Origin of the sequence: Streptomyces liliiviolaceus (genome assembly GCF_018070025.1) — a bacterium.
Classification (GTDB): Bacteria; Actinomycetota; Actinomycetes; order Streptomycetales; family Streptomycetaceae; genus Streptomyces; species Streptomyces liliiviolaceus.
Map to the genome: position 1 here is coordinate 5,436,342 of NZ_JAGPYQ010000001.1, position 909,996 is coordinate 6,346,337.

The following is a 909,996-nucleotide window of genomic DNA, read 5'->3' on the forward strand; positions in this document are numbered from 1 at the left end:
TCGGCGAGCGCCGCCAGTTGACCCGCGACCGTGCCCCAGCCGTCGGCGAAGCCGAGCTTGTCGTGCCGGGCACGGGACTCCGGGTCGCCGTGCCGCACGAGCATCCGGTAGTCGGTACCGTCCGGGTGCTCGTGCAGCGTGATGGTGGCGGTCATCGTGACCGGGGCTGGATTCGCCGGGCGCCAGGTGCTGTCGACGGCGTTGGTGAACACGATCCGCTGGAGTTCGTCGACGGCGAGGAAGCACGCGTCCAGATGCGGGACGAACTCGGTGGCGTCATCGCTCATCCGCGTCACGAACGCCCCGCCGGGCCGCAGTTCCAACTGGTCCACCCGACAGCGCATCGGGGCCGGGAGCCACCACTTCTCCAGCCGGGACGGGTCGGCCCACGCACTCCACACGGTCGCGCGCGGCGCGCGGATGATCCGCTCCAGGCTGAGATCGAGGTCGGGATTCACTGTCTGTCCTCCTCCGGGTCGGTGACGAACTGTTCGAGGCGGTCCGTGCGCTCCTCCCATGCCCGGCGCTGCTCGGCGAGCCAGTCGTCGACCAGGGCGAGCCGGTCGCGGTTGAGCACACAGGTGCGGACCCGGCCGGACTTGACCGTGCGGATCAGCCCGTTCGCTTCGAGCGTGCGCACATGCTTCATGAACGAGGGCAGGGTCATGGGGAACTCGCGGGCGAGCTCACCGACGCTCGTGGAGCCGCGGCCCAGACGCCGGACGACCGCGCGCCGGGTCGGGTCGGCGAGCGCGACGAACACACCGTCCAGTTGCGCCGAATACTGTGCCATGAGGCTAAGTATTGCGAGACCTGAAGGGAGGCGCAAGGGATCACGTCACCGGTTCAGGCGGCTTCGGGGGAACCTTCCGCCGGCGGCAGGGCCGGCCGCTCTCTCCCGCTCAGCCCGCTCAGTTCGGCGGTGAACTGCGCCCCGGCGAGCAGGGCGAGGTTGGACAGCCACAGCCAGATGAGGAAGACCACCGCCCCCGCGAGCGAGCCGTAGAGCTTGCTGTAGGCGCCGAGCGCAGACGTGTACAGGGCGAAGCCTCCGGAGACGACGAGCCACAGGCCCGCCGCCAGGATCCCGCCGGGAACGCTGTGCTTCCGACGGCGGGCCGGTACGGGTCCGGTGTGGAAGACGATGACGACCAGCAGCGCCACCAGGCACAGCAGCAGCGGCCAGCGCAGCAGGTTCCAGGCCCATGCGGCCACCGTGTCGAAGCCGAGAAGGCGGCCGGCGGTCTCGGCGATCGGCCCGGTCAGCAGCAGGAGGAGGGCGCTGACGAGCAGCAGCCCCAGGAGGCCGAAGGCGGTGAGCAGGATGCGGGGTGCCGTGTGCCAGGGCGACCGGTGGTCGGCCTCGTGGTGCATCCGGTGCAGGGCGCGACGGAAGACGGCGAGGTAGCTGGAGGCGGACCACAGGGCGCTCACGATGCCGCCGCCCAGCAGCGTCCAGGCGGCCGAGCCGTCCCGCAGCGTACGGGTCAGCACGTCGTGCAGCTGTGTGCCGGACTGGTCCGGGGCGTAGGCGGTGACGTGGGCGATGAAGTCCTCGGCGGTACCCGGGCTGATCATGCTGAAGGCGATGACGGTGACGAGCAGGGAGGGCAGGACAGCCAGGATCGCGTAGTAGGTGAGGGCAGCCGCGTAGTCGGAGATGTCGTCCCGCCACATCGACAACGGCGTACGGCGCAGCGCGACGCCCCAGGCGGCCGGGGTCCGGGTGCCGCGCCAGACCGGCTCCAGTGCGCGTGGGCCGCCGCCGGTGACGGCGGGCCGTGGTTCAGCGGACATGAGACCTACGGTGCGAACGGGTGGAGAAGCGGACGCGCGTACGCACGCTGTACGGGGTGAGGGAGCTCTCCGTCCGGCCCGCGAGCTCGGCGATGGCGGGCAGGACGTCGGCCGGGGCCACATCGGGCTGGAGCCGGACGTGCAGGCGCACCTGCAGCTGCTTCCGTCGTGCGAGCACGCGGGTGCGGCAGCGGCCGACGCCGCCGATCCCGACCGCGTGCCGGGTCACTACGTCCTCCAGGGCCCGGGTCCGCAGCGTGCTGCCGGGCGCGGGCAGCGGCAGCGACGGGCGGGCCCCGCCGCGCAGCAGGCGCACGCACCACAGGGCGAGAAGCACGGTCGCGGCGATCGACGCGGCCATGACCGAGGGCGTCCACCAGCCCGTGGAACGCAGTTCGGCGAGTCCGGCCGGATCCACCAGCACGGCACGGGCGCCGGGCTCGGGCCACCAGGCCGGAAGGCGCGTGGCCCAGGGTGCCCGGGTGAGGGCGAGCCAGCTGCCGCCGAGAAGAAACACCAGGCCGACCACGGCGAGGGCGGTCCTGTCGAGGACCGTACGGGAACGTCGCATCAGCGGGTGACTCCTTCGAGGGCCGTGTCGTCGGCACCGGCCGTGAGCGTACGCTGCGCTCCCCCGCCGTCCCCAACCGTGGTCGTGCCGGGATCCCAGGCGGCCCCGGGCCGGACCCTGACCCGCAGTCGCGGTGGGCGGCGCAGCTCGCAGCTCTCCAGTGCCCGGCGGGCCAGCTGCCGCGCCTCGTCGAGCGCGCGTGCGCGGTCGCCGAAGGCGAGACCGGCCCGGACGCTGACGCTGCGGCGGCGGACCCGCACCTTCACGGGACCGATCCCCTGTGCCTGGCCCACCGTGTCCCGGACGAGCGCGGCGACCGCCGTGCGGTCCACGGCCGCCCGCAGGTTCGGAGCGGGCGTGGTGACCGTGAGCAGTCCGCGATGTCCGGGGGTGAGGGCCAGAACGACCATCAGCAGACCGAGGAGCGCGACCGCGGCGGCGCAGGCCGTGACGGTCGCCTCACCGGGGCCGTGCCGCGAGAGCCAGTGCAGTGCACCGGTGCGCCAGACCGCCGCCGGTCGTCCGGCGGCGTGCACCAGGACCAGGTCGACCGCCAGTGCGCCGCAGGCCACCAGAGCCGACAGGGCGAGCAGCAGGGTCGGCAGCCGTCGCCCGGACCACCATCGCAGCGGCGTCCGCGAGGTCGGCGACGCCTGGGCGGGCTCGTCCACGGAGGGCTTGTCCGTGGTGGACCCGTCCGTGGCCGGCCTCTCCGGCGCCACGCTCTTCACCGCAGCCGCAGCCGCGGCCGGGACCGATTCTGTGACCGGCGCCGGGATCAGAGCGGTGACGCCGACGCGTGCTCTGGTGACGTCGAGGCCGGTCAACTCCTTCGTACGGGCGGTGACATGGTCCTGGAGCCGGCGGACCGCCTCCGGCAGGGGCGCCGGGTAGGGCAGGGTGACGTCGACGCTCACGTCCGCCCGGCGACCGTGCACGTCGGCCGAGCCCTTCGAGGCCCGGGCCCTCGTCCCGGCTCCGGTCCCCGCACTGGTCACCGCTGTGCCCGTCCCGGTGCCCGGGCCCGGCACGGCCTCGGTGGCCGCCCGCTCGGCGATCCTGCGGACCGCCTTCTCGGAGACGGTCGTGGTGCCGCGCCGGTCCGCCGTGGTCATCGACGGCTCCGCTCATAGCCGTCGCGCAGGTCCTGGAGGCTGCCTCCGCCGTCGAACCAGTGGCCCGCGGCCCACCCCAGGCCGCCCAGTGCGGCCACGAGCAGGAACGCCCCGAAGCCTCCGAAGTAACCGGCGAAGGCCAGCGCCATCCCTGCGATCATCCCGATGAATGCTCTGCTCACGTGGTCACATCCATGTCCTGGCCTCTTCCACCATTCCTCGTTCACCGGTCCTCATGCACCAGTCCTCGTGCACCAGTCCTCGTGCATCGGCCGGCCGCCCTGCGGTGTGCGACGGCTCGCTCACTCCACGCGGGAGTCCGTCGTCGCCGTGTCGCCGTCCTCCTCGGGCAGGTGCACGTCGTTGATCGTGACGTTCACCTCGACCACGTCGAGGCCGGTGACGCGCTCCACCGCGGAGATCACGTTCTCCCGCACATCGCGGGCCACGTCCGTGATGGGAACGCCGTACTCGACGACCAGATCGAGATCGATGGCCGTCTGCCGCTCGCCGACCTCGACCTTCACTCCGCGCCCCACGTTCGGCCGACCGCCCGGCACCCGGTCGCGCACCGCGCCGATGGTGCGGGAGAGGCCGCCGCCCATGTCGTACACACCCGGGATCTCCCGGGCCGCGATACCCGCGACCTTCACCACGACGACATCGGCGATCGATGTCCGGCCGCGGTCCGCAGCCGGCTGGTCGGCGCCGGTGACACCGCCGGACAACGCCGTCGTCGTCGGTGCCGCCTTGCCGCCCTGCGGTGCCGCTACGTCCTTGCGGGTCGACGCGGTCGGTACGGTCTGCGTGGTCATGGCACGTCCTTCTTCCTGTAGCCGGTCGGCTGCTCTCAATGCGTTGGACCCGCCGCGGCCACGCCTGTGACGCGGATACCCGAAAAATCTCTCCTCACCTGCCGACACGCACGCCGGTCGCACCGATACGTCCCGCATGAATGTCCGACCGTTCCCGGGCCATCCGCACAGGTGCCGGCAACGGATCATGTGGGGGGACACACCTGCCCCGGCCGTTTCACACGACCGCGCGAAAACAAGAGCCGGCATCCGCGTAACAGCGGGCGGCACCGACGTGTCCAACCTGCGGAACCGGACGAGAGGAGCCGCTCAGTGGCGGGGGCCCGCGATGAGAACGCGCCACCGGAGGCCCGGGGCGACACCGACGACGCCCTGCTGACGGTACGGGCCGCGGAGGGGGACGAGGACGCCTTCGCCGTTCTCGTACAGAGCCATGCCCCGGCACTGATCCGGCTGGCCACCCGCCTGCTCGGCGGGCGGGCGGAGGCGGAGGACGCCGTGCAGGACGCGTTCATCAACGCCTGGCGACGGCTCCCGGAGTTCCACCAGCGGTCGTCGTTCGGCACATGGATGTACCGGATCGTCACCAACCGCTGTCTGAACGTGCTGCGTGCCCGCAAGCCGGTGGCACCTCTGGAGGCCGCGGGAGAACTCGCGGCGCCCGAGCACTCGGCCTCCCCGGCCCGGATCGCCGAGGCCCGCGACGCGGTGCGCGAGCTGGGCGAGGCCCTCGATCAACTGTCGGTCGAGCAGCGCGCCTGCTGGGTACTGCGAGAATTGGACGGTCAGTCCTACGAATTCATCGCGGACGCGGTCGGCATCAGCCAGGAGGCTGTGCGGGCCCGTGTCTTCCGCGCACGACGCTGCCTGACACAAGCAATGGGGGCCTGGCGATGACCGCTCACACCGACCCGCCCAACGCGGACACCGGCGGCGTCGACGACGAGCAGCTGCCGTGCGGCAGGCTGCTGTCCCGGGTCTGGGACGACTGGGAGCAGCAGACCGACGACCCGCACCGGCAGACCTGCCCGCACTGCCGGCAGGCCGTCCTCGATCTCGACGATCTGGAGTTCGCGGTTCGCGGCCTGCGCGACGAGACGGCGGACGGCTACGCGTCCGAGGTGACGTCGCTGACGCGGCGCGTCATGGAGGTCGTACGTCTCGAACTGCGTCCCGGCCGCCCCGTACCGCTCGGCGAGCCCGACGAGGATCTGTGGATCATGGAAGCGGTCGCTGCCCGCGCCCTGCGTGCGGCGGCCGAGACAGTCCCCGGTGTACGGGCCGGTTCCTGTCGTCTCCTCCCCCTCTCGTCCTCGGGCACCGCCGACGGGCCGGTCGAGGTCCGGCTGGGCATTCACGCCCCGGCCGGCGTCTCGCTGCCGGAGCTCGCCGAAGAGGTGCGCAGGCGGGTCCGGGAGGCCGCGGACCGTGAGCTCGGCGTGGCCGTGGCGACGATAGACGTCCATGTCACCGACCTGATCGACACCGCGGACGACAGCCAGGAAGGTCGTGCCCGATGACCCGCGACACCGCACACACCTCGCTGGCCGAGGAGATCGCCCGGGCCGTGGAGAGCGTGCCGGGGGTGGCCTTCCTCCGGCCGGGGCTCGCCGGCCGGCTGCGCTCGACCCGGGTCCGGCCGCAGCGCGGCACTGACGGGGCTCCGGCAGCGGGGGTACTGACCGCAGGAGGGCCGACCACGGGAGTGCCGATGCCAGGGGCGTCGATGCCAGGGGTGTCGGCAGCGGGCGTACGGCTGAATCGGCCGGACGGCACCGGGCGCCGCCATGTCGAGATCCATCTCGTGGCGCTCAAGCACGCGCGAGCCCTGGACGTGGCCCGTGCCGCACGCCGCCGAGTGGAGGCCCATCTGGTCGAGAGGTTCCCGGCCGAGCCCGCACCGGCGCGGGTCACCGTGACCGTCACCGGCCAGGTGTGACGCCGGCCGGACCCGCGACGGCAACGGACCGGCGACAGACGACCGGCAACCGTCAGGTCGGACCCCGCTCAGGAAGCCCGCTTCCTCGACCGCGGACCTCCTTCGTCTCGCGTCGCCACGCGTCACGCGTCACGCGTCACGCGTCACGCGGGCAGGTTCAGCAGGGCGAGCGGGGTGGAGGTCGGTTCCTCGGAGCCGCCCTTCGGCTCGACCGTGACCCCCATGCCCGACGCCCCGGCCACGGCGCCCTTCATCAGGACGGCCTGGCTGGTGCTCGCGGGGTCCATCAGACCGGCGGACCGCATGCTGCCGTCGTCGTCGAACCAGAGCTGGTAGACCTTGCCCCGAGGCGGCTCGGTCATCCCGGAGGCCATGAAGACGGCCCTGTCACGGCTGTCGGAGACGACGACGGTCCCCGTGGCGCCACCCGCCAGTTTCGTGGTCCGGCTCCTGGCGTCCGGGGCCGTGAGCACGGCCGCGATGTCGTTCGCTCCCCGGTCGGCCCGGCGCGCCTGCTCCAGGGCGTCCTCGGCACGTTCGTGCTGCCACACCGCGGTACCGCCCAGCGCGGCGGCCGCCGCGAGACAGGCGGCCAGCGCCCAGCGCGACACCGGGCGCCCGAGCGATGCCGTCCGTGCGCGGCGCGGCAGGGCCGGGCCGCCGGGGCCCTCCTGCCGCACGGTCCGGATCTGCCGCAGTACGTCCTCTCGCATGGCGGGGCGGGGCGGCAGGGAGACCGCGAGTCCCAACCGGGCGGCGGTGGCGGAGAGTTCGGCCGTCTCCTGCGCGCACGGCTCGCACTCCCCGAGGTGCCGCTCGAACGCCTCGCGTTCCTCGTCGGACAGGGCGTGCAGGGCGTAGGCGCCGGTCAATGTGTGCAGATCCGCAGTGGTCACGCGGTCACCCCCAGGCAGTCACGCAGTCGGATGAGGCCGTCCCGCAGCCGGGTCTTGACCGTGCCCAGCGGAAGCGCCAGTGCTTCGGCCACCTCCCGGTAGGTGAGCCCGCGGTAGTACGCGAGGTCCACGGCCTGACGCTGGATGTCGGTCAGCGTGCGCAGACAGCGCCGCACCTGTTCCCGCTCCAGCCGTGCCTCCACCTGCTCGGTCACCTCGTCGTACTCGGGCGTGCGGTCCAGTTGGGCCGCCTTGTGGTCCCGGGCGGTCGCGGCCTCCACCGAGCGCACCCGGTCGACCGCCCGCTGGTGGGCCATCGTGAGGATCCAGTTGATGGCCGTGCCGCGGTCCGTGCGGAAGCGCGGGGCCTTGCGCCACACCTCCACCAGAACCTCCTGGGCCACTTCCTCCGACTGGGCGCGGTCCCTCAGGACCGCGCGGACGACCCCGAGGACCGAGCTCACCACGGCGTCGTACACCGAGGCGAACGCCTGCTCGTCGCCCAGAGCCACACGCCGCAGCAACTCCTGCAGATCGGGGTCAGCCGAGTGGTGCCTGCCGATCTGGGCGAGTTCGTTCACCGGGTCCTCCGTCGTCGGGACATCCGTCGAGACATCCGTGGGACATCCGTCAGGACATCTCCGGACGTAATCCGAGGCCGGGGCCACGGCGGATTGGTCCCTGAAGCCCATGAAATCGCAGGTGAAGCCGGACTGCGCGGGCAGGCGGACGAAAGGGCGTACGGTGCCGTCCCGGCCTGCCGGCCGAGCCCCCGACCAAGCACCCGACCAAGCCATCGGTCGGTCGGCAACGAATATTGGGTGAGACAGGTCCGGTGAGCTGCGGCGGCTCGACAGACGGGAGCGGGAATGACACTGCACGAACAGGCGTCCACCGATGAGTCGGCGGGCGTGCACGCCCCCGCGCTCGCGGTGCGGCGTCTGCCCCGCTCACCCCGTGCCGCCGTCCTGTTCCTGCACGGGGGCAGGTCCGACAGCCGTGCCCCGTCCCGCCCCTGGCACCTCGCGGCCGTGCGGATGAAACCCTTCGTACGCGCCGTGGCCCGTGCGACACCGGACGACGACGTCCTGCTGGCGGAGGTGCGCTACCGCGTACGGGGCTGGAACGGCGGTGACGCCGACGCTCTGCGGGACGCGCGGCGGGCGCTCGAAGAGCTGCAGCGGCTGGCTCCGGACGTCCCGGTCGTTCTCGTTGGGCACTCGATGGGCGGCCGCGCCGCGCTGCGTGCGGCGGGCGCGCCCCAGGTCCACGGCGTGCTGGCGCTGGCTCCCTGGTGCCCCGAGGGCGAGCCGGTGGCCCAGCTGCGGGAGAAGGAGGTCGTCGTGCTGCACGGGGACCGCGACCGTGTCACGGATCCCCGTCTGTCCAAGGCGTTCGCGCACCGGGCCCGGGCCGCGGGTGCCCGGGCGGCGTTCGTGGACATGGTGGGCGGTGACCACGCGATGCTCCGGCACGCCGGGGACTGGCACCGCACCGCGGTCTCCACCGTCCTGCAGATGGTGCCACCGGCCGCCGAAACCACCGGGGTTACCGGGACCACCGGAGCTACCGGGGCTACCGGGGTGTCAGGACACTGAACTCGTTGCCGTCGGGGTCGGTCAGCGTCACGCTGCCGGTTTCGTCCTGGCCGGTGCCGAGGCGCTTCGCCCCGAGGGAGAGCAGCCGGTCGACCTCCGTGCTCAGGTCACCGTGGGCGGTGGGAGCGAGGTCGAAGCGCAGCCGGTCCCGGCCCGTCCTCGGCTCCAGCGGCGGCCCGCCCCACGTGACCTTCGGTCCGCCGTGCGGAGAGCGGATCGCGGTCTCCTGATCCTGGTCCCAGACCAGGGGCCAGCCGAGTGCCTTGCTCCAGAAATACCCGACCTCCTGCGAGCCGTCGCAGGCCAGCGCTCCGATGAAGCCGCAGTCGGCGAGGAAGTTGTTGCCCGGCTCGATGACGCAGAACTCGTTGCCCTCCGGATCCGCGAGCACCACGTGCTCCTCTTCCGGGAGCTGGCCGATGTCGATGTGCCGTGCGCCGAGCGCCAGCGCCCGATCCACTGTCCGCCGCTGATCCTCCAGGGACGTGCTCGTCAGATCGAAGTGCGTCCGGTTCTGGCCGGTCTTCGGCTCCTGCGACGGCAGGAAGCGGAGGCGGAACCCGGTGTCGTCGCCGGGCAGGAGCACGATGCCGTCCTGCGGATCGTCGACCGTCTCCCAGTCGAGGAAGCGTGACCAGAACCGCGCGAGACTCGCGGGTTCCTTCGCGTCGAAGCTGAGCGCGAACAGCTGACAACTCGTTTCCCGGTCCATCTCCGGTCCCCCTGACTGGTGCTGGCGGCACGGCGCGTGGTCGGCGCCTCGCACGCGAGCGTAGGCGTGCGTCTCCTCACCCGCATCCGGGTTTTCGCCGACGCGCAGGCGCTCACGCCGAGGGGTCGGAGTCGTGGGCCCGGTCGGGCCAGACGCCCACATGGTCCGGTTCCGCCGTCAGACGTACGCGGCCGCGCAGACCGTAACGCTCCACGTGGTCCCGGGGCAGCTGGAGGCGGCCCGCGCGGTCCAGGACGGTGTACTCCTCGGCGCCCCCGCCGCCCGGCCCGCGCAGGGTCTCCGTCGACGTACGGCCGTCGCGGATGCGGACCGTGCGGCGGACCTGTTCGGAGACGAGGGGGTCGTGGGTGACGACGAGGACGGTGGCGCCGAGTTCCTCGTTGGCGCGGCGCAGTGCCGCGAAGACCTCCTCGCCGCTCGCGGTGTCGAGTTCGCCCGTGGGTTCGTCGGCGAGCAGCACCCGCGGCGCGTTGGCCGTGGCGACCGCGACGGCCACGCGCTGCTGTTCGCCGCCGGAGAGTTCGGCGGGACGCCGGTCGCGGCAGTACGCGACGCCGAGCACGTCGAGGAGTTCGGCGGCGCGCGCGGCCCGCTTGCGGCGCGGCACCCGCACGTACTTCATCGGCAGCGCCACGTTCTCCAGGGCCGTCAGATACGGCAGCAGGTTGCGCCCCGTCTGCTGCCAGACGAAGCCGACGGTGTGCCGGCGGTAGCCGAGCCGCTCGCGTCGCCGCAGGGCCAGCAGGTCGTGTCCGGCGACCCGGGCGCGGCCCGCCGTGGGCAGGTCGAGTCCGGAGAGGATGGACAGCAGGGTCGACTTGCCGGAGCCGGAGGCGCCGACGAGCGCCATGCACTCGCCCTCCTCGACGACCAGGTCGAGGCCCTGGAGCGCCTGGACCTCGACCTCGTCGGTGCGGTAGACGCGGACCAGGTTGTCGCAGACGACGAGTCCGTCGTCGGCGCCCGCGTGCGGTCGCCGGGCATCACGGGCCCGCTCCTCCAGCCGCCGCAGGTCGCTCACTTGGGGCGGGTCGCCGAGCTGCCCCGGGTCGCCGAGCTGCCCCGGTTCGTCGAGTCGCCTCGGGTCGTTCCCCTGCCGGTTCCCGTGCGGGTCAGTCACCGTTTCTCCCCAGTCGCAGGACCGCGCCGAGCCCGCGGCGCCGTCCGATCCAGGTCTCCACGCCGACCGCCGCGAGCACCAGCACGCCCAGCCCCGCTCCCAGGGCGGCGGTCAGCAGCAGGTCGGGGTGGGGCGTGGGGGCGGCGGGCCCGCCCGTGAACTCCCGCAGGTCCAGGGCCGGTCCGAGCAGCGCGGGCAAGGTCAGCCCCAGGGCGATGCCGCCCGTCACGGCCGCCAGCACCATCGGCAGCAGTTGCAGCAGGTACAGCCCCGAGGTGGCCCGGCCGCCGAGGCCGAGCGTGCGCAGATACGCGGTGGTGCGGCCGCGTGCCGGTGCGGACAGCAGCAGTTCCAGGACCAGTGCCAGCAGGGCGAGGAGCACAGCGAGCGCGGTGCACGTGGTGTGCGCGCCCCGCAGCACGTCGATCATGCCGTCGGCGGCGGCGTCGGCCTGTTCCTCGGAGCGGATACGCAGTTCACCGAGGGCGGTGTCGCCGGAGGCGCGCGGCACCAGGGACCGCAGGGCTCCCACGTCCAGGTGCGGGCCGTACAGCAGCAGCGCGGTGCCCTCGAAGTCGCTCGCCTCGATGGCCGCGAGGTCGCGGTTGTCGGTGAGCAGCATGCGTTCCCGGGCCGGCGTCGTGCCGCAGACCGGGCCCAGCGCCGGGTCGTGGCGTACGTCCTCGGGAAGCACGCCGACGACGCGCAGACGCAGTTCTCTGCCGTGGGAGGCGAAGGTGAACAGGTCGCCGGTGCGGGCCCCGGTGGCCAGGACCCGGATGTCCTCGCCGGTACGGGGTCCGGTCAGCCCGGCGTCGTCGAGTGCGCGCGCCGCCGCCGAGCCGGGGGCCGCCGCCCGCAGTCGGGCGCCGTCGACGCCGTCCAGGCTCGCCACGCCGTACCGGTTGCCGCTGCTCGCGCTCGTCGGGTCGACCCGCAACTGGCGGACGCCGACGGTGTCCTCCACTCCGCGCACCTGGCCGAGCCGTTCGGCGATGTCGGAAGCGCGGCCCGCGCCGAGGTAGGAGGCGTCGGCGCCGACCTGCCATGCGGCCGCGGCCCGGCGTCCGTCCGCCAGGGTCCCGGCCACCAGGCCGCCGAACACCGCTCCGGCCAGCGTCACCACCAGGACCAGCAGCGCGAGTGCCCGCGCGGGCGCCTCCTTCGCGGCCCGGGAGAGCGCGACGAGTGCCACGACTCCGCGCCGCCGGGCCGACCAGCGCGCGAGGACCCGTACGGGCAGCGGGTAGACGCGCACCAGGACGGCGACGGTGGCCAGTCCGAGCAGCGCGGGCACGGCGGCGAGCAGCGGGTCGGGCCCGGCCTCCCCGGCCGTGCCCCGGGAACGCAGCGCGAACACACCGGCCGCGGCGAGGACGAGTACCGCCGCCTCGGCGACGACGCGGCGCCCTGCCGCGTAGGGGGCCGGCTCGGGCCCGGCGCGGACGGCACGCTCGCGCAGGGCGTGCCAGGTGAGGGCGGGCAGCAGCAGCCAGACGAGTACGGCGACCGGAAGACCTTGCCGGTACGCGGGTGAGGGGCCCGGCAGCGAACGTGCGGCGGCGATGCCCGCCAGGAGTCCGAGCAGCGCGGCCGGCGCGATCTGTGCCGCTCTCGCCAGCGCGAGTCCGGTCGCGGAGGCGCCGCGGGCGCGCTGCAGCCGGTGGGCGTCGAGACTGCGGCGTACCGCGAGCAGTGCGGTGACCGCGGCGGCGAGCAGGCCGACGACCAGCAGGGACGCGAGAGCGAAGGAGATCACCACACGGCCCTGCCGCCACTGGCGGCCGAAGTCGGTGACCACGTCGGGCAGGTGCGTGCCGTCGCGCAGGGTGGAGGCGGGGTGCAGGCCGATCTCGCAGTACATGCCGCCGAAGTCGGCGATGTCGCCGCAGAAGACGGACCGGGCGTCGTCCGGGTAGGCGGTGAGCAGCCGCTGCAGTTCGCGTTGTCCCCGGTCGTCGGCGAACCGTGCGGCGGTGCCCGTGTCGAGGTCCAGGCGCATCCCCCAGGTGACGGTCAGCGTGGCACCGGCCTGTGCCTGGAGAGCGGTGACGGTGCGGGGCGCGACGAGGGCGCGGGCCTCCCAGGCGAGCCCGGAGGCGCTGCGCGGCGGATGCCTGGACGGGCGTGCCAGCGCCGGCTGTTCACGCCACAGCCGGTCGCCGGGCGAGGCATCCCCCATGCCACTGCCCGGAGCCCTGCCCGTAGCACTGGCCAAGTCGCTGCCCGGGTCACTGCCTGAGGCGTCGGCGCGCTCCCCCTCGGCCCCCTCGCCCCTCTCCGCCTTCTCCTCCCTCTCCGCCCTCTCGGAGTTACCGCCGTCCGCCATGAAGAAGCCGACGACGACCGCCGTGGCTTCGACGTTCCTCAACGCGCCGGGCCGCAGCGGCAGTCGCTGTCCGAGACGCAGGCGCAGCGCGTCGCGCGTCCGGGTGGAGAGGGCGATCTCGACGCGCTCACCGTCCGGGTCGGGCGGTCGTCCCTCGGCGTAGGAGGCCCGCCCCGGCGCGTCGGAGGCGTACAGCAGGCCGAGGCCCACCTTCCCGGCGGCCGTCGCGGTGGCGAGGGTCGGCAGGGCGACCCGGGTGGAGTCGTGTACGAGGCCGCCGTCGAGGGCCTCGGGGGCCGCGCTCACGATCAGATCGGTGACCGGGAGCAGATCCTCGGCCAGGTCGCTCGCCCAGGCGTCGGAGCCTTGCCTCGGTGCCGGTTCGAACTGCGCGCCGAACCGGATGCCGGGCTCGGCCCGCTGTTCCTGGGCCAGCCGGGAGGCGAGGGCGCGCCCGGCGAGCCGGTCGAGGAGCGCGGGGCCGGCGGCGGCGACCGCGGTGAGCAGCGCCACCAGCACGGCCAGGCAGACCAGGAACGGCAGATCGACGCGTGCCTCGCGCACGGTGACGGACCGGAGGGCCGGTGCGGGGTGAACGGCTTGTGCCGAGCGGAACGCTCGCGCGGGCCGCTTCACCGGTCCTCCCCCGCGCGCAGCACGCGTGCCAGGTCGACCCGGCCCAGGAACCGGGCGACGACGGTGACGACCGCGCAGATCAGCAGGGTCGTGGCGCCCGCGGTGAGGGTCACGCGTGCCCAGGGCACGGCGGTGAGCAGGCCCGGGTAGACCGGTCTGCCGGTGTCGTCGACGGTGACCACCGGCATGATCGTGGCGGCCAGCGCGGTGCCGAGCAGGGTGCCGAGGACCGCCGCCACCGCGGCCAGTGCGAGGTGCTCGGTCCACAGATACGCGGCGAGCTGTCCGCGCCGTACCCCCAGCGCACGCAGCAGCGCGAACTCCCTCGTCCTGGCGCGTGCCGAGAGGGCGGCGTGCAGGGTGAAGCCGACGACGGCGAACGCCGGCGCCAGCACCAGGCACAACGTGAGCGCTCCGCGTGCTCCTTGCCGCAGTGGATCGGCGGCGAGCCGGGCCCGCATCCGCGGCACGTCGACGGCCGTGCCGAGACGGGGATCGGCGCGGACGGCGCCGAGTGCCGCTGCCGCGTCCCCGTGGTCGGCGGCCACCCACCAGGCGGACTCGGCGGCGGGGAGGGTGCCGCCGAGGACGAACTGGGCGGCCATGGCCCGGGAGTCGACGAGGAGGCGCGGCCGGTCGCGGTCGGCGCCGGGCACGGCGTCGATCGGGCCGACGATCCTGAGGCGGGCGCTGCCACCGCCGGCGCGCTGCATCGTGACCGTGTCTCCGACGCGGGCCGTGCCGGAGGAGAGCAGCACGCGGTCGGCGAGCGCGGGCACGGCCGGACGGTCCTCGGCGCGGTCCGTGCCGAGCCGCACACTCCATGTGGGGTATTTGAGTTCGGTGTCCGGTCCGCGCAGCACCGCGTCCAGGAGCGTGCCGGGTGCCGGGCGGTCGGAGCAGAGCACGGGTCCCGGAGCGCTCTTGGGCGGCCGGAGCGGTGCGGCGCCCGGGCATCCGGCGACCCTGCGGTCGGGGGTGTCGGCGCGCAGGTCGTGCCAGGCGGCGGGCCGGGTGAGGCCGGGCACGCGGTCGACGGAGAGCCGGTAGGTGCGTCGTACCTTCTCGCCGGTCATGCTCAGGCCGAGCTGGACGATCCGTGCGCCGTCGCCGTCGACCGGCATCCTCAGCCGCACGGTACGGGCCGCGCCGCCGGTGTCCTTGAGGACGGCCTCGCTCGCGCGGGTGAGGCCGTCGGCGTCCACGAAGTGCACGGTCAGTGTGACCGGCACCGGGGTGCCCGGCCCGTCGGCGGACAGGCGTACGCGCAGCGGGAGTTCGCGTGCCGGGCCGTCGAGCGGCAGTCCGTGGGCGGGGATGTTCCGGCCGAGCGGGGCGACGAGTTCGGACACCGGCCGGTCGGCGAGATCGGGGCGCAGGGCGGGTGCGGGACCGCGTGCGGTGTTGATGCCGGTGACGGTGGTCCAGCTCTGGTCGAGATAGCCGTTCGCCTCGACCACGGGGGTGACGGCGGTGGCACCGGGCAGTGCGGTGTACGCGGCGCGGCGTTCGGCGACGGGGAGCCGTCGGCCGGGGTCGATCCGCAGGTCGGCGCCGACCCGGAAGACCGCCTGGTCGTGGTCGCCGCGGTCCAGGACGGCGAGGGCGGTGCTGCTGAGCGCGGCGACGGCCAGCGCGAGGGTCACCAGCAGGGTGGGACCGGCGTGCCGGGCGGCCCGCCGGGCGATCTGCCAGCCGCCGAGGGGCAGTACGAGTCCGGTGCCGCGGCGGGCGAGGGGGTCGGCGACCCTGGCGGCCAGTGGCAGCGCCCGCAGTACGAGCAGCGCCGCCGCGCAGGTCATCGCGACGGGCGCGAGGATCAGCACCGGGTCGACGCCGCCGCCGGTCACCGGCGAGCGGTACTGGCGCAGTTGCAGCCAGCCGACCACGGCGACGGCGGCGAGTGCCACGTCGGCGCCGAGCCGCTGCGCCCCCGCGAACCGGCCGAGGCGCAGCCGCAGTCCGCGCACCGCGTGCCGGTCCCGGACCGTCCGCACGGTGGGCAGCAGGAGGGCCGCGCCGTGCACCGCGACGGCGAGGAGCGCGGCCACCCAGCCCGCCGTCAGGGTCGCCGTGGCGGGTACGCCGCCGGGGATCAGCCCGGCCCGGTCGAGCAGGCGCAGCAGCGGTCCGGCGAGGAACGGCGCGGCCAGTCCCGCCGGCAGGGCGACGGCCGCCCACTGTGCCGCCGTCGACGAGGCCAGCCGTGGGGCTCCGGCGCCGCGGGCGGCGAGCAGCGCGAGTTCGGGCCGGCGGTGCTCGGCGAGCTGGCGTGCGGTGAGCACGAGGGCGGCGGCCAGGGCGGCGAGCAGGGTGGCCGGGATGTAGAGGCCCGCGCGGGCCACGGCGATGGGCGTGGTCAGATCGTCGAGGGCGTTGTCGAGGGTGGACCTGACGTCGAGTTCGGTGGTGACGGGTGCGCCACGGAACACGGACAGCGAGGTGTCACTGCCACTGAACGCGTCGGCACGCCGTTTCAGCGGACCGATGTCGCCGAGCCGCAGTCCGCCGGTGTCGGGCACTCCCAGCCACGACGCGTCGGCATCCCTGGACAGGCCCGGCGTCGCAGCGATCGCCCGACGCGGTACCAGCACCATGGAGTCGGGGGTGCCGAAGGTGGGGCTCAGGGCGGCCCAGACGGCCGGGCTGCGGTCGCCCGCCCGGTAGAGCCCGGCCACCCGCATCCGCACCTGCGGACCGCTGTCGGGCCGCACCCGCAGTTCGTCGCCCGGCCGCACCGCCAGCTCGGCCGCGAACACCTCGCTCAGCGCGGTCTCGACGACCCCTGCTGCTGCCCTCGGCCAGCGTCCGGACACCAACTCGGCGTGCCTGCGCGTCTCCTGGATCGCGACGAGTGTGATCAGGGTGTCGTCGCGACGACGGCCGTCCGCCTCCGTCAGGCTGAGTGCGGCGGAGCGGCCGGCCGGGACCCGCAGGACGGACCAGGTGTGATGCGGTACGCCGTCGAAGGCACGGCCGACGGCGGCGCGTACCAGGCCGTCGACCTCGTCCGCCCCGCGCGGGCGGTACGCGCCGGAGACCTCGACCACGGCCTCCGGGTCGCGGGCGAGCCGCCGCTGTGTCCCGCCCTCCACGGCTTTCTCGGTGAGTGCCGCGAGCGCGGCCAGGACGGTGGCGGCGAGCAGCACGGCGAGTCCCGCGGCCCCCAGCACCAGTCCGTGGTGCGCGGTCCCACGCACGGCTCTGGGCGCGCGTCTTCCGCTCAACTCGCCGGCCTCCCCCCGTACGGCCAGCCACAGTATGGGACCGTCCGTTCGGGGCCCGCAATCGTCGAGCGAGGCCTGGCGGGATGTGGTCCATGGTGGGGGCGGGACGGCCCGTGGCTACTCCGGGAGTTCGAGCATGGGCTCGCCGCAGGACTGGCACTCGGCGTGGACGTCGAGTTCGTTGAGTATCTCGGCGTATTCGGGATGGCCCTTGAGTGCGGCCATGGCGGCGAGCAGGTAGCGGGTCGAGGTCTGGTCGTGCTCCGCCGTGGCCAGCGTCTCGGCCAGGAGGCCCAGGGCTTCGGGAAGGGCCTGCCGGTAGGCGTCCGCGATGTCGTCGGGCAGGTCGTCGGGTACTTCTCCGAGTTCGCCGGAGCAGATGGCCACGAGGCCGACGACGTACAGGTAGTCGTCGCGCTCGGACCGGGCCGCGGGCAGGCCGCGCGCGAGGGTGACGAGGTGGGGCACGGCGGCGTAGGCGGCCGGCCAGGCGGTTCCCTCGGAACACAGGTAGGGCCACAGGTCGGAGAACCGCTCACCGTCGGTGGGATCCGCCACCAGTTGCCGCAACTCGTCCGGGACGAAGGGCGCGTCCGGCGCACCCCGTCCTTCGGACCAGCCCCGGTGGTCGAGGGCGGGCCAGCGCGGGTCGTCCAGAGAGATCATGGGCGAGAGTGTAAACGGAGCGCAACTGACGTACGCGCAGGGGCTTTTGACACGTTACGAGTGACACGCCAAGAGTGACTCGTCACGAGGCCGCGGCCCGGGGTGGGGGGCCGGCTTCCCGTCGGCCGGCCTCGCGGACGGCCGACGGGGCGCGGTGAAGGACCTCAGGCCGCGGCGGCCGACTTGACCGCGTGGGCGACCTGCGCGCGCAGGTCCACGAACTCGCGCGACTCGCGCAGCTCCTCCCCGTCGACGGCACCCCGCGGGAGGGTGATCGGCAGGTCCAGGGCGACGGTGCCGGGGCTCTTGGTGAGGACCACGATGCGGGAGCCGAGGAACACCGCCTCGTCGGCGGAGTGGGTGACGAACACCGTGGTCCGTCCCGTCTCGGCCGTCACCTGCCGGACGTCCTCCTGGAGCCGCTCGCGCGTCAGTGCGTCCAGTGCCGCGAACGGCTCGTCGAGCAGGAACAGCGGGTTCTCGGCGGCGAGGGCACGGGCGATGGCGACGCGCTGCTGCTGACCGCCGGAGATCTCCCACACGCGCCGCTTCCCCGTTCCTTCGAGGCCGACGCGGGCCAGCAACTCCGCCCGGCGCTCCGGCCATTGGGCGCGGTCGACCCCCGCGTACCGCAGCGCGAGGTCGATGTTGCCCTGCACCGTCCGCCAGGGGAACAGCCGAGGAGTCTGGAACACCACGCCCGCCGTTTCGCCCGGGCGCGGTGCGGCGCCGGAGACGCGCACCGTGCCGTGGGTGGGCTGCTCGAACCCGGCGATGAGCCGCAACAGGGTGCTCTTGCCGCAGCCGGACGCGCCGACGAGGACCAGGAACTCGCCCGCGGGGACGGTCAGATCGACCGGCCCGACGGCCGTGACGGTCTCGCCGCCCCGGCCGTAGCGGTGGGTGACGTGGTCGAGCCGGACGGACCCGGCCCGCTCACCGCCCTCGGCCTCGACTCCCTTGCTCACCGTGTCACTTGAGGACATCGGGAAGTCCCTTCAGATAGAAGGCCTTGCGGACGGCGTCCTCGGACGGCGCGGCATCGATCTGCTTCTGGTCGGCCAGGAACTCGGCGGTGTCGGTGACATAGCCCAGCAGTTTGCCCGGGCTGCCGTCGGTGCCCAGCCAGTCGGCGGAGGCGACCTCGTCGGGGGTGAGGAACACCCCCTGTGCGAGCTGGGCCTTGGCGTCCGCCGCGCTGATGCCCAGTTCGGCGGCGACGGCCTTGACCGAGCCGTCGGGGTCGGACTTGAGCAGGCTCAGGGCCTGCGCCTCCACCTTCCGCCAGGTGTCGATCGCCTTCGGGTCCCGGGAGATGAGCTCGTCGGACACGACGGCCAGGTCGAGGGTCGGCTTGCCCGCCGCGCCGATCTCCTTGCTGCTGGTGAGCTGGGTGCCGGTCTTGCGCAGCTCGTCCAGGGTCGGCAGCCAGACGTAGGCGGCGTCGATGTCACCCCGCTGCCAGGCGGCGATGATCGCCTGTGGCTGCAGATCGACCAGCTTGACGTCGGAGGTCTTGAGACCGGCCGTCTCCAGCGCCGCCAGCAGGCTGTAGTGCGAGGTCGAGGCGAAGGGGGTGGCGATCGTCTTCCCCTTGAGACCGGCGACATCGGATATGCCGGCGTCCTTACGGGCCACCAGAGCCTCGTTCTCACCCGCCACGTCGAGGACGAACGCGACCTTGTACGGGATCGGCGAACTCCCGGAGATCCCGCGGGCGAACGGGCTGGAGCCCAGCGCGGCGATGTCCAGGGACTTGCCGAGGAAGGCCTGGTTGACGCTGGCGCCGGAGTCGAACTTGATCCAGGTGATCTTGTAGTCCGGCAGCTCCTTCTCCAGCAGCTTCTTGTTCTTCACGAGCAGGTCGCCGCTGGGGAAGGCGAAGTAGCCGATGCGCAGCCGCTTGGAACCGCCGGACGAGGATGCCTCGCTGTCCGAGGAGCAGCCGGTGGCCGCCGCGGTGACCGCTGCCAGGGCGCCGGCGAGCAGCAGGCGTCGGGATGGGCCTTGCGGGGTGGAGCGAGACATGGAGGGGCCGTTTCTGTAAGAGGAGCCGGGAGACGGAAGTCGGTGAGCGGGAGGAGATGCGGGCCGGGGGTTGCCGGCGATCGGCGGAGCTCCGCCGGGAGCCACCTGAACGTGTTCGCTAGACGTGTCCGCGCCAGGGCACGACAGCGCGCTCCAGCCGGAGCAGCAGTCCGTCGATGACGAGTCCGGAGATCCCGATGGCGATGATGCCGACGAGCACCACCGGGGTGTTGTTGTAGTTGGCGGCGTCCTTGACCATGCCGCCGATACCGGGCAGCCCGTTGACCAGCTCGGCCGCGACGAGGGAGGAGTAGGCGACGCCCACGGCCAGCCGGATGCCGGTCAGTGTCTCCGGCAGGGCGGACGGCACGATGACGTCCTTGACGACGTCCCACCGGGACCCGCCGAGGGCACGGGCCGCCTCGATCAGGCTCTGCGACACGGCGGTCACCGCGGTGGTGGTGGACACCGCCACCGGCGGGAACGCCGCCACGGCCAGCAGGGTGATCTTCGGCTCCTCGTTGATGCCCAGCCAGATGATGAGCAACGAGAAGTACGCCAGCGGCGGCAGGGTCCGCAGGAAGGTGATCCAGGGCTCGAAGAGCGAACGGACCCAGCCGACGGTGCCCATGACGAGCCCGAAGAGCACCCCGAGCGCGATGCCGATGCCGGCGCCGAGCGCGATGCGTCGCAGGCTGATGCCCAGGTGCTCGATGAGGGTGGTGCCGTTGTAGCCGCGTACTCCGTCGTGGGTCGTGGACACGTCGATGAACGCGCTCCAGACCTTGGCCGGGGGCGGGACGAGTGTCTCGCTCCATGTTCCGCTCGCCGCCAGCAGTTGCCACAGGAGGAGGAACAGCAGGAGCGAGCCGAAGGGCAGGGCGATGTGGCGGACGCGGGCCGTGCCGCCGCGGCGGCGGCGCCGCGCAGGCGGTTCGTCGGGCAGCGGCGCGACGTCGGTCTGCGGCGGGGAGGGGATCGTGGACATGGGGACGGGGCCTCCATGGGCGCCATGGGCGCAGGAAGATGAACGGTCGAGGCCGACCGGGGCGGGATGACTCGGAGAACGCACCGAGGTGCGGGAGAACGGACAGCGGTGGCCGCCGCCGGGGACATCACCGGACGGCGGGGCGCGTCAGATTCTCGGAATCAACAACATGCACAGCACGAACAACACGAAACGGGGCGTCGGCACAGGTCGATGACCAGGCGTCGCACCAGCGGTTCGTGATTCATGGGGCCCATTTGTACAGCAGCCACGGCACTTCACCAAGAGGTGTCCCAATACCTGGGACCAAGTGTCCGCGCGGGTACGGCCGCAGGGCCGGTGCGGCAGCCGGAACGGCGTGGCGGTTCCGGTGATGTGACAGGTTCGCCGCCCTGTCCCCCACTGATCCTGCCGCCGGGGTACGCCGCTTGAGAAGCAGAGGCGTCCCCGGTTCAGGGATGCACGGTTCGGACATGCGCGGTTCAAGCACGCACGGTTCAAGCACGCACGGTTCAGGCGTTGACGTGACGGTGGGCGGGGGTTCCGCGCGGAGCGGCGTGGTGTGCGGGCCTGTCCGCGCCCGTGCCCTGCAGACGGTGCAGCCACAAGGAGGTGACGACCAGCAGACCCATGAACACCAGCATGAAGAGCGCGGACACCCACATCTGCCGGCTCCCCGGATGCTGCCAGCCCACCCAGCCGGCCGACGCGGCCCACAGCAGAACAGCGGCCGCGTAGAAGGTGCGCATCCGGTGCAACTGCCGTACGGCCCTCAGGGACATGGAGTGATCTTTCTTCGGTGCCATGCCGGGCCGTGTACCCCCGATGCCTCCCGATTCACCGGTCATCGGCCTGTGTTCCCCCGGTTTCCGGCCGACCGCCACGACGTTCGAAGTCTCGCCGTACCGCCGCCCCCTGGTCCTCGACCAGACCGGACGGGTCCGGGAGGCATGACTCCTGCGGGGCCGTCGCGGCGGAGTCCTGGGCGGACCGTCCGGAGGTTCAGCGGACTGCCCGGAGGATCACTCGGCGGTCTACTTGGACGCGACCCGGCCCCACGGCTTCGCGCCGGTCGTCAGCGCGTCCCGCGTCGTCGGCCACGCGTCGTCGCCGGGGTGGAACCGCGTCCGCAGGTAGGCGGCGGTGAGCCGTCCGACCGCGGCGACCCGCTCGGGGTTCTCGTCCGTGGTCTCGGCGACGTCGTACCCGGCGATCCCACCGAGCCCGTGTTCGGCGTCGAACAGGGTGAGCAGGGTCTTGGGCCCGGGAGCGAGGGTGTACGGGTCCATGTGCCAGTCCGGGCCCATGTCGGTGAAGTGCCGCGAGTCGTCCTTGTCGCCCGCGACGACCAGCGTGGGTGTGGTCATCGTGGAGAAGTCGATCACCTTGAAGAACGGGATCGCCTTGGCCATGGGACCGTTCAGCACGTCACCGCCCCTGCCGGGAGCGGCCAGCAGCACCCCTGCCTTGATACGGGGTTCGGCGAGGTCCACCTCCTCCCCGCTGTCGGGGTCGGTGACGCGGGCCCCCAGCAGCAGACCGGCGGTGAAGCCGCCCAGCGAGTGCCCCGCGACCGCGGCCTTCCCGTGGTCGATCCGCCCCGCGAGCTGCGGCACGGCGGCCTCGATCACATCGAGCCGGTCGAGTATGTGCGTCATGTCCTCGGCCCGCGAGCGCCAGAAGAAGGGTCCGCCGGGGGCGCCGGCGAGCGCGTCGCTCAGCGTCCTGGAGCTGAGGTGGGTCGGCTGGAGGACCACGAACCCGTGCGCCGCCCAGAAGTCGGCGAGCGGCGCGTACCCGTGCAGCGAGGAGAGGTGGTTGGAGCCGCCGTGACCGTGGGAGAGGAGGATCACGGGCAGCTCGGTCCCGGTCGCCGGCGCGGAGACGCGCACGTGCAGGTCCACGGGCCGTCCGGGCACGGACAGCACCACCGGGCTGTACGACAGGACGGGCACGGGCGCACCGGGAACGGCGGCGGTGTCGGTGTACGCACTCATGATCGGCGCTTCCCTTCGGTCGGGTGGTCAGGCATGTCCGGTCTCGGCTAACCTGAACCGGAACGTTGCTCCACATATTATTCGGAACAGCGCTCCGCTTTGTCAACCGCAGCCGGAAGGAAGCCTGGTGTCCACCGAGAACCCCACCGGAAAGGCGACGGCCCGCACCAAACGGGCCGACGCGGTGCGCAATCAGCAGACGCTGCTCGCCGCCGCCGCCGAGGTCTTCGTCACCTCGGGCGTCGACGCGCCGATCCGCCAGATCGCGGCCAAGGCGGGGGTCGGAATGGGGACGATCTACCGCCACTTCCCGACCCGGGCGGATCTCGTCACCGCCGTCTACCGCCACCAGATCGAGGCGTGCGCGGAGGCAGGCCCGCGCCTGCTGGCCGAGGCCGATTCGCCGTTCGACGCCCTCAGCCGCTGGATCGACCTCTTCGTCGACTTCCTGGTCACCAAGCACGGACTCGCCGACGCCCTCCAGTCGGACAGCAGCCGCTTCACCGCGCTGCACACCTATTTCCTCGACCGCCTGGGGCCCGTCTGCACGGAACTGCTCACGGCGGCGGTCGACTCCGGCGACATCAGGCCCGGCACCCAGCCCTACGAGCTGATGCGCGGTATCGGCAACCTCTGCATCGGACGGGACAGCGACCCGCACTACGACCCGCGGCGGCTGATCGAGCTGCTGCTCCTGGGGCTGCGGCAGCCCCGGCAGGCCTGAGCCGGACGCCTGGCGCACCAGCCCCCTCGCCACAAGGAGGTCACGGCATTCCCCGAAGCCTGTGACGACATCTCAAATGACTCTGGACACAACGGAGTTGGGACCTCACCATGGTGCGCACATCATGGGTCGGCAGTGGGGTGCCGGCCGGCGGGGCGAGCCGGGGGGTGGCCGTGGGATACGAACGATTGCCGCGCGAGTACAGGATGAGACAGTCCCGCAAGAACGCGTTCCTCTGGGTGATCGCCATCGGCACACTCACCCTGGCACTGCCCCTGTGGAGCGCCGACGACCTGCCCGACTCGGTCCGGTACCCCATCCTCCTGGCATGGGTGGCGCTCATGGGGTGGCTCTTCTACGCCACCCTGCGCTGCCGGACCGCCGCGGACATCAAGGCGATCCACGTACGCGGCATGGCCACGCGCCGCCGCCTGGCGTGGGAGGACATCCAGGACATCAGGGCGGAGCTCAATCCGGCCTCGGCGGTGCAGAGCGGCGCGGCCAACGTCCTGGTGCACGCCTACGGCCGGGACGGCAGCAAGGTCCTGCTGCCGTTCGTCGACGACCTTCATGTGAACGTCGAACGCGAACTGGAACTGCTGGTCGGCGCCTGGGAGGAACTGCGCGGCGACGACTGGGCCCTCGATCCGCAGGCCGCCTTCCTCATCGACCGGCGCGACGACCGGCAGGCGGCCTTCATGATGGGGTTCGCCGCCGTGATGCTGGCGTTCATCCCGCTGACCGTACTGATGCTGCTGCCCCTCTTCGTCGACCTGCCGGAGTGGCTGGCGTCGGTCCTGACACCGTTTTTGGTCATGGGGGTGGGGGCGCCCTTGATCTTCGTACTCACCGCGACGGCCTCGTACCGCAGCCGTCGGAGCAGCAGCAACAGCGGCTGAGGGAGTCGGCGCACGCGGTCGCCCTGCCCGCCGGGGCCGGCGGTGGCTCCACCGGGCACCGCCTGCCGGCCCCCGCGATCAGTCGGCCGTCGGTAGGGGAAAGAGCAGGCAGCTGCTGGTGGCGTGGGCGAGCAGGCGGTCGGTGGAGTCGAAGAGTTCCGCCTGTGCGAGGGCGGTACGGCGGCCACTGTTCAGGACGGTGCCGACGGCGCGGACCTTGCCCGTGTCCACGGTGACGGGACGCAGGAACTTCAGGGAGAGGTCGAGCGAGGTGTACGCCATGCCCTGGGGCAGCACCGACTGGACGGCGCAGCCGGCCGCCGAGTCGAGCAGCGTGGCGTAGACACCGCCGTGGACGCTGCCGATCGGGTTGTAGTGCTCCTCGCCCGGCTCCAGGACGAAGACGGCCCGGCCCGGCTCGACCTCCTCCAGGGCGAAACCCAGGGCGGCGGAGATGGGCGGGGCGGGCAGGCGTCCGGCGACGATGTCGCGCAGGAAGTCCAGGCCGGTGGCCTTTCCCACGGCGCCCGCCGAGACGGCCGGATCCTCCCAGGTGAACGTACGCGTTCTGTCCATGACCCCTTCTCCACCCGTCATTTCCCCAGCTGACTATGTTTACCGAAGCTAGCTAGCTAGCACTCTGGCTGTCAATGGTGAAGCTGGCCTAGGGTCGTCCCATGGAGTGGGTCGAGGTCAGCACCGAGAACTGCACGGTCCAGCGAACGCTGGACGTGATCGGCGAGAAATGGTCGCTTCTCGTGCTCCGGGACGCCATGAACGGAGTCCGGCGCTTCGACGACTTCCGGCGGCACATCGGCCTCTCGGACGCGGTGCTCGCCGACCGGCTGCGCAAGCTGGTCGGAGCGGGAATCCTGGACACCGTTCCCTACCAGGAGTCCGGCCGGCGCACCCGGCACGAGTACCGGCTCACGAAGAAGGGCTGGGACCTGTGGCCCGTGATGCTCGCCCTCAAAGGCTGGGGAGACCGGTACACCGCCGACGCCGACGGGCCACCGCTCGACGTCTTCCACGCGGACTGCGGCGAACCCGTACACACGGTCGTCACCTGTGCCCACAGCCACGGTCCGCTACGCCCCCAGGAGGCGCGCACCCGTCCGGGGCCCGCCGCCCGGCCCACCGGCACGCGGTAGACGACCGGTCGCGCACTCGCCGTACGGGACCGGACCAGCGATGCCTGTTCCTGTCACTCCTTCGTCACTGGCCGCGCCAGATGTTGTCGAAGGCCGCGTTCTCGATGCTCCGCCGCTGCCGTACGGCCTCCAGCTCCCGCACGGCGTCGTTGACCGCGGCCAGTACGGTCACCACCCTGTCGTCGACGAGGGTCGCGGCGTCCTCGGCCGGCTCCTCGTGGACGCCCACGGCCGCCGCGAGGAACGCGAGAACGGGCTCGCCGGACGTCCAGCGGTCGGCCGCCCGGCGACGGGCCGGTGAGTCGGTCAGCGTCGTCGTGTCGCTCCGGAACGGGATCCACTGGTGGCGCGAGCGAGTGGTTCCCCCTTCCTCGCCCAGGGCGTCGAGATAGGCGGAGGACAGTCCGCGGCCCCGGCGCCACAGCCAGTCCTCGACGGTCTCGTACGGCGCCTCGCGGGTGAGCGCCGAGGCGGCCTCGTCCAACAACCGGTCCCCCAGGGCTCCCTGCGGGTCGGCGGGCACGATGCGGTCGTCGTCCAGGGTGAGGGCCCGGGCCTCGCCGAGATCGATCAGCTCGGCCCCCGCGAGGGCCAGCGACAGGTCCCCCTGCCCGACAGGGGCGCTGGACGCCACGTCCATGGTGATGATCAACAAATCGCGCGGTGTGGTCATGACGAGCTCCATGTCAGAGGCATCTGCGTCGGAGGTACCGGTGTCAGAGACCTCGGTCCCGACGCCCTCACTCTAGGCTCCCGCCGGCCGGGAGGCGTGGGCCGTCGATCAGTCCCTGCCGGCCAGCAGAAGCCTGGCGGCCACCGCCGCCCCGTCGGTGCGGACCGCACCGGCCACGGCGATGGCCCGTTCACGTGTCCCGGGGGCCAGGGCCGTCGCGAGCGCGGCCGACAGGGAGCCGACGGTCGGAACAGGACCGTCGTGGGCCGCGCCGATGCCCAACTCGGCCACACGAGCGGCGAAGTACGGCTGGTCTCCGGCCTGGGGCACCACCACCTGAGGTGCGCCGGACCAGGTGGCCGTCGTGGTCGTACCCGCGCCACCGTGATGGACGACGGCGGCCGCCCGGCCGAACAGGGCCTGATGGTTGGCCTCACCGACGACGAAGCAGTCGTCCTGGCCGTCGACCGGAGCCAGACCGGCCCAGCCGTGGGAGACGATCACGCGGCGGCCCTGCGCACGGACCGCCTCCACGGTCACCCGCGCGACCTCCACCGGATCGCCCATGGGAACGCTGCCGAAACCCACGTACACCGGTGGTGTGCCGGCATCCAGGAAGTCCAACAGCTCTGCGGGCAGCGGGCGTTCGTCCGGTACGAGCCAGGCGCCGGTCTGCACCACCTCCAGATCCGACGGCTGCCGCCACGGGGCCAGGACCGGGTCGGAGGCCAGCCACGGGCGGTCGGTGAAGACATGGTCGCGGACGTTGTCCACCGATGCCAGGCCGATCGACGCCCGGTGGGTGTTGATCACCTCGCCGAACACGGTCTGCGCGTCACGGGCGTCCTGGTCCCACAGCGCCTGGTTGTCGGTCACGTCCGCCGACAGTGGCTTCCCGGGCCGGGGAATCGGCCGGTGATGGGGCGACGGCAGGCTCACCGGCTGGTAGCTCGCGTACACATACCGGATGCCCAGTTTCTCGGCGGCCGACTTCACACCCGCCACGGCCGGTACGAGGCCGGTCGCCACCAGCGCATCGGCGCCCGCGCCCGCCGCCATGACGTTCTCGTGGAAAGCGGCGACCAATTCGGCCGCGCGCTTGGGGACTCCCCCGGCCGTCGGCGGTGTCCTGCCGGTCACCAGGCGGCGCACCGACTGCCCGGTCGGCACCATCTCCACGCCGACCCCGGCCAGCCGCTCCGCGAACTCCTCGTCGGGCGGGGCGCACACCCGCACCTCCGCCCCGAGCCCCCGCAGTTCCACGGCGAGCGCCACCAGCGGTTCGACCCCGCCGCGCGAATCGTAGGCCGCCAACACGACACGCATTCAGTACCCCCGCCTCGACGACGTCTTCAGCCCCTGATGACTCACGAGTGCGATGCCGCACCTGTGTGGAACTATCGCATCGCCGAGCAGGGATGCGTCACGTGCTCGCGCCCCCGCTGCGGGCGCGAGCGGCTTCGAACAGGGCGGGATCGTGGGCGCAGACCACTGCCAGGTGGTCCTCGCCCTCTTCGCGGAGTTCGGCGAGACGGGCCTGATTGGCTCTCAGGGCCTTGATGTCATGGGCGACGAGACGTTCCTGGAGCCGGAGGGCGGCCGGGACTCGGGTCGTGCCGTCGAGTGTGCCCGGGTGGTAGAACGCGTCTCCGCAGTGCAGGACCCAGTGGTCGCCGGCGTCGACCGCGACGGCGGCGTGTCCTCTGGTGTGGCCGGGCATCGGCACCAGCACAATGCCGTCGTCGATCCCGGTGAGCTGCTCGGCGGCGGCGAACCCCCGCCACTGTTCTCCGGTCGGGTCGTGCCGGACCAGTTTCGGGTGGTGGGCCAGTTGCGCGCGCCGGTATCTGCTCTTCTCCAGTGGTGTCGCCGGTGACAGGGCTCCGTGTGCCTCCGCCGCCGTGACGTGGACCTGTGCGTCCGGGAAGTCGGCGAGTCCCCCGATGTGGTCCAGGTCGAAGTGGGTCACCACGATGTGGGTGACGTCCTCCGCCCGGAAGCCGAGCCGACCGATCTGGTGCAGCGCGGTCTCGTGGGGGTCGAGGGCGGGGCGGATGATGTGGCGCAGACCGCCGATGCGGCGGGCCGGTTCGGCGATGTCCCGGGTGCCGAAGCCGGAGTCGACGAGGACCAGTCCCCTGCCGGTCTCGACCGCCAGGACATGGCAGACGAGTGGGGCGCCGGGCAGTCGCATCGTCCCGCAGTTCAGGTGGTGGACCTTCATCCGAGGGCCTCCATCAACTCGGCCATGGCCGAGGGTCCGCCGTCGATGAGGGCGGCGTCGACGCGCTGGACCGGATGACTGCCGTCCCAATGGGCGGCGGCCGCCCTGATCAGGTCGAAGACGAGCTTCTTGCTGCCGCCGACGTCGGAGATCTCGATCACCGTGCCGGGGTGGTGTCCGGTCTCCAGGTAGGCGAAGCGTCCGTCGTCGCCGATCCGCCCCTCCTGCCCGACGGTGAAGCCGGCGGCGAGCGCACGGTCGTACAGGTCCTGGTAGTTCTCGCTCCAGTACGCGACATGCTGGACGCCCTCGTGCCCGGCGTCCAGGAAGTCGCGGTACATCGACGGGGCGTCGTCGACGGGGGTGATGAGTTCGAGCTGGATGTCACCGCTGTTGGCGAGCGCGACGTCCATGACCATGTCGGAGGGCTGCCCCCGGTAGGTGAAGTCCGCGGGCCGTACGTTCCTGAGGTGGAACCAGGGGCCGATCCCGCAGGCGACGAAGTCACGCATGGACGCCTCGATGTCCCGTACGACGTAACCGATCTGGGCGATGCCGCCGAACATGTTCGCCGTGGCGGTGGGTGCGGGTGCGGGGCCGGTGTGGGCGTCGGCGAAGGACAGCACGACCTTGCCCGTGGCGCCGTCGGCGCGGAGCAGGTCGGCTGCGTCCTTCGCGCGGTCGGCGGGGAAGACCGTGTCGAGGCGCGGAGTGATCCTGCCATCCGCGACCGCGGGCAGCACCTCCTCCTGCAACGCGGCCACGACGTCGCCGAGTTCGGACCGGGTACGGACGCTGAACGTGGTGCCGATCAGCTTCTGGCGCCGGAACGCGAGGGTGTCCAGGTCGATGCCGGTGCTCGCGCCCGCCAGGCGTCCGATGCTGACGATCGTGCCGCCGACGGCGGTCGCGGACGCGAGCGTCGTGAACAGGTCTCCGCCGACGTGGTCGAGGGTGAGGTCGGCGCCCTTCCCCCCGGTGGCGGCGAGGACGGCGTCCGCGAGGGACTCGGTGCGGGTGTCGACCGCGATGTCGGCGCCCGCCTCCAGGAGGACGGCGGTCTTGTCCTTGCTGGTGGTGGTCGCGACGACCGTGCCCGCCCCGAGGGCCTTCGCGAGCTGGATGCCGACCAGGCCGACCGAGCTGGTGCCGCCGACGACGAGTACCGAGTGCCCGGGCTCGAACCCGGCCTGGGTGACGAGCGCATCATGCTCGGTGATGAGGCCGACGGGCAGCGTCGCCGCCTCCTCGAAGCCGAGGCCGTCGGGTATGGGGACGAGCATGCGCGGGTGGCACAGGGCGTAGTCGGCGAACGCGCCCGCCGTGATGCCCATGACGCGGGTGCCCACGGGGAGTTGGGGTGCGAGCAGACTGCTGGTCTCGACGACGCCCGCGATCTCCATACCCGCGGTGAACGGGCCCTCGCCCTGGGAGTTGGCGGTGTACGTGCCGTCGAGGGCGTACAGGTCGGCACGGTTCAGTCCGGCGGCCATCACCTGTACGCGGATCGCGCCCAGTTGCTCGGGAAGTTCGATCCGCTCGACGGTCCAGTCCTGTCCCCTGCCGCCGATGAGCGCGCGCATGGTCATGGTCGAACCTCCTGCGTTCGGGAGCGGATCACTTGACGAAGTCGGGCGGGGTGGTCTCGGTGAGCCGCGGATCCGGTGCGCCGCCCGCCATGGACAGGGCTCCCCTGACGATGCGGACCAGTTTGAGCAGGCCGCTCGGTTTGCGCTTGTCGACGCCCGCCACCAGCTGCTTCAGGATGGTCAACTGGTCGAAGTAGATCCGCTCGGTGACGAGGTTCTCGTCCTCGTCGAAGACGAAGAACGCGTTCATGCGCGTACGGTGTTCGCCGCCGGTGGGCGGGATCTTGCCGAGGGGTCCGAGGTGGGTGCCCAGCAGCCAGAACTCGACGATGACGGCGTCGACACTGTGCCGGAACGCGATGATCTCGTGCCGCTGATCGGGGAAGGCGACACGTGTGTCGTCGTAGTAGGCGCGCACGTCCGCGTCGCCGTCGTGCACTCTCATCTGCGCGACGAGTTCGTAGTGCGGGTGCGGGAACGTGGACAGGGTGGCGTCCCAGTCCTGGGCCACCTCGTCGCGGAAGTGGTCGAGGACGAGTGTCTCCCGGGCGCGGAGCACGGACTCGTCGGGCAGCACGAAGCGGTTCATGGTCGGGCTCACTATCGGGTGTGGGTGAGGGCGTGGTGGCTGAACGTCGGTTTCGTGCCGGGGTTCGTCCAGGCACCTGTCAGCTCGCTGGACGGGAAGAACTGCAGGAAACGCGGGTCCTTCTGACTCGGATCGGCGAGGGTCTTCTCCAGGACGACCGAGTTGTACTGGTCGGCCGTGGTCTCGATGGTGTTGGCGTTGAGGACGGCCTCGTACTCCCACTCGCGGCTCCACCTGGCGAGCCCCGGCAGCTTCGAGTGCTCCGGTGTCAGGCATTCGGCCGCGATGACGTTCTCGCTGCTGACCCAGATGCCGGTGGAGGTGTTGACGACCAGGCTCTGGTTGCCGAACACATGGCCCGGTGTCTTCACCACGGCGACACCGGGGCCGAGGACCACCGAGCCCTCGATCGGGAGGAACGCCTCGGGCGGTACGTCACGGTAGGCGGCGGGCTGGTACCAGGGCTTCTGCAGCGGATGCAGTTCGGCCATGCCCGCGAGTTCGTCGCGCTGCACGACGACCTTGGCGTTCGGGAAGGCCGCCTCCGGCCGGCCGCCGAGATCCTCCTGGTGCGCCGTCGTGCCCACCCAGCGCCGGAGATCCTGCGTGTGGAGGTGGTCGAACAACAGGTAGTCGACGTCCTGCGGTGCGATGCCCAGCGTGGCGAGATGCTCCAGGACCGTGGCGTACCGGGTCAGCATCAGACGGGCGACGGGGGCGGGTGTCCGCCGGCTGAGCCGGTCGAAGTACGGGCTGTACTGGCCGAGTTCGACGTCACTGGGCTCGAACAGCAGCACCCTGGCCCGGCCGTCGGTCTCGTGCCAGCGGATGACGAGCATGCGGTTGGTGATCGACAGGAACGGCGCGACGGCCCGCGAGGCACGGAAGAGGCCGAACCGCGTCGGGTAGGGCAGCGTGACCAGATCGCAGGTGGTGATGGTGTCGGGCGTACCCGTCGTCGCGAACTCGCGCTTGAACGTGGCCCCTTCGGCGCGGACCGCGGCCAGCCGAGCGCCCGGGCCGCCCGGTATGCGGCTCGGATCGGTGAGCGAGTCGACCGGGGTGCCGACGCCCGGCAGGTCGACCACGTTCGCCGTGTTCCACGGAAAGGAGTGCATGCCGGTCTCCATCGGTTTAATTCCACGTCGTGGGTATTACGCATCACGGTTATAGTCCACACCGTGGGTTTCCGCAAGGATGAGGCATGATGAAGAGGTGACGAATCGGACGGCGCCCGCCGACAAGCAGCCCGGAACCCCGCCCCGGCGCGGCCGACCACGTAAAGGTGCCGGAACGCTGACCAGGGACGCCGTCATCGGGGCCGCGATCTCCGTCATCGACGAGGAGGGCGTCGAGGGGGTCAGTATGCGAACCGTGGCCCGGCGTCTGGGAGTCGACGCGAAGAGTCTCTACAACTACGTCGACGGCAAGGACCACCTCCTCGACGCCGTCGCCGAACACATCCTGGTCGGGATGGCGCTCCCGGAGCCGACGGGGTCGCTCGACGCGGATCTGCGCGCCATCGGCAGGACGTTCCGCGCCGCCACCCTCGCGCATCCCCGCGCCGGAACCCTCGTCCTGACCCGGCAGCTCTCGTCCTCGGCCGGCCTGCGGCCCGTCGCCAAGGTGCTGTCGGTACTGCGCGCCGCCGGGTGCGGTCCCGACGAGGCGGTGCACCTGCTCAGGACCCTGCTGGCCTCGGTCATCGGGACACTGCTGCGGGAGGTCGCGGCGGGTCCTACCTTCGGGGTGGTCGGACCCGAGGCCGCGGCGGCACGGCAGCGCGACCTGGAGGCCTCGGGCCTGCCGGTGCTCGTCGAAGCGGCTCCGCACCTGGCGCGGTTCCGTCACGACGAGGAGTTCGAGTACGCGCTCGACCTGATCGTCACCGCCGTCACGAGGAAGGTCGGCGACGGCGGCCGGCCATGACCGTCCCCGCCCTGGCCCCGTACGTCACGCGTGCGGCTGCGAAGGCGGTTTCACCAGGCCGCTCTGGTAGGCGATGACGACGAGCTGTGCGCGGTCGTGGGCATGGAGTTTGGTCATGGCCCGCTGGATGTGGCTGCGTACGGTCAGCGGGCTCAGGACGAGTTGATCGGCGATCTCCGCGTTGGACCTGCCGTGCGCGGCCAGGGCCATGACCTCGCGCTCCCGTTCGGTCAGGGCCTTGAGGATGTCGGGCAGGGAGGGGAGGGCGTCGTTCCGCGGGGCGGCCAGGAAGCGGATGATGAGCGAGCGTGTGGCGCCGGGCGAGAGCAGTGCCTCCCCTGCCGCCACGGTGCGGATGCCGGACAGCAGGACCTCGGGGCTGACTCCCTTGCCGAGGAAACCGCTGGCACCGGCGCGCAGCGCCTTGGCGACGTTCTCGTCGTTCTCGAAGGTGGTGAGGACGAGGACGCGGGTCGCCGACAGTTCCGGCCGGGCGCAGATGGCGGCGGTGGCGGACACTCCGTCCAGATTCGGCATGCGGATGTCCATGAGGAGGACGTCGGGGCGGTGGGTCTCCGCGAGGTCGACGGCCTCCTGTCCGTCGGCGGCCTCCGCCACGACGGTCATGTCGGGGACCGATTCGATGAGGATGCGGAAGGTCGCGCGGAGCAGGGCCTGGTCGTCGGCGAGCAGTACACGAATGGTCATGGGGAGGGACTTTCTGACGTGCCGGCGAGCGGAATGGCACAGCTGACCTCGAAACCGCCCCGCGGGCGCGGCCCGGCGAGGAAGGTGCCCCCCGCCGCCGTGGCGCGCTCGCGCATACCGAGCAGGCCGAAACCGTGGCCGCTGCCGGGCGGCGGCGATCCGGGTCGGTCGGGCGCCGCGTCGTTGGTGACGGTCAGGGTCAGCCGGTGCGGGGTGTAGACGAGCCGGACCCGGGCGGCGTGGGTCGCGGCGTGTTTGGTGACGTTGGTGAGCGCCTCCTGGATGATCCGATAGCAGGTCAGGTCCACGCCGGGGGCCAGTGGACGGGCCGGGCCCTCGATCGTGACGGTGACCTCCAGACCGGCCGCGGCACACGCTTCGACCAGTTGGGGCAGTTGTCCCAGTCCCGGTGCGGGAGCCAGGTCGTCGCCGTCGTCGGTGTCCTGGCGCAGCAGGCCCACGGCCGCCTTGAGTTCGTCGAGCGCCGCGGCGGTGGTCCCCGCCAGCTGGTCGAGGATCTGGAAGGCCTGCTCGGGGTGGGTGCGGGAGAGATGGGCCGCGGTGCCCGCCTGGGCGCTGGCCAGGGTCAGATGGTGGGCCACCACGTCGTGCAGTTCCCTGGCGATGCGCATACGTTCCTGGACCACCCGGTGCCGTGCCTCCTCCTCGCGCTCGTGGGCGATGTGCTCGGCACGGGCCACCGCGTAGTCGCGGCGCAGTCGGATGTAGCCGCCGAAGGCCGCCGACAGCAGGACCCAGGCCGCCGGGTTGACGACGGCGAGAAGCAGTGAGTCGTGGATCGAGGTGAAGAGCAGACCCGTGACGACCATGCAGGCGGCGCCGGTCAGTGCGCTGCGCCAGCTGATCGTGCGGCGGACGCGGACACTCGTCGCGTACTGCGCGACCAGCAGCGGTCCCATCAGCAGGGGTGTCAGCAGGTAGCCGAGCGCTCCTTGGCCCACGGTGCACACGAGGGTGGCGGCGAGGGTCTTCAGGGGATGGCTCCGGCGCCACGGCAGCACACCGCAGGCCACGGCGGACAGGACGACGCCGGGCCACACGCGCGGCGGCTCGGTCGCGACCGTCCGGGTGAGCACGACGCCGGAGACGGTGAAGACGAGGAGCAAGGTCAGCGTCACGGCCTCGACGGCTCCGGGACGGGTCGTGGTCAGGCGCTGCCAGCTTGTGCTCATCATGCTCCGAGTCGGGTCCGAGGACAGACATGATCACAGGTCGACGGCCGCGGCGCCGCTTCACACGGCACCGCGGCCTGGGGTGAGTACTCACCTCCTGGACGGACGGCTCACGTCGGACGGGAAGAGCCGCTCACGTCGGAGACGACCGTCCGCGTGAGACACCTGCCGCGCATCAGACACGAGCCGCGCGTCAGACACGAGCCGCGCGTCAGACACGAGCCGCGCGTCAGACACGAGCCGCGCGTCAGACACGAGCCGGTCGCCTCGGCGCCGGGGACTCGCCGGCCACGGACCCGCCCCCGTCGACGGTCCGCGTTCCGAGTCCGCTGCCCTCGACGTCGACATGGGGCAGCACCCGGTCCAGCCGGCGCGGTATCCACCAGGCCTTGTCGCCGAGCAGGGCCAGTACCGCCGGGACGAACGCCATCCGCACGACGAACGCGTCGAACAGGACGGCCACCGCGAGACCGAAACCGATGGTCTTGATCATCGACTCCTCCGCGCCGACGAATCCGGAGAACACCGCGATCATGATGGCCGCCGCCGCGGCGACCACCCGGGCGCTGTGCCGGAACCCGGTGACCACCGCCTGGGGCGCCCGGTCCCCATGGACGTACGCCTCCCGCATACGGGCCACGAGGAACACCTCGTAGTCCATCGCCAGGCCGAAGACGATGCCCACCAGGAAGATCGGCATCAGGCTCATGATCGGGCCGGGCTGCTCCACGCCCAGCAGGTCCGCGCCCCAGCCCCACTGGAAGACCGCGACGACCGCGCCGAGGGAGGCGAGCACCGACAGCAGGAACCCGAAGGCCGCCTTGACCGGCACGAGCAGGGAACGGAAGACCACCAGGAGCAGCAGGAGGGCCAGGCCGACGATGACGGCGAGGTAGGGCAGCAGCGCGTCCTGGAGGGCCTGCGCCACGTCGATGTTCATCGCGGTGCTGCCGGTGACCTCGAAGGTCGCCCCCGTCGCGCTCTCCAGACCCGCGCGCTCGGCACGGATGCTCTGGACGAGGTCCTTCGTCTTTTCGTCGTTGGGTCCCGTGGACGGCACCGCCGAGAAGAGCGCGGCGTCACCCGCCTCGTTGAACCGCGGCGAGGAGACGGACACGACGCCGTCCGTGCTGCCGATCCTCTCGGCGATCTCCTTCACGGCCTGCCGGGCGTCGGCCGGGTCCTTGACATCGGCGACGTCCGCCACGACGGTCAGGGGCCCGTTGAATCCCGCGCCGAAGCCCTCGGCGAGTGCGTCGTAGGCGCGCCGTTCCGTCGACGCGGTCGACTTGGACTCGGCTCCCGGCATGCCCATCTCCAGCTCGGTGGCGGGCAGCGCCAGGACGCCCAACCCCGCGACACACAGCACGAGTACGGTCACCGGGCGGCGCAGCACGAACCGCGCCCACCGGGACCCGCCGTTCTCCGTCGCGCCCGCGGCACGGCCTCCTACCGCACGCCCGTCCGCCGCACGCCCGTCGGTGGCGCGGCCACGCTTGCGGTTGCGGCTCCCCTTGCGGCTGCGGCGGGAGAGCACCGCGTCGGGCCACATGCCGAGCAGGGCCGGCACCAGCGTGAGGGCGATCAGTACGGCGACGACCACGGCGCCCGCGGCGCACAGGCCCATCTTGGTCAGCATGGGTACGCCGATCACCGAGAGACCGGCCAGCGCGATCACGACGGTCAGCCCGGCGAAGACGACCGCCGAGCCCGCCGTCCCGACGGCGATGCCGACGGCCTCGTACGGGTCGCGGCCGGCCGCGCGTTCCTCCCGATAGCGGGAGACCACGAAGAGGGCGTAGTCGATGCCGACCGCGAGCCCGAGCATCGAGGCGAGCGTCCCCGAGGTCATGGAGAGTCCCAGGGCGCTGCCCAGCGCCATGATGGCGGCCATGCTGACACCGACTCCGACGACGGCCGTCAGCAGAGGCAGACCGGCCGCGGCGAGCGACCCGAACGTGATCAGCAGCACGACGGCCGCCAACGCGATCCCGATCACCTCGGAGGAGCCCCCGGCCGCGGGCTGGACGGTGAGCGCGCTGCCTCCGGCCTCGACCGTGAGACCGGAGGCCCTGGCCTCGTCGATGGCCCGTTCCAGCGCGGCCCTGTCGTCGTCCGTGAGCTCGGAGTCCGAGACCTGGAAGTTCACCGTCGCGTAGGCGGTGGAGCCGTCCTTGCTCACCGCGCCCGCCGTGAAGGGGTCCACGGCGCCGGAGACCCGGGGTTCGTCCACGGCCCGCTCCACCAGCGTGGTGATGGCCTCGCGCTCGTCGGCCGCGGTCACCTTGCCGCCGTCCGGTGCGATGAACACGATCTGCGCGGTGGCCCCGTCGGCCGACGAGCCGGGGAAGCGCTCACCGATCAGGTCGAACGCCTTCTGGGCCTCGATGCCGGGCATGAAGGAGGTGGTGTCGTCGGAGGCAGCGGGGGCCATGACGGCACCGGCCCCGGCGCCGCCGACGATCGCCACCCACAGCAGGGTCACCAGCCAGCGCCGCCGGAAGGCGGTCCGGCCCAGCCGATAGAGCAAAGTAGCCACGAGTAAGGGGTCTCCAGGTCTGGTTCGAGTAGGTGACCAGCCTGGCGTGACGGGGTGCGGCAGGGCATCGTGCGACTACGGGCAATGCCCTCTGATGACCAGGCACGAGCGGTCGCGTCCGTCTCCTACTCCAGGAGGAGACGGGACCTACTGCACGAGCACGACCGCGCCCCGCACCCGAAGCCCGGAGGGCGCTTTGCACACATGTGCCGCGGAAAGCGTTTTCCCTCCACCGTGGCTACACGATTCACCCTTCTCAGGTGCCCTTCCGGGGAACTACTGCCGCACGCGCGGCGTCAAACGTATCGGGCTGACCACCCCGGCACTTTGCTTGACGTTTCACCGAGACCTGAGTACGCCGCGCATTCACCCTCCCGCACCGTGCGCCGAATGCCCGTTGAGCCGCTGACCATTTGGGGACCATTCGCAGTGACCACCGTAATCGTGCAGCTTTCCGACGCCGTCGTCCGCCGCTCCGACGACCCCAGGCCCGAGCCGCGTCTGGTGCGGCTGAGCCCGGGCCAGAGCGCCGAGTTCGGGCGGGGTAAGCCCGGAACACCGCTGCCCATCCCCTTGCGCGACCCCGCGGTGTCGCGCTGCGCCGGACAGGTGGCCGCCGTGGAGGACTACTGGCGCCTTTCGAATTACAGCGCCGAGGCCACGTACGTCGTGGAGAACCTCGAAGGCGCGGGAGAACACATCCGTGTCGCACCGGGACGGATTGGTGCACCCGTCCCGTTCGAACTGTCCCGCGTAATTCTGCCATCGGCCGAAAACCCCATGGAATTCAAGGTGTTCGCACCCCAGCACGCGTATACGGAAGCAGGGTGCGACAACGCTGCCGGGGAACCGACCACGAGCCCCTTCTCGCTGAACCCCACGTCCAAGTATTTCCTGGTCCTGCTGGCGCTGTGCGAGCCCCGGCTGCGCTCCCCTTCGAGCGCGGCCGTCCCGGGCGTGGGAGACGTCCTCGAACGGCTGCGAGGACTGCCGGGTTGCCAAGATCTGACCCGGTCCGCGCTCAATTACCACATCGACTATCTCGCCGACACGAAGCTGCGGCTGCGGGAGGGCCCGGGCGGTTCGTACGGCGAGCCGGGAGGCAAGCGCGAACGGCTGGTCAGCCTCGCGCTGCGGTTCAATCTGGTCCGTGAAGAGCATTTGGCCCTGCTCCCCCCAGCCGTCAGACGCTGAACCGAAAGGCTCCCCCAGGATGAACAGCTCGCACCCCACTCCCCCGCTCGACCCCGCGCCCGGATACCGCATCTCGGACTGGGAGATCACCGGCCTGATCGGCTCGGGCAGCTGGGGCAGTGTGTATGCAGCCGAGAAGGTCGTCGACGGTGCCGCGGGCGGCTCGGCCGTCGCCGTCAAGCTCCTGCGCACCGACCTGCTGACCCCGGGACAGCGTGCGTCGATGGAGGAACTGGCTCGCAAGGAAGCTCGGTTCAGTACGGAGGCGGACCACCCCCATCTCGTACGCACCCACGCGGTCGTGACCCTGAGGGATCCCGAGCGGCCCGAACTGGACGGCATGACGGCACTGGTGATGGACCGTGCGGAGCGCAGCCTCCAGGATGTCCTGGCGGCCGGCGGGACCGGGCGCCCGCTGCCGGAGGCCGAGCGCATCCTCAGCGGGGTGGCTTCCGGACTGGCACACATGCACACGCACGGCTGGATCCACGCGGACCTCAAGCCCGCGAACATCCTCCTCGGTCCCGAACGGGCCGTGTGGCTGGCGGACTTCGGGCTCACCGTCGAACTGGAGGGCACGCACGCGTACGTTCCGCCGCTGGGGTCGCTCGACCACGTGCCCCCGGAGTGGTGGTCGGAGCGCACCGGCGTCCACGGCACGACCGTGCGCAAGACGGCGGACATCTGGGCGTTCGGGGTGCTGGCGCACCAGGTGCTGACGGGTGGCCTGCATCCGTTCCCTGGCGGGACGGCGCGGGCTCGTTCGCTGGCCGCCCAGGCCTACGCCAACGGTTCGGCCCCGCTGCGCCTGGACGACTCCCTCGGACCGGAGTGGCGCAAGCTGATCGTGGAGTGCCTGGCTCCCGATCACGCCTCCAGGGCGGCCCTGGACGCGGGTGAACTGTCCCGCCGGGTGGGGGCGTTGCACGCCGAGCGCCTTCCCCGGCCCGTGTACAGACGTCCGGCGGTCCTGCTCGCCGCCGGTCTCACCGCCTGCGCCGCCGTCGCCGGCACCTTAGTGGCCTTCGTGCCCTCCGACGGCAAGGACGCCCCGGAGAAGTCGAAGTCCTCGGCGACCGCGACCGCGCTCTCCGACACCGCGCTGCCCGGGGCCATCCCCGCCGACTCCGATGTGCCCGTCTCGCTGCGGCGGATCATCACCGACGCCGCGAAGCGGTGCACCGACGAGGAGGTCACCCCCGCTCTGCTGGCCGCGATGCTCAAGGCCGAGAGCGGTTTCGACCCGAAGGCGTCCCGGCCCGCCACCGGTGAGCACGGCATCGCCATGTGGACGCCCGCGGTCTTCAAGGCATGGGCGGTGGACGGGGACCGCGACGGGGACAAGGACTACATGTCGCCCGCCGACGCCATCGGCACGATGTCCGTGTTCACCTGCTGGCTCGACCAGCGCTTCAAGCAGAACGATCTGCGGGAGAACCTGCCGGGTCTGATCGCGGCCGGTTACCGCACGAGCGACCGGACCGTCATCGAGGCCGGTGGCGTACCCAAGGACGTGCAGCCCTACGTGGACGAGGTCCTCGCCAACCTCAAGGAGTACACGGCCTGACACATCGGGCCCGGGGCCGCCCCTGACATGCGTCAGGAGCGGTCCCGGCCGTCCCCCGCATAGCGTCGGCGGATCATTCCGACACCGTACGCAACAGGGGGCATCTGATCATGCGGCACTTCTCATCCCTCCGCAGCGGGCCGGGAGCGGCCGCCCGCAGCGGGCCGAAGGCGGCGCGGCGGGCCCTGCTCCCGGTGGGCGCCCTGCTGCTCGCTCTGGCGGCAGCGGGCACCAGCGCGTCCGCCGCTCCGGCCGCACCGGGTGGCGCGACGGCCGAGGACGGAGGCACGGTCTCCCCCGCGACCGCCCAGGTCGAGGTCCCGGCCGATGTCACCGCCGGTGTCGCGGTCTACGACCGGCAGACCGGTACCTTCACCGAGCAGCTGAACACGAGCACGCAGTTCCGCTCGGCATCCGTCGTCAAGCTGCTGCTGGTGCTCGACTTCTTCCGGAACCGCGGTCCGAACTACACGATCCCGGCCGCCGACCGCGCCCTGCTGGAACCGATGCTCCGCAGCAGCGACGACGACGCGGCGGACCACTACTGGGAGGTCAACGGCGGCGCGGCGATCATCGAGCGCATGAAGCAGGACCTCGCCCTGAACGACACGGCCGGTCCGCCCGCGGGGTACGAGGGCTACTGGGGTTACACGGCCGTCTCGGCCCGGGACACGGTCAAGATCTACCGCTACATCCTGGAGCAGGCCGCGGCGCCCGTACGGGAGTTCATCATGTCCAACCTGCGGCAGTCGACGCGCTGCGCCTCGGACTCCTTCGACCAGCACTTCGGCATTCCCGGCGCCTTCGAGAAGCCCTGGGCCGTCAAGCAGGGCTGGTCGGGCGAGTACGAGAAGGGCACCTGCGGTCCGGACGGCGCGAGGAACGCGACCGCGGCGTCGAAGTCCGCGGGCCGGGATGCCGCAGGAGCGAAGTCGGCGGACGCGAAGCCCAAGGGCACGAAGTCCAAGAGTACGAAGTCCGCGGGTGCCGAGCCCAAGGGTGCGAAGTCCGCGGATGCCGAGCCCAAGGGCACGAAGTCCGCGGAGTCGGTGAACCTGTCCCGGCCCGCCCTGCACACCACCGGCACGGTCGGCTCGGGCGACCGGACCATCGTCGCCGTCCTCACCCTGCACCCGCTCGGCACCACCTACGGCCAGGCCTACACCGACATCGGCAGGCTGACCCGCAGTCTCGACGTGCCCGGCGCGACCAGGCCGGCCGGAAAGTGGTACGGCACCTGGGGTGAGCGGGTCGCCGTCCGGACGGCGACCACCACCGGGTCGGACTCCAAGACCCGGCTGCCCGCCGGCGTGGAGGTCCTGATCAGCTGCCAGAAGCAGGGCGAGACCGTCTCCGTACCGCCGTACACCAACAACTGGTGGGCGTATCTGCCCCAGTACGGCGGCTACATGTCCAACATCTACGTCAGCGCTCCGGACAACAAGCTGCCCGACGTGCCGGTCTGCGCCTCCTGACGTCCACCGGGCCCCGGACAGCACCTCGTGACCGGCCCCGTGGGGGCACCGCGCAACCGCGGTACCCCCACGGCTCGTTCGGCCGGCAGGACTTTGAACACTCACAGTACAAAGTATGGACATGCCAAGTGAAAGCCCCGTAGGTTGGCGGCGCACCGCAGCCACGTCAGAGAAGACCGGAACGCAATCCGGCACGGTCCGGTCCCGCTTCATGGAGGACCGTTGTCCCACCATCAGTTCCTGCGTGCCCGAAGACTTCTCACCTCCCTACTGACCGGGGCCGTTCTGACCGGCGGCCTCCTCGCCGCACCGGGGTCCTCGGCCGCCACGCCCGCCGCCGCGGCCATTCCGCCCCAGGAGCCCGGGGTCACCCTGCGCGTGTTCGACGTGCAGACACCGCTGAGCAAGCTGTGCACCCTCAAGCCCGGCCAGACCCCCAACCACGACGCGCTCAAGTCGACGGTGGACTGGTCCACGACCGATGACTTCGGCGGCTTCTCCGACCGGTTCGTCTCGGAGGTGACCGGCTATCTGGTCGTGCCGAGCGACGGCACCTACGGTCTGCGCCTGACCAGCGACGACGGCTCCCGGCTGAGCATCGACGGCGCCACCGTCATCGACCACGACGGACTCCACGGCGCGGAGCCCAAGGACACCTCCGTCCAGCTCACGGCGGGCTCGCACCCCCTGCGCATCGAGCACTTCGAGCGGGACGGCGGGCAGGAGCTGCGCCTCGCCTGGAAGCCGCCGGGCGCGAGCGACTTCACGACCGTGCCGCGCGAATCGCTGAGCACGGACGCCGGAGTCGTACGGGTCACAGCCCCCGGGCGCAAGGAGTGCGAGGCGAGCGGCGACACCCCCGGCGACGGCCTCCCGCTCACCGACGTACGCCCCGACCTGGACCTCACCGATCTGCGTCCCGACGGCTTCGAACCGCAGGTCACCGGGATGGACTGGCTGCCCGACGGACGGCTGGCGATCAGTACCTGGGGCGGCTCCGACAACGTTGCCGGGGAGGTGTACCTGCTCGACAACGTGACCGGCGAGACCAGCAAGGACAAGGTCACCGTCAAGAAGGTGGCGAGCGGGCTGCGGGAGCCCATGGGCATCAAGTACGTGGACGGCTCGCTGTACGTCTCGCAGAAACACGAACTGACCCGGCTCGTCGACAAGAACCGCGACGACGTGGCCGACGAGTACCGCACCGTCGCGACGTGGCCGTACGGCAAGAACTTCCACGAGTTCGCCTTCGGACTCCTGTACCGCGACGGCTACTTCTACGTGAACCTCTCCGTCTCCATCAACCTCGGCGGCGCGACCACCGTTCCGCAGCCGGCGCCGGGCCGCGGGACCACGTACAAGGTCAGCAAGAAGAGCGGGAAGATCAGTCCGATCGCGGGCGGTCTGCGGACGCCGAACGGGATCGGCTGGGGGCCGGAGGGCGAGATCTTCGCCACGGACAACCAGGGCGGCTGGCTGCCCTCGTCGAAGCTCGTGCACGTCAAGCAGGGCCGCTTCTTCAACCACTACACCGAGCCGTCCGGTGCCTTCGACGCGGCCACTCCGACCGCGCCGGTGCTGTGGCTGCCGCAGAACGAGATAGCCAACTCGCCCTCGACACCCCTGTATGTGAAGAAGGGGCAGTTCAAGGGTCAGATGCTGATCGGCGACGTGACCTACGGCGGTCTGCAGCGCGCGTACCTGGAGAAGGTCAAGGGCCAGTACCAGGGCGCCGTGTTCCGCTACACGCAGGGCCTCGAAGCCGGTGTGAACCGCCTCAGCTACGGTCCCGACGGCTCGATCTACGCCGGTGGTCTGGGCGCGGACGGCAACTGGGGCCAGGAGGGCAAGCTCAAGTTCGGTCTGCAGAAGCTCACGCCCAACGGCGGCAACACCTTCGACATCAAGACGATGCGTGCCGTACCGGGCGGCTTCGACCTGACCTACACCCAGCCGGTGTCGGAGAAGACCGCCGAGGAACTGGCGAAGCACTACAAGGCCGAGCAGTGGCGGTACACCCCGACCAGCGACTACGGCGGTCCGAAGATCGCCGAAGAGGTGCTTCCCGTGCGGTCGGCCGAGCTGTCCGGGGACAAGCGCACCGTGAAGCTGCGGCTGGACGATCTGAAGCCCGGCCGGGTCGTGCACCTGCGCTCCCCGCGCCCCTTCACCTCCGAGTCCGGTGAGTCGCTGTGGAACACCGAGGCCTGGTACACGCTCAACGCCATGCCCGGCAAGCAGCCGCCCGCCGCCACCACGTACGAGGCCGAGGAGGCCCGGCTCACGGGCGTGGCCGGCGTCGCCACGGACCACGTCGGCTACTCCGGCAGCGGGTTCGTCGCGCGGTACAACACGGAGGGCAAGGTCGGCACGACCTTCGACGTACAGGTCAAGAAGTCGGGCACGTACGACGTCAACCTGCGCTACTCCAACGGCCCGAACCCGTTCGAGGGGACCAAGTCGCTCTCCCTGTACGCCAACGGGAAGAAACTGCGGCAGGTGAAGCTCGCCTCCACCAGCAACTGGGACACCTGGTCCACGCAGACCGAACAGGTGAAGCTGCGCAAGGGCGACAACACCATCTCCTACCGTTACGAGGCCGGGGACACCGGCCATGTCAACCTCGACCTGATCACCGTCCGGCCCAAGGGTGCGCCCCTCACCCTCTTCGACGGGACCGCGGCCTCACAGTCGCAGTGGCAGCACACGGACGGCCGACGGCTTCAGTGGCCGCTCGCCGACGAGGGGTCCATGGAGGTGTGCTGCGGTGACATCCGGACCGTCGACGCCTACCAGGACTTCAAGCTGCACGCCGAGTTCCGGGTCCCGCTGCTGCCCGACGACGTCACCGGGCAGAACCGAGGGAACAGCGGGATCTTCATCCAGGACCGCTATGAGCTGCAGATCCTCGACTCCTACGGTGACACCACCCTGGACACCAACGAGGCCGGAGCCATCTATCTGAAGAAGGCGCCGGACGTCAACGCGGCCAAGGCGCCCGAGACCTGGCAGACGTACGACATCGTCTTCCGTGCCGCCCGCTACGACGACAGCGGCAAGAAGACGGCGGACGCCCGGCTGACCGTGGTGTGGAACGGTCAGAAGGTGCACGACGACATCACCCTCGACAGCCCCACCGCCTCGGGGCGTGCCGAGACGCCGTCGACGGGGCCGATCCGGCTGCAGGACCACGGGAACAAGGTCAGGTTCCGCAACATCACACTGGAGCCGCTCTCATGACCCGAAGCGATGTGCGGTGAGGTGAAGTGATCTGAGGCCGGGCCCGGTTGACACCGGGCCCGGCTCTCGTACGTGGGGTCTGCCGGGGGTCGGCGGTAGTGCCTGCGGTACCCCGGGCCGGGCAGCGTATGGGTTCGTGACGGCCCCTGTCCGCGCGGGAATCTAGGGGCATGACGCGAAGCAAGGCAGTAATCATTCCCTCGGTCCTCCTCTCCCTCGGCGCCATGGCGGTCGCCACCCCCGCCCTCGCGGACGCGGTGAAGGGCTCACCGGACCCGGCTCCGGTCTCTGCGGCGGCCACCACGACCACGTCCCGGGGCGTGGCTTCCGGGCAGAGCCTGGAGAGTGTGGTCGACGCCATCGAACGCAGTGCCCGCACCCTGAAGAGCACGCGTCCCGAGGGCGGTCTGCGGGACCTCGACGCGCTGGGCCGCATGGTCGGCGACGCCGACGTGGTGGGCCTGGGCGAAGCCACCCACGGTTCGCAGGACTTCTTCCAGATGAAGCACCGGGTCTTCCGCTACCTGGTCGAGAAGAAGGGCTTCCGCACCTTCTCCCTGGAGCTGGCCTGGAGCAGCGGCGTACGGGTCAACGAGTATGTGCTGTACGGCAAGGGCGAGTTGAAGGACATAGCACGCGAGGAGTTCCAGGGCGCGTACCGGATCTGGAACAACCAGGACTACATCGACCTCATCGAGTGGATGCGTGACTACAACCGCAGCCACCCGAAGGACCCGGTGCGGTTCATGGGCAACGACATGGGCTACGCGGGGCCGGAGTCTTACGAGCGGGTGACGGACTACGTGGGCCGCGAACACCCCCAACTGCTTGAGCGCGTCACGGAGTTGTACCGCGGGCTGGCTCCGACCACCGACGCGGGCACCTACAGCGACCAGTATCTGCAACTGCCGCTCGCCGAGCGTGCGGAGCGGTCCGAGCGGACCCGGAAGGTGTACGAGCTGCTGCGGGACCAGCGGCCGGCGCGCGGCGACCGGCAGGCGCACCTGTGGGCCGTGCAGCACGCCAGGGCCATTCACCAGATGGCCAAGGGCTACTCGCTCGACGTCACCGACGAGGCCGAGGTCACGAAGATGATGCGAATGCGCGACGAGGTGATGGCCGAGAACGTGGCGTGGTGGCACAAGCACACCGGCGACAAGGTCCTGCTGTCGGCGCACAACACCCATGTGTCCTACGACTCGTTCGACGAGCGATACCCCAAGACCCAAGGGGCCTTCCTGCACGATGTGTTGGGCAAGGACTACGTCAGCATCGGCTTCAGCTTCCACCAGGGCGCGTTCGCGGCGTTCGGCGCCGACGACAACGTGATGCGGACCTACCGGGTGGGCGCGGCTCCGGCGGGCTCCAACGAGGACACCCTGGACAAGGTCCGCCAGGAGGACTACATCCTCGACATGCGTACGGCTCCCAACGCCGCCCGTGCCTGGCTGGCGAAGCCGCGTGTCACGTACAACATCGGCGCGGGGTGGCCCGACCCGATGACGTACAAGATCGGCCTCGGGAAGGCGCACGACATCCTCATCCATCTGAACGAGGTCGAGGCCACCGAGTATCTGGGCACTCCCTGACCCCTCGGATCGTCCGGGTCCCCCACCACGCTCGCTAGTGTCGCCAGAAACTGGCTGTGTATCTTCGTCGCACCCCTTGTAGGCCCAGAAGTGTCGACAGTAACGTTCAGTCGAACCTCGCCTGCAGGCCTTCTCCATGGGTTCGCCCGCCGACCGCCACCTGCGCCGTGCGCCGCTCCGGTGACGGTCGGCCATGCCCGAATGCACTGGAAGACAAGGGAGTTCACAGTGGTACGCAGAAGCAGCACAGGTGCGGACCGGCCGGCCGGAGCGTCCGTGATGGACCAGGACGTCACCTATCGGGCCCGCCCCCGCGCTCTCCTCGTGGCGATCGCCGGACTCGCGGTCACCCCCGCACTCACCACCCCGGCCTCGGCACATTCCACGAAGCACACCGCGGGACACTCCACGAAGGCCGGCAAGACTCTCGTCGTCGGCTCCGGGGAGACCCTGGAACTCACCGCGACCACCACGGTGAGCCGGCTCGTCATCAAGGAGGGCGGGGTCATCGCCGCCCCGGAAGGACACCGTCTCACCCTCACCGTCAACGGTGTGGAGACGGGCGCCGAACTGAGCGAACTCACCGACGGATACGGCGGGTTGGCCACCGCCGTCGCCGCCGGCACCTACCGGGGAACGGTGGTCCTGGACGTCGCCGTGGCCAACGACGTCCCCTTCGGCGACCTCAGCTTCCCGATCCGGCAGGCTCTCTACGTCGACTCCGCCGGTGTCGACGAGAGCAGGTCCGTCCCCTCCAACGTACGCGGCGGGACCGTCACGGACACCGCCGCGCGGGGCATCACCCTGCTGTCCAACGGCGAGTCGTACAACGGCGTGTACGTCACGGGCGGCGGCTCCTACAACCTGACCAGGCCGAGGATCGCCTTCGACGGCAACGGCCGCTGCGACTTCATCGGCTACGGCGCCTCCGTCGTCGGCACCGGAGAGGGCACCAACCTCGTCGTCGACGGGGCCGTCATCAGGAACGAGGGCGTGGTCCGCACCGCGGTCATCGCCGACGCCACCGCCAACGTCGTCGTCAAGAACTCCACACTCCACTGCGCCGACGGCAGCCACGTACCCGACGAGTACCCGGAGACCGGCACCGGCGACACCCGGTACATGATCACCGTGCCGTGGATGCTGGGCCTGTCGGGCAACGTCCGCACCACCAACCTGCTCGGCGCGAGCACCCGCGCGTCGTACGTCAACTCCTCGATCACGTCGGAGAAATGGGGTGCCCTGTCCGTCGACGGCGGCAGCAAGTGCACCCTCACCGCCATCAACAGCCATATCGGCAACACCAAGGGCCAGGGCTACGGTTCGTACGCCATCGGCAGCGTCACCGAACACTTCCTCGGCTGCACCTTCGACGTCGGCGACTACGCGCTCATCCACTGGGGCGCCTCGGCACACTACGGCGACAGCACCAGGGAAGCCGTCGCAGCGCTCAACGACTCCCTGGAAATCGGCCTCACCAAGGCCGAGTTGAAGAAACTCCCGGTCCGCTCGACCGTCATCGACGCGGGCCGTTTCATGGTGCTCTGGTACGCGGCCGGCTCGGTCACCGTCGACGGGGGCACCCGGGTCAGGACCGGCAAGACCACCTTCATGTGCAAGGCGGTCGCGGCCGAGGTCACCGTCGACGGGTCCGAGGGCGCCACCCTCGACCCGGGCAACGGTGTCATCTTCCAGCTGATGGACACCGACCGGCCCAGCAGCGTCCCGGTCACGGGCAAGCCCTGGAAGACCGAGATGACCGGCACCTACACCGAGCCCACCGGCGCCCCCGCCAAGTCGTCGACCTGGGTCACCACCAGCGCCCAGGCCACCGACGCGACCGCCTCCTTCACCGACATCAAGCTGAGCGGCGACTTCTACAACGCGGTCCGCGGTGGCGGCAACGCGGGCCTCCAGGGACAGAACCTGGTCCTGGACCTCACCCGCACCACCCTCAAGGGCGTCGTCTCCGCCACCACCACGAAGCACCGGGTGCCCACCATCACCATCGCCGGGTACCGGGAGATCAGCGAGGTCACCAACACCGTGTCCCCGGTCGTCAACAACGGTGTCGTGGTGACCCTGGGCAGCGGCTCCAGCTGGACGGTGACCGGCACCTCGTATCTGAGCGCGCTGACCCTGGCCGCCGACGCGACCGTCAAGGCCCCTCGGGGCAAGGCCGTCACGCTCACGGTCGACGGCACGCCCACCGCCATCGAGGCGGGCCACTCCTACACCGGGGCGCTCACGCTGACGGTGGCGTGATCCGCACGTGAACCGGCTCTGACCGGCTTAGACCGGATGCGCCCGGACGTGAACCGGCCCCCGGGATGTCACCACATCCCGGGGGCGGGTGTCCGTCGTGCCGCCGCCTCCTCCTGTCAGTGCCGACCGCGCTTCCCGAGGTCGTGCTTCTTCAGGAACGTGATCAGGAGACGGTTCCAGGCGGCGGGCTGTTCCCAGTGCGGGTTGTGGCCGGCCTCGTCGACCACATGGGTCTGCACCCTGCGGAGGTGCTGGGCGTTGAGGCGCATGACGGACGGCGGGCTGTACAGGTCGCCGTCCCCGGTGATCAGCTGGACCGGGAGTGTCAGTGTCTCCAGGGCCGCCCAGGTGATGGTGTGCGCGAGGGACTGCGCGAAGGCGTCGGCGGTCCGGGCACGGGCGTTGATGGCCAGCCAGGCCGCCACCCCGTCCAGGTCACCGCCCCGGTAGGAGGGCCCCAGTTCCTTGACGGCCACGGGCAGATCCCCGAACGGGTCCGGCTGGAGCGCCTCGGTCAGCTCCAGATACTCGGCGTCCTGTACTCCCATGATGCTGCCGGAGACGGTGAGGCTGAGCAGCCGGTCCTCGTGCGCGAGGGCGTAGTCGATCGCGAGCGGGCCCCCGGCGGCCGAGCCGGAGAGGTGGAAGCGGTCGAGGCCGAGACGGTCGGCGAGCGTGTCGAGGTCCCCGGACGCGGTGTCGGCCTCCGCCTTGGCGCCCGCGACGGAACGGTACGCGCCCCGCCGCGAGTAGCCGATGACACGGTGACCGGCCGCGGCCAGGACGGGCTGCTGGTACGGCCAGCTCTCCCCGCTGCCGGAGCCGGGGTGCAGCAGCACGACCGGTTCGCCGCTGCCGCCGGTGTCCCAGCACCACAGACTGCCGCCGCCGACCACGGACACCTGGTACTCGGTGACGGGCCGCTGAGCCGGCACCGGTACCGGCTTCCAGGGAAGGCCCGTACCGGTGGTGGCACGGGCGGTTCCCGCGACCGCGCCGGTCGTCGTCAGCGCGGCGAGGGCGACGCCGCCGACCATCGCCCGTCTGCTGAGGGCCGAGGCGGACGACGGAGTCCTGCTGTCGTTTTCCATTCTTTTCCTCCCATGAGTTCCTTTTGCGCTTCCTCACAGGTGTCGACAGGGGGTACCTGATCGCCGCCGGGATTGATCTCCTTATGCGGTAGTGTCGACACCGTTGAGCCACCTTTGAAGATCTCTGGACCCGAAACAGGGGGACACGGCGCATGTCGGATCAGGACACGCACCTGGTGCTGGAGCGACTGCTGCGGCTACGGGACCGACGGGAACCGCTGGTGGCACAGATCGCCGAATGGGTCGGCGCCGGCATCATCGAGGGCCGGCTGCAGCCGGGGCAGGACCTCAACAGCGTCGAGCTGTCGCGCCGGTTCGACACGAGCCGCACCCCGGTGCGCGAGGCCCTGATGCTCCTCGAACAGGAGGGCCTGGTCGAGATGAAGGCCCGGCGCCGCCCCCGGGTCGCCGCCCCCTCCCTCACGGACATCAAGGACATCTATCAAGTACGCCGTCAGCTGCTGTCGATGCTCGCGGGCCTGCTGGTCCAGCGGGCCACCGACGCCCAGCTGACCGAGCTGCGCACCCGGGTGGAGGCGATGCGCGAACTCGCCGACGCCGCCGACGTGGACGCGTACTTCTGGAGTCATGTGCTGCTCCAGGAGCGGATGACCGAGATCGTGGGCAACACCACCCTCAAGCAGATCCTCGACTCGCTCGCCCTGCGGACGCTGATGCTGCGGCACCTGAGCCTGACCCGCCCCGGCCGGCTGGCCTACAGCGTGGACGACCAGGAACGGCTCATCCAGGCCTGCGAGGAACGCGACGGGGAGCTCGCCTCGGCGCTGATCGCCGGTGCGACCGTGCGGGCGCTGCGGGCCGTGGAGGAGCAGATCGAGCAGGACACCCCGGGCAGCGGCAAGTCGGCCCGCAAACGCCGCTCGGCCGACTGACACCTCCACCCTGCCGTTATTTGGCGAGCACTCCTCCGTCCACGGGGAAGTTCCCGCCCGTCACCCAGGTCGACTCGTCGGACAGCAGATAGACGGCGCACCAGGCGATGTCCTCGGGTCTGCCCACCCGGCCCAGCGGGATACGGGCCAGCAGCGCCTCCTGGGCCGCGCCCTCGTGCGCGCCCGCCGACTCGGTGGCGGGGGTGCGGACCATGCCCGGTGAGATGGTGTTGGCCCGGATGCCCAACGGCCCTCCCTCCACGGCGAGTTGACGGGTCATCCCGAGCACGGCGGCCTTGCCCGCGCAGTGGGCGACCATCCCGAAGGTGCCGCTGCCGCGGAAGGCGTTGACCGAGGCGAAGTTGACGATTGAACCGCCCCCGGACGCCTCCAGGTGCGGCCAGGCGGCCTGCACCGGAAGGAAGACGACATCGACCTCGCCCCGCATGGTCGGCGTCCACTGTGTGTCGAAGTCCATGTCGGCCGCTGTCGCCATGTGCGGGGCGATGGCACCGGCGGTGACCAGGGCGTCCACCCGGCCGTGCGACGCGAAAGCCTCGTCGGCGAACCGCCGGGCGTCGGCCGGGTCGGTCATGTCCAGCGGGGCGAGCACCTCGACGGCGAGGCCGCGGTCGGCGGCGAGCTTGCGGGTGCGCTCGGCGGCTGCCGGGTCCACGTCGCAGCCGACCACGGTGGCGCCCTGCTCGGCGAAGAGCAGCGCGCATCCCTGGCCGATACCGGCACCCGCGCCGGTGACCAGGGCGACCTTGCCGTGCAGCCGACCGGTACGACCGGTACCGGACTCAGCCGTGGGCCCGGAGCGGGGAGCGGTCACGTCGTCCTCCTGAGAACGAGGTAGGGGTCAGGTTGCGGGGACGGAGCCGCCGGCAGCTCCACCTCCAGCGCGACCAGAAATCGGGAGACCATGCTGTACGCGGCTGCCGTGACGGTCAGTTCGACCAGCTCGGCCGGGTCGAAGTGGGCGCGCACCGCGTCGAAGACGTGGGCGGGGACGTGGACGTCGCGGGTCATGGCGTCGGTGTAGGCGACGACCCTGCGCTGCCGTTCGTCGAGGTCGGGATGGGTGGCGGCGGCCTCGGCGCGGAGTGCGTCGAGGTGCCGGTCGTCGAGTCCGGCGGCACGTGCGTCGCCTTCGTGGGCGGCCCATTCGTAAGGCGCCCGGTTGAGCACGGCGATGCGCAGGACGATGAGTTCGCGGATGTCGGCGGGCAGGGTCGTACGCTGCCGGACGGCACCCAGCAGAGTGTTCCAGCCGTCCGCCACCTGTGGACTGTGGAGCAGCATCCGGTCCAGTGGGCGCAGTGTGCCGCCGCGCCGCTCGCGGATGCGCTCCGCGATGTCACCGGCTCCGTCGGTACCCGGGAGTCGAGCCACGGGTGTTCCCTTCTGAGGTCTCCAGGTCTGCCCGCGCGTGCTCACGCGGGTGGGGCGGGGCGACGCAGGACGTCCTGACGCACGGTGTCGCCGAAGAACATGGCGGGTGAGGTGTCGGGTCCGGTGAACCGGGGCCAGGGCGGCAGCTCCGGGCCGACCACGCCACCCGGATCACCCGGATCACCCGGATCACCCGTGGCGACGAAGCGCGCCCAGGTGTCGGCCATCAGCGCGGCCAGTCCCCGGTCGGCGTCCTGCCAGGGCCAGTCGGGTCTGCGGTCGAGATTGTCGAGGACGTACGGGAGTTCGGCGGTGTGGTACACGCCCAGGTCGGACGCGGCGGGCCGCTCGGCCAGGCCGGGCAGCAGCGGGGGCCGCCGCTCGAACCGGTACATCCAGGTCGGCGCACCCGTGGCGGCGTGGGACCGCGCCCACTGCCATACGGGCCCCACGAACCGGGCGTCGCCCACGGCCTCGGCGTCGGAGCCCCGGTCCGCGGAGGCGTAGACCGTGCCCTCGTCGCGGTTGGTGCCCACCAGCAACGGGACCCGGTGCTGGCGTCCCGTGCCGTAGACGTCGTCGGTCGGTTCGGTGAGGATCCTGCCGTCGACGACGGGCCCGAAGTGACCGCGCACGACGAGTTCGACGCCGGAGACGCGGCGCAGGCCGTCGATGTCCCGGCCGCCGAACTCCTCCGCGTACGCCAGTCCCCGTTTCTGTGCCTCGCCCTGGCCGGGCAGCGGGCCCTCCGCGCGGCCCACGCCCGAGGCGCTCTGGCCCAGGGCCGCCCGGAAGTGAGGGCGGGCCGCCGGTGCGGCCATCAGATGGCAGATGTGGGCGGCGCCCGCGGAGTTGCCCGCGAGGGTGACCCGGTCGGGGTCGCCGCCGAAGGCCGCGATGTGCGTACGGACCCAGGCGAGGGCGGCTGCGATGTCGAGGAGGCCGTAGTTGCCGGAGGCGTCGAGGTCGTCCTCCGCGGCCAGACCGGGGTGGGCGAGGAAGCCCAGGGCGCCGAGCCGGTGGTTGAGGGTGACGACCACCAGGCCCCGGCCGGCCAGGGCGCGGCCGTCGTGGATGTCCTGGGAGCCGTGGCCGTAGCGGTTGCCGCCGCCGTGGATCCACACCATGACGGGGAGGCCCGTGCCCGGCGCCGGATCAGGTGTCCACACGTTGAGGTACAGACAGTCCTCGCTCATGACCAGCGCGCGCCGGTCGGCGAAGTTGGTGCGGTACATGACCGAGTCACTCGGCGGTTGCGGCTGGAGCGGCGCCGGACCGAACTGCTCGGCCCTGCGCTCACCGTCCCAGTGGGCGGCGGGCCGGGGCGGTCGCCAGCGCAGGTCGCCGACCGGGGGTGCGGCGAAGGGGATGCCCCGGAAGACGGCGACCCCGCCGTCCCACTCCCCCACCAGTCGCCCGGCGCCGGTCCGCGCCCTGGGGGCGCCCGTGCCACTCACGCCGGTGCCTCGGACACCGGGGGTGCCTTGTACAGCGAGCCGTTCTTCATGATCGCCACGAGTCGGTCGCGGTCCTGGAGGATGCCGATGTCGTCCAGCGGATCGCCGTCGACCAGGACCAGGTCGGCGAGGAACCCCTCCCGGATCAGGCCCAGTTCGTCGCCCATGCCCATCACCTGACCGCCGTACTCGGTGGCCGCGCGCAGTGCCTCGGCGGGGGTGAAGCCGAACCAGTCGACGAAGAGCTGCAGGTCGCGGGCGTTGCGGCCGACCGGGTTCCAGGCGAAGCCGTAGTCGCCGCCCGGGACGACCCGGATGCCGCGCCGGACGAGTTCGGGGACGACCTCCCGGACCGCCTTCTGGGTGGCCTCGACCTCCATGCCGGGCTCGGGCTCGCTGTCGGCCTCGTGCAGGTTGGCGTGGATGATGCCGGGGGTCGGCGCCACGAACAGCCGGTCGCGTGCCACCTCCAGCAGGTCGAGGGCCTCCTCGTCGGCGAAGGTGCAGTGGTAGACCGCGCGGATGCCATGACGCACGGCCATCTTGATCGACTCGGCCGCGTGGGCGTGGGCCGTCAGCCAGACGCCCCGCTCACGGGCGACCGCCGCTGCCGCCGCGACCTCCTCCTCGGTGAACTGCACGATCCGTGAGGTGCCCTGCACCACCGCGCTCTCGCCCGACAGCGACAGCTTGACGATGTCGACACCCAGGTCCGCCATCTCCCCGACGAAACGGCTCACCGACCCGGGGTCGGAGGCCCGGCCGTCGATGCCCGGGAAGTCGTACACCCCCGGTTCGACCATCCCGGCGGTGCCTTCCCAGGAGGCCGCCTTGAAGCGCGGTCCCGGCATCCAGCCCTCGTCGAACGCCTTGCGGGCGGCCGTCTCGGTTCGGGGCAGACGGTTGCCGCCGGAGTACGCGCTGGTGAAGCCCTGGTCCAGCAGGACGCGGCCCGCGTGGGCCACCAGCAGGGCCTTCTCCTCGTCGGGCTCGTCGCGGCGGCGGGAGCGGTGCTCGACGGTGGAGCCGAAGCCGAGGTGGGTGTGGGAGTCGACCAGGCCGGGGATCAGGGTGCCGCCTCCGCCGTCCACGATCCGCGCGCCCGACCGGCCGGTGGCCGGGATCCGGGCGGCGACGGCGGTGATGCGCGCGCCCTCGACGAGGACCTCAGCGGGGAAGGGATCGCGTCCCGTCCCGTCGAAGACCCGGACTCCGGTGAAGACGGTGGTATCGCTCATCGTGCGCTCCTGAAGGTGTGCCGCATCTCGCCCAGCCCGCCGATTCTGCTGACCAGGGTGTCATCGGGAGCTATGAAGCGCTGTGGGGTGCGGCGGTTGCCGACGCCGGCGGGGGTCCCGGTGAAGATCAGGTCGCCGGGTCGCAGCGGGCAGATCGCGCTGAGGTGGGCGACCAGCCGCGGCACCGGGAAGATCATGTTCGAGGTGCGGTCGTGCTGGACCCTCTCCCCGTTGAGTTCACAGGTCAGTTCCAGGTCGTCGCGGTCGGCGAGTTCGTCGACGCCGACCAGGGCGGGGCCCACCGGGCCGAAGCCGGGGAAGGACTTGCCGAGCGAGAACTGCGCCGGTCGGCCCGCGAGTTGGACGATCCGCTCGGACAGGTCCTGTCCCACGGTGAGCGCGACGACCGGGTCCCAGCCGTCCTCCTCCGGCACCCGGTGGGCGTCGCGGCCGATCACGGCGACCATCTCCAGTTCCCAGTCGACATGACCGGGCGGCAGGTCGATGGTGCCGTAAGGACCGGTGAGGCAACTGGGGAACTTGGTGAAGACCAGCGGCTCGGCCGGTTCCTCGTAACCCGCTTCCGCCGTGTGCGGGCGGTAGTTGAGGGCCACGGCGAAGATCTGGCGCGGCTCGGGGACGGGTGCGCGCAGGTCCGACTCCTTGTACGGGACGGCCGTCGCCGGGTCGACGTCGGCGGACCAGCGCAGCAGGGCGTCCCATTGGGCGAACACGGCGCGCGGGTCGGTGTCGAAGCCGCCGGCGGACACGTCCACGGCGCCACCGGCACCGCTGCCGTCGCTTCCGTTACCGGTGTCGCCGGTGTCGCCGGTCAACAGGGCGAGGCGGCCCGCGAGGTTGGCGATCCGCATGGCCTCACACCCACTGTTCCGCGGGCGGCTCGGGTGTGCCGTACGCGTCCTGCCAGGAGACGACACGGTTGCGCAGCACGCCCAGGTGCTCGATCTCGGCCTCGACGACGTCGCCGGGCTTCAGGTAGTTGGCGAAGGGGTCCTCGGTGCTCGCCGCGACCCCGGCGATGGTGCCGGTGGTGATGATGTCTCCGGCGCTGTAGGTCTGCGGGGAGTGGTAGGCCACCAGTTGGGGGATCGACACCGACATGCGGGAGGTGTTCGACTTCTGCCGTACGTCGCCGTTGACGCGCAGTTCCATGTCGAGGTCGTGCGGGTCGTCGATCTCGTCCGCGGTGACGATGTAGGGGCCGATCGGGCAGAAGGTGTCGATGGCCTTGGAGAAGGAGAAGACACCTGACTCCATCTCCTTGCGCTGGATGTCGCGCGCGGTGATGTCGTTGAAGACCAGGTAGCCGCCGATGTGCTCGGCGGCCTGCTCGGCGGTGAAGAACTTGCCGGGTTTGCCGATGACCACGGCGAGTTCCAGCTCGTAGTCCATCTCCCGGGTCAGGTTGGCCGGGTACACGATCGGCTCGTCGTGGCCGATGATCGCGTCCACGTTCTGGAAGAAGACGATGCCCTTGTTGACCGGGTGCGACCAGTCGACCCGTACCAGGTCTTCGTGGTGCTCGCGGAAGTTGCCGGCCGTGTGGAAGAACTTCTTGGGCACGATCGGCGCGCGCAGCCGGACGTCCGCGAGTGGATACGTCCGCCCGGTCTCGGCGACCTGCCCGTCGCGCTCGAAGAACACCCGGGTCGACGGAACGTCCAGCTCGATCACCGTGTCGCCGTCCAGGCGGCCCACGAGTCCGTCGTCGAACGTCACCAGTTTCATCTGACCTCCTCGTAACTGTCGACACTCACCCTCCATGATTCCGGTATTCACGTCAACAGTGGCGTCAAGTGTGGACACATTGAAGGAAGGTCGATTACGGTCCGGGGCATGAACCGGAGCATCAGGACGACGTGGAACTTCACCGGCACACGGGCCCTCGTGGCCGGTGCGGGCGGGATCGGCTCCGCCGTGATCGAGGCCCTGGCGGACGCGGGCGCGGACGTGGCCGTGCTGGACCGGGACGCGGGACAACTGGCCGAGGTCACGCGCACGGGCGGTTCGGGCGGTTCGGGCGGTACAGGCCGTACGGGCGGTACGAGTGATTCCGGCCGTACAGGCGGTCGACGCGGCACAGTGCGCGGCCTGAGTGTGGACCTCACCTCCGCCGACGCCTGCCACGACGCGGTCGCGGACGCCGTCGGATTCCTGGGCGGTCTGGACGTGTTCGTGCACGCCGTCGGCGCCAACGACCGCCGGCCCGTGCTGGAGACGCCCGACGAGGTCTGGGAACGCCTCGTCGCCATCAACCTCAGCAGCGGCTTCTGGCTGGGCCGGGCCGTGGGCAACGTCATGGTCCCCGGCGGCTACGGCCGCGTCGTCTATCTGTCCTCCGTGTCGGGGCTGCTGGCCCATCGCGACCACGCGCCGTACGCGGCGACCAAGGGCGGCATCAACCAGCTCATGCGGGTCATGGCCCGGGAATGGGCGCCCCACGGCGTCACCGTCAACGCGGTCGCTCCCGGCTACACCGAGACCGACCTGACCCGCGCCTACCTGGCCAAGCCGGGGATGCGCGCCTCGATGGAGGCGCTGGTGCCCGCCGGACGACTGGGCCGCCCCGAGGATCTGGTCGGCCCCACCCTGTTCCTCTCCTCCGCCGAGGCCGCTTTCATCACCGGACAGGTGCTGTACGCGGACGGCGGCCGGACCCTCGTCTGACGCACAGGTCACCCGACCGCCCGCCGCACCCGTCAAGCCGCGTCCCGACCCGCCCGACACCCCAAGGAGCCGTCATGACCAACTCGCAGCGATTCACCGACAAGACCGTGCTCGTGACCGGCGCAGGTACCGGATTCGGCGCCGAGATCGCCGTCCGGGCAGCCCAGGAGGGCGCCGATGTGGCGATCCATTACCGCAGTTCGCGTGCGGGTGCGGCGGCCACCGCCGAGCGCGTGACCGCGCTGGGCCGCAAGGCCGTGATCGTCCAGGCCGACATAGCCGAGCACGAGCAGATCAGGCGCATGGCGGACGAGGTGTGGGAGGCGTTCGGCCGGCTCGACGTGGCGGTCAACAACGTCGGTGACGTGGCCCGCGAGCAGATGTCCTGGCGGGACCTCACCGAGGAGTCCGTCGACCATGTCCTCGCGGTCGACATCAAGGGCACGCTGCTGTGCACGCACGAGTTCGGCGCGCGGATGCTGGAACAGGAGGGAGGCGGCTCGATCGTCAACATCGGTTCGACGGTGGTGGCTCGGGGCAGTGCGCGGGCGCCTCAGTACGCCGCCGCGAAGTACGGGATCATCGGCCTGACCAAGTCGTACGCCCAGGCCTTCGCCCCTGCCGTCCGGGTCAACGTCTTCGCGCCCGGGTTCATCGAGACGCCCGCGACGCTGGGCCGGGAGGACTGGAAGAACGGGCGCGGGGAGCAGCTGCGCAAGGCGACTCCGATGGGGCGCATCCCGGGGCCGGAGGAGCTGGCGGGGGCCGCGCTGTTCCTGGCCACGGAGGACGCGCACCACATCACCGGCGGCTTCCTGATCGCCGACGGCGGCTACAACATGATCGGCGCGTGACGGGAGGACGGCGGCGTCCCGCTTCACCGGACACCGCCGCCCTCCCGCCACTGCTGACTGCTGACTACGCCACCGTGCGGATCAGCTTCTTGTTGACGAACTCCTCGATGCCCGGACGGCCCAGTTCGCGTCCGAAGCCCGAGCGCTTGATACCACCGAAGGGCAGTTCGGCGCCCTCGGCGCCGACACCGTTGACGAAGACCATGCCGGCCTCGATCCGGTCGGCGACACGCGCGGCCTGGGCCGGGTCGGTGGTGAAGACGTAGGAGCCGAGGCCGTACGGGGTGTCGTTGGCGATGCGGACGGCGTCGTCCTCGTCGGTGGCGGCGAAGACCATGGCGACCGGGCCGAACAGTTCCTGCCGGGCGGCGGTGTCCTCGGTGGTGAGTCCGGTGAGGACACCGGCCGGGAAGTGCGCCCCCTCGCGCCGGCCGGTGCTGTGCAGGGTCGCGCCCTCCGCGACGGCCGCGTCCACCTGGCGGGCGAGGTTCTCGGCGGCGGCCACGGACGACAGAGGCGCGCCCGTCTCCCCGGCGAGGAGCCGGGCACTGAACTTCTCTACGAACTGCTCGTACAGGTCCTCGACGACCACGAACCGCTTGGCCGCGTTGCAGGCCTGGCCGGTGTTGTCGAGGCGGGCGGCGACGGCGGATTCGACGACGGCGTCGAGGTCGTCGGTGGACAGGACGACGAACGGGTCGGAGCCGCCGAGTTCGAGGACGACCTTCTTGAGGTGGCGGCCGGCGATCTCGGCGACGGCGGAGCCCGCCCGCTCGGAGCCGGTGAGCGAGACGCCCTGGACGCGCGGGTCGGCGATCACGTCGGCGATCTGCTCGTTGGTGGCGTAGACGTTGACGTACGCCCCGGCCGGGAAGCCCGCCTCGGCGAACAGCTTCTCCAGCAGGGCTGCGGTGGCGGGGCACTGCGGGGCGTGCTTGAGGACGATGGTGTTGCCGATCGCCAGGTTCGGGGCGGCGAAGCGGGCGACCTGATAGGCGGGGAAGTTCCACGGCATGATGCCGAGCAGGACACCCACCGGGCTGCGCCGGATGACGGCACTGCCCGCTCCGGACGTCACGTCGAGCGGTTCGTCGGCGAGGAACTCCTCGGCGTGGTCGGCGTAGTAGTGGTAGATCTCGGTGCAGAAGCCGACCTCGCCCTCCGCCTCGGCGAGGGGCTTGCCCATCTCACGCACGATGCTCGCGGCCAGCTCGTCCTGGTGCTCGGCGTGCAGGTCACCGAGCCTGCGCAGCAGTGCGGCCCGCTCACCGACCGTACTGGAGCGGCCCCACGCGGCGGCGATGTGGGCGGTGTCGACGGCAGCCGCGACCTGGGCGTCGGTGGCGGTCGGGTAGGTCTCGACGACCTCTGCGGTGGCCGGGTCGGTGACGGCGTACATGCTCTTCTCCAGGTGCTGCGTGGTGAGGGTCTGGCGGGGTTACCGGGCTGCGGCCCGGCCCGCGAGTCACGGGCCGCGCCGCCGTGCCGTCATGGTTCGAGGATCGTCCGCTTTCCGGTGTTGGACCGGAGGTCGTCGAACGCGAGCGGTGCCTCCTTCAGCGGGCGGACCTTCCCGATCAGGTCGTCCAGCGGCAGGCGCCCGGCGAGGTACAGACGGGCCAGCTTGGGGATGTCCAGCTCGCCGACGCTGGAACCATAATTGCACCCGAGGATACGTTTGCCCTGGTCGGCGAGGTCGAAGAGGTCGAACGAGCCGGTCGCGCCGGTGGCCGCCATACCGACGAGGACGGCCGCTCCGCCGGAGGTGAGCATGGCGGGAAGCGTCTCGACGACCTTCGGGCTGCCGATCGCCTCGAAGGCGTAGTCCACTCCCCCGAGCTCGTCCTGGCACCAGGCGGCCACGTCGTCGCGGGCCCCGTCGAGGGTGTGGGTGGCGCCGAACTTCCTTGCCGCTTCGAGGCGTTCGGGCGAGAGGTCTACGGCGACGATGGGGTCGGCGCCGACCAGGGCCAGGCCCATCACCACGGAGAGACCGACTCCGCCGGTGCCGATGACGACGGCCGACTCACCGGGCCGTACGCCCGCGGTGTTCACGACCGCGCCGATCCCGGTGGTGATGGAACAGCCGAGCAGCGCGCCGATGCCGAAGGGCAGTTCCTTCGGGACCTTCACCGCGGCCGTCTCGGGAACGACCAGCCGGTCGGTGAAGGCGCCGAGACCCAGGTAGGGCCAGACCTCCTCACCGTCGGCCTCGGTGAACGGGGTCGTGCCGTCGGGGAGGGTGTTGGCGACGGCCTTGGTGCCGGTGCACAGCCAGCCCTGGCCGGCCACGCACTTGCGGCAGCGGCGGCACGGCGCGAACCAGGACAGGACCACGTGGTCGCCGGGCCGCACGGAGGTGACACCGGGGCCGATCCCCGTGACCACGCCCGCCGCCTCGTGCCCGAGGACGAGCGGGCGGTCGGTGGGCCAGTCACCGGACACGATGTGCAGGTCCGAGTGGCACACACCGGCGGCGCGCATCTCGATCTCGACCTCACCGGGACCGGCGGGGCGCAGGGTGACCTCGCGCGTACCGAGACCCGCCTCGGGGTCGAAGACGATGGCGGTGGAGGACACGGCTGGCGAGGACACGGCCGGGGAGGACTTCGACGGCATCAGGACGCCTTCACTTCTTCTGCGGTCCGGCCGTCCGTGGCCGGACGCGGGGCGAGCTTGGTGTGGGGTTTGGCGACCACGACGTACACGAGGCCGATGACGAACAGCGCGGAGAAGACCAGGATCACGGCCCAGACCTGCATCCAGCTGCCGCCGACGGGGGCGAGTTCGGTACGCGGCCAGGCGATGTTGACCGCTTCGAACAGCAGCCACAGCACGGCGATCACGTTGACGACGAGCCCGGTGCGGCCGAGCCGCAGCTGGCCCGCGGCGGGGTTCCAGCGTCCGCTGAGCCGGGCCACGAGGGCCACCACCGCGACCGCCAGGAAGACGAAGTAGAAGCCGCCCGAGCCGAACGCGATCAGGGTGGCCGCCGCGTTGCCGTTCAGCCCCAGCAGCAGGCCCAGCCCGGCGAGGACGGCGGTCGCGATGAGGGAGACGTACGGGATCTGGCGGGGGCCGACGGTCGCGAGCGTCGTGGAGAAGGGCAGCTGGCGGTCGCGGGCGAAGGCGTACACGGCGCGGCCGATGTAGGTCTGGATGGAGATGGCGCACGCGAAGAACGCGATCAGGACGACCACGATGAACGGCTTCTCGCTCCAGCCGCCGAGCCCCTGGGTCACGGCCTCGAAGACGGGGTCGACGATCGCGCCGGAGACGGCGTCCTCGGGGCGGCGCAGCGCGAGCGTCACGGCGAGACCGGTCAGCAGAACGGTGAAGGCGACGAAGAGGTACGCGCGCAGCAGGGCGCGCGGCACGCTGCGGCGGGGCTGTTCGGTCTCCTCCGCGACCTGCGTGGTCGCGTCGAAGCCGAGGAAGGCCCAGCCGGCGACCGCGAGACACGTCAGCAGTCCGGCTGTCACGGAGCCGCCGGAGACGTCCTGCGCGCCCAGGGTCTCGAAGAGGATCCCGAAGCCGTTGTTCCGCACGAAGAGCAGGAGGATGAGGCTCACCGCGATGGAGGCGACGCCCTCGGCGATGATGCCGGCGTTCAGGAAGTGCTTCACCGGGTTGACGCCGAGCAGGTTGATGCCGAGCGCGACGGCGACGAAGACCACGCCGAGCAGTACGTGCAGGGCGGGCGAGGGGACGCCGTCGCCGGCCAGCATGTACAGCCAGGTCGCGCCCAGGTAGGCCACGGTCGTCAGTGAGGCGACGGCCGAGGCGAGGTAGATCCAGCCCACCAGCCAGCCCAGGCGTGGGCCGCCCAGTCTGCGCACCCATTGGTAGACGCCGCCCGTGATCGGGAACTGGGAGGACAGCTCGGCGTAGACCACGGCCACCAGCAGCTGGCCGAGGAAGGCGACGACGACCGCCCAGATCCAGGTGGGGCCCGCGAAGACGAAGCCCAGCTGGACGACGGCGTAGATGCCGACCACGGGTGAGATCGTCGCGAACCCGATCGCGAAGACGGCCCACGCGGACAGGGTCCGTTTCAGCTCCTGCTCATAGCCGTACTCGGCGAGTTCACCGTCATCGGTGCGGGTGTCGTCCACGTTCGTCTCCTGACGCTTCCTGACGGTGATGCGTGTGCGGGTTCTGACAGTGATGCGCGTGCGGGCGGCCGTCCGGCCTTCCCGGTCCGTCGTGGCGTGACACCAGGGGCGGACGAGGGGCGGTTCTCGGACCGCGGTCGACGGTTTTCGGTCGGCAACCCTTATTGGGCGCATGACCAATTGCTTATTGGTCGCATACTCAATAACATTCACGGCATGACGTCAAGAGGTCCGGGCAAGCGGGTCCGCAAGGCTCCCGCGGAGCGTCGCCACGAGATCGTCGCGGCTGCCGCGCAGGTCGGCCTCGTCGAGGGTCTTGAGTGCATCACCCTGCGCAGGGTCGCCGACGAACTCGGCGTCCGGCCCGGACTCGTCGGCCACTACTTCCCGGCGGCCGACGCCCTGGTGGCCGAGGCCTTCACGGCCGCCACCATGGCCGACCTGGACACCCTGCTGCCCGAGCGGCCGGACGACTGCGGCGACCACTCCCGCGACCACTCCGGTGACGGCTCCGCGCGGGCGGTCCTGCGGCGGTTCTTCACGCTGATGTCCAGCACCGAGTTCGACAACGTGAGCAGGCTCTGGCTCAACGCCCGCCACCTCTCGCGCTACCGCCCCGGGCTGCGCGAGCACGTCGTGGCGCAGGAGCTGCTGTGGTGCACGCGTATCGAGAAGGCGATCACCGCCGGTACGGGATCAGGGGATTTCGTCTGCGCCGACCCTAGGGGCGCGGCCGTCCGCATCCTGGTGGCGATCGACGGGGCCAGCGCCTACATCAACACCAGCGCCGAACAGCGCGGGGCCCCGATCACCCACTTGGCCAGGACCGTGGCGGAGGCCGAACTGGGGCTCGGGGCGGGGGCGTTGGAGCCGGCGGGCGGGCCTTCCTGAGGCGCGGCAGCACCCTGCGGGTTCCTGCAGGTGCTGCCGCGAAGGATCAGAGGGATCAGGCGGTCAGAGGGATCAGACGGTCAAGGGGATCAGACGGTCAGGGGGATCAAGCGGTCACCGGGACCCTTCGGTCACCGGCTCGGTGACCGGGCGCGTGGCACGCTCGCGTCCCGCCAGGCGCTCCAGCGCGAAGGCGCCCGGGCCGAAGAACACGATGAGCAGGAACCCCCAGCAGAAGAGCACGGGGGCCAGCCCGCCGTTCTGCAGCGGGAAGAGGCCGTCCTGCTGGTGCTCCGTGAAGTACGCGAACGCCATGATCCCCGAGCTGAGGAACGCCGCGCCGCGCGTGGCGACCCCGAGGAGCACCAGGGCGCCGCACACCAGCTCGATCACCCCGGCGTACCAGAAGGGCCAGTCGCCCGTCGGACTGGCCTTGCGGTCCAGCACCCCGAAGACCGTGGCGGCGCCCTCGGATGCGAACAACAGGCCGAGAACCATACGGAACAGGCCCAGTACGAAGGGCTGGCGCGACGTCAGCCAGTCGCCGAGGCGCGAAGTGGTCATCAGAACTCCTCAAGAGTCGGTAGGCGATCGGTCGATGCTTGACCGGTCAGTACGTGATCGACGGAAGGAGGGGGAAATGGACCACGGAGTCCGGGTCGCGCCCCTCAGTCGTCCGTACGTGCGCGGGACGCCCCGGGTTCAAACAGATGCCGAGGTCGTGGGCGCCTGAGCGGCTCCCGCCGGCGCGCCGGCCTTCGTGACGGGCCTCGTGACGACCCTCGCGGCGGGCTTCGTGACTACCCGCGCGGCGGGCTTCGCGACGAGCTTCGTGACGGCTTTCGTGGCGGGGCCGGTGCGGCGGCCGGTGCAGCCTGTGCGCGGCCGGTTTGACTTGAAGCGCTTCAAGTAACGGAGGCTACTCATATGTCAGCGACCAGACAGCAAGCCGCGGACCTGACCATCCAGGAGATGGCCCGGCGCTCGGGCTTCGCCGAATCCACGCTCCGCTACTACGAGAAGATCGGCCTCCTGGGCCCGGTCGCCCGCGACGAGTCCAGTGGTCATCGCCGGTACGGGCCCGCGACCGCGGACCGTGTCGAGGCACTGTCCTGCCTGCGTTCGGCCGGGATGACGGTCACCGGGATGCGGCGCTATCTGGACCTGCTCGCCCGCGGGGACTCCGCAGCGGCCGAACAGCGGGACCTGTTCGCCGGGCAGGCGGAGGTGCTGGCCGCCGACATAGAACAGCTTCAGCTGCGCCTGACGTATCTGCGGCGCAAGGCGGACCTGTGGGACGCCCGGGTCCGCGGGGACGCCGCCGCCGAGAAGCAGGCGGCCGAGGACGTCCTCGACGTCATGACCCGATTCCGATTCTGATCCTCTAGAGCGCAACTCAAGGACTGAAGACATGAACGCAGAAGATCTCACCACCGCCCCGCAGGAACCCGGCACCGTGCTCGTCACCGGCGGTACGGGACTCGTCGGCAGCCACTCGATCGCCCGGCTGTTGCGCGAGGGGTACCGGACCAGGGTGACGATTCGCGAGCCGGGGCAGGAGGCCGGGATACGGGCGGCACTGCGCCGGGCGGGTGTCGATCCGGCGGATCGGCTGGAGTTCGCCGTCGCCGACCTAGGCTCGGACGCCGGGTGGGGAGCGGCCCTGGCCGGCGTCGACCACGTACTGCACCACGCCTCCCCCTTCCCGGTCAGGCCACCGGAGACGGAGGACGAGCTGATCCGGCCTGCTCGCGAGGGTGCGTTGCGGGTCGTCGCGGCGGCCCGGGAGGCCGGGGTGCCGCGGGTCGTGATGACATCCTCCTACGCCGCCGTCGGGTACACGCTGAAGCCCGACAACCACTACTCGGAGACGGACTGGACCGACCCCGACACCGACGGCCTGCCCGCTTACCACAAGTCGAAAGTCCTGGCCGAGCGCGCGGCCTGGGACTACGTCCGCGCCCATGGCGACATCGAACTGACCGTCATCAACCCCACAGGCATCTTCGGTCCCCCGCTGGGCGACCGGCCGTCCGGCTCCGTCGGACTGGTCCAGGGCATGCTGACCGGGCAGCTGCCGGTGGTGCCGGTCATGTACTTCGGCGTCGTGGACGTACGGGACGTCGTGGATCTGCATCTGCGCGCCATGCTGCACCCGAAGGCGGCGGGCGAACGTTTCATCGCCGTCGGCGGACCGTCGATCAGCTTCTTCGACATGGCGGGCGTCCTGCGCCGGCACTTCCCCGCCGCAGCCGGTCTGCTGCCCGCCACGGAACTGACCGTCGAACAGGTACGCGAGGCGGCGAAGACCGATCCGGCTCTGCGGGACGCCGCGACACTGCGGGGCCGCGTCCCTGTCATCAGCAACGAGAAGGCCCGTACGGTCCTGGGCTGGCAGCCGAGGGACGTCACCGAGACGATCGTGGCGACGGCGGACAGCCTGATCGAGGGCGGTCTGACCCTGCCGACGGACGCCGACCGCCGTCCGTGACGGGCCCGGTGCCCCGCACTCCTGGCTCAGTTGCCCCGATTGCCGCGGTGGCCCGGCTAGCCTGGGGGTTTCGCCATCGAGAGGAGCCGCCATGCCGGAGGAACCGACACCGGGAGGCCCGTTGGGCACAGCGATGCGAAAGGTGACGTTCCCTGACGGGTCGCGCGGGATCATCCTGGTGCAGGCGGGCACCTCGCAGGAGGAGGCGGATCAGCAGGCGGCCCAGGTGTGGGCCGAGCGGTCGGAGCGGGGCCGGTCAGGCAACTAAAGGGTGTTGCACCGGGGCGGTGCGGTGGTACTGCCGGACGGCACTCGCGCGCACCCACCGCCGATCACCGCCGCCCGCCACAACCACATCACCAGGTATCCGCGGCCTATCCAGTACCTGAGCGGCGAGCGTCGTCCAGGACGTCACGCAGTGCCCAGTAGGCGGGTTTCGCCTCGTAGGTCGCGTCCCAGGGAAGAGCGTTTCCCGGACTCGGGGGATAGTGGCGCAGGTCGGCCGTGGAGCCGTACTTGTCGGTGAAACCCCAGGTCGAGAACGAGGTGCAGTTGGGTTCTTCGCCGCAGACTGCGAGTTTTCCCGCCAACTGGTCGGCCTGGATGTCCTCTTCTTCATCGTCGACGAGGACGTCCGCCTCCGAGACCCGGGCCTTGAGGCCGAGCTCGGCCAGAGCCCGGACCTTGCGTCGGAAGACCTCGGGGTCGGTACGGTCGCCGACGGCGTATTCGTGGTCCTGGAAACCGACGCCGTCGATCGGAACGCCCCGCGCCTTCAACCGGATCAGCAGCGCGTAGAGGGCATCCCAGCGTGGACCGTCCTCCTCCACCCCGTACTCGTTGAGGTACAGCACCGCGTGCGGGTCGGCCTCACGGGCAGCATGGAAGGCGATGTCGATGTACTGCTCACCCATCGCTTCGAACCACAACTGTGGCCGCACGCCCCGGTTGCCGTTGGAGTAGTCCTCGTCCTCGTCGGACATGGGCTCGTTCACCACGTCCCATTCCGCCACCTTCCCCCGGAAGTGGCTTGCTACCGCGCGTATGTGCTCCACCATGACGCGCCTGCGTTGTTCGTGCGTCATCTCGGCGCGCATCCATGCGGGCAGGGCTTCGAACCAGACGAGGGTGTGGGCGTGCACCTTCATCCTGTTGGCCTCGGCGAAGTCCACCAGGACATCGCCTTCCGCGAACGCGAACACGCCGCGTCGAGGCTGGACGAACTGCGGCTTGAAGTCGTTCTCCGGCGTGAGCATGGAGAACTCCTCACCGGCCGTCCGGCGATAGGCGCTGTCCGTCAGCAAGGGGCCCGCGGCCAGGGCGGTTCCCATACGGATCGGGCGTGGGAGAGCCGCCGCCAGATCACGGATCGCATCGCTGGACCGGGGCACTCGCAGGCCAGGCGCGTCCACGACGGACATCCGGCCCCGTCCCAGTGACCGGGCGTGGAGATCGCTGAGGGTCCAGCCCTTCCCGCGGGCTCCCGCATCCGCGCCGAACCAGATGCGGCCACCGCTGAAGACGTCCCGCGCGGGAACCGTTCCCACGACCCTGCCGTCTGCCTCCAACACAAGCCTGTTCGCGTGGACTTCGACGGCGAGGCGGACTTCGAGCCCCAGGCCGCTCCCGAAGGTCCGGGTCATCGCAGGTCTGTCGGAGTCACCGTCCCAGCGGTCGATCCGGAGCCTCCCGCCGGCCACGCCGATACGCACGCCGCGCCGTTCGTAGCGCCATTCGTCGTAGATGACCGGCGTCTCACCGTACAGATGCAGGTAGGCGTCCGTGTCATCCGTGCGCCGCAGGCCGGCTTCGATCCGGACGTCCCCTCGGAACACCATGTGGGGACCGCGCAGGTTCACCGGTGGGTTCGGCTGTCCGCCAGTACCGTCCTGGCGTGTGATGCGCCGGTCGAGGGGGGTGACCCGTACCCCTGCATCCGTGGGCTTCCCGCCGGCGAAGTGAGCCCAGTCCCTGCCGTTCAGGAGGTCCTCCACAGGTCCCCCCGCGGGTGCGGAGGTGCTGGCACGGTCCCCCGGGACACCAGCGACCAAGGCACACACAACCGCGATGACAGCGCTCTTTCGCAACCGCATGAACAGCAGCACTCCGTATTCTCAGCCCGTCTTCCGACGGCATCGCCGCCCTCAGCCGCACCGTCGCGGAGCACCGTCCTCCCCAGCCGCAGCCGCGGCAAGAACGGTGCGCCACCGATCGAGCCGCCCCGCTGTGACTGATCGCCATTGTCTCAGGCGCGAGTGAGGCACCGTCGACCGAGGACCGTTCGAGAACGACGGCCGGAGAGCGGTCGGCACGGTCGGCACGGTCGGCATTGGGATCGTCTCATCCTGATTCCGCAGCTCGCGGGACTGGGGCTGGGGCTGCGGGTGGGGCTGATGTGGTCCAGGGGTGACGGATTCCTGCCGGTCAGCATCATGATCACTGCCGGGGGGATCGCCGGTCACCTCTGGACGGATGTTCGCGAGGACGCGGAAGGCCCGCAGAAGGGGGTCGCGTGGCGGGCATTCATGCGGACCTTGGTCAGGATGCGCCAGGACTTGAGTTGAGCGAACCCGTACTCGACGGCGGCGCGTCCGCGGCTGATCAGCCGGTTCCCTTCCTCGCCGGGACGCCGGGCACTACTCGGGCCCGGGCGTCTCCCGGGTACGGGCCTGGTGTCGGCGGGCCTTGAGCCGGTTCCCGCAGGTCTTCATCGAGCACCACCGTGCGGTGTTGGCACGGCTGCGGTCCAGGAGGAAGAGCCGGCATTCGGGGTTCTCGCACGGCCGCAGCCGACCGGGCATGCGCTCGCTGACGTCCGCCCACGCGAGGACGAGTTCCGCGGCGAGCCTGCGCTCCGTCGGCGCCTCCAAGTGCCACTCGATGCCCGACGCGCTGGGCTGAGGAACCTTGTGCACGCCGGCGAGGAGCTCACTCAGCCGGGTCTCCGCCGCCGTGGCCGACGCCACCGCCTGGAGGGCGTCCCGGGCGGTACGCAGCCACTGGCGCTCCTCGTCGCCGCCGAGACCCCCGTGCTCCCGCGCCCATCTGTCCAGCTCCTGGTCGGCACGCCACAGGTCCTGGCGTGTGCCGTCCACGACAGGGGTGCTGTTCAGCGCCTGCATCAGCGCTTGGTCGTCCAGCACGGCTCCCACCTCATCGACTAACTCCATTGAGACGTTTGACAGGTTACCCCAAGTGCGGTCTACTGGACGCCGAGAGGTAACCGTCATGAACCATCGAAGGGGTTAGCCATGGTCGAGATCCGCCATCAGTACGCGACAGTGCGGGGACATCGCGTCTTCTACCGCGAGGCAGGCCCCCGCGAGGCGCCGACCCTCGTGCTGCTGCACGGGTTCCCCACCAGTTCGCGGATGTTCCGCCACCTCATTCCGGCACTGGCCGACCGATTCCATGTCATCGCCCCAGACCACCTCGGCTTCGGCAGCTCCGACGCCCCACCCGCGGACGCGTTCACCTACACCTTCGACTCCCTGACCGACATCACCGAAGCCCTTCTGGACCAGCTGGGCGTCACCCGCTACGCGGTGTACGTGCAGGACTACGGCGCACCCGTCGGGTGGCGGCTGGCCCTGCGCAACCCGGACGCGATCACCGCGGTGATCACCCAGAACGGCAACGCCTACGAGGACGGTTTCGTCCCGGAGTTCTGGAAGCCCGTGCGGGCGTACTGGGACAGCCCGGGGCCGGAGACCGAGCCGGCCGTACGGGCCGCCCTCTCGCTCGACGCCATCCGCTGGCAGTACCTGCACGGAGTGGACCGGCCCGAGCTTGTCGATCCCGACACCTGGACCGCCGACCACCGCGAGGTCAACAGGCCGGGCAACGACCTCGTCCAGCTCGCCCTGTTCGGCGACTACGCGAGCAACCCGCCTCTCTATCCCCGGCTGCACGCCTACTTCCGGGAACGCCGGGTGCCCCTCCTCGCGGTCTGGGGCGCGGGCGACGAGATCTTCGGCCCGGACGGCGCGCGCGCCTTCGCCCGGGACCTGCCGGACGCGGAGATCCACCTGATACCGGGCGGCGGCCACTTCCTGCTCGAAAGCCACCTCGACACCGTGGCCGGATACATCCGCGGGTTCCTGACCGTCAACGGCTGAGTACGGCCCCCGGCGCACGGACCCTAGATCGAGAACCGCTCCTTGCGGAGCAGCGGGCGCACCCGGGAGGTGAAGCCCGCCGTACGGAACGGCGTCTGGAGCAGGCCGGGGCGCAGATGCTGGGCGATGGCCGCGGTGATCATGCCTTGGTCCAGGGCCAGTACGTGGTCGCTCACGCGGCCGGTCGTCACATCGACCGAGTCGCGGAAACCGTAGCGGTCGTCGTAGGCACCGAAGGCACGGTCCAGGGCGCGGAGATTGGAAAGGGCCTCCGTCGGGGCCTGGGGCAGGGCGAGGAAGGAGGCGTGCGGGGTGACGACGCCCAGGGAGTTGTAGCCGTCCTCCTGCATACCGATGGCGTCCACGCCGTACTCCCGGTAGCCGCCGGCGGGTATGGAGGCCGGGGAGAAGCCCCAGTAGCCCAAGTCCTCCTCGATCAGGCCGTGTTCGATATGACTGCGGACGTATCGCTGGTGGCTGGCGCCCCAGGAGCGTGGGGACCACTCGGACTCGGGCACGAACAGCGGGACCATCAGCGCCTCGAACATCGAGCCGCCCCAGGTGGGGACGAGGTTCCGGCCGCGGTAGGTGTAGTGGCCCTCCCACACGCGTACGCCGTCGATCTCGACGTACTCGCCCTGCGGTTCCTGTTCCTGGCCCATACCGGGCAGCAGAGTGCGGAACAGGTGCCAGTAGTGCTCGGTGGGCAGTGAACCGTCGGCGATCCCGAGGTAACTGGCCATACGGGGTTCGGTGTTGAGGGCACCGTAGTGATGGCCCGTGGGTTCGCCCTTGCCGGGCTTGTCAGGCCAGAAGCCACCGCGCAGCTGGCCCGGACCGGCGACGGGGTCGGCCGGGTCGTAGGGCGTGTAGTAGTACGACCAGTCGGCGTCGGCGAGGAGGGCGGCGACGCGGGGGCGCAGTTCGGGAGCGGCGTCCGCGGCGATCCGCAGGCCGGTCACGAGCCACGCGTTGTCGACGCTGGAGAGGAAGGGCCGCACCGGGTCGCCGGTCTCTGGCCAGGCCGTCAGCAGTGAACCGTCGTGCGCGTCGTACCAGTTGAACCACATGCCGTGCGCGCGCTCCAGGCGTTCCACGGCAGCGACGGTGCGGGCCAGCCGGCGGTGCATGGTGGCGGCGGAGATGACACCGAGTCCGGCGGCCGCGACGGTGGACCACAGTCCGCAGCCGATGTTGGTCGGCGAGGTCTGCGCGGACGGCACCGGCGTTCCGCTGCCGCTGACGTCGATCTTGTCGGCGGCCAGGCCGAGTTCGGTCGTCATGGCCTCCATCGAGCGGTGGGTCGCGACGAACCAGTCGCGCAACAGGCGGCGTTCGGTGTCGGTCCGTCCGGCCGCGGCTGCGTGGGCCGTGCCGGTGAGGGACGTGGCACACGTGGCGGCGGCGGTGGTCGCTGCGGCGGTCAGGAAGCTACGACGGTTCATGCGGCTCTGGCTCCTCTGCGGTGAGCAGGCAGGCGGAAGGGTGCGTGTCCGTGGTGCGAAGCGGCGGTACGAAGGCGAGGCGATGGAGCGGAGGGGTGCGGCGGTGGAACGGGGACGGGGCGGGAGCCGGCCGGTGTCAGGTGCCGGCCGGCTCCCGGTCTGGGGGGTGCGGTCAGACCGCGGCGCGCGGCAGGACGCGGTCGCGGCCGAGGCTGCCGAGCCACACGGCGGACGGCTTAGCCGTGCGCTCGAAGGTGTGCGGGTCCACGGCGATGAGCCCGAAGGTCGGCTTGAACGAGCCCCATTCGTAGTTGTCGAGGGCGCTCCACGCAAGGTAGCCCCGCACGTTCAGGCCGTCCTCGATCGCGGCGGCGACCTCGCCGAGGGCGCCGGTGTAGTAGTCGACGCGACGGCTGTCGTCCGAGGCGGCGATGCCGTTCTCGGTGACGATCAGCGGGGTGCTGTCGCCGATGACCTCGGCGGTGTGGCGCAGGGCGTAGCCGACGGCGGCCGGGTAGTACTCCCACTGCGTGAGGGTGCGTTCGGCGTCGTCGGGCGCCGGGACGGGACCGGACTCGGTGATCTTGGTACGGGTGTAGGACTGCACGCCGATCCAGTCGTCGCCGCGGGCGGCCTCGATGAAGACGTCCTCGCGGGGGTGGCGGTAGTCGGCGGTGACCTGCTCGGCGCCGGGCAGGGCCTGGTAGACCTGGTTGGCGATGGTCCAGCCGACCTGGATGTCGGGGTGGCCCGCGCGGATGACCTTGACGGCCGCGTGGTGGGCGGCGATGACCGCGCGGGTGGTCTCCTCGTCGGGGGTGGGCAGACCGGCGGGCGGGAAGCCCTGGTTCCCGGTCTTCGCGAGGCCTGCCATGACGGCGATCATGTTCGGCTCGTTGATGGTGCACACATGCCGGACGCCGTCGGCGATGACGGGCGCGCACTCCTCGACGTACCGCGCGAAGAGTTCGACGGCGCCGTCGGCGGTCCAGCCGCCGAAGTCCTCGAACCACTGCGGGACGGTGAAGTGGTGCAGGGTGACCATCGGGCGCAGCCCGCGGGCGAGGGCGCCTTCGACCATCCGGCGGTAGTGGGCGATCTCGGCGCGGGAGAAGGTGCCGCGGACCGGCTCGATGCGGGCCCACTCGATGCTGAAGCGGTAGTCGGTGAAGCCCAGTTCGGCGAGCAGGTCCATGTCCTGCTCCCAGCGGTGGTAGCTGTCACAGGCGTCCAGGCTGGGCTCGGCGATCCCGGCCGCGGGGTCGTGCTCCTTGCGCCACCAGTCGCTGTTGACGTTGTTGCCCTCGATCTGGTGGGCGGCGGTGGAGGCGCCCCACAGGAAGCCGTCGGGGAAGCGGGTGGTGGAGTGCGTCATCGTCGGTTTCTGTCTTTCTGGTGTGGGGGTGGGAGGGGAAGTCGGGGTGGTGGTGGCACGGCGATCCGGCCCGGGGGTCGGCGCGGCGACCGGCGGGTGCGGGAGGCCGGGTGGAACGGGGCCGAGGGGGCAGGTCCTGGCAGTCAGGCGGGGTTACTTCAGGCCCGCCGTCGCGATGCCCTGGGTGAAGTGCCGCTGCAGGACGGCGAAGACGGCCAGGACCGGCAGGACGACGAGGAGCGAGCCGGCCATCAGCATGCCGTTGCCGCCGCCGACCGTGCGGTTGGGATCGTTGGCGAAGGTCGCGAGCGCCACCGGCAGCGTGTACTTGCCCGGGTCGTTGGTGGCGATCAGGGGCCAGATGAAGTTGTTCCAGGAACCGAGGAAGGTGAAGATCGTCAGCGTCGCGAGGGCGGGCTTGACCAGCGGGATCACGATCCGCCAGAAGATGTACCACTCCCCCGCGCCGTCGAGGCGGGCCGCCTCCAGCAGTTCGTCGGGCACGGACTGCATGAACTGCCGCATGAGGAACACCCCGAACGCGCCCGCCGCGAAGGGCAGGACCAGTCCGGCGTACGTGTCGATGAGGCCGAGGCCGTTCATCAGCACGTACAACGGGAGGATCATGAGGTTGCCGGGGACCATCAGGGCGGCCAGCACGAGCGCGAAGACCTTGGAGCGGCCGGTGAAGTCGAGCTTGGCCAGGGCGTAGCCCAGCATGGAGCAGAACAGCAGGTTGCTGACGGTCACCAGGACGGCCACGATCAGCGAGTTCAGGAAGTACTGCGGCATGTCGAGCTGGTCGAGCAGCGCCGTGAAGTTGTCCAGCGTCCAGCGGGAGGGGATCCACACGGGCGGGTTCGCCGTGAGGTCCTGCTTCGTCTTGAACGCGGACAGCGCCATCCACAGGAACGGGGCGGCCATCACCAGCAGGGCGACCGAGGCGATCACGTACAGCAGCGGGGTGCGTCCCCGGCCGGTGCGGCGGCGGGCCGGGTGCACCGGGGACTCGGGGGTTTTCTCGACGGTCTCGGCGGTCATCGGGTGTTGTCCTTCAGCAGTCGGAGCTGGAGCACCGTGATGCCCATGATCACGACGAACAGGACGTACGCCATGGCGCTGGCATAGCCCATGTGGAAGAAGTTGAAGCCTTCGCGGTACATGTCGAGCGACACGGTCAGCGTGGAGTCGGACGGGCCGCCCTGGGTCATCACGAAGGGCTCCTCGAAGACGTTCAGGTAGCCGATGGTGGTGATGACCGTGGCGTACAGCAGGGTGGGCCGCAGCAGGGGGATCGTGATGCCGCGCAGTTCCTGCCAGGCTCCGGCGCCGTCGAGGCGGGCCGCTTCGCGGACGTCCGTGGGGATCGCCTGGAGGCCGGCGATGCACAGCACCATGACGGTGCCCATGTTGCGCCACACCGCCATGGTGATCAGGGACGGCATCGCCCAGGTCTCCGAGCCGAGGAAGTCCGGTGCGGTCAGGCCGACTTCGGAGGCGAGGGAGGCGATCAGGCCGTCGGACGGGTCGAGCACGAAGCGCCAGACGACGGCCACGGCGACGATGGTCGTGACGACCGGCGCGTAGAAGCCGACGCGGAACAGGGTGCGGGCCCGGTGGATGCCGTTGTTCAGCAGGATCGCCGCGAGCAGCCCGAGGACGATGGTCGCGGGTACGCCGACGATCACGAAGTAGCCCGTGTTGAACAGGGCCTTGAGGAACTTGTCGTCCTGGAACAGCTGGGTGTAGTTGTCCAGGCCGACGAACTCCGCCTCCAGCGGGCGCGTGACGTTCCGGGCCCCGAAGTCGGTGAAGCTCATCAGGAACGTGGCGACGATCGGGAAGAGCATGAAGACGCCGAACAGCACCAGGAACGGTGTGGAGAACAGCCATCCGGTCAGGTTGTGCTTGCTGAGCGAGCGGTTGCCGCGGCGGTTGCGACCTGCCTTGCCACCGCCGTGCGGGCTCTTGTCGACGGCCGCCGCCTGCGGGGCGGCCGGTCCTGTGGTGAGGGACATGAGGGGGACTTTCTCCTACGGCCTCCTGCTGCCTGCTACTGCACGAGGCCTTCGATCTCGGACTGGGCCTTGTCCAGCGCTTCCTTCGCGGAGGACTTGCCCTGGGTGACCGACTCGATGGCGGTGTCCACCTTGGAGGTGATCTCGGTCAGCTTGGGCTGGGAGGGGGTGGCGCGGGCGGTGTCCATCTGCTGCCGCCACACCTGCATGGTCGGGTCGTCGGCGAGGTCGCCGGTCGTCCAGGCCTCGGTGTTGGCGGGCAGGTCGTTGGTCCGCTCGAACCAGTCGGTCTGGCCCTTCGCGCCGGTGAGATAGGCGACCAGTTCCTTGGCGGCGGCCTTGTGGTCGCTGTCCGCGGAGATGGCCAGGCTGGAACCGCCGGCCATGGACACGGACGCCACGTCGGCGGGTACGGGGGCGACGGCCCACTTGCCCTTGAGGTCGGGGTAGTTCTCGTCGATGAGGTTCGTGAGCCAGGGGCCGCCGAAGAACATGGGTACGGCGCCGGTGTTGAAGTCCTTGGTGACGTCGTAGCCGGGGCGTACGGACTTCTCGCTCAGGCCCTTGTCGAAGTAGCTGCCGTAGTTCTCCAGCGCCTTGACGGCCGCGGCGGAGTTCACGGCGGCCTTGCCGTCGTCGTCGATGATGGCGCCGCCGGCGGAGTACAGGAACTGGTAGAAGCTCTGCACGGTGTCGAGGCCGCCCGGCTGGATGGACAGGCCCCACTTGGTGCCGGCCTTCTCCTGGTACGCCTCGGCGGCGCTCTGCAGGTCGGCCATGGTGGCCGGGGCCTTCTCGATGCCGGCCTTCTTGGCGAGGTCGGTGCGGTAGAAGAGCACGCGCGTGTCGACGTACCACGGGGCGCCGTAGGTCTTGCCGTCGTAGGAGCCCTGTTGCCAGGCGGCGGGGAAGTAGTCGGTCTCGTGGATGGTCTTGGAGTCGACCGGCTCCAGGACGCCCATGTCGGCGAACTCGCCCAGGTAGCTTCCGCCCATCTGCACCACGTCGGGCAGCTTGCCCGCGGCAGCGGCGGCGACCAGCTTCTGGTGGGCCACGTCCCAGCCGATCGGGGTGACCTTCACCGTGAGGTTGGAGTGGGTCTTCTCGTACTCCTTGGCCACGTCGCCGAGCTTCTCCCCCTCCGTCCCCATCGCCCATACGGTCAGGGTCTGCTTGGCGTCTGCTGCCACGCCCGCGCCACCCGAGCCGCCACAGGCGGTGAGGGTGAGCGCAGACGCCAGGGTGAGTGCGATCGACCCGGTTGCGGCGGCGCGGTTCATGGGCGGCTCCTCCTTGAGCTGTACGACTGACGTTCGTGAGGGGGGTTCACGACTGACGTTCACGGCTGCCGGTCGTGATGTATGCGCTGTCTGTAAGCGCATACATCACTCTGTGGCAGCCGTTCCTGACCTGGCAAGAGGGGACTTGGTCACACTCCCGTAACGGGCGGGACATTTGGTGGGCGGTTCGCGGTGTTCGGGCACCCGGGGATGTTGGGGGACAGTCTGTGCGGGAGCAACGCAAAACGGATCATTGCATGGGTTTGCGCTCCGCTTGGGGTGGGGGTTGGGGGGCCGGGGTTGAGGGGTTGGGGGGGGCGGGGGCGCTGTTGGGGTGCGCTGTTTCCCGCGGTCCTTTGTGGGGCGGGCCGTTGTCGGGTGCGGGTTGTGGGTGGCTGGGCGCGCCGTTCCCCGCGCCCCTTCCGGGGCCGGGGTCCGCCGTCGCGTGCCGGTCGTCGTTCCCCGCGCCCCCCTCCGGGGCCGGGGTCCGCTGACGGGTGCCGGTCGTCGTGGGCTGAGCGCGCCGTTCCCCGCGCCCCCCTCCGGGGCCCGGGACCGCCGTCGCGTGCCGGTCGTCGTGGGCTGAGCGCGCCGTTCCCCGCGCCCCCCTCCGGGGCCCAGGACCGCCGTCGCGTGCCGGTCGTCGTGGGCTGAGCACGCCGTTCCCCGCGCCCCCTCCGGGGCCGGGATCGGTGTTCTCCGTGCCCCTCCCTGGGCCGGGATCGGTGTTCTTCGTGGCCCTCCGGGGGCCCAGGGTGGGGTGGTTACAGTCCGTGTGTGGCTTTTTCTTTTCGCTTTTCTGTGGGTGAGCCGGGCTCCGGGTACGGGGTTGAGGAGTTGTTGGGTGTGGGGGTGCCGGGGGCGCCGGGGGACTTCGGTGGGTTCTGGCGGGGGCTGTGGGACGCCGCGGCGCGGGTGGCGCCGCGGTCGGTGCTCGGCGATGTCGTGGAGGAGCTCGACGGCTTCCGCGTGCACGAGGTCTCCTACGACGCGCTCGGCGGCAGGTGTTCCGCTTTGCTGGCGCTACCGTGCGACGGGCCCGTACGCCATGGCTTTGTCATCGGGCACGGCTACGGCGGGCGCCAGGACGTCGGCGCCGACCTCCCGCTGCCGCTGCCGGAATCCGCGGCGATCCTGCCGATCGCGCCCGGCCTCCCCGCCCTCGGCCTGCGGCCGGGAGTGCCCTCGGACCCGGACGGGCACGTGCTGCACGGCATCGGCTCGCGGGACACCTACGTCATCGGCGACTGCGTCACGGCGGTGTGGGGCGCCGCCTCGGCCCTGCTGGAACTGGTTCCCTCGCCCACCCTGGACGGCGAGCGGCTGGGATACCTCGGCGAGAGCTTCGGCGGCGGGATCGGTGCGCTGGCGCTGCCCTGGGACGACCGGTTCGCCGCGGCCGCACTGACCGTGCCGACCTTCGGGAACCACCCACTGCGGTGCACCCTCCCCTGCACCGGCAGCGGCGAGTCCGTACGCGCCCACGTCCGTCGGCATCCGGAAGCCCTCGACGTCCTCGCGTACTTCGACGCGGCGACCGCGGCAACACATCTGCGTATCCCGGTGCTGTCCGCCTGCGCCCTGTTCGACCCGGTCGTGCCGCCGCCGGGCCAGTTCGCGGTGCACAACGCGCTCGCCGGTCCGCGTCGACTGGAGGTTCTTGACGCCGGGCACTCCGCCTACCCGGGCGAGGCCGAGCAGCGACGACAACTGGCGCACGTCACATCCGAGTTCTTCGAATCGTGGATGAAGTGAAGGTGGGCGGAAGTAACCGGGCTACCGGACGCAGTTGACGTGTCGGCTCGTGCACACTTCCCCTCATGACAACCATCTCGACGCTCGACGGGCGACAGCTCGACATGGCCGTGACCGGGCCCGCGGACGGAATCCCGCTGCTCTTCCACCACGGCACGCCCGGCAGCGTGCGGCCGATCCGTTCCATGGAGCGCGCCGCTCACGAACGCGGGCTGCGGTTCGTGACCTTTTCCCGTGCCGGGTACGGCGCGTCCACGCGCGCGCCGGGACGCGCCGTCGTGGACGTGGTCCCGGACGTGCGGGCCGTGCTCGACCACCTCGGTGCGCCGCGCTGCCTGGTCAGCGGCTGGTCGGGCGGCGGGCCGCACGCCCTGGCCACGGCGGCACGGCTGCCCGACCGGGTGGCCGGAGTCCTCGTCATCGCCGGGGTCGCGCCGTACGGCTTGCCGGAGGTGGACTTCCTGGCCGGCATGGGCGAGGGGAACATCGAGGAGTTCGGGCTGACCGTACGAGGGGAGGCCGCGCTGCGCCCGTACTTGGAGAGGGAGGCGGCCGGACTGCGCGACACCGACGCGGCAGGGCTGATCGCCGGTATGCGGAGCATCCTCTCCCCGATCGACCGGGCCGCGCTGACGGAGGAACTCGGCGAGGACCTGGCCGCGAACTTCGCGGAGGGACTGCGGCTCGGTGTGGACGGCTGGCTCGATGACGACCTCGCGTTCACCAGGCCCTGGGGGTTCTCGCTGGAGGAGATCACGGTGCCCGGCTTCGTCTGGCAGGGCAGCGAAGACCTGATGGTGCCGTTCGCCCACGGGCAGTGGCTCGCCGCGAACCTTCCGCGGGCCGTGGCCCACCTCGAAGAGGGTGAGGGCCATCTCTCGGTGGCCGTGGGCGCCGCCGACCGCATGCTGGACGAGCTGATCCGAACGCTCTGAGCTCCTGCTCCGGGATCCGGTTCCGGCACCCTGATCCGGACGCGACCCGGATCAGGGGTTCCAGAACACCGCGGTGAACGTCCGGTCGAAGCGCCGCGCCGCCAGATCCGTCCGCTGGATCACCCAGTGGACGGAGGAACTCTCCCAGCCCTGTACGTCCATCCCCGCCTGCCAGTCCGCCAGCAGCACCCAGTCCGCGACATCGTCCGAGACCGGTCCGTCCCAGTGGCCCGCCTGCGCCGCCCGCACCACCCTGGACACGGCACCGGAGACCGGATCGGTGTGGACCACCTCCTCGTTGGCGTATCCCCCGATCTGCAGCGGCCCTTCGGGGGCGATGGTGTCCCGGGTGTGCTCCCAGGCCGCGACGAGTTCCTCCGAGCGCGGATGTCCGGGAAGCGGCCCGCTCCCCGGCTTCTCGGGGATGTCGACCGCGTGGTGGTACGGCAACGAGACCTCGGTGGTCGCCCGCAGCGTCCCTTGCGGGAACTCCTGGAACATCGCCTCGTAGTCGTCGAAGTCGTAGGGGTTCCAGGCGTGGCTGTCCCGTTCCACCACGACCGTGCCCGCGGGGACGTACACCGCGCTCCCCATGGTCTCGTGGTCGTCCGCCGTCTCGGGGAAGGCGAACAGCAGCAGGTGACCGTCGGCGGGCAGCGGAAGGTCCGTCGCGTCGGCGGGCAGGGCCGCGAGGTCGATGGAGGCGACGAAGGGGTGCTCGGGATCCGGTAGGTCCGCCGGAAGCAGGAGCGGACCGCCGAACCGGCCCACGACCGGGCCTTGTCCGCCCTCGTCCCGCGTCAGCGTCGCGCACGGGCGGGCGAGGGTCGTCCATCGCTCGACGTCGTCGGCCGGGACGCCGCGCGCGATCGCCTCGTCGCGGAACAGCCGTAATCGGATCTGCGTTTCGGATGCCATGGCAGCGGTCATGGTCGAACCGTAGCGGGAGGCACTGACACGAAGGGTCTGGCGCGAAAGCTCTGGCGCGTAGGGTCCGGCGCAAAGGGTCCGACACGAAGGCTCCGGCACGAAGGCTCCGGCACCGGACCGTGGGCCACCGGACGAACGTGCCGAACGCGCCTACCGCGCCGAACGTCAGACGACCGTCGGCAGGACCGTCGTCTCCTCACAGCCGCAGCTCGCCCGGCGGGCCACACTGACCGGCAGCATCAGGGAGACGGGCTCCTGCGGAGGCCGTCCGCTCAGCCGCTGTACGAGCAGGTCGACGGCCTCCTCCCCCATGCGCACCATCGGCTGTCGCACGGTGGTCAAGGCGGGGCGCACCATGCGACTCAGCGGGATGCCGTCGAAGCCGGTCACGACGACGTCGTCGGGTACGCGCAGGCCACGGCGTTCGAGCTCCTGGAGCGCGCCCACCGCCATCTGGTCGTTGGCGAACACGAACGCCTCGGGGCGCTCGCCGCTTCCCTCGCACAGCAGGCGGGCGGCGCGGGCGCCCTCGGCCTGGGTCATCATCGGCATGCGCAGGGCCGGTGCGACGGAGGCCTCGACACCCGCCTCGACACCCGCCTCGACGCAGGCCCGGCGGAAGCCCCGGAACCGTGCCTCGACGTCCGGTGAGTCGTCCACGAGTCCCACGTAGGCGAGGCGGCGCAGCCCGTGGTCGTGGACCAGGTGCCGGGTCAGCTCGTACTGGCCGTCCTCGTTGGCGACCTCGACGTGGTCGAGATGGTCCAGGGAGGGGTCCTGCGCACGGGGGCCGGCGAGCATCACGACCGGTCGGCGCCGGGAGATCGCTTCGAGTTCCTCCGTCGGCACCGTGCGGGCCATCACGGCGAAGCCGTCCACCCGGCCGGCGACCTGGGCGACGAGGCTCTCCGGGCCCCCGGCGAGGGAGGCCGCGATCAGCAGCGCGTACCCGTGCCGGCGGGCCGCGCGTTCCATGCCCCGGATGATCTGGTCCGAGTAGAGCATCGCGGCGTCGTCGTCCTCGGCGCCGACCGTGTCGGGGTCGGAGTAGTCCGGGAAGCACAGGCCGAGGACACCGGTGGAACGGCTGGCGAGACCACGGGCGTTGCCGCTGGGCACGTATCCCAGCTCGCTCGCCGCCGCCAGCACGCGTTCGCGAGTGGCGGCGCGTACGGAGTCGGGGCTGCGGTACACCCTGGACACCGTGGCGATGGACACTCCGGAGCGTTCGGCCACGTCGTACACCGTGGGAATCGCGTTCACGATGCGGCGCCGTTCATGGGTCAGGCCCCCGTCTCTTGTGATGCATGCATGTCGATGAAAGCGCATTCACATTAGGGGCGGGCAGGTCCGTGAGGCAACCGGAGCGTCTCTGACCGGCCAAGTTCGCGACCAAGTCCGCGACCGAGCCGGGCCGGGCCGGGCCGAGCCCGACCGGCCGGATGCGAAGGGCTCGGTCGACGCTCGGCTTCGGCTTCGGCTTCGGCACATGGCCAAGACAGAGCGCAACCATGAACGGGTGAAGCGGCCCCACGTCGCCCAGTGCGGGCGGAGAGAGCGGGAGTACTCCCGGGCGGCTGGCTGCCCTTGCGTGACGGGTCGGCGAAGGCGGCGAAGCTCCCGGCGGGCGGGCGCGCGGCGCCCGGCATGTGACCGGAGTGGTGGATCCGCACGCGCGCCGGTCGCGTCCGTCTGCCGGACCGCTCCGGGAACCGCCGCTCCGGGAACCGCAGCTCGGGGAGCCACCGCTCGGGGGCGGCGATCCTGATGCCGGTCCGACGGACCGGGCTCCTCAGTCGCGGTCGAGCAGTTCGATGAGGTTGCCGTAGGGGTCGGTGACGAAGGCCATGACGGCTCCGGGGCGTGGGGCCGGCCGCGGAGTCATGCTCACCCCGGCTCCGGCCTCGACGAGCCGTGCGAACTCCGCCGCCACGTCCTCGACGCACAGGCACATATGGCCGAAGCCGTGTGTGCCCGCCGCGTCGAGGGCACTGCCTGGTGCCGGGCCCGGGCGGGCCGAGGGGCGGTGCAGCAGTTCGATGCGGTACCCGCTGGCGGCGTGCAGGAGCATGACCCCGCGCAGATCGGTGCCCGGAATCGCGAACACCGGGGCCGCGGTGAGGTCCAGCGCAGCGCAGTACCAGGCGGTGGCGGCCTCCAGGTCGGGCACGGAGATGCCCACGTGGTCGAAGCGGGTCATCGGTCAGCGCACCGCCCGTACGGTCTTCTCCCGGGCCGGGCCCTCGCCCCGCCGGGTGTCACCCGTGCTGCCGTCTGTGGTGCCGCCCGTGGTCCCACCTGACGACAGGTCGTGCGTCGGCTCGGTCGGCGCCGAGGTCCCCGCGGCCGACGTTCCACCCCCTCCCCCTCCCTGTTCCTGCCCCTGCCCTTGCCCTTGTGCCTCGCGGATCATGGTCAGGACCCGGGTCCGCAGGTCGGTGAAGCGGGGGTCGGCGCGGGTGGTGATCTGGTCGCGGTCGGCGCCCAGGTCGACCTGGAGGTTGTCGACGACAGTGGTCGGACGGCCGCCGATGACGACCACGCGGTCACCGAGGTAGACGGCCTCGTCGATGTCGTGGGTGACGAGGACGACGGTGATGCCTAGGTCGGCGCGGAGCGAGAGGGTCAGATCCTCCAGGTCGAAGCGGGACTGGGCGTCGACCGACCCGAAGGGTTCGTCCATCAGCAGTACGGGCGCCTCGTACGCGAGTCCGCGGGCGATGGCCACCCGCTGCTGCATACCGCCCGAGAGCTGCCAGGGGTACTTGTCGCCGACGTCCGCCAGGCCGACGGCGCCCAGGCATTCCTCGGCCCGCCGGTTGCGTTCGGCGCGCGTGACCCCCATCCCCTCCAGGGGGAAGGCCACGTTGTCCCGTACCCGCATCCAGGGCAGCAGGGAACCGCGGTAGTCCTGGAAGACGACCGCGATGTCGGCGTGCGGGCGGGTGAGGAGTTCGTCGCCGTAGCGGATCGTGCCCGTGGTGGGGCGGATCAGACCGGACAGACAGCGCAGCAGGGTGGTCTTGCCGGCGCCGGACGGACCGACGACACAGACGAGTTCACCGGGGTCGACCCGCAGCGAAAGGCCCTCGATCACCCGGTGCTCGTCCGCGCCGTGGCCGAACGTCTTGCAGACGTCCTCCACGACCAGGCTGGATCCGCCCCCGCCCGCCTTCACGTGTCGCTGCATCATGTCTTGGCCTCGCTTCGGGACATGGTTCGGGACATGGACCGCCTGGCACGCGGCGGACGCTGGTGGTACCAGCCGAGGAGCATGTACTCGGCCGCCAGGAGGAGCACGCTCAGGCCGTAGCCGAGGATGCCGATCAGCACGGTGCCGGCCCAGGTCTCCGGGACGGCGAAACTCGAACCGCTCTGCAGGATGAAGTTGCCCAGGCCCACCGGTGATCCGTAGATCTCGCTGACGACCATCAGGACCACCGCGATCGACAGGGCCACGCGGATACCGGCGAAGATCTGCGGCAGGGCGCCGGGAAGCACCACTTTCAACAACCGCAGTCTCCAGGGGATGCGGTAGCCGCGGGCGGTCTCGTGCACGGCCGGGTTGATGCCGTGCACCCCGCTGATGGTGTTGAGCAGGATCGGCCAGAGCGAACCGAGGGCGATGAGGAAGACCTTCGGACCGGAGCCGATGCCCAGGGTCAGGATGATGACCGGGACGAACGCCACGGTCGGGGTGGCCCGGGCGAAGTCCAGGAGCGGGGCGGTCGCCTGTCGCAGCAGGTCGATCTCGCCGATGACGAGGCCCGCGCCGACACCCACGACCGTGGCGAGGGCCAGACCGAGTGCGATGTTGCGCAGGGAGAACAGCAGGTCGCCGACGAGTCCGCCGTGCAGGAGTTCCCGCCACAGGGTGGCGAGCACATCGGTGGCGGGCGGGAAGTAGAAGCTGGTGCTGCCCGCGGTGGCGAGCAGGAGGACGGCGACGCACAGGACCGGCAGCCACAACTGCTTGAGCAGGGACTGCCACAGGGCGCCCGGAGAACGCGTGGACATGGTGTCTCCCCTCGTCAGTCGGTGTGGGTCGGCGGACGCCAGCGCAGCAGACGACGTTCGGCGATCGTGGACAGCAGGTTGATCGAGTAGCCGATCGCGCCCGCGGTGATGATGTAGGCGTACGCCCGGGACGCGGCGCCGCCCTGCTGCGCCTGCACGACCTCGTGGCCGATGCCCGGGAGAGTGGTGAGCACCTCGACGCCGATGGCCACGAGCACGGAGGTCGTCGCCGCCAGCCGCAGTCCGGTCATGACCGAGGGCGTGGCGCTGGGCAGGATCACCTTGCGGAAGCGCAGCAGCCGGGGGACGCGGTAGCTGTCCATGGTCTCCGCGATCATCGGGGTCACGGACCGGGCGCCGTACTGGGCCTGGAGGAAGACGGGAAAGACACAGGCGAGGAGGACGACGGTGGTCTTCATCGTCGGGGTCGACCCCAGCACCAGCAGGAACACCGGCAGCAGGGCGATGACCGGGAAGGACCGCAGGACGTCGACGAGCAGCCGGGACGACTGCTCGGCCGCCGCGTAGGTACCCGTGACCAGGCCCAGCGGTACGCCGATGACGGCGGCGGCGACGAAGCCGGTCACGGCTCCGTCGAGGGTGTCCCCCACCGCCTGCCAGTAGACGGGGTCGCCGAACAACTGCGGGAACTGCCCGAACACCGCCGTCGGGCCGGGCAGCGCGGTCGCGCTCACCAGCCCGGCCGCCGCGAGCGCCGCCCAGATCAGCAGGACGGCGAGGACGGCGGAGAGTTGGAGCATCAGGAGCACGCGGCGCCCCGGATTCCCGGCCCGGGTGCGCCAGGTGCCCCGAGTGGATGGGGCGGGGCGTTTTCGGGCCGGTGCCGCCGGGGGCCGGTCCGTCGATGAGATGGCCATGGTGTACCTCTGCCGCTCTCAGCTGCCGGCGGTGACCGTCGGAGCCTTGTCCCAGTAGATGGCGTCGTCCTTCGGGGCGCTGCTGAGCAGGTCGTAGCCGTGCATCTTCGTGATGACGGTGCGCATCACGGTGGTGTTGATGTTCTTGTCGTAGTAGGCGATCTGCGACTTCTCGATGTAGTCCGCGGGCAGCTGGGTGTACTTCTTGTCGATCGCCTTGACGGCGTCGGGGTGCGCGTTGGCGTAGGTGATCGCCTTGGCGACGGCGTCGGTGAACTTCTTCGCCGTGGCGGAGTTCGAGGACAGGTACTTCTGCGTGGCGAAGAGCACGCCCTGGGTGATGCCGGGCAGGTCGTTCATCCCGTTGCCGATGGCGCGCAGACCTGCCTGCTCGCCGGCCGCGAAGAAGGCCCCGAAGGAGTAGACGGCGTCCGTCTTGCCGGTGGTGGCGGCGTCGGTGAGGGAAGTGGTCGGCAGGGAGACGAACTTGACCTTGCCGGGGTCGCCGCCCTCCTTCTCGACCAGGTACTCGACGATGAACTGGATCGTGCCGCCGAGGGCGGACAGCCCCACGGTCCTGCCCTCCAGGTCGGCGAACCCCTTGATGGAACTGCTCTTCTTGACCAGCAGGCCGTCGGTGGGGTCGGTCTTCGTCGTGGCGGACACCAGCCCGGTGGCGATGCGGATCGGCATGTTCTTCGCGGCGCCCTTGAGGAAGCCGGAGCTGTCGGTCATCGCGAACTGGGCTTCGCCGTTGAGGACGGAGGGGGCGTTCTGCGAGGTGTCCTGGGCGCCGGCCTTGATGGTGACGTCGAGGCCCGCGTCCTCGAAGTAGCCCTGCTGCTCGGCGATGTACAGCGGCTCGAACAGCGCTCCGTTGGAGCGCAGCACGGTGATCTTCGCCGATCCGTCGCTGCCGGCCGAGGTGGCGTCACCCGACCCGCAGGCGGCGAGCGGGGCGGCGACCACCAGCGTCACCACGCCGACGGCGAGACGACCGAACGGGTTTCTCGTGCTTCTGCCGATTCCCGCAGTTCGCGTGCTGCTGGCGCTTCTGACGCTGCTCGTGCTTCTGATGCTTCGCGTGCTCTTCGGCATGAGGGTGTGCTCCTTTGCACAGTTGCGGCGGCCCGTGGATGCGGCCCCACGGGCGAATGCGGCTCTCCGGGCGAGGCGGTCGCCCGTACGGGTGGCGGACCGCGCGGGCCGTACGGCTTCAGGCGCGGTGTTCGTCAGGCACAGGACGCACGGCACGGCACAAGGCGTACGGCGTCACGCGCGGCCGGCGACCGCGTAGGCGGTGGTCGACTCGGCCGGGGTCATATAGGTACGGAAGAGTCCGTCGGGGTCGTGGACGGCACGGAGCCTCTCCAGCCGTTCGGCGTTCTCGGCGCTGAGGCCGAGGTCGAAGCGGTCGGCGAGGTTGTTGTCGGAGAACTGCAGGCCCCGGGACAGGTGTTGTACGGCGGACAGCGAGCCGTGCACCCAGTTCTCGTGCGCGAGGTCCTCGGCCGGGTCGTACCAGCCGGCGTTGGGCGAGAGATAGGCCTTGGCCTGGGCCGACCAGCAGGCTTCGGGGCGCGGCGGGTAGTGGCCCCACAGCATCCACAGGACGAAGCTGGTCCCGTCGGGGATGGTGTCCAGCACCGGCCGGGCGGCACCGACGATCTCCTCGGCCGTGCCCTCCGTCCACACACCGTCCACGGCCCAGCGCAGGCCCTCGGGGTTGAGGCGGTCGGCGATGTCGTACAGCTCGTCGATGGTGGTCGGTTCGCCGACCACGGCACGCAGGGCCCGGTCCCGGAAGGGGGCTTCCTCCAGCGGGGCCAGTGCCTCGGGACCGTGTGCGGGGGTGCAGAAGGCGGTGGCGGTCAGGGAGATCGCCGGGGCACTGAGGCCGGGGGTGAAGCCGACCTTGGCGGAGAACTCCACGGTGCTGGGCAGTCGTTCCAGCAGGTCGTAGGACCAGGCGAGCACCTCGTCGCGCAGGGCCAGGGGGTAGCTGTGCACCGTACGCCGGATCTCGGTCGGCCGTTCGTGGACGTCCAGGTGGAAGCGGGTGACGACACCGAAGAAGCCGGGACCGCTGCCCCGTGCCGCCCACAGCAGGTCGGGGTGGGTCTCGTCGGTGGCGTGCACCTGCGTGCCGTCGGCGAGGACCACGTCGATCGCGCGGATGCTCAGACAGGCCGGCCCCAGGTGGCGGGAGTTCCAGCCGTAGCCACCGCCGAGGATGAAGCCTCCGATGCCGACGGTGGGTGCGTGACCGGTCGGGAAGAACAGCCCGTGCGGGGCGAGGGCCCGCTGGATCGCCGGCCCCTTGGCGGAGGGCTGGACGGCGGCGGTGCGGCCGTGCGGGTCGACGCTGATCCCCTGGAGACGGGACAGGTCGATCAGCAGTCCGCCGTCCCGTACGCCGTTGCCGACCCAGCTGTGCCCGCCGGAGCGGACGGAGACGCGCAGGCCTTCGGCCCGGGCCAGCCGTACGGCCAGGACGACGTCCCGCTCGTCCTCGGCGACGACGACGACCTCGGGGAACCGGTCCGGTTTGCGCGCGTTCCACACGGCGTCGAGACGGGTCTTCTCGTAACCCGCGTCGCCACGGCGGAGGAGAGCGCCGGTGAAATCTCCGCCGACAGCTCCACGCGGGGACGGGGCAGGATGGGGATCGGGCGTCCTGGGCAAGTGTGGCTCCTTGGGTGGTGCAGACATTCAGAACGGTACTGTCGACACAAAATGGAGGTCAAGAGGCCGTACGTCGATAATTTCGGCTTTCTGTCGACACTAGAGCAGGTTTGTGGGGTGCTTGCCCTGGCTCCGGTGTGCGGCCAGCGCTGTCGTCGACTCCTCGGGCGACAGGTACGAGCGGAACAGCCCCTCGGGGTCGTACCGGCGCCGCAGTTCCTCCAGTCGTACGGTCTGCCGCGGTTCCAGCCCGTGGTCGGGACGGTCGGCCGGATTGGCGTCGGCGAACTGGGTGCCGTGCGCGACCGGCGCCATGGCGCGCAGCGCGTCGTGCGCCCAGGTCTCGTGGCGCAGGTCGTCGGCGGGGTCGTGCCACACGGCGTTCGGCGAGAAGTACAGCCGGGCCTGCGTGGACCAGCAGGCGTTCTCCCGGGTCGGCCGGCCGCCCCAGAGCATCCAGAGCAGGAAGCTGTCCGGCCCGGGCAGTCCGTCCAGGACCTCGCGTCCGGCGGCGAGCACGTCGTGAACAGGCGCGTCCGTCCACACTCCGTCGACCGCATAGCGTCTGCCGCGGGGGGTCAGCCCGTCGGAGAGGGCGTACAGGTCGTCCAGGGTCGACGGCACCCGCTCCACCCTGCGCAGCGCATGGCGCAGGAAGGGTGCCTTCTCCAGGGGTTCCAGCATCTCCGGGCCCTCCTCCGGGGTGCAGAAGGCGGCAGCCGTGACCATCGTGGTGGGCCGCGGTACGCCCGGCGTGCGGGCGACCTTCGCCGACATCTCCAGGGAGTCGGAGATCCCCGGCACGGTCTCGTGGGTCCAGGCCAGCACCTCGTCGCGCAGCTCGTGCGGGAAGACGTACGCGCTGCGCAGGATCTGCTCGTACGCCGGATACACCCGCAGGTGGAAGCGCGTCACCACCGCGAAGAAGCCCGGTCCCGAGCCGCGTACGGCCCACATGAGGTCCGGGTGGGTCTCGTCGGTGGCGTGGACCAGGGTGCCGTCGGCGAGGACGGCGTCGACCGCCTCCACGCTGAAGCAGGCCGGTCCCAGCGCCCGGGAGTTCCAGCCGTAGCCGCCGCCTATCAGGAATCCGCCCACGCCCACGGAGGGGCAGTGGCCGCTGGGGAAGACCAGTCCCTCGGCGGCGAGCAGGGCGTTGAAGCGGCTGCCCTGGACGGCGGGGCGGACGGTGGCCCGGCGCCGACGGGCGTCGACGACGACCTCGTCCAGGGCGGAGAGGTCGATGAGCAGCCCGCCGTCCCGTACCCCGTTGCCTATCCAGCTGTGGCCGCCGGAGCGGACGGAGACGCGCAGTCCGCGGGCCGCGGCCCAGCGCACTCCCGCCTGGACGTCACGGTCACCCGCGGCCACGAGGATGGCGTCGGGACGGCGGTCGGGCTTGCGCAGGTTCCAGACGGCGGCGAGCCGTGTCTCCTCGTAGCCGGGGGCGTCGCGGGTGAGGAAGGTTCCGTCGAAGTCGCTCATGTCTGCTGCTCCACATGCGAGTCGGGCGGTCCGGGCGAGTCGGGCGGGCCGGGTGGATCGCCGGAGTCGGGCTGATCGCCGGAGACGGGCGGGAAGTCGAAGAGTTCGGCCGGGTTGTCGACCATGAGGCGGCGCAGGAGGACGGGGTCGGGGGCGATGTCGGCGAGCAGGTCCACCAGCAGACCGTCGTCCGGCGCGGCGCCCCGGATGTTGACGTGGGGGTAGTCGGTCCCCCACACGACCCGGTCGGGCGCCTGCCGCACGAACGACGCGGCCAGGGCCACGGCGTCCGCGTAGGGCGGCCCCTGCCGGGAGACCCGGTCCACACCGCTCACCTTCAGCCAGACGTCACCGGAGTCGACGAGGCGGCGCAGGCTGCGCAGCGCGGGGCTGTGCGGTCCGTCGCCGAGGTCGACCCGCGCCAGATGGTCGATCACCACCCGGCCGGGCAGGGAACTGATGAGGGCTTCATGGTCGGCGACCTCGGCACCGGTGAGGTGGAGTTCGCAGGCCCAGCCGAGGCCGTCGACGCGTTCCAGCACGGAGTCGATCTCCTCGCGGGTGGGCGCGATGCGCAGGTGCGGCAGGAAGTTGAGCCGGAACGCGCGGACTCCGGCACGGTGGAGCTCCTCGATCTCCACCCGAGTGGTCCGTTCGCCGACGAGGGCGACTCCGCGCAGGGTGCCACGGCCTGCTGTGAGGGCGTCCAGGAGCGTGCGGTGGTCATGGCCGTTGCAGGACGACTGGACGACGACCGCCCGGGACAGGCCCAGGTGGGCGTGGAGGGCCGCGACCTGTTCCTTGGGGGCGTCGACGGGGGTGAAGGTGCGCTCGGGCGCGTAGGGGAAGACCGTGGCGGGGCCGAGGATATGGCAGTGCCCGTCGCAACTGCCGGGCGGCAGCACGAGGGTGGGTCTGCGCGGAGCCGGGTGCGGGGGCGGGCAGCCCGGCGAGGGAGCCGGGTGCGTCGCACGGAGGGCGGGCTCAGTCACAGCGCGCCGTCATTCCGCCGTCGACGACGATCTCGGTGCCGGTGACGAACCGGGCCTCGTCGGACGCCAGGAAGAGCGCCGCGTACGCCGTGTCCCGGCCGTCGCCCATGAATCCCAGCGGGATACGCGCCTGCCGCTGGGCGAGCAGTGCGTCCACGTCGCCGTCGGCACGCTGACGGGCCAGGCGCGCCTCGACCATCGGGGTGTGCAGCTGTCCCGGGACGACGGTGTTCACCCGGATGCGGTCGGGCGCGTACTGGACGGCCGTCACACGGGAGAGCTGGATGACGGCCGCCTTCGCCGCCGCGTAACCCACCTGTGCCGCGCCGGTCCAGCGCAGTCCGGACGCCGAGGCGGTGTTGACGATCGAGCCACCGCCCACGCGCCGCATGATCGGGACGGCGTGCTTGCAGGCCAGGAAGGCGCTCGTGAGGTTGGTGCGCAGTTGGCCGTCCCAGTCCTCCAGGGACAGTTCGGCCGCTCCGCCGGCGCGGGAGCCTCCGACGTTGTTGACGAGGATGTCGATGCGTCCCGCCTGCCGTTCGGTTTCCTGGAAGTAGGCCTCGACGGCGTCGGGTTCGGTGACGTCGAGCAGGTGGGTGTGTGCGGTGCCGCCCTCCGCGCGGACGCGGTCCGCGGTGATGTCGAGGGCGCCCTCGTCCCGGTCGGTGAGGTACACGGTGGCGCCCTCGCGGGCGAAGATCACGGCGGTGGCACGGCCGTTGCCCCAGCCGGGGCCGACGCTGCCGGCGCCGCTGATGACGGCAACCCGCCCGGCCAGGCGGCCGGGCCGTGCGGAGGGCACGTCCTGGGTCACGGAGGTCTCCCTTGGTCGGAGCCCGGTCCGGGCTCGGGATGGAACGCCGGCCCGGGGTGACGCCGCGGGCGTGACGCCGCCCGAGCGTGCTGCCGCCGGAGCGGCCGACTGTCGGCAGTTTCACTTAGTGTCGACAGAAAGTAAACACGGGTGCAGAGATACGCAGCTTGACGGGGAAGTGAAGTGGATAGTGTCGACAGCAAGTCGTGGGCGATGCTTGAATGGCGCTCAACCAGATCCGTTCGTATACGTCGTCAGACCAGTTCGCGCACGTCGTCAGACCCGTTCCCCTGCGTCGTCAGACCCGTTCCCGTACGTTTCCGTTTCCGTTCCGGAGGGATCCATGGACAAGCCGGCCGTCTTCACCGACGAGGAGATCACCCGCTTCCGCGCGGAGCTGGCCGACAAACGCTCGCCGGGCGCGTACGAACCGGGCCGCTGGTCGGTGAGCCCGCTCACCCGCCGCCCCGACGTACGCGGGCCTATGCCCGGGTCGGTGCGGCTGCGCGACGCCACCCTGCGATCGGTGGAGACCCTGCCCGGTGTCGTCGCCTCCACCGAGGCGAAGGAGGCGTATCTGCGCCGGCTCGCCGGTGCCGGGGTCCGCGAGGTGGTCACGACCGGGCTCGCCGGGCGCGACGACAAGGCGTTGCGCGCGGAGGTCGAGGTCATCAAGGGCGAGAACCCGGACTGCCGAGCGGTGCTGCCCCTGCTGCGCACCACCGCGGACATCGACCGCGCCGCCGACGCGGGCTACGACGCCGTACAGATCTGGGTCCAGGGCCTCGGCGAGGCGTCGCTCATCTACAACCCGGCCGTCTACCAGCAGGCTTGGCAGGGCGAGGACTGGCGCGGCCCCTCAACACCCCGTGGCCGCACCGACGTTCTCGCCCGCGCCCTGCCCCTGATCCGGCACGCCCGCTCGCGCGGACTCGACGCCGTCGTCCCGATGCTGATGGTCTCCTTCCTCACCGACGAGATCCTCGACGAGTCGGTCACCGCGCTGACGGCCGCGGGCGCCACCGAACTCACCCTCTTCGACGGTCCCGGCGCCATGAGCCCCGAGGCGTACGCCCAACTGGTCACCCGCACCAAGGAACTCGCCCCAGGGGTCGAGGTCGGCCTGCACCCGCACAACACGTTCGGCCTGGCCGTCGCCTGCGCCGTCGCCGCCGTCCGGGCGGGCGCCGATGTCGTCGAACTGTCCGTCAACGGCTACTGCGGCGGCCCCGGCAACGCCGATCTGGCCGCCACCGCGATGGCTTTCGAGGCCCTGTACGGGGTGCGCACCGGGATCAGGACCGAGCGCCTCACCGAACTCGCTCGTGCGGGCGAGGAGCTGACGGGATATCACCTGGCCTGGAACCACCCGGTGACCGGCACGAGCGCCTTCTCCTGGGGCGGGATGGACCTCATCACCCAGGAGACCGCCGTCGATCCCCTGCTGCACAACTGCCTGGAACCAAAGCTCGTCGGCAACGCGCGCAAGATCCCCTTCACCCCCGACAGCGGCCCGTACACGCTCGCCGACAAGCTGACCGCGCTGGGTGTCGACACCACGGTCGCCCAGGTCGACGAGATCCTGCGCAGGGCCCGCGACCTCATGAAGCACGAAGCCCGGCTGCTCACGGACGCGGACCTGATGGCCCTCGCACGCGAGGCCGCAGAGGTGGCCGAGGTAGCAGATCCCCCGGCTCGTACGGAGCGATGACGATGCCCTCGAACCCACCCGACCCCGACACCCGTCTCCCCCTCCTCCACCCCGCCGCCCTCTCCCCCGCCCAACGGCTCCTGTACGAGGAGATCACCGGTGGCCCGCGCTCCGACGGCCCTCAGCTGTTCGCCCTCACCGACACAGAGGGACGCCTCAACGGCCCCTTCAACGCGATGCTGTTCAGCCCACGGCTGGGCCGCGACCTCCAGGAGCTGGGCGCGGCGATCCGTTATCGGACCGATCTGTCGCCCCGGGTGCGGGAGACCGCCGTCCTCGTCGTGGCCGCCGTCTGGGACAGCGACTTCGAGCGGTACGCCCATGAACCGCCGGCCAGGGCCGCCGGGCTCACCGAGGCGCAGGTGCGCGCCCTGCGCGAAGGAGCCGATCCGGGCTTCACCGACCCGCACGAGCGCGCCGCGTGGTCGGCCACCCGCGCCCTCGCCACCCCCTCGGACCCGCTCGACGACGACTGGTACGCGGCCGCCCGCGCCGCCCTGGGCGAGGCCGCTCTCTTCGAACTCTCCACACTGGTCGGCTACTACGCCACGCTCGCCCTCCAACTGCGCCTGTTCCGCGTACCCGTGAGGGAGTCCGGCCCGTGAAGGAGTCCCGTCCGTGAACAAGGTGCACCTGACCGCCGTCGAGGCGGTCCATGACATCGCCGACGGATCGTCGCTGGCCGTCGGCGGGTTCGGGCTGAGCGGTGTGCCGAACGTCGTGATCGACGCGCTGCACGCCCGCGGCAGCACCGGACTGTCCGTCGTGTCCAACAACTGCGGTGTGGACGGCGCGGGCCTCGGCATCCTGCTCGCCTCCGGCCGGATCGCCCGGGTGACCGGCTCGTACGTGGGCGAGAACAAGGAGTTCGCCCGGCAGTACCTCTCCGGCGAGCTGGAGGTCGAACTGGTCCCCCAGGGCACGCTCGCGGAACGGCTGCGCGCCGGGGGTGCCGGAGTTCCGGCGTTCTACACCCCCGCCGGCGTCGGCACCCAGGTCGCCGACGGCGGACTGCCGTGGCGGTACGCGAGCGACGGTTCGGTGGCGGTCGCCTCGCCGGTGAAGGAGACCCGGACGTTCGCCGGCCGGTCGCACGTCCTCGAACACGGCATCACCACCGACTTCGCCCTCGTACGCGCCTGGCGCGGGGACCCCCACGGCAACCTGGTCTTCCGCAGGGCCGCCGCCAACTTCAACCCCCTTGCCGCCATGGCCGGCCGCGTCACGATCGCGGAGGTCGAGGAACTGGTCGAGCCGGGAGACATCGCTGCCGACGAGGTGCACCTGCCCGGCGTGTTCGTCCAGCGGGTCGTGCCCCTGACCCCGGAACAGGCCACCGCCAAAAGGATCGAGAAGAGGACGGTACGCGGCTGATGGCCTGGACCCGTACACAGATGGCGGCCCGCGCCGCCAGGGAACTGACCGACGGCTCGTACGTCAATCTGGGCATAGGGCTGCCCACGACGATCCCGGACCATCTGTCCTCGGACGTGCGGGTGACCCTGCACTCGGAGAACGGCATCCTCGGCACCGGTCCGTACCCCTTGGAGGGTGAGGTGGACCCGGACCTGATCAACGCCGGCAAGGAGACCGTGACCGTGCTGCCCGGAGCCTCCTTCTTCGACTCGGCGCTGTCCTTCGGCATGATCCGCGGCGGTCACATCGACACCGCCGTCCTCGGTGCCATGCAGGTCTCCTCGACGGGCGACCTGGCCAACTGGAGCGTCCCAGGAAAGATGATCAAGGGGATGGGGGGTGCGATGGACCTGGTCCACGGAGCCCGCCGGGTGATCGTGCTGATGGAGCACACCGCCAAGGACGGGACGCCGAAGCTCGTCGACACCTGCACGCTGCCGCTCACCGGCCGCGCCTGCGTCCATCGCGTCATCACCGATCTGGGTGTCTTCGACATCGCGGCGGACGGGCTGAGCACCGTGGAGAGGGCGCCCGGCGTGACGGCGGGAGAGGTGGCGGCGCGGACGGGGGCGCCGATGAGGCGCTGACCGGACGCATCAACCGACTACATAAAGCGCACGCAATGATCGCACGCAGCCGGGCGGTAGCATCCGCCAGCATGGACATGCTGAGCAATCCGACGCGGGAAGCGGGCACATGACCCACCGCATCACTTTCGTCTCGCCCGCGACGAGTTCGGCACTGCGTGAGGCACGCTTCGACGACGGGGGTTCGATCGACGCCGACGGGGAGGCGCGCGCCCGTGCCGCGGCCGGCTCCCTGCCGTCGGCCGCGCGCGTCGTGGTCTCTCCCTCGGTGCGTTGCCGTGAGACGGCCGCCGCACTCGGCCTGGGCACGGCGAAAACGGCGGAACTGGCGGAGTCGGCGGAGTTGGCGGGACTGGACGTGGGGCGCTGGCGCGGCCGTACGCTCGCCGAGGTCGGCGCGGCCGAACCGGAGGCCGTGGCCGGTTGGCTCGCCGATCCGGCCTCCGCACCGCACGGCGGGGAGTCCGTGGCGGACTTCTGCGGCCGGGTGGCGCGCTGGCTGGAGTCCTCTCCCGACACGGACGGCCGTACGCTCGCCGTCGTCGAACCGGAAGTCGTACGGGCCGCGGTGACGCACGTGCTGGCGGCGCCCGCCGCGGCCTTCTGGCGGATCGATGTACCGCCGCTGACGTCCACCACGATCAGTGGACGCGGCGGCCGGTGGAACCTGCGGCTCGGGCAGCCGCTGGAGGCCGCCGGAGCGGGCGCGGACCGGTGAGTCCGCGCGGCCGCCGGTCAGTGCGGGGCGGGTGCCGCCGCACTCGCCGCCGATGCCGTGGCGGGTTTCGGGTGGAGCAGCCGTTCGGCCAGTTCGCCGAAGACGAGCCCGAAGCCTGACCAGAGCGTGATCTGCAGGGCGAGGGCGGAGAGCCTGAACCGCCAGAGCAGGGCGGCCGGGAAGTCGCCGGGGACCTCGTTGACGGTGGGCAGGAACGCGTACGCCAGTCCGATCAGGACGACGAAGCCGAGAACGGCGACGACGGTGGCGTACCAGGTGCCCAGTTTCGGTGCGAGCCGCTTGCCGACGATCACCGCGGCGACCGCGAGGAGCACGGCCAGCACCATCATGAGGAGGTACAGGGTGGTCCGTTTGCCGATGGTGTCGGGGTCGCCGACCGCGGGCGGGTTGGCCGGGTACTTCAGGAACGGCACGACGTAGACGGCGAGCAGCGCTGCGCCCGAGAGCAGCAGTGCCGTGGCACGGGCGCCGAAATTGCCGACGCGGCCGAGGGCGAAGCAGTAGGCGAGGGCGGTGATGCCGCCGAAGGCCACCCCGTAGATCAGTACGCCGGTGGCGAGGCCGGCGGTCGACTGCAGGCTGCGGGAGACGAGTTCGACCTCGTGCCCGTGCTCGTGCGCGGCGGCGTGGGACTCCTCGAAGCCGATGGCGCTGTCGACGTTCGGCTCGCCGAGGAAGTAGGCGACGATCAGGGCGAGCACGCCGGCGGCCAGACCGGCGAGCATGCCCCGCACGAGCAGGTTTCTTACCGTTGCGGAGTTCATGGGTGTGCGGGGCCCCTCGTCAGTGGCAGGGGAAGCCGAGCAGGTGACGTGCGTCGTGCACCCATTCATGGACGTTCTCGCCGGAGACGACGGAGGTGGCGCCCTGCTCGGCGCCGACGAAGTACAGCAGGACCAGCATCAGGACGCCGATGAAGACCGCCCAGGGAGCGATGTCCTTCAGCGGCAGTTTGGCGGGCACGACGGGGGTGGTGCTCGGCGGGGCGACATGCTGCGCCATGACGGGGCCTCCTCTGGGAACTCGCGTCCCATCTCGGTGGTGCACAGGACGACGGCCCCGGGTCTGACTCACGGTGCGCTCCCCTCAGGGGAGTCACACCGTTCACAGTGGCGCGACCGTGCCGGTTTCCCACCGGCTTCCGTGCTGCCGTCGTCGGTATCGAAGTGACGCTACCGCTCGACGGGTGCATGCCCAAGACCAGGAGCCGACAAGAACCTGCTCACACCGAACGTTTACCTGTCAGCGCCCCAGCTCCAACTCCGGCCCGTGCTTCCCCAGCGGCTCGAAGAAGCGTGCCACGTCGGTGGTGGTGACCTCGGCGAGGGTGGGGGGTGACCAGCGTGGGTTGCGGTCCTTGTCGATGACCTGGGCGCGGATGCCCTCTACCAGGTCGGGCGTGGTCAGGGCCGCGCAGGAGACGCGGTACTCCTGCTCCAGCACGCGCTCCAGGGAATCCAGACGCCCGGCGCGGCGCACAGCCGCCAGGGTGACCTTCAGTGCGGTGGGCGACTTGGCGAGCAGGGTCTGCGCGGTCTCCTTCGCCGCCGGATCGCCGTGGTCGAGCAGCCGTTGGACGATCTCCTCTACCGTGTCGGCGGCGAAGCAGGAGTCGGTCCACTCCCGCTGCCCGGCCAACTCCCCTTCCGGCGCGGGCCGCGCATGCCGGTCCAGCGCTTCCCTCACGGGCAGTTCCGCGAGGTCGGCGGTGAAGCGCGGAAGGGCGCCGGACGGTACGCAGTGGTCGGCGAGTCCGCACAGCAGGGCGTCCCCGGCGCCGATCGCAGCGCCCGTCAGCGCGAGCCGGGTGCCCAGTTCGCCCGGGGCGCGGGAGAGCAGGTAGGTGCCGCCGACGTCGGGCACGAAGCCGATGCCGGTCTCCGGCATGGCGATCCTCGACCGTTCGGTGACGACCCGGACGCTGCCGTGCGCGGAGATGCCGACGCCCCCGCCCATGACGATGCCGTCCATGACGGCGACGTACGGCTTGGACCAGCGGGCGACACGGGCGTTGAGGCGGTACTCGTCGCGCCAGAACGCGGCCGCGGCGCTGCCGTCCCCGTCGCGGGCGTCGTCGTGGACGGCACGGATGTCGCCGCCCGCGCACAGGCCGCGCTCCCCCGCTCCGGTGAGGACGACCGTCTCCACCGCGGAGTCGTGCTCCCACGCGGTCAGCGCCTCGTCGACGCGCCGCACCATGGCGTGGTCGAGGGCGTTGATGGCTCTCGGGCGGTTGAGGGTGATGTGGGCGGCCCGGCCGGCCGTGTGCAGCAGGACGGACTCTTCGCTGCCGGTCATCCGCATACCTCCGTCAGACCGCGGGCCACGATGACACGCATGGGTTCGTTGGTTCCTTTCGGGACGCGATGGTGCGATGGACGCTCACGTCACGGGCGATCTTCTCAATACCGTGTCCGGCCGGGCGGTCCGGGGCAGCGCGACGGCCCCGGGACTCGTGGAGGAGTCCCGGGGCCGTCGCGTGATGCGGTACGGGTCCGGCTCAGATCTGCGGGCCGCCCGTGCCGTAGTACGTGCCCAGTTCGTCGCGGTAGCCCTGGTCGCCCAGGTGCTTGTCGCGGTCGAACTCCGGAGCGTCCTTGATCTGCTGCTTGGTGCGGTCGACGATGATCCTCTGCTCGCCCTGGTCGATGCTGACGACCGTGCTGGCGGGAAGCAGGACCTCCTTGCCGAAGATCCACACACCGGTGTCGACCACCAGGTAGGCGTCACCGACGTCGTCGGAGTGCTTGTCGACCTTGCCGATACTGCCGTCCGTGGCCTCGACCTTGTAACCCGTCAGGTCCACACCCGCCAGACGACCCGCGGTCGACTTGTAACCCCACACATTTTCAGTCACGCGAAAACAACTCCTCCGGTAAACAGAGTAAAGCGGACAGCGGGATAACCCACCGGCCCTCTCTTTTTCCGTACGTCGTGCACGGCGATTTCCGTAACCGCCGTCTTCGCGGCGGGTGCCCCTTGTCCGGGACTTCACGCACCCGATGCGGGCCGGGATTCTCTCCGATCTTCCGGAGAGGCACGCGCTGTCCCCGTATCGGGAACCCAGTGCCGCCACACACCGTCCGAGCTGGGCCGATGCGGTGGGCTACCAGCGGTACCAGCGGCCGCTCCCACCCTTCGGGCGGGCGACGAAGCCGATCAGCCACAGGACCAGGACGACGATCGCGACCCACCACAGAATTTTCAGCGCGAAACCCGCGCCGAACAGGATCAGGGCCAGCAGAAGAACAAGAAGCAGGGGAATCATATTGGTTAACCTCCGGAGCACCGAGTGCCCAGGTGATCTCTATCCACGCACACGAATTCACGGGTCGCGCACATTCCACCGCAGACACACGACCGGGCTTCCGCCTCCGAGGCGGCGCTCAGTCGTGGGCGCCGACCAGGCCCACCCGGTGGGCCAGTACGACCGCCTGGACCCGGTCCCGCAGGTCGAGCTTGGTCAGGATGCGGGACACGTACGTCTTGACGGTCTCGCGGCTGATGACCATCCGGTCGGCGATCTCGGTGTTGGACAGGCCCTCGGCGATCAGCTTCAGCACCTCCGTCTCGCGCGGCGCCAGAGCGGCCAACGCCGGTGCGGCGGGGTCCCGTTGGGGTCGGCGGAGCCGGTCGGCGAACTTGCCGACGAGTTGCCGGGTGACGGCGGGCGCCAGCAGCGACTCTCCCGCGTCGACCGTCCGGATGCCGTGCACCAGATCGCGCGGGGGCGAGTCCTTGAGCAGGAAGCCGCTCGCTCCGGCCCGCAGTGCCTCGTACACGTACTCGTCGAGGTTGAAGGTGGTGACGACCAGGACCCGCATCGGATCGACGACGCCGGGGCCGGCGAGCAGCCGGGTCGCCTCGATGCCGTCGAGCAGGGGCATGCGGATGTCCATCACCACCACGTCCGGACGCAGTCGTCGTGCGCTCTCCACCGCCGTGCGCCCGTCCCCGGCCTCTCCCACGACCTCGATGTCCGGCTGTGCGGTGAAGATGGTGACGTAGCCGGTGCGTACGAGTTCCTGGTCGTCGCAGACCAGGACCCTGATCGGCGCCGCCGCGCTCGGCCCGGTCACGCCTCTGCCCCGTATGCCGCGGCTTCGCCGTGTCCCGCGGACGGTATGCGCGCGTGGACGCTGAAGCCGCCGTCGGGCCGGTCGCCGGCGGACAGTTCGCCGCCGAACACGCTCACCCGTTCGCGCAGCCCGATGAGGCCGTGCCCGCCGCCCCGGCCCAGGGGTCTGCGCCGCTGGGCGGTCGTCGTGGCGGGCGCTCCCTCGGTGGTCACCTCGACCTCCACATCCTCGCGGCCGTAGTGGACCTGGACGAGCGTGCGATGGCCCGGGGCGTGCTTGAGCGCGTTGGTCAGCGCCTCCTGCACGACACGGTAGGCGGCCAGTTCCACCGCGGTGGCCAGCTCCTGCCGTTCGCCGCGCTCCGCCAGTTCCACGGGCTGTCCGGCGGTCCGGGTCTGCTCGACCAGCTCGCTCAGTCCGCCCGGTTCCGGGCCACGGTCCGGCGCGGACGGCGCGGACATCGCGGACGGAAGGCCGTCGGCGGCAGGGTCGCCGGACGCCTTCAGGACGCCCAGCAGATGCTGGAGGTCCCTCAGGGCCCGCCGTCCGGAGTCGCTGATCGCTTCGAGTCCTGTCTCCACCCGCTCGGGCGCGTCGGCGAGCAGGAACTGGGCGGCGTCCGCCTGGACCACCATGGCGGTGACATGGTGGGTCACCACGTCGTGCAACTCCCGTGCGATACGGGCGCGTTCGCGGGCCATCGCCGCCTCCACGCTGAGCCGGCGCCGTTCCGCCTCCCCGTCCTGCCGGGCGCGTACCGTCCTGCCGATGGCCCAGCACGCCACCAGGATCAGGAACATGAGGACGAAGTCGGGCACGTGCAGGGGCGAGCCCCTGTGGTGCAGCCCGAGCACGAACAGGGTGAAAGCCGTGATCGCGACGGCCACCGCCAGAGCGCGGCGCACACCGCGGGCGCGGTTCCCATGGGCTCCCAGGCTGTACAGCGCCATGTACAGGCCGAGGCTGGCGCAGGTCTGCGGATAGCCGACCACTTCATGGACCGCGAACGCGCCCGCGATCAGCGCGAGGCATACGACGGGCCACCTGCGCCGCAGCACCAGCGGCAGCCAGAGGACGGCCGTGACCAGCACACCCGGCAGTCCGGGCGGGCGTTCCGGCAGGTCGCCGAACTGGGCGCCGATCGGAGCCGTCACCGGCGCGAACACCAGCGGGGCGAGCAGCACGGTGAACACCGCGTCCCGGCTCACCACGTCCAGCGCACCCCAACGGGCCGCCAGAACAGGCGTGTTCTTCCTCAAGTCCGACCCCGCTGATCCGAGCACAGGCAGAGCCTAGCCCCCTGCCGGACCCCGGATGTTCCGGCCGCGGAGCCTTATGTGAACAGTGCGGTGATCAGGGCGATGTCGTCGTCCTTGTTCTGTCCGAAGCGTGCGAGGAGCAGGTTGCACATCTCCTCCAGATCGGCCGGCCCGTCGGCGACGGCCTCGCGGAACTCGGCGAGGGTGGCGTCCAGATGGGCGGTCCGTACCTCGACGAGACCGTCCGTCACCATGAGCAGCCGGGTGCCGGGCGGGGCCTCCACCACGGTGGGCGGGGGATGCGGGAGGCCGAGGCCGACCAGCGGGCCGTGGGGTTCGTGGAACCGCGGCCCCTTCTCCGGGTCGATCACGAGGGGCGGGATGTGGCCCGCGTTGGCTATGTGCAGGCGGCGTGCGTCCGGTTCGACCAGGACGAGGCAGAGGGTGACGGTGAGGCCGGGCTGGGACTGGCCGAGCAGCGTCTCCACCCGGTCCAGTACGTGGTGCGGGGGGTGCCCTTCGATGGCGTAGGCCCGCAGTGCGTGGCGTACCTCGCCCATGACGGTCGCGGCCTCCACCGAGTGCCCGACGACGTCTCCGATGGCGAGCAGCAGGCCGTTGACCGTCTGCACCGCTTCGTAGAAGTCTCCCCCGATCTCGGCGTGTTCGGAGGCGGGGAGGTAGCGGAAGGCCAGCTCGACGCCCGGGACGGTCGGCATCTCCTTGGGCAGGAAGGAACGTTGCAGCGCCAGGCCCAGGGCGTGTTCCTCGTTGTAGGTCCGCAGGGCTTCGAGGGCGAGGGCGCCCGCGTTGGCGAGTTGCTGCAGGAGCTGTTCGTCGTCTGCGCCGCGCAGGGCGGTCACGGGGACGGCCAGGCACACGGGGGGACGGCCGCGTTTGGTGCGGGCCACCGCGAGCGCCACGTCCCCGGCGAGGTGGTCGCCGGGGAGCAGGGCCTGCCACTGGCCGTGCGGGACACGGACGATCGCGACGCCGGTGTCCTGGCTCAGGCTGTGGGCCGCGAGCTGCTTCAAGAGGCCCGGGTGCGCGGGGCGGATCCGTACGGTGGCCCGGGCGTCGTCGGTCATGCTGTGGACGGCCTGTGCCTGGGGCGAGAGGAAGACCGCGCTGGCGGGGCTGTCCAGGACGGCGGCCGCGCCACCGGTGGCCGCCGACGCGAAGGAGTGGAAGCCGACGGCGCTGTAGACGTCCAGCGTCGCCTGGTTCAGCGCTATGAGTCGGTGCGCGAGTTTCTCGGCGCGCTGCCTGGCTCGGGCGTAGCGCAGGGTGGCGGAGACCGTCGCGAGGAGCTCTCCGGGGTCGATGGGCTGGTCGAGATAGGCGTCCGCGCCCCGTCTCAGCCCTTCCGCGTGGTCGTCGGGGGTGATGGCGGCGGCGGAGATCTGGATGATCGGCAGATGGGCGGTCCGCGGGCTGTTCTTGACGCGCTCGCTGACCTCGAAGCCGCTCATGTCGGGCAGCCGGACGTCGATGATCGCGATGTCCGGAAGCGTGTCCGGTCCGCCGTGCAGCCGGTCGAGGCCCTGCTCTCCGGTGCTGGCGCTGATGACGGAGTGTCCGGCGCGCTGCAGCCAGCTGGTGAGGACGTAGCGGTTCGTCTCGTTGTCGTCGACGACCAGGACGGTCGCGGGCAGACGCTCCTGGGCACTGTCGGTCACGGCCCGCCCTTCCGGTTCTGCGATCGCTGCGTGTACTCATGGCCGAGATCCGGCAGACGGACCTCCACCTTGGTGCCGACGCCCACGGTACTGGTGAGGGTCAGGGTGCCGCCGAGCAGTTCGGCGAGCGTACGGGCGTAGGGCAGACCGAGGCCGGTGCCGGGGCGGCCGCTCTGGTGGGGGCCGCGGACCTGGTAGAAGACCTCGAAGACCCGGCCGAGCTCTTCGGGCGGGATGCCGATCCCCGTGTCCGTGACGGTGAACAGCACGGTGGGGCCGGAGGGTTCGGGATCGACGTCGATCTCCAGGCGTACCTCGCCGCGCTCGGTGAACTTGAGGGCGTTGGCGAGGAGGTTGCGCAGAATGCGGACCAGCAGCGTCTCGTCGGTCACCAGGGGCGGATGCCGTTCGGGACCGGGCGTGACGAGCGTCACCTGTTCATGTCCGTGGCTGCTCAGGATGAGGCCTCTGAGGTGGGCGACCAGCAGCCGCAGATCCACCGGTTCCGTATGGATCTCCAGATGCCCGGCCTCGGCCTTGGCGACGTCCAGCAGGTCGCTCACGAGCGACAGGAGCGTATGGCCGGCCGATCCTATGAGTTCGACCTGTTCCCGCTGCTCGACGGTGAGGTCGGGGGAACTGGGGGCCAGCAGCAGGGTGGACAGGGCGACGACGGAGTTGACCGGGGTGCGCAGTTCATGGCTGATGTTCGTCCAGAAGCGGGTCTTGGCCTCGCTCGCCTCCTGCAACTGGTGGCGCTTGTCCTCCAGTTCGGTGTGCAGCGCGAGAACACCGCTGTTGGTGTCCTCCAGTTCCTGCGTCAGCTCGGTGTACAGCGCGAGGACACCCCGGTTGGTCTCCTCCAGCTCCTCGTTGAGATGGCGCAGTTCCTCCCGCTGGGCGCGGGTCTCCTCCAGGGTGGCGATCAGGTCGCGGGTCTGGGCGCGGAGGTCGTCCGCCTCGGTCGAGCGGGAAGCGGCCTTGAGGACCTCCGTCAGCCGGGCATGCTGCTCGTCCGGACCGCCGGCCTCGGGGGTGAGCGGCTGGCTGACGACGATGCGTCCGCCCGCCGGGGAGGCCTCGTACTCGATCCCCACGAGCTTCGCGGCCAGGTCGAGCGTCTCCCGCGCCGGGGGCGGTCCGCCGGTCCACACGAACGTGACGAGCAGGGCGGTGGGCCGGCCGGGCGGGACGAGACCGAAGGAGACCTCCAGGCCGCGGCAGCCGAGCCGGTCCCGTCCGAGTTCGCTCAGCGCGGTCGCCAGCCGGACCTGGTCCTGCCGCTCCAGCGACATGGCCGCCGCGGCCTGTTGGGCGGTTCGCCGCAGGCCGAACACGTCCTGGGACGAGGACAGGACGAAGGGCGCCACCGTGCCGGCGGGGCCGACGGCGGACGAGCGGCCATGGTGGGCCGCGTCGCCGCGCGGGCCCGAATCAGACACCACGCTCATCCCGCCCCTCGCCGGTCACCATGCCCCCTTGATCACGACGACGCTGGCGTCGTCCCGTCGCACTCCCGCCTCTCGCAGGAGCTGACCGGCCATGACGAGCGGTGTGTGGCTCATCAGACCGGGCAGGGTTCCATGGTCCCAGCGTTCGGTCAGACCGTCGGAGTGCATCACCAGGGCGCCGTGGGCCGGGAGCGCCTGCTCGAACGTCCGCAGTCGCCGCATCTGCGCACCGACGATACCGGGTGCCGACAGCAATGCCTTGCGGCCGTCGTCGCCCAGGAGGAAACCGCTCACGTTGCCGATTCCGCAGTACAGGACCCGTCCGGCGGCCGGCTCGATCCGTGCCACGGCGACCGCGCCGCCGCGTGTCCCGCGCAGGGCGAGGTGGATCGCGTCGAGGGCGCCCGCCGGACTGAGATCACGGGTCTCCTGGAACGCTTTGACCGCCGCCTGGCTCGCGCGCGCGGCCAGGGGGCCGTGCCCCAGCCCGTCGCACAGCATCACCAGGATCGCCGGGCGGTCCCCGGCGCCGCCGCTGTCGTCGGTGCGTACGGCCCACGCGTCGCCGCACGCGGTCTCACCGCTGATGGGCCGCGTCACCCCGGCGACCGTGGACAGGTCCCGGGAGGCGACGACGGCACTGCCGTCGGCGGCGCGCGGCCAGAACTGTGCGGCCATGACCGTGCCGCGGCCCGGCACGGAGTGCAGGTCGAACTGGTCCGCGAGCCGGGCGACCGCGCCCAGGCCGATGCCCAGCGTGCCCGCGCTGGACGATCCGTCGGCCAGCGCGGCGGGCACGTCCGTGATTCCGGGCCCCGAGTCGACGGTGAGGAACTCCACGCCGGCCTGGTCCCCGGAGCGCACCACGCGCAGCAGCAGGGCTCCGTCGTCGGCGTGCCGCTGTACGTTCGTGGCGGCCTCGGTGACGGCGAGGGCGACCTCGGCGACCCGGTGGCTGCTCAGCCCGATGCGCCTGGCCAGCGTGGCGGCCGCGCCCCGGGACGCCGCGGCCAGGGAGGCGCCGTCCCTGAACCACGCGATGTCCTCGTAGCTCAGGGCCACGGTGGTGTTCACCGCACCCACTTGATGATGGTCACGGTCGTTCCCTCGCCGGGCGCGGTGACCAGCCGGAAGTCGTCGACGAGGCGCCGGGCCCCGCTGAGGCCGAGGCCGAGCCCGCCGCCGGACGTCCAGCCGTCCGTCATCGCCTGCTCGACATCGGCGATACCGGGTCCGGAGTCCTCGAAGACGGCGGCCACGCCGTTCTTGCCGTTCGCGCTGACCAGTCCGGAACTGACCGTGCCCCCGCCGCCGTAGATGAGGGTGTTGCGGGCGAGTTCGCTCGCCGCGGTGATCATCTTCGTCTGGTCGACCAGGGACAGCCGGCACTTCTGGGACAGCGCCCGGATGGCCTGCCGGATGTGCACGAGGTCGCCGCTGCGCGCGATGGGGTAGACCTGCGGGTCTTCGCCCGCAGTCCAGGGCGCTGTCACCGCAAGGCCGAACTGGTGGGCTGCCGCAGCTTCGCCAGCCCCTTCTCAAGGTCGAGGGCAGTGCTGACCCCGCCGAGCGAGAGACCCAGCTCGACCAGGGTGATGGCCACGGCGGGACGCATGCCCACCACCACCGTCCTGGCGTCGAGCACACGCGAGATGGCGGCGACCGTCGCGAGCATGCGGCCCACGAAGGAGTCGACGATCTCCAGGGCGCTGATGTCGATGATGACGCCCCGGGCGGACTTGGCGACGATCTCCTCGGCCAGGTCCTCCTGGAGGTTCAGCACCATCTGGTCCTCCAGATCGAACTGGACGGACACCAGCAGGATGTCTCCGATACGGAGAATGGGGAGGCGCTCACTCATCGCTGCGCACCCTCGTGGGCGACCATGTCCACACCGGACCGGCGCAGCGCCAGCTTGAGGGCGTCGGCCAGGCTGGCCTTCGTCACGATGCCCTCGAACTCGATGCCGAGCGCGACGATGGTCTGCGCGATCTGCGGGCTGATACCGGACACGGTGCACTCGGCGCCCATGAGCCGGGCGGCGACGATGGTCTTGAGCAGGTGCTGGGCGACCTGGGTGTCCACCGCGGGAACGCCCGTGATGTCGATGATCGCCTGCTCCGAGCCCGTGTCGACGAGCGCTTGCAGCAGCTTCTCCATCACCACCTGGGTGCGCGCCGAGTCCAGCGTGCCGACGAGCGGCACGGCGATGACCCCGTCCCACAGACGCACCACCGGCGTGGAGAGCTCCAGGAGCTGCTCGGCCTGCGCGGCGATGAGCTCGTCGCGCGTCTGCGTGTAGGTCTCGATCGCGAAGAGGCCCATCCCGTCGAGGACGCCGTTGAACTGCAGGTAGGCGCGGATCTGGTCGGCGGTGCCGTCCTGCAGAACAGGTTCGAGGACCTGCTTCAGGGCGAAGACACTGATCGCGGTCTCACTCGGCGAGAATCCCTGACGGGCCCTGTTCCTCGACAGCTCCGTCAGCAGTGCGCGGATTTCGGACATCTGTTCCGAGTGGACGTCGGTGGCTCCCTGACGCAACGCGTCCACCAAGGCGTCGTACATCTCCCGCAGCTCGCGTTCGAGTTCGGCGGTGCCGATGCGCCCTCCCAGCGACCCCGACACCTGCCGCACCCACGCCGCGGCCAGGTCCTGACCCTCGATCGTCAAGAGCCCTACCAGGTCCGCAGAGCTGTCTCGCTTCGCCATTCCGGCGCTCCTTCAATGTTCATATTTACGTGTCAGGGACGACCTCGGAAGCCTACGGCACTCGCGCTCACGGACAGGTGCGACCTGGGAAAGGTCCCCCCGTGGGCCTGACGCGGTGCGGGACGGCACGGGATGTGCGTCTGTCACCATGTCCTCGACCCGGTTCGCCGATGCGGCTCAGGCCGGAGCTCGCACCCTGAGACCTGCCCCGCTGCCACGGGCCGCCACGGTCGGACACGTGGTCGATCCCGACGGAAGCAGCATGTGTCACGCCAAACAGGGTAGCCGCGAACGGACAACGGGAACGAAGGTGGACAAAAAGTGGAGTCAGTCAGGAGAGGCGGCGCCGGGCCGTCGGAAGCCCATGCCATAGCCGCCACCGTCTCCATGACCGGAGGCGGCGCCTGCATAGCCGAGGCACGACGCTTCGCGACCGACTTCCTGGCCCGTGCCCGCACGGACCACGGCGTACCCGTCTCCGCCCGCGCGACGGACCTCACTCAGCTGGTGGTCAGCGAACTGGTCACCAACGCCCACAAATACGCCCCCGGCCCCCTGCTGCTGGAGCTGCGCATCACCGACGGGGTGGTGGCGGTGAGCGTGCACGACGGCGTCGGCGCCAGGCCCGTGGCCCGCTCCGTCGACCCGCACAGGGTCGGCCAGCACGGCCTGGAGATCGTCATGGCCGTCGCCCAGGAGTTCCGGGTGGATCTCGAACCGCCGGGCAAGCGCGTCACCGCGTCCATCGCCCTGGCCCCCTGAACCGTTCGCCGACCCTCTGAACCGGCCGCCGGCATACGTCAGTTCCCGGTGAACGGCTCCCTCAGACCGCCGACGGCGCCGAAGTGCTCCCCCGGACGACGAGACGCGGCGTCATGGTCGTCTGCACGGCGTGGTCGCGCCGCCCCTCCACCCGCTCGATGAGCAGCCGCGCCGCGGTGGCGCCCATGTTGTGCCCGGCCTGGTCGACGCTGGTGAGCTGCACGGTGGCGAGGTCGGCGATGGCGGTGTTGTTGTAGCCCACCAGGGAGACGTCCTGCGGGACCCGCAGACCCAGTTCGTGGGCCGCCCGCCAGACACCGAGCGCGGCCACATCGGCTCCCGTCATGATCGCGGTGGGCCGGTCCCCCGCGGTCAGCAGGCTCATACCGGCCTTGTAGCCGCCTTCGTCGGAGTACGACGTCCGGCAGATCCGGGTGTGCTCCGCGAGCCGGCTGCGGCCCATCGCCTCGGCGTAGCCGTTGCTCAGGACGATCTCCGGCGTACGGGCCCATCTGCTCGACCGGGTCCCGGGCGAGGAGACCAGCGCGATGTTGCGGTGCCCGAGGGACACCAGGTGGTCCACGACGAGCCCGGCACCGGAGCCGTCGGCGTCGACGACGGAGTCGTGCAGGTCGGAGGCGTCGTGGTGGCCGATGACCACCGTGGGCGTCGACTGGGCGGTGGACAGCACTTCGGAGCGCTGGACGCCGGGGGCGATCAGGACGAGGCCGTCCATCTGGCGGTCCACCATGGACTGGACGGTCTTGGCCTGGGCCTCGGCGTCGAAGCCCGCGGCGCCGATCAGCACGGTGTACTCGCTGTCCCGCAGCTCGTCGCGGACGCCGTCGAGGATGTCGGCGAAGAAGGTGTTGCGGATGTTGTCCAGCAGGATGCCGATGGTGTACGTCCGGCCGCGCATTCCGCGCGCGGCGGCATGGGGGCGGTAGTCGAGCTCCGCCATGGCGGCCCGGACCTTCTCCTGCATGGCCGCGCTGACCCCGTACGCGTTGCGCATGACCTTGGAGACCGCGGCGGTGGACACTCCCGCGTGACGCGCGACATCCGTGATCGTCACACGCTTCTTCCGCTGTGATCCCTGCTCCATGCGCGCTGCCCCCTGGAGTGCCGTCCTACTGAGGACAACGTTCTACAGGACGATCCGGTTCGGACGCCAGATGTAGTCGGCTTTTCGGCGATGTTGCGACGCGATGTCTTGACGACGGCTTTCGCTGCGTGCACTGTGGTGCGCACTTCGACGTAGAGAACGTTATACAAAATCTCACTCAGACACTTCTCCCGCACTTCTCCCGCACTTCTCCAACGCTTTCGCAGGGCCTTCGCCTTGCGCCTTCGCCGTGCGCCTTCGCCGCGCCTCCATCGCGCCTTTCGTCCACGATGACAGGGAGCCATGCCGTGATCACCTCCTCGACCTCCGCCAGAAGGGGCCGCCTCGCCGGCTCGACCGCGAGCGCCGCCGCCCTGGTCCTCCTCGTCTCCGCCTGCGGAGGCTCGGGCGGAGGTTCCACTTCCTCACCCGAGAACTTCAGCTACTTGAGCGTCACGGAGAACACGACCGTCAAAACGGCGCTCACCACCCTGTCCAAGGGCGGGTGCAAGACCGCCCAGGACGACCTGCCGCTCAAGGTGGAGACCGTTCCGCAGGCGAGTCTGGACCAGAAGCTGCAACTGCTGGCCGGTCAGGACGCGCTGCCGGTCCAGTTCGCGGCGGGCAACGCACCCGCCCTGACCCAGCAGTTGTACAAGTCCGGCAAGGTCGCCGATCTGGAGACCGAGCTGAAGTCGCTGGGCGTCTACGACCAGTTGGAGCCCGCGGCCGTCTCCACCATCAAGGCGCTGTACGGCGGCAAGGTGGAGGTCCTGCCGTACGAGTACAACATCGAGGGGATCTTCTACAACAAGAAGATCTTCAGCGCCAACGGGCTGACCGTGCCCGCCACCTGGGCCGAACTGGTCTCGGCCGCGGGCACGTTGCAGGCCAAGGGCATCCAGCCGTTCTCGGCCTCCGGTCAGCAGGGCTGGCCCCTGACCCGGCTGATCAGCGGCTACCTCTACCGCAGCCTGGGCCCCGACGCCCTCAAGGCCGTGGCGGACGGCAAGGCCGAGCTCACGGACCCCGAGTACGTCAAAGCCGCACAGGAAGTGGCCGCCCTCGGCAAGAAGGGCTACTTCGGCAAGGGCGTCGGCTCCATCGACTACGACACCTCGGTGAACGAGTTCCTCAACGGCAAGGCAGGCATGCTCTACATGGGCAGCTGGGCGCTGGCGAACATCGCCGACGAGAAGCAGAACAAGGTGGGGGCCGACAACGTCGGCTTCATGCCCTTCCCGGCCGTCGAGGGCGGCAAGGGCTCCATCGAGCAGTACCCCTCCAACGTCGGCCTGGGGATCACCCTCGGCGCCAAGTCCTTCGACAAGAAGACCGGCGCCTGGGTGTCCTGCATCGCGAAGAACTACGGCAGCACCGCCCTCAAGGACCAGGGGGCGATCTCCGGCTTCAAGGTCAACACACCCGTCGAGGACAGCAACGAGGTCACCGGGCAGATCCGTAAGACGATCAGCGGGTCCCGGCAGAACGTGCTCTGGTTCGAGGCCCTGTTCTCCACCAAGGCGACCACGGTCAGCCAGAGCAACGCGGCCGGCCTGGTCGCCGGGAGCCTGAGCCCCGAGAAGTTCATGCGGACCGTGCAGGACGCCCTGGCCGAGAAGTGAGGCGGACGGGCCCGGCGACGGGCCCCCGCCGACCACAGCCTGACACCTCACGAACTGGACACCCCTCCATGCACCGCGTACTCGGTGACCGCAAGGCGGTCCTGATCCTCCTCGGTCCCGCCCTGCTCGTCTACTCCCTGATCATGCTGGTCCCCATGGTGTGGTCCTTCGGGTACTCGTTCACCGAGGGCAACACCATCGAGGGCTTCACCGGCAACGGCCTGGACAACTTCCAGCGCCTGTTCTCCGACCCCGCCGTGCGGGACGCCCTGTGGTTCACCGCCAAGTACGCGGTCGTCGTGACCGTCGGCCAGGTCGTCGCCGGCTATCTGCTGGCCCTGCTGTACGTGTTCTTCCTCAAGCGCGCCTCCGCGCTCATCCGTACCCTGGTGTTCTTCCCCGTCGTCCTGCCCACCGTGGCCGTCGGTCTGCTCTTCCAGAAGTTCTTCCAGGTGGCCCCGCAGACCGGCCCGGTCAACTCCCTGCTCAACGCGGTGGGCCTGGACTCCGTCGACTGGTTCGGCAGCGCGGGACACGCCTTCTGGGTCCTGATCGTCATGGACATCTGGCGCTCCATGGGCTTCTACGCCGTCCTGCTCTTCGCCGGCCTGGTGGACATCCCCGAGGAGGTGCTGGAGTCCGCCCGCCTCGACGGAGCCTCCGGTCCGCGGCTCGTCCGCCACATCGTCCTGCCCATGTCGTTCCCGGTACTGATGTCAGCGGTCATCTTCAGCATCAACGGCACGCTCAAGGTCTTCGACTCGATCGTGGCACTGACGGGCGGGGGTCCCGGCAGCGGCACCACACCGCTCACCCTGTACATGTTCCAGACGTCGTTCACCTACGGCGACTACGGCTACGGCAGCACCATCGCCCTGCTGCTGACCGTCGTGTGTCTCCTGGTGACCCTGGTCGTCTTCCGCGTCTCGCGGCGCGACCTCACGGAGGGCTGAACCCATGGCCATCGACACGTCCGTCAGGGTCTGGCGCCCGCGCCGCCTGTGGGTCAAGCTCGTCGTCGCAGGTCTCCTGGTCGTCGAGGTCTATCCGCTCGTCTGGATGTTCCTGACCTCGCTGAAGTCCAACGACGACTACCTCAACAACTCCACCTGGTCGCTGCCCACCACCTGGGAGTGGGGCAACTACACCGACGCCTGGACCACCGGGCACATCGGTCTGTACGTGCAGAACAGCCTGCTCGCCGTCGTGCCCGCGCTCGCGCTGATCCTGCTGCTGGGCACCGCGGCAGGGTTCGCCCTCCAGGTCATGGTGTGGAAGGGCCGCGGTCTGACCCTGCTGGTCTTCCTCACGGGCATGATGGTCCCCGCGCAGATGATCCTGCTGCCCCTGTTCACGGTGTACTTCCGGACCGGCCTGTCCGGCACCTTGTGGCCGCTGATCCTCACCTACACGGGCACCGGCCTTCCCCTGACGGTGTTCATGATGGCCACCTACTACAAGACCGTCCCGCGCGAGCTGTTCGAGGCGGCCACCATCGACGGCGCGGGCATCCTGCGCGCGTTCTGGACCATCGGTCTGCCCATGGTCCGCAACGCGATCCTGACCGTCGGCCTGGTGCAGTTCTTCTTCATCTGGAACGACCTGCTGATCGCGCTGACCTTCACCAACAGCCAGGACCTGCGCACCATCCAGGTCGGGCTGCTCAACTTCACCGGCGACTTCGGCGCCACACAGTACGGCCCGCTGTTCGCCGCCATCTGCATCAACGTCTTCGGCACCCTGGTGATCTACCTCTTCCTCAACCAGAAGGTGATGAAGGGCCTCACCTCGGGAGCCGTCAAGGGTTGACGGCCGCGCCTCCACAGGGCTTCAGCTCCGGCCAGGCGCCGGCCGTCCGCACCCGTATCCATGGAAGGTCCCCCACCCATGTCCTCTCAGCCTGCCCCGGTCACCTTCGAGCACCTGCCCGACGGCCTCGGAATCGGTGTCGCCCGGCCACGCCTGACCTGGCGTCTGCCCCGGGGAGCCGCCGTCCAGGACGCCTACGAGATCGAACTCGACCGGGACGGCGTCCTCCGTCGCACCGGCCGCACGGCCCACGCGGACCAGGTCCTCCTGCCGTGGCCGGGCGCACCTCTCGACTCCCGTGAACGGGTCGGCGTCCGGGTACGGGTGTGGGTGGACGGGGCCGCGGACCCGACCGGTTGGAGCGAGCCGCGCACGGTCGAGGCGGGGCTCCTGGACGCCGCCGACTGGAGTGCCGTACCGGTCGGCGCGGCCTGGCCCGAGGCCCCCGGCACCGACCGGCGCCCGGCCCGCGTCCGCCGCGACTTCACCCTCGACGCCCCGGCGGTCCGGGCCCGGCTGTATGTCACCGCCCACGGTGTGTACGAGGCCGAGATCAACGGCCGCCGGGTCGGCGACGACATCCTCTCGCCGGGGTGGACCGTCTACGGCGAACGCCTGCGCTACCACACCTACGACGTCACCGAGCATCTCGTACCCGGCGCCAACACCCTCGGTGCCTGGCTCGGGGACGGCTGGTACCGGGGCCACATCGGTTTCGACGGTGGCTACCGCGACCTCTACGGCAGCGACCAGTCCCTCCTCGCCCAGCTAGAAGTCACCCTGGCCGACGGCACCACGACGGTCGTCGCCACCGACGGCTCCTGGCAGGCCGCGCCCGGCCCGATCCTCTTCAGCGGCCTCTACGAGGGCGAGACCTTCGACGCACGCCTGCACGACCCCCACTGGTCGACACCTCAAGGAGGCCTGGAAGAGGCCGAGTTGTGGACGCCGGTGGCCACCCGCACCCGCGATCCACGCACCCTGATCGCCCCCAAGGGCGCTCCCGTCCGCCGCACCCAGGAACTGTCACCCCTCACTGTCACCGCCAAGGGCGACGGCCGTCACGTCCTGGACTTCGGCCAGAATCTCGTCGGCCGGCTGCGCATCACCGTCGCCGGACCGGCGGGCACGACCATCACCCTGCGCCACGCCGAGGTACTCCAGGACGGCGAACTCGCCACCCGCCCCCTGCGCGGGGCCGCGTCCACCGACACCTACGTCCTCGACGGCTCCGGCGAGCAGACCTGGGAACCGCGCTTCACCCTGCACGGTTTCCGCTACGCCGAAGTCGGCGGCTGGCCGGGCGAGTTGAGAGCGAACGCGGTGACGGCCCGGGTGTACCACACCGACATGACCCGCACCGGCTGGTTCGAGTGCAGCGACCCCCTGGTCAACCGGCTGCACGAGAACGTGGTGTGGAGCATGCGCGGCAACTTCGTCGACATCCCCACCGACTGCCCCCAGCGCGACGAACGCCTCGGCTGGACCGGCGACATCCAGGTCTTCGCCCCCACGGCGTCCTTCCTGTACGACTGTGCCGGCATGCTCGACTCGTGGCTGGACGACGTCGCCGTCGAGCAACTGCCCGACGGGACGATCCCCTGGTACGTGCCGGTCATCCCCGGCGGCCCCCAGTGGACGCCGATCCAGCCGGGCGCCGCCTGGGGCGATGTCGCGTCCCTCACCCCGTGGGTCCTGTACCGGCGCTTCGGCGACCTCGAACTGCTGCGCCGGCACTTCCCCATGGGCCGCGCCTGGGTGGACCTGATGGACCGGCTGGCCGGGGAGAGCCGGCTGTGGGACACCGGGCACCAGCTCGGTGACTGGCTGGATCCGATCGCCCCGCCGGACGACCCGGCGGGGGCCCGCACCGACCGCTACCTGGTGGCCACCGCGTACTTCGCCCACTCCGCCCGCCATCTCCAGTGGTCGGCCCGCGAACTCGGTGATCAGGAAGCGGCCGCACGGTACGGACAGTTGGCCGACGAGGTGACCCGCGCCTTCCGGGCCCGCTATGTGCGCCCGGACGGCCGGATGACCAGCGACGCCCCGACCGCGTACTCGGTGGCTCTGGTCTTCGGTCTGCTGGACGACGACCGACAGCGCCGTGCGGCCGGTGACCGCCTCGCGGAACTGGTGCTCCAGGACGACGCCCGGATCGCCACCGGCTTCGTCGGCACCCCGCTGATCTGCGACGCCCTGACCGACACCGGACACCTGGAGGTGGCGTACCGCCTGCTGACCCAGACCGAGTGCCCGTCCTGGCTCTACACCGTGTCCATGGGCGCGACCACCATCTGGGAACGCTGGGACAGTCTCCTCCCCGACGGCACCCTCAACTCCGGTGGGATGACGTCCTTCAACCACTACGCGCTGGGTGCCGTGGCCGACTGGATGCACCGGGTCGTCGCGGGGCTCGACCTATCCTCCCCCGGATACCGCACGCTGCGTTTCCGGCCGCGTCCCGGCGGTGGCATCACCTGGGCCAGGGCCCGCCACCAGACGCCCTACGGCGAGGCGGCCATCTCCTGGGAACTGACCGACTCGGACAGGACCTGCTCAGGCCTGACCGACTCAGGCCTGACCGACTCGGGCATGACCGCGGAGGTCACGGTTCCCGACGGCTGCCAGGGCGTGGTCGAACTCCCGGGGCACGCTCCGCTGACCGTGGGCCCCGGTCGGCACCACCTCGACACCCGCGACCTCGAACGCAGCGCCGCCTGAGCCCCGTTCGCGCTGCTCAAGTCCACGCACCGCCTCGTGAAAGAGCGTCCGCCGCCGCTCGACGCTCGAAGGAACTCGACGCTCGAAGGAGAGTGTGAAGTGACCCGTTCCAGAGGAAGTTCCGAAGATTCCGGAGAAGGCTCCACAGGACCGACCCGGCGCGAAGCCGTCGCCGTGTCCGTGGCCGCTCTGGGCGGAGCCGCGGTGCTGACCGCCGGGCTTCCCGGCACCGCTGCCGCAGCCGCCCCGCGGACGGCCCTCGCCGGTCAGCCCTGGCGTGACAAGAAGAAGTCGGCCGCCCGCAGAGCCGACGCCCTGCTCGCCGCCATGACGCTCCAGGAGCAGATCACGCTCGTCACGGCGGTCGACGTGGCCGACTTCGCGCCCCTCGCCCATCTCGGCATTCCGGCCATGACCCGCGTGGACGCGTCCGACGGACTGCGGGGCGACACCGGAGTGACCGCCTTCCCCGCCCCCAACGCACTGGCGGCGACCTTCGACACCGACCTGGCCGAGCGGTACGGCGACGCGATCGGCGCCGAGGCCCGGGGCAAGGGCTGGAACGTCCTGCTCGGCCCGACCGTCGACATCGACCGCAACCCCCGCAACGGCCGCGAGGCCGAGTCGTACGGCGAGGACCCCCTGGTCAACGGGCTGATCGGGGCCGCCGTCACCCGTGGCTTCCAGAAGAACGACGTCATCGCCCAGATCAAGCACTTCACCGTCTACAACCAGGAGGAGGGCCGCAACTCCCTCGACGTACGGGTCTCCGAGCGTGCCCTGCGCGAGGTCTACTACCCGGCCTTCGAACACACCGTCCGCGACGGCGGCGCCCTGTCGGTCATGGGCTCCTATCCCAGGGTCAACGGGGTGTTCGCCTGCGAGAACCCACACCTCATCGGCGCCCTCAAGACAGACCTCGGGCTCAAGGGCTACCTCGGCACCGACTACTACCCGTCCGGGGACCGGGTCGCGGAGATCAACGCCGGTGTCGACTCCGCCGCACTCACCCCCGACACCCCCAAGGCCGCCTTCACCGACGGCCGGATCCCGCGGGAGCGCACCCGGAACGCCACCCGCCGCATCCTGTACGCGCTGTTCGCCTCCGGTGCCTACGACCATCCGCTGCCGGACACGCCCGCCGACGTGGTGACCACCGCCGCGCACCAGACCCTGGCCCGGATCACCGGTGAACAGGCCACCGTCCTGCTGAAGAACGAGGGCAGCCTGCTGCCGTTGTCGAAGAACAGGACGATCGCCGTGATCGGCCCGGCGGGCAAGGACGCCATCACCGGTGTCGAAGGCTCCTCCTATGTCGATCCCGGCGACTTCACCACCGCCCTGGAAGCGATCAGGAGCAAGGCCGGCGCATCCCGGGTGCTGTTCTCCCAAGGCAGTCTCGGTGATGTCGCCCTGCCCACGATCCCGGGCGACGTCTTCACCACCCCCGACGGCGAACCCGGCCTGCACGCCGAGTTCTTCGCGGGCGAGGACCACTCCGGCAGCCCGCTGACCACCACGACGACGGGCAACATCGACTTCCGCGGCGCCCCAGTCGACGGCCTCCCGGCCGCCTGGTCGGCCCGCTGGACCGGCCGCCTCACCCCGCCCGTCACCGGTCCGGTGCGCGTCTCGGCCCTGCTGGCGGGTGCCGCGAAGATCGTCGTGAACGGGGTGACGCTCCTCGACGAGTCCCGCTTCCTCTGGGACTCCTTCTTCGGCCCGAAGGAGAGCGCGATCGGCGGTGTCGCCGAACTGACCGGCGGCAGGGCCGTCGACATCACGGTCGAGTACAGCACCAGGGACGCCGGGTTCCGGGGACCCGCCATGACCCTGGGCTGGCAGCCCGAGTCGCTCGTACCGGCCGCCGTCGCGACGGCGAGGAAGGCCGACGTGGCGGTGGTGTTCGTCAACAACTACACCGGCGAGGCCTTCGACCGCGACGACCTCTCCCTGCCCGGCGACCAGGACCGGCTCATCGAAGCCGTCGCCGCCACCAACCCGAACACGGTCGTCGTCCTCAACACCTCGGGGCCCATGCTCATGCCGTGGCTGGGCGCGGTGAAGGGCGTGCTGCAGGCCTGGTACCAGGGCGCCGCGACCGGCACCGGCATCGCCAACGTCCTGTACGGCGACGCCGAACCCGGCGGCCGGCTCCCCGTCACCTTCCCCGCCGACGAACAGCAGGGCCCGGCCACCTACACCGGCGCCAAGGACGACGACATCGCCAACACGATCACGTACGACGAGGGCATCCACGTCGGCTACAAGTGGTACGACAAGCACCGCGCCAAGCCGCTCTTCCCCTTCGGGCACGGGCTGTCGTACACCTCCTTCCGCCTCGGCACGGCACGTGTGCACAGCCTCGGCCGTGGGGACCGGGCCGCCGAGGTCACCGTCGAGGTACACAACACCGGCCGTCGTAGCGGATCCGAGGTGGTGCAGGTCTACATCGGGCATCTGCCGACCAGGACCGACACCCCGGCCAGGACGCTCGTCGGCTTCGCCCGCGTCGCGTTGGAGGCAGGCCGGCGCAGGAGTGTCGGTGTCACCGTCAGCCGGCGCGCGCTGTCCTACTGGGACGAGGCGGGCGGGCGCTGGGTGACCCCCACCGGCCAGGTGCCCGTGTACGTCGGCCGGTCCGCCGCCGACCTCGACCACGCGGGCAGCATCACCGTCAAGTGAGCCGGGCGCGGGGGCTGTTCGCCGACGAACGGTGGTTGCGGACCGGTGGTTGCGGACCGGTGGTTGCGGACCGGTGGTCGAAGGCCGGTTGCCGAAGACCGGTGATATTGCCGATGGCCGCGCCCTCCTCCCGGCCGGACAGTGGCACGGCCGACCACCGGTCGGCGCCGTCGGCAGAGCTACCGGACGTGCCACGCGGGTCCTCCGCGCGGCATGTCCGGTCCGGCGGCCCGTCACGGCCGAGAGGACGACTTCGTCGTGCAGCAGCCCTCGCAGAACAGCCCGCTCACCCCAGGAACGCTTCCGCCCGCATCCGCCGTCCGCGGCCCGCGCGACCGCAGGGTCAGGACCGCGAAGAGGATGACCGGCGCCCTCGCGGCACTGGCCGCCGTCGTGGGTCTCAGCTCCCTGGCGACTCCCGGGGCGCACGCCGCGGACAACCCCTACGAGCGCGGCCCCGCCCCCACCACGTCGAGCATCGAGGCGGCACGCGGTTCCTACAGCGTGTCCCAGACCACGGTCTCCTCGCTGTCGGTCACCGGCTTCGGCGGCGGAACGGTGTACTACCCGACGAGCACCAGCGACGGAACGTTCGGCGCGGTGGCGATCTCCCCCGGGTACACCGGCACCCAGTCCTCGATCTCGTGGCTGGGCCCACGGCTGGCCTCCCAGGGCTTCGTCGTCTTCACCATCGACACCCTGACGACCCTGGACCAGCCCGACTCGCGCGGCCGTCAGCTGCTGGCCGCGCTGGACTACCTCACCGAGCGCAGCAGCGTACGCACCAGGATCGACAGCAGCCGGCTCGCGGTGGCGGGGCACTCGATGGGAGGTGGTGGCAGTCTCGAAGCCGCCAAGTCCCGTCCGTCCCTGCAGGCGGCGATCCCGCTGACGCCCTGGAACACCGACAAGTCCTGGCCCGAGGTCAGCACACCCACGCTGATCTTCGGCGCGGACGGCGACACGATCGCACCCGTCGCCTCGCACGCGGAGCCGTTCTACGGGAGCCTGCCGTCGTCCACCGACAAGGCGTACCTGGAGCTCAACGGCGCGACGCACTTCACGCCGAACTCGTCCGACACGACGATCGCGAAGTACAGCATTTCCTGGCTCAAGCGGTTCGTGGACAACGACACCCGCTACGAGCAGTTCCTCTGCCCGCTGCCGCGGCCGAGCCTGACCATCGAGGAGTACCGGGGCAACTGCCCGCACATCTCCTGAGGCCGGCACCCCGATGAGCAGCCGGTGGGCGGTCGTGCGGGGAACGCGGCCGCCCACCGGCGCTGTGCGGGCGCATCGGCTCGCGTGCAGCTGTGCAGGTGCGTCTGTGCGGGTGCACAGATCTGTGGTGACGCCGCTGGGCAGGCGTACACGAGAGTCCCGGACGCAAGACGTGTCGGCGCAGGCCGGAGCGGGAAACCGCGTGTCGGCAGGCGCCGGACGGAGAGCTTCCGCCTCTCGTCGCGCGAAAGTAACGTCACGGGGATGACCGGACGGACGAACGCGCCCCAGTCTTCCCCACCGCGGTCCCCCGCACCGCAGACACCCCCACCGCGATCCCTTCCACTGCACGGCCGAAGCGCGGAACTCGCCGCGCTGGCAACCGTGTTGAACCTGTCCGGCCCGGACGCCCCGGTGCTCGTACTGGCCGGGGATCCGGGCCTCGGCCGTACCGCGCTGATCGCCTGGGCGGCCCGCTCCTTCACGGCCGGGCCCGTGCTGCGCGTACGGGCCAGTCGCGCGGAGTCCGCACTGCCACTGAGCGGGGTGCACGCGCTGCGGTGTGCCGCGGACGGGCTGCCGGGAGGACCGGCCGTCGGCTTTCCGGACGCGGGGACCGCACCCGAGTGGCTGCTCCGGTCCCTGTCCGACGCGGCCGCGGGCTCGCCCCTGCTGGTGTGCGTGGACGACGCGCACCTGTGGGACGCTCCCTCGCGGGCCGCCCTGGGCTTCGCCGCCCGGCGCCTGCCCGCGGCCGGACCGGTGCGGCTGCTCCTCACGGTCACCGGGCGGCACACGGCGGATCCCGACTTCGCCGCACTGCCCGTCCTGACGCTCGCGCCGCTGCCGTCGTCCGCGATGGACGCGCTGCTCGACGACACTGCGTGCGGGTCCGTCGCCCCGGCCGTCCGCGCGGAGCTGCTGGACGAGGCCCGGGGCAACCCGGCCCTGCTGCGCGCACTGGTGGCCGGGCTGGCGCCCGCCGAGCTGTCCGGCGAACGCCGGTTGCCGTGGCCCGCGGCCGACGCCGAAGCGCTGCGGAGTGCGGCCGGCGCGCATCTGGCGGGGTACTCCGCCGCCGCCGGTGAACTCCTCCTGCTGGTGGCGGCCGCGCACGAGCACGATCCCGAAGGCGTCGGCGCCGATGCCGACCTGGTCCGCGGGGCGGCTGCGCGGCTCGGCCGGGCGCGGGCCGCACTCGCTTCGGACCGGCTCCCGGACGCCCTGGTGCTGACCGACGGCCGGTTCCGCTTCACCGGTCCTCTGCTCCGCAGAGCCGTCCATGCCTGTGCCGCTCCCGACCGGCGACGCGCGGCGCACCGGGCACTCGCCTCCGTTCTGGAGGGCGAGGGGCACGGGCTCGTCGCGCTGCTCCACCGGGCCTGGTCGGTCGCCGGGCACGCCCCGGCGTTGGCGGATCAGCTCTGCGCGGCAGCGGCCGACCCGTGCGTCGCCGCGTCCCGCGCCCAGCGTTCGGTGGCGTACGCCCGCGCCGCGGAGCTGACGGCGGACGGGCGCGAGCGGGCGGAGCATCTGACCGCGGCGGCCGGGCAGGCGCTGCTCGCGGGCCGAGCGCGGGTGGCCCGCCGGTTGGTCGACCGGGCCCGCGACGGCGCCCTGCCCGCCGTCGTCCGGGGGCGTTCGGCCTGGGTGCGGGGAACTCTCGCATTGCGTGACGGCCCCGCGGCCGACGCCGGTGAGGCCCTGCTGCTCGCCCGCTCCCTGCTCGCCGCCGACGATCCCGCGCACGCCCTGCTCGCGGGGCTCGCGGCAGCGGAGGCCGCCTGGGCCACCGGAGACTCCGTCGCGTGTCTGCGGGCGCTGAACGCGGCGGACCGTACCCCCGTGGCGACGGCGGCGGCCACCACGGTCGGGCACGTCGGGACGGTCGCCGACCGGCCGACCGCCCGCGGCGCCGAGCCGGACAGCCTGCCGCGGGACTACCTGCACGGCATGCGGGCGATGCTGGAACGGGACTTCGGCCGGGCCATCCCCCGGCTGCGGCGCGTGGTCGAGCACGCATGGGAGGAGGACGGGCCGGAGCGGCTGCTGTGGTCGGGCGCGGCGGCCCTCCTCCTGGGGGACGTGCCCGCCGCCTGCCGGATCGGCGCGCGGACCCTCGCGGCGGCCAGGTCCCGGGGCCCGGAGGCATCCGTGCCACGGGCCCTGGAACTGCTGGCCTACGCGGAGTTGCGGACCGGGCAGCACGCGCGGGCCCGGGCGCACGCGGAGGAGGGACTGCGTACCGCGCACCGGTACGGGCAGGGCAATGTGGCGGCCCACCACCATGCCGTGCTCGCCCTGGCGGCGTCGATCGCGGACGAGTCGACGCTCGTCGCGCACCACGCGGGCGCCGCGCTGGACACCGCACGGCGTCATGGGCTCATGCAGGCCGTCACACTCGCCGAATGGGCCTCGGGCCGTGCCGACCTGGGACGCGGGCGTCCGTTCGAGGCGGTCGCCCGGCTCGGCCCGCTGGTCCGCCCGGGCCCGGACGGCGGTCACTTCGCCGTACGCATGCTGGTCATGCCCTGCTATGTGGAGGCCGCGGTGCTCGCCGGGCAGCGGGAGGACGCCCGCGCCGTCGTCGAGGAGTTCGCACTGTGGGCGCGCTTCGGCGCCGACGCGCAGGCGCCCGCCCAACTCGCCCGGTGCCGGGCACTGGTGGCCGACGAGGACCGGGCCGACGGACTGTACGAGGACGCCCTCGCCCTGCACGCACGGGCGGGCGGCGACTTCGAGCAGGCGCGTACGCGGCTGCTGTACGGCAAGTGGCTGCGCAGACGGCGCAGACTCCGGGAGGCGGGCGGCTGTCTGCGGGCCGCGCTGGTCGCCTTCGAGCGGTGCGGCGCCCGCATCTGGGCGGACCAGGCGCGGGCCGAACTGAGGGCGAACGGGGCGGCTCCGGCCGCGGCGCGGGCCGGTGTGCTGGAGGGCCTCACACCGCAGCAGTTGCGGATCGCGCGCTGTGTGGCCGAGGGTGCCACGAACCGGGAGGTGGCGCTGCGCCTGGCCGTGAGCACCCGCACCGTGGACTATCACCTGCGGAAGGTGTTCGCCGTGCTGGGGGTGCGTTCCCGGGTCGAACTGTCACGGATGATCGAGCGGCCGGGCGGGGACGGGCCACGCCCTGTCTGAGAGGGCCTGAGGGTGTCCGCGAGGACAAGCGTGGGCCGGCCGCATCACGGCAGGATGGAGTCGACGTATCCGCCGTCGACCCGCAGCGCGCCCCCGGTGGTGGCCGACGCCTGGTCGGAGCTGAGGTAGACGACCATGTTCGCGATCTCCTCCGGCTCGATCAGCCGTTGCAGCAGGGACTGCGGTCGGTGCTCCTTCATGAAGGCACGCTGGGCCTCGTCCCACGGAAGGTCACGGTCGACGAGCCCGTACACGAAGTCCTCGACGCCTCCCGTGTGCGTGGGGCCGGCGATGACCGAGTTCACCGTGACGCCGGTGCCCGCCGCCTCCTTCGCGAAGCCCCGGCCCACCGCGAGCAGGGCGGTCTTCGACATGCCGTAGTGGATCATTTCCGCGGGGATGACCACGGCCGAGTCGCTGGCGATGTTCTGGACGCGCCCCCAGCCCCGCTCCGTCATACCCGGCAGGTACGCGCGGATCAGCCGCACGGCCGCCAGCACATTGACCTCGAAGTAGCGGCGCCATTCGTCGTCGGTGATCTCCAGCGGGTCCGCGGACCCGAAGATGCCGAGGTTGTTGACCAGGATGTCCACCCGCGGCACGGCGTCCATGACCTGCGCCGCTCCCTCCTCGGTGGTCACGTCCGCCGCCACGGGCACCACGTCCGCGCCGGGCACGTCCTCGGCTAGCCGGGCCGCACTCTCCTCGGCACGCTGTTCGCTCCGGCCGTTCACGGCGACCCGGGCGCCGGCCCGCGCGAGGCCGGTGGCGATCGCCGCGCCGATTCCCTGCGTGGAGCCGGTGACCAGTGCCGTGCGGCCGGTCAGATCGATGCGCATCTCGTACGCCCCTTCCTCTGCGTTCGTCGGCTGAGTACCCATTCAGCCACTCCTGCAACAAGGGACGCCTGCTCAGAACCCCCGGACGGTCGCTCCGGCGAAGACCGGCGGCTCGGCCACCGTGCGAGTTGCCCTCCTGGCAGCCGGGCGAGACGGCGGGAGTTGCCTCGCCGACGCGCCAGGAGGGCAGGGCCGGAACCACGGACGATGTCGGCGATGCGGCTCCGGCCGGCCTTGGCAGTCGGTCAGGGCTCGGGGGCCGGGAGCCTGCGGTGCGGTCGAGACCCCGACCGCGTCTGGATCGAGCCTAGAGGAGGAGCGGCGATGATCGGAAGCAGGGCCGGTGACATGACTCGGGGTGACCGCGGACCGGGCGGAGGCCGCCTCCCGTTTGGAAGCCTCCTGGACGGAAACCCGGAGGGCACCCCGTTCCGGCGGGGGCTCCGGGGAAACGCGTGGAGAGTGAGGCCGACATGGTTACCGACCCGTGGCCCGCTGAAGCGGTGGTCCGGGCGGCCACCGGGCCCGACCACGAGCGCGGAATGCCCCAGCGGGTGGCCGAGGCCCTGTGCGAGGCACTGCCGGTGGACGCCGTCACCCTGGCCCTGTGGACCGAGACGCCGCACCGGCGGATGCTGTACGCCACCAACGCGGCGGCCCAGCGCCTGGAGGAGTTGCAGTTCGAGGTGGGCGAAGGACCATGTGTGTCGGCCGCGGCGATCGGCCGGCCGCTCATGGTCGAGGACCTCCAGGGTTCCGTGACCCCGTGGCCCCTGTTCGGCCCGCTGGCCCGGGAGCGCCTGTCCACGGTGGGCGCCATCTATGCGTTTCCGCTGGTGGAGGGCCACGCGCATCTGGGGACGGCGGACATGCTGCGCTTCGAGGCCGGTCCGCTGGGCGTCGAGGCGGAAGCGGCCGCCAGGTTGGCCGTACGAGCCGCGGCACTCATCCTGCTCACCGCGAGGATCACCCCCGTGCTGGACGTCCACTGGCAGCGCACCCATGTGGCGACCGGCGTGATGGCGGAGCGGCTGGGCATCTCTCCCACCGAGGCGCTGGCACGGCTGCGCTCCACGGCCCTGGGCACGGGGCGGCCTCTCCCCGACGTGACCGAGGACGTCCTGGCCGGGCACGGCTAGGCATCCGTACGGCCGACCGCCCCGGCACGGCGCCGACCGAGAAATATGCGACCGTGGGCAACTCAGCCTTTCCCTGTGAGAAACAGTAGTGTCAGGCGGACCGTGCCAGTCGTCCCGGCAGCCGAGCCGCCAGGTGCTCGATCAGCTCGGTCACCCGCCGGGGAACATGCCCGTCGTCTTCGAGCAGTGCATAGATGTCGGCCGCGGGCGTCGGGATGTGCGGCAGGACACGCACCAGGTCACCGCGCTCGATGTGGGGCCGGACCTGCCACTCCGAGCGCATGATCACGCCTCGGCCCTCCAGGGCCCAACCGGTCACGATGTCCCCGTCGTTGCTCTGCAGCGGACCCCGCACCCGCACATGACGCGGATCGCTGACATCGCCGAACCGCCAGAGCGCGTAGTCACCCTCGTTCTCGCGCAGCACGATGCAGTCGTGCCGCGCCAGATCCTCCACACAGGTGGGCGCGCCATGGCGTGCCAGGTACGCGGGCGACGCGCACGGCACCCGGCGATTCTCCGCGAGCCGGCGCATCCGCAGCGAGGAGTCCGGCGGACTTCCCACGTGAACGGCCACGTCGAAGGTCCGCCGATGCGGGCGCAGGGGCAGCGCCGACGTGTTCAGCTGCACCTGGAGCTGGGGGTGCGCCGCCGCGAACTCCGCGAGCAGCGGGGCGACATGCGCTCGCCCGAGGCCCAGGGTCGCCTGGACGACCAGGGCGCCGCGCAGTTCCCCCGACCGTTCGGTCACCAGGTCCTCCAGCTCGCGCAGCCGGTCGAGGATCGAGTCGAGCCCGCTCGCGTACAGGGCGCCCTCCGAGGTCAGCACCAGTCGGCGGGTGCCCCGCTGGACGAGCCGCACGTCGAGCCGGCTCTCCAGTGCGCTGAGCCGCTTGCTGACCACCGGAAGGGACCAGCCGAGCCTGCGCGCCGCCGCCGTGAGCGTCTCGCTGGCTGCCACGACCTGGAAGAACTTCAGGTCGTCGACGGACAACTTCATGTGGTCTCCCGATCCGGGCAGGTTTTCCGCTGTGGAAAGCCTAGGTTGCCTCATCACCCATTGTGACAGGCCCCGCCGGAGCCCACAGTGAAGAGCCGTACACGTATCGAGCAAGGAGCATCCGTCGTGCCACAGCGTTACCGCATCGCCGCCGTGCCCGGCGACGGCATAGGCCGGGAAGTCGTTCCCGAAGGACTGCGGTGCCTGCGCGCCGCGGCCGACGCGTACGGCTTCGTCCTCGACGTGGAGGAGTTCGACTTCGCCAGCGCCGACTACTGGACGCGCCACGGGGAGATGATGCCGAAGGACTGGCACAGCGTGCTGGGCGGCTTCGACGCGATCTTCTTCGGCGCGGTCGGCTGGCCCGAGGTCGTCCCCGACCATGTGTCGCTGTGGGGAAGCCTGCTGAAACTGCGCCGCGGGTTCGACCAGTACGTCAATCTGCGGCCGGTGCGACTGCTGCGGGGCGTGCGCGGTCCGCTGCGCGACCACGGTCCGGGAGACATCGACTTCTACGTGGTGCGCGAGAACACCGAGGGCGAGTACTCCAGCATCGGCGGGCGGATCTTCGAGGGCACCGAGCGCGAGACCGTACTTCAGGAGACCGTGATGACCCGCGTCGGTGTCGACCGCGTGCTGCGGTACGCCTTCGAGCTCGCCGACTCCCGGCCGCGCAGGCAGCTGACCTGGGCGACGAAGAGCAACGGGATCTCGATCTCCATGCCGTACTGGGACGAGCGGGCGAGCGAGATGGCACTGCGCTATCCGCGCGTGTCCGCCGACAAGGACCACATCGACATCCTCGCGGCCAAGTTCGTCCTGCGACCCGAGCAGTACGACGTCGTCGTCGCGAGCAACCTGTTCGGTGACATCCTCTCCGACCTCGGCCCGGCCTGTACCGGCACGATCGGGATAGCGCCGAGTGCGAACATCAACCCGGAGCGGACCCACCCGAGCCTCTTCGAGCCCGTGCACGGGTCGGCCCCCGACATCGCGGGGCTCGGTATCGCCAACCCGGTCGGGCAGATCTGGAGCGGCGCGATGATGCTGGAGCATCTGGGCGAGGCCGCGGCCGCCGCGGACATCGTCGCCGCCGTCGAGTCGGTCCTGGAGGGGCAGCCGGACGTCGTCACGCCGGACCTCGGCGGGAACGGGACGACGACGGCGCTCGGCTCGGCCGTCGCACGCCGGATCGGCGGCGGAGCCGGCCGCGCGAAGATGGAGGAGGAGGCGCAGCGTGCCACGCGTCCTGATCACCACTGACTATCTGCGTCCCGGCGACGAGGTGGACGACTACCTCCGGGCGGCCGGACTTGAGACGCACCACGTCCCGATGGTCGGACGCCGCGATCCGGAGGACCTCGTGTCCGCGCTCGCCGGGATCGACGCGGCACTCGTCGCGAACGAACCCTTGACCGCCGGGGTGCTTGCGCGTGCTCCGCGACTGCGGGTGGTGGTGCGTACCGGCGTCGGGTACGACTCCATCGACATCGAGGCCGCGCGCCGGCTCGGTGTCGGCGTGAGCAACCTGCCCGGGATCAACGCGAACGCCGTGGCCGAGTACACGCTGGGCCTGCTGCTCGCCGCCGCGCGCCGGCTGGTCCACAGCGCGACCGGTGTGCTGGCCGGAGGGTGGCCGCGCGAGGACGGTCACGAGCTGCGCGGGGCGACACTCGGCCTCGTCGGCTTCGGCGCGGCCGCTCGGGCCGTCGTACCACTGGCCAGGGCGTTCGGGATGGACGTGGTGTGCACCACCGGCGTCCCCGAGGGCGCGCGCGGCGACCTCGGGGTGCGGTTCGTTCCCTTCGCCGAACTGCTGGCCGTCTCCGACTACGTGTCGATCCACACCGCGCTGACCGACAGCACCCGGGGCCTGTTCGACGCCTCCGCCTTCGCGCGGATGAAGACGACGGCCGTGCTGATCAACACCGCCCGCGGGGCCGTCGTCGACGAGCGGGCGCTCGCCGACGCGGTCCGGACGGGCGGCATCGCGGGTGCGGCACTCGACGTGGTGACGCGGGAACCCCTCCCGGCGGACAGCCCGTTGCGAGGCGTCGACGGCATCACCGTCTACTCCCACCTCGCGGGCCAGACCGCACAGGCCCGCCGTGCGGCGGGCCTGGCGGGCGCCGCCGAACTCGTGGCGGCACTGGAGGGACGGGCCCGCTTCACCGTCAACTGACGGATCGACAGGGCTGCGGTGACGGCATGGCAGCGGGCGGGCCCTACCCCTAGTCGAAGAGGTCCGGGTCCGTGCGGGTGATCTGGTCGAAGAGGGGCTGGAACTGGAACCAGCCCGCCAGGTCGAAGCCCACCTGTCCGTAGGTGTGCTTGGCCTCCTCGTGGGGGATCTGGATCGTGGATCCCGCTGCCTTCGCGGCGAGTTGGGCCTGGGCCGAGCGTTCCATCGTGATGAACCAGTACGCGGCGGCGTCGACCGAGCCGGCCGCGGTGAGCAGGCCGTGGTTGCGCAGGATGACCGCCTTGTGTCCGCCCAGAGCCTCGGCGATACGCCGGCCCTCCGCGGGGTCGTCGGCCACGCCCGAGTAGTTCTCGTAGCAGCCGTGGTCCTCGTAGAAGGCACAGGCGTCCTGGGTGAGGGGTTCGAGCCGCTGGCCCGTCGCCGACAGCGCCTTGCCGTACACCGAGTGACTGTGGGCGGCGCCGATCGCGTCGGGCCGTGCCGCGTGGACGGCCGCGTGGATGGCGAAGGCGGCCCGGTTCACCCGGTGGCGTCCCTGGACGACATCGCCCTGGTGGTTGACGAGCAGCAGGTCGCTGACCTTCACGTGCTTGAAGGACATGCCGAAGGGGTTGACCCAGAAGTGGTCGGGGAACTCCGGGTCGCGTGCGGTGATGTGTCCGGCGACGCCTTCCTCGAAGCCGAACCGGCCGAAGAGGCGCAGGGCGCCCGCGAGGCGTTCCTTGCGATGGCGTCGCTCGGCGGCGGCGTCGGTGAACACGGGAGGGAGCCGGAAGATCAGGTCCTCCTCCGGGATCGGGGTCAGATCCTGCCGGCTCAGCCGGTCGGGCACCTTCAAGGCGGCCAGCGGGACGTGGTGCTGGCCGGCGTGGATGTCCCGGTCCCGGAGGCCGGCCTGGGTGACGGGGCGCGGGAAGGAGATCTTCACGACGTTCAGCGCCGGGATGCGGAAGATCTGGACCTGCTCGGCGTCGACCCGGTACAGGTCGGCGACGACCGCCTCGTTGAGGAAGGACTCGTCGGCCGCGACGGCGTAACCGTCGCTGTCCTTCATGAACGTCTCCATGGTGACCCAGAAGGGTCCGGCGTTCTTGGAGCGGATCTCGGTCGCGTAGTCGCCGAGCACGGGCCGGCGGGTGGTGTGCTCAGACATGGGAGACCTCACGGGAGTGCTGGGTACGGAACAGGCCGGTGGGCGAGTCGACGTCGACGACGTGGTTCAGGACGAACTCGTAGGCCGCCCCGCGCTGGGTCTCCGCCGGTGAGGTGGCGAAGGCGAAGCTGGGCAGGTACTCCATCTCCGGCAGCGGGAGGTGCAGCATGAGGGGGTTGGCGACCTTGGCGATCGCTGTCGCGGTGGCCTGCGAGGGCGCGTTGACGAGGAGCATGACGCCGACCTCGCGGGGCGGGCCGGAGTCGGGGTCGATGTCTTCGAGGATGGCGTTGTGGCCGTAGAGACGGATGTCCAGGCCGTAGTCGTCGTCGGTCAGTCCGAGGGTCTGGCTGACGCGCTCGGTGAGGATGGCGCGCAGGAGCGCCGCCCAGCGGTCGATGTTGGCGACGATGTACGGGTCCCGGATGCCGGTGAACGAGACCGTCTCGTAGCCGGTGACCCTGGCTCCTTCGAGTTTGACGGTGTGCTGCTCGGCGGGCTCGAAGCGGGAGCCCTCGACGCGTACGCGGCGCTCGTCCAGTGCCGTGTAGGTGGCGTCGGAGACGTCCAGCGTGCCCGCCGGTTCCCGCATCCGGTACGGGTTGGCGGTCTCGTACAGCATGTGTGCGGCGACCGAGATCGGCGTGCAGGCGTTGGCCGGGTCGAGGGGCTCGATGGTGAATCCCCGCTGGTCGATGGTGGCGAAGACGCCTCCGGCGCGCGGGTCCGTGGTGCACTGTCCGCCGCATTCGACGATCTTGGAGGCGTGCCAGGTGGGTCCGGCCGGCATGCCGAGCATCAGGGGGACGGCGGCGGCGAGGGCGGTGTCGGTGGCCCGTCCCGCCAGGACGACCTGGGCGCCCGCGCGGAGGGCGTCGACGAAGGGTTCGTGGCCCATCATGCCGACGATGTGGGTGCAGCTCTCCAGGGTCTCCGGCTCCAGGGGGCCGTGCGGGGCCAGGGGGTGGATCCGTCCCGCGTCGAGTTCGTCCTTGAGGAACGTGGCTTCCTGCTCGCTGTAGATCCGGGCGATCTTCAGATCGAGGCCTTCCTCGGCCATGATCTGTTCCGCTATCCCGGCGACCCAGTCGACGCCGGAGTCGGTGCCGCTGGTGCCGCAGGAGCCCACGATGAGGGGGATGTCCGCGGTGGCGGCGGCCTTGAGGAGGATGCGCAGATCGCGGCCCACCGCGGCGGCGGTGGTCTTCGCGACACCGGCGCCGAGGTAGTGGGGTCCGGAGTCGGTGGAGCCGCCGTCGACCGCGATGACGTCCGGGCCGAGGGTCAGGCCGCGCTCGATGCTCTCCGGGGTGAAGCCGGCACCGAGCATGCCGGACGGCGTCAGGATGCCGACCTGCGCGGCGGAGTCAGTGGACGGGGGCATGGTGGTTCTCCTCGTTGGAGTCGGCTTCCTCGTGGAAGATGCGGATGTCTTCCGGCGGAAGGCTGACGGTGAGTTCACCGGTGGTCGCCGGGCGCGTGGTGGTCACGATCACCGGGGTGCCGCCGATGCGGATGGTGTACCGGTAGTGGTCGCCGAGGTAGGCCTGGTTGTCGACCTTCGCCGTCAGCGTGTCGAGGGGTCGGCTCGCGTCGCCGCCGCCGCGCTGGATCTCGATGTTCTCGGGGCGGATACAGATCCGTACCGGCCCCAGGCGCCTGTCCGTGTGCGGCACCTTCAGCGGTTCGCCGACGCCGTCGACGCGGATCACCGCATGGGTGCCGTCCGCCTCGACGACCATGGCGGCCAGGAGGTTGGCGGTTCCGACGAAGTCGGCGACGAACAGGTCGGCGGGGTGCTCGTAGATCTCGGTGGGGGTGCCGACCTGGCGTACCTTCCCCTGGTCCATGACGGCGACGCGGTCGCTGACGGACAGGGCCTCGTCCTGGTCGTGGGTCACGAAGACCGTGGTGACACCGACCTGTGACTGGAGGGTCTTGAGCCACTGCCTGGACCGGTCGCGGAGTTTGGCGTCCAGGTTGGAGAAGGGCTCGTCCAGGAGCAGCAGGTCGGGTGGGTGGGCGAGAGCGCGGGCCAGTGCGACCCGCTGCTGCTGGCCGCCGGACAGCTCGTGGGGGTAGCGGCCCGCGTGGCGGCCCAGTTCGACGAGTTCGAGGACTTCCCGCACCCTGCGGTCGCGTTCCGCCCGGGGGGTCTTGCGGAGCTTGAGGGGGTACCCCACGTTCGCCGCGACCGACATGTGCGGCCAGATGGCGTAGGACTGGAACACGACACCGCAATTGCGGTGCTCCGGTTCGACGTCGACGCGTCCGTGGTCGAAGACGACCCGGTCGCCGAAGGCGATGCTGCCCGAGTCGGGCCGGTGGAGGCCCGCGATCGACCACAGGGTGGTGGACTTTCCGCAGCCACTGGGGCCGAGCAGGGTGAAGATCTCGCCGTCCCGGACGGTGAGGGACACCTCGTGCAGAGCGGTGTGCCCCTCGAACTGCTTGGTGATCGCGTTCAGTTGGAGACTAGGCACGAGGACGCACCCCCAGCAGGGCGCGCCCGGCGCCCAGGACGACCAAGGTGATGACCATCTGGATTACTCCCAACGCGGCGACGGTCCCGCCGATGCTTGTTGCCGCGAGTTGCAGCATGGTGAGGCCGAGTACGGGGGTCTCGTCGGTGACGAGGAACACCGCCGGTTCGGCGTCGTTGAGCATGGCCACGAAAAGCAGCACGAATGAGGCACCCATGGCGGGTGCGACGAGTCTGAGGACGACGGTGCGCATCGCCGTCCACCACGTGGCACCCGAGGTACGGGCGGCGTTGTCGAGGTCGGCGCCGATTCCGGCGAGCGCCGGATAGAAGGCGCTGTAGCCGAGAGCGAGGCTTCTGACGGCGAACGCGATGCCGATTCCCCACAGGCTGGCGCGTATTGCCCCGGACCTGTCGAGGAGGGCGAAACTCCAGAAGAACGCCATACCGGTGACGAGCGCCGGCATCATGCGCGGCCAGAGCATGCCCTGTTGCAGGGATCCGCGGAATCGGAATCGGGAACGGTGTGCGATCACCGAGAGAACGGCGATGGCAAGAGTCGTCAGTGCCCCGCCGACCGCCGCGATGAGAAGGCTGTTGACGATCGAGTCGGTGTAGAGCGGATTCTCGAACACGGCGGAGAAGTTGCTGAGGGTCAGCACGCTCCACGGGGAGATGAAGGGCGACAGGATGGAGGTGAATGCCGCCAGCACGACTCCGGCCAGCGGTACGACCACGAACACGAGAAGGAAGAAGGCGATCGCGGCCGCCGTGAACCAGCGCGCGGGGCCCAGTTTCAGTACGCGGACGCCGGTGGGTTTTCCCGTGGTCGTGGTGAAGCGCGCGGTGTCACCCACGAGCCGGTTCCGCAGGACGAGAAGCGCGGAGACCGTGATGAGCAGGAACACCGCACCGGCGGACACCAGGCCCTGTTGGGAGTCGTTCACCCAATGGTCGTAGAGATATGTGGAGATCAGACTGATCTTGCTGGAGAATCCCAGAATCAGCGGCAGCCCCAGTACTTCCATCGAGAGGGCGAAGACCAGGAGTGCCGCATTCGTGATCGCCGGACGCATCAGCGGCAGGCTCACGGAGAGCAGGCTGCGCAGCGGGCTCGCGCCCGACGTGCGGGCGGCGTCCTCCAGGGACGGGTCGATCGACAGCAGCGTGCCGCGGCACAGCAGGAAGACGGTGGGTGAGGCCACGCTCATCGCAACCATGGCCATGCCGGGAATGCTGTAGAGATTCACCGGCATGCTCAGGACCGTGTTCGCCTCCAGCCAGGAGGACGCGAATCCCGCCGGGGTCCACATGGCCGCCCAGCCGATGATGAGGACGAGTCCGGGCAGCGCGATCGGGACGAGCAGGAAGGTCGTCAGTACGCGGCGTCCGGGAACGTCGGTGCGGGTGAGGAACAGCGCGCACGTCACGCCGACGACGATGGATCCGACGGTGTTGAGGGCGGCGAACAGGACCGAATTGGTGACCGCGGTCCACCAGGTGCGGTCGGTGAGCAGCGCGTCGAAGTTGTCCCACGTCGGATGGCCGCCCGCTTCGTAGAGCGGGGTCGACCACACCGCGGCGGCCACGACCGGGACGACGGAACCGACGATGACCAGCAGGGCGAGCGCCCAGAGGATGTAGTGACTCGCGTTGGTCGAGATCCAGCGCCGACGGTGTCCTTTCGGCGGTGGTGAGGGGCTACGGGCCGGTGGCGGCCGGAGTTGGGCGGTGCTCATCGGCCGTACGCCTTCTTCCAGCGGTCGACGATCTCCGGCTTGTTCTTGACGATGTCCTTGGGATAGCCGCCGAGCATCATGTTGTCGGCGCCGACGACCTTTTCCACGGCCGGCAGACCGTAGGCGCATTCCACTCCGTCGCGGTACGGGGTGAATCCGCCCTTGCAGGCGGCTTCCTGTCCTTCGACCGACAGCAGGAAGTTCACGAAGAGCTTTCCCGCGTCGGGTGACTTCGCTTTCTTGGTGACGGCGACGGCCCTCGGAAGAAGTGGCGTTCCGTCCGTCAGATACGTGTAGTTGAGGATCTTCGACGCCTCCTCCCCCTCGATCAGCGCGCGGACCGATCCGGCCACGAAATAGGTGGCCTGGTACTGCCCTTGGGCCAGTTTCTGCATGAGGTTCCCGTTGCCCGACTCGACGCCGGTGTTCGGGCCCAGTGCTTCGATGTTCTTCCACCCCTTGTCCCCGTGCGCGGCGGTGTAATTGCTGACGGCGCCGAAGGAATGGGGGTTGCTGATGTCGGTGGTCCCGATCTTCCCTTTGAGGGACTTGGACAGTGCGGCAAGGGATGCGAGGTCCTTGGGCTGCTTGTCCTTGGGGATGAGCGCGGTGTTGTACACGGCGACGAGCGGGTCCTCCGACATGGAGACCACACCCGGGGCGAGTTGTGCGTACGCGGGAAGGTGCTTGAGGTTGGGGTCCTTGTAGTCGAGGACATCGCCCTTGCTGACGAAGTTCAGTACCTCCACCGCGTCCGTGGCCATCACGACGTCCGCGGTGCGTACACCGGTGGCGGATTCGGTGGCGTAGCGCTGGAAGGTCTGCGGGTCGTTCATGTTGAGGACGCGCACCTTGATGCCGGCGTACTTCGCCTCGAAGGCCTTGGTGAGCGGTGTCATCTGGTCGGCGTCCGCGTTCGTGTAGAGGAGGACCGATCCCTGTTTCCTGGCCCTGTCCACCGTGGCCGCGTCGAGTGGGGTGACGGGGGCCGCCTTGCCCACGTCGACCGAGGACGTCGGCTTCGCCGACCCGTCCGTACCCGTGGAGCCTCCGCACGCGGCCAGTACGACCATGCAGGCGGCTGCCAGGGCACAGACCCTGGCCCTGGGGAGCGAGATCATCATTGATCCTCCACTATTTGCTATAGCACTAATGCCGTAGATGGACGGGGAGATTTCTGGACGGGGCGCGCGGAAGGCGCGGCCCGGTAGACATGGTTCGGGATGCGGACTGCGGGTGCGGGACTCGGTGTTCGAGGGGGTCAGCGCGCCAACCGGGGCGGCGTGCACGGCGATGGGCCGGGCGGGGCCGCCGATCGCCCCGCGGAGCTGACTCGCCCCACGAAAGAGATGGTATTTGCTACAGCATGATTGTCAACCAGTTGCGCCGTGAGGAGCGCGCGGGAGCCGGATGGTGACGGTGGTGCCGACTCCCACCTCGGACTGCACCCGTACCTGGCCCTGGTGCGCGTGCACGATGGCCTCCACGATCGCCAGGCCCAGGCCCGAACCGCCGTAGGCGCGGCTGCGGCTGGCCTCGGCACGCCAGAAGCGCTCGAAGACGCGGGGCAGGTCCTGGGCGGGGATACCGGGACCGTCATCGACGACGCGCAGCTGTACGTCCCCCCGGTCCTGGCTGATCTCGACCCGTACGGAGGTCTGGGCGGGCGTGTGCTGGACGGCGTTGCCGACGAGGTTGCGCAGGACCTGCTGGAGACGGTCGGCCTCACCGACGACGGGCGCCCTGGGCGCGGTGGCCATGGTGATACCGCGCAGGGGATAGATGATCTGGGCGTCCTCGACGACGCTGGCGGCCAGCGCCGTGAGGTCGACGTCGTGCCGCTCGACGGGACGGCCGGCGTCCAGGCGTGCGAGCAGGGCGAGGTCCTCGACGAGCAGGCGCATCCGTCCCACCTCGTTCTCGATGTGTTCGAGCGCTGTCTCCAGGCCCGGTCCGGAGACACCGCCCTGGCGGTGCAGGTCGAGCCAGCCCGAGATGGTGGAGAGCGGGGTGCGCAGTTCGTGGGAGGTGTCGGCCGCCAGGGAACGCACGGTCGCCTCCGCGCGGGCCTGGGCGTCGAAGGCCCGGTTGACCGCTTCGGCGAGCCGGTCGGCCTCGCTGCCGTTGCGGGTGGCGGGCAGCCGTTCCGTGAGGTGTCCCTCGGCGATGGCGTCGGCGGTACGGGCCATCCGGGCCAGAGGCCGCAGACCCAGCCGCAGGACGATGACGGCGAGGCCCAGCAGGAGCAGCAACGCGGATCCGACCAGGACCAGTTGGCGTTTGACGAGTGCGCCGACGGTTCCGTCGCCGACCGAGGAGTCGACGGTGAGGACGAGCGCCGCCGGCCGTACGTCGGCTTCGCCGGGTCCGCGGTCGACGGTGAGCCCGGGGCTGGGGATACGGATCGCCGCGAGGCCGTGCTGCTCGTCGTGCCCGTCGTAGTCGAGGATCGTGCCGGCCGGGGCGGTCGCGCTGAGCTCGGCGACCGGGCGGGCCGCCGACGACGCGGAACCGGTGCTCAGCAGCACCTTGTTGTCGGCGTCCACGGCGACGAGGCCCAGCGGCGGCCCCAGGAGTGTGCCGAGCTGGTCGGCGTCGGCGGTCTGCGGGCCGCGTCCGACGACCTCGGTGATCCGGTCGGCGTACGTTTCGAGGGTTCTCTCGGAGCGCCTGTCCAGGTAGTCCTCCAGGAGGAGGCCGGTGATGACGGCGCTGGCCGTCAGTCCGAACACGAGCAGAACGGCCAGGCCGGTCAGCAGACGCAGACGGACACTGGAGAAGGACCAGATGCGGCGGTCGCGGAGTCTCATGTGCGGGCCTGCTCCCGGAGGGTGTAGCCGACGCCCCGGACGGTGTGCAGCAGGGGCGGATGGCCGTGGTCGATCTTGCGGCGGAGGTTGGAGACGAAGCGCTCGACGACGACGGTGTCGCCGCCGAAGTCGTACTGCCAGACCGCTTCGAGGATCTGGGCTCGGGACAGTACCTGGCCCTGGTGGCTCAGGAGGTAGTGCAGCAGGCGGTACTCGGTGGGTGAGAGTTCCAGGAGCCGCCCCGCGCGGCGGACCTCGTGGCGGGGGTCGTCCATCGCGAGGTCCGCGAGGGACAGCGCCGGCTCCTCGGGCGCGGCCGGCGCCCCGCTGCGGGCCCGCCGGAGCAGTGCCTGCAGTCGGGCGCCGACCTCGACGACGCTGAAGGGCTTGGTGACGTAGTCGTCCCCGCCGAGCCGCAGCCCCCGTACCCGGTCCTCGATCGCGTCGCGTGCGGTGAGGAAGAGGACCGGCACGTCGATACCGCGGTCGCGCAGCAACTGCAGGATCTCGAAGCCGTCGGCGCCGGGGAGCATGACGTCGAGCACGATGACGTCGGGGGGCCTGCGGGCGACCTGTTCGAGCGCCTCGGTCAGGTCGCCCGCCACGTCCACCTCGAATCCGGCGAATCCGAGGGCCGAGATCAGCAGGCGTCTGATCCCCGGGTCGTCATCGATGACGAGCACCCGGTCGGTGGTGCCGGGTGTGTCGACGGCGTTCATACGTGCTCCTTGTACGGGCGGGGCGGGCTGCCCGAAGGCCGTCGGCACAGGTCCGGGGTCCACCGACACGGGCCGGTCAGATGCTCACGGGAGCGGACTGCTTGTCGGCGGCCGGGGGCGCGGCGTCGGGTGCGTGGAAGTTCTCGCCCTCCACGTCGAGCCGGGGCAGGAAGCGGTCGACGCGCCGGGGCAGCCACCAGGCCCGGTCCCCGAGGAGAGCCAGTACCGCGGGCACGAGTGTCATACGGACCAGGAAGGCGTCCACCAGGACTCCGAAGGCCAGGGCGAAAGCGATCGGCATGATATCCGCGTCGTGCGAGAACAGAAAACCGACGAACACCGAGATCATGATGAGGGCGGCGGAGGTGACCACGCGGGCGGCGTTGCGGGCTCCGGTGAGGACGGCCGCGCGGGCGTCACGGTGGCGGACGTAGTCCTCCCGCATGGCGGACACCAGGAACACCTCGTAGTCCATGGCGAGTCCGAAGAGCACGGCCATGACGATGATGGGCATGAAGCCGGCCACCGGCCCCGTGCTCGCCACCCCCAGCAGACCGGCCAGCCAGCCCCACTGGAAGACCGCGACGGTGGCCCCGAACGCGGCTCCGACGGACAGCAGGAATCCGACGGTGGCCTTCACGGGGATGGCGACGGACCTGAAGGCGATCATCAGGAGGAGCAGGGAGAGGCCGACCACGACGACCGCGAAGGGGACCAGCGCGCCGCTGAGTTTGTCGGAGACGTCGATGCTGACAGCGGTCAGGCCTGTGACGGCGACATAGCTGCCCCCGGACTCGGCGAGGGGCTTCATCTCGGTGCGCAGACGGGCGACCAGGTCGCTGGTCTCCTGGGTACGCGGTCCGGTGTCGGGGACGATCCGGATGCGTGCGGCCGACTCGTCCTCGGCCAGGTCGACGCCGCTGACGTCCGCGATGCCCCTGACGTCCCGCAGCCTGTCCTCGACGGCGGTGGCCGTCGCGGCGACGGCGGTCGGGTCGTCGTCCTCGACGAGGATGACGAGCGGGCCGTTCGCCCCGGGGCCGAAGGCGTCACCGACCAGGTCGTAGGCCTGACGGCTCGATGTCGTGGTGGGGCTGTTGCCTTCGTCGGTCAGGGCGAGCTTGAGCTGAAGGGCCGGGAGGGCGAGGGCGACGAGGGCGACGGTTCCGAGGATCAGGGTGCGCACCGGGCGGCGCAGTACGCCTTCGGTCCAGCGCACGCCCATGGAGGGCCTGCCCGGCGTGCGGGCCGCTCGCCGGCGCCAGCGGGTGCCGGCCCTGGGGGTGCCGGCCCTGGGGGTGAGCCTGCGGCCGCACATGCCCAGCAGTGCGGGCAGCAGTCCGAGCGCCAGCACGACGGCGACGGCCACGGCTCCCGCGGACACGAGTCCCATGGAGGTCAGCATCGGGACACCCGCCACCGAGAGTCCGGCGAGCGCGATGACCACGGTGGCACCGGCGAAGACGACCGCGCTGCCCGCGGTCGCGTTGGCCCTGGCGACGGACTCCACGACGGGCGTTCCGGCGGCGAGCTGGGACCGGTGGCGCGAGACGATGAACAGGGCGTAGTCGATGCCCACGGCGAGCCCCAGCATCATCGCCAGGGTGGGCGCGCTGTCGCTCACTCCGAGCACCGTGGCCGCGCCCATCATGGCCGCCATGGTGCCGACGACACCGAGGACGGCGGTGATCAGCGGCAGTCCGGCGGCGAGCAGCGAACCGAAGGTGATGACGAGGATGACCAGGGCCACGCCGAGCCCGACCAGCTCGGGAGGTCCGAAGGGCGAGGTCGAGGGCGCGTAGGCGTCACCGCCGTAGACCGTTTTCAGGCCTGCCTGCCGGGCCTGCTCCCCCGCCTCCTTCACCCCGTCGAGCGTGCCCGCGGGCACGTCCTCGTCCTTCTTCGTCGTGAAGGCGACCTGCGCGACCGCCGTGCGGCCGTCCTCGGAGACGGTGTCTTCCTCGACCGGGTCACCGACCTCGGCCACGCCGTGCACGTCGCCCATCGCGGCGATGCCCGACGCCAGTGCCTCGCGCAGCTCGGGGTCGGTCACCTTGCGGCCGGGCGGGGCCTGGAACACGATGTCCGCGGACTGGACGTCCGGGGAGGGGAAGTGACGGTCCATCTTGGTCAGCGCCGTCTGCGCCGGTGACCCGGGGATGGAACCGCTGTCCTCGAAGGAGCCGGCGAACGAGAAGCCGAGACCGGTCAACGCGCCGAGCGCCAGGAGCCATCCGACCAACATCGTTCGCCACCGTCGGGCGCCGAGTGCGCCCAGCCGGTACAGAAGTGCTGCCATGCCTGCATCCCCCAGGGGTTAGGTGGTTGAGGCACCGATGCTGCTCGGCGGACTTGACGGCCGCCCCACGCCGGACTTGACGGTTTCTTGACGGCCTTCGCCGCGATCGGCTCTCCTGTCCGGCTGGCTTGATTGACAATGATGCTGTAGCAAATACCATGTTCCACATGGCTCTGCTCCCCCAGCTTCCGTCCCCGGTCACCCTCGGCGATCAGGCGTACGCCGCCATCCGCGAGGCCATCGTCACCGGAACCCTCAAGCGCGGGGAGAAGGTCACGGAGCGGGGCCTCGCGGAGTCGCTCAGCATCAGCGCGACCCCCGTCCGTGAGGCGCTGCGACGCCTGGAGCAGGACCGGCTGGTGGAGCGGACGGGCCCCAGATCGGTCCGTATCGCGCAGTTCGGCAAGGAGGAACTGCGCGAGTTCACCATGATGGAGGACGTGCTCCGGGCCCTCGCCGCCCGCTTGGCCGCGGAGAAGTCGACGGCGGCCCAGCGCCGTGAGATGTCCGACTGCCTGGACAAGGCGGACGCCCTGCGGGGCGAACTGCGCGACGCGGACCCCGGCACCGACGCGGAGCGGGACCTGGTGCTCGAAATGCAGGCACTCATGCGCCACTTCCACATGGTCGTGGACCAGGCCAGCGGCAACGCTACCCTGATCCAGATGCTGCGTACCGTCGACGCCTTCGGTTCGGAGGAGCGCCGGAACAGCATCCTGTCGGAGGTGCGCGGCGTACACGCGAAGGTGGTCGACGAGCGGTACAGACAGCACCGGATCATCTACGAGGCCATCGCCGCCGGCAACGGGGAGCGGGCCGAGGAGCTGATGAGGGCGCACAGTCACACCTCGAACATCTCCCGGATCGCGACGCGCTTTTCGAGCTGACGCGGTCCCCCCGCACCGGACTGGGTAGAGGGCTACGGAGTCAGCACGATCCGGCCGAAGACCTCGCCGTCGTCCATCTTCCGGTGGGCCAGTACGGCCTGGTCCAGCGGCAGCAGTTCGTGGACGACCGCCGCCAGATCGCCGCGGCCCGCGGCGGCGAACTGTTCGCCCCGCACGGCATGCCGGTCGGCCGCGGTGACCGTGTCCGCGCTGAAGGTGGCGAAGGACAGCGACTTACGGAACGCGGCCAGCATCTTCGTACCGAAGTCCGCCGGTGGCCGGCCCGCCACGACGCCGACGACGACCATGCGGCCGTTGGGGTTGAGTCTGTCGAAGAACGACGGCAGGTCGTCACCGGCGATGATGTCGATGATGACGTCGTAGCCCGCCGGAGCGTCCTGGCCGCCCTCGCCGGAGCGGTCCAGCACGTGGGTCGCGCCCAACTGGCGCAGCCGCGCGCCGCGTTCGGCCGACGACGTGGTGACCGCCACCGCGGCGGCACCGCCCCTGGCCGCCAGCTGGACGGTCATGACGCCGATGCTGCCCGCCGCGCCGCGCACCAGGACCGCCTCCCCGGGGGCGAACCGGGCATGCGCCAGCGCGTAGTGGGCGACGACTCCGGAGCTGCCGAGCGTCACCGCGTCGGCGGCGGACAGGTCGTCGGGCAGGGGTAGGATCTCCCGCACCGGGACGGCGGCCTGTTCGACGTAACCGCCACCCGTGCCGGTGAACCCCCACACCCGTCGGCCGATCCATGAGGTGTCGACGCCGTCGCCCACCGCGCTGACCGTGCCCGCCACCTCGCTGCCGGGGACATGCCCCTCCTTGAAACCGTAGGCGGCCAGAGCGCCGCTGCGGATCACGGTGTCGACACCGCCGACGCCCACCGCCTGTGCGGCGATCACCACTTCCCCGGCGGCCGGTACGGGTGCCGGCCGCTCGACCACGGCCAGCCCTTCGGGGCCTCCGTACGTACGGATCTCGATCGCCTTCAATGTCGTCTCCACGTGCTCGGATCGGTGTGCCGCACCCCGATGACCTGGGCGGCTGCTTCCTCTCCGGACGCTAACGGACGCCCCCGTCCACTTAGGTAAAGTGAGAGCGGTGACCGATCATTTGCCTCACACCCTGCGTTCCGACGCCCTGGACAACCGCGACCGCATCCTCGACGCGGCCAGGAGACTGTTCGCGGCCGAGGGCCTGGACGTACCGATGCGGGAGATCGCACGGCGGGCCGCGGTCGGTCCCGCCACCCTGTACCGCCGCTTCCCGACCAAGCAGGCACTGGTCACCGCGGTCTTCGCGGACCAGCTGCGCGCGTGCCGTGACATCGTCGACGAGGGGTGCGCCGACCCCGATCCCTGGCGGGGCTTCTGCCAGGTCATCGAGAGGATCTGCGAACTGCACGCACGCGACCGCGGCTTCACCGAGGCCTTCATGTCCACGTTCCCCGGCGCGACGGACGTGGACGCGGGCCGTGAGTACACGGTGAGAGCGGTCGCCGGACTGGCCCAGCGCGCCAAGGAGGCCGGACGCCTGCGTCCCGACTTCGTCCTGGACGACCTGATCCTCATGCTCATGGCCAACAAGGGCATCCACTCCACCTCGACCGCCGCCCAGGTCATGGCCTCGCGGCGGTTCGCGGGATTCGTGATCCAGGCGTTCGAGGCCTGCCCTCGGCACGCGCCGCTGCCGCCGCCGGCCCGGTCGGCGTCCGGCGAGCCCGGTTACGTCTGACGGCACCCGACGGCGAGACGCGGCGGAACGTTCAGGGCGTGTCCGGGGCGGCCAGTTCGAAATCGGCGCGGGGCGTCGCCACTCCGTTGATCTGCAGGGCGATCGCGTGCGCCCCCGGGTGGTAGCGGCGGGTGGTGATCGGCCGGAACGAATGCTCCCGTGCGATGTCGATCCGTTCGTCCGGTGCGAGGGTGCGGGTGGTGAGCTTGAAGGTCTTGCCGGTCTGGCCGCCGTTGGCCTTCCGGTGGTGCACGACGTAGTCGATCGTCAGCCGTGCCTCGGCGTCACCGGTGTTGCGGATCGAGGCGGTGAAGCGGACCGTGCCGCCGAACGGGACGGTGGCGCGGTCCAGTCGGGGTCCCTCGACCTCCAGGGTCGCGGGAGGGAAACCGAGGAGTTCCAGGGCGCCGGGGTGGCCTCGCTTGACCAGCGTGCGCAGCCCGTGGCGCACCAGGCGCTCGGTGGTGGCGTCGGGGCTCGCCAGCCAGCGGCGGGCGGTGTCGACGACGGCCTCGGGATGGTCGCGGCTGAGGTCGTTGAGGTGGTTGGCGACCGAGCGGCGTACGTAGTCGCTCTCGTCGCGGTAGAGGGCGTCCAGGACGGGCACGGTCACCGCGGGGCGGGCCATGATGTCCGGGACGCGTACCGCCCAGGGAAGGTAGGGGCGGGTGCCCTCGGAGGCCAGTCTGCGTACGTCGGCGTCGGGTGACGCAGTCCAGTCGCCCACGACGATGCCGAGGGCCCGGTCGAGATCGTGCCGCAGCAGGGTCCTGATGGCGAACTCCGCGGAGAGCCGCCCGGTGAGACTCGCGAGGAGGTCCATCGCGTCGTCGAAGGCCGCCGCTCCGCCCTCCTGGACGGCGCGGGTGGCCAGAGCGCTGGTGACCGGCCAGATCAGCCAACCGGTGAACTGCGGCGCCTCGTCGCGGGCCCTGCGTACGGTGCGGGCCAGCGCGGCGTAGTCGCCCGGGAGGTCCGCGAGCAGGGCGTCGCGCAGCAGATCGGCGCGCTCCCGCAGGGACAACGGGTCGATCAGCGCGGGCGCCGCGCGCAGTGCCGTCAGTTCGGCGTGCGGGGCGGCGATCTCAAGGGCGAGGGTGAGGCTCTGAACGGTGTGGCGGCCGATGAGTTCGTCGGCGAACGGCATGGCGGTCCCTCTGTCGGGCTGGCGGGCGGGGCAGCGCAGTGGTGGAGAGCTGCCGGTCCAGGCTAGGAGCAGATGAGGACAGCTACGGTCCTGGTCTCGCGCCGGACGCCGCCCGATCCCCTCTCGGCGTCACTCCCGCTCCTCCGAACGAGGCCGAGAAGCCTGGTTGCCGCGGTACATGGCGTCGAGCCGGGCGACCAGTGCCTCGCGCACGGGCTCCGGCGACAGGATCTCCAGCGGTGTGCGCAGGCTCAGGAGGTAGCCGGCAAGCTGGTCGGGGTCGGAGCCGCCGATGGTGATGACCGTCGCGTCCGGTCCGTCGGCCTCGTGGGTGGCGACGATGGGGGCCACCAGCCGACGGGCGTCGTCGTAGGACAGCGGGAGCCGGACCCGGGCGAAGAAGGGATAGCCGGTACGGGTGATGGTGTCGGAGACCAGCTGCGCCGCGTCCGGGGCGTCGGGCAGCCCGACCACCTCACCCGTGGACGCCACATCGACCACTCTGTCGACACGGAACGTCCGCCAGGCCTCCCGGTCGACGTCACGGGCCACGAAGTACCAGTGCACGCCGGTGTGGACCAGACGGTACGGATCGACGCTCCGGACGGTGGTCGTGCCGTGCATGTCGCGGTACGTGAGAGTGGTGCGCTCGGACGCCCGGCACACGGAGGCCAGCAGCAACAGCACGTCCGCCGACGCCTGGGGCGGCTCGCAGCGCGGGGTGTGCTCGACGGTGGCGTCCAGTGCGGCCAGGCGCTTCGCCATCCGGGCGGGCAGGATCTGCCGCAGTTTCAGCAGGGCCGACAGCGCTGCCGGGTCGGCGCCGAGCGCCGCGCCGTGGGCGGCCTCCCGGAGGGCCACGGCCACGGCGAAGACCTCGTCGTCGTCGAGGTTCAGCGGAGGCATACGGTTGCCGGCGCCGAAGCGGTAGCCGCCGCCCGGCCCCGGGATCGACTCGACGCCGTATCCGAGCTCACGCAGCCGGTCGATGTCCCGGCGCACGGTGCGCTCGGTGACGTCCAGTTGCCGTGCCAGTTCCGCGTTCGACCAGGTGGGCCTGCTCGACAGCAGGGACACCAGCCGCAGCAGCCGGGCGGAGGTAGCGATCACGCTCCGACCTTAGCGAGGTGCGGCGACATGGACGGCCACGGCCGGGGGCACGGTCATGGGTCGGGGCACGGTCACGGATCGGGAACGGTCGCGGGTCGGGGCACGGTCACGGTCGCGGGTCGGACAGGGCGATGCGGGCCGTTATCCGTTTCCCGACCGGCTCCCGGTGGATCTGCAGGTCCTGCGCCACGGCCTTGACGATCTCCAGGCCGTGCTGGCCGATCCTGCCCGCGTCGGTGGCATGCGCCTCGGGAACCGTCGGGTCGCTGTCCCACACGACGACGTCCACGGTCTCGGGGGTGACGCGAAGCTCCATCAGGACGGGGCCGGGGGCGTACTTGCAGGCGTTGGTGACGAGCTCGCTGACCACCAGCTGGGTCAGATCCAGCACACGGGCGGACACGGACGCGTGCTGCCCGGCGCGGACCCGTTCGAGGAAGGCCGCGGCGTGATGACGGGCATCGGCGATGCATCCGTCGTCCCCGCCTATGGCGTAGCCGGTCTGCATCATCTGTCTGTCCGACCCGGTACAGCCGTCACCCTCGTCGTGGGATCCCACCGACATCGCCCTCATTCTCCGTTCACAGGCGCTCCGCTACCCGTGGTCCCGTCATTCATGCATCGTACAAATGTGCTCTCCGGCACAGCTGTGTGGGTGCGGGAAGGGGAGCGTTCGGGCACAATGGCCGGGCACCTGCCCGGGGCACGTCGGGGCACACGACCGCAGTCGAGGAGACGGTGACCAACATTCAGAGTGTGGACCAGCCAGGCCGGCTCTCCGTCGAGCACTCCGCGATCGACGGCGTCCGTGTCGTGACCGTGCGGGGCGAGATCGACCACACCGTCAAGGACATGCTCGGCAAGGCCCTGCTGGCACCCGCCGGCGCGACCCATCCGCGCACGGTGGTCGACCTCAGCGGGGTGACCTTCATGGACTCCAGCGGGATCAGCGTCTTCATCGGCGCGTACCAGGCCGTGAGCGGCACCGAGGGCTGGCTGCGCATCGCCGGTGCTCAGGAGTCCGTGCTGCGCATCCTGCAGATCGTCGGGATGGACACGTTGATCAGCTGCCACCCCACCATCGAACAGGCCGTGAACGCCTGAGCAGGCGCTCCGGCCCACGCGCGGCGGGCCGGAGCCCGCGGTCCGCCGCGCGTGGGTGCCCGGCGGCCCCCGGATAGCATGCGTGCCATGTCGGACGCATCGCCTCGGCCGGAGCCGTTCACCCCGTACACCGGGCCCGCCGCGCTCGAAGACCTCCGTACGCGGCTGCGCGCGACACGCTGGCCGGACGCCCCCGAGGACGCCGGCTGGTCGCTCGGGACCGATGTCGACTACCTCCGTGAACTCGTCGCCTACTGGACGGACACATTCGACTGGCCCGCGCAGGAGGCCGCGCTCGCCCGGCTGCCCCGCTTCCGCGTCAGCCTCGGCGGCCTGAGCATCCACTTCGTGCACGCCCGGGCCGTCGCGCCGACCGGCCCCGTGCTGCCGCTGGTGCTCAGCCACGGCTGGCCGGACTCGTTCTGGCGCTACTCGAAGGTCGTCCCGCTGCTGACCGATCCCGGCGCGCACGGCGCCGACCCCGCGGACGCGTTCGACGTGGTCGTGCCGGACATGCCGGGGTACGGATACTCGGACCGCCCCACCGGCCCGCCGCTCGATTCCATCGGCGTGGCCGGGCTGTGGGCCGAACTCATGGACGTCCTCGGCTACGCGCGGTTCGGCGCGGCCGGCGGGGACATCGGCAGCCATGTGAGCCGCTATCTCGCGCTCGACCACCCCGACCGGGTCGTGGCCGTCCACCGCATGGACGGCGGGCTGCCCGTCTTCACCGGCGACCCGGCCGAGCTCACGCCCGAGGAGCGCGCCTGGTTCGCGAACGCCGCGGCCTGGGGCGCGAGCGAGGGCGCCTACGGAGCCATGCACCGCACGAGGCCCCAGACCGCCGCCACCGGGCTCAACGACTCACCGGCCGGGCTCGCCGCGTGGATCGTCGAGAAGCTGCGGGCGTGGAGCGACTGCGGCGGCGACCTCGAACGGAGCTTCACGAAGGACGAGATCCTCACGAACGTCACCCTGTACTGGCTGACGGGGACGATCGGCTCCTCGATGCGCATGTACCACGCCAACGGCGCGCTCCCGCCCGAGCAACTCACCCGCCGGGTCGAGGTGCCGTCCGGCTTCTCGCTCTTCCAGGGCGACATCGTCCGCCCGCCGAGGGCGTGGCTGGAGCGCACGACGAACGCCGTGTACGTGACCGAGCCCGCGCGCGGCGGCCACTTCGCACCGTTCGAGGAGCCCGAGCTGTACGCGGAGGAACTGCGCGCGTTCTTCCGTCCCTACCGGGCGGCAGCGGCAGCGGCGAAGAACTGAAGACGCCAGTTGACCTTGATGCCGTAGCCGCGCCGGATGCCCGGTGTCGCAGGCGTCGTCAGTCCGCCCGCTGCGCGCCGGAGCGCGGGGCCGCGCGGGCGACGACCGTGTTCCGGGCGGCCGATCGCAGGGCTAACAGCCGGGTGAGCGGGTGGAAGCGGTAGCGGCCCGGGGCACGTGACTCCAGGAGTTGCACGTCGACCAGTTGCTCCAGGATCACCTCGGTCGCCGACACCGCCGCTCCGTTCGTCGCGGCCGCCTCCGTGACGGTCAACTCGCCCTGCACCGCCGCCAGCAGAGGCAGCGCGAGCGCCGCCGCGCGGCCTGTGGGTCCCCGGGCCAGCAGCTCCCGGTGGCCGGCGTCGAGAGCCGTGTGCATGTCCAGGTCCGCGAAGGACAGCTCCGCGAGGCGGCCCGCGGGATCGGCGAGCCGGTCGGCGAGTTCCCGTACCGGCCACCGTGGACGCGCCGCCAGGCGGGCGCCCGCGATGCGCAGGGCGAGGGGCAGATGGCCGCAGTGGTGGGCGATGGTCTCGGCGGCGCCGCGTTCGGCGGAGAGCCGCCCGGGTCCGGCCCAGAGATCGAGGACCTCGATGGACGCCGGGGGTGTGAGGGGCGAGAGATGGAGGTGTACGGCGCCGCTGAGGGTGGCGAGGACACCGAGGCTGGTGACGAGGACCGCACAGCCGTGTCCCGCGGGCAGGAGCGGACGTACCTGGGCGGCGTCCAGCGCGTTGTCCAGGACGATCAGCATCCGTCGCTCGGTGAGCAGCGTTGGGCCGCGTGCACTGCCAGTGTCGACTTGCCGACGCCTCCGGGGCCGTCGGGAGCGACCACGACGGGACCGCTCCCCCGCTGCCCAGGGCGCAGCACGTCGAGCACGCACAACTCCCGGGTTCTGCAAGGGGGGTTCGGGGATGTCCGCGGGCAACTGGCGAGGGACGGGGACGAGAGCGCCGGGGTCGTCCGTGCCGGGCGGGCCCGCGCGGCCGTGGGGAGCCGGAGCCGTGCGGGCGCGGCGGGCCTCCTCCACCCGGTCGCGGGCCGTCGCGAGTTGCCGAAGCTCACGGCCCGTGGCGCCGAGGAGTTGGACCAGGGTGTCGAAACGGTCCGTCGGCGGGAGGGTCTTGCCGGCGAAGTAGTCGCCGATCACCCCGTGCGCCCAGCCGGTGAGCGCGGACAGCTGACGGTAGGTGGGCTGTGCTCCGCCGTCCCTGCGCGCGGCGCGTCTGAGCAACGAAGCAGCGCGGCCAGTTCCTCGGCCGTGTCCACGGCGTCGACCGGGCCGATGCCCGCTGCCGCCGCCCTCGGTCCTCCGTCCTCCTGATGTCCCGCCGCCCCCGGTCCGCCTGGCATTCGTTCGCATCCTCCGCACCGGCGCACGCCGGGCGAGCGCTGTGGGCGCCGCCCGGCCGAGGCCGACCGAACCTGTCCGGTGGCGCCCGGTCTCCGGAACCGCTCCCCGGGACGCGCGAGCATCCCGCTATCGCTCGGATCCCGCGATTCGGCGATCGGGCACCGCACCGGCTGTCACTACGGCATTCGTGGAGTACCGCCCACCGGTTGGTACGACTTCCCGCCGGATTCCGGACATCGAGCGACACATGGAATGGCACATCAAGTGGCACAGCGAGTGACCCAGCGCGTGGCGAGCCACGCACGACCGGCATCGGGCGTCCCGTGGCGGCCCCGGGCGCGACCGGGTGCTGTCGGCCGCCGCCGAGGTCCGCGGGTAGGGTCGGCCGGTATGACCGTCGCTCGTTCCGTCGCCCTCTTCGTCGTCGCCGCTCTCTTCGAGATCGGCGGCGCGTGGTTGGTGTGGCAGGGCGTGCGCGAACACAAGGGCTGGATCTGGATCGGTGCCGGTGTCATCGCGCTCGGCCTCTACGGCGTGGTCGCCACCTTCCAGTCCGACGACGACTTCGGCCGCATCCTGGCCGCGTACGGCGGGGTCTTCGTCGCGGGATCGATCGCCTGGGGCATGATCGCCGACGGCTACCGCCCCGACCGTTACGACGTCGTCGGCGCCCTGGTCTGCCTCGCGGGCATGGCGGTCATCATGTACGCGCCTCGCTCGCACTGACTCCGGACGCCCGCTCAGGCAGCGGAGAACACGTCGGGGCTGCCCGTCGTCCAGGTGATGCGCAGGGTGCGACGGGAGATGCGCCAGCCGTCCGGCGTACGCACGAGGTCGTCCTCGTACGTGCCACCCGTGTGGTAGTACTCGCCGCCCCGGTGATGGTGGGCCACGATCTGCGTGGACGCGTGTGCTCCCACGTCCGTGAACTCGACTTCCTGAGCGCCCAGCAGGTGCTGTGTCGCGTCCAGGCTGGCGAACAACTGCCGGGCGCCCTCAGCGACGACACCGCCGCCGACAGTCAGGCCGCTGAACGTCTCTCCTTCCGGCAGATAGGCGTCGAAGACGTTCCGTACCTCGGCGTCCTCGGTGAAGGCGCCGGCGACGCGGGCGAAGTCGCGACGGTCCAGGCCGAAGGCGTAGGCCGTGAGCAGTCCACGGATCTCGTCCCGGTCACGGACTCGAACTTGGTCACCGTCACCGTCACAGTCACGGACTTGGACCTGGTCGGGAATGGATGTGTCGCTCATGGGATGTGTTCCTAGATCCCGGCGAGGACAGAGGCATCGCCCTCGGTCCAGGCGTTGTCGACGGTGAGGTGCTGGACGACCCATACCTCACCCTGCCTGGCCAGCTCCACGTCGTACCGGTTGGTCATCAGGACGTGGCGCGAGTGGTCCGTACGGGGCAGGTGCTGGCACGCCATGATGCCTTCGAGGTGGGCCGTGTCGCCGTCGAGGCTCACCCGCGGGTTGCTCAGCGAGTGCGTGGTGTCCAGGTGGCCGAGCGAGCCCAGCAGGGCCGTGGCGATGGTCTTCCCGCCCTTGATCGGCGGGTACTCCTGGCCCGCCTTCTTCGTGGCCGGACCGAAGTCGGCCACCGCGTCGTCCGCGAAGGCGGAGGCGAGCAGGTCCTTGTCGCGCAGGTCGAGACCTGCGGCGTAGCGGTAGAGGGTCTCCACCACGGCGAACTTGTCCTCGGTCGCCGTGGGAGAGGTGGGGCTGTCGGTCGTCGACACGGTGCGTCCTTCGTCGGTGGGTCGTTGTTCCTTCACCGTAGACCACTATTTGACAACTGTCGAATAGTGGTAGCGTCGAGAGCGAACCAGCCGAAGGAGTGTCATGCACGAAGTGGAATCCAGTGCTCCGAAGGCACCCGTCCACCGTCCACGGTCACGGGCGGGCCCCATGGGCCGCCGTCGAAGGCCGAGGGGGTGGGGCCTGTCGATGACCTGCGCAGTAGTGTGCGTGCATGGTGAGTGACCAGTCCCCGGCCGTCGAAGCGGATCCGCGCTTCACCCGCTCGCGACGGGCGATCGCGGACGCCCTGGCCGACCTCATGCAGCGGAAGAAGTCACCTCCTTCGGTCTCCGCCCTGGCGGAAGCCGCCGGCATTCACCGCGCCACCTTCTACAACCACTTCGACTCGGTCGAAGAGGCCGCGGTGTACGTGATCGCGGACGATTTCCGTGCCCTCCACGACCTGAACATCAGCGATCGACGGAGGGGCGGGGAGCCCGCCGAGGTGGCCGTGGCGACGCTGAACGCCATGCTCGACACCCTCAAGCAGCGCAGGAGCCTCTTCCTGCTGGCTTCGACGTGGCGGTCGTCCAGCGGGCTGATGGGTATCGGCGACCTGCTTCTCGAACAGCTCCACGCCCTCCGGCGCGACCTCGGCATCGACGAGCGGGAGTCCGGCCCGCAGAACTCGGTGGAGGACGTCTACACGGCCTCCGGAGTGCACGGAGTCTTCTCGGCGGCCGTCGGAGGCAACACCGACTGCGACCCCGAGGAGATCGCGGTCCGCCTGTACGCGCTGCTGCCCGACTGGATCCACCACCCACCGCAGCCGGCGACGACGACAACCTGATCCGCCTTCCCGGCCCCGCCGGGAAGGCGAGCACGCTCAGCGACATCACCCTGCCCTCTGCCGCACTGCGGCTTCTGAACCATGACGCCCGGCATGACCGGCGTGCGGGCCGCGACGGCCCCGCACCGCCGGCGATCCGCCCTGCCCGCGGCCGAGCCGCGGCATGGGGCCGCGCGTCGGAAGGAGACCCACCATGAGCATTGCCCTCGTACGCAATCCGGGCGACGGCCAGGACTTCCGCTACTACGACAACGTCATCGAACAGGTGGCGACGAACGCCGAGACCAGCGGCGCGGCCAGCGTCATGCGGCTCACCGTGGGCCGCGCGGACGCGCCCCCGCTGCACACCCACAGCCGCGAGGACGAGAGCTGGGTGGTCCTGTCGGGCCGCGTCCGGTTCTGGGTCGGCTCGACCTCGCTGGCCGAGTGCGAGGTGCGGGACGCCGAGCCCGGCGCCTATGTCTACGTGTCCCGGCTGGTCCCGCACACCTTCCAGACGATCACGCCGACCGCGGAAGTCCTCGTCATCAACAACCCCGGAGCCATTGAAGGCCTCTTCCACACGGTCGGCCCCGCCGACGCACGGGAGGACGCCGAGCACACCGACCTCGCGGCGGACTACGGAATCGTCAACCACGACAACCCGCCCCCCGCCCAGTAAGAAGGAGAACGGACCATCATGAGCTCGAACCTCAGGGACAAGGTCGTCAGCTATCTCCTTGCCCTGGAGAAGCCCGACTGGGACACGGCGCGTGCCCTGTGCGCCGACACCGCCACCGTCTGGCACAACGACGGCAAGGGCGACGAGACCCTCGACGAGTACTTCGACGGGCTGAAGAGACAGATCGGATCCTATGAATCGGTCCGCTACGACATCCTCCGCCAGCTCTCCCAGCCGGGCGGGGTCCTCCAGCAGCACGTCGTGCACGTGACCGGGAAGGACGGCAGGCGCGGCGAGGTGCACGCCGCGGTCTACTTCGGATTCGACGACGCCGAACTGATCAACCGCATCGAGGCGTACGCGAACTACATCCCCGTCGGCCAGGACGGCTGAGGCGGCCACAGCGCGACCCGCCGTCCCGGCCCGGACGCGGTCTCAGAGGGTGATGCAGAAGGGGTGCCCCGCGGGGTCCAGCAGGATGCGGCGCCGGTCGGGGAGCGGTTGCACCCCGGCCGTGACGGCTCCCAGAGCGACGAGCCGGGCCTCGGCCGCGTCCAGGTCGTCCACGCCCAGGTCGAGGTGGGCCTGTTTCGGTACGGAGGAGTCCGGCCAGGTGGGGCGGCGGTAGTCGTCCACGCGGTAGAAGCCCAGTCCTGGTGTGCCCTGGCGGCCCACCAGGACGAAGCCGTCGGTGGTCAGGGCGACGGGCAGGCCGAGTGCCTCGCTGTAAAAACGTGCCAGCTCGACGGGTTCCGCGCAGTCGAAGGTGACGGCCAGATAGCGGACCGCTGGAACGGGATCTGTGGGAAAAGCCATCGGAGAACTCCTTTCGCCGGGTCGGGGCCCTACGCGCGCATGCCGCGCAGCGTCCGTTCCAGGCCGTCGCCGATGCGGTCCATCGTGGCCGCGTACGCCTCCGGCATGTCGACGTCGAGCCGGTCCGCGAGGACGAAGACCCACCACAGGCATTCGGCCAGCTTGTGCCGCAGTTCGGCGTCCACGTCACCGTCGATGCCCCAGGTGCGCTCGGCGGCGAGCACCAGGTGGCCGACATAGGCGGCGTCGTTGGTGAAGCCGATCGCGAGCTCCGGCAGGGTCCATGTCCTGCCCAGCACCTGCTGCTCGACCTGTTCGTACTGCGCCCTGACCTTCAGTGCCCTGTCCTCGGCCTCGACGAGTCCGGCCCGGTCGTCGTGCGCCTGCTTCTCGTTCATCCCGGTGTCCTTCGAGTGGTGGCGTGGTGATGCGGTTCGTGGGCGGACGAGCAAGGACGTATCCGATACGGAGACTCCATCACGCCGACCGGTGCAGTGCGGTGGTGAGCTGCCAGTCCACGCTGTCGTGGTCGATCGTGGCGTGGACGGGCGAGTCCGCCATCTCGCCGGTGATTCCGGCGGCGCCGGCACGCGCGTGCGGCAGGCTGTCGTAGGCGACGATGTCGATGATCCGTCCGTCGTCGGTGCCGACGATGCGCCGCCACAGGAAGCCGGGCTGTCGCCTGAGATAGGCGTCGATGTCGGCGTTCGCCTTCACGAAGTCGTCGGCGGTGTGGCCCGCGGCCGGGCGCAGGGTGGTGATCTCAAGTGTTTCGGACAGGGCGGTCATGGTGTGTTCCGTTCTCGTCGGATGGCGGGCGGGGCCGATGGCCCATTGGAGGGAGTCGGAGGAAGGAAGGGAGCGGTCAGCGGACGAAGGCCTTGGCGGCGCGGCCGTTGATCGTGGTGTCGCCCTGCTGGAAGCCGACCATGGACTCGATCATGTTGTGCGGGTAGTCGAGGACCGGCGCCGTGAGCTCGCTCAGCTCACCGGTCTGCTCCTCGGTGAGCGTGACGTCGAGCGAGGCGAGATTGGCGGCCAGCTGCTCCTGCGTCCGGGCGCCGACGAGCGTTGATGTCACCTCCGACCTCTGGCGGACCCAGGCGAGCGCCACCGCCGCCACGGTCGTACCGAGGTCGTCGGCGATCGACTTCAGGGCGTCCAGGAGGACGAATGTGGCTTCGGTCAGGTAGGCGGCGGCGTACGCCGTGCGCCCGGAACCGGCCACCTCGGTGGCGGTGCGCGCGTACTTCCCGGACAGGACACCGCTGGCCAGCGGGCTCCACGGGGTGATGCCGAGCCCGAAACGGCGGGCGACGCCGAAGGTCTCGCCCTCGACGCTGCGGGCGAGCAGCGAGTACTCGACCTGGAGCGCGGCGACGGGCTCCCAGTCCCGCAGCCGGGCGGTGGCGGCGGCCTCCGCGACCCACCAGGCGGGCACGTTGGACAGACCGATGGCGTTGATCTTTCCGGCGCGCACCAGATCGGTGAGGGTGGACAGGGTCTCCTCGACGGGGGTGTGCCGGTCCCACTGGTGCATCCAGTACAGGTCGACGTAGTCGGTCTTCAGCCGGCGCAGGGAGGCGTCCAGCTGGGCACGGATCGCCTTGCGGCCGGCGCCGCCGGAGTTGGGGTCGTCCGCCCGCATGCTGCCGCCGAACTTCGTCGCCAGGACGACACGGTCGCGGCGGCCGGGGCGCTGGGCGAAGTAGCGGCCCAGGGTCTCCTCGGAGGCGCCGCCGTTGTACATGTTGGCGGTGTCCACGAAGTTGCCGCCCGCGTCGAGATAGTGGTCCAGCAGGCCGAACGAGGTCTCCGGGCCGGAGCCCCAGCTGCCGTCGTCGAAGTTCATGGCGCCGAAGGCCAGCGGGCTGACCCGCAGACCGGAGCGGCCGAGGGTGCGGTACGAGGTGAGAGACATGGTGTTCCTTCTCGGTTCTCGAAATGGGGTGTGATGTCGTGCGGCGTCGGAGCCGCTCGGCGTGGTGGTCACTGCCCGCCCATGGCCGCCAGGTAGACGAGGGCCTCGGCGCTGCGGCTCCCCGGGGCAGGGGTGCCGATCAGCAGTCGCTGTCCCGGGGCGGCCTGCACACCGAGGACGCGGTACGTGAGCGCGACGCGTCCGGCCCGGGGATGGGCGACGGTCCCGTACGCGCGGTCCAGGGAGGCTGCCGACCCGTCCTGCCACGCCGTCGCGAAGTCGGCCGTGCCGGCGGACAGTTCGGCGACGAGCTCGGCGATCGCGGCGTCTTTCGGCAGCCGGGCCGCGTTGAGGCGTAGTGCGTGCAGCGAGGCGGTCGCGGCCAGCGGCCACCGGGCGTAGTAGTTCCGGGCCTGCGGGTGGGTGAACAGGGCGCGGATCAGGTTCAGTTGTGTGCCGGCACCGGCCGGGCCGCCGGCACCGCCGAGCGGCGACAGCAGTGCCCTCGCCTCCGCGTTGGCCGCGAGGACGTCGAAGGACGGGCTCAGCACGTAGGCCGCCGACGGGTGCGACAGATCCAGCAGGCGCAGCAGTTCGGGGTGTACGCGCCGGCGGGGGTCGTCGGGGCGCCGGCCGGGATCGAGTCCGGCGAGACGGAACAGGTGGTGTCGCGAGTCCTGGTCCAGCCGGAGGGCCTCGGCCAGTGCTTCGACGATCCGGGGCGAGGGGTGGCGGGCCCTGCCCTGTTCGAGCCTGCTGTAGTGGTCGACGCCGACCTGCGACAGGACGGAGACCTCCTCCCGGCGCAGTCCTTCGACCCGTCGGTGACGACCGCCGGGGCCCAGACCGACGTCCGCGGGAGTCAGCCGGGACCGGCAGGCCCGCAGGAAGTCCCCCAGGGCGTTGTCCGGTGACTTCCCCGGCCTGTTTCAGGCGTCCTGCGGGGCCTTGAGGTGGTAGCGGGTGTCGCCGGTGAAGTCGATGGTGACCTCCCGTCGTGCGAAGGACCAGGTGCCGTCGCGTCGCTCGAAGCGGTCGTGGTACCGGCCTGCCGCGACCATCTGCAGCGGCAGAAGACCGGGCACCGCCTGGAGAATGCTGTAGTACGAGCGCGCCTCGGCGCTGTCGTCGTCCTCGTCGACCTCGATCAGGATGTTCGTCGTGATGTGCCGGGTACGCAGGGTCCCGTCGTCGTGCACCACGAGCCTGGCGCCGATCAGCTCCTCGACGGCCTTGCCGCCGCGAAGGCTCACCTCGCCGGATACGAAGTCGGCGTTCTCGAAGAGCGCGCCGAACCGCTCGAAGTCGCCCTCGTCGACGAGGTGGGAGTAGCGGGCGATGAGGTTCTCGATCTGTCGGGCGCTCGACATCGGGGCAGTGGGAGACGACATGGCAGTGGCCTTTCACCAGGGTTCCAGGGGTTCCGTCCGCCTCCGTCGGGCGAACACCGTCAGTCTGGTCGAGCGGCACCCCGCCGAGAAGGACGTGTCTGCCTAGGAGTCCCACACCCAGGCTGCGCCCGGTCGCCGGTCGTGTGACCGGCTGTGGCTGCCTACAGGTCCTTGATCTGCGTGTCGCCGACAGCCAGGGCCAGCTCGGGCCCGTAGGCGGAGGAAGGTGACTGGAAACCGGGTGTGAAGGAGCCGGCCAGCACACGGCGGGCGATCTCCACGGACGAGAGCTGGGTGAACCGGTACCCCGTCGGTGTGTCGATCAGGGAGCGGACCACGGTGCCGTCCCGGCCCGTCACCTCGGCGACGACCTTGCTGCGTCCCACCTCCCGCTCCCGCGCGGTCGGCCCGTCGGGCAGCGCCGCCAGGTCGAGGTCGACGGGAAGGGGCTGCCCGATCTGCACGTACACCTCGATCGAGGGGATGCCCAGCGCGTAGTGACTGGTGATCAGGTCGCCCATGGACACGGACACCGACTCCTCCGGGCCGTCGTCGCCGAAGTCGAAGGAGGCCACCTTGGGCTCCGGCAGCGCGACGATGTCCCCGTCGGTACGGACCAGTGTGCCCAGGTCGCCGATGCCCTCGGTGGCGCTGACGATGGACCCGCGGGAGAAGAGGTTCAGGCCGCGCGCCTCCTCGGGGGTGGCGCTGAGGAGCTTGAGGGCGAGGCGCAGGGCGGTGGGTTCGGTGACGCGCGCGGCGGCGTGGGCGGCCACGGAGTCACTGGGTACGACGTCCCAGCCGACGCCGGACATGACCATCACGCCGGCGGCCGTGGCCTCGGCGTGCCGGGAGCGCGCGGTGGCGAAGACGTCGTACTCGGCGGTGGTGTCGAGGTAGTGGACGCCCTGGTCGATGGAGGCGTCCATGAGCGGGCGTGCGGTGCGGTGGAAGGGGCCGGCGACGTTCAGGACCACGGTGATGCCGTCGAGCGCGGCACGCACGAGTGCGGGGTCGTCGAGCGTGAAGGCACGGCTCTCGACGCCGAGTTCGTCGCCGAGCGCCTTGACGCGCTCCGGGTCGCGGCCGGCCACGACGATGTCGAGGCCCGACTCCTTGGCGTGCTCGGCGACGAGCTTCCCGGTGTATCCGGTGGCTCCGTAGACGAGCAGGCGCGGGGTGGCTGACATGATGCGCTCCCAAATGAACCAGGCAGGGGGTGAGGACTGCGGAAAAGGCCCGTCCGGAGCGGTGAACCGTCCGGTGCTGTGTGCCTCGCGTCCAGGCTAGGAGCAGATCCGGACACCTACGGTCCTGGTTTCCCAGGGCCGGTTTCTCAGGCGTCGGTTGCTCAGGAGGTGCTGTCCCGGTCCGCCTGGTCGTCACCGCAGCTCGTCAGGAACCGCTCCCCTGTTCGGCCGGAGCCAGGAGGGACTCGATCGCCGCGGCGCTCGTGCTGCCGGGTTCGGGTACGCCGACCAGGAGCTGCTGCCCGGGAGCGTCGTGCACGTCGAAGGTCTGGTACGTCAGCTCGATACGGCCGGCGCCGGGCAGGACGAACACCTTGTACGCGCGGGCCAGGTTCTCCACCTCGTTCTCCTGCCACAGGCGCAGGAAGTCCGGTGCCGTCCGCGACAGCTCGGACACCAGGCCGCCGATGGCGGGGTCGTCGGGGAAGCGGCCCGCGTGCAGCCGCAGGGCGTGCACGGTGGCGCGCGCCACGACGGCCCAGTCGACGAAGACCTCGCGCGCCCGCGGGTGCTGGAACAGCACCCGGACCATGTTCGGCGTGCCCTCGAAGGGGGCGAGGAGCGCGGTGGCGACGGCGTTCTTCGCGAGTACGTCGAAGGCGGGGCTCAGGACATAGGCGGCGGCCCCGGGGAAGGCGTCCAGGAGGTGCAGCAGCGAGGGGTGGACCAGGTCGCGGCCCGCTGCCGAGGTGAGCGCGGGGTGCAGGCCGGCCAGCCGGAAGAGGTGAGTCCGCGCGTCCGGTGTCAGTCGCATGGCCCGGCCCACCGCGTCGACCACCTGGGGTGAGGGGTTGCGCTCACGCCCCTGTTCCAGGCGGGCGTAGTAGTCGGCGCTCACACCGGCCAGTACGGCCACCTCTTCCCGTCGCAGACCCGCGACCCTGCGGCTGCCGCCACCGGCGGGCAGACCGACATCGGTCGGTTCGGTGCGGGCTCGGTTCGCGCGCAGGAAGGCGCCGAGTTCGTTCTGTGGCTGCTGCATCTACCGACCTACTGGTGGGGGGAACGACCGTCGTGTCTCCTCCAGTCTCGTCGAGGCCGGCGCCGCTGGTCGAACCGGAGGTTCTCGTGGCGGCGCCCGGGTGTCCTGGCCAGTCGTGCGGCGACGGCCATGACCACGAAGGCGATCAGGGTGATTCCCGCGCCGACGTGGAGCGGGGCGGTGTAGCCGAGGCCCGCGGTGAGGGCCAGGCCGCCGAGCCAGGCTCCGAGCGCGTTGCCGATGTTCGACGCGGACACGTTGGCGCTCGCCGCCAGCGCCGCCCCGTGGGCGTGGTCGGTGACGCGGGTGATCATGCCGGGCACCCCGGCGAACCCGAACACCCCCATCAGGAACACCAGGACCACCGATGCGACGGCGCTGTGGGCCAGCAGACCGAACGCGGCCAGGGTGACGGCGAGTCCGAGCAGGGCGAGGACCAGGGCGCGGTCGCGGTCACGGTCGGCCGCTCGCCCGCCGACGATGTTGCCGACGACCAGACCGGTCCCGTACACCATGAGCAGCCAGGCGACGTCCGCCGAGGAGAAGCCGCCGACCTCCGTGAACGTATAGGCGATGTAGGTGAACGCGCCGAACATGCCGCCGTAGCCGAGCGCGGTGGCCGTCAGTGTCAGCCACACCTGCCAGGACCGGAACGCGCGGAACTGGGCCCGTACCCCGCCCGTCGTCGCCGTGGCCGACCGTGACTCCGCCGGGTCCGGCGGCACCAGGGCGAGGATGCCCGCGAGGGCGAGTACGCCGATCGCGGTGACCGACCAGAAGGCGGCGCGCCAGCCCCAGCGTTCGCCGACGAGCGCGCCGAAGGGCACGCCCAGCACGTTGGCAACTGTCAGTCCGGCGAACATGACCGCCACCGCGCGGGACTTCCTCTCCGGCGCGACCAGACCGCGGGCGACCAGTGAGCCGATGCCGAAGAACGAGCCGTGGCACAGCGCCGCGACGATCCGCCCGAGCAGCATCACCTCGTAGTCCGGCGCGACGGCGCAGAGCAGGTTGCCGACGACGAACAACGCCACCAGGCCGGCCAGCACCTGCTTGCGGGGCAGCCGGGCCGTCGCCGCGGTCAGCACCATCGCACCGACGGCGACACTCAGCGCGTACCCGGAGATCAGCCGGCCCGCCGCCGCCTCGGACACCGCGAAGCTCGACGCCACCTGGGGCAGCAGACCGGCGATCAGGAACTCGGTCAGGCCGATGCCGAACCCGCCGAGCGCCAGCGCGATGAGCCCGGCCGGCGCCGTCGTCCCTCCCCCGGCCCCGCCGAATCGACTCATGGCCCCACCCTCGCCGTCGGCGGCGGAATGGGGCCATGGACAAAGGTCGTCGGTGACAGGACGGAAGTGCCGCCGGGGGCTCAGGAACCGGTCGCGGCCCCGGCCCTGTCCTTGTCCGGATCGGCCGGGTCCTCCGATCCCTCCTCGGCGAGTGCCTTGTTGCGGCGCGCGGAGGACCAGAAGGACCAGGCGATCAGGACGACGCCGACCAGGCCGGTGATCACCTCGTTGATCTCGTACTGGATGGTGACGAGGAGGATGACGGACAGGGCGCCGATCGCGTAGTGCGCGCCGTGCTCCAGGTAGACGTAGTCGTCGAGGGTGCCCTGGCGGACCAGGTACACGGTCAGCGAACGGACGTACATCGCGCCGGTGCCGAGGCCCAGCGCCATCAGGACGATGTCGTTGGTGATGGCGAACGCGCCGATCACGCCGTCGAAGGAGAAGGAGGCGTCGAGGACTTCGAGGTACAGGAACATGAAGAACGCGGCCTTGCCCGCCAGGGCGACCGCGGAGCGGGGTTTGCCGGTGCGTTCGGCCTCACCCTGCGCCTCCTGCTCGCGTTCCTCGTCCTCCTCGATCCGGTTCTCGAAGTGACCCGAGAGACCGCCCACGATCATGTACGTGACCAGGCCCGCGATACCGGAGAGCAGGACCGTTTCCGCCTTGTCGGCGTGCGCGCCACCGTGCTGGTGGGCGTGGGCCGCGAAGGTCAGGGAGGTGATCAGCAGCACGATCAGGGCGATGCAGACCGACAGCATGTCGACCTTGCCGAGCTTGGCGAGCGGCCGCTCCAGCCAGCCGAGCCATTTGATGTCACGGTCCTCGAAGATGAAGTCGAGGAAGATCATCAGCAGGAAGATGCCACCGAAGGCGGCGATCGACGGGTGGGCGTCGGTGACCAGTTGCTGGTAGCGGTCCTTGTCCGTGAGGGCGAGGTCGACGGCCTCGATCGGGCCCATGGAGGCGCTGACCGCCACGATGACGACGGGGAAGACCAGTCGCATACCGAACACGGCGATGAGGACACCGACGGTGAGGAAGATCTTCTGCCAGAAGGCGTTCATCTTCTTCAGGATTCCGGCGTTGACGACCGCGTTGTCGAACGACAGGGAGATTTCGAGGATGGCGAGGATCGCCACGATGCCGAAGCCGGTCCACCCTCCGTAGAAGACCGCTGCGACCAGGGCGAGCGCGGTGACCGCGAACGACCAGCCGAAGGTTTTCAATAGCACTGGTTACCCCATCGTGTGGTGGGGGCCGTGGGCCCCGTTGCGCTGTTGTGTGGTGGGCGGTGTCCGCGTGGTGCGTTGGAGGTGACGGGCACGTCGCATGGTACCCACGGAGGCCTTGCCGGTCCTGCGGTGATTCACGGAGGTTCCTGCGGTGATTCCCGGGTGCTCCCGTGACGATTCGCGCGGCCCGTTCGGGGTCGCCGAGGAACCGGGCGAGGCCGTCGTGGGGCGCCTCGGCGAAGTGATGGGCGCACGCCGCGAATCGGCGTGCGCCCACCTCGGTACGCGTCGGAAGGCCCGCCTGCCCTCCCGGTCACCTCCCCGGTCACCTTCCGGGCATCGGCACCCGCACCTGCATCCGCACCGGAACCGGCACGGACGCTGTCGTCACCCGGCCTTGGTACGCTCCCGGATCTCCTCCGGCGTCAGATACGCGTTCGTGTACTCGAAGTCCCGCAGCGTGGCGGGCGTACGCGACTGGAATCCGGTGCGTACGAAATCGTCGCCGGCCAGGGAGTTCAGCACCCAGTTCGTCGCCACCCGGGCCTTCGCCACGTTGGTGCGCAGCGCCCCCCAGTGGTAGCCGCGGGCGGCGACCAGGGCGGGCAGGCCGCGCAGTTCGACGCCGAGCGGCTTGGACACGGCGTCGAAGCCGCCGAGGTCGACGACGAGTCCCAGGTCCTTGTGGACGTACGGCGTCATCGCCTGGCCGCGCAGCGCGGCGATGACGTTGTCGGCGACGTGCTTGCCCTGGCGCATCGCGTGCTGGGCGGTCGGCGGGCAGACGGCGCCCTCCACGTCCTTGGCTTCGTCCGGTACGGCGGCGGCGTCGCCGAGTGCGAAGACACCGTCGTGGCCGCGAAGGGACATCTCCGAGCTGACCGCGAGGCGCCCCTTGATCGTCTCGGCGCCCAGGGTCGCGATGAGCGGGCTGGCCGCGACTCCGGCGGTCCAGATGAGCGTGTGGGTGGGGATCACCCGGCCGTCGGTGAAGGTGACCTCTTCGGGGCCCGCCTTCTCGATGGACACGCCCAGCGAGACCTCGATGCCGCGCCTGCGCAGGATCTGCAGGGCGCTGATGCCGAGTTTGTCGCCCAGTTCGGGCATCAGCTTCGGCGCGATGTCGATCAGATGCCACTTGATCAGCTTCGGGTCGAGCCTCGGGTAGCGCTTGACGGCGTTGTGCGTCAGACGCTGCAGGCACGCGGCCGTCTCGGTACCGGCGTAGCCGCCGCCCACCACCACGAACTGGAGCCGGGCCGCCCGCTCGGCCTCGTCGTGGCTGGCGTCGGCGATGTCGAGCTGCGAGATCACATGGTCACGGACGTACGCGGCCTCGGCGAGCGTCTTCATCCCGCGGGCGTTGTCGACGAGGCCCGGGATGTCGAAGGTACGGGTGACGCTGCCCGGCGCCAGCACGATCTGGTCGTACCGTTCGTTGACGATCTCGCCCGTGATCTTGCGGACGACGCAGACCTTCGCCTTCACGTCCACGCCGATGGCACCGCCGGGAATGATGCGGGTGCGGTACCTGCGGCTGCGGCGCAGCGACACGGCGATGGACTGCGGGGTGAGCACCCCGGAGGCGACCTGTGGCAGCAGTGGCAGGTAGAGCTGGTAGGAGAACGGTGTCACCAGCGCCAGGTCGGCCTCGTCGGGTCCCAGTTTGCGCTCCAGGCGGCGGACGCACTCCACTCCCGCGAAGCCCGCTCCCACCACCAAGATCTTCGGTCGTACCACGATGTTCATCCCTTTCACCGGCCGCGTACTGTCGGGCTCCCCCCACTCCCCTGTGCCCCCGAGTCCCCTCATCGCACATGGTGATCCCTCAACAAGACGAGCCGACGTACCTCCGCGACCGGCGAGTCGGCTCCGGAACGGAGCGGGAGCGGACGGGAAAGGGTTTTCCGTCAGAGGTTTCCGTCAGGGGTCTCTGTCAGCGGCCGTGGCCCTTGCGCAGCTGCTTCAGGACGGCGCCCGCCATGGCCGCCTCGCCCTTGGCGTTGGGGTGTGCGGGGGCCGCGGGCGAGGCCGGCTGCAGGGGTTCGACCCAGCGGACCGCAGGGGCCTTGCACATGTCGTGGCCGATCGTGGGCCCGTAGGTGTCGACGTATTCCGCGCGGTTGAGCTTCGCCACCGCGCGCATCATCAGGTTGAGGCGCTTACCGGTGTCGCGCAGGTAGGGGAAGTCCTTGGCCGCGAACGGTACCGAGGGGTAGCAGCCGCTGCCGTCCTCCGGCAGGAGATTCGGGTAGCCGACGACGAGCACGCGCGCGTGCGGCGCCCTGGCGTGCACGGCCCGCAGCACGGCGGCGAGCTTGGGGGCGGTGTCGAGGATCTTCAGCGTCAGCTGGTCGACACCGGAGGCCGTCTTGTAGTGCCGTTGACACGGGTTGCCCGCGAGATCCTGTGCGCTCAGTTGCGCGCAGGTGGCGATGATGGTGCCGAACCCGAAGTCGTTACCGCCGATCTGGACGGTCACCAGGTCGGTGCTCCGCTTCAGGGCGTTGAGCTGCGGAGGGTTGGTGCCCTGGGCCTTCCACATGTGCTCGGTCGTGGCGCCGCCGCAGCTCACGTCCTTGAACGTGGACACTTTTCGCTCCGCGGCGACGAGGGAGGGGTAGTTGTGGTCTGAGCGCGCGCAGTTCGCGTCGACCTGGTTCGGTATCAGCGGGCCCGAGGTGTAGGAGTCGCCCAGGGCGGCGTAGTCCGTGCCTTTGTTGTGCGTACCGCCGTGTCCGCCGCCGTGGCCTTTGCCGGAGCCGCCGCCGTGTGCCGCGGCGGGGGCGCCGGAGGCGATGACGAGGGCGCAGCCGGTGACGGCCGCGGCCATGGCTGTCGCGCGGCGGCGGCTCGATGCGGGCCTGTCGTGCTGGGTGCGACGGTTCATCGAGAGGTTCCCCCTGGGTCCTGGACGGCGAGTGACTGCCCTTGTATACCGGCCAGTTCAGTCCTGGGACCAGGGGTGGGAGGGCCTGGTGTTTCCGTCTGCGGCGCCGTCGTGGCTGATCGCGCAGTTCCCCGCGCCCCCAAAAACGACAGCGCCGTCGTGGCTGGCCGCACCCTCAAACGATCGCGCCGTCGTGGCTGGCCGCGCAGTTCCCCGCGCCCCTAAAGACGAAAAGCGCCGTCGTGGCCGGTCGCGCAGTTCCCCGCGCCCCTAAAGACGAAAAGCGCCGTCGTGGCCGGTCGCGCAGTTCCCCGCGCCCCTGAAGACGACGGCGCCGTCGTGGTCGGGTGCGCGGGTTCCGTGCGGCCGGAGATGAAAAGCCGGGGCGCAGCCCCGATTTTCAGGGGCGCGGGGAACTGCGCGATCAGCCACGACGGCGCCGCACCCTACGACCGGGCCGGACCGGGCCGGGGCCGGAACAGGGCGCGTCGCTCAGACGCCGAACTCCGTGGGCGACAGCCCAAGCGCCTGGCACGCCTCGCGGATCGCGTACTGCTCGGACGCCTCGAAGTGACCGTCCGCGCCCGCGACCACCATGCCGGTCTGGACGACCGCACGGGCCTCCGTCGGCTTCTTGGCAGCCTTCGCGATGTCGCGCAGCGCCTCCGCCTTGCCCTGTTCGAAGTTGGCCGTGAGCCGGTCCACGTGCTGGTTGAAGCGCTGACGCAGCTGGTCCGCCGGGAAGTTCTGCAGCACCTCGTTCGAGGCGATCAGCTCCTCCACGCGCTGCCGCTCCGCCGGGTCGACCTGCCCGTCGGCCGCGGCCACCAGGGCACACATCGCCATGCTGGCGTCCCGGTAGGAACCGCTCTTCAACTCGGCCTTCGCCGAAGCGAGCTGGGACTTGAACAGCCCGAGCAGCTGAGCCTTCGAGCCGCCACCGGAGGAGCCCGAGGAACCGGCGGAGGACGAGCCGGCCCCGTGGCCACCGTGCTGTCCCTGGCCGGTCCCTCCCCCGCCGCTCCGGGACTGCTGGAGGTTCTTCGCCTGCTCCTTGAGCCGGTCGAACATCGCCACTACTGCCACCTCGGCTTCTGCTGTTACCTGTACACGGTTGATTCCTGTACGCGGTCCGTCAGATGAACGGCTGCCGCCTCAGGAGAGGTTCCCGATTGGCAAAGGTAACGTAAAAAGATCATGTGCAGGGCCGAGATGGCCGAACCCGCTCTACCCCACGGGCGCCAGCACCGTCGTACGGCCTCCGAGAGCTACGGAGAACTGGTCCGTGACCTGCGCCAGGGCCTCCGCCGCACCCGGCGCGACGGTCAGACCGCCGTCGTCCCCGGCGGTGATGTCCTTGTCGAGCGTGAACCAGCCCTGGACGATGTGCGCGGCCCCCATGGAGCTCAGTACCGGGCGCAGCGCGTAGTCGATGGCCAGGACGTGGGCCGTGCTGCCGCCGGTGGCGAGCGGCAGCACCGTCTTGCCGGCCAGCGCGTACTGCGGGAGCAGGTCGAGCAGCGACTTCAGCAGTCCCGAGTAGGCGGCCTTGTAGACGGGGGTGCCGATCACCACCCCGTCCACCTGCTCGAACAGCGCCGTGGCCTCGACGACGGCCGGGTGCCGGAAGTCGGCACCGAGCAGCGCCTCGGCGGGCAGGGTGCGCGCCTCCAGGGAGACGACGTCGTGCCCCTGGTCCCGTAGCCGGTCGTCCAGGTGGCGCAGGAGTCGTGTGGTGCGGGAGGTGGCCGAAGGGCTTCCGGAGACGGACAGAATCGCGGCCATGAGGGGACCTTTCAGGGTTCGGGGTTCGGACGTGGCACGTGAGGGGTGGGGAGGGGCCCGCTCACCAGTCGCTGGTCTCCACGGCGATCAGTGGCACCAGTTCGTTGCGCAGGGTCTCCAGGAAGGTGACGATCTCGGCCGCCACCGAGCGGTGCTGCAGGTCGTTCAGCACGTCGTGGTGGCCGCCGCGGACGGTGGACAGACGGGCGCGGGGCAGGGACTTGGCCGTGCGGACGAGCGCGTCGTGGTCCGCTAGCGGATCGGCGTCGCCGACGAGGATCAGCGCGGGCACATCGGCCTCGCTGCCGTAGGCCGCCGCGAGCAGGGCTTCCGGCACCGGCTCGCCGAGTGCGCCACGGCGTACCTGGGTGTCGTCCGTGAGCCTGCCCCGGTGGGCGGGGCAGGAGGTGCGTACGTCGAGTTCGTCGTCCCAGGTGCCAGCGGCGTCGACGGCACCGGTCGCGTGGCCCGGGAGCCCGGCGAGGACGACGGCGTCCGGTCGCAGGCCGGTCGGGGCCCCGCCCGTGGTGTCGCCCACGCCGAGCAGCGCGGCGACGGCGAGGGCACCGGTGTCCGCGCCGACGAGCACGACCGGGCGGACGATCCCGCCCTCGACCCCGTCCTCGGGCCCGTTCGCCCCCGCGGTCCCGTCCCCGGCGGCGGTCAACCGGGCTCCGAAGTCGGCCAGTTGGCCGTCCAGGTCGTCGGCGTCGATGTCCGGGGCGTCGACGACACGGACGCGGTAGGCGTCGGCGGCGAGCCGCCTGCCCAGCCGGATGTAGGTCTCGCGGGTCTCTCCCCTGCCGGGCACCACGATGACGGTGCCGCGCGTGCGCAGGCCCTCGGGGGCGTGGTGGTCTGTGTATTCGGTCATGTCAGACTCCAGCGAGTGCGGGCTCGGTCGCGGGCTGCCAGCCCAGGGCGGGTGCCACCTCGGTCGCGATGAGTTCGAGGGCGCGGATGGCGGTGTCGTGGTCGAGGACGGCGGGGTTGAACTGGGTGATCAGGTCGGTCGCGAGGGGCAGCGCCTTCTCCTGCCGCAGCTCCGCGACGATCTCCTCGGTGGAGCCGTAGAAGCAGTGGAAGCGGCGCAACGCCTCCTCCGGGGCTAGGCCCTTGGGAAAGGCGCCGTTCTCGGCCATGCGCAGCGCCGCCCGGTGCACGTCGTCGCCGATGTGCGCAAGGGCCGTGCGCCGGTCCTTCGCCGGGAACACGAACCGGGACAGCCCGATCCGCGGTCGACGCGGCCGGTCCCACGCGTCCAGGTACGCGTCGGCCCAGGGCCGCTGGATCTCGTCGGTGGGTGCGTCGAACCCGTACGCCGCCCGGTTGAGCAGCAGGTTCGAGCCGCCCGCGGCGGCGTGCTGTGCGCCGGGCCCGCTGAAGACGCCCTGCCAGATGCGGTCGGAGAAGTCCCCGGGCGCGGGCTGGACGCGGAATCCTGGCGCACGCACCTCCTCGCCGGCCAGGGCCGTGCGCAGCACGTTCAGGTGCTCGGTGGTCAACTCGCGCTTGCGGGCGGGGTCCCGGCCGAAAGCGGCGTACTCCAGCTCGCTGTAGCCGCTGCCGACGCCGACCTCGACGCGGCCGCCGCTGAGCGTGTCGACGACGGCGACGTCCTCGGCGAGGCGGACCGGGTCCTCCAGCGGCAGCACCGTGATGGCCGTACCGAGGCGGATGCGGGTGGTCCGGGCCGCGGCGTGGGCGAGGAACGTCCAGGGTGAGGAGAGGCCGCCGCCGCTGCCGGGGACGTGGTGCTGGGCGACCCAGCCGACGTCGAAGCCGAGTTCGTCGGCGGCGACGAAGAGCTCGGTGGCGTTGCGGTAGGTCTGTGCCAGGTCGGTGCCCCGCCCCTGGACATGGGTGAGGAAGCCGAGTCTGAAGCGCGGTGTTCCGTTCGTCATGTGGTGCTCGCCTTTCGAAGTCGCCCGGTGCGTCGTCGAGTTGTCGGGCGGCTCACCGTTCAACTCCGCGTCCGGGACCGCCTGCGGCTCCGCCGACCGCGACAAGTCCCGAGGCGCCGGTGTCACCGGTCCCGGTGCCGGTCTGTCGGTCGCCGCCGGCCCCCAGCACCCGGTCGAGGACGGCTCCGGCGCCTCCGCCGGGGAGTTCGGTGCCGCGCCAGGCGACGTGCTGGTCGGGGCGTACGAGGACGTTGCCGGTGCCGTAGACCGCGCGGGCCTCGGGGTGGGTCAGGTGGATCACGGCGAAGGGCAGCGCCCGTGCCGCGGCCTCCGCCACGAAGGCCTGCTCGACGCCACGGTCCTCGGTGAGCACGAGCAGGGCCAGGGAGACACCGATGCGGTCGTGGAGTGTGCCGCCGTACGGATCGACGTGTCCGTCGGGAGCACGGTGGCCCGGTCGCGGGTCGTCCTCGTAGACGTCCGCACGCCAGCGGGGTTCGGAGTCGAGCTGGCCGGGTTCGTACCAGATCGCGCTCGACGCGTCGTAGCGCTCGTCGAAGGTGACGCCCGCCGCCGGGTCCCGGTCCCTGCCGAGCCGTTCGCCGATCTCCTGCCGGCGCCGTACGGCCTCCGGTCCGAGGTCGGCGTCGTCGGGGATGCCGCCGCGGCGGATCTCCGCGAGGGTCGACTGGGTACGGCGGGCGCGCTGGAGCGAGTGGTCGGCGATCCGCCAGTTGTGCCGGCGGCGCTCCTCGTCGTAGGAGTCGAGCAGCGTCGTCGGCGCGTGGCCGCCGATCACCGCGGCCAGTTTCCAGCCGAGGTTGACCACGTCCCCGAAGCCCTCGCCGAGGTTGCCGCCGGGGGTACGGACATGCGCGGCGTCGCCGGCCAGCAGGACCCGGCCACGGTGGAACGTCTCGGCGATCCGGGTGGCGTGGTAGAAGGTCGTCGCCGAGACCAGTTCGAGGTCCAGGTCGAAGCCGAACGCGGCCCGGCCGATCTCCAGCAGCTCGTCCTCGGTGGGCTCGTGGTCGAGCGGGTACGGGCCGGCGTAGACCCGCCATTCGCGGGTGCTCACCGCCGCCAGGAAGCCTGACGCCTTCGCGTTGACGACGATGTTGCTGCCGCTCGGCGCCGCGCCGACGCGGTCGCTGATGTCGCCGGTACGGACGATGAGCCGCAGCCGCTTCTCCGCGGCGTGCTCGCCCTCGCGCTCGATGCCGGCCAGCCGTCGGGTGGTACTGCTCCCGCCGTCGGTGCCCAGCACATAGGCGGCACGGACGGTACGCCGCTCACCCCCGTCACCAGCCACGCCAACGCCCACGACCTCGGCGTCGACGCCGTCGGCGTGCTCGTGCAGGGCCCGCAGCTCCCAGCCGCCCGCGACGCTCACGCCCTGTTCCCTCAGCCGGTCGAGGAAGACCTGCTGGAGCACGGTCTGCGGCCGTCGCAGCGCTTCCTCCGACGCGTACGAGGTCGTGGGGCGCCGGGAGTTGAAGGAGGGGCGCGGCAGCGGGACGAGTTCGTGTCCGGCCAGGGAGGTGACCAGTCGGGTGCCCTGGTTCCACTCCGGTGGGTAGGTCCAGGCGTCGCGGATGCGCTGGAGCAGCCCCCAGCGCCGGAAGTGTTCCACCACGCGCGGGGTGTGTCCCATCGCGCCGGCCCGTACCAGGGTCGCGGTACGGGCGCGGTCCACGACGGCGACGCGGACGCCGCGTCCGGCCAGTTCGACCGCGGCGGAGAGGCCGACGGGGCCCGCGCCGACGATCAGCACGTCCACCGTGTCCGGCGGGGTGGCGGCCGGGAACCGTACCGTGTGGACGTCACGCCCGCCCGTCGCCGACAGTTCGCTCATGTCGCTGTCCTCAGTCGTCCGCGAGGCTGGGCTCGCGGGTGTTGCGGTTGGCGGGGACCGGCAGGCCGAGGTTGCCGCGCAGGGTGTCGGCCGCGTACTCGGTGCGGAACAGTCCGCGCTTCTGGAGGATCGGGACGACGCCGTCGACGAAGAGTTCCAGGTCGGCGTTGTTGCGGAAGGCGAGGTTGATGCCGTCGAAGGTGCCGGCGTCGAACCACTTCTCGATGGTGTCGGCCACGGTCCCCGGCGCCCCGACGAACGGCGATCGACGGAACTCGCTGACGGAATCCGCCACTTGACGCAGAGTCAGGTTCTCAGCCTTCGCCCGCTCGATCAGCTTGGACGCGCCGGTTCGGCCACCCTTCTCGGCGAGGTGCGCCACGTCCGGGAACGGCGCGTCCAGGTCGTGCGCGCTGAAGTCGTACGCGCCGAAGGAGCGGCCGAGCAGGGCGAGGTTGCCCTTGAAGTCGTTGTCCTCCTCGAAGATCTCCCGCTCGCGGCGCAGGGCGGCCTCGTCGGTGGCGGCGACGATCGGTCCGCCGTGGATGAAGATCTTGATGTGCTCGGGGTCGCGGCCGTACGAGGCGGTGCGCTTCTTGATGTCGGCGTAGTAGTCCTGCGCCTGCTGCAGTGAACCGCCGGGCGCGTAGATGCCCTCGGCGACCTGCGCGGCGAGGTCGCGGCCCTCCTCGGAGACACCGGCCTGGAAGATGACCGGCTGGCCCTGCGGCGAGCGCGAGAGATTGAGCGGCCCGGCGACCTTGAAGTGCTCGCCCTCGTGGTCGAGCGCGTGCAGCTTGGTCGGGTCGAGGAAGATGTCCCGCTCGACGTCGGCGGGGAACGCGTCGTCCTCGTACGAGTCCCACAGGCCGCGGGCGACCTTGACGAACTCCAGCGCCCTGCCGTAGCGGGTGGTGTAGTCGAGGTGCTCGTCGAGCCCGTAGTTGCGGGACGTGCCGGTGTCGAAGCTGGTCACCACGTTCCAGCCGGCCCGGCCGCCGCTGATGTGGTCGAGGGAGGCGAACCGGCGGGCGAGGTTGAAGGGCGAGTTGTACGTCGAACTCGCCGTGCCGACCAGGCCGATGTGCCGGGTGTGGGTGGCGACCGCCGACAACAGGGTCAGTGGTTCGAGCCGGTTGAGATAGTGCGAGGGGTAGGTCGCGTTGATGAACTGGCTGTCGACGACGAACAGGGCGTCGAACAGGGCGTGTTCGGCCGCCTGCGCCTGCTTGATGTAGTAGTTGATGTCGATGCTGGCGTTCTTCGCGACGCTCGGGTCCTTCCACAGACCGTGCTGGCCGGGGCCGCCGACGCCGTAGGGGTGCAGGGCGAGGTGGATCGTGCGGGGCATGCGGATTCCTCTCGGTGGTGCGGAAGTTGAGGGGTGTAGGGGGTCGTCGGCGCACCGAGGTGCGTGGGCTCAAGCGTGCAGCAGCGCGCGGAGCCGGTCGCGTTCCGCGCGGTCGGCCGAGGCGCTGCGCAGGGTGGGCGCGGAGCCGACGAGCAGCCGGGTGTAGACGTGCTGCGGGTCGGTGATGACCTCGCGGGCCGCGCCGACCTCGACGAGTTCGCCCTGGTAGAGCACGGCGATGCGGTCGGCGACACCGGCGACGGACCCCAGGTCGTGGGAGATGAAGACGAGGGCCACGCCCGCCGCGCGCAGGTCCTTGAGGATCTGCAGGATCTGGACGCGGTTGGCGGAGTCGAGGGCGCTGACCGGCTCGTCGAGGATGACCAGCTTAGGTTCGGTGACCAGTGCCCGGGCCACCGCGACCCGCTGGCGCTGACCGCCGGACAGCTCCCCAGGCAGCCGGTCGAGCAGGTCCTCGGAGAGTTGCACGCGGGCGAGGAACGTACGCGCCCGGCGGGCCGCTTCCTGTCGTGCCACGCCCTGGATGAGCAGCGGCTCGATGAGCGAGTCCTCGATGGTGAGGTCGGGGTCTAGGCTGCGCAGCGGGTCCTGGAAGACGTACTGGACGACGCCTCGGCGGCGCAGCCTGCGCCACTGACGGCTGCCGTACGCCCCGACGTCCTCGCCGCCGATGACGATCCGGCCCGCGGAGGCGCGTACCAGGCCCAGGACCGTACGGGCGAAGGTGGACTTGCCCGATCCCGTCTCGCCGATGATGCCGACGGTCTCCCCGGGAGCGACGCTCAGCGAGACGCCGTGCAGGGCGCGGCGGCGCTGTCTGCGGGATCCGTAGTGCACGTCGAGGCCGGTGACCTCAAGGACGGCCCGCCCGTCCGTCCCGGCGTCGGCGGGCCGCTGTTCCTGCTCGTCCTCGGTGGTCACGATGCCTCCTGCGGCGTGAGGAACTTCTCCAGGCCGTACTGGTCGTGCTCGGCGATGAGCAGTCGGGTGTACTCGTGGCGCGGACGGTGGAGCACGTCGCTCGTCGGACCCTGTTCCACCACCTCGCCCTCGCGCATGACGAGGACCTCGTCGCACAGCTGGGCGACGACGGCGAGGTCGTGGGAGACGACCACCAGGGCGAGCCCGGCCTGTTCGCGCAGTTCGGCGAGGAGGTCGAGGATCTCGGCCTGGACCGTGACGTCGAGCGCGGTCGTCGCCTCGTCGGCGATGAGGATCTGCGGGTCGGCGGCGATCGCGGCGGCGATCAGGACGCGCTGGAGCATGCCGCCGGACAGTTCGTGCGTGTACTGGCCGTAGACCAGTTCGGGGTCACGCAGTTGGACGGCCTGGAGCAGTTCGACGGCACGGTGGCGTGCCTCGCGCCGCTTCAGGCCCTTCTTGACCCGGATGACCTCGGCGATCTGCGCGCCCACCCGGATCGAGGGGTTGAGGTAGGACGCCGGGTCCTGGAAGACGGCGCTGATCGTGGCGCCGCGCAGAGCGGTCCACTGCTGGGGGGTCAGGGTCGCGATGTCGGTGCCGGCGATCTCGACGGAACCGGCGGAGACCTCGAAGTGCGGGGGCAGGATGCCCAGGGTGGCCCGGCAGGTGAGGGTCTTGCCGCTGCCCGACTCGCCGACGATGCCGACCGTTTTCCCCGGGGTGAGTTCGAAGCTCACACCGTGGACGATCTCGCGGTCGGTGACCCGGTCGCTGATGCGCACACCGCGCACGGCGAGCACGGGGGCGGCCGTCGCGCCGGCCGTGGAAAGCTCACCAACGGGCTCGGTGGCGGGCGAGGCGGCACTCAGGGTCGTGCCGGGTGCGGCCTTCGCGGACAGCGTGGTCATCACGCACCTCCGGTGGATACGGGGTCGGGCTTGCCGAGGCGATTGGCGCGGGCCTTGCGGGTGTTGACGAAGGCCCGGCCCGCTTCGCCGGAGACGTCGCGGATCGCGTCGGCGAGCAGGTTGCTGGCCCAGACGGTGATCATGATCAGTACCGCGGGGGCGAGGGGCGCCCACGGCTGGTAGCTGAGGTAGCCCAGGTCGGAGGCGAGCAGTCCGCCCCAGGTGGGGGCGGGAGGCTGCACGCCGATGCCGAGGAAGGTGAGGCTGGAGACGATGATGAAGCCGACACCGATGGTCTGGGCGAGCGCGACGGCGATCGGCGGGAGCACCTTGACCCAGACGTGGCGGCGGACGATCCAGCCGGTCGAGGCACCCGCGACGAGCGCGGCCTCCACGTACGGCGAGCGGGCGACGGCCAGGGTGGCGGCGCGGGCCACCCGGTAGAAGAGCGGGGAGACGAGGGCGCCGGTGACGAGCATGGCCTGGGTGATGCCGTTGCCCAGGAGGGCGATGACGGCGACCGCGAACAGCAGGAACGGCAGGGCGACCAGGGTGTCGGCCAGCCGCAGGGTGAGCCATTCGAAGGTCCGGCCGAGGTAGACCGACAGGATGCCCGGGATCGCGCCGACGACCAGGGCCATCACGGCGACTTCGAGGGAGCCGAGCACGCTGACGCGTGAGCCGTCCAGGAGCCGACTGAAGGTGTCCCGGCCGAGGTAGTCGGTACCGAGCCAGTGGGACCCGGAGGCCGCGGCGAGGGTGTTGTCGCTGGTGGCCAGGGGGTTCTGCGGGGCGAGCAGCGGGCCGAGGACCGCCAGCAGCGCGATCAGGGTGAGGATGACCACGGCGATCCGGCCGGAGGTCAGGGTCAGGACGCGGCGCACCATGGTCATACCCCCCGCTGGGATGCCGGCGTGACACGTGCCAGCACCAGGTTGACGATCAGGTTGAAGAGGACGACCAGGACGATCGACACCACGAGGACCCCCTGTACGGCCGGTACGTCGCCGGCCTGGGCGGAGTCGTTGGCGAACCTGCCGAAGCCCTGCAGGCCGAAGATCCACTCGGTGACGACGGAGGCGCCGACCAGTGCGGGGAACTTCAGGCCGAGGGTGGCCAGGGCCGGGCCGATGCCGTTGCGGAGCACATGGCCGAGGAAGATCCGACGGGGACTCAGGCCCCGTACGACCGCGCCCGTCACGTAGTTCTCGCGGTAGGCCGCGACGAGAGAGCCGCGGAGCTGGCGGGCCACGTCCGCGACGACGTCGAAGCTGAGCGCGAGCGCAGGCAGCGTGATGTGCGCGAGCCAGGGGCCGACCCCTTGTTCCGCCGGGATGTAGCCGGCGGAGGGGAACAGGTGCAGTCCCACGGCGAAGACCGCGACCAGCACGATGCCGACGACGAACGCGGGCATCACCGAGATCAGGGTGACGAAGCCGGTGATGGCCCGGTCGATCCAGGTGGTGCGCTTGAGCGCCGCGAGCGTGCCGAGGGTGAAGCCGAGGACGACACCGATGATCAGCGCGAACGTGGCGACGGACAGGCTCACGCCGAGGCCCAGGCCGATGAGCGTGGAGATGTCGGCGCCGTTGGTCCAGCTGGTGCCGAGCTGTCCGTGCAGGACCCCGGTGAACCAGTCCCAGTACTGGACCAGGAACGGCCGGTCGAGACCCCACTGGGCCTCGACCCGCGCGATCGCCTCGGGGGTCGCCTCCTCGCCCAGCTGGATCCGCGCCGGGCTGAGTCCGCTCATCGACCGCAGCGCGAAGGTCACGAAGGTCGCGACCAGGAAGACGGGCACGAAGATCGCGACCGACCGGGCCAGGGTGACCAGGAGGCGGCCGAGCGTGTGCCGCACCCTGGTCCCGACGACCCCGCGACGGCGGGCAGGCGGGGCCTGTTCCGCGGTCGTCGTCATGGGCTTGCCCCTCTCTTGTGGTGGGTTCTCGACTGGGACGGGTGTCAGCTGCCGGAGATGGTCACGCCGGTCCAGTCGATGTGGGCCGGGTTCTTCGGCAGGTCGGAGATCGACTTGCTCTTGGCGATGAGGTTCGGCTGGGAGTAGGTGAAGACCAGCGCCTTGCTCTCCAGGCCCGCCCGGGTCGCCGCCTGGAGCACCTGCGTGTAGTCGGGGGCGTCCAGCGGGGTCTTGCGCACCTTGGCGATGGCGGCCTCGAAACCGTCCGGCTCATACGGAGTGCTGAGGTTCAGCGGGCCGTTGGGGCCGAAGTGCGCGGTGAGGGTCTGCGCCGCGGAGTCCCGGCCGGTGGTCCCGTACAGCGAGAAGGTCAGGTCCTTCGCGAAGAACGGGGTGGCCCAGTTCTTGTCGATCTTGATGGTGACCTTGATGCCGACCTTGGCGAGCTGCGACTGGACGATCTCCGCCTGCGGGTCCTCCGCCGGGATGACCAGGTTCAGCTTGATGTCACCGGACTTGTAGCCCGCCTCGGCGAGGAGCTTCTTCGACTTCGCCGGGTCGTAGGGGTAGGCGTTCTCCGACTCGGGGTCGTAGGCCTCGTACCCCTTCGGGAACGGCTGGTCGGTCACCTCGCCGTAGCCGAAGGTCAGCTTGTCGACGAACTCCTTGCGGTTGACCGCGTGGCGTACGGCGTCGACGACCTTGTCGTTGTCGAAGGGTGCCTTGTTGACGTTGAGGCTGAGGTTGGAGGCGTTGAAGCCCGGCTGTACGAAGACGTCCAGGCCGGCCTTCTTGGCAGCGGACGCCTGACTCGGGTCCAGGTCGGCGAAGTTGTAGACACCGGTCTGCAGTCCGGAGACGACGGTGGAGGCGTCGGGGGCGGAGGTCAGCTCGACGTTGTCGATGTGGATGTTCTTCGCGTCCCAGTAGTCCGGGTTCTTCTTCAGGAGCGCCTTGGTGCCCGGGATGACCTGGGTGACGACGAACGGGCCGGCGCCGACCGGGTTCTGGTCCAGCTTCTCGGGGTTCTTGGCCGCCTTGGGGCTAGCGATCTGCAGGACGCGCTGACCGAGCAGCTGGGGGATCTGGTAGTCGACCTGGCTGAGGTGCAGGACGGCGTCGAGGCCGTTCGCGTCCACCGACTTGATGGAGGTCAGGTCGCCGAAGAGCGCCGAGTTCTTCTGCTTCTGCGCCCTCTCGATGGCCGCCTTGACCGCGGCGGCGTCGACGGGCTCGCCGTCGCTGAACTTCAGGCCGGAGCGCAGATGGAAGGTGATCTCGTCGCCCTTGTCGTTGTACTCCCAGCTCTCGGCGAGGTCGGGAACGGCCTTGCCGCTCTCGTCCGTACGGGTCAACGAAGCGTAGGTGAGGGCGAGTTCACGGAACTGCGCACCGCTGCCCCCGACGACCGGGTCCCAGTGGGTGGGGAAGTACGAGGAGGTCCACTTCAGCGTGGAGGAGCCGCCGCCCGAGGCGGCGGAGTCACCGCCGCAGGCGCTCAGCACGGGGGTGAGTACGGCGACGAAGGCGGTTCCGAGGGCTGCGGCCCGCAGGCGGCCTGCCCCTCGGGACGAACGGCGGTCCGCTCCGGGGCGGCGGGTGATGAGGTGAGCGGGCATCTCGTTCTTCCTGTGGCGGGCTCCGGCCGGGGCCGGGGCAGAAGGAGCAAGGCAGGAGGACCTGACCCTCCGCGTGCGGAACGTCGACTCGGATCGGACCCGGACGGGTGACTCGGCCCCGGATCGGGTGGCACGGACATGCCGGGGAGAGCGCCGGCGCGCGCTCGGGGCGCGCGGCGCTCAAGGCGAGAGCGTGCGGGATCGCGGGACTACCGGGACGGGAGGAGTCGACGGGCTCGCGGAGGGGCGGGCCGGGAGGTGGAGAAGGTGTGCGACGGGGCACGGAGAGGAAGACGCAGAGGCGGGCACGGCTCGGCCGAGGACTGGAATGCCAGTACCGGAGGCGGCGGTCAGGCGTCTGCGGACCGGGGACGGCGAAGGGTCAGCGACAGAGTGCGCTGCTGGTGCGCCGCAGGTCCACGTAGCGGCACACCACACCGGGGTGCGTCGTAAGCATGGTGCTCATCCTGGGGGCTGCCGCAACCGACTGTCAATGGACACCAATTGGTGTCTCATTGGGCGGGACGGCGTCCGTCGCAGTTCACAGCCTCGGCCGGGATGGATTCAGGGTGCGGCGGGGTGGGTCGCCGCCTCGTCGGGGTGCAGCCACAGGGGTCCGCCCGCCGTGTCCACGCGCACGGCTCCCGGGGGCGGCCAGTGGCCCTCCGTCAGCAGCAGCCGCTCCGGATCGGTGAGGCTGCGGTAGCGCTCCAGCGCGTGCGCCGGAGTGAGCCGGGCGGGGGCAGCCGACAGCCCGGGGCTCAGCTCCTCGACGGCCGCCGCGTACTCCTCGAAGGGTCGCCAGCCGGGTACGACGCGGTACTCGTCCGCGGTCCGGACGAGCAGGGTCGGCAGGGCGTACCGGTGTCCGCCCTCGTCGGTCTCCTTGGCCGCGCCCGGATGCGGGGACCCGCCCTGCGCGGAGAGCACCTCGGCCACGGGACGGCGGGCCTCCAGCCGGTCGGCGCGCACCTGTTCCAGCACCGCCCCGGAGGCGGCGTCGAGCGCCAGCCGCCGCGTGTCCAGATCCGGTACGCCCTTGACCGCGGCCAGCGCCAAGTCGGGGGTGTCCGCCGGTTCCCCGAGCACGAAGACGCTCTCCCGCAGCCGCCGCAGCACCCGCTCGGCCACCTCCTCGCCCTGCGGGACGGCGGCCTTGGCGACGAGCGAGGAGGGCCAGGAGTCGGCCGGCATACGGCTGAGCCGCACGGGGCGCGGGGCCCGGCTGTGCGAGCTGATCTCCTCGACGTAGCGCGCGTACCAGGCCGTCTCCGCCGCCGGGTCCGGTGGCGGATCGTCGTCGTGGTCGAAGAGGATCGCGTACGCCCGCCGCCAGCGGACCCGGCCGGCCAGCGCCGCCCGCAACTTCCGGAAGACGGGCTCCGATCCCCAGGCCCAGGGGCACAACGGGTCGGTGTACTCGACGACTTCGACCGGCGCCGGGGCCAACGACCGGGCGGACAGTGACGGTTGGGGCTGCGGCCCGTCGCTCACGCGGCGCCTCTCCGGGCAAGCGCTTCGGTCCGCGCCGCTCCCGCCGCTCCCGCCGCTCCCGTCACGCCCCTCGCGCCCGTCGCACCACCGGCGAGCAGCGAGGTCAGCGTCACCCCGCCCAGGACCGCCGCGGCGCCCGCCTCGACCTCGCGCCACACGTCGGGCAGCCCTGTCGCGGGGCCCGGGTAGTCGAGACCCGCCAGCGGCTCACCCCGCAGGGTGATCAACTCACCGTCCACGGCGCGCGTGACGTCCAGCAGGGTGATCTCCTCGGCGGCTCTGCCGAGCCAGTAACCGCCCTCGCAGCCGCGCTGGCTGCGCACCAGGCCGGCTCTGCGCAGTTCACCCACCACGGACTTCAGGAAGCGGAAGGGGATCTCCTGCGAGGAGGCGATGGCTTCACAGGTGAGCGGACGGGAAGGTTCGCGGGCGAGCTCCAGCAGCGCCCTCATGGCGTAGTCCGCCTTCGCGGAAATATGCATGTGCACATCATGCCTGAGGAGCGGGCCGGCAGGCGGTGCTTCGGCCGCCTGTTTCCCACATTGCGGGAACATTGCCGCAGGTGAAAGCCAAAGGACACCTCTTGACATCCTTTTCGGGACCGCTCTAGCGTCGCCGCCATGAGCGAGCCGCTGACGACCCCCGGTGAGGGCTTCCACCCGCACCTCCACGACACCCCGGACCAGCCGACCGCACCTCTGCGCAGCCGTCTGCACCACATCCGCGCCGACTCCCTGGACGGCGACACCGCGCAGAGCGGCGGCATGCGCAGGTTCGCGGCCGTCAGCGGAAAGACCGTCGGCTCCGAGAAGCTGTGGATGGGCCAGACGCATGTGGCGCCCTCGACGGCCTCGTCCGACCACCACCACGGTGAGTCCGAGACCGCCATCTACGTGGTGAGCGGGCACCCGGAATTCGTCTTCATCGACGACTCGGGCCAGGGCGGATCCGAGGGCGGGGAGCCGAAGGAGGTACGCCTGCGGACCTCACCCGGCGACTACATCTTCGTACCGCCGTTCGTCCCGCACCGGGAGGAGAACCCGGACCCGGACGACGAGGCGGTGGTCGTGATCGCGCGCAGCACACAGGAGGCGATCGTGGTCAACCTCCCCCAGCTGTACGCGCTTTCGCCGGACGAGTCCTGACGCTCCGGGGGGCCCGGCGCCCGGAATGAGTCAGGTCGCGACCGGGTCGGCCGGTTGCGCACCCGCGGCCAGCAGCACGTCGATCGTCTCCGGATGGGGCCCGGTCATCGCCCACTCCAGCGGGGAACGGCCCGTGCCGTGGTCCTCGCGGAGCCCGGGATCGGCACCGTGCGCCAGCAGCGCACGGACCGTCTCGACGTGCCCCCAGCAGGCGGCCCCGCACAGGGGTGTGCCCTCCGCACCGCGCCCGCTCTCGATGTCGGGCGGAGCGCCGGCCGCCAGCAGCCGGAGAACATTGCCGGTGGCACCGTGGACCGACGCGGCGTAGAGCGGCGTGGTGCCGTCGGTGTCGGCCGTCCCGGGGTCGGCACCGGCCCGCAGGAGAGCGCCGATCCGGCTGCTGTCGCCGAAGGTCGCGGCATCGACGAGCCGTCGGGACAGCTTCTTCTGCCGCCGCCTGTTCACACCGACTCCCCCTTCACATCCGACCCCACAGCGGTCTCCCCACCCGCACGGAACTCATGAACGACCTGGATCCGACCGACGGGGATCCCGACGCTATCGGCAGCTCCGGCGGCGCGGCCAGCGGGTTTTTGAGCGGGCGCTTCGCGGACGGCCGAGGTCGGGGCCGTGTTCCGTGGTGGGTGGGGATCGGGGGACGCAAGAGGGTCCGGACCTTTAAAGGTCCGGACCCTCTTCGACAGTAGCGGGGACAGGATTTGAACCTGCGACCTCTGGGTTATGAGCCCAGCGAGCTACCGAGCTGCTCCACCCCGCGTCGACAACGCCTACCGTACGCCATCATCGAGGGCCCCGATGACCACCCACCGCGACCACGGCGCCTCCGTACGGCTCTCCCGCCGCGGATCCGGAGCGTGTGAGGGTCTGGCGCAGCTCCCGCACGAGCCGTGAATCGGCTGAGGACGCGGGTAGTCGAAGAACGCACCCGGCCATGCACGCGGGTGTGGCGGCCGCCGTCGCCTGTCTGCGACGCCGGCGGCCGCCGGCGCGAGGACTCGCGTCGTCCCCTGACGCGAGGGCCTCGCGCGGGATCGTCCTCGCGGCACTCGGGGCGCGCGGGAGTACGCCCCAACTCGAAAGGCCGGGAGGACGAGGGACCGGGGTCCGCGCAGAGCATCGCGGGATGCGGACTCCGGTTTCCCGGTTGGCGTGGTGGTCTCTCCGGGCCCGGGGGCTGGGGGCCGACTGCGGGTACCCGCCGCGGCGGGCCGGCCGACTGCCCGTGCAGGAGCCGGTGTCTCTGCCCGAGATCTTAGAACGTGGCCGGTACGAGGCAAGAACGCGTTTCGGCCCCGACGGGCGGGACGCACCGGATCGCGTGGGGTCGGACGCACCCCGGGCCCATCACTGTGACCCCACCGCCGATAATCGCCGCATGGTGGCCCCGCGCAGCACGGGCACCGCGATCGGAAGGAAGGCGGGCAATGGTCTCGTACGTCATCATCCCCGGGATCGACGGTTCGGACGAGCGGCACTGGCAGAGCCTTTGGGAGAAGCGGTGGGGCGGCTCCGCGGTCCGCATCGCACCGGCCTCGTGGAGCAACCCCGAGCTGTCGGACTGGCTCGACTCGCTCCAGAGGGCCTACGAGTCCGTCGCACACCACGACAGCGAGGTCGTGCTGGTGGCTCACAGCCTCGGCTGCTGGACGGCCGCGGAGTGGCTGGACCGGGTGCGGCCCGCCGGGGTCGCGGCGTTCCTGGTCGCGCCGCCGAACACCCGCGCCGCGTCGTTCCCGAGCCGGGCGGCGGCCTCGTTCGTGGACGTGACCGCCCGCCCGCTGCCGTGCCGGAGTCTGCTGGTGGCGAGCGACGACGACCCGTACTGCGATCCGACGGCGTCCGCCGCCTTCGCGCGCGCGTGGCAGGCACGACCGCACTTCGTCGAGAACCGCGGCCACATCAATTCGGCAAGCGGTCTCGGCGACTGGCCGGCCGGGCGGGAACTCCTGCGCGCGCTCGTCGACGAATCGACGGCGTAGGCCCGCGGCCCGCCTGCTCCGACCCGTGACTGGATCGGTCCGCTTCGGGACCCGATACGGCATGTCGCGGCGCCCCTCACGTGGCTCAGACTCTGGGCATGAACCGCGCACTGATCGTCATCGATGTCCAGGAATCCTTCCGTGCCCGTCCGCTGTGGGCGACGATCTCCGACCCGAAGATCGCCGATCAGGTGAACCGGCTGGTCCGGCTCGCCCGCGAGGCCGGGGACCTCGTGGTGTGGGTGCTGCACTGCGAGCCCGGCAGCGGCGATGTCTTCGACCCGGCCCTCGGCCATGTCCGGCTCATGGACGAACTGGAGCGGGCGGAGGGTGAGCCGCTGGTCCACAAGACCTCGCACAACGCCTTCACCACGACCAACCTCCAGCAGATACTCACCGAACGCGGTGTCCGCGAACTCGTCGTCTGCGGCATCCGTACCGAGCAGTGCGTGGAGACCACCACACGCGTCGCGAGCGACCTCGGCTACCAGGTCACGTTCGTCACCGACGCGACCGCGACGAACCCCATCCCGCACCGTGACGCTCCCGACGACCAGAGCGTGGCCGACCTGCTGGCCGACCCTCGTACGCTCTCCGCCGACGAGGTCGTCCGGCGCACCGAGTACGCGCTCGCCGGACGGTTCGCCACCATCGCGACGGTCGACGCGCTGGAGGCCGCGGCGGAACATCGGGCATGATGACCGGATCGTGAGCCACATCGTCTTCTTCCTGGTGCCCGGAGTCCATCTGCTGGACCTGGCCGGCCCCGCGCAGGTCTTCTCCACGGCCGACGACTTCGGGCACCCGTACACGCTCTCCTACGTCGCCGAGCGGCCGCAGGTCCCCACGGCGCAGGGGCTGCCGCTGGTCGCCCGGCTCGACTGGCCGGAACTGGGGCCCGAGGACCTGGTCCTGGTACCCGGCTGGCGGGCGGGCACCCTGGCCGACAGCCCCGCCATCGGGACCGCCCCTCTGCGGGCCCTGCGGGACCACCACGCCAGAGGCGGCACGGTGGCCAGCGTCTGCGCCGGGGCCGAGGCGCTCGGTCTGGCCGGTCTGCTGGACGGCCGCCACTGCACGACCCACCACGACGTGCAGGACGAACTGGCCTCGCGCCATCCACGGGCGCTGGTCGTCCGGGACGTCCTGTTCACCACGGACGACCGGGTCGTCACCTCGGCCGGCATCGCCAGTGGCATCGATCTGGCGCTGCACCTGGTCGCCACCCGGCACGGGCCCGCGGTCGCCGCCCAGGTGGCCCGGGAGATGGTCGTCTACGCCCGCCGCAACGGCCATGAACCGCAGTCCAGCGCGATGCTGCGGCACCGTTCCCACCTCGACGACACCGTGCACCGGGCGCAGGACCTCATCGACGAGCGCTTCGACCAGCCGCTCCCCCTGCCCACCGTGGCCTCGGCCGTGGGCGTCAGCGAACGCACCCTCACCCGCCTCTTCAGCCGCGCCACCGGGCTGACGCCCCTGCGCTATCAGCAGACCCTCCGCCTCGAACGCGCCCAGCACCTCATCAGCCACGGCGCGACCATGGACGCCGCGGCCCGTTCCGTGGGCTTCGAGGACCCGCGCATGCTGCGCCGTCTGCGCGCCCGCACCACCTGACCGCACCTCCGCACGGTCCGGTCGAGGAGCGGTTCGTCGCCATTGTCCGGTCGAGGAGCGGTTTACCGGCGTCGGGCTCACCCGCCCTCCCTTCGGCTCCAGTTGTGTCAGGAAGAGGTGACATCTCCGGGTAAAGTTGTGCCGGTGCTTGGGCAATAGGCACGCCCCCTCCATGAACCTCTCCGTCGGAAGTGGAAGTTCATGCGGGTTTCCCGTCGTGCCCAAGCTGCTGTAAGGAAGACCGCCCCGTGAGACAGGACCCACCTCACCCACTCCCCCGCAACACCCCTCGTTCCGCCGCCGCACCGGAAACGGTCGCGCCGGAACCGGGTGAGACGGCGGGGCAGCGCAATCGGCGTCTGGCACACATAGGTGTCGCCCATGCGCAGCGGGTGTTGACCGGCCGTTACCGCCTCGCCTCGCAGCAGGAGGCGTTCGAGCTGCTGCGGCAGACCTCGCAGCGGTTCAACATCAAGCTGCACACGCTGGCCGACGCCGTCCTGCACACCGCGGCTCCTGACACGGACGCCGAACTGTGGTTCCCCAGCCGCGCCCGCTACACCCCGCCGCCGCTTCCGAACCTGGCGGTGGACGAGTCGAGCCGTACCAACCACGGGGTGGTCCTGAGGAACGCGATGCGGCGCGTACTGCACATCACCGAGACCACCATGGGCAACGTACAGCTGTCGGAGCAGGGCATGCTGCGCATGGAGAAACACACCGGGCTGAACCAGGAGTTCACCGATTTCTTCGCCTTCGTCAGGGACTCCACGACGTCCTGCGCACAGTCCGCCGAACAGCGCCAGCAGATCACGGTGAAGGACGTGGCGGTCGCGGACGTCTTCGACGACGAGTCCCGGCACGCGATCCTTCAGGCAGGCAGCCGGGCCGCGCACAGCGTGCCGCTGGTCGGCCGCAAGGACCGGGTCGTGGGCATCATCTCAAGCCATCACGAACAGCCCCTGTCCGACTTTACCCGTGCGCAACTCGCCGCGCTGGAAGCCCTCGGCACACAGGTGGGACGCTGGTTGCTGTGGCACCGGCACACCATCGTCCTGGACGCGCTGGAACAGCTCCATGCCGCCGCCACCGCACAGGGCGTCGAGGGCGGCGATGGTGTTCAGGGCGGTCAGCCGGACTGACCCGCCGAGCGTCCCCACAGTTCTCGCAGGGCGGCGTTGACGGCGGCGGGCTGCTGCGTGTGCGGGTAGTAGCCCGGCACACGCAGCAGCCGGGCGCCGACACCGTCGGCCACGGCCTCGGCGCACACCATCAGCGGTTCACCCACATAGGTGCGGTACGGCTCCGGCGCGTCCTCCCACGTCCCGCAGATCACCAGTTTCGGCCAGGGGGCGGCCCGTACGGGTTCCAGCGGAACTCTCGCTTCCCATACGGGGCGTTCCCGCATCGAGGTGGCCACGGCCCGCAGCCGCTGTGCCGTGGGTTCCGGCATCGCCAGCCCGATGCCTTCCGTCGAGGCCCGCAGGAACTGCTCCGGCGTGACGGGCTCCGGAGCACCGGCGCCGGCCCGCACCCTGCGGTACAGATCCGCGACCACCGGATGATCGGCGGCCGCCGAGAACACGGAGGGCTGGATCAGGGCGAGGGAACGTACGAGATCGGGGCGGCGCCCGGCGGCGAGCACGGCGGCCAGACCGCCGTTGCCGTGACCCACCAGGTGCGCGCCGCCGGCCTGTCGCGCGAGCAGTTCCACCAGGTCGTCGGCGTCGGTGTCGAAGTCGCTGCGCTCGGTGTCGGGGCTGCCGCCGTAGCCCCGACGGTCCACCAGCAGCAGGCGGTGACGGTCGGCCAACGGCCGCTGGGCCGCGAACCCGTACATCTCGTCGCTGCCCCAGGTGAAAATGTTGTGCGCGAATACCGCGGAAGCCCCTTCGCCTCCGCCCCCGACTACGCCCTCGTCTCCACTCCCAGCTACGCCCCCGTCTCCGCTCTCGCGCCCGCTCCCGTCCCCGCTCTCATCTCCGCTCTCGTCCCACACCGTCACATGCAGCACGGTCATCGCGGGCCTCCGTCTCCCCGGCCCTGGCCCTGGCCGGTCAGCTCAGTCATCGGCTCGTCCGGCTTCGGCGCGGCTCAACTCCTTGTAGCGGTCCCACAGTTCAGGCCGCGTGTCGTCCATGTACCAGGCACGCAGGAAGAGTTCCAGGAAGGCGCTCTCCGCCTCGTCGCCACCGCGTCGGTGGACGTCGGGGTCCGACTCGACCCAGGCGGCCACCGGCCGCCATCCGTCCGGCTCCTCGGCCACGGTCACCCGGAAGACCGCGTTGCCGGTCCAACTGCGGTGCAGCGAAAGCTGATCGCCCTCCAGGTACGCGTCCCACTTCTCCTCCATGGCCAGGGCCCGCACTCCGTGCCGCACCCGCTGCCACTGGCCCGGCGTCCAGACCAGCCGAGGCACCGGAATGCTCTCGGGACGCCGCAGCGGCGTCACGTCGTCACCCAGGCCGGCACGGGTGAGGTCCTCGCCCAGTTCGCTCTCCGCCACCCACTCCGGCAGTGCTTCGCTCGCGGCGCGCCATGCGGCGGGGATGCCCGCCGTGCCCACGCGCGCGGCGATGATCCCGCCGACGATCGCGCACGTGGTGTCCACGTCCCCGCCGACCGACGCGCACGCCCACAACGCCTCCTCGTAGTCCTCCAGGTGCCGGGCCGCGCACCAGAGGGCGAAGGGCACGGTGTCCGCCGCGCTCACCCGCCGCCCGTTGCCCAGCCGATGTGCCGCGTACTCGGCGTGGGGCCGGTCCAGCAGTTCCCGGGCCTCGGCGACACCTGCCCGGATCCGGCCCGCCGGGGTCAGCTCCTCCACCGTCGCCAGCAACTGGGCTCCGGTCACCGGGGACACCCGGCCGCGCGCAGCGCAGGCGGCGGCCACGGCGATCGCGGCGGCTCCGGCCACGGCCTCCGGGTGCGTGTGGGTCACCCGTGCCTGCCGGCCGGCCTGGGCGGCCGCCTCGCCCGGGTCCACGGCGAACCAGGCCCCGAGGGGCGCCACCCGCATCGCGGCCCCGTTGCCCCACGACCCCTGGCCGTCGAACAGGTCCGCGGCCAGCTCCTGCCACCTGCCGCCCTCCCGGACCAGCCGCAGCAGCCGGTTCATCGCCGGACCGTAGCCGCGGTCGAAGTCGTGCCGTTGGGCGAAACCCTGCGCGAGGTCGTACTGGTCCACGCTGCCGCGCCGTCGCAGCACCTCGAAGACCGAGCATGCCATCTCGGTGTCGTCCGTCCACGGCCAGAGCGCGGCGGGCAGCCTGCGCTCCCGCAGGCCGGGGAGATTCTCCGGTACGAAGAACTGGGCGCCGAAGGCGTCACCCACCGCCAGGCCGCGCAGGGCGTCACGGGCGGCGGAACGGTGGTCGGAAGAGTGGTCGAAGGGGCGGACGGGCGAGGCGTCGGAGGAGGGGAGATGGGTGGACATCCGCCTCATTCTGCCAAGTTTTCCGGCCGGCGCACGAGGTTAATTTCCCGAGAACTCATCGGACGAGACGGTGAAAATCTTCGCGGTTGTCATTGACATGCCAGCGTCTACGCGCGTCATCATGGTGGGCATGAGATTCCCCCCACGAATCACTCGCATCGGCGCCGCAGCCGCCGTTCTGTCCGCTCTTCTCGTCGGCGGCACCACGACCGCCAACGCCGCGGGCACGTCCGCCTCGGCCGTCGGCAGCATCTGCTACGGCAGTCTGCCGTCCCAGGCACACGACACGCTGGACCTGATCGAGCAGGGCGGTCCCTACCCCTACTCGCAGGACGGAAGCGTCTTCCAGAACCGGGAAGGCATCCTGCCCAGCCAGTCGACCGGCTACTACCACGAGTACACGGTGATCACGCCCGGCTCCTCCACGCGCGGTGCCCGTCGCATCGTCACCGGTGAGGAAGTCCAGGAGGACTACTACACGTCCGATCACTACGCCTCGTTCAAGCTGGTCAACTACAGCTGCTGACCGGCACGTTCAGGAACCCTCGCCCCGCGGACCCCCCACTTCCACCGGCCGCGGGGCGAGTGGCCGGGCCGCGTACGTGACACGCACGACGCCGTCCGCGTGCCTGTGCGTCTCACCCTGTACGCCGAAGACCTCGCGCAGCAGATCCGGTGTCAGGACCTCAAGGACCGGGCCCGCCGCCACCACCGCGCCCTCGTCGAGCACGACGAGACGGTCGCAGAGCCGGGCGGCCAGGTCGAGGTCGTGCAGGACCGCCAGGGTGGTGATCCCCGTGCTGCGGATGAGGTCCAGGAGCTCGAACCGGGCGCGGATGTCCAGGTGGTTGGTGAGTTCGTCCAGCACCAGCAGCCGCGGCTGTTGAGCGAGGGCGCGGGCCAGCAGGACACGCTGGCGTTCACCGCCGGACAAGGTTGCGTAGTCCCGGTCCGCGAAGGGCCCGACCCCGCAGCGGTCGACCGCCTCGGCGACCGCTCGATGGTCGTCCGTGCCGTCCCTGTCCAGCAGACCGTGGTGGGGTGTCCGGCCCAGGGCGACGATCTCGGTCACGTTCAGGCCGGTCGTCGTGGCGGCGTCCTGCAGCACGGCCGCCGTCCGGCGGGCCGCCGTCCGGGACGACAGGGCCCATACGTCGTCGCCGCCCACCCGGACCACTCCACCGGCCGGCCGCAGTGAGCGGTAAACCGTGCGCAACAGGGTGGACTTGCCACTGCCGTTGGGGCCCACGAGCCCGACGATGTCACCGGGGGCGGCCTCCAGGCTCACATCTCGGAGGATGGATGTGCGGTCCAGGGTGATCTGTAGTCGGTCCACGGTCAGTTTCATGTGCTGTCCAGACCTTTGCTGCGGCGCAGCAGCCACAGGAAGAACGGGGCGCCGAGCAGGGCGGTGAGGATGCCGAGCGGCAGTTCGTTGGGGCGGGTGAGGGTGCGGGAGAGCAGGTCGACGGCCACGAGGTAGACGGCGCCGAGGAGCGCGGTCAGGGGCAGCAGTCTGCGGTGGTCGGCCCCCGCCGTGAGCCGGACCAGGTGAGGGATCATCAGGCCGACGAAACCGACGCCGCCCGCGACCGCGATGACGGTGCCCGTGAGCAGCGCGCTGATCACCAGCAGGACGGCGCGCAACCGGTCGACGTCCACGCCGAGCGCGGTGGCGGACTCGTCGCCGGCCAGCAGGGCGTTGAGCCGCCGCCCGAACAGGGTGAGCAGGACGGTGCTCGCGAGGACCACCACCGCGACGGTGGGCAGTTGGTCCCACTGGGCGCCCGCGACGCTGCCGAGCATCCAGAACATCACGGTACGCAGTTCGGTGGGTGTCGCCATCAGCTGGACGAAGCTGGTCATCGACAGGAGGACGTAACCGACCGCGACCCCGGCCAGGACGAGCCGGGTGGGGGCCAGTCGGCCCTGCCGCTGCCCGAGGGCGAAGACCAGGGCCCCGGCCGCCAGGGCGCCGACGAACGCCGCGCCGGACACCCCCAGTCCGCCCAGCCCGCCGAGCGCGGCGCCGCCGAGGGTGATGACCAGTACGGCGCCCAGGGAGGCCCCGTACGAGAAGCCGAGGACGACGGGGTCGGCGAGCGGGTTGGAGACCAGGGTCTGGAGGACCGCGCCGGCGACGGCGAGGCCCGCGCCGACCAGGGCGGCCAGGGCGACGCGGGGTGCTCTGAACGTCCAGACGATCTGGTCCAGCGCCGGGTCGCCGGTGGCTCCGCGGCCGGTGACATGGTGCAGGAGGACCGACCAGACGTCGGCCAGGGGGATGTTCACCGCGCCGATGCTCACCGCCACCACCATGACGGCGACGAGGAGGACCAGCAGTGCGAGGGTCGCGAGCGGCAACCGCACCCGGCCGGGGAGGTGTTTCAGAACGCGTCGGGGTGCAGCATCCCGGCGATCTTCGCGACGGCCAGGTCGTTGCTCGGGCCGAGGTACATAGAGTCCGACAGGGCCACGTACGTGTTGTTCTTCGCGGCCGGCCACTGGGGGAACTCCTTCAGCAGTTTCCTGGCGTAGGCCGCCGGGTTCGGGTCGTTGTAGCCGATGACGACGAGTGCGTCGACGTCGGTGGCGGCCACCTTCTCCTTGCTCAGATCGGCGAAGGAGGTCTTGGAGGCCGACTCGAAGGCGTTGCTGCCGCCCGCCTTGGCGAGGATGTCGTTGTAGATGCCCTTGGCGACGACGGAGCTGAAGTCGTTGCCGCCCATGGCCATGTTGGAGAAGAGCACCATGACGTTGGGCCGCTTCTCGCCCTTCACCTTGGCCGCGACGCCGGCGATGTTCTTCTCCGACGCGGCGATCAGCTGCTCGGCCCGGTTGCTCCGGCCGAAGACCCTGCCCATGTCCCGCAGGAGGGCGTAGCTGTCCGCGATCGTCATCTTCGAGGTGTCCTGGTCGCAGCCCTGCGGGGATACGTAGGTGTGGGCCCCCACGTCCTTGAGCTGCTCGCGGGTGGCGAAGCCGTTCTTCTCGTCGAAGCCGTAGGAGGTCGTGGACAGCACCAGGTCGGGGCGCAGGCCGATCATCGCCTCGCGCGGGACGTCGTACGCGTCGTTGAGCTTGACACCCCCGTCGGGCAGGCCCTTGACGGCCTTGGCGCGGCCTTCGACCTCGGACATCCCATAGCTCTGCTGGTTGGCGACGATGCTGTCGCCGAGGCCGAGGGCGAGCAGGGTGGAGACCTCCGCCACCGAGGCGCCGTTCATGACGACCACCCGGCCGGGAGCCTCGGTGAACTTCTGGGGCGTCCCGCAGTTTTCGAGGGTCACCGGGTAGCCCGACCTCGCCGCGGCGGCTGATGCCCCGCCTGAGGCATCTGCCGTGTCGGTCGCGTCGGCACAGGCCGTCGTGACCAGACAGAGGGCGCCGGCCAGGGCGACGGCGACCGGCCGTTTCTTCGACATGCGGGGCTCCTTGGTACGGGGGTGATACGGGGGTGGATCGACGGTGAGCGGCTCTGCAGCAGTAGTCGGAGGAGGGGACTGCCGAGTTCCCGGAGGTCCGTGACTACTTCGGCGGTGGCGGCAGGATTCCGCTGGTGACGCAGTGGTCGAGGTAGCGGAGGACGAGGTCCTGGTCGACGGGCGGGCACGTGATGCCACTGCCGCGCAGACCGTTCCTCACGTTGTCCGAGCGGATGCGGCCCAGTCGGAGGTCGAGTCCGGCGGGCTGCGCGTCCCGGGAGTCGAAGAAGGCGAGCGTGGTCGCCGCCGCGGAGGTCTCGGCGCCCGAAGTGGCCGCGGAGCGCCTCAGTTCGGCCAGCCACCGGGCCGTCGTCATGCGGCGCAGCGGGTAGCCGTACTCCTCCAGCCAGTCGTAGAGGTCGCTCAGGCGCACCGGGGCGGTGGCCGCGTGGTGGAAGACCGTGGCGTTCGGGGGGCGTTGTACGAGGCTGAGGTGGACGATGGCCCTGGCCACGTGGTCGACCGGTGTCCAGGTCTCCTCCTCGAACAGGTCGGGGACGATGCCCGCGGGCACTCCCGCGCGCAGCACGCTCCACAGGAAGTCCCGCTCGTTCACGTAACCGGTGGTGTACGGGCCGACCACCCGGCCGAGCCGGTGCACGGTGACGGGCAGGCCCCTCTCCGCGGCCTGTTCCAGCAGGCGTTCGGCCGCCCACTTCGACTGCTGGTAGCCGGAGCGGAGCCCGGGGTGGGGCGGGAGGAAGGCTTCCGGTACTTCGCGGCTGAGCGCGAGCGGCGGGGCGACCGAGAGGGTCGACACATGGTGGAGAGGGGTGGAATGCGCCGCCGCCATGCGCAGGAGGTCCCTGGTCGACCGGGTGTTGGCGGCGCGCAGAGTGGCGTACTCGCGCAGGACGCTGACGGTCGCCGCGTTGTGGACGATCGCCCGGCAGGTACGGCCCAGTTCCGCGAAGTGCCCTTCGTCGAGGCCCAGTCGGGGGCGGGAGAGATCCGCGGGGATCGCGGTGATGCGCCGCAGTGCCGTGTCCGGAAGGTGGATCCGGTGGGCGTTCAGGGCCTCATGAACACGGGCGGTGGCCTCGCCGGCGGTCCGGGCCCGGACGGTACAGACCACCTCGGGATGACCGACATCCGTGCCCGTGCCCGCGCCCGTGCTCGTGCTCGCGCCCGTCAGGAGTTCCGCCAGCAGGTGCACGCCGACGAAGCCCGTGGCACCGGTGAGGAGGATTCTGTCGGGGGTGTGTCCCGCCCGGGGTCCGTAACCGGTCCGGGGCCTGATGTCCGGGTCCAGGACGGTGTCTGCGAGCAGTCCGGCCGGCAGGCCGGCGGCGACGGACGGCTGCCGCGCCCGTGCCTGCCCTTCCAGGAATCCCGCCAGCGCGGCGGGGGTCGGGTGCTGGAAGAGCCAGGCGACCTTCACCTCGCGGTGGAGTTCGGTGCCCAGGCGGTTGGCGACCTGGATGGCCTGGAGGGACTGGGCGCCCAGGTCGAACACGTCGTCCTGCGCGGCGAGGGTCGCGACACCGAGCGCCCGCTGCCAGACGCCGGCGACGATCCGCTCCAACGGGCTGTCGTACGCGGCAGACGGGCTGTTGCACGCGGTCGGCGGGCTGTCGTACGCGGCCGACTGGTCTTCGGACACGACAGCCCGCGCGCCGGGGCGGGGCGCCTGTCGCGCGAGCGCGTCCCTGTCGGTCTTTCCCACGCCGGTACGGGGCACACGGTCCAGGAACTCGACGGCGGAGGGGATCATCGCGGCGGGAAGTGTCGCCCGGAGGTGGTTCCTGAGCAGGGTCGGCGCCGGGGGCGGGCCGTCCGCGACGACGAACGCGATCAGACGCCGTGTCCCGTCCTCCAGTACCTGACCGATGACGGCGGTGTCGCGGACGGCCGGGTGGGTGAGGAGCGCGTTCTCCACTTCGGCGGGGTGCACACGGTGGCCGCTGATCTTGAACTCCGCGTCCGCCCGGCCCAGATACCGCAGTCGGCCGTCGTCGCCGAGCCGTACCAGGTCGCCGGTGCGGTAGGCGCGGGGCGCTCCGGGGAGCCGGTCGAGCGGGGCGAAGCGGGACGCGTCCGGTGGCCGGGCGCCCCGGTAGCCAAGCGCCAGGTTGTCACCCAGGAGGTGGAGTTCACCGTCGACGACGGCGGCGCGGGTGCCGGGGAGGGGCGCTCCGATGGGGACGTCTCCCGCGGTGAGGGATTCGTCGTGCAGGTCGGCGACGGTGGCGACCACGGTCGCCTCGGTCGGGCCGTAGGTGTTCAGCAGCCGCACCGAGGTGCCGACCGCCTTGCGCCAGCGGTCGACGCGTTCGGGCAGGGCGGCCTCCCCGCCGATCACGACGGTACGTATCCCGGCGGGCAGGGCCGGGGTGTCGGCGGAGCCGGTCGACAGCGCGTGGGCCAGTTCGTGCCAGTAGGCGGTGGGCAGGTCGAGGAAGCTGATCCGCAGCCGTGCGCAGGCGTTCAGGAAGCCGGGGACCGAGTCGGTCATGTCGTCGTCGCGGACGACGAGCGTGGCGCCCCGGCACAGGGTGAGGAAGACCTCCTCGACGCTCGTGTCGAAGTGCAGGGGGGCGAACTGCAGCACACGGTCCGCCCGTCGGAGGCCGTAGCGGTGGGTGGCACCGGCCACGAAGTGCGCGAGGGCGCGGTGACCGATCTCCACGCCCTTGGGGCGCCCGGTGGAACCCGAGGTGTGGAGGACGTAGGCGAGGTCGTCCGGCGCGGGTGCCGGAGGCTGCCGAGCGCTGGCCTTCTGGGGCTCCTCCAGTGCCGTTTCGGTGGTCAGGACGAGCGCGGGGCGGGCGTCGTCCAGCAGCTGCGCCCTGCGAGCCGGAGTCGCGGTCGGGTCGAGCGGGCAGTAGGCGGCCCCCGACAGCAGGACCCCCAGGACGGTGGTGACGGCCTCGATGCCGCGCGGCAGGACGACGGCCACCAGATCGCCGCGGCCGATCCCCCGGGCGGTGAGTCGGCGGGCCGTCTCCCCTGCCGCGTCGAGCAGTTGTGCGTAGGTGACGGCTCGCCCGGCGTGCTCGACGGCGACGGATCCGCCGCGCCGGGTTGCGTGTTCGGCGATCAGGTCGAGGACCGGGCGGGCGGGACCGGGCAACGGCCCGCCGTCCAGGACCTGGATGTCCGGGCGGGAGTGCGGGCCGAGGAGCGCCCCGAGGGGAGCGGAGAGCGCGCGGTCGAGCAGGAGGAGCAGTTCCTCCTGGAACACGGCGACGTCCGCCTCTTCGTAGAGACCGGGGTGGGCGTCCACCGCGATGCGCGGTCCCCCGCCCTCGGCGCGGTCGTACACGTTCACGGAGAGGTCGTCGACCGGGCCCGCGGAGACGTTGTGGACTGTGCTGGGATGTCCGGCGAACCGCAGGTCGTACGCGAAGGGCATGATGTTGACGCCCGGCCCGGACAGTCGGCGCTGTCCGCCGACGAGCCTGAGGTCGCGCCGCAGTCGCTCGTAGCGGTAGCGCTGGTGCGGCAGGCCCGCACGCAGTTCGGCGGAGATCCGCAGGGCCAGGTCACGCACGCTGTCCGCCGGGGAGACGGCGACGCGCAGGGGCAGGATGTTACGGACCATGCAGGGCACGCGCAGGGCGACGGAACCGAGCCGGCCCATCGTGGGCAGGCTGAGGACGAGCTCCGGTGCGCCGGTGGCCCGGTGCAGCTGTGCGGCCGTCACGGCCAGCAGGATCTCCGACCAGGTGACCTTCAGTTCGCGGGCGACCGTACGCAGAGCCTGCGTACGGGCCGCGCCGAGGTCGACGACCCGGCGGTGGAAGGTGCGTGCGGGCAGGGCCGTACGGCCGGCCGGGGTGGCCACCGGCGGACGGTCCGCGAACCGGCCCGTCCAATAGGCGCGGTCCTCGGCGAAGCGGGGCGACTCCTCGTAGGCGCGTTCCTCGTCCCGTACGGAGGCCAGGGTGCCGAAGCCGCTGTCCCCCGTCGGCTCGCCCCTCATCAGGGCGGTGTACACCTGGGCGACCCGGCGGGCGACCAGGGACAGTCCGAAACCGTCGAGGGCGATGTGGTGCACCCGGTGGTACCAGAGGTGTTCCCCCGGTGCGATGCGCAGCAGCGCGTGGCCGAAGAGCGGACCGGTCGTGAGGTCGACGGGACGAGCCATGTCCGTGTCGATCCAGGCCAGGGCGGCAGCGTACGGGTCGGGTTCGGCGGTGAGGTCGGCGATGTGCAACCGCCAGTCCCCGGCCGGGGTTTCCCGCTGCCAGGGCCGGCCGTCCGCGTCGGCTTCGAAGGAGACGTTCAGGGCGGGGGTCTCCGCGACGACCTGGTGCAGCGCGGAGCCGAAGACGGCCGGGTCCACCGGTCCAGCGATGTGCACGTACTCGGCCGTGTTGTACGCGGGGCTGTCCGCGTCCAGTTGCTGGCCGGTCCAGATGGCCTCCTGGGCGGCCAGCAGTGGGTGGCGGCCCGCCGTGCCGCCGTCAGGCGCCGGCACGGTCCGCTCCCTCCTGGCGTGACTGGCGTGACTGAGGTGACTGACGCGCTTGACGTGCCTGGCGCGTGGAGAGCAGGTGCCACCACTGGGCGAACGAGGTGCACTCGGCGAGTTCGACGAAGTTCACGTCCAAGCCGGTCTCTCGCCAGCGTTCGATGAGGGTGACGATGCGCAGGGAGTCGAGGCCCGCGAGGAGGGGGCTCTCTTCGAGGTCGACTTCGTCGGGCCGCTGGTACAGGAACTCCGCGAGGTCCGCGCGGAATCCGTCCAGGGTGAGGGGAGCAGGCATGTGGTCTCTCTCGTTGACGCTTGACGCTCGGCACTTGGCGCTCGGCACTTGGCACTGGGGCTGTGCCGCGGTCAGTTGACCTTGCGGGCGGAGGCGCTCCAGAAGCGGTCGCGCAGTTCCCGGCGCAGGATCTTGCCGCTGGGGTTGCGCGGGACGCTGTCGATCAGCTCGTAGCGGGCCGGCAGCTTGAAGCCCGCGAGCTGCGGGACGAGGAAGGTGTGCAGGTCCCGGGGTGTGGGCCGGTGCTCGGGAGCGGGGACGACGAAGGCGTGGACGTACTCGCCCCAGCGTGCGTCGGGGGCGCCGACGACGACGGCCTCGGCGACGCCGGGGTGGCCTTCCAGGACGTTCTCGATCTCGGCGGGGTAGACGTTCTCGCCGGCGACGAGGATGGCGTCCTTGATGCGGTCCCGGATGACGACGTAGCCGTCCTCGTCGATGTATCCGGCGTCCCCGGTGTGGACCCAGCCGTCGACGAGGACCTCCGCGGTCTTCTCGGGCAGTCCCCAGTACTCGACCATGTGCGCGGGTGTGGCCAGGCACACCTCTCCGACTGCGCCCGGCGGCAGTTCGCGCCCCTCGGCGTCGATCACCTTGGCGCGCACGCCCGGATAGGGCCGTCCGGCCGCCTGCATGAGGGAACTGCCGGGGACATGGGCGGCCGGCGGCAGGCACACCGCGGTGTTGCCGGTCTCGGTGAGGCCGTAGATCTGGGCGAACTCGCAGTTCACGACGGTGAGGCTCTCCTCCAGGAGTGCCTCGGAGATCGGGGAGCCGCCGTAGACGACTTTGCGCAGGGTGGTGAAGTCCTCTGCTCCGACGCCCGGTTCGCTGAGCATCATGCGGAGCATGGCGGGCACGACGCACGCGGTGGTGATGCCGAGGTCCCGGATGAGGCCGACGGCCTCGCGGGCGTCGAAGGCGCGCATCGCGACCACGGTCGTGCCCGCGTTGAAGTTCTGGGTGGCCCACCACAGACCGCCGACGTGGAAGCCTGGGATACCGATGAGCGCGATGTCGCCGGTGCGCCAGTCGATCCAGTCCAGTCCCTCGCTCGCCAGGGCGTCCCGGATCGCGAAGAAACTGCGGTGGGCGAGGACGACACCCTTGGGCAGTCCGGTGGTGCCGCTGGTGTAGAGCTGGGCGGCCGGGGTGTCGGGGGTGACGTGCGGCGGCGGGTCGGTGTCCGGGCGGGCGTCCGGCTCGGTGTCTGACTCGGTGTCCAGGTCGGTTTCCGGGTGGGACGCCTTCCATGCGGAGAAGCCATCGTCCAGCGCGACGATCGTCTCCGGGGGCGCGCTCGGCATCCGCTCGACGGTCGGCCCGAACTCGGTCTCCAGGAACAGCAGTCGGGCGCCCGAGTCCTGGAGGACATGGCCGACCTCGGGCGCGGCGAGCCGCCAGTTGACGGGGACGAGGACGGTGCCGCTCTTGGCGCACCCGAACAGCACCTCGTAGTAGTGCTCCGACTCCTTGCCGAGGTAGGCGACCCGGTCGCCCGGTCGGAGCCCGGCGGCCCGGAGGGCATGGGCGATGCGGTTGCTCCCGCTGTGCAGTTGCCCGTACGTCAGCGTGCGGCCCTCGCAGAGCACGGCGGGGGTGGTGGGCCGGTGCTCGGCGTGGAAGCTCGCCGTCTGGACGAGCGTCCGGAGCTGTGGGTGGTGGAGTCTGTCCGGGGTCATGCGGCTCTCCTCTCGTGTCAGGGGACGTTGACGAACGCCAGGACCGCTCTGCCGTCGCACCGGCCCGATGCGGCGTCCCAGTAGCGGTGGACGGTCTCCGCGTGCAGGAAGGGGGAGCCGTCGCCCAGGGTGCGCCGGGTGACGGAGCGGAATTCCATCTCCCCGGAAAAGGCACGGGGGTCGACGGGACGCCGGAAATTCATGGCGAACCGGGCGATGAGGATGTCGGGGAGCTGATGCTTCCAGAAATCGTCCAGCGTCCAGGACTCGAACCCCGCCAGCAGCCCCTCTTTCACGGACTTGGCGACGAGGTAATACATCATCTGGTTGTAGCAGATGTTCACCTCGACGGAATTCAGATGCCCTGTGTCGTCGATGTAGCACGACTCCGGGATCGCGAACTCACAGCGGGCGGACGCCTGTCCGTCGCCCTCGGACACGACGACGGCCGAACGCAGGTATTTGCAGTGGTCCTTGTAGGGCGTCAGTACCCGCGCCAAAAGGTGCTCGTCCATGGGGTGCTCGACGGCGAGGAGGCTCGTCATGCCGCCCCGATTCCGTCGTGGAGTTTGCGTTCGTCGTGCACGGTGACGCGGAAGGAGACGGTCGGCTCGGGTGTGGTCGTGTGCCGGGCGCGGTGGATGAGACTGCGGTTGTCCCAGACCAGCAGGTCGCCCTGCTCGAATCCCTGCAGGTGGATGTTGCCGTGCTCGAAGGTCTCGTCGAGCTGGCCGGTGGCCTCGAACAGGCGCTTGAGCAGCTCCTCGTCGAGCGGCTCCCCGTCCCGGTCCTCGATGCCGACGGTGAATCCCTCACTGAGATAGAGAACGGTCTCGCCGGTCATGGGATGGGTGAAGGTGGTCGGCTGCCTGACGGCCGGGGTCTTCCGCTCGACCTCCTCGATGATCTCGGAGATGGGCCGGTAGACGTCATGGGGCCGGATCTTGAAGTACTTGCGCACGGAGTGCCGGCAGTACGTTCCGTCGATCTCCTTCTTGAGCTCCTGGGGCAGTCCGTCGTACGCCCGGCCCATGTCGATGAAGTACGTGCCCCTGTTCTTCGCCGGAATCACCTGGGGATATATCAGGGTGATGCCGAAGGGGTCCGGCATGAACTGGTAGTCGGCGTGCCAGAACTTTCCGGTCCTCGGTACGCCTATCTGCTGTCCGTTCTCCGGAACATTGGAGGAGACGAATATCTCCGTGACCTCCGGGTGGTGGTACATGGGCTCGTAGTACGTCTCCGGGCGGCCGAGTCGCCTGCCCAGTGCGAGGAACTCCTGGGGAGAGAGGTCCTGTCCCTTCAGGACGGCGATCTTCTTCGTGTAGACGGCGTTCTTGAGGGCGTCGATGTCGGCGTCGGAGGCGTCTGCGTGGTCGAAGCCCTCGACGATCACACCGATCGCGTCGCCGGGCTGGTCCTGAATGCGCATGGCGTGTGCCTTTCCTGGAAGGGTGATGTCCGTCGACCGGTGGCGGGCGAACAGAGTGAGCGCGCCGCAGCCGATGCCCGACGCGATGACGAGCACTGCGGTGCGGATGCCGTCGAGGAGGGCGGGACCGGAGGCGTTCTGCCCGATGCCGCCGGCCGTCGCGACCAGTACGGCGAGGCCCACGGCGCCGCCGACCTGCAGGGCGGTCGACGCCATTCCGGAGGCGACGCCCTGGTCATCGGGGGCGACCCCGGCGGACGCGGCGATCCACATGCCCGTCCAGGCCGCTCCTTGGCCGAGGCCCAGCAGGACGATCCCTGGCAGCAGCGCGGCGTACGAGCCGTCGGAGGTCAGCGCCGGAGCCAGTGCCACGGCTCCGGCCGCGCCCAGCGCCGTCCCGCCCACCAGCATGCGGCGGACGCCGACGACGGACACGGCCCGCTCACCGGCCTGCGTACCGACGGCGACCACGAGGGCGGGGACGAGGAACGCGAGCCCGGTGGCGGCGGCGCCGTATCCCTGGACGGTGCGGAAGTAGAGGGTCAGGAAGTACGGGACCGAACTGAAGGTGGCACCGAACAGGGCGGCGATGCCCATGGCGGTGAGCAGACCGCGGTGGCCGAGCAGCCGTGCGGGCAGGAGCGGATCACGGGACCTGCGCTCCACCACGGCGAAGAGCGTCAGCAGTCCGAGGGAGAGCACGGCGCTCACGAGGACCGTGGGCGTCCCCCAGCCCTCGGCGGGTGCCCGCACCAGCACGAACACCAGGAGGGTGATACCGCCCGTAGCGGTCAGCGCACCCGCCGCGTCGAAGTTGCGCGAGCGGTCCCGCGGTCCGTCGGCGGGGAAGAGCAGCCGTCCGGCCACCGCGAGCGCTCCCGCCACGGGCACGTTGACGAAGAACACCGACGGCCAGCCGAACGCCTCCACCAGCACCCCGCCGAGCAGGGATCCGAAGCACAGCCCGCCGGCTCCCGCGGCGCCCCAGACCGCCAGGGCACGGTTCCGCTCGCGCCCCTCCGCGTACAGGGTGCCGATCAGGGACAGCGTCGCCGGGAACAGCAGGGAACCGCCGATGCCCTGGACCGCCCGGACGGCGACCAGGACGCCGGGTGACTGCGACAGGCCGCCCACCAGGGACGAGCCCGCGTAGAGCAGCGCCGCGACGACGAACATACGGCGTCGGCCGAGGAGGTCCGCGGCCCGGCCGCCCAGCAGGAGGAAACCTCCCGTGGCCACGACGTAGGCGCTCACCACCCACTGCAGGTCGTGGTCGGAGAAGCCCAGCCCGGCGCCGATGTCGGGCAGGGCGACGTACACGATGTTGTAGTCGAGCGAGATGACGAGCTGCCCGAGCGCCAGCACGGCCAGCGGAAGCCCGAGCGGATTGCGCGTCACCCGCCCCGAACGAGCCGGCGCACCTCGGTCACGAGCGCCTCCAGTGCCCGGCGCTCCGGCACGGTGGTCTCCGGATGCCAGAGGTCGATGAGCAGACAGGTCCGCGGTGCGGTGCCTTCGTTGCGCGCCTCGTGCTCGAACGAGTAGTCGAAGAGCAGACATTTCCCCTCCTCCCACGAGCGCGTTTCTCCCGCGACCGTGATGCTGCACCCGTCTGGAATGTCCACGGCGAGGTGCAGATTGATGCTGAAGTTCCACAGGTCGCAATGGGGTGCGATGACGGCGCCGGGCAACAGCGTGGAGAAATGGCATTCCAGGAGAGGGCACAGGATTCCCGTGTCCACGGCGGAGTCCTTCAGCACTCGGTACGCGGTGGGAGCGATACCCGCCGATTCCTCGACGAGGCCGCCGTCGCGGAAGAGATGGAGCGCCTGCCAGTTCCGCTGGCGTGTCAGATAGTGCTCGTAGTCCGAGAACGCCTCGCGGCGGGCGGTCCATGCGGAACCGATCTCCTTCCTGATGGCCCGATGATTGGCCTCCAATTCGCTTACGAAGGGGGCCAGTTCCGTATGGGCGTGGGGATCGTGCCAGGGGGTGGGAGAGATTCCCGGCATGACCCACTTGGCCGTCTTCTGCAGTGGATGCCTTTCGCCCCTGCCCGCCGCCAGCATCTGCTCGACCCGGTCGATCGAATCCTTTCCGTACTCGGCTCTGATCGCGGCGAAGGCGTCGTCTATTTCTGGTGTCACACGGTTCTCCATGTCCCGCGTCCCGTGCCGCCGACGACCTCGCGCGACGGTCGGCGTTCCGGGTCTGCGCTTTCACCTCAGTAGTCGGCCATCGGTGCGCGGGAGTTCCCGGGAATTCGCGGGATTTCTCATTCTGTCCGGGCGAGGAGTTCGACGAGGGTCGCGCGGGCCCGGGCCACCCGTGACCGGATCGTCCCGACGGCGCAGCCGCTGAATTCGGCGGCCTCCTCGTAGGCCAGCCCGGCCAGTTGGGTGAGGACGAACGCCTGGCGGCGCTCGGGCGCCAGCGTGTCCAGCAGGTCGAGCAGCGCCACGCCTTCCTCGAAGCCGGGCAGTCCGCTGGGCCGTGTCAGGTCGGCGCAGGCCGTCCAGTCGTCCGTGTCGGCCAACCGCGGCCGTGCGGCGGCGTACCGCACACTGTCGACGACCGTTCGGCGGGCGATGGACAGCAGCCAGGTGCGCGCCGACGAACGCCCCTCGAACCGGTGCAGGCTGCCCAGCGCCCGCAGGAACGTGTCCTGCGCCAGATCGTCGGCGGCCTGGTGGTCGGCGCCGACGTGGGTGAGGTAGCGGACGACGTCGGGACGCAGGGCGCGCACGAACCGGTCGACGGCATGGGGGTCGCCGCCCCGGGCGGCCAACGCCCAGGCGGTGGCCGCCTCGTCACGCGACTGCGACGTGCCGAGTTCCGACGTGCCGAGTTCCGTCGGGTCTGGTTCCGACGTGTCAGGTTCAGCTGCGCCGGGTTCCGCCGTCACCGGCCCGGCCGGTCCACGACCGCGTCACTCCGTACGGCCCCGCTGCGCTCGAAGTGCAGGGTGAACGTCACGAGGTCGCCGATCCGCCAGTCCGCGTCCACCGGCACGATCACGTCGAGGCTGTTCGGGGACATGGAGATGCCGGCGCCGGCCGGTACCGGGACCGAGGTCACCGTCCGGGCGGAGGCCGAGCGGGCGCCGGTCATGCGATGGCGGCTGAGGGTGGTGGCGCCGGCCCCGGTGGCCGTCACCTTGAGCAGCCGGTCCGCCGAGCCTCCCGTGTTGGTGATGCGGAAGAAGGCCGCCGTCTCCGGGGTGTCGCCGGTGGGCAGGAACAGGCGTCCGCCGGTGACCGCGATCCGGGCCGGGCTGCCCGCGTTGCCGAGGACGGTCCACATGCTCAGACCGCCGAGGGCGAGGACGGACGCGGCGACGGGCGCGAGCGCGGCGAGCAGGGTGTCGCCGAGTCGGCGGCGCGTCGGCCGCCAGAGGGCCTGGTCGGTCATCGGACACGCCTCCTGGCGGCGGGTGAGGGCTGCCAGGCGCGCAGGCGCAGGCTGTTGGCGACGACCAGCACCGAGCTGGCCGACATGGCCGCCGCGGCGAGCATCGGATTGAGCAGGCCGACCATGGCGAGCGGCACGGTGACGGCGTTGTAGCCGAAGGCCCACACGAGGTTGGCGCGGATGGTGCCCAGCGTGCGGCGGGCGAGCAGGACCGCGTCCGCGAGGGCTTCGATGCCGCCGCGCACGAGCGTCACGTCGGCGGCCCCGATGGCCACGTCGGTGCCGCCGCCCATGGCGATGCCCAGGTCGGCACCGGCCAGCGCGGCGGCGTCGTTGACCCCGTCGCCGACGACCGCGACCCGGTACCCCTGCCCCTGCCCCTGCCCCTGCCCCTGCCCCTGCCCCTGCCCCTGAAGGTTCCGTACGAGGTCGGCCTTGTCCTCGGGGGTGTGGCGGGCGTGCACCTCGTCGATCCGCAGGGCGGACGCGACGGCCCTGGCGGGCGCCTCCCGGTCGCCGGTGGCGAGCACGGGGCGCACTCCCAGGTGGCGCAGTCGCTCGACGGCCCGGTAGCTGCCGGGCCGTACGACGTCGCCGATCGCGATCAGGGCTTCGACCGTGCCGTCGACCCGGACCAGCACGGGCGTGTGCGCGGCTGCTTCGGCCGCCGACAGGGCGTCCGCGAGCGCGGGGGGCAACTCGTCGTCCGGGGCGAGCACTTCGACGAGCCGCCCCTCGACCCGGCCGCGCACTCCCCGCCCCGGCATCGCACGGAACTCGCTCACCCCAGGAACTCCGGATGCCCCCGGCGCTTCCGGCGCTTCCGGAACTCCCGCGCTTCCCGGCGGCTTCCGACCGGCGGTCGACTCCCGCCGCGCGTACGCGGTGACGGCCCGGCCGAGCGGGTGTTCCGAGGCCTGCTCCACGGCCCCCGCCAGGCGCAGCACCGCGTCCCTGCCGAGTCCGTCCGGTACGGCGGTGACCGCGGTGACGCTCATGTGGCCGGAGGTGAGGGTGCCGGTCTTGTCCAGGACGACGACGTCCACGTGCCGCAGCCCCTCCAGGGCCTGCGGGCCGGTGACCAGGACGCCGAGCTGGGCGCCCCGCCCGGTCGCGGCCATCAGCGCGGTCGGGGTCGCGAGGCCCAGCGCGCAGGGGCAGGCCACGACCAGGACGGCCACGCACGCGGTGACGGCAGCCTGGACGTCGGCACCGGCGCCCAGCCAGAAGCCCAGGGTGGTCACGGCCAGCGCCAGCACGACGGGCACGAACACACCGGCCACCGTGTCGGCGAGCCGCTGGGCGCGCGCCTTGCCGGTCTGCGCCTCGGTGACCAGCCGGGTGATACGGGCGAGCTGCGTGTCAGCGCCGACCGCCGTGGCCCGTACGCGGAGCAGCCCGCCGGAGTTGACGGCCCCGCCGACCACGGCCGAACCGGGCCCGACCTCGATCGGTTCGGCCTCGCCGGTGACCAGGGACAGATCCACGGCGGAACTGCCCTCCGTCACCCTGCCGTCGGTGGCGACCCGCTCCCCCGGCCGCACCACGAAGACCTGACCGGCCCGCAACTCCGCGATGGGGACGAGCCGTTCGGTGCCGTCGACGACGACCGCCACCTCCTTGGCGGCGAGCCCCGCCAGCGATCTGAGCGCCGCTCCGGTCCCGCGCCGGGCCCTCGCCTCCAGGAAGCGGCCCGCCAGGACGAACAGCGGTACGCCGACCGCCGCTTCGAGGTAGATGTGCGGGACGCCGTCCGGGGCGGAGGGCACGAGCGAGAACGGCATGCGCATCCCGGGATCACCGGCTCCGCCGAGGAAGAGCGCGTACGCCGACCAGGAGAAGGAGGCCAGTACGCCCAGCGACACCAGGGTGTCCATGGTCGCCGCGGAGTGCCGCAGACCGCGTACCGCGCGGGTGTGGAAGGACCAGGAGCCCCACACGGCGACGGGCGCGGTGAGGGCGAAGCACAGCCACTGCCAGTTGCGGAACTGCAGGGCGGGCACCATCGACAGGACGAGCACGGGCAGGGCGAGCAGGGCCGTGACGATCAGCCGGTCGCGCGCGGACCTCGTGTCCTCGGAGCCGTCGTCGTCCGTGGTTCCCGGCTGCTCGCTCCGGGGCGGTTCGGGCAGGGCCGCGGTGTATCCGGCCTTCTCCACGGTCGCGACGAGTTCACCGGGGCCGATGCCCGCCGGGTGGGTCACGCGGGCCGTGCCGGTGGCCAGATTGACGGTCGCCGTGACCCCCTCCAGCCTGCCCAGTCTCTTCTCCACCCGGTTCACGCAGGCCGCGCAGGTCATCCCGCCGACGGTCAGATCGGTGGTGACCAGGGTGGTCATCGGTTCCGCGCCCATCAGCGGCCTTCCTCGTGCGTGTCACCCATACCGCCCATGTCCCCGCCGCCTCCGCCGTCCCCCATGTCGTCGGCCCCTCCGGAGCCGGAACCGGTGCCGGGGTCCGTACCGGTGCCGCTCGTACCGGCCGAGCCGTGCATTCCGGGTGCGACGGGTCCGGCGGACGCTCCGGCGGCGTAGGAGGCCGTGAAGAGGAGTGCCAGCAGCAGGAGGAAGCCGCAGAGGGCGGGCGGGGGTGCCGTTCTCCGCAGGAACGGTGCCGCACCGGTTGCGGGGGATTGCCGGGGCTCGTCCATCAACCGCGTCTCCAGGTCACGTCGTACGGCGTCGCCGGGATCGCGCCGAACCGCCCCAGTAGTCGGCCCGGCCGCGGGCGGGGTTCCTCGGTGCTCCTGTGGCCCGCGTCACACGAGTGGCGGCCGTTCCGGGCGTGGCTTCGGAAGGGGAGGGCCGCCCGACGTGCGCGGACACGCCGGTGCCGCCGCAGCCGTGCCACACGGTCCCCGTCCTGGTGTGCGTGACCGGTGAGGCGAGGGTCACTGAGAGCGCGAGGGCAAGGTCACAGCCCTCGCCTCTGCTGTGACTCAAGCAATCTGCCCTAGCATCCGAGCATGACGGTCCTGCCCAACGACGGGCTCTCGCTGGCCGCCGGGTTTCCTTCCGCGACACGTGAACAGTGGCGACGCCTCGTGGCGGGCGTACTGAACAAGTCGGGCAAGGAGGTCTCGGACGAGACGGCGGAGGCAGCCCTGTCCACCGCGCTGGAGGACGGGCTCGCCACCCGGCCTCTCTACACGGCGCACGACGAGGCCCCCGACCCCGGTTTCCCCGGCTTCGCGCCCTATGTGCGAGGGGGCAGGCCCGACGGGAACACCGTCGGCGGCTGGGGCGTACGTCAGCGGCACACGACCGCCGACAACGCCGCGGTCCTCGCGGACCTGGAGAACGGCGTCAGTTCGCTCTGGCTGGTCCTCGGCGTGGGCGGTTTCCCCGTGTCGTCGCTGGCCCAGGCCCTTGAGGGCGTGCTCCTCGACCTGGCGCCCGTCGTCCTCGACGCGGGACGCGACACCGAGCCGGCCGCGCGGGAACTGCTGCGGCTGTACGCGGAGCGGGGCGTCGCCGAGGACGCGGTGCGCGGCAGCCTCGGCGCGGACCCGCTGGGCCACGAGGCGCGCAGCGGCGAGGCGTTGGACCTCGCCCCGGCCGCCGCTCTCGCACGGGAGTGCGCCGAGGGGTACCCGGGGCTGCGGGCGCTGACCGTGGACGCGCTGCCGTACCACGAGGCGGGCGGCTCGGCCGCGCAGGAACTGGGCGCCTCCCTGGCGACCGGGGTCGCCTACCTGCGGGAGCTGACCGGGGCGGGCCTGTCCACCGAACAGGGCTGCGGGCAGCTGGAGTTCCGGTACGCGGCCACCGCCGACCAGTTCCTCACCATCGCCAAGCTGCGCGCCGCGCGCCGGCTGTGGGCGCGGGTCGCCGAGGTGTGCGGGGCACCGCACGCGGGGGCGCAGACGCAGCACGCCGTGACCTCGCCGGTGATGATGTCGCGCCGCGATCCGTGGGTGAACATGCTGCGTACGACCATCGCCACGCTGGCCGCCGGGGTGGGCGGCGCCGACGCCGTCACCGTGCTGCCCTTCGACCACGCGCTCGGACTGCCGGACGCCTTCGCCCGCCGTATCGCCCGCAACACCTCGACGATCCTGGTCGAGGAGTCGCATCTGGCCCGGGTGATCGACCCGGCGGGCGGCTCCTGGTACGTGGAGCGGCTCACCGACGAACTCGCCCACGCGGGCTGGGAGTTCTTCCAGCGGATCGAGGGTCTCGGCGGTCAGGCGACCGCGCTGCGCTCGGGCCGTCTCGGCGAGGATCTGGCGAAGACCTGGGAGGCGCGCAGCGCGAAGCTCGCCAAGCGGCGCGAACCCATCACCGGGGTCAGCGAGTTCCCGAACCTCTCCGAGCGTGTGCCGGAGCGCGCGCCCGCCCCCGAGCCGCCGTCCGGCGGGCTCCCGAAGGTGCGCCGCGACGAGGCGTTCGAGGTGCTGCGGGCCCGTTCCGACGCGCATCTCGCCGCCACCGGCGCCCGGCCGCGCGTCTACCTGGCCTCCATCGGCCCGGCCGCCGCGCACACCGCACGGACCTCGTTCGTCTCGAACCTCTTCCGGGCCGGCGGCATCGAGCCCGTCACGGAGGGCGCCTTCGAGGACAGCGGGACCACCGAGGCGTGTCTGTGCTCCAGCGACGCGCTGTACGAGGAGCAGGCCGCGAGCACCGCCCGGGCCCTCAAGGCGGCGGGTGCCGGGCACGTGTTCCTCGCCGGCCGTCCCGGGCAGTACACGGATGTCGACGCGTACGTCTTCGCGGGCTGCGACGCCGTCGCCGTGCTCTGCGCCACCCTCGACCGCATGGGAGTGTCCTGATGGGAATCCCCGACTTCTCCGGGATCCGGCTGGGGACCCCGGCCGCCGCGGGCGGCCCCGACGACTGGCGCACGGCCGTCAAGCACGCGACCGGTGACGACGAGGCCTTCTGGGAGACCCCGGAGGGCATCGCGGTCAAGCCGCTGTACACCGGGCACGACCTGGAGGGTCTCGACTTCCTGGAGACCTACCCGGGCGTCGCCCCGTACCTGCGCGGCCCGTACCCCACGATGTACGTCAACCAGCCCTGGACGATCCGTCAGTACGCGGGGTTCTCCACGGCCGAGGAGTCCAACGCGTTCTACCGCCGCAATCTGGCCGCCGGTCAGAAGGGTCTGTCGGTCGCCTTCGACCTGCCGACCCACCGCGGCTACGACAGCGACCACCCGCGGGTGACGGGTGACGTCGGCATGGCGGGCGTGGCCATCGACTCCATCCTCGACATGCGCCAGCTGTTCGACGGCATCCCGCTCGACAGGATGTCCGTGTCGATGACGATGAACGGCGCCGTGCTGCCGGTGCTCGCGCTGTACATCGTGGCGGCGGAGGAGCAGGGCGTACCGCCGGAGAAGCTGGCCGGGACCATCCAGAACGACATCCTCAAGGAGTTCATGGTCCGCAACACCTACATCTATCCGCCGAAGCCGTCGATGCGGATCATCTCCGACATCTTCGCGTACACCTCGCAGCGGATGCCTCGCTACAACTCCATCTCCATCTCCGGCTATCACATCCAGGAAGCCGGGGCGACGGCCGACCTGGAGCTGGCGTACACCCTCGCCGACGGTGTCGAGTACATCCGGGCGGGCCGTGAAGTGGGCCTGGACGTGGACGCGTTCGCGCCGCGGCTGTCCTTCTTCTGGGCGATCGGCATGAACTTCTTCATGGAGGTCGCCAAGCTGCGGGCGGCGCGCCTGCTGTGGGCGAAGCTGGTGCGGCAGTTCGATCCGCAGAACGCCAAGTCCCTCTCCCTGCGCACCCATTCGCAGACCTCCGGCTGGTCGCTGACGGCGCAGGACGTGTTCAACAACGTGACGCGTACGTGTGTGGAGGCGATGGCGGCGACGCAGGGCCACACCCAGTCGCTGCACACCAACGCCCTCGACGAGGCGCTCGCCCTGCCCACGGACTTCTCGGCGCGCATCGCCCGCAACACGCAGCTGCTGATCCAGCAGGAGTCGGGCACGACCCGGGTCATCGACCCGTGGGGCGGCAGCGCGTACGTCGAGAAGCTGACGTACGACCTCGCGCGGCGGGCCTGGCAGCACATCGAGGAGGTCGAGGCGGCGGGCGGGATGGCCAAGGCCATCGACGCGGGCATCCCCAAGCTGCGCATCGAGGAGGCCGCGGCCCGCACCCAGGCGCGGATCGACTCGGGCCGTCAGCCGGTGATCGGTGTCAACAAGTACCGCGTGGAGACCGACGAGCAGATCGACGTCCTCACGGTCGACAACTCCTCCGTGCGCGCCCAGCAGATCGAGAAGCTGCGGCGGCTGCGGGCCGAGCGCGACGAGGGCGCGTGCCGGGACGCGCTCGACGCGCTGACCCGGGCGGCCGGCGGTGAGGGCAACCTGCTGGAGCTGGCGGTGAACGCGGCCCGCGCCAAGGCCACCGTCGGGGAGATCTCGGACGCGCTGGAGAAGGTGTACGGGCGGCACGCGGGCCAGATCCGTACGATCGCCGGTGTGTACCGCAACGAAGCAGGCGAGTCCCCGTCCGTGGACCGCACCCGTACGCTCGTGGACTCCTTCGAGGAGGCCGAGGGCCGCCGCCCGCGCATCCTGGTCGCCAAGATGGGCCAGGACGGGCACGACCGCGGCCAGAAGGTGATCGCGACCGCCTTCGCGGACCTCGGCTTCGACGTCGATGTCGGCCCGCTGTTCCAGACCCCGGGCGAGGTGGCCCGGCAGGCGGTGGAGGCGGACGTGCACATCGTGGGCGTCTCGTCGCTGGCCGCCGGGCATCTCACGCTCGTCCCGGCGCTGCGGGAGGAGCTGGCGGCGGAGGGCCGCGAGGACATCATGGTCGTCGTCGGCGGGGTGATCCCGCCGCAGGACGTGCCGACGCTCCTTGAGATGGGCGCGGCGGCCGTGTTCCCGCCCGGCACGGTGATCCCGGACGCGGCGTACGACCTCGTCCGGCGGCTCTCGACCGGCCTCGGGCACGACCTGTGATCGAACTCGACACCTACGTCAAGGGCGTACTCGACGGGAAGCGGGCGCTGATCGCGCGCGCCATCACGCTCGTCGAGTCCACCCGGCCCGGGCACCGCGCGCTGGCACAGGAGTTGCTCACCGAGCTGCTTCCGTACAGCGGGCGGGCCCGGCGGATCGGCGTCAGCGGGGTACCGGGGGTCGGCAAGTCGACGTTCATCGACGCGTTCGGCACGATGCTGACGGGACTGGGTCACCGGGTGGCGGTGCTGGCCGTGGACCCGTCGTCCAGCCGTACCGGTGGCTCGATCCTGGGCGACAAGACCCGGATGGAGCGCCTGGCCGTGGACCCGGCGGCCTTCATCCGCCCCTCCCCCACCGCCGGAACCCTCGGCGGGGTGGCGAAGGCGACCCGCGAGTCGATCGTCGTCATGGAGGCCGCGGGCCACGACGTGGTGCTGGTGGAGACGGTCGGCGTCGGCCAGTCGGAGACCGCGGTCGCCAACATGGTCGACTCCTTCCTGCTGCTGACCCTGGCCCGCACCGGCGACCAGCTCCAGGGCATCAAGAAGGGCGTCCTGGAACTGGCGGACGTGATCGCCGTCAACAAGGCGGACGGGCCGCACGAACGCGACGCCAGGGCCGCCGCGCGGGAACTGGCGGGCGCCCTGCGGCTGATGCACGGCAAGGACGCGGCCTGGACACCGCCCGTCCTGAGCTGCAGCGCCCGCGAATCGGCCGGTCTCGACACCGTCTGGGACCGCCTGGAACAGCACCGCACGCTGCTCGACTCGACCGGCCGGCTCGCCGCCAAGCGCCGGGACCAGCAGGTCGACTGGACCTGGACGATGGTCCGCGACGAGCTGCTGGGCCGTCTGCACGCCGATCCGGCCGTACGCGCTCTCGCGCCCGCTCTGGAGGAGCAGGTGCGCGACGGCGAGCTGACGGCGACGCTCGCCGCCGAGCGGATCCTGCGGGCGTTCAACGACCCGGGGGCGAGCGGCGGCGCGGGCTGACGGTCAGCGGGTCACGGTGTGCTGTCCCGTACGTCGAGGTGGGCCCACGGGTCGTCGACCTGCTGCGCCCCGGCCGCCTCCTCCTGGGCGGCTGCCTCGGCCGCCGCCTCGGCGGCCCGCTTCTTGAACGCCACGGTCCTGCGGGCCTTGGCGATGACCTCGTCGTGGTCCCAGCCGAAGGTCGCGGCGTCGAGCCGGGCGTCGAAGGCGGTCAGCAGCTCGGGGCTGATCGCCGCGAGCGCGGTGCGCAGCTCGGCGAGCGTCTGCGGTCCCTCGGCGAACTCGAACTCGTACGGGTCCGAGGATGCCTCTGAGCTCGGCTCGTGCGGTAGCGCGGACATGTGTGTGACCTCCGGTCGTGATGTCACCACGGTACGCGGTCGGCATGGCGGCCGTGCACGGAGGATGGCACACCGGCGGGCGGCCGCTCCCGGGGCCGGTGACGAGCGCATCACGATGGGCCGCACGGGCGTAGCCGGTCACGGGACCTCTCGTTGAACGTGCCATGACGACATGGGACGGGGACGGGCCTTCGGCGTTCTTCGCACAGGTACCGGGCACGTCCTGGCCCGACGACGAGAGCGACTGCCGCTGGTGCAGCATCCTCCTGGGGCCCGGCTCCGTCGCGGGACCCGGCCGGGCGGAGTGCGCACCCGTGCGGCGGCGCCCCGGAGCCCGCACCGGGCGTGTGGGCGCGTGGCTGGAGCGGACGCGGCCCGTGATGCTCCCGGTGGCCGCGATCACCGTACTGGCCGCGCTGACACTGGTGGCCCTGGGCTGATCCGGCGCCGCCCTCATGGTCCGTGAACTGCCACGAAATGCCCGGCCGCCACGGCGGGACTTGGCCCGCGCCCTCCTGGCAGGGTGAAGGCGCGGCCGCCGCCGTGGTCGGCGACGGCGGCGGCCCGACCACTTCCGTTCCCGACCACTTCCGTTTGCGACCGCGCGGGTCCGCACGGCAGGGTTCGGAGGGTGGCTACCTTGCTGATCGTGCACCACACGCCCTCGCCCCACTGCCAGGCGATGTTCGAAGCCGTCGTCGCCGGTGCGAACGACCCGGAGATCGAGGGCGTACGCGTCGTGCGGCGGGCGGCGCTGGCCGCGACGGCGGCCGACGTGCTGGCCGCCGACGGATATCTGCTCGGCACACCGGCGAACCTGGGCTACATGTCCGGCGCTCTGAAGCATTTCTTCGACCAGATCTACTACCCCTGCCTGGACACGACGCAGGGCAGGCCCTTCGGCTACTACGTGCACGGGGGCAACGACGTCACCGGGGCGGTCCGGGGCATCGAGTCCGTCGTCAAGGGCCTGGGCTGGCGGCGCGCGGCCGAGGCCGTGACCGTGACGGGCGAGCCGGACAAGGCCGGCGTCGAGGCGTGCCGGGAGCTGGGCGCCTCCCTCGCCGCCGGCCTCATGGACTGACCTCTACGGCCTCATGGACCGACCGCTACGGCGTCATGGCGCGAGCAGCAGGCTGTCGCCGCGCTCCTTGGCGGCGGCGTAACGCCTCGACACGTCCTGCCAGTTGACGACGGCCCACATGGCGTCGATGAAGTCGACCTTCTGGTTCTTGTACTGGAGATAGAAGGCGTGCTCCCAGGCGTCGAAGACCAGGATCGGCGTCGAGCCCTGGCCGACGTTGCCCTGGTGGTCGTAGACCTGCTCGACGATCAGACGTCCGCTGAGCGGCTCATAGGCGAGGACGCCCCAGCCCGAACCCTGCGTGGTCGCGGACGCCTTGGTGAGCTGGGCCTTGAACGCGGCGAAGGAGCCGAACGACTCCGTGATCGCGTCCGCCAGCTCCCCCACACCGTCCGCCGCGAGGGGTTCGCCACCACCGTCGCCGGTCATGTTGTGCCAGTAGATGGAGTGCAGGATGTGCCCGGAGAGGTGGAAGGCGAGGTTCTTCTCCAGGCCGTTGATCGAGCCCCACGACTCCTTGTCGCGGGCCTCCGCGAGCTGTTCAAGGGTGTCGTTCGCGCCTTTCACGTACGCCGCGTGGTGCTTGTCGTGGTGCAGTTCGACGATCTGCGGGTTGATGACCGGTTCGAGCGCCGCGTAGTCGTACGGAAGCTCCGGGAGCGTGTAAACAGCCATGTCCAACATCCTTCGGACTTGTTATTGCAACTGATGTGCAGTTGCACGCTAGCAGCAGAAGGTTCGGGGCGCGGCCGATCGACACAGCGAGGGCCGGAGGGGAAACCCCTCCGGCCCTCGCTGTGTTGCGGCCCTCAGTCAGTACTCACCGGTTCCGGGGCTCACTCCTCGCCCTCCAGGTCCCCCTCCGTCTCCAGGTATACCTGGCGCAGCGCCTCCAGCACCGCCGGGTCCGGCTTCTCCCACATGCCGCGGGACTCCGCTTCGAGCAGCCGCTCGGCGATGCCGTGCAGGGCCCAGGGGTTGGCCTGCTGCAGGAACTCGCGGTTGGTCGGGTCCAGGACGTACGTCTCGGTGAGCTTGTCGTACATCCAGTCGGCGATCACGCCCGTGGTGGCGTCGTAACCGAAGAGGTAGTCGACGGTGGCGGCGAGTTCGAAGGCGCCCTTGTAGCCGTGGCGGCGCATCGCCTCGATCCACTTGGGGTTGACGACCCGGGCGCGGAAGACCCGGGAGGTCTCCTCGACGAGCGTGCGGGTGCGGACCGTCTCGGGGCGGGTCGAGTCGCCGATGTACGCCTCGGGGGCGGTGCCGCGCAGCGCCCGGACGGTGGCGACCATGCCGCCGTGGTACTGGAAGTAGTCGTCCGAGTCCGCGATGTCGTGCTCACGGGTGTCGGTGTTCTTGGCGGCGACCGCGATGCGCTTGTACGCGGTCTCCATCTCGTCCCGGGCCGGACGGCCGTCGAGTTCCCGGCCGTAGGCGTAGCCGCCCCACACCGTGTAGACCTCGGCGAGGTCGGCGTCGGTGCGCCAGTCGCGGGAGTCGATGAGCTGCAGCAGTCCGGCGCCGTACGTACCGGGCCGGGAGCCGAAGATACGGGTGGTGGCGCGCCGTTCGTCGCCGTGCTCGGCCAGGTCGGCCTGGGTGTGGGCGCGGACGTAATTGGCCTCGGCCGGCTCGTCCAGCGAGGCGGCCAGGCGTACGGCGTCGTCGAGCAGGCCGATCGTGTGCGGGAAGGCGTCCCGGAAGAAGCCCGAGATGCGCAGGGTCACATCGATACGGGGGCGGCCCAACTCCTCGTGCGGGACGGCCTCCAGGCCGGTCACCCGGCGTGAGGCGTCGTCCCAGACGGGGCGGACGCCGAGCAGGGCGAGGGCTTCGGCCACGTCGTCGCCGGCCGTGCGCATCGCGCTGGTGCCCCACAGCGAGAGGCCGACGGAGGTGGGCCAGTCGCCGTTGTCGGTGCGGTAGCGCTCCAGGAGGGAGTCGGCGAGGGCCTGTCCTGTCTCCCAGGCGAGCCGGGACGGGACGGCCTTGGGGTCGACGGAGTAGAAGTTCCGGCCGGTCGGCAGGACGTTGACCAGACCGCGCAGGGGCGATCCGGAGGGGCCGGCAGGCACGAAGCCGCCGTTCAGGGCGTGCACGGTGTGGTCGAGTTCGGCGGTGGTCCCGGCGAGGCGCGGGACGACCTCGCGGGCGGCGAACTCCAGGATGGCGGCGACCTGTTCGCCCTGGTCGGTGGGGACGGCGGCCGGGTCCCAGTCGGCGTCGTCCATCGCTTGGACCAGCGCGCGGGCCTTGTCCTCCGCCTCGTCGGCGGTGGTGCGGGTCGCGGCCGACTCGTCCAGTCCGAGGGCCTCGCGCAGGCCGAGCAGAGCGGCGCTGCCGCCCCAGATCTGGCGGGCGCGGAGGATCGCGAGGACGAGGTTGACGCGGTCGGCACCCTTCGGCGGATTGCCGAGGACGTGCAGGCCGTCGCGGATCTGGGCGTCCTTGATCTCGCACAGCCAGCCGTCGACGTGCAGCAGGAAGTCGTCGAAGCCGTCGTCCTCGGGGCGGTCCTCAAGTCCCAGGTCGTGGTCGAGCTTCGCGGCCTGGATGAGGGTCCAGATCTGGGCGCGGATCGCGGGCAGCTTCGCCGGGTCCATGGCGGCGATCTGGGCGTGCTCGTCGAGCAGTTGCTCCAGCCGCGCGATGTCCCCGTAGGAGTCGGCGCGGGCCATCGGCGGGACCAGGTGGTCGACGAGCGTGGCGTGGACGCGGCGCTTGGCCTGGGTGCCCTCGCCCGGGTCGTTGACCAGGAACGGGTAGACGAGCGGCAGGTCGCCGAGGGCGGCGTCCGGACCGCACGCGGCGGACAGGCCGGCGTTCTTGCCGGGCAGCCACTCCAGGTTGCCGTGCTTGCCGAGGTGGATCATCGCGTCGGCCCCGAAGCCGCCGTCCGTGTGCGCGGCGGCGATCCAGCGGTAGGCGGCGAGGTAGTGGTGCGAGGGCGGCAGATCGGGGTCGTGGTAGATCGCGATCGGGTTCTCGCCGAAGCCGCGCGGCGGCTGGATGAGGACCAGCAGGTTCCCGCGGCGCAGCGCCGCGAGGACGATGTCGCCGTCCGGGTTGCTGCTGCGGTCGACGAACATCTCACCGGGCGCCGGGCCCCAGTGCTCCTCGACGGAGGTGCGCAGCGCCTCGGGCAGGGTCGCGTACCAGCGCTTGTAGTCGGCCGCGGGGATACGGACCGGGTTGCGGGCCAGCTGCTCCTCGGTGAGCCAGTCCTGGTCGTGTCCGCCCGCCTCGATCAGTGCGCGGATCAGCTCGTCGCCGTCCCCGGAGACCAGACCGGGGATGTCCTGCTCGGGCCCGAAGTCGTAGCCCTCGCCGATGAGCCGGCGCAGGATCGCGACGGCGCTCGCGGGGGTGTCGAGGCCGACGGCGTTGCCGATCCGGGAGTGCTTGGTCGGGTACGCGGACAGCACCAGCGCGAGCCGCTTCTCGGCGGCCGGGATGTGCCGGAGCCGGGCGTGGCGTACGGCGATGCCGGCCACCCGGGCGGCCCGCTCGGGGTCGGCGACGTACGCGGGGAGGCCGTCCTCGTCGATCTCCTTGAAGGAGAACGGCACAGTGATCAGGCGGCCGTCGAACTCGGGGACCGCGATCTGGCTCGCCGCGTCCAGCGGTGAGACGCCCTCGTCGTTCTCCTCCCAGACGGTCCGCGAGCCGGTCAGGCACAGGGCCTGGAGGATCGGGATGTCCAGGCCGGTGAGCGCGCCCGCGTCCCAGGACTCGTCGTCGCCGCCCGCGGAGGCCTCGGCAGGCTTGGTGCCGCCGGCCGCGAGGACGGTCGTGACGATCGCGTCGGCCGCCCGCAGCTCCTCGATCAGCTCCGGCTCGGGGGCGCGCAGCGAGGCCACGTACAGGGGCAGCGGGCGGCCACCGGCGTCCTCGACGGCGTCGCACAGGGCGCCGATGAACGCCGTGTTGCCACTCATGTGGTGGGCCCGGTAGTAGAGCACCGCGATGGTCGGGGCGCCGGGTACCTCGCGGGCCGTGCGCTCCAGCGGGCCCCAGGTCGGGGCGGGAGCGGGCGGGTCGAAGTCGTGGCCGGTCAGCAGGACCGTGTCGGAGAGGAAGCGGGCCAGCTGGTCGAGGTTGTCCGGGCCACCGTGGGCGAGATAGGCGTGGGCCTCGGCGGCGATGCCGATGGGCACGGTGGAGGCGGCCATCAGCTGGGCGTCCGGGGCCTGTTCGCCGGTGAGGACGACGACCGGGCGGCCGTCGGCGAGCAGCAGGTCGAGGCCGTCCTCCCAGGCGCGCAGACCGCCGAGGAGACGTACGACGACGAGGTCGGCGCCGTCCAGGAGGGCGGGGAGGGCGTCGATGTCGAGGCGGGCCGGGTTGGCGAACCGGTAGGGCACGGGACCGTCGGCCGCGCGAGCGCTGAGCAGGTCGGTGTCGGACGTCGACAGCAGGAGGATCATGTGGCGTCGGGCCTTCCTCGGGGTCCGCGCCCCGGGCGGTGGTGGACTGGGTCTCCCCGTGCTCACGCGCGAACTCGTGAGCTGGGGAAAGGGAGTTCCTGGCTCACCCGGATTCTCTGGCCGGGCTCACAGTGGCGGGACCGCGCCGGCTTCGCACCGGCTTCCTCCCCTGTCGCCGTGGTGGCGGTGGCGGATCGGATGATCCGCCGAAAGGAATAGTAAGGGGCGGGGAAAAAGGGCGGGGCATACAGCCTGCGGGAACGTAGGTATGCTCGCCGCCATGTCCTCGGCTGCCCTCCGTCCATCGTCCCAGGCCACAGCGGTCTCACGGGACCGCGGTGACGCCTGCCCGGGGACCCTGCGGCTGCATGCGGCGGACGACGGGGCGCTGGCCCGGGTCAGGATCCCCGGCGGTGTGCTGACCGTCCGCCAGGCCGAGGTGCTCGCCGACGCGGCAGAGCGCCTGGGCGACGGTGACGTGCATCTCACCTCACGCGGCAACGTACAGCTGCGCGGGCTGGCGGAGGGGTGCGGAGCCGCACTGGCCGAGTCGCTGACCGCCGCCGGGCTGCTGCCCTCGCGCGGGCACGAGCGGGTGCGCAACATCGTCGCCTCCCCGCTGTCGGGGCTCGACGCCCGGGGGTTCCTGGACGTACGGCCCTGGCTGACGGCCCTCGACACCGCGCTGTGCGCCAGCGAGGCGGCGCAGGGGCTGTCGGGACGGTTCCTGTTCGCCCTGGACGACGGGCGCGGGGACCTCGCCGACCTCGAAGCCGACGTGACGGTACGGGCCGCGGCGGACGGCGGCGCGCAGCTCGCTCTGGGATCGGCGGGCGAGGCACTGTACATATCCGCCGGGGACGCGCCACGGGCCGCGCTGGCGGCGGCCGAAGCGTTCCTGGAGGCCGCGCGGACGGGCGGGACACACGTCTGGCGGGTGGCCGAACTCGCTCTCGCGGACGACGAGTTGACCGCGATGGTCGGTCGCCGTCTGGCGGCGGAGGGCATCGGCCACGAGCGGCGGGTACGGGAGACCGGCCGCGCGGACGGCCCACCCCCGGGAGCGGTCGGGGACGCGCTGTCCGTGCACGTTCCGCTGGGCCGCTTCTCTGCTCCTCAGTGGCGGGAGCTGACGCGGGTCGCCATCGGTGAGCTGCGGCTCACCCCGTGGCGCGGTGTGGTTCTTCCCACTCCGGGGACCACCGCGGCGCAGCGGACCGGGGCGCTGGCCCGCCTCGACGCCGTCGGCCTCGTCACCGGTCCGGACTCCCCCTGGCTGCGCGTCGGCGCGTGCATCGGCCGGCCCGGCTGCGCCAAGTCACGGGCCGACGTACGGGCGGACGCGACCGCCACGCTCGACGCGGTCGGCTCGGTCGGATCGGTGCACCGCCGAAGCGGCCTTCCCCTGTACTGGTCCGGATGCGAGCGCCGCTGCGGGCACCCGCGGGGTGAGCGGATCGATGTCGTCGCCGCCCCGGAGGGTGGTTACCGGCTGTCCGTCGTCGCGTCCGGACACGACGAGGCGCACACGGTCCGTCTGGACGACCCTTCCCGTCTCGCCGCCGTCCTGGCGGAGATCACATGAGCCTGAGCCCGATTCCGAGCCCGCATCCGAGCCCGAGCCCGAGCCCGAGTCCGAACCTGAGCCGTATGACGACCGAGAGCAGTGAGAAGAACACCGTGACCACGTACGACTACGAGAAGGACGGCGCGGCGATATACCGCCAGTCCTTCGCCACGATCCGCGCGGAGGCGGACCTCGCGGCGCTGCCCCCCGACGTCAGCCAGGTCGCCGTACGGATGATCCACGCCTGCGGAATGGTCGACCTCGTACGCGACCTCGCCTTCACCCCGGACGTGGTGTCCCGGGCCCGTGAAGCCCTGCGCGCCGGTGCGCCGATCCTCTGCGACGTGCAGATGGTGGCCAGCGGTGTGACCCGCAAGCGGCTGCCCGCCGACAACGACGTGCTCTGCACGCTCTCCGACCCGGCCGTCCCCGAACTGGCCGCGAAGCTGGGCACCACGCGCAGCGCCGCCGCGCTGGAACTGTGGCGCGACCGTCTTGAGGGTTCCGTGGTCGCCATCGGCAATGCACCCACGGCCCTCTTCCGTCTTCTGGAGATGATCGAGGAGGGCGCGCCCCGTCCGGCCGCCGTCATCGGCGTCCCGGTCGGCTTCATAGGCGCCGCCGAGTCGAAGGACGCCCTCGCCGCGCACCCGTCCGGTCTGGAACATCTGGTCGTACGCGGCCGTCGCGGAGGCAGCGCCCTGGCCGCCTCCGCTCTCAACGCGATCGCGAGCGAGGAAGAGTGAACGGCGAGAACGGCGAGAGTGGCAAGAGCGGCAAGCTGTACGGGGTCGGGCTCGGCCCGGGCGACCCGTCCCTGATGACCGTGCGGGCCGTCGAGGTCATCGCCGGGGCGGACGTGATCGCCTATCACAGTGCCCGGCACGGGCGGTCCATCGCCCGCTCGATCGCGGCGAAGCACATACGCGAGGACCACATCGAGGAGCGGCTGGTCTATCCGCTCACGGTGGAGACCACCGACCACCCGGGCGGCTACCAGGGCGCCATGGACGAGTTCTACGCCGAGGCGTCGGCCCGGCTCGCCGCGCATCTCGACGCGGGGCGCACGGTGGCGGTCCTCGCCGAGGGCGATCCGCTCTTCTACGGCTCGTACATGCACATGCACAAGCGGCTCGTCGACCGTTACGACACCGAGGTCGTTCCCGGTGTCACGTCCGTGTCCGCAGCCGCGGCCCGGCTCGGCACCCCGCTCGCCGAGGGCGAGGAGGTGCTGACCATCCTGCCGGGCACCCTGCCCGAGGAGGAGCTGACCGCGCGGCTCGCCGCGACCGACGTGGCCGTGGTGATGAAACTGGGCCGTACGTTCCCCAAGGTGCGGCGCGCGCTGGAGAGTTCGGGGCGCCTGGACGAGGCCCGGTACGTCGAACGGGCCACCATGGCCGGGGAGCGCGTCGCCGAACTGGCCGACGTGGAACCGGAGTCGGTGCCGTACTTCTCGGTGGCCGTACTGCCCAGCCGGGTCGACGCCGAGCGGCCCGTACGGGAACAGGGCGAGGTCGTCGTGGTCGGCACCGGGCCCGCCGGACCGCTGTGGCTGACCCCCGAGACGCGGGGCGCCCTCGCCGCCGCCGACGACCTGGTCGGCTACACCACCTACCTCGACCGGGTGCCGGAGCGGGCCGGGCAGCTCCGGCACGGCTCGGACAACCGCGTGGAGGCCGAACGCGCCGAGTTCGCGCTCCAACTCGCCCAGCGGGGGCGGCGGGTGGCCGTCGTCTCCGGCGGTGACCCGGGCGTCTTCGCGATGGCGACCGCCGTGCTGGAGGCCGCCTCGCAGAAGGAGTACGCGGACGTCCCGGTGCGGGTGCTGCCGGGGGTGACCGCGGCCAACGCCGCCGCCGCCCGCGCGGGCGCCCCCCTCGGCCACGACTACGCCACCATCTCCCTCTCCGACCGGCTCAAGCCGTGGGAGGTCATCGCCGAACGGCTGCGCGCGGCGGCCTCGGCGGATCTGGTGCTGGCCCTGTACAACCCCGGCTCGCAGAGCCGTACCTGGCAGGTGGGCAAGGCGCGTGAGCTGCTGCTCGAACACCGGGCCCCGGACACGCCTGTCGTGGTCGCCCGGGACGTGGGCGGCGCGGGTGAGCGGGTACGGATCGTGCGGCTCGTCGACCTGGACCCGGCCGAGGTCGACATGCGTACGGTGCTGTTGGTCGGGTCTTCGCAGACTCGCGCTGTGTTGCGCGGGGGTGGCGAGGACGTCGTCTGGACACCTCGGCGGTATCCGGAAGGGTGAGCCGCCTTGCCTGCGGCGCAACCTGCTCAGTGTGGTGGGTTGCCTGCGGGTGCGTCGTGGCTGGGCGCGCAGTTCCCCGCGCCCCTTACGGGGCGCCCTCCACGCGAGCGCCCCACCTCGGGTGCTGTGTGACCCAGTGGGCCGCCGACTCGGGGTCAGTGACCACCTGGACGCCCTCTGGGGTCGGCGGGCGGCGGACCACGATCACCGGGACTCCCGCCTCTCGTGCCGCCGTCAGTTTCGGGGCCGTGGCCGTGCCTCCGCTGTCCTTGGTCACCAGGACGTCGATGCGGTGGTGGCGCAGCAGGTCGCGTTCCCCGGCGAGCGTGAAGGGGCCGCGGTCCAGCAACACCTCCATACGGGGCGGATACGGGGGCTCCGGCGCGTCGACGGACCGGACGAGGAACCACAGGTCGTCCAGGTGCGCGAACGTGGCCAGGCCCATGCGGCCGGTGGTGAGGAAGACCCGTCGGCCGAGTCCGGGCAGCAGCGTCGCCGCCTCCTCCAGCGAGCCGGCCTCGTACCAGGCGTCGCCCTCGACCGGGGCCCAGCCGGGGCGGCGCAGCGCGAGCAGGGGAACACGGGCGGCGGCGGCCGCGCTCGCCGCGTTGAAACTGATCGTTCCGGCGAAGGGGTGGGTGGCGTCGACGAGCACGTCCACCGCGTGCTCGCGCAGCCACGCGGCCATCCCCTCGGCCCCGCCGAAACCGCCGACGCGGACCTCGCCCGGCGGCAGCCGGGGGCTGGCGACCCGCCCGGCCAGGGAACTCGTCAGTTCCAGGCCGGGGGTACCGTGCAGGAGCCCGGCCAGCTGTCGGGCTTCGGTCGTTCCGCCGAGTATCAGTACGTGCATGGAGATCCGGGTCCGTTCATGAACAGCGAAGAGCAGGGTGCCAGTGCCGGTGCCGACACCAGCGTCGGTGTCGGTGAGGCGAAGGGCGGCCGTGGCGCCCAACTCAAGCACACCGGGCTGCGGCCCGGCTGGACCACCGGCGCCTGTGCGACCGCGGCCACGACGGCCGCGTACACCGCGCTGCTGACCGGGGAGTTTCCCGACCCGGTGACCATCACGCTGCCCAGGGGGCAGACGCCGTCTTTCGCGCTCGCGGCCGAGGAGCTGACGGACACGTACGCGATGGCCGGGATCGTGAAGGACGCGGGCGACGATCCCGATGTCACGCACGGCGCGCTGGTACGGGCCACGGTCCGGCGGCTTTCCGCGGGTGCCGGGGTGGTCTTCCGGGCCGGCCCCGGCGTGGGCACGATCACCCGTCCCGGGCTGCCGCTGGCCGTCGGTGAGCCCGCCGTCAACCCGGTCCCCCGCCGGATGATGGGCGAGCACGTCGCCGAGGTCGCGGCCCGGCACGGCGGCACCGGCGATGTCGAGATCACCGTCTCCGTCGACCACGGCGAGGAGATCGCCCGCTCCACCTGGAACCCGCGGCTCGGCATCCTCGGCGGCCTGTCCATCCTCGGCACCACCGGCATCGTGGTGCCGTACTCGTGCTCGGCGTGGATCGACTCGATCCGGCGGGGTGTGGACGTGGCGCGCGCGGCGGGGCGTACGCATGTCGCCGGGTGCACCGGGTCGACGTCGGAGAAGACGGTCGTCGCCGAGTACCGGCTCCCCGAGGACGCGCTGCTCGACATGGGTGACTTCGCGGGCGCGGTGCTCAAGTACATCCGCCGGCATCCCGTCGACCGGCTGACCATCTGCGGCGGCTTCGCCAAGCTGTCCAAGCTGGCCGCGGGACATCTGGACCTGCACTCCGCCCGCTCCCAGGTCGACAAGGGGTTCCTCGCCGAACTGGCCCGGCGCGGCGGGGCGGGCGAATCGCTGGTCGCCGAGGTGGCCGGGGCGAACACCGGACTGGCCGCGCTCCAGCTGTGCATGGCGGCCGGGGTGCCGCTGGGCGAGCTGGTGGCGACGACCGCCCGTGACGAGGCGCTGGCCGTGCTGCGCGGGGCGCCGGTCGCGGTCGACGTGATCTGTATCGACCGGGCGGGCACGGTGGTGGGGCGCAGCACGGTGGCGTGAGCCCCGCACATGGCCGGAGCGTGTTCAGCCGGCATCAGCAGACGTGGCGGTCCCGCTCGGTCGAGTACAGGTGGCTGTCGCGGAACTGCTCGGCGCCCAGGGTGCGCCCGACCATGATGACGGCGGTCCGCAGTACGCCGGCCTCCTTCACCTTCCCGGCGATCTCGTCCAGCCTGCCGCGGATGACCAGCTCGTCGGGCCGGGAGGCGTAGGCGACGACCGCGGCGGGACAGTCGGCGCCGTAGTGCGGAAGCAGCTCGTCGACGACACGGTCCGCGTACCGGGCGGCGAGATGCAGCACGATGAGCGCGCCGCTGCGGCCGAGGGTGGCCAGGTCCTCCCCCTCCGGCATGGGCGTGGCGCTGTGGGCGACGCGGGTGAGGATGACCGTCTGGCCGACGGTCGGCACGGTCAGCTCCCGCTTCAGGGCGGCGGCCGCCGCGGCGAAGGCGGGAACGCCGGGGACGACCTCGTACGGCACCCCGGCCGCGTCGAGGCGCCGCATCTGCTCGGCCATCGCGCTGAACACCGACGGGTCCCCGGAGTGCAGCCGGGCCACGTCGTGCCCCTCCTCGTGCGCGCGGACCGTCTCGGCGATGATCTCGTCGAGGTCGAGCCGCGCGGTGTCGATCAGCCGGGCGTCCGGCGGACATTCGGCGAGCAGTTCACGCGGGACCAGGCTGCCCGCGTACAGGCAGACGTGGCAGGCGGCGAGCGTACGGGCGCCGCGCACCGTGATCAGGTCGGCGGCACCGGGTCCGGCGCCGATGAAGTACACGGTCATCTGTCTGCTCCTGCGGGGTCGTCGGCTGCGGCGGACGGGTCGGACGTCTTCCGAACGGGCGTCCGGAGAGGTTTCTGTACGGCCCACTGGGTCACCGGCATCGCCTGCCGCCAGCCGGTGAAACCGCCCACCGGTACGGCGTGCGCCACCGCGAGCCGTACCAGCTCCCCTCCGTGGCGCCGGTAGGCCTCGGCGAGCAGTGCCTCCGACTCCAGGGTCACGGTGTTGGCGACCAGCCGTCCGCCGGCGGGCAGCGCCTCCCAGCACGCGTCGAGCAGGCCGGGCGCGGTGAGCCCACCGCCGATGAACACGGCGTCGGGCGGCGGGAGTTCGACCAGGACGGCGGGCGCGGCACCGGTGACGACCCGCAGCCCCGGCACGCCGAGCCGGTCGGCGTTGCGGGTGATCCGCTCGGCCCGTACCGGGTCGCGTTCGACGGTGACCGCCCGGCACGAGGGGTGCGTACGCATCCACTCGATCGCGATCGAGCCCGAGCCGCCGCCGATGTCCCACAGCAGCTCGCCGGGGGCGGGGGCGAGCGCGCCGAGCGTGGCGGCGCGGATGTGCCGCTTGGTGAGCTGTCCATCGTGCTCGTACGCCTCGTCCGGCAGGCCCGGCACGGCGCCGAGCCGCAGGGCGTCCGGGGCCCGTCGGCACTCGACGGCGACGATGTTGAGGGCGTCGCCCGACGGGTGCGCCCAGTCGTCGGCGGTCGCCTCGGCGGTCGTACGTTCCTTCGCGCCGCCGAGTTGTTCCAGCACCCGCATGCGGCTGGGGCCGAAGCCGCGGTCGCGCAGCAGGGCGGCGACCTCGGCGGGGGTGGTGGCGTCCGCGCTGAGCACGAGGAGCCGTCGGCCGTCGTGCAGAGCGGCGGCCAGGCGGGCGGCGGGCCGGCCGACGAGGGTGACGACCTCGACGTCCTCCACGGGCCAGCCGAGGCGGGCGGCGGCGTGGGAGACGGAGGAGGGGTGCGGCAGGACGCGCAGTTCGCCGAGTTCCTTGTCGTGCACCTCGTCGAACACCTCGGTGAGGGCGCGTCCGATGCCGTAGAACATCGGGTCGCCGCTGGCCAGCACGGCGATCCGGCGGCCGGAGTGCGCGGCGAGGAGGCCGGGGACGGCGGGGCGCAGGGGCGAGGGCCAGGTGATCCGTTCCCCCGGGCACTCCGGCGGCAGCAGGTCCAGTTGGCGCGCTCCCCCGATCAGGACCTCGGCGTCGCGAAGTGCCGTACGGGAGGGGCCCGGCAGGCCTTCCCAGCCGTCGGCCCCGATCCCGACGACGGTGACGGCGGGCTGCGGTGCAGGTCGCGCGGGGATCACTGCTCGGTACCTCGGGATTCGGCGGCGGGTCTCGGAACGGGTCCCGGGAAGAGGTCCCGGGAAGGGCAACAGGAACGCACTTTACGGGGCGCCGACCTGCACACCTGCGCTCGGGTACGCAGGTCGGGGCCGCCGTGGACCCGGCATCGGCAGCGTCTAAGCTCCAGGTCATGCGCGTACTGGTCCTGGAGGACGATCCCGACCTGGGGCCCGTGGTCGCGGCCCGGCTGCGCGACGCGGGGTTCGCCGTGGACCTCGCACGGACGCTGGCGGAGGCCGACCTCAAACTCGCGGTCAACGGCTACGACTGTGTCGTGGCCGACCGCTCGGTCCCGGACGGCGACTCGCTCACCCTGCTCGCCGCGCACCGGCGCAAGGGTTCGGCGCTGCCCTTCCTGCTGCTGACGGCGCTCGACGCGGTGAGCGACCGGGTGGCCGGCTTCGAGCACGGCGCGGACGACTACCTGGTCAAGCCCTTCGCCTTCGCCGAACTGGTCGTACGGGTGCGTGCGCTGTGCCGCAGGGAGCAGCCGGCGCGGTTGCCGGTCCTGCGGGCGGGTGACCTTGAGGTGGATCTGCCCAGGCGCCGCGTGTCCCGTGCCGGGGTGCTGCTCAGTCTCTCCGCCAAGGAGTTCGCGGTGCTGGAGGTACTGATGCTGCGCGCGGGGCAGGTGGTGACGCGCACCGAGCTGATCGAGAGCTGCTGGGACGAGGCGAGCGAGCCGATGTCCAACGTGGTGGACGTCCTGATCGGCCAGCTGCGACGCCGGCTCGGACCGCCCGACCCGATCGGGACGGTACGCGGCGTCGGCTACCGGCTGGACGACACCGGCCGGGAACGGGCCACAGGGGCGCGGACGTGATACGCCCGCGCCGCCCGGCGGCCACGCCCTCCACGCCCTCCACGCCCTCCACCTCCACCTCCTCCACTTCCTCCGCGTCGCCCGCCGTCGCCCGGCTCCGGCGCACCCGCCGGTCCATGACGCTGCTGTTCGCCGGGACGACCGCGGCCTGTCTCGTCGTCCTCGCCACCGTCGCCGTCCGCATCGACGCCGAGTCCCGCCGGTCCGGCCTCGACCACGAGGTCGGCAGCCGGGCGGTCGGTCTGTCGCGGGCGGTCTGGTTCGACGACGGGGCGTTGCACCTGGAGCCGCTGCGCGAGGACGAACTCGCCCGGAGCGCCGAGGTGTTGGCCGTCCTGGAGATCGCTCCGGGAGAGTCGCCGTCGGTGTGGAACGTCGTTCCCGCCCGAACGGCGCTCCCCGAGGAGGACTGGCTCGACCATGTCTGGCGGAACGTCCTGGAGGAGCAGGAGACCGTCTCCGTCAGCGCCCCCTCCGAGGAGGGCGAGCGGCTGAGGTGGGCCGCGGCTCCCGTCTGGGACGGCGACCGGATCGGCGCGGCCGTGCTGGTCGGCACGGCACTGGCGCGCAGCGAACACGATCACGACCTCCTCGTCCGCTGGCTCGCCCTCGGCTGTACGGCGCTGGTGTGCTGCGCGGCGGCCGTCGGCCATCTGCTGTCCGGCCGGGCCATGCGTCCCGCTCTCGTCGCGCTGGGCCGGCAGGAGCAGTTCCTGGCCGAGGCGGCGCACGAACTGCGGACACCGCTGGCGACCTTGCGGCTGGTGGCGGAGCGGGACGGTTCCTCCGACCAGACGCTGCGGATGGTGGACCGGCTGAGCCGGCTGGTCACCGGCCTGCTGGCCCGGGCCCGTACGGAGGCCGGTACGCAGCGGGTCGAGCTGGTGCCCCTGCGCCTCGACCAGTTGGTGGAGACCACGGTGGAGGAGCTGCCGGAGCACGGGAGCGTGACGGTCGGCTCCGAACCGGTGGTCGTGCTCGGAGATCCCGATCTGCTGGCCCAGGCGGTACGGAACCTGGTGGAGAACGCTCAGCGGCACGGGGGTCCGGCCGGGTCGCCGGTGGAGGTCACCGTCGCTCCGGGGCTCGTGCGGGTGCGCGACCACGGACCGGGCGTGCCTCTCGCGGACCGGGAGCGGGTCTTCGCGCGGGGCGTCACCGGGGCTCACGGAACCGGGTCGGCACCAACTGCCATGAGCGGACCTGGAACCGTGCCCTCCCCGGAAACAGCGGCCGTCCCGGGCACGGGCGCCGGCCTCGCCATCGTCCGCTGGGTCGCCGAGTTGCACCACGGCACCGCCCAACTCACGGACGCACCCGGCGGCGGCCTGCTCGCCGAACTCCGGCTGCCGGAACACCCGCCCCGGACGCCCGCGGCCCCGTAACCGTCCCCGTACTCCCCCACAGGCACCTCACGTCACGTGGTGCTGACGCCCTCACGGTCTTCGAGGGCGCTGATCGCCGTGGCCGTGAGGCTGTGCGTGATGTGATCGCGCATCAGCCGGGCGGCGTCGTCGGCCCGGCCGGCCTCGACGAGGTCGACGAGTTGGTGGTGCTCCTGCAGGTCCCGGGTGCGGGGTTCGTCGCCGGGCGGGAGGTCGAGACCCAGGCGGCGGTAGCGGTCGGACTTGTCCCACAGGTCGTCCAGGAGACGGATGAGGACGTCGTTGTGGGAGGCCCGGTACAGGGCCTGGTGGAAGGCGCGGTGGGCCGTGAGCCCTTCCTCGCCCCACTGGCGGGTGACGGGCAGGAGGTTTCCGACGGCGGCCCGCATGGTGGCGATGTCCTCGTCGGTGCGCCGCCGTGCCGCGAGTTCGGCGGCGGTGGGATCGAGTGAGAGGCGGACCTCGAAGAGCTGTCGTGCCTCCTGAGAGTTCATGACGGAGACCCGGACGTCACGGTGGGTCTCGACCGTGACCAGCCCCTCGCTGCTGAGGCGGCGGATCGCCTCGCGCAGGGGCGTGATGCTCATGCCGAGGGACGCGGCGAGGTCGTACTGCGCGAGTCGCGTGCCCGCGGAGAGGGTGCCGGAGAGGATCTGGTCGCGGAGTTCCGCGTAGGCGAGATCGCTCTTGCTGACGAACAGGTTCGTGCCGGTCATGGCCCCCGGTGAATCCCTTCCGGGTGCTCGCACCCCCTTGACAGTTGCCACCGTGTCACCTCAGCCTAACAGCGACGCACATCTTATAAGATATGAGAAAGGGCCGCACAGTGAAGATCACCAACGTCTACGAGGGCGTCGTCCCGATCAGCTCCTCGATCCGCAACGCGTGGATCGACTTCAGCTCCATGGACTGCTCGATCGTGGCGATCGAGAGCGATGTCATCCGTGACGGCAAGCCGGTCGTGGGCTACGGCTTCAACTCCAACGGCCGCTACAGCGCGGGCGAGATCCTGCGCCGCCGCATCCTTCCGCGACTGACGGACGCCGACCCCGGCAGCCTGCTGGACGAGCAGGGCGGCCTTGACCCCGCCAGGGCGTGGGACCTGATGATGCGCAACGAGAAGCCCGGCGGGCACGGTGAGCGCTCGGTCGCGGTCGGTGTGGTGGACATGGCCCTGTTCGACCTGGCGTCGAAGATCGAGGGCAAGCCGCTGTACCGGTACCTCTCCGAGCGCCACGGCGACGGGCAGCCCGACGACTCGGTGTTCGTCTACGCCGCCGGCGGCTACTACGCGCCGGGCAAGACCCTCACCGATCTCCAGGACGAGATGCGCGGCTTCCTCGACCTCGGCTACGACGTCGTCAAGATGAAGATCGGCGGCGCCGACCTGGCCGAGGACCTCCGCCGGATCGAGGCCGTCATCGACGTCCTGGACGGGGACGGCTCCCGGCTGGCCGTCGACGTCAACGGCCGCTTCGACCTCACCACCGCCCTGGAGTACGGGCGGGCCATCGCGCCCTACGGCCTGTTCTGGTACGAGGAGATCGGCGACCCGCTCGACTACCACCTCAACGCCACGGTGTCCGAGCACTACGCGGGCGCGATCGCCACCGGCGAGAACCTCTTCTCCCTCCAGGACGCCCGCAACCTGATCCGCTACGGCGGCATGCGCCCCGACCGCGACACCATCCAGGTCGACCCCGCGCTGTCCTACGGCCTCACCGAGTACCTGCGCATCCAGGACATGCTCCGGCAGCACGGCTGGTCCTCGCGGCGCTGCGTCCCGCACGGCGGACACCAGTTCTCGCTGCACATCGCCGCCGCCCTCAAGCTCGGCGGCAACGAGTCCTACCCGGGCGAGTTCCAGCCCACCGGCGGCTTCGCCGACGACGCCGTCGTCGAGAGGAGCCGCGTCGGCCTCACCGACATCCCCGGCATCGGCTTCGAGGGCAAGGCCGCGTTCTACAAGGTGCTGCGCGACCTGCACGGCTGATCGCGACACCCCGTACGACCACCCATGGGACAAGGCCGGACACGATCGTCGTGCAAAGGAGCACCAACGATGACATCCACCACTGCCGCAGACCGCCCGCAGCGGTCACGGCTGAACCGTCTGATACGTGAACTGTGGTTCCAGGTCGTGCTGGCCGCGGTCCTGGGCATCGCCGTCGGCGTCCTCGCCCCCGGGCTCGGTGAGGATCTCAAGCCGCTCAACGACTGGTTCATCGCCCTGGTCAAGATGATCGTGATCCCGGTCGTGTTCTGCGTGGTGACCACGGGCATCGCCTCCATGGACAACCTGCGCAAGGCGGGCCGGATCGGGGTGAAGGCGATCGGCTACTTCCTGGTGCTGTCCCTGGTGTCCATGCTGATCGGGCTGGTGGTGGCCAACATCTTCCAGCCCGGCTCCGGGCTCCACGTCGACGCCTCGTCGCTGAACGCCGAGGACGTGCCCGAGACCGCCACCGAGCACGCCACCTTCACCGGGTTCGTCTCCTCCCTGATCCCCGCCTCCCTGCTGGGCGCGATCACCGGAGACGCGATCCTGGCGGCGCTGATGGTCTCGATCGTCTTCGGCGTGGCCCTGAACATGGCCGGTGAGGAGGGGGCGCCGCTGACCCGCGGCATCAAGGCACTGTCGGACGTCGTGTTCCGGATCGTCGGCTGGGTCATGCGGCTGGCACCGCTGGGCACCTTCGGCGCGCTGGCCACGGTGGTCGCCACCTACGGCGCCGAGAGCCTCAAACAGCTCGGCTACCTGATCATCCTGTTCACCGCGACCTGCGTCGTGTACGTCCTGGTCGTGCTCGGCGCCATCATGCGGGCCTGCCGCCTGAGCCTGTTCGGCCTCATGCGTTTCCTCAAGGCCGAACTGCTCATCGCCCTGAGCACCTGTTCCAGCGAAGCGGTCCTGCCGCAGCTGGTGCGCAAGCTGGAGACCCTCGGCATCGGACGGCCCGTGGTCGGCATCGTCATCCCCTCCGGGTTCTCCTTCAACCTGGACGGTTCCGCCGTCTACCTCACGATGGCCTCGCTGTTCCTGGCGCAGGCCATGGGCATCGATCTGTCGTGGCAGCAGCAGCTGATCATGGTGGGCGTCATGATGCTCACCAGTAAGGGCACCGCGGGCATCGCGGGCGGGGCGTTCATCGTGCTCGCGAGCACCGTCACCGCGGTGGGCCACATCCCGCTCGCCGCCCTGTCACTGATCGTCGGCATCGACCGCATCCTCAACGAGGGCCGCGTCTTCATCAACGTCCTGGGCAACGCGGTCGCCACCATCGTGATCGGCAAGTGGGAGAAGGACCTCGACATCGACAAGGCCCGCTCGATCCTCAACTCCCGTACCGCACAGGGCCCGTCGGCCGGCGCCGGGAGCGACGCGGGATCCGGCGCGGACAAGGTCCCCGCCGACGTCTGACCCGCCGTCGGTCCCCGTCCGGCGACGGACGCCTCCCCCGCCCGTCCTCATCCTCGTCTCATGAAGGCTCCGGCACGGTAGGCGTATGAACTCTCCGCGCAAGCCCCGGCTGCTGGTCGCCGCAGCCGCGGGACTCGGCACCCTGCTCCTCGCCGCGAGCCTGCACGGTCCGCCCTTCGGCGGCGACGGGCCGACCTCGACCGAGGTGGCCATCAGGGTCGACCAGGTCGGCTACGCGCGCGGCGAGGCGAAACGGGCCTACGTCATGGGACCCGCGGCGGCACTCGCGGGAGCGCGCTTCGAGGTCGTCGACGCCGGGAACGACGAGGTGGTCACGGCGGGGAGGCTCGGAGCCGTCACCGGTCGCTGGAACGCCGAGTTCCCCTCGGTGCGCAGCGTCGACCTCTCCGCCCTGAACACGCCCGGCACCTACCGCATCGTCCTGACCGGGAGCGCGGCCGGCCGCTCGCCGGCCTTCCGGGTGACCGGGGCCCGTGAGCTGATGACCCCGCTCGTACGCGACAACGTCCGTTTCCTCCAGGCGCAGCGCGACGGGGCCGACGTGTTCACCGGCGGCCCCCGGAGCGCCTTGCGGCACGGCCCCTCTCATCTGGCCGACGAGGACGCGACGGTCTACGAACCTCCGGAGTACGACGAGGAGGGCACCGAACTGCTCGACGAGGAGCTGACTCCGGCCGGTGAGCAGGTCGACGTCTCGGGCGGGTGGTTCGACGCGGGGGATTTCCTCAAGTTCACCGGCACCACCTCCTATTCGGTGGCCGAACTCCTGCTCGCGCAGCGCGACCTGCCCGAGATGGCAGAGCTGTCGGACGAGGCATCGCACGGGCTGGCCTGGCTGGACAGGATGTGGGACGGCGACACCGAGACCCTCTACGTGCAGGTCGGCATCGGGGCGGGCAACGAGGCCGTACGGACGGATCACGATGTGTGGCGGCTTCCGGAGGCCGACGACCGGCTCGACGTGTCGCCCGGTGACCCGGACTACACGATCAAGCACCGGCCGGTCTTCCGCGCGGCCGAGCCGGGCGAGGGGGTCAGCGCCAGTCTGGCGGGCCGGGTGGCGGCGGCCTTCGCCCTCGCCGCACAGCGCTCCGCCACCGATGACCCCGAGCAGGCCCGGGAGTGGCTGGAGAAGGCCGCCGCCGTCTACGCCCTGGCCGACACCGCCCCCGACCCCGACGAGCCGCCCCTCACCGCGATCCCCGGGAACTTCTATCCCGAGGACTCCTGGCAGGACGACATGGAGTTCGGCGGCGCCGAACTGGCCCTGGCCGCACAGGCGCTCGGGGACGAGCGGGAGGGCGACTGGGCCGACGACGCGGCCCGCTGGGCCGGGGCGTATCTGCGCTCCGACGTCCAGGGCACGCTGGGCGTGGCGGATGTCAGCGCCCTGGCCCACGTGGACCTGGCCGCCGTCCTGGACGGCGGGCGGGCGCACGGGGTCGCGGCGGCTGACCTGTACGACGATCTGCGCCGCCAGTTGGAGGACGGGGTGGCCCGCGCCGGGGACGACCCGTTCGGGGCAGGAGCCGTCTACGACGACTTCGACGCCGTGCCTCACACCTTCGGGCTGGTGGCCACGGCCCGTCTCTACGCCCGGGCCACCGGGGACACGCGGTACGCGGCCTTCGCGGGCCGGCAGCGCGGCTGGGCGCTCGGCGCCAACCCCTGGGGAACCAGCTTCATGATCGGTGCGGGTGAGGTCTATCCGCACTGTCCGGAACACCAGTTGGCCAACCTCCGGGGCAGCCTCGACGGCAAGGGCGCCATTCTGCGGGGAGCGGTCGTCAACGGCCCCAACGACGCGGGGAAACTGGAGGAGTTGAACAGCTTTCCCACGATGAAGAAGTGCACGGCAGCCCCGCCGGAGGGCGCCTGGAGCGACTTCGACGGCAAGGGTGCGCGCTACCTGGACGATGTGGGCGCCTGGCAGACCGTGGAGCCCGCGCTGGACTTCACCACGACGGCCCTGCTGGCCTTCGCCCTGACCGCGCGAGCCGGCGAACGGTAGTCTCACGCAGACGCTCCGACGGAGATACCGGCTGAAAGGCGGACATGAACACCGACTGGGAGTGGGACGACACCCTGTTCCTGGGCTCGGCCTCCTATTACCGGCGCGGCAGACTCCCGTACGCCCCCGGGCTCGCGGACGCGCTCGCCGAGATCCTGGCGCTCGACGGGCGAGGACGCCTCATCGACGTGGGCTGCGGACCCGGCACCGTCGCCCTGAGCCTGGTGGACCTGTTCGGCGAGGTCGTCGGCGTGGACCCGGACAGCGGGATGATCGCCGAGGCGGCTCGTGAGGCCGCCGGGCTCGGGGTGGGCGGGAAGACGCGATGGGTGCGGGCCAGGGCCGAGGAACTGCCCGCCGGTCTCGGCACGTTCACCGTCGCGGTCTTCGCCCAGTCCTTCCACTGGATGGACCGGGAGCTGGTGGCGGCCACCGTGCGGGACATGCTCGGGTCCGGTGGAGCGCTGGTGCACATCTCCGACCTGAAGACACAGACCCGCGGCGTCGAGGACCTGCCGTATCCGGCGGTGCCGTACGCGGCCCTCGAAGAGCTGGTGGGCGGCTATCTCGGGCCGGTCCGCCGGGCCGGCCGGGGCGTGCTGCCGCACGGGACCCCCGGTGGCGAGGCGGTGGTGTTCGCCCGGGCCGGATTCACCGGCCCCCAGCGGCATGTCGTGCCCGGCGGGCAGGCTCTGGAGCGCACGAGTGACGACGTCGTCGCGGGCGTCTTCTCGATGTCGTTCTCGGCCCCGCACCTGTTCGGCACCCGCCGGGACGACTTCGAGGCGGACGTACGCCGGCTGCTACGGGCGGCCTCCCCGACGGACCGCTTCTCCGAACGCCTGCCGGGCACCGAGATCTTCGTCTGGCGCAAGGCCCCTACCGCAGCAGCAAGGGCCTAGGGCCTAACCGCTGTGGGTGGCGCTGCGGATCGCCCGCCAGCGGCGGATGAAGAACCGCAGGAAGAGCGTCTCGCACAGCACGGCGTAGAGGAGGACGCCGCCGACGACGGCGAGATCGTCCCGGAGGGTCGGGCTGGGCTCCAGCCGTCCGACCAGGAAGTAGCCGCCGAGGCTCTGGGCGAGCACGCCGGTGCTGAGGATGAACACCGCCGTGGCGATGTACGGGTAGCCCATGTGCGTACCGGAGGAGACGAGCCGGGATTCCCAGCTGAGGACGTCCCCCGTGCCCAGAAGGCTGTTGATCCGGCGCTCGACCGCCGCGACGCCCTGGCCGGCCCGCTGGGAGCGGTGGTACTCCCCCAGCCAGATCAGCAGGCTCGCCTTCGCGGCTCCCGGGACGAAGAGCAGACAGGCCGGGATCAGGAAGCCCCGGGGCAGATCGGAGGTGATCATGGCGGCGGTGACGACCGCGAGGGAGGTGAACGCGAAGTTCATGATCTGGATGCGGTTGCTGATCGCCTGCAGGCTCTCCGAACGCAGCGAGTTGTACTCCGCGAGCAGCGCCGTCAGAGCCGCGGGATCCGCCGGCCCCGGAGTGGCGGAAGTGGACCGTACGACGGGAATCGCCTTGCGTGGGGCGGGAGTTGACGGTGATGGATCGGTCACCCTGTGATTGTGTCCAGCAACTCCGCGGCCGACACACCGGACACGCCGCCGGACTCCTCGCCGGACGCGTCTGCGGACTCGGGCTTGAACGCGTACTCGACGGTGCGGAAACCCAGCGCCCGGGCACGCGCCAGATTGGCCCCGCGGTCCTCCACGAACAGGGTGGCGGAGGGGCGGACGTGCTCCGCGGCGATCTCCAGGAGGCCGCGCCCGGGTGTGCTCTTGGAGACGCCGAGCCCGCTGGAGAGGAAGACCAGTCCCGGGTCGATCCACCGGTCCAGACGCAGTCGCTCCGCCTGCTTCGCGTACCAGAAGGACGTGTTGTTGGAGGCGATGCCCACCGGCCGGGCTCCGTCGGCGGAGGCCGCGGCGAGCAGTGTTCCGGCGGCGGGGTTCACCACCAGCAGCTCCTCGTCCAGCTCCTTGACCAGCTGTGCGGGGATGTCGCAGCCGAGCTGCCGGGAGAGCTCGCTCCAGTACTCCGCCTCATCGGCCTCGCGCACACTGAACGCGCTCCAGCAGTGCCGGCCGGCCTCCAGTACGGCGGACCGGTCGAGCCCCAGCCGGTCCCCGAGCCCCGCGCCCGGGGACAGCAGCAAGGACTCCCAGGGATCACTGAAGAGGACGTTGCCGAGGTCGAAGAGGATCACCGCCGGACTGCCGGCTTCCGCGGCACCGGGATACGCGTTCACCTGCGGGCCCCCTTCGCTCCGTCGCAGCGGCCCGCCGGGGCGCGGCGGCCGGGAATCGCGACGCTAGCATGCCGGCGCACCGCACCCGGGGCGGCCGACAGGAGCCGTCGAAAAACCAGGAACCGCCCGTCACTCCTCTTCCGGCGTCCGCGTGCTCTCCCGTACGACCAGTTCGTACCCCGCGATGAGTCGTGTGTGGGGGGCCTCCGCGTCCGTGGTGATCCTGTGCAGCACGGCGTCCACGGCCAGTTCGGCGATCTCCCGCTTGTCCGGGGAGACGGTGGTCAGCGACGGGACGCTGTAGCGGGTCTCCTGGATGTCGTCGAAGCCCACGACCGCCAGGTCCTGCGGCACGCGCAGACCGTGTTCGTGCGCCGTGCGCACCGCGCCGGAGGCCAGCAGGTCGCTGAAGCAGAAGACGGCGTCCGGGGGCTCGTCCAGGGCGAGCAGGATCCGCATGGCCGCGGCTCCGTCGGCGCGGGTGAACTCGCCGGTGTCCGGGACGAGTCGGGGGTCGTGCGGCACACCGGCGGCGTGCAGCGCGGTCAGGAAGCCGTGCATGCGCTGCACGGTCGTGGCATGGGCCCGGTCGGAGGGCTGGCCGATGACCCCGATGCGCCGCCGGCCGAGCCCGAGCAGGTGCTCGGTGGCCTCGCGCGCCGCCGCGGAGTTGTCGATCAGTACGTGATCGGCCGGGATCTTGTACGACTGTTCGCCCAGCAGGACAAGGGGTACGCGGCGCTCGCGGTTGGCGAGCATCGTCTCGTCGAGGCAGAGCGGGCTGAGCAGCACCCCGTCGATGAGGGGGTCGCTGAGTCCGCAGGCGATGCGCAGTTCCTCGGCGGGGTCTCCCCCGGTGTCCTCGATGAGGACCGTGCAGCCGCGCTTCTTGGCGGCCGCGATGACCTCGGCGGCGAGTTCCGCGAAGTACGGCGCGACCAGTTCGGGCACGGCCAGCGCGATGATGCCGCTGCGGCCGGTGCGCAGATGGCGTGCGGAGGCGTTGGGCTGGTAGTCGAGTTCGGCTATGGCGCGCAGCACCCGCTCGCGGGTCTGTTCCGCGACCCGGACCTCGCCGCGGACGACGTTCGAGACCGTCTTGATCGATACGCCCGCGCGCTCGGCGACGTCCTTGAGGCGTGCACCTGCCATGGCGGTCGCCCCTCCCTCCCCCGACTTCCTTCCGGCCGACGGCCGACGACCCGCGGTCGCCTTCCCCGTTGCTCCGTCACGCGTGTCGGTCCGGTGCGCTGCTCAGCGTAAGCCATGTTCCAACGTTGTAATGGCTTCACTCACCAGTTGGGCGATATCGACCGTTATGACGTCGACGACTCGTCGAACAGGAAGTTCGTGCAGAAGTGTTGACGTCACATTTCCCCGGGGATACAACGTTGTAACCGCCTCGACCCAGTGACCGAGCGGATCGGTTCGATCTCCCATTCCAACGTTGTACTCCTTGAGTTTTCCGCCGTGGAAGGACGCATGCCCATGCGGGACCGTACGCCGCACACCTCCCCGCCCGCTCCGTCCCGGCGCCGGCTGCTGCGCGGCACCCTGTCGCTCGGTGCCGTCGCGGCCTCGGCCGCGGCGCTCGGCGGCTGTGACAGCACCCTCGCGCAGGGCTTCACCGGCGGGTCGCCCACCCCGGACCGGCTGAACTTCTGGAACCCCTTCACCGGCGGCGACGGTGAGCGGCTGCTCGCGATGCAGGCCGCCTACCGCGCCGGGCACCGGTCGACGGACCTGAAGTCGGCGACCTTCGTCTGGGGCAACCCGTACTACACGAAGCTCACCCTCGCCACGCTCGGCGACCGGCCGCCGCAGGTCGCCATCAGTCATCTGTCGAAGGTGCCGACGCTCGCCGAGGCAGGTCTGCTCGCCGAGATCCAGCCGGCCGATCTGGCCCGGCACGGCCTGACCGAGGACAAGTTCGACGCGCGGCCGTGGAAGAAGTCGCAGCTGGACGGCAAGCTCTACGCCATCCCGCTCGACACCCACCCCTTCGTGCTCTATTTCCGTACCGACATCGCCGAGAAGGCCGGACTGCTCGACGGCAAGGGGCGGTTGACGGACGTGGACGGGCCCGACGCGTTCATCGACGCGCTGCGCGCCGCGAAGGAGGTGACCGGGCAGTGGGGCGGTTCGATCGCCTCGGTGAAGGACGCCTCGACGCAGTTCCGGCTCTTCTGGTCGTTCTACCGGCAGATCAGCGGCGGCGATCTCGTCGCCGACCAGGGCAGGAAGGTCGTCATCGACACGGAGGCCGCGGCCGAGGCCCTCGCGTACATCCGCCGGCTCACCCAGGAGAAGGTCGTCCCGACGACCACCGACGGCCCGGGTGCCATCACGATGCTCACCACCGGCAAGGCCGGCTTCCTGATGGACGGCGTCTGGCAGGTCCTCACGGTCCAGGGCTCCAAGGTGAAGTTCGACATGCGGCCCCTGCCGCGGATCTTCGACGACGCGCCCTACGCCTGCGCCGCCGACTCGCACTCCCTCGTCCTGCCCAAGGCCCCCTCCGAGTCGGCCCAGCGGCTCGACCTCTCCCTGGGTTTCGTCGCCTCCCTGCTGGGCTCCAGCAAGCTGTGGGCGGAGGGCGGACACATCCCCGCCTGGCTGCCGACCCAGCGGTCCGCGTCCTACAAGGCCCTCGAACCGCAGTCGCACTACGCCGCTGCCGCCGACGGGGCCGCCTACGACCCGGCCGCCTGGTACGGGGGCGCGGGCAGCAGCCTGCAGATCGTCATCGGCGACGCCGTGACCTCGGTGTTCACCGGAGCCACCAGCCCGACGGCCGGAGCCGCCCGGATGAAGCGCGAACTGCGCGAGCTGGCAAGCCGGCCCTCGCCCGTGTAGCCCGGCGCCCTCCCCCGCTCGCCCACTGTCTCCATCACGGCCCGTATCGGGCCCCCGCACGTCGTGAGATCCCGTATGTCTGACTGAAAGGGCCGTCCCATGGCCACGACAACCGCACCGACCAAGGCCCGAGGCAGAGGTGACCGCTGGGCCGGTCCGGGGATGCTGTTGCCCTTCTCCCTGTTCTATCTGGTCTTCCTGGTGGGGCCGCTGATCTACACCGTCGTGGCCGGCTTCTTCGACACCAGCCTGCTCAAGTCGGGCCTCGGCGACTTCGCCGGCTTCTCGAACTACTCGACCGTGCTGGGCGACAGCGAGTTCTGGCGCACGCTGAAGAACACGCTGTGGTTCACCGTGCTGACCACCGTCCCCCTGGTGCTGCTCAGTCTGGTGCTGGCGATCCTCGCCGACCGCTTCGTCCGCGGACGCTGGTTCTTCCGCTTCGCCTTCTTCGCGCCGTTCGTGCTGCCCTCGGCGGTCGTCGCGCTCATGTTCACCTTCATCTACGCCGACCAGGTGGGCCTCGCCCAGCAGGCCGCGACCTGGGTCGGCGTGGACACCCCGCCGTCCTGGCTCGGCGACCCGGACTGGGCGATGATCTCCATCGCCGCCGCCACCGTGTGGTGGACGCTCGGCTTCAACTTCGTGCTGTACCTCGCCGGTCTGCAGGACATCCCGCGGTCCGTGCACGAGGCCGCGGCCATCGACGGAGCCGGGCCCTGGCAGCGCATCCGCCATGTGGTCGTGCCGATGCTCGGCCGCACCACGACCCTTGTCACGGTCCTCCAGGTGGTCGCCTCCCTGAAGGTCTTCGACCAGATCTACATGCTGACCAACGGCGGCCCCGACGGAAGCACCAGGCCCTCGCTCCAGCTCATCTACGACACCGGCTTCGTCGAGGGCCGCGTCGGTTACGCGTCGACCGTCTCGCTGCTGCTCTTCGTGGTGATCCTGCTGGTCTCGCTCGTCTGGTTCGCCCTCGTCCGCCGCGCCGAGAAGGAGCGCTGATCATGACCGCCACCGCCACCCCGCCCGTGACCGAGCAGCAGGCCCCCGCGGCCGAGCCGCGCCGGAAGTACGACGCCGAGCGCCTGTTCAACCGGGTGGCCCTCGGAGTCCTCGTCGCCTTCTCGCTGCTGTGGCTGGTGCCGCTCGCCTGGGCGCTCGCCACCTCGATCCGGCCCGCGCAGGAGGTCATCACCGACCCCACCAGCTGGTTCACCGCCCACCCCACCCTCGCCGCGTACGGGGACATCTTCGACGCGGGGAAGCTGCCCTACTGGTACGCGAACAGCTTCATCACCTCGATCCTCACGACCGTGCTCACGGTGCTGGCCGGCTCGCTCGCCGCCTTCGCGCTCTCGCAGACCCGTTTCCGGGCGCGCCGCGTCGCGTTCGTGATGCTCCTCGCCGGGATCATGATCCCGGGCCAGGTACTGATGATCCCGCAGTTCCTGGCGCTCCAGGAGGCGGGCCTGCTCAACACCTACTGGGGTGTCGTGCTCCCCCAAGTGCCCAATGTGGTCGCCGTGTTCGTCTTCAAGCAGTTCTTCGACGGCATCCCCAGGGAACTCATCGACGCGGCACGCGCGGACGGCGCGTCCTGGCTGCGCACCTACCGGCAGATCGTCATGCCCATCTCGCGGCCGGTGATCTCCGCGGTCACGATCTTCGTGTTCGTCGGGGTCTGGAACAACTTCCTGTGGCCTCTGCTGGTCGTCACCGACCCGGAGATGATGACCCTCCCCGTCGGACTGACCTCCGTCCAGGACGTCTTCGGCGTCCCCTACGCCCAGCTGATGGCCTCCGCCGTGCTCGGCGCCATCCCGCTGCTGGCCGTGTTCGCGCTGTTCCAGCGCCGCATCGTCGAGGGCATCGCCGGAACCGGCCTCAAATAGCCCCGCACGTACGGCAGTTCCACCGTTCCACCGTTCTTCCTTCCTGAGAAAGGCTCCAGCATGCCGCACACCGCACGGTTCACCGTCGACCCCGAGTTCTCCGTCGGGGAGGTGGACCCGCGCCTGTACGGAACGTTCGTCGAGCACATGGGACGCTGCGTCTACACCGGCATCTACGAGCCCGAGCACCCCTCGGCGGACGCCGCCGGTTTCCGCACGGACGTCGCCGACCTCGTACGGGAGCTGGGTACGGGCCTGGTCCGCTACCCCGGAGGCAACTTCGTCTCCGGCTACCACTGGGAGGACGGCGTCGGCCCGGCCGCCGAGCGGCCCCGCCGGCTCGACCTGGCCTGGCGCTCCATCGAGACCAACCAGGTGGGCACCAACGAGTTCCTCACCTGGGCCAAGGAGCAGGGCCTCGACCCGATGATGGCCGTCAACCTCGGCACCCGCGGCATCGACGCCGCCCGCGCCCTGGTGGAGTACTGCAACCAGCCCGGTGGCACCGCCTGGTCCGATCTGCGGATCAAGCACGGCTACTCGGCGCCGCACGACGTCAAGCTGTGGTGCCTGGGCAACGAGATGGACGGCCCCTGGCAGACCGGCCACAAGTCGGCCACCGAGTACGGACGGCTCGCGGCCGAGACCGGCAAGGCGATGCGCCAGGTCGACCCCTCCATCGAGCTGGTCGCCTGCGGCAGCTCCAACGCGGCCATGCCGACCTTCGGCACCTGGGAGCGCGAGGTCCTGGAGCAGACGTACGACGAGGTGGACTACCTCTCCCTGCACGCCTACTACGAGGAGTTCGACGGCGACCGCGCCAGCTTCCTGGCCTCCGGCGCGCACATGGACCAGTACATCCGTGACGTGGTCGCCACCGCGGACCACGTCCGGGCCGCGCGCGGGGCCAAGAAGCACATCAGGCTCTCGTTCGACGAGTGGAACGTCTGGTACGCCGCCCGGTTCGTCGGTGAGCGCAACCTGGAGACCGCCGAGACACCCCGGCTGATCGAGGACACCTACAGCGTGACCGACGCCGTGGTCGTCGGCTCGCTCCTCATCACGCTCCTGCGCAACGCCGACCGGGTGGCCATCGCGTGCCTCGCCCAGCTGGTCAACGTCATCGCCCCGATCCGCAGCGAACCGGGCGGCCCCAGCTGGCGGCAGACCATCTTCCACCCGTTCGCCCAGGCGGCCCGGTTCGCCACCGGCAAGGTGCTGCGCACCGAGGTCACCGGGTCCCGTATCGACACCGAGCGGCACGGCGACGTGCCGGCGCTCGACTCGGTGGTGACGTACGACGAGGAGAGCGGCGCGGTGACCGTCCTCGCCGTCAACCGCGGCCAGGAGGAGTCGCTGAACCTGCGGGCCGAGCTGCGTGGCGCGCTGTCCGGCTACCGGGTGCTTGAGCACCTCGTCCTGGCCGACCAGGACCCGGACGCCGTCAACACCCAGGCCGAGCCGGACCGGGTGACCCCGCGCGCCGACGGCGGAGCCAAGGTCTCGGCCGACGGCGCACTGGAGGCGGCACTGGCACCGGTGTCCTGGAACGTCATCCGCCTGGTCCCCGGCGCCTGACACCCGCCGGCCACCCCCTGCTGTGTGACGTCACCTTCGGCGTCACCGACCGAACAGATCCGACCCCCACCCCATTGGGAGCATCTGATGTCGGCAAGACCACGTACCCCCATACCCCCACTCCGCCTGGCCGCGCTCCTCTCCGCGCTGGTCGCGCTCCTGGCGACGCTGCTCACCGCGCAGACCGGCACGGCCGGCGCGGCGAGCGGCACCGTACTGCGCAACGACACCGGCCTGTACCCCCGGGCCATCCGCCTCGCGTACAACGGGAGCGCCAACGGCCGCGTCCTGTCGTCGGTGGTCACCTTCTCCGGGAACAACGGACTCGGGACCGTCTACGAGAGCACCGACGCGGGCGCGTCCTTCCGCCAGGTCGGCGCGGTGAGCGACCCGGAGGCGGCGGGCGGCCAGGGCCTGTGCTGCTCCACCCTCTTCGAACTCCCGCGGGCGATCGGGAGCCTGCCCGCCGGCACCCTGCTCTGGGCGGCCTCGGTCGGCCAGGACGAGACCAACCGGCGCATGGCCCTGCGCGTCTTCAAGAGCAACGACGTGGGACGCACCTGGAGTTACCTGTCCACCATCGCGACCGCGGGCAGCACCGGCGGCCTGTGGGAGCCCGAGTTCTCCGTCGACGCCTCCGGGCAACTGGTCGCGCACTACTCGGACGAGACCGACTCGGCCCACAGCCAGAAGCTGATGGCCGCGCGCACCTCGAACGGCACGACCTGGACGGGCCACCACGCCACCGTCGTCAGCTCCCTGGTCTCCGACCGGCCCGGCATGGCGGTCGTCCGCAAGCTCGGCAACGGCACCTACTTCATGTCGTACGAGATCTGCTCCGCCGGCGGCCAGTACCAGTGCGTCGTGCACTACCGGACCTCGCCCGACGGCTGGGACTGGTCGAGCGGGCCGTTCCTCGGCTACCGGCCCGAGACGGCCGACGGCAAGTACTTCAAGCACGCCCCGACCGTGGCCTGGTCCCCCGAGGCCGGCAATCCGCTGGGCCGGCTCTTCCTGATCGGCCAGGTCCTGTACAACAAGGACGGCAGCGTGGCCGCCGGGAACAACAAGACGGTCTGGGTCAACAGCGCGGGCGGCAGCGGCACCTGGCGGGAGATCCCCGCGCCCGTCACCGTCTCGTCGACGGTCGTCGACTACTGCCCCAACTACAGCTCGGCCCTGCTGCCGTCGGCGGACGGCAACAGCCTGCTGGAGATCGCCACGGACTGGGACGGTGGCGTATGCAAGCCGTACTTCGCCACCAAGTCCGTACCGTCCTCCTGAGTCCCCTCGCGGCATGACCCGTGGGCCGATCACGACGATTCGTCGCGGTCGGCCCACTGCTGTGCCGGGACCGCCGGGGCCGGTTGCGCCGCCTGCCCGCTCAGCGGGCCGTCACACGTGGTGAAGAGCACTTGACGTTCCGGTATGCAATCGAGCCCGGGGTGGGCATGGATGAATGCGCCCGAGCACGCTGCGAAGGAGCACTGATCCAAGTGACGGTCGCTACTCCTCCCCCCATTCCCAGAGCGGCGGGCTCCCTCCCGCTGCTGGGCCACGCGATACAGCTCATGCGCGACAACCTCGGCTTCATCGCCTCACTCCGCGAGACCTACGGTCCCGTGGTCGAGATAACCCTCCAGCCCGGCACCCGGACCCTCATCGTCCAGGACCCCGCACTGATCCGCACGATGCTCGTGGACCTCGGCCCCAGCCTCGACAAGGGCCGGTTCTTCGAGAAGATGGGTCAGCTCCTGGGTGACAGCGTGGTCACCGCGGCCGGTCAGGAACACGTCCGCAAGAGACGCCAGTTGCAGCCGGCGTTCACCCACACCGAGATCGCCCGGTACGTCGACATCATGCGCGACGAGGCCGGGGCGGTCGTCTCCCGCTGGCGGCCCGGCGAGGTCGTCGACGTCCGCGAGGCGATGGTCAAGCTCTCCCTCGACATGCTCGCCAAGACCGTCTTCTCCGGCAGCCTCGACGAGATAACTTTTTTGCGGCTGCGCAACGACCTGTCCGTGGTCATGAACGGCGTCGGGGCGCGCGTCATGCTCCCCGACTGGGCCGAGCGACTGCCCCTGCCGTTCAACCGCCGCTTCGACGAGGCCCGTGCCGCCGTACGCGCCACCATCGACGCAGCGCTCGACGGACTGCGGACCTCCGGCCACGACACCGGCGACATGCTGTCGATGCTGCTGCGCGCCCGGGACGAGGAGAGCGGCGAACCCCTCACCGACGATCAGATCTGCTCCGAGATCCTCACCCTCGCCGTGGCCGGCACCGAGACCACGGCGTCCGTACTGTCCTGGGTCCTGTACGAACTGGCCCGCGACCCCGCCGTCGAGGCCCGTGTCCAGGCCGAACTGGCGGACGTGCTGGGAGAGCGGCCGGTCACCTTCGACGACGTCATGCGGCTCCCGTATCTCAACCGCGTCATCACCGAGACCCTGCGGCTGCACCACACCGGATGGCTCGTCACCCGGCGCACGGTCACGGAGACCCGCCTCGGGGAGTGGACCGTGCCGGCCGGTACGGAGCTGGCCTACTGCCAGCACGCCCTGCACCGCGATCCCGAACTCTTCGCCGACCCGCTCGACTTCGACCCCGACCGCTGGCTGGACGACGCGCAGACCCGGCTGCCCGCCGGGGCGTTCCTGCCCTTCGGGGCCGGTAGACACAAGTGCATCGGCGACCGGTTCGCGCTCACCGAGCTGGTCACCGTGATCGCGACGATCACGCGCGAGGTGCGGTTCACCCTGGCGCCGGGCCGGACCGTCCGGCCGGTGGCCCGGGCCACCGTACGTCCCAGGACCCTGCTGATGACCGTCGGTCCCCGGGAGACCTCACCCCGGATTGCAGGGTGAACGTCCGGTTCTCACAACGGCGTTGACCAGGGGCTCGTCATATGACGGAACGAGTGGTTTGAGCTCCCCGTCCGTGTGAATGCCCTGGTTCCGCCCCGGTTGTGCGCCAAGCATGATCTTGATGAGTACACACGACATGAACACTCCGGACCTGACCACCGCGGACCCGGCCACCACTGACCTGATCACCGCAGATCTGGCCACCTCGGACGTGACGACCGCGCACGTGACCGCTGCGCACGTGACCGCTTCGGGCCCACCCGACGCGAACAGCGCGCCACCGACACGGCGTTCGGTGGTCGCGGTGGCCGGTGCCACGGTCCTCGGCGCCGGGCTCACCGCGGCCACGGCCGCTCCCGCCACCGCGCTGAGCCCCGCCGTCGCACCCTCGAAGGCACCGGCCGAGGGGCCGCCCGGCACCGATCCGGCGGCCTACACCACGGTCGCCCGCGCCATCGTGGTCTTCGACAAGGACGACAAGTCCCTCGTTCCCTCCTATCTGAAGGCCATCGAGAGCGGGCTCCCGTCGAGCGGGGCCAAGGCCTCGAAGCGGGTCCTGATCGTGGGGGCCGGTCCCGCCGGGCTTCTCGCCGCCGACCTGCTCAACCGGGTGGGCCACGACGTGGTCGTCATCGAGGCCAACGACAACCGCGTGGGCGGCCGGATCAAGACCTTCCGCAAGGGGGGCCACGAGAACGGGGAACAGCCCTTCGCCGACCCCGCCCAGTACGCGGAGGCGGGGGCGATGCGGCTGCCCGAGAGCCATCCGCTCCTCATGGCCCTGATCAAGAAGTTCGACCTTCCGCGCCAGGAGTTCCTGCTGGTCGACGTGGAGGTCGACAACCCGGCCAAGCGGGCCAACCGCAGCTGGATGCACATCAACGGAGTCCATCTGCGCAAGGCCGAGTACGAGGAGGACCCGGCGAAGATCAACGACACCTTCGGCGTCACGGGCCCCAACCGTACGAGGACCGCCGCCGCCATCCTCGCGGACGCCCTCGAACCGGCGCACCTGCTCATCCGCGGCAAGGAGGGACCGGCCCTCGTGGAGGGCTGGGTCAAGGTCCTCAAGCGGTACGGCCACTGGTCCATGTACCGCTACCTCACCGAGGTAGCCGGGCTCGACACGAGGACCATCGACCTCGTCGGCACCGTCCAGAACCTGACCTCACGCCTCCATCTCTCCTTCCTGCACAGCTTCCTGGGCAGCGCGCTCATCGACCCCAAGACCAAGTTCTGGGAGCTGAAGGGCGGCACCGCGAAGCTCGTCGACGCGCTGTACGCGCCGGTGAAGGGCAAGGTGCGGCTCGACAGGCGTGCCGTACGCATCGAGCGCGACGGCGGCAAGGTGCGGGTGCACACCGTGTCCGAGGACTGCCAGACCGGCAAGGGCGGCACCACGGAGGTGTTCGAGGGCGACGAGGTGATCGTCACGGTGCCGTTCTCCGGGCTGCGCCACGTGGCCTTCGACCCGCCGCTGACGTACGGCAAGCGCCGGGCCATCACCGAGCTGCACTACGACGCGGCGACCAAGGTGCTGCTGGAGTTCTCCCAGCGCTGGTGGGAGTTCACCGAGCGGCAGTGGGAGGAGGCGCTGGACTCCATCGAGGACGGCCTGTACACCAGGTACAAGAAGGGTCAGGTCAGGGACGGCAGACACCTCGGTGCGCACCGGACCGTACGGGACCTGGGGGTGACGGTCCCCGGCGAGCTCAAGGAGTGTTTCGGCGCCTTCCGGCCCGCCGTGCTCGACGACCCCGAGGCCGCCCATGTCCGGGGCGGCGGCTCGGTGAGCGACAACGCCAACCGGTTCATGTTCTTCGAGCACGCCCATCCGATGGAGGGCAGCGACGGAGGGATCGTCCTCGCCTCCTACAGCTGGTCCGACGACGCCCTGAAGTGGGACGCGTACGCCGACGAGGAGCGGTATCTGCGGGCGCTCGCCGGGGTGCAGGCCGTCTTCGGGCGGCGCTGCGAGGTGTTCTTCACGACCAAGTGCAAGACCCAGTCGTGGATGCGCGACCACTACGCCTACGGTGAGGCCTCGGTGCTCTTTCCGGGCCAGCACACGGAACTGTTCCCGGACATCCCCACCTCGGAGGGGCCCATTCATTTCGCGGGGTGCCACACGTCGATCAAGCCCGCCTGGATCGAGGGCGCCCTGGAGTCCGCCGTCAGGACGGCGTTGAAGGTGCACACGGGCTGACGGTGTCCGTGCGGCCGGCAGGGCCGACGGGTCGGGGTGGCTCCACGACCGGTCGGCCCTGTCGCCGGCTCACGGTGTCAGGTGCGCCTGGACGGCGGGCGCGTACCGCCGGACGACATCGTCGATCGGTGCCGTGCGCAGCTCGCCGCCCCGCGCGATGCCGTACATCACGCCGAGGCCGAGCAGCATGCCGACGGCGAGTTCGGCACGCAGTCCGGCGTCGGGGCCGTCGAGGCGCAGGGCGAGCCGGTCGCTCACCTGCGTGCGGAAGTTGGCGCGGAGCGTGTCTCCCTGGGTGCCCTGGAGCGGGGCGAAGACGATCCTCAGCAGGGGGTCGGCGCCTCGTTCGCTCTGGCTGACGAGGACGTGGCGGACCATGTGACGCCCGAGGTCGGCCAGCGGCGCGTCCAGCAGGACGGCGGCGTCCTCCTCGAACGACATCACCCGCGCGAAGAGCGTCTCCTTGTTGCCGAAGTACTTCATGATCAGGGGAGGGCTGACACCGGCCCGTTCGGCCACGGCCTTGAGCGTGATGTCCGCGTGCGCGTGGCGCGCGAGGAGGTGGCGGGCCGCGCGCAGGATCGCCGCCTTGGTGGCCTCGGCGTCCCGGCGGCTCGGACCGCCGCTGTCCGTCACCACCGCGGCCCCGGTCGCCCCAGCTGTGCCCTCCGAATCCCCGACGGACAGCGCGGTGGACGCCTCGACGGACTCGCCGGTGGACCTCTCGAAGGATGTCGAGGACTTCGCGGACCTCATGATTCCCCTGCTCCCTCCAACTGCTTTCCCGCGGCCTGTCCGCCGCGACGCCGACGCGACGACCGGCCAGGCTTCTCCCGCTCGGCGCTCCCCGGTATCGCCAGGGCCATCGCGCATCCTGCCAGCGCGACCGCCCCGGCCATCGCGAAGGCCAGCAGATAGCCCCGCAGGCTGGGCAGCGGCAGGCCGCCGACCGGGCTGATGTGGTGCACCAGTATGGCGGCCACGGCGGCACTGCACACGGCCTGGCCGATGGTCCGCATCAGCACGTTGACGCCGCTCGCCGAGCCGGTCTGGGCGGCGGGCACCGCGCCCAGGATCAGTGTGGGCAGGGCCGAGTAGGCGAGCGCCGTGCCCGCCGACACGATGGCGCCGCCCAGGACGATCACCCACAGGTCGCGGCTGTCCAGGATGCGTATGGCGTACCCGCACGCGATGACGACGGCCCCCAGGGCGAGCGTCACGCGGGGGCCGCGCGACAACGAGATCCGGGCCGAGACCGGGGACAGGAAGAGCATGATCACGCCGCTGGGCAGCAGGCACAGTCCGGCGCCGACGATCGACAGGCCGAGCCCGTACCCGGTCTCCGTGGGCGCCTGGACGAGCTGGGCCGTGACCAGGGAGTTGGCGTAGAACGAGAATCCGACGAGCAGGGCGGTCAGATGCGGCATCGCCACCCGTGGCCGGGCGGCCAGCCTGAGGTCGACCAACGGCCGCTCGGCGCGCAGTTGCTGCCACCACCACAGGGCCAGGGTGACCACGAAGCCCGCGAACAGCGTGATCACCGGCACGCTGCCCCATCCCCATTCACCGCCCTGCGACACCGCGAGCAGCAGACAGACGAGAACCGTGGCCAGGCCGAGCGCCCCGAGGGTGTCGAACCGGCCCGGGTGCCGTACGGCCGACTCGTTCACCGCCCACCAGGCGAGTGCCACGCCCGCCGCGCCCAGCGCGGCCGACACCCAGAACATGGTGTGCCAGTCCGCGTACTGCACGATGAGTGCCGCGAGCGGCAGGCCGAGCGCCGCGCCGATGCCGACCGTGGAACTCATCAGGGCGACGGCGGAGACGGTCCGCTCGGGCGGCAGCACGTCACGCAGGATGCTGATCGACAGGGGCACGACGGCCGCGGCGGCCCCCTGGAGGGCCCGCGCCGCGATGAGCACCCGGATGTCCGAGGTCAGCGCGCACAGCACCGACCCGGCCGTCATCAGCGAGAGGGCGAGGAGCAGGACGCGCTTCTTGCCGTACATGTCTCCGGCGCGGCCGAGTACCGGGGTCAGCACCGCGCCCGCGAGGAGCGTGGCCGTGACGGTCCACGACACGGCGGCGGCGGACGATCCGGTCAGCTTCGGGAGGTCGGGGAGCAGCGGTACGACGGCGGTCTGCATGACCGCCATCAGGATGCCGCCGTACGCGAGGACCGGGACCGTCAGCCGGGCGCGCAGCCCCGCCGGGGACGGGGGCCTCCCGGTGCGGGCCGGCTCCGTGGGTATCGGCTCCTGCATGGCACTTCCCTGAGCGCGAGACATGGCAAGGTGAACAGCCATTCAACTTAGCGGATGAATGGCTGTTCACCAACCCATGGGGATCGGGCTCGGATGCCCGGTGAATTCCCATTCACCAGCTGCTCGTGTTGCCGGATCCGGAGAAATGCGTCTCGCTACGAGGCTTTCGGGCCGGGGGCCGCCGTGCGTGCGGCGTCCAGGTCCTCGATGGTCCCGCCGACCTTCGTACGCAGCGTTTCCAGCATGTTCGGCTTCGCGCTGATGGCCCACTGCGGACCGACGAGGTACTTGCCTCCGTACATGGAGGCGCTGTCGAGCCAGGTCAGCTTGTACTTCTCGGCGGGGAAGGTGGTGATGAGGTAATCGCCGTCGGCGGTGTCGCAGACGCCCTCGCGCAGTTCGTCCGCGTCGGTCCTGATCTTGACCTTGCAGCCGGTCAGGTCCGCGATCACCTCGACCTTGGCCGGTGCCACCACGCCGGCGGAGGGGGCGGACATCGCGGAGGTCTCGGCCGCTTTGTCCTCCGCGCTCTTGTCCGTGTCCCCGCCGCAGGCCGTGGCCAGCGGCAACAGGGCCAGGCCGCCGGCCAGGGCGACGCCGCGCACCGCGCGGGCGACGAGGGTGCGGCCGGTACGTCCTCGCTGTGGCTGCTGTCGCTGCTGTGACACGTGCCTCTCCGTATCCGTGCTGGTCCCGCGTGAGCGGGCAGGTGTTCCAGAGGGATACGGAGGAGCAGTGCCGGCCGTTCACCCGCCTCGCTCACCTCGCTCGACTGTCAGCTCCGCTCTCTCAGCTGAACGGGTCGAGCGTGATGTACGCCGTCTGCGGATTGCCGTCGTTGACCAGCGACTCGTGGGCGCCGACGTCGTCGAACGCGAAGCCGTAGGCCTTGCCGTCGGCCATCTGCTCGTGGATCTTCTTGGCGTAGTGGTTGGTCACCGCGTCCTGGTAGAAGCCGGCGGAACCGCTGTCGGGCTGGTTGGAGTTGGTGAGGAGCGTGGAGCGGTTGTAGCCCGCGCACAGGGTGCGGGAGATCGGACCGCGGACCAGGTCGTTGGGCGCGTCCAGCAGCTTGTAGCAGCCGAAGACGCTGTCCGAGTCGGGCTTCTGGAACGAGGTGACGACCGCGCCGGCGCTGTTGGTGAAGTTCATGACGTTGCCGGAGACCCTGCCGAAGTACTTGGTGCCGGGCTGGTCGGCGAACGGGGTGACCGTCAGCGTGGAGCTGGCGTACTTGGTCCACACCCGGTTGATGTAGTCGTTCATGACGGTGCCCGGCAGGGCGCCGGCCTCGATGCCGTGCCCGGGTGCGAGCGCGCGCAGAATGGTGCCGTCCGAGCGGGTCTTGATGAGGTTGGCCCAGCCGCCGGACTGGCTGCGCAGGGAGTTGAAGAAGGCGTTGTAGCCGCCGGCCTTCAGGTGTCCGGTGGTCTTGACGGTGCCGGCGGCGGTCTTGACGCCGACCGCGTACGGGGCCGAGAACATGTCGACCTGCGTGCTGTTGATCCACAGCCCGCCGTCGTTCAGGGTGTACTCGGTCCAGTTGAAGAGGATGTTCGCGTTCGGGTCGGACGGGTTCTGCACCGCGGGCTGCACGAGCCCGCCGGTGGTCAGCTTGAAGACCAGCTTCTGGCCGTACGAGAAGTAGACCCGGCCGGAGAACTTCGGCATGCGGATCGTCTTGGTCTGGCCGTTGGCCGGTCCGGCGATCGAGGCGTCGGGCGCGGGGGTCGGCGGGTTGCCGCCCGCGGGCCAGGCGTGGAAGGTGCCGTTCGCGTCGGCCCAGCCCTGCTGGCCGGTCGAGAGCAGGGTCCCGATGACGTAGACGTAGACCTGGTCGCCGCGCCCGGAGCTGTTCTTGAGTTCGAGCGGGATGGTCGTGGGTACCGCGGCCTCGGCGTGGGAAACGGGTCCCACCGCCGTGAGCGCCGTGGCGACGGCCGCCGCGGCGACCAGGGGCACCAGCATTCTTCGCATGGCTAGCACGCTCGTCCTCCTACCAGGTGGAAGCGGACCGTTCGACTCCTCATGAGAGCGCTCTCAGAGTGCTCCCATGAGGCGAACACGTCAAGGTCTAGACCAACATTCGTTGACACTGGTAGGTCGACCTGAGCGGTACGGGTCCGGTGCGCGTAGCGATGCGCGCGGTATGGGTGCGGACGCGTGCGGCACGCGTACGGATGCGGCACGCGTACGGATGCGGTACGCGTACGGATGCGGTACGCGTACCGATACGTCAGCCGCGGGCCATCGCGATCGACCCCGCGAGCCGCTCCCCCGCCTCGTAGATCATGTACGGGACTCCGCCGTCCGTGCCGAAGGACGGGGCGGCGGCGCGGCCGTTCTCCGGCGCGGCACTGCGGGAGTTGTAGAAGATCCCGAGGTGCGTGCGCTTGCTGAAGTCGTTGCCGACCTCGGTGATCATGATGTCGCCGCCGCTCGACTTGTCCTTGTTGTAGACGACGTACGTGCTGTTGTTGCGGTGCAGCAGGTGGGGACCGCCGACGTTGACGGCTCCGACGTCCGTGTGCCGGACGAGCGGCTGCTGGTCGAAGGTCCAGTTGCGTCCGTCGGCCGACCAGCCCCAGTGGATGTCACGGTGGTTGCTGGTGTTGTTCAGCATGAAGAGCATCACGAAGTGGGCTCCCCTGGACGGCAGTTCGTGCGGGAAGACCCGGGCGTACGACGTCTCGGTCGTGCCGCTGGGCAGCATGGACGTGGACAGGACGACCTTGTCGTAGGTGAAGTTGATGCCGTCCTTGGAGCGGGCCAGGCGGGTCGTCGTGTTCTCCCCGTGGAAGTACATCCACATTTCCTTGGAGGCCTCGATCCACATCACATGTGCGGACGCGACATGACTGACCTTGTAGTGCGGCTGCCAGTTGTTGGAGACGATCGGGTTGTTCGGGTACTCCGTGAACGGGCCTTCGAGGGAGTCGCCGTACGCCAGGCAGATGCCGCCGGGCGCGTCGTGCGGCCCGTAGTACAGGTAGTACCTGCCCAGCGGGTTGGCGAGACGGCCGGCCGTGCCCCGGATGCACGGGAAGATGATCTCGCCCGTCGGGTTGTACTTCAGCTGGGACGGGGTGAGCAGGGTGCGGACGTACTTGTAGTCGGGGAATCCGCCGGGTGCGGCGGCCACGGCCGGGGCGGCGGCCCCGTCCGCGATGAGGGCCTGCGCGGCCGGGGCAGCGGCTCCTTCGGCGCTGAGGGCCGGCGCGGTCGGGGCGCTCAGCCCGCCCACGGTCAGCGCGGCACCGGTGGCGGCACCGGCACGCAGGAACAGACGACGGGCGGGACGCGGCTCATTCATGGTCGACTCCAGGAAGAGAAGCGGGGGTGGGTCAGGGGTCGGTCGGAGGTCGGTCAGAGGTAGGTGGCGGCGGTGACGCACAGCCCGCCGAGCGCGACGGCCCACACGTACGGCAGGGTGCGGACCATGACCTGCTGCGGGGAGACACCCGCGTACTGGGCGGCCCACACGGTCTGGGTGCTGGTGGGGTCGGCGACGCCGAAGACCTGGTTGTACGAGGTGGCCATGCCGAGGACGACCGCGGCCGGGTAGATCCCGGTGGAGATCAGGACACCGGCGATACCGGCGCCCAGTCCGAACACGTTCAGCGGCCCCCGGTACAGGCACAGCGGCACGAGCAGGGTGAAGACACCCACGAACAGCACGGCGTTCTGCGGGCTGACCGCCTTCACCAGCGGTTCGAGCGCTTCGACCGCGCCTGGCAGTTTCACCGCGGCCAGCAGGATGCCGATGGCGATGAACAGGGCGATCGGCGGGGCCGCCACCTCGAATCCGCCGTACAGGGTGCGCAGCAGGCGCTTGTTCATCTCGCGGGGGCGGGTGGTGGTGACCAGTGCGTACAGGACGCCGGCCAACAGGGAAGGGATGATGGCGAGTTCGAAGCCCAGGGCGAGGATCAGGGGCACGGCCGGGGTGAGCAGCGCGTACCAGGGTGCGTCGCCGAGCCGCTGCCGACGGCTCGGTGAACGGGGCTTGTCCTGCACGGACTTGAGGGACCAGGTGTGCTCGACGCCCCGTCGCCGCGACTCGACGAACACATACAGGACGGCGGCCACCAGGGCGAACGGGAACAGCTTCACCATGAAACCGCGGACGGTCGGGACAGGCAGTTCCAGGGCGGTGGAGAAGAACTGCCACAGCGGCAGTTCGAAGGGGATGCCGACGGCGATGCCCATGAGGATGGTCCCGGCGGCGGTCACCTTCGGGATTCCGACCGCGATCATGGCGGGGATGCCGATGAGGCCCGCGAGCATCGCGGCGGGCGCGGAGCCGGTGACGGTGCCGACGAGCGCGGAGACCGCCAGGACCCCGAGCGCCACGACGACCGGGCGGTCCCCGCCGAACTCGACGATCTTGCGTACGAGGGTGGCGGCGACCCCGGTCTCCTCCAGGAGCTTGCCGAGCCACGAGCCCAGCACGATGGCGATCATGGTGGCGGCGAGCGCGGGCGCGCCCTCCTGGAGGACCGTGTCGATGACGCTGTTCTCGCCGGTCAGCGGTGCGCCGGCGACGAAGGCGATGACGACGGCGAGGAGTACGAGCGCGAACGCCGTGGGCAGTTTGCGGGTGAGCATGGCGGCGACACCCGCGGCCATGACGAGCAGGATGACGACACCCATGGCTCAGTTCTCTCTTCTTGGCGCGCCGACCGCGGCGGCCAGCGCGGCGGTCAGCAGGAGGGGGCTGCGGCCGAGTCCGCAGACGGTACGGGCGTAGGCGTGGGCGGCGATCTCCTCGGCCCCCGCGACATGGGCGAGGACCCGGAGGCGGCCGAGCCGCAGTGCGGTGTGCCCGATCGCCTCCTTGAGCGCGGTCCGCGTCTCCTTGTGGTGGAAGTGCTCGTGCGCACTCTCGTGGGCGAGGGCCGCGGCGCGCACGGATCCCACGGGGTACCAGGAGCGCCAGCCGAGTTCGTCGATCAGCCGCTCGGCCCGGTCGACGGTGTCGACGTAGATCTCGACGGTGGCGGGGCGCGAGGTGTAGCGGGCGAGGAGCAGTTCTTCGAGTCCGTCGTCGCGTTCCACGATCCGGGCGTGGCACGGCCCGGGTTCGAGGGCCGCGCCGAACGTGTCGGCGGCCTCGGCCCAGCGGCGCAGGAGGGCACGGTCGCGTCCCTCGTGGGTGGGGGTGCCGGCGAGCAGTCGTACCGCGAGATCGAGATCGTCGGTGGCCCCGTGGGTGGCCGGGTCCGTGGTGGCCGCGAGGGCGCGGTTCATGACCGCACCTCCACCACGGCCACCACGGGCTCGTCGGCGGCCCGGTCGCGCATCTCGCTGCGGGCCAGGGCGAGCAGCGGCTGCGGTTCGAGAACCCCGGAGAGGTCGGCGATCCGGGAGCCGAGAAGCAGCCGCAGTGCGGGCGCCCGTACCCCGCCGTCGCCGTACGAGGTGGCCTCGCGGACGAGGTTGCTGAGGAGTTCGGGGGCGGCCCCGACGGTGGTGGCGGCCACCTGCGCGTCGAAGGCGTGCAGCCGTACGACGCCGTCGGCGTCCACGACACGTACGGGATGCCGGGGAGCGCGGAGGCGGCGGCGCACCTCGGTGCCGTAGACCGTGTGGGCGGGTGTGCCGGCGAGGACGCTGACCCGGTCCGGGTCGGTCTTGAGGCTGGCGGCCGCCGCGGCGAGGCGTTCGGAGTCGTCGGCGCTGTGCGAGCGGTCCTGGGTACGCAGTTCGGTGGCGCCGGTGGCGATGGCGCGGACGGTGCTGGTCTGCGGGTCGACGGTCACCTCGACCTCGACCCCGTCGGCGGCGGCGCCCTGGGCTACGACGGCCTGCTCGGCCTCGGCGCGTACGGCGAGGATCTGCTCCTGGGTGGCGCCGGGGACGATCCGTTCGATCTGCTCGCGCACCAGGGCCAGGGCCACCCCGATCGGGCTGATGACCTCGTTGTGCCGGGCGATCCTGCCCTCCATGCCGGTGAGCGCCGCGAGATGCGGGGTGACCGTGGCCGCTCCTCCCCCGCCGCCGACGAGGACGGCGGTGTCGGCGTCCAGCCGGTAGTCGCGCACGATCCTGTCCACCACCGACTTCACCTGCTCGGCTCCCGCGTCGAGGATGCGGGCGGCGGCCGTCGGCACGTCCACGCCCAGGGCGGCGGCGAGCGGGGCGATCGCGGCCTTCGCCACCTCCTGGTCGCAGCGCGCGAAGTCCCCTTCCGGGACGCGGCCGAGCGCGTTGGCGGCGCAGGTCATGGTGAGGGCGTACCGGCCGCCCGCCGCGTCCAGGACGGCGTGGTCGGCCGGGTCGTCGGGCATCGGACGCACGGTGGACAGGGTGGCGTCGCGCAGTTCGTCCAGGTCCGCGAAGCAGGCGTAGGGCAGCCCCGCGATATGCGCGCTGCGCGGTCCGACGGCGGTGACACGCGCCCGGCCGCCGGGGTTCAGGTCGACGCGGACCATCGAGCCGCCGCCGACACCGACCGTGCGGACGTCGAGGGCGTTGAGGTATGAAGTCTTGCCGAGCATCGTGGCATGCCGGACGGCGACCTTGCCCCGGCGTACGACGCTGATGTCGGTGGAGGTGCCGCCCGTTTCGAGGAAGACGCCCTCGCTGATCCGCTCCTGCATCAGCGCTCCCGCGACTCCGGCCGCCGGTCCGGAGAGCACGGTCAGCAGCGGGCGTCGACGCATCTCGTCGAGCGCCATGACTCCGCCGTCGCAGCGCATGACCATGAGCGGCGCGGTGATGCCCGCCTTGGTGATGGACGCGTCGACGAGATCGGCGGTGGCCAGCATGCGCGGCAGGATGGCGGCGTTGACGACGGCGGTCCGGGTCCGCTTGTGCAGTCCGTACAACGAGGTGATCTCGTGCGCGGCCGTCATCGGGAGCCCGGCGGTGCGGGCGGCCTCCAGGACGGCCTGCTCGCCCTCGGGCCGGTCGACGGCGAACGGCTCGGTGGCGACGAGGACTTGGGCCCCCGCAGCGGTGACCTGCTCGACCGCGGCGCGTACGGCGCCGGTGTCGTCAGGGTCGGCCACGTGGGCGTAGGCGAGCGGAAGCCTTTTGCCGGGGGCGAGTTCGAGGCGGCCGAGGGCTGCGAGGCGGCGGGTGAGGACGGCGCCGGGTCCGGTGCCGATGCCGATCAGGCCGACGGTGGCGACGTCACCCTCCAGCAGGGCGTTGGTCGCCTGGGTGGTGCCGTGGGCCAGGAACGCGACGTCGGCGGGATCGCGGCCGACCTGCCGCAGCAGCCGGTCCAGCGCTTCGACGATGCCGTGGGCGACACCGTCCTCGTGATGGTGGCTGGTGGGGACCTTGACCTGGCCGAGCAGGCTCAGTGTCGTGGCGTCCACGGCCACGGCGTCGGTGAAGGTTCCGCCGACGTCGATGCCGACGCGGATTCTGTGAGTGGTCATGTCTGGGCACCTCCTTGTGCTCCGTCAGTCATGCGCAACACCGGGTGGGGCCGGACGCGGGCACCGAGCAGCCCGTCCGGCCCTCCCCTCGATCTCAGTAGCCCCGTACGTCGGGCCAGTGGCGCTGTACGCCGGCCCGGTCGAGGCCGCGCGCGAACTCCTCGAACCGCTTGTCCTCGGCCTGCACCTGGTGGGGTTCGACGTCCTCGGCCAGGCAGTGGGCGGCGAGCGCTCCGGCGACCTCGCCGATGTTCCACTCCACGGGGTGCAGCCGGTAACAGCCGTTGGTGATGTGGGTGGTGCCGATGTTCTTGCCGGCGGGCAGCAGATTGCGGACCCGCCTCGGCACGAGTGCGCCCAGCGGGATCTCGAAGGGCACCGAGCCGATGTCGATGTAGTTGTCGCCGCCGGTCGAGGGATGCAGGTCGATGCGGTAGTTGCCGACTCCGACGGAGTCCCGGTACTCGGTGCCGCCGTAGGGTCCGACCAGGTCGATCGCCACGTCGTGCTCGGTGACGGTGGTGACGGCCTCGATGCGGCGCGACTCACGGACGTAGGGCGCCTTGGCGAGACCGTCCGGGGTGCCGGTCACGTCCGGGCGCGGGCGCAGGCCCGGGAATCCGGTGCCGCCGTCCTGGCGGGGCGCCTCGGTCTGCAGCCAGTACAGGACCGACAGCGACAACTGCCGTGCCCCGGCGACCGCTTGGGCTCCGGTCTCCGCACCCGCTCCGACGAGCGGCTTCAACCAGTAGTCGTTGAGGGGCCAGTTGACGAGGGTGATGTCGGAGTCGAAGGCGCCGGGGCGGTGCAGCTTGCGCGCCAGGATGCGCCGGAAGCCCCACAGTTCCTTGTCCCCGGCGTCCGCGCTCTGGTCGGCGCTGACGGCGAGCGGGTCCAGCTCCGGATTGGGCTCGAACGTCCGCGGTACGGACTCCAGCGAGCGGGGGTCCGGCGCCTGGAAGCCCAGCAACGGTCCGGGCCAGAAGTCGGGCCGGTACGCCCGCCAGAAGTCGTAGTCGGCGGGCCGCTCGACCGTGTGGTCCTCGCCCTCGTGGTGGGAGAGCGCGAAGCACACGGTGATGCCCTGCTGGTTGAGCGGCTGGGCCTCGTCGGGGGCGTGCGGTTCGTCGTACGCGGACCGCGCCTCGGCTCCGACGACGTGCTCGACACCCGCGAGGTCGAGGAGTTCGCCGGTCTCGGTCGCGTCGATCACGTACCGGGCGGAGACGGTGATCTGCCGGCCGTTGTCCTGGCGGTGCTCCAGCGTCACGGACCGTACGACATCGTTGTCGGCCTCGGCCGCGACGGGCCGGTGGTCGGTGAGGACGGTCAGCCGGCCGGCGGCCCGGTGGGGCGCGAGCATCGCCTCGATGACGGCGAGCGCGACGCGCGGCTCGTGGCAGAGCTTGCTCACCCGGCCGGCGCCCGGATTGAGGTCCGTGAGGGCCAGCGCCTCGGCGCGCAGCGGGTACCACTGCCGGTAGAACTGCCTTATGCCTTCGCGCAGTTGACGGTACGAGGCGGTGGTGCCGAACTGTTCGACCCAGGGATGCTCGTCGGGCGGCACGGCCTGCGACGTGAGCTGTCCGCCGAGCCAGTCGGTCTCCTCGGTGAGCACGACGGCGCGTCCGGCCCGGCAGGCCGCCAGCGCGGCGGCCACGCCGCCGAGCCCGCCGCCCACGATGAGGATGTCGGCTTTCGGTATCACGCTTCTCCTTGCTGGTGGTTCAGCTGCTGATTCAGCCGTGGTTCGTCCGCAGGTGCGGCCGGTGGCTCGTCCGCAGGTGCGGCCGGCGGTTCGTCTGCTGATCTCGTCTACTGGATTCGTCCGCTGGTTGGTCTCGTGCGATGCGCGCCGGTGTCAGCGCCGCTCCGGTGGACTCCCGGTAGTGGCACCGGCCCGGAAGGCGCAGGCGACCAGGGGTTCCTCGGCCGCCTCCCCCGCCACGAGCGCGGAGAGCATGCGGACCGCGGCGGCGCCCAACTGGTGCCGGGGGACGTCGAATCCGGTGGGCTGCGGGTCCCCCGCGAGGTCGGGCGGAGGACTGCCGAGGAGCGCGAGGGACAGGTCACCCGGGCAGGTGAGACCGGCCTCGTCGACGGCGGTGCGCAAAGCCCGCCAGGCGCCTCCGGTGTCGGTCTCCTCCGCGACGAAGGCGGTGACACCGTCGGCGAGCCAGCTCCGCAGCCGTTCGGGGGTGACCTCGCGCCGGGGGTCGGCGCAGCGGAAGACGGCCTCGGACCCGCCGGGCAGTCCGGCCGCCTCCAGCCCTTCCAGGAAGCCCCGTTGACGGTCGGTGGAGGCGGGCGCGTCGTCGTCCTCACGGACCAGGACGATCCGGCGGTGACCCGACGACGCCAGATGCCGGACCACTTCGCCGCTTGCGCTCACATAGTCGGCGCCGACCCAGGACAGTCCCTCCAACTCCTCGCGGCGGCCGAGGTGCACCACCGGGAACCCGTCGGCGACCATCCTCTTCAGCTCGGCGATCGGTACATGCCGGCCGAGGAACAGACAGCCGTCGGCGAGCCGGACCCGGTTGAGCGCCTCGGGTCCGGCCGCCTTGGCACCGCCGGAACTCGACCCCGTGAACAGCACCAGGTCGTAACCGCGCGCGGCGGCCTCCCGCTCCACCCCGACGAGGAAGGGGTAGTACGAGTGCTCCACGTCCGTCGGGAAGGTGGCCGTGAAGCTGTAGACGCCGAGCAGGTTGTTGCGGGCCGCCGCGAGCCGCTGGGCCGCCGGATCCGGTACGTAGCCGAGGCTGCGGGCCGCGTCGAGCACCCGCTGCCGTGTCTCGTCCGAGATCGCCGAACCCTGCGCCTTCGCCGACAGCACGAGCGACACCGTGGCCTGGGACACTCCGGCCAGCCGGGCGACCTCCGCCTGCCGCGGCCGGGACGTACGTCCGGTCGCCGCGGGGGTCCGCCCACGCCTGGGTCCCTTCCTGGGCTGCTCCACCATGCTCCTCACCCGGCCGCCGAGGGCCGACACCAGCTTGCTAATGCGTATAAGTAATGCGCATTAGCAAGCACTGTGGAGTGCCCTCACGGCAACGGTCAAGGGGTGTGACACGACTTCTTCGTCCGCCGGGCTCCGCTGCGGAGGGCGGTCGAGCATGAACATTCAACCGGACCATTGACCCGTCAACCGGTTCCGGTTAACGTCCACGCCGAGCCTTTCCCAGGACCAGCCCCTGTGCCCCCACCGCAGTGTTCGGCAAGCCTTCGGGAGTTCATCCATGCGCGCCAGACGATCGCCACTCGCAGCTCTCGCCCTTTCTCTGACAACGATGTCGGCCCTGTTGATCCAGGCCGCCCCGTCCTCCGCCGCGGCCTCCGGGACGGCGGCGGCGCCCGCGGCGACCGTGTGCAACAAGTACTGCGACGCACGGGATCCGGCCCTCAGCGGCCAGGACCGCAGGCCCGTCACCGCCACGCTCTTCTCGCGGACGTTCGAGCTGCACTTCGACGACGCCGACGCCATGGGCTGGGCCTCCGTCGGCAACGGCAGCCCCGGGGACGAGGTGTGGCTGGACCGCTCGTACGACGGCGGTCGCAGCTGGTCCGCGAACAGCCGTCTCGGCGCCACGAAGATCCCGGCGGGCCAGACCGGCTGGCGGACGCTGATGTACAACGTCGACGACTGGGCGGGCCACGGCGTCGGCGCGCTGCGCGCCTGCGGCAAAGCCGCCGACCGCACGGACATCGTCTGCACACCGTGGGCCCGCTCGACCTGGAACGCCGGCGAGCGGCGCACCGCGGCGGCCACCGCGCAGATGCAGTTCTACAACTACGGCACCGGTCTGTTCGACACCACCGGCTGGTGGAACTCCGCCAACGCGCTGCACGCGATCATCGACAACATCCGCGTCACCGGCATGCAGAGCTACGCGTACGCCGTCGGCCGCACCTACGACCTGCAACTGGGTGCGGCCGACGGGCAGTTCCGCAACGACTACATCGACGACACCGGCTGGTGGGGCCTGACCTGGATCGCGGCGTACGACCTCACCGGCGACCCGCGCTATCTGGCCACGGCACGGGCCGACGCGGACTACATGGCCTCCTACTGGGACAACACCTGCGGCGGCGGGGTGTGGTGGAGCACCGCGAAGACGGTGAAGAACGCCATCCCCAACTCCCTGTACATCGAGCTGAACGCGGCCCTGCACAACCGCATCCCGGGCGACACCACGTACCTTCAGCGTGCGAAGGCGGACTGGAGCTGGTTCCAGGGGACCGGCATGATCAACGCCGACCAGACGGTGAGCGACGGCCTCAGCATGAGTACCTGCAAGGTCGGCGACAGCACGGTCTGGTCGTACAACCAGGGTCAACTCGTCGGCGGTCTGGTGGAGTTGCACAAGGCCACGGGTGACTCCACGGTACTCGCCGCCGCGCGCCGGATCGCCGACGCCAACGTCGTCTCCGGCAAGCTCAACACCTCGGGCGGCATCCTCAGGGATCCCTGCGAGTCGGGTGACTGCGGCGCCGACGGGGCGTCCTTCAAGGGCGCCGACGTACGCGGGCTGGCGAAGCTGAACGCGGCCCTGTCCGACCGCCCCTACACCGCCTACCTCAAGAAGCAGGCCGCGCAGGCCTACGCCGCCGACCGCAATCCGCTCGACCAGTACGGGCTGCGCTGGTACGGGCCGCTGGACAAGACGGATGCCGCGCGGCAGCAGAGCGCTCTGGATCTGATGAACGCGGCGTCCTGAGGGTCGCCGGGCGGACCGGAAGCGCAGCCGGCCAGCGCCCGGCTACCGGCACCGGGCGGAGTCGCAGACGTGCGGGTCCGTTGTGGCTGGGCGCGCAGTTCCCCGCGCCCCTGAAAGGCCGCGCGCCTCGGCGGCATTCTCCGCAAGGCCGGCGCCCGCGGGCGTGACCGCCACCACCCGGCCACCGGCACTGCGCGTAGCCGCACACGTGCGGGTCCGTCGTGGCTGAGCGCGCAGTTCCCCGCGCCCCTGAAAAGCCACGCGTCCTGGCGTCATTCTCCGCAAGGGCGGTGATCGCGGAAGCGCTTCGACGTAGGCTCCCGGAGCCTCATCCAGGGGCGCCCGAGAGCACTCCCGCGGCCGCACTTCACAGGGACGGACATGACGTACTTCGACAATCCCGTCATACCCGGCTTCAGCCCCGACCCCAGCATCTGCCGGGTCGGGGACGACTACTACCTGGCGACGTCCAGTTTCGAGTACGTACCCGGCGTGCCCCTGTGGCACAGCCGTGATCTGGTGCACTGGCGGCTGATCGGGCACGCCCTGGACCGGCCCTCGCAGCTGGCGCTGCCCGACACCGCGCCCGCCTCCACGGGGGTGTACGCGCCCACGCTGCGCCATCACGACGGCCTGTTCTGGCTGATCACGACCGTGGTCACCGGTGCGGGCAACATCCTGGTGACCGCCGAGGACCCGGCGGGACCCTGGTCCGACCCGGTGCCGGTCGGCGTTCCGGGCATCGACCCGGATCTGGCCTGGGAGGAGGACGGGACCTGCTGGTGCGTGTTCTCTGACGGCGGGATCCACGGGGTCCGCATCGACCCGAAGTCCGGCGAGCTGCGCGGCGATCCGGTGCCGATGTGGTCGGGCAGCGGACTGCAGTATCCCGAGGGGCCGCACCTCTACCGGATCGACGACTGGTGGTACCTGCTGCTGTCGGAGGGCGGCACCGAACGCGGTCACGCCCTGTCGGTGGCCAGGTCCCGTACGCTTCCGGGCCCTTTCGAAGCGCATCCGGCCAACCCCGTCCTGTCCCACCGCAGTACGAACCATCCGGTGCAGAACACCGGCCACGGCGATCTCGTACAGGCGCAGGACGGCACCTGGTGGATGGTGCTGCTGGGCACCAGGCCCCGAGGTGACACGCCGATGTACCACGGCATGGGCCGGGAGACGTTCCTGGCGCCGGTGCGGTGGGAGGACGGATGGCCGCTGCCCGGACCGCTGGAACCACGTGCGCAGGCTCCGGCGCTCACACCTCACCCCTGGCCGCGGGAGCCGGACCGCGACGGCTTCGACTCCCCGGCTCTCGCGCCGTGTTGGGTGTCGCTTCGACGGAGCGAGCCGGAGGCCGTCCGGCTCGACGAGCGGCCAGGTCATCTGGTCCTGCACGCCCGCGCGGACAGTCTCGACACACCGGGCGCGCTCTTCGTGGGACGGCGACAGCGCGACCCCGACTGCACCGCGCGCACGCTGATCGAGGTCTCCGACGGCGGCCGGGGCGGGCTCGCGGTACGCCTGGACGAGGCACACCACTACGAGGTGGAGGTGTCCGACGGCACGGTCCGCGCGGTCGCCAGGATCGGTCCACTGAGCCGGTCGATCGCCGAACGAGCCGTACCGGCAGGTCCGTTGAGGTTGCGCATCGACATCACCACCTCCGACGTCCTGCCGCCCACGGTCACCTCCCGCGACCCGGCGACGGCTCCCCCGCCGGGCCTGCGCGCCGGCGGCCCCGACACACTCCGCCTGGGGTACGAGACGGAGGGCGGCGACTTCGAGATCCTCGCCGAACTCGACGGCCGCTACCTCACCACCGAGGTCGCCGGGGGCTTCACGGGCCGTGTCCTCGGCATGTACGCGACCCGGGGCAGCGCGGCCTTCGACTGGTTCGAGCTGCGGTCCGCCTGACCGGGGATCTCGGAGAGGGCGGACACCCCCGCTCCAGGTCACCTCAGCCGGCCGCGGCGGCTTCCTCGCTGCGCCGGTTGGCGAGGTCGATCTCCGCCATGTGTTCCTCGGCCCAGGCGCGGACCATGGCGAGCGGCTCTTCGAGCGAGAGGCCGAGCGGGGTCAGCCGGTAGTGCACCCGGGGCGGCACCGTCGGTTCCACCCGGCGGTCGACCAGGCCGTCCCGGGCCATGTTCTGCAGGGTGACCGACAGCATCTTCTGTGAGACGCCGGCCATCCTGCGCTGCAGCTCGGCGAAGCGCACCTCGTCCGGCGACGCCTCCGCCAACACCTTGACGGCCATCGACGTCCACTTGGTGCCGATCCTGTCGAGCAGCCGGCGGGTCGGACACTGCGGGGAGAACAGGTCTCCCCGACCTGGCTCGGACACGGACGCGGGCACGGACGCGGACACGGACGCGGACGGAGGGGTCACCTCGGGCTCACCACCTGTGGAAGAAGTGCCGTCTTGGCCCTCCCACGGTACTTACCTATCGTTTCGTTGTCACCATTGGTAACTACCTAAGGGGTCCATATGACCGCCACATCCAGCCATGACCGGCCCGCCGTGGAACTCCGGCGGATCACGGCCAACGGCGTCGATCTCAACGTCGCCCTGGCCGGTGAGGGCCCGGCCGTCCTGCTGCTCCACGGCTTCCCGCACACCTGGCAGCTGTGGACCGACGTCCTCCCCGGGCTGGCCGGCCGTTACCGGGTGATCGCACCGGACCTCCGAGGATTCGGTGCGAGCGCGCGGGAGGAGAGCGGGTACGACGCCGGCACGCTCGCGGCCGACGCCGAGGCCGTCCTCGACGCCCTCGGGGTCGGTTCGGCGGCGGTGGTCGGTATCGACGCGGGCACCCCGCCGGCCTTCCTCCTCGCCATGCGCCGCCCCGATCTCGTCCGGCGACTCGTCCTCATGGAGTCCCTGCTGGGCACGTTGCCGGGCGCCGAGGAGTTCCTCGCCCACGGGGCACCCTGGTGGTTCGGCTTCCACTCGGCACCCGGCCTCGCGGAATCCGTGCTCACGGGGCACGAGGGCGAGTACATCGACTGGTTCCTCGACGCAGGCACGCTCGGACAGGGTGTGCGGCCCGCTCTCCGGGACGCCTTCGTGGACGCGTACACCGGTACCGAGGCCCTGCGCTGCGCCTTCTCGTACTACCGCGCCCTGCCCACGAGCGCCCAGCAGGTGCGGGAAGCCGTCCGTGCGGCGCGGTTGACCGTCCCCACCCTGGCCATCGGCGCCCGGCCGGTGGGCAGGGCACTGGAACAGCAGCTGCGGCCTGTGGCGGATCATCTGGAGGGCCATGTCATCGAGGACTGCGGCCACATCATTCCGCTGCACCGCCCCGAGGAACTGCTCCGACTTCTGGGGCCCTTCCTGGCGGCGGGCGAAGAGGGCAAGCAGGATTCACCACTCCTTGCCACTCTCAACGTATAGCGCACCGGGGGGCTTGCCACAAGGCCCCCGTCCTGCTGCAGAATCTCGCACTCAAGGCGAGTAACTGCGGAAAAGGGTGATTCACGAAGTGCGTGCGTTTTTGCCGCTCGACGGTCCGCGCGGTGACGTCGAACCGGGCGGAGCCGGTGACATGGACTCTTTGACCACGAGCGCGTTCGACCTTCCCGACCACCTCTCCCCCAAGGCCGATCCGCAGCTGATCGGCGGCGACGAGAGGCACTTCGCGGCCATCGCGGAGAGCCTCGACCAGACGATCGCCGAACTGTCCGACCGACTGGCCGCCGAGCGCAGAGCACCGGGAGGCATCGGCCGGGAGGCGATGGAGCGCGACGCGGAGATCCACCGGCTGACCGCACGGCTGCGCGCCCTGCGCCGCTTCGGCCTGGACCTCTGCCTCGGGCACGTCGTCGGTGCGGACGACCCCGAGCCGCTGTACATCGGACGGCTCGGCCTCACCGACAGCGACGGACGGCGGCTGCTGATCGACTGGCGCTCCCCCGCGGCGGAGCCGTTCTTCGCGGCGACCCACGCCAACCCGCTGGGGCTGGCGAGCCGTCGCAGGTACCGCTGGACGCGCGGCCGGATCAGCGACTACTGGGACGAGGTGTTCACCGCCGACGGACGCGAGGGCCACGCCGCGCTCGACGACCACTCGGCCTTCGTCGCCAGCCTGGGCAGCACCCGCTCCAGCCGGATGCGGGACGTGCTCACCACCATCCAGGCGGACCAGGACGCGGTCATCCGCGCCGGATCCCGTGGCGCGCTCGTCGTCGACGGCGGTCCGGGCACGGGCAAGACGGTCGTCGCCCTGCACCGGTCCGCCTACCTCCTCTACTCCGACCCGCGTCTCGGTCACCGTCGGGGCGGAGTGCTGTTCGTCGGCCCGCACCAGCCCTATCTGGCGTACGTGGCCGATGTCCTCCCCAGCCTCGGGGAGGAGGGTGTGCAGACCTGCACCCTGCGGGACCTCGTCGCCGAGGGAGCCGGAGCGGCGGACGAGCCCGACCCGGAGGTGGCCGCCCTGAAGTCGTCCGCGCACATGGTCGGGGCGGTCGAGAAGGCCGTCAGGTTCTACGAGGAGCCGCCCGCCCGGGGGATGACGGTCTCGACGCCCTGGTCCGACGTCCGGCTGACCGCCGACGACTGGGCGGAGGCGTTCGAGACGCCGGGCCCCGGTGTGCCGCACAACGAGGCACGCGACCAGATCTGGGAGGCCCTGCTCACGATCCTGCTGGACAAGCACGACGACGACGTCTCGCTCGACCTGTTCCGCAGGGCGCTGCTGCACGACGAGGAGCTGACCGGGGCCCTCGACCGCGCCTGGCCGCTGCTCGAAGCGGCCGATGTCGTCGGGGACCTGTGGTCGGTGCCCGCCTATCTGCGGATGTGTGCTCCCTGGCTCGGCCCCGACGACGTACGCAGGCTGCAGCGCGCGGAGCCGCAGGCGTGGACGGTGTCCGATCTGCCGATCCTGGACGCGGCGCGGCAGCGGCTCGGCGACCCGGAGTCGGCGCGGCGCAGGCGGCGACACGAGGCCACCCTCGCCGCCCAGCGCGAGCGCATGGGGCAGGTCGTCGACAATCTGATAGCGGCAGCGGCCGACTCGGGCGCTGACGGTGACGACGGCGAGGGCCTGGTGACGATGCTGCGCGGCGAGGACGCCAAGGTCAGCATGGTCGACGAGTCCGAACTGCCCACCGCCGAACCGGATCTGCTCGCCGGTCCGTTCGCGCACGTCGTCGTGGACGAGGCCCAGGAGCTGACCGACGCGCAGTGGCAGATGCTGCTGCTGCGCTGCCCGTCCCGGAGTTTCACCGTCGTCGGGGACCGCGCGCAGGCCAGGCACGGGTTCACCGAGTCGTGGCGGGAGCGGCTGGAGCGGGTCGGGCTCGACCGGATCGAGGTGGCCTCGCTCAGCATCAACTACCGGACCCCGGAAGAGGTCATGGCGGAGGCCGAGCCGGTCATCCGGGCCGCGCTCCCGGACGCCAACGTGCCGACCTCGATCCGCAGCAACGGCGTCCCCGTCGTCCACGGCTCTGTCGCGGAGCGCGACGCGATCCTCGGCACCTGGCTCGCCGAGCACGCGGACGGGATCGCGTGCGTGATCGGCGATCCGACGTTCCGGGCCACGCCTCGTGTCCGGTCGCTGACCCCGGAACTGTCCAAGGGGCTCGAATTCGACCTGGTCGTCCTCGTCGACCCGCAGTCGTACGGGACGGGCGTCGCGGGAACGGTCGACCGCTATGTCGCAATGACCCGGGCGACCCGGCAACTGGTCGTCCTCACCTCGGACTGAGCCCGGCGGGGTCCTCGCGATCGCCGAGTGGCGCTCACCGCCCGGTGATCGCGAGGACCCCGCCGAACCCCGCATACGTTTGTCCGTATACGCCGCATACGCTTGTCCGTCGTCATGTTCCGGCATACCGTGCCGCGGTGAATCTCTTCTCGCTCGCCTGGACCGCGTTGCGCACGGCGGTCGCCGAAGTGCCGGACGAGGACTTCGAGCAGCCGTCCGGCTGCACGGGGTGGCTCGTGCGGGATCTGGTGTGCCACCTGGTCATCGACGCCCAGGACATCCTGATCACCCTGGTCACCCCCGCCGACACCGAACCGACCGTGAACGCGGTCACCTACTGGCAGCTCGACGGGACCCCGGCCGGTGAGGATCCGCTGGACGCGCTGATCCCCCGGCTGGCCGCCGCGTACGGGGAACCGGAGCTGCTGAAGTTCCACTTCGACGACGTCGGCTCCGCGGCGGGCCGCGCCGCCGGACTCGCCGATCCCACGGCCCGCGTCGGCACCCGCGACGAGGTGCTGACCGTCGGCGACTACCTGTCCGTGTACGTCCTCGAAGCGACCCTGCACCACCTCGACCTGATCTCCCGGCTGGCCTCGACCAGCGGGCCGCCCGCCGAGACCCTGGCCGCAGCTCGCGCGTCGCTGGAGAAGATCGCCGGGACCGCGTTCCCGCCCTCGTTCTCCGACAAGGCAGCGCTGCTGATCGGCACCGGACGGCGGACGCCGACCGACGCGGAGAAGACCGCGCTGGGCACCCTCGCCGAACGACTGCCGCTCGTACTGGGCTGAGCGGCCACCCGGGGCGCGTACGGAGTCCGGCCAGTCGGCAGCCCCGCCGGGACACGCTCCTCGCCCGGGGCCAAGGTCCTGACCTGGACCGTTCGCCGCACGGCCGCAGCGCACCCCCGCCGGTGCGCTCCCGGCTGTGCCCTTCTAGGGTGCCGCCATGGACTCGCAGCGCTACCTCTCAGAACTGTTCTCGCTGGACGGCCGGGTCGCCCTGGTGACCGGTGGCAGCTCCGGCATCGGGCGGGGCATCGCCGAGGCGCTGGCGCGCGCCGGGGCGAGCGTCGTCGTCGTGGCGCGCAAGGAAGCGGAACTGACGGCGACGGTGGAGGAGTTGAGTGCGCTGGGCTGCCGTGCGGCCCGGGTCAGCGCTGATCTCGGTACGCGTGACGGGGTGCGGGAGGCCGCCGAGCAGGCGGTCGAGGCCTTCGGTGAGCCCGACATCCTCGTCAACTGCGCCGGGATCAACCTCCGGCCGCCGATGAGTGAGCTGAGCGACGAGGTCTGGGACACCACCATGGCCCTGAACCTGGACGCGCCCTTCCTGCTGGGCCGGCGCTTCGGCCCGGCCATGGCCGGGCGGGGCTTCGGGCGGATCATCCATGTCACTTCGCAGCAGGCCCACCGCGCCTTCGTCCAGAGCGGTGCCTACGGCGTCTCCAAGGGGGCGCTGGAGTCCCTGGCCCGCTCGCAGGCGGAGGCCTGGTCGCCGTCCGGGGTCACCGTCAACACGCTGGTGCCGGGCTTCGTGATGACGCCGCTGAACCGGCGTCTGTCGTCCGACCCGGAGAAGGTGGCGGCCCTCGCGGCGCGCACGATGGTCGGACGCAACGGCCTCGCGGAGGACTTCGCGGGCGCGGCGGTCTTCCTGGCGAGCGCCGCCTCCGCGTACGTCACCGGTCAGTCGGTCTTCGTCGACGGCGGCTTCTCCGTGCACTGAAAAGTTTTCCACGACCGGGCCGCGCCCCGTAGGGTGGCCGGTGCAGCTGGTTCGCCCCGTCCGCCAGGCGGGTGCGTCGCAAGAGGGAACCCGGTGGGAATCCGGGACTGCCCCGCAGCGGTGAGTGGGAACGACCGCCGTCACACGCACTGGGCCCGGCCGGGTCTGGGAAGCGACGGCCAGTAGGTGTCCTCCGGACGGAGGGCGTGCCCGCGAGTCCGAAGACCTGCCAACTGCCCGTGCGCGAACCATTCGTGCGCGGAGATCCCGGTGACCTCGTGGGCGGGTCGGCGTACTTGACCGAGCGGACGACCGCGCTCTGCGCGCAAGTCGGAGTCCGTCCGGTCCGTCACCCCTTCGCGCTCGCGTCCCGTCCCGGGATCCCAGGGAGATATCTCGCGAAGGAGATTTCCGTGACAGCGCAGTCCGCAGCCGCGGCGGCACGGGCCACCGTGTACGGCTACCCCCGCCAGGGACAGAACCGGGAACTGAAGAAGGCCGTCGAGGGCTACTGGAAGGGCCGGGTCGACGCCGACACCCTCCGGGCCACCGCCGCCGAGTTGCGCCGGGCCAACTGGCGGCAGCTGGCGGAGGCCGGCGTCCACGAGGTGCCCACCGGTGACTTCTCGTACTACGACCACGTCCTGGACGCCGGTGTCATGGTCGGCGCGATCCCCGCACGCCACCGCGCCGCCGTCGAGGCCGACGCGCTCGACGGCTACTTCGCCATGGCGCGCGGCACCCAGGACGTGGCGCCGCTGGAGATGACCAAGTGGTTCGACACGAACTACCACTATCTGGTGCCCGAGTTGGGCCCGGACACCGTCTTCACGGCCGACTCCGGCAAGCAGGTCGCGGAGCTGAGGGAAGCCCTCGCGCTCGGGCTCACCGCCCGTCCCGTCCTCGTCGGACCCGTCACCTACCTCCTGCTCGCCAAGCCCGCGCCGGGTGTCGCCGCCGACTTCGACCCGCTCACCCTCATCGACCGGCTGCTGCCCGTGTACGCCGAGATCGTCGCCGATCTCCGCGCCGCGGGGGCCGAGTGGGTCCAGCTCGACGAGCCCGCCCTTGTACAGGACCGCACACCCGCCGAGCTGAACACGGCGACCCGCGCCTACCGTGACCTGGGCGCCCTGACCGACCGCCCGAAGCTGCTGGTCGCGTCGTACTTCGACCGGCTCGGCGACGCCCTGCCGGTGCTGGCCAAGGCCCCGGTGGAGGGTCTGGCGCTGGACTTCACCGAGGCGGCGGCCGCCAACCTGGACGCGCTCGCCGCCGTGGGCGGGCTGCCCGGCAAGCGTCTGATCGCCGGAGTGGTCAACGGCCGCAACATCTGGGTCAACGACCTGGAGACGTCCCTCGCCACGCTCGGGACCCTGCTGGGGCTCGCCGACCGGGTCGATGTGGCCGCCTCCTGCTCCCTCCTCCACGTCCCCCTCGACGCCACCGCGGAACGCGACATCGAACCGCAGATCCGCCGCTGGCTCGCCTTCGCCCGGCAGAAGACCGGTGAGATCGTCACCCTCGCCAAGGGGCTCGCGGGCGGCACCGGCGCGATCGCCGCCGAACTCGCCGCCAACCGGGCCGACCTGGCCTCCCGCGCCGGATCCGCGATCACCCGCGACCCCGCCGTACGGGCCCGGGCCGCCGCCGTCACGGACGCCGACGCCCGCCGCTCCCGGCCGTACGCCGAGCGGACCGCGGCCCAGCGCGCCCACCTCGGCCTGCCGCTGCTGCCGACCACCACCATCGGCTCGTTCCCCCAGACCACGGAACTGCGCGCCGCGCGGGCCGACCTGCGCGCCGGACGGATCGACACGGCCGGGTACGAGGAGCGCATCAGGGCCGAGATCGGCGAGGTGATCTCGTTCCAGGAGAAGACCGGCCTCGACGTGCTCGTGCACGGCGAGCCCGAACGCAACGACATGGTGCAGTACTTCGCCGAACAGCTCACCGGATACCTCGCCACCCAGCACGGCTGGGTCCAGTCCTACGGCACACGGTACGTCCGCCCGCCGATCCTGGCCGGGGACATCTCCCGCCCCGAACCCATGACGGTGCGCTGGACGACGTACGCCCAGTCGCTCACCGCCAAGCCGGTCAAGGGCATGCTGACCGGGCCCGTCACCATGCTCGCCTGGTCCTTCGTCCGCGACGACCAGCCCCTCGGCGACACCGCCCGCCAGGTCGCCCTCGCCCTGCGCGACGAGGTGAACGACCTTGAGGCGGCCGGGACTTCGGTCATCCAGGTCGACGAACCCGCCCTGCGCGAGACGCTGCCGCTGCGCGCCGCCGACCGCCCGGCGTATCTGGCGTGGGCCACCGAGGCGTTCCGCCTCAGCACCGGCGGCGTACGCCCGGACACCCAGATCCACACGCACATGTGCTACGCCGAGTTCGGTGACATCGTGCAGGCCATCGACGACCTGGACGCCGATGTCATCAGCCTGGAGGCGGCCCGCTCCCACATGCAGGTGGCCCGGGAACTGGCCGGACACGGCTATCCGCGCGAAGCCGGACCCGGTGTGTACGACATCCACTCGCCCCGGGTGCCCAGCCGGGACGAGGCCGCGGCCCTGCTGCGCAAGGGACTTGAGGCCATCCCCGCCGAGCGCCTCTGGGTCAACCCCGACTGCGGCCTGAAGACCCGGGCCTGGCCCGAGACCCGCTCGTCCCTGGAGAACCTGGTCGCCGCGGCCCGCACGATCCGCACGGAGCTGTCCGAGTCCTGATCCACGCGGCGGGCCGGGAGCACGGGCGCAGGCCCCTGGCTCCCGGCCCGTACCAGGGCTATTCGGCTGTGGCCAAAATGCCTGACTCGAACGATCCGGGAGCTGCTACACCTGAACGTGCCGGTGCCCGCCCGGCCAGGGCGGGACGACACGGTCACCGGACAGCAGTCCGCGCTGGTGACGGGGCGCGGACCTCACGGGGGTGAGTCATGGACGTGGTCAGTACCGCGGAGGTACCGCAGGAGGAGAGGTTCGGCTTCTGGCGCGAGGTGAGTTCCAGGCTCTGGGTGCCCTACGAGGCACACTGCGACCGGCGGGTGGCGGGCGCGTTCCGGGCGCAGGTCGGCATCAGCCAACTCGGTCCGGTGCAGGCCACGTTGATGACCACGCTGGCGCATTCGGTGCAGCGCACGCCCAAGCTCATCCGCCAGGCGGATCCCGAGGTGTTCAAGCTGGGCTGCATCGTACGCGGCGGCGGCAGGATCACCCAGGACGGCCGGTGCACGGACTTCGGGGTCGGGGACCTGATGCTGTTCGACCCCTCCCGCCCCTACCTCGCCGGGTTCACGCCGGAGGCGCAGGGGAGCCAGCAGCTGCTGCTCCTGCGCTTCCCCCGCTCCCTGCTTCCGCTGCCCCACCGGGATCTGCGGCGGCTGAGCGCGGTGCGCATCCCGGGCGGGACGGGTGTCGGGGCGCTGTCCTCGCACTTCCTGATGCAACTGGCGCGGCACATGAGGGAACTCAGCCCCGCGGACACCGCCAGGCTGTCCACCCTCACCCTCGATGTGCTGACGGCCGCGCTGGCCAACGCGCTGGACGCCCGGAGCGCGGTGCCGGCCCACACCGTGCGGCGCGCGCTCATGGCCCGGATCCATGCCTTCATCAGGGAGAACCTGGGCGATGCGTGCCTGGCTCCGGACGTGATCGCCGCGGCGCACAACATCTCGCTGCGCTATCTGCACAAGCTGTTCCACGAGGAGGGGCACACCGTCGCCGGCTGGGTCCGTGAGCGCCGCCTGGAGCAGTGCCGTCGCGACCTCGCCGATGCCCGGCTGGCCACCCGGCCGATCGGTGCGATCGCCGCCAGGTGGGGGTTCTCCAGTCCCGCGCACTTCAGCCAGGTGTTCCGCGGCTCCTACGGCCTGTCCCCGCGCGAGTTCCGCCGACAGTGCGCGGAGACGAAAGACCTGTGCGCTCACGCGTAACGACAGGTCCGGTCGTGGCGCCCACCCTTGGGTGAGGGTCACTACTGGAGGTTCACATGCTCAGGAAACTCATTGTCACCGTTGCCGTGGCAACCGGGATCAGTCTGGCCGGGGCGGGCATCGCCACCGCCGCGACGTCCGGGGCCACCGAGCGGGTCACGCCGACCGCAGGGGTCGCGACGGCCGCGGTCTGGCACACGGTCGGCGCCTTCGAGAGGCTCTCGGAATGCCAGGCCTGGGGGAAGCTCTATGTCGCTCTGGGCCAGGCCAAGGCCTGGGCCTGCGACGACGTGGGCTACTGGCGGCTGCGCATCCTGGACTGACCGCACGGCCGACCGCACCCGCCGGCCGCCGCCAACTGCCTTGCTTGTGGAGCGAGTTCGCTGTTTCTCGCACGAACAGGCGGCATTCGCCTCTATGTTCACTGCGGCACGTCGTCACGACATCCCATGAACCTGGAGGCCCTGCCCATGCGTACCTCGTTCCGCACCGCGGTGGTCGGCGCGGTCGCCGCCGTCACCGTCCTGGCCGGGGGAACGGCCCACGCGACCCCGCCCGGCCCCGGGGTGACCGGCACGCTCATAGCCCAGAAGACGGTCGGCGGCACCGACTACGTCGTCCGGGAGATCACCGTGCCGCCCGGCCAGGCCACCGGCTGGCACTACCACGACGGCCCGCTCTACGCTTACGTGAAGCAGGGCACGCTCAGCCACTTCGACTCCACGTGCGCCTCGGACGGCGTGTATCCGCAGGGCAGCAGCGTCCAGGAGCCGGCCGGGCCCGGCAACGTCCACATAGGCCGCAACCTGGGGGACACTCCGGTCGTCCTGACCGTGCTGTACGTACTGCCGCACGGCGCCCCCTTCTCCGAGGACGCCCCGAATCCCGGGTGCGCCTTCGAGTAGCGGTGCGGCCGGCTCAGGCGGTGGTGGCCCGTTCGCGGTTCCGGTCCCGCCCGCGGTCACGGTCCCGGTCGCGGTCCCGGCTCAGACGCTTGCGGAGCGTCTGGGCGAACTCCTCCGCCTCCGCCAGCTGCGCGCGCAGCTTCTCCACCTGCCGGACGGCGTACTCCTCGTACTCGCGGACGCGCCGCAGCAGGGACTGCCGCTCGTACGCCGTCATCTCCTCGTCGGAGTCGAGGCGGTCGGTGACGGCCAGCAGGTCGCGCATCTGCTCCAGGGTGAAGTCGAGCGGCTGCATACGGCGGATCGCCTTCAGCCGTGCGACATCCTCCCTGGTGTAGAGGCGGAAGCCGCCCTGGGAGCAGGCGGAGGGGGCGACCAGGCCGGTCGCCTCGTAGTGACGGATCGTGCGCAGTGCCAGCTCCGTACGCGCGCCGACCTCGCCGATCTGCATGTGCTCGCTGCTCATCCGGGCGCCCTACCTCGTCTGTCTCGTCTGTGTCCGTCGCCCGTGCCATGGGGCGGTAGACGTCGATCGCTACCGTGACGTCGAGGTAAAGTATGTGATCATCAGGTCGGTTCCATGTCGCTCCCACTCCGTGGGACGGAAGAAAACTTCCCGTGGCGCCCCTCGGCCGCTCAGTCCTCAGCCCTTCACCGCCCCCGCCGTGAGCCCCTGGACGATGTGCCGACTGGCGAAGGCGAACAGCACCATCGTGGGCAGGATGGTCAGCACCGCCGCCGCGGACATCGAGCCCCAGTCGATGTTGAAGCTGGAGATGAAGCCGTTCAGGGCCGTCGGCACGGTCTTGTTGCTGTCGCTGTTCATCAGCGTCACCGACAGGAACAGCTCGTTCCAGCAGTTGACGAAGTTGAAGATGAACGCCGCGATGATCCCGGGCCGCATCACCGGCAGCAGCACCCGGAACAGCGCCCCGAACCGTGACAGGCCGTCGATCATCGCGGCCTCCTCCAACGCGTCCGGGATGTTCTCGAAGAAGCCGCGGAGCATCACCGTGCAGAACGGGATGCAGACGGCGATGTAGACGAGGATGAGCCCGAGCCGGTTGTCGACCATCTTGAGGTCGGTCATCAGCAGGTACAGCGGCCCCAGCGCGATGAACGTGGGGATCATCTGGGTCACCAGGGCGGCCATCAGCAGCGCCGACTTCGTACGGAACTCGAAACGGGCCAGTACGTACGCCGACAGCATCGAGATGACCGTGGCGATCGCCGCGGCGACGGTGGCCACGATGAGGCTGTTGGTGAGGTAGACGCCGAAGTCGGCCTTGCCGAACAGTCCGCTGTAGTTCTCCAGCGAGAAGTGCTCGGGCCAGTAGGCGATCGGGAAGGCGAAGATGTCCCCGGGCGCCTTGAGCGACGTGATGGTGATCCAGTAGAGGGGGAAGACGATGAAGACCAGCCACAGCCCCAGGAAGGTGAACTTGGTGGCCCGGCCCGCCGTGGACTCCTTGCCGATCACGGCTTCACCTCTCGCTTCTCACGCGTGGCCAGCAGGAAGAAGACCGCGAACACCAGCAGCGTGGCGACGACGATGAGACCGAGCGCGGAGGCCCTGCCGTAGTCGCCCTGCTGGGTGATCTTGATCATCCACGTGGTCACGATGTGCGTCTCGTTGTTCGGTCCGCCGCCGGTCATCCCGAAGATCAGGTCGGGGAAGTTGAAGATCCAGATGACGCGCAGCAGCACGGTCAGCGCGAGGGTGACCCGGATGTACGGAATGGTGATCTGGAAGAGCGTGCGCACCTTGCCGGCGCCGTCCAGGGCCGAGGCCTCGTACAGCTCCTCGGGGATGGACTGGAGCGCGGCGAGGATCATGATCGTGAAGAAGGTGACCCCGTACCAGATGTTGGCGACCACGACGGCGAACATCGCGGTCTTCGGGTCGGCCAGCCAGGCGACCGGTTCGTCGATCAGGCCGACCTTCTGGAGCAGGTCGTTGACGACGCCGAACTCGCTGTTGAACATCCAGCGGAACAGGATGCCGATGAGGAAGCCGGAGATCGCCCAGGGGAAGAAGATGAGGGCCTGGTAGAGCCCGCGGAAGCGGAACCTGCGGCGCAGCCACAGCGCGAGGGCGAAGCCGATGACCAGCTGGGGCACGATCGAGCCGAACACCCAGATGGCGGTGTTGCTCAGTACGGTGCCCCAGGCGGGGTCGGCGAAGACGTCGCGGAAGTTCTGCAGGCCGACCCAGGAGGTGTCGGTCAGGTCCGTCAGGTTCCAGTGGCGGAAGGCCATCTGGCTGCCGGCGATCATCGGGTAGTACGTGAAGACCGCCACGAAGATCGCGGCCGGGGCCATGAAGAGGGAGATGAGGAAACCGCGCCGAGCGGTGAACTCGGGCTTGCGGCGGCCTGGTCGAGTCTTGCGGACGGGCCGGGAGCCCCCGTTGCCGGAGGCCCCCGCCGAAGCTGTCTTCGCCGTCTGTGTCGTGGACGTCGTCGTGGACGCGGTGGGCATGGCTGGTTCTCCTACTGCCGCTTCTCGGTCCAGTACGTGTCCCAGCCGGCCAGCAGTTCCTTGGGCGTCGTCTTACCGAGGACCATCTTCTGGATGTCGGCGTCGGCCTTCTGCTGCCATTCGGCCCACCAGGCGACACCGCGCGGCTGGCTGACGTTGAGGTAGGTGTCCGGGTTCTCCGTCATGGTGACGTAGCTGGACCAGGGGCCGGTCTTGTAGAACGGGTCCTCGGCGGCCGACTTGAGGATCGGCACCAGGCTGTTCGTCTTGGTGAAGTCCGTCGACGCCTCCCCCTCGGAGAGGAACTCGACCAGCTTGACCGCTTCCTTCTTGTGCTTGCTGCCCTTGGCGACGCCCCATCCGGCGGTGGCCAGCGGCTGTACGGTCTTGCCGCTGGGGCCCGCCACCAGCGGGGCGGTGCTCCACTGGTCCTTCTTGATGGACTTGGACTCCGAGACGGTGGCGATGACCTCGGGGTCCTGCAGCAGGAAGGCCGTGGAGCCGTTCGAGAAGCCCTCGACCATCTCGGGGTAGCCCCAGGAGACGGACGACTTCGGGGACGCTTCCTTGAAGAGCTTGAGGTAGGTCTGCATCGCGTCGAGCGCCTCGGGCGCGGAGAAGATCGTCTTGCCGCTCTTCAGCTTGAAGCCGTCGGCCGCGTCGATCTCGTCGGCGACGTACGCCTCGATGATGGCGGTGGCGTTGCCCTGGGCGTTGGCTCCGCCGCGGAAGGCGTACCCGTACTTGCGCTTGCCCGGGTCGTGGATGGCCGAGGCCTGTTCCAGCAGGTCGTCCCAGGTGGCCGGCGGCTTGCTGAAGCCGGCCTCCTTGATCAGGTCGGTGCGGTAGAAGACGCTCAGACCGTAGAAGCCGTACGGGACGAAGTATGTCTTGCCCTCGGCGTCCTGGGAGGCCTTGACGGCGTTCTCCGTCATCGCCTCCCAGCCCTTCCAGCCGGTGAGGTCCTTCTTCATGTCGTAGATCCAGCCGTTGTTCGACCAGGGTCCGACGGTCGTGTCGCGCACTTCGAGGGTGTCGACGCCGCTGCCGGACTGGAGCATCTGCTGGATCTTCTGGTCGGCCTGCTCGGTGGGCGGCGAGATCAGATTGACCTTGATCTTGGGGTTCTGCTTCTGGAAGTCCGCTATCAGGCCCTTGATCAGGTCCGTGCGGGCGGGGTTCGTCAGGCTCTCCACCATGTTGAGGGTGACCGTGCCGTCGGCCGTGGAGCCGCTCATGCTGCTACAGCCGGTCAGGACCATCGTGGCGGCGGTGCCGAGGGCGAGAGCTGCCGTCCTTCTTCTCATCGTGCCGACCTCTTTCTGTGCTGCTGTGCCGGGGACAGGCGTTACGGAGCGCCGGGGAAAGTGCGGGGTGCTGATGCCGGGTGCGGGATGCGTGGTGCGCGGGGGTGTGGTGCGCGGGGGTGTGTCTATGCCGCGCCCGGTTGTTCGCGGGCCGCGCGGGCCCAGCGGCCGAGGAGGGGGACGCAGTCCTCGGCGAAGTACTCGTAGTCGGCGGCGGTGTTGTAGACGTGCGCGGACAGCCGCATGTAGCCGATGCCGTCGAAGCTGGTGAAGGCCGCCTCCACGCCGAGTTCACGGGCGGCCCGGTCGCGCAGCGCGTCGGCCTCGATCCGGGTGCCGGCCAAACCGTCCGGCAGGCGTACCAGTCGCATGCCCGGGACCGGCATGCCCACGTCGACCGTGCCGGTGGCGCCGGTCAGTTCGCCGAAGGCGGCGCCGATGACGCGCTCGCCGTAGCCGGCAAGGTCGTCCATGTACCGGCGGGCGGTGTCCCAGCCCCAGGTGCTCTCGACGAAGTCCAGGGCCGACGGGGCCGCGAGATAGCCGGTCGCGTCGATCGTGCCCTGCTGGTCGAAGCGGTCGGGGTACGGATCGGCGGCGCCCCACGAGTCGATCAGGGGGTACAGCTCCTCGCGCAGCTCGCCGCGGGCGACCAGCGTGGCGGTGCCGCGGGGCGTGCAGCCCCACTTGTGCAGGTTGCCGACCCAGAAGTCGCAGGTCAGGCCCGCCAGCGGGGCCTCGATCAGACCGGGGGCATGGGCGGCGTCCACCAGGAGCGGGATGCCGCGCCGACGGGCCTCCGCGCCGACCAGCTCCACCGGCAGCCGGCGGGCGGTGGCGGAGGTGATCTGGTCGAGGACGATCAGATCCGTGTCGTCGTCGACCGCGGCCATGACGGCCTCGTACGCCTCCTCCTCGCTCGCCTCCAGCGGCACCCTGGCGGTACGCACCTCGCCGCCCCAGCGCCTGGCGAGGCGCTCGGCGCCCATGGTCACCGCGCCGTAGCCGTGGTCGGTGACGACGATCCCGCCGCCCCGGCGCCGCTGGAGCGAGGCGAACACGACGCTGATGCCGGCGCTCGCGTTCGGCACCAGGGCCACGTCGTCGGGGGCGACCCGCAGGAAGGCCGCGAGATCGATCCGGGCGGCGGCGATCCGCTGCGGCAGGGCCGGGAACCACACCACCGGCGAACTGTCCATCTCGGCCCGGAACTCGTTCTGCCGCTCCTGGGCCACCAGGGGGACCGCTCCGAACGAGCCATGGTTGAGGTGCTTCATGACGGGGTCCAGCGACCACGCCCGCGCCGCGGGACGGCCGTCCGCCAGCAGCAAGGGACGCGGGGCGGTGGTGACCTCGGTCTCGCTCACATCACTCCACATCTACCGAACCCGAGTGCCCGCCGACATCACGTCCGCAGTGCGCAGACATCTGACATCGGGTGGGACACGTATGATGACTCGGCATCCTGCACGGCATTTTTGCGCCACGCAAGAGGTGTGCAGCGATAGTCATCAGATGACTTTCGACCGATACATCGGAGACATCTGACGACTCGGAGTCGCTAGAGTGCCCGAGGGTTACGGTGCTGCCGCCGGCCCGCCACGGGAGGAATCGGATGTCCGCAGTCGACAGGGCGTTCCACGGCCTGCGCCACATGATCGCGACAGGGCGGCTCGGGCCGGGCGAGCGCATTCCGCCCGAGGCCGAGCTGGGCGAGGAACTCGGAGTCTCCAGGGGCCCGTTGCGCGAGGCCGTCCGGATGCTCTCGGCGCTGGGCGTGGTCGAACCGCGGCACGGCTCGGGCACCTATGTGTCCCAGCTCAGGCCGGAGGACATCATCGGCAGCCTCTCGCTGACCCTCGAACTCCTGCCGCTGACCGGCCTGTTGGAGGTGTACGAGATCCGGCGGGTGCTGGAGGCGCATGTCGCGGCCAAGGCCGCGGCGCGGCGGACCCCCGAGACGGTGAAGTCGCTGTTCTCCCTCATCGAGGCCATGGAGGCGACCGAGGACCCCAGCGAGGCCTCGGACCTCGACCACCGCTTCCACGCGGAGATCGCGCGGGCCGCCGAGAATCCGACGCTGGCGTCGCTGCTCGCGGTCTTTCGCGCCCGATCGCGCAAGTACCAGATCTTCACGCTGCCCGAGGGGCCGGAGCTGCGGCGCAAGAGCGACGCGGATCATCGGGTGCTGGCCACCGCGATCGCCGACCGGGACCCCGGTGCGGCCGCGGGGGCGGCGGAGGCGCATGTCGCGCAGACGGAGCGGTGGTTGCGGGCTTTTATGCCGCCCGTGGAGGAGGTGGACGACGACGGGGTGCCGGGTTGACGGACGGGTGGGTCGTTGTCCGCGGGTGCGTCTCGGTTGCTCGCGCCGTTCCCCGCGCCCCTGACGGGGCCGATTGTCGGGTGCGGGTGCGTCGTGGTTGCTCGCGCCGTTCCCCGCGCCCCTTACGGGGCGCGTCCCTGCTCGGACCCTCAGCTTTCCTCCAACCCCCTGCCCACCCGTGCCGCTGTCTCGCGTAGCCAGATGTGGGCCGCGTCGTGGGTGTGTACCGGGTGCCACCAGAGGGCCTCGCGGAGGGGGACCGGCTCGTACGGGGGTGGCACCACGCGGACGGCGGCGAGGGGGGCGAGGAGGCGGGCCAGGCGCGCCTGGACCAGTGCGATGCGTCGGGTGCCCGCGACCAGCAGCGGCAGCAGTTGGAAGCTGTCGACGGAGACCTCGACGCGCGGCTCGATGCCGAGCATGCCGAGCTGGCGCACGGCCGGGGAGTCGTAGGTGCGCTGATAGGTGACCCAGGGCAGCCGGGCCAGGTCCGCGCGGGTGAGCCGGTCCCCGACACCGGGATGGTCCGCGGACACGACGAAGACCCAGCGGTCCTCGTACAGGTCGGTGGCCGGGAAGTCGCTGACGACTCCGTGCGGCATGAGCAGGCCGTCGGAGGCGCTCAGCAGGGTGGCGGTGTCGTCGACCACGGTGGGCGGTGTCTGGCTGAAGCGCAGCCGGATGCCAGGGGCCTCCTCGTGCACGACACGGGCCAGTTCGGTGCCGAAGACGGCGACGGCGTAGTCGGACGCCAGCAGCCTGAACTCCCGGCTCTCCTTCGCCGGGTCGAAGTGGGCCTGGCTGGCGAAGAGGCGTTCCAGCAGGTCGTAGGCGGTGGAGGTGCGGTCCAGGAGCACCTGGCCGAGAGCGGTGAGCTCGTAGTGGGCGCCCACCCGTGCGAGCAGGTCGTCGTCGAAGTGGCGGCGCAGCCGGGCGAGGGCGGCGCTCATGGCCGGCTGGCTGAGCCCGATGCGCTCCCCGGCCCGGGTGACGTTGCGCTCCTCCAGCAGGGCGCGCAGGGCGACGACGAGGTTGAGGTCGAGGCGGGCCAGATTCACAGGGTTTCCTTCGGCGTCTTCCTTGACGGTTCCTTCGGCGGCACAGCCGACGGTACGGCGTTGACCAGGCAGGAATAAACACCGTGGATGCTTGTCATCCACACAATCTATTTCCCTGATCACGGGTGACGGGTCCAGATTGGTCGCACCGCGATCAGGAGGACATGTCCGTGAAACCCGAAGCCGCGTCCGCACCCTTCGCCGGACGTTTCGCCCTCGCCACTCTCTCGGTCCCCGGCGGGCCGCCCTTCCCCGCCCTCGTCACGGCGGACGCCCGGGTGCTCGACCTGAGAACCGCCTTCGGCGACGAGCGTCTGACCGTCCGCGCTCTTCTGGAGGACTGGGACACGGCGATGGAACGGCTGTCGGCGCTGGCCGACGAGGGTGGTCCGCCGAGCGGGCCGCTGGCGGACTTCCGGGTGCACGCCCCCGTGGAGCCGCGTCAGGTGTTCCAGTCCGGTGCCAACTACCGGCAGCACGTCATCGACCTGCATGTCGCGCACCGCGACCCGGCCGACGACCGGCCCGAGGAGGAGCGTCGCGCCGAGGCCGCCGGGATCATGGACCGCCGGGCGGCCGAGGACCTGCCGTACGTCTTCATCGGGCTGCCGAGCGCGATCACGGGCCCGTACGACGACGTCGTGCTGCCCTCCTGGGCCGAACAGCCCGACTGGGAGCTGGAGTTGGTGGCGGTGATCGGGCGGCCCGCCCATCAGGTGTCCGTGGAGGAGGCGCTGGACCATGTCGCCGGGTACACGATCGCCAACGACCTCACCGACCGGGCCACCGTCTTCCGCCGGGACATGCCGCAGATCGGCACCGACTGGCTGCGCAGCAAGAACGCCCCCGGCTTCACCCCGCTCGGCCCCTGGCTCGTGCCCGCCGGGTCCGTCGCGGACCCCGGCGACCTGCGCCTGGTGCTGAAGCTGAACGGCGAGATCATGCAGGACGAGTCCACCGAGGACATGCTCTTCGACGTCGCCCGAATGGTGTCCTACGCCTCCCGGACCGCCCGGCTCCTGCCCGGCGACCTGGTGCTGACCGGTTCCCCGGCGGGCAACGGCATGCACCACGGTCGGCTGCTGCGGGACGGTGACGTCATGGACGGTTCCATCACCGGTCTCGGTGCCCAGCGCACCCGCTGTGTGGCGGAGACGGCCCGGTGAACCCGGACCCCACCGACCCCGAGGGTGCCATCGCGCGGGCGGCCGAGGCGTACTCCAACTGGGGCCGTTGGGGCGCGGACGACGTGCTCGGCACACTGAACCATCTCGATGCGGCCAAGCGCCGCGAGGGTGCCGCGCTGGTGCGCAGGGGTGTCAGCTTCTCGCTCTCCCAGCGGTTCGACATGGACGGCCCGCAGAAGGGCTGGCGGCGGCGTACCAACCCGGTGCACACCATGCTGGACACCGGCACCGACGCCGCGCTCGGCAACCAGGGCTTCCCGCACGGCATCGGCGGCGCCGACGACGTGATCGCCATGCCGCTGCAGTGCTCCACCCAGTGGGACGGCCTCGGGCACATCTTCGACCACGGCAAGGCGTGGAACGGGCGTCCGGCCGAGCGGGTCGTCACCTCCGACGGCGATCTGGTGACCGGCATCGAACACATGGCGGCGCACGTCGCCGGACGGGGCGTACTCCTGGACGTCGGCCGCGCGATCGGCACGGACGGCGTCAGCGGCACGGAGGGCGTCGGCGCCGTGGACGGTGCGTTCGCGGCGGCCGGCGAGCTGCCCGACGGGTTCGCCGTCACCGAGGCCAACCTGGTCGCGACCGCCGAGGCCCAGGGGGTCGCGATCGGCCGCGGCGACATCGTGCTCGTACGCACCGGGCAGCTCGCCCGGGCCCGCCGCGACGGCTGGGGCGACTACGCCGGCGGCCCCGCGCCCGGCCTGTCCTTCACCACGGCAGCCTGGCTGCACGGCAGTGAGATCGCGGCGATCGCCACCGACACCTGGGGCTTCGAGGTACGGCCCAACGAGTTCGAGCACGCCTTCCAGCCGCTGCACCAGGTGGCCATCCCGCACATCGGCCTGCTGATCGGCGAGATGTGGGACCTGGACGCGCTCGCGCGGGACTGCGCGGCCGACGGCGTGTACGAGTTCTGGCTCACCGCCGCTCCCCTGCCCATCACCGGCGCGGTCGGCTCCCCCGTGAACCCGATCGCCGTCAAGTAGCCCGTCACGTAGCACGAAGCAGCCCGTCAAGTAGCACGTCATGCAGCGACAGGAACAAGGGAGTTCCCCATGAGCACACCCCGTACGGTCCTGGTGATCGGCGGTGGCGCGGCCGGCAGCGCCGTGACGGTCCTGCTGCGCCGCGCCGGCCTCGCGGTGGACCTGGTCGAGGCCAGGAGCGACTGGAACGCCACCGCCGGCTCCGGCATCACCCTCCAGGGCAACGCCCTGCGCGTGCTGCGCGAGTTGGGCGTCTGGGACGAGGTGGAGGCGTCCGGTTTCGGCTTCGGTTCGGTCGGCATCACCGCCCCCGACGGCACCGTGCTGCATGTGCAGGAGGACCTGCGGACCGGCGGCGACGGACTGCCCGCCACCGTCGGTATGCAGCGCCCCCGCCTCCAGCGGATCCTGATCGGGGCCGTGCGCGCCAGCGGTGCCTCGGTCCGCCTGGGCGCCACCGCCGAGATCCTTGACCAGGACGCGGACGGTGTCTCCGTCCTCATCGGCGCGGGCCCGGACGGCGGCTCCGGGGCGCGGGAGGACACCGAGAGGCGGTACGACCTGGTGATCGCCGCCGACGGCCTCGGCTCCGCGACCCGCGCCGCGATCGGCATCGCCGACAGACCCGAGCCGACCGGCATGGCCATCTGGCGGATCGCCGCCCCGCGCCCGGCCGGACTGACCCGCACCGACCTCGCCTACGGCGGTCCCGCCTACATCGCCGGTTACTGCCCCACCGGCGACAGCACCCTGTACGCCTATGTCGTCGAGGCCAACCGCGACCGCGCCTCGATACCGGCCGGGTCGCACGCCGACGAGATGCGGCGTCTGGCCCGCTCGTACGGCGGCTTCTGGCCGGAGATCACCGAGCACATCACCGACCCGGCACAGGTCAACTACACCTGGTTCGAGCGGCTGTTGGTCGAGGGTTCCTGGCATCGCGGCCGGGTCGTGCTGATCGGCGACGCGGCCCACTGCTGTCCGCCCACGCTCGCGCAGGGCGCCGCGCTGTCCCTGGAGGACGCGTGGGTGCTCGCCCAGTTGCTCACCGGGGCCGACCCGTGGGACGACGCGCTGTTCCAGGCGTACTACGAGCGGCGGATCGCCCGGGTGCGTCCGGTCGTGGAGGCCTCCGTACAGCTCGGGCAGTGGCAGCTGGACGGGGTCCGCGACGCCGATGTGCCCGGTCTGATGGCCCGCACGATGACCATGCTCCGGGAGCTGCCGTGACCGCACACGAGCAAGCGGCCGTTCCCACCGTCGACGTCCACGCCCACGTGCTGATCCCCGAGATCGAGGCGTTGGTGGAGGGGGCCCGGGGGCTCGCCGAGGCGCGAGGGCTGGACGCCCGCCGCAACGGTCCGGCCGCCCTCGCGGTGAGCGGGCCCATGGTGCGCGACCGTCTGCCCCGGCTGACCGACGCGGCCGTACGGCTGGCCGCCATGGACACCCAGGGCGTGGACGTCCAGCTGGTCAGTCCTTCCCCGTCGCACTACCACTACTGGGCGGACGAGGAGACGGCCGAGAAGGTGTACCGGACGGCCAACGAGGCGACGGCCGCGCACTGTTCGGCCGCTCCGGACCGGCTGCGCGGCCTCGGGCTCGCTCCCCTCCAGCACCCGGACCGGACGGTCGAAGCCCTCGACCACGCCCTCGCGCAGGGCCTGGCCGGGGTGGAGATCTCCAGCCACGCGCCCGGCCGGGAGCTGTCCGACCCGGCCTACGAACCCTTCTGGTCCCGGGCCGAGGAGAGCGGCGCGGTCGTCTTCCTGCATCCGTTCGGGTGCACGCTCGACGAGCGCCTGGACCGGTGGTACCTGTCCAACACCGTCGGCCAGCCCACCGAGAACGCCGTCGCCCTCTCGCACCTGATCTTCTCCGGCGTGCTGGACCGCCATCCCGGTCTCAAGGTGCTGGCGGCCCACGGCGGCGGCTATCTGCCCACCCATGTCGGCCGCTCCGACCACGCGTGGTCGACCCGTTCCGACGCCAATGCCGCATGTGCCCATCCGCCCAGCAGCTATCTGCGGCGCCTGTACTTCGACTCGCTCGTCCACGACCCTTACGCCCTGCGGGAGTTGGTGCGGGCCGCCGGCGCCGACCGAGTGCTGCTCGGCTCCGACTTCCCCTTCGACATGGGCACCGAGGACCCGGTCGGCGCCCTGCGCGCGGCCCGGCTCCCCGATGCCGACTTCGACGCCGTACGCGGCGGCAACGCGGCCGCCCTCCTGAGGAAGGACTGACACCATGAGCGCACGTCTGCTCACCCATCTGCGGCACGTCGACCTCGCCGTGCCCGACTACGACAAGCAGCTCGACTTCTACGCCGGCGTCTGGGGCCTGACCAAGGTCGCCGAGGACTCCGGCATCTCCTTCCTGGCCGCCGAGGGCTCCCCGGAGCAGTACGTCGTGCGGCTGCGCAGGGCCGAGGAGAAGCGCCTCGACCTCGTCTCCTACGGAGCCGCGAGCCCGGCGGACGTCGACACCCTCGCCGAGCAACTCCTGGCGGGTGACGTCCGGTTGATATCCAGGCCGGGCAAGGTCGACACCCCCGGCGGCGGCTACGGCTTCCGCTTCTTCGACGTCGACGGCCGCACCGTCGAGGTCTCCGCGGACGTGGCGGTACGCGAACACCGCAGGATCGAGGAGAAGGAGGCCATCCCGGTCAAGCTGTCGCACGTCGTCCTCAACTCCCCCGACCTCGACCGCACCCGGCAGTGGTACGAGCGCCACCTCGGCTTCGCCCTGTCCGACACGCTCTCCTCGCCGCACATGGGCGAGGTCATGCATTTCATGCGGATCAGCAGCCGGCACCATTCGATGGCGCTGGCCAAGGGCCCCCACACCGCCCTGCACCACGTCTCCTTCGAGATGCGCGGCCTCGACGAGTACATGCGCGGCTCGGGCCGTGTCATGCGCGCCGGCTTCAGGAAGATCTGGGGGCCGGGACGGCACCTGGCGGGCGACAACACGTTCACGTACTTCCTCGATCCGCACGGCAACACCGTCGAGTACACGACGGAGTTGGAGGAGCTGGACGAGGACACCTGGCATCCGCACGTCTACGACTTCTCGCAGCCCGAGGTCACCGACCAGTGGGGCACCGCCAACCCGATGAACGAGTTCGTCGCCAAGGAGTCCTTCAACGACCCCGACCGCGGTGTGTTCATCGCCCCACCGGTCTGATCCGCCCGGCCCGCCAGGAGACCCCGTATGCGCTTCGCCACGTACGTCCACCGCCACCGGACCCAGGTCGCCGTGGTGGCGGCGGACGACACCCCAGGGGACGACACCCCTGGGGACGACACCCTGTATCCCCTGCCCGCCGTCCGGTCCCTGACCGACCTGCTCGGCGCGACGGACGGTCTGCCCGGACTGCTGGAGGCGGGGGCCTCGGCTCTCGGCGGGCCGCCCGGACCGCACGTCTCCGAGGTACGGCTGCTGCCGCCTCTGCAGCCCGCGTCGGTACGGGACTTCGTCACGTTCGAGGAACACGTCGAGGGCGTACGCCGTGCCGTGGACGGTGCCTCCGGCGTGCCCGAGCAGTGGTACGCGGCGCCGACCTTCTACTTCTCCAACCCGCACGCGATCTACGGCCCCGGGCAGGACGTACCCGTACCGCCCGGGTCGGCCGCCCTGGACTTCGAACTCGAAGTGGCCGCCGTCATCGGGCGGGAGGGCCGGGACCTCACACCCGAGCGGGCCCGCGACCACATCGTCGGCTACACCGTCCTCAACGACTGGTCTGCCCGTGACCTGCAGTCCGCGGAGATGAGGGTCGGACTGGGTCCGTGCAAGGGCAAGGACACCGCGACCACGCTGGGCCCGTACCTCGTCACCGCCGACGAGTTGGAGCCGCACCGGGACGCCGACGGGTTCCTGCGGCTGGCGTTGACGGCCGAGGTCAACGGCCGGACGGTCGGCAGGGACCTGCTGTCCCATATGAGCTGGACCTTCGAGGAGATGACCGCGTACGCCTCCCGCGGCACCCGGGTCGTGCCGGGTGACGTCCTCGGCTCCGGCACCTGCGGCAACGGCGGCTGCCTGGCCGAACTGTGGGGCCTGCGCGGCGAGATGGACCCACCGCCACTGAAGCCCGGAGACACGGTCACCCTCACCGTCGAAGGCGTCGGCACGCTCACCAGCACCGTCGTCCCGGGGGTGGAGCCCGTTCCCCTGCCACCGGCCCGGCGGCGGCGCGTCTGAGGGGCGCGGGGGCTGTCCGGCCGACCGCGAATCCACCGTGGCCGGTCGCGCAGTTCCCCGCGCCCCTCAGAAGCGTCCCGCGTCAGCGCCGGTCAGGCCCGCCCACGGGCCAGCCGCCCCGCCAGCGGCGGAATGACGACGGCCGCGGCCACCACATGGGACACGGCCAGGACGATCTGCGTGGACGTGGCGGTGTGCGGGGCGACGGCCGGACCCGCCAGGGACAGCACGGTCAGCGCGACGGTGATCACCACGAAGGTGCGGGCGGGCCGCTCCGCCCAGCGGGCGAGAGCCATGGCCAGGACGACCCCGACGACCGACCAGAACAGCACTCCCCCGGCGAAGCCGCCGACCGGGATCTCGGCGGCCTCCGTCGCCCCGGGACCGGCCGCCTCCATCGGTACGCCGACGCCTCGGGCGACGAGGGCGAAGGCCTCGGTCACGACGGCGCCGGCGAACACCGCGAGGGCGCCGACCTGCCACACGGGACGCGTGCCGAGGGACTGTGCGACGGACTGGTTCCGGGACGCGGTGATGCTCATGGCAGGGTCTCCTGTCGGCAATTCCTGGGTGGTTGGCCTTACATGACGTAAGACCGGGGCCAGGCCAGGAACTGAGCGGTCACCGGGCACTTTTTTCAGGTCGGGCCGGGCCGCGGCCGGGTCCGACCCCGGGCTCAGGTCCCGGTCGCCGCCGCGGCGGCCCGCCCCGCCGCCCGCCCGGAGAACAGGCACCCGCCCAGGAACGTCCCCTCAAGGGACCGGTACCCGTGGACACCGCCCCCGCCGAACCCGGAGACCTCCCCGGCCGCGTACAGACCGGGCACCGGCGTGCCGGCCGCGTTCAGGACCCGGCCGGAGAGGTCGGTCTGGAGGCCGCCGAGGGTCTTGCGGGTCAGGACGTTGAGGCGAACGGCGATCAACGGCCCCGCACTTGAGTCCAGGATCTTGTGCGCCGCCGCCGTACGGCTGAGGCTGTCCCCGGGGTAGGACAGGGCGTTGCGGATGCCCATGACCTGGAGGTCCTTGGTGTACGGGTTGTCCATCTCCCGGTCGCGCGCCTCGATCTGGCGTTGCAGGTCCGCCAGGTCGATCAGTCCGTCGCCGGTCAGTTTGTTCATGCCGCGGACGAGTTCGGACAGGGTCGTGGCGACGATGAAGTCCACGCCGTTCTTCTTGAACTTCTCGATCGGCTCCGGTGTCTGCCAGATGCGCGAGAGCAGCTTCCAGATGTTCTTCTCGGTCAGGTCGGGGTTCTGTTCGGAGCCGGAGAGCGCGAACTCCTTGGCGATGATCTTCTGCGTGGTGACGAACCACGAGTAGTCGTATCCGGAGGCGGTGATCGACTTGAGGGTGTGGAGGGTGTCGTAGCCGGGCATGTCAGGGGCGCTGAACCGTTTGCCGGTGGCGTCGAACCACATGGACGACGGGCCCGGCAGGATGCGGATGCCGTGTCCGGGCCAGATGGGGTCGTAGTTCCTGAGGCCCTCGGTGTAGTGCCACATCCGGTCGGGGTTGACGATCCGGCCGCCCGCCTTCTCGGTGATCGCGAGCATCCGGCCGTCCACATGGGCGGGCACGCCGGTGATCATGTTCTTGGGCGGGGTGCCGAGCCGGGCCGGCCAGTTCTGCCGTACGAGGTCGTGGTTGGCGCCGATGCCGCCGGAGGTGACGATGACGACCGGGGCGCGCAGCTCGAACTCACCGACCACCGTGCGGGAACTGGGCTTGCCGCGGGCTGCGTCGCTCGGCTCCAGGACGGCGCCCCGGACGCCCGTGACGGCCCCGTTGGTCGTCACGAGCCCATCGACGCGGTGCCGGAACTTGAAGGTGACCTTCCCGTCGGCGACGGCCGCCCGCACCTTCTTCTCGAACGGTTCGACGACCGCGGGACCCGTGCCCCAGGTGACGTGGAAGCGCGGCACGGAGTTGCCGTGGCCGTCCGCGAGACCGCCGCCGCGCTCCGCCCAGCCGACGATCGGGAACCACTGCACGCCCAGGCCCGCGAGCCAGGAGCGCTTCTCCCCGGACGCGAAGTCCACGTACGCCTCGGCCCATTTGTAGGCCCAGTGGTCCTGGCCCGTCTTGTCGGTGATGCCGCGGTCGAAGCCGGCGGTGCCCAGCCAGTCCTGCCAGGCCAGTTCCTGGGAGTCCTTGATACCCATCAGCCGTTGTTCGTCGGAGTCGACGAAGAACAGGCCGCCGAAGGACCAGAACGCCTGACCGCCGAGATTGGTCGCCGGTTCCTGGTCGAGCAGCAGGACCCTACGGCCCGCCGCGGCCAGTTCCGCCGTGGCGACCAGGCCGGCCAGTCCGCCTCCGACGACGATCGCGTCCGCGTCCGAGGCGGCGGCCGAGGCCGCGAAGGCGGGCGCGGTCGCCTGTGCGAGGGCGGTGGCGGCGAGCGCGCCGCCCGCCGCCGTCAGGGCACGACGCCGAGTGATCGCGGCCGGGGCCGGTGAGTTCTCCATGGACTGCCTTCCGGAGGAGACGGAGGAGATGCGAGACGGGGTACGGGACGGGCCCGGGTTACGGGTTACGGGTTACGGGTTACGGGTTACGGGGGATGTTCCTGGGAGTGCCGCACTGTTACCGTCGGTAGCCCACAGGGAACCAGGTCGTCACAGCGATGTGGTAGTGGCCGGACACCAACGTGCGGACGGCTTCGTTGTGGCCCGGCGACAGCGCGCACGGGCGACGGACGGACGGTGGACGGGCCGCGGAAGGTTCGCGGACGGACCGCGGAGGGAGAATCGACGCATGGCTGTCGTCCACGAGCGCGAACCGGTCACCGAGATCCTGCGCACGATGGCCGTCGACGACGACGTGTGCGGCGAGCTCGTCCGCGCCGCCCGGGCCCACTCCCCCGAGGTCGCCCGGCTCACCGAGGCGGAGAGCCGCTCCCACGTCAGGGCCATGATCCGCGCCGCCGGCGAATGGTTCGCCACCTTCGACGGGGTCGAGCAACAGGACTTCACGGCCGCCCTGTTACTGGGGGCCGACCGGGCGGGCCAGGGTGTCGCGATGACCGCGGTGCTGCGCGGGGTCCAGGCCGGACTGGGCCGTGCGCTGGAGATCACCGTGGAGCGCTGCCGGGCGGCGGGAGTGCCGGACGGCACCCTGCTGAGCGTCGTCCTGCGCCTCAACGAGTACGGCGACGCGATCGAACGCCATGTGATCAACGGCTACCGGGCCGCCGAGCGGGCCACCCCGCACGAGAGCGCGGAGGTCCGCACGAACGTACTGCGCAGACTGCTCGTCGGCGGAGTGGTGCCGTCACCCCTGGAGATGGCGGGAGCCGGGATGCGTCCGGGCGGCGGACCGCACCACTGTGTCGTCGCGGACGCCGGCGACCCCGCGGCCGTACGCCTCCTCATGGACCGGCTCTCCGGTTTCGGCGCGGTGTCCGGCCTGATCGAGGGACGGCCGGCCGGTCTGTGCCGACGGATGCCCGGGATCGGGGAAACGGGAACATCGGCCCTGGTCGTGGTCTCACCGGCCGCTCCCCTGGAGGAGATCCGCCCGCTGTACCGGCTCTGCGTCCGGGCCGTGGACATCGGTGTACGGCAGGGGCGTCAGGGCCTGTACGAGCTGACCGACTTCGCCGCCGAGATCGCCCTCGACGACCAACCGCTCCTGGGCGCGCACCTGAGCGAACGACTCCTGGGCGCCCTCGACGAGTCGGACGCCTTCCACCGCCAACTCGCCGTCACCGCGCTGACGTTCCTCGACAGCGGCCGCCGTCTCGACCAGAGCGCGACGGCCCTGTTCACCCACCCCGACACCGTCCGCTACCGGCTCGGCCGCCTCCAGCAGATCACCGGGCACCCATTGACCGACCTGGCCTCCGGGCCCCTGGCCGAACCGCTGAGCACCCTGCACTGGTGGTGGGCCCTGACGACCTGGCTGCGACAGGACCCGTAGCCCCTGTAACCGTCGCGGTCAGCCGCCGGGTCCGGGCCCGCGGTCCCCCTTGCGGTCGCGGCGGGACAGCAGGCGCTGGGCGCGGGTCAGACCGTTCGGGAGGTTCCTGCGCAGTGCGGCGCGGGCGGCGTTGGAGCCGGGAGCGCCGTGCACCCCGCCTCCCGGATGCGCGGAGGCCGATGCCAGGTACAGGCCCTTGACCGGCGTCTCCGGGCGCCCGGTGCCCGGGACGGGCCGGAACACGAGCTGCTGGTGCAGGGCCGTGGTGCCGCCGTTGATGGCACCCCCGTGCAGATTGGCGTCGAGGGCCTGGAGGGTGGGCGGTGCCAGCACGCGCCGGGCCCGGATCAGGGAACGGAACCCGGGAGCGAAGCGCTCGACCTGCCGCTCGACCCGGTCGGCCATCAGCTCCCGCTCCGTGGTGTCCCAGCTCCCGGTCAGTCCGTCGTCACCCGCGTCGCCCTTGATGCGGTGCGGGACATGGGTGTACGCCCAGGCCGACTCGGTGCCCTGGGGCGACCGGGTGGGGTCGGCGGTCGTCATCTGTCCGAACAGCGAGAACGGCCGGTCCGGTACCTGTCCCATGGCGACCTGTGCCGCGAACCGGGTCAGCTCGTCGACGCCGTCCGCCAGATGCACGGTTCCCGCGCCGACGGCCCCGGGGGCCTGCCACGGCACGGAGCCGTCGAGCGCCCAGTCGACCTTGAAGGTGGCGAAGTCCCACTGGAACCGGCGCAGATCGGCCGACACCTGGGGCGGGAGGTCGGCGCTGTCCACCAACTCGCCGTACAGCGCGGGGGCGGAGACGTCCGCGAGTACGGCCCGGGCGGCGGACACCGTCTCGCCGCCGGCCGTGCGCACCGCCACGGCCCTGCCCTCCCGGACGACGACGCGGTTCACGCGCTCCCCGCACCGGAGGACCCCGCCGCGTTCCTCCAGCCGCCGGGTCAGCGCCCCGATCAGGGCGCCCGCACCGCCGACGGGCACGGGGAACCCGTACGTCTGGCCCAGCATCGACATCAGCCAGCCGAAGCCGCCGCTTCCCGCGGCCTCGGGGGCGAGGTCGGCGTGCAGTGCGTTGCCCGCCAGCAGCAGTCTGCCGCCCTCGCCGTGGAACTCCTCCTCGCCGAGCCGCCGTACCGGCAGCACCATCGACCGGGCCAGGCGCAGCCCGCCGGCGGTCCGCAGGCGCAGGGCAAGCCGGGCGCCCGCGCGTACCGGCGGGAAGGGGGTGAACAGCGCCTCCAGCAGGTCGGGGCGCAGCCGCTCCCAGACCCGGTGCAGTTCGCGCCAGGCGTCGCCGTCGCCGTCGGCGAAGACGTCCAGGGACGCGGCGGTGTCGTCGAGGTCGCGTCCGAGCACGGCGTAGCGGCCGTCGGACAGCGGGTGGGCCAGTACGCGGGGCGCATGGCTCCACCGCAGCCCGTAGCGCTCCAGACCGAGTCCGGACAGGACCGGGGAGGCCGCGGCGAGAGGGTAGAACGAGCTGAAGAGGTCGCTCGTGAAGTCCGGGTCGACGCCGTTGTCGTGCCGTACGGCGCCCCCGGGCTCATCCTGTTCCTCCAGGACTTCGACGCTCCAGCCCTCGTCGGCCAGGAGGTTCGCGGCGACGAGCCCGTTCGGGCCCGCCCCGATGACTACCGCGTCCGGCATGGCCGCCTCCCGTCCCGCCGCCGTCTCGCACGGCCGACGTCTCTCATGCCGGCCTCGGCTCCGCTCGGGCGGGCCGCGACCCGCTCTTCCCGTCCTCCTCGCACACCTCGGCCAGCCGCTTGAGCATGGCCCGGTGCCGCACCTGGATGAGACCCTCCACGGCCACGTTGTGCAGGGTGCCACCGGCGCCCTGCAGCGGATGCTCGTCGATGATCACCAGCGTGTACTCGCCCCAGGGCCGCAGTTCGATGGCGATCCGGGCCGTGCCGAGCGGGCCCGCGATCGCCTCCAGCTCCAGCTCGCGCTCCTCGACGCACGCCCGTACGACCGACTCGTTGCGCAGGGTCCACAGCCCCACCCGCACCTCGTAGCCGATCGCGGAATGCACCTGCGGCCACCAACCGCGCACGGGGTACGAGGACGCCGTCCCCACGACCCAGTCCGCGTACCGGGTGCCGTCGGCCAGGACGGACCACACCTCGCGCGGGCTCTTCTTGATGAGCCTGTGGCGTACGGCCATCTCTGCCTCCCTCGTGTCGCACCCGGCGGTAGCGGAGTGATCGCTGCCGGGTCCCCCGGCATCCAGAGTTCAACCGACCGGCGACCTGCCGCTGCCGGGGCTGCCGATGCCGCCTGGACTGCCTGGGCTACCTGGGCCGTCGGCCCGGCCGCCCGCGCCGAGCAGGCCGGTGGGCAGGAACGGCTCCCGGGCCGCCAGCCGGGGCAGCGCCCGGCGTGACACCCGCAGCACGATCGGCGGCAGCGCGACCCGGCCCAGCTGGGCGGCGAGCAGCCAGCCGGGCACGTACACCGCGGTGCGGCGGCGCTCGACGGCCCGCGCCAGCCGGGCGGCGACGTGCTCCGCCGGGTAGACGCGGCGGGCCGGGCGCGGCATGTGGCCGCGCAGTTCGCGCAGCACGGCGTGCCGGTCGGCGTCGCGGATCATGTCGGTGTCGGTCCAGTTGAGATAGGCGATGCCCACCGCGACACCCTGGTGCGCGACCTCGGCCCGCAGGGAGTGGGCGAAGGCCTCCACACCCGCCTTGGACGCGCAGTAGGCGCTCATCATGGGCGACGCGCCGATCGAGGCCAGTGAGGCGACCTGGAGGTAGTAGCCCGCCGTGTCCACCAGGTCCGGCAGGAAGGCGCGTGCGGTGATCGCGCTGCCGGTGAGGTTGACGTCGATCACCCGGCGCCAGGACGCCGCGTCCGACTCGGCGAGGGGGCCGCCCTCGGCGATGCCCGCGTTGGCGATCACCACGGAGGGCTTGCCGAGGGTCGCGCGTACGCCTCGGGCCGCGTCGGCCATACCGGCGTCGTCGGTGATGTCGACCTCCCAGCCGGCCGCCGGGGTGGGCAGTTCGGCCGCCAGAGCCTCCAGGGCCGGTTTCTCGTGGCCCAGGAGGGCGAGGTGGGCGCCCCGGTGGGCCAGGTCCCGTGCCAGGGCGGCGCCGAGGCCGCGGGCGGCGCCGGTCACCACCACCGTGCGGCCGCGCAGCGGGTCGTGTTTCACGGGGCTCCCTTCGTGGCGGGCTTGTCCTGATACAGGTGGGGTCGCCCGTTTCCATCGGACCACGAGTCGGTGGGTACCGCCCGCCGCGGGTCGTTCGTCGGCTGCGGACCCGTCGTGGCTGGTCGCGCAGTTCCCCGCGCCCCTCAGGGGCGGCCTGCGTCGCAGTGTCGCGGCCCTGGGGCGGCATCAGAGAACTCAGGGGCCCCGTCAGAGTCATTGACGTGCATCGTGGGGGACTCTAATTTCTGATCGATCTCCCGAACCGCGTTCGAAATACCGACCCACGGCGTCCGCCGGGGCCCTTCGTCACGCCCGCACCCGTTTGGAGACCACGATGAGCGCACGACCCCAGCCGTCCCGGCGCCTCCTGCTCGGCATGGCCGCCGCCACTCCGCTGGCCGCGTCCGGCGTACTGACTCTCGGCGCCGGCACCGCCCACGCGGCGGACTCGGCGTACGTGATGTGCTACTTCACCGAGTCGACCAGCCTCGGCCTCGGGACCGACTACGGGCTGCATCTCGCCGTCAGCACCGACTCGCTCAACTGGACACCGCTCAACCAGAACAACCCCCTGGTCACCCCCACGGCGGGCGCCCTCGGCCTGCGCGACCCGTTCCTCATGCGCAAGCAGGACGGCACCTTCGTCGTCATCGCCACCGACCTCAAGGGCACCGACTGGAGCTACAACAGCCAGTACATCCATGTCTGGGACTCCGCCGACCTGCGCAGCTTCACCGGATACCGCCGGCTCAAGCTGCACGACATGACCACGCACAGCTGGGCACCCGAGGCGTTCTGGGACGCCGGCCGGGGTCAGTACGCGGTCATCTACTCCTCGGTCAATTCCAGCGGCCACAACGTCATCATGGTGAACTACACCAGTGACTTCGTGACCGCGTCGGCTCCGCAGGTGTTCTTCGATCCCGGGTACGACGTCATCGACGGTGACATGGCCGTCGGCGTCAGCGGCTACAACTACCTCTTCTTCAAGAAGAACCAGACGCTGGTGGCGGCGCGGTCCACCTCCCTCAACCCGGGCAGCTTCACCGAGTTCAGCGCGGGCGTCGCGCACGGCGGCACCGAGGCCCCGACGGTGTTCAAGTCGCTGACCAGCAGCAACTGGTTTCTCTGGGGTGACACCTACACACCCAACGGGGTCTTCTACGCCTGGCAGTCCGGCAACCTGGCCTCCGGCACCTGGACCGCGCTCGACCAGAGGACCTACACCCAGCCGGTCAACTCCAAGCACTGCGGCATAGCGACGATCACCACGACCGAGTACAACAACCTGCTCACCCGGTGGGGCGCCCCGGCCTGGAACCGGCTGAAGTCGTACAACTACCCGGACCGTTACGTCCGCCACGCCAACTACGCCGCCCGCATCGACACCTACCCCTTCGACCTGTACACCGACTCCCAGTGGAAGCTCGTCCCGGGCCTGGCCGACAGCTCCGGGGTCTCCTTCCAGTCGGTGAACTACCCGACCCGCTATCTGCGGCACTACAACTACGCGCTCCAACTCGACGTCAACGACGGGACGTCGGCGTTCGCGGGCGACGCGACCTTCTACCGTACGGCGGGCCTCGCCGACTCCTCCTGGGCGTCGTTCCGCTCGTACAACAACCCCACCCGCTACATCCGGCACTCGAACTACGTGCTGCGCATCGATCCGGTGTCCACGGCCACGGAGCAGCAGGACGCGACGTTCCGCGTCGGGTACTGACCTCCGGCGGCCCGCGCACCGCTCGCGTACGGCCCGACGATGATCGCCTATCTTGGCGCGTATGCAGTCATACACGATCGGTCAGGCGGCGCGTCTGCTCGGGGTGAGCCCGGACACCGCGCGGCGCTGGGCGGACGCGGGCCGGATGGTCACGCACCGGGACGAGGGCGGGCGGCGCCTCATCGACGGCAAGGACCTGGCCGCCTTCTCCGTCGAGCTCGCCAAGGGCGACGGTGAGGAGGACACCTCGTACACCTCCGTCCGTAATGCCTTTCCCGGCATCGTCACGGCGGTGAAGCTCGGTGACGTGGCCGCCCAGGTGGAGATCCAGGCCGGGCCGCACCGGCTGGTGTCGCTGCTGACGCGGGAGGCCGTGGAGGAGCTGGGCCTTGAGGTCGGGGTGGAGGCCACCGCCCGGGTCAAGTCGACGAACGTACATATCGACCGGACCTGAGAGCGGCTCGTGGGCCGCGGGGGTGGCCTCCACCGGTCATGCCCGGTCCGAGGGGTCGGTCACGTGGTGACCGAGTACGAGTGGGCGCCCGTGCCCGCCAGTGCGCCCGCGTCCACGATCAGGTACTCGTCGCGGATCGGGCGGCCCGCGAGCCAGGACTCCAGGATCTCGCGGGTGCCCGCCGCGTAGCGGGCCTGCGCGGAAAGGGAGGAGCCGGAGATGTGCGGGGTCATGCCGTGGTGCGGCATGGTGCGCCAGGGGTGGTCGGCGGGGGCGGGCTGCGGGTACCAGACGTCGCCCGCGTAGCCCGCGAGCCGGCCGCTGTGCAGGGCGCGGTCGACGGCGTCACGGTCGGCGATCTTCGCCCGTGCCGTGTTGACGAGGTACGCGCCGCGCTTCATCCGGCCGAGCAGCTCGTCGCCGAAGAGGCCTTCGGTCTCCGGGTGCAGCGGCGCGTTGATGGTGACGACGTCGCAGTGCGGGACCATGTCGGCCGCGCTCTCGTGGAAGGTCAGCCCCAGTTCGCGTTCGACCGCCTCGGGCAGCCGGTGGCGGTCGGTGTAGTGCAGTTTCACGTCGAAGGGCGCGAGACGGCGCAGGACGGCCAGGCCGATGCGTCCGGCGGCGACCGTGCCGACCTGCATGCCCTCCAGGTCGTAGGAGCGGGCCACGCAGTCCGCGATGTTCCAGCCGCCGTCGAGCACGACCTGATGGGACGGCAGGTAGTTGCGCACCAGGGACAGCGTCATCATCACCACGTGCTCGGCGACACTGATGCTGTTGGAGTACGTGACCTCGGCGACCGTCACCCCGTGGGCGACCGCCGCGTCCAGGTCGACGTGGTCGGAGCCGATGCCGGCCGTGATGGCGAGCTTGAGGTTCCGGGCGGCGGCGATGCGCTCCGGGGTCAGGTAGGCCGGCCAGAACGGCTGGGAGATCACCACGTCCGCGTCGGGCAGCTCCCGGTCGAAGACCGACCCGGCGCCCTCCTTGTCGGAGGTGACGACGAGGGTGTGCCCCGCCTTCTCCAGGAAGGTGCGCAGGCCCAGCTCGCCGGAGACGCTGCCGAGGAGGTGACCCGGCGTGAAGTCGACGGCCTCGGGAGTGGGCGTGGTCTGCCCGCCGGGGTACCGGTCGATCGCGGGGAGGTCGTCACGGGCGTACGTGGTCGGGTATCCGTCGGTCGGGTCGTCGTACAGCACACAGAGCACCTTGGCCATGATCACGGCTCCTCAACTGCGTTGACTGCGGGTGCAGTTCACGATCCATGCAGCTGATTGCCCTGGTCAAAGCGATTCTCGCTATGTCCGTATAGCCGACGGCTATCACTGGTCGTGACCGTCGAGGTACGTCCGCAGCAGTACGTCCAGCGCCTCCCGTACGCCGGCCCGGCGCGCCTCCGCCAGCAGGGCCCCGGCGAGTACGGACGGCGGGTCGTCGGGGCCGGTCACCAGGCCCACCCGCGGCCCGTGCGCCGGCCCGTCCAGCGGGACCACCCGCATGCCGTCCGGTACGCCGAACATGTGCAGCCAGGCGTGCGAGATCACGCTCGACCAGCGACCGCCGGGGAGGTGCGCGTAGAGGCCGGCGACGCTGTCCGACTCGATCGCGGGGGCGGCGGTGGCCCCGTCGGCGGCGAAGCACTCGTCGATGATGCGGCGGTTGCGCATACGGGAGTTGAGCAGGCACAGCGGGAGCGCGGCGGCGGCCGACCAGCTCGCCGTCGCAGCGCTCCCGAGCGGTCCTGCGACCGGGGTCAGCAGCACGTACCGCTCCTCGTACAGCGGAAGCCGCCGCACCCCGCGCAAGGAGTCGTCGTCGAGGTAGGTCATGGCCGCGTCCAGCTCGAACTCGGCGAGACCGTGGGTGATGTCGACCGAGGACAGCGACTCGATGCTCACCCGGGCCCGGGGGTGGCGGTCGCAGAACGGGGTGGTCAGGAGGGAGGCGGCGGGCAGTGCGGTGGGGACCACGCCCAGGCGCAGGGTGCCGGACAGTCCGTCGCCCAGGGCGGACAGCTCCTGGCGGAGGGCGTCGCCCTCGGCGAGGATGCGGTGCGCCCAGGCCAGCACCACCTCGCCCTCCGGGGTGAGGCCCTCGTAGCGCCGGCCGCGTCGCACGATCGGCACCTTCAGTTCGTGTTCGAGACGGCGGATCGCCGCGGACAGCGAGGGCTGGGAGACATGGCAGGCGGCCGCCGCGCGGACGAAGTGACGCTCCCGGGCGAGGGCGACCAGGTATTCGAGCTGGCGCAGTTGCACGCGTGACCTCCCAGGGGCGCCGGGCCCCCGCTCTCCGGACCTCGGCACGGAGACATGGGCGTCGGCCGGTGCGGGTCAGTCCGTACGGCGCACGGCCCGTGCCAGGAAATGGTGGGCCGCGTCCTCGTAACAGTCCAGGTCCCAGCCCGCCGTGTGCAGCGCCGGGCTCAGATTCTCCTCGGCCAGCGGGTCGTCGGGGTCCAGGGCGCGGCCGTGGCGGGCGGCCCGTTCGGCGCGGCCGGAGGGGTGGAAGAGCAGCAGGACACCGTCGGGGGCGGTCACCCGGGCCCATTCGCGCAGGGCGGTCGCGGGATCGGGGACGTGGTCGACGAGGCCCGCGCTGAAGATGCCGTCCAACGACCGGGCGGGCAGCGGGAGTCGGCACGCGTCGGCCAGCAGAAGCCCGGTGCGACCCTTCCCTGCGGCCGCCGTGAGCATCGCCGGGGTGAGGTCCGCGCCGAGCACGACTCCCTCGGCGCCCACCTCGGCGCGCAGGGCGGGGAGGGCACGGCCGCTGCCGCAGCCCACGTCCAGCACCCGCTGTCCGGGGCGCAGCCGCATGCGCGAGACGGCCGCGGTGTAGCGGGGGCCGTCGACGGCGAAGCGCTCCTCCCACGCGGCCGCCCGGGGGGTGAAGAAGGCGCGGGTCGTGGTCGCCGTCGCCCGGGACGCGGCCAGGGTGGCGAAGCGTTCGAAGACGGTGTCCCGGTGCGGGGCCAGTGCCGCCAGTTCGGCGGGAGCGGCGTCCTGGAGGTCGGGGGCGGTGGCCGCCTCTCCGGGGAAGGCCGTCGCGAAGGCGTCGACCGCCTCCTTGTCCACCTCCAGGTGGAACTGCGTCCCCCAGGCCGAGCGGCCGATCCGGAAGGCCTGGACGGGGTAGCGGTCGCAGGACGCCAGCAGGGTCGCGCCGGCCGGGAGGTCCATGGTGTCGTCGTGCCAGTGCAGGACGCGCAGGCGCTCGGGCACTTCGGCGAACAGCGGATCTCCGGCCGCGGCCGGAGCCGTCCGTACCTCGCCCCAGCCGATCTGCCGGCTCGCGCCGGGACGGGCCGTGCCGCCCGCCGCCACGGCCAGCAGCTGCGCGCCGAGACATACGCCGAGCACGGGCACTTCCGCGTCCAGCGCGGCCCGCAGCAGGGCCAGTTCGGCCGCGCGGGTCGGAAAGGCCGGGGAGTCGTCGTACGCGGCCATGGGGCCACCCATGACGACCAGCGCGGCCAGTCCCGCGGGTGACTCGGGTACCGGGTCCCCGGCCCAGGTCCGGCACACGTGCACCGGCAGTCCCGCCGCGGCGAGCGCGGTGCCGAGGGCGTACGGGCACTCGTGGGGCAGGTGCTGGACGACCAGGACGCCTGTCGGTTCGATCCAGCTCACAGAAGGTAGCCACCGTCCACGCGGATCACGCTGATGCCGCTGATGTGCCGGGCGCCGCAGCGGTCCTGAGGCAGCACCAGCTGCGGTCCCGGGCCGTCGAGCGGGCTGTCGTCGATGGTGGCCGCGAGCAGGACGGGGGCGCGGCCGAAGTCGGGGTCGATCTCCGCCCAGGACAGCAGGGCGTGGTGGCCGTCCCGGCCGGACACCGCGATCAGGAAGCGCAGGCGTTCCTTGCGGCGGGCGGGGTCGAAGCCGGGGCCGGCCGCCGTCAGTACGTCGTGCAGCAGGGGTCCGGTGAACCGGTGCCGCTGGATGCCGCTGGTCGCGCACTCGAAGCTGACCTCGGTCTCGTGCTGCGGCCAGGCGAGCAGGTCGGACACCGTCAGCCGGGCCGGACGGGTCAGATCACCGGTGAGGGCGAGCTCCGCCACCGGGCCGGCTGCCGTACCGGCGACTGCGAGGGACTGACTCACGGGCTACCACCTCCCGGATGACCGTACCCGGACGCACGCCCCGTGCAAACGCACATGCCAGCCCACCTGATCCCTGATCCTGCTGGTGCAAAGCGACAAGAGACTTTGACCTTGCATTTGCGGCAGTATCATCTACGCGTGCACACCTGCTGTTCCCGGGCAGCCCCGGCGCTCTGACGTGCGGGCCGGTGGGGGCTGGCCGCGCCGTTCCCCGCGCCCCTGAGGGGCTGCGCCCCAGGGCAGAAGCTGGGGCGCGGCCCCGCTTTCGAGGGGCGCGGGGAACGGCGCGAACGGTCCGTCAGGACCACAGATGGCAGAAGGTCCGTCAGGACCACAGATGATGGTGTCCGTGAGGACCAGAGGGAGTGGACCAGTAATGACCCGTACCGCGCGCCGGACCCGTAGGACCCGTCGGACCCTTCAGGTGGCCGGTGCAGGCGCCGCCGCCCTGCTGGCGCTGAGCGCCTGCTCGTCGTCCGACGACGACGCGTCCGACTCCTCGTCGGCGAAGTCGGACGCGTCGGCGTCCGCCTCCTCGGCGGACAAGCTGTCCGGCACGGTGACCGTGTTCGCCGCCGCCTCCCTCAAGGAGAGCTTCACGACGCTGGGCGAGCAGTTCGAGAAGGAGCACCCGGGCACGAAGGTCACCTTCAGCTTCGGGGGCAGCGACTCGCTGGCCGCGAGCATCACGGGCGGCGCCCCGGCGGACGTGTTCGCGTCCGCCAGCCCCAAGACCATGAAGATCGTCACCGACGCCGGGGACGCGTCGGGCACGCCCGCCACCTTCGTGCGCAACGAGCTGGAGATCGCCACCCTGCCGGGCAACCCCGACAAGATCGCCTCCCTGAAGGACCTCACCAAGTCGGACCTGAAGGTCGTGCTGTGCGACAAGGAGGTGCCCTGCGGCGCCGCCGCCGAGAAGGCCCTGGACGCCAGCAAGCTGAAGCTCACCCCCGTCTCGTACGAGCAGGACGTCAAGGCGGCGCTGACGAAGGTCGAGCTAAAGGAGGCCGACGCGGCGGTCGTCTACAAGACCGATGTACACGCGGCGGGTGACAAGGTGGAGGGCGTGGAGTTCCCCGAGTCCGACGACGCCATCAACGACTATCCGATCGTCCCCCTCAAGGACGCGCAGAACACCGCGGGCGCCGAGGCGTTCATCGCGCTGGTGCAGTCCGCCGAGGGCCAGAAGGTCCTGACCGAGGCCGGGTTCCTCAAGCCGTGACCTTCCCCGTCGACAAGTCCGGCGCCGCGGCCGACACCCTCCGGGGCGGGCCGCGGCGCCGGCGCGTCCGGACGGGCGAGGGCACCGGTGGCCGGGGCGTGCCCCTGCCGCTGCTGGTGCCCGCGCTGATCGGTCTGGCGTTCCTGATCGTCCCTCTGATCGCCCTGCTCGTGCGTGCCCCCTGGCGGAGTCTGCCGGACCTGCTGACCAGCGCCGAGGTGTGGCAGGCGCTCCGGCTGTCCCTGGTCTGCGCCACGGCGGCGACCGCGGTGAGCCTGGTCATCGGCGTGCCGCTGGCCTGGCTGCTGGCCCGTGTCGAGTTCCCCGGCCGCGGCCTCGTACGGGCTCTGGTCACGCTGCCGCTCGTACTGCCGCCGGTCGTCGGCGGTGTGGCCCTGCTGATGGCGCTCGGCCGCAACGGCATCGTCGGGAAGTGGCTGGACACCTCGTTCGGGATCACGCTCCCCTTCACCACCACGGGGGTCGTCATCGCCGAGGCGTTCGTCGCCATGCCGTTCCTCGTGATCAGCGTCGAGGGCACCCTCCGCGCCGCCGACCCGCGCTTCGAGGAGGCCGCCGCCACGCTCGGCGCCTCCCGCTTCACCGCGTTCCGCCGGGTCACGCTCCCGTTGATCGCGCCCGGTATCGCGGCGGGCGCGGTCCTGGCATGGGCACGGGCGCTCGGCGAGTTCGGCGCGACGATCACCTTCGCGGGCAACTTCCCGGGCCGCACGCAGACCATGCCGCTGTCCGTGTATCTGGCCCTGCAGAGCGACCCGGAGGCCGCCATCGCCCTCAGTCTGGTCCTGCTGGCCGTGTCCGTCGCGGTGCTGGCGGGCCTGCGCGACCGTTGGATGACAGCAGGATGACCGAGCCCCGTTACGCCTCCGACGCCGCCGATGCCACCCCCGACGTACGCGCCGACATCTCCGACGCGGGTCTCGACGCGGGTCTCGACGCGCATCTCGTCGTCGAGCGCGGCACCTTCCGTCTCGATGTGGCGCTGCGCGTCGCGCCCGGCGAGGTCGTCGCCCTGCTCGGCCCGAACGGCGCCGGCAAGACCACCGCACTGCGTGCCCTGGCCGGTCTGACACCACTGACCGGCGGCCGGCTGCGACTGGACGGCACGGCGCTGGAGCGTACGCCGCCGGAGTCCCGCCCGGTCGGCGTCGTCTTCCAGGACTATCTTCTCTTCCCCCACCTGACCGCCCTGGACAACGTGGCCTTCGGACCGCGCTGCCAGGGCGCGAGCAAAGCGGAAGCGCGTGCGCAGGCCGCGCAGTGGCTGGGCCGCCTGGGGCTCGCGGACCACACCGGCGCCAAGCCGCGCCGGCTCTCCGGCGGTCAGGCCCAGCGGGTCGCCCTGGCCCGCGCGCTCGCCACCCACCCCCGGCTGCTCCTGCTCGACGAGCCACTGGCCGCCCTGGACGCCCGGACACGGCTGGAGGTACGGGCCCAGCTGCGCCGCCATCTCGCCGAGTTCGAGGCGGTCGCCGTGCTGGTCACGCACGATCCGCTGGACGCGATGGTGCTGGCCGACCGGCTGGTCGTGGTCGAGGACGGCCGGGTCGTCCAGGAGGGCGCACCGGCCGACATCGCCCGCCGTCCCCGTACGGACTACATCGCCCAGCTGGTCGGTCTGAACCTCTACCGGGGCGAGGCCGACGGGCACGCGGTCCAACTCGACGCGGGTCCCTCCATCACCACCACGGAGGCCCTGCGCGGCTCGGTCTTCGTGGCGTTCCCGCCCAGCTCGGTCACCCTCCACCGCGACCGCCCCACCGGGGTCAGCGCCCGTAACCTCTGGGCCTGCGAGGTCGCGGGCCTTGAGACCCACGGCGACCAGATCCGCGCCGACCTCACCGGCGAACTGCCTCTCGCCGCGGACCTGACCACGGCCGCCGCCGCCGAACTCGATCTGCACCCGGGCGCGGCGGTCTGGGCGTCGGTGAAGGCCACGCAGACGCACGCGTATCCGGTCTGAGGGGTTTGCGCGGACCGCCTCCCGCGTCGGGCGGCCCTGCACGGGCCGCCTCCCGGCATCTGGCGGCTCGTGCGGGCCGCTCGGTGCGGCCGGTCGGTGCGGCCGGTCGACTGGGTCTCTCGGCACGTCCGGTCGACGGGGCCGGTCGACGGGGGAGCCTGAACCGTCACCCGGTCAGGCCCGGCTACGGTGACCCCAGCAGCACCCAAAGCCGACAAACCACCCCTTCCCCTGTGAGGCGTTCCGTCATGAGCCTGAGCATCCGCAACCAGATCCCCGGCACCGTCACCTCCGTCTCGGCAGGTGAGGCGATGGCGACGGTCAAGGTCCGCCTCGACGGCGGCCAGGTCCTCACCGCGGCCATCACGCTGGAGTCCGTCAAGGACCTCGGCCTCGCCGAGGGTTCCGCCGTCCGCGCGCTGGTGAAGGCGACGGAGGTCGCGGTGGCCACCGGCCCGGTGGAGGGCCTGTCCATCCGCAACCAGCTGCCCGGCACGGTCACCGACGTCACCACCGGCGGCGCCATGGCCTCCGTCAGGATCACGGTCGACGGGGGCGAACTGACCGCGGCGATCACCAAGGACGCCGTCACCGACCTGGGTCTGGCGACCGGCTCCTCCGTGGTCGCCCTGATGAAGTCGACCGAGGTCTCCCTCGCGACGGCGTGAGAGACCACACCCCGGGGACTGCTCCCTCGGAACCCGCGTCATGATCGCGTCATGAGTGCGGGGGCGCACGTCAAGCATCCGTCAGGAGGGCGGCCCGGCCCCCGGTCGGCGGGCATAGCTTCGCTGGAGCGCCCGGCCGATCCGGCCGCGCGCCGCACATCGCCTTCTGCGAGGAGCAGCTTGATGTCTGCGATCGACCACTGCGAGGACCCCGAGCCCTCCGAACGCGTCCCGGCCGGACTTCTCTTCGTCCCCGTCCGGTCGGGGCCCGCGGGCTGCACGGCCCGATTCTTCCGCACTCCCCTGGGCGGCCGTACGGCCGTCGGATTCACCTCGGCGGCGCGGCTGGCCGCCACGCTGGGCACGGAGCAGGCCTGCATCAGGCTCTCCGAACCGGCGCTGCGCGCGCTCGCCGCGCCGCTGGGCGTCACCGCCCTCACGGTCGACCCGCAGCTCTCCGCTCCCCCGGTCACGGCCGCGACCTCCCCCGCCAATGCCGACACGGGCTCCGACGCCCGCGAGGAGAGGCGCTCGTGGCACGGCAGGCGCCCGCTGCACACCCGTGCGCTGCGCGTGACCGGCGCCGCCGCCGTCGTCTCGTACCTGAACCTGCTGATCGGCTGAGGAGGCGCCCGCCATGACCGTTTCCGTTCACTCGTCCCTCCCGTCCTCCCTGCCCGCGGATTCGGGTGCCCTGTCCCGGCTCCTCGGCGACAGCGGCAACAGCAGCGACAGCAGCGACAGCAAGACCGACGGGCTGTCCGTCTGGCCCCGTTCGGCGCGCCCCGAGGCTGGCGGGGACGTCTCCGTGGGCGGGGTCTCCCTCACCGAGGCCGCCGACCGCTTCGGCACCCCCGTGTACGTGCTCGACGAACAGGAGGTCCGGGAACGCTGCCGTGCCTATCGCGCGGCGTTCCCGGAGGCCGACGTCGTGTACGCGGCCAAGGCGTTCCTGTGCCGTGCGATGGCGCACTGGGTGCGGGAGGAGGGGCTGGGCCTGGACGTCTGCTCCGCCGGAGAACTGGCGCTCGCCGTCACCACGGGCTTCCCGCCGGGGAAGATCGTGCTGCACGGCAACGCCAAGAGCCCCGACGACCTGCGCACCGCGCTGCGGCTCGGGGTCGGGGTCATCGTCGTGGACAGCGCCTCGGAGATCGCCAGACTGGCCGCGATCACGCCCGCGGACACCCGCCAGCAGGTCATGGTGCGGGTCGTGCCGGGGATCGCGGCCGGCGGGCACGCCAAGGTGCGCACCGGCACGGACGACCAGAAGTTCGGCCTGTCCCTCACGGACGGTTCGGCGCAGCACGCGGTGGCGCGGATACTCGACCAGCCGCACCTGGAACTCGTCGGCCTGCACTGCCACATCGGCTCGCAGATCGGCTCCGTGAAACCGTATGTGGCCGCCGTACGGCGACTGATCGGGCTGCTGGCCCGCATCCGCGACCAGCACGGTGTCGTCCTGCCCCGGCTGAACATCGGCGGCGGGCACGCCATCGCCTACCGGCCCGGCGAGGCGAGCCTCGACGTGGATGCGCTCGCCGACCGCGTGCGCGCCGAGTTGGCGGACGGCTGCGCCCGGGCCCGGCTGCCCGTCCCGCGGCTCATGCTGGAACCGGGCAGGGCGATCGCCGGACCCGCCGGGGTCGCGATCTATCACGTGCTGGCGGTCAAGCGCACCGGCGAGCACACGTTCGTCGCCGTCGACGGCGGCATGAGCGACAACCCGAGACCCGCGCTGTACGGGGTCCGGTACGCGCCCCGGCTGATCGGACGCCACTCGTCGGCACCGCCCCGCACGGTCACGGTCGTGGGCCGGCACTGCGAAGCGGGTGACGTCCTCGCGGACGAGGTGCAACTCCCGGGTGACGTACGCCCGGGCGACCTTCTCGCCGTCCCGGCGGCCGGCGCGTACCACCTGTCCATGGCGTCCGGCTACAACCTGGTGGGCCGTCCCCCGGTCGTCGCGGTGTCGGGCGGGATCGCACGCGTACTGGTACGCCGCGAGTCGCTGGACGACATGAGCCGCCGCGACGTGGGTCTGTAGCACCCGGCACCCCGGCCCGCCGCCGGAACCCCCGGCGGCGGGCCGGCGTCCGCACACACGCGCGCGACGCATTGACTCGCGGGTTCCGCCCCTGAAGGCAGCGCCCCCACGAGCCCGTACGGACTCAACGGCCCCCACCCACACCCCCTAGGGGCGCGGGGAACTGCGCGCCCAGCCACAACCGGCCGGCAGCCGACGAACAAGCAGTCCCCCCACCCCCTAAGGGGCGCGGGGAACGGCGCACGTATGGACCCGTACCGAGTCGTGCGGGTCGTTCGGAGACGAGCCGACGTCGTGGGCAGCCGCGCCTACGGCGCGGAGCCCCACTCATGCGGTCGCCCGCCCCGCCATTCCACCCAGCCGGGGTTGTCCAGCAGCTCGGCCGGTGAAGACAGCCCGGCGGCCTCAAGGAACGCGATCAGATCGTGGTCGGAGTGGGCAAGCCCCAGGATCTCGGCCCGGCCGCCCCGGTGCACGCTCACGCGTCGCCCGCCGCTCGCGGCGAGCCGGTGCACGACGATCAGTGCGCGTTCCACGGGATCCAGGGTGTCTCTCCCCCTCAGGTCGACGCCGCCCGGTCCGGGTGCCCTCGTCGCTGGTCACAGCAAGGCAGGACGGGCGGCGGGAACGGTCAGCGGGCCCGGGGTGCCCCCCGTCGCCGCTGGGCCGGCGGGGGCGAAGGCGGCGAGAAGGTGTCCTCGTCCTCGTCCAGCGGCGGCAGCTCGATGGTGTACTGCGGCTGGAGGAACAGACCGTGGTGCTGAGGCACGGCGGACGAGGCCGGCGCGTCCTGAACGGGACGTGCAGGGTCGCGATGCGAAGAGGCAGGCATCCAAAACCATCCGGAGTCGGGAGTCGCGCGGATCAGAGGCGGAGCTGTCGACCGATGAGCATCGGCACCTGTCCTACCTCGCGCGCTACTGCCCATTAGATCCTATCGGCGCCCGGAGAACGAAAGGGCGCGGTGCGCGAACTGACGTGGATGCATGATCCGCCTCTCGGGGGGACCGCTCGCGGCGCGGACCGCGCTTCGCCCAAGGCTCCTGCGGACCACCCGCAGGAGCTGCCTTCAGAGCCGTATTTCAGCAGGTCAAGGCCGCTTTTCCGGTCGACCGGCGCCGGCGGGTCCGACCGGCCGGAGCGAGTGGTGATCCACCGCGGGTGGCCGCCGGACCGGCCGGGAACCCGGTCATTTCGCACCGGGTCGCGCGCCGCTCCGTCCGCCGCGCAATCCGGTCCGAAGGCCCCCGATCCGGCCGAACCGGCACCGCTATAGGCTGCGCCCGTGGAACGGATCTTGGTGGTGGGTGTCACGGGTGCGGGCAAGTCCACGCTCGCCCGGGCGGTGGGCGAGCGCTTGGACCTGCCCTATTACGAGATGGACGCGCTGTATTTCACGGGCCCCGGCTGGGCCGCCAACGACACCTTGACCGAGGAGGTCGCACGGCTCACGTCCGAACCCCGCTGGATCGTCGACTCGCTCGGCTATCCGGAGGTCCGGGATCTGCTCTGGGACCGGGCGGACACCGTCCTGTGGCTCGACTACGGGAAGCGCGTGGTCATGCCCCGGGTCCTTCGCCGCTCCGTCAGGCGCACCGTCACCCGTGAGAGTCTCTTCGGCGGCAACAGGGAGACCTGGGCGGGCTGGCTGAGCAAGGAGCACCCGGCCTGGTGGGCCTGGTCCCAACACGCGGGCCGACGCCAGGAGATCGAACGCCGGACGCGCGATCCCCGTTTCGCCCCTCTCGACACGCGACGGTTCTCCCGCCCCCGCGACACCGCGGCGTGGCTGGCGTCCGTGTGATCCGACCGGAGCGGCCCGACGCGGCGGGGCAGAGCGGGGCGAGGCGGGGGATGGCGAGACGCACCCCGCCCGGGGCGCCTTCCGGCTCACCGACCGCTCACAGAACCACCTCCGCACGGCCGAGCGCAACCACCGCGACAGCATCGAAACAACACCGGTGAATTGAAACCGTTCAATCGTCGGTGCATCGAAAGCATCAGGCCCCTCCGGAGCGGCGACCGCATCCGACGCCCCGTCAAGAATGTGTTGCACGCTCATTGACCCTCGCCCCGTGCGCCCCTACGTTCACCCGCAGTGAATCGATTCATCCTTCCTACCTGAGGAGCCGCAGTGATCAGCAGGAGGAACATTCTGGCGGGTACGGCGGCGGCGATGGCCGTCACGGCGACCGCCGCCGGCGCCGGATCCGCCCTGGCCGCCACCGCGTCCGCACCGGCCGGGGCAGGCGCCCGTCGCAGCGCCCTGCGCGTCACCGCGCCGACCGTCGAGTACGTGCGACACCCCCTCGGTATCGACGCACAACACCCCCGGCTGAGCTGGCCGATGGCCTCGGACGAGCCGGGCGCGCGCCAGAGCGCCTACCGGATACGCGTGGCCTCCAGCGCCTCACGGCTGCCGGAGCCGGATGTCTGGGACAGCGGAAAGGTCGTGTCCGAGGAGTCCGTCCTCGTCCCGTACGCGGGCCCGCGACTCAAGCCGCGCACCCGCTACTTCTGGTCCGTACGCGTGTGGGACGCGAACGGCGGCGCCTCCGACTGGAGCGAGCCCTCGTGGTGGGAGACCGGCCTTCTCGACGCCGCGCAGTGGACCGCGAAATGGGTCTCCGCTCCCCCGGTCCTCACCGACGCGCCGACGCTCGAAGGCAGCTCCTGGATCTGGTTCCCCGAAGGCGATCCCGCCAACAGCGCCCCGGCGGTCACCCGTTGGTTCCGCCGCACCCTCGATCTCCCCGACACGGTCACGGCGGCGACGCTGGCCATCAGCGCGGACAACGTGTACACCGTCTCCGTCAACGGCACCGAGGTGGCCCGCACCGATCTGGAGACGGACCACGACGGCTGGCGCCGCCCCGCCGTGGTCGAGGTCCTGGCCCAGCTGCGTACGGGGAAGAACGTCCTCGCGGTGTCGGCGACCAACGCGTCCGAGGGGCCCGCGGGGCTGGTCGCGACCCTGACCCTCCACACGGCGTCCGGTGAGCAGCGGATCGTCACCGACGACTCCTGGAGATCGACCGACAAGGAGCCCGCCGCCGGCTGGCGCGACACCGACTTCGACGACAGCGCCTGGCCTGCGGCGAAGGAGGCCGCGGCCTGGGGAGGCGGGCCGTGGGGGAAGGTCGTCCCCGCGTCGTACGCGGCCAACCAGCTGCGGCACGAGTTCACGCTCCCGCGCAAGAAGGTGGCACGCGCCCGGCTGTACGCGACGGCCCTCGGCGTCTACGAGGCCCATCTCAACGGCCGCCGTGTGGGCCGCGACCAGCTCGCGCCCGGCTGGACCGACTACCGCGAACGCGTCCACTACCAGACCTACGACGTCACCTCGCTCGTGCGGTCCGGCGCCAACGCCATCGGCGCTTATGTGGGACCGGGCTGGTACGCGGGCAACGTCGGCATGTTCGGGCCGCACCAGTACGGCGAACGCCCGGCGCTGCTGGCCCAGTTGGAGGTCGAGTACACGGACGGGACACGTGAGAGCGTCATCTCGGACAGCACTTGGCGGGCCGCGTCCGGGCCGATCGTCGCCGCCGACCTGCTGAGCGGCGAGACGTACGACGCGCGCAAGGAGACCGCCGGCTGGACCTCGCCCGGCTTCGACGACGGGGCCTGGCTCGACGCGGTGCGCACCGCCGCCGACGCCGCTCCGCCCCGGATCGAGGCCCAGGTGGACGGCGCGGTCCGGGTCGCCAAGGAACTCGCGGTCCGGAAGGTGACCCAGCCCAAGCCGGGTGTGTTCGTCTTCGACCTGGGCCAGAACATGGTCGGTTCGGTACGGCTGCGGGTGTCGGGCGCGGCCGGCACGACCGTGCGCCTGCGGCATGCCGAGGTGCTCAACCCGGACGGCACCCTGTACACGGCGAACCTGCGGACCGCCGCGGCGACCGACACGTACACGCTCAAGGGCGGTGGGCGGGAGACGTACGAGCCTCGGTTCACCTTCCACGGGTTCCGCTATGTCGAGGTGACCGGGTATCCGGGCACTCCGGCGGCGGGAGACCTCACCGGCCGGGTGATGCACACGTCGGCGCCCTTCACGTTCGACTTCGAGACCGACGTCCCGATGCTCAACACCCTGCACAGCAACATCACCTGGGGGCAGCGCGGCAACTTCCTCTCCGTCCCGACGGACACACCCGCGCGTGACGAACGCCTGGGCTGGACGGGTGACATCAACGTCTTCGCGCCGACGGCCGCCTACACGATGGAGTCCGCGCGGTTCCTGACCAAGTGGCTCGTGGACCTGCGCGACGGGCAGACCGCGGAGGGCGCATTCACCGACGTGGCACCCATGGTGGGCACGGTCGGCAACGGTGTGGCGGGCTGGGGCGACGCGGGTGTCACGGTCCCCTGGTCGCTGTACCAGGCGTACGGCGACCGGCAGGTCCTGGAGGACGCGTGGTCCTCCGTACAGGCCTGGCTGAAGTACCTGGAGAAGAACAGCAGCGGGCTGCTGCGGCCGGCCGCCGGCTACGGCGACTGGCTGAACGTCGAGGACGAGACGCCCAAGGACGTCATCGCCACCGCCTACTTCGCCCACAGCGCCGACCTCGCGGCCCGTATCGCGAAGGAACTCGGCAAGGACCCCGCCCCCTACACCGATCTCTTCGGGCGCGTACGCGCGGCGTTCCAGAAGGCCTACGTCACCGCCGAGGGCCGGCTGAAGGGCGACACGCAGACGGCGTACGTGCTGGCCCTGTCGATGGACCTGCTGCCGGACGGGCTGCGGACGGCGGCGGCCGACCGGCTCGTCGCGCTGATCGAGGCGAGGGACTGGCATCTGTCGACGGGCTTCCTCGGTACGCCCCGGCTGCTGCCCGTGCTCACCGAGACCGGGCACACCGATGTGGCCCACCGGCTGCTCGCGCAGCGTTCCTATCCCAGCTGGGGCTATCAGATCGACAAGGGCTCCACCACGATGTGGGAGCACTGGGACTCCATCCGGCCCGACGGCAGCTTCGAGGACCCGGGCATGAACTCCTTCAACCACTACGCCTACGGGTCGGTGGGCGAGTGGATGTACACGAACATCGCCGGTATCGCGGCGGGCCGGCCCGGCTACCGCGAGGTCGTCGTCCGGCCGCGGCCGGGCGGGGGCGTCACCTCAGCCCGCGCCACGTTCGCCTCGGTCCGCGGTCCCGTCTCCACCCAGTGGCGGCTGCGGTCCGGCACGTTCGTCCTGACGTGCTCCGTGCCGCCCAACACCACCGCCGAGGTGTGGATCCCCGCGGACGCTCCGGACGAGGTCACCCACACCACCGCGGCCTTCCTGCGCAGTGAGGACGGCTGCGCGGTGTACCGGGTCGGTTCCGGCACCCACCGCTTCAGCGCGTAGCCCGGCCGTCACGCGGCGGCGTCCAACACACCGTGGACGCCGCCGCGTTGGCGGGGCTCCGCGGAAGCGCGGTGGCCTGCCCATAAGGTGCTCGCATGTCTGCCTCGTTGAGTTACGCCAGATCCCGCGCCGCGCTGCGCGCATCGGCGCGTATTTCCGTCGAGCTGCTGCTGGTTCTGGTGATGACCGCGGTGGCTCTCTGGCTTCTCGGCCAGATGTGGTCCGTGGTCTGGCCACTCATAGTGGGTCTTCTGCTGACCACACTGACCTGGCCCGTGGCCCGCTTCCTGCGCCGGCGCGGGTGGCCCCCCGCCCTGGCGGCCTCCTTGGTGACCGTGCTGTTCCTGGTGCTAGCCGCCGCGGTGGTCGCGCTGATCGCGGTTCCGGTGGCCTCCCAGTCCGGGGAGTTGACCGACAGGATCGTGGACGGCGTGCACAAGGTCCGTGACTGGGCCGCCGGACCGCCGCTGAACGTCGAGGACGCCCAGATCTCGGGTGCCGTGGACAGTGCGGTCGAGCGTTTCCAGAAGAGCGCCGGGAGTGTGGTCGGCACGGTCGTCTCGGGCGTGAGCGCCGTGGTCGACGGTCTGGTCACCGCCGTCCTGGCGCTGTTCCTGATGTTCTTCTTCCTCAAGGACGGCCCGCGGTTCCTGCCATGGCTCGCCCGTCAGCTGCCCGGCCGGCTCGCCGTCGACGTCCCGACCGTGGCCTCGCGCACCTGGGACACCCTGGGATCGTTCGTACGGTCACAGGCGGCGGTCGGTCTGCTCGACGCGGTCTTCATCGGGATCGGCCTGTGGGTCGTGGGCGTGCCGCTGGTGCTCCCGCTGGCGGTGCTGACCTTCGTCTCGGCGTTCGTGCCGATCGTGGGCGCCCTGTTCGCCGGCTTCGTCGCGGTGCTCATCGCCCTGGTCTCGAACGGGCTGACGGACGCGCTGATCGTGCTGGCGATCATCCTCGCCGTGCAGCAGTTGGAGGGGAACGTCTTCCAGCCCATGATCCAGAGCCGTGGGCTCGGACTGCACGCGGCGGTGATCCTGCTGGCGGTGACGCTCGGCGGCAGTCTGGCGGGCGTGGTGGGCAGCCTGCTCGCCGTCCCGGTCGCCGCGATGATCGCCGTGTTCTGGAACTACCTGCGCGAGCAGCTCAGCGAGCCACCGGAGGAACCGGACACCCAGGAACCGCAGACCGACGGCGCCGTCCCCTCCTGAGGGGCCCGGACCCACGGCCCGGCCGGTCCCTGCCGCGGGCCTGGGCCGGGCCGCCTACGGGTTCAGTACGACCTTGCCGGCGACGGTGCCGGATTCGGCCAGGCGCAGGGCCTCGGCGGCCTGGACGAGCGGGAGTTGGGCGGCGATCCGGGCCGTGACCTCCCCGCGCCGGTACGCAGCGAAGACCTGGGCGAGGTCTGCGCGCAGCCGGGCACGGAACCGGTTCCTGGCCAGGGCCCGACCGGCCCAGACATTGAAGAAGTAGGCGCGGCGGCGGTTGGGCAGGGTGTTCCACAGCCACACCCGGCCGAGCAGCTTGAACACCGGCCACTGCTTGGAGCCCTCGTCGTCCCGGGTGGAGGCGCTGCCGTAGGCGACGAGCGTCCCGCCGGGTGCGAGGAGGCGCCAGGAGTCGACGACGCCCCGTCCGCCGATGTGGTCGAAGACGGCGTCCACCCCGCCGGGGGCGAGTTGCCTGACACGCGCGGCGACATCCTCCGTGCGGTAGTCGACGGGGACGACGCCCTGGGCGAGGAGCGCCTCGTGGTGGCGCGCGGACGCCGTGCCGATCACCTTCACGCCCGCGGCCCGGGCGAGCTGGACGAGGACCGAGCCGACGCCGCCGTTGGCCCCGTGCACCAGGATGGTCCGGCCCGCGCGGACGCGTGCCTTGCGGTGGAGCATCTGCCAGGCGGTGATGCCGTTGACCACCAGGGTCTCCGCCTGCGCCGCGCCGATCCCGTCGGGCACCTCCATCACGTCGGCCGCGTCGACGAGGACGTGGGTGGACCAGCCGCCGACCTTCAGCAGGGCCGCCACGCGGGTGCCGGCCAGGCCCGGCTCGACGCCCTCGCCCGTGGCCAGCACCGTCCCGACCAGGTCGTAGCCGGGCACGAAGGGGAACGGCGGCTGGTCGTAGTAGCGGCCCCGGCGCATCTGCTGTTCGGCGAAGGAGACCCCGGTCGCCTCCATCCGGATCAGGACCTGGCCGGGACCCGCGACGGGGACGGCTCCGCGCCTGATCTGAAGTCCCTCCGGAGCCACCTTGCCCGGCAGGACGACCTCGACGAGTCCTTCGGCGTTCATGACGACCTCCATCGCATCGCACTCGACTGCACCGCACCGCGCTGCACTCGGTTGAGTGATTCTCGCGTTCGTTAGAAGTTGTAACGCAAACAGATGGATAGAGTCAATAACGTTGGTGATAGCCTCTAACTAAATACGATGCGCAGACACAGCTGGAGACAGAGACGGAAGGCGGTAGGCCATGACGGACACGGGCACCGGGACCCCGCGCGAGCGCTACCGCGCCCAGGTGCGCGCGGAGGTCAAGGCGCACGCCTGGGAACAGCTCGCCGCGGCGGGGGCCTCCGCGCTCTCCCTCAACGCGATCGCCAAGCGGATGGGCATGAGCGGACCCGCGCTCTACCGGTACTTCGCCAACCGCGACGAACTGATCACCGAGCTGATCCGGGACGCGTACCGCAGCCTCGCCGACACCTTCCGTGCGACCGCCGCCGCCGGCCCCGACGTGTCCGCGCTGGCGCACGCCCTGCGCGACTGGGCCCTTCAGGACCCGCACCGCTACTTCCTCGTCTACGGCACGCCCGTGCCCGGCTACCACGCGCCCGACGACGTCACCGGGATCGTGCGCGAGATCATGGAGACCCTGCTCGACGCCTGCGTCGCTCTGCCGTCGGACTCCCCGGCCACGCCCTTCGGTTCACACCTCGAAGAGCACCGGCGATGGGCGGGCGACCACCCCGCCGAGCCCGCGGCCCTGCACCGGGCGCTGACCTTCTGGACCCGGCTGCACGGCCTGCTGTCCCTGGAACTCGCGGGCCACTTCACCGGCATGGAGTTCGACCCCGCGCTGTTCTTCGCGGCCGAACTCGACGAGCTGACCAAGGTGTCGGCGCGCTGACCCCGGAAGGTCTGCCCGTTCGGGCAGGCGCGTGTGCCTCCGCGCCTCGTGATACCCACGGGGCGGCACGTTAATCTCGTGCGCGTGAGCATCATGACCACAGCGATCGCCGCGGAACTCGGCGCGGCGCAGGGGGAGTTCGCCGGTGATTGACGGCCGGTTGGACGAAACGGGGACGGCCGGGACCCGCACGGCGCCGGCCGGCGGGAGCGAGGCCGAGGACACGGTCGGGGAAGCGGCAGAACCAGCAGTCGGAGCAGAAGCCGGAGAAGCGGACGGGGAAGCGGTCGCAGAAGTGGCCGCGGAGCCGGTCGAGGAGCCACGGAAACAGAAACCCAAGCGTGCTCGTCGCGGCCCCGGGCCGTTCACCCTGCTCGTCCTGCCGGGACTGGTGGCCCTGATCGGGGTGGCCGGCTTCCTGGCCTACAACGGCGGTCTCGACGACGCCTGGCCCCAGGGTCCCGGCCCCGAACAGACCGCCAAGACCAACGTGGACGCCTCGTACATCCCGTGGCTCCGCAAGGCCGTCGCGGACTGCACGGTCGTCAAGCCGTCGGTGCTCGCCGCCCAGATCGACCGGCTCTCCGGCTGGAGCAACGACACGGGAGAGCTGTCGGGCGAGAAGGGCATCGCCGCGTTCACGGACGCCCAGTGGAAGAAGTGGGGCAAGGACGACGACGGCAACGGCCGCTCCTCCCCCCGCGATCCGGCGGACGCCATGATGGCGCTCGGCCGGCAGGACTGCTCCCTCGCCGAGAAGGTGACCGACCTCAGGACCGAGGGAACCGTCAGCGGGGACCTGGTGAACCTCACCCTCGCCGCGTACGCCTCGGGTACGGACGCCGTGGTGAAGGCGGGACGCGTGCCGGCCGACGCGGAGGCCTACATCGACGAGGTGAAGTCGCTGTCCTCGCGCTACAAGTCGGTCGACCGGGAGAGTTCCGGCGGCGCCGTGAACCAGGTGCCGGGCGCCGTACTGGCCGCGCCGGTCGGCAACCTCACCGTCACCTCGCCCTTCGGATCGCGCGAACACCCGCTGACCGGCGTGACGAAACTGCACACGGGGGTCGACTTCGCCTCGCCCCAGGGGGCGCAGGTCTCCGCCGCGTCGAAGGGCCAGGTCGTGTTCGCGGCGATGACCAAGGCGTACGGCAACCGCGTGGTGATCGACCACGGGACCATCGACGGCAAGCGGCTGGAGACGACGTACAGCCATCTGCTGGCCCTCCAGGTGTCCGTCGGCCAGGCGGTGGAGGTCGGGACGCCGGTCGGGCTGGTCGGCTCGACCGGTCTGTCCACCGGCCCCCATCTGCACTTCGAGGTGGTTCTCGACGGGTTCTACACCGATCCCCTGCCGTGGCTCAGGCCCAGCACCTGAGCCGGCCCGGTTCGGCGGGGGTGCCTCCTCGGCTCCCCCGCTGTCCTTCGTCCTGAGTACGCGTACCCAGGACGAAGCCGTGCCTCCGCCGGACCATGAGGACGGATTCGCGTTCCACGTCCTGGGGGAGGACTCATGAACACGCGTACCGTCACCCGTCTGACCTTCGCCAATCCCGCGTCGGCGGTCTACCTGACCGTCGTGGGCGGGTCGATCGTGGTCGCTTCGGCCGTCACGAGGTTCGCCGAGGATCCCGGGCTGATCTGGGTGTGGCCCGCGCTCTTCACCGCGCCCGCCTCCGGACTGGTGACGGTGGCGGACATCTGGCTCGACCCGGTCCTCGACACCAGGGCGTCGGTCGCGTTCAACACGGCCGGGATGGTCGCGTGCGGCCTGCTGCAGTCGTTCGCCCTCGGCCTGCTCCAGCAGTCCGTACGCACCCGTCTGCGCGGCGGCTTCCGCCCGCGCCGTCCCTGAACCCGGCCGGGAGGCGGGCGCCGGGGCGCCTCACTCGGCGGCCGGGCGCCCGCCGAACCGCCAGTCGTGGATCTCGACGCTCCGGTACAGCCCGCCGCGGGCGTACGGTTCGTCCGCCATCATGGCCTCGGCGGCGTCCCGGTCCGGCAGTTCGACCAGCAGGGCCGTGCCCATCCAGTCGGTGCCGTCCTGGGAGAGCAGCGGGCCGTACGCGATGAGGCGCTCACGGTGCTCGCGGTCGAGATGACGGTGGTGCTCCGCCTCCAGGGCGTCGCGGGCCGCGGTCCGGCCGGGCACCGCGTGCGCGACGACGAGGAAGCGCCGGTATCCGGCCGTCCCGGTCCCGTACTGCCACATCGTGCGGCCGAGGGTGTTCTTCCAGCGGCGGATCAGGACGTCCTCGTAGACACCGGCCTTGTAGTTGGGTTCGTCGAACGCGAACCCGTGCGCGGCGGCCGCGTCGGGGAGGTCGACGATGTGCAGGCTGCCGGTCGCCGTCTCGCCGTCGGGGCCGAGCGTGGGACCGCGCGCGATCATCTCCTCGGCGTACCGGTCCATGAACGCCCAGTGCGCCTCGTTCAGCTCCCACCGCAGCGGCATGGATCCGGGCCGGTCACGGCAGTAGAAGAAGTACTCCATCCCGCCCCGCACCTCCCCCTCCACAGGTTCACCCGTTCGGCCGCGCCGGGCGGCACCGGATCGTACCAACGCCCGTTCCGCGCGGCTCGGAATTACCGCGGTCGGCGGCCGTCAGCGGTGGGTGTCCACGGGCCCGTGCCCGCCGTTCGACCCCTCGTTGCATGTTCATGCGAAGTGATGCATAATCTTCCTATGTCTAAGGTCCTTACCTCCCTTCCCGCCGGCGAGCGCGTCGGTATCGCCTTCTCCGGCGGACTCGACACCTCGGTCGCGGTCGCGTGGATGCGCGACAAGGGCGCCGTTCCGTGCACCTACACCGCCGACATCGGCCAGTACGACGAACCCGACATCGCCTCGGTGCCCGGCCGCGCCAAGGCCTACGGTGCCGAACTCGCGCGTCTCGTCGACTGCCGTGCCGCGCTGGTCGAGGAGGGACTCGCCGCGCTCACCTGCGGGGCGTTCCACATCCGCTCCGGCGGGCGTGCCTACTTCAACACCACGCCGCTGGGCCGTGCCGTCACCGGCACCCTGCTGGTCCGGGCGATGCTTGAGGACGACGTCCAGATCTGGGGCGACGGCTCGACCTTCAAGGGCAACGACATCGAGCGGTTCTACCGGTACGGGCTGCTCGCCAACCCGCATCTGCGGATCTACAAGCCCTGGCTGGACGCGGACTTCGTGACCGAGCTCGGCGGCCGCAAGGAGATGTCGGAGTGGCTGGTCGCGCACGACCTGCCGTACCGCGACAGCACGGAGAAGGCGTACTCCACCGACGCCAACATCTGGGGCGCCACCCACGAGGCCAAGACCCTGGAGCACCTGGACACGGGCGTCGAGACCGTGGAGCCGATCATGGGCGTCCGGTTCTGGGACCCCGAGGTCGAGATCGCCACCGAGGACGTGACGATCGGCTTCGACCAGGGCCGCCCGGTCACGATCAACGGCAAGGAGTTCGCCTCCGCCGTCGATCTGGTGATGGAGGCCAACGCCATCGGCGGCCGCCACGGCATGGGCATGTCCGACCAGATCGAGAACCGGATCATCGAGGCCAAGAGCCGCGGTATCTACGAGGCGCCGGGCATGGCCCTGCTGCACGCCGCGTACGAGCGCCTGGTCAACGCGATCCACAACGAGGACACGATCGCCCAGTACTACAACGAGGGACGGCGCCTCGGCCGGCTGATGTACGAGGGCCGCTGGCTGGACCCGCAGGCCCTGATGGTGCGGGAGTCGCTGCAGCGCTGGGTCGGCGCGGCCATCACCGGCGAGGTGACCCTGCGGCTGCGGCGCGGCGAGGACTACTCGATCCTCGACACCCGCGGCCCGGCGTTCAGCTACCACCCGGACAAGCTGTCCATGGAGCGCACCGAGGACTCGGCGTTCGGCCCGGTGGACCGGATCGGCCAGCTCACCATGCGCAACCTCGACATCGCGGACTCGCGCGCCAAGCTGGAGCAGTACGCCGGGCTCGGTCTGATCGGCACCGGCAGCCCCTCCATCGGTGCCGCCCAGGCGGCCTCGACCGGGCTGATCGGCAGCATGCCGGAGATGCCGCAGGGCGGCGCCGAGGCCATCGCCTCCCGCGGCGAGGTCTCCGAGGACGACGAGCTGCTGGACCGCGCGGCGATGGAGTTCGGCACGGACTGATGTTCCGTGTTCCGCCGCGGCGGAACGAACGGCTAAGGGGTGGGCCCGGCGCTCTTGGCGCCGGGCCCACCCCTCGGTCTGTTCAGCGGCCGGATCGGTGGTCTGATCAATGGGCCGGTCAGTGGGCGGGCTCCGCGATGCGGATGTCGTGGCTGTCGCCGTCGGACAGGAACGCGGCCAGCGCCTCCCCCTCGTCGGCCACCGCGGTGCGGTCGGTCCGGGAGAGGCCGTGCAGCGGGGTGACCGTCACGGTGGCGTCCTTGCCGACGGTCCAGGTCGCGGCGACCCTGCCGTCCACCAGTACGACGCGCTCACCGGCGACCGACAGACCGCGGTGTGCGTCGTCGATGATCCGGCCGCGGTCGTGGTAGCCGAGGATCGCGTTGTCGAACGCCGGCAGGAACCGCACCGGGGCCGGTGTGTCCGGGTCGGGTCGGGGCGCGTCGGGCAGGTCCAGCAGTTCCCGGCCCCGTTCGTCACGGAAGGCGACCAGCTCCCCGCGTACGGCCGCGATCGCGGCGGGCAGACCCGCGAGGCCGCACCAGGCGCGCAGATCGGCCGAGGCGGCGGGGCCGAACGCGGCCAGATAGCGGCGGACCAGCGCCTGGCCCACCGGGTCGGAGCCGTCCCCGTCCGGGGCGTCGGCCTCGCGCCCCAGCCAGGAGGCGAGCGTCGCGTTGCGCACCCCCGCTCTCGTCCGCCAGAGCCCGCGCGGCGGGAGCTGCGCCATCGGGACGAGGGCGGCGATCAGCATCTCACCCAGTGCCCTCGGCCCCGGGTCCGGCCAGCGGTCGCCGACCGCCCGCGCCAGCTCCGTCATCGTGCGGGGCTCGCCGTCGGCCATGACGGCCCGGCCGGCCGCCGCGAGCTCGTCGAGGTCCACCCCGGCGAGCTCACGGCGGTAGGTCCCGAGCACCCGCTGGCGCAGCATGGCCGTGTGGCGGCCCCGCCATGCCAGGGCGTCGTCGGCGGTGACGAGGTGGACGGTCCGGCGCATGAGGTGGGTGCGCACGACCTCCCGCCCGGTCAGCAGGTCCGAGAGCGCCGACGGGTCGAACGCGCCGAGCCTGGACCAGAGCCCGACGAACGGCTCCTGCGGCTCCTGAGCCTGCAGACCGCCGAGGTGGGCGACCGTGTCGAGGACCGGCAGACCGGCGCGGTCGAGCAGCAGCTGCCGGGCCAGCGTCGCGCGGTTGAGCGCCCGGGTGCCGAGAACGGTCGAGGTGCCCACCGCTCAGGTCGACTTCTGGCCGTCGAGCGACTCGCGCAGGATGTCCGCGTGGCCGGCGTGCTGGGCGGTCTCCGCGATGACGTGCATCAGCACCCGGCGGGCGCTGTGCGTCGACCCCGGCTCGTTCCAGGGCGCCTCGGGCAGCGGGTGCGTCACGGACAGGTCGGGCAGTCCGGCGACGACCTCCTCGGTCCTGGCGGCCACCTGCTCGTACCGTTCGACGATCCCGGCCAGCGTCTCGCCGGGCAGCATCCGGAAGTTGTTCTGGTGGTCGATCGCCCACTGCGGGAACTCGCGTGCGGTACCGGCCGCGAAGTCGGCCCAGGTGACACCGTCCGGCAGGTCGAAGCTCATCGCCGACGGGCCCTCGATCACGAAGCGCAGCCAGCTCTCCTCGATGGCCGCCACATGCTTGATCAGCCCGGCCAGGGACAGCGTGCTGACCGTCGGGCTCTGGCCGGCCTGTTCGTCACTGAGATCGCGGGCCGTGGCGGTCAGCGCGGCCCGGACGGTCGCGAGTTCGGCGAGCAGGTCGCTCCGCTCGGGGTCGAGGGCGGGCCGGGGTGCGGTCGTGGCGGTCACATCGGTCATGGTGATCGGGTCCTTCTTCTCGTCGCGGTTCGCGCTCCGGCTGTCTCCGTCGGGCACAGGAAGACAATCTCAGGGGAAGCGGTCAGGGAGTGTCCGCTACTGCGTGCACCATGGAGCCATGCCGAAAACATCAGCGCGACTGCTGTCCCTGCTCTCGCTGCTCCAGGCGCGCCGGGACTGGCCCGGAGGGCTGCTGGCCGAGCGGCTGGACATCAGCCCGCGCACCGTGCGCCGCGATGTCGACCGCCTGCGCGAACTCGGCTACCCGATCGTGGCCTTCAAGGGGCCGGACGGCGGATACCGCCTCGACGCCGGTACGGAGCTGCCGCCGCTGCTGTTCGACGACGAGCAGGCCGTGGCCCTCGCCGTCGCCCTCCAGATCGCGACCGTCTCCGGTGCCGGGATCGGGGAGGCGTCGGTGCGCGCGCTGGCCACCGTGCGGCAGGTCATGCCCGCCCGACTGCGCCGCCGGATCGACACCCTGCAGGTCACCGCCGTCGAGCGGCCCGCGTCCCGTCGGGCGCCGCAGCTCGACAGCGGTGTGCTTCTGACGCTCGGCGCCACCGTCCACGCCTGTGAGGTACTGCGCTTCGACTACACCCCGGCGGCCGCGACGGCTCCGGCGTCCCCGGCACCCCCGCGCAGGGTCGAGCCCCATCACCTGGTCACCTGGGGCGGACGCTGGTATCTCGTCGCCTGGGACCTGGACCGCGAGGACTGGCGGACCTTCCGCGCCGACCGGATGACCCCGCGCGTCCCCACCGGCCCCCGCTTCGTCCCGCGCGAGCTGCCCGGCGGTGACGTGGCCGCCTTCGTGGCCGCCAGGTTCCGCGGTTCCGACGGCTCCGGTGACTGGCCCTGCCGCGGCGAGGTGATCCTCGCCAAGCCCGCCTCCGCCGTGGCCCAGCACGTGCACGACGGAGTCGTCGAGGCGCTCGGACCGGAGCGGTGCAGGGTCACTCTCGGCTCGTGGTCCTGGGTCGGCCTGGCCGCCACCATCGGCCGCTTCGACACCGACATCGAGGTCGTGGGCCCGGCAGAACTCAAGGACGCGTTCGCACAGTTGGCCCGCCGCTACACCGACGCCGCGGCCGACCGGGAGCGACCTCTTACGGACCGGTGACATGGGGCGCGTACCCCTGCTCCGGCGCGGGGAACGGACCTAGGGTTCGGCGCATGCGTGTACTGGTCACCGGCGGTGCCGGGTTCATCGGGTCCCATGTCGTCGAGGCGCTGCGGGCGGGCGGGCACGAGCCCGTGGTGTTCGACGCACGAGCCGCACGAGGCGCGGGCGGCGGTGACGTCCGCGATCGCGACGCGGTGTCGGCGGCCCTCTCCGGGGTCGACGCGGTCTGCCACCAGGCGGCCATGGTCGGCCTGGGCAAGGGGGTCGCGGACGCCGCCGAGTACGTCTCCCACAACGACCTCGGCACCGCCGTGCTCCTGGCGGCGATGGCCGGGGCCGGGGTGCGGCGGCTCGTGCTGGCCGGGTCGATGGTGGTGTACGGGGAGGGCCGGTACTCCTGTGCGCGGCACGGCGGGGTGCGCCCCGGGCCGCGGTCGGCCGCCGATCTGGCGGCGGGCCGGTTCGAGCCGCGGTGCCCGTCCTGCGACGCGGACCTGCTGCCCGGTCTCGTCGGCGAGGACGCCCCGGCCGACCCCCGCAACGTGTACGCGACGACCAAGCTCGCGCAGGAACACCTGGCCGCCGCGTGGGCACGGTCGACGGACGGTACGGCGGTCTCACTGAGGTACCACAACGTCTACGGGCCCGGCATGCCGCGCGACACCCCGTACGCCGGTGTCGCGTCCTTCTTCCGTTCCGCGCTCGCCCGCGGTGAGGCTCCCCGGGTCTTCGAGGACGGCGGTCAGCGGCGGGACTTCGTGCATGTACGGGACGTGGCGGCGGCCAATGCGGCGGCGCTGGAGGCGGATACGGCGGGCGGCGCGCTCACGGCGTACAACGTGGGGAGCGGGGAGCCGCACACGGTCGGTGAGATGGCGCGGGCGCTGGCCGACGCGTACGGCGGGCCCGAGCCCGTGGTGACCGGGGAGTTCCGGCTGGGGGACGTCCGGCACATCACCGCGGACTCGTCCCGGCTGCGGACCGAGCTGGGGTGGAAGCCCGGCGTCGGATTCTTGGAAGGGATGCGGGAGTTCGCGGTGGCGCGTCTGCGGGGTGAGTGAGCCCCATGCTCAAGTGGCCTTTCAACGGGGCGTGTCGGGGCCCGCTCTCAGGTACCGGCCGCCGCGGGCAGGGTCACCTCGAAGCGGCAGCCGCCGGAGATGTTGCGTACGGTGGCGCGGCCCTGATGGGCCTCGACGATCCCCTGGACGATGGCGAGTCCGAGGCCGGCCCCGGCCGGGGGCGTGCGTGCGTCGGAGCCCCGCCAGCCCGTGTCGAAGACGCGCGGGAGGTCCTGCTCGGGGATGCCTCCGCAGCCGTCGCTGACGGACAGGACGACTCCGTCGGCCGAGCGGGCGGCGGCCACCGCGACCGTGCCGTCGGCCGGGGTGCGCCGGATCGCGTTGACCAGGAGGTTGCCGAGGACCCGGCTCATCTCCTTGCCGTCCACCTCGACCGGCACCGGTTCGACGAGGTCGCCCACCAGCCGTACCCCGTGCCGGCGGGCGAGCGGGTCCGCTCCGGCGAGGGCGTCGCTGACCAGGTCGTACAGCGACATGCGGGACAGGGACAGCGCGAGCGTGCCGGCGTGTATGCGGGAGAGTTCGAAGAGGTCGCCGACCATGTCGTTGAGGTGGTCGACCTCGGTACGGATCTGGCGCAGATAGCGCTGGGGGTCGGCGGCCACGCCGTCCTCCAGCGCCTCCGACATCGCGCGCAGCCCGGCGAGCGGGGTGCGCAGGTCGTGCGAGATCCAGGCGACGAGTTCGCGGCGGGAGGACTCCAGGGCGCGTTCGCGCATCCGGGACTCGGCGAGTCTGGCGCTGGTGGCGGCCAGTTCGCGGCTGACCGCGGCGAGTTCGGCGGTGGCCGGGGCGTCGGGGGCGGTGAAGTCGCCGCCGTCGCCGAAGGACCGGGCGGCGAAGGCGAGTTCGCGGCTGCGGGCGACGACCCAGCGGCCGAGCAGCAGCGCGGTGACCATGGAGACGACGGCCGCCATCGCGACGACCGTGGTGACCACGCTCAGATCGTGCGCGGAGAGGAACATCGCCTGCGCCACGGCCAGCGTTCCGGCGAGCATCGCGGTCACGGCCACGGCGGCCACCACGGCGAGGGACACGGTGAGCGAGCGGCGCCGGATCAGGCGCAGCGCCGCCGCTCCGGCCAGCCCCGCGGCGGCGGCGCCCGCGAAGGCGTACAGGGCGATCAGCAGCATGTCACGCATGGCCGGCCTCTTCCTGGCGGCCGCCGTCGGCGCTGGGACCGGGGGCATCGGCGGGGGCGTCCGGAGCCTCGCCGGTCAGGTCGGGTGCATCGCCGGTCAGGTCGGGAGCGTCGCCCGTCGGGTCGGAGGCGTCGCCGGTGGGGTCGAAGCGGTAGCCGACGCCCCAGACCGTCTGGATCAGCCGGGGCCGCGCCGGATCGTCCTCGACCTTGCCGCGCAGCCGCCTGACGTGGACGGTCACGGTCGACAGGTCCCCGAAGTCCCACCCCCACACCTCGCGCATCAGATCCTCCCGGGCGAACGCGCGGCCCGGGTGGCGCAGGAGGAAGGACAGCAGGTCGAACTCCCGGAGCGTGAGGGCGAGTTCCGTGCCCTGCTTGGAGGCCCGGCGCGCGGTGGGATCGACGGTCAGCCCGGCCGCGCTCAGTGGCCGGGCGGCGACGGCGGGCCGGGTGCGGCGCAGCACCGACTCCACCCGCAGCACCAGTTCGCGCGGACTGAACGGCTTGGTGACGTAGTCGTCCGCGCCCACTTCGAGGCCCATGATGCGGTCGTCCTCGTCGCCACGGGCGGTGAGCATGATGACGGGGACCGGTCCGCGCTCGCGCAGCCGCCGGCACACCTCCAGACCGTCCATGCCGGGCAGCATCAGGTCCAGGACCACGAGGTCGGGCCAGTGCGCGGCGGCGCGCGCGAGCGCGTCGGGGCCGTCGCCGGCCCGGTCGACGCCGTATCCGGCACGGTCGAGGTATCCGGAGACGACCTCGGCCACGGTGGGGTCGTCGTCGACGACCAGGATGCGGGCGCCCTGAGGGGCTGCGCGAGGAGCCGGTGTCGGTTCGTGCTGCTGGTACATGCGCCAAGCCTCGCACCGCGCCGCCCGCCGTGCCGCCCCCTGGCCCGGACGTCCCTGTTTCGTAAGGACCCGATGCCCGAAATGCCCATTTCGCGTTCGTAGGGTGAAAGGCGTGACAACCCCTCCCGCCCCACCTCCTGTCGACGTGATCCTCCCGTGCCTGGACGAGGCCGAAGCCCTGCCCTGGGTCCTCGCGCGTATCCCGCCCGGCTGGCGGGCCCTCGTCGTGGACAACGGCTCCACCGACGGCTCGGCCGACGTCGCCCGTGCTCTCGGCGCGCGCGTGGTCCACGAGCCGCGCCGCGGTTTCGGAGCCGCCTGCCACGCGGGGCTCGCCGCCGCCACCGCCGACATCGTCTGCTTCTGCGACTGCGACGCCTCGCTCGACCCGTCGCTCCTCATCCCCTTCGTACGTGAAGTCCGCTCAGGTGAGGCCGACTTGGTGCTGGGCAGACGCCGTCCGCGCAGCCGGTCCGCCTGGCCCGCCCACGCCCGGGCCGGCAACCTCGCGCTCGCCCGGCTGCTGCGCCGCCGCACCGGGCTCCGGCTGCACGACCTCGGCCCCCTGCGCGCCGCCCGCCGCGAGCCCCTGCTGGCCCTCGCGCTCACCGACCGACGCAGCGGCTATCCGCTCCAGATGGTCGTGCGCGCCACCGACGCAGGCTGGCGGATCGCCGAGCACGACGTGCCCTATCTGCCCCGTACGGGCTCCTCCAAGGTGACCGGCACCTGGCTCGGCACCTGGCAGGCCGTCCGGGACATGAGCCGCGTGCTGGCCGAACCCGCGCCCTCTCCCCCGGCCGCAGTCCCAGCGCCGGTAGATGCCCACACCCAGGACTCGGCCCCGGCCGCCCAAGGAGGCACCCCCCGATGACCACACTGCTCGTCATCGCCAAGGAGCCGCGGCCGGGGCGGGTCAAGACCCGGCTCACTCCGCCGTTCACCCCCGCGGAGGCCGCCGCCCTCGCGGAGGCCTCGCTCGCCGACACGCTGTACGCTGTGGCCGCCACGCCCGCCACCCGCCGGGTGCTCGTCCTGGAAGGGGCGCCGGGCCCGTGGCTGCCGCCCGGCTTCGACGTCGTACCGCAGTGCGAAGGCGGTCTCGACGAGCGGCTGGCCGCGGCGTTCGCCGACTGTGCCGGACCGACGCTGCTCATCGGAATGGACACGCCCCAGGTGACACCGGCCCTGCTCAGCGTGGACCTCACCCGCTGCGACGCCGTCTTCGGCCCGGCCGAGGACGGCGGTTTCTGGGCGCTGGGGCTGGCCGAACCCGATCCGCGGCTGCTGCGCGGGGTGCCGATGTCGACGCCCGCCACCGGGGCCGTGCAGCGGGGCCGGCTCGTCGCCGCCGGGCTGCGCGTACGCGACCTGCCGCCGCTGCGGGACGTCGACACGGCCGCCGACGCCGAGGCGGTCGCCGCGCTCGCGCCACGGGGCCGCTTCGCCGCCCGTCTCGCCGGTCTCACGGCGGTCGCCGGACGATGAACCGACCCCTGGACGAATCCCCGGTGGACGAACCCCCGATGGATCACTTCCCGATGGACGACTTCCCGGCGCACGACTCCGCGGTAGGGGCCCTGGTCCCACCGCCCGCCCAGCCCGCGTGGGCCGGCGCCGACCCGTACACCCGTGCGCTGCGCACCGGCCGAGGTCCGCTCTTCCTGCGGCGGGCCGACGGCTGGCTGCTGCCGTTGGAGGTGGAACGCTGGTGTGCCCGCGCCGACGCGGTCGACCTGGAGATCCTCGGCCGGTGCGAGGGTTCCGTGCTGGACATCGGCTGCGGCCCGGGCCGACTCGTCGCGGAACTCGCCGGGCAGGGACGGCGTGTCCTCGGTATCGACGTCAGCGCGGCGGCCGTCGGCCGGACCACGCGGCTCGGCGGCCCCGCCCTGCGCCGTTCGGTCTTCGAGCCGCTCCCCGCCGAGGGCCGGTGGGACACCGCACTCCTCGTCGACGGCAACATCGGCATCGGCGGCGATCCGCGCGCGCTCCTCGCCCGGCTGACCGATCTGCTGATCCCGGCCGGGCTGCTGATCGCCGAGACCGTGCCGATGGACGTCGACGAGCGCGTCCGTGTCCACATCACGGACGCGCGCGACGCCGACGCTCCCGGCACACCCGGCTCTCTCGGCTCTGCCGGCACTCCCGGCACACCGTGCACGCCGTTCCCCTGGGCCCGGATCGGGACACGCGCCCTGATCCGGTACGCGACGCGCGCGGGCTGGAGCGCCGTCGATCAGTGGACGACCGGCGGACGGTCCTTCGTCGCCCTGCGCAGCCGCAGCCTCAGGCGCAGCAGGAAGAGCAGCGCCGACCCGGCGAAGAGGACGGCCGTGATCAGCAGCCAGCGGCCGAGGAAGCCGTCCGCCGACAGCCCCGTCGCCATCCGGTACCGCCGGTCCACCTGACCGCCGATCAGCGGGAACCAGACCAGCAGGAGCAGCGCGGACAGGGCCGCCGGGACACGGACGTACATCGCCCGCTCCCGGTGGCCCATCGCGCCGAACACCCGGACGACCCCGCGGTCCGCCACCGCGTACAACGGCAGCAGCACCAGATCGTGCAGCAGGGCCGCCCCCACGAACCACAGGGTCACCCCGAGCCAGTCGTCGCCCAACAGCCGTACACCGGCATAGCCCGCGAGGGCGAACGAGCAGGCGAGCAGCAGGAGTTGCACGGTCCCCTCGGGCGGCTTCCTCATCACAGGTCTCCGAACGTCATACGGGCCACCCATTTCGTGTTCAGCACACCGGGCGCGGCGGGCACGACGATCCGTGCCGGGTAACCGTGGTCCGGGCTCAGGTCCTCGCCGTTGACCTGCAGGGCGAGCAGGGAGCTCGGGTCCGCCACCTGGTTGGCGCGCAGGGCCGCGCGGCGGAAGGAACCGTGCCGCTGAAGGGACTCGACGAGGACGTCCGGCGGATCGTGGTCGTGGCCGACGAGCGCCGCGAGGTCACGCAGCCGCACACCGCGCCACCACTGGTCCGAGGTCGACCAGCCTTCCACACACGCGATGGGCAACGCCGCACTGTGCTGCGGCAGTTGGAGCAAATCACCCCGGCTCAGCCGGACCGTGCCCGTGCGTCCCGTGACGACGAGTCGCCATGCGTCGTCGCTCGTCTCCGCGGTGTCGATGCCCGCGTAGGCGGCCGTCTTGTTGATCTGGAAGCCGTTCGGGCCGCTGCCCGGATCGGCTCCGCCGTGCGGTGCGAGGAGGGCCGTGTGCCGCAGCGGTCCGTCGAAGCTCCGCCCCGCCGTCGTCCCGAACAGCAGCAGGGACCCGCCGCCGACGAACCACAGCGCCCCGCGCCGGGAGACGGTCGCGGGATCGGGCCGGGGAGAGACCAACTCCCCTCCGTCCGATGCCTCCTGGCCCTGCCGCATGCGGCGTACGTTCCGTACGGCGGCCGGCGTCTTCAGTACGGCGTGGGTGACGAACGCGGCGAAGAACACCCAGGCGCCGTAGAAGTGGAGCGGATAGAAGGATCCCGGGAAGAGGTAGTCGAGCTGGACGTTGAGCACGCCGGTCACGAACTCGAACAGCGCGCCCCCGACCAGCAGCAGCAACGAGATCCGCTCCAGCGCGTGCGTGAACGAACGGGCCGGCGGCAGCGCGAACAGCTTCGGCACCACCGACCACAACTTGGCGAGCAGCACGGGGATCAGGGTGACGCCGAGCGTGACGTGCACGCCTTGGGTGAGCCGGTAGAGCCAGTGCGGACCGGTGGGCCACGCGAAGAGGTAGAAGCCGAGGATGCCCTTGTCCGGGGTCTTGTCGTTCACCGGCGACAGACCGGGGTTGTAGGCGGCGTAGGACAGCAGGCCCGTCACGAACAGCACGGTGATGCCGACGAGCAGGACGAGGCCGAGTACCGAGGTGAACCAGGGACCGCGCAGCGGACTGCGCCAGAAACCGGGTGAGGTGGGAAGCGTGGGGAAGTGCCTTGGGGAGTGGTCGCGCATGGCCCGACCGTAGGCAGGAAAGGGCCCCCGGCAGGGCCCGCGAACCATGACGAAACGCTGACGTCCGCAAGGCAGGAGGCCCGGGACGCCTTCTGCCGCCCTAGCGTTCCCATGTGATCCGCTCCCCTCTGCGCGACCTGACCTCACGTGACCTGCTCTCGGCGTCGGCCGCCCTGCTCCTCGTCCTCGCCGCCGTGCTGATCGGCCGCCACATCGAGGAGACCGACCACACCCTGTTCGCTAACTGGCCCCCACTGTGGGCGAGTTGGGAACCGCATGTCGGCCCCGGCACTCCGGCCGCCGTGACGGTCGCGCTCGGGGTCGTGGCGTACGGCCCCGTCCTCGCGGCGCGCCTGCCCTGGCGCGCGCTGCTGGGCGCCTCCTGGGCGGGTGCCATGGCCTGGATCTGGTCGCTGGCCCTGATCGACGGATGGCACCGGGGCGTGGCCGTCCGGCTCACCACCCGTTACGAGTACCTCCAGGTCATCGACCGCTTCCACGACATCCCGGCGACGCTGCGCGACTTCACCCGCCACATCCCGCTCGACTCCCCGGACCACTGGCCGCCCCATGTGGCCGGACATCCGCCCGCCGCCTCCCTCACCTTCGTCCTCCTCGACCGGATCGGGCTGAGCGGCGGCGGCTGGGCCGGGGCGTGGTGCATCACGGTCGGCGCCACGGCCTGTGTCGCCGTACTGGTGACCGTGCGCAGGGTCGCCGACGAGGAGTCGGCGCGGCGCGCGGCGCCGTTCCTGGTGCTCGCACCGGCGGCGGTGTGGATGGGCACGTCGGCCGACGCGTACTTCGCCGCGGTCGCCGCCTGGTCGATCGCGGCGCTCGCGCTCGCCGTCACCTCACCGAAGGGCCCCCGGACCAGAGCCGCCGCCTTCACCTCCGGCCTCCTCTTCGGCCTGACCTGCTACCTCTCGTACGGGCTCACGCTCATGGCGGTGATCGGTGCGGGCGTGCTGTTCCTCGGGCGGGCCCGTGTCCGGGTGCTCCCCTGCCTCGTCTCGCGCGCCGCCTTCCTGGCCGCCGGTCTCGCCGTCGTCCCCGTGGCGTTCACCCTGGCCGGGTTCGACTGGTGGGAGGGGTACCACGTGCTGGTCGCGCGCTACTACGACGGTGCGGGAGGTATCCGGCCCTACGGCTACTGGGTGTGGGCGAATCTCGCGTGCACGGTCCTCATCACGGGCCTCGCGACGGCGGCGGGCCTGCGGCGGGCGGCCGTCGCACTGGTCCGGGGACGCCACGGGCTGCTGCCCCACCGCGGGATCCGAGGGCCGGGGGTCGTACGCCGAGTGCCCGGCTCCGAATCTCCGGAGGCGGGTGCCCGGGCCCGGCTCGGCCTGCTCGTCCTGTGCGGGCTGCTCGCCCTGCTCGTCGCCGACCTGTCCGGGATGAGCAAGGCCGAGACCGAACGCATCTGGCTGCCCTTCGCGATGTGGCTGCTCCCGGCATGCGCGCTGCTCGGCCGCCCCCGGGTGTGGCTGGGCGCGCAGGCCGTACTCGCGCTGCTCCTCAACCACCTTCTGCTGACCGGTTGGTGACCGTCCCCGGGCCCGTCGTGAGGACACCGTCACGATTCTTTTGCTGGCCCGCCGCCCAAAGAACCGTATTTTCCCGCGCGGGTGTGGCAGGTTGTACCTCAGCCGGTCCCGTCACTTCCCCCCGTAGTGGCGGGGCCGGCGTTTTTCACGTCCGGATCGGGCGTGGGGGGCCAGGTGGGGCGATGGGCCTCGGGGAGTTCCAGCAGGGCCAGCCCGACCGTGCGACGGACGGGCAGCAGTTCCGTACTGCCCGTCTGGACGAGCAGCTCCGAGAGTCTGCGGCCCGCTCCGGCCAGGATGAGCTTGCCGTCCAGGCGTTTCAGCAGCCATCTGATCGCGAGCAGGCAGTTCAGTCCCCGTGAGTCGCAGAAGACGAGTGCTGTCACATCGAGCACCAGGTGCCGCCGTCCCGCGTCGACGATGGCGGCGAGGGTGCCGAGGAAGTACTCCTCACAGCTCTGGTCGAGTTCGCCGCTGATCCGCAGGACCGCGCAGTGCTCGCCCTCGGTTATCTGGGTGATCGTCAGGCGGTGGGTCTGCGTGGACATCACACCTCCCGGTTCCGGTGCCACGGGCGCCCTGTGGCACGCACCCGTACGCGTGCGTCTGCCCCGCATTCGAGCGGGCAACGGCGCGGGGCGAAACTCTCTCCGCGGTGGATCACGGTTACCGCGGGCTCTGCTTCCGTGGCGTGTTCGGGGTTCTCCTGCGCGGCGTTGCCGGGGTTCTCCTGCGTGGCGCTCCGACGGCACCGGCCGCCGCGGCCCTGAGGAGACGGCGGAAGGTGGGGCATTCGACGTGGCTCGGCGCGGGGCAGGCCGCGGCGTGCCGCAGCGAGTCCCGCAGGACGGCGAGCTCCTGGATCGTCCGGTCCAGTTCGTCCGCCCGGGCGACCAGCAGCTGCCGGTCGATGCGCGGCCGCCCGTCCGGCGCGAACATGCGGGCGATCTCGTCGAGCGAGAACCCGGCGGTGCGGCCCAGCGCGATCAGCGACAGGCGCTCCAGCACGGCAGGATCGTACTGGCGCCGCAGACCCCGTCGGCCGGTCGGGGTGATCAGGCCCTTCTCCTCGTAGAACCGCAGTGTCGAGGCGGGCACCCCGGCGCGGTGCGCCACCTCGGCGATGTCCAGTTCCGGCATGGTCTTGACCTCAAGTCGGCTTGAAGTAGCACGGTGTCATCTCCATCCGGGCGAGGCAAGGGCAGGGGACATCATGGACAGGGGCATCGACATCGTCCACGGCGACGACGGTGAGCAGGCGGCCCGTTGGAACGGGACGGCCGGCCACGCGTGGGTCGAGAGCCGGGCGGTGCTCGACGAGTTGTTCAGGCCTTTCGAGGACCTTCTCGTCGAAGCGGCCGTCACCGAACGGGCGAGCCGGGTGCTCGACGTCGGCTGCGGCACCGGCAGCACCACGCTGGCCGTCGCACGGCGGCTCGGCGCGCGGGGGCGCTGCGTCGGCGTCGACCTCTCCGAGCCGATGATCACGGTCGCCCGGACGCGCGCCGGGCAGGAGGGCGGACAGAACGGACAGGAGGGTGGGAACGAGGGCACGCGGGCCTCGTTCGTGCTCGCCGACGCGCAGGATCACCCGTTCGAGCCCGGCACCTTCGACCTGGTGGTCTCGCGCTTCGGAGTCATGTTCTTCAACGACTCCGTCGAGGCCTTCACCAACCTGCGGCGTGCCGTGCGCGACGACGGCGGGCTCCGGTTCATCACCTGGCGCGGCCCCGCGGACAATCCGTTCATGACGACGGCCGAACGCGCCGCGGCACCGTTCATGCCGAACCTGCCCGCCCGCCGTCCCGACGGGCCGGGACAGTTCGCCTTCGCGGATGCCGACAGGGTGCGCCGCGTCCTGGAGGAGAGCGGCTGGACCGGGGTCGACATCTGGCCGCTCGACGTCGACTGCACCCTGCCCGAGAGCGCGCTCGTCCCCTACTTCACCCGGCTCGGACCGCTCGGCCTGGTCCTGCGCGAGGCGGACGAGCGGATTCGTGCGGGCCTCGTCGAAACGGTCCGCGCCGCGTTCGACCCGTACGTCCGGGGTGCCGAGGTCCGTTTCACCGCTGCCTGCTGGACGGTCGGCGCGCGGGCGTAGGCCGTCGCCACAGCTGCGTCCGTAAGGATCCACAACCGGGCAACAGTCGTCCCGCCCGGTGGAATCCGGGCGACGGGGAATGTGAGGCTGAAGCGCATGAAGCCTCGTACCGCCTTGCCCGCGCTCGCCGTCTGCGCCGTCTGTGCCGTGCTCGCCCCGCTCACCGGATGCGGCAGCGGCGGCGACGGGGACTCCACGAGCCGGAAGCCGTCGCCCTCCGACGGCACGGCTTCGGCCTCGGCCTCCGGAGTGCCCAGCGCGCCCGCGGAGAGCCGGCGGCCGGTGGCGGGCAAGGGGTCGAAGGACCCGGACGACCTCAACGGGGACGGCTTCCGCGACCTCGTCGTGCCGGTCTCCGTGGGCGACGATCCGAACGATCCCGACAGCGACCAGCGGATCGGCGTGGTCTACGGATCGGCGAAGGGACTCGATCCCTCGACACGCACGGTCCACGGACGCGGTGACCTGGGTCTGCCCGAGTCCCCGGGGAGTCAGACGGGTCCCGACAGTGTCAGCGCGGAGTCGGTGGTCACGGCCGACCTGGACGGCGACGGCTTCCCGGACCTCGTCACGTCGGTCGCGGGCGAGACCGTGGACGACGGGCGGATATCCGCCGCGCGCACCGTTCCGTACGTGACCTGGGGCGGCGCCGACGGTGACGCCGATGTTCCGGAGGCGACCGCGGTGCGGCTGCCGCGGAGCGTGACGAAACTGGGTGTGCTGTCGGTCGTCCGCGGCGACTTCGACGGGGACGGGCACCACGACCTCGCGGCGCTCGCGTACAACCAGTCGTCGCTGGTGCTGCTGTACGGTCCCTTCACACGCGCCGGCGCGCCCGCGCGCACCGACACCGGTCTGCCGTGGAAGGAGGGCAATCTCGTCGCGGACGACATCGACCCGTCCGGCGAACCCCGCGCGACCTCCTTGCTGCTGCACGATCTGAACGACGGCGGGCAGTCCGGGAACACGCTGTACGCGGCCCGCCGGGGCGCTCCCCTCGCCGGGGACGGCAAGCAGTTGCGTCTCGGCAACGCCCACGCGTTCGGCGACTTCGACGGCGACGGACGACGTGACGTGGCCGTCGGGGACGACGGCGGTCGCAACGACGAACCGGGCTTCGAGACCGAGGCGCCCGAGGTGGCCGGATCCCTCGCGGTGTACCCCGGCAGCGGCGCGGCGCCTGTCACGCGGCAACTGCCCGAGGCGCCCGAGGACTTGAGCACCTATTACGGGCCCGGTGGCTTCGCGGCGGCCGATCCCGACGGTGACGGCCGCGACGGCGTTCTGGTCGCCACGTACGAGGGGGCTACGCTCATCGACGGTGATCGGCGCGTCCCCGTGCTGCGTCAGGGGCCCGCGAAGGCGGACGGCAGGAAGACGCCCGCGAAGTGGCGGCACGCCCGGCCCGTCGCCGCCGCCGACTTCGACGACGACGGCAAGGACGAACTGATCCTCACCTGGGGGTCCGGCGCGTTGTTCGGCCTCTACGGCCGACACCCCACGCACTGGTGGATCACCGAGGGCACCACGTCCCGCGATCAGACGTCCTTCGCCCTCACGGGCGCGTAGGTGTCGCGTTCGGCGGTCCAGGTGACGTGCGGGGGTACGACCCGTGCGCACAGGGGGCCGCCCTGCGGGTCGGTGAGGCCCAGGCGTGCCACCAGTACGCCCTCGCGGGCGGCCTCCGCGAGTACGTCCGCGGGGACCATGTCGAGCATGAGCTTGGCGCGCCGGAACATCGAGAAGACGCCCTCCTCGTCGACCGTGCCCCAGGACAGGTAGACGAACCGGCGGCCCAGCCGGTCCTGCACGTAGGGGCCCTGCACATCCGTGCCGGTCGGCCCCGCCGTGGCCGTGCACTCCAGGGTCCAGGTCGCCGACTCCGCGTCCCCGGGGTGGGGGTCGAGCAGTTCGCCCGGCCGGCTGCGGCGCTGTACGGCGACGTGGACCTCGCGGGGCTCTTCCGGGCCGTTGCGGCCGATGGGGACGGGGTGGGTGCGGCCCGGGAGGTCGACGGCCTCGATGCGGATGAGCATGTGGGTCATGGGGTCATCATGCCGCCGCGGGCGGCGGCCTGTGTCCCCCGGGCCTGCGGCCGCAGGGTGGGCTGGGGTGTGGGGTGAGCCGCGGGCTCGTCGGGGCCGGGCGCGCAGTTCCCCGCGCATGGCCCGGCCGGACATCAGGTCACCGGGATCGCCACGTACTGGTAGTCCAGGAATTCGTCGATGCCCACTCTGCCGCCCTCACGGCCCAGGCCGGACTGCTTGACGCCGCCGAAGGGGGCCGCCGGGTTGGAGACGAGGCCGGTGTTGAGGCCGACCATGCCTGCCTCAAGGCGTTCGCTGACGCGCAGGGCGCGGTCCAGGCCCTCGGTGAAGACGTAACCGACCAGCCCCCAGGGCGTGTCGTTGGCCCGGCGGACCACCTCGTCCTCGTCGTCGAAGGTGAGGATCGCGGCCACCGGGCCGAAGATCTCCGCGTCCATCAGCCGGCTGCCGGTGTCGACGTCGGCGAGCACGGTCGGCGGGTAGAAGCACCCCGGTCCCGCGGGAGTACGGCCGCCGACGAGCACCCGGGCGCCGCGTTCCACCGCGTCCGCGACCAGGTCCTCCACCTTGGCGCGGCCCTTCGCGTCGATCAGCGGGCCCACGTCGACTCCCGCGCGCGTGCCCGGGCCCACGACGAGCGCCCCCATCCGCCGGGCGAGCCGCTCGCCGAACTCCTCCGCCACCGACCGGTGCACGAAGAAGCGGTTGGCGGCGGTGCACGCCTCCCCCATGTTGCGCATCTTGGCGGTCATCGCGCCGTCCACCGCTTTGTCGAGGTCCGCGTCACCGAACACGATGAAGGGCGCGTTGCCGCCCAACTCCATCGAGGTGCGTACGACAGCGTCCGCGCACTGCGCCAGCAGCAGCCGCCCGACCTGCGTGGAGCCGGTGAAGGACAGTTTGCGGATGCGCCCGCCGCGCAGCAGCGGCTCGCAGACCTCGCCGGCGCGCGAGGTGGTGACGACGTTCAGGACGCCGTCCGGCAGCCCGGCCTCCTGGAGGATCGCGGCCAGGGCGAGGCTGGACAGCGGCGTCTGCGGAGCCGGTTTGAGCACCATCGTGCAGCCGGCCGCGATCGCCGGGCCGATCTTGCGGGCGCCCATGGCCAGCGGGAAGTTCCACGGGGTGATCAGCAGACAGGGGCCGACCGGGCGGCGGGAGAGCAGCATGCGGTGCCGCCCGTCGGGCAGGACGCCGTGTCCTCCGTCGACGCGTACGGCCTCCTCGGAGAACCAGCGGAAGAACTCGGCGGCGTACGCCACCTCTCCCCTGGCCTCGGCGAGCGGCTTGCCCATCTCGGACGTCATCAGGTGGGCGAGTTCGTCGGTCCGTTGGAGGACGATTTCGTGGGCGCGGCGCAGGATCTCGCTGCGGGCCCGGGGTGCGGTACGGGCCCATGCCTCCTGGGCCCGTACGGCGGCGTCCTCCGCGAGCCTGGCCTCCTTGAGGCCTCCGTCGGCGACATGGCAGAGGATCTCGCCGGTCGCGGGGTCGTCGACGGGCAGGGTGGCGCCGTCCGCGGCATCCACCCAGGCGCCACCGATGAACAACCGGGTCGGGGTGTCGGTCGGGGTATCGGTCATGGTGTCGCTCCTGAGTCGATCGGCGGCGGGGCGGCTGCACACGGGCGGAGGCACGGGCCGGGGCCGGAGGCACGGGCCGGGGCCGGAGGCACGGGCCGGGGCCGGTCCTTCAGTGGCGTCGGTCTAGGCCCGTGATGTTCCGGCCTCCACCGCCGCCGCCCACGCCTCAAGGCCCGCGTCCACCGCCGTCTCGTCGATCACCAGCGCCGGGATCATACGGACGACCTGGTTCCAGGCGCCGCACAGCAGCAGGAGCAGACCCTCGCCGACGGCGGCCCGCTGTACACGGGAGGCGGTCTCGGGGTCGGGGCCGCCGTCCGCGTCGACGAACTCGCTGCCCAGCATCAGCCCGAGGCCGCGTACGTCGCCGATGGCGGGTGTCCGGTCGGCCACCGCCTCCAGGCCCTGGCGCAGCCGTGCCCCCATCGCCTCGGCGTTCTCGACCAGCTTCTCGTCGCGTACGACGTCGAGGGTCGCGCAGGCCGCGGCGCACGCCACCGCGTTGGCGCCGTAGGTACCGCCCTGCGAGCCGGGCCAGGCCCTGGCCATCAGCTCCTCGGGGGCCGCGATGCCGGACAACGGGAATCCGCTGGCCAGCCCCTTGGCGGTGACCAGGATGTCGGGGGTGACGCCGAAGTGGTCGTGCCCCCAGAACCGGCCGGTGCGGCCCACCCCGGTCTGCACCTCGTCCAGGATCAGCAGGAAACCGTGCCGGTCGGCGCGTTCCCGCAGCCCTTCCATGAAGGCGCGGGTCGCGGGCACGTAACCGCCCTCGCCGAGCACCGGTTCGACGATGACGGCGGCCGTGTCGGCGGGCGAGGAGATCGTCTGGAGCGTGTAGTCCAGTTCCCGGAGTGCGAAGCGGGTGGCGGTCTCCTCGTCCCAGCCGTACCGGTAGGCCGTCGGGAACGGGGTGACGACCACGCCGCTCATCAGCGGGGAGAACCCGGAGCGGAAGCGGGTGCCGGACGTCGTCATCGCGGCGGCGGCCACGGTCCGGCCGTGGAATCCGCCGTGGCAGACCAGCACGTTCGGGCGGCCGGTGGCCTGCCGGGCCAGCCGCAGCGCGGCCTCCACCGCCTCGCTCCCGGAGTTGGTGAAGAAGAGGCTGTCGAGACCGGCGGGCAGCACCTCGCCGAGCCTGTCGACGAGCCTGCGCAGCGGCGGGTGCATGACCGTCGTGTACTGGCCGTGGATCAGGGTGCCCACCTGCTCCTGGGCGGCTTCGACCACCCTCGGGTGGCAGTGTCCGGTGCTGGTGACGCCGATGCCCGCGGTGAAGTCCAGATAGCGGCGGCCGTCCTCGTCGAAGAGGTGGACGCCCTCGCCCCGGACGGCCACCACGGGGGTGGCCTGGCGAAGGTGCGGCGACAGTGCGGTCATGTGCGTCTCCCGGCCGTGCGTCGTCGTCTGCTCCCGAAGGGCGAGCATCTCGACCGGGGCGGCGGGCGGCAATGCGTGAACTGTCCGGCACGGCGGCGGGGTCCGGACGTTGTGTCAACCGTGCGCAGGTCAGCCACGCTTGTCACAGGGCCGGGGCGGGCAGGCACGCACCATGAGCGAGTACGCCGAAACGCCCCGGACGTCCTTGGCCGACGGGCCGCCGGGCACGGCTCCCGCGGGCCGCGCGCTCACCGTCGCCGACGTCCTGGCCCTGCCCGTCCTGGCCGCGGGCAGGCCGGAGGTCGTCGCCGGGGCGACCCGCCTCGACCGGCCGGTCCGCTGGGTCCACATCACCGAACTCACCGACCCCGCCTCCTTCCTCAAGGGCGGCGAACTCGTCCTGACCACCGGTATGCCGCTGCCCGAGGACCCGGCGGGTGTACGCCGATATGTCGATGAACTGGCCGACATCGGGGCCGCGGCCCTGGTCATCGAACTCGTACGGCGCTACCACCGCCCGCCCGCGCCGCTCATCCAGGCGTGCCGCGTCCGTGGCCTGCCGCTCGTCACCCTGGCCGAGGACGTCAACTTCCTGGAGGTCACCCAGGTCGTCCACACCCTCATCCTCGGCAGCCAGGCGGACGCCGTGCGCCGGACCCAGCGCATCCACGAGGCGTTCACCGCCCTGACGCTGCGCGGCGCCGGACCCGAGGACGTCGTCCGCGCGGCGGCGCAGATGAGCGGCCGCACGGTCGTCCTGGAGAACCTGGTGCACCAGGCACTGCTCTGCGAGCCGTCCGGCAGCACCGTGGACGAGGCGCTGACCGGCTGGGAGCGGCGCTCCAGGGCCGCGCACCACGGGCCGGCCGACCGGACCGCCCACCCGGAAGTGACCGGACCCGACGTGTCCGGACCCAAGGTGACCGGACCCGAGGTGACCGGACCCGAGGTGACGGGGCCGGAGGTGACGGGGCCGGAGGTAACCGGCCCGGAGGGCTGGCTCGTGGCCCCCGTGGAGTACCAGGGCGAACTCTGGGGACGCGTCGCCATGCTGCCGCCCCCGGGACCGACGGCGGTGTTCGGGCCGCAGGACGTCACCGTCCTGGAACGGACGGCGATGGCCCTGACGATCGCCCGCCTCATCCACGCCACGCCCTGGGAGCGCACAGCGCACCGGAGCGCGCTGCGCGATCTCGCCGAGCAGCGCCACCGCTCCCCCGGGGACGCCCGCGCGCGCCTCGCCGCGCTGGGCCTGCCCGTCGAGGGCACCGTCTTCCTCGCGGTCCTCATGGACACCAGGGCACCGGTCGACGGCACCGGCCTGGAGGCCCGGCTGTCCCACGAGCTCAGGACGACGGGCACAGCCGCGCTGGTCGGCACGCTGGCGCCCACGCGCCTCGGCGTCCTGCTGGCCCTGCGCCCCTCCCAGCCGTGGCGGTCCACCGTCGAAAAACTGGGCCGCAGCGCGCTGGAGGTGGACCCGTGTGCCGTCGTGAGCATCGGCTCCGAGGTCATGGACCTGGCCCACACCGCCCGTTCGTTCCGTGAGGCGTCCCGCGTCGCGGAGGCCACCCGTCCGGGCCGGCCCCTCCCGGCGGGCAGGTCGTACAGCGAGCTGTCCGACATCGGACTGCGCCGCCTGCTGTACGCGCTGCGCGAGGACACCCGTATCCAGGAGTACGCCGAACGGCAGCTCGGCCGGCTCGTCGACCACGACGTCCGGCACGGCACCGAACTCCTGAGCACCCTGCGGCACTATCTGGACGCCGCGGGCAGCAAGACCGGTGCCGCCCGGCTCGGCGGACTGTCCCGGGAGACCGTCTACCAGCGTCTGCGCACCATCGAGCGCCTGCTGGACTGCGATCTCGAATCCGGTGAGCGGCGTACCGGACTGCATGTGGCTCTCACGGCGCTGGACGTCCTGCGGGACGGCGGAGCGGCGACCTGAGACACCGGGACACCGGGTTGTCGCTCCGCCGTCCCGCGTGGCCGGGTTCTACCGGTGGCCGTGGCCGCGCAGGCGTGCGCGCAGCAGGTTGGGGTCGGTGGCCGTGGCGTAGGCGGCGCTGAGCACGTAGACCTCCTTGCCGCGCAGCGCCACGGAGCTGGGGTTCTGTAGTCCGTCGGCGGTGTCCAGGACGGTGGTCCGGGTGCCGTCGGACCTGATGAGCACGACCCGGTTGGTGGTGTTGAGCGTGGCCAGGACGTCTTCGCCGTGTCCGGTGAAGGCGAAGTCGTCGATTCCGGCCAGGTCCGGGTCCGACGCCCTGACCTGCGGGGTGCCCGCGCGGTTCCCCGGGCGGATCGGGATGCGCAGGAGGGTGCCCCGGTCGAGGTTGGTCACCCAGAGCGCGCCGTCGCGCACCTTCGCCCCGTTGACTCCGAGGAAGCCGGCCGGGGCGAGTTCGGGTGCGGTGGACCATGCGGTGGGGGTGCCGCCGGTGACGGGGACGGTCCACACCGTGCCGAGCACCGAGTCGGTGATGTAGAGGTGCTTGCCGTGTTCGTCCAGGGCCAGTCCGTTGGGCAGACCGTCCGCGGGCAGGGCGGCTATACGCTGCGGGGCCTTCCCGGGACGCAGCCGCCACAGGCCCGTCAGGTCGGCGGTTCCGGTCGCGTACAGCACGTACAGGGTGCCGTCCGGGGTGCGGGCGATCCCGGTGGCCAGCGGGAAACCGAGGGCGGGGGTGTCGGCTCCGCCGTCCGCGGGCGCGGGCAGGGTCGCCAGGACGCGGGTAGCGCCCTGCGGGCCGACCTCGGCCACCTGACGGCTCGCGGCGAAGGTGACGGCCGCGGTGCCGTCGGGCAACAGGGCGATGTTCTCCGGAAGTTGACCGGCGGACACGTCGAAGTGGGTGGCGATCCGTACGTCGGTCAGCGGGTCGCGGGTGGGACGGGTGGAGGTGGCCTCGGCCGGCAGGGCCGAGGCGAGGGTGGCCGCGACCACCGCGACGGCGGCCATGAGTGTCTTGACACGTCGGTGCGACATGCGGTGCGACGCGCGGTCCGACATATGGTCTTGCATGCGGTTTGACATGGTTCCTTCTCTGGTTTCGGGCATGCGGCGGCCGCGGTGCGGCGCCGTGGTCGAGGGGCGCCCCGGTGAGGGGGCGTGAGGGGCCGACCGCCCCACGAGGGGCGCGGGTCAGACCGTGCGGGTCAAAGAGTCAAGGGATCAGCTGATCGGCGGGTCAGACCGTGCGGGACTCGGCGCCGTGGTGCGGCCGGTCCGCCTCCCGGGGCGCGGTGGCATGGGCCAGCAGCGCCAGGGCCGCCGCGGACGGGGAGTCGGGGTCGGCGGTGGCCACCACCAGGGACGGGCCGTCCCCCTGCGGGCTCTGCAGTGTCTGCTGGGTGACGGTCAGGGTCCCGACCAGCGGATGGCGCATCTCGTAGTCGGCGACATCGCACGCGAGCACCCGATGGTCGGCCCACAGCGTGGCGAACTCCCGGCTGCGCATGGTCAGTTCGCCGATCAGCGCGGCCAGCAGCGGGTCGTCCGGGTGCCGGCCGGCCGTCAGTCGCAGATTGCCCACGACGGCTCTGGCCTTGGCGGGCCAGTCGACGTACAGGTCGCGGGTGTGGGCGTCCAGGAACACCAGCCTGGCCATGTTCGGCCGTCGCCCCGGACCACCCGCGCCGCCCGCGCTGCCCGTGCCGGCGGGATCGTCCGGGCTGTCCGGATCGAGATGGCCCGCGAACAGACCGTGCCCCGGACGGTTCCAGGCCAGGACGTCGCTGCGGCGGCCGATCACGACGGCGGGGGTGCCGTCGACGGCCGCCAGCAGGGCTCGGGTGGCGGGAGTGAGGCGTTCGGGACGCGGCCGTGCGCCGGGCCCGCGCCGCCTCGGGGCACTGGCCAGCGTGTGCAGATGGGCCCGCTCGGAGTCGTCCAGTCGCAGCGCGCTCGCCACCGCGTCGAGCACCTCGCGCGAGGCGTTGCGCGACAGGCCCTGTTCCAGGCGGGTGTAGTAGGGCGCGCTGATGCCGGCGAGCATCGCCAGTTCCTCCCGGCGCAGCCCCGGCACGCGGCGCCGCTCACCGTAGGTCCGCAACCCCACGTCCTCGGGCCGCAGTTGACTCCGGCGTGCCTGGAGGAACTCGGCGAGGTGCCCGTCGTGCTTGTTCATGACACCGAGTATGCGGACGGCCGCCGGTCGGTGCCTCACCCCGCCGGGGTAGGGATCGGCGGGGTCTGCCCACGACCCCGTGGGTCCGCCTGCGAGCCCGAGGAACCGCCTACAAGCCCGCGAGCACCCGGTCCGGGGTCAGGGGCAGTTCGCGGTGGCGGACGCCCGTGGCGTGGTGGACGGCGTTGCCGATGGCGGCGGCCGTGCCGACGATGCCGATCTCACCGATGCCCTTGCTGCCCATCGGGTTGAGATGCGGGTCGTCCTCGTCGATCCAGTGCGCCTCGATGTCGGGCACGTCGGCGTGGGCCGGGACGTGGTACGCGGCGAGGTCGCGCTCCACGAAGTCGCCGGACGCGGCGTCCATGGTGCTGCTCTCGGTCAGCGCCATGCCCAGCCCCATGGTCATGGCGCCGATGAACTGGGAGCGCGCGGTACGGGCGTTGAGGATGTGTCCGGCGGCATAGACGCCCAGGAGCCGGCGTACCCGGACCTCTCCGGTGACCGTGTCGACGGTGACCTCCGCGAAGTGGGCGCCGAAGGCGTGCCGGGAGTAGGGGCTGTCGGCGTCGGCGCTGCCCGCCGTGTCGGCGTGCGCCCTGAGCCCTTCGGACGGCAGGGGGCCGGTGTGTTCGGCGAGGGTCGAGGCCAGCCGCGTACAGGCCTCGTGGACGGCCCAGCCCCAGGACGCCGTGCCCGAGGAACCGCCGGCCAGTGGCGCGGACGGCAGGTCGCTGTTGCCGACTTCGGCGCGTACGCGGTCCAGGGAGACGCCGAGTGCGTCGGCGGCGACCTGGGCGAGGACGGTACGGGCGCCGGTGCCGATGTCGGTGGCGTTGATGCGGACGACGAAGCCGCCGTCGGGAGTGGCGTGTGCCTCCGCCTGCGCCGGGCTCGCCATCACCGGGTAGGTCGCGGAGGCCACGCCCGTACCGACGAGGAGCGGGCCCTCGGAACGGATCCCGGGGCGGGGGTCGCGTGCCGCCCAGTCGAAGCGCCGCGCGCCCTCGCGCAGGCAGTCGACGAGGTGGCGGCTGCTGAACGGCTTGCCGCTGTCGGGTTCGGTGTCCGGCTCGTTGGTGATGCGCAGTTCCACCGGGTCCAGGCCCGCCGCGGCGGCGAGTTCGTCCATGGCCGACTCCAGGGCGTACATGCCCGGTGCCTCGCCGGGTGCGCGCATCCAGGACGGGCTCGGCACGTCCAGCGGCACCACCCGGTGGGCGCTGAGCCGATGGGGTGCCGCGTACATGATCCGGCTGGGTACGGCGGCCTGTTCCACGAACTCCTTGATGCGGGAGGTGTGGGTGGTGACCTCGTGGAGGGACGAGGTGAGGGTGCCGTCGGCGGTGGCGCCCAGGCGGAGCCGGTGCAGGGTGGGCGCCCGGTGCCCGACGACCGCGGGCAGGAAACGCCGGGGCAGTGCGACGGTGACGGGGCGTCCGGTCTCCCGGGCCGCCATCACCGCGAGCACCACATGGGGCCGCGGGGTGCCCTTGGAGCCGAACCCACCGCCGACGTGTTCGCTGATGACGGTGACGTCGTCCTCGGACAGCTCGAACAGCGAGGCCAGGGTGGCGCGTACGGTCGTGGCGCCCTGGCTTGAGTCGTGCACGACGAGCCGGTCGCCGTCCCAGCGTGCGGTGGCCGCGTGCGGCTCCATGGGGTGGTTGTGCAGCGGCGGTACGCGGTAGCGGGAGTCGACGCGGACCTCGGCGGACGCGAACGCGCCCTCGGGGTCGCCCTGTTCACGGCGTGCGGGGAAACCGCCGTTGGCCTTCTCGGGCGCGTAGGCCTCGGGGTGGTCGTCGGTGAGGGTGACGTCGTGTTCCTCGACGTCGTACGCGACCCGGACCGCGGCGGCGCCCGCGCGGGCCGCCTCCAGGGTCTCGCCGACGACCAGGGCGACGAACCAGCCGTGGTGCGGCACGCGCGGGTTCTGCAGCACGGAGAGCGTGGGGTCGTCGGCTGGGGCGAGCCGGGGCGCGTTCTCGTGGGTGAGGACGGAGAGCACCCCGGGCAGTGCCAGAGCGGCCTCCGTGTCGACGGTACGGACCGTCCCGCCGGCGATCCCGGCGGGCACCGGCCAGGCGTGGGCCCTGCCGGGATCGGTCTGTTCGGCGGCGTAGCGGGCCCGGCCGGTGACCTTGTCCCGGCCTTCCCGGCGCTCGGCGGGCGCGCCCAGAGCGGTGCCGGTGTCGGCCATGACTGCTCCTTCTGCTGGGTTTCCGGACAGGTGCTGGTCGGGGTTCCGGTCAGGTGCTGGTGGTGGGCGGCGCGAGCCGTCGCAGGGCGTCCACCGCGAGATTGCGGGCCAGCCGGACCTTGTAGCCGTTGTCGCGCAGCGGTCGGGCGGCGGCGAGTTCGAGGTCCGCGGCCCGCTCGAACGCGTCCGTCGTCGGCGCCGCGCCCAGCAGCGCCTCTTCCGCGAGCCGGGCCCGCCAGGGACGGTGGGCCACTCCCCCGAAGGCGAGGCCGACCTGCCGGACGACACCGCCCTCCACGTCGAGCACCGCGGCAACGGAGGCGAGGGCGAAGGCGTACGAGGCCCGGTCGCGGGCCTTGCGGTACAGCGAGGGCAGCCCGGCCGTCGCGCCCGGCAGGACCACACCGGTGATCAGTTCGCCGGGGCGGATCACCGTGTCCTGTTCGGGGTGGTCCCCGGGCAGCCGGTGGAACTCCGCGACGGGAACGGTCCGCGGCCCGTCCGCCCCGTGCAGTTCGACCTCCGCGTCCAGGGCGGCGAGCGCCACGGCCATGTCCGACGGATGCGTGGCGACGCACTGCGGAGAGTGCCCGAGTACCGCGTGGTCACGGTGTACGCCGTCCAGGGCTCCGCAACCGGAGCCGGGAGCCCGCTTGTTGCAGGGTTTGTCCGTGTCCTGGAAGTACGGGCAGCGGGTGCGCTGGAGCAGATTGCCGCCCGTGGTGGCCGCGTTGCGCAGTTGCCCGGAGGCCCCGGCCAACAGCGCCTGGGAGAGCGCCGGGTAGCGGTCGCGGACCGTGGGGTGGGCCGCGAGGTCGCTGTTGCGGACCGTGGCGCCGATCCGTACCGATCCGTCGGGCAGTTCGTCGACCGTGTCGAGGGGCAGCCTGCTGACGTCGACCAGGGTGGACGGTTCCTCCACGCCGAGTTTCATCAGGTCCACCAGGTTGGTGCCGCCGCCGAGATAGCGGGCGCCGGGGTGGGCCGCGTACAGCTCGGTGGCCTCCTCGACACTGCCGGCGCGCGCGTAGGCGAGGGGTTTCACCGGATCACGTCCTCTACTGCCCGCACGATGTTGGGGTAGGCACCACAACGGCAGAGGTTGCCGCTGAGCCGCTCGCGGATCTCGTCCGGATCGAGCGCGACCGGCTGCCCCGACGGTGTCCCGGGGTCCGTCACGTGCGAGGGGTGACCGGACTCGGCCTCGGCGATAGCGCCGACGGCGCTGCAGAGCTGTCCCGGTGTGCAGTAGCCGCACTGGAAGGCGTCGCGGTCGATGAAGGCCCGCTGCAGGGGGTGCAGCTCGCCGTCCGCCGACCGTTCCTCGCCGTCACGGTCACTCTCACGCTCACGCTCACCCGCACCGTCACCGCCGGCGAGTCCTTCCACCGTCGTGATGGCGCAGCCGTCCTGGGCCACGGCGGGCAACAGGCAGCTGTTGACGCGGCGGCCGTCCACCAGGACCGTGCAGGCGCCGCACTGGCCGTGGTCGCAGCCCTTCTTGGCGCCGGTGAGCCGCAGCTGCTCGCGCAGCACGTCCAGCAGGACGGAGCGGTGGTCGACGACGAGCGTGCGCGGTCTGCCGTTCACCCGCAGTGTCACCTCGGAGTGGTGGCGATCGGGTGACGAGGGGATGCGTTCCCCGCGAGTGGCAGCCACCGGGCTGCCCGGGCGACCGGCCCCGCCGTCCGTGGCCGAGGCGGTCGTCGGGCCGCCGCTTGGGCTGTTCTTCGGGCTGTTTCTCGGGCTGCCCATGCTGTTCATGACCTTCCGACGGCACTCCGGACCACGCAGCTCACGTATCCAGGCTGCGGTCCGCCGCACGTTCCCGCACGCCGGAGGGTGCTTCGTCAGCCCTCGCCAGGCCTTGCCAGGTGTCGTCAGGCGTTGTCAGCGGCCGGCCGCGGCCGTGACCGTCGCCGGGTCCTCGCCGGTCAGCTCCACGATGCGGTGCGGCGCCACACCCGCGGCCAGCGCCCGTCCGATCAGCTCGTCCCGGCCGTCCGTGATGTCGCGATAGGACAGCAACTGCTCCTCGACCCGCGCGATCGCCTCCGGGCCGGTCCGTCCGCGCAGCCGGCTCAGTTCCTCGTCGCTCAGCGGCACCGGCAGCCGCTCCGCGCCCTCGGGAACGGAGCCCGTCTCCTCCGGCGGCAGCAGCCGCAGTTCCGGCGCGGTCGCCGTCGTTCCCTGGGCGTCCAGCCATGCCCGTACCGCGGGAGTCTCCATGCAGGCGAGGCCGCCGACGGCGGCCGGGGGCACGCCGAGCCGCACGGCCGCGTCGCCGAGCAGGAACAGGTAGGCGTCGTCGGTCATCCTCGGCTCCATCTCAACAGCTACTGGTCCACCTCCCTGTACCCCGCCCTCTCCGGAATACCGCCGTCCTTCGGACCGGCCGACGACCACCGGCAGGTTCGCGGTCCTGGCAGGCTCACGGTCGCGGGCAGGCTCACGGTCGCGAGGTCAGGGCCCCCAGCACCCACGGCATGCGCTGCCGGTCGGTGACGATCAGCACGGGTACGCCCTCGTCCTCGCACTCCAGGACGCAGGCCTGACTCCGGAGCTGCGGCGGCGAGGGGTCCGACCAGTAAGGATGACGGACGCGCAGCGGGGTCAGGGTGCGCGGCACCGCCCGGCGGTGGGCCACGCCCGGGTGGCCCATGGTCGCCGCCAGGAGACCGGCGCCGGCCAGCAGGTGGGTGCCGTGTTCCGCGTAGGGGACCTCGCCCAGGATCCGGCCCGGGAAGTGCTCCTCCTGCGTGGGCACGGTGGGCGGCACGTCGATGGTGTCGTCACCGCGGCGGCGTCGGCGCAGGAACACGGCGGCCACCGCGCAGACGGCGGCCGCGACCGCGGTGGCACCTCCGACGAGGAGGAGCGCAGCCCCCATGTCGTCGGTGGCCCACGGGGCGAGCGCTCCGACGAGTGCCAGGCAGACGGCTGCCAGGAAGGGCAGGCCGATGTCCGACGGGTGCGCCCTCTTCGCCACCCGTGAGTGCAGCGCCATCCAGAACCAGCACCAGAGGAAGCCCGTGCCGTAGAGGGCGATGGCGAGACCCGGGGTGGCGACGACCTTGTAGTCGTCGCGCGGATCCGCGTGGGAGTACTTGCGCCCGGTGGCGAGGTCGACGTACCGGATCTGTCCTCGCCAGTAGGTGACCCGGACATCCGCCCCGGGGGAGGCGACCGGCCGGTACGAGGGGTCGCCTCCGAGTGTGGCACGCCCCTCGGTACCGTCCGCCTCCACGACGTACAACCGGTACGAGGTCGTCTTACGGCCCCGTACGACCTCGGTGTGGTCGATGCGCGCGCTCACGGTCCGCAGACAGTCGTCGGACGCGTCGCCGTCCGAGGCGCAGCGGGACGCGGTCTTGAAGGCGTGCCCCACGCCGATCGCGGCGGGCGTGCTGATCAGCAGCAGCCAGGCCGCCGCCAGCGCGCACACGGCGGCGGCGACCGCGACGCCGATCCGTTGCCCACGGTTCCTTGAACGCCGTACTACAGGCGGTACTTCAGTCGACGCTTCAGTCGATGCTTCGGTCGGCACTTCGGTCCTCACACGAGTCACCAGGACATTCTCATGTGGTGACAGCCGAAAGAAAATGAGTCAACTGAGCCCTGTGACGGGCGAGTTGTTGCCGGGATCCGGCAGGTGGTGGGTGGGACGGGAGAAGTTGGATGCACGACCCGAAGAGACAAATGCGACTTCTATGAATACGTTTGGACATAGCGGTCACTCGTAACTTCGAGAACCGAGAAGAACATGTCTCTCGCAAAGGGGATGGTGGTATGTCTTCCACCGAGTTTCTGACCGATGAGCTCACCGACGTCCGGGACCTGGACATCGAGGCGGCTCTCGACCCGACCGAGGCCGACGGGACCTTCCGCGACAGCCGCGAATGTGCGGCACTCGCGCTGGCGGCCGGACAGGGGGCAGTGCTCCTGTCGCCTCCGACCCCGCGTCCGAAGAAGGGCTGACGGGACACTCACATGGAGCAGTCAGGCACTTCGACCCGCCTCGCGGGCGCGGTGCAGGGCCTCACGTCGGAACTGGTCTCCGCTCTTCGGAGCGGGGGCCCGTTCCGGTTGACCGGCAGCGTCCCGGACGTCGGCACCCCCGAAGCCGCGGACGGCCTCACCCTCGCCGCCCTGCGGGTGGTGGGGGCCGACGCCGCCCTGCCGAGCGTCCTGCACCGCACGCCGTCCGCACCCGACGACCTCGTCATGTTCGGCAGGGCCGTGCGGGCCTACCCGCCTCCCCCGAACGCCTCTCCCACCTCGGTGTGGAGTCACTGGGCCATGGAGCGAACACTGCTACGGCTCGACGCGTCCCCCGGCTCCCTCGACGGCGTGCCGGGCCGCGACGCGGAGCTCGACGCCAGGTGGCTCGACGACGCCTCGTGGCAGTCACTGACCCACCAACTCGCCGTACTGGCACCGCTCGCGGTCCCCGGCGAGGACTGCGCGGTGACCCGCGTGGCCCGCGGCCGTCCCGTCGACGTCGCCCGGGGATTCGTCCGGGCGGTGCGTCGCCGCGACTGGCTGCAGGCGGCGGGCGCGGGACGCTGGCTGGTCCTCCTCGACGATGTGCCGGACACCCTCGGGCTGGAGGCGGGCCTTGAGTTCGTGGCACAGATGGGCTGCGACGACCCACGCGTGGCACTGCAGGTCGAGGCGGCACGACTGATGCGGGCCGGAGTGCGGGTGTGACGGCGCGCGACGTCCGGGACGTGGGCGAGGCCGCGCTGGCCTGGGTGTCCGCCCACCGCGGCGCGTTCACGCTCGGCGACGACGCACTCGCCGAGCACGGCGATGTGAACCGCACCTGGAAACCCCTCGGCGAACTGGCACAGGTCTGTGTCAGTGTCCGCCGGCACACCGAGCCCGGCGACCCGCTGCACGCGACCGCCGCAGACCTGCTGGCCTTCGCCTGGCACGAGACCGGGCAGGGCTCTCTCTTCCTCGAACTGCAGCGGCTGGAACCCTTCGCCACGTACCCCCTGGAGATCTACGCGGCGTTCGCGTCGGCCGGACTGCGCCACACCGACTACGAACAGGCCGTAGCGACGGTGGCCCGCACCCGCGGCTGGCAGCTGACCGAGCAGGAGCCCAACCGGCGCCTCAGCGTCCTCAACTCCCTTCGGCGCAGCACCGTTCCGCAACGGGACGACATGGGGCAGGCGCTGTCGCGCACCTGGCTGGGCGGTCTGCCGGAGCCGTGGACGTTCGAACGGGCCGCCGGCTACACCCTCACCCATGTGGTCTTCCACCTCACCGACTGGGGCCTGACCCCGCGGAACGTTCCCCCGCGGATCGACGGCTATCTCCGGCTGTGGCTGCCGCCCTGGCTGGACACCTGCCTTGAGGCCGGACAGTGGGACCTGAGCAGTGAACTGCTGGCCGTGGCCGGCAGCCTGCCGGGGCCACCGGACCGGCCGATGCTGCGGGAGGCCTGGGCGAAGCTCGCACGGGCGCAGGACGCGTCCGGCGCCGTCCCCGAAGTCGGCACCGACACCGGCGCCGACACCGGCGCGGACGGTCCGCCCGCCGCGCACGATTTCATCCGCTGCTACCACTCGACCCTGATGACGGCCTTCGCCGCCGTGCTGACCACCCGCCGTCCGCACGCGAGCGCCGACGACGGCGCGGAGCCGGGGAAGGCACGCGTCTTCGAGCACACGGCGCATCCGGGGCACGGTGGGCGAGGAGTGTCCAGATGACCAGCACCCGCCTCATCCACACCGTCGGCACCGGCGCCCTGGAGTGGCTGCACGCCCACCGCGACGGGTTCCGTCTGGAGGAGGACGTCGACCCGGAAGTGGGCTTCCTCGAACGCTTCAAGCCGGTCGGCGAACTGGCCCTCATCTGCAAGGTGTTGTTCCGCGAGGGCGTGGCCGGCTCCCGACAGGCCCAGCTGGCACGGCAGTTGCTCGACCACGCCTGGCGCGACACCCTGGACGGCGGCCGGATGCTGGTCCGCGGCCAGCGCATCGAGCCCCTCTCCCCCATCCCGTTCGAGGTATATCTCCCGTTCAAGGAACTGGGATACAGCCACCCCGGCGTCGAACAGGCCTTCCTGCTCAACCAGCGGCTGGAGAGCTTCGAGGCCTACGAGGTGCCGCCGGTGCGCCGCCTCGGCCTGTCCGCGTTCCAGCGCCGCTTCGGCCTGTCGCCCCGGCCACCGGAGTCCGAGGCCCTCACCAGGACATGGCTCGGGCGCACCCCCGAGCCCTGGACCGTCGAGGGACACATCGCGTACGACATCACCCACACCGTCTTCCACCTCACCGACTGGGGGGAGAACACCGCCGGACTGCCGCCGCCGCTAGCCGACTACCTCGCCACCTGGCTGCCGGTCTGGCTCGACGACTGGCTCGACCTGGAGCGCTGGGACCTGCTCGGCGAACTGCTCGTCGTCGACGCCTGTCTGCCGCGCCCCACCCTGGACGAGCGGGCCTGGGAAGGCTTCGCCGCGGCCCAGCAGTCCGACGGGGCGATGCCCGCCGTGCGCACCATGCCCGAGGGCGACCGCGAAGAGGTCTTCGACCTCGTCTACCACCCGACGCTGGTGGCTGCCTTCGCCTCCGTACTGGCCACGTCCCGCGCGCTGACGCAGCTGGCGCACGCACCGGCATGACACGACGACGCGAGCCCTGGCCGGGCGTTCCCCTCGGCTTCACCGGCGAACTCCCGCCGGGCCGCCCCTCTACCGAGCCGCTCCCGGACGGCGGGACGGTATCGGACGGCGGGACGCTCCCGGACGGCGGGACGGTACCGGACGGCGGGACGGTACCGGATCTGCTCGACGCCGCCGTCGCAGCCGTCGACGCGCCCGACGTCGTCTTCGCCCTCTCCCGGGACGGTCGGCGCACGGTGCGCTGCGGAGGCACCGGGACGCCTCCGTCCGTTCCCCGCGATCTGCTGCGCTACGAGATCGGCTCGGCCTCCAAGACGTTCACCGGGCTGCTCCTGGCCCAACTGACCCAGTCGGGCGCCCTGTCCGCGGGCGAACCGGCCGCCACCTGCCTGGATCCGGCCCGGCGGGCGGGCCGGGACCCCGTCACCCTCGCGCACCTGGTCACCCACACCTCCGGACTGCCCGCCCTGCCGGCCGACTTCTTCCCCCGGGCGCTGCCCACGTGGCACACGAACCCGTACGCCGGATACCCGGACCGGCGCGTGGTCGACGCCTTTCTGCGCCGCCGGCAGCGCCGCCGGCCCGGCACCCGCTGGCACTACTCCAACTTCGGTGTCGCCGTGCTCGGTCACGCCCTCAGCGCGGCGACCGCGACACCCTGGGACGACCTGCTCGGCGACCGGGTGCTGCGGCCGCTCGGGCTGAGCGGCACCACCCTCAGCCCCGGCGGGCCGGAAACCGACGCCACCGGACACCGCGCCGACGGCACCACTCCCACACCCCCGCTGACCGTCGGCGGATTCCAGTCGGCCGGCGCCGTCCGGGCCACCCCGCCCGACCTGCTGACGTTCCTCGAAGCCCATCTGGAACCGTCGGGCCCCCATCCTGCGGGCGGCCCGCATCTGGCCGACGCGCTGCGGGCGGTACGCCGTCCGGTCCTGCGGCGCGGCCTGGGGCACCGGCACGTGCACACGGTGGCCTGGTTCCAGCATCCCACCGGTCACGGCCCCATGTACTTCCACTCAGGGGCCACACTCGGCCAGCAGGCCTTCCTGGGCTTCAGGCCCGACATCGGAACGGCCCTGGCCGCCGTGTGCACCCGGCGCTTCAGGTCGCGTGACACCTTCGTGGCGACGGCGTACGCGCTGCTGGCCGGGATGTGAGACACAGCCGCACCCACCGGGCGCATGCGAAGGCGCGAGGGCCGTGTCCGGAGACAGGCACCTCGCGCCGCCGCCACCCTGCGACCGAGTGACCGAGTGACCGTCAGAGGCGCTGCCACAGGGCCGGCGTGAGGCGGGGCTGCCACGCTCCCTGCGCCTGGTGCGTCTGCAGACACTGGTACGACACGCCGTCGTAGGTCACCCGGATCCCGACCTCGTACACCCGGCCCGTGGTCCAGCCGACCGTCCGGCCGTCCTCCGGGGCGGGCGTGCCGCTCTGGGCCGTGGCGGTCTTGAGCGTCAGCCCGTACATGGTCAGCAGCGGGTTGATGGGCTGGTGGAACGTGATGCCGCCCGACTTGCAGTCGCCGGTGCCGCCGGAGGTGACGCCCTGGGCCTGGGTGCCGGACACGTAGGAGCCGCCGGAGTCACCCGGCTCCGCGCACACGGTCGTACGGGTCACTCCGTCGATGTCGCCCTCGGCGTAGCTCACGGTGGTGTCGTGCTGCTCGATGGTGCCGCAGTGCCAGCCGGTGGTGGAGCCGGAGCGGCAGATCGCCGCGCCCACCAGCGCCTGTACGGAGCCGGCGACCTGCACGTTCGTGTCGCCCTCGCCCTTGACGGCGGGCGTGGCGGTCCACTCGCTGTTGACGCTCACCCAGGACATGTCCTTGCCGGGGAAGACCGAGGCCTCGAAGGTGCCCTGGGCGACCTTGTTGAAGCCGGTGGTCTTGGCGCCCGCCTTCCCGCAGTGCCCGGCACTGGCGAACCCCTGCTGCTCCCCCTTGGTCACGGAGAAGCCCACCGAGCAGCGGGCCTGGTCGTCGATGTAGTACGCGTCGCCGCCCCGGACGTCGTACAGGGCGCGCGGCCGGTCCGCCGACACCTTGACGTCCACGAGCCGCCGGTCGATCCCGGCGGCCGCGATGAGCTTGTCGGCAGCGGCTCGGCTCGTCGCCTGCAGCGTCACGAGGTTGGTCCGTACGTCGACGTACCGGACCGGCGTGTCGAGAGCCTTACCCATCGCGGCGGCGTCCAGCTTCGACTTGGCGGTGTCCAGGTCCTTCAGCGCGTTCTTGACGACCTTCGCCTGCGCCCCGTCGGCCTTGATGGCGGCGACACCGGCGGCGTCGGTCGTCGCGACGGTCAGCCCGGCGGAGGTCGTGCCGTGCACCCAGGCGCCCGCGAAGTGCTTGCCCAGTACGTTCTGGAGCCGGCCGGCGCGGGTGCCCGCCTCGGCCTCGTTGACGAGCCGCGCCTTGGCCTGTGCGCCCGTCAGCCGCAGGTCGCGCTGCATCGCGCGCAGGACGACGACCGAGGGCCGGTCGGCGCCGAGCGTCTGCGCGGAGGAGGGCGCCGGCGCGGGGGGCTCGGCGGCCGCGGCGGCGGGCAGCCCGGTGAGCGCGAGTGCGCCGAGCACGGTCAGGGCGGTCCGGGCGGCTCCGCCGGCGTGTCTGGGGACCATCGGGTGACTCCTCGTTCTCGGGATATCTAGGCCTTGCCGACATGGGCTCAGAACATGTCTGGTTTCTGATGGTTCGGCGCTTCGGAGGACACGAAGGGCCCGCCCGGCGGAGTACCGGATGCCGAGGGGCCGCCGCACCGGGTACTGATGTCCTGCGCCGTCCGGGACCGTTGTCCGGGACCGTTCGCGATCAGTCTCGATCGGCCGCGATCGTTCGCGGGAGGTGCGGCGGCGGGGCGAACAGCGCCCGTCAGACGGGCTTGAGGCCCGGGTCGCCCGCCTCGGTCACGAAAGACGCGGCCGTCGTGATCGATGCGCCCGGCTTCGTCACGGCGGAGACGGTCCGGTAGTCGGCCCGGGCCTTCGTACGGTCCAGGGCGACCCGCACATAACCGCGCCGCCCGTTGTAGAACCTCAGGTGCGGGTTGGCCTTGTGGTAGGTGTCCCAGTTGCCGGGCCGGTCCGCGCCGTCCTTGCCGCTGGCGACCGAGGTGGCGACGATCTCCGTGCCCAGCGTCTTAGAGGCCGGGTCGTCGAAGTCCTCCTTGATGTCGAAGGCGTACCCGACGTGCACGTCCCCCGTCATGACGACCAGGTTCTCGACCCCGGCGGAGTCCGCGCCGTCGAGGACGCGGCGGCGCGAGGCGCGGTAGCCGTCCCAGGCGTCCATGGACGTCCGTGCCTCGGCGCCGAGATCGAACTTGCGCTGCGAGAAGCACACCTGTTGCGCCATCACGTTCCAGCGGCTCTGCGAGGCACGCCAGCCGTCGAGCAGCCACTTCTCCTGCGCGGCGCCCGTGATGGAGCGTGCCGGATCGTCCGTCTCGGGGCCGGGCGCGTGCAGCGTGTCCCCGTACGCCTGGTCGGAGCGGTACTGGCGGGTGTCGAGGACGTCGAACTGGGCGAGGTTGCCCCACTGGAACCGGCGGTAGAGCTGGGCGTCCGGGCCGTTGGGCATCTGGGCGTTGCGCAGGGGCTGGTTCTCCCAGTGCGCGCGGTAGGCCGCCGCGCGCCGCAGCAGGAACTCCTGCTCCGGCTCGTTGTTCTCACTGATGGCGCCCGCGTAGTTGTTCTCGGTCTCGTGGTCGTCCCAGGTGACGACGAAGGGATGCGCCGCGTGGGCCGCCCGCAGATCCGGATCGCTCTTGTAGAGGGCGTAGCGCAGCCGGTAGTCGTCGAGGGTCTTGGTCTCACGGTTGTACAGGTCGGGCAGCTTCCGGTCCGTGTAGTTGCGCGCGCCGCCCACGGAGTCGACGGCGTACTCGTAGAGGTAGTCGCCGAGGTGCAGGACCACGTCGACGTCGTCCTGGGCGAGATGGCGGTGCACGGTGAAGTACCCGTCGTGGTACGCCTGGCAGGCCACGGCCGCGTAGGTGAGCTTCGCGACGGCGGCCGTGGTGGCGGGTGCCGTGCGGGTGCGGCCGGTGTCGCTGATCCAGGCCCCGGTCCTGAACCGGTAGTAGTAGACCCGGCCGGCTTCGAGGCCCTCGACCTCCACGTGCAGGCTGTGGTTGTACTCGGGGAAGGCGACGGCGGTGCCCCTGCGGACCGTCAGGGCGAAGAACTCGTCGGTGGACACCTCCCACTCGACGGCCACGTACTGCCCGGGCAGACCGCCGCCCGGTTCGTACGGGGCGGGCGCGAGCCGGGTCCACAGCACCACGGAGCCGGGCAGCGGGTCTCCGGAGGCGACGCCGAGGGTGAACGGGTCGGTGGGGATCCTCGCCCCGTCCAGTTCCCCAGGGCCTGCCGCACCCCGGGCCGGCAGGTTGGTGCCGAAGGCGAGGGCGGTGGCCGCGGCGGTCACCGTGAGGAACCGGCGGCGCCCGAAATGCCGTGCCGCGGAGCGCAGTTCGGGGTCATGTCGTGACGAGGTGTCCTGCGTCAGCGGTCTGCGACGGCCTGCCGGGGCCATGGAGGCCTCCTCTCACGGTTGACGACACGCACAACGGACCCACCGGCTGCGTGCGACCAGGTCACGGGGCCGCCGGAAGTGGATCACCGCATGTTAAACAGATAAAGCTCACAAATACGGCAGGCGCGGGACTGACGGGGCGTCCGGGCCGGACACACGGGAGCGCGTCCGCGCCGGACACGTCGGAGCGCGTCCGAGCCACCGGACTGACAACGTCCGCTTACCATGTCCGACTTGACCGGTTGCGGCCGGTGACGCGGGGTACGCGGAAGCCCCGTAGGAACACGGGTGAACAGGGAAAGGAACACGAGTCATGGCACTGCGAGGCAGAGCGACACCGCCGTCCGAGCTGGGCACCCTGGAGCGCGGCACCAGGCAGCGCGGGCAGCTGCGGGTGCGCCTCATGGACATCGCGTGGACCGCGCTGTGCACCGTCCTGGCCCTGTGGGCCGTATGGAGTGTCTTCGGCGTGGCGAACGGAGCGACCGACTGGGCCTACTGCGCCGTGGCCTGGGTCCTCCTGGCCATCGCCCTGTCCCTGCGTGTCGTGACCGCCCGCCGGCGGACCCGGGTCTGACGCACCGACCCGAAACCTAGGAGTGACGGACCATGGAACGCGTCAACACCCTGCTCGGCAAACACATCTGGCTGCAGTTCGTCCTGTCGATACTCGCCGGCAGCGCCCTGGTGGTGCTCCTGTTCCCGGGACCCTCCGTACTCTCCGTCGTGCTCCGCACGACCGTCGTCTCGGTCGGAGGCATCGCCGCCGTGCTCCTCGCCCGGCGCAAGGAGAAGCGGGCCGCGGGCAGCACGGACGGCCTCGTCGTACTGGACCGGAAGCTGCGCAAGGGTGACGTCCCCACCGATCCGGCCGAGCGGGACGCCATGCGCGCACTGGTCGCCCAGCGCCTGCACCGCACACGTCACCGCGTACCGGCTCTGGTCTTCCTCACGGTCCTCTTCTGCTCGGTCACCGTGCTGACGGCCGCGACCGGCGGGCCGCGCCAGACCATCGGCTTCGCGCTGCTCACCGTGGTCTTCATCGGCTGGGGCATCTCCAACAGCTCCCTCCAGCACCGCCGCCTGCGCGCCATGGACGCGGCCCTGAGGAGCGACGGCGCCGCGCTGCGGCCCGACTATTCCCAGGCCTAGGCCTGCGCCGGGCCCGGCGCCGCGGCCTCAAGGTCGTCGATGCCGCCGGACATGATGGTCCGGACATGCTCGCTGATGTGCTCGGCGGGCCAGTCCCACCAGGCGAGGGCCAGCAGCCGCGCGATGTCCTCGTCGGCGTACCGGCGCCGCAGGAGCCTGGCCGGGTTGCCGCCGACGATGCCGTAGTCGGGCACGTCATCGACCACGACGGCCCCGGAGGCGATGATCGCCCCGTGACCGATCCGGACCCCGGGCATCACCGTGGTCCGGTATCCGAACCAGACGTCGTTGCCGACCACGGTGTCACCCCTGCCGGGCAGCCCGGTGATCAGATCGAAGTGCTCGGCCCAGTCCCCTCCCATGATCGGGAAGGGGAACGTCGAGGGGCCGTCCATCCGGTGATTGGCCCCGTTCATGATGAACCGCACGCCTTCGCCCAGCGCACAGTACTTACCGATCACCAGCTTCTCCGGCCCGTAGTGGTACAGCACATTGCGGGTCTCGAAAGCCGTCGGGTCGTCAGGATCGTCGTAGTAGGAGTACTCCCCCACCTCGATCAACGGCGAGGTGACCAGGGGACGCAGCAGCACCACCCGGGGCTGCTCGGGCATCGGATGCACCACATCGGGATCGGCGGGAACGGCCGGCATCACGGATCAACTCCTCCTGGGTGACGGGTCACATGATCGCAGCCGCCGACGCGACGAGGGCGATTGGCCCGCTTTCTCCAAGTCCATGGTCCCGGCCTGCCCTACGGCTCTATGCTTGAAGCCGCGTCGGGGGGACGGGGATTGCATGGTGGCACCTGAGGCGTCCCGCAACGCAGATCGGGCGCAAGGTTTGGCACGTGACGAATTCGCACTGGAGCGCTACCGCTACATACTCCAGCAGATTCACGCGGTGAACGAGAATCTCCACCGTTTCCTGGCCATCTACCAGACGCTCGCGACCACATTGGTGACCGCCGTTCTCGCTCTTTTCGTGGGATACCGAGAATGGGGGATCGACGCCGCGACAGCACGTGGCGGAGTGGTCGGGCTGCTCGTCCTCACCACCGTTGTCGCCGCTTTCACCGCGACCTTGATCGTCGTCGGAGCCCTTACGTGGCTGGACTACCGCCACGAGGAGTGCGACCTCACCGACGAGATGGTCGCCCCCGACTTCCGCAAACGCCCGCGCACCCGCAACCTGTTGCGCTGGTACGAGACGTACGTCCTGGTATTCATCGTCGTCTCGGTACTGCTGATGTGGTTACTGGCCATGCTCTTCCTGCTCCCCGCGATGAGGTGAAGTTCTACGGTGCCGGAATTCGATTACACCGCGACACCTCTTTGGCGGAAGACCCTCGCTGTACGACCGCGCGGGGACGATCACCGGGTCCAGCGGGAGCGTCTGCGTGCTTCCTATCTGGCCCTGCGTGAGAACGCGGCCCCACTGCTGACGGAGAACGCCCGCAGCATGCCCGATTTCACGGTCCACGACATCACGCACGTCGACGCTCTGTGGGAGACGGCCGACATCATCTGCGGTGAACAGGTCACTCTCACACCGGCCGAGGCATACGTACTGGGGTGTGCCTTCGTGCTGCACGATGCGGCCATGGGTGCGGCTGCGTACTCCGTGAGCCTCCCTGACGCGCTCGGCGAACAACGGTGGCGCGACCTCGTATCGATCACTCACTTCCGCAAGAAGGGATGCTGGCCGGACGCAGCGGAGCTGGACACGCCCCCGGCGGAGATCGCGGAGGAATGCCGGGCGATCGCCATCCGGGAGGCGCACGCGGAACAGGCTCGACGGCTGGTGGACCAGCCGTGGCGGTCCAGCGCGGGCAACGAGATCCACCTCATCCAGGATCTGCAACTGCGCGAGTCGTACGGCCCGCTCATCGGCGACCTGGCGGCGAGCCACTGGTGGTCGGTCGACGCACTCGGCTCGCAGTTCCGGCAGGCCAAGGGCTCGCTGACCTGGCAGCCGGTGGAATGGCTCATCGAGCCGCTCAAACTGGCCTGTGTCCTGCGGCTCGCCGACGCGACCCAGATCGACAGTCGGCGTGCGCCCACGTTCCTGTTCTCGCTCCGCAGGCCCGAGGGTCTGTCGCACGACCATTGGCGGTTCCAGGAACACGTCAGCCGGCCTCATCTGCAGGGCGACCGGGTCACGTACACCTCACTGCGGCCTTTCGCCCCGCAGGCCGCGCCCGCGTGGTGGCTGGCTCTGGACTATCTCCGCCAGGTGGACGACGAGTTGAAGAAGGTCGACGCCCTCCTCCACGATCTCGGACGCGGACGACTGGCCGCCCGTGCGGTGGCCGGGGTGGACTCCCCCGAGCGTTTCGCCGAGTTGTTCCCCGTGACCGACTGGCGGCCCGTCGACGCCGCGGTGAAGATCTCCAACGTTCCCTCCCTGGTGGAGACCCTGGGCGGTGAACAGCTCTACGGCAAGGAACCGGAGGTAGCCGTCCGTGAGCTGATCCAGAACGCGCAGGACGCCGTCCTCGCCCGCCAGGTGATCGACCCCGACTTCACAGGCGCCCAGGTCGAGGTGCGACTGACACAGACACAGGGAGACTGGCATCTGGAAGTACGCGACAACGGCATCGGCATGGACGAGGAGACCCTCGTCCACGGCCTGCTGGACTTCGGCACCAGCGGCTGGAGTTCTTCCCGCGTCCGTAACCGGCTGCCCGGACTCGCCAGCGGAGGTTTCAAGCCGAGAGGCCGGTTCGGTATCGGCTTCTTCTCAGTCTTCATGCTCGGCCACGAGATCGAGCTGACCACCCGGCGCTTCGACGGTTCGACGGCGGACGCCCGCCGGCTCACCTTCGAGGGATCATCGAGGCGCCCGCTCCTCGCGGCTCTGCCGGCCTCCGTCCGGACGGCCCCTGGCACCCTGCTTCGCATCCGACTCAAGGAGGATCCGTACAGCGCCGAGGGCATCCTCCTGCACACCGAGGACGACCACCTCAGCCAGCTCGTGCGCCGACTCGTCCTGGAGAACATGGTGCCCATCCGGGTCTGGGAGCCTGGAGCAACCTCCGCGGAAGCCGTCGAGCCCTTCGCCCTGGCCACCGGGTCGCCCGAAGCGGTCTTCGACCGCCTCTACCCCTCCTTCACCAAGAGCTGGAAGGTGAATCAGGAAAAGCAACGCCTGCGGCTGCGGGACGCCTTCATCGAACGCGCCACCGAACTTTTCGACGACGACCAGCAGCGCATCGGTCTGGCTGCCCTGGGATCCGACCTTCTTTACTGGACCCAGCTCAATTACCAGGGCATCGTGACCGTCAACGGTTTCCTCGCCGACGAAGCAATGGGCTTCGCCGGGTACCTCGTCGGCCGACCGGATCGTGCTTCGCGAGACCAGGCCAAACCTGTCGCCGACCTTGACCAGCTGCGCCGCTGGATAGGTGAACAGGAACAACGACTGCGCACCACGGACAACTACACGGACTCACTTCAGCTGGAACTCTCCTTCATCCAGTACCGAGCCCTTCACAGTCTCCCCGGGGACGCCGCCTTCGCCATGACCGCCGATGGGCTCATGCGGCCGGCCGACGTCATTCGGTGGGCCGCGCAACGGTCCGAGGTGTTCCTTGTCGAGGGAGGCCCGCCGCTGAGCTGGAGAGCCCGTCCGCCCGGGGCCTTCCACTATCTGTCCGGACGCGAGGTGCGCCTGGCCGAGGGCTGGGTCCTGGTCTGCATCGACGTCCTGGATCCCAAACTCGCCGATCTCTTCCCAGTTGCCCACGGCCGCGACAGCGCCTACGAGTTCGCCCGCCACGACACGAATCTCAGTTGGCAGAAGTTCTGGTGGCGCCTTTCCGGCAATGTGCACGGGCTGTTCCTCGAAGCCCTCTGCTCGGCGTGGTCCTGCACCATGGGCGACCTCCTCGCGCCGATCGAACAACGAGGCTGGTCGGACGTCGCCCATCTGGAGGACGAGTCTTTGGGACCCATCTGGGGCTACCACCTACGACGCCCGCACCAGACAATCCCGCCTTCACCGTCGGCCCCCTGAGCCTCGCTCGAAGCATCGCACGTACTGCGGAGCTGCCGTGTCGCCCCCAGTCAGCAGCCGTAGCGCGGCGGCCCGCACCTCCGCAGAGGGGGCCTCGTCCGCCAGCCGACGCAGGGCCGGAAGTGCCTCGGTCAGGCCGTCGAGCGCGTGGCAGGTGCGCCAGGTCGCGTCCCTGCCGGACGCGAGGTGGGCGGTGAGCGCGTCCGCCACGGGGCGGCGTTCCCAGACGCGGAGGCCGTCGTGGACGCGTGCGCCCAGGCCGTCGACCGCTCCCGCACGCACCTCGGCTCCGGGGTCGTCGAGAAGCGGGAGCAGCAGCCAGACCGCGTCCCATCTTCCCGCCCTGCCCACCGCAAGCGCGGCGGCTCTCCTGGTGGTCGCCGGCAGCTCCGTGTCGGTGAGGGCTCTGCGCAGATGCTCCACGGCAGTCCCCGTGCCGAGGTCGCCCAGAGCGCCTGCGGCCCACCGTCCGGCCCGGGGGTCGCCGAGCCATCGCACTGCGAGGTCGGTCACCCGCCGTTCGCCCTGCCACCCGAGTCCGCTCAGCAGCGTGCCCGCGACCTCCGGGTCCCGTTCCGTCCGCAGGGCCTCGACCCAGGCGTCCCGCACCGAGCGCCCTTTCAGGTCCAGCAGCCGTCGGGCCGCCGCGTGCCGCACTTCGGGGGACGGGTCGCGCAGCCCGGTGAGAAGTGAGTCGAGCAACCGCCTGCCACAGTGCCCCGGCAGCATCTGCAACGCCTGCGCCCGGGCGGCGCCCTCGCCCTCCCGGGCCGTGCGGAGCACCTCCGCGCGGACGGCCGGGTCTTCGCGGAATCGGTACAGCAGCTTCCGTGCGCGTCCCCACACCGCGCCTTCCGGATCGCCCAGCAGCCGTGCCGCCGCCGCGACATCGCCCGTCACGCCCAGCGCGTACAGGCCGTCCAGGGCGTTGATCCGCAGGTGGTGGTCCGGATCGTCGAGCAGGCCAACGAATGCTTCCGTGACTGCTCTGCCCGTCAGCTTCAGCCGGATGGCGGCGACCGAGGCCCGGCGTCGCACCCAGGGGTCCAAGTCACGCATCAGCCCCGGCAGCACGGTGGCGTCCGCCTCCGGGACGCCGAGGCGGCCGAGTCCCAGGGCCGCCGACGCGCGCACCTCCGGTACGGGGTCGGCGGCAGCCTCGGTGAGGGCTTCGGCGTGCTCGGGTCGGCCGATCCTGCCGAGGCCTTTCGCTGCCGCCGCGCGACGCTCCGGATCCGCTTGCTTGTCGGCGTTCGTCAACTGACTTAAGAAGTAGGCGATTTGTTGTTCCGTCCCCATGGCACCCCCTGCAAGGGAGACTCATGAGCCGCCCCGGGGTTGCGCTTCCGCCCGCAGGGCCGCGTGTCCGTTCAGTGGCCGCGGAACGCCTCTTCCAGCCACCACGAGCCGTGGTCCCGGGTCACCTTCGCGTCGATCAGCAAGGGGGCGGACCGGGGGCCCGCGACCCAGTCCTCGACGGCCTTCAGGTCCGTCGGGGCGCGCACGGTCACCGCCTCGAAGCCGTGGCCGCGGGCCACCGCGGCGATGTCCGTCGGCGGGAACTCGACCGTTGTCAGGGGGTGTCCGTCCGGTCCGAAGTGGTGCACCTCCGCTCCGTAGGCGTCGTCGTTGTAGACGACCACGACCATCGGCAGACCGATCCTGCGTACCGTGTCGAACTCCGCGGCGCCCATCATGGCCCCGCCGTCGCCGAGCGCCGCCACCGCGAGCCGGTCCGGACGTGCGAGGGCCGCGCCGATCGCGGTCGCGAGTCCCAGGCCGATCGCCTGGAACGCCTGGGTGAAGCACAGGCCGTTCTCGTCCGGCACCGACAGATACATGATCGGGTGGCCCATGAAGTTGCCGGAGTCCACGCCGATCACGCGCTCCGCGGGCAGGATGTCGTCGAGGGCGATGCTCAGCGTGCGCGGGTCGATCCGCTCACGGCTGCCGTCGTCCTCGTACGGCACGTCCCGCCAGCGCACGCGGGCGGTGATGGCCTCGGCGATGTCGGGCGTCCGGTAGCCCTGCCGTTCCGCGGCGCCGCCCGTCTCCAGGGCGAGCCGGGCGGTGAGTTCCACGTCGCCGGTGACGCCGAACCGCACCTCACGGTGTGCGCCGAGCGCCGACGCGTCGTCGTCGACCTGTACGACGGTCGTGCCGGGCCCGATCAGCCGGCCGTGCCGCATCGTCCACATGTTCAGGGCACAGCCCCAGCCCACGATCGTGTCCGCGCCCTCGATCAGTTCGGCCGTCAGCGGGGACGAGAAGCCTCCGGACACGTCGAGCGACCACGGGTTGCCGTGGAACAGGCCGCGCGCCACGGCCGACGTCGCCAGCAGCGCCCCGTACCGGTCGGCGAGCGCTTCGAGGGCGGCCCGTGCGCCCGGTGAGCGTGCTCCGCGGCCGGCCACGAAGAGCGGCCGCCGCGCCTGTCCGAGGACGTCCACCAACGCCGTCACCTCGTCCGGCGACGGCTCCACCGCCTCCCGTTCCCGAGGCGGTGCCGCCTGTGCCAGGGCGCCCTCGGGAACGTCCAGGGACTGCACCGGCAGGGGGACGTTGAGCAGTACGGTCCGCCGCTCATGCACGGCTCGCGCGACCGCCGCGCAGGCCTGCTCCACCGCGTGCTCGGCCGAGGTGATCCGCAGCGGAACCGCGCCGACCGCCCGGGCCAGCGCCTCCTGGTCGATGTGGAAGTTGGACCTCCGCTCGGTCACCTCGGCCGCCAGCACCAGCAGCGGTGTACGGCTCTTGGCCGCTTCGGCGATGCCGGTCATGGCGTTCGTGAGGCCGGGTCCCTGATGGACGCTCAGTGCGGCCACCGTGCCGCTCGTACGGGCGTACGCGTCGGCCATGGTCGCCGCTCCGCCCTCGTGGCGTGCGGCGACGAACCGCGCTCCGGCCGCGACCATGGCGTTGGTCAGATGGAAGTTGCCCGAGCCGACGACGCCGAAGACCTGGCCGACCCCGGCCGCGTACAGCGCCCGTCCGACGGCCTCCGCGACCTTCATGAGCGCTCCACCAGGGCGAGCACCCGGGCCGGGGATCCGGAGCCCGAGACGATGGGCAGCGGTCCGGCGACGACGACGGCGCCGGTCGGGGGCAGCGCCGCCAGGTTCTGCAACTGGGTGAGTCCGTACTTGTCACTGCCCATCAGGTACGAGTGACAGGGGAAGGCCGGGTCGAAGGCGTGCCCGCGTCCGGCGTCGGTGCCCACCGTCTCGACGCCGAGGCCGATCACCGGCGACTCCTCGGCCACCCAGCGCGCGCACTCCGGCGACAGACCGGGGGTGTGCGGGCCGTTCTCGTCCGCGTTCAGGAACGCCTCCTGCTCGTGCGAGCGGGCGTCCCACCCGGTCCGCAGCAACAGCCAGCCGCCCTCGGGCAGCGGCCCGTGCTCGGCCTCCCACTGCCTCACATGGTCCACCTCCAGGAGGAAGTCCGGGTCCTTCGCCGCCTCGGCGGTGAAGTCCAGCACCGCGGCCGGCGCGACCAGCCGCCCCGCCGGTACGGACGCCACGTCGGCGAGGTCCTTGCCGGTCACCCAGTGGTTCGGGGCGTCGAAATGGGTACCCGTGTGCTCGCCGCTGCGGAAGTTGTTCCAGTACCAGGCCGGCCCCCGGTCGTCGTACCTGCTGATCTCCTCCAGGGTGAACACCTGGGTCTGGCCGAACTCCGGCGGCAACTGCAGCACCGGGGTCGACGACGACAACGGGGCGGTGAGGTCGACGACTTCGATGGACCCTCCTCGCAACCCGGCCACCAGCGCGGCGAGAACGGACGGCTCGGACATGCGGCCTCCTCGTACGACGGAAGAACTGACAGCATGGCAGCCGGGACCGACAGCCGCTCCCGGTCCGGCGAGCGGAAAGCGGATGGAGGCACAGTGCGCGCGATGCCCAGGAGCACGATGCCCAGGCGTACGACGGCGGCGGCCGTGTTCGCGGCCATCGTGCTGAGCCTGGCCGGTTGTTCCGGTGACGGCGGCGAGGACACGACGCGGTCGTCGGATCCTTCGGCCGGCGCCACGGCCTCTCCTTCCACCTCCGCGCCCGGCGAATCCCCCAGTCCCACCCCGACCCCGACCCCACCCCCTTCGGCGACGGACGCGGCCTCCGCCTCGGTCACGGCCCCGCCCTCCGCGAGCCCGTCCCCGGTGCCCACCGCGGGACAGCGCCAGAAGCTGGTGACCATGACCGTCACGGGCGGCTTCGCCGGGGTTCAGCAGGAGGTGATCCTGCGCGGCGACGGCACGGTCCGCACCAGCGACAAGGGTGACACCGACGTACGCCGCACCAGCGCGGCCCAGTTCACGCGGTTGCGTACGCTGCTCGGGGACCCGGCGCTGGACGGCGTCCCCACGTCCACCGTGGACAAGGGCGCGGCCGACCTGTTCCAGTACACGCTGCGCTTCGACGGCCGTACGGTCGTCACGGACCGCTCCGCGGAACGGCCGCCGCTCGACCGGCTCATCGACGCCCTCGGCAAGTGGTTGCCGGCCTGACGGCTCACACCGGTGAGCCCTCGGACGCGTCGCGGACGGCACCGATCCGACGGAGTTCCTTGAGCGGGTACGGCGTGTGCTTGCTCTCGTCGGTGAGCCGGCGGATGAAGTCCGCCATCACCGCGGCGAGCGGCGCGTCGCGGCTGAGGACGGCCGCAATGCCCGCCGGAACCCCGGTGGGACGCTCGCCCTCGGCGTACGCCCGCACCTGCGCCGCACGTCTGTCCCTGCCGTGCAGGGTGGCGACCAGCCAGTTCACCAGATAGCCGGCCGCATAGCAGCGGTCGTAGCCGCGATGCAGGTCGAAGAACTCGCGCTCCTCCCGCGTCAGTTCGAACCGGGAGGAGAGGGCGAGGCCGTAGTCGGCGAAGTAGAGGCGCTCACCGTCGGTGAGAATGTTCTCGAAGTGGGTGTCGAAGTGCAGCAGACCCCGGCCGTTCATGAAGGAGGTGCCTGCTTCCAGCTCGCTCTCCACCATGGCGCAGGCCCGTTCGGCGGCCTCGTCGCCGGCGGCCAGTTGCCGCCCCAGCCACTGGTGCAGGTTCTGCGGGACGTACTCCAGGAACAGCGCGATGCTCGCCGAGGAGTGCCGCAGGGCGTCGATCCGCCAGCGTACCGCTGATCCGCCGCTGTCCCAGCTAGCGGTGGCCCGTTCCATGTCGGCCAGTTCCTCGTACAGGGGCGTCGAGTCCGGCAGGATCCGCCAGTGGTGCATCAGGGGGAAGCCGTCGTACTCGCCCGCGAGCACCCAGTTCGTCGTCATCGTGTGCACGGCGAGCTCTCGCCAGGCCCCGAAGCCCGGCCCGCCGACGCCGTACTGACTGAAGAGCGGCAGCCCGAACAGGTTGGCGGTGGAGCGTATGTTCCCCGGCTGCCGTTCGAGGTCGGTGAGGGGCACCCGCTTCACGAAGACCCGCGTTCCGCCGACCTCCAGCAGGGTCGTCCTGCCGCCGATGCCGGTACCGGTCGTCCCGGCGGCGTCCAGAAGTTCCTGGAGCGCCCGGTCGCCAAGCAGGGCCAGTGCCGTGGAAACGGCTCCGTGGGCCGCGAGCCGCGCACTTCGGCCCGTACCGCCGTATTTCACCGTCGACTCCACTCCGAATGATCCCCAAATGCGCCCGCATGCATGTTCGAGAACTCCCCCGTTCTACGTCACATTAAGTGAGGTCCAGGAAAGTCGGGGCAGAAGGAACGGAATCCGATGGGAGGTCGTCGTGGATGGTGGAGATCTTGAACTGGGTGAGCTGTTGGCCTCTGCGGAGGCCGCGCCACCAGGAGAGTCGGTCGACGTGGTGGCACGCAACCTGCAGAAGCGCTTCGGTGCGGAGCACGTGTCGTTCCTGTTCGTCGACCTCATCGGTCATCGGCTCGTACGGCTGACCCCGGCCGACGAGGACGAGGAGACCGAGCCGATAGAGCTGCAGGGCAGCGTGCACGGCATGGTGCTGCGCAGCCAGCGCCAGCATGTGGAGGTGGACGGCCAGGGCAACCAGCGCATCATCACGCCGGTGTCCAACCGCGGGGACTGCATCGGCGTGCTCGAAGTCACCCTGCAGCACGCGGACGACACGGTACTGAGACAGGTGCGGGAGGCGGCGCACGCGCTGGCCTACATCATCGTCACGGACCGCCGCTTCACCGACCTGTACCACCTGCGCCGGCGCACCACCGACGCCAGCCTGGCCGCGGAGATCCAGCACCAGCTGCTTCCCACGGCGTCCAGTTGCGAGTCGTCGCAGTTCACGCTCGCCGCGGGACTGGTCCCGGCCGACGACATCGGCGGCGACACCTACGACTACACCCTGGACCGCGACACCCTGCATCTGTCGATCACCGACGCCATGGGCCACGACACCGATTCCGCCCTGCTGGCTACCTTGCTGCTCGGTGCGCTGCGCGGGGCCCGCCGCAGCGGCTGCGACCCGGTCGCACAGGCGCAGCAGGCCCACCAGGCGCTGATGAAGCACCGCCGAGGCCTGGCCACCGGGCAGCTGCTGTGCATCGAACTCGCGTCGGGTGTCTGCCGACTGGTCAACGCCGGTCATCCCTGGCCCATGCGACTGCGCGACGGGGCGGTCGAGGCGATCGAACTCGCCATCAATCTGCCGTTCGGCGTACCGGCGCCGATCCCCTACCGCGAACAGATACTGCAACTGCGGGCGGGAGACCGGCTGATACTGCTCACCGACGGCATGCAGGACCGCGGTGCCGCCGCCGTCGATCTGGCCGGGGTCGTCCACGAGACCCGCGCGCTGCATCCGCGCGAGGCCGTCCGGACGCTGACGGCCGCGGTCTCGGAAGCAAGCCGGGGCAACCTCGGCGACGACGCCACGGTCCTCATCCTGGACTGGCACGGCAACCGCGCTCCGGCAGGGGACACGGCCGCGGCGAACTGACGGCGTACGACGGCGGGCGGGGTCTCCCGGCCCGCCGTGCTGCGTGCGCTAACACCTCCGTAAGGGCGCCTGCGGAATCTGCCGGTGGCCCTCCAGCAGCGCGCTGCCGAGAGCGGTGGCACTGTGATGCACGCTCTGCCCGCGGCGCTGCGTGACGATCAGGCCCGAGTCGCGCAGCGCCGCGGCATGCTGCGAGACCGACGCCGCGGAGACCACGAGCCGCCGGGCCAGATCGCTGGTCGATCCGCCGTGGTCGGCGACGGCCGCCAGTACCTCGGCGCGGGTCTTCCCGAGCAGGGCGCCCAGTGCCTCCCGGGCCTCGCGGCCCTGGCCGTCGTCGGACTGCGACCACCCGAGATCGTGGGCGACCGGGTAGACGACCACGGGAGGCAGACCGGGGTCGCGCAGTGTGATGGGCGCCCGCCAGCAGAAGAAGGAAGGCAGCAACAGCAGACCGCGGCCGTCGAGACGGATGTCGCGATCGTAGGCGCTGGCCACCGTGAGGACACCGGGCTGCCAGCGCAGGGCGGGATGCAGGGTGGTCAGCATGCCCTCGGTGCCGCCGTCCAGGAGCGCCCGCACCCGCACGGCGCGATCCGCTTCGATCGAGTTCCTCACCTCGGCCCAGTACGGCCGCAGCGCGACGTCGAAGTAGCCGCGCAGGGCCGTGCCGAGGCTGCGCATCGCGTCGGAGCCCGCCTCGGCCAGCGACAGGGTTCGCGCCCCGAGGTTCCGGGCCGCGGCGAGCCGGGCGATGTCACGTCTGAGCCCGCCGCGCGGGGTGGACAGTACGGCGTCGATCCCCGATTCGAGTCCCCCTCGGTCGAGCGCCGGAGTGAGGAAGTCGGCCGAATATCCCCGCGGCGGCGCCAGATCGAACAGCAGCCGGGTGCTGCCGGGCAGGCGGTTGCGGATCCGCCGTTTCCACGCCCCGAAGACGACCGATCCGTCGTTCCCCCCGAGCAGATGCAGGCTGAGCAGCATCTCCCACATGGGATCGGGGCCGCCCGCCATCCTGATACGGGCCATATCCGCTTCCGTGAAGTGGAACTTGAGCATGGTTCCCCCGTGTGCGTTCCTTACGTGACTCGTCCCGTACCCATTTAAGAGCCGTGAGGCGAGACGGGAGTTGCACGAGGGCCGGGAACCGGGCGTGCATTGGCCGGATCCGTTCGGCCCGTCGTCAGAGCCCGCCGACGGGCCCCGGCAGGGGATCACGCCGTGCGGGAGCGTGCCCGCGGGGTACTAGGGCAGACGGACGTCCGGGACGGGCGGCCTTGACCGTTCGGCACGGCGCCGGGCGCGCGCCCGCGTGCCATTCTGACGGAGGCGGGAGTCGTACGCCGGTCCGTCGGCGGGCGCTGCCGCCAGGCTACGAAGGGACCACAGGTGGCTGATCCTCTGAACGCGCCGCCCTCCGACGGCGGAGAAGAACCGTCCGTCGAGGTGGAGTTGCTCGCCGGGCTGCTGGTGAACGAGGAGCGCCCCGAGCAGCCCGTCCTCCTGGACCGCGAGGGCAAGCCCCTCGACACCTGGCGAGAGAACTACCCGTACGAGCACAAGCTGCGCCGTCAGTCCTACGAGCGGCAGAAGCGGATCCTGCAGATCGAACTTCTCAAACTGCAGAAGTGGGTACGGGACACCGGCCGGCGGATCGTAGTGGTGTGCGAGGGACGGGACGCGGCGGGCAAGGGCGGCACCATCAAGCGGTTCACCGAACGTCTGAACCCGCGCGGCGCGCACGTGGTGGCGCTGGACAAGCCCACCGAGAAGGAAGCCGGGCAGTGGTACTTCCAGCGTTACGTCCCCTATCTGCCGGGCGCCGGTGAGATCGTCTTCTTCGACCGGTCCTGGTACAACCGGGCCGGCGTCGAGCGCGTGATGGGCTTCTGCACCCCGGCCGAGTACCGGCACTTCTACACGCAGGCGCCCATCTTCGAGAAGATGCTCACCGACGAGGGCATCGTGCTGATCAAGTTCTGGTTCTCGGTGTCGCGCACCGAGCAGCGCACCCGGTTCGCCATCCGCCAGGTCGACCCCGTCCGGCAGTGGAAACTCTCCCCCACCGACCTGGCCTCCCTCGACCTGTGGGACGCCTACACGGAGGCGAAGGTCGACATGTTCCGGGCGACGGACACGCCGTACGCGCCATGGACCGTGGTGAAGAGCAACGACAAGCGCCGTGCCCGCCTCGAATCCATGCGTCATCTGCTCCTGCTCTGCGACTACACGGCGAAGGACGAGGAGGCCGTCGGCACGGCCGATCCGCGGATCATCGGCTCCGCCAACACCCTCCTGGAGAGCGACGAGGAACCGACGGACCTCTCCCCCACCCCGCTGTCACCCCAGATCGGGGGTCCCGGCCGGCATCCGTAGGGGAGGGCGCGCTCTCTTGGCGCGAGGGAGCAGCAGGCCGTCATCGCCATCGAATCGGCACCGGTGCTGCCGGCCGGCGGGATCGCGTACTTCCTCACCACGACTCTGACCGGACTGCGCCCCGAATGGCGTGCCATGGATCGCAGCCGCGGGCACGGGCGCGGGCGGACAGGCGGTCTCGCGCGGGACCGATCGGGCTGATCGGGCTGGTCGGGCTGGTCGGGCTGGTCGGGCTGGTCGGGCTGGTCGGGCTGGACGATCAGTCCGGGAGTCCGCGGAAGGTCGCCAGGAAAGTCTTCAGCGCCTGTTGGTTGCCCGCGTCCTCCCAGTCGTCGGCCGGTGTCGCCCAGCGGAGGGAGAATCCCTCGCCGCCCCCGATGAGGAATCCACGGCCGAAGGTACGCACGCGCGTGCCCTGGGACTCGTCGACCCATTCCATGTCCGCGGCCTCGCGGCCCTGGTAGGTCGTCGCGCGGATGGCGCCCAGCCTGTCGTATCCGGGCTCCTTGAGCAGCGCGGGCTCGACGGTGTCCCGCCACACGGCCACCGGGTCGGAGCCGACACGCGTGCTGTAGGTGACGGCCAGTTCCCGCGGGTCGCCGTCGGCGCCGAGGACGACCCGGTAGGAGCCGTCGTCGGCGCGGTTCGTGCCGAGTCGCTTCCAGCCCTTGGGCAGGGCCACGGCGAAACCCTCGGACGCCGTGAAGACATGGAAGCCCGCCGGCAGCTTCCCCGCACCCGAGGACGAGGAGGAAGAGGGAGATGGAGAAGGGGAGGAGGGGGAACGGGACGCGGAGGGTGCCGGGGAGGTCGTGGGGGACGCGGTAGCGGACGACGGCGTACCCGCGCCGTCCTCGTCCGCCGTCGGGAGTACGGGGACGGGGCGCGAGGCCGTCGCATCGGCCGCCGAGACGTCGTCGCCCGAACCGTCGCCGGTCGCGGCGAGAGCGGTCATCGTCACCGCGACGACGGCGGCGACCGCGGTCCCGATGAGCGCCGCACGGCCGAGGTTCTTCCTGCTCCGGGCCAGGCTCATCACGCGGTGGGCCGAGGGCCGCGACTGCGCGAGCGACGCCTCCGCGGCGGCGGGGTCGTCGTTCACGACACGGACGAGGGCGTCACGGACCACGGGCCCCGTGAGCCGTTCGCGGGAGTCCTTGCGGAGGAGCCCCTGCACGATCCGGGCGAGCGGGCCGGCGTGCCGCGGGCTGCGCAGCGGCAGCCGCACGATCGCCTTGAGGGTCGCCTCGGGCTGACCGCGGTCACGGAAGGGCGGGCGCCCCTCGGTCATCGTGTAGAGCAGCGCGCCCAGCGCCCACAGGTCGGCCGGCGAACCGTAGGCCTCGCCACGGGCCTGCTCCGGGGACGCGTACGCCGGTGCGCCGAGCCGCGCCCCGGGACCGGCGCCCGCCAGACCGTATCCGGAGACGACCACGCCGCCGTGGTCGCGCACGAACACCTGGCCCGGGCTCAGCTCGCCGTGCACGAAACCCGCGCTGTGCGCGGACTCCAGCACGTCCAGGACGTCGAGCCCGATACGGGCGGCCCGCGCGTGGTCGAGCGGCCCGTACTGGTCGAGGAACTCGCCCAGGGGCACGCCGTCGATCCATTCGACGACCGTCCAGAGGCTGCCGTACTCCTCGACGACGTCGATGACGCCCGCCACCGCGCCCGTGCACCGCAGTCCCATGACCTCGGACGCGTGTCGGATCCGTGCGACGGCCGGCCCGGCCCAGTCCTCCATGGGATCGGGCGGAAGCGGCGTCTGCGTCAGCAGCCTCGGGCGCGCGTACTGGATGTCCTCCCCGTACCAGCAGACGCAGCCCACTTCGTGGTGGACGACCTCTTGGAGCCGATATCTTCCGGCGACCAACTCATTTGCAGCGGCACCCGCGTTGCCCATGCCCATCCTTCGCTGAAGGCTTGCTCCCGGTCACCAGCAATACGCAGAGGGCCATGTCCTGCGTTCAAAGGATCCGCAATTGCTGCGATCGCCGACGGCCGATGTGCCTGCCGCGCCTTGTTCCGGGGGCATTCTCGGAAAAACCGCCGGCCGGAGTACGGGCGCACGAAAACCGCAGGAAAGCGGGACGTGTGACCTCCCCAGGCTCCACGTCCCGCTTTCCTGCGACATGGGGCCACTACCCGCACCCCCCGGGCTTACTCCCACCGATATTCCACCGCGGCTCCACGTCTGCTTCACCGTATGCACCCGGCGCCGGAACACCCGGTGGCATTTCGCCGACAGCGGATGCGTAGGTCGCGAAAGAGGGGGTACATGCGGGCGAGCACCGGGTGAGGACGGACTGCATGGAATCTTTGATCAAGGGCGGAGGCCGTATGGCGCCGCAGCGTAGCCGTATAGAGACCACAGTTGCTCTGGAAGGCGATTCGCCCTGCATCGCCGAGGCCCGTCATCTCGCGGCCGACTTCCTGTCACAGGCCCAGGCCGAACACGGCGTGCCGGTCACGGCCCGGGCGATGGACCTGACCCAGCTGGTGGTGAGCGAGCTGGTCACCAACGCCCTGAAGTACGCGCCGGGGCCGGTCCTGCTCGCTCTGCGGATCGTCGGCGACCTGCTTGAGGTGGCCGTCTGGGACAGCGATCCGGTACTGCCGGTGGCCCGCGCGGCGGACGTCGGACGGGTGGGCCAGCACGGCCTGGAGATCGTGATGGCCATCTGCGAGGGCTTCGAGGTCCGAAGAGAGCCGGTCGGCAAGCACATCACGGCCCGGATCGGGCTGCTCTCCGACACCCACGCCGACGCCGACGCCCGCTGACAGGCGCCTTCGGGCGGACCTGGTTCTCGGATCGGTCCCGTACGCCCCGGAACGCGACCTCCGCTCCGGGGCGTACGGCTTCCCTCGTCCTGCGTTCCGCGCACTCGGCGACTCGGCGACTCGGCGATCGGTGATCGGTGATCGGTGATCGGTGGATGACTCGATGACTCGGCGCGGGGACGCAGTCCGTGTCGCGTCAGTCCACGATCGTGACGCCGACCGGTACCGCTCCGGCCGTCCGCGTCAGCTCACCGCCGAAGTTGCCCTCGACCTCGGCCTTCTCGGCCGCGTTCGGGTAGGGGTTCGTGCACGCGACTCCCGCGCTGGAACCGGACATCAGGCTGGTGCACGGGCCCGGCTTGCGGTCCGGCAGACCGAGGATGTGCCCCAGTTCGTGGGACGAGATACGGATCGTGTTGTAGCCCTGATCGACCGCCTGCCGTCCGATGTAGACGGTGCCGTTGCCGAGCGAGGTGGTCTGGGCGCGGGGCCAGCCGTTGTCCGCCAGGACCCGGATGTTGGCGCGCTGTCCGGACGCGACGGGCTGCAGTTCGACGGCGTCGACGCTCTCGTTCCAGATCGCGGCGCCTCGGTCCACCGCGGTCCTGAACTCCGCGGAACCGCTCGCGTCGTAGGTCACGACCCGGGCGGCGGCGAGGTGGTCCGCGACCGGGGCCGGGGCGGCCACGGCCTGGCCACCCAGCAGGGAAAAGGTCACCGCCAGGACGGCGGCGAGTCCACTGGTCAGCTTACGGACGTGCATGGTCGACCTCCTTGTGGGGGGAAGGTAGTCGTGCACATGACATGACATTCCCTGGCTCCCTGCCCAGCGAGGACGGACGCCAATCCGTCAATCCGGCCGCGTACGACCGCCTACGACCGCGTGCGACCGAGCACGATCACGTACGACCGCATGCGATCACGTACAGCCGCGTACGACCGAGGCGCCGGGACCGACCGCGACACGGACAGGGCCCGGCTCTCCTGTCCGGGGGCCGGGCCCTGCAGTATGCCGCGCCGCGTCAGCCCTGACGGGCCTTGGAACGCGGATCCTTCTTGTTGATCACGAAGACCACACCCCGTCTGCGCACCACCTGCGCTCCGGGCTTGGACTTCAGCGAACGCAACGACTTGCGCACCTTCATGGCCGTGCTCTCCTCCCGCTCATCGGGGCGTCGACGAGTCAGGACGTCGATGCCTTACGGCCGTACCGCCGTTCGAACCGCTCCACCCGGCCCGCGCTGTCGACGACCCGCGCGGTTCCCGTGTAGAAGGGGTGGCTGGCCGACGAGACCTCCACGTCGATCAGCGGATAGGTGGCGCCGTCCTCCCACTCGATCGTCTTCGCCGAGGGCGCGGTCGAGCGGGTGAGGAACGCGGTGTCCGAGGCGCGGTCGCGGAAGACGACCGGGCGGGACACGGGATGAATACCGAGCTTCATGGGGTTTCCTTCCTTACAGCCGTACGCCGCTGGGCAACGGCCTGGTTCATCGCTCCTCGCGGAAGAGGACGTGCTCGCCCGCCACCCGGTCGTACTTGCGCAGGACCAGTCGGTCGGGGTCGTTCAGACGGCTCTTCCGCGTCACATAGGTCGCACCGGTTCCGGCCGTGGACTTCAACGTCACCACCGGACGCGTACCTCTGGCAGCCATGAACGCCTCCTTTCACACCCCCGGACACCCACCTCAATTGATGGGGCCATGTCATTCACGTGCGGTACAACCGGGCCCCCGGTGGATGTATTCCCAACTTCACCGAGGGCCCGGCACGCCGGCTACGGGGTCGCCGTGAGGCGGATCAGCAGCACACCGGGCGTACGCGGCAGCATGACCCGCACCCCCCTTCCGCCCTCGTCCCAGACCGCCGAACCGACGGAACCAGCGGAACCGGCGGAAGCGGCCGAAGCGACGGAAACCGCGGAACCCGCTGAGTCCAGCGAGGTCGAGCGCGGCGACGGATGGAGGATCTCCACGGTCACCTCCCGACCCGCGCCCGCCGCCAGGCATTCGACCGGCAGCAAGACCCCGCTGCCCCCGCTGTCCTCGCGGCCCCCGCGACCCCCGCGCCCCCCGCTGTCCGCACCCTCAACGCCCTCCGCACCCTCCTCGCCGCCCCCTCCACCCCGGCGCCAGACCGACACGTACGCCGTACGGTCACCGCGCACCCGCATGCCCACGGCCGTCCACTCGTCCGTCCACCCCGGCAGACCGAGCGGCCAGAACGGCAGGGCCTCGGACAGGTCCCCGCGGATCGTCTTGTAGACGGCCACCGCGGCCCGTACGAGGGCGAGTTGATGTGCCGACATCCGGTCCAGGTGGCCCGAGAGATGGACCCGGCCGAGCAGTGCCCCGCCCAGGGTGAAGGCGATGAGGTCGTCGTCGAAGGTGGGCTGCGGGTAGGCCCAGACGGCACCCTGCTCGGGCGGGACCGCCGTGGGCGCGGCGGCGGCGATCGGCGGACAGCGCAGCGGGTCCTGCTGGTCGCTGGTGGACTGGAGCTGGGCGACCGCCAGGGTGGCCCCGTCCATCCGCATCCCGCCCGAGGCGCAGTTCTCGACCACCAGGGTCGGGTGGCGTGCGAGCACCCCGGTGAGCCAGCCGAGGTACGCCTGGGCGTGGCCCAGCAGCCCCGCGCCGGGCGAGAGGTCACCGGGCCCGCACGTGCCCGGGTCGACCAGGATGTTGTAGTCCAGCTTGAGGTAGCCCACCCCCCAGTCGCCGACGATCCGGTCGACCGTCCTGTCGAGGTGGGCCCGCGCGGCCGGGTGCCGCAGGTCCAGCTGGTGGCGGCCCTGTTCGACCAGGCGCACACCGTCCCGCTGGAAGAAGGCCTCCGGTGGAAGCTCGGACGCGACCGGACTGCGTACCCCCACGACCTCGGGCTCCAGCCACAGGCCCGGCACCATGCCGCGCTCGCGAATCCGGTCCAGGACGGCGTGGATCCCGCCGTCGGGGAAGCGGCGCGACGAGGGCAGCCACTCGCCGACGCTGTCCCACCAGCCCCGCGTACTGTCGTCGTACCAGCCGGAGTCGATGCAGAAGTACTCCGATCCGGCCGAGGCCGCCGCGTCGATCAACGGGAGCAGCTTCCGCGTCGTCGGGTCGCCCATCAACGTGTTCATGTAGTCGTTGAAGACGACGGGCAGTGCGGCATGGTCGGCGTGCGGGCGACGCACGGCACGGCGGTACGAGGTCAGAGCGCCGAAGGCGTCATCGAGCCCGGAGCCAGGACCGGAGCCAGGCCTGGAACTGCTTCCGGAGCCGAGGGCCAGAACACCCGGCACGGTGGTGAACTCGTCGCCGGGTGCCAGCCGGACCCGCCACTGGTGCTCCGCGTCCGTCGGCCCGTTCAGCGCCAGATACGTACCGTGGTCGCGCTCGCCCACGTCCCAGCGCCAGCCCGCCGGGGACTCCACCTGCCACAACCAGGCCCGGGCGCCGTCGCGTTCGGTGAGGGCGCCCATCGGCAGGTGGCCTCCGCTGGACCAACTGCCGCGCCCGGTGAGGGAGAGTGCGGCCCGGCTGTCGTGCTGGTGGACGTCGACGCTGATGTCGGCGACGGTGTCGCTCAGCGGCTGCGCGTACCAACGGCACTCCGCCAGCCAGTCGTTGCGGGCGCGGTGGACGTCGAGCCGGGCGGGCGGCGGGAGCGCGCCGAGCAGCAGGCTGCTGACGGACTGCACGACCAGCGGTCCGGGGCCGTCGTTGCGGAGCCGGACGCGGGAGCGGAGCACGGGCAGGCCGAGGGGCGAGGACAGCTCGACGAAGGCGGTCAACCCGGTTGCGGGGTCGTGCAGTTCGACGGTCAGGCGGGTCCAGCCGTCGTGTTCCCCGGTGGTGTGCGAGCGGTGGCGCAGCCGCGGGCCGAGGGCGGTGCCGGTGAAGCGCGGCCCGGACCAGCCGCTTCCGTGGCCGAGGGCGGTGAGTTCGACGAGAGGGAGGGGGGCGTCGGCGCCGGACGTCGGCCCCGGGTCGCCGGGACGCGCGAGCCGGACCAGGCGCAGGTCGCCGTCGGGGCCGGCGGCAAGCCCGACCTCCAGCGCCCGATGCCCCCAGGCGATCGTCCGCCGTGCGCCCGCACGGCCCGCACCCGCCACACCCACCGCGTCCGACGTATCGGTCAACGGTCTCCCCCTCTCCATTGACCGCCCCAGGCCACCGCGAGGACTCCACGACCGCCCCCGAGGGCTCCACGACCACGCCGAGCACGCCCGAGTACCGCCCGAACCGGTCGCGTTGATCCACGGGTACGGACTCTTGACGAGCCCCATGTGACCGGTCACAATCCTGGCATGAATGTGACCGGTCACACAAGGCGCTCGGTGAGCATCAGGGACGTCGCAACCGCCGCCGGTGTCTCGTACCAGACCGTCTCCCGGGTGATCAACGCACACCCCAGCGTCAAGCCGTCCACCCGGGAGCGGGTCCTCGCGGCCATCGACGAGCTGGGCTTCCGGCGCAGCTCCACCGCGCTCGCCCTGGCCAGCGGACGCAGCCGGGCCGTGACCGTGCTGACCGCCAACACCACGCACCACGGCTACGCCTCGATCCTCCAGGGCATCGAGGAGGCGGCCCGGGCCTCCTCGTACGCCGTGGGGATCGGTGTTCTCGAATCACCCGACGGGGCCGACGGGGCCGAGGTCGCCGCCCAGGTGCAGCGGGCGGCGGACACCGGCGGCGGCCTGATCGTGATCGCGTACGATCCGGCCGGTGTACGCGCCCTGGAAGCCGTCCCCGAAGGGCTGCCGGTCGTGGGTGTGGTGGAGACCCCCGCCCGGCCGCCCGGCGGCGACCGCCCCTGGGTGTGGACCGACGACCGCGAGGCCGCCTACGAGGCGACCCGCCATCTGCTCTCCCTCGGCCACGAGACCGTGCACTATGTCGCCATCCCCTCCAGCACCCGGCGCACCAGCGCCCGTACCTCCGGCTGGCAGCAGGCACTGAAGGAGGCGGGAGCTCCGCAACCCCGTCCCGTACAGGGGAGTTGGGGTCCGGCGGGCGGCCACGCGGCGGGTCTGAGGTTCGCCGGTGACCGTGCGGTCACCGCGATCCTGTGCGGGAACGACGACCTCGCGCTCGGTGTGATCCGCGCCCTCCACGAGAAGGGCCGGTCGGTGCCCGGCGACGTGAGCGTGGCCGGCTTCGACGACGCCCCGCACTCCGCCTTCCTCACCCCGTCACTGACGACCGTACGCCTGGACTTCACCGGTCTCGGGCGGTCCGCGTTCGGCCTTCTGCACTCCGTGCTGGAGGAGTCCGCGCAGGTCGGCCCACATCCCGTCTCCGTGCCGGAGCTGGTGGTGCGGGAGAGTTCGGGGCCGCCGCCCGGGCACGCATGACCGCGTGCCGCCCGTACCGACCGGTGCCGTACCGGCCGGGTGACGACCACTCAGGTCACGGGGACGCCCGCTCGCACTTCCTGCCCCTCTCCGGCTCCGGCTCCCTCCGCCGGCGCTTCGTTCGACTCCGACTCCCGCTGCCGGAGCGCTTCTTGATGCCCCTGCCCGAGCTCCGTTCGCGAAAGGCATGTCATGAAGAGAAGAGCCCTGCCCGCGCTGGCGTTGATATGCGCCGCCGCCCTGTCCGCCACCGCGTGCAGTGACCCGACCGCCGGGGACTCCGGTTCCCCGGCCGGTGCGGACGGCGAGCAGGCGAAGGTCGATCCGACGGCCCGGCTGGACGGCGTGCAGCTGACCATGTGGACCGCGCAGAACACGCTCAACGCGCCCGAGCAGGTCGTCGACGCCTTCGAGAAGGCCACCGGCGCCCGGGTGGAGACTCAGGCGATCCCGGACCTGTACGAGCAGAACGTGCCGACCAGGCTCGCCTCGGGCGACAAGCCGGACCTGATGTTCTGGCAGCCGTCCGTCTCCACGCTGCCGTTCATCCAGCCCAAGCAGAACCTGCTCACCCTGGACGGCGAGGACTGGGTATCCGAACTCGGCGACACGGAGCGGTCGTTGGGCGTCATCGACGGCAAGCGGTACGCGGCGATCGTCACCAGTCCCGCCATGCTCGGCGTCTACTACAACAAGGACGTCTTCCGGCGGGCCGGACTCTCCGAGAAGGACTTCCCGAAGTCGTACGACGAACTGCTCGCGCTCGGCCGGACCGTCAAGGACAGGACCGGCGCGGCCGCCTTCTACGAGGCGGGCGGCGACAAGTGGCCCATGCAGTGGCAGATGCAGGTCCAGCTCACCGATCTCGACAAGGAGTGGTGGGCCGGCCTCAACGAGAACAAGGAGAAGTGGACCGACCCGGTGGTGGTCGGCGCCATCAAGAAGTACAAGGAGAAGCTGCTCGACGCGGGGCTCGCTCAGAAGAACTACAGGACCGGCACCTTCACCGGGCAGGCCGACTCCCTCTGGAAGGGCGAGTCGGGCATGGTCCTCAACGTCACCTCTTTCCAGAGCCAGTTGCAGGCCAAGCACTCCACGGCCGAGATCGACGAGCGGATCGGCTGGTTCCCGATCGCCAACTCCTCCGCCACGGGCATGTACTCGCCCGACCAGACCAACGGTGTCGTGGCGTTCAGGACCGGTGACGAGAAGCGGCAGAACGCCTCACGCCAGTTCATGGCCTTCTGGCTCGGCCCGGACTACGCCGACTACATCGAGACGATGAGGATCCCCTCGGTCCAGCCGTCCGTGCCGACCCCCGCGGGCCTCCCCCAGGCCTCGAAAGCCCAGGTCGAGGCGCTGCCCACGGCCATCGGCGTCTTCCAGGCCAAGGCGATCGTCGCCCCCGACACCCATCTGTATCTCGCCGACATGATCTACGGGAAGAAGGACCCGCGGCAGGTCGCCCAGGCGATCCAGGACCAGTTCACCCAGGTGGCCAAGGCCCAGGGCGCACCCGGCTTCTAGGCATTCCAGGGACGCTGACGACGCTGAGGGGCTTCTGATGGCGGACACGGCTGTACGCACACGCGGGCGCGCGCGACCTCCGGCGTCCGCCAGGAAGAGCGGGGGAAGGAGAGCGGGGCGGCTGTCCCGCAACGCCGTCCACCATCCGTGGTGGTTCGCCCTCCCGGCGGTCGCCGTCTTCACGGCCTTCTTCCTGGTGCCGAACCTGCTCAACTTCTACTACCCGTTCACCGACTGGTCCTCGTACCACCCGGACATCGCCTTCACCGGCCTCGACACCTTCCGGACCGTCGCCGACGACGGCTCCCTGTTGCGGGCGATCCGCACGACCCTGCTGTACGCCGTCCTGGCCGCGCTCTTCCAGAACGGCTTCGGGCTGGTCCTCGCGCTGCTGCTGGAGGCGGACAGCCGCTTCAACCGGTTCTTCCGGGCCGTCTTCTTCCTGCCGGTGCTGATCTCGGCGCTCGCGACCGGCTATGTCTTCCAGGCCCTGCTGGACCAGGACGGCGCGGTCAACGGCGTCCTCGGCACCGACATCCCCTGGCTGGGCTCGACGACCTGGACGCTGGTCCTGGTCACCGTCATCCACGGCTGGAAGTGGATGGGCCTGTCGATGCTGATCTATCTGGCCGGTCTCAAGGGCATCCCCGGTGAGCTGCTGGAGGCGGCGAAGTGCGACGGCGCCGGGCCGTGGCGGACCTTCCGGTCCGTGCGGTGGCCGATGCTGGCGCCCGCCGTCACCTTCAACGTCACCACGGCGCTGATCGGTTCGATGAACACCTTCGACATCGTGCAGGCCACCACGGGCGGCGGCCCGGCCGCCTCCACCGAGGTCTTCAACATCTACATGTTCCGGATCTTCGGACAGGGCCTCTACGCCCAGGCCTCCGCGATGAGTCTCGTCCTCTTCCTGGTCGTGGTCGCCGTCGCGGTCCCGCTCGTCGTCGGACTGCGCCGAAGGGAGCAACTGCTGTGACCACCGGCGCAGTTCATGCCGTCAAGCGGCCGTCCGCCGCGCGTGCCGTGCCGTCCGCCGCGCGTGCGGTGTGGCGTCTCGGCCGGCCCGCGCTCGTTCTGCTGCTCGCCGCACTCGCCGTCGGCGTACCGCTGTGGCTGGTCGCCGTCACCTCCGCCAAGCCGCAGGCCGAGGCCGTCCGGCCGAACCTGGACCTGCCCCGGCGGTGGCAGCCCGCGGGCAACTACGAAGACGCCCTCGGCCAGGGCGAGATGCTGCGGGGCTTCCTCAACTCCCTGCTGGTCGTGGTGCCCTCGGTCGTCCTCGTGCTGGTCCTGGGCGCCGGCGCGGCCTGGGTCTTCGCGCGGCGCGAGTCCAGGCTGGTCTCGGCGGCGTACGCGCTGTGCATCAGCGGACTGCTGCTGCCGCCCGCCGTCATCACCGTGGTGATGGAACTGCGGCAGCTCGGCCTCGCGGGCACCCGGCCCGGCATGATCGCCGTCTACACCGGGATGTATCTCTCCACGTCGATCTTCTTCATGACCGGCTTCATCCGGGCCGTCCCGCCGGAGCTGGAGGAGGCCGCGCGGATGGACGGCGCGAAGCCGCTGCGGATCTTCCTGCGGATCGTGCTGCCGCTGCTCAGACCGGTCATCGCCACCGCCACGATCATGGTGACGCTCTATGCCTGGAGCGACGTCTTCTACGCCTTCTTCGTCCTCGGCGGCGGCGAGCGGTCGACCCTGCCGCTCAACCTCTACAAGGTCGCCGGTGCGCAGCTCTACCTCAACAACTGGCATCTCGTCTTCGCGTACGTCGTGGTGATGAGCCTGCCCATGGTCGCCATCTTCCTGGTGGCGCAGCGAAGCATCGTGTCCGGAATCACCAGTGGAGCCGTCAAGTGACCGGAGGTCCGACCGCGTGATCACCCCTACCCGAACAGCCCTGCTCACCCTCGTACTCGGAGTAAGCGCCATGGCAGGCACCCTTCCCGCGTCGGAGGCCGCGGCCGCCGCGCCGCAGCGCGTCACCGTCGACCTGGCCGCCTCCGAGGGCCCAGTGATGCGCGGCGCCAACGGCACGCTGTACGGGCTCAGCGACGACGGCGTGCCCAGCGACGCCGCGCTGGCACCCCTGAAGATCACCAGCATCTCGCAGAAGCCGGAGGGCGGCGCCCAGCACCCCAACGGGGACGCGCTCACGGTCTCCAGATCGTTCTTCCGCAACGGCGGCGGCGAGATCAACGTGATGATGCAGGACGTCTACGCCAAGTGGCCGTACGAGGATCTCGGCATCGACGACTACCTGCCCAGGGTCGACAAGATAGTGAAGGAGGTGGCGGCGGACCCGAACAGCGAACGGTTCGTCTACATCCCGTTCAACGAACCCGACCAGATCTGGTACGGCCTCGGCACCTCCGACCAGGCGCAGTACGAGGCGAACCGCGACCGGTTCTTCAAGGACTGGAAGACGGTGTACCGGCGGATACGCGCGGCCGACCCCGATGCCAGGATCGCCGGTCCGAACGAATCCGCCTACCACACACGCCTGTTGACCGACTTCCTCGCCTTCGCGCAGCGGGAGAACGTCCTGCCGCAGGTCATGACCTGGCACGAGCTGGGTTCCGGCTCTCTCCGTGACTTCCAGGGGCACCACGACACCTACCGCTCCATCGAACGCGGCCTCGGCATCGCACCACTGAAGATCAACATCGATGAGTACGCCAACCGCCGTGACCTGTCCGTGCCCGGGCAACTCGCCCAGTGGGTCGCGATGTTCGAGCGGAACAAGGTGTACGCCAACCAGGCCTACTGGGACGCGGCAGGCAACCTCGACGGCAACGTGGTGCGCTCCAACATCCCCAACGGCGGCTGGTGGTTCTTCCGTTGGTACGCGGGGCTGACCGGGGACACCGTGCGGGTGACTCCGCCGCGGGCGAACGCGATCGACACCCTTCAGGGGCTGGCCTCGTACGACACGCAGAGGCGTCAGGCGCAGGTCCTGCTCGGGGGTTCCGCCGGGGACTCCGACGTCGTGGTCCGCAACGTCTCCCGGTCCGTCTTCGGCGGGACGGTCACCGCGACCGTCGCCGAGGCTGCCTGGTCCGGTTACGAGGGCCGACACGCGGCGCCGCGCGTCCTCGCACGGACGAAGGTCCAGGTGGCGGCCGACGGCTCGGTGAGCGTCCCACTGCGCGGCATGCACAAGATGTCCGCCTACCGGATCGTCCTGACGCCGGGCGGCTCGGGCACCCCCGCCACACCCGTCGTGCCGTGGACCGGCTCGTACGAGGCCGAGGACGCGGCCATCACCGGCGGGCAGGTCTACACCCAGGGCACGGTCGACAACGCCAATGGGTACGCGGCCTCCGGGACGAAGGACGTCGGTTCGCTCAACACGGCGGCCAGCAAGGTCGACTTCACGGTGACGGTCCCGAAGACGGGGACGTACGACCTGGCGGTCCTGTACGGCAACCAGTCCGGGACACCGGCCACACAGAAGCTGTCGGTCGACAACCGGGACACGGTCACAGTCACCTACCCCTCCACCGAGAACTGGACCTACCGCGCCAAGAAGGACCTGGCCGTCGAGCTGACCGCCGGCACCCATGTGCTGACCCTGGGCAAGGGCGACGCCGAGGTCACCCTCGACCGCGTCGACCTGACCGCCCGCACATCCGCCGAGCCGTCCGCCTCCTACGAGGCCACGCTGGCGGACCTCGACGGGAAGCCGTCCTTCGACTACTCCTCCTCCGCCGGTGTCGGCACCGGCGCCCTGGTCCTGCGCGCGGGCGACCAGGCGGTCTTCGACGTCTACGCGCCCCGCGACGGCTACTTCACCGTGGTCCCACAGGCCTCGGCGGCGGTGCGGCTCGGCCTGCACGGGGAGACGGTGACGGCGGCGCCCGGACAGCCACTGCGGCTGTATCTCGTGGCGGGCAACAACCGCCTGCGGGTCACGGCCCAGCAGTCCGCGATCCGCTCGCTCGACGTCTCCGGCGCCGGTTCGACCGCCGGCACGCTCTCCTACGAGGGTGCCTCGGCGACGCTGGCGGGCGGGGCCAGGCTCGTCGACTCCACGTACGCCTCCGCCGGTTCGTACATCGGCGACCTCGGCAACAGCGCGTCCAGCACCGCCGAGTTCACGGTGGACGCCCCGAAGGCCGGCCGCCATGTCCTGGTCGTCCACTACGCGCACAACGACCGGCGCGACAACGGCCACGCCTACAACACGGACATCATGTCCCGTACGGCCGACATCACGGTGGGCGGCGCCGCACCCGTCAGGGCCACCTTCAAGAACACCTGGGGCTGGCACGACTACTGGACGCTGAGTGTCCCCGTGGAACTGGAGAAGGGCTCCAACAAGGTGACCTTCGCGAATGCGAGCGGCTGGGCGCCGGACATCGACCGGATCGAACTGGGCCGGATCGTCGGTTGAGCGGTTCGCACGTGGCTTCGCTTGTGGCTCCGTACGTGGGCTCCGCGCGTGGCTCCGCCGGGAGGTCGGTGTGCTGGCTGCGGGTGCGTCGTGGCTGGTCGCGCAGTTCCCCGCGCCCCTTCGGGACCGCCCCCTTCGGGGCGCCCCTGAAGGGGGCGGTCCCGTCGGAACTGAGCGTAAGAGTCCTGCGAAGCAAGGTTTCGACCGAGGTCGGAGCGTTAAGGTTCGCAATATGAACGCACGGCTGGATCTTCTCGGCACGGTGGCCCCCGGTGCCACGGAAAGCGAGGTCTTCCGGCTGGCGCTTCAGCACGCGACGGGAGAGCTGGGCGCGCTGGGCGGGGCGATCCACCTGCGCGGTCCCATGTCCGCCCTGAGACTGGTGTCGGCGGTCGGTCTGCCGTCCGCCCTCACCCGCTCATGGGAGATCGTCGACCAGGAGGGGCCGTCCGCCCCGGCCCTGGCACTCCACCAGGGCGACGGCGTGTGGGTCCCGCTGGGCCCCGGCGACGTCTTCCGGACCGGGTCCGGCCTCGCCGCCCTGCCGGTGTCCAGCGAGAACCGACGCATCGGCGCGCTCACCCTGCTGACGGGTGACCAGGGGGAACCCACCCCCGAGCAGTGGGACTTCCTGCGGGCCGTCGTCGTCTGGGCCGAGGAGCGCATCCTCCAGGCGCCGATGCCGTCCGGGCCCGTCCACACCGAACTCCACGGTGAACGCCTGCGGCAGGCGCTCAAGGAGGTCAGCGTCGGATCGTGGGACTGGGACATCCGTGGCGGTGAGCTGATCTGGGACGAGGCGGCCCTGGAGCTGTACGGCACCAGGCCCGCCGACTTCACCGGGCGCATCGAGAACTGGATGCGGATCGTCCACCCCGACGACCTGCCTTTCACGCTCGCGGCGGCGCAGCGGGCGATCCGCGACCACACCGTGTTCGAGGCCGAGTACCGGGTGCGGCGGCTGGACGGCTCGTACGGCTGGACCCGGGCCCGCGGCCGCGCCACGTACGACGACGGGGGCGAGGCCCTGCGGATGATCGGCGTGGGCTGGGAGAGCAACGAGTCCCGCAGCGCCCGTGACGCCCTCAGCCGCGCCCTGCGCCATATGAGTGACGGCTTCCTGTCCGTGGACGAGCGGTGGCGGATCACCTTCGCCAACCTGGAGGCCGAACGCACCCTGGGCTTCTCCGAGGAGGAGTTGTTCGGGCGCGTCCTGTGGGACCTCCCCTCCGCCCGGCGGATCCCCGGCCTTGAGGCGCGCTGCCGGGAGGCCGCGGCCCAGGAGACGCCCGTCGGCTTCGACGTCCGCACACCCGACACCGGGATCCTCTACCACCTGCGGCTGGTTCCGGGACCCGACGGCCGCACCCTCTACTTCACCGACGTGACCGACAAGCGGCGCCAGGCCGAGGAACGCCGGTCGGCCGAGCTCGCCACGGCCGAGCGGGCGGCCCGGATCGCCGAGCTGACCACGGATCTCGCGAAGGCGACGACCACCCAGGACGTGGTGGAGGCGGTCGCCCGGCGCGTGCTGCCGCCGTTCGCCGCCACCGGGCTGCTGATGCAGGTCGTCGAGGGCGACCGGCTCCACCGCGTCGGATCCGTCGGCTACCCGGACGAGTTCCTGGCCCTGCTCGAAAGCCGCCCCCGGGGCCCCGGCGACCCGGCCTGGGAGCCGATCATGTCCGGCACCCCGCTGTTCCTGTCCTCCCCGGAGGAGTTCGCCGCGTACTCACCGACCCGCGTCGACATGCCCGCCCGGGCCGCCAAACAGGCCTGGGCGTTCCTGCCGCTGGCCGCGTCCGGGCACACGTTCGGTGTCTGCATCGTCTCCTTCGACCGGCCGCGCCTGCTCACCGACGAGGAACGCACCCTGCTGACCACGATCAGCGCCCTCGTCGCCCAGGCCCTGGAACGGGCCCGGCTGTACGACGCCGAACACGCCCGGTCCCGCGAACTCCAGCGCAGCCTGCTCCCCCAGGGGCTGCCCGAACTGGCCGCGTGCACGGCCGCCGCCCGCTATCTCCCCGCGGGCCAGGGCATGGACGTGGGCGGCGACTGGTACGACATCATCCCGCTCTCCGGCGGCCAGGTCGCCCTCGTCGTCGGTGACGTCATGGGCCACGGCCTGCCCGAGGCCGCCACCATGGGCCGGCTGCGCACCGCCGTGCACACCCTGGCCGACCTCGAACTGCCTCCCGACGAGATCATGAGCCACCTGAACGACATCGTCGGCGGCATGAACGAGGAGTCGTACGCCACCTGTCTGTACGCGCTCTACGACTCCACCACCCGGACCTGTTCCATCGCCCGTGCGGGCCATCCGCCGCCGGCCCTGGTGCACCCCGACGGCAGTGTCCACTTCCCGGAGCCGGCCGCCGATCCGCCGCTGGGCGCGGCGAAGCCGCCGTTCGAGACGGTCGAGATCACGGTGCCCGAGGGCAGCCTGCTCGTGCTCTACACCGACGGGCTGGTCGAGTCGGCGAAGCGGGACATCGACGCGGGCATGGCCGACCTGGCCCGGCTTCTGCACAGCACCCACCAGGACGGCACCGACGCGGACCTGGAGCGGCTCTGCGACACCCTGACGGCCGGTCTGCTGCCGGCCGATCAGCAGGCGGCCGACGACGCGGCGTTCCTCGTCGCCCGGCTGCACGCGCTGCCCGAGGACAGGATGGCCGCCTGGCCGCTTCCCAAGGACCCGAAGGCGGCGGGCCAGGCCCGCCGCCATGTGCGCGGGCAACTGGCCGACTGGGGCCTGGACGACCTCGTACCGACCACGGAACTCCTGGTCAGCGAGCTGGTGGGCAATGTCGTCCGCCATGCGAAGGGCCCTGTGCGGCTACGGCTGTTGTACGGCGCCGAGCTGATCTGCGAGGTCTTCGACGGCAGCCTGACGATGCCGCGTATCCGCCGCGCGTCCGAGAGCGACGAGGGAGGGCGCGGACTGCAGCTGGTCACGGCGCTCTCCGAGCGCTGGGGGGTGCGGTACACGCGGACGGGCAAATGCATCTGGACCGAGCAGGGGCTGCTCGGCCCGGACGGCGACGCGGACCCGGCGCCCGACGCCCAGGACCTGATGTTCGACCCGAACCTGTTCGCGGCGGACCTGGACGCCCTGTTGTCCGAGGATTCCGGCACCTCCGCGGACTCCGGGGGCACGGGCTCGTAGCAGCGCGGGCTCGTGGCGGCGCGGGCTCGTGGCGGCGCGGGCTTGTACAGCTCGGGCTCGTACGGCTTGAGGGCTGTCGGGGTGTCCGTCGGCGGGGTCTCCTACCGGCGGAGCTTCTCGCGCGGGACGGGATCCGAAGCCGGTTCCCATACGGAGGGCAGCTCCCGTTCCCTGTTCTCCGCGCGGGCCTGCTCGGTGCCGTACAGCAGGCCCCAGGTGAACCCGGCCTCGCCCGCGGTCTGGGCGGCGACGGCGAGGTCCCTGAGAGCGCCCCGGGCCACCACGCTGTCCTGGTGGTCGCCGAGGACCTTCTGCACCGCCTTGACCCGCTTGCCGAGGCTCCTGGCCGGTTTCCCGAGCGCAGGACGGGCCACCTCCGTCGCGTAGCGGACCTTCTTCGCCGCCTTGCGCGCCTCGTGGAGGGCCACATCGCGTTCGGGGCCGGGCGACAGCTCCAGGGCGTCGGTCATGCGCGTGGCCAGTCGCCCGTACTCCTTGAGGACGGCCTTGGCCATGACCTTCTCGGCGTCCTCGGCGGCCCTGGCGGCCTTGGCCCGCAGCGGCGGGTGCTCCAGCAGCACGGCGAGGGAGTCGAGCAGGTCGAGGTAGCGTCGCGAGCCCAGCGCGTCGAGGCTGCGCAGATGGGACTCCGTGCTGTCGACGACGTTCCACACCCGCAGCCGCGCGTCGACGGGGCCGAGGACCAGTTCCTCCGGCAGGGCCGCGATCTCGCCGCTCAGCCGCTCCATCAGTACTTCCTGGTCGCGCTCGGCGCCCAGCTCACCGGCCAGCCACTTCAGCTCGCCGCGGACCGAGTCGGTGACCTCGCGGTCGAGTACGGACCGGTAGGACCGCAGACAGCTGCGCAGACGACGGCAGGCGACCCGCATCCTGTGCACCGAGTCGGGCCGGTCGCGTCGCACGGCCGGGTCGAGTTCGGTCAGGGCGCGGATCTGCTTCCGCACGTACGCGAGGACCTGGGCGCCCGCCTGACCGGGGTCCGGGCCGGCGGACCCGCCGGGTGCGCCGGCCCTGGTGGTCACGGTCTCGTCGAGGGCCCGGACCAGCTTGGACGGGGAGTGCGCCCGTGCGATCCCCTTCTTGCGCAGCTTCTTCTCCACGGCGTCGAGGAGGGCGGGGTCGGCGTCCTCGGCCAGCTCGACCTCCAGCTCGTTCCACGCGGCATGCCTGCCGTCGGCGCGCAGGGACTGCGCGCGGACCGAGTCCACGCACAGCTCGGCACGCGTCGTGCCGTCGGCGTCAACGAGGTGGCGTACCTCGCGCGTTGAGCGGATACGGACCACCGGGGTCAGCTCCGCCCCGCGGGTGCGGGACCTGGTCAGGTCGAGCAGGGCGTCCGGGACGGTGTCGGTGAGGGCCGAACGGATCTCCTCGCGACTGTCGCCCGACAACGGCAGCTTGAGATGCCAACCGGCGTCGGTGCCGCCGGTCCTGCGGCGCAGCACGGCCGAGGAGCCGGACAGCCGAAGATCGTCGGTGTCGTAGTAGACCGCGTCCAGCTCCTCGGGGCTGCGGTCGACGACGGCGGCGACACCGTCCACGCGCTCCAACTCGGGCAGCCAGGAGGTGTCGGCGGGTGAAGGGACCTCGTACTTTCGTTCTGTTTCTCGCATCGACTGGACCATGTAGTACCGGTAGACACAATCCACCGCCCGAAACACGATTCAGGACAAGCCGCCCTCGTACCAGGCCCTCGTACTGGGCCGATCCTCCGTCTCAGTCGGCCCTCCGTCTCAGTCGGTCCTCCGCCTCAGTCGGTCCTCGGCAAGGCGTCGGCGAACGCCAGCGCCTCCGCGTGGCCGAACAGGCCGGGGAGCCCGCCGGTGTGGACGAAGACGGTCCTGTCACCCGGGACGATCTCGCCCCGCCGGGCCGCCGCGACGAGTCCCGCCATCGCGCGCCCGGTGTACGTGGGATCGAGGACGACACCTTCCAGCCGGGCGCTCAGTGTCATCGCCTCCTCGACGCTCCTGCCGAGGCTCGCGTAGCCGGCGCCGATGTGGCCGCGGTCGATGCGCAGCTCGTCGGCGCGGACGTCCGGGGCATGCGGGACGGCGAACGACTCGACCCGTCGGCGGGCGTCGTCCACGGCCCCCACGTCGACGCCGAGAGTGCGCTCCGCGCCCAGGCTCGCGACGAGACCGGCCATCGTGGCCCCGGACCCCAGGGCGACGACGGCGGTCCGCAGACCGGGCACCTGGGACAGCAGCTCCTCGCCGCAGCGCACGTAACCGCGGGCCGACAGCGCGCTCGAACCGCCGAACGGGAGCAGCGCCGGGCGGGCGCCCTCCGCACGCAGCCGGTCGCAGACCCGCGAGGCGGCGTCCGCCAGCGCCTCCTGCCCCGTCGCACCGCTGAAGACGGTCTCGGCGCCGAGGAACGCGTCCAGTACGAGGTTGCCGGACCGGGCCGCCCCCTGTTCGCCCGGGAACACCAGCACGGCGCGCAGACCGAGGCGGGCGGCGGCAGCGGCGGTGAGCCGTGCGTGGTTGCTCTGTGGGGCACCGGTGGTGACGAGCGTGTCGGCGCCGTTCGCGCGTGCTTCGGCGACCGTCCATTCCAGCTTGCGGATCTTGTTGCCGCCGCCACCGAGTCCCGTGAGGTCGTCCCTCTTGATGAACAGGTCGTCGCGCCCGAGACCGAGTGCGGCGGCCAGCCGGGGCATCGGCTCGACCGGGGTGGGCCAGGTGCCGAGCGAGAGCGGGGTGATCGGTTCGGACGTGTCGGCGACTCCGTGATGTCGATGGTGGGGCTCCCGGGGCTGAAGGCCCGCCGCCCTGCCGTCGTCGTCCCAGCGGATCTCCAGGACGCGCTCGACGGCGTCCCGGTTCACGGGCCCGAACAGATGCGGGAACAGGACGTCCGCGCCGACGCCGGGCGGCGGGGTGGGGTCCGCCGCTTCGAACTCCAGCCGTGCGGTGAGCCGGGCCTCGTCGAGGACCAGCGCGAGCAGCGGCCTGGGCGAGGCCCGGTAGAACGCGTTCACGACGGCCAGAGTGGTCGCCTCGTCGGGAGCGCAGTGGATGAAACCGTCCTGCGCGAGGGACGGCGGCGCGTACGGGGCCTCGGGGCGGGCGCTCCACTCACCGAGCGGCACTACGTGATAGATCATGATCCGGTTATACAACAGCGGAAATCCGCAGACCTGAAATTGCTTAATCCGTAGCCGGTGGGCCCGCGGATTGGTCTCAAAAAGAAGTGCGCCGGATCGGGTGATCGACCAATCCGCGCAGCATTCAGGACCGGATTCCCCACGTGACGGACGACAAGAAGCACTCGCGAATTACCCGCAGCCTGGTGCGGCCGGCGCTCGGTGCGCTGAGCGGCCTGCTGGCCGGTTTCGCGGCGCTCGCCGTCGCCGAACTGGTGGCCGCGGGGGTGCGTCCGCAATCCGGTCCCGTCGTCGCGGTCGGGGGTGCGGCGATCGACCGCACTCCTCCGCCCGTGAAGGACTGGGCGATCCGGAATTTCGGCACCAACGACAAACTGGTCCTGCAGCTCGGGATTCTTGCCGCACTGGTGCTGTTCGCCATCGCCCTGGGTGTATTCGCCCTCCGGTACCGGCGAACCGGGGCCGCCGGAGTTCTGCTTTTCGGTGTGGTCGGAGCGGCGGCGGCGCTCAGCCGGCCCGACTCGACCGGCCTCACCGACGCGCTGCCGTCCGCGGTGGGCGCGGTCGTCGCGGCGGCGCTGCTGTACTTCCTGATCGGCAGGCTCCAGATCCGGGGCCCGGCGCCCGACGACGCCCATTCGGCGCGGGACGACGCCGGTTCGGCGCGGGACGACTCGTCCCGTGACGCCGGCTGGGACCGCCGGGGCTTCGTGATCCTGGCGACCGCCGCCGCCGCCGCGTCCGCCGGGACCGGACTGCTGGGCCGTGCCCTGAGCGGCTCGAAGAGCCGCGAGGCGGCGGCCTCACGGGCCGACGTCGTACTGCCCGCCCCGGCCTCTGCCGCGGACGCGGTTCCCAAGGGTGCGCAGCTGCGGATCCGCGACGTGAGTCCCTTCACCACCCCGAACAAGGACTTCTACCGCGTGGACACCGCCCTGGTGGTGCCCAAGGTGGACGCCACCACCTGGAAGCTGCGGATCCACGGCAAGGGGGTCACCCGACCGGTCACCCTCACCTTCGACGACCTGCTGCGACGCGAACTGATCGAGCGCGACATCACGCTCACCTGCGTGTCGAACGAGGTCGGCGGCCCGTACGTGGGCAACGCCCGCTGGATCGGCGTACGGCTCGCCGACCTGCTGGCCGAGTGCGGGGTCAAACCGCCCTCCAAGGGCGGCCGTGCCGACCAGTTGGTGTCCCGTTCCGTCGACGGCATGACGATCGGCAGCCCGGTCGAGGACGTCATGGACGGCCGCGACGCACTCCTCGCGGTCGGGATGAACGGGGAACCGCTCCCCTTCGCCCACGGCTTCCCGGTCCGGATGCTGGTGCCCGGCCTGTTCGGTTACGTCTCGGCCTGCAAGTGGATCGAGGACATCGAACTCACCTCGTTCGACGACTACGACGCCTACTGGGTCAAGCGCGACTGGGCGCGGCAGGCACCCATCAAGACCCAGTCGCGGATCGACACCCCCAAGCCGTTCGCCCGCCCCAAGGCCGGTTCGGTGATGGTCGCGGGGGTCGCCTGGGCCCAGCACCGCGGCATCGACAAGGTCGAGGTGCGGGTCGACGACGGCCCTTGGCGGGAGGCCCGGCTCGCCTCCGAGGACTCCCGCGACACCTGGCGCCAGTGGTCCTACGACTGGCGGGCCACCGAGGGCGGCCACACCCTCACCGTGCGGGCCACGGATCGCACCGGCGAGGTGCAGACCGAGAAGCGCACCAAGACCGTCCCCGACGGCGCGAGCGGCCGTCACTCGGTCGTGGTGACCGTCGAGTGACACCACGAGCCGACTCCCCCCAGCCATAACCCAGAACCAATGTTCCGACCCCCGAATGAACACAGCTTCGGCTGTGTCAACCCATAGGAGAAACACCATGAACACTCGCATCAGCCGTATCGCCGTGATCGTGGCCGCGGCCACCGTTCTCCCGCTGTCCCTCAGCGCCTGCTCCGACAGCGGCAGCGACTCCGCCAAGTCGGACTCCTCCAGCAAGGCGTCGGCCGCCGCCACCGAGTCGGACGACAGCATGGGCAGCTCGGGCGACACCGCGTCGAAGGACGAGCCGTTCGGTCCGGGCTGTGCCTCGGTGCCGAAGAGCGGCTCCGGTTCGTTCGACGGCATGGCCCAGGACCCGGTCGCCACGGCCGCCTCCAACAACCCGGCCCTGTCCACCCTGGTGACGGCCGTGAAGAAGGCCGGTCTGGTCGACACGCTGAACAACGCCAAGGACATCACGGTGTTCGCGCCGACCAACGACGCCTTCGCGAAGATCCCGAAGGCCGACCTGGACAAGGTCCTCGCCGACAAGGCGCAGCTGACGAAGATCCTCACGTACCACGTCGTGGGTCAGAAGCTCGCTCCGAAGGACCTGGAGAACGGCTCCTTCCCGACGCTGGAGAAGTCGAAGCTGACGACCTCCGGTTCGGGTGAGTCCTACAAGGTCAACGACTCGGCGAAGGTCGTCTGCGGCAACGTGAAGACCGCCAACGCCAACGTCTACATCATCGACACGGTCCTGATGCCCACCAGCTGACGGACCTTCCCCAGCCGGCCGCCCTTTGGGGACGGCGGCCGGCGGCCGGGCTCCCGTGACGGGGAGGAGACAGGGGTGGTCTGGACCGTTCGGTCCCGGCCACCCCTGCCCGGTGTCACCTCCGGCGTGCTGCCCGGCGTGCCGCCCGGTGCGGCACCTGGTGCGATGACCCTTCCGGCGGATCCGGCACCCGCGGGTACGCTGCCTGCATGACGCAGGAGCGGTCTCCGGAATCCGGGCCAAGCGATGCCGTCACGGCCTCCTCGCCCGGCGCGGAGATCACCACGACGGACTGCCGCCAGTGCGGCGCCAAGGTGAGCGGGCTCGACAACCGGTACGCGTGCTCGTACTGCGGCTGGGTCAACCACTGGGCGGAGGGCTCCACCGTCCTGCCGTCCGCCGAGGACGACCCGGACCATCCCGGCCACTGAGTGCCCGTACGGGCAAGGCGCAGTTCGCGTGTGCCGCAAGGTCTATCGTGGGGCCCATGCACGCTCCCGAGCTGATCCGCATCGTCTCCCGCGACTCGCCCATGGCCCTGGCGCAGGTGGCGCGCGTACGGGCCGAACTGGCCGCGCTCCACCCCGGAACGCGTACCGAGGTCGTCCCCGTGAAGACGACCGGCGACAAGTGGATGGGCGACCTCTCCCAGGTCGAGGGCAAGGGGGCGTTCACCAAGGAGGTCGACGCCGCGCTCCTGGCCGGTGAGGCCGATCTGGCGGTGCACTGCGTCAAGGACGTGCCCGCCGACCGCCCGCTTCCGGCGGGCACGATGTTCGCCGCGTTCCTCAAGCGGGACGACATCCGGGACGCGCTGATCCACCCCGGCGGGCTCACCCTCGACGAGCTGCCGCCCGGCACGCGGATCGGGACCTCCTCCGTACGCCGCGTCGCGCAGCTGGCCGCGTCCCGCCCCCATCTGCAGTGCGTGCCGTTCCGGGGCAACGCGAACCGGCGCCTGGCGAAGCTCGCCGCCGGTGAGGCGGACGCGCTGCTGCTCGCGGTGTCCGGCCTGGAGCGCATCGAACGCACCGATGTGATCACCGAGATCCTCTCCCCCGAGACGATGATGCCGCCGATCGGCGCGGGCATCCTCGCCCTCCAGTGCCGCGAGGGCGACACCACGGTCATCGACGCCGTCAGCGCGCTCGGCGACCCGGCCACCCATCGCGAGGCCACCGCCGAACGCATGTTCCTGCACGTCCTCCAGGGCCACTGCAACTCGCCGATCGCGGGTTACGCGACGGCCGAGCCGCGCGGTGAACTGTCCCTGCGCGCCTGCGTGTTCACCCCGGACGGCAAGACCCAGCTCAACGCCCACGAATGGGCGGGCCGCCTGGACCCCGCCACCCTGGGCACATCGGTGGCGGTAGCCCTCCTGCGCCAGGGCGCCCGAGACCTGATCGACACGATCCCCCACTGACAAGCGGGGACAGCCGACCGACCAGGGACGCGGGGAACGGCGCAATCTTGTCGCTTTTAGCCTCTAGGGGCGCGGGGAACGGCGCAGTCTTGTGGCTTTGAGGAGCACGGGCACCCGCACGCCCAGCCCCACCGGCCGTTTTCAGGGGCGCGGGGAACTGCGCACTCAGCCCCCACCGACCCGCACCCGACAGCACCCCCGCCGGAGGCACCCCCTCCCTGTAGGGCTCGACCATTTGCCTAACCCCTTTAGGCAAATGCATAATCGAGCCCTACAAACGGGAGGCCCCATGCCCCGCGCAGGCCTGACGACAGACCGCCTGATCCAAGCAGGCGCAGACCTCGCAGACGACGTCGGCTTCGACCAGGTCACCGTCTCCGCCCTGGCCAGACGATTCGACGTAAAGGTCGCCAGCCTCTACTCGCACCTGAAGAACTCCCAGGACCTCAGGACCGGCATCGCCCTGCTCGCCCTGGAGGAGCTCGCAGACCGCGGCGCCAACGCCCTGGCCGGACGCGCGGGCAAGGACGCCCTGATCGCCCTGGCGAACGTCTACCGCGACTACGCGCGAGAGCATCCCGGCCGCTACGCCGCCGCCCAGTTCAAGCTCACCCCCGAGGCGGCAGCCGCCAGCGCCGGAAGCAGGCACGCGCAGATGACGCGGGCCATCCTGCGCGGTTACGACCTCACGGAACCGGACCAGACCCACGCGGTCCGCCTCCTGGGCAGCGTCTTCCACGGTTACGTCAGCCTGGAACTGAGCGGCGGATTCAGTCACAGCGCGCCGGACTCCCAGGAGACCTGGACCAGCATCCTCGACGCCCTCGACGCACTCCTGCGGAACTGGCCCGCCCAGTAGTCCCGCCCGGCAAGCCCCCCCCCAGAACCGACAAGGTCGAAGCCATGCGCAGCGAGAACACCTCAGCCACCACACCCGACTGGATCACCACGCCCATCACGGCGGACCTCCTGCGAGGCGCCCTCGATCTGGAACGCACCGAGCACGGCGTACTGCCGCACCGGCTGCCCGCCTGGGTCCGCGCCCAGTACGCCGACGGCCAGCTGGCCATGGCCGAGTCCCAGCCGTCCGGCGTACGCCTGGCCTTCCGCACCCGGGCCACCGCCGTCGAACTGGACACGCTGCCCACCAAGCGGGTCTACACGGGCGCCCCGCCCCGCCCGGACGGCGTGTACGAACTGCTCGTCGACGGGGTCCTGGCCGGCCGGAGCAGTGTGCGGGACGGCAACACCCTGACCGTCGACATGACCACGGGAAGCGCCGAACTCCGGCCCGGCCCGGTCGGCACCGTCCGCTTCACCGACCTGCCCGAGAGCGCCGGCGCCGGCAAGAACGTCGAGATCTGGCTGCCGCACAACGAGACCACCGAACTGGTGGCCCTGCGCACCGACGCCCCTGTCGAGCCCGCTGCCGACCCGGGACGCCGGGTGTGGCTGCATCACGGCAGCTCCATCAGCCACGGTTCCGACGCCGCGGGCCCGACCTCGATCTGGCCGGCCCTCGCCGCGTCCCTCGGCGGTGTGGAACTGATCAACCTGGGCCTGGGCGGCAGCGCGCTGCTCGACCCGTTCACCGCCCGCACGCTCCGGGACACCCCCGCCGACCTGATCAGCGTCAAGATCGGCATCAACGTGGTCAACGCCGACGCGATGCGCATGCGCGCGTTCACGCCGGCCGTGCACGGCTTCCTCGACACGATCCGCGAAGGCCACCCGGACACACCGCTGTTGGTCGTCTCGCCGATCCTGTGCCCCATCCACGAGGACACGCCCGGTCCGAGCGCCCCGGACCTGGCCCACATGAGCGAGGGCCGGTTGAAGTTCGCGGCCATGGGCGATCCGGCGGAGACGGCGGCCGGGAAACTGACACTGCGGGTCATCCGGGACGAGCTGGCCCGGATCGTGGCCCAGCGGTCGAAGGAGGACCCGAACCTCCACCACCTCGACGGGCTCCGCCTCTACGGCGAGGCGGACTTCGCCGAACTGCCGCTGCCCGACGAGCTCCACCCGGACGCGGCCACCCACCGCCGTATCGGCGAACGCTTCGCGGCACAGGTCTTCACCGCCGAAGGCGCCTTCGCGGCCCAGGAGGCCTGACGCCGGACAACGGCCGCCGGGCGCCGGGCGCGGACTTCAGCGACCCTCTCGCGCGCGGTCGTCCCGCGTACCGCCGTCCCGAGAGCCCTGGTCCCGCGAGCCGTCGTCCGGCGCGCCGTCACCCCACAGATGCTCGTCCTCCGGGTCGGCGCCGGCCGGGCGGAAGCAGGCCGTCACGACCTTGCCGTGCCGCTGGCAGCGCATCTCCCACTCATCGGCGAGCATCCGTACGATCCCCACTCCGCGGCCGGACACCTCGCCGTCCGCCGGGTCCCGCTGCCGCGGCAGCGTCGGGTCCTCGTCGTGGACGCTCACATGGAGGCAGTCGCCGTCCCAGGTGAGTACCAGATGCGCGTCGCTGTTCGCGTGGATGTGGGCGTTGGTGAGCAGTTCGGAGACGGTCAGTACGACGGAGTCCACCGTGTCCGGCTCGGCCGCGGTCCACGGCAGGGACTCCAGATGTTCACGTGTCCACTCACGTCCGGCGCGCACACCGCCCGACACCGGAAACGAATGCGCCCAGCCCATTGCCTTGACCCCCACCGGATCACTCCCGTTCCTGCGGTCCGTACCTGCTTGTCCACGCATCTGGTACCCGGCAGACGCGCGCGCAGGCATCAAGGGTCAGGCGTCGAGGAGCCGCGCGAGGGTGTCCCCCGGTGTTCAGCCGGGCTGCGGGGTGGTGCGGATGGCCGCGATGTCCAGCTGGAGGCGGACCTTGTCGCTCACCATGGCGCCGCCCTCGGCCAGCCTGGTGTTGTAGGTCAGGCCCCACTCGGAGCGGTTGATGGTGGTGGTGCCGTCGAAGCCGACGCGCTCGTAGCCGAACGGGTCGGTGACGTAGCCGATGTAGGTGAGTTCGAGGACGACGGGACGCGTCCTGTCCTTGATGGTGAGGTCGCCGGTCATCCGGTAGACGTCGGGGGCCGCCAGTTTCACGGCGGTGCTGAGGAAGCGCATGTGCGGATAGGTGCCGGAGTCCAGGAAGTCACGGCCGGACACATGGCTGTCGCGCTGGTCCACGCCCGTGTCGACGCTGGCGGTGGACAGGATGATCTCGGCACCCGAGCGGGACGGGTCGCGGCCGTCGAGGAAGAGGCGGCTCTGGTAGTCCGTGAAGGCGCCCCGCACGGTCGTGACCATGGCGTGCCGGACGGAGAAGCCGATCCGGCTGTGCGCGGGGTCGATGACCCAGTTCCCGGTCAGGGTTCTCAGGTCCGGTTCCGACTGGCCGCCCTGGGGGAAATCGGGTGGCCCGTCGGGCCGTTGCGGTTCGACGAGGGTGGCCGAGCGACGCGGAGAGGCACCTCGATTAAAAAGATTCATGACTCACCCAGCTATTGCGCAATAGATATGTCTGCAAGCCAAACCAAGATCCACGAGTTTACCGGATTCGTACCCGCCGATTCGCCCGGCATCCCCGCCCGACCAATGGGTCACAGAATCCACACACACCTGCCACCCGGCAGGCAGAAGGCACTGAGTGCCTGGCCCGCACGGTTCCGCCCCGGGATCAGCGCAATTCCGGCGCCCAGTGCATATCGCCCTTTTGATGCCGGGTCAGTAGCCGTACTTCGTCGTGTACGCGCATTCGGTGTAGATGTAGCCGGACGACAGTTTGGCGGTGTCCGAGGCCGGGGACTTTCCGAGACCGTTCTTGGATTTATGCACGAAGTACGTCGTACCGGCGGGCAGCCGGATGGTCCGCTGCGGGTAGTTCTTGCCGCTGTCGCTGCACGGCTCGAAGCCCAGCGTGATCGTGCTGGCCAGGGAGTAGGAGGTGCACTTCCCGCAGGCCTTGAGAGTGAAGCTGCCCGTCACCGGGCCCGTGTACAGGACGGTGATGTCGTCGGGGCTGTCGTTCTTGACGGTGACAGAGATGCTGCCGCCGGACGCCGTGGTCGGCAGGCGCTTGCCCGCGGCGGGCACGGTCTGGGCGACCTCGGCGGCGATGACGATCTTCTTGGCGCGGGCCACGTTCTTCTGCGACCCGGCGTTCTTGACGAAGTCGTTCATGGTGGTGACGGCTTCGGCGAAGCTGCCTTCCTTGTACTGGTCCACTCCGCAGTCGTACGTACCCGACTCCGCGTTCTTCTCCGCGCGGTCGGCGTTCTTGTCGAGGGCCTGGGTCTGTCCGGCGTCCTCTCCCGGCAGTCCGACGATCTGGGAGTTGAGGGACTGGAGGCGCTCCACGGCCTTGCAGGGGTCGTCTCCGCGTACGTCCTTCACGGCCTTGTCGACGGCCGTCCCGACCGAGGGGCTCACCTTCGCGCTCTGTTCGGACTTCGGGAAAGTGCGGAGCAGTTCGCCGTAGTGCGTCGCCCAGTCCGCGGATCCGCCGGACAGGGACTGTGCGCCGCACTCGTAGAGCGAGGTGGCCAGCCGGTCGTCGGGCCATTTCGCCAGCGTGCCGAGTTCCTTCTCGTCCATGGTGCGCGGGACCGTGCGCAGGTATTTCAGGGGCGCCACCGCGGTGCAGTAGTTCTTCTCCTCGTAGGCGGAGGCGACGGTGGCGTAGTAGGTCCTGAGCCGGGCGGGGACCCGCTCGGCCGCCCGTGAGCCGGGGTGATCGGCGCGAAGGCCGCTGTAGACGGTCAGGGCCCTGCGGTAGTCGGACTCCGCGTTCTGGAACTGCTGTCTCCCGGCCGCCTTGACCAATTTGTCGGCGCGCTCCAGTCGGTCCAGGAGCATCTGTTCGGTGGCTTCGTCGCGTGCGCCGCCGTACAGGGCGACCCCTCCGGCGGGCACGGCGAGGAGCACGATGCCGAGGACGACGGCGATCCAGGCCGCCGGCGGCCACATCAGCCGGGTCCGCAGCCCCACGACCGCGCCGTGGACGGCCGCGAGCGCGAGGACGACCAGGTACGCGACGAGGGCTCCGCCGGGCACACCGTCCGGGTCCGCGGGCAGCGCCACCAGGAGCAGTAGCGCGGTCGCGACCCAGCAGGCGGCCATCAGCCACCAGCGGCGCACCAGTGCGTAACCGAGCCCCAGTCCGCTGAGGTTCAGGAGTGCCACGCCGGCGGCTCTCCAGCCGTCCGCGGGCGCGGGCGGTGGCGCGGTCGGCATCGGTGGTATGACGAATCCGTCGCTGAAGTCATTGCGCTGCCAGGACATGACGGTTCCCCCGGTCAATCACGTCCGAAGTTCTATGACTTGTCAGCGTACGGTCAGCCATAAGACGGCGACAAGAGGAAGCGGCGACCAGTCAGCAACAACCCGCGCCAGGAGCCTCGTTGACGGGTTCTCCGGCCTCGGAGGAAGCGTCGGCGGTGAGGCGGCAGAAACACGACGCCTCGACCGGTACGTCCGCCACGGCCGCCGCGATCTTCAGTTGCTGGGCCACGATCCGCGCCTCGCCCGCCCTGCCCAGCCGGACGAGGCACTCGTGGAACCCGTGCAGGGCCCAGACGTTGCCGGGATGGTGCAGCGCGCGGGGAAGCGTGTCGTCGAGTCCCAGGTCGGCGCGGTAGACGGCCTCCGCCTCGGCGACGCGCCCCTGTTCCAGCAGCAGGGCGCCGTACGCGTGCCGGGTGGGCTGCATCCACCCCCAGGGCTCGTCGTAGGGAAGGCCGTCGTCCAGTTCGATCGACCGCTCCAGGGCGGCGAAGGCGGCCTCGAAGTTCCCCTTGCGGTACTCCAGTTCGCCGTCGAGCATCGCCGACGCGACCGCGAGGATGTCGGCACAGGTGTTGTTGAACAGCATCCGGGTCTCCGGAACCCGTGCGACCGCTTCCCTGAACAGGGTGCGCTCGGTCCCGGCCTCGGCGATCCTGCCGGTGGCCGAGTACGCGACCCCGCGGGCGTAGTGGAGCATCGCGGTCGTCACGCAGTACAGCCGCGGGTCGGCGGGCAGCGGCAGTTGCAGGATGTCGGCCCAGCGGCCGAACCGGATCAGGACGTGGACCCGCATGGCGAGGAAGCCCTCCAGCCAGTCCGCCATGGGCGGGCTCTGCACCCTCAGCAGTTCCTCCGGGATGGAGGCCTCCAACCGGGCGGCGGTCTCCAGGGCGGTCCGCGACTGCCCGAGGAACATGGCCCCGTAGATCCTGAAGTGGTGGTTGTGCGACCGGTACAGCGTGTAGAAGTTCATCGCCCCGGACCGCGCGAGGTACTTCTCGTCGGCGGCGATCGCCGCTCCGTTGTCGGCCACCACGCGCCGGTAGTCGCCGCAGAGCACGTCCAGGTGGGTGGGCATGTGCTGGAGGTGGCCCGCGTCGGGCACGAGGCCGCGCAGCCGGTCCGCCGCGGGCAGCGCCGTCTCGGGGACCGAGGACATCTCCATCAGGTGGATGTACATGTGCAGCAGCCCCGGGTGCCGTACCCCGGCGTCCGTGGCGATCGCCCGTTCCAGCACCTCCTTGGCCTCCGCCGCGCGCGAACCGTCGGCCGGCTCGCCCGTGCGCAGGTCCCACAGCTGCCAGGGGGTGAGGTTCATCAGCGCGTCGGCGTAGAGCGTGGCCACGTCCAGGTCGTCCGGGGCGAGTTCGTACACGGCGCGCATGCTGTCCGCGTAGGGCTCGTTCCACACCGAACAGTCCTCGACGGCCTTCGCCTGCGGATAGCGGGCGCGCAGCGCGCCGATCAGGGCCTGTTCCACGGGGGTGGCACCGGCCGCCTTCTCCTGGGCGAGCTCCACGGCGGCGTGCGTACGGTCGACGGTACGGACCAGGTCCTCGCCGTCGAAGAACTCCCAGGGTTTGTTGTAGTTCGGGCCGAGGGCGTAGGCGATGCCCCAGTGGGCCATGGCGCAGTCGGGGTCCGCCGCCGCGGCGGCCTCGAAGCAGGCGACGGCCTCCTCGTGGTGGAAGGCGTACGACCAGACCAGCCCGCGGTCGAACCACAGCTGGGCCTGCGGGGACCCGGTGGTCACCGCACGGCCGTGATCACCGAGGTCGTAGTAGTCCATCCGCAACTCCTGCGCGTGCACGGCCGAAGCCCTCGAATCAGGTGTGCTCCAGAGCCTAGAGGTGATGCGCGCGCATTTGTCCCGCTTCCCGGTGAGTGCCGCGGGCGGTCCGTCCCCCGTCGTCGCGGGGACGGACCGGAACCGGCCTTCCCGCCCTCAGAACTCGCGGTCGATGCCGGTCACGAAGGCGGGGCCCAGCGGGGCGTCCTTCTCGGGGAAGCCGCTGTCGCGCAGGGCCCGCGAGATCAGCCGGACCGCTTCGGCCTCGGCGCTCGCCTGGTCCGACGCCTCGACCTCGATCCGGGCGGAGAACATGCCGCCCTCCTCGACCGTCAGCAGGCTCAGCTCCTCGCTCTCCCCCAGGTCCGTGTTCTTGGGGTCCCGGGGGCGGAGCCTGCGCTCGATGTCGGCGCGCGCGGCGTCCTCGACACCGTTGACGAACGTGCCGGGGACGGTGATGACGTACGTGGTCATGGGACTCCTTACGAGGCTGCGCCGGGTCGTCGAGGGCGGGTACGAACGCACGTGGCAGGTCGCACGCGGTGACATCCGCGGTTGTCCTGATCCCATGCAGTCGCTCCCTCGACCGGATCAGCTCCGTGTTCTGCTCCGCGAGCTGTCCGGTCCGTCTCGCCCGGCTCGTATGTGATCCACGTTCCACGTTCCCCTCCTTCGGCGGGAAATGCGGACTGTCCCGCGCGGCGGGCCGGCAAGGCACCCGACCAGCCTCTTTTCGCCGCGCCTCGTGCGTCGCGGTGTCAGGGCCGGGTGAATCGGGGAACAGCAGTCCCCACCGGACGCCCACGGTTCGCGTACACCCCGGTAGCCTCATCGAATTCACGCGCGCAGTGCCTCTCCCGGGTGCAGGCGGGGGGCCTCGTGGCGCATTCTTGCTGTGTCAGCCACCCGGGCGGCGCACGGACGAGGTAGGGCCGATGACTGGGAGAGCCGAGCACGAGACCCGGATCCCCGGACGCCTGGACCCGCTGCTCACCGGGATCACCACCGAGGCGATCAGCGCGGCCGGCGGCTTCGCGGGCGGGGTGTACCTGCGCTCCCGCACACCGGGGCTGCTGCGGCTGGCCGTGCTCTCCGGGCTGCCGGGACCGCTGTTCCGCCCCTGGTGGCGGCTGCACGTGGACCGCAGGTTCCCGGTGGCGGACGCCTTCCGGCTGGGCGTCCAGGTGGTGCTCCCGGACGCGACAGAAACGATGCGCCGCTATCCCCAGTTCGCGGCGAGCCTGCCGTTCCAGTTCGGCTCCCTGTACGTGCCGGTCGTGGGCGGGTCGACGACGTACGGCGTGCTGACCCTCCTGCGGCCCCCGGCCTCGGACGCCACCGAGGTGCTGCCCGACCGTGACCGCATGGCGCAGCTGGCCGAGGACCTGGGACAGGCCCTGTGGAAGCTGGAGGAGGACGGCGAGCCGGACATCGCCTGGGACGGCGAACCGCTCTGCGTACGCCCACCGGCCACGCATCCGCCCACCGGGCGCATCGGACGGTTCACCTGGGACCCGGTGTCCGACGTGGTGACCGCGGACAGCCGTCTGCACGCCCTGCTCGGCGTGGCGCCGGGCAAGTGCACGGACACCCCGCAGGCGCTCGCGGACGCCGTGGCCGCCGCCGACTCCCATCAGATCCTGACCGCCTTACGGGAGACCGCCGCGGGAAGACCGCCACCCCTTCCCCTGCCGGTGCACGCGTCCGACGGCGGCCTGCGGCTGCTGGAGCTGTGGAACCCGGAGGACACGGCCGTGTCGCCCGGCCCGTGCGCGGTCCGGGGCCTCGTCCTCGACCCGGACATCGGGTCGGCGGCGGACGGAGCGGCCGACCTGCTCCCCGAGGGGGTGTTCTGCCTCGACCGGCTGGGGCTCATCGTCTACGCGAACGAGCAGGCCGCCCGGCTCCTGGGCCGCCCGCGAAAGCGCCTCCTGGGCCGTCCCCTGGGCGAGGAGGTGCCCTGGCTGGAGCGCTCCGCCTACGAGGACCATCTGCGCGAGGCACTGCTGTCGCTGGAGCCGGTCCACTTCCACGTCGTACGGCCCCTGCGGTACAGCGAGGACTCTCCTCCGGGATTCCACGGGGGCGGTGACTGGCTGGCGGTCTCCGTCTATCCCGGGCCCGACATCCTGACCTGCACCGTCGTACCCGCCAACCGGATGGCCGACCCGGTTCCCGAACGCACTCCCCCGGCCGAGGGGCCCTCGGCGACCGGCTTGCCCCTGCCCGACGGGGCGGCCGCCAAGGTCACCTCCATGGCACCGCTGTACCGGCCGATCGTCCTCGCGATCGCGCTGACCGAGGCGGTCACCGCGCGCCAGGTGTCCGCGGTCGTCATGCAGGAGCTGCTGCCGGCCTTCGGGGGCGGCCGGCTCGCCATCTATCTGCTCCAGGACCGGCACCTCTACCTGGCCTGGGAGACGGGCTTCCCCCAGGGATTCCTCGCGCCGTTCGAGGGCGTCGGCCTCGACGCGCGGCTGCCGGGGGTGGAGACCCTCACCAGTGGCCGCCCGCTCTTCTTCGAGTCGATGCAGCAGCTCGCCACCGCCTACCCGGGCGTCCCCCTCGACGCGACCGAGGGCTCCCGCGCCTTCCTGCCCCTGATCGCCTCGGGGCGGCCGGTCGGCTCCTGCATCCTGGGCTTCGACCGCCCCCGCGGTTTCAGCACCGAGGAACGCACGGTGCTCACGGCCCTCGCCGGGCTGATCGCGCACGCCATGGAGAAGGCGCAGCGCTACGACACCGAGGCCGCCCTCGCCCGGGGCCTTCAGCAGGCGCTCCTCCCCCGGCGCCTCTCCGCCCATCCGCGGGTGGAGACGGTCGGGCGCTATCTGCCGGGCACCCAGGGGATGGAGGTGGGAGGGGACTGGTACGACGTCGTCGAGTCGGGCGACGGGCTCGCGCTGGTCATCGGCGACGTGCAGGGGCACGGTGTCCAGGCCGCCGCCACGATGGGCCAACTGCGCAGCGCCGTACGGGCCTTCGCACTCGGCGACCGGCCGCCGGACGAGGTCATGAGCGGCACCAACCATCTGCTGATCGACCTCGACCCCGGTCTGTTCGCCAGTTGCTGCTATCTCCGCCTCGATCCGCTCACCGGTCGGGCACGGGTGGCCAGGGCCGGTCATCCGCCGCCGATCCTGCGCTTCCCGGACGGCCGTACGCATGTCCTGGAGATCCCCGGCGGTGTCGTCCTCGGGGTCGATCCGGACGCCCGGTACCCGGTGACGGAACTTCAGCTGGAGCCCGGCGCGATCCTCGCGCTCTACACGGACGGCCTGGTCGAGACGCCCGGCGTCGACATCGACGAGGGCATCACCGCGCTGCGCGTAGCCCTGGCCCGGGCGGGCTCCCCCGCCGGCCGCCCCGGGGGCCGGTCGCTCGCGGGGGTCGCCGACCGGCTCACCGCGAAGGCCCGCCATGTGGCCAACCGCCCGGACGACATAGCGCTCCTGCTCGCCACCCGCCGCGCGAAGCCCGACCGCAACCGCTGACCGCCCGACCGCCACCGCCGATCGCCCGACCTCCTCGACCGATCGCCCGGTCACCCGCGCCGGGACGGGCCCTCATCGGCGCGGCGGGCCCTTCGTCGCGCGGCCGAGGCGTACGGGGACTCCCGGTGAGTACAGCACGCTCACCGGGTCCCCGGTCGGCGCGGGCAGACCGGCCGAGGCGACGAGGTTCTCCTCGCACTCGACCAGCGTCGCGCGATGCAGGGGCCAGCGCGGATGGTCGTTCGGCAGGAACCCGGCGTCGCCGAAGAACGGCTTGTGCATGCCCCAGCGGGCGGTCAGGAAGTGTTCGAGGCCGGTCGGTTCCGCTATCCGCTCCCCCGGCCTGACGACCAGGCGGCTGTGGGCGCCCCGTGGGCCCGGCAGGCGTCGCGCGCTGGTGTAGCCGACCGTGTCCTCGCCGGTCCGCACGGACATGCGGGACCAGACGTACGGCAGGCGGAAGCCGAGGCGGCCCATGAGCACCGGTACGAGCCGGGAGGCGTCCATGGACCGGAAGACCACCCCGCGCCGCCCGTACTCGTCCACCGAGTACAGCCGCACGTTGGTCTCCGGGAACGAGCCGAAGTAGGGCACGCCGGGCAGCCGCAGCCAGCCCACCCGGTGCATACGGAAGGCGACCAGGCCGACGTAGGTGACGCCGTCGAAGGTGTCGGGGACGGTTCCCGCCGGCAGCAGTCCCGCCACGGCCGCCGGGTCCACGGCCCAGTGCACGAAGGTCAGGTCGAGCCACTGCTGGGTGAGCAGCGGACGGCGCAGGACGACCGGGGCGTCGGGCGTGACGGGTTCCGGCTCGGAGGAAATGATCGACACGGGCGCCAGCATCGCAGGGCCGTGCTCCGGACATGGTGAGAACCCGTGCCGTGTGACGCGTCTGGCACGGGGCGGCTCGGTGCGGGACGGCCGACGTCAGACGTCGGTGGGCAGACCGCTCGCCTCCGCGATGCCGCGCAGTTCCTCGTCCTGGCGCTGGCGCTCACCGATGAAGTCGGCGATCTCCTGGCACCGGGCGGGATCGGCCGCGGTGCCCGAGTCCGTCACGACCCTGACGGGGCCGCCCCCCTCGGTCTCGATCTCGACGATCTGGTTGTCCATGCGCCCGGTGACGGCGACCGCCACGACGAGGGACGCCTCGTCACGGACCTCCTGCGAGACCTTGGAACCCTCCTCGCCGTCGAGGCTCAGCTCGATGGGTCCGGCGCGTTGCTCCTGCATCGCTTCGAGCACGGGTTCGACCATGCGCAGCAGCATCGCGTAGTCGGTCGGGTTCATACGGACACGCAGCAGATCGAGGTAAAGGTCCACGGGGCGGCTTTCCGGCGGGAACTCTGATTCAGTCATGGGACTCGACTTCCCCAATGTGGGCAATGTGATCGCATCTGCGTCCAGAATGGTGGATCTCAGCGCTCACCGCCGCTCGAAGCACCCGCCCCTCGCACATACGTGCGTTTCAACGGCCCGGTTCACACACCCCGGCGGATCCTGGCGGCCTTGCGGGCCTCCGCCGTCTGACGCGCCTCGGCCGTCCTGCGGGACTCGCCGCCGGACCGGCCCGGGCGGGTGCCCATGCCGCGGAAGGGGGCGCCGCCGCGCGGGGAACGCTCCGCCGTCTGGCCGCTCCCGGCGACGGGGACACCGGAGGGCTTCCGCGCGCCGGTGATCCGGCTCAGCTCGGCCTCGCCGGAGCGGACCTGGGTGACCTGCGGGCGGATACGGGCGTCGGACATCAGCCGGGTCATGTCGCGGCGCTGATTGGGCACGACCAGCGTGACGACACTGCCGGACTCGCCCGCCCGGGCCGTACGGCCGCCGCGGTGCAGATAGTCCTTGTGGTCGCCGGGCGGATCGACGTTGACGACGAGGTCGAGATCGTCGACGTGGATGCCGCGGGCCGCGACGTTGGTCGCCACCAGTACGGTGACCGCGCCGCTCTTGAACTGCGCGAGGGTGCGGTTTCGCTGCGGCTGCGACTTGCCGCCGTGCAGGGCCGCGGCCTTCACGCCGCTGCCGAGCAGGTGCTTGGTGAACTGGTCGACGGCGTGCTTGGTGTCGAGGAACATCAGCACGCGCCCGTCGCGGGCGGCGATCTCGGTGGCGGTGGCGTACTTGTCGGCCCCGTGCACGTACAGCACGTGGTGCTCCATCGTGGTGACGGCGCCGGCCGACGGGTCGACCGAGTGGACCACCGGGTCGTGGAGGTAGCCGCGGACCAGGAGGTCGATGTTGCGGTCCAGGGTGGCCGAGAACAGCATCCGCTGGCCCTCGGGCTTCACCAGGTCGAGGAGGGTGGTGACCTGGGGCATGAAGCCCATGTCGGCCATCTGGTCCGCCTCGTCCAGGACCGTGATGGCGACCCGGTCCAGCCGGCAGTCCTTGCGCTCGACGAGGTCCGTGAGACGGCCGGGGGTCGCGACGACGACCTCGGCGCCGGAACGCAGCGCACCGGCCTGCCGGCCGATCGACATGCCGCCGACCACGGTGGCCATCCGCAGCTTCAGCGCCCGGGCGTACGGCGTGAGCGCGTCGGTGACCTGCTGGGCCAGCTCGCGGGTGGGGACGAGGACCAGGGCGAGCGGCTTCTTCGGCTCGGCACGCCGTCCGGCGGTGCGCACGAGGAGGGCCAGACCGAAGGCGAGCGTCTTGCCCGAGCCGGTGCGGCCGCGGCCCAGTACATCGCGGCCCGCGAGGGAGTTGGGCAGCGTGGCGGCCTGGATCGGGAAGGGCTCCTCCACGCCGAGGCCGGTGAGCGTCTCCAGCAGCTCGGCGGGCAGGCCCAGTTCGGCGAAGGTCGACACCGCCGGAAGGGCGGGGGTGAGGGTGGCCGGCGGTGCGAACTCACCCTGCACGGCCGCGGGCCGCCGTCCGCCGCCGCCGGAGCGGCCGACGGGACGGCCCTGGCTCTGCGAGCGGGACCGGCCGGAGCCGCCGAAGCCGTCTTTACGGTTGTTGGAGAAACGATCATTCGTACGAGCTGAGCGGTTCATGAAGAACCTTCCTCGATATGGCACGTATCGAGGAATTCTCGGCATGTACGAGCCGAACGAATTGCAAGAACGAGCCGGAAGCAAGATAAAAGCAGGCCTGCCCAGCCGACGCGGCACACCGGGAAACGGTGTCGGGCGGCGGGAATCCCGGAATGGAGACCGGGGCGGATCAAAAGGCCGGATCGGGGGTGCGGAGAACGCGTGGACCGGACCGGCCGTCGGTGGGCCCGAGGGGCGATCCCCCAGGCGTTTGAAAAAGCAACAAGCTGGGGCCCCACACCAAGTGGGACCCCAGCCGCGTTGCGCGCTACAGCATCAGGCAGGGACGATGTTCTCCGCCTGCGGGCCCTTCTGGCCCTGCGTGACGTCGAAGGTCACCTTCTGGCCCTCCTGGAGCTCGCGGAAGCCCTGGGTGGCGATGTTCGAGTAGTGGGCGAAGACGTCGGGGCCGCCGCCGTCCTGCTCGATGAAGCCGAAGCCCTTTTCCGAGTTGAACCACTTCACGGTTCCACTAGCCATGTCATATCCCTTTCGGGGCAGTACCCGGGGGCCCGCACTGTGTGGACCCCTGTGACGCCGCAATTGACCCCGTCCGGAATGGAACGCCGGAAATACAAAAGTGCCCGACGAATACGAATTCGCCTGCGGCACTTGAAGTGTGCGGGAACTACAACTGCAACTGGATCAAGCCTATCACGGAGGGCCCCTCGGGCAACGGCACAGCCGCACCACCGGAAAACCGTTACCGACGGGCCACCGGCCCTTCCGAAGACCTCGGCCGGCCCTCCCGAAGACCTCACAGAGCGCTCCGCGCGAAGCGGGTGGCGGGGTCCGTGCAGGACTATGGAAACTGACGACTCGTCAGGTTACGCTCCGCGCATGATTCCCACGGTGGTCTGGGGTACCGGCAATGTCGGCCGCGCCGCGATCCGTGCGGTCGAGGCGCATCCGGCGCTCGATCTCGCGGCGGTGCTCGTCCACAGCCCCGACAAGGTCGGGCGCGACGCGGGCGAGCTCGGCGGTCTCGGCCGGGGCCTCGGCGTCACGGCGACCGACGACATCGACGCCGTCCTGGCTGCGACCCCCGGGGCCGTCGTGTACGCGGCCTCGGGCGACGTCCGGCCCGACGAGGCGCTGGCCGACATCGGCAGGGCGATCCGCGGCGGCGCCGTGGTCGTCACCCCTTCGCTGTATCCGCTCTACGACCAGCGCAACGCCCCGCCCGAGTTCCGTGACCCCGTGCTGGCCGCCGTCGCGGACGGCGGCGGGTCGCTGTTCGTCTCCGGCGTCGACCCCGGCTGGGGCAACGACGTCCTGCCCCTGCTGATGAGCGGTCTCGGCACGGTCGTCGACGGCATCCGCTGCCAGGAGATCTTCGACTACTCCACGTACGAGCAGGAGGAGTCGGTGCGGTTCCTGGTCGGGATGGGGCAGCCGATGGACTACGAGCCGCTGATGCTCGCCCCGTCGATCCCGACCATGGTGTGGGGCGGGCAGATACGGCTGATGGCCCGCGCGCTGGGCGTCGAGATCGACGAGATCCGCGAGACCCTGCAGCGCCGCCCGCTCGACACCACGGTGAGCACCCGGACGATGGGCGAGTTCGCGGCCGGCACCCAGGGCGCGGTGCGCTTCGAGGTGCAGGGCATCGTCGGGGGCGAGCCCCGGATCGTGATCGAGCACGTCACCCGGATCCACCCGTCCTGCGCGCCGGACTGGCCGGTTCCGCCGAACGGCGACGGGGCCCATCGCGTGATCGTCGAGGGCCGCCCGCGCATCGAGATCACCGTCGAGGCGACCGACGAGGGCGAGAACCGGTCGGCGGGCGGGAACGCCACGGCGGTCGGCCGGCTGGTGGGCGCGATCGAGTGGCTCGTGACCGCGGAGCCCGGGCTGTACGACGCGCTCGACGTCCCGCTGCTTCCGGCGGTCGGAAGGCTCGGCAGGAAGTGACACCGCGCACGCGAAGGAGTCCCGGATGAACGTCGACATTCCCGAGGGCAGGAACGCGATCGAATACGTGTGGGGCGACCTGGTCCCCGGTATCGGGCCCGCCGCCGCGAACTTCTCGCTGGCCGTCTACGCCCATACGACCCTGGGGCTGCGCGAGTTCGAGGCCGCGCGGCTGCGGATCGCGCAGATCAACGGCTGTCTCTTCTGCCTCGACTGGCGGACCGAACGGGACGGGGTCAAGGTCGAGGAGGAGTTCGCCGACGCGGTGGCGAAGTGGCGTACGACCGACGCCTTCGACGAGCGCACCCGGCTGGCCGCCGAGTACGCGGAGCGGTACGCACTGGACCATCACGGCCTCGACGAGGAGTTCTGGGACCGGATGACCGCGCACTACGACCAGGCCCAGATCGTGGAGCTGACCATGAGCCTCGGGTCGTGGCTGGCGTTCGGGCGGCTCAACCGCGTCCTCGGGCTCGACGCCATGTGCGTACTGCCGGGGCACTGAGCCGCCGTTCCGGGACCGTCCGGTGGTCCGGGCGGCCCCGGCTGCGTACCCCTGCCGTCGCTACAGGTCCGCGGCGATGATCGCTTCGATGTTGCGTTCCGCGAGCGCCGTGATCGTGACGAACGGGTTGACGCTGGTGTTGCCCGGGATGAGCGCGCCGTCGATGACGTACAGACCCGGATGTCCTTGCAGGCGGCCATAGTTGTCCGTCGCCTTGTTGAGCACCGCGCCCCCGAGGGGGTGGTACGTGAGGTGGTCGCCCCAGATCTTGTAGGTGCCGAACAGGTCGGTCCGGTAGATCGTGCCCTCCTTGGCGTTGATCTTGTCGAAGATCGTCTTGGCCATGTCGATGGACGGCTGCTTCCAGGCCGTCTGCCAGTTGAGGTCGACGTTGCCCGTCCCGGCGTTGTACGAGAACTGGGCGCGGTTGGGGTTCTTGGTGATCGACAGATAGAAGGAGGCGTAGGTCTCGATGCCGGTGGGCAGGGGCGCCACCTCGGCGAACGCGCCGCCCGCGGCCCAGTTGTCGATGCCGGAGCACGGGATGGACGACTGCACGGCGCCGGTGGGGTCCCACAGATGGTTGGCGCGCCCGCACATCACGTTGCCGTTGTCGCCCCAGCCCTTGCCGACCTCGCTGTTGAGGCCGGGCAGGGCGCCGGTGGCCTTCAGTCTGACCAGGAGCTTGCTGGTGCCGACGCTGCCGGCCGCGAAGAACACCCGGTCCGCGGTGACGGTCTTGGTGGCCGTGGTGCCGCCGGTGGTGTTGAGCTGGTCGATGACGACGGTGTAGCCGCCGCCGGAGGCCGGGGCGACCGAGGTGACCTTGTGCAGGGGTGAGACGGCGACCCGTCCGGTCGCCTTCGCCTTCGCGAGATAGGTCTTCTGCAGGGACTTCTTGCCGTAGTTGTTGCCATAGAGGATCTCGCCCGCGAGTGCGGACTTCGGTACGGTCCCGGCGGCCTCCTGCTCCATGTAGTCCCAGTCGTACACGTCGGGCACGAAGACGAACGGGAAGCCCGAACGCTCCGCGTGCTTACGGCCGACCCGCGCGTACTGGTAGCAGTCGGCGGTCTCGAACCAGGTCGGGTCGACCGTGGCGACCCCGAGGCCCGCGTTGGCGCGCGGGTAGTAGACGGAGTACATCTGGGCGGCGTCGACCGACGGCAGGACGGCGGCGAAGTTCTCCCGCTTCGGAGTGACCGCCATGCCTCCGTTGACCAGCGAACCGCCGCCCACGCCGCGTCCCTGGTAGACGATGATGCCGCCCATCTCCTCGGCGTCCAGGATGCCGGTGTAGCGCGGGACGTCCTTGTCGATGGGGAAGCCGAGGAAGTTGCTGAGCGGCTGCTTCGTCCTGGTGCGCAGCCAGTAGGACCGGTAGTCGGGGCTCGTCGTGTTGGCGAAGATCTTGCCGTCGGAGCCGGGGGTGTCCCAGGCCATGCCCATCTCGATCATGTGGACGTCGACGCCCGCCTGGGCCAGGCGCAGGGCGGCCACCGAGCCGCCGTAGCCGGTACCGATCACGAGGGCGGGCACATGCGCCCCCGGTTCGATCACCGCCGCCGCGGCCGAGGTGGCGGCGTGCGCCGGGGTCAACTGCCCGGCGAGCGCGGCCGAGCCGAGAAAAGAACCAGTTCCAGTGATGAATCTTCGCCGGGACACACCTCTCAGGCCCGTCCCACGTGGGGAATCGTCGTTCATGCGCGGCTCCTCACTCTCATAGAGTGAAACGGGTTCTACTGGCACTCCCGTGAGAAGTCACGCCATACCTTGAGGTAACTTTCAAACGATCACATACGGGGCATCACGTATCGCGCAGCAGGCGTCTGGCGGTCAGCGCGAGGCTGAACTCGACCATGTCCGCGGGGCGGGCGAGCGAGCGCCCGGTCAACTGCTCGCACCGCTTCAGCCGGTTGAGGACGGTGTTGCGATGGCAGTACAGCCGGGCGCTCGCCCGCTGTGCCGAGCCGTCGCAGTCGAGCCACGCGGCCAGGGTGTCCAGCAGGATGTCGCGGTCGGACGGCTCAAGGCGCAGCAGCGGCCCGAGGACCCGCGCGGCCAGCGCGCCGCCCAGCTCCGGGCACGACATCACGAGCGCGGCCGGCAACTGCTCGGCCAGCCGTACGGTGCCGCCGTCGTCCGCGCACATGCTCAGGGCCATGTCCGCCAGCCTGCGGGCGTCGCCCACCGCGGCGAGGCCCGCCACGACGGGTCCGACACCGACCCTCGTTCCCGCCGGCGCGGTCAGTCCCACCGTCGCCTCGTCCTGTTCACCGTCAGGGTCTCCGTCGCCGACCAGGACGATGCAGTGGTCGACCTCCACCCCGGTGTGCCAGTAGACGCGCGCACCGGCCGGGACGACGGCACCTGGCACGGACGTGCGGCCCGCCTGGCGTCCGCCCGCGACGGCGATCACGGCGTACCGGCCCTGTTCCGGCAGGTCCAGGGCCTCGGCCGTCTCTGCGACGTCCGCGATCCGGCTCGTACCGTCGAGCAGGGCGGCGGTCAGCAGACGCACCCGGTGCTCCTGGCGCCAGGCGTGCTGGCGCTCGACCTTGCGGTAGACGTCGGCCACGAGGGTGCAGTGCTCGTCGACGAAGTTCCACACGTCGGCCGCCACATGGACGAGCAGGCGGACGTCCTCGGGGGCGGTCCGTGAGGTCTCCTCGACCAGCGACTGCCAGATCAGGGATCCGCCGAGCCGGAAGGCGTGCAGCAACGCGTCCAGCGGCAGCCCCTGTTCGGCACGCGAGGCACCGATCTTCCACGAGCAGCGCAGTGCGGCGTCCCGGGCGTTCCTCGGGTCGAGCAGCGAGCTGACACTGTGCCTCAGCGAGCGGTGCACCTCCTGCCAGGTGCCCACGGGATCGCTCTCCAGGGTGCTGCGGTAGGCGGGCTCCCTTTCCCGCAGCGCCGCCACCAGCCGGTCGGTCAGCTCCGGGAGGTTGTTCAGGAGCACGCGGGCCGACCGGTGCAGTACGCGCAGGGCGTCGGCGTCGATCAGCGAACGGACCCTCGGGGCACGCGCCGGCGCGGTGGACGGCGGTCCGTGACCGAGTTCGGCTCGGGACCGTACGGCTTGCTGCATCGCGTTCTCCCGGGGCGTCGGCTCGGTTGCTCCGTAGAATGACATACCGTCCAGTCGGTCCCTAGGGTTCTGCGTCGTTCTTTTCCATCGGCCCGTGACAGGCGTCCCGCGTGCCCCTGGGTTTGAGGGGAATCCGGAAGCCGAACGGGAGGAGTTGTGTCATGTATCTGGCACGTGGAGGCGGCGGGGATCCCGAGGGGTGGCTCTGGGCCCTGGGCGCCCTCGCCCTGTACGCGCTGATCAGCTACGCGCTGGCGTACCGGGCGCGCGCACGGCGCGGCTCGGGGCATCCGGCCCATGACGCCCTGCACGACCTCAAGGACCGCGAGGAGCCGCAGACGCCCCGGCAGCGGTTCGTGAGCCGCACGATCATGCTGTGCGGCGGGGCCGTGACCGGTCTGATCGCCTTCACCACCTCGGGCGCGGTGCGGGTGGTGGCGGTCACGGTCATCGCGCTGGTGGCGGTCTCCGTGTGGGCGTACTACGACCACCGGACCGAGAATCCGGCGGCTCGGCGGCGCTGACGTGCTGCTGGTGGGCCGCGGTCAGGGGCCCTTTGGTCGTGTCGCGGGTCAGGGGCCGGGGCCCGGGTCCGGTTCCACGGCGTCGGTGATGCCGGCGCGGGCGGCTTCGAGCTGGGCGGCGAAGGCGACTCCGAGGAAGAGCGCGACCGCGGTGAGGTTGGCCCACAGCAGCAGGGCCACGAACGCGGTGAGCGGGCCGTAGACGGCACCGAACGACCCGCTCCTGGCGACGTACAGCGCCAGCAGCCAGGTGGCCGCGACCCACAGCACCAGATGGACCGCCGAGCCGAAGGCCAGCCAGGTGTAGCCGGGCTGGTCCCGGCGGGGAGCCCAGCGGAAGATCACCGCGGAGGCGACCCACACCAGCACCACGCCCAGGGGCACTTCGAGCGGCCCCCACCAGGCGAGGCCGTCCCGGGACCAGCCGAGGGCCTCCACCACCGACTCCCCCACCGCGTCACCGGCGACCAGGACGAGGAACCCCAGCACGAGGGGCATGCCCGCGGTGAGGGCGAGGAGCAGCGAGCGGCCGTACTTGACCAGGAACGGGCGATCGCGCTCGATGCCGTATATCCGGTTGGCGCCCCGCTCGACCTGGCCCATCGCCGACGCCAGGTTGAGTACGGCGAAGGCGAGGCCCAGCCACATCGCGAGGGCGCCCCAGATTCCGGATCCGGCGCTGCGGGCCGTCTTGTCCAGGGCCTCCTCGACCAGGTCGGCGCTGGCACCGGGCACGATCCGGCCGAGGGTCAGCTCGATGATCCGGCCGATGCTCTCGGTGTGGACGGTGGTGGCGACCCCCACCAGGGCGATGGTGAACGGCACCATGCCGAGGACCACCTGGAAGGCGAGGGAGCGCGCGTTGGTGAAGCCGTCGGCGTAGCGGAAGCGGGAGAACGCGTCCACCAGGAGGCGCCGGCCTCCGTAGCGGCGCAGCGCGGCGAGCGCCTCGTCGCCGGAGAGTTCCTCCCCGATCATGTCCCGGGTCTGCGGGACGTGCACGGCGGTACCCATCGCGGATGTCTCCTCAAGTCGTCCGTCCGGCGACCCGAGCCGAACGGGAGATGATCGCACACACATCCGGCCGCGTCCGGAACGGGCCGGATCCCGGCCGGTTCCGCCATCATGGGGCCGACGCCGTCCGGGGCGCGGAGCCCGAGCCGGCTCCGCGACCCGATTCGCCGTACGGCGCTCCAGCGCCCCCCAGTACCCCCACCACAGCGGAGTCGCACACGCATGGGAACCATCGACGCAACGCCCCGCGCCCGCGCGGAGGGGGCCTCGTGAGCGCGGCCCGCGTTCCGGGGCTGATCCTGCCCGTCGCCTTCTTCTGCGCGTTCGTCGCCGCCGGCTTCTGGTACTGGCGTCACCGCGGCGACTGAGGCCGGCCGCGGTGCTGTCGGCGGGTCAGGCGGCGTACCGGCGGATGCTCCTGAGGAGGTCGTCGATGCTCTGCGGGGTCGTCGCGAAGGAGGTGACGAAGCGGACGACGCCGGGCGCCCAGCGGTCGTGGTAGAAGGCGTAGCCGTCGGCCAGCAGTCCCTCGATGACCTGTTGGGGCAGTCGGCAGAAGAGGATGTTGGCCTCGGCGGCGCCGAGGAGGTCCACCTCAGGTATGGCCTTGACGCCGTCCTGGAGGCGGGCGGCCATGGCGTTGGCGTGGGTCGCGTTGCGCAGCCACAGGTCGTCCGTCAGGTACGCGTCGAGCTGGGCGGCGTGGAAGCGCATCTTGGAGGCGAGCTGTCCGGCCCGCTTGGCGCGGAAGCTCAGTTCGGCGGTGAGGGAGCGGTCGAAGACGACGATCGCCTCGGCGGTCATCGTGCCGTTCTTGGTGGCTCCGAAGGACAGCAGGTCGACACCGGCCCGCCAGGTCAGCTCGGCCGGGGTGGCACCGAGGGCCGCGACGGCTCCGGCGAAGCGGGCGCCGTCCATGTGCAGCCGCAGGCCCGGCTCCTCGGTGATCGAGCCGAGGGTGCGCAGCTCGTCGAGGGAGTAGACGGAGCCGGTCTCGGTGGACTGCGTGAGGCTCACCACGGAGGGTTCCACGCTGTGCACGTCGCCGGCCTTGTTGCGGACGGCCGCGCGGAGTTCGTCCGCGTCGATCTTCGCGTCGTCGCCGCCGAGGGGTACGAGCTTCGCGCCCGCGGTGTAGAACTCCGGTGCCCCGCACTCGTCGTTGTTGATGTGGCTGTCGCGGTGGCACAGGACGCTGCCCCAGGGCGGGGTGAGCGCGGCCAGGCTCAGGGCGTTCGCGGCGGAGCCGGTGGAGACGATCAGGATGTCGACGTCGCGTTCGAAGATCTCGGACAGCTTGCCGCGGACACCGGCCGTGATGCCGTCGGAGCCGTACGGCGAGGCCGGGCCCGCGGCGGCCCGGACCACCGCCTCGACTATCTCCGGGGAGGCGCCGGCCGCGTTGTCGCTGCTGAAGGTACGGGCGGCGGTGGCGGGGGCGCCGGTCGTGCTGTTGCTCATGCCGTGGGTCCTGACTTTCCGTCGAGTGGGGTGCTGGGGTGGGCCGGACGCGCCGGGTCGGCGGCGGTGACGAGCTGGCGCAGGGCCCCGTAATAGACCTCGTGGTCGGTCAGGACGGGCAGGATCGCCGCCACGTCGCCGGTCAGGGCCGGGTAGTCCGCCGGGTCGAGGGAGGCCAGGGCGGTGCGGGTGAGCGCCTGGGTGGCTCCGGGATCGCGGTGGTCCACGAAACTCGCGCTGCCGAGGGTGAGCAGGTAGATCCGCCGGTAGACGGTGATCGCCTCCTGGTGGGTCATCCCGGCCGCGAGGCTGTCGGCGAGCTGCGGCTCGACGAGCCGGGCCAGCAGGTGCGGGCCGAGCCAGGGGCGGGCGCCCCGCAGCGTGGCCAGACCCGGGTGCGCCGACAGCAGGCGGTACAGCGCGGTGAACCGCGTCTCGGTGGCCTCGGCCCAGCCGGTGCCCGGCTCGATCTCGGGCAGCCGGGCGGCCAGGTGGTCGGTGCACAGGTCCAGCAGGCCGGCCAGGTCGGTGCAGCGGCGCTGGAGGGAGGCGAGGGAGATGCCCAGCCGGGCGGCCAGCGCGCGAAAGGTCAGCGCTTCGGGGCCCGACTCGTCGACCAGGCGCAGGGCGGCCTCGGCGATCCGGTCAGGGGTGGCGCGGTCCAGGGACGGGGAGTTCCGTGGCATGCGTGTCAGTGTACGGTACGCCGTATCGAACGTATCCCGCGCGGACGGCCGCAGCCGACGACGGGCACGTGGCGCCGAACGCAGGTGACCCGGTCGCCTCCCCCCAGGAGCGACCGGGTCACGGCGCGCAAGAGCACCGCACCGCGCCGGCACGGACCGTGGGGTTCACCGCCCGTGCCGGCGGGGTTCGTTCACAGGTTCCGCGGAGGCGTCGTGAACGACTCGTCGAAGTCCTCCTCACGGACCACGCTCAGGGCCCAGATGATGAAGCCCGAGAAGGCGATCATCACGATGGACCAGACCGGGTAGTACGGCATGGAGAGGAAGTTGCCGATGATGATGAGGCCGCCGATGGCCATGCCGGCGATCCTCGCCCAGGTCGACGCCTGGAAGAGTCCGATGCTGACGATCACGGCCGCGGCACCCAGGCCGAGATGGATCCAGCCCCATGAGGTCAGGTCGAACTCGAAGATGTAGTTGGGTGTGTTGATGAAGAGGTCGTCCTCGGCGACCGCCATGATCCCCCGGAGTATGTCGAGCACACCCGCGATCATGAGCATGATGGCCGCGAAGATCGTCAGGCCTTCGGCCCAGTGCCGCTTGGCCGAGTGCTGCGTGTGGCCGGCGTGTGTCGCAGTCATACCGATGCCTCGTCTCAGTGTCGTGCGTTGCCGTCAGCGACCGGCCGCCGAGTGCGTGGCGCCCGTCCGTCCCGAGGTGCCGGAGCCGCCCAGCACCAGTTCCTTCGCCCGGTGGAACTCTTCCTCCGTGATGTCGCCGCGGGCCTTGATCTCGGACAGCCGGGCGAGTTCGTCGACGCTGCTCGGCCGGTCCGCGCCGCGGGCGGTCTCCCGGACGTACGAGTCGAAGGCCTGCTGCTGCGCATGTGCCTGCGCCACCTCGCGGTGGCCCATGTTCTTGCCCCGCGCGATGACGTAGACGAAGACGCCGAGGAACGGCAGGAAGACCACGAACGCCAGCCAGCCGGCCTTGCCCCAGCCGTTCATGTCGTCGTCCCGGAAGATGTCGACGATGATCCGGAACAGCAGGACGAACCACATGATCCACAGGAAGAAGACCAGCATGGACCAGAAGACGCTCATGAGCGGATAGTCGTAGGCGAGGTACATGACTTTCCTCCGTCCTGGGCGTGTGCCCAGCCTTTTTCCACCATTTTCAGCGTGCCCGGGTCAAAGCGCGAACGGCCTCACCCGGAGCGGGTGAGAGGACCGGCGCGCATGGCTCGGGACGGGACGCCGGCGCGTTCCGGCCACGGTTCACGGGGTGGCATGGCCGGAAGCCGCGCCGTCCCCGGGCGGGCCGGAGGCCGCGACGGCGACGAGCACCGCCACCGCGGCCAGTGCCACCAGGACCAGGCCGAGCACGAGCGCCACGGAGCCGACCGTGGGGTGGTTCCACAGGACGAGTGCCAGGGCGCCCGCCCCGATGACGACGCCGGTGGCCCACGAGCGGCGGGCGGCCAGTCGGCGCCCCACGGGACCGACGCGCAGACCGGCCCGGCTCAGTCCCCGCCCCGCCGCACCCGCGCCGCGCCGGGCCCCGCTCCGCAGGGCGACGGCCGCCCGCCCCGGGCCGTACAGATACGCGGCCAGGGCCGTGACCAGGGCGACGACGATCAGCGTGCGCGTGCTGTCGCGCAGGAAACGCACGAAGGTGTCGAAGATCGCCGCGGCGGCGTCCGGGGGCAGCGTGGCGACCGGGACCGTGTCCAGGTACACCCGTCGCATGGCCGCCAGCGCGATGAGCAGCGCCACCATCATCAGACCGATGCCGACCGCCGTGATCAGCAGCATCAGCCGGTGTCCGGGGGCGGTCCACACGGCCAGGGCCGCGAGGGCGATGGTGAGCGCGGGCAGCCACGTACCGACGATGTCCAGCACCCGCATCGCGTCCTGCGCCCTGGCCAGCTCGGCGGTCCGGAACAGGGTCACGGTCCGGTCGCTGTCCGGGATGAGCGCGGCCCGCTCGAAACCCTGGTCGACGAGACGTTGCCGCACCTGGTCCACCACTGATCCGATGTCCAGCTCGATGGCGTCGTCCGTGGCGCGCAGGGCGCCTTCGCGTTCCCCGGTGAGCATGCGCAGCACCGCGGCGTGCGCCCGCCGGTTCGCCCCCTCCCACACCTGCTGGAAGAGGTCGCTCGTGACCACGCGTTCGACATTGCGCCGCACGACGGTGCGTACCGCCGAGGTCAGCGGGCCGGTGAGGGCCTCGGAGCCCGCCACCACGCGCGGTGGGGCGTCGGCGTCCGCGAGGACCTTCGTGAGCGAGGCCGTCACCGCCTCGACGTCCACCTGCTCCACCACGCGGGCGGTCAGCCGGTTGATGACCACCTTCTGCACGGCGGGGTCCGAGGCCAGGGGGGCGACGGTCTCAACGTACCGGTCGGTGTCGGAGACCGTGTCCTGCACCCAGGCCGAGACGACCGCCAGGGGCGAGAGCAGGAGCGCCACCAGGAGAAGGATCGACGCGCCCAGGCGGCGTGTGCGCCGGTGGCGCAGGGTCGCGGCCCGGCGCAGCCGCTCGTACTCCGAGCGTTCCTCGGCGCTCAGGACACGACCGGTGTCCTGAGCTCCGCCGGAGTGGGACGGTACGGCGTTGCCGTCCGGGACGTCGGGGGCCATGGCTCCTCCTCGGAGGTGTGCGCCCCGGCGGCGACGCGCTGCCGACGGGGTACGGAGGCTGCGGCGGGTCGGGCAGGCGGCACCCGGTCACGGGCGCTGCGGCGGACCGGCGCCGAAGGAGGGCAGGGAGATGTCAGCCGGTCCCGGTGGGGTTCGCGGGGCCTGCGGGTCCTGGAGGGCTCGCGGGGTCCGTGTAGGTAGTGGGTCCGGTGGGGTTCTCCGGCTCGGCCGGGGCGCGCGCACCGGTGGCGCGCGCCTTGCCGAACGACGCTCGCCAGGCGAAGGCGATCACCACCTCCACCAGTCCGAGCAGGACGAGCCACAGGCCGAGCAGCCGGGTCAGCGCCCGGGCCGACTCGGTCGGCAGCGCCAGCACCACGATGCCGGCCAGGATGCCGATCACGGCGGCGCCGAAGAGGAAGCCGCGGTGGGGCAGGCCCTTGGCGACGATGGCCGTGTAGAGGGTGAGGATGCCGGACACCAGCCAGACGACCCCGACGATCAGCGAGAGCGCGGCGATCGTCTGCAGCGGGTTCCGCAGGCAGAGCACCCCGGCCAGGACGTACAGCACCGCCAGGAGCAGCCCCGGCAGCCGTTCGCCGAGGTCCTCGCGGGCGAAGGACGCCACGAACCGGAAGCCCCCGGTCACCAGGAGGTAGAGCCCGATCAGGACCGCGAGGACGTGCAGCGTCTCGTCCGGCCAGACCAGTACGAGGATGCCCGGCACCAGGGTGGCCACCGCCGAACCGAGGATCCAGGTCCAGGAGTGTCCGAGCTTCGCCAGCACCTCCGCCGGATCGGCCGACGCCCCGGGGGTCGCCCCGTCGGAGCGGTGAGCCGGTCCGGAACGCGGTGCCGGACCACGCGACACGGTCATGGCCTCTCCTCCTCGGCTCCTCCTCGCGCGGTCGGACAGCGCCGCGGACGGACCGCCGCCCGGGCGGTGCGTAGTGGAGCGACCGTCAGCGTCGCGCCCTCCCGGCGGGGCGGGCTCACCCCCGGCGGGTGATCCCGCCCCATCGGGGAGACGATGAGGTGGAGGGCGCAGACGTACGCCGGCATGCGGCGGGACGGGACGGTACGGGTGCCCGGTACGGGCAGCTCGGTGAGGCGCTCGGTACAGGTGCGTGTGGCACGGGTGCCCGTGGGCACCGTCCGGACGGTTCAGGAGGTTCGCGCCATGGCCATACCGATCGCCTTCACGGCCTCCCTGCCCCCCGCCGAGCGGGCGGCGTACGGCAGGGACGCGCGCAAGCGGGCCTCCCGTGCGTGTCACGGCTGGTTCGAGGCGGAGCACGAACGGCCCGACCCCGTCGAGGTGATAGAGCGCCAGTCGCGGACACGGCTGGCCGAGTTGGTGCCGATCCGCTACGGACGCATGCTGGAGTCCCCGTTCCGCTTCTACCGGGGCGCCGCGTCGATCATGGCCGCGGACCTCGGGCCCGTACCGAACTCCGGCCTGACCGTGCAGCTCTGCGGGGACGCCCATCTGCTCAACTTCCGGCTGCTGGCCTCGCCCGAGCGTCATCTGGTCTTCGACATCAACGACTTCGACGAGACCCTGGCCGGGCCTTTCGAATGGGACGTCAAGCGGCTGGCGGCCAGCTTCGCGATCGCCGCCCGGGCCAACGGTTTCCCGGTCACGAAACAGAACCTCGTCGTACGGGCCTGTGTGCGGGCCTACCGGGACCGGATGCGCCAGTTCGCCGGCATGACCACGCTCGACATCTGGTACGCGCAGGACGACGTCGACCGGATGCGGGAGCTGCTGGCCTCCTCGATGGACAAGCGGGCCAGGCACCGTACCGCCGACGCGTCGGCGCGGGCCAGGACACGCACCCACCTCCAGGCCTTCGAGAAGCTCACCCGGGTCACGGCCGAGGGCAGGCGGATCACACCGGACCCGCCGCTGATCACTCCGCTGCGGGATCTGCTCACGGACACCTCCGAGGCCGACGAGGAGAAGGAACTGCGGACCGTCGTGGAGGGGTACGCGCGGACCCTGTCCTCCGAGCGCCGGCACCTGCTGCGCCACTACCGGCTCGTGGACATGGCCCGGAAGGTGGTGGGCGTCGGAAGCGTCGGCACCCGCTGCTGGATCCTGCTGATGCTCGGCAGGGACGACGGTGACCCCTTGCTGCTGCAGGCCAAGGAGGCACAGGAGTCGGTGCTCGCCGCGCACACGAACGGCAACCACTACGACAACCAGGGCCGCCGAGTGGTGGCGGGTCAGCGGCTGATCCAGACGACCAGTGACATCTTCCTGGGCTGGACGCACGTCGTGGGGCTCGACGGCCGGGGCCGGGACTTCTACGTACGGCAGCTGCGGGACTGGAAGGGCATCGCCCGGCCGGAGACCATGGACCCCGGGCTGCTGCGCCTGTTCGGGCAGCTGTGCGGCGCCTGTCTGGCGCGGGCGCACGCCCGTTCCGGCGACCCCGTGGCCATCGCCGCCTATCTGGGCGGGAGCGATCGCTTCGACCGGGCCCTCACCGGCTTCGCGCAGGCCTACGCCGACCAGAACGAGCGGGACTTCGAGGCGCTGGGCGCCGCCGTCCGCGCCGGCAGGGTCCGCGCCGAGAGTCTGTGAGGGCGCGCGTGCGGGGCCGTCGTACGGCGCCGGGACGCCCGTGGCGTGTGGTCAATGTGTCAGGAAGAGCTTGAACGCGATGATCAGCAGGCCTAGCACCAGGTTCACGCCGGCGGTGACGGCCATCAGACCGTGGGAGGCTCCGCCCCGTCGTGCCGCGGTGGTGGACCAGCCCACCTGACCGGCCACGGCGACGGCGAGCGCGAACCACACGGTGGCTTCGATGCCCAGTCCCAGCAAGGGACTGACGGCCACGGCGGCGGCCGGCGGGACGGCCGCCTCGACGATCGGCCACTCGTCGCGGCACACGCCCAGAACGGCCTGCAGATCCAGCCTCCGCTGCGTCAGACGCGCACCGAACACCTGGGCGTGCACATGAGCGATCCAGAACGCCACTCCCGTGAGCAGCAGCAACAGCACCAGCTCAAGGCGCGGGAACGATCCGAGGGCGCCGGCTCCGATGATCACGGAGGCGGCGAGCATGGAGCCGTAGACGCCACCGGTGCAGTCGGCCCGGGCCCGGCGCTCCGCGTTGCGCACCGCCCGGGGCGTGGCGTGTCCGGTACCGGACATCTCGATCTCCCTTCGGGCGACGACCGTGTCCGCCCGGGTGCCCGTCCCGGCCGTCCCGCCCCATGCCACGTGACGGGCCCGGCCGGCGCCTCACCCTCCATGGGCGACCCCGACGGGTCGGCACCCGGACCCCGCCCCGTGCTCAACCCCGTGCTCAACCGACGGCGTCCATCTCCTTGTCGAGCGAGAGGGCGGCCGTGATGAGCGCCAGGTGGGTGAACGCCTGCGGGAAGTTGCCGAGTTGCTCCCCGGTCGAGCCGATCTCCTCGGCGAACAGGCCCACGGGGTTGGCGTAGGTGAGCATCTTGTCGAAGGCGTACCTGGCCGGCCCGAGCTGTCCCGCCTGCGCCAGCGCGTCGACGTACAGGAAGCTGCACAGGGAGAACGTGCCCTCGCTGCCGCGCAGTCCGTCCGGGGAGGCCTGCGGATCGTAGCGCTGGACGAGACTGTCGGAGACGAGTTCCCGTTCCATCGCGTCGAGCGTCGACAGCCAGCGCGGGTCCTTCGGTGCGATGAAGCCCACGGAGGGCATGAGCAGCAGGGACGCGTCGAGGGTGGTGTCCTCGTAGTTCTGGACGAACGACTGGCGGCGGGTGCTCCAGCCGCGCTCCATCACCTGGCGCAGGATGTCGTCCCGTGCCGTGGTCCACTGCGGGATGTCGGCGGGCCGGGCGAAGTCACGTGCCATCCGGATGCCCCGGTCGAAGGCGACCCAGCACATGAGCCGGCTGTAGGTGAAGTCCTTCTGCCCGCCCCGTGTCTCCCAGATCCCCTCGTCGGGCCGGTCCCAGGCCTTGACCAGCCAGTCCAGCACCCCGGACAGGGCCTGCCAGCCGTCGTACGGGGGTGCGTTGCCGACGCCCTGCACGGTGTGCGAGAGCGCGAGAACGGCCTCTCCGTAGATGTCGAGCTGGAGCTGTCCCGCGGCGCCGTTTCCCGCGTACACCGGCGCCGATCCGCGGTAGCCCTCGAAGTGGTCGAGGGCCACCTCCGCCAGTTCGGGGTCGCCGTCGACGCGGTACATGATCTGGAGGGGTTCGCCGCTGACCGTACGGCCCGACTTCACCCGGTCGCCGAGCCAGCCGCGGAACGCGAGGGCCTCCTCGACATGGCCGAGGCCGAGCAGGGCGCCGACCGACATCGATCCGTCCCGCACCCAGGTGTAGCGGTAGTCCCAGTTGCGTCCGCCGCCGATCTGTTCGGGCAGTCCCATGGTGGGGGCCGCGACGGGCGCCCCGGTCGGCGCGTATGTGAGCAGCTTCAGGGTGATGGCCGCCCTGTTCACCATGTCCTGCCAGCGTCCGCGGTAGCGACCTCGGCGCACCCACGCGTGCCAGAAGTCCCGGGTGCCCTCGAACAGCGCCATGACGTCCGGGGCCGTCAGCGGTGGTACGGGGGTGTCGTCGGCGTCGCCCACCGTCAGGACGAGTGCGGCGAAGTCCCCTTCGTCCATGGTCAGTTCGCCGCGGATGTCGTCGCCGTCCCCGCTCCACCGCACCGGGCCGACCGTCTGCACCACGGCCTGGGCGCCGGGTGCGTCGAAGCGCACGGTGTCCTCGCCGAGGTCGACGCGGTGCCCGGCACGGCCGTAGTCGAAGCGCGGCCGGCACTCCAGCGAGAAGCGGACCCGGCCGCGGGTCACCCGCAGGATCCTGACGAGCCGGTGCCTGCCCACCGCGCGCTCGGGGCGCTCCACCGGCATGAAGTCGACGACTTCGCCGACGCCCGACTCCGTCAGGAAACGGGTCACCAGGATCGCGGTGTCCTGGAGGTAGATCTGCACCGGTGGCTGCGCGGTGTCGGCGGACACGGTGAAGTGACCGCCGCGCTCATGGTCGAGGAGAGAGGCGAACACACTGGGCGAGTCGAACCGGGGCGCGCACAGCCAGTCGACCGTGCCGTCGGAGGAGACCAGTGCGGCGGTCTGCAGGTCACCGACCAGTCCGTGATCGGCGATGGGGGGATAACGTCGCATGGCCGGTGCTCCCTTCGGCAGGAGCGCCCCCGGGCATCACATGTCCCGGCACCGTGTCACACCCCCGCACCCGCCAACATCCCCGCACCACACTGCGCAGGCCTCCCCCAGGACGGGTGAGACCGCCGAGCGCGGTGGCGCGCACGGGGGCAGGCTTTAGGGGCGCGGGGAACTGCGCACCGGGGGTCAGGGGGCGGAGCCCCCGAGTCAGTGACGCAAGCCCCCCCCCCCCCGAGGCGCGGATGAACACCCCGGGGGTTCGGGGGGTGGACCCCCCGAGAAAACAGCGGGAGGCCCCTCAAGAAAAGAGGGCCTCCAGATCCGGCTTCTCGTCACCGAACAACCCGTCCCGCTCCCCCAAACCCGCCAACTTCTCCAACGACGCCATGTCGACATCCGCCGGCCACCCCGGCAACGTGAGCTTCGCCAGCACATCCCCATCGATCTTGGTGTACGTACTGAGCACCTGACGGGCCTCGTCGGGGTGCCCGGTCGCGTACTTGAGCGACTCGGTCATCGCCTCGGCGAACCTCTTGACCAGCCCCGGATCCCGCTCGGCCAGCTGAGCCGAGGTGAAGTACGTGGCCACGGTCAGCTTCGGATCCGTCTCCGCGAACGGCGACGCCACCACCCGCGCGCCCTGCCCCTTGGCGATGGTCATCGCGGGCTCACCCATCCACGCGGCGTCCACCCGTCCGCCGTCCAGCGCGGCCGGCATCTGATCGAACGGAATCTCCACGAACTCGACCTCGGACGGGTCGCCGCCGGCCACGCGCACAGATTCACGGACCGTGGTGTCCCCGATGTTCTGCAGGGTGTTCACCGCGACCGTGTGCCCGGCGAGGTCCGCGGCCGACTTGATCGGACTGTCCTTGCTGACACCCACCCCGGTGACGTCACCCCCGACCTTCCCGTTGGACGCCGCGCCGTTCACCACGGATCGGACCGGAACTCCCTTGACCTGGGCGACCATCAGCGAAGTGGTGTTGCTGAACCCGAACTGGAACTGACCGCTCACCACTCCGGGGATGATCGCCGCACCGCCCTGGGCACTCACCATGTCCAGCTCGATGCCGCGGCTGCCGAAGAACCCCTTCTTCTGTCCCAGATAGAGCGGGGCCACATCGACGATCGGAATGATCCCGACCTTGACCCGTGTGGTCCTGTCCCCACCCGAGGACGACGAACCTCCGGCCCCCGAGTCGGAAGAGCCGCACCCGGCCGCGGCGACGATCGTGGTCAGCACGGCGACAAGCCCGAGAACGCGCCTTCGCATGGGCTCCTCCTGCAGCTCGGTGCTACGGCTCGGCCTATGTTGTGCATTTTCGCGACGGCAGGAATCTACAGGCCTAATTTCACGCTGTCAGCACTCAGGACATGGATGGCCGCGTGCACCGATTCGATTTCTCGAACGGCCGCGTTTGGACCGGCTCTCTCCGGTCAGCCGTAACAGTAGATCGCACGGACGAAGCACAAGTGAGGACGTGAACCGCAGTGGCCGAGAACGAGAAGGCGAAGGCGAAGACCGAGCAGGCCAAGGGCAAGGTCAAGGAGACCCTGGGCCAGGCTGTCGGCAACGAACGTCTGACCGCCGAGGGCAAGGCGGAGCAGTCCAAGGGTGACGCCCGCCAGGCCAAGGAAAAGACCAAGGACGCATTCCGCCATTGAGGATCACCTGATGCGGAGGGCCCGTCGCACGCTCTTGCGGCGGGCCGCTTCTTTCTCTGCCGAAGGAGCAAGACATGCTCAGGGAGCACCGGACGTCCGTCACCGGCACGGCGGCCGTCCCGTCCCGGCCCACCCCCTCCGGACCCCGCAGTCCGGCCGAGGTGCGCGAAGAGGTGAGGTACGCGCTCGCGGAGGCCCGTCGGTCCCGGCGCGAGGCCCTCGGCGGTGACGAGATCATCTGCGACGCCCTGCTCGTCGCCTCGGAGCTGACGACCAACGCGATGCTGCACGGCGGCGGTGTCACCGGGTTCGAGGTGACACTGGACGACCAGGAAGTGCGTCTGTCGGTGAGCGACCGCAGCGAGCAGTTCCCCGGCCCGGCGCAGCACGGCGACGAGCGGGGCTTCATGCGGCCCGGCGGACATGGCTGGCCGATCGTCTGCCGGCTGGCCCGCGACATCACCATCTCGGAACTCAGGACCGGCGGTAAGCGCATCACCGCCGTGGTGCCGCTCAGGCACCGATAGACCTGGTCGGCTCCGTCCCGCGTCCCGCGTACAGAGCCCTACGTACATGGGCCCCACGTACCGGCCCCATGCGTCCGAGCCTGTCCGGGACGCAGGTCGGTCCGGCCACACCCACGGGTACAGCCGGACCTCGCGCGCAGGCGCAGAGCCGCCCGCAGGACTCGGTTCCTCACGCTTCGGACGCCGACGGCAAGCCGTCCGCGGGAGTCACCTCTTCAGGATGCCGCGTACGTTGTCGACGGATCCGCAGCCGGACTCCAGCCGGCGCGCCCGCTCCTTGAGGAAGTCCTCACCGAGTTGTTCGCGGCGCTCCACGTCGACCTTCTCCCGCACCCCGTTCAGGATGGTGCGTTCCTCCTCGTCGGTGTGGTGCGCGATGGACTCCACGAGTTCTTCCAGCTTCTCGTCCCAGTCGTCGGAGCCGATCTCGTCGACCTCCAGGAGGGCCAGCAGCGCCTTGTTGCCCTCCTCGTGCTCCTCCTCGCCGTGCTCGACCTCCTCGTCGTCGATGCCCTTGTAGCGCTTGAGTGCGGGGTAGACCTTGGTCTCCTCCGCGAGCGCATGGGCGACCAGGAGATCGGCGAACTCCTTCAGCGCGGACGCCCGGTCCGCCTCGACACTGCGCAACTGCCGGAAGAGATCCTCCATCTTCCGGTGGTCCGCAAGTATGAGTTCGACGACATCTCGTGTCTCAGGCATGGGTGCGGTGAACCTTCCTCGCCGGAAATACAGTCCAGCGACATGTGCCCCCGCGAGCGGGGAAGAAAAGCACCGGAGGAGAAGCACCCTGCCCGGCACACCCGGTGTCAGGCGGTGAGAGCGGCCCGCCGGGGCACGCCCACCGCCGTCGCCGCCGACACCGGGGCACGCACCACGGAACGCACCGCTGGGCGCGCGGCGGGACGCACCGGGTACGTCGTCTTCGAGGGGTCGATCACCGGGTCCCCCAGCACGAGCCGGCCCGCCTCGTGCAGCGCGTCGCACTCGTCCGTGGGCAGGGCCACGTAAGAGCCTCCGAACCCGGAGCCGGCCGCGGCCGACTGCCAGTAGCCGTACCGGCGGCGGCCGTTGGCGTGCACGGTCAGGCAGACGGGGACGCGCTGCACCGTGATCAGCCGCAGGACCTCGGAACCGCCGGCGCCGAGCGGCGCGGACGCGGACGTGCGCGGGACGGGTCGCAGCAGAGTCAGCGGCGCTCCGTCCGAGGCTCGCGGCACGGCACGGCGGCGGGGGGTGGGCGTCATGTGCGGGCGGCCTTTCGACGGACGGGTTCGATCACGTATCGCCTGGAGCGATGGCGTTCTCGCTGCTCGGCATTCTTCCTCAGGGCACTGACATCGCGGGGTGGAGCCACTCCGGGCCACATCCCCTCGCCGCACTTCACCGGCGGCCGGGCGGCGGGGGCGCATGATGTGCGCGGCCTTCCAGCTCGCCCTGGACGAAGGGGTCGTCGGCGCTGTCGTACGCCCCTGCGTGATCGAAGAGCGCCTCGGTGATGCGCTCCCACTCGTCGGCCTCCGCCTGTGCGATCGCGGCGTCCCGGCCGGTGCGCGAACCGTCCTCCGCAGCCTCGCGTGCGCTGTCCCACGCGGACTTCGCCTCGTGGTGCCGCATCCCCCGCGCGGATCGTCGTACCCGCTCCCAGGCGGCGCGCTCGTCCTCGGACGGCTCCACCACCTCGTCGCTCGCGTCGTCGACGAGACCGGACGCTCGGTCCTGCTGCGGGCCCACTGCTTCACCTCGCTGGGGTACGGCGCGGAAAACTGCCTTCCGCAGTCCCCTGTGCCCTCGTCTCCGGGGCCGACACCTGTCAGTAATGACGAACCGGTACCTCAGAGGGTTCCCCAGCCCGTCCCGGACGGTGCGGCCCGCGTGCACCACGCACCTCCGGCGTCACCCTGTGCACCACGTCCGCTACGCGGTGCTGTCCCGGGAGGCGCGGCTGCGGATGCGGCGGCGCAGGGTGCGTCGTTCGGACTCGCTCGTGCCGCCCCAGACACCGATGCTCTGGCCCGTGTCGAGCGCCCAGTTCAGACACTCCTCCCGCACGGGGCAGCGACGGCAGACGGACTTCGCGTCCTCGATCTGCACAAGCGCGGGGCCCGTGTTACCGATGGGGAAGAAGAGGTCGGGGTCGACGGTGCGGCATTCCGCGTAGTCGCGCCAGCCCTCCATGGGAGCCTCCTTGGATCGCAGTGATGTTGTTCACGGGGTCGGTCTCCCTTCGGGTCACCACTGACCGCCCCGGTGAAACAGGGAGTCTTGTGGGACAGTGCCGACCGGACCTCCGAACGACGCCGGCGTTCACGCACCGGACGTACCGAAAGGCCTGGCCCGGCGCGACGCGGACGTCCGGATGGCAGGATGGGCCTTCACGAGGCATCCCGGGATGCTTCACGAAAAGAGCAGGTGACGCATGTCTGAGGTGCCGGGCGAGGTCTGGGAGCAGTTCGCGATCGCCGTGGCGGAGATGGCGCGGGATCTGCTGGCGCAGGACTCCGCCCAGGGCACTCTGGACCGGGTCGTGGAGCATGCGAAGGTCCTGATCGACGGGTGCGACGAGGCCGGCATCCTCACGGTGCGGCAGGGCGAGGTGCACGCGCTGGCGGCCACGAGCGACGTGGTCCGCCGGTCGGACCGGTTCCAGCAGGACCTGCGGGAAGGCCCCTGCTTCGACGCGGTGACCGACCGTCAGCAGATCTACGCCATCGAGGACCTGCGGGAGCCGAACAAGAAGTGGCCCCGCTTCGCCCCGGAGCTGAGGAAGCTGGGGATGGGAAGCATGATGGGCTTCCTGCTCTTCACCGAGGAGGACAACCTCGGCGCCCTGAACGTGTACTCGAACACGCCGGGTGCCTTCGGCGAGAACGCCCGGCGCGCCGGCTGGATCCTCGCCTCCCACGCGGCCGTGGCGTTCTCCGCGGCGCGTACGCATCAGCAGCTGAGCCATGCCATGGAGACCCGGCACGAGATCGGCGAGGCCATGGGCATCCTGATGGAGCGCTACGGGCTCACCGAGGACTCGGCGTTCAAGGTGCTCAAGAAGACGTCGCAGGACCGCAACGTCAAGCTGCGCGAGATCGCCCGCCAGATCTGCCGGACCGGCGAGAAGCCCGGCTGACACCGGGCCGGCCTCGCGGTCCGCCCGCCCCCCCCTACGGTCCGCCGGTCCCCTCCGGTCGGGCCGACCCGTCCGAGCCGCCCGACCCCTCCGTCACAGGAAGCGGCGGATGGGGACGACGGCCGCCTCCCGGGCCCGCTGCACGACGGAACGCCGTTTCCAGCGGCCCTTCTCGATCAGGGTGCTGGCCGTCAGGTCCTCGTCGAAGTGGGCGTCGAGCGTCGACGTGAACTCCTCGTCCAGCACGGCGAGCATGATCTCCTCGTCGTGGTCGAGCGAGCGGCGGTTGAAGTTGGTCGAGCCGACCAGCGAGGCGACCTTGTCCACGGTGATGACCTTGGCGTGCATCATCGTCGGCTGGTACTGGTGGATCCGCACACCGCAGGCGGTGAGGTCCTCGTAGTAGTGCTGGCCGGCGAGCTGGCAGACCCGCTTGTCCGTGTGCGGGCCGGGCAGCAGGATCTCCACCTCCACACCCCGGCGGGCCGCGGCGCACAGCAGCTCGACGAAGAACGCGTCCGGCGAGAAGTAGGCGGTGGCCAGCCGGAAGCGCTCCTCGGCCGACTCCAGCATCACCCGGAGCAGGGTCTGCATGTCCTGCCAGCCGAAGCTCGCCGAGCCGCGCACCACCTGCACCACGGCCCCGCCCTCGGGTGTGTGCGCGACGAACCGGTCACGGTCGTCGAAGAGTTCCTCGTGGCACTCGGCCCAGTTCTGCGCGAACGCGGCGGCGATACCGTCCACGGCCGGCCCGCGGACCTCGGCATGGGTGTCGCGCCACTCGCGCTCGTTGCGCGCGTCGCCGCACCACTCCTCCGCGATGCCCACCCCGCCGGTGAACGCGGTCCGTTCGTCGACAACGAGAACCTTGCGGTGACAGCGGTGGTTCTGCTTGAGCGGGGAGAGGGCGAGCGGCTTGCGGAACCACGCCACCTGCACCCCGGCCCGCTCCATGGCCGCCAGCAGGTCCTTCTCGATCAGCCTGCTGCCGAACCCGTCCAGCAGCAGCCGTACCCGCACACCGTCCCGGGCCCGTTCCGCGAGCGCCTGCGCGAACTCGCGGGCGATGTCGCCCTTCCAGTACACGAAGGTCATCATGTCCACGGTGTGCTCGGCCGCCCGGATGCCCGCCAGCATCGCGGCGAAGATCTCGTCGCCGTTGCGCAGAGCGGTGAGGGAGTTGCCCTCGGTCGCCGCGATGCCGATGAGTCTCTCCAGTCGGCGCCGTATCCGTTCCGCGCGCTGCGCGTACTCCGACGACGACCATGTCCCGGAAGAGAGGGCCTTCTCGGGCCTGGGCCCGTCCTGCGTCTCGGGCCTGTCCTGCGTGTCGGACTGGTTCCGCGTGTCCGGCTGGTCCTGCGTACTGGTCATGGCATCACCCGGCCGGCACAGGGAGGAGACATGAGGGCGCGCGCTGCCCGGTCCGGCACGGGCGCGGCGAGCAGACTGTACTCCGGCCGCCCGGATGCTCATGGACGGGTACCTTCGCAATTGACCGGGGTAGAGCAGACATGCTCTTGAGGAAGCCGGGCAGGAGACGACCAACTTGCTTTCTAGTTAAGGCGGCACCGTGACTACCTCCGTGAACACCCGCGAGGCATCTGACTGCAGCTCGGGCGTGCAGGAGGCCACGGGCGACCTGCCGTGGATCGAGGACGGGGCCAAGGTCGCCCCCAAGGACGCGCGGGTGCTGTCCCGGCTGTTCCTCGACCGGCTGCAGGAGCTGGAAGAGGGCACCCACGAATACCAGTACGCGCGCAACACCCTGATCGAGATGAACCTGTCCCTGGTCAGCTTCGCGGCCCGCCGGTTCCGCAACCGGGGCAGCGGCGACATGGAGGACGTCATCCAGGTCGGCACGATCGGCCTGATCAAGGCGATCGACCGCTTCGACCTGTCGCGCGAGGTCGAGTTCACCTCCTTCGCGATCCCCTACATCGTCGGCGAGATCAAGCGCTTCTTCCGGGACACCACCTGGGCCGTGCACGTCCCGCGGCGCCTTCAGGAGCTGCGTGTCTCGCTCGCCAAGAGCAAGGAAGCCCTCGCCGCGACGCTGAACCGCCCGCCGACGGTCAAGGAACTCGCCGACCATCTGGACCTGAGCGAGGAAGAGGTCATCGAGGGCCTGGTCGCCGCCAACGGTTACGTGGCCGGCTCCATCGACACCCCCGGCGGGGACGACGACGCCGGCGACGGCGGTCCGAAGTACGCGGACACCCTGGGCGAGGAAGACCCCGCGATGGACCTGTTCGAGGACCTGCACACGCTCGCGCCCCTCCTGCAGCAGCTCGACGACCGGGAGCGGACCATCATCGAGATGCGCTTCGGCCGGGAGATGACCCAGGCGGAGATCGGCCGCGAACTGAACCTCTCCCAGATGCACATCTCCCGTCTGCTGACGCGCACGCTGAGCCGGCTCCGCGCCGGCCTGCTCGCCGCGTGACGCAACCGACCTGTGTGACGCAACCGTCACGCGGGACGCAGCCGTCATGTGCGAGGGATGGAAAGGACCAGCAGGGCCGTGAGTGAAGAGCAGGACCCGCTCCGGGAGTCGGCCGCGCCGATCGTGACCGAGCCCGTGCCGGACCTCCAGCTGCAGATGTTGGTACGACTGGTCGGTCAGGACCCGCAGGCGGCGCTGCCGATCACCTTGTTCATCGGGGGCGGTCTCCTCTACGGCGACCTCATCTCCCACAAGGCCTGGAAGACCGACTGGGCGCGCAGCCTGCGCGGTGTCGACGGACCCGGCGCGCACCTGCTTGAGCGGTTCCCCGAGCAGGTGGACGAGGCGGTCTCCGACAAGCAGGGGCGTCCGGTCCCGCAGCGGCTGCCGCAGTGGATCCATCTGCGCGACGCCACCAGTGTCGTCGCGGCGGGCGGCCCTGTCGTGATGCCCCTGTGGCGAGGGCGGCTCACGGACGTCTCCGGATGGTCCCTGGGCAAGCCCGACAGCTCCCTCGGCGAGACAGAGGACAGCCGCCGCCTCTGACGTACGGGACACGGGACGCGCAGGGAACGTACAGGGGGCGTACGGTCAGGTCCCCGGCTCTCAGCCTGCGTCTCTCCGTAACCGCCCCGTGCCGGACGTGCGCAGCGCGCCGGCCGTCTTCAGCAGCCGGTCCGCCGGATCCCTCAGTTTCGGATGGGCCAGCACCGTGTTGCGCAGGCCGCGCACCGGTCCGCGCCACAGCCGGTGTGCCGCCGCCACCGGATGGGGACGCGTCACGAAGCCCTCCCCCACACGCAGTTCCCGGGTCTTGAGCCAGTCCTTGTACTCCTTGTCGCCACGCCCCAGGTCCAGGACCCGTACGCCCTCCCGGCCGGCGGCCTCCGCCATCCTGAGGTGCATGATCAGCCCGGGTGAGTAGTAGCGCAGTTCGGGGTCGTACGCGGTGAACCAGGCCGCGAACACCGTGCGCGACCGGGGACCGAAGTGCGCGGCCACCGGCCGGTCACCGGCGTACACCACGGAGAGGATGCCGGTGAAGTGCTCCTCACGGACCTGGAACAGGTGCTCCACCGCGTTCACGATCCAGGGGCGCGCGAAGCGGTCCATCCGGGAGGTCCTGCGGTACTGGGCCGACTTCCACCCCATGAGCGTGCGCAGCATCGCGGGGTCGCGCTCGTCGAAGACGAACCGCAGCTCGCCCAGGTCGCGCCCCAGGCGGCGTTCCTTCTTCAGTGTCGTCTTGGCCAGTCCCGGGTACGCGCCGCGCAGCCACTCCGCATAGCTGCCGTCACCGACCTTCAGATCGACGACCGGCGACGCGAACGTCCCCGTGACATGGCGGGTGAATGAATTCTGCTCCTCGACGAGGTGGTCGAACTCGAAGACGGACAGCCCACAGGCGCGCAGCAGTTCACGGGTGTCCCAGGTGACTCCCGGCCGGTGCACGAGGGCCTGGCAGTCGGACAGACCGAGCCCGATGGCCCGCCCCACACCGAAGGAGTTGCGCTCGTACGGGAGGAAGCCCACGGCCTCGCCGCGCTCGTGCAGGACCGCCACCCGCGCCCCGCCGCGGTGGGTGCCGATGCCGGCCGCGAACTCGGGGGACAGAAAGGGGTTGGCGTAGTCGGGTGACGCGTCGGCCGCCCGGTGCCAGTCCCGGCGCAGGGACTCGCTCAGGGACTCGGGTCTGTGGATTCTTATGTCCGCCTCGGTGGATCGCATGGTCGATCGCCCCCCCATTCCCCCTGGACGCGACGCCCGCGCCCCGACACCTCTTCGACCGGCACCCCTGACAGGCTCTGGCGTCCGCGAGGCTCAAACGTCGCGAAACAGTACGCAGCCTGTCAAGGGTGTCGGTCGTAACGAAAGGGGTGCGAGTCGGGTGCACCGGTTGGTCAGTCCGTAAAGTCACCTTGAAGGTTGAATTCGAGACATGGCTTCGCATGGGTGGTCAGGTGTCTCTCGCACACCTCGCCGCCTGCGCCTTTGCGGCCCGCGGAAGTGTGTCAGAGGCCATGGAACTGCGGGGACGGTCCTGACAACTTCGGGATCATGGCCTGATGATGCGAGTAGCATCCGGCCCCAGCACCACACGATGACGAGGAAAGGTAACTGCCATGTCCGAAGTCGAATCGGCCGCCACGGAGCTCAAGACCCAGTACGCCTCCCAGGTGTCTGCGGATCTCGAACGCAACACCAAGGAGCAGGAACGTATCGGCGCCGAAGTGGAGGCGCTCCAAGAGCAGTTGAGTGCCCTGCAGCACGACCAGACCCTGCTCGCCGAGCTGCAGCGGGCGTTGGGTGGCGACCAGTCCGCCGCGAACGCCAAGGGCGCCTCCGTGCCCGCGCCTTCGGTGCCGCGCCAGGCCACGGCCACGGCGAGCGGACGCAAGAAGGCCACCACCGCGAAGCCGGCCGCCAAGCCGGCCGCCAAGCCGGCGGCCACGAAGGCCACCACCAAGCCGGCCCCGAAGTCGGCCGTGTCGAAGGCACCTGCCCCGAAGCCCGCCGCCGCGAAGCCCGCGGCTGCGAAGTCCGCGGCTGCGAAGTCCACCGCCTCGAAGGCCACCGCTTCGAAGACCGGAGCCAAGTCCGCCGCGGCCGAGCCGGGTGCCGCGAAGCCCACGCTCGTCGAGCTGATCCGTGAACATCTCGGCCGGCAGTCCGAGCCGCGCTCGTCCGCCGAGGTCGCCACGGCGCTGGCGGAGGCCCACCCCGAGCGCGAGATCAAGCCCAAGGTCGTACGCACCACGGTGGAGGGGCTCGTCGCCAAGGGCCAGGTCCAGCGCAGCAAGCAGGGGTCGTCCGTCTTCTACACGACGTCCAAGGCCGCTCCGGCCGACACCGCCACGGAGAAGGCCGCCGCCCCGGCCACCACTGCCTGACCACGGCTCGGCACCCGCCCGGCCGACGGGGCGCGGTGACCCCGCCGGCCAGTGGCTGCCGGTCGACGACCGTCGGGCCGTGACTGCTGGTCAGACGGTGGCGCAGGTGCTGCCGTTGAGGGTGAACGCGCTCGGGGCGGTGTTGGTGGTGCCCTTGTTGGCGGTGAAGCCGACGGTGACCGAGCCGCTCGCGGGGATGGTGGCGGTGTACGAGGCGTTGGCGACACTCACCGTCGCGCCGCTCTGGGTCGGGGTGCCACCCCACATGTTGGAGACCGTCTGGCCGTTGGCGAAGGCGAAGACCAGCTTCCAGCCGCTGATCGCGGCGGTGCCCGTGTTGCGGATGGTGATCTCGCCCTGGAAGCCGCCCGGCCACTCGTTGCTGACGCGGTAGCCGACGGAGCAGCTCGTGCCGGGTGTGCTGCCGCCGTCGGCGGTGGTGACGGTCACCGTGGCCGAGCGGGGCGAGCGGTTCCCCGCCGCGTCCCGCGCGTAGACGGCGAAGGTGTACGCCGTGTTGGCGGTGAGCCCGGTCACCGTGGCGGTGTTGGTGGTGGCCGCGGCGACCGTGGTCTCGCTGCTTCCGCTGACCCGCACGATGTCGTAGGCGGTGACGCCCACGTTGTCGGTGGCGGCGGTCCAGGTGAGGGTCACCGAGGTGGCCGCCACGGCGGAGGCACCCGGGGTGCCCGGCGCGGTCGGTGCCTGGGTGTCACCCGGGGTGCCGCCGCCGTAGATCGTGGCCTCCTTGGAGGTCTGGGCGATGCCGTTGGCGCCGTTGAAGATGCGCTGGCCCCAGGAGCTGAGCTGTGCGGGGTCGAAGCCGATCGTGAGGTCCAGGATCGGATCGGTGTTGCCGCTCCAGGACCAGGCGAGGTAGCCGAGGCGCAACTGCTGCGCCGTGGCCATCATGGTGTCCTCGTCCGGGTCGCCGTACTGGTCGGCCGGACCGCCGAACTCTCCGATGAGGATGGGGAGTCCGGCGGTGACGAACGCGTTCAGGTAGTCGGTGATCTCCGCCGCGGTGTCGAAGACGCTGTACATGTGGATCGAGAAGATGAGGTTGCCGGTGGTGTCGGCGTCGTAGACGGCCTGGGCGTTGGCCCGCATGACTCCTTGCCAGTCCTGGCCCCAGTTGGGCGCGTCCACCATGATGGTGTGCTCGAACCCGGCGGCGCGCAGCTTCTTCACGGCGGCGATCGTGGGATCGGTCCAGCCCGCGGGGTTGGTGTTGCCCCAGGGCTCGTTGCCGATGTTGACGATGACGTAGTTCTCCTGGCCGGTGAGCACGCTCTTGAGGCCGATCCAGTAGTCGGCCGCGTGGTCGAGCGTGCCGGCCGCGGCGTCCTCGCCGTAGCCGGTGGTGTCGTGCACCTCCAGTACGCAGATCAGCCGGTTGGCCTTGCACTGGGCGATGACGGCGGCCACGTCCTCGGGGCTGTTCTTGCTCCAGCGGTGTCCGTCGGAGAGGACGACGCGGACGGAGTTGGCTCCGAGCGCCTTTATGTCGGCCAGTGACTGCGTCTCGCCCGGGTACCAGGTGTGGGCGTGGTTGACGCCGCGCATGACGAAATCGTTGCCGTTGCCTTCGAGCAGGCGGCCGTCGTCGATATGGAGGCCGGTCGCGAGGGCGCCCGGGGACGCGCCGGGCGGGTCTCCGGGCAACTGGGCGTGTGCGGCGGTCGGTACGAGCGCGCCGAGAACGACGAGCCCGAGCAGGGCGGCCAGCCCGGCGAGGAACGCGCTGACGAGGTTCTTCCGTGTCGTGCTTCTTGTTCTTCTCACTGCGACTCCAGGGAGTGAGCGCCAAGAAACTTGGATCGAGGGAAAGTGGGAGCGCTCCCATAGAGTCACCTTGCCAGGAGCACGTCAAGACTTGGCGCACGCTCAGCCGCGTAACGGATGTGCCGGAGGGGGCCTGCGGGAGGCCCCGGATGCCCCCTCCGTGTCGCGTCAGGCCCCGGCGGCTGCGGGGGCTCCTGTGTCGAAGGGCACGGACGTGTGCTGATGGACGATCAGCCAGCGGTCGCCCGTCAGCCGGTAGCCGGTGGTCACCCGTGCCGTGGTGTCCAGGGCCTGACCGCCAGCCAGTGTGGCACGCATCCGGACGAGCGCGTGGCTGAAGGCGATGCTCTCGTCGACCCGCACGCGGAATTCGAGCACCTCGCGCTCCACCGGCCCGGACAGCGTCGAGAACCACACCTCCTCGGCCTTGCGGAGCGCCTCGACCCCGCGCTGCTCAAGGCCGCTCACCGGGTGGAACACCTCCACGTCCGGTGCGTAACAGGCCATCGCCCGGTCGAAGTCCCGCTGCCGCCCGGCGGCCGTCAGTTCCGCGTCGAGCCGGCGGATCTCCCCCTCGGCGTCCTCGTCGTCCCAGAACGCGCGCACCTCCATGGCCCCGACGGTCGCCATCGGATGCTTCGCGGCGGCCTCCACGGCCTCCTCCAGGCCGGCGCACTCAAGGATGTCGTACCCGGCGACGTGCTCCTTCGTCTCCGCGAACGGCCCGTCGGTGCGCAGCACCTCACCGTCGCGCACGCGCACGGTCACCGCGTCGGCCGGGGAGCGCAGCCGGTGGCCGTGCAGCCGTACACCGCGGCGCACGCTCAGCTCCTCCACCCATGGTTCGACGGGTGTCATCCCCGAGGAGTCGGCGGTGTCGTCGCCACAGACCAGCAGCATGTACTTCATGGTTCCTCCCGGTGTTCCTGAGACCGTTTGCCTCCCCGACGAACCGGGGTGAGCCGAATCGACACCCCCGCAGCATCTCTTACGAACCGGCGCGCGCCGCGTGACCACTCTCACGCCCCCCGAGGGCCGCTTGTCACCACCCCTGTACGCGCACTACTGTCACGACGCCTTGGTGCTCGGGAAATCGGTGTGATGCCGGTGCGGCCCTCGCCACTGTGATCGGGAAGTCCGGCTCCGGCCCTCACGGGCAGCCACTGGGTCCTCGGACCCGGGAAGGCGGAGCACGGGTGGTGTTACCCGTAAGCCAGGAGACCGGCCAAGGCACGTCAACCATCCACGAGGTGCTGGAGAGGGTCTGCTGAGCCATGCACATAGCCGAGGGTTTCCTTCCTCCGGCGCACGCGGTCGCCTGGGGCGTCGCGTCGGCGCCGTTCGTCGTCCACGGAGTCCGGTCGCTCACCCGTGAGGTCAGAGCACATCCCGAGAGCACGCTCCTCATCGGCGCGTCGGGGGCCTTCACCTTCGTTCTCTCCGCACTGAAACTGCCGTCGGTGACCGGCAGTTGTTCGCATCCCACCGGCACCGGCCTCGGCGCCATCCTGTTCCGGCCGCCGATCATGGCGGTCCTGGGCACCATCACCCTGCTCTTCCAGGCGCTGCTGCTCGCGCACGGCGGACTGACCACGCTGGGCGCCAACGTCTTCTCGATGGCGATCGTCGGCCCGTGGGCCGGCTACGCGGTGTACCGGCTGCTGCGGCGGTTCGACGTGCCGCTGATGGTCGCGGTGTTCTTCGCCGCGTTCGTCGCCGACCTGTCCACCTACTGCGTCACCAGCGTGCAGCTGGCGCTCGCGTTCCCCGACCCGAGCAGTGGGTTCCTGGGCGCGCTCGGCAAGTTCGGCTCGATCTTCGCCGTCACCCAGGTCCCGCTCGCGGTGAGCGAGGGCCTGCTCACGGTGCTCGTGATGCGGCTGCTGGTGCAGTCGAGCAAGGGCGAACTGACCCGGCTCGGTGTGTTCCTGGCCGGCAGGCGGTCCCCTTCCGGCAGGTCCGCAACGAACGGGACGCCCGAGACTCCCAAAACGAACGACACGAACGACACGAACGAGACGGTGGCCCGATGAGCCGTAACGCGAAGATCAACGCCCTGCTGCTGTTCGTGGTGGCCGCGCTCGCCGTCCTGCCGCTGGCCTTCGGCATGGGCGACCACAAGGAGGAGCCGTTCACCGGCGCCGACTCGGAGGCGGAGACCGCTATCACCGAGATCGAGCCGGACTACGAGCCGTGGTTCTCACCCCTGTACGAGCCGCCGTCCGGCGAGATCGAGTCGGCGCTGTTCGCCCTCCAGGCCGCCCTCGGCGCGGGCGTCCTCGCCTACTACTTCGGCCTGCGCCGGGGCAGGCGCCAGGGCGAACTGCGGGCCCTGGCACAGCGGGAGGACGGCCAGGCACCGGCGGCGGAGGCACCGGTCGGTGCCGGTGGGTCAGCGGCCGGAGAGAACCGACCGACCGAACGGGCCTGAACCTTCGTGCTGCCGATCGACGCGGCGGCGCACAGCAGTCGCTGGCGCCGCCGCCATCCCGTGGACAAGGCCGTGCTCGGTCTCGGCCTGACCGTACTGGCGATCTCCCTCCCGCCCTGGCCGGGCGCGGCCCTGGTCCTGGTGACCGCCCTGACCGTGCTGCTGGGCCCGGCCGCGGTACCCGGCCGACGGCTCTGGCGCGCCTACCGGGTGCCGCTGGGCTTCTGCGTGACCGGTGCGCTGCCGCTGCTGCTCCAGGTCGGCGGCCCGGACGGGTTCGTGACGCTGGCCGAGGGCGGTCCGGTGCGCGCCGGGGAACTCCTGCTGCGTACCTCGGCCGCCTCCCTCGGCGTGCTCCTGTTCGCGTTCACCACTCCCCTGTCCGACCTGCTGCCGCGGCTGGTCAACGCCGGGGTGCCCGCACCGGTCGTCGACGTGGCCCTGGTGACGTACCGGATGAGCTTCCTGCTGCTCGACTCGGTGCGCCGGATCAGGGAGGCGCAGGCCGCCCGGCTCGGACACACCACCCGGGCCGCCACCTGGCGTTCGCTGGCCGGGCTCGGCGCCACCGCCTTCGTGCGGGCCTTCGACCGGGCGACCCGGCTGCAGGCCGGACTGGCGGGCCGCGGTTACGACGGCACCCTGCGCGTCCTGGTACCGGAGGCCCGGATCTCCGCGCGCTTCACCCTCGCCAGTGTCGCGCTGCTCGCGGCGGTGGCCGCACTCACCTTCGTACTGGAAAGGCCGCTGCGATGAGCGAGCCCGTGCTGGTCGCCCTGCGGGGCGCGTCCTACGCGTACGAGGACGGCCCGACCGTGCTCAGCGGCCTCGACTTCGAGGTGCGCGCGGGGCGGGCGCTCGCCCTGCTCGGCCGCAACGGCAGTGGCAAGACCACCCTGATGCGGCTGCTCAGCGGCGGACTGCGCCCGCACAGCGGGCAGTTGACCGTGGAGGACCGGCCGGTCCGGTACGACCGCAAGGGCCTGACCCTGCTGCGCACGACCGTCCAGCTGGTGGTCCAGGACCCGGACGACCAGTTGTTCGCCGCGTCCGTCTTCCAGGACGTGTCGTTCGGTCCGCTGAACCTCGGCCTGCCCGACACCGAGGTACGGGCCCGGGTGGACGAGGCGCTCGCCGCGCTGGACATCTCGGCCCTGGCCGAACGCCCCACCCATCTGCTCTCCTACGGGCAGCGCAAGCGGACCGCGATCGCGGGCGCCGTGGCGATGCGGCCGCGGGTCCTGATCCTCGACGAACCGACCGCGGGGCTGGACCCGGACGGCCAGGAGCGGCTGATCGCGACCCTGGACGGGCTGCGTGAGAGCGGCACGACCGTGGTGATGGCGACGCACGACGTGGACCTCGCCCTGCGCTGGGCCGACGACGCGGCCCTGCTCACCCCGTCCGGAGCGGTCACCGGCCCCGCGGACGCGACCCTGGCCCGTACGGACCTCCTGGAGCAGGCGGGACTGCGACTGCCCTGGGGGATCGCCGTGGCCGAACTGCTGCGCGCGCAGGGCCTGTTGACCTCTCCGGACACCGGCCCGCGCACCGCGGAGGAACTGGCCGCGATGGCCTCACGGCGTTCCGCTCCCCCGGTGCCGGCCGACAACTGACCGCCGTCAGTCCGCGGGGGTCACCCTGGTCACCTTCCCGCGGGCGTCGGCCTGCAGATAGCCGCTCCTGTTGTACTCGTCGGAGAGGTAGACAAGCATCTCTGCGCCCCGGTCGAACAGGTCGTTCGGTGACTTGACCACGAGGTAGCGGGTGGTCGCGTCGTCGACGTTCAGCTTCTTCTCCGCCTCGGCGAGCAGCGCGGGGAGCCTGTCCCAGGCGAGGCCGTCCAGGGTCATCGGCTGGGCCCCGCCGGCCAGCTGCGCCTTGATCGGGGTCTCCTGGACGCCCCGGCCCACGTAGTAGGTGTACTGCTGGTAACCGGTCCGGCTGCCCTCGACCATCACCTGCGCGGAGACGTATTCGGGGTAGACCGTCAGGTTGCCGTACCGGTCGCGGCCCGTCTCCTTCTCCAGGGCCTTGACCGCGGTGCGGATGCCGTCCGGTGTCAGCAGGTTCGTGGGCGTCTTCCGTTCCGTCCGCCGGGGCGTGGGGCTCTTGTCGGCCGTTCCCGTCGAGGAGGTGTCGGCCGACGGATCCGCCGTCGCTCCGTTCGTGGAATCGCCCGAGGCCGACGATCCCGAGCCCTCCGAGTCGGGCAGCAGGGTCCAGGCCAGCACACCCACCAGCACCGTTCCGACGGCGGACAGCGCGACCGCGGCCCGGCGTCCCCGCCGCGCGGGTCGTACGGGGGCCGGGCCGGGCGACCGGGGCACGGCATCCTGCGGGGGCGTGAGCCGGTAGGAGGTGGGTTCCGTACGGGCCGCGGGTACGGCGTCGGCCACAGCCTCGCCGGGAGCCGCGGCCACGCCCGCGCTCGTGCCCACGCCCGCGCCCGCGCTCACGGCCGTCAGCATGCGGTCGAACGTCCCGGCGTCCGGGCGTGCCTGGGGGTCCCGCACCAGCACCCGCATCAACGCGTCCGCCAGCGGGCCCGCCTTGCGGGGCGGCGGAACGTTCTCGTACAGGACGGCCGCGAGGGTGGCCATCGTCGTGCCCCTGCGCAGCGGATGGTGGCCCTCGACGGCGGCGTACAGCATCATCGCCAGCGACCACAGGTCCGATGCCGGCCCGCCGTCGTCGCCCGCGATGCGCTCGGGTGCCATGTAGTCGGGCGTACCGATGATCGAGCCGGTGGCGGTGAGGGCCGTCGACTCGCGGATCGCCGCGATCCCGAAGTCCGTGAGCACGGGGCGGCCGTCGGGGCGCAGCAGGACGTTGGCGGGCTTGACGTCCCGGTGCTGGATGCCGGCGTCGTGCGCGGCCCGCAGCGCGGCCAGGACCTCCCGCCCGATCCGTGCCGTCTCCACGGGGTCCGTCGGGCCCCGCTCCAGACGGTCGGCGAGCGAGCCGCCGCCGACCAGTTCCATCACGATCCACGGGTACGTTCCTTCGCCGCCGTCGACGATGTGATGGATCGTCACGACGTTCGGGTGGTCGATCCTCGCGAGTGCCCTGGCCTCGCGCAGCACCCGTTCCCGCAGCAGCCGCGCACCCTGCGGGTCGTACTCGGCGAGGTCGATGTCCGGGGGCCTGACCTCCTTGACGGCCACGTTACGGTGCAGGGCCAGGTCCGTGGCCCGCCAGACCGTGCCCATCCCACCGCCGCCGAGCCGTGCCTCCAGCCGGAACCGTCCGTCGATGACCCGTCTGCCGGAGTCCCCGTTGTTCATGCGCGGGAGCTTAGAGGACGGGTACGACAGGCCTTCCCCCGGGCGGGTGTGCCCTCACGGAGTGCCCGCGGCCGTCGGCCTGCCGAGGTAGGTGAGGGGGCCGGGGTCGGGTACGGGGATCTCGTGGAAGCCGAGGCGGTCGTAGAAGGCCCGCGCGGCGGTGTTGGCGGTGACCATGCCCAGATGGACCGCCGGGACGCCGCGGTCGTGCAGGGCGGCGAGGAACGTCCTCATCAGTCCCCGCCCGAAGCCCCGGCGCTGCCAGTCCGGCAGGAGGTCGATGTGCAGATGTGCCGGATACGCGGCCAGGTCGGGCAGGATCATCCGCTCGGGGGTGTGCAGGAGGACGATCATCTCCTCGCTGGGTGTCCGGGGTTGCGCGGTGGGTTCGGGATAGCGTCCGGCGACCCGCGGGATCCAGGCCGTGCGGAAGTGCTCGACGAACCGTTCCGTGTCGGCGGTGCCGAGGACGTAGCCGACCGCGCGGCCCGATCCGTCGTCCAGGACGAAGGCGAGTTCCGGCTCCAGGTGGCAGTAGGGCGCGGCGAAGAGGGACGGCATCAGCTCCTCGTCGGGGTAGCGCTCCCGCGAATCCCCTCCGTCCAGGGCGGTTCGCACACAGATGTCGGCGACGGCGGCACGGTCGGCGGGTCGGTAGGGGCGGATGCTCGGCTGTGGGCGCATGGCGAGCATCCTGGCTCCCGCGGGAGCGCTCCCACAACCGAGTTCTCCCGGACGGCTTCACCCCGGCGAGCACCGGCTTCTCGCCCGGCTTCAGGTTCCGGTGGCCGCCGCGATGTCCCGGGCGGCGATGTAGCCGAACGTCATCGCCGGTCCGATCGTCGAGCCCGCGCCCGCGTAGCTGTGCCCCATGACGGCCGCGCTGGCGTTCCCGGCGGCGTACAGGCCGGGGACGACGGATCCGTCCGGGCGCAGCACGCGCGCCCGGGCGTCCGTGCGCAGGCCGCCCTTGGTGCCCAGGTCGCCCGGGACGATCCTGAAGGCGTGGTAGGGGGCCAGCCACAGCGGTGCCAGGCAGGAGTTCGGGAGGATCGCGGGGTCGGTGTAGTAGTGGTCGTACACACTGTCGCCACGGTGGAAGTCGCTGTCGGTGCCGCTCCGGGCCAGGCTGTTGAAGCGGTCGACGGTGGTCCGCAGGGCGGCCGCCGGCACGCCGATCGCCTGGGCGAGGGCGTCGAGCGTCCAGGCCTTGTGGGCGGCGCCTGACTCGTACCACGCGTCGGGGAGGACGAGGGTCGGGGCGATGTCCTTGAAGAGGTAGCGGTTGCGGTAGTTCTGGTCGACGATCAGCCAGGCCGGGATGTGCGGGGCGGTCGCGTTCCTGTCGTACATGGTGTGCACGACATCGCTGTAGGGCGCCGCCTCGTTGACGAAGCGCGCTCCGGCGGCGTTGACCAGGAGTCCGCCGGGCAGGGTGCGTTCGGCGAGGCAGAAGTACGGCTGGCCGGGCAGCGGGATGGCCGGGCCCCACCAGGCGTCGTCCATCAGGTCGAGGGCGCCGCCCGCCTGTTGGCCCGCCCGGATCCCGTCACCCGTGTTCTCCTTCGCGCCGACCGTCCACTCCGTGCCGATGGGCTGTCGCTGGTACTGGGCGCGCATGGCCGCGTTGTGCTCGAAGCCGCCCGAACCGACGATGACCCCGCGGCGGGCCCTGACCAGGCCGGGGGCGCCGTTCCTGGTCACCACGGCTCCCGCGGTGGTGCCGTTCTCCGTGTACAGCTCGGTGAGCGGGGTGTTCAGCCACACCGGCACCTGGGCCGCGAGCAGTCCGGCGCGCAGGCCGGCCGCCAGTGACTGGCCCATGGTGAGGGGCTTCTGGCCGAGGAGCGCGGCCCTGGTCCCGCGGGCCAGGCACTCGGTGGCGACGGCGGCTCCTTTCACGCTGACCGCGGAGAGGGCGAGCCATTTGTAGTCGGTGCTGAAGACGACCATGCCGCTGGGCACCGGGAGGTACGGGGGGTTCAGCCGGGCGAGTTCGGCCCCGAGGATGTTCCCGTCGAGCTGGGCGGGTTCGATGGAACGGCCGCCCGGCAGCCCGCCGGGCAGTTCCGGGTAGTAGTCGCTGTAGCCCTCCATGAAGCGGAACCGCGACGGGCTGTTGGCCATGACGAAGGAGATCATGGCGGGCCCCTGCCCGAGGAAGGCCTGTCTGCGGTCCGCGGAGACCTCGGGGCCGACCACGGCCGCCAGATAGCTCGCCGCCTTGGCCGGGGTGTCGGGGACGCCCGCGGCCAGGATCACCGGGTTGTTGGGAATCCAGATCCCGGCGCCCGAGCGGGCCGCCGAACCGCCGAAGGTGGCCGCCTTCTCCACGACGACGCAACTGAGTCCCTGTTTCGCGGCCGTCAGCGCGGCGGTCATCCCCGCCGCGCCGGACCCGACCACGACGACGTCGTACGTGCCGAGCGGGGGCAGGTCGGCCGCGCGGACCGTACCGGGGAGTCCGGCGGCGAGCGCGAGGCCCGTGCCGGTCGCCGCGCCGAGCACCCGGCGTCTGGACGGGCCGGCGGGGGAGGAGGGGCGAGGGGCGTTCGTACGTCTTGCGGGGTCCGCGCTTGTGGCCATGACAGGGCGCTCCAACCGGACGACGAAGGACAGGGACAGGAGGGGACGGGGTGGGGTGGGGTGGGGTGGGAGAGAGCGTGCTGTGCCCCGGGGGCCGACGGGGGTCCGGTGTCCCCGGTTCTGATGCGGAGTCAGGAATGTGGCGCGGGGGTCTTGGGAAGTCAAGGGTCGCGCCGGGCCCGGCCGGGCCGTGCCCCGGTGCTGTGCGACCGGGCCCCTTGAGCGGACCTTGCAGAGGCAATCGTCACCTGTCAGGATGGTGACGTGAATGTGGATCATGTCTTCGTGTGCGGAAACCCGGCCCTGGACTTCGCCGCGACCCTCCGCGCCCGCCGCACCCTGCGCTTCGAGATGTTCACGTCACCGGAGCGGCTGGACGCCTGGTACCTGGAGGCGGGGATCGTCGACACCGTCTCCCCCGGCACGGACACCGACCTCGCGCGGGCCGTCGCCGTACGGGAGGCCGTCTACGAGCTGGTCACCGCCCGGCGTCTCCAAGAGCCCTACGACGGCACGGCGCTCGCCACGGTGAACGGCGCGGCACGCAGGCCCCCGGCGACACCACAGCTCACCGCGGCGGGGCGGCGGACGGACGCCACACCGGAGGAAGCACTGTCCACGGTGGCGCGGCACGCCGTCGAGGTGCTCAGCGGTCCGGACGTTCCGCTGCTCAAAGAGTGCGGCAATCCCGAGTGCACCCGCGTCTACATCGACCGGTCCCGCGGGATGCGCAGGCAGTGGTGCGGCATGGAGTCCTGCGGGAACAAGCTGAAGGCTGCGGCGTACCGTGCCCGCAAGAAGGAGGCGCGGGTGCCCGCCGGACGGACCGGCACCCACGCCCGCTGACGCCCACACCCACTGACGCCCGCGGTCACGGACGCGCGGACCTCAGATGCACGTACGTACGAGCCACTCGTCGTCGTTGTACGCGTTCCGTGCGGGATCCAGGACCGTGGCCGGCTTCCCCTCGACGGTGTCCGCGAGACGGACCCTCTCCGGCAGTGCGCCGAAGCGCGCACGGCGTGCCGCCTCGGCGGCATCCGGCACCCGAACCTTCTCGTCCTGCGCCATTTCCGGCCTCCCGCGTCTCGGAGCCACTCGACACCGCCCACGCGGCGTCACCTGTCTGACTGGTGACGATCCTTCCAGAGGGGTCGTCACCAGTCAAGACGGTGACGACCGGCGGAGGGGGGTTCAGGAGGTCGTGGCGGCCCCGCGCTCGCGGTCCGTCAGCGGCGGGCCCGCGAGGTGCGGTTTCTTGCGGCCGAGGCAGACCAGGGCGAGCATGTCGGGCATGAGGAGCCGGGAGGGCGGCTTCTCCATGCTCATCACGTCCAACAGGATGCGCAGGGCACGGGGGTTGCGCGATCCGGCGTCGACCGCCCTGTCCACGAAGGCGGCCAGGGCCCGCTCCAGCCGGGTGGGGGGTTCGTCGCTGGCGCCCGGGTAGAACACGTCCTGGCCGACGGCCAGGTTCCAGGCGTTGTCGACCGGACGCGCCGCGCTCCGCTGGATGCGCCGGGCCGTGCCGGGTGAGCGGAGGTCCTGTCGTTCCAGGACGCGGCGCAGCGCGACGACGCTCTGCGCGGCGGCGCTCAGCCCGTGGCCGTAGACGGGGTTGTAGCCGGCGACCGCCTCACCGAGCACGGCGAAGCCGTCGGGCCAGCGCGCGGCCTTCTCGTAGTAGCGCCGCCGGTTGGCCGTGCTGCGGGTGGTGACGACGTCCGTCTCGGGCTCGGCGCCGGCGAGGAGTTCACCGATGACGGGGTGCGGCAGACCGAGCGCGAAGGGCACGAACCGCTCGTTGTCGGCGCTCGGCCGGCCGCCCCTGGTTCCGGCGAGCGTGACCAGCCAACGGCCGCCCTCGATGGGGGTGATGATGCCGCCCCTGCCGGGGTTCTCGCGGGGGTCGGCCTGGACGTTGACGATCGGAAAGCCGTCGGCACTCGTGCCCGGGGCACGGTAGATCCGGCTGGCGTAACCGAAGCCGGCGTCGACCGTGCGTTCCGGCACCGGCGGGAGCCCCAGGTCCCGCAGCCATTGGGGGGCCCGGCTGCCCCGGCCGCCGGCGTCGATCACCAGATCGGCCGGGAGCGTGCTCTCGGTGTCCGCCGAACGTATTCGTACGCCGGACACTCGGCGGGCACCGCCTTCCAGGGAGAGCAGTTCGGTCTCCTGGCGCAGGGTGACGCGGTCGTCCGCCAGTACGCGGTCGCGGATCACCGCGTCGAGCAGATCGCGGCTGCACAGGAGGCTGACGTGGCTGCCATGGGTGAAGCGGCGGAACCACTGTCCCGAGGGGGCCTTGGACACCAGGTCGGCCATGACGGGTGCCCTGCGGGCGCCGCGGTCGACGAGCTGGTCGACGATGCCCGGCAGGAGCTCCTCAAGCGCCTTGACCCCACCGGACCACAGGACATGGGCGTGCCGGGCCTGTGGCAGGCCCTTGCGTGGCCGTGGGCCGTCCGGCAGCAGGTCCCGTTCGACGATCGTGACGTCCGCGTGGCGGGCGAGCGCCGACGCGGCGAGCATGCCCGTCATACCCCCTCCGACGACGATCGCGCGGCGCCGGGGGGTGGACTTCGTGTCGGACATGGGTGTGGGCCCTTTCTGTTGACCGGCGTCGGCGCATGACTGCGGCACGCGGGGCGCGCGGGTACGGGTGATCTCTGTGCGGAGCGCGGGAACCGGGATCTCCCCCGGTCCGGCCGCCCGTTGATCGAACCATGAGCGGGCCCACCGGCAACCTCGGACCCGTCAGGCCCTGTCGCGGTCTCGGTCCTGATCGCGGTCACGGTCGCGATCGTGGTCACGGTCACGGTCACGGTCACGGTCGGGATCGTGAGGGTGACCGTCGTGGCCCTGGCGTGCCTTCTGCCAGGCCGCCCACTGTCGCGCCGCCCGCTGCCGGGCCTCGGCGACGACGGGCGAGGACGACAGGGCGCGGGCCAGCTGCACCATCAGCTGGGGCTGCGCCACCGACCGCAACCGGCCCACGTCCGAGGGGAGTTCGGCGTCGGACCCGGCGGAGACATGCACCCTGGCCGCCGCGAGCATGGCCGCCTCGGCCACGATCTCCGTGTGGTCCAGCGCCACCGCCCTGTGGACCTCGTTGTCGAGGTAGGGCGAGCACACCAGGACCCCGTCCAGGATCGTGATCTCCTGCTGGACCAGGCGCACCACGGGAAGGTCCCACCAGTGGGTGTCGGCCACCGGCGCCCGCAGGTCGCGCAGTTCGAGCCAGAGCGGTCTCAGGAGCCGACACCGCCGCCAGGCACGGAAGTTGTCCGCGGTGGAGGGGCCGACACGCGGCAGCGCGAAACCGGCGGCGACGGTGACGCCCGCGACCGCCACGAGGGGCGGTGAGAGGCTCGTGGAGAGGAAGTCCCAGTCGAGACCGCCCCAACGGGCGCCGATGGCGAGGTACTTGGCGATCTGGTACGACAGGTCGAAGAGCACACCGACGACGATCAGTGTCAGGCCCTTGCGGGTGAGGTCCCGCACCTTGCGCAGCCAGGCCAGACACATGCCCGCGAGGGTGGCGGTCGCCGCGGTGTGGGCCACCAGGTACAGCAGGATCATCTCGCGCATGTACGGCGTCCTGGCGTAGTACGTGTCCAGGTCCCGGGTGCGTTCCACGGGTACGTCGGCCAGGGCGAAGAGCGTGACGATCCCGATGATCACCAGCCCGTAGACGCACACCACGAGACGGGACGCGCGGGCCACGCGCCCGGGCTCTCCGCCCCTCCAGGCGATCATCAGGACGAGATAGCAGGCGCTGAGCGCGGACATCCCCGAATAGACCAGCGGCGCGGAGAAGTTGGCGATGCCGGTGAGGTCGTTGACGACGCCGATGGTGGGCGGCGCGGACAGCATGCACACGAGCGCGCCGATGAGCAGGACCGAGATGCTCGCGGCCATCAGGGGGTCGCGCCAGGCTCCCCGCATGGCCGGCAGATTGAGGACGGCCGTGACCAGAAGGATCACGCCGGGGATGTAGAAGACGACGTCCACGACCTCACCGCCCTTCCGCGGCCGCGGAGGCCTGTACGAAGGAGGGTGCCGCACACGTCGTTCATGTCGATCGTGTCGTTCATGTCGATCGTGTCGTTCATGTCGATCGCATGGTTCGAGTGGTTCATGTGGGGGACTTCTCGCCGTCCGCGGCCGGGACGGCGCCACCGCTCTCCCGGGCCGCCGCGACGATCGGGGACGACCTCAGCGCGACCGACACACCGACGGGTGCGGTACGCACCGCGCTGATCTCGGAGTGGTCGGGAAGGACACGCGAGCCGGCGGGCAGTCCCCGGCCGGCCGCGCGGACCGCGGCGGCGACCATCGCCGCGTGGCCGATCCGGGCGGCCTCGTCGTCGGTGTGCCCGGCGGCGACCGCCGCGGCCCGCGCGCGTGTACGGACCCCGGTGTCGAACCACGGCGCCACGAGGCTCAGTCCGTCCTGGATGCCCGCCTCGCGCTGGGTGAGGCGGACCTGGGGCGAGGAGTACCACGGGATGGGGCCGGCGAGCGGTGTACGGGGCGAGGCGCGGCCGAGTTCCCGCCACAGGGAGCGGAGCTTGCGATGGGTCTTCGCCGCCCGCCAGTTGGAGACCGCCCAGGGACCCACGAGAGGCATCAGGAAGCCGACGGTGGCGCAGGGCGCGGACAGCGCGGACAGGAGCGGCGCCAGGGTCGTACTGAGCGCTCCCCAGTCCTGACCGGCCCAGCGCGCCGCCACCGCGGCCAGTTTGAGGCCGCTGAAGGCCAGGTTCAGGAGCCAGCCGAGGACGAGGATCCACAGGCCGGCCCGCAGCCAGCCGCTCACCTGGAGCGCCCAGCGCCAGCACAGCACCGTCGTGACGAGCGCGGCGGTCATGTGGGCGACCAGGTACAGCACGATCATCTCGCGGATGTACGGGGTCGTCGCGTAGTAGGTGTCGAAGTCCGTGTGCCGGTCCACCGGGGCGTCGCCGAGGGCGAAGAGGACGACCAGCATGACGACGACCAGGGTGTATCCGGCCTGCCAGCGCCGCGCGACGCTGCGTACGTGTTCGGGCGGGCCTCCGCGCCAGTGGACGATGAGCAGCAGACAGGCGGCGCTGAAGGCGCTGATGATGCCGTACACCAGCGGGCTGGAGAAGTTGGCCGTGCCGGTGGCCTCGTTGACGGCGGTGATCGTGGGAGGCGCGGCGAAGAAGAAGCCCGCGCCGCCGAGGGCGATCACGAGACAGACGGACCGCACGAGCGGGTCGCGCCAGTCCTTGACCAGGCCCGGCAGTTTGACGGCGAGGCCGATCAGCGTGGCGACGGCCGGTATGTAGTAGTCCGAGGAGTCCACCGCTCAGACCTGTGGCCGGCGCTGTCCCAGCGAGGCGCCGATCCGGCCGGCGATCCTGCCCCGGTCCATGGCGGCGCTGTCGGGTTCGCCCTCCAGCCAGACGCGGAAGCGGGTGACCGCCAGCAGTCCGAACCGCTCGGCGTCCGCCTCCTCGCGCCGGTCGAACTCGGTGCGGGCGGCCACCTTGCGTACCGGCTCCTGCAGTTCGGGGAGTTCGGCGCCGGTGGAGACCATGTGGGCCGCCACCGCCTTGCCCACGACGTGGTTGCCGCAGTCCCCCTTGAGCATGTGCCACACCTCGTGGAAGAAGATCGCCAGCTGGTGCAGCGGCGTGGCCCGCTTGTCCACCACGATGAGGTCGTAGGCGGGGAGGTCGAGCCACAGTCCGCTGGCGGTCTGGTGCGGGAACTCCTCCTTGACGAGCCGGACCTCACGGCCCCTCAGCTCGCTCACGGTCGTGACCAGCGCGGCGAACAGGGCGTCGGGATCCGTGGGCACGGGCAGTGTCAGCCCGTCGACCAGCTGACCGATCAGATTCCGCATCTCTCTGGCTTTGCCTGTGCGCACTGCTCTCCCCGCGAACCTCAGCACGGGCTCCAGCGCGCCCAGCTAGGTAGGCAAATATGTCAAACCAAAGCCGAGTCGGCCACACCGAGCCGGAAGAAGTACACGGAAGGCAGCGATCTGAAATACCGAACAAACCCGACATGCACTGGTCTGGTCCTGGCGCATCCGTTGCGCTCACGGCCTCCTCCCGTGCGGCAGCCGATCGCCGACCGCCCGCCGGGCACGCCTAGCCGCCCGGCACGGCCGCCGTCCTCGACCGGCATCGCCCCTGCTTACAGGGGGTGTTCTGGGACCGGACGCGAAACATGGCCGGCGCTGTCCGTTCCCCGAGTCCGGCGAAGTCCACGCTTCTCCGCCCTTGAGAAAGGTCTTGATCCAGTCACTCCGTCGCGGCGTGTGCCGCAGCTCACGGAGCGCAAGGCTCTGAGCACGGAACAAGCGGGAGCGGTCCGCCGTTCTTCTCTACGTGGCCGCGGAGGGGACAGTGTCCCCGGGCCTCACCCAAAGCCCATGGGGAAGATCGTTCGGCTGAAGCCCCATGGAGCCACTCGCCGAGAGGCGACCGCCCTCCGCGGACACCGCACACGGCCCCGGCTGGTCTCCCCCGTCCAGCCGGGGCCTTTTCCTGTCCACGGACTCCTGTCCACGGCGTCTTCTCCACGGCTTCTTGTTCACGGCGCACGCAGGAAGGGCGGCCGGACCCGCGTACGCAGATCCGACCGCCCTCCATGAGGCGTGTGCGACCGTGCCGCTACCTCGACCTGCTGCTGATACGGCGCAGGAGCACGAAGCCGGCGATCACCAGCAGTCCTCCGGCCGCCGCAGGCCACAGGCTCGTACCCGTTTCCGCGAGTCCGCCCGTCACCGTCTGCGGGGCGGCAACGCCGCCCGCGTCCTCGGGTTCGGGGCCGGGTACGGCATCGCCCGTGTCCGCGCCGCCCGTGGAACCGGCGGCATCGCTCTGGGTCGCCGACGGTGACGTGGCCGCCTTGGGCTCGGCGTTGCCCTTGCCCTCGTCGTTCTTGCCCTTGTCGGCGCCTCCCGCGGCCTCGGTGTTGCCGGCCGTGGGCTTGGCGGTGTTCTTGCCGCCGTTGTCCGCGGGGGTCTCGCTCTGGCCGTCGTCCCCGGGCTCGTCGTCACCCGGCTGCTCGGTACCGGGCTGTTCCGTGCCCGGCTCGTCGTCGCCCGGCTGCTCGTTGCCCTCGGTCGGGTCCGGGGCCGGAGTGGTCGCCGGCGGGTCGGTCGGCTCCTCGCCGCCGCCTCCGTTACCGCCACCGCCGTTGCCGCCGCCTCCGTTACCGCCGCCGTTGCCGCCGTCATCGGCGCCGTCGCACTTACGGCCCTCGTTGATGCAGTCCACCATCTCCTTCATCAGCGCCTCGTCGAAGACGTTGATGAAGTCGCCGTGGTCGGTGACCGGCTTGTGCAGCTGCTCCGGGAAGGAGTCCACCGCGAAGAACGGCTTCGACTTGCCGCCGTCGGCCACGCTGGGCGCGTCGACGTCGTAGACGATGCGCTGGACCAGCTGCGGAATGGCCTTGAAGTCGTTCGCGCAGGTGCCGTCGGCGGTCGCGAACGCCACGTGCGTGCGGTGGTTGGCACTGTCGATGTTCCGGCCGTCCCAGCAGCTCTGGAACCTGAAGGTGCGGACCACGTCACTGCCCTGGGGGCAGAGGGGGTACTTGTCCTTCAGCTGCCGGTCCTCGAAACCGGTGCAGCTCCACGACGCGTTGGCGTTGGTGGGGCCGTTGACGAACGCCTTGGCGTCGCCGGTGATGATGCGCAGCAGCTTCGGCATGGCCGTGACCTCGCCGCGCGGGCTGCCCTCGAACGACATCGTGGCCGCCTTGGGCCTGATGATCTCGCCGGCGTTGCCCTCGATGCCACCGCCCGGAGAGGCGGCGTCCTTCTCTTCGGCACCGTTCTGCAGACGCAGCACGGGCCAGAAGTACGAGGACTTGTCGCCCTGGTCCTCGCAGGAGGTCTCGGCGTTCGCCAGGTCCTCGTCGCTCGCGAAGGCGTCGTTGGACTGGTTGCCGACGTAGTCGTGGAAGTGGTGGGCGCCGTTGCTGACACCGGGAGCCACGATCACGTTGTCGGAGTTGAACAGCCCGTTCTCGTTCGTACCGCACTTGGTGACGAAGGAGCCCTTGGAGGCGTTGCCCTGGGCGGCCGGCTTCGACACGTTCGGCTCGACGGTGGAGATGTCCACGAAGTCGCCTGCGACGGGGCCGTTTCCGGCCTGGCCGCCGTTGCCGGGAGGCTGCTCGCCCTGTCCCTGCTCGCCGCCCTGTTCCTGGCCCTGGTCCTGGCCGTCGCCCTGATTCTGGTCCTGGCCGTCCTGGCCCGCGCCGTCCTCGGCGTTGTCGCCCTGGGCGTCGCCGTTCTCCTGGCCGTCCTGTCCGTTCTCCGGCTTGTCCTGATTGCCGGAGGCGCGAAGTATGCAGGGCGCGAAGGCGTCCAGCCCCTCGGGGCGGTCACCCACGGCGTCGATGGCCGCCACGATGCGCTCGATGGTCGCCGCTCGCTTGTCCTTGAGCGGATTCATGATCGAGTTCTGCGCGAAGGCGGCGTCCTGCTTGATCGCGTCTGCGGAGCTCTGCAGCCGCTGATAGGCCTCGGCGATCTGCTTGTCCAGGAGGGCGAGTTGCTTGTCGACCTCCGTCTTGGACCCGTCCGGCACCGCGGCCAGCTCACTGCCCACATCCGGGCAGTCGATCGTGGCGGCACCCGAGGCAAGGACCTGGTCGGTCTGGCCCGAGGTGCTCTCGGAGGCAGTGGCGTAGACGTTCGCCGCTACCAGTCCGCCTCCTCCCAGCATCAGCGCGACCGCCCCGATGGTCGCGCGTCGTGCGCCTGTTGGGCGTCTGCGCGTGTTGCGTCCCAAGGATCTACTCCTACGCTTCGTTGCCGACGGGCATGGCAATCCCCCGCTTCATACGGAGATGAAGCTCCGAGTGTTCAGACACATCTCGGATTCATAGAAACCTCTCACGAACCAGACGTTTGCGAGACCCGTGTCCGGGCAATCACGTTTTCCTGCGGTCTGGTTGGGGAAGGGCATTCTGATGCGCTCCGTGAGGGCGCGGCTGCGTGCGTTTCCGCCGGTTTGCGCCGGGCAGGTCGCCACTCGTGGCCGGTTCTCCCGGCGGCCACGGACGAAATATGCCATCACCTCGCGTGCCTTGCGCCCCTGTTGGCGCGAGTCAGGCCTGCGCCCACACCGGCCGCGGCGAACCCGATCGGGCACCGCGCGCCGGGGGTCGCGTGCCGCAGATTACGGATCGCGTGCCTGGGCCACGTCCACGGCAGCTCGCGCGAGCGCCGCGCACCCCGGGCCACGCTTACCTGCGCGAGGCACGGGCGGCGCCGGGCCCGCAGCAACCCGTACCCGCGCACGACAGCCCCGCCGGTCGCACGGGCCACCAGGGGCGCACCACGGCCGGTGCCCGACGCCGGCAGCGGGGTCGTGGCTCGTGACTCGTGGCCGCTCTGCCGTCGGCGGCGTCCGGGCGCATCATGAAAGTGGACGCATTTTCCCTGGTCCACGGCTGGAGCGCGTACGGAGGCCGTCATGCGAACCCCGGACCGCTACCGACTGACCTTCACCCATGGGCGATCGGGCGGCGAGGCCGTCACGGACGAGGTGGTCGTGGAACGGACCACCTCCCTCGGGCCGGGCGGCAACCCGGTCTACTGCGATCGCACCGGCATCCTGCGCGCCGAGATCAGCCGGGCGGGCGAGGTGCGGATGCTCGCCAGCGGCGGCCATCAGTCGCCGTCGGCGCCGTCCGCCGAGCCGCTGCCCTGAGTCTCTGAGCCGTTCCCCTGAGCCTCCGAGCCACTGCCCTGAGCCTCCGGGCCTCGCGCCGCGAGGGGCGGCCGGACGGGACGGCCGGTAGTGGCGGCCGGGGCAGGAGGGGGCGATGCGCCGACGCGCCCTTCGCCCGGGTTTCCGCCAGAGGTCCGGCCCACCTGGGCAAGACCTTCACGCGTCACACCAGGGGCGCCCCTCGCCTCCTGGCCCCCGGCAGTGTAGACATGAGCATATGGTCCGATTCTTGGGTCGATCCTGGGCCCGGTCGACCTCCCGCCCCAGCGGCCTGCGCGCACGACGCAGGCGTGACCGCCCCGGCCGAGCCCACGGGCGGCGGACACAGCAGGTGCCCCACCGACCGGCCGGTCGGCAGGGAGACGGCGAGCAGCCGCCCGGGTCCGCAGGGGCGCGGTCGGGGCTGGGCGGACGCAGCGTCGCAGGCCAGGTCTTCCTGCTGCAGGTGGCGATCGTGCTGCTGCTGGTCGTGGCCGCGGCCGGCGCCCTGGTCCTGCAGGTGCGCCACGACAGCACGACGGAGGCGCGGAACCGCTCGCTGGCCGTCGCCGAGACGTTCGCCGACGCTCCGGGCACCCGCGAGGCGCTGAGCGCCCCCGATCCCACGGCCGTGCTCCAGCCGCGCGCCGAGGCGGCCCGCACGGGGTCCAAGGTCGACTTCATCGTGGTGATGAACACCGACGGCATCCGCTACACCCACCCCAAGCCGGACCGGATCGGTAAGAAGTTCGTCGGAACCCTCGGCCCGGCGCTGGCGGGCAAGTCCTTCACCGAGGAGATCACCGGCACCCTCGGGCCGCTGGTGCAGGCCGTGGTGCCGATCAAGGCCGACGACGGCAAGGTCGTTGGCCTGGTCTCGGCGGGCATCACGACCGAGAACGTGGGAGGGGTCGGGGACCGCCAGCTGCCCCTCCTGCTGACCGCCGCGGCGGCGGCCCTGGCTCTGGCGCTGGCCGGCACGGCCCTGGTGAGCAGACGCCTGCTGCGCCAGACCCACGGCCTCGGACCGTTCGAGATGACCCGGATGTACGAGCACCACGACGCGGTGCTGCACGCCGTCCGCGAGGGAGTGCTCATCGTCGGCGGCGAGGGCACACTGCTGCTCGCCAACGACGAGGCGCACCGGCTGCTGGACCTCCCGGAGGACGCCGAGGGACGCCATGTCCTCGAACTCGGTCTGGACGCGGGCACCGGCGCCCTGCTGGCCTCGGGGCACGTCGTCACCGACGAGGTGCGCCTGGTCGGCGACCGGCTGCTGGCCGTCAACCAGCGCCCCACGGACCTCAAGGGCGGACCGGCGGGCAGTGTCGCCACGCTTCGCGACTCGACCGAGCTGCGCGCGGTGTCCGGCCGGGCCGAGGTGGCCCGGGAACACCTCAAGCTCCTGTACGACGCCGGGGTGGGCATCGGTACGACCCTGGACGTGACCCGGACCGCCGAGGAACTGGCCGAGGTCGCCGTCCCGCGGTTCGCGGACTTCGTCACGGTGGATCTGGCCGAGGCGGTGCTGAGCGGCGAGGAACCGGACGCGGGCACCTCACTGCGCCGCACGGCGTTGAGCGGGATCCGCAAGGACGCCCCCCTGTACGGGGTGGGCGAGCGGATCGGGTTCATCGCCTCCACCCCGCAGGCGCACAGCCTCGGCACCGGCGAGGCCGTGGTCGCGCCCGCGCTGAAGGAGGCGCACGGCTGGCTGGCCCAGGACCTGGAGCGCACCGCGCAGGTCGTGGAGTACGGGATCCACTCGCTGATCACGGTCCCGCTGCGGGCGGGGCACCTGGTGATGGGCGTGGCGAACTTCTGGCGCTCCGAGAAGCCCGAGCCGTTCGACGAGGAGGAGCTGGCCCTCGCCGAGGAGCTGGTCGCCCGGGCCGCGGTCTCCATCGACAACGCGCGCCGCTACACCCGCGAGCACACCATGGCCGAGACCCTGCAGCGCAGCCTGCTGCCCCGCAATCTGCCCGAGCAGAGCGCCCTGGACATCTCCTACCGCTACCTGCCCGCCCAGGCGGGGGTGGGCGGCGACTGGTTCGACGTGCTGCCGCTGTCCGGCGCCCGGGTCGCGCTGGTCGTCGGCGACGTCGTGGGCCACGGCCTGCACGCGGCGGCCACCATGGGCCGGCTGCGCACGGCGGTGCACAACTTCTCCGCGCTGGACCTGCCGCCCGACGAGCTGCTGGGGCTCCTCGACGAGCTGGTGGGCCGGATCGACCAGGACGAGGCGACGGAGGACGGCAGCGCCGCGATCACCGGTGCCACCTGCCTGTACGCCGTCTACGACCCGACCACCCGGCAGTGCACCGTGGCCCGGGCCGGCCACCCGCCGCCCGCGGTGGTCCGTCCGGACGGCAGTGTCGACTTCCCCGAGGTGCCCGCCGGGCCGCCGCTCGGTCTGGGCGGTCTCCCCTTCGAGACGGCCGAACTCAAACTGGAGGAGGGCAGCAGGCTCGTCCTCTACACGGACGGGCTCGTCGAGGACAGGGAACGGGACATCGACGTCGGCCTCGAACTCCTGCGGACCGCCCTGACCGGCGCCGACCGTTCCCCGGAGGACACCTGCCAGGCCGTCCTGGACGCCCTGCTGCCGCCCCGCCCCAGCGACGACATCGCGCTGATCGTCGCGGGCACCCGCGCCCTCGGCGCCGACCGTATCGCCGAATGGCGGGTGCCGTCCGACCCGGCGGCCGTCGGCGAGGTACGCGGCTCGGTCACCCGGCAGCTCACGGAGTGGGACCTGGACGACCTGGCGTTCACGACGGAACTGATCCTCAGTGAGCTGGTCACCAACGCGATCCGGTACGGCACCGGCCCCATCGAGGTCCGGATGATCCTCGACCGCAGCCTGATCTGCGAGGTCTTCGACGGGAGCAACACCTCACCGCACCTGCGGTACGCGGCCTCGACGGACGAGGGCGGTCGCGGTCTGTTCCTCGTGGCTCAGCTCACCGAGCGCTGGGGCACCCGCTACACCCCCGCGGGCAAGGTCCTCTGGACGGAACAAGCGCTCCCCTGAGTCGGCGCTCTCCCGTGCCGAGCGGTCTGGTGAACGGTCCGGCAGACGGTCCGGCGAACGGCCACTCAGGGCTTGCCGTTCCCCTGGAGGCGCTCCAGGTCGTCGGGGCGTACCTGGATGACGAACAGCGCGACCAGGGCCGCGAAGAGGGCGAAGATCGCGGCGATGACGAAAGCGTGCGAGATGCCCGACGTCAGCACCTGGTCGCCCCAGGGCGAGGGGAGTTCGCCGGTCCTGCGGAACCGCAGGCGCTGGGCGGGGGTCGCCTCCGCCATGAACGCGCGGACCTGGTCGGCGGCCTCGTTGCGACTGGCCGTGCCGAAGACCGTGACCAGGACGGACAGGCCGAGCGAACCGCCCACCTGCTGGGTCGCGTTGAGGATTCCGGAGGCCGCCCCCGCCTCCTGCGGAGCCACACCCGACACCGCCATCAGGGTCAGCGACACGAAGTTCAGCCCCATGCCGAAGCCGAAGACCAGCATGGGCCCCAGGATGCTGCCCGCGTAGGTGCTGTCGACCTCGGTCAGGGTGAGCCAGGCGAGGCCGACGGCCGACAGGATCGCGCCCACCGTCATGAACGGCTTGGGGCCCCATCTGGGCAGCAGTTGCGAGGCGAGCGCGGCGCCCACCGCGATGATGGCGCTGACCGGCAGGAAGGCGAGGCCGGCCCGCAGCGGGCTGAAGCCGAGGACGTTCTGCACGAAGAGCGTCAGGAAGAAGAACATGCCGAACATCGCCGCGGCCAGGCTCAGCATGATGGCGTAGACACCGGCGCGGTTGCGGTCGCGGAACATCCACAGCGGCGTGATGGGCTGCCTGGACCGGCTCTCGACGAAGACGAACGCGGCGAGGAACACCACGGCCGCCACGAACGCCCCCACGGTCAGGCCGTCGCTCCAGCCCTCCTCCGAGGCGCGGATGAAGCCGTAGACGAGCAGCACCATGCCCACGGTGGAGGTGAGTGCGCCGAGGACGTCGAAGTGGCCCGGCATCCGTTCGGACTCCCGGATGTAGCGGGGTGTCGCGAGCGCGATCAGCAGGCCGATGGGGATGTTGACGAACAGGACCCAGCGCCAGTCCAGCCACTCCACGAGCAGGCCGCCCGCGAGCAGGCCGATGGCGCTGCCGCCGGCCGAGACCGCGGCGAACACTCCGAACGCCCTGTTGCGCTCGGGTCCTTCGCGGAACGTGGTGGTGATCAGCGAGAGGGCCGTCGGGGAGGCGATGGCGCCGCCGACGCCCTGCAGGGAGCGTGCCGCGAGCAACTGCCAGGACTCCTGGGACAGTCCGCCGAGCAGCGAGGCCAGCACGAAGAGCAGTACGCCGAAGACGAAGACCCTGCGGCGGCCGAGGATGTCACCGAGCCGACCGCCCAGCAGGAGCAGACCGCCGAAGGTCAGCGTGTAGGCGTTCACCACCCACGAGAGGTTCTCGGTCGAGAAGCCGAGCGAACTCTGGATGTGCGGGAGGGCGATGTTCACGATGGTGATGTCGAGGACCACCATCAGCTGGCACGAGGCGATGACGAGGAGTGCGATTCCGCTGCCGTGGCCCCGCTCCGGGGACTTGGCAGTGTCGGAAGGTGTCGCGTGTGAGCCCGTCATGGGATCGGCCTGTGTTCCGGCGACGTCCGGTTCCGGACGACCGCTGTACCGACGTTAGCCCCGGGCTCCCGTCCCCACCAGTCGATCACCGGGACCGCGGGCGACGCCCGGGACGGCCGGCGGGATGCGGGCTCTCACGGTGGTGCGTGGTGCTCCGCCCCGCTCAGTCCTCGCCCCTGACGATGTTCCCCTCCGGCTCCGCGGAGGTGCGGCGGGTGTCCCTGTCGGCCGTCGCCGGAAGGCAGAAACGCACGCCTCCCACCCGGCGGCGGCGAGCCTGCGCCCAGCCGGTCTCGGGGCGGCGGACGGTGTCCTGAGTGCTGCCGTACGCGGTCACGACTCCTCACATTCCTTCCGCGGCCCTGTCCCCACCCGGGGCCGGGCTGCGTCATGTTGCTGCCGTTTGTCGTCCACCGGGCCGGGTCCCCCGCAGCGGTGCCCGGAAACCCGGCGCGTCCGGGCCGCGCCCGCCGGTCCCCCGTACGGGTGGATCAGGCGTCAGCGGTCGGTCCGGGTGTCCTGCTCGTGGGCCGGGGCCGACCGCGGTGAGGGGGGTCTCGTGTCTCGCTCGGCGTCGTGCTGGTCGAGCAGTGACAGCAGATCCGCGACCGACAGACCGGCGTCGGCCGGGTGGCGCAGGATCGTCCCCGGCTCGATGCGGTATTCGTTGCTGCGCCCCTGCCGGGTGTGGGTGAGATAGCCACCCTGCTCCAGATCGGAAATGATCTTCTGTACGGCACGCTCGGTCAGCCGGCAGCGTGCGGCGATGTCCCGGATGCGGGTGTTCTGGTTCTCGGAGATCGCGGCCAGCACGCGGGCGTGATTGGTGAGGAACGTCCAGCCGGTGTGTGTCTCAGGTACTTCACCCATGACCCCCAGCATACGACCTGCCATTCACGCAAACCAAAGGGTGAAAGATTTTTCATGTATCTCTTGACGTGTGAAGATTTGGGGCGGAATCTGGAGGAGACAGTGACGGTGGATGCCCCGGGAGCGGCTGCCATGTCGGAACCAAGTCGGAGCGCTCGGACACTTCGTGTGCAGGTCGGCGGTTCACGCACAGCCTCCCGCTCCCGCGAAGGGCCGCCCGGCCCCGCGTGCGAGCACACCCCCGCAGCCCTGAAGACCGAACGCTCCGGCCTCGGCGTCATGCCGCTCGTCCGCCGACGCACCCCGACGCCCGCGCCACGGCACGGAGCACAGCACCCTGGAGGAGAGATCGTTGTCCGGTGACGCCACGGAGACCGTCGACATCGTCGATGCCGCCGACGCCGAACAGAGTCTGCGCGTCGAAGTCCTCCAGTTGAAACGCGCCATGGAGACGCGGCCGGTCATCGACCTGGCCCGCGGGGTCCTGATGGCGTCCTTCGGGCTGAATCCCGAGGAGGCGTGGAGCGTACTCGTCACGGTCTCCCAGAAGGCCAACATCAAGCTGTTCCACCTCGCCGAGGGCACGGTGGCCGCCGTCACGGGCGAGCCCCTGCCCGAGCCCCTGCGACAGCACCTGTCCGCGGCGGTCGCCGATCTCGCCGCACTCCGCTCGGCGACCCGGGAATCGGAGCCGTGAACCCGGAGGACCTTCCGCCCGACGGGGACCTTCCGGCCGACGCCGAGGCCGGCTCCTCGGCGGACACCCCGTCGCCTCACAGCGCCGCCAGCACCTCCGCCCGGTAGTCGGTGTAGACGGCGCGCAGGGCGGGAGCCGGCCAGTGCGCCGGGAGGAGTTCACCGGGCAGCACCGGGTCGGTGACCAGATGCCGTACAACGGCGGCGAACGCGGCGAAGCGGTCGGCGGGCCGTGCCGTGCGGGCCACGTGCGCCAGCAGGGAGTCGGCGGTGTCGGCCCAGCCGTCCAGCGGCCAGAGACTCTCCGCCAGCGAGAGCGAAGGCTGCTCCGGCCGGGCGGTGAACCGCTCGGTGAGATGTGTCAGACCTGCGGGCCACGGGCGCCGCAGGTTGGCCGGCCGCAGCCACACCCCCTCCCGCAGTTCCGCCAGGCGCAGGCCGGACAACTCGGCGCGCAGTTCGGCCCGTTCGGCCGGACCACGGCCGGTGGCGGTGACGACGACCGTCTCCCACGTGCCGTCCCAGTCCCGGGTCCTCGGACGCACGGCCTCGTCCTGGCGGCGCTGCCGTTCCAGCAGCCGTTCGCTGAGCCGGTAGACGCCGTCGGCCCGCCGCAGGTCGCCCGCCGTCACCATCCGGCTGAGGACGGCCCGCAGCGTGGAGCCCGCGATACCGAACGGCTCCACGCTACGGATCAGGTCCCGCACCGGAAGCCCGGGAGGGTGAACGCCCAGGAGGAGGCTCAGGACGACCGATCGTGCGGACAGCGGGCGCAGTCCGGGGTCGGCCGGTGACCGGGGCTCGTTCATCCGCATGGACGGCATTGTGCCCGGTCGGGCGAACCGGCTCGCAACGGCGGCCGGGAAGCGAGGTTGTTACACCATTGCTGCGACCGTAGAAATAGTGCAACACTGCGGACATGGTCCCGATACTCGCGCCGGAACGGTCCGCCACGCACGACGTCACCAACCAGGCCCCCGCCCTGGCTCCGTACGACGCGGCCGATGACGCGGCGCTGTTGGAAGGGCTCCGCCGCGAGGGCGCGGGGTGGGCCGAGGAGGACATCCGCAGGCTGGGCCGCGTGGCGGGCGGCGAGGAGGCCCAGGAGTGGGGCGAGCAGGCCGACCGTCATGAGCCGGAGCTGCGTACGCACGACCGTTTCGGCAACCGAATCGACGAGGTCGAGTTCCACCCCGCCTGGCACCGGCTGCTGGGCACCGCGGTGGCCGAGGGGCTGGCCGCCGCGCCCTGGGCCGACGACCGGCCCGGCGCCCACGTGGTCCGCACGGCCGGCGGACTGGCGTGGGGGCACACCGACGCCGGGCACGGCTGCCCCACCTCGATGACCTACGCGGCCGTACCCGCCCTGCGCAAGCAGCCCGAACTGGCCGCGGTGTACGAGCCCCTGCTGGTGAGCCGCGTCTACGAGCCGGGGCTGCGCGTCCCGAGCGGGAAGCGCGGACTGCTGGCGGGCATGGGCATGACCGAGAAGCAGGGCGGCTCGGACGTCCGCACCAACACGACGGCCGCCGCGCCGACCGCGGAGCCGGGCGTGTACACCCTGCGCGGCCACAAGTGGTTCACGTCCGCCCCGATGTGCGACGTGTTCCTGGTCCTCGCCCAGGCACCGGGCGGACTGTCCTGCTTCCTCGTGCCGCGGATCCTGCCCGACGGCAGCCGCAACACCTTCCGTATCCAGCGGCTCAAGGACAAGCTGGGCAACCGCTCGAACGCGTCCTCGGAACCGGAGTTCGACAACACCGTCGCCTGGCTCGTCGGCCCCGAGGGACAGGGCGTCAAGACGATCATCGAGATGGTCAACTGCACCCGGCTCGACTGCGTGATGATGAGCGCGACGCTGATGCGCAAGACCCTCGTGGAGGCGGGCCACCACACGAAGCACCGGGGCGCCTTCGGTGCGCTGCTGATCGACCAGCCGCTCATGCGCAACGTACTGGCCGACCTCGCGCTGGAGTCGGAGGCCGCCACGACGCTCACACTGCGGCTCGCCGGCGCCGCCGACCGCGCCCTGCGCGGTGACGCGCAGGAGGCGGCCTTCCGCCGGATCGCCACCGCCGTCGGCAAGTACTGGGTGACCAAGCGCGGTCCGGCGTTCACGGCCGAGGCGCTGGAGTGCCTGGGCGGCAACGGCTATGTGGAGGAGTCGGGCATGCCCCGCCACTACCGCGAGGCCCCTCTTCTCTCCATCTGGGAGGGGTCGGGGAACGTCAACGCCCTCGACGTGCTGCGGGCTCTTGGCCGGGCGCCCGAGACCGGCGAGGCACTGTTCGCGGAGCTGGCCCTGGCAGACGGCGCCGACGCCCGGCTGGACGCGGCCGTCGGCAGGCTCAAGGACCAACTGCGCGACCTGCGCGACGCCGAGACGGGCGCCCGTCGGCTGGTGGAGCTGATGGCGCTGACACTGCAGGGCTCACTCCTGGTCCGGCACGCACCGGCGGCGGTCGCCGACGCCTTCTGCGCGACCCGGCTCGGCGGCGACTGGGGCCACTCCTTCGGCACCCTTCCCGCCGCCGCGGACCTGACCGCGATCCTGGACCGCGCCCTGCCCGACACGGCCGCACGGGGTTAGGCGCGCGCCCTCGCCGGGCGGGGATCATGCTGAACGCCCCTGTCGGCGGGCGCGTATGACTTCCCGGAACCGCTCCCACAGCAGGGGCGGCAGGTGCGTGCACACCGGGATGAGACGAGGGATCGATGACCGAACAGCGTTACCACGTCATGGGGATGACCTGCGGCCGCTGCGCCGACAAGCTCGGGTCCGAGGTGGGCGGGGTCCTCGGTGTGAACGGCGTGCACGTCGACCTCGACACCGGGTCGGTGACCGTGACGGGTGAGGCGTTCGACGGCGCGAAGGTCTGCGCGGCCATCGCGGGAGCCGGCTTCGAGGTCGCCGCCGTGCTCTGACCCCCGTCTGCCGCACGCACGGGGCGCCCTGTCCAGCAGAAAAGATGCCTTTCATCCTAACGAAGGGCACATCCGGGCGGACCACACGAGCCGGACTCCGCGTCCACTAGCTTCCCTTCCCTGCGCATGAGCCCGCACATCGAGGCACATCAGGGCGCATCAGGGACAGAGGAGCGACGTGGCCGGAGTGAGCCTCCCGGAACATCCGTACGACCGCACGGAGGCGACCCGGCTGCTGTGCGCCGGCACGTATCAGGACGCCGCCTTCCGGCGGCGGGTCATCGACGAACTGGTGGTCCACCAGGAGCGTCCCGTGGCCCCGCCGCTGGGGGTCGACGTGCTTCCCGTGCTGGCGCACGCCGTGCGGATCACGCGGCAGGAGTCCCGTACCGCGGGGCTGATGCTGATCGCCTGGCTGGGGTTCCTGCTGTCCGACGTGGTGATGTTCTGGGACAGCCTCGCCGACCGCGGGGGCATGGGGGCCGAGGTCGACCTCGGTGACGTGTTCACCGCGTTCTACCTGGGCGACGACAGGCTGACCGCCGGAATGCCCATGCCGTGGTCGCAGTTCTACGCGTTCGTCGCCCTCGGCCTCTGGTTCGCCCACACCATGCGCGCGCAGGACACCGACGGCGGTCAGGCGGGCCTGTCCGCCCCCGTGGCGAAGGCCGCCGCCGGTCTCGGCCTCGTGGTGACCGTGTGCGCCACGCTGTTCGCCGTCTTCTACTGGTGCTGGTTCCTGGCCGGGGTCCTGGACGGTGACGTACAGACGCCCTACCCGCTGCTCTTTCCGCTGCTCATCGCCCTGATCGCCTGGTGGCACGAGACCAATCGGCGCAGGGCCCTGTGCCGCTGGCTGTCCCGCTGGACGTTCCGGACGACGCCTCAACCGGAGCTGCCCGCGGGCCCGTTGTACGAGGACCTGGTCGCGAGCATCAGCCGCGAGCAGACGGCCGCACTGACCCTGTACGAGCCGGACAGTCCCTTCGTCGGGATGGGCTCGCCCCGCCGGGCATGGTCCTTCGCGATGGAACTGCGCAAGCGCTCCGCCCCGCCGAACGGGTCCGACGCCCCGGACACCGGCTCCCTCTCCCCCTCCCCCGACGGGTCGCTGATTCCGCACCAGAACCACGGCCCGCTCACCGCCGAGGGCGCGCTCGCCATGATCGAGCCGCAGCTGGTGCGGCTGCGCGAGTCCGCCGCGCTCACCGGGAAGGACCGGCTGCGCGAGCTGGAGGTCGACCGTTTCGTCTATCTGCCGGGCGGTGTCGGCCGCGACGAGCTGCTGCGCCTCGGCGGCAGCGCCGACGCGCACGCCGTACCGGCGGACGGACAGCACGACGGTGACGGCCGGACCGTCTACGACCCCGCCCAGGTCGCCGCCCATCTGACGGAGGCCGTCGACGAGGGCGGCGAGGGGCGGCGCGTCTTCCTCCGTGTCCGCATCGGCGCCTGGCACGAGCAGGTCGTGGTGACCGTCCTGGTCCGCGTGCACACCCAGGGCGGCATGCTCGTGATGGAGGTCGTCCCCTACGTACTCGGCCCGGTCCGCAAGGACTTCAGGAGTGTGGACGCCCTCGTGGAGCGGCTGCCCGAGAACTGGGCGCGCGGTGCCGTACGCGCCCTGGGACACGGCCCCGCGACCGGGGTGAGCACCGCTCTCGGCGCGCTGGGGACGCTCATCAGGGAGATCGGCACCGGGTGGTCCGACCGGGAGGCGGACCCCGACGTGCCCCGTGTCTCGCTGCGCCAACTGGCCTGCACGACGGATCTTTCGCCGTATCAGGAGATGGACGTCACCAGGTACATCAAGACGGTCCAGGAGCGCATCGTGAACGGCATGCGCGAGGCGCTGCAGTCCCACGGCTACCGGACCGACCAGTTCGAACAGCACGTCTACCAGCTCAGTGGCGGAAGCGTCTTCGTCCAGGACATGTCCGGCGGCGCCGTCGCCACGGGCAGCCACGGCAGCGCGACCGCGCACGGCAACGCCCCCGCGTCGGCGAACGGCACGCCGCCGCGCACCGGCGCGTAGAAGCGCACAGAAACCGAAAACCGCACCCGAGCCCGAACCTGAACCCGAATCCGAGCCCGAATCCGAACCCCGGCCCCGAGGAACCAGCACATGAACGAGACAGGACAGCCCACCGGCGGCCGGCCCGCGCAGGACGGCGGATCCGGCAGTGTGAACATCGGCTCCATGAGCGGCGGTTCGATCGCCACCGGCAGCCACGGGCACGCGACGTCCGTCAACCGGACCGCGGCGGAGGCCGCCCTGCCGCACGAGGAGCTGCTGCGGGCCGTCCGCGCCCTCCGCGAGGCCCTGCCCGTCGGGGAGCGCAGCGCCGAGGACATGTTCCTCGACGGCGAACTGGCGGACGCGGAGAGCGAGATCGTCCGCACCGGGGTGGCTCCCCCGGAGCGTCTCACCCGGCTGCTGACGGGCGTCCGGGGCTGGCTCGGATCGCAGGCCGCGGCCGCGGGGGCGGTCGCCTCGGCCACCGCCGTGGTCCAGGGCATCGCCCAGCTCCTCGGATGACGGGCCCGACGGTGACAGGCAGGACCCGCGGCATGCGGGTGTTCGACACCGAGCGGCAGGAGTGGGCCGGGTCCCGGCGCGAGCGCCTCTTCCACCCCGACCAGTACCTCGACGTACGGCGGCAGAAGGTCGTCCGGCAGAAGACGGCGATCGTCCTCGCGGTGGCCGGTCTCGCCTTCGGCGTCTGGGCGCTGGCCTGGAAGGACGAGCCGGAGCCCTACCAGAACTTCACGGCCGCCCGGTCGGACACCAAGAAGGACTCCTCGGACGGGTCCGGGGGCGGGAGCGAGTCCGGGGGCGGGGGTGGCACGCCGTCGGCAGAGCCCTCCTCCTCCCTCCCCGCGGGCTATGAGCCCTGGCAGGACGACGAGGGGTTCCGGGTGGCGCTTCCGACGGGCTGGGAGCGCGACAGCCGGTCGTCGCAGTTCGGCATCGACGTGGTCGACTACCGCAGCCCGGACGGCATCCGACGGCTCCAGGTGTTCCAGGTGATGGAGACCTCCCCGTACGAGTCCTTGCAGGTCGCGCAGGTGGAGGCGCAGAAGCTCGACGGGTACGAGGCGGTCTCCCTCGCGGAGGTCCCCGGCGACGGGAACCAGGCCGCCGAGCACGAGTACCGGGCGGACGAGATCGCGGGCGAGCAGGGTGGCGGCGGCGCCCGGCACGTGATCGACCACCGCTTCACGGCCGCCGACGGCGAACGGTACGCGCTGGTCGCGTACGGCTCGGACGCCGACGGGCCGGACGACGAGCGGGAACTCGTGGACACGGCGCTGCGCTGGTTCTGCCCGCCGGGCACGCAGTGCGAGACGCCTGAGGGCTGACGGGCCGCCGGTGTTCACCACGGCGGGCCGCCGGTGCTCGCCCCGGCGGGCCGGCGCGGACCTCAGGCGGGCGCCGCGGTCGTGCCCCGCACTTCGAGGACGGGTGCGCTCAGGACGACCTGCGCCGGACGGGCGGGGTCGGCGATCCGGTCCAGCAGGCACTGCGCGGCGCGACGGCCGACGTCGTGGCCCGCGCTGTCCACGGTGGTGAGCCAGAGGTGGCGCAGCCGGGCGAGGTAGGTGTTGTCGTAGCCGACGAGCGAGAGGTCGCGGGGCACCTGGAGGCCGAGTTCCTCGGCGGCGGACAGCGCGCCGACACAGGCGATGTCGTTGAAGGCGAACACGGCGGTCGGCCGCCGTTCCGCGCTGAGCAGCCGGACCGTGGCCCGGTAGCCGCCCTCCTCGGTGAGGTCGCCCTGTTCCACGACGGCCGTGTCGCTCAGCCCGTGCTCGCGCATGACGGCCTCGAAGCTGCCGCGGCGCAGTGCGCCGACCATCCCCTGTCCGGCGATGTGGGCGATGCGCCGGTGGCCGAGCCCGATGAGGTGCTCGGTGGCGAGGCGGGCGCCGTACTCGTCGTCGTTGGCGACGATGTCCGCGCGGGGCAGCACCGGCTCGCGGGCACCCGCGACGACGGTCGGCAGCCGCCCGGCCGCCGCCCGCAGCATCTCCGGGCCGGGCAGTGTGCCGACGGCGATGAGTCCGTCGACCCGCAGGTCGGTGAACATGCGGGTGAGGTCCTCGCCGAGCCGCCGGTTCAGATGGCCGTCGGCCAGCAGCATGTGCAGGCCGTGGGCGTCCAGCAGGGAGTTGAGGCCGTCCAGCAGTTCCACGAACCAGGGGTTGCGCATGTCGTTCAGGAGCACGCCCACCATGGGGGTGCCCCCTGACCGGGCGTGGTCGAGGGCCTGCGGACGGGCGCGCCGCTCGCTGAGGCTGCGCGCGGCGGCGTTGGGCCGGTAGCCGAGCTCCTCTACGGCGGCCAGGACGGCCGTCCGCTTCTCGGGGCGCACGCGGTCGGAGCCGCGCAGCACGAGGGAGACCAGGGATTTGGACACTCCGGCCCGTTCGGCGACATCGCGGATCGTCGGCGGTCTCATGGATTGGACCGTTCCACAGGCGTCGATGGAAAGTCAAAGGGGTTGACACCTGCTGTGACGAACTCCAGTGTGATCCGGAACGGTCCTGGACCGATCCAAAAGCAGCGCACACCACCAGCAGTGCACAACCGATCCGAAGAGGAACAGTCATGGGGAGTACGCTCGGCGTCGCCGTCGTGGGGTTCGGCTGGATGGGGCGGGTGCACACCCAGGCGTACGCGCGCGTGCCGCACCACTTCCCGGGACTGTCCGTACGACCGGAACTGATCGCGGTCGCCGACGAGGTGCCCGGCCGGGCCGAGGAGGCCGCCGCGCGGTACGGCTTCGCCACGGCGGCCCGGGACTGGCGCGAGGTCGCCGCCGACCCCCGGGTCCGGGCGGTGAGCGTCGCCGCTCCGAACTTCCTGCACCGCGAGATCGGTGTCGCCATGGCCGAGGCGGGCAAGCACCTCTGGATCGAGAAGCCGGTCGGTCTCACCGCCGCGGACGCGCGGGCCGTCGCGGGCGCCGTCGCCAAGGCGGGCGTCCAGGGCACGGTCGGCTTCAACTACCGCAACGCGCCGGCCGTCGCCGCCGCCCGCGAACTGATCGCCGCCGGTGAGATCGGCACCGTCACGCACATCCGCATCCGGCTCTTCAGCGACTACGCCGCCCATCCCGAGGGCGCCCTGACGTGGCGTTACGAGCGTGAGCGCGGCGGCAGCGGCGTGCTCGGCGACCTCGCTTCGCACGGTGTGGACCTGGCGCGCTTCCTGCTGGGCGAGATCGCGTCGCTGACCGCCGACACGGCCGTCTTCGTCCCGGAGCGGGCCCGGCCCACCGGCGCCACCGCCGGCCACACCCGGTCCACCGGCGGTGAGTTGGGGCCCGTGGAGAACGAGGACTACGTGTCCTGTCTGCTGCGCTTCGCCTCCGGCGCCCGCGGTGTCCTGGAGGCCTGCCGGGTCTCGGTCGGCGAGCAGAACAACTACGGTTTCGAGATCCACGGCACCAAGGGCGCGGTCTCGTGGGACTTCCGTCGAATGGGTGAACTGGGAGTCAGCCGCGGCACGTCGTTCCAGGACCAGCCGGTCAGCACGCTGTACGTCGGCCCAGGGCACGGCGAGTACGCCGCGTTCCAGCCCGGGTCGGCCAACAGCATGGGCTACGACGACCTGAAGGTGATCGAGGCGTACAACTTCCTGCGCTCCATCGCCGAGGGCACGCCGTACGGGGCCACGCTGGAGGACGCCGTCCACAGCGCGACCGCCCTGGACGCCATGGCCCGTTCGGCCGAGCACGGCACGTGGGTGAGTCCGGGGAACTGAGTCTGGCATAAGCCCGCGGTACGTGCCGACACGCGCCGTGGGCCCACCGGATCATCAGTAGGATTGCCTGTTCATGGACACACGCCAGGTGAACGAGATGATCGCTGTCCCGCCGGGGCAGGTCACGCTGTCGGACCGGAGGACGCGGCGCAGTTGGTCGGTGGAGCTCGCGCCCTACCGGCTCGGGGCCTTCCCGGTCACGCAGGCGCTGTACGCGCGCGTCTCGGGCATGTGGCCGAGCAGCGCCGACGGGTACCGGCTGCCCGTCGAGGGGGTCTCGTGGTGGGACGCGGTCCGGTTCTGCAACGCTCTGTCGCTGTGGGAGGGGCTGACGCCGGCCTATGCCATCCGTGCCGACGGCGGGGGCGTCGAGTTAGAGGTCGACTGGGACAGGGCCGCCGACGGCTACCGCCTGCCCACGGAGGCCGAGTGGGAGCACGGCTGCCGTGCGGGTACGCCGGGGCCGCGGTACGGGCCGCTCGACGAAATCGCCTGGTACCGCGACAACTCCCAGGAGCGCGTCCACGACGTGGGCGGCAAACGGCCCAACCAGTGGGGCCTGCACGACATGCTGGGCAACGTGTGGGACTGGTGCTGGGACGTCTACGACGCGGAGGTGTACGGGGGGTACCGGGTGCTGCGCGGGGGCGGGTGGTTCGACGAGCACTGGAGTGTCCGCGCGAGCGCGCGGCGCCGCAGCCATCCGAGTTACCAGGTCGACGATGTGGGCTTCCGGGTCGCCCGGTCCGTATCGCCCTGAGCCGCCGGGGGCGGGGGGGTTGTGTGTCGGGTGCGGGCCGGTGAGGGCTGGCCGCGCAGTTCCCCGCGCCCCTGGGGGGGGCCAGGGGCGCGGGGAACTGCGCGGGCGACCCCCACCGGCCCGCGGTACAAACACAACCGCACCCCCCTCCCCCCGCCCGGAGGGCAACTCACCCTTTCGGGGGGCAGCCGCGGCTGACAGACTCTGGTGGTGCGCGACTTCGACTTCCTCGTCATCGGATCCGGCCCGGGCGGCCAGAAGGCCGCCATCGCCGCGGCAAAGCTCGGCCGCCGGGTCGCCATCGTAGACAGCCCCGACATGGTCGGAGGGGTCTCCATCCACACCGGGACCATCCCCTCGAAGACCCTGCGCGAGGCGGTCCTCTATCTCACCGGTCTCACCCAACGGGACCTGTACGGCCAGAGCTACCGGCTGAAGGAGGACATCACCGTCGCCGACCTGACCGCGCGCACCCAGCACGTGGTCGGCCGCGAGGTCGACGTCATCCGCAGCCAGCTCTCCCGCAACCACGTCTCCCTGTTCGCCGGCACCGGCCGCTTCGTGGACGACCACACCGTCTCCCTGCGCGAAGTGACCGGCAACGAGAAGCTGCTGACCGCGGACAACATCGTCATCGCGACCGGCACCCGGCCCGCCAGGCCCGCGACCGTCGAGTTCGACGAGCTGACGGTCCTGGACTCCGACAACGTTCTCAACCTGGAGCGGGTGCCGCGTTCCATGGTCATCGTCGGGGCCGGCGTGATCGGCATGGAGTACGCCTCCATGTTCGCCGCCCTCGGCAGCAAGATCACCGTGGTCGAACAGCGACCCGGAATGCTCGACTTCTGCGACGTCGAGGTGATCGAGTCGCTGAAGTACCACCTCAGGGACCTGGCCGTCACCTTCCGTTTCGGCGAGACGGTCGCCGCGGTCGAGCGTCACGCGCGGGGCACGCTCACCGTCCTGGAGAGCGGCAAGAAGATCCCCGCGGACGCCGTGATGTACTCCGCGGGCCGGCAGGGCCTCACCGACGACCTCGACCTCGACAAGGCCGGCCTGTCGGCCGACAAGCGCGGCCGGATCAAGGTGGACGAGCACTACCGCACCGAGGTGCCGCACATCTACGCGGTCGGTGACGTCATCGGCTTCCCGGCACTCGCGGCGACCTCGATGGAACAGGGGCGTACGGCGGCGTACCACGCGTGCGGCGAGCCGGTGGCCCGGATGCACGACCTCCAGCCGATCGGCATCTACACGATCCCGGAGATCAGTTTCATCGGGAAGACCGAGGACCAGCTCACCGAGGAACGCGTGCCGTTCGAGGTCGGCATCTCCCGCTACCGCGAACTGGCCCGGGGCCAGATCATCGGCGACTCGCACGGCATGCTCAAGCTGCTCGTCTCCCCCGACGACCGGAGACTGCTGGGCGTGCACTGCTTCGGTACGGGTGCCACGGAGCTGATCCACATCGGGCAGTCGGTGATGGGCTGCGGCGGGACGGTCGACTATCTGGTCGACGCGGTCTTCAACTATCCGACGCTCGCGGAGTCCTACAAGGTCGCCGCGCTCGACGCGACGAACAAGATCCGGCAGATCGACCGGCTCCGGGACTGATCAGGCGCCCCTCGCCGGCGCCGGGTGCGGTTCGATGTCCGGTGCCGGCCGGTGGGGGTCACCCGCGCCCTGCGGCGCAGCCGCAAGTGTCACAGCCCCGCGCCCCTGACGGGCCGGAGGCCCGAGGGGCATAAGCTCACAGCGTGGCAAAGTACTTCGATGTTCATCCCGAGAATCCTCAGGCGCGCACCATCACCCAGGTCGCCGACTCCATTCGCGCGGGTGCGCTCGTCGTCTATCCCACGGACTCCTGCTTCGCGCTGGGGTGCCAGCTGGGCAGTCGTGACGGTATCGACCGGATCCGCTCCATCCGCCGGCTCGACGACCGTCACCACTTCACGCTGGTGTGCCAGAACTTCGCGCAGCTCGGCCAGTTCGTGCAGGTCGACAACGACGTGTTCCGTGCCATCAAGGCTTCGACGCCCGGCAGCTACACCTTCATCCTCCCCGCGACCAGGGAGGTCCCGCGCAAGCTGCTGCACCCGAAGAAGAAGACCGTCGGGGTCCGCATCCCCGACCACGTGGTCGCCCAGGCCCTGCTCGCCGAGCTCGGTGAGCCGCTGCTGTCCAGCACGCTCCTCCTGCCGGACGAGGAGGAGCCGATGACCCAGGGCTGGGAGATCAAGGAACGCCTCGACCACTCCGTCGACGCGGTGATCGACTCCGGCGACTGCGGCACCGAGCCGACGACGGTCATCGACTTCTCCAGCGGCGAGGCCGAGATCGTCCGCAAGGGAGCCGGCGACGTCTCACGGTTCGAGTGACCCGCGGCCCGTCCGCGGCACGGCGCCGCCGCGTGCCATGCTGCGGCGCCCGCCGAACCGTCGGCCGTCTAACGTCGGCTTCATGACCATCACTGTGCGGCGGGGCGTCGCGTGACGCCGTGGGAGGCCGTCGCGGTGTTCGCGGCGGGCATGGGTGCGGGCGCGGTCAACACCGTGGTCGGCTCCGGGACCCTGATCACCTTTCCCGTGCTGCTCGCCACCGGTCTGTCTCCCGTCACCGCGACGGTCTCGAACGCGCTCGGTCTGGTCCCCGGCGCCGTCAGCGGAGCGTTCGGCTACCGCAAGGAGTTGCGCGGTCAGCGGCGGCGCATCCTCAGGCTGAGCGTCGGTGCGCTGCTGGGCGGCTTCACGGGGGCCGTGCTGCTGCTGGCGCTGCCCGCGACGGCGTTCGAGAAGATCGTGCCGGTCGTGGTGGGTCTTGCGCTCGTCCTGGTCGCGTTCCAGCCGCTGATCACGAAGCGCTTGCGCCGCCGCGCGGCGGATCCTTCGTCGGAGCGTTCATCGGCTGCGGGTCCACGAGGGCCGGTCGCGCAGTTCCCCGCGCCCCTCAAGGACGGGCCGCGCCACCGGGACGGCGGCCCGTCGCTGTTCGTCGGACTGACCCTCGCGAGCGTCTACGGCGGCTACTTCGCGGCGGCGCAGGGGATCATCTACATGTCTTTGATGGGGGTGCTCCTGGACGAGACGATGCAACGCCTCACCGCCGTCAAGAACGTCCTCGTCGCCGTCGTCAACACCGTCGCCGCGACCTTCTTCCTCTTCGTCGCCGACTTCGACTGGACGGCCGTCGCGCTGATCGCCGTCGGCTCCGCGATCGGCGGGCAGCTCGGCGCCGCGGTCGGCCGCCGCTTCAGCCCGCTGGTCCTGCGCGTCCTCATCGTGACGATCGGCACGGTCGCGCTCGTCCAACTGCTGCTGCGCTGACCGCCGCGCGCGCCTACGGGACGACTGGGCTCACTTGCTGAACGGTCCCTCCAGTGCCGCCCACTGCAACAGCATGATGGTCTTGGCGTCGGCGATCGCGCCCGTACGGATCATGCCGAGGGCCTCCCTGAAGGGCAGTTCGACGGTCTCGATGTCCTCGCCCTCCTCGTCCAGTCCGCCGCCCTCGTGGGTGCGGGTGGACGGTCCGTAGGAGGCGGCGTAGAAGGTGACGCGCTCGGTGACCGAGCCCGGGCTCATGTAGACGTCGAAGACCCGCTCGACCTCGCCGATCGTGTGCCCGGTCTCCTCGATGACCTCGCGTCGTACGGCGACCTCGGGGTGCTCGTCGTCATCGTCGAGCAGACCGCCCGGTGTCTCGACGAGCATGCCGTCGGGGTGTCCGTTGACGTACACGGGATAGCGGAACTGCCGGGTGAGCAGCACGGTCTCGCGTTCCGTGTCGTACAGCAGGATCGTGGCGCCGTTGCCGCGGTCGTGCGTCTCGCGCTCCTGGGTGGACCAGGTGCCGTCGGCGAGCTGGAGGTCGAACGTCGTGGTGCGCTCCACGTACCAGTGGCAGGACAGCAGGGTCACGTCCCGCACCTTGACCCGGGGGTTCCCCGTCAGGTCGAGGCCGACCCGGTCGAGTCCGGTACGGCCCCTGCGGTCCGGGGTGTCGATGCCCGCGGTCATCGTGCACCGGCCGGGGAGGAGGTACGGGTGGGAGAAGTACGGGTGGAACAAGTGGTCATGTCCTGCTTCTACCATCCCGGTCACGCCCCTGTCAGGCGTGTCATTGATCAGCGGGGCCGCCGACGGTCGGGCCGTCGACCTGTCGCCGCGTTCCTGCAAGAGGTTCGTACGTGCGAGCCGGTGGGGGCTGGTCGCGCAGTTCCCCGCGCCCCTACCGTGCAGCCCGCCCCCGCCGGCCCGCAGCCGACCCGGCCAACGGAGACCCGACGATCCATCAGGTCAAGCGTCCCGGACTCTTGACTCTCCTCTCCGCAGTCGGGATTCTCATCCCCAAGCGTTTGCAGGAGTCATGACAAGCAGCGTGTCGTCGACCGAAGACGTGGGTGATGTTCGTGACCCGACAGCCTCTCCACCGGCGCCGGCCTCTCACGGTCCTGTCGCTGCTGCTCGTCGTGATGGCCATGGCGCTCGGGCCCACGCCCAGTTCCGCCGCCGGGACGGACTGGTGGGACCCGACCGCGCGGCCCGCGCCCGACTCGCAGATCAACGTCACCGGGGAGCCCTTCAAGGGCACGAACTCCCAGGGCGAGGTGCGCGGGTTCGTCGACGCGCACAACCACATCATGGCCAACGAGGCGTTCGGCGGGCGGCTCATCTGCGGCAAGTCCTTCTCGAAGGCGGGCGTCGCCGACGCCCTCAAGGACTGTCCCGAGCACTACCCCGACGGCTCGCTGGCCCTCTTCGACTTCATCACCAACGGCGGCGACGGCAAGCACGACCCGGACGGCTGGCCCACGTTCAAGGACTGGCCGGCCCATGACTCGCTGACCCACCAGCAGAACTACTACGCCTGGGTCGAGCGGGCCTGGCGCGGCGGCCAGCGCGTACTCGTCAACGACCTCGTCACCAACGGCGTGATCTGCTCGGTCTACCCCTTCAAGGACCGCAGCTGCGACGAGATGACCTCGATCCGGCTGCAGGCGAAGCTGACGTACGACATGCAGGACTACATCGACGCCATGTACGGCGGCCCGGGCAAGGGCTGGTTCAGGATCGTCACCGACAGCGCGCAGGCCCGCGAGGTCGCCCAGCAGGGCAGACTCGCCGTCGTCCTGGGCGTGGAGACGTCCGAGCCGTTCGGCTGCAAGCAGATCCTGGACATCGCGCAGTGCGACAAGGCCGACATCGACGCCGGTCTCGACGAGCTGTACGACCTCGGTGTGCGCAGCATGTTCCTGTGCCACAAGTTCGACAACGCCCTGTGCGGGGTCAGGTTCGACGAAGGCGGCCTCGGTACGGCGATCAACGTCGGTCAGTTCCTGTCGACGGGCACCTTCTGGCAGACGGAGAAGTGCACCGGCCCGCAGCACGACAACCCCATCGGGGGCGCGGCGGCGCCGGGCGCCGAGAAGGAACTGCCCGCGGGGGTCGACGTACCGACGTACGACGAGGACGCGCAGTGCAACAAGCGCGGGCTCACCGATCTCGGCGAGTACGCCGTGCGCGGGCTGATGAAGCGCAAGATGATGCTGGAGATCGACCACATGGGCGTCAAGGCCACCGGCCGCGCCCTCGACATCTTCGAGGCCGAGTCCTACCCCGGCGTGATCTCCTCGCACAGCTGGATGGACCTGAACTGGACCGAGCGGGTCTACCGGCTCGGCGGGTTCATCGCCCAGTACATGCACGGCTCCGAGCAGTTCGGCGCGGAGGCCGCGCGGACGAAGGCCCTGCGCGACAAGTACGACGTGGGCTACGGCTACGGCACCGACATGAACGGTGTCGGAGGCTGGCCCGCCCCGCGCGGCGCGGACGCCCCGAACCCCGTTCGGTACCCGTTCCGCAGCACCGACGGCACCGCCGTGCTCGACCGGCAGACCACCGGGCAGCGCACCTGGGACATCAACACCGACGGGGCCGCCCACTACGGACTCGTACCGGACTGGATCGAGGACATCCGGCTGGTCGCGGGCCAGAGTGTCGTGGACGACCTGTTCCGGGGCGCCGAGTCCTACCTCGACACCTGGGGTGCGGCGGAGCGGCACGAGGCGGGGGTGAACCTCGCCAAGGGCGCGCCCGCGTCGGCCAGTTCGTCGGAGTCGAGCATCTTCACCAGTTACGCGCCCGGCCGGGCCGTGGACGGTGACACGGGCACCCGCTGGGCCAGCGACTGGAGCGACGACCAGTGGCTGCGGATCGACCTCGGTTCCACCAGCACGGTCAGGCGTGTCACCCTCGACTGGGAGCGCGCCTACGCGAAGTCGTACCGCGTGGAGGTCTCCACCAACGGCACGGACTGGCAGTCCGTGTGGTCCACCACCGCCGGGGACGGCGGCCTGGACACGGCCAGGTTCTCCGGCACACCCGCCCGCTATGTGCGGATCCACGGGCTGGACCGCGGTACGGACTGGGGTTACTCCCTGTACGAGGTGGGCGTCCACAGCAGCTGACGCCCACCGGTGACCCACCCGGAACGAGCAGGCGGGAAAGGGACCTCATGGCACGGAAGCCGTCGGCCGAGCGGCGCCGTCAGCTCACCGAGGCGGCCATCCGCGCGATGACCCGGGACGGCGTCCCCAGGACGACGACCCGGTCCATCGCGGCCGAGGCGGGCGTGTCACTGAGCGTCTTCCACTACTGCTTCGACTCCAAGCAGGCGCTGATCGAGTCCGTCATCGAGACGATCACCGGTCACTCCGTCACGGTGGTGCGCGAGGCGATCCGGCCGAGGGCGACCCTGCGGGAGACCGTCGCGGCCGGCTTCCGGGCCTACTGGGACCATGTGTCCGCGCACCCGGGCGAGCACATGCTCACGTACGAGCTGACGCAGTACGCCCTGCGGCAGCCGGGGTTCGAGCATCTGGCGCGGCGGCAGTACGAGTTGTACTTCGAGACCTACGCGGAACTGGTCGAACAGCTCAGCCGTGACATGGACTTCGTGCTGCGCGTGCCCGTGCCGGTGCTGGCGCGCTATCTGGCGGCCATGACCGACGGGCTGACGCTCAACTTCCTGGTGCTCGGGGACGATTCGGCGTGGGCGGACATCCTCGACACGATCACCGACCACGTGGCCGGGCTCGTACGGGACACCGACGAGGTCGTATGAACCTGCGGGCCGGTGAGGGCTGGTCGCGCGGTTCCCCGCGCCCCTTACGGGGCTCAGCGGCCTCGGGGCTTGCCTCGCTTGGCGCCCTTCGTGTTCTTGGTGTTCTTGGCACCCTTGGATCGGCCCGCCGCCGGCTTGCGTCGGGGGGTGGCCTTGGCCGGGGGGCGAGCTGCCTTCGGCTCGGCTGCGGGCTGGGTACGGCCTCGGGAGCTGTTGACGGTCCGGCCCCGGACGATGCCGATGAAGTCCTCCACCAGGTCGGTGGTCCGCTCCTCCGGCCACGACAGGGCCACCCGTGACTCGGGGGCGTCCGTCACCGGCCGGTACGTGAGGTCCTTGCGGTGGTGGAGGCGGGCGATCGACTGCGGAACGACGAGGAGCCCCACTCCCGCCGCCACCAGGTCGACCGCGTCGGCCGTCGTGGCGGGGCGCTCGATCGCGGGGCGGCCCGGCAGGCGCTCCCAGTCGAGGGTGTCGTCGAGGGGGTGCAGCACGATGTCGTCCGCCAGGTCCTCGGCGCTCACCTCGTCCACCGCGGCCACGACGTGGTCCTTGGGGACGACGACCACGGTCGTCTCGGCGTAGAGGGGGATCGCGCTGAGGTCCGTACCGCCGACCGGCAGCCGGACCAGACCCGCGTCGGCGGCGCCGCCGCGCAGCGCGTCGAGGGCGTCGCCGACGGACATCGCGTGGAGCGTCAGGGGGACGTCGGGCAGCCGCTCGTTCCAGATCCGCACCCATTTGCTGGGCGTCACTCCCGGGACATACGCGAGCCGGAACGAAGGGGATTCTTCCGAGCCTGTCACCTGGCCAGGTTACCCGCCGTGGTCGGCGCTGGTTCACATGCTCGATACCCTTGCGGTTATGACGTCGCACGAGAACACCCAGACGATGAAGCCCGCGACCGCGGCGAAGAAGCTGGGTGTGTACCTAGAGGCCACACCCGCCGAGTTCCAGGAAGGTGTCGTCTCGCGTTCCGAGCTGACCGCGCTCCAGGCCGATCCGCCCGAGTGGCTGCGGGAGCTGCGGCGCACCGGGCCGCACCCCCGGCCGGTAGTCGCCGCCAAGCTCGGTGTCTCCATCTCCGGGCTCGCCCGCGGCGGGGTGACGGACGCCCTCACCACGGACGAGATCGAGGCGTTGAAGGCGGACTCCCCGGAGTGGCTCCAGAAGGAGCGCGCCACCCAGGCCGAGGTCCGCAAGGAGACGGCGCGCATCAAGGAACTCAAGGACAAGAAGGCCGAGCGGTAGCGGTCGGGCCGTAGCAGTGCAGTACCCGTAGAACGCGTACCGGACGTCGGAGGAGCCCCGTGCCGCTGCCCACACAACCGTTGCGGAAGCTGGGCTTCCTGACCATCGGCCTGTTCGACGACGCCGATCCCCGCGCGGGCCACGAGTCCACGCTGGAGATCATCGAACTCGGCGAGCGACTGGGCTTCGACAGCGCGTGGCTGCGCCACCGGCATCTCCAGTACGGGATCTCCTCCCCCGTGGCCGTCCTCGCGGCGGCCTCGCAGCGCACCAGCCGGATCGAGCTGGGCACCGCGGTCATCCCGCTGGGCTGGGAGAACCCGCTGCGCCTCGCCGAGGACCTGGCCACGGTCGACCTCCTGTCCGGGGGCCGCCTCAATCCGGGCGTCAGCGTCGGCCCGCCGATGCACTTCGACCAGGTCAAGGACGCGCTGTACCCGGACACGGCCGACACCGAGGACTTCGGCTACGACCGGGTGTCCCGGCTGCTGGACTTCGTACGCGGCAAACCGGCCACCGACTTCAGCGGCGTCGAGGGGTTCGAGGTGTTCTCGGACCGCGTCCAGCCGCACGCGGCCGGGCTGGGCGGCCGGCTCTGGTACGGCGGCGGCAGCCTGCGGTCGGCGCGGTGGGCGGGTGAGCACGGTATGAACTTCCTGACCAGCAGTGTCGTGAAGGCGGAGGAGTCCGAGGACTTCGCCGAGATCCAGCTGTCCCACGTACGGGCCTTCCGCGCCCATCACCCCGACGGCGAGCGCGCCCGCGTCTCCCAGGGGCTCGTCGTCATCCCCACCGACAGCGCCACCGCCGAGCAGCGCGCGAAGTACGAGGCGTACGTCGAGAAGCGCACTCCGCGTACGACGACGACCCACGGTCCCGCGCGCATGATGTTCGCGCCCGATCTCGTCGGGACCTCCGCCGAGATCGCCGAACGGCTGTACGCCCAGGCCGCGTTCAGGGAGATCGACGAGGTCGCGTTCGCGCTGCCGTTCACCTTCGGGCACGCGGACTACGTCCAGATCCTCACCGACATCGCCACCCGGCTCGGCCCGGCACTGGGCTGGCGGCCGTCGGCCCAGGGGTAGCGGGCCTCTCCCCGGCCTGCCTCAGTCGCTGACCCTGCTGCGCGCCTGGTACTGCAGGTCGGCGTACTCGGGGTGGCGGGCGATCCAGCCGGCGTAGAAGGGGCAGGTGGCCAGCACCCGCAGACCGGCGGCGCGGGCCTCGTCGAGGGAGACCCGGACCAGCGCGGAACCGACGCCCTTGCCCTCGCACTCCGGGCTCACCTCGGTGTGCACGAACGCGATGAGCTCGGTCGTACGGATGTACTCCGCGTACCCCACGACCTCGGGCGCTCCGTCGAGCCGTGCCTCGTAACGCCGCGCCCCGGGCGCGTCGGTCACCTCCACCGCCATGTCCTTCTCCTTGCGTGCGTACAGCCCGTGCCTACAGCGCGTGCCTAGGGTCGATCAAGGTCACGACCCTAACCCACGCGTGGCCGAGACCATCCCGGTACACCCCTGTTGACCTGCCCGTACACGAGCGGGCGGGGCGGGGCGGGCGGCCGACCGGGACCCCTCGCTCCCGCGGGGCGCCCACGTTTGGTGGATGAATGCGCGCGGACGGTACTTGCGGCGCTGAGCATGGGCCTAGGAGCGGCGAGGCCACGCGATCCGCGTGGCCGGATCTCCCGCTCGTCCGTCCATCACTTCTCCATCAGGGAGCAACCATGCGTGTGCGTACCATCCTTGCCGCCGGCGTCTTCGCCGCCACCGCGATCCTGGGCAGTGCCGGCGCGGCGATCGCCGACGACCACGACGAGCGCCACAACGATGGCCGCAACGACAGCCGCTACGAGGGCGACTTCCGCGCGTGCGGCGTGTTCTCGGGCGCCGGTGACGGCCACGCCTACTACGGCAACGGCTGCGCGGCGTCCCACTGGGAGGGCGAGAACCACGGCTCCCAGTACGGGGGCCGTCACCACTTCGGGCGCTGACGGACCGTAGCGCCGCCGCTCGGGGAACGGTCGTGACGACCGTTCCCCGACGCTTGTTCCGGTGGCCCCGGTCAGGGCCGCCGTCGGAAACGTACGAACATGTTCAGACCGGTGCCGTCCGTGCTGTCCGTGACATCCGTGATGTCCGTGAGGGAGACGGCACGCAGGTCGATGGCGTACGCCGACGCACGCAGGACGACCATCGGGTCCAGCCAGGTGCGTAGCCGGGCCGCACAGGCCGGGTCGATGTCACCGCGCGGTTCCACGGCGACCGGACCGTTCCCGTCGTACGGCCCGGCCCCGTCGACGGCCCTGTCCCGGCCCGGACTGGTGCGGCGGTGTGTGCGCTCCCCGCGCCGCACGAGCCCGTGCCGGAACTCCCCCCGTGCGGCTCCCCCTTGAACCGCGGGTGCCCACTGTTCTACCTTCGCCACATGGTCGGGGCATCAACGCCCGCTCACCAGCGAGACAACGAGCGGGTGGCAGTGGGGCCGGGTGATGACAGTTGCGTCCGCATCTCGCACTGATCGACGACGACACCGACTTCGCACTGATGTGCCGTTCCCATCTGGAACGTGAGGGCTTCACGGTCACCTGGGCCATGGACGCCCGGGCCGGCAAGGCCGTCATGTACGACGGCGGTGTGGATCTGGTCGTCCTCGACCTGGGGCTTCCCGACGGCAGCGGACTCGAACTGCTGCGGGCCCTGCGCGCCATCAGCCGGCTGCCGGTGATCGTCGTCAGCGGACGCGGCCACGAGACGGACCGGGTGGCCGGGCTGGAGATCGGCGCGGACGACTATCTCGTCAAACCGTTCTCGCAGCGCGAGCTGGTGGCCCGGATCGGGGCCGTACTGCGCAGGTGCCGGCCTCCGGAGATCCCGGCCGTCCTCGACGTGGGCTCGCTGCGCATCGACACGGCCGCGTGTCTGGCGAGCGGTGCGGGCGTCGCCCTGACCCTGCGTCCCAAGGAGTACGCCCTCCTGGAACTCCTCGCGCGCTCCCCCGGCCGCGTCTTCTCCGCCGAGCAGTTGCTGGAGCAGATCTGGGGCGCGTCCTGGCAGCCGTCCGCCACCGTGATCGAGCACGTGTACCGGCTGCGCGGAAAACTCGCCCGACTCCCCGTGCCCGCCCCGAGGATCACCACGGTGCGCGGCTACGGGTACCGCCTCGACCCCTGAGAGCCGCCGTGTCCACGACCAGTCCGCCGAGCAACCCGTCCGGCGATCCGCCGGGCAACCCGTCGAGCAACCCACCGGACGATCCATCCAGCGGTCCGCCGGGCGGCCCGTACACCGTGCCGGATTTCCGGCAGCTCTTCGACTTCGCGCTCTCCCCGTTGCTCATCCTGACGCCGGACTTCGTCATCGTGGAGGTCAACCGCGCCTATCTCGCGGCCACCGGCAGAGGGCGGGACATCGTCGGACGCCCCGTCTTCGACGTGTTCCCCGACAACCCGGCCGATCCCGAGGCCGACGGCGTCGCCAACCTGCGCCGGTCGCTGGAGACGGTGGTGGGCACGGCACGTACCGACACCATGGCGCTGCAGCGGTACGACATCCCGGCGGACGAGGGCACCGGCGACGGGACCGGGTTCGTCGAACGCTGGTGGAGCCCGGTCAACACTCCGGTCCTGGACGCCGGGGGCCGGGTGTCGCACATCATCCACCGGGTCGAGGACGTCACCGAGTTCGTGCTGGTGCGACAGGCCGGACACGAGAAGGAGCGGGCCGCCGCGGAGGCGCGGACCCGCGCGGAGAGCATGGAGATCGACCTGTTCGTCCGCGCACGGGAGATCCGCGAGGTCAACGAGCAGTTGCGGCGGCTCAACGGCGACCTCGACGCGGCGGGACACCGGTTGCGGGAGGAGCAGCGCGCCAAGGACCGGTTCATCGCGACGCTCTCGCACGAGCTGCGCAATCCGCTGGCCGCCGCCACCGCGGCGACCGAGCTGCTGAGGCTCGACATGCCCGGTGGCCATCCCGCGCTGTCCGTCCTGGAACGGCAGCTCGGCATCCTGGCCCGGATGAGCAACGACCTGCTGGACGGCACCCGCGCGGTGACCGGCCGGCTGGAGCTGGTGCCCGAGCGGATGGACCTGCGCTCGGCCGTCGAGAGCGCCTGCGCCGACATCCGTGGCCTGTTCGGGCACGAGGGGCGCGTGCTGGAGATCCGGCTGCCCGACCACCCGGTGCTCGTCGACGGCGACCGGCTGCGGCTGGCCCAGGTGCTGACCAACCTGCTGTCCAACTCGCTCAAGTACACGCAGCCGGGCGGCCGTACGGCCATAGACCTGTCGGCCGGGGAGGGCCGGGCGCGGCTCACCGTCCAGGACGACGGGATCGGTTTCGACCCCGGGCAGGCCGAGGAGCTGTTCGGGGTGTTCATGCGGGCCGCGCCGGCCGGTCCGCAGACCCCCGAGGGCCTCGGCCTCGGCCTGTCGGTGGTGCGCACCATCCTCGATCTGCACGGAGGCCGGATCTCCGCGCACAGTGACGGTCCCGGCACCGGAGCCTCGTTCACCGCCGTGCTGCCGCTGGCCGCGTCCGACGGCGCCCCGCCGCCGGCCCGGCCCGTGACGGCCCGCCGCGGGCGCAGGCAGCTGGCCGTGCTGATCGTCGAGGACAACACGGATCTCGCAGCGACCTACCGCACGCTGCTGGACCGCCAGGGGCATCACGTCACGGTCGTCCACACGGGCGCGGACGCCGTCACCGCGACCGAGGGCCATCTCTTCGACGTCGTCGTGTGCGATCTCGGGCTGCCCGACATGGACGGCTACCAGGTGGCCCGTGCCGTGCGCTCGCGCCCGCAGGGTGCCTCGCTGCGTCTCATCGCGGTCTCCGGCTTCAGCCGCGGCACCGACCGTACGCTGTCCCGCGAGGCCGGATTCGACGCCCACCTGGCGAAACCCCTGCCGCTCGCGGACCTGCTGGACCTCCTGGAGGCCTGACGGTCCCGCGTCCCCCGGGCAGTCCCTGGGCAGTCCCCGGGCGCCTGGGTCGAAAGGGCGTGCGTGGGTACTCATATCTCATGACTGACGTGGTGGACTCCGACGAACTCCTGCGCCGTATTCAGCGGGCCCGCTCCTGGGCGGGCCGGGAGGAGCAGGCGTGGAAGGCCCGCAGCGAGGAGCTGAAGACCGCCGATCCGGACAGCTCACGCGACGCCGAGCTGCGCGGACACACCTATGAGGCCGTACGCAGGACGCTGGACGAGATAGTCAGCCCGGGCGTGCACGACAACACACACGGCTGAACCCCCGGCGTCCGTCCTCACCGGCAGCGGCCCGTTTCGCAGGTGCGTGCATGACCCGCCGGGGCCATGGAACCCGCTGTGGTCATGAGCACCCCGCAGGTCCCATGCGCCGAACCCGTCACCACGGTCCTCACCTGGCAGGTGCGTCCCGGCCGTGAGGCCGAATTCGAGGAGTGGACCCGGGGCGTCGCCGACTGCGTCGCGCGGTTCCCCGGCAGCCAGGGGGTGTCCTGGCTGCGACCGGAGCCCGGGCACCGGTTCCACGCGGTGCTGCGCTTCGCCGACCCGCAGCGGCTCACCGACTGGCTGATGTCGCCCGAGCGCGCGGAGTGGCACGCGCGGATCGAGGGCATCGCCACCGAGGTCCGTGACGAGCGCCAGTCGACCACCGGGATGGAGAGCTGGTTCCGGCTCCCCGGCACCACCGTGAAGGCTCCGCCGCGCTGGAAGATGGTCCTGACGACGTTCCTCGGCGCCTATCCGATGACGTTCCTCATCCAGTGGCTGGTGGCACCCGGTACGGCGGCCTGGCCCCTGCCGCTGCGCGCCGCCGTCTTCCCCGTCGTGCTGCTGCCCGTGCTCACCTATCTGATCATGCCGGGGCTCAGCCGACTGCTGCGGTTGTGGCTGTACGGCACACCCGACGACTGACGCCGTGAACGGTCCGGTTCCGGTCCGCGTCACACGTACGCCTCATCCCGTTGGCGGCGTTTGGCGGGGGCGCTTAGAAAGGTCGCACAGCAACTCTCGGGCCGCACATCCGGGCCACGACAGCGACTGCACCCTTCGTAGGGAGCCGAGTATGACAACCCGTTCGCCTTTCGACGCCGATCGACCTGGCATATCACCCGAGAGCGTGGTCGACGCCACCATCCCGCCGCTACCCGCCTCCGCACCCTGGCACGCCGTGCCGGAGGAGGCACCGGACCGGCCGGCGCGCAGACCCGAGCGCCGGTACTCCGACGCGGCCGAACCCCGGTACGCCGGACCGGCCGAAGCGGTCGAGCAGCGGTACGCCGACCCGGCCGATGCCGACGAGCACCGGTACGCCGACCCCGCCGACGAGACCGACCACCGGTACCCCGACCCGCTCGACGAGATCGAGCAGCGGTACGCGGACCGGGCCGACGCCGCCGAGCAGCGGTACGCCGACGAGACCGACCGCCGCCGCCCCGAGCCGCCGGTCGACGAAGTCGCCCATCGGTACCCCGACGCGGCCGACAGGGCGCCCCGCCGCTACGCCGCCTCCCCGGCCGACCGGAACGACAGGGACGGCAGGCACCAACGGGACGAGCGCGAGCAGCGGGACGAGCGCGACGAGCGCCGCTACGCGGAACCGGCAGACGAGGCCCGCCGCGCGCACCCCGCCTCCCCCTCTCCCTCCTCCTCCGCACCCGCATCGGCACCCGCTCCGGCGCCGACCCCGGCCCCGGTGGCCAAGGTCGACCCGCGGGTCACCGACTCGGCCGCCGAGTTCGACAGGAAGTACCCCGACCAGGGCGAGATCGAGGCCGATCCCGCGTACATCAACCCGGTCGACGGACTGGTGCACGCCGCGGTAGCCGACCGGCCGCTGGACGAGGTGATCGAGCTCATCGAGCTGCTGGAGCAGTCACCGGAGTACGCGAGGGCCACGGTCGACGCGCTGCGGGCGGTCGGCACGGACCGGTCCGTGGAGGACGTGAGCCGGCTGGTGGCCCTGCTGACCCGGCCGCCGAGGAACGCCGACAGCGCCGACGAGGCGATCCGCGCGGCGGCCGAGGGCCGGCCCGTGGAGGACGTCACCCGGCTGATGGCGCTGCTGCACCGGCCCCCGCTGGAACCCCACTGCGGCGAGGCCGCGGTGCGGGCCGCCGCCACCAGCCGGCCGGTCGAGGAACTCGTCGAGCTGATCGGCCGCATGGCCCATGAGCAGGGCGTGCGCGAGGGCCGGCAGCAGGTGAAACCGCCGACGCGCGAGGAGAAGAAGGCGGCCGAGGCGGCGCGCGCGGCCGCGAAGGACGGGCCTCCCTCCGGGGACCGGCTGCTCGCGGCGGGCGGCACGGTCGCCATCGGCCGTACGGCCAAAGGGCGCCGGAACAGGCCCGCGAAGACCGTCGGCTCCCCCGCGTGGCCGCGGCTGGCCGCGGCCCTGATGCTCGTGGTGTGCGGGCTGGCCCACTTCCCGCCGCACCGCGACGGCGCCTCCCTCGGCGCCTTCGGGTTCGTCGCCGCCGCCTGCGGTCTGTGCGTCCTGCTGGGTCTGGCGCTGCTCCGCCGCAGCGTGGTGCCGGTGCTCGCCGTGGGCATCATGGTTCCTGCGGCACTCGCCGTCGCCCAGCTCCTGGAAGGCCGTGTCCGGTCGGCGGGTCTGTCCCGGGCCCTGGACCTGACGCTGGCGCCGCCGTGGCTCGCCGGTCTCGCGGCCGTGCTCGCCGCACTGGCGGCCCTGACGGCGCTGGTCTCGCTGCTGGCCTCGTCGAGGCCCCGCCCGCGGCCCGACGTACGGCAGCTGGCCGGGCAGCCGGCCGAACCGGACCGGGCGCCCGCGAGCTGACCCGGCGGGACGATGAACGGCGGCCGGCCCCACACCCGAGGGTGTGGGCCGCCGTTCATCGTCCCGTACGCGAGCCGTCGTCGGCCTGCGCGGGAGTTTTCTGATCGGCGCGGGGCACGTACGTGCCCCCGCTGAGGCGACGCAGAGGCGTCACTCGGATCCTGACCTCCGGCTGCTGGGTGGTGTCCATGCGTCCACAGTGCGCCGGTGGGGCCGGAGCAACCAGATCTCTCCTGTGGGCAGGACCGCGGATCCTGGTACCCGGACCACCCGTCACGGGTGGCGACGATCGGTCAAGTGGCGTCGGGGAGCCGCAGGGTGAAGATCGATCCCTCGCCGACCTCGCTGGTGACGGTGACCGTACCGCCGTGGGCGGTGACCAGTTGGCGCACGATGGGCAGGCCCAGGCCGCTGCCGCCGGTGCGTCTGCTGCGGGACTTCTCCGCCCGCCAGAACCGCTCGAAGACGCTGGTCAGATCCTCGGGGGCGATGCCGCCGCCGGTGTCGGCCACCTGGAAGTGGACCGCGTCGCCGTGGCGTCGGGCGGAGAGGGTGATCGTGCCGTCGGCGGGTGTGTGGCGGATCGCGTTGGACACCAGGTTGCCGAGTGCCTGCCGCATCCGGAGCGGATCGGCGTGCAGCCACGGGGTGCCGTCCACCGCCGTGCGCAGCCCGATGCCCGCGGCCCCGGCCGCCACGCGGTGCGCCGCGACGACCTGTTCGAGCAGTTCGTCGGCGCGGACCGGTTCGCGGTGCAGCGCGAGGGTGCCCGCCTCGGCGGCCGCGAGGTCCTGGAGGTCGTCGATGACCCGCTGGAGCACGAGCGCCTCCTCGTGCAGGGACGCGAGGAGTTCGGGGTCCGGGTCGACGATGCCGTCGCGGGCCACCTCCAGCCAGCCGCGGATGTTGGTGAGCGGGGTGCGCAGTTCGTGGGCGATGTCGGCGACCATCGCCTTGCGCTGTGCCTCCATGCGTTCGCGGCGCTCGGTGAGGTCGTTGAACGCCACGGCCAGGATGCCCGTCTCGTCCTGGGTGGTCACGGGTACGCGTACATGCTGGTCGGGTGGCTGCTGGGCGGCGTGCGTCAGGGCGCGCAGGGGGCGTACGAGCCGGCCGGCGACCAGGGCCGTGGCGGCGACCGTGAGGGCGAGGACGAGACCGGCGACGCCGGTGACCTTGGCCTTGTTGGCGGCCGACATGTCGAAGCGCGGGGCGGCGCTGTCGGCGTGGCCCAGGAACAGTTCGGCGGCCGGGGCGACATAGGGGGCCAGCTGTCGGCGGCGGGAGCTGTCCACGCACCTCTCGGCCTGCTTGGCCACCGCCGCCTGTCTGGTCCGCTCCGCGCTCCGCGCCCGGTCGGTGGTGAGCCGCGCCACCGGCGACATCTTGGCGACGTAACGGGCCGGCGAGGAGTGGTCCGTGAAATCGACGGTGAGGCCGAGGGGGGCGTCGAACTCGGTTCCTGCGCGGCCCAGGCAGTCCTCGGTGTGGGCGGTCAGTTCGGCCAGGGCCTTCCGCTCCGTCGCGGTGGGCGTGTTCAGCACGCCGTCGGCGCAGTTCGTCGGCGCCTGGCCCCCGTCGACGGTTCCGTCGGCGTCGGTGAGGACGGACCGGCCGGTGGGCAGCCGCGTGACGGAGGTCTCGACGCCGTTGGCCGCGAAGCACGCCCGCCGCTTCTCGGCCAGCAGGGCCACGTGTTCACGCTCGGCGCGGGTGAGACGGTACGGGCCCACCGCGCGCGGATCGATGCCGGTGACCTGTGCGCCGGGGTCGGTGAAGGTGTCGGTGTGCAGCGGGTCCACCGCCGCGGCGGCCCGGGGCGGCAGGGCCGTGTTCCGCGTCTCGGAGTCCGCGATCGGCGTACGGGCCGGGGTCGTCAGGGCGATGCGGCGGCCGGTTCTGTCCGACAGCGCGCGGACGGTCCTCGCCACGTCCGACCAGTCGCGGTGGGTGGCCGCGTAACCGCTCAGCTGCCGGAGGATGTCCATGTCCTCGGCCAGCACCTGGCCCTGCTCCTCCTGGATCGCCCGGGTCGTCGTCTCCACGGCCAGCCAGGCGGTCGCCGCGACGGAACAGATGGCGATCAGCACCGAGGTGATCAACAGGCGGACCAGCAGCCGCTTGCGCAGCGGTACCGACCGCTTCACCCCCGCTCACCGCTGAGCTTGTAGCCCACGCCGAAGACGGTCAGCAGCCGGACCGGTCTGCGCGGGTCCGCCTCGGTCTTCTTGCGCAGGTTCATGATGTGCACGTCGACGGCCCGCTCGGTCGAGGCCCGGTCGACACCCCGGGTGCGGCGCAGCAGTTGCCGCCTGGAGAAGACCCGGTCCGGCTCGGCGACCATGGCCAGCAGGATCTCGTACTCGTCGGGGGTGCACTCCACCGGCGCCCCGTCGCACACCACCTCGTGCCGTAGAGGGTCCACGGTGATCCCCGCGGCCCGTACGACCGGGTCCTCGCGGTGCCCGGCGCCCTGCCGTCCGCTGCGGCGCAGGACGGTGCGGACACGGGCCATCAGCTCGCGCGGGCTGTACGGCTTGGTCATGTAGTCGTCGGCGCCGAGTTCGAGGCCGAGCAGGACGTCCTCTTCCGTGGAGCGGGCGGTGAGCATGAGGACGGGGATGTCGTCGTCGCGGCGCAGCGCCCGGCACACGCCGAAGCCGTCGATCACCGGCAGCATCAGATCCAGGACCACGAGGTCGGGCCGGCGCTCCCGGGCCGCCGCGAGCGCGGCCCCGCCGTCGTGGACCACGGTGGCGGTGTGTCCCTCGCTGAGCAGGGAGCGGCGTATCAGCTCGGCCTGCTTCTCGTCGTCCTCGGCAACCAGCACGTGTGCGCACACGAGGCCCGATGCTAAGTGCTTGAGGGCGTGGTGGGACCCGTCGTGAGGGGCTTCCCACGTCCTGACATCTTCCTCACAACCTGCTGGTACCGGCGCCGGGGCGAGGGCGGGCGGCAGCGGGATTCAGCGTCTGAGCGAGGCCGCGTCGCCCATGACGATCACCGGGTGGCGGGCGGGTTCGACGGCGCGCAGCAGGGCCTTCATGTGGTCCTCGCGCAGGCTGACACAGCCCTGGGTGGGGCCGCCGTGGTCGACGTGCACCCAGATGCCGCCGCCCCGGCCCGCGCCGAGGGGGCGCGTCCAGTCGAGCGGTGAGGTGCCGGGTTCGCGGTTGTAGTCGATGGCGATCACATAGTCGAAGGAGCCGGCCAGGGGCTCGCCCTCGAAGCCGGTGCCGTCCACGGAGAAGCCACCGGAGTGGTCGTACGGGAGTCGGGTGCCAGGATTGCCGCGCAGGCCGCCCGCGTCCGTGAGCGTGTACACGCCGACGGGTGAGCGGAGGTCGCCGACCACATGACGGTCGGTCCAGCCCTTGAAGGCGTTGTGCGCGGGCCAGACGGTCCCGGCGTGCCAGCCGGACGCCGTGCGTTCGTACAGCACCGCGGTGGACACGGCGGAGTCGCGCCCCCGGCCCGTGACCAGGAGCACCTGACGCGTCTTCGGCGGGATCTCGGCCGAGGTCCTGGGGCCAAGGCCCGGCAGTTGCCGCGGTGCCACGTCAAGGGAGATCCGGGGTGCGGGGGCGGGCTCGGCCCCGCCGCCCCTCGTCGGGTGCGCTCCCGGTGCGCGCTCCGTCGTCCTCGTCTCTGTGGCGCCGCAGCCGACGAGGACGGCGAGGAGGAGGGCGGCCGCCGGGACGACGGCGGAACGGCGTCCTGCGCCGCGTGTGCTCGTGATCATGCGTCGACCCTGACCGACACCTATGAGGAACTTGTCAGGCGCGCGGGATCACTCACCCATCACGCTCGCACCTTGCTTCCGTCCCCTCATTCGAAACATTCGGTCCTCCTGACGAATATTCAGGGGAACATAGGCGGGACGTGACCGTAAGGCAAGAGAATGCGGGCGACACATGAGGCGACCCGGTCAACTTGAGCCAACCGAAATACGGCCCGGCGCAGCCCGTTGACGGCCCGTATGACCGGCCGTAAGGTCTGCGCAGCCATTCGGAAACATGCTCGAAACTTTCGATACCGCAGAAGGGGACGACATGCTCACCCGTACACGCACGGATCGCACGGTCACACCTCCGCCCCGCAGGTCACGGGCTCGAAGAGCCCTGGTGTTCGGCGTGGCGAGCCTGCTCGCCGCGGCCGGGGTCACGGCTCTCGCCGGAACGGCCGTGGCGGCGAGCACGCTCGGCGCCGCGGCGGCCGAGAAGGGCCGCTACTTCGGCACCGCGGTCGCGGCCAACCACCTGGGCGAGGCCGCGTACGCCTCGACGCTCGACACGGAGTTCAACTCCGTGACCCCCGAGAACGAGATGAAGTGGGACGCCGTCGAGCCCAGCCGCAACTCCTTCTCGTACGGATCGGCCGACCAGATCGTCAGCCATGCGCAGAGCAAGGGCATGAAGGTCCGCGGGCACACCCTCGTCTGGCACTCCCAGCTGCCCGGCTGGGTCGGCGGACTCGGCGCCTCCGACCTCAGGACGGCGATGAACAACCACATCACCCAGGTCATGCAGCACTACAAGGGCAAGATCCACTCCTGGGACGTCGTCAACGAGGCGTTCCAGGACGGCGGCAGCGGCGCCCGGCGCAGTTCGCCCTTCCAGGACAGGCTCGGTGACGGCTTCATCGAGGAGGCGTTCCGCACCGCGCGGACGGCCGACCCGGCCGCCAAGCTCTGTTACAACGACTACAACACCGACGGCGTCAACGCGAAGAGCACGGCCGTCTACAACCTGGTGAAGGACTTCAAGGCACGCGGCGTGCCGATCGACTGCGTGGGCTTCCAGTCACACTTCAACAGCGCCTCCCCCGTGCCGGGCGACTACCGGGCGAACCTGCAGCGCTTCGCCGACCTCGGCGTCGACGTGCAGATCACCGAGCTGGACATCGAGGGCTCCGGCACGGCGCAGGCCACCAGCTACACCAACGTGGTGAACGCCTGCCTCGGCGTCTCCCGCTGCACCGGCATCACCGTCTGGGGCGTCACCGACAAGTACTCCTGGCGCGCGAGCGGCACCCCGCTGCTGTTCGACGGCAACTACGCCAAGAAGGCCGCCTACACCGCCGTACTCACCGCGCTCGGCGGCAGCGGCGGAGGCGGGGGCGGCGCCGCCTGCACGGTCACGTACAGCAGGACGAACGACTGGAGCGACCGCTTCAACGGGCAGGTGACGGTGACCGCGGGCAGTACCGCCATCACCGGCTGGACGACGACCGTCACGGTGACCTCTCCGCAGAAGATCTCCACGACCTGGAACGGCACACCCAGCTGGGACTCCAGCGGCAACGTCATGACCATGAGGCCCAACGGCAACGGGAGTCTCGCGGCGGGGGCGTCGACGAGCTTCGGGTTCACCGTCATGAAGAACGGCAACTCCTCGGCGCCGGCGATCGGTTCGTGCAGCGCGTCCTGATTCGTGCAGCGCTTCCGGCTGTCCCGCCGATACGGAGGGTGAGGCGCGGCGGTTCCGTTCGCCGCACCCCACCCTCCGTACCGCGTACCGGGTGTCGCGTTCGCCTGCCGCCGGAATGTTCCGCGTAGGCGCGGGCGTTGCTCAGCGCATGACTGATGACGCCGGTCCCGGCCAGGACGCACTGCTTCGACTCCTCTCCGAGTACGACGGCGGGGTGCTCACCACGCTCAAGCGCGACGGACGCCCACAGCTGTCCAACGTCAACCACGCGTACTACCCCGACGAGCGGATCGTGCGCGTGTCGCTCACCGACGGCCGCGCCAAGACGCGCAATCTGCGCCGCGATCCCCGGGCCTCGTACCACGTGACCAGCGCGGACCGCTGGGCCTACACCGTCGCCGAGGGCGTCGCCGATCTCTCGCCCGTGGCCCGCGAGCCCGGCGACGAGACCGTGGAGGAACTGATCCGGCTCTACCGGGACGTACAGGGCGAACATCCCGACTGGGACGACTACCGGGCCGCGATGGTCCGCGACGGGCGGCTCGTCCTGCGGCTGCGCGTGGAGCGGGCGTACGGCATTCCGCTCGCCCGCTGACCGATTCCCCGCCCGCCGACAACCCCTGTTCTTGGTCTGTACCTGACGATGGTCTGCCGCTAGGCTCTGCCCCGCATGAGATGAGAGCGCTCTCATAGTTCAGCTGTTCCGCCCCCACCTTGCTGGAACAACGAAGGGCCATCGCCTTGAGACGCACCACGACCCTGAGCACCTGTCTGGCCTCCCTCCTCCTGATCGGCTCCTGGGCAGCCGTCGGCGCCGGATCCGCCTCGGCCGCCGACGCCCCCGACGCCGCCCCCACCTCCGCTTCGAAAGCTCCCGCTTCCGACGCCCTCATCGACGCCATGCGCCGGGACTTCGGGCTGACGAAGGCCGGCGCCGAGGCCCGTCTCGCCGCCGAGAAGACGGCGACGGCCGCCGAACCGAAGGCCGAGCGCGCGGCAGGCGCCGCGTACGGCGGCTCCTGGTTCGACGCCGACAGCGGGAAGTTGACCGTCGCCGTCAAGGACGGCGCGTCCGCCGCCACGCTCGCCTCCGTGCGGGAGACCGGGGCGAGTGTCCGCACCGTCAAGTACAGCGCGCGGCAGCTCGACGCGGCCAAGGCGCGCATCGACAAGCTGGCCGCGCCCGACGGGGTCAGCAACTGGTACGTCGACGCCGAGTCCAGCTCGGTCGTCGTGGGCGTCGTCGCCGGGCAGCGGGCTGACAACGATGTCCGGGCGTTCCTCGCGAAGGCGCGGGCCGGTGGTTCGGTCGCCGTCACCGTCGAGGAGACCGCGTCGGCGCCCGAGACGTTCGCGGCCGGGACCGTCGGCGGCGACCCGTTCTACACCGGCAACGTGCGCTGTTCCATCGGCTTCTCCGTGCACGGCGGGTTCGTCACCGCGGGGCACTGCGGTGGGGCCGGGCAGGGTGTCAGTGGCTGGGACCGCTCGTACATAGGCAACATCCAGGGGTCGTCGTTCCCCGACAACGACTACGCGTGGGTGAACGTCGGCAGCGGGTGGTGGACCGTGCCCGTCGTGCTCGGCTGGGGCACCGTGTCCGACCAGCTCGTGCGGGGCTCCAACGAGGCGCCGATCGGGGCGTCCATCTGCCGGTCGGGGTCGACCACGCACTGGCACTGCGGGAACGTGCTGGCGAAGAACGAGACGGTCAACTACAGCCAGGGCGCTGTGCATCAGATGACCAAGACGAGTGTCTGTGCGGAGCCCGGTGACTCGGGTGGGTCGTTCATCAGCGGTGACCAGGCGCAGGGGGTCACTTCCGGTGGGTGGGGGAACTGCTCCACCGGTGGTGAGACCTGGTACCAGCCGATCAACGAGATCCTCAACCGGTATGGGTTGACGTTGCACACGGCGTGATGTTGGCGCGGTTTTGTCGGACGGGCTCCGTCGCCGGGAGGTGGCGGGGCCTGTTCGCTCCGCGGGTTCGCTCCGCTGGGTGGTGTCGTGTGCGGGTCGGTGGGGGCTGGTCGCGCAGTTCCCCGCGCCCCTGGGGGGGGTGGCCGTTCGACGTCGAGTGACCGTCCGTGGGGGTTGCTCGCGCCGTTCCCCGCGCCCCTTGCGGGGCTTGGGTGTGCGCTGGGGGTTCATCGGGCGTTCATCGAGGTTGGCGGTTTTGGCGGGGGTGTGCGTGGTTCGGGGGCCTACTCTCGTCGGCGGCACTCCGCGGGGCCGGTCCGCTGTCAGGCGGCCGGCCGCGCCGCCCGTCCACACGGAAGGTTTCCTCGCACATGGTCCTCAGATCCACCGCCGTGTCGCGGAGGTTCGGCAGGAGAGCCGCCGCTCTCGCGCTGACCACCGCGCTCGCCGCCGCACTGCCCGGGCCGGTCTCCGCGGCGGCCGACGCCGCCGCGCCCGCCCGCCCCACCGCGTACGTCGATCCGCTCATCGGTACGGCGAACGGGGGCAACACCTACCCGGGCGCCAACCTCCCGTACGGGATGATCGGTTGGTCGCCCACCAGTACCCGGGGCGACCAGACCAGCACCGGCGCGGCCAACGGCTACGAGTACGGGGCGACCCGGCTGCGCGGGCTGAGCCTCACGCATGTGAACGGCGCGGGCTGCAACCCGGGGGCCGCGGGCGACGTACCGATCATGCCGTTCGTCGGAGACGTCACCTCGTCGCCCTCGGCGGACACCACGGACGCCGTGTACGCGGCCAACTTCTCGCACGCCGACGAGCGGGCCGTGCCCGGCCGTTACTCCGTCGGTCTCGACTCCGGCGCCCGCGCCGACCTCGCGGTGTCGCAGCGGGCCGGCGTCGCCGACTTCACGTTCCCCGCCGACAAGCCCGCCAACCTGCTCTTCCGGGTCTCCAACTCCCTCAACGGGAGCGAGGACGCGGAGGTGAAGATCGACCAGGCCCATCGCAAGGTGACCGGGTCGGTGCTGACGGGCGCGTTCTGCGGTCGGCGTGCCAACGGCGGTACCAACAACCGCAAGAGCTACTACCGGCTCTACTTCACCGCCTCCTTCGACCGCGCGTTCTCCAGCACGGGTACGTGGAAGGACGGCACCCTCTCCCCCGGTTCCACCACGGGCGGTGGCGGCGAGGGCTACGCCACGGGCGCCGACCGCGCGGGCCGCGGCTCGGGCGGCTATGTCGGCTTCGACACCGGGTCCGACAACGATGTCCACATGCGGCTCGGCATCTCGTACGTGAGTCTCGCGGGCGCCGAGGCCAACCTCCGCGAGGAGATAAAGCCGCGAGCGAGCGTCGACCAGGTGGCGGCGGCCGGGAGCCGGGCCTGGGACCGTGAGCTGCGGTCCGTGCGGATCGGGGGCGGCAGTGAAGCTCAGCGGACCGCCTTCTACACCGCCCTCTATCACTCCCTCCAGCAGCCCAACCTGGTCAGCGACACCGACGGGCGTTATCCCGGCATGGACGGGAAGGCCCATCGGATCGAGCGTGGACAGGGGGCGCAGTACAGCAACTTCTCGGGCTGGGACCAGTACCGGGCGCAGATCCAGCTGCTCGCGCTGCTCAAGCCGCGTATCGCCGGGGACTTCGCCCAGTCGCTGTACAACTTCGCCGAGCAGAACGGCGGGGTCTGGGACCGGTGGGTGCACATCAACGGCCCGACGCATGTCATGACCGGTGACCCGACGGCCGCCACGCTCGCCACCTTCTACGCCATGGGTGTGCGCAACTTCGACTACCGCGGCGCCTTCGACTCGCTGGCGAAGCAGGCCACCGTGCCGCACCCCGACGGGCTCTCCGACGCGGGCTGCCCCGGCCAGTGCACCGGCCAACGGCCCAACCTGGCGCAGTACATGACCTCCGGGTACGCGGCGCAGGACGTCTGCCACTGCTGGGGCGGTGCCGCCGAGACCCTGGAGGACTCGGTCGCCGACGACGCGCTCGGCCGCTGGGCGAAGCTGCTGGGCCGTGACGAGCAGGCCGCCTACTTCGCCGATCGGGGCGGCTGGTGGCGCAACGTCTACAACTCCGCCGCGACGGACGGGGCGGGCATCGACGGTTACATCCAGGCGCGCAACCTGGACGGGTCGTGGGTCACGCCGTTCAGCCCCGGCAGCGACCGAGGGTTCGCCCAGGGCACGAGTGCCACGTACACCTGGATGGTGCCGCAGGACGTGCAGGGGCTCGCCGAGGCGATGGGCGGGCGTGAGGTGGCCGCCGGGCGGCTCGACGGCTTCTTCCACAAGGCCGACGGGTCCTGGTCGGTCAAGGGCGGCGACGCGCTGCGCTACGACCCGACCAACGAGCCCGGCATCCATGCCCCCTGGCTCTACAACGCGCTCGGCCAGCCGTGGAAGACCCAGGCGACCGTCCGGCAGATCCTCGACACCGTCTACGGCACGGGTCCCACGGGACTGCCCGGCAACGACGACCTCGGCACCATGTCCGCCTGGTACGTCTTCTCGGCGCTCGGCGTCTACCCGCAGACGCCGGGCAGCGCCAACCTCCTGCTGGGCGCGCCGCTGTTCCCGCACGCCGTGATCGACCGGCCCGGCCGCGACCTCGTCATCGACGCGCCCGCCGCCGACGCCACGCACGCGTATGTGGGCGGCGTGCGGCTCAACGGCCGTACGCACGACCGGTCCTGGACGGACGGGAGCCTGCTGCGGACGGGTGGCACGCTCAAGTTCACGCTGGCCACGGAGCCGGACACCACGTGGGCGACCGCGCCCGCCGGACTACCCTGCTGACCTGCTGACCTGCTGCCGAACATGGGTGTGGCCCCGGATCCGGAGGACGGATTCGGGGCCACACCTGTGTCGGGCAGCCGGTCAGACCTTGCGGTACCGGGCCATCGCGAACGAGAACAGACCGAAGAGCATCAGGCCGACGGCTATCAGCACCAGCAGCCAGGGCCCGGCCGGGGTCTCGGTGAACGAGCGCAGGGTGTCGTCCATGCCCTTGGCCTTGTCCGGCTCGTAGTCCCAGGCCGCGCGGACCGCGAAGCCGCCGGCGACGGCGAACACCAGACCGCGGGACACACCGCCGCCGATGCCCGTCACGTCGACCGCCTGGCGCACCCGGTGCGACATCGCGCCGAGCCTCATGTGCTTGTGGTACTTGCGGCGGATGGCCTGCACGGCCATCCAGACGCCCGCGCAGCCGATCACCACGCCCGCCACACCCACGATCCACTGCCCGGCGGGCAGGTCCATGGCCTTGGCCGTGGCGTCCCGGGACTTGCCGTCGCTGGAACCGCTGCCGCCGGCGCCCGCGGCGAAGGAGATCACGGAGTAGGCGACGAAGCCGTAGAACACGGCCCGTGCCGCCGACGCCAGCCTCTTCTTCGCCTTGTCGCCGTCGGGGCCCGCCGCGCCGAAGACCGCCTCCGACAGCCGCCACAGCGCCATGCCGACCAGTCCGACGGCCAGCGCCCAGAGCACGACCTCCCCGAAGGGCTTGCCCGCGACCTCCTGGAGCGCGCCGCCCTGGTCCGCCTGTTTTCCGCCGTCGCCGAAGGCGATCTGCAGTGCCAGCAGACCCACCAACAAGTAGATGACACCGCGCGCGGTGAACCCCGCCCGCGCCGCCCCCTCGATGGCCGGGGCAGCCTTCTGCTTCCCCGCCCGGCTGCCTCGTGTCAACGTGCTTGCGTTCATCATTGCCTCCCGTCTCCGGTTGCCCCGGGTCGGCCGTACGACACCCGGCGGGCCCTGGCGGGCGGTACGTCCCTTTTCCGAAGCGGACCGGGGGGATCGAACATACGATGGGCGTGCAACTGGAAGGGCGCCCCGCGCATCCGCGCGAGGACGCCGACCTCTCGGGGTGGGAGACGAATGGCACAGGGCACAGACGCAGCACGGACCGTCATCCTGACCGTGGACGACGACCCGGGAGTTTCGCGTGCCGTAGCCCGTGACCTGCGACGCCGTTACGGCGAGACGTACCGTATCGTGCGCGCGGAGTCCGGCGAGAGTGCTCTCGAAGCGCTGCGCGAGCTGAAGCTGCGCGGTGATCTCGTCGCGGTGATCCTGGCGGACTACCGCATGCCGCAGATGAACGGGATCGAGTTCCTTGAGCAGGCCCTGGACGTGTACCCGAGTGCGCGCCGGGTGCTGCTGACCGCGTACGCGGACACGAACGCGGCGATCGACGCGATCAACGTGGTGGACCTGGACCACTACCTCCTCAAGCCCTGGGATCCGCCCGAGGAGAAGCTCTATCCCGTCCTGGACGACCTGCTGGCCGCCTGGCGGACCTCCGACCACCGGGCCGTGCCGATCACGAAGGTCGTCGGCCACCGCTGGTCCGCGCGGTCCTCGGACGTACGGGAGTTCCTGGCCCGCAACCAGGTGCCGTACCGCTGGTACTCGTCGGACGAGCCGGAGGGCAAGCGGCTGCTGGCCTGCGCGGAGCAGGACGGCGAGCGGCTGCCGCTCGTGGTCACCGCCGACGGGGCGGTGCTGGTGGAGCCCGACGATCAGCAACTGGCCGCCCAGGTGGGGCTCGCCACGACGCCGACCGCCGAGTTCTACGACCTGGTCGTCATCGGCGGCGGCCCGGCCGGACTCGGCGCTGCGGTGTACGGCGCCTCGGAGGGGCTGCGGACGGTCCTCGTGGAGCGTTCCGCGACCGGCGGGCAGGCGGGGCAGAGCTCGCGCATCGAGAACTATCTGGGCTTCCCGGACGGGGTGTCCGGGGCGCAGCTCACCGACCGGGCCCGGCGGCAGGCGTCGAAGTTCGGCGCCGAGATCCTGACCGCGCGGGAGGTGACCGGCCTGGAGGTCACGGGCGCGGCGCGCACCGTGCGGTTCTCGGACGGTTCGGCGATCTCCGCGCACTGCGTGATCCTGGCGACGGGCGTCTCGTACCGGCAGCTGGAGTCGCCGGGCGCCGGGGACCTGACCGGCTGCGGGGTCTTCTACGGGTCGGCACTGACCGAGGCCCCCGCGTGCCAGGGCCAGGACGTGTACATCGTCGGCGGGGCGAACTCCGCCGGGCAGGCCGCGATGTACCTGGCCAGGGGGGCGAAGTCGGTCACCCTGCTGGTGCGCGGCCCGTCCCTGGCGGCGTCGATGTCCCACTATCTGATCGAGCAGATCTCGAACGCGCCGAACATCTCGGTGCGCACCGGGACGGTCGTCGACGCGGTGCACGGTTCCGACCATCTGGAACAGCTGACGCTGCGCGATCTGGCGAGCGGCCACACCGAACTCGTCGACGCGCAGTGGATGTTCGTGTTCATCGGCGCCGCGCCGCTGACGGACTGGCTGGACGGCACGGTCCTGCGGGACGAGCGCGGGTTCATCGTCGCGGGGCCCGATCTGGCCGTCGGTGGGGAGTCGCCGCCCGACTGGGAGCTGGACCGGCCGCCGTACCACCTGGAGACCAATGTGCCCGGGGTGTTCGTGGCGGGTGACGCGCGCGCCGAGTCGGCCAAGCGTGTCGCCTCCGCCGTAGGAGAGGGAGCCATGGCCGTGATGCTCGTCCACCGGTATCTGGAGCAGTCATGAGCGGGCGGCCGATGCCGTGCGACATCAAGGAACTCGGCACGCTGTTCCTGTTCGAGAAGCTGGACGCCGAGCAGTTGGGGCGGCTGTGCAGCGAGGGCCGGGTGGAGCTGTTCGAGCCCGGTTACGTCTACGAGGAGGGCGAGCCGGCCACCTGCTTCTTCGTCCTCCTGGAGGGCACGCTCGTCATGTCGCGGCGGGTCGGCGGCGACGACGTGGAGATCAACCGCACCTCCCAGCGCGGGGTGTACGCGGGCGCCATGCAGGCCTATCTGGCGGCCCCCGAGGAGGCGCGCTACAAGGGCTCGCTGCGGGTCACCGAGCCCTCGCGGTTCTTCATCCTGCCCGCGGAGACGTTCTCCGCGGTGCTGCGGGAGTGGTTCCCGATGGCCGTGCATCTGCTGGAGGGGCTGTTCTTCGGCAGTCAGAACACCCAGCGGACCATCGGCCAGCGTGAGCGGCTGCTGGCGCTCGGCTCGCTGTCCGCGGGACTGACGCACGAGCTGAACAACCCGGCCGCGGCGGCGGTCCGGGCCACCTCCGCGCTGCGCGGCCGGGTGGCCGGGATGCGGCACAAGCTCGGCATGATCGCGGCGGGCCCGTACGCGCGCGACGCCCTGGAGACACTGGTCGAGATCCAGGAGCGTACGGCGGAGCAGGTCGCCAAGGCGACGCCCCTGAGCCCGCTGGAGGCCTCCGACCGGGAGGACGCGCTGGGCGACTGGTTCGACGACCACGGCATCGCGGGCGGCTGGGAGCTGGCTCCGACGTTCGTGCAGGCCGGGCTGGACATCGACTGGCTGGACCAGGTGGCGGCGACCGTGGACGAGGGAACGCTGGAAGGCGCGGTCCGGTGGCTCAACTACACGGTCGAGACGGAGTTGTTGATGAACGAGATCGAGGACTCCACGACCCGCGTCTCGAACCTCGTGAACGCGGCCAAGCAGTACTCGCAGCTCGACCGGGCGCCCTACCAGGTCGCCGATGTGCACGAACTGCTCGACAGCACCCTGATGATGCTCGCCGGGAAGATCGGATCGGGCGTCCGGATCGTCAAGGACTACGACCGGTCGCTGCCCCGGATCCCCGCCTACCCGGGCGAGTTGAACCAGGTGTGGACGAACCTCATCGACAACGCCGCCTCGGCGATGGGCGGCGAGGGCACGCTCACCGTGCGCACCGCGCTCGAACGGGAGCAGTTGCTCGTCGAGTTCCGCGACACGGGTCCGGGGGTGCCGGAGGAGATCCGCGGCCGGATCTTCGACCCGTTCTTCACCACGAAGCCCGTGGGCGAGGGCACCGGGCTCGGCCTCGACATCTCCTGGCGCATCGTCGTGAACAAACACCACGGGCATCTGCAGGTGCACTCCGAGCCCGGCGACACCCGCTTCCAGGTCTTCCTCCCGCTCACCGCGGAGGAATCCGACACCCCTCAGGAGACTTCATGACCACCTCTGACACCGCCGGAATCGACCCGAGCGTGCCGCCCAGCGGCACGGGCTGCGTCGAGTGCGAGGCCGCGCAGGGCTGGTGGTTCCATCTGCGGCGCTGCACCCAGTGCGGCCATGTCGGCTGTTGCGACGACTCGCCCTCGAAGCACGCCACGGCCCACCACCGGAGCACGGGCCACCCCTTCATCCGGAGCTTCGAGCCGGGCGAGGCCTGGTTCTGGAACTTCGAGACGTCCGAACTGTACGAGTCCGGGCCCGACCTCGCCCCGCCGCACAGCCACCCCGCCGACCAGCCCGCCCCCGGTCCCGCCGGACGGGTGCCGGCGAACTGGGCGCAGACGCTCCGCTGACCCTGGCCGTCGACCTGCTCCACCGGTCCGGTTCGCTGATCCGGTTCGCTCCCGCACCGCGCCCCCGACCGGTCCTCGCGCCGGGGTCGCGGGGCGGAGGCGGGGGCGGAGGGGCGGGGCCGGGACCAGGGAAGTGTCGGTGGCGCGTGCCAGGATGGGTCCGTGTCGACCACCGCATTCACCACGCCGCTCGACGGACCCTTCATCGGGCCGTTCATCGGGCGTGCGGACGAGCTCGCCCGGCTGACCCGGGTCCTGGACCGGGCCCGGGCCGGTGAGGCACGCGCCGTGCTGGTCGCCGGGGACGCGGGGGTCGGCAAGACCCGGGTGCTGGCGGAGGCCGCCGGGCAGGCCGCGGCGGCGGGCACGACGGTGGTCACGGGGCACTGTGTGGACCTCGGTGACGTGGGTCTGCCGTATCTGCCGTTCACCGAGATCCTCGGTGTGCTCGCCGGGGACGAGCGGTTCTCCGGCACGCTGGCCGCGCATCCCGTGGTCGACCGGCTGATCGGGCACGGCGGGGACGGGGCGCGGGACGCGGGCGGCCGGCCGCAGCTGTTCGAGGGCATGGCCGCGCTCCTGGCCGAACTGACCCGGGCCGCGCCGCTGTTGCTGGTCCTGGAGGACCTGCACTGGGCGGACCAGTCCTCCCGCGACCTGCTGCGCTTCCTGCTCAGCAGGGGCGTCCTGGGTGGCGCGGGAAGTGCGGGCGGCGCGCCCGGTCGGCGTCTCGCCGTCTTCGCCTCGTACCGCGCGGACGATCTGCACCGCAGACATCCCCTGCGGCCCCTGCTCGCGGAGTTGGTGCGGCTGCCCGCCGTCGAGCGGCTGGAGCTGCGGCCGATGCCCGACGGCGAGGTGGCCCGGCTCGTCCGGTCCCAGCGGACCGCCCCGGTGCCCGATGCCATGATCCGCCGCATCGTCGAGCGCGCCGAGGGAAACGCCTTCTACGCCGAGGAGTTGCTGGCCGCCACCTCGGAGACCGCGCCCGGGGGCGTCTCCGCCGTGCCCAGCGGTCTGGCGGACGTGCTGCTCAGCCGCTTCGAGCAACTGTCCCCGACCGCACAGCAGGTGCTGCGCACGGCGGCGGTCGCCGGGCGCCGCGTCGAGCACGAGCTGCTGCGCGACGCCGTGCAACTGCCGGAGGAGGAGCTGGAGTCGGCGCTGCGCGAGGCCGTGGGACGACAGCTCCTCGTCGCGGGCGGGGCGACCGGCCGGGACTCCGGCTCCGGCTCCGGCTCCGATGGGAGTTCCGGTGCCGGCTCCGGCGGAGGCTCCGGCGGGGACAGTGCCTACTCCTTCCGGCACGCCCTGATCCGTGAGGCGGTGTACGCCGATCTGCTGCCGGGTGAACGGGTGCGGCTGCACCGGGCGTTCGCCCACGTACTGGCCGGGCGGGGCCTGCCCGCCGAGTACGCCGCCGAGCGCGCCCATCACTCGCGGGAGAGCCATGACCTGCCCGACGCGCTGGCGGCCTCGCTGGAGGCCGCCGACCACGCGGCGCGGGTCCGCGCTCCCGCCGAGGAACTACGTCATCTAGAGGCCGCCCTCGACCTGTGGTCGGCGGTGCCCTCCGACGCACGGCCCGACGGCTTCGACACGGTCACACTGACACTGCGCGCCTCGGCGGCGGCGGCCCACGCGGGCGAGACCCACCGGGCGGTCTCCCTCACCCGGGCCGCGCTCGCGCGCGTGGGCTCCGACGAGGACTCCGAACTGGCCGCCCGGGTCCGCTACACGCTCGCGGGCAACCTCATGCGGATCGACAGCCTGACCGCCGCGTTCACGTACAGCAGCGAGGCCCTCGCGATGATCCCCGCGGATCCTCCCTCGCGTACGTGGGTGTGGGCCGCGTCCACCCACGTCATGGCGGCGCGGTACGTGGGCGACGACGCGACCGCCCGCGACGTGGCCCGCCGGGCCCTGGGCATCGCGGAGGAACTGGGCGTACCCGACGCCCGGGCCGACCTGATGATCTCCCTCGTCGGCCTGGAGGGAGCGGGCCGGACCACCTCCGAAGGACGGGCCCGGCTGCGGGAGGCACGGGAGCTGGCCCGGCGCGCGGGGAACACCTCGATCGAGATGCGCGCGCTGTTCAACCTCTCCATCGGCGCGTACGAGTCCGGTGACCTGGACGAATGCCTGACCTGGCTCTCCGACGGGCTGGAGCGCGCGGGCCGTGCGGGACTGCTCGCCTCGCCCTATCCGCTGGAGATGCGCTATCTGCGGTCCCTGGTGCTCTACTCCCTGGGCCAGTGGGACGCGTGTGTCCAGGCCGCGGTGAGCGACGCCGAGCGGCTGCCCGCGGCGGGCGGCTACGCGATCGGCCCGGCGCTGTCGGTGGCGCTGGCGCGCGGTGAGCAGGGGGCGGCCGAGCGGGCCCGGGCGCTCCTCGACGGACCGTTCGACTGGATGGCCACCCTGGTGGCGGCCATCCTGCTGACCGACGCGGCGGTCCTGCGCCACGACCCGGAGGCGGCCGTCGACCAGGTCCGTACGAGCGTGGCGGCCCTGGTGGACGACGCCGGTACGACGCCCGATGTGGTGGTGCGGCTGTCGGCGCTCGCCCTGGCCCCGGTGGCGGACGCGGCCGTGGCCGCCCGTCTGGCCGACGACGAGGAGGGCGTGCGGCGCTGGTCGGAGACCGGGGCGGAGCTGGTGGGGATGGCCCGGGTCACGGCCGCCGAGGGCGAGGACGGATCGCCGCAGGGACCCGAGGGGCGGGCGTGGCTGGCGCGCGCGGAGGCCGAGTGGGCGCGGGCCCGCGCCGAGCCGGACCCGCGGGCCGGGGAGGAGACCGGGGCCGCCCGGGAGAGGGCGGAAGCCTGGGAGAGGGCGGTCGAGGCGTTCGGTTACGGGGACGTCTACGAGCAGGCCCGCTGCCGGGTCCGGCTCGCGGAGGCCCTGGTGGCGGCGGGGCGGCGCGAGGAGGCCGCCGGGCAGGCGCGGGCTGCCCGGGACACGGCCGTCCGGCTGGGCGCCGTGCCGTTGCGTGAGGACGTGGAGCGGCTGATCCGCCGGGCCCGTCTGGCGGAGACCTCCCCGGCGGAGGGCGTTCCCGCGCTGACGGCCAGGGAGAACGACGTCCTGCTGCTCCTCGCGCGGGGCCGCACCAACCGGCAGATAGGCGAGGAGTTGTTCATCAGCGGCAAGACGGCGAGCGTGCACGTCTCCAACATCCTCGCGAAGCTGGGCGCCGCGAGCCGAACGGAGGCGGTGGCGATCGCGTACCGCGAGGGGCTGGTCCGGGCGGAACCGACCGCCTCGGGCTGACCGGCGGGCCGGCCCTCGAAGGGCTGGGCGGGCCGACCGGCGGGTGAACGTGCGGGCCGACCCGCGAGCGGATCGGCGCGTCGTCGCGTGGCGGGCGTGTGCCGCAGCGGCTGCGGGGTCCGGCCGATGGCTGTGTCATGGAGACAGGCGCACGCGGGGCCGAGCCGTCGTTTGTGTCCAGGGCAACCGGTTACCCGAGCGGACGGCCCGCATCCGTACCCGTACAAGCAAAGGTGGCTGTTCATGACGTCCGGCACGCATCTCGCTCTGACGCTCACTCTCACCGGTGGTTCGGCCGCCGACGCGCGGGCTGTCGTCCACACGCTCGAACCCGTCTTCGGACCGCCGGACGTCCTGCCCGGCGACAGCGCCGCCACGGTCCACACGGCGACCTTCGGCAGCGGCGACGCGCCGGACGGCGGGGGCGAGCGGTCGTCCGGCGCGGACAAGCTCTCGACATCCGTCACGGTCACCGTGCAGGGCAGCCCGGAAGCGGTGCGCCGGGCCGACGAGACACTGTCGGCGGCCTTCACCGTCCACGAGGAGGGTGCGGTCTCCGGCGACCAGGAGCAGGAACGGGAACTGCGTATCGAACCGTAAGCCGTCGCCGTCGCCGGGAAGCCCTTCCGCCCCGGTCACCGCGGGCGCCGGCTCACCCGTCGGGCCCAACGGCATCACCCGCTGAGTCGTAGGCTCCGCATCTGTTCGGCCAGGGGAGCGAGACCGACGTCGCGGCGCCGCTCGTCGAGCGTCTCGGGCCGGCGGACCGGATACGGACAGCAGGTCACGGGGTCGATACGGGTGCCGTAGAACTGCGGCTGCCCCAGTTCCACGGCGCAGTGGTCGGCGATGTACGCGTGATGCGGCGCCGGGCAGCGTCCGTCCGCGACGGCCTGGGCGATCAGGTCGCGGCACACGACCTGGAAGGCGAGATCCGGGGCGTGCAGCAGGATCATCAGGGCCGCGGTCGAGGCGGGCGCGCCGACCTGGTCCGCGGTCGGCCAGGCATGGCGCCGGACGATGGCCCTGAGCGCGTCGGCGTTGCCCGCACGGCACTTCGCCAAGCGGTGCCGCGCGGCCGGTGTGGGACTGCGGTGCGCCTCCCCCGTCGCCCGGTGGTCCTCGTCCACCCGGCGGACCAGTTCACGGGCGAGGGCGGTCGCGAGCGCGGGGAGCACGGTCGGGTGGCCCTCCCGCACCTCGTCGTGGGCGAGCCCCGTGCGGTCCTTGTCGGTCGTGTCGGACGCGTGTCCCCTGCGCGTCTCCCCCACTCCGTCGTGGGTCTCTGCCGTCCCGTGGGGCAGGCGGTCCGCCCGTTCGTCGTGAGGTGGACGGCTCGCGGGGACCGTGGCCGCGGTCCTTCCCTGTCCGCCGGGGGCGGGGCCGGTCGGGTCTAAGCCGGACACGTCCGCGCCGGGCGTCATGCCGCCGCCTCCGGCACCGAACGGGGCCGGTACCCGAACTCCCGCGCCCGGAGGGCGCACGGCGCCTTGTCGGCCGCGGCGGGAACTCTGCCCGGGGTCCTCGGTTGTCCGTCACTCACGGTGGCCATCCAGGTCTCGCGTCATGCTGCTGCGGGCTCGACCGGCCCGCCGGGGCGCCAAGTGCGCTACGACCTAGCGCCGTTGTGCGCCGTGGCCGCCGGACTGTGCGGCACGTCACTCGCGCCCTATGATTGCGTACGCGCTCAACTCGTAACAAGCGTTCTGATAATTTCAGAACGATCCGCACGGCCCTGTCTGTGTCAGCCACCGCGTGGCACACTGCTTGGCTGTGACGGGCGTTCCGGGAGGTAGGACGTGAGCGACAACCGCTCCGGCGGCAGCGCGCCGACCGTCCTGCGGATGGTCCTCGGAAGGCGCCTGCGGCACCTGCGGGAACAGGCGGGGATCTCCTTCGAGGACGCCGCCCGGGCCATCGAGGTCACCCCTTTGACGGTCCGTCGGATGGAGAAGGCCGAGGTCGGCCTCCGTATCCCCTACGTCAGGGAGTTGCTGCGCACCTACGGAGTCCCCTCCTCGGAGGTGGACGACTTCCTCACGATGGCCCGGGAGGCCAACCGGCCCGGCTGGTGGTACTCCTACCGTGACGTGCTGCCGGACTGGTTCAGCGCGTACGTGAGCCTGGAGAGCGAAGCCAGCGTCATCCGTCTCTACGAACCGCACTACGTCCCGGGCCTGTTGCAGACGCACGACTACGCGGCCGCGCTGATGCACGTCGGCTTTCCCAACGCCACCAAGGAGGATGTCTCCCGCCGCGTCGATCTGCGTATGCGGCGCCAGGACCTGCTCGCCAAGTCCGACGCCCCGGCGGTCTGGGCCGTCCTGGACGAGACCGTGCTGCGCCGGCCGGTGGGCGGCGCCGAGGTGATGCGGGCCCAGATCGACCGGCTGAGCGAGGCCCTGGACATGCCGAAGGTCCGGATCCAGATACTGCGCTTCTCGGTGGGCGCGCACCCCGGCGCGTTCGGCCCGTTCCACTACTTCCGTTTCGGTTTCTCCGAACTTCCCGATGTCGTCTACACCGAGAGCCTCGTCGGCTCGGTCTACGTGGACCAGCCCGCCGACGTCGTGACGTATCTCGAAGTGCTGGACCGGATGTCCGTGCAGGCGGAGCCGGTCTCCCGGACCAGGACCATCCTGGGTGAACTGCGTGAGGAGTTGTGAGCCATGACGTCCATGAACCCCGTCCAGAGTGGTACGTCCGCCGTCGAACTGGGCACCGAGGGCTGGGAGAAGCCCTGGAGCGGTACCAACGGCGGCAGTTGCGTCGAGGCCAAGCGGCTCCCCGACGGGAGTGTCGCCCTCCGCCAGTCCAAGGACCCGGAGGGGCCCGCGCTGGTCTACACCCGGGACGAGATGATCGCCTTCCTCGAAGGCGCGAAGTCCGGCCGGGCCGACTTCCTCGTCGCCTGACCCGCGCTAAGCCGTACGCTCGGCCGTACGCGACAACAGGGCTCTCCTGAGCCGGAGTTGACGCTACGTTGGGAGGTCCGGCGACGCACGGCAGGAGATCTCCCATGGCAGACGGCCAGCGCATCCCCGACCCGGACGCCCTGTCGAAGATCGACACCTCGGTGCCGCACTCGGCACGCATCTGGAACTACTGGATGGGCGGGAAGGACAACTACGAGGTCGACCGGGTGGCGGGGGACGCCTACCGCCGGATCGCGCCGAACATCGAGACGATGGCCCGCGCCTCCCGCGGCTATCTGATCCGCACGGTCACGTTCGTCGCCGGTGAGCTGGGCATCCGCCAGTTCCTGGACATCGGCACCGGTCTTCCGACGTACGACAACACCCACCAGGTCGCCCAGCGTGTGGCGCCCCGGGCGCGGATCGTCTACGTGGACAACGACCCCCTCGTGCTGCGGCACGCACAGGCGCTGCTCACCAGCACGCCCGAGGGTGTCACCGACTACATCGACTCGGATCTGCGCGAGCCCGAGAGGATCATCGAGGCGGCGGGCAAGATCCTCGACTTCGAGCAGCCCGTCGCGCTGATGCTCATGGGCATCCTGGGGCACGTCCAGGACTACGAGGAGGCCAGGTCGATCGTGCGCCGCCTCCAGGCCGCCCTGCCGTCGGGCAGCTACTTCGTGCACTACGACAGCACCGACACCGACGCCGAGCTGAAGCGGGCCCAGGAGGGCTACGACGACACCGGCGCCGTACCGTACGTGCTGCGCAGTCCCCGGCAGGTCGCCGCGTTCTACGAGGGCCTGGAGCTGCTGGAGCCCGGGATCGTCTCCTGCCCGCTGTGGCGTCCCGAGCCGGGCACCGACCCGCAGCCGACGGACGTGTACGGAGGCGTGGCCCGCAAGCCCTGACCCGGACCTGGCGGTCCCGTACGGGCCGTGCCGCACGGGCCCTGGCGCCCCCCGTCGGCGCCAGGGCCCGTCTGCGGACGGTCGGTGGGGTCGGCCGTCAGGACCGTGCGGCCGGCTGGATGTTCTGGTTCAGCCGGAACAGGTTGCCGGGATCGTGGTCGGCCTTGATCCGGGCCAGGCGCGCGTAGTTGTCGCGGTAGCTGGCGCGGACCCGCTCCTGTCCCTCGTCCATCATCATGTTCACGTAGGCGCCGCCCGCCGAGTACGGGTGCAGGGCCTCGAAGTAGTCGACGGTCCACCGCCTGATGAGGTCGGCGTTGGCCGGGTCGGGGTCCACCCCCGCGTACACCGAGGCCCAGCGTGCGTCCCGGTAGCTCCAAGCGGTGTCCGTCGGGGCGTGGTCGTGGACGGCGCCGTCGATCGGGTACAGGTGGAACGTGGACTTGAGCGTGGGCAGTTCGGCCCCGAACTTGGCGTGCCGATCGATCGCGTCACCCGGGATCTCGTTGACGAAGTCGGCGCGCCAGTACCACTGGTCGCCGGGCGGGTAGAGCCCGTCGAAGGCCGACTGGATCGCGGGGTGCGGCATCGGCGTGGGTCCGTGCAGCATCGGTTCGGGAAGCGCGTCGAGCAGGGGCGCCATCAGACGGGCCGCCGCGTCCGCGTCGTCCCCGGCGTAGCACCACACGACACCGCAGGCCTTGCGTCCCTGGATCTCCTCGGGGAACGGCGGGGCCGGCGGGACGGCGCCGAACAGGAAGAAGCCGCCCAGCTCGCGGGGCGCGTGCGGGATGAAGTCCCGGTAGGCGGTGAGGACTTCGGCGGCCGACTCGACGGGCCAGAAGGTGGGTCCAGCGACGACCGTGCTCACCTCGTGCAGCCGGAACCGGAACGAGGTGACGACGCCGAAGTTGCCTCCTCCGCCACGGATCGCCCAGAACAGGTCGGCGTTGTCGTCGGCGTTCGCGCGCACCTGTGTGCCGTCGGCCAGGACGAGGTCGGCCTCCAGGAGGTTGTCGATGGTCAGCCCGCACCTGCGGCTGAGGTGGCCGAGGCCGCCGCCCAGGGTGAGGCCGCCGACTCCGGTCGTGGAGATGATGCCGCTCGGGGTGGCCAGCCTGTGGGCGTGGGTGGCGCGGTCCACCTCGCCCCAGACGCAGCCCGCGCCGACGCGTGCCGTCCTGGCGCCCGGGTCGATCTCGATGTCCTTGAGCGGCGACAGGTCGACGACCACTCCGTCGTCGCAGGTCCCGAGGCCCGCTCCGTGGTGGCCGCCGCCGCGGACCGCGAGCGGCAGGTCGTGGTCGCGGGCGAAGCCGACGGCCCGGGCCACGTCCCCTGCGCCGGCGCAGTGGGCCACCAGGGCCGGCCGCCGGTCGATCATCGCGTTGTAGACGGCGCGCGCCTCCTGGTAACCGGAGTCGTCCGGACTGGTCAACCGGCCCTCGAACGCGCCGAGTTCCTGGCGGGCCGCCTGCGCGGGCGTGACGGTCATGGCATCCCCCGATCCGGGCCCCGTCGTCCGGGCCTCTCCGATGGGCCTGTTCTAGTCCGGTGTCCCGCGCCCGGACATCCGTGCCCGTCACTCAGCTCGGCCGCGTCGCCTACCTATGTCTGCCGCCGCTTCCCGCGTCCGCCCGGGTCCCGCGCCTTCGTCTCCGCCTTCGCCCCCTTCTCGTGGCCCGGCAGTATTCCCAGGTGCCTGGCGCGGGCGGCGGCCTCGCGCCGCGAGCGGGCACCGAGTTTGTCCAGGACCGCGGCGACGTGGTTGTCGACGGTACGGACCGACACCACGAGCCGCTCGGCCATCTCCGGATTGGTCAGGCCCTGGGCCAGCAGCCGCACGACCTGCAGTTGCCGCTCGGTGAGGCCCGCGGGGTTGTCCCGGGTGGCGGCGAGCGGCCCGCGCGGGATGTGACGGACGCCGAGGTGCCGCAGCTCGGCGCGGACCAGCCGCGCCAGGGGTTCGGCGCCGAGGGCGTCCAGGGCCGTGAGGGCGGTGAGCTTGTCGTCCGGGTCCGGGCTCTCGGCGAGGGCGGCGGCCCGCTCGTACGGGCATCCGGCCGTGTGCCACAGCTGGGCCGCCTCCCGCCAGCGGCCTGCGGTCTGGAGGGCGTACGGGTGGCCGGAGTCGTCCGCCGGTACGGGGTGTCCGGCCCTGGTGAGCCAGTGGCCGAGTTCGGCGCGGTGCGGGACGACGTCCAGCCGTCGTGCCTGTTCGAAGGCCGCTCCGGCCAGTTCGGCCACCAGCGCGTGATCGCCGCGGAGCCAGGCGGCCTCGGCCCGGGCGGCGGCGACCGGTCCGGTGCGCTGCAGTTCACGGGTGCGTACGGCGATCTCCCAGGCCTCGTCGAGCAGTTCGTCCCCGCCCTCGCGGCCCCGCCGGACCCGGACCCGGGCGAGGACGGTCAGCGCGGGGCAGCGGGCGGGGACGAAGTCCTGGGCGCCGATCTCGACGTGCCGCTCCGCCTCGTCCCAGGCACCCGCGGCGAACTTCCGCAGCCCCATGGCCACATGGAGATAGCTGAGGAAGCCGACGTGCTCGGCCCGGTCGGCCAGCTCCATCCCTGGGCCGAGGTAGCGGTCGGCCTCGGTGTATTCGAGGCGTTCCAGCAGCGCCCAGATGAGGTTGGCGTACGAGCGGCAAGCGTGCTCGACCTCGCCCGCGGCCAGCGCGACCCGCAGGCTCTCCTCCAACTGGGCCCGGCCCAGGGGGTCTCCGGCGCGCCAGCGGGCGGTGCCGACGTTGTTCAGGGCGTGCGCGAGGATCGCGTCGTCGCCCGTGCGGCGGGCCAGGAGGATCGCGCGTTCGCCGAAGTCGACGGCCTGCGCGGTGCGTTCGGACAGCATGTGGAGCTGGGAGGTGTTGCTGAGCGCGAGCGCGAGCAGCCGTTCGTCGCCCGCCTCCTCCAGGACGGCGATGGCCTCCCGCGCGGCGCGCTGGGCCTCGTCGGCGTTCCCCGCCCACCAGTGGATACGGGAGAGCCAGCGCAGGTCGGCGCCGAACGCCCGGGTGTCGCCGAGGAAGCGGCGCAGCGCGACCGCGTCCTGTTCGGCGTCCACGGCGGCCGCGGAGTCGGCGACGGTGTAGCTCTCGATGGCGAACCGCTCCAGCAGATCGGCGAGTTCGGCCGCGTCGAACCGGTCACGCCGGCGCAGGACGAGCCGCAGATGGGCCGCGGCCTCCCGGTGCGCGCCCGCGCCGGCGGCGTCCCGGGCGGCATCGGGTCCGTACCGTGCGATCGCCTCCTGGTCGCCGGCCTGGGCCGCGTGGTGGACGACACGGGCGGGGTCGGAGCCCGGTTTCACGACGAGTGCGGCCAGGACCTGACGGTTGAGTTCGATACGCCGTGCGGCGGGCAGCGAGTCGGCGACGGCCCGGCGGATCAACTCGTGCCGGAATCCGACCCGTTCGGGGGTCACGGTCAGCAGTCCGCGCTGTTCGGCGACCGCCAGCTCGGTGAGGCCGTCCGGCAGCAGCGCGTCGACGAGGGGACGTTCGACCGCGGAGGGCATGACGGCGAGCTGTTCCAGGGCGTCCCGGGTGCGGTCGTCCAGGTCGCGCAGCCGGGCGAGGACCGCGTCGACCACCGTCGGGGGTACGGCGCCGGTGCCGCCGGCCGCCACCACCTCGGCCACGAAGAACGGGTTGCCCGAGGTGACCTCGTACACCTCGGCCGGGTCCAGGCCGCTCACCGCGCTGAGCCGGCGCACGGCGCCCGGGGAGAGGCGGGGCAGGGGCAGGCGGTGCACGCGTTCGGCCCGGGACACCTGGCCGAGGAGGTGGTGCAGGGGGTGGCGGCGGTCCAGTTCGTCGTCGCGGTAGGTCAGGACCAGCACGGCCGGCAGGCGTTCCACCCGGTGCACCAGGAACCTCAGTGCGTCGAGGGAGGCCTCGTCGGCCCAGTGCACGTCCTCGACGACGAGGACGGCGGGGTGCGGGGCCGCGGTGAGTTCCGCCCGCAGCGCGTCGTAGACCCGGGGCCGGTCGCCGCCCGCCGTGAGTGCCCGCGCCAGTTCCGCGCCGACACCGCCGACGAGATCGCGGAAGGGGCCGAGCGGCCGGCGCGTGGCGAGGTCGTCGCACTCCCCCACCAGGACGCGCGACGCCGCGGGCAGCACTGACGGCATGGCCTTCACCAGGCTGGACTTGCCGATGCCCGCCTCGCCGTGGACGAGCACCACGCAGCCGGCTCCGTCGGCCGCCTCCCTGGCGGCCGAGGCCAGCCGGTCCAGCTCGTGCTCGCGTTCGAGGATCCCCCCGTCCACGGCGCCATGCTGGCACATGCACGCCTCTTGAAGCCCCACAGCGACACCCATAGGATCGTTCAAGAATGTTTGAAACGTTTCAAACACCTCGCACGTCTCCCTCCCGCTCCTCCTCCCACCCCCGCCCCTCGCCACGCCCTCGCTCCGTCACCCGCACCCGCGCACGTACGCAACCAAGGGACACCACATGACCAAGGGTTGGAACCGCCGCGCCTTCCTCCGGAGTTCGGTGGCCGGAGCAAGCGCCTCCGCCGCTCTCGCCTCCGGCACCACAGCGGCCGCCGCCCCGGCCCCGGACGCCGGCGCGGCACGGCCGGGCAGGCTGCGCGTCGAGCGCACGACCGTCGAGTACGCCGAGACGCTGCTCGGCACGGAGGTGGAACAGCCGCGGCTCACCTGGGAGTTGACGGCCGAGGGGCACGGCGCCCGGCAGAGCGCGTACCACGTGCGCGTCGCGTTGAGCGAGAAGGGCCTGCGTGAGGGGCAGCGCGCGGTCTGGGACTCCGGCCGGGTCGCGTCGGACCGCAGTGTCGGGATCGCCTACGCGGGGCCCGCGCTGAAGCCGCGCACCCGCTACCACTGGCAGGTCAGGGTCTGGGACGGCGAGGGCCGGCCGTCGGCGTGGAGTGCGCCGCGCTGGTGGGAGACAACGTTGTCCAAGGACTCCTGGCAGGGGTTCTGGATCGGTGCGGCTGCCGCGCCCGAGCCGCCGACGTTCGAGGGCGCGTCCTGGATCTGGTCGCCGGGCGCGACCTCCGACGACGCTCCGAACGGGCCGCGCTGGTTCCGTGGCGCGCTCACCGCACCCGCGGGCCCGGAGATCCGGAGAGCCACGCTGCTGGCGACGGCCGACGACGACTTCACCCTGTATCTCGACGGCGTCCAGGTGATGCACCAGGCCGAGCAGACCGACGCCTGGCGGCAGGGCCATCTCCTCGACGTCACCGAGGAGGTGAAGGCGGCGGGTTCCGGACGTCTGGTGGTCGCCGCCCTCGCGACGAACCGCGGCAACGCGTCGGTCAACCCCGGCGGCCTGCTCGTACGGCTCCTCGTGGAGCACGGGACCGGGACGGAGGCGGGCGCGGAGGCGGGGACGGTGGAGCTGGTCACGGGCGAGGGCTGGCGCAGCGCCGAGTCCGAGCATCAGGGCTGGCAGCGCCCGGAGTTCGACGATTCCGCGTGGCCGGGGGCGGCCGTGCTCGCCCCGTACGGGCAGGGCCCCTGGGGCTCCGGTGTGTCGATCGCGGCGCCCGAGCAGCCTGCGCCGCTGCTGCGCCGTGAGTTCACCGTCACGAAGCCCGTCTCCCGGGCCCGCCTCTACATCAGCGGACTCGCCTACTACGACGCCGAGATCAACGGTGAACGCGTCGGCCGCCAGGTCCTCGACCCCGGCTTCACCGACTACGACGAGACCGTCCTGTACGCCGTCCATGACGTGACGGACCACCTGCGCCGGGGCACCAACGCGATCGGGGTGACCCTCGGCCGCGGCTTCTTCGGCATGACGACGCCGAACGTCTGGAACTGGCACCGCCCGCCGTGGCACGACGAGCCGCGCCTGCTGGGCCAGTTGGAGATCGACCACCCCGACGGCTCCCGCACCACGGACGCCGACTGGCGCATCACCGAGGGCCCCACCCGCTCCAACTCCCTCTACGCGGGCGAGAGTTACGACGCCCGCACGGCACCCGGGGCCTGGACCCGCCCAGGCTTCGACGACAGCGGCTGGCAGCGGACGGAACGCCGGAACGCCCCGAAGGGCACGCTGCACGCCCAGCCCCACGACCCGATCCAGATCATCGAGACCGTACGCCCGGTCGCCGTGAAGGAGTTGAGCGAGGGCGTGTACGTGGTCGACATGGGCCGCACGACGGCCGGCTGGACCCGGCTGACCGTGCGCGCCCCCGCCGGGACGACCGTACGCCTCGTCCACGGCGAGAAACTGAAGTCCGACGGCAGCGTGCACGCCGAGACCGGGCACGTCCCCGGCCGGTTCCAGACCGACGAATACGTGTGCGCGGGCGGCGGCGCCGACGAGGTGTGGGAGCCGCGATTCTCGTACAAGGGCTTCCGATACGTACAGGTCAGCGGGCTGCCCGCGAAACCTGAGCCGTCGCAGGTGCTGGGGCGTGTCGTGCACACACCGGTGGAGGCGACGGGTTCCTTCGCCTGCTCCGTGCCGTTCTACCAGCAGCTGGAGCGCGCGATGCGGCGCACGCTCCTCAACAACCTGCACGGCATCCCGACGGACACCCCGATGTACGAGAAGAACGGCTGGACCGGGGACGCGCAGCTGGGCGCGCCCGTCATGGCGTACGCGCTCGGCGTGCACCGCTTCCTGTCGAAGTGGCTCGGCGACCTGAAAGACAGTCAGAACCCGGACGGGCAGCTCCCCGTGATCGTGCCGAGCGGCGGCTGGGGATACGGCGACCTCGGCCCGTCCCCGGAGTGGACGACGGTGTACCCGTTCCTGCTGCGGGAGATGTACCGCGTGTACGGGGACGAGCGGCTGGCCCGCGACCACTGGACGCCGCTCACCCGGTATCTGGACTGGGAGATATCGCGGCTGAAGGACGGGCTGGCCGTGACCGCGCTCGGCGACTATCTGCCGCCGGGGTACGGCGGCAACCCGCCGGAGGACACCCGGCTCACCGCCACGGCCTATCTGCACCGGGCGCTCACCGGCACGGCCGAACTCGCCGACCTGCTCCACGACCCGGCGGTCGCCGCCCGCTATCGCGAGGCCGCGGCCGGACTCAAGGAGGCCTTCAACGCGGCCTTCCTGGGCCCGGACGGCCACTACCGCACGGCCAAGGATCCCGGATACCGGCAGACGAACAACTGCGTACCGCTCGCCTTCGGACTGGTCCCGCCGGGCGCGCGGGCCTCCGTCGTCGACTCGCTCCTCGCCGACATCGAGGAGCGCGGCAACCACCTGAACACCGGCGCGCTCGGCACCAGCGTCCTGCTGCGGCAACTGTCCGCGCAGGGGCATCCCGAGGTGGCCCACGCGATCGCCACCCAGCGCACCTATCCGAGCTGGGGCTACTGGTTCGAGAACGGCGCCGACACCATGTGGGAGATGTGGCCGGTCGACTCACGCTCCCGCGACCACTATTTCCAGGGCACGGTCGTGCAGTGGCTGTACGAGAACGTGGCCGGACTGCGCCCCGGCGACGCCGGATACCGCACCTTCACCGTGCGCCCCGACGGCCGTACGGGAGTTGACTGGGCCCGCACCTCGATCCGCACCGTCCGCGGAGAGGCCTCGGCGGCCTGGTCGATCGTGGACGGCTCGACACGGCTCTCGGTACGCGTCCCGGTGGGGTCCACGGCCGAGGTGCACGTACCGGCGGCGACGCGGTCGGCGGTACGCGCTCCGGGAGGGGCGACGTACGTGCGGGTGGAGCCCGGGTTCGTGGTGTACGAAGTGGCGCACGGGGGCTGGGAGTTCGTGGGGCGGGCCGCCGACTGAGCGGCGGGGCGGCTCAGGAGGCGGTCCGGGCCTCCAGGTCCGAGCGGGTGTCGTTGCCGTACACCCCCGTCTCGTCGCCCCGGATGCCGTACCAGAGCTGGAAGCGGGCCACCGCCGCTGTCAGCGTGGCGTCGTAGACGCCGCTGGGCGTGCCCTCCTTGTAGACGTCGGGGATGCGCAGCAGCCGTTGCTGAAGGTCGCTGACCGCAGGGCCCCTGTCGCCCTCGCGCAGGGTGCCGGGGCCGTCCGGGTCGACGCCTCCCGGCCCCGGGGGTGCGGGCGCCGCGGAGGGAGGTGCGGACGAGGCGGCGGGCGGCGGTGCCTGCGCGGCCTCGTCGGTGTCCCTGTCCCAGGTGAGCAGCAGGGCGGCGCTGAATCCGCCCAGCGCGGCGAGCGTCGCGGCGACACCGAGCACCGTGCTGCGGACGAAGGTGCTGCGACCGTGGGCCGGCCCTTTTCCGGCCGGGCGCCCGCGCGGCGCCGGTTTGCTGTCGCCCTCGACCACGGGCGGCAGTTCCTGCGTGTCGTCCTCCGTGACCCAGGGCTCGCCGACGCCCTCCGCAGCCGGTCCGGCGACGGCGCCGACTTCCGCCGCCGGTACGGCGACGACCTCGTAGTCCTCTTCCGGCTCGCGTTCCCTCTCCTGCTCCTGCACCTGCCGCAGCAGATCCGCCAACGACCCCGGCTGTCGGCGGCGCAGCACATTGGTCGGTTCCAGCGCCGAACGACGCGGCGACTCTTCGGGGTCGAACGGTGTCGACAACCTGCTCTCCCTCCGGGGGTTACTGAAGAGGGATACGGGTCACTCCGCCCGGCGGTTCAACGGCGGGGAGCCGGGCCGGAGCGCGATGCCCGACCGGCGCGCGCCCTGTCACTCCGGCGCGCGGCGCCGAGCCGGGTGGGACCGTCGGTGCGCGGGTGCGCCCCTGCCGGTCCGCACCCGGCGGGCGTCAGCGGTCCATCAGGGCGAACACGCCCCAGCCCAGGTATTCGCGCTGGTACCAGACATGGCGCAGGGGCCCGTTCGCCAGGTCCTCGCGCATCTCGTCGGCCAGTTCGTCGTCCGGGTTGGCGTCCAGCCAGCGGCGGATGCTGAGCCACTGCGCGGCCACGTACCGGTCCCAGCCGTCCTGGTCGGCGAGGACCATCTCGACGAGGTCGCAGCCGAGGCCGCCGAACTGCTCGACCAGCTCCGGGAGCGAACGGTAGTCGTCCCTGCTGCCGGCGTGGCAGCCCTCGACGGTCGCCCGGTCCGGGGGCTCCCGGCGCCAGTACGGCTCGCCGATGAGCATCGTCCCGCCGGGGGCGAGGCTCCCGCGCAGGAGTTCGACGGTGCCCGCCACCCCGCCGCCGATCCAGGTGGCGCCGACGCACGCGGCGATACCGACGGGCTCGTCGGCGACATTGCCCGCCGCATCCCCGTGCAGGAAGTCGACGCGGTCGGCGACGTCCAGTTCCCCGGCGCGGGCGCGCGCCTTCGCCAGGAACACGGTGCTGATGTCCACCCCTGTGCCGGTCACCCGGTGGTCGCGCGCCCAGGTGCACAGCATCTCGCCGCTGCCGCAGGCGAGGTCGAGCACGGCGGTGCCCGGTGCGGGGTCGAGGGCCCGGCCGAGAGCGGCCAGCTTCTCGCTGGTGAACGGGTTGTGAATGCGGTGTCCGCTCTCGCGGACGGTGAAGCTACGTGGGAGATCCACTTCTGGGATTCCTTCGGTCCGAGGAGATCGAGAAGGTCATGGAGGCCGGAATGCGCAGCCCGTCGTACGCGGCCGCGCTCGTCTGCACCGTCATCTTTCGCACCTCACCCGTCAGGAACCGTCACTCGCCCGGACCGGCCGAGGCTAGATCGGCGGACCTCGCGCGTCCAACGGTTTTCGCCGGGCCCGGCAGTTCTCACCGGGCCCGGCGGTTTTTGCCGACGTGGCAACAAAGTCCGGCCCATCGGATGACAATGAAAATGATTGTCGATAGCGTGTGCGTCGGTCACGTCGTCCACGCCCCGCCATGGGGCTTCCTCGGCGTGCCCTGACGCTCAACCGGAGTGCGCGAAAGGAGAGTTGTGGCTCATCTGTTGGTGGTCGAAAGCTGGGTCGGGTCGATGAGCAGACTGCTGCCACGGGCGATCCGGGAGGGTGGGCACGAGTTCACCTTCCTCACCCGGGACCTGCACCACTATCTGCGCTCCGCACCCGAGGGCACGGCCCATCCCCTGCTCGCGGCCCGCACCGTCACGACCGCCGAGACGAACGACCTCGCCACCCTGCTCCCGCACGTGGAGCGGCTGCACGAGGCCCTCGGCTTCGACGGAGTGGTCACCTCCTGCGACTACTACCTGCCCACCGTGGCGCGGATCGCCGCACGGCTGGGGCTTCCCGGGCCGACGCCCGAGGCCGTGGAGAACGCGTGCCGCAAGGACACCACCCGTCGCGTCCTGGACGAGGCCGGTGTTCCCGGCCCGCGGTTCGCCGTCTGCGCGGACCGGGCATCGGCCGAGGAGGCCGCCCGGGAGCTGGGCTTCCCGCTGGTGGTCAAGCCCGTCGACCTCTGCGCGGGCATGTTCGTACGGCGCGTGGACGACGAGCGGGAGCTGACCGAGGCCTGCCGGGCCATCGCGGACTTCCCGCTGAACGCCCGCGGACAGCTGCGCGCACCCGTGCTCCTCCTCGAAGAACTCCTCGACGGGCCCGAAGTCAGCGTGGAGACCGTGTCGTTCGCCGGTACGACACACGTGGTGGGCGTGACCGACAAGAGCCTCGGCGGGGCGCCCGCCTTCATCGAGACCGGCCACATGTTCCCCGCCGAGCTCGCCCCGGCCGACGCCGAGGCCGCCCAGGACACCGCCGTCCAGGCGATCAAGGCGCTCGGGCTGGACTCCGTCGTGGCCCACACCGAGATCAGGCTGACCGCCGCCGGGCCCCGCGTCGTCGAGGTCAACCCGCGCCCGGCGGGTAACCGCATCACCGAGCTCGTCCGTCACGTCACCGGCCTCGACCTGGCCGCCGCCTGCGTCGACGTGGCTCTCGACCGCGCCCCCGACCTGCGGCCCCGCGCCACCGGGCTCCGCAGCGCGGCCGTGGGTTTCCTCGTGCCGGACACCGAGGGCATGCTGGAGTCGGTCGAGGGGGCCGACCAAGTGCGGTCGGCAGAAGGCGTCTTGGAGATCCAGCTCGCCGAGCCGGGCCGGACGGTGAAGGCCGCGGGCAGCAACAACGAATACCTCGGCCATGTGATGGCGGGCGACGCCGAAGGGCCCGGTGCGCGGGCCCGGGTCGAGTCACTGCTGTCCGCACTGCGACCGCGGGTGACCACCCGATGAGGACACCGGCACGGGCACAGGGCCGGACGCGGGCACCGGTCTCGTACGACGATCTCGTGCGGCGGGTTCTCGCCGGTGAGCTGGGTCCGGAGCCCCGAGGGCTGCGTGTCGCGGTGGCGTTCACCACGAGTCAGGCCGTACGGCACGACGGGCGCCGCGGCGGCTATCGCAACGAGGTGCTCAGTCTGCGCCTCGGCCGGGCGGTCGGCTCGTGCGCGGTCGAGCCCGGGGCACTGCCGGACGGTGCGGTGGAGGACTGCGCCGGAGCCGACATCGCACGGCTGCTGGAGCATCCGCTCCCGTCGGTCCGCGTGGCGGCGCTGGACGCCTATCTGATGCATGTGCGCCCGCACGAACCGGAGCACGGGGCACTCCCCTGCCTCCTGCCCGCCGGAAGTTCCCTGGAGAAGTCCCGGGCCCGGGCGCGGGCCGTCGTCGAACTGCTGGACGTCCGGCCGGGGCAGACCGTGCTCGTCGTCGGTGTCGTCAACTCCCTTCTGGAGGAGCTGCGTTCGCGTGGCGTCTCGTACATACCGTGTGATCTCAAGGGCGGTACGACGGAGTGGGGCGAGCGTGTCGCGACCGACATGCACGCCGAACTCGGTCGCTGTGACGCCGTGCTGGCCTCCGGCATGACCCTCGGCAACGGGTCCTTCGAGTCGCTGCGGACGCATGCCCTGAGCAGCGGACAGCAGTTGGTGATGTTCGCGCAGACCGGCAGTGCCGTGCTGCCCTGGTTCCTCGGTGCCGGGGTGAGCGCCGTGTGTGCGGAGCCGTACCCCTTCTTCTGGCTGGACGGCGGTCCCGGTGTCATCCACCGCTACCGCGGTGCGGAGGCCGCGCTGTGACCACGGCCGCACTGCGTCCCCTCGCCGCCAACCCCGATCTGCTCTCCCTGGTCGGCCGCACACCGCTGGCCCGGGTGACCACCGATCTGCCCTGCCCGCAGCCGGGTTTCTGGGCCAAGCTGGAAGGTCTCGCCGCCGGCGGCATGAAGGCCCGCGCGGCGGTGTCCATGCTGCTCGGCGCCCGTGAACGGGGTGAACTGCGCCCCGGCGCACCGGTGGTGGAGTCCACCTCCGGGACGCTCGGCATCGGACTCGCCTTCGCCGGGCAGGCCCTGGGGCACCCCATCGTGCTCGTCGGCGACACCGAACTCGAACCGTCCATGCGGCAGTTGCTGCGCTCCTACGGTGCCCGTCTCGAACTCGTCGACCGGCCCGCAGGTGTGGGCGGCTGGCAGGCGGCCCGGCTGGCCCGGCTGCGCGAGCTCCTCGGGACGCTGCCGGACGCGTACTGGCCCGATCAGTACAACAACCCCGACAACATCGCCGGTTACGCCTCGCTCGCCGCCGAACTCGCCACCCAGCTCGACCATTTGGACGTGCTGGTGTGCAGCGTCGGCACGGGCGGTCACAGCGCGGGCATCGCGGGGCCGTTGCGCAGGCACTGGCCCGGGCTGCGGCTGATCGGTGTGGACGCCACCGGCTCCACCATCTTCGGCCAGCCCGCCAGGCCACGGCTGATGCGCGGCCTGGGCAGCAGCATCCATCCGCGCAACGTGGCCTACGAGGCCTTCGACGAGGTGCACTGGGTGGGCCCGGCCGAGGCCGCGGACGCCTGCCGGCGGCTCGCCCGGGGCAGTTTCGTCAGCGGCGGCTGGAGCACGGGCGCGGTCGCGCTGGTCTCCGCGTGGGCGGCCCGGGTCCATCCCGGTGCCGTGGTCGCCACCGTCTTCCCCGACGGCCCCCACCGCTATCTCGGTTCGGTCTACGACGACGACTTCGCGGCGGCCCACGGCCTCGACCCGGCCGCTGCCGCCACCCGCCCCGTCGAGATCCCGCACGCGCGTGCCGTCGAGGCCACCGGCTGGGTCCGCTGCACCACGGTGACCGACCCTCTGCTCACCCCCCTGGAAGGGAGCCCGTGAAGGCCACCCTGCGCACCGTACGGCTCACGCTCGCCGAGCCGCTGCGCATATCCCGTTCCGTGACGACCGCCCGCGACGCCGTCTGGCTCACGATCGAGCACGACGGCCTGCACGGCCACGGCGAGGCCGTCACCAGCGTCTACTACGGCCTCGACACCGCCACACTGCAAAAGGAGTTGTACGCGTCCGGCCGCGGCCTGGGCCGTTTCCCCGACCCGGAGAGCGCGTTGCGCGCCTGGTCGGCGCGGGACGGGCGGCCGGAGGACCGGCCGCCCGCGGTCACCGCCGCCGTGGAGGCCGCGCTGCTCGACCTGTGCGGCAAGCGGTCCGGCGCCCCCGTCCACCGACTGCTCGGAGCCGAAAGCGCTCCGAGTGCCTCCACCGCCCGTACCATCGGTATCGTCCCGGCCCCGCGCGCCGCCGCGCAGGCGCGCGCATTCGTGGCCGCCGGTTTCGCCCTCGTCAAGGTGAAGGCCGGCACACCGGACCCCGAGGACGACCTCGCCCGCGTCCGCGCCGTACGTTCCGCCGCGCCCGACGCCCGGCTCCTGCTCGACCCCAACGGCGCCTGGACCGCCGAGCAGACCCGCCATCTGCTGCCCCGGTACGCCGAGTTGGGTGTCGAGGCCGTCGAGCAGCCCGTCGCCCCCGGTGATCCGGAGGCGCTGGCACGGCTCGCCGAGCGTTCACCACTGCCGCTGATCGCCGACGAGGACGCCGTCGGGTTCGAAGACGTACGCCGTCTGGCGGGCCGGGTGCACGGGGTGAACGTCAAGCTCGCCAAGTGCGGCGGCCCCCGGGCCGCGCTGCGGATGGCCGAGCTGATCGCCGGCAGTGGCACCGAGCTGATGCTCGGCTGCCTCACCGCCAGCACGCTCGGCCTGGCGCCCGCCGTGCACCTCGCCGACCGCGCCCGCTGGGCCGACCTCGACGGGCATCTGCTGCTCGCCGACGACCCGTGGACCGGGATCGGCGGCGCCGACGGCGTCGTACGGGCGAGTGAGCTGCCCGGACTCGGCGTACGGGAGAAGGACGGGCACGGGAAGGACGGGCGGAGGCCGCGTACCGGAGAGGCGGCAGGTCCGTGAAGACGCTGTACGAGATACGCGGCTTCTCGCCCGCGATCCGGCTCCTCCTCGTCAACCAGTTCGGTGTCAACACCGGCTTCTACCTGCTCATCCCCTATCTGGCCACGCATCTGGGCGAGGACCTGGGCATGTCGGCGGCCGTCGTCGGGATCGTCCTCGGGGTGCGCAACCTCAGCCAGCAGGGGCTGTTCCTCATCGGTGGTTCGGCGGCGGACCGGCTCGGGGCACGCGGGGTGATCATCGCCGGCTGCGGAGTGCGCACGGCGGGCTTCGCGCTGTTCGCGCTCGGCGACGGGCTCGTGGTGCTGCTGGCCGCGTCCGTGCTGAGCGGGCTCGCCGGGGCGCTGTTCAACCCGGCCGTGCGGACCTATCTCGCGCAGGAGGCGGGCGAGCGCAAGGCCGAGGCGTTCGCGCTGTTCAACGTGTTCGCGACCACCGGGGCGCTGGTCGGACCGCTGCTCGGCAGTGTGCTGCTGCTCGTCGACTTCCGGGCGTCCGCGCTCAGCGCTGCCGGGATCTTCGCGGTGCTCACCGTGGCACAGGCCCTGGTGCTGCCCGCGCGGGCGGTACCGCCGAGTGCGGGCGGTGTGCTCGCGGACTGGCGCGAGGTGGTCGGCAACCGCGCCTTCCTCGCCTTCTCGCTGGCCATGGTCGGCATGTTCACCCTGGAGAACCAGCTGTATCTGCTGCTGCCCGACGGGGCCCGCCGGGCCACGGGCTGGGACGGCGCGGCCGGACTGGTCTTCCTCGTGGGCACGCTCGCCAATCTCGCCCTGCAGATGCGGCTCACCCGGGCGCTGAAGCCGTACGGCAGACGGGCGATCGGCGCCGGACTCGCCCTGATGGGACTGGCCTTCCTGCCGCCGATGCTGGTGTCGGGCGCCGGCTCCCCCGAGTGGTGGCACGCCGTTCCGGTCCTCGTGGGCGTCCTGCTCCTCTATGTGGGTGTCATGGTCGCGCAGCCCTTCGTGATGGAGCTGATCCCCGGTTTCGGACGGCCGGAGCTGACCGGCACCTACTTCGGCATCTTCTACATGGTGTCGGGGATCGCCGCGGCCGTCGGCAACACGGCCGTGGGCTGGGCCATGGACGCCGGGGACCGGCAGGACGCGGCCTGGCTGCCCTGGGCCTGCTGCCTGGTGTTCGGGCTGGCGTCGGCGGCCGGCTTCACCTGGCTGCGCCGTCTCGGCGCCCTGCCCGTACGTCCCGCCCCTGCCGTGGAGGCGACGGTATGACGAGCGGCAATCTGCTGACCGACAACCCGGAGCTGTACGAGGCCAGGTTCCCCGATCCCGAACGGCTGGCCGGGCGCTGGGCACAGGACTGTCTGCGCCGGTACGGGGCCGGACCGAAAGTCCTGGACCTGGGATGCGGCACCGGACGGGACGCGGCCCAACTGCACAGGGACGGCAGGTCGGTCGTCGGCGCCGATCTGTCCGAGGCGATGCTGGCGTACGCCCGCGACCGGCACCCCGGCCCGCGGTACGTACGCGCGGATCTGCGGGACTTCTCCCTCGGGCCCGAGGTGTTCGACGCGGTGGTGTGCCTGGACAGTGCGCTGCTGTACTGCCACACCAACGACGACCTCGACGGCTTTCTCGCCTCCTGCCGCCGGACCCTCGCTCCCGGCGGGCTCCTCGTCGCGGAGATGCGCAACGGCGCCTATTTCCTCGGCCGCGACGACCTGCTGGACACGCCCAGGGACAACTCCCTCACCTGGCAGGGCGTTTCCTACCGCTCCACGACCACCCTGCGCATCGACCGCACCGCGCAGCTCCTACGCCGTACCCGCGTCTGGACCACCGACGACGGCTCGGCTCCCGTCGAACAGCGCTCGGCCTGGCGGCTGCTGCTCCCGCAGGAGCTGCGCCACTTCCTGACGGCGCACGGCTTCACCGTGCTGGAGCTGCACGACGGTCCGGGGCCCCGTACCGAACCGCCGTGGCAGGAGGGCGACCTGCCCGGTACGGCGGCCGACGCCGACCGGCTGCACGTGGTGGCACGCCTGGCTGGCTGACCGCGCCGCGCTCCCCGCCTCGCACAGAGCACCTCATGCGCACCTCATGCACCTCATGCACCTCCCCACCTCACACAGCAAGGACATGCCCATGCAGGACCACCCCGGCCTCCGCCGCAGAGGCTTTCTCACGGCGGCCTCCGGTATCGGCGCCCTGGCCCTCGTCGGCTGCGGCGGCTCGAACGACTCCGGCGACAGCAGCGGCGGAGGCGACGGCAAACCCCGGCGCGGCGGACGGCTGCGGGCCGCCTTCGCGGGCGGCGGGGCGAGCGAGACACTCGATCCGCACCTGGCCAACCTGTTCGCCGACGTGGCCCGCGCCAAGGCGCTCTTCGACAAGCTGGCCGACTACGGGGACGACCTCTCCGCCCAGCCGCGCCTGGCCTCCGGCTGGGAGCCGAACGCGGGACTCGACCGCTGGAAGGTCACCCTGCGCAAGGCCGACTTCCACGACGGGAAGCCCGTCACCGCCGAGGACGTCCTCTTCAGCTACCGCCGGATCGCCGACCCCGAGAAGACGTTCCGGGCCAAGGCGTCCCTCGAACCCATCGACCTCAGGGCGAGCCGGGCCGTGGACGAGCGGACCGTGGAGTTCGTGCTCAAGCGGCCGACCGCCGAATTCCCCAATGTGCTCGCCGCGTTCGGCGCGTACATCGTCCCCGACGGATCCTCCGCGGCCGACTTCGACAGGAAGCCGGTCGGCTCGGGGCCGTTCCGCTTCGTGTCGTTCGCGCCGGGCCGTTCGGCGGTCTTCCGGCGCAACGACGACCACTGGGACGGCGCCCCGTACCTCGACGAGGTGGAGTTCGTCGTCGCCAACGAGGAGTCCGCGCGGGTCAACGCCCTGCTCGGCGGGCAGGTCGAGTACGCCCATGAGCTGAACCCGACGACCGCCCGCGCCCACGAGGGCAGGGGCCGGATCGAGATCGTCCGGCTGCGCAACAGCGCCATGCAGGCCTTCGCCATGAAGACCGACCGGGCGCCCTTCGACGACAAGCGGGTCCGGGAGGCGTTCTTCCTCATCGCCGACCGCCAGGAACTCATCGACGGGGCGCTGTCCGGGGCGGGCGTCGTCGGCAACGACCTCTTCGGGAAGGGGTACGAGTACTACGCCGACGGGCTGCCCCAGCGCGAGCAGGATCTCGACCGGGCCCGCTCCCTCCTCAAGCAGGCGGGCGCCGAGAAGCTGAAGGTCACCCTGGACACCTCGGCGGTCGCGGCCGGGTTCACCGAGGCGGCCGGCATCTTCCGGGACCAGGCCGCGCAGGCCGGTGTCACCGTCGAGGTCAGGATGGGCAGCAAGGACTCGTACTGGGCCGACATCCTCGATTCCGGGACCCTGTGCTGCTACCGCTCGGGAGCCATGCCCATCGAGGCGCACATCTCGCAGCGCCTCCTCACCGACTCCACCACCAACGCCACCAAGTGGCACCACAAGGACTTCGACGCGCTCTACCAGCAGGCGCAGGCCACGAAGGACGCCGAGGATCGCGCCGCCGTGTTCGGCCGGATGCAGCGCAGACTGTACGCCGAGGGCGGCTTCCTGGTGTGGGGGTTCGCCGACTGGATCATCGGAACCGCCCGTACGGTCAGGGGTGTTGACCGCAAGGCGCCCGCCAACACGCTCGACTGGGCGCGGTTCGACAAGGTCTGGCTGGCGTGAGCGGACTCGGTTCCTGGGCCGCCCGGCGGCTGCTGCTCGGCGGCGTGCAGACCGTGGCCGTGGTGCTGCTGGTCTTCGCGCTCACCGAGGCGCTGCCGGGCGACGCGGCGGTGGCCCTCGCCGGGGACCAGCCCGACCCGGCGCGCATCGCCGCCATCCGCGAGGCGATGGACCTGGACCGGCCGGCGTACGAACGGTTCGCCGACTGGGCGGCCGGGCTCCTGCACGCCGACTTCGGCACCTCCCTGGCCTCCGGGCGGCCCGTCACCTCGTACCTCTCCGGTGCCTTCGGGCCGACGCTGCTGCTCGCCGCGCTCACCGTGGTGCTGCTGGTGCCGGTCGGGGTGGGGCTCGGGGTGCTGGCCGCACGGTTCGAGGGGCGGTTCGTGGACCGGCTGGTCAGTGCGGTGACCCTCGGGGTGTACGCGGTACCGGAGTTCGCGTTCGGGGTGCTCCTCGTGACGGTGTTCGCGCTGCGGCTCGACTGGCTGCCGCCGACGGCGGTCGGCTACGGCACGGATCTGCTCGCGCATCCGGCCGCGCTGGTCCTGCCGGTGCTCGTCCTCCTCTCCCGCCCGGTGTGCTCACTGTCCCGGCTGGTGCGCGCCGGAATGATCGACGCGCTCGCCTCGCCGTACGTCGCCCATGCCCGGCGGTACGGGATTCCGGGCGCCCGGGTCCGGTACGCGCACGCCCTGCCGAACGCGGTCGCACCGGCCGCTCAGCAACTCGCCCGTACCGTCGACTGGTTGCTGTGCGGGGTGATCGTCGTGGAGGCCCTGTTCGTGATCCCCGGCCTGGGAACCGTGCTGATGAACGCCGTGTCCGAACGGGACGTGCCCGTGGTGCAGGGGCTCGCGGTGGTCTTCGGGGTGATCACGGTGGTGCTGAACCTGGGGGCCGATCTGGTCACCCACCGGTTCGCGCCACGGGCGGAGGTGGCCGCGTGAGAGCTCTTGGCCGGGTGAGATCTGTGCGCGGTGGACTGCCGCTCGGGCGTTTCGCGCTCGGGGCCGTCCTGGTGGGTGTGCCGCTCGTGCTCGCCCTGTGCGGGCCGCTGCTCGCGGGCGGGCCCGGACCGCGGGCCGCCTCGTTCACGCTCGGGGACGGGCACTGGCTGGGCACGGACTTCGTGGGGCGTGACGTGTGGCGGCAGGTGCTGCTCGGCGGCCGGCCCGTGGTGGTCGTCGCGCTCACGGCGACGGCGCTGGCGTATCTCGTGGCGCTGCCGCTCGGGCTGATCGGTGCGCTGACGCACAGAACCTGGCTGGAGGAGACACTGATGCGGCCGTTGGACGTGCTGCTCGCCGTACCGTCCCTGCTGATGATCCTGCTGGTGGCCTCCGTGTTCCCGCCCGGCGCCACCGGGCTCGCGCTGCTGGTGGCGCTCGTGAACATCCCGGACGCCGCGCGGATCGTCCGGGCCGCAGCCGCCGACGTGGCCTCCCGGCCGGCGGTGGAGGCGCTGCGGATGCAGGGCGAGTCGTGGTGGCGTATCGCCGTGGGCCATGTCGGCCGGTCGATCCTGCGCCCGCTCGCCGCCGACGCGGGGGTACGGCTGACGGGTGTCCTGTATCTGGTGGCCACGGCCGCGTTCCTGGGCATCGGGGTGGCACCGGACGCGGCCGACTGGGCGGTGATGGTGGACCGCAACCGTACGGGGCTTTTCGTACAGCCCTGGGCCGTGGTCGTCCCGGCGCTGCTGATCGTGGCCCTGACCATGGGCTGCAACCTGCTGTGCGACGCGGCGCTCGGGGACTCGGCGTCAAAGGGCTCGGCACTCAGGAAGGGACCGCGTTCATGAACGGGCCGAGCCGTGCGGACGAGCCCTTGCCGGTGGCGGAGATCGACGGGCTGACCGTGGAGGTCGGCGGTAGACGCATCGTCGACGGGGTGAGCCTGCGGGTGCTGCCGGGGAGGGTGACCGCGCTGGTCGGGGCCTCCGGCAGCGGGAAGACGACCACGGGGCGTGCGCTGCTGGGCGAGTTCCCGCACGGGGCGCGCGTCGAGGGTTCCGTACGGGTGGCGGAGGCATTGGTCGGTCACGTCCCGCAGCATCCGGCGACCGTGCTCAATCCCGCGCGGCGGGTGGGGGCGCTGCTGCACGACATCGCGCGCGGTCAGGTGCGTGCGATGCCTCGCCGCGAGCGGGTCCCGGCGGCACGGAAGCGAGTCCTCGACGCCTTGGAGGCGGCCCAACTGGACAGTGGGGAGACATTGTTGCGGCGCTTCCCGCATCAGCTCTCGGGCGGTCAGCAGCAACGGCTGGTCCTCGCGCAGGCGTTGCTGCTCGGTGCCCGGGTCGTCGTCGCGGACGAGCCCACCACCGGTCAGGACGCGCTCACCAGACGCCGGGTCGTGGACGAGCTGGCGGCGGTCGCCGCGCGCGGGATCGGGGTGGTCCTGCTCAGCCACGACCTGGAGACGGTACGCGCGCTCGCCGACGAGGTGCTGGTGATGCGGGACGGCGGGGTCGTGGAGTCGGGCCCGACGGAACGGGTGTGGCTGGCCCCCACCCATCCCTGGACACGTCAACTCCTGTACGTACAGCAGCCGTTGGCGGAGCCCGCTCGGCACGGCCCTCACTCGGAGGCCGTACTGCGGGTGCAAGGACTCCGGGCCCGCCACCGGCCCGGTGCCGAGGTACTGCGCGTCCCGGAATTCGCCGTGCACCCCGGCGAATGCCTCGCCGTGCTCGGCCGTTCGGGCAGCGGCAAGACGACCCTCGCCCGCTGCCTCGCCGGACTCCATCGCACGTACGAGGGCCAGGTGCTGCTCGACGGGGTCGCGCTCCCGCGCAGTCTGCGGGACCGGGGACGGGAGCGCCTCGCGGCCGTGCAGTACGTCTTCCAGGACGCGCGCGCCTCCTTCGACGAGCACCGGCCCGTCCTGGACCAGGTGGCCCGAACGGCGGTGAGACTGCGCGGGGTTGCCGCCCCGGAGGCACGGGCGGAGGCGTCGGCGACCCTCGAAAGCCTCGGTCTGAGCGAAGAGTTGGCGGCCCGCGTCCCCGCCCGGCTGTCCGGCGGCGAGCTCCAGCGGGCCGCGCTCGCCAGGGCACTGCTCGCACGGCCGCGGGTCCTGGTGTGCGACGAGCTCACGTCCGGGCTCGACACGGTCACCCGCCGGGGCCTCCTCGACCTGCTCGCCACACTGCTCCGCGACCGTGACGACCTCTCCCTCGTCCTCATCACCCACGACCTCGACACGGCCCGGCTCGCCACGCGGATCGCCGTGCTGGACGGCGGTGAGGTGGTCGAACAGGGACCGGCGCGGGACGTTCTCACGGCGCCCGCGCATCCGTTCACCGTGTCGCTGGTCGAGTCGTCGGCGCAGTCGGCTGCGAACGCGACGGTGAAGTCGGCTGTGAAGTCGTCGGTTCGGCCGGCGGGGCAGGTCTGAACGAGGCCGGTGCCGGGCCCAGCACCGGCCTCGTTCAGATCCAGCCCTGCTGCCAGGCGTGGTGGGCGGCGGCGTGCCGGGTCGGTGTGCCCAGCTTGGACATGGCGGCGGAGAGGTAGTTGCGGACCGTGCCGGGGGCCAGATGGACCGCGGCGGCGATCTGGACGACCGAGGCGCCGGTGCGGGCGGCGCGCAGGACCTCCAGTTCGCGGTCGGTGAGGGGGCAGTCGTCCTCGGTGAGCGCGGAGGCGGCGATGTCCGGGTCGACGTAACGGCGGCCCGCGGCGATGTCGCGGATGATCCCGGCGAGCACGGCCGCCGAGGTGGTCTTGGGGACGAACCCGCGGACGCCCGCGGTCAGGGCGCGGCGCAGCACGGCGGGGCGGGCGTGCCGGGTGACCAGGACGATCCGTGTGGGCGGTACGGCGGCCCGGATCTCCTCGGCGGCCCGCAGTCCGTCGGTGGGCGGCATCTCCAGGTCGAGGACGGCGATGTCGGGGCGGTGCTCGCGGGCCAGCCGCACCGCGTCGGTGGAGGTGGCGGCCTCGGCGACCACGGTGAGGTCGTGTTCCAGTCCGAGCAGTGCCACCAGGGCGCTTCTGAGGAGGTCCTCGTCGTCGGCGATCAGCAGGCGGATCAACGTGCCGCTCCGTTCCCGGGGACGGCCGGGCCGGCCTCTGCCGTCCCGGGAGCGACCGGTCCGGCCGCTGTGGCCGGCCCGATCGGCAGCAGGGCGGTGACCGCGAAGTGTTCGCCGTCGCGGTGCCAGGTCAACTCGCCTTCGGCCACGCGCAGTCGCTCCCCCAGTGAAGGCAGCCCGGTGCCCCGGGCCGGGTGCCGGGCGGTGTCCGGTGGCTCGTCGGCGCCGTCGTTGCTCACCCGCAGCCGGGCGAGGCCGCCGGTGACCCGGTAGTCGACCTCCGCGTGCCGGGCCCGGCTGTGCCGGAGCACGTTGGTGGTGGCCTCCCGCATCACCAGGCCCAGCAGATGGCGTACCGGCTCGGGAAGTCCGTCGGCGGCCGTCGTCCGTTCGAGGGTCGTGCGCGCGTCGATGCCCGCGGCGGCGAGTACGCGGGTCGCGTTGGTGATCTCGTCGTCCAGGGTCGTCCGCCGGTAGCCCTGCACCACGGCCCTCGTGTCGCTCAGCGTGTCGGCGGCCAGCTGCCGCACCTCGCGCATCTCGGCGGCGGCGCGCTCCGGGTCGGCGTCCACCAGCCGTTCCGCCAACTCGCTTTTCAGGGCGATGACTTGAAGGTGATGTCCCTGGATGTCGTGCAGGTCTGCGGCGAACCTGAGCCGCTCGTCCTTCACCGCCAGCTCCGCCTCCAGCCGACGCGCCTCGTCGAGGCGCCGCGCGGTGTCCCAGGCCCACAGGGGGCCGAGCAGCACCCAGACGGTGAACGCGACCAGCCCGGCCGGGAAGAGCGCGGCGTGCGCCAACTCGCCGTCCTGGGCGGCCAGGCTGACGACAGCGCCGGGCAGGAGCGCGAAGAGCACCGAACCGATGATCAGCGGCCGTCTGGCCCGCGGTGCGAGGTAGGTCGCGACGATCGCCACCACCGTGGCGGGCGCCACCGCCCACAGCCCGTAGTTGCGTACGGCGAGCGCGCACACGGCCAGCACGGTCCCGGCCGCGCACGCGGTGATCAGCCAGCCCACGGGCGGCCCCGCGCCGGGGCTCATGCCCGCTTCGGGGCTCGCGCCCGCCCCGGGGCTCGCGTCCGCCCCGGGGCTCGCGTCCGCCCCGGGGCTCGCGTCCGCCCTGGGGCTCGCGTCCGCCCTGGGGAGGAGTGCCAGCCGGCGGGTGAGGAGCACCACGCTCGCCACCACCTCGACCGCCAGCGCGACGGCGGCCGGGCCCCGGGCCCAGCGGGAGACGTCCTCGTCGAGGATCCACTCCCCGACGAAGAGAAGCTGGACGCCGGCGGCCATGCCCGGCACGGTCCACCACGTGTGGCGCCGGAGCCCGGTCAGTCCGGTCGGTCCGGTCGGTCCGGTCCCGTGAGCGTTCTCCCCGTCCCGCATCCGGCCATTGTCGCCGACACGGGCCCGTCGGGCGGAGTGTCGTCACGGCCCGTCCCGACATGACAGATGTCATCCGCGCACGTGACAACTCCACCTGTGCGCATACGGGTTCGGCACTACTGGCGGCTGACCGGTCCGGCGCAGTGTGAAGGCGTCGAAAACCTCCTGCCCGTACGTCCCACCACCTGGAGTCGCCATGACCGCCACGTCCACCGCGACCGCCCCCATCGACCCGGAACCCGACACGGCGTCCGGCAGGACGTCGCCGTGGTGGCGGCCCGCCGAACTGCTCAAGCGGCGCTGGCCGACGTTCCTGGCCGTGGCGCTCGTGCTCCTCATGTCGGCCGACGGCGGCTCGGGCGATCCGGCCGACAGCGTGAGCGCGTTCGGGGACGCCCTGCCCCTCCTGCCGCTGCTGTACGTGATCACCCATCAGCTCGGTCGGCCACGGGCGACCTGGCCCGTGCTGGGGCTGGGCCTCGCCGTCGTGGTGGGCCTGCGGGCGCAGGACCTGGTCTCGCAGCCCGTCGCGCTGGTCACGCTCGCCCTGGCGGTCCTGGTGTGGGGCGCGGTGCGCGGAACTCCGCACGGGCGGACCGTCTTCGGGGTGCAGGCCGCGGGGACACTCGTCTTCGGCGCGCTCGCCCTGGTGGGTCTGGCGGTCGACCCCGACCTGGGCCGTTACCTCGTGGCGGCCGGCTGGTTCTTCCACGGCGTCTGGGACTTCGTCCACCTCAGGCATAGCAGGCTCGACCAGGTCGTCTCCCCCACGTTCGCGGAGTGGTGCGCGGTGGTGGACGTCCTGGTCGCCGTGCAACTGCTCTTCCTGCTGTGAGTGACTGTGCGTGCCGGTCAGTGCCGGTCAGTGCCGCTCAGCGGAAGTCCACCTCCACCGGGTCCGCCACCACGCTCGTACGGGGCACTCGCGCGACGAGGGCCAGAAGGTCCTCCCGCGCGCTGCCGACGGGCACGCCGAAGCCGCCCAGCCAGTCCTCCAGCCGGGCGGCGTCGGTGTCGAGCGTGAGGGTGTAGCGGTAGCGGCCGGGTCGTCGGGGGGCGAAGTGCGCGAAGGTCATGAGGGGCAGGCAGCCGGGGCCCGAGGTCGGGTCCCACGACTCGCCCGGCGCCAGTGTGCGCAGGTCCGCCGGGCGCAGCGGGCCGACGAGGGGGTCCTCGGCCGGTGCGGGGGACGCCACGACGGCGCCGGACCCGGCGGAACCTGCGTCCTCGCCCCCGCCCCCGACGTCTCCCTCCCCCTCACCTTCACCTTCACCGGCTCGCGTGATCGTCGGTCGGTAGCGCGGGAAGCGCAGTCCGTTCTCGGAGCCGTCGAGCACTCCCGCGATCCACAGGTGATGGCCGCCGGTGTTGCGGAGCTCCACCCGCACGGGGGCCGGGAGGCCGAGGGGCTGGGGCCCGCTCGGCCCGTACAGGACGAGGTCGATCACGCGACGGCTTCCTTCCTGTGGCCGTACCTGAACCCGTTCGCACAGTTGTACCGTCCCGGGGACCGGAAAGGGCGCTCACGGGCAGAGGGGTGTCCCGTGAGCGCCCTTCCGGGCGCGGGCCGGCCGGGGTCAGCCGCCGAACTCCTCGGTGAGCCGCGCCTTCGTGGAATCGACCTGGTCGCGTACGGCGTCCTTGACGAACGGCTTGAACGCGGGTGTGTCGAAGTGCCGGACCAGCCGGTCGAGCGTGGTGTTGGCCTCTTCGAGGTCGCCCTGGCGGGCGTAGGCGCGGGCGAGGCGCCGTGAGGCCAGGTTGAGCGTCAGGTTGTCGACGCCCTTGCCCTGCTGGGAGACCTTCACGACCTGGGCGAGCTGTTCGATCCCGGACTTGGGGTCCGGGGGCCGTACGGTCAGTTCGGTCTTGTCCGGGCTCAGGCTCTTGAACTCGTGCTCGAAGTTGAGGCCCTTGGCGAGGCGCGCGTACACGGCGAAGGGGTGGGTGCCGTGCCGCTCGATGACCTCCTGGAGCGCGTCGTTGCCGGACCGCAGTGACGGCGAGTCGGAGCCGCGCAGGGCGAGGATCTTGCCCTGTTCCTCCCCCATCATCAGCTCGGCGAGCCGGAGGTCGGCCTGGCTGACCGGATGCCGTACGTCGAGCCGCAGCACCGGCGAGACGATCCGGGACCCGTCGGAGGCCAGGTAGGCGGCCCGCAGCTGGTAGGTGCCCGGCTGCTGGAAGTAGTGCCCGTCGCGGCCGTAGCCGATGTAGGCGCTGCTGTAGATCGCGGGCCGGCCGGCGTCCAGGCGCACGGTCTGGTCCTGGTCGACGCAGCGGCGCAGCAGCGGCCGGTAGAGCACGGTACGTCCGGAGGGCTGCCGGATGGCGATGCTGACGAGTTCGTCGTCCGGGTGGAGGTGGTTGTGGGTGGCACGGCCTCGCAGGTCGGTCGTCTCCAACTTCAGCTCCACGACCACCGGTTCGCCGAAAGCGAGGCCGCTCTTGTCGGCGCGCAGACCGAGGCGCAGGCCGGACTCGTCGGTGAGGGGCTCGTCGAAGAGTGCCGGTTCGACATCGGCGGCACCGGTGGCGAACGCGTTGGCGCCCATGACGACGTCCCGGTAGAAGCCGTGCCGCAGATGCATCTGCTCGTTGTCGGTGAACTGGAAGGGGAAGGCGCCCCAGTAGGCGGCCGCTCCGCCGTTCCCGTTCAACGGCTGGTAGTTCTGCGGGTAGTTCATCCACGACAGGTCCGCGAAGCCGTTGTTGCCGCCGAGCGGGGCCGGCGGCGTGGCCAGGTTCTTCTGCCAGGAGTGCAGCAGGTTGAAGGCATGGCCGATCTCATGGACGTACGTGCGCAGCATGGCGCGTTGTTCTTCGGGGCCGGCGCCCTGGATCAGGTCGTAGAAGACCGCGCAGCCCTGTCGCTGGAAGGAGTCGGCAGCGTCGAACATGATGCCGCGCACGCCCGCCATGCCTTCGTAGCTGCTGGCGACCAGCAGCCACAGTTTCCACTGCGGGGCGTTGCGCCAGAGGCTGAAGTTGGTCTCCATGGCGGCGTGGAGTTCGGTGTTGGTCCAGCCGTTCTGGCTGTTCGCGATGACGTTCGCGGTGCCGGAGACCAGCAGCTCGATACCGGCCTCGGCGTAGGCCCGCGGCACGGTGAGGATCCGGGCGGGGCTGTTGGCGGGCTGCGGCAGCGATCCGGTGTCGTACGAGAGGAAGGGCACGGCCCCGGTGACGGAGTCCTGCTCCCACTCGACGGTACGGAAGTGCGGCGAGACGTACGGGCAGACGTAGGTGGCACCCAACTGGCTTGGCGGGCGCAGGAATTCGACGGTCGCGGCGCCGGGCCGCTGGTTCGTCCTGCTGCGCGGGACGGTGACCCGCACGAGTGTGTACGCGGTCTGCCAGGTGTAGGAGGCGATTCCCCTGATGACGACCTGGGTCGAAGTCCAGGAGACGGAGGGCGCGTCCACGACGAACGAGCCGAAGTACGCCTGCGTACCGCCGCCCGTGCTGGAGAAGTCGCCGCTGACCTTCCGCAGGACCTTCGGGCCGCCGGGGACGCTGTCGACGTCCACGCGCAGGGTCAGTTCGTAGCCGCCGCTGATGCCGCGGTAGCGGCCGCGGGTGGGGCGGTGGGCCGGGAGTGCGGCACCGGACTCGGCGCGGGCGGCCGGTCCGCCGGCGGGCTGACGCTGCTCCGTGCCGCGTTCCGTGCCGTCCGCCGTGGCGCGTTCCGTCGCGCCCGCTTCGGTGGCGTACTCGCCCCGGTCGCTCTCCTGACCGCTCTCCCACTCCTCGGGGAAAGAGGTGTCGGCCAGGGGTGTCGCCGAGAAGTCGGCCGTCCCCGTCGTCGGGTCTCCGCTGGCTGTTGACATGGCGACAAGCCCTCCGTTCGCTCGACACGCCGTGCAACGGGTGGCGTCCGCGCGACGCCACCCTGGTCCCGACCGGCCGGAAGGACTGGTGCGAGCACGTTGGCACCGCGCCCGCGCCGCGTCAACGATCCTTTCCGTTGTCCCGCAGAAATACGACGGGACCGTCCGACGGCTGGTTCTGCAGGTGAAAGCGGTTCGTCAGGAGGTGTCTGCGCCCCCACTCACGCCACGTCCAGGGCGTCACGCGGACTCTCCTCGCAGAATGGGGACATGACTGGGGACGTGATGGGCGACGTGACTGCGGACACGGGCACGATGTACGCCTGGGAGGTGGCCGAGCCAGGCCCGGTCGAGAGCGGGGCGGTCGAGAGCGGGCCGCTGCGGCTCGTCGAGAAACCGGTGCCCGTGCCGGGCCCCGACGAACTCCTCGTCCGCGTCGGCGCCTGCGGTGTGTGCCGCACGGATCTGCATGTCGCCGAGGGCGATCTGCCGGTGCGCCGGGCGCGGGTGACACCCGGTCACGAGGTCGTCGGGCGGGTGGCGGGGATGGGTGCGGAGGTCACCGGGCACAGCGTCGGCGACCGGGTCGGGGTGGCCTGGCTGCGCCGTACCGACGGCACCTGCGCCTACTGTCTGCGCGGGGCGGAGAACCTCTGCCCGGACTCCCGCTACACCGGCTGGGACACCGACGGCGGCTACGCCCAGTACACGACCGTGCCGGCCGCCTTCGCCCACCCGCTGCCCGACGGCCTCGACGGCCTCGACGACATCGCGCTGGCCCCGCTGCTGTGCGCGGGCATCATCGGACACCGCGCACTGCTCCGCGCCGCCCTGCCGCCCGGCGGGCGCCTGGGCCTGTACGGGTTCGGGGGCAGCGCCCACCTCTGCGCGCAGGTGGCGCTCGCGCAGGGCGCGACCGTGCATGTGCTGACCCGGGATCCGGCCGCCCGGCGACTGGCCCTCGACCTGGGCGCCGCGTCGGCGGCGGGGGCGTACGACGCGCCTCCGGAGCCGCTGGACAGCGCGATCCTCTTCGCTCCGGTCGGCGATCTGGTGCCCGTGGCACTGCGCGCCCTGGACCGGGGCGGGGTCCTCTCGATCGCGGGCATCCACCTCAGTGACGTGCCGTCGCTCGACTACGAACGCGAGTTGTTCTACGAGAAGGAGATCCGCAGCGTCACGTCCAACACCCGTGCGGACGCCCGGGACTTCCTGGCCCTCGCGGAGCGCCACGGGGTACGTGCCACGACCCATCCGTATCCGATGTCGCAGGCCCCGGAGGCGCTGAAGGACCTCAAGGCGGGCCGCTTCGACGGGGCGGCCGTCCTGGTCGACGACGGCGGCCCCTGGCGCTGAGCCCATCCCGCTCCTCACGAGGACGGAGTTCCCCGATGCGCTTCAGCCCCTTCGATCCCCACCACGCCTCCTTGGTGGCGAGTTGGCCGGCCACGTCGACGGAGGCGCTGATGTGGTGCGGAGCACGGGAGTTCCCGGTGACGCAGCGGACGGTCTCGGCATGGCAGCGGGAGCCGGACGTGGCGGCCTACGCCCTTGTGGCGGATGAACAGCCCTTCGCATACGGGGAGTTGTGGCTCGACGCCGAGGAGGACGAGGTCGAACTGGCTCGGATCATCGTGGCACCCGGGGTCCGCGGACGGGGCCTGGGCCGAATGCTGGTCCGGGGTCTGCTGGCGGAGGCGCTGCAGACGGGGCTCTCGGAGGTCTGCATGCGGGTCCACCCGCGGAACACCCCAGCCCTGCGCTGCTACCGCGGAGCGGGCTTCGAACCGGTCGACGCGGAGTCGGCCGCGTCCTGGAACACGGGCCAGCCGGTCGAGTACGTCTGGCTGCGACACGGGCACGTCTGAGGCGGGCGCGCGGGTCCGTTCGGGGTGCCGCACGGTAGCGGAACGTTGGTCCGGACGGGGGATTCCTGACGTCGTATCAGCGGTGCGGCGCGTTTCCCATCGTCGGATGTGAAAGGGAGTCGGATGCACAACCGATTTGTACGACAATCATTCCGCTCGGAGGACTTCGTATGCCCGCCTCACCGCTCACCCGCTCCGTCAGCGTCCGCACCGGCGCCGCAGCCCTCTCCACGGTCGCCCTCGCGGGCGCCGCCCTCCTCGGGGCACCGGCCGCCCACGCCGCCCCCGGCGACAACGGCGACGTCAAGATCCACGCGGAGACGACGTCCCCCACCGATCAGCGTACGGAGGCGAAGGTCTGCAAGTTCTATCTGGCCGCCTTCAACTTCGACGGCGTGCAGGGGATCACGTGGACGATCGAGCCACAGCCGGCCGCCTCGGCCAGCGCCACGCTCAACGGCACCCTGACCCTTCCGATCGGCACCGGCTACACGGACACGCTGGCGCTGCCGGACGGCCAGTACAAGCTCACCTGGAAGATCCTCGGCGGGTCGGGTGCGGGCAAGTCGAAGGTGTTCAAGGTCGACTGCAAGCCGGACGCGGCGGTCAAGCCGGACGCCAAGCCGCAGACCCCCAAGGGCGCCGTACCCGCGGGCGGCGGCGGTCTCGCGGAGACGCCGACCGTGTCGACGGTCGCCGCCGCCGGAGCGGTGGGCCTGGTCGGCGTGTCCGGCTTCGTCTACCTCCGGCAGCTGCGTCGCCGGTCCGACGGTGCCGCGTAGGCGCGCGCCCAGGCCCTGGTACCGCACGCGTGCCTACCGCCTGACGAGAACCGCGGTTCTGGCGTTCTCGCTGGTGATGGGCTGCATCTGGTGGTCCGAGGACGACGGCCGGCCCGCTGGGCCGGCCGCCGCCCCGGCGGTGGAACCCGGGGACGCGAAGGCGTCCTCGGGTCCGCCCGCCGCCGCGGCACCGGAGCCCCGGCGCGCCCCCACTCCCGTACGACCCCCCGTCAGCCGTCCCAGCCCGCCGCCCCCTCCTCCCCCGCGACGCCCGTCGGCCCCGCCGCCTCCACCACCCCGGTCGTCCCAGCCACCCCGGCCGGCCGAGCCGGCTCGGCCACCACGGACATCCCGGCCGCCCCAACGCCCCAGGCCGGTCCAGCAGCCGCGCACGCTCGACCGTTCCAAGCCCACGAGCCTGAGCATCCCGGATCTCCGTCTGGAGGCCCCGGTCATCGGGCTGGGCCTTGACCGGCGCCGCCAGCTCACCACCCCGCCGGTCGACAAGCCCAGACTGGCCGGCTGGTACGAGGGCGGGCCGTCACCGGGAGAGGCGGGCACCGCCGTGGTGGTCGGCCATCTGGACACCCGTACCGGACCCGCCGTCTTCGCCGGCTTGAGCACCTTGAAACCCGGTCGGCTCGTCGAGGCCCGGCGCGCCGACGGACGTACGGCCGTCTACACGGTGGACGCCGTCCGCATGTACGCGAAGGCACGCTTCCCCAGCCGGGAGGTCTACGGCGCGCGAAAGCGTCCGGAGCTGCGGCTGATCACCTGCGGAGGCGTGTACGACCGGCGGTCCGGCTACAAGAGCAATGTCGTCGTCTTCGCCCATCTGACGAACACTCTGGAACCCTCCCGCCGCGCCTAGTTGTTGTCACCCGTGCCACACTCCTGCGGGGCGAGGGGGCAACGGGGCTGGGCCCTGTCGTCAAATTCCCGCCTGCCGGGCGAGGGACGGGGCCGTTTCGGTATGGGCGACAGCACTCTGTGGGTGGCCGCGCTGACGGCCGCGACCGCGGTGCTCGCGAGCTGGGTGACCAGCCGCGGCACCGCACGCGCGGCCCGCATCCAGGCGGACGCGGCCGCCGCGACCGTACAGGCGGACGGCCTCAGGGCCGCCCGCCGCGCGGCGTATGTCGACCTCATCGAACAGGCCCAGCGCATGGGCGACCTGTACTGGACGGTCACCGACGCACACGAGATCGGTGACCCCGACGAACGGCTGGCCGCCCTGCGGGAACTGCGGGTCCGGCTGCGCGGCGAGTACGCGGTGCTGCGCCAGCGGGTCTGGGTGGCGGATCTGGAGGGCCCGCCGGAGGTCGCGTCGGCCGCGGACCGGGTGCGCCGCTCCACCAGCGCCAACTACCGCGCGCTCGACGCGATGATCGCCGGTGAGGAGGACGCGGGCCGGCGGTTCAACGACTGCTACGCCCCGTTCTGGGAGTCGGTCGTGGACTTCGTCGGCGTCGCCCGCACCGCCCTGCACGGGACACGGGTCTGAAGCCCGTCACCGGCGGCCGGCAACGGCAGGACGGTCCCGCCCGATCCAGCCCCTCACTGGTCACGGCGGTGTACGGACGCCACCGCGACGACCGCCGCGACCACGGCCCAGACCGCGTAGACGGTCCACGCCCCGCCGGCCGTCCACGGGTGGGCGACCGGCTGGTGACCGACGGCCGTCAGCCGGTTCCACGCTCCCGCCGGCAGGGCGTGGTCGACGACGGCCGCCCAGTGTCGGTCGGCGCTGAAGATCAGGGGCAGCAGCAGGAGGACCACCACGTTGGCCGTCATGGTGGCCGCGCTGTGCCGCAGGACAGCCCCGAGCGCCAGACCGACGAGCGCGGACACCGGCGCGAGAAGCGCGGATGCCACGACGAGACGCAGGGCGCCGGGGTGGTCGATCGCCACACCGGCGCCCCGGCCCGACAGGACGGCCTGGGTCAGGCCGAACGAGGCCGCGGAGACGACCGCCCCGAACACCGTCGTGACGGCCGCGACCACGCACACCTTCGCCGCCATCACCGGGCGGCGGGCCGGTACGGCGGCGAACGTCGTACGGATCAGCCCGGTCCTGTACTCGCCGACGATCACCGAGGCCCCGATGGCGCTGAGGGCCAGCATCAGCAGCATGGCGGCGTCCGTGGAGAACGCGATGGACAGGGGGATGCCGTCCCGGACGAAGTCGGCCCGTGAGGCCGTGTCCCGCTCCGACCAGTAGCGGTACGTGTCATAGGCCATGCCCACGTTGAAGCCGACGACGGTCAGCGCGGTGGCCACCAGGGCCCAGCCGCTGGAGCGCAGCGACCACCACTTGGTCCACTCGGCGGCGACGAGGTCGCGGAACCGGGCGCGGGGCTCGGCGACCTGACCCCGTACGGCCGTGCCCGCGACCGTACCCGCGGCCGTGCTGTCGACGCCGGCCGTGTCGGTCATCGGCCCGCTCCCGCGACATGGTCGACGCTGTCCGCGGTGAGTTCCATGAAGGCCTCCTCCAGGGACGCGGACCGGGTGGACAGCTCGTGCAGCAACACCCGGTGCCGTAGGGCGAGTTCACCGATGCGGTCGGCGCGCAGGCCGGTCACCGTCAGCGTGTCCGTCCCCTGTCGAAGCACCTCCGCCCCCTCCCCCGTCAGCAGTTCCGTGAGTGCCGTGAGGTCGGGGGTCCGTACCGTCACGCTCGGGCGGGTGCCGCGGGCCGCGAATCCGGCCAGGCTCTCGGCGGCGATCAGCGAGCCGCGGCCGATGACGACCAGGTGGTCCGCGGTGTTCTCCATCTCCGACATCAGATGGCTGGAGACCAGCACGGTACGGCCCTCGCTCGCCAACCGGCGCACCAGTCCCCGCAGCCACTTCACGCCCTCCGGGTCGAGCCCGTTGAGGGGTTCGTCGAAGAGCAGCACCGGTGGGTCGCCGAGCAGCGCCGCCGCGATGCCGAGCCGCTGTTTCATCCCGAGGGAGAATCCGCCGATCCGGCGTCGGGACGCGCCCGCGAGGCCCACTTCCTCCAGCACCTCGTCCGCTCTGCGACGGGGAATGCGGTTGGACCGGGCCAGTACGTACAGGTGCGTCCGCGCGGTACGGCCGCCGTGCACGTCGTGAGCGTCCAGCAGCGCGCCGACGTGGCGCAGTCCGCGCGGCCGGTCCCGGAAGTGGCGGCCGTCGACGGTGACGGAGCCGCCGGTGGGCTCGTTCAGGCCGAGGACGATCCGCAGGGTGGTGCTCTTGCCGGCACCGTTCGGGCCGAGGAACCCGGTGACGTGTCCGGGCCGCACGGTGAAGCTCAGCGTGTCGACGGCGGTGGTGTCGCCGTATCGCTTCGTCAGTTCATTGACTTCGATCATGTGCTCAACGGTGGCCGGAAGGGGGGTGGTCGGGCATCCGGCCCGCGCCGACAATCGGGCGGGCCGGTGTCGGCCGGGGATGTACGCCCACGGTCGGATGTCCCGCCGGGAGCGGGTGGTTACGATCGGCGCATGTCCGCCACCCCTCGTCCTGCGCTGCCTCCACCGGCAGATGTGCGGTGACCGTCCGCGTCGTACTCGCCGACGACCAGCCCCTCGTCCGTACCGCGCTGCGCATGGTGATCGCCGACGAGTCCGGTCTGGAGGTGGTCGGGGAGGCCGGAACCGGTGCCGAGGCGGTGGCGCTCACCGAGAAGGAGCGCCCGGACGTCGTGGTGATGGACATCCGGATGCCCGGCATGGACGGCATCGAGGCCACCCGGCTGATCACGCGCGGCTCCGGCGCCACCCATGTCACCCATGTCATCGTCCTCACCACCTTCGATGACGACGACTGCCTCTACGGGGCGCTCAGGGCGGGCGCGGCCGGTTTCCTCGTCAAGGACATGGCTCTGGAGGACATCCTCGACGCGATCCGGGTCGTCGCCACCGGGGACGGCCTGCTCGCACCGAGTGTCACCCGCCGTCTCATCAGGGATTTCGCCGACCGCCCGGTGTCAGCGCCCCCGAACGCGACCCCGAACGCGGTCCCTTCCGCGCGCGGGGTCGGCGGCATCACCGGGCGCGAGCGCGAAGTCCTGGCGCTCGTCGGCGGCGGGCTGTCCAACACCGAGATCGCCGAGCGCCTCTCCATCAGCGTCGCCACCGCCAAGACCTATGTGTCCCGGCTCCTCACCAAGCTGGACGCCCGGGACCGGGTTCGGCTCGTGATCATCGCGTACGAGTCGGGGCTGGTGGAGTCGGGCCGCTGAGGGACCGCAGCCAGTCGGTCAGGAGGCGGTTGACCTCCTCGGGTCGCTCCTGCTGGACCCAGTGGCCGGACCCCTCGACGAGGTGCGAGGAGACCAGACCGGGCAGCGTGTCGGGGAACGCCTTGATCGCGTCGGCCAACCAGGCGATGGACGCGTCGAGTTCACCCGCTACGAAGAGCGACGGCTGGGTGAGGGGGGCGCCGTCGAAGTCGGCGAGGTCCTCCCAGTCCCGGTCCATGCTGCGGTAGCGGTTCAGCGCTCCTGTGAAGCCGGTCCGCTCGAACTCGGCGGCACAGAAGTCGAGTTCCTCGGCCGTGAGCCAGGACGGGCGGTCCTTCACGAACCGGTCCGAGAGCCTGCCGCCCTTCGGGACGAAGAACACCGCGCCCGATCCCGCGCCCTCGCCCGACGCGGGCATCGTGTCGCCGGCCAGCGTCGCGTAGAAGCCGGCGAGCCATCCCCGTACGTCCGGCTCGATCTCCGCCTCCGCGCGGCCCGGCTCCTGGAAGTGGCTGACGTAGAACTCCTCGTCCCCGCCGATCATCGCGAAGACGTCGGTCGGCCTCATACCGCCCCGGGGCGCGTACGGCACCCCGAGCAGGCCGACGGCGGTGAAGACGTCGGGCCTGAGCAGCGCGGAGTCGGCGGCGATGGTCGAGCCCCAGTCGTGGCCGACGATCACCGCGGTCTCCTCGCCGAGCGCGTGGACGACCGCCACGTTGTCCTCGACATGGGCCCCGATCCGGTACGCCTCCACGTCGTCGGGCGCCGAGGAGCGCCCGTAGCCGCGTACGTCGATGGCGACCGCCCGGTAGCCCGCCGCTGCGAGCGCGGGGAGCTGGTGGCGCCATGAGTGCCACAGTTCCGGAAAGCCGTGGACCAGCAGGACCAGCGGGCCGGTGCCCTGTTCGACCAGGTGGATCCGGCCACCGGGAACGTCCACCGTCCGATGCGTGGCGCCCGCCGGGGTGAACGGGCTGGCTTCCTGCGACATACGTCCTCCTCGCTCCGACTGTCCCGAGCGCCGAGCCGCCGAACGGCTCAGCACTCTGCCGCCGATCATGCGGGTGCCTCCGCCGAGCGGCGAGGGACCTTGCCGTTTCGGCAAAACGTGTCGCGCGGCCCGGCCCGGACGACCGGCGGGTTCACGCCGACTCCGAACGGCCGGGCGGCTCGGTGAACCGGACCGCGCGACGGCACGTACTGAAGGAGGGCGTTCACCTCGCGGGTACGCCCGCAACAGGAGTGACGCTGTGTCAGGACAGTCGCACGGGAGCCGTGAATGAGGCATGCACGACGGAATGTTCAGCGAATCGCACGGTTCGCCGCCATCGGCGGGCTGGCCTGCGGAGGGCTGATGGTCACGCAGGCCATGGCGAGCGAGACCTCGTCGGACGGCACGAAGGCTCCCAACGCCGAGACGCGGGCCGCCCGCACGGGACAGGAACTGGTCTCCGAACTGGGCACCTCGCGCACGGCGGGCAGCTGGATCGACGCCAAGGGGCGCCCGGTCGTCGCGGTGACCGACGAGAAGGCCGCAGCCGAGGTACGCGAGGGCGGCGCCGTGGCCAAGGTCGTCCGCTACACCATGAAGGACCTGAAGTCCGCCACCGAGGCGCTGAAGGACGCGCCCAAGGTGGCCGGTACCTCCTGGGCGATGGACTACGCGACCAACCAGGTGGTGGTCCGCGCCGACACCACCGTCTCCAAGGCCGCGTGGGCCCGGCTGACCGCGGTCGCCGAGGATATCGGCGCCTCCGTGCGCATGGAGCGGACCGAGGGCACGTTCACCCCGCGGCTGAACGGCGCGGACGCGCTCTTCGCGGGCTCGGGACGCTGTTCGGCGGGCTTCAACGTGACCAACGGACAGACCGACTTCATCCTCACGGCCGGCCACTGCGGACCCGTGGGGACCTCGTGGTTCTCCGACCAGCAGGGAGCCGAGTCGGTCGGCTCGACCGTCTCCGGCTCGTTCCCCGGCGGTGACTTCTCACTCGTGCAGTACAACGCCGGCACCGCCCTCAGCGGCGCCGACATCGTGACGGTCGGCAACGGCCAGGGGGTGCGGATCATCGGAGCGGCCGATCCGGCCGTCGGCCAGAAGGTCTTCCGCAGCGGCAGCACGACCGGCCTCCAGTCCGGCCAGGTGACCGGCCTGAACGCGACGGTGAACTACCCGCAGGGCACGGTCACCGGGCTCATCGAGACGACGGTGTGCGCCGAACCGGGCGACAGCGGTGGCCCGATGTTCGCCGACGGACTGGCCATGGGCGTCACCTCGGGCGGCAGCGGGGACTGCCAGTCCGGCGGTACGACGTTCTTCCAGCCGGTGACCAAGGCGCTGGACTCGCTCGGCGTGAAGCTGACGATCGATCCCGCGGCGGCCGGTCAGGGCACGCCCCCGTCCGCCGCCACCGACGGCGGCACGGACAACGACGCAGCCGCCGCGGTACCGCCCAGCACGTCCTCGACCGCTCCCGGGGCGGCCCTGCCCGGGGCCATGGGACCGGCTGACACGGGCACCCAGGGGCAGACCGACAACGCCGCCTCGGCACTGGAACGGCTCGGCGAGTACCGGAACCTCGGCCCCGGGCTGTTCGTCATCGCGGGGAGCCTGCTCGCGCTGGTGGCCCTACGGATCCGTTCGGAGCGGGGCCGCAAGCGCTACCGCAACCAGTACTCGCAGAGCTGGGGCTGACACCTGCCCGCCGTGCCGCGGCAGGCAAGCGGGCAGGCAGGCACGGGCGGTTTACTGGGGCCATGACGCACTCCAGTCAGGACACCGGCCGAGCCCCCGTCGACGCCGCCCCCTCCGCCCCCGTGGTCGTCGGCACCCCGGGCTCCTTCGCCCGCAGCGTGCTGGACGAGCGGCACCCGGCCCTCGTCGAGCGCGTCCGGCGGGCCACCCCGTACCCGCCCGAGCACCAGCGCGCACTGGACGCCCTCCTCGACGAGATCACCAAGGGGTCCGTCGAGCGGCTGGACGACGAGGAGCCGGGCGCGGGCCTGTGGCGGGACGAGCCGTACTACGGGCAGCGCTGGGCGGACGTGCCGTTCCTCTGGGCGGAGAGCTTCTTCTACCGCAAACTCCTGGCCGCCCTGCGGCACTTCGCTCCGGGCCCCTGGCTGGGCATCGACCCCTTCGCCCCCTTCAAGAACGCCGAACTCGCGGGCTCCAAGGTCGACGACGAGCTGTCCGCGCTCGACCGCCTCCCCGATCTGCCGCCGGACGAGCAGGACCGTACGCTCCTGCTCTCCTCCCTCTGGGGCAACCGGGCCGACCTCGGCTTCCAACTGTCCGCGGGAGAGGCCGGGTTGGGCGACCGGGTCCAGGGGCTCGTCGTCGACGACTCGGACGCGCTGTGGGACCTCCTCGCGACCGGAGAGACAGGGGGGCACGGAGAGACAAGCGGACCAGGAGAGCCAGGCGGTCCCGGCGGTTCCGGCGCTCCCGGCAAGGTGTGTCTCGTCGCCGACAACGCCGGTCCCGAACTGCTCCCCGACCTCGTCCTCGCCGACCATCTGCTGACCACCGGCCGGGCAGCCTCCGTCGTCCTGCACCTCAAGCCGTACCCGTACTACGTCTCCGACGCCACCACCACCGACACGCTCGCCTGTCTCGACCGGCTGACCGGGGCGTCCGGCCGGGCGGCGGAGATCGGCGCACGGCTGCGGGACGCCGTCGGCGACGGGCGGCTGGTCCTGCGCGGCCACCCCTTCTTCTGCGCGCCGCACCCCTACGACCGGATGCCCACCGACCTCCGGGAGGATTTCGCGTCCGCCACGCTCACCGTCATGAAGGGCGACCTCAACTACCGCCGCCTGGTGGGCGACCGGCACTGGCCCGCCACCACGCCGTTCGCCGCGGCCACCGCGTACTTCCCGGGCCCGGTGGCGGCCCTGCGGACGCTCAAGTGCGACGTCGTGACCGGGCTGGCTCCCGGCACCCTGGCGGAACTGGACGCGGGCGCGGAGTCCTGGCGTACGAGCGGGACGCACGCCCTGATCCAGGTCAGGCGCTGATCCGGGCCGGACCGCCTCCTCGGCAGACGCCGATCCAGGTCAGACCCTGACCGCCGGCCTTCCGTCGTCCGACGTGGCGGGCAGGCCGGTGGCCGACAGCGCGCCGAGCGCCGCCACGGCGGCGAGGACGAGCAGCGCGGCGCCGGTCGTCGAGACGTCGGCCGGTCTGAACACCGTGGCCAGGGCCACTCCCAGCATCGGCCCGATGTTCATCGCGGTCTGCTGGAGCCCGCCCGACACCCCCGCGACCTCGACGGACGCCGCGCGTACGAGGACCGCGGTGGCGGTGACCATCACGGCCACGAAACCGGCACCGAGGAGCAGGAAACAGCAGCCGATCGCCATGGAGCCCGACGTCCGGTCCAGGCGGGACATCAGCAGGGTGGCGAGGGCGACGAGGGCCGCGCCCGCCATGACGGTCCGGCGCGGGCCGAAGCGGCGGAACAGGACCGTGGACAGGGGTGCGCCGGCGACCATCATGAGGGCGAGCGGCAGCGCGTGCAGACTGCTCTGCAGAGGGTCCAGGCCCCGCACGTCCTGGAGGTAGTACGTGCCGAGGAACAGCGTGCCGAACATCGCCGCCGACACCACCACCAGCGCTCCGAGCGCCGAGGTGACCGTCGTCGAGCGGAACACATCGGGCGGGATCAGCGGTTCGGCCGTACGGCGTTCGTGGCGGACGAAGGCGGCGCAGGCGGCCGTCGTGCAGAGGACGCCGAGACCGGTGGCGGCGGTCGCGCCGGAGCCCGGCAGAGCGACCAGGGTGTGGACCAGACAGATCAGCGTCACCGCCAGGAGGCCCGCGCCGGGCAGGTCCAGCCGTACCTCCGAGGTGGGCGCAGGCATGCGGACGGCGAGGGCGACAGCGCCCGCCGCCACCGCGGGTATCACGCTCAGGAAGAAGACCCACCGCCAGCCGAAGTGCGTGATCAGCGCGCCGCCGAGGAGAGGGCCGAGCGCGGCGGCCGCTCCGATCGCGCTGGTGCGCAGGGCGACGGGCATGCCGAGCCGGTCGGGCGGATACGCGGCACGGAGCATGCCCAGGGTGGCCGGCTGCAGCAGCGCCCCGAAGACCCCCTGGACGACACGCAGGGCGATGACCCAGCCGATGCCGGGCGCCAGGCCGAGGGCCGCCGAGGCCAGGGCGAAGCCGAACACGCCGAGGGCGAAGACCCGTCGGTGCCCGTGGCGGTCGCCGAGCCGGCCGGCGAAGACCAGCAGACAGGCGACCGCGATGAGATAGCCGGTGCTGATCCACTGGACCTGCACGAACGAGGCGTCGAGGTCGCGGCGCAGGGTGGGCTGCGCGACGGTCGTCACGGTGCCGTCGAGGGCCACGACCGCGGCTCCCGTGACACCGGCGGCGAGCGTGAGGCGTTGCCGGAGCACCGCGTTCACCGCTCCGGCCCGAGGTGGGCGTCCAGAGCGGCCCGTACGAAGGGTTCGACGCCGTCCGCTCCCGTGGCGAGCCGGAGACTTCCCCAGCCCCACAGCTGTGCGACGCCGTGCAGGTTGGCCCAGAGGGCGCCCGCGACCTCCGGGGCCCGTACGTCGGGGCGGGCCCGGCCCACCAGGTCCGCCATGGCCTCGAAGAGCGGGAGGCTGGTCTCGCGCAGGCCCAGGCGGTTGCTCTCCAGCAGGTCGTGGCGGAACATCAGCTCGTACATGCCGCGGTGGGTCAGCGCGTAGTCGACGTAGATCCGTGCCAGCGCGGCGAGTTGGGCCCTCGGGCCCTTCCGGTCATCTCGCAGTTCCGCGGCTGCCTCGGCTCCCAGTTCGGCGAAGCCCTCCCGCGCGATCGCGGACAGCAGCTCCAGGTGCGTCGGGAAGTAGCGGCGGGGCGCGCCGTGCGAGACCCCGGCCCGGCGGGCGATCTCCCGCAGGGACAGGGCCTGTGCGCCCTCCTGGGTCACCAGTTCCACGCCGACGGCCACGAGCCGGGCCCGCAGCCCTCCTTCGCCCTGTCCCGATCCGGCTTTCGTTGCCGCTGCCGCTTCCCGTTCACTCATAGACACTGTCTACCAGTCCTGCGTAGACAGTGTCTACTCGTGGGTGAGAGAGGGCGGTTCGTCTTTGTGCGGGGTACCGGGAGGGCTGTCACAGGCAGCGCATACCATCACGGGGATGAGCAGCCGGACGTCACAGCGAGCGCGCCGCGTCACCCGCGACGCGGCGCCGTGCCCTGCCCCGGCCGTGCTGCTCGGCGTACTGCTCGCGGTGCTGGTGGCCTGCCTCGGGTACGTGCCGACGCACGGCAGGGCCGCTCCGGCCGCGGCGCCCGTGGTCACCGTCTCCGTCCCGCACGAACGGCTGGCCTCCCCGACGAAGCACGACCAGTGCTGCGGGCTGCCCACGCACGAGGCGCGGGCCGTGCTGCCGGTGGGCGCCCATCCGCTGCCCGCGGTGGCGCCCCGGATGCCCGTCGTGGCGCCCGCGGCCACGGCGGCGCGCGTGCCCGCGCTGCCGCCCGTCCGCGGGGCCCCCGATCTCCATGTCCTCCAAGTGCAGCGGATCTAGACCGGCGTCCGTGTCACGACGTCCGTCCGACCCCTCACCCACCGCCGCCCGCCCGGTCGATCCGGCGCGGCGGGGACAAGGAACGCATTCCCATGAGCAGAACCAGCAAGAAGTCGGCCGCCACGGCACGCAAGGCGCGTATCGAGGAGATGCGCCGCATCGAGAAGGCCCGCGAGCGCCGGAACCGCATCCTGACCATCTCGGTCAGCACGGCCATCGTCGTCGGGCTCGTCGGATTCGGCGCGTACTACGTCGACCGGGCGAACGACAAGGACGAGCAGCAGCAGGCGGCGGCGAAGAAGCCGGTGAAGGGCGAGAAGTCCTGGAACGCGAAGAAGCTGACCCAGAACCATGTCTCGAAGCCCGTGTCGTACCCGATGAATCCGCCGGTCGGCGGCGACCACAACCAGGCGTGGATGACCTGTGACGGCTCCGTCTACACGAAGGCGATACCGAACGAGAACGCGGTGCACTCGCTGGAGCACGGCGCGGTCTGGATCACGTACAACGACAAGGCGGCGGACGCCGATGTGAAGACGCTCGCCGACAAGGTCGCCAAGACGCCCTACACGCTGATGAGTCCGGTCGAGGACCAGGCCGGAGCCCTCATGCTGTCGGCCTGGGGCAAGCAGCTGACCGTCGAGAAGGCGTCCGACCCGCGGGTCCAGCAGTTCCTCACGAAGTATGTGCAGGGCCCGCAGACCCCCGAGCCGGGAGCCGCCTGCACCAACGGCGTCGACGCGGCCTGACGGACACCGCCCCGGGCGTCTAGGCGGCCGCCGGCGACAGCAGCCAGGTCAGGACCAGCATGGTCTCCAGGTGGCGTCCGGGGTCCGGGCAGGTGCCGTCGGTGAGCTGGGTGATCTGGCGGAGGCGGTAGCGGACCGTCTGTTCGTGCACGTGCAGACGGTCCGCTGTGAGCACGGCGTTGTCCCCGCAGCGCAGGTACACCAGCAGGGTCTCCAGCAGCGGTTCCCGGCGCCGGGGCGCCAGTTCGAGGAGCGGCCCGAGCAGGTCCGCCGCGGCGGCCTCCAGGAGGTCGCCCGACCGGAACGCCGTCAGGGCGGCCAGTTGGTCGACGCAGCGCAGCGGGGCGGCGGCGGGCAGCAGGCCCCGCTCGATCAGCTCCAGACCGCGCCGCGCCCAGCGCAGCGACACCGCGCCCCGGCCGGGGGGTACGGTCGGCCCGAGCACGGCCCCGATGGTCCTCGGCAGCCAACGCGGCCCGGGCGTACGGGGATCGGGCAGGACCAGATAGGGCGCGGCGGGGCTGCGGTCGGCGAGCACCTCGGGCGGCAGCACCCGGGTCTGCGGATGGTCGCCCGGTGGCAGGGCGAGGACGGCGAGCGTGCCGGGCAGCCGCCAGTCGGCCGCCGCGGCGAGTTCGGCGAGCGGCCGGGTCCTGTCGTCGGGGTCGGCGACCAGCGCGTCCCGCAGCCGGTCCCGCTGCACGTCGAGCGGGGCGCGGTGGCACTCCTCGGCGTAGCCGCGCGAGGCGGCCGCGATGGCCGTGCCGATCAGGGTGAAGGTGTCCTCGGTGAGCGTGGCCAGCAGGGGCGCGGGCCAGTGCAGCCGGTACGCGTCCTCGATGAGCCGTCGGCACGCCACCCGCCCCGCCAGGTCCAGGGCGTCGCGCAGCACGTCGAGCGGGCAGCCGAGGAGGCCGTGCCGGGCGCCGATGCGTTCGTACAGGGCGATGACCTCGGCCGTGGCGGCCTGCCCCGCCCGGGTGGCGTCGTGGATCGAGACGAAGCAGCTGACCGTGCGGTCGATGATGTGGCGCACCGAGTAGCCGTGGGTGCCCTCGACGGCGTGCGTGTAGTGCGGCAGACCCGTGCGTACCGCCTCCTCCATCTCGTCGATCGCGGCAGGAATGCGCCGCAGCAGCATCCGGCGCGTCTCGCGCGGAAGCGGTGCGGTGTCCTGCGGGCCCAAGGCACGTGCGTGCGTGGGGGTCATGGCACCTCCCGTGGGTTCCCGTGGGGCTGGGCAAGACTGCGGGTCCCGTGTGAGGTACGCCAGATTCCGTGCGTGAACCGGTCGCGAAAGTGTCATGCGCCTTACACTCCGGACCACGGCGACCCACCGTCCGGTGCTAGGCGCTCCGCTGGTTGCGCGTGTGGTGGATCCGCGGGTCGGCAGGCCGGTTGTTCTCCGCAGGCCGGTGGGGGCTGGGCGCGCAGTTCCCCGCGCCCCTTGCGGGGCCCGATGACCCCTGTTTTCAAGGGAGTTGGACGTGGCAGGTGTTGGTTCGCCGTTACCCAGGCGTCCTTGGCGTGAGTTGCCTCCGGGGCTGGCCCCGCTGCTGAGGGCCCGGCTTCCGGAGCTGACGACGGAGATGGTCCAGGCCATCCGCCGAGAGGTACGCGGCTACCGGCAGCCCATCGGCTCCGCCGTCGCGCAGGACCTCGCGGAGGCCGTGCGGCTGGCGGCCACCCAGTTCACCGAGCTGGTCGAGGAGCCGGACGGGCCGCAACAGCACTATGTGCCGCGCTTCAGGCGGCTGGGCAGGCTGGAGTATCTGAACGGGCGGGGCACGGAAGGACTGCAGGCCGCCTACCGCATCGGCGCCCGGGTCGCATGCCGCCGCTATGCGGACGTGGCCCGGGAGGCCGCGTTCTCCGGCGAGATAGCCGTCCCGCTGAGCGAGGCCGTCCTCACGCACATCCACGCGCTGGCCGAGGAGTCGGTGACGGGCTTCGAGGAGGCCCGGGCCGGCGCGGCCGACGAGGTGCTGCGGGCCCGCCGGCTGCTGGCGGCACGGCTGCTGGAACGCCGGCGCGATCCGCTCGCGGAACCCCTGCCCGACCTCGCCCGCCGGGCCGCCTGGCCGCTGCCGGAACGCGTCCGGTGCGCGGTCCTGCCCGCCTCCGCCGACGTGGGCGCGGTCGACGAGGAGGTGCTGCGGGTGAGCCGGGGCGGTGAACTGCACCTGGTGGTGCCCGACGACGGCCTGCTGGGCCCGCTGGAGGGAGCGCACGCGGCGGTGGGCCCGAGTGTCGCGCCGGCCGAGGCCTGGGTGTCGCTGCACTGCGCCCGGCTGGGCCGGCGCCTGGGGCGGCTGAGGACCGAGGAGCATCTCGCGGAACTGCATCTGCTGCACGGCGCCCCGATCGGGGCCCTGCTCCGCGACCGGGTGCTCGACCCCCTGCGCGCCCTGCCGCCGGGCAAGGCGGAGCGGCTCACGGACACGCTCGAAGCGCTGCTCTCCTCCGGCGGGCGCACGGCCCCGGAGGTGGCCGCCGCACTGGGCATCCACCCGCAGACGGCCCGCAACCGGCTGCGCCAACTCGCGTCCCTGTACGGCGAGAAGCTGGCCGACCCGGCGTTCCGGTTCGACGCGCAGCTCGCGCTGCGCACCAGGTCCGTACGCCGTTCCGTGCTGCCCTGACAAACTTCCCCGCACGATTGAGCAGTTGAACCAGAAGCGCTACTGACCGCACGTCAGCATGCTCTGCCCGCATGAGACATGTGAGCACCCGCACCGTGAAACGCTTCGGCCACCTGTCCGGCGCCGCCGCCCTGGCGGTGAGCGTGAGCGTCCTCCCCCAGGAGGCTCAGGCCGGACCCGGGGACTACCAACGGGGCCCCGACCCCACCGAACAGTCCATCACCGCCGAGCGAGGCCCCTTCGCCACCGCGCAGACCACGATCGACGGGCCGACGTTCAAGCAGGGCACCGCCTACTACCCCACCGACACGAGTCAGGGCACGTTCGGGGCCGTCGTCGTCAGCCCGGGTTTCGTGACGCCGGAGGCGCTGATCAGCTGGTACGGCCCGCGCCTCGCGTCCCAGGGCTTCGTCGTCCTGACGCTGGAGACCGAATCCGGCTTCGACCAGCCCGACGACCGCGCCACCCAGATGCTCAACGCACTCGACTACCTCGTGCGGTCCAGCTCCGTACGGACCCGCATCGACCCCAACCGCCTTGCGGTGATGGGCCATTCGATGGGCGGCGGGGGCTCCCTCAAGGCGTCCGAGTCGCGGCCCTCGCTGAAGGCGGCCGTGCCGCTGATGCCCTGGAACAACGACAAGACCTGGCAGACCGACCGGGTACCCACGATGATCATCGGCGCCGAGAACGACGTGATCGCCTCGCCGGGCTCGCACGCGGAGGTGTTCTACGACAGCCTCACCGCCGCGCCGGAGAAGGCCTACCTGGAACTCAGGGGCGCCGACCACAACGTGGCGCTCTCCTCCGACGTGACGATCGCGAAGTACAGCATCGCCTGGCTGAAGCGCTTCGTCGACGAGGACGTGCGGTACGACAAGTTCCTGTGCCCGGCGCCCGCGACGAACACCCGGATCAGCGAGTACCGCAGCACCTGTCCCACCGGCTCCTGATCGCCTCCCGGAACACCGCCGTCAGGCGCCCGCCCCGTGACGGGGGTGGGCGCCATGTCGTGCACGGCACTCATTGATGTTGCGCAGATTGTTGACCGTCGACGGGAGCATGCCTAACTTCACTGAGGCCCCGGTCCCTGCCCCGGTCCCTGCTCCCTCCAGTCCCCGCTCCCTCCAGTCCCTGCCCCTCCCCCGCCCCGGAAGGGATCCTCCATGAAACGCCGTCTCCTGCTCCCGGTCGCCGTCCTGCTGTTGGCGAGCGCGACCGCGGCCCCGGCCCGCTCCGCCACCACGGGGGACGCGGGCGCACAGGACGTGCGCGCACAGGACCTGCGCACGGAGGACGTGCACGTGGAAGGCACCCTGCCCTCCGGCGCGACGTACGTCATGGACGTCCCCGCCGGCTGGAACGGCACCGTACTCCTGTTCAGTCACGGCTTCCGGCCCAGGGGCGCGCCCAACCCGGCCCAGAACGTCACCGACGCCGCCACCCGCGGCCTCCTCCTCACGGACGGGTACGCGCTCATCGGCTCGTCGTACGCCACCACCGGGTGGGCGGTGGAGCACGCGGTGCCGGACCAGCTGGCGACGCTCGACGCCTTCACCGAACGGTTCGGGGCGGCCCGGCGGACCCTCGCCTGGGGCCAGTCCTACGGCGGGTTCGTCACCACGCGGATCGCCGAGCACCACGCCGACCGCGTCGACGGCACCCTGTCCGTCTGCGGCCTCGTGCACGGCGGTGTCGCCAACTGGAACAACACCCTCGACCCGGTCTTCGCCCTCAAGGCCCTCCTCGCACCCGACGCCGCCATCCCGCTGGCCGGCTTCCCGGACCAGGCGACCGCCGCGGCCGCCGCCGGCGCGTTGAGCGGGATCGTCACCGAGGCGCAGAACTCCGCGGCCGGCCGCGCCCGTATCGCCCTCGCGGCGGCCCTGCACAACATCCCCGGCTGGAACGACCCCTCCCAGCCCCGCCCGGCGCCCACCGACTGGACCGCCCAGCAGGCCAACCAGTACACCGCCGTCCGGGGACTCCTCGCGACGGCGGCGTTCAGCTGGCGGCAGGACACGGAGGCACTCGCGGGCGGCAACGCGTCCTGGAACACCGGGGTCGACTACACGAGGATGCTGCGCGCGTCCTCGGCGTACGAGGAGGTCAAAGGCTTGTACAAGGCCGCGGGGCGCTCCCTCGCGGACGACCTCGGCACACTGAACAGGACTCCGCGCATCAAGGCCGACGGGGCCGCGGTCGACTGGATGAGCCGGACCAGCGCCTTCACCGGCAGGCTGACGAAGCCGCAGCTCACCCTCCACACCACCGGCGACGCCCTCGTCCCCGTGCAGACGGAGAGCGCCTATCTGCGGGCCGCCACCGCGGGCGGCTCCCGGCACCTGCTCCGCCAGACGTACGTCGACAACGCGGGCCACTGCACCTTCAGCCCCGCCGAACAGCTAGCCGCGCTGGACACGCTGGAGATGCGGGTCGACACGGGCCGGTGGGGCGACACGGGAGCGGCGGCCCTCAACTCGCGTGCCGCGCAGGCCGATCCGACCACCCCGGCCCGCTACACCGCCTACCGGCCCACCGCGTACCCGCGCCCGTACGACCTGGCCCATCCGGGCGACGCCCACCGGCCCTGAGACGTCCTGCCCGGCGTGGGAACCGGCCGGGCTCCCGGGCGTTCCGCATCCTCTCCTCGACGCACGCGACCGGCATCCGGCCGCTCGCCGCTTCGACGAGGAGGAAGTTCCCGTGCCGGTACGCCCCACATTTCGCAGGACGCCCCTGTCGCTGACCGCGGCGGCCGTACTGGCCGTCACGGGCTGGACCGCGGTGGGAGCACCCGCGGGGGCGCCACCCCGGCACCGGGCACCGGAGCCGCCGGCCGCGGCGACCGTCTGCTCCCCCGCGGGCACCCTGAAGGGGCCTGGCGGACAGCGGGCCTCCGTCAGTCTCTGCGCGAGCGGCGGCGGCGCGGGAACGTCCCTGTCGGCCCCGGCCACCTGCCGCCGTTCCGGGACCACCGTCCGGTACGCCTGTCTGACCTCGGGGACCTGGACCCTGCGGCGGGACGGCCGCACCGTCGCCACGGGCCCGCTGCCCGGCGGCCGGGAGACCCCGGGGCCGGGAACCTACGAGGTCAGCGGCGCGGTGCACGTCCGTTCGTCGCCCGCGGGTGTGGACCTGCGCGGGACGGTCCGCGCCACGCTGACCCTCACCGACCCGAAGCCCGTCGCCACGCACCGCATCGAGGTCGACCGGCACACCCTGCGGCCGCACGGGTCGGCCACGCTGACGTACACCGTCGCGCGCGACAGCGACGCCGGGGACGGGAGCGCCCGGTTCGGGCTGATCGGGGAGGAGGCCTCGGGAGTGGAGCTGACCACGTCCGACGCCCGCTGCGTCAACCCGCTCACCGGCCGCCATCCGTCGACGGCCCGCAGCATGTACGCGCTGGACTGCGCCCTGACCGACCTCCAGCCGGGCCGCCCGTCCACGGTGGTCGTCCACGCCAGGGTCGCGGACGCCTGCACGAGCATCGTCTCGAAGCTGGGGTACTGGATGCCGCGGGGCCAGACCTTCCACACCGGCGGGATGCTGGCGGGGCCCACGGTCGGCTGCGACCCCTCGACCGACCGGGGCCGCTGACCTCGTAGAACTGCGAAAAGAGTACGGGCCGGCCTCCGAGGAGGCCGGCCCGTCCCATGCGCTCGTGTACGACCGCGGTGTCAGGACCGCGGCGGATTGTCGTCCTTGCCCGACCCGAACTGGTCCTTCAGCCTGTCCTGGGCTGTGTCGACCTGACCGCTGTACTTGCCCTGAGTCCTGTCATCGACGAGGTCGCCGGCCTTGTCGATGCCCTTGCTCGTCTGCTCCGGGTGGCCCTTGAGCATGTCCTTGAGCTTGTCCATAACGGACATGAGTCATCCTCCTGATCGGTTCACCCCTACGTATCAAGGGTCACCGCAAGCGGCGGGTTTCGCATCCGGGGCGGAAAAGGCAGGTCGGAGGCGGTTCACGGCGGGGTCCGGGGACGTTACTGGGCCTCCGTGCGGCACTCCGGGTGGCCCCAGCCGTCAGGGTTTTTTGCGATGGTCTCGCCCGCCGCGTACGAGCGGCCGCAGCGGCAGCGGCCGGGGAACTTGGCCTTGAGCGTGCGCGAGGAGGACGCCGAGGAGGACGTGGACGACGAGGAGGTGCGCTTCTTCGCGGAGGCCGCCTTCGGGGTCGCCTTCTTGGCCGCCGGGGACTTCGGCGGCTCGGGAGAGCCCTGCTCGCTGCCCGCCGGCTTCTGGACGAAAGCGGCCTGGCTCGCCGCCCGGTCCGCGAAGTCGTTGAGGGGATCGCCGTCGACCTGGTGCGCGGGCACGTACCGGAACTCCACCGAGCGTCCGTCGAGCAACTCGTCGATGCGTACGACGAGTTCCTGGTTGGCCACGGGCTTGCCAGCGGCCGTCTTCCAGCCCTTGCGCTTCCAGCCCGGCAGCCAGGTGGTGACCGCCTTCATCGCGTACTGGGAGTCCATCCGGATCTCCAGCGGCACGCCCGGGTCCACGGCCGTCAACAGCCGTTCCAGTGCCGTCAGTTCGGCGACGTTGTTGGTCGCGGTGCCGAGCGGGCCCGCCTCCCATTCCGTGGGGGTTCCCGTGCCGTCACCCACGACCCAGGCCCAGCCTGCGGGGCCCGGGTTTCCTTTCGACGCCCCGTCACATGCGGCGATCACGCGTTCAGCCATGGGCACGATCATGCCAGGGGCGCGGGGCGGGGTCGGGCACTGGGTGAGGTGCGTGCGTATGTGCGGGTGCGTCGTGGCTTGTCGCACCGTTCCCCGCGCCCCTGGAAAACACAAGACCGCGCCGTTGCCCGCGCCCCTGAAAGCGGCAGGTCTTCCGGCGCGGGGTGTGGGCTATGTTGAACCTCAGTGGGACACGAAGGAGGCGCACCGGTGCCATCGCCGCAGCAGGCCCGCGCGCAGGCGTCCGCGATCAGTTCGGGGAAACCGGTCACGGAGGCGGAAGCGGCTCCCACGACCCGGCTGCGAGCCCTGTTCGACGGCCCCCGGCTCTCCCCCGGACAGCGGCGCATCGCCCAGTACCTGATCGAGCACATCACCGAGGCTGCCTTCCTATCGATCACGGACCTCGCGGAGCGCGTGGGCGTGAGCCAGCCGTCCGTGACCCGTTTCGCGACGGCGGTGGGCTTCAGCGGCTACCCCGCCCTGCGGGAACGCCTCCAGTCGATCGCGCTCAGCAAACTCGCCGGCTCGCCCGACGCCGCCGAGGAGGCCCGGCCCAACGAGCTGCAGGCCGCCGTCGACGCGGAGATCGACAACCTGGAGAACCTGCGCCGTGACTTCGCCGATCCGGAGCAGGTCATCGAGACCGGCCGCGCGCTGTCGCAGTCCACTCCGCTCACCGTCCTCGGGCTGCGGATCTCCGGTTCGCTGGCCGAATACTTCGCGTACGCCGCCCGGCGCATCCACCCCGATGTCCGACTGGTGACCCGGGGCGGCAGTGTCGCCTACGACGCCCTGCTGCAGTCGCGCGAGGCGGGCGGCACCTGGGTGCTGGCCTTCACCATGCCCCGGCACGCGCACGAGACGCTGACGGCCATGCGGGTCGCCCGGCGGGCCGGTCTGCGCGTCGCCCTGGTCACCGATCTGGGGCTGGGGCCGCTGGCCGACGAGGCCGACGTGGTATTCGCGACCGGTACCGGCGCACGGCTCGTCTTCGACTCGTACGCCGCGCCCGTCGTGCTGTCCGCCGCTCTGCTCCAGGCCATGACCGACGCCGATCCCGAGCGGACGCAGGCCCGCTTGGAGGACTACGAACAGGTCGCGGACGAGCACGTCTTCTTCCTCAAGGACTGATCAGAACCGATCGGGGCCGATCAGGACCGATCCGTTCCGGCCCTCCTCGGCCCATCAGCGGCATATGACTCCAGCATTCCGCAAGGCGAAATTCAGCCGCACAGGCACATGAATTTTTACATACCCTTGCTTACCAGACGGTATATATGAATACTTCTCGCTGATCGCGGATCCGGTGGGGTCCCGGTCGCCCGGGATCGCGGCGCACCCGCCTCGCGCCGCCCCGGGCGCAGGAACGGGCACCGCTCACGCACGCCCGTGGCGGCCCCGGTCAATCCCCTGGGCCGGGGCCGCCAAGAACGACCAGAACCGCCCGCCGGCCATCTCGGAAGCGATCCCCATGTCCCTGACGTACTCACCCATCAGCACGGACTGGCCCTGTCAGGTCAAGACGCCCGGCAACCGTGACTGGGAACGATCGGCGGCCAAATGGCTGCGCGAGCTGGTGCCGACCCGCTACGCCAGCTACCCGCTGCTGATCCGTCAGCCCGTCCTGCTCGCCCGGCACGCGCAGATCCAGCTCCAGCAGGAGATCCGGGTCGTGCGCACCGCGCTGCACAGCGCGCGGGCCGAGCTGCCCGCCCTGGGGATGCCGGAGTCCGTGATCGAGCACACGATCAAGCTGTACGCGGCCGAGCTGACGCAGTTGAACCACATCGCCCGGGGCGTCCGCGTGATCACGCAGGCGCTCGTGGAGAGCCACGGCGCACGTCAGGGCCACTGACCCGGTCACCGGCGACCCGCGGGGCACCATGGCACCCAGTTCCCCGATCGGAGCACACTGAGTGCCATCGACCTCTCGTGCGGTGCTAGGTTCCCCACCATGAGCGAGGCACCCCGTCCCGACCAGGCGGCCGATGTGAGCACCCCGAAGCCGCCGATGCGGGAGTCCCTCGTCGCGGCGGCGTTCCATCTGTTCGTGGAGCGGGGGTACGAGCAGACCACCGTCGACGACATCGTGGCCCTCGCGGGCGTCGGACGCCGGTCCTTCTTCCGGTACTTCCCGTCCAAGGAGGACGTGGTCTTCCCCGACCACGAGGGCTGCCTGGCCCGGATGACCGCCTTCCTGGGCGAGAGCGGCCCGGCGCACGAACCCGTGGAGCGCGTCTGCGACGCCGCACGCCTGGTGCTGCGCATGTACGCCGAGAACCCGGCGTTCTCCGTCCAGCGCTACCACCTCACCAGAAAGGTCCCGGGGCTGCGGACGTACGAACTCTCGGTGGTCTGGCGGTACGAGCGGGCGCTGGCCGAGTATCTGCGCGGACGTTTCTCGGGCCGGCCGGACGGGACGCTGCGGGCCGACGTCATCGCCGCGGCCGTGGTCGCCGCGCACAACAACGGGCTGCGGTCCTGGCTGCGTTCGGACGGCCGCGGCGACGCGGGCGCCGAGGTGGATCACGCCCTCGCCCACGTCCAGGGGGTGTTCGGGCCGCAGCAGGCGGCGGGCGCCCCGGCGCGGAGCCCCGGGCCGGACGGGAACGGGGCGGACGGGAACGGGGCCCGGGGCGGCGGCAAGGACGACGACGTGGTCGTCGTGGTCTCCCGGCGCGGCGCCCCGCTGTGGCGGGTCGTCCAGGAGATCGAGACCACGCTCGGCCGCGATCCCGCCTGATTTCCCCACCGATTGAGGGTACTGAGTGCCTTTACCTGTGGCACTGCGTGCCATATTCTGAAGTCGTGCGCGGCGCTGCCCGCACCTTCAGATTCCGGCCAGGCGCAGGGAGATGACATCGTGTTCCACCGAGGAAGCGGGACCACGACGGGCCTACTCGACCCGGGGACGATTGCGGGAACAGGGGCGGCGGCGACCGCGGCACCCGCCGAGGAGGGGCTCCTGTACCAGCGCTGCCGCTGGTGCGGGACCAGCACGTTCCACCGGCTGCTCTGCCCGGTCTGCGCGGGCAGCGATCTGCGTACGGAACGCAGCGCGGGCCTCGGCGTCATCCGCCACGCGACCGTCGTGCAGCGCAACACGCCCGGCGCGCGCAATGTCTCGCTCGTCGAGATGGCGGAGGGATTCACGGTCAGGGGCCGGGTCTCGGGACCGCTCGTCGCGATCCGCACCGGCGACCGGGTCCAGCTCACCACGTCGGCGGATCCGGTGCGCCGCGAGCCCGTGTTCAAGCTCTGCGACGAGCCCTTCTCCGGGCCGTACGCCGGGTCCTACTCCGGCTGGCACTGAGACACTCCGCTGCGCCGCGGGGGACACTGGGCGGGACGTATGTCCACGGAGAAGAGCCCGGAGGAACCCATGCACGCCCAGGACGTTCTGGTCGAAGCCTACGGACGCATCAAGGACGAGGTGCACGCCGCCGTCGTCGGCCTCTCCCCCGACGAGCTCAACGCCCGGCCCGGCGGCACGGCCAACTCGATCACCTGGCTGATCTGGCATCTCACCCGCGTACAGGACGACCATGTCGCCGACGCCTTCGGCTTCAAGCAGGTCTATCTGTCGGGCGGTTGGGCGGACCGCTTCGCACTGCCCCTCTCCGAGGACGACACGGGGTACGGCCATGACGCGCGGCAGGTCGGCGAGGTCCGGGTGGACTCGGGCGACCTCCTGACCGGCTACTACGACGCCGTGCACGAGCAGACCCTGCGGGCGCTGGGCGGCCTGCGCGCCGAGGACCTGGACCGCGTCGTCGACGAGAACTGGACCCCGGCCGTCACCCTGGGCGCCCGCCTGGTCAGCGTGCTCTCCGACGACCTGCAGCACGTGGGCCAGGCCGCCTACGCACGAGGGCTGTCGGCCGCCGACTGAGCCCCCCGCCCGTACGTCCGGCGCTGTGATGTGCGCCTCAGAGGCAACCCCGCCGCCGCGATCCTCGTCCTGATCCACAACGAGGTGGCGCGGCGGCGCCGGTGACCCGTCGAACCCAGGACAGTGATCCGAGGCGAAGAACCGGGGCACTATACACAGCATGTATACATGCTGTGTATAGGCAGGTCTGCCACGTCCACCGCACCCGGCGGACCGAAAGGCACCCATGTACGGCAAGGCATTCGCGCCCGAGTACCAAGGCGCGCTCACCACCCTGTCCGTGAACTCCTCGCTGGTCGACGTACTGGCCGCGGGCACCGAGCAGTTGCGGGCGGCCGAGCGCGCCGGGGCGCGGGGAGAGGCGGCCCGCTCGGGTCTGGCGGTCGCGGAGGCGCACCGGCGGCTCGGGCAGGTGGGCGAGGCGGACCAGGCGTGGAAGGCGAGTTACCGCGCGGCCCGCGAGGCGAAGGACACGCCCGCGATGGCATGGGCCCTGTGGAGCGGCGGCACGCTGGCCCGCCAGCGCGGCGCGCTCCGCCTGGCCTGGCGCCTGCTGGGGCTCGCCGCCGAACTCGGCGAACGCGGCGGCGACATCGTCGTACGCGGCTACTCGCTGGCCGGGATGGCGGAGACCGGCCGTATCCAGGGCGACTACGCGGCGGTCGGCGCGCTGCACGAGCGGCTGCTGGCGGAGGCACGCGAACGCGGCGAGGCGCGGCACACGGTGTGGGCGCTCGAAGGCATCGCGCAGATGCACCGCAACACCGGTTCGTACGACACGGCGTACGCGATGTTCGAGGAGGCCGCGGAGATCGCCGGCCGGGCGGACGACCGGCGTGGGCACGCGTGGGCGCTGCGCGGCCTCGCCGACATCGTGTCCGTGCGCGACGGGGACGCCGACCGCGCGCTCGGCCTGCTCGCCGAGGCCGAGGTGACGTGCCGCGAGATGAACCTGTCCAGCGCGCTAGCGTACAACCACAAGATGCGCGGCAACGTCCTGTACCGCGCCGGGCGTTACGCGCAGGCCCGGGACCTCTACCAGCAGGCCCTGTCGGAGTTCCGGGCGATGAGCGAGCCACGCGGGGAGGCGCTGGCCCGGCTCGGCCTGGCCAAGTCCCTGGCCCGCCTGGGCCGCGACCTGACCGAGACGGCCGCCGAACTGGCGGATCTGGCCCAGGTACTGGACCAGATCGGCCTCCGCCACGCCCATCGCATGGTCTCCCACGCCCAGACGGAACTGGGCATCACACCCGGGCCCGGGGCGGAGCCCGACACCGAGCCCGGCACCCTTGCGGACACCCAGACCGAGCCGGGCACTTGGCCGGACACCCGGGCGGAGTCAAGCACTTCGCCGGACGCCCGGGCGGAGTCAAGCACTTCGCCGGACGCCCGGGCGGAGTCAGGCATCGCGACCGACTCCCGGAGCGAGCCCTGCGTCTCGACGCCCACCCCGACCGGGCCCGGGACCGAAGCAGCCATCCAGCCCGGGCCCGGGACTGAGGCAGCCGCGAAGTCCCCGGTCCCCACCGAAGCCGGTGCCGGCACCGGCACCGGCCCATGCCCGCAGACGCGCCCGGGGCCCGACCCGGACCAGCTCGCGACACCCGGCTCCGGGGCAGGTACGAGCACCCCGCCGCCCACCGTCCACGTCCCCGCGAGCGCCCCTCCCGCCGATGACAGCCGCGCCACCACGCCCCTGCCCGGCCGGGCCGACGCGGGGAGCCGGCGATGACCGCGATGTCCTCCGCGCTCTCCCCCGCCCGGCCCGCCGCAGGGGCACGCGCGGGCGAGAGCGCACCTCAGTTGCTGGAGCACAGCCGTGCCCTCGTACGCCCCGCGCTGGCCGAGGCGATCGCGCGGCTGCATCCCTGGGTGGGCGAGATGGCCGCCTACTCCCTGGGCTGGTGCGAGCCCGGCGGCGCAGCCGTGTCCACGCCCGCGGGCGGCAAAGGACTGCGGCAGGCACTCGCCGTGCTGGGCGCGGAGGCCACCGGGGCCCCGCGGAGCGCCGGAGTGACCGCTGCCGTCGCCGTGGAACTGGTGCACACCTTCTCTCTGCTCCACGACGACATCATGGACGGCGACCCGACCCGGCGCGGGCGCCCCACGGTCTGGAAGGCGTACGGCACGGGCCCGGCCGTCCTCACGGGCGACGCGCTGTTCGCCCTGGCCGTGGAGACCCTCGCCGCCGCACCCGGCACCGGCATCCCGTCGGCCGTCCGCCATCTGTCCACCGCGCTCAACGACCTCGTACGCGGTCAGGCCGACGACCTGCTCTTCGAGAGCCGCCCCTGGACGGGCCCGGAGGCGGTCCGTCCCGACGAGTACCGCGCGATGGCCGAACACAAGACCGGCGCCCTGCTGGGCTGCGCGACCGCCCTGGGCGCCGTGCTCGCCGGCGCACCTCGCGAGACGGTCGCCGCGCTCGACCGTGCGGGCCGCCATCTGGGCATCGCCTTCCAGGTGGTCGACGATCTCCTGGGCATCTGGGGCGATCCCGCCGTGACGGGCAAGCCGGTCCACGCGGACCTGCTCCGGGGCAAGAAGACGTTCCCGGTCCTGGCTGCCCTCGGCACTCCGGCCGCCCGGCCGCTCGCCCGCCTCCTGAACTCAGCCGGCCCCCTCGCCCCGGCGGACGCCCGCCGCGCCGCGACCCTGATCGAGGACGCCGGCGGGCGCGCGGCGGCGACGGCGGAGGCCCGTCGGCACATCGCCGTCGTCGACATCTGCCTCGACCGCCTCCCCACAACCGGCGGCGACACCAGCAGCACGAACAGCACCCGCAGCACCGACGACCTGCGCGCGCTGCTCGACTTCCTCGTACGCCGCGAGATGTGACCGATTCCCTCCCCCCACAAGCCCCTTGACGCTCCAGAAAGCCCTTGCCACACTCACCGCACCCCACCGTAGAAAACGCTTGCTACACACCCCCACACAGGAGAGGACGAGATGGGACGCAGAGCCGCACCTCACCTCACTCGCTCGACCCCACCGCCCCGCCTCAGGCGCACAGGTGTCCTCGCCGCCTGCGCGACGACCCTGGTCACGGCGGCGGCCCTGCTCACCGCCCCGGCCAGTGCGGCCCCCGCGAGCGTCGCCCCGGCGGCAGCCTGCGGCGAGGGCTCGTACCAGGCCGAGGCCACGCTCAGCGGCAGCACCTGGACCGCCCGTCGCGGAACCGGCGTCGTCTACACCGGAACCGACATGCGGGCCGCGATGCAGGCGGCCGTCAGCAGCCTCACGGCAGGGCGCACATCGAAGGAGCGGGTCGTCGTACGCGGCTCGGGCAGCATCAGCGCCGGCTCCAGGGTCTCCCTGCCGAGCTACACCGTGCTCGACGTGTGCGGCACCATCAACGTCACCGGTTCGGGCACCGGAGACCAGGCGCCGGTCTACGCACGCGGCGTACAGGACATCGAGGTCCAGCACCTGAACGTCACCGGGGCCCCGCTCTACGGCATCTTCATGCGCAATGTCACCAACGTGGTCCTCGGCCAGATCGACATGCGTCTGTCGGCCGGTCTCGGCGTCCGCATCGACAACCGCGGCGACACCAGCCAGTGGACCCGCAACGTCCGTATCGACAACGTCTACGTGTCCGGGGCGAGCAGTCACGCCGTGGAGACGTACGGGGTCGACGGCATCACCATCGGCACGGTCACCGCGCGCAGCGTGGGCGAGTCGGGCCTGCTGCTCAACCAGACGATCAACGCCACCGTCACGAAGGTGGACGCGGACGGGGCGGGCACCGGCACCGGTTACGCGGCCTTCCGGATGGCCAACCGCAACGGCCGGATCGGCAGCAGCTACGCGACCAACGTCCGGGTCGGCGAGGTCGTCGCGCGCGGTGGCGGCCGGGGCGTCTTCTGCGTCTCGGAGAGCGGCGGCGCGACCATCGACCGGGTCACGCTCTCCAACACGGGCAACAACGCGATCCTGATCGAGAACTGCTACAACGTGAACCTCGCCGCGCAGAGCGGGAGCGTCACGGGCGGCGGGGAGATCCGGCTGGCCGCGCGCTCGGAGTTTCCCAACAACTCGGACATCACCGTCCAGAACCTGACGGTGACGAACTCCGTGATCAGGGAGAGTCCGTGCGGCACCAACACGACGTTCCGCAACAACACGCTGGTCAACAGCACGCAGAGCATCTGCTGACGTGAGTACGGGCCCCCTGCACGGATGCGTGCGGGGGGCCCGTGTATTCGCTTCAGTGTCCTGGCTCCGGCCCCCAGTACGAGGAGCCTCCGCCGCGCCACTCGATGAGCGGTGAGACCGTGACCTCGTTCTCGTCGAACTCCAGCCCGGCGCGGCGGAGGAACTCGACGATGTCCTGGAGGTTCATGGCGGTGCCGATCGGCTCGCCGTGGACCGTCACGCGCCGGCCGCCGTCGCCACGCGGCGGATGCACGAGTACTGCGGGGTGTTCCGACATGCCCTCAGCCTCGCCCGGACCGTCCACGCGCGCATCCGGGCAGGGCCGATGACCACCGGATCGTCACCGGGCCTTGCTGCGACGCACACGGCGGGGCGGGGCGGCCAGGTGCTCGATACGGCCCGATGCCGGACGCCTCAGTACTCGACGGCTCAGTACCGGACGGCTCAGTACCGGACGGCTCAGTACTCGATGGCGGGGAGCAGTCCGGTGACGGGGGCGGCCAGGTCGGTGACCTGGTGCAGCTGCTCCAGCTGGTAGAGGCCGTTCAGCTGGTTGAGCTCCTGGATGCCCTCGGAGATCTTCGGAATCTTGTTCCTGTGCTCGACGGGGAGGTCGCTCACGGCGATCTGGTCGAGCTCCGCGATCGGGTCCAGTTTTCCGGTCTCGGGGACCGTGGCGGCGCCCGCGGAAGGTACGGCGAGACCCGTGACGCTGATGGCGAGGCCAACGGCGGCGACAATACGTCGTGTTGAGATCATGCTTTCAGCAACGGTGACAAGCTGCCCACGGACACGGCCCCGCCCGGCCCCTCACCCGACAGGCGCATCGTCACGGCTGCGCTTGCCGAGGTTCCCGGGCCGGAGGAGTCTCGAAGGAGAGGCCTTCTGCGGCCCGCTCCGCACCGCGGGCCGCGGCCTTCGTCAGTCGTCCACAAGGAGGTCCGTCATGGACACCGCGGCAGGCCCCGGCTTCGACACCGAAGCACTGCGCCGGGGCATCGAAGGCCAGGACGCGACGGCACTGCTGTCGCTGTACGCGGACGACGCGGAACTGCGTGTCGTCGACCGCAACACCCAGCCGAGCCATCCGATGGTCATACGCGGCCGTGAGCAGATCGGCACGATGCTCGCCGACGTCTACAGCCGCGACATGACGCACAAGCTGGATCGGTGCGTGGTCCAGGGGGATCACGTCGCCTTCCAGGAATCCTGTCTGTACCCCGACGGCGTCAGGGTGCTCGCGAACTCGATGATGTCGCTGCGCGACGGCAAGATCGTCGATCAGACCGTGCTCCAGGCCTGGGACGCCGAGGAGTGACGCCGAGGGTCCGGATCACCTCTCGTCTGACCTGGACCTTCTCGGCCCGGCTGGGTCCGGGGCCGCCGGCGCGGTCCCGGCCGGCCCGCGGGGCGGGCCGACGTGTGTCCGCTTCCCTCCTCCGGTCGGCACTGCGGGCGGCGCGTTCCCGTCGGTGATCCTTCCGACGGCCCGGCGGTGCCGCCCGGGTGCCGCCCAGGTGCCGCCCAGGTGCCGCCCAGGTGCCGCCCAGGTGCCGCAGTGGCTCGATGTCCTGAAGTCGCGCAATAGTTTCCTTGTGGATGGTTTTTCTGCTTACTACCTTCCTCGCCATGACAAAGACGAGCACGCCGCGCGCCGCCCTCCCGGTGGACGAGGTCACCGCCGCGGCGCGTGAACTGGCCCGGGCCGGACGGTGGCAGCGCGCGTTATGCCTCCTCGACGCCACCGTCACCTCCGAGCCGCGCGACCGGGCGGCTGTCGCGCTCGCCGGGGCGCAGATCGCCCTGGAGCGCGACTGGTTCGGCGGTACGGACACCGCGGACGCCCGGATCGCCGCCGCGGACTCGGCGATCGGCGGGCTCACCGAGCCGGTCGGGCGCTGGGACCTGGACTTCGTACGGCTGCGGCACGCGTATTTTCGTCTGCTGCTCGGGGACGGCACGTTCCGGTTCGGTCCGGCGGGCAAGGATCCCGGTGAGCTGGCGGAACTGCGGCGGAGTGCGGACGAGTTGTGCGAGCGGGCCGCCGACGACGTACGCCGGGGCTGGGCGCGGATGTATCTCGGACTGATCGTCGACAACCTGTTCGCCGAGCGGGACGAGGCGCCCGCGCACTACGAACTCGCCCTGGAAGCCGGGGAATCGGCCGACGACCTGCTGGCCCGCGAGGCGTTGCGGCATCTCGGGGACCACGACCACGACAACCTCGACCACGACCGGGCGCGGGAGCGCTGGACCCGGGCGACCGCTCTGGGCGCCCGCGCCGGGAACGTCCCCGGCACCCTCTCCCAGCAGATGCTCCTGGCCGTCCTGGCCCGCGACACGGGCGACGAACCGGCCGCCACGGCCCTCGCCACCGAGGTCGCACGCTGGGCGGAAGCGATCGGAGCCGTACGCGTACAGACCCAGGCGACGGCGTTCCTGACGAGTGAGACCTGAAACGCGGACCCGCAAGGGGCGCGGGAAACTGCGCGACCGGCCCCACCGGCCCGCACCGGCCCACATCCGAAAAGGCAGCCTGGCGGAGCCCCCGGCCGGGCGTAAAATAACCGCAGGCCGTGACTGGCGCTGAGGTGGACCACCACCGGGGAGCGGCCCGACGCAATCGTCTGAGCCGCGCGCCTGGGCATCTTCCACGACGCTCAGGAGCAGCACATGTCCCAGGCCACACTCATGGACGGCACCGCACTCGCCCGGCGGATCGTCGAGGAGACGGCGCGGCAGGCGGCCGATCTCACCGCACGCACGGGGGTGACGCCCTGTCTCGCCACCGTGCTGGTGGGCGAGGACCCGGCGTCCGTCACGTACGTACGCATGAAGCAGAACCGTTCCCGCAAGGCGGGGATCGCCTCGCGGCACGTGTCCCTGCCCGCCGAGACCACGACCGCCGAGCTGATCGGCACGCTCACCGAGCTGTCCGCCGACCCCGCCGTGCACGGCATCCTGCTCCAGCATCCGATGGGGCACCACATCGACGAGCGGGCGGCCTTCGAGGCGATCGCCCCGGAGAAGGACGTCGACGGGGTCACCCTCGCCTCCTTCTCCGCGATGAGCTTCGGGCTGCCCGGTTTCGCCTCCTGCACCCCGGGCGGGATCATGCGCCTCCTCGACGCGTACGACGTCGATCCGGCCGGTAGGCGTGCCGTGGTGGTGGGCCGCAGCGCGATCCTCGGCAGGCCGGTGGGCATGCTGCTGCTCGGCCGCGACGCCACGGTGACGTACTGCCACTCGCGCACCCCGGCCGCCGATCTGTCGTCGGTCCTGCGGGAGGCGGACATCGTGGTGGCCGCGGTGGGGCGGCCCCGGCTGATCCGCGGCGAGGACATCAAGCCGGGGGCGGTCGTCGTCGACGCCGGTTACAACGCGGGCAACGTCGGCGACGTCGACTTCGACAGCGCCCGTGAGCGGGCCTCGCTGATCACTCCCGTGCCCGGTGGGGTCGGTCCGATGACGATCGCCACGCTGCTGTCCCAGACCGTCGAGGCGGCCGTCCGGCAGACGGGAGCCTGATCAGGTGGCGTCGAACAAGGGGCGGGGCATCAGCGGATCCACGCGCTGTAGTCCATGACGTCGCCCGCCTCGACGCCGTACTCGGGCTCGTCGACGGCCGCGGTGGCCTCCAGGCCCAGGACCGCGCCGTCGGCCGGGTCCATGATCAGCATCCGGCGGTAACCGGCGCCGTCGTACACGTACGCCTGGCCGAGCCGGCCGAGGCGGTCGGTCACCTGGCCGACCGGCCTCAGCCCCTTCGCGTCCGCGAGGAGTCGCGCGAGCGCGGCGTTCTCGCGGGCGCCGAGGGTCCAGGTGTCGAGCAGCAGCGAGGTCGCGTCCAGCAGTTCGCCCGTGGTCAGCGGGGTGTCGACGTGCTGTGCCTCCCGCAGGTAGGCGCGCAGCCGCGTGACGTCGTGCGGGGGCGGTGACTGGGGCGGGGCGTCGCTCCAGCTCGGCGGGAAGGTCTGCTCGCTGATGACGTGCCCGTCGTCGACGAGGCGCGGGCCGTCGTCCGCGTCGGTGAGGACGCGCCTGCCGGGGTGGCGCGGGTCGGTCGCGACGACCAGCTCCGTGTGGCTGTCGTCGGCGTTCCAGCGCACGACGCGTTCCACGGGCAGGGTGATGGGCGGCTCGTCCTCCGACATGCCCACGCTCCACGACTGCGCATGCGTGCCCTTGCGCAGCCCGGCGGAACCGTCCGCCGCGTCCCGCTCGGCCCGTCCGACCAGCGTGTCGAGGGGTACGAGGGTGGAGTCGGCCCGGACCACCAGCGGGCGGGGCGCGGCGACGGCCGGGGTGGTGTTCGGGCCCGCGAGGAGGAGCGCGGTGGCGGTCACGGCGACCACGACGGTCGCCGCGAGCGCCCAGACGAGGCGGGTGCGGCTCCGCCTGGGCCGGCGCTCGCCAACCCTTCCTGCGCCCGTGCCCACGCCTGTGCCCGCGCTCGCGCTCGCCATGAGGTGGTTGAGCCGGCTCTCGCTCTCGTGGCTGAGCGGGCCTTCGGCGAAGCGGGGGTCGTCGTCGCGCACAGGGTTGGCCCGGCGCAGCAGTTCGAGTTCATCGGTCATGGAACTGCTCCTTCGAAGGGTCGGCGGCGGAGTCGGCGCGGGCGGTCCCGGCGTCCGGGGCCATCACGACGCGCAGGCGGTCGATCTCCGTTCTGAGGCGGCGGCGGGCCCGGTGCAGCCGCATCGCCGCCGCCCGGCTGCCGCAGCCGAGGGCCACGGCCATCTCGTCGACCCCCAGCTCCTCCCAGGCCGTGAGCCGCAGCACCTCCTGGTCGGCCGGGGAGAGGCGGGCCAGCGCGTCGTGCACCCACTCGGCGGGCCGCTCGGAGTCGGGGCTGTCCACGATCTGTCTGCCGTGCGCGGTCTCGTCGTTCCCGAGCCTGTCCATCAGCCGCCGCCGGCGCCCGTAGCCGCGTACCGCGTTCGAGAGGCAGTTGCGTGCCACGCCGTACAGCCAGGGAAGAGGGGACGCCGGCAGGTCGGACCGGCGCCGCCAGGCGACGGTGAACACCTCCGCCACCACTTCCTCGACTTCGCTCGTCCGGCCGTCCAGTCGCCGCGCAACATAGCGGCTGACCGCCCAGTAGTGCTCGCGATAGGCAGCGGCGAAGATCTCGTCGTTGCTCATGTTCCGTACGTGTCCGGCAGGTCCTCGATCGTCACACCTGTTTCGGTGATCCTTGTCGCTCCGTCCGGGTGTGACGTCGGAGGGGCCGGCGGACACAGGCGGGGCATGGAGAGCAACACTGTCATCCCGGCGCTCGCGCCCCCACGCCCGGGCCGCCGTCCCGGCCTCGCCGCCGTCCGTCGGCTGACCACCACTGACCACAAGACGATCGGCACGATGTACCTGGTCACGTCGTTCGCGTTCTTCTGCATCGGTGGCGTCATGGCGCTGCTGATGCGCGCCGAGCTGGCCCGTCCCGGCACGCAGATCATGTCGAACGAGCAGTTCAACCAGGCGTTCACGATGCACGGCACGATCATGCTGCTGATGTTCGCGACGCCGCTGTTCGCCGGCTTCACGAACTGGATCATGCCGCTGCAGATCGGTGCGCCCGACGTGGCGTTCCCGCGGCTGAACATGTTCGCCTACTGGCTGTACCTGTTCGGCTCGCTCATCGCGGTCGGTGGCTTCCTCACCCCGCAGGGCGCGGCCGACTTCGGCTGGTTCGCCTACAGCCCGCTCTCCGACGCGGTCCGCTCGCCGGGCATCGGCGCCGACATGTGGATCATGGGTCTGGCCTTCTCCGGCTTCGGCACCATCCTCGGCGCGGTCAACTTCATCACCACCATCATCTGCATGCGCGCCCCCGGCATGACGATGTTCCGTATGCCGATCTTCGTGTGGAACGTGCTGCTCACCGCGGTCCTGGTGCTGCTCGCCTTCCCCGTGCTCGCCGCCGCGCTGTTCGCGCTGGAGGCGGATCGGAAATTCGGCGCACACATCTTCGACTCGGCCAACGGCGGGGCGCTGCTGTGGCAACACCTCTTCTGGTTCTTCGGCCATCCGGAGGTGTACATCATCGCGCTGCCGTTCTTCGGCATCATCAGTGAGGTCATCCCGGTCTTCTCCCGCAAGCCGATGTTCGGCTACATGGGCCTGATCGGCGCGACCATCGCCATCGCGGGTCTGTCCGTGACGGTGTGGGCGCACCACATGTACGTCACCGGCGGTGTGCTGCTGCCGTTCTTCTCGTTCATGACGTTCCTCATCGCGGTGCCGACCGGTGTGAAGTTCTTCAACTGGATCGGCACGATGTGGAAGGGCTCTTTGTCCTTCGAGACGCCGATGCTGTGGGCTACCGGCTTCCTGATCACCTTCACCTTCGGTGGTCTGACCGGTGTCATCCTGGCCTCGCCGCCGATGGACTTCCACGTCTCGGACTCGTACTTCGTGGTGGCGCACTTCCACTACGTGGTGTTCGGCACGGTCGTGTTCGCGATGTTCTCCGGCTTCCACTTCTGGTGGCCGAAGTTCACCGGCAAGATGCTCGACGAACGCCTCGGCAAAATCACCTTCTGGACGCTGTTCATCGGCTTCCACGGGACGTTCCTCGTCCAGCACTGGCTGGGCACGAACGGAATGCAGCGCCGGATTCCCGACTATCTGGCCGTGGAGGGACTCACGTTCCTCAACACGGTCTCCAGCATTTTCTCCTTCGTGCTCGGGCTGTCCCTGCTGCCGTTCTTCTACAACGTCTGGAAGACGGCGAAGTACGGCGAGAAGATCGAGGTCGACGACCCGTGGGGTTACGGCCGCTCGCTGGAGTGGGCGACGTCCTGCCCGCCGCCGCGGCACAACTTCGTCGTGCTGCCGCGGATCCGTTCCGAGTCGCCGGCCTTCGATCTCCACCACCCCGAGATCGGAGGGGCGCTTCGGTGACGGCGATGGATGACCGGGCGGTCGATGCGGGGGCGCTGGTCGCCGAGGTGGAGGGGCATCTCCTGATCGAGGCCACCTTGGGTGACGGGCGTCTGGCCGCTACGCGTTTCGCCCGGCAGTTCGGGTGGCTGACGGATGGGCAACGGGCGGCGCTGGAAGAGCGGTTCGTGGAGGAGTACGTGGCGCTCGCGCGGGATTCCTGGCGGCGTACGGCTTTGCGTGGGGCGGAATTGCGGGGTGAGTACGAAGGGGTGTACCGCGGGTTGCGGCGGCGGTTGGTCCTGGCGGTCGCGCTCGGGATGGCAGCCCTCGTCTCCGCTGCCGGCCTGCTCGTCCTGTCACTTGCCCGGTGACGGAGGGATCGCCCGTGTAGATCGTCGCCTGCGGGCACGTCGTGGCTGGCCGCGCAGTTCCCCGCGCCCCTCAAAAGCCAAAAGACTGCGCAGTTCCCCGCGCCCCTGAACACGGAACCACCGCCAACAGGGCGCCCCTCCAGGAGCGAGAGAAACCGCGCGACCAGCCCCCACCCAGGCGCCCCTCAGGGGCGCGAGGAACTGCGCGACCAGCCCCCACCGAGGCCGCACCCGAAAACGCACCCGAGAGCCCCCGCCACCTCAGGGGCGCGAGGAACTGCGCGACCAGCCCTCACCGGGGCCGCACCCGAAACGCACCCGGGAGCCCCCAACCCCCTCAGGGGCGCGAGGAACTGCGCGAACGGCCCCCACCGGAGCCGCACCCGAAGACGCGCCCGGGCGGTCCCCGCCGCTCAGGCCGAGGCCACCGTGATGTGGATCGTCATCTCGTCGGCTCCGGGCGTGCCCACCGTCTCGACCGTGACCCCCGTCCACTTGCCGTCAGGCAGATTGAGCGGGGGCTCCGTCTTCTCTCCGACCGCGTTCCGGTCCCCGAACGGGTACAGGTCGTCGCTGTCCCCCCGGTTGCCCCGGCCGAACATCCGGGAAAGGTCGCCGCGGCCGTCCGCCTGGAGGAGTTCGATGGCGAGGTTCTGCTCGTCGTTGACGTTGTCGATCGCCTCGTCGACGACGTACACGGCGATCCCCTCGTCGGGCAGGAACGCGTCCTGCCCCCGCCGACGCCGGTACTCGACGAGGATGTACTGGCTGTCGGACATCGTCTCGGGGTTCTGGACGAACACCGCGCCGCCGTCCTCCGCCGCGGGCCGCAGCCTGATGTCGCGGGTGGTCTTGTTCACCACCTGGGGCTCGACCCAGCCGTGGAACATCCGCAGCATGGCCGTCGGGAACACCGGGGTCAGTCCCCCGTTGCCCCAGGAACCGCCCGCCATGAGGCAGTAGTTGCCGAGGCCGGCGGACCGGGTCAGCTGCTGCTGTCCGGTGTCGTAGTAGTCGGCCCAGCGCGCCGCGAGGTGCCCCCACTCGTGGGCGCAGACTCCGACGGCGCAGTCCTCGGGCACGGTCAGGAACGTACGGACCGACAGGCCGGGCGCGACCTCGATCCCGTCGGGGATCGTCCACTTGAGGCTCCACAGGTCGCCGCGCTGGGTCGTCTGCTCGGCGCCGCGTCCGGCGTGGATGATGAACAGGGCGGTGACGGCACCTTCGTCGAGCGCGTCGAAGGAGCTGAAGTCGACCCCGGCGTCACGGGCCGCCAGTACGGCGTCACGCGCCAACCCCTGGGTGTTGCGGGGGAAGTTGGCGTTCATGCCCGAGTTGCCGTCGGCGTAGAACGACAGCGGCTGCGGCATCCGGAACCAGCCGTGCACCGCGCCCTGGATGTCGATGCCGGTACTGGGCGAGGTGTCGAAGCCGCTGACCTGCCGGTAGAAGGAGCGCATGCTGCCGGTCGGGAACTCCTCCAGGCCGAACAGCATGCTGTCGTAGTGGCCGGGGCCGTGGTCGACCTCGTGCGGCTGGTCGGGGAAGTCGACGAGCAGCACCAGCGTCTTCACCGTGCCGCGGAGTTGGGCCGTCGGGCGGGTGATCAGCTGCTTGTCGGTGCTGGGGCCCGGTTCGATCGACCCGTCGTCGAGACCGACGAGGTTCTCGCCCCGTCGGCCCGCGCGCCATATGGCGTAGTACTCCTCGAAGGTCGTGTTCCTGGGCAGGCGGCGTTCTTTGGTCAGTTCGAGATAGCGGGCGTACAACTGGGCCAGGGCCTGCGGCGACAGCGGTACGGGGCAGGCGGCGGCGCAGTCGTGAACTGGCCGTACAGGGCTGAGCGTATGACGCATCAGGCACCCCCTTCAGGGGACGAACCCCTCTTTGCCGGATACGGAGGATCCAGAGAAAACCGGCCCTGATGAGGCCTTAAGCCCTCTCTTATCCGGGGGTGCCCCAGCTGTCAACGTCGCCCCGCCGCAGGGCCGTTGGGTCCCGTGAAGCGGAACTCCGCCGTCCTGGCCCCCGGGGAGGAACGCCGCTCCCCGGCCGGCCGTCAGCCCACCGTGGTCACCGCCCAGTTCGCCAGTTCGGTCCGCGCGGCGTTCAGCAGTGTCGTGGACGGGGCCGTCGCGCCGTTGGTGACCAGGGCGTAGTGCAGGACGCCCGAGTCCGCGGCGGTCAGCAGGAGACGGCGGCTGCCCGTGCCACCCGGTTCGCGCGCGGCCGCGATCGGTGTGGTCCTGGTGTAGGCGGGCGGCGAGGCGGTCGTTCCGAGGTCCGAGACGACCGTCGTGGAGGCGGTCGGGAAGGACGCGGGCAGGTGCAGTTCGGTGGGCTCCGCGCTGCCGTCCGAACGCCACACCTGGAGGGCGTACTGGCCGGAGCCGACCAGCTCGGCAACGCGCGGCAGGGAGCTGGGGACCGGGTTCCAGGTCAGCGTGGTGGAGCCGTCCCGCGAGCGGTCCTCGTAGGTGAAGGCGACCGTCTTCCCCGCCGTCGCGCTCGGGTAGATCCGGTCGAGGAGCCGGGCGTCCTGGCGCAGCACGGCCGTCCCGGAGTCGTCGAGGCGTACGGCGGAGAGGTCCTCGTCGTTCCAGGCGTCACCGGTAGTGAGCACCTTGTCGGGGTTGCCGTTCATCAGCTCGTGGTGCCGGCCGTTGTAGATGTCCCACTGCCACTGCGAGCCGGACAGGACGGGGCCCGACTGGGTCGGGCTGGTCCACCAACTGCCGCCCTTCACGCGGGAGTCGAGGGCCTGGTACATGGCTTTGAGGACGGTCGGCGCCTTGTCGGAGACGGTGCCGGAGAGGGGGTGGCCGAACTCGCTGACGACCGCTGCGGTGCCGGTCGCGGTGGCCCGGTCGCGCACGGTGCCGAAGTCGCCCGCGTACTGCCCGTTCTCCGCCTTGCCCCACATGAAGACGCCCGAGATCGCCTTCTGGTCGTAGAAGTGGGTGTTGAAGACATACCGCGGGCCGAGCGTGCCCGAGTCGAGGAGGCCGCCCTCCTGCTTCTGGAAGTCGATGTTGGCGTTCCAGAAGAGGTTCGGCTCGACGAAGGCGGGCTTGTCCTGCCAGCCCGCCGTATCCATCCGCGCCCGGAACTTCACGTAGAACGGCCAGAGCACGTCCTTCTCCCACGCCCGGCTCGTCTGGCCCGAGTCGTAGACACCCGCGTGCGGTTCGTTGTACGGGTCGAAGCCGACGACGCCCGCGAACTGGGCCTCGGTCAGGTGCTGTCGGACGTACGTCATGGTGGTCTGCGCGGTGGTGAGGAAGGCGTCCTGGAGGCCGAACGCGTTGTGCCAGAAGTCGTACGACGCTTCCGTGACGGCCGCGTTCGAGGTGATGTTCTGGCCCCAGAAGGGGCAGATGCCGCAGTACTCGTCCGGGTAGTCACCGGCGTCTACGGCCCACTTGGGGGCGCCGTCACCCGTGTACCAGCTGTCGGGGTCGAAGAGGTGGCGCGAGTAGAGGTCCTGGTGGAAGTCGGGGTAGATCCGGATCCCGGCGTCCAGGAAGGCACGCATCTGGTCCGTGGCGGCGGCCAGGTAGGCGGTGTCGACCTGGCCGCGCACCGGTTCGGCGTACGCCCAGGAGAGCAGGAAGCGCACCGAGTTGCCGCCGCCGAGGGCGCGCAGCGCGGTCGCGGACTTCCTGGCGTCGGCGACCGAGGCGAACGGCAGGCCGTTGTTCTCCGCCAGCTTCGTCTCGCCCGAGACGTTGTAGCCGCGCAGCACGACCTCGCGGCCGAGCCCATCGGTGAAGCGGCCGCTCTGGACCGTGAGGGTCGCGGCGGCGGCCGGGTCGAACCACAGGTCGTCGGGGAGGGCGGTGGCGGACTGGGCTCCCGCGGTCGACAGGAGACCGGTCAGGAGGACGAGGACGCCGAGCAGATGCACACGCAACTTCGACATGTACACAACAGTCCCGTGCGCATCTTGAGCCCGTCAAGTCTCCTGACCTGTGAGTAAGTTACCTTTTCCGAAAGGTAGTTGCGGTAATCGGCCACTGCCGGACCGGGCTTCCCGGCCCTCGAACGCCGGACGCGCCGAAGCCGTCTCAGCGCCGAAGCCGCCCCAGGACGGATTAACGCTCAACAAAGGCCTGCCCAGGCACTCGCCCCTCCCGGGGCGCGGTTCTAGAGTGACGCCCATCACGTCCGGTGGCTGATTTCCCACGCACCCTCGCACGGTTCCCTGGGAGGGCACATGACCCGAATCTCGGTGACGGTGGACGGCACGAAGTACGAGGACGAGGTCGAACCCCGTCTTCTGCTGGTCCACTACCTGCGTGACCGGCTGGGCCTGACCGGCACCCCCGTCGGCTGCGACACCTCCAACTGCGGGGCCTGCACGGTCGACCTGGACGGGGTAACCGCGAAGAGCTGCTCGGTGCTCGCGGTCCAGGCCGACGGGAGCGAAGTGACCACCGTCCAGGGGCTGGCGGTGAACGGGGAGTGGCATCCCCTCCAGAAGGCGTTCCACGAGCGGCACGCCCTGCAGTGCGGCTACTGCACCCCCGGCATGATCATGGCCGCCCGCGACCTCCTCAAGGAGAACCCTGCGCCGAGCGCCGACGACGTACGCCACGCTCTGGAGGGCAACCTCTGCCGCTGCACCGGCTACCAGAACATCGTGCGCGCGGTCCTCGACGCCGCCGGCGCCACCGAGCCCTCCGCCCAGGAGGTGGCCACATGAGCGAGCTGACCGGCGAGCGCGAGGTCGGGCGGTCCCGCCCCCGCAAGGAGGACGCACGGCTCGTCACCGGACAGACCAACTGGACCGACAACATCGGCGTCACCGGCCTGCTGCACCTGGCGATCCTGCGCAGCCCGATGGCACACGCCCGCATCGAGCGGATCGACGTCGCTCCCGCCCGCGAACGGCCCGGTGTCGTCGCCGCGTTCACCGGCCGCGACCTCGCCGGGGACCTGGCCTCGCTGCCGTGCGCGTGGCCGGTGACCGAGGACATCGTGCTGCCCGACCATCCGGCCGTGGCGGTGGACGAGGTCAGGTACGCGGGCGACCCGGTGGCGGTCGTCGTGGCGCGCGACCGGTACACGGCCGCCGACGCGCTGGAGGCGGTCGAGGTCGACTACGAACCGCTGCCCCCGGTGCTCGACCTGGAGGCCGCGCTCGCGGACGACGCCTCGCTGGTGCACGCGGACAAGGGGACCAACCGCTGCTACGTCTGGCCGCTGGCCACGGGCGAGAGCTACGAGACGGTCAGGGAGCGCGCCGACGTCGTCCTGCACCGCCGCTACCACCAGCAGCGCCTCATCCCCAACGCCATGGAGCCGCGGTCGGTCGTCGTCACCCCGCTCGCCGCGTCCGGCGAGTACACCGTCCACTCGGCCACCCAGATCCCGCACGTCCTGCGCGTGATGCTCGCCATGGTCACCGGCATCCCCGAGCACAAGCTGCGCGTGGTCGCCCCCGATGTCGGCGGCGGCTTCGGCTCGAAACTGCAGGTGTACGGGGAGGAGGTCATCGCCCTCGACCTCGCCCGGCGCCTCGGCCGGCCCGTCAAGTGGACCGAGTCCCGCTCCGAGGGCTTCCTCGCCACCCATCACGGGCGCGGCCAGATCCAGGACATCGAGGTCGCCGCGACCGGCGAGGGCCGGCTGCTCGGTCTGAAGGTGGACCTGCTCGCCGACATGGGCGCCTATCTGATGCTCGTCACTCCGGGCATCCCGATCCTCGGCGCCTTCATGTACCCGGCGATCTACAAGATGGACGCGTACGCGTTCACGTGCACGGGTGTGTTCACGACCCGGACGCCCACGGACGCGTACCGGGGTGCGGGGCGCCCGGAGGCCACGTACGCCATCGAGCGGATCATGGACGAGCTGGCCGTCGAAGTGGGCCTGGATCCGGTGGAGTTGCGGCGCCGGAACTGGATCGGGCACGAGGAGTTCCCGTACACGTCGATCGCGGGGCTGACCTACGACAGCGGCAACTACGAGGCCGCCACCGACAAGGCGCTCGCCCTCTTCGGGTACGACGAGCTGCGGGCCGAGCAGGCCAAGCGCAACGAGAGCGGTGACCCGGTGCGGCTCGGCATCGGGGTGTCCACGTACACCGAGATGTGCGGGCTCGCGCCGAGCCGGGTGCTGCGGGATCTGCGGTACGGGGCCGGTGGCTGGGAGGCGGCGAGCATCCGGATGCTGCCCACCGGCAAGGTCGAGGTGGTCACCGGCACCAGCCCGCACGGGCAGGGGCACGAGACCTGCTGGAGCCAGATCGCCGCCGACGTGCTCGGGGTGCCCTTCGAGGACGTGGAGGTCGTGCACGGCGACACCAGGTCGGCGCCGCAGGGCATGGACACGTACGGGTCGCGGTCGCTGGTCGTCGGAGGCGCCGCCGTGCATCACGCGGCGGAGAAAGTGGTCGACAAGGCGCGGAAGGTGGCCGCGCATCTGCTGGAGGCCGACGAGCGCGACCTGGACTTCGCGGACGGCGTGTTCTCCGTGAAGGGGTCGCCAGAGGAACGCAGGACGATCCAGGAGGTCGCCTTCGAGACGTTCTCCTCGCACGACCTGCCCGACGGCATGGAGCCGACCATCAACGCCGAGCATCTGCTCGACCCGGAGAACTTCTCCTACCCGCACGGCACGCACCTGTGCGCGGTCGAGGTCGACACGGAGACCGGCCGGACCTCGATCCGTTCGTACGTCTGCGTGGACGACGTCGGCAAGGTGGTCAACCCGGTGATCGTCGAGGGCCAGGTGCACGGCGGCCTCGCCCAGGGCATCGCGCAGGCGCTCTACGAGGAGGCTGTGTACGACGACGAGGGCAACCTCGTGTCGGGCACCATGGCCGACTACCTGGTGCCCGCCGCACCGGACCTGCCGGAGTTCACTACCGACCGCACGGAGACACCCGCCACCTCGAACCCCCTGGGGGTCAAAGGAGTCGGGGAAGCGGGGACGATCGCCTCCACCCCGGCCGTCGTCAACGCGATCGTCGACGCGCTGCGGCCACTGGGCGTCCACGACGTGCGGATGCCCTGCTCACCGGGGCGCGTGTGGGAGGCCCTGCGGTCCGCGCAGGCGGACCGGTCCGGGTGGGAAGGGGCTGAGCGGTCATGATTCCTCCGGCATTCGAGTACGTACGGCCCACGAGCGTCGACGACGCCGTCCGTACGCTCGCCGGGACGGGCGAGGACGCGAAGGTGCTGGCCGGCGGGCAGAGCCTGCTGCCGCTGCTGAGGATGCGGCTCGCCTTCCCCGACCTGCTCGTCGACGTGGGCCGGATCCCCGGGCTGCGCGGGGTCCGCGAGGAGGGCGACGCGCTGGTCATCGGCGCGCTGACCACCCACCACGACGTCATCGCCGACCCGCTGGTACGCCGTCACGCGGGCCTCCTGGCCGCGGCGGCGGCCACGGTCGCCGACCCGGCCATACGCCATCGGGGCACCCTCGGCGGCTCGCTCGCCCACGCCGATCCGGGCGGCGACCTGCCCGCGGTGGCACTCGCCCTGGACGCGGAACTGGTCGCGACGGGGCCGGGCGGCCGACGGAGCATCCCCGCCCGGGAGTTCTTCGTCGACTTCCTGCAAACCGCCCTGCGGCCGGACGAGTTGCTGGTGGAGGTACGGGTCCCCAAGACCGGGGAGTACGACGGCTGGGGCTTCCACTACGAGAAGTTCAGCCGGGTGGCGCAGGCCTGGGCCATGGTCGGGGTGGCGGCGCTCGTACGGCGCGAGGACGGCCACATCGCGGAGGCCCGGATCGGCCTCACCAACATGGGGTCCACTCCCCTGCGGGCCACCGCCGCCGAGGAGGCCTTGGCGGGTGTGGGTCCTGACGGGGTGGCACGGGCCGCGCAGTCCGCGGCCGAGGGGATCCGGCCGACCTCCGACCCAGGGGCCTCCGCCGAGTACCGGGCGCAGCTGGCACGGGTGCTCACCCGGCGCTCGGTGCTGGCCGCCGCAGGGATGGGGTGAGGCCGATCGCACGCGAGGAGCAGGAGGACGGGGGCGGGGTCGAAGGCCGGGGCGGCGCCGGACCGGCCTGGCCGACCGGGCCCGACGACGTGCGGGTGCGGCTCGAACAGGGCGGGTATCTCGCCGACGACGGGCTCGCGGTCGCCTGTTTCCTCGCGCTCAGACTGCGTCGGCCGATCTTCTGCGAGGGCGACGCGGGCGTGGGGAAGACCGCGCTCGCGTCGGCCCTCGCCACCGCCCTGGACGCCCCGCTGATCCGCCTCCAGTGCCACGAGGGCATCGACGCCTCCCAGGCGCTGTACGACTGGGACTTCCCGCGCCAGCTGCTGCATCTGCGGGCGGCGGAGGCGGCCGGGCTCACCGACGCGGACCGGCTGGAGGACGAACTGTACGGGCGGCGGTTCCTGATCGCCCGGCCGCTGCTGCGGGCCCTGGAGACCCGGTCGTGCGTGCTGCTCGTCGACGAGATCGACCGCGCCGACGACGAGTTCGAGGCCTTCCTGCTGGAGCTGCTGTCCGAGTACACGGTGACGATCCCCGAACTCGGCACCCTGCGCGCGCAGTCGCCGCCGGTCGTGGTGCTCACCTCCAACCGGACCCGCGAGGTGCACGACGCGCTGAAGCGGCGCTGCCTCTACCACTGGTTCGACCACCCCGGCTTCGCCCGTGAACTCGCCATCGTGCGGCGGCGGGTGCCGAGCGCGTCGGCGCGGCTCGCCGAGCAGGTGACCGCCCTCGTACAGGCTCTGCGGGCGCAGGAGCTGGTCAAACCCCCGGGGGTCGCGGAGACCATCGACTGGGCGGAGGCGATGGCCGCGCTGGGCGCCACGGAGGCCGACGCCGAGCTGGCGGTGGCCACGCTGGGGTCGGTGCTGAAGTACCGGGAGGACCTGGAACGGGCCCGCGGGCTCGACCTGACGGCACTGCTCGCGGTGCGCGGGGCATGAGTCGGGACATGGAGCGGGACATGAGCGCGCCAGAGGCTGTCGACGCGCCCGCCGTGCTGGTCGGCTTCGCCCGTGCCCTGCGGGCCGCCGGGGTGGACGCGGGACCCGACCGCGTCCAGGCACTCATAGGCGCGCTCGATGTGCTGCGGCCCGGGGTGCGGTCCGACGTGTACTGGTCGGGGCGGCTCACCCTGTGCGGGAGCCGGGACGATCTGGAGCGGTACGACCGGGTGTTCGCCGCCTATTTCGGGGGTGCGGGGGCCGGGAGCAGGGCGGTGCGGGCCGCTCCCGCCACGCGGCTCAGGGTGGCCCTACGGGATGCCGGGCCCGCTCCCCGTACCGGCGGTGAGGGCGAGCGGGACGGCGTACCCGCGGCGGTGCTCGCCGGCTCGGCCGAGGTGTTGCGGCACCGGGACTTCGCGGGGCTCACCGAGGCGGAACGGGGTCAACTACGGCGCCTGCTGGCCGCGTTCGCGCTGCGCGGGGAACCCCGGCGTACCGCGCGGCTGCGGCCGGCCCGGCGCGGGACCGTCGACCCCCGGCGGACCGTGCGGGAGATGCTGCGGTGGGGCGGTGAGCCCGCGCCGCCGCTGCACCGGGCGCGGGCCGAGCGGCCGCGGCGGGTGGTGCTGCTGGTGGACGTGAGCGGTTCGATGGCGGCGTACGCGGACGCGCTGCTGCGGTTCGCGCACGCCGCCGCGCACGGCGGCCGGGTGCGCACGGAGGTGTTCACCATCAGTACGCGGCTGACGCGGGTGACCCGTGAGCTGGCGCACCGCGACCCCGACACCGCGCTGGCCGCGGTCTCCGCCGCCGTACCCGACTGGCGCGGCGGCACCCGGCTCGGCGAGCTGCTGCGGGACTTCCTCGACCGGTGGGGGCAGCGCGGCATGGCACGCGGCGCGGTGGTCGTCGTGCTGTCGGACGGCTGGGAGCGTGGCGATCCGGAGCCGCTCGCCGCCCAGATGCGACGCTTGCACCGGCTCGCGCACCGGGTGATCTGGGCCAATCCGCGCAAGGCCCGTCCCGGTTACGCGCCGGTGGCCGCCGGTATGGCGGCGGCGCTGCCGAGCGTGGACGCGTTCGTCGAGGGCCACAGTCTGGCCGCGCTGGAACGTCTGGCGGCGGTGGTGAGAGGAGCGGACGATGCGTGAGATCCTCCCGGCGCTCGGCCGGTGGTACGCGGAGGGCTCCCCCTTCGGGCTCGCCACCGTCGTCGCCGTCAGCCGCAGCGCGCCCCGGGACCCCGGCGCCTCCATGGCCGTCGGACCGGGTGACGAGGTCGTGGGCAGTGTGTCGGGCGGCTGTGTCGAGGGCGCGGTGTACGAGTTGGCGCAGGAGGTCGTCGGGTCGGGCGAGGCCCGCCTGGAGACCTTCGGGTACAGCGACGAGGACGCGTTCGCCGTCGGGCTGACCTGCGGCGGGGAGATCACCCTCCTCGTACGGCCCGTGACGGCCGACCTCGATCCGTCCTTCGGGGCGGTCGCGGAGTCGGTGGCCGCGGGCCGCCCGGTGACCGTGGCGACGGTGCTCGACGGCCCCGCCGAGCGCGGCGCGACGCTCGCCGTGTGGGCGGACGAGGTGTCCGGAACCCTCGGCACGACCGGCCTGGACGTGGCCGTGACCGCCGACGCCCGCGGTGAACTGGCCCTGGGCGCCACCGGCCGGCGGCACTACGGGCCGCACGGCGAGCGGCGCGAGGACGCGGTGACGGTCTTCCTGCACTCCTTCGCTCCCCCGCCGCGCATGCTGGTCTTCGGGGCGATCGACTACGCGGCCGCGGTGGCCCGCATCGGCGCGTTCCTCGGCTACCGGGTCACGGTGTGCGACGCGCGGCCCGTGTTCGCCACCCCGAAGCGCTTCCCGCAGGGCGTCGAGGTCGTCGTCGAGTGGCCGCACCGCTTCCTGCAGAGGACGGACACCGACGAACGCACGGTGATCTGCGTCCTCACCCACGACCCCAAGTTCGACGTGCCGCTCCTGGAGGAGGCGCTGCGCCGCCCGGCCGCGTACATCGGGGCGATGGGCAGCCGGCGTACGCACGACGACCGGATGAAACGGCTGCGGGACGGCGGACTCGACGAGGGCGAACTGGCCCGGCTGCGCTCGCCGGTCGGCCTCGACCTGGGGGCGCGTACGCCCGAGGAGGTGGCCGTGTCCGTCGCCGCCGAGATCGTCGCCCTGCGCTGGGGCGGCAGCGGCGCCCCGCTGGCGGCGACGAACGGGGAGATCCACCCGCGGCACCCCTGACCGCTAGGTGCGCGGCGGCAGGCGGTGCAGTTCGACGTCGTCGAGGCCGTCGTCCCGCACGGTCGCCGTCATGTACGTGCAGTGCGGCTGGCGTCTGCGGTCGGTGGGCGAGCCCGGGTTGAGCAGACGCAGTCCGGTGGCGGCCGTGGTGTCCCAGGGGATGTGGCTGTGGCCGAAGACCAGGACGTCGAGGTCGGGGAAGCGTTCCGCGCACCGGCGTTCGCGGCCCTGGGCGACGCCGGTCTCATGGACGACGCCGAGGCGCAGGCCGTCGAGTTCGGCGCGGGCGATCTCGGGGAGGCGGGCCCTGAGCTCGGGGCCGTCGTTGTTGCCGTACACGCCGATGAACCGCTGCGAGCGGCTTTCGAGGAGGTCGAGGGTCGCGGTGTCCACCCAGTCGCCGGCGTGGATCACGACGTCGGCGCGCGGGAGTTCGGCGAGGAGTGGCGCGGGGAGTTCCTTGGCGCGCTTGGGGAGGTGGGTGTCGGACATGAGCAGGAGGCGCATGGCAGCAAGTCTCTCCGGTCAGTCGCCGACGGGTTCGATCAGGGGGAGTTCGGCCCAGACCTGTTTGCCCCCGCTGACCGGGACGGTTCCCCAGGTGCCGGAGAGTGCCTCGACCAGCAGTATGCCGCGGCCTCCGGTGGCCTCCCAGCCGATGCTCGTGGGCTTGATGGGCGAACGAGGTGACGCGTCGGCGACGGCGACGCGCATGCGGTCGTTGATGAGGGTGAGGTCGAGGCGGACCTGGCCGTCGGTGTGCACGAGGGCGTTGGTGACGAGTTCGGAGACGATCAGGAGGACGGCGTCGGGCTCGTCCCTGACGCCCCAGGCACGCAGGGTGCGCCGGGTGAAGCGGCGGGCGTGGCGGACCGCCTCGGGGACACGCCACACCGTCCAGCTCTCCCGCAGGGGCCGCAGGTCCAGGCCGTCGTAGCGCATGAGGAGCAGGGCCACGTCGTCGCCGCGGTTGGCGTCCGCGAGGAGGGCGTCCGCGACGAGTCCGAGGTGGGCGGGGTCGGCGGCGGCCAGTTGGCCGGCGAGCCGGTTCAGGCCGTCGTCCATCTCCAGTTCGGAGGACTCGACCAGACCGTCCGTGGTGAGGGCCACCACGGTGCCGGGCTGGAGCGGCAGCGGACTCATCGGGAAGTCTGCCTGGGTGATGACCCCGAGTGGCGGCCCGCCCTCCGTGACGACGACGCCGGTGGTGCCGTCCGGGTGGCGCAGGACCGGCGGCAGATGCCCGGCCCGTACGCACCAGGCCGTGCCCTCGGCCATGTCCACGTCGACGTAGCAGCAGGTGGCGAAGAGGTCGGTCTCCATGCCCATGAGGAGCCGGTTGGCGTGCGAGACGACCACGTCCGGGGGGTGGCCCTCGACGGCGTACGCGCGCAGGGCGGTGCGCATCTGGCCCATCAGGGTGGCGGCCTGGGCGTTGTGTCCCTGGACGTCGCCGATGACGAGGGCGACGTGGTTGTCGGGCAGCGGGATGACGTCGTACCAGTCGCCGCCGACCTCCAGGCCCGCCGTGGTGGGCAGATAGCGGGCGACGGCCTCGGCGCCGGGCAGGGGCGGCAGTCGGCGCGGGAGGAGGGTGCGCTGGAGCATGCCGACGAGTTCGTGTTCGGCGTCGAAGGCGTGGGCGCGCATCAGGGCCTGGCCGGCCAGTCCGGCGGAGGCGGTGAGCAGGGCGCGCTCGTCGGGGCCGAAGTCGTGCGGGGTGTCCCAGCCGATGAGGCAGGCACCGGCCATCCGGCCGCCGGCGGGCAGGGGCAGGACGGCGAGTCCGCCGGGGCCGACGTCGGCGAGCGCGGGCTCCAGCGGCGTTCCGGCGGGCCAGATCGCCGCGCGGCCCTCGCGCAGGGCGGCCTCCAGGGTCGGCATGGTGCGCACGGGGGCGTCGGGCCACTCCGAGCGCCACTCGGTGCGCCACACCTCGGGCCAGGCCTCCGGTTCCGGCGGGTCGAGGACGGTGACGACGAGGCGGTCGCCCTCCAGCTCGGCCAGGGCGATGCGGTCGGCGTTCAGGGGCCGGCGCAGGGCGGTGACGACCGCCTGGCCGACGTCGTGGACGGTGCCCGCGGTGGCGAGGGCGGCGGCGAGGCGCTGCACACGGGCCACCTCGTTGCCGCCGGACCGCAGCTTCGAGGCGTCCGCGACGGTGCCCACCAGCCGGGACGGGCGCCCGTCGGCGGCGGGCAGCAGCCGGGCGCGCAGCCTCAGCCACCGCTGCTCGCCGGAGGGCTGGAGGATGCGGAACTCCAGCTCCCGCTCGCCGATGGACATGTGGTCGGCCTCCACCACGGACATCAGCGTGGGCAGGTCCTCCGGCACGGTCATGCTCAGCAGCGTCTCGACCTTGCCGTCGAACTCGTCGGGCACGAGTCCGAACAGCTCCAGCATCTCGTCGTCGACCTCGACCCGGCCGGAGTCCATGGCCAGGCGGAACGAGCTGCTGGGCAGCGGCTCGGACTCCCCGGCGTCGGACGGGGGCGGGAACGAGACCGCCTCGGCGAACAGCTCCAGGCACTTGCGGTCCTCGGTGTCGAAGCCGCCCGGGCTCTCGCTCACGGCCACCAGGCAGCCGCCGCCCCGCGGGTCGGGGGGCAGGGGCAGGGCCGCGAGCCAGTGGTCCCCCGCCGGTGCCGGCCGGGCGCCGGGGAGCACGGTGAGTTCCGCGGGGCCGAGCCACCGGGGCTGTCCGGCGCGGTAGGCGTCGGCCGCGGGTGAGCCGCCCGAGAGCGGATAGCTGTCGCGGACGCCGTACAGGGCCCGTGGGACGCCCGCGGACTCGATCAGGCACAGCTGGTCACCACGGTCCCCCGGTGCGTACACGAGGGCGAGGGTCGCGCCACCGTAGACGAGTGCCTGTTCGAGCACGCTCCGCAGCCGTTCGGGGGAGCCGAGGTCCGTGCGGAGCGCCTTGAGGGCAAGTTCGGCACGCAGCGTTCTCGTGCTGCGTCCCGCATCGCCCTCACTGACCACGTCCGTCATTACAGCGCGTCCGGGACGCGGGCGCAGCCCCTGTGACCGTCACGAAGTGGCGCGGCCGGTCGGCCGGACGCGCGTGAGGCCCCTCCCGGGGGCCCTGCGGCGGCGTCACGGAGAGTTTCCGGGGCCTGGCGGGGATACCGCCGACAGGGGTCACGCTGCGTAGAACGGCGCACGGAACGGACAGTGGGGGCGCCCGGCGGAGGCGCTAGGGCGCACCCGCGCAGCCTCGCCGTGCGGGAACCGCTCCCACGGGGGAGCCTTGATCCCTGGGTACCTCCGTGTGGCCCAGGGAGGTGGTCGGTGTGTCCCACTGGCAGGCGTCCGGGCATCCGCCCCGGCCCGCCCCGGCTCCGGTCGGCCGGCCGCTGCTCTCCCTGACCCTGGCCGCGCTCATGGACGACGTGCACGCGCACTCGGGCGCGGTGTATTTGCTGACCCCGGGTGAACCGGTGCTGGAGATGGCGGTGATGGCCGGGCTGCCCAGGGCGTTCGCGGCCCCCTGGGAGCGGCTGGGGCTGAGCGCGCCGATCCCGGTGGCGGAGGCCGCGCGTCACCGGCGGCTCGTGTGGGTGGGCGGCGAGCAGGACATGGCCCGGCGCTATCCGCGGATCTCGGTGGTCCTGCCGTATCCGTTCGCGCTGGCCGCGCTGCCGGTGGCGACCGACCGGGCCACGTACGGGGCGGTCTTCGTGACCTGGCCGGGCGCGCACCCGCCGGAGCTGTCGGACTGGGAGCGGGACCATCTGACGGCCGCCTGCGACCGGCTCGCGACGCGGCTGGAGCGCGCCCACGAGACGGGCCGGCCGATCCGGCCCGAGCCCGATCTGCTCTCCCCCGCGCCCCTCGCGAGCGTGGCGGGGACGCTGGGCACGGTCGAGGCGTCGCGGTTGGTGGCGCGGCTGCCGTACGGGCTGTGCGCGCTGGACATGCAGGGGCGGATCACCTTCGCCAACGCGGCGTCGGCCGAGCTGCTGGGGCTGCCGGTCAGCGCCCTGCTGGGCATGCAGCTGTGGGCGTCGGTGCCCTGGCTGAACGACCCGGTGTACGAGGACCGCTACCGTGCCGCGCTGATCAGCCAGCAGGTGACGTCGTTCGTGGCGCTGCGGCCGCCCTCGGAGTGGCTGTCGTTCCGCCTCTACCCCAGTACGAACGGGCTGAGCGTGCGCATCACACGGGCCCGGGCCGTGGCGCGGGAGGGCCCGGCGGCGTTCCGGCACGGGGAGACCGGTACGCGTCTCGTCTCCATCTCGCAGGTGCTGAGCCTGGCCGGGGCGCTCACGCAGGCGGTGGGTGTGCAGGACGTGGTCCAGCTGGTCGCCGACGAGATCGCCCCCGCCGTCGGCAGCCAGGGGCTGGTGATGCTCGGCTCGGAGGCGGGCCGGCTGCATGTCCTGGGACAGCGCGGCTACCCCGACCCGCGGGACCTGGAACGGTTCGACGGGATGCAGCTCAGCGATCCCTCTCCCGGTACGCACGCCCTGGTGAGCGGGGTGCCGGCGTTCTTCGCGTCCGCTCAGGAGCTGGCGCGGGTGTATCCGGACCAGCGGCCGGCCGGTGACATGGCGGCCTGGGCGTATCTGCCGCTCATCGCGTCCGGGCGGCCGGTCGGCACCTGTGTCCTCGCGTACGCGGCGCCCCATCCCTTCCCGGCCGACGAGCGTGCCGTGCTGACCAGCCTCAGCGGGCTCGTCGCGCAGGCGCTCGACCGGGCCCGCCTCTACGACGCCAAGAACAAGCTGGCCCACGGCCTTCAGGCCGCGCTGCTGCCCCACTCGCTGCCGTCGCTGCCCGGTATCGAGGCGGCGGCCCGCTATCTGCCCGCCACCCAGGGCATGGAGATCGGCGGGGACTTCTACGACCTGGTCCCGACCGGCGCGGAGGTCACGGCGCAGGCCGCTGCGGTGATCGGGGACGTGCAGGGGCACAACGTCACCGCGGCGGGCCTGATGGGACAGATCCGTACCGCCGTACGCGCCTACACGACCGTGGGGCAGTCGCCCGGGGAGGTCATGAGCAGCACCAACCGGCTGCTGATCGACCTGGGCACGGAGCTGTTCGCGAGCTGTGTCTATCTGCGGCTGGACCCGGCGCACGGGCGGCTGGTGATGGCCCGCGCGGGGCATCCGCCGCCCCTTCTGCGGAGACCGGACGGCAAGGTGCGGGTGCTCGACCTGGCGGGCGGTCCGCTGCTGGGCATCGACGCGGGTGCCGTCTATCCGACGACCGACGTGGCGCTGCCGCCCGGATCGCTGCTCGCCCTGTACACCGACGGGCTGATCGAGTCCCGGGACGTCGACATCGAGGACGCGCTGGCGGGCCTCGCGGAACTCCTCGCCGAGATCGGCGACCGCCCCCTGGACGAGGTGGCCGACAGCATCGTCCACCACAGCGGCACAACGGCCCAACGTCTGGACGACGTGGCCCTCCTACTACTCCGGGCAACCCCAGCCCCGTAAGGGGCGCGGGGAACTGCGCGACCGGCCACGACGGACCCGCACCCGACAACCCTCCGCACACCCCCACCCCCCAGGGGCGCGGGGAACTGCGCGACCGGCCCCCACCGGCCCGCAGCCGAAAAACAACACGGAGCGGCCCGATCCTCCCGCCGGAGGACCGGTCCGCTCCATACGGCACCGCTACTGACCCGAGGTCAGATCACTGGTCGTGACCCGCCCCGTACCCCGCAGCGTCACCGGCCTGGTCACCGGCATCGCCGGCCTGCTCCTCGCCACCGACGGCGTCACCACCGGCACCGGCTTCCTCACCGGCCCCGGCCTCCTCACCGGCGCCCGCTTCTTCACCGGCATCCGCCTCTTCACCAGCGCCAGCTTCCTCACCGGCGCCCGCCTCTTCACCGGCGCCGGCTTCCTCACCGGCGCCGGCCTCTTCACCCGCACCCGCACCCGCGTCGCCCTCGCCGAGCGTCGCGCCCACGGCGGTCAGCGCGGTGGTCACCGGCTGGAAGAACGTCTCGCCACCGACGGTGCAGTCGCCGCTGCCGCCGGAGGTCAGGCCGATCGCGCTGCCCTCCGCGGTGAACAGCGAGCCGCCGCTGTCGCCGGGCTCGGCACAGACGTTGGTCTGGATGAGGCCGGTGACCGTGCCCTCCGGGTAGTTCACGGTGGCGTCGAGGCCCGTGACCTGACCGTCGTTGAGACCGGTGGTGCTGCCCATCCGGATGACCGTCTCGCCGACCGTGGCATCCGCCGCGGCCAGGATCTCGACGGTCTGCTCGCCGGTGTTCACCGTGCTGGGCGCCACGGTCGCCGGGTCGTCGTACTTGACGAGGGCGAAGTCGCCGTCACCGGGGAACGTGGCCGTCTCGACCGTGCCGATCGGCGCGCCGTCCTGCGCGTCCGACCACTCCGCGGCGGCGACACCGCAGTGTCCCGCGGTCAGGAAGGCCGGGCTGCCGTCGTCGGCGACGACGTTGAACCCGAGCGAGCAGCGCGCGCCGCCGCCGAAGATGGCGTCGCCGCCCTCGACGAACGTCTTGAACTCACCGGCGGACTTCTTGATGGTCGCCACGCCCGCGCCGAGCGTCTGGACGGTCGACTCCAGCTGGTCCCACTTCGCACCTGTGACGGTGCTGTCGGCGGTGACCTGGATCTTGTTCGTCCGCGGGTCGACGGCCCAGGAGGTGCCGGGGATGGTCGCGTCGGCCTTCAGCGTCTGCGACGCCGTCTTGAGCGCGGCGGTGCTGTTCTCGACCTGACGGACCACCGCGCCCTTCTTCTCCGCCAGGATGATGTTGTTGTTGTCGCCCACGACGTTGATGATGAGCTGCTGCTTGCCGGAGTCGTAATACCCGCCGGCATAGCTCTCACCGAGCAGTTCGGCCAGTTGAGAGGCGAGGTCGGACGCGTCCGCGGCCTTCAGCGTTCTGGGGGCGGCACCTTCCGTCGCATCGGTCTGGGACGCCATCGCGTTGGGCAGGATGAGTGCCGCCGCGCCGAGCGCGACCACGCCTCCTGCGGCTATGACGGCCTTGCGCTTCGGTATCCGCTTGTGACTCAACTTCATGACCTCCTGGGGACTGGGGGTCCGAGCCGCCGAATGACGGCTGACTGCGGGCGCCTGGATGGCTGTTGATACGCAGGCGGCACGTGGGGCGTTCAACGTTCTTGCTCAACTTCCTTTGCGAAAGCGCGAATCGGCCGCGCCGGAGGCACGGGCCGCGCCGGCGGGGGCCGACGGCCCCATGACGCTGACCACCACCGATACGGAGCGGCCCGCACGGACGCTGTCGCCCTTCAGATCGGCGCCTCGAAGGCGAAAGCGCGGAAGTGACTGGAATACGGCCACCTGGCCCTCGGACCGCGCCGGTTCATTCGGGCGTATTCGGGCCCATTCCCGTGACGTCACAGGAAATCCGACACCCCCGACGCATCCCCGGCGATCCCCCCATTGATCCCCCATTGGAACTCTGTGTCCCATAGGCCTACCTTCGATACATGTCGAAGATTCTTTTCGTAGTGACCGGTGCCGATTTCTGGACTCTCGCGGACGGCACGAAGCACCCGACCGGATTCTGGGCGGAGGAGGCCGTCGCCCCGTACGAGGCCTTCAAGGCCGCCGGCCACGAGATCGTCGTGGCCACCCCGGGCGGTGTCACCCCGACCGTGGACAAGGGCAGCCTGGCCCCCGAGCTGAACGGCGGGCAGGAGGGCGCGGTCCGGGTCGCCGCCACCCTCGACTCGTTCGACGAGCTGCGGCGCCCGATCCGGCTGGAGGACGTGGACCTCGACGCGTACGCGGCCGTGTACTACCCGGGCGGCCACGGACCGATGGAGGACCTCGCGGTCGACGCCGTGTCGGGGCGCCTGCTCACGCGTGCCCTGGAGTCGGGAAAGCCGCTGGGCGTGGTCTGCCACGCCCCGTCCGCACTGCTGGCCGCCACCACGGAGGACGGCGGCAACGCCTTCGCCGGCTACCGGCTGACGGGGTTCACGAACATCGAGGAGACCCAGGCCGGGTTCGCGGACAAGGCCAAGTGGCTGCTCCAGGACCGTCTGGTGGGGATCGGCGCCGACTTCCAGGAGGGCGAGCCGTGGGCCCCGTACGTGGTCGTCGACCGCAACCTCGTCACCGGCCAGAACCCCGCCTCCTCCGCGCCGCTCGCGGCCGAGCTCCTCAGGAAGCTCGACTGACGGCCGACTGGTCACCTTCAGTGATCGAATAGTGACGGAAAGCCCATGGGCCGGAGCGGAATCCTGGCTTCAGCAAATCTGCACATCGAATACGCAGTGGAGTCACGGCACGCGACGAATCCGCACAGTGGATCGTCGCGTGCCGCGTCATTGGCGAGGTGTGCCCGATTCAGGTTCCGCCTTGTGTTGCCGAGATGTGGACGAGCCCCGGAACCATGTGAAGAAGTCGCCACCACGCGGTGCACAGGCCTGCACGGTTGAACCGATCCGGCTCGAAATTGCCCAGATCGCAAGGCCCGTTGATTGGATGCGCGGCGCGACACCGTGCTTTGATCCATTGCACCGCGGGGGCCGTTCTTCGGATTTCGGTTTCGGGATCCGGGCGCTCGTGGTCGCGGCCGACCATCTGTCCCCAGAGGGGGCCGCTCTCCCCCCTTGTGAATATCAATAGGAAGGGAAGTTCATCATGAACTCCACCCCCCAGGTCCAGACCGCCGAGATCTCCGACGCCGACCTCGACAACGTCTCGGGTGGCCTCGCGCTGAACGCCCTCAGCACCGTCACCGGCGCTGTCGACGGCATCGCCCCGGTCTCCGGCCTGGTCGACACCGTCGTCGGCACGGTCGAGGGCGCGACCGGCCTGAACACCGCCCCGGTCACCGGCCTGGTCGCCGGTCTCTGATCACTTCTGTGATCGCTTAGCGTGCCGTGAGTCCCGGAACCATTCCCCGGTTCCGGGACTCACGGGTGCTGCCCCTTTCTTCTGTTCTTCTGTCATCTGGTTCGGTTCGCCCTCGGGACGTGCCATCAGTCACTCGCAGGTGAGAATTCCGTGCAGTTCCGCCAACAGGCCCTCGCCAAACTGCAGTCGCCGGAGGAGCTCGACCTGCCGGTGCGTTTCGCCCGCCCCCAGGGCTGGCTCGTGCTGTGCGTGACGGTCGTCGTCATGGCGGCCGCGTCGGTCTGGGCCGTGACGGGCTCCGTGGCGTCCACGGTGAGCGCGCCCGCCATCCTCACGCACGGGCAGGGCAGTTACCTTCTGCAAAGCCCCGTCTCGGGGCAGGTCACCGCGGTCCTCACCGAGCAGGGCCGCCGCATCAAGGCGAACGCCCCGGTCCTCAAGGTCCGTACGGCCAAGGGCGAGACGGTCGTCCGCAGTGTCGCCGCCGGCCGGGTCTCCGGACTCGCCGCGACGATCGGCGCGATCATCCAGACCGGCACGAACGTCGCCGCGGTGGAGAAGGTCGCGGGCGCCGACGACCCCCTGTACGCGACGGTGTACGTGCCCGCCGAGAACGCCGCCACGATCCCCGTGGACGCCGCCGTCGACCTGACCGTCCAGTCCGTGCCGACCCAGGAGTACGGGGTGCTGCGCGGCCATGTGAAGTCGGTGGACCGGGCCGCCCAGTCACCGCAGCAGATCGCCGCCTTCCTCGGCGACAGCCAACTGGGCGAGCAGTTCACCGAGAAGGGCAGGCCGGTGGCCGTCCTCGTCCGGCTCGACACCTCGTCCGGCACCAAGTCCGGCTACAAGTGGTCGTCCGCCGAGGGCCCGCCGTTCCGGCTCGACTCCATGGCCATGGCCTCCGGCTCGATCCGCCTGGACGACCAGCGCCCGATCGATTGGCTGCTGCCGTGACCGCCCCCCAGGACACCTCGTCCGCCACGCATGCCACCGGAGCGGAACTGCCGCCGCCCGTACGGGGCCGCCGCCGCTCGGCGCCGCCCAAGCGCAAGGTCCCCAAGGGCCGGGGCAGGCGCGTCCGTACGCCCACCGTCCTGCAGATGGAGGCCGTGGAGTGCGGCGCCGCCTCCCTCGCGATGGTCCTCGCCCACCACGGACGGCACATCCCGCTGGAGGAACTGCGCATCGCCTGCGGGGTCTCGCGCGACGGCTCGCGGGCCAGCAACCTGCTGAAGGCGGCCCGCAGTTACGGCCTGACGGCCAAGGGCATGCAGATGGACACGGCGGCACTCGCCGAGGTGCAGGCACCGGCGATCCTGTTCTGGGAGTTCAACCACTACGTCGTCTTCGACGGGATCGGGCGCCGTCTCGGCCGGCGCGGGGTGCACATCAACGACCCCGCCAAGGGCCGGCGTTTCATCTCCATGGAGGACTTCGACACCAGTTTCACGGGTGTCGTGCTCGTCCTGGAGCCGGGGCCGGACTTCGAGAAGGGCGGCCGCAGGCCCGGCGTCATGGGCGCGATGCCGGCCCGGCTGCGCGGCACCTCGGGCACCATGCCCGCGGCCGTGCTGGCCAGCCTGCTGCTGGTGGCGGTCGGCGCCGCCGTGCCCGCGCTCAGCCGCACCTACATCGACATGTTCCTGATCGGCGGGCAGACCTCGCTGCTCGGGGTGCTGTTCGCCTCCATGGGCGCGAGTGTCCTGCTGACGGTGGTGCTGACCTGGCTGCAGCAGGCGAACCTGCTGCGCGGCCGGCTGATCTCCTCGACGCTCAGCAGCGCCAAGTTCCTGCGGCATCTGCTGCGGCTGCCGGTCACGTTCTTCTCCCAGCGCAGCCCCGCCGACCTCGTGCAGCGCCTCCAGTCCAACGACGCGGTGGCCGAGACGCTGGCCCGGGACCTCGCGGCGGCGGGCGTGGACGCGGTCGTCGTGGTCCTCTACGCCGTACTGCTCTACACCTACGATCCGCAGCTCACGGCGGTGGGCGTCGGGGTGGCCCTGCTCAACGTGGTGGCGATGCGGGTCGTGATCCGGCTGCGGGCGACGCGCACCGCGAAGCTGCGGGCCGACAGCGCGCGGCTGACCAACACGGCCTACACGGGCCTGCAGTTGATCGAGACGATGAAGGCGACCGGCGGCGAGGACGGCTACTTCCGCAAGTGGGCGGGGCAGCACGCCACCACGCTGGAGGAGCAGCAGCGCCTCGGCGTGCCGAGCGCCTGGCTGGGTGTCGTCGCGCCGACGCTGGCGACGCTCAACAGCGCCCTGATCCTGTGGATCGGCGGGATGCGGGCCGTCGAGGGGCACATCTCCGTGGGTCTGCTCGTCGCGTTCCAGGCACTGGTGACCCGCTTCACCGCGCCGATCACCCGGCTCAACGGTGTCGCGGGCCGTATCCAGGACTTCGCGGCCGACGTGGCGCGGCTGAAGGACGTCGAGAACTTCGCCGCCGACCCGCTCTACTCGCGGCGCGGCGCGAACGACAGCACCCGCAGGCTGCAGGGCCATGTGGAGCTGGAGAACATCACCTTCGGCTACAGCCCGCTCGACAAGCCGCTGCTGTCCGGGTTCTCGCTGACGGTCGGCCCGGGCCGGCAGGTGGCCCTGGTCGGCGGCTCGGGCAGCGGCAAGTCGACGGTGTCCAGGCTCATCTCGGGCCTGTACACGCCGTGGGAGGGCGTGATCCGGATCGACGGGCAGTGGCTGGAGGACATCCCGCGCGGCGCGCTCGCGTCCTCCGTGTCCTTCGTCGACCAGGACGTGTTCCTCTTCGAGGGCACGGTCCGCGACAACATCGCCCTGTGGGACCCGTCGGTCCCGGACGAGGCGGTGGTCGAGGCACTGCGGGACGCGGCGCTGTACGACGTGGTCATGCGCCGCCCGGGCGGTATCCAGAGCCGGGTCGAGCAGGACGGGCGCAACTTCTCCGGCGGGCAGCGCCAGCGCCTGGAGATCGCGCGGGCACTGGTGCGCAGGCCCAGCATCCTGGTGCTCGACGAGGTGACGAGCGCGCTGGACGCGGAGACCGAGCAGCTCGTGATGGACAACCTGCGCAGGCGCGGCTGTGCCTGTGTGGTCATCGCGCACCGGCTCAGCACCGTGCGCGACAGCGACGAGATCGTGGTGCTCCAGCACGGCACGGTCGTGGAACGCGGGCGTCACGACGCCCTGGTGGCGGCCGGCGGCGCGTACGCCGAGCTGGTCAGGGAGCGATGAGATGACGTCCCCGTACCCCCAGAACGAGTACCAGCAGAACGAGTACCCGCAGAACGGGCACCAGGAGACCACCGGGCAGCAGTATCAGCCGCCCGGGCAGTACCAGCAGCCGGGCGCCGAGGGCGACTACGTGCTCGCCGCGCTCGGCGGCATGGGTGTCCCGGTCGACGGCTCGGGCCTGAACCGCCTGGACCTCGAAGGACCGCACGTGCTGTGGCTGGTCGCGGCCGGGGCCATGGACCTGTTCGCCGTCGACGCGGCCCAGCAGGGCCACTGGCACCACCTCGGCCGCCTCGAAACGGGCTCGCTGCTGCTCGGCCCGGTCGCGGGACCCCAGCACACGCTGGTCGGCAGGCCCCTGCGGGAGTGCGTCCTGCGCCGTATCGAACTGCGCGAGCTGCACCAGCCGCCGCAGACCGAGACCTGGACGTACGACGCGTACGGCACCCCCCAGTACGTCCCCCCGTCGACCAGCCCCCTGGAGTACGCCCTCTCCCTGGGTGTCGGCCGGGGCCTCGCCATCCTCTTCGAGGCGCCGCTGGCCACCGAGCGGGGCGCGGCCCTGACCGACGACGACATCCTGTGGACGCAGGTACCGCCGGGCAGTGTGCAGTACGGCTCCCTGTACGGCGCCGAGGCCGCGGCGGACCTGCTGGTCGACCCGGCGATGTGGCAGACGATGGTCGACCAGCAGTACCGGCTGCTGGCCACGCTCGACCGCTGGATCGAGCAGCTGGAGCGCACGCACGAGACCCGGACGGCCGCGGGCATCAAGGCGGGCGAGGCGGTCCGCGCGCAGGCCGACCGCACGCTGCTCGCCTCCATATCCAAACGCTCGGGCCAGGGTCAGGGCGCGGCCGACGCCGATGCCACGTACGCGGCGTGCAGGCTGGTCGCCCGTGCGGCCGGGATCACCCTCGCCGACCCCGCGAAGGGCGGCTCGGAGAGCGACCGTCTCGACCCGGTGGAGCGGATCGCGCTGGCGTCCCGCGTCCGGGCGCGTGCCGTCCGTCTCGACGGCCGCTGGTGGCGCGACAACGTGGGCCCCCTGGTCGGGCACCGGGTCGCCTCGGGCGCGCCGGCCGCTCTGCTGTGGCGGCGCGGCGGCTATGTGGCGGTGCATCCGTCGAGCGGCCGGGAGACACCGGTGGAGAAGGCGAACGCGGCGGAGTTCGAGCCGCGTGCGGTGATGTTCTACCGGCCGCTGCCCGACCGCGGGCTGACCCCGCTGCGGCTGCTGAGGTTCAGCCTCCGGGGCACGGGCGGTGACATGCGCAATCTCGCGCTCAGCGGTCTGGTGACGGTGGCGCTCGGCGCGCTGGTGCCGGTCGCGACCGGCAAGGTGCTGGGCGAGTTCGTGCCGAAGGCGCAGGAGAGCCTGATCGTCCAGATCTGTCTGGCCATCATGATCGCCAGCGTGGTGTCGGCGGCGTTCATGCTGATGCAGAACCTCACCATGCTGCGTCTTGAGGGCCGGATCGAGGCCACGCTCCAGCCGGCCGTGTGGGACCGGCTGCTGCGGCTGCCCACGAAGTTCTTCACCTCGCGCTCCACCGGTGAACTGGCCAGTGCCGCCATGGGGATCAGCGCCATCCGCCGCATGATGGCGGGCGTGGGCCCGGTGGTGGTCCAGTCGGTGACGGTCGGCGCGATGAACCTCGCGCTGCTGTTCTGGTTCAGTGTTCCGATGGCGCTCGCCGCGATCGGCATGCTCGTGGTGATCGGCGGGGTGTTCCTCGGGCTCGGGCTGTGGCAGGTGCGCTGGCAGCGCCGGCTGATCGTGCTGAGCAACAAGCTCAACAACCAGGCCTTCCAGACCCTGCGCGGGCTGCCGAAGCTGCGGGTCGCGGCGGCGGAGAACTACGCGTACGCGGCCTGGGCGGGCGAGTTCGCCCGCAGCCGTGAACTCCAGCAGCGGGTCGGCCGGATCAAGAACCTGACGACCGTGCTGGGCTCGGTGTATCTGCCGCTCTGCTCGCTCATCATGTTCATGCTGCTGGCGGGACCGGCGCGCGGAACGCTGTCGGCCGCCGCCTTCCTCACCTTCAACACGTCGATGACCATGCTGCTGACCTCGGTCACCCAGCTGACGGGTTCCTTCGTGTCGATGGTGGCCGCGCTGCCGATGTTCGAGGAGATCAAGCCGGTCCTCGACGCGGAGCCCGAGGTGCGCGTGGCGAGCACGCGGCCCGCCGAGCTGTCCGGGGCGATCGAGGCGAAGAAGCTGTCGTTCCGGTACACCGACGACGGGCCGCTGGTCCTGGACGACCTGTCCTTCGCGATCAGGCCCGGCGAGTTCGTGGCGGTCGTCGGCCCGAGCGGCTGCGGCAAGTCCACGCTGCTGCGGCTGCTCATCGGCTTCGACAAGCCGGTCGCGGGCAGTGTGCTGTACGACGGCCAGGACCTGGCCGCGCTCGACCAGTCCGCCGTACGCCGCCAGTGCGGTGTCGTGCTCCAGCACGCGCAGCCGTTCACCGGCTCGATCATGGACGTCATCTGCGGTACGGAGCCCTACACGCCGGAGGAGGCGATGGCCGCCGCGGAGATGGCGGGGCTCGCCGACGACATCAGGCGCATGCCGATGGGGCTGCACACGATCGTCTCGGGCAGCGGCGCGGTCTCCGGCGGCCAGCGCCAGCGGCTGATGATCGCCCAGGCCCTGATCCGCCGCCCGCGCATCCTGTTCTTCGACGAGGCGACCAGCGCGCTCGACAACGAGACCCAGCGCACGGTCATCGAGAGCACCCGCGCGCTCAACGCGACCCGTGTGGTGATCGCGCACCGGCTGTCCACCGTGATGGACGCGGACCGCGTCGTCGTGATGGAGGACGGCCGGATCGCCCAGCAGGGCACGCCCGCGCAGCTCCTCGCGGACACGGGCGGCCGACTGCACGAGCTGGTGCGACGGCAGATGCAGTAGGACTCGGGGGCCGGGCATCGGGACCAGGCTTCGGAACCGGGTTTCCGGACCTTCGCCCGGCCCTCAGGGTTGACCGCCGGGCGTGTGACGTCCGTCTCGCTAGCGAAACTTTGTCGTTTCGATGAAAGTGGTCTAGCCTCGAAGAGTACGAAACAGTTTCGTTTACGTACTCCCCGTGCCGAGCGAACTTTCCCTGGAGTCCTCCCATGTCCAAGACACAGACCCTGTCCGAGGACGCCCGCAAGGGCGCCCCGGACGCATCCGGCGCCGCGCGCCCGGCGAACCGGTGGTGGATCCTCGCGATCATCGGTATCGCGCAGCTGATGGTGGTGCTGGACGCGACCATCGTGAACATCGCACTGCCCTCCGCCCAGGCCGACCTCGGGTTCACCGACGGCAACCGCCAGTGGATCGTCACGGCGTACGCGCTGGCCTTCGCCTCGCTGCTGCTGCTCGGCGGCCGGATCGCCGACCTCTTCGGACGCAAGCCCGCCTTCCTCATCGGTGTCGCCGGATTCGCCGGAGCCTCCGTGCTCGGCGGCGCGGCCAACAGCTTCGGGATGCTGGTCGTCGCACGCGCCCTCCAGGGTGTCTTCGGCGCCCTGCTCGCACCCGCCGCGCTCTCCCTGCTGAACACGACGTTCACCGACGCCAAGGAACGCGCCAAGGCGTTCAGCGTGTACGGCGCGATCGCCGGTGCCGGTGGCGCGCTCGGCCTGCTGCTCGGCGGTGTGCTGACCGACGCGCTGGACTGGCGCTGGACGCTCTACGTCAACGTCGTCTTCGCCGTCGCCGCCTTCGTGGGCGGCTGGATCCTGCTCAACAACCACCGTGACGCCGAGAACTCCAAGCTCGACCTGCCGGGCGCGCTGCTGGTCTCCGCCGGTCTGTTCTCCGTGGTGTACGGCTTCTCCAACGCCGAGACGCACGACTGGGGCTCCGCCCAGACCTGGGGCTTCCTGGTGGCCGGCGGCATTCTCCTGGCGGTGTTCAGCTGGTGGCAGACCCGTGCCGCGCACCCGCTGCTGCCGATGCGCGTCCTGCTCGACCGCACCCGCGCGGCCTCGTTCATCGCCGTCCTGGTGACCGGTGCGGGCATGTTCGGTGTCTTCCTCTTCCTCACCTACTACCTGCAGCTGAACCTGGGCTTCAGCCCGACGAAGACCGGTGTGGCCTTCCTGCCGATGATGGCCGCCCTGATGGTCATGGCCCAGGTGTCCACGACGATCCTGGTGCCGCGCATCGGACCGAAGACCGTCATCCCGGCCGGGTTCGCGCTCGCCACCATCGCGATGGTCTGGCTGACCGCCATCGACGTCGACTCCGCCTTCTCGACCGCTGTGCTGCCGCCGCTGCTGGTGATGGGCGCCGGGCTCGGCATCGTGATGCCGCCCGCGATGGCCCTGGCCACGAGCGGGGTCGCGGCGGAGGACGCGGGGGTGGCGTCCGCCACGGTCAACACCATGCAGCAGGTGGGCGGTTCCATCGGTACCGCGCTGCTGAACACGCTTGCCGCGAGTGCCGCGACCAGCTTCCTGGTCGGCAAGGATGCGCGGGATCCGCTGGTGCGGGCCCAGTCGTCCATCGAGAGCTACACCACCGCGTTCTGGTGGTCCGCGGGGTTCTTCGCGGCGGGGGCGCTGGTTACGTTCCTGCTGTTCCGTCGTGGGGTGCCGGAGCAGAATTCCGACGCCGCGCCTGTCGTTCACATGTGAAACATGTGACACATGTGACACATGTGACACATGTGACGCTGTTGCGTCGTCGCTAGGCTGAGGGGTCGCCGTCTTCAGGGAGACGGTGGCCCCTCTTTGCGATTCCCCTCCCGGGGGTGCGTTTTCGTCTGCGGGGGTGTGGACGGCTGGTCGCGCAGTTCCCCGCGCCCCTCAAGGACGGGGCTGCGCCCCAGTCCTTGCCGGAGGGGGTTGGGGCAGTAGTGCTGTCGCTGCCGCCATGAGCGCTGCCAGGACCAGCCAGGGGACTGCCGGGGGGACGTTCGTGTCCAGGAGGGTGCCTGTGGTGGCGCTGCCCAGGAGGACGATCAGGCCGGAGATCGAGGAGAGGGCGCCTGTGTACAGGCCCAGTCTGTCGGGCTCGGCCAGGTCGGGGACCCAGGCCCGGGCCGCGGGGGCGACCAGCATCTGGCCCAGGGTCAGCAGGACCACGTAACCGGCCACCGGCAGGAGCCCCGCCGTTCCCGTCCAGGCGGCCGGGCGGGCCGCCGCCACCACCGCGAACCCCGCCGAGATGAGCAGCAGTCCCGTCACCATGGACCGGCGCAGGTCCAGGCGGTTGCCCGCCCAGCGTGTGACGGGCAGCTGGGCCGTCACGACCAGCAGTGAGGACAGGGCGAACAGCCAGGCCAGCGGCGCCTGTGAGCCCGTCGCCCGCTCCACCTCGACGGGCAGCAGCTGGTACAGCTGGTTGTACGCGAGCAGATAGGCGCCGTACGCGCAGCACAGGGCCAGGAAGCGGCGGTTGCGTGTCAGGCGGCGGAGTCCGCCGCCGGTACGGATCCGTGCCCGGCCGGGGATGCGTTGCGGCAGCAGCCACACGTGGCCCGCCAGGACGAGCACGAACACCGCCGCCCCGGCGAGGCAGACCGTGCGGAAGTCCACGCCCAGCAGCAGCGCCCCGATGAACGGGCCGATGAACGCGCCCGCCTGCCCCGCCACGGTGAACAGGGCCAGTACGTGGGTCCGCGGGCCCTCCCCCGCCTCCTCCCGGCACACCGCCTGCCGGGCCACCTCCGACTCGACCGCGGGTGAGAAGAGCGCGGCGGCGAAACCGATCAGGAGGACCGCCCCGATGACCGCCCAGGTGGCTTGCGCGTACCCGAGCCAGGCGAAGCCCGCGATGCGCAGGACGCAGCCGGCGAGCACCACCGGACGCACCCCGTACCGGTCCGCCAGCGCGCCGCCCACCACGAACAGGCCCTGCTGGCTGAAGGTCCGCAGCCCGAGGACCAGGCCGACCAGCCAGCCCGCCATGCCGATCGCCGTGCCCAGGTGTGCGGCGAGGAAGGGCAGGACCGCGAAGAAGCCGATGTTGAAGGCGAACTGGGTGAGGACGAGCAGGCGCAGCAGCGGGGAGAGGGAGGTGAAGGTGCGGAGGGTGGTGAGGGGTCTCGCCGGTCTGACGTGCGTTTCGGGTTCAGGCATGTCGGCGCCGTGCGCGTGGGGAGCGGGGTCGGGTGACGCCGCCGCCCGCCGTGACCGCGACGGCTCCCAGCAGGGCCAGCGCGGCGGCCGGTGCCAGTGACGCCCACGGCGCCCGTTCCGCGTACGGCTGGTTCTCGGACAGCAGCAGGCCCCACTCCGGGGACGGTGGCTGCGCGCCCAGGCCGAGGAAGCCGAGGGCCGCGAGGGACAGGGCCACTCCGGGCAGGCGGAGCAGGGCGTGGCGCAGGACCGGGGGCAGGACCGCGGGGAGGAGTTCGTGGCGCAGGAGCTGGAGCGGGGTCGCGCCCAGGCCCCGGGTCGCGGCGAGGTGGGTGGTGGCCTTCTCCTGACGGAGCAGGGCCGAGGTGTGGGCGGCCAGGGGCGCCCAGGCGACCGCCGTCACCGCGAGGGCCGGGGTGGCGGACCCGCTGCCCGCGACCGCGGTGACCAGGAGGGCCGCCAGGACCGGCGGGACCGCGTTGACCGTGTCGGCGAGCGGCCCGGAGAACCGCGGCAGCAGCCCCAGCAGCACGCCCAGGAGCAGCGCGGCGGCGCTGACCGCGGCGGCCAGGGCCAGGGTGTCCAGCGCTCCGTGGCCCACGCGGGCCAGTACGTCGCGTCCCAGCGCGTCCGTGCCGAACGGGTGCGTCCAGGACGGGGGTTGGAGCCGGGCCGTGGTGTCCAGCCCAAGGGGGTCGCGGGCCAGGCCCAGCACCACGACGGCTAGCAGCAGGCCCCCGTACAGCAGGGGCGGTGTCGTGGGGCGGGACGGTGTCGGGCGGTGCAGTGAGGGCAGTGCGCCGTCGCGCAGGGCCGGGCCGATCAGGAGGCGCGCGCCGAGGCGGGCGAGGCCTCCTACGGCCGCCGCCAGCACCACGAGGGCCAGGGTGCCGGCCTGGAGGACGGGCAGGTCCTGGGCGACCGCGGCCTGGAGGGAGAGCCGGCCCAGCCCCGGGATGTCGAAGATCTGTTCCACGGCCACCGCGCCGCCGGTCAGGCCGACGACGAAGAGTCCCAGGTTCGGCAGCAGGCCGGGTACGCAACGGCGCAGGGCCTGCCGTGCGACGGTGCGGCCGTGGACTCCGCGCGCGGCGGCCGCCAGCGCCCACGGTTCGGCGAACGCGCCCGGCAGCAGGTCGTCGAGCATCCGCCCGAGCAGCGCGCCCGCGGGCAGGCCGAGCGAGAGGGCGGGCAGCACCATCCACTGGGGGCCGTACCAGCCGAGGGCGGGCAGCCAGCCGAGCTGCACCCCGACGACGGAGGCGAGCACCGAGGCGGTCAGGAAGTCGGGCAGGGTGGCCAGGAACGCCGAGCCGGTGCCCGCGGCACGCCCTTCGTCGAGCCGTCGGCCGGCCCCGAGCCGCAGGGTCCGCGCGCACACCCCGGCCGCCGTGACCGCCGCGACGGCCAGCGCTCCGCCCATCAGCAGCAGCGAGACGCCGAGCGCCTGGAGGACGGACGGCATGACCTCCGCCCCGGAGATCCACGACACGCCCGCGTCACCGTGCAGGAGTCCGCCGAGCCAGTCGCCGAGCAGCCGCACCGGCCCGGCGTCCAGGCCGAGCTGCGCGCGGATCGCGTCCAGTACCTCGGGGGTCGCGGTGCGCTCGGCGGACCGCGCCCTGAGCACGGTGAGCGCCGGGTCCGTGCGCGAGAGCCACGGCAGCAGCCCGACGCCGCAGAGCAGGACGGCGACCAGGACGGCGCGCCAGAGCAGCACGGCAGCCCTGCCTCGGAGGGCGGTCCTGAGCAGGCCTGCCGCCCCGTTCACGTGCGCCGCCGCCCGTCAGCGCCGGGTGCCGACGCCGACGAGAGCGCGCTCGTACGGGTCGAGGAGCACACCGCTGACCTTCGCTCCGACGCCCGTGATGATCCGCTGGTGGACCAGCGGTACGACGGCGTCCGTGCCGAGGATCGCCGCCTCGGCGGTCATGGCGGCGTCCTGCCGCTCGGCCGTGTCACTGACCGACTCGGCTGCGGAGACGGCCTTGTCGACCTTCTTGTCGCAGAGCCTGGCCAGGTTGTAGCTGCCCTCGCAGGTGTAGTCGCTGGCGAGGATGGAGACCGGGTCGCCGGTGTCGAGCATGGTGTTGCGGGCGGACACGAACGCGTCGAACTTCCCGGCCAGCGCGTCGCTCTCCAGCCGCGAGTACTCGCGCACCTCCAGCTTCACCGTGAACCCGGCGTTCTCCAGCTGCTGCTTCAGCACCTGGGCGACCTCGGGCAGCTCGGGCCGGTTGTCGTACGTGGCCACGGTGAGCGTCTTCCCCGCGGCGGAGCCCGCCGCGGCCCGGCCGGCCGGCTCGACGCGCTTGTCGGCAGCCCAGGTGAGAGCGGGCCCGTAGATCCCGGCTCCGGCGTCGGCGTATCCCTCGTAGACGCCCTTGGCGAGGGCGGAGGTGTCGATCGCCTCACGGGCGGCGGCCCGCGTCCTCGCGTCCCTGAACGCGCCCGACCCGGTGTTGAGCAGCAGGCTGGTGGTGCGGGTGGTGGCGGTCTCGCGGCGGGTCGCCTTGTCGAGGGAGGCCGCCTGCGAGACGGGCACGGCCTCGGCGATGTCGGCCTCGCCGGTGCGCAGCGCGTTCGTGCGGGCGGTGCCGTCGGCTATGAACTTCGCGTCGACGCCGGAGGCCTGGGCACGGCCGCCCCAGTAGTCGTCGAAGCGGTCGAGGGTGGCCGCGGTGGTGCCGGTCGTCCCGGTGAGTTCGAAGGGGCCCGTGGCGGTGCCGACGGGGCTGACGGCGTCCTTCTTCGCGTACGCCTTCGCCGAGAGGATCACCAGGCCGGGGCTGGACAGACGCAGCGGCAGCGCCGGGTCGGGGTCGGCGGTGGTGACGCGTACCCGGCCGTCGCCCGCGGCCTCGGCGGTCAGTTCCACGCCGGACAGGGCGGCGGTCACGGGGTCGGCGCCCGCGGCGCGGGTGAGGGCCGCGGCGACGGCCTTCGGAGTGACCTCGGTGCCGTCCTGGAAGGCGGCGTCCCGCAGGGTGAACAGCCAGCCGCGGTCGCCGTCCCGGGTCCACGACTCGGCGAGCGCGGGAGCGGCGGCGCCGTTGGCGTCGAGGCGGGTCAGGCCCTCGGTGACGCCGAGCCTGCTGAGGAGGGTGGCGTCGGCGCCGTACGGGGAGAAGTTCTCGGCGGGCGGGAAGGCGAGCGCGACCTTCAGCCGGGCGCCCTCCGCGCCGCCGGAGGACTCGTCGCCACCGCCGGAGGCGAAGCAGCCGGTGAGCAGGGGGGCGAGCAGCAGTCCGGCGACGAACCTGCGACGGCGTGGCAGAGGGAGCATGGTCACTTTCGTTCGGTGCGAGGTGCGGGGTACCCGGTGCGGGCGGGCCGCGTCGTCGACGCAGGGGTCAGGGCAGGGGGACTTCGAAGTGGATGATTCCCTGGCCGCCGCCCGGTTCCTCGCGCTCGTCGTGGACCGCCTTGCCCAGCGAACGCCAGAACGCCTCGGCTCCGGGCACCGACGGGTCGGTGTGCAGATAGGCGGCGCGATAGCCGCCGTCGGCCACCGCGAAGTCGAGCAGTCCCGCGACGAGCCGGCGGGCCAGACCCTGTCTGCGGTCCTCGGGGCGGACGTACACCCGGCGCAGCTGGGCGGTCTCGCCGGAGGGGTAGCGCTCGGCCACGTGCCGCGGGTTCGGCGGGTGGGCCGGGCCGCGGGCGTCGAGGGCGGCGGTCGCGGCCACCGTGCCGTCCCGCCGGTCGACCGCGACCAGCAGGGTGTGGCGGACGGGCGCGACGTAGGCACCGTGGAGGTCGATGACGTCCCGGTGCCAGCGGGGTACGTACCCTGTGCCGAAGTCCCGGTACACGGTGTCGAGCATCACGGAGCGGGCGCCGTCGATGTCGTCGGGGGTCGCCGTTCTTATGCAGTAGTCGCGCACTTGCGCATCATATGCATTAAGGCTGCGCGGGTCCGCCCGGGGGCGGTGGATCAAGGTCGTACGGAGCCGCCGAGGGCTGGTGGGTCAGGCCGGTCCGCCGCCATGAGCCCTTCCATACGACCCAGACATGCCCGTCGGGTCCGTGGTGCACGTTCATTCCGTCGACGACGGCGAGCAGCGGCAGGTTCTTGGCGCCGGCCTGGTCCCCGGCGTCCAGCGGGACCGCCACGTCGTCGGTGGCCGCGACGGTGATGCCCGAGGAGTCCGCCGTGAGGACGATCCGGCAGGTGTCGGCGGCACTGCGCGCCAGCAGGCATCTGCTCGCGGAGCACCCCGCGTCGAGGACCGGGGAGACGAACGACAGCGGGGCGTCGATGACCTGCGTCACCGCGACGGCGGCGGCCTGGGCCGCGAACTCCCCGTCCTGGCGCGCGAAATGGGCCGTGAACTCCATCTCCCGGACAGGTTCCATGAGCCCGTGCTCGGTGAGCAGCGCGGGCCCGTCCGAGGAAGCGCGTACGGGCGTTCCCACCGCCAACCCTCCTTGGCCAGACAGTCGTACGAAGTGCGTGGTGCAGCCAGGGACTGGGGCAGCACGGCGACTGTACGTCGGCAACACACCCATGAACAGGGAGTGTTGAGCAAACATAAAGACCAAAAGTCAACGGCTATAGCCGAAATTCACTAGACCGAGTGAACTAGATCTTGCGTTGAGTGCGGTATGGATGGTTCCGGCGCGCTACGGGTAACAACCGAGATCGAATACGCCTGCCCCTGCACGAGGTAGCCGACATGCCACCCCAACCCCATGATCATGCCGCCGGACCATCCGAGGACGGCACCGAGGAACCCGGGCTCGCGGGCGCGGCGGAGCCCGGGGCCGAGAGCGCGGCGGCGTCCGGGCCCGAGAGCGCGGCGGGGTTCCGCCCGCCCCCGGCGAATCCGTACGCGCACAGCTACCCGGGCCCCGGGTTCGTCGTCGTCGAGGTGCTGGGCGAGATCGACATGGCGACGGCCGGCGCCCTGGGCGAGCACCTGGACGCCCTGACCTCGGCAGGAGTGCCCCAGGTCGTGGTGGACCTCCGGAAGGTCGAGTTCTTCGACTGCTCGGGGCTGCGGGTGCTGTGCCGGGCCGAGCGCCGGGCCAGGGAACTCGGCGGCACCCTCCGCCTGGTCTCCGACCGGCCCCGCATCCACCGCCTGTTACGCGCCTGCGATCTGCTGGGCCGCTTCCCGCCCCTGGCGGAACTGCCTCCCGCGCCTCCCGCGCCTCCTGCATCTCCCGGACCTCCTGCGGCTCCCGAGGACTGAGGGATCTACCGAACCGTCTTCCCGAGCCGTTCGAGATAGGCGTCGAGCGCGGCCGAGCCCCGCAGCCGGGTCAGGCTCCGTCGAAGCAACTCCCGCTCCCGTCCGGCCAGTTCGGCCCGTACCCGCTCAGGGCTGCCGCCGGTGCGCAGCGCGGCCAGGACCGGGGCGATGGCGGAGAAGGGGTGCTCGCCGCGCCGCAGGAGGGCGACGATCCGGGCCAAACGGGCCTCCGACGCCGAGTAGGTGCGATATCCGGTGGACCTTTCGCGCGTGGGCCGCAGCAGACCCCGGGCCTCCCACAGGCGCAGCACGGGGGTCCGCACGCCGATGGCGTCGGCCACCTCTCCGATCCGCAGGCCTCCACGGTCCGCCGCCGGGGTGTCGAGCGTGACCAGCGTGTCCAGGACGCCCAACACCTCGGCGAGTTCGCCCCGTTCCCGGTGGAGTTCGGCGTGGCTCGCGTCGAGTACGGCGAGGGCGGTCTCCAGGTCGTCGCCGTGCACCGCGCGCATGACGGCCCCGGCCGTCGGCCAGCCGTGCCCGGCGGCGAGCGCGCGGGCGGCCGTGAGCGCGTCGGCGTGCACGTCCGTGAACACGCGATAGCCACTGTCCGTGCGCTCGACGGGCGGCAGCAGGCCCGTCTCCACGTAGTTGCGCACCTGCTGGGTCGAGATACCGGCCGCCCGTGCGAGATCGACGGCCCGGAGTCTGTCACCCACCCCGGCTCCTCACGCTCGCTCCAGCACCCCGGTTGAGGGTTTCAGCGTACGACGCCCTCCGGAACAGGCCATTTGTGGGCCCAAGTCTCACAAAGCAATTCAATGGAACGATTGAAGGCAAGGCGAAGGCACAGGCAACCCCCAAGAGGAGAGCGCCCGAATGAAGTTCACTCTCGAAGTCGACATGGCGGACACCGGCTGGGAGGGGAACGCGGTCCAGGAGCTGGAGCGGATCCTGCGCTACTGGGGCGGCAACCTCCGGCACTACGAGTTGAAGCCCGGCGACGGGTCGGCCCTCTACGACTCCGGACATCGCGAGGTCGGGACCTGGAGCGTCACCGCCCCGCGGTGACGCCGATGACCCGATGGTGTCGATGCCGTCGATGCCGTCGATGCCGTCGATGAAGCCGGACACGACAGGGCCGGCGGAGAGACGGCCCCACTCCGTCTCTCCGCCGGCCCCTGTTGCGAGGTCACGCGGCACTCCGCGACGGGACTCGCACTCCCCATCCGCTTACGCGGGCCTCCGCCGACGCACTCGGAGGACCGCGCGACCCCGGCCCTGTCAGTACGTGAAGACGGTCGTCCCGTAGGAGTTCTTCACGCACTCGTTGGAGAAGGTGCGCTCGTAGGAGATCCGCCTGCCCTGCCAGACGCCGTCGACCGTGACGACGACGGGGTCGTACTCACGGGTGCACAGGACGTCGGATCTGGTCGTCAGGGCGTTGAAGTCCCCGCCCGAAGCACGCAGTTCGGCGCAGGCAAGGAACGCGGCCGGGTGGGTTCCCGAGGCCGTCGGCGCACAGTTCAGGGTGACCGCGCGTTCAGGTGTGGCTTCGGCCGCGATCTCCCCGTGGCCCGTGGTGAACACCAGGGACGAGGGGGCGTAGAGCGCGGTCGGCGACGGGGTGGCGAGGGCGGTCCCGGCCAGGGGACCGCAGACGGCGGTGGCCGTCAGGGTGATCGTCGCTGCCCAGCGCGCGGTGTTCGGCATTGTGTGCATCCTTCCGCTCGGTCGAACGCCGCACCGGCTCGGTGTTGCCGGTGCGGCGAGCGCGAGTCTGCCGATTCCGCGGCGGAAACACACGTCGACCCCACCGATTTCAGTAACCTTGCGTATTGAATCAGTGGCGCGAAGTGACGGAATTCGAACACGCCCCCCTTGGAACTGAGCGGGCGCCAGGTCGCCGCGGAGACCCGCTGGCCGGATATCCCCTGCTCAGCAATAGGCCTGAAACATTCCGCTTCAGGCTGGGCGCAGACCTCTTGCGCCTCACCCCGGGGCGAGTAATCGTCATTACATGATTACAGCCGAACAGCACGAGAAATTGCGCGGCTGGTTCGCCGGCCGTCTGCCCGACGACCTCTTCGAGAGCCTCGGCGAGGTCACGGCCGACCGCGAGGAGATCACCGTCATCGGCCGCATCCGCGAACCCCGGCTCGCCGAGGGCGCCTCGGACGCCGAGCGGGAGGCCGCCGTCGGCTCCCGGATCCAGGAGTTCCGCGAGCGCACCCGCGACGCCCGTGTGGCCGTCGCCCGGGACGCCGAGCACCGCTTCGGGAAGAAGGTCTCGTGGGGTGTCGAGTGCGGGAGCGAGCGCGCCCTGTTCACACATGTCGCCGCCCCCGTCATGACGCGGCTGCGCCAGCCGCAGCGCCAGGTGCTCGACACCCTGATCGCCGCCGGGGTCGCCCGCAGTCGCAGCGACGCCCTCGCCTGGTGCGTACGGCTCGTGGAGCGCCACACGGACGACTGGCTCAGCGAGCTGCGGGACTCCCTGGAGCAGGTGCAGCGGGTCCGCGCACAGGGCCCCGACGGACCGGAACCCACCCCGAACACGGCTCCGGCCCCGGCCTCGGCCCCGGAGGACAAGCTGGCCGCCACCGACGACGACAGCTGACCCCGCCGGCGACCAGCAACCAGCGCCCGGCTGGGGTACGCGAGGGTGGAGCATTCCTCCACCCTCGACCGCCAAGATGGACGGTTCATCCACTGGTGCGGCCCTCGGTCCGCCCCATAGCTTCGGCAGACCACCGCACCAGGGGACGGCTTCCCCGCGCCGCGCGCACCCCCGCGCGGCGGCACGCCGTCCCGTCAGCCGCGTCACCACGCGCTCCCCCGCCCAGCCCGCCAGGGCCGGTCCATCGCTGGAGCCCCTCCTTGTCCCAAAACTCCCCGCTCGCCCCGGCCTCCCCCGTCACGCCGCCGCCGTCGCTCACCGAGGTCGAGCCGTACGGTGTCGAGCGGATCCCCGACGCGGACCGCAGCGCGAGCCCGCTCGATCTCTTCCGGCTCGCCTTCGGCGGGGCCAACACCTTCTCCACCTGCGTCCTCGGCGCCTTCCCCATCCTCTTCGGGCTCTCCTTCTGGCAGGGACTCGCGGCGACTCTCCTCGGCGTGCTCGCGGGCGCGCTGATCCTCTGCCCGATGGCGGTCTTCGGACCGGTCAACGGCACGAACAACGCCGTCTCCTCCTCCGCCCACCTCGGAGTGCACGGCCGGGTCGTCGGCTCGTTCCTGTCCCTGCTCACGGCGATCGCGTTCTTCTCGATCTCGGTGTGGAGCTCCGGTGACGCCCTGGTCGGCGGCGCGCACCGGCTCTTCGGCCTGGAGCGCGGCAACCTCTCGTACGTCGTCGCGTACGCGCTGTTCGCCGTACTGGTCCTCGCGGTGTGCGTGTACGGGTTCCGCTTCATGCTGTTCGTCAACAAGGTCGCGGTGGCCTCGGCGACCGTGCTGTTCCTGATCGGCCTGGCGGCCTTCGCCGGGGACTTCGACCCGTCGTACGCGGGCGTCTTCACGGCGTCGGCGGACGCGGCGACGCAGGATCTGTTCTGGCCGTCGTTCATCGGCTCCACGCTGATCGTGCTGTCGAACCCGGTGTCCTTCGGCGCGTTCCTCGGCGACTGGTCGCGCTACATCCCGGCGAACACCCCGCGCCGCCGGGTGGTCGGGGCCGCGTTCCTGTCGCAGATCGCGACCCTGCTGCCGTTCGTCTTCGGTCTCGCGACGGCGAGCATCATCGCCGCCAAGGCCCCGGAGTACGTCGACCCGGCGGCCCCGGACTTCGTCGGCGGGCTGCTGGCCATCTCGCCGAGCTGGTTCTTCCTGCCGGTGTGTCTGCTCGCGCTGATCGGCGGCATGGCGACGGGCACGACCGCGCTGTACGGCACGGGGCTCGACTTCTCCTCCGTGTTCCCGCGGCTGTCGCGGGTACGGGCGACGGTGCTGGTGGGTGTGCTGTCCATCGCGTTCATCTTCGTGGGCCGGTTCGGCTTCGACCTCGTCCAGAGCATCTCCACGTTCGCGACGATGATCATCACGTGTACGACCCCGTGGATGGTCGTGATGATGCTGGGCTTCCTCACCCGTCGCGGCTGGTACGACCCCGACGCGCTCCAGGTCTTCAACCGGCGTCAGCGCGGCGGCCGTTACTGGTTCACGCACGGCTGGAACTGGCGCGGCATGACCGCCTGGTGGGTCTCCGCGCTGCTCGGTGTCCTCTTCACGAACATCCCCGGCCAGTTCGTGGGTCCGCTCGGCGATCTGGCCGGCGGGGTCGACATCGGACTGCCGATCTCCCTGGCCGTCGCGGCGGTCCTGTTCCTCGGCCTGCTGTGGTTCTTCCCCGAGCCGAGGGCGGCGTACGGGCCGAAGGGCGCGCGGCTGGTCCGTACCGTGGACGTGCCGGTACCGCCGATCACCGGACCTGGGACGGGGCCGGAAACCGGAGCCGAGGCCGGTCACGGCGCCGGGGCTGGGGCCGGGGCGAACAACGGCCCGATGGCGGCCGACGGCTGACGACTCCCGGGGCTTGGCGCCGCGCGGCCCCCGACACACCTCGACAGATCCCGACAGCGAAATCCGGACAGCTCCCGCCGCAGGGGGGCTGCCCGGGAACGCGGTCTTCGTAGACTGCCCCGCCATGGGAGAGATCTACGGACTGGGCGAGATCACCTGTCCGTCCGGTGAGTTGGTGATCGTCGACGGCGGTCATCTGGGCATGTGGAGCGGAGAGGGTTCACCGGCGCTGGTGGACCCGGGAGCGTTCGGCGTCCAGGATCCGGCGGTCGCCGCCGATGTGGGCGCGGCGACCGACTTCCTGATCACCGGCCCCGACGCCGACACCGCGGCGCACTCCTTCGGCCGGCAGCCCGGCCGGACGCTCCACGACATCCCGGCGTCCGGGGCCGCGCGGCTGGTCGAACTCTTCGGCGCGCACTGCCGGGAGCAGGGCCTGGACGCCGTCCTCGAAGCCTGCGCCGAACGGGTGCCGCACCGGGAGCGGGTACGACAGTGCGCGGAACGCGGCGGAGGCTGCTTCCTGATGAACGGCGTACCGGTCGTGGCCCTCGGCGGATTGCCCCGGGACCGTCCGCTGCCGGTCCTCGCGACGCACAGCGGCATCGTGGTGCCCATCGCCCCCTCCCCCGCCGTCGCCGCCGTCAAGTCGGTGGAACTGGGAGAGATCCGCGTCGACTGGGCCCGGTTGCTCTTCGGCGACGCCGACGCGCTGAGCGCCTGGCGGCACGACGACCCCGTGGACGGGCTGGCCGACGTCGCCTTCTGGGGCGCCGCCGAGGCCGACGCCGTCACCGAGTTCGCGGCCCCCGACCTGGGCGAGCCCGGCGAGAAGGGCGTGAAGGGCTGGACGGGACTGCCGATGCCGGACGCGATGCGGCTGGCCACGGCTCTCTTCGACTGGAAGGACGCGGACCCGGCACGGCGCCTGATGGTGGACTTCCGCCCGCACTCCCACCACTGGCAGATCATGCGGGCGGTCCGCGCCTCCCCGCTGGAGTCCGGCACCGTACAGGTCGGCGGCGCACAGGTCCTGTGCGCGATGACGGGCCAGGGCGACGGCTGGTTCCCGGTCACGGCGGACCTGGACCCGACGGGCCGCCTGGTGTCGGTACGGGTGTCGTTCCCGGCCTGAGCGTGCCGTTACCCGCCTGACCGTGCCGTCCCCGTGCCTGAGCGTGCCGTCCCCGTGCTGGACGGATCTTGTCCCGCTCGTCAGGATCGTCGCGGGGCCGTGGGCCGCGACGGCACGGGCCCGGTCACCGGATCCAGGGCGAGAGGCGGAGCGTACGGATGACGAAGCACTGGGCGGACTTCCAGTACGAGATCTATCTGAACGGCATGACGGGAGCGGTGCCCCGGCTGCCCACCGATCTGACCCGGCTGGAGGAGCTCACCGGACAGCGGCTGGGGCCCGGCCCGGTGGGCTATGTGGCGGGCAGCGCGGGCAACGGCAGTACGGCACGGGCCAACCGGGCGGCCCTGGAGCGGCGCAGGATCGTGCCGCGCATGCTCCGGGACGTCCACGAACGCGACCTGTCCGTCGAGGTGCTGGGCCGCCCGCTGCCCGCGCCCCTCGCCCTCGCACCGGTCGGCGTCCTGTCGATCATGCACCCGGACGCCGATCCGGCGGCGGCCCGGGCCGCCGCCGCACAGGGGGTTCCGTTCATCCTGTCGTCCGCCTCCAGCACGCCGATGGAGCAGGTCGCGGAGGCGATGGGCGACGGGGAACGCTGGTTCCAGCTGTACTGGGCGAAGGACCGCGAGGTCACGAAGAGTTTCCTGGACCGGGCGAAGGCCTGCGGGTTCACCGCGCTGTTCGTCACGCTGGACACCCCCCTGCTGGCCTGGCGGCCCCGCGACCTGGACCAGGCGTACCTGCCGTTCCTGCACGGGGTGGGCACCGCCAACTACTTCTCCGACCCCGCGTTCCGGGCAGGTCTGGCCAAGCCCGTGCACGAGGACCCGAACGCGGCCGTCATGCACTTCGTCGGGATGTTCGCGGATCCCGCGAAGACCTGGCCCGACCTGGAGTTCCTGCGGGAGAACTGGGACGGCCCCATCGTCCTGAAGGGCGTCCTGCACCCCGACGACGCCCGGCGGGCCGTCGACACCGGGATGGACGGCGTGGTCGTCTCCAACCACGGCGGACGCCAGGTGGCCGGTGCCGTCGCCGCCGCCGACGCGCTGCCCGGGGTGGTCGAGGCCGCCGGAGACCGGCTGACCGTCCTCTTCGACAGCGGGATCCGCACGGGCGACGACATCTTCAAGGCACTGGCACTGGGCGCCGAGGCGGTGCTCGTCGGGCGTCCGTACGCCTACGGGCTCGGCCTCGACGGCCAGGCCGGCGTCGAGCATGTCATCCGCTGTCTGCTGGCCGAACTCGACCTGACTCTCGCCCTGTCGGGACACGCGGGGCCGGCCGACCTCGGCGCCGACGACCTGGCGGAGGGGACCGCCTGACCGGCGCCACGGCCACGAAGCCGTCCGCCGCGAGGCGGGATCCGCCGGTCACCGGCCGAGGGCGGTGACCGGCCTCGCCGGCAGGAGGGACAGCGCGGGCGGCGGGCCGGCTCCGGCGCCCGGCTCGGAGCCGATCCGCGTGTCCGCGGCGGACCGGTCGGCGGCCGGCCCGCCGGACGGCGCGGCCGTTCCCGCTATCGACAGCGACTCGGGCGTCGCCCTGGTGTCGTCGGTGAGCCAGCGCTGGTCGTCGCCGCGGTCACGGATCTTCACCACCACCTCCGCCCCGGCCTCGTCCGCGGCGGGCGCGACGGCCAGCTCCGCCTGCCAGCGGGGCAGCAACTCGCCCCGCACGGTGAGGTCGTAGCGCACGTCGTCACCCCTCTTGGCGGACGCGGCGGCGCAGTCGCCCAGGACGATCACGCCGGCGTCCACGTGGGAGTCGAGGCACAGTTCGGGGTCGGCGGCGCTGCGCAGGAGGCCGTCCCTCTCGTACGCCCACTTCTGTGTCGCGGCGGCCGAGCACGCGTCCAGTTCGGCGCCCGCGCCGGCTTTCGCCCGGTCGCCCTTGACGTCGAGGCAGAGGTCCGCGGCGAGGTTCCGCAGCCGGGTCCTGATGGGACCGGTGGGCAGCCCCGCCGAGTCCGGCGGGGCGGACGACCTGGCGGGCGGGGCCTGCCCGCCGGGGGAGAGACTGGCGGACGCCCCGACGGTGGCCGACGGGTCGGCCCCGTCGCCGTCCGGCGACCACGGGCTCGTGGCCAGGACGGTCGCGAGGACGGCCACCGAGACCAGGCCCGCTCCGGTGAGGAGTGCCTTCGTGTGCCGTGGGCCCGGGGAGGAGTGCCGCCCCTGCCGGACGGAGCGCCGGGACCGCGGACGGGGACGGCCGCCGCCGCCCGCGCGTCTTCCGGTGTGCCGGACGCCCCGGGCCGCCGAAAGGCCGCCGCTCGGCCGCGATTCGAGATATCGGCGGGCGCCCCAGCCGAGCACGCCTTCGGCGAGCAGCCCGCCGAGACCGCCCTCGAAATGGCTCAGTTGCTCGGCCGCGTAACGGCAGAAACGGCACGCCAGCAGATGTTGCTGCACATCGGGGAGCAAGGCGCCGCCGCGCCGAATCGGAACGTCCAGGAGACGGTTGTAGTAGCGGCAATCCTTGTTCGGCGCGAGTTCACGGTGGGCCCGTACACAGCCTTCGCGGAATTTCTCCCGGGCCTGTTCGAGCGCGGCCGACGCGTTGTCGACATCCATGCCCAGCAGACCGGCCGGTACGGATATGTGCTCGGCCTCGACCTCGGTGTGCCAGAGCACGCACTGGGCGAGTCCCGGAAGCGCTTGGAAAGAACGTTCCGCGAGCTTGCGATTTTCCGGCGTCATGGACTTCGCCACGCGCATACCGCGGCCGCCGGCCGGTTTCCGGAGATCCGGCAGGGCCTCGGATATCCGGTCCTCCGCGGACCACACCTTGATGATGTCCCGTACGGCCACCAGGAGCTGAGGGCGCAGGGCGGCAGCGGAACCGGCGCGCCGGAGGCGTTCCAGTACCTGCTGGAAGGCGGCGGCGGTGACCATCGAGGCGACGTCCGCCGAGGAGGCGAGGCAGATGACCGCGTAGTCGTGCGTCGACTGCCAGTGCCGCGCGAGCAGGAGCGCGACGGGGTGGGCCAGTTCGTCCTCCGGCTGCGCCCTGAGGAGGGCGGCGAGGCTCTCGTCGGATTCTCCGGGGGCGGCACCGGGGACGGGCGGATACGGCGGACGAGGCGGGTGGGGGGTGTGCACTGAGCGGTTTCCTTCCACGGCACAAGGCGGCACACAGGAGTTCTGACCGCCGAAAAGGAGCTCCTGTTGGTGCGTACCTTTCGGGCTTGGCGCACGGAAAGCGGCCGGGACGTCTCCCACTCGGCATCCGCCGGCCGTGAGCCTTTCGGGCCCGACGGCACGATGAAATCCCGAACGGTGAATCAGACCTGGCCATTGGCCATGTGCGAGGAAGTTCACCCTTGCACATGACGCTCACGCCCAACAAGGCACGTGAGCCACTTCAACGACATCCGCCCATTGAAGGAAAGTCAGTATCCATCCCGGTCAAGTCGTCGGGCCCTTCTCGGCAACTCGTTCCGGTCCGTCCCGGTCAACTCATGGCGGGCGGAAAGGTCCGGCCGGGTATTGGCCGCCGAGCACCCCGTGTGAAGCGTGTACCCGCGACCGGGGCCCGCGCACGCTCCCGGCACGGGAGAACCGGCAGTCCACTGGTACCCGGCCCTTCTCGGAAGGCCCCGCGCGGGACGGCGGCTCTCCCGCGCGGAACGGGCCGTCGACCCCGATCTCCCGCCCTCGGTCGGCGGCCCCGAGGGCGGGTCGGCCCGTACCCCGCCTCCCGAAGCGCCCGGTGCCGCACACGCCTGAGACCTGTGTCACATTCCGCCGTGACCTGTCACATCTCGGCCCCCCGGAGCCCTCGCAGTAGTGAGCGCGCTACGGGAGGCACAGGCATGTCCGACAGTCCGGCACCTCAGACCCATGAGCAACCGACCTCGGCCACAGGGCAGTTCATGGAACACCGCGAGCTGCTGTTCGCGATCGTCTACAACATGCTCGGCGGCGTCGCCGACACCGAGGACGTACTCCAGGACACCTGGCTGTCCTGGTCCGGCAGCCGCGACCGGTCGCCGGAGCGGCACATCGAGAACCCGCGCGCCTATCTGGTGCGCGTCGCGGTGAACCACGCGCTGACCCGCCGCGCCGCGATCAGCCGACGGCGCGAGACGTACGTGGGTCCGTGGCTGCCCGAGCCGCTGGTGGCCGCGGCCACCGAGGAGGCGCCGGCGGACGCGGCCGACCGCACCCTGCGCACCGAGTCCGTCTCCATGGCGATGCTCGTCGTCCTGGAGTCGCTGACGCCGCTGGAGCGGGCGGTGTTCGTCCTCAACGAGGTGTTCGGGTACGCACACACGGAGATCGCGGAGGTCATCGACCGCAGCCCGGCGGCGGTACGCCAGCTCGCGCACCGCGCCCGCCGGCACGTGCACGCCCGACGTCCGCTGTACGAGGCGCATCCACGGGTGCGCAGGGAGGCGACCGAGCGGTTCGTCGAGGCCACGCTCGGCGGGGACATCGGCGCGCTGATGGAGATCCTCGCGCCGGACGTGACGGTGTGGACCGACGGCGGCGGCAAGCGGCGGCCGGCGGGGCTGCTGCCGGTGCACGGCCGGGACAAGGCCATCCGCCTGCTCACCGCCGGTGCCTCGCGGGGCGCGGGGCAGCACCTCGACCTGCGCTACCGGCGGGTCAACGGCGACGACGCCGCGGTGCTGTTCGCGGGTACCGCCCCCTACGCGGTGATCGTCCTGGACCTCACCCCGGAGGGCGACCGGGTGTCCGGTGTCTACGTCGTCACCAACCCCGACAAGCTCACCCACGTGGAGCCCGCGGAGAAGGCGGAGAAGGCGGAAAAGAGGGCGGACGCGTGACCGCCGGCGAACGGCCGGCCGCCGGGTCGAGGGGTCCCGGCGCCTCCTCCGGTCAGCGGGTCGCCGACTGGTTCGACGGCCGCCTCGGCACCCACACCCTCGGCAGGAAGTACCTGCGCAAGGTCTTCCCGGACCACTGGTCGTTCCTGCTCGGGGAGATCTGCCTCTACAGCTTCGTCATCCTCGTCCTGACCGGCGTCTATCTGACCCTGTTCTTCCACCCGTCGATGAACGAGGTCACGTACAACGGCAGTTACGTCCCGCTGAACGGCATCCGGATGTCGGAGGCGTACGCGTCCACGCTGGACATCAGCTTCGACGTGCGGGGCGGTCTGCTGATCCGGCAGATCCACCACTGGGCGGCGCTGATCTTCATCGCCGGGATGCTCATGCACATGATGCGGCACTTCTTCACGGGGTCGTTCCGCAGGCCCCGTGAGGTCAACTGGCTGTTCGGCTGGACGCTGTTGTTCCTCGGCCTCTTCGAGGGGCTCTTCGGCTACTCGCTCCCCGACGATCTGCTGTCCGGCACCGGGATGCGGTTCGTGGACGGCGCCGTCCTGTCGGTGCCGATCGTCGGAACGTATCTGTCGTTCTTCCTGTTCGGCGGCGAGTACCCCGGTGACGACATCATCGCGCGCTTCTACTCGCTGCACATCCTGGTCATCCCGGGGATCATGGCGGCCCTGGTGGTCGCCCACCTGATCCTCGTCGTGTACCACAAGCACACCCAGTTCCCGGGCCCGGGGAAAACCGAACGGAACGTCGTTGGCTCGCCGTTCATGCCGGTCTACCTGGCCAAGGCGGGCGGTTTCTTCTTCCTGGTGTTCGGGGTGATCGCCCTCATCTCGGCGGTCGCGTCGATCAACCCGGTCTGGTCGTACGGCCCCTACCGCGCCGACCAGGTGTCCACGGGGGCGCAGCCGGACTGGTACCTGGGCTTCGCCGAGGGGCTGGTACGCGTCATGCCGGGGTGGGAGATCACCGTGGCCGGGCACACACTGGTCCTGGGCGTGCTGATCCCGATCGTCGTCTTCCCGCTCCTGCTGGTCTTCATCGGCGCCTATCCGTTCCTGGAGTCCTGGGTCACCGGCGACGAGCGGGAACACCATCTCCTGGACCGGCCGCGCAACCGGCCGGTCCGTACGTCCATCGGCGCCGCGTGGATCAGCCTGTATCTGATCCTGCTGGCGGGCGGCGGCAACGACATCGTGGCCACCCGTCTGCATCTGTCCATCAACACGGTGACCTGGGCCGTGCGGATCGCCGTGTTCGCCGTCCCGGTGCTCACCTTCGTCGCGACCCGGCGCATCTGCCTCGGCCTCCAACGCCGGGACAGGGAACTGGTGTCGCACGGCCGCGAGACCGGCGTGATCAAACGGCTCCCGCACGGCGAGTACGTCGCACTGCACCGGCCCCTGTCCCCCGCCGAACTGCACACCCTCACCGGGCACGAGCAGCCCCGGCCGCTCGCCCCCGGCGCGGACCGGGCCGGCGAGCGGGAGGTCAGCGAGGCGGGACCTCCAGGCGGCTGATCCGCAGGCCGCCCCGGGCCTCACCGGGGTGGCCGCTCCGCATGGTGACGCGGAGCCGGCTGCCGCGTACGGCGTCGAAGGTGACCGCTGTCGGCGCGTCGGACGCGGTGGCCCAGTCGATGGCGGCGCCCCGCACGGGCCGGTAGCGGTGGCCGTCCCAGAAGGCGACGTCCAGCCGGGCGGGCAGGGAGTGCGTGGCGTCGACCGTGAAGGAGACCTCGATCCGGTCGGCGGTCCGGGTGCGGCCCCACTCGACGGACACCCAGTCCTCCTCGCGGGCGCCGTCGAAGGCGGGCAGCAGGGCCGTGGCCGCCTTGAAGAACGCGTTGGACCAGCCGGTGGCCGGGTCGCCGTCGAGCATGGCGGCGGGCAGGGTGTCCGGGCGGCCCGAGTAACTCGCGTCCGCACGTGGGTGGTCGGGGGCACCCGGCCCCGGGTCGGGTGCGAAGTCGGGTGCCGGGGTGAGGACCTGGGGCCGGGCGGCGGTGGCGCGTACGGCCACGGTCGCCGTCCGCAGCCCCGCCGAGCGTGCCCGCAGTCGGAGACTCCCCTCCTGCGTCCCGGCGCGGACGATCGCCAGCGCCTTGCCGTGGAAGGCCGTACGGGTGCTCGCCTGGTAGCGCTCGGCGCTCTCCTCGCGGCCGTTGTCGACGCCGGCCAGCGATCCGCCGTCGACGTCGAAGGCGAGCACGTGGTCGGCGCCGGGCACCACCACACCACGGGCGTCGACCACCTCCGCGGTCACGAAGCACAGCGAACGGCCGTCCGCGGCAACGGCTTTGCGGTCGGGCGTGAGCCGCAGCGCGTGCGGCTCGCCCGCGGTGCGCAGCACATCGGTGGCCACGGCCCTGCCGTCGCGTCTGGCCACCGCCTTGAGCTCACCGGGGGCGAAGGGCACCCGCCAGGTGAGGTGCAGTTTGCCCGCGCTGCCGGTCGGGCTGGTGTAACTCCCGGGCCAGGGGCCGCCGGTGACGGTCTTGTCGTCGCCCGTCGCCTCGGTGGTCTCCAGGTACGTACGCCCGTCGGTGGTCTTCTTCTCGTCGAACTTCCTCGTGCCCAGCGACTTTCCGTCGAGGAAGAGCTCGACCGTGTCCACGTTGGAGTAGGCCCAGACCTCCACGGTGGCGCCCGGTTCGTGGTCCGTCCAGTCCATGGGGAGCAGATGGACCATGGGTTCGTCGGTCCACTGGCTCCTGAAGAGGTGGTACATGTCCTTCGGGAAGCCGGCCGTGTCCACCGCGCCGAAGAAGGACGCCTTGACCGGAAACACGTCGTACGGCGTGGGCTCGCCGATGTAGTCGATGCCCGACCACAGGAACTCCCCCGTGAACCACTTGCGGTCCCGGTCCTTCTTCAGCCCGTACTCGCCGCTCATCGTCCAGGAGGCGAGGTTGTTGTCGTACGAGGAGGTGTCGCGGCGGCCCGGAGTGTGGTTCTCGCCCGTGTTGAGGTGTTCGGGCTCCTGGTAGGCGCCGCGGGTGGAGGTCTCGGAGGAGGACTCCGACTCGAAGAGGAACAGGTGCGGATAGCGGGCGTGCAGGGCGTCGACCGAGGCGGCGGTGTTGTAGTTGAGGCCGAGTCCGTCGATCTTGGCGAGCATCAGATCGGCGGGCGAGCCGACGGCGGGCAGGCTCCGGTACTTGTCGGAGCCGATCACGATCGGCCGGGTCGGATCGAGCCGCCGCACGTCGTCGACGAGCCGGTCGGCCATGGCGAGGCCGGCGGTCGAGGTGGAGTCGGGGATCTCGTTGCCGATGGACCACAGGACGACGGCGGGTGAGTTGCGCGCGGCCAGGACCATCTCCGCGATGTCCCGGTCGGACCACTCGTCGAAGAACCGGCCGTAGTCGTAGCGGTTCTTGCCGCGCCGCCAGCAGTCGAAGGCCTCGACCATCATCACGATGCCCAGCCGCTCGCAGGCCTCGATCACCTCGGGCGCCGGGGGGTTGTGCGAGGTGCGCAGGGCGTTGACGCCCATGCCGCGCATGATCCTCAGCTGGCGTTCCACGGCGTCCGCGCCGACGGCGCTGCCGAGTGCGCCGAGGTCGTGGTGGAGATTGACGCCACGGAGTTTGACGTGGGTGCCGTTCAGGGTCATGCCGTCGTCTGCGTCGAAGACGACGTGGCGGATGCCGAACGGGGTGCGGTAGGTGTCGGTGGTCCGGCCGTCGACCCGGAGTTCGGTGTGCAGGGTGTAGCGCCATGGATGCTCGTACGACCACAACTTCGGCTTGGGCACGCTCAGTTGCTGGTCCGCGGTGCCCGTGTCCCCGATGTCGATCGCGCTCGTCCCCCGGGCCACCGTACGGCCGTCCGGGTCGACGACCGCGGATCTCACCTCGACCCGTCCCGCGGTCCCCGACGCGTTCACCACAGTCGTCCGTACGCGGACGAGCGCGTGGCCGTCGTCGATCTCCGGGGTCGTCACGTAGGTGCCCCAGCGCTGGACGTGCACCGGCTCGGTGACGACCAGGCGTGCCTCGCGGTAGATGCCGCTCCCCGAGTACCAGCGGCTGCTGGGGAGTTGGTTCCTGACCTGGACCGCGAGGACGTTGGCGGTGGTGCCGTCCGTGTGCAGCAGGTCGGTCAGGTCGAGGGCGAACCCCGTGTAGCCGTAGGGGTGTTGGCCGACGGGTTCGCCGTTGCAGTACACGGAGGAGTCCATGTACACGCCGTCGAACTCGACGGAGATCCGCTTTCCGGCGTACGCGGGCGGCAGGGTGAAGGCGATCCGGTACCAGCCGAGGCCGCCCGGCAGGAAGCCGGTGCCGCTGCTGGTGCCGTGATCGGTGGTGGGGGTGAGCTCGATGCTCCAGTCGTGCGGCACGGAGATCTGCCGCCACCGCGAGTCGTCGTAGCCGGGTTCGGCGGCCCGGGCGTACTCCCCGGTGGGGTCGGTGACGCCGGACGGGTCGACGAGCGCGAAACGCCAGCCGTCCCGGAGCGGGATCGACCGGCCACCCGTCCCAGTCCTGGCCCGGGGTACGGCCCCCTCGGCGGCCCAGGAGTCCGGGGCCCCGGCGAGAACCACCGGAGTGGCCGTGCCTGCGATCAGTAGGGATCTGCGCGTGACCGTCACCGGGTTTCCCTTTCGTCAAGGGCCCACATGTGCTCACAACTGCCCGCGAACAAACAGATTCTGACAGCGCGACACACGCACCCGTCAAGGCCCCGGTAAGCGCATTCTGTCCGTCCCGGCACATCGGCCGGAATCCCCCGGAGGCGGACGCGGCCCGGCGGGGAGGCCGGTGCACGGGGGCCGGAACCGCCGCGCCGTGTGAGAAGGGGCCGGACGCACTACCCTGGAACACAAGTGATGCACCTGTTCACCGTGAGTGTGTGCGCAATGGAGTGGCGGCGATGTGAGGAGCCACAGCAGGACATCGGGTGACGGCCCGGGCTATCCGTTCGACGAGACCTCCACGGCCAGAGCCGTCATCGACGGTGACGGCATCGTCGTCGAGTGGAACGAAGGCGCCCGGCGTCTGCTCGGACATGCACCGGCCGACGTCGTGGGCCGGCCCGCCGCGAAGCTGCTGGCGCCCGACGCCGGAGAGCTGCGGCGTGCGGCGGCCGACCACCGGTGGAACGGCACGCTCGCGCTGCGCCACGAGGACGGCCGCACTCTGCACGTCTGGCTGCTCGCGCACCGGCGGCGCCCCGAGCTGGGCGCCCGCAGCGACTGGCTCGTCGTGACCCCGCTGGAGAACGGCACGCTGCTGACGCAGGACGACTCCCTCGCCGCCACCTTCCTGGACGAGTCGCCCTGTGCGACCGCGATCTTCGACGAGCGGCTCCGGCTGCGCAGGGTCAACGCGGTGATGGCCGAGTCGATGGGCCTCCCCGAGGAGCACATCCGTGGTCTGCGGATCTCGGAGATCGGCGGCCGGCCGCAGAACGAGGAGCTGGAGAAGCACATGCTCCAGGTGCTCCTGACCGGCAGACGCGAGGACGTGCAGACGTATCTGGGCACCGCCCCCGAGGGCCGCGCCCAGGCCTGGCTGGCGCGGATGGCACCGCTGACCGACGCCGGGGGCCGGGTGCGCGGCGTCTGTCTGTCCGCCCACGACTTCACCGAGCAGTACCTCGCCCGGGAGCGGCTGCAGCTCGTGAACGAGGCGAGCATCCGTATCGGCACCACCCTCGACGTCACCCGTACGGCGCAGGAACTGGCCGATGTCTGTGTGCCCGCGCTCGCCGATTTCGTCAGCGTCGACCTGGTGGATCCCCCGGACCGGGGCGGCGAACCCCACAGCGGACCGGTCTTCGCCCCGGTGGGTCTGCGCCGCGCCGCCCACCGGTCGGTGCATCCGGGCGAGCCGGAGTCGGTGGTCAAGTTGGGCGAGGTGGACACCTATCCGGTCGGCTCGCCGCAGGCCGACTGCCTGGTGGCCGGCCGGCCCATCGTGGCCGACGATGCCGCGACCACGCTCTCGGAATGGCTCGCCTGGGACCCCGTACGCGCCGACCGGGTCAGGGAGCACGGCATCCACTCGACGATGTCCGTGCCCGTCCAGGCCCGCGGCGCGACCCTGGGCGTCGCGGTCTTCACCCGGTTCCGGCGGCCCGACCCGTTCACCGCCGACGACGTGCTGCTGGCCGAGGAGGTCACGGCCAGGGCGGCCGTCTGCATCGACAACGCCCGCCGGTTCTCCCGCGAACGCGAGACCGCGATCGCGCTGCAGCGCAGTCTGCTGCCCCGGTCCCTGCCGCGTACGGCCGCCGTCGAGGCGGCCTCGCGCTATCTCCCGGCGGCGCGGGCGGGGGTGGGCGGCGACTGGTTCGACGTGATCCCGCTGTCGGGGATGCGGGTCGCCATGGTCGTCGGAGACGTCGTCGGCCACGGGCTGCAGGCGTCCGCCACCATGGGCCGGCTGCGGACCGCCGTGCGCACCCTCGCCGACATCGACCTGGCACCGGACGAACTGCTCACCCACCTCGACGACCTGGTCGTACGGCTCTCCGCGGAGGCGGGCGGCGACGGCACCACCGGCGAGGTCGGGGCCACCTGCCTGTACGCGGTCTACGACCCGGTCACCCGGTGCTGCACCCTCGCCACCGCCGGTCATCCGGCGCCGGTGATGCTGCCGCCCGGCGGGCCGCCCGAGGAGATCGACGTACCCTCGGGGCCGGCGCTGGGTCTGGGCGGGCTGCCGTTCGAGTCGGCCGAGCTGCGCCTCGACGAGGGCACCGTCCTCGCCCTGTACACCGACGGTCTGGTCGAGAGCCGCGAGCGTGACCTCGACGAGAGCCGTGCGCTGCTGTCGCGGGCGCTGGCGCGGGCCTCGGGCTCCCTCGACGAGACCTGCCACGACATCCTGCAGTCGCTGCTGCCGCCCACCGGCGCCTCGGACGACGTGGCCCTGCTGCTGGCCCGGACGAAGGGTTTGCCGTCCTCCCAGGTGGCGACCTGGGAGGTGCCCGCCGATCCCGCGCTCGTCGGCCCGATCCGCAAGCAGGTCGTCCGGCAGCTGGCGGCCTGGGGCGTGAGCGAGGCGGCGTTCACGACCGAGCTGGTGGTCAGCGAGCTCGTCACCAACGCGATCCGGTACGGCGAACGCCCGATCCGGCTGCGGCTCATCCACAGCGCCGCCACCCTGATCGTGGAGGTCTCGGACTCCAGCCACACCGCGCCGCATCTGCGCCGCGCCAAGACGTTCGACGAGGGCGGCCGGGGGCTGCTCCTGGTCGCCCAGCTCACTCAGCGCTGGGGCAGCCGCCACACCCCCGAGGGCAAGACGATCTGGGCGGAGCTGGTGTTCGGCGAGGACGGCGGGGGCTGAGAGGCCGCCGGGTCAGTGACCGCCGCCTCCGTGATGACCGCCGTAGCCGCCGGACCCGTCGTCGTACCAGCAGTAGTAGCCGTAACAGGTCCAGCCGGAAGTGGAGGCCGTGGGCCGCGGGGCCGGGGTCGTCCCGGACGGCGTGGGCTCCGGTTCGGGAGGCGGCGATGCGGTGCGGCTGGGCTCGCGCTCGCTGGTCGGTGTCGGCTCCGGTTTCGCCGTCTCCCCGTCCGTGTACGAGGTGATCCACTCCATCTGGAGCGAGTCCACCGAGGTGTCGAACTCCCAGCGCTGGGCGGGTCCGCCGGTACGGGACCTGAGGACCAGCCCCGTCTCGTCGTCACCCGGGACGGGAGCCAGCGCGAGCGCCGACTGCCCCAGGGGGACGAGATTTCCCTCCGGCGTGAAGTCGTAGCGGACGCCCGCCCGGTCCTTCTCCCCGTCGCACGGCCCCAGCCGGACCGAGGAGGGAAGCCGGGAGTCGAGGCACAGGCCGTCGTCCGCCAGGCTCCGCAGCCGGCCGTCGCTCTCGTACGACCACTGCTGCCGCTCCGAGGCCGTACAGGTGGCGAGGACGACCTCCGCGCCCGCACCGACCTTGCCGTCGGCGACCCCGGCGCAGTCGCCGCCGCCCTGGTTGCGGAGCCTCCCGCTGAGGGCGCCGGGCCCGGTGTCGCCGGCGCCGATCCTGGTCGGGACGTCGACCGGCTCCTCGGCCGTGGTCCCGGCGCCCGGGGAACGCGTGGGTTCGTCCCCGCCGCCCGCCCACAGGACCAGCGGCACGAGGACGCATCCGCTGACGACGAGTACGGCCAGGGCGAGATCCCGGCGCCGCCGCGGGAAGCGCCGGTCGGTGCCACGGGGAGCGCCTTCGTACGCACCCGACGAAAGCCGCAGGGCATGCCGGGGGCCGAGACGCCGGGCCCCCAGGAACGACCCACCACCGAGGTACGACCCGACACCCTCGCGCGGCCCACCGAACCCCGGCCCTCGCTTCGGCCCTGCACCCGTGGCGTCACCGGCCCGGGCGCCGGGCTGGGGGCCGGCCTTCCGCCGGGGACTCACCCCCCAGACGGAATCGGGATCAGCGTCCAGCTCATCGACGAGGCCGAGACCGGGATCACTGATCGCGGGTTCGGACCCAGCCTCGGAACCACCACCGATACCGGAGCCGATACCGACACCGGAGCCGACGCTGTTGCCCGTGCCAGGGCCGACATCGGCCAGCGGGCCGGACCCACGGGAGGAACCTCGCCCTTGGCCGGGGCCGGAGGCGAAACCGAAGTCCGGCCCGGGAACCGAACCGGGCTCGCCGCCCGGGCCGCGCCCTACATCGGCCCGCGGGCCGGACCCTCGGTAGGGACCCACCCCAGGCCCACGCCCGCGCCCGCGACCCCGGGCTCGGTCGGGGCCCTGGTCCGGGCCTGAGGCGGAGCCGAGGTCGCGGCTGCGGCCGGGGCCGTTCGCCAGTGGGTCGGCGTCATGGGTGAAGCTCTCACCCGCCACCTCCCCCGCCCCGGCCTCCGCGCCCGCAGCGGCGCCCGTATCCGTGCCGGTTCCGGAATCCGCGCCGCCGGCCCCCGGACAGGACCCTGCCTCCGGGTACCAACCCCCGGTCGAGTGGAAGTCCGCTCCCGGATGGCGCCCCGCGTCCGGGTACGAGCCCGGTGTCGTGGAGACGACCGGTCCCGCCGTCGTCTCCTCGCCACCGGGGCGGCGGCCGGGCCTGGAGGCCAGGTAGGGACGGGCACCCCACCCCAGGACCCCTTCCGCCAGCAGTACGGGCAGTCGGTCTCCCGACTGGTCCAGTTGTGCGGCCGAGTGCGGGCAGTGCTCGCAGGCGGCCATGTGCTGCCGCAGGTCCGGGTCGACGCTGTTGCCGCCCCGGCGGAGCGAGACGTCCAGGAGCCGGCTGTAGCGGCGGCACTCGTCGTCGGGTGCGAGTTCGCGATGCGCTTCGAGGCAGTACTGACGCAGCAGTTCCCGTGCGCGTTCCAGCGCCTGGGAGGCGTCCCTGACAGGAAGGCCGAGCAGCCGGGCCGGCACGGCGAGTTCCTCGGCCTCGACCTCCGCGTGCCACAGCACGCAGCGCGCGGCCTCCGGCAGCCGCTGGAACGCCAGGGACACCAGTCGCCGGTCGTTCGGCGGAAGCAGCCGGACCGCGGCCGAATCGCTGTCGCCCGGGCCGGACCGCACCTCGGGACCGAGCATCTCCCGGCGTTTGTCCGTGTCCCATTCGCCCGCTGTTCGGCGCACGGTGACCAGCAAGTCCGGCCGCCACGCCGCTCTGGGTCCGACCTGTCGAACGGATTCCCCGAATAGGCGGGTGAATGCGGCGGTGGCGAGCATTCCGGCGTACTGGACACCGTTCGTGCACAGACGCGCGTACGAGAAGACGGGCGCCCAGTGCCGGCCCAGCAGTTCCCCCGCGGGATAGCGGGCGGGTGCCCTGCCCGACCCCTTCTTCAGCTCTGCCGCGAGCCGTTCGTCGGTCGTATCGAACAGGTTGCCGATCGCGGGGGAATTCAGCGGGGTCGCGTCGCTCACGTGCACATTCCTCCAGAGCCCCGAGCGGAATTAGTCCATACCAACGGGTACGGAAATCGTTGTCTGCACGCCGACAAGCTGCACTTTGACACAGCGAACCCTCAGGTAACAAGAGAAGGTCCCCAATCCCCTTCCCCCGTACGCGCTTTGTCAGAGACAAAGTGTCAACAGCGCGCCGGGGCATTGCAATTCGGAATGAGCACGGACACCGCTATTCCGATGGAATATGCGGTCCGAGAACGAGCAGAAGGACTGGGCGGCGACACTCGCACCCCCGCCCACCTCGGCGCTCCGTCGTCTGATTCGATACCAGCGAACGACCGAACGACCGAACCACCGAAACCGACAATCACTTTCCAAGGACGAACCCTGAGCTCGACACTCGCGACCGCCCTTTCCGCTCTGCTGCTCGTGGCGGTACTGGCCGGTGCCGTGATCCGGCCGTTCGGTCTGCCGGAGGCCACCGTGGCCGTCCCGGCCGCCGGACTGGTGATGGCCACCGGCGCCATCTCCCTCGACCACGCGCGCGCCGAGGCCGAACTGCTCGGCCCGGTCGTGGGCTTTCTCGCCGCGGTGCTCGTGCTCGCCAAACTCTGCGACGACGAGGGCCTCTTCCGGGCCTGCGGCGCCTGGCTGGCCCGTACGTCGAAGGGCCGGCCGCAGCGTCTGCTGGCCGCCAACTTCCTGCTCGCGTCGGTCATCACGGCCGTACTGAGCCTGGACGCCACGGTCGTCCTGCTCACCCCGGTGGTGTTCGCCACCGTGGCCCGCCTCGGCGCCCGGCCGGGGCCCCATGTGTACGCGTGCGCCCATCTGTCGAACACGGCGTCGCTGCTGCTGCCCGTCTCCAACCTCACCAACCTGCTCGCGTTCACGGCCAGCGGGCTGAGCTTCACCCGGTTCGCCGTGCTGATGGGCCCCGCGTGGGTGGTCGCCATCGCCGCCGAGTACCTGGTCTTCCGCCGCTTCTTCGCCGAGGAACTGGCCGAACCGAGCGACCTGGACGGGGGCTCGGCGGACGCCGCCGACAGCGAGCCCGTCGACATGCCCGTGTTCGCGCTGGTCACGGTCGCCTGCACCCTCGCGGGCTTCGTCGTGACGTCGGCGGTCGGGATCGAGCCGGCCTGGGCGGCCCTCGCGGGAGCCCTCGTCCTGGCCGTCCGGGCGCTGGCCCACGGGCGCACCACCCCGCTCGCCGTCGTACGGGCCACCTCGTTGCCCTTCCTCGCCTTCGTCCTGGCCCTGGGCATCGTGGTGCGCGCCGTGGTGGACAACGGCCTCTCGGACGCGCTCGGTCACCTGGTCCCGGACTCGTCGAGCCTGCTCGCGCTGCTCGGGATCGCGGTCCTCGCCGCCGTGCTGGCGAACCTCATCAACAACCTGCCCGCGGTCCTGGTCCTGCTGCCCCTGGCCGCGGCGGCGGGCCCCGGACCGATCCTCGCCGTCCTGCTCGGGGTGAACATCGGCCCGAACCTCACGTACGCCGGTTCGCTGGCGACCCTGCTGTGGCGGCGGATCGTCCACCAGCACGATCACAGCGTCCATCTCGGTGAGTTCACCCGTCTCGGCCTGCTCACCGTGCCCGCCACGCTGATCCCGGCCGTGGTGGCGCTCTGGCTCTCCCTGCGTGTGTTCGGGGTCTGAGTTCATCCGTTCGGGACCCGTGTCACGCGTACGGGCGAGGTCCTGCGAAGGCCATTGACGCTGTGACATGGCCATGCAATGCTCCGTTTTTGGGAGCGCTCCCACCACTTTGCCGTCCACGCCGGACGCCGTCCACGGACCCCATTCCAGGCACCGGGAGACGCTCCATGCTCATGTTCCCGCACGCGCACCGCCACCGCCCCACGAATCCTCGTACGCGAAGAACCGAGGGCGCCGGGAGACGCATGACCGCCGCGCTACTGACGGCCGTCCTGCTGACCGGCGGTCTCGCCCTCGCGCCCGGCGCGGCAGGGGCGCAGTCCGCCGTCGATCCCGCCGCGGCCACCACGCCGGTTCGGGTCAACCAGGCGGGCTACCTGCCGGACGGCCCCAAGCGCGCCACGATCGTCACCGCGGCCTCCGAGCCGCTGAACTGGCAGTTGCGCAGCGCGTCGGGCGCCACCGCCGCTTCGGGCCGGACCGTCGTGCACGGCACGGACGCGGCCTCGGGCGAGGCGACCCACGTGGCGGACTTCTCCGCGTTCCGCAAGACGGGAGCGGGCTTCGTCCTGGTGGTCGGCGGGTGGAGCAGCGCGCCCTTCGACATCCGCGCGAACCTCTACGACACCCTGCGCACCGAGTCCCTGGCCTTCTTCTACCACCAGCGCAGCGGCACACCGATCGAGGCCTCCCTGGTGGGTCCGTCGTACGCACGGCCCGCCGGGCATCTCGGGGTGGCCCCCAACCAGGGCGACACGAGCGTCCCGTGCCAGGCGGGGGTGTGCGACTACACCCAGGACGTGCGGGGCGGCTGGTACGACGCGGGCGACCACGGCAAGTACGTCGTCAACGGCGGGATCTCCGTCTGGACGCTCGTCGACTCCTTCGCGCGCGCGAAGCGGGCGGGCACCGCGTCCGCGCTCGGCGACTCGACCCTGCGGATCCCCGAGCGCGGCAACGGCGTCCCGGACATCCTCGACGAGGCCCGCTGGGAGCTCGACTTCCTCATGCGGATGCAGGTCCCCGAGGGCAGGCCCTACGCGGGGATGGCCTTCCACAAGATCCATGACGCGGCCTGGACGGGCATCCCGACCCGTCCCGAACTGGACCCCCAGCCGCGCGAGTTGCACCGCCCGTCCACCGCGGCCACGCTCAATCTCGCCGCGACGGCCGCGCAGTGCGCGCGGGTGTTCAGGCCGTACGACTCCGCGTACGCGAAGCGGTGTCTGAGCGTGGCGCGCACGGCGTGGACCGCGGCGCAGGCCAACCCCGCGCTGTACGCGCCGGATTCGGACAGCACCGGCGGCGGCCCCTACAACGACACCCAGGTCACCGACGACTTCTACTGGGCGGCGGCCGAACTGTACGCGGCGACCGGTGAACGCGCCTACCGGGACGCGGTCACCTCCTCGCCCTGGCACACCTCGGCGGACGCGCTCACGGCGACCGGCTTCAACTGGGCCGACACCGCGGCCCTCGGCCGGCTGACCCTGGCGACCGTGCCGAACGGACTGCCCACCGCCGACATCAGGCGTGTACGGGCGTCCGTGACCGCCGCCGCCGACGGGCATCTCGCCACGATGGCCGGGCAGGGCTACGCGGTGCCCATCCCCGCGAACGGATACGTCTGGGGTTCCAACAGCCAGGTCACCAACAACGCGATCGTCGTGGCCACCGCCTACGCGCTGACCGGTCAACAGCGCTACCGGGCCGCAGTGTTGGAGTCGATGGACTATCTGCTGGGCCGCAACACCCTGGATCTGTCCTACGTCACCGGCTACGGCGACACGTACGCCAGGAACCAGCACCACCGGTTCTGGGCGCACCAGTACGACGCCTCGCTGCCGAACCCGCCGGCCGGCTCCCTCGCGGGCGGCCCCAACAGCGGTCTGCAGGACCCGGTGGCGCAGGAGCATCTCGCCGGGTGCGCCCCCGCGGCCTGCTACATCGACGACATCGGTTCGTACTCCACCAACGAGGTGACCATCAACTGGAACGCCCCGCTGGCGTGGCTGGCGGCCTTCGCCTCCGAACGCCGCCACGGATAGAGCCGCGGACAGAGCGGGCCGTCAGTGCCGGAGCCCCGCGCGGTACGCGCCGGGCGGGGCTCCGTAGCGCTGCCGGAAGACCCGGCTGAAGTGGAAGGGGCTGGTGAAACCGGCGGCCACCGCGATCCGTTCCACCGGCAGGTCGGTCGCCTCAAGCAGCCGTGCCGCGTGCAGCAGCCGGGCGGCGAGCAGCGCCCGCATCGGTGACTGGCCCAGCTGCTGGGTGAAGAGGTGGGCGAAGCGGGAGGGGGAGAGCGCCACTCCGGCGGCCAGGGTGTCGACCGTGTGCGGCGCTCCCGGGTCGGCGGCGATGCGTGCCTCGGCCCGGCGGATCCGCGCGTCGACGCCCGGCCGGGCCGCCTCCCCGCCCGCGGTCGCGGTGGCGGTCGTGAGCAGGACGATCGACTCCAGGGAACAGAGGGCGAGTTCGCGGGCGGCGGTGCCGTGGGCGACGGCGACCCGGCCACCGCCGGGCTCGTCGGACCCCTCGGGCTCCCCGGGCTCCATGGCCGGCGGGGCGCCCTCCCCCGTCCACCGCGCGTCGGCGAGCATCCGCCGGAACGCCTGCTCCAGCCGGTCCCGCACACCGGCCGGTACCGGCGTGACGGCATACAGCCGGTCACCGAGCAGATGAGGCCGCAGCCGGTCAGCCCAGGCCGGGCGGGCCTGGCAGTGGGCCCACCAGAACGTCCACCGCCGGGCGTCCGGCGCGACCGTGTAGCGGTGGGGCACCCCGGGGCCGAGGACGACCAGGTCGCCCGGGCCCGCCCGGGTCCCGGAGGCGCCCTGCATCAGCCGTCCCGCTCCGTCCGTGGTCCAGGTGAAGAGCCAGCTGTCGGCGCCGCCCGGCCGGTTGACGCTGTAGCCGGGGCGCTGGTCGAAGCGACCGACGGTCACCAGGCCCGGTGGCGGGGACGGCGCGGCAGCCTCGGGCAAGTCGTCAGCACGCACAGGCATCCTCCCGGAAAGCGCTTCCGCCTAGCGTCGGGCATACAGGACGCCGGCGGGAGAGGGTGGTCGTATGACAGTCACGGACAGGGGCCTGGTGCGGAGCTTCGAGGAGGACGGCTTCGCGGTGGCGCGCGGGCTGTTCGCCCCTGCGGAGATCGGGGCGCTGTGCGCCGAGTTCGCCGCGCTGCACGCGGCCGGACCGGTCCCGGGGCACTTCCAGCCCCGCGCGGCCGGAGCCGCCGGGGCCGCCTCGGCCGCCGACCCGCTGGACGTCCATCCCCGGGTCATGCAGCCGCACCGCATCAACGACCTGGCCCGGCGTTTCCTCCTCGAACCCCGGCTGCGCGAGGTGCTCGAACTCCTTTTGGGCGAGGAGGTGTTGGCGGCCCAGAGCATGTTCTACTTCAAGCCGCCGGGCGCCCGCGGACAGGCTCTGCACCAGGACAACTTCTATCTGCGGACCGAACCGGGCACCTGTGTGGCCGCCTGGATCGCCTGCGATGCGATCGACCGGGACAACGGCGGTCTGGAGGTCGTCCCGGGCACCCACCGCATGGACGTGTTCTGCCCCGAGGAGGCCGACGAGCAACTGTCGTTCGCCCGCGAGTACGTTCCGCCGCCGCCCGGTCTGTCCGCCGTGCCGGTCGACATGGCTCCGGGGGACGTCCTCTTCTTCAACGGCAGCCTGGTGCACGGTTCCCCGCCCAACCGCAGCAGCGACCGTTTCCGCCGCTCGTTCATCGGCCACTACGTCGGCCGCTCCACGGAACGCATCGGCCGCTACTACCCCACCCTGACCATGAGCGGAGATCCCGTCCCCCTGCTGGAGAGCGAGGGCGCGGGCCCGTGCGGCACCGAGTTCGCACCGGCGGGACCGCACTGAGGCGGGGGGCTCGGCGGGTCAGGAGCGCAGCAGGTCCGCGGCGCCCAGGTCGAGTACACCGTCGTGCCAGGTCAGCCCGCGCAGATCGCGTACGACGACCTGGGCACCGGTGTCCAGGCCGCGCGGCCCGACGCCGATGACGTACGCACCTGCCGCCTTCCCCGCCTCGGCACCCGCGGCGGCGTCCTCCAGGACGACGGTCCGCGCCGGGTCCACACCGAGGCGTGCCGCCGCCGCGAGGTAGCCGTCGGGGGCGGGCTTGCCGTCGGTGACGTCGTCCGCGGTGACGAGCACGGGCGGCAGGGGAAGGCCCGCGGCGGCGAGGCGGGCGCGGGCCAGCGCGGTGACCCCGGAGGTCACGACGGCCCAGATGTCGTCCGGCAGGCCCGTCAGCAGGTCGAGGGCGCCGGGCAGCGCGGTCGTGGTGGCGGCCGCCTCGATCTCCAGGCGGTCGATCTCGGCGAGGGCGGCCGGCCGCTCCCCCGGGTCGGCCACCAGGAGGGCGACGGTGTCGGCGGAGCGCCGTCCGTGCACCATCGCCGTGACCTGCTCGGCGGACAGTCCGCGGGCCCGGGCCCAGCGGCTCCACGCCTGGTCGACACCGAGGTCGGAGTCGACGAGTACGCCGTCGTTGTCGAAGAGGAGGCCCTCGCAGGGAATCCTCAAGTCCGGGATCTTCGTGTCCGGGGTCTTCATGTCCGGGTCCGGGCCTTTCAGACGACGGGACGGTTGCGGTAGCGGCCGACGAGTTCGCGGGCGGCGGCCTGCATCCGGGCGGGTGGCAGTCCGCGGGCCAGCAGGGTCAGATCGTCGACGACCATGTCGCCGATGCTCAGGAAGGCGTCCGGGATGCCGCCCGCGCGGTGGGCGGACAGGACCAGGCCCTCCAGGGAGCGGGCGGGTTCGTCGGCCGCGACGGGTTCGTCGGGCCAGACGTCGATGCCCGCGAGGAGACGGCCCTCGGCGACCCGGGCGAGCAGCGCGGGGAAGTCCACGACGGGTGCGCGGCTGACGAGGACGAGCCGCGCCCCGTCGGGCAGCAGTGCCAGCTCGCGCTCGCCGAGCAGCCGGCGGCTGTCGTCGGTGACGGTGGCGAGCACGAAGACGAAGGTGCTGCGGGCCAGCGTCTCGTCGAGCGTGGCCGGCACCAGGCCCTGTTCGCGCAGGACGGCGGGCGGCAGCCAGGGGTCGTACACGCGCAGGGTCGGGCGGAAGGGCGCGAGGAGCGGGAAGAGGCTGCGGCCGAGGTTCCCGAAGCCGATCAGGCCGATGTCGGCGCCGCGCAGCAGTACGGAGTCGGCGGTGCCCTCGGACACGTACCGCTCCCGTCCGGCGCGGAAGGCACGGTCCTCGCGGCTGATGCCGCGTGCCAGGTCGAGGGCGAGCCCGAGGGCGTACTCGGCGACGGCCTGGGCGTAGGCGGGTCCGCAGCCCAGGACGTGGACGCCGCGGCGGAAGCATCCGTCGTAGTCGACGTTCGGAAAGAAGTTGCCCTCGATGTTGAGCAGGGCTCTCAACTCGCCCGCGCGGGCCAGGCGTTCGGCAGGCAGGTCGGGCTGGCCGACGACGGCGAAGGCGTCCGGCAGCGCCCGGTCGAAGGCGTACTCGCTGTCGGGCTCGACGACGGTGAAGAGGTCGTGGAGCCGGGCCAGCGTGTCCGGCCTGAAGACGCGTTCGACGGGGTGCGGGTCGGGGCGCAGGATCACGAGCGGCTTGTGCGGGGTGCTCACGGCTCTCCTTGCATCCGTCACGGTTCTCCTGGCCCCCGTACGCACGGTAGCCCGGCGCCGCCGCTGCGGCAGCACGGCCGGTCGCTACCCGCGCTCAGGCCCCGGGAACCTCCCGCAGCGCCTCGGGCAGCACGTCGCGCAGTTGGGCGCGGGCCGTGACGCCCAGCTTGGGGAAGATCCGGTAGAGGTGGAAGCCGACCGTGCGGGGCGACAGGAAGATGCGTTCGCCGATCTCGCGGTTGGTCAGGCCCGCCGCGGCGAGCCGGGCGATCTGCAGTTGCTGCGGGGTGAGTTCGGACAGGTCCGTCTCCTGGCCGGGGCCTGCGGTGGCGTGGACGCCCGCCGCCCGCAGTTCCGCGAGGGTGCGTTCCGTCCACGGCCGGGCGCCGAGGTTCTCGAAGACCTCCAGGGCGGCGGAGAGCAGGGGCCGTGCCTCGGTGGCGCGTCGGCGGCGGCGCAGCCATTCCGCGTAGTCGAGCCGCGTCTGGGCGCGCTCGAAGGGCCAGCGGTCGCCCGTCGGACGGCCGAGCGACCGCTGGAAGTGCCGTTCGGCGTCGTCCGGTTCGGCCAGCAGGGCGTGGGCGCGGTCCACCAGGGCGGCGAGGCGCGGGGACACCTCGCCCTCGGCGTGCCGCCGTCCGGCCGCGTCGAGGACCGCCCGTGCCTCCCCGGCGCGCCCGGTGCGTACGGCGACGGCCGCGAGGTCGGCGAGGTGGTAGTCGGAGGCGTGGAAGTGCAGGGGTTCGCCGTCCTGGGTGAAGACGGCGCGGAAACGGTCGTACGCCGTCGCGTGGTCGCCCTCGGCCTGCGCCGCGGCGCCCAGCGCGTAGTGGGCCCGCACCTTCAGACTGCGGCAGGTGGGCAGGTCCACGCCGTGGACGGCGCGCTGCACCGCGGTGCGCGCCGCGTCCGGGTCGCCGCGCAGGGCGAGCAGGGTGGCCCCGAGGATAGGCGAGCCCGCGACCACGTTCTCCAGACCGCCCTCGGCCGCCGTGCGGTACGCCTCGTCGAGGGACGCGCGGGCCGCCGTCCACGCGCCGCTCTCGTACTGGGCGAGCGCGAGGGCCTGGGCCACGGTGGCGTTGGCTCCCCCGGTCGGCGAACGGCGCAGGTGCTCCAGCGCGGCACCCAGGAGCCGGACGGCCTCGCCGGTCTCGTCGAGCACCCAGGCCGCCGCGCCCCAGGTGATCAGCTGGGAGAGCGGCCGGTCCCGTACGGGGCCGCTCTCGCCGTCGGCCGGCGGACCGCCCCGGCCGGCGCCGTCCCGGTCGGCGTGGAGCAGGGCGAGTGCCTGGGTGCGGTGGCGCAGGGGGTCCGTGCCCGCCAGGATCCACAGGCGGTCGCTGTCGTCCTCCTGCTCGGGGACACGTTCGGCGATCCGCACGATCTTCTCGCGGTGCGCGGGCTCCCCCGAGTTGTACGCCGGTGTCGTGGCCGTCGCCAGCGCGTCCAGGGCGAGGACGGGGTTCTCCTCGGTCGCGGCGTCCGCGAGCGGCAGCAGATAGCCGAGCGAGCCCTCGAACTGGGTGGTGACCGCGAGCGCCCAGCCCGCACGCAGCGAGGCCTCGGCGAGCACGGCGGGGTCCTCGGTGAGCGCGGTGACCCGGGCGGTGATCTCGGCGACCCAGCGGGGATGTCCCGCGTACATCGCCATGGTCGCGGCGCGGACCAGGCGGCGGGCCCGGTCGGCGGGGTCGGGGCTGAGCTGGGCCGCGCGCTCCAGCGCGGTGGCGGCGGCCGCGTACCCGCCCCGGCGCCGGGCCCGGCCCGCGCCGGCCTCCAGTTCCTCGGCGACGCCCTCGTCCACGCCCTCGACGGCGGCGGCGCGGTGCCAGGCGCGGCGGTCCGGGTCGCCGGTGAAGACCTCGGCGAGGGACAGATGGGCCGCGTGCCGCTGGGCGTAGGTCGCCGACTGGTAGACGGCCGAGCGGATCAGCGGGTGCCGGAAGCGGAGCCGGCCGTCGTCGATGCGGATCAGTCCGGCCCGCTCGGCGGGGTGCCAGTCGGCGGGGGTCGTGTCGGGGGCCGCGGCCGACAGGATGAGGGGCAGCTCGGCGGTCTCCGCGGCGGCGGCCAGCAGGAGCAGTTGCCGGGTGGCGGGCGGCAGTGCGGGCAGGTCCTGGGCGAAGATCGCCTCCAGGCGGTCGGTGAGGGGCAGCGAGCCCCGGGCGGCACTCGGGTCGCGGGCCACGGCCCTGGCCAGCTCGACCAGTGCGAGGGGCACCCCGGCGGCCTCGTCGAGGATGCGGGAGCGGGCCCGGCCCGCGGGGGCCTCCGGCTGGAGGTCGAGGAGGCGTCCGGCCGACGCGGCGTCCAGCGGGTCGACGCTCAGCAGCGGGAACTCCCGGGCGAACTGCGCGGGTACGGACTGGTCGCGGGCCGCGACCAGCAGCGCGACGGGCTCGCCCTCCAGACGCCGGGCCACGAAGGCGAGGGTGTCGAGCGTGCCCACGTCGAGCCAGTGGGCGTCGTCCACCACCAGCAGCACCGGGCCGCGCGCGGCGAGGTCGGAGAGGAGCGTGAGCGCGCCGAGGGAGGTGAGCAGCGGGTTCTGGGCGCTGTCGGGTTCCGCGCCCTCGTCCAGCCCGAACACACCGAGCAGGGCTGTTCGTTGACGTGCGGGAAGCTCCTGGGCGAGGTCCAGCACCGGGCGCAGCAGTTGATGGAGTCCGGCGAAGGGCAGCCCCGACTCGACCTCGCAGCCCGTGCAGCGCAGCACCCGTACGCCGGCGGCGCGGGCGGTCCGGCAGGCCTCGTCCAGGAGGACGCTCTTGCCCGAGCCCGGGCTCCCGGTGACCACCAGCACACCGGTTCCGGGAGGTTCCGTCGCCGGGTCCGCCGAGGACAGCCCCTTCACGAGCGAGGTCAGCACGGCCAGTTCGCGGTCTCTGCCGACGATCCAGGCGCCGTCGTCCGTCACACGTCTCCTTCCGCTGATCCCGTGACCCTCGCCACTTCGGAAGAAATGCCCGACCGTCACACCATATGCACGATTATCACGCACGAACCCATTCCCCATGGCACCGGGTGCCCCAGGGGCACGGGGAACCGCACGCCCAACCCCCACCGACCCACACCCGAACTCCCACCCGCGACCCCACCCACCCAGGGGCGCGGGGAACTGCGCGCTCAACCCCCACGCACCCGCACCCGAAAAACCAACCGGCCACCCACACCCACCCAGGGGCGCGGGGAACTGCGCGACCAGCCCCCACCCACCCGCACCCGACAACCCCACCGGGGCCCGGGGCCGGGCCCGCCCAAACCCCCGCGAACTTGACGCACAAACCCCCCACACGCTTTGATCCAAACGCCGAGGCCCACACCCCGGCACCCAGAGGTGCGCCCAGCCGGTGGACGAGCTCCGCAGTCCGGCCAAAGTCGCCAGGACCGTCACGGAGTCCGAGGCGGGGCCGCACTCGCGATCGATGGAGCGGACATGCCCGCCAAGCGTGGCCCCCGCACGGGATTCCTCAGGGCCGCCGCCGCCCTGGTCACCCTCGCGGCCCTGGCCTCCTGCACGTCGGACGGGGACGCCAAGGACCCCGCCGACACCCCGGACAGCACCACCAGCACCCGCAGCACCGACAGCGCGAAGCCGAGTTCCGGAACCGTCCGGCTACCCCCCGTGCCCGACGGGTTCGACTACCAGATCGGCGGCGCCTACACCCCGCCGTCCGGCGTCAGGATCGTCGCGCGCGACCGCACCGCCGACCCCGCGCGCGGTCTCTACAACATCTGTTACGTCAACGCCTTCCAGGCCCAGCCCGACGAACAGGACGACTGGCCCGACGACCTGCTGCTGCGGGACGAGAACGGCGAGGTCGTCATCGACGCCGACTGGGACGAGGCGCTGCTCGACATCGGCACACCCGCCAAGCGCAAGCGCGTCGCGGCCCGGGTCGACGAGTGGATCGACGGCTGCGCGGACAAGGGGTTCGACGCGGTCGAGCCGGACAACTACGACAGCTACACCCGTTCCGACGGCCTGCTGAACGCGGACGACGCCGTGTCCTTCATCAAGCTGCTCTCGCAGCGCGCGCACGCGCGGGGGCTGGCCATCGCCCAGAAGAACACCGTGGAGCTGGCGGACGAGCGCTCCCGTGCCGGGCTCGACTTCGCCGTGGTGGAGGAGTGCGGCGCGTACGACGAGTGCGGTGCGTACGCGGACGCCTTCGACGACAAGGCCGTCGTCGTGGAGTACACCGACAAGGGCTTCGAGAAGGCCCTCGCGGGCTTCGGCGACCGGCTGAGCATCGTGCGCCGTGACATGCAGGTGTCGACGCCCGACAGCGACGACTACGTCCGCGAGACCGGCTGACCCCGGCCCGGCACTCACCACGCACCGCGGGTCAGCGGGCCAGCAGATCGAGCGCCTGCTCCCAGCGGAACCCGCGCTGTTCGGGTCCGCCGAAGGCGTGCTCCCCGAACCGGACCCCCATCCCGCGCAGCCTCTTCAGGCTGTCCTGATAGGCGGGGTGGGCGGTCAACGCCTCGCTCACACAGGGCAGTACGGAGATCGGCACCCCCATCCCGTACGCCTCGCAGAGCGTGCCCAGCGCGAGCGTGTCGGAGATTCCGGCCGCCCATTTGTTGACGGTGTTGAAGGTCGCGGGCGCCACGGCGACGGCGTCCGGGTCGGGGAACGGGCGCGGATCGCCGGGCGAACGCCAGGCGGACCTGACCGGCCGCGCCGTCCGCGCCTCGACCGCCGCGACGTCGAAGAAGCCCGTCGCCACCGGGGTCGCGATCACGCCGACCTCCCAGTTCCGCTCCTGCGCCAAGGAGATCAACTCGCCGACGCCGTCGGCGACTCCGGCCGCGCAGACGACGACGTACAGGAAGGGCTTGCGGGCCTGTTCGGTCACCCGGGAACCCTACTCAACCGGGAAGGACCGCCCCCGCTCGGCGTCCGGCCGCGGGCCGAGGATCCGGCGCTCCTTCTCCTCGATCGGCACGTCGTTGATGCTGGCCTCGCGCCGCGTCATCAGACCGTGCTCGTCGAACTCCCACAGTTCGTTGCCGTACGAGCGCCACCACTGGCCGTCCGTGTCACGGCACTCGTACTGGAAGCGGACGGCGATGCGGTTGCCGTCGAAGGCCCAGAGGTCCTTGCGCAGGGCGTACTCCTCCTCGCGCCGCCACTTCGCGGTGAGCAGTTCCACGATCTGGGCGCGCCCGGTGACGAAGGTGTCGCGGTTGCGCCAGACCGAGTCCTGCGAGTAGGCGAGGGAGACCTTCCGCGGATCGCGGGTGTTCCAGGCGTCCTCGGCCGCCTGGACCTTCCGTGCGGCGGTCTCGCGGGTGAAGGGCGGCAGCGGCGGGCGGTCGGCGTCGGTCATACGGAGTCCCCTCGGAGTGGGCTCGCCGGTGAGCAGGCACGGGCTTCGGGCCGGCACAGGCTGGAGAACGTACGTTCTCCGCGGTCGCTGCTAACGTAGAGAACGGTGGTTCTCGCGTCAAGACGGGCCACCAGGACACCGAGGAGTGAGCCGGTACATGGAGAGCGCGGTCGCCAGGGAACAGGCCCTGGACGCGGCGGAGACCCTGTTCTACGGGCGCGGCATACAGTCCGTCGGCATGGACGACGTCCGTGGCGCCTCCGGGGTCTCCCTCAAGCGGCTCTACCAGCTGTTCCCCGCCAAGGAGCAACTGGTGGTGGCCTACCTGGAGCGGCGCGACCTCCGCTGGCGGCAGCGGCTCGCCGAGTACGTGGACGACCCCGCGCACGCTCACACGGACGCACGGCAGCGCGTCCTCGCCGTCTTCGACTGGCTGGGCCGGTGGTTCCGCGAGCCCGACTTCCGCGGCTGCGCCTGGATCAACTCCTACGGGGAGCTGGGCGCCGTGTCGGAGCCGGTGGCCGAGCAGGTCCGCGCCCACAAGCGGGCCTTCCGGGAGTATCTGGGCCGCCTGGTGGCCGACGCGGGACTGCCCGCCGAACTGGCCGGGCAGCTGCAGCTGCTTGCGGAGGGCGCGATGGTCACCGCCGCCGTCGAACGGAGCGCGGAACCCGCCGCCCGGGCCGGCCGGGCGGCCCGGGCGCTGATCGAGGCGTACGGCGCATCCGATCCGGACGGCGTGCCGGTCGGCCATTGACTGACACCGCGCCGGGTTGCAGACTCCAATTGAAGATTCAATGGACGATTGTTCACCAGGCGAACGCGGGCGTTCCGTCGCGGAGCGCGTCGCGCGCGTCGACCGACGGGAAGAGCCGCGCATGACCCTCCATCGTGACCTGCTGATCGGCGGCAAGGACCAGCCCGCGGTCTCCGGCCGCACCGCCGAGGACGTGAACCCCTACAGCTCACAGCTGTACGCCACGGTCGCCGCGGCCGGCGTCGAGGACGTCACCCGGGCCGTGGACGCCGCCGACGCCGCGTTCGAGGGATGGGCCGCGCTCGGTCCCGCGCAGCGGCGCAAGATCTTCCTCACCGCGGCCGACCTCCTGGAGGCCCGCACCGAGGACGCCGTACGGATCATGGCGGGCGAGGTGGGCGGCACCCGGCCCTGGGCCATGTTCAACGTCGGTCTCGCCGCGAACATCCTCCGTGAGGCCGCCGCCGCGGTGACCGCGCCGCGCGGAGAGGTCCTGAGCGCCCAGGAGGAGGGCGCGCTGGGTCTCGCGGTCCGTGAACCGGTCGGTGTCGTGGCCGCCTTCTCGCCGTGGAACGCCCCGGTCATCCTGGGGGTACGGGCCGTCGCCGCGCCGCTCGCCGCGGGCAACACCGTGGTGATGAAGCCCAGCGAGGACGCGCCGATCGCCTGCGGCCTGTTCATCGCGGACATCCTGCGCGAGGCGGGCCTGCCCGACGGCGTACTGAACGTGATCACGAACGCCCCCGAGGACGCGGCCGCCATCGCCGAGGCCCTGGTCGCCGACGAGCGCGTACGGGCCGTCAACTTCACCGGCTCCACCAACGTCGGCCGGATCATCGGGGTGCACGCGGCCCGGCATCTGAAGCCCGCGGTCCTCGAACTCGGCGGCAAGAACTCGGTGATCGTGCTGGCCGACGCCGATGTCGACTACGCGGTCGACGCGGCCGTGTTCTCCGTCTTCATGAACTCCGGTCAGATCTGCATGTCCGCCGACCGGATCCTCGTGCACGAGAGCCTGGCCGAGGAGTTCACGGCGAAGTTCACCGCGAAGACCGAGTCGCTCGCGTCCGGCGACCCGGCCGATCCGCACACCGTCGTCGGCCCGCTCGTCACCCTGGACGCCGCCCGCCGGGTCGCGGCGCTCGTGGCGGACGCCGTCGACAAGGGCGCGACCGTCCTCACCGGGGGCGCCGCCCCCGAGGGAGCCGTGCATCCGGCGACCGTCCTGACCGACCTGCCGGAGGAGGCCGAGCTGTACCGCGGGGAGGCCTTCGGTCCGCTCGCCGTGATCAGCGCGTTCGCCACGGACGACGAGGCCGTCTCCTTCGCCAACTCCACGGAGCACGGGCTGACCTGCGGGATCATCACCGAGAACGGCACCCATGGGCTCAGGGTCGCCCGCCGCATCCGTACCGGCATCGTGCATGTAAACGACCAGTCGGTCGCCGACGAACCGAACGCCCCCTTCGGCGGCTTCAAGGGCAGCGGGTACGGGCGCTTCGGCGGGCGCTGGGGCATCGAGGCGTTCAGCAACACCCGCTGGGTGACCCTGGCCACGCAGCAGGCGCACTTCCCGTTCTGACCGGTCGAGCGGTGACTCCCGACCGGTCAGGTCGTGACTCGTACGGGCGTACTCGGGCAGGTGTGAGGGTGAAACGTCTCGTGCGGGATGAAAAGAGCGAGGCGAGCGTGTTGAAATCCGAGTCGGCAGGGGCCGGCGGCAGTCGGCACGAGCCTGCACGAGTCGTACACGACGACGATCGATGGGATGGATGACATGCCTCTTGAGGGTGAGTACGAGCCCAGCCCCACCCAGTGGGTGCGCGATCAGGTGGAGCTGTACGAGCGCTCCGGCGGTACCGAGGGAACGACCCTGATGGAGACGGGACGCCCCGTGATCGTGCTGACCACCCGGGGCGCGAAGAGCGGGAAGATCCGCAAGACGCCGCTCATGCGGGTCGAGCACGAGGGCCGTTACGCCGCCGTCGCCTCGCTGGGCGGCGCGCCCAAGCACCCCGTCTGGTACCACAACGTGGTGGGCGACCCCCATGTGGAGCTGCAGGACGGCCCGACGCGCCAGGACATGACCGCGCGGGAGGTGACCGGCGAGGAGAAGGCCCTGTGGTGGGAGCGGGCGGTCGCCGCCTATCCGGACTACGCCGACTACCAGAAGAAGACCGACCGCGAGATCCCGGTCTTCGTCCTGGAGCCGGCCGCCGGCCGATAACCGTTCCGGCCCTTCCGGCTGTTCCGGCCCTTTCGGCCGTTCCGGAAAAGGTGTGCATGAACCGGTGAACGCCGGGCACCCGGTGTTCAGGTCCCGCCGCGCTCCCCCGTCGCGGCGGGGCCATTTTCGTGCGCGGCTTCATGTGCGGCCGCGCGGCGGGCCAGACGGGCGTCGGTCACGTCGAGGAAGATCTGGTCGACCTGCGGGACCAGATTGCGGACGGACGCCTTGATGCGGACGGCGACGAGTTCGACCTCCTCGCTGTCCAGACCGGGCGTCAGGTCGACACGGGCGGCCACCAGGGTGGAGTCGGGGCCGAGCTGCATGGTCAGCAGGGACTCCACGGAGTCGATCTCGGGCTGCGCCTCCAGCAGGGCACGGATGCGGCCGGTCGACTCCTCGTCGGTGGCCTGCCCGATCAGCTGGTCGCGCGCGTCACGGCCGAGCCGGTACGCCACGTAGACCAGGAGGCAGCCGATCGCGATGGAGGCCGAGGCCTCGTAGACGACCTGGCCGGTCACCATGTGCAGGGCCATGCCGGCGATCGCGAAGAGGACACCCAGTACGGCGGTGCCGTCCTCCGCGATGACGGTACGCAGCGCCGGGTCGCGGATCTCGGAGGAGAAGCCGCCCTGCTTCTGCACCTGGCGGACCGCGCGCAGCAGGGACGTTCCCTCCGCGAAGAGCGCCACGACCAGCACCACGAGCCCCGCCACATAGCCGCTGCGGGACTCCGAGCTCTCGCTGCCCAGCGCCTCGAAGCCCTGGAAGAAGGAGAAGCAGCCGCCCATCAGGAAGATGCCCACGGCGGCCAGCAGTGACCAGAAGAAGCGTTCCTTTCCGTAGCCGAACGGGTGACGGTTGTCGGCGGGCCGCCGGCTGCGGCGCAGGGCGGCCAGGAGGAAGACCTCGTTCAGGCTGTCGGCCACCGAGTGCGCGGCCTCCGACAGCAGGGCGGGCGATCCGGAGAACAGACCGCCCACGGCCTTGGCCACGGCGATCACGAGGTTGGCGGCCAGTGCCACCAGCACGGTGACCCGGGTACGGCGGTCCGAAGGGGAGGAAGGCTTACGGTTCACCTCCGCCGAATGCCCCACTCGCCCCGCCTCACACGAGGTGACGGCGGTTTTCGGGGAAGTCCTACGGAGGCCGACGGACGAAAGGGAGACGCTTCATGGGTGACACAGAAGGCACCGGCGAGGGAAACAGCGCGCTCGGGAAGAAGGCCTTCAAGCGGTCGAAGAGCCACTTCGCGGACCGGGTGACGGCCGACGGACGCGACGGCTGGCCGGTCGCGGCAGGGCGCTACCGGCTGGTCGTGAGCCGGGCCTGCCCCTGGGCGAGCCGCGCGGTGATCTCACGGCGGCTGCTGGGCCTTGAGGAGGCCCTGCCGATGGCGGTCACCGACCCGATCCAGGACGACCGCAGCTGGCGCTTCACGCTGGACCCCGGGGGCCGCGACCCGGTGCTGGGCATCCGCTACCTCGCCGAGGCGTACGAGGCCCGGGAGCCGGGCGCTCCGGGCGGCGTGAGCGTGCCGGCCGTGGTGGACGTGGCGAGCGGGCGCCTGGTGACCAACGACTACCAGCAGCTGACCCTCGACCTCGCCACCGAGTGGCGGGACCTGCACCGTGAGGGGGCGCCGGACCTCTATCCGGAAGGGCTCCGCGACGAGATCGACGAGGTCATGGAGGGGGTGTACGAGGACGTCAACAACGGGGTGTACCGGGCCGGGTTCGCGACCGGCCAGAAGGAGTACGAGGCGGCCTACGAGGGTGTGTTCCGGCGGCTGGAGCTGCTGTCGGGGCGGCTCGCGGAGCGGCGGTACCTGGTCGGGGACACGATCACCGAGGCGGACATCCGGCTGTTCACGACCCTGGTCCGCTTCGACGCCGTCTACCACGGCCACTTCAAGTGCAACCGCCACAAGCTGACGGAGGATCCGGTGCTGTGGGCGTACGCCCGTGATCTCTACCAGACGCCCGGGTTCGGGGACACCGTCGACTTCGATCACATCAAGCGGCACTACTACCAGGTCCACGAGGGCATCAACCCGACCCGCATCGTGCCGCTCGGCCCCGATCTCTCCGGCTGGCTGACCTCGCACGGGCGCGAGGAGCTGGGCGGGCGCCCCTTCGGGGACGGGAGCCCGCCGGGTCCTGTCCCCGTGGGCGAAGAGGTGCCGGCGGCGGGCCGGCCCTGAGGGGAACGGGGCCGCGTATTCGCCGCTGAACTGGACACTCGCCTGATGTCCTGGACAACAGCCACCGAAGGAGAGCCAGGTGTCGAAGAAGAAGAAAAGCCTGCCCGTCGTCTACAAGCCCGTCGGGTTCCTGCTCGGCTGGACGAGCGGAACCCTCGCCGGGCTGGCGTTCCAGAAGGTCTGGAAGATGATCCGCCACGAGGACGACGCGCCCGACGCACTGGACAAGGACCGCGGCTGGGGCGAGGTGCTGCTCGCGGCGGCCGTCCAGGGCGCGATCTTCGCGGTCGTCCGCAGCGCGGCGGACCGCACCGGCGCGAAGGCCATCGAGCGGTCCACCGGAGTGTGGCCCGGCGACGACAAGGGGGGCCGCGACTGACCTCCCGTACCGTCCAGTACGGTTGGCCTTCCTACAGGTGGCCGACAGTCAGGGAGCCAGTCGTGACGAACCAGGCAGCGGTGGGCGACACCGTCGAGGACTTCACCCTCCCGGACGAGACCGGTACGCCCCGGCAGCTCTCGGAGCTGCTGGGCGAAGGCCCTGTCGTGCTCTTCTTCTATCCGGCGGCGCTCTCCTCGGGCTGCACCGCCGAGGCGTGCCACTTCCGCGATCTGGCCGCCGAGTTCACTGCCGCCGGGGCGCGGCCGGTGGGGATCAGCGGTGACACGGTCGAGCGCCAGCAGGAGTTCACCGAGAAGCACACCCTCGGCTATCCGCTGCTGTCCGACCCGGACGGCAAGGTCCGCGAGCTGTTCGGGGTGAAGCGCGGTTTCTCGCTGGCGCCGACCAAGCGGGTCACCTTCGTCATCGCCGAGGACCGGAAGATCCTCGAAGTGGTGCGCAGCGAACTGCGGATGAGCGCGCACGCGGACCGCGCCCTGGCGGCCCTGCGCGCGCACCGCGCCTGAACGACCCGGTCCCGCCCGGGCCCGGTCCTGACTGCGGTCGGCCCAGCTCGCGCTCAGCCCTGCTTGGGCGCGGTCGTCGCTCCCTTGCGCAGGGTGAACGAGTGGCCCGACGGGTCGGCGTAGCCCCGCTCCTCGTACGGGCCGCCGCCGTCCTTGGCCTCCAGCGCGCGTCCGCCCAGACTGATGACCTTGCGCTCGGCCGCGTCGAGGTCGTCGACGTGGAAGTCCAGGTGCGCCTGCAGGGAGTTCTCGGGGCGCGGCCAGCTGGGCGGGGTCGCGTTCACGTCCCGCCGGAACGCCATCCGCATGCCGTCGGCGCCCTGGATCTCCACCCGGTTCGCCGTCGCGTCGGTCTCCTCGCCGTCGAGGAACTCCTTGTAGAACGCGGCGAGTTTCTCGGGCTCCGAGCAGTCGAGAACCACGAAGCCTGCTGTTACCACTGTCATGTCTCCTCCGAAGACCGGTCGAGCGCGAACGGCCCTCCGCCCACTGCTCGTCGACCGGGTACCCCGTGGCGTGACGAACAGCCCGCGCGACAGGTCGCGGCATAGATCATTTACGATCAGGGCAGCCTCGTAGCGCACATCGAGTCAACTTTCGCCTCAGGAAGCGCAGTTCGAGTCAGCGGACGTCACTTCGGCACGCCCGCGCGCAGGGGTGGGGGCCCTGTGAATTCGTATCAAGGAAGGACGCGAATGCCGCAGGACGTCAGGTTCGACCTCCCCTTCGCCACCCCGGTCAGTACACATCTCGACTACGCCCAGGCCCGCCATCTGCGCTGGGTGTGGGACAAGGGCCTGGTGCGCAGCAACGCCGGCTTCGAGGAGTACCGGTCGTGGGATCTGCCCCAGGCCGCCGCCCGCACCTATCCGCACGCCTCCGCCGACGACATGGTCGTCCTGATGAACTGGTTCTCGCTGGCCTTCCTCTTCGACGACCAGTTCGACTCGGGCAGGCCCGACCGTGCCGACCGCATAGCGGAGGTGGCGCGGGAACTCATCGTCACCCCGCTGCGGCCCGCGGGCATCACCCCCCGGGTGTCCTGTCCGATCACGGTCGCCTGGGCCGAGGTCTGGGCCCATCTTTCGGATGGCATGTCCCTGACATGGCGTACGCGGTTCGCGGCGTCCTGGGGCCGTTTCCTGGTGGCGCACACCGAGGAGGTCGACCTCGCCTCCCGCGGCCTGGCCGGCACGCTCGACCTCCAGGAGTACGCGGCGTTCCGTCGCCGTACGGTGGGCATCCACCACAGCATCGACGCCGGGGAACGCAGCCGCGGCTTCGAGGTGCCCGCCGCGGCGGAGGCGCATCCGCTGATGGAGAGGATGCGGGACCTCGCCGCCGACACCATCGGCTTCATGAACGACATCCACTCCTTCGAGCGCGAGAAACGCCGGGGGGACGGCCACAACCTGATAGCCGTCCTGCACCGCGAGCGGCGCTGCAGCTGGCAGGAGGCGGCCGACGAGGCGATCCGGATGACCTCGGCGTGCCTCGCCGAGTACCTCGAACTGGAGTCGCAGGTACCGAAGATGTGCGACGAGCTGGGCCTGGACGAGGAGGAGCGGGACAGGGTCCGGATGGGCGTCGAGGCGATCCAGCACTGGATCAACGGCAACTACGAATGGGCGCTGACCTCGGGCCGCTACGCCGCGGACAAGGAGACCCCCGCGTCCCAGGCGGAACTGGCGGGCAAGGGCTCCCTGGACGACCTCTTGGCGGTCTGACAACGATATCGCGGCCCCTCTTCGGCACCACCACCGAAGAGGGGCCGCCCCTCAAGGGGCGCGGGGAACTGCGCGCCCGGCCCCCACGCACCCGCAGAGAACCCACACCCCAAAGAACGGCCGAAGGCCCGCCGCCCGCCGCCCGGCGAACGGGCGAACGGGCCTGCGGGCGACGGGGCTACGGGCCTAGACGGCGAACTGAACGGGCAACCGGTCCAACCGTGACTCCCACGTGGACGCGGTAGCCGTGAGCTCCTCCGGAGCCACCGCGAGCCGCAACCCCGGCAACCGGTGCAGCAGCACATCGACGGCGGTCTCGATGATCGCCTGCCCGATGTTCTGCCCCGGGCATTCGTGCGGCCCCCCGCTGAACGCCAGATGCGACTGGTTGCCGTGCACGGAGACACCCACGTCGGGCCGGATCTCCGGATCGATGTTGCCCGCGGTCAGGCCGAGCACCAGCAGGTCGCCCTCCTGGAGCCGGTGCCCGCCGAGCTCCATGTCCGCGGTCGCGAACCGCCCCGGCAGAACGGCCAGCGGCGGAGTGTTCCACATGACCTCCTCCACGACGGCGGAGATGTTCAACTGCCCGCTGATCAGCCCGGAGAGCCGCCCCTCGTCGGTGAGGACCAGTTGCAGCACCCGGGCCAGCAGGTTGCTGGTCGTGGTGTGCGCGGTGATCAGCACCAGCCGCAGATGGTTGACGATCTCGTCCTCGTCGAGGTCGGCGTGGTGTTCCAGCAGCCCGGTGGTGAAGTCGGAACCGGGCTCCACCCGCTTGCGCTCGGTGAGTTCGCCGAGGATCTGCATGATGCGGTCGTTGTGGGCGAGCGCCTCGGCGCCACCCTTGATGACCTGCGCCGACGACTCGGCGAGCCGCCGCCCCTCGCTCTCCGCGAGCCCGAACACCCTGGTCAGTACGAGCATCGGCAGGTACTCGGCGTACTCGGACACCAGGTCGGCGGTGCCCGCCCCGGCGAACGCGTCGATCTGCTTGTTGGCGAAGTGCGTGACATGGCGGCGGATGCCGCGACCCGAGACGGCCTGCAGGTTGTCGGTGACGGCGCTGCGCAGCCTGCGGTGCGGCTCGCCGTCCTGCGACACGCAGTCGGGCCGCCAGCCCACCATCTGTATCAGCGGTGAGGTGCTCTCGACGCGGCCCTCCTTCCAGTCCCGCCAGATCCGCGAATCCCGGCTGAACTGGCGGGGGTTGTCGAGCACCCGCCGGTTCTCCCGGTAGCCGAGCACCAGCCAGGCGGGCACGTCGCCCTCCAGCAGGACCGGCGCGACGGGCCCGTGCTCCTTGCGCAGCCGCCCGTAGATGCCGATCGGGTCGACGGCGGCCTCGGGCCCGTAGAGCCGGGTGAGGTCCGCTCCCCCGCCGTGCGCGACCGGGCAGCCGCGCGGGGCTTCGGGGCCGTCGTTTAAGGGCTGCTCGGTCATCGGGACTCCAGTGCGACCGCGGAGCGATCCTTGAGGTGCCGTATCAGCGCGATGAGCACATCACGGCTGGAGGCCCGGTCGCGGGCGTCGCAGGCCACCACCGGGATGTCCGGGGAGATGTCCAGGGCGTCCCTGATCTCCTCGACCGGGTGGTCCTTGGAGTCCGGGAACACGTTCAGGGCGATCACGAACGGGACGTTCTGCCGCTCCATCTCCTCGATGGCCCGGAAGCTGGAGGCCAGCCTGCGGGTGTCGACGAGGACCACCGCTCCGAGGGCGCCTTTGAAGAGGCCGTTCCACAGGAACCAGAATCGTTCCTGCCCGGGGGTGCCGAACAGGTAGAGCATCAGCTGGTCGTTGATGCCGATCTTGCCGAAGTCCAGGCTGACCGTGGTCTCCTGCTTGTCCGCCACCCCGATCAGGTTGTCGACGTCGGCGCTGGCCTGGGTCAGCGTCTCCTCGGTGGTGAGCGGCTTGATGTCGCTGACGGACCGGACCATGGTGGTCTTTCCGGTGCCGAATCCGCCGGCGATCATCACCTTCACCGAGCGGGCACCGGCCGCGCCGTCGGCCGGATCGCGGTCGGGATGGTCAAAGCCTTTGAAGTCCACTGAGTACCTCCTCAAGGAGCGCGAGGTCGGGCCCGCGACCGGCGCCTGACGCCGGGATGGGATCACGGGCCTCAACGCGGCCTGCGTCCAGCAGATCGGCCAAGAGCACCGCGAGAATGTTGAAGGGCAGTCCGAGGTGGGCGCCGAGTTCGGCCACCGACAACGGATCACGGCAGCGCCGGAGGATCTCCTCGTGTTCGTGCTGAAGGCCGGGACCGGCCACCGCACGGGAGGTGATGAGGGTCGCCACGTCAAGGCTCGACGACGAACCGCCCGGTCCGCTGCGACCGCCCGTGAGGACGTAGTAGCGCTCAAGACCGGACGGGTCCGTGGGTCGACGGGGACCACTCATCCAGAGTGCTCCTCCAGGCGCGGAGTGGTGCCGAGGAGCTCACCCATCCTGCGGGCCAGGTCCCTCATCTGATGGCCGAGGAGGCCCTGGTCGAGCCCTTCCCTGGCCAGGACGCCGAGGTAGGTCTCCACACCCGCGCGCACCACGAAGAGGTGACCACCGTCGACCTCGATCATCGCGAGGCGCAGTTGCCCGGCGTACTTGGGGAACTGCTCGGCCACCGGCTGGGCCAGCGCCTGCAGTCCCGCCACCACGGCGGCGAAGCGGTCCACGTCGTCGGGGTCGTCCGCGCCGTAGGAGGTGATGGCCTTTCCGTCGCTGGAGGCGACAAGGGCGAAGCGGATCTCCTTGATGCTGTCGACCAGATCGCGGAGCGCCCAGCTCACGTCGGTTCCCTGTTGCGTCATGAGGACTAGTCGCTCTCTTCCGTGCGGTGCTCTGTGGACTCGGCGCCGGAGGCCGGCTCACGGTCGGCGATCGGCTCACGCCCGGCCGTGGCGAAGGCGGCCAGGCCCGTGAAGGACGCGTCCGGCGGTACCGCGTGCGAGGCGGTGGCGGTGGAGTCGTCGTCCTGTGCGGCCGGCTCGGGACGCTCGGACCCGGGTCGCCTGCGGCGCCTGGGCAGACCGCCGGGTGTGGTGTCCCCGGTCTCCTCCGGCTGCGCGGCCGTGTCCGCCGTCTCGCTCCCGACGGCCTCGGTGTCCGGCGCGGCCGTGACCTGGGCGGCCGGGGCCGGTGCGGTGACGGCGGCGGGCAGCTGGCTGAAGTACTTGTGAGGCACCACGACGACCACCGAGGTACCGAGCCAGGGCGAGTCCGCGAAGGTGACCCTGATGCCGTACCGGCGGGCCAGTACTCCCACCACCCGCAGACCGAGGTGCGCGTCCTCGGACACGCCGCCGATACCGGGGCCGGGGGCCATGCCTTCGAGCGCCTGGAGCGCCTCCTGCTTCTTCTCCTCGCTCAGGCCCTTGCCGGAGTCCTGGATCTCGACGCCGACGCCGTTCGGGACCTCCTTGCCCGACACGATCACGGGCTCGGTGGGCGGGGAGTAGCGCGCCGCGTTGTCCAGCAGATGGGCGAAGATCAGCGTGAGGTGGTCCACCAGACCGCCGTCGACGCCCAGTTCGGGCAGGTACTGCACCTGGACGCGGTCGAAGTCCCTGATCCGGCCGATGCCGCCGCGCACCACACTGAGCAGCCGCTGCGGTTCCTGCCACTGACGGCCGGGCCGGTCGGTGCCGCCGAGTACGCCGATGCTCGCCGCCAGGGAGTCGGCGGGGCCGAGCTCCTGGTCCAGCTCCATCAGCCCCTGGGCGACGGACGGCAGCCTGCCGTGCTCGCCCTGCATCTCGTGCAGCCGGCCGCGCAGCTTGCTCGTCAGTACATGGATACGGCTGCCGATGCTGACGACGGCCTGCTCGGCGGAGGTGGAGCGGTCGAGCTCCTGCTCCACACCCATGAGGGCGGTCCTGAGCGCCTTGCGCAGCGCTGCCTGCAGATCGGCGCCGACGTCGGCGCCCTGGCCGGCCGTGGGCAGCAGGTCGTCGATGGAGTCACCGGCCCGCAGCCGCTCCAGCGCCTCGGGCAGCAGTGCGTCGGCGAGCCGGGCGACCGCGGCGAGCTGGCGGTCCAGCTGTTCCTGCCAGGCCCGGTTCTGCTCGGCGATCCGCGTCTCGTAGGCCGTGGCCCGCTCGGCGAGCTGTGCGTCGTGGGCGGCGCGCTCGGCGGTGTGCTGGCGTTCGAGGCCGGCCACGTGCTGCTGCCACTGCTGGGCGTGTTCGGCCTGCGCGTTTCTGAACTCACCCGCGCTGCTGCGCAGTTGACGCTGGGAGCGGATCAGGAGCCGTACGCTGACGGCGCTCGCGGCCGTGACGACGACGCCGGAGACGATCGCGGGTATTCGGACCTGGTCGGAGCCGACGACCGCGGCGACGACGGTGCCGGCCCCTAAGGCCAGTGGCAGCAGCCACCAGCCGTACCAGGGGACCGGTGCCCGCGCCGCCGGTGGCGGAGTGGCAAGTTCCATCTGCATCCTTCAAAGCAACACGATCGAACAGGGGGGAAACTCGGGGGGCTGCACTCGTCACAGGGTGGTCGACCCCGTGACAGGCATGCATGGAGAGCGAGTAACAACCGATTGTCGTTGCGTCAACTCGCCTCACCTCAGGGAACCTTATCGGTTCCGATCCCCAATGGATCACCGCGCCCGACCCCTCGCCGTGAAGGTTTCGTTACGCTCCCACCAGGCCCTTTGCCTCGACAAATCCCTTGACTCCCCATCATGATCCAACATGGGCGGGGTAAATAGGTGCATACGCCACGGGCTACTGGCCGGGATCCGTCCTTCTCATGGCCGAGGCCCCGCCGTGAGCGACGGGGCCTGGACGCGTCCGAGCCATTACCGCGGGTTACTACGATTTGGTCACGCCGGGCGGGCGACCTGCTCCCTGCGCGCCTGGTCGGTGACACCGAGACCGGGCTCCGGGGCCAGCGAGAGGACGCCGACCTTGCCCAGGTGGGTGTTGCTCTGGACCAGTCTGGCCGCCTCCGCCGTGTCGGTGAGGGGATAGGTCTCGGTGAGCGCGGGGGCCACATGGCCGAGGTCGAGGAGACGGTGCACGGCGGCCTGCTCATGGAGGTTGGAGCCATGGCTGCCGATGACCCGCTTGAGCCGCATCCACAGATAGCGGTTGTCGAACTCGTGCTGGTAACCGGTGCTGGAACCACAGGTGACCACCGCGCCACCACGGCGGACGACGAAGACGGAGACACCGAACGTGGCCCGGCCCACGTGCTCGAAGACGATGTGCGGGTCCTCCCCCGTCGCGGCCCGGATCCGCCTGCCGAGGCGTTTGCCGACGACGGAGGGGTCCGCGGGCGCCTCACCGCCGCCGAGCCCGATCTCCTCCCGGTCGATGACCACGTGACACCCGAGGCGGCGGGCGTACTCCGCCTTGCGCTCGCTGCTGACCACACCCACGGCGATCCCGCCGCCGTTGCGGACCAGTTGGACCGCGTACGCGCCGAGCCCGCCGGCCGCCCCCCAGATCAGGACCACGTCGCCCTGGGTCATCCGGGCACCCCGGTCACTGACGAGCATGCGGTACGCCGTGCCCGCGCACAGCGGGTTCGAGGCGGCCTCCTCCCAGGTCAAGTGGGCCGGTTTGGGCAGGAGTTGGCTGGCCCGGGCGACGGCGTAGTGGGCGAGTGCGCCGAAGTTGGTCTCGAAGCCCCAGGCCAGCATGCCGTTGCCGAGCATGCCGTCGGCGTGGGTCGCCGGGTCCTCCTCGTCGACATAGACCGGGCTCACCACGACCTGGTCGCCGACCTGCCATCTGCGCACACCCGAACCGGCGCGGACGACGACTCCGGAGGCGTCCGAGCCGATCACGTGGAACGGCTGGTCGTGCCGGGCCGCCCACCGGTCCTGGCGGCCGAAGTGCTTCAGGAAGGAGAAGGTCGGGATGGGCTCGAACATCGCCGACCAGACGGTGTTGTAGTTGATGCCGCTCGCCATGACGGCCACCAGCACCTCGTTCGGGGCGAGTTCGGGCATCGGTACGTCACCGAGGTGGATCGACTTGCGGACGTCCTTGTCGGCCACTCCGGCGAAACTGTCCACGTCCTCCGCGCGCAGATGGGCGGCGGTGTAGCGGCCGGGGACGGGAAGGTGGGCCAGTTCCGTGCGGTCGGCTCCCGCGACGACGGCCTGCGCCAGCGCGTCCATGGTGGTTCCTCCTTGGGTGGGGGTCGGCTCGGGTCCGCTCGGGCGGAGGTCAGCTCAGGCCGAGGCCTTGCGCGAGCGTCGGCCAGGACGCCTTGAACTCCTGCCGCCAGTTCGGCCAGGCGTGCGTTCCCCCGCTGTAGAAGTGCACCTGGGCCGGGATGCCCAGGGCGTCCAACTGCGCGGTGAAACGGTGGGCTTGAGCCCAGAGCGTGCCTTCCAGGAGGGCGCCTTCGAGATTGCCGAAGTCGCCGCCCGGCAGACCGCTGCCTTGCGAGATGTACAGTCCGGTGCCCTGGAGGGCGCGTGCCTGCGCGTAGGGGTTGTGCCGGTTCCAGTTGTCCCGGTTGAGCAGATAGCTGCCCCACAGGGTCAGCGGGAGCAGCAGTTCCCGGGCGACGATGGCGTTGAGCACGGTCGGCATGCCGAGGGCCGTGGTGTCGAGGATCCCGCTGTACGAGGCCGCCGCGCCGAAGGTGCCGGGGTGCCGTGCGGCGAAGGCCAGGGCGCCGTAGCCGCCGGTGGACACCCCGGCGACGGCGCGCTTCGTCCCGGCCCTGAACCGCTGCTGCAGTACGCCCATCAACTCGTCGACCTGGAAGGTCTCGTAGTCCGGCGCGCCCGCGCTGCCGTAGTTCCACCAGTCGGTGGGGATGCCGGTGGGTCCCGACGAGGGCATCACGGTGAGGACGTCCTGCCCGGCGAGGAAGTCGACGGCGTCCGTCTCCCTGGTCCAGGACGTGTAGTCGTCGTGGGCGCCCTGGAGGAGATACAGGACGGGCCAGGTGCGGTCGGGCTGCGCGGCGTAACCGGTCGGCAGGACGACGCGTACGGGCAGGGAGGCGCCGACGGCCGGGGAGGCGATCGTGAGGTCGACCGTCCGGGCGTCGAGCCACGTCTCGCCCACGACGGTGGCGGTCGCGGCGGCCTCCGCGACGGGGGCGGCGGCTGCGGTGGGTGCGACGGGTGCGACGGGTGCGGCGACGGTCGGCGGGGCGGTGAGTACGGCGCCCGTGCCGAGCAGGGCCGTCGTCACCGCGAGAGCGGCACATCTGCGCTTACGAGTCATGGGGCAAGTCCCTTCCGGAGTCCCGCATCAGGAGTCCCGCAGATCGCGTGTCAGCAACCGGGCCAGGTGGTCGACGACCGGTGGGTCGAGCAGTGACAGATGGTGGCCCGGCAGCGGGACGACGGTCAGGTCGGTGCAGTGCGCGTCCCAGCCGAGCGTCGCGTCCTCGCGCTCGTAGCGGGGGTCCCGGACGGTGTGCGGGGCGGGTTCGCTCGCGCGGTAGAGGAGGGTGCGGCCCGCGTATTCGCCAGGCCGGTGGCGTTCGCCGCTGCGCAGGTCCAGGTAGGAGGTCCGCTGGTGTTCGAGGACGGCTTCCGGCGGATCGACGGTGTCTCTGAGCACCTTGATGACGAGGTCGATCCTTCCCGTGTCGTCGAGGTCGGCGAGTTCGTCGTACGGGAGGTCGAGTGGTGTGCCGTAGGTGCGTTCCACGTAGGCGGCGAAGTCGTGGAAGTGGCGGAGGGCCTGCTCGGCCGGGGTGAGGGGGGTGGGGAGGGGGAGGACGGAGTCGAGGAGGACGAGGGCCGTGACTCGGCCGTGGGGGGTGAGGAGTCCGGCGGCCTCATGGGCCACCAGTCCGCCGTACGACCAGCCGCCGATCGCCCAGGGGCCGTCGGGACTCGTCTCCCGTACGCGTCGGGCGAACTCCGCTGCGCGGGCCGGTACGTCGTCGGGTTCTGCCTGTCTGTCGTACCCGTACAGGGGGCGGTCGGTGTCGAGGCTTGCGGCCAGGCGGGTGTAGACGGTGGCGTCGCCGCCTGCGGCGTGGGCGAGGTAGAGGGGGGTGGCTCTGCCGGTGGAGGGGTAGGTGCGCAGGGTTTTTGGGTGCGGGTGCGTTGTGGCTGGTCGCGCAGTTCCCCGCGCCCCTATCGGGGCGTTCGGGTGCGGGTTCGGCGTGGTTGCTCGCGCCGTTCCTCGCGCCCCTGTCGGGGCGTTTGTTCGTGGGGCTGGTGGGGTGGTTGTCAGTAGGTCCGTTACCACACTTAGCGTTGCCTGTTTCAGGAGGGTGGCCGGGGCCACGTCGGTGTTGAACTCCTGTTGTATGGCTGTTCGTATGCGTACGGCCGTGAGGGAGTCCAGGCCCAGGTCCGTCAGTGGGGTGTCGGGGTCCAGGTGGTCGGGGGCGTAGCCCATCACCCCTGCCACGCACAGGCGGAGACGGTCCAGCGGGGTCGTGGCACGGACCGGCGCGGCCTTGAGCGGGGGCTCGGGCGGTGTCTCCTCGCCCGCCCAGAACCGGCGGTGCCGCCAGCGGGGCGGCGGGACGTCCACGATGCGGCCCCCAGGGGCCAGCCCCTCCCGCGGCCGGGTCACGCGCACGCCCTGGACGAGCAGCGTGGCCAGCGAGGTACGGAAGCCCACCGCGTCGTCGGTGCCGCGGCGCAGTGTGGGGACCACAAATGCGTCCTGCGCCCCCGCGTCCCGCAGCGTCTCGGTGAGCGGGTGCGCCTGCGTGGCGTGCGGGGCGACCTCGACGAAGACGCGGTGTCCGTCCTCGGCCGCCGCGCGCACCGCCTGGGCGAAGCGGACGGGGTTGCGCAGGTTGGCCGCCCAGTACTCCGTGTCGCAGGGGGCGGCCTCCCGGGGGTCGTCGAGCGTCGTGGAGTAGCGGCGGCAACGGGGGGACGAGGGCTGGACATCACCCAGCTCCCTCGCGAACTCCGGTAGCAGCGGCTCGACTTCGGGTGAGTGTCCGGCCGCGGACACTCCCAGCGAGCGGGCGAAGCCGCCTGCCTCGGTCACCCGGGCCACCAGTCCCGTGACGTCCTCGGCCGATCCCGTGACCACACTCTGGGTCGGCGAGGCGTGCACGGCCACCTGGAGGGTCTTGAACTCCCGAGCGGCGAGGGGGATTTCGACGGCCGGGAGGTCCACCACCGCCATGGCTCCGCCCCTCAGGCGGGCCAGCAGGCGGGAGCGTACGGCGACCGTGCGGGCGCCGGTCGACGGGTCCAGTTCACCGGACACGACCGCCGCCGCGATCTCGCCGAGCGAGTGGCCGATGACGGCGGCGGGTTCGAGACCGTACGACCGCCACAGTTCGGCGAGAGCGACCTGGATGCCGTACAGGACGGGCATGACGGTGGCGGGGGTCGACAGGTCGGCGTCGGGGCGCAGGCCGGCGCGCAGCGAGAGGCCGGCGTGCTCGCGCAGGAGGGGTTCGAGGCGGTCGACGGCCGCCTCGAACACGGGCTCCGTCGCGAGCAACCGGCAGCCCATGCCCGGCCATTGGGAGCCGTAGCCGGAGAAGACCCACACCATCGGTCCCGGCCCGCCGGGGGCCCCGTGGCCCGTGATCAGGTTAGGAGAGGGAACGCCCTCGGCGAGGCGGGTGAGTGCCGTGACCGTCTCTGTGCGGTCGCGGGTGACGAGGGCCGCGCGGTGCCGGCCGCGGCCGGTGCGGCCCGCGAGGGTACGGGCGAGGTCGGCGTCGCGGACGCGTCGGCTGCCGGGGGTGTCCAGCCAGGCGGCCAGCTCACCGGCGTACGCGCGTACGCGGTCGGTGGTCGGGCCGTCCAGCAGGAGCAGCGCGGGTCGCTCGGCGGTTCCGGACGCGGGCGGCCTCGTACGGGTGGGGCGGTGTTCGGTGAGGACGGCGTGGGCGTTCGTGCCGCCGAAGCCGAAGGCCGAGACGCCGGCGGTGGCGGTGCCCGAGTAGCGGGGCCAGGGTTCGGGCGAGGTGACCACGCGCAGCCCGAGCGCGTCGAGGTCGGCGTGCGGTCCCGGGCGGGTGAAGTGCAGTTGGCCGGGGATCTCGCCGTGGTGCAGGGCGAGCACGGTCTTGACCAGGCCCGCAATACCGGCGGCGGCCTCCAGATGGCCGAGGTTGGTCTTCGCGGAGCCGATCAGGAGGGGCTGTTCCGGGGCGCGGTCACGGCCGAGGACGGTACCGAGGGCGCTCGCCTCGATCGGGTCGCCGAGGGCGGTGCCCGTGCCGTGGGCCTCCACGTAGTCCACGGTCGCCGGAGCGGTGTGCGCCTCGGCGAGCAGGGCGCGCTGGGCCTCGGCGTTGGGGGCGGTGAGTCCGTTGGAGCGGCCGTCGGAGTTGACGGCGGTCGCGCGGATCACCGCCAGGACGCGGTCGCCGTCGCGTTCGGCGTCCGCGAGCCGCTTCAGGACGACGACCCCGCAGCCCTCGCCACGTACGATCCCGTCGGCGGCGGCGTCGAAGGCCTTGCAGCGGCCGTCCGGTGCGAGGGCGCCCGCGCGCTGGAAACCGAGGGTGACGGCGGGGCTCAGGAGCAGGTTCGCTCCGGCGGCCAGTGCCGTGTCGCTCTCGCCCGACATCAGGCTGCGTACGGCGTGATGGACCGCGACCAGCGACGACGAGCACGCCGTGTCGACGGACAGGCTGGGGCCGCGCAGGTCGAGCGCGTACGAAAGGCGGCCCGCGGCGACGCTCAGGGCGGCGCCGGTGGCCGTCCAGGCGTCCACGGCACGGGGGTCGGCGGTCGTGAGGTGCGCGTACTCGTTGCCGCTGATGCCCACGAAGACACCGGTACGGGTGCCCGCGAGCGCGTCGGCGGAGAGACAGGCGTGGTCGAGGGCCTCGCGGGTGACCTCCAGGAGCATGCGGTGCTGGGGGTCCATGGCGGTGGCCTCGTGCGCCGGGATCCCGAAGAACTCGGCGTCGAAACCGGCGACGGCGTCGAGCCCGCCGAGGAAGGCGCCGTGCCGGACCACGTCGTCCGGCAGGTGTGCGGGGTCCGGTACGAAGGGGTCCCAGCGGCCCGCCGGGAGGGTGCCGACGGCATCCTCGCCCCTGGTGAGGAGCCGCCAGTACGCGTCGGCGGAGGTGACACCGCCGGGGAAGCGGCAGCCCACGCCGACGACGGCGACGGAGACGGCGGCCCCGGGCTTGGAGAGGGGGGCGGGGATCGTCGTGGGTTGCTCCTCGGCCAGGTGCTCCGCCAGCGCTTCGATCGTCGGCGCGTCCCACAGCAGTGTGTCCGGCAGCCGCCGGCCCGCCAGTTCGCCCAGCGCGGCCGTCAGGGCGAGCGCGTCCCGCGAGGTCAGACCGGCCTCGGCGAGCGGGCGGTCGTCGGGCAGCTCGCCCGGCGGCAGCCCGTACCAGCCGTGCAGCCGTTCGGCGACCAGCGCGCGGACCGCCGTGCGCGACACGCTCACCGGGGTCCGAACCCGCCGTCGAGGAACCGTGTCCGCGTGGCCGCGCGGGACACCTTGCCGCTGCTCGTGCGCGGCACGGAGCCGGGTGGTACGAGCAGCAGCGCGCCCAGGCGCAGGCCGTGCCGGGCCGATACGGCGGCGCGTACGGCGCGTTCGGCGCCGCGGCTGTCGTCCGCGGTCGGGTCGGCGTCCCGGCGGTGCTCCGCGACCACGACGAGTTCCTCGCCCATGGCGTCGGGCCGGGTCACTCCGAAGGCGGCGAGATGGTCCCGGCGGACCAGGGGGACGACCGACTGCACGGTCTCCTCGATGTCCTGGGGGTAGTGGTTGCGCCCGTCCACGACGAGTACGTCCTTGAGGCGGCCGGTGACGAGCAACCGCCCCTCGTGCAGGGCGCCCAGGTCGCCCGTGCGCAGCCAGTCCTCCCCCGCGCCGAAGCCGAAGGTCTCGGCCGTGAGTCCGGCGTGCTTCCAGTAGCCGAGGCCGATGTTGGGTCCGCGCAGATGGATCTCTCCGACGTGCCCGGCCGGCAGTACGCCGCCGTCGGCGCCGACGATCCGCAGTTCCTGCCCGACCGGGGTGCCGCAGGAGACCAGCACGGTCGACTCCGTGTGCCCGTCGTCCGCCGTCGTCGCCTCGATCCGTCCCGCCGCGAGGGCGTCGGCCCGGCAGGCGACGGCCGAGAGGGGTTCGTCCAGGGGGTTCACGGTCACGAAGACGGTGGCTTCCGCCAGGCCGTACGCCGGGCAGTGTGCCGTGGGGGCGAGGCCCGCGGGCGCGAAGGCCCTGCGGAAGCGTTCCACCGTGCCGGCCCGTACCGGTTCGCTGCCGTTGATGAGCACCCGTACGCGGTCCAGGCGGAGTTCGTCGACGTCCTCGGGGGCCGTGCGGGCCACGCAGTAGTCGTACGCGAAGTTCGGGGCCGCGCTGATCGTGCCCTCGTACGAGCCGAGGAGGCGCAGCCAGCGCGCGGGGTCGCGGAGGAAGTCGGCGGGGTCCATGAGGACGGACGGGAAACCGCCCACGACGGGGGCGGCGATGCTGAGGACGAGTCCCATGTCGTGGAAGAGCGGCAGCCAGCCGACCGTCGTGCTCGTCCGCGGGTCGGCGACGAACGCGTCCAGTGCCTGGCGGGCGTTGGCGACGACGTTGGCGTGGCTGATCATCACGCCGGCCGGGCTGCGGGTGGAGCCGGAGGTGTACTGGAGGTAGGCGACGTCGTCGGGCAGCGGCCTCGGTTCCGGGCTCGACCGAGGACCGGACCCGGGGCTCAACTCCGGTCCGCCGCCTTCGCCGCGCGCGCCGGACCCGTCGCGTTCGAGGGGGAGTTGATCGATGGGGATCACCGGGACGTCCGGGAGCCGGCGGTCCCGTACGAAGTCGCGGATCGCGGGGGTCGCGGTGGAGTCGGTGAGCAGACAGGCCGGTTCGCAGTCGGCGAGGACGGCCGCCAGTCTGCCTTCGTGGCCCGGGAGTTCGGGTCCGAAGAGGGGTACGGCGATGACGCCCGCGTACAGGCAGCCGAGGAATCCGGCGACGTAGTCCAGGCCCTGGGGCAGGACGAGGGCGGCCCGTTCGCCGGGGGACGCGACGGTGACGAGGCGGGCCGCCACCGCTCTGGCCCGGGCGTCCAGGGCCCGCCAGCCGAGCGTGCGGTGCAGACCGCCCGAGGAGCCGTCGGGGAAGGCGACATGGCTGAAGGCGCGTTGCTGCGGACGGTGTGCGGCCCAGTGCCTCAGATGGTCCGTGAGGGAGGGTTCGTCGACGGCGGGCCCGGCGGAGTTCATGGCGGCTCCGGAGGTCATGGCGGCTCCAACTGGGTCGGCGGCGGAGCTGATCGGGACGGCGGGCGGTGGCCGGTGGGGCGGGGCGGTGGCCGATGGGAAGGGGCGGTGCCCGGTGGGGCGGGCACCGCCCGCGAACGGACACCGGTCCGGCGTGGGCACCGGCTTGGAGCGGTGACCCAGGTTCCGCCCGTGGGCCACCGGTGGGTTAGAGGACGTGCTGACAGTTCGACTCGCGCGTTCTGTCAGTTCCCTGACAAAAACACGGTGTCGGTTCCACGCCGTGGACCAGAGCCCGGACGCCCCCGGCCCACCGACAATCCGTGCGGACGAACCGTGCGACGGCAAAAGGAGCGGCCGGTGGGACGTGCACGACTGGTGGCGCTGTTCTCCCTGCTCACCCTGACCGGCTTCATCACGACGCTCGACAACACGGTCATCAACGTCGCGCTGCCGACCGTGCAGCGCGAACTGGGCCTGACGGTCCCGGACCTGGAGTGGGTGGCCGCCGGCTACGTACTCAGTTTCGGCGCACTGCTGCTGCCCGGCGGCCGGCTGACCGATCTGTGCGGACGCAGGCCGGTGCTGGCCGCCGGGATCGTCGTCTTCACGGTGTCCTCGGCGGCGTGCGCCCTCGCGGACAGCGGGGGCGCGCTGATCGCGGCCCGTACGGTGCAGGGGGTCGGGGCCGCGCTGGTCATCCCGGCCTCGCTCGCCGTCATCGCGGTGGACCTGCCCGCGCGACTGCGTTCGACGGCCGTGGGTCTGTGGACGGCGGCGCTGGCCGTGGCGCTGGCGCTGGGACCCGTGGTGGGCGGCTTCGTCACCGAACGGTGGGGCTGGGGCTGGGTGTTCGCGCTGAACGTCCCCTTCGGTGCGCTCGCCCTGCTGCTGATACCGGCCGTGCCCGCCAGGTCCGCGCCCCGCCGCGGCGGTCTGGACGTGCCCGGCCTGCTGCTGTCCGTCCTCGCGCTCTATCTGCTCACGTACGCGCTCGTGCGCGGCCAGGAACACGGCTTCACCGCCGCGCCCGTGCCGCAGTGCCTGGCCGTGTCGGCGGTCGCCGCCTGCGCGTTCGTCCTCGTGGAGGCCAGGACCGCGCGGCCCCTCGTCGAACCGCGGCTGCTGCGCGACCGGTTCCTCACCGGCGGGATCCTCGCGCAGGTGCTGTGGGGCATCGGCGTCAACGGGGTGTTCTTCTTCACCGCCCTGTACCTCCAGCGGGTGCTGGGCTTCTCCCCCACCGGGGCGGGGCTGGCCTTTCTGCCGCTGGCGGGCGCGCTGCTGCTCGGGACGCCGATCGCCGAGCGGGCGGCCCGCGCGCTCGGCGCCCATGTGTCGATCGCGGGCGGGCTCGCTCTGGTCGCGGTCGGCCTGCTGTACGTGTCGGGTGTGGGCGCGGGGGCCGGCTACTGGGATCTGCAACCGGGGCTCCTGCTGATCGGCTGGGGCTCCGCGCTCACCACTCCCCTGACGGTGCGTTCCCTGCTACGGGTCCCGGAGGACGGGATGGGGATGGCGACGGGCCTGGTGAGCGCGGCGCGCGAGGTCTCCGGGGTGTTCGGGGTGGTCCTGGTGGGGGTGGTCCTCACCCGGCGCGAACGGGCCGAACTGCGGTCAGGGGCCGAGCCGCGCGACGCCTTCCTCGCGGGGTACGACCTGGGGCTGCGGATCGCGGCGTGCTGCGTACTGGCGGGCGCGCTGGTCGCGTTGCTGACGCTGCGCCGCCGCGGCCGTCATCGGCGTCCACGGCGGGTCGTGGCGCGTTCCAGGACTCCCCTTGTCATGAGGTGAGTCCTGAGGTGAGTCATGAGGTGACACGTCCCGGTTGTCATGAAGTGACAACTCCCGGAGGCGCCTCTGTCAGCCCGCGATGAAGCTGGGCAGAATCCGCGCGGGTAACGTCGGTGTGCCCCACTTCCCGTGTGCGGAAGGAGCCGCCGCGTGAACGGATTCCGCATACCGGTGAGCGAGGCCGGGATGACCACCGTGACCGCCGCCGGCGTCGCCGCCGAAGCGGTGGACGGCCCCTTCAAGTCGTTCCCCTCGGGTCTGCACGACCAGCTCAGACCGTTCTTCGCCGACATCACCGAAGAGGTCGTACGGGCGATCAGGACCGAGATCCCGGAGTACGCGCGGCCGACGGACGACACGTACATGCAGGTCGTGCACCAGGGGGTGGAGCACGCCCTGCAGGGGTTCCTGCAGCGGATGGCCGAGCCCGACGGTGACGGGGAGCCCGTACGGGCGACGTATCAGCGCATCGGCCGGGGCGAGGCGGACGAGGGGCGCAGTCTCGACGCCTTCCAGTCGGCCCTGCGTCTCGGCGCGCGGGTGGCCTGGCGCCGGATCAATGCCCTGGTCGACGCCGATCTGCTGCCGCGCCATGTGCTGGCCGCGTTCGGGGAGGCGCTGTTCCTGCACCTCGACGAGATGGCGGCCGCGACGACGACCGGGTACACGGAGGCTCGGCTGTACGCGGCGGGCGAGCTGCGGCAGCGGCGTACGCGGCTGATCGATCTGCTGATCGTGGATCCGCCCGCGTCGGTCGCGGCCATCACGGAGCTGGCGCGCACCGCGCAGTGGCCGGTGCCCCGTTCACTGGCCGTGGTCGTCATCGACCGCGGTGCGCGGGCCGCGGGGCCGCCGCCCATCGTGCCGCCGGAGTTCCTGGCACGGTTCGACGTGCAGCCCGCCGTGCTGGTGGTGCCCGACCCCGAGGGGCCCGGCCGGGCCCGGGCCGTCGCGGGGGCGTTGCAGGGGCTACGGGCCGCCATGGGCCCCAACGTCGCGCTCCAGGAGGGCGCGAGGTCGCTGCGGTGGGCCGCCGAGGCGCTGGACCTGGCCCGGCGGGGCGTGCTGCCCGACACGCAGATGGTGCGCTGCCGGGACCATCTGGCCACGCTGCTGCTGTTCCGCGACGAGGCCCTGGTGGACGCGATGGCCGACCGGCATCTGCGTCCGCTGGACGGCGTGCGGCTGCCGCAGCGGGAGCGCCTCGCGGAGACGCTGCTCAGCTGGCTGCAGTGCGGGCACAACGCGAGCGAGGTCGCCGCGCGGCTCGCCGTCCATCCACAGACGGTCCGCTATCGCATGCGCCAGCTGGACGAACTGTTCGGCGACCGGCTCCACGACCCGACGGCCCAGTTCGAGATGCAACTGGCGCTGCGCGCGCTGAACCTGCGACGGGCGGCGCCTGTGCGGTGACGGGGTGACGCGGTGACGCGGTGACGCTCATGGGTGAGCGCGGCGCACCCCCGGGGGATTTCCTGGACAGCTGTCCATGTACAGTGGACACCTGTCCAGGAAGTATTGCCCCCCCCGAAGGAGCCCACCCCCATGCAGACGCTCGCGAACGTGCTGGTCGGTCTGGTCGCCGTTCTGCACGCCTACATCCTCGTTCTGGAGATGTTCCTGTGGAAGCGGAAGCCGGGGCGCGGGCTGCACGGGTTCGATCCGGAGATGGCGCGGGCCACCGCCCCGCTCGCCGCCAACCAGGGGCTCTACAACGGGTTTCTCGCGGCCGGGCTCGTCTGGGGGTTGATCGCCGACGACCCGACGGGGTTCGCCGCCAAGGTCTTCTTCCTGGTGTGCGTGGTCGTCGCGGGCCTGTACGGGGCGGCCACCGCGAACCGGCGCATCCTGTTCGCGCAGGCCCTGCCTGGCGCGCTCGCCCTCGCCGCCGTCCTCGTCGCCCGGTGACGTCCGACCCCCGGGCCGAACGCACACGGGCCAAGTTGCGCCGGGCCCTCCTCGACGAGTGCGCCCGGCGGCCGCTCACGGAGGTGAGCGTCGCGTCGCTGGTGCGCGCGGCCGGGGTCGGCCGGGCCACGTTCTATCTGCACTACGCCGACCTGGAGGCGCTGGCCGTCGACGCCTGCGCCGATGTCGTACGCGATGCCGTGGACGCGCTGCACGCGTGGCGGGGCAGGCCCGATCCCCGGTCGGCGCCGGACGCGCTGCTCGGGTTCTTCGCGGGGCTGCCGCCGCACGCTCCGCTGTACCGCGGGCTGTTGGCCCCGGGCGGTGGTGGTCCGCTGGGCCGTGTCCTCCATCAGGACCTGCGCGCGCGCAGCCTCGCCGAACGCGAGCTCGCCGGTGCGCCGCAGGCTCCGCTCGTCGCCTCGGCCGTGGCCGCGACGTTCGCGGGGGTCCTCGCGGACTGGCTGCACGGGCTTGTGGAGGGCTCCCCGGAGGAGATCGCACACGCGGTGTGGCGTCTGCTGGTCGCGTTGCACGCGGTGCCGTGGGAGGGGGTTGGTGACGGATGAGTTCTGCCTGCGGGCCGGTGGGGGCTGGTCGCGCAGTTCCCCGCGCCCCTGACGGGGCGCAGCCCCGCCCTTAGGGGCGCGGGGAACTGCGCAACGGGGGCCCGGGGGCGGAGCCCCCGAATCCGTGACGCGAGGCCCGGCCGGTCAGTAGTGGCGTCAGGACCGCAGCCCCCTCAGGGGCGCGGGGAACTGCGCAACGGGGGTTCGGGGCGGAGCCTCCGAGTCTGTGGCGGGAGGGCGGGGCGGTCGGCACGGGCGTCAGGGGCGTCGGTCCGTTTGGAACGTCCGGCGGTACGCCTGCGGCGACACCCCGATCGCCGCATGCAGATGCTGCCGCAACGACGCACCCGTGGCGAACCCCACCTCCCCGGCGATCTGATCCACCGCCAGATCACTGGATTCGAGCAACTGCCGCGCCCGCACGACCCGTTGCTGGATGAGCCAGCGCCCCGGGCTCATCCCGACCTCGTCGTTGAAACGGCGCGCGAACGTCCGCAGACTCATCCGCGCGTGGTCGGCCAGCTCGGCCAGGGTCAGCGGCTCGTCGAGCCGTTCCAGCGCCCAGTGCCGGGTCGCCGCGGTGCTCGTCGCCGTCGGTCCGGGCACCGGCTGCTCGATGTACTGCGCCTGCCCGCCGTCACGCCAGGGCGGCACCACGCAGGACCGCGCCACCCGGTTGGCCAGTTCACTGCCGTGGTCCTTGCGCACCAGATGCAGGCAGACGTCCACACCGGACGCGGCCCCCGCCGAGGTGAGCAGGGAGCCCTCGTCGACGAACAGCACATCGGCGTCGAGGTCCACGTCCGGGAACATCTGGCGGAACAGCCCGGCCAGCTGCCAGTGCGTGGTCGCCCGGCGGCCGACCAGCATGCCGGCCGCCGCCAGCACGAAGGCGCCCGTGCAGATGGAGACGATCCGGGTGTCGGGGCGGATGGACCTGAGCGCGTCGGCCACCGCCTCGGGCAGGTCGGTGCGGAGGTCCGTCAGCGCGAAGGGCGGGATCACCACGGTGTCGGCCGTACGCAGCACTTCGGGCCCGTGCTCGACGGTGATGGAGAAGTCCGAGTCGCTGCGCACCGGCCGCCCGTCCACGGTGCAGGTCAGTACCTCGTACCGGCCCTCGGCGGAGCCGAACACCCGGTTGGGGATGCCGAGTTCGAAGGGGTAGACCCCGTCGAGGGCGAGCACGACGACTCGCTCCACATGTCCCTCGTACCCCGGGAGGTCGGGACGTCCGGACTCCCCCGTCCGCTCCGCGTGCACAGGGCGCGCCCCGCAGTACGTCCGCGTCTGCATCTGCGTATCCGTCCACTGCATGGCACGATCCTATCGAACAATGGCAATCATGCCATTTCCTCGGTCCCCGAAGCCGGGCAGGCTGAGACGCATGAGCACTGCGAACACGATGCGCGCGATCAGTCAGGACGTCCTCGGCGGTCCCGAGGTCCTCAAGGAAGTGGAACTGGAGATCCCCAAGCCCGGGCCGAGCGAAGTGCTGGTCAGGGTGCACGCGGCGGGCCTGAACCCGACCGACTGGAAGCACCGGGCGAACGGCAACTTCCTCGGACGGCCGCCGTTCGTCCTCGGCTGGGACGTCTCCGGGGTCGTCGAGGCCGTCGGCCTCGGTGTCACCGTGCACAAGCCGGGCGACGAGGTCTTCGGCATGCTGCCCTACCCGTACGGCGTAGGGGCGCACGCCGAATACGTCACCGCGCCCGCCCGGGCCTTCGCCCGCAAGCCGGCCGAGGTCGACCACGTACAGGCGGGAGCCGTGCCGCTCGCCGCGCTGACCGCCTGGCAGGCGCTGGTCGACACCGCGGACGTCCGGGCGGGGCAGCGGGTGCTGATCCACGCGGCGGCCGGCGGGGTGGGACATCTGGCCGTCCAGATCGCCAAGGCGCGGGGAGCGTACGTGATCGGCACGGCCAGCTCGGGGAAGCACGAGTTCCTGCGCGGGCTGGGCGCCGACGAGCTCGTCGACTACCGCGAGACCGATTTCGCCGAGACCGTGCGTGACGTCGACGTCGTCCTGGACACGATCGGGGGCGACTACCGCTCGCGTTCGCTGCGGACGCTGCGCCCGGGCGGGCTGCTGGTGTCGATCCTGCCGTCCGGCTCCCCGGAGCTCGCCGAGGAGGCGGCGGGGCTCGGCGTGCGGGCGGTGGAACTGCTCGTGGAGGCCGACCAGGCCGGGATGAGTGCCATCGCCGGGCTCGTCGCCGCGGGGACGCTGCGCGCCACGGTCGCGGAGGTGTTCCCGTTGGCGGAGGCGGCGAAGGCGCACGCGCTGGGCGATACCGGGCGGACGGTGGGCAAGCTCGTCCTTCAGGTGCGGTAGTTCATGCGGTAGTTCTCCGCGGGGCCCCGCGACATCACCGATGATGTCGTGGGGCCTTCCTGGCGTCCGGGACTCCGGCAGCGACCTGACCTGCGGACCGACGGCTCCGGCCGTGCGGTTCCCCGCGCCCGCACGGCGCTGTCCGCGCACCCGGGGGCGCACCGCGGGGCGCATTGAAGGTGCGGCACGTCTCCTAAACGACAGACATATGTCAATCGAACATGCTGAAATTCCCTCTAACGAGGGTAACTTGCAGGGTGAGGGACGGTGGAGCGGTCTCAAGCTGCGCCACGTCGGCTCTATGCTCACGGAACGACGTCACCCTGGTCCCCGGTGACCCTGTTGGAGGTGATGTCGTCGTGCGCAATAAACCTGGGCCGCACTCCCCGCACCTGCGTGTGCACCAAGAGCGCGGGCACGCCGTGCTGGAGTTCCACGGCGAGATCGACATCCTCGCCGCGCTGGACATCATTCCCGCGCTGGACGCGGCGACGGGACTCCCGGGCGCCCGGGTCGTCCTCGACCTGCGGCACATCGAGTTCTTCGACTGCTCGGGCCTGCGTCTGCTGTACCGGGCCCGTCGCCGGGTCCTCGCCCAGGGCGGCAGGGTGCACCTGGTCTGCACCCATCCGCTGACCCTGCGCATCCTGCGCGTGACCGAGCTGGCGAAGGTCATGCCGCCGCTGTCGAGCATGGACGAGGCCCTGGGGCGCCCGGAGGCCGCCTCGGAGTACTCCTAGGGCCTGTCTATTTCAGGATCTTGGTCACCTGCCCCGCGCCGACGGTCCGCCCGCCCTCCCTGATCGCGAACTTCAGCCCTTCCTCCATCGCGATCGGCTGGATCAGCTCGACGTGCATGGTCGTGTTGTCGCCCGGCATGACCATCTCGGTGCCCTTGGGCAGGGTGACGACTCCCGTGACGTCCGTCGTACGGAAGTAGAACTGCGGCCGGTAGTTGTGGAAGAAGGGCGTGTGCCGGCCGCCCTCGTCCTTCGACAGGATGTACGCCCTCGCCTCGAACTCGGCGTGCGGCGTGACCGAACCCGGCCTGATGACGACCTGGCCGCGCTCGACGTCCTCCCGCTTCACTCCCCGCAGGAGCAGCCCGACGTTCTCCCCGGCCCGGCCCTCGTCGAGCAGCTTGCGGAACATCTCGACGCCCGTGACCGTCGTCTTGGTCTTCTCCTCGTGGATGCCGATGATCTCGACCTCCTGGTTGATCTTCAGCACACCGCGTTCGATGCGGCCGGTGACGACCGTGCCGCGGCCCGTGATGGTGAAGACGTCCTCGATCGGCATCAGGAAGGGCCGGTCCACGTCGCGCACCGGCTCGGGCACGAACTCGTCGACGGCGGCGAGGAGTTCGAGTACGGACGCGGTCCACTGCTCGTCGCCCGCCAGGGCCTTGAGCGCGGAGACCCGTACGACCGGGACGTCGTCGCCCGGGAACTCGTACTCGGTGAGCAGGTCGCGCACCTCCAGCTCGACCAGTTCGAGGATCTCCTCGTCGTCGACCATGTCCGTCTTGTTGAGGGCGACGACGATGTACGGGACGCCGACCTGCCGCGCCAGCAGGACGTGTTCCTTGGTCTGCGGCATCGGCCCGTCGGTCGCCGCGACCACGAGGATCGCGCCGTCCATCTGCGCCGCTCCGGTGATCATGTTCTTGATGTAGTCGGCGTGTCCCGGGCAGTCGACGTGCGCGTAGTGCCGCCGCTCCGTCTGGTACTCGACATGCGCGATGGAGATCGTGATGCCGCGCTGGCGCTCCTCGGGTGCCTTGTCGATCTGCTCGAACGGCGTGTACGGGTTGAGGTCGGGGAACCTGTCGTGCAAGACCTTCGTCACGGCCGCCGTGAGGGTCGTCTTGCCGTGGTCGATGTGACCGATGGTGCCGATGTTGACGTGCGGCTTGGTCCGCTCGAACTTCGCCTTGACCACTGCGAGCCCTCCTGATCACCCGGCGACACGGACGCGCTCCGCCCGGTCGCTCCGCTCGGTCCGCTCTCCTCGCCTGTGCGGTACTTACTCGGTACCGCCGTTCGGGCGCCCTGTCCACGCACGGGAAATTCGGTTGCGGCCGACCCACGGGAACGGGCCATCATGCCCGTGGACCACTCCCCGACCTCAGGAGCTCGCATGCGCCGATTCCTCGGAACCCCTCGCCCCCACCGGACGATCGTTCTTGAGGAACCGACCACGCATGAACTCCTGGAACACCGCGCACCCCTCGCGCACCCGCACCCTGAACATCGGCATCCTGGCGCACGTCGACGCCGGTAAGACCAGCCTCACCGAGCGGCTGCTCTTCGACGCGGGCGTCGTCGACCGGCTGGGCAGCGTCGACGCCGGCGACACCCGCACGGACGACGGCGCGATCGAACGGCAGCGCGGCATCACCATCCGCTCGGCCGTCGCCGCCTTCACCGCCAGGAACGTGGACTTGGACCGGGCGGGAGAGACGGCCGGGGACGTACAGATCAACCTGATCGACACCCCGGGGCACTCCGACTTCGTCGCGGAGGTCGAGCGCGCCCTGGAGGTCCTCGACGGAGCGGTCCTGCTGCTGTCCGCCGTGGAGGGCGTGCAGGCCCGGACCCGGGTACTGATGAAGACCCTGCGACGGCTCCGCCTGCCCACCCTCGTCTTCGTGAACAAGATCGACCGCGCGGGCGCCCGGGAGGAGGGCCTGCTGGACGACATCCGGCGCAGGCTGACCCCGTGCATCGTCCCGCTGACGGGTGTACGTGACATCGGCACCGCCCGCGCCCGGGTCGTACCGCGTGCCGTGGACGAGCCGCGTACGGCGGAGACGCTCGCCGACGCCGATCCCGGCATCCTGGCGGCGGTCGTGGACGGCCCGCCGCCGACCCCGGACGCACTGCGCGCGGCGCTCGCCGCGCGGACCGCCGACGGCTCCCTGCACCCGGTCCTCTTCGGCTCGGCGCTCGGCGGCCAGGGCATCGCCGAACTCGTCGAGGCCGTGACCCGGCTGATTCCGTCCCCCGGCCCCCTGGAGGAGTCCGGCAGGGTGGAGCCACGCGGCACGGTCTTCGCCGTACGCACCCGGCCCGACGGCGAGCGAACCGCCTATCTCCGCCTGTACGAGGGGGAGGTGACGTCACGTCAGCGTCTCACCATGCTGCGGCGCGAGGCGGACGGCAGGGAGCGGAGGGTGCCCGGCCGGGCTCTCGGCCTCGACGTGGTGGGCCGGCCGGGACCGCTCACCGCGGGCAACATCGCCGCGGTGACGGGCCTGCACGGCGTCCGGGTCGGCGACCGCCTCGGCCGGGTCCCGGACCGCGCCCCGCAGTTCGCCGCCCCCACCCTGGAGACCCTGGTCCGCGCCCGGGACGCCGAACACGCGGCGCCGCTGCGCTCCGCCCTGCTGGCCCTCGCCGACCAGGACCCGCTGCTGCACGCGCGGCCGGGGCCGGCCGGCAGCACCGCGCTGCTCCTGTACGGGGAGGTGCAGAAGGAGGTCCTCGCCGCGACCCTCGTACAGGACTTCGGCATCGAGGCGGAGTTCGAGCCGAGCCGGATCCGCCGTCTGGAGCGGCCGGTGGGCACCGGGGAGGCGTACGAGGAGATCCGGCGGCACGGCCACACCGGGTTCTGGGCGACGGTCGGCCTGCGCGTCGAGCCCGGCCCGCACGGCAGCGGCACGGTCTTCGCGTACGAGACCGAACTGGGCGCCCTGCCTCGCGCGTTCCACCAGGCCGTCGAGGACACCGTGCACGCCACACTGCTCGGCGGCGGCCCGCACGGCTGGCCGGTGACGGACTGCCGTGTCACGCTCGTCCGCTCCGGATACGTCGCGCCGCTCAGCACGGCGGGTGACTTCCGCGGGCTCACGCCGGTGGTGCTGCGCCGCGCTCTGGGGCACGCGCGCACCCGGGTGTACGAGCCGTACCACTCCTTCGAGGCCGACCTGCCCCTCGACGCGCTCGCCCCCGTCACGGCCCGACTCGCGGCCTGTGGAACGGAGTTCGGGGAGACCACGGGCGGCAGCACCTCGTGGCTGGTCACGGGCCGGTTGCCCGCCCGGCACGTGCGCGACATCGAGTTGCGGCTGCCCGGTCTGACCCATGGCGAAGGCGTTTGGTGGTCACGGCCCTCGGGGGACCGTCCGGTGCGCTGACGGGCACAGGCCGGAGCCGCGCGCAGGCGTACGCCAACCCGCCTGTCTGGCGCGGCATTTGGCGGGCACAAGGAAGGAGGAAGGAGGACGGTCCACATGACGACGTCTCTTAAGCGCGTGCCCGGATGGGCGAAGGTCGTGAGTGCCGTCGTGCTGGTTCTGGTGGTGCTCTTCGCCGGTCTTCGGTGGAGCCTGCTGCCCGGACTGGGCGACGTGTTCGGCGAGGAGACCCATGACCGGACGGGGCCCACGCTCCTCAAGTCCATCCAGGACATCAGCCGTTACGACGCCGCCTCGGGCAACTTCCAGGTGGTGGTGGATCTGGAGAAGGACACCAAGTATCTGCCGGACGCGGTCCGGGGCACCCGCACCCTGTACGTGGGGGCGGGCACCGTCGACTCCTATGTCGACCTCGGAAAGATCCGCGACAAGGACGTGCAGGTCAACGAGGACCGCACATCGGCGACGCTCAGGCTCCCCCACGCCGCCCTGGGCAAGCCGGCACTGGACCCCGACCACTCGTACGCAGTCTCCAAGCAGCGCGGTCTCCTCGACCGGCTCGGCGACGTCTTCTCGGACAACCCGAACGACGAGCGGGCCGTCCAGCGGCTCGCCGCCCGGCACATCGGTGACGCCGCCAAGGACAGCGAGCTGACCGCCCGTGCCGAGGAGAACACCACCGGCATGCTCAAGGGGCTGCTGGGCTCGCTCGGGTTCAAGGAGGTGCGGGTGACCTACGGGACCTGAGCCCTCGGTCGGGCGCCGTCCGCCGAGGTCGGCGCCCCGTGCACGACCGCGCCCGCGAGCAGCTCCAAGCGCAGCTCGCGGGCGCATTCACGTCCCGGCCCGAATGCTCCGAAGAGGCTTGTTGCAGCGGCATCTTCGACAGATCAAAGGGTATGCGGGTTCCACCACACCGCAGTCTCAAACTGGAGGGTTGCATGGCACGCGAAGCGCTACGCCCCCGTACCGCCTTTGGTTTCCGCTCCGCGTCACGCTCGGGCCCCGAGAAGACGGACTCCCGCGCCTCCAAGCCGCGCTTCCGCCCGGGCGCGAAGGGCGGACGGCCGTCCGCCAAAGCGCCCCGCGAACCAGCGTCGAAGCCACCGCGTCAGCCGTCCTCGAAGGCGGTCCGCGAGCGGCGCCGGCCTCCCCTGGTCGTACGCGTCCTCGTCGTCCTCATCGCCTTCGCCGCGATGGTGGCCTTCGCCGCCGTGCTGGCCAAGCTCACGCTCCAGCCGTCGCCGGCCTCCGAGGCGCTGACGCACAACAACATCCACCCGGGGCGCTCCCTGCGCGCCTATCTCGACCAGCCCGAGTTGCGGGACGCGGTCAAGCAGATCGGCGGCAACATCGTCCTCGGCATCCCGTTCGGCGTGCTGCTGCCGCTGCTGGTGCCCAAGGCGCGCGGCATGCTGCGGGTGACCCTGCTGACCGCTCTGGCAATGCTGTTCGTCGAGGTGGTGCAGGGGACGTTCATCACCGGGCGGGCCTTCGACATCGACGACGTCATCCTCAACACCTCCGGCGCCCTGATCGGGTATCTGCTCCTCGGCCGGCGGATGAGCCGCGCCGTGCATCCGCGACGGCGCGAGCGCAAGGCGGCCGCGGCCTGAGGTCGCCAAGGGGCCTTTCGCGTAACGGAGTTGGGGCCGTGAGGGGCTGAGGCGGGGGCGTCCGCAGGGTGTGAACGGCTGGTCTGTACCAGAGTCTTGACGCACCCCTTACTTCACTTCTTAAATCAAGAGTCGAAGCGCGTACCCCCCACCTCAGTCGGCTCCTCCCCCACGGGGATCGCCGTACGGAAGGGAGAAGTCGTGGACTCCCCACGCCGGCTCCGCAGATACCTCCTCGCCGCCCTGTCCGCCGCACTCCTGGCATCCGTCGCGGTCGGACCCGCGCAAGCGGATCCCGCCCGGGCGGCGCACGTCCGGGCGGACCCCGCTCCGAGCGCCGCCGCGGCGGTGACGTTCCAGGACACCTTCGACGGCGCCGCCGGTTCGGCCCCCAACTCCTCGAAGTGGCAGATCGAGACCGGCGACAACGTCAACAACCACGAGCGGCAGTACTACACGGCCGGGAACAACAACGCGAAGCTCGACGGCCAGGGCCACCTGGTCATCGAGGCCCGCCGCGAGAACCCGAACAACTACCAGTGCTGGTACGGGCGTTGCGAGTACACCTCGGCCCGTCTCAACACCTCGGGCAAGTTCACCACCACCTATGGACGGGTCGAGGCCCGGCTGAAGGTGCCGCGCGGACAGGGCATGTGGCCCGCCTTCTGGATGCTGGGCAACGACATCGGACAGGTCGGCTGGCCCAACTCGGGCGAGATCGACATCATGGAGAACGTCGGCTTCGAGCCCGGAACCGTGCACGGCACGCTGCACGGCCCCGGCTACTCCGGCTCCGGCGGCATAGGCGCCGGCTACTCGCTGCCCGGCGGGCAGGCCTTCGCCGACGCCTTCCACACCTTCGCGGTCGACTGGTCGCCCGAGCGGGTCACCTGGTCCGTGGACGGCACCGTCTACCAGACCCGCACCCCGGCGGACCTGGGCGGCAGGCAGTGGGTGTTCAACAAGCCGTTCTTCCTGATCCTCAACCTCGCGGTCGGCGGCTACTGGCCCGGCGACCCCGACGGTTCGACCCCCTTCCCCTCGCAGCTCGTCGTGGACGAGGTGAAGGTGACGACGGGCGACAGCCCGGGCGGCGGCTCCGCCATCAGGGGCCTCGCGGGCAAGTGCGTCGACGTGGCGGGCGCGAACCCGGCCAACGGCACGCCCGTCCAGCTCTACGACTGCAACGGCACTACGGCCCAGCAGTGGAGCGTGGGCTCGGACGGCACCATCCGGGCGCTGGGCAAGTGCCTGGACGCGGCCGGCGGTGGCACGGCCGACGGCACACCCGTCCAGCTCTGGGACTGCGCGGGCGTACCCGCCCAGCAGTGGGTCGTCACCGGGGCCCGCGACATCGTGAATCCGCAGGCGGACAAGTGCCTGGACGTCACGGGCAACAACTCGGCCAACAGCACCCGGCTGCAGCTGTGGACCTGCACGGGGGCGGCCAACCAGAAGTGGACGGTCGGCTGAGGGACGGAATTCCTGCTGCGGCGGAGCCGGGCCCGGGGATCGCCCCGGCCCGGCTCCGCTCGTACGTACGAAGCCCGCGCGTGCCCCGTGTGTCACGTGGCACGTCCGCCCCTGTCGGACGTGCCACTCCCCTCCTCGGATCACGCTCGCCGCACGATCAAAGTGCCCTTGCCGCCATGGCCCCATGCACGCCCGTGTCCGCTTCCACGGTCCGCCGATGCGCGGGGTCGCGCCACCCGCGACGGCTCACCACGGCGCGAAAGGCGTGGCGCCACGCGCCCCCCTCGGGCCCCCGGGATTCACCCGGACGCGCCGTCGGCCGACACCCGGACGGCTACCGCGGATGCCAGGTGAGCTTGTCCCCGCCGACCCAGCGGACCACGGCCGGGTCGTCGGCGTCGTGCACCGGGATGCCGTACGCCGCGGCGGCCACCAGGACGTCCGTGAAGCTCTTGGCCTCACCGATGACGGCGCCGTCGATCTCCACGATGCGGAAGGGCGGATCGCCGGGCTGCACGCCCAGGACCGTGATCCGCGGGTACGAGATGTGAGGGCTGGCGATTTCAGTCATGATCCCACCGGTTCCACACGCGTGCCGCCGATAAGCCTGCCCGGGCGGCGCTGTCGGTCGTCGTGGCGCTCGGCGGCGACGGCGGCTGCGACTGTGGCTGTGGCCGCGTCCGTGGCCGTACGAGGTTCGCATCTCATGGTGGCACAGGGCAGGTCGGTCGGCCGCCGTGCGGACCCGGCCCGGCTGGGCCACGCTGGAGCCATGGACCCGGCCGAGGCGCTGGACCGTATCGCCTTCCTGCTGGAGCGGTCGCAGGCCCCCACCTATCGCGTTCGGGCGTTCCGCACGGCGGCGGGCGTCGTCACGGAGCTGTCCGCCGACGAGGTGGCCCGCAGGGCGGCCGACGGATCGCTGGAGTCGCTGAAGGGCATCGGGCCGAAGACCGCGCAGGTGGTGCGCGAGGCGCTGGCCGGACAGCCGCCCGGCTATCTGGAGAGACTGGAGCAGGAGGCCGCGGAGCCCCTCGTCCTGGGCGGCGAGAAGCTGGCGGCCCTGCTGCGCGGCGACTGCCATCTGCACTCGGACTGGTCGGACGGCGGCAGCCCCGTCGAGGAGATGGGCCGTGCCGCGGCGCGGCTCGGGCACGCGTGGGCGGTCCTCACGGACCACTCGCCGCGTCTGACGGTGGCCCGCGGGCTGTCCCCCGAGCGGCTGCGGGAGCAGTTGGACCTGGTGGCGGAACTGAACGAGCGCTGGGCCCCCTTCCGGCTGCTCACCGGTATCGAGTGCGACATCCTCGACGACGGGTCGCTGGACCAGGAACCGGAACTGCTCGCACGGCTCGACGTCGTCGTGGTGTCGGTGCACTCCAAGCTGCGGATGGACGCGCCCGCGATGACCCGCCGGATGGTCGCCGCCGTACGGAATCCGCACGCGGACGTGCTCGGGCACTGCACGGGGCGGCTGGTCACCGGGCGGGGACGGCCGGAGTCGGAGTTCGACGCGGACGCCGTGTTCGCCGCCTGCGCCGGGACGGGCACGGCGGTCGAGATCAACAGCCGTCCCGAGCGGCTCGACCCACCGCGGCGGCTGCTGCGCCGGGCGGTCGCGGCGGGCGTGCTGTTCTCCGTGGACACCGACGCGCACGCGCCGGGACAGCTCGGGTGGCAGGTGTACGGATGCGCGCGGGCGGAGGAGTGCGGGGTGCCGCCGGAGCGGGTGGTCACCACCTGGTCGGCCGAGGAAGTGCTGGCCTGGACACGGGATCGCGTGACTCCCGCGGGCGTGGCGGCCCCGCTCCCGCGGACCTGAGGGCTGTCCCGTGACGCAGATCACGGCCTACACCGCCCCGACCTGGGAACACCCGTCGGTAGTTTCCCGTTAAATCAGCTGTGGGTGCGGATGGGACAGTGTCCCCGGGCCTCACCTTCCGCCCACAGGGAAGATCGTTCGGCTGAAGCCCTGTGGAGCACACCGCCGAGAGGCGACCGCCATCCGTGGCCACCCACAGACGGCCCCGACCGCGATTCCCCCGTCCGGTCGGGGCCTTTCCCGTTCCCGGCGCCTTTCCCTCCCCCGAGGGGGCGTCGTTTGACTTCGAGAGCGCTCCAATCCGTAGCGTCGTCCGTATGACCACTGCACAGCACAAGATCGGTTCGGGCTTCGACCGGCACAGCACCGCGGACGACGTACTCGCCGGCATCGACCTCACGGGCAAGCTGGCGATCGTCACCGGCGGCTACTCGGGACTCGGCCTGGAGACGACCCGCGCGCTCGCCGAGGCGGGTGCCCGGGTCGTCGTTCCCGCGCGGCGCCGGGCGGTCGCCTCCTCGGCGACCGCCGGCATCGACGGCGTCGAGGTGGACGAGCTGGACCTCGGCGACCTGGAGAGCGTGCGCGCGTTCGCCGAGCGGTTCCTCGCCTCGGGCCGCACCGTCGACCTCGTCATCGACAACGCCGGGATCATGGCCTGCCCCGAGACCCGCGTCGGCCCCGGCTGGGAGGCGCAGTTCGCGACCAACCACCTGGGCCACTTCGCCCTGGTCAACCGGCTCTGGCCGGCGATCGCCCCGGGCGGCGCCCGGATCGTCTCCGTCTCCTCGACGGGTCACCACACCTCGGACATCCGCTGGGACGACCCGCACTGGAACCGCGGCGACTACGACAAGTGGGAGGCGTACGGCCAGGCGAAGACAGCCAACGTCCTGTTCGCCGTGCACCTCGACGCCCTGGGCAAGGACTCCGGCGTACGGGCCTTCGCGCTGCACCCGGGCGGCATCCTGACGCCTCTCCAGCGCCACCTCCCCAGGCAGGAGATGGTCGAGCGCGGCTGGATCGACGAGAACGGCGTCCCGCTGAACCCTGAGGGCTTCAAGTCCCCCGAGCAGGGCGCGGCCACTCAGGTGTGGGCGGCGACCTCTCCGCAGCTGGCCGGCATGGGCGGCGTCTACTGCGAGGACTGCGACATCGCCGAACTCGCCCCGGCCGACGGGACGCGGGTCGGCGTACGCGCGTACGCGGTCGACCCGGCGTCCGCGGCCCGCCTGTGGGCCCTCTCGGCGGAACTCACGGGCGTCGACGCCTTCGCCTGAGACGGCGGCGGCGGTTCGATTCAAGGCGCCGGGGCGACTCCCGGGCTCCGGCGTGCGCTCACGCGCTCACGCAGGGGATTCCTCCGGCTCCGGGTCCTCGGGGTGGACCGTGCTCGTCCCCTCGTCGCCCTGCCGGCCGGTGCCCGCCTCGTCGGTGTCGGGGACGTCGGTTTCGGGCTTCGCCCGGACGCCGCCGTCCCCGTCCTCGTCCGGCCCCGACCCGGGCGGCGTGACGACGTCCCAGGGGTCCTCGTCCTCCTGCACCTGCTGATCGGGCAGGTCCCGGGGTACGGGGCCTTCGCTCTCCTCGGGCGTCCTGGTCCCGTATTCGCTCACGGTGCGCTCCCCTCCTCGTCGGGCCACGTGGGGCGGAAGCCCTTGTCGGCCAGGGTGCGGGTACCTGCCGGAACCACCCGGCAAACCCGGGAGCCCCGGGCGTCAGTGCGGAGCGCGCTCCTCCAGGGCCGCCCGCCAGGCCGGTGGCGGGGTGTCCCCCGATCCCGGTCCCGTGCCCGGACGCCGGCCGCCGCGGGCGAAGAAGTCGGCCAGCGGAAGGATCGCCGCGCCGACCGTGACCGCGTCGGGCCCGAGGGCGCCGAGTTCGATGGTGACGCGCTCGGCCGGATGGCGCAGCGCGTACGAGACGGCGTGGGCGCGGACGGCGGGCAGGAAGCGGGAGCCCAGCTGGAGTCCGGCCCAGCCGCCGATGAGGATGCGTTCGGGCTGGAAGAGGTTGATCAGGTCGGAGAGGCCCGCGCCCAGGTACTCGGCCGTCTCCTCAAGGACGGCCAGCGCCACCGGGTCGGGCACGGGACCGGCACCGGCCGCGCCACGGACCGCCCCGCCGCCGGCCGCCGCACCCTCCGCAGCCCCGTCACCGCCGGCCGCCCCGTCGTCGGCCGCCGGGACGCCCGCGGACACTCCGAGACCCGTGGCCGCCCCGCCCTCGACCGGATAGGCCGCCGCCAGCATGGCCGTGAGGGCCGTCTCCTCGTCGACGCCCTTGGGCGGCCGTCCCCCGGCCTCCTCCCAGCGTTGCAGCAGGGCCTCGGCCCCTGCGTACGCCTCCAGGCAGCCGAGTGCGCCGCAGCGGCAGCGGCGCCCCCTGACCCGTACCGTGAGATGTCCCCATTCCACGGCCCGGCCCAGTTCCACGTCGTCCGAGACCAGGCTGGCGCCGACGCCGGAGCCGAAGAGGACCACGACCGCGTTGCGCGCGCCGCGTCCGGCGCCGAACCACATCTCGGCCTGGCCGAGGGTCTTGGCGCCGTTGTCGGTGAAGTACGGGACGGAGTCCGGGAGCCCGCAGGCGGTACGGAGCAGGGACTCCAGCGGGACGGCGGGCCAGCCGATGGTCTGGCCGTGCACGACGGCGCCGTCCGCCGCGGTGCGTTCCACGATGCCGGGTACGCCGATGCCGACGCCCAGCAGTCGCTCGGGGGCGATGCCGGCGGTGGCCAGGACCTCGGCGACGCCGTCGCGGATGTGGCCGACGATGACGTCGACGTCGTACCCCTGGTGCTCCAACGGCCTGTCGGTGCGGGCGAGTTCGGTCAGGGACAGGTCGAAGAGCTCGACGCGGACGCGGGTCTCGCCGACGTCCACGCCGATCATGTGGCCGCTGGCGGGGGCGACCCGGAGCAGGGTGCGGGGCCGGCCGCCGTCGGAGTCGACGCTGCCCGCCTCCTCCACCAGGCCCTCGGCGACGAGCTCGGCGACGACGTTGCTGATGGAGCCGGAGCTGAGCCCGGTGGCGGGCCCGAGTTCGAACCGGCTCATCGGTCCGTCGAAGTAGAGCCTCCTCAGCACGGCCGTGCGATTGCCTCGTCGCAGGTCACGTACCGTTCGCCCGTTCCGCCCCGCCATGTGTTCCCTTCCCGCCGTACCCCCGACCTGCAAGATACCGCTGCGCTATCCCTTGACGCGACTTTCTTCCGGGTCTTAACTCACGTCCTAAATTAAGCCGTGAGGGTCGTTCGGGAAGTGAACGCACGACGATCCTCTGTTTTCCCTCAGGAAGGGACGCCTGACGTCATGCGCAGAACCCGAGCCGCGGCCGCGAGCGCGGTCACTGTCTCCTTGCTGGCCGCCGTGACCGCGTGCGGCGGTGGCTCGTCGGCGGACGGCGGGTCCAACGACTCGCCGAAGACGCTCACCTACTGGGCCTCCAACCAGGGCCCGAGCATCGAGGCCGACAAGAAGATCCTCACTCCCGAGCTGAAGAAGTTCGAGAAGCAGACCGGCATCAAGGTGAAGCTGGAGGTCGTCCCCTGGTCGGATCTCCTCAACCGCATCCTCGCCGCGACCACGTCGGGTCAGGGCCCGGACGTCCTCAACATCGGCAACACCTGGTCCGCCTCGCTCCAGGCGACCGGGGCCCTGCTGCCCTGGGACGCCAAGAACTTCGGGAAGATCGGCGGCAAGGACCGGTTCGTCGAGTCGGCGCTCGGCTCGGCGGGTGAGGCCGGCTCCGATCCGGCGGCGGTCCCGCTGTACTCGATGGCGTACGCCCTCTACTACAACAAGAAGATGTTCGAGGACGCGGGGATATCCGGGCCGCCCGCCACCTGGGACGATCTGGTCGCCGACGGGAAGAAGATCTCCAAGGACGACAAGTGGGCGCTGGGCGCCGAGGGCGCGAACCTCTCGGAGAACATCCACCACGTCTTCGTCTTCGCCAAGCAGCACGGCGCCGACTTCTTCGACGCCGAGGGCAAGCCCGACTTCACCTCCGACGGGGCCGTGGCGGCGGTCAAGCAGTACGTCGACCTGATGGGCAAGGACAAGGTCGTCGCGCCCGGCAACGCCGAGTACGCGCAGAACCAGTCCCTCCAGGACTTCGCCAAGGACAAGACGGCGATGGTGCTGTGGCAGACGGCGGCGGCCACGCTCAAGGCCCACGGCATGAGCGACGACGAGTGGGGCGTCGCGCCGGTGCCGGTCCGGTCCGGCACCCCGGGCGCCGACACGGCCGTCAACTCGATGGTGGCGGGCATCAACATGGCCGTCTTCAAGAACACCGACAACATCGACGGCGCCGTGAAGTTCGTGAACTTCATGACGAGCGTGGACGAGCAGACGATCCTCAACAAGACGTACGGATCCATCCCGCCGGTCAAGGCGGCCCAGCAGGACCCGGCGTTCAACACGCCCGCACTGAAGGTCATCCGGGACACGCTCGCCAAGAGCGCGGCCCCGCTGCCGCAGGTCGCGAACGAGTCGCAGTTCGAGACCGCGGTCGGCACGGCCGTGAAGGAGCTCTTCGCGGACGCGGCGGCCGGCCGGCCGGTCACCACGGCCTCGGTCAAGGAGAAGCTCGACGAGGCCCAGCAGCAGATGCCGAAGAAGTGAGCGTTCGATGACCGTGACCGCCGAGCCCGCGGTCGGTAAGGAAGCACCGCCCGGTGCGACGGGGCCTGCCCCGCGCCGCCGCACCGGGCGGGTACGCCGGATCGCCCTGCCGTATCTGCTCCTGCTGCCCGCCCTGCTGCTCGAACTCCTCGTCCATCTGGTGCCGATGGTGATCGGCATCGTCATGAGCTTCAAGGAGCTCACGCAGTTCTACATCCGCGACTGGGGCGCCGCGCCCTGGGCGGGCTTCGACAACTACAGCCTGTCCGTGGACTTCGACGCGCCCATCGGCAAGGCGCTGCTCCACTCGTTCTTCGTGACCTGCGCGTTCACCGTGCTCTCGGTCGGCCTGTGCTGGCTGCTCGGCACGACGGCCGCGGTGTACATGCAGGAGAACTTCCGCGGCCGGGGCTTCCTGCGGGCCGTCTTCCTCGTCCCGTACGCGCTGCCGGTGTACGCGGCCGTCATCACCTGGGCCTTCATGTTCCAGCGGGACAACGGCCTGGTGAACCATGTGCTGCACGACCAGCTGGGCCTCACCGACAGCCCGTCCTTCTGGCTGATCGGCGACAACAGCTTCGTCGCGCTGCTCGTCGTGTCGGTGTGGAAGGGCTGGCCGTTCGCCTTCCTCATCGTGATGGCGGGCCTGCAGAACATCCCCAAGGAGCTGTACGAGGCGGCCTCCATCGACGGGGCCGGGATGCTGCAGCAGCTGCGCCGCATCACCCTGCCGTCGCTGCGGCCGGTCAACCAGGTGCTGGTCCTCGTGCTCTTCCTGTGGACGTTCAACGACTTCAACACGCCGTACGTGCTGTTCGGCAAGGCGGCGCCGGAAGCGGCCGACCTGATCTCGATCCACATCTACCAGTCGTCGTTCGTGACGTGGAACTTCGGGACGGGATCCGCGATGTCCGTACTGCTTCTGCTGTTCCTGCTGGTCGTGACGGGCGTCTATCTCGTCCTGACCTCACGCGGACGGAGGGCGGCCGATGTCTAGGACCACTGCGGCGGCACGGCCCGGGAGGCCGGTGGGAGCGCGGCGCTCGCCGATGGCCGCGCCCCGGTCGTTCGTCTGGTCGCGGCGGATCTTCCTCACGCTGCTCACCGGCTTCGTCCTGCTGCCCGTGTACGTGATGCTGTCCAGCTCGCTGAAGCCGCTGGAGGACGTGTCGGGCGAGTTCCGCTGGCTGCCCAGCGGGCTGACGATCCGCCCGTACATCGACATCTGGTCGACGGTCCCGCTGGCGAAGTACTTCGTCAACTCGCTGATCGTGGCGGGTGCGGCGACGGTCCTGTCGGTGGTGATCGCGATCTTCGCCGCGTACGGCGTGAGCCGCTACCGCTTCCGCGGGAAGCGCCTGTTCACCGTGACCGTGCTGTCCACGCAGATGTTCCCCGGGATCCTCTTCCTGCTCCCGCTGTTCCTCATCTACGTGAACATCGGCAACGCCACCGGCATCGCGCTCTTCGGTTCGCGGATCGGGCTGATCCTCACCTATCTGACGTTCTCGCTGCCGTTCTCGATCTGGATGCTGATCGGGTACTTCGAGTCGGTGCCCCGCGATCTGGACGAGGCGGCGATGGTGGACGGCAACGGGCCGCTCGGCGCGCTCTTCAGGGTCGTCGTGCCCGCCGCGGTGCCGGGGATCGTCGCCGTCGCCGTGTACGCGTTCATGACGGCGTGGGGCGAGGTGCTGTTCGCGTCCGTGATGACCAACGACACCACCCGCACGCTCGCCGTCGGCCTCCAGGGCTACGCCACACAGAACGACGTGTACTGGAACCAGGTCATGGCCGCCTCCCTCGTGGTGAGCGTGCCCGTGGTCGCCGGGTTCCTGCTGCTCCAGCGCTATCTGGTCGCCGGACTCACCGCCGGAGCCGTCAAGTGACCACCACCCGCCCGACAGCCAACTCCCTTCATTCCGAGAGGACTTCTGTGACCATCGATCTCGCCGCACTCCCCCAGGACTTCGTGTGGGGCACGGCCACCTCGGCGTACCAGATCGAAGGTGCCGTCGCCGAGGACGGCCGTTCGCCCTCCATCTGGGACACCTTCTCGCACACGCCGGGGAAGGTGGACGGCGACGACCACGGCGATGTCGCCTGCGACCACTACCACCGGTGGCGCGAGGACATCGCCCTGATGAAGGAGCTGGGCACCAACGCGTACCGGCTGTCGATCGCCTGGCCACGGGTGGTACCGGGCGGCGACGGTCCCGCGAACGCCAAGGGGCTCGACTTCTACGACGCCCTGATCGACGGTCTGCTGGAGGCCGGCATCACGCCGTCGGTCACCCTGTACCACTGGGACCTTCCGCAGGTGCTCCAGGACCGGGGCGGCTGGACCGAGCGCGACACGGCACACCACCTGGCGTCGTACGCGTCGGTCGTGGCCGAGCGGCTCGGCGACCGCGTCCAGCACTGGACGACCCTCAACGAGCCGCTGTGCTCGGCGTGGATCGGCCACCTGGAGGGCCGGATGGCCCCGGGCCTGACCGACCTCACGGCGGCGGTCCGCGCCTCCTACCATCTGCTCCTCGGCCACGGCCTAGCCACCCAGGCGATCCGCGCCGCGGCCCCCGGCGCCCAGGTCGGCATCGTCAACAACCTGTCCTACATCGAGGCCGCCACCGAGCGCCCCGAGGACATCGCGGCGGCCCGGCGCATGGACGGGCACACCAACCGCTGGTGGCTCGACCCGGTCCACGGCCGCGGCTTCCCGGCGGACATGCGCGAGGTGTACGGGGTCGAACTGCCGGAGCAGGAGGGCGACTTGGCGGTCATGGCCCAGCCGCTGGACTGGCTGGGGCTGAACTACTACTTCCCGTCGGCCATCGAGGACGACCCGACGGGCCCGGCCCCGTACGCCGCCGCCGTCCGCCGTCACGGTGTGCCGCGCACGGCCATGGACTGGGAGATCGACGCGGCCGGCATCGAGAGCCTGCTGCTGCGCCTCACGGACGAGTACGGCGCCCGGAAGCTGTACGTCACCGAGAACGGCTCCGCCTATCCGGACGTCGTACGCCCCGACGGCACGGTCCACGACCCCGAGCGCATCCAGTACCTCGAACAGCACCTGGCGGCCTGCGCGTCCGCGGCCCGCAAGGGGGCTCCGCTGGCGGGCTACTACGCGTGGTCGCTGCTGGACAACTTCGAGTGGGCGTACGGCTACGACAAGCGTTTCGGCCTGGTCCACGTCGACTACCGGACGCAGCGGCGCACGGTGAAGGGGAGCGGGCGCCGGTACGCGGAGATCGTCCGGGAGCACGGCGGGTTGCAGCGCAGGGCGGCCTGACCCTGACGCGCTACCGGGTCAACTCGTCGAGCGCCGCGACGAGTTCCGGGGCCACCGTGTCCCGGAGCCAGGCGTCATGCTCGGCGCCCATGGCCCGGGGGACCGTCTCGGTGAGCATGATCAGGTAGAGGTAGGAGCGGTACAGGGCGAGACGGCGGCGGGCCGGGGCGGTGAACTCGGCCCGACCGCCGCCCTCCTGATAGCCCGCCAGGAAGTCGCGGTCCTTCTCGATGTCGTCGAGCAGCGCCAGGGACACGAAGTCCGCGAGGGGGTCGCCCCAGAACATGCGCTCGCCGTCGATGAGGCCGCCGATGCGGGGGTCGCCCCGGCCGGCGGGGCGTTCGACGAGGATGTTCCCCCGCCAGAGGTCGAAGTGGACCAGCCGCGGGACGGTCACTTCGTCCAGGACTGGGTACGCGGCGGCGGCCGTGCGGGCGATCCCGTCCGGCGGGCGGGGCAGCCAGGCGCCGTACCGGCGGGCGTCGTCCAGGACGGCGGCGTACATGGCGGTGAAGGCGGTACGCCAGTCGGCGGCCAGGGGGCCCAGCGCTCCGGACGGATAGCCGAAGCCGGGGCCGGTCACTTCATGCAGCCGGGCCACCAACGTCCCCAGCTCCGCGCGCAGGGTCGCCTGTTCGTCCGCCGTGAAACGGTCGTCCCACATGTCGCCCGGGCAGGCGGTCATCAGCAGGTGGCGGCCGGTCGGCGCGGACACCACGTGCGGGGCGGGGACGTCGGCGGTGGCGGCCGCGCGGTAGAACTCCGCCTCCGAGAGGAGGAGTTCGCGCTCGTGGCTCAGGCCGGGGGCGTCGGGTGGGGGTGGGGTCTTCAGCACGTACCGGGTGCCGTCGGTGAGGAGCAGTTCCTCGACGGTGTTGTAGGTCCCGCCGGTGAGCGGCCGACACCGCTCCAGGTGGCGCGCCGGAATTCCGGCCGCCTCCAGAACCCGCCTGATCCGTTCCTCCGGCATCCCGCCCCATCCGTCGCGTCCGTGTGCCGCGCCCCGCGTGCGGCCCGATACAGCGTACGGACAACGACCCGCACCCCAGGGTCCGTTGCTCGGGCGCACCGCAAAGACTGCGCAGTTCCCCGCGCCCCTTAAAGGGCGCGCCCCCACAAGGTCCGTTGCCCGGCGCGCCTCAAAGATTGCGCCGTTCCCCGCGCCCCTGAAGGGCGCGTCCACCAGCGGCCGTCTTTCGTCTTTCAGGGGCGCGGGGAACTGCGCGGCCAGCCACAGCGGACCCGCATCGGACCCTCAGCGCCCACCCCCACCCCCGTACCCGCGAACCGCATAAGCTCCCCGCATGGAACAGAGCGAGATCATCCTGCGAGCGATCGGCGTCCTGACCGAGACCCAGGAAATGGTGCGCAGGCTCAACGAGGACACCGAGGTGGACATCGACGCCGGCGAGGCCCAACTCGGCAGGCTCGTGACGGAAGTCTTCCCCTCCGTGGAGGTCCCCGGCGACGCCACCCCCGCCGAGGCCGGCCAGGCGGTCATCGACGCCCTGATGCCCGCCGCCATCTCCCTGGTCGGCGCCTTCGCCTTCCTGTTCTCGGAACTCGCCGACATCCACGACACGGAACGCACCGAGATCAAGAGCACCGATCTCCTGCGCACGCTCGCCCTGCGCCTGTCCAACACGGACTCGGACACCGGACCCGGCCCCGACCACGACCCCGATCTCGGCGACGGCATGTAGCACACCACCCGTCACCCTCCACAAAAACACATTGGCTCTCCATGGATCGACTACGTAGTCTAGGCCATAACCTAGTGACCCTAGGTTCGGCTCACGCACCGCCCCGATCCGTCAGGAGACCCCCGCCATGAAGCCGCTCACCGAGCAGGACATCCGCGGTTCGTTCGTCAACTGTTCCAAGGGAGAGGCCAAGCGCCTGTTCGTACCCCACGATCTGGCGGACCGGCCGTGGGAGCATCTGGACTTCCTGGGCTGGCGCGACCCCGGGGCGCCCGACCGCAGTTACCTGGTGACCGAGCGGTCGGGCGGCCCCGTCGGCGTGACCCTGCGCTTCCCCTCGCAGCAGCGCGGCTTCATGCACCGCAGCATGTGCTCGCTGTGCCTGACCACGCACCCGGGAAACGGCGTCTGCCTGATGACGGCCCGCAAGGTGGGCCCGGCCGGCCGCGAGGGCAACTCGGTGGGCGTCTACATCTGCGCCGACCTCGCCTGCTCCCTCTACGTACGCGGCAAGAAGCTGCCCGGCCCCGGCGCACGCTTCGAGGAGAGCCTCACCGTGGAGGAGCAGGTCGCCCGGATGAACGGCCACGTGTCGGCCTTCCTGGACCGCCTCCTCTCCTGACCGACCGGGCGGTAGGCGGTATCGGCGGAGCCGACCCCTCCGTTCGCGTTCGACGCGGCCGTCGAACGGGAAGTGGCCAGGGATGCGAGATGTACGTGAAGTGTGGGCCGCCGGCAGCGCCCAGGTGACCAAGTGGCGGCAGCAGCCCGTGATCGTCCAGACGGTCCGGGCGGCGGCGGCAGCGACCGTGGCCTACGTGGTCGCTCTGCGCTTCAGCCCCGAGGCCGCGCCGCTCACCGCTCCCCTGACCGCGCTCCTCGTCGTCCAGGTCACCCTCTACGCCACCCTCACCACCGGCATCCGCCGGGTGAACGCCGTAGTGGCCGGCGTCCTCGTCGCCATCGGTTTCAGCGCCCTGGTGGGACTGACCTGGTGGAGCCTGGGCCTGCTCATCCTGGCCGCCCTGGCCGTCGGACACCTGGTGCGGGTCAGCGAGTTCGTCCCCGAGGTGGCGATCAGCGCCATGCTGGTCCTGGGCGTCACCCGGATCGGCGACACGGCCTGGGCCAGGATCCTGGAGACGGTCATCGGCGCCGTGGTCGGACTCGGCTGCAATCTGCTGTTCGCTCCCCCGGTGTGGGTCGGCGCCGCCGGTGAGTCCATCGAGGATCTGGCGCGCCGGATGCGGCGGTTGATGCTGCGCGTCGGCGACGAGGCGGCCGGCCGCACCCAGGTGGCCGCCGCGACCGAGAGCCTCCACGAGGCACGGCAGCTCGACCACGACATCGTCGACGTGGACGCGGCCCTCAAACAGGCCGAGGACAGCCTGCGGCTCAACCCCCGCGTCCGGGAGGGCCTGTTGCACCGGGTCGTCCTGCGCACCGGCCTCGACACGCTGGAGATCTGCACGGTGGTCCTGCGGGTGCTCACCCGCACCCTCACCGACCTCGCCAAGGAACGCACCCCCGAGCCGCTCTTCGAGTCGCACATCGGGACGGTCTTCGAGCGGCTCCTGTCCGAGGTCGGGGACGCCGTGGTCAGCTTCGCCGTGCTGGTCACCACCGACGTCAGCCGCAGCGCCGAGTCGGCGGAGGCCCGCCTCGCCCACGAACTCAGCGCCGCGACCGCCACCCGCGACAAGCTCGCCCAGCTCCTCCTGGAGGAGGTGCAGCGGGACGCCCGCCAGTGGCAGCTGTACGGCGCCGTGGTCACCGAGGTGACCCGGATGCTCGACGAACTCGACATGGAGCACCGCTCCCGCCGCCTGCTGGAGGAGCTGGACCGCTGCACGCGCGAACAGCGCGAGCGCATGCCCCGGCTGGACCGCCTCCGCCGCCGCCTGCGCCGCGCGCGAAGGAACCGCGGGGCCCCCTCGACTCGTACTACGTGATGTACCGGCACCGCCCCGGCCGGGCGACCTGTCCGCGGGGCGGCACACGACGACAGAGGGAGTGCGGATGGCCGACGGCACCGTCCGGATCGACGGGAACTCACTGCTTCTGGCGGCCGGCGTGCGGGTCCGGTTCATCCGCACCCTGCGCCTGCCCGAGACGGGCACGCACGCGCTGCCTCCGGGGCTCGGCGAGTTCCCGCTTCGGCGCGTGGAGGACCACCCGGAGACGGTGCCCGCCGAGTGGCTGGCCCGCGGCGGAGTGATGCTGCCGGTATTTCTGCGCGAGGCGATGTGGCTGAGCTTCGGCGCGGCGGAGCCGGCGGCCCTCCAGGTGGGCGCGGGCAAGGTGTGCGCGGTGTCCGGCAAGCCGTGGAGTCCCCGGCCGGCCCGGGATCCGCAGAACTATGTCGTGCTGCCGCGCCAGCCGTGGCTCGACGGCATCAACTCCGGCAAGGGCACGGTCCGTCAGTTCGTGGCGGTGCCGCTCGGGCTGGGCGCGACGGTCGAGGGCCAGGTGACCGGCGAGGAGGTGTGGGGCGGCGTACAGCTGCAGTCGTTCCCGCTGAACGACACCGCGCTGCACGCGTGGCGCGAGGAGCAGCGCCGGCTGGCGGAGGAGACGGCACGGCGGCGGGCCCGTACGGCGTCGGGCGGCTACGGCGCCCCGGCGCCGATGTCCGCGCCCGGTGCCATGGCCTCGCCCGGTGGCATGCCGCAGCCGGGCGGTGCGGTGCCTGCGGCTCCTGCCGCCGCCGCTCCCCGCGCCTCGGGGGCGATGGGTCTCGGCGTCGGCGGTTCGATGCGCCAGGAGGTCTACAAGGACGACCGCCCGCTGTCGGACTGGTCGGCCACCGCGTCCGGGCGGGTCTTCGTCCATCTCGTGACGCCGCCGGAGTGGCGGCGCATCACGGGTGAGGCTCCCCCACCCTCGCCCGTCGACCGTGCGGCCTACACCCGAGCCGGGCTGCCCTGGTTCGACTACTACGACCAGGACGCCACGGATCTCGACCCCACGGACGAACTCGGCGCGGTCAAACCGGTCGGTGACTGGCTGGGCGACGACCACACCCCGTGGCAGCCGCCGTCGCCGGGTCAGGTGAAGCCGCTGGGCGACCCGCCGGGCAAGCCGGTCGGTGACGGGGACTGGTGAGCCCGACTCCGGTCAGCCGCGGGCGCGCGCTCGTCACAAGCCGCCCGCGGTCCGCCCCTCGGTCCGCCGCTCGGTTCAGCCCTCGCTCTCCGTGCGCTGCCGCTGCAGCGCACGGGGGCAGTTCGCGCCGCTCGCCTGCGTGAGCAGGATGTGCATGCGCTCGGTGAGCTGTCCGACGTCGTCCGCGGGCCGGTGGAAGGGAAGTCGTACGTCGCCGTGGCCGCGGACGCGCTCGATGCGCAGCGTCAGCCCGTGCCGGTCGACGGCGAGCGGCTGCACGCGGACGGCGCCGTGCAGGCAGTCCGGTTCGACGAGCCGGGTCAGCCGCTCGACGGCGTCCGGGTGCGAATCGGCGAGGTGGGTGAGCAGTTGGGCCTCCGCGAGGGCCAGCGGGTCGGGCTCGGCGGCGGCGTACTCGTCCAGGTCGACGACGACCGCCCCGCCGGGCTCGCGCAGCACGGCGCGGGTCGGGTGGAACGTCAGGTGGTCGTCCTCGGGAGCGAACCAGCCCGCCATCCACAGGCGCGAGCGGATACGGTTGCGTACCGGGACGGGCGCCACGTCGGCGAACTCCAGTACGGCGGACGGCTCTCCGCGGGGCGCGCAGATCGCGGCCGTGGTGAGCACGCTGTCGTCGGGCAGGTGCAGCAGCACCCGGCCGTCCTCCGCGACGGTGTGTACGCCGATGAACTCCTCCCGACCGCCTTCCGCGGTCACCGCGCAGGACCACGCCGCGGCGAGCACCGACCGGGCACGTTGTGCCGTGGCCGGTGCGGCCGTCCAACTGTGACGGTCACCCATCCCAAAACCTCCCTTAGGTAAGCCTTGCCTAACCTACAGAAGATCGGGGTGTACGCCAACCACGCGGCGCCGCCCACGGCACCTTTGTGACAGCGAGTTCACGGACGGACGGCTCCGAGCAGGGCTCGCGCGCACACGTCGCGCACCTGTTCCCGGGAGAGATCGGGCTCCTTGAGCCACTCCAGGCAGGCCGCCGCCATGAAGGCCAGCCAGCCCCGCACGGCGATCCGCAGGACCGGCAGGTCCTCCTCGGTCCAGGCGGTCTCCGGGTCGGCGGCCAGCGCCTCCAGGATCTGCCGCTGCTGCGCGGCGAGCGTCTCCCGGTACACCTTCCGCACCGCTTGGTCCCCCGCCGCTTCCGCCCGGTGGAAGGCGCGGAAACCGTGCGCGTGCTTCTGGACGTACTCCAGGAAGGTGTCGAGCCCGGCGTCGATCTGCGTCCGCACGGGCACGCCGGGCACGGCGGCGGTGACCCTCAGCATGCGCCTGCTCTCGCGCTCGACGACGGCCGCGAAGAAGTCCCGCTTGGTCGGGAAGTAGTGGTAGAGCAACCCCCGTGACACCCCGGCGAGTTCGGCGACCTGCTCGATCCAGACGTCGTCGTACGGACTCTCCGAGAACAGGCGCGCCCCGACCGTGAGCAGTTCCTCCCGGCGCTCCTCGGTGCTGAGCCGACGACGCGTGCGCTCCCCCTCCTTGGCGGCCATGCCCGCACTTTACCCGGCCCGCCGACCCGTCCGGCGTTGTGCGCGACGGCTTACTTGACGTCGGTTCAACAGCGGGACCAGACTGGCGACACTATTGAATCCGCGTACAACAAGCTCGACCGGCGGCCGGTGCAGGGGAGATGACGTGATGGCGGGCACGAGGGGGACCCAGGGGTCGAAGGGCGCGTCGGCGGGCGCGCTGCCGAAGGGATTCCGCAGCGCGGAGCTGGGCTGGCCAGAGCTGCGCCGCATCCCGCACCCGCCCTACCGGGTGCCGCTGGTCGGCGACGCCGTCGGGACCAACCTCCGTACGCCGTTGCAGGATTCGCTGCGCGTGGGGCGAAGGCTCGGGCCGATCTTCCGGCGCAAGGGGTTCGGCAAGGAGATCGTCTTCGTCTGGGGCGCGGGGCTCACGGGCGAGCTGGCGGACGAGTCGCGGTTCGCCAAGCATGTCGGGCTGGGGGTCGCCAATCTGCGGCCCGTCGCCGGGGACGGCCTCTTCACGGCGTACAACCACGAGCCCAACTGGCAGCTGGCGCACGACGTGCTGGCGCCCGGCTTCAGCCGCGAGGCCATGGAGGGCTACCACGCGATGATGCTGGGGGTGGCCGCCCGGCTCACCGACCGCTGGGACGCCGAACAGGCCGCGGGCCGGGCCGTCGACGTGCCCGGCGACATGACGAAGCTGACGCTGGAGACGATCGCCCGCACCGGCTTCGGCCATGACTTCGCCTCCTTCGAGCGCGCCCGGCCGCACCCCTTCGTCACAGCCATGGTGGGCGCCCTGTCGTACGCGCAGCGCCTCAACGTCGTCCCCGCGCCGGTGGCGCCGATGCTGATGCGCACGGCCACCCGCCGCAACCGGGCCGACGTGGCGTACCTCAACCGCACGGTCGACGCCGTCGTCGAGACGCGGCTGCACGGGCCGGCCGGCGACGGCGACCTGCTGGACCGGATGCTGGAGACCGCCCATCCGGAGACCGGCGAGCACCTCACGCCCGAGAACGTCCGCCGCCAGGTCATCACCTTCCTGATCGCCGGCCACGAGACGACCTCGGGCGCGCTCTCCTTCGCCCTGCACCATCTGGCGCAGCACCCCGAGATAGCCGCCCGCGCCCGGGCCGAGGTGGACCGCGTCTGGGGAGACACGCCGGAACCGGCCTACGACCAGGTCGCCAGGCTCCGGTACGTGCGGCGCGTGCTCGACGAGTCGCTGCGGCTGTGGCCGACGGCGCCCGCGTTCGCGCGCGAGGCCCGCGAGGACACGGTCCTCGGCGGTGTCCATCCGATGCGGCGGGGCGCGTGGGCGCTGGTCCTGATGCCGCTGCTGCACCGGGACCCCGACGCGTGGGGCCCGGACACGGAACGGTTCGACCCGGACCGCTTCGAACCGGCAGCCGTGCGGGCCCGGCCCGCCCACACCTTCAAGCCGTTCGGCACCGGCGCGCGGGCGTGCATCGGGCGGCAGTTCGCGCTGCACGAGGCGACACTCGTCCTGGGACTGCTCCTGCGCCGCTACGAGCTGCTGCCGGACCCCGCCTACCGGCTGCGGGTGGCGGAACGGCTCACGCTGATGCCGGAGGGCCTGACGCTGAACCTTCGCCGCCGCTCCCCCGCCCCCGCCCCGGCCGTCGGGCCGGAGGTCTCCGGGGTCCGGGAGGCGCCGCCTGCGTCACGGTGTCCAGTGACCGGGGCGGGTGAATGACGCCGGAAGCCTGGTGCCCGCGCTGCCCTTGGCGGCGTTGAGCTGCGGCTGGGTGAGGAAGAGCGCGCCGGAGAGGTCGGCGTCCGTGAGGTCGGCGTCGCGCAGGTCGGCGCCGATCAGATCCGCGGAACGCAGATCGGCGCCCGTCAGGTCGGCGGCGATGAGGTAGGCGCCGCGGAGGTTGGCGCCCCGCAGATCGGCGCCCTTGAGCCGGGCCCCCATCAGGTCGGCGCCCCGGCGCTCCTTCTTCCTGCCCCGGCCGAGACCGGCGCGGGCCAGCTCGCTGGTGCGCAGCAGCAGCACGTTGACGTCCTGGCGGACCTCCGACACGTCCAGCCCGGCCAGTTCCTGCCGCTCCAGGCGGGTGAGCGCCTCGGTGCGGTCGAGCACGCGGCGCAGTTCGGGGTGGACCGGGCGGGCCGCGGGCATCTCCAGCGCCTGGGTGAGATACCAGAGCAGTTCCTGCAGTTGCCGCACGGTGTGGAAGACGTCGAACATCAGCCGGGAGTGCTCCCGGTCCCCCGAGCGCCAGTCCTCGCCGCCGAAGGTGAGCTGCGAGACCTTCTGGCCCGCGCCGAAGCAGTCGTAGACCGTGCAGCCGTTGAAGCCCCGCTGCCGCAGCTCCGTGTGGATGCCGCAGCCGAAATCCGTCCGCAGGTTCCTGCAGGGGCTCCCGGCGGCCTTGTCGATCGCGAAGTCCGCCGAGGCGGTGAAGGGCAACGCGACACAGCACAGCCCAAAGCACCGGGCGCAGTCGGCTGTCAGGTCGGTGCGGGCCGGGCCTGCCGTGCTGCCGGGTTCGTCTTGCATGTCCCCCAGCGTACGCAGCGCGCGCCCGTGATGATCACCACCCGATCGGCGGCGGAGCACGCGGCTGACACCGCGCCGATGGTTCAGCTCTTCCTCAGGACATGTCGCGGAGCATCGCCAGGTTGCTCACCAGCAGGCCGCCGTCGACCGGCAGCGTCGCTCCGGTGATCCAGGCCGCGTCCGCCGAGGCCAGGAAGGCGACGGCGGACGCGATGTCGGCGGGCTCGCCGACCCGCCCCAACGGGTAGTGCGCGGCGACCCGTTCGAGGATCTCGCCACGGCCGTCCCAGGCGTTGGTACGGATGGTGCCGGGCTCGACGAGATTCACCCGGACACCCCGCGGCGCCGACTCGACGGCGACGGTACGGGTCAGCGAGGCCAGCGCCGCCTTCGCCGCGCTGTAGGCGTGGGAGCCGAAGTGCTGCTCGGCGTTGACCGAGCCGATGTTGACGATCGCCCCTCGTCCGCCCGCGGCCACCAGATGCGGCAGGGCCGCGCGGATGCAGCGGTACGCGCCGTGCAGGGTGATCTCGAAGTCCTCGTACCAGGGGCCGTCCTCGTGCTCCTCGAAGGAGGCGGGGTCGGTATGGCAGGCGTAGGCGTTGTTGACCAGCACGTCCAGGCGGCCGAAGGAGTCCACCGCCGTGGCGACCGCCCCCTCGACGGCGGCGGGGTCGGCCACGTCGCACGCGTACGGGACCGCCGTGCCGCCTGCCGCCTCGATCACGTCGGCGACCCGCTTGGCACGGGTCGCGTCGCGGTCCGTGACCAGCGCGCTCGCGCCTTCCGCGGCGAAGCGGCGTGCTGTCGCCTCGCCGATGCCCTGGCCCGCGGCGGTGATCAGGACCGCGTGATCGTCGAATCGCCTCATGGGATCAGACTAGGGACGGGAGTCCGGCCGCGGGTCCGATGTGGCCGGCCGCGCGGTTCCCCGCGCCCCTGAACGGTCAGGCCTCGTCCCTCGCCAGGGACAGGAGGCGGTCCAGGACTCGGGGGCCGCCCGCTCGCACTCCGTCGTGCTCGAACTCGTCCGTGACGTACGTGCGCAGGCCGCGGATCGTACGGGCCGTCTGCAGCGCGTGGTCGGTGTCGACGTACATGTCGTCGTGGTAGACGGCCGCGGCGACGGGGACCTCGTTGGCGGCGAGGCGGGCGGGGTCGTACAGGACGGGCCAGTCGGTGCGCTCGGCCAGCAGGTCCGCGGTCTCGCGCAGCGGGCGCAGGGCGGGGTCGCAGTCGAAGGTCCAGGGGTGGACGGACTCGCCGGTGAAGAGGACGGGGCCGTCGCCCGCGAGGCTCTTGGCCGCGTCGAACTGGGGGAAGTCGGCGCGGACCCGCTCGGCGGACCAGGCGGTGGGGCGCTCGCCCTGTCCGTAGCAGGCCTCGTGGACCAGTGCGTACAGGGGATGTCCGGCGTAGGAGAGGAGGGACTGGGCCTCCTCCTGGAAGGCGTCGGAGAGGGCCGCGCCCTGGGCGGTGCGGACGAAGGCGTTCTCCAGGAGGTAGTGCAGGCGGTGGCTGCCCTCGCTGCCGCCGAGGAGGATGCCGAGCGACTGGAAGGCTTCGACGGTGAGCCGGTAACCGCCGTTCAGTACGGGCTCGTTGAGCAGGAGGTACTCGGCGATCCGGCGGGCCCGCTCGATGTCCTGGGGGTAACGCGCGTAGTGTGCGGCGACCTTGCGCTCGATACGCGGGTACGCGGCCCGGTAGACGTCGTCGGCGTGGCCGTCGAGGGTCGGCAGTCCGCCCGTGATCAGGGCCGTGCTGAGGCCCTGCGGCGCGGTGGAGAGGTAGTGGGTCGTGCAGAAGCCGCCGAAGCTCTGGCCGAGGACGGCCCAGGGGGCGCCGCCGGTGACGGCCGGGCGGATCGCCTCGCAGTCGCGAACGATGGAGTCGGCGCGGAAGAGCGCGAGATAGTCGGCCTGTTCGCGGGGTCCGCCGCGCAGCGGGAGGGTCTGCCGGTTGGCGGGCGTGGAGCTGCCGGTGCCGCGCTGGTCGAGCAGCAGGACGCGGTACTCCTCCAGGGCGCGGCCCAGCCAGGCCTGCTTGCCGACGAAGCGGTTCGCGCCGAAACCGGGGCCTCCCTGGAGATACACCAGCCAGGGCAGGTCCTGGTCCGCCTGGTCGCTCGCGACCACCTCACGGGCGTACAGCTCGATCGTCTCCCCGGTGGGGGCGTCGTGATCGAGGGGCACGGTGAACCGGCGGTCGCTGAGGACGACACCGGGCTGACGGTAACTGGCACTCAAAAGGGGCTCCCGAGACGGACGGATTCCTGACCGCGAACCAGTTCAGCACAAGTTCTTCGGCGAGCCGAGGCCGGGGATCAAGAAATCCGTACTGACCGGCCGATCAGGCGGTGGCACAGCAGGCGAACGGCCGGGGAGAGAAACATACTGACCAGCCGCTCAGCACCACCGCACGGCCCGGAACGCCCCTCAGCGCGGTGGGAGGCTGGAGCGCCGGACCACCAGTTCCGGCTGGAGGACCACGCGCCGGTGCTGGTGCGCGCCGGGGGTCGCGGCGGCGCCGGTCTCCTCCAGGAGGAGTTCCGCGGCGAGCGCGCCCATGGTCACCGCGGGCTGGCGCACGGACGTCAGCGGGACGGCCGCCGCCGCGGCGAACTCGATGTCGTCGTAGCCGACGATCGCGAGGTCGTCCGGGACGCTCACCCCGGCCGCGAACATCGCCTGCAGCACACCGAGGGCGAGCAGGTCGTTGGCGCAGAAGACGGCGGTGGGGCGCTCCGCGAGGCCGAGGAGCCTGGCGCCCGCGTCGCGGCCCGCTGCCACGTCGAGGCGCTCGGTGGGCAGCTCGCGCAGGCACTCGGGGCCGAGTCCGGCCTCGGCGAGGGCGTTCAGGGCGCCCGTGCGGCGGTCGGTGACCTGGGTGAGTCCGGGCGGCCCGCTCACGTACGCGATGGAGCGGTGGCCCGCGTCGATCAGGTGCCGTACGGCGAGTGCGCCGCCCGCGACGTCGTCGACGGACACCGAGCACTCGGTGGTGCCCTCGGCCACGCGGTCGACGAGGACGAAGGGGATGCCGTGCCGGCGGAACGCCTCTATGTTGCGCCCGGTCGCGTCGGCGGGGGTCAACAGGACGCCCCGCACGCGCTGTTCGGCGAAGAGCGACAGATAGTCGGCCTCCTCGCCGGCGCTCTGCGCGCTGTTGCAGACCATCACGCCGAGCCCGGCCTCGCGGGCCGCCCGCTCGGCGCCACGCGCCACGTCCACGAAGAAGGGGTTTCCCATGTCGAGGACGAGCAGGCCCATGATGCGGCTACGTCCGGCGCGCAGCTGGCGCGCCGACTCGCTGCGGACGTAGCCGAGCCGGTCGATGGCGGAGAGCACGCGCGCGCGGGTCTCGGAGGCGACCGTGTCAGGGCGGTTGATGACGTTCGAGACCGTGCCGACGGAGACTCCGGCGACTCGGGCGACGTCCTTGATACCCACCGACTGGGCCATCAGGCGGTTACCTCCATGGAACGGTGAGTGGTGGGCACGCAGTCACATTACCCGCGCGCCCACCCGGAACGGACTTCGTCATGCGGGCAGGGCGAAGTCGACGACACGCAGCGCCGACGGCGTCGTACCGGTGGACCTGACCTGGTACAGAACGGACAGCACGCCGTCCTGGGCGATCCGTGTCTCGTCGACGAGGACCTCGCCGAACGCGTCGAGTCCGCTGCCGTCGAACAGGGTCGTCCAGTCGGTGTGTCCGGAGGCGGCGGACGCGGCGGCGATACGGCCGAAGGGCAGGATCGCGTACGCGTTGTCGTACTTGTCCAGGACCAGCCGGGTGCGCTGGCTGGAGTTGAGGGCGATCGGTATCTCGGTCTTGCTCCAGGCGCCGGCGGCGGTCTTCCGTACGTGGAAGGCACGGCCGTTCGCCGTCCGGTCGGCGACGTAGTTCGTGGTGCACTGGCCGAAGCGGCCGGGGACGTAGCTGATGATCGCGTGCGGGCGGCCCGCGGAGTCGGTGGCCTGGCTCTCCTGGTTCATCAGGGAGTGGTCCGGGTTGAGGGCGTCGATCACCAGACCGCTGTCGGTGACGGCGACCGTGTTCGAGGTGCCGGTGGTGCCGACGACCGTTCCGGCGTTGTTGCGCCAGGTGCGGCCGCGGTCGTCGGAGTAGACGTACCCCGTGTCGTGGTTGGTGAGGCCGCCGCTGTTGCACATCACGGCGCCGTTCTGCTCGCGCCAGGTGAAGAAGGAGTGCAGCCGTCCGTTGCGGTCGTAGTCGATGCCGTGCAGGTACATGTTGCGGACGCCGCTGGAGCCGTGCTCGCTGGTGTACGTGCCGGTGGAGGCGCTCCACTCGCCGAGGACCGTCCAGGACGTGCCGTTGTACTCGGCGAGGGCGTTGCGGCCGTTGCCGGACACTCCCACGCGGTAGCTGAGCTGGAGTCTCCCGTCGGGCGTGGAGACGAACTGGGGGTACGTGAACTGCGTGGTGAGCGTGAGCCCGTCGAGCGTGGACTGGGGCGCGCCGAAGCGGCTCGCGGTCCAGGTCAGGCTGGCGGGGTTGTCCATGAGCCCGGCCACCGACTTCACGTAGGTGAAGCCGTCGCTGTGGGAGTCCATGTGGAGGTGCAGACGGCCGTCGGTCTTGGAGACCCCCATGGAGATGACGTTGTGGGAGTCGTCGTACCGCAGGGTGTGTCCGACCTTGACGGTCGACCAGGTGCTCGCGCCGAGCACGCGGCGGCCGATGACGGCGTTGCGGTCGGCGGTGTACCAGGCGGCGTACTGGTAGCCCTTGTAAGTGAGCAGGGCGTTCTTCTGGAACGAGTTGTTGTTGACCAGGCCGTCGTAGGAGACGAAGAAGATGGCCTGGCTGTCGAGGGTGGTGGTCCCGGTCCGGGTGACCGAGGGACCTGGGGCCGCCGCCCTGGCGGTACCGGCGAGGGCCGGGGCCGCGACGGTACCGAGCAGGGCGGTCGCCAGCAGGGTGCGTCTCTTCATGTCCGGGGCTCCTTGGCGTGTGGGGACGAGGAGGGGAACGAGCGAGGGAAGAGCACGGTGATCAGGTCGGTGGGTCAGTAGGTCGGTAGATCGGTGGGTCGGCTGTTCGTCAGGCGAGGTGGAAGACCTCGGTGAGCGGTTTCATGGCTTCGTCCGGTCGGGCGCCGTCCAGTGCTTCGAAGAACGGCGCCATCTCGGCCTGCCAGCGGGCGTTGACCCCGGTGGCCTCCATGCCGGCCTGCGCGGCCGCGAAGTCCTCGGTCTCCAGGTAGCCGACCAGCAGACCGTCCTCGCGCAGGAAGAGCGAGTAGTTGTGCCAGCCGGTGGCCGAGAGCGCCTCCCGCATCTCGGGCCACACGGTGGTGTGTCTCTCGCGGTACTCGTCGAGCCGGTCCGCGCGGACCTTGAGCAGGAAACAGACACGCTGCATGAAGTACCACTCCGGGGTCGTGGGGGGGGTGAGTGCCGTCGGCCGGGCCGCCCGCGACACGGAGGGCGGCCCCGCTGTCGGCGCCTGTCTCAGAAGTCGAACTCGTCGATGTTCTTGGCGTTGAACACGGTCGGCTTGCCGAGGTTGATCACGCCGTCCTTGCCGATGGTGTACTCGCCCATGTCGCCGGCCTTGAAGGTCTCGCCCTCCTTGCCGGTGATCTGGCCGGAGACCAGCGCGACGGAGGTACGGGCGGCCAGCTCGCCGAGCTTCGCCGGGTCCCACAGCTCGAACGCCTCGACGGTGCCGTTCTTGACGTACTTGCGCATGTCGTTGGGGGTGCCGAGGCCGGTCAGCTTGACCTTGCCCTTGTACTTGGAGCCCGACAGGTACTGGGCGGCGGCCTTGATGCCGACCGTGGTCGGGGAGATGATCCCCTTCAGCTTCGGGTACTCCTGGAGCAGGCCCTGGGTCTGCTGGAAGGACTGCTGGGCGTCGTCGTTGCCGTAGGCGGTCTTGACGAGCTTGATGTCCTTGTACTTGGGGTCCTTCAGCTCGTCCTTCATGAAGTCGATCCACGTGTTCTGGTTCGTCGCGGTCTGCGCGGCGGACAGGATCGCGATCTCGCCCTTGTAGCCGATCTGCTCGGCGAGCAGCTGCACCTCGGTACGGCCCAGGTCCTCGGCGCTGGCCTGCGACACGAAGGCGTTGCGGCAGTCGGTCTTGGTGTCCGAGTCGTAGGTGACGACCTTGATGTCGTTCTTCATGGCCTGCTTGAGCGAGGTGCACAGCGCGCCCGGGTCCTGCGCGGACACGGCGATGGCGTCGACCTGCTGCTGGGTGAGCGTGTTGACGTAGGAGACCTGACCCGCGGTGTCGGTGCCGCTGTTGGTGCCGACCTCCTTGTACTTCGAGCCCAGCTCGGTGAGGGCCTTCTCGCCGCCCTTGTCGGAGGAGGTGAAGTACGGGTTGTTGACCTGCTTGGGCAGGAAGCCGACGGTCAGGCCCTTCTTGGTGGCCGCGTTCGGGTCGGCCTTGCCGGCCGCCGCGTTCGAACCGCCCTCGTCCTTGACGTCGTCCTTGGAGGTCCCCCCACCACAGGCGGTGAGGGCCAGGGCCAGAGAGGTGGTGGCAGCGAGAACCGCACAGGCTCGACGGAGGGATGACTTGCGCATGGCTGGATCCTTTACTGGGATGAGTACGGTGCGCCCCGTAAGGGGCGCGGGGAACTGCGCGACCAGCCACAGACGGCCCGCAGATTGCAAAACGGCCTGACCAGCGGGGCGTTACCGCCTAACCAGTGGAACTGCGCGCCACCCGGCGCCCGGCCCGTGCAACGGAAACCTGCCGTGCCACGCGAGGCCCGAGCACGGACAGCACAAGCAGCACACCCGTGACGACGATCTGGGACTGCGCGGAGACGTCCTGAAGGCTCATCACGTTCTGCAGGGCACCGAGCAGGAAGACCCCGGCGATCGCCCCGCCCAGCGTCCCCTTGCCGCCGTCGAAGTCGATCCCGCCCAGCAGCACCGCCGCCACGACGGACAGTTCGAGCCCCGTGGCGTTGTCGTACCGCGCGCTCGCGTAGTGCAGCGCCCAGAAGATGCCGGTCAGCGAGGCCATCAGCCCGGTCACGGTGAACAGGATCAGCTTCTGCCGCTTGACGCGGATGCCGGCGAACCGCGCGGCCTCCTCGTTGGCGCCGACCGCGAACAGGGATCGCCCGAACGGGGTGGCGTGCAGCGTGACCACGGCGATCGCGAGCAGCACCAGGAAGGGGAGGAACGCGTACGGGATGAAGGTGTCCCCGAGGCGGCCGGCCGCGAAGTCCAGGTACTGGGAGGGGAAGTCGGTCACCGCGTCGGAGCCGAGCACGATCTGCGCGATGCCCCGGTAGGCGGCGAGCGTGCCGATGGTGACGGCGAGGGACGGCAGCCCCAGGCGGGTCACGAGCAGCCCGTTGATCAGCCCGCACACCACTCCGAGGAGCAGACAGATCGGGATGATCGTCTCGATGGTCATGCCCTGGTTCCACAGGGCTCCCATCACGGCGCCGGACAGACCGGCCGTGGAGGCCACCGAGAGGTCGATCTCGCCGGACACCACGAGCATGGTCATCGGCAGGGCGATCAGCGCGATGGGCAGCGTGTTGCCGATGAGGAACGACAGGTTGAGCGCGTTGCCGAAGCCGTCCACGGTGGTGAAGGAGAGCAGCAGGACGACGATCAGGAGGGCGCCGACGACCGTGTCCCAGCGGACGGCGCGCGTGAGAGCGGAGTCAGCCATGGCGGGCGTTCCTCTTCTTCAGTGCGGTCGCCACGCGCAGGGCGACGATCCGGTCGACCGCGATGGCGAGGATGAGCAGGATGCCGTTGATGGCGAGCACCCAGACGGAGCTGACTCCGAGGGCGGGCAGCACGCTGTTGATGGAGGTGAGGAGCAGGGCGCCGAGGGCCGCTCCGTAGACGCTGCCGGAGCCGCCGGTGAAGACGACGCCACCGACCACGACGGCGCTGACGACGGTGAGTTCGTAGCCGTTGCCGGTGCCGGAGTCGACGTTGCCGAACCGGGCGAGGTACAGGGCGCCGGCGAGGCCCGCGAGGGCTCCGCAGAAGGTGTACGCGGCGAGGATCCGCTTGCGTACGGGGATGCCGGCGAGGCGGGCGGCCTCCGGGTTGGAGCCGAGCGCGTACAGCTCGCGGCCGCTGCCGAAGTGCTTCAAGTAGTACGCGGTGGCGACCAGGACCGCCAGCGCGATCAGCGCCAGGTACGGCACGGCGGAGATGCCGCCGGAGCCGAAGTCGATGAAGCCGTCGGGCAGGCCGGCCGCGGTGATCTGCCGGGAGCCGACCCAGATGGAGTCGATGCCGCGGATGATGTAGAGCGTGCCGAGGGTGACGACGAGCGCGGGCACCTGGCCGAGGCTGACGAGCAGGCCGTTGACCAGACCGCAGCCGACGCCGAGGAGGACCGCGAGGACCACCGCGACGACGGAGTTGCCGCCGCCCTCCAGGTAGGTGCCGGCGGCGAAGGCGCTGATGCCGAGCGTCGAACCGACGGAGAGGTCGACGTTGCGGGTGATGACGACCAGCGACTGGCCGGTGGCGACCAGCACGAGGATGGTCGCGTTGAGCAGGAGGTCCTTGATGCCCTGCTCGGACAGGAAGTCGCTGTTGCCGATCTGGGTGATGACGATCATCACGAGGAAGACCAGCAGGATGGCGAGTTCGCGCATCTTGAAGACGCGGTCCACCAGCCGGGTGCCGCTGGACTTGGGCACCTCGGCGGCGGGGGCGGGGTTGGGAGCGGTGACCGTCACGCGGCTGCCCTCCCGGTGGCTGCGGCCATCACGGTTTCCTCGGTGGCGTCGGTACGTGCGATCTCGGCGGTGAGCCGGCCCTCGTGCATGACGAGGACCCGGTCGGCCATGCCGAGGATCTCGGGCAGATCGGAGGAGATCATCAGGACGGCGACCCCGTCTGCGGCCAGTTGGCTGAGCAGCCGGTGCACCTCGGCCTTCGTACCGACGTCGATGCCTCGGGTCGGCTCGTCGACGATCAGCACCTTGGGGCCGGTGGCGAGCCACTTGGCGAGGACGACCTTCTGCTGGTTGCCGCCGGACAGGGTGTTGACGGTGTCGGCGATGCGGGCGTACTTGACCTGGAGCTTGACGGCCCAGTCGAGGGAGCGGCTGCGCTCGGCGCCGCGGTCCATCAGACCCGCCTTGACGGTCTTGCGGAGTCCGGTGAGGCCGATGTTGCGCTCGATGGACATGTCCATCACCAGGCCCTGGGCGCGGCGGTCCTCGGGGACGAGGGCGAGACCCGCGGCCATGGCCGTGGAGGGCGCGCCGTTCGTCAGCCTCTTCCCGTCGAGCTCGACCTCTCCGGCGTCCCAGCGGTCGACACCGAAGACGGCCCGGGCGACCTCCGTGCGTCCGGCGCCGACGAGTCCGGCGAGGCCGACGATCTCGCCGCGGCGGACGTCGAAAGAGACGTCGGTGAAGACACCCTCGCGGGTCAGGCGCCGCACGCTGAGCGCGATCTCGCCCGCCCGGACGTCCTGCTTGGGGTAGAGCTCGTCGAGGTCGCGGCCGACCATACGGCGGACGAGGTCCTCCTCGGTCATGCCGTCGAGCGGTTCGCTGGAGATCAGGGCACCGTCGCGCAGGGTCGTGACCCGCTTGCAGATCTGGAAGATCTCTTCCAGGCGGTGCGAGATGAACAGCACGGCCGAGCCCTGCTCCCGCAGTGCGCGGACCACTCCGAAGAGGCGGGCCACCTCGCTGCCGGTGAGGGCGGCGGTCGGCTCGTCCATGATCAGGACGCGGGCGTCGAAGGAGAGTGCCTTGGCGATCTCGACGATCTGCTGGTCGGCGATGGACAGGCCGCGCGCCGGGCGGTCGGGGTCGAGTTCGACGCCGAGCCGCTGCATGAGGGCCAGGGTCGCGGCGTGCGTGGCCTTGTGGTCGATCCGGCCCAGGGCCCGCCGGGGCTGGCGCCCCATGAAGATGTTCTCGGCGATCGAGAGGTCGGGGAAGAGAGTCGGCTCCTGGTAGATCACCGCGATACCCGCGTCGCGGGCGTCGGCGGGACCGTGGAAGAGGGTGGGCTCGCCGTCCAGGAGCACCTGACCGGCGTCCGGTCGGTGCACGCCGGCGAGCGTCTTGATGAGGGTCGACTTGCCCGCGCCGTTCTCTCCGGCGAGTGCGTGCACTTCGCCGGGGAAGAGTTCCAGGGACACGTCCCGCAGGGCGCGTACGGCGCCGAAGGACTTCGAGATGTCCTTGAGTGCCAGCACGGGGGCCGGATCCGCGTCGGACCGGTGGGTCATGAGGGCTCCTCAACGACGCGGGCGATGCGGCCTCACGACGTCGTGAAAGGTTTCAACTAGGTTGCCGGGACGTTAGACATGTAGCCCAGGTCACGTCAATGGGTACAGGCCGAAATTTTCGATAGCCAAAGGTCACAACCGAGTCACGGCAAGGCGTGCGTGCCGGAGGGGTTGACAGCCCTTCGGGGGGCTCATAACTTCTGCCTTCTGAATCGTTTCAGAGCCACGGTGTTTCAGAAGTGGTTTCAGAAGCAGTTCGGACCCGATGCCACAACGGAAGTCACAGGAGCCCCGAAGTGACCGAGCTCGCCGCGGTGAAGGCCGCCCTCAAGACCCAGGCAGTAGAGACGCCGTCGTGGGCGTACGGGAACTCGGGAACCCGCTTCAAGGTGTTCGCGCAGCCAGGGGTCCCCCGCAATCCTTTCGAAAAGCTCGACGACGCGGCGAAGGTGCACGAGTTCACGGGGGTCGCGCCCACCGTGGCGATGCACATCCCCTGGGACCGGGTCGAGGACTACGCGGCGCTGGCGAAGCACGCCGAGGAACGCGGTGTGACCCTCGGCGCGATCAACTCCAACACCTTCCAGGACGACGACTACAAGCTCGGCAGTGTCTGCCACCCGGACGCCGCGGTGCGCAGCAAGGCCGTCGACCATCTGTACGAGTGCATCGACATCATGGACGCCACGGGGTCGAAGGACCTGAAGCTGTGGTTCGCGGACGGTACGAACTATCCCGGCCAGGACGACCTCCGGGAGCGCCAGGACCGGCTCGCCGAGGCCCTTGCAAAGGTGTACGAGCGTCTCGGCGACGACCAGCGGATGCTGCTGGAGTACAAGTTCTTCGAGCCGGCGTTCTACGCGACCGATGTGCCGGACTGGGGCACGGCGTACGCCCACTGCCTGAAGCTCGGCCCCAAGGCGCAGGTCGTCGTCGACACGGGCCATCACGCGCCGGGCACCAACATCGAGTTCATCGTCGCCACGCTGCTGCGGGAGGGGAAGCTCGGGGCGTTCGACTTCAACTCGCGGTTCTACGCGGACGACGACCTGATGGTCGGTGCGGCCGACCCCTTCCAGCTGTTCCGGATCATGTACGAGGTCATCCGGGGCGGCGGGTTCACGGCGGACGTGGCGTTCATGCTCGACCAGTGCCACAACATCGAGGCGAAGATCCCGGCGATCATCCGGTCCGTGATGAACGTGCAGGAGGCGACCGCGAAGGCGCTGCTCGTCGACCGGGACGCGCTTGCCGCGGCGCAGCGGGCGGGGGACGTGCTGGCGTCCAACGCCGTGCTGATGGATGCGTACAACACGGATGTGCGGCCGTTGGTGGCGGAGGTTCGTGAGGAGCTCGGGTTGGATGCGGATCCGATCGCCGCGTATTCCCGGTCCGGGTGGGGGGAGAAGATCGCTGCTGAGCGGGTTGGTGGGGAGCAGGCGGGTTGGGGGGCCTGACCCCGGCTTCCCTCGGCCTTGGCGGTCCGCTCGCCGTGGGGTCGGGGGCCTGTGGCCGACTGCGGGTCGTGTGTGGCTGGTCGCGCAGTTCCCCGCGCCCCTGACGGGGCTTTCTCCTCTCTCTTCTTTTAAGGAACCGGAACATGGCAAACCAATCCCGTCCCCATCCTGAGGCCGCTGCTCTGCTCGGGCGGTCCAATCGGCTCGGGGCCGATCCTCGTAATACCAACTACGCGGGTGGGAACACGTCCGCGAAGGGGACCGAGACCGATCCCGTGACCGGCGGGGACGTCGAGTTGATGTGGGTGAAGGGGTCCGGGGGCGACCTGGGCACCCTGACCGAGGGCGGGCTCGCCGTGTTGCGGCTCGACCGGCTGCTCGCGCTGAAGGACGTGTACCCGGGCGTCGAGCGCGAGGACGAGATGGTCGCCGCCTTCGACTACTGCCTCCATGGGAAGGGCGGGGCCGCGCCTTCGATCGACACCGCGATGCATGGACTCGTGGACGCGGCGCACGTCGATCATCTGCATCCCGACTCCGGGATCGCCCTCGCCTGCGCCGCCGACGGGGAGAAGCTGACCGCCGAGTGTTTCGGGGACAGCGTCGTCTGGGTGCCGTGGCGGCGGCCCGGTTTCCAGCTCGGGCTGGACATCGCCGCCGTCAAGGAGGCCAACCCTCAGGCGATCGGCTGTGTCCTCGGCGGGCACGGCATCACCGCCTGGGGCGAGACCGCCGAGGAGTGCGAGCGCAACTCGCTGCACATCATCCGTACCGCCGAGGAGTTCCTCGTCGAGCGCGGGAAGGCCGAGCCCTTCGGTCCGGCGCTCGACGGGTACGCCGCACTCGGTGACGCCGAGCGGCGCGAGCGGGCCGCGGCCCTCGCGCCCGTCATCCGGTCGCTGGCCTCCAAGGACCGGCCCCAGGTCGGCCACTTCACCGACTCCGAGGTCGTCCTCGACTTCCTGGCGAGCACCGAGCACCCGCGCCTCGCCGCCCTCGGCACCTCCTGCCCGGACCACTTCCTGCGTACGAAGGTCAGGCCGCTCGTCCTCGACCTGCCGCCGACCGCCGGACTCGACGAGGCGATCGCGCGGCTGAAGGAGCTGCACACCGAGTACCGCGCCGAGTACGCCGCCTACTACCAGCGGCACGCCGACGCCGACTCCCCCGCCATGCGCGGCGCGGACCCGGCGATCGTGCTCGTCCCCGGGATCGGCATGTTCTCCTTCGGCAAGGACAAGCAGACCGCGCGGGTGGCAGGCGAGTTCTACGTCAACGCGATCAACGTGATGCGCGGCGCCGAGGCCGTCTCGACCTACGCGCCGATCGAGGAGTCCGAGAAGTTCCGCATCGAGTACTGGGCCCTGGAGGAGGCCAAGCTCCAGCGGATGCCGAAGGCCAAGCCCCTCGCCACCCGGGTCGCGCTCGTCACCGGCGCCGGCAGCGGGATCGGCAAGGCCATCGCCGAGCGGCTCGTCGCCGAGGGCGCCTGCGTCGTGATCGCGGACCTGAACGCGGAGAACGCGGCCGAGGTCGCCACCGCGCTCGGCGGCCCCGACAAGGCGGTCGCCGTCGCCGTGGACGTGACCTCCGAGGAGCAGATCACCGAGGCCTTCAAGGCCGCGGTCCTCGCCTTCGGCGGTGTCGACCTGGTCGTGAACAACGCCGGCATCTCCATCTCCAAGCCGCTCCTCGACACCACGGCCAAGGACTGGGACCTGCAGCACGACATCATGGCCCGCGGCTCCTTCCTCGTCTCGCGCGAGGCGGCCCGGGTGATGATCGCGCAGGAGCTGGGCGGCGACGTCATCTACATCGCCTCCAAGAACGCCGTCTTCGCGGGCCCGAACAACATCGCCTACTCGGCCACCAAGGCCGACCAGGCCCATCAGGTCAGGCTCCTCGCCGCCGAGCTGGGCGAGCACGGTATCCGCGTCAACGGCGTCAACCCCGACGGCGTCGTCCGCGGCTCCGGGATCTTCGCCGGCGGCTGGGGCGCCCAGCGCGCCGCCACCTACGGCATCGAGGAGGAGAAGCTCGGCGAGTTCTACGCCCAGCGGACCATCCTCAAGCGCGAGGTCCTGCCCGAGCACGTCGCGAACGCCGTCTTCGCCCTCACCGGCGGCGACCTCACGCACACCACCGGACTGCACGTCCCGGTCGACGCCGGCGTCGCCGCCGCGTTCCTCCGATGACGGACCTCGCCCGGGAATCGGCGGTGAAGTCGTACGCCGCGGTCGACCTCGGCGCGTCCAGCGGACGCGTCATGGTCGGCCGCGTCGGCCCCGACTCGCTGGAGCTGACGGAGGCCCACCGCTTCCCGAACCGGCCGGTGCGCACCCCCGAGGGCCTGCGCTGGGACGTCCTGTCCCTGTACGCGGGGGTCCTGGACGGGCTGCGCGCGGCCGGGCAGGTCGACTCGGTCGGCATCGACAGCTGGGCCGTGGACTACGGCCTGCTCGACGCCGACGGGGCGCTGCTCGGCAACCCGGTGCACTACCGCGACACCCGCACCCAGGGTGTCGCGGAGAAGGTGTGGGCCACCGTGCCCGCCCCCGAGCTGTACGCGGCCACCGGACTCCAGTACGCCCCCTTCAACACGCTGTACCAGCTGGTGGCGGCGGGCTCCTCCGCCCAACTGGCGCACGCCGAGCGTCTGTTGCTCATCCCGGACCTGCTGACGTACTGGCTGACGGGCGAGGCGGGCACCGAGCTGACCAACGCCTCCACCACCCAGCTGATCGACCCGCGCACGGGTGACTGGTCGTACGACGTCGCGGCGCGCCTCGGTGTCGACCTGGACCTCTTCGCGCCGCTGCGGCGGCCCGGGGACCCGGCCGGTCTGCTGCGGCCGGACGTGCTGGAGGAGACCGGGCTCACGGGTCCGGTCCCGGTGACGACCGTCGGTTCCCACGACACCGCCTCCGCGGTGGCCGCCGTCCCGGCGGTGGACGAGCGGTTCGCGTACATCTGCACCGGCACCTGGTCGCTGGTGGGCCTGGAGCTGGACGCACCCGTCCTCTCCGAGGCGAGCCGCACCGCGAACTTCACCAACGAACTGGGGCTGGACGGCACGGTCCGCTATCTGCGGAACATCATGGGGCTGTGGCTGCTCCAGGAGTGCCTGCGGGAGTGGGGCGACCCGGACCTGGGCGAACTGCTGGCCGCCGCGGCCGAGGTACCGGCGCTGCGGTCCGTCGTCGACGCGGGCGACGCGGGATTCCTGGCCCCCGGCCGGATGCCGTCCCGGATCGCCGACGCCTGCCGGGAGTCGGGGCAGCCCGTGCCCGCGTCGCGTGCCGAGACCACCCGGTGCATCCTCGACTCGCTCGCGCTCGCCCACCGCCGGGCGGTCCTCCAGGCGCAGGAACTGGCCGACCACCCGGTCGACGTCGTGCACATCGTCGGCGGCGGCGCCCGCAACGCCCTGCTGTGCCGCCTCACCGCCGACGCCTGCGGCCTCCCGGTCGTGGCGGGCCCCCCGGAGGCGGCGGCCCTGGGCAACGTCCTGGTCCAGGCCCGGGCCCACGGCCAGGCCGGCGACCGCACGGAGATGCGCGCACTACTGGCCCGCACCCAGCCCTTGACCCGCTACGAGCCCCAGGGCACGACGGCGGCATGGCGGTCGGCCGAGGACCGCCTGAGCGGCCGATGACAGGCAATCAGCTCCTGCACAGGCGCCCCGAAAGGGGCGCGGGGAACTGCGCGGCCGGCCACGGCGAACCCGCACCCGAAAACCACGGCCGGCGCACCTCATTACGGCAAAGCCAAGCGCCGCGTAACGTGCATCCATCCGACGTACAACCCCAAGGAGCCGCGATGCGTGTCGCCCTGTTCCTGACCTGTGTCAACGACACGCTCTATCCGGACACGGGCCGAGCCGTCGTGAAGCTGCTGACCAGGCTGGGCGTCGACGTCGACTTCCCGATGGCGCAGACCTGCTGCGGGCAGGCGCACTACAACACCGGATACCGCCACGAGGCCGAACCCCTGGCCCGGCACTTCTCCGATGTGTTCGGCGAGTACGACGCGATCGTGACCCCTTCCGGTTCGTGCGGCGCGATGGTCCGCGAGCTGTACCCCCGCATGGGCGAACGGGCCCGCGCGGAGGGCCGCGGCGACGGCCTCGCCACCACCCTCGCGCCGGTCGTACCGAAGACGTACGAGCTGACCGAGTTCCTGGTGGACGTGCTCAAGGTGACCGACGTGGGCGCGTACTACCCGCACACCGTCACCTACCACCCCACCTGCCACGGCCTGCGCAGTCTCGGCCTGGGCGACCGGCCCCGCCGACTGCTCCGGTCCGTCAAGGGACTTGAGCTCAAGGAGCTGCCGGGCGCCGACGAGTGCTGCGGCTTCGGCGGCACCTTCGCCCTGAAGAACTCCGATGTCTCGGCGGCGATGGGCGCGGACAAGGTCCGCAACGCGGAGTCGACGGGCGCCGACGTACTGTGCGCCGCCGACAACTCCTGTCTCATGCACATCGGTGGCACCATGACCCGGCTCAGGACGGGCATGCGCCCGGTACACATCGCGGAGATCCTCGCGAGCACGGAGGAGGAGCGGGCATGAGCGGTGGCACGTATCTCGGCATGCCGGCCTTTCCGAAGGCCGCGCACGAGGCCGTCCACAACCAGACCCTGCGCGGCAATCTGCGGCACGCCACGCACACCATCCGCGCCAAGCGCGCGAACGCCGTCGCGGAGGTCTCCGACTGGGCCGAGCTGCGCGAGGCCGGCAAGCAGATCAAGGACCACACACTCCGTCATCTCGACCGCTATCTCGTGCAGTTGGAGGAGTCGGTCACGGCGGCCGGCGGCACCGTGCACTGGGCCGCCGACGCGGACGAGGCCAACCGGATCGTCACGTACCTCGTGAAGGCGACCGGGGAGAGCGAGGTCGTCAAGGTCAAGTCGATGGCCACGCAGGAGATCGGGCTGAACGAAGCCCTTGAGGCCGAGGGCATCAACGCCTACGAGACCGATCTCGCCGAGCTGATCGTGCAGTTGGGCAAGGACCGGCCCTCGCACATCCTCGTCCCGGCCATCCACCGCAACCGCGGCGAGATCCGCGAGATCTTCGCGCGCGAGATGAGCGAGTGGGGCCGCCCGGCGCCCGAGGGCCTGACCGACACGCCCGCCGAACTGGCCGACGCGGCCCGGCTGCACCTGCGAGAGAAGTTCCTGCGGGCCAAGGTCGGCGTCTCCGGCGCCAACTTCATGGTCGCCGAGACCGGCACCCTGGTCGTGGTGGAGTCCGAGGGCAACGGCCGGATGTGCCTGACCCTGCCCGAGACGCTGATCTCGGTCGTCGGCATCGAGAAGATCGTGCCGACCTGGCAGGACCTGGAGGTCTTCCTCCAGACCCTCCCCCGCTCCTCGACGGCCGAGCGCATGAACCCGTACACCTCGACATGGACGGGCACCACGGACGAGGACGGGCCGCGGGACTTCCATCTCGTCCTCATCGACAACGGGCGCACCGACACGCTGGCCGACGAGGTGGGACGCCAGGCGCTGCGCTGCATCCGCTGCTCGGCGTGTCTCAATGTCTGCCCGGTGTACGAGCGGGCGGGCGGCCACGCGTACGGCTCGGTCTACCCGGGCCCCATCGGCGCGATCCTCAGCCCCCAACTGCGGGGCACCGGGAGCGAGATCGACGCCTCGCTCCCGTACGCGTCCTCGCTCTGCGGCGCCTGCTACGACGTGTGCCCGGTCGCGATCGACATCCCGGAGGTGCTGGTGCATCTGCGGGAACGGGTCGTGCAGGGCGGTGCCGTGACCCGCGAGGGCGCCAAGGTCGTCGTGAAGCCCGCGAAGGGGCACGCCGCCGAGCGGGCGGCGATGCGCGCCGCGCGGTGGGCGTTCAGCCGTCCGGGCGCGCTGCGCGCCGGCCAGCGGGTGGCGTCCCGCACCCGCCGCTTCCATCCGCGGACGCTGCCCGGACCCGGCAAGGCGTGGAGCGGGACCCGGGCGCTGCCGCCGGTTCCGGCGGAGCCGTTCCGCGACTGGTGGCAGCGGACCGGGGGCGGCAAGCTGCCCCAGGGCGGAAAGGACACCTCGAAGTGAGCAGCAGGGATCTGATCCTGGCCCGGGTGCGGCGCGCGCTGGCCGATGTGCCGCGCGACGACACGCCGTACGACCAGGCCTTCGCGCGCCCGTATCTGCGCGAGCACGGGCACCGGAGTGTCGCGGAGACGGTGGATCTGCTGGCGGAGAACCTGGCGGACTACCGGGCGCTCGTGCACCGCTGCACGGCCGGCGAGCTGGCGGCGACGATCGCCCGGCTGCTGGCCGAGCGGGGTTCGGCGGCGGTCTGCGTACCGACGGGCCTGGATCCGGCGTGGCTCGCGGCCACCGAGGTCACCCGGGTGCCCGACTCCGCCGCGAACACCCCGGCCGAACTGGACCGGGTCGACAGCGTGGTCACGGCGTGTGCCGTGGCCGTCGCCGAGACCGGCACCATCGTGCTGGACGGGAGCGTGGATCAAGGGCGCCGCCGCATCACCCTGGTCCCGGACCACCACATCTGCGTGGTCCGGGTGCCCGACCAGGTGGTGTCCTCCGTGCCCCAGGGCCTGGAGCGCCTCGACCCGGCCCGTCCGCTGACCTGGATCTCGGGTCCGTCCGCCACCAGTGACATCGAACTGGACCGGGTCGAGGGGGTGCACGGTCCGCGCACCCTTGAGGTGGTGCTGGTGAGCGGGGAGTGACCGACGCGGTTAGCGTGAAGGCATGATCCGGTTCGAACAGGTCACCAAGCGCTATCCGGACGGTACGACCGCGGTGGACGGGCTCTCCTTCGAGGTGTCCGAGGGCGAACTCGTCACGCTCGTGGGCCCGTCCGGCTGCGGCAAGACGACGACCATGATGATGGTCAACCGGCTCATCGAGCCCACCTCGGGCCGGATCCTCGTCGACGGCGAGGACATCGCGACCGTCGACCCGGTGCTGCTGCGCCGGCGGATCGGTTACGTCATCCAGCAGGTGGGCCTCTTCCCGCACCGCACGGTCCTCGACAACACGGCGACCGTGCCCACCCTCGTCGGCTGGAAGAGGGCGAAGGCGCGGGCGCGGGCCGCCGAGCTGCTCGACCTGGTCGGGCTCGACCCGAAGACGTTCGGTCCGCGCTATCCGGACCAGCTCTCGGGCGGTCAGCGCCAGCGCGTCGGCGTGGCGCGGGCGCTGGCCGCCGACCCGCCCGTCCTGCTGATGGACGAGCCCTTCGGAGCGGTCGACCCGGTGGTGCGGGAGCAGTTGCAGGACGAGTTCCTGCGGATGCAGGCGGCCGTGCGCAAGACGGTGCTGCTGGTCACGCACGACATCGAGGAGGCCGTCCGGCTCGGCGACCGCATCGCCGTGTACGGACAGGGCCGCATCGAGCAGTACGACACGCCGGGCGCGGTGCTGGGCACCCCGGCGACCCCGTACGTGGCGGGGTTCGTGGGCGCCGACCGGGGCCTGAAGCGGCTGTCGGTCACCGAGATCGAGCCCGACGACCTGGAGCAGCCGCCGGTCGTGCGCCTCGACGAGCCCGCCGGGCGGGCCGCCGACCGGCTGCGCGCGGAGGGCGCCCGCTGGGCGGTCGTCCTGGACGCGGACGGCGATCTGCACGGCTGGGTGGGTGTGGAGGAGCTGGCCGGGGGCGGCACGGTGGCCGCCCTCGTCCATCGGATGAACTCCTGGGTCGCGGTGGGCGCCCCGCTCAAGCAGGCCTTCGGCGTGATGCTCCAGCACGACGCCGGCTGGGTGGCCGTGCTCGACGGGGCGCGCTTCCTCGGCGTACTGACGCCGGCGAAACTGCACGAGGCGCTGCGCCGCTCGGTGGACGCAGACGCGCTCGGTGTGCCGCGGGGTCAGGTGGACTTCGACTCGGTGGCGGACGCCTGAGCCCTGGTCCTCCTGCCGGTGTCCGGATCGTCCGTGCCGGTCGTGCCGCTCGTGCCCGCGGTGTCGTCCGGGTCACCCGTCCGGTCCGCGTCGCCCGTCCGGTCCGCGCCGTAGGAACGGGGCGAGCGGTTCAGCAGTCCGAAGGCCCATCGTTCGTTGAAACCCGACAGGAAGCCGATCGCGCACCAGAACACCCAGAACGAGGTGTTCGCCCCCTCACCGCCGCCGCAGATGTCGGCCGTGGCGACCGGTATCTCGATCACCTGGACGAACTCCGCGCTCAGCAGCAGGAACACGGCGATACCGAGGACCCAGCCGATGACGACGCGGTAGACGCCCTCGTGCCGCATGCTCCGCGACATCTGGCCCGGTACGACGGCCGCGCTGTGTCCGTTGGTCTTGCGACGGGTCAGCTCGTCCCCGCTGTTGCGCAGCCGCGCCAGCACGCTGAACACCGCGCCGAACGCCCCGGCGCCGCCGCTCAGGAAGACACCCATGAGCGTCCAGCGGTCGCTGCAGCTCAGGGTGATTCCCACGTCCGCGAGCCATCCCCACGCGCCCGCCATCAGCGGCAGGCCGAGCAGCAGGAGACTGATCAGCAGCCCGCTGGAGAGGCCGACGTTGAGCCCGCGGCTGACGGCCACCGCTCTGTCCTGGCGCACCCTGGCCCGGATGCCGGCGATCTCCTTGTCCAGGTAGGCGGCCATGCTGGGCCTGGCCGCGGCGTCGTCGAGCTGCGGAGAGGCGAGCGCGCTGCGCAGCGTGTACACCACGGTGGCCATCAGCGAGATCCTGGTCTCCCGCTCGAAGGCCCGCTGGGAGACCCCGTACAGCCGCTGGAGTTCCAGCTGCTGCTTCGGGAACGCTCTGCCCAGCTTCTCGTAGTCGCCGCGGGAAACCGAATCCGCTTCGCTCAGCAGTTCGGGCTTTTCGACCGTGGGCGCCCCCACCCTCATTTCCGATAACTTCTCCCGCCTCGTCGGGCGGTGTCCCCCGTTTTCCATGTAAGACGTGTACCGACACGGGGGTTGTGCGGGAAGCCGTTCCGCCGCACCAGTACTGCGACAGTCGTCACGGTCCCGCTACGGGAGCAGTCCGCGGTCCCGCAGATACGCGCGGGCCACGTCCTCGGGCAGTCGGCGCCAGCTGTCGACCTGTTGGTTCATGGACGCCAGGTCCTGTGTCGTCAGCACCCCGTTGAGCTTGCCGAGAGCCGTCGCGACGCCCTTGCCGCCCGCCCGCGAGCGGTTGACCACCGGCACGATGTAGTCGGCGTTCTGCAGATGTCTGTCGTCCGTGAGCAGGACCAGGCCGAAGTCGTCGAGGGTCGCGTCCGTCGTGGTGGTCAGCACCATCTGGTCCTGGCCGTTCTGCACGGCCCGTTTCGCCTGCGTAGTGCCGACGCCCTTGGGGTCCACACCGGTGATGTCGATGCCGTACGTCTTCTTCAGACCCGGTTCGCAGTAAGGACGTTGTACGCACTCGTCGCCCGCCGCGAGCCGCACCGCGACACCGGAGGCCCCCAGGTCGCTGAGCGTCTTCAGGTCGTGCTCGCGGGCGAAGGCCCGCGTCACGGCGAAGGCGTTCTGGTCGACGGCCTTGCCGGGGTCGAGGACGGTGAGCCCGCGGGGTGCGGCCAGTTTCCGCAGCGCGGCCATCGTGGCGTCCAGGTCGGGCGAGCCGACGGCGGGGGCGTCCGCCCCGTTGGCCTTGGCGTTCAGCCAGTCCGCGAAGGTCGCCGCGTACTCGGCGACGACGTCGATCTGCCCCGACTCCAGGGCGGGTTCGTACAGTTCGCGGTTGGCGACGGTGAGCGTCGACGTCTTGTAGCCGGCCTGGTTCAGCAACAGTCCGTACATGGTGGCCAGCAGGTCGCTCTCGGTGAAGCCGGCCGAGCCGATGGTCAGGTCCTTGCTGTCGCCGGGCGGCGCGGTGACCTCGCCCTGCTTCTCCAGGGAGGGACCGGAGGCGCAGGCGGTCGGCAGGAGCAGCAGGAGCACGCCTGCGAGGGCCCCGCCCCACCTGGTCCCGTACCCGGCCCTCATCGGGTGCCCCGTCGGGGCAGCAGCCGTTCGGCCGCCTCGAAGACGGCCTCGACGAGCAGCGCGAAGACGGCCACGAGGACGGCTCCGGCGACGACCTGCGGCGTACTCGCCAGGTTGAAGCCCGCGGTGATGATCCGGCCGAGCCCGCCGCCGCCCGCCAGCGCGGCGATCGTGGCGGTGGCCACGAGCTGTACGGCCGCGATCCGCACCCCACCCATGATCATCGGCATCGCGAGCGGCGCCTCGACCCGCCACAGCAGCTGCCGTCCGGTCATCCCCATGCCGCGGGCCGCCCGCACGACGTCCCGGTCGACCTCGCGCATCCCGACGTACGCGTTGGTGAGCAGCGGCGGTACGGCGAACAGGACGAGCGCGACGACCGTGGGGCCCTCGCCCCAGTCGCCGACGGGGGTGAGCAGCAGCAGGACCAGGACCGCGAAGGTGGGGACGGCCCGGCCGACGTTCGAGATGTTGACGGCGAGCGCGCCGCCCCTGCCGAGGTGGCCCAGGACGAGGGCGACGGGCAGCGCGATCAGACAGCTGATGACGAGGCAGACGACGGTCAGGACGAGATGCTGGCCGAGCCGGTGCCAGACACCGTCGTCGCCCGCCCAGTGCGCCGGGTCGGTGAGCCAGTTCCAGGCGTCGGTGAGGGTGTTCATCCGCGCCTCGCTCTCGTCCAGGGGGTGATCAGCCACTGGATCCCGAGCAGCAGCAGATCGGCGGCGACCGCGATGACCACGCACAGCACGGACGCGGTGAGGACCTGGGCCTTGAAGTAGGTGTTCATGCCCGCGTAGATGAGGTTGCCGAGCCCTCCGAAGCCGACGATCGCGCCGACCGTGGCGAGCGAGACCGCTGACACGGTGGCGATCCTGAGCCCCGCCATGGCGGCGGGCAGGGCCAGCGGCAGCTCGACGGTGAGCAGCAGCCGGACGGGCCCGTATCCCATGCCGCGGGCCGCCTGCCGGGTGTCCTCGGGTACGGCCCGGAGCCCGGCCAGGATGTTCCGTACGAGCAGGGTCAGCGAGTAGAGGACGAGTCCCGCGACGACCAGGGCCGCCGACAGCCCGTACACCGGCAGGAGCAGCGAGAACATCGCCAGCGACGGGATCGTGTAGAGGACGGTCGTGACGGCGAGCACCGGGCCCGCGGCCCATCCCCAGCGGCGGGCCAGTACGGCCAGCGGCAGGGCGATCGCCAGGCCGATGAGGACGGAGAGCACCGTCAGCTGGAGGTGCTGGCCGACCGCGTCGAGGAGGATGTGGCGGCGGGTGCTCAGGTAGTCGCCGCAGATCCACTCGTTGCGCGCGAGGCAGTCGTCCGGGGGCGCGGTCACGGGTCCCTTCCGGTCACGGGTCCGGTCACGGTCCATTCCAGCGGGGTGAGCGGCGGACGGCTCGTATTGCTGACCCGTACGGGGTGCCGGCCGCACAGGGAGTGACCGGGTGAGGAGTTGCCCATGGGTCGAGGGGGAGGAGTTGAACGCCCCTCGCGCCTCTCCCGTACTTCAGGGACAGCGGGCTTCCCCTGCCCGCCGTCCCAGGAGGAATCCCGCCCATGACGACCGCACCCCGCACCGCCGCCCTCGTCGTCCTCGCCGGAACGGCCCCGCTCCTGCTCGCGGTGGGGGCCGCCGGGCCCGCCGCCGCGCACGGGGCTCCGACGGACCCGGTCAGCCGGGTGGTGGCCTGCTCCCCCGAGGGCGGGCAGCGGGCGCAGTCGGCGGCCTGCCGGGCCGCCACCGCCTCCGGTGTCGCCGTCTTCGACAACCTGCGGCTGGCGGGCGTCGGCGGCCGGGACCGGCAGGTCGTCCCCGACGGCAAGCTGTGCAGCGGTGGCCTCGCCGCCTACCGGGGCCTCGACCTGGCCCGCGCCGACTGGCCCTCGACCCGGCTGACCGCCGGGGCGAGCATGACACTCACCTACAAGTCGACGATCCCGCACACAGGAACGTTCAAGCTGTTCCTGACGAAGGACGGCTACGACCCAACGAAGCCGCTCAAGTGGTCCGATCTACCGGCCCGGCCCTTTGCGACGGCCACCGATCCGGCGCTGGTGAACGGCGCCTACCGGATCAAGGCCGAGCTGCCGTCCGACCGCACCGGACGCCATCTGCTGTACACGATCTGGCAGAACACGAGTACGCCGGACACGTACTACTCCTGCTCGGACGTGGTCTTCCCCGCGGCGAAGAACGCTGCCGGGTCCGGCGGTTCGGCAGGGTCCGCCGGTTCCGCGACGCGCAAGCCGGCCGCGTCTCCGACGAAGTCCGCGGCGGCGGAGACCAGCGCCGCCCCCTCCCCCTCGAAGTCCCCGACAAGCGTTGCCAGCGCTCCCCCGCAGCCGTCGGAGACGGTGACCAGCGATTCGGGCGAGGCGGTCTCCTCCGCCACCTCCGGCGACGACCGGGCCCCCGCGCTGCCCCTCGTGGCGGGCGGCGCGGCGGGCCTGTTGATCACGGCGGGCGCCGCGTACACGCTGCGCAGGCGCCGTTGACGTCCTGGGGCCGCCACCCGGGCCTGCCCCCGGGGCCTGCCGTCCGGACCTGCCGTCCGCCGAAGATCACGTGACTGGTAGCGTGCGTCGCTTCGGCGGTTGAAGACTGGCAGTTTCAGGAGAGCGGAACGTGCGGACCTGGCGGAGGAGTCTGGAAGCGGCCGAGGTGAACCGGGGCGTGCTGCGCGACGACTACATGAAGGTCGCGCGGTTCATGCGGCGGCGGGAGCCGGCCGGCTATCTGGCGGTGCGCCTGATGGTGCCCGCGGACCATCAGCCCCATGTCCTCGCCGGTTACGCGTTCGCCTCCTACACCGACGACGTCTGCGACCGGGGCACGGTCGAGGAACGCACCCGGCGCTACGACGCGTGGGACGCGCAGGTGCGTACGGCGCTGGACTCGGGAAGCGCCGAGCACCCGCTGCTGCGCGCGTTCCTGAACACCGCGGCCGCCCGCGAACTGCCGCGCCGGTGGGTCGACTCGTATCTGGACGGCGCGCGGATCGACCTCGACTTCCCCGGCTTCGCCACCGAGGCCGACTACCAGCGGTACGTGGAACAGCTCACCTGGCCGTTCCTGATGATCACCTCCGGGCTGGCCCATCAGGGCGGCGGCAGCGCCGAGTTCGCCGACGCCTGCAAGCTGTTCGCCGACGCGGCCCAGCGGACGGACATCCTGACCGACCTGCACGAGGATCTGCGCGGCGGACGCCTGTACCTGCCGGTCAGCGATCTCGACCGGTACGACATCACGCGCGAGGACCTGGAGCGGGGCCGCGACCTGCCCGGGGTACGCGCGCTGGTCGCGGCCACCGCCCGCACCGCACGGGCCACGCTCCGGGAGGCCGGCGTGCTGCTGGACCACTGCTCGGACGAACACCGGCGGCTGATGCGCTTCATCCTGGACCTGCACCACCAGCGCCTGGAATCGGTGACGACCCGCGGAGCCACGGTCACCCGCCGCCCCGTACGCGACCGCCCGGTGGCATGCCTACGCCTGCTGACCCGCCGCCCCGAACCGGTCGGCGCGTTCTAGGCCCTGTCAGGGGCGCGGGGAACCGCGCGACCGGCCACGACGGACGGGGAGCATTTACTCGGCGCCGGAACTCACTTCAGGTGTCGGTCGAAGAACCGGCCGGCGTCCTCCCCCTCGAACCACGGCGTGCCGGTGTGGCCGCCCATGTTGGCGTGCAGGGTCTTCTCCTTGGTGCCGAAGGCGTCGAACAGGTCCAGGGCCCGCTGCCGGGGGTTCCCTCCGTCGTCCCACTGCAGCAGGAGCAGCAGCGGGACGGTGACCTGCCGGGCCTCCTCGCGCTGGGCGTGGGGCACGTATCCCCCGGCGAAGAACCCGGCGGCCGAGATACGTGGTTCGGTCGCCGCCAGCCGGATGCCGAGGGCGGTCCACCCCGAGTAGCCGACCGGGCCGCCTATCCCGGGCAGCGGGAGGAGGGCGTCGAGGGTGGTCCGCCATTCCGGGGCCGCCTTCTCGACCAGCGGGCCGACGAGGGACTCGAAGATCTCGTCGACCGGCTCGTCGGCCCGCAGCGCCCGGCGGAGGTCGGCGCGGGTCTGTTCGTCGGCGGCGGAACGGGGCCGGTCACCGCACCCGGCGGCGTCGATGGAGGCCACCGCGTAGCCGCGCCCGACCGAGTGCCGGGCCCGGGCCGCCAACCGGGCGTCGCTCTTGGGCAGGCCGTTGTTGTGGGCCATCAGGATCAGCGGGGCCGGTGCGGCGGATTCGGCGGATCCGGGCGTCCACAGGGTGCCGGGGATCTCGCCGAGGGTGAATTCGCGGGCGAGGACGCCGTCGTCGAGGCGCTGCTCGGACGTGAAGTGCAAGGTCGTGTCACGCAAGGGTCGGGCCTTTCGGGAGTGCTGCTGAACGGCGCTCCCGGACGACCTATCGCCCGACCGTGACCCCGGAGGAGAGCACCCATGTCGACAGTGATGTCACGGGTACCACCTCCTCGTCCTCTCGCACGGCCTCCGGAAAAGTAGCAGCGGCCATGCCCGCCCGCCAACGGGTTTTCACGGGACCCACCGGCCGCTGACGGCTCGCGTCACCGTGGTCGGGGCGCGCCGCTCTCCCGGCCCGGGGCCGCGGCGGCGGTGTCGATGATGCCGTCCAGCAGGGAGCGGGAGCGCTGCAGGTCCTCGATCATGCGGTCGATGCGGTCCCGCTCCACCGTCAGCTCGCTCACCAGGAACGCGTCGGCCGTCTCCGCCGGTCCACCGTCGCTGTCGCGCATGCAGGGCAGCAGCCGCACTATCTTCGCGCTGCACAGCCCGGCCGCGTAGAGCTCCTGGATCCGTCGTACCCGGTCCACCGCCTGTTCCGTGTAGTCCCGGTGCCCGCCCGGTGTTCGCTCCGCGGTCAGCAGGCCCTCCTGCTCGTAGTACCGCAGCGACCGTTCACTGACGCCCGTGCGCCGGGCCAGCTCACCGATTCGCATGACGCAGATCACATCATTTCGACTTGATTCTCACATTGACGTCAAGTTCTACGGTACCCACATGACGCACGAAACGACGACCTCCCCCCTCCTGGCCCCGGCCCGCCTCGGTACCCACGAGCTGGCGAACCGTCTGGTCATCGCGCCCATGACCCGTAACCGCGCCGAGAGCGACGGCACCCCCACCCCGCTGATGGCCGAGTACTACGCCCAGCGCGCCACGGCCGGGGCGATCATCGCCGAGGCGTCCACCCCGAACGCGGTCGGGCAGACGTATCCGAACATCACCGCGCTGCACACCGACGCCCACACCGCGGGCTGGCGCCAGGTCACCAAGACGGTCCAGGCCGCCGGCGGTCCGATGTTCCTGCAGCTCCAGCACGGCGGCCGGGTCGGCCATCCCGACAACAGCGGCCTCACTCCCCTGGCCCCCTCGCCGATCCCGCTCCCCGAGACCATCCACACCCCCACCGGGCGCCAGGAAGCTGTCGTCCCGCGCGAGATGACGGCCGACGACATCCGCCGGACCGTCCGTGACTTCGCCGACGCCGCCCGCCGGGCCGTCGACGCGGGTTTCGCCGGAGTCGAGGTGCACAGCGCCAACGGCTATCTGCTCCACCAGTTCCTCGCCCCCAACACCAACCACCGCACGGACGCCTACGGCGGCAGCGTCGCGAACCGCGTCCGCTTCACCACCGAGGTCGTGGACGCCGTCGCCGACGCCATCGGCGCCGAGCGCACCGGCCTGCGCATCTCGCCCGGCAACACCGTCAACGGCATCACCGACACCGATGCCGACGACCTCTACCCGGCCCTGGTGACAGCCAACGCGGACAAGGGCCTGGCCTATCTGCACCTCGCCTTCGCCGACCCCGGCCGGCCGCTCTTCGGCCGGCTGCGCGAGCTCTGGACCGGCACCCTCATCGCCAACCCGGTCCTGCCGCCCGACCGGATCCCCGCCGACGGCGGCCGTCTCGCCGCCGAACGCCTCCTGGCCGCCGGCGCCGATCTCATCGCCCTGGGCCGCCCCTTCCTCGCCAACCCCGACCTGGTCGAGCGGATCCGCAGGGGCGCCCCCGTCAATCCCGTACGCGACAGGTACGCGATGTACACGGGCGGTCCCACCGGCTACACCGACTATCCGACGCTCCCCGCGGAGTCCGCCTGATCGGCGATGTCGAGCGTCACCTTCGAGAGGGGGCAGCCGACGCAGGTCAGCACGTAGCCCTCGGCCCTCTGCTCGGGGGTGAGGCAGGTGTGCTCGGGTTGTGAGACCTCGCCGCCGCGCAGGCGCGCCACGCACTCGCCGCAGTTGCCGACCGTGCAGGAGTAGGGCATGGGCAGTCCCGCGGCGAGACCGGCGTCGAGGAGTGTCTGGCCCGGCTCGACCACGGTGGCTCCGACGAGGGTCCCCTCGTTCTCGACCGTCATCTCCTGGGGTGCCGCGGCGGCGGGGGCCGCCACGCCTCCGGTGAAGCGTTCCTGGTGCGTGCGTTCGTCCGGCACGCCGAGACGCTTCAGGACGTCCTGGACGGTGTCCATCAGCGCTTCGGGTCCGCAGACGTAGTGGTGTGCGCCGTCGGACAGGGACAGGCCGGTCACCCACCGGCGGACGCCTTCGGTGGCGAGCCGGCCGTCGCGGCGGGTGAAGACGTGGGTGACCGCCAGTCGCTCCGGAAAGTCCTTCTCCATACGGGTCAACTCGTCGCCGAAGATGATGTCCTCGGGACTCCGGCTGCTGTAGAGCAGATGGATTCCGCCCGCCGCGGCGGGATCGGACAGGCGGGTCCGGATCATGCTCATCATGGGGGTGATGCCGCTGCCCGCCGCGATGAGCACCAGTTCCTCGGGAGCCCGCGCCGGGGCGTGGAAGGTGCCGGAGGGGCCGCGTACCGCGAGGCGGTCCCCGGGTCGCAGACCGCGGTGGGCGTGCGTGGAGAAGAGTCCGCCCTCCACGTGCTTGACGGTGAGTTCCAGGTGCGTCGCGCCGGGGACGGAGGAGGCCGAGTAGGCACGTCGTACCGGCACGCCCGCCAAGTCCGTGACCAGCGTGAAGAATTGACCGGGGTGGAAGTCGAACCGTTCGGCGCGACCGTCCGCGTCCTCAAGGACCAGGGTTCGGGCGGTGGGTGTCTCCTGGCGTATCTCGCGGACCCGCACGGGCCGCAACGGGCTCTCCACGGCTGCGACTTGGGCGGCGCCCTGAAGGGCGTCGCCGTGCTGGGTGGGGGCGCGGACGTTGTCATACCCCTCCTTGCGCAGTCCGGCGACATAGGCGCGGTCGGCGACCTTGCGCAGGAGCCGGCTCAGCCCGGGCAGGGAGGTGACGAGTTTGATCAGCCATGCCGATCCGCCGCCGGACTCGGCCGAGTTGGCGGCCAGATGGGCGCCGCCCAGGGCCATCATGTCGGGTGTCCGGCCGTGGCCGGTCCGTCCTTCGGGCGTCCACAGCCGTGCGCCGGACACCGCCTCGTTGCCGCTCACCTCGGCGTGCTCCACGTCGATGACGAGTGCGAGATGCGGGGGCGTCCCGCGCAGGGCCAGCGTCCTCAGCAGCGCGGCGTCGTCGGTGATCGCGCCCCGCCCGTGGACGTGCAGCACACCGCTGCGGCCCGGGACGAGCGCGGCGAGGGAGAGCCGGTCGTCCTGGAGCAGGTTGTGCAGGGTGTCCGCGCGCTTGTTCCCCTTGCGGTCGGCGAGGACCAGGGTGCGGCCGTCCAGGATGCGGGCGACCGCCTGGCGATCGCCGCGCGGGCTGGTGTCGCCGCCGTTGTCCGTGTCCCAGGTGGACAGGGCCAGGAAGGGCGAGGCGGCCAGGAAGTCGCTCACGCCGGGGCCGGTCAGCGGGCCCTCCCCGGTCACCGGCTCGGCCGCCCGGAACGGGGCGGCCGGCTCCCACAGGCCGGAGCGGATCACGGCCTGCGCGCAGTGCACGTACGCCTCGGTGATGTCCACGGCCGTCTCCCCGCCCCTGAGGGCCGACGCGGTGCCGTTGACGCGCAGCACCTCGCCCACACCGGGCAGCAGGAAGAACAGCGAGACCGGACCGGGCGCGACGGACCGCCCGGGAACGCGGAAGGAGAACCGCTTCGGGGAGTGGACGCGCGCGAACCCGGGCGCCCCGCCGACGAAGGTGGTCCGGGCGGTGCCGTCGGCGTCCCGGTGGCCGAAGGCCGCGACGGGGCTGTGGGCCAGGACGTCACGGCAGCCCGCGTCGAGGACGCCGATCTGCTTGCGCATGACGATCACGGCCGGGCGGCCGACGACCGCCTCGACCTCGGCCGCGGACGAGAGCCGGTGCAAGGGGTCCGGGCGGAGTGTGTGCTGCTGCATGGGAGTCCCTTTCAGCCGGGGGTGGACCGGCCGAGTCGCCAGTAGCCGTAGAAGGAGATGTCCCGCTTGGGTACGCCGCGGTCGTCGGCCAGGTGCCGCCGGACGCCGGTGGCCAGCCGGGACTCGCCGGCCACCCAGGCGTAGAGGGGGCCTTCGGGCAGTGCGGCGTCGCGGATCGCCTCAAGCGCGCGGACGCCCGGCCGCAGGGTCTCGTCGTCGCGGCTCAGCCAGTGGAAGCGCACGCCCGCCTGCGCGGGAACGGGCCGGAAGTCGGCCGCGGTCGCCACTTCCACGAAGACCTCGGTGGGCAGCGGGTCCGGGTCGGCCTCCAGGATCGCCAGGACGGCCGGCAGCGCGCTGTCGTCCGCCACCAGCAGCCGCCCCCGGGCGTGGGCGGGCGGCCGGTACATGGTCCCCAGGTCGAAGATCCCGGCCTGGTCGCCCGGCCGGACCCGGCGCGCCCATGAGCTCATGGGCGAGTCGCCGTGCAGGGCGAACTCGATGTCGATCTCCTGCTCCGCGGGCCGCAGCCGCCGGACGGTCAGGTTGCGCACCCACGGGCGGACCGCCTTGGGCATGAGCATCACCTGGACCATCCACCTGGCCTCGTTCGAGGCGGTCGGCATCCTCAGCTCGCTCTGCCCCTCCCTCGGGAAGAAGAGGCGGACGGCCTGGTCGCCGCCTCCCGGGACGAGGTCCCGCACTCCGGGACCGCCGAGGGTGACGCGGGCGAAGCCGGGGGTGAGCTGCTCGCGCCGCCGCACCTCCAACGTGATCGTCCTGCGCTCCCGGGGAACGCTCACCTGGGGGATCACGGACGCGCTCCGATGCTGTGGCTTCGCCTGTTTGCGCAGGTCATGGCACTATTCTGAGTAAAAGCTCACGTCTTGGCTACTCGCTTTTCGCCGCCCGGAAGGACCGCCGGATGCCCTCCGACGAACGCCGCATCACCCCACGTCGAACGCCTCGGCAGGTGCGCGCCGAACTCACCCGTGAGCGCATCCTCGGCGCCGCTGCTCACGTTTTCGCCGAGTACGGCTACGCCGCCGGCACCACCAACCGCATCGCCGAGCACGCCCGTGTGTCCATCGGCTCGCTGTACCAGTACTTCCCGAACAAGGACGCCATCCTCGCCAAGCTGCTGGTCCGGCACATCGACCGCGGTGGCTGGGCGGGGGCCGACGAACTGGACCTGTCCCCCGGCAGCCTGGAGGAAGCGGTGCTGGCCCTGGTCCGCGACGCGATCGACCACCATCGCGACGACCCGCAGCTCCTGCGGATGATGATCGAGGAAGCGCCGGTCTCCAGCGAACTGATCGAGGCGATGGACCGGCACGGCAAGGACCGGGTGCGGCAGATACGCGATGTGCTCGCCCGGCATCCGGACGTCCGGGTGGAGGACCTCGACATGGCCGCGGAACTCGTGGTGGGCACGGTGGAGATGAACACCCACAAGCTCATGGCGAGCCCGCACCCCATCCAGGTCGAGAGGCTGGAGAGGGAGCTGACCGCCATGCTCACCCGCTACCTGAAAGGTGATCGGTAGCCGCCGGAACGGGTGTCGCGCTCCGGGGCGAACCGGGAGACGGGCCCCGCGTTCCGGGCGAGGCCGGTGCCGGGGACGAACCCCGGGTCGAAGGCGACGGCGTCGATCCCGGCCGGCAGCCGGCGCGCGTACTCGTGCACCAGATGGATCGCGGCCAGTTTGCTCGTGGAGTACGTGGTACGCCCGTCGGCCGCGGTGTCCGGCCCGGGGAAGGCTCCCGGACGGGCGAGGACGTCCGGGGACTGCCACGCGGGACCCGGCACCATGCCCAGGTTGTGCCTGAAGTCGACGGCGTCCGGCAGCAGCGACGAGGGAAAGCTCGACCTCCTGCGCGTCACGGGCGGCCGCACTTCCACCGCACGCCCCTGACATCGGCTTCGGCTTCGGCTTCGGCTTCGGCTTCGGCTTCGGCTTCGGCTTCGGCTTCGGCTTCGGCTTCGGCGCGAGCCGACCGCCCCTGCGCCGGGCCGCGTACCGCCCCCTTCATCGGGGCGTTCCCCCGGGCAGCCGCTGCACCACCGTGGTGGCGACGTCCGCAGTCCGGTGACCGCGCGTTCCGCTTCCGGGCGCGGGCGAAGGGGAAGAGGATCCGGGTTCCAGGGCGTCGCGGACCGCGGCCATGATGTCCTCCGTGTCCGCGCCGAGCGCTCGGGCGGCCGAGGTGAAGTCCCGCGCCAGCGTGGTGAGTCGGCCTGCGTCGTGCGCGTGGGCGTCCGGCGGGAGCGGTGCGACCCTGGTGCCCGCGCCCCGGCGGGTCCGGATCAGCTCGGCGGCCTCCAGTTCACGGTAGGCGCGGGCCACCGTGCCCGGCGCCAGCCCGAGGTCGGTGGCGAGTTGGCGCACGGTCGGCAGCCGCTCCCCCTCCGCCAGCCGGCCGGTGCGGATCAGTGCGGCCAACTGGGCGCGGATCTGCTCGTACGGCGGGACCTGGCCGGTGGTGTCGACGCGGACGACGGGGTCACTCATCGCCGGACGTCCCCTCGTGCGCTGCCTCGTCGTCGACGGCCCTGGGTGCCACCACGGTGGCCAGGGACCATCCGAAGCAGAACATGCCCAGCAGGCCGAGGGGGCAGATCGCCACGATGGTGGCGGCGCCCAGCGGGCCGGCGCAGGCCTTGTCCGTGAGCGCGACGAACAGCATCAGTACGACGAGCAGCACCTGGCTGGACACCAACAACCCCCAGGCGCCGGTGACGGCCCAGGCCCGGTCGCGGCGCTGCTGTTCGTCGCCCGTGCCGTCGGCGATGCGGCGCAGGGCCCAGACGCAGACCGGGGTCGCCACCGCGAGCGCGGCGAACATCGGGCCGCTGTAGTACAGACCGGGCCAGGGGCCGAGGGTGGTGTGGATCCCCTCGCAGGTGACGTTGATGACGCTCCCCGCCCTGTCGGGCCGGTCGACGACCGAGGAGGCCGTGAGCGCGCCGGTCACCAGCAGGGCCACGAGGATCGCCGCCTGCAGGAGAAGCAGGGGCGCCATCCGCGGCGGCACCTGGTCGCGGATCAGCCGCGGGGCGAGACTCGCGGTGCGCACCGCCTCCTGGGGGTGCAGGGTGAAGGCGTCGCCAAGGAGCACACCGCCCACCGCGCACAGCCCGAAGGCGGTGATGGCGAACACCAGGGGCAACGCGATGTCACCACTGCTCATCGTGATCAGATGCTGTGCGGCCACGATACCGATGGCCAGCCCCGACCAACGGGCGTAGTGGTCGGCATGGTCGAGGATGCGGGACTGCAGTGGGACAGTGTCGAGCATCTGGAGATCCCCCGAACGAGCTTGTACCAATCGATGGATACAAGATGGCTCGCACCGACATGTTGTGTCAAACACTCGGTACAAGATGGGTGACCGGGGCCCGAGGGCGGGGCCGGTACGCGGAGCCGCCCCCGCCGCAAGAGGATGGCCCTGTACGGGATGCGGCACTTCTTCGCGCCTAACCGCCCGAGCCGCAAAAGCGTCGGGGCGAGCGGGGGCTCCGTTGTTGCGCCGTCGAACCATCCGGCCGGTTTTCGTCGCGCTCTTCGAGATGCGCGACGAATGGTCCGCCTCACCCCGCCGCCACCTCCCCGAAGGTGATTTGGGTGATATCTACCGTGACAAGGGAGACTGTCCGGCGGCTGCGTGTTCCGGCCGAATGGCACTCGCTTCGGCACCCTCCCATACGGGTCGCCGGAGGCCATGTACCCGGAGATTACTGGGCAGTTGACCTCAGGGTTTCGTGGTAGCGTCCCTGTTCAGAGGGACAGTGCAACCTGAAAGGGAAATCGTGAACACGGAGAAGACCGCCGCTCGCCGCCTCTCGCTGGAAGAGGTGACGAAGCTCGGCGTGAAGGACAGGATCTTCGTTTCCGCCAACACGGCAGAACTCAAGATTCCCGACTGCTATGTCTCTGCTTTTCTGACCAAGCCCGGTGAGGATTTCGAGGGCGGTTCGGTCACGGCGCGAACCGTATTTCAGGAAGAGATTTCCTGCCTTCCCGACGACGAGAACGAAGCCGGAATCTACTTGGCCGACGAAAACGGCTCGGTGACCATCGAGGTCCTCCAGTCCGCCGGTGTCGTGCTGGACCTGGCGCTTTTCGTCCCCGGTGGGGACAAGGGTGCTCTCACGGCCCTTTACGCCGCGGCCCGGCAGGCGTTCGGCGCCGACGTCGTGCAGATCTGGCGTCAGGGCCTCAAGGAGGTTCCCGACGTGAAGGTCGACATCTTCGAGGAGCAGATTCCCCGGGGGCGCAAGGCGACCGACAGCCCCAAGCGTGACCGTCGCGCGATCGACACCTACCCCACTCGTGCGGACTTCATCGAGTTCTCCGACGGGTGGAAGCCGGTCGTCGAGATTCACCGGCCGGTTGTCGACGACACCCCGACCATCTGAGGCGACGTCACCTTGCGTTCTCGGCCTGAGAAAACGCCGAGAACGCAAGCGCCGGCGCACTTCGATGTGCTCCCGCCGGGACTACCGGGCGTCGCGCCGTCGACGTGCGCGCTCGAACTCGTCGACGTCCGACATCCAGGGACCGTGTTGTTCGAGTGCGGCGCAGCCACCACGGACGAAGACGCTCACCAGGTTCCGGTACCCGCCGATCCCGTCGACCAGGCTGTACTCGACCCGGTACTCCGGATCCGCCCCGCCCTCGCCCTCGCCCTCGCCCTCGCGCAGCGTCGTGATCCGGGCGGCGGAGTCCGCGTAGAAGTGGAGCTGGATCCCTTCGCCCAGCTCCTCGTCCTCGATGGTGAACACCTCGTTGTCCGAGGCGGAGCGGTTGCCCACGAACTCCCAGAACTCCGCGGCGGCACCGCGGGGACCGTCCCGTAGCCACTTCTTCTCGACGCCCTTGTCGTCCGTGAACGACAGAGCCGTCCTGCTCGCGCTGCCGCCGGAGTCGGTGCGGTGGTCGGCAGCCTCCTCGTCGTCCTCCATGGGTGTCTTCCTGGAGCGGTCCGCGGCCTCCGAGCACATCAGGAAGCTCACGGTACGCACGGCGTCATCGACGAGTTCGGGGTGCGCACGGCGCACGGCCGCTTCGACCGTCGTCCGCATCCGCTCCCAGTCGCGCTTGTCCGTGGCACGGTTTCCCCGTCGCGGATCGCGGCCGATCCGCATCCCGGCGCACGCCTGCTGCGCGGTGGCGATCACCCGTACGACCTCGGGCAGCAACGCGGGCTCGACGGCATCGGGTATCCGTCCCGGAACCGTCGCGCCGTGCAGATACTGGCCCGTGTACCGCAGAATCGCGGCGTCCAGGGGGCCGAGCACTGCTCCGCGCTCGGCGCGACGGCGGTCCGCGTCGTACTCCTGGGCCCGTTTCCCGTTCGACGTCTCCGTCGCCGCGCGCATCGCCGCGCACACCTGACCGCGCTCAAGCAGACGGATGTCGGCCCCGTGGGCGATGAGCCGGCTCCTGTCCCACCGGATGCGCTGGAAGAGCGCGTCGACGTCCGCGGGCGCGGCGAGGAGGATCGGGTCCAGGAGCGCGGCGGCAGCGTCCTCGTCGAGCCGGCCCCGGGTCCCGGCGGCGTCGCACAGCGGAAGGACCGCACTCCACAGCAGCAGGTGTCTGGCCAGGTCCTCCCGGATCACCGCGAGATGGGCTTCGCTGATCGGGAACGTGAACGTGCGAGGCTCGTGGTTGGCGTCGGCCCCGGCACCGAGCGTCAGTTTCAGCCCGCCGTCCTCACGGATCACGTTCGGGATCCAGCCACTGGTGCGGGTGAAAACGATGTCGCTCATGGACCCAGTCTTCCCTGGCACGGCATCGGCCGGCCCCACGGGGGTTGCAGCCCCGTCCCGCACCGCCCCGGTCCGGCTTGGACGGACCGAACCGCCCGCCGCCCCACTGGCGTCGCCGGGCCGTGTCAGCCGGGCGACGGCGTGAGGGTGGTGCGGTCGAACGGGCCGCCGTGCGCGGCGGCGTACGCGAGGGCGTCGTTGACGGCGTCGAGGCCGAACGAGCGGACCCGTTCGGGGGCGAGGTCCAGAGCGCCCGAGGCGAGGAGCCGGATGATGCCGACATTGGCTGTGCGCGGGTACATCCACTGTCCGCGTACGGTGATCGAATTGCGCATGATCCATGGGTACGGCAGGGCTAGGTCGTCGCCACCGAGCATGCCGACGCCGCCCATGAGGACGACGCGTCCGTACTCGCGCACGGTCATGGCCGCCGCGCGCGACGCCGAGCTGGGCGCGCCGGGCGGGAGGAGGTCGATCACCATGTCGATCGGCCCGCCGGCCGCCTCCAGGAGTGCCGCGCGGTCGGTGGCCTCGTCCCCGGTCAGCGGGACGGGGCGCAGACGCGGGCCGAACCGGTCGGCCAGGAGATCGAGTGCGGCCCGGTTGCGGCCCGGGGCGATCACCCGGCCCGCGCCCATCGCGAGGGCGACGGCGACCGCGCTGCTGCCGAGGTTGCCGGTGGCGCCGCTGACGAGCAGGGTCTCGCCGGCCGCGAGTCGGCCTGCCAGCAGTCCGCCGTAGGGGATGGCGTGCACGGTGAGCGCGGCCCAGCGGGCCGGATCGTCTTCTGCCGCCGGGGGCAGCGGGAAGACGTTCTCGGTCGGGACTCGCATGAACTCGGCGAACGCGCCGTCGTGCAGGTGGCGGGCGAGCTGTGCGCCGCCCTCGCCGCGCGAGCTCCAGCCCTGGAGCGCGATGTCGGGTGTCAGGGCGTCGTCGCGTGAGCGCACCGTCGAGTCGCACCACACGAGGTCGCCGACGCGCAGCCGGGTGGCGTCCGGACCGATGTGCAGGATCCGACCCACGCCGCCGACGCCGGGCACGACAGGGGGAACGAGGGGGTAGTTGCGTTTGCCGCTGAAGACTTCGGCCGCGTAGGGCGCCACCCCTGCGGCGAGGACCTCGACCACGACCTCGCCGTCTCCGGCCTTGGGGTCGGGCAGCTCCCGCACCGTGAGCGGGGCGCCGAACTGGGTCAGAACTGCTGCTCGCACGTGATGGCCTCCTGGTTCGTCCGTGCTCGTGGCATCGACGTTAGGAGCTGGACAGGCATGCGGGAAGCGATGATCCGGCATGTGTGGTATGCGTAGGCCGCATGGACATCTCCAGTGCGGGACTGCGGGTGCTGCGGCAGATCGCCGAGTCGGGCAGCTTCACCGCGGCGGCCACCCACCTCGGCTACACGCAGTCGGCCGTCTCACGCCAGGCCGCCGCCCTCGAACGCAGCGCCGGCGCCGTCCTGTTCGAGCGCCGCCCGGACGGGGTGCGGCTGACCGCCTCCGGCCTGACCCTGCTGCGGCACGCCCACACGGTCCTGGCCTCGCTCGCGGAGGCCGAGCGTGAGCTCGCCGGCGCCGCCTCCCGGACCGAACGGGTGCGACTGGGCGTGGTCCTGAGCGCGGGCGCGGCCATCCTGCCCGCCGCGCTCGCACGCCTGGCGGAGGCCGGCCCGCCCCTCACGGTCACCACCAGCGAGGGCACCACACCCCGTCTGGTCCGGGCGCTGCGTGCGGGCTCGCTCGACCTTGCCGTGCTGACGTCCCGCCCGCCCCACCGGCCCTTCGACGGCGATGCGCCGCCCCTGCACGTCGAGACCGTCACGGACACCGAGCTGGTGGTGGCGGTGCCCTCGACCGGAGAGTTCGCGGGACGCACCACGGCGCACGTCGACGAGCTGGTCGACGCCGGGTGGATCGCCGCCCCCTCGTCGAGGGCCGAACCGCTGCTCGGTGTCTGGCCCGGCCTGCCCGGACGGCCACGGATCGTCCACTCCGTGGGCGACTGGCTGACCAAACTCCAGCTCGTGGCCGGCGGCTTCGGCGTGACGACGGTGCCGTCCCGGCTCTCACCCCTGCTGCCGCCCGGGGTGAGTCTGCTGCGCGTGGACGGCGCACCGCCCGAGATCCGCCGGGTCCTCGTGGCCCGCCTGCCCGGCCGCCCCACCCCGGCGGTCACGGCCGTCACCCGAGCCGTCACGTCGACCGCCTGAACCACCACAGCCGCGCGCGAGCGAGCGCCCGCGCCACTCAGCGGTGTCCCTCAGATGACCGCCTCACCCGGCACCACCAGCCCTGATTCGTACGCGAGCACGACGGCCTGGGCACGACTCTCCAGGTGCAACTTGCTCATGGTGCGGTTGAGATGGGTCTTGACCGTTGCCTCACTGATGTGGAGCCGCCCGGCGATCTCGGCGTTCGACAGTCCGGCCGCGGTCAGCCTCAGCACCTCACGCTCCCGAGTGGTGAGGATGCCCAGCCGCGCCGGGATGACGGCGGCCGGGTCGGCGCGGCGTATGTACGCCTCGATGAGTCTGCGGGTCACGCTCGGTGCGAACAGCATGTCTCCGCGCGCCACCGCGTTGACCGCCTCGACCAGTTGCTCCGGCCCCGTGTCCTTGAGCAGGAACCCGGAGGCTCCCACCCGCAGGGCCGCGTACACGTACTCGTCCAGGTCGAAGGTGGTGAGCATGAGAATCTGCGGTACGGGATCGGCGACACTGCTCAGGATGCGCGCGGCGGCGGTGGTGCCGTCCATGCCGGGCATACGGATGTCCATCAACACCACGTCGGGCCGGGTCTGCATCGCGCGCGCCACTGCCGTCTCGCCGTCCTGGGCCTCCCCGACGACTTCCATTCCAGGGGCCGTTCGCAGCAGGGCCACCAGGCCGGCCCGTATCAGATCCTGGTCGTCGACCACGAGCACGCTGGTCATGCCGGTGGCCGTCCTCCTTCAGGGTCGAACCGTTCGGAGCTCACGGGCAGAGTGAGGCGCACGCGGAATCCTCCCTCCGTCCGTGGGCCTGCGTCCGCTGTTCCACCGTAGAGCCTGGCGCGTTCCCGCATGCCGATCAAGCCGTGTCCGGAGGGCGGCGCGACATTGGCCCGAACAGAGCGGCCCGTCGAGCGGCCGTTGTCGGAGACCGTGACGACCAGTTCCCGGCGCCGGTACTCGATGTGCACCGAGGCGTCGGCCGAGGGGGCATGTTTGATCACGTTGGTGAGTGACTCCTGCACCACCCGGAAGGCACACAGTTCCATACCTTGCGGCAGCGTCCGGGGCTCCCCGGAGGTGCGGACCTCGACGGACACGCCGGCGGTCCTGACCCGCTCGGCCAGGTCCGCGACCTGCGCCAGCCCGGGCACGGGTGCGTAGGCGTCCCGGGCCTCTCCTGCTCCGGCAGGCGCGTCGTCCTCGGAGCCGTGACGCAGCAGCGTCAGCATGCGACGCAGCTCCCGCAACGCCTCCTGGCTGGATTTCGCAATCGTTCCCAAGGCAGTGCGGGCGGTCTCAGGGGCGGAGGAGAAGACGTATCCCGCCATGCCGGACTGCACGCTGATCACCGACATGTGATGGGCGATCACATCGTGGAGTTCTCGGGCGATACGGCGCTGCTCCTCCGCGACGGCCTGCCGCGCGCGCCATTCCTGTTCACGGTGGAGTTGCGCCGTCACCTCGGCGAGCTGGTGGTTGCGCTCGGCCAGCTGTCTGCTCCGGTGTCCGAACACCCACACCACTGCCGGTACCACCACCGCCTGCACCACCGCGACCAGGACGCCCGGTTCGCGAGCGGCCAGGCCGCTGTAGAAGATGACCGCGGCGGCCAGCGCGGCGCCGACCGCGGATGCGCGCGTGGAACGGTGGGCCGCGACGCTGTAGAGAGCGATCGCGGGGCACCAGAAGTTGAGCGAGGGCTGGTAGCCGGCCGCGAGATACGCGGCGAAGGCCAGGCAGGAACTCACCAGTGCCAGGAACGGCGCGATGCCGCGCAGCGCGAGCGGGAGGCTGACCAGGGCGCTCAACGCGTAGGCGAACAGGTCGAAAGGGGGCCACCCGGCAGGGTGGTACTGCTGGCCGACGACGGCTGCGGCCACCGTCAGGCCCACGGCCAGCACGCCATCACCAACAGGCACGCCCACCGGGCGAAACCGCGCCGTCGACTTGGCAGTTGTCCACACCGGCGCACCTTACGCACCCACGCGCCGACCGGTCGTCATACCAGAGGAGCAGAAGACCGCGGGCCTGCTCTGCTACGAGGGTTTACGTAGTCCGCGGCTTTCCACCCGCGCTACCCCGTGAGGTGGACAGCACCGGCGGCATAACGCGCCGGTTGCAGGCAGAACGCACAACTCTCGTCTGACGTCCCACTTCCCGCTCCTGCGTACTTTTGTTGCGCCAGACCTTGAACGATCGGCCAGGAACAGACGTGACGTATCTCCGTCCGTCCGCAGGTCAATTGGCCGACGACCCATCAATTGAGGGAAAGGGAACGGACCATGTGGAAAATCCATGGCGTCAAGGCGTTCGTCGTCACCGGTGCCGTCATCAGTGCCGTAGTGGGTGCGGGCACGAGCGCCCAGGCCGCCGGCGCTCTGCACATGTACGAGAAGAACAACTTCAAGGGCGGGCACGAATACGTCACCCGGACGGACAAGGACCTGCGCAACAACTACTACGACAACGGCAAGAAGGTCGACAACAACACCAGCTCGGTGAAGAACACGACCTCTCGTTACGTGGACCTGTGGCAGAACGTCGGCTGCACGGGCGCTCACACGACGTCCTACCCGCACACGCAGGACAAGAAGCTCAGCAACGACGCGATCAAGGACAACCGCCTGAGCTGTGTGAAGTTCAGGTGAGCTGAACCCGACCGGGCGGCCCCGCCCCGTTCCCCCGGGGCCGGGCCGCCCCGCTCACCCACGCAGCCGGACAAGAAACAACGAACCGCGGAGAGCAAGGTCATCATGCAACCTCACCGATACGCGGGAACGCTCCTCGTCCTCGCCGCCGTCGCCGGCTGTTCGGCCGCACCGCCATCACCGCGGTCCAGCGCTGTCCCGGCCCCCAGCGCCGAAGTACGCAACCTGGTGCTGCCGCTCGATCGCTACGAGCTGTCCCCGAGCGACACGCAGGTCATCGAGTCGGCGGAGGACGTCATCGTCCGGCGCTGCATGGCGGCACAGGGATTCTCCTGGCCACTCCTGCCGCGCTCCGGGGACACCGAGCCGGTCAACCGCCGCCGCTACGGAGTCGTCGAGCTGTCCGTCGCCCGGCGCTTCGGATACCACCTGCCGCCCGACGCTCCGGAGACAGCACACCGACGGGCGCTGGCCGAGACGCGGGAGGACGCCCTGCGACCAGCGGGGAAGCGGGCCGCCTACAGCGAGCAGGGCCGTGGCGGCTGTTGGAACAAGGCACACGCCCAGCTTCTGGAGAACGTCCCCACCTCGAACCACGACCTGCTCAACCGCGTCGTCGTGGCGTCGTTCGACACGGCTCGGCAGGACAAGGCCGTCGTGCGGACCGTCACCGCGTGGAGCGCCTGCATGCGCCGGTCCGGGCACCCCTACGCGGATCCGCTGGCAGCGGCCGGCGACGGACGCTGGGCCCGCTCAGCTCGTCCCAGCGCCGAGGAACTCCGCACGGCCGTCGCGGACGTGCGCTGCAAACAGAAGACACTTCTGGTCCGTGTCTGGGCGCATGCGGAAGAGCGCGCGCAGAGAACTGCGGTGCACAAGCACCGCAAGGATTTCAACGCCCTGATGCGTACGAAGACTTCCTGGTTGGCCTCTGCTCACGAGGTGCTCGATTCATGAGGTGCTCGCCCCGGTCAGCGCACCCGCCCCCGCGGCTTCAGCGGTACGGGCGGCAGGGCCGGCGCGGAGAGCGGACCCCCGGCGTACCCCTTCACCTCGCCGAACCGCGACCCCGTCGCCCAGTCGGCGCGGGCCTGCTCGATCTCCGTCTGGGAGCGGCCGATGAAGTTCCACCACATGATCAACTCCTCCTCGAACGGCTCGCCGCCGAGGAGCATCAGGCCCGCGTCCGACTCGGCCCGCAGGGGCAGTTCGGTGCGGCCGCAGCCGAGGTAGAGCATGGAGCCGGGCAGCAGCGGTACGCCGTCGACGTGGGCCTCGCCGGACATGGACAGCACGGCGTACTCGAAGTCCGGCTCCAGCGGCAGGCGTACGTCCGCGCCCCGGTCGAGGGCCAGATCGGCGCCGACGATCGGCGTGTACGTCGTGCCGGGCGAGGCGGCGCCGTCGACACCGCCCAGGATGATCGTGGCCTTGAGACCGGGGGCCGTGACGACGGGCAGCTCGCTGTGGTGTTCGAAGTGTGGGTCGGTGTGGCGGTCGGTGTCGGGCAGGGCGACCCACAGCTGCGCGCCGTGCAGGAAGCGGGCGTGCGACCTGGGGCTCTCCTCGGAGTGGCTGATGGCCCGGCCGGAGGTCATGAGGCCCAGCTCGCGCGGGCGGATCGTCTGCAGGCTGCCCGTGGAGTCGCGGTGCAGCACCTCGCCCTCGTGCAGCCAGCTGACGGTCTGCAGGCCCATGTGCGGATGCGGCGGGACCTGCATGCCGGGCTCTTCGGCGATGTCGTCGGGACCGTAGTGATCGACGAAGCACCACGCGCCCACCATGCGCCGGCCCAGATTGGGCAGCAGCCGCCGGACCTCGCTGGACTCGCCGAGCTTGACCCGGCGGGGGCTGAGGAGTTCACGTACCGGCTCCGCCACCACGAAACCCCGGCCGCCGCACAGAGCGGGAACGGCCTCGCGATCAAGATTGCTCATGGCCCACAACCTAGCCCCGTGGAGGACCGTCCGTCATACCGTCCCCCCGTCCGCCGGCAGCCGCCCGACCGAGAACCGGCGCACGCGCCGGGAAGACCGCCGACGCACCACCGCACAGGTCGTGGAATATTCAACAACACCGTGCGGTTCTGGCCGTCGAAAGAAACAGAGGAGGTCACAGACGTGGACACGACCTACTACGACCACGGGACGACCGCGGAGCGCTGGGAGCGCGCCCGGATGTTCTTCGACGCCAAGGAGTACGCCGCCTCGGCGCGCGTTCTCGACAGCCTGGTCGAGGAGGTGCCGCAGGAGACGGGCCCGCGCCTGCTGCTGGCCCGTGCGTACTACCACTCGGCGCAGCTGAGCCGGGCGGAGGCCGAACTGCGCGTCCTCGTCGAGAACGACCCCGTCGAGCACTACGCCCGTCTCATGCTCGGCCGGACGCTCCAGCGGCAGGGCCGCGACGACGAGGCCGGGACGCACCTGCGGCTCGCCTCCGCCCTCGCGGGAGATTTCGACTCCCTGTGAGCGGAGCCCCCGGGCGGCCCTTGGCCGCCCGGGGCCGGGTCCGCTACTTCGCCGACTCCTTCTCGGTCTCCCGCTCCGCCTCCCCGACGGCCCCCTTCGCGGGGCCGTACGTGCGTCTGCCCCGCCGGTAGGCGATCTCGCCCAGGATCACGTCCACCGCGATGAAGGCGGCCAGCGAGATGCCGAGGAGCGGCACGAAGTACCCGAGGACGGCGACGCCCGCCATCAGCGGGACGAGGATGTGCGCGGGCACCTGCTGCCAGGCGCCGCGCGGGATCGGACGGCCGAAGGCCGAGGCGCGGCCCCGCTGCCACCACATGCGGTAGCCCCACAGGATCAGCAGGATCAGGCTGAGGGCGAGCGCCATCAGCACCAGCTGGTTGACGATGCCGAAGAGGATGCCGGTGTGCGCGTCGATGCCCCAGCGGGTGAGCTTCGCCAGTACCGGGTAGTCGGCGAACCGCACGGTGTCGGTCACCTCGCCGGTCGCGGGGTCGACCGCGACCGCGTCCTGCTTGGTGGGCCAACTGCGCTGGACCTGGCTGACCTTGTACGCCGACTCGGCGTCCGCGGGCGGCACGATCTCCACCGGGTCGCCCAGGCCCTTCGCCCGCGCGGCGGCCAGCACCTTGTCGAGGCCGACGCCGTGTTCGACGCCCCCCTCGGCCGATCCCGAGCCGTGGCCCGCGTGTTCGCCGCCCGCGGCGGCCGACACCGACGGGGTCGCCTGGCGCAGCGAGGTGCGCAGTTCGTCGATGTTCGCTCCGGCGTACGTCGACCAGGTCAGGCCCGTCGCCGAGAGGAAGACGAAGCCGACGGCGGCCCAGACGCCCACCGAACCGTGCAGACCGAGGGTGCGCCGGCGCCCGCTGGTGCCGCGTATCCTCCGCTGCGTACGACGGCGGCCGAACCAGAGGACGAGACCGCCGCCGGCGATCACCCACAGCCAGCTGGCGGCGAGTTCGCTGTAGAGGCGGCCGTCGTCGCCGAGCTTCAGGTTCGCGTGGAACTCGTCGATCCAGGTGCGCAGCGGCAGGGCGCCGCTGGATCCGTACTGTTCGAGCGCGCCGCGCACCTCGGCGGTGTACGGGTCGACGAACACCGCGAGGGTGTGGGTCTCGCCGATGCCGGAGACGCCGGACAGCATCACCCTGGTCGTCGCGTCGTCCTCCGGCGAGGGGCGTACCGCGGAGACCGTGCCCTCCGGGTGGGCCTTGCGCGCGGCGGCGACCTGCTCGGAGATCGGCAGCTTCCCGTCGCCGACCGGGACGGTCATCTCGTGCGAGTAGAGGATCTTCTCGGCCTGGAAGGACGCCGCGTAGAGGAATCCGGTCGTGGCGGCGACCAGCAGGAACGGGGCGACGAGCACTCCGGCGTAGAAGTGCAGCCGCAGCACCAGCGGGCGCAGCGGCGCCCAGCCGCCGCGTTTGGGCGGGGCGGGGGTGGCGGACCGCGGGGACTCGTCCGTCTCGGTCGTGGGAGCGGTGGACATCGGCTGGCTTCTCCGGTCGGGCAGGGGACGACGGGGCCGTACTCGGCCGTTGCGGTGCAGTAGTCGGTGGGCGGGTCCGTCGAGTTCCCGGAGATTCCTGTGGTGTGGGTCACACACCTGTTCGTGCGCCAGGGAGCCGCCTCGCACCGCGGAGATCCGCTTGGCATGCTGGCGCGATGGCATCATCCAGTGACCTCACGCCCCTCAGCGACCGGGTGGAGGAACTCCTCTCCCGTACGGGCCCGTTGCCGATCGTCGCCGCCGGTGACCCCGTGCTGCGCGGTGCGGCCGAACCGTTCGACGGCCAGCTCGATCCGGCGCTCCTGGCCCGCTTCGTCGCGGCCCTGCGCGACACCATGCACGCGGCGCCGGGAGTCGGCGTGGCCGCGCCCCAGGTGGGCATTCCGCTGCGGATCGCGGTGATCGAGGACCCGGCGCCCGTCCCGGACGAGATCCGCGAGGTACGCGGCCGGGTACCGCTGCCCTTCCGGGTTCTGGTCAACCCGGTGTACGAGCCCGTGGGCACCGCGCGTGCCGCGTTCTTCGAGGGCTGTCTGAGCGTGCCGGGCTGGCAGGCGGTGGTGGCGAGGCCCGCCGAGGTGCGGCTCCTGGCGCGGGACGAGCACGGCGGGCCGGTGGACGAGGTGTTCACGGGCTGGCCGGCCCGGATCGTCCAGCACGAGACGGACCACCTGGACGGCACGCTCTATCTCGACCGGGCCGAACTGCGCTCGCTGTCCTCGAACGAGGCGATGGCGCAGCGGTGGGCCCAGCCGACTCCGGCCGAGGCGGCGAAGGGGCTGGGCTTCCACCTGTAGCGCGGGTTGTCCGCAGTGCGGGCTGTCCGCCCGGTCGGAACCGGCCGGGCGGCAGCCCGCGCGGCCGGTTCCCCTGCCGGGCCGGGCTACTTGCTGTCGCGGTAGGCCTCCAGCAGCCTCAGCCACACCTCGCTGACCGTCGGGTAGGACGGGACCGCGTGCCACAGCCGGTTCACCGGGACCTCTCCGACGACCGCGACCGTGGCGGAGTGGATCAGTTCGCCGACGCCGGGGCCGACGAAGGTGACGCCGCGCAGGGTCTCGGTGTCCAGGTCGACGATCATGCGGGCCCGGCCGCGGTAGCCGTCGGCATACAGGCCGGCGCCGGCGACCGTGGCGAGGTCGACGTCGACCGCCCTGACGCGGTGGCCGGCCTGCTCGGCCTCGGCGAGGGAGAGGCCCACGGAAGCGGCCTCCGGGTCGGTGAAGACGACCTGGGGGACGGCGGCGTTGTCGGCGGTCGCGGAGTGCGCGCCCCAGGGGTCGGTCTCCAGCAGCGGCACACCGGCGGCGCGGGCGGCGATGGCCGCGCCCGCGATCCGGGCCTGGTACTTGCCCTGGTGGGTGAGCAGGGCGCGGTGGTTGACGTCGCCGACGCCGTACAGCCAGTCGGTGCCCGTGACGCGGAGGCTGTCGTCGACCTCCAGCCAGGAACCGGGCGTGAGGCCGACCGTCTCCAGGCCGACGTCGTCGGTGCGCGGGGCGCGTCCGGTGGCGAAGAGGATCTCGTCGGCCTCGATGCGGTCGCCCGTCGAGGTGGTGACGACGACCGTGCCGCCCTCCCGTGTCACCGACTCGACCGAGGCGCCGGTGCGGACGTCCGCGCCCGCCTCGGTGAGCGCCTCGGCGACCAGCTCGCCCGCGAAGGGCTCCATGCGGGGCAGCAGGCCCTTGCCGCGGACGAGGATCGTGACCTGGGAGCCGAGGGCCTGCCAGGCGGTGGCCATCTCGACGCCGACGACTCCGCCGCCGACGACCACGAGGCGGCCCGGGACGGCCTGGGCGCTGGTGGCCTCACGGCTGGTCCAGGGCTTGACCGCGTCGATTCCCGGCAGGTCGGGCAGGACGGCCCGGGTGCCGGTGCTGACCGCCACGGCGTGCCGGGCGGTCAGTACGTGCCGTTCCCCGTCGGGGCCCTCGACGGTGACCCGGCGCGGTCCGTCGAGCCTGCCGTGTCCTCGGTAGAGGTCGACTCCGACGCCTTCGAGCCACTGGACCTGGCCGTCGTCCTTCCAGTCCGAGGTGTAGTAGTTGCGGTGGGCGAGGACCTCCGCCGCGTCGAGGGGGCCCTGCACGGCCTGGCGCAGTCCTGGCACCTTGCGGGCGTCGGCGCGGGCGATCACCGGGCGCAGCAGGGCCTTGCTGGGCATGCAGGCCCAGTACGAGCACTCGCCGCCGACCAGTTCGCTCTCCACGATCGCGGCGGAGAGGCCTGCCGCGCGGGCGCGGTCGGCGACGTTCTCCCCCACGGGCCCGGCCCCTAGCACCACGACGTCGTACACGTTGGTTTCCGTTTCCGTCATGGGGTCAGTCTGGTCGTTGGTGTGGGTCGTGGCCACACGGGTATGCGCGCGGAATACGGCGCCGGTCGGTGCCGTTGTGCACAACGGCCACGCACCGACCCCGAGAAGAGGGAATCAACACCATGAGCAGCACCGTGGAGCTCACCAAGGAGAACTTCGACCAGACGGTCACGGACAACGAATTCGTCCTGATCGACTTCTGGGCGGCCTGGTGCGGCCCGTGCCGGCAGTTCGCCCCTGTCTACGAGAAGGCGGCGAAGGCCAATTCCGACCTGGTGTTCGCGAAGGTGGACACGGAGGCGCAGCCGGAGCTGGCCGCGGCCTTCGAGATCCAGTCGATCCCGACGCTGATGATCATCCGCGACCAGGTGGCGATCTTCTCCCAGCCGGGTGCGCTGCCCGAGGCCGCCCTGGAGGACGTCATCGGCCAGGCCCGCAAGCTGGACATGGACGAGGTCCGCAAGTCGGTGGCGGAACAGCAGGCGAAGCAGGCCGAGTAACACCCGGGTCGCGGAGGGCCCGAAAGGGGCGCGGGGAACTGCGCGAGCAACCCCCACGCACCCGCGGATCACCACGCACGGCGGCACGTCGGCCGCCCGCGGGGCAACGCCCCGGGCCGGCCGGCACCCGCCGAGCCGTCAGCTCGACTCCCGGTGGACGACCTCCGCCCCCAGCACCACCCGGGCCTCCGGCTCCGCCGACGGCTCCCGCACCGCCCGGTCGACCAGCTCGGCCAGCTCCCGCCCGGACGGCAGCTCGATGTGGACCGTGCTCAGCCGCGGCCTCAGCAGCCGTCCGAGCATCAGATCGTCCGCGCCGACGACGGCCGTCTCGTCCGGGACGGCGACGCCCTCGTCCTGCAGCGCACGCATCAGCAGCATCGCGAACTCGTCGTTGTACGCGAAGACGGCGTCCAGGCCGAGCGACCGCCAGCGCCCCGCGAGATCGGCCGCGGCCTTCTCCTCGTAGGCGAGCGGCAGCTCGGTGACCGTGGCGTCCGTGCCGGTCAGGGCCTGCCGTACGCCTTCGAGCCGGGGCCTGGAGAAGATCTCCAGACCGGGATCCTCGGGCACCAGCACCCCGACGCGCCGGTAGCCCCGGGCCAGCAGGTGCGCGCCGACGCTGCGGCCGACCTCCTGGTGGTCCATGAGGAGCGCGTGTGCGCCCTCGATGCGTTCGGGGCCGAGGGTGACCACGGCCCGGGCGCCGGAGCGCTTGAGCACGGAGACGCCCCGCGGCCCGAGGCCCCCGCCGGGCGCCAGGACGGCGACCGGCCGCAGCTCGGCCCAGGCGCGGGCCGCCTCGTCGCCCTGGAGGCCGAGGCCCCCGTACTGCACGACGGTGTATTCGAGGCGGCTGAGCGCCCACTGGAGTTCGTTGAAGAACTGGCTGTAGAGCGGGCCGACGGGTACGTCCGGCGCGGGCATCAGGACCATGCGGCTGTGCCCGGCGCGCAGACTGCGGGCCGCGGCGTGCGGCACGTAGCCGAGCTCCTCGGCGGCCTGGTGGACACGGCGGCGGGTGGGCTCGCTGATCCGTACGGCGCTGGTGTTGTTGAGGACGTAGGAGACGGTCGCGCGTGACACACCCGCCAGACGGGCCACATCGGCACTCGTCGGCACGGAGCGCTGCGCGGGCGGCGGAGGGGCGGATGTTTTCGGTATCTGCACCATGAGGTACGGCATCCTTGCAGAAGCCCCACGCGGGCCCGGGGCCGGGGTGCGCCCCAAGTCGCTTTCCTGCCAAGGCAGTTCCGCACGGATCAGACGTGCCGCTCCGGGCGGATCAGGCGTGCCGCTCCAGCCGGGTCAGGCCGGCGGCTCCGTACGCGTCAGGCGTGCGACCAGGTCGGTCCAGCCCGCTTCGAGCCGCTCCAGCGGCATCCCGCACTCCTTGGTCAGGTGGTGGATCAGCGCGGGGTCGAGGTACCCCATCAGCGTCTGGGCGAGGAGTGCGCAGTCGGCGTCCGGCGCCGCCTGGCGCAGCAGCAGGGTGACGTGGCCGGTCAGAAAACGCTGGGGCGGGAACGAGTAGCGGCGGGCCGGTTCGGGCTGGGCGGCCAGTTGCAGATCCAGTTGCTCGACCGACTGCCGCAGGACGGCACGTCCGAACGCCTCCAGCCGCTCGACCGGCGGCGCACCGGGGCCCAGGGGCGGCGGCCCGCTGAGGAAGGCGGCCTGGAGCTGCTTGGCGGAGTGGTCCAGGAGCGCCATGAGCAGGCCGGTGCGGTCGCCGAAGCGGCGGAAGACGGTCCCTTTGCCGACCTCGGCGGCCACGGCCACCGCCTCCATCGTGACGCCGGCCGCGCCGTGCTCCGCGACCAGGCGGGCGGCGGCCTCCAGCAGCCGGGCCCGGTTGCGGGCCGCGTCGGCACGCAGGCACGGCTCGTCCTCACCGGAGGTCAGCTCCAGGAGAACAGGCTCGCCGATCGGCTCCTGAGGCTTGGGAAAGGGCGGCAGGGAGGCGGACATGAAGACAGCGTAACGCCGGGGGAAGAAAACTGGACCGTGGTCCGTTTGGCTGGTAGAACTTTAAACGGACCCCGGTCCGGATCGTAATGGCAATGTTTCATCCTCCTTGGAGCCCCCCATGACTGTTCGTATCCTCGCGCTCGTCGGCAGCCTTCGCGCCGGCTCGCACAACCGCCAGCTCGCCGAGGCCGCCGTCAAGCTCGCGCCCGAGGGCGCGGAGGTCGACCTGTTCGAGGGCCTGGCCGACATCCCCTTCTACAACGAGGACATCGACGTCGAGGGCGACGTCCCGGCCGCCGCCGCCCGGCTGCGCGAGGCCGCGGGCAGCGCCGACGCCATCCTGCTCTTCTCGCCCGAGTACAACGGCACCATCCCGGCCGTCCTGAAGAACGCCATCGACTGGCTGTCCCGCCCGTTCGGCGCGAGCGGCCTCAAGGACAAGCCCCTCGCCGTGGTCGGCACCGCCTACGGCCAGTACGGCGGCGTCTGGGCGCAGGACGAGGCCCGCAAGGCCGCCGGTATCGCCGGCGCGAAGGTTCTTGAGGACATCAAGCTCTCCATCGCCGGCTCGGTCGTCCGCTTCGCCGAGACGCACCCCTCCGACGACGCCGAGGTCGCCGCGCAGCTGACCGAGGTCATCAGCCGCATCCACGGCGAGGCCACCGCGCCCGTCGCCGCCTGACCCTCACACCTGCACACCTGCACATCTCCTGCTGACGCGCGGCCCTCGCCGCGCGTCGCAGTCGTACCCAGCACCGGTGCCGCACGCGGTACTCGTGTCGTACGCGGTACTCGTACGCGGTACTCGTGTCATACGCGGCAGCAGGTGCGCCTCAGCCGAGTCCGGCCAGCCGCTCGACCACCGGGGCGACGCCGCGCTCGATCCACTCGGCGGGTTCGTCGACGCGCGGGCCCAGGATCACGGTCTCGATGCCGAGCTTCGCGTAGTCCGCCATCTCCCGTGTGAAGGCGTCCAGTTCGGCCCCGCTCCGGGGGTCGCCCGAGTGGACCATCGTCTTGCGCACCTCGGTGTGGTCGCGGCCCACGGCGTCGCAGTGCCCGCGCAGGACGTCCAGCTTGTGCCCGACCTCCTCGGGGGTCGAGGCGAACAGGTTGCAGGCGTCCGCATACCGGGCGACCAGCCGCAGCGTCTTCTTCTCGCCGCCGCCACCGACCATGATCTCCGGACGCGGGGCGCTCACCGGTGCGGGTACGCAGAGGGTTTCGGCGAGCCGGTAGTGCTTGCCCTCGAAGGGTCCGTTCGTCTGCGGGTCCCACATCTGCAGACAGATCCGCAGCGTCTCCTCCAGCCGTTCGAAACGCTCCGCGAGCGGCGGGAACGGCACGCCCAGGCCCTCGTGCTCGCGGTCGTACCAGGCCGCCCCGATCCCCAGCGTGGCCCGCCCGCCCGACAGGACGTCGAGCGTGGTGGCGATCTTGGCGAGGAGTCCGGGATGCCGGTAGGTCACCCCGGTCACCAGCGTCCCGAGCCGGACCGTCGAGGTGTGGGCCGCGAGGAAGCCGAGGGTCGTGTACGACTCCAGCATGGCGTCCTCGGCACCGCCGTTGAACTCCATCTGGAAGTAGTGGTCCATGACCGACATCCAGCTCACGCCCGCGGCCTCGGCGGCGGCGCCCGCCGTGGCCAGTTCGGGGCCGAGCGCACTCGCGCCGCGGGGGTGGTTGAACCGGTTGATGTGCACGCCGACCCGCATGTTCTTCTCCGTCGCCCTCGGACCACCGCCGGACGGTCGCCGACTCCCGTGACGGTAGAACTTGAAGAGCACTCGAAGGCAAGGGCGGAGGCAGAGGCAGAGGCAAGGGCGGACCACCATGAAGGGCCCGGCGCACGGGCTGTCCGCCGTCCCCGCCAACGCGGTCGGACGCCCCGTACCGCTTACGCCATCCGGAGGTTACCGTTCGGTAGACATCGTGCTCCCGGAGGTGGCAGCCCCCTATGACGCCCAACCGTGTACGCAGGCCCGCATGACGTCCGCCCGTCCTGCGGGGCTCGCGGAGCGCGCCCGCGCCCTGGCCGAGGGCTCGGTGTCCTCGCGGGCGCTCGTCGAGGAGGCCCTCGCCAGGATCGCGGCGACCCAGGGCACCCTGAACGCCTTCCGGCTGGTGCGCGCCGAGGCCGCGCTCGCGGAGGCCGACGCCGCCGACGAGGAACTGGCGGCGGGGGGTCACCGGCCGCTGCTCGGGGTGCCGGTGGCGGTCAAGGACGACATGGACGTGGCGGGCGAGCCGACGGCCTTCGGCTGCCGCGGCGCGTTCCCGCCGGTCACCGAGGACGGCGAGGCGGTACGCCGGCTGCGGGCGGCCGGTGCCGTGATCGTCGGCAAGACCAACACCTGCGAGCTGGGACAGTGGCCCTTCACCGAGGGCCCGGCCTTCGGCGACACCCGCAACCCGTGGCACACCGGGCACACCCCGGGCGGCTCGTCCGGCGGCTCGGCCGCCGCCGTCGCGGCGGGCCTGGTCCCCGCCGCGCTGGGCTCGGACGGGGCGGGCTCGGTGCGCATCCCCGCGGCCTGGACCCATCTGATCGGCATCAAACCGCAGCGCGGCCGGATCTCGACCTGGCCGCGCCCGGAGTCCTTCCACGGCATCACGGTCAACGGCACGCTGGCCCGTACCGTCGAGGACGCGGCGCTGCTCCTGGACGCGGCGAGCGGCAGCCACGCAGGCGATCTGCACCGCCCGCCCGCGCTGCGCACCACGGAAGCAGTGGGCCGGGATCCGGGCCGGCTGCGGATCGCGCTGTCGCTGAAGCCTCCGTTCACGGCGGTGCCCGCGCGACTTCGCCCCGACGTACGGGCCCGGGTCGTCGCCCTCGCGGAACGGCTGGCCGCGCTCGGGCACGAGGTCGAGGAGGCCGACCCGGCGTACGGGCGGATCGGTCTCGCGTTCGTGCCGCGCGCCACCGCCGGGATCGCCGAGCGCGTGCGGGACGTGCCCGACCCCGCCCTCCTCGACCGGCGTACCCGGGAGGCGGCCCGGCTCGGGCGGCTGCTCGGCGGGGCCCCGCTGCGGGCCGCCCGGCGCGCCGAGGCACGGCTGCACCGGCGGATCGGGGCGCTCTTCGAGACGTACGACGTGGTCCTCGCGCCGACGACGGCCGCTCCGGCGCCGCGCATCGGGGCGCTGCACGGGCTGAGCGGCTTCGGCACCGACCGGGCCATGATCGCCGCGTGTCCGTACGCCTGGCCGTGGAACGTGCTGGGCTGGCCCGGGGTGAACGTCCCGGCGGGCTTCGTCGACGGCTCCCTGCCCGTGGGCGCCCAACTCCTCGGCCCAGCGCACAGCGAGCCGCTCCTCGTCTCGCTCGCCGCGCAACTGGAGGCGGACCAGCGGTGGTCCGAGCGGTGGCCGGGCAGCGCGACGGTTCGCGAACCGGTCGACGGCGTACCGGAGTTCGGTCCGCACGCCGGTCCATGGTCCGTGGGCCCGTAGGCTTGGTGTCATGGACGACGCGTCGATGGTGGGGCTCATGGGGCGGGTCACCGGCACGGTGGGGCCCGGGCTCGTCGGCGAGGTGATCGTCCGGGTGCGCGGCGGCGCCGAGCACTTCCTCGCGTACGCCGCTTCCTCGAAGGACCGCATCGAGTCGGGCACGGTCGTCATGGTGGTGGAGTACCTGCCGCCGCGCACGGTCTACGTGTCGCCCGCGTACGACAGTTGAAGCCGGCGCGGGCGCCATGACCATGTGAGCGTGTCGTACGTATCAAGGATGTCCCAAGGACGCGTCGGGCTCTGTACCCACGGCTCCGCGCGGGCGCACACTCCCTTCGTTCGGTGCCGACAGGGCACCAGGCAACAGGGGGCGAATGCCGATGATCGTCGGCGTCGTGGCGGGGGCAGCGGTCCTCGCGCTCGTTTTCATCGTGGTGGTCTTCAAGCTCATGTGGCGGGTCGCGGAGCCCAACGAAGCTCTGATCATCTCCGGTTCGAAGCATCGGATGGAGGGCCTTGAGGAGGGCATGGGCTTCCGTATCGTCACCGGCCGCGGCACGCTCGTGCTGCCGGGCGTCCAGGCGGTGCGCAAACTCTCGCTCGACCTCAACGAGACCGAGCTGTCCGTGGACTGCGTGACCCACCAGGGCATTCCGCTCAAGGTGCGGGGCGTGGTCATCTTCAAGGTGGGCGACGACTTCGTGTCGATCGCCAACGCGGGGCGCCGCTTCCTCGACCAGCAGAAGCTGATGTCGGAGCGGGTGCACAACGTGTTCGCCGGTCATCTGCGTTCCATCGTCGGCGGGTTGACCGTCGAGGACATGATCCGCGACCGGGACAAACTCACCGGGCAGACCCGTGCCGCGTGCGGTACGGAGATGGAGAAGCTCGGGCTGATCGTCGACTCGCTGCAGATCCACGAGATCGAGGATCCGACGGGGTACATCAAGAACCTGGCCATGCCGCACGCGGCGGCCGTCCAGCGGGACGCCCGGATCGCGCAGGCCGAGGCCAACCGGCTGGCCACCGAGGCCGAGCAGCAGGCCTCCGCGCGGATGGCGGAGGCGACCCGGGACAGCGAGATCCTGCAGGCCGGGTACCAGGCGGAGCGCGACAACGCCGCGGCCAAGTCGCGGCAGGCCGGGCCGCTCGCCGAAGCGAGGGCCCGCCAGGAGGTCGTGGTCCAGGAGACCCGCGTCGCCGAACTGAAGGCGCACCGGCGCGAACAGCAGCTGCAGGCGGACGTCCGCAAGCCCGCGGACGCGAAGGCGTACGAGAAGCGCACGCTGGCCGAGGCGGAGCGCGATGTGCGGATCTCCGCGGCGCAGGCCAAGGCGAAGGAGACGGAGCTGGCCGCCGCGGCGGAGGCCACGCGGGTCAAGACGGCCGCCGGCGCCGAGGCCGAGGCCACGAAGGCGCGGGGCGCCGCCGCCGCTACGGCGACCCGGGCCACGGGTGAGGCGGAGGCCGCCGCCGCGCAGGCCAAGGGGATGGCGATCGCCGAGTCCACGCGGGCGAAGGGGCTCGCCGAGGCGGAGGCCATCGCCGCGCGGGCCGCCGCGCTCGCCGAGAACCAGGAGGCCGTGGTCGCGCAGCAACTCGCGGAGAACTGGCCGGAGATCGTGAAGGCCGGTGCGGGGGCGTTCGGGAACGTCGAGCACATGGTGCTGCTGAACGGGGCCGAGGGGATGTCGGACATGTTCACCAAGGCGCTGACCATGGGTGGGACGGGGCTCGGGCTCGCCCGGCAGTTGCTCGCGTCCATGAACGCGAACGGGCGGGTGGGTGCGGAGGGTTCACCTGTGAACGGGTTCGGCCCCGGGGGTGCCGGGAGTGCCTCGAAGAGGGTGCCTGTGGATGGGGAGGCGTAGCGGCGCCGTCGGGGTGGATGTTCGGTGACGGGTGCGGGTCCGCTGTGGCTGGTCGCGCAGTTCCCCGCGCCCCTCAACGCGGCGGTTGCCCGTGCCCCTGGCTGGAAAGGGGCGCGGGAATCGCCACAGGAGGCGCGGGTTAACGTGTCGCTGTGACTGCTTCTGCCGAGCGAGATGTTCCTGGGCGCTTCGGGCCCTCCGCCACCGTCGAGGCCGATCCGCGGCGGGTCGGGGTCGTGCGGACCGAGTACTCCCCCGCGCACGACGGCGACCCGGACCCGGGCGAGATCGTGTGGACGTGGGTGCCCTACGAGGAGAACGACGGGCGGGGCAAGGACCGGCCCGTGCTGGTGGTCGCCCGCGAGGGTGCCGACACGTTCCTCGCCGTGCAGTTGTCGAGCAAGGGGCACGACGGCGACCGGGAGTGGGTGCCGATCGGCAGCGGGCCCTGGGACCGGTCCGGGCGCGACTCGTGGGTGGACGTGGACCGGGTGCTGCGGCTGCACGAGAAGGGGATGCGCCGGGAGGCGTGCGCGCTGGACCGGATGCGGTTCAACCTGGTGGTGCACCGGCTGCGGGAGCGCTACGGCTGGCGCTGAACGGGCCTGAACGCCTGCTCGAAGGCCGTCCGGACCACCGCTCCCCTCGTCCGGTCCAGGACGCCGAAGACGACGTGCTCGAAGGTGCCGGAGAAGCGTCCGCCGTCCCCGAGGAGCGTGGCGAAGGTGCTCGCCACCTGCGCCGGGTCGTTCTGGAACACTCCGCAGCCCCAGGCACCCAGCACCAGCCGGCGGTAGCCGTGCGCCGCGGCCGTCTCCAGGACGCGCTCGGCGCGGGAGGCGAGGGCGCGCGGCAGCTCGGACACGCGCTCCGGCGTGGTGCGCTTGATCACTCCGGCGTTGGGTGCGGCGGCCGTGAGGAATCCGGCGGTGTACGGCTCGTCGAGGAACGCTCCCCGGTCGTCGCGGAAGACCGGGACGGCCGGTGAGTGGATCACCCGGTCGGTGTAGAAGGCGTCGCGGTGTGTCCGGTGGTGGTCGTAGAACGCCCGGACCTCCACCACGCACGTGTAGAGCGCGGAGGCCCGGCACAGGGCTTCCTCCTGGGCCTGGGCGCCGTTCAGATAGCCCCCTCCGGGATTGCGTGCCGAGGAGAAGTTCAGCACCGCGACCGGGCCGGTCAGCCGGCGGGCCGCTTCCAGGCTGCTCTCGCCCGTGACCTCGAAGAACGTGTCCCCGGAGGGCGCGGTCGCGGAGGACGCGCTCGCGGGGTCCGGAACGAGGCCCACCGACCCCACCGGCTCCGGGCCGTACATGCGGGTGCCTGCACGGGCGGCGGCCACCGCCGCGGCGATCGACACCTCGCGCCCGTCGGACGCGCGGTACGAACCCGCCGCGACGATCTCCTCCGTCTGCCGTGCGATCGCGCGCAGCCGTGCGCTCATGGCGCCACCCCTGTAGGCGCCGTGCTCGCGCCCCGCGCGATCTCCCCCGGTACCTCTGTCGCATCCCCCGTCGTGCTCATGAACGCATGGTGAGCGATCCTGGTCAGGAGTCGCAACAGAGTTTCACGCACCCAAAAGCGGCGATACGCACCCTTGTGCGAACCGGCTCAAGGGTCTTGGGTGGGACGAGCGTCTGTCGGGCCGGCCCATCCGAAGCCGGACCCGACGGCATGGATGGAATCTCAGGAGGATCCCGACATGTCCGATTCGGTGAGTGACTGTACGGAGCCACGCCGCTCCGCCGTCACCGAGGCCGAAGTGGAGGCACTGGTCCGCGGCATATGCTTCAAGACCGGACCGCCCCGCTTCCTCGGTGTGGAACTCGAATGGCTCGTCCACGAGCCGCGCTCCCCGCGGCTCCCCGTACCACCTGAACGTCGCGAAGCGGCCTACGCCGCAGTGCGGGCCCTGCCCCTGAGTTCGTCGGTCACCGTCGAACCGGGCGGACAGCTGGAGCTCAGCTCCGCACCCGCCGCCTCCCTGATGGAGTGCATCGCCTCCGTCTCCGCCGACCTCGACGCCGTACGCGGTGTACTGCGCGAGGCGGGTCTCGCCCTCTGCGGACTGGGCCAGGACCCCTGGAACGAACCCACCCGGTTCCTCCATGAGCCGCGTTACGACGCCATGGAGACCTGTCTCGACCGTGCGGGCCCCGAGGGCCGCGCCATGATGTGCTCCTCCGCCTCCGTGCAGGTCTGCCTGGACGCCGGGTACGAGGAACCGGGACCGCTCGGTCTCGGGCGGCGCTGGTGGCTGGCCCATCAGCTGGGCGCGGTGCTGGTGGGCGCCTTCGCCAATTCCCCGATGGCCCGGGGCCGGCCCACGGGCTGGCGCTCCACCCGGCAGTCCCTGTGGGCCGCGATGGATCCGGGCCGCACCAGCGCCCCGCCCCTCGACGGCGACCCGCGGGCCGCCTGGGCCCGGCACGTCCTGGACGCGCCGGTGATGTGCGTCCGCGCGCCCAGCGGCCCCTGGGACGTACCGGAGGGGCTGACCTTCCGGGAGTGGACCCGGTCCGGCGCTCCGCCCGGCCGGGAGGACCTCGACTACCACCAGACGACCCTGTTCCCGCCGGTGCGGCCGCGCGGGCATCTGGAGCTGCGCATGATCGACGCGCAGCCGGGCGACCACGGCTGGATCGTGCCGCTGGCCGTGACGACGGCGCTGTTCGACGACCCGGAGGCCGCCGAGACGGCCTACCGGACGGTGAAACCGCTCGCCGAGCGGGCCGGCTCGCTGCCCGCCCCGCTCAACCCGCTGTGGACGACCGCCGCCCGCTCGGGCCTGGCCGACCCGGAGCTGCGGGAGGCGGCCACGACCTGTTTCGCGGCGGCGGCCGACGCGCTGCCCAGGATCGGCGCGAGCACCGAGGTGCAGCAGGCGGTCGCGGAGTTCGCCGACCGCTATGTCGCCCGGGGCCGCTGCCCCGCCGACGACCTGCTGGACCGTGCCGCCGACTCCGGCCATCCGGAGCACGGGGTGCTTCTCGGCACGGAACAGGCCGCGGGGCAGAGCGCAGGACACAGCACGGAACAGCACACAGAACACCTGCTCAGCGGGAAGGACTTCCGCCCATGACCGACCCCGGTACCGGCACCACGTTCGACGACCCGGAGGCGCTCAGGAAGCGTGCGCTGGCGGCGCTGCTCACGGCACGCGAGCGCACGGCACTGCTGACCTCCTGCGTCGAGGACCCCGAACTGACCGCTCAGCACTCGCCGTTGATGTCCCCGCTGGTGTGGGACCTCGCGCACATCGGCAACCAGGAGGAGCTGTGGCTGTTGCGGACGGTCGCCGGCCGTGACGCGCTGCGGCCCGACATCGACGGCCTGTACGACGCCTTCGAGCACCCGCGCTCCGAGCGGCCCTCGCTTCCGCTGCTGCCGCCCGCCGAGGCCCGTACCTACGCGGCCGAGGTACGCGGGCGGGCGCTGGACATCCTGGAGAGCACCGCGTTCGAAGGCACCGGCGCCCGGCTGACCGAGGCCGGGTTCGCCTTCGGCATGATCGCCCAGCACGAACAGCAGCACGACGAGACCATGCTGATCACCCATCAGCTCCGCAAGGGCCCGGTGGCCCTGACGGCTCCGGACCCGATACCCGTACCCGCGTTCACCGGACCGGCCGAAGTACTGGTCCCGGGCGGCCCGTTCACGATGGGCACGTCCACCGAGCCGTGGGCGCTGGACAACGAACGGCCGGCGCACGCGCGTCTGGTGCCGCCGTTCTTCATCGACACCACCCCGGTGACGAACGAGGCGTACCAGGCGTTCATCGCGGACGGCGGCTACACCGACCGGCGCTGGTGGGCGCCGGAGGGCTGGGCCCACATCCGGGAACACTCCATCGGGGCGCCGCTGTTCTGGCGCCGCGACGGCGGGCAGTGGCTGCGGCGGCGCTTCGGCGCCACCGAGGTCGTACCGCCCGACGAGCCCGTCCTGCACGTCAGCTGGTACGAGGCCGACGCGTACGCGCGCTGGGCGGGGCGGCGCCTGCCCAGCGAGGCCGAGTGGGAGAAGGCGGCCCGGCACGACCCGGAGACCGGCCGCTCGACACGCTATCCGTGGGGCGACGCCGACCCCACGCCGGAGCATGCCAACCTCGGCCAGCGCCATCTGCGCCCGGCGCCGGCCGGCAGCTATCCGGCGGGCCAGTCGCCGCTCGGCGTACGGCAGTTGATCGGTGACGTGTGGGAGTGGACGTCCAGCGAGCTGCTCCCCTATCCGGGCTTCCACGCCTTCCCGTACAAGGAGTACTCGGAGGTGTTCTTCGGGTCGGAGCACAAGGTGCTGCGCGGCGGCTCGTTCGCCGTGGACGCGGTGGCCTGCCGGGGGACGTTCCGCAACTGGGACTATCCGGTGCGGCGGCAGATCTTCTCCGGGTTCCGTACCGCCCGGGACGCCGGCCCGGACAGCGTCTGATGTGCCGTCATCTGGCATACCTGGGGCCCGAGGAGCCGCTGGGACGGCTCCTCGTGGACCCGGCCCACAGCCTGTACCGCCAGTCGTGGGCGCCCCGGCGCCAGCGGTACGGGACCGTCAACGCCGACGGTTTCGGCGTCGGCTGGTACGCCGAGGGCGACCCGGTACCCGGGCGCTACCGGCGTACCGGGCCGATCTGGGGCGACCGGTCCTTCGCCGACCTGGGGCGGGTGGTGCGCTCGGGCGCGCTGCTCGCCGCGGTGCGGGACGCGACGCTGGCGGGGGCGGACGGGGAGGCCGCGGCGGCGCCGTTCGCCGCGGACACCTGGCTGTTCAGCCACAACGGCGCGATCGCGGGCTGGCCGCGTTCGCTGGCGCCGCTGGCCGGGACGCTGCCCGCGGCGGAGCTGCTGTCGATGGAGGCGCGCTGCGACTCGGCGCTCGTCTGGGCGCTGGTCCTGAACCGGCTGCGGGGCGGTGACGAGGAGGGCCAGGCCCTCGCCGACACGGTCCTCGACGTGGCGGCGGCGGCCCCCGGCTCCCGTCTCAACCTGCTGCTCACCAACGGCGAAGTGATCGCCGCCACCGCCTGGGGCGACACGCTCTGGTATCTGACCGAGCCCGGCCGGCGCACCGTCGTCGCATCCGAGCCGTACGACGACGATCCGCACTGGCAGGAGGTGCCGGACCGCACGCTGCTCGCGGCGAGCCGCACGGACGTCCTGCTCACCCCGCTCAAGGACATCGACGCGCCCGTGGCATCCGTGGCATCCGTGGCGAACGCTTCCGCCCCGGGCACTCCTGCTTCGAGCACGTCCGTACCGAGCACGTCCGTACCGAGCGCATCCGTTCCGAGCAAGGAGCCCCGTACGTGAGTCCGTTCCTGGTCACCCGCACGCTGCCCGAGGACGCCACGGACGCCGCCCTGCGGGCCGACGTCCTGCACGGCCTGACCCGCACGCCGAAGACGCTCCCGCCCAAGTGGTTCTACGACGCGCTGGGCAGCGAGCTCTTCGAGAAGATCACCGCGCTGCCCGAGTACTACCCGACCCGTGCCGAGCGCGAGATCCTCGTCGCGCGGGCGCCGGAGATCGCCGCGGCGACCGGCGCGCGCACGCTCGTCGAGCTGGGCTCGGGCTCGTCCGAGAAGACGAAGCACCTGCTCGACGCGCTGGCCGCCCTGCACACCTATGTGCCGGTGGACGTGAGCGAGAGCGCGCTCAGGCAGGCCGGTGAGGCGCTGGCCGTCGAGCGGCCCTCGCTCGACGTGCACGCGCTGATCGCCGACTTCACCGGTGGTCTGACGCTGCCCGACACACCCGGTCCGCGGCTCGTCGCGTTCCTGGGCGGCACGCTCGGCAATCTGCTGCCCGCCGAACGTGCCTCGTTCCTGGCGTCGGTACGGTCGCTGCTGTCGCCCGGCGACGCCCTGCTCCTCGGCACCGACCTGGTGAAGGACGAGTCGGTGCTCGTCGCCGCCTACGACGACGCGGCGGGGGTGACGGCCGCGTTCAACAAGAACGTCCTGAGCGTCGTCAACCGCGAACTCGGCGCGGACTTCGACCCCGACGGGTTCAGCCATGTCGCCCGCTGGAACGCCGAGGAGGAGTGGATCGAGATGCGGCTGCGCGCCCTCGCGGCCGTGACCGTCAAGATCCCCGCGCTCGACATCGCCGTGGAGTTCGCCGAGGGCGAGGAGATGCGCACCGAGGTGTCGGCGAAGTTCCGCGAGGCGGGCGTCCGCGCGGAACTGGCCGCGACCGGACTGGAACTCACCCACTGGTGGACGGACGCCGAGGGGAGGTTCGCGCTGTCGCTGAGCACGGCCCGGTGAACCGCACCGGACCGCAGCCCGCCGGAACCCGTGTCCCCCGGGCCCCCATCTCGCGGTCCCCCGTCTCCTGGGGCACCGTGGAACGACACGTGGCACACGGGCCACGGCGGAGAGGAGCACCCGCATGTCCGACCACACCTACCGGGTCACCGAGATCGTCGGAACCTCGCACGAGGGCATCGACCAGGCGATCCGCAACGGCGTCTCCCGGGCCTCGCAGACCCTGCGCAACCTCGACTGGTTCGAGGTCACGCAGGTGCGCGGGCAGATCGAGAACGGGCAGGTCAAGCACTACCAGGTCGGCCTGAAGGTCGGCTTCCGCCTGGAGGACTCGGCCTGACGGCCACCCGTGTCCGACGAGCATGAGCACGAGCACCAGCACATGACGTGCACCGGTTGACGTGCACCGGCCCCTCCCGCACGTCCGGGAGGGGCCGGTGCACGTCACATCCGCACGTCGTATCCGCACGTCACGTCATGTCCGCCCGTCACGTCCGCCCGTCGCGCTCCTGCGCTTCCGCAAGCGCCGCCGACGCGGCGGCCCAGCGGGCCCGTACGACGGTGAACCCGGCCCGTTCGGCGTCCGCGCACACCAGCTCGTCGTCGTCCACGAGCACCCTGATCTCGCGGTTGCGGGCCAGCTCCTGGAGGATCTGCAGCTTGGTGCGCCGGGCGGGCCTGCGGTCGTCGTCGCGCCGCATCCGGATCCGGCCCTCGGGCAGGCCCTGGGCGGCGATCCAGGCCACCGTCTCCTTGCGGCAGCGCTCGGGCCGCCCGGTCAGATAGAGGACCTCGCACTCCTCGGCGTACTCCAGGGCCAGCGCCACACCCTCGGCCAGCGGTGGATCGTGCGGCGCCGCGGCGAAGAAGGCGTCCCAGTTCCGCGGCTTCCGCTCCAGGAACCGCTGCCGGTGCGCGGTGTCGGCGAGCGTGCCGTCGAGGTCGAAGACGGCGAGGGGCGTGCTGTTGTTCGTCACAGCGGCCACCCTAGAACGCCGCTCCGGTCGTTCCAGGCCCCGCTTCGGCCTGCCTCGGGACGCCGCTCTCGCGCGTTCAGGACGCGGTCGCGTCCCGCCACAGGGTCCACGCGAGTCCGAGGCCGGCGAGCGCGATCGCGATGCGCAGGGGCGCCTCGGGCAGCCGCCGTACGACCGCGGGTCCCATCCAGGCGCCCGCGAAGCAGCCCACGCCGAGGGTGACGGCCGCGCCCCAGTCGACCGGGGCGAGAAAGGCGTAGGCGACGGCCGCGGTGACGTTGGCCGCGCCGGTGGCGATGTTCTTGACCGCGTTGGTCACCGGCAGCGGTTCCGTCGCGGACAGGGAGAGCACGGCGAGCATCAGGACGCCCGCCGCGGCGCCGAAGTAGCCGCCGTACAGACCGACCAGCAGCACGGCGCAGCTCAAGGGGAGGCCGGGTACGGAGGAGGCCGGCCCGGCGCTGAAGCGCGCGGTCAGCCGCCGCAGGGGCTCGCGGACGAGGATCAGCACCGAGCCGAGGGCCACGAGCCACGGTACGACCAGCTCGAACGTCGAGGAGGGGGTGCCGAGGAGCAGGGCGGCGCCGATCGCCCCGCCCAGCGCCGCCGCGAGGGCCAGCCGGATCAGCCGGGCGCGTTGCCCGCGCAGTTCCACCCGGGCCCCCACCGCGCTTCCCACGGTGTTGGAGAAGAGCGCCACGGTATTGGTGACGTTGGCCGCCACGGGCGGCAGGCCCGCGGCGAGGAGCGCGGGGTAGCTGAACAGCGAGGCCAGACCGGCGATGGAACCGGCGAGCCCGGAGGCGACACCGGCGGCGAGGAGCAGCAGGACGCGGCCGGAGTCGATCCCGGCGATGAGCGCTTGCACGTGACCCTCTTGTCTCCACGGGTGCGGTGGCGTCCTGGCCCGCCACACGCTGTCGTTCCACCCTATAGACATCATCTACATATGCAGACGGCGGGGGTCCGGGCGGACTCGTCCGAGGTCCCGTCCCGTGTGGAGCCCGCGGCGCGGGCGTCAGACGCCGGACGGCCCGGACGACGCGAGCGGCACACCCGGCGGCATGTTGTACGGCGTGACCACCTGGATCGCCGACGGCAGGAAGGGGCCCTCGTCGGGAAGCGCCTTGTGCGCGCGCATGATGGTCTGGCAGGCGCGCCGCATGTCCTGGCGCAGGTCGTGGTGGAGCACGGCGGACAGCCGGCGTTCCCGCAGGAAGCCGGTGTTGTCGTGATCCAGGTCGTGGGCGATGAACACCGCGCACTCCCGCCCGAGGAGGCCGAACGCGTCGAGGGTCGCCGCGTTGCCGCCGCCGGCCGAGTAGACGGCGATGACGTCCTCGTCCCGCTTGAGGGCGTCCAGGACGAGGTCCCGCTGGGTGGCGTCAAGGCCGTCGCTGTCGGTGACCTCCACCAGGGATCGTCCGGGCTGCGCGCTCCGCATCGCGCTGCGGAAGCCCATCTCCCGCTCCTCCTCGCCGCGGAAGGAGCCCCGGCTGATCGTGGCGAGCACGTTGCCGGGACGGTCGCCGAGCCACTGGCCGATGAGATAGGCGGCGGTGGCGCCCGCCGCCCGGTTGTCGATCCCCACGTACGCCATGCGCGCGCTGCTGGGCAGGTCGCTCACCAGCGTGACGACGGGGATGCCCGCCGCGACCAGCCGGCTGACGGCGGCGACGATCTCCGGCAGGTCCGGCGCCTTGAGGATCACTCCCTGCGAGCCGCGCTTGGCGATCTTGTCCAGGGTCGCGACCAGGTCGGAGGCGGGGCAGGTCTCCCGGAAGTGGAAGCGCGAGCGCACCACGGCGGGGTGCAGGGACGGCAGCTCCGCCTCCAGGGCGTCCCGTACGGCGGTGGAGAACCGCTCCGGCGTCTGCATCACGATGTCGATCATGAAGGTGCGGCCGCCGATGCGGACCTGGGTCCGCTGGCGGTCCAGGTCCTTGACGGCCTGGCGCACCTCCATGACCGTGCTCTCCCGTACGCCCCCGCGGTCGTTGAGGACGCGGTCGACCGTGGCCTCGCTCAGACCGGCCTGCCGGGCGATCTCCCTGATCGGATATGGATGGCGCACGACGGCCCCCGCTGCGAATGACGGACTTTTGATGGGTCTCTGCGGATTGTATGACGGCCCTTCGTTCACAAGACTGACAGTGGCGCCGCCGGAGCCGCAGCCTGGGAAGCCTCAGCCGAAGGAGAACAACGCACTCATGGGACTTCTTGAGGACAAGGTCGTCCTCGTCAACGGCGGCAGCCAGGGGGTGGGCGCGGGGATCGTCCGGGCGGCCCTGCGCGAGGGCGCGACCGTCGTCTTCACCGGACGCCGGGCCGAGGTCGGCGAGAAGCTCGCCGCGGACACCGGCGCCCGCTTCGTCCGCGCCGACCTGGCGGACGCGGCGCAGGCCCGCGAGAGCGTCGTCCGGACCGTGGACACGTACGGGCGTATCGACTGCCTGGTCAACGCGGCGGGGCTCACGTCACGCGGTTCGCTCCTGGACACCACGCCGGAACTGTTCGACGCGCACATGGCGATCAATCTGCGGGCGCCGTTCTTCGCGATGCAGGCCGCCGTCACCGACATGACGGCCCGCGAGGCGCCCGGCACGGTCGTGAACATCATCTCGAACTGCGCGCACGGCGGCCCGCCGCATCTGGCGCCGTACTCCACGGCGAAGGCCGGTCTCGCGGGGCTCACCCGCAACGCGGCCCACGCGCACCGCTGGGACCGGATCCGGATCAACGGCCTGAACATCGGCTGGACGGACACCGAGGGCGAGGACGCCACCCAGCGCGCCTTCCACGACGCGGGTGACGACTGGCGGGAGAAGGCCGCGGCGGGCCTGCCGATGGGCAGACTCGGGCAGGTCGACGAGATCGCCGACTTCGTCGTCCTCCTGCTCTCCGATCGCAGCGGTGTGGTGACCGGCTCGGTCATCGACTGGGACCAGACCGTCTTCGGCGGGCTCGACTGAACCGCCCCGCGGGTCGAACCTCCGGGTTGGACCCCTGGGCTGAACCATTGGGTTGAAGGAGCAAGATTCGCATGCGTATTGGCATCATGGGGCTGGGCCGGATCGGCGCGTTCCACGCGGAGACCCTGGCCGGGCTGGAAGCGGTCGACTCGCTCGTGGTCACCGACTCGGTCGCCGCGGCGGCCTCCTCGGCGGCGGAGCGGTTCGGGGCGACCGCGGTGGACTCCCCGGACGCGGTGTTCGCCGCCGGGGTCGACGGAGTCGTGATCGCCGCCGCGACCGACGCCCACCCCGAACTCCTCCTCGCCGCCGTCAAGGCGGGCATCCCGGTCTTCTGCGAGAAGCCCGTGGCCCGCGGTGTCGAGGAGAGCCTCGAAGTGCTGCGCGCGGTGGAGGCCGGCGGGGTCGAGGTGCACATCGGCTACAACCGGCGCTTCGACGCGGGCTGCGTGGCCGCGCGCCAGGCCGTGGTGAGCGGTGAACTCGGCCTGCTGCACACCGTGCGGTCCACCACCCTGGACCCCGCGCCGCCGCCCGCCGCGTACGTGGCCGTCTCCGGCGGCATCTTCCGCGACTGCAGCGTGCACGACTTCGACATCGTCCGCTGGGTCACCGGCCGCGAGGTCGTCGAGGTGTACGCGACCGGCGGCAACCGGGGCGCGGACTTCATCGCGGCGGCGGGCGACGTCGACACCGCCTCCGCGCTGCTCACCTTCGACGACGGTACGATCGGCGTCATCTCCAACTCCCGCCACAACGCCCGCGGTTACGACGTCCGTCTGGAGGTGCACGGCATGCTGGACAGCATCGCGGTGGGCCTGGAGGACAAGCTGCCGCTGCGGTCCGTCGAGCCCGGGGCCACCTTCCCCGCCGGTCCCCCGCACCACTTCTTCATGGACCGCTTCGCCGCCGCCTACCGCGCCGAACTCACCGCGTTCACCGAGGTCGTGGCGGGCTCCCGGCCCTCCCCCTGCACCGTGGCCGACGCCCTCGAAGCGAGCTGGATCGCGGAGGCCTGCACGCTGTCGCTGCGCGAGCGCCGGCCCGTACGACTGGAAGAGGTGCGCACGGCATGACGGAGGAACCCCTGCGGATCGGTGTGCTGGGCGCGGCCCGTATCGCCGAGCTGTCGATCGCCGGACCGGCCCGGGTGACCGGCCACCGCCTCGTGGCGGTGGCCGCCCGCGACCGGTCCCGCGCCGAGGCCTTCGCCGCCGAGCACGACGTCGAACGGGTCCTGGACTCGTACGCCGACGTCGTCGACGACCCGGCGGTCGAGGTCGTCTACAACCCCCTCGCCAACGGCCTGCACGCGCCCTGGAACCTCGCCGCGCTCGCCGCGGGCAAGCATGTGCTCACCGAGAAGCCCTCCGCGAGCAACACCGAGGAGGCCGTCGAGGTCCGGGACGCCGTCGCCAAGGCCGGCACGGTCTTCATGGAGGGCTTCCACTATCTGTTCCACCCGGTCACCCGGCGCCTGCACGAGCTGCTGGAGAGCGGGGAGCTGGGCGAACTGCGGCATGTGGAGACCACGATGGTCATGCCGGCGCCGCCGGACACCGACCCGCGCTGGTCGCTGCCCCTGGCGGGCGGCGCCCTGATGGACCTGGGCTGCTACAGCCTGCACGCCCAGCGGGTGCTCGCCCCCTGGGCGGGCGGGGTGCCGCGGCTCGTCGCGGCGCGCGGCGGCGAACAGCCGGGCGCCCCGGGGGTCGACGAGTGGCTGGACGCCGAGCTGGAGTTCCCGGGCGGCGCCACCGGTACCGCCCGCTGCCACATGGCGCACGACGGATGGGAGATGAGCTGCCGGATCGTGGGCTCACTCGGTGAGGCGACGGCGGTGAACTTCGTGCAGCCGCATCTGGACGACCGGGTCCGGGTCCGTACGGCCTCGGGCGAGCGCGTCGAGATGCTCGGCCGCCGGTCCTCGTACACCTATCAGCTCGAAGCGTTCGCGGCGCATCTGCGCCGGGGCGCGCCGCTGCCGCTGGACGCCGATGACGCGCTCGCCACGATGCGCCTCATCGACGACTGCTACCGGGCCGCGGGCTTCCCGCTCAGGCCGCGGACGGTTCTTCCGTCCACGGCCTGAGCGGTCTCGCCTCTTCCTTTTCCTGGCTGCCTCAGCGCGGTATCACCCTTGTGCGTCGCGGAGCACCGAGCGCAGGAATTCCGCGCTGCTCCACACGTCGTCGACGGGCCCCTTGCCGGCGGGCTCGTCGGTGAGGATGGTGTCCTGCTCCAGGACGTACCAGCCGTCGTAGCCGCGCGCCCCGAGGTGGCTCACGATGGCCCGGACGTCCACGTCACCGGCGCCGAGCGGCCGGTACATGCCGTCCCGGACGGCGTCCGTGTAGCTGAGGCGGCCCGACCGGACCTTGGCGGCGAGGGCGGCGTCCACGTCCTTCATATGGGTGTGGGCGATCCGCTCGGGGGCCTGCCGGGTCAGCTCGGCGGGGTCGGTGCCGCCGATGAGCAGGTGGCCGGTGTCGAGGCAGAGCGAGATCGCGGAGTGCTCCAGCACCCGCTGGACCTCCTCGCCGTTCTCGACCATCGTGCCGACGTGCGGGTGCAGTACCGCCTGTACGCCCCGTTCGGCGGCCAGCGCGGTCAGGCGGTCCAGGTTGGAGAGCAGCAGCTTCCAGCCGTCGGCGTCCAGCTCCGGGCGGGAGTCGTACCCGTCCTGCCCCGTGACGGCCGACAGGACGAGGACGTCGGCCCCGGACGCGGCATAGCTCTCCAGGAGCGTGTCGACCTCGGGCAGCGGATCGTGCCCGGGTACGTGCAGCAGCAGCGGGGTGAAGCCGCCGACCGCCTGGAGGTCGTGGTGGGCGAGGACCTGCGCCATGGCCGCCGGCTCGCCGGGCAGAAAGCCCTCGGGCCCGAACTCGGTGGCGGCGAGGCCGACCTCGCGCATCTCCTTCAGCACGCGCTCGGGCGTCAACTGGTAACCCCAGTCGGGTACTTCGCATACGCCCCACGAGATGGGCGCACCGGCGATCCGCGGTGATCGAGTGTCCATGGCGCAACGTTAAGTGCATCGCGGCCCAAAAATGAAGGGGTCGATCCCTCAGCGGGGCCTCACCGTGTCCATCTTTTTCCCGTCATTCGTCACCCTCCCGGAACGCGCGCGGAAGAAATCGGCGAAACGACTGTTGAGACTGACGAAGGAGCACATCCCTTCCACCCCATTCCTTCCAGCGGAGAGGCCGGCGGAGAAGCCATGACGCACCAGCAGGACCACCGGACCCGCTTCTCCGTCCTCGACCGCTCACGCACCCGGGAGGGCCACAGCGCCCCCGAGGCGCTGCGCGACACCGTCCGGCTGGCGCGCGAGCTGGAGGGGCTCGGCTACCACCGCATCTGGGTCTCCGAGCACCACGGCGTGCCGGGCGTCGCCGGTTCCGCGCCGACCGTCCTGGCCGCCGCGGTCGCCGCCGCGACCCGCTCGATCCGGGTGGGCACGGGCGGGGTGATGCTGCCCAACCACCAGCCCTTGGTGGTGGCGGAACAGTTCGGCGTCCTGGAATCCCTCTTCCCCGGCCGTATCGACATGGGTCTCGGCCGGTCCGTGGGGTTCACGGACGGCGTACGCAGGGCGCTGGGCCGGGACAAGGACGTGGCCGACGACTTCGCGGCGCAGCTCGACGAGCTGCTGGGCTGGTTCCGCGGCACCTCGCCGACCGGGGTGCGCGCACGCCCCGCCGAGGGCCTGACCGTGCCGCCGTTCGTGCTGGCCATGGGCGAGGGCGCGACGATCGCCGCCCGGGCCGGGCTGCCCATGGTGATCGGCGACCTCAGGAACCGCGAGAAGATGCGCCGCGGCGTCGACCACTACCGCGAGACGTTCCGGCCGTCCGTGTGGGCGTCGGAGCCGTACGTCGTCATCTCCGGCACGGTCGCGGTCGCGGGGACGCCGGAGGAGGCACGGCGGCTGCTGCTGCCGGAGGCGTGGTCGATGGCCTACTCACGCACGCACGGTACGTTTCCGCCGCTGCCGTCCGCCGAGCGGGTCGAGTCGCTGACGCCGGCGATGACGGAGAAGGAGCGGGGCTTCTACGAGGCCGGGCTCCTGGGTCATGTCGCCGGGACCGAGGAGCAGGTCGCCCATGAGCTGGCGACGGTGATCAAGGAGACCTCCGCGGACGAGGTGCTGGTCACGACCAGTACGTACGACCGGGCGGGGCTGGTGGACTCGTTCCGGCGGTTGGCGCGGGTCGTGGGGCTGCGGCCCGTGTGAGTGTCGCATCGGGGCGGCCTGGGCTGTGGGGTGTCTGCGGGCCGTCCGTGGCTGGTCGCGCGGTTCCCCGCGCCCCTTACGGGCGCGCCCTGCCGCACCGTGCATCATCGGTACTGCCCCGCTCGCCGTACCTCTGGAGTCACCCCATGCACAGCCCCCATGACCCGTACGTCCGTGTGCGGGGTGCCCGTGAGCACAATCTCCAGGGGGTCGACGTCGACATTCCGCGGGATGTGCTGGTGGTGTTCACGGGGGTGTCCGGGTCCGGGAAGTCGTCGCTGGCCTTCGGGACGATCTACGCGGAGGCCCAGCGGCGGTACTTCGAGTCCGTGGCCCCGTACGCGCGGCGGCTGATCCATCAGGTGGGGGCGCCGAAGGTCGGCGACATCAGCGGACTACCGCCCGCGGTGTCGCTCCAGCAGCGGCGGTCGACGCCCACCTCGCGCTCCTCGGTGGGTACGGTCACCAACCTCTCGAACTCCCTGCGGATGCTGTTCTCGCGCGCCGGGCACTATCCGCCGGGCGCCGAACGCCTCGACTCGGACTCCTTCTCTCCGAACACGGCCGCCGGGGCCTGCCCCGAGTGCCACGGGCTCGGCCAGGTGCACCGCACGACCGAGGAACTGCTGGTCCCCGATCCGGCGCTGTCGATCCGGGAGGGCGCGATCGCCGCGTGGCCGGGCGCCTGGCAGGGCAAGAACCTCCGCGACGTCCTCGACGCGCTGGGCCACGACGTCGACCGGCCGTGGCGCGACCTGCCCGCCGAGCAGCGCGAGTGGATCCTCTTCACGGACGAGCAGCCGGTCGTGACGGTCCATCCGGTACGGGACGCCGACCGCATCCAACGCCCGTACCAGGGCACGTACATGAGCGCACGCCGCTATGTCCTGAAGACGTTCGCGGACTCCAGGAGTCAGACGCTGCGGGCGAAGGCGGAGCGGTTCCTCGCCGCGACGCCCTGTCCGCTGTGCGGCGGCAGCCGGCTGCGGCCCGAGGCGCTGGCGGTGACCTTCGCGGGCCGGACCATCGCGGAACTGGCCGCGCTGCCGCTCGTGGAACTGGCCGGCTCCCTTGCCGGTCACGACGGTTCGGAGACGGCCCGTGTCCTCACGGAGGACCTGCTCGCCCGTATCTCCCCCGTCACCGAACTGGGCCTCGGCTATCTCAGCCTCGCCCGGTCGACCCCGACGCTGTCGGCGGGCGAGCTGCAACGGCTGCGCCTGGCCACGCAGTTGCGCTCCGGCCTCTTCGGAGTCGTGTACGTGCTGGACGAACCGTCCGCCGGACTGCACCCGGCGGACACCGAGGCCCTGCTCACGGTCCTGGACCGGCTGAAGGCGGCCGGCAACTCGGTGTTCGTCGTGGAGCACAGCCTCGACGTCGTGCGCGGCGCCGACTGGCTGGTCGACGTGGGCCCGAAGGCGGGCGAGCACGGCGGGCGGGTGCTGCACAGCGGTCCAGTGGCGGAGCTTGAGCGCGTCGCCGCGTCCGCGACGGGCCGGTTCCTCTTCGACCGCTCCCCCGCTCCGGTACGCGAAGTCCGTTCGCCACGTGGCTGGTCGAAGGTCGGGCCGGTGAACCGTCACAACCTGCGCGACACGACCGCCGAGTTCCCCCTGGGCGTGTTCACCGCGGTCACCGGTGTCTCCGGGTCGGGCAAGTCCACGCTCATCGGGGAGATCACGGAGCGACTGCCTGGGGTGGGACGGCTGGTGAGCGTCGACCAGAAGCCCATCGGCCGTACGCCCCGCTCGAATCTGGCCACGTACACGGGTCTCTTCGACGTGGTGCGCAAGGTCTTCGCCGGGACCGAGGAGGCGGGCAGCCGCGGCTACGGGGTCGGCAGGTTCTCGTTCAACGTCCCGGGCGGGCGCTGCGAGACCTGCCAGGGCGAGGGGTTCGTCAGCGTCGAACTGCTCTTCCTGCCGAGCACCTACGTGCCCTGCCCGGACTGCGGCGGAGCGCGCTACAACCCCGGGACGCTCGAAGTGACGTACCGGGAGAAGAACATCGCGCAGGTGCTGGACCTGACGGTCGAGGCCGCCGCCGGCTTCTTCGCGGACACCCCGGCCGTGGCCCGCAGTCTCGCCACGCTCCTCGACGTCGGCCTCGGCTATCTGCGGCTCGGCCAGCCCGCGACCGAGCTGTCCGGCGGCGAGGCGCAGCGCATCAAGCTGGCGAGCGAACTCCAGCGCGTACGCCGGGGCCACACGCTCTATCTCCTCGACGAGCCGACGACCGGTCTGCACCCGGCCGATGTCGAGGTGCTGATGCGGCAGTTGCACGGTCTGGTCGACGGCGGGCACAGCGTCGTGGTCGTGGAGCACGACATGGCGGTGGTGGCGGGCGCCGACTGGGTGATCGACCTGGGCCCGGGCGGCGGTGACGCGGGCGGACGGATCGTGGCGGCGGGACCTCCGGCAGAGGTCGCGCGGGCGGCGGGGAGCGCCACGGCTCCGTACCTCGCGCGTGCGCTGCCCCGGAGCGGCCCGCTGGAGCCGGACGGCTCTCAGTCCCAATAGGCCTGGCGCAGCTTGGACTTGGCCAGTTTGCCCGTGGGTGTGCGCGGCAGGGCGTCCGTGAAGTCCACGCTGCGGGGTGCCTTGTAGTGGGCGATGCGGTCGCGGACGAAGTCGAGGAGTTCGCGGGCCAGTCGCGGTCCGGGGGTCGCGCCGGGGGCCGGCTGGACGACGGCCTTGACCGCCTCGCCCATCTCCGGGTCCGGTACGCCGACGACCGCCACGTCGGCGACCTGGGGGTGCAGGGTGAGGCAGTCCTCGATCTCCTGCGGGTAGATGTTCACGCCGCCGGAGATGATGGTGAACGCGCGGCGGTCGGTGAGGAAGAGGTAGCCGTCCTCGTCGACGTGCCCGATGTCCCCGGTGGTCGTCCAGTTGGGGTGTTCGGGGTGCTGCGCCTGCCGGGTGCGGGCCTCGTCGTTGTGGTAGCGGAACGGGAGTTCGTCGCGCTCGAAGTACACGGTCCCGGTCTCGCCCACGGGCAGTACTTTGCCGTCGTCGTCGCAGATCCGCAGCTCGCCGAGGAAGCCGCCGCGGCCCACCGTCCCGGGCTTGCGCAGCCACTCCTCGGGACCGACGAAGGTGATCCCGTTGGCCTCGGTCGCCGAGTAGTACTCGTACAGGACGGGTCCCCACCAGTCCATCATCCGGCGTTTGACCTCGACGGGGCAGGGTGCGGCGGCGTGGACGGCGACCCTCGTCGACGACACGTCGTACGCGTCGCGCACCTCGTCCGGCAGCTTCAGCATCCGTACGAACATGGTGGGCACCCACTGGCTGTGCGTGATCCGGTGCTGTTCGATCGCGGCCAACGCGGCGCGCGGGTCGAAGGAGTCGAGGGAGTTCATGAGGACGACCGTGCCGCCGGTCGCGGTCACCACGAAGCTGAAGCGCAGGGGCGCCGCGTGGTACAGCGGGGCCGGGCAGAGGTAGACGGTGTCCTCGCCGAAGCCGTACATGGGCTGGAAGAGCAGTTGGTACATGCTCATCTCCTCGCGGACGTCCCCCTCGGGGAGCGTCGGCGCGATGCCTTTGGGCAGGCCCGTGGTGCCGGAGGAGTAGAGCATGTCGACGCCTCGCGGCTGATGGGCCGGTGGTTCGGGTGAGGCACCGGCGAGGGCCCGCTCGTACGAGCCGTCGTCGAAGTTCAGATGCAGTGCGGTGTCCGGCGCCAACTCGCGCACAGCGCGTCCGAGTTCGGCGAGGGGGGCCGAGACGATGAGCGCCCTCGCCCCGCAGTCGCGGACGATGTAGGCGGCCTCGTCGGCGGTCAGGTGGTGATTGACCACGGTCAGGTAGAAGCCGGAGCGCAGCGCCGCCCAGTAGACCTCCAGGACGCGCGGGTCGTTGTCGGCGAGGAGCGCCAGATGGTCGCCGACGCGCAGTCCGGCGGACCGCAGATGGTCGGCGAGCCGCAGGGAGCGGTCCTCCAACCGGCCGTAGGTGAGGGTACGGCCGCCGTCGGCGGTGACGACGGCCGTCCTGGCGGGGTCGTACGCTCCGGGGTACATGCGGGGACGGTACCCCGGTTAGGTGACGGTCCGTCAGAGGTGTGCGTGCGCTTCCGTGTGCACGCGAGCGCGGGTGACCGGGTGCACGGCACAGCCGGAGTGGACGGCGACCGTTTCGGCGGCGCGGGCGAGGGTCCGCCGGTCGGGGGCGGAGCCCGGCGGGAGCACCGGCCCGACCCGCACCTCGGCTACGAGGTCGCGGGCCGACACGACCCGCCACACCGAGGTGAGCAGCGAGTCGCTGCCCACGAACGCGGGTGCGGTGCTCACCGCGCCCCCGTCGTACCGGTAGTGCAGGCGCACCGGCTGGACGGCGGCGTCGGCGTCGAGGGCGGCCTGGAAGGCGGCCCGGCGGAACCGGCCCTGGGCCCGGCCGCACCAGGTGCTCCCCTCGGGAAAGACCACGACCGCCCCGCCGGCGCGCAGGGACCGCGCGATCCGCCCGACCGTCTCGGGCAGCGCGCGCAGCCGGTCGCGGTCGATGAACAGCGCGCCGCTGCTCGCGGTGAGCGCCCCGGCCACGGGCCACTGCCGGATCTCCGCCTTGGCGAGCATCCGGGCGGGCCGGACGGCCGCGAGCAGCGGGATGTCGAGCCAGGAGATGTGGTTGGCCACCAGCAGCAGGCCGCCGGTGGGCGGGGCCGCGCCGGTGATCCGCAGCCGTACGCCCGCGGCGCGCACGATCGTCCGGCACCACCGTCTGATGAGCCGGTCGCGCAAGGCCGCGGGAACCCGCGCGACGGCCGGGATCAGCGCGATCCCGGTGGCGACGACGACGAGCAGCGAGACCAGTCGCAGCACGGCACGCGGCACGGCGGCGACCGCCCGTACGGACTCCACGCAGGCCCCCGGGGTGCACGGGGCACTGGGCAGCCACGCGCTCGCCGGAGAGGTGGCCGGAGTGCCCGCCGGAACGGTGACCGGACGTGCCCCGGACGGGCGTGTCCCGGCAGGGCGGGTGGCGGCCGGTGAGCCCGAGCCGCCGCGGCGCGGGCTCGGCACCTTTCCGGTACCCGGGCCCAGGAGGGAGGTACCGCCGGGGCCGGCATAGGTCGCCGAGCCGCCCCGGCGGGGACGCAGGATCACCCCCATGCGGGACGCGTTCATCACGCGGGCACGAGGGAGAGGAAGTGCCGCAGATAGCGCGGGTTGACCCGGCGCATCGACAGCAGCACGTACAGGTCGGCGACGCCGAAGTCCGGGTCGTGGGCCGGCTCGGCGCAGACCCAGGCGCCCAGGCGCAGATAGCCGCGCAGGAGCGGGGGCAGTTCGGCGCGGCCCGCCCGGGCGACGCCTGCGGAGTTCCAGGGCAGCAGCGGCCGTACGCGGTACTCCTCGGGCGCGAGGTGCTTGTCCCGCACCCGGTCCCAGGTGCCCGCGGCGAGAGTGCCGCCGTCTGCGAGCGGGATGGAGCAGCAGCCCGCCAGCCACTCGTGGCCGCCGTCGACCATGTAGCGGGCGATGCCGGCCCAGATCAGGCCGATGACGGCGCCGTCGCGGTGGTCGGGGTGGACGCAGGAGCGGCCGACCTCGACGAGGCCGGAGCGGATCGCCGCGAGGGGACCGAGGTCGAACTCGCTCTCCGAGTAGAGCCGTCCGGCGACTGCGGCGCGCTCGGGCGGCAGCAGCCGGTAGGTGCCGACGACCTGGCCGGTCGTGGTGTCGCGCACGAGCAGGTGGTCGCAGTACGCGTCGAAGGCGTCGACGTCCAGGCCCGGCTGCGAGGTGGCCAGCAGGGCGCCCATCTCCCCGGCGAAGACGTCGTGGCGCAGTCGCTGTGCGTCCCGGACGTCGGACTCGTCGCGGGCGAGGGTGACGGTGTAGCGGGTGGGTGCCGTCGACAGTGGGGGGCTGTCGAGCGTGGAAACGCCGGTCATGGCTCTCTCCTGGTCACAGGCCGGATGCGGCGGAGCGGCGCGACGGACCGTGGTGTATCGGTCCGTGCGCTCCTGTTCTTCCGACGCCGGCTGACCGCCGAGTAACCCACGGAGAGAGCGCGAGTGTGAGCTTGCTGAATGCCAGGGGTGGCGCCCGCTCGGGGGCGCGGGGAACTGCGCGACCAGCCCCCACGCACCCGCACCCGACCCACGACCGAACGCGGTTACAAAGGCGTCGCGAAGCTACCGCTTCGCAGCCTTCCGACTGGCCCGCAGCCACTCCTTGTTCATCCCGGTGATGGAGAACAGAGGAATCCCCTTGGGACAGGCGGTCGCGCACTCACCCGCGAGCGTGCACCCCCCGAACCCCTCCTCGTCCATCTGCGCGACCATGTCCAGCACCCGAGTCTCCCGCTCGGGAGCCCCCTGAGGCAGCACATTGAGATGGTTCACCTTCGCCGAGGTGAACAGCATCGCGGCCCCGTTGGGACAGGCGGCCACACACGCCCCGCACCCGATGCACTCCGCGTGCTCGAACGCGAAGTCCGCGTCGGGCTTGGGCACCGGCGTGGCATGCGCCTCCGGCGCCGCCCCGGTCGGCACGCTGACGTACCCGCCGGCCTGGATGATCCGGTCGAACGCGGACCGGTCGACCACGAGGTCCTTGACGACGGGGAACGCGGAGGCCCGCCACGGCTCGATGTCGATCGTGTCCCCGTCCTGGAAGGACCGCATGTGCAGCTGACAGGTGGTGGTGCGCTCCGGCCCGTGCGCGTCCCCATTGATGACCAGCGAGCAGGCGCCGCAGATGCCCTCACGGCAGTCGTGGTCGAAGGCGACGGGATCGTCACCGGCGAGGATGAGTTCCTCGTTGAGGGTGTCGAGCATCTCCAGGAAGGACATGTCGGCCGAGATGCCGTCCACTTCGTACGTGGACATCGCTCCGTCGGCGTCGGCGTTCTGCTGCCGCCAGACGCGCAGGGTGAGCTTCATGCGTAGCTCCGCTGGGTGGGGTGGACGTACTCGAAGAGGAGGTCTTCCTTGTGCAGGACGGGCGCGCCACCGGTGTCGGTGAACTCCCAGGCGGCGGCGTACGAGAACTCCTCGTCACGGCGGGCCGCCTCACCGTCGGGGGTCTGGGACTCCTCGCGGAAGTGGCCGCCGCAGGACTCCTCGCGGTGCAGCGCGTCCAGACACATCAGCTCGGCCAGTTCCAGATAGTCGACGATCCGGTTGGCCTTCTCCAGCGACTGGTTGAACTCCTCCCCCGTGCCGGGGACCTTGATCCGCCGCCAGAACTCCTCCCGGATCTGCGGGATCCGCTCCAGCGCCTTGCGCAGCCCCGATTCCGTACGGGCCATGCCGCAGAACTCCCACATCAGCTCGCCCAGTTCGCGGTGGAAGGAGTCGGGCGTGCGGTCGCCGTCCACGGCGAGCAGCAGCCGCAGCCGGTCCTCGGTGTCGGCCACCACCTCCTGCACGACGGGATGTTCGTCGTCCACCGTCTCGTGGTGCGGGTTGCGGGCGAGGTAGTCGTTGATCGTCGACGGCAGCACGAAGTAGCCGTCGGCCAGGCCCTGCATGAGCGCGGACGCGCCCAGCCGGTTCGCCCCGTGGTCGGAGAAGTTGGCCTCGCCGATCGCGAACAGCCCCGGGACGGTGGTCTGCAGGTCGTAGTCCACCCACAGGCCGCCCATCGTGTAGTGCACGGCCGGATAGATCCGCATCGGCACGGTGTACGGGTCCTCGGCGGTGATCCGCGCGTACATGTCGAAGAGGTTCCCGTACTTGGCCTCCACCGCCTTGCGGCCCATCCGCGCGATGGCGTCGGCGAAGTCGAGGTAGACGCCCTGCCCGCCGGGCCCGACCCCGCGCCCCTCGTCGCACACGTTCTTCGCGGCGCGCGAGGCGATGTCCCGCGGTACGAGGTTGCCGAACGCCGGGTAGATGCGCTCCAGGTAGTAGTCCCGCTCGTCCTCCGGGATGCGGTCGGCCGGACGGTCGTCGCCCTTCGCCTTGGGCACCCAGATCCGCCCGTCGTTGCGCAGCGACTCGCTCATCAGCGTCAGCTTCGACTGATGCTCGCCGGTCCGCGGGATGCAGGTGGGATGGATCTGCGTGAAACACGGATTGGCGAAGTACGCGCCCCGCCGGTGCGCCCGCCAGATCGCGGTGGCGTTGGAGTTCATGGCGTTCGTCGACAGGTAGAAGACGTTCCCGTACCCGCCACTGGCCAGCACGACGGCGTCCGCGAAGTAGGTGTCGATCTTCCCGGTGATCAGATCGCGGGCCACGATCCCCCGCGCCCGTCCGTCGACCACGATGAGGTCGAGCATCTCGGTCCGGGGATGCATCTCCACCGTGCCGGCCGCGATCTGCCGGCTCAGAGCCTGATACGCGCCGAGCAGCAGCTGCTGACCCGTCTGCCCGCGGGCGTAGAACGTCCGGGACACCTGCACCCCGCCGAACGAGCGGGTGTCCAGCAGACCGCCGTACTCCCGCGCGAACGGCACCCCCTGCGCGACGCACTGGTCGATGATCTCCACCGAGATCTGCGCGAGGCGGTGCACGTTCGACTCGCGTGCGCGGAAGTCGCCGCCCTTGACGGTGTCGTAGAACAGCCGGTGCACCGAGTCGCCGTCGTTGCGGTAGTTCTTCGCGGCGTTGATCCCGCCCTGCGCGGCGATCGAGTGGGCCCGGCGCGGGGAGTCCTGGTAGCAGAACTGCACGACGTGGTAACCCTGTTCGGCGAGCGTGGCGCCGGCCGCGCCGCCCGCGAGCCCCGTACCGACGACGATCACGGTGTGCTTGCGGCGGTTCGCGGGGTTGACCAGCTTGGCCTCGAAGCGGCGGGTGTCCCAGCGCTCGTTCACCGGCCCTTCCGGGGCCTTGGTGTCGACGACCGGCTCCCCGGTCGCGTACTCGACGAAGGTGCCGCGTCCGGCGAATTCGTTGGTTTCGTTGATTCCGGCGAATTCAGCAGTCATGTCAGCTCACCACTCCGGTCATCACGCCCACGGGTACGGCGACGAAGCCCGCCGTGAGCACCACGGCGAGCACGTTGGCGATGGTCTTGAAGGCCCGGTCACGGGTGCGGCTGCCCACGCCCAGGGTCTGTGCGGCGCTCCAGAAGCCGTGCTGGACGTGCAGGCCGAGCGCGAGCACCGCGACGATGTAGATGACGTTGCCGTACCAGGTGGAGAAGGTGTCGATCACGTTCTGGTACGGGTGTCCGTGCTGGAAGCCGTTCGCGTGGACGGTGCCGGTGGTCAGGTCCAGGATGTGCCAGACGATGAACAGGCCGAGGATGATCCCGCCCCAGCGCATGGTCCGCGTGGCGTAGCTGGCGCGGGGCTTCTTGTGCACGTACTTGGCGGGGCGCGCGCCGATGTCGCGGCGGCTGAGCTGGTACGCGGAGACGGCGTGCGCGACGACGGCGACGACCAGGACCACGCGGACGATCCACAGGGCCCACTCGTAGTGGAGGAAGGGCTCGCCGAGGGTGCGCAGCCAGTGGGCGTAGTGGTCGAACTCGCCCTCCCCGAAGAAGATCTTGAGGTTGCCCAGCATGTGGACGGCCAGGTACCCCAGCATGATCAGGCCGCTGACGGCCATGACGGTCTTCTTGCCGAGCGACGAGTCCCACATGGTGCGCGTCATGGACGGTTTTCGTTCCGTCCGCGTTGCCAGAGCCATGCGCTCGACGCTACGGCCGCCGGGGTCGATCGGTCCAAGACATGGTCCGGCTCGTTTCCATAGGTGATGCCTATCGTGGACGTACGATGGGGGCATGCAGTTCCAGCAGCTCCAGTACTTCGTGGCCGTCGCCGAGACCCGGCATTTCACCCGGGCCGCCGAGGTGGTCCATGTGGCCCAGCCGTCGCTCTCCCAGCAGATCAAGGCGCTGGAGCGGGAGTTGGGGGCCGATCTCTTCCTCCGGGCGCGGGGGAACATCACGCTCACGGACGCCGGGGAGGCGCTGCTGCCGCTGGCCCGGCGCATCCTCGCGGACGCGGAGACCGCCCGGCACGAGGTGCAGGAGCTGGCGCAGCTGCGCAGCGGGCGGGTGCGGCTGGGCGCGACGCCGAGCCTGTGCACGGGGCTGCTGCCGGACGTGTTGCGCGCCTTCCACGACCGCTACCCCGGGATCAGGCTGCTGATCGAGGAGGGGGGCTCGCACGACCTCGTACGGGAGCTGGCGCGCGGGGCGCTCGACCTCGCTCTCGTCGTCCTGCCCCTGCCCACGCCGTCGCCCGCGCTGACCACGGTGGAGGTGCTGCGGGAGGACCTGGTGGTGGTGTCCTCGCCGGAGGCGCCGGCGCCGGGGGGTGGGCGGCGGGCCGTCGGGGTCCCCGACCTGGAGGGGGAACGGCTGGTGATGTTCCGGCACGGGTACGACCTGCGGGAGCTGACCGTCGCCGCGTGTCGCTCCGCGGGGTTCGAGCCGGATTTCGCGGTCGAGGGCGGGGAGATGGATGCGGTGCTGGGGTTCGTGCGGGCGGGGTTGGGGGTGGCCGTGGTGCCGCGGATGGTGGCGGTGCGGTCGGGGGCGGGGTTGCGGGTGACGCCGCTGGCCCGTCCCGGGCTGGCCCGGACCATCGCGCTGGCCCACCGCAGTGACGTGGCACCACCGAGGGCTGCGCGCGAGCTGCAGCGGATGCTGCTGGAGCGGTGAGCGCCCCACTGATCGGCCGCTTGACAGGTGCGGCCCGGTACTACTCGTTGCGCAGTTCCCGCGCCCCTGGGGGGAAGGGGGTGACGGTTTATCCGGATGTGCGGGCGCGTTGTGGTTGGCCGCGCAGTTCCCCGCGCCCCTTCGGGGGCGCCGGTGGTTGCGCGTCCAGTACCCCTGAAGCGCCCCGGGAACGGCACACCCGCAGCCTCAAAACGCCCCGCACCACAGGCGCCCTAAAGGGGCGCGGGGAACTGCGCGGCCAACACCGACGCACCCGCAGGTTCCAACCGACCGTCATCCCCTCCCCCTCAGGGGCGCGGGGAACTGCGCGCTCAGCCACAGCCCGCCCGCAGGTCCGGACAGGCCGGCACCACCCCTCCCCAGGGGCGCGGGGAACTGCGCAGCGAGCCACGACCCACCTGAACGGGAGATATGCGCGTCCCTCGAAGGGAAACCCCGCTCAACCCGTCGCATCCACCAGCGCCAGGTCGTGCAACCGGTCCGGCGGGCCAGGGCGGGCGTAGTACCAGCCCTGTGCCGTGTCGCAGCCCAGGAGACGCAGCTGCTCCGCCTGCGCCCCCGTCTCCACCCCCTCCACCGTGACCGCGAGGTCCAGGCTGTGGGCCAGCGACACGATCCCCTCGACGATCTTGAGGTCGACGGGATCCGCGGGAAACTGCTGCATGCCCTGCGTGAAGGACCGGTCGAGCTTCAGGATGCTCACCGGCAGCCGCCGCAGATTGGCCAGGTTCGAGTACCCCGTACCGAAGTCGTCCAGCGCGATGTCGACACCCATCTCGGCCAGCCGACGCAGCGGCTTCAGCAGGTCGTCGTCCGCCCCGATCAGCGCCGACTCGGTGACCTCCAGGCAGAGCGAGTTCGGTTCGAGACCGACCCGCTCCAGGATGTCCACCGTGTCGGAGACCAGCCCGGGATGGGTCAACTGGCAAGGCGACAGGTTCACATTGATCCGCAGCGGGCCCGCGTCGGAGTGACGTTCCTGCCACTCACGCGCCTGCCGGACCGACTGCTCCAGCACCCAGCGGCCCAGCGGCACGATCAGCCCGGTGTGCTCGGCCAGCGGGATGAACCGGTCGGGCCCGAGCACCCCGTGCTGCGGATGCAGCCACCGGACCAGCGCCTCGGCCCCGTGCACACTGCCGTCACCGAGATGCACGAGCGGCTGGTACTCGATGAAGAACTCGCCCCGGTCCAGCGCCGCGGGCAGCGCCGTGGTGAGCCCGTGCCGGGTGATCGCGCGGGCGTCCGCCTCGGCGTCGGCCAGCTCGTAACGGTTGCCGCCCGCCGACTTGGCCCGGTACATCGTGATGTCGGCGCTGCGCAGCACCTCCGCCGGACCGCGTTCGCCCGCGGGGCCCTCGACGATGCCGATGCTGCCGCGCACGGTGAGTTCACGGCCGTCGATACGGACCGGCGTGACCAGCGCGTTCATGATGCGGTCGGCGAGCGCGTCGACCTCGCTCTCGGTGTCGGGCCCGGTGGTCAGCGCCACGAACTCGTCGCCGCCGAGCCGGGCCACCATCTCGCCGGGCGCGGTCGCGCAGGACTGCAGCCGGTCGGCGACCTCGACGAGCAGCCGGTCCCCCGCCGCGTGCCCGAGGCTGTCGTTGATGGTCTTGAAGCCGTCGAGGTCGAGGTAGCAGAGCCCGAACCGCTGGCCGTCGCCCGCCGCGAGCGCCTTGTCGAGCCGCTCGAAGAACAGCGTGCGGTTGGGCAGCCCGGTGAGCGCGTCGTGCGTGGCCTCGTACCGCAGCCGGAGGTTGAGCAGCCTGCGCTCGGTGGTGTCCTCCATGAGGGCGAGCTGGTACTGCGGCCGGCCGTCCGGGTCGCGCAGCAGCGAGACGGTGAGGTTGGTCCACAGAACCGTTCCGTCGGGCCGGTAGAAGGCCTTCTCGACGTGGTAGTGCTCGCGGTCGCCGCGCACCAGCTCCTCGTAGAGCCGCCAGACCTGCGCGCCGTCCTCGGGGTGGGTCCACTCGGTGACGTTGCGTCCGCGCATCAGCTGCTCGGTGCCGCCGAACATACGCAGCAGGGCGTTGTTCACCTGCAGGATGTTGCCGTCGAGGTCCGCGACGCCGATGCCTATGGCCGCGCCCTCGAAGACCGCGCGGAAGCGTGCCTCGGTCGCGTGCAGCGCGTCCGCGACGATGCCCTGGGCCTGGAGCGCGGCGCGTGCGATGGTCTCCTGCTCGGCCAGCGTCCGCTCCCGCAGCGCCCGCGCGAACCCGGCCGCCATGGCGTGCTGCAGCCGCGCGGAGCGGGCGCGCAGGGCGTCCTGGGCTCCGTCCCCGCCGCAGTAGAGCACCAGGTAGGCGTCGACGCAGTCGAGTGTGGCGCTGAGCGCCTCGGGCTCCGTGCAGTGCGCCCCGATCAGCGCGGCGCCGACGGCCTGTCCCTCGGCCGCCTCGAACGTCCTGGCCCGCAGCGCCTCGCTGAGCCGCCTGGCGAGCGGCACGAGGCGCTGCTCGAACTCCGGGCGGGTCAGCGACGTGGCGGTCACCGGGAAGACGGCCCGGCTCCAGATCGTCGCGAACCTGCGCAGTCTGTCCTCCGGCCCGTCCGGCTCCGCGGTCACGCCGTGCGCCCCACGCCCGCGAAACCCGAGTAGGAATAAGGATCCTCGTCCTCGGACGCCGGGTCGGGCCGCCAGTTCGGCATCGGCACCAGTCCGGGTTCCACCATGTCGTACCCCTCGAAGAACCGCGCGATGTCCTCGCGCGAGCGCATGATCAGCGGGTTTCGGATGTCCTTGTAGACGTCGACGGCGCCCCCGGCCCGCTCCGGGGGGAGCGGGATTCCCTCGTACGAGGCGTGCGTGACGACCAGCAGACTGCCGGGCGCGAGGGCGTCCCTCAGCTCGGCCACGGCATCGTACGGGTCGTCCTCGTCCTCCACGAAGTGCAGTATGGCAACGAGAAGCAGGGCCACTGGCTGATTCAGGTCTATCAGACGCCGCAGACCCGGACTCGCCAGGATCTCCCGGGGCTTGCGGAGGTCGGCCGTGATGACGTCCGCGTTCTCGTTGCCGTCCAGCACGGCCTCGCTGTGCGCGACGGCCACCGGGTCGTGGTCCACGTAGACGACTCGGGCGCCGGGACGGGCGCTCTGGGCCACCTCGTGGACGTTGCCGAAGGTGGGGATGCCCGAGCCGATGTCGAGGAACTGGTCGATGCCCTCGGCGGCCGCGAAGCGCACGGCGCGACGCAGGAACGCCCGGTTCGCCTGCATGACCTTGGGGAGCCCCGGCATGAACTCCATGGCCCTGCGCGCGGCTTCCCTGTCGACCTCGAAGTTGTGCGATCCGCCCAGGTAGTAGTCGTAGATGCGGCTCACACTGGGTACCGAGATGTCGATGCCGCGTGGGGCCCAGGCGGGACGCTCCATCTATCTCTCCAAGGCGTAGACGATCCGGTGTTCGAGCTGAGGCTACTGATCGCCCGCCAATGGAGCGAGTGGAAACGGAAATTGACCGTCCGTTCAAGGCCACTGCCTCGGGCACGTGCCGAATGGAAGGCCCAGCGAAATCGCCCCGAAGCATTCCAAAAGAGATCCGATGCAACTGCGCGGAGTCACGAGCGGAACCACGAAGAGTCGCCCCGGGACACGTTCGGATGTGAAAAAGCCGTTTCGCTCCCTCCGCGTGATGCGAAGGGAGCGAAACGGCGATTGTGCCCACTTGTTCCGATGCGGCCACTTGTTGCGGTGTGGCTACTTGTTGCGGTGTGGCTACTCGTTCCGATGCGGCTACTTCGGCTTGCCGAGCGGCTTGCCCTCGGGGGAGATGGCGTACCAGGTGCCGCCGACACCCTGCCCGTTGGTGTCGCCGGGCTTCTTGTCACCCGCGAAGGTGTAGAGCGGCCAGCAGTCGATGCTCTGCTGCTTGAGCCCGTCCGGACGGTTGTTGATGACGTAGCCGCGCTTGCCGTCGTTCTTGTTGTCGATGCCCTTGGTGTCGGCGGCGTCCACCGGCTCGACGACCGGCCACTTCTCCAGGCATGCGCCGATGCAGTTCGACTTCATCGGCCACGGGACGTCCTTCTCGAACCGGTAGACCGTCATACCGTTCTTGTCGATGACGACCTCGCCGAGCTCCGGGTCGTTACGGGTCGACAGGCCGGGCAGGTCGGCGGCCTCCGCCGTGCCGCCCCCGCCGCCTGCGGACGCCTTCTTGCCCGTGGGGGCCGAGGCGTACCAAGTGCCGCCCACACCCTGGCCCTTGACGTCACCGGCCTTGGTGTCCTTCGCGAACCGGTACTGCGGCCAGCCGTCGATGGTCAGCTGCTTCGTACCGTCGGAACGGGTGACCTCGCCCAGCAGAGCCTTGTCGATACCCACCGGGGCCGCGGCACCCGAGGACGGGACCGGGGGCCAGGCCGTGGCGCAGTCGCCGTCACAGGTCGACTTCGGCGGCTCCGCCGTGTCCTTGTCGAAGCGGTACAGCGTCATGCCCGCGCTGTCCGTGACCACCTCGCCGAGCTTGGCGGTGTCCGACACGGCAAGCTGACCGGCGCTCTGGGCGACCGCGCCCTGTCCGTCCGCCGCGGCGGCGCCCGTCTCGGTCGACGCTCCCGCCGAACCGTAACCGCCCGCCGCGGGCGCCGCGCCCACGTTCTGGCTGCCGGTCGAAGTGTCCGCCTTTTCCTGACCGCACGCCGTCGTCAGCACCAGCACTGCCGCAGCTGACGCTACGAGTGAGGCGCTCCGCCAGGAGGTCTTCATTGGTAACTCCCGCTGTTTGCATAGGTGTTGCGGCACTGCTCAGCACCGCGTATGGCCCTAGGTACGGGCGGGGGTGCGGTGAGTGTTCAAAGTGAGCACACATTTCTTTCTGGTAACGCCCGGGAGCCCTGCTCAGGGAGGGGTCGGGGAAGCGTCGGGAGGCGTCGGGGAAAGAGTGAGGAGGGGCCACCCGGGAACCTCGGCGTCCGGCGCGACTCCGGCCCCGGAACGCTCGCGGCGTCGTTCGGCAACGGCCTGAGGCCCCCTTGTCCCTCCTTCGGGGCAATTACCCCGCCAGTCCCCCATATGTGGGTGCACGGGGACCGATGATCACGATCGTGCCTGGACCAAAAAGAACCAAGCGACCGCTCCGACTCGCCCTCGGCATACGGCTACTGGCCCTGCTCACCCTGACGTGGGTCGCGGGCGGCGCGCCGGCCCCCGCGACCGCCGACGCGTGCGCGTACGCCTCCTCGGGCCCCGGCGGAGTCTCGGCGGTGTCGGTCGCGGGCACCTGCCCGACCCCGACTCCCCCACCGCCCCCGCCCTCGACGCCGTGTCCGACGACCCCGCCGCCCAGCCCGCCGCCGAAGCCCCCTCCCCCACCAAAACAGCCGCCGAAGCCGGCCCCCACCCCGACACCACCGCCGAAACCGACGCCTCCGCCACGACCCGCGCCCGCCGCCCCGGTCGTCGTACCGCCCGCTCCCGTACCGCCACGGCCGATCCCCGCCACGCCACGTCCGACGCCTCCCTCGCCACGCCCGGCACCGCCCCCGAGCGCGCGGCCCGGCCCGTCGGCGACCCCGGTGAGCTATCCGCCGTACCGCATCAGGGCGCGCAAGGCCCCGCCCCGCGGCGGCCCCTCCCTCGTGTCGCTCACCCTGCTCATCACCGCGCCCGCTGTGCTCGCCGCCGCCGCGCTGCGCCCGCGCTGACCCGGCGCCCGCACTGACCCCTGGAGGAATCCTTGTCGGAATGGCTTGTTCTCGCCCTCGCGATGGCCGCCGCGGCCGTCGTCGTCCTCGTCGTCACCTTCGTACGGCACCGCACCGTCTCCGAGGACGACGATCCGTCCGACACCCCGGACGTCATCGAGTACATGACGATGATGATCGGCGTGGTGTACGCCATCGTGCTCGGCCTCGCCATCGCCGGAGTCTGGGAGGCGCGGGGCGTCGCCGAGGACCACGTGCAGACGGAGGCACAGGCGCTGCACGAGATCCATGAGCGGGTACGCGTCTATCCGCCGGACGTCCGCGACCGCATCCGCGCCGACGTCGACGCCTATGTCGATCACGTCGTCACCACCGAGTGGAAGACCATGGCCGACCACGGCCACGTCACCGGGCGGGGGGCGGAACTGCTGAACCGGATCCGCCAGGACGTCACCGACTACGAGCCGAGGACGGACTTCGAGGCCCAGGCCTACCAGCCGCTCCTCGACCAGGTGACCGCGGCGGACACCGCGCGCACCGCCCGCGCGGACTCGACATCGCCGACCATGCCGGGCGTCGTGTGGTTCGGTCTGATCACCGGGGCCGTGGTGACGGTCGGGCTGATCTTCGCCCTGCAGATCCGCCGCACCGCGCGCGAGGTGATCCTGGCGGGCCTGTTCGCCGCGCTGATCGCCTTCCTGCTCTTCCTGATCTGGGACTTCGACGCGCCCTACAGCCGCGGGATCACGGCGACCGCCGAGCCGTTCCTGGCGCACTTCCCGGACGCCGGGAAGTGACCCTGCCCGGCACCGGAGGGTGAGGGACCGGCGCCCGATCCCGCACCCCGGGGGCGGGCGCCACGCCGTGTCCGTCCCCCGGGCGGAGGCGCCGATTACCCGGTTCGGCCCACACGATTGCCCCATTCGCGCGACTGCGATCGCGCCCGCGCCCGCACCTTCCTAGCGTTTCGAACATCGAGGTGCATGTACGGCGCAGCGGAAACGGTCCGCGGGCTGCTCCTCGGGGACCCGGAGGACTCACCATGCGCGCGATACGCGTCGCCTCGGCCGCACTGCTGGGCATGACCGCACTGACCCTCGCCATGCCCGTCGCCGTCGCCGAGGGCGACGGGGAGCACGAGCCGGACCGCAACGTCACCTCGTTCGGCTTCGACGTCTCGCCGACGACGATCGCCGCGGGCGGCCGCGTCTCGCTGTCGGTCAACGGCTGCAAGAAGGAGACGAAGGTCAGTTCCGGTGTCTTCGACACGGTGACGATCCGCAAGGGCCAGTCGAACGCCTCGGCCACCGTCGACTGGGACGCGAAGCCGGGCGCGGTGTACGAGGTGACGTTCCAGTGCGGGCACGAATCCGGCCACACGGACCTCACCATCGCCGGCGGCCGCCCGGACGACCCGACGCACCCCCCTGCCCACCACGGCGTCAAGGCGGGCGTCGGCGGTACGGCGGGCGGTTTCGACCTCGGTCAGATCGGTCTCGGGGCGGCGCTCATCGCCGGCTCGGTCGGCGCGGCGTACCACTGGTCGCGCAGGCGCACCGGCGAACAGGGCGGCTGACGGCCCGCTGACGCACCGGACGGCCCTTCGCCCCGGGACCCTTGAGGGTCCGGGGCGAAGGGCCGTTCACGTGCGTTCCGGTCTCCGAGGGGAAGAGTCCGCCCGGTGAGGGGCGGGGCTCAGATCCTGCTCTCGGCGCGGCGCCGCATCCAGAACACCCCGCCGCCGACGAGCGCGAGGCCGACCAGCGAGCCGCCGATCGCCATGTCGGTCGGCGTGGCGCCGTCGGAGCTGCTGCCGCCGAGACCACCGCGGACACCGCCGATGACGGTGAAGGCGGCGGACTTCGTCAGCGCGGGCTTGCCCGTGCAGTGGACCCTGATGTCGTACGCGCCGGGCGTGGCCGAGCTGTTGACGGTCGCGGTGCCCTTCGACGTCTCGCTGTGGTTGTTGATCGGCGAGAGGTTTGCCCGGGGGAACGCCCTGGACGTCATGCTGCCGCCCTGCGGGCACCCGTCGACGGTCACGGTGAGCTGTCCGCCCCGGGCGATGGCGCTGGGCATGGCGACGATATTGCTAGAGGTGTCCCAGGCGACGGCCTGGGAAGCGGTGAGTCCGAGGGCGGCGATTGCTGTCGCAGAGACCGCCAGGGCACGAGTGCTACGCATGTGATCCTCCGCGGAAGGCGCCCCGGGGAACGTCCCCGGGTCGATCGGCGAGAGAACGCCTCCCAGACAGACACTCAGTTGTCGTGCACAGGGCCGCATTTCGAGAATGGTCCGTCCTGGTGAGAGGACACGCCGACGAAAAGGAACACAATCGGATATTGCCGCAGGTCACGGACCGTCAGAAATTTCCTCGGGGCCGCGACTCGGATGGCGCACGGCGGCCCGGTCCACCACCCGTTCGCCTTTCTCCCGTCGCCCCGCGCGCGGGCTGCGCTTAGCGTTCTCGTATGCGCGACGGACGTTGGCGACGGCCGCGTCGAGAGGGGTTTGCGAATGTCCGTGTCCGAGCTCGCCGAAGAGGAGGAGCGCCCGAGGAAGCGCGCTCCCTGGGGTGTCATAGCGCTTGTTCTGCTGACCGGCCTCGCTCTCATCCGCAATGGCTCGGGAGAGTTCGACGTGGGGCCTCCGCAGCCCGCGACGGCCGCCGCCGCGGACAGTGCCGGCACGGACAGGTCGCGGCCGGGCGCTCCGGCTCCGCTGTCGTTCTCCGTGGCGGACCGCGTCAGGATCCCGGCGATCCAGGTCGACGCCCCCGCCGTGCCGGTGGGTCTCGACATGGAGGGCTGGGTGGACGCGCCGCCGCCGGAGGACCCGAATCTCGCGGGGTGGTTCTCGGGTGCGGTCTCCCCCGGTGAGAAGGGCACGGCCGTCGTCGTGGGCCATGTCGACAACCGGCAGGGGCCCGCCGTGTTCTACGGTCTCGGGGCCCTCAAAAAAGGAAATCGCGTAGAAGTGAGGCGCCGGGACGGAAAGACCGCCGTGTTCGAGATCTACGGCATCGAGGTCTTCGAGAAGAACAATTTCCCCGGCGACCGCGTCTACGGGAACACCGGTAATCCCGAATTGCGTGTCATCACCTGCGGAGGCGGTTTCTCCAAGCAGAACGGCTACGACGGGAATGTCGTCGCGTTCGCCCGCATGGTCGAGGTCCGCTGAGCACTGCCGAACACCGCCCGGCCGGGTGGGCGAAGAGCCCGCCCGGCCGGAGTCCGTTCAGGACCCTCAGGTGAGCTGCCGCCGGGGCACGGTGATGTGGTAGCCCGAGTCCAGCAGCCGCGGAAGGTAGTCGCGCAGGGCCCGCACGCTCTGTGAGCGGTTGCCGCCCGCGTCGTGCGAGAGGACCACGACGCCCGGCCCGGCCCCCTTCATGACCCGGCGCTCGATGCTCCCGGCACCCGGTGTGGTCCAGTCCAGGGTGTCGACGGTCCAGGCGAGCGGCTCCATGCCGAGGTCGGCGCCGATCTCGAAGACGGCCCGGTTCCAGGCCCCGTACGGCGCGCGGAACCAGCCGGGCCGCTCCCCGTACGCCTCCTCGACGACGTCGCTGGTGCGTTCCATCTGGGAGCGGATCGCGGACCTGCCCAGCCGGGTCATGAGGGGGTGGGACCAGGTGTGGTTGCCGACGATGTGCCCCTCGTCCGACATCCGGCGCAGCAGGTCCTTGTTGTCGGCGGCCATCTCGCCGCACACGAAGAACATGGCGCGCACGTCGTGGGCCTTGAGGGTCCGCAGGATGCCGGGGGTGTAGCGGGGGTCGGGGCCGTCGTCGAAGGTCAGCACCATGCTGTGCTCCCGGTCCGACATCCGCAGGAACGGTTCGTGCCGTACGAGGGTGCGGGCGGGCGTGCCGCGGGCCGGACCGTAGCCGGCGATGGGTTGCAGCCGGTAGGCGGAGGGCCTGCGGACCGCTCTGTTCGCCTGGGCCCCGGCGGCGGGCGCCGCGGCGGACCGGGCCGGGGAGCCGGGTTCGGCGCCGAGCAGGTGTACCGCGCCGGCCGTACCGGCCGCGCCCAGGGCGGCGGCGCCTGCGAGCAACGCCCGGCGCCGCGAGATGAACTGATCCTTATTCATGACTAATCAGTCGCCCGGTGGGGCGTGCCCGAGCACCGTGCCACCGGTGCGGTCGTATGAAAACACCCGTTGGGAGCATCTGACGGACGGCCCCGCACCGGCGCCCGGGGTCCCGGACGGCGGTCGGCTCCGCCTGTTCCGATAGCCTCGGGCCGTGACGGAACAGCACTCCCACCAGTTCGAACGTGGCACCGACGGGCCCAAGGTCATCCTGGCCGGCGTGGACGGCTCCGAGTCCTCGCTGCGGGCGGCCTCCTACGCCGCGGGGCTGGCCCGGCGGCAGCGGGCTCTGCTCACACTGGTGTACGTACAGCCGGTGATGGCGGCGGGTGCGGCGCTCGGGGTGCCGGTCGCCGACACGACCGATCAGATCGCCGAGGAGCTGGTCCGGGACATCCAGGAGGCGGCCGAGCAGGTCAAAGGCATATTCGATGTGCGCTGGGAGTTCCACACGTTCCGCGGCGACCCGTACAACGGTCTCGTCTCGGCGGCCGAGCAGTTGAAGGCGGACGCCGTCGTGGTGGGCGCGTCGGAGCAGGCGGGGCACCGGATCGTCGGCTCCGTCGCGATCCGGCTGGTGAAGGCGGGCCGCTGGCCGGTCACGGTCGTGCCGTAACGGGGCCGCAGGCCGGAGCGGCGACCGGCCGGAGCGCCGGACCGTCGAGGTCCGGACAGATGCGGAGGCGGAGCCTTCCGTCCCGGTTGACCGTTCGTCGTACCGTTCGTCGACGGGTTCGACCGTCTGCCGACGAGCCGTGTCCTGGCCCTGTCCCGGCGGGACGCCCTGCGCTGGCATACGGCCATGACGGCCGCCATCACCATGACCAGCAGGACGACCGCCGAGCACGAGCTGGCCGAATTGCAGCGGGAGCACGGAGCGCCGCTCTTCGCCCTGATGCTGAGGCTCTCCGACGGAGACCGCCAGCGCGCCGAGGATCTGGTGCAGGAGACATTCGTACGCGCCTGGCAGCATCCCGAGGCCCTGCGCGCCGACGACTTCGATTCCGTACGGCCCTGGCTGCTGACCGTGGGGCGCCGCCTGGCCATCGACGCGCGGCGGGCCCGGCAGGCGCGGCCCGCGGAGGTCGGGGACGCCGTGCTGGAGAGCGCGCGGGTCGCGGCGGATCACGCGGAGCGCTCGGTCGCGACCCTCGATGTGCGGGAGGCTGTGAAGACTCTCACTCCCGAACACCGTGAAGTCCTGGTGCAGGTGTATTTCCGCGGGGCCAGCGTGGCGGAGGCCGCCGCCGCCCTGGGTATTCCGGCCGGTACGGTGAAGTCCCGCGCGTACTACGCGCTGCGCGCCCTGCGCCGGGTTCTTCCGGGATACGCGGCCGACCTGCGGTGAAACCGCGGGTTAGGTCAAGCCTCCGTAAAGCGCCTTGCTGAGGATCATGGTTGAGCAATCAGCTGTCCTCATCCGTGTTCCCCGATGGGGCCCGGGTTCGGGCGACGCGCACGCACCGGAGGAAGGCAGGAAGGGATGCTGCACAGAGGTCAAGAGAGCACGGACGGCACCGGCGGCGGAGAACTGACCGTCCCCATGGCCTGGTTGTACGCGGAGTACATCGCGGACGAACTGCTGCGGACCGGCGACCTGATGCCGCCGACGTCCTTCGAGTTCAGAGCCGGGCGCGACGCGCTGGCTCTCACCATCTTCCTGTCCGACACCAGTGGCGAGCTCTCCGGCATCCGGGTGGTGACGCAGCTGGAGACCTGGCTGTCGCTGACGGCGTACGACCAGCCGTGGCAGGACTGGGTGGGCGAGCGCATGGCCGGGCTCGCCGCCGAGGCCGCCGACGCGGGCGGTCCGTCGCCCGATCTGGATCTGGCGACGGCGGCCTGGCGCTGGCTGGAGGAGACCGAACTGCTCGCGCCCGACCTGGACGCGGTGCCGGGCGGTGGCCCCGTCATCGGCGAGGACGACGGCCCCAAGGTGTGGACCCCGGCCTGGCAGCTGGGGCTGCCGCTCGGGCATCTGGCGATCCATCTTTTCTGATTTTTCCGACCACTCCCCCGACCGATCCCCCGACGGAGCCCCCGGTCGGCTCCCCTGACCAGTTTTTTTTCCAACCTCGACCAATCCGCGGGCCCGACCGCTCCGAATCTCCAGGTTGCATTCCGGACGAGGCTTGAGTGATTCGGCGGTCCCCTGCGTACCGGTGGGCAAGTAGCTACTCCCCGCACACCCCCACCCATCGGCACGGCATGAGGATTTGGTATGAGGTCGCTGGAACGCCACCGCGACGTCGGCGCATACGCGCTAGGCGTGCTGGACGAGGCGGACGCCTTCCGCTTCGAGGACCACCTCATGGAGTGTCCCCAGTGTGCGGTTCAGATACATGAACTGTCCGCGACGACACGGTCGTTGCGGGCGTACGCGCAAGCGACGCCACGCTCGGTGAACCCCATGACCCAGGCAGGGCCGGGCCTGCTGGACCGGCTCCTGGACGATGTCGTCGCGGCGCGCAGGAGCGGGCGCAGGCGCTGGCTGTTCGCGGTCGCCGCCGCCGTGGTCTTCGCCGTCGGCGGGCCCGCGGTCGCGGCCTTCACCGGGGACGAGGGCTCCGACGCCAACACGGTCGCCGCGACCGATCCGGGAACCGGCGTATGGGCCGAGGTCACCACCCTCGACCGGGCGTACGGCAGCGAGGTGGACGCGAAGGTCAAGAACGCGCCCGCCGAGCAGTCGTGCGAACTCGTCGCCATCGGCCGCGACCACTCGGAACAGGTCATCCTGAGCTGGACCGTGCCCAATGGAGCCGCGGGGCCCTCCGCGGGCATGCAGGGCGCCGCCGCGATGCACACCGCGGACATCGCCCGGTACGAGGTGCGCACGGCGGACGGGAAGCATCTCGTGACGATCGAGGCACCCTGAGCGCGGTCGGCTCCTGAGCGCGGTCGGTTCCTGAGCGCGGTCGGTTCCTGAGCGCCGGTCACTTGAGGAACTTGCTCGTCCTGCGGTCCGCGAGGGGCTTACCGCCGGTCTGGCAGGTCGGGCAGTACTGGAGCGACGAGTCGCTGAAGGAGACCTCGCGGACGGTGTCCCCGCAGACCGGGCAGGGCTCGCCCGTCCGTCCGTGGACGCGCAGACCGCTCTTCTTCTCGGCCTTGAGGCGGCCCGCGGCGACTCCGCGGGACCGCTCGACGGCCTCCGTGAGGGTGGCCCGCAGCGCCTCGTACAGCCGTCCGGTCTCCTGCGGGGTCAGCGAGGAGGCCAGCTTGAAGGGCGACATCTTCGCGGCGTGCAGGATCTCGTCGCTGTAGGCGTTGCCCACCCCCGCGATCAGGCTCTGGTCGCGCAGGGCGCCCTTCAGCTGTCTGCGCTCACCCTCCAGGAGCGCGGCGAAGCGGGCCTCGTCGAAGCCGTCGGCCAGCGGGTCCGGGCCGAGGCGGGCCACCCCGGGCACCTCCCCGGGGTCCTGTACGACGTACACCGCCAGCCGCTTCTGGGTGCCGGCCTCGGTGAGGTCGAAGCCCTCGCCGGTCTCCAGGGCGACGCGCAGGGCCAGGGGGCCCTTGCCGGGGCGGGGCGGGCCGTCGGGCAGCCGGTCCTTCCAGTGGAGCCAGCCCGCGCGGGCCAGATGCGTGACGAGGTGCGGGCCGCCGGCGGTCTCCAGGTCGAGGAACTTGCCGTGCCGGTGCACGGCAGTGACCTCGCGGCCCTCCAGCGCGCCGGGCGGCGGATCGTACGTCTTCAGCACACTGATCGCGACGGGCAGCACGCGGACGATCTCGCGGCCGACCAGATGTCCGACCAGAAAGTCCTTCAACGCTTCGACCTCGGGCAGCTCCGGCATAAGTCCCAGGGTGCCACTCGCGCCCCGATAGGGGCGCGGGGAACTGCGCGCTCAGCCCCCACAGAGCCGCACGTCACATCCACGCGAACCCGTCCCCCTCACTCCCCTTCCGGCACAAGGAACTCGCACCAGACGCACTTGCCGCCGCCCCGCGCCTCGACGCCCCAGACGTCCGCGAGGCGGTCCACCAGCAGGAGGCCCCGGCCCGAGACACCGGACTCCCCCGCCTCCCGGCGCCGGGGAAGCGCGCTGGACGCGTCCTCGACCTCGACGCGGATCCGGCGGTCCGGACCGGTGAGGGCGCGCAGGGTGACGACGGCGGCGCCCTCCGTGTGCATGAGGGCGTTGGTGATCAGTTCGTCGGCGATCAGCTCGATCTCGTCCGCGCGCTCCCGGGCGCCCCAGGCCCGTACCGCCGCGCGGACCATGTGCCGGGCCTCGGTGAGCGCCTCCGGGTCCCCCGGCCCCACGTGCTGCTGGACCCGCCCGCCGGAGCGCCGCGCGTCCCTGCCCACCCGGCGGAGCAGGAGCAGCGCCACGTCGTCCTCGCCGCCGCGTTCCTCCGCCACGTCGATGAGGCGGTCGGCCAGATCGCGGACGTCGTCGGGTCCCGCGGCGACCAGCGCGCGCAGGGTCCGCATGCCGTCGTCGAGGTCGATGCCCGGCTGTTCGACGAGGCCGTCGGTGCACAGGAGCAGTGTCTGACCGGGATCGAGTTCCAGGGTCTCGACCGGGTATTCGAGGCGCCCGAACTCGGCGGACAGGCCGAGCGGCAGGCCGCCCGCCACGGCGAGCCGGTGGCAGCCGCCGTCCGTGTCGCGGACCAGCGGGTCGATGTGTCCGGCCCGGACGACCTGGACCACTCCGGTGTCCAGTGCGGCCTCCGCGTACAGGCAGGTCGCGAAGCGTTCGGTGTCGAGTTCGTGCAGGAAGACGGAGGCGCGGGCCATGACGGTGGCGGGGGTGTGGCCCTCGGCCGCGTAGGCGCGCAGGACGATCCGCAGCTGGCCCATGACGGCCGCCGCGTGCGTGTCGTGGCCCTGGACGTCACCGATGACGGCGCCGACCCGGCCGCCGGGCAGCGGGATCACGTCGTACCAGTCGCCGCCGATCTCGCGGCCGAGGGAGCCCGAGCGGTAGCGCACGGCGACGTCGGCGCCGGGGACGCGCGGGATCGTGCGCGGCAGCATGGCCTGCTGGAGGCCCTGGGCGAGGTCCTTCTCCTGCTCGTAGAACATGGCGCGCTGGAGGCTCTGCGCGATGCTGCTGCCGAGGGCGACGAGGACGTTGCGGTCCTGGGCGGAGAAGCCGCGCCGGTCGTTGTAGAGCAGACCCATGGCTCCGATGGGTCTGGCCTGTGCGATGAGGGGCAGATAGGCCGCCGAGGTGATGTCGAGTGCGGTGATGTGCGGCCACAGCAGCGGATAGCTCTCGGCGAACTCCTCCGGCGACTCGATGAAGCGCGGGGTCAGCGTGCGCACGACCTCGCTCATCGGGTACTGCTCGTCGATGCCGGTGACCAGCGTGCCGGGTACGAAGCTGCCCTTGGGGCCCTCCGCGACCAGCCGGATGCGGCCGGCCTCGACGAGGCCCATGACGAGGCTGGTGGCGCCCAGGTGGGTGACGCCCTGGTTGTTCTTCAGGACGTCGATGACGTCCTGGACCGTGCGGGCGTGGGCGAGGGCCGCCGTGGTGATCTGTACGACGTTCGTCTGCCGGCGGCGGGCCTCGATGTCCAGGGCGGCCTTCTCCCGCCGGTCCTGGGCCTCGCTCAGTTCCCGGGTGGCGTCACGGATGATGCCGATGATGCGGCGTGGCCGGCCGGTCGCGTCGCGCTGGATGTAGCCCTGGGTGTGGGTCCAGCGCAGGGTGCCGTCCCGGCGGAGGACGCGGAAGTACGCCCCGTAGTTCTCGCTGCCGTCCTTGAGGGACTGGGAGACGTGCGTGTCGAGGCGGTGGGCCTCGTCCGGCGGCACGCGCGGGGCCAGGTTCTCCGGACGGTCGGCGTACTCCTCGGGAAGCACGTCGAAGATCTCGTGGGCCAGGGCGTCCATCCGCATGAGACCGGTGTCCAGGTCCCAGTCGAAGCTGCCCATGCGGTTGAGCGCCAGGATCGGGTCCGGTTGGGCGGGCCAGTCGTCCGGGAGTGACAGAGCGCTCTCACCCCGATCAACCATGTGTTCACCTTGTCAGGGTTTACCCGAATTCTCGACTCGGCCCAGGACGTAATCTGGTCGCTCCGCGTGCGGGGGAAGAGGAAAGAACGGGACAAGGGGAAAGCACGGGAAGGGAGCGGCCGGCGTGGAGTGGTTCACCGCACCCGAGTACTGGACCGGCCGGCTGGTCTTCCAGCGGGCGCTGGCGGTGGTCTATCTCGTCGCGTTCCTGGGCGCCGCTCTCCAGTTCCGTGCGCTGATCGGCGAGCGGGGCATGCTGCCGGTGTCCCGGTTCGTGGCCCGGGTGCCGTTCCGGCGGGCGCCGAGCGTGTTCCACCTCCACTTCTCGGACCGCTTCTTCGCGGCCTGGGCGTGGACGGGCTGTGCGGTGTCGCTGGCACTCGTCGCGGGGCTGGCCGACCTTCTCCCGCTGTGGGGCGCCATGCTGCTCTGGCTCGTCCCCTGGGTGCTGTACCTGTCGATCGTGAACGTCGGCCAGACCTGGTACGGCTTCGGCTGGGAGTCCCTGCTCCTGGAGACCGGCTTCCTCGCGGTGTTCCTGGGCAACGACGAGGTCGCGCCGCCCGTCGTGGTGCTCTTCCTGCTGCGCTGGATCCTGTTCCGGGTGGAGTTCGGGGCGGGCCTGATCAAGATGCGCGGCGACGCGTGCTGGCGGAAGCTGACCTGCCTGGACTTCCACCATGAGACCCAGCCGATGCCGGGTCCGCTGAGCTGGTTCTTCCACCGTCTTCCGAAGCCGTTCCACCGGGCCGAGGTGGCCGCCAACCACGTCACCCAACTCGTCGTGCCGTTCCTGCTGTTCGCCCCGCAGCCGGTCGCCACGGCCGCCGCCGCCCTGATGATCGTCACCCAGCTGTGGCTGGTCCTGTCCGGCAACTTCTCCTGGCTGAACTGGATCACGATCGTGCTGGCCGTGCCGGCCCTGACCCTGCCCGGCACAGCCCCGGAGGTCGCCGGCACCCCGCTCTGGTACGAGATCGTGGTCCTGTCGGCCGCGGCACTGCTCGTGTTCCTCAGCCACGGCCCGGTCCGCAACATGGTCTCCCGCCGCCAGACGATGAACCGCTCCTTCGACCCGCTCCATCTGGTGAACACCTACGGGGCGTTCGGCAGCGTCAGCCGGATCCGGTACGAGGTGGTGGTCGAGGGCACGGCCGACCCGGTGCCACGCGAGGACGAGGGCTGGCTGGAGTACGGGTTCCGGGGCAAGCCGGGCGATCCGCGGCGCTGGCCCCGCCAGTTCGCGCCCTACCATCTGCGGCTGGACTGGCTGATGTGGTTCGCCGCGCTCTCCCCCGGCTACGCCGAGCCCTGGTTCGGCGGTTTCGTGGCACGCCTCCTGGCGAACGACCGCGACACGCTCCGCCTCCTGCGCCACTCCCCGTTCCCTCCGGACGCCCCGCCCCACCACGTCAGGGCCCGCCTCTACCGCTACCGGTACACGACCTGGCAGGAACTGCGGAGGACGGGCGCGTGCTGGGAGCGGACGTACGTGCGGGAGTTCTTTCCGCCGACGCGGCTGGACGGCTAGGCCTCTCGGAGGGGGCTTGTCGGCTCAGAGACCGTAGACGCGGGTGGCCGTGCCCGAGAAGATCTCCTCCCGCTCGCCCTCGTCGAGCTTCTCGGTCAACTGGTCCGCGATGTCGACGACTTCGGCGTACGAGGCCACGAGCGTGCACACCGGCCAGTCGGAGCCGAACATGAGGCGGCCGGGGCCGAAGGCTTCGAGCACCGTGTCCCCGTAGGGAACCAGGCCGCCCGCCCCCCAGCTCCGCGGGTCCGCCTCCGTGACCATTCCGGAGAGTTTGCAGACGGTGTTCGGCAGGGCGGCGAGAGCCCGCACATCGGTGGCCCAGGGCTCCCGTTCCCCCGTGCCGATGGGTGGCTTGCCCAGGTGGTCGAGCACGAAGGTGAGGCCGGGGTGCCGCTCCGCCGCCCGCGCGCAGGCGGGCAGTTGATGCGGCAGGACGACGAGGTCGTAGACGAGGCCCGCTTCCGCGACCGCCGCCAGCCCTCGGCGTACGTCCTCGCGCAGCAGCCATCGCGGGTCGGGTTCGCCCTGGACCTGGTGGCGGACGCCCCTGAGGTGTCGGCCGCCGGGCAGCTCGCGCAGGCGGGCCAGTTCGTCCGCGACGTCGGGGCGGGTGAGGTCGGTCCAGCCGACGACCGCTCCGATCAGTTCGTCGCTCTCCGCGAGCGCCAGGAACTCGGGGGTCTCCTCGGCCACCGTGACCGTCTGCACGAGGACGGTCCGGGCGACTCCGGCGGCACGGGCTTCCCGAGCCAGCTCCTCGACCGTGAAGTTCCGCCGCAGGGGCGCGAGTTCGGGGCCCTCGATCCAGTCCTGGTCCCTCACCGACAGGTCCCACACGTGATGGTGGGCGTCCACGATCCCCGTGCGGCCCGTCACGGCAGCTCCCAGACGACCGGCAGTCCGGCCTCCGAGCCCTCGGCCGAGTAGTCGTGCACCACGTCGAGGAGCTGGGCCATCCGGGCCTGCCAGGCGATGTTGACGGGCAGCTGCTCCAGTTCGGCGAGCAGGCGCGCGTAGTCCTCGCACTCCAGGAGGTGGAAGAGGTCGGGGCCGCTGCGCCAGATGGTCCAGGACGTGGCGCCCGCGGCGCGGATGGCGTCCGTGAGTTCCGTGGGCACCTGGCGGTGGGCGGCCTCGTACGCGTCGATGCGGTCGGCGCGGACCTTGGTGTGCAGGGCGACCCTCATGACGACTCCTCCTCGGAGGGGACCGGCGCTTCGACGGGCAGGAGGCCCGTCTCCCGCAGCTCCTGCCAGAGGCTCGCGGGTACGTCGGCCGTGAACTGGGCTGCGCAGTCGCGTACTTCATGGGGTGAGCGGGCGCCGACGAGGACGGCCGCGACCGCCGGGTGGGCGGCGCAGAAGGCGAGGGCCGCCGCCCGCAGCGTCGTGCCGTGCCGGTCCGCCGCCGCCTTGAGGGCCAGCGCCCGGTCCACCAACTCGGGCGGCGCGGCCCGGTAGTCGTACCTCGCGCCGGGTTTCGGGTCGGCCAGCAGGCCGGAGTTGAAGGCGCCGCCGATGACGACGGACGTGCCGCGTGCCCGGGCGGCCGGCAGCAGGTCGGTGAGCGCCCCCTGGTCGAGGAGGGTGTAGCGGCCGGCGCAGAGCACCACGTCGACATCCGTGTCGCGGACGAAGCGGGTGAGCATCCCGGCCTGGTTCATGCCCGCGCCTATCGCGCCCACCACCCCTTCCGAGCGCAGTTTCTCCAGCGCCGGATAGCCCTCGCGGAAGGCCTCCTCGGCGTGGTCGTCCGGGTCGTGGAGGTAGACGACGTCCACCCGGTCGAGGCCGAGCCGCTCCAGACTGGCGTCGAGGGTACGGCGTACGCCGTCCGCGGTGAAGTCCCACACCCTGCGGTGCGTGGCGGGCACCGCGAACCCGTCGGCCAGGTCGTCGCCGCCCGCGTCGGTGGGCTCCAGACGGCGGCCCACCTTCGTCGAGACGGTGTACTCCGCCCGGGGACGCCCGCGCAGGGCCGCGCCGAGACGTCGTTCGGAGTGGCCTATGCCGTAGTGGGGCGCGGTGTCGAAGTAGCGGACGCCCGCGTCCCAGGCGGCGTCCACGGTCGCGTGCGCCTGCTCCTCGGGGACCTCGCTGTAGAGGCCGGCGATACCGACCGTACCGAGGGCCAGCGCGGTGACGCCGACGGAACCACGGCCGAGCGCACGGGTACCCAGCTGCGTCCCCATGCCGGTCACCGGCCCGCCGGGCGCAGCCGCAGCCCCTGCATGCCGCCGTCGACCGCGAGGGCCGTCCCGGTGGTGGCGCCCGACAGCGGGCTCGCCAGGTAGGCGATGGCGCCCGCGACCTCGTCGGCCGAGACGAGGCGTCCGGTGGGCTGGCGGGCTTCCAGCGCGGTCCGCTCGGCGGCCGGGTCGGGCGCGGCGTCCAGGAGGCGGCCGACCCAGGGGGTGTCGGCCGTGCCGGGGTTCACGCAGTTGACGCGGATGCCCTCACGGACGTGGTCGGCGGCCATGGCGAGGGTCAGCGACAGGACCGCGCCCTTGGAAGCGGAGTACAGGGCGCGCTGCGGGAGGCCCGCGGTGGCGGCGATGGAGCAGGTGTTGACGACGGCCGCGTGCGACGACTTCCGCAGGTGCGGCAGGGCGGCCCTGGCCGTGCGGACCATACCGACGACGTTGACGTCCATGACGCGGTGCCAGGCCTCGTCGTCGTTGTCCTCCACGGTGCCCTGGGCGCCGATGCCCGCGTTGTTGACCAGCACGTCCAGGCCGCCGAGGTCGGCGACCGCGGCGGCGACGGCCAGGCGCACGGACTCGTCGTCGGTGACGTCGGCCCGGTAGCCGAGCAGCGGTTTCCGCACGCTCTCCGGGTCCAGGTCGAGCACGGCGACCTGGGCGCCGCGGGCGGCGAGGAGTTCCGCGGTGGCGCGGCCGATTCCGGAGCCACCGCCCGTCACCAGCGCCTTGAGTCCCTCGAAGTCACTCATGCCGCCTGCTCCTTCTGCTTCGCCGTCTGCTGTCGCTGCTGCCCGGCCTGCTGCCGTTCGAGGTCGGCGGCCCAGAACGTGCCGCCGGGGAAGGTGAACTCGGCGATGGACTCCGGCCGCATGGCCGCCGAGAAGCCCGGCAGGGTGGGCGCCCTGTACCGACCCTCCTGGATCACCACCGGGTCGAGGAAGTGGTCGTGCAGATGGTCGACGTACTCGATCACACGGTTCTCGGTGGTGCCGGACAGCGCCACGTAGTCGAACATCGAGAGGTGCTGGACGAGTTCGCACAGTCCGACACCGCCGGCGTGCGGGCAGACGGGGACGCCGAACTTGGCCGCGAGCAGCAGGATGGCGAGGTTCTCGTTGACTCCGCCGACCCGGGCCGCGTCGATCTGCAGGACGTCGATCGCGCCCGCCTGGAGCAGCTGCTTGAAGACGATCCGGTTCTGTACGTGCTCCCCGGTGGCGACCTTGACCGGCGCGACGGCCTCACGGACGGCGGCATGGCCGAGGACGTCGTCGGGGCTGGTGGGCTCCTCGATCCAGTACGGGTCGAACTCGGCCAGTGCTTTGGTCCACTCGATGGCCTCGTCGACGTTCCACCGCTGGTTGGCGTCGATGGCGATCCGGATGTCCGGCCCGACGACGGCCCGGGCCACCCGGCAGCGGCGTACGTCGTCGGCGAGGTCCGCGCCGACCTTCAGCTTGATCTGGGTGAAGCCGTCGGCGACGGCCTGGCGGGCCAGCCGGGTGAGCTTCTCGTCGGAGTAGCCGAGCCAGCCGGGCGAGGTGGTGTAGCCGGGGAAGCCGCGCTCCTTCAGCAGCGCGGTCCGTTCCGCCGCGCCCTCCCTGCCGTGGCGCAGCAGCCCGAGCGCGTCCTCGGGGGTGAGGACGTCCGCGATGTACCGGAAGTCCACCTGGGCGACGAGCCATTCGGGGGTGGCGTCGGCCAGGAGCTGCCACAGGGGTTTGCGGGCGCGCTTGGCGGCGAGGTCCCAGACGGCGTTGACGACGGCGCCGATCGCCATGTGCATCACGCCCTTCTCGGGCCCGAGCCAGCGTAGTTGGCTGTCGCCCGTGAGGTCGCGGGCGAGCGATCCCGGGTCCGCGCACAACTCGTCGACCGACCGCCCGACGACGTGCGGGCGCAGCGCCTCGATCGCGGCGACCTGGACGTCGTTGCCCCGCCCGATGGTGAAGGTGAACCCGTGCCCCTCCAGTCCGTCGCCCGTGTCGTCGTCGGTGCGCAGCACGACGTACGCCGCCGAGTAGTCGGGATCCGGATTCATGGCATCGGACCCGTCCAGCTCACGCGAGGTGGGAAATCGAATGTCATAGGTGTCGACCGCGATGACGCGAGCGGCGGATGAGGACACAGGAATACCTTTCGGTCAGGCCCCGTAAGGGGCGCGGGGAACTGCGCGCTCAGCCACAGCGGACCCGCAGATGCACACCACGCACGCCTAGTCCTGCGCCCGGCCGGTGGTCACACGGGCGATCATGAGGGCGACCAGGATGATCCCTCCATAGATGGCTTGGATCCAGAAGGACGGCACCTGCGCGAGCGTCAACAGGTTCTGCACCACGCCAAGAAGGAGAACGCCCGTGAGGGCCCCGAACATCGTGCCCTTGCCCCCGTCGAGACTGATCCCCCCGATCACCGCCGCGGCGAACACCGTGAAGATCATGTTCTGCCCCTGATTGGCATTGATCGCGCCGACATAGCCGGTCTGCATCAGCCCACCGACAGCGGCCAGCGTCCCCGCGACGACGAACACGCCGAGCATGACCCGCTCGACCCGGATTCCGGCCGCGCGCGCCGCGTCCGGATTGCCGCCGATCGCGTACAGGGCCCGTCCCCAGCGGTGGTACTTGAGGACGAATCCGGCGACCGCGAACGCCGCCGCGGCCAGCCACACCGAGATCGGCACGGTCAGGAAGGTGGTGGTGGCCAGCGTGTAGAACGCGTCGGGCATCCCGAAGAGCGTCTTGCCCTCGGTCGCGCCGACGAGCAGCCCGCGCAGGATGATCAGCATCGCGAGGGTCACGATGAACGCGTTGAGCTTGAGCTTCACGACGAGGAAGCCGTTGAACCCGCCGATGACCGCGCCGACGACGAGGATCGCGAGCAGGGCGATTCCCGCGGGCAGTTCCGTGCCCCAGCCGGACTGCGCGGCGGGCAGCAGCAACAGCGCGCCGACGGCGGGCGCGATGCCGACGACCGACTCCAGGGACAGGTCGAACTTGCCGGTGATGAGCACGAGCGACTCGGCGAGGACGACCATCGCGAGGGCCGCCGAGGCGCCCAGGACGGAGATCAGGTTCTGCTCGGTGAGGAAGGCGTCGTTGACGAACGCGCCGAGCACCAGCAGCAGCAACAGGGCCGGTACGAGGGCGAGTTCGCGCGCCCTGCGCAGGAGTACGGCCTTGGCGTCGGCCTTGCTCCGCAGGGGTCGCAGAGGGGTGGGGGCCGAGGCCGACGGGGCCTTCGTGTCAGCCATGGTGGTCCACTCCTTCGATGGAGGCGATCAGCTCGTGGTCGCGCCAGCCCGCCGGGTGCTCGGCGACGACACGGCCGTGGAAGAGGACGAGGACGCGGTCGCAGCGGCGCAGGTCGTCGAGTTCGTCGGAGACGACGAGGACGGCGGTGCCGTCGTCACGTGCCGAGTCCATGCGGGAGAGCAGGGACTCCTTGGACTTCACGTCGACGCCCGCGGTGGGGTTGATCAGGACCAGCAGCCTGGGGTCGGAGGCGAGCGCCCGGGCCATGACGACCTTCTGCGCGTTGCCGCCGGAGAGGTCGGACACGGGCTGGTCGGGTCCCTCGGTGTGGATGTCGAGGCGTTCGATCAGCTCTCCCGCGAAGCCGCGCCGGCGGTCGGTGCCGACGAAGCCGTACCGGCCGAGCCGGTCCAGGACGGTCAGGGTGGCGTTGTCGCCGACGGTCATCCCGAAGACGAGGCCCTGTCCGTGCCGGTCGCGCGGCACGCAGCCGACACCGGCCCGCAGGGCGGCCGTCACATCCCCGAACGGCAGTCGCCTGCCGTCCAGTTGCGCGCTTCCGGCGGTCGGCGTGTGCAGTCCCGTGAAGGACTCGGCCAGCTCGATCTTCCCGCTGCCGCTGGACCCGGCGAGACCGACGACCTCCCCACCGCGCACGCTCAGGTCGACACTCTCGTACGCGGGGGACGTCAGCCCGTGCGCTTCGAGGACGACGGGTGCGTGGGCGTCGACCTCCCCGTGGGCGGCCTTCTCCTCCACGGCGGCGATGGACTCCCCCGCCATGGCCTCGATCAGGGCGGCCCGCGGCAGGTCGGCGACCGGCGCGGTGGTGATCCAGCGGGCGTCCCGCAGGACCGTCACGGTCTGGCAGACCTCGTACACCTCCTGGAGGTGGTGCGAGATGAACAGGAAGGTGACGCCGGACTCCTGGAGCGCGCGCATCCGGACGAAGAGGCGCTCGATCTCGCGGTTGTCGAGCTGGGCGGTCGGCTCGTCGAGCACGATGAACCGCGCGCCGAAGCTCAACGCCCGCGCGATCTCGACCATTTGGCGGTCCTCGACCTTGAGGTCGGCGGTCCGCGCCTCCGGGTCGACGCGTACGTCCCAGGTGTCGAGCACCTCGGCGGCCTCGCTCCTCAGCCGGCGCCAGCTGATGAAGCCGCCGCGGCCCCGGGGCTGCCGGTTGATGAAGAGGTTCTCGGCGACCGTCAGCTCCGGTACGACGGTGGGCCTCTGGTAGACGCAGGCCACCTTGCGCCGCCAGGCGTCCCGGTCGGTGGGTGCGGGCGCGGGCTCGCCGTCGAAGCGGACCGTGCCCTCGTCGGGTGCCTGGAGGCCGGTCAGGACGGTGACGAGGGTGGACTTGCCCGCGCCGTTGCGGCCGACGAGTGCGTGGGACTCGCCCGCGTACACGGTGAGTCGGCCGTCGGCGAGGGCGACGGTCGGGCCGTACCGCTTGGCGATGCCCCGCGCCTCGACGAGTGGTGGTGTGCTCATTTGACCGTGTTGCCCCACAGCTCGGGGTCGTCGACGTTGTCCTTGGTCACCAGCGGCGCGGGCAGCTGGTCCTCAAGGATGCCGCCGGGCAGCTTCACGATCTCCGAGTCGTGGTCGGTGGGACCGGGCTCGAAGGTCTTCCCCTCCATCGCCGCCTTGATGTAGTACATGCCGTACTTGGCGTAGAGGTCGGCCGGCTGGGAGACCGTGGCGTCGATCTGGCCCTTGCGGATCGCGTCGTACTCCTGCGGGATGCCGTCGTTCGAGACGATCGAGATGTGGCCCTTCTCGCCGGCCTTCTTCAGCAGCCCCTTGGACTTGAGGGTCTGCAGCGTGGGCGCGAGATAGACACCGCCCGCCTGCATGTAGATGCCCTTGATGTCGGGGTTGGCGTTGAGGAGGGTGTCCAGCTTCGAGGCGGCGGTGTCGGACTCCCACTTGGCGGGGATCTCCAGGACCTTCAGCTTCGGGAACTTCTCCTTGACGCAGGTGCGGAAGGCCTCGGAGCGGTCGCGGCCGTTGACCGAGGCGAGGTCGCCCATGATCTGCACGACCTTGCCCGAGGGGATCTGCCCGCCGAGGTACTCGCAGGCCTTCTGCCCGTACGCCACGTTGTCGGCGCGGACGACCATCGCGACCTTGCCCTTCTCGGGCGCCACGTCGACGGCGACCACGGGCACGCCCTTGCGTTCGGCCTGGTCGAGGCCCGCGGAGATCGCGGCGCTGTCCAGGGGCGCCACGACGAGGCCCTTCACGCCCTGGTTGAGCTGGTTGTTGATGTCCGTGATCTGCTGCGAGGGGTCACTGTTCGAGTTGACGGTCTTGAGGGCGTCGACGTCCTCGGACTTCGCCATCTTGGGTACGTAGTCGTTGTACGACTGCCAGAACGGCGAGGTCAGCAGGGGCAGGATCACTCCGACCTTGCCGCTGCCGCCGCCCTTGCCGCCGCCGGAGTCGACGGTGTCCTTGGTGCTGCCGCATGCCGTGAGCGCGAGGGCGGCACAGACGGCCGCGGCCGTCGCACCCATCGCTCGCGAGGCGTTTCGCCCGTTCCTGTACCGCACAGTTCTGCCGGCCATCTATCGGCTCCTCATTGAGCGTGATCGAGTGCGATCGGGTGCGATCGAGCAGGTGCCACGCATATTTATCAGACCACTTCGCTCCGACAACACCCCTCGACCGCGATTTTCGCTGTTTCTGCGCGTAGTGGTCGGACCACCTGAGTGGTTAGACTGCGGCCCACCCGGCTACAGGAGGACATGGCGTGGACGAGAGCCTGCCCGAGGCGGCGACGGCGGCCCCGGCCGCGGCACCCGCGCCGGCCCCCCAGAAGGGGACCGTGACCCAGCGCGCCATCGACCGGATCAAGGCGATGATCGGCGAGGGCCGTCTGGAGCCGGGCGCACGACTGCCGACCGAGCGCGATCTGGCCGCGCAGCTCGGCATCTCCCGCAGTTCCATGCGCGAGGCGATCCGGGCGCTCACGGTGCTGGGCGTCCTGGAGGCACGGCACGGGTCCGGGATCTACGTCACGCAGCTGGAGGCCGGGGATCTGCTGGAGACGTTCGGCGTGGTCGCGGATCTCTCCCGCGGTCCGCGGCTGGTCGAACTCCTCGAAGTACGGCGGATCCTGGAGTCGACGGCGACGGCGCTGGCCGCCGCGCGGATCACCGCGGACCAGCTGGCCGAGGTGGAGAAGCACCTGACCGCCATGAACGCCACGGACGACCCGGAGGAGATCCTCTCCCACGACCTGGCGTTCCACCGGGTCATCGCGGGCGCCGCGGGCAACGAGACGATGGCGGCCATCCTGGACGGGTTGTCCTCGCGGACGTTCCGGGCACGGGTGTGGCGGGGGTATCAGGAGGAGGGGGCGTTCGAGCGGACCCGGCGGGAGCATGCCGCCATCCACCGGGCGCTGGTGGCGCACGATCCCGAGGCGGCGCGGGCGGCCGCGGCGGCCCATGTGGGCGAAGTGGAGCAGTGGCTGCGCGTCCAGCTCCAGCCGTGAGAGCGCCCGACCGGGGCGTCGGGTCCCGCGGCGACTGACCCCTGCGGGGCTGTCCTGTCGTGTAGAGGGTGTGCGGTTGTGCCGGGGGCACGGCCGCGCCACGAACACGGGGACGATGCGGGCCTTCGCTCCGTCGTCCCGTGGTTCCGCGCCCTTCGCGCATTTCGCAGCTCACGCATTCGGGAGTACTCATGTTACGTTCGCGCGCCGTTTCACTTGCCTGCGCCCTGGTGGCGGGCACGCTTCTGCTGACCGCCTGCAACGGCGACGACGAGGCCGCGGGCGCCGCGGCGGAGGCCACGAGCAAACTCGCATTCCAGCGGGGTACCGCCACCGAGAACGAGGCCGACCGGAGCGCCGGTGACTTCGCCGCCGCCGCCGCGCCGGCCGCCGCCGCCACGGCTCGCAGGCCGGTGATCCGCAAGTGGGTCCAGCTGAGCGCCGGCAGCGCGGGTGACCTCGACCCGGTGACCGTCAACGGCAAGGGATTCACCCTGTACAGGTTCGACAAGGACACCAGCAGCCCGTCGCGTTCCAACTGCACCGGCAAGTGCGCCACCACCTGGCCTCCGTATCTGGTGGCGCGCGACGGCAGGGTGTTCATCGACGGGATCGACAAGTCGAAGATCGGCTTCATCGAGCGGGACGGTGGTTTTCAGGTCACTCTCGGCGGCTGGCCCGTCTATCTCTTCAGCAAGGACGTCGAAGCCGGTGACACCAACGGGCAGGGTGTCGACGGCGTCTGGTTCGGTGTGACCCCGGACGGCGGGAAGGCGCAGGGCGGCACCGCGGCGGGAGGAGCGGCGGACGAGACGGGCGGAGCGGCGGACGGGGCCTCACCGCAGGAGTCGCCGCAGGCCTCGCCCACCTCCGACCCGGCCGGGAACGCGACCCTCTTCGAGGAGAAGGACTTCCTCGACTCGTCGCAGGGCGTCTCGGGTCCGGGCTGCCAGAACGTACGGTTCGACGGCTCGCTCCAGACCGGCGGAGGCTTCGTCAAGGTCTGGGAGGGACCGGACTGCACCGGCGCCTCCAGGTTCGTCGAGGGAGACGTCAAGGACCTGCTGGGCAGCACCGGACTCCGGGGCGTCCGGTCGGTGCGTTTCTTCGACTGACGCAGCACGGTGAGGGATTGACGTCGGGGTGCGGTGAGGGACTGACCGCCGCGGTGCGGATGTCGACGCGGAGGCCCCGTCGGCGTCCGTACCCTCTCTCAGAAAGTGCCGTCGTCGCGGGTGTAGTTGGAGCTGAGATCGAGCAGGGCGGAGACCGCGGGGCTCGGGGCCCGTCCCGCGCGGACCGCGAACGACAGCTTCGTCGTGGGCACGGTCCCGGACAGCGGCTTGACCACGACCCCCGTCGTGTCCATGGCCTCGTAGCGGGGGATGACGGCCGCGCCGCCCACGGCCCGTACGTAGGAGGCCGCCGACGCGATGTCGGTGATCTCCACCGACACACGGCGGGTGACCCCGAGTTCCCTGAAGGCCCGGTCCATGGCGGTGCGGGTGCCGAACCCGCTCGCCGCCTCGACGAAGTTCTCGTCGACGAGGTCCTTGAGGACGATGTGCTCCCGCCGCGCCAGCGGATGGTCGGCGGGCAGGACGGCCACGTACACGATGGTCGCGAACGGCCGCAGGTCCAGGTCGTTCGCCTCGGAGGAGGCCAGGGCGACGACGCCCATGTCGAGCCGGCCGCGGCGCACGTCCTCGGCGATCCCGCCGGCCCCGCTGCTCGACACCTGGATCTGTATGTCGACCAGGGGGTGCCGCTGGCGGAACGCCCCCACCAGGCGCGGCAGGTCGAGAGCCGTGATGCGCGTCATCGTGCCGATCCGCAGGCTGCCCCGCAGGCTTCTCGACGCCTCGCCGACGACCTCCCTGGCCCGCTCCGCGGCCGCGACGACGCTCTTGGCCTCGGGCAGGAACACCGCGCCCGCCGCGGACAGGGCCACCGCCCTGGTGGACCGCTCGAACAGCGACACCCGGAGGTCTTCCTCCAGGGCACGGACGGCTGCCGACACGGTCGACTGGGCGGCGAAGAGCCGCACGGCGGCGCGGGTGAAACTGAGCTCTTCGGCCACGGCGATGAAATAGCGCAACTGCCGTATCTCCATCCGCGAATCATCGATATACGCGATAACAGCTGTCAACACTTTTCGTTGGACCCGATAGCGGTTCGCGGGCAGCCTGGACACCGACCGAGATCCGGTGGTGCTCGATGAGAGGCTTGTCATGACGAACCAGGTACTGATCGTCGGTGGAACCGCGGGCATCGGCCGCGAGTTGGCCGCCGCGTACGCACGGCGCGGCACCTCGGTGGTGATCGCCGGCCGCGACGGTGCGCGCGCCGAGAAGGTGGCCGCGGACATCGGCTCCGACGCCGGGGCCGCTGCCGTCCGCGGCATCGCGGTCGATCTCTCCAGGCCCGCGGAGATCACGGCGGCGCTGGCCGGCATCGACCAGGTGGACTCGGTCGTCCTGGCCGGGATGCAGCGCGACAGCAACACCATCGAGAGCTACGACGTCGCGGGGGCGACGGAGTTGGCCGTGTCGAAGATCGTCGGCTATACGACGGTCGTCCACGCGCTGCGGACGCGCATCTCCCCCGGCGGCTCGGTGCTGCTCTTCGGCGGCATGGCCAAGGACGCGCCCTACCCCGGTTCCACGACGGTCTCCGCGGTGAACGCCGGTGTGGTGGGGCTGGTGGCGACCCTGGCCAAGGAACTGGCGCCGGTCCGGGTCAACGCCATCCATCCCGGCGCCGTCGGCGACAGCCCCTTCTGGGCCGGAAAGACGCAGTTCCTTGAGGTCGCCCGCGGGCGGACACTGACCGGCGCGCTGCCCACCATGGAGGACATCGTCGAGGGCTCCCTCTTCCTGCTGGGGAATCCGGCGGCCGACGGCGTCAACCTCAGCCTCACCGGGGGCCTGGCATGACCGGCGCCCTGCCCACGGTGGCCGTCGTCGGTATCGGCCGCATCAGCCGCCCCATGGTGGTACGCCTGCGCAGGGCGGGGCACGCCGTCGTCGTCACCAACCGGACCCGGGAACGGGCCCTCGACGTGGCGGACGAGACGGGCGCCCGGGTGGCCGGCTGTCCACGGGAGGCAGCCGAGTCCGCCGACATCGTCATCGTCTCCCTCGCCGACGACACGGCGGTGCGCGAGGTCTACCACGGGCCGGACGGCCTCCTGGCCGGGCTGAGCCCGGGGGTGACGGTGCTGGAGACCAGCACGATCGCCCCTTCGACGGTGACGTCCCTGGTGCCCCGAGTCCTGGAGCGCGGGGCCGTGCTGCTCGACACCCCGGTCTCGGGGTCGGTCGAACTGGCGGCGCGGGGCGAACTCACCGTGCTGGCCGGCGGCTCCAGGACCGCGCTGGACCAGGTGCGTCCGGTCATCGACGTCCTGGCCACCCGGGTCCTGCACTTCGGGGACTCCGGACGGGGCAGCGTCATGAAGCTGGTGGTCAACTCGCTGCTGCTGTCCCTGGGTACGGCGCTCGCCGAGTCCCTGGTGCTGGCGGAGCGCGCAGGCATCGACCGGGAGGCCGCCTACGACGCCTTCACCCGGAGCGCGGCGGCGGCCCCCTTCGTGCTGTACAACAAGGACAACTTCGTGACGCCGCGGGACGCCCCGATCCACATGACACTGGCGCTGGTCGCCAAGGACCTGACCCTGGTGAACGCGCTGGCGTCGTCCGTGGGGGCGCCCATGGCCCAACTGGAGGCGTCCCGCGCACTGATCGACCGGGCGCTGGCCGCGGGTCTGGGCGAACACGACGGCTCCGTGCTGGCCGAGTTCCTGCGAGGGAGTCGATGACCGTGCGGCCGGGTCCGGCGTCCGCCGGGGAGAACACGCTGCGCCTGTCGATCCTCGGCCCCCTGCGGGCGTGGCACCGGGGAACGGAGCTGCACCTGGGCCCTCCGAAGCAGCGGAGCGTACTGGCGCTGCTGCTGGTCAGGGCGGGTAGGCCCGTGCCCGTGCATCACCTCGTCGACAGCTTATGGGACGGCGATCCACCCGAGCGGGCGGTCAATGTGGTGCACCGTCATGTGGGCGCCCTGCGGCGGCTCCTCGAACCCGGGCTGACACAGCGGAGCGAGGCCCGTGTGCTCGTACGCGCGGCCGGCGGATACCGGCTGGACGTCGGGGAGGAGGCACTGGACCTCCATCGGTTCCGTACGCTGCGCGACGCGGGCCAGGAAGCGGCCGACCACGACCGGCCGGGGGAGGCGGCCGATCTGCTGCTCGCGGCCCTGGCACTGCGGAGCGGCCCGACGGCGGCCACACTGCCGCCCGGGCTCCGGTCGCACACCGACTTCGCCGCGGTCGACGCCGAGTACTTCCGTGCCGCCCAGGCCGCCGCGGAGACCGCTCTCGTCTCCCGGCGCACCCAGCAGGCGCTGCCGCTGCTCGGACAGGCCGCGCAGGAGGACTCGCTGAACGAGGTCCTCCAGGCCGGGTTCATCCGGGTGCTGGCCGCGGAGGGGCTCACCGCCCGGGCTCTGGAGCAGTACCGGCGCGTCCGCGGGCGGCTGGCGGACGAACTGGGTGTCGACCCGGGGCCCGAACTGCGCGCCGCCCAGGCCGACGTGCTGCGCGGCACCGTCTCCCCCACCGCCGACACGCCTCCGCGCACCTCGGCCGCCACGGCCGCCACGACTGCCCCGACCGCGTCGGCTCCCCCGGCTTCCCCGGCTTCCGAAGGCAGGAGTCCCGCCCTGGTGCGGCCCGCGCAACTGCCCGCGGCACTGCGGGTGTTCAGCGGGCGGCGGACGGAGATCGAGCGCCTGGACTCGCTGCTGCCGGCCGGCACCCGCACGTCCGTCGCGATCGGGGGCGCCCCGGGCGTGGGGAAGACCACCCTGGCCCTGCACTGGGCCCATCGCGCCGCCCACCGGTTCCCCGACGGGCAGTTGTACCTGGACCTCCGGGGGTACGACCCGTCGGGAGACCCCCTCACTCCGTCGACGGCGATCTGCCACTTCCTCGAATCCCTCGGTATCCCCAGCGAGCGCGTCCCGGCCGGCCTCGACAGCCGCACAGCGCTCTACCGCAGTGTGCTGGCCGGGCGCCGATGCCTGATCGTCCTCGACAACGCGCGCAACGCGGAGCAGGTGCGCCCGCTCCTGCCGGGCGGTCCGGGCTGCTTCACGGTCGTCACCAGTCGCGAACAGCTCACCGGTCTCGTCGCCTCGGCCGGCACGAGTCTGCTGACCGTGGACGTCCTGACGGTCGCGGAGGCCGTCGACTTCCTCACCCGCAGGCTCGGAAGGCCCCGGGTGGAACGCTCCCGTGAGGCGGCGCTCGCGATCATCGAGCACTGCGGCCGGCTGCCCCTCACCCTGGCCGTCGTCTGCGCACGCGCCGAGAGCCGCCCGGGCACCCCGCTGGCCGAGGTCGCGGCAGAGCTCGAACGAAGCCGCGACAGCCTCCAGGCCTTCACACTGAGCGGGACGAGCGACCCCGTCACGGACACCCGCTCCGTCTTCTCCTGGTCCTACCGTGCTCTCACCGGGCAGGCGGCCGACGCGTTCCGCCGGCTGTGGCTGAGCCCGTCCCCCGACGTGTCACCGCAGGCCGCCGCCAGCCTCACCGGCCTGCCGATGGAGAAGACCCGGCAGGTCATGTCGGAGCTGCACCGCGCCAACCTCTGGATCGAGTACGGGTCCGGCCGCTACGGCACCCATGAACTCCTCAAGAGGTTCGGCCAGGAGATGTCCCGCGCCGAGGACACCACCGCGTCCGTCGAGGGCGCCCGGCAGCGGCTGTACGACCACTACCTGCACTCGGCGCACCACGCCTCCAGCGCCGTCAACACCCACCGGGAGCATCCGACGCTGCCCCCGCCGGCACCCGGTACGCAGGTCATGACGTTCACGGGCACCGCCGGCACCGCCGACTGGCTGCACCACGAGATGCCCGCCCTGCACGCCATCGCCGTCCGCGACACGTACCACGGCGAGGGCGTGCGGCCCTGGCGGCTGGCGGCGGTCCTCGAACTGATCCTCGACCGCAGCGGACGCCGTCAGGAGCAGACGGAGATCCAGAGCGCGGCGCTGCTCGCGGCGCAACGCGCGGGCGACGCACAGGGACAGGCGCAGATGCACAGGTCGCTCGGGTTCGCCCTGGGCCGCACGCAGCAGGGCGACCAGGCGGCACGCCACCTGGAACAAGCCCTGGTGCTCTTCGCCGAGGCGGGCGATCTGCTCGGGGAAGCGCTGACGCACCGCTACCTGGCCTTCCTGCGGAACGCCATGGAAGCGCACGAGCAGGCACTGACGCACTACGAGGCCGCGCTGGCGCTGTACCGCACGGCACGCCACGAGCTCGGGATCGCGTCCGTCACCAACGAGGTCGGCTGGACCCGCATCCTCCTGCGGGACTTCGAGGGCGCCGTGGAATACTGCCAAAGGGCCGTCGACATCGCCCGCCGGGTCGGCAACCGCAATGTCGAGGCGGCCTCCTGGGACAGTCTGGGCGTGGCGCACCACCGTCTGGGGCGGGAGCCGGAGGCCCTGCGGGCGCTGCATCGGGCTCTGGAGCACTACCGCCGCCTGGGCGACGCGTACCTGACCGCCGACACGCTCGTGCACATCGGCAACGTGCACCGCTCCGCGTCTCCCGGCAAGGCGCGGCAGGCCTGGACCGAGGCGCTGGACATCCTCGACTCGCTCGGCCATCCCGAGGGAGAGCTGATCCGGGAGCGCCTCAAGGACATCGACGGCGGTTCGCGCTGAGCGCGCGGCACCGCCGTCCCAGCACGACGGGACCGTCAGGAGCGTGAGAAGTACTGCTCACGCAGGCCCCGCATCGCGTAGTAGTGGCGTGACTTCACCGTGCCCGACGGTACGTCGAGGATGTGCGACGCCTCTTTCATCGTCCGGCCGTAGAGGTGGACGAGCGCCAGGACCTCCTGGTGCTCCCTGGACAGACGGCGCAGCAGGGAGGCCATCTCCAGGGAGGTCAGGACCGCGTCGGTGTGGTCCGGCAGGGTGGTGTCGGGGCTGTGGGCGGTCGCCGTCTCGTGCCGGGCATAGGCACTGCGCATGCGGTCGACGATGAGGTTCCGGGTCACCTTGAGCAGCCAGCCGCGTACGGAGCCCTCCTGGTGGCGGAGCCGGTCGGCGTGCCGCCATGCCCTGATGAAGGTCTCCTGGACGATGTCCTCGGCGAGGTGATGATCCGTCAGGAAGCGGCGTGCGTAGGCGAGTAGTGCGGCGCGATGCTCTTCCACGAGCTCATCCACTCCGCCGGCGGGGCCGTTGTCCGCGTCGGATGAGAGTGCGCTTTCGTCGATGCCCGCAATCAGCGTCATAGTCTGAAGGTCCTGCTTCTGTTCGCACCGGCGGCCTGTCCAGAAAGGGCGGGGGCTGACTGGCCAGAAAACCGTCGGCTTCTCGGTTTCGGAGCGCCGAGATTAAGCAGGGGGCAGTGCCGAAACAGTGCCGCCGTACGGCGGCGTGCCTCTGCGGGGCGCGGCTCGCACGGAGCCGCGCCCCGCTGAAGAGGCTCAGGCGCGCTTGATCCTCAGCGTCACCAGTTCGAACGGGCGGAGTTTCAGGGTGAGGCGGTTGCCGTCCTGGTCGGGGGCGGTGGCGTCCGGGAGCGGACGCTCCAGGAGGTCCGTCACCGTGACCGACTCGACGTCGAAGCCGGCCGTGAGCGTGGCTTGGCTGCGGCCCCCTCTCGACTCGTGGAAGCGGACCACGACGTCCCCGCTGTCGTCGTCCGCCAGCTTCAGCGCCGTGACCACGACCGCGTCCTGCGCGACGGTCACCAGGGGAGCGACCTCCGAGGCCCCGCCGGCGACCTTCCGCTGGGGAAGGTTGATCCGCCAGCCCTCCCGCACCGCGTCCCCGATCGCCGCACCGGGCACCAGCGCGTGCCGGAAGCGGTGCATGCCCTGGTCGGTCTCCGGGTCGGGGAAGCGCGGGGCGCGCAGCAGCGAGACGCGGACCGTGGTGGTCGTACCGCCGTCCTCACGGACCGTACGCGTCACGTCGTGCCCGTACGTCGAGTCGTTGACGACGGCGACGCCCCAGCCGGGCTCCTCCATGTGGACGAACCGGTGGTTGCAGGCCTCGAACTTGGCCGCCTCCCAGGACGTGTTGGTGTGCGTCGGCCGGAAGAAGTGCCCGAACTGCGTCTCGGACGCGTACCGCTCGGCGTGCACGTCGAGCGGGAAGGCCATCTTCAGGAACTTCTCCGTCTCGTGCCAGTCGACCTCGGTGTCGAGGTCGAGCCGCCACTCCCCCGGCGCGAGCGACAGCACCTGCGTGACCTTCGACGCGCCGAAGCTCCGTACGATCCGGACCGAGACCCCGTCGTCACCGGGGACGACCTCGTCGGCGTCGACGAGGTCGGTGACCGTGTTGCGGTAGAACTCGTCGACGTCCCAGGCGTCCCACATGTTGGGGAAGTCGGGGTGGATCTGCAGCAGGTTGGCCGCCTCGCCGGGGGCGAGGGTCTCGCGGTCCGCGGCGAGGTCGAAGGCGGAGACCACGAGTCCGCGTTCGTCGATCTCGATGCGCAGACATCCGTTGTCGAGGACGAAGCCGCCGTCCGTGCGCGGCACGAGCGTGCACTCGCCGCCGACGGCCGGGGTCCGCGCACCGCCGGCGGGTACTCCGTCGCGGATGTGCGGCGCGGAGTTGAAGGCGAGGGTGGTCGTCCCCTCACCGGCGAGCGCGCGCTGGGCGGCGTCGATGATCCCGTTCAGTTCCTCGGCGACCGCCTCATAGGTCTTACGGGCCTCGCGGTGCACCCAGGCGATGGACGAGCCGGGCAGGATGTCGTGGAACTGGTGGAGCAGGACCGTCTTCCAGAGCCGGTCCAGCTTCTCGTGCGGGTAGCTGAACTTGGTCCGGACCGCCGCGGTGGCCGCCCACAGCTCGGCCTCGCGCAGCAGGTGCTCGCTGCGGCGGTTGCCCTGTTTGGTCTTGGCCTGGCTGGTGAGGGTGGCGCGGTGCAGCTCCAGATACAGCTCGCCGACCCACACCGGGGCGTTCGGGTACTCGGCCTCCGCCTTCTCGAAGAACTTCTCCGGGGTCTCCCAGACCACGGTCGCCGAGCCTTCGAGGTCGCGGAGCCGGGCCGCCTTGGCGACCATCTCCCGGGTCGTGCCGCCGCCCCCGTCGCCCCAGCCGGTCGGGGCGAGGGAGTGCCGGGCGACACCCTTGTCCTTGAAGTTGTTCGCCGCGTGGGCGATCTCGCTGCCCTTCATCGAGCAGTTGTACGTGTCGACGGGCGGGAAGTGCGTGAAGATCCGCGTGCCGTCGATGCCCTCCCACTGGAAGGTGTGGTGCGGGAACTTGTTGGTCTGCGACCAGGAGATCTTCTGTGTGAGCAGCCACTTGGAGCCGGCCGCCTTGATGATCTGCGGCAGTCCGGCGGCGAAGCCGAAGGTGTCGGGGAGCCAGGCCTCGTCGTTGTCGACGCCGAACTCGTCGATGAAGAACCGCTTGCCGTGCACGAACTGGCGGGCCATGGCCTCCGAGCCGGGCATGTTGGTGTCGGACTCGACCCACATGCCGCCGGTGGGCACGAACCGCCCGTCGGCGACGGCCTTCTTCACCCGCGTCCACACCTCGGGCCGGTGCTCCTTGACCCAGGCCCACTGCTGGGCCTGCGACATGGCGAAGACGAAGTCGGGCTCGTCCTCCAGGAGCGCGGTCATGTTCGACGTGGTCCTGGCGACCTTGCGGACGGTCTCGCGCAGCGGCCACAGCCACGCCGAGTCGATGTGCGCGTGGCCGACCGCGCTGATGCGGTGGGCGGAGGGCACGGCCGGAGCCGCCAGCACCGCTTCAAGCTGGGAACGGGCCGCGGCGGCGGTGGCGCCCACGTTCTGCAGGTCGACGGCGTCGAGGGCCTTCTCCACCGCGCGCAGGATGTCCCAGCGACGGGCGGACTCCACGGGCAGCTCGGCCATCAGCTCGCCGAGGACCTCCAGGTCGATGACGAGCTGCCACACCGTCTCGTCGAGGACGGCGAGGTCCATCCGCTCCAGTTTGTACTGCGGTTCGCCGCCGGCCGTCTCCTTGTCGCCGAGCTGTGTCGGCAGGAAGGGGTGGTAGTCGAGGATGACGGGGTTGGAGGCGGCCTCGATGTGCAGGCGCACCTCCTCGCCGCCGGCGACGGGCGCGCCGATCCGTACCCACTGGTTGCGCGGGTTGAGGCCCTTCACGGGGGTTCCGTCGGGTCGGTAGACGAGGCCCTCGCACTGGAAGCCGGGCATGTTCTCGTCGAAGCCGAGGTCGAGGAGCGCCTCGACGGTCTTCCCCGCCCATTCCTCGGGCACGGTCCCGGTCACCCGGAACCAGCTGGTGCCCCAGGGAGCACCCCACCTGTCGCCGACCGCCACCGGTGACGGCGTGGCCGCCAGCCCCTCCTCGACGGGCACCGGCTCGCCGGGCGCGTTCCACACCGCCACTTCCAGCGGTACGGACTCGGGGTACACGGCGGGTCGTATGCGCTCGTCGAGCACGCGCTTGAGGCGGGCTTCGACCAGGCCGCGGTCGTCATGCATGTGGGGTGCTCCGTAACTCCGTTGTGCGGGTTGTTGCTGTTACCGGTGGTACCGGTGGTCGGCGGTCACCAGGTGTGGGTCAGGGTCGCGGGGGCCGACGCGGTGTAAAACTCCCCAACGGCCCGCAATTCGAACCTCGCCGCGCTCTCGTCTCCTTCCGCTGTCAGTCCTCCAACGAAGAAGGCCTGCTGAGCGGTTCCGCCGAGGAAGCGCCGGGTGCCGTCGGGCAGCACCCGGTGCAGCGTGTAATGGCGTACGCCGGCGCCGGTGGGCGCGCGCCAGGCGAGGCGCAGGTCGCCTCCCGAGGCACCCGTGACGCTCGCGTCGACGGGCGTGCCGGGCGCCTGGGCGTCCTGATCGCGTACGGCGATCCCTCCGAGCCGCCACTTCACGGCACCGCCGCCGTCGGCCCCGGTGAGCCGGACCCCGAGGGCGTGCACCGTGCCGTCCGCCGGCAGCCCGGTCAGCCGTACGGTCGAGGTCTCCCAGCCGTCACCGGCGGTGACGGGGAAGTAGGTGTACGCGTACGGCTGCCCGGGGCCCGACGGTTCGGCGGTGGCGACGGCCAGTTCCACGGTGACGTCCCCCGAGTCGGCCCGGTGGGTCAGCTCGACGACCGTGTCCTCGCCGAGCGGCAGGCGGGTTCCGTAGAGGTCGAGCGTGGTGGGCGCGGTCAGGGTGCCGTCGACCAGGACGCTGCTGCCGCCGCGCCACGCGTCCGCGAAGTCGAACGTGACGGCCGGGTGCTGTCCCGTCGTTCGCGTGACCCAGCGCCGGGACGGCAGCCGGTCCTGGAGACCGAGATGGTTCCACTGCGCCGTCGACGTGACCTCGCCGTCCTCGTACCAGCGCAGTCCGTGGCCGGTGTTGAAGGTGCTCGCGAACGGCAGTGCGGTGACGGTCGAGCGGTCGGCGACAAAGACGGCGGGCGCCCGCCAGGTGTCGGTGGTGTCGGGGCGGGCCGGGTCGAGTGAACGGCCGCTCCAGAAGCGGTCGTCGGCAGCGTGGAAGTCGCCGGGTGTGCGGGTGGCGGGCAGGTGGTTGCGGGTCCACTCGGGCCGGTAGAAGCCCACGGAGACGAGGTGCGCCGAGCCGCCGGGCACCATGGCGTCCCAGTTCACGGACCGGTTCCAGCCGTTGGCCTCGACGTCGACGCCCGCCCACAGCTCGTAGCGGTCACGGCCGATCTGCTGGGCGTTCGTGCCGGAGGACACCAGACTGCTCGCGGACCAGCGGAAGTCGAGGAACATCGTGTCGGCGGCCTGGTAGAACACCCGGTTCTGGTTGTTCAGGGCGCCCTGCCAGCTCACCGAGCCGCTGACGGTCATCGAGTCGTACCAGGTGACGCGCTGTCCCTTGGCCGCGCTGAGCGTCTTCAGTTCGGTGAGGAAGCCGAGCATGTCGGTGGCGAGCGCCGCGTTCCCGCCGCTCGTCTCGGCGTTGATGAACCAGCCGTCGAACCCGTACGCCTCGGCGACCGCGACGAGCTGGGCCGCCAGCGGGTAGTGCCCCGCCGCGTCCTTCTGCACCAGGTCGCGGGTCCACTGCAACTGGCCGCCGTACGCGGCGGGCGGCAGGAACACATTGCCGAGGACGGGTACGCCGTGCCGGTGGGCGGCGTCCACGATCGGCGCGTTCGGCGCGAGGATCAGCCCCTCGCCGGAGGAACCGCCCCAGAAGACCAGCTCGTCGACGTAGCTCCAGTGGGTGAGCGCGTAGTAGTCGGCGGTGGCCGCGCCCTGCGCGGGGTTGCTCGCGGTCGGACCGAAGGAGACCAGCGACTGGATACGGGCCTGCCCGGCGCGGGCCGTCGAGTTCACCGGTGTCGGGGTGAACCGCTCGGCGAGCGGCACGGACGCCGTGTTGAAGGCCAGGTCGGTGTCGGTGGCGGCGCTCCACGCCTTCAGACTGCGCCAGGTGATGCCCGCGCCCGGTGAGCCGGAGGGGAAGGAGTCCGGGTACCAGTAGGAGGCGTACGGCTGGAGGGCCGAGGCGGCGGCCCCGGCGGCGGGGGCCGCGGTCTCCTGACCGGCGGCGGCCGGTCCTGCCGGGAGCAGGGCGGCGGCCGTCCCGGTGCCGGCGACGAGCAGGACGGTGCGTCTGGTGGGGTTCACGGGCAAGTGCCTCCTTGTGGGAGTTCTTGTTTCCTGTGGGGGTCACGGAACCTGATCGGGTGTGACGACTTCGGTGATGCCTCGTGCGGTGAGGTGCTCCACGTCGTTCGCGCGGGACGCGAGGACGGTGGTCGGTCGGGCGCCGTCGGCGGTGAGCCGGAAGAACGCCTCGAAGACCGGGCCGCCCGGCGCGCAGACGGAACGGCCGGCGGGGTCGTCGGGGACGACGAGCGCGGTGGTGCGGGCCTTGGGGGTGTACGGGTGCTCGCGGGCCGAGCGGGCGGCGCGGGCCAGCGCCCGCGCACTGTCCTTGGGCCGGCGGTCATTGCTCAACAACCCGAGCCCGTATTCGAGTTCGGGGAAGTCGACGAGCTCGCGGGACACGTCGTGGGAGCACCACCAGGTGACGCCCCACAGGTCCGGGCAGTCCAGGGCGTTCGCGACGGTCGCCTCGGTGAAGGCGGCGGCGTGCTCGGCGGGGACCAGCGGCGCCGGTGCGCCGACCTCCTGGAGCCAGACCGGGCGCGACGGATCGCCGGCCCAGGCCTTGCTCAGCTCGATCAGATAGGCGGCGTGGTGTTCGGTCGCGACGCCGGTACGCCCGTGCCGCTGGGCCGTGCCGTTGAAGACCCACGAGTGCACGGCGGTGACGGCTCCGCGCCGCGCGGCCTGCGCCGGGGTGAACGGCATGTCGTCCTGGTACCAGGCGGCGTCGTACTCCGCGTGCAGATGCAGCTTGCCGGGGGCGCCCTTCTCGCAGGCCGCGAGCATCCGCTCCAGCCACGCGTCGACCGCATCGGCCGCCGCCCGGTCGGGGTCCGGGTGGGGGCCCGCCGAGAACTGGTTGACCTCGTTGCCCACGGTCATGCCGATGAAGTTGGGCCGGTCGGCGAGGGCGGCGGCGAGGGTCCGCAGATATTCGGCCTGCCCTTCGACGACCTCCGGGTCGGTGAAGAGATTCCGCCGGTGCCAGGTCTGCGTCCACGCCGGCAGGAAGTCGAAACTCGACAAGTGACCCTGCAGCCCGTCCACGTTGACGTCCAGGCCCCGCTCGGCCGCCGCGTCCGCGAGGGCGACGAGCTGTTCCACGGCCCGCGGGCGGATCAGCGAGCGGTTCGGCTGGAAGTAGGGCCAGATCGGAAAGACCCGTACGTGGTCGAGCCCGAGTGCGGCGATCGAGTCGAGATCGGCCCGCACGGAGTCGAGATCGAAGTCGAGCCAGTGATGGAACCACCCTTCACTAGGGGTGTAGTTGACGCCGAAGCGCACAGCAGAAGACATCCGGGGTTCCTAGTCCTGTTTCTGTGGTGCGGATGTGGGGGGTATGGGGGGGGTGCACAGGCTGCCACCGGCACGGGGCGCACCGTGCGGCCCGGTGGGGGCTGGTCGCGCAGTTCCCCGCGCCCCTTCGAGGCGGGGCTGCGCCCCGACAGGGGGCGCGGAGGATCACCCGACGACCGGCCTTCCCCCTTCAGGGGCGCGAGGAACTGCGCGGCTCACCCCCACCGGCCCGCACCCGACAACCGGCCGAAGCTCCTTCAGGGGCGCGGGGAACTGCGCGACCAGCCACGACGCACCCGCACCTGACAACGCTGGGCCGGCGCCCAAAAAGACCGCGGTCACCGCGGAACTCACCCCTTCACCGCCCCCTCCCCCACCCCACGGAAGAAGTACCGCTGAAGACAGGCGAAGAGCGCGATCAACGGCGCCACGGCGATGATCGTGCCCGCGGCCACCAGCCGCTCATCATTGGCGAAGGTGCCATGCAAATAGTTGAGCCCGATGGTCAGCGTGAACTTGTCGGTATCGCTGAGCACGATCAACGGCCACAGGAAGTCGTCCCACGCCCCCATGAAGGCGAAGATCGCCACAACGGCGAGCGTCCCCTTCACCGAGGGCAACGCGATCCGCAAGAACCGCTGCCACGTGTTCGCGCCGTCGACGAACGCCGCCTCCTCGATCTCGTACGGCAGATTGAGGAACGCGTTGCGCATCAGCAGGACGTTCATCGCGCCGATGCATCCGGGCAGGACGACCCCGATGAGCGTGTTGTTCAGACCCAGCTCACGCATGGTCGTGAACTGGGCGATGATGATCCCCTCCACGGGCACGAGCATCGCGAGGATGAACACGAGCGTGGCCACCTTGCGGCCGCGGTAGCGCAGCCGGGCCAGCGCGTAGCCCGCGAGCGCCGCGCCGACGCAGTTCGTGACGACGTTGGCGGTGGCGACCTTCAGGGAGTTGAGGGCGTAGTCCCACACGGGGATCGTCTGGGCGACCCGGTCGTAGTTGTGCAGGGTCGGGTCACCGGGCAGGAACTTCGGCGGCGAACTGAAGATGTCCTCGGTCGGCCCCTTCAGCGAGGTGGACAGCTGCCACAGGAACGGCCCGACGGTCAGCGCCAGCACGGCGAGCAACAGCGCGTACCGCAGGGCGAGTTCCCACACCCGTACACGCTTCCCGTTCTCATCTGTGACGCGCCCACGACGACGGCGGCGCGCCTCGGAGCCCGCCGGCACCTCACGCACCTTCTCGGCGGCACTCACGCGTCCTCCTTCCGGTCGGCGCGCAGCACGAGCAGCATCAGCGCGACGGTGACGACGAAGACGACGACGGAGATGGCGGAGGCGTAGCCGACCCGGCCGGTCAGGCCGGTGCCGGTGCGCTGGACGAGCATCACGAGCGTGGTGTCCTCGCCCGCGGGACCGCCGCCGGGCCCCGCCATCAGGTAGACCTCGGAGAACACCTTGAAGGCGGCGACCGAGGAGAGCGCGCCGACCAGCACCATCGTGGAGCGGACGGCGGGCACGGTGACGGTGAGGAAGCGGCGGACGGCGCCGGCGCCGTCCACGGCCGCGGCCTCGTGCAGCTCGCGCGGCACGTTGGCGAGCGCGGCCAGGTAAATGATCATGTAGTAGCCGAGGCCCTTCCAGACCGTGACCGTCATGGCGCTCAGCAGGAGCAGCCACTGGTCGCTCAGGAAGCCGATCCTGCCGACCCCGATCGCCTCCAGCAGCGAGTTCACCAGGCCGCGTTCGTCGAGCAGCCACACCCAGATGAGACCCACCACGACGATGGAGGCGACGACCGGGGTGTAGAAGGCCGACCGGAAGAAGGCGATGCCGGGGATGTTCTTCTGGACGAGGAGCGCGAGCAGCAGGGGCAGCAGGACGAGCGCGGGGACGACCCCGAGGACGTACAGCGTGCTGTTGCGCAGGCCGATCCAGAACATCTCGTCGTGCAGCAGTTCCCGGAAGTTGGCCAGGCCCACGAACTCGCCGGGGATCAGGGTCCGGCGGTCGGTGAAGGCGTTGACCACGGTCGAGACGAACGGGTAGAGGATGAAGATGCCCACGACCAGCAGCCCCGGGGCGGCGAACAGCCAGGGACTGGTGGGCAGTTGCCGCCGCACCCGGGCGACGGCCCCGGCAGGACGTCCATCACCGTCGCCCCCGTCACCGGGAGAAGCGCTACCGACGGACGCCCCGCCGGTGGGGACCTTGCCGGGCGAAGCCGTACGGGAGGAAGCCGTACCGGAGGAGCTCGCCATGTCGGTCAGCCCTGCTGCTGGAGCAGGCGGTCACACGCCTTGACAGCGTTGTCGAGAGCTTCCTTCGGGCTCACCTTGCCCTGCAGCGCCTTGGCGACGGAGTTGCGCAGTTCGGTCTTCATCTGCTCGCTGAACAGCACCGGCGTGTAGTTGACGGCGTTCTTCAGGGACTTGGCGGCGGCGATCCGCACCCGGGTCTCATCGGTGCCGTCCTCCTCGGTGAAGTACGGGTCGTCGAGCGAACCGGCGGTGCTCGGGAAGATCGCGACCTTCTTGGCGAACGACATCTGGTTCTGCGCGTCGGTGACGAAGTGCGCGAAGGCGACGGCGGCGGGCTTCTGCTTGGTCTGGGCGTTCACCATCACGCCCATCACATACATGTTGACCTTGCCGGTGCTGGTGATCTGGTCGGTGATGCCGATGTTCTTGTAGAGGTTCGGCGCCTGCTTCTTGAAGTTGCCGAGGTCCAGGGCGCTGCCCGGGTTCATGGCGACGGCCCCGGTGAGGAACTTCTTGCCGGACGACTCGGGGGTGGCGGTCAGCGCCTGCGGGTCGAGGGCCTTGGCGTCGTACAACTCCTTGTACTTGGTGAGGAGTTCCACGCCCTTGGCGTCGTTGAAGGCGAAGGCCGTGCCCTCCTTGTTCATCAGCTCGACGCCGTACCGGCCGAAGTCCTCGATGGTGGGCACGTTCGCCAGGGTCGCGACCTTGCCGTCGCTCTTGTCGGCCAGCTCCAGCGCGTCGTCGAAGAGTTCGTCGTACGTCTTCGGAGGCTTCGCGGCGTCCAGGCCGGCCTCCTTGAACAGCGACTTGTTGTAGAAGAGCGGGCCGGTGTTCAGGTACCACGGGAAGGCGTACGTGCCCTCCGTGCCCGGTATCTCGTGGCTGGCCCACGCACCCGGGAGGTACTCCTTCTTGTACTTCGCGGCGGCCTTGTCGAGGTCGAGCGCGAGGCCCGCCTTGGCGAGCGGGGCGACGAGGTCGGGCGAGACGTTCACGACGTCGGGCAGGGTGCCGCCGGCCGCGTCGGCGCTGATCTTGTCGGCGTAGCCCTCGGCGGGCTGGTCGACCCACTTCACGTTCGTACCGGGGTACTTCTTCTCGAAGTCGGCGACCAGACCCTCGAAGTACGGCTTGAAGTTGGCCCGCAGGTTCCAGGTCTGGAAGGTGATGTCGCCCTCGACCTTGCCGGAGGCGTCCGTGGAACCGCTGTCGTCACCCCCGGAGCCGCAGGCGCTGAGCGGCAGGACCAGGGCGACGACAGCGGCGGCGAGTGCTCTGCGAGGCATGCGCACGGTGACCGGGCTCCTTTGCGACGGTGTGGGTCAGGGGTGACGGGCAGACCTTGCATCCTGCGCGGCGGGGAAGTCAATGGATTCCGCCCCGCTAAATTCATTAGTTCGACATATGGCCAGCTCAGAGCAGTTGTTACACCCCGCTTGCAACAGATCACTAATGCGCTTTAGGCTGTCCTGACTCAAGCGCTTTAGTGGAATGGGGAGCAGGTGCCAGCCAAGCGGTCTCCCGCGCGCCGGCCGACGATGAAGGACATCGCGCAGCGCGCCGGGGTCTCCGAGAGCGCGGTCTCGTTCGCGCTCAACGACCGGCCCGGGGTCTCCGAGATCACCCGTGACCGGGTGCGCCGGGTCGCCGAACAACTGGGCTGGCGGCCCAGCACGGCGGCGCGCCAGCTGTCCGGCGAGGGCACGGCGACGGTCGGGCTCGTCCTGGCGAGGCCCGCGGACACGCTCGGCGTGGACTCGTTCTTCCTGCAGCTCATCTCGGGCATCCAGGAGGTGCTGGCCGAGCGTCACCTCGGGCTGCTCTTCCAGGTGGTCGAGGACGTCGACGACGAGTGCGCGGTGTACCGGCGCTGGTGGGCCGAGCACCGCGTGGACGGTGTGCTGGTCGTCGACCCGCGGACCGACGACGCGCGCCCCGACCTGCTCGACGAACTGGGACTGCCGGCGGTGGTCATCGGCGGGGCGCCGGACGCGCGGCATCCAGGTCTCTCCACGGTCTGGGCGGACGACGCGGGCGCGATGGCGTCCGTGGTGGGACGGCTGTACGAACTCGGTCACCGGCGGATCGTGCACATCGCGGGTCTGCCCGGCCTCGCGCACACGGAGCGGCGCATCCGTACGCTGCGCGCCGAGGCGGACCGGCGAGGGCTCGCCGAGGTGTGCTCGGTGACCACGGACTACTCCGACGCGGAGGGCGCGGCGGTGACGCGCCGCGTCCTGGAGGGCGGCGTGCTGGGTGGCGGGGCGCCACCGACCGCGCTGGTCTACGACAACGACGTGATGGCCGTCGCCGGGGTCGCCGCCGCGACGGAGCTGGGCTTCTCCGTACCGGGTGACGTGTCGGTCGTGGCCTGGGAGGACTCGGCACTGTGCCGCATGGTCAAGCCGTGGCTGTCGGCGCTGTCCCGCGACACGGTGGCGTTCGGCCGGACCGCTGCCGCGGAGTTGACGTCGTTGCTGGACGGGGGGCCTGCGCGGGCTGTGGGGGTGCCGGTGCCGGGGTTGATCGAACGCGACAGTACGGGGCCCTGCGGGGCCTGCGGCGCTTGAGCGGGGAGGGGGGCGGGGGTTCGTTGTCGGGTGCGGGCTCGTTGTGGTTGCTCGCGCCGTTCCCCGCGCCCCTTAGAAACCGGGGGCGGGGGTTCGTTGTTGAGTGCGGGTCCGTCGTGGTTGCTCGCGCCGTTCCCCGCGCCCCCGGGCAAGGGGCCCTTGCTTCAGAGGTGGGAGCGGTGCAGTTCGAACCTGGCCAGGTGAGGGGTGCGACGGGAAGCTGTCACCCGTAGCCTCCAGCGGCTGGCGCTGATCGGGGTCGGTAGGAGCAGGATGCGGCTGGCACCGATCGTGCCTGCCTCTGTCACGTGCTTCCAGGCTCCGTCGGTGTGGGCCTCGATCACGAACGACTCCACCTGCTGGCCGTGGCGGGTGTCCTCCGCGAGGCGGATGCGGTCGATCTCGCGGGAGCGGCCCAGGTCCACCGTGATCGTGCCCGGGGAGCGGGTGGTGCGCGCCCCGTGTGCCAGATCCTCCGGCAGTTCCCTGTCGATGCGCTCGCGGAACTCCCGCAGGCGGGCGACGTCCGCTGCCGGAAGTCGGCCCTCGTCGTCCGGCGGGATGTTGAGCAGCAGGACCGCGTTGCGGCCCACCGAGCCGAAGTAGATGTCAGTCAACTGCTGCACCGACTTGGGCTGTTGGTCGGCGTGGTAGAACCAGCCGTCCCGGATCGACACATCGGCCTCGGCCGGCCACCACTGGAGGTGGTCGGCCACGGGCTGGGCCGCGACCAGGGCGTCCCGGCCGCCCATGTCCGGCGCGTCGTACGAGAGCGCGAAGTCCATGCGTCCGTTGGCCTTCTCCTGGACGGGTACGACGCTCCACTCGTTCTCGCGGGCCAGCCCGCCCTCGTTGCCGACCCAGCGCACATCGGGTCCGGAGACGGCGACCGCGGCGTCCGGCGCGAGGGTCCGGATGAGTGTGTACCAGCTGTCCCAGTCGTACGTCTCGACCTTGTCCGGCGGGATACGGCCCTGGGCGCCGTCGAACCAGACCTCGTCGACCGGCCCGTACTCGGTGAGGACCTCGTAGAGCTGGTCGAGCATGTGGGCGCCGTAGTCGGTGGCCGGGAGAGTGAAGGTCGGCCCGTCCGGGCGGTCGTCCCCGGGGACCGGAGTGGGGATGGTGCGCTCGGAGCGGGCGCTGCCGTTGGCGTACACGCCGTGGAGGTACTGGTTCTCGTCGGCCGGTGAGATGTAGACGCCGACCTTGAGCCCATGACGCCGCATGGAGTCGGCGAACGACCGCAGGACATCCCCTCGCCCGTCCTGCCAACTACTGGATGCCACCGAGTGGTCGGTGTACCGGGACGGGTAGAGCACGAACCCGTCGTGGTGCTTGACGGTGAGGATGGCCAGCTTGAAGCCGCCGTCGCGCAGGGCGCGGGCCCACTGGTCGGTGTCGAGGCCGACCGGCTGGAAGACGTCGGGATCCTCGTCCCCGGTGCCCCATTCGAGACCGGTGAAGGTGTTCACCCCGAAGTGGAGGAAGGCGGTGCGTTCGAGGGCCTGCCAGGCGATCTGCCGTTCCGTGGGCCGGACTTGGGACGCCTTGCAGACCAGCTCGTCCGGGGAGTCGTCGGGGCCGACGGGGATCCGGTACCACGGCTCGTTAGGCGGGGCGGGGGCCGCGGAGGCGGTGGGCGCGAGGGCCAGGGACGTACCGCTGGACGCCACGAGTGCCGCGGCGGCCGTCACGAAGAGACGTCTGGAGACTGCCATGGGGGTCGCACTCCTCAGGTCAGGGGGTGGAGACGGAGGACGGCGGGGCTCCGGGTCAGTCGGCCGTCACCTGCCATACGGCTGCGCCCCGCCGGTCAGGCGGATACTGGACGAGCCGTCCGTCGTCGCCGACATGCACAGCCATCTGCGTGATCGCGTTGACGAGCCGGTAACCACGTCCCACCGGCACCAACTGCCAGCGCTGCACGGTGTTCGCGTCGTCGCACGTCTGCTGGGACACCTCGACTCCCGGCTGCAGCGGCACGTTGAGCGTGAGCTTGCCGCCGCGCACCTCCAGGCAGCCGTTCGCAGTGCGCAGGGTCACGTAGCCGTCCGGGGTGCGCTCGACCTCGGCCGTGACGCTCTCGGCCCCCGAGCGGAAGGTGTACGTGCCGTTCGCGACCGGTACACGGGTGAGGTCGCGCCAACCGGGCGCGTGACCCACGGCCTCGGCGCGAGCGGTGAATTCGGCGTACGTGGCGTCCGGACGGGGCGAGCCCCAGGTGGCCTGGGCAAGATGGCGCAGAGCCGGATCGGTGTCCTCCGCGACCTCGTTCTCGGTCTCGCCACGGCCGTTGTCGGGCCAGAGGCTGATCTTCGCGCCGGTGATCCCCTCGCGGGAGGCGAGCTTCTCGCCCTCGAAGCTGCGCGGATCCCAACTCTGGTCGTACAGCCCCTTGGTGTCCGAGTGGAATCCGCCCCGCACGAGATAAAGGGCGTACGCCGCGTTCATCAACGGGTAGCCCTGAGAACGCAGTTGGCTGGGCTTCGTCGCCACGTTCAGCCAGTGCTCGACCGTCGTACCGGCCGTGACGGGCACGGTGTTGGCGCCGGTGAGACCGTCGTTCCAGATCCGCAGTTCCTTCCCCTTGTCCGCCGCGTAGGAGTGGACCCGGTTGACGAAGTCGATGAAGGCGTCCTGCGGGGTGGCGTCCGCGCCGTACTTGGCCCGGGCGTACTCCAGGACCTGCGGGTACTTGGCGAAGTCGGAGCCGAGCATGTACTCGTCGGCGCCCATGTGCCAGGAGTCGGCCGTGAACACCTGCGCGTACTCGTCCATCAGGCTCGTGTAGTAGGCGAAGGCCTCGGGGCGCGTGATGTCGAGCCGGGAGGGCTGCTTGTTGCCGTCGGAGTCGGTGAGCTGGAGATCGGGCCGGTTCTCGATCCAGGGGTCCATGTGCCCCGGGGAGTTGATCTCCGGAACGATACTGACGTGGTACTTCTCGCCGAGGGCGACGAGCCGGCGTATCTCGTCCTTGGTGTAGTAGCCCCAGGTGTTGGCCTCGGGGTGCGCGTCGCTCTTCACCTTCAGTTCGAGCAGCAGCTGGTTGAGCTTGTGGTACGCCATGTCGCGTACGAGGTTCTCCAGCCACTCGGTGGTGATGTGGACGTAACAGGCGCAGACGCCGACACCCCGCTCCTCGTACCGGGGCACGTCGACGGTGCGTCCGGCGGGCAACCGGTCTCCCTGCGCGAGCAGTTGAAGAACGGTCCGAGTCCCGTAGAAGGCACCTGTCTCAGTGGCGGCGGTCACCGACAGCCGTTTGCCCACGCGGAGTTCGTACCCCTCGTCCCCCAACACGGCCTTGCCGGGCACGACATCGACAACGATGTCACCCGTACGCGCTCCCCCACCCACGACCGGAACGGTCCCGCGCCCGGCCGCACGCAGATCATCGGCAAGGGTGTCCGCGACGCGACGCTCCACCTCCCCACCGGCGACAAGACGCGTTCCGCGATCACCACGAACACCACCACCCCCCTCATACGCGTAATACCCCTCCCCCGGCGTCCAGTCGGTCAGGGCGGGAACGGTGACAGGGGCCACGGGATCGGCCACCGGAGCCATCGCCTCCGCGCCTGCCACGGGGACAGGCGCCGCGAGCAGCAGGAGTGCCGTCAGGACACCGACCAGCCGGGACCGTCTCGGGGACGCACTCCTGCCTGGATACGCACTCTTGACGTCCGTACTCACGGGCACCTCCCATTCATCGGAGGTGTGATGATTGAGCCGCCTTCAGGGCATGTCAATGGGGTCAGGTGGGAGCCGAGTTGGGGCAGAGGTCGGATGACCTGCCACTCCGCACGAACAGGCAGCCGGACGCACCGCCAAAAGTCCAAGAGGACCGCAGCGAATGTCCAAGCGCGTCCGGACACGACGACCTCCGGCCGAACGACTCTCGACGGGAGCCCCGGAGCCGGGCACAGTACTTCTCGTACTCACCAGTACCCACCAGTACTAGCCAGTGGTGCTCATTGCTCATCAACAGGACCACGCCCCGAGGAGCCGCCGTGACCAGCTGGATCGGCCGGACCGCCGCCGAGATCGCCGCCGCCGTCCGCGAGAAGAGGGTCACGCCGCGCGAGGTGGTGGCCGAGCACCTCGCGCGGATCGAGCTGCTCGACGCGCGCGTGGGCGCCTTCCGCCACGTACGCGCGGCGGCCGCGCTCACCGAGGCGGACGAGGTGGCGGCCCGGGCGGACCTGGCCGACCTCCCCCTGGCGGGCGTACCGGTGGCGGTCAAGGACAACCTGGCCGTACGCGGCGAGTCCACCCGCAACGGCAGCGCGGCGAGCCCGGCCACCCCGGCGGCGGAGGACCACGTCACGGTGGCCAGGCTGCGGGCGGCGGGGGCCGTCGTGGTGGGCGTGACGAACGTGCCCGAACTGTGCGTCTTCGGCACCACGGAGGGCGTGTACGGCACGGCCCGCAACCCGTGGGACACCACACGCACGGCGGGCGGCTCCTCCGGGGGCAGCGCGGCGGCGGTCGCCGCGGGGATGGTCCCCCTGGCGCTCGGCAACGACGGCATGGGGTCGCTGCGGATACCCGCCGCCAACTGCGGCCTGATAGGCCTGAAGCCTGGCCACGGCACGATCCCGGCGGGCATCGGCCACAGCGACTGGTTCGGCATGTCGGAGAACGGGCCGCTGGCGACGACGGTCGAGGACGCCGGCCTGATGTTCTCGGTACTGGCCGCAGCGGACTCCGTACGCGCCGAGGAGGCAGCCCCTCTCTCCGTCGCGGTCTCCGTCCGCAGCCCTCTCGCGGGCGTCGCCGTCACCCGGCCCTACGCGGCCGGAGCGCGTGAGGCGGCCCGGTTGCTCGCCGGGGCGGGGCATCGGGTGCGGCGCGCGGATCCGCCGTATCCGGTGTGGCTGAGTACGACCTCGCTGGCGCACTGGACGGCCGGGACGGCGGTGGACGCGGAGGGGCTCGATCCACGGCGGCTGGCGCCGCGGACGCGGGTGCACGCGGGGCTGGGGCGCCGGTTCGTGGACTCGGTACGGACCGGGGTGCGCCGGCAGCAGCTGCGGGAGCGGCTCGGGCCGTTCTTCGCGGAGCACGACGTGCTGCTCACGCCCGCGCTGGCGCGGCGGGGGCCTGCGGCGGCCGACTGGCACAAGCGGGGGTGGGTGCGGAACGTTCTGGTCAACACCGCGTACTCACCCTTGACTCCACCGTGGAATCTGACGGGGTGGCCGGCGATGGTGGTGCCGTTCGGGGTGTTGCCGTCGGGTCTGCCGGGTGCTGTCCAGCTGGTGGGGCGGCCGGTGAGCGAGGGGGTTCTCCTGCGGGTGGCCGGGGAGCTGGAGGGGTTGCGCCCCTGGACGCGGGTGGCTCCGCTGGGGGTGGGGGTCGGGGGGTAGGGGTTGTCGGTCGGGTGCGGGTCGGTGGGGGCTGATCGCGCAGTTCCCCGCGCCCCTGAAAAACAGGCGGCCTCCTGCCCGGGGCGAGAGCCGGGAGGCGCGGGTCGCCGGTCGGGTGCCGGCCGGTGGGGGCTGATCGCGCAGTTCCCCGCGCCCCTAAAAAACAGGCGGTCGCCTGCCGGGGGCGAGAGCCGGGAGGCGCGGGTCGCCGGTCGGGTGCCGGCCGGTGGGGGCTGATCGCGCAGTTCCCCGCGCCCCTAAAAAGGCAGATGGGCGCCCAAGTCGCTGCGCCACGAGAAGCAGATGAACGCCCCAGTCGCTGCACCCATGAGACGGCCGGCACCCGAGTCAAGGAAGTTTGCGTTCGTCAGAGCAGTCGGTGCATGACGTGCAGGCCGACTTTTCCTTTCGTCGGGTGGGTGAAAGCGGTCGGGATCGTGCCTACGATCTCGAAGCCCAACGAGGTCCACAGTTTCACGGCGGGGTTGGTCTCCACGACGGCGTTGAAGACCATCGCCCGGTAGCCGTCGGCCTCGGCCGTTCGTAGCACGTGCTCCGCCAGGGCCCGGCCGACGCCCCGACCCGTCTGGTCCGGGTCGACCATGAAACCGGCGTTGGCGACATCGGCCGCGGGCCCGCCGTAGTTGGGCGTGACGTAGGCGGAGCCCAGGACGACGCCCGCAACCTCGTCCTCGGCGACGAACACCCGCTTGCCCGGCGCCATCCACAGCGCCCGGGCATCCACCTCGGAGGTGTCCGGATCCCAGGCGTAGGTCTCCCCGGCGGCCACGATGCGGTGCCAGAAGGGCCAGATCCGCGCCCAGTCGTCGGCCACGGCGTCTCTGATCAGCATGGATACAAGTTTGGCACGACCCGGCACCCGCGAGATCACGGGAGCGGGCCGTGCCGGTACGTCGCAGCCCGTCGCATAGGGCTCCTGCAATCGACCGCACTCTTCGATTCTTGGAGCGGTACACCCGGAAGGCGACGGGCTCGACGTACCGGCACGGCCCCGACCCACCCACCAACGCCAGGCGGCGGGCCGGGTCCCGGCCGGGACAGGCCCAGCGGTCAGTCCACGCTGGGCAGGATATGCGGCTCGGCCAGATCGTCCTCGTAGCCCGCCAGCCGGATGGGCGCGGACCTGGCCCACACGTCCAGGCTGCCGAGCTTCTCCGCCCGGTCCGTGACCTCTGTCCACTCCTTGAGGCCTTGGCCTTGGCGGCCTTGATCGAGATTCGTCGTCTCCGGTGTCACCGCGCACTCCTTATGTGTCGGGTCACCCTCGGGGCGCACAGGACCACTCCGCTACCGGTCGCCTGCGTCCGCTCGGGTCTGAACAAGGGCACTTCGGACGCGGTGGCGCCGGTCAACTCGCATGAGAGCAGGCCGTGGTGACTGGCTTGTCCCGGGACGGACCGTGGGTGTGGGTGGGACCCAAATGAGCTGTCCGTCCCGCACAGAGTAACCAAATGAGCGGCCCGCCGCTCGATGGGGCTGAAAACAAGCTGTAACCATCTGGAGTCATCCTTGGTTGTCCACAGGCGATGACGCACTCGTCCAGCCCTGTGCCAACATGATCAGCGCCCCACTGTCCATGTGAAGGAGCCCGACATGGCCGCCCAGCAGGTACGCGGTGTCATCGCCCCCGGCAAGAACGAGCCGGTGCAGATCCGGACGATCATCGTCCCCGACCCGGGTCCCGGCGAGGCCGTGGTGAAGATCCAGGCCTGCGGGGTCTGCCACACCGACCTGCACTACAAGCAGGGCGGCATCAGCGACGACTACCCCTTCCTCCTCGGCCACGAGGCGGCGGGCGTCGTCGAGTCCGTCGGCGAGGGCGTCACCGACGTGGCCCCCGGCGACTTCGTGGTCCTCAACTGGCGAGCGGTCTGCGGCCAGTGCCGCGCCTGTCTCCGCGGCCGCCCCTGGTACTGCTTCGACACGCACAACGCCAAGCAGAAGATGACCCTGGAGGACGGCACCGAGCTCTCCCCCGCCCTGGGCATCGGCGCCTTCGCCGAGAAGACCCTCGTCGCGGCCGGCCAGTGCACCAAGGTCGACCCGTCCGTGTCCCCGGCGGTCGCCGGCCTGCTCGGCTGCGGCGTGATGGCCGGCATCGGAGCGGCCATCAACACCGGCAACGTGGGCCGCGGCGACTCCGTCGCCGTCATCGGCTGCGGCGGCGTCGGCGACGCGGCGATCGCCGGGGCGAACCTCGCGGGCGCCGCGAAGATCATCGCCGTCGACATCGACGACCGGAAGCTGGAGAAGGCCCGCACGATGGGCGCCACCCACACCGTCAACTCCAAGGAGACGGACGCCGTGGAGGCGATCCGCGAGCTGACCGGCGGCTTCGGGGCGGACGTCGTCATCGAGGCGGTCGGCCGCCCGGAGACGTACAAGCAGGCGTTCTACGCCCGCGACCTCGCGGGCACGGTGGTCCTGGTCGGCGTCCCCACACCGGAGATGAAGCTCGAACTGCCCCTGCTGGACGTCTTCGGCCGCGGCGGCAGCCTGAAGTCCTCCTGGTACGGCGACTGCCTGCCCTCGCGGGACTTCCCGATGCTGATCGACCTCCATCAGCAGGGCCGCCTGGACCTGGCCGCGTTCGTGACGGAGACCATCGCGCTCGACGAGGTCGAGCAGGCCTTCGACCGCATGCACCAGGGCGACGTCCTGCGATCGGTGGTGGAGCTGTGACCACCGCACGCATCGAGCACCTGGTCACGTCGGGCACGTTCAGCCTGGACGGCGGCACCTGGGACGTCGACAACAACGTATGGATCGTGGGCGACGACACCGAGGCGGTCGTCATCGACGCGGCGCACGACGCGGACGCGATCGCCGAGGCACTGGGCGACCGCACCCTGCGCGCGATCGTCTGCACCCACGCGCACAACGACCACATCGACGCGGCCCCGGCCCTGGCGGCCCGCACCGGCGCACCGATCCTGCTCCACCCGGACGATCTCCCGCTCTGGAAGCAGACGCACCCGGACCGCCTCCCGGACGGCGAGCTGTCCGACGGCGAGAAGCTGGCCGTGGCGGGCGTGGAGCTGACCGTCCTGCACACACCGGGTCACGCGCCGGGGGCCGTGTGCCTGTACGCCCCGGAGCTGGACACCGTCTTCACCGGCGACACCCTCTTCCAGGGCGGTCCGGGCGCGACGGGCCGGTCCTTCTCCCACTTCCCGACGATCGTGGAGTCGATCAGGACCCGCCTGCTCGACCTGCCCGCCGGGACGGTGGTCCGCACCGGCCACGGCGACACGACGACGGTCGGCGCCGAGGCCCCGAACCTCCAGGAGTGGATCGACAGGGGGCACTGAACGAGTTCTCGGACAGGTGTGCAGTTCAGTTCCCGTTGGCCCGATTGAAATCTGGCCATGATCTGCTGGCGCGAGACGACGGCCTTTCTCGCCCGCAGGGAGGACTGGCGCATGGAGCTGCGCAGAGTCGAAGAGCTGATGGATCTGCTGCACGCCTGCCGAGGAGCCCGGGGCACCGCCTGCCTCGGCGGTGCCCCGGTCGATCTGCACGACCACGCCCTGCAGACCGCCGCGCTGCTGCGCCGTAGCCGCCCGGCAGACAAGGAACTGCAGGTGGCCGGGCTGGTGCACGTCGTCGGCCAACTGCTGAGGCCGGCCGATCCCACGGGCCACGCCGACCTCACGGCCGACGCGGTCCGGCCCCTGCTGGGCGAACGGGTCTCCGGCCTGGTCCGCCTCCACGGGGAGAACCCGGACGGCCGGACCGGTGAGGACGTGCTGACCCTGCGCCAGGCGGACGAGTCCGCCCTTACCGCGGGCCTGGACGCCGGAGTGCTGGAGGACTGGCGCACGGTACTGGAACTCGTCTCGGCCCGGCACGCCAGCCTGGGCGCGGTCGACTGACCCCTCCACCGGCCCCTCCACCACGAGGCACCGCCCGACGCTCAACGACGACGGGCCCTGTCACCTGACGGACCGTCATGAGACGGTACGCGGATGACGTCGCCGTACGGATTCGAGGGCAGGGTCGCCATCGTCACCGGGGCCTCGCGCGGGATCGGGCTGGCCGTAGCCGAGGCGTTCGTGGCGGCGGGCGCGCGGGTGTGCGTCACGGCACGGGACGCCGACGGGCTGGCCCGCGCCGTCGCGCGGCTGGGCGACGCCGTGGGCCTGGCGGGCACGGTCGCCGATCCGGCTCATCTGCGCCGCCTGACCGAGCTGGCGATGGACGAGTACGGCCGTATCGACGTGGTGGTGAACAACGCGGCGACCAACCAGCCCTACGGCCCGCTCATGGACGCCGACCCGGACCGGTGGCGCGAGGCGTTCACGGTCAACGTCGAGGCCCCGTTGCGGCTGACGCAGCACGCGTGGCGGGCCTGGATGCGCGAGCACGGCGGCTCGGTCGTCAACGTCTGCACCGAGGGCGCGACACACGTCGGCCCCCGCCTCGGCGCGTACGGCACGAGCAAAGCGGCCCTGCTCCACCTGACCCAGCAGTTGGCGGGCGAACTGGCTCCCGGGGTCCGGGTCAACTCGGTCTCCCCCGGCCTCGTCCGCACCGAGATGGCCCGCTTCGTCTGGGACCGCCCGGCTCAGGAGCCCGCCGCCGACCTCCCCCTGGGCCGCATGGGCGAACCCGAGGACATAGCCCGGGCAGTCCTGTGGCTGACCTCGGACGAAGCACAGTGGATCACAGGCACGGACCTCCTGGTGGACGGCGGAACAAGAGTCCGCCGAGCCCACGAACCCACCCCGTGAGAGGCGCCCCCTCAGGGGCGCGGGGAACTGCGCGCCCAGCCCCCACGCACCGGCAGACTCCCCCGCCGCCCAGGCACCCCACCCCCGTTCAAGCCCAGCGCAGCGCCACGCAGCGCGTTACCACTTACCCGGCGCGTAATCCTTCAAGAAGACCCCGAACAGATCCTCCCCCTGCTCCCCCCGCACGATCGGGTCGTACACCCGCGCCGCCCCGTCGACGAGATCGAGCGGCGCATGGAACCCCGCGTCGGCCAGCCGCATCTTGTCCGGATGCGGCCGCTCGTCCGTGATCCACCCCGTGTCGACGGCGGTCATCAGGATGCCGTCCTTCTCGAACATCTCCTGCGCACTGGTGCGCGTGAGCATGTTGAGCGCGGCCTTGGCCATATTGGTGTGCGGATGCCCGGCGCCCTTGTAACCGCGGTTGAAGACACCCTCCATGGCGGACACGTTCACGATGTACGTCCGCCCGGCCTCGGCCGCCGCCATCGCCCCCCGCAGCCGGCTGATGAGGATGAAGGGCGCGGTGGAGTTGCAGAGCTGGACCTCCAGCAGCTCGATCGGCGTGACCTCCTCGACCGCCTGGATCCAGCTGTTGGTGTCGTGCAGATCGGGCACGAGCCCGCCCGCGTCGATGGCCGTACCCGCGGCGATCCGCTCCAGGGAGGCGGAGCCGGAGACGAGCGCGAGGTCGGTCACGTCCTGCGCGGTCAGCGCGCCGCCCCCGGCCACGGGGAGCGCGGACACGGCCCCGGAGCCGAACGTGCCGATGACCTCGGCGGGCGGCAGCTCACCGGCGGGCAAGGGCCCCGCCTCGGCGGCGACCAGCTCGCTGTAGGCGCCCGGCGAGCGCCGTACGGTCTGCGCGGCGTTGTTGATCAGGATGTCGAGCGGCCCCGCGGCGGCGACCGAGTCGGCGAGCGCGACGACCTGGGCGGGGTCGCGCAGGTCGATCCCGACGATCTTCAGCCGGCCGATCCACTCGTCGCTGTCGGGCATGGCCTTGAACCGGCGGATCGCGTCGTTCGGGAAACGCGTGGTGATCGTGGTGTGCGCGCCGTCGCGCAGCAGCCGCAGCGCGATGTACATGCCGATCTTGGCGCGTCCGCCGGTGAGCAGCGCGCGCTTGCCGGTGAGGTCGGTGCGGGCGTCACGGCGGGCGCGGTTCTCGGCGGCGCACTTCTGGCAGAGCTGGTGGTAGAAGTAGTCGACCTCGGTGTAGCGGACCTTGCAGGTGTAGCAGGAGCGCGGGCGCTGAAGTATCCCCGCGATGGCGCCGGCCTCGGTGACGGACGACGGCAGGACGCCCTCGGTCTCGTCGTCGATACGCTGGGCGGAGCCGGTGGCGGTGGCCTCGGTGACGGCCTTGTCGTGGGCGGTCTTGGCGGCCCGGCGCTCCTGGCGGCGGCGCTGCTTGACCGAGCGGTAGATCCCCGCGGTGGCGCGGCGCACGCGGATCGCGTCGGGGTGGTCGACGTCGATCTTCTCCAGCTCGTCGAGCACGGCGAGGCAGACGGCCAGCCGCTCGGGGTCGATACCGGGACCGTACGAACCGTCCGGGGCCTGCGCCGTCTCCACGGCGGGTGCCGCCGGGCTGTCCTCTGTCACCGTCATCGCCGTTGCCGTTCCTAGGGTTCTCCCGCGGCGCTCGAACCGCGCTCGCTCACGAAGGCGGAATTTTACGGAGCACAGGGCAAAGGCACCAAACCCGCGATGATCACCGGTCCCTCACGGACCTGTGATCAGCCTCCCGCGGGCCCGGAGAAGACAACCCTCCGGATATCCACCGGACCCCTCCGGACCCGCGGGATGTGTCTCAGGACACGCACGCGGCGTTCAGTTCCGCCACTTCCACGGTCAGCGACTTGGCCAGCAGGTCGAGGTCCGGGACGGCCTCCGCGTCGGCGACGAGCCCGTAGTGGACGCGTCCGCGGAACGTCGACACCGCGACGGCGAGGGCCTGGCCGCGGGCCAGCGGGGCGAGCGGGTACACCTCGGTCAGCGGGCAGCCGCCGAGCGTCATGCCGAGGCTGGGCAGCGGCACGCTGGTGACCAGGATGTCGAAGAGCAGCCGGGCCGCCTGGCCGACGACGGGCATGCCGAGCCGGTGGCCGATCGCCGGGACGTGGTCGGCGAGCAGGGCGACGGCGCCCGCGCCCCGGTTGGGGCCCGCGTCCTTGTTGTGGTTCATGGCCGTCCGCACGGTGGCGAGCCGCGCGAGCGGGTCCGGGTCGTCGACGGGAAGCCGTATCAGGTACCCGGAGAGCCGGTTCCCCTGCGGGTGCGCGGTGCGCGGGCGCCGCCGGGAGACGGGGATCAGCGCCCGGGGCGACACCCCTTCGCTGCCGTCGCCGCGCTCGTCGAGCCAGCGGCGCAGGGCGCCCGCGACGACGGCGATGAGGACGTCGTTGACGGTGCCGCCCACGCTCTTGCGGATCGTGTGGATCTCGTCGAGCTCCACCGCGACGCCCGCGACCCGGCGGGTGCCGGTGGGCTGCGAGACCAGGGCGGCCGAGGAGCGTACGTCCCAGGTGGCGCGGGCGACGGAGGCGCCGATGTCGAGGGCCCGGCCCACGTCGGTGAGCGCGCCGCGCACCAGTCCCGGCAGCTTCGTCACATCGGGGACGAGGCCGGCGAGGAGGCCACGCTCCGGCTCCGCGGGGCGTGGGCGGGGCGCCGGCATGTCCATGGGGTCGAGGACGGCCGCCGCGAGCGCCAGGGCCCGCAGCCCGTCGGCCAGCGCGTGGTGGAACTTGAACAGCACGGCGAAGGAGGTGCCGTCCACGCCGGGCACGACGTGGGCCTCCCACGGTGGTCTGCCGCGTTCCAGGGGCCGCTGCATGAGCGCGCCGGCGGCGGCGTGGAAGTCGGCGGCGGGGGCGTGCAGACGGACGTGGTCGAGCGGCTCGAAGTCGGGGGCGGGCTCACGGGCGGCGCCGCCGAAGGCGAGGGGTCGGCGCAGATCGAAGCCCTGCCGGAGGCCGAGCGGCTGCCAGACGTCGCGGATCCGCATGCGCAGTCCGGGTACCCCGGCCGCGCGGGCCGCGAGCAGATCGGCCGCGTGCCGACCCGCGGCGGGCGAGCCGGCCGCGAAGATCCCGAGCGCCCCGAGGTGCATGGGGTGCTCGCGGGATTCGATGTTCCAGAACGCCAGGTCGAGTGGTGCGAGCAGGTCGGAGTCAGAGGGCCTTACATTCAATGGCTTGGCTCTCTCGTCGACGACGGGTGAGCCAGCAGTCAATCCTGGCTGGACGATTACGGTCAAGTACGATCAAGCTACGCTCAGTTAACAGCAGATTAAGTCCCGCTCCCGCCGCTACCCGCGACACGAGCGGGACCCGTGTGGCCCACAAGGCGCACCTGAGTGGCCGACCTCACCTCTTCGACGGGCTCCGGCGCGCAAGCGTCCTACGGCACCCCTACGGCACTATCTGGCCCTTGCCGAGGGCTATCACGCCGTCCTTGGAGACCGTGTAGAGCTCCCGGTCCCGTTCCGGATTGACGCCGATGGTCGCGCCCGGCGGTACCTCCACGTTCTTGTCGAGGACCGCGCCGCGCACGACCGCGCCCCGTCCGATGTGCACGTTGTCGTGGAGGATCGACCCCTGGACGACGGCTCCCGGGTCGACGAGGACGCCCGGGGAGAGCACCGAGCGCGTGACCTGGCCCCGGATGAGGCAGCCCGCGCTGATGATCGACTCGCTCGCGATGCCGCCCGCGTTGAACCGGGCCGGCGACAGCTGCCCGGAGCTGGTGTAGATGGGCCAGCTGCGGTTGAAGAGGTTGAAGGCGGGCCGCTCGGCGATCAGGTCCATATGGGCGTCGTAGTACGCGTCCAGGGTGCCCACGTCACGCCAGTAGCCCTGGTCGCGGGTGGTCTCGCCGGGCACGTGGTTGTCGCTGAAGTCGTAGAGCCTGGCCTCGCCGCGGTCGGTGAGCTGGGGGAGGATCGAACCGCCCATGTCGTGCACGGAGTTCGCGTCCTCGGCGTCCCGCTGCAGCGCCTCTATCAGGGCCTTGGTGGTGAAGATGTAGTTGCCCATGGAGGCGAAGACGCACTCGGGGTCGTCTCGCAGACCGGGCGGATCCGTGGGCTTCTCCAGGAAGCGCTCCACCGTCTGCCCGTCCGTGCCCGGGGTGATCACCCCGAAGGACGACGACTCGGCCCGCGGGACGCGGATACCGGCCACGGTCACGCCCGCCCCGCTGTCGATGTGCTGGGCGAGCATCTGACGCGGGTCCATGCGGTAGACGTGATCGGCGCCGAACACCGCCACGTACTCGGGCTGTTCGTCGTACACGAGGTTCAGGGACTGCAGGATCGCGTCGGCGCTGCCCAGGTACCAGCGCGGGCCGAGGCGTTGCTGGGCCGGGACCGGCGTCACGTAGTTGCCCAGCAGGCTGGACATCCGCCAGGTCGTGGTGACGTGCCGGTCGAGCGAGTGCGACTTGTACTGCGTCAGCACGCAGATGCGCAGGATGTCCGCGTTCACGAGGTTCGACAGCACGAAGTCGACGAGGCGGTACGTGCCTCCGAACGTGACCGCTGGTTTGGCACGGTCCGCGGTGAGGGGCATCAGGCGTTTGCCTTCCCCGCCCGCCAGCACGATCCCGAGCACCGAAGGTCCACCACGACGCATGGCCGCTCCCCTAACCCTCATTGATCCGGGCCTGCCTTCCGGCAGGCCGGACTACGCCTGTTTGAGGATCTCCTCGTAGAGCCGGACCGTCCGCCGGGCGACGGCGTCCCAGCCGAACTCCCCCACCGCGCGCTGCCGTCCGGCCTCGCCCATCCGCCGGGCGGCCCCGGCATCCCCGAGGACCGAGTCCAGCGCCTGCGCGAGTCCTGTCTCGAAGTCCTCGTCCACGGACACCAGTACCCCGGTTTCACCGTCCTCAACGACCTCCGGGATGCCGCCGACCCGGGAGGCGACCACCGGGGTTCCGCAGGCCATCGCCTCAAGGTTGACGATGCCGAGCGGTTCGTAGACCGAGGGACAGACGAACACGGCCGCGTGGGTGAGGAGTTGGATGACCTCGGGGCGGGGCAGCATCTGCGGGATCCAGTGCACGCCCTCGCGGACCCGGCTCAGTTCCTCGAAGAGGACCCGGAACTCCTGGTCGATCTCGGGGGTGTCCGGCGCGCCCGCGCAGAGCACGACCTGTGCGGCGGGGTCGATGTCGCGCACCGCGCGCAGCAGATGCGGCACACCCTTCTGCCGGGTGATGCGGCCCACGAACAGCACGTACGGGCGCGCGGTGTCGATGCCGAGCCGTTCCAGGACGTCCGTGCCGTGGTCGGGGCGGTAGAGGCTGGTGTCGATGCCGTTGTGCACGATGTGCACCTTCGCCGGGTCCAGGGACGGATAGCAGCCGAGGATGTCCTCGCGCATGGCACCGGAGACGGCGATCACCGCGTCGGCCGACTCGATCGCGGTGCGCTCGGCCCAGCTGGACAGGGCGTAACCGCCGCCCAGTTGCTCGGCCTTCCAGGGGCGCAGCGGCTCCAGCGAGTGGGCGGTCATGACGTGCGGGACGCCGAACTGCAGCTTCGCGAGGTGGCCGGCGAGGTTGGCGTACCAGGTGTGCGAGTGGACGAGGTCGCGGTCCTCCAGCGCGGCCGCCATGGAGAGGTCCACGGAGAAGGTGCGCAGCGCGTCGTTGGCGCCGTCGAGCACGGGCCAGGGCCGGTGCCGGACCACCCCGCCGCCGGCGCCCTCTCCCCAGCAGTGCACGCCCAGGTCGGTGAGGGGCCTCAGCTCCCGGGCGAGGAACTCGACATGGACTCCCGCCCCGCCGTACACATCCGGCGGATATTCGCGGGTCAGCAGTCCCACTCGCACCCGGAACCCCCTGTCTCTGCGGCTGGTTCCCACATGGTCACCCAGATGGGTCGGTCAGGGAAGAGCGCGGTGCCTGCGTGAAGCAGCAGTCCCCGCACAACCCGCCACCGGGTACCCGGTAATAGAGACAGCAACTGCGCCGCCGAAAGGAAGTTCCGTCCCGGTTCCCGGTGTCCCTCAGGTCTGGGTGGTCGAGGAGTTCGGCGGTGAGCGCGCGTACGTGATCGCGTACGTCGGTACGGCCTCGGGCGGCGGCCCAGCCGTCGAGCAGGCGGGCGGTGCTCGCGAGGGCGGAGGCCGCGTTGCCCCACAGCAGCCCCGCGGCCACCGGGTGCCGGGCCCGCAGCGCCGCCGAGAGGGGCTCCAGGTGGCCGTGGTGCACGAGCCGCCGGATCGTCGCCGCGTCGCCGGGCAGCGCGCGCACCTCAGAGAGCCACAGGTCGTCGGGGGCGCCGCCGTCGGCGTCCCAGTGCAGCAGGCGGGGATCGAGGTCGGGCACCCGTCCGTAGAGCACGGCCGCGCCCAGGGCCACCGACCACAGCCGGGCGGCGAGCCCCTGCTGCGCCACGGACACCCCGACGCGCACCTCCGGCGCGGCCAGCAGCCGGACGACCTTGCGGACACGGAAGGTGAGCGGATCGGTCTCCTCGTCCCCCCGACACCCACAGGTGCCGCCCGGTGTCGCGTAGACCTCGGCGAGCGTCGGCAGCGGGGGCCGTCCGGCGCGCGGGCGCGGCCGTCCCGTGCGCAGGGCGAAGAAACCTTCGAGAGCGGCGAGCCGATCGAGGCCCGGATCGAGATTCACGAAGAACAAGTACACCAAGGGGGCATAACGGCGCCGGAGGGAGGGTTGTACTTCGTGTCACCCGACCTGGGGAGGACTCGGCCCAAGACGTACTCCATCGGCAGTAGGACCCAATGACTGCTCAGGTACGACGACACGGGACCTTTCACAAGGGATCGTCATAACCATGGAAGCCGACCGTTCGCCGCACCGGACTCTGCACCCGCCGGAGCGCGTCCGCCACACGCAGAGGAGAGAGGCATGAGCGCACTCGTGCTTTCCGTGGTTCTCTCTCTCGTCTCCGCCGTCGCCTACGCGGGCGGGGCCATCGTGCAGGAACGCGTCGCGGCGACCACGCCCGACCGTACGTACGCGCCCATGCGCCAGCTCGCCTGGTGGGCCGCGGTCGGTCTCAACGCACTCGGCGGACTGCTGCACGTCGTGGCGCTGGCCTACGGGCCGCTCAGCCTGGTCCAGCCGCTGGGCGCGCTGACCATCGTGTTCGCGCTGCCTATGGCCGCCGTCTTCGTCCGCCGCAGGGCCGGGGCGGCCGCCTGGCGGGGCGCGATCATGGCGACGGTCGGTCTGGCCGGAATCCTCGCGCTGGTCGGCACCGCCGACTCGCAGTCCCTGAACAGCGCCCAGCGCGTCGTGGTGGCCCTGGTCACCGGCGGTGCGGTGGTGGCGCTGATGACGGCGGCCCGCGCGGCGCACCGGCACCCGGCCGTGCGCAGTGTGCTGCTGGCTATCGCCGCGGGTGTCGCCTTCGGTATGTCGTCGGTGTTCACGAAGACCGTCGCGGTGGACTGGACCGGTGGCGTCGCGTTCGGCGACCTGCCGAGCCTCGCCGTGATCGGCGTGCTGGCGACCGCCGGAATGCTGCTGTCGCAGGCCTCCTACCGGGGCGCCGGGCTCGCGGCCCCGCTGGCCACGCTGACCGTCGTGAACCCGATCGTGGCCGCGGCGGTGGGCATCACGATGTTCGGCGAGACGTTCCGCTACGGCGAGACGGGCACGATGCTCGCCCTCGGCTGCGGGGTCGTCGCCGCGGGCGGTCTGATCCTGCTCACCACGGAGCGGATCAGCGGCTCGGAGCGTACGCAGCCGGTCGTGCCCGCCACGACTCCGTCGGCTGCCGGAGCGGCGTCCGTGGCCGCGGAGTCCCAGGAAACGGCCCAGGGCGTGCCCCAGGACCTGTCCCGGGCCGCGGCTCCGGAGACCGTGCCGAGCCCCATCGAGCAGGCCACCGCGCTTTTTCCTCCCGAGCGGCCCGCGGTCTCCGCCTCAGCGTCCGGTTCCGGCTCCGCCGAGCGGCGGATCTCCTCTGGCGTGCGGGACAAGGCGTATACGCCGACGGGTGCACGAGAAGAATCGTTCACGGTGCCTGCGGTGCGGAGCGAGCCTGTCGCACCGGCCGCGCGCACGGGCCATGGCGGCGTACGTGACCACACGCGCCCGTCCGGGACCGGAGTGCCCGGCGGCCGGGAGGGGTCGCCGGTGGCGGCCGGGGGAATGCTCGCCGCCGCACGCGGGGCGGCCCTGGTGCCGCCGCCCGGGTCCAACGGGCCCCCGCCGACCGGCGACATGCCGGCGGACGGCCCGGACGACGGAGTGGCGTGGCCGGAAGGCCTCCACTACGGCCTTCCGTGCCTGCCCCTGCTGCCCGCCCCGATGGTGCTGCGCTCCTGCGTCAAATCCTGACGCCGCCGGCGCGCAGGTACGCGACCGGATCGACGTCGCTGCCGAAACCGGGCCCCGTCCGCACCTCGAAGTGCAGATGCGGGCCCGAACTGTTGCCCGTGGAACCGGACCGGCCGATGCGCTGGCCGGCACCCACGCTCTGCCCGGCCTTCACGGAGATCGCGGACAGGTGGGCGTACTGGGTGTAGCGGCCGTCGCCGTGCCGGATCACCACCTGGTAGCCGAAGGATCCGCCCCAGCCCGCGGTCACCACGCTGCCCGCCCCGACCGACTTGACGGACGTACCCGTCGCCACCGGGAAGTCGACGCCGGTGTGGTAGCCCTTCGACCAGGAGGAACCCGTGGCGTGGTACGGAGTGCCGGTACCGGCGCTCACCGGGGCGACGAGGGTGTGGGTGACCGAGTGGGTCTTCTTCTCCGACTTCTCCTCGGTCTTCTCCGCCTTCTCCCTCTTGCCCCCCTTGTCCTTCTTCTCCTTCTTGTCCTTCGTCTGCGCCTTGCCGGACGACGACGTGGAGGTGCCGCTGGAACCGGGCGCCTTGCCGTGCAGGCTCAGCCGCTGGCCGGGGACGATCAGGTCCGGGTCGGCGCCGACGGTCCTGCGGTTGGCTTCGTACAACTGCCGCCAGCCGCCGGGTATCTTGCGGGTGCCCGCGATCTCGGAGAGCGTGTCGCCGTGCACGACCGTGTACATCTCGGCGGTGCCGGCCCGGGACTGGGGCGTGGTCTGCGGCTGTACGTCGACCTTGCGCTTGGCGGTCTGCGTGGAGGTGCCCGAGGGGCTGATGTCCGGGCTGTCGCCACCGCGCGTGAGCCCCGCCCGCTGCGAGCAGGTGGGCCAGGCGCCCGGCCCCTGACCGTCCAGGACCTTCTCGGCGACGGCTATCTGCTGGTCCTTGGTGGCGAGGTCGGCGCGGGCCGCGTAGGCCCGGCCGCCGTAGGCCTCCCAGGTGGACTGGCTGAACTGGAGCCCGCCGTAGTAGCCGTTGCCCGTGTTGATGTTCCAGTTGTTGGTCGACTCGCAGGCGGCGACCTTGTTCCAGGTGTCCACATCGGCCGCGTTCGCGACGCCGGTCCCGATGAGCGGTATCGCCATTCCGGCACCGCCCACCGTGACAGTGAGTGACGCGCGGTTGATCCTGTTGGGCTGATACCGGCGGTGCCGACCGCGTACGGCCATGAAGGTGCCCCCTAAACAAGCGTCAGGAGCGGCAAAAGTAAACGCTGCTAACAGGCCATGACAAGAGGGCAATCAGCCTCCGTATCCCGCCAAGTGACCAGGAATGCGCCTTCGTTCGCGACGGCCCGCGCCCATGCCGGTGGCAGGTACGGGGGTGAAGTTCGCCGTGAGGCTGAGGCGAGGGCGCCTCTTCTGCGTACACAACGTCGGCAAGGCAGGATGTGCGGTCGGAGAACCGGCAAGTCAGGATGGTCGGTGGGTCAATACTGGCGGGCAGGACCGGCACCACTGATTCAGGATCTTAGGAGCCAAACCGTATGAGCAACTCAGCGCAGATCGGCGTCACGGGACTCGCGGTGATGGGGCGCAATCTCGCCCGTAACTTCGCGCGGAACGGATACGCCGTCGCCCTGCACAACCGGACGGCGGCGCGCACGCACGCGCTGGTGGAGGAGTTCGGCAGCGAGGGCGACTTCATCGCGACGGAGACGGCCAAGGAGTTCGTGGCCGCCCTTGAGCGGCCCCGCCGACTGGTGATCATGGTGAAGGCCGGCGAGCCCACCGACGCGGTGATCCAGGAGTTCGCCCCGCTCCTTGAGCCCGGCGACATGATCATCGATGGCGGCAACGCGCACTTCGCGGACACCCGGCGCCGGGAACGGGAGCTGCGCGAGCAGGGCATCCACTTCGTCGGCGCGGGCATCTCCGGCGGCGAGGAGGGCGCGCTCAACGGCCCCAGCATCATGCCGGGCGGTCCGGTCGAGTCGTACGAGTCGCTGGGCCCGATGCTGGAGAAGATCTCCGCGAAGGCCGAGGACGGCTCTCCGTGCGTCACGCACGTCGGCCCCGACGGCGCCGGGCACTTCGTGAAGATGGTGCACAACGGCATCGAGTACGCCGACATGCAGCTGATCGGCGAGGCGTACCAGCTGCTGCGCGACGTGGCCGGCTACTCCCCCGCGCAGATCGCCGACATCTTCCGCACCTGGAACACCGGGCGGCTCGACTCGTACCTGATCGAGATCACCGCCGAGGTCCTGTCGCACGTGGACGCGGCGACGGGCAAGCCGTTCGTGGACGTGGTCCAGGACCAGGCCGAGCAGAAGGGCACGGGCCGCTGGACCGTGCAGATCGCCCTCGACCTGGGCGTTCCGGTGTCGGGTATCGCCGAGGCGGTCTTCGCCCGGTCGCTGTCGGGCCACAGCGCGCTGCGCGAGGCCTCCCGCGGGCTCGCCGGTCCCTCGGCGACGGCGCTGAGCGAGTCCGAGGCGTCGGCCTTCGCCGACCAGGTGGAGCAGGCGCTGTACGCGTCGAAGATCGTGTCCTACACGCAGGGCTTCCACGAGGTCTCGGCCGGCAGCGCCGAGTACGACTGGAACATCGACCTGGGCGCGGTCGCCTCGATCTGGCGCGGGGGCTGCATCATCCGGGCGGCGTTCCTCGACCGGATCCGGGCCGCGTACGACGCGCGCGCGGATCTGCCGAGCCTGCTCTCCGACGACACGTTCGCGCAGGAGATCGCGGCGGCGCAGGACGACTGGCGCGCGGTGCTCGTCTCCGCCGTGCAGCAGGGCGTGCCGACTCCCGGGTTCGCGGCGGCGCTCGCCTACTACGACGCGCTGCGTGCGGAGCGGTTGCCCGCGGCGCTCACGCAGGGGCAGCGGGACTTCTTCGGGGCGCACACGTATCGGCGGACCGACCGCGAGGGGTCGTTCCACACGCTGTGGGGCGGGGACCGCTCCGAGGTCTCCGGCTGACGCCTGCGGGGGTGAAGGGCTGAGGGTTCGTTGCGGGGTGCGGGTGCGTGGGGGCTGAGCGCGCCCCGCGGCGGAGCCGCACGATGTCACAGCCCCGCGCCCCTGAAAGGGGCCGGTGGCGAGGCGTTCACGCCTCGCCACCGGCCCCTTTTCGTGGCCGTCTCTAGCCCAACGGGTCCGGCTGGGGCTCCGGGGACGGGGTCGGGTCCGGGCCGGGGGCCGGGCGCGGCGGCGGGCCGGGGACCGGACGGGGCGTCGGGGTCGGCACCGGGTCCGGTTCCGGGAAGGGCTGCGGCCGGTCCGGGCCCGGACCGGGCGTGGGATCCGGATGTACGGGGTCGGGGAACGGTTGCGTCATCATGTCCTCCAGCCAGAGGGAACGTCGGCTCTGGACTTCTCCCCCGCGTACCCGGCTCCCGCGCACCCACTCACTCGGTCGCGGTCCGAACGGGGCCCATGTGGCCCCGTTGGGGGGGCCGGGCCCCGGCAAGGGGTTCGCTCAGAACCGCCCAGGGTGCGCCTCAAGCCACCCCTTCGCCGCGCTCAGCAGGGCGGGGTCGGCCACCGGCGCCTCCGCAGGGTGCCGCTCGGCCCACTTCACGACGTACGGGCAGAGCGGCGCGACCGGCACGCCCTCGCGCTCGGAGATCGCGTACAGCTCACGAGCGAGGGTGCCCGCGATGCCCTTGCCCTCATGGGCGGACTCCACGGTGGTGTGCACCGGGACGAGGGCGGGGGTGGGGCTTTCGAGGACGAAGTACGCGATGCGACCCGCCACTTCGTCGCCGGCGTACGCCTCCAGGAGGCCGCGGCCCCGGTCGTCGCGGATGGTGATGTCGCTCATGGATTCTCCTCGTGGGTACGGGAACCGATGCGGATGCTGTGCGGATGCGATGCGGGTCAGGCCGCCGGGACGGCTTGCGGGCTCCGCTGCTGGTCCGAGCCCGGTACCGGCTCGGACGGGTCCGAGCCGAGCGACACGATCCGGTTGTCTCCGTCCACGTGCACGACCCGCGGCTTCAGCGCACGGGCCTCGGCATCGGAGACCTGCGCGTAGCTGATGAGGATCACCAGATCGCCGGGGTGCACGAGGTGGGCAGCGGCGCCGTTGATGCCGATGACCCCCGAGCCGCGCTCACCCTCGATGACGTACGTCTCCAGACGGGCGCCGTTGGTGATGTCGACGATGTGGACCAGCTCACCGGGCAGCAGGTCGGCGGCGTCGAGGAGATCGGCGTCGACGGTGACGGACCCGACGTAGTGCAGGTCGGCCTGGGTGACGGTGGCACGGTGGATCTTGGACTTGAACAGAGTACGCAGCACTTCGGACTCCTAGAAGACAGCTCCCCGCTAGCTTTCTGCAGGTCAGGGGCGTACTTCACTGTACAGCGGCGGGTCTTCGGCTCAAAGACCCACCAGAGCCGACGTCGACGACGGGCTGACCGGCCGCAAGCCGCGAGGAGGCCGGCCGCCGGCCGCGAGGAGGCCGGTCGGCGGCAGGCGCCGGTCGGCGACGGGCAGTGTCCGCCGCAGACGGGCGCCCGCTCCCCAGCCGGGTCAGATGCTGTTTCCGGCGCGTCCCGTCGCGAGGAGCTGCGTCTCCCAGGCGAAGGCGACGCCGGTGGCGCCTCCGTGCTCAAGCAGCACCTCGGTCATGGCCGAGATGGTCTTCTCGCGCGCCCAGTCGCGCTGCCACTCACTCGCCACGGCCGTCCAGGTGATCGGTACCACTCCCGCCTGGACCATGCGCTGCACGGCCATGTCATGCGCTTCCTTCGAGGCGCCGCCCGAGGCGTCGGTGACGACGAAGACATCGAAGCCCTCGCCCGCCGCCTGTATCGCCGGCATCGCGACGCAGATCTCCGTCCAGAGGCCGGCGATGATCAGCTTCTTGCGGCCGGTCGCCTTGACGGCGTCGACGACGCGCTCGTCCTCCCAGGTGTTGATGAGCGTGCGGTTGATCGGCTTCTGCTCCGGAAAAACGTCCTGCAGCCCCTTGATGAGGTAGCCGCCGCGCTCCTCCAGGACGGTCGTCAGGATGGTCGGCACGTCGAACAGCTTGGCGGTCTTGGCCAGGGCGACAACGTTGTTCACGATCATCGTGGGTTCGTGGCTGTTCAGGTTGGCGAACTGGAACGGCTGGTGGTCGATCAGGACGACCACACTTTCCTCGGGCGTCAGCAGCGCCTGCAGTCCGGACTTCGTTCCATTGCTCATGGGGTCCCTCTCCGGGATGACGATCCGTCCGATTAAGTGGTTGACGCGTCATCTACATTAGCATCGGCGGTTGATGTGTCAACCAAATGCGCCTTGCCCGCGCACTCCCAACTCCCTTGCAGCGAAAGGCAGTTCATCTCTGACGTGCCCTTCGTCAGGGAGGTCAGCGGGTCGGCGGGTTCCGGCGCGGTCTGATGACGGCGTTCGGCAGAGCCGGTGCGGGCAGGGGGCCGCCGGGGAAGTCCTCGATGACACCGAAGCGGTCGGAGGAGGCCTCCCACTCCTCGCGGGCCTGCACCACGTCCTCGTGACTGCGGCCGACGAAGTTCCACCACATGACGATCTCCTCACCGAAGGGAGGACCTCCGATGAGGACGGCCCGCGCCGGGGCGTCGGTCTCGTTCACCATCGTCAGGGTGTCGGCGCCGCTGGGCACGTAACCGAGTTCGGCGGGCCGCAGCACGGTGTCGATCAAGCGGATGTCTCCGGTGTCCACGAGGAGGCCGTGCTCGAACGTCGCGTCCACGGCGAGGGTGAGCGTCGCGCGGGGTTCGATGACGATCTCGGCGCCGAGCAGCGGCGTGAAGGTCCGGACCGGGGAGGTCCGGCCGGCGAGCGAGCCCAGGAAGACCCTGATCCCGGCCCCGTCGACCTGCGCGGGTTCGGGCACGTAGTGCTGGAAGTCCCGGGCGGCGTGGCGGTGTTCTCCGGGCAGCGCGACCCACAACTGGACGCCGTGGAGGACGGTGGTGTCCGGGGTGGAGACCTCCGAGTGGGCGATGCCGTGTCCGCCGGTCATCAGGTTCATCTCGCCGGGCCGGATGAAGGCGTGGGTGCCGAGGGTGTCGCGGTGTTCGACCTCGCCGCTGAACAGCCAGCTCACCGTCTGGAGTCCGGTGTGCGGATGCGGGGGCATGTTCATACCCCCCGAGACGGCGACCTCGTGCGGGCCGTAGTGATCGGCGAAGCACCAGGCACCGATGAGTGTGCGCGCCCGCTGGGGCAGCGTCCGCCGCACGCGCAGCGCACGCGGGCCCCCGAGCGGGACGTCACGCGCCGACAGGACATCGACCGCGGGGGCCTGCGCCGGCCGGTCGCCTTCGACGAGTTCACCGCAGCGCAGAGCAGCGACATCGGTTTCCGCGTTGCTCATGGAGAGCCCCTCCCGCACGATTTGGTTGTCACGTCAACTAGGATGGCACAGGACGGGCCGACGGCCCAAGCACCCGCACCCGCACCCGCACGAACACGGGCCACTCCGAGCGTGGCCCGAAGGAGGCCCCGCCGTGAGCGACCGCACCCACAGCTCCGAGCCCCGCAGGATCTTCATCGACAAACAGAGCCCCAAGGCCTTCCACGCCCTGGTGCAGGTCTCGGAGACGGTCCGGGCGACAGCCTCCGAGGCCGGGCTCGACCGCACCACCGTGGAGCTGATCAACCTCCGCGTGTCGCAACTCAACGGCTGCGCCTACTGCTTGGACACGCACACCCGAGCGGCCCTGCGCGCCGGTGAATCGCCGCGGAGACTCGGAGTCCTCAGCGCATGGCGGGACACCGACCTGTTCACTCCCCCGGAGCGCGCCGCCCTTGCGCTGGCCGAGGCCACGACCGATCCGGTGGATGCCGCGGCAGGGACCTCGGCCTTCGAAGCCGCCCGACAGGTCCTCTCCGAGGACCAGATCTCAGCCGCGATCTGGGTGGCGGTCACCATCAACGCGTTCAACCGCGTGTCGGTCATGAGCAAGCATCCCGTCCGGCCGCCGCACGACGAGTAGCGGCGGCCGGGCTCTGCCCCTCGCCACGGGCTGCCCCTCGCCGCGGGCGGCGGCCGCGTCACCGGCCGCAGGGGCCCGCGTGGTCGCAGTACGGCTGGAGGCGGCTCTGCCCGCAGCCGCACAGGACGGCCCTGGTCTCGCTGCGTACGCCCTGCGGCGTGTCCACATTCAGGTCCCCGCGCACGGTCAACTGCCCGGTGGCGCCGCGGGTGATCATGGTGGGCCGGTCGGGGATCTCCGTCCCGCCGTCGACGAGTTCGTACCGGAGCGCGCCCGAGGGGCAGCGCCGCACCACTTCCGCCAGGCGCTCGGCCGTGGACGCGTCCGGCCGGATCCACGGCCGCTTCGCCGTGTCGAACACCTCGGGCAGGCCATGGACGCATTCGGCGGCATGGAGGCAGCGCCCGGCCTCGAAGGTCACCGTGATCGACTCCGCCCGGTACGTCTTGCGCCCGGATTCGCCGCCCATATCCGCCTCCACCACCGCCGCGCCCGGCTTCTCAGTCACTGACCCTGCTGCGGGACTGGTACAGCAGGTCCTGATACTCGGGGTGCCTGTTGATATAGCCCGCGAAGAAGGGACAGGTCGCCAGCACCCGCAGGTTCGCGGCGCGTGCCTCGTCGAGGGCCGTGCGGGCCAGCGCGGACCCGACACCCGCGCCCTCGTACTCCACCTCGACCTCGGTGTGCACGAACGCGACGAGCTCCGTCGTACGGATGTACTGCGCGACGCCCGCCACCTTGGACGCGCCGTCGACACGGGCCTCGTAGCGCTTCGCCTCGGGTGCGTCGATCACTTCGACCGTCATGTGTCCTCCTCGTGGGGCCGATCCCGCTCGACTCGGACGCGGCGGGATCCCGTCGGCCGGGGCATCAACCTAACCCTCTTAGGTTGATGCATCAACTTAACCGTACGCGGCCTCGCCGAGTGACGGCGCCGCCACCACGAGTGGATGAGGTGTCAACGATCTCGCTAGACTCCGTTCATGGACGCACCGCCGCGCTGGCTCAACCCGGAAGAGAAGGACGCCTGGGACAGCTTCATCCGCATGCACGAGAAACTCATCGGACGGCTGTCCCGCCGCATCCAGGCCGACTCCGGCATGTCGGCCTCCGACTACGTCGTACTCGTCAGCCTCACCGAGAGGGGCGGCGGGCGGATGCGCTTCCTGGACCTGGCCAAGCTCGTGGAGTGGGAGAAGAGCCGCATGTCCCACCAGGTCACGCGGATGGCGAAGCGCGGGCTCGTGTCCCGGGAGGAATGTCCCGACGACGGACGCGGCGCGTTCATCGTCGCGACCCCGGCCGGCTACCAGGCGATCGAGGAGGCCGCGCCGCAGCACGTCGAGCACGTCCGCCGCCTGTTCATCGACGCCCTGACCCCGAACCAGCTCAGCACCCTCGGCCGCCTCAGCGAGCGCGTCCTGGACCACATGGAGCGACAGCCGGACTGACCGGGCGCCGCGAGCAGATCCCGTCCCCGGCGGTCCGCGGTCCGCGGACCGCGGACCGCGGACCGCGGACCAGGCAGTGAGTCACCGACCTCCAGCCGCACCCGCAGTGTCTCGATATGGTTGACATGACAACCACGTGGGTGTCATCTTTGCGCCTCAACCGGATCGGCGGGGTGGTGCGGGTGACCGCCGCGGCCCGACACGACGAAAGCGTTGGACGAGTGAACACGACGGATGTCTCGCAGATCGAGTTCGGTATCGACAGCTTCGGGGACCGGCCGCGGAACGACCGGGGCATGATCGTCTCGCCCGCGGAGGCGATCCGCGCCGCGGTGGCCGAGGCGGTCCTCGCCGACCAGGTCGGCATCGACGTCGTGGCGCTGGGCGAGCACCACCGACCCGAGTACGCGATCTCCAGCCCCGAGACGGTACTGGCGGGCATCGCGACGGCAACGAAACGCATCCGGCTCGCCTCGGGCGTGACGGTGCTGTCCTCGGACGACCCGGTGCGCGTGTTCCAGCGGTTCGCCACGGTCGACGCGCTCTCAGGCGGCCGCGCCGAGGTGATCCTCGGCCGCGGTTCCTTCACCGAGTCGTTCCCGTTGTTCGGATACGACCTCAAGGACTACGAGGTGCTGTTCGAGGAGAAGATCGAACTCTTCCATCGGCTCCTGGACGAGAAGCCGGTCACCTGGGAAGGCACCACACGCGCCGCCCTGCACGATGCGGACGTGCACCCGAAGACCGACTCGGGGCGCATCAGGACCTGGGTGGGGGTGGGCGGGACACCTCAGTCCGTGCTCCGCACCGCTCAGTACGGTTTCGGGCTCATGCTCGCCATCATCGGCGGCGCCCCCGACCGGTTCGCGCCCTACGTCGAGCTGTACCGCAGTGCCAGTGACGAGTTCGGCACGACCGCGCAGCCGGTCGGCATGCACTCACCGGGCTTCGTCGCCGCCACCGACGAAGAGGCCAAGGAGCTCTTCCACCCCGGCTACAAGGAGATCCGCGACCGGATCGGGGCGCAGCGCGGCTGGCAGCCGCTCCGACGGGAGGAGTTCGACGCCGAGGTGGACCGCGGTTCGCTGTACGTCGGCTCGGTCGAGACGGTCGCGACCAAGATCGCCCACGCCGTCCGGGTCCTGAACGCGGGCCGGTTCGACATGATCTACTCCGCCGCGGGCACCGTCTCGGCCTCCGCGCGTCTGCGTTCGGTCGAGTTGTACGGCACCCAGGTCATCCCCCGGGTCCGCGAGCTGCTGGCCGAGCAGCCCGCGGGCACGGCCGGAGCGGCACGATGACCGGACCCGTCACCACCATCGGGATTCTGGGCGCCGGGAAACTCGGCACCGTTCTGGCGCGATTGGCGGTCGCCTCCAGCCATCGAGTCCTGGTCTCCGGGTCCGGTGACCCCGCCAGGATCGCGCTCACCGCCAAGATCCTCACCCCGGGAGCGACCGCCGTGTGGCCGGCCCAGGCCGCGGGCGCCGCCGACGTGGTGATCCTGGCTCTCCCGCTCGGCAGACACCGCGACCTGCCGGTTCCGCAGTTGGAGGCAAAGCTGGTCATCGACGCGATGAACCACTGGTGGGAGGTCGACGGCCCGCGCGCCGCGATCCTTCCGCCGGACGTCTCGTCGAGTGAAGCCGTTCAGCGGTTCCTGCCGGGCGCCCGTGTCGTGAAAGCCCTCAACCACATGGGCTACCACGACCTCGAAGACGAGGCCCGTCCGGCCGGCGTCCCCGGACGCAAGGCCATCGCGATCGCCGGCGACTCCCCCGAAGACCTCACCGTCGTGTCCGCGCTGGTCGACGCTCTCGGATTCGACCCGCTCACCATCGGCGACCTCGCGGCGGGAGTCCGGCTCGAACCCGGGACCCCCGCCTTCGGAGCCGATGTCGACGCCGACCGGCTGCGCGCGCTCACCGCCGCCCCCGCTCCGACAGGGCTTGCCGGATGACTCAGGAATTGGCGGGCGGCTTCGGTGCGGTCATGACGGTCGTACCCCTGTGTCCGATGTTCGCCCGGCATCTGCGGGCGCATGGCGACACGTTCGTCGCGAGTGGCGGGGTGTTCCGCCGGCCGACGGCCGACGACATAGGGGTCATCACGCGCGCCACACTCGGCGAAGCGTGAGGCCGCCCCCCCCTTTCCTCAACACACCGTTACCGCCCAAAGACAGGCGCCGGCATTCGTTCTCGCCGGCCAGAAGGGAAACAAATCATGGGTCACATCACCGTCGGCACGGAGAACAGCACGCCGATCGAGCTCTATTACGAGGATCAGGGTTCTGGCCGGCCGGTCGTCCTGATCCACGGATATCCGCTGAACGGGCACAGCTGGGAACGTCAGACGCGCGAGCTGCTGGCCCAGGGCTATCGGGTCATCACCTATGACCGCCGCGGCTTCGGCCAGTCGTCGAAGGTGAACTCCGGTTACGACTACGACACCTTCGCCGCCGACCTGAACACCGTCCTTGAGACCCTCGACCTGCGGGATGTCGTCCTGGTCGGCTTCTCCATGGGCACCGGGGAACTCGCCCGCTACGTGAGCCGCCACGGTCATGAGCGGGTCGCGAAGCTCGCCTTCCTCGCCTCGCTCGAACCGTTCCTCGTCGCCCGCGAGGACAACCCCGACGGGGTGCCGCAGGAGGTCTTCGACGGCATCGCCGCGACCGCGAAGGCGGACCGGTACGCCTGGTTCAAGCAGTTCTACGCGGACTTCTACAACCTCGACGACAACCTCGGCACCCGTATCAGCGAGGAGGTCGTGACCGGCAGCTGGAACGTCGCGATCAGCAGCGCTCCGGTGGCCGCCTACGCGGTCGTTCCGGCATGGATCGAGGACTTCCGCGCCGATGTCGAGGCGGTCCGCCGCAGCGGCAAGCCCGCGCTGATCCTGCACGGGACACACGACAACATCCTCCCGATCGACGCCACCGCGCGCCGGTTCCACAAGGCGCTCCCCGACGCCGACTACGTGGAGGTCGAAGGAGCGCCGCACGGTCTGCTCTGGACGCACGCCGACGAGGTCAACACCGCGCTGCGGGACTTCCTCGCCAAGTGAGGCTGTACTGGCGGCCGTTGCCCTGCCGGGGGGTCCTCCGACGTCCTCCTCGGCGGACCTTGGCAGACCCTGCCGAAGCGGCGTCAGGACCGGGTTGACCCTCGACCTTGTCGAGGGCTCAGGGTTCCGGGTGTGGAGAACGAGATGCGCAGTATCGGGGAGATGGCCCGGGACGGCGGACTGAGCGTGAGTGCGCTGCGGTTCTACGACCGGGCCGGGGTGCTGGTGCCGGCCTGGGTGGACCCCGTCAGCAGCTATCGCTGGTACGAGCCCGAGCAGTTGCCGGAGGCCAGGCTGCTGGCCCGGTTGCGCCGGGCGGGCATGCCGTTGGCGGACATCCGGCTCGTGCTGGCCGGGTGGGCCGGCGCGGACACCGAGCTGGTGCGTGGGCTGCTTGAGGCTCATCTGCGCCGTCTCGAACTGGGGCTGTCCGATGCGCGCAGTGAGTTCTCCACGCTCCGAGCTCTACTCGACCGCAGGGAGAACCCCATGACTTCGCTCCGCACCGCCGCCGCTACCTCTGCCACTCGGGTGTCCACGTCTCCGCTGGAGCTGGCCGCCGCGCTGGACACGGTCCGTTTCGCGGCCGGCTCCGACCCGGAGCTGCCGATGCTCGCCGGCGTCCTGTTCGACGTCGAAGGGGACGAGCTGCGGCTGGTGGCCACCGACCGCTACCGGATGGCCGTCGCGCGAACGCGCACCACCGGGCATGACGGGCCCCGGACTCAGGTGCTCGTGCCGCTTCCGCTCGCCGACGCGATGCGGGCGCTGTTGACCGGCGGCGAGCCCGTCCGCCTCGTGGTGGAGGGTGACCGCGTCACACTGGAGGCCGGGGACCGGCAGACGGCCGGTCAGGTCGTCGGCCATGAGTTCCCGGACTACCGTCGCCTCATCCACCTCCCGGCCGGCCGCCGGGTCCCCATCGATACGGCGGCCTTCCGCGCGGCGCTGGAGAACGGTCCCGTCCGCACGAGCGAGGCCGGGGAGCCGGACGGCGGGCCCCGCGACCTCAGTGTGCTCAGGGTGGCGGAGGACGGAACCGTGGTCGTGTGCGACGACGGTGATGCCGGTGATGCCGGTGATGCCGGTGATGCCGGTGACGACGATCGGGACAACGTCGGTGTCAATCGCGAGTTCCTGCTGCACGCGCTCACCGCCGGGGCCCGGGACGAGCTGGTCCTGGAACTGGGTGCGCCCACCGCGCCGCTGGTGATCCGCAGGCCCGACGACGAGGACGCGTTCTCGCTCCTGATGCCGGTCCGACTGGAGAACTAGCGTCTGTCCGCCGGCCTGCGGGACAGGCCGGCGGACAGATCACGCGCCGCTCCGGCTCAGCCGGTGTGCGGGCAGTTGCCCCGGTACTCCTCGATGGTCGTACTCGCCGCGGGCAGCGGGCACAGGAACTGTTCGTAGCGGGTGTCGTTGTCGATGAACCGCTTCAGCCAGGAAATGCTGTACTTCGCGACCGTGGTGTTGGACGAGGTCGGGGCGGAGTGCGTGGCGCCGTTCAGCTCCAGGTACGCGCGGTCCAGCGCGGACGGCAGGCTGGTGTAGAACGGCTCGGCGTGCGACGAGACGGGGGCGACCGTGTCACCGTCCGCTCCGATGATCAGGGTGGGTGTCTGGACCTCCGGCCAGGTCTTGTCCGTGTTCCACGGTGTGAGCGGGACCGAGGCCTGCAACGACGGCCGGTCCTTGGAGGCTTCGAGCGAACCGCCGCCGCCCATGGAGTGCCCCATGACGCCGAGCCGGGTGCTGTCGATCCGGGTGCGGACACTGCTCGTCTGCGTCAAGTAGTCCAGCGCTGCGAGCAGTTGGTCGCCGCGGGCGGCCGGCTGGTCGAGGGTACTGAGGGTGTCGATGGTGATCACGACGAAGCCCTGGGAGGCCAGTCTCGGTCCCAGCCACGACACCGCGGACTGGGAGGCGGTGAACCCGGGCGAGATGGCCACCGCTCCGAACGTGCCGTCGCTGGTACTGGTCGGGTAGTAGACGGTCCCGCCGCCGAAACCGCTGGTCCGGGCCACGGTCGTCTGCGAGACGGCGTACGAGCCGCGGGCGGCCTCAATGCTGGCGTTGGTCGGCGCCGGGCCGCGTTCGTAGGGGTTGTCCGCGGCGTCGGCAACACCGGTGAGGGAGGTGGTCAGACCGGCGAGCAGCGCGGCCGTGGCCGACAGCGCGCCGAGCCGGCCGCGCGACCGGCGGCGGGGCGCACGCTCCGCCCGCGCGGAGTAAGTGGGTGTGGAGGTGGATCCGGGTGTGGGGGATGCTTGCACGATCGGTCCTTTCACCAGGTTCCGTGGGTGACACGGGAGCGGTGACTCCGGTGGTGCGTGCCCTGCTCATGGCTGGTCGGGCGTACCCGTGGCTGGTCGAGCCCCGGCCTGCCCGGCCGTGTCCGACGCGAGTCGGAGGACGTGGCGTCACGTCACGGAAGCAACGAGGTTGTCTCGGATGGCGCGTTGGGGCGGTGCACGGTCCTGCGTGCGAGATGGATCCGAAGGACGACCTGCGACCGGGCCGTGGGGGCCCGAGCCGCCTGAAGCAGCATCACCATAGGGCCGCTCCGGCTCCACGCCATCGGTGATATCGCCGGTGTCATCGAGGACTCCGGCGTAATACGCCGTATTGCGCCCGCTCAGCCGCGCGGCGGCACGGAGGGCACCTCGTACCGTACGAGCGCCCTCGCGAACGGCTCGCCGCTGCGCCGGGCATACGTCATCCGCTCACGAACCTCGCTCAGGGTCCGGGGCCGGTAACCGGGCCCACCGCAGCAGCTCTTGTGAAAACGGACGCCGGCGTGCAGCAACACGGACAACGTCCGCCAGGCCGCGGCGTCCCGACGCCGGGGCGCGGCAAAGGCGGAGCCCACATGAATCAGCGACTGCGCACAGCGGGGGCAGACCCGCTGCCGGTCCCTGTCGTAGGGCTGCTTGTACGAGGCCCTGCAGGGCAGGCAGACGTACGAGGTCTTCGCGTGGGACATGGAGGCAGGGTATGCATCGCCGGGCCAGGAATCGAAGGGATTTCTTGCTCGCGCTCAGCGGACAATCCGCAGCAGGCAGGGCAGGGCCCGTGGCGCGTCAACCACTCCTCTCGACCTGGCACCGCCGCGCGGTCAGTGACCGGATGAGTTCGGCGTCGTACTGGTCGGCGTCGAAATAGAACGTCGGGGGCCGCGGCTTGTCCACGGGCACCTGCCAGTCGGACCATTCCACGAGCCCGCCTTGGCGCTGCACGAACACCGACAGGTGGCCACAGCATCCGCCCGTGCACTCGGGCTCGCCCAGCACTGCGCGTCGCCCCTCGCGGGTCGCCCAGAGAGGGCCGTGACCGTGGGCGGGCAGCGCCTCCTCCGCGAACGGGCCGCGGCCTCCCTCGCCGACGGCCTGTGCCACCACGTCCTCGCCGTCGATCCGGAACCGCACCTGGGCAGCCCAACGAAGGCCCTGCGGCAACACACTGACCTGAAGCCGATTCAACACCCGAGCACCCTACGGCTGTACCGGTCACCACAGGACCCTTCCTTCTCGTGCCGTTCTTGTCGGACATGCGGGTGCCCGCAGTCGGCAGCGACGAGCCGATGACGGCCGAGCGGCTGACCGAACTGCGCGGTGTGCTGGCCCATCTGGCCGACCAGCCGATCGCCACACTTGAGTTGCATCCGCTGCCCGACGCACTCGACCGCACCCGAGGTATCCCGCTGGATGCCGTGAGTCCCTTGGCGCAGCACCTGTCGCAGCTCATCACGCAGTCGGCGCGAAGTTCGTGCCGGTCGGGCAAGCGGCGGCAGCGGGCGCGGTCGGTGGAGCCGGTGCGACAGCCGGTGCCGCGCTCACGGGCAGCGCGGCGCTCACCGTGGCCGCGCCGCTCGTGCTCATGGCCATAGCGGTGGGGGTGAGCGCGAACGCCGATTCCAAGCGCCGGCAGGCCATCGAGCACATCACGGAACTGCTGGAGGAGTTGCACGAGCAGAAGCTCGATGACGAACACAGCGAACTCGACGGCTGCCGCGATGCCATCGACAAAGCAACCGCCATTCTCCTCGACCAGGGCAAGCTCGGCGTATCGCTGGGACTGGACTCGGCCGTGCACGCCATCAACAGCGCTCTGGGCGCCGCCGACCGCCGCCTCGCCCGGTGGCGGAGCGCACTCGACAAGCTGCCCGACGGCAAGGCTGTCGAGATCGACACGCTGGCCAGGTCGTTCCCCGGCGTCGACGACCAGGGCGGCACCTTCCGCGCCCACCTGGAACTCGCAGCCCTGGCGATCGCGCTGAAGCGGCGGGTCATCGTGCTGCAGGCCGTCGAGCACGCCCAGTCCGACCCCGGCAACCTGTTCGAGAATTTCGCCCGCGCTCTCAAGGCCGACCAGCAGCGCCTCGACGAACTGGAGTCGGGCATCGGCGGCGTGCTGGTACATCTGTCGGCACTGGAGCTGGCCCGCCCGAACGGTTTGCGGCCCGTCTTCACGACCGGCGAAGTCGATCGCCTGATGCGCGCGGCACACCGAATTCACAGGCTCGGTGACGGCGTCGCGGACAACAGCCGCACGACGGACGTGGCGATCGAGATCGCCCGCGACAGGGACGGCTCAGTGGTCGTGTTTCCCGCGCTGCCCGCGTCGGCCTAGGGCTCGGCGGGGTTTCGCGGCAGGCGGATCAGCAGGTCAACTCGCCCGTTGTGCCCGGTTCGTTGGCTCCCGTCGACAGGGCTATCTGTTTGACCTTGCCCGTGTAGTCGCCCACCGCTCCGTCCTCCGTCGATCCGTCGGAGTAGTAGAGGGCGGACGCCCAGGGTTCCGCGTCCTTCCCCAGGCTGTCCGTCAGGGCTTTCATCGTCGAGGTGCGGAAGTTGGTGTTCAGGCAGCCGCCGCCGAGGTACGACCAGTCGGGGTTGGTGCCCTCCGTCGGCTCCTCCGGTGACGCGTCGGACGGGAGCAGGGCGAGTGCCGCCTTGCGTGCCCTGTCCTCGTCGACCGGGGACGAGAAGACGACGTCCACGCTGATCAGGTGGTCCTTCAGAGCTGCCGCCGCCGGGACGGTGGCGCAGACCACCTCGTCATTCGCCAGGCGGTAGGCCACGGGGTCGCCACCGGGCATTCCCGTCTGCTTCGCGCACTCCTTGGACCAGGAGACGCGCGGGTAGCGTGCGTCCCACCAGGTCAGGGGCGAGGCGACGCCCCGGCCGCCGAGGTCGTCCTTCGACGCCGCGTCGAGGGTCTGCTCGGGAAGCGGGGCCTCCTTCAACGCCGTGACGTTCGGGCAGAACTCCGTCCGCAGGAAGTCGGCCATCGCGGCGGCCTGTTCCTCGGTCGCGCCGTTCGCCTCGTCCGCGTAACGGAGGCCCCGCCACGTCCGGTAGCCGACGTCCACGTTGCGGCAGGCGTCGATCTGGACGACCGCCAGTCCGCGGCGGTCCTCCAGGTCTGTCTCGACGCCCTCCCCCAGACCGTAGTTGTTGGCGTCGCCGACCTCGCCGAGCCGGTTGACCAAGGCATCGTCGACGCCCGCGGCCGTCAGGGCGTCCTCGATGGAGGTGTCGTCGGCCGTCACCGCGTCCGAGTCGTCCGTCGGTGGCGTCGGCTCGGCTTCCGTTTTCGTCTCTTCCGCCGGGACGGCCGAAGTACGCGTCGCCGAAGGGGTCCCGCTTCCGCAGCCTCCGACGGACAGCGCCGCGGCGACGAGCAGGGCGGTGCCGACGGCACGGCGGTATCGGGGCATGGCGCAACTCCGTGCAAGCGACAGTTGATCAACATCAGTATGTGATCCACTCATTCAGTTCACAAGAGGTGAATATCCCTTTCGCGCAACGGAACCGCATGGCCCAGCAGGCGGAGCCCGGTGTACCCGGGACCAGACCGCGGTTTGGCGCAACCCCTCGTTGGCTAGGGTGACAAGGGTGGCCTTGGAGACTGATACCCACCCAACCCCCGCGGTGCTGCCCCGGTCGTTGCGCGCAGGGCTCGGGGTGGTCGCGGTGCTCGGCGCCCTCGTCGCCGTCGCCCTCGGCGTCATGTACGCCGGTCACAGCGAACCCGGCACGGTGGACCGGTGGTTCGTCGAGCCGACGGACGACAGTGTGCGGTCGCCGTGGCGGGGTGTCGCGCTCGCCGTCGACTTCCTCGGCGAGCCCGTCGGAGCGGCGGCGCTCATCCTGGTCGCCGTGGCGGGCTGTCTGCTGCGTCGGCGAACTCGCGCCGCCGTCCTCGTCGTTGCCGGCGTCGGTGTCACCGTCGTGGTGGCGACACTCGTCAAGTCCCTGGTGGGGCGCACCATCCACGGACCCGACAACCTGTCCTACCCGAGCGGGCACACCGCCTTCCTCACCGCGCTCGCGCTCGTCGTGGCGCTGCTCGCGGTCGGCCGGTCCGGTCTCGGCCGGGCGGCCGGCCTGCTGCTCGTACTCGGCGCGGGCCTGGTCGCGGGCGCCACCATGGGCTGGGCGCAGGTCGCCCTGGGCGCGCATTACCCGACCGACGTCCTCGGCGGCTGGTGCGCGGCGCTGGCCCTCGTACCCGCCACCGCGTGGGTGGTCGACCGGGCGGGCGACCGCCGTCGCCCGCCCGGTCAGCCGTAGCACCGCCGGCGTCGTGCCCTGTCACGCCAGGCGGCGGAACACCGGCTTCACCGGGCGTCCGGTCAGCCAAGGTGTGGGGTCACCCGCGTCCAGCGCCTTCCGGTACACCGCGCACGCCTGGGCCACCACGTCCACGGTGTGCTCGATGTCGGCGTCGCTGAGCGCGCTGCTCACCACGAACGACGGGGCGAGCACCCCGCCCGCCAGCAGCCGGTGCAGGAACAGCGTGCGGTACTCCTGCGACGGCTGCCCCTTCTCGTCGAGGGTCGCGAAGACCAGGTTGCTGGCCCGGCCCCGTACGACGACGTGGTCGGCGACACCCATACCGGCCGCTGCCTCGCGGACCCCGGCGGCCAGCCGCTCGCCGAGGGCGTGCAGCCGCGCGGTGATGCCCTCCTCGACGTAGGTGGTGAGTACCGCCATGGCCGCGGCCAGGGAGTGCGTTTCCGCGCCGTGCGTGGTGGACAGCAGGAACACCCGCTCGCCGGAGTGGCGCAGCCCGCCCCGTTCCATGAGGTCGCGGCGCCCGGCCAGCGCGGAGACGGCGAACCCGTTGCCGAGCGCCTTGCCGAACGTGGAGAGGTCGGGGACGACGCCGTACAGGCCCTGTGCGCCCGCCTCGGACCAGCGCAGGCCGGTGATCATCTCGTCGAAGATCAGTACGCAGCCGTGCCGGTCGGCCAGTTCGCGCAGGCCCGCGAGGTAGCCGGGCGGTGGTTCGGTGTGGGTGGCGGGTTCGAGGATCAGGCAGGCGATCTCGTCCTGGTGCCGGGTGAGCAGTTCCTCCGTGGCGGCCAGGTCCCCGTACGGGAACGCCACCGTGAGGTCGGTGGTCGCCGCCGGGATGCCGGCCGCCATGGGTGTGGTGCCGATGAACCAGTCGTCGGTGGAGAAGAACGGGTGGTCGCCGCAGATCGCCACCCGCGGGCGGCCGGTGACCGCGCGGGCGAGGCGTATCGCGGCGGTGGTGGCGTCCGAGCCGTTCTTCGCGAACTTCACCATCTCGGCGGTCGGCACGGTCGCCAGGAAGCGTTCCGCGGCCTCGACCTCCACGACGGACGGCCGTACGAAGTTGCTGCCGCGGTCCAGTTCGCGGCGCACCGCCTCGATGACGCGCGGGTGGGCGTGGCCGAGGCTGACCGACCGCAGGCCGGAGCCGTACTCGATGTAGCGGTTGCCGTCGACGTCCCAGACGTGGGCGCCGCGGCCGTGGTCGATGACCGGCGCCAGGTGCTCGGGGTACTGGTCGTCTCCCTTGGCGTACGTGTGCGCGCCCCCGGGGATCAGGGCGTGCAGCCGCTCGTTGGCCAGCCGCGACCGGGGCAGGGAGAATTCCTGATCGGTGTCCACGGTGTCCACAGTGTCTTCGGTGTCCACGGTGACCTCAGCTCTCTCTCTGCTTCAGTACCTCGGCGAGGCTCGGCGCCTCCCGGTCCCGCTGGGACATCGAGGTGGCGGGCAGCGGCCAGGGGATGTCGAGTTCCGGGTCGTCGAAGGCGATCGTCACGTCCTCGGCCGGGTCGTGCGGTCGGTCGATGCGGTAGGAGGTGTCGGTGGTCTCGGTCAGCGCCTGGAAGCCGTGCGCGCAGCCCGCCGGGATGTAGAGGGTCTTCTGCGTCTCGCCGGACAGCTCGAACCAGGCCACGTTGCGGTACGTGGAGGAGTCCGGCCGCAGGTCCACGACGACGTCGAAGATCTTCCCGTACGAGCAGCGCACCAGCTTGGCCTCGCCCGCTCCGGAGCGCAGGTGCAGGCCACGCAGGACACCCCGGACCGAGCGGGACACGCTGTCCTGGACGAAGGCGTTCGGATCCAGGCCCACCGAGCGGACCACGTCGGCGTCGAAGGTGCGGCAGAAGAAGCCGCGTTCGTCGGCGTACGGCGTCGGTTCGAACAGGTACGCTCCGGCGATCGCCGGGACTTCGGTCGCTTTCATGAGGTTCACGAGGCCTTCCGCAGGGCGTGTTCGGGGTGGGCGGCCGGGAACAGGGCCGAGGTCAACGCGGTGAACTGGTCGTCGAGTTGGCGGGTGGCGAGCAGGTTCCGCTCGGTGAGGGTCCGCCGGACCTCCGGCGCGCTGCGCTCCAACTCCCGGAACTGCCGCAGCAGTTCGTCGGGGTCGACCTCGCGGGCCGGGTGGGAGTATGCGTCGAGACCCATGCGGGCCATCAGCGCGTCGCTCTTCGCCGCGTAGCTGAGGGCGAGCGTCGGTGTGCCGGCCTTCAGCGCGCAGACCAGGTTGTGGTAGCGGGTCGCGACGACGGTGTCGGCCGCCGCCGTCTCCTTCATCAGGTCGGCCAGTGAGGACGCCTCGGAGGCGGTGACCAGCGGTGAGTCCACCGCGTCGAGGATCGCGGCGACCACCGACGCGTCGCACTCGTCGCCGGTGAGCAGCCGGACCGGTCTGCCGTCCTCGACGAGCGCGCGGACGAACCGGGTGGTCCCGTCGAGGTAGCGGCGGTGGATCTCCTCGGCGCGGGCGCGGTCGTCGTTGCCGCCGTGGAAGTCCATGACGCCGACGCAGACCGGGCCCGGGGCGCCCGCAGGCTGTTCCGGGGACGCGCTCGCGGACGGTGTCGGCAGGGCGAACGCCAGGTCCGGGTAGACCTCGTCGTGTGCCGTGTCCACACCCATGTCCCGCAAGGCGTCCCGCGAGAGGGTGTCCCGGTACGACCGGTACGCGGCCAGCCGTGCCGACCAGCGCACCAGGGCCCGGGTCGGCCGGTCGCCGATCGCGGCGGCGCCGACGCCGACGAGCGCGACGCGGGTGCCGAGCAGCCGGCCGCTCGCGCAGAGCAGGAAGAGGGAGTACGGGAAGCCCCAGGGCCGCAGCGGCAGTGTGGCTTCCAGGACGCCCATGCCCGGCACGATCACCACGTCGTGCTTGCGCACCCAGGCGGCCGTGCGGAGGACGTCGACGAACTTGCCGAGCCCCTTGCCCACCATCGAGCCCAGGCGTGACGCGGTCCGGTACTCGCCCCGGTACCAGTGCAGCCGGGTCGCGGGGATGCGGTAGCGGGCCATGACGACGTCCGGTCCGCCGCACAGCGCGTCCACGGCCGCGTCCGGGTGCGCGGTGCGGAGGTAGCCGAGGACGGCCTCCAGCGATCCGTCGTTGCCGAGGTTGCCGGAGCCGAGCAGGCCGAACACCCCGACGCGCACCGGGGTTTCGCCCCCGGCCCCGGACGCCCTTGGCACCCCGGACACCCCGGACACCCCGCTTTCAGGCTTCATGCCTGCCTGCCCTCACGGCCGGCGACCACCGCGTCCACGGAGACGGCGTACCGGCCCGGGTCGACCGGGGCGCGGTCCTCGACGCGTTCGCCCGCGCCCGGCCGGGCCCGGCTGGTCATCCAGGAGCCCAGGTGGCGGTAGCAGGCGCGCCGGTCGGCCGGGGACAGCGGCGCCCGCCGGATCGCCGAGGCGAAGCCCCAGACGTACTCGGCGAGCAGCCGGGGCGTCGGGTGCAGGAGCCCCGCCCGGCGCGGGTCGAGGTTGACGCACCGGGAGCGCTTGGAGGGGTTCGCCCGTTCGGCGCGGGTGGGGTGGTCGCGACGGAAGTACAGCAGCTCCGGCACCTGGTGGAAGGGGCCGTGGAGGGTGATCTCGGCGACGAACGTGCGGTCCGCGTGGTGGTAGCTGTCGTGCGGCTTCACCCGGCGCAGCATGTCGGCGCGCATCACGCCGTAGAAGTCGTCGCCGCCGGGCTCGAACAGCAGGCTGCGGAAGCGCTCGGGCGCGTGCGGCGAGTCGGTGGCCAGCCCGTACTCGTAGGGGACCTTGACCTTGCCGTCGCCGTCGATGACGGCCTGGCCGCTGTGCGCGAGGACCACGTCGGGGCGTTCGTCCAGGGTCTCGACGCAGGCCCGCAGCAGGTCGCGGGCGTACAGGTCGTCGTGCGAGGCCCACTTGAACAGTTCGCCGCGGCACTCGGTGAACACGTAATTGTGGTTCGGGGCGGCGCCGATGTTCTCGGGCAGCCGGATGTACCGGATGCGTGAGTCCCGCGCGGCGTAATCGCGGCAGATGTCCTGGGTCCCGTCCGCCGAGGCGTTGTCGGAGATGACCAGCTCGAAGTCCTCGTACGTCTGGCCGAGCAGGGCGTCGAGCGACTCGGCGAGGTACTCCTCGCCGTTGTAGACGGGCAGGCCGACGCTCAGCCTGGGGTGGGCGGTCATGAGGTCCTCACTTCGGGAATGGGTTGGTGGGCGCGCTCGCGCAGGGCGGACCGCAGTTGCAGCCACCAGACGGCAGAGGCGCAGACGGTCGCGGCGGCGACGCCCCAGGCCGAGCCGACCGTGCCGGCCAGGGCGGCTCCGCCGAGGCCGCCGCCGACGTAGCAGGCGGAGGCGAAGAGCTGGCAGCGCAGGCTGCGGCGGGCGGCGGCGAGCGCGCGCAGCCCGGCAGCGGCGCCGCTGCCGAGTCCGGCGCCCGCGACGCCGAGCGTGGCGGGGACGATGAGCTGCGAGGCGGAGTTCCAGACGTCGCCGAGGACGAGTTCGCCCGCCCGGTCCGGCATCAGCAGCAGGGCCGCGCCCCACAGCAGCGCGGCGGCGGCCTGTCCGCCGCCGAGGAGGAGGCAGAACTTGGCGAGCCGGTGCGGGGCCCGCCGCAGGACGCGGGCCGCCTCCGCGACGGTGACCAGGGACAGGCCCATGAGGAGGGCGAGGAACGGGCCGAGGAGCAGTTCGGCGCCCCGGACCGCGCCCACCGCGCCGACGCCGACGATGACGCCGAGCCCGTACGCGCGCAGTTGGCTCGCGCCGCTGAGGCTGACGTTCTCGACCAAGTACCGGTAGCCGAGGTCGCGTTGCTCGCGCAGCCAGCCGCGTGCCCGGGTCAGCCGGGGCCGGATGCCGGACTGGAGGCAGCCGTACCCGGCGGCGACCGCGGCGGACGCACCCCAGGCGAGGACGAAGGCGGCGACGGTGTCCACGCGGGCCGCGATCACCATGGCGGGGACGAGCGCGACGCCCCACACGAGGTCGTTGACGAACGCCTTCCGTCCGGCGCCCGCGGCGAAGAACGCGAACCGCCAGGCGTCCTGGAGGAGCAGTGCGGGCAGGACGACGCCGAGGGAGACGAACGCCGGTCCCACCCGTCCGCCCAGGCCGAGGCCGACCAGCACGCACACCGCGCCGAGGGCCGCGCCCACGCCGAGCGCGGCGCCCGAGGAGCGGGCCGCCGCCGCGCGCCAGGAGTCCTCCGGTACGCCGCTGAAGCGCACCACGAGGGGGTCGGTGGCGAGCCCGCGGGCGACGTTGAGCACCACGCCGTAGGTCAGCCAGGCCAGGCTGAACACGCCGAACGCGGTCAGTCCCAGCGAGCGTGCCACGTAGATGCCCACCGCGAAGTTGGTCATGCTGGAGGCCGCCTGGTCGGCCAGTCCCCAGGACAGCCGGCCGACGATGCCCTTCCTGGCGGACGGGTCGGTGGACCGGGCGGCGGACCGGTCCGCGTCCGTGCCCCGGTCCGCCGGTGTCGGCGTCTTGTCCCCCTCGGTGGCCATCGGCGTCATGCCTTGATCAGCCCGGCGCCGTGCAGGGCGTCGGCCGCGACGACGACGGCGCTGAACGGCAGCTGCGACCGTTCGGCGATGTCCAGCAGACTGTGCTCGCCGTCGGAGAGGCTGAGCACCCAGAGCATGGCCATCTGGGCCTGCTTGGCGTCACTGCGGCCACCGAGCGAGTCGTACAGCCCGCGCCGCCCCAGCTGTGGTTCGCCGTAGGGGCTGAGGTTGACGTAGCTGCGGTTGCGGTCGAGCACGGCGAAGGCCTCGCGGCAGACGGCGAGGGTGTCCTCCATCGCCTCCGGGGAGACGAAGTCCGGGTTGTCCCCCGAGGTGTGGTACTCGGGGTAGCCGGCGTACGGGGTCCGGCTGAGCGAGCCCACTCCGAGGTTGAACCCGGGTGAGCAGTACTGCCGCTCGTCGTAGCCGTACGGGGTGAACTCGTGGATCAGGTGCGGGCGTTCGGACGCGGTCAGTACGTGTCGCAGCACGCGGTCGATCTCCGCGTCGCCGCGCCTGCTCCGCTTGTAGTTCAACTGCCCCGAGTCCCCGGCGCAGGCCAGCACGAGCCCGTGCTTGACCCGCTCGATCCGCTCGGCGTTGCGGGCCAGCCAGGTGATCGCCCCGACGGTGCCCGGCGCGAAGATGAACCGGTAGGTGTAGTACGGGGTCGTCTCCGCCAGGGCCCGGGCCAGGTAGGTCGCCACCGCGACGCCCGCCAGGTTGTCGTTGGCCAGCGACGGGTGGCAGACGTGGCAGGAGACGATCACCTCGTCGGAGACCTGCCCCGGGACGACGTGCTCGGCGTAGGTGAGGTGTCCGTCGGCGAGCGTCGAGTCGATGCGGACCTCGTAGTCGCCGTCCGGCAGCCCGTCCAGGGTTTCCTGGGACAGGCAGAAGCCCCACTTCGGCTCGTAGTAGCTCGTGCGGTACGGAATCAGGGCCGGCTGGTCCGGCAGGGTGTACAGGTGCTCGCGCAGCTCGGACAGCGGCATGGTGGCGGACACCGGGACGCTGTAGCCGAGCACGTGCAGGCTCGACGCGGCGAAGTCCACGACCCGGTTGCCCGCGCCGTCGGCGATGTAGGCGTCCCGGATGTTCCACTCCTGCGGGACCGTCCAGTCCAGCACCTGCGTCCCGGTCGGCACCTCGTGCACCTGCAGCGGAACGTACTCATCGACGATGTCCAGGGTGGCGCGCACCCCGTCGCCGGTGATGCTCCGGCAGAGCGGGTACAGCCGTTCCACCAGCGCGTGCATCTCCTCGCCGGGCGTGCTCATCGGCGCCACCGCAGGGTGTCGTCGACGGAGCCGGCCTCGGAGGCCGCGCGCAGCACGGCGAGGCGGGTGAAGCGCCGGTCGAAGTCCTCCTTGGTCAGCCCGTGTTTGCGGTAGGCGTCGGCGAGTTCGTGGGCGCCCTGCCGCACCGTCCACTCGCAGTCGAAGCCGGGGATCGCGGCACGGAAACGGGAGAAGTCCACGCGGTACGAGCGCGGGTCGGCGCCGTTCTCGCCGGTGATCCGCACCTTCGAGCCGGTGACCGCCTCGGCGACCTGTTCGGCGATCTCGGCGACCGTGACGTTGTTGACCTCGCTGCCGATGTTGAACGCGCGGTCGTGCACGGCCTCCCGGGGCGCGGTCAGCGCCGCCGTGAAGGCGCGGGCGATGTCGGCGGCGTGCACCAGCGGGCGCCAGGGCGTGCCGTCGGAGAGGACCAGCACCTCGCCGGACAGGAGCGCGTGGCCCACGAGGTTGTTCAGCACGATGTCGGCGCGCAGCCGGGGCGAGTAGCCGAAGGCGGTGGCGTTGCGCATGAACACGGGGCTGAAGTCGTCGTCGGCGAGCGCGTGCAGGTCGTCCTCGACCCGCACCTTGGACTCCGCGTACGGCGTCACGGGGCGCAACGGGGCGTCCTCGGCGACGAGTTCGCCGCCGCCGGCCGCGCCGTAGACCGAGCAGGTGGACGCGTACAGGAAGCGCCGCACCCCGGCCTCGCGGGCCAGCCGGGCCAGTCGTACGGAGGCGTGGTGGTTGATGTCGTAGGTGAGGTCCGGTGCCAGCGCTCCCAGCGGGTCGTTGGAGAGCGCGGCCAGGTGGATCACGACGTCCACCCCGGCCACGTGCTCGGCCGTGACGTCGCGCAGGTCCACCCGGTGCCCCCGCGGGTCGTCGGGCTGCGGGCCGAGGACGCAGTCGGCGAACAGGCCGGCGTCGAGACCGACGACCTCGTGCCCGGCGGCGGCGAGGACCGGGGCCATCACGGTGCCCAGGTAGCCCTGGTGGCCGGTCAGCAGTACGCGCACGGTTCATTCCCCCAGTGGTGAAGTGCCCAGGTCTGAAGTGCCCAGGTCGAGCGTGAGTTTGTGGACGGCGAACGCCTCGGCGTAGCGGGCGTGGCATTCGATGCCGCGGATGCGTGCGAGGCCGAGGAAGGCCTCCCGGTCGTACCAGGGCCGGTGGCGCTGCGAGGAATAGTGCTCCTGCAGCAGCCGCACCTTCTGTTCGGCGGTGTCGGGCGTCAGCGGCTGGTACGCCGCCATCCGGCCGAGGTCGCCGTCCCATTTGACGATCTCGTAGCCGAGTACGAGGTGGTCGCGGAAGGCGGTGGGCAGCAGTCGCGCCAGGCCGCGGTGGTCCTGGTGCGCGTCGTCGGTGCGCGGCGCGAGGACCAGGTCCGGGTCGGTGCGCGCGCGTAGTTCCTCGACGGCGGCCTTGGCCTCCTCCCACTGCGCGGGCAGCCGGCCGTCGGCCAGTTTGAGCACGGTCAGCCGCAGGTCGGCGCCGGGGCAGAAGGCTTCGAGCGCGGCCCGCTCCTCCTGTTCGCGTTCGCTCCCGCCACCGGTGAGCACGAGCGCGTCGACGCGCAGGCCGGGCCGGGCGAGGCACATGGTCAGCAGGGTGCCGCCGGCGCCGATGGCGATGTCGTCGCAGTGGGCGCCCACCGCGACGATCCGGTCCAGGCGTCCGGACCCGAGCCCGATCACGCGCTGCCCACTCTGGTGCCCGCCCGTGCGCCGTCGCTCTCCCAGACGGCCCATGGGCGGTCGCCCCGGGCGTAGGCCTCGTCGAGGGCGGCCTTCTCCTTGACGGTGTCGGTCGGCTTCCAGAATCCCCGGTGCTGGTGCGCCACCAGCCGTCCCTGCTTGGCCAGTTGGCCGCAGCCGTCGGCGACCAGATCGCCGCCCTCCGGGATGTGGTCGAAGATCTCCTGGCGGAGCACGAAGTAGCCGCCGTTCTCCCACAGCGGCATGTCGCTCACCGCGGTGATGCCTCCCACCAGGCCGTCCTCGCCGAGGTCGACGCAGTGGAACGAGGACTGCGGCGGCACCACCATCATCGACGCGCCCGCGTCACGGCGGGCGAACTGGTCGATCATCTGGGGCAGGGGTGCGTCGGTGAGCACGTCGGCGTAGTTGGCGAGGAACATCTCGTCGCCGTCGAGGTGGTGCCGTACCCGGCGCAGCCGCTCCCCGATCGGTGACTCGATGCCGGTCTGCGCGAACGTGATCGTCCAGTCGGCTATGTCGGTGGACAGCAACTCGGTCCGTCCCTGGCGCAGGACGAAGTCGTTGGACGTCGTCTCCTCGTAGTTGAGGAAGAAGTCCTTGATGTGGTGGGCCCCGTAGCCGAGGCAGAGGATGAACTCGGTGTGTCCGAAGTACGCGTAGTAGCGCATGACGTGCCAGATCAGCGGCCGGGGGCCGACCATGGCCATCGGCTTGGGCGTGTCGTCGGAGGCTCCGTTGCGCATGCGCAGTCCGTAACCGCCGCAGAACAGAACGACCTTCATGCTGCAATCTCCTTCACGACGCGTCCTCGACGGCCTTGAGTTCCGGTATGACGATGCTGAGTTCCGGTATGGGGAAGACCAGCCGGCCGCCCCACTCGTGCACGAAGGACAACTGCTCGACCAGTTCGGTGCGCAGGTTCCACGGCAGGACGAGCACGTAGTCGGGCTTGTCGGCGGCGATCTGCTCGGGCGCCAGGATCGGGATGCGGGTGCCCGGGGTGAACCTGCCGTGCTTGTACGGGTTGCGGTCGACGGTGTACGCGAGCAGGTCGGGCCGGATGCCGCAGTGGTTGAGCAGGGTGTTGCCCTTGCCGGGGGCGCCGTAGCCGACGACCGTCTCGCCGCGCTCGGCGGCCTCGATGAGGAACTTCAACAGGTCCCGGCGGACCTTGGCGACCCGGGCGGAGAACTCGGTGTACCCGGACAGCTCCTGGAGTCCGGCGGCCTTCTCCCTGGCCAGGACGTCGGCCACCCGCTGCGACGGCTCGCCCGCCACCTCGGCGGGGCGGGCATGGAGCCGGATGGAGCCGCCGTGGGTGGGCAGCAACTCGACGTCCACGAGAGCGAGTCCGCCGCTGGCAAGGGCCCGGATCGCGGACGCGACCGTGTAGTACTGGAAGTGCTCGTGGTAGATCGTGTCGTACTGGTTGTCCTCGATGAGGGTCAGCAGGTGCTGCACCTCGATGGAGACCCAGCCGTCGTCGGCGACCAGGGCGCGCAGCCCCTGGGTGAAGCCGACCACGTCGGGGATGTGCGCGTACACGTTGTTGGCGACGACCAGGTCCGCCGGGCCGTGCTCGGCGCGGACGGCGGCGCCGGTCTCCGGGGACAGGAACTCCGTGAGCGTGGGCACGCCCGCGTCCCGTGCGGCGGCGCCGACGTTCACCGACGGCTCGATGCCCAGGCAGCGGATCCCCCGGTCCACCACGTGCTTGAGCAGATATCCGTCGTTGCTCGCGACCTCGACCACGAACGCGTCGGGGCCGAGGCCCACGCGCTCCACGGAGTCGGCGACGAAGGTCCGCGCGTGCTCCACCCAGGAGGTCGAGAAGGAGGAGAAGTACGCGTACTCCTTGAAGGTGTCCTCCGGGGTGATCAGCGGAGGGATCTGCGCGAGCCAGCAGTCGGTGCAGACCCGCAGGTGCAGCGGGTACGCGGGCTCCGGTTCGTCCAGTTGTTCCGCGGCGAGGAAGCTCTCGCACGGCGGGGTCGCTCCCAGGTCGACGACGCTTTCGAGCGCCGCCGAGCCGCAGAGTCGGCATCGTGTCATCTACTGCCCCCATCCCGCTCGCGCTGGTGCCCCCGGCGCGAGCCAGTGTTTCCCTCACGTAGCGGCGGCGGGCCGTCCCCGCCGCCGGACCGGCCCGCGATCGCGGAGCGGTACCCCTCCACCAGGCGTTCGAGGCCGACGGCCGGGCTGAAGCCCTGCTCGTACCGGCGCCGGGCCGCCCGGCCCATTTCCTGGTTGCGCTCCTGTCCGGCCGTGATCCGGCGCAGGCAGGAGGCGAGCGAGGCGGGTTCGCCCGGCCGGTGCAGCAGCCCGCTCACCCCGTCCTCGACGAGTTCGACGAACGCTCCGTGGGCGGCGGCCACGGTCGGGACCCCGGCCGCCATGGCCTCCACGACCACCAGGCCGAACGCCTCAAGCCAGGTCGAGGGGGCCACCACGGCGACCGACCGCGCGATGGCCTGCCGGCACCGGGCGGGGTCGTACAGGCCGACGTAGCGCACGTCGTCCCGGTCGGCCGCCCAGGCGGTCACCTCGGCCTCCAGCGGTCCCGTGCCGGCGATCATCAGCGGTACGCCCACCCCGCCGTCCGCCGCGAGCTCGTCCCACGCGGCCATCAGCAGCCGTACGCCCTTGGCCTCCGCGAGGCGGCCGAGATAGAGCAGGTGCTCGCCCGCGCCCGTGCGGCGGACGTCCGGTTCGGGCACGAAGTTGTGCTTCACCGCGAGGCGTTCGGCGGGCATCCCGGACCGCACCAGGACGTCGCGCTGCGCGGCGGAGATGCAGAAGAACCGCTCCACGCCGGACCACCACCGCCGCCGGTTGACCGACAGGCTGACCGCGAGCGGCACGGTCGCCAGGCGGGAGCCGCGGTAGCAGCCGTGCCGGACGGCGGGCAGCGGCGACGAGCCGACGCACTCGGTGCAGGGCCTGCCGTCCCGCTGGAGCGTGCCGGGCGGGCAGACCTGGGTGTAGTTGTGCAGCGTGGCGACGGCGGGCACGCCCGCGTCGGCGCAGGCGGCGAGCACCGCGGGCGACAGGAGCGGGAACACGTTGTGGATGTGCACCACGTCCGGCCGCTCGGCCCGGAGCCGGTCGGCCAGCTCCGAGCGGACCGCCGGGTTCCACGGCACCAGGAGCGGCAGCGCCGCCTTGCCCAGCAGGGACCGGCCGGCGATGTCGTCGCTGCGCCGCTCGAACACCTCGACCCGGTGGCCGGCCGCGCGCAGCAGCTCGGCCTCCTGGTCCACGACGTTGTTCTCCCCGCTCGGCTGTGCCGAGTTGTAGCGGTTGTGCACCACGAGGACACGCATGGTCGAGGTCACCTCCCCTCCTTGGCCCAGCGCGGGACATGTCGTCTGGGGACTACGGGCTTCAACGGGGGCGCCGGCGGCGCGGGAACCGCCAACAGGGAGGCGGCCAGGGCCAGATGGAGCAGATACGGCGAGGCGTCGCCGAGGCCCGCCTCGGTGTACGACGCGATCGCGCAGTAGCTGATCAGGAAGATCGCGCAGGCCCTGGGCAGCGAAGGCGGTCGCAGCAGCGCGACCCCGCCCAGCACGGCGAAGACGGCAGCGACGAGGGTGACGCCGATCCAGCCCTGCTCGTGGTAGACGGCCAGCCAGCTGTTGTCGATGGGCAGTCCGCCGAACGACTTGTCGCCCAGGCCCATGCCGAACAGCTTCTCCCCGACCGTCCGGGGTTCCGCCAGCAGGGCGTCCCAGACCTTGGCCCGGCCGGTGAGGCTGGTGAGGTTCTCCTGGCTCTGGCCGCGCAGGAACCAGGTCCGCAGCGCGGAGGCGAACCCCACCGCGGCCACCACGGCGACGAGCACCGCCCAGGTGAAGAAGCGGCGGGCGGCGGCGCTGGTCAGGACGAGCGAACCGATCGCCAGCACCAGCCCGATGAGCATGCCGATGGTGGCCGTGCGGGTGTGGGTCAGCGCGAGCAGGACCAGTGAGGGCACGATGACGACCGTCGCGCTGGTCCGGTCGGCCCGGCGGCCCAGGACGAGCAGCACGGTGAGCCCGATGATCACCGCCGCGTACTGGCCGATCTGTGGCGGGGTGAGCGGCCACAGGGCGCCGACCAGCCGTCCGCCGTACAGCTCGGGCATGGCCGCGCCCGGGGAGACGATCAGCCCGGCGGCGACCGACCCGAGCACCGCGAAGTACATCCGGATGTGGTGCCGTACGAAGGTCAGGTCGCCGTCCCACCAGCGGCTGAGCAGCCACAGCGTGCCGACGAAGAGGGCCAGCCGGGTGCAGCGGAACAACGCGCCGAGCCCGGACTCCAGTTGGAGGCTGGAGATCAGGCTGGGCACCAGCAGCAGGGTGAGCAGGAGCACGAAGGCGCTGGCCCGGATGCGCAGCCGGAGATTGAGCGCGAGCGCCAGCGTGAACGCGGCCACCAGCGCGCCCATGGTGACCAGCTGGATGAGCGAGCGCGGCAGCGGGACGATGGTCTTCGCCCCCGCGGAGCCCAGCGTGTTGAGGATCAGCAGTCCCCAGACGACGCCGACGAGCTTCGGTGTGCCGCTCCTCAGGTCCTCGGTCATCTCAGTCACCGGCCTGCGGGTCGAGGGTGCTGCCGGTGTCCTGCCGGTAGGGCGTGTCCTGCCACTGGCCGAAGTCGAGCACCTGGCTGGGGTCGTGGGCGACGAACTGCCAGGGTCCGACGTACACGTTGTCGTGCCAGCGGTTGTGCTGCCTGCGGGTGATGGCCTCGGCCACCTTCTCGCCCTTGTACGGCGACCACTTCGGGTAGGTGCCGTAGTTGGACAGCACCGCCATGCGGTCGCACTTCGCGGTGCACTTGACGACGGACTTGTCCAGCGTGAAGCGGTTGTCGTGGATGTCCACGCGCTGGGTCTTCCACCGGCAGTCCCCGTACAGCGGTGCTTTTGCGATCGCGGGCCGTACGCAGCGGTCGGTGTCCCGCGTCAGCAGGGTGCAGTCGCCGGACGAGGTGTTGGCGGGGCTGTTGCAGAACCGGTCGGCGTTCTCCCACAGGGTGATGCCGGACCAGTTGTCCTCCAGTACGTTCCCGTAGATCTCGATCTTGTCCGTGCGGGCGCGGACCCGGGGTTCGCCGCCGGACTCGGACAGGTAGACGGTCGCGAAGGGGAAGCTGTCGCCGCTCTCGGCGTATCTGCGGCCCTCGACCCAGTTGTTCCGCCGGATGGTGTTCTTCCGGATGACCGCGTTGTAGCTGGTCTCGTACATCAGCGCGGCGCCGTCGTTGTCCTCAAGGACGTTGTCCTCGATGCGGAAGTCGTTGTTGTTGGTGTCCGCCCACAGTCCGGCGCCGCGGTTGTCGTGCACCCAGTTGCCGCGGATGTCGGCGCCGTCGACGGCCCAGAACTTGATGCCTCCGGTGCAGCCGCAGCCCTCGCGCCGCCGCTCCCAGTCGCCGGTGTTGTTGCCCGTGATCTCGTTGCCCTCGACGACCAGGTCCTTGAGGGTGTCGCCGGACTTGTAGGCGTTCATGCCGTACTGGCCGTTGTCCCGCAGGCAGCTGGCGCGGACCTGCTGGCGGGCTCCGGCCATCAGCCCGGCGCCGGAGTTGCGCTGGATCGTGGCGTGCTCGATCACCCATCCGTCGGCCGAGTCGTGGTTGACCACGCCCTCGTCGTGCGGCGCGACGAAGTTCTGCACGGTCAGATGGCGGATGGTGACGTCACGGGCGGTGCCGCCGAACGCGTACTGGTTGGTCCTGCGGCCGTCGAGGACCGCGCCCGGCGCGCCGAGGTAGCGGTCCCCCTTCTTGGGGATGACCTGCGCGTAACGGTCCGCTTCGAGTCGGTGCGTGCCCGGCTTCAGCCAGAACGTGGTGTTCGGCGGGCTGCTCTTGGTCCTGGCGGCCAGGTCGCCGGTCTTCGCGGGGTCGACCGTCACCGCTCCCGCCGGTGCCTTCGCCGGCCCGGCCGCGGGCTTGGCGCACACGCCCGCCACGGACCGGGCGCCGGACGTGGACGGCGCGGCGGTCGGTTCCGACGGGGCGTCCGGCGTGTTCATGCAGCCGGTCGCCAGCACGGCCAGCGCCGCCAACGGCAACGCCCGCCTCCGCCACTTGAATCGCACGCTTCCTCCCCCTTTCTAGTCGCGGACTTTCGAGTCGCGGAAGCTGAGTACGGTCGTGAACCGCCGTGCGCTGTCGGCGAAGCCGGTGCCGACGAGCGTGGTGGCGGGCTCCTTGCGTCCGAAGCCCGCGGAGTACCAGCCGAGCGGCGGGTCGCTCTCGCCGCGGTGCGCCCGCCAGCTCAGCTCTCCCGGCAGATCGAGGACGGCGGAGCGCCTCTCGCCGTCGCGCGTCCAGGTGAGTACGGCCCGGCTCCCCGTCAGGTCCGCGGTGATCGCCGGTCCGAGGTGGAAGGCCAGGCGTGCGGCCCGGCGCGGTCCCCGTACCTCGTCGACCACCCGCAACTCGGCCGGCGCGTCGGTCAGTTCCACCCGGCGGCGGTGCACCGAGCCCTGGTAGCCGTCGTGTTCGGCGCACCAGCGGGTCACCCCCGCGTCGAGGACGCGGGTGCGGGCGTGCCGGGTCCACAGGAACGGGCCGCCGGAGACGGACTGGTCGGTGCCGTCCAGTTCCAGGGTGTTGTGGCCGAGGGTGGAGCGGAAGTACCGCCGCCACTCGGGCTGCCCGTGGTAGCAGAACGTCCCCGGGTCGGCGAGGACGTCGACCCCGTCGTGCCGGACCTCCACGGACAGCGCGTCCGCGTGGGCGTGCGCGGCGATGGACAGGAAGCCGTGCGGGCCGCCGTCGCAGCGGCACCAGATCCCGTCCGGGCCCCGCAGGACGGTGAGCCCGGCGTCGGCGAAGTGGGCCGGGCGGTTCGCCGGGCGGGTCACCGCCGCCGTGGTCCCGTGGTGCGGGGACGGCTCGTTCTCCGCGTTCGGCCGCGCCTTCGCGTACGGGCGGATGAGCGCGGCCAGCAGCGGGGTGCGTACGTCGGTGCCGGTCACCGTCGGCCACCAGTCGAGGCGGCCGAACACGGCGTCCCCGGTGGCCAGCAGCGAGGCCCAGCGGTCGGTGCCCGTGCCGTCGACGACCAGACCGTGCCCGTCGTCCGCGTCCCCCTGGCGCGGTGGCCGCAGCCGGTCGTCCACGACGGCGGCGAGCGCGTCCGTCATCCGCAGCAGCACCAGGCGGACCGTCTCGGGGACCGGTACGTCGGCGGCGTCGGCCTCGGCCAGCGCGGCCAGGCCGAGTTCCAGGACGAGTCCGTGGTATTCGCTGGCGAGTTCGCGGTTGAGGCCGGAGAGGAAGGTGTTGGCGCGCAGATGCCGGTCGAGGGACCGCAGCGCGTCGGTCCGCCACCGGCCGGAGGAGGGGAACCAGTCGAACGCGCAGGCCGCGGCGAACTGTCCGGCGGCCTCGGCGATGATGTGGTTGTTGGCCGACGAGCCGCGGCTGGGGAAGGCGGCCAGCCAGCGCTGGTGGTGCCAGATCTGGTTCCGCGCCACCGGGTCGTCCTCGAAGAGTCCGGCCGCGCCCGGCCAGCCGTCGAGGAGCCGGCGGATCCACACCCAGGACAGCAGCCGGATCCCCAGCTCGATCCCGCTGATCCAGTGCACACCGTGCAGCGGCGGGTTGACCGTCCACCAGGACCGCAGATGTGCGGCCACGCGCTCGGCGTACCGCTCGTCGCCGGTGATCGCGTAGGCGGCGGCGAGCACGGTGAGGTACTGGTGCCGGGACGGCTCCCAGATCTGCTTGATGTCCCCGGCCGCGTCCTCGCTGCGGTACGGCACGTCGAAGGCGTAGCCCCCGGGGGCGCGGCGTCCGGTCTTCGGGTCGTACCACCAGTCCGGGTCGGCCAGGTCGTCGCGGACCACGCCGAAGAACTCGGCGTGGCCGTCCATCAGCCGGTCCGCCTCGGCGACGAGCCGTTTCGCGGCGTCCGGGGGTATCGCGGCGAGCGTCCCGGCGGGCAGAGACGCGGTGAACCGGGCGCCGGTCACGCTCGGCGCGGCGGGCGGCTCGGCCCGCCACCGCCGTCTGCGTACGGTGTCGCCCGCCCGGCCGGCGACCTCCAGCGGTCCCATCCGGGACAGTCGCCGCAGGTACCAGCCCGCGGTGGTGCTCACGGTCATCGCGCCCTCGCCAACGTCACCGGCGCGCCCCCGGCCAGACCGGACGGCACGGCGAGGGTGGCCGCCGTGGTGGCGACCAGCGACTCCAGCGGCACCGGCATGGGCCCACCGGTCCGCACGGCCTTGACGAACGCGGCCAGTTCGGCGTTCTGGCCCTTGTCCCGGGCCTTGGGCAGCCGTGAACTGACCCACCGCTTGCGGCCGTACACCGAGGCACGGACGAAGTCGTCGAGCCGCAGCACCTTGCCGTCGGCGACGAGGTCCAGGGTCTCCTTGGGGAAGCCGGCCGCGCCCGTGGTGACGTAACTGATGGTGGCGGTGGACCCGTCGGGGTAGCGCAGCACCACGTTCAGGTCCTCGTTGCCGGGCGCGGCGGTGGCGTACACCGACACCGGGTCCGCGTCGAGGAGCCAGCTCGCCGTGTCGATGAAGTGGCCGCCCTCGCCGGCGAAGCGGGAGCCCTCGGTGCCCTGTTGGAGGTACCAGCTGCCGTGCTGAAGTCGGCCCGCGTTGACCAGGTAGCGCAGGCTCGCCGGGCCGGTCCGGGTACCGAACTTCTTCCTGGCCTCCTGGAGCAGCGGGGCGAAGCGGCGGTTGAAGCCCACCTGCAGCCGGTCGTTGCCGGACTCCTCCACCGCCGCGAGCACACCCGCCAGCTCGTCCTCGGAGAGGGCGAGGGGCTTCTCCACGAAGACCGCCTTGCCGGCGAGCAGCGCCCGGCGGGTCAGTTCGGCGTGCGAGCTGTGCCGGGTGACGACGAACACCGCGTCGACGGACTTGTCGTCGAGCACGGCGTCGAGGTCGGTGCTCGCCTCCTTGAAGCCGAACCTCCGCTTCGCGTTGGCCGCGGACAGGGCCGTCGTGGTGACGACCGTGGACAGCTCGACGCCGTCGCGCTGCGCCAGGTGCGGCAGCAGCATCGACGTCGCGTAGTTGCCCGCGCCGGCGAACGCCACCCGCACGGGCGCGTCGGCCGGCCGGGCCGGGGTGGACGCTTTCCCACCGCGTCGCACCTCGGGCACGGTCACCGAGGGCGCGGGGGTCTCCGCGGAGGCCTCGGCCGGGTCCTCGGCGGGGCCGGGGTAGCGGAACAGCACGGCGACGGCCTTCAACTCGCCGTCCTTGAGGCGCTGGTACGTCTCCACGGCGTCGTCGAAGTCGGCGACGTGCGAGATCAGGGGCTCCACGTCGACGCGGCCACGGGCGGCGAGATCGAGGAAGCACGCCAGGTTGCGGCGCTCGGTCCAGCGCACATAGCCGATCGGGTAGTCCCGTCCCTCCAGCTCGTACGACGGGTCGTAGCGCCCGGGGCCGTAGCTGCGGGAGAAGCGGACGTCGAGTTCCTTCTCGTAGTACGCGTTCCAGGGCAGGTCCAGCCGGCACTTGCCGATGTCGACGACCCGGCCGCGGTCGCGGCAGAGCCGGGCGGCCAGTTCGACGGGCTGGTTGCTGCCGCCGCCCGCGGCCAGATACACCTGGTCCACGCCGTGGCCGTCGGTGAGTTCGGCGACGGCGGCCTCCACGGCCGCGGACGCGGGGTCGCCGCAGGCCGCGGCGCCGAGGCGCTCGGCGAGTGCGCAGCGCGCCGGGTCGGGGTCGGCCCCGACGACGCGTACTCCCGAGGCGGTCAGGAGCTGGGCCACGAGCTGCCCGATCAGGCCGAGGCCGATGACCAGCGCCACCTCGCCGAGCTGCGGCGCGCCCTGCCGGACGCCCTGCATCGCGATCGACCCGACGGTGCCGAAGGCCGCGTGCCTGGGCGCGAGACCGTCCGGCACCGGGGTGTAGAGGTTCTTCGGCACCCAGTTCAGTTCGGCGTGCAGCGCGTGCTCGTTGCCCGCGCAGGCCACGAGGTCGCCGACCTTCACGTCGTCGATGCCGGGGCCGACCTGCTCGACCGTCCCGCACAGCGAGTAGCCGAGCGGCGTGTACGAGTCGAGCTTGCCCATGACCTTGCGGTAGGTGGCGGGCACCCCGTTGGTGGCCACGCTCTGCATGACCTTGGCCACCTGGTCCGGCCGGGAGCGGGCCTTGCCCACCATCGACATACCGGCCTCGGACACCTTCATGAGCTCGGTGCCGGTGGAGATCAGCGAGAAGGCGCTGCGGACCAGCACGCCGCCGGGCTTGCACCCCGGCACGGGCACGTCGAGCAGCGCCAGTTCGCCGCTCTTGTAGTTCTGCACAACCTGTTTCACCCGGGCTCCTCTTGATTTCTACGCCGTCGTGCCGTCATGCCGCCTGGCTCCGGTCGGAGCCGGAAGTCGCGTCGCGGTACCAGTACTCAAGGGTCAGGACATGCCACAGGTGCTTGGAGAAGTCCCGCTGTCCGGCGGCGTCCTCGGCGACCATGCGGGCCAGGGCGTCGCGGCGCAGGATCCCGGAGTTGACGAGCACGCCGTCGTTCACCACCTCGCGCACCAGCGGAGCCAGGTCCCGGCTCATCCAGGCCCGCAGCGGGGCGCTGAACAGGCCCTTGGGCCGGTAGACGATCTCCCGGGGCAGGACCGAGGTGGCCGCCTCCTTGAGGACCGCCTTGCTCTGCCGTCCGGCGATCTTGCGATTCCCGGGGAAGGCGAACGCCGCCTTGACCACCTCGACGTCCACGTACGGCACGCGCACCTCGGTGGAGGCGGCCATGCTGGAGCGGTCGGTGTAGGCGAGGTTCAGGCCCGGCAGGAACATCCGGGCGTCGCCCAGGCACATGCGGTTGACGAAGTCGTCGAGGTCGTTGTCCTCGTAGACGTCCGCGTGCTCGGTCAGCACGTCGTCGACCGTCCCGGCCAGGTCAGGATCGACCAGGGCGAGCAGTTCGTCCTGGTCGTACATGGTGTAGCTGCGCCGGAACGCGGTCTCCTCCGGCAGGTCGGCGAAGGAGAGGAACCGTTTCGCGAAGCGCACCGACCGGAAGCCGCGGCGCGAGGTGGCGACCGGCAGCCGGTCCACCGTCGCGGACACACCGCGCCGCAGCGGACGCGGGACGCGCTGGTAGCGCAGCGCGAGCAGATTCGCGAGGTGCTTGCGGTAGCCGGCGAACAGTTCGTCCGCGCCCATGCCCGAGAGCATCACCTTGACCCCGGCCTCGCGGGCGGCCGAGCAGATCAGAAAGGTGTTGATCGCGGCGGGGTCGCCGATCGGCTCGTCCAGGTGGTGCGTCATCCGCGGCAGCAGGTCGAGCACGTCCGGGGCGATCTCGATCTCGTGGAGGTCGACGCCGAACTGCCCGGCGACCTGCCGGGCGTAGCGCAGGTCGTCCGGCATCGCCTCGAACTTGGCGTCCTCGGCGCGGAAGCCGATCGTGTAGGCGGAGATCCCGGGCCGGTCGCGGGCCGCCAGCGCGGTCAGATAGCTGGAGTCGAGACCGCCGGAGAGGAAGGTCGCCACGGGCACGTCGGAGAGCAGGTGCTGCCGGGTCGACTCCTCGACGACGGCGGCCAGGTCGGGGAGTTCGCCGCTGCGGGCCCGTTCCTGCCCCTCGGCGGCGACGTCCTTGAGGTTCCAGTACCGGCCGCGCTCGATCCGGCCGTCGGGCCGGCAGCGCAGCCAGCTGCCCGGCGGGAGTTTCTCCGCCTCGCTGAACGCGCAGCGCGAGTCCGGCACCCAGTAGTAGAGGAGCGAGGCCACCAGCGCCGCTTGGTCCACCTCCAGCGTTCCGCCGGTCACGGCGGCGAGCGCCTTGAGTTCGGAGGCGAACATCAGGCCCTTGCCGCGCCGGAGCAGGAACAGCGGTTTGATGCCGAGCTGGTCGCGGGCGAGGACCAGTTCACCGGTCCGCTCGTCGAAGACGGCGAACGCGAACATGCCGCGCAGCCGGGGCAGGCAGTCGGTGCCCCAGCGCCGCCAGGCCTCAAGGAGCACCTCGGTGTCGGAGGTGCCGCGGAACCGCACCCCGGCGGCGGCCAGCTCGGTGCGCAGCTGGGGCGCGTTGTACAGCTCGCCGTTGTACGTGAGGGAGAGGCCGTCGGAGACCATCGGCTGGGCGCCGGTCTCGGACAGATCGATGATGGCCAGCCGACGGTGCCCTAGGTGCACTTCGCCGTCACCGGCGCGGTGGCTGTAGCGGCCGGCGCCGTCGGGGCCGCGGTGGGCGAGGACATCGGTGAGCCGGTCGGTCACGGCCTTGCCGTCCGGCCACAGGTACGTGCCTGCGATGCCACACATGATCTACCTGGCCTCCTGGTCGCTGTACGGGACGCGTGCGGCCGTCATGGAGGGCCGTTCGGTTCGCGGCTGGCCTGTCCCGGCCTGCCGGGCGGGCCGCTCATGGGCGCCGCGTAGCGCGGTGTGCAGCCCGTCCCACAGCGTGCCGTCGGTGCGGTCGCGCGGATCGGGGTCGATCAGCACCACGCCGATCACCGGGATGCGCTGGTCGGCGAGTTGCCGTGCCACGGTGTGCAGCCAGGCCGCGCTGCCGTGTCCGGCGCGCACGACGAGCACTGTCTGGCCGCCGAGGTACTGGAGGTCGGTCCACGCGGTGCCGGGCGCGACCGAGCCGACGCCGAGCCGGCGGGCCTGTTTCGGTACGGCCGCGGCGTCCTCGCCCCTGACCACGGTGGGGCCGCCGGGCTCCTGCCGGCTGTTGGCGAGTTCCCGTCCGGGCAGACCGTCGATGACGACGACCGGTCCCTCCGTCGCCAGTGCTCGGGCGACGTTCAGGGCGATCACGCTGGTGCTGCGCGCACAGCCCAGTTCGAGCAGCGAGACGGGTTCCGCGGAGCCTCGTACGGCGCGGGCCAGGGTCGCGGTGAGGCGTTCGCGGGCCGCGCGGGTCCGCCGGGGGCGCCAGAGCCCGGCCGACCAGCGGGGTATCGCGCGCAGTTCCGCGACGACGGAGGCGCCCAGGTTCGCCGCGATCTCCTTGCGCAGTACGGGGCGGTCCGCCACCACCGTGCCGACCGCGGCGAGGCCGAGGCCGAGGACCAGCCCGAGGACGAGCCCGATCACCGCGTTGGTGGCGGCCGATCGGGGCAGGGAGTGCTCGACCGCGCGCGGGGCGTCCACGATCTGGGTGCCGGCGATGACCTTGGGTGTACCGGTGCGCGCGTCCGCGGCGCGCTGGTCGAAGTCGGCGATCCGCGAGTTGAGCAGGGCGCGGCGGGCGAAGAGGGACTCAAGGCCCGCCGACGCCTGGGGGTCGCTCTCCGGTGAACGGTCGCCGATCGCGTTGTTGACCTCGGTGAGCTCGTCCCGCATGCGGTCGCGCTGGTCGAGCAGGGCCTTGGCCTCGGCCTGCGCGGCCTCCCGCATCCTGCGCACATGGTCCGCGACGAAGGCGTCGGCGAGCGCCTTGGCGCGGGCCACCGCCTCCTCGTCGCTCTTGCCCGTCACATCGATCTGCAGCAGGTTGTTGGTCAGGCCGGTGCCCCGGTAGTCCTTCATGAAGTCCTCCGGTTTCTCCGGGGACTTGAGGGCTTGGAGGGCCTTGTCGGCGATCCGTGTGGTGCCGAGCAGCGCGACGTCGGTACGGATCAGTGTGCCGGTGTCGTTCGGCTGGTCGTCCTGGTGCACGACCAGCACCTTGGCCGTCGCGCTCGGCGAGGGCGGCAGCAGGACGGCCACGGCCGCGCCGAGCAGCAGCCCCAGCAGTGCCACGGAACCCCAGAGGCGGCGGCGCCTGCGCACCGCCACGACCAGCGCGTGCAGATCGAGCAGCGGGGTGGCGGCCGACGACTCCGCTGTCGTACTCGTCGTCATGCCGGACCTCCCGTGGTGCTGCCGGGAACCGCGAGCGCCAGCGGGGTGCTGTCCGCGGGCCGGTCCGTGGACCGCGCCGGCCGGGCCCGGACCGTGTCGGCGACGACGATGCCGACGATCTCGTGTCCGGCGTCCGCGCCGGCCTCGGCGACGGCGGCGAGCTCCGCGGCGGTCCAGCTGCCCGCGCTGAGCACGACCAGGACGCCGGACTCGGTGTCGCGGTCGGGGAGCAGCGGCTGGGACATCGCGACGTCCACCACCCGCAGCACCGGATCGCTCTTGGCCTCGGCGACGAGCTGGTCGGCGGCCCGGCGGGCGGTCCCGTCGCCGTCCGGTACGACGACGAGCAGCCGCCGGGGGGCCGGCAGCTTGTTGCGCAGGCGTACGCACACCCGCCGGTAGCGGATCCGGCGGCCGGCCTCGTCCGCGGAATTCTGCGGGTCCGGGGCGTCCCACCGGGTGTCGACGCCGAGCAGCCGGCGGATCCGGGCCGCCCGGCCGCGGTCCCGCTGCCCGTGCGCGGGCCGTTCCTCGGGTACGTCGACGGTGCCGAGCAGTGTCGAGCCCAGTGCCGCGGCGATCTCCGGTTCGGTGCGCAGCCGGCGGTTCATCCGGGCGGCGGCTAGATGGGCGACGACGGTGAGCAGGAACGCCAGCAGCGCCCCGCCGGCGATGAGTTGCACCCTGGTCGGTGGCGCCTCGCCGGTCGGCCGGGCCGCCGGGCCCATGACCACCATGCCGGCCTTGCTGGTCGCCGGGTCGGCCTCGTCGAGTTTCTGCATGGCCTCTTCCAGCGCTGTGCGCAGATTCGCGAGCGCGGTGCGGGTCTGCACGCTCTCCACGGTCTGTCCCGGATTCGCGGCCTTGGACAGGTCGGTGATCCGGCGGTTGGTCTCCTCCACCTGCTGACGCAGGGCCTCGGGGCCCGTGGCCGCGTCGGAGTCGGTGCTGTCGCCCGCGACGCGCGCGGCGAAGGCGACGAACTGCTGGGCAGACCGGTCGGCGAGCCGCTGGGCGCGCTCCGGGGTGTCGGCCGTGCCCGAGATCTTGATGATGTTCCCGTTGGCCGCGGCGGCGGTCACCTCGTCCCGCAGGTCGCTGCCGCTGACGCCCTGCCAGTGGAGGGTGGCGGCCACGCGGTCGATCACGACCGAACTGGTCGCGATCTCCGCCTGGGTGAGCAGTTCGCGCTCCTCCCACTGCCCCGGCAGCAGGACCGATGCCGAGGCCGTGTACGTCGGCGGGAACAGCACCGAGGCGCCGTAGCCGACGAGCCCGCCCACCACCACGAGGAGGGCGAGGAGCCGCCGGCGCCGGCGGAGAATCCGCCCGATCGTGACCAGGCGTATCGTGTCGTCGCTCAACGGAGCGGCCTCCTCCCTGTGCGGGTGGGGCCGCCCGCCGACACCGGGGTGCGGTCGCGGCAGGCAGCGGTGTAGGCGGCGAGCAGTGCCGCCTGCGAGTTCCGCCAGGAGAGCTGTCCGCCGATCCGCTCCTGGCCGGTCCTGCCCATCTCGGCCCGCTTCGCCGGGTCGTCCAGCAGCAGCGCGACGAGCTTCGCGAACTCGGCCTCGTCGTTGGCGGGCGCGTAGACGGCGGCGTCGCCGGCGGAGACGCGTGCCTCACGGAGGTCGAAGGAGACGATCGGCCGGCCCATGGCCATGTACTCCAGGACCTTGTTCATGGTCGACACGTCGTTGAGCGGGTTGCGCGGGTCGGGTGACAGGCACACGTCCGCGGTGGACAGGTAGCGCACCAGGTCGGCGTCCGGGATGCGACCGGTGAACTGCACCTGTTCGGAGAGCCCGAGCTTGCGGGACAGCTCCACCATGGCGTCGAAGGCGTCGCCGGAGCCGACGAACACCGCGTGCCAGTCGGTCCGGCCGAGGTCGTCGCGCAGCTTCGCGAGGGCCCGCAGGGCGTAGTCGACGCCGTCCTGGGGGCCCATGACGCCGAGGTAGCACAGCAGATGGGGCTTGCCGCGCTTGAGTTCCGGCTCGGGCGGTACCGGCCGGAACCGGTCGGTCTGGGGCGCGCTGCGCACCACGAAGACGTCCTCGGGCCGCTGCCCGCCCCGGCTGACCGCGACGTCGCGGTAGCTCTCGTTCGTGGCGAGCACGATGTCCGCGGCCCGGTACGTCATCCGTTCCAGCGCGCACACGCCGCGGTAGAGCAGGTCCTCGCCGCGGTCGAACCGGGAGAGGTACAGCTCGGGCACCAGGTCGTGCTGGTCGAAGACGAACCGTGCGCCGCGCCGCTTCATCCACAGCGCGGGCAGGAACAGCAGGTCGGGCGGGTTGCAGGCGTGGACCACGTCGACCGGGCCGACCTTGCGGGCCAGCCGGAGCGTGTGCCACAGCGCCGCTCCGTACTCCCGCAGATAGCCGGCCGGTCCGCCGGTGGCGGCGCGCAACGGGTAGCGGTGGATCCGCACCCCGTCGATCACCGCCTCCGGCTCGGTGTCCCGTTTGGTTCCCCGCGGGCAGATGACGTGGACCTCCCAGCCCGCGTCGCGCAGTGTCGTGCACTCCTGCCAGACCCGCCGGTCGAAGGGCACCGACAGGTTCTCCACGAGAACCAGCGCGCGCCGGCCGGTCGTGTCGGTGCCGGGCCGGTCGGTGCCGGTCGTGTCGGTGCCGGTCGTGTCGTCGGACGATGTGTTACCAAGCAAGGCCCATGTACCCCGGTTCGGTCCGGCGCGCCTCGGCGTCGGGAAGGTGGATGAGATCGATGAGCACGGGGCCCTCGCCATGGGGCAGTGCCGACAGGACGGCCGGATCGCGGGTGCCGATCAGGCAGACGTCGGCGTGGTCGAGCACTTCTTCCACGGAGTCCGCGAGGAGGTGCGCGAGGTGCGGCAGCCGGGTTTCGATGTACTCGCGGTTCGCGCCGAGCAGCCTGGAGAGGCTGACGTTGGCGTCGTAGATCTTCAGGTCGTAGCCCTTGCCGAAGAGACGTTCCGCCAGTTCGACGAGCGGGCTCTCGCGCAGGTCGTCGGTGCCGGGTTTGAAGGACAGCCCGAAGAGTCCGGCCCGGCGTTTGCCGGTGCGTTCGACCATCTCCACCGCGCGTTGCAGATGGGCGGAGTTGGAGGGCAGCACATGGGACAGGATGGGCACCTGGACGTCGGCGCGCTGTGCCGCGTGGACCAGGCTGCGCAGGTCCTTGGGCAGGCAGGAGCCGCCGAAGGCGAAGCCGGGCCGCAGATAGGCGGGGCTGATGTTCAGCTTGCGGTCGGCCAGGAAGACGTCGATGACCTGGTGCGAGTCCACCCCGAGCGCCTGGCAGACGGCGCCCAGTTCGTTCGCGAAGCCGATCTTGAGGCCGTGGAAGGCGTTGTCGGCGTACTTGATCGCCTCGGCCGTCGGGACCGGTACCCGGAACACCTCGCCGGGCAGGCCGTCGTACAGCGCCCGCACGGCGTCGCCGCTCGCCCGGTCGAGTTCGCCGATGACGGTCTTGGGCGGGTCGAAGAAGTCCCGCACGCTGGTGCCCTCGCGCAGGAACTCCGGGTTGACCGCGACCCCGACGTCCACGCCGGCCGTGCCGCCGACGTACTTCTCCAGGATCGGCAGGAGCAGGTTCAGACAGGTGCCCGGGAGCATGGTGCTGCGGAACACGACGGTGTGCCGTCCGCCCCGTTCGGCGAGCGCGGCGCCGATCTCCTCGGTGACGCGCTCCAGGTAGGTGGTGCACAGGCTGCCGTTGGCCTCCGAGGGTGTGCCCACGCAGACCAGCGAGATCTCGCTGTCCATGATCGCCTCACGGACGTCGTCCGTGGCTCTCAGGGCGCCGGTCCGTACGACGTCGGCGATGAGTTCGCCGATACGTTCCTCCACCACCGGGGCCTTGCCCTCGTTGACCAGGTCGACCTTGACCTGGTTGACGTCCACCCCGATGACCTCGTGCCCCATGCTGGCCAGGCACGCGGCTGATACGCAGCCCACGTAGCCGAGCCCGAAAACGCTGACCTTCATGATCCGTTTCTCCCCCCATGCAGGCCCTCCCGGCCCGCGGTCCGTGCGCCTACCGGCGTTCCTCGCCGCACTCCCCCGCGCATCAGTACGCCCCGTGTCCGTAGAGCACCGCGCGTAGCGTCTTCCACAAGATCACCGTGTCCAGGGCGAGCGACCAGTCCTCCACGTACCGCAGGTCGAGGCGGACCGCCTCCTCCCACGGCAGGTCACTGCGCCCGCTGATCTGCCACAGACCGGTGAGTCCTGGTTTGACCAGCAACCGCCGCCGGATGTCCGGGCCGTACGCCGCGGACTCCTCCGGCAGCGGGGGTCTCGGGCCGACGAGCGACATCGATCCGGTGAGTACGTTGAACAGCTGCGGCAGTTCGTCGATCGAGTAGCGGCGCAGTACCGCTCCCACCCGGGTCACCCGTGGATCCCGGCGGAGCTTGAACAGCAGACCTGCGCCTTCGTTGCGGTCGGCCAGCGCGGTACGGGCCCGGTCGGCCCCGGCGACCATCGTGCGGAACTTGTAGATGGTGAACTCCTGGCCGTCCTTGCCGACTCTTCGCTGGCGGTAGAACGCCCCGCCCCGGCTGTTCGTCATCACGAGCAGCCCGACGAGCACCATCAGCGGTGCGAACAGCATCAGCAGGACCGCCGCGCCCAGCCGGTCGACGATGCCTTTGACCGCCCGGCGTCCGCCGGTGAAGGCCGGCATGCTGACCCGCAGCAGCGGGATCCCGAGGACGGCGTCGACGTGCAGCCGCGGGCCGGCCACCTCCATCAGCACCGGGGCCACGACCATCTCGGCGTCGCTGCCTTCGAGGTTCCAGGCCAGCCGCTGCAGCCGGTCCGGTGACCAGTGCGGGTCCGGCGTGACGGCGACGACCCGGTAGCCGTCACGGCGTACGTGGTTGGCGACGTCGGCCAGCCGGCCGACGACCGGCACTCCGTCCAACTCGTCGCCGTCGGGCCCGAGTCCGTCGGTCGTGCAGACCCCGTCCACCCGCCAGCCGAGGTGCGGGAACTTGCGGGCGCGGGTGATCAGATCACGTACGGTCTCCGGGCTCCCGGCGGCCAGCACCGGTCTCAGGCACTGCCCTTCCTTGCGCTGTCTGTGCAGCCTGAGGCGCAGCAGATAGCGCGCGATCATGGTGACGATCGCGATCGCGGGTATCGCGACGAAGATCCAGAGTTTGATGTTGCGCGAGGTCAGGGCGATTCCCCCGAGCGCCAGGACGACGGCCGCGGTGAACAGCGAGCGTCCGAGCCGGCGGAATTCCTCGGCTCCCTGGCCGAGCACGGCCGGAGCCCACGACCGGCTCACCGCGAGCGCTCCGAGCACCAGCAGTTCGGTGCCGAAGGCGAGGATCACCCATTTCTCGTGCCAGTTGGCCGCGTCCCGGGCCCCGAAGAAGTTGCCGATCCCCGCCACCACGACAGCGGTCGCCACCGTGTCGGTGATGATCACGGTACGGCGGTAGCGCTGTTCCCAGTCGCTCGCGGGCCGGCTGATGGTCTCGTTCGCCAGTCGCCCGCGTGCCGACGGAAAAGGGTTGACTAGATCCCCCCGCTGCACAGAACCCCCCAGGTCCGCAGTGGTTCGACGTGTTCGTACGACACCGCCCCTCCCCCCGGGAGGCCCCCGCCTCCCGCACCGGTCTCCCCCCGGGAGGCCCCGCCCCCCGTGTCCGCGCCGTTCTTCCCCTCGGGAGGCCCCCACCTCCCGCGCATGACGAATCCGTTGTGCGGGCGTTACTTGGTCAACGCACCCCGGCTACGGCGGACTCGAAGGTCGCGCCGGACTCTCAAGGTGCGCGGAGTCCCGTCGGAACCCCGGGTGCTCCCCGCACTCGAAGGTCCTCCCGGGCTCCGGGAATGGATCACTGCCGCGTCGGGCGTCTGGGACGCGACCACTACCTGTTTATGGCGCCAAACCTTTTGATCATTATTTGTCGCCATGTGTCCGAACAGCTGAAGCACGGTCAATCTAGACCATGAAGACCAGTATGTAGAGGGGATGTGTGCAACTTGCGCTCATCTTTTGAGTCTTGAGAGTGCCTTGACGAAAAACGCGTGCCGTGTGACCTGTGAACCGCTCCGGGGTCGGTGGAAGCTATGCGCGTTGACTCCAGCCGCCGACCGGGGCCTGTGGTGGGCGTGATGGCAGCTCACGCGCTAGTGGGACGGGGTGCGCCCGGTCGAACCGTGAAAGCGCTGGTAGTCGAACCGGGCGATCCACTTCGCGGCATCGGGACCGGCGCCGGGGAGGCCGCGCGAGGGCCGACAGAGCTTGATCGACTCCCTTGGACGGGAGCCGATCAAGGCTTCGGGAGCACCCGCTCCGGGGCGTCGCCGACGGTACCTATCGAGTCGCCGGCGCCGTTCCGACGGAGACATTCGCCGAACATGAAAGGCCTGTAATGACCGTCCGCGTCCGAATGACGAACCCGCCGGACCTTCACGCGCCGGCTACGCGACCGCTCCAGGCGCGACCGTCCCTCCCGCAACAGCGATCCCGGCCACTTCCGCCCCGTCCGCCACGCCTCGGCCGTCGCGGACCGGTTTGTCGAACTGGGTGCGGTACAGCTGCGCGTACCGGCCGCCCGCGGTCAACAGCTCGTCGTGCGTGCCGCGTTCGACGATGTGGCCCGCCTCGACCACCAGGATCAGATCGGCGGCCCGCACCGTCGACAGCCGGTGGGCGATGACGACCGCGGTGCGTCCCTCCAGGGCTTCGGCGAGGGCCGCCTGGACGGCGGCCTCCGAGGTGTTGTCCAGGTGGGCGGTGGCCTCGTCGAGGACGACCACGCGCTGGCGGGCGAGTAGCAGCCGGGCGATGGTCATGCGCTGGCGTTCGCCGCCGGAGAGCCGGTAGCCGCGCTCGCCGACCACCGTGTCGAGGCCGTCGGGCAGGGAGCGCACGAGGTCTTCGAGGCGGGCCCGGCGCAGCACCTCCCACAGGTCGTCCTCGGCGGCGTCCGGCCGGGCGAGGAGGAGGTTGGCGCGGACCGACTCGTGGAAGAGGTGGCCGTCCTGGGTGACCATGCCGAGGGTCGCCCGCATCGACTCGGCGCTCAGGTCGCGGACATCGACGCCGCCGATGCGTACGGAGCCCCCGTCGGCGTCGTACAGCCGGGGCAGCAGTGCGGCGACGGTGGACTTGCCCGCGCCGGACGAGCCGACGAGGGCGACGGTCTGGCCGGGTTCCGCGCGGAAGGAGATGCCGTGCAGGACCTCGGCGCCGCCCCGGGTGTCGAGCGCGGCGACCTCCTCCAGGGAGGCGAGGGAGACCTTGTCGGCGGACGGGTAGGCGAAGCGGACGTCGGTGAACTCGACGGAGGCCGGTCCCTCGGGCACCGCGCGGGCGTCCGGTTTCTCCTCGATGAGCGGCTTCAGGTCGAGCACCTCGAAGACGCGCTCGAAGCTGACCAGCGCGCTCATGACCTCGACGCGCGCCCCGGCGAGCGAGGTGAGGGGCGCGTACAGGCGGGTCAGCAGGAGGGCCAGCGAGACGACGGCGCCCGGCTCCAGGCTGCCGCGCAGGGCGTACCAGCCGCCGAGGCCGTAGACCAGCGCAAGGGCCAGGGCGGAGACGAGGGTGAGGGCCGTGATGAACGCGGTCTGCGCCATCGCCGTGCGCACGCCGATGTCCCGTACGCGGCGGGCGCGGGCGGCGAACTCCGCGGACTCCTCGGCGGGGCGGCCGAAGAGTTTGACCAGGGTGGCGCCGGGCGCGGAGAAGCGTTCGGTCATCCGCGTGCCCATCGCGGCGTTGAGGTCGGCGGCCTCGCGCTGGAGTCTCGCCATGCGCCTGCCCACCCGGCGGGCCGGGATCACGAACACCGGGAGCAGGACGAGCGCCAGCAGGGTGATCTGCCAGGACAGGGTGAGCATCACGGCGAGCGTGAGCAGCAGGGTCACGACGTTGCCGACCACTCCGGAGAGGGTGTTGCTGAAGGCACGCTGGGCTCCGATCACGTCGTTGTTGAGACGACTGACGAGCGCGCCCGTACGAGTGCGTGTGAAGAACGCGACCGGCATGCGCTGCACATGATCGAACACGGCTGTCCGCAGATCGACGATGAGCCCCTCGCCCAGCGTCGCGGAGAACCAGCGGCTCACCAGGCCGAGCGCCGCCTCGGCGAGCGCGATCACCGCGATGAGCAGGGCGAGCCGGACGACCGTCCCCTCGTCGCCGCCGGCCACGATCGCGTCCACCACACGTCCGGCGAGGACCGGCGTCGCCACGGCGAGCAGGGCCGTCGCCACGCTCAGCACCACGAACTGTCCGATCCGGCGCCGGTGCGGACGGGCGAATCCGGCGATACGTCGGAGGGTGGCGCGGGCGAAGGGCCGGCGCTCCCGCTGGGCGTTCATGACGCTGTACAACTGCGTCCAGGCTGTCGTCTCCATACTCATGGGACCGACCGTAGAACCTCAAGTTTTATTGAGGTCAAGGGAATGACGATGACACTCACCGAAACGAATTACCTTCCCGGCATCCCGGCTCCCGCCGAGGCGGGCGACGCGAGGCCGTGCGCAGCGTGTCAGCCCTCGTCCCCGTGTCCGCAACCCCCCGTTGGTGCGGCACGGAAAACCTCTTGCGATGTGACGGTCGAACGGCTCCCCCACAGCCTCCCCAGACGCCTTCCGGTCCGGCAGATCCTCTGCCTGCTCCCGCTCGCCCTCGTGGCCGTGGTCGCGGTGCAGCACCGGTCCGTGCTCGCGGAGGGCTTTGGGTATCTCGCCTCGGCGAAGTGGCCCTGGCTGCTGGCCGCCGCCGCCGCGACCTGTATGACGTGGGTGGCGGCCTCCGTCACCCGGCAGGGCGCCCTCGTCCAGAAGCTGCCCAAACGGCGGCTGCTGGCGACGCAGTTCGCGGCGGGCGCGGCCAACCACCTCCTGCCGACGGGCCTCGGCGCGAGCGCCGTCAATCTGCGGTTCATGACGGTGTGCGGGGTTCCGCTGGCCCGCTCGTCATCGGCGCTCGCGCTGTATCTGCTGGCGGAGTCCGTCGCCCGGGTCGGGCTGCTGCTGGGCCTGCTGATCGCCTTCCCGGACGCGCTGCGGGTGGGCGGGCTCCTCCCGGACGGCGCGGTGGGCCCGCTGCTGCTCACCGTCGGCGCGGTGGTGCTGGTCGCGGTGACGGTTCTGTTGCTCGTACGGCGGGTGCGGACCGCCGTGTTCTCCTTCCTGCGGACCGCGCTGGGCGAGGCGCGGTCGGTGCACACGCGGCCCGTTCGCGCGCTGGCGCTGTGGGGCGGCTCGTTCTCGTTCCCCGTCTTCCAGGCGGCGGGGCTGGCCGCGGTCGGCCAGGCGCTGGGGCTGCCGGTGCCTCCGCTGCACATCGCGGTCGCCTATCTGGCGGCCACGGTCGCCGTCGCGCTGGTGCCGACGCCGGGCGGGATCGGCTCGGTGGAGGCCGCGCTGATCGTGGCGCTGGTCGCGGCGGGCGGGCCTGCCGCCCTGGCGACGGCGGTGGTGCTCGCCTACCGCATCATTACGGTGTGGCTGCCGCTGCTGCCGGGGGCGCTCACGCTGGGCGCGCTGGTGCGGCTGAAGATGATCTGACGCCGCGCGTCCGTGCGGCTTGCCGGAGTGTGGCGGGTGCGGTTGCGCTGTGGCGCTTGCGGGAGTGTCGCGGCTGCGGGGAGTGGTGGCTGGCCGCGCAGTTCCCCGCGCCCCTGAAGGCGGGGCTGCGCCCCTGCCTTCCCGCCGTTCCCCGTGGACCTGAAAGCGGGGCTGCGCCCCTGCCTTCAGTGCCGCGGGAACCCGGACCGGTGGGTGACCCGGGAGTAGCCTGCTGGCGTCGCCTCACGAGGGGGTCCGTGCGATGCCGGTCAGGATCGAGCGCCAGGGGTACGTCACCACGGTCGTCCTCAGCAGACCCGAGGCCCGCAACGCGGTCGACGGGCCCACCGCGGCCGAACTCGCGGGCGCCTTCCGGGCGTTCGAGGCCGACGAGTCCGCCCGGGCGGCCGTGCTGTGGGGTGAGGGCGGGACCTTCTGCGCCGGGGCCGATCTGAAAGCGCTCGGCACCGAGCGCGCCAACCGCGTCGCCGAGGACGGGGACGGGCCGATGGGGCCGACCCGGATGCGGCTGTCGAAGCCGGTGATCGCCGCGGTCGCGGGCCACGCCGTGGCGGGCGGTCTCGAACTGGCCCTCTGGTGCGATCTGCGAATCGCCGAGGAGGACGCGGTCTTCGGGGTCTTCTGCCGCCGCTGGGGCGTGCCGCTCATCGACGGCGGAACGGTACGGCTCCCCCGGATCGTCGGCACCGGCCGCGCGATGGACATGATCCTGACCGGCCGTCCGGTGCCCGCCTCCGAGGCGTACGGGATGGGTCTCGCGAACCGGGTGGTCCCGACGGGCCGGGCGCGCGCGGAGGCCGAGGAACTGGCCGCCACGATCGCCGGGTTCCCGCAGGCGTGTCTGCGCCGCGACCGGAGTTCGGTCCTCGACCAGGAGGGCCTGACCGAGCGCGCCGCGCTGGGCGTCGAACTGCGGCACGGGAGGGGCGTACTGGCGGAAAGCATGGAGGGGGCGGCGCGGTTCTCGGCGGGAGCCGGGCGCCATGGATCGTTCAGTGACTCCTGAGGCGCCTGTGTCGATGTATCCAGGCCAACTTGGCACCTGGCCCGCAAAGGCCTCGCCGGCGGCCCGCAGGGGCGGACAACGAGGCGGACCCGGCTCCCGTACCGGCCGGACGGGGCGTCGACAGGTGCGCAGATGTACCGAGTTGGCGGCGTTGTCCGTGGGAGTTGGCCTGACCTGTGCGGCTGCGCGGCGAAGCACCCGTGCCCATGTAGCAAGATGAGCCAGTCCCGCCGGTCGACGCCATGTCCCGACCGACGGGCCGGCACTTCCCGGAATCGAGCAGCAGGTGGCTACCAGGTGACGACACACATAACGGGCGTACGCCCTCTCCCCCGCACGACGGGAGGCAGCCGGTGAACCGAGACCTCACTGCCCACGACTGGATCCTGGCGGGCGTCTGGCTGATCGCCGGGCTCGTGGCGACCGTCCTGCTCCGCTTTCTGCTGCGCTGGCTGGGCAAGCACGCGACCCGTACCCGGTGGACCGGGGACGACGTCCTCGTCGACGCCCTGCGCGCGCTGGTACCGGTCGCGGCGATCACCGGCGGAGTGGCCGCCGCGGCGGCGACGCTGCCGCTGACCGGCAAGGTCAACCACACCGTCAACCAGATCCTGACGGTCCTGGTCATGCTCGCCGCCACCATCACCGTGGCGCGTGTCCTCGCCGGTCTGGTGCGGGCCGTCACCCAGTCCCGTTCCGGTGTCGCCGGATCGGCCTCGATCTTCGTCAACATCACCCGGGTCGTCGTCCTGGCCATCGGCTGCCTGGTCGTGCTGCAGACCCTGGGGATATCGATAGCCCCGCTGCTCACGGCCCTGGGCGTCGGCGGTCTCGCGGTGGCGCTGGCCCTCCAGGACACCCTCGCCAACCTCTTCGCGGGCATCCACATCCTCGCCTCGAAGACGATCCAGCCCGGCGACTACATCCGCCTCACCAGCGGGGAGGAGGGGTACGTCGTCGACATCAACTGGCGCAACACCGTCGTACGCAACCTCTCCAACAACCTGGTGATCATCCCGAACGCCCAGCTGTCCAGCACCAACATGACCAACTACAGCCGGCCGGAACAGGAGATGACCCTGATGGTGCAGGTCGGCGTCGGTTACGACAGCGACCTGGAGCACGTGGAGCGCGTCACCTCCGAGGTCGTGACCGAGGTCATGACGGAGATCGAGGGCGCGACGCCCGAGCACGAACCCGCCATCCGCTTCCACACGTTCGGGGACTCGCGGATCAGCTTCACGGTGATCCTGGGCGTCGGCGAGTTCAGCGACCAGTACCGGATCAAGCACGAGTTCATCAAGCGGCTGCACAAGCGGTACCGCCTCGAAGGCATCCGCATCCCCTCCCCCGCGCGCACGGTCGCCCTCCAGCAGAACGGCGTGGCGATCCCCCCGCAGCGCGACGGTTCCCTCTCCCTCCCGTAGAACAGGGGAGGACGGAGAGAACGGCGACGAGAAGGCGGGGCGCGGGGACATGACGGTGCTCGGGGTCGACATCGGTACGTCCAGCAGCAAGGGCGTGCTGGTCGACGCGGACGGAACGGTCCTCGCGACGGCGGTGCGGCCGCACACGGTCGACCGGCCGCGCCCCGGGCACGTCGAGATGGACGCACGGGTGTGGTGGGACGAGTTCGCCTCCCTCGCCCGGGAGTTGCTGAAGTCCCCGCACGACGGCGCGTCCGTCACCGCGGTCGGCGTCAGCGGGATGGGCCCGTGCGTCACGCTCGCCGACGCGGCGGACATCCCGCTGCGTCCGGCGGTCCTGTACGGCGTCGACACCCGCGCCACCGAGCAGATCGCCCGCCTGGAGGCCGAGTTGGGCCGTGACGCCGTACTGCGGCGCTGCGGCTCCCTGCTGTCCACCCAGGCCGTGGGCCCCAAGATCGCCTGGCTGGCGGAGCACGAACCTGAGACGGTCGCGCGGGCCCGGCGCCTCTACATGCCCAGCTCCTACCTGGTGCGCCGGCTCACCGGGGCCTACACGCTCGACCACCACTCGGCGAGCCAGTCCGTCCCGCTGTACGACTCCGTCGCCCAGGAGTGGTACGCACCGTGGACGCGGCACATCGCACCCTGGCTGGAACTGCCCCGGCTGCTGTGGCCCGGGGACATCGCCGGGCGGGTGACGGCCGAGGCGGCGGACGCCACCGGTCTGCCCGTCGGGGTCCCGGTGATCGCCGGCACGGTCGACGCCTGGTCGGAGGCGCTGAGCGTGGGGGCCCAACACACCGGTGACCTCATGCTCATGTACGGCAGCACCATGTTCCTGATCCACACTCTGGCCGACCGTCTGCTGGTGCCCGAGTTGTGGAGCACGGTCGGGGCCCTGCCCGGCACCCGCAGTCTCGCGGGCGGCATGGCCACGTCCGGTGTGATCACGGACTGGCTGCGGGAGGTGACCGGGGCGCCCGACCACGCGACCCTGCTCGCCGAGGCCGAGGCGTCCGGGCCGGGTGCGCGCGGGCTGCTGATGCTGCCCTACTTCGCGGGCGAGCGGACGCCGGTGGCCGATCCGCACGCACGCGGTGTGATCGCCGGGCTGACGGTGGAGCACACCCGCGGCGATCTCTACCGCGCCGCCCTGGAGGCGACGGCCTTCGGTGTCCGGCACAACGTCGAGGCGATGCGCGCGGCCGGAGCGGACGTCCGCCGGGTCGTCGCCGTGGGTGGCGGCACCCGCGGCGGCCTGTGGACGGGGATCGTCTCCTCGGTGACCGGCCTGGAGCAGGAGGTCAGGGCCGTGTCGCTCGGCGCGAGTTACGGCGCCGCGTTCCTGGCCGCCGGCGCGGTCGGCGACCCGCGCATCGACGCGTGGAACCCGGTACGCGAGCGGGTCGCCCCCGACCCGCTCCTGCGCGACCGCTACGACGAGGCGTACGCCCTCTACCTCCAGCTGTATCCGGCGACGCGGGACATCGCCCACGCGCTGGCCGGACACCAGCTGTCCGGAGACGGGCACCCCCGCGACGGGCAGCCCGGACGCCGAGGTCGCCGGCGGGACGCCCACGGCTAAGCGTCCCGCACGGCGGCCCTCACCGTGCGCTCAGTGGGCGGTGACCAGCCCCTGGGGCGTGTCGCTCCCCGACGCCCGCTTCGAGCCGCGCAGCGCGGCGATGCCGATGAAGACCATCGACGACAGGCCCGCGATCGCGAAGGCGGTGAAGCCCCAGTCGCCGTTCCCGGCGGCGAGCAGCTGGCCGCCCAGCCAGGGCCCGAACACGGCGCCGAAGCGGCCCATGCCCGAGGTCCAGCCGACGGCGGTGGCGCGGCTGTCGGGGGTGGAGCGGATCGAGACGGTCGCGTAGATCATGACCTGGGCGCTGTTGAGGAACACCCCGGTGAGGAAGACGACCGCGAAGGTGAGTCCCAGCGGCATGTGGACGCTGAGCAGGAAGACCCCGGCGGCGGTCAGCGCGAACCAGAGCGAGGAGATGCGCGGGGCGCCGAACCGGTCCGCGGCCCGTCCGGCGACCAGCATGCCGACGATGCCGCCGAGGTTGAACAGGACGACGAAGGTCAGGGCCGAGCCCAGTTCGTACCCCTCGCCGCGCATCAGTGTGGGCAGCCAGGTGGCGACTCCGTAGACCAGCAGCAGTCCGCCGAAGGAGGCCAGCCAGTACAGCAGGGTCTGGGTCCACTCGCCGCCGCGGAACAGGTTCGCGAGGGCGTTCCAGCGGTCGCCCGCGGCCTTCTTCCCGGTCTCGGCGGGCAGTTCGACCTCGAAGCGGCCGGCCAGTGCGCGGGCCTCCTCGGTGCGGCCCTTGGCGACGAGGAAGCTCAGCGACTCGGGCAGGAACCTCGCGAGCGCCGGGACGAAGAGCAGCGGGACCACACAGACCCAGAACGCAGCGCGCCAGCCGAGGGGCTCCACGATCCACAGGGCCACATAGGCGGAGAGGATGCCGCCCGCGTGGTGGGCGGTCATCAGCAGGCCGATGGTGAGGGCGGCGCGGGTGCGCGGGGCGTAGTCGGAGACCATGCTGATCGCGGTGGGCAGCAGCCCGCCGAGGCCGACACCGGCGAGGGTCCGGCCGAGGCCGAAGACCGCCACGCTGCCCGACATGGCGCAGAGGCCGGAGGCCAGCGAGAAGAGCGTGACGCAGGCGACCATCAGCTTCTTGCGGCCCACCCGGTCGGCGATCGTCCCCGCGGTCAGTGCGCCGATCAGCATGCCGAAGGTGGCGTAGCTGCCGAGGTCGCCCGCCCGGTCCGGGGTGAGGCCGAGGGACTTCTCGGCCAGCATGTGCGGCAGCACGGAGCCGTAGATGAACATGTCGAGGCCGTCGAAGAGCACGGCCAGCCAACACAGGCCCAGGACCAGGAGGGCCATTCTGCTGCCGCGTGCGGACAGGGCGAAGGAGGAAGAGGAGGGGGACATCGTTGTTCCTCTCGTCCAGGAGTCGGGTTCCTGGAGGGGATTCGGGAGGTGGGCCGCGCGATCCGTGCGACTGACGGCCGACGGCTGACCCGGTGATGCGCTCGACGCTAGGAATCCACCCCATGATTGTCAACGTTTTTGTCAACAATCACAGGAACCGACGGAGAGGTGACCGCTCAAGCGGAGACCGGCGGGGTGCCGTGGGTGTGGAAGGACTCGATGGTCTTCAGCCCCCACGCCTGGCCCTTCTTGCGCTCGTTCTCCGTCCAGGTGATCAGCGGCCAGTCGGGGGCCAGCACCAGCCGGGTGAGCGGGTTGCACAGTTCGATCCGGTTGCCGCCGGGCTCGTACACGTACAGGAAGAACGTCTGCTGGATGGCGTGCTTGTGCGGGCCCGTCTCGATGAACACACCGGTGTCCAGGGCGAGATCGGCGGCCCGCAGGATGTCCTCGCGGGTGTCCGTGGCGAACGCGATGTGGTGCAGGCGCCCCGTCGAACCGGTCCAGTCCTCGGTGTAGACGACGTCGTACGACTTGCTGCTGAAGGTCAGCCACTGGGCGGCGATCCTGCCGTCGTCGAGCTGGATCTGCTCGGTCGGGCGGGCACCGAGCACCTCGTGGACGAAGCCGCCGTTCGAACCGACGTCCGCGGCAAGGAAGTTGACGTGGTCCAGGCGGCGTACGCCCACGCCGTGGCCGGGCTTGGCCTGCGGCTGGTTCTTCAGGCCCGGTTTCAGCGCGTCCGGCGCCCGGTACCACTCGCTCTCCCAGTAGAGGGCGATCTCGTGGCCGTCGGGGTCGGTGGTGACGTACAGCGGGCCGAGGCCCGGCTCGTCCTCGACCCAGCGGCCGGTGCGGCCGGCGCTCTCGGCCTCCTTGACCCGCCGCTGGAGCGCCTCCTCGCTGGAGGCGCGCAGGGCGGTGCGGCGGATGCCGGACGTCTCGTGCGCGGTCAGGACCAGGCTGTGGTGTTCGTAGTCGTCCCAGGTCCGCAGGTAGACGGAGGTCCCGTCCGCCGAGCGCCCGTTCTCGGTCAGGCCGAGGTATTCGATGAAGAAGCGGACGCTGGCGTCCAGGTCGGGGGTGAGCAGTTCGACGTGCCCGAGGTGGGCGATGTCGCCGAGCGGCGGGGCCATGAGGCCTCCTCAGGGGTGGTGTGCGGCTCAGGGGTGGCGCGCGGCTCAAGGGTGAGGCGCGGGCCAGGGGTGGTGCGCGGGCCAGGGCTGGCGCGCGGCTCAAGCGGGCCGGGGGAAGACCGTGCCGTCGAAGATCTTGCGCGCGGTACGGACGACGGCGGTGCGCCGGGCGACGGGCGCGCCGCCCGGGAGGTCGTGGGCGAGGGCCGTCTCGATGTCGAGGAAGCCGGTGGGGTGCTCGATCCGCATCCGGTCCCCGTGCTCCGGCACGCGCGCCACGCCCTCGCCGACCCCGCCCTCGATACGCAGTCCCGCGGCGACGCTCGCCGCGCCCAGGACGCCGATCGAGGTGTGGCAGCGCACGGGTATGAAGGTGCGCGTCATGACCGCGCCGCCGTCCGACGGCGGTGCGAGCAGGCTGAGTTTGGGCACGGTGGTGTTCTCCACATCGCCCAGGCCCATGAGTTTCCCCGCCTCCAGCCTGATCTCCTGGAGTCGTTCGGCCAGTTGGCGGTCCGCCTCCAGGTCGGCGGGCTCCTCGTAGCCGGTGACTCCGAGCGAGGACGCCGCGATCAGGACGGTCGGCATGCCATTGTTCACGCAGGTCACCGGGGTGCCGACGACGAGGTCGCGCGCGCGGCCGGTGGGCAGCAGCGGACCGGTCCCCGGCGGGAACTCGATGACCACCGGCGCGGCGGACCCCGGTACGCCGGAGATCTCCGCCGAACCGGAGTAGTCGACGCGCCCGCCCGGCGTGGGGAACTCCGCGACGGCGAGGTCCCCGGTGTTCAGCATGCGGATCCGTACGGAGGTGCGGTCGCCGTCCGCCGCGACCAGACCGCGCTCCACGGCGAAGGGGCCCACGCCCGCGAGGAGGTTCCCACAGTTCTGACGGTCACTCACCTCGGGCTTCTCGACGCCGACTTGAAGGAACAGGTAGTCGACGTCCGCCTCCGGGTCGGCGGACACGGAGACCACCGCGACCTTGCTGGTCAGGGGATGCGCACCGCCCAGGCCGTCGATCTGCCGCGGGTCCGGACTGCCCATGATCCGCAGCAACAGGGCGTCACGCGGGGCGGGTTCGGCGGGCAGGTCCCCGGCGAGGAAGTAGGCGCCCTTGGAGGTACCGCCGCGCAGGAGCATGCAGCGCACCTCGTCGGTACGGGCTTCCTCGGGGGCTTGCGCACGGGGATCGGCGGCACCGGTCACGACCCCGCTCCGTCCCGCTCGCCGTCCCGCTCGTACTCGTCGTACGACTGATAGGAGACACCGAGGCGTACGAGGGTCTCGCGCAGGCCGTAGCGGTCGAGACCGAGCTGGCCCTCCTGGAAGGCGGCGCGGGCCCCGGCCTCCTTGGCCTCGCGGGCCTCGGACGCCTCGGCGGTCCTGCGGGCCCGCTCACGGGGCACGCACACCACCCCGTCGTCGTCGGCGACGATCACGTCGCCGGGACGGATCACCTGGCCGCCGACGACCACCGGCACGTTCACGCTGCCGCCGGTCGCCTTGACCGTGCCCTGCGGGCTGACCGCGGCGGACCAGGCGGGGAAGCCCATCTCGCGCAGCTCCACGGTGTCCCGGATGCCCGCGTCGATGACCAGGCCGCGTACGCCGCGCCGCTGCAGCGCGGTGGCGAACAGTTCGCCGAACATGCCGTCGGTGGAGGGCGAGGTGGTCGTGACGACCAGGATGTCCCCCTCGCCGCACTGCTCGACGGCCGCGTGGATCATGAGGTTGTCGCCGGGCCAGGAGAGCACCGTGACCGCGGTGCCCGCGACCCGGGTGTCCTGCTGGATCGGGCGCAGACGGGTGCCGAGCAGGCCGGTGCGGCCCATCGCCTCGTGCACGGTGGCGACCCCGTAGGCGGCGAGCGCCTCGACGTCCTTCGCTTCCGCCTTCGGCGGGTCGGTGACGATCACTCCACTCATGCCAGCTCCCCTGTGACCTGCGGGTAGGGCCGCATGTACGCCTCGGCCATGGTCTTGTGGGCCAGACCCAGATTGGGTCCGGCGTTGCGCTTCAACTGGACACCTCGGCGGACGGCGAGGTCCGTGTAGTAGTCCCACAGGTGCTGCTGGGCGGCGAGGCACTCCATCGCCTTGCGCTTGGTCTCCCAGACCTCGGAGATGTCGAGGAGCACCTGCGGCTTGAAGCCGCACATCTCGGGCTGGTGGGGCTCGAAGAAGAACACCGGCGGGGCGCCGATGATCTCCCCCTCGGCCGGGTAGCCGATGGCCTGCGCGAGGACGCGCGCGTCCAGGGCCATGCGCGCGGCGGCCGGGTGGTCGCCGTTGTAGGGGTCGTCGAGCGGGTGGGTGAGCACGACGTCGGGCTGGGCCGCGCGGTAGACGGCCACCAGACGGTCGGTCAGTTCCGGGGTGACGGTCAGGGGGTAGTCGCCGGCGTCGAAGAAGACGACCTCGGCGCCGAGCGCGGCGGCTGCCGCCTCGGCCTCACCGCGGCGGATCCCCTTGATCTCCTCCAGGGACTTGCCCGCGCGCCACGCCTTCGCGGACTCGCCGCGCTCGCCGTAGGTCAGGCAGGCGATGGTGACCTTCTCACCGCGGGCGGCGGCGAGGGCGATGGCTCCTCCCGCCCGCCACACGAAGTCCCCGGCGTGGGCGGTGACGACGAGCGTCGACCGTGGGGTGTTGGGCGCGTTGCCGTGGGTCATACCTGCAATCTCCTTGCTGGACAGGCCGGTTGACCCACCCCGCGGCGTCATGCACGCGTTACGTCATTCACGCAGCGCGTCGATCACACCCGCGAGGTGGGAGCGGACGGCCTCTTCGGCCGCCTGCGGGTCCCGGGCCCTGATCGCGTCGATCATGGCCAGATGCTCACTCAGGGACTTCTGGGGGCGCCCCGGGCGCAGCGCGAGCTGGAAACGATGGCGCACCAGCTGTGCGTTGAGCCGTTCCAGCAGTCCCACGGCCACCTGTTGGCCGCTGAACTGCCTGATGTGGGCGTGGAGTTCGTGGTTGAGGTCGGAGTAGGTCACCGGTTCGCCGTCGGCGACGGCTTTGGACATCGCCTCGCCCAGGGCGACCAGTTGGTTGAGTTGGTCGTCGGTGGCCTCGACGGCCGCCTTGCCCGCGCACAGTCCTTCCAGGACCATGCGGCACTCGGTGATGGCGACCGCCTCCTCCACGGTCACCACGCGGACGCGTGAGCCGCGGTTGCGGATGCGTTCGACCAGGCCTTCCGACTCCAGCTCGATCAGGGCTGCCCGGACGCTGGCGCGTGTGACCTCGAACTGCTCGGCGAGTTCGTTCTCCACCAGGCGTTGGGCCGGGGCCATGTCGCCTTGCAGGATGGCTTGCCGCAGCTGCGTGAGGGCGTGCTGCTTGGCTTGCTCTCCGGTGCTCGGACGGGCTTCTTTCGGCATGTGTGCCCTCCCTGAGTGAGTGCCTGTCGAACCTAAATCTAGACGAACAAGATTGTCAACAATTTTGTTCGTGATCTAGCCCGACGCCTCCGACACCTCACGGCGGCTTGTCCGTCCCCTGCGCCCCGGTGGGGGCTGATCGCGCAGTTCCCCGCGCCCCCGTCCCGTCAGGGGCGCGAGGAACGGCGCGGCCAACCACAACGCACCCGCACCCCACGACGGCAAGCCATCAAACGGCGCCCTTCAGGGGCGCGGGGAACGGCGCGAACAACCCCCACCGGCCCGCAGCCAACGACAACCAGTCACCAAACGGCGCCCCTCAGAGGCGCGGGGAACGGCGCGGCCGACCCCCACCGCCCCGCACCCCACGACGGCCAGTCGCAACGCGGCGGTCAGCAGGGGCGCGGGGAACTGCGCGGCCAACCACAACGCACCCGCACCCCACGACAGCCAGTTGTCACACAGGGAACCCCGGACTCCGCCGAACCCCCCGCCCCGCGTCAACCGCAAACACCTCGCACCCCGAACGCCCCGCAGCCCACTCCACCCCGTCCGCCCCCATCGCGAAGCCCGCCGTCGCCACCGCGTCCGCCTCCGTCAGCGTGGACGCCACCACGGTCAGGCTAAGCAGCCCGGTCGCCGCCAGCCCCGTACGGCCGTCGAAGATGTGGTCCCCCCGCTCGTACCGCCCGGAGGTCGCCACCGCCCCGTCGGCGATCTCCACCACCGCGCACACGCGATCGGCCCGCTCCGGATGCCGTATCCCGATCCGCCAGGGACGCCCCGCCGCGACCACGTCACCGCCCGCGTTGAGGCAGAACGTGGTCACCCCCGACGCCCGTAGCAGCTCCGCCCCGCGCTGGACGGCCCAGCCCTTGACCATGGCGCAGGGATCGAGCCCCCGGCCGGGCAGCCGCACCTGGAACGCGCCACCGCTCTCGACCCGGTACCGCTCGCACAGGTCGAGGACCTCGACCAGATCCGGGCTCAGCTCGTCGTCCGACAGCTCGCCCCGGTCCAGCCGGGACACCTCGCTGTCGGGGAGGAACGGGCTGAACCGCGCGTCGACCTCCCGCAGCCACGCGAACACCCGGTCCGCGGCCTCCCCGCCGGACCCGCGCTCGCCCTCGCCCGCGCCCTCGATCCGCAACGAGATCGGCAGCCCCATGATCTGCTCGACGCGATGAACCACGCCGGTCACGGAAGCCTCGGCACTCGGTACGACCACCGTCATCAGCCCCTCGCGTCGAGCGCCGCCTGCAGCGACTCGACGTACCCCTCGCTCGTGATCGTGGCTCCGGACACCGCGTCGATGTCGGCGCTCTGCGCCTCAAGCGTCGACGCGATGAGCTTCGGCACGGCCGCCTCGGTCTGCGGATGGTTCGGCTGCTGCAGCATGCGTACCGAGCCGATGGTGTCGCCGTCGAAGGTGACCTCGACCTGGACGGTGCCCTTCTCGGTGTTCACCGCGGACCCCGCCACCACCTGGGACGCGGCGGCCGACGCGGACGGCGAGGCGGAGGCCGCCGCCGCGGACTTCGCCTGCGCGTCGATGGCCGCCTGCAGCGACTCCCGGTAACCGTCGCTGGTGATCGTCGCGCCGGACACCGTGTCGACGTCGGCGCTCTGCGCCTCCAACGTCGACGCGACCAGCTTCGGCACCGCCGCCTCGGTCTGCGGATGGTTCGGCTGCTGGAGCAGCTTCACCGCCGTGATCTTGTCGCCGTCGAAGGTCACCTCGACCTGGACGGGACCCTTCTCGGTGTTCACCATGGTGCCCTTGACCACCTGGGACGAGCCGTCCCCGGAGGAGGACGCGGAAGGCGTCGAGGCGGGCACCGAGGCCTCGGTGGTGGTCGTCGTGCCGTCCGAGGGGGCGTAGCGCCACACCGGGACCAGGCCCGCGACGCTCAGGACCAGGACAGGTATTGCTCGCTTCACGATGTCTCTCTCATCCCGCTCACGACGTCTCTCAACCCGCCAGGCTGAAGCGCTCGAAATGGATCTGCGGCTTGGGTACGCCCAGCTCGCGCAGGCTGCCGAGGACCGCGTTCATCATCGGAGGCGGCCCGCACAGGAAGACGTCCCGGTCGTCGATGTCCGGCACGAGCCGCGTGAGCTCGTGCGGTGCCAGCTTGTCGGGGCTGACAGGACCGGACACCAGGTGCAGCTCGGCACCCTTGGCGTGGGCGAGTTCGCGCAGTTCCTCGTACAGGACCGCGTCCCGGTCCGAGCCCACCCGGTAGATGACCACGGCGTGCCCGTGCAGTTCCTCCAGCAGGGCCCGGATCGGGGTGACACCGACGCCGCCGGCGATGAGTACGGCCTCGGGGCGGGTGCGGTGCATCGCGGTGAAGGCGCCGTACGGGCCCTCCGCGAAGACCCGCGTACCCACCTTGAGGTGCCTGAGGGCGGCGGTGCCGTCGCCGGCCGTCTTGGCGGTGAGCCGCAGGGAGCGGCCGTCGGGGGCGGCCGACAGGGAGAACGGGTTGGCCTGCCACCAGCGGTCCTTGGTGAGGAACCGCCACAGGAAGAACTGCCCGGCGCGGGCCGGCAGCCGGTCGAGGTCGCGTCCCGTGATGTAGACGGAGACGACGTCGTCGGACTCGGGCACCACGGCGGAGACCCGCAGCTGGTGGCGCGTGTTCCGCCACAGCGGCAGGACGACCCGGCCCAGCAGCACCGCGCCGAGGGCGACGCCCCACAGCACGTACCAGTACGTGGTGGCGGCGGACGACGAGGTGAACGTCGTACCGGCCGCGACCTGGTGCGTGAACGCCAGCACCACCGCGACGTACGTGTACAGGTGGATGAAGTGCCAGGTCTCGTACGCGAGCCTGCGGCGGGCGAAGCGGGCCGAGACCCCGCCGATCACGAGGATCAGGCCGAGCGCGACGATCGCGCGGAAGACGCCCTCGACGGTCTGCCCGAGGTCGACGAGCTGGTTCACCGGGTCCATCGAGGACGACTGGGCGTAGCCGAAGGTGATGAACACGGCGTGCCCGAGCAGGGTGAAGAGCAGGCCGAAACCGACCCAGCGGTGCCAGGAGGTCAGCCGGTCCATGCCGATACGGCGGTCGAACCACGGCAGCCGGGCGACCAGCAGCAGCTGGAAGGCCATCAGGAGCGCGCCGTACAGGCCGGCGAGTCTGCCCAGCACGATGAGGGCGTTCGAGGCGAACCCGGCCTGGATGAAGAACACGGTCACCACGACCACGTTCAGGGCCAGCACGCCGTACAGGCCGGCGCGGGCCACCACCTTGGGACGCACCGCCGCGGTCGGCGGCGGAACGGTCGTCTGGACAGTCGTCACGGACGGCAACTCCTTGATCGGGTCCTCGGACCCTCGAATCGGGCCCTGGATCCCTCATTCGGGTCCTGGGACTCCGAGCCTGCCTCGCCAACCCTGTCGTTTTCCTGTCGATGAACTTTCAAGTGATTATCGATCTGGTTCCGGAGGGTCCTCGCCCATGACGCATCCGGCCACGTGAAGCACTATGGGCACGTGGAAAAAGTACGACTTCTCGTCGTGGACGACGACCCGCCCATCGCCGACCTGGTCGCGACGGTCGCCCGCTACGAGGGCTGGGAGGCGGTCACCGCGAACTCCGGCGAGGAGGCGCTGCACCGCGCGGCCGAGTTCCACCCGGACATCGTGGTGCTCGACCTGATGCTGCCGGGGCTCGACGGGTTCGCCGTCCTGGACCGTCTGCGCCTGTCCGGGACGATGGTGCCCGTCGTCTTCCTGACCGCCCGGGACGGCGTGGCGGACCGGGTCGCGGGCCTCACCAGGGGCGGTGACGACTACCTCGTCAAACCGTTCGCGGTGGAGGAGCTCATGGCCCGGCTGCGGACCGTGCTGCGCCGCAGCGCGGGGCCCGCCTTCCAGCGGTCCGTGCTGACGGTCGCGGACCTCACGATGGACGAGGACACCCGCGAGGTGCGCCGGGGCCGGCGACTGCTGACGCTCACCCCGACCGAGTACGAGGTGCTCCGCTATCTCATGCGCAAGTCGCCGACGGTACTGACCAAGGCCCAGATCCTCGACCACGTCTGGGAGTACGGCTTCGGCGGCCGCTCGAACGTGGTGGAGCTGGTCATCAGCCGCCTGCGCCGCAAACTCGACGGCGACACCGAAGCGAGCGGCGACGACAAGGGCGAGGAGCCGCAACTGATCCACACGGTACGGGGCGTCGGCTACGTCGTCCGGCAGGTCACCGAGTGACCGGCCGGCTCCGCGACACCTACCGCAGGCTCCGTCTCGGCACCCGGCTCGCGCTCGGCATGGGCGTGCTGTCGCTGGTCGTCTTCGCCGTGGTCGGCACCGCGCTGTCCACGTACATGCGGGACTATCTGGAGCGCCAGCTCAACGACCAGATGAAGCTCGTCCAGACCACCCAGTCCAAGGACGCCCAGGCGCACGGCACGGTGGAGCGCCGGCCCTACTACGGCTGGTACACCGCGGTGTACGACGTGTCGGGCGACTCGGCCGTGCTGCGCAAGCCCAGCGACGTGCCGAAGGACACCGTCGAGCTGACCTCCTTCGCCGAGTCGCTGGCCCGGGCCGGGGCGACGGAGATGTCCCACACCACGCGCATCGAGGACGAGGGCGCCTACCGGCTGCGTGCCTGCAAGATCGGCCAGGGGGTCGTCCTGGTCACCGCGGCGCCGCTGGAGGACATCGAGGACACCATGGACCAGCTGGTCACGGTCCAGGTCGTCGCGTTCGCCCTCGCGCTGCTCGGCCTCGTGGTGTTCGGGCGCGCGGTGCTGCGCCGGGGCCTGCAGCCGCTCAGCGACATGGCGCACACCGCGCGCGGCATCACCTCGCACGACTTCACCGACTCGGCCCGGCTGCCGGTGCGCGCCGACCGCGGCAACGGCGGCCCGGAGGTCGAGGAGCTGCGCACCGCGTTCAACACCATGCTGGAACACATCGACGACTCCCTCGCCGTCCGCACGGAGGCCGAGCAGCGACTGCGCCGCTTCGTCGCGGACGCCTCGCACGAGCTGCGTACACCCCTGATGTCGGTACGCGGTTACGCGGACCTCTTCCAGTACGCGGCGGCCAACGAGCCCGGCGAGCGGGACAGGCACCTGGCCAGGCTGCGTGCCGAGGCCGCCCGGATGGGTGTGCTCCTCGACGATCTGCTGCTGCTCGCCCGCCTGGACGCCGCCGAGGTGGAAGCGCCGCTGCGGCTGGAGGACGCGGACCTCGCGGAGCTGGTGCGGCAGGCCGCGGACGCCTTCCGGGCCACGCACGCGGGCCATCCGCTGACCGTGGCGACCGGGTCCGGTCCGGTGCGGCTGCGGCTCGACGTCCTGCGTGTCCGGCAGGTCCTCGACAACCTGCTCACCAACGCCGCCGTGCACACGCCGGCCGGGACCGAGGTCTCCGTGGAGGTGTCCGCCGCGTCCGGGGCGGCCGTCGTGCGGGTCACGGACTCCGGTCCCGGCATCCCGGCGGCCGACCAGGAGCATGTCTTCGACCGCTTCTTCCGGATCGACAAGGCCCGCAGCCGGGACCGGGGCGGGAGCGGGCTGGGGCTCGCCGTGGCCCGCTCCCTGGTACGGGCCCACGGCGGGACCATCGGCGTACGGAGCCGGCCGGGGGCGACGACGTTCACGATCACCATCCCGTTGGCCCGCGACATCCCCTGACGGGATCCCGCGGGGTGCCTCGTCTTCGGCTGCGGGGCCGTGGGGGCTGGTCGCGCAGTTCCCCGCGCCCCTGACGGGGCTCAGGCCGCCCGGTAGAGGCCTGTGAGTAGTTCCGTCACCGCCGGGGCCGCCGGATGCGGGTCGTCCCGCCACCACGCGAGGCGAACCGCGATCGGCTCCGCGTCCCGCACCGGCCGGTACACGACCCCCGGCCGCGGGTACTGGTGCGCGGTCGACTCCGCGGTCATCCCCACGTACCGGCCCGTGGAGATCGTGGTCAGCCAGTCGTCGATGTCGTGGGACTCCCTGGTCCCGGGGCGGGCGTCCGGCGGCCACAGCTCCGTCGTAGTGGTGCCGGTCCGCCGGTCGACGAGCAGCGTGCGTCCGGCGAGGTCGGCCAGCCGGACCGAACGGCGCCGGGCCAGCGGGTCGTCGGAGGCCATGGCGCACAGCCGCCGCTCCAGGCCGACGATGACCGAGTCGAAGCGGCGCTCGTCCAACGCCCGCCGTACGACGCTCAGTTCACACGTTCCCTCGGCCAGCCCGGCGGTCGCGGAGTTGGCGCGGACCAGTTCCAGTTCCGTCGCGGGGTGCGCGGTCGCCCAGGCGCGCTGGAAGGCCAGTGTGTGGCGGCCGAGCGCCGACCAGGCGTAACCGATCCGCAGGGAGGACTGGCCCGAGGCGGCCTCCCGGACCAGGCCCTCCACCTCGCCGAGCACCCGCCGGGCGTGCGCCACCACGCGCAGTCCCGTCGCCGTCGGCGTCACTTCCCTGGAGGTACGCCTCAACAGCCTTACCTCCAGCACCCGTTCGAGCGATGCCAGGGTGCGGGAGACCGCCGCCTGGGAGACGCCGAGGGCGATCGCCGCGTCGGTGAAGCCGCCCTCGTCGACGATCGCGACGAGACAGCGCAACTGCCGCAGTTCCACATCCATGACTCCAGCGTATAGATGGAACCGCTGATGCATTTTGCGTATGCGTGCGACCGGCGCAGCATCGGGGCATGCCCGCAGCCTCCGCGCCCTCGCCTTCGCCTTCGCCTACGTCCGCGCCCGCCCCGGCGTCCACGCAGCACGCGCCCGCGGCGCTCACGACTCCCGCGCCCGAGGGCAGGCGCCTGGCAGCGCTGCTCACCCTGCTCGGCAGCGGTCTGTCCAATCAGACCGGCGCGGCGATCGGGTCGCTGGCCTTCCCCGTCCTCGGCCCCCTCGGTGTCGTCGCGGTACGCCAGTACGTGGCCGCGATCGCCCTGTTCGCGGTCGCCAGGCCCCCGTTGCGCTCGTTCACCAGGCACCAGTGGTGGCCGGTCCTGCTGCTGGCCCTGGTGTTCGGGACGATGAACCTGTCCCTGTACACCGCCATCGACCGCATCGGGCTCGGGCTTGCGGTGACCCTGGAGTTCCTCGGCCCGCTCGCCATCGCGCTGTCCGCGGCCCGCCGGCGGATCGACGCCTGCTGCGCGCTGGTCGCCGCGGCGGGCGTCGTCACCCTGATGCGCCCGCAGCCGTCGGCGGACTATCTCGGCATGGGCCTCGGGCTGCTCGCCGCGGTCTGCTGGGCCTCCTACATCCTGCTCAACCGCACGGTGGGCCGCCGCGTCGCCGGAGCGCAGGGCTCCGCCGCCGCGGCGGCCGTCTCCGCGCTGATGTTCCTGCCGGTCGGCGTCGTCCTCGCGCTCCGGAACCCACCGACCCCCACGGCTCTGGGGTACGCCGTCGCGGCGGGCGTGCTCGCCTCCGCGGTGCCGTACCTGGCGGACATGTTCACCCTGCGCCGCGTCCCCGCCGCGGCCTTCGGCCTCTTCATGAGCGTCAACCCGGTACTGGCCGGGCTGGTCGGCTGGATCGTCCTGGGTCAGCGCCTGGGCCCCGTGGAGTGGGCGGCCGTCGGCGCGGTCGTCGCCGCCAACGCGCTCAGCATCCTCACGGCCCGGCGCTGAACCGGGCGGCGCCGATCCACTCGTCAGTGGGTCACTCGGCGTAGAACGTCGCGTCCGCCCTGGCCGTCGCCGTGTCGGCGGGCTGCGTGACGAGCAGGTAGTCGTAGTGCCGGACATAGCTGCCCGCCACGTTGTACGACTCGAAGGAGACACCCGCCGCCGCGTCGGCGAGACCGGCCCGCCGGTAGAAACTGGCGTCGCCCTTGAAGGCCGTACTCCCGTCGCTCCTGTCCACCCACACCTCGCCGTTGCTGCGGTGGCGGAGGTAGTAGCCGGGGAAGTTCGCCGATTCGAGGGAGACGGTCCCGGTGCCGGCGAGGCCCGTCACCACGCGGAACTGCGAGTCGGCGAGGTTGGTGACGTTCGGCTCGATCTTCGCCCGGTACTCCCAGTGCCGGATGTACCGGTCGGGGAAGTTGTACGAGGAGAAGCGGACCGGGGTGACACCGTCGGCCACCGGGATGCCGAAGTTGGGTGTGCCGTCGGCGTTCCAGTACAGCTTCTGGTAACGGGTGCGCCGGTTGGGGTCGTTGAGCGGGTCGCCGCTGATGTCCTTGTAGTTGCGGTCGTGGTAGACGAGGACGTCTGACGTGCCGTCCTCGGACGTGGTGAAGGTGTTGTGGCCCGGCCCGTACTGGCCGGTGGCCGCGTTGCTGGTGAAGACCGGGGTGGCCGTCTTGGCCCAGGAGGCCGCGTTCATCAGGTCGGCGGAGGCGGAGGCGGTCAGCAGGCCGAGGCAGTAGTTGCTGTCGGTGGCACTCGCCGAGAAGGTCATGAAGACCTTGCCGCCGCGCTGAATGACCGCCGGGCCCTCGTTGACGGTGTGGCCGACCTTCTCCCAGGCGTTGGTGGGCCGGGAGATCATGACCGGACTGCCGCTGATGGTCCAGGGGTTGGACAGCTTGGCCAGATAGATGTTGGTGCCGTCGCCGACCGCCGGATCGTTCTGCGCCCAGCTCAGATAGCGGGTGCTGCCGACGGTGAAGGTCGTCGCGTCCAGCGAGAAGGTGTCGAGCGGAAGGGCGATACGGCCCTTCTCCGTCCAGGTTCCGGTCAGCGGATTGGCGGCGCCGGTCTCCAGGACGTACGGCCGGATCTTCCAGACGTCACTGGTGGATCCGGCGGCGAAGTAGACGTACCACTTGCCGCCGATGTAGTGGATCTCGGGCGCCCAGATGTGCGCGCCCATGTCACCACTGGCGTGCTTGGTCCAGATGGTCGTCTCGGCGGCCGTGGACAGCCCCTGGAGGGTGGTGGCCCGCCGCATCACGATCCTGTCGTACGCGGGCACGGTCGCGGTGAAGTAGTAGTAGCCGTCGGTGTGTTTGAAGATGTGCGGGTCGGCGCGCTGCTCGGCGACGGGGTTGGTGTAGGTGACGGCGGGTGAGGCGGGGGCGGCGGCTTCGGCGGTGCCGGAGGCCAGGGCGGCCAGGATGACGAACAGGGCCGTCGCCGCCCTTGCGATCGTACGTCTCACGGTGTTCCTCCCGGGATGGGTTCGCTCACGTGATGGCTCGGACGCCGGGCTCAGGTAGTAGCCGGTTCCCGTCCCGTCGGGGCTCCGCCCCGAGCCCCGGGGTGGGGTTCTCGGGTGCGGGCCCGGTGGGGGCCGGCCGCGCAGTTCCCCGCGCCCCCAGGTGCCTGGGGGCGCGGGGAACTGCGCAAGCGGGGGCGCGGGGGCGCTGCCCCCATGCAGTGACGGGAACGGGTAGGGGCGGCGGGGGCGGACAACCCCCTACGTCTTACGGCGCGTCGTCATCGTTCGCTGGATCAGGATGAACGCGCACAGCAACACACCCGTAGCGATCTTCGTCCACCACGAGCTCAACGTGCCCTCGAACTGGATCAGGCTCTTGATCAGGCCGAGTACCAGCACACCGAACAGCGTGCCCACCACATACCCCGACCCACCGGTCAGCAGCGTCCCCCCGATGACGACCGCGGCGATCGCGTCGAGCTCCAGTCCGGTCGCGTGCAACGGGTCACCGGACTGGATGTACAGCGTGAACAACAACCCCGCCAGCGCGGAGCAGAACCCGCTCATCGTGTACACCGCGATCTTCGTACCGCCCTGCGGCAGCCCCATCAGCAGCGCGGACTGCTCGTTGCCGCCGACGGCGTACACCCGCCGGCCGAAGCGCGTGTAGTGCAGCACGTAGAACGCCGCGGCCAGCACCACCAGCGAGACGATCGCCCCGATGGAGAGGAACCCGCCTCCCACGGACACCTGCGCCTGGGCCATGCTGCTGACCGAGGAGTCGGTGATGGAGATGGATTCCTTGCTGATGACCAGGCACAGGCCGCGGAAGAGGAACAGCCCCGCCAGGGTCACGATGAACGGCTGGATCTCGAAGTTCTGGATCACATAGCCCATGAGGTAGCCGCCGAAGGCTCCCACGGCCAGGGCCATGGGGATGACGAGCACCAGCGGCAGGCCCTGCTTCTCCACGAGCCAGGCCGTGAACATGGTGGTGAAGCCGATGACCGAGCCCACCGAGAGGTCGATGCCTCCGGAGAGGATGACGAAGGTGGCGCCGACGGCCGCGACCAGGAGGTAGCTGTTGTCGATGAACAGGTTCAGGAACACCTGTGTCTCGGCGAACCCGTAGTTCTGGTACCGGCTGAGGCCGATGGCGTACATGAGGAGGAAGAGCGCGGCCGTCACCAGGACGGGCAGGCGCCGGTCGGCGAGGACGCGTGACGCCCTGCTCGGCGCACGGCTGTCCGGCGCAGCGGGCTTGTGGGTGGTCGTGGTCATCACGACACCTCCATCGTGCGTACGGTCTCAGGCGTCGTCGTGGTGGCGTCCGCCCGGGCCGCGGCCTGCCCGGCGCCCCGCTTCCCGCCGAACCGTCCGCCGAAGCGACCGCCGCCGAACACCTTGGCGCGGAACTTCGGGGACTGCATCAGGCAGACGATGATGACGACGGCGGCCTTGAAGACCAGGTTGGTCTGGGTGGGCACGCCGATGGTGTAGATCGTGGTGGTGAGCGTCTGGATGACGAGCGCGCCGACGACCGTGCCGCCGATCGAGAACCGGCCGCCCAGCAGCGACGTACCGCCGATGACGACGGCGAGGATCGCGTCCAGTTCGATCCACAGACCGGCGTTGTTGCCGTCCGCGGCCGAGGTGTTGGAGCTGATCATCAGGCCCGCGATCCCGGCGCACAGCGCGCAGAACACGTACACCATGATCTTGATGCGGCGGGAGCGGATGCCGACCAGGCGGCTGGCCTCGGCGTTGCCGCCGACCGACTCGACGAGCAGGCCGAGGGCCGTGCGGCGGGTCAGTGCCACGGTGACGGCGACCACGGCGGCCACCACGAAGATGGAGAAGGGCAGCGTCAGCCAGTAGCCGCCGCCGATCAGCTTGTACGGCTCGCTGTTGACGGTGATGATCTGTCCGTCGGTGATGAGCTGGGCGACTCCGCGGCCGGCGACCATGATGATCAGCGTGGCGATGATCGGCTGGATGCCCATCCGGGCGACCAGGAAGCCGTTCCACAGACCGCAGACGACCGCCGCCGCCAGGCCGATGCCCATCGCGAGCAGCACTCCGGACAGCGCGTCCTGGTCGGCCTGGTCACTGATGTACGAGCAGGTCAGGGCGCCGGTGATGGCAACCACCGCGCCGACGGACAGGTCGATGCCGCCGGTGGCGATGACCAGGGTCATCCCGACGGCGACCAGGATGAGGGGCGAGCCGAACAGGACGATCGAGACGAGGCTGCCGTAGAGGTGGCCGTCCGTCATCTTGATCGAGAAGAAGTCCGGTGTGAACGGGACGTTGACGAGCAGCAGGACGACCAGCACGGCGACCGGCCAGAACAGATGATGGCGGGTCAGCGTTCGCCATCGGGGTGTGGTGGTCACTGGTGCTCTCCGCTCGCGATGGTCTCCAGGATCCGGGTGGGGGTGATCTCGGGCCCGTTGGCCAGTTGGGCCACGAGCTTGCGGTCGCGCAGCACGCCGATGGTGTGGCTGAGCCGCAGGACCTCCTCCAGCTCGGCCGCGATGTACAGCACGGCCATGCCTTCCTCGGAGAGCGAGACCACCAGTTTCTGGATCTCGGCCTTCGCGCCGATGTCGATGCCGCGCGTCGGCTCGTCCAGGATCAGCAGCTTCGGCTGCGTGATCAGCCAGCGGGCGAGCAGCACCTTCTGCTGGTTGCCGCCGCTGAGCTGGCCCACCCTGGCCTCGGGGTTGGCCGGCCGGATGTCCAGGGCCTTGATGTACTTGGCGACGAGTTCGTCGCGCTGGGCGACCGGGATGGGCCGGGTCCAGCCGCGGGTGGCCTGCAGGGCGAGGATGATGTTCTCGCGCACGGTCAGGTCCGGTACGAGGCCTTCGGTCTTGCGGTTCTCCGAGCAGAAGGCGACGCCCGCGGCGATGGCGTCGTTCGGGGCGCTCATGGAGACCTGCTTGCCGCCGATGGCCACCTTGCCGGTGTCCGGCTGGTCGGCGCCGAAGAGCAGCCGGGCCAGTTCGGTGCGGCCGGAGCCGAGCAGTCCGGCGAGCCCGACGACCTCGCCCTTCTTGATCTCCAGGTCGAAGGGGGCGATACTGCCGGCCCGGCCGACGCCGTCGGCCTTGAGCAGCGACTCCCCGACGTCCGCGTGGAGTTGGTGGTCGTGGAGCTCCTCCAGCTGGTCCAGGGCCTTGCCGATCATCAGCTGGACGAGGCCGACCTGGTCGAGGTCGCGGACCATGTGCTCGCCCACGAGGGCGCCGTTGCGCAGGACCGTCATCCGGTCGCAGACCTCGTAGATCTGGTCGAGGAAGTGCGAGACGAACAGGATCGCCACGCCCTCGCCCTTCAACCGCCGCATCAGGGCGAAGAGTTCGAGCACCTCGTCGCGGTCGAGGCTGGAGGTCGGCTCGTCGAGGATGAGCACCTTGGTGCCCGAGCCGGAGCCGTCGCTGTCACCGGTCCCCACCGACCGTACGATCGCGACCAGTTGCTGCACGGCCAGCGGGTACGAGGACAGCGGGGCCTCCACGTCGATGTCGAGGCCCAGGCGGTCGACCAGCTCGGCGGCCTCGCGGCGCAGCCGCTTCCACTGGATGCGGCCGAAGCGGGTGGGTTCGCGTCCGATGAAGATGTTCTCCGCCACCGACAGGTTGGGGCAGAGGTTGACCTCCTGGTAGACCGTGCTGATCCCGGCCTGCTGGGCCTGCGAGGGGCTGTGGAAGCGTACGGACGTGCCGTTCAGGGTGACGGTGCCGCCGTCCAGGGAGTAGACCCCGGTCAGCACCTTGATGAGGGTGGACTTGCCGGCGCCGTTCTCGCCGAGCAGGGCGTGGATCTCGCCGGGGAAGAGCCGGAAGTCGACACCCGACAGAGCCCGTACCCCCGGAAACTCTTTGACTATGCCCGTCATCTCCAGGACGGGCAGCGGCTCTGCCATGGCAGCGCTCCTCATGGATATCCGTTTCGGACCCGGATGGTCGTTCAGGCCCGGATGTTCGTTCAGGCCCGCAGGGAGCCCCCTCGGTCGGAGGCTCCCTGGCGGTAGGTGCGGTCGGTCGGTGAGTACCTGTCAGTACTTCAGCCGCGGATCAGTACTTGCGGGTCGGGAGGGCTTCCTTCGCCTGCTCCTGGAGGAAGTCGCCCTCCTTCGTCTTGATCCGACGCTCCACCGTCTCGCCGTCGTTGACCTTCTTGACGAGTTCCATCAGCTGGGGACCGAGCAGCGGGTTGCACTCGACGATGCCGTTGATCTTGCCCTCGGACATCGCGACGAAGCCGTCCTTCACGCCGTCGACCGAGACGATCAGGATGTCCTTGCCGGGCTTCTTGCCGGCCGCCTCGATGGACTGGATGGCGCCGAGGGCCATGTCGTCGTTGTGCGCGTAGAGGACGTTGATGTCCGGGTTGGACTGCAGGAAGGCCGCCATGACCTGCTTGCCGCCGGCCCTGGTGAAGTCGCCGGTCTGGCTGACGACTACCTTCCAGTCGTCCTTGTGCTCGGCGTCCATGATCTCCTTGAAGCCCTTGGCGCGCTCGATCGCGGGCGCGGCGCCGGTGGTGCCCTCCAGCTGGGCGATCTTCACCGCACCCTTGTGGCCGGCCTTGTCCAGGACCTTCTCCAGCATCTTGGCCGCGCGGCGGCCCTCGTCGATGAAGTCGGAGCCGATGAAGGAGACGTACAGGGAGTCGTCGGAGGTCTCGATGGAGCGGTCGGTGAGGATGACCGGGATCTTCGCGGTCTTGGCCTCCTTGAGCACCGCGTCCCAGCCCGTGACGACCACCGGCGAGAAGGCTATGACGTTCACCTTCTGGGCGATGTAGCTGCGGATCGCCGAGATCTGGTTCTCCTGCTTCTGCTGGGCGTCGGAGAACTTGAGGGTGTAACCGGCGTCCTTGGCCGCTTCCTTGACGGACTTGGTGTTGGCGGTGCGCCAGCCGCTCTCGGAGCCGACCTGGGCGAAGCCGAGGGTGATCTTCTTGCCGCCACCGCTGCTGGAGTCGGAGCCGGAGGAACTGTCGTCCTCCTTGGCACAGGCCGCCAGGCCGCTCGCCGCCGCCACGCCGACCGCCGCGGTGAGGAAGTTCCTTCTGCTGAGCATGTTCTTCTCCTTTGAAGAGCCGGCCTCGAAGGGCCTGCTGGTACTCGTGCCGCTCGCCGGGACAGGTCCCACATGTCCAGCCTGTCGATCATTGTTCGAAATATCGGTCATACAGGGGCGTGTGGGAAATGGCCTACGAGGTGGTGCGTCAAACGGGCAGGGCTTGGGACGGGCGGGCTTCAGACGGGCGGGGCGCCCTGGTCGGAGGTGTACGGGAAAGTGCTGGCGCGGACGACGAGTTGGGGTTCGATGGCGATCCGCGGAGCCCCGGACGGCTCCCTGCCCTCGATGAGGTCCAGGAGCAGGGCGATGCTCCGCTTGCCGACCGCCGCGAAGTCCTGCCGGACGGTGGTGAGCGGAGGCGCGAAGAACTCCGACTCCGGGATGTCGTCGAAGCCCGCCACCGCCACGTCCTGCGGAGTGCGCACCCCCGCTTCCCGCAGGGCACGCAACACCCCCAGCGCCATCTGGTCGTTGGCGACGAAGACCGCGGTCAGCCCCCGGCCCAGCCAGCCTGCCAGTTCCTGGCCGGCCCGGTAACCCGACAGCGGACTCCAGTCCCCGCGCAGGATCGACGGCGGTGCCACGCCCGCCGCTTCGAGGGTGGCACGCCAGCCCGCCGCCCGGTCCGCGGCCTCCTGCCAGTCCTCGGGTCCGGCGAGGTGCCAGACCGTACGGTGGCCGGCGGCCAGCAGGTGACGGGTGGCGAGGCGGGCGCCCAGGTGCTGATCCACGTTCACGCTGGGGATCCCCACGCCGGGCCCGCTGCCCACGGTCACCACCGGGAAGGGGTGGCGCAGTTCCGCGAGTGCCTCGACCGCCGAGCGCTGCGGGGCGATGGCGACGACTCCCTCCACCCCGCCCTCGCCGAGGTGGTCCAGCGCCTCGGCGAGCTTCTCGACGGTCAGTCTGCGCAGACTGACCGTGGAGACGAGGTAGCCCTCGGCGCGTGCCGCCTCCTCCAGTGCGAAGAGGGTGCTGGCCGGACCGTAGAGCGTGGTGTCCGAGGCGACCACACCCAGGGTCCGGGTGCGGCGGGTGACCAGGGCTCGTGCGGAGGAGTTCCGGCGGTAGCCCATCTCCTCGATCGCGTGCAGCACCCTGGCCCGGGTCTCGTCCCGCACGTTGGGGTGATCCCCCAGCACCCGGGAGACGGTCTGATGGGACACGCCCGCCAGCCGCGCGACGTCGGCCATGGTGGGCGGCCGAAGCTGGGATTGTGCCATGCCGCACCTCCTTGGCGGTCGTCTTCCGAGAACTTCCTGTGCCGGACCTGTGCCGACCCCGGATGTCGGCTCCGGATGTCGGCCGGTGATTGCGGAGGTCATTGTGAGCGCTAACAATTCATGCCGGTCAAGGGGGCGGACAGCAGGAGGCACGTCACGTTTGAGTAACGCGCCGGAAGCGGAGGGTTGCGGCGCGGTGCCGCGCGGTCCGCGTCCACGGCACCGGTCCGGCACACTTCCAGCACCGGTCCCACACAGGTGCGGCAAAGGTATTGACGGGCTGCGGGCACGGCCCTAGATTTCGGCACCGAAACCTCGAACTACGACCGAAATACCGGACGTTGAGTCATCGAATACCGCCGGACGCCACTCGCCACCGCAGGACGCCGCCGGACGCCGCCCATGAGCGGGCTCGCCATGCTCGCATCGCCAACTCGGTTGTCCGACAGAGCAGTTGGCGTGCCCAGATGACCCGGACGCCCCGGATCAGCGTCGTCGACGCCATCGTCCGCTCGGACGCGTCGAGCCACGCGGAGGCCGTACGCAGGTCGGACGACGGCTTCGCGAAAGCGGTCCAGCGCGACATGTCCGACAAATGACGTCGTCGCCTGGGTGGGTGGAATTAAAGGAGCAGTTCGTCCTGGTACCTGATCACTCACGGCTATTTGCCGAGGATTGAAAGGATTGCGGCCGATCTTCCGGTGCATCATCGTCAACGCCACTTCAGCTGCTATCGGGAGGGCGTATGGCACGCACATCACTCAGAGGCTCATGGGCCTCGTTGGTCAGCTTATTGAGCCTCATCGCAAGTTCGATCGTGTTCACGATCACCGTGGCGCCACAGGCCCAGGCGTACGGCACGATCCCAGGGCGTGAGCACTCCAACATCACCAGAGCGGCGCTCGGTTGTCCGCAGAGCGGCACCGACAGCGACTACTGCTTCGATCCCGCATCGCTGACCGTACTGGCCGGTGGCGGAGGGCTCATCCAGAATCCCAACTTCTTCGGGGCGGTCGGCTGGCCCGACAATCCGCTCAAGCCAGGCGGCGCGGACGGCGACGAAGCGCACTGCGACAACGCCGACTACCTCGACCCCTCGTACAACGGGGGTCGCGCCTACCCGCAGTCGCGGGCGCAGGCGTCCGACTTCCTGCTGAACTGCGTCCGCCACACGCGGCAGGCTTTCAGCACAGCGGTCGACCACGCGGCGGATCTGCTCGACACCGACAACCGCCTCAAGACGGGAGCGGAGTTCGACCAGGCCAAACGCACGGTCCTCTACGACTGGGGCCGACTGCTCCACGCCGTACAGGACTTCTACTCCCACTCGAACTGGGCCGACATCTCCGCGCCCGGCCGGCCGGTCGGCCTCGACAATCCGCCCGGGCTGGACATGACCACGCCGTCGTTGCTGTTCAACGCGCTCGCCCCGGAACCCACTGCTGCCTCCGTCCCCCGGGACCTCACCACCGGCTGCTACACCACGAGCGGTTCCTGCCGCGGTCACGTACGGCACGGTGCGCCTTTCAACGGCGACGACACCGGACTGAACAAGGACGGCGGAAGGATCGACCCCAAGACCGGCACGGCCACCGAACCCACCAAGTACCGCGGCAGGATCGGACGCAATTTCCAGCAGTCGGTCACAGCCGCGGTGTCCGACACCCGCCTCCAATGGGTCGATCTGCGGCAAGGGCTTGAGAACCGGTACACCGGGCCCGGCCAGGCGTGGCTGATGGCCTGCGGGCTGCTGCGTGACAACCCCCAGGCCGCCTGCACGAGCAGCGCTGCCGAGGCGGCCGCGGCTTCCCGGCCTTCCGTGGACGCGAAGGACTCCGCTCCCCCTGCCGGCAAGGCGGCGGCCTGCGGAGTGAACTGGCAGCAACCGGGCGGCGCCGACACCACGGTCTTCATGCAGTACGTGAACTGCGGGTCGACCGCACTGTCCGTTGCCCCGTACGCCGTCGGAGAGGGCGACGAGGCGCGGTACACGCTCGCCCGGGTGTGCCGCACCGTCCAGCCGGGCCAGGGCACACGATGGGTGATCGATCCCTCGTACTTCCCCCCGGAGCCCACCACGCTGCAGACCATCAGTCAGTGCTGGCCGCCGGCCGCGGGAACGGTCTCTCCCGCGAAGTCGGTCCCGCCGGCCGCGGACGGCCACCGCCCGGAGACACCGTCCACGGCGAAGGATGCGGCTCGGCTGCGCACGAACGCCCCGGTCCGGCGGACGGACCGCGGCACGGCCGCCGCAGCGTGCGGCACCACCTGGGCTCAGCCCGGGGGTTCCGGTACGACGGTCACGATCGACTACACCAACTGCCTCGGCGTACCTGCGCTGATCGCCCCTCTCGCCCTGGGTGAGGGTCCGGACGCGCGGTACAGCTACACCGGCCTCACGCAGTACGTACCCGCGGGAGGCTCCGCAGCGCAGTTCCGCATCGATCCACCGCTGTTCCCGCCGGTTCCGGCCGATCTGCAGTGGACGACTCGCGTCATGTGAGACGGAGGACCACCTGAGGGCGGCAGCGGTGGATTCGGCCGCTGCCGCCCCGCCCGTGCGTGCGGACGGCGCTCAGCGCAGGAGCGCGCCGAAGTGGGCGCCCGGGGCGGGTGCCGAGAGGTCGCCGGGGCCGAACGCGAGGGACGACGTGGCCGTGAGACCGGTCGCCGTGCCGGGCAGCACCCAGACCGCGCCGTTCCAGTTGTTCTCGGCCTGGGAACCGGCCGCGAGGTCGGCGTGGCCGTCACCGTCGACGTCCAGCAGCGCGCTGCTCGCGCCGAACTGGTCGTCCTTCTCGGCGACTCCGGGTATCCCGGCGGTGTCCTGGTGGAAGACCTGCGTCCCGGCGCCCGTGACGCCGGTGGCGCTGCCGGGGACCAGGGCGACGGACCCGGCGTCGGTGATGTCGCCGATGTCCTCGCCCGGGATGCCGAGCGCGATGTCGCCGAAGCCGTCACCGTTGACGTCCGCCACCGAGACCGCGGAGCCGATCCCGTCGCCCTCCTCCTCCACACCGGGGAAGCCGGGCAGGTCCTGGTCGAAGCTCTGTACACGCTCCTCGGACAGGCCGGAGGCCGACCCGAACGCGATCTGGACCGTGCCGCCGTTCCAGTCGTTGCCCACCACGACGTCGTCGAACCCGTCGTTGTTCACGTCCCCGATGCCGGTGCCCGTACCGGCCCCCATGCCGTCCGCGACCCAGCCGCTGGTGAAGCCCGTGCTGCCGCCGCCGAGGAACAGACGGTTGCCCCACTGGCCGTCCCCCGCGTACTTCCAGGCGACGATGTCGTCCTTGCCGTCGCCGTTGACGTCGCCGGTCCGGGTGGAGCCGATGGGTCCGCTGATCGAGTCGCCGTCTTCCTGGCAGCCGCCGACGGCGGTGGCGCAGGACGCGTCGCCGACGTCGTAGCCCCACCAGTCGGCCCTGTCCAGCAGCGGCAGGGTGGCGGTGGGCTGTCCGGCACGGGTGACCGGGCCCTTCCACACCGTGGCGTCACCGCTCGCCGGGTCGTCGCCCGCGCCGGACAGATAGGAGAACAGGGCGAGGTCCGTCTTGCCGTCGCCGTCGAAGTCGCCGGTCGTGGGGGACTGCCCGTACCCGGGTATGGCCGTGCCACCGGTGAGTCCGGAGGCGGAGCCCCAGAGGATGACGGAGCCAGGACTGCCGCCCGAGATCACCAGGTCGCTGAAGCCGTCGCCGTCCAGGTCGCCCTTGGTGAAGTTGGTCCCGAAGCGCTGGTTCGCGGCGGCGGAGCCGGGAACGCCGCTGGTGGAGCGGCTGATGAGCTTCTTGTTGGCGGCGGAGACCCCGTCGGCGGAGCCGTACGTGACGGCCACGTAGCCTGCCTTGGCCTTGCTGGAGATCGTGGCGTCCGGGGCCGACACGACCAGGTCGGCGTATCCGTCGCCGTTGAAGTCGTCCTGCATGTCCGCGGAAGCGGTGGCCGCCAGTGCCGGGCCCCCGGTGAGAGCCATGGCGCCGAATCCTCCGGCGAGCAGCACCGCGGCTGCCAGGGGTGCGGTGAGCGCGGTACGGGTTCGGCGGTGTGCTCGGGACATACGTGAGCCTTTCGAGTCGGTCGGTTCTGTACGCGGAAGGCCGCGTTCAGTGGGTACGACTCAGGCCGGGCGATCCCAGTTGTACGTCCGCATGTCATGGATTCGTAACCGAGGGGACAGGTACGACGCTGAACTCCCTTGTTGCGAAAGGGAGTTCAGCGCGTGTCGTGAGTGGGCGTGCGGGCAGTGGCAGGCGAGTGCCGGCGGCATCCGTGCTGCGCGCACCGCGCTCGCCGCCGAGCCCGATCGTGGTGACCCGCCGACCCCGGTCAAGGACGCCGGTCCCCGATCGGTCCGCGACTGGTCCCCGAGAATGATCAAGGGCCGGTTTCGGATTTCTCCGAAACCGGCCCTGACCTGCGACTCGTACGAGTCGGGACGACAGGATTTGAACCTGCGACCCCTTGACCCCCAGTCAAGTGCGCTACCAAGCTGCGCCACGTCCCGATGCGCCCCGCCGCGGTGAACCGCGAGAAGACGCAGGTGAACCTTACCGCACGCCGGGCGACGGACGCCCAAGCTCCCGGGCGCCCGCTCAGGTCAGGCCGAGCCCCCTCAGAACAGGTCAGTCGACGAACAGGCCCCGCGCCGCCGCCCGTGCGTCGAACTCCTCCAGGCGGGCCTGGGCGTCGGGTATGCCGTCGCACATGGCCTCCAGGAGGACCTGCCCCAGGAGCATGGGGGCGCTCACCGTGTCGAAGACCAGACCGGTGCCCACGGCGGCCGGCAGCAGCAGGTCGCTGTGGGCGGCCACCGGGGCGAACGTGCCGTCGGCGATCGTCACCACGGTCAGCCCGGCGTCCCGGGCGTGGTCGAGCGCGGCCAGGAGCTCCGCCGGGTGGCGCGGCAGCGCGAAGCACAGGAGCGCGCTCGCGCCCGCGTGACGGGCCGCGTCGATCCGGTCGGCGAGCAGCGATCC

799 protein-coding genes, 2 tRNA genes, 9 pseudogenes and 5 riboswitches (2 of these 815 running past the window's edge) are annotated in these 909,996 nt (G+C 71.4%); of the genes and pseudogenes, 361 read left to right on the top strand and 449 right to left on the bottom strand.

The annotated features are described in order from the left end of the window. The 7 genes from J8N05_RS23635 to J8N05_RS23665 all read right to left on the bottom strand — a co-directional run. Positions 1-458 carry the 5' portion of an SRPBCC domain-containing protein gene (locus J8N05_RS23635; protein WP_210885689.1) on the bottom strand. Its footprint begins 19 nt before the window's first position, so 458 of the gene's 477 nt are visible here — the first part of the coding sequence; the start codon lies at positions 456-458; its stop codon lies off the left edge, out of view. Next, positions 455-793 (bottom strand): ArsR/SmtB family transcription factor, encoded by a 339-nt coding sequence (locus J8N05_RS23640; protein WP_210885691.1) that lies wholly within the window; start codon positions 791-793, stop codon positions 455-457. Before J8N05_RS23640 ends, J8N05_RS23635 begins: the two co-directional genes overlap by 4 nt. A 53-nt stretch (positions 794-846) precedes the next feature. Further along, positions 847-1,797: a YihY/virulence factor BrkB family protein gene (locus J8N05_RS23645; protein WP_210885693.1), complete on the bottom strand. Its 951-nt coding sequence runs from the start codon at positions 1,795-1,797 to the stop codon at positions 847-849. Continuing rightward, positions 1,787-2,368, bottom strand: a complete 582-nt coding sequence (locus J8N05_RS23650; protein ID WP_210885698.1) for an Asp23/Gls24 family envelope stress response protein — start codon at positions 2,366-2,368, stop codon at positions 1,787-1,789. The genes J8N05_RS23645 and J8N05_RS23650 overlap by 11 nt, the downstream gene beginning before the upstream one ends. Next, positions 2,368-3,483: a DUF6286 domain-containing Asp23/Gls24 family envelope stress response protein gene (locus J8N05_RS23655; RefSeq protein ID WP_210885701.1), complete on the bottom strand. Its 1,116-nt coding sequence runs from the start codon at positions 3,481-3,483 to the stop codon at positions 2,368-2,370. The genes J8N05_RS23650 and J8N05_RS23655 overlap by 1 nt, the downstream gene beginning before the upstream one ends. Continuing rightward, positions 3,480-3,665, bottom strand: a complete 186-nt coding sequence (locus tag J8N05_RS23660) for a hypothetical protein (RefSeq protein WP_210890611.1) — start codon at positions 3,663-3,665, stop codon at positions 3,480-3,482. The genes J8N05_RS23655 and J8N05_RS23660 overlap by 4 nt, the downstream gene beginning before the upstream one ends. A gap of 120 nt (positions 3,666-3,785) precedes the next feature. After that, positions 3,786-4,298: an Asp23/Gls24 family envelope stress response protein gene (locus J8N05_RS23665; RefSeq protein WP_210885703.1), complete on the bottom strand. Its 513-nt coding sequence runs from the start codon at positions 4,296-4,298 to the stop codon at positions 3,786-3,788. Between the two features lie 312 nt (positions 4,299-4,610). Between J8N05_RS23665 and J8N05_RS23670 the strand changes: the two genes are divergently transcribed. Genes J8N05_RS23670 through J8N05_RS23680 form a run of 3 tightly spaced genes read left to right on the top strand, consistent with a single transcriptional unit; the run spans position 4,611 to position 6,237 of the window. Further along, positions 4,611-5,195, top strand: coding sequence for an RNA polymerase sigma factor (locus tag J8N05_RS23670; RefSeq protein WP_210885705.1), 585 nt, complete (start codon positions 4,611-4,613; stop codon positions 5,193-5,195). Next, on the top strand, positions 5,192-5,818 hold the full coding sequence (locus J8N05_RS23675) for an Asp23/Gls24 family envelope stress response protein (RefSeq protein WP_210885707.1): 627 nt from the start codon (positions 5,192-5,194) through the stop codon (positions 5,816-5,818). The genes J8N05_RS23670 and J8N05_RS23675 overlap by 4 nt, the downstream gene beginning before the upstream one ends. Next, positions 5,815-6,237 carry a hypothetical protein gene (locus J8N05_RS23680; RefSeq protein ID WP_210885709.1) on the top strand — a complete coding sequence of 141 codons (423 nt, stop codon included), beginning with the start codon at positions 5,815-5,817 and terminating at the stop codon, positions 6,235-6,237. The genes J8N05_RS23675 and J8N05_RS23680 overlap by 4 nt, the downstream gene beginning before the upstream one ends. Before the next feature lie 143 nt (positions 6,238-6,380). On the opposite strand, the gene J8N05_RS23685 is transcribed toward J8N05_RS23680, so the two are convergent. Both J8N05_RS23685 and J8N05_RS23690 read right to left on the bottom strand, forming a co-directional pair. After that, positions 6,381-7,133 carry an anti-sigma factor gene (locus J8N05_RS23685; protein ID WP_210885711.1) on the bottom strand — a complete coding sequence of 251 codons (753 nt, stop codon included), beginning with the start codon at positions 7,131-7,133 and terminating at the stop codon, positions 6,381-6,383. Beyond that, on the bottom strand, positions 7,130-7,714 hold the full coding sequence (locus J8N05_RS23690) for a sigma-70 family RNA polymerase sigma factor (RefSeq protein WP_247706428.1): 585 nt from the start codon (positions 7,712-7,714) through the stop codon (positions 7,130-7,132). Before J8N05_RS23690 ends, J8N05_RS23685 begins: the two co-directional genes overlap by 4 nt. A 288-nt stretch (positions 7,715-8,002) precedes the next feature. On the opposite strand from J8N05_RS23690, the gene J8N05_RS23695 reads away from it, so the two are divergent. Further along, complete coding sequence (locus J8N05_RS23695; RefSeq protein WP_210885714.1) at positions 8,003-8,731, top strand: alpha/beta fold hydrolase; 729 nt, start codon at positions 8,003-8,005, stop codon at positions 8,729-8,731. Here the strand turns inward: J8N05_RS23695 and J8N05_RS23700 are convergent. The 10 genes from J8N05_RS23700 to J8N05_RS23745 form a co-directional block, all read right to left on the bottom strand. Further along, on the bottom strand, positions 8,709-9,443 hold the full coding sequence (locus tag J8N05_RS23700) for a VOC family protein (protein ID WP_210885717.1): 735 nt from the start codon (positions 9,441-9,443) through the stop codon (positions 8,709-8,711). The two genes, J8N05_RS23695 and J8N05_RS23700, sit on opposite strands and share 23 nt — an antisense overlap. A 112-nt stretch (positions 9,444-9,555) precedes the next feature. After that, positions 9,556-10,485 carry an ABC transporter ATP-binding protein gene (locus J8N05_RS23705; RefSeq protein WP_210890332.1) on the bottom strand — a complete coding sequence of 310 codons (930 nt, stop codon included), beginning with the start codon at positions 10,483-10,485 and terminating at the stop codon, positions 9,556-9,558. A gap of 91 nt (positions 10,486-10,576) precedes the next feature. Continuing rightward, a complete protein-coding gene (locus tag J8N05_RS23710; protein ID WP_210885719.1) occupies positions 10,577-13,477 on the bottom strand; it encodes an FtsX-like permease family protein in 2,901 nt (966 codons plus the stop codon). Positions 13,478-13,545: 68 nt separating this feature from the next. After that, complete coding sequence (locus J8N05_RS23715; protein WP_247706429.1) at positions 13,546-16,776, bottom strand: ABC transporter permease; 3,231 nt, start codon at positions 16,774-16,776, stop codon at positions 13,546-13,548. Between the two features lie 117 nt (positions 16,777-16,893). Continuing rightward, positions 16,894-17,442, bottom strand: a complete 549-nt coding sequence (locus J8N05_RS23720) for a hypothetical protein (RefSeq protein ID WP_210885722.1) — start codon at positions 17,440-17,442, stop codon at positions 16,894-16,896. Between the two features lie 164 nt (positions 17,443-17,606). Then, positions 17,607-18,428 (bottom strand): ABC transporter ATP-binding protein, encoded by an 822-nt coding sequence (locus tag J8N05_RS23725; protein ID WP_210885725.1) that lies wholly within the window; start codon positions 18,426-18,428, stop codon positions 17,607-17,609. Beyond that, the gene (locus J8N05_RS23730) at positions 18,415-19,470 is read right to left on the bottom strand and encodes a taurine ABC transporter substrate-binding protein (RefSeq protein WP_210885728.1); all 1,056 of its coding nucleotides are present in this window, start codon (positions 19,468-19,470) and stop codon (positions 18,415-18,417) included. Before J8N05_RS23730 ends, J8N05_RS23725 begins: the two co-directional genes overlap by 14 nt. Before the next feature lie 118 nt (positions 19,471-19,588). Next, positions 19,589-20,458, bottom strand: coding sequence for an ABC transporter permease (locus tag J8N05_RS23735; RefSeq protein WP_247706430.1), 870 nt, complete (start codon positions 20,456-20,458; stop codon positions 19,589-19,591). Positions 20,459-20,970: 512 nt separating this feature from the next. Then, positions 20,971-21,264 (bottom strand): hypothetical protein, encoded by a 294-nt coding sequence (locus tag J8N05_RS23740; protein ID WP_210885730.1) that lies wholly within the window; start codon positions 21,262-21,264, stop codon positions 20,971-20,973. Positions 21,265-21,492: 228 nt separating this feature from the next. Further along, the gene (locus J8N05_RS23745) at positions 21,493-22,455 is read right to left on the bottom strand and encodes an alpha/beta hydrolase family protein (protein WP_210885732.1); all 963 of its coding nucleotides are present in this window, start codon (positions 22,453-22,455) and stop codon (positions 21,493-21,495) included. Between the two features lie 127 nt (positions 22,456-22,582). Between J8N05_RS23745 and J8N05_RS23750 the strand changes: the two genes are divergently transcribed. Then, positions 22,583-23,179, top strand: a complete 597-nt coding sequence (locus J8N05_RS23750; RefSeq protein WP_247706431.1) for a TetR/AcrR family transcriptional regulator — start codon at positions 22,583-22,585, stop codon at positions 23,177-23,179. A gap of 206 nt (positions 23,180-23,385) precedes the next feature. Next, positions 23,386-24,078: a PH domain-containing protein gene (locus tag J8N05_RS23755; RefSeq protein ID WP_210885734.1), complete on the top strand. Its 693-nt coding sequence runs from the start codon at positions 23,386-23,388 to the stop codon at positions 24,076-24,078. Between the two features lie 78 nt (positions 24,079-24,156). Here J8N05_RS23755 and J8N05_RS23760 read toward each other — a convergent pair whose 3' ends face one another. Then, positions 24,157-24,654, bottom strand: a complete 498-nt coding sequence (locus tag J8N05_RS23760; RefSeq protein ID WP_210885736.1) for a PaaI family thioesterase — start codon at positions 24,652-24,654, stop codon at positions 24,157-24,159. A 101-nt stretch (positions 24,655-24,755) separates the two neighbouring features. On the opposite strand from J8N05_RS23760, the gene J8N05_RS23765 reads away from it, so the two are divergent. Continuing rightward, entirely contained in the window at positions 24,756-25,229 is a 474-nt protein-coding gene (locus J8N05_RS23765) for a winged helix-turn-helix transcriptional regulator (RefSeq protein ID WP_210885737.1), read from the top strand. A gap of 64 nt (positions 25,230-25,293) precedes the next feature. On the opposite strand, the gene J8N05_RS23770 is transcribed toward J8N05_RS23765, so the two are convergent. The 6 genes from J8N05_RS23770 to J8N05_RS23795 form a co-directional block, all read right to left on the bottom strand. Next, the gene (locus tag J8N05_RS23770; RefSeq protein WP_210885739.1) at positions 25,294-25,902 is read right to left on the bottom strand and encodes a GOLPH3/VPS74 family protein; all 609 of its coding nucleotides are present in this window, start codon (positions 25,900-25,902) and stop codon (positions 25,294-25,296) included. Positions 25,903-26,010: 108 nt separating this feature from the next. Then, on the bottom strand, positions 26,011-27,228 hold the full coding sequence (locus J8N05_RS23775; RefSeq protein WP_210885742.1) for a glycosyltransferase: 1,218 nt from the start codon (positions 27,226-27,228) through the stop codon (positions 26,011-26,013). Positions 27,229-27,325: 97 nt separating this feature from the next. Beyond that, complete coding sequence (locus J8N05_RS23780) at positions 27,326-28,126, bottom strand: MBL fold metallo-hydrolase (protein ID WP_210885746.1); 801 nt, start codon at positions 28,124-28,126, stop codon at positions 27,326-27,328. Then, positions 28,123-29,715 (bottom strand): zinc-binding dehydrogenase, encoded by a 1,593-nt coding sequence (locus J8N05_RS23785; RefSeq protein ID WP_210885748.1) that lies wholly within the window; start codon positions 29,713-29,715, stop codon positions 28,123-28,125. The genes J8N05_RS23780 and J8N05_RS23785 overlap by 4 nt, the downstream gene beginning before the upstream one ends. Positions 29,716-29,743: 28 nt before the next feature. Then, entirely contained in the window at positions 29,744-30,304 is a 561-nt protein-coding gene (locus tag J8N05_RS23790; protein ID WP_210885752.1) for an ester cyclase, read from the bottom strand. An 11-nt stretch (positions 30,305-30,315) separates the two neighbouring features. Next, complete coding sequence (locus J8N05_RS23795) at positions 30,316-31,422, bottom strand: MBL fold metallo-hydrolase (RefSeq protein ID WP_210885755.1); 1,107 nt, start codon at positions 31,420-31,422, stop codon at positions 30,316-30,318. A 97-nt stretch (positions 31,423-31,519) separates the two neighbouring features. On the opposite strand from J8N05_RS23795, the gene J8N05_RS23800 reads away from it, so the two are divergent. Beyond that, complete coding sequence (locus J8N05_RS23800; RefSeq protein WP_247706432.1) at positions 31,520-32,233, top strand: TetR/AcrR family transcriptional regulator; 714 nt, start codon at positions 31,520-31,522, stop codon at positions 32,231-32,233. Between the two features lie 24 nt (positions 32,234-32,257). Here J8N05_RS23800 and J8N05_RS23805 read toward each other — a convergent pair whose 3' ends face one another. From J8N05_RS23805 to J8N05_RS23815, 3 genes are all read right to left on the bottom strand, one after another. Further along, on the bottom strand, positions 32,258-32,941 hold the full coding sequence (locus tag J8N05_RS23805) for a response regulator (RefSeq protein WP_210885761.1): 684 nt from the start codon (positions 32,939-32,941) through the stop codon (positions 32,258-32,260). Next, entirely contained in the window at positions 32,938-34,134 is a 1,197-nt protein-coding gene (locus J8N05_RS23810; protein WP_210890336.1) for a sensor histidine kinase, read from the bottom strand. The genes J8N05_RS23805 and J8N05_RS23810 overlap by 4 nt, the downstream gene beginning before the upstream one ends. Before the next feature lie 247 nt (positions 34,135-34,381). Beyond that, positions 34,382-36,673, bottom strand: a complete 2,292-nt coding sequence (locus J8N05_RS23815) for an MMPL family transporter (protein ID WP_210885763.1) — start codon at positions 36,671-36,673, stop codon at positions 34,382-34,384. A 429-nt stretch (positions 36,674-37,102) separates the two neighbouring features. On the opposite strand from J8N05_RS23815, the gene J8N05_RS23820 reads away from it, so the two are divergent. The 6 genes from J8N05_RS23820 to J8N05_RS23845 all read left to right on the top strand — a co-directional run bounded on the left by J8N05_RS23820 (position 37,103) and on the right by J8N05_RS23845 (position 48,003). Next, positions 37,103-37,867 (top strand): serine/threonine protein kinase, encoded by a 765-nt coding sequence (locus J8N05_RS23820; protein WP_383938032.1) that lies wholly within the window; start codon positions 37,103-37,105, stop codon positions 37,865-37,867. 19 nt (positions 37,868-37,886) lie between these two features. Next, positions 37,887-39,434, top strand: a complete 1,548-nt coding sequence (locus J8N05_RS23825) for a serine/threonine-protein kinase (RefSeq protein ID WP_210885765.1) — start codon at positions 37,887-37,889, stop codon at positions 39,432-39,434. Positions 39,435-39,544: 110 nt separating this feature from the next. Continuing rightward, complete coding sequence (locus J8N05_RS23830; protein WP_247706435.1) at positions 39,545-40,909, top strand: serine hydrolase family protein; 1,365 nt, start codon at positions 39,545-39,547, stop codon at positions 40,907-40,909. Positions 40,910-41,131: 222 nt separating this feature from the next. Then, positions 41,132-44,149, top strand: a complete 3,018-nt coding sequence (locus J8N05_RS23835) for a family 16 glycoside hydrolase (protein ID WP_210885767.1) — start codon at positions 41,132-41,134, stop codon at positions 44,147-44,149. Positions 44,150-44,319: 170 nt separating this feature from the next. Continuing rightward, positions 44,320-45,738: an erythromycin esterase family protein gene (locus J8N05_RS23840; RefSeq protein WP_210885769.1), complete on the top strand. Its 1,419-nt coding sequence runs from the start codon at positions 44,320-44,322 to the stop codon at positions 45,736-45,738. 279 nt (positions 45,739-46,017) lie between these two features. After that, positions 46,018-48,003 carry a hypothetical protein gene (locus tag J8N05_RS23845; protein ID WP_210890339.1) on the top strand — a complete coding sequence of 662 codons (1,986 nt, stop codon included), beginning with the start codon at positions 46,018-46,020 and terminating at the stop codon, positions 48,001-48,003. A gap of 116 nt (positions 48,004-48,119) precedes the next feature. Here the strand turns inward: J8N05_RS23845 and J8N05_RS23850 are convergent, their stop codons facing one another. Next, positions 48,120-49,094 carry an alpha/beta fold hydrolase gene (locus tag J8N05_RS23850; RefSeq protein ID WP_210885771.1) on the bottom strand — a complete coding sequence of 325 codons (975 nt, stop codon included), beginning with the start codon at positions 49,092-49,094 and terminating at the stop codon, positions 48,120-48,122. A 152-nt stretch (positions 49,095-49,246) separates the two neighbouring features. Here J8N05_RS23850 and J8N05_RS23855 point away from each other — a divergent pair, with 152 nt between their 5' ends. Beyond that, positions 49,247-49,987 (top strand): GntR family transcriptional regulator, encoded by a 741-nt coding sequence (locus tag J8N05_RS23855; protein ID WP_210885772.1) that lies wholly within the window; start codon positions 49,247-49,249, stop codon positions 49,985-49,987. A gap of 16 nt (positions 49,988-50,003) precedes the next feature. On the opposite strand, the gene J8N05_RS23860 is transcribed toward J8N05_RS23855, so the two are convergent. Genes J8N05_RS23860 through J8N05_RS23885 form a run of 6 tightly spaced genes read right to left on the bottom strand, consistent with a single transcriptional unit; the run spans position 50,004 to position 55,826 of the window. Then, positions 50,004-50,822, bottom strand: a complete 819-nt coding sequence (locus tag J8N05_RS23860) for an SDR family NAD(P)-dependent oxidoreductase (RefSeq protein ID WP_210885774.1) — start codon at positions 50,820-50,822, stop codon at positions 50,004-50,006. Further along, on the bottom strand, positions 50,819-51,382 hold the full coding sequence (locus J8N05_RS23865) for a carboxymuconolactone decarboxylase family protein (protein ID WP_210885776.1): 564 nt from the start codon (positions 51,380-51,382) through the stop codon (positions 50,819-50,821). The genes J8N05_RS23860 and J8N05_RS23865 overlap by 4 nt, the downstream gene beginning before the upstream one ends. Before the next feature lie 41 nt (positions 51,383-51,423). Next, a complete protein-coding gene (locus J8N05_RS23870; RefSeq protein WP_210885778.1) occupies positions 51,424-52,839 on the bottom strand; it encodes a carboxylesterase/lipase family protein in 1,416 nt (471 codons plus the stop codon). After that, a complete protein-coding gene (locus tag J8N05_RS23875) occupies positions 52,836-54,077 on the bottom strand; it encodes an amidohydrolase family protein (RefSeq protein ID WP_210885780.1) in 1,242 nt (413 codons plus the stop codon). The genes J8N05_RS23870 and J8N05_RS23875 overlap by 4 nt, the downstream gene beginning before the upstream one ends. Continuing rightward, positions 54,074-54,949, bottom strand: a complete 876-nt coding sequence (locus J8N05_RS23880) for a fumarylacetoacetate hydrolase family protein (protein WP_210885782.1) — start codon at positions 54,947-54,949, stop codon at positions 54,074-54,076. The genes J8N05_RS23875 and J8N05_RS23880 overlap by 4 nt, the downstream gene beginning before the upstream one ends. Positions 54,950-54,953: 4 nt before the next feature. Further along, a complete protein-coding gene (locus J8N05_RS23885) occupies positions 54,954-55,826 on the bottom strand; it encodes a fumarylacetoacetate hydrolase family protein (RefSeq protein WP_210885784.1) in 873 nt (290 codons plus the stop codon). Between the two features lie 108 nt (positions 55,827-55,934). Here J8N05_RS23885 and J8N05_RS23890 point away from each other — a divergent pair, with 108 nt between their 5' ends. Next, complete coding sequence (locus tag J8N05_RS23890; RefSeq protein ID WP_210885786.1) at positions 55,935-56,765, top strand: SDR family NAD(P)-dependent oxidoreductase; 831 nt, start codon at positions 55,935-55,937, stop codon at positions 56,763-56,765. A gap of 74 nt (positions 56,766-56,839) precedes the next feature. Beyond that, positions 56,840-57,619, top strand: a complete 780-nt coding sequence (locus tag J8N05_RS23895; protein WP_210885787.1) for an SDR family NAD(P)-dependent oxidoreductase — start codon at positions 56,840-56,842, stop codon at positions 57,617-57,619. A 64-nt stretch (positions 57,620-57,683) separates the two neighbouring features. On the opposite strand, the gene J8N05_RS23900 is transcribed toward J8N05_RS23895, so the two are convergent. The 3 genes from J8N05_RS23900 to J8N05_RS23910 form a co-directional block, all read right to left on the bottom strand. Further along, positions 57,684-59,018: an NAD-dependent succinate-semialdehyde dehydrogenase gene (locus J8N05_RS23900; protein WP_210885789.1), complete on the bottom strand. Its 1,335-nt coding sequence runs from the start codon at positions 59,016-59,018 to the stop codon at positions 57,684-57,686. Positions 59,019-59,107: 89 nt separating this feature from the next. Next, positions 59,108-60,238 (bottom strand): alcohol dehydrogenase catalytic domain-containing protein, encoded by a 1,131-nt coding sequence (locus J8N05_RS23905; protein ID WP_247706437.1) that lies wholly within the window; start codon positions 60,236-60,238, stop codon positions 59,108-59,110. After that, a complete protein-coding gene (locus J8N05_RS23910) occupies positions 60,238-61,734 on the bottom strand; it encodes an APC family permease (protein ID WP_210885790.1) in 1,497 nt (498 codons plus the stop codon). The genes J8N05_RS23905 and J8N05_RS23910 overlap by 1 nt, the downstream gene beginning before the upstream one ends. Positions 61,735-61,950: 216 nt before the next feature. Between J8N05_RS23910 and J8N05_RS23915 the strand changes: the two genes are divergently transcribed. Continuing rightward, positions 61,951-62,625, top strand: a complete 675-nt coding sequence (locus J8N05_RS23915) for a TetR/AcrR family transcriptional regulator (RefSeq protein WP_210885791.1) — start codon at positions 61,951-61,953, stop codon at positions 62,623-62,625. A 114-nt stretch (positions 62,626-62,739) separates the two neighbouring features. On the opposite strand, the gene J8N05_RS23920 is transcribed toward J8N05_RS23915, so the two are convergent. Then, positions 62,740-63,189 carry a DoxX family protein gene (locus J8N05_RS23920; protein WP_210885793.1) on the bottom strand — a complete coding sequence of 150 codons (450 nt, stop codon included), beginning with the start codon at positions 63,187-63,189 and terminating at the stop codon, positions 62,740-62,742. A gap of 363 nt (positions 63,190-63,552) precedes the next feature. Here J8N05_RS23920 and J8N05_RS23925 point away from each other — a divergent pair, with 363 nt between their 5' ends. The 3 genes from J8N05_RS23925 (at position 63,553) to J8N05_RS47980 (ending at position 65,384) form a co-directional block, all read left to right on the top strand. Then, on the top strand, positions 63,553-64,005 hold the full coding sequence (locus J8N05_RS23925; RefSeq protein WP_210885796.1) for a MerR family transcriptional regulator: 453 nt from the start codon (positions 63,553-63,555) through the stop codon (positions 64,003-64,005). Positions 64,006-64,036: 31 nt separating this feature from the next. After that, entirely contained in the window at positions 64,037-65,116 is a 1,080-nt protein-coding gene (locus J8N05_RS23930) for an NAD-dependent epimerase/dehydratase family protein (RefSeq protein WP_210885798.1), read from the top strand. A 142-nt stretch (positions 65,117-65,258) separates the two neighbouring features. Then, the gene (locus J8N05_RS47980) at positions 65,259-65,384 is read left to right on the top strand and encodes a hypothetical protein (RefSeq protein ID WP_282108198.1); all 126 of its coding nucleotides are present in this window, start codon (positions 65,259-65,261) and stop codon (positions 65,382-65,384) included. 106 nt (positions 65,385-65,490) lie between these two features. On the opposite strand, the gene J8N05_RS23935 is transcribed toward J8N05_RS47980, so the two are convergent. Both J8N05_RS23935 and J8N05_RS23940 read right to left on the bottom strand, forming a co-directional pair. Then, positions 65,491-66,954: an endo-1,4-beta-xylanase gene (locus J8N05_RS23935; protein ID WP_247706438.1), complete on the bottom strand. Its 1,464-nt coding sequence runs from the start codon at positions 66,952-66,954 to the stop codon at positions 65,491-65,493. Between the two features lie 798 nt (positions 66,955-67,752). Next, positions 67,753-68,259 (bottom strand): CGNR zinc finger domain-containing protein, encoded by a 507-nt coding sequence (locus tag J8N05_RS23940; protein WP_247706439.1) that lies wholly within the window; start codon positions 68,257-68,259, stop codon positions 67,753-67,755. A 108-nt stretch (positions 68,260-68,367) separates the two neighbouring features. Here J8N05_RS23940 and J8N05_RS23945 point away from each other — a divergent pair, with 108 nt between their 5' ends. Next, the gene (locus J8N05_RS23945; RefSeq protein ID WP_210885802.1) at positions 68,368-69,234 is read left to right on the top strand and encodes an alpha/beta fold hydrolase; all 867 of its coding nucleotides are present in this window, start codon (positions 68,368-68,370) and stop codon (positions 69,232-69,234) included. A 23-nt stretch (positions 69,235-69,257) separates the two neighbouring features. Here the strand turns inward: J8N05_RS23945 and J8N05_RS23950 are convergent, their stop codons facing one another. The 5 genes from J8N05_RS23950 to J8N05_RS23970 all read right to left on the bottom strand — a co-directional run bounded on the left by J8N05_RS23950 (position 69,258) and on the right by J8N05_RS23970 (position 75,352). Then, positions 69,258-70,679: a glucoamylase family protein gene (locus tag J8N05_RS23950; RefSeq protein ID WP_210885804.1), complete on the bottom strand. Its 1,422-nt coding sequence runs from the start codon at positions 70,677-70,679 to the stop codon at positions 69,258-69,260. A 172-nt stretch (positions 70,680-70,851) separates the two neighbouring features. Then, a complete protein-coding gene (locus tag J8N05_RS23955; RefSeq protein WP_210885805.1) occupies positions 70,852-72,054 on the bottom strand; it encodes a glycoside hydrolase family 1 protein in 1,203 nt (400 codons plus the stop codon). 153 nt (positions 72,055-72,207) lie between these two features. After that, entirely contained in the window at positions 72,208-73,095 is an 888-nt protein-coding gene (locus J8N05_RS23960; RefSeq protein WP_247706440.1) for a carbohydrate ABC transporter permease, read from the bottom strand. Continuing rightward, positions 73,092-74,072: a carbohydrate ABC transporter permease gene (locus tag J8N05_RS23965; protein WP_210885807.1), complete on the bottom strand. Its 981-nt coding sequence runs from the start codon at positions 74,070-74,072 to the stop codon at positions 73,092-73,094. Before J8N05_RS23965 ends, J8N05_RS23960 begins: the two co-directional genes overlap by 4 nt. 35 nt (positions 74,073-74,107) lie before the next feature. Beyond that, complete coding sequence (locus J8N05_RS23970; RefSeq protein WP_210885808.1) at positions 74,108-75,352, bottom strand: sugar ABC transporter substrate-binding protein; 1,245 nt, start codon at positions 75,350-75,352, stop codon at positions 74,108-74,110. Between the two features lie 840 nt (positions 75,353-76,192). Here J8N05_RS23970 and J8N05_RS23975 point away from each other — a divergent pair. Continuing rightward, positions 76,193-77,107, top strand: coding sequence for an acetylxylan esterase (locus tag J8N05_RS23975; protein ID WP_210890343.1), 915 nt, complete (start codon positions 76,193-76,195; stop codon positions 77,105-77,107). 65 nt (positions 77,108-77,172) lie between these two features. Next, positions 77,173-78,042 carry an alpha/beta fold hydrolase gene (locus J8N05_RS23980; RefSeq protein ID WP_210885809.1) on the top strand — a complete coding sequence of 290 codons (870 nt, stop codon included), beginning with the start codon at positions 77,173-77,175 and terminating at the stop codon, positions 78,040-78,042. 51 nt (positions 78,043-78,093) lie between these two features. Here J8N05_RS23980 and J8N05_RS23985 read toward each other — a convergent pair whose 3' ends face one another. The 11 genes from J8N05_RS23985 to J8N05_RS24035 form a co-directional block, all read right to left on the bottom strand. After that, the gene (locus J8N05_RS23985) at positions 78,094-78,972 is read right to left on the bottom strand and encodes a DUF1963 domain-containing protein (RefSeq protein WP_247706442.1); all 879 of its coding nucleotides are present in this window, start codon (positions 78,970-78,972) and stop codon (positions 78,094-78,096) included. A 165-nt stretch (positions 78,973-79,137) separates the two neighbouring features. Continuing rightward, on the bottom strand, positions 79,138-80,235 hold the full coding sequence (locus tag J8N05_RS23990) for a LacI family DNA-binding transcriptional regulator (RefSeq protein ID WP_247706443.1): 1,098 nt from the start codon (positions 80,233-80,235) through the stop codon (positions 79,138-79,140). Between the two features lie 529 nt (positions 80,236-80,764). After that, positions 80,765-81,172, bottom strand: coding sequence for a VOC family protein (locus tag J8N05_RS23995; RefSeq protein ID WP_210885813.1), 408 nt, complete (start codon positions 81,170-81,172; stop codon positions 80,765-80,767). Between the two features lie 3 nt (positions 81,173-81,175). Then, positions 81,176-82,165: an ABC transporter ATP-binding protein gene (locus tag J8N05_RS24000; protein WP_247706444.1), complete on the bottom strand. Its 990-nt coding sequence runs from the start codon at positions 82,163-82,165 to the stop codon at positions 81,176-81,178. Continuing rightward, the gene (locus J8N05_RS24005) at positions 82,162-82,989 is read right to left on the bottom strand and encodes an ABC transporter permease (RefSeq protein WP_210885814.1); all 828 of its coding nucleotides are present in this window, start codon (positions 82,987-82,989) and stop codon (positions 82,162-82,164) included. Before J8N05_RS24005 ends, J8N05_RS24000 begins: the two co-directional genes overlap by 4 nt. Positions 82,990-83,003: 14 nt before the next feature. Beyond that, positions 83,004-83,750 (bottom strand): ABC transporter permease, encoded by a 747-nt coding sequence (locus J8N05_RS24010; RefSeq protein WP_210885816.1) that lies wholly within the window; start codon positions 83,748-83,750, stop codon positions 83,004-83,006. 135 nt (positions 83,751-83,885) lie between these two features. Continuing rightward, on the bottom strand, positions 83,886-84,965 hold the full coding sequence (locus J8N05_RS24015) for an ABC transporter substrate-binding protein (protein WP_210885817.1): 1,080 nt from the start codon (positions 84,963-84,965) through the stop codon (positions 83,886-83,888). Positions 84,966-85,139: 174 nt separating this feature from the next. Then, positions 85,140-86,552 carry an FAD-binding oxidoreductase gene (locus J8N05_RS24020; RefSeq protein ID WP_247706445.1) on the bottom strand — a complete coding sequence of 471 codons (1,413 nt, stop codon included), beginning with the start codon at positions 86,550-86,552 and terminating at the stop codon, positions 85,140-85,142. A 99-nt stretch (positions 86,553-86,651) separates the two neighbouring features. Then, a complete protein-coding gene (locus J8N05_RS24025; protein WP_210885821.1) occupies positions 86,652-88,037 on the bottom strand; it encodes an FAD-binding oxidoreductase in 1,386 nt (461 codons plus the stop codon). After that, positions 88,034-89,029, bottom strand: a complete 996-nt coding sequence (locus J8N05_RS24030; protein WP_210885824.1) for an amidohydrolase family protein — start codon at positions 89,027-89,029, stop codon at positions 88,034-88,036. Before J8N05_RS24030 ends, J8N05_RS24025 begins: the two co-directional genes overlap by 4 nt. Further along, on the bottom strand, positions 89,022-89,846 hold the full coding sequence (locus J8N05_RS24035; protein ID WP_210885826.1) for an SDR family NAD(P)-dependent oxidoreductase: 825 nt from the start codon (positions 89,844-89,846) through the stop codon (positions 89,022-89,024). Before J8N05_RS24035 ends, J8N05_RS24030 begins: the two co-directional genes overlap by 8 nt. A gap of 343 nt (positions 89,847-90,189) precedes the next feature. Between J8N05_RS24035 and J8N05_RS24040 the strand changes: the two genes are divergently transcribed. From J8N05_RS24040 to J8N05_RS24060, 5 genes are all read left to right on the top strand, one after another. Then, the gene (locus tag J8N05_RS24040; RefSeq protein WP_210885829.1) at positions 90,190-91,557 is read left to right on the top strand and encodes a hypothetical protein; all 1,368 of its coding nucleotides are present in this window, start codon (positions 90,190-90,192) and stop codon (positions 91,555-91,557) included. A gap of 2 nt (positions 91,558-91,559) precedes the next feature. Then, on the top strand, positions 91,560-92,162 hold the full coding sequence (locus J8N05_RS24045; RefSeq protein ID WP_210885831.1) for a carboxymuconolactone decarboxylase family protein: 603 nt from the start codon (positions 91,560-91,562) through the stop codon (positions 92,160-92,162). Between the two features lie 13 nt (positions 92,163-92,175). Further along, positions 92,176-92,931, top strand: coding sequence for a CoA transferase subunit A (locus J8N05_RS24050; protein ID WP_210885835.1), 756 nt, complete (start codon positions 92,176-92,178; stop codon positions 92,929-92,931). After that, positions 92,931-93,560 carry a CoA transferase subunit B gene (locus J8N05_RS24055; protein WP_210885838.1) on the top strand — a complete coding sequence of 210 codons (630 nt, stop codon included), beginning with the start codon at positions 92,931-92,933 and terminating at the stop codon, positions 93,558-93,560. Before J8N05_RS24050 ends, J8N05_RS24055 begins: the two co-directional genes overlap by 1 nt. A 109-nt stretch (positions 93,561-93,669) precedes the next feature. Further along, positions 93,670-94,278, top strand: coding sequence for a histidine phosphatase family protein (locus J8N05_RS24060; RefSeq protein ID WP_210885840.1), 609 nt, complete (start codon positions 93,670-93,672; stop codon positions 94,276-94,278). 17 nt (positions 94,279-94,295) lie between these two features. On the opposite strand, the gene J8N05_RS24065 is transcribed toward J8N05_RS24060, so the two are convergent. The 13 genes from J8N05_RS24065 to J8N05_RS24125 form a co-directional block, all read right to left on the bottom strand. Further along, positions 94,296-95,063: a CbtA family protein gene (locus J8N05_RS24065; RefSeq protein WP_210885843.1), complete on the bottom strand. Its 768-nt coding sequence runs from the start codon at positions 95,061-95,063 to the stop codon at positions 94,296-94,298. Between the two features lie 19 nt (positions 95,064-95,082). Continuing rightward, positions 95,083-95,301, bottom strand: a complete 219-nt coding sequence (locus J8N05_RS24070) for a CbtB domain-containing protein (RefSeq protein WP_210885845.1) — start codon at positions 95,299-95,301, stop codon at positions 95,083-95,085. Between the two features lie 36 nt (positions 95,302-95,337). Then, positions 95,338-95,468: riboswitch (cobalamin riboswitch) on the bottom strand. A 73-nt stretch (positions 95,469-95,541) separates the two neighbouring features. Next, on the bottom strand, positions 95,542-96,597 hold the full coding sequence (locus J8N05_RS24075) for an enoyl-CoA hydratase/isomerase family protein (RefSeq protein WP_210885847.1): 1,056 nt from the start codon (positions 96,595-96,597) through the stop codon (positions 95,542-95,544). A 202-nt stretch (positions 96,598-96,799) separates the two neighbouring features. After that, positions 96,800-97,156: a PRC-barrel domain-containing protein gene (locus J8N05_RS24080; protein WP_210885849.1), complete on the bottom strand. Its 357-nt coding sequence runs from the start codon at positions 97,154-97,156 to the stop codon at positions 96,800-96,802. Between the two features lie 249 nt (positions 97,157-97,405). Then, on the bottom strand, positions 97,406-97,567 hold the full coding sequence (locus J8N05_RS24085; protein WP_210885851.1) for a hydrophobic protein: 162 nt from the start codon (positions 97,565-97,567) through the stop codon (positions 97,406-97,408). Between the two features lie 118 nt (positions 97,568-97,685). Then, the gene (locus tag J8N05_RS24090) at positions 97,686-98,378 is read right to left on the bottom strand and encodes a response regulator (protein ID WP_247706446.1); all 693 of its coding nucleotides are present in this window, start codon (positions 98,376-98,378) and stop codon (positions 97,686-97,688) included. Continuing rightward, a complete protein-coding gene (locus tag J8N05_RS24095; RefSeq protein WP_247706447.1) occupies positions 98,375-99,637 on the bottom strand; it encodes a sensor histidine kinase in 1,263 nt (420 codons plus the stop codon). Before J8N05_RS24095 ends, J8N05_RS24090 begins: the two co-directional genes overlap by 4 nt. Before the next feature lie 74 nt (positions 99,638-99,711). Beyond that, complete coding sequence (locus J8N05_RS24100) at positions 99,712-101,316, bottom strand: fused response regulator/phosphatase (RefSeq protein ID WP_210885853.1); 1,605 nt, start codon at positions 101,314-101,316, stop codon at positions 99,712-99,714. Continuing rightward, positions 101,313-102,767 (bottom strand): sensor histidine kinase, encoded by a 1,455-nt coding sequence (locus J8N05_RS24105; RefSeq protein WP_210885857.1) that lies wholly within the window; start codon positions 102,765-102,767, stop codon positions 101,313-101,315. The genes J8N05_RS24100 and J8N05_RS24105 overlap by 4 nt, the downstream gene beginning before the upstream one ends. 15 nt (positions 102,768-102,782) lie before the next feature. Continuing rightward, positions 102,783-103,850: an ATP-binding SpoIIE family protein phosphatase gene (locus tag J8N05_RS24110; RefSeq protein ID WP_210885861.1), complete on the bottom strand. Its 1,068-nt coding sequence runs from the start codon at positions 103,848-103,850 to the stop codon at positions 102,783-102,785. Further along, positions 103,838-104,260 carry an ATP-binding protein gene (locus tag J8N05_RS24115; RefSeq protein WP_210885863.1) on the bottom strand — a complete coding sequence of 141 codons (423 nt, stop codon included), beginning with the start codon at positions 104,258-104,260 and terminating at the stop codon, positions 103,838-103,840. The genes J8N05_RS24110 and J8N05_RS24115 overlap by 13 nt, the downstream gene beginning before the upstream one ends. Then, positions 104,257-104,628, bottom strand: coding sequence for an STAS domain-containing protein (locus J8N05_RS24120; RefSeq protein ID WP_210885865.1), 372 nt, complete (start codon positions 104,626-104,628; stop codon positions 104,257-104,259). Before J8N05_RS24120 ends, J8N05_RS24115 begins: the two co-directional genes overlap by 4 nt. Next, entirely contained in the window at positions 104,625-105,476 is an 852-nt protein-coding gene (locus J8N05_RS24125; RefSeq protein WP_210885867.1) for an STAS domain-containing protein, read from the bottom strand. The genes J8N05_RS24120 and J8N05_RS24125 overlap by 4 nt, the downstream gene beginning before the upstream one ends. Before the next feature lie 387 nt (positions 105,477-105,863). Here J8N05_RS24125 and J8N05_RS24130 point away from each other — a divergent pair, with 387 nt between their 5' ends. Next, positions 105,864-106,238, top strand: coding sequence for an ATP-binding protein (locus J8N05_RS24130; RefSeq protein ID WP_247706754.1), 375 nt, complete (start codon positions 105,864-105,866; stop codon positions 106,236-106,238). 61 nt (positions 106,239-106,299) lie between these two features. On the opposite strand, the gene J8N05_RS24135 is transcribed toward J8N05_RS24130, so the two are convergent. Further along, positions 106,300-107,313, bottom strand: a complete 1,014-nt coding sequence (locus tag J8N05_RS24135) for a LacI family DNA-binding transcriptional regulator (protein WP_247706448.1) — start codon at positions 107,311-107,313, stop codon at positions 106,300-106,302. A gap of 338 nt (positions 107,314-107,651) precedes the next feature. Here J8N05_RS24135 and J8N05_RS24140 point away from each other — a divergent pair, with 338 nt between their 5' ends. The 7 genes from J8N05_RS24140 (at position 107,652) to J8N05_RS24170 (ending at position 120,545) form a co-directional block, all read left to right on the top strand. Next, a complete protein-coding gene (locus tag J8N05_RS24140; RefSeq protein WP_247706449.1) occupies positions 107,652-108,968 on the top strand; it encodes an ABC transporter substrate-binding protein in 1,317 nt (438 codons plus the stop codon). A 68-nt stretch (positions 108,969-109,036) separates the two neighbouring features. Next, positions 109,037-109,921, top strand: coding sequence for a carbohydrate ABC transporter permease (locus J8N05_RS24145; RefSeq protein WP_210885876.1), 885 nt, complete (start codon positions 109,037-109,039; stop codon positions 109,919-109,921). Positions 109,922-109,925: 4 nt separating this feature from the next. Further along, entirely contained in the window at positions 109,926-110,777 is an 852-nt protein-coding gene (locus J8N05_RS24150; protein WP_247706450.1) for a carbohydrate ABC transporter permease, read from the top strand. A gap of 78 nt (positions 110,778-110,855) precedes the next feature. Continuing rightward, positions 110,856-113,501: an alpha-L-rhamnosidase gene (locus J8N05_RS24155; protein WP_210885878.1), complete on the top strand. Its 2,646-nt coding sequence runs from the start codon at positions 110,856-110,858 to the stop codon at positions 113,499-113,501. 99 nt (positions 113,502-113,600) lie between these two features. Continuing rightward, complete coding sequence (locus tag J8N05_RS24160; RefSeq protein ID WP_210885880.1) at positions 113,601-116,186, top strand: beta-glucosidase; 2,586 nt, start codon at positions 113,601-113,603, stop codon at positions 116,184-116,186. Between the two features lie 360 nt (positions 116,187-116,546). After that, positions 116,547-117,407, top strand: coding sequence for a bis(hydroxyethyl) terephthalate hydrolase (gene bdeA, locus J8N05_RS24165; protein ID WP_247706755.1), 861 nt, complete (start codon positions 116,547-116,549; stop codon positions 117,405-117,407). A gap of 264 nt (positions 117,408-117,671) precedes the next feature. Continuing rightward, on the top strand, positions 117,672-120,545 hold the full coding sequence (locus tag J8N05_RS24170) for a LuxR C-terminal-related transcriptional regulator (protein ID WP_210885882.1): 2,874 nt from the start codon (positions 117,672-117,674) through the stop codon (positions 120,543-120,545). Between the two features lie 44 nt (positions 120,546-120,589). Here J8N05_RS24170 and J8N05_RS24175 read toward each other — a convergent pair whose 3' ends face one another. Further along, the gene (locus J8N05_RS24175) at positions 120,590-121,384 is read right to left on the bottom strand and encodes an SDR family NAD(P)-dependent oxidoreductase (protein ID WP_210890347.1); all 795 of its coding nucleotides are present in this window, start codon (positions 121,382-121,384) and stop codon (positions 120,590-120,592) included. Between the two features lie 473 nt (positions 121,385-121,857). On the opposite strand from J8N05_RS24175, the gene J8N05_RS24180 reads away from it, so the two are divergent. Next, on the top strand, positions 121,858-122,523 hold the full coding sequence (locus J8N05_RS24180) for a GAF and ANTAR domain-containing protein (RefSeq protein WP_210885884.1): 666 nt from the start codon (positions 121,858-121,860) through the stop codon (positions 122,521-122,523). A 91-nt stretch (positions 122,524-122,614) separates the two neighbouring features. On the opposite strand, the gene J8N05_RS24185 is transcribed toward J8N05_RS24180, so the two are convergent. Beyond that, on the bottom strand, positions 122,615-123,523 hold the full coding sequence (locus J8N05_RS24185) for a LysR family transcriptional regulator (RefSeq protein ID WP_210885886.1): 909 nt from the start codon (positions 123,521-123,523) through the stop codon (positions 122,615-122,617). A gap of 126 nt (positions 123,524-123,649) precedes the next feature. On the opposite strand from J8N05_RS24185, the gene J8N05_RS24190 reads away from it, so the two are divergent. After that, positions 123,650-124,786, top strand: coding sequence for a tartrate dehydrogenase (locus J8N05_RS24190; protein ID WP_210885888.1), 1,137 nt, complete (start codon positions 123,650-123,652; stop codon positions 124,784-124,786). Then, the gene (locus tag J8N05_RS24195) at positions 124,761-125,705 is read left to right on the top strand and encodes an NAD(P)-dependent oxidoreductase (RefSeq protein WP_210885890.1); all 945 of its coding nucleotides are present in this window, start codon (positions 124,761-124,763) and stop codon (positions 125,703-125,705) included. The genes J8N05_RS24190 and J8N05_RS24195 overlap by 26 nt, the downstream gene beginning before the upstream one ends. A gap of 49 nt (positions 125,706-125,754) precedes the next feature. On the opposite strand, the gene J8N05_RS24200 is transcribed toward J8N05_RS24195, so the two are convergent. The 9 genes and pseudogenes from J8N05_RS24200 to J8N05_RS24235 form a co-directional block, all read right to left on the bottom strand. Beyond that, entirely contained in the window at positions 125,755-126,546 is a 792-nt protein-coding gene (locus tag J8N05_RS24200; protein WP_282108193.1) for a class II aldolase/adducin family protein, read from the bottom strand. Positions 126,547-126,573: 27 nt separating this feature from the next. Further along, positions 126,574-126,879 (bottom strand): annotated as a pseudogene (locus J8N05_RS47985) (DUF4387 domain-containing protein); the annotation flags it as partial. Next, a complete protein-coding gene (locus J8N05_RS24205) occupies positions 126,872-128,263 on the bottom strand; it encodes an acyclic terpene utilization AtuA family protein (RefSeq protein ID WP_210885893.1) in 1,392 nt (463 codons plus the stop codon). The pseudogene J8N05_RS47985 and the gene J8N05_RS24205, both read right to left, overlap by 8 nt. Next, positions 128,247-129,362, bottom strand: a complete 1,116-nt coding sequence (locus J8N05_RS24210) for an ABC transporter ATP-binding protein (RefSeq protein WP_210885895.1) — start codon at positions 129,360-129,362, stop codon at positions 128,247-128,249. Before J8N05_RS24210 ends, J8N05_RS24205 begins: the two co-directional genes overlap by 17 nt. Further along, positions 129,355-131,100, bottom strand: coding sequence for an ABC transporter permease (locus J8N05_RS24215; RefSeq protein ID WP_210885897.1), 1,746 nt, complete (start codon positions 131,098-131,100; stop codon positions 129,355-129,357). Before J8N05_RS24215 ends, J8N05_RS24210 begins: the two co-directional genes overlap by 8 nt. Beyond that, the gene (locus tag J8N05_RS24220) at positions 131,097-132,224 is read right to left on the bottom strand and encodes an ABC transporter substrate-binding protein (protein WP_210885899.1); all 1,128 of its coding nucleotides are present in this window, start codon (positions 132,222-132,224) and stop codon (positions 131,097-131,099) included. Before J8N05_RS24220 ends, J8N05_RS24215 begins: the two co-directional genes overlap by 4 nt. A gap of 249 nt (positions 132,225-132,473) precedes the next feature. Next, positions 132,474-133,910 (bottom strand): sensor histidine kinase, encoded by a 1,437-nt coding sequence (locus J8N05_RS24225; protein WP_210885901.1) that lies wholly within the window; start codon positions 133,908-133,910, stop codon positions 132,474-132,476. Then, on the bottom strand, positions 133,907-134,629 hold the full coding sequence (locus J8N05_RS24230; RefSeq protein WP_210885902.1) for a response regulator transcription factor: 723 nt from the start codon (positions 134,627-134,629) through the stop codon (positions 133,907-133,909). Before J8N05_RS24230 ends, J8N05_RS24225 begins: the two co-directional genes overlap by 4 nt. A gap of 76 nt (positions 134,630-134,705) precedes the next feature. Further along, positions 134,706-136,928, bottom strand: a complete 2,223-nt coding sequence (locus tag J8N05_RS24235) for an MMPL family transporter (protein ID WP_247706452.1) — start codon at positions 136,926-136,928, stop codon at positions 134,706-134,708. 167 nt (positions 136,929-137,095) lie between these two features. Between J8N05_RS24235 and J8N05_RS24240 the strand changes: the two genes are divergently transcribed. Further along, the gene (locus tag J8N05_RS24240) at positions 137,096-137,815 is read left to right on the top strand and encodes a GntR family transcriptional regulator (protein ID WP_210885903.1); all 720 of its coding nucleotides are present in this window, start codon (positions 137,096-137,098) and stop codon (positions 137,813-137,815) included. Positions 137,816-137,847: 32 nt separating this feature from the next. Here the strand turns inward: J8N05_RS24240 and J8N05_RS24245 are convergent, their stop codons facing one another. Beyond that, entirely contained in the window at positions 137,848-138,810 is a 963-nt protein-coding gene (locus J8N05_RS24245; RefSeq protein ID WP_210890350.1) for a zinc-binding dehydrogenase, read from the bottom strand. A gap of 109 nt (positions 138,811-138,919) precedes the next feature. Here J8N05_RS24245 and J8N05_RS24250 point away from each other — a divergent pair, with 109 nt between their 5' ends. Further along, positions 138,920-139,552 carry a TetR/AcrR family transcriptional regulator gene (locus J8N05_RS24250; RefSeq protein ID WP_210885905.1) on the top strand — a complete coding sequence of 211 codons (633 nt, stop codon included), beginning with the start codon at positions 138,920-138,922 and terminating at the stop codon, positions 139,550-139,552. 31 nt (positions 139,553-139,583) lie between these two features. Here the strand turns inward: J8N05_RS24250 and J8N05_RS24255 are convergent, their stop codons facing one another. The 3 genes from J8N05_RS24255 to J8N05_RS24265 all read right to left on the bottom strand — a co-directional run bounded on the left by J8N05_RS24255 (position 139,584) and on the right by J8N05_RS24265 (position 142,374). After that, positions 139,584-140,699 (bottom strand): DNA alkylation repair protein, encoded by a 1,116-nt coding sequence (locus J8N05_RS24255; protein ID WP_210885907.1) that lies wholly within the window; start codon positions 140,697-140,699, stop codon positions 139,584-139,586. Between the two features lie 129 nt (positions 140,700-140,828). After that, positions 140,829-141,809 carry a helix-turn-helix transcriptional regulator gene (locus tag J8N05_RS24260; protein WP_210885909.1) on the bottom strand — a complete coding sequence of 327 codons (981 nt, stop codon included), beginning with the start codon at positions 141,807-141,809 and terminating at the stop codon, positions 140,829-140,831. 106 nt (positions 141,810-141,915) lie between these two features. Continuing rightward, the gene (locus J8N05_RS24265) at positions 141,916-142,374 is read right to left on the bottom strand and encodes an ATP-binding protein (protein ID WP_247706453.1); all 459 of its coding nucleotides are present in this window, start codon (positions 142,372-142,374) and stop codon (positions 141,916-141,918) included. Between the two features lie 173 nt (positions 142,375-142,547). Between J8N05_RS24265 and J8N05_RS24270 the strand changes: the two genes are divergently transcribed. Next, entirely contained in the window at positions 142,548-142,913 is a 366-nt protein-coding gene (locus J8N05_RS24270) for an STAS domain-containing protein (RefSeq protein ID WP_210885912.1), read from the top strand. Positions 142,914-143,000: 87 nt separating this feature from the next. After that, positions 143,001-144,185: an epoxide hydrolase family protein gene (locus J8N05_RS24275; RefSeq protein WP_210885914.1), complete on the top strand. Its 1,185-nt coding sequence runs from the start codon at positions 143,001-143,003 to the stop codon at positions 144,183-144,185. 58 nt (positions 144,186-144,243) lie between these two features. On the opposite strand, the gene J8N05_RS24280 is transcribed toward J8N05_RS24275, so the two are convergent. Continuing rightward, positions 144,244-145,422, bottom strand: coding sequence for a hypothetical protein (locus J8N05_RS24280; RefSeq protein ID WP_210885916.1), 1,179 nt, complete (start codon positions 145,420-145,422; stop codon positions 144,244-144,246). 510 nt (positions 145,423-145,932) lie between these two features. Here J8N05_RS24280 and J8N05_RS24285 point away from each other — a divergent pair. Next, on the top strand, positions 145,933-146,268 hold the full coding sequence (locus J8N05_RS24285; RefSeq protein WP_210885918.1) for a YnfA family protein: 336 nt from the start codon (positions 145,933-145,935) through the stop codon (positions 146,266-146,268). A 14-nt stretch (positions 146,269-146,282) separates the two neighbouring features. On the opposite strand, the gene J8N05_RS24290 is transcribed toward J8N05_RS24285, so the two are convergent. After that, positions 146,283-146,792, bottom strand: a complete 510-nt coding sequence (locus J8N05_RS24290) for a nuclear transport factor 2 family protein (protein WP_210885920.1) — start codon at positions 146,790-146,792, stop codon at positions 146,283-146,285. 11 nt (positions 146,793-146,803) lie between these two features. After that, complete coding sequence (locus J8N05_RS24295) at positions 146,804-147,280, bottom strand: nuclear transport factor 2 family protein (RefSeq protein WP_210885922.1); 477 nt, start codon at positions 147,278-147,280, stop codon at positions 146,804-146,806. A gap of 233 nt (positions 147,281-147,513) precedes the next feature. On the opposite strand from J8N05_RS24295, the gene J8N05_RS24300 reads away from it, so the two are divergent. The 3 genes from J8N05_RS24300 (at position 147,514) to J8N05_RS24310 (ending at position 149,185) form a co-directional block, all read left to right on the top strand. Beyond that, positions 147,514-148,131, top strand: a complete 618-nt coding sequence (locus J8N05_RS24300; RefSeq protein ID WP_210885924.1) for a TetR/AcrR family transcriptional regulator — start codon at positions 147,514-147,516, stop codon at positions 148,129-148,131. A gap of 193 nt (positions 148,132-148,324) precedes the next feature. Then, entirely contained in the window at positions 148,325-148,792 is a 468-nt protein-coding gene (locus tag J8N05_RS24305; protein WP_210885926.1) for a cupin domain-containing protein, read from the top strand. An 18-nt stretch (positions 148,793-148,810) separates the two neighbouring features. Beyond that, positions 148,811-149,185 (top strand): nuclear transport factor 2 family protein, encoded by a 375-nt coding sequence (locus J8N05_RS24310; RefSeq protein ID WP_210885928.1) that lies wholly within the window; start codon positions 148,811-148,813, stop codon positions 149,183-149,185. A 42-nt stretch (positions 149,186-149,227) separates the two neighbouring features. On the opposite strand, the gene J8N05_RS24315 is transcribed toward J8N05_RS24310, so the two are convergent. From J8N05_RS24315 to J8N05_RS24435, 26 genes and pseudogenes are all read right to left on the bottom strand, one after another. Further along, a complete protein-coding gene (locus J8N05_RS24315; RefSeq protein ID WP_210885930.1) occupies positions 149,228-149,608 on the bottom strand; it encodes a VOC family protein in 381 nt (126 codons plus the stop codon). A 29-nt stretch (positions 149,609-149,637) separates the two neighbouring features. Beyond that, positions 149,638-150,006: a nucleoside triphosphate pyrophosphohydrolase family protein gene (locus J8N05_RS24320; RefSeq protein WP_210885932.1), complete on the bottom strand. Its 369-nt coding sequence runs from the start codon at positions 150,004-150,006 to the stop codon at positions 149,638-149,640. A 79-nt stretch (positions 150,007-150,085) separates the two neighbouring features. Next, on the bottom strand, positions 150,086-150,397 hold the full coding sequence (locus J8N05_RS24325; RefSeq protein WP_247706454.1) for a hypothetical protein: 312 nt from the start codon (positions 150,395-150,397) through the stop codon (positions 150,086-150,088). Between the two features lie 76 nt (positions 150,398-150,473). Continuing rightward, entirely contained in the window at positions 150,474-151,529 is a 1,056-nt protein-coding gene (locus tag J8N05_RS24330) for an aldo/keto reductase (protein ID WP_210885934.1), read from the bottom strand. 68 nt (positions 151,530-151,597) lie between these two features. Then, a complete protein-coding gene (locus J8N05_RS47540) occupies positions 151,598-152,080 on the bottom strand; it encodes an MmyB family transcriptional regulator (protein ID WP_247706455.1) in 483 nt (160 codons plus the stop codon). A 168-nt stretch (positions 152,081-152,248) separates the two neighbouring features. Then, positions 152,249-152,428, bottom strand: a pseudogene (locus J8N05_RS47545) (helix-turn-helix domain-containing protein); the annotation flags it as partial. 30 nt (positions 152,429-152,458) lie between these two features. Then, on the bottom strand, positions 152,459-152,899 hold the full coding sequence (locus J8N05_RS24340) for a nuclear transport factor 2 family protein (RefSeq protein WP_247706456.1): 441 nt from the start codon (positions 152,897-152,899) through the stop codon (positions 152,459-152,461). Positions 152,900-153,081: 182 nt separating this feature from the next. Continuing rightward, positions 153,082-154,110 carry a saccharopine dehydrogenase family protein gene (locus J8N05_RS24345; RefSeq protein ID WP_210885938.1) on the bottom strand — a complete coding sequence of 343 codons (1,029 nt, stop codon included), beginning with the start codon at positions 154,108-154,110 and terminating at the stop codon, positions 153,082-153,084. Between the two features lie 205 nt (positions 154,111-154,315). Further along, the gene (locus J8N05_RS24350) at positions 154,316-155,152 is read right to left on the bottom strand and encodes a helix-turn-helix transcriptional regulator (protein ID WP_210885941.1); all 837 of its coding nucleotides are present in this window, start codon (positions 155,150-155,152) and stop codon (positions 154,316-154,318) included. Positions 155,153-155,160: 8 nt separating this feature from the next. Then, positions 155,161-156,444: an MFS transporter gene (locus tag J8N05_RS24355; protein ID WP_210885944.1), complete on the bottom strand. Its 1,284-nt coding sequence runs from the start codon at positions 156,442-156,444 to the stop codon at positions 155,161-155,163. 80 nt (positions 156,445-156,524) lie between these two features. Then, positions 156,525-157,679, bottom strand: a complete 1,155-nt coding sequence (locus J8N05_RS24360) for a DUF475 domain-containing protein (protein WP_210885947.1) — start codon at positions 157,677-157,679, stop codon at positions 156,525-156,527. A gap of 387 nt (positions 157,680-158,066) precedes the next feature. After that, positions 158,067-159,428: an NAD(P)/FAD-dependent oxidoreductase gene (locus J8N05_RS24365; protein WP_210885951.1), complete on the bottom strand. Its 1,362-nt coding sequence runs from the start codon at positions 159,426-159,428 to the stop codon at positions 158,067-158,069. Positions 159,429-159,615: 187 nt separating this feature from the next. After that, positions 159,616-160,569, bottom strand: coding sequence for an SGNH/GDSL hydrolase family protein (locus J8N05_RS24370; RefSeq protein ID WP_210885954.1), 954 nt, complete (start codon positions 160,567-160,569; stop codon positions 159,616-159,618). A 492-nt stretch (positions 160,570-161,061) separates the two neighbouring features. Next, entirely contained in the window at positions 161,062-161,646 is a 585-nt protein-coding gene (locus tag J8N05_RS24375) for a tellurite resistance TerB family protein (protein ID WP_210885957.1), read from the bottom strand. A 150-nt stretch (positions 161,647-161,796) separates the two neighbouring features. After that, positions 161,797-162,354, bottom strand: a complete 558-nt coding sequence (ssuE, locus tag J8N05_RS24380) for an NADPH-dependent FMN reductase (RefSeq protein WP_210885960.1) — start codon at positions 162,352-162,354, stop codon at positions 161,797-161,799. A 61-nt stretch (positions 162,355-162,415) separates the two neighbouring features. Then, positions 162,416-163,228 carry an alpha/beta hydrolase gene (locus J8N05_RS24385; RefSeq protein WP_210885963.1) on the bottom strand — a complete coding sequence of 271 codons (813 nt, stop codon included), beginning with the start codon at positions 163,226-163,228 and terminating at the stop codon, positions 162,416-162,418. Position 163,229: 1 nt separating this feature from the next. After that, positions 163,230-164,258: an LLM class flavin-dependent oxidoreductase gene (locus tag J8N05_RS24390; protein WP_210885965.1), complete on the bottom strand. Its 1,029-nt coding sequence runs from the start codon at positions 164,256-164,258 to the stop codon at positions 163,230-163,232. Positions 164,259-164,310: 52 nt separating this feature from the next. Then, on the bottom strand, positions 164,311-166,113 hold the full coding sequence (locus J8N05_RS24395) for an FAD-dependent monooxygenase (protein ID WP_210885967.1): 1,803 nt from the start codon (positions 166,111-166,113) through the stop codon (positions 164,311-164,313). A 10-nt stretch (positions 166,114-166,123) separates the two neighbouring features. Next, entirely contained in the window at positions 166,124-167,464 is a 1,341-nt protein-coding gene (locus J8N05_RS24400) for an LLM class flavin-dependent oxidoreductase (protein WP_210885969.1), read from the bottom strand. A gap of 69 nt (positions 167,465-167,533) precedes the next feature. Next, positions 167,534-168,406: an ABC transporter ATP-binding protein gene (locus J8N05_RS24405; RefSeq protein WP_210885971.1), complete on the bottom strand. Its 873-nt coding sequence runs from the start codon at positions 168,404-168,406 to the stop codon at positions 167,534-167,536. Then, positions 168,403-169,317, bottom strand: coding sequence for an ABC transporter ATP-binding protein (locus tag J8N05_RS24410; protein WP_210885973.1), 915 nt, complete (start codon positions 169,315-169,317; stop codon positions 168,403-168,405). The genes J8N05_RS24405 and J8N05_RS24410 overlap by 4 nt, the downstream gene beginning before the upstream one ends. Beyond that, complete coding sequence (locus tag J8N05_RS24415; protein WP_210885975.1) at positions 169,317-170,204, bottom strand: ABC transporter permease; 888 nt, start codon at positions 170,202-170,204, stop codon at positions 169,317-169,319. Before J8N05_RS24415 ends, J8N05_RS24410 begins: the two co-directional genes overlap by 1 nt. 2 nt (positions 170,205-170,206) lie before the next feature. Next, positions 170,207-171,235 (bottom strand): ABC transporter permease, encoded by a 1,029-nt coding sequence (locus J8N05_RS24420; RefSeq protein ID WP_210885977.1) that lies wholly within the window; start codon positions 171,233-171,235, stop codon positions 170,207-170,209. 44 nt (positions 171,236-171,279) lie between these two features. Further along, entirely contained in the window at positions 171,280-172,854 is a 1,575-nt protein-coding gene (locus J8N05_RS24425) for an ABC transporter substrate-binding protein (RefSeq protein WP_210885980.1), read from the bottom strand. Positions 172,855-173,418: 564 nt separating this feature from the next. Then, positions 173,419-174,348: a DsbA family oxidoreductase gene (locus J8N05_RS24430; RefSeq protein ID WP_247706457.1), complete on the bottom strand. Its 930-nt coding sequence runs from the start codon at positions 174,346-174,348 to the stop codon at positions 173,419-173,421. Then, a complete protein-coding gene (locus J8N05_RS24435) occupies positions 174,345-174,830 on the bottom strand; it encodes an RrF2 family transcriptional regulator (RefSeq protein ID WP_210885984.1) in 486 nt (161 codons plus the stop codon). The genes J8N05_RS24430 and J8N05_RS24435 overlap by 4 nt, the downstream gene beginning before the upstream one ends. Positions 174,831-174,968: 138 nt before the next feature. Here J8N05_RS24435 and J8N05_RS24440 point away from each other — a divergent pair, with 138 nt between their 5' ends. Continuing rightward, on the top strand, positions 174,969-175,493 hold the full coding sequence (locus J8N05_RS24440) for a cupin domain-containing protein (protein WP_210885987.1): 525 nt from the start codon (positions 174,969-174,971) through the stop codon (positions 175,491-175,493). 30 nt (positions 175,494-175,523) lie between these two features. Here the strand turns inward: J8N05_RS24440 and J8N05_RS24445 are convergent, their stop codons facing one another. Both J8N05_RS24445 and J8N05_RS24450 read right to left on the bottom strand, forming a co-directional pair. Beyond that, entirely contained in the window at positions 175,524-175,958 is a 435-nt protein-coding gene (locus J8N05_RS24445) for an ankyrin repeat domain-containing protein (protein WP_210885990.1), read from the bottom strand. Between the two features lie 239 nt (positions 175,959-176,197). Beyond that, positions 176,198-176,271, bottom strand: a tRNA-Met gene (locus J8N05_RS24450). 667 nt (positions 176,272-176,938) lie between these two features. Here J8N05_RS24450 and J8N05_RS24455 point away from each other — a divergent pair. The 4 genes from J8N05_RS24455 to J8N05_RS24470 all read left to right on the top strand — a co-directional run bounded on the left by J8N05_RS24455 (position 176,939) and on the right by J8N05_RS24470 (position 180,252). Next, positions 176,939-177,493, top strand: a complete 555-nt coding sequence (locus tag J8N05_RS24455; RefSeq protein ID WP_210885993.1) for an RBBP9/YdeN family alpha/beta hydrolase — start codon at positions 176,939-176,941, stop codon at positions 177,491-177,493. 98 nt (positions 177,494-177,591) lie between these two features. Continuing rightward, positions 177,592-178,191, top strand: coding sequence for a cysteine hydrolase family protein (locus J8N05_RS24460; protein WP_210885996.1), 600 nt, complete (start codon positions 177,592-177,594; stop codon positions 178,189-178,191). A 10-nt stretch (positions 178,192-178,201) separates the two neighbouring features. Next, positions 178,202-179,110 (top strand): GlxA family transcriptional regulator, encoded by a 909-nt coding sequence (locus tag J8N05_RS24465; RefSeq protein WP_210885999.1) that lies wholly within the window; start codon positions 178,202-178,204, stop codon positions 179,108-179,110. Positions 179,111-179,358: 248 nt separating this feature from the next. Next, positions 179,359-180,252, top strand: coding sequence for a GAF and ANTAR domain-containing protein (locus tag J8N05_RS24470; protein ID WP_210886001.1), 894 nt, complete (start codon positions 179,359-179,361; stop codon positions 180,250-180,252). Here the strand turns inward: J8N05_RS24470 and J8N05_RS24475 are convergent. Both J8N05_RS24475 and J8N05_RS24480 read right to left on the bottom strand, forming a co-directional pair. Beyond that, positions 180,240-181,130 (bottom strand): alpha/beta fold hydrolase, encoded by an 891-nt coding sequence (locus tag J8N05_RS24475; protein WP_210886004.1) that lies wholly within the window; start codon positions 181,128-181,130, stop codon positions 180,240-180,242. The two genes, J8N05_RS24470 and J8N05_RS24475, sit on opposite strands and share 13 nt — an antisense overlap. A 483-nt stretch (positions 181,131-181,613) precedes the next feature. Next, positions 181,614-182,546, bottom strand: a pseudogene (locus J8N05_RS24480) (ADP-ribosylglycohydrolase family protein); the annotation flags it as partial. Positions 182,547-182,676: 130 nt separating this feature from the next. Here J8N05_RS24480 and J8N05_RS24485 point away from each other — a divergent pair. Next, positions 182,677-183,072: a ribonuclease domain-containing protein gene (locus tag J8N05_RS24485; protein ID WP_210886007.1), complete on the top strand. Its 396-nt coding sequence runs from the start codon at positions 182,677-182,679 to the stop codon at positions 183,070-183,072. A gap of 9 nt (positions 183,073-183,081) precedes the next feature. On the opposite strand, the gene J8N05_RS24490 is transcribed toward J8N05_RS24485, so the two are convergent. The 14 genes and pseudogenes from J8N05_RS24490 to J8N05_RS24555 form a co-directional block, all read right to left on the bottom strand. Continuing rightward, positions 183,082-183,894 (bottom strand): ABC transporter ATP-binding protein, encoded by an 813-nt coding sequence (locus tag J8N05_RS24490; protein ID WP_210886009.1) that lies wholly within the window; start codon positions 183,892-183,894, stop codon positions 183,082-183,084. Continuing rightward, on the bottom strand, positions 183,891-184,865 hold the full coding sequence (locus tag J8N05_RS24495; protein WP_210890355.1) for a FecCD family ABC transporter permease: 975 nt from the start codon (positions 184,863-184,865) through the stop codon (positions 183,891-183,893). Before J8N05_RS24495 ends, J8N05_RS24490 begins: the two co-directional genes overlap by 4 nt. A gap of 68 nt (positions 184,866-184,933) precedes the next feature. Beyond that, a complete protein-coding gene (locus tag J8N05_RS24500; RefSeq protein WP_210886011.1) occupies positions 184,934-185,971 on the bottom strand; it encodes an ABC transporter substrate-binding protein in 1,038 nt (345 codons plus the stop codon). A gap of 103 nt (positions 185,972-186,074) precedes the next feature. Next, positions 186,075-190,454 (bottom strand): non-ribosomal peptide synthetase, encoded by a 4,380-nt coding sequence (locus J8N05_RS24505; protein WP_210886013.1) that lies wholly within the window; start codon positions 190,452-190,454, stop codon positions 186,075-186,077. After that, positions 190,441-190,743, bottom strand: a complete 303-nt coding sequence (locus J8N05_RS24510; RefSeq protein WP_247706458.1) for a phosphopantetheine-binding protein — start codon at positions 190,741-190,743, stop codon at positions 190,441-190,443. The genes J8N05_RS24505 and J8N05_RS24510 overlap by 14 nt, the downstream gene beginning before the upstream one ends. Positions 190,744-190,814: 71 nt before the next feature. Then, a complete protein-coding gene (locus J8N05_RS24515; protein ID WP_210886014.1) occupies positions 190,815-192,425 on the bottom strand; it encodes a fatty acid--CoA ligase in 1,611 nt (536 codons plus the stop codon). Between the two features lie 17 nt (positions 192,426-192,442). Continuing rightward, a complete protein-coding gene (scoD, locus tag J8N05_RS24520) occupies positions 192,443-192,970 on the bottom strand; it encodes a (2E)-enoyl-ACP glycyltransferase (RefSeq protein WP_210886016.1) in 528 nt (175 codons plus the stop codon). After that, positions 192,967-193,857, bottom strand: coding sequence for a (3R)-3-[(carboxymethyl)amino]fatty acid oxygenase/decarboxylase (scoE, locus tag J8N05_RS24525; protein WP_210890356.1), 891 nt, complete (start codon positions 193,855-193,857; stop codon positions 192,967-192,969). The genes scoD and scoE overlap by 4 nt, the downstream gene beginning before the upstream one ends. A 189-nt stretch (positions 193,858-194,046) precedes the next feature. Beyond that, positions 194,047-195,255 (bottom strand): annotated as a pseudogene (locus tag J8N05_RS24530) (MFS transporter); the annotation flags it as partial. Further along, positions 195,252-196,004 carry an aspartyl/asparaginyl beta-hydroxylase domain-containing protein gene (locus J8N05_RS24535; RefSeq protein WP_210886018.1) on the bottom strand — a complete coding sequence of 251 codons (753 nt, stop codon included), beginning with the start codon at positions 196,002-196,004 and terminating at the stop codon, positions 195,252-195,254. The pseudogene J8N05_RS24530 and the gene J8N05_RS24535, both read right to left, overlap by 4 nt. Before the next feature lie 128 nt (positions 196,005-196,132). Continuing rightward, entirely contained in the window at positions 196,133-196,645 is a 513-nt protein-coding gene (locus J8N05_RS24540; protein ID WP_407699977.1) for a sigma-70 family RNA polymerase sigma factor, read from the bottom strand. 113 nt (positions 196,646-196,758) lie between these two features. Further along, positions 196,759-197,268 (bottom strand): copper chaperone PCu(A)C, encoded by a 510-nt coding sequence (locus J8N05_RS24545; protein WP_210886024.1) that lies wholly within the window; start codon positions 197,266-197,268, stop codon positions 196,759-196,761. Then, entirely contained in the window at positions 197,265-199,622 is a 2,358-nt protein-coding gene (locus J8N05_RS24550) for a heavy metal translocating P-type ATPase (protein WP_210886025.1), read from the bottom strand. The genes J8N05_RS24545 and J8N05_RS24550 overlap by 4 nt, the downstream gene beginning before the upstream one ends. Beyond that, complete coding sequence (locus tag J8N05_RS24555; protein ID WP_210886027.1) at positions 199,622-199,918, bottom strand: hypothetical protein; 297 nt, start codon at positions 199,916-199,918, stop codon at positions 199,622-199,624. The genes J8N05_RS24550 and J8N05_RS24555 overlap by 1 nt, the downstream gene beginning before the upstream one ends. Before the next feature lie 315 nt (positions 199,919-200,233). Here J8N05_RS24555 and J8N05_RS24560 point away from each other — a divergent pair, with 315 nt between their 5' ends. From J8N05_RS24560 to meaB, 3 genes are read left to right on the top strand one after another with little or no spacing between them, the layout of a single operon-like run. After that, positions 200,234-202,042 carry a methylmalonyl-CoA mutase family protein gene (locus J8N05_RS24560; RefSeq protein ID WP_210886029.1) on the top strand — a complete coding sequence of 603 codons (1,809 nt, stop codon included), beginning with the start codon at positions 200,234-200,236 and terminating at the stop codon, positions 202,040-202,042. After that, on the top strand, positions 202,042-204,216 hold the full coding sequence (gene scpA / locus J8N05_RS24565) for a methylmalonyl-CoA mutase (protein ID WP_210886030.1): 2,175 nt from the start codon (positions 202,042-202,044) through the stop codon (positions 204,214-204,216). Before J8N05_RS24560 ends, scpA begins: the two co-directional genes overlap by 1 nt. After that, positions 204,213-205,211 (top strand): methylmalonyl Co-A mutase-associated GTPase MeaB, encoded by a 999-nt coding sequence (gene meaB, locus J8N05_RS24570; RefSeq protein WP_210886032.1) that lies wholly within the window; start codon positions 204,213-204,215, stop codon positions 205,209-205,211. Before scpA ends, meaB begins: the two co-directional genes overlap by 4 nt. 11 nt (positions 205,212-205,222) lie before the next feature. Here the strand turns inward: meaB and J8N05_RS24575 are convergent, their stop codons facing one another. Further along, positions 205,223-205,552: a hypothetical protein gene (locus J8N05_RS24575; protein WP_210886034.1), complete on the bottom strand. Its 330-nt coding sequence runs from the start codon at positions 205,550-205,552 to the stop codon at positions 205,223-205,225. 164 nt (positions 205,553-205,716) lie between these two features. Here J8N05_RS24575 and J8N05_RS24580 point away from each other — a divergent pair, with 164 nt between their 5' ends. Together J8N05_RS24580 and J8N05_RS24585 are read left to right on the top strand one after the other, a co-directional pair. Further along, a complete protein-coding gene (locus J8N05_RS24580) occupies positions 205,717-205,992 on the top strand; it encodes a hypothetical protein (RefSeq protein WP_210886037.1) in 276 nt (91 codons plus the stop codon). Positions 205,993-206,183: 191 nt separating this feature from the next. Beyond that, positions 206,184-206,636: a flavodoxin family protein gene (locus J8N05_RS24585; protein WP_210886039.1), complete on the top strand. Its 453-nt coding sequence runs from the start codon at positions 206,184-206,186 to the stop codon at positions 206,634-206,636. A 33-nt stretch (positions 206,637-206,669) separates the two neighbouring features. Here the strand turns inward: J8N05_RS24585 and J8N05_RS24590 are convergent, their stop codons facing one another. Both J8N05_RS24590 and cobN read right to left on the bottom strand, forming a co-directional pair. Further along, entirely contained in the window at positions 206,670-207,311 is a 642-nt protein-coding gene (locus J8N05_RS24590) for a superoxide dismutase (RefSeq protein WP_210886042.1), read from the bottom strand. Between the two features lie 161 nt (positions 207,312-207,472). Continuing rightward, positions 207,473-211,066: a cobaltochelatase subunit CobN gene (cobN, locus tag J8N05_RS24595; RefSeq protein ID WP_210886045.1), complete on the bottom strand. Its 3,594-nt coding sequence runs from the start codon at positions 211,064-211,066 to the stop codon at positions 207,473-207,475. Positions 211,067-211,158: 92 nt separating this feature from the next. Then, a riboswitch (cobalamin riboswitch) is annotated at positions 211,159-211,233 on the bottom strand. 101 nt (positions 211,234-211,334) lie between these two features. Between cobN and cobG the strand changes: the two genes are divergently transcribed. The 3 genes from cobG to J8N05_RS24610 all read left to right on the top strand — a co-directional run bounded on the left by cobG (position 211,335) and on the right by J8N05_RS24610 (position 214,890). Continuing rightward, complete coding sequence (cobG, locus tag J8N05_RS24600) at positions 211,335-212,651, top strand: precorrin-3B synthase (protein WP_210886048.1); 1,317 nt, start codon at positions 211,335-211,337, stop codon at positions 212,649-212,651. Positions 212,652-212,716: 65 nt separating this feature from the next. After that, on the top strand, positions 212,717-213,379 hold the full coding sequence (locus tag J8N05_RS24605) for a precorrin-8X methylmutase (protein ID WP_210886049.1): 663 nt from the start codon (positions 212,717-212,719) through the stop codon (positions 213,377-213,379). Beyond that, entirely contained in the window at positions 213,376-214,890 is a 1,515-nt protein-coding gene (locus tag J8N05_RS24610) for a precorrin-2 C(20)-methyltransferase (RefSeq protein WP_210886051.1), read from the top strand. Before J8N05_RS24605 ends, J8N05_RS24610 begins: the two co-directional genes overlap by 4 nt. A gap of 85 nt (positions 214,891-214,975) precedes the next feature. On the opposite strand, the gene J8N05_RS24615 is transcribed toward J8N05_RS24610, so the two are convergent. Further along, positions 214,976-215,743: a cobalt-precorrin-6A reductase gene (locus tag J8N05_RS24615; RefSeq protein ID WP_210886052.1), complete on the bottom strand. Its 768-nt coding sequence runs from the start codon at positions 215,741-215,743 to the stop codon at positions 214,976-214,978. Between the two features lie 18 nt (positions 215,744-215,761). On the opposite strand from J8N05_RS24615, the gene J8N05_RS24620 reads away from it, so the two are divergent. Beyond that, a complete protein-coding gene (locus J8N05_RS24620) occupies positions 215,762-216,928 on the top strand; it encodes a cobalt-precorrin-5B (C(1))-methyltransferase (protein WP_210886054.1) in 1,167 nt (388 codons plus the stop codon). A gap of 34 nt (positions 216,929-216,962) precedes the next feature. On the opposite strand, the gene cobM is transcribed toward J8N05_RS24620, so the two are convergent. Beyond that, entirely contained in the window at positions 216,963-217,712 is a 750-nt protein-coding gene (cobM, locus tag J8N05_RS24625) for a precorrin-4 C(11)-methyltransferase (RefSeq protein WP_210886056.1), read from the bottom strand. After that, complete coding sequence (gene cbiE, locus J8N05_RS24630) at positions 217,709-219,031, bottom strand: precorrin-6y C5,15-methyltransferase (decarboxylating) subunit CbiE (protein WP_210886058.1); 1,323 nt, start codon at positions 219,029-219,031, stop codon at positions 217,709-217,711. Before cbiE ends, cobM begins: the two co-directional genes overlap by 4 nt. A gap of 170 nt (positions 219,032-219,201) precedes the next feature. Between cbiE and J8N05_RS24635 the strand changes: the two genes are divergently transcribed. Both J8N05_RS24635 and J8N05_RS24640 read left to right on the top strand, forming a co-directional pair. Further along, positions 219,202-219,894 carry a winged helix-turn-helix domain-containing protein gene (locus tag J8N05_RS24635; RefSeq protein WP_210886063.1) on the top strand — a complete coding sequence of 231 codons (693 nt, stop codon included), beginning with the start codon at positions 219,202-219,204 and terminating at the stop codon, positions 219,892-219,894. Then, positions 219,891-221,279 carry a sensor histidine kinase gene (locus tag J8N05_RS24640; protein ID WP_247706459.1) on the top strand — a complete coding sequence of 463 codons (1,389 nt, stop codon included), beginning with the start codon at positions 219,891-219,893 and terminating at the stop codon, positions 221,277-221,279. The genes J8N05_RS24635 and J8N05_RS24640 overlap by 4 nt, the downstream gene beginning before the upstream one ends. Before the next feature lie 32 nt (positions 221,280-221,311). Here J8N05_RS24640 and J8N05_RS24645 read toward each other — a convergent pair whose 3' ends face one another. After that, positions 221,312-221,995 carry a GntR family transcriptional regulator gene (locus J8N05_RS24645; protein WP_210886064.1) on the bottom strand — a complete coding sequence of 228 codons (684 nt, stop codon included), beginning with the start codon at positions 221,993-221,995 and terminating at the stop codon, positions 221,312-221,314. A 110-nt stretch (positions 221,996-222,105) separates the two neighbouring features. Here J8N05_RS24645 and J8N05_RS24650 point away from each other — a divergent pair, with 110 nt between their 5' ends. From J8N05_RS24650 to J8N05_RS24665, 4 genes are all read left to right on the top strand, one after another. Further along, positions 222,106-223,272 (top strand): mandelate racemase/muconate lactonizing enzyme family protein, encoded by a 1,167-nt coding sequence (locus J8N05_RS24650; protein ID WP_282108166.1) that lies wholly within the window; start codon positions 222,106-222,108, stop codon positions 223,270-223,272. A 69-nt stretch (positions 223,273-223,341) separates the two neighbouring features. Continuing rightward, positions 223,342-224,700: a cation:dicarboxylate symporter family transporter gene (locus J8N05_RS24655; RefSeq protein WP_210886068.1), complete on the top strand. Its 1,359-nt coding sequence runs from the start codon at positions 223,342-223,344 to the stop codon at positions 224,698-224,700. 85 nt (positions 224,701-224,785) lie between these two features. Then, positions 224,786-226,732 (top strand): glycoside hydrolase family 9 protein, encoded by a 1,947-nt coding sequence (locus tag J8N05_RS24660; protein WP_210886070.1) that lies wholly within the window; start codon positions 224,786-224,788, stop codon positions 226,730-226,732. A gap of 44 nt (positions 226,733-226,776) precedes the next feature. Then, complete coding sequence (locus tag J8N05_RS24665) at positions 226,777-227,634, top strand: class I SAM-dependent methyltransferase (RefSeq protein ID WP_210886072.1); 858 nt, start codon at positions 226,777-226,779, stop codon at positions 227,632-227,634. A 3-nt stretch (positions 227,635-227,637) separates the two neighbouring features. On the opposite strand, the gene J8N05_RS24670 is transcribed toward J8N05_RS24665, so the two are convergent. The 3 genes from J8N05_RS24670 to J8N05_RS24680 form a co-directional block, all read right to left on the bottom strand. Next, a complete protein-coding gene (locus J8N05_RS24670) occupies positions 227,638-228,300 on the bottom strand; it encodes a hypothetical protein (RefSeq protein ID WP_210886074.1) in 663 nt (220 codons plus the stop codon). Continuing rightward, entirely contained in the window at positions 228,297-228,992 is a 696-nt protein-coding gene (locus J8N05_RS24675; RefSeq protein ID WP_210886077.1) for an HAD family hydrolase, read from the bottom strand. Before J8N05_RS24675 ends, J8N05_RS24670 begins: the two co-directional genes overlap by 4 nt. A gap of 129 nt (positions 228,993-229,121) precedes the next feature. Next, the gene (locus J8N05_RS24680; RefSeq protein WP_210886079.1) at positions 229,122-230,144 is read right to left on the bottom strand and encodes a LacI family DNA-binding transcriptional regulator; all 1,023 of its coding nucleotides are present in this window, start codon (positions 230,142-230,144) and stop codon (positions 229,122-229,124) included. Between the two features lie 336 nt (positions 230,145-230,480). On the opposite strand from J8N05_RS24680, the gene J8N05_RS24685 reads away from it, so the two are divergent. From J8N05_RS24685 to J8N05_RS24715, 7 genes are all read left to right on the top strand, one after another. Continuing rightward, on the top strand, positions 230,481-231,848 hold the full coding sequence (locus tag J8N05_RS24685) for an extracellular solute-binding protein (protein WP_247706460.1): 1,368 nt from the start codon (positions 230,481-230,483) through the stop codon (positions 231,846-231,848). 99 nt (positions 231,849-231,947) lie between these two features. Then, the gene (locus tag J8N05_RS24690) at positions 231,948-232,856 is read left to right on the top strand and encodes a carbohydrate ABC transporter permease (RefSeq protein ID WP_107014848.1); all 909 of its coding nucleotides are present in this window, start codon (positions 231,948-231,950) and stop codon (positions 232,854-232,856) included. A 2-nt stretch (positions 232,857-232,858) separates the two neighbouring features. Next, positions 232,859-233,746 (top strand): carbohydrate ABC transporter permease, encoded by an 888-nt coding sequence (locus J8N05_RS24695; protein WP_210886084.1) that lies wholly within the window; start codon positions 232,859-232,861, stop codon positions 233,744-233,746. A 60-nt stretch (positions 233,747-233,806) separates the two neighbouring features. Further along, positions 233,807-235,324: an arabinosylfuranosidase ArfA gene (gene arfA, locus J8N05_RS24700; RefSeq protein ID WP_210886086.1), complete on the top strand. Its 1,518-nt coding sequence runs from the start codon at positions 233,807-233,809 to the stop codon at positions 235,322-235,324. An 87-nt stretch (positions 235,325-235,411) separates the two neighbouring features. Beyond that, positions 235,412-236,608 (top strand): exo-alpha-sialidase, encoded by a 1,197-nt coding sequence (locus J8N05_RS24705; protein WP_210886087.1) that lies wholly within the window; start codon positions 235,412-235,414, stop codon positions 236,606-236,608. Between the two features lie 167 nt (positions 236,609-236,775). Beyond that, a complete protein-coding gene (locus J8N05_RS24710) occupies positions 236,776-238,191 on the top strand; it encodes a cytochrome P450 (protein WP_210886088.1) in 1,416 nt (471 codons plus the stop codon). A 121-nt stretch (positions 238,192-238,312) separates the two neighbouring features. Continuing rightward, positions 238,313-240,397 carry an FAD-dependent oxidoreductase gene (locus tag J8N05_RS24715; RefSeq protein ID WP_247706462.1) on the top strand — a complete coding sequence of 695 codons (2,085 nt, stop codon included), beginning with the start codon at positions 238,313-238,315 and terminating at the stop codon, positions 240,395-240,397. Between the two features lie 69 nt (positions 240,398-240,466). Here J8N05_RS24715 and J8N05_RS24720 read toward each other — a convergent pair whose 3' ends face one another. The 10 genes from J8N05_RS24720 to J8N05_RS24765 all read right to left on the bottom strand — a co-directional run bounded on the left by J8N05_RS24720 (position 240,467) and on the right by J8N05_RS24765 (position 253,017). Next, complete coding sequence (locus J8N05_RS24720; RefSeq protein WP_210886090.1) at positions 240,467-241,153, bottom strand: TetR/AcrR family transcriptional regulator; 687 nt, start codon at positions 241,151-241,153, stop codon at positions 240,467-240,469. Then, positions 241,150-242,661, bottom strand: coding sequence for an MFS transporter (locus tag J8N05_RS24725; RefSeq protein ID WP_210886092.1), 1,512 nt, complete (start codon positions 242,659-242,661; stop codon positions 241,150-241,152). The genes J8N05_RS24720 and J8N05_RS24725 overlap by 4 nt, the downstream gene beginning before the upstream one ends. Positions 242,662-242,816: 155 nt before the next feature. Further along, positions 242,817-243,329, bottom strand: a complete 513-nt coding sequence (locus tag J8N05_RS24730) for a hypothetical protein (RefSeq protein WP_210886095.1) — start codon at positions 243,327-243,329, stop codon at positions 242,817-242,819. A gap of 121 nt (positions 243,330-243,450) precedes the next feature. Continuing rightward, positions 243,451-244,638 carry a glycoside hydrolase family 64 protein gene (locus J8N05_RS24735; RefSeq protein WP_210886097.1) on the bottom strand — a complete coding sequence of 396 codons (1,188 nt, stop codon included), beginning with the start codon at positions 244,636-244,638 and terminating at the stop codon, positions 243,451-243,453. A gap of 259 nt (positions 244,639-244,897) precedes the next feature. Further along, on the bottom strand, positions 244,898-245,974 hold the full coding sequence (locus J8N05_RS24740; RefSeq protein ID WP_210886101.1) for a glycoside hydrolase family protein: 1,077 nt from the start codon (positions 245,972-245,974) through the stop codon (positions 244,898-244,900). Between the two features lie 53 nt (positions 245,975-246,027). Beyond that, on the bottom strand, positions 246,028-247,314 hold the full coding sequence (locus J8N05_RS24745; protein ID WP_107014858.1) for a TRAP transporter large permease subunit: 1,287 nt from the start codon (positions 247,312-247,314) through the stop codon (positions 246,028-246,030). Between the two features lie 3 nt (positions 247,315-247,317). Beyond that, positions 247,318-247,911: a hypothetical protein gene (locus J8N05_RS24750; RefSeq protein WP_210886104.1), complete on the bottom strand. Its 594-nt coding sequence runs from the start codon at positions 247,909-247,911 to the stop codon at positions 247,318-247,320. Beyond that, positions 247,908-250,052 carry a hydantoinase/oxoprolinase family protein gene (locus tag J8N05_RS24755; protein WP_210886107.1) on the bottom strand — a complete coding sequence of 715 codons (2,145 nt, stop codon included), beginning with the start codon at positions 250,050-250,052 and terminating at the stop codon, positions 247,908-247,910. The genes J8N05_RS24750 and J8N05_RS24755 overlap by 4 nt, the downstream gene beginning before the upstream one ends. A 94-nt stretch (positions 250,053-250,146) precedes the next feature. Beyond that, complete coding sequence (locus tag J8N05_RS24760; RefSeq protein WP_210886111.1) at positions 250,147-251,760, bottom strand: FAD-dependent oxidoreductase; 1,614 nt, start codon at positions 251,758-251,760, stop codon at positions 250,147-250,149. A 153-nt stretch (positions 251,761-251,913) separates the two neighbouring features. Continuing rightward, a complete protein-coding gene (locus J8N05_RS24765) occupies positions 251,914-253,017 on the bottom strand; it encodes a LacI family DNA-binding transcriptional regulator (protein ID WP_210886114.1) in 1,104 nt (367 codons plus the stop codon). A 328-nt stretch (positions 253,018-253,345) separates the two neighbouring features. Between J8N05_RS24765 and J8N05_RS24770 the strand changes: the two genes are divergently transcribed. Both J8N05_RS24770 and J8N05_RS24775 read left to right on the top strand, forming a co-directional pair. Beyond that, positions 253,346-254,773, top strand: a complete 1,428-nt coding sequence (locus J8N05_RS24770; RefSeq protein ID WP_247706463.1) for a glycoside hydrolase family 76 protein — start codon at positions 253,346-253,348, stop codon at positions 254,771-254,773. Between the two features lie 381 nt (positions 254,774-255,154). After that, entirely contained in the window at positions 255,155-256,687 is a 1,533-nt protein-coding gene (locus tag J8N05_RS24775) for a glycoside hydrolase family 43 protein (protein WP_210886118.1), read from the top strand. Between the two features lie 43 nt (positions 256,688-256,730). On the opposite strand, the gene J8N05_RS24780 is transcribed toward J8N05_RS24775, so the two are convergent. Next, positions 256,731-257,162: a winged helix-turn-helix transcriptional regulator gene (locus tag J8N05_RS24780; RefSeq protein ID WP_247706464.1), complete on the bottom strand. Its 432-nt coding sequence runs from the start codon at positions 257,160-257,162 to the stop codon at positions 256,731-256,733. Positions 257,163-257,261: 99 nt separating this feature from the next. On the opposite strand from J8N05_RS24780, the gene J8N05_RS24785 reads away from it, so the two are divergent. The 8 genes from J8N05_RS24785 to J8N05_RS24820 all read left to right on the top strand — a co-directional run bounded on the left by J8N05_RS24785 (position 257,262) and on the right by J8N05_RS24820 (position 267,060). Beyond that, a complete protein-coding gene (locus J8N05_RS24785; protein WP_210886120.1) occupies positions 257,262-258,170 on the top strand; it encodes an alpha/beta fold hydrolase in 909 nt (302 codons plus the stop codon). Between the two features lie 151 nt (positions 258,171-258,321). Beyond that, positions 258,322-260,490 carry an RNA polymerase recycling motor ATPase HelR gene (gene helR / locus J8N05_RS24790; protein WP_210886122.1) on the top strand — a complete coding sequence of 723 codons (2,169 nt, stop codon included), beginning with the start codon at positions 258,322-258,324 and terminating at the stop codon, positions 260,488-260,490. A gap of 137 nt (positions 260,491-260,627) precedes the next feature. Then, positions 260,628-261,281 carry a maleylpyruvate isomerase N-terminal domain-containing protein gene (locus J8N05_RS24795; RefSeq protein ID WP_210886124.1) on the top strand — a complete coding sequence of 218 codons (654 nt, stop codon included), beginning with the start codon at positions 260,628-260,630 and terminating at the stop codon, positions 261,279-261,281. A 157-nt stretch (positions 261,282-261,438) separates the two neighbouring features. Further along, positions 261,439-262,218, top strand: a complete 780-nt coding sequence (locus J8N05_RS24800) for an SDR family NAD(P)-dependent oxidoreductase (RefSeq protein WP_210886126.1) — start codon at positions 261,439-261,441, stop codon at positions 262,216-262,218. 30 nt (positions 262,219-262,248) lie between these two features. After that, a riboswitch (cobalamin riboswitch) is annotated at positions 262,249-262,466 on the top strand. Between the two features lie 165 nt (positions 262,467-262,631). After that, the gene (gene metE / locus J8N05_RS24805) at positions 262,632-264,950 is read left to right on the top strand and encodes a 5-methyltetrahydropteroyltriglutamate--homocysteine S-methyltransferase (protein ID WP_210886128.1); all 2,319 of its coding nucleotides are present in this window, start codon (positions 262,632-262,634) and stop codon (positions 264,948-264,950) included. A gap of 209 nt (positions 264,951-265,159) precedes the next feature. Then, positions 265,160-266,155: an AraC-like ligand-binding domain-containing protein gene (locus tag J8N05_RS24810; protein WP_210886130.1), complete on the top strand. Its 996-nt coding sequence runs from the start codon at positions 265,160-265,162 to the stop codon at positions 266,153-266,155. Positions 266,156-266,211: 56 nt separating this feature from the next. Continuing rightward, the gene (locus tag J8N05_RS24815) at positions 266,212-266,478 is read left to right on the top strand and encodes a hypothetical protein (RefSeq protein WP_210886131.1); all 267 of its coding nucleotides are present in this window, start codon (positions 266,212-266,214) and stop codon (positions 266,476-266,478) included. Positions 266,479-266,625: 147 nt separating this feature from the next. Next, entirely contained in the window at positions 266,626-267,060 is a 435-nt protein-coding gene (locus J8N05_RS24820) for a cupin domain-containing protein (RefSeq protein WP_210890360.1), read from the top strand. A 13-nt stretch (positions 267,061-267,073) separates the two neighbouring features. Here the strand turns inward: J8N05_RS24820 and J8N05_RS24825 are convergent, their stop codons facing one another. The 5 genes from J8N05_RS24825 to J8N05_RS24845 form a co-directional block, all read right to left on the bottom strand. Further along, on the bottom strand, positions 267,074-267,526 hold the full coding sequence (locus tag J8N05_RS24825) for a MerR family transcriptional regulator (RefSeq protein ID WP_210886133.1): 453 nt from the start codon (positions 267,524-267,526) through the stop codon (positions 267,074-267,076). A 177-nt stretch (positions 267,527-267,703) separates the two neighbouring features. Next, the gene (locus J8N05_RS24830) at positions 267,704-268,540 is read right to left on the bottom strand and encodes a carbohydrate ABC transporter permease (protein WP_210886135.1); all 837 of its coding nucleotides are present in this window, start codon (positions 268,538-268,540) and stop codon (positions 267,704-267,706) included. Next, positions 268,537-269,541, bottom strand: coding sequence for a carbohydrate ABC transporter permease (locus J8N05_RS24835; RefSeq protein ID WP_210886137.1), 1,005 nt, complete (start codon positions 269,539-269,541; stop codon positions 268,537-268,539). The genes J8N05_RS24830 and J8N05_RS24835 overlap by 4 nt, the downstream gene beginning before the upstream one ends. Positions 269,542-269,552: 11 nt before the next feature. Continuing rightward, a complete protein-coding gene (locus tag J8N05_RS24840; RefSeq protein WP_210886139.1) occupies positions 269,553-270,848 on the bottom strand; it encodes an ABC transporter substrate-binding protein in 1,296 nt (431 codons plus the stop codon). A gap of 125 nt (positions 270,849-270,973) precedes the next feature. Then, on the bottom strand, positions 270,974-272,215 hold the full coding sequence (locus tag J8N05_RS24845) for an aminotransferase class V-fold PLP-dependent enzyme (RefSeq protein ID WP_210886141.1): 1,242 nt from the start codon (positions 272,213-272,215) through the stop codon (positions 270,974-270,976). Between the two features lie 248 nt (positions 272,216-272,463). On the opposite strand from J8N05_RS24845, the gene J8N05_RS24850 reads away from it, so the two are divergent. Continuing rightward, on the top strand, positions 272,464-273,174 hold the full coding sequence (locus tag J8N05_RS24850) for a FadR/GntR family transcriptional regulator (protein WP_210886144.1): 711 nt from the start codon (positions 272,464-272,466) through the stop codon (positions 273,172-273,174). A 149-nt stretch (positions 273,175-273,323) separates the two neighbouring features. Here the strand turns inward: J8N05_RS24850 and J8N05_RS24855 are convergent, their stop codons facing one another. Then, positions 273,324-274,232 carry a LysR family transcriptional regulator gene (locus J8N05_RS24855; protein WP_210886146.1) on the bottom strand — a complete coding sequence of 303 codons (909 nt, stop codon included), beginning with the start codon at positions 274,230-274,232 and terminating at the stop codon, positions 273,324-273,326. Between the two features lie 164 nt (positions 274,233-274,396). Between J8N05_RS24855 and J8N05_RS24860 the strand changes: the two genes are divergently transcribed. The 6 genes from J8N05_RS24860 (at position 274,397) to J8N05_RS24885 (ending at position 280,617) form a co-directional block, all read left to right on the top strand. Then, positions 274,397-275,398, top strand: coding sequence for a fumarylacetoacetate hydrolase family protein (locus J8N05_RS24860; protein ID WP_210886148.1), 1,002 nt, complete (start codon positions 274,397-274,399; stop codon positions 275,396-275,398). Next, complete coding sequence (locus J8N05_RS24865; protein ID WP_210886150.1) at positions 275,395-276,411, top strand: cyclase family protein; 1,017 nt, start codon at positions 275,395-275,397, stop codon at positions 276,409-276,411. Before J8N05_RS24860 ends, J8N05_RS24865 begins: the two co-directional genes overlap by 4 nt. Positions 276,412-276,480: 69 nt before the next feature. Then, a complete protein-coding gene (locus tag J8N05_RS24870) occupies positions 276,481-277,641 on the top strand; it encodes an FAD-dependent oxidoreductase (RefSeq protein WP_210886152.1) in 1,161 nt (386 codons plus the stop codon). Beyond that, a complete protein-coding gene (locus J8N05_RS24875; protein WP_210886156.1) occupies positions 277,638-278,654 on the top strand; it encodes an amidohydrolase family protein in 1,017 nt (338 codons plus the stop codon). Before J8N05_RS24870 ends, J8N05_RS24875 begins: the two co-directional genes overlap by 4 nt. 4 nt (positions 278,655-278,658) lie before the next feature. Further along, complete coding sequence (locus J8N05_RS24880) at positions 278,659-279,597, top strand: VOC family protein (RefSeq protein WP_210886159.1); 939 nt, start codon at positions 278,659-278,661, stop codon at positions 279,595-279,597. Positions 279,598-279,624: 27 nt separating this feature from the next. Continuing rightward, on the top strand, positions 279,625-280,617 hold the full coding sequence (locus tag J8N05_RS24885) for a fumarylacetoacetate hydrolase family protein (RefSeq protein WP_210886162.1): 993 nt from the start codon (positions 279,625-279,627) through the stop codon (positions 280,615-280,617). A gap of 92 nt (positions 280,618-280,709) precedes the next feature. Here J8N05_RS24885 and J8N05_RS24890 read toward each other — a convergent pair whose 3' ends face one another. Together J8N05_RS24890 and J8N05_RS24895 are read right to left on the bottom strand one after the other, a co-directional pair. After that, on the bottom strand, positions 280,710-281,159 hold the full coding sequence (locus tag J8N05_RS24890; RefSeq protein WP_210886164.1) for a DUF6069 family protein: 450 nt from the start codon (positions 281,157-281,159) through the stop codon (positions 280,710-280,712). Positions 281,160-281,293: 134 nt separating this feature from the next. Further along, positions 281,294-283,087 carry an FAD-binding dehydrogenase gene (locus J8N05_RS24895; RefSeq protein ID WP_210886167.1) on the bottom strand — a complete coding sequence of 598 codons (1,794 nt, stop codon included), beginning with the start codon at positions 283,085-283,087 and terminating at the stop codon, positions 281,294-281,296. A gap of 289 nt (positions 283,088-283,376) precedes the next feature. On the opposite strand from J8N05_RS24895, the gene J8N05_RS24900 reads away from it, so the two are divergent. Continuing rightward, positions 283,377-284,540 (top strand): helix-turn-helix domain-containing protein, encoded by a 1,164-nt coding sequence (locus tag J8N05_RS24900; protein ID WP_210886169.1) that lies wholly within the window; start codon positions 283,377-283,379, stop codon positions 284,538-284,540. Positions 284,541-284,558: 18 nt separating this feature from the next. On the opposite strand, the gene J8N05_RS24905 is transcribed toward J8N05_RS24900, so the two are convergent. From J8N05_RS24905 to J8N05_RS24915, 3 genes are all read right to left on the bottom strand, one after another. Then, complete coding sequence (locus tag J8N05_RS24905) at positions 284,559-286,193, bottom strand: phytoene desaturase family protein (RefSeq protein WP_210886171.1); 1,635 nt, start codon at positions 286,191-286,193, stop codon at positions 284,559-284,561. Positions 286,194-286,236: 43 nt separating this feature from the next. Beyond that, a complete protein-coding gene (locus J8N05_RS24910) occupies positions 286,237-286,713 on the bottom strand; it encodes an SRPBCC family protein (RefSeq protein WP_210886173.1) in 477 nt (158 codons plus the stop codon). Positions 286,714-286,782: 69 nt separating this feature from the next. Beyond that, positions 286,783-287,706 (bottom strand): SDR family oxidoreductase, encoded by a 924-nt coding sequence (locus J8N05_RS24915; RefSeq protein WP_210886175.1) that lies wholly within the window; start codon positions 287,704-287,706, stop codon positions 286,783-286,785. 334 nt (positions 287,707-288,040) lie between these two features. Here J8N05_RS24915 and J8N05_RS24920 point away from each other — a divergent pair, with 334 nt between their 5' ends. Next, the gene (locus J8N05_RS24920) at positions 288,041-289,429 is read left to right on the top strand and encodes a glycoside hydrolase family 43 protein (RefSeq protein WP_210886177.1); all 1,389 of its coding nucleotides are present in this window, start codon (positions 288,041-288,043) and stop codon (positions 289,427-289,429) included. A gap of 61 nt (positions 289,430-289,490) precedes the next feature. Further along, positions 289,491-289,883 (top strand): TOBE domain-containing protein, encoded by a 393-nt coding sequence (locus J8N05_RS24925; protein ID WP_210886180.1) that lies wholly within the window; start codon positions 289,491-289,493, stop codon positions 289,881-289,883. Positions 289,884-289,942: 59 nt separating this feature from the next. Here the strand turns inward: J8N05_RS24925 and J8N05_RS24930 are convergent, their stop codons facing one another. The 4 genes from J8N05_RS24930 to J8N05_RS24945 all read right to left on the bottom strand — a co-directional run bounded on the left by J8N05_RS24930 (position 289,943) and on the right by J8N05_RS24945 (position 293,991). Beyond that, entirely contained in the window at positions 289,943-291,103 is a 1,161-nt protein-coding gene (locus tag J8N05_RS24930) for an NAD-dependent formate dehydrogenase (protein WP_210886182.1), read from the bottom strand. A 105-nt stretch (positions 291,104-291,208) separates the two neighbouring features. Next, positions 291,209-292,144 carry a LysR family transcriptional regulator gene (locus J8N05_RS24935; RefSeq protein ID WP_210886185.1) on the bottom strand — a complete coding sequence of 312 codons (936 nt, stop codon included), beginning with the start codon at positions 292,142-292,144 and terminating at the stop codon, positions 291,209-291,211. A 75-nt stretch (positions 292,145-292,219) separates the two neighbouring features. After that, the gene (locus J8N05_RS24940; RefSeq protein ID WP_247706465.1) at positions 292,220-293,518 is read right to left on the bottom strand and encodes a methyltransferase domain-containing protein; all 1,299 of its coding nucleotides are present in this window, start codon (positions 293,516-293,518) and stop codon (positions 292,220-292,222) included. Next, positions 293,515-293,991 carry a molybdopterin-dependent oxidoreductase gene (locus J8N05_RS24945; protein ID WP_210886188.1) on the bottom strand — a complete coding sequence of 159 codons (477 nt, stop codon included), beginning with the start codon at positions 293,989-293,991 and terminating at the stop codon, positions 293,515-293,517. Before J8N05_RS24945 ends, J8N05_RS24940 begins: the two co-directional genes overlap by 4 nt. Positions 293,992-294,367: 376 nt before the next feature. Here J8N05_RS24945 and modA point away from each other — a divergent pair, with 376 nt between their 5' ends. From modA to lysA, 6 genes are all read left to right on the top strand, one after another. Further along, a complete protein-coding gene (modA, locus tag J8N05_RS24950) occupies positions 294,368-295,216 on the top strand; it encodes a molybdate ABC transporter substrate-binding protein (protein ID WP_210886191.1) in 849 nt (282 codons plus the stop codon). Further along, positions 295,213-296,085, top strand: a complete 873-nt coding sequence (modB, locus tag J8N05_RS24955; RefSeq protein WP_210886194.1) for a molybdate ABC transporter permease subunit — start codon at positions 295,213-295,215, stop codon at positions 296,083-296,085. Before modA ends, modB begins: the two co-directional genes overlap by 4 nt. Next, on the top strand, positions 296,082-297,200 hold the full coding sequence (locus J8N05_RS24960) for an ABC transporter ATP-binding protein (RefSeq protein WP_247706466.1): 1,119 nt from the start codon (positions 296,082-296,084) through the stop codon (positions 297,198-297,200). Before modB ends, J8N05_RS24960 begins: the two co-directional genes overlap by 4 nt. A 248-nt stretch (positions 297,201-297,448) precedes the next feature. Next, on the top strand, positions 297,449-297,868 hold the full coding sequence (locus J8N05_RS24965; protein ID WP_210886197.1) for a TOBE domain-containing protein: 420 nt from the start codon (positions 297,449-297,451) through the stop codon (positions 297,866-297,868). Between the two features lie 183 nt (positions 297,869-298,051). Then, positions 298,052-298,492, top strand: coding sequence for an SAV_915 family protein (locus J8N05_RS24970; RefSeq protein WP_210886200.1), 441 nt, complete (start codon positions 298,052-298,054; stop codon positions 298,490-298,492). A gap of 13 nt (positions 298,493-298,505) precedes the next feature. Next, positions 298,506-299,915: a diaminopimelate decarboxylase gene (gene lysA, locus J8N05_RS24975; protein WP_210886203.1), complete on the top strand. Its 1,410-nt coding sequence runs from the start codon at positions 298,506-298,508 to the stop codon at positions 299,913-299,915. A gap of 308 nt (positions 299,916-300,223) precedes the next feature. Here the strand turns inward: lysA and J8N05_RS24980 are convergent, their stop codons facing one another. Together J8N05_RS24980 and J8N05_RS24985 are read right to left on the bottom strand one after the other, a co-directional pair. Further along, complete coding sequence (locus J8N05_RS24980) at positions 300,224-300,451, bottom strand: hypothetical protein (RefSeq protein ID WP_210886205.1); 228 nt, start codon at positions 300,449-300,451, stop codon at positions 300,224-300,226. A gap of 95 nt (positions 300,452-300,546) precedes the next feature. Next, a complete protein-coding gene (locus J8N05_RS24985; protein ID WP_210886207.1) occupies positions 300,547-300,684 on the bottom strand; it encodes a hypothetical protein in 138 nt (45 codons plus the stop codon). 516 nt (positions 300,685-301,200) lie between these two features. Here J8N05_RS24985 and J8N05_RS24990 point away from each other — a divergent pair. From J8N05_RS24990 to J8N05_RS25000, 3 genes are all read left to right on the top strand, one after another. After that, the gene (locus J8N05_RS24990; RefSeq protein WP_210886210.1) at positions 301,201-301,719 is read left to right on the top strand and encodes an AAA family ATPase; all 519 of its coding nucleotides are present in this window, start codon (positions 301,201-301,203) and stop codon (positions 301,717-301,719) included. 330 nt (positions 301,720-302,049) lie between these two features. Next, positions 302,050-305,268, top strand: a complete 3,219-nt coding sequence (locus J8N05_RS24995) for an alpha-L-rhamnosidase (protein ID WP_210886212.1) — start codon at positions 302,050-302,052, stop codon at positions 305,266-305,268. Positions 305,269-305,363: 95 nt separating this feature from the next. Continuing rightward, positions 305,364-306,479 (top strand): AI-2E family transporter, encoded by a 1,116-nt coding sequence (locus tag J8N05_RS25000; protein ID WP_210886214.1) that lies wholly within the window; start codon positions 305,364-305,366, stop codon positions 306,477-306,479. Positions 306,480-306,533: 54 nt separating this feature from the next. Here J8N05_RS25000 and J8N05_RS25005 read toward each other — a convergent pair whose 3' ends face one another. Beyond that, positions 306,534-307,565 (bottom strand): medium chain dehydrogenase/reductase family protein, encoded by a 1,032-nt coding sequence (locus tag J8N05_RS25005; protein ID WP_210886215.1) that lies wholly within the window; start codon positions 307,563-307,565, stop codon positions 306,534-306,536. A 181-nt stretch (positions 307,566-307,746) separates the two neighbouring features. Here J8N05_RS25005 and J8N05_RS25010 point away from each other — a divergent pair, with 181 nt between their 5' ends. The 3 genes from J8N05_RS25010 (at position 307,747) to J8N05_RS25020 (ending at position 310,258) form a co-directional block, all read left to right on the top strand. Next, positions 307,747-308,403, top strand: a complete 657-nt coding sequence (locus tag J8N05_RS25010; RefSeq protein WP_210886216.1) for a TetR/AcrR family transcriptional regulator — start codon at positions 307,747-307,749, stop codon at positions 308,401-308,403. Between the two features lie 295 nt (positions 308,404-308,698). Continuing rightward, positions 308,699-309,781 (top strand): M23 family metallopeptidase, encoded by a 1,083-nt coding sequence (locus tag J8N05_RS25015; protein WP_210886217.1) that lies wholly within the window; start codon positions 308,699-308,701, stop codon positions 309,779-309,781. Positions 309,782-309,916: 135 nt separating this feature from the next. Then, complete coding sequence (locus J8N05_RS25020) at positions 309,917-310,258, top strand: SCO4225 family membrane protein (RefSeq protein WP_210886219.1); 342 nt, start codon at positions 309,917-309,919, stop codon at positions 310,256-310,258. A 30-nt stretch (positions 310,259-310,288) separates the two neighbouring features. Here the strand turns inward: J8N05_RS25020 and J8N05_RS25025 are convergent, their stop codons facing one another. After that, a complete protein-coding gene (locus J8N05_RS25025; protein ID WP_210886222.1) occupies positions 310,289-310,897 on the bottom strand; it encodes a YciI family protein in 609 nt (202 codons plus the stop codon). Positions 310,898-311,089: 192 nt separating this feature from the next. On the opposite strand from J8N05_RS25025, the gene argG reads away from it, so the two are divergent. Then, the gene (gene argG / locus J8N05_RS25030; RefSeq protein WP_210886224.1) at positions 311,090-312,544 is read left to right on the top strand and encodes an argininosuccinate synthase; all 1,455 of its coding nucleotides are present in this window, start codon (positions 311,090-311,092) and stop codon (positions 312,542-312,544) included. 118 nt (positions 312,545-312,662) lie between these two features. Here the strand turns inward: argG and J8N05_RS25035 are convergent, their stop codons facing one another. Together J8N05_RS25035 and J8N05_RS25040 are read right to left on the bottom strand one after the other, a co-directional pair. Beyond that, a complete protein-coding gene (locus J8N05_RS25035; RefSeq protein WP_210886228.1) occupies positions 312,663-313,775 on the bottom strand; it encodes a winged helix DNA-binding domain-containing protein in 1,113 nt (370 codons plus the stop codon). A 3-nt stretch (positions 313,776-313,778) separates the two neighbouring features. After that, complete coding sequence (locus J8N05_RS25040; RefSeq protein ID WP_210890363.1) at positions 313,779-314,366, bottom strand: DinB family protein; 588 nt, start codon at positions 314,364-314,366, stop codon at positions 313,779-313,781. A gap of 118 nt (positions 314,367-314,484) precedes the next feature. On the opposite strand from J8N05_RS25040, the gene J8N05_RS25045 reads away from it, so the two are divergent. Further along, positions 314,485-315,489, top strand: a complete 1,005-nt coding sequence (locus tag J8N05_RS25045) for a helix-turn-helix transcriptional regulator (protein WP_210886231.1) — start codon at positions 314,485-314,487, stop codon at positions 315,487-315,489. A gap of 53 nt (positions 315,490-315,542) precedes the next feature. Next, positions 315,543-316,553 carry an NAD-dependent epimerase/dehydratase family protein gene (locus J8N05_RS25050; RefSeq protein WP_210886233.1) on the top strand — a complete coding sequence of 337 codons (1,011 nt, stop codon included), beginning with the start codon at positions 315,543-315,545 and terminating at the stop codon, positions 316,551-316,553. 47 nt (positions 316,554-316,600) lie between these two features. On the opposite strand, the gene J8N05_RS25055 is transcribed toward J8N05_RS25050, so the two are convergent. Continuing rightward, a complete protein-coding gene (locus J8N05_RS25055; protein ID WP_210886235.1) occupies positions 316,601-317,716 on the bottom strand; it encodes a sensor histidine kinase in 1,116 nt (371 codons plus the stop codon). Then, a complete protein-coding gene (locus J8N05_RS25060; protein WP_247706467.1) occupies positions 317,709-318,572 on the bottom strand; it encodes a response regulator transcription factor in 864 nt (287 codons plus the stop codon). The genes J8N05_RS25055 and J8N05_RS25060 overlap by 8 nt, the downstream gene beginning before the upstream one ends. Before the next feature lie 103 nt (positions 318,573-318,675). Between J8N05_RS25060 and J8N05_RS25065 the strand changes: the two genes are divergently transcribed. Genes J8N05_RS25065 through J8N05_RS48200 form a run of 3 tightly spaced genes read left to right on the top strand, consistent with a single transcriptional unit; the run spans position 318,676 to position 320,983 of the window. After that, positions 318,676-319,446 carry a glycosyltransferase family 2 protein gene (locus J8N05_RS25065; RefSeq protein WP_247706468.1) on the top strand — a complete coding sequence of 257 codons (771 nt, stop codon included), beginning with the start codon at positions 318,676-318,678 and terminating at the stop codon, positions 319,444-319,446. Continuing rightward, on the top strand, positions 319,443-320,060 hold the full coding sequence (locus J8N05_RS47550) for a TIGR04282 family arsenosugar biosynthesis glycosyltransferase (protein ID WP_247706469.1): 618 nt from the start codon (positions 319,443-319,445) through the stop codon (positions 320,058-320,060). The genes J8N05_RS25065 and J8N05_RS47550 overlap by 4 nt, the downstream gene beginning before the upstream one ends. 53 nt (positions 320,061-320,113) lie before the next feature. After that, entirely contained in the window at positions 320,114-320,983 is an 870-nt protein-coding gene (locus tag J8N05_RS48200; RefSeq protein WP_407699978.1) for a class I SAM-dependent methyltransferase, read from the top strand. 292 nt (positions 320,984-321,275) lie between these two features. On the opposite strand, the gene J8N05_RS25075 is transcribed toward J8N05_RS48200, so the two are convergent. Continuing rightward, entirely contained in the window at positions 321,276-322,538 is a 1,263-nt protein-coding gene (locus J8N05_RS25075; RefSeq protein ID WP_210886236.1) for a molybdopterin-dependent oxidoreductase, read from the bottom strand. 113 nt (positions 322,539-322,651) lie between these two features. Between J8N05_RS25075 and J8N05_RS25080 the strand changes: the two genes are divergently transcribed. After that, a complete protein-coding gene (locus J8N05_RS25080) occupies positions 322,652-324,088 on the top strand; it encodes a hypothetical protein (protein ID WP_247706471.1) in 1,437 nt (478 codons plus the stop codon). 98 nt (positions 324,089-324,186) lie between these two features. Here the strand turns inward: J8N05_RS25080 and J8N05_RS25085 are convergent, their stop codons facing one another. After that, a complete protein-coding gene (locus J8N05_RS25085; protein ID WP_210886238.1) occupies positions 324,187-324,636 on the bottom strand; it encodes an STAS domain-containing protein in 450 nt (149 codons plus the stop codon). A 118-nt stretch (positions 324,637-324,754) separates the two neighbouring features. Continuing rightward, a complete protein-coding gene (locus J8N05_RS25090) occupies positions 324,755-325,228 on the bottom strand; it encodes a helix-turn-helix domain-containing protein (protein WP_210886240.1) in 474 nt (157 codons plus the stop codon). A gap of 73 nt (positions 325,229-325,301) precedes the next feature. Between J8N05_RS25090 and J8N05_RS25095 the strand changes: the two genes are divergently transcribed. Together J8N05_RS25095 and J8N05_RS25100 are read left to right on the top strand one after the other, a co-directional pair. Then, entirely contained in the window at positions 325,302-326,189 is an 888-nt protein-coding gene (locus J8N05_RS25095; protein ID WP_210886243.1) for a class I SAM-dependent methyltransferase, read from the top strand. A gap of 96 nt (positions 326,190-326,285) precedes the next feature. Beyond that, on the top strand, positions 326,286-327,758 hold the full coding sequence (locus tag J8N05_RS25100; RefSeq protein WP_210886245.1) for an FG-GAP repeat domain-containing protein: 1,473 nt from the start codon (positions 326,286-326,288) through the stop codon (positions 327,756-327,758). Here the strand turns inward: J8N05_RS25100 and J8N05_RS25105 are convergent. The 3 genes from J8N05_RS25105 to J8N05_RS25115 form a co-directional block, all read right to left on the bottom strand. Beyond that, a complete protein-coding gene (locus J8N05_RS25105; protein ID WP_210890367.1) occupies positions 327,728-328,225 on the bottom strand; it encodes a DUF5990 family protein in 498 nt (165 codons plus the stop codon). The genes J8N05_RS25100 and J8N05_RS25105 overlap by 31 nt on opposite strands. Before the next feature lie 143 nt (positions 328,226-328,368). After that, complete coding sequence (locus tag J8N05_RS25110; RefSeq protein WP_210886247.1) at positions 328,369-329,820, bottom strand: NAD-dependent succinate-semialdehyde dehydrogenase; 1,452 nt, start codon at positions 329,818-329,820, stop codon at positions 328,369-328,371. Between the two features lie 123 nt (positions 329,821-329,943). Next, on the bottom strand, positions 329,944-331,203 hold the full coding sequence (locus J8N05_RS25115) for an aspartate aminotransferase family protein (protein WP_210886248.1): 1,260 nt from the start codon (positions 331,201-331,203) through the stop codon (positions 329,944-329,946). Positions 331,204-331,375: 172 nt separating this feature from the next. On the opposite strand from J8N05_RS25115, the gene J8N05_RS25120 reads away from it, so the two are divergent. After that, positions 331,376-333,151 carry a PucR family transcriptional regulator gene (locus J8N05_RS25120; RefSeq protein ID WP_210886249.1) on the top strand — a complete coding sequence of 592 codons (1,776 nt, stop codon included), beginning with the start codon at positions 331,376-331,378 and terminating at the stop codon, positions 333,149-333,151. 48 nt (positions 333,152-333,199) lie between these two features. Here J8N05_RS25120 and J8N05_RS25125 read toward each other — a convergent pair whose 3' ends face one another. From J8N05_RS25125 to J8N05_RS25155, 7 genes are all read right to left on the bottom strand, one after another. After that, the gene (locus J8N05_RS25125; RefSeq protein ID WP_210886250.1) at positions 333,200-334,192 is read right to left on the bottom strand and encodes an SMP-30/gluconolactonase/LRE family protein; all 993 of its coding nucleotides are present in this window, start codon (positions 334,190-334,192) and stop codon (positions 333,200-333,202) included. 202 nt (positions 334,193-334,394) lie between these two features. Continuing rightward, positions 334,395-335,333 (bottom strand): helix-turn-helix domain-containing protein, encoded by a 939-nt coding sequence (locus J8N05_RS25130; protein ID WP_210886251.1) that lies wholly within the window; start codon positions 335,331-335,333, stop codon positions 334,395-334,397. Between the two features lie 109 nt (positions 335,334-335,442). Next, a complete protein-coding gene (locus tag J8N05_RS25135; RefSeq protein WP_210886252.1) occupies positions 335,443-337,536 on the bottom strand; it encodes a xanthine dehydrogenase family protein molybdopterin-binding subunit in 2,094 nt (697 codons plus the stop codon). Positions 337,537-337,585: 49 nt separating this feature from the next. Next, positions 337,586-338,581: an FAD binding domain-containing protein gene (locus J8N05_RS25140; RefSeq protein ID WP_210886253.1), complete on the bottom strand. Its 996-nt coding sequence runs from the start codon at positions 338,579-338,581 to the stop codon at positions 337,586-337,588. Next, a complete protein-coding gene (locus J8N05_RS25145) occupies positions 338,578-339,126 on the bottom strand; it encodes a (2Fe-2S)-binding protein (protein WP_407699926.1) in 549 nt (182 codons plus the stop codon). The genes J8N05_RS25140 and J8N05_RS25145 overlap by 4 nt, the downstream gene beginning before the upstream one ends. 300 nt (positions 339,127-339,426) lie before the next feature. Continuing rightward, a complete protein-coding gene (locus J8N05_RS25150; protein ID WP_210886257.1) occupies positions 339,427-339,852 on the bottom strand; it encodes a DUF6003 family protein in 426 nt (141 codons plus the stop codon). Between the two features lie 133 nt (positions 339,853-339,985). Continuing rightward, the gene (locus J8N05_RS25155; RefSeq protein ID WP_210886259.1) at positions 339,986-340,981 is read right to left on the bottom strand and encodes a hypothetical protein; all 996 of its coding nucleotides are present in this window, start codon (positions 340,979-340,981) and stop codon (positions 339,986-339,988) included. A 344-nt stretch (positions 340,982-341,325) separates the two neighbouring features. Here J8N05_RS25155 and J8N05_RS25160 point away from each other — a divergent pair, with 344 nt between their 5' ends. The 5 genes from J8N05_RS25160 to J8N05_RS25180 are packed head-to-tail and all read left to right on the top strand — an operon-like array spanning position 341,326 to position 345,336. After that, positions 341,326-341,514, top strand: a complete 189-nt coding sequence (locus J8N05_RS25160) for a hypothetical protein (protein WP_210886261.1) — start codon at positions 341,326-341,328, stop codon at positions 341,512-341,514. 12 nt (positions 341,515-341,526) lie between these two features. Continuing rightward, complete coding sequence (locus tag J8N05_RS25165; RefSeq protein WP_210886263.1) at positions 341,527-342,246, top strand: hypothetical protein; 720 nt, start codon at positions 341,527-341,529, stop codon at positions 342,244-342,246. After that, positions 342,243-343,256 (top strand): DUF6895 family protein, encoded by a 1,014-nt coding sequence (locus J8N05_RS25170; protein ID WP_247706472.1) that lies wholly within the window; start codon positions 342,243-342,245, stop codon positions 343,254-343,256. Before J8N05_RS25165 ends, J8N05_RS25170 begins: the two co-directional genes overlap by 4 nt. Beyond that, positions 343,253-344,173: a DUF6895 family protein gene (locus tag J8N05_RS25175; RefSeq protein WP_210886265.1), complete on the top strand. Its 921-nt coding sequence runs from the start codon at positions 343,253-343,255 to the stop codon at positions 344,171-344,173. The genes J8N05_RS25170 and J8N05_RS25175 overlap by 4 nt, the downstream gene beginning before the upstream one ends. Then, positions 344,170-345,336 carry a serine hydrolase domain-containing protein gene (locus J8N05_RS25180; RefSeq protein ID WP_210886269.1) on the top strand — a complete coding sequence of 389 codons (1,167 nt, stop codon included), beginning with the start codon at positions 344,170-344,172 and terminating at the stop codon, positions 345,334-345,336. The genes J8N05_RS25175 and J8N05_RS25180 overlap by 4 nt, the downstream gene beginning before the upstream one ends. A gap of 103 nt (positions 345,337-345,439) precedes the next feature. Here J8N05_RS25180 and J8N05_RS25185 read toward each other — a convergent pair whose 3' ends face one another. Together J8N05_RS25185 and J8N05_RS25190 are read right to left on the bottom strand one after the other, a co-directional pair. Then, complete coding sequence (locus J8N05_RS25185) at positions 345,440-346,801, bottom strand: carbohydrate-binding protein (protein WP_210886271.1); 1,362 nt, start codon at positions 346,799-346,801, stop codon at positions 345,440-345,442. 250 nt (positions 346,802-347,051) lie between these two features. Continuing rightward, positions 347,052-348,716 (bottom strand): alkaline phosphatase D family protein, encoded by a 1,665-nt coding sequence (locus J8N05_RS25190; protein WP_210886273.1) that lies wholly within the window; start codon positions 348,714-348,716, stop codon positions 347,052-347,054. Between the two features lie 313 nt (positions 348,717-349,029). Here J8N05_RS25190 and J8N05_RS25195 point away from each other — a divergent pair, with 313 nt between their 5' ends. Together J8N05_RS25195 and J8N05_RS25200 are read left to right on the top strand one after the other, a co-directional pair. Beyond that, a complete protein-coding gene (locus J8N05_RS25195) occupies positions 349,030-349,293 on the top strand; it encodes a hypothetical protein (RefSeq protein ID WP_210886275.1) in 264 nt (87 codons plus the stop codon). Positions 349,294-349,325: 32 nt separating this feature from the next. Further along, entirely contained in the window at positions 349,326-349,868 is a 543-nt protein-coding gene (locus tag J8N05_RS25200; protein ID WP_210886277.1) for a hypothetical protein, read from the top strand. Here J8N05_RS25200 and J8N05_RS25205 read toward each other — a convergent pair. Continuing rightward, positions 349,865-350,518 (bottom strand): CatB-related O-acetyltransferase, encoded by a 654-nt coding sequence (locus J8N05_RS25205; RefSeq protein WP_210886279.1) that lies wholly within the window; start codon positions 350,516-350,518, stop codon positions 349,865-349,867. The genes J8N05_RS25200 and J8N05_RS25205 overlap by 4 nt on opposite strands. A gap of 250 nt (positions 350,519-350,768) precedes the next feature. Between J8N05_RS25205 and J8N05_RS25210 the strand changes: the two genes are divergently transcribed. Both J8N05_RS25210 and J8N05_RS25215 read left to right on the top strand, forming a co-directional pair. Beyond that, positions 350,769-351,158: a hypothetical protein gene (locus J8N05_RS25210; RefSeq protein ID WP_247706473.1), complete on the top strand. Its 390-nt coding sequence runs from the start codon at positions 350,769-350,771 to the stop codon at positions 351,156-351,158. Positions 351,159-351,167: 9 nt separating this feature from the next. Then, complete coding sequence (locus tag J8N05_RS25215) at positions 351,168-353,882, top strand: HD domain-containing protein (protein WP_210886283.1); 2,715 nt, start codon at positions 351,168-351,170, stop codon at positions 353,880-353,882. Here the strand turns inward: J8N05_RS25215 and J8N05_RS25220 are convergent. The 3 genes from J8N05_RS25220 to J8N05_RS25230 form a co-directional block, all read right to left on the bottom strand. After that, positions 353,865-355,181 carry a HEAT repeat domain-containing protein gene (locus J8N05_RS25220; protein ID WP_210886287.1) on the bottom strand — a complete coding sequence of 439 codons (1,317 nt, stop codon included), beginning with the start codon at positions 355,179-355,181 and terminating at the stop codon, positions 353,865-353,867. The two genes, J8N05_RS25215 and J8N05_RS25220, sit on opposite strands and share 18 nt — an antisense overlap. A gap of 71 nt (positions 355,182-355,252) precedes the next feature. Beyond that, entirely contained in the window at positions 355,253-356,896 is a 1,644-nt protein-coding gene (locus tag J8N05_RS25225) for a thiamine pyrophosphate-binding protein (RefSeq protein ID WP_210886290.1), read from the bottom strand. Then, positions 356,893-357,678, bottom strand: coding sequence for a cyclase family protein (locus J8N05_RS25230; protein WP_210886293.1), 786 nt, complete (start codon positions 357,676-357,678; stop codon positions 356,893-356,895). The genes J8N05_RS25225 and J8N05_RS25230 overlap by 4 nt, the downstream gene beginning before the upstream one ends. Positions 357,679-357,780: 102 nt before the next feature. On the opposite strand from J8N05_RS25230, the gene J8N05_RS25235 reads away from it, so the two are divergent. Further along, entirely contained in the window at positions 357,781-358,389 is a 609-nt protein-coding gene (locus J8N05_RS25235) for a hypothetical protein (protein WP_247706474.1), read from the top strand. 4 nt (positions 358,390-358,393) lie between these two features. On the opposite strand, the gene J8N05_RS25240 is transcribed toward J8N05_RS25235, so the two are convergent. Further along, the gene (locus tag J8N05_RS25240) at positions 358,394-359,473 is read right to left on the bottom strand and encodes a protein kinase family protein (protein ID WP_210890369.1); all 1,080 of its coding nucleotides are present in this window, start codon (positions 359,471-359,473) and stop codon (positions 358,394-358,396) included. Positions 359,474-359,603: 130 nt separating this feature from the next. On the opposite strand from J8N05_RS25240, the gene J8N05_RS25245 reads away from it, so the two are divergent. Continuing rightward, positions 359,604-360,785, top strand: coding sequence for a PP2C family protein-serine/threonine phosphatase (locus J8N05_RS25245; protein WP_210886297.1), 1,182 nt, complete (start codon positions 359,604-359,606; stop codon positions 360,783-360,785). A gap of 48 nt (positions 360,786-360,833) precedes the next feature. Here the strand turns inward: J8N05_RS25245 and J8N05_RS25250 are convergent, their stop codons facing one another. Further along, positions 360,834-361,814, bottom strand: coding sequence for an ArsR/SmtB family transcription factor (locus J8N05_RS25250; RefSeq protein WP_247706476.1), 981 nt, complete (start codon positions 361,812-361,814; stop codon positions 360,834-360,836). A 360-nt stretch (positions 361,815-362,174) separates the two neighbouring features. On the opposite strand from J8N05_RS25250, the gene ppk2 reads away from it, so the two are divergent. Then, positions 362,175-363,161, top strand: coding sequence for a polyphosphate kinase 2 (gene ppk2 / locus J8N05_RS25255; RefSeq protein WP_210886301.1), 987 nt, complete (start codon positions 362,175-362,177; stop codon positions 363,159-363,161). Positions 363,162-363,420: 259 nt separating this feature from the next. Here the strand turns inward: ppk2 and J8N05_RS25260 are convergent, their stop codons facing one another. Beyond that, on the bottom strand, positions 363,421-365,064 hold the full coding sequence (locus J8N05_RS25260) for a protein kinase domain-containing protein (RefSeq protein ID WP_210886303.1): 1,644 nt from the start codon (positions 365,062-365,064) through the stop codon (positions 363,421-363,423). Positions 365,065-365,501: 437 nt separating this feature from the next. Between J8N05_RS25260 and J8N05_RS25265 the strand changes: the two genes are divergently transcribed. Continuing rightward, on the top strand, positions 365,502-365,942 hold the full coding sequence (locus J8N05_RS25265) for an ATP-binding protein (protein WP_210886304.1): 441 nt from the start codon (positions 365,502-365,504) through the stop codon (positions 365,940-365,942). Positions 365,943-366,138: 196 nt separating this feature from the next. On the opposite strand, the gene J8N05_RS25270 is transcribed toward J8N05_RS25265, so the two are convergent. The 5 genes from J8N05_RS25270 to J8N05_RS25290 all read right to left on the bottom strand — a co-directional run bounded on the left by J8N05_RS25270 (position 366,139) and on the right by J8N05_RS25290 (position 370,083). Then, positions 366,139-366,705, bottom strand: a complete 567-nt coding sequence (locus J8N05_RS25270; protein WP_210886307.1) for a snapalysin family zinc-dependent metalloprotease — start codon at positions 366,703-366,705, stop codon at positions 366,139-366,141. Positions 366,706-366,964: 259 nt separating this feature from the next. After that, positions 366,965-367,087 (bottom strand): type B 50S ribosomal protein L36, encoded by a 123-nt coding sequence (ykgO, locus tag J8N05_RS25275; RefSeq protein ID WP_210886309.1) that lies wholly within the window; start codon positions 367,085-367,087, stop codon positions 366,965-366,967. Positions 367,088-367,125: 38 nt separating this feature from the next. Continuing rightward, positions 367,126-367,383 carry a type B 50S ribosomal protein L31 gene (locus J8N05_RS25280; RefSeq protein ID WP_210886311.1) on the bottom strand — a complete coding sequence of 86 codons (258 nt, stop codon included), beginning with the start codon at positions 367,381-367,383 and terminating at the stop codon, positions 367,126-367,128. Positions 367,384-367,429: 46 nt separating this feature from the next. Then, a complete protein-coding gene (rpmG, locus tag J8N05_RS25285; RefSeq protein ID WP_107014951.1) occupies positions 367,430-367,594 on the bottom strand; it encodes a 50S ribosomal protein L33 in 165 nt (54 codons plus the stop codon). Positions 367,595-367,716: 122 nt separating this feature from the next. After that, positions 367,717-370,083, bottom strand: coding sequence for an alpha-galactosidase (locus J8N05_RS25290; protein ID WP_407699927.1), 2,367 nt, complete (start codon positions 370,081-370,083; stop codon positions 367,717-367,719). A gap of 150 nt (positions 370,084-370,233) precedes the next feature. Between J8N05_RS25290 and J8N05_RS25295 the strand changes: the two genes are divergently transcribed. From J8N05_RS25295 to J8N05_RS25320, 6 genes are all read left to right on the top strand, one after another. Further along, entirely contained in the window at positions 370,234-371,280 is a 1,047-nt protein-coding gene (locus J8N05_RS25295; protein ID WP_210886313.1) for a LacI family DNA-binding transcriptional regulator, read from the top strand. Positions 371,281-371,472: 192 nt separating this feature from the next. Continuing rightward, positions 371,473-372,807 carry an ABC transporter substrate-binding protein gene (locus J8N05_RS25300; protein ID WP_210886315.1) on the top strand — a complete coding sequence of 445 codons (1,335 nt, stop codon included), beginning with the start codon at positions 371,473-371,475 and terminating at the stop codon, positions 372,805-372,807. A 37-nt stretch (positions 372,808-372,844) separates the two neighbouring features. After that, a complete protein-coding gene (locus J8N05_RS25305; RefSeq protein WP_210886317.1) occupies positions 372,845-373,783 on the top strand; it encodes a carbohydrate ABC transporter permease in 939 nt (312 codons plus the stop codon). Between the two features lie 47 nt (positions 373,784-373,830). Further along, positions 373,831-374,667, top strand: a complete 837-nt coding sequence (locus J8N05_RS25310) for a carbohydrate ABC transporter permease (RefSeq protein WP_210890371.1) — start codon at positions 373,831-373,833, stop codon at positions 374,665-374,667. Positions 374,668-374,737: 70 nt separating this feature from the next. Then, positions 374,738-377,203, top strand: a complete 2,466-nt coding sequence (locus tag J8N05_RS25315) for a carbohydrate-binding protein (protein WP_210886320.1) — start codon at positions 374,738-374,740, stop codon at positions 377,201-377,203. Positions 377,204-377,435: 232 nt separating this feature from the next. Continuing rightward, entirely contained in the window at positions 377,436-380,375 is a 2,940-nt protein-coding gene (locus J8N05_RS25320) for a SpoIIE family protein phosphatase (protein WP_210886323.1), read from the top strand. A gap of 101 nt (positions 380,376-380,476) precedes the next feature. On the opposite strand, the gene J8N05_RS25325 is transcribed toward J8N05_RS25320, so the two are convergent. The 3 genes and pseudogenes from J8N05_RS25325 to J8N05_RS25335 form a co-directional block, all read right to left on the bottom strand. Next, positions 380,477-382,021: a CYTH and CHAD domain-containing protein gene (locus tag J8N05_RS25325; protein WP_210890372.1), complete on the bottom strand. Its 1,545-nt coding sequence runs from the start codon at positions 382,019-382,021 to the stop codon at positions 380,477-380,479. 125 nt (positions 382,022-382,146) lie between these two features. Next, positions 382,147-383,106 carry a pyridoxal-phosphate dependent enzyme gene (locus J8N05_RS25330; RefSeq protein WP_282108194.1) on the bottom strand — a complete coding sequence of 320 codons (960 nt, stop codon included), beginning with the start codon at positions 383,104-383,106 and terminating at the stop codon, positions 382,147-382,149. 54 nt (positions 383,107-383,160) lie between these two features. Continuing rightward, positions 383,161-383,508: pseudogene (locus tag J8N05_RS25335) on the bottom strand (DUF952 domain-containing protein); the annotation flags it as partial. Positions 383,509-383,651: 143 nt separating this feature from the next. On the opposite strand from J8N05_RS25335, the gene J8N05_RS25340 reads away from it, so the two are divergent. The 6 genes from J8N05_RS25340 (at position 383,652) to J8N05_RS25365 (ending at position 389,584) form a co-directional block, all read left to right on the top strand. Continuing rightward, entirely contained in the window at positions 383,652-385,289 is a 1,638-nt protein-coding gene (locus J8N05_RS25340) for a sulfite oxidase (protein WP_210886325.1), read from the top strand. A gap of 97 nt (positions 385,290-385,386) precedes the next feature. Then, positions 385,387-386,046: a fasciclin domain-containing protein gene (locus J8N05_RS25345; protein ID WP_210886328.1), complete on the top strand. Its 660-nt coding sequence runs from the start codon at positions 385,387-385,389 to the stop codon at positions 386,044-386,046. Positions 386,047-386,255: 209 nt separating this feature from the next. Further along, positions 386,256-386,477: a hypothetical protein gene (locus J8N05_RS25350; RefSeq protein WP_210890612.1), complete on the top strand. Its 222-nt coding sequence runs from the start codon at positions 386,256-386,258 to the stop codon at positions 386,475-386,477. 56 nt (positions 386,478-386,533) lie between these two features. Then, complete coding sequence (gene hemC, locus J8N05_RS25355) at positions 386,534-387,469, top strand: hydroxymethylbilane synthase (protein WP_107014963.1); 936 nt, start codon at positions 386,534-386,536, stop codon at positions 387,467-387,469. A gap of 289 nt (positions 387,470-387,758) precedes the next feature. Continuing rightward, positions 387,759-388,328, top strand: coding sequence for a TetR/AcrR family transcriptional regulator (locus J8N05_RS25360; protein WP_210886330.1), 570 nt, complete (start codon positions 387,759-387,761; stop codon positions 388,326-388,328). Positions 388,329-388,372: 44 nt separating this feature from the next. After that, positions 388,373-389,584, top strand: a complete 1,212-nt coding sequence (locus J8N05_RS25365) for a GDSL-type esterase/lipase family protein (protein WP_210886332.1) — start codon at positions 388,373-388,375, stop codon at positions 389,582-389,584. Between the two features lie 36 nt (positions 389,585-389,620). Here the strand turns inward: J8N05_RS25365 and J8N05_RS25370 are convergent, their stop codons facing one another. The 5 genes from J8N05_RS25370 to J8N05_RS25390 form a co-directional block, all read right to left on the bottom strand. Beyond that, complete coding sequence (locus tag J8N05_RS25370) at positions 389,621-390,127, bottom strand: ATP-binding protein (protein WP_210886334.1); 507 nt, start codon at positions 390,125-390,127, stop codon at positions 389,621-389,623. A 120-nt stretch (positions 390,128-390,247) separates the two neighbouring features. Next, positions 390,248-390,910, bottom strand: coding sequence for a YceI family protein (locus tag J8N05_RS25375; RefSeq protein ID WP_210886336.1), 663 nt, complete (start codon positions 390,908-390,910; stop codon positions 390,248-390,250). 234 nt (positions 390,911-391,144) lie between these two features. Continuing rightward, positions 391,145-392,701 carry a hypothetical protein gene (locus tag J8N05_RS25380; protein ID WP_210886338.1) on the bottom strand — a complete coding sequence of 519 codons (1,557 nt, stop codon included), beginning with the start codon at positions 392,699-392,701 and terminating at the stop codon, positions 391,145-391,147. A 91-nt stretch (positions 392,702-392,792) separates the two neighbouring features. After that, positions 392,793-394,493 carry a hypothetical protein gene (locus tag J8N05_RS25385; protein ID WP_210886341.1) on the bottom strand — a complete coding sequence of 567 codons (1,701 nt, stop codon included), beginning with the start codon at positions 394,491-394,493 and terminating at the stop codon, positions 392,793-392,795. A 156-nt stretch (positions 394,494-394,649) separates the two neighbouring features. Beyond that, positions 394,650-394,967: a hypothetical protein gene (locus tag J8N05_RS25390; RefSeq protein ID WP_210886344.1), complete on the bottom strand. Its 318-nt coding sequence runs from the start codon at positions 394,965-394,967 to the stop codon at positions 394,650-394,652. Between the two features lie 461 nt (positions 394,968-395,428). Between J8N05_RS25390 and J8N05_RS25395 the strand changes: the two genes are divergently transcribed. Next, entirely contained in the window at positions 395,429-397,987 is a 2,559-nt protein-coding gene (locus tag J8N05_RS25395) for a SpoIIE family protein phosphatase (protein WP_210886347.1), read from the top strand. A gap of 72 nt (positions 397,988-398,059) precedes the next feature. Here the strand turns inward: J8N05_RS25395 and J8N05_RS25400 are convergent, their stop codons facing one another. The 4 genes from J8N05_RS25400 to J8N05_RS25415 form a co-directional block, all read right to left on the bottom strand. Continuing rightward, positions 398,060-398,818, bottom strand: coding sequence for a YqjF family protein (locus tag J8N05_RS25400; protein WP_384274958.1), 759 nt, complete (start codon positions 398,816-398,818; stop codon positions 398,060-398,062). 96 nt (positions 398,819-398,914) lie between these two features. After that, a complete protein-coding gene (locus J8N05_RS25405; protein ID WP_210886352.1) occupies positions 398,915-399,346 on the bottom strand; it encodes a hypothetical protein in 432 nt (143 codons plus the stop codon). Between the two features lie 122 nt (positions 399,347-399,468). Next, on the bottom strand, positions 399,469-400,989 hold the full coding sequence (locus tag J8N05_RS25410; protein ID WP_210886355.1) for a DEAD/DEAH box helicase: 1,521 nt from the start codon (positions 400,987-400,989) through the stop codon (positions 399,469-399,471). 315 nt (positions 400,990-401,304) lie between these two features. Continuing rightward, a complete protein-coding gene (locus J8N05_RS25415; RefSeq protein WP_107014974.1) occupies positions 401,305-401,508 on the bottom strand; it encodes a cold-shock protein in 204 nt (67 codons plus the stop codon). Between the two features lie 360 nt (positions 401,509-401,868). Here J8N05_RS25415 and J8N05_RS25420 point away from each other — a divergent pair, with 360 nt between their 5' ends. Both J8N05_RS25420 and J8N05_RS25425 read left to right on the top strand, forming a co-directional pair. Continuing rightward, positions 401,869-402,942, top strand: coding sequence for an NAD(P)H-dependent amine dehydrogenase family protein (locus J8N05_RS25420; protein ID WP_210886357.1), 1,074 nt, complete (start codon positions 401,869-401,871; stop codon positions 402,940-402,942). A gap of 25 nt (positions 402,943-402,967) precedes the next feature. After that, a complete protein-coding gene (locus J8N05_RS25425) occupies positions 402,968-403,447 on the top strand; it encodes a carboxymuconolactone decarboxylase family protein (RefSeq protein ID WP_210886360.1) in 480 nt (159 codons plus the stop codon). A gap of 60 nt (positions 403,448-403,507) precedes the next feature. Here J8N05_RS25425 and J8N05_RS25430 read toward each other — a convergent pair whose 3' ends face one another. Beyond that, complete coding sequence (locus J8N05_RS25430) at positions 403,508-405,151, bottom strand: GMC oxidoreductase (RefSeq protein WP_210886363.1); 1,644 nt, start codon at positions 405,149-405,151, stop codon at positions 403,508-403,510. Between the two features lie 103 nt (positions 405,152-405,254). Continuing rightward, positions 405,255-406,538, bottom strand: coding sequence for a PucR family transcriptional regulator (locus J8N05_RS25435; RefSeq protein WP_210886365.1), 1,284 nt, complete (start codon positions 406,536-406,538; stop codon positions 405,255-405,257). A 161-nt stretch (positions 406,539-406,699) separates the two neighbouring features. Here J8N05_RS25435 and J8N05_RS25440 point away from each other — a divergent pair, with 161 nt between their 5' ends. Further along, complete coding sequence (locus J8N05_RS25440; protein ID WP_210886367.1) at positions 406,700-407,062, top strand: hypothetical protein; 363 nt, start codon at positions 406,700-406,702, stop codon at positions 407,060-407,062. Between the two features lie 48 nt (positions 407,063-407,110). Here J8N05_RS25440 and J8N05_RS25445 read toward each other — a convergent pair whose 3' ends face one another. From J8N05_RS25445 to J8N05_RS25480, 8 genes are all read right to left on the bottom strand, one after another. Then, positions 407,111-408,076: a YihY/virulence factor BrkB family protein gene (locus tag J8N05_RS25445; protein ID WP_210886369.1), complete on the bottom strand. Its 966-nt coding sequence runs from the start codon at positions 408,074-408,076 to the stop codon at positions 407,111-407,113. Between the two features lie 393 nt (positions 408,077-408,469). Further along, positions 408,470-409,537 (bottom strand): threonine aldolase family protein, encoded by a 1,068-nt coding sequence (locus tag J8N05_RS25450; protein WP_210886371.1) that lies wholly within the window; start codon positions 409,535-409,537, stop codon positions 408,470-408,472. Then, positions 409,534-410,223, bottom strand: coding sequence for a TetR/AcrR family transcriptional regulator (locus J8N05_RS25455; RefSeq protein WP_210886373.1), 690 nt, complete (start codon positions 410,221-410,223; stop codon positions 409,534-409,536). Before J8N05_RS25455 ends, J8N05_RS25450 begins: the two co-directional genes overlap by 4 nt. Before the next feature lie 191 nt (positions 410,224-410,414). Further along, a complete protein-coding gene (locus J8N05_RS25460; RefSeq protein ID WP_210886375.1) occupies positions 410,415-410,864 on the bottom strand; it encodes a DUF7144 family membrane protein in 450 nt (149 codons plus the stop codon). A gap of 33 nt (positions 410,865-410,897) precedes the next feature. Next, positions 410,898-411,353 carry an SHOCT domain-containing protein gene (locus J8N05_RS25465; RefSeq protein ID WP_210886378.1) on the bottom strand — a complete coding sequence of 152 codons (456 nt, stop codon included), beginning with the start codon at positions 411,351-411,353 and terminating at the stop codon, positions 410,898-410,900. A 147-nt stretch (positions 411,354-411,500) separates the two neighbouring features. Further along, positions 411,501-412,868, bottom strand: a complete 1,368-nt coding sequence (locus J8N05_RS25470; RefSeq protein WP_247706477.1) for a hypothetical protein — start codon at positions 412,866-412,868, stop codon at positions 411,501-411,503. Positions 412,869-413,001: 133 nt separating this feature from the next. Beyond that, positions 413,002-413,745, bottom strand: coding sequence for an HdeD family acid-resistance protein (locus J8N05_RS25475; protein ID WP_210886381.1), 744 nt, complete (start codon positions 413,743-413,745; stop codon positions 413,002-413,004). Further along, complete coding sequence (locus J8N05_RS25480) at positions 413,742-414,020, bottom strand: hypothetical protein (RefSeq protein WP_210886384.1); 279 nt, start codon at positions 414,018-414,020, stop codon at positions 413,742-413,744. The genes J8N05_RS25475 and J8N05_RS25480 overlap by 4 nt, the downstream gene beginning before the upstream one ends. A 28-nt stretch (positions 414,021-414,048) precedes the next feature. On the opposite strand from J8N05_RS25480, the gene J8N05_RS25485 reads away from it, so the two are divergent. Further along, positions 414,049-415,458, top strand: coding sequence for a DUF2252 domain-containing protein (locus J8N05_RS25485; protein WP_210886387.1), 1,410 nt, complete (start codon positions 414,049-414,051; stop codon positions 415,456-415,458). 51 nt (positions 415,459-415,509) lie between these two features. Here the strand turns inward: J8N05_RS25485 and J8N05_RS25490 are convergent, their stop codons facing one another. The 3 genes from J8N05_RS25490 to J8N05_RS25500 all read right to left on the bottom strand — a co-directional run bounded on the left by J8N05_RS25490 (position 415,510) and on the right by J8N05_RS25500 (position 419,282). Continuing rightward, positions 415,510-416,031, bottom strand: coding sequence for a hypothetical protein (locus tag J8N05_RS25490; RefSeq protein WP_210886390.1), 522 nt, complete (start codon positions 416,029-416,031; stop codon positions 415,510-415,512). A 154-nt stretch (positions 416,032-416,185) separates the two neighbouring features. Further along, positions 416,186-418,006 carry a glycoside hydrolase family 15 protein gene (locus tag J8N05_RS25495; RefSeq protein WP_210886393.1) on the bottom strand — a complete coding sequence of 607 codons (1,821 nt, stop codon included), beginning with the start codon at positions 418,004-418,006 and terminating at the stop codon, positions 416,186-416,188. Positions 418,007-418,304: 298 nt separating this feature from the next. After that, positions 418,305-419,282 carry an ABC transporter substrate-binding protein gene (locus tag J8N05_RS25500; protein ID WP_210886396.1) on the bottom strand — a complete coding sequence of 326 codons (978 nt, stop codon included), beginning with the start codon at positions 419,280-419,282 and terminating at the stop codon, positions 418,305-418,307. Positions 419,283-419,500: 218 nt separating this feature from the next. Here J8N05_RS25500 and J8N05_RS25505 point away from each other — a divergent pair, with 218 nt between their 5' ends. Both J8N05_RS25505 and J8N05_RS25510 read left to right on the top strand, forming a co-directional pair. Continuing rightward, a complete protein-coding gene (locus J8N05_RS25505) occupies positions 419,501-419,674 on the top strand; it encodes a CsbD family protein (RefSeq protein WP_210886400.1) in 174 nt (57 codons plus the stop codon). A 74-nt stretch (positions 419,675-419,748) separates the two neighbouring features. Continuing rightward, a complete protein-coding gene (locus tag J8N05_RS25510) occupies positions 419,749-420,201 on the top strand; it encodes an ATP-binding protein (RefSeq protein ID WP_210886402.1) in 453 nt (150 codons plus the stop codon). A gap of 207 nt (positions 420,202-420,408) precedes the next feature. On the opposite strand, the gene J8N05_RS25515 is transcribed toward J8N05_RS25510, so the two are convergent. The 4 genes from J8N05_RS25515 to J8N05_RS25530 all read right to left on the bottom strand — a co-directional run bounded on the left by J8N05_RS25515 (position 420,409) and on the right by J8N05_RS25530 (position 422,376). Next, positions 420,409-420,900 carry a hemerythrin domain-containing protein gene (locus J8N05_RS25515; protein WP_210886405.1) on the bottom strand — a complete coding sequence of 164 codons (492 nt, stop codon included), beginning with the start codon at positions 420,898-420,900 and terminating at the stop codon, positions 420,409-420,411. 107 nt (positions 420,901-421,007) lie between these two features. Further along, complete coding sequence (locus J8N05_RS25520) at positions 421,008-421,445, bottom strand: cell envelope biogenesis protein OmpA (protein ID WP_210886407.1); 438 nt, start codon at positions 421,443-421,445, stop codon at positions 421,008-421,010. A gap of 136 nt (positions 421,446-421,581) precedes the next feature. Further along, positions 421,582-421,932 (bottom strand): hypothetical protein, encoded by a 351-nt coding sequence (locus J8N05_RS25525; RefSeq protein WP_210886411.1) that lies wholly within the window; start codon positions 421,930-421,932, stop codon positions 421,582-421,584. A gap of 183 nt (positions 421,933-422,115) precedes the next feature. After that, positions 422,116-422,376: a WhiB family transcriptional regulator gene (locus J8N05_RS25530; RefSeq protein WP_210886413.1), complete on the bottom strand. Its 261-nt coding sequence runs from the start codon at positions 422,374-422,376 to the stop codon at positions 422,116-422,118. A gap of 241 nt (positions 422,377-422,617) precedes the next feature. Between J8N05_RS25530 and J8N05_RS25535 the strand changes: the two genes are divergently transcribed. Next, positions 422,618-423,322 carry a GAF and ANTAR domain-containing protein gene (locus tag J8N05_RS25535; protein ID WP_210886416.1) on the top strand — a complete coding sequence of 235 codons (705 nt, stop codon included), beginning with the start codon at positions 422,618-422,620 and terminating at the stop codon, positions 423,320-423,322. 93 nt (positions 423,323-423,415) lie between these two features. On the opposite strand, the gene J8N05_RS25540 is transcribed toward J8N05_RS25535, so the two are convergent. Next, positions 423,416-424,696 (bottom strand): phospholipase D-like domain-containing protein, encoded by a 1,281-nt coding sequence (locus J8N05_RS25540; protein WP_210886419.1) that lies wholly within the window; start codon positions 424,694-424,696, stop codon positions 423,416-423,418. A 199-nt stretch (positions 424,697-424,895) separates the two neighbouring features. On the opposite strand from J8N05_RS25540, the gene J8N05_RS25545 reads away from it, so the two are divergent. Together J8N05_RS25545 and J8N05_RS25550 are read left to right on the top strand one after the other, a co-directional pair. After that, positions 424,896-425,768 (top strand): SigB/SigF/SigG family RNA polymerase sigma factor, encoded by an 873-nt coding sequence (locus J8N05_RS25545; RefSeq protein ID WP_384274995.1) that lies wholly within the window; start codon positions 424,896-424,898, stop codon positions 425,766-425,768. Positions 425,769-425,846: 78 nt separating this feature from the next. Then, complete coding sequence (locus J8N05_RS25550; protein WP_247706478.1) at positions 425,847-426,314, top strand: hypothetical protein; 468 nt, start codon at positions 425,847-425,849, stop codon at positions 426,312-426,314. Positions 426,315-426,374: 60 nt separating this feature from the next. Here the strand turns inward: J8N05_RS25550 and J8N05_RS25555 are convergent, their stop codons facing one another. Then, the gene (locus J8N05_RS25555) at positions 426,375-427,496 is read right to left on the bottom strand and encodes a GNAT family N-acetyltransferase (protein ID WP_210886422.1); all 1,122 of its coding nucleotides are present in this window, start codon (positions 427,494-427,496) and stop codon (positions 426,375-426,377) included. A gap of 395 nt (positions 427,497-427,891) precedes the next feature. Here J8N05_RS25555 and J8N05_RS25560 point away from each other — a divergent pair, with 395 nt between their 5' ends. Continuing rightward, the gene (locus J8N05_RS25560; RefSeq protein WP_210886424.1) at positions 427,892-428,659 is read left to right on the top strand and encodes a hypothetical protein; all 768 of its coding nucleotides are present in this window, start codon (positions 427,892-427,894) and stop codon (positions 428,657-428,659) included. A 90-nt stretch (positions 428,660-428,749) separates the two neighbouring features. On the opposite strand, the gene J8N05_RS25565 is transcribed toward J8N05_RS25560, so the two are convergent. Both J8N05_RS25565 and J8N05_RS25570 read right to left on the bottom strand, forming a co-directional pair. Next, complete coding sequence (locus J8N05_RS25565) at positions 428,750-430,444, bottom strand: cellulase family glycosylhydrolase (RefSeq protein ID WP_210886426.1); 1,695 nt, start codon at positions 430,442-430,444, stop codon at positions 428,750-428,752. A gap of 168 nt (positions 430,445-430,612) precedes the next feature. Next, entirely contained in the window at positions 430,613-431,353 is a 741-nt protein-coding gene (locus J8N05_RS25570; protein ID WP_210886428.1) for a nuclear transport factor 2 family protein, read from the bottom strand. Between the two features lie 153 nt (positions 431,354-431,506). Continuing rightward, a riboswitch (cobalamin riboswitch) is annotated at positions 431,507-431,688 on the top strand. A 30-nt stretch (positions 431,689-431,718) separates the two neighbouring features. Here J8N05_RS25570 and J8N05_RS25575 point away from each other — a divergent pair. The 4 genes from J8N05_RS25575 to J8N05_RS25590 are packed head-to-tail and all read left to right on the top strand — an operon-like array spanning position 431,719 to position 434,491. After that, positions 431,719-432,477, top strand: coding sequence for an energy-coupling factor ABC transporter permease (locus J8N05_RS25575; RefSeq protein WP_247706479.1), 759 nt, complete (start codon positions 431,719-431,721; stop codon positions 432,475-432,477). After that, a complete protein-coding gene (locus J8N05_RS25580; protein ID WP_210886430.1) occupies positions 432,474-432,875 on the top strand; it encodes an energy-coupling factor ABC transporter substrate-binding protein in 402 nt (133 codons plus the stop codon). Before J8N05_RS25575 ends, J8N05_RS25580 begins: the two co-directional genes overlap by 4 nt. A 6-nt stretch (positions 432,876-432,881) precedes the next feature. Beyond that, on the top strand, positions 432,882-433,631 hold the full coding sequence (gene cbiQ, locus J8N05_RS25585; protein WP_210886433.1) for a cobalt ECF transporter T component CbiQ: 750 nt from the start codon (positions 432,882-432,884) through the stop codon (positions 433,629-433,631). Then, positions 433,628-434,491 carry an energy-coupling factor ABC transporter ATP-binding protein gene (locus J8N05_RS25590; protein WP_210886436.1) on the top strand — a complete coding sequence of 288 codons (864 nt, stop codon included), beginning with the start codon at positions 433,628-433,630 and terminating at the stop codon, positions 434,489-434,491. The genes cbiQ and J8N05_RS25590 overlap by 4 nt, the downstream gene beginning before the upstream one ends. A gap of 6 nt (positions 434,492-434,497) precedes the next feature. On the opposite strand, the gene J8N05_RS25595 is transcribed toward J8N05_RS25590, so the two are convergent. The 3 genes from J8N05_RS25595 to kstD all read right to left on the bottom strand — a co-directional run bounded on the left by J8N05_RS25595 (position 434,498) and on the right by kstD (position 438,748). Then, on the bottom strand, positions 434,498-436,162 hold the full coding sequence (locus J8N05_RS25595) for a serine/threonine-protein kinase (protein WP_210886439.1): 1,665 nt from the start codon (positions 436,160-436,162) through the stop codon (positions 434,498-434,500). Positions 436,163-436,216: 54 nt separating this feature from the next. Continuing rightward, positions 436,217-436,846 carry a GNAT family N-acetyltransferase gene (locus tag J8N05_RS25600; RefSeq protein ID WP_210886442.1) on the bottom strand — a complete coding sequence of 210 codons (630 nt, stop codon included), beginning with the start codon at positions 436,844-436,846 and terminating at the stop codon, positions 436,217-436,219. 90 nt (positions 436,847-436,936) lie between these two features. Then, positions 436,937-438,748 carry a 3-oxosteroid 1-dehydrogenase gene (gene kstD, locus J8N05_RS25605; RefSeq protein ID WP_210886444.1) on the bottom strand — a complete coding sequence of 604 codons (1,812 nt, stop codon included), beginning with the start codon at positions 438,746-438,748 and terminating at the stop codon, positions 436,937-436,939. A 264-nt stretch (positions 438,749-439,012) separates the two neighbouring features. Here kstD and J8N05_RS25610 point away from each other — a divergent pair, with 264 nt between their 5' ends. Further along, the gene (locus J8N05_RS25610; RefSeq protein ID WP_210886446.1) at positions 439,013-439,594 is read left to right on the top strand and encodes a CGNR zinc finger domain-containing protein; all 582 of its coding nucleotides are present in this window, start codon (positions 439,013-439,015) and stop codon (positions 439,592-439,594) included. Between the two features lie 42 nt (positions 439,595-439,636). On the opposite strand, the gene J8N05_RS25615 is transcribed toward J8N05_RS25610, so the two are convergent. The 6 genes from J8N05_RS25615 to J8N05_RS25640 form a co-directional block, all read right to left on the bottom strand. Continuing rightward, the gene (locus J8N05_RS25615) at positions 439,637-439,819 is read right to left on the bottom strand and encodes a hypothetical protein (RefSeq protein WP_210886448.1); all 183 of its coding nucleotides are present in this window, start codon (positions 439,817-439,819) and stop codon (positions 439,637-439,639) included. A gap of 123 nt (positions 439,820-439,942) precedes the next feature. Continuing rightward, complete coding sequence (locus J8N05_RS25620) at positions 439,943-441,343, bottom strand: FAD-dependent monooxygenase (RefSeq protein ID WP_210886452.1); 1,401 nt, start codon at positions 441,341-441,343, stop codon at positions 439,943-439,945. A 162-nt stretch (positions 441,344-441,505) separates the two neighbouring features. Next, positions 441,506-442,762, bottom strand: a complete 1,257-nt coding sequence (locus tag J8N05_RS25625) for a DUF6545 domain-containing protein (protein WP_210886455.1) — start codon at positions 442,760-442,762, stop codon at positions 441,506-441,508. Positions 442,763-442,886: 124 nt separating this feature from the next. Continuing rightward, positions 442,887-444,083, bottom strand: a complete 1,197-nt coding sequence (locus J8N05_RS25630) for an MAB_1171c family putative transporter (protein WP_210886458.1) — start codon at positions 444,081-444,083, stop codon at positions 442,887-442,889. Positions 444,084-444,086: 3 nt separating this feature from the next. Then, positions 444,087-444,626 (bottom strand): toxin-antitoxin system, toxin component, encoded by a 540-nt coding sequence (locus tag J8N05_RS25635; RefSeq protein ID WP_210886460.1) that lies wholly within the window; start codon positions 444,624-444,626, stop codon positions 444,087-444,089. A 775-nt stretch (positions 444,627-445,401) separates the two neighbouring features. Further along, entirely contained in the window at positions 445,402-447,537 is a 2,136-nt protein-coding gene (locus tag J8N05_RS25640) for a DUF1996 domain-containing protein (protein WP_247706480.1), read from the bottom strand. Positions 447,538-448,224: 687 nt separating this feature from the next. On the opposite strand from J8N05_RS25640, the gene J8N05_RS25645 reads away from it, so the two are divergent. Both J8N05_RS25645 and J8N05_RS25650 read left to right on the top strand, forming a co-directional pair. Beyond that, on the top strand, positions 448,225-448,461 hold the full coding sequence (locus J8N05_RS25645; protein WP_210886462.1) for a DUF6296 family protein: 237 nt from the start codon (positions 448,225-448,227) through the stop codon (positions 448,459-448,461). Positions 448,462-448,699: 238 nt separating this feature from the next. Beyond that, positions 448,700-451,495: a SpoIIE family protein phosphatase gene (locus J8N05_RS25650; RefSeq protein WP_210886464.1), complete on the top strand. Its 2,796-nt coding sequence runs from the start codon at positions 448,700-448,702 to the stop codon at positions 451,493-451,495. 65 nt (positions 451,496-451,560) lie between these two features. On the opposite strand, the gene J8N05_RS25655 is transcribed toward J8N05_RS25650, so the two are convergent. The 3 genes from J8N05_RS25655 to J8N05_RS25665 form a co-directional block, all read right to left on the bottom strand. After that, positions 451,561-453,099 (bottom strand): MFS transporter, encoded by a 1,539-nt coding sequence (locus J8N05_RS25655; RefSeq protein WP_210886466.1) that lies wholly within the window; start codon positions 453,097-453,099, stop codon positions 451,561-451,563. A gap of 163 nt (positions 453,100-453,262) precedes the next feature. Continuing rightward, positions 453,263-453,436, bottom strand: a complete 174-nt coding sequence (locus J8N05_RS25660; RefSeq protein ID WP_199854609.1) for a hypothetical protein — start codon at positions 453,434-453,436, stop codon at positions 453,263-453,265. A 161-nt stretch (positions 453,437-453,597) separates the two neighbouring features. Next, positions 453,598-453,969: a helix-turn-helix transcriptional regulator gene (locus tag J8N05_RS25665; RefSeq protein WP_210886468.1), complete on the bottom strand. Its 372-nt coding sequence runs from the start codon at positions 453,967-453,969 to the stop codon at positions 453,598-453,600. A 352-nt stretch (positions 453,970-454,321) separates the two neighbouring features. Between J8N05_RS25665 and J8N05_RS25670 the strand changes: the two genes are divergently transcribed. Continuing rightward, a complete protein-coding gene (locus tag J8N05_RS25670; RefSeq protein WP_247706481.1) occupies positions 454,322-454,666 on the top strand; it encodes an ANTAR domain-containing protein in 345 nt (114 codons plus the stop codon). A 76-nt stretch (positions 454,667-454,742) separates the two neighbouring features. Here J8N05_RS25670 and J8N05_RS25675 read toward each other — a convergent pair whose 3' ends face one another. Further along, on the bottom strand, positions 454,743-455,480 hold the full coding sequence (locus J8N05_RS25675) for a PaaX family transcriptional regulator C-terminal domain-containing protein (RefSeq protein ID WP_210886470.1): 738 nt from the start codon (positions 455,478-455,480) through the stop codon (positions 454,743-454,745). Positions 455,481-455,584: 104 nt separating this feature from the next. On the opposite strand from J8N05_RS25675, the gene J8N05_RS25680 reads away from it, so the two are divergent. The 5 genes from J8N05_RS25680 to J8N05_RS25700 all read left to right on the top strand — a co-directional run bounded on the left by J8N05_RS25680 (position 455,585) and on the right by J8N05_RS25700 (position 460,953). Continuing rightward, positions 455,585-457,255 (top strand): acyl-CoA dehydrogenase family protein, encoded by a 1,671-nt coding sequence (locus J8N05_RS25680; RefSeq protein WP_210886472.1) that lies wholly within the window; start codon positions 455,585-455,587, stop codon positions 457,253-457,255. Between the two features lie 125 nt (positions 457,256-457,380). Next, a complete protein-coding gene (locus tag J8N05_RS25685; protein ID WP_210886474.1) occupies positions 457,381-457,590 on the top strand; it encodes a heavy-metal-associated domain-containing protein in 210 nt (69 codons plus the stop codon). Between the two features lie 178 nt (positions 457,591-457,768). Continuing rightward, complete coding sequence (locus J8N05_RS25690) at positions 457,769-459,625, top strand: hypothetical protein (protein WP_210886476.1); 1,857 nt, start codon at positions 457,769-457,771, stop codon at positions 459,623-459,625. 90 nt (positions 459,626-459,715) lie between these two features. Further along, positions 459,716-460,129: a hypothetical protein gene (locus J8N05_RS25695; protein ID WP_210886478.1), complete on the top strand. Its 414-nt coding sequence runs from the start codon at positions 459,716-459,718 to the stop codon at positions 460,127-460,129. Between the two features lie 32 nt (positions 460,130-460,161). After that, entirely contained in the window at positions 460,162-460,953 is a 792-nt protein-coding gene (locus J8N05_RS25700; protein WP_210886480.1) for a hypothetical protein, read from the top strand. Positions 460,954-461,015: 62 nt separating this feature from the next. Here J8N05_RS25700 and J8N05_RS25705 read toward each other — a convergent pair whose 3' ends face one another. Then, on the bottom strand, positions 461,016-462,053 hold the full coding sequence (locus J8N05_RS25705; protein ID WP_210886483.1) for a LacI family DNA-binding transcriptional regulator: 1,038 nt from the start codon (positions 462,051-462,053) through the stop codon (positions 461,016-461,018). A gap of 149 nt (positions 462,054-462,202) precedes the next feature. Between J8N05_RS25705 and J8N05_RS25710 the strand changes: the two genes are divergently transcribed. The 5 genes from J8N05_RS25710 to J8N05_RS25730 all read left to right on the top strand — a co-directional run bounded on the left by J8N05_RS25710 (position 462,203) and on the right by J8N05_RS25730 (position 467,443). Then, entirely contained in the window at positions 462,203-463,360 is a 1,158-nt protein-coding gene (locus J8N05_RS25710) for a Gfo/Idh/MocA family protein (RefSeq protein ID WP_210886486.1), read from the top strand. 73 nt (positions 463,361-463,433) lie between these two features. Then, the gene (locus J8N05_RS25715) at positions 463,434-464,120 is read left to right on the top strand and encodes a formylglycine-generating enzyme family protein (RefSeq protein WP_247706482.1); all 687 of its coding nucleotides are present in this window, start codon (positions 463,434-463,436) and stop codon (positions 464,118-464,120) included. A gap of 210 nt (positions 464,121-464,330) precedes the next feature. Next, positions 464,331-465,734, top strand: coding sequence for a Si-specific NAD(P)(+) transhydrogenase (sthA, locus tag J8N05_RS25720; protein ID WP_210886488.1), 1,404 nt, complete (start codon positions 464,331-464,333; stop codon positions 465,732-465,734). A 143-nt stretch (positions 465,735-465,877) separates the two neighbouring features. Next, the gene (locus J8N05_RS25725) at positions 465,878-466,498 is read left to right on the top strand and encodes an L-threonylcarbamoyladenylate synthase (protein ID WP_189768828.1); all 621 of its coding nucleotides are present in this window, start codon (positions 465,878-465,880) and stop codon (positions 466,496-466,498) included. 111 nt (positions 466,499-466,609) lie between these two features. Further along, entirely contained in the window at positions 466,610-467,443 is an 834-nt protein-coding gene (locus tag J8N05_RS25730) for a sulfite exporter TauE/SafE family protein (RefSeq protein WP_210886490.1), read from the top strand. A 30-nt stretch (positions 467,444-467,473) separates the two neighbouring features. Here the strand turns inward: J8N05_RS25730 and J8N05_RS25735 are convergent, their stop codons facing one another. Beyond that, positions 467,474-468,136 (bottom strand): NUDIX domain-containing protein, encoded by a 663-nt coding sequence (locus J8N05_RS25735; protein ID WP_210890379.1) that lies wholly within the window; start codon positions 468,134-468,136, stop codon positions 467,474-467,476. 386 nt (positions 468,137-468,522) lie between these two features. On the opposite strand from J8N05_RS25735, the gene J8N05_RS25740 reads away from it, so the two are divergent. Continuing rightward, a complete protein-coding gene (locus J8N05_RS25740; RefSeq protein WP_210886492.1) occupies positions 468,523-470,586 on the top strand; it encodes a discoidin domain-containing protein in 2,064 nt (687 codons plus the stop codon). A 47-nt stretch (positions 470,587-470,633) separates the two neighbouring features. Beyond that, entirely contained in the window at positions 470,634-471,242 is a 609-nt protein-coding gene (locus J8N05_RS25745) for a TetR/AcrR family transcriptional regulator (RefSeq protein WP_210886494.1), read from the top strand. A 53-nt stretch (positions 471,243-471,295) separates the two neighbouring features. On the opposite strand, the gene J8N05_RS25750 is transcribed toward J8N05_RS25745, so the two are convergent. Next, complete coding sequence (locus J8N05_RS25750) at positions 471,296-472,048, bottom strand: LysR substrate-binding domain-containing protein (RefSeq protein WP_210886496.1); 753 nt, start codon at positions 472,046-472,048, stop codon at positions 471,296-471,298. Between the two features lie 37 nt (positions 472,049-472,085). Between J8N05_RS25750 and J8N05_RS25755 the strand changes: the two genes are divergently transcribed. Next, positions 472,086-472,493 carry a DUF5997 family protein gene (locus J8N05_RS25755; protein WP_210886498.1) on the top strand — a complete coding sequence of 136 codons (408 nt, stop codon included), beginning with the start codon at positions 472,086-472,088 and terminating at the stop codon, positions 472,491-472,493. A gap of 59 nt (positions 472,494-472,552) precedes the next feature. After that, positions 472,553-473,578 carry an LLM class flavin-dependent oxidoreductase gene (locus J8N05_RS25760; protein WP_210886499.1) on the top strand — a complete coding sequence of 342 codons (1,026 nt, stop codon included), beginning with the start codon at positions 472,553-472,555 and terminating at the stop codon, positions 473,576-473,578. 21 nt (positions 473,579-473,599) lie between these two features. On the opposite strand, the gene J8N05_RS25765 is transcribed toward J8N05_RS25760, so the two are convergent. Beyond that, positions 473,600-473,908, bottom strand: a complete 309-nt coding sequence (locus J8N05_RS25765; protein ID WP_210886500.1) for a GNAT family N-acetyltransferase — start codon at positions 473,906-473,908, stop codon at positions 473,600-473,602. Positions 473,909-474,222: 314 nt separating this feature from the next. Between J8N05_RS25765 and J8N05_RS25770 the strand changes: the two genes are divergently transcribed. Next, entirely contained in the window at positions 474,223-474,489 is a 267-nt protein-coding gene (locus tag J8N05_RS25770; protein WP_210886501.1) for a hypothetical protein, read from the top strand. A 71-nt stretch (positions 474,490-474,560) separates the two neighbouring features. Here the strand turns inward: J8N05_RS25770 and J8N05_RS25775 are convergent, their stop codons facing one another. Beyond that, a complete protein-coding gene (locus J8N05_RS25775) occupies positions 474,561-474,923 on the bottom strand; it encodes a hypothetical protein (protein WP_210886502.1) in 363 nt (120 codons plus the stop codon). Positions 474,924-474,994: 71 nt separating this feature from the next. Between J8N05_RS25775 and J8N05_RS25780 the strand changes: the two genes are divergently transcribed. The 5 genes from J8N05_RS25780 to J8N05_RS47570 all read left to right on the top strand — a co-directional run bounded on the left by J8N05_RS25780 (position 474,995) and on the right by J8N05_RS47570 (position 480,282). Further along, positions 474,995-475,669: a response regulator transcription factor gene (locus J8N05_RS25780; RefSeq protein WP_210886503.1), complete on the top strand. Its 675-nt coding sequence runs from the start codon at positions 474,995-474,997 to the stop codon at positions 475,667-475,669. 8 nt (positions 475,670-475,677) lie between these two features. Beyond that, positions 475,678-477,441 (top strand): hybrid sensor histidine kinase/response regulator, encoded by a 1,764-nt coding sequence (locus J8N05_RS25785; protein WP_247706483.1) that lies wholly within the window; start codon positions 475,678-475,680, stop codon positions 477,439-477,441. 80 nt (positions 477,442-477,521) lie between these two features. Beyond that, positions 477,522-477,746, top strand: coding sequence for a hypothetical protein (locus J8N05_RS25790; RefSeq protein WP_210886504.1), 225 nt, complete (start codon positions 477,522-477,524; stop codon positions 477,744-477,746). 84 nt (positions 477,747-477,830) lie between these two features. Beyond that, a complete protein-coding gene (locus tag J8N05_RS25795) occupies positions 477,831-478,397 on the top strand; it encodes an antibiotic biosynthesis monooxygenase (protein ID WP_210886506.1) in 567 nt (188 codons plus the stop codon). 205 nt (positions 478,398-478,602) lie between these two features. Next, positions 478,603-480,282 carry a hypothetical protein gene (locus J8N05_RS47570; RefSeq protein ID WP_247706484.1) on the top strand — a complete coding sequence of 560 codons (1,680 nt, stop codon included), beginning with the start codon at positions 478,603-478,605 and terminating at the stop codon, positions 480,280-480,282. 293 nt (positions 480,283-480,575) lie between these two features. On the opposite strand, the gene J8N05_RS25805 is transcribed toward J8N05_RS47570, so the two are convergent. The 3 genes from J8N05_RS25805 to J8N05_RS25815 all read right to left on the bottom strand — a co-directional run bounded on the left by J8N05_RS25805 (position 480,576) and on the right by J8N05_RS25815 (position 484,024). Beyond that, positions 480,576-482,429 (bottom strand): sensor histidine kinase, encoded by a 1,854-nt coding sequence (locus J8N05_RS25805; RefSeq protein ID WP_210886508.1) that lies wholly within the window; start codon positions 482,427-482,429, stop codon positions 480,576-480,578. Further along, the gene (locus tag J8N05_RS25810) at positions 482,426-483,124 is read right to left on the bottom strand and encodes a response regulator transcription factor (protein ID WP_210886510.1); all 699 of its coding nucleotides are present in this window, start codon (positions 483,122-483,124) and stop codon (positions 482,426-482,428) included. Before J8N05_RS25810 ends, J8N05_RS25805 begins: the two co-directional genes overlap by 4 nt. A 123-nt stretch (positions 483,125-483,247) precedes the next feature. Continuing rightward, a complete protein-coding gene (locus J8N05_RS25815; RefSeq protein WP_210886512.1) occupies positions 483,248-484,024 on the bottom strand; it encodes a L,D-transpeptidase family protein in 777 nt (258 codons plus the stop codon). Between the two features lie 310 nt (positions 484,025-484,334). Between J8N05_RS25815 and J8N05_RS25820 the strand changes: the two genes are divergently transcribed. From J8N05_RS25820 to J8N05_RS25835, 4 genes are all read left to right on the top strand, one after another. After that, positions 484,335-485,711, top strand: coding sequence for an endo-1,4-beta-xylanase (locus J8N05_RS25820; protein WP_210886514.1), 1,377 nt, complete (start codon positions 484,335-484,337; stop codon positions 485,709-485,711). Between the two features lie 148 nt (positions 485,712-485,859). After that, the gene (locus J8N05_RS25825) at positions 485,860-486,306 is read left to right on the top strand and encodes a PPOX class F420-dependent oxidoreductase (protein ID WP_210886516.1); all 447 of its coding nucleotides are present in this window, start codon (positions 485,860-485,862) and stop codon (positions 486,304-486,306) included. A 146-nt stretch (positions 486,307-486,452) separates the two neighbouring features. Beyond that, a complete protein-coding gene (locus tag J8N05_RS25830) occupies positions 486,453-487,631 on the top strand; it encodes a S1 family peptidase (protein ID WP_210886518.1) in 1,179 nt (392 codons plus the stop codon). Positions 487,632-488,002: 371 nt separating this feature from the next. Continuing rightward, a complete protein-coding gene (locus tag J8N05_RS25835; RefSeq protein WP_210886520.1) occupies positions 488,003-490,444 on the top strand; it encodes a GH92 family glycosyl hydrolase in 2,442 nt (813 codons plus the stop codon). A gap of 81 nt (positions 490,445-490,525) precedes the next feature. On the opposite strand, the gene J8N05_RS25840 is transcribed toward J8N05_RS25835, so the two are convergent. Beyond that, on the bottom strand, positions 490,526-491,353 hold the full coding sequence (locus J8N05_RS25840; protein ID WP_210886522.1) for a DUF1206 domain-containing protein: 828 nt from the start codon (positions 491,351-491,353) through the stop codon (positions 490,526-490,528). A 177-nt stretch (positions 491,354-491,530) separates the two neighbouring features. On the opposite strand from J8N05_RS25840, the gene J8N05_RS25845 reads away from it, so the two are divergent. The 5 genes from J8N05_RS25845 (at position 491,531) to J8N05_RS25865 (ending at position 498,878) form a co-directional block, all read left to right on the top strand. After that, positions 491,531-493,207 (top strand): FAD-dependent oxidoreductase, encoded by a 1,677-nt coding sequence (locus tag J8N05_RS25845; protein ID WP_210886524.1) that lies wholly within the window; start codon positions 491,531-491,533, stop codon positions 493,205-493,207. Then, on the top strand, positions 493,204-494,652 hold the full coding sequence (locus J8N05_RS25850; protein WP_210886526.1) for an ATP-binding protein: 1,449 nt from the start codon (positions 493,204-493,206) through the stop codon (positions 494,650-494,652). The genes J8N05_RS25845 and J8N05_RS25850 overlap by 4 nt, the downstream gene beginning before the upstream one ends. Then, on the top strand, positions 494,649-495,005 hold the full coding sequence (locus J8N05_RS25855) for a UBP-type zinc finger domain-containing protein (RefSeq protein ID WP_210886528.1): 357 nt from the start codon (positions 494,649-494,651) through the stop codon (positions 495,003-495,005). Before J8N05_RS25850 ends, J8N05_RS25855 begins: the two co-directional genes overlap by 4 nt. A gap of 162 nt (positions 495,006-495,167) precedes the next feature. Beyond that, a complete protein-coding gene (locus J8N05_RS25860; RefSeq protein ID WP_247706485.1) occupies positions 495,168-498,278 on the top strand; it encodes an ATP-binding protein in 3,111 nt (1,036 codons plus the stop codon). 243 nt (positions 498,279-498,521) lie between these two features. Then, positions 498,522-498,878 carry a hypothetical protein gene (locus tag J8N05_RS25865; protein WP_210886531.1) on the top strand — a complete coding sequence of 119 codons (357 nt, stop codon included), beginning with the start codon at positions 498,522-498,524 and terminating at the stop codon, positions 498,876-498,878. A gap of 74 nt (positions 498,879-498,952) precedes the next feature. Here the strand turns inward: J8N05_RS25865 and J8N05_RS25870 are convergent, their stop codons facing one another. Further along, the gene (locus J8N05_RS25870; RefSeq protein ID WP_308286850.1) at positions 498,953-499,702 is read right to left on the bottom strand and encodes a DUF6624 domain-containing protein; all 750 of its coding nucleotides are present in this window, start codon (positions 499,700-499,702) and stop codon (positions 498,953-498,955) included. A gap of 420 nt (positions 499,703-500,122) precedes the next feature. Here J8N05_RS25870 and J8N05_RS25875 point away from each other — a divergent pair, with 420 nt between their 5' ends. The 3 genes from J8N05_RS25875 (at position 500,123) to J8N05_RS25885 (ending at position 502,107) form a co-directional block, all read left to right on the top strand. Beyond that, positions 500,123-500,944 (top strand): helix-turn-helix domain-containing protein, encoded by an 822-nt coding sequence (locus J8N05_RS25875; RefSeq protein ID WP_210890384.1) that lies wholly within the window; start codon positions 500,123-500,125, stop codon positions 500,942-500,944. 3 nt (positions 500,945-500,947) lie between these two features. After that, positions 500,948-501,193, top strand: a complete 246-nt coding sequence (locus tag J8N05_RS25880) for a DUF397 domain-containing protein (protein ID WP_210886535.1) — start codon at positions 500,948-500,950, stop codon at positions 501,191-501,193. A 104-nt stretch (positions 501,194-501,297) separates the two neighbouring features. Beyond that, the gene (locus J8N05_RS25885) at positions 501,298-502,107 is read left to right on the top strand and encodes an SAM-dependent methyltransferase (RefSeq protein ID WP_210886538.1); all 810 of its coding nucleotides are present in this window, start codon (positions 501,298-501,300) and stop codon (positions 502,105-502,107) included. A gap of 97 nt (positions 502,108-502,204) precedes the next feature. On the opposite strand, the gene J8N05_RS25890 is transcribed toward J8N05_RS25885, so the two are convergent. Both J8N05_RS25890 and J8N05_RS25895 read right to left on the bottom strand, forming a co-directional pair. Further along, on the bottom strand, positions 502,205-503,602 hold the full coding sequence (locus J8N05_RS25890; RefSeq protein WP_210886540.1) for an FAD-binding oxidoreductase: 1,398 nt from the start codon (positions 503,600-503,602) through the stop codon (positions 502,205-502,207). Between the two features lie 113 nt (positions 503,603-503,715). Next, complete coding sequence (locus J8N05_RS25895; RefSeq protein WP_210886542.1) at positions 503,716-506,376, bottom strand: ATP-binding protein; 2,661 nt, start codon at positions 506,374-506,376, stop codon at positions 503,716-503,718. Between the two features lie 187 nt (positions 506,377-506,563). On the opposite strand from J8N05_RS25895, the gene J8N05_RS25900 reads away from it, so the two are divergent. Continuing rightward, positions 506,564-509,851 (top strand): glycoside hydrolase family 78 protein, encoded by a 3,288-nt coding sequence (locus J8N05_RS25900; RefSeq protein WP_210886543.1) that lies wholly within the window; start codon positions 506,564-506,566, stop codon positions 509,849-509,851. Between the two features lie 13 nt (positions 509,852-509,864). On the opposite strand, the gene J8N05_RS25905 is transcribed toward J8N05_RS25900, so the two are convergent. Then, on the bottom strand, positions 509,865-510,614 hold the full coding sequence (locus J8N05_RS25905; protein ID WP_210886544.1) for a peptidoglycan-binding domain-containing protein: 750 nt from the start codon (positions 510,612-510,614) through the stop codon (positions 509,865-509,867). Positions 510,615-510,801: 187 nt separating this feature from the next. After that, positions 510,802-511,548 (bottom strand): SAM-dependent methyltransferase, encoded by a 747-nt coding sequence (locus J8N05_RS25910; protein ID WP_210886545.1) that lies wholly within the window; start codon positions 511,546-511,548, stop codon positions 510,802-510,804. 362 nt (positions 511,549-511,910) lie between these two features. On the opposite strand from J8N05_RS25910, the gene J8N05_RS25915 reads away from it, so the two are divergent. The 10 genes from J8N05_RS25915 (at position 511,911) to J8N05_RS25960 (ending at position 523,267) form a co-directional block, all read left to right on the top strand. Then, the gene (locus tag J8N05_RS25915) at positions 511,911-513,167 is read left to right on the top strand and encodes an ATP-grasp domain-containing protein (protein ID WP_210886546.1); all 1,257 of its coding nucleotides are present in this window, start codon (positions 511,911-511,913) and stop codon (positions 513,165-513,167) included. Continuing rightward, positions 513,164-514,015, top strand: a complete 852-nt coding sequence (locus J8N05_RS25920) for a Rossmann-like domain-containing protein (RefSeq protein ID WP_210886547.1) — start codon at positions 513,164-513,166, stop codon at positions 514,013-514,015. The genes J8N05_RS25915 and J8N05_RS25920 overlap by 4 nt, the downstream gene beginning before the upstream one ends. Then, a complete protein-coding gene (locus J8N05_RS25925) occupies positions 514,012-515,097 on the top strand; it encodes a PLP-dependent cysteine synthase family protein (RefSeq protein ID WP_210886548.1) in 1,086 nt (361 codons plus the stop codon). The genes J8N05_RS25920 and J8N05_RS25925 overlap by 4 nt, the downstream gene beginning before the upstream one ends. After that, the gene (locus J8N05_RS25930) at positions 515,094-516,185 is read left to right on the top strand and encodes a dipeptide epimerase (protein ID WP_210886549.1); all 1,092 of its coding nucleotides are present in this window, start codon (positions 515,094-515,096) and stop codon (positions 516,183-516,185) included. The genes J8N05_RS25925 and J8N05_RS25930 overlap by 4 nt, the downstream gene beginning before the upstream one ends. Beyond that, positions 516,182-517,420, top strand: coding sequence for an MFS transporter (locus tag J8N05_RS25935; protein WP_210886550.1), 1,239 nt, complete (start codon positions 516,182-516,184; stop codon positions 517,418-517,420). The genes J8N05_RS25930 and J8N05_RS25935 overlap by 4 nt, the downstream gene beginning before the upstream one ends. Then, the gene (locus tag J8N05_RS25940; protein WP_210886551.1) at positions 517,417-518,202 is read left to right on the top strand and encodes a class I SAM-dependent DNA methyltransferase; all 786 of its coding nucleotides are present in this window, start codon (positions 517,417-517,419) and stop codon (positions 518,200-518,202) included. The genes J8N05_RS25935 and J8N05_RS25940 overlap by 4 nt, the downstream gene beginning before the upstream one ends. 91 nt (positions 518,203-518,293) lie before the next feature. Next, positions 518,294-519,865, top strand: coding sequence for an ABC transporter substrate-binding protein (locus J8N05_RS25945; RefSeq protein ID WP_407699928.1), 1,572 nt, complete (start codon positions 518,294-518,296; stop codon positions 519,863-519,865). Then, positions 519,862-520,815, top strand: a complete 954-nt coding sequence (locus J8N05_RS25950) for an ABC transporter permease (RefSeq protein ID WP_210886553.1) — start codon at positions 519,862-519,864, stop codon at positions 520,813-520,815. The genes J8N05_RS25945 and J8N05_RS25950 overlap by 4 nt, the downstream gene beginning before the upstream one ends. A 23-nt stretch (positions 520,816-520,838) precedes the next feature. Beyond that, positions 520,839-521,669 (top strand): ABC transporter permease, encoded by an 831-nt coding sequence (locus J8N05_RS25955; protein WP_247706487.1) that lies wholly within the window; start codon positions 520,839-520,841, stop codon positions 521,667-521,669. Beyond that, the gene (locus J8N05_RS25960; protein ID WP_210886554.1) at positions 521,666-523,267 is read left to right on the top strand and encodes an ABC transporter ATP-binding protein; all 1,602 of its coding nucleotides are present in this window, start codon (positions 521,666-521,668) and stop codon (positions 523,265-523,267) included. Before J8N05_RS25955 ends, J8N05_RS25960 begins: the two co-directional genes overlap by 4 nt. A gap of 34 nt (positions 523,268-523,301) precedes the next feature. On the opposite strand, the gene J8N05_RS25965 is transcribed toward J8N05_RS25960, so the two are convergent. Together J8N05_RS25965 and J8N05_RS25970 are read right to left on the bottom strand one after the other, a co-directional pair. Continuing rightward, positions 523,302-523,907 (bottom strand): response regulator transcription factor, encoded by a 606-nt coding sequence (locus J8N05_RS25965; RefSeq protein ID WP_210886555.1) that lies wholly within the window; start codon positions 523,905-523,907, stop codon positions 523,302-523,304. Next, positions 523,904-525,199 (bottom strand): sensor histidine kinase, encoded by a 1,296-nt coding sequence (locus tag J8N05_RS25970; RefSeq protein WP_247706488.1) that lies wholly within the window; start codon positions 525,197-525,199, stop codon positions 523,904-523,906. The genes J8N05_RS25965 and J8N05_RS25970 overlap by 4 nt, the downstream gene beginning before the upstream one ends. A gap of 289 nt (positions 525,200-525,488) precedes the next feature. On the opposite strand from J8N05_RS25970, the gene J8N05_RS25975 reads away from it, so the two are divergent. Continuing rightward, positions 525,489-526,127 carry a DUF6010 family protein gene (locus tag J8N05_RS25975; RefSeq protein ID WP_210886557.1) on the top strand — a complete coding sequence of 213 codons (639 nt, stop codon included), beginning with the start codon at positions 525,489-525,491 and terminating at the stop codon, positions 526,125-526,127. A gap of 37 nt (positions 526,128-526,164) precedes the next feature. On the opposite strand, the gene J8N05_RS25980 is transcribed toward J8N05_RS25975, so the two are convergent. Together J8N05_RS25980 and J8N05_RS25985 are read right to left on the bottom strand one after the other, a co-directional pair. Next, entirely contained in the window at positions 526,165-526,740 is a 576-nt protein-coding gene (locus J8N05_RS25980; protein ID WP_210886558.1) for a hypothetical protein, read from the bottom strand. 129 nt (positions 526,741-526,869) lie between these two features. Beyond that, complete coding sequence (locus tag J8N05_RS25985; protein WP_210886560.1) at positions 526,870-529,122, bottom strand: zinc metalloprotease; 2,253 nt, start codon at positions 529,120-529,122, stop codon at positions 526,870-526,872. A gap of 315 nt (positions 529,123-529,437) precedes the next feature. On the opposite strand from J8N05_RS25985, the gene J8N05_RS25990 reads away from it, so the two are divergent. The 5 genes from J8N05_RS25990 to J8N05_RS26015 all read left to right on the top strand — a co-directional run bounded on the left by J8N05_RS25990 (position 529,438) and on the right by J8N05_RS26015 (position 533,276). Further along, positions 529,438-530,478: a zinc-binding alcohol dehydrogenase family protein gene (locus tag J8N05_RS25990; protein WP_210890386.1), complete on the top strand. Its 1,041-nt coding sequence runs from the start codon at positions 529,438-529,440 to the stop codon at positions 530,476-530,478. Positions 530,479-530,513: 35 nt separating this feature from the next. Further along, the gene (locus J8N05_RS25995) at positions 530,514-530,990 is read left to right on the top strand and encodes a GNAT family N-acetyltransferase (protein ID WP_210886562.1); all 477 of its coding nucleotides are present in this window, start codon (positions 530,514-530,516) and stop codon (positions 530,988-530,990) included. Between the two features lie 170 nt (positions 530,991-531,160). Further along, positions 531,161-531,772 carry a hypothetical protein gene (locus J8N05_RS26000; protein ID WP_210886564.1) on the top strand — a complete coding sequence of 204 codons (612 nt, stop codon included), beginning with the start codon at positions 531,161-531,163 and terminating at the stop codon, positions 531,770-531,772. Then, the gene (locus J8N05_RS26010; protein ID WP_247706489.1) at positions 531,762-532,643 is read left to right on the top strand and encodes a class F sortase; all 882 of its coding nucleotides are present in this window, start codon (positions 531,762-531,764) and stop codon (positions 532,641-532,643) included. The genes J8N05_RS26000 and J8N05_RS26010 overlap by 11 nt, the downstream gene beginning before the upstream one ends. Before the next feature lie 102 nt (positions 532,644-532,745). Further along, the gene (locus tag J8N05_RS26015) at positions 532,746-533,276 is read left to right on the top strand and encodes a hypothetical protein (protein ID WP_210886565.1); all 531 of its coding nucleotides are present in this window, start codon (positions 532,746-532,748) and stop codon (positions 533,274-533,276) included. Positions 533,277-533,329: 53 nt separating this feature from the next. On the opposite strand, the gene J8N05_RS26020 is transcribed toward J8N05_RS26015, so the two are convergent. Both J8N05_RS26020 and J8N05_RS26025 read right to left on the bottom strand, forming a co-directional pair. Beyond that, positions 533,330-534,208, bottom strand: a complete 879-nt coding sequence (locus tag J8N05_RS26020; protein ID WP_247706490.1) for an ABC transporter permease subunit — start codon at positions 534,206-534,208, stop codon at positions 533,330-533,332. Beyond that, positions 534,205-535,116 (bottom strand): ABC transporter ATP-binding protein, encoded by a 912-nt coding sequence (locus tag J8N05_RS26025; protein ID WP_210886567.1) that lies wholly within the window; start codon positions 535,114-535,116, stop codon positions 534,205-534,207. The genes J8N05_RS26020 and J8N05_RS26025 overlap by 4 nt, the downstream gene beginning before the upstream one ends. A 179-nt stretch (positions 535,117-535,295) precedes the next feature. On the opposite strand from J8N05_RS26025, the gene J8N05_RS26030 reads away from it, so the two are divergent. Then, positions 535,296-535,988 (top strand): response regulator transcription factor, encoded by a 693-nt coding sequence (locus J8N05_RS26030; RefSeq protein ID WP_210886570.1) that lies wholly within the window; start codon positions 535,296-535,298, stop codon positions 535,986-535,988. Here the strand turns inward: J8N05_RS26030 and J8N05_RS26035 are convergent. Next, positions 535,948-536,982 (bottom strand): alpha/beta fold hydrolase, encoded by a 1,035-nt coding sequence (locus tag J8N05_RS26035; RefSeq protein ID WP_210886572.1) that lies wholly within the window; start codon positions 536,980-536,982, stop codon positions 535,948-535,950. The two genes, J8N05_RS26030 and J8N05_RS26035, sit on opposite strands and share 41 nt — an antisense overlap. 288 nt (positions 536,983-537,270) lie before the next feature. Between J8N05_RS26035 and J8N05_RS26040 the strand changes: the two genes are divergently transcribed. Both J8N05_RS26040 and J8N05_RS26045 read left to right on the top strand, forming a co-directional pair. Continuing rightward, entirely contained in the window at positions 537,271-538,686 is a 1,416-nt protein-coding gene (locus J8N05_RS26040; RefSeq protein ID WP_210886574.1) for a S1 family peptidase, read from the top strand. Between the two features lie 62 nt (positions 538,687-538,748). Then, the gene (locus tag J8N05_RS26045) at positions 538,749-540,011 is read left to right on the top strand and encodes a damage-control phosphatase ARMT1 family protein (protein WP_210886576.1); all 1,263 of its coding nucleotides are present in this window, start codon (positions 538,749-538,751) and stop codon (positions 540,009-540,011) included. Positions 540,012-540,050: 39 nt separating this feature from the next. Here J8N05_RS26045 and J8N05_RS26050 read toward each other — a convergent pair whose 3' ends face one another. Beyond that, on the bottom strand, positions 540,051-541,409 hold the full coding sequence (locus J8N05_RS26050; RefSeq protein WP_210886578.1) for an MFS transporter: 1,359 nt from the start codon (positions 541,407-541,409) through the stop codon (positions 540,051-540,053). Next, entirely contained in the window at positions 541,406-542,020 is a 615-nt protein-coding gene (locus J8N05_RS26055; protein ID WP_210886580.1) for a TetR/AcrR family transcriptional regulator, read from the bottom strand. Before J8N05_RS26055 ends, J8N05_RS26050 begins: the two co-directional genes overlap by 4 nt. 115 nt (positions 542,021-542,135) lie before the next feature. On the opposite strand from J8N05_RS26055, the gene J8N05_RS26060 reads away from it, so the two are divergent. Beyond that, on the top strand, positions 542,136-542,528 hold the full coding sequence (locus J8N05_RS26060) for a hypothetical protein (RefSeq protein ID WP_210886582.1): 393 nt from the start codon (positions 542,136-542,138) through the stop codon (positions 542,526-542,528). Positions 542,529-542,620: 92 nt separating this feature from the next. Next, positions 542,621-543,277, top strand: coding sequence for a DUF3105 domain-containing protein (locus J8N05_RS26065; RefSeq protein WP_210886584.1), 657 nt, complete (start codon positions 542,621-542,623; stop codon positions 543,275-543,277). A 19-nt stretch (positions 543,278-543,296) separates the two neighbouring features. Here the strand turns inward: J8N05_RS26065 and J8N05_RS26070 are convergent, their stop codons facing one another. Continuing rightward, positions 543,297-544,487, bottom strand: a complete 1,191-nt coding sequence (locus tag J8N05_RS26070) for a helix-turn-helix domain-containing protein (RefSeq protein ID WP_210886586.1) — start codon at positions 544,485-544,487, stop codon at positions 543,297-543,299. Positions 544,488-544,764: 277 nt separating this feature from the next. On the opposite strand from J8N05_RS26070, the gene J8N05_RS26075 reads away from it, so the two are divergent. From J8N05_RS26075 to J8N05_RS26090, 4 genes are all read left to right on the top strand, one after another. After that, positions 544,765-545,919, top strand: coding sequence for a helix-turn-helix domain-containing protein (locus J8N05_RS26075; RefSeq protein WP_210886589.1), 1,155 nt, complete (start codon positions 544,765-544,767; stop codon positions 545,917-545,919). Between the two features lie 71 nt (positions 545,920-545,990). Next, on the top strand, positions 545,991-546,872 hold the full coding sequence (locus J8N05_RS26080; protein ID WP_210886591.1) for a poly(ethylene terephthalate) hydrolase family protein: 882 nt from the start codon (positions 545,991-545,993) through the stop codon (positions 546,870-546,872). 213 nt (positions 546,873-547,085) lie between these two features. Continuing rightward, positions 547,086-548,513 carry an alpha/beta hydrolase family protein gene (locus J8N05_RS26085; protein WP_210886594.1) on the top strand — a complete coding sequence of 476 codons (1,428 nt, stop codon included), beginning with the start codon at positions 547,086-547,088 and terminating at the stop codon, positions 548,511-548,513. Between the two features lie 112 nt (positions 548,514-548,625). Continuing rightward, the gene (locus tag J8N05_RS26090; protein ID WP_247706491.1) at positions 548,626-549,522 is read left to right on the top strand and encodes a hypothetical protein; all 897 of its coding nucleotides are present in this window, start codon (positions 548,626-548,628) and stop codon (positions 549,520-549,522) included. An 80-nt stretch (positions 549,523-549,602) separates the two neighbouring features. On the opposite strand, the gene J8N05_RS26095 is transcribed toward J8N05_RS26090, so the two are convergent. Then, positions 549,603-549,794, bottom strand: a complete 192-nt coding sequence (locus J8N05_RS26095) for an antitoxin (protein ID WP_210886597.1) — start codon at positions 549,792-549,794, stop codon at positions 549,603-549,605. Between the two features lie 116 nt (positions 549,795-549,910). Beyond that, complete coding sequence (locus J8N05_RS26100) at positions 549,911-550,621, bottom strand: ribonuclease H family protein (RefSeq protein WP_210890389.1); 711 nt, start codon at positions 550,619-550,621, stop codon at positions 549,911-549,913. A gap of 198 nt (positions 550,622-550,819) precedes the next feature. Between J8N05_RS26100 and J8N05_RS26105 the strand changes: the two genes are divergently transcribed. The 8 genes and pseudogenes from J8N05_RS26105 to J8N05_RS26140 all read left to right on the top strand — a co-directional run bounded on the left by J8N05_RS26105 (position 550,820) and on the right by J8N05_RS26140 (position 558,662). After that, on the top strand, positions 550,820-551,743 hold the full coding sequence (locus J8N05_RS26105) for a MurR/RpiR family transcriptional regulator (RefSeq protein ID WP_210886600.1): 924 nt from the start codon (positions 550,820-550,822) through the stop codon (positions 551,741-551,743). 340 nt (positions 551,744-552,083) lie between these two features. Continuing rightward, positions 552,084-552,467, top strand: coding sequence for a hypothetical protein (locus J8N05_RS26110; protein ID WP_210886603.1), 384 nt, complete (start codon positions 552,084-552,086; stop codon positions 552,465-552,467). 156 nt (positions 552,468-552,623) lie between these two features. Next, a complete protein-coding gene (locus J8N05_RS26115; RefSeq protein WP_210890390.1) occupies positions 552,624-553,355 on the top strand; it encodes a TetR family transcriptional regulator in 732 nt (243 codons plus the stop codon). Positions 553,356-553,475: 120 nt separating this feature from the next. Continuing rightward, positions 553,476-553,925, top strand: coding sequence for a Zn-ribbon domain-containing OB-fold protein (locus tag J8N05_RS26120; RefSeq protein WP_407699929.1), 450 nt, complete (start codon positions 553,476-553,478; stop codon positions 553,923-553,925). A 69-nt stretch (positions 553,926-553,994) separates the two neighbouring features. Next, positions 553,995-554,504, top strand: coding sequence for a mycothiol transferase (locus J8N05_RS26125; protein WP_210890392.1), 510 nt, complete (start codon positions 553,995-553,997; stop codon positions 554,502-554,504). Between the two features lie 226 nt (positions 554,505-554,730). Further along, positions 554,731-555,750: pseudogene (locus J8N05_RS26130) on the top strand (tetratricopeptide repeat protein); the annotation flags it as partial. Between the two features lie 482 nt (positions 555,751-556,232). Beyond that, the gene (locus J8N05_RS26135; protein WP_210886606.1) at positions 556,233-557,342 is read left to right on the top strand and encodes a polyprenyl synthetase family protein; all 1,110 of its coding nucleotides are present in this window, start codon (positions 556,233-556,235) and stop codon (positions 557,340-557,342) included. A gap of 111 nt (positions 557,343-557,453) precedes the next feature. After that, the gene (locus tag J8N05_RS26140) at positions 557,454-558,662 is read left to right on the top strand and encodes a hypothetical protein (protein ID WP_210886609.1); all 1,209 of its coding nucleotides are present in this window, start codon (positions 557,454-557,456) and stop codon (positions 558,660-558,662) included. Between the two features lie 52 nt (positions 558,663-558,714). Here J8N05_RS26140 and J8N05_RS26145 read toward each other — a convergent pair whose 3' ends face one another. Then, the gene (locus J8N05_RS26145; RefSeq protein WP_210886612.1) at positions 558,715-558,939 is read right to left on the bottom strand and encodes a hypothetical protein; all 225 of its coding nucleotides are present in this window, start codon (positions 558,937-558,939) and stop codon (positions 558,715-558,717) included. Between the two features lie 182 nt (positions 558,940-559,121). Further along, positions 559,122-559,421 (bottom strand): hypothetical protein, encoded by a 300-nt coding sequence (locus tag J8N05_RS26150; protein WP_210886615.1) that lies wholly within the window; start codon positions 559,419-559,421, stop codon positions 559,122-559,124. Positions 559,422-559,608: 187 nt separating this feature from the next. Here J8N05_RS26150 and J8N05_RS26155 point away from each other — a divergent pair, with 187 nt between their 5' ends. The 3 genes from J8N05_RS26155 (at position 559,609) to J8N05_RS26165 (ending at position 562,190) form a co-directional block, all read left to right on the top strand. Continuing rightward, positions 559,609-559,980, top strand: a complete 372-nt coding sequence (locus tag J8N05_RS26155) for a nuclear transport factor 2 family protein (RefSeq protein ID WP_210886618.1) — start codon at positions 559,609-559,611, stop codon at positions 559,978-559,980. Positions 559,981-560,291: 311 nt separating this feature from the next. Continuing rightward, positions 560,292-561,119, top strand: coding sequence for a hypothetical protein (locus tag J8N05_RS26160; RefSeq protein ID WP_210886621.1), 828 nt, complete (start codon positions 560,292-560,294; stop codon positions 561,117-561,119). 109 nt (positions 561,120-561,228) lie between these two features. Beyond that, a riboswitch (ZMP/ZTP riboswitch) is annotated at positions 561,229-561,315 on the top strand. Positions 561,316-561,335: 20 nt separating this feature from the next. Next, positions 561,336-562,190 carry a bifunctional 5,10-methylenetetrahydrofolate dehydrogenase/5,10-methenyltetrahydrofolate cyclohydrolase gene (locus J8N05_RS26165; RefSeq protein ID WP_210886624.1) on the top strand — a complete coding sequence of 285 codons (855 nt, stop codon included), beginning with the start codon at positions 561,336-561,338 and terminating at the stop codon, positions 562,188-562,190. A gap of 29 nt (positions 562,191-562,219) precedes the next feature. On the opposite strand, the gene J8N05_RS26170 is transcribed toward J8N05_RS26165, so the two are convergent. Together J8N05_RS26170 and J8N05_RS26175 are read right to left on the bottom strand one after the other, a co-directional pair. Beyond that, positions 562,220-563,239, bottom strand: coding sequence for a CU044_5270 family protein (locus tag J8N05_RS26170; protein ID WP_210886627.1), 1,020 nt, complete (start codon positions 563,237-563,239; stop codon positions 562,220-562,222). Further along, positions 563,229-563,807, bottom strand: coding sequence for an RNA polymerase sigma factor (locus J8N05_RS26175; RefSeq protein ID WP_210886630.1), 579 nt, complete (start codon positions 563,805-563,807; stop codon positions 563,229-563,231). Before J8N05_RS26175 ends, J8N05_RS26170 begins: the two co-directional genes overlap by 11 nt. Before the next feature lie 105 nt (positions 563,808-563,912). On the opposite strand from J8N05_RS26175, the gene ctaD reads away from it, so the two are divergent. Continuing rightward, entirely contained in the window at positions 563,913-565,565 is a 1,653-nt protein-coding gene (ctaD, locus tag J8N05_RS26180; protein ID WP_210886633.1) for an aa3-type cytochrome oxidase subunit I, read from the top strand. Then, entirely contained in the window at positions 565,562-565,918 is a 357-nt protein-coding gene (locus tag J8N05_RS26185; RefSeq protein WP_407699930.1) for a hypothetical protein, read from the top strand. The genes ctaD and J8N05_RS26185 overlap by 4 nt, the downstream gene beginning before the upstream one ends. A gap of 413 nt (positions 565,919-566,331) precedes the next feature. On the opposite strand, the gene J8N05_RS26190 is transcribed toward J8N05_RS26185, so the two are convergent. Both J8N05_RS26190 and J8N05_RS26195 read right to left on the bottom strand, forming a co-directional pair. Then, positions 566,332-567,777, bottom strand: a complete 1,446-nt coding sequence (locus J8N05_RS26190) for a M6 family metalloprotease domain-containing protein (protein ID WP_210886636.1) — start codon at positions 567,775-567,777, stop codon at positions 566,332-566,334. A gap of 203 nt (positions 567,778-567,980) precedes the next feature. Then, complete coding sequence (locus J8N05_RS26195; protein WP_210886639.1) at positions 567,981-569,843, bottom strand: glycoside hydrolase family 5 protein; 1,863 nt, start codon at positions 569,841-569,843, stop codon at positions 567,981-567,983. A 294-nt stretch (positions 569,844-570,137) separates the two neighbouring features. On the opposite strand from J8N05_RS26195, the gene J8N05_RS26200 reads away from it, so the two are divergent. The 6 genes from J8N05_RS26200 to J8N05_RS26225 are packed head-to-tail and all read left to right on the top strand — an operon-like array spanning position 570,138 to position 577,073. Further along, positions 570,138-570,626, top strand: coding sequence for a (2Fe-2S)-binding protein (locus J8N05_RS26200; RefSeq protein WP_210886642.1), 489 nt, complete (start codon positions 570,138-570,140; stop codon positions 570,624-570,626). Further along, positions 570,623-573,019, top strand: a complete 2,397-nt coding sequence (locus J8N05_RS26205) for a xanthine dehydrogenase family protein molybdopterin-binding subunit (RefSeq protein ID WP_210886644.1) — start codon at positions 570,623-570,625, stop codon at positions 573,017-573,019. The genes J8N05_RS26200 and J8N05_RS26205 overlap by 4 nt, the downstream gene beginning before the upstream one ends. Further along, positions 573,016-573,876: an FAD binding domain-containing protein gene (locus J8N05_RS26210; RefSeq protein ID WP_210886646.1), complete on the top strand. Its 861-nt coding sequence runs from the start codon at positions 573,016-573,018 to the stop codon at positions 573,874-573,876. Before J8N05_RS26205 ends, J8N05_RS26210 begins: the two co-directional genes overlap by 4 nt. Then, positions 573,873-574,823 (top strand): AAA family ATPase, encoded by a 951-nt coding sequence (locus J8N05_RS26215; protein WP_407699931.1) that lies wholly within the window; start codon positions 573,873-573,875, stop codon positions 574,821-574,823. Before J8N05_RS26210 ends, J8N05_RS26215 begins: the two co-directional genes overlap by 4 nt. A gap of 20 nt (positions 574,824-574,843) precedes the next feature. Beyond that, positions 574,844-575,977, top strand: a complete 1,134-nt coding sequence (locus J8N05_RS26220; protein WP_210886649.1) for a vWA domain-containing protein — start codon at positions 574,844-574,846, stop codon at positions 575,975-575,977. Beyond that, the gene (locus J8N05_RS26225) at positions 575,970-577,073 is read left to right on the top strand and encodes an XdhC family protein (RefSeq protein ID WP_210886652.1); all 1,104 of its coding nucleotides are present in this window, start codon (positions 575,970-575,972) and stop codon (positions 577,071-577,073) included. Before J8N05_RS26220 ends, J8N05_RS26225 begins: the two co-directional genes overlap by 8 nt. A gap of 3 nt (positions 577,074-577,076) precedes the next feature. Here the strand turns inward: J8N05_RS26225 and J8N05_RS26230 are convergent, their stop codons facing one another. Together J8N05_RS26230 and J8N05_RS26235 are read right to left on the bottom strand one after the other, a co-directional pair. Next, the gene (locus tag J8N05_RS26230) at positions 577,077-577,580 is read right to left on the bottom strand and encodes a metallophosphoesterase family protein (RefSeq protein WP_210886655.1); all 504 of its coding nucleotides are present in this window, start codon (positions 577,578-577,580) and stop codon (positions 577,077-577,079) included. A gap of 18 nt (positions 577,581-577,598) precedes the next feature. Continuing rightward, positions 577,599-580,067 (bottom strand): SpoIIE family protein phosphatase, encoded by a 2,469-nt coding sequence (locus tag J8N05_RS26235; protein ID WP_210886658.1) that lies wholly within the window; start codon positions 580,065-580,067, stop codon positions 577,599-577,601. A 293-nt stretch (positions 580,068-580,360) separates the two neighbouring features. On the opposite strand from J8N05_RS26235, the gene J8N05_RS26240 reads away from it, so the two are divergent. After that, positions 580,361-582,523 (top strand): SpoIIE family protein phosphatase, encoded by a 2,163-nt coding sequence (locus tag J8N05_RS26240; RefSeq protein ID WP_407699932.1) that lies wholly within the window; start codon positions 580,361-580,363, stop codon positions 582,521-582,523. 199 nt (positions 582,524-582,722) lie between these two features. Here the strand turns inward: J8N05_RS26240 and J8N05_RS26245 are convergent, their stop codons facing one another. Further along, entirely contained in the window at positions 582,723-584,084 is a 1,362-nt protein-coding gene (locus J8N05_RS26245; RefSeq protein ID WP_210890396.1) for a S1 family peptidase, read from the bottom strand. A gap of 437 nt (positions 584,085-584,521) precedes the next feature. On the opposite strand from J8N05_RS26245, the gene J8N05_RS26250 reads away from it, so the two are divergent. The 6 genes from J8N05_RS26250 to J8N05_RS26275 all read left to right on the top strand — a co-directional run bounded on the left by J8N05_RS26250 (position 584,522) and on the right by J8N05_RS26275 (position 593,755). Further along, the gene (locus J8N05_RS26250) at positions 584,522-585,217 is read left to right on the top strand and encodes a type 1 glutamine amidotransferase domain-containing protein (RefSeq protein ID WP_210886660.1); all 696 of its coding nucleotides are present in this window, start codon (positions 584,522-584,524) and stop codon (positions 585,215-585,217) included. Positions 585,218-585,683: 466 nt separating this feature from the next. Continuing rightward, positions 585,684-585,899 carry a type A2 lantipeptide gene (locus J8N05_RS26255; protein ID WP_210886663.1) on the top strand — a complete coding sequence of 72 codons (216 nt, stop codon included), beginning with the start codon at positions 585,684-585,686 and terminating at the stop codon, positions 585,897-585,899. A 150-nt stretch (positions 585,900-586,049) separates the two neighbouring features. Continuing rightward, positions 586,050-586,856, top strand: coding sequence for an HlyD family efflux transporter periplasmic adaptor subunit (locus J8N05_RS26260; RefSeq protein WP_210886666.1), 807 nt, complete (start codon positions 586,050-586,052; stop codon positions 586,854-586,856). Continuing rightward, positions 586,853-589,120, top strand: a complete 2,268-nt coding sequence (locus tag J8N05_RS26265; RefSeq protein WP_247706492.1) for an NHLP family bacteriocin export ABC transporter peptidase/permease/ATPase subunit — start codon at positions 586,853-586,855, stop codon at positions 589,118-589,120. The genes J8N05_RS26260 and J8N05_RS26265 overlap by 4 nt, the downstream gene beginning before the upstream one ends. A 151-nt stretch (positions 589,121-589,271) precedes the next feature. After that, the gene (locus J8N05_RS26270) at positions 589,272-592,040 is read left to right on the top strand and encodes an NHLP bacteriocin export ABC transporter permease/ATPase subunit (RefSeq protein ID WP_210890398.1); all 2,769 of its coding nucleotides are present in this window, start codon (positions 589,272-589,274) and stop codon (positions 592,038-592,040) included. Between the two features lie 206 nt (positions 592,041-592,246). Then, complete coding sequence (locus J8N05_RS26275) at positions 592,247-593,755, top strand: MFS transporter (protein WP_210886669.1); 1,509 nt, start codon at positions 592,247-592,249, stop codon at positions 593,753-593,755. A gap of 171 nt (positions 593,756-593,926) precedes the next feature. Here the strand turns inward: J8N05_RS26275 and J8N05_RS26280 are convergent, their stop codons facing one another. The 5 genes from J8N05_RS26280 to J8N05_RS26300 all read right to left on the bottom strand — a co-directional run bounded on the left by J8N05_RS26280 (position 593,927) and on the right by J8N05_RS26300 (position 599,620). Then, positions 593,927-595,201: an MDR family MFS transporter gene (locus J8N05_RS26280; RefSeq protein ID WP_210886671.1), complete on the bottom strand. Its 1,275-nt coding sequence runs from the start codon at positions 595,199-595,201 to the stop codon at positions 593,927-593,929. Further along, positions 595,194-596,921: an ABC transporter permease subunit gene (locus J8N05_RS26285; RefSeq protein ID WP_247706493.1), complete on the bottom strand. Its 1,728-nt coding sequence runs from the start codon at positions 596,919-596,921 to the stop codon at positions 595,194-595,196. The genes J8N05_RS26280 and J8N05_RS26285 overlap by 8 nt, the downstream gene beginning before the upstream one ends. A 66-nt stretch (positions 596,922-596,987) precedes the next feature. After that, on the bottom strand, positions 596,988-598,487 hold the full coding sequence (locus J8N05_RS26290) for an ABC transporter substrate-binding protein (protein ID WP_210886673.1): 1,500 nt from the start codon (positions 598,485-598,487) through the stop codon (positions 596,988-596,990). 67 nt (positions 598,488-598,554) lie between these two features. After that, positions 598,555-599,088 (bottom strand): GNAT family N-acetyltransferase, encoded by a 534-nt coding sequence (locus tag J8N05_RS26295; protein ID WP_210886677.1) that lies wholly within the window; start codon positions 599,086-599,088, stop codon positions 598,555-598,557. Between the two features lie 16 nt (positions 599,089-599,104). After that, positions 599,105-599,620 (bottom strand): hypothetical protein, encoded by a 516-nt coding sequence (locus J8N05_RS26300; RefSeq protein WP_210886680.1) that lies wholly within the window; start codon positions 599,618-599,620, stop codon positions 599,105-599,107. Positions 599,621-599,880: 260 nt separating this feature from the next. Between J8N05_RS26300 and J8N05_RS26305 the strand changes: the two genes are divergently transcribed. Beyond that, on the top strand, positions 599,881-600,399 hold the full coding sequence (locus J8N05_RS26305; protein WP_210886683.1) for an STAS domain-containing protein: 519 nt from the start codon (positions 599,881-599,883) through the stop codon (positions 600,397-600,399). A gap of 5 nt (positions 600,400-600,404) precedes the next feature. Here J8N05_RS26305 and J8N05_RS26310 read toward each other — a convergent pair whose 3' ends face one another. Then, positions 600,405-601,118 carry a MerR family transcriptional regulator gene (locus J8N05_RS26310; RefSeq protein WP_210886685.1) on the bottom strand — a complete coding sequence of 238 codons (714 nt, stop codon included), beginning with the start codon at positions 601,116-601,118 and terminating at the stop codon, positions 600,405-600,407. A gap of 160 nt (positions 601,119-601,278) precedes the next feature. On the opposite strand from J8N05_RS26310, the gene J8N05_RS26315 reads away from it, so the two are divergent. Next, positions 601,279-601,470: a hypothetical protein gene (locus J8N05_RS26315; RefSeq protein ID WP_210886688.1), complete on the top strand. Its 192-nt coding sequence runs from the start codon at positions 601,279-601,281 to the stop codon at positions 601,468-601,470. Positions 601,471-601,683: 213 nt separating this feature from the next. On the opposite strand, the gene J8N05_RS26320 is transcribed toward J8N05_RS26315, so the two are convergent. Continuing rightward, positions 601,684-602,112, bottom strand: coding sequence for a protease inhibitor (locus J8N05_RS26320; protein WP_210886690.1), 429 nt, complete (start codon positions 602,110-602,112; stop codon positions 601,684-601,686). 307 nt (positions 602,113-602,419) lie between these two features. Here J8N05_RS26320 and J8N05_RS26325 point away from each other — a divergent pair, with 307 nt between their 5' ends. From J8N05_RS26325 to J8N05_RS26340, 4 genes are all read left to right on the top strand, one after another. Further along, positions 602,420-603,019, top strand: coding sequence for a hypothetical protein (locus J8N05_RS26325; protein ID WP_247706494.1), 600 nt, complete (start codon positions 602,420-602,422; stop codon positions 603,017-603,019). 260 nt (positions 603,020-603,279) lie between these two features. Then, positions 603,280-604,920: a purine-cytosine permease family protein gene (locus J8N05_RS26330; protein ID WP_247706495.1), complete on the top strand. Its 1,641-nt coding sequence runs from the start codon at positions 603,280-603,282 to the stop codon at positions 604,918-604,920. A 124-nt stretch (positions 604,921-605,044) separates the two neighbouring features. After that, positions 605,045-606,055 carry a hypothetical protein gene (locus J8N05_RS26335; protein ID WP_210886693.1) on the top strand — a complete coding sequence of 337 codons (1,011 nt, stop codon included), beginning with the start codon at positions 605,045-605,047 and terminating at the stop codon, positions 606,053-606,055. A gap of 158 nt (positions 606,056-606,213) precedes the next feature. Next, entirely contained in the window at positions 606,214-607,383 is a 1,170-nt protein-coding gene (locus J8N05_RS26340; protein WP_210886696.1) for a lactate 2-monooxygenase, read from the top strand. 48 nt (positions 607,384-607,431) lie between these two features. On the opposite strand, the gene J8N05_RS26345 is transcribed toward J8N05_RS26340, so the two are convergent. Further along, a complete protein-coding gene (locus J8N05_RS26345; RefSeq protein ID WP_210886699.1) occupies positions 607,432-609,162 on the bottom strand; it encodes an RICIN domain-containing protein in 1,731 nt (576 codons plus the stop codon). A 713-nt stretch (positions 609,163-609,875) separates the two neighbouring features. Here J8N05_RS26345 and sigJ point away from each other — a divergent pair. Further along, positions 609,876-610,853: an RNA polymerase sigma factor SigJ gene (gene sigJ / locus J8N05_RS26350; protein ID WP_210886702.1), complete on the top strand. Its 978-nt coding sequence runs from the start codon at positions 609,876-609,878 to the stop codon at positions 610,851-610,853. Continuing rightward, on the top strand, positions 610,850-612,388 hold the full coding sequence (gene qcrB, locus J8N05_RS26355; RefSeq protein ID WP_210886705.1) for a cytochrome bc1 complex cytochrome b subunit: 1,539 nt from the start codon (positions 610,850-610,852) through the stop codon (positions 612,386-612,388). The genes sigJ and qcrB overlap by 4 nt, the downstream gene beginning before the upstream one ends. Here qcrB and J8N05_RS26360 read toward each other — a convergent pair. Then, entirely contained in the window at positions 612,360-615,467 is a 3,108-nt protein-coding gene (locus J8N05_RS26360) for a glycoside hydrolase family 2 TIM barrel-domain containing protein (RefSeq protein WP_210886707.1), read from the bottom strand. The genes qcrB and J8N05_RS26360 overlap by 29 nt on opposite strands. Positions 615,468-615,750: 283 nt before the next feature. Between J8N05_RS26360 and J8N05_RS26365 the strand changes: the two genes are divergently transcribed. After that, complete coding sequence (locus J8N05_RS26365) at positions 615,751-618,171, top strand: SpoIIE family protein phosphatase (RefSeq protein WP_210886710.1); 2,421 nt, start codon at positions 615,751-615,753, stop codon at positions 618,169-618,171. A gap of 12 nt (positions 618,172-618,183) precedes the next feature. Here J8N05_RS26365 and J8N05_RS26370 read toward each other — a convergent pair whose 3' ends face one another. Continuing rightward, the gene (locus J8N05_RS26370) at positions 618,184-620,718 is read right to left on the bottom strand and encodes a ricin-type beta-trefoil lectin domain protein (protein WP_210886713.1); all 2,535 of its coding nucleotides are present in this window, start codon (positions 620,716-620,718) and stop codon (positions 618,184-618,186) included. Between the two features lie 369 nt (positions 620,719-621,087). Here J8N05_RS26370 and J8N05_RS26375 point away from each other — a divergent pair, with 369 nt between their 5' ends. Both J8N05_RS26375 and J8N05_RS26380 read left to right on the top strand, forming a co-directional pair. Beyond that, positions 621,088-622,362, top strand: coding sequence for an arsenic transporter (locus tag J8N05_RS26375; protein WP_247706765.1), 1,275 nt, complete (start codon positions 621,088-621,090; stop codon positions 622,360-622,362). A 245-nt stretch (positions 622,363-622,607) separates the two neighbouring features. Further along, positions 622,608-624,410: a glycoside hydrolase family 9 protein gene (locus tag J8N05_RS26380; protein ID WP_210886719.1), complete on the top strand. Its 1,803-nt coding sequence runs from the start codon at positions 622,608-622,610 to the stop codon at positions 624,408-624,410. Between the two features lie 21 nt (positions 624,411-624,431). On the opposite strand, the gene J8N05_RS26385 is transcribed toward J8N05_RS26380, so the two are convergent. Continuing rightward, the gene (locus J8N05_RS26385) at positions 624,432-625,367 is read right to left on the bottom strand and encodes a helix-turn-helix domain-containing protein (RefSeq protein ID WP_210886722.1); all 936 of its coding nucleotides are present in this window, start codon (positions 625,365-625,367) and stop codon (positions 624,432-624,434) included. A 64-nt stretch (positions 625,368-625,431) separates the two neighbouring features. Here J8N05_RS26385 and J8N05_RS26390 point away from each other — a divergent pair, with 64 nt between their 5' ends. Next, the gene (locus tag J8N05_RS26390; protein WP_210886725.1) at positions 625,432-626,244 is read left to right on the top strand and encodes a phytanoyl-CoA dioxygenase family protein; all 813 of its coding nucleotides are present in this window, start codon (positions 625,432-625,434) and stop codon (positions 626,242-626,244) included. A gap of 18 nt (positions 626,245-626,262) precedes the next feature. On the opposite strand, the gene J8N05_RS26395 is transcribed toward J8N05_RS26390, so the two are convergent. From J8N05_RS26395 to J8N05_RS26405, 3 genes are all read right to left on the bottom strand, one after another. Further along, positions 626,263-626,940, bottom strand: a complete 678-nt coding sequence (locus J8N05_RS26395; RefSeq protein ID WP_247706496.1) for an HAD-IA family hydrolase — start codon at positions 626,938-626,940, stop codon at positions 626,263-626,265. Positions 626,941-626,957: 17 nt separating this feature from the next. Continuing rightward, complete coding sequence (locus J8N05_RS26400; protein ID WP_210886728.1) at positions 626,958-627,974, bottom strand: NAD(P)-dependent oxidoreductase; 1,017 nt, start codon at positions 627,972-627,974, stop codon at positions 626,958-626,960. A 94-nt stretch (positions 627,975-628,068) separates the two neighbouring features. Continuing rightward, positions 628,069-630,894 (bottom strand): ATP-binding protein, encoded by a 2,826-nt coding sequence (locus tag J8N05_RS26405; RefSeq protein WP_247706497.1) that lies wholly within the window; start codon positions 630,892-630,894, stop codon positions 628,069-628,071. Positions 630,895-631,413: 519 nt separating this feature from the next. On the opposite strand from J8N05_RS26405, the gene J8N05_RS26410 reads away from it, so the two are divergent. After that, complete coding sequence (locus tag J8N05_RS26410) at positions 631,414-632,295, top strand: endo alpha-1,4 polygalactosaminidase (RefSeq protein WP_210886734.1); 882 nt, start codon at positions 631,414-631,416, stop codon at positions 632,293-632,295. A 31-nt stretch (positions 632,296-632,326) separates the two neighbouring features. Here J8N05_RS26410 and J8N05_RS26415 read toward each other — a convergent pair whose 3' ends face one another. Together J8N05_RS26415 and J8N05_RS26420 are read right to left on the bottom strand one after the other, a co-directional pair. Further along, the gene (locus J8N05_RS26415) at positions 632,327-632,842 is read right to left on the bottom strand and encodes a flavoprotein (protein WP_210886737.1); all 516 of its coding nucleotides are present in this window, start codon (positions 632,840-632,842) and stop codon (positions 632,327-632,329) included. A 9-nt stretch (positions 632,843-632,851) separates the two neighbouring features. Continuing rightward, positions 632,852-633,316 carry a nuclear transport factor 2 family protein gene (locus tag J8N05_RS26420; protein WP_210886740.1) on the bottom strand — a complete coding sequence of 155 codons (465 nt, stop codon included), beginning with the start codon at positions 633,314-633,316 and terminating at the stop codon, positions 632,852-632,854. 157 nt (positions 633,317-633,473) lie between these two features. On the opposite strand from J8N05_RS26420, the gene J8N05_RS26425 reads away from it, so the two are divergent. The 3 genes from J8N05_RS26425 to J8N05_RS26435 all read left to right on the top strand — a co-directional run bounded on the left by J8N05_RS26425 (position 633,474) and on the right by J8N05_RS26435 (position 636,300). Beyond that, positions 633,474-634,073 carry a TetR/AcrR family transcriptional regulator gene (locus tag J8N05_RS26425; protein ID WP_210886744.1) on the top strand — a complete coding sequence of 200 codons (600 nt, stop codon included), beginning with the start codon at positions 633,474-633,476 and terminating at the stop codon, positions 634,071-634,073. Between the two features lie 121 nt (positions 634,074-634,194). Then, positions 634,195-635,655, top strand: coding sequence for an aldehyde dehydrogenase family protein (locus tag J8N05_RS26430; protein ID WP_210886747.1), 1,461 nt, complete (start codon positions 634,195-634,197; stop codon positions 635,653-635,655). Positions 635,656-635,850: 195 nt separating this feature from the next. Continuing rightward, entirely contained in the window at positions 635,851-636,300 is a 450-nt protein-coding gene (locus J8N05_RS26435; RefSeq protein ID WP_210890401.1) for a nitroreductase family deazaflavin-dependent oxidoreductase, read from the top strand. Positions 636,301-636,386: 86 nt separating this feature from the next. Here the strand turns inward: J8N05_RS26435 and J8N05_RS26440 are convergent, their stop codons facing one another. Then, on the bottom strand, positions 636,387-637,379 hold the full coding sequence (locus J8N05_RS26440; protein ID WP_308286856.1) for a cation diffusion facilitator family transporter: 993 nt from the start codon (positions 637,377-637,379) through the stop codon (positions 636,387-636,389). A 95-nt stretch (positions 637,380-637,474) separates the two neighbouring features. Between J8N05_RS26440 and J8N05_RS26445 the strand changes: the two genes are divergently transcribed. From J8N05_RS26445 to J8N05_RS26455, 3 genes are all read left to right on the top strand, one after another. Further along, a complete protein-coding gene (locus J8N05_RS26445; protein WP_210886750.1) occupies positions 637,475-638,503 on the top strand; it encodes a glutathione S-transferase family protein in 1,029 nt (342 codons plus the stop codon). Positions 638,504-638,582: 79 nt separating this feature from the next. Beyond that, the gene (locus J8N05_RS26450; RefSeq protein ID WP_210886754.1) at positions 638,583-638,882 is read left to right on the top strand and encodes a DUF4235 domain-containing protein; all 300 of its coding nucleotides are present in this window, start codon (positions 638,583-638,585) and stop codon (positions 638,880-638,882) included. A 62-nt stretch (positions 638,883-638,944) separates the two neighbouring features. After that, complete coding sequence (locus J8N05_RS26455; protein ID WP_210886757.1) at positions 638,945-639,412, top strand: peroxiredoxin; 468 nt, start codon at positions 638,945-638,947, stop codon at positions 639,410-639,412. A gap of 53 nt (positions 639,413-639,465) precedes the next feature. Here the strand turns inward: J8N05_RS26455 and J8N05_RS26460 are convergent, their stop codons facing one another. Continuing rightward, the gene (locus tag J8N05_RS26460) at positions 639,466-639,858 is read right to left on the bottom strand and encodes a VOC family protein (protein ID WP_210886760.1); all 393 of its coding nucleotides are present in this window, start codon (positions 639,856-639,858) and stop codon (positions 639,466-639,468) included. A gap of 249 nt (positions 639,859-640,107) precedes the next feature. Here J8N05_RS26460 and J8N05_RS26465 point away from each other — a divergent pair, with 249 nt between their 5' ends. After that, complete coding sequence (locus tag J8N05_RS26465) at positions 640,108-641,139, top strand: 7-epi-alpha-eudesmol synthase (RefSeq protein WP_210886763.1); 1,032 nt, start codon at positions 640,108-640,110, stop codon at positions 641,137-641,139. 186 nt (positions 641,140-641,325) lie between these two features. Here J8N05_RS26465 and J8N05_RS26470 read toward each other — a convergent pair whose 3' ends face one another. The 9 genes from J8N05_RS26470 to J8N05_RS26510 all read right to left on the bottom strand — a co-directional run bounded on the left by J8N05_RS26470 (position 641,326) and on the right by J8N05_RS26510 (position 654,274). Next, entirely contained in the window at positions 641,326-642,582 is a 1,257-nt protein-coding gene (locus tag J8N05_RS26470; RefSeq protein ID WP_210886766.1) for a cytochrome P450, read from the bottom strand. Next, positions 642,579-643,193 (bottom strand): GTP-binding protein, encoded by a 615-nt coding sequence (locus J8N05_RS26475; RefSeq protein ID WP_210886768.1) that lies wholly within the window; start codon positions 643,191-643,193, stop codon positions 642,579-642,581. The genes J8N05_RS26470 and J8N05_RS26475 overlap by 4 nt, the downstream gene beginning before the upstream one ends. Further along, a complete protein-coding gene (locus J8N05_RS26480) occupies positions 643,174-643,545 on the bottom strand; it encodes a DUF742 domain-containing protein (protein ID WP_210886771.1) in 372 nt (123 codons plus the stop codon). Before J8N05_RS26480 ends, J8N05_RS26475 begins: the two co-directional genes overlap by 20 nt. Continuing rightward, the gene (locus tag J8N05_RS26485) at positions 643,542-643,952 is read right to left on the bottom strand and encodes a roadblock/LC7 domain-containing protein (protein WP_210886774.1); all 411 of its coding nucleotides are present in this window, start codon (positions 643,950-643,952) and stop codon (positions 643,542-643,544) included. The genes J8N05_RS26480 and J8N05_RS26485 overlap by 4 nt, the downstream gene beginning before the upstream one ends. A gap of 5 nt (positions 643,953-643,957) precedes the next feature. Beyond that, positions 643,958-645,574 carry an ATP-binding protein gene (locus J8N05_RS26490; protein WP_210886777.1) on the bottom strand — a complete coding sequence of 539 codons (1,617 nt, stop codon included), beginning with the start codon at positions 645,572-645,574 and terminating at the stop codon, positions 643,958-643,960. A gap of 396 nt (positions 645,575-645,970) precedes the next feature. Continuing rightward, positions 645,971-647,275 carry a crotonyl-CoA carboxylase/reductase gene (gene ccrA, locus J8N05_RS26495; protein WP_210886780.1) on the bottom strand — a complete coding sequence of 435 codons (1,305 nt, stop codon included), beginning with the start codon at positions 647,273-647,275 and terminating at the stop codon, positions 645,971-645,973. 49 nt (positions 647,276-647,324) lie between these two features. After that, entirely contained in the window at positions 647,325-648,341 is a 1,017-nt protein-coding gene (locus tag J8N05_RS26500) for an alpha/beta hydrolase (protein WP_210886783.1), read from the bottom strand. Between the two features lie 27 nt (positions 648,342-648,368). After that, the gene (locus J8N05_RS26505) at positions 648,369-652,469 is read right to left on the bottom strand and encodes a type I polyketide synthase (RefSeq protein ID WP_210886789.1); all 4,101 of its coding nucleotides are present in this window, start codon (positions 652,467-652,469) and stop codon (positions 648,369-648,371) included. Next, positions 652,466-654,274 (bottom strand): fatty acyl-AMP ligase, encoded by a 1,809-nt coding sequence (locus tag J8N05_RS26510; protein ID WP_282108167.1) that lies wholly within the window; start codon positions 654,272-654,274, stop codon positions 652,466-652,468. The genes J8N05_RS26505 and J8N05_RS26510 overlap by 4 nt, the downstream gene beginning before the upstream one ends. A 339-nt stretch (positions 654,275-654,613) precedes the next feature. On the opposite strand from J8N05_RS26510, the gene J8N05_RS26515 reads away from it, so the two are divergent. The 4 genes from J8N05_RS26515 to J8N05_RS26530 all read left to right on the top strand — a co-directional run bounded on the left by J8N05_RS26515 (position 654,614) and on the right by J8N05_RS26530 (position 658,524). Then, complete coding sequence (locus tag J8N05_RS26515) at positions 654,614-656,047, top strand: MFS transporter (RefSeq protein WP_210886791.1); 1,434 nt, start codon at positions 654,614-654,616, stop codon at positions 656,045-656,047. A 150-nt stretch (positions 656,048-656,197) separates the two neighbouring features. Then, a complete protein-coding gene (locus J8N05_RS26520) occupies positions 656,198-657,460 on the top strand; it encodes a PucR family transcriptional regulator (protein ID WP_247706499.1) in 1,263 nt (420 codons plus the stop codon). Positions 657,461-657,592: 132 nt separating this feature from the next. Further along, a complete protein-coding gene (locus tag J8N05_RS26525; protein ID WP_210886795.1) occupies positions 657,593-657,955 on the top strand; it encodes a DUF1304 domain-containing protein in 363 nt (120 codons plus the stop codon). Beyond that, entirely contained in the window at positions 657,952-658,524 is a 573-nt protein-coding gene (locus tag J8N05_RS26530; protein WP_210886796.1) for a TetR/AcrR family transcriptional regulator, read from the top strand. The genes J8N05_RS26525 and J8N05_RS26530 overlap by 4 nt, the downstream gene beginning before the upstream one ends. A 258-nt stretch (positions 658,525-658,782) precedes the next feature. Here the strand turns inward: J8N05_RS26530 and J8N05_RS26535 are convergent, their stop codons facing one another. Next, positions 658,783-659,841, bottom strand: coding sequence for a GlxA family transcriptional regulator (locus J8N05_RS26535; protein ID WP_247706500.1), 1,059 nt, complete (start codon positions 659,839-659,841; stop codon positions 658,783-658,785). Between the two features lie 70 nt (positions 659,842-659,911). Between J8N05_RS26535 and J8N05_RS26540 the strand changes: the two genes are divergently transcribed. Next, entirely contained in the window at positions 659,912-660,862 is a 951-nt protein-coding gene (locus tag J8N05_RS26540) for an NADP-dependent oxidoreductase (protein ID WP_210886798.1), read from the top strand. Positions 660,863-661,221: 359 nt separating this feature from the next. Then, positions 661,222-661,602: an STAS domain-containing protein gene (locus J8N05_RS26545; RefSeq protein WP_247706501.1), complete on the top strand. Its 381-nt coding sequence runs from the start codon at positions 661,222-661,224 to the stop codon at positions 661,600-661,602. Positions 661,603-661,609: 7 nt separating this feature from the next. On the opposite strand, the gene tuf is transcribed toward J8N05_RS26545, so the two are convergent. Next, on the bottom strand, positions 661,610-662,803 hold the full coding sequence (gene tuf / locus J8N05_RS26550) for an elongation factor Tu (RefSeq protein WP_210886804.1): 1,194 nt from the start codon (positions 662,801-662,803) through the stop codon (positions 661,610-661,612). A gap of 262 nt (positions 662,804-663,065) precedes the next feature. Here tuf and otr(A) point away from each other — a divergent pair, with 262 nt between their 5' ends. From otr(A) to J8N05_RS26570, 4 genes are all read left to right on the top strand, one after another. After that, a complete protein-coding gene (gene otr(A) / locus J8N05_RS26555; RefSeq protein WP_210886806.1) occupies positions 663,066-665,003 on the top strand; it encodes a tetracycline resistance ribosomal protection protein Otr(A) in 1,938 nt (645 codons plus the stop codon). A 96-nt stretch (positions 665,004-665,099) separates the two neighbouring features. Then, positions 665,100-665,750, top strand: coding sequence for a DUF4230 domain-containing protein (locus J8N05_RS26560; RefSeq protein WP_210886809.1), 651 nt, complete (start codon positions 665,100-665,102; stop codon positions 665,748-665,750). Positions 665,751-665,944: 194 nt separating this feature from the next. Next, the gene (locus J8N05_RS26565) at positions 665,945-666,619 is read left to right on the top strand and encodes a VanZ family protein (RefSeq protein WP_210886811.1); all 675 of its coding nucleotides are present in this window, start codon (positions 665,945-665,947) and stop codon (positions 666,617-666,619) included. 201 nt (positions 666,620-666,820) lie between these two features. Then, positions 666,821-668,092, top strand: a complete 1,272-nt coding sequence (locus J8N05_RS26570; RefSeq protein ID WP_210886814.1) for a glycoside hydrolase family 16 protein — start codon at positions 666,821-666,823, stop codon at positions 668,090-668,092. Positions 668,093-668,426: 334 nt separating this feature from the next. On the opposite strand, the gene J8N05_RS26575 is transcribed toward J8N05_RS26570, so the two are convergent. After that, entirely contained in the window at positions 668,427-668,663 is a 237-nt protein-coding gene (locus tag J8N05_RS26575) for a hypothetical protein (RefSeq protein ID WP_210886817.1), read from the bottom strand. Between the two features lie 201 nt (positions 668,664-668,864). Between J8N05_RS26575 and J8N05_RS26580 the strand changes: the two genes are divergently transcribed. Continuing rightward, positions 668,865-669,914 (top strand): PHP domain-containing protein, encoded by a 1,050-nt coding sequence (locus J8N05_RS26580; RefSeq protein ID WP_210890406.1) that lies wholly within the window; start codon positions 668,865-668,867, stop codon positions 669,912-669,914. A gap of 317 nt (positions 669,915-670,231) precedes the next feature. Continuing rightward, entirely contained in the window at positions 670,232-671,194 is a 963-nt protein-coding gene (locus J8N05_RS26585) for an SDR family NAD(P)-dependent oxidoreductase (RefSeq protein WP_210886820.1), read from the top strand. 66 nt (positions 671,195-671,260) lie between these two features. Here J8N05_RS26585 and J8N05_RS26590 read toward each other — a convergent pair whose 3' ends face one another. Together J8N05_RS26590 and J8N05_RS26600 are read right to left on the bottom strand one after the other, a co-directional pair. After that, positions 671,261-671,530, bottom strand: coding sequence for a hypothetical protein (locus tag J8N05_RS26590; RefSeq protein WP_210886823.1), 270 nt, complete (start codon positions 671,528-671,530; stop codon positions 671,261-671,263). A 102-nt stretch (positions 671,531-671,632) separates the two neighbouring features. Further along, on the bottom strand, positions 671,633-673,060 hold the full coding sequence (locus tag J8N05_RS26600; protein WP_247706502.1) for an ROK family transcriptional regulator: 1,428 nt from the start codon (positions 673,058-673,060) through the stop codon (positions 671,633-671,635). A 168-nt stretch (positions 673,061-673,228) separates the two neighbouring features. Here J8N05_RS26600 and J8N05_RS26605 point away from each other — a divergent pair, with 168 nt between their 5' ends. Genes J8N05_RS26605 through J8N05_RS26620 form a run of 4 tightly spaced genes read left to right on the top strand, consistent with a single transcriptional unit; the run spans position 673,229 to position 677,840 of the window. Continuing rightward, on the top strand, positions 673,229-674,545 hold the full coding sequence (locus tag J8N05_RS26605) for an ABC transporter substrate-binding protein (protein ID WP_210886825.1): 1,317 nt from the start codon (positions 673,229-673,231) through the stop codon (positions 674,543-674,545). Between the two features lie 7 nt (positions 674,546-674,552). Continuing rightward, positions 674,553-675,542, top strand: coding sequence for a carbohydrate ABC transporter permease (locus J8N05_RS26610; RefSeq protein ID WP_210886828.1), 990 nt, complete (start codon positions 674,553-674,555; stop codon positions 675,540-675,542). Then, entirely contained in the window at positions 675,535-676,434 is a 900-nt protein-coding gene (locus tag J8N05_RS26615) for a carbohydrate ABC transporter permease (protein WP_210886831.1), read from the top strand. Before J8N05_RS26610 ends, J8N05_RS26615 begins: the two co-directional genes overlap by 8 nt. A gap of 47 nt (positions 676,435-676,481) precedes the next feature. Continuing rightward, positions 676,482-677,840 (top strand): GH1 family beta-glucosidase, encoded by a 1,359-nt coding sequence (locus J8N05_RS26620; protein ID WP_210886834.1) that lies wholly within the window; start codon positions 676,482-676,484, stop codon positions 677,838-677,840. Between the two features lie 10 nt (positions 677,841-677,850). On the opposite strand, the gene J8N05_RS26625 is transcribed toward J8N05_RS26620, so the two are convergent. After that, positions 677,851-678,810, bottom strand: a complete 960-nt coding sequence (locus J8N05_RS26625; protein ID WP_210886836.1) for a phosphotransferase family protein — start codon at positions 678,808-678,810, stop codon at positions 677,851-677,853. A gap of 334 nt (positions 678,811-679,144) precedes the next feature. Here J8N05_RS26625 and J8N05_RS26630 point away from each other — a divergent pair, with 334 nt between their 5' ends. The 4 genes from J8N05_RS26630 (at position 679,145) to J8N05_RS26645 (ending at position 682,648) form a co-directional block, all read left to right on the top strand. Then, positions 679,145-679,543 (top strand): hypothetical protein, encoded by a 399-nt coding sequence (locus J8N05_RS26630; RefSeq protein WP_210886839.1) that lies wholly within the window; start codon positions 679,145-679,147, stop codon positions 679,541-679,543. A gap of 127 nt (positions 679,544-679,670) precedes the next feature. Next, on the top strand, positions 679,671-680,165 hold the full coding sequence (locus J8N05_RS26635; protein WP_210886841.1) for an FBP domain-containing protein: 495 nt from the start codon (positions 679,671-679,673) through the stop codon (positions 680,163-680,165). An 82-nt stretch (positions 680,166-680,247) separates the two neighbouring features. Beyond that, positions 680,248-681,495 (top strand): FUSC family protein, encoded by a 1,248-nt coding sequence (locus J8N05_RS26640; protein WP_210886844.1) that lies wholly within the window; start codon positions 680,248-680,250, stop codon positions 681,493-681,495. Between the two features lie 67 nt (positions 681,496-681,562). Further along, on the top strand, positions 681,563-682,648 hold the full coding sequence (locus J8N05_RS26645; RefSeq protein WP_210886847.1) for a hypothetical protein: 1,086 nt from the start codon (positions 681,563-681,565) through the stop codon (positions 682,646-682,648). 75 nt (positions 682,649-682,723) lie between these two features. Here J8N05_RS26645 and J8N05_RS26650 read toward each other — a convergent pair whose 3' ends face one another. Both J8N05_RS26650 and J8N05_RS26655 read right to left on the bottom strand, forming a co-directional pair. Beyond that, the gene (locus tag J8N05_RS26650; RefSeq protein ID WP_210886849.1) at positions 682,724-683,449 is read right to left on the bottom strand and encodes a DUF2470 domain-containing protein; all 726 of its coding nucleotides are present in this window, start codon (positions 683,447-683,449) and stop codon (positions 682,724-682,726) included. Positions 683,450-683,547: 98 nt separating this feature from the next. Then, entirely contained in the window at positions 683,548-684,156 is a 609-nt protein-coding gene (locus J8N05_RS26655) for a TetR/AcrR family transcriptional regulator (protein WP_210886852.1), read from the bottom strand. Positions 684,157-684,304: 148 nt separating this feature from the next. Between J8N05_RS26655 and J8N05_RS26660 the strand changes: the two genes are divergently transcribed. After that, positions 684,305-685,861 carry a cytochrome P450 gene (locus J8N05_RS26660; protein WP_210886854.1) on the top strand — a complete coding sequence of 519 codons (1,557 nt, stop codon included), beginning with the start codon at positions 684,305-684,307 and terminating at the stop codon, positions 685,859-685,861. Here J8N05_RS26660 and J8N05_RS26665 read toward each other — a convergent pair. The 10 genes from J8N05_RS26665 to J8N05_RS26710 all read right to left on the bottom strand — a co-directional run bounded on the left by J8N05_RS26665 (position 685,829) and on the right by J8N05_RS26710 (position 696,898). Beyond that, entirely contained in the window at positions 685,829-686,671 is an 843-nt protein-coding gene (locus tag J8N05_RS26665) for a pentapeptide repeat-containing protein (protein WP_210886856.1), read from the bottom strand. The two genes, J8N05_RS26660 and J8N05_RS26665, sit on opposite strands and share 33 nt — an antisense overlap. 94 nt (positions 686,672-686,765) lie before the next feature. After that, complete coding sequence (locus tag J8N05_RS26670; RefSeq protein WP_210886858.1) at positions 686,766-687,542, bottom strand: SDR family NAD(P)-dependent oxidoreductase; 777 nt, start codon at positions 687,540-687,542, stop codon at positions 686,766-686,768. Between the two features lie 76 nt (positions 687,543-687,618). Continuing rightward, complete coding sequence (locus J8N05_RS26675; RefSeq protein ID WP_210886861.1) at positions 687,619-688,920, bottom strand: alpha/beta fold hydrolase; 1,302 nt, start codon at positions 688,918-688,920, stop codon at positions 687,619-687,621. Positions 688,921-689,109: 189 nt separating this feature from the next. Further along, complete coding sequence (locus J8N05_RS26680; RefSeq protein ID WP_210886864.1) at positions 689,110-690,135, bottom strand: LacI family DNA-binding transcriptional regulator; 1,026 nt, start codon at positions 690,133-690,135, stop codon at positions 689,110-689,112. A gap of 78 nt (positions 690,136-690,213) precedes the next feature. Then, positions 690,214-691,635, bottom strand: a complete 1,422-nt coding sequence (locus J8N05_RS26685; RefSeq protein WP_210886867.1) for a BNR repeat-containing protein — start codon at positions 691,633-691,635, stop codon at positions 690,214-690,216. A 109-nt stretch (positions 691,636-691,744) separates the two neighbouring features. After that, positions 691,745-692,065 carry an L-rhamnose mutarotase gene (locus tag J8N05_RS26690; RefSeq protein WP_210886870.1) on the bottom strand — a complete coding sequence of 107 codons (321 nt, stop codon included), beginning with the start codon at positions 692,063-692,065 and terminating at the stop codon, positions 691,745-691,747. Between the two features lie 89 nt (positions 692,066-692,154). Further along, positions 692,155-693,240 carry a rhamnose ABC transporter substrate-binding protein gene (rhaS, locus tag J8N05_RS26695; RefSeq protein ID WP_210886873.1) on the bottom strand — a complete coding sequence of 362 codons (1,086 nt, stop codon included), beginning with the start codon at positions 693,238-693,240 and terminating at the stop codon, positions 692,155-692,157. 118 nt (positions 693,241-693,358) lie between these two features. Next, complete coding sequence (locus tag J8N05_RS26700) at positions 693,359-694,351, bottom strand: ABC transporter permease (protein WP_210886876.1); 993 nt, start codon at positions 694,349-694,351, stop codon at positions 693,359-693,361. After that, positions 694,344-695,384, bottom strand: a complete 1,041-nt coding sequence (locus J8N05_RS26705) for an ABC transporter permease (RefSeq protein ID WP_210886879.1) — start codon at positions 695,382-695,384, stop codon at positions 694,344-694,346. Before J8N05_RS26705 ends, J8N05_RS26700 begins: the two co-directional genes overlap by 8 nt. Next, positions 695,381-696,898 (bottom strand): sugar ABC transporter ATP-binding protein, encoded by a 1,518-nt coding sequence (locus J8N05_RS26710; protein ID WP_210886882.1) that lies wholly within the window; start codon positions 696,896-696,898, stop codon positions 695,381-695,383. The genes J8N05_RS26705 and J8N05_RS26710 overlap by 4 nt, the downstream gene beginning before the upstream one ends. Before the next feature lie 296 nt (positions 696,899-697,194). On the opposite strand from J8N05_RS26710, the gene rhaI reads away from it, so the two are divergent. The 7 genes from rhaI to J8N05_RS26745 all read left to right on the top strand — a co-directional run bounded on the left by rhaI (position 697,195) and on the right by J8N05_RS26745 (position 706,244). Continuing rightward, positions 697,195-698,355, top strand: a complete 1,161-nt coding sequence (gene rhaI / locus J8N05_RS26715; RefSeq protein ID WP_210886885.1) for an L-rhamnose isomerase — start codon at positions 697,195-697,197, stop codon at positions 698,353-698,355. Positions 698,356-698,498: 143 nt separating this feature from the next. After that, on the top strand, positions 698,499-700,550 hold the full coding sequence (locus tag J8N05_RS26720) for a bifunctional aldolase/short-chain dehydrogenase (RefSeq protein WP_210886888.1): 2,052 nt from the start codon (positions 698,499-698,501) through the stop codon (positions 700,548-700,550). A 23-nt stretch (positions 700,551-700,573) separates the two neighbouring features. Beyond that, positions 700,574-702,010 (top strand): rhamnulokinase, encoded by a 1,437-nt coding sequence (locus J8N05_RS26725; protein WP_210890407.1) that lies wholly within the window; start codon positions 700,574-700,576, stop codon positions 702,008-702,010. A 164-nt stretch (positions 702,011-702,174) separates the two neighbouring features. Then, positions 702,175-702,927 (top strand): (Fe-S)-binding protein, encoded by a 753-nt coding sequence (locus J8N05_RS26730; RefSeq protein ID WP_210886891.1) that lies wholly within the window; start codon positions 702,175-702,177, stop codon positions 702,925-702,927. 20 nt (positions 702,928-702,947) lie between these two features. Then, positions 702,948-704,423 (top strand): LutB/LldF family L-lactate oxidation iron-sulfur protein, encoded by a 1,476-nt coding sequence (locus J8N05_RS26735; RefSeq protein ID WP_210890408.1) that lies wholly within the window; start codon positions 702,948-702,950, stop codon positions 704,421-704,423. Beyond that, positions 704,420-705,067, top strand: coding sequence for a LutC/YkgG family protein (locus tag J8N05_RS26740; RefSeq protein WP_210886894.1), 648 nt, complete (start codon positions 704,420-704,422; stop codon positions 705,065-705,067). Before J8N05_RS26735 ends, J8N05_RS26740 begins: the two co-directional genes overlap by 4 nt. Positions 705,068-705,089: 22 nt before the next feature. Next, positions 705,090-706,244, top strand: a complete 1,155-nt coding sequence (locus tag J8N05_RS26745; RefSeq protein WP_210886899.1) for a betaine/proline/choline family ABC transporter ATP-binding protein — start codon at positions 705,090-705,092, stop codon at positions 706,242-706,244. Here J8N05_RS26745 and J8N05_RS26750 read toward each other — a convergent pair. From J8N05_RS26750 to J8N05_RS26765, 4 genes are all read right to left on the bottom strand, one after another. Beyond that, complete coding sequence (locus tag J8N05_RS26750; protein ID WP_210886902.1) at positions 706,211-707,200, bottom strand: hypothetical protein; 990 nt, start codon at positions 707,198-707,200, stop codon at positions 706,211-706,213. The genes J8N05_RS26745 and J8N05_RS26750 overlap by 34 nt on opposite strands. 126 nt (positions 707,201-707,326) lie before the next feature. Then, positions 707,327-708,289, bottom strand: coding sequence for an ABC transporter substrate-binding protein (locus J8N05_RS26755; RefSeq protein ID WP_210886905.1), 963 nt, complete (start codon positions 708,287-708,289; stop codon positions 707,327-707,329). Then, entirely contained in the window at positions 708,286-708,951 is a 666-nt protein-coding gene (locus J8N05_RS26760) for an ABC transporter permease (RefSeq protein ID WP_210890409.1), read from the bottom strand. The genes J8N05_RS26755 and J8N05_RS26760 overlap by 4 nt, the downstream gene beginning before the upstream one ends. Further along, complete coding sequence (locus J8N05_RS26765; protein WP_107019488.1) at positions 708,948-709,628, bottom strand: ABC transporter permease; 681 nt, start codon at positions 709,626-709,628, stop codon at positions 708,948-708,950. Before J8N05_RS26765 ends, J8N05_RS26760 begins: the two co-directional genes overlap by 4 nt. Before the next feature lie 221 nt (positions 709,629-709,849). Here J8N05_RS26765 and J8N05_RS26770 point away from each other — a divergent pair, with 221 nt between their 5' ends. Both J8N05_RS26770 and J8N05_RS26775 read left to right on the top strand, forming a co-directional pair. Then, entirely contained in the window at positions 709,850-710,788 is a 939-nt protein-coding gene (locus J8N05_RS26770; protein ID WP_210886908.1) for a lytic polysaccharide monooxygenase, read from the top strand. A gap of 130 nt (positions 710,789-710,918) precedes the next feature. Further along, the gene (locus J8N05_RS26775; RefSeq protein WP_210886911.1) at positions 710,919-711,824 is read left to right on the top strand and encodes a squalene/phytoene synthase family protein; all 906 of its coding nucleotides are present in this window, start codon (positions 710,919-710,921) and stop codon (positions 711,822-711,824) included. Positions 711,825-711,895: 71 nt separating this feature from the next. Here J8N05_RS26775 and J8N05_RS26780 read toward each other — a convergent pair whose 3' ends face one another. After that, complete coding sequence (locus J8N05_RS26780) at positions 711,896-712,627, bottom strand: dienelactone hydrolase family protein (RefSeq protein WP_210890410.1); 732 nt, start codon at positions 712,625-712,627, stop codon at positions 711,896-711,898. Between the two features lie 221 nt (positions 712,628-712,848). Next, entirely contained in the window at positions 712,849-713,241 is a 393-nt protein-coding gene (locus J8N05_RS26785) for a MerR family transcriptional regulator (RefSeq protein WP_210886914.1), read from the bottom strand. Positions 713,242-713,302: 61 nt separating this feature from the next. Here J8N05_RS26785 and J8N05_RS26790 point away from each other — a divergent pair, with 61 nt between their 5' ends. Then, the gene (locus J8N05_RS26790; RefSeq protein ID WP_210886917.1) at positions 713,303-714,409 is read left to right on the top strand and encodes an alkene reductase; all 1,107 of its coding nucleotides are present in this window, start codon (positions 713,303-713,305) and stop codon (positions 714,407-714,409) included. Here J8N05_RS26790 and J8N05_RS26795 read toward each other — a convergent pair. Then, entirely contained in the window at positions 714,379-716,574 is a 2,196-nt protein-coding gene (locus J8N05_RS26795) for a 2Fe-2S iron-sulfur cluster-binding protein (RefSeq protein WP_210886920.1), read from the bottom strand. The two genes, J8N05_RS26790 and J8N05_RS26795, sit on opposite strands and share 31 nt — an antisense overlap. Before the next feature lie 11 nt (positions 716,575-716,585). After that, positions 716,586-717,377, bottom strand: a complete 792-nt coding sequence (locus J8N05_RS26800; RefSeq protein WP_247706504.1) for a siderophore-interacting protein — start codon at positions 717,375-717,377, stop codon at positions 716,586-716,588. Positions 717,378-717,499: 122 nt separating this feature from the next. Between J8N05_RS26800 and J8N05_RS26805 the strand changes: the two genes are divergently transcribed. Next, positions 717,500-718,120 (top strand): TetR/AcrR family transcriptional regulator, encoded by a 621-nt coding sequence (locus J8N05_RS26805; RefSeq protein WP_210886926.1) that lies wholly within the window; start codon positions 717,500-717,502, stop codon positions 718,118-718,120. Here the strand turns inward: J8N05_RS26805 and J8N05_RS26810 are convergent. Genes J8N05_RS26810 through J8N05_RS26825 form a run of 4 tightly spaced genes read right to left on the bottom strand, consistent with a single transcriptional unit; the run spans position 718,099 to position 719,873 of the window. Then, positions 718,099-718,458: a Rossmann-fold NAD(P)-binding domain-containing protein gene (locus J8N05_RS26810; RefSeq protein ID WP_247706505.1), complete on the bottom strand. Its 360-nt coding sequence runs from the start codon at positions 718,456-718,458 to the stop codon at positions 718,099-718,101. The two genes, J8N05_RS26805 and J8N05_RS26810, sit on opposite strands and share 22 nt — an antisense overlap. Further along, positions 718,455-718,607 carry a hypothetical protein gene (locus tag J8N05_RS26815; protein WP_210886928.1) on the bottom strand — a complete coding sequence of 51 codons (153 nt, stop codon included), beginning with the start codon at positions 718,605-718,607 and terminating at the stop codon, positions 718,455-718,457. The genes J8N05_RS26810 and J8N05_RS26815 overlap by 4 nt, the downstream gene beginning before the upstream one ends. Beyond that, positions 718,604-719,086, bottom strand: a complete 483-nt coding sequence (locus tag J8N05_RS26820; RefSeq protein ID WP_210886931.1) for a GntR family transcriptional regulator — start codon at positions 719,084-719,086, stop codon at positions 718,604-718,606. Before J8N05_RS26820 ends, J8N05_RS26815 begins: the two co-directional genes overlap by 4 nt. Further along, a complete protein-coding gene (locus tag J8N05_RS26825) occupies positions 719,079-719,873 on the bottom strand; it encodes a hypothetical protein (RefSeq protein WP_210886935.1) in 795 nt (264 codons plus the stop codon). Before J8N05_RS26825 ends, J8N05_RS26820 begins: the two co-directional genes overlap by 8 nt. A 511-nt stretch (positions 719,874-720,384) precedes the next feature. Here J8N05_RS26825 and J8N05_RS26830 point away from each other — a divergent pair. Beyond that, a complete protein-coding gene (locus tag J8N05_RS26830; RefSeq protein WP_210886937.1) occupies positions 720,385-720,993 on the top strand; it encodes a hypothetical protein in 609 nt (202 codons plus the stop codon). Positions 720,994-721,074: 81 nt separating this feature from the next. Here J8N05_RS26830 and J8N05_RS26835 read toward each other — a convergent pair whose 3' ends face one another. Further along, positions 721,075-722,349, bottom strand: a complete 1,275-nt coding sequence (locus J8N05_RS26835) for a DUF6357 family protein (protein WP_210886940.1) — start codon at positions 722,347-722,349, stop codon at positions 721,075-721,077. 125 nt (positions 722,350-722,474) lie between these two features. Then, positions 722,475-723,563 (bottom strand): alcohol dehydrogenase catalytic domain-containing protein, encoded by a 1,089-nt coding sequence (locus J8N05_RS26840; RefSeq protein ID WP_210886943.1) that lies wholly within the window; start codon positions 723,561-723,563, stop codon positions 722,475-722,477. A gap of 101 nt (positions 723,564-723,664) precedes the next feature. Between J8N05_RS26840 and J8N05_RS26845 the strand changes: the two genes are divergently transcribed. Continuing rightward, complete coding sequence (locus J8N05_RS26845) at positions 723,665-724,558, top strand: LysR family transcriptional regulator (protein WP_210886945.1); 894 nt, start codon at positions 723,665-723,667, stop codon at positions 724,556-724,558. A 50-nt stretch (positions 724,559-724,608) separates the two neighbouring features. On the opposite strand, the gene J8N05_RS26850 is transcribed toward J8N05_RS26845, so the two are convergent. Next, positions 724,609-725,280, bottom strand: a complete 672-nt coding sequence (locus J8N05_RS26850; RefSeq protein WP_210886948.1) for a response regulator — start codon at positions 725,278-725,280, stop codon at positions 724,609-724,611. After that, positions 725,277-726,479 (bottom strand): sensor histidine kinase, encoded by a 1,203-nt coding sequence (locus J8N05_RS26855; protein ID WP_247706506.1) that lies wholly within the window; start codon positions 726,477-726,479, stop codon positions 725,277-725,279. The genes J8N05_RS26850 and J8N05_RS26855 overlap by 4 nt, the downstream gene beginning before the upstream one ends. A gap of 363 nt (positions 726,480-726,842) precedes the next feature. Here J8N05_RS26855 and J8N05_RS26860 point away from each other — a divergent pair, with 363 nt between their 5' ends. Next, on the top strand, positions 726,843-727,208 hold the full coding sequence (locus J8N05_RS26860; protein WP_210886954.1) for a peptidase inhibitor family I36 protein: 366 nt from the start codon (positions 726,843-726,845) through the stop codon (positions 727,206-727,208). 105 nt (positions 727,209-727,313) lie between these two features. Continuing rightward, a complete protein-coding gene (locus J8N05_RS26865; protein ID WP_210886956.1) occupies positions 727,314-728,165 on the top strand; it encodes a hypothetical protein in 852 nt (283 codons plus the stop codon). A 14-nt stretch (positions 728,166-728,179) separates the two neighbouring features. On the opposite strand, the gene J8N05_RS26870 is transcribed toward J8N05_RS26865, so the two are convergent. Beyond that, complete coding sequence (locus J8N05_RS26870) at positions 728,180-729,145, bottom strand: pirin family protein (RefSeq protein WP_210886959.1); 966 nt, start codon at positions 729,143-729,145, stop codon at positions 728,180-728,182. A 183-nt stretch (positions 729,146-729,328) separates the two neighbouring features. On the opposite strand from J8N05_RS26870, the gene J8N05_RS26875 reads away from it, so the two are divergent. Further along, positions 729,329-729,676: a tetratricopeptide repeat protein gene (locus tag J8N05_RS26875; protein WP_210886962.1), complete on the top strand. Its 348-nt coding sequence runs from the start codon at positions 729,329-729,331 to the stop codon at positions 729,674-729,676. A gap of 43 nt (positions 729,677-729,719) precedes the next feature. On the opposite strand, the gene J8N05_RS26880 is transcribed toward J8N05_RS26875, so the two are convergent. Further along, positions 729,720-731,168 (bottom strand): PepSY-associated TM helix domain-containing protein, encoded by a 1,449-nt coding sequence (locus J8N05_RS26880; protein WP_210886965.1) that lies wholly within the window; start codon positions 731,166-731,168, stop codon positions 729,720-729,722. A 176-nt stretch (positions 731,169-731,344) separates the two neighbouring features. Here J8N05_RS26880 and J8N05_RS26885 point away from each other — a divergent pair, with 176 nt between their 5' ends. After that, positions 731,345-731,986 carry a peptide deformylase gene (locus J8N05_RS26885; protein WP_210886968.1) on the top strand — a complete coding sequence of 214 codons (642 nt, stop codon included), beginning with the start codon at positions 731,345-731,347 and terminating at the stop codon, positions 731,984-731,986. Positions 731,987-732,072: 86 nt separating this feature from the next. On the opposite strand, the gene J8N05_RS26890 is transcribed toward J8N05_RS26885, so the two are convergent. Further along, positions 732,073-733,509, bottom strand: a complete 1,437-nt coding sequence (locus J8N05_RS26890; protein WP_210886971.1) for a dihydrolipoyl dehydrogenase family protein — start codon at positions 733,507-733,509, stop codon at positions 732,073-732,075. 113 nt (positions 733,510-733,622) lie between these two features. Between J8N05_RS26890 and trxA the strand changes: the two genes are divergently transcribed. Next, positions 733,623-734,009 (top strand): thioredoxin, encoded by a 387-nt coding sequence (gene trxA, locus J8N05_RS26895; protein WP_407699979.1) that lies wholly within the window; start codon positions 733,623-733,625, stop codon positions 734,007-734,009. Between the two features lie 138 nt (positions 734,010-734,147). On the opposite strand, the gene J8N05_RS26900 is transcribed toward trxA, so the two are convergent. Continuing rightward, a complete protein-coding gene (locus J8N05_RS26900) occupies positions 734,148-735,182 on the bottom strand; it encodes a LacI family DNA-binding transcriptional regulator (RefSeq protein WP_383944299.1) in 1,035 nt (344 codons plus the stop codon). A 135-nt stretch (positions 735,183-735,317) separates the two neighbouring features. Beyond that, on the bottom strand, positions 735,318-735,980 hold the full coding sequence (locus tag J8N05_RS26905; protein WP_210886980.1) for a TetR/AcrR family transcriptional regulator: 663 nt from the start codon (positions 735,978-735,980) through the stop codon (positions 735,318-735,320). 118 nt (positions 735,981-736,098) lie between these two features. On the opposite strand from J8N05_RS26905, the gene J8N05_RS26910 reads away from it, so the two are divergent. Beyond that, the gene (locus tag J8N05_RS26910; protein ID WP_210886982.1) at positions 736,099-736,662 is read left to right on the top strand and encodes an NAD(P)H-dependent oxidoreductase; all 564 of its coding nucleotides are present in this window, start codon (positions 736,099-736,101) and stop codon (positions 736,660-736,662) included. A 151-nt stretch (positions 736,663-736,813) separates the two neighbouring features. On the opposite strand, the gene J8N05_RS26915 is transcribed toward J8N05_RS26910, so the two are convergent. Then, positions 736,814-737,695: an LLM class F420-dependent oxidoreductase gene (locus J8N05_RS26915; protein ID WP_210886985.1), complete on the bottom strand. Its 882-nt coding sequence runs from the start codon at positions 737,693-737,695 to the stop codon at positions 736,814-736,816. Between the two features lie 271 nt (positions 737,696-737,966). Here J8N05_RS26915 and J8N05_RS26920 point away from each other — a divergent pair, with 271 nt between their 5' ends. The 4 genes from J8N05_RS26920 (at position 737,967) to J8N05_RS26935 (ending at position 741,906) form a co-directional block, all read left to right on the top strand. After that, a complete protein-coding gene (locus J8N05_RS26920; protein ID WP_210886988.1) occupies positions 737,967-739,436 on the top strand; it encodes an amidase in 1,470 nt (489 codons plus the stop codon). A gap of 10 nt (positions 739,437-739,446) precedes the next feature. After that, entirely contained in the window at positions 739,447-739,665 is a 219-nt protein-coding gene (locus J8N05_RS26925; protein WP_199854866.1) for a hypothetical protein, read from the top strand. A gap of 145 nt (positions 739,666-739,810) precedes the next feature. Then, positions 739,811-741,307 carry a flotillin family protein gene (locus J8N05_RS26930; protein ID WP_247706507.1) on the top strand — a complete coding sequence of 499 codons (1,497 nt, stop codon included), beginning with the start codon at positions 739,811-739,813 and terminating at the stop codon, positions 741,305-741,307. Positions 741,308-741,459: 152 nt separating this feature from the next. Next, positions 741,460-741,906, top strand: a complete 447-nt coding sequence (locus J8N05_RS26935; RefSeq protein ID WP_210886992.1) for a type II toxin-antitoxin system PemK/MazF family toxin — start codon at positions 741,460-741,462, stop codon at positions 741,904-741,906. On the opposite strand, the gene J8N05_RS26940 is transcribed toward J8N05_RS26935, so the two are convergent. Next, positions 741,891-742,751, bottom strand: a complete 861-nt coding sequence (locus tag J8N05_RS26940) for a TIGR02452 family protein (RefSeq protein ID WP_210886995.1) — start codon at positions 742,749-742,751, stop codon at positions 741,891-741,893. The genes J8N05_RS26935 and J8N05_RS26940 overlap by 16 nt on opposite strands. A gap of 258 nt (positions 742,752-743,009) precedes the next feature. Here J8N05_RS26940 and egtA point away from each other — a divergent pair, with 258 nt between their 5' ends. From egtA to J8N05_RS26965, 5 genes are all read left to right on the top strand, one after another. Further along, the gene (gene egtA, locus J8N05_RS26945) at positions 743,010-744,389 is read left to right on the top strand and encodes an ergothioneine biosynthesis glutamate--cysteine ligase EgtA (RefSeq protein ID WP_210886998.1); all 1,380 of its coding nucleotides are present in this window, start codon (positions 743,010-743,012) and stop codon (positions 744,387-744,389) included. Further along, positions 744,386-745,732, top strand: a complete 1,347-nt coding sequence (gene egtB, locus J8N05_RS26950; protein ID WP_210887001.1) for an ergothioneine biosynthesis protein EgtB — start codon at positions 744,386-744,388, stop codon at positions 745,730-745,732. The genes egtA and egtB overlap by 4 nt, the downstream gene beginning before the upstream one ends. Next, positions 745,732-746,607 (top strand): ergothioneine biosynthesis protein EgtC, encoded by an 876-nt coding sequence (egtC, locus tag J8N05_RS26955; RefSeq protein ID WP_210887004.1) that lies wholly within the window; start codon positions 745,732-745,734, stop codon positions 746,605-746,607. The genes egtB and egtC overlap by 1 nt, the downstream gene beginning before the upstream one ends. Beyond that, a complete protein-coding gene (egtD, locus tag J8N05_RS26960) occupies positions 746,604-747,566 on the top strand; it encodes an L-histidine N(alpha)-methyltransferase (protein ID WP_210887006.1) in 963 nt (320 codons plus the stop codon). Before egtC ends, egtD begins: the two co-directional genes overlap by 4 nt. Positions 747,567-747,690: 124 nt before the next feature. Continuing rightward, complete coding sequence (locus tag J8N05_RS26965) at positions 747,691-747,906, top strand: dodecin (protein WP_107019416.1); 216 nt, start codon at positions 747,691-747,693, stop codon at positions 747,904-747,906. Positions 747,907-748,054: 148 nt separating this feature from the next. On the opposite strand, the gene J8N05_RS26970 is transcribed toward J8N05_RS26965, so the two are convergent. The 3 genes from J8N05_RS26970 to J8N05_RS26980 form a co-directional block, all read right to left on the bottom strand. Next, on the bottom strand, positions 748,055-748,543 hold the full coding sequence (locus tag J8N05_RS26970) for a phosphatase domain-containing protein (RefSeq protein ID WP_210887009.1): 489 nt from the start codon (positions 748,541-748,543) through the stop codon (positions 748,055-748,057). 76 nt (positions 748,544-748,619) lie between these two features. Further along, on the bottom strand, positions 748,620-749,411 hold the full coding sequence (locus J8N05_RS26975) for a sulfite exporter TauE/SafE family protein (RefSeq protein ID WP_247706508.1): 792 nt from the start codon (positions 749,409-749,411) through the stop codon (positions 748,620-748,622). A 150-nt stretch (positions 749,412-749,561) separates the two neighbouring features. Next, positions 749,562-750,617 carry a LacI family DNA-binding transcriptional regulator gene (locus J8N05_RS26980; protein ID WP_210887012.1) on the bottom strand — a complete coding sequence of 352 codons (1,056 nt, stop codon included), beginning with the start codon at positions 750,615-750,617 and terminating at the stop codon, positions 749,562-749,564. A 136-nt stretch (positions 750,618-750,753) separates the two neighbouring features. Here J8N05_RS26980 and J8N05_RS26985 point away from each other — a divergent pair, with 136 nt between their 5' ends. From J8N05_RS26985 to J8N05_RS26995, 3 genes are all read left to right on the top strand, one after another. Then, a complete protein-coding gene (locus tag J8N05_RS26985) occupies positions 750,754-751,515 on the top strand; it encodes an SDR family oxidoreductase (RefSeq protein WP_210887015.1) in 762 nt (253 codons plus the stop codon). Between the two features lie 71 nt (positions 751,516-751,586). After that, positions 751,587-752,591, top strand: a complete 1,005-nt coding sequence (locus tag J8N05_RS26990; RefSeq protein ID WP_210887018.1) for a Gfo/Idh/MocA family protein — start codon at positions 751,587-751,589, stop codon at positions 752,589-752,591. Next, positions 752,588-753,607 (top strand): Gfo/Idh/MocA family protein, encoded by a 1,020-nt coding sequence (locus tag J8N05_RS26995; RefSeq protein WP_210887021.1) that lies wholly within the window; start codon positions 752,588-752,590, stop codon positions 753,605-753,607. The genes J8N05_RS26990 and J8N05_RS26995 overlap by 4 nt, the downstream gene beginning before the upstream one ends. 42 nt (positions 753,608-753,649) lie before the next feature. Here the strand turns inward: J8N05_RS26995 and J8N05_RS27000 are convergent, their stop codons facing one another. Then, the gene (locus J8N05_RS27000) at positions 753,650-754,537 is read right to left on the bottom strand and encodes a sugar phosphate isomerase/epimerase family protein (protein WP_210887024.1); all 888 of its coding nucleotides are present in this window, start codon (positions 754,535-754,537) and stop codon (positions 753,650-753,652) included. Between the two features lie 201 nt (positions 754,538-754,738). Between J8N05_RS27000 and J8N05_RS27005 the strand changes: the two genes are divergently transcribed. Both J8N05_RS27005 and J8N05_RS27010 read left to right on the top strand, forming a co-directional pair. Continuing rightward, positions 754,739-755,755 carry an LLM class flavin-dependent oxidoreductase gene (locus J8N05_RS27005; protein ID WP_210887027.1) on the top strand — a complete coding sequence of 339 codons (1,017 nt, stop codon included), beginning with the start codon at positions 754,739-754,741 and terminating at the stop codon, positions 755,753-755,755. 146 nt (positions 755,756-755,901) lie between these two features. Beyond that, complete coding sequence (locus J8N05_RS27010) at positions 755,902-758,277, top strand: ATP-binding cassette domain-containing protein (RefSeq protein ID WP_210887030.1); 2,376 nt, start codon at positions 755,902-755,904, stop codon at positions 758,275-758,277. Here the strand turns inward: J8N05_RS27010 and J8N05_RS27015 are convergent. The 6 genes from J8N05_RS27015 to J8N05_RS27040 all read right to left on the bottom strand — a co-directional run bounded on the left by J8N05_RS27015 (position 758,265) and on the right by J8N05_RS27040 (position 765,358). Further along, a complete protein-coding gene (locus J8N05_RS27015; RefSeq protein ID WP_210887033.1) occupies positions 758,265-759,785 on the bottom strand; it encodes an acyl-CoA synthetase in 1,521 nt (506 codons plus the stop codon). The genes J8N05_RS27010 and J8N05_RS27015 overlap by 13 nt on opposite strands. A 33-nt stretch (positions 759,786-759,818) precedes the next feature. Continuing rightward, positions 759,819-760,658 carry a lysophospholipid acyltransferase family protein gene (locus J8N05_RS27020; RefSeq protein WP_247706766.1) on the bottom strand — a complete coding sequence of 280 codons (840 nt, stop codon included), beginning with the start codon at positions 760,656-760,658 and terminating at the stop codon, positions 759,819-759,821. Positions 760,659-760,891: 233 nt separating this feature from the next. Further along, positions 760,892-761,662, bottom strand: coding sequence for a GNAT family N-acetyltransferase (locus J8N05_RS27025; RefSeq protein ID WP_210887036.1), 771 nt, complete (start codon positions 761,660-761,662; stop codon positions 760,892-760,894). A gap of 243 nt (positions 761,663-761,905) precedes the next feature. Next, complete coding sequence (locus J8N05_RS27030) at positions 761,906-762,655, bottom strand: succinate dehydrogenase/fumarate reductase iron-sulfur subunit (protein WP_210887039.1); 750 nt, start codon at positions 762,653-762,655, stop codon at positions 761,906-761,908. Continuing rightward, on the bottom strand, positions 762,652-764,649 hold the full coding sequence (locus J8N05_RS27035) for a fumarate reductase/succinate dehydrogenase flavoprotein subunit (RefSeq protein ID WP_210887042.1): 1,998 nt from the start codon (positions 764,647-764,649) through the stop codon (positions 762,652-762,654). The genes J8N05_RS27030 and J8N05_RS27035 overlap by 4 nt, the downstream gene beginning before the upstream one ends. 1 nt (position 764,650) lies before the next feature. Beyond that, on the bottom strand, positions 764,651-765,358 hold the full coding sequence (locus J8N05_RS27040) for a succinate dehydrogenase (protein WP_210887045.1): 708 nt from the start codon (positions 765,356-765,358) through the stop codon (positions 764,651-764,653). Positions 765,359-765,452: 94 nt separating this feature from the next. On the opposite strand from J8N05_RS27040, the gene J8N05_RS27045 reads away from it, so the two are divergent. Continuing rightward, the gene (locus J8N05_RS27045; protein WP_210887048.1) at positions 765,453-766,337 is read left to right on the top strand and encodes a LysR family transcriptional regulator; all 885 of its coding nucleotides are present in this window, start codon (positions 765,453-765,455) and stop codon (positions 766,335-766,337) included. Positions 766,338-766,797: 460 nt separating this feature from the next. On the opposite strand, the gene J8N05_RS27050 is transcribed toward J8N05_RS27045, so the two are convergent. From J8N05_RS27050 to J8N05_RS27060, 3 genes are all read right to left on the bottom strand, one after another. Further along, a complete protein-coding gene (locus J8N05_RS27050; protein ID WP_210887051.1) occupies positions 766,798-768,933 on the bottom strand; it encodes a putative bifunctional diguanylate cyclase/phosphodiesterase in 2,136 nt (711 codons plus the stop codon). Then, the gene (locus tag J8N05_RS27055) at positions 768,930-769,742 is read right to left on the bottom strand and encodes an SAM-dependent methyltransferase (protein ID WP_210887054.1); all 813 of its coding nucleotides are present in this window, start codon (positions 769,740-769,742) and stop codon (positions 768,930-768,932) included. The genes J8N05_RS27050 and J8N05_RS27055 overlap by 4 nt, the downstream gene beginning before the upstream one ends. Before the next feature lie 360 nt (positions 769,743-770,102). Then, on the bottom strand, positions 770,103-771,077 hold the full coding sequence (locus J8N05_RS27060) for an SCO0930 family lipoprotein (protein ID WP_210887057.1): 975 nt from the start codon (positions 771,075-771,077) through the stop codon (positions 770,103-770,105). Positions 771,078-771,534: 457 nt separating this feature from the next. Between J8N05_RS27060 and J8N05_RS27065 the strand changes: the two genes are divergently transcribed. From J8N05_RS27065 to J8N05_RS27075, 3 genes are all read left to right on the top strand, one after another. Beyond that, on the top strand, positions 771,535-772,032 hold the full coding sequence (locus J8N05_RS27065; protein ID WP_210887060.1) for a prolipoprotein diacylglyceryl transferase: 498 nt from the start codon (positions 771,535-771,537) through the stop codon (positions 772,030-772,032). Positions 772,033-772,047: 15 nt separating this feature from the next. Then, entirely contained in the window at positions 772,048-772,812 is a 765-nt protein-coding gene (locus J8N05_RS27070; RefSeq protein ID WP_210887063.1) for a bestrophin-like domain, read from the top strand. Between the two features lie 245 nt (positions 772,813-773,057). Further along, positions 773,058-773,591 (top strand): hypothetical protein, encoded by a 534-nt coding sequence (locus J8N05_RS27075; protein WP_210887067.1) that lies wholly within the window; start codon positions 773,058-773,060, stop codon positions 773,589-773,591. 119 nt (positions 773,592-773,710) lie between these two features. Here J8N05_RS27075 and J8N05_RS27080 read toward each other — a convergent pair whose 3' ends face one another. After that, the gene (locus J8N05_RS27080) at positions 773,711-774,199 is read right to left on the bottom strand and encodes a hypothetical protein (protein ID WP_210887069.1); all 489 of its coding nucleotides are present in this window, start codon (positions 774,197-774,199) and stop codon (positions 773,711-773,713) included. A 333-nt stretch (positions 774,200-774,532) separates the two neighbouring features. On the opposite strand from J8N05_RS27080, the gene J8N05_RS27085 reads away from it, so the two are divergent. After that, positions 774,533-775,195 (top strand): class F sortase, encoded by a 663-nt coding sequence (locus J8N05_RS27085; protein WP_210887072.1) that lies wholly within the window; start codon positions 774,533-774,535, stop codon positions 775,193-775,195. Positions 775,196-775,261: 66 nt separating this feature from the next. Here J8N05_RS27085 and J8N05_RS27090 read toward each other — a convergent pair whose 3' ends face one another. Next, positions 775,262-776,110, bottom strand: a complete 849-nt coding sequence (locus J8N05_RS27090) for a polysaccharide deacetylase family protein (protein ID WP_210887075.1) — start codon at positions 776,108-776,110, stop codon at positions 775,262-775,264. A 154-nt stretch (positions 776,111-776,264) separates the two neighbouring features. Here J8N05_RS27090 and J8N05_RS27095 point away from each other — a divergent pair, with 154 nt between their 5' ends. The 4 genes from J8N05_RS27095 (at position 776,265) to J8N05_RS27110 (ending at position 778,988) form a co-directional block, all read left to right on the top strand. Further along, on the top strand, positions 776,265-776,726 hold the full coding sequence (locus J8N05_RS27095) for a universal stress protein (protein WP_210887078.1): 462 nt from the start codon (positions 776,265-776,267) through the stop codon (positions 776,724-776,726). A gap of 186 nt (positions 776,727-776,912) precedes the next feature. Next, on the top strand, positions 776,913-777,458 hold the full coding sequence (locus J8N05_RS27100; protein ID WP_210887081.1) for a sigma-70 family RNA polymerase sigma factor: 546 nt from the start codon (positions 776,913-776,915) through the stop codon (positions 777,456-777,458). 135 nt (positions 777,459-777,593) lie between these two features. Continuing rightward, positions 777,594-778,109: a hypothetical protein gene (locus J8N05_RS27105; RefSeq protein ID WP_107019390.1), complete on the top strand. Its 516-nt coding sequence runs from the start codon at positions 777,594-777,596 to the stop codon at positions 778,107-778,109. A 222-nt stretch (positions 778,110-778,331) separates the two neighbouring features. Further along, positions 778,332-778,988, top strand: coding sequence for an anti-sigma factor family protein (locus J8N05_RS27110; RefSeq protein ID WP_210887083.1), 657 nt, complete (start codon positions 778,332-778,334; stop codon positions 778,986-778,988). A 58-nt stretch (positions 778,989-779,046) separates the two neighbouring features. Here the strand turns inward: J8N05_RS27110 and J8N05_RS27115 are convergent, their stop codons facing one another. Both J8N05_RS27115 and J8N05_RS27120 read right to left on the bottom strand, forming a co-directional pair. Beyond that, the gene (locus J8N05_RS27115) at positions 779,047-779,910 is read right to left on the bottom strand and encodes an Fpg/Nei family DNA glycosylase (protein ID WP_210887086.1); all 864 of its coding nucleotides are present in this window, start codon (positions 779,908-779,910) and stop codon (positions 779,047-779,049) included. A 98-nt stretch (positions 779,911-780,008) separates the two neighbouring features. Next, positions 780,009-782,087, bottom strand: coding sequence for a SpoIIE family protein phosphatase (locus J8N05_RS27120; RefSeq protein ID WP_210887089.1), 2,079 nt, complete (start codon positions 782,085-782,087; stop codon positions 780,009-780,011). A 124-nt stretch (positions 782,088-782,211) separates the two neighbouring features. Between J8N05_RS27120 and J8N05_RS27125 the strand changes: the two genes are divergently transcribed. Further along, the gene (locus J8N05_RS27125; protein WP_210887091.1) at positions 782,212-783,618 is read left to right on the top strand and encodes a lipase maturation factor family protein; all 1,407 of its coding nucleotides are present in this window, start codon (positions 782,212-782,214) and stop codon (positions 783,616-783,618) included. 24 nt (positions 783,619-783,642) lie between these two features. Here the strand turns inward: J8N05_RS27125 and J8N05_RS27130 are convergent, their stop codons facing one another. From J8N05_RS27130 to J8N05_RS27165, 8 genes are all read right to left on the bottom strand, one after another. Beyond that, complete coding sequence (locus tag J8N05_RS27130) at positions 783,643-784,497, bottom strand: amidohydrolase family protein (protein WP_247706509.1); 855 nt, start codon at positions 784,495-784,497, stop codon at positions 783,643-783,645. Next, a complete protein-coding gene (locus J8N05_RS27135) occupies positions 784,494-784,808 on the bottom strand; it encodes an L-rhamnose mutarotase (protein ID WP_210887093.1) in 315 nt (104 codons plus the stop codon). Before J8N05_RS27135 ends, J8N05_RS27130 begins: the two co-directional genes overlap by 4 nt. Further along, a complete protein-coding gene (locus tag J8N05_RS27140; RefSeq protein ID WP_210887095.1) occupies positions 784,805-785,812 on the bottom strand; it encodes an aldo/keto reductase in 1,008 nt (335 codons plus the stop codon). The genes J8N05_RS27135 and J8N05_RS27140 overlap by 4 nt, the downstream gene beginning before the upstream one ends. Positions 785,813-785,817: 5 nt before the next feature. Continuing rightward, the gene (locus J8N05_RS27145) at positions 785,818-786,573 is read right to left on the bottom strand and encodes an SDR family NAD(P)-dependent oxidoreductase (RefSeq protein ID WP_210887097.1); all 756 of its coding nucleotides are present in this window, start codon (positions 786,571-786,573) and stop codon (positions 785,818-785,820) included. After that, positions 786,570-787,952 (bottom strand): L-fuconate dehydratase, encoded by a 1,383-nt coding sequence (locus tag J8N05_RS27150; RefSeq protein ID WP_210887099.1) that lies wholly within the window; start codon positions 787,950-787,952, stop codon positions 786,570-786,572. Before J8N05_RS27150 ends, J8N05_RS27145 begins: the two co-directional genes overlap by 4 nt. Before the next feature lie 87 nt (positions 787,953-788,039). Beyond that, on the bottom strand, positions 788,040-789,077 hold the full coding sequence (locus J8N05_RS27155) for an ABC transporter permease (RefSeq protein ID WP_210887102.1): 1,038 nt from the start codon (positions 789,075-789,077) through the stop codon (positions 788,040-788,042). Continuing rightward, positions 789,070-790,575 carry a sugar ABC transporter ATP-binding protein gene (locus J8N05_RS27160; protein ID WP_210887104.1) on the bottom strand — a complete coding sequence of 502 codons (1,506 nt, stop codon included), beginning with the start codon at positions 790,573-790,575 and terminating at the stop codon, positions 789,070-789,072. The genes J8N05_RS27155 and J8N05_RS27160 overlap by 8 nt, the downstream gene beginning before the upstream one ends. Next, entirely contained in the window at positions 790,572-791,654 is a 1,083-nt protein-coding gene (locus J8N05_RS27165) for a sugar ABC transporter substrate-binding protein (RefSeq protein WP_210887106.1), read from the bottom strand. Before J8N05_RS27165 ends, J8N05_RS27160 begins: the two co-directional genes overlap by 4 nt. A 185-nt stretch (positions 791,655-791,839) precedes the next feature. Between J8N05_RS27165 and J8N05_RS27170 the strand changes: the two genes are divergently transcribed. Beyond that, positions 791,840-792,586 (top strand): FadR/GntR family transcriptional regulator, encoded by a 747-nt coding sequence (locus tag J8N05_RS27170; protein ID WP_247706510.1) that lies wholly within the window; start codon positions 791,840-791,842, stop codon positions 792,584-792,586. 191 nt (positions 792,587-792,777) lie between these two features. Further along, positions 792,778-793,701, top strand: a complete 924-nt coding sequence (locus tag J8N05_RS27175; protein WP_210887108.1) for a hypothetical protein — start codon at positions 792,778-792,780, stop codon at positions 793,699-793,701. A gap of 98 nt (positions 793,702-793,799) precedes the next feature. Here the strand turns inward: J8N05_RS27175 and J8N05_RS27180 are convergent, their stop codons facing one another. After that, complete coding sequence (locus J8N05_RS27180) at positions 793,800-794,699, bottom strand: LysR family transcriptional regulator (RefSeq protein WP_247706511.1); 900 nt, start codon at positions 794,697-794,699, stop codon at positions 793,800-793,802. A 118-nt stretch (positions 794,700-794,817) separates the two neighbouring features. On the opposite strand from J8N05_RS27180, the gene J8N05_RS27185 reads away from it, so the two are divergent. From J8N05_RS27185 to J8N05_RS27195, 3 genes are read left to right on the top strand one after another with little or no spacing between them, the layout of a single operon-like run. Further along, positions 794,818-795,522 carry an SDR family NAD(P)-dependent oxidoreductase gene (locus tag J8N05_RS27185; RefSeq protein ID WP_210887110.1) on the top strand — a complete coding sequence of 235 codons (705 nt, stop codon included), beginning with the start codon at positions 794,818-794,820 and terminating at the stop codon, positions 795,520-795,522. Beyond that, positions 795,519-796,406, top strand: a complete 888-nt coding sequence (locus J8N05_RS27190; RefSeq protein ID WP_210887112.1) for an NAD(P)-dependent oxidoreductase — start codon at positions 795,519-795,521, stop codon at positions 796,404-796,406. Before J8N05_RS27185 ends, J8N05_RS27190 begins: the two co-directional genes overlap by 4 nt. After that, complete coding sequence (locus J8N05_RS27195) at positions 796,403-799,327, top strand: AfsR/SARP family transcriptional regulator (RefSeq protein WP_210887115.1); 2,925 nt, start codon at positions 796,403-796,405, stop codon at positions 799,325-799,327. Before J8N05_RS27190 ends, J8N05_RS27195 begins: the two co-directional genes overlap by 4 nt. 35 nt (positions 799,328-799,362) lie before the next feature. Here the strand turns inward: J8N05_RS27195 and J8N05_RS27200 are convergent, their stop codons facing one another. From J8N05_RS27200 to J8N05_RS27230, 7 genes are all read right to left on the bottom strand, one after another. Further along, entirely contained in the window at positions 799,363-799,905 is a 543-nt protein-coding gene (locus J8N05_RS27200; protein ID WP_210887118.1) for a sigma-70 family RNA polymerase sigma factor, read from the bottom strand. A 195-nt stretch (positions 799,906-800,100) separates the two neighbouring features. Beyond that, positions 800,101-803,118, bottom strand: coding sequence for an alpha-mannosidase (locus tag J8N05_RS27205; RefSeq protein WP_210887121.1), 3,018 nt, complete (start codon positions 803,116-803,118; stop codon positions 800,101-800,103). A gap of 65 nt (positions 803,119-803,183) precedes the next feature. Continuing rightward, on the bottom strand, positions 803,184-805,232 hold the full coding sequence (locus J8N05_RS27210; RefSeq protein ID WP_210887124.1) for an endo-beta-N-acetylglucosaminidase: 2,049 nt from the start codon (positions 805,230-805,232) through the stop codon (positions 803,184-803,186). Between the two features lie 42 nt (positions 805,233-805,274). Then, entirely contained in the window at positions 805,275-806,513 is a 1,239-nt protein-coding gene (locus J8N05_RS27215; RefSeq protein ID WP_210887127.1) for a glycoside hydrolase 5 family protein, read from the bottom strand. A gap of 350 nt (positions 806,514-806,863) precedes the next feature. Continuing rightward, the gene (locus J8N05_RS27220; RefSeq protein ID WP_407699933.1) at positions 806,864-807,778 is read right to left on the bottom strand and encodes a carbohydrate ABC transporter permease; all 915 of its coding nucleotides are present in this window, start codon (positions 807,776-807,778) and stop codon (positions 806,864-806,866) included. Beyond that, on the bottom strand, positions 807,775-808,782 hold the full coding sequence (locus J8N05_RS27225; protein WP_247706512.1) for a carbohydrate ABC transporter permease: 1,008 nt from the start codon (positions 808,780-808,782) through the stop codon (positions 807,775-807,777). The genes J8N05_RS27220 and J8N05_RS27225 overlap by 4 nt, the downstream gene beginning before the upstream one ends. Before the next feature lie 5 nt (positions 808,783-808,787). After that, positions 808,788-810,071 (bottom strand): ABC transporter substrate-binding protein, encoded by a 1,284-nt coding sequence (locus J8N05_RS27230; protein WP_210890418.1) that lies wholly within the window; start codon positions 810,069-810,071, stop codon positions 808,788-808,790. Positions 810,072-810,287: 216 nt separating this feature from the next. Here J8N05_RS27230 and J8N05_RS27235 point away from each other — a divergent pair, with 216 nt between their 5' ends. Further along, a complete protein-coding gene (locus tag J8N05_RS27235; protein ID WP_210887130.1) occupies positions 810,288-811,355 on the top strand; it encodes a LacI family DNA-binding transcriptional regulator in 1,068 nt (355 codons plus the stop codon). Positions 811,356-811,519: 164 nt separating this feature from the next. On the opposite strand, the gene J8N05_RS27240 is transcribed toward J8N05_RS27235, so the two are convergent. Further along, a complete protein-coding gene (locus J8N05_RS27240) occupies positions 811,520-813,076 on the bottom strand; it encodes an alpha-L-fucosidase (RefSeq protein ID WP_210887133.1) in 1,557 nt (518 codons plus the stop codon). A gap of 55 nt (positions 813,077-813,131) precedes the next feature. Continuing rightward, a complete protein-coding gene (locus J8N05_RS27245; protein WP_210890420.1) occupies positions 813,132-814,925 on the bottom strand; it encodes a family 20 glycosylhydrolase in 1,794 nt (597 codons plus the stop codon). Positions 814,926-815,368: 443 nt separating this feature from the next. Between J8N05_RS27245 and J8N05_RS27250 the strand changes: the two genes are divergently transcribed. Further along, on the top strand, positions 815,369-816,727 hold the full coding sequence (locus J8N05_RS27250) for an amidase (protein WP_210887136.1): 1,359 nt from the start codon (positions 815,369-815,371) through the stop codon (positions 816,725-816,727). A gap of 367 nt (positions 816,728-817,094) precedes the next feature. On the opposite strand, the gene J8N05_RS27255 is transcribed toward J8N05_RS27250, so the two are convergent. Both J8N05_RS27255 and J8N05_RS27260 read right to left on the bottom strand, forming a co-directional pair. Beyond that, positions 817,095-817,580, bottom strand: coding sequence for a GNAT family N-acetyltransferase (locus J8N05_RS27255; RefSeq protein ID WP_210887140.1), 486 nt, complete (start codon positions 817,578-817,580; stop codon positions 817,095-817,097). A 218-nt stretch (positions 817,581-817,798) separates the two neighbouring features. Further along, a complete protein-coding gene (locus J8N05_RS27260) occupies positions 817,799-817,984 on the bottom strand; it encodes a hypothetical protein (protein WP_210887143.1) in 186 nt (61 codons plus the stop codon). A 357-nt stretch (positions 817,985-818,341) separates the two neighbouring features. Between J8N05_RS27260 and J8N05_RS27265 the strand changes: the two genes are divergently transcribed. From J8N05_RS27265 to J8N05_RS27280, 4 genes are all read left to right on the top strand, one after another. Beyond that, complete coding sequence (locus J8N05_RS27265; RefSeq protein ID WP_210887146.1) at positions 818,342-819,430, top strand: S-(hydroxymethyl)mycothiol dehydrogenase; 1,089 nt, start codon at positions 818,342-818,344, stop codon at positions 819,428-819,430. Beyond that, positions 819,427-820,059 carry an MBL fold metallo-hydrolase gene (locus tag J8N05_RS27270; protein ID WP_210887149.1) on the top strand — a complete coding sequence of 211 codons (633 nt, stop codon included), beginning with the start codon at positions 819,427-819,429 and terminating at the stop codon, positions 820,057-820,059. The genes J8N05_RS27265 and J8N05_RS27270 overlap by 4 nt, the downstream gene beginning before the upstream one ends. A 111-nt stretch (positions 820,060-820,170) precedes the next feature. After that, positions 820,171-820,623, top strand: coding sequence for a hypothetical protein (locus J8N05_RS27275; RefSeq protein WP_210890421.1), 453 nt, complete (start codon positions 820,171-820,173; stop codon positions 820,621-820,623). A 93-nt stretch (positions 820,624-820,716) separates the two neighbouring features. Continuing rightward, positions 820,717-821,481, top strand: a complete 765-nt coding sequence (locus tag J8N05_RS27280; RefSeq protein ID WP_210887152.1) for an SDR family oxidoreductase — start codon at positions 820,717-820,719, stop codon at positions 821,479-821,481. Between the two features lie 117 nt (positions 821,482-821,598). On the opposite strand, the gene J8N05_RS27285 is transcribed toward J8N05_RS27280, so the two are convergent. From J8N05_RS27285 to J8N05_RS27305, 5 genes are all read right to left on the bottom strand, one after another. After that, positions 821,599-823,095 (bottom strand): SDR family oxidoreductase, encoded by a 1,497-nt coding sequence (locus tag J8N05_RS27285; protein WP_210887155.1) that lies wholly within the window; start codon positions 823,093-823,095, stop codon positions 821,599-821,601. Positions 823,096-823,297: 202 nt separating this feature from the next. Beyond that, positions 823,298-824,680, bottom strand: a complete 1,383-nt coding sequence (locus tag J8N05_RS27290) for a wax ester/triacylglycerol synthase family O-acyltransferase (RefSeq protein ID WP_210887159.1) — start codon at positions 824,678-824,680, stop codon at positions 823,298-823,300. 220 nt (positions 824,681-824,900) lie between these two features. Beyond that, positions 824,901-826,121, bottom strand: coding sequence for a glucose-1-phosphate adenylyltransferase (gene glgC / locus J8N05_RS27295; protein WP_210887162.1), 1,221 nt, complete (start codon positions 826,119-826,121; stop codon positions 824,901-824,903). A gap of 51 nt (positions 826,122-826,172) precedes the next feature. Continuing rightward, a complete protein-coding gene (gene glgA, locus J8N05_RS27300) occupies positions 826,173-827,324 on the bottom strand; it encodes a glycogen synthase (protein ID WP_210887165.1) in 1,152 nt (383 codons plus the stop codon). A gap of 37 nt (positions 827,325-827,361) precedes the next feature. After that, positions 827,362-828,129, bottom strand: coding sequence for a (2Fe-2S)-binding protein (locus J8N05_RS27305; protein ID WP_210887168.1), 768 nt, complete (start codon positions 828,127-828,129; stop codon positions 827,362-827,364). Between the two features lie 240 nt (positions 828,130-828,369). Here J8N05_RS27305 and J8N05_RS47575 point away from each other — a divergent pair, with 240 nt between their 5' ends. Then, positions 828,370-829,809: a DMT family transporter gene (locus tag J8N05_RS47575; RefSeq protein WP_247706513.1), complete on the top strand. Its 1,440-nt coding sequence runs from the start codon at positions 828,370-828,372 to the stop codon at positions 829,807-829,809. On the opposite strand, the pseudogene J8N05_RS48325 reads toward J8N05_RS47575, so the two are convergent. Further along, positions 829,799-830,197 (bottom strand): annotated as a pseudogene (locus J8N05_RS48325) (M23 family metallopeptidase); the annotation flags it as partial. The gene J8N05_RS47575 and the pseudogene J8N05_RS48325 overlap by 11 nt on opposite strands. 501 nt (positions 830,198-830,698) lie before the next feature. Beyond that, positions 830,699-830,989, bottom strand: a pseudogene (locus J8N05_RS48330) (transglycosylase family protein); the annotation flags it as partial. A 317-nt stretch (positions 830,990-831,306) separates the two neighbouring features. Between J8N05_RS48330 and gndA the strand changes: the two are divergent. Continuing rightward, positions 831,307-832,746, top strand: coding sequence for an NADP-dependent phosphogluconate dehydrogenase (gene gndA / locus J8N05_RS27320; protein WP_107019361.1), 1,440 nt, complete (start codon positions 831,307-831,309; stop codon positions 832,744-832,746). A gap of 499 nt (positions 832,747-833,245) precedes the next feature. Here gndA and J8N05_RS27325 read toward each other — a convergent pair whose 3' ends face one another. The 4 genes from J8N05_RS27325 to J8N05_RS27340 form a co-directional block, all read right to left on the bottom strand. After that, positions 833,246-833,590 (bottom strand): GNAT family N-acetyltransferase, encoded by a 345-nt coding sequence (locus J8N05_RS27325; protein ID WP_210887174.1) that lies wholly within the window; start codon positions 833,588-833,590, stop codon positions 833,246-833,248. Positions 833,591-833,646: 56 nt separating this feature from the next. Further along, positions 833,647-834,069: an aspartate 1-decarboxylase gene (panD, locus tag J8N05_RS27330; protein WP_210887177.1), complete on the bottom strand. Its 423-nt coding sequence runs from the start codon at positions 834,067-834,069 to the stop codon at positions 833,647-833,649. A gap of 234 nt (positions 834,070-834,303) precedes the next feature. Beyond that, positions 834,304-834,963: a hydrolase gene (locus J8N05_RS27335; RefSeq protein WP_210887180.1), complete on the bottom strand. Its 660-nt coding sequence runs from the start codon at positions 834,961-834,963 to the stop codon at positions 834,304-834,306. Positions 834,964-835,126: 163 nt separating this feature from the next. Then, on the bottom strand, positions 835,127-836,116 hold the full coding sequence (locus J8N05_RS27340) for a pirin family protein (RefSeq protein WP_210887183.1): 990 nt from the start codon (positions 836,114-836,116) through the stop codon (positions 835,127-835,129). Between the two features lie 133 nt (positions 836,117-836,249). Between J8N05_RS27340 and J8N05_RS27345 the strand changes: the two genes are divergently transcribed. Next, complete coding sequence (locus tag J8N05_RS27345) at positions 836,250-836,738, top strand: carboxymuconolactone decarboxylase family protein (RefSeq protein ID WP_247706514.1); 489 nt, start codon at positions 836,250-836,252, stop codon at positions 836,736-836,738. Between the two features lie 58 nt (positions 836,739-836,796). Here J8N05_RS27345 and J8N05_RS27350 read toward each other — a convergent pair whose 3' ends face one another. Then, positions 836,797-837,207, bottom strand: a complete 411-nt coding sequence (locus J8N05_RS27350) for a (4Fe-4S)-binding protein (RefSeq protein WP_210890422.1) — start codon at positions 837,205-837,207, stop codon at positions 836,797-836,799. A 31-nt stretch (positions 837,208-837,238) separates the two neighbouring features. Then, positions 837,239-837,547 carry a GNAT family N-acetyltransferase gene (locus J8N05_RS27355; RefSeq protein WP_210887189.1) on the bottom strand — a complete coding sequence of 103 codons (309 nt, stop codon included), beginning with the start codon at positions 837,545-837,547 and terminating at the stop codon, positions 837,239-837,241. Between the two features lie 177 nt (positions 837,548-837,724). Between J8N05_RS27355 and J8N05_RS27360 the strand changes: the two genes are divergently transcribed. From J8N05_RS27360 to J8N05_RS27385, 6 genes are all read left to right on the top strand, one after another. Continuing rightward, complete coding sequence (locus J8N05_RS27360; protein WP_210887192.1) at positions 837,725-838,192, top strand: MarR family winged helix-turn-helix transcriptional regulator; 468 nt, start codon at positions 837,725-837,727, stop codon at positions 838,190-838,192. A gap of 221 nt (positions 838,193-838,413) precedes the next feature. Further along, positions 838,414-839,493, top strand: a complete 1,080-nt coding sequence (locus J8N05_RS27365; protein WP_282108169.1) for an LLM class flavin-dependent oxidoreductase — start codon at positions 838,414-838,416, stop codon at positions 839,491-839,493. After that, positions 839,490-840,152, top strand: coding sequence for an NADPH-dependent F420 reductase (locus tag J8N05_RS27370; RefSeq protein ID WP_210887198.1), 663 nt, complete (start codon positions 839,490-839,492; stop codon positions 840,150-840,152). The genes J8N05_RS27365 and J8N05_RS27370 overlap by 4 nt, the downstream gene beginning before the upstream one ends. A gap of 32 nt (positions 840,153-840,184) precedes the next feature. Then, the gene (locus tag J8N05_RS27375) at positions 840,185-840,328 is read left to right on the top strand and encodes a hypothetical protein (RefSeq protein ID WP_210887201.1); all 144 of its coding nucleotides are present in this window, start codon (positions 840,185-840,187) and stop codon (positions 840,326-840,328) included. An 87-nt stretch (positions 840,329-840,415) separates the two neighbouring features. Further along, entirely contained in the window at positions 840,416-841,258 is an 843-nt protein-coding gene (locus J8N05_RS27380; protein WP_210887204.1) for an alpha/beta fold hydrolase, read from the top strand. 144 nt (positions 841,259-841,402) lie between these two features. Then, complete coding sequence (locus J8N05_RS27385; RefSeq protein WP_210887207.1) at positions 841,403-842,533, top strand: DNA polymerase III subunit beta family protein; 1,131 nt, start codon at positions 841,403-841,405, stop codon at positions 842,531-842,533. A 56-nt stretch (positions 842,534-842,589) separates the two neighbouring features. Here J8N05_RS27385 and bdeA (J8N05_RS27390) read toward each other — a convergent pair whose 3' ends face one another. The 3 genes from bdeA (J8N05_RS27390) to J8N05_RS27400 form a co-directional block, all read right to left on the bottom strand. Then, entirely contained in the window at positions 842,590-843,534 is a 945-nt protein-coding gene (gene bdeA, locus J8N05_RS27390) for a bis(hydroxyethyl) terephthalate hydrolase (protein ID WP_210887210.1), read from the bottom strand. Between the two features lie 362 nt (positions 843,535-843,896). After that, the gene (locus tag J8N05_RS27395) at positions 843,897-844,244 is read right to left on the bottom strand and encodes a deoxyxylulose-5-phosphate synthase (RefSeq protein ID WP_210887214.1); all 348 of its coding nucleotides are present in this window, start codon (positions 844,242-844,244) and stop codon (positions 843,897-843,899) included. A gap of 97 nt (positions 844,245-844,341) precedes the next feature. Then, positions 844,342-844,686: a hypothetical protein gene (locus tag J8N05_RS27400; RefSeq protein WP_308286871.1), complete on the bottom strand. Its 345-nt coding sequence runs from the start codon at positions 844,684-844,686 to the stop codon at positions 844,342-844,344. A 155-nt stretch (positions 844,687-844,841) separates the two neighbouring features. Between J8N05_RS27400 and J8N05_RS27405 the strand changes: the two are divergent. After that, positions 844,842-845,890, top strand: a pseudogene (locus J8N05_RS27405) (hypothetical protein). A gap of 28 nt (positions 845,891-845,918) precedes the next feature. Here J8N05_RS27405 and J8N05_RS27410 read toward each other — a convergent pair. Continuing rightward, on the bottom strand, positions 845,919-846,980 hold the full coding sequence (locus J8N05_RS27410; RefSeq protein WP_210887220.1) for a hypothetical protein: 1,062 nt from the start codon (positions 846,978-846,980) through the stop codon (positions 845,919-845,921). Positions 846,981-847,158: 178 nt separating this feature from the next. Between J8N05_RS27410 and J8N05_RS27415 the strand changes: the two genes are divergently transcribed. Beyond that, positions 847,159-847,836, top strand: a complete 678-nt coding sequence (locus tag J8N05_RS27415) for a phosphatase PAP2 family protein (RefSeq protein ID WP_247706515.1) — start codon at positions 847,159-847,161, stop codon at positions 847,834-847,836. 21 nt (positions 847,837-847,857) lie between these two features. Here the strand turns inward: J8N05_RS27415 and J8N05_RS27420 are convergent, their stop codons facing one another. The 22 genes from J8N05_RS27420 to J8N05_RS27525 form a co-directional block, all read right to left on the bottom strand. Then, positions 847,858-849,186 (bottom strand): glutamate-1-semialdehyde 2,1-aminomutase, encoded by a 1,329-nt coding sequence (locus J8N05_RS27420; RefSeq protein ID WP_210890424.1) that lies wholly within the window; start codon positions 849,184-849,186, stop codon positions 847,858-847,860. Between the two features lie 34 nt (positions 849,187-849,220). Beyond that, positions 849,221-849,772, bottom strand: coding sequence for a dTDP-4-dehydrorhamnose 3,5-epimerase (rfbC, locus tag J8N05_RS27425; protein ID WP_210887223.1), 552 nt, complete (start codon positions 849,770-849,772; stop codon positions 849,221-849,223). A gap of 5 nt (positions 849,773-849,777) precedes the next feature. Then, positions 849,778-851,070, bottom strand: coding sequence for a polysaccharide pyruvyl transferase family protein (locus tag J8N05_RS27430; RefSeq protein WP_210887226.1), 1,293 nt, complete (start codon positions 851,068-851,070; stop codon positions 849,778-849,780). After that, positions 851,067-852,014 carry a glycosyltransferase family 2 protein gene (locus tag J8N05_RS27435; protein ID WP_210887229.1) on the bottom strand — a complete coding sequence of 316 codons (948 nt, stop codon included), beginning with the start codon at positions 852,012-852,014 and terminating at the stop codon, positions 851,067-851,069. The genes J8N05_RS27430 and J8N05_RS27435 overlap by 4 nt, the downstream gene beginning before the upstream one ends. Continuing rightward, positions 852,011-853,354: an MATE family efflux transporter gene (locus J8N05_RS27440; protein WP_407699934.1), complete on the bottom strand. Its 1,344-nt coding sequence runs from the start codon at positions 853,352-853,354 to the stop codon at positions 852,011-852,013. The genes J8N05_RS27435 and J8N05_RS27440 overlap by 4 nt, the downstream gene beginning before the upstream one ends. Further along, positions 853,351-854,625 (bottom strand): DUF4910 domain-containing protein, encoded by a 1,275-nt coding sequence (locus tag J8N05_RS27445; protein ID WP_407699935.1) that lies wholly within the window; start codon positions 854,623-854,625, stop codon positions 853,351-853,353. Before J8N05_RS27445 ends, J8N05_RS27440 begins: the two co-directional genes overlap by 4 nt. Further along, positions 854,622-855,647, bottom strand: coding sequence for an NAD-dependent epimerase/dehydratase family protein (locus J8N05_RS27450; protein WP_210887235.1), 1,026 nt, complete (start codon positions 855,645-855,647; stop codon positions 854,622-854,624). The genes J8N05_RS27445 and J8N05_RS27450 overlap by 4 nt, the downstream gene beginning before the upstream one ends. 3 nt (positions 855,648-855,650) lie before the next feature. Beyond that, positions 855,651-856,328 (bottom strand): PIG-L deacetylase family protein, encoded by a 678-nt coding sequence (locus tag J8N05_RS27455; RefSeq protein ID WP_210887238.1) that lies wholly within the window; start codon positions 856,326-856,328, stop codon positions 855,651-855,653. Further along, positions 856,325-857,134 (bottom strand): glycosyltransferase family protein, encoded by an 810-nt coding sequence (locus J8N05_RS27460; protein WP_210887241.1) that lies wholly within the window; start codon positions 857,132-857,134, stop codon positions 856,325-856,327. The genes J8N05_RS27455 and J8N05_RS27460 overlap by 4 nt, the downstream gene beginning before the upstream one ends. 13 nt (positions 857,135-857,147) lie before the next feature. After that, positions 857,148-858,404, bottom strand: a complete 1,257-nt coding sequence (locus tag J8N05_RS27465; protein ID WP_210887244.1) for a class I SAM-dependent methyltransferase — start codon at positions 858,402-858,404, stop codon at positions 857,148-857,150. Beyond that, a complete protein-coding gene (locus J8N05_RS27470) occupies positions 858,401-859,675 on the bottom strand; it encodes a glycosyltransferase (RefSeq protein WP_210890426.1) in 1,275 nt (424 codons plus the stop codon). The genes J8N05_RS27465 and J8N05_RS27470 overlap by 4 nt, the downstream gene beginning before the upstream one ends. A gap of 8 nt (positions 859,676-859,683) precedes the next feature. Next, entirely contained in the window at positions 859,684-860,919 is a 1,236-nt protein-coding gene (locus tag J8N05_RS27475; RefSeq protein ID WP_210887247.1) for an O-antigen ligase domain-containing protein, read from the bottom strand. Position 860,920: 1 nt separating this feature from the next. Further along, the gene (locus J8N05_RS27480) at positions 860,921-862,378 is read right to left on the bottom strand and encodes a right-handed parallel beta-helix repeat-containing protein (RefSeq protein WP_210890427.1); all 1,458 of its coding nucleotides are present in this window, start codon (positions 862,376-862,378) and stop codon (positions 860,921-860,923) included. Between the two features lie 81 nt (positions 862,379-862,459). Then, positions 862,460-864,460, bottom strand: coding sequence for an alginate lyase family protein (locus tag J8N05_RS27485; protein WP_210887272.1), 2,001 nt, complete (start codon positions 864,458-864,460; stop codon positions 862,460-862,462). Continuing rightward, a complete protein-coding gene (locus tag J8N05_RS27490) occupies positions 864,457-866,658 on the bottom strand; it encodes a bi-domain-containing oxidoreductase (RefSeq protein ID WP_210887274.1) in 2,202 nt (733 codons plus the stop codon). Before J8N05_RS27490 ends, J8N05_RS27485 begins: the two co-directional genes overlap by 4 nt. Positions 866,659-866,692: 34 nt before the next feature. Beyond that, entirely contained in the window at positions 866,693-868,621 is a 1,929-nt protein-coding gene (gene asnB / locus J8N05_RS27495) for an asparagine synthase (glutamine-hydrolyzing) (RefSeq protein ID WP_210887277.1), read from the bottom strand. A 3-nt stretch (positions 868,622-868,624) separates the two neighbouring features. Beyond that, on the bottom strand, positions 868,625-870,154 hold the full coding sequence (locus J8N05_RS27500) for a Wzz/FepE/Etk N-terminal domain-containing protein (protein WP_210887280.1): 1,530 nt from the start codon (positions 870,152-870,154) through the stop codon (positions 868,625-868,627). Next, complete coding sequence (locus J8N05_RS27505) at positions 870,151-871,518, bottom strand: Wzz/FepE/Etk N-terminal domain-containing protein (protein ID WP_210887283.1); 1,368 nt, start codon at positions 871,516-871,518, stop codon at positions 870,151-870,153. Before J8N05_RS27505 ends, J8N05_RS27500 begins: the two co-directional genes overlap by 4 nt. Further along, on the bottom strand, positions 871,515-872,825 hold the full coding sequence (locus J8N05_RS27510; protein WP_247706516.1) for a glycosyltransferase family 4 protein: 1,311 nt from the start codon (positions 872,823-872,825) through the stop codon (positions 871,515-871,517). The genes J8N05_RS27505 and J8N05_RS27510 overlap by 4 nt, the downstream gene beginning before the upstream one ends. Beyond that, a complete protein-coding gene (locus tag J8N05_RS27515) occupies positions 872,815-874,131 on the bottom strand; it encodes a nucleotide sugar dehydrogenase (protein WP_210887286.1) in 1,317 nt (438 codons plus the stop codon). The genes J8N05_RS27510 and J8N05_RS27515 overlap by 11 nt, the downstream gene beginning before the upstream one ends. 82 nt (positions 874,132-874,213) lie before the next feature. Beyond that, positions 874,214-875,692: a sugar transferase gene (locus J8N05_RS27520; RefSeq protein WP_210887289.1), complete on the bottom strand. Its 1,479-nt coding sequence runs from the start codon at positions 875,690-875,692 to the stop codon at positions 874,214-874,216. A gap of 893 nt (positions 875,693-876,585) precedes the next feature. Continuing rightward, on the bottom strand, positions 876,586-878,535 hold the full coding sequence (locus tag J8N05_RS27525) for an ABC transporter ATP-binding protein (protein ID WP_210887291.1): 1,950 nt from the start codon (positions 878,533-878,535) through the stop codon (positions 876,586-876,588). A gap of 189 nt (positions 878,536-878,724) precedes the next feature. Here J8N05_RS27525 and J8N05_RS27530 point away from each other — a divergent pair, with 189 nt between their 5' ends. The 4 genes from J8N05_RS27530 (at position 878,725) to J8N05_RS27545 (ending at position 883,729) form a co-directional block, all read left to right on the top strand. After that, positions 878,725-879,687, top strand: a complete 963-nt coding sequence (locus J8N05_RS27530; protein WP_247706517.1) for a lysylphosphatidylglycerol synthase transmembrane domain-containing protein — start codon at positions 878,725-878,727, stop codon at positions 879,685-879,687. A 262-nt stretch (positions 879,688-879,949) separates the two neighbouring features. Further along, positions 879,950-880,714 (top strand): crotonase/enoyl-CoA hydratase family protein, encoded by a 765-nt coding sequence (locus tag J8N05_RS27535; RefSeq protein WP_210887296.1) that lies wholly within the window; start codon positions 879,950-879,952, stop codon positions 880,712-880,714. 353 nt (positions 880,715-881,067) lie between these two features. Beyond that, positions 881,068-882,141 (top strand): mechanosensitive ion channel family protein, encoded by a 1,074-nt coding sequence (locus tag J8N05_RS27540; protein ID WP_210887300.1) that lies wholly within the window; start codon positions 881,068-881,070, stop codon positions 882,139-882,141. 49 nt (positions 882,142-882,190) lie between these two features. Beyond that, positions 882,191-883,729, top strand: a complete 1,539-nt coding sequence (locus tag J8N05_RS27545; RefSeq protein ID WP_210887303.1) for an FGGY-family carbohydrate kinase — start codon at positions 882,191-882,193, stop codon at positions 883,727-883,729. 30 nt (positions 883,730-883,759) lie between these two features. On the opposite strand, the gene J8N05_RS27550 is transcribed toward J8N05_RS27545, so the two are convergent. The 9 genes from J8N05_RS27550 to J8N05_RS27590 form a co-directional block, all read right to left on the bottom strand. Beyond that, positions 883,760-885,094, bottom strand: a complete 1,335-nt coding sequence (locus J8N05_RS27550; protein WP_247706518.1) for an MFS transporter — start codon at positions 885,092-885,094, stop codon at positions 883,760-883,762. A gap of 176 nt (positions 885,095-885,270) precedes the next feature. Further along, a complete protein-coding gene (locus J8N05_RS27555; protein WP_210887306.1) occupies positions 885,271-886,230 on the bottom strand; it encodes a catechol 2,3-dioxygenase in 960 nt (319 codons plus the stop codon). 99 nt (positions 886,231-886,329) lie between these two features. Next, on the bottom strand, positions 886,330-887,373 hold the full coding sequence (locus J8N05_RS27560) for a 4-oxalomesaconate tautomerase (protein ID WP_210890430.1): 1,044 nt from the start codon (positions 887,371-887,373) through the stop codon (positions 886,330-886,332). 62 nt (positions 887,374-887,435) lie between these two features. Further along, positions 887,436-888,158 carry a 4-carboxy-4-hydroxy-2-oxoadipate aldolase/oxaloacetate decarboxylase gene (locus J8N05_RS27565; protein ID WP_210887308.1) on the bottom strand — a complete coding sequence of 241 codons (723 nt, stop codon included), beginning with the start codon at positions 888,156-888,158 and terminating at the stop codon, positions 887,436-887,438. Beyond that, complete coding sequence (locus J8N05_RS27570) at positions 888,155-888,904, bottom strand: PIG-L deacetylase family protein (RefSeq protein WP_210887311.1); 750 nt, start codon at positions 888,902-888,904, stop codon at positions 888,155-888,157. Before J8N05_RS27570 ends, J8N05_RS27565 begins: the two co-directional genes overlap by 4 nt. Positions 888,905-888,967: 63 nt before the next feature. After that, the gene (locus J8N05_RS27575) at positions 888,968-889,618 is read right to left on the bottom strand and encodes a GntR family transcriptional regulator (RefSeq protein WP_210887314.1); all 651 of its coding nucleotides are present in this window, start codon (positions 889,616-889,618) and stop codon (positions 888,968-888,970) included. Between the two features lie 457 nt (positions 889,619-890,075). Beyond that, positions 890,076-890,786 carry an FAD:protein FMN transferase gene (locus J8N05_RS27580; RefSeq protein WP_210890431.1) on the bottom strand — a complete coding sequence of 237 codons (711 nt, stop codon included), beginning with the start codon at positions 890,784-890,786 and terminating at the stop codon, positions 890,076-890,078. A gap of 65 nt (positions 890,787-890,851) precedes the next feature. Beyond that, positions 890,852-891,559, bottom strand: coding sequence for an FMN-binding protein (locus tag J8N05_RS27585; protein WP_210887317.1), 708 nt, complete (start codon positions 891,557-891,559; stop codon positions 890,852-890,854). A 31-nt stretch (positions 891,560-891,590) separates the two neighbouring features. Continuing rightward, on the bottom strand, positions 891,591-892,931 hold the full coding sequence (locus tag J8N05_RS27590) for a ferredoxin reductase family protein (RefSeq protein ID WP_210887320.1): 1,341 nt from the start codon (positions 892,929-892,931) through the stop codon (positions 891,591-891,593). Positions 892,932-893,123: 192 nt separating this feature from the next. On the opposite strand from J8N05_RS27590, the gene J8N05_RS27595 reads away from it, so the two are divergent. Together J8N05_RS27595 and J8N05_RS27600 are read left to right on the top strand one after the other, a co-directional pair. Continuing rightward, the gene (locus tag J8N05_RS27595) at positions 893,124-893,843 is read left to right on the top strand and encodes a response regulator transcription factor (protein WP_210887323.1); all 720 of its coding nucleotides are present in this window, start codon (positions 893,124-893,126) and stop codon (positions 893,841-893,843) included. Continuing rightward, positions 893,840-895,279 (top strand): sensor histidine kinase, encoded by a 1,440-nt coding sequence (locus tag J8N05_RS27600; protein WP_210887326.1) that lies wholly within the window; start codon positions 893,840-893,842, stop codon positions 895,277-895,279. The genes J8N05_RS27595 and J8N05_RS27600 overlap by 4 nt, the downstream gene beginning before the upstream one ends. A gap of 80 nt (positions 895,280-895,359) precedes the next feature. On the opposite strand, the gene J8N05_RS27605 is transcribed toward J8N05_RS27600, so the two are convergent. Continuing rightward, on the bottom strand, positions 895,360-896,214 hold the full coding sequence (locus J8N05_RS27605) for a LysR family transcriptional regulator (RefSeq protein ID WP_210887329.1): 855 nt from the start codon (positions 896,212-896,214) through the stop codon (positions 895,360-895,362). 68 nt (positions 896,215-896,282) lie between these two features. On the opposite strand from J8N05_RS27605, the gene J8N05_RS27610 reads away from it, so the two are divergent. Then, positions 896,283-897,218, top strand: coding sequence for an EamA family transporter (locus J8N05_RS27610; protein ID WP_210887332.1), 936 nt, complete (start codon positions 896,283-896,285; stop codon positions 897,216-897,218). Positions 897,219-897,249: 31 nt separating this feature from the next. Here J8N05_RS27610 and J8N05_RS27615 read toward each other — a convergent pair whose 3' ends face one another. The 6 genes from J8N05_RS27615 to J8N05_RS27640 form a co-directional block, all read right to left on the bottom strand. Next, positions 897,250-898,683, bottom strand: a complete 1,434-nt coding sequence (locus tag J8N05_RS27615; RefSeq protein ID WP_407699980.1) for a family 43 glycosylhydrolase — start codon at positions 898,681-898,683, stop codon at positions 897,250-897,252. 270 nt (positions 898,684-898,953) lie between these two features. Then, positions 898,954-899,976 (bottom strand): galactofuranose ABC transporter, permease protein YjfF, encoded by a 1,023-nt coding sequence (gene yjfF, locus J8N05_RS27620; RefSeq protein ID WP_210887339.1) that lies wholly within the window; start codon positions 899,974-899,976, stop codon positions 898,954-898,956. After that, a complete protein-coding gene (locus J8N05_RS27625) occupies positions 899,976-901,091 on the bottom strand; it encodes an ABC transporter permease (RefSeq protein ID WP_210887342.1) in 1,116 nt (371 codons plus the stop codon). The genes yjfF and J8N05_RS27625 overlap by 1 nt, the downstream gene beginning before the upstream one ends. Then, the gene (locus J8N05_RS27630) at positions 901,088-902,626 is read right to left on the bottom strand and encodes a sugar ABC transporter ATP-binding protein (RefSeq protein WP_210887345.1); all 1,539 of its coding nucleotides are present in this window, start codon (positions 902,624-902,626) and stop codon (positions 901,088-901,090) included. The genes J8N05_RS27625 and J8N05_RS27630 overlap by 4 nt, the downstream gene beginning before the upstream one ends. A gap of 151 nt (positions 902,627-902,777) precedes the next feature. After that, a complete protein-coding gene (locus J8N05_RS27635) occupies positions 902,778-903,788 on the bottom strand; it encodes an ABC transporter substrate-binding protein (RefSeq protein ID WP_210887348.1) in 1,011 nt (336 codons plus the stop codon). Positions 903,789-903,967: 179 nt separating this feature from the next. Continuing rightward, entirely contained in the window at positions 903,968-905,014 is a 1,047-nt protein-coding gene (locus J8N05_RS27640; protein ID WP_210887351.1) for a LacI family DNA-binding transcriptional regulator, read from the bottom strand. Between the two features lie 467 nt (positions 905,015-905,481). On the opposite strand from J8N05_RS27640, the gene J8N05_RS47990 reads away from it, so the two are divergent. Together J8N05_RS47990 and J8N05_RS27645 are read left to right on the top strand one after the other, a co-directional pair. Next, positions 905,482-905,613 (top strand): hypothetical protein, encoded by a 132-nt coding sequence (locus J8N05_RS47990; RefSeq protein WP_282108170.1) that lies wholly within the window; start codon positions 905,482-905,484, stop codon positions 905,611-905,613. A gap of 218 nt (positions 905,614-905,831) precedes the next feature. After that, a complete protein-coding gene (locus J8N05_RS27645) occupies positions 905,832-907,517 on the top strand; it encodes a hypothetical protein (protein ID WP_210887354.1) in 1,686 nt (561 codons plus the stop codon). A 72-nt stretch (positions 907,518-907,589) separates the two neighbouring features. Here J8N05_RS27645 and J8N05_RS27650 read toward each other — a convergent pair whose 3' ends face one another. From J8N05_RS27650 to J8N05_RS27660, 3 genes are all read right to left on the bottom strand, one after another. Continuing rightward, positions 907,590-909,077, bottom strand: coding sequence for an FG-GAP and VCBS repeat-containing protein (locus J8N05_RS27650; RefSeq protein ID WP_210887358.1), 1,488 nt, complete (start codon positions 909,075-909,077; stop codon positions 907,590-907,592). Positions 909,078-909,450: 373 nt separating this feature from the next. Continuing rightward, a tRNA-Pro gene (locus J8N05_RS27655) sits at positions 909,451-909,524 on the bottom strand. Between the two features lie 118 nt (positions 909,525-909,642). Beyond that, positions 909,643-909,996 carry the final stretch of a MurR/RpiR family transcriptional regulator gene (locus J8N05_RS27660; RefSeq protein ID WP_210887361.1) on the bottom strand. Its footprint extends 531 nt past the window's final position, so 354 of the gene's 885 nt are visible here — the last part of the coding sequence; the start codon falls outside the window, past its right edge; the stop codon is at positions 909,643-909,645.

What these genes read in the sequence shown, in the direction of transcription:
- J8N05_RS26225 (WP_210886652.1), top strand. Translation starts at nt 575,970, where the DNA reads ATGCGTGAGATCCTCCCGGCGCTCGGCCGGTGGTACGCGGAGGGCTCC.
- J8N05_RS24705 (WP_210886087.1), top strand. Translation starts at nt 235,412, where the DNA reads ATGTCGGCAAGACCACGTACCCCCATACCCCCACTCCGCCTGGCCGCG.
- J8N05_RS25820 (WP_210886514.1), top strand. Translation starts at nt 484,335, where the DNA reads ATGCTCACCCGTACACGCACGGATCGCACGGTCACACCTCCGCCCCGC.
- J8N05_RS26770 (WP_210886908.1), top strand. Translation starts at nt 709,850, where the DNA reads ATGACGACCGCACCCCGCACCGCCGCCCTCGTCGTCCTCGCCGGAACG.
- J8N05_RS25300 (WP_210886315.1), top strand. Translation starts at nt 371,473, where the DNA reads ATGAAGAGAAGAGCCCTGCCCGCGCTGGCGTTGATATGCGCCGCCGCC.
- J8N05_RS27245 (WP_210890420.1), bottom strand. Translation starts at nt 814,925, where the DNA reads ATGGCTCCGGTGGCCGATCCCGTGGCCCCTGTCACCGTTCCCGCCCTG.
- J8N05_RS25100 (WP_210886245.1), top strand. Translation starts at nt 326,286, where the DNA reads ATGAAGCCTCGTACCGCCTTGCCCGCGCTCGCCGTCTGCGCCGTCTGT.
- J8N05_RS25520 (WP_210886407.1), bottom strand. Translation starts at nt 421,445, where the DNA reads ATGACGCCCACCCCCCGCCGCCGTGCCGTGCCGCGAGCCTCGGACGGA.
- J8N05_RS24685 (WP_247706460.1), top strand. Translation starts at nt 230,481, where the DNA reads ATGCGGGACCGTACGCCGCACACCTCCCCGCCCGCTCCGTCCCGGCGC.
- J8N05_RS24060 (WP_210885840.1), top strand. Translation starts at nt 93,670, where the DNA reads ATGACCCACCGCATCACTTTCGTCTCGCCCGCGACGAGTTCGGCACTG.
- J8N05_RS26750 (WP_210886902.1), bottom strand. Translation starts at nt 707,200, where the DNA reads ATGAGGGTGGGGGCGCCCACGGTCGAAAAGCCCGAACTGCTGAGCGAA.
- J8N05_RS24015 (WP_210885817.1), bottom strand. Translation starts at nt 84,965, where the DNA reads ATGCCGAAGAGCACGCGAAGCATCAGAAGCACGAGCAGCGTCAGAAGC.
- J8N05_RS27570 (WP_210887311.1), bottom strand. Translation starts at nt 888,904, where the DNA reads ATGACCCACGGCAACGCGCCCAACACCCCACGGTCGACGCTCGTCGTC.
- J8N05_RS25620 (WP_210886452.1), bottom strand. Translation starts at nt 441,343, where the DNA reads ATGTCCGACACGAAGTCCACCCCCCGGCGCCGCGCGATCGTCGTCGGA.
- J8N05_RS24495 (WP_210890355.1), bottom strand. Translation starts at nt 184,865, where the DNA reads ATGGTGGTGGCGGTGAGCATCGGCGCGGTGAACATCCCCCTGGCCGAC.
- J8N05_RS24150 (WP_247706450.1), top strand. Translation starts at nt 109,926, where the DNA reads ATGGCCATCGACACGTCCGTCAGGGTCTGGCGCCCGCGCCGCCTGTGG.
- J8N05_RS25405 (WP_210886352.1), bottom strand. Translation starts at nt 399,346, where the DNA reads ATGACTGAATCAGAGTTCCCGCCGGAAAGCCGCCCCGTGGACCTTTAC.
- J8N05_RS26785 (WP_210886914.1), bottom strand. Translation starts at nt 713,241, where the DNA reads ATGCGAATCGGTGAGCTGGCCCGGCGCACGGGCGTCAGTGAACGGTCG.
- J8N05_RS26480 (WP_210886771.1), bottom strand. Translation starts at nt 643,545, where the DNA reads ATGAGTGGTCCCCGTCGACCCACGGACCCGTCCGGTCTTGAGCGCTAC.
- J8N05_RS24000 (WP_247706444.1), bottom strand. Translation starts at nt 82,165, where the DNA reads ATGATGCAGCGACACGTGAAGGCGGGCGGGGGCGGATCCAGCCTGGTC.
- J8N05_RS24010 (WP_210885816.1), bottom strand. Translation starts at nt 83,750, where the DNA reads ATGCTCCAACTCTCCGCCGTCCTCGCCGTCCTGCTGATCTGGGCGGCG.
- J8N05_RS25740 (WP_210886492.1), top strand. Translation starts at nt 468,523, where the DNA reads ATGTTCGTGACCCGACAGCCTCTCCACCGGCGCCGGCCTCTCACGGTC.
- J8N05_RS48200 (WP_407699978.1), top strand. Translation starts at nt 320,114, where the DNA reads ATGGACGACTTCCCGGCGCACGACTCCGCGGTAGGGGCCCTGGTCCCA.
- J8N05_RS26315 (WP_210886688.1), top strand. Translation starts at nt 601,279, where the DNA reads ATGAAGTTCACTCTCGAAGTCGACATGGCGGACACCGGCTGGGAGGGG.
- J8N05_RS25495 (WP_210886393.1), bottom strand. Translation starts at nt 418,006, where the DNA reads ATGCGACGTTATCCCCCCATCGCCGATCACGGACTGGTCGGTGACCTG.
- J8N05_RS26135 (WP_210886606.1), top strand. Translation starts at nt 556,233, where the DNA reads ATGACCGCGATGTCCTCCGCGCTCTCCCCCGCCCGGCCCGCCGCAGGG.
- J8N05_RS25125 (WP_210886250.1), bottom strand. Translation starts at nt 334,192, where the DNA reads ATGTCGCACCGACGTGTCAAGACACTCATGGCCGCCGTCGCGGTGGTC.
- J8N05_RS27335 (WP_210887180.1), bottom strand. Translation starts at nt 834,963, where the DNA reads ATGAGCAATGGAACGAAGTCCGGACTGCAGGCGCTGCTGACGCCCGAG.
- J8N05_RS26490 (WP_210886777.1), bottom strand. Translation starts at nt 645,574, where the DNA reads ATGGAACTTGCCACTCCGCCACCGGCGGCGCGGGCACCGGTCCCCTGG.
- J8N05_RS24580 (WP_210886037.1), top strand. Translation starts at nt 205,717, where the DNA reads ATGACGACATGGGACGGGGACGGGCCTTCGGCGTTCTTCGCACAGGTA.
- J8N05_RS23855 (WP_210885772.1), top strand. Translation starts at nt 49,247, where the DNA reads ATGTCGGATCAGGACACGCACCTGGTGCTGGAGCGACTGCTGCGGCTA.
- J8N05_RS26660 (WP_210886854.1), top strand. Translation starts at nt 684,305, where the DNA reads ATGGCGGGCACGAGGGGGACCCAGGGGTCGAAGGGCGCGTCGGCGGGC.
- J8N05_RS24390 (WP_210885965.1), bottom strand. Translation starts at nt 164,258, where the DNA reads ATGACGAACGGAACACCGCGCTTCAGACTCGGCTTCCTCACCCATGTC.
- J8N05_RS25165 (WP_210886263.1), top strand. Translation starts at nt 341,527, where the DNA reads ATGGAGCAGTCAGGCACTTCGACCCGCCTCGCGGGCGCGGTGCAGGGC.
- J8N05_RS26735 (WP_210890408.1), top strand. Translation starts at nt 702,948, where the DNA reads ATGCCGGCCTTTCCGAAGGCCGCGCACGAGGCCGTCCACAACCAGACC.
- J8N05_RS26640 (WP_210886844.1), top strand. Translation starts at nt 680,248, where the DNA reads ATGCGAGATGTACGTGAAGTGTGGGCCGCCGGCAGCGCCCAGGTGACC.
- J8N05_RS24555 (WP_210886027.1), bottom strand. Translation starts at nt 199,918, where the DNA reads ATGGACGAGCCCCGGCAATCCCCCGCAACCGGTGCGGCACCGTTCCTG.
- J8N05_RS27435 (WP_210887229.1), bottom strand. Translation starts at nt 852,014, where the DNA reads ATGACCGCCCACCCCAGGCTGAGCGTCGGCCTGCCCGTCTACAACGGC.
- J8N05_RS24290 (WP_210885920.1), bottom strand. Translation starts at nt 146,792, where the DNA reads ATGAGCGACACATCCATTCCCGACCAGGTCCAAGTCCGTGACTGTGAC.
- J8N05_RS24330 (WP_210885934.1), bottom strand. Translation starts at nt 151,529, where the DNA reads ATGTCTCTCACCTCGTACCGCACCCTCGGCCGCTCCGGTCTGCGGGTC.
- J8N05_RS24725 (WP_210886092.1), bottom strand. Translation starts at nt 242,661, where the DNA reads ATGCAGGAGCCGATACCCACGGAGCCGGCCCGCACCGGGAGGCCCCCG.
- J8N05_RS23640 (WP_210885691.1), bottom strand. Translation starts at nt 793, where the DNA reads ATGGCACAGTATTCGGCGCAACTGGACGGTGTGTTCGTCGCGCTCGCC.
- J8N05_RS27535 (WP_210887296.1), top strand. Translation starts at nt 879,950, where the DNA reads ATGCCGGTCAGGATCGAGCGCCAGGGGTACGTCACCACGGTCGTCCTC.
- J8N05_RS23700 (WP_210885717.1), bottom strand. Translation starts at nt 9,443, where the DNA reads ATGGACCGGGAAACGAGTTGTCAGCTGTTCGCGCTCAGCTTCGACGCG.
- J8N05_RS26575 (WP_210886817.1), bottom strand. Translation starts at nt 668,663, where the DNA reads ATGACTGAAATCGCCAGCCCTCACATCTCGTACCCGCGGATCACGGTC.
- J8N05_RS24660 (WP_210886070.1), top strand. Translation starts at nt 224,786, where the DNA reads ATGAACTCTCCGCGCAAGCCCCGGCTGCTGGTCGCCGCAGCCGCGGGA.
- J8N05_RS27640 (WP_210887351.1), bottom strand. Translation starts at nt 905,014, where the DNA reads ATGGCACAATCCCAGCTTCGGCCGCCCACCATGGCCGACGTCGCGCGG.
- J8N05_RS26275 (WP_210886669.1), top strand. Translation starts at nt 592,247, where the DNA reads ATGTCCAAGACACAGACCCTGTCCGAGGACGCCCGCAAGGGCGCCCCG.
- J8N05_RS23900 (WP_210885789.1), bottom strand. Translation starts at nt 59,018, where the DNA reads ATGTACGCCGTCACCGACCCGGCCACCGCAGAGGTCGTCGAGACCTAC.
- J8N05_RS23695 (WP_210885714.1), top strand. Translation starts at nt 8,003, where the DNA reads ATGACACTGCACGAACAGGCGTCCACCGATGAGTCGGCGGGCGTGCAC.
- J8N05_RS25855 (WP_210886528.1), top strand. Translation starts at nt 494,649, where the DNA reads ATGACCACCTCTGACACCGCCGGAATCGACCCGAGCGTGCCGCCCAGC.
- J8N05_RS27500 (WP_210887280.1), bottom strand. Translation starts at nt 870,154, where the DNA reads ATGACGACGAGTACGACAGCGGAGTCGTCGGCCGCCACCCCGCTGCTC.
- J8N05_RS25260 (WP_210886303.1), bottom strand. Translation starts at nt 365,064, where the DNA reads ATGGGCAACGCGGGTGCCGCTGCAAATGAGTTGGTCGCCGGAAGATAT.
- J8N05_RS25235 (WP_247706474.1), top strand. Translation starts at nt 357,781, where the DNA reads ATGCCCAGGAGCACGATGCCCAGGCGTACGACGGCGGCGGCCGTGTTC.
- J8N05_RS27060 (WP_210887057.1), bottom strand. Translation starts at nt 771,077, where the DNA reads ATGAAGACCTCCTGGCGGAGCGCCTCACTCGTAGCGTCAGCTGCGGCA.
- J8N05_RS27430 (WP_210887226.1), bottom strand. Translation starts at nt 851,070, where the DNA reads ATGAAGCCTGAAAGCGGGGTGTCCGGGGTGTCCGGGGTGCCAAGGGCG.
- J8N05_RS25315 (WP_210886320.1), top strand. Translation starts at nt 374,738, where the DNA reads ATGGCAGGCACCCTTCCCGCGTCGGAGGCCGCGGCCGCCGCGCCGCAG.
- J8N05_RS26410 (WP_210886734.1), top strand. Translation starts at nt 631,414, where the DNA reads ATGCCCGCCAAGCGTGGCCCCCGCACGGGATTCCTCAGGGCCGCCGCC.
- J8N05_RS25770 (WP_210886501.1), top strand. Translation starts at nt 474,223, where the DNA reads ATGCGTGTGCGTACCATCCTTGCCGCCGGCGTCTTCGCCGCCACCGCG.
- J8N05_RS25890 (WP_210886540.1), bottom strand. Translation starts at nt 503,602, where the DNA reads ATGACCGTCACGCCCGCGCAGGCGGCCCGCCAGGAACTCGGCGCGTTC.
- J8N05_RS25225 (WP_210886290.1), bottom strand. Translation starts at nt 356,896, where the DNA reads ATGAAGGTCGCGGAGGCCGTCGGACGGGCGCTGTACGCGGCCGGGGTC.
- J8N05_RS27635 (WP_210887348.1), bottom strand. Translation starts at nt 903,788, where the DNA reads ATGCTCAGCAGAAGGAACTTCCTCACCGCGGCGGTCGGCGTGGCGGCG.
- J8N05_RS23905 (WP_247706437.1), bottom strand. Translation starts at nt 60,238, where the DNA reads ATGCCGTCGAAGTCCTCCCCGGCCGTGTCCTCGCCAGCCGTGTCCTCC.
- J8N05_RS26815 (WP_210886928.1), bottom strand. Translation starts at nt 718,607, where the DNA reads ATGAAGGGGGCGGTACGCGGCCCGGCGCAGGGGCGGTCGGCTCGCGCC.
- J8N05_RS26140 (WP_210886609.1), top strand. Translation starts at nt 557,454, where the DNA reads ATGGGACGCAGAGCCGCACCTCACCTCACTCGCTCGACCCCACCGCCC.
- J8N05_RS27445 (WP_407699935.1), bottom strand. Translation starts at nt 854,625, where the DNA reads ATGAGCACGCCCGGCGAGGAGATGCACGCGCTGGTGGAACGGCTGTAC.
- J8N05_RS25185 (WP_210886271.1), bottom strand. Translation starts at nt 346,801, where the DNA reads ATGGTCCCCAGACACGCCGGCGGAGCCGCCCGGACCGCCCTGACCGTG.
- J8N05_RS26290 (WP_210886673.1), bottom strand. Translation starts at nt 598,487, where the DNA reads ATGCTCCCTCTGCCACGCCGTCGCAGGTTCGTCGCCGGACTGCTGCTC.
- J8N05_RS24710 (WP_210886088.1), top strand. Translation starts at nt 236,776, where the DNA reads ATGGATGAATGCGCCCGAGCACGCTGCGAAGGAGCACTGATCCAAGTG.
- J8N05_RS25115 (WP_210886248.1), bottom strand. Translation starts at nt 331,203, where the DNA reads ATGACCGCACTGTCGCCGCACCTTCGCCAGGCCACCCCCGTGGTGGCC.
- J8N05_RS26160 (WP_210886621.1), top strand. Translation starts at nt 560,292, where the DNA reads ATGACAAAGACGAGCACGCCGCGCGCCGCCCTCCCGGTGGACGAGGTC.
- J8N05_RS26755 (WP_210886905.1), bottom strand. Translation starts at nt 708,289, where the DNA reads ATGAGGGCCGGGTACGGGACCAGGTGGGGCGGGGCCCTCGCAGGCGTG.
- J8N05_RS26335 (WP_210886693.1), top strand. Translation starts at nt 605,045, where the DNA reads ATGGGAGAGATCTACGGACTGGGCGAGATCACCTGTCCGTCCGGTGAG.
- J8N05_RS25415 (WP_107014974.1), bottom strand. Translation starts at nt 401,508, where the DNA reads ATGGCTAGTGGAACCGTGAAGTGGTTCAACTCGGAAAAGGGCTTCGGC.
- J8N05_RS25825 (WP_210886516.1), top strand. Translation starts at nt 485,860, where the DNA reads ATGACTGATGACGCCGGTCCCGGCCAGGACGCACTGCTTCGACTCCTC.
- J8N05_RS26210 (WP_210886646.1), top strand. Translation starts at nt 573,016, where the DNA reads ATGATTCCTCCGGCATTCGAGTACGTACGGCCCACGAGCGTCGACGAC.
- scoE (WP_210890356.1), bottom strand. Translation starts at nt 193,857, where the DNA reads ATGCGCATTCAGGACCAGCCCGGCGACGCGATCGGTGTGATCGTCGAG.
- J8N05_RS26485 (WP_210886774.1), bottom strand. Translation starts at nt 643,952, where the DNA reads ATGACGCAACAGGGAACCGACGTGAGCTGGGCGCTCCGCGATCTGGTC.
- J8N05_RS24850 (WP_210886144.1), top strand. Translation starts at nt 272,464, where the DNA reads ATGTCCGCAGTCGACAGGGCGTTCCACGGCCTGCGCCACATGATCGCG.
- J8N05_RS27005 (WP_210887027.1), top strand. Translation starts at nt 754,739, where the DNA reads ATGACGCACCAGCAGGACCACCGGACCCGCTTCTCCGTCCTCGACCGC.
- J8N05_RS26255 (WP_210886663.1), top strand. Translation starts at nt 585,684, where the DNA reads ATGAACTCCACCCCCCAGGTCCAGACCGCCGAGATCTCCGACGCCGAC.
- J8N05_RS26155 (WP_210886618.1), top strand. Translation starts at nt 559,609, where the DNA reads ATGGACACCGCGGCAGGCCCCGGCTTCGACACCGAAGCACTGCGCCGG.
- J8N05_RS26860 (WP_210886954.1), top strand. Translation starts at nt 726,843, where the DNA reads ATGTGGAAAATCCATGGCGTCAAGGCGTTCGTCGTCACCGGTGCCGTC.
- J8N05_RS24815 (WP_210886131.1), top strand. Translation starts at nt 266,212, where the DNA reads ATGCTCAGGAAACTCATTGTCACCGTTGCCGTGGCAACCGGGATCAGT.
- J8N05_RS24400 (WP_210885969.1), bottom strand. Translation starts at nt 167,464, where the DNA reads ATGCCCCGCACGATCCACCTCGCCCTGCACCCCTACGGCGTCGGCGGC.
- J8N05_RS27560 (WP_210890430.1), bottom strand. Translation starts at nt 887,373, where the DNA reads ATGCTCCTGCGCGGCGGTACCTCCAAGGGCGCCTACTTCCTCGCCGGG.
- J8N05_RS25850 (WP_210886526.1), top strand. Translation starts at nt 493,204, where the DNA reads ATGAGCGGGCGGCCGATGCCGTGCGACATCAAGGAACTCGGCACGCTG.
- J8N05_RS25450 (WP_210886371.1), bottom strand. Translation starts at nt 409,537, where the DNA reads ATGAGCAACAGCACGACCGGCGCCCCCGCCACCGCCGCCCGTACCTTC.
- J8N05_RS24740 (WP_210886101.1), bottom strand. Translation starts at nt 245,974, where the DNA reads ATGAATGAGCCGCGTCCCGCCCGTCGTCTGTTCCTGCGTGCCGGTGCC.
- J8N05_RS23780 (WP_210885746.1), bottom strand. Translation starts at nt 28,126, where the DNA reads ATGAAGGTCCACCACCTGAACTGCGGGACGATGCGACTGCCCGGCGCC.
- J8N05_RS23730 (WP_210885728.1), bottom strand. Translation starts at nt 19,470, where the DNA reads ATGTCTCGCTCCACCCCGCAAGGCCCATCCCGACGCCTGCTGCTCGCC.
- J8N05_RS24420 (WP_210885977.1), bottom strand. Translation starts at nt 171,235, where the DNA reads ATGACGACGACCGCGGAACAGGCCCCGCCTGCCCGCCGTCGCGGGGTC.
- J8N05_RS23880 (WP_210885782.1), bottom strand. Translation starts at nt 54,949, where the DNA reads ATGCGGATCGCCAACCTCGCGGGCCGCCTCGCCCTGTTGACCGGCGAC.
- J8N05_RS25485 (WP_210886387.1), top strand. Translation starts at nt 414,049, where the DNA reads ATGGCCATACCGATCGCCTTCACGGCCTCCCTGCCCCCCGCCGAGCGG.
- argG (WP_210886224.1), top strand. Translation starts at nt 311,090, where the DNA reads ATGTCTAAGGTCCTTACCTCCCTTCCCGCCGGCGAGCGCGTCGGTATC.
- J8N05_RS27265 (WP_210887146.1), top strand. Translation starts at nt 818,342, where the DNA reads ATGGCCGCCCAGCAGGTACGCGGTGTCATCGCCCCCGGCAAGAACGAG.
- J8N05_RS25900 (WP_210886543.1), top strand. Translation starts at nt 506,564, where the DNA reads ATGACCAAGGGTTGGAACCGCCGCGCCTTCCTCCGGAGTTCGGTGGCC.
- J8N05_RS27190 (WP_210887112.1), top strand. Translation starts at nt 795,519, where the DNA reads ATGACCGGCGCCCTGCCCACGGTGGCCGTCGTCGGTATCGGCCGCATC.
- J8N05_RS27285 (WP_210887155.1), bottom strand. Translation starts at nt 823,095, where the DNA reads ATGACGGTGACAGAGGACAGCCCGGCGGCACCCGCCGTGGAGACGGCG.
- J8N05_RS27035 (WP_210887042.1), bottom strand. Translation starts at nt 764,649, where the DNA reads ATGACTGCTGAATTCGCCGGAATCAACGAAACCAACGAATTCGCCGGA.
- J8N05_RS24170 (WP_210885882.1), top strand. Translation starts at nt 117,672, where the DNA reads ATGACCGGACGGACGAACGCGCCCCAGTCTTCCCCACCGCGGTCCCCC.
- J8N05_RS25270 (WP_210886307.1), bottom strand. Translation starts at nt 366,705, where the DNA reads ATGCACGTCCGTAAGCTGACCAGTGGACTCGCCGCCGTCCTGGCGGTG.
- cobG (WP_210886048.1), top strand. Translation starts at nt 211,335, where the DNA reads ATGCTCGCCGCCATGTCCTCGGCTGCCCTCCGTCCATCGTCCCAGGCC.
- J8N05_RS25530 (WP_210886413.1), bottom strand. Translation starts at nt 422,376, where the DNA reads ATGGAGGGCTGGCGCGACTACGCGGAATGCCGCACCGTCGACCCCGAC.
- J8N05_RS27515 (WP_210887286.1), bottom strand. Translation starts at nt 874,131, where the DNA reads ATGAAGGTCAGCGTTTTCGGGCTCGGCTACGTGGGCTGCGTATCAGCC.
- J8N05_RS23645 (WP_210885693.1), bottom strand. Translation starts at nt 1,797, where the DNA reads ATGTCCGCTGAACCACGGCCCGCCGTCACCGGCGGCGGCCCACGCGCA.
- J8N05_RS26395 (WP_247706496.1), bottom strand. Translation starts at nt 626,940, where the DNA reads ATGAAGACCCCGGACACGAAGATCCCGGACTTGAGGATTCCCTGCGAG.
- J8N05_RS25120 (WP_210886249.1), top strand. Translation starts at nt 331,376, where the DNA reads ATGAGCGAGTACGCCGAAACGCCCCGGACGTCCTTGGCCGACGGGCCG.
- J8N05_RS26655 (WP_210886852.1), bottom strand. Translation starts at nt 684,156, where the DNA reads ATGGCCGCCAAGGAGGGGGAGCGCACGCGTCGTCGGCTCAGCACCGAG.
- J8N05_RS25870 (WP_308286850.1), bottom strand. Translation starts at nt 499,702, where the DNA reads ATGACGCCCGGCGCGGACGTGTCCGGCTTAGACCCGACCGGCCCCGCC.
- J8N05_RS26900 (WP_383944299.1), bottom strand. Translation starts at nt 735,182, where the DNA reads ATGGTGCAGATACCGAAAACATCCGCCCCTCCGCCGCCCGCGCAGCGC.
- J8N05_RS23675 (WP_210885707.1), top strand. Translation starts at nt 5,192, where the DNA reads ATGACCGCTCACACCGACCCGCCCAACGCGGACACCGGCGGCGTCGAC.
- J8N05_RS23680 (WP_210885709.1), top strand. Translation starts at nt 5,815, where the DNA reads ATGACCCGCGACACCGCACACACCTCGCTGGCCGAGGAGATCGCCCGG.
- J8N05_RS24175 (WP_210890347.1), bottom strand. Translation starts at nt 121,384, where the DNA reads ATGCGCATCGATCTGACCGGCCGCACGGCACTGGTCACCGGCTCCACG.
- J8N05_RS24765 (WP_210886114.1), bottom strand. Translation starts at nt 253,017, where the DNA reads ATGGTGGAGCAGCCCAGGAAGGGACCCAGGCGTGGGCGGACCCCCGCG.
- J8N05_RS24620 (WP_210886054.1), top strand. Translation starts at nt 215,762, where the DNA reads ATGAACAGCGAAGAGCAGGGTGCCAGTGCCGGTGCCGACACCAGCGTC.
- J8N05_RS25085 (WP_210886238.1), bottom strand. Translation starts at nt 324,636, where the DNA reads ATGTCCACGCAGACCCACCGCCTGACGATCACCCAGATAACCGAGGGC.
- J8N05_RS25490 (WP_210886390.1), bottom strand. Translation starts at nt 416,031, where the DNA reads ATGTCCGGTACCGGACACGCCACGCCCCGGGCGGTGCGCAACGCGGAG.
- J8N05_RS25705 (WP_210886483.1), bottom strand. Translation starts at nt 462,053, where the DNA reads ATGAGACCGCCGACGATCCGCGATGTCGCCGAACGGGCCGGAGTGTCC.
- J8N05_RS25375 (WP_210886336.1), bottom strand. Translation starts at nt 390,910, where the DNA reads ATGAATCTTTTTAATCGAGGTGCCTCTCCGCGTCGCTCGGCCACCCTC.
- J8N05_RS27275 (WP_210890421.1), top strand. Translation starts at nt 820,171, where the DNA reads ATGGAGCTGCGCAGAGTCGAAGAGCTGATGGATCTGCTGCACGCCTGC.
- J8N05_RS25180 (WP_210886269.1), top strand. Translation starts at nt 344,170, where the DNA reads ATGACACGACGACGCGAGCCCTGGCCGGGCGTTCCCCTCGGCTTCACC.
- J8N05_RS26535 (WP_247706500.1), bottom strand. Translation starts at nt 659,841, where the DNA reads ATGCAGTGGACGGATACGCAGATGCAGACGCGGACGTACTGCGGGGCG.
- J8N05_RS26435 (WP_210890401.1), top strand. Translation starts at nt 635,851, where the DNA reads ATGCCTCTTGAGGGTGAGTACGAGCCCAGCCCCACCCAGTGGGTGCGC.
- J8N05_RS26795 (WP_210886920.1), bottom strand. Translation starts at nt 716,574, where the DNA reads ATGCAGCAGCACACACTCCGCCCGGACCCCTTGCACCGGCTCTCGTCC.
- J8N05_RS27385 (WP_210887207.1), top strand. Translation starts at nt 841,403, where the DNA reads ATGCGCAGTATCGGGGAGATGGCCCGGGACGGCGGACTGAGCGTGAGT.
- J8N05_RS25000 (WP_210886214.1), top strand. Translation starts at nt 305,364, where the DNA reads ATGTCTGCCTCGTTGAGTTACGCCAGATCCCGCGCCGCGCTGCGCGCA.
- J8N05_RS24240 (WP_210885903.1), top strand. Translation starts at nt 137,096, where the DNA reads ATGGCTCTGCTCCCCCAGCTTCCGTCCCCGGTCACCCTCGGCGATCAG.
- J8N05_RS25555 (WP_210886422.1), bottom strand. Translation starts at nt 427,496, where the DNA reads ATGCGATCCACCGAGGCGGACATAAGAATCCACAGACCCGAGTCCCTG.
- J8N05_RS26600 (WP_247706502.1), bottom strand. Translation starts at nt 673,060, where the DNA reads ATGGCGGGGCGGAACGGGCGAACGGTACGTGACCTGCGACGAGGCAAT.
- J8N05_RS24840 (WP_210886139.1), bottom strand. Translation starts at nt 270,848, where the DNA reads ATGAGAAGAAGGACGGCAGCTCTCGCCCTCGGCACCGCCGCCACGATG.
- J8N05_RS24345 (WP_210885938.1), bottom strand. Translation starts at nt 154,110, where the DNA reads ATGTCAGCCACCCCGCGCCTGCTCGTCTACGGAGCCACCGGATACACC.
- J8N05_RS24355 (WP_210885944.1), bottom strand. Translation starts at nt 156,444, where the DNA reads ATGAGTCGATTCGGCGGGGCCGGGGGAGGGACGACGGCGCCGGCCGGG.
- J8N05_RS27185 (WP_210887110.1), top strand. Translation starts at nt 794,818, where the DNA reads ATGACGAACCAGGTACTGATCGTCGGTGGAACCGCGGGCATCGGCCGC.
- modA (WP_210886191.1), top strand. Translation starts at nt 294,368, where the DNA reads ATGACCCGTACCGCGCGCCGGACCCGTAGGACCCGTCGGACCCTTCAG.
- J8N05_RS25960 (WP_210886554.1), top strand. Translation starts at nt 521,666, where the DNA reads ATGAACGGGCCGAGCCGTGCGGACGAGCCCTTGCCGGTGGCGGAGATC.
- J8N05_RS25575 (WP_247706479.1), top strand. Translation starts at nt 431,719, where the DNA reads ATGCACATAGCCGAGGGTTTCCTTCCTCCGGCGCACGCGGTCGCCTGG.
- J8N05_RS27380 (WP_210887204.1), top strand. Translation starts at nt 840,416, where the DNA reads ATGGGTCACATCACCGTCGGCACGGAGAACAGCACGCCGATCGAGCTC.
- J8N05_RS25835 (WP_210886520.1), top strand. Translation starts at nt 488,003, where the DNA reads ATGGTCCTCAGATCCACCGCCGTGTCGCGGAGGTTCGGCAGGAGAGCC.
- J8N05_RS26430 (WP_210886747.1), top strand. Translation starts at nt 634,195, where the DNA reads ATGACCCTCCATCGTGACCTGCTGATCGGCGGCAAGGACCAGCCCGCG.
- J8N05_RS25645 (WP_210886462.1), top strand. Translation starts at nt 448,225, where the DNA reads ATGCGAACCCCGGACCGCTACCGACTGACCTTCACCCATGGGCGATCG.
- J8N05_RS26065 (WP_210886584.1), top strand. Translation starts at nt 542,621, where the DNA reads ATGAGCAGAACCAGCAAGAAGTCGGCCGCCACGGCACGCAAGGCGCGT.
- J8N05_RS27605 (WP_210887329.1), bottom strand. Translation starts at nt 896,214, where the DNA reads ATGGATGTGGAACTGCGGCAGTTGCGCTGTCTCGTCGCGATCGTCGAC.
- J8N05_RS26915 (WP_210886985.1), bottom strand. Translation starts at nt 737,695, where the DNA reads ATGCGGGTCGGCGTGCACATCAACCGGTTCAACCACCCCCGCGGCGCG.
- J8N05_RS27350 (WP_210890422.1), bottom strand. Translation starts at nt 837,207, where the DNA reads ATGGGCGGCGAATCCGGGCGCAAGACGTACCGGGCGGAGTCGATCACG.
- J8N05_RS24410 (WP_210885973.1), bottom strand. Translation starts at nt 169,317, where the DNA reads ATGACCACGCTGTCCGCGAAGGCCGCACCCGGCACGACCCTGAGTGCC.
- J8N05_RS26270 (WP_210890398.1), top strand. Translation starts at nt 589,272, where the DNA reads ATGGGTGTCCCGGTCGACGGCTCGGGCCTGAACCGCCTGGACCTCGAA.
- J8N05_RS27195 (WP_210887115.1), top strand. Translation starts at nt 796,403, where the DNA reads ATGACCGTGCGGCCGGGTCCGGCGTCCGCCGGGGAGAACACGCTGCGC.
- J8N05_RS25675 (WP_210886470.1), bottom strand. Translation starts at nt 455,480, where the DNA reads ATGCGGATGAACGAGCCCCGGTCACCGGCCGACCCCGGACTGCGCCCG.
- kstD (WP_210886444.1), bottom strand. Translation starts at nt 438,748, where the DNA reads ATGGCCACAAGCGCGGACCCCGCAAGACGTACGAACGCCCCTCGCCCC.
- J8N05_RS27160 (WP_210887104.1), bottom strand. Translation starts at nt 790,575, where the DNA reads ATGAGCACACCACCACTCGTCGAGGCGCGGGGCATCGCCAAGCGGTAC.
- J8N05_RS26070 (WP_210886586.1), bottom strand. Translation starts at nt 544,487, where the DNA reads ATGACCCCCACGCACGCACGTGCCTTGGGCCCGCAGGACACCGCACCG.
- J8N05_RS25025 (WP_210886222.1), bottom strand. Translation starts at nt 310,897, where the DNA reads ATGGAGTACTTCTTCTACTGCCGTGACCGGCCCGGATCCATGCCGCTG.
- J8N05_RS24180 (WP_210885884.1), top strand. Translation starts at nt 121,858, where the DNA reads ATGGTTACCGACCCGTGGCCCGCTGAAGCGGTGGTCCGGGCGGCCACC.
- J8N05_RS24745 (WP_107014858.1), bottom strand. Translation starts at nt 247,314, where the DNA reads ATGGGTGTCGTCATCCTGCTCGTCATGGCCGCGGGTGTCGCCGCCATG.
- J8N05_RS24835 (WP_210886137.1), bottom strand. Translation starts at nt 269,541, where the DNA reads ATGCCCACCGCGTCCACGACGACGTCCACGACACAGACGGCGAAGACA.
- J8N05_RS23765 (WP_210885737.1), top strand. Translation starts at nt 24,756, where the DNA reads ATGGAGTGGGTCGAGGTCAGCACCGAGAACTGCACGGTCCAGCGAACG.
- J8N05_RS24860 (WP_210886148.1), top strand. Translation starts at nt 274,397, where the DNA reads ATGTCCGTGAAACCCGAAGCCGCGTCCGCACCCTTCGCCGGACGTTTC.
- J8N05_RS24155 (WP_210885878.1), top strand. Translation starts at nt 110,856, where the DNA reads ATGTCCTCTCAGCCTGCCCCGGTCACCTTCGAGCACCTGCCCGACGGC.
- J8N05_RS27080 (WP_210887069.1), bottom strand. Translation starts at nt 774,199, where the DNA reads ATGCGTAGCACTCGTGCCCTGGCGGTCTCTGCGACAGCAATCGCCGCC.
- J8N05_RS26420 (WP_210886740.1), bottom strand. Translation starts at nt 633,316, where the DNA reads ATGACCGACGCCGACCGCCCGCCGCTGCCGCCCTTCACCCGCGAGACC.
- J8N05_RS23790 (WP_210885752.1), bottom strand. Translation starts at nt 30,304, where the DNA reads ATGAACCGCTTCGTGCTGCCCGACGAGTCCGTGCTCCGCGCCCGGGAG.
- J8N05_RS26560 (WP_210886809.1), top strand. Translation starts at nt 665,100, where the DNA reads ATGACGACGTCTCTTAAGCGCGTGCCCGGATGGGCGAAGGTCGTGAGT.
- J8N05_RS26510 (WP_282108167.1), bottom strand. Translation starts at nt 654,274, where the DNA reads ATGACCTCCGGAGCCGCCATGAACTCCGCCGGGCCCGCCGTCGACGAA.
- J8N05_RS24025 (WP_210885821.1), bottom strand. Translation starts at nt 88,037, where the DNA reads ATGAGCGACTTCGACGGAACCTTCCTCACCCGCGACGCCCCCGGCTAC.
- J8N05_RS26965 (WP_107019416.1), top strand. Translation starts at nt 747,691, where the DNA reads ATGTCCGACCACACCTACCGGGTCACCGAGATCGTCGGAACCTCGCAC.
- J8N05_RS23825 (WP_210885765.1), top strand. Translation starts at nt 37,887, where the DNA reads ATGAACAGCTCGCACCCCACTCCCCCGCTCGACCCCGCGCCCGGATAC.
- J8N05_RS25945 (WP_407699928.1), top strand. Translation starts at nt 518,294, where the DNA reads ATGCAGGACCACCCCGGCCTCCGCCGCAGAGGCTTTCTCACGGCGGCC.
- J8N05_RS23935 (WP_247706438.1), bottom strand. Translation starts at nt 66,954, where the DNA reads ATGGTGTTCCGAGGGGACGTCCGGATCGAAGCCGGCCTGCGGCGCACG.
- J8N05_RS23950 (WP_210885804.1), bottom strand. Translation starts at nt 70,679, where the DNA reads ATGAACCGTCGTAGCTTCCTGACCGCCGCAGCGACCACCGCCGCCGCC.
- J8N05_RS26235 (WP_210886658.1), bottom strand. Translation starts at nt 580,067, where the DNA reads ATGACGGACGTGGTCAGTGAGGGCGATGCGGGACGCAGCACGAGAACG.
- J8N05_RS24265 (WP_247706453.1), bottom strand. Translation starts at nt 142,374, where the DNA reads ATGTCGGTGGGATCCCACGACGAGGGTGACGGCTGTACCGGGTCGGAC.
- J8N05_RS24885 (WP_210886162.1), top strand. Translation starts at nt 279,625, where the DNA reads ATGCGCTTCGCCACGTACGTCCACCGCCACCGGACCCAGGTCGCCGTG.
- J8N05_RS24715 (WP_247706462.1), top strand. Translation starts at nt 238,313, where the DNA reads ATGAGTACACACGACATGAACACTCCGGACCTGACCACCGCGGACCCG.
- J8N05_RS26825 (WP_210886935.1), bottom strand. Translation starts at nt 719,873, where the DNA reads ATGCTCGACACTGTCCCACTGCAGTCCCGCATCCTCGACCATGCCGAC.
- J8N05_RS26835 (WP_210886940.1), bottom strand. Translation starts at nt 722,349, where the DNA reads ATGAGCGACATCGTTTTCACCCGCACCAGTGGCTGGATCCCGAACGTG.
- J8N05_RS27165 (WP_210887106.1), bottom strand. Translation starts at nt 791,654, where the DNA reads ATGGCCGGCAGAACTGTGCGGTACAGGAACGGGCGAAACGCCTCGCGA.
- J8N05_RS24230 (WP_210885902.1), bottom strand. Translation starts at nt 134,629, where the DNA reads ATGAACGCCGTCGACACACCCGGCACCACCGACCGGGTGCTCGTCATC.
- J8N05_RS26125 (WP_210890392.1), top strand. Translation starts at nt 553,995, where the DNA reads ATGCACGCCCAGGACGTTCTGGTCGAAGCCTACGGACGCATCAAGGAC.
- J8N05_RS24455 (WP_210885993.1), top strand. Translation starts at nt 176,939, where the DNA reads ATGGTCTCGTACGTCATCATCCCCGGGATCGACGGTTCGGACGAGCGG.
- gndA (WP_107019361.1), top strand. Translation starts at nt 831,307, where the DNA reads ATGAGCAACTCAGCGCAGATCGGCGTCACGGGACTCGCGGTGATGGGG.
- J8N05_RS24225 (WP_210885901.1), bottom strand. Translation starts at nt 133,910, where the DNA reads ATGAGACTCCGCGACCGCCGCATCTGGTCCTTCTCCAGTGTCCGTCTG.
- J8N05_RS25745 (WP_210886494.1), top strand. Translation starts at nt 470,634, where the DNA reads ATGGCACGGAAGCCGTCGGCCGAGCGGCGCCGTCAGCTCACCGAGGCG.
- J8N05_RS24770 (WP_247706463.1), top strand. Translation starts at nt 253,346, where the DNA reads ATGTCGGCCCTGTTGATCCAGGCCGCCCCGTCCTCCGCCGCGGCCTCC.
- J8N05_RS27485 (WP_210887272.1), bottom strand. Translation starts at nt 864,460, where the DNA reads ATGACCGTGAGCACCACCGCGGGCTGGTACCTGCGGCGACTGTCCCGG.
- J8N05_RS26145 (WP_210886612.1), bottom strand. Translation starts at nt 558,939, where the DNA reads ATGTCGGAACACCCCGCAGTACTCGTGCATCCGCCGCGTGGCGACGGC.
- egtA (WP_210886998.1), top strand. Translation starts at nt 743,010, where the DNA reads ATGTCCGATTCGGTGAGTGACTGTACGGAGCCACGCCGCTCCGCCGTC.
- J8N05_RS25250 (WP_247706476.1), bottom strand. Translation starts at nt 361,814, where the DNA reads ATGGCCCGTATCAGGATGGCGGGCGGCCCCGATCCCATGTGGGAGATG.
- J8N05_RS25500 (WP_210886396.1), bottom strand. Translation starts at nt 419,282, where the DNA reads ATGCGAAGGCGCGTTCTCGGGCTTGTCGCCGTGCTGACCACGATCGTC.
- lysA (WP_210886203.1), top strand. Translation starts at nt 298,506, where the DNA reads ATGACCGTTTCCGTTCACTCGTCCCTCCCGTCCTCCCTGCCCGCGGAT.
- J8N05_RS26305 (WP_210886683.1), top strand. Translation starts at nt 599,881, where the DNA reads ATGCCACCCCAACCCCATGATCATGCCGCCGGACCATCCGAGGACGGC.
- J8N05_RS23770 (WP_210885739.1), bottom strand. Translation starts at nt 25,902, where the DNA reads ATGACCACACCGCGCGATTTGTTGATCATCACCATGGACGTGGCGTCC.
- J8N05_RS23785 (WP_210885748.1), bottom strand. Translation starts at nt 29,715, where the DNA reads ATGACCATGCGCGCGCTCATCGGCGGCAGGGGACAGGACTGGACCGTC.
- J8N05_RS27375 (WP_210887201.1), top strand. Translation starts at nt 840,185, where the DNA reads ATGACGGTCGTACCCCTGTGTCCGATGTTCGCCCGGCATCTGCGGGCG.
- J8N05_RS26730 (WP_210886891.1), top strand. Translation starts at nt 702,175, where the DNA reads ATGCGTGTCGCCCTGTTCCTGACCTGTGTCAACGACACGCTCTATCCG.
- J8N05_RS25380 (WP_210886338.1), bottom strand. Translation starts at nt 392,701, where the DNA reads ATGTCCTGGCAGCGCAATGACTTCAGCGACGGATTCGTCATACCACCG.
- J8N05_RS26615 (WP_210886831.1), top strand. Translation starts at nt 675,535, where the DNA reads ATGTCTAGGACCACTGCGGCGGCACGGCCCGGGAGGCCGGTGGGAGCG.
- J8N05_RS26280 (WP_210886671.1), bottom strand. Translation starts at nt 595,201, where the DNA reads ATGCCTGAACCCGAAACGCACGTCAGACCGGCGAGACCCCTCACCACC.
- J8N05_RS23805 (WP_210885761.1), bottom strand. Translation starts at nt 32,941, where the DNA reads ATGACCATTCGTGTACTGCTCGCCGACGACCAGGCCCTGCTCCGCGCG.
- J8N05_RS24965 (WP_210886197.1), top strand. Translation starts at nt 297,449, where the DNA reads ATGAGCCTGAGCATCCGCAACCAGATCCCCGGCACCGTCACCTCCGTC.
- J8N05_RS25320 (WP_210886323.1), top strand. Translation starts at nt 377,436, where the DNA reads ATGAACGCACGGCTGGATCTTCTCGGCACGGTGGCCCCCGGTGCCACG.
- J8N05_RS26625 (WP_210886836.1), bottom strand. Translation starts at nt 678,810, where the DNA reads ATGCCGGAGGAACGGATCAGGCGGGTTCTGGAGGCGGCCGGAATTCCG.
- J8N05_RS27040 (WP_210887045.1), bottom strand. Translation starts at nt 765,358, where the DNA reads ATGGCTCTGGCAACGCGGACGGAACGAAAACCGTCCATGACGCGCACC.
- J8N05_RS27565 (WP_210887308.1), bottom strand. Translation starts at nt 888,158, where the DNA reads ATGAGTGGAGTGATCGTCACCGACCCGCCGAAGGCGGAAGCGAAGGAC.
- J8N05_RS23885 (WP_210885784.1), bottom strand. Translation starts at nt 55,826, where the DNA reads ATGAAACTGGTGACGTTCGACGACGGACTCGTGGGCCGCCTGGACGGC.
- J8N05_RS25465 (WP_210886378.1), bottom strand. Translation starts at nt 411,353, where the DNA reads ATGTACCTCGCCTACGACTATCCGCTCATGAGCGTCTTCTGGTCCATG.
- J8N05_RS27015 (WP_210887033.1), bottom strand. Translation starts at nt 759,785, where the DNA reads ATGTACCCCGGAGCGTACGACCCCGCCAGGACGGCCGTCGTCACCGCC.
- J8N05_RS25175 (WP_210886265.1), top strand. Translation starts at nt 343,253, where the DNA reads ATGACCAGCACCCGCCTCATCCACACCGTCGGCACCGGCGCCCTGGAG.
- J8N05_RS23755 (WP_210885734.1), top strand. Translation starts at nt 23,386, where the DNA reads ATGAGACAGTCCCGCAAGAACGCGTTCCTCTGGGTGATCGCCATCGGC.
- J8N05_RS26085 (WP_210886594.1), top strand. Translation starts at nt 547,086, where the DNA reads ATGAAACGCCGTCTCCTGCTCCCGGTCGCCGTCCTGCTGTTGGCGAGC.
- J8N05_RS25295 (WP_210886313.1), top strand. Translation starts at nt 370,234, where the DNA reads ATGAATGTGACCGGTCACACAAGGCGCTCGGTGAGCATCAGGGACGTC.
- J8N05_RS23995 (WP_210885813.1), bottom strand. Translation starts at nt 81,172, where the DNA reads ATGACCCGCTTCGACCACGTGGGCATCTCCGTGCCCGACCTGGAGGCC.
- J8N05_RS26820 (WP_210886931.1), bottom strand. Translation starts at nt 719,086, where the DNA reads ATGAGTGACCCCGTCGTCCGCGTCGACACCACCGGCCAGGTCCCGCCG.
- J8N05_RS25635 (WP_210886460.1), bottom strand. Translation starts at nt 444,626, where the DNA reads ATGCGGAATCTGATCGGTCAGCTGGTCGACGGGCTGACACTGCCCGTG.
- J8N05_RS23725 (WP_210885725.1), bottom strand. Translation starts at nt 18,428, where the DNA reads ATGTCCTCAAGTGACACGGTGAGCAAGGGAGTCGAGGCCGAGGGCGGT.
- J8N05_RS26040 (WP_210886574.1), top strand. Translation starts at nt 537,271, where the DNA reads ATGAGGCATGCACGACGGAATGTTCAGCGAATCGCACGGTTCGCCGCC.
- rfbC (WP_210887223.1), bottom strand. Translation starts at nt 849,772, where the DNA reads ATGAAAGCGACCGAAGTCCCGGCGATCGCCGGAGCGTACCTGTTCGAA.
- J8N05_RS27075 (WP_210887067.1), top strand. Translation starts at nt 773,058, where the DNA reads ATGCGCGCGATACGCGTCGCCTCGGCCGCACTGCTGGGCATGACCGCA.
- J8N05_RS25190 (WP_210886273.1), bottom strand. Translation starts at nt 348,716, where the DNA reads ATGGCCCCGGCAGGCCGTCGCAGACCGCTGACGCAGGACACCTCGTCA.
- J8N05_RS24145 (WP_210885876.1), top strand. Translation starts at nt 109,037, where the DNA reads ATGCACCGCGTACTCGGTGACCGCAAGGCGGTCCTGATCCTCCTCGGT.
- J8N05_RS25845 (WP_210886524.1), top strand. Translation starts at nt 491,531, where the DNA reads ATGGCACAGGGCACAGACGCAGCACGGACCGTCATCCTGACCGTGGAC.
- J8N05_RS26100 (WP_210890389.1), bottom strand. Translation starts at nt 550,621, where the DNA reads ATGATCGTGCCCATGGCTGAACGCGTGATCGCCGCATGTGACGGGGCG.
- J8N05_RS27355 (WP_210887189.1), bottom strand. Translation starts at nt 837,547, where the DNA reads ATGACGGTCGAAGTGATCGACGCACCCGAGGCGAAGCGCTACGAGGCC.
- J8N05_RS25615 (WP_210886448.1), bottom strand. Translation starts at nt 439,819, where the DNA reads ATGGCGCAGGACGAGAAGGTTCGGGTGCCGGATGCCGCCGAGGCGGCA.
- J8N05_RS25715 (WP_247706482.1), top strand. Translation starts at nt 463,434, where the DNA reads ATGGACACACGCCAGGTGAACGAGATGATCGCTGTCCCGCCGGGGCAG.
- J8N05_RS26665 (WP_210886856.1), bottom strand. Translation starts at nt 686,671, where the DNA reads ATGCAAGACGAACCCGGCAGCACGGCAGGCCCGGCCCGCACCGACCTG.
- J8N05_RS24605 (WP_210886049.1), top strand. Translation starts at nt 212,717, where the DNA reads ATGACGACCGAGAGCAGTGAGAAGAACACCGTGACCACGTACGACTAC.
- J8N05_RS25395 (WP_210886347.1), top strand. Translation starts at nt 395,429, where the DNA reads ATGACTGGGAGAGCCGAGCACGAGACCCGGATCCCCGGACGCCTGGAC.
- J8N05_RS26200 (WP_210886642.1), top strand. Translation starts at nt 570,138, where the DNA reads ATGACCCGAATCTCGGTGACGGTGGACGGCACGAAGTACGAGGACGAG.
- J8N05_RS25735 (WP_210890379.1), bottom strand. Translation starts at nt 468,136, where the DNA reads ATGACCGCGGGCATCGACACCCCGGACCGCAGGGGCCGTACCGGACTC.
- J8N05_RS25470 (WP_247706477.1), bottom strand. Translation starts at nt 412,868, where the DNA reads ATGGCCCCCGACGTCCCGGACGGCAACGCCGTACCGTCCCACTCCGGC.
- J8N05_RS24370 (WP_210885954.1), bottom strand. Translation starts at nt 160,569, where the DNA reads ATGAACCGTCGCACCCAGCACGACAGGCCCGCATCGAGCCGCCGCCGC.
- J8N05_RS26055 (WP_210886580.1), bottom strand. Translation starts at nt 542,020, where the DNA reads ATGAGTGAACGGGAAGCGGCAGCGGCAACGAAAGCCGGATCGGGACAG.
- cobN (WP_210886045.1), bottom strand. Translation starts at nt 211,066, where the DNA reads ATGATCCTCCTGCTGTCGACGTCCGACACCGACCTGCTCAGCGCTCGC.
- J8N05_RS25540 (WP_210886419.1), bottom strand. Translation starts at nt 424,696, where the DNA reads ATGACCAGTACGCAGGACCAGCCGGACACGCGGAACCAGTCCGACACG.
- J8N05_RS26385 (WP_210886722.1), bottom strand. Translation starts at nt 625,367, where the DNA reads ATGCCTGTGCGTGCTGACGACTTGCCCGAGGCTGCCGCGCCGTCCCCG.
- J8N05_RS27525 (WP_210887291.1), bottom strand. Translation starts at nt 878,535, where the DNA reads ATGAGTATGGAGACGACAGCCTGGACGCAGTTGTACAGCGTCATGAAC.
- J8N05_RS26650 (WP_210886849.1), bottom strand. Translation starts at nt 683,449, where the DNA reads ATGGGTGACCGTCACAGTTGGACGGCCGCACCGGCCACGGCACAACGT.
- J8N05_RS26095 (WP_210886597.1), bottom strand. Translation starts at nt 549,794, where the DNA reads ATGTCCGTTATGGACAAGCTCAAGGACATGCTCAAGGGCCACCCGGAG.
- J8N05_RS25020 (WP_210886219.1), top strand. Translation starts at nt 309,917, where the DNA reads ATGAACACGCGTACCGTCACCCGTCTGACCTTCGCCAATCCCGCGTCG.
- J8N05_RS24125 (WP_210885867.1), bottom strand. Translation starts at nt 105,476, where the DNA reads ATGGCGAAGCGAGACAGCTCTGCGGACCTGGTAGGGCTCTTGACGATC.
- J8N05_RS26325 (WP_247706494.1), top strand. Translation starts at nt 602,420, where the DNA reads ATGATTACAGCCGAACAGCACGAGAAATTGCGCGGCTGGTTCGCCGGC.
- J8N05_RS25655 (WP_210886466.1), bottom strand. Translation starts at nt 453,099, where the DNA reads ATGACGGGCTCACACGCGACACCTTCCGACACTGCCAAGTCCCCGGAG.
- J8N05_RS24490 (WP_210886009.1), bottom strand. Translation starts at nt 183,894, where the DNA reads ATGAAACTGACCGTGGACCGACTACAGATCACCCTGGACCGCACATCC.
- J8N05_RS24130 (WP_247706754.1), top strand. Translation starts at nt 105,864, where the DNA reads ATGACCGGAGGCGGCGCCTGCATAGCCGAGGCACGACGCTTCGCGACC.
- J8N05_RS23830 (WP_247706435.1), top strand. Translation starts at nt 39,545, where the DNA reads ATGCGGCACTTCTCATCCCTCCGCAGCGGGCCGGGAGCGGCCGCCCGC.
- J8N05_RS25305 (WP_210886317.1), top strand. Translation starts at nt 372,845, where the DNA reads ATGGCGGACACGGCTGTACGCACACGCGGGCGCGCGCGACCTCCGGCG.
- J8N05_RS24215 (WP_210885897.1), bottom strand. Translation starts at nt 131,100, where the DNA reads ATGAGCACCGCCCAACTCCGGCCGCCACCGGCCCGTAGCCCCTCACCA.
- J8N05_RS26175 (WP_210886630.1), bottom strand. Translation starts at nt 563,807, where the DNA reads ATGAGCAACGACGAGATCTTCGCCGCTGCCTATCGCGAGCACTACTGG.
- J8N05_RS27055 (WP_210887054.1), bottom strand. Translation starts at nt 769,742, where the DNA reads ATGGAGCGTCCCGCCTGGGCCCCACGCGGCATCGACATCTCGGTACCC.
- rpmG (WP_107014951.1), bottom strand. Translation starts at nt 367,594, where the DNA reads ATGGCTGCCAGAGGTACGCGTCCGGTGGTGACGTTGAAGTCCACGGCC.
- J8N05_RS23775 (WP_210885742.1), bottom strand. Translation starts at nt 27,228, where the DNA reads ATGCGTGTCGTGTTGGCGGCCTACGATTCGCGCGGCGGGGTCGAACCG.
- J8N05_RS23740 (WP_210885730.1), bottom strand. Translation starts at nt 21,264, where the DNA reads ATGGCACCGAAGAAAGATCACTCCATGTCCCTGAGGGCCGTACGGCAG.
- J8N05_RS25345 (WP_210886328.1), top strand. Translation starts at nt 385,387, where the DNA reads ATGAACACTCGCATCAGCCGTATCGCCGTGATCGTGGCCGCGGCCACC.
- J8N05_RS27480 (WP_210890427.1), bottom strand. Translation starts at nt 862,378, where the DNA reads ATGAACACGCCGGACGCCCCGTCGGAACCGACCGCCGCGCCGTCCACG.
- J8N05_RS23915 (WP_210885791.1), top strand. Translation starts at nt 61,951, where the DNA reads ATGACGTCAAGAGGTCCGGGCAAGCGGGTCCGCAAGGCTCCCGCGGAG.
- J8N05_RS26850 (WP_210886948.1), bottom strand. Translation starts at nt 725,280, where the DNA reads ATGACCAGCGTGCTCGTGGTCGACGACCAGGATCTGATACGGGCCGGC.
- J8N05_RS23960 (WP_247706440.1), bottom strand. Translation starts at nt 73,095, where the DNA reads ATGACCGCCGAGACCGTCGAGAAAACCCCCGAGTCCCCGGTGCACCCG.
- J8N05_RS26940 (WP_210886995.1), bottom strand. Translation starts at nt 742,751, where the DNA reads ATGAGCGCACGGCTGCGCGCGATCGCACGGCAGACGGAGGAGATCGTC.
- J8N05_RS24185 (WP_210885886.1), bottom strand. Translation starts at nt 123,523, where the DNA reads ATGAAGTTGTCCGTCGACGACCTGAAGTTCTTCCAGGTCGTGGCAGCC.
- J8N05_RS25095 (WP_210886243.1), top strand. Translation starts at nt 325,302, where the DNA reads ATGGACAGGGGCATCGACATCGTCCACGGCGACGACGGTGAGCAGGCG.
- J8N05_RS25510 (WP_210886402.1), top strand. Translation starts at nt 419,749, where the DNA reads ATGCTCAGGGAGCACCGGACGTCCGTCACCGGCACGGCGGCCGTCCCG.
- J8N05_RS24500 (WP_210886011.1), bottom strand. Translation starts at nt 185,971, where the DNA reads ATGTCGAAGAAACGGCCGGTCGCCGTCGCCCTGGCCGGCGCCCTCTGT.
- J8N05_RS24105 (WP_210885857.1), bottom strand. Translation starts at nt 102,767, where the DNA reads ATGAGCGTGGTGTCTGATTCGGGCCCGCGCGGCGACGCGGCCCACCAT.
- J8N05_RS27025 (WP_210887036.1), bottom strand. Translation starts at nt 761,662, where the DNA reads ATGACCGGCGTTTCCACGCTCGACAGCCCCCCACTGTCGACGGCACCC.
- J8N05_RS24065 (WP_210885843.1), bottom strand. Translation starts at nt 95,063, where the DNA reads ATGAACTCCGCAACGGTAAGAAACCTGCTCGTGCGGGGCATGCTCGCC.
- J8N05_RS23665 (WP_210885703.1), bottom strand. Translation starts at nt 4,298, where the DNA reads ATGACCACGCAGACCGTACCGACCGCGTCGACCCGCAAGGACGTAGCG.
- J8N05_RS24755 (WP_210886107.1), bottom strand. Translation starts at nt 250,052, where the DNA reads ATGACCACTCACAGAATCCGCGTCGGCATCGACGTCGGCGGAACCTTC.
- J8N05_RS26720 (WP_210886888.1), top strand. Translation starts at nt 698,499, where the DNA reads ATGGCAAACCAATCCCGTCCCCATCCTGAGGCCGCTGCTCTGCTCGGG.
- J8N05_RS26760 (WP_210890409.1), bottom strand. Translation starts at nt 708,951, where the DNA reads ATGAACACCCTCACCGACGCCTGGAACTGGCTCACCGACCCGGCGCAC.
- egtC (WP_210887004.1), top strand. Translation starts at nt 745,732, where the DNA reads ATGTGCCGTCATCTGGCATACCTGGGGCCCGAGGAGCCGCTGGGACGG.
- J8N05_RS26025 (WP_210886567.1), bottom strand. Translation starts at nt 535,116, where the DNA reads ATGATCGAAGTCAATGAACTGACGAAGCGATACGGCGACACCACCGCC.
- J8N05_RS24690 (WP_107014848.1), top strand. Translation starts at nt 231,948, where the DNA reads ATGGCCACGACAACCGCACCGACCAAGGCCCGAGGCAGAGGTGACCGC.
- J8N05_RS25280 (WP_210886311.1), bottom strand. Translation starts at nt 367,383, where the DNA reads ATGAAGCTCGGTATTCATCCCGTGTCCCGCCCGGTCGTCTTCCGCGAC.
- J8N05_RS25455 (WP_210886373.1), bottom strand. Translation starts at nt 410,223, where the DNA reads ATGCCACGGAACTCCCCGTCCCTGGACCGCGCCACCCCTGACCGGATC.
- J8N05_RS24040 (WP_210885829.1), top strand. Translation starts at nt 90,190, where the DNA reads ATGGACAAGCCGGCCGTCTTCACCGACGAGGAGATCACCCGCTTCCGC.
- J8N05_RS47990 (WP_282108170.1), top strand. Translation starts at nt 905,482, where the DNA reads ATGACCCGGACGCCCCGGATCAGCGTCGTCGACGCCATCGTCCGCTCG.
- glgC (WP_210887162.1), bottom strand. Translation starts at nt 826,121, where the DNA reads ATGCGTCGTGGTGGACCTTCGGTGCTCGGGATCGTGCTGGCGGGCGGG.
- J8N05_RS26470 (WP_210886766.1), bottom strand. Translation starts at nt 642,582, where the DNA reads ATGACCGAGCAGCCCTTAAACGACGGCCCCGAAGCCCCGCGCGGCTGC.
- hemC (WP_107014963.1), top strand. Translation starts at nt 386,534, where the DNA reads ATGCACGCTCCCGAGCTGATCCGCATCGTCTCCCGCGACTCGCCCATG.
- J8N05_RS24220 (WP_210885899.1), bottom strand. Translation starts at nt 132,224, where the DNA reads ATGATGATCTCGCTCCCCAGGGCCAGGGTCTGTGCCCTGGCAGCCGCC.
- J8N05_RS24275 (WP_210885914.1), top strand. Translation starts at nt 143,001, where the DNA reads ATGTCGGACGCATCGCCTCGGCCGGAGCCGTTCACCCCGTACACCGGG.
- J8N05_RS24365 (WP_210885951.1), bottom strand. Translation starts at nt 159,428, where the DNA reads ATGAACATCGTGGTACGACCGAAGATCTTGGTGGTGGGAGCGGGCTTC.
- J8N05_RS26115 (WP_210890390.1), top strand. Translation starts at nt 552,624, where the DNA reads ATGCGGGAGTCCCTCGTCGCGGCGGCGTTCCATCTGTTCGTGGAGCGG.
- J8N05_RS27555 (WP_210887306.1), bottom strand. Translation starts at nt 886,230, where the DNA reads ATGGCCCCGCCGCTCGGCGACATCGCCCACCTCGGGCACGTCGAACTG.
- J8N05_RS27470 (WP_210890426.1), bottom strand. Translation starts at nt 859,675, where the DNA reads ATGCGTGTCCTCGTGGTGCACAACCGCTACAACTCGGCACAGCCGAGC.
- J8N05_RS25205 (WP_210886279.1), bottom strand. Translation starts at nt 350,518, where the DNA reads ATGCCGGCCGTTCCCGCCGATCCCGATGTGGTGCATCCGATGCCCGAG.
- J8N05_RS24665 (WP_210886072.1), top strand. Translation starts at nt 226,777, where the DNA reads ATGAACACCGACTGGGAGTGGGACGACACCCTGTTCCTGGGCTCGGCC.
- ykgO (WP_210886309.1), bottom strand. Translation starts at nt 367,087, where the DNA reads ATGAAGGTGCGCAAGTCGTTGCGTTCGCTGAAGTCCAAGCCCGGAGCG.
- J8N05_RS27145 (WP_210887097.1), bottom strand. Translation starts at nt 786,573, where the DNA reads ATGAGTGACTTCGAGGGACTCAAGGCGCTGGTGACGGGCGGTGGCTCC.
- J8N05_RS25970 (WP_247706488.1), bottom strand. Translation starts at nt 525,199, where the DNA reads ATGGCCGCCGGCGTCCAGCTTCTCTTCGTCGGGGAGTGGATCCTCGAC.
- J8N05_RS23970 (WP_210885808.1), bottom strand. Translation starts at nt 75,352, where the DNA reads ATGAACCGCGCCGCCGCAACCGGGTCGATCGCACTCACCCTGGCGTCT.
- J8N05_RS26920 (WP_210886988.1), top strand. Translation starts at nt 737,967, where the DNA reads ATGACGTCCGCCCGTCCTGCGGGGCTCGCGGAGCGCGCCCGCGCCCTG.
- ctaD (WP_210886633.1), top strand. Translation starts at nt 563,913, where the DNA reads ATGGAGAGCAACACTGTCATCCCGGCGCTCGCGCCCCCACGCCCGGGC.
- J8N05_RS23845 (WP_210890339.1), top strand. Translation starts at nt 46,018, where the DNA reads ATGGACCAGGACGTCACCTATCGGGCCCGCCCCCGCGCTCTCCTCGTG.
- J8N05_RS26790 (WP_210886917.1), top strand. Translation starts at nt 713,303, where the DNA reads ATGACGCACGAAACGACGACCTCCCCCCTCCTGGCCCCGGCCCGCCTC.
- J8N05_RS24900 (WP_210886169.1), top strand. Translation starts at nt 283,377, where the DNA reads ATGGCTGTCGTCCACGAGCGCGAACCGGTCACCGAGATCCTGCGCACG.
- J8N05_RS26985 (WP_210887015.1), top strand. Translation starts at nt 750,754, where the DNA reads ATGGGACTTCTTGAGGACAAGGTCGTCCTCGTCAACGGCGGCAGCCAG.
- J8N05_RS25995 (WP_210886562.1), top strand. Translation starts at nt 530,514, where the DNA reads ATGCGCTTCAGCCCCTTCGATCCCCACCACGCCTCCTTGGTGGCGAGT.
- J8N05_RS27155 (WP_210887102.1), bottom strand. Translation starts at nt 789,077, where the DNA reads ATGGCTGACACGAAGGCCCCGTCGGCCTCGGCCCCCACCCCTCTGCGA.
- J8N05_RS27280 (WP_210887152.1), top strand. Translation starts at nt 820,717, where the DNA reads ATGACGTCGCCGTACGGATTCGAGGGCAGGGTCGCCATCGTCACCGGG.
- cobM (WP_210886056.1), bottom strand. Translation starts at nt 217,712, where the DNA reads ATGACCGTGTACTTCATCGGCGCCGGACCCGGTGCCGCCGACCTGATC.
- J8N05_RS24970 (WP_210886200.1), top strand. Translation starts at nt 298,052, where the DNA reads ATGTCTGCGATCGACCACTGCGAGGACCCCGAGCCCTCCGAACGCGTC.
- J8N05_RS27255 (WP_210887140.1), bottom strand. Translation starts at nt 817,580, where the DNA reads ATGCTGATCAGAGACGCCGTGGCCGACGACTGGGCGCGGATCTGGCCC.
- J8N05_RS24075 (WP_210885847.1), bottom strand. Translation starts at nt 96,597, where the DNA reads ATGACCGGCAGCGAAGAGTCCGTCCTGCTGCACACGGCCGGCCGGGCC.
- J8N05_RS24350 (WP_210885941.1), bottom strand. Translation starts at nt 155,152, where the DNA reads ATGCAGCAGCCACAGAACGAACTCGGCGCCTTCCTGCGCGCGAACCGA.
- J8N05_RS25350 (WP_210890612.1), top strand. Translation starts at nt 386,256, where the DNA reads ATGACGCAGGAGCGGTCTCCGGAATCCGGGCCAAGCGATGCCGTCACG.
- J8N05_RS24485 (WP_210886007.1), top strand. Translation starts at nt 182,677, where the DNA reads ATGAGATTCCCCCCACGAATCACTCGCATCGGCGCCGCAGCCGCCGTT.
- bdeA (WP_247706755.1), top strand. Translation starts at nt 116,547, where the DNA reads ATGACCGGCGCCCTCGCGGCACTGGCCGCCGTCGTGGGTCTCAGCTCC.
- J8N05_RS27360 (WP_210887192.1), top strand. Translation starts at nt 837,725, where the DNA reads ATGGACGCACCGCCGCGCTGGCTCAACCCGGAAGAGAAGGACGCCTGG.
- J8N05_RS27240 (WP_210887133.1), bottom strand. Translation starts at nt 813,076, where the DNA reads ATGGCAGTCTCCAGACGTCTCTTCGTGACGGCCGCCGCGGCACTCGTG.
- J8N05_RS25130 (WP_210886251.1), bottom strand. Translation starts at nt 335,333, where the DNA reads ATGAACAAGCACGACGGGCACCTCGCCGAGTTCCTCCAGGCACGCCGG.
- J8N05_RS25040 (WP_210890363.1), bottom strand. Translation starts at nt 314,366, where the DNA reads ATGACCGATGTGACCGCCACGACCGCACCCCGGCCCGCCCTCGACCCC.
- J8N05_RS23720 (WP_210885722.1), bottom strand. Translation starts at nt 17,442, where the DNA reads ATGATCTCTCTGGACGACCCGCGCTGGCCCGCCCTCGACCACCGGGGC.
- J8N05_RS23810 (WP_210890336.1), bottom strand. Translation starts at nt 34,134, where the DNA reads ATGAGCACAAGCTGGCAGCGCCTGACCACGACCCGTCCCGGAGCCGTC.
- J8N05_RS26000 (WP_210886564.1), top strand. Translation starts at nt 531,161, where the DNA reads ATGCCCGCCTCACCGCTCACCCGCTCCGTCAGCGTCCGCACCGGCGCC.
- J8N05_RS23980 (WP_210885809.1), top strand. Translation starts at nt 77,173, where the DNA reads ATGACAACCATCTCGACGCTCGACGGGCGACAGCTCGACATGGCCGTG.
- J8N05_RS27465 (WP_210887244.1), bottom strand. Translation starts at nt 858,404, where the DNA reads ATGACACGATGCCGACTCTGCGGCTCGGCGGCGCTCGAAAGCGTCGTC.
- J8N05_RS26080 (WP_210886591.1), top strand. Translation starts at nt 545,991, where the DNA reads ATGAGACATGTGAGCACCCGCACCGTGAAACGCTTCGGCCACCTGTCC.
- J8N05_RS25160 (WP_210886261.1), top strand. Translation starts at nt 341,326, where the DNA reads ATGTCTTCCACCGAGTTTCTGACCGATGAGCTCACCGACGTCCGGGAC.
- ccrA (WP_210886780.1), bottom strand. Translation starts at nt 647,275, where the DNA reads ATGGACGCGCTGGCGCAGGCCGTCGTCGCGGGAGCCGACCGCACGGAA.
- J8N05_RS26060 (WP_210886582.1), top strand. Translation starts at nt 542,136, where the DNA reads ATGAGCAGCCGGACGTCACAGCGAGCGCGCCGCGTCACCCGCGACGCG.
- J8N05_RS26045 (WP_210886576.1), top strand. Translation starts at nt 538,749, where the DNA reads ATGACGCACTCCAGTCAGGACACCGGCCGAGCCCCCGTCGACGCCGCC.
- J8N05_RS24695 (WP_210886084.1), top strand. Translation starts at nt 232,859, where the DNA reads ATGACCGCCACCGCCACCCCGCCCGTGACCGAGCAGCAGGCCCCCGCG.
- J8N05_RS23655 (WP_210885701.1), bottom strand. Translation starts at nt 3,483, where the DNA reads ATGACCACGGCGGACCGGCGCGGCACCACGACCGTCTCCGAGAAGGCG.
- J8N05_RS24635 (WP_210886063.1), top strand. Translation starts at nt 219,202, where the DNA reads ATGCGCGTACTGGTCCTGGAGGACGATCCCGACCTGGGGCCCGTGGTC.
- J8N05_RS26195 (WP_210886639.1), bottom strand. Translation starts at nt 569,843, where the DNA reads ATGTCGAAGTTGCGTGTGCATCTGCTCGGCGTCCTCGTCCTCCTGACC.
- J8N05_RS26580 (WP_210890406.1), top strand. Translation starts at nt 668,865, where the DNA reads ATGGACCCGGCCGAGGCGCTGGACCGTATCGCCTTCCTGCTGGAGCGG.
- J8N05_RS24930 (WP_210886182.1), bottom strand. Translation starts at nt 291,103, where the DNA reads ATGGCCAAGGTGCTCTGTGTGCTGTACGACGACCCGACCGACGGATAC.
- J8N05_RS25055 (WP_210886235.1), bottom strand. Translation starts at nt 317,716, where the DNA reads ATGCGTGACATGCTGCTGATCGCCCTGTACGCCTTCGCGGGCGCCGCC.
- J8N05_RS24055 (WP_210885838.1), top strand. Translation starts at nt 92,931, where the DNA reads ATGGCCTGGACCCGTACACAGATGGCGGCCCGCGCCGCCAGGGAACTG.
- J8N05_RS26540 (WP_210886798.1), top strand. Translation starts at nt 659,912, where the DNA reads ATGAGCACTGCGAACACGATGCGCGCGATCAGTCAGGACGTCCTCGGC.
- J8N05_RS23920 (WP_210885793.1), bottom strand. Translation starts at nt 63,189, where the DNA reads ATGACCACTTCGCGCCTCGGCGACTGGCTGACGTCGCGCCAGCCCTTC.
- J8N05_RS26445 (WP_210886750.1), top strand. Translation starts at nt 637,475, where the DNA reads ATGGGTGACACAGAAGGCACCGGCGAGGGAAACAGCGCGCTCGGGAAG.
- J8N05_RS25460 (WP_210886375.1), bottom strand. Translation starts at nt 410,864, where the DNA reads ATGACTGCGACACACGCCGGCCACACGCAGCACTCGGCCAAGCGGCAC.
- J8N05_RS25090 (WP_210886240.1), bottom strand. Translation starts at nt 325,228, where the DNA reads ATGCCGGAACTGGACATCGCCGAGGTGGCGCACCGCGCCGGGGTGCCC.
- J8N05_RS24425 (WP_210885980.1), bottom strand. Translation starts at nt 172,854, where the DNA reads ATGCCCGCTCACCTCATCACCCGCCGCCCCGGAGCGGACCGCCGTTCG.
- J8N05_RS25840 (WP_210886522.1), bottom strand. Translation starts at nt 491,353, where the DNA reads ATGAACGCAAGCACGTTGACACGAGGCAGCCGGGCGGGGAAGCAGAAG.
- J8N05_RS26910 (WP_210886982.1), top strand. Translation starts at nt 736,099, where the DNA reads ATGACTGTTCGTATCCTCGCGCTCGTCGGCAGCCTTCGCGCCGGCTCG.
- J8N05_RS23850 (WP_210885771.1), bottom strand. Translation starts at nt 49,094, where the DNA reads ATGGAAAACGACAGCAGGACTCCGTCGTCCGCCTCGGCCCTCAGCAGA.
- J8N05_RS26390 (WP_210886725.1), top strand. Translation starts at nt 625,432, where the DNA reads ATGACAGTCACGGACAGGGGCCTGGTGCGGAGCTTCGAGGAGGACGGC.
- J8N05_RS25420 (WP_210886357.1), top strand. Translation starts at nt 401,869, where the DNA reads ATGATTCCCACGGTGGTCTGGGGTACCGGCAATGTCGGCCGCGCCGCG.
- J8N05_RS26465 (WP_210886763.1), top strand. Translation starts at nt 640,108, where the DNA reads ATGCCGCAGGACGTCAGGTTCGACCTCCCCTTCGCCACCCCGGTCAGT.
- J8N05_RS25220 (WP_210886287.1), bottom strand. Translation starts at nt 355,181, where the DNA reads ATGGGGACGGAACAACAAATCGCCTACTTCTTAAGTCAGTTGACGAAC.
- J8N05_RS47550 (WP_247706469.1), top strand. Translation starts at nt 319,443, where the DNA reads ATGACCACACTGCTCGTCATCGCCAAGGAGCCGCGGCCGGGGCGGGTC.
- J8N05_RS26630 (WP_210886839.1), top strand. Translation starts at nt 679,145, where the DNA reads ATGGAACAGAGCGAGATCATCCTGCGAGCGATCGGCGTCCTGACCGAG.
- J8N05_RS27030 (WP_210887039.1), bottom strand. Translation starts at nt 762,655, where the DNA reads ATGAAGCTCACCCTGCGCGTCTGGCGGCAGCAGAACGCCGACGCCGAC.
- J8N05_RS25290 (WP_407699927.1), bottom strand. Translation starts at nt 370,083, where the DNA reads ATGGAGAGGGGGAGACCGTTGACCGATACGTCGGACGCGGTGGGTGTG.
- J8N05_RS25230 (WP_210886293.1), bottom strand. Translation starts at nt 357,678, where the DNA reads ATGTCCGAGCCGTCCGTTCTCGCCGCGCTGGTGGCCGGGTTGCGAGGA.
- J8N05_RS26565 (WP_210886811.1), top strand. Translation starts at nt 665,945, where the DNA reads ATGGCACGCGAAGCGCTACGCCCCCGTACCGCCTTTGGTTTCCGCTCC.
- J8N05_RS24545 (WP_210886024.1), bottom strand. Translation starts at nt 197,268, where the DNA reads ATGACCGACCAGGCCCTCTGGCGGCCGACGCGCCGCCGACTCGGCGAC.
- J8N05_RS25580 (WP_210886430.1), top strand. Translation starts at nt 432,474, where the DNA reads ATGAGCCGTAACGCGAAGATCAACGCCCTGCTGCTGTTCGTGGTGGCC.
- J8N05_RS24680 (WP_210886079.1), bottom strand. Translation starts at nt 230,144, where the DNA reads ATGGCAGGTGCACGCCTCAAGGACGTCGCCGAGCGCGCGGGCGTATCG.
- yjfF (WP_210887339.1), bottom strand. Translation starts at nt 899,976, where the DNA reads ATGACCACGACCACCCACAAGCCCGCTGCGCCGGACAGCCGTGCGCCG.
- J8N05_RS27475 (WP_210887247.1), bottom strand. Translation starts at nt 860,919, where the DNA reads ATGACCGAGGACCTGAGGAGCGGCACACCGAAGCTCGTCGGCGTCGTC.
- J8N05_RS23840 (WP_210885769.1), top strand. Translation starts at nt 44,320, where the DNA reads ATGACGCGAAGCAAGGCAGTAATCATTCCCTCGGTCCTCCTCTCCCTC.
- J8N05_RS23890 (WP_210885786.1), top strand. Translation starts at nt 55,935, where the DNA reads ATGAACCGGAGCATCAGGACGACGTGGAACTTCACCGGCACACGGGCC.
- rhaS (WP_210886873.1), bottom strand. Translation starts at nt 693,240, where the DNA reads ATGCGCAAGTCATCCCTCCGTCGAGCCTGTGCGGTTCTCGCTGCCACC.
- J8N05_RS24460 (WP_210885996.1), top strand. Translation starts at nt 177,592, where the DNA reads ATGAACCGCGCACTGATCGTCATCGATGTCCAGGAATCCTTCCGTGCC.
- J8N05_RS24820 (WP_210890360.1), top strand. Translation starts at nt 266,626, where the DNA reads ATGCGTACCTCGTTCCGCACCGCGGTGGTCGGCGCGGTCGCCGCCGTC.
- J8N05_RS27215 (WP_210887127.1), bottom strand. Translation starts at nt 806,513, where the DNA reads ATGTCTTCTGCTGTGCGCTTCGGCGTCAACTACACCCCTAGTGAAGGG.
- J8N05_RS26035 (WP_210886572.1), bottom strand. Translation starts at nt 536,982, where the DNA reads ATGTCGCAGGAAGCCAGCCCGTTCACCCCGGCGGGCGCCACGCATCGG.
- J8N05_RS24415 (WP_210885975.1), bottom strand. Translation starts at nt 170,204, where the DNA reads ATGGTGCGCCGCGTCCTGACCCTGACCTCCGGCCGGATCGCCGTGGTC.
- J8N05_RS27200 (WP_210887118.1), bottom strand. Translation starts at nt 799,905, where the DNA reads ATGACGCTGATTGCGGGCATCGACGAAAGCGCACTCTCATCCGACGCG.
- J8N05_RS27225 (WP_247706512.1), bottom strand. Translation starts at nt 808,782, where the DNA reads ATGGCGAGCTCCTCCGGTACGGCTTCCTCCCGTACGGCTTCGCCCGGC.
- J8N05_RS24870 (WP_210886152.1), top strand. Translation starts at nt 276,481, where the DNA reads ATGAGCACACCCCGTACGGTCCTGGTGATCGGCGGTGGCGCGGCCGGC.
- J8N05_RS24960 (WP_247706466.1), top strand. Translation starts at nt 296,082, where the DNA reads ATGACCGAGCCCCGTTACGCCTCCGACGCCGCCGATGCCACCCCCGAC.
- J8N05_RS27100 (WP_210887081.1), top strand. Translation starts at nt 776,913, where the DNA reads ATGACGGCCGCCATCACCATGACCAGCAGGACGACCGCCGAGCACGAG.
- J8N05_RS27630 (WP_210887345.1), bottom strand. Translation starts at nt 902,626, where the DNA reads ATGGCAGAGCCGCTGCCCGTCCTGGAGATGACGGGCATAGTCAAAGAG.
- J8N05_RS23985 (WP_247706442.1), bottom strand. Translation starts at nt 78,972, where the DNA reads ATGACCGCTGCCATGGCATCCGAAACGCAGATCCGATTACGGCTGTTC.
- J8N05_RS25755 (WP_210886498.1), top strand. Translation starts at nt 472,086, where the DNA reads ATGCTCGATACCCTTGCGGTTATGACGTCGCACGAGAACACCCAGACG.
- J8N05_RS26685 (WP_210886867.1), bottom strand. Translation starts at nt 691,635, where the DNA reads ATGAAGAGACGCACCCTGCTGGCGACCGCCCTGCTCGGTACCGTCGCG.
- J8N05_RS26880 (WP_210886965.1), bottom strand. Translation starts at nt 731,168, where the DNA reads ATGTCCACCGCTCCCACGACCGAGACGGACGAGTCCCCGCGGTCCGCC.
- J8N05_RS24895 (WP_210886167.1), bottom strand. Translation starts at nt 283,087, where the DNA reads ATGGAGAACTCACCGGCCCCGGCCGCGATCACTCGGCGTCGTGCCCTG.
- J8N05_RS23925 (WP_210885796.1), top strand. Translation starts at nt 63,553, where the DNA reads ATGTCAGCGACCAGACAGCAAGCCGCGGACCTGACCATCCAGGAGATG.
- J8N05_RS24255 (WP_210885907.1), bottom strand. Translation starts at nt 140,699, where the DNA reads ATGCCGTTCGCCGACGAACTCATCGGCCGCCACACCGTTCAGAGCCTC.
- J8N05_RS27090 (WP_210887075.1), bottom strand. Translation starts at nt 776,110, where the DNA reads ATGAATAAGGATCAGTTCATCTCGCGGCGCCGGGCGTTGCTCGCAGGC.
- J8N05_RS26425 (WP_210886744.1), top strand. Translation starts at nt 633,474, where the DNA reads ATGGAGAGCGCGGTCGCCAGGGAACAGGCCCTGGACGCGGCGGAGACC.
- J8N05_RS24205 (WP_210885893.1), bottom strand. Translation starts at nt 128,263, where the DNA reads ATGCCCCCGTCCACTGACTCCGCCGCGCAGGTCGGCATCCTGACGCCG.
- J8N05_RS25365 (WP_210886332.1), top strand. Translation starts at nt 388,373, where the DNA reads ATGCGCAGCGAGAACACCTCAGCCACCACACCCGACTGGATCACCACG.
- J8N05_RS26585 (WP_210886820.1), top strand. Translation starts at nt 670,232, where the DNA reads ATGACCACTGCACAGCACAAGATCGGTTCGGGCTTCGACCGGCACAGC.
- J8N05_RS27115 (WP_210887086.1), bottom strand. Translation starts at nt 779,910, where the DNA reads ATGCCGGAGCTGCCCGAGGTCGAAGCGTTGAAGGACTTTCTGGTCGGA.
- J8N05_RS25590 (WP_210886436.1), top strand. Translation starts at nt 433,628, where the DNA reads ATGAGCGAGCCCGTGCTGGTCGCCCTGCGGGGCGCGTCCTACGCGTAC.
- J8N05_RS24575 (WP_210886034.1), bottom strand. Translation starts at nt 205,552, where the DNA reads ATGTCCGCGCTACCGCACGAGCCGAGCTCAGAGGCATCCTCGGACCCG.
- J8N05_RS23945 (WP_210885802.1), top strand. Translation starts at nt 68,368, where the DNA reads ATGGTCGAGATCCGCCATCAGTACGCGACAGTGCGGGGACATCGCGTC.
- J8N05_RS23955 (WP_210885805.1), bottom strand. Translation starts at nt 72,054, where the DNA reads ATGACGCACTCCACCACCCGCTTCCCCGACGGCTTCCTGTGGGGCGCC.
- J8N05_RS25990 (WP_210890386.1), top strand. Translation starts at nt 529,438, where the DNA reads ATGTACGCCTGGGAGGTGGCCGAGCCAGGCCCGGTCGAGAGCGGGGCG.
- J8N05_RS27175 (WP_210887108.1), top strand. Translation starts at nt 792,778, where the DNA reads ATGTTACGTTCGCGCGCCGTTTCACTTGCCTGCGCCCTGGTGGCGGGC.
- J8N05_RS25885 (WP_210886538.1), top strand. Translation starts at nt 501,298, where the DNA reads ATGGCAGACGGCCAGCGCATCCCCGACCCGGACGCCCTGTCGAAGATC.
- J8N05_RS26670 (WP_210886858.1), bottom strand. Translation starts at nt 687,542, where the DNA reads ATGAGGCGATTCGACGATCACGCGGTCCTGATCACCGCCGCGGGCCAG.
- J8N05_RS25875 (WP_210890384.1), top strand. Translation starts at nt 500,123, where the DNA reads ATGGTCCTCGGAAGGCGCCTGCGGCACCTGCGGGAACAGGCGGGGATC.
- J8N05_RS27085 (WP_210887072.1), top strand. Translation starts at nt 774,533, where the DNA reads ATGTCCGTGTCCGAGCTCGCCGAAGAGGAGGAGCGCCCGAGGAAGCGC.
- J8N05_RS24825 (WP_210886133.1), bottom strand. Translation starts at nt 267,526, where the DNA reads ATGAGCAGCGAGCACATGCAGATCGGCGAGGTCGGCGCGCGTACGGAG.
- J8N05_RS27045 (WP_210887048.1), top strand. Translation starts at nt 765,453, where the DNA reads ATGCAGTTCCAGCAGCTCCAGTACTTCGTGGCCGTCGCCGAGACCCGG.
- J8N05_RS24720 (WP_210886090.1), bottom strand. Translation starts at nt 241,153, where the DNA reads ATGAGGTCCGCGAAGTCCTCGACATCCTTCGAGAGGTCCACCGGCGAG.
- J8N05_RS24235 (WP_247706452.1), bottom strand. Translation starts at nt 136,928, where the DNA reads ATGGCAGCACTTCTGTACCGGCTGGGCGCACTCGGCGCCCGACGGTGG.
- J8N05_RS26610 (WP_210886828.1), top strand. Translation starts at nt 674,553, where the DNA reads ATGACCGTGACCGCCGAGCCCGCGGTCGGTAAGGAAGCACCGCCCGGT.
- J8N05_RS27410 (WP_210887220.1), bottom strand. Translation starts at nt 846,980, where the DNA reads ATGCCCCGATACCGCCGTGCCGTCGGCACCGCCCTGCTCGTCGCCGCG.
- J8N05_RS25385 (WP_210886341.1), bottom strand. Translation starts at nt 394,493, where the DNA reads ATGGACTACTACGACCTCGGTGATCACGGCCGTGCGGTGACCACCGGG.
- J8N05_RS26250 (WP_210886660.1), top strand. Translation starts at nt 584,522, where the DNA reads ATGTCGAAGATTCTTTTCGTAGTGACCGGTGCCGATTTCTGGACTCTC.
- J8N05_RS26690 (WP_210886870.1), bottom strand. Translation starts at nt 692,065, where the DNA reads ATGCAGCGTGTCTGTTTCCTGCTCAAGGTCCGCGCGGACCGGCTCGAC.
- J8N05_RS24550 (WP_210886025.1), bottom strand. Translation starts at nt 199,622, where the DNA reads ATGGGCGCGGAACCGATGACCACCCTGGTCACCACCGATCTGACCGTC.
- J8N05_RS26460 (WP_210886760.1), bottom strand. Translation starts at nt 639,858, where the DNA reads ATGACAGTGGTAACAGCAGGCTTCGTGGTTCTCGACTGCTCGGAGCCC.
- J8N05_RS27105 (WP_107019390.1), top strand. Translation starts at nt 777,594, where the DNA reads ATGCTGCACAGAGGTCAAGAGAGCACGGACGGCACCGGCGGCGGAGAA.
- J8N05_RS25110 (WP_210886247.1), bottom strand. Translation starts at nt 329,820, where the DNA reads ATGACCGATACCCCGACCGACACCCCGACCCGGTTGTTCATCGGTGGC.
- scoD (WP_210886016.1), bottom strand. Translation starts at nt 192,970, where the DNA reads ATGACGAGCCTCCTCGCCGTCGAGCACCCCATGGACGAGCACCTTTTG.
- J8N05_RS24645 (WP_210886064.1), bottom strand. Translation starts at nt 221,995, where the DNA reads ATGACCGGCACGAACCTGTTCGTCAGCAAGAGCGATCTCGCCTACGCG.
- J8N05_RS23875 (WP_210885780.1), bottom strand. Translation starts at nt 54,077, where the DNA reads ATGAGCGATACCACCGTCTTCACCGGAGTCCGGGTCTTCGACGGGACG.
- J8N05_RS26865 (WP_210886956.1), top strand. Translation starts at nt 727,314, where the DNA reads ATGCAACCTCACCGATACGCGGGAACGCTCCTCGTCCTCGCCGCCGTC.
- J8N05_RS26500 (WP_210886783.1), bottom strand. Translation starts at nt 648,341, where the DNA reads ATGACTCGTAAGCGCAGATGTGCCGCTCTCGCGGTGACGACGGCCCTG.
- J8N05_RS24320 (WP_210885932.1), bottom strand. Translation starts at nt 150,006, where the DNA reads ATGAACGAGAAGCAGGCGCACGACGACCGGGCCGGACTCGTCGAGGCC.
- J8N05_RS24285 (WP_210885918.1), top strand. Translation starts at nt 145,933, where the DNA reads ATGACCGTCGCTCGTTCCGTCGCCCTCTTCGTCGTCGCCGCTCTCTTC.
- J8N05_RS26020 (WP_247706490.1), bottom strand. Translation starts at nt 534,208, where the DNA reads ATGACCGACACGGCCGGCGTCGACAGCACGGCCGCGGGTACGGTCGCG.
- J8N05_RS25665 (WP_210886468.1), bottom strand. Translation starts at nt 453,969, where the DNA reads ATGGGTGAAGTACCTGAGACACACACCGGCTGGACGTTCCTCACCAAT.
- J8N05_RS25045 (WP_210886231.1), top strand. Translation starts at nt 314,485, where the DNA reads ATGCCGAAAACATCAGCGCGACTGCTGTCCCTGCTCTCGCTGCTCCAG.
- J8N05_RS26170 (WP_210886627.1), bottom strand. Translation starts at nt 563,239, where the DNA reads ATGACCGATGAACTCGAACTGCTGCGCCGGGCCAACCCTGTGCGCGAC.
- J8N05_RS26805 (WP_210886926.1), top strand. Translation starts at nt 717,500, where the DNA reads ATGCCCTCCGACGAACGCCGCATCACCCCACGTCGAACGCCTCGGCAG.
- J8N05_RS26890 (WP_210886971.1), bottom strand. Translation starts at nt 733,509, where the DNA reads ATGACGGAAACGGAAACCAACGTGTACGACGTCGTGGTGCTAGGGGCC.
- J8N05_RS25435 (WP_210886365.1), bottom strand. Translation starts at nt 406,538, where the DNA reads ATGCAGCAAGCCGTACGGTCCCGAGCCGAACTCGGTCACGGACCGCCG.
- J8N05_RS26995 (WP_210887021.1), top strand. Translation starts at nt 752,588, where the DNA reads ATGACGGAGGAACCCCTGCGGATCGGTGTGCTGGGCGCGGCCCGTATC.
- J8N05_RS26645 (WP_210886847.1), top strand. Translation starts at nt 681,563, where the DNA reads ATGGCCGACGGCACCGTCCGGATCGACGGGAACTCACTGCTTCTGGCG.
- J8N05_RS26320 (WP_210886690.1), bottom strand. Translation starts at nt 602,112, where the DNA reads ATGCCGAACACCGCGCGCTGGGCAGCGACGATCACCCTGACGGCCACC.
- J8N05_RS26925 (WP_199854866.1), top strand. Translation starts at nt 739,447, where the DNA reads ATGGACGACGCGTCGATGGTGGGGCTCATGGGGCGGGTCACCGGCACG.
- J8N05_RS27610 (WP_210887332.1), top strand. Translation starts at nt 896,283, where the DNA reads ATGCCCGCAGCCTCCGCGCCCTCGCCTTCGCCTTCGCCTACGTCCGCG.
- J8N05_RS26635 (WP_210886841.1), top strand. Translation starts at nt 679,671, where the DNA reads ATGAAGCCGCTCACCGAGCAGGACATCCGCGGTTCGTTCGTCAACTGT.
- arfA (WP_210886086.1), top strand. Translation starts at nt 233,807, where the DNA reads ATGCCGCACACCGCACGGTTCACCGTCGACCCCGAGTTCTCCGTCGGG.
- J8N05_RS25360 (WP_210886330.1), top strand. Translation starts at nt 387,759, where the DNA reads ATGCCCCGCGCAGGCCTGACGACAGACCGCCTGATCCAAGCAGGCGCA.
- J8N05_RS24890 (WP_210886164.1), bottom strand. Translation starts at nt 281,159, where the DNA reads ATGAGCATCACCGCGTCCCGGAACCAGTCCGTCGCACAGTCCCTCGGC.
- J8N05_RS24800 (WP_210886126.1), top strand. Translation starts at nt 261,439, where the DNA reads ATGGACTCGCAGCGCTACCTCTCAGAACTGTTCTCGCTGGACGGCCGG.
- J8N05_RS25445 (WP_210886369.1), bottom strand. Translation starts at nt 408,076, where the DNA reads ATGGGTACCGCCGTGCACGTCCCGCAGACCCGGGACATGATCGGGGAG.
- J8N05_RS24300 (WP_210885924.1), top strand. Translation starts at nt 147,514, where the DNA reads ATGGTGAGTGACCAGTCCCCGGCCGTCGAAGCGGATCCGCGCTTCACC.
- J8N05_RS27120 (WP_210887089.1), bottom strand. Translation starts at nt 782,087, where the DNA reads ATGGTTGATCGGGGTGAGAGCGCTCTGTCACTCCCGGACGACTGGCCC.
- J8N05_RS24515 (WP_210886014.1), bottom strand. Translation starts at nt 192,425, where the DNA reads ATGACCCCGGACAGACTCCACCACCCACAGCTCCGGACGCTCGTCCAG.
- J8N05_RS25650 (WP_210886464.1), top strand. Translation starts at nt 448,700, where the DNA reads ATGGTCCGATTCTTGGGTCGATCCTGGGCCCGGTCGACCTCCCGCCCC.
- J8N05_RS25815 (WP_210886512.1), bottom strand. Translation starts at nt 484,024, where the DNA reads ATGATCACGAGCACACGCGGCGCAGGACGCCGTTCCGCCGTCGTCCCG.
- J8N05_RS24560 (WP_210886029.1), top strand. Translation starts at nt 200,234, where the DNA reads ATGACGGTCCTGCCCAACGACGGGCTCTCGCTGGCCGCCGGGTTTCCT.
- J8N05_RS23650 (WP_210885698.1), bottom strand. Translation starts at nt 2,368, where the DNA reads ATGCGACGTTCCCGTACGGTCCTCGACAGGACCGCCCTCGCCGTGGTC.
- J8N05_RS25390 (WP_210886344.1), bottom strand. Translation starts at nt 394,967, where the DNA reads ATGACCACGTACGTCATCACCGTCCCCGGCACGTTCGTCAACGGTGTC.
- J8N05_RS25535 (WP_210886416.1), top strand. Translation starts at nt 422,618, where the DNA reads ATGTCTGAGGTGCCGGGCGAGGTCTGGGAGCAGTTCGCGATCGCCGTG.
- J8N05_RS26205 (WP_210886644.1), top strand. Translation starts at nt 570,623, where the DNA reads ATGAGCGAGCTGACCGGCGAGCGCGAGGTCGGGCGGTCCCGCCCCCGC.
- J8N05_RS25695 (WP_210886478.1), top strand. Translation starts at nt 459,716, where the DNA reads ATGAACGAGACAGGACAGCCCACCGGCGGCCGGCCCGCGCAGGACGGC.
- asnB (WP_210887277.1), bottom strand. Translation starts at nt 868,621, where the DNA reads ATGTGTGGCATCGCAGGCACGTACCTGTGGCCGGACGGCAAGGCCGTG.
- J8N05_RS27140 (WP_210887095.1), bottom strand. Translation starts at nt 785,812, where the DNA reads ATGGGGACGCAGCTGGGTACCCGTGCGCTCGGCCGTGGTTCCGTCGGC.
- J8N05_RS24905 (WP_210886171.1), bottom strand. Translation starts at nt 286,193, where the DNA reads ATGCCGGACGCGGTAGTCATCGGGGCGGGCCCGAACGGGCTCGTCGCC.
- J8N05_RS23735 (WP_247706430.1), bottom strand. Translation starts at nt 20,458, where the DNA reads ATGTCCACGATCCCCTCCCCGCCGCAGACCGACGTCGCGCCGCTGCCC.
- J8N05_RS26230 (WP_210886655.1), bottom strand. Translation starts at nt 577,580, where the DNA reads ATGCGCCTCCTGCTCATGTCCGACACCCACCTCCCCAAGCGCGCCAAG.
- J8N05_RS27650 (WP_210887358.1), bottom strand. Translation starts at nt 909,077, where the DNA reads ATGTCCCGAGCACACCGCCGAACCCGTACCGCGCTCACCGCACCCCTG.
- J8N05_RS47575 (WP_247706513.1), top strand. Translation starts at nt 828,370, where the DNA reads ATGAGCGCACTCGTGCTTTCCGTGGTTCTCTCTCTCGTCTCCGCCGTC.
- J8N05_RS25200 (WP_210886277.1), top strand. Translation starts at nt 349,326, where the DNA reads ATGGAACGCGTCAACACCCTGCTCGGCAAACACATCTGGCTGCAGTTC.
- J8N05_RS26340 (WP_210886696.1), top strand. Translation starts at nt 606,214, where the DNA reads ATGACGAAGCACTGGGCGGACTTCCAGTACGAGATCTATCTGAACGGC.
- J8N05_RS25685 (WP_210886474.1), top strand. Translation starts at nt 457,381, where the DNA reads ATGACCGAACAGCGTTACCACGTCATGGGGATGACCTGCGGCCGCTGC.
- J8N05_RS27010 (WP_210887030.1), top strand. Translation starts at nt 755,902, where the DNA reads ATGCACAGCCCCCATGACCCGTACGTCCGTGTGCGGGGTGCCCGTGAG.
- J8N05_RS25790 (WP_210886504.1), top strand. Translation starts at nt 477,522, where the DNA reads ATGACTGACGTGGTGGACTCCGACGAACTCCTGCGCCGTATTCAGCGG.
- J8N05_RS25515 (WP_210886405.1), bottom strand. Translation starts at nt 420,900, where the DNA reads ATGCCTGAGACACGAGATGTCGTCGAACTCATACTTGCGGACCACCGG.
- J8N05_RS25430 (WP_210886363.1), bottom strand. Translation starts at nt 405,151, where the DNA reads ATGAACGACGATTCCCCACGTGGGACGGGCCTGAGAGGTGTGTCCCGG.
- J8N05_RS26150 (WP_210886615.1), bottom strand. Translation starts at nt 559,421, where the DNA reads ATGATCTCAACACGACGTATTGTCGCCGCCGTTGGCCTCGCCATCAGC.
- J8N05_RS27325 (WP_210887174.1), bottom strand. Translation starts at nt 833,590, where the DNA reads ATGAGCGACATCACCATCCGCGACGACCGGGGCCGCGGCCTCCTGGAG.
- J8N05_RS26525 (WP_210886795.1), top strand. Translation starts at nt 657,593, where the DNA reads ATGCAGACGCTCGCGAACGTGCTGGTCGGTCTGGTCGCCGTTCTGCAC.
- J8N05_RS27550 (WP_247706518.1), bottom strand. Translation starts at nt 885,094, where the DNA reads ATGTCCCCCTCCTCTTCCTCCTTCGCCCTGTCCGCACGCGGCAGCAGA.
- J8N05_RS25985 (WP_210886560.1), bottom strand. Translation starts at nt 529,122, where the DNA reads ATGTCAACAGCCAGCGGAGACCCGACGACGGGGACGGCCGACTTCTCG.
- scpA (WP_210886030.1), top strand. Translation starts at nt 202,042, where the DNA reads ATGGGAATCCCCGACTTCTCCGGGATCCGGCTGGGGACCCCGGCCGCC.
- J8N05_RS26380 (WP_210886719.1), top strand. Translation starts at nt 622,608, where the DNA reads ATGACCGCCGCGCTACTGACGGCCGTCCTGCTGACCGGCGGTCTCGCC.
- J8N05_RS26990 (WP_210887018.1), top strand. Translation starts at nt 751,587, where the DNA reads ATGCGTATTGGCATCATGGGGCTGGGCCGGATCGGCGCGTTCCACGCG.
- J8N05_RS25265 (WP_210886304.1), top strand. Translation starts at nt 365,502, where the DNA reads ATGGCGCCGCAGCGTAGCCGTATAGAGACCACAGTTGCTCTGGAAGGC.
- J8N05_RS26165 (WP_210886624.1), top strand. Translation starts at nt 561,336, where the DNA reads ATGTCCCAGGCCACACTCATGGACGGCACCGCACTCGCCCGGCGGATC.
- J8N05_RS23760 (WP_210885736.1), bottom strand. Translation starts at nt 24,654, where the DNA reads ATGGACAGAACGCGTACGTTCACCTGGGAGGATCCGGCCGTCTCGGCG.
- J8N05_RS25880 (WP_210886535.1), top strand. Translation starts at nt 500,948, where the DNA reads ATGACGTCCATGAACCCCGTCCAGAGTGGTACGTCCGCCGTCGAACTG.
- J8N05_RS23895 (WP_210885787.1), top strand. Translation starts at nt 56,840, where the DNA reads ATGACCAACTCGCAGCGATTCACCGACAAGACCGTGCTCGTGACCGGC.
- helR (WP_210886122.1), top strand. Translation starts at nt 258,322, where the DNA reads ATGGACTCTTTGACCACGAGCGCGTTCGACCTTCCCGACCACCTCTCC.
- J8N05_RS26605 (WP_210886825.1), top strand. Translation starts at nt 673,229, where the DNA reads ATGCGCAGAACCCGAGCCGCGGCCGCGAGCGCGGTCACTGTCTCCTTG.
- J8N05_RS27545 (WP_210887303.1), top strand. Translation starts at nt 882,191, where the DNA reads ATGACGGTGCTCGGGGTCGACATCGGTACGTCCAGCAGCAAGGGCGTG.
- J8N05_RS24005 (WP_210885814.1), bottom strand. Translation starts at nt 82,989, where the DNA reads ATGTCCACGCGTTCTCCGGGCGCCCTGTGGCAGTCCCTGCTCAAGCAG.
- J8N05_RS26930 (WP_247706507.1), top strand. Translation starts at nt 739,811, where the DNA reads ATGCCGATGATCGTCGGCGTCGTGGCGGGGGCAGCGGTCCTCGCGCTC.
- J8N05_RS24735 (WP_210886097.1), bottom strand. Translation starts at nt 244,638, where the DNA reads ATGCGAAGAATGCTGGTGCCCCTGGTCGCCGCGGCGGCCGTCGCCACG.
- J8N05_RS26745 (WP_210886899.1), top strand. Translation starts at nt 705,090, where the DNA reads ATGATCCGGTTCGAACAGGTCACCAAGCGCTATCCGGACGGTACGACC.
- J8N05_RS24475 (WP_210886004.1), bottom strand. Translation starts at nt 181,130, where the DNA reads ATGACCGTGCTGCATGTGACGGTGTGGGACGAGAGCGGAGATGAGAGC.
- J8N05_RS27440 (WP_407699934.1), bottom strand. Translation starts at nt 853,354, where the DNA reads ATGACGCCGATGGCCACCGAGGGGGACAAGACGCCGACACCGGCGGAC.
- J8N05_RS24070 (WP_210885845.1), bottom strand. Translation starts at nt 95,301, where the DNA reads ATGGCGCAGCATGTCGCCCCGCCGAGCACCACCCCCGTCGTGCCCGCC.
- J8N05_RS24315 (WP_210885930.1), bottom strand. Translation starts at nt 149,608, where the DNA reads ATGGCTTTTCCCACAGATCCCGTTCCAGCGGTCCGCTATCTGGCCGTC.
- J8N05_RS27110 (WP_210887083.1), top strand. Translation starts at nt 778,332, where the DNA reads ATGAGGTCGCTGGAACGCCACCGCGACGTCGGCGCATACGCGCTAGGC.
- J8N05_RS26845 (WP_210886945.1), top strand. Translation starts at nt 723,665, where the DNA reads ATGGACATCTCCAGTGCGGGACTGCGGGTGCTGCGGCAGATCGCCGAG.
- J8N05_RS26220 (WP_210886649.1), top strand. Translation starts at nt 574,844, where the DNA reads ATGAGCGCGCCAGAGGCTGTCGACGCGCCCGCCGTGCTGGTCGGCTTC.
- J8N05_RS24440 (WP_210885987.1), top strand. Translation starts at nt 174,969, where the DNA reads ATGAGCGAGCCGCTGACGACCCCCGGTGAGGGCTTCCACCCGCACCTC.
- J8N05_RS24340 (WP_247706456.1), bottom strand. Translation starts at nt 152,899, where the DNA reads ATGTCGAGCGCCCGACAGATCGAGAACCTCATCGCCCGCTACTCCCAC.
- J8N05_RS26905 (WP_210886980.1), bottom strand. Translation starts at nt 735,980, where the DNA reads ATGTCCGCCTCCCTGCCGCCCTTTCCCAAGCCTCAGGAGCCGATCGGC.
- J8N05_RS25570 (WP_210886428.1), bottom strand. Translation starts at nt 431,353, where the DNA reads ATGAAGTACATGCTGCTGGTCTGTGGCGACGACACCGCCGACTCCTCG.
- J8N05_RS24310 (WP_210885928.1), top strand. Translation starts at nt 148,811, where the DNA reads ATGAGCTCGAACCTCAGGGACAAGGTCGTCAGCTATCTCCTTGCCCTG.
- J8N05_RS26710 (WP_210886882.1), bottom strand. Translation starts at nt 696,898, where the DNA reads ATGACCCACCGGTCCGACGCGGATCCGGCCCCCGTGCTGGCACTCAAG.
- J8N05_RS25440 (WP_210886367.1), top strand. Translation starts at nt 406,700, where the DNA reads ATGTATCTGGCACGTGGAGGCGGCGGGGATCCCGAGGGGTGGCTCTGG.
- J8N05_RS24655 (WP_210886068.1), top strand. Translation starts at nt 223,342, where the DNA reads ATGACATCCACCACTGCCGCAGACCGCCCGCAGCGGTCACGGCTGAAC.
- J8N05_RS26015 (WP_210886565.1), top strand. Translation starts at nt 532,746, where the DNA reads ATGGGCGACAGCACTCTGTGGGTGGCCGCGCTGACGGCCGCGACCGCG.
- J8N05_RS24925 (WP_210886180.1), top strand. Translation starts at nt 289,491, where the DNA reads ATGCAGTCATACACGATCGGTCAGGCGGCGCGTCTGCTCGGGGTGAGC.
- J8N05_RS27575 (WP_210887314.1), bottom strand. Translation starts at nt 889,618, where the DNA reads ATGCCGAAAGAAGCCCGTCCGAGCACCGGAGAGCAAGCCAAGCAGCAC.
- J8N05_RS25150 (WP_210886257.1), bottom strand. Translation starts at nt 339,852, where the DNA reads ATGACCGACGACGCCTACCTGTTCCTGCTCGGCGACGCGGCCGTGCGG.
- J8N05_RS25710 (WP_210886486.1), top strand. Translation starts at nt 462,203, where the DNA reads ATGGGGAGTACGCTCGGCGTCGCCGTCGTGGGGTTCGGCTGGATGGGG.
- J8N05_RS25700 (WP_210886480.1), top strand. Translation starts at nt 460,162, where the DNA reads ATGCGGGTGTTCGACACCGAGCGGCAGGAGTGGGCCGGGTCCCGGCGC.
- J8N05_RS24810 (WP_210886130.1), top strand. Translation starts at nt 265,160, where the DNA reads ATGGACGTGGTCAGTACCGCGGAGGTACCGCAGGAGGAGAGGTTCGGC.
- J8N05_RS25765 (WP_210886500.1), bottom strand. Translation starts at nt 473,908, where the DNA reads ATGGCGGTGGAGGTGACCGACGCGCCCGGGGCGCGGCGTTACGAGGCA.
- J8N05_RS27230 (WP_210890418.1), bottom strand. Translation starts at nt 810,071, where the DNA reads ATGCCTCGCAGAGCACTCGCCGCCGCTGTCGTCGCCCTGGTCCTGCCG.
- egtB (WP_210887001.1), top strand. Translation starts at nt 744,386, where the DNA reads ATGACCGACCCCGGTACCGGCACCACGTTCGACGACCCGGAGGCGCTC.
- J8N05_RS25680 (WP_210886472.1), top strand. Translation starts at nt 455,585, where the DNA reads ATGGTCCCGATACTCGCGCCGGAACGGTCCGCCACGCACGACGTCACC.
- J8N05_RS27205 (WP_210887121.1), bottom strand. Translation starts at nt 803,118, where the DNA reads ATGCATGACGACCGCGGCCTGGTCGAAGCCCGCCTCAAGCGCGTGCTC.
- J8N05_RS27000 (WP_210887024.1), bottom strand. Translation starts at nt 754,537, where the DNA reads ATGGACACTCGATCACCGCGGATCGCCGGTGCGCCCATCTCGTGGGGC.
- J8N05_RS24435 (WP_210885984.1), bottom strand. Translation starts at nt 174,830, where the DNA reads ATGCATATTTCCGCGAAGGCGGACTACGCCATGAGGGCGCTGCTGGAG.
- J8N05_RS25975 (WP_210886557.1), top strand. Translation starts at nt 525,489, where the DNA reads ATGACCGCCACGTCCACCGCGACCGCCCCCATCGACCCGGAACCCGAC.
- J8N05_RS24510 (WP_247706458.1), bottom strand. Translation starts at nt 190,743, where the DNA reads ATGCCTGCTCCCCTCACCCTGGACGGATTCCGCGCGGACCTCGCGGAG.
- J8N05_RS25005 (WP_210886215.1), bottom strand. Translation starts at nt 307,565, where the DNA reads ATGAACGCCGAAGGACTCGTCGAGGTCGTCCTGCCGGGCAAGGTGGCT.
- J8N05_RS25075 (WP_210886236.1), bottom strand. Translation starts at nt 322,538, where the DNA reads ATGCGCGACCACTCCCCAAGGCACTTCCCCACGCTTCCCACCTCACCC.
- J8N05_RS25410 (WP_210886355.1), bottom strand. Translation starts at nt 400,989, where the DNA reads ATGAACCGCTCAGCTCGTACGAATGATCGTTTCTCCAACAACCGTAAA.
- J8N05_RS25195 (WP_210886275.1), top strand. Translation starts at nt 349,030, where the DNA reads ATGGCACTGCGAGGCAGAGCGACACCGCCGTCCGAGCTGGGCACCCTG.
- J8N05_RS26700 (WP_210886876.1), bottom strand. Translation starts at nt 694,351, where the DNA reads ATGGCTGACTCCGCTCTCACGCGCGCCGTCCGCTGGGACACGGTCGTC.
- J8N05_RS23795 (WP_210885755.1), bottom strand. Translation starts at nt 31,422, where the DNA reads ATGCACTCCTTTCCGTGGAACACGGCGAACGTGGTCGACCTGCCGGGC.
- J8N05_RS25060 (WP_247706467.1), bottom strand. Translation starts at nt 318,572, where the DNA reads ATGTACCAGCAGCACGAACCGACACCGGCTCCTCGCGCAGCCCCTCAG.
- ssuE (WP_210885960.1), bottom strand. Translation starts at nt 162,354, where the DNA reads ATGGCCGCGATTCTGTCCGTCTCCGGAAGCCCTTCGGCCACCTCCCGC.
- J8N05_RS26885 (WP_210886968.1), top strand. Translation starts at nt 731,345, where the DNA reads ATGGCATCATCCAGTGACCTCACGCCCCTCAGCGACCGGGTGGAGGAA.
- J8N05_RS26870 (WP_210886959.1), bottom strand. Translation starts at nt 729,145, where the DNA reads ATGAGCAATCTTGATCGCGAGGCCGTTCCCGCTCTGTGCGGCGGCCGG.
- J8N05_RS25105 (WP_210890367.1), bottom strand. Translation starts at nt 328,225, where the DNA reads ATGCTCATCCGCATCGAGGCCGTCGACCTCCCGGGCCGCACCCACCCC.
- J8N05_RS24120 (WP_210885865.1), bottom strand. Translation starts at nt 104,628, where the DNA reads ATGAGTGAGCGCCTCCCCATTCTCCGTATCGGAGACATCCTGCTGGTG.
- J8N05_RS25050 (WP_210886233.1), top strand. Translation starts at nt 315,543, where the DNA reads ATGCGTGTACTGGTCACCGGCGGTGCCGGGTTCATCGGGTCCCATGTC.
- J8N05_RS25795 (WP_210886506.1), top strand. Translation starts at nt 477,831, where the DNA reads ATGAGCACCCCGCAGGTCCCATGCGCCGAACCCGTCACCACGGTCCTC.
- J8N05_RS26190 (WP_210886636.1), bottom strand. Translation starts at nt 567,777, where the DNA reads ATGCGTCATACGCTCAGCCCTGTACGGCCAGTTCACGACTGCGCCGCC.
- J8N05_RS27370 (WP_210887198.1), top strand. Translation starts at nt 839,490, where the DNA reads ATGACCGGACCCGTCACCACCATCGGGATTCTGGGCGCCGGGAAACTC.
- J8N05_RS26110 (WP_210886603.1), top strand. Translation starts at nt 552,084, where the DNA reads ATGTCCCTGACGTACTCACCCATCAGCACGGACTGGCCCTGTCAGGTC.
- J8N05_RS24920 (WP_210886177.1), top strand. Translation starts at nt 288,041, where the DNA reads ATGAGCGCACGACCCCAGCCGTCCCGGCGCCTCCTGCTCGGCATGGCC.
- J8N05_RS24085 (WP_210885851.1), bottom strand. Translation starts at nt 97,567, where the DNA reads ATGATTCCCCTGCTTCTTGTTCTTCTGCTGGCCCTGATCCTGTTCGGC.
- J8N05_RS24385 (WP_210885963.1), bottom strand. Translation starts at nt 163,228, where the DNA reads ATGACCGAATACACAGACCACCACGCCCCCGAGGGCCTGCGCACGCGC.
- J8N05_RS25010 (WP_210886216.1), top strand. Translation starts at nt 307,747, where the DNA reads ATGACGGACACGGGCACCGGGACCCCGCGCGAGCGCTACCGCGCCCAG.
- J8N05_RS27180 (WP_247706511.1), bottom strand. Translation starts at nt 794,699, where the DNA reads ATGGAGATACGGCAGTTGCGCTATTTCATCGCCGTGGCCGAAGAGCTC.
- J8N05_RS25560 (WP_210886424.1), top strand. Translation starts at nt 427,892, where the DNA reads ATGTCCGAAGTCGAATCGGCCGCCACGGAGCTCAAGACCCAGTACGCC.
- J8N05_RS24305 (WP_210885926.1), top strand. Translation starts at nt 148,325, where the DNA reads ATGAGCATTGCCCTCGTACGCAATCCGGGCGACGGCCAGGACTTCCGC.
- J8N05_RS25425 (WP_210886360.1), top strand. Translation starts at nt 402,968, where the DNA reads ATGAACGTCGACATTCCCGAGGGCAGGAACGCGATCGAATACGTGTGG.
- J8N05_RS24750 (WP_210886104.1), bottom strand. Translation starts at nt 247,911, where the DNA reads ATGAACCGCGCCCTCGCGGCCACCACGGACCCGGCCACCCACGGGGCC.
- J8N05_RS27460 (WP_210887241.1), bottom strand. Translation starts at nt 857,134, where the DNA reads ATGAAGGTCGTTCTGTTCTGCGGCGGTTACGGACTGCGCATGCGCAAC.
- J8N05_RS24045 (WP_210885831.1), top strand. Translation starts at nt 91,560, where the DNA reads ATGCCCTCGAACCCACCCGACCCCGACACCCGTCTCCCCCTCCTCCAC.
- J8N05_RS25920 (WP_210886547.1), top strand. Translation starts at nt 513,164, where the DNA reads ATGAGGACACCGGCACGGGCACAGGGCCGGACGCGGGCACCGGTCTCG.
- J8N05_RS25600 (WP_210886442.1), bottom strand. Translation starts at nt 436,846, where the DNA reads ATGCGCCCACAGCCGAGCATCCGCCCCTACCGACCCGCCGACCGTGCC.
- sigJ (WP_210886702.1), top strand. Translation starts at nt 609,876, where the DNA reads ATGTCCGACAGTCCGGCACCTCAGACCCATGAGCAACCGACCTCGGCC.
- J8N05_RS27395 (WP_210887214.1), bottom strand. Translation starts at nt 844,244, where the DNA reads ATGTCCCACGCGAAGACCTCGTACGTCTGCCTGCCCTGCAGGGCCTCG.
- J8N05_RS25325 (WP_210890372.1), bottom strand. Translation starts at nt 382,021, where the DNA reads ATGGTCCAGTCGATGCGAGAAACAGAACGAAAGTACGAGGTCCCTTCA.
- J8N05_RS27340 (WP_210887183.1), bottom strand. Translation starts at nt 836,116, where the DNA reads ATGAGCAACGCGGAAACCGATGTCGCTGCTCTGCGCTGCGGTGAACTC.
- J8N05_RS24910 (WP_210886173.1), bottom strand. Translation starts at nt 286,713, where the DNA reads ATGGCCGTACGCCACAGGCTCATCAAGAAGAGCCCGCGCGAGGTGTGG.
- J8N05_RS23745 (WP_210885732.1), bottom strand. Translation starts at nt 22,455, where the DNA reads ATGAGTGCGTACACCGACACCGCCGCCGTTCCCGGTGCGCCCGTGCCC.
- J8N05_RS27135 (WP_210887093.1), bottom strand. Translation starts at nt 784,808, where the DNA reads ATGAGGGTCGCCCTGCACACCAAGGTCCGCGCCGACCGCATCGACGCG.
- J8N05_RS25475 (WP_210886381.1), bottom strand. Translation starts at nt 413,745, where the DNA reads ATGACCGTGTCGCGTGGTCCGGCACCGCGTTCCGGACCGGCTCACCGC.
- J8N05_RS23965 (WP_210885807.1), bottom strand. Translation starts at nt 74,072, where the DNA reads ATGTCCCTCACCACAGGACCGGCCGCCCCGCAGGCGGCGGCCGTCGAC.
- J8N05_RS25940 (WP_210886551.1), top strand. Translation starts at nt 517,417, where the DNA reads ATGACGAGCGGCAATCTGCTGACCGACAACCCGGAGCTGTACGAGGCC.
- J8N05_RS24615 (WP_210886052.1), bottom strand. Translation starts at nt 215,743, where the DNA reads ATGCACGTACTGATACTCGGCGGAACGACCGAAGCCCGACAGCTGGCC.
- J8N05_RS24880 (WP_210886159.1), top strand. Translation starts at nt 278,659, where the DNA reads ATGAGCGCACGTCTGCTCACCCATCTGCGGCACGTCGACCTCGCCGTG.
- J8N05_RS25865 (WP_210886531.1), top strand. Translation starts at nt 498,522, where the DNA reads ATGACGTCCGGCACGCATCTCGCTCTGACGCTCACTCTCACCGGTGGT.
- J8N05_RS25595 (WP_210886439.1), bottom strand. Translation starts at nt 436,162, where the DNA reads ATGAACAACGGGGACTCCGGCAGACGGGTCATCGACGGACGGTTCCGG.
- J8N05_RS24590 (WP_210886042.1), bottom strand. Translation starts at nt 207,311, where the DNA reads ATGGCTGTTTACACGCTCCCGGAGCTTCCGTACGACTACGCGGCGCTC.
- J8N05_RS24785 (WP_210886120.1), top strand. Translation starts at nt 257,262, where the DNA reads ATGACCGCCACATCCAGCCATGACCGGCCCGCCGTGGAACTCCGGCGG.
- J8N05_RS26680 (WP_210886864.1), bottom strand. Translation starts at nt 690,135, where the DNA reads ATGGCCCAGTCGGTGGGTATCAAGGACGTCGCCCGAGTCGCCGGAGTC.
- J8N05_RS24395 (WP_210885967.1), bottom strand. Translation starts at nt 166,113, where the DNA reads ATGAGCGAACTGTCGGCGACGGGCGGGCGTGACGTCCACACGGTACGG.
- J8N05_RS24325 (WP_247706454.1), bottom strand. Translation starts at nt 150,397, where the DNA reads ATGACCGCCCTGTCCGAAACACTTGAGATCACCACCCTGCGCCCGGCC.
- J8N05_RS27580 (WP_210890431.1), bottom strand. Translation starts at nt 890,786, where the DNA reads ATGGGGCTGCCGATCTCGTTGCGGATCGAGGGCGCGGGCGAGGGCGAG.
- J8N05_RS24775 (WP_210886118.1), top strand. Translation starts at nt 255,155, where the DNA reads ATGACGTACTTCGACAATCCCGTCATACCCGGCTTCAGCCCCGACCCC.
- J8N05_RS25135 (WP_210886252.1), bottom strand. Translation starts at nt 337,536, where the DNA reads ATGGCCGACACCGGCACCGCTCTGGGCGCGCCCGCCGAGCGCCGGGAA.
- J8N05_RS23930 (WP_210885798.1), top strand. Translation starts at nt 64,037, where the DNA reads ATGAACGCAGAAGATCTCACCACCGCCCCGCAGGAACCCGGCACCGTG.